Origin of the sequence: Streptomyces sp. NBC_01142 (assembly GCF_026341125.1) — a bacterium.
GTDB lineage: Bacteria > Actinomycetota > Actinomycetes > Streptomycetales > Streptomycetaceae > Streptomyces.
In genome coordinates this window covers 164,712-1,079,656 of the sequence record NZ_JAPEOR010000003.1, presented here as the reverse complement: position 1 = coordinate 1,079,656, position 914,945 = coordinate 164,712, and the positions used below count along the sequence as shown (strand labels likewise).

Annotated in this window: 791 protein-coding genes, 40 pseudogenes and 1 riboswitch (2 of these 832 cut by a window edge); of the genes and pseudogenes, 391 read left to right on the top strand and 440 right to left on the bottom strand. The window is 70.0% G+C overall.

Features of this window, described 5'->3' with window-relative positions; translation table 11 throughout:
* The 4 genes from OG883_RS38985 to OG883_RS38970 all read right to left on the bottom strand — a co-directional run.
* Positions 1-95: the 5' end (the start) of a hypothetical protein gene (locus OG883_RS38985; RefSeq protein WP_266551682.1), read on the bottom strand. Its footprint begins 760 nt before the window's first position; only the first 95 of its 855 coding nucleotides appear in the window; the start codon lies at positions 93-95; the stop codon falls past the left edge of the window.
* Complete coding sequence (locus OG883_RS38980) at positions 92-412, bottom strand: helix-turn-helix transcriptional regulator (RefSeq protein ID WP_266551680.1); 321 nt, start codon at positions 410-412, stop codon at positions 92-94. The genes OG883_RS38985 and OG883_RS38980 overlap by 4 nt, the downstream gene beginning before the upstream one ends.
* Before the next feature lie 18 nt (positions 413-430).
* On the bottom strand, positions 431-1,450 hold the full coding sequence (locus OG883_RS38975; RefSeq protein WP_266551674.1) for a tyrosine-type recombinase/integrase: 1,020 nt from the start codon (positions 1,448-1,450) through the stop codon (positions 431-433).
* A gap of 124 nt (positions 1,451-1,574) precedes the next feature.
* Positions 1,575-1,958 carry a hypothetical protein gene (locus OG883_RS38970; protein WP_266551672.1) on the bottom strand — a complete coding sequence of 128 codons (384 nt, stop codon included), beginning with the start codon at positions 1,956-1,958 and terminating at the stop codon, positions 1,575-1,577.
* A 70-nt stretch (positions 1,959-2,028) separates the two neighbouring features.
* On the opposite strand from OG883_RS38970, the pseudogene OG883_RS38965 reads away from it, so the two are divergent.
* Positions 2,029-2,942 (top strand): annotated as a pseudogene (locus OG883_RS38965) (IS982 family transposase).
* Here OG883_RS38965 and OG883_RS38960 read toward each other — a convergent pair.
* The 3 genes and pseudogenes from OG883_RS38960 to OG883_RS38950 form a co-directional block, all read right to left on the bottom strand.
* Positions 2,919-4,346: an FAD-binding oxidoreductase gene (locus OG883_RS38960; protein WP_266551670.1), complete on the bottom strand. Its 1,428-nt coding sequence runs from the start codon at positions 4,344-4,346 to the stop codon at positions 2,919-2,921. The pseudogene OG883_RS38965 and the gene OG883_RS38960 sit on opposite strands and share 24 nt — an antisense overlap.
* Positions 4,347-4,515: 169 nt before the next feature.
* Positions 4,516-6,252 carry a LuxR C-terminal-related transcriptional regulator gene (locus tag OG883_RS38955; protein WP_323181052.1) on the bottom strand — a complete coding sequence of 579 codons (1,737 nt, stop codon included), beginning with the start codon at positions 6,250-6,252 and terminating at the stop codon, positions 4,516-4,518.
* A gap of 104 nt (positions 6,253-6,356) precedes the next feature.
* Positions 6,357-6,578 (bottom strand): annotated as a pseudogene (locus OG883_RS38950) (LLM class F420-dependent oxidoreductase); the annotation flags it as partial.
* Positions 6,579-6,678: 100 nt separating this feature from the next.
* On the opposite strand from OG883_RS38950, the gene OG883_RS38945 reads away from it, so the two are divergent.
* The 4 genes and pseudogenes from OG883_RS38945 to OG883_RS38935 all read left to right on the top strand — a co-directional run.
* Entirely contained in the window at positions 6,679-7,170 is a 492-nt protein-coding gene (locus OG883_RS38945; RefSeq protein ID WP_266551668.1) for a TetR/AcrR family transcriptional regulator, read from the top strand.
* The gene (locus OG883_RS46905) at positions 7,053-7,346 is read left to right on the top strand and encodes a hypothetical protein (RefSeq protein WP_323181076.1); all 294 of its coding nucleotides are present in this window, start codon (positions 7,053-7,055) and stop codon (positions 7,344-7,346) included. Before OG883_RS38945 ends, OG883_RS46905 begins: the two co-directional genes overlap by 118 nt.
* A 978-nt stretch (positions 7,347-8,324) precedes the next feature.
* Positions 8,325-9,725: a hypothetical protein gene (locus OG883_RS38940; protein ID WP_266551666.1), complete on the top strand. Its 1,401-nt coding sequence runs from the start codon at positions 8,325-8,327 to the stop codon at positions 9,723-9,725.
* A 446-nt stretch (positions 9,726-10,171) separates the two neighbouring features.
* Positions 10,172-10,273: pseudogene (locus tag OG883_RS38935) on the top strand (OmpA family protein); the annotation flags it as partial.
* 96 nt (positions 10,274-10,369) lie between these two features.
* Here the strand turns inward: OG883_RS38935 and OG883_RS38930 are convergent.
* Together OG883_RS38930 and OG883_RS38925 are read right to left on the bottom strand one after the other, a co-directional pair.
* The gene (locus OG883_RS38930; RefSeq protein ID WP_266551665.1) at positions 10,370-11,068 is read right to left on the bottom strand and encodes an NADPH-dependent F420 reductase; all 699 of its coding nucleotides are present in this window, start codon (positions 11,066-11,068) and stop codon (positions 10,370-10,372) included.
* 515 nt (positions 11,069-11,583) lie between these two features.
* Positions 11,584-11,967, bottom strand: coding sequence for a hypothetical protein (locus tag OG883_RS38925; protein WP_266551663.1), 384 nt, complete (start codon positions 11,965-11,967; stop codon positions 11,584-11,586).
* Between the two features lie 60 nt (positions 11,968-12,027).
* Here OG883_RS38925 and OG883_RS38920 point away from each other — a divergent pair, with 60 nt between their 5' ends.
* Together OG883_RS38920 and OG883_RS38915 are read left to right on the top strand one after the other, a co-directional pair.
* Entirely contained in the window at positions 12,028-12,450 is a 423-nt protein-coding gene (locus OG883_RS38920) for a thioesterase family protein (RefSeq protein WP_266551661.1), read from the top strand.
* A gap of 276 nt (positions 12,451-12,726) precedes the next feature.
* On the top strand, positions 12,727-13,485 hold the full coding sequence (locus tag OG883_RS38915; RefSeq protein WP_266551659.1) for a hypothetical protein: 759 nt from the start codon (positions 12,727-12,729) through the stop codon (positions 13,483-13,485).
* 158 nt (positions 13,486-13,643) lie between these two features.
* On the opposite strand, the gene OG883_RS38910 is transcribed toward OG883_RS38915, so the two are convergent.
* The 3 genes from OG883_RS38910 to OG883_RS38900 all read right to left on the bottom strand — a co-directional run bounded on the left by OG883_RS38910 (position 13,644) and on the right by OG883_RS38900 (position 14,876).
* Complete coding sequence (locus OG883_RS38910) at positions 13,644-13,859, bottom strand: hypothetical protein (protein ID WP_266551657.1); 216 nt, start codon at positions 13,857-13,859, stop codon at positions 13,644-13,646.
* Positions 13,831-14,163: a hypothetical protein gene (locus OG883_RS38905; RefSeq protein WP_266551655.1), complete on the bottom strand. Its 333-nt coding sequence runs from the start codon at positions 14,161-14,163 to the stop codon at positions 13,831-13,833. Before OG883_RS38905 ends, OG883_RS38910 begins: the two co-directional genes overlap by 29 nt.
* 116 nt (positions 14,164-14,279) lie before the next feature.
* Positions 14,280-14,876, bottom strand: a complete 597-nt coding sequence (locus tag OG883_RS38900; RefSeq protein ID WP_266551654.1) for a DUF2867 domain-containing protein — start codon at positions 14,874-14,876, stop codon at positions 14,280-14,282.
* A 183-nt stretch (positions 14,877-15,059) separates the two neighbouring features.
* Between OG883_RS38900 and OG883_RS38895 the strand changes: the two genes are divergently transcribed.
* Positions 15,060-15,338, top strand: a complete 279-nt coding sequence (locus tag OG883_RS38895; RefSeq protein ID WP_266551652.1) for a transposase — start codon at positions 15,060-15,062, stop codon at positions 15,336-15,338.
* Between the two features lie 62 nt (positions 15,339-15,400).
* Here the strand turns inward: OG883_RS38895 and OG883_RS38890 are convergent, their stop codons facing one another.
* Positions 15,401-15,616 (bottom strand): hypothetical protein, encoded by a 216-nt coding sequence (locus OG883_RS38890; RefSeq protein ID WP_266551651.1) that lies wholly within the window; start codon positions 15,614-15,616, stop codon positions 15,401-15,403.
* Between the two features lie 354 nt (positions 15,617-15,970).
* On the opposite strand from OG883_RS38890, the gene OG883_RS38885 reads away from it, so the two are divergent.
* The 7 genes and pseudogenes from OG883_RS38885 to OG883_RS38855 form a co-directional block, all read left to right on the top strand.
* Positions 15,971-16,384 (top strand): hypothetical protein, encoded by a 414-nt coding sequence (locus OG883_RS38885; protein ID WP_266551649.1) that lies wholly within the window; start codon positions 15,971-15,973, stop codon positions 16,382-16,384.
* A gap of 537 nt (positions 16,385-16,921) precedes the next feature.
* Positions 16,922-19,210: a LuxR C-terminal-related transcriptional regulator gene (locus OG883_RS38880; RefSeq protein WP_266551647.1), complete on the top strand. Its 2,289-nt coding sequence runs from the start codon at positions 16,922-16,924 to the stop codon at positions 19,208-19,210.
* A gap of 199 nt (positions 19,211-19,409) precedes the next feature.
* Positions 19,410-20,129: a dioxygenase gene (locus OG883_RS38875; RefSeq protein WP_266551645.1), complete on the top strand. Its 720-nt coding sequence runs from the start codon at positions 19,410-19,412 to the stop codon at positions 20,127-20,129.
* 83 nt (positions 20,130-20,212) lie between these two features.
* Positions 20,213-21,331, top strand: coding sequence for a hypothetical protein (locus OG883_RS38870; protein WP_266551643.1), 1,119 nt, complete (start codon positions 20,213-20,215; stop codon positions 21,329-21,331).
* A gap of 591 nt (positions 21,332-21,922) precedes the next feature.
* Complete coding sequence (locus OG883_RS38865; RefSeq protein WP_266551641.1) at positions 21,923-22,345, top strand: peptidase inhibitor family I36 protein; 423 nt, start codon at positions 21,923-21,925, stop codon at positions 22,343-22,345.
* 528 nt (positions 22,346-22,873) lie between these two features.
* Positions 22,874-23,245, top strand: a complete 372-nt coding sequence (locus OG883_RS38860) for a hypothetical protein (RefSeq protein WP_266551639.1) — start codon at positions 22,874-22,876, stop codon at positions 23,243-23,245.
* 54 nt (positions 23,246-23,299) lie between these two features.
* Positions 23,300-23,546 (top strand): annotated as a pseudogene (locus OG883_RS38855) (IS5/IS1182 family transposase); the annotation flags it as partial.
* 200 nt (positions 23,547-23,746) lie between these two features.
* On the opposite strand, the gene OG883_RS38850 reads toward OG883_RS38855, so the two are convergent.
* Entirely contained in the window at positions 23,747-24,289 is a 543-nt protein-coding gene (locus OG883_RS38850; RefSeq protein WP_266551637.1) for a DUF1990 family protein, read from the bottom strand.
* A gap of 144 nt (positions 24,290-24,433) precedes the next feature.
* Here OG883_RS38850 and OG883_RS38845 point away from each other — a divergent pair.
* The 3 genes and pseudogenes from OG883_RS38845 to OG883_RS38835 form a co-directional block, all read left to right on the top strand.
* Positions 24,434-25,501, top strand: a pseudogene (locus tag OG883_RS38845) (transposase); the annotation flags it as partial.
* Positions 25,502-25,972: 471 nt separating this feature from the next.
* On the top strand, positions 25,973-26,683 hold the full coding sequence (locus OG883_RS38840; protein ID WP_266551635.1) for a GNAT family N-acetyltransferase: 711 nt from the start codon (positions 25,973-25,975) through the stop codon (positions 26,681-26,683).
* A gap of 148 nt (positions 26,684-26,831) precedes the next feature.
* Entirely contained in the window at positions 26,832-27,701 is an 870-nt protein-coding gene (locus OG883_RS38835; protein WP_266551633.1) for a recombinase family protein, read from the top strand.
* A gap of 531 nt (positions 27,702-28,232) precedes the next feature.
* On the opposite strand, the gene OG883_RS38830 is transcribed toward OG883_RS38835, so the two are convergent.
* Positions 28,233-29,048, bottom strand: a complete 816-nt coding sequence (locus tag OG883_RS38830; protein ID WP_266553222.1) for an inositol monophosphatase family protein — start codon at positions 29,046-29,048, stop codon at positions 28,233-28,235.
* A gap of 534 nt (positions 29,049-29,582) precedes the next feature.
* Between OG883_RS38830 and OG883_RS38825 the strand changes: the two genes are divergently transcribed.
* The 4 genes and pseudogenes from OG883_RS38825 to OG883_RS38810 all read left to right on the top strand — a co-directional run.
* Complete coding sequence (locus OG883_RS38825) at positions 29,583-30,131, top strand: tellurite resistance TerB family protein (protein ID WP_266551631.1); 549 nt, start codon at positions 29,583-29,585, stop codon at positions 30,129-30,131.
* 1,503 nt (positions 30,132-31,634) lie between these two features.
* Positions 31,635-32,417: a calcium-binding protein gene (locus tag OG883_RS38820; protein ID WP_266551629.1), complete on the top strand. Its 783-nt coding sequence runs from the start codon at positions 31,635-31,637 to the stop codon at positions 32,415-32,417.
* Positions 32,418-32,485: 68 nt separating this feature from the next.
* On the top strand, positions 32,486-33,268 hold the full coding sequence (locus OG883_RS38815) for a calcium-binding protein (protein WP_266551627.1): 783 nt from the start codon (positions 32,486-32,488) through the stop codon (positions 33,266-33,268).
* A gap of 110 nt (positions 33,269-33,378) precedes the next feature.
* Positions 33,379-33,552: pseudogene (locus OG883_RS38810) on the top strand (MerR family DNA-binding transcriptional regulator); the annotation flags it as partial.
* A gap of 406 nt (positions 33,553-33,958) precedes the next feature.
* Here the strand turns inward: OG883_RS38810 and OG883_RS38805 are convergent.
* Positions 33,959-34,933 (bottom strand): YafY family protein, encoded by a 975-nt coding sequence (locus OG883_RS38805; protein WP_266551625.1) that lies wholly within the window; start codon positions 34,931-34,933, stop codon positions 33,959-33,961.
* A gap of 97 nt (positions 34,934-35,030) precedes the next feature.
* Between OG883_RS38805 and OG883_RS38800 the strand changes: the two genes are divergently transcribed.
* The 3 genes from OG883_RS38800 (at position 35,031) to OG883_RS38790 (ending at position 39,089) form a co-directional block, all read left to right on the top strand.
* Positions 35,031-35,432 carry a RidA family protein gene (locus OG883_RS38800; RefSeq protein ID WP_266551623.1) on the top strand — a complete coding sequence of 134 codons (402 nt, stop codon included), beginning with the start codon at positions 35,031-35,033 and terminating at the stop codon, positions 35,430-35,432.
* A gap of 291 nt (positions 35,433-35,723) precedes the next feature.
* Complete coding sequence (locus tag OG883_RS38795; RefSeq protein WP_266551621.1) at positions 35,724-36,884, top strand: NAD(P)/FAD-dependent oxidoreductase; 1,161 nt, start codon at positions 35,724-35,726, stop codon at positions 36,882-36,884.
* 840 nt (positions 36,885-37,724) lie between these two features.
* Positions 37,725-39,089 carry a triacylglycerol lipase gene (locus OG883_RS38790; protein WP_266551609.1) on the top strand — a complete coding sequence of 455 codons (1,365 nt, stop codon included), beginning with the start codon at positions 37,725-37,727 and terminating at the stop codon, positions 39,087-39,089.
* A gap of 64 nt (positions 39,090-39,153) precedes the next feature.
* Here the strand turns inward: OG883_RS38790 and OG883_RS38785 are convergent, their stop codons facing one another.
* Positions 39,154-39,459 carry a hypothetical protein gene (locus OG883_RS38785; RefSeq protein WP_266553329.1) on the bottom strand — a complete coding sequence of 102 codons (306 nt, stop codon included), beginning with the start codon at positions 39,457-39,459 and terminating at the stop codon, positions 39,154-39,156.
* A gap of 70 nt (positions 39,460-39,529) precedes the next feature.
* Here OG883_RS38785 and OG883_RS38780 point away from each other — a divergent pair, with 70 nt between their 5' ends.
* Both OG883_RS38780 and OG883_RS38775 read left to right on the top strand, forming a co-directional pair.
* Positions 39,530-40,048, top strand: a complete 519-nt coding sequence (locus tag OG883_RS38780; protein WP_266553326.1) for a hypothetical protein — start codon at positions 39,530-39,532, stop codon at positions 40,046-40,048.
* Positions 40,015-40,296: a hypothetical protein gene (locus OG883_RS38775; protein ID WP_266553323.1), complete on the top strand. Its 282-nt coding sequence runs from the start codon at positions 40,015-40,017 to the stop codon at positions 40,294-40,296. The genes OG883_RS38780 and OG883_RS38775 overlap by 34 nt, the downstream gene beginning before the upstream one ends.
* Positions 40,297-40,687: 391 nt before the next feature.
* On the opposite strand, the gene OG883_RS38770 is transcribed toward OG883_RS38775, so the two are convergent.
* Entirely contained in the window at positions 40,688-41,269 is a 582-nt protein-coding gene (locus OG883_RS38770) for a hypothetical protein (RefSeq protein WP_266551607.1), read from the bottom strand.
* A gap of 185 nt (positions 41,270-41,454) precedes the next feature.
* Between OG883_RS38770 and OG883_RS38765 the strand changes: the two genes are divergently transcribed.
* Positions 41,455-42,654: an SUKH-4 family immunity protein gene (locus tag OG883_RS38765; RefSeq protein ID WP_266551605.1), complete on the top strand. Its 1,200-nt coding sequence runs from the start codon at positions 41,455-41,457 to the stop codon at positions 42,652-42,654.
* Positions 42,655-42,784: 130 nt separating this feature from the next.
* Here OG883_RS38765 and OG883_RS38760 read toward each other — a convergent pair whose 3' ends face one another.
* From OG883_RS38760 to OG883_RS38730, 7 genes and pseudogenes are all read right to left on the bottom strand, one after another.
* Complete coding sequence (locus OG883_RS38760; RefSeq protein ID WP_266553320.1) at positions 42,785-43,129, bottom strand: hypothetical protein; 345 nt, start codon at positions 43,127-43,129, stop codon at positions 42,785-42,787.
* Entirely contained in the window at positions 43,129-43,608 is a 480-nt protein-coding gene (locus tag OG883_RS38755; RefSeq protein WP_266553317.1) for a hypothetical protein, read from the bottom strand. Before OG883_RS38755 ends, OG883_RS38760 begins: the two co-directional genes overlap by 1 nt.
* A 97-nt stretch (positions 43,609-43,705) precedes the next feature.
* Positions 43,706-43,918, bottom strand: a pseudogene (locus tag OG883_RS38750) (tetratricopeptide repeat protein); the annotation flags it as partial.
* A pseudogene (locus OG883_RS38745) lies at positions 43,915-44,151 on the bottom strand (ATP-binding protein); the annotation flags it as partial. The pseudogenes OG883_RS38750 and OG883_RS38745, both read right to left, overlap by 4 nt.
* A 24-nt stretch (positions 44,152-44,175) precedes the next feature.
* Entirely contained in the window at positions 44,176-44,685 is a 510-nt protein-coding gene (locus OG883_RS38740) for a DUF3995 domain-containing protein (protein ID WP_266551603.1), read from the bottom strand.
* Positions 44,682-45,038 (bottom strand): DUF6191 domain-containing protein, encoded by a 357-nt coding sequence (locus tag OG883_RS38735; RefSeq protein WP_266551601.1) that lies wholly within the window; start codon positions 45,036-45,038, stop codon positions 44,682-44,684. Before OG883_RS38735 ends, OG883_RS38740 begins: the two co-directional genes overlap by 4 nt.
* 451 nt (positions 45,039-45,489) lie before the next feature.
* Positions 45,490-45,624: pseudogene (locus OG883_RS38730) on the bottom strand (IS5/IS1182 family transposase); the annotation flags it as partial.
* A gap of 242 nt (positions 45,625-45,866) precedes the next feature.
* Here OG883_RS38730 and OG883_RS38725 point away from each other — a divergent pair.
* On the top strand, positions 45,867-46,196 hold the full coding sequence (locus OG883_RS38725) for a hypothetical protein (protein WP_266551599.1): 330 nt from the start codon (positions 45,867-45,869) through the stop codon (positions 46,194-46,196).
* Between the two features lie 351 nt (positions 46,197-46,547).
* A complete protein-coding gene (locus tag OG883_RS38720) occupies positions 46,548-46,946 on the top strand; it encodes a DUF6221 family protein (protein ID WP_266551597.1) in 399 nt (132 codons plus the stop codon).
* A gap of 67 nt (positions 46,947-47,013) precedes the next feature.
* Here the strand turns inward: OG883_RS38720 and OG883_RS38715 are convergent, their stop codons facing one another.
* The 4 genes and pseudogenes from OG883_RS38715 to OG883_RS38700 all read right to left on the bottom strand — a co-directional run bounded on the left by OG883_RS38715 (position 47,014) and on the right by OG883_RS38700 (position 49,910).
* Positions 47,014-47,247 (bottom strand): hypothetical protein, encoded by a 234-nt coding sequence (locus OG883_RS38715; protein WP_266551595.1) that lies wholly within the window; start codon positions 47,245-47,247, stop codon positions 47,014-47,016.
* Between the two features lie 283 nt (positions 47,248-47,530).
* Complete coding sequence (locus OG883_RS38710; protein WP_266551593.1) at positions 47,531-48,043, bottom strand: GNAT family N-acetyltransferase; 513 nt, start codon at positions 48,041-48,043, stop codon at positions 47,531-47,533.
* 385 nt (positions 48,044-48,428) lie between these two features.
* On the bottom strand, positions 48,429-49,121 hold the full coding sequence (locus OG883_RS38705; RefSeq protein ID WP_266551592.1) for an NADPH-dependent F420 reductase: 693 nt from the start codon (positions 49,119-49,121) through the stop codon (positions 48,429-48,431).
* Between the two features lie 112 nt (positions 49,122-49,233).
* Positions 49,234-49,910, bottom strand: a pseudogene (locus tag OG883_RS38700) (transposase family protein).
* Between the two features lie 58 nt (positions 49,911-49,968).
* Between OG883_RS38700 and OG883_RS38695 the strand changes: the two are divergent.
* Both OG883_RS38695 and OG883_RS38690 read left to right on the top strand, forming a co-directional pair.
* Positions 49,969-50,211: a hypothetical protein gene (locus OG883_RS38695; protein ID WP_266551590.1), complete on the top strand. Its 243-nt coding sequence runs from the start codon at positions 49,969-49,971 to the stop codon at positions 50,209-50,211.
* A gap of 32 nt (positions 50,212-50,243) precedes the next feature.
* Entirely contained in the window at positions 50,244-50,528 is a 285-nt protein-coding gene (locus tag OG883_RS38690; RefSeq protein ID WP_266551588.1) for a GNAT family N-acetyltransferase, read from the top strand.
* Positions 50,529-50,644: 116 nt separating this feature from the next.
* On the opposite strand, the gene OG883_RS38685 is transcribed toward OG883_RS38690, so the two are convergent.
* Both OG883_RS38685 and OG883_RS38680 read right to left on the bottom strand, forming a co-directional pair.
* Positions 50,645-51,124, bottom strand: coding sequence for a hypothetical protein (locus OG883_RS38685; RefSeq protein ID WP_266553219.1), 480 nt, complete (start codon positions 51,122-51,124; stop codon positions 50,645-50,647).
* A gap of 16 nt (positions 51,125-51,140) precedes the next feature.
* Entirely contained in the window at positions 51,141-51,650 is a 510-nt protein-coding gene (locus OG883_RS38680) for an N-acetyltransferase (protein WP_266551587.1), read from the bottom strand.
* Positions 51,651-52,175: 525 nt separating this feature from the next.
* Here OG883_RS38680 and OG883_RS38675 point away from each other — a divergent pair.
* Together OG883_RS38675 and ppk2 (OG883_RS38670) are read left to right on the top strand one after the other, a co-directional pair.
* Positions 52,176-53,384, top strand: a complete 1,209-nt coding sequence (locus OG883_RS38675; RefSeq protein ID WP_266534610.1) for an IS110 family transposase — start codon at positions 52,176-52,178, stop codon at positions 53,382-53,384.
* Between the two features lie 544 nt (positions 53,385-53,928).
* On the top strand, positions 53,929-54,912 hold the full coding sequence (gene ppk2, locus OG883_RS38670) for a polyphosphate kinase 2 (protein ID WP_266553216.1): 984 nt from the start codon (positions 53,929-53,931) through the stop codon (positions 54,910-54,912).
* 253 nt (positions 54,913-55,165) lie between these two features.
* Here ppk2 (OG883_RS38670) and OG883_RS38665 read toward each other — a convergent pair whose 3' ends face one another.
* From OG883_RS38665 to OG883_RS38650, 4 genes and pseudogenes are all read right to left on the bottom strand, one after another.
* Positions 55,166-55,405 (bottom strand): DUF4262 domain-containing protein, encoded by a 240-nt coding sequence (locus tag OG883_RS38665; RefSeq protein WP_266553213.1) that lies wholly within the window; start codon positions 55,403-55,405, stop codon positions 55,166-55,168.
* A gap of 85 nt (positions 55,406-55,490) precedes the next feature.
* Positions 55,491-55,589 (bottom strand): annotated as a pseudogene (locus OG883_RS38660) (DUF4262 domain-containing protein); the annotation flags it as partial.
* A 368-nt stretch (positions 55,590-55,957) separates the two neighbouring features.
* Complete coding sequence (locus OG883_RS38655) at positions 55,958-56,719, bottom strand: MerR family transcriptional regulator (RefSeq protein WP_266551585.1); 762 nt, start codon at positions 56,717-56,719, stop codon at positions 55,958-55,960.
* A 373-nt stretch (positions 56,720-57,092) separates the two neighbouring features.
* The gene (locus OG883_RS38650; protein ID WP_266551584.1) at positions 57,093-57,788 is read right to left on the bottom strand and encodes a hypothetical protein; all 696 of its coding nucleotides are present in this window, start codon (positions 57,786-57,788) and stop codon (positions 57,093-57,095) included.
* 450 nt (positions 57,789-58,238) lie between these two features.
* Between OG883_RS38650 and OG883_RS38645 the strand changes: the two genes are divergently transcribed.
* From OG883_RS38645 to OG883_RS38630, 6 genes are all read left to right on the top strand, one after another.
* Positions 58,239-59,351 (top strand): mechanosensitive ion channel family protein, encoded by a 1,113-nt coding sequence (locus OG883_RS38645; protein WP_266551583.1) that lies wholly within the window; start codon positions 58,239-58,241, stop codon positions 59,349-59,351.
* 112 nt (positions 59,352-59,463) lie between these two features.
* Complete coding sequence (locus OG883_RS47070; protein ID WP_353963145.1) at positions 59,464-59,802, top strand: aldehyde dehydrogenase family protein; 339 nt, start codon at positions 59,464-59,466, stop codon at positions 59,800-59,802.
* A gap of 23 nt (positions 59,803-59,825) precedes the next feature.
* The gene (locus OG883_RS38640; protein ID WP_266551581.1) at positions 59,826-60,044 is read left to right on the top strand and encodes a hypothetical protein; all 219 of its coding nucleotides are present in this window, start codon (positions 59,826-59,828) and stop codon (positions 60,042-60,044) included.
* A 257-nt stretch (positions 60,045-60,301) separates the two neighbouring features.
* Positions 60,302-60,442 carry a hypothetical protein gene (locus OG883_RS38635; RefSeq protein ID WP_266551580.1) on the top strand — a complete coding sequence of 47 codons (141 nt, stop codon included), beginning with the start codon at positions 60,302-60,304 and terminating at the stop codon, positions 60,440-60,442.
* 573 nt (positions 60,443-61,015) lie between these two features.
* Positions 61,016-61,240 (top strand): transposase, encoded by a 225-nt coding sequence (locus OG883_RS47065; protein WP_353963151.1) that lies wholly within the window; start codon positions 61,016-61,018, stop codon positions 61,238-61,240.
* Entirely contained in the window at positions 61,213-61,347 is a 135-nt protein-coding gene (locus OG883_RS38630) for a hypothetical protein (RefSeq protein WP_266551579.1), read from the top strand. Before OG883_RS47065 ends, OG883_RS38630 begins: the two co-directional genes overlap by 28 nt.
* A 148-nt stretch (positions 61,348-61,495) precedes the next feature.
* On the opposite strand, the gene OG883_RS38625 is transcribed toward OG883_RS38630, so the two are convergent.
* Positions 61,496-61,792: a hypothetical protein gene (locus tag OG883_RS38625; RefSeq protein WP_266551577.1), complete on the bottom strand. Its 297-nt coding sequence runs from the start codon at positions 61,790-61,792 to the stop codon at positions 61,496-61,498.
* Positions 61,789-62,193, bottom strand: coding sequence for a hypothetical protein (locus OG883_RS38620; protein WP_266551575.1), 405 nt, complete (start codon positions 62,191-62,193; stop codon positions 61,789-61,791). The genes OG883_RS38625 and OG883_RS38620 overlap by 4 nt, the downstream gene beginning before the upstream one ends.
* Before the next feature lie 218 nt (positions 62,194-62,411).
* Here OG883_RS38620 and OG883_RS38615 point away from each other — a divergent pair, with 218 nt between their 5' ends.
* Positions 62,412-62,918 (top strand): hypothetical protein, encoded by a 507-nt coding sequence (locus OG883_RS38615; protein ID WP_266551573.1) that lies wholly within the window; start codon positions 62,412-62,414, stop codon positions 62,916-62,918.
* A 25-nt stretch (positions 62,919-62,943) separates the two neighbouring features.
* Here the strand turns inward: OG883_RS38615 and OG883_RS38610 are convergent, their stop codons facing one another.
* The gene (locus OG883_RS38610; RefSeq protein WP_266551572.1) at positions 62,944-63,318 is read right to left on the bottom strand and encodes a hypothetical protein; all 375 of its coding nucleotides are present in this window, start codon (positions 63,316-63,318) and stop codon (positions 62,944-62,946) included.
* Positions 63,319-64,119: 801 nt separating this feature from the next.
* Between OG883_RS38610 and OG883_RS38605 the strand changes: the two genes are divergently transcribed.
* A complete protein-coding gene (locus OG883_RS38605; RefSeq protein ID WP_266551571.1) occupies positions 64,120-64,959 on the top strand; it encodes an aldo/keto reductase in 840 nt (279 codons plus the stop codon).
* Positions 64,960-64,975: 16 nt separating this feature from the next.
* On the opposite strand, the gene OG883_RS38600 is transcribed toward OG883_RS38605, so the two are convergent.
* Positions 64,976-65,383, bottom strand: a complete 408-nt coding sequence (locus OG883_RS38600) for a hypothetical protein (protein ID WP_266551569.1) — start codon at positions 65,381-65,383, stop codon at positions 64,976-64,978.
* A 226-nt stretch (positions 65,384-65,609) separates the two neighbouring features.
* Here OG883_RS38600 and OG883_RS38595 point away from each other — a divergent pair, with 226 nt between their 5' ends.
* The 3 genes from OG883_RS38595 (at position 65,610) to OG883_RS38585 (ending at position 66,882) form a co-directional block, all read left to right on the top strand.
* Positions 65,610-66,029, top strand: coding sequence for a GntR family transcriptional regulator (locus OG883_RS38595; RefSeq protein WP_323181050.1), 420 nt, complete (start codon positions 65,610-65,612; stop codon positions 66,027-66,029).
* A 10-nt stretch (positions 66,030-66,039) separates the two neighbouring features.
* A complete protein-coding gene (locus OG883_RS38590) occupies positions 66,040-66,165 on the top strand; it encodes a hypothetical protein (RefSeq protein WP_266551567.1) in 126 nt (41 codons plus the stop codon).
* A gap of 84 nt (positions 66,166-66,249) precedes the next feature.
* Positions 66,250-66,882, top strand: coding sequence for a flavodoxin family protein (locus OG883_RS38585; protein WP_266551565.1), 633 nt, complete (start codon positions 66,250-66,252; stop codon positions 66,880-66,882).
* Positions 66,883-67,251: 369 nt separating this feature from the next.
* On the opposite strand, the gene OG883_RS38580 is transcribed toward OG883_RS38585, so the two are convergent.
* Together OG883_RS38580 and OG883_RS38575 are read right to left on the bottom strand one after the other, a co-directional pair.
* Entirely contained in the window at positions 67,252-67,797 is a 546-nt protein-coding gene (locus OG883_RS38580; protein WP_266551564.1) for a hypothetical protein, read from the bottom strand.
* A 38-nt stretch (positions 67,798-67,835) separates the two neighbouring features.
* A complete protein-coding gene (locus OG883_RS38575; RefSeq protein WP_266551562.1) occupies positions 67,836-68,819 on the bottom strand; it encodes a hypothetical protein in 984 nt (327 codons plus the stop codon).
* Positions 68,820-69,516: 697 nt separating this feature from the next.
* Between OG883_RS38575 and OG883_RS38570 the strand changes: the two genes are divergently transcribed.
* Positions 69,517-70,347: a DUF427 domain-containing protein gene (locus OG883_RS38570; RefSeq protein ID WP_266551561.1), complete on the top strand. Its 831-nt coding sequence runs from the start codon at positions 69,517-69,519 to the stop codon at positions 70,345-70,347.
* 130 nt (positions 70,348-70,477) lie between these two features.
* On the opposite strand, the gene OG883_RS38565 is transcribed toward OG883_RS38570, so the two are convergent.
* On the bottom strand, positions 70,478-71,347 hold the full coding sequence (locus tag OG883_RS38565) for a universal stress protein (protein WP_266551559.1): 870 nt from the start codon (positions 71,345-71,347) through the stop codon (positions 70,478-70,480).
* Positions 71,348-71,607: 260 nt separating this feature from the next.
* Between OG883_RS38565 and ppk2 (OG883_RS38560) the strand changes: the two genes are divergently transcribed.
* On the top strand, positions 71,608-72,426 hold the full coding sequence (gene ppk2, locus OG883_RS38560) for a polyphosphate kinase 2 (protein ID WP_266551557.1): 819 nt from the start codon (positions 71,608-71,610) through the stop codon (positions 72,424-72,426).
* 17 nt (positions 72,427-72,443) lie between these two features.
* On the opposite strand, the gene OG883_RS38555 is transcribed toward ppk2 (OG883_RS38560), so the two are convergent.
* Positions 72,444-73,319: a universal stress protein gene (locus tag OG883_RS38555; RefSeq protein ID WP_266551555.1), complete on the bottom strand. Its 876-nt coding sequence runs from the start codon at positions 73,317-73,319 to the stop codon at positions 72,444-72,446.
* Between the two features lie 471 nt (positions 73,320-73,790).
* On the opposite strand from OG883_RS38555, the gene OG883_RS38550 reads away from it, so the two are divergent.
* Positions 73,791-74,165, top strand: coding sequence for a hypothetical protein (locus OG883_RS38550; RefSeq protein WP_266551553.1), 375 nt, complete (start codon positions 73,791-73,793; stop codon positions 74,163-74,165).
* A gap of 614 nt (positions 74,166-74,779) precedes the next feature.
* Here the strand turns inward: OG883_RS38550 and OG883_RS38545 are convergent.
* Genes OG883_RS38545 through OG883_RS38535 form a run of 3 tightly spaced genes read right to left on the bottom strand, consistent with a single transcriptional unit; the run spans position 74,780 to position 78,756 of the window.
* Entirely contained in the window at positions 74,780-76,039 is a 1,260-nt protein-coding gene (locus OG883_RS38545; RefSeq protein ID WP_266551551.1) for a VWA-like domain-containing protein, read from the bottom strand.
* Complete coding sequence (locus tag OG883_RS38540; RefSeq protein ID WP_266551549.1) at positions 76,036-77,298, bottom strand: AAA family ATPase; 1,263 nt, start codon at positions 77,296-77,298, stop codon at positions 76,036-76,038. The genes OG883_RS38545 and OG883_RS38540 overlap by 4 nt, the downstream gene beginning before the upstream one ends.
* A 60-nt stretch (positions 77,299-77,358) precedes the next feature.
* Positions 77,359-78,756 (bottom strand): hypothetical protein, encoded by a 1,398-nt coding sequence (locus OG883_RS38535; RefSeq protein WP_266551547.1) that lies wholly within the window; start codon positions 78,754-78,756, stop codon positions 77,359-77,361.
* A gap of 665 nt (positions 78,757-79,421) precedes the next feature.
* On the opposite strand from OG883_RS38535, the gene OG883_RS38530 reads away from it, so the two are divergent.
* From OG883_RS38530 to OG883_RS38505, 6 genes and pseudogenes are all read left to right on the top strand, one after another.
* Complete coding sequence (locus OG883_RS38530) at positions 79,422-79,937, top strand: DUF3592 domain-containing protein (protein ID WP_266551545.1); 516 nt, start codon at positions 79,422-79,424, stop codon at positions 79,935-79,937.
* Positions 79,938-80,562: 625 nt separating this feature from the next.
* Complete coding sequence (locus tag OG883_RS38525; protein WP_266551543.1) at positions 80,563-81,633, top strand: hypothetical protein; 1,071 nt, start codon at positions 80,563-80,565, stop codon at positions 81,631-81,633.
* A complete protein-coding gene (locus OG883_RS38520) occupies positions 81,624-82,736 on the top strand; it encodes a hypothetical protein (protein ID WP_266551541.1) in 1,113 nt (370 codons plus the stop codon). Before OG883_RS38525 ends, OG883_RS38520 begins: the two co-directional genes overlap by 10 nt.
* 527 nt (positions 82,737-83,263) lie before the next feature.
* Positions 83,264-84,442: a serine hydrolase gene (locus OG883_RS38515; RefSeq protein WP_266551539.1), complete on the top strand. Its 1,179-nt coding sequence runs from the start codon at positions 83,264-83,266 to the stop codon at positions 84,440-84,442.
* 826 nt (positions 84,443-85,268) lie between these two features.
* A pseudogene (locus OG883_RS38510) lies at positions 85,269-85,665 on the top strand (hypothetical protein); the annotation flags it as partial.
* Positions 85,666-85,870: 205 nt separating this feature from the next.
* Positions 85,871-87,187 carry an ice-binding family protein gene (locus OG883_RS38505; RefSeq protein WP_266551537.1) on the top strand — a complete coding sequence of 439 codons (1,317 nt, stop codon included), beginning with the start codon at positions 85,871-85,873 and terminating at the stop codon, positions 87,185-87,187.
* A 158-nt stretch (positions 87,188-87,345) separates the two neighbouring features.
* Here the strand turns inward: OG883_RS38505 and OG883_RS38500 are convergent, their stop codons facing one another.
* Complete coding sequence (locus OG883_RS38500) at positions 87,346-88,305, bottom strand: amidohydrolase family protein (protein ID WP_266551535.1); 960 nt, start codon at positions 88,303-88,305, stop codon at positions 87,346-87,348.
* A 237-nt stretch (positions 88,306-88,542) separates the two neighbouring features.
* Between OG883_RS38500 and OG883_RS38495 the strand changes: the two genes are divergently transcribed.
* A complete protein-coding gene (locus OG883_RS38495; protein ID WP_266551534.1) occupies positions 88,543-89,100 on the top strand; it encodes a GNAT family N-acetyltransferase in 558 nt (185 codons plus the stop codon).
* A gap of 189 nt (positions 89,101-89,289) precedes the next feature.
* On the opposite strand, the gene OG883_RS38490 is transcribed toward OG883_RS38495, so the two are convergent.
* Entirely contained in the window at positions 89,290-90,465 is a 1,176-nt protein-coding gene (locus tag OG883_RS38490) for a serine hydrolase (protein WP_266551527.1), read from the bottom strand.
* A gap of 259 nt (positions 90,466-90,724) precedes the next feature.
* A pseudogene (locus OG883_RS38485) lies at positions 90,725-90,823 on the bottom strand (IS5/IS1182 family transposase); the annotation flags it as partial.
* 216 nt (positions 90,824-91,039) lie between these two features.
* Between OG883_RS38485 and OG883_RS38480 the strand changes: the two are divergent.
* The 3 genes and pseudogenes from OG883_RS38480 to OG883_RS38470 all read left to right on the top strand — a co-directional run.
* Positions 91,040-92,275 carry a glycosyltransferase gene (locus OG883_RS38480; protein WP_266551525.1) on the top strand — a complete coding sequence of 412 codons (1,236 nt, stop codon included), beginning with the start codon at positions 91,040-91,042 and terminating at the stop codon, positions 92,273-92,275.
* A 190-nt stretch (positions 92,276-92,465) separates the two neighbouring features.
* On the top strand, positions 92,466-94,613 hold the full coding sequence (gene helR / locus OG883_RS38475) for an RNA polymerase recycling motor ATPase HelR (RefSeq protein WP_266551523.1): 2,148 nt from the start codon (positions 92,466-92,468) through the stop codon (positions 94,611-94,613).
* A gap of 1 nt (position 94,614) precedes the next feature.
* Positions 94,615-94,764, top strand: a pseudogene (locus OG883_RS38470) (glycosyltransferase); the annotation flags it as partial.
* A gap of 268 nt (positions 94,765-95,032) precedes the next feature.
* Here the strand turns inward: OG883_RS38470 and OG883_RS38465 are convergent.
* The 3 genes and pseudogenes from OG883_RS38465 to OG883_RS38455 all read right to left on the bottom strand — a co-directional run bounded on the left by OG883_RS38465 (position 95,033) and on the right by OG883_RS38455 (position 97,019).
* Entirely contained in the window at positions 95,033-95,506 is a 474-nt protein-coding gene (locus tag OG883_RS38465) for a carboxymuconolactone decarboxylase family protein (protein WP_266551521.1), read from the bottom strand.
* A 228-nt stretch (positions 95,507-95,734) separates the two neighbouring features.
* On the bottom strand, positions 95,735-96,274 hold the full coding sequence (locus OG883_RS38460; RefSeq protein WP_266551520.1) for a hypothetical protein: 540 nt from the start codon (positions 96,272-96,274) through the stop codon (positions 95,735-95,737).
* A gap of 204 nt (positions 96,275-96,478) precedes the next feature.
* Positions 96,479-97,019, bottom strand: a pseudogene (locus tag OG883_RS38455) (hypothetical protein).
* 560 nt (positions 97,020-97,579) lie between these two features.
* Between OG883_RS38455 and OG883_RS38450 the strand changes: the two are divergent.
* The 8 genes from OG883_RS38450 to OG883_RS38415 all read left to right on the top strand — a co-directional run bounded on the left by OG883_RS38450 (position 97,580) and on the right by OG883_RS38415 (position 114,396).
* Positions 97,580-98,896: an MFS transporter gene (locus OG883_RS38450; RefSeq protein ID WP_266551518.1), complete on the top strand. Its 1,317-nt coding sequence runs from the start codon at positions 97,580-97,582 to the stop codon at positions 98,894-98,896.
* Between the two features lie 111 nt (positions 98,897-99,007).
* Positions 99,008-100,303, top strand: coding sequence for a non-ribosomal peptide synthetase (locus OG883_RS38445; protein ID WP_266551516.1), 1,296 nt, complete (start codon positions 99,008-99,010; stop codon positions 100,301-100,303).
* A gap of 146 nt (positions 100,304-100,449) precedes the next feature.
* Entirely contained in the window at positions 100,450-103,692 is a 3,243-nt protein-coding gene (locus OG883_RS38440) for an amino acid adenylation domain-containing protein (RefSeq protein ID WP_266551514.1), read from the top strand.
* Positions 103,692-105,620 carry a non-ribosomal peptide synthetase gene (locus OG883_RS38435; RefSeq protein ID WP_266551512.1) on the top strand — a complete coding sequence of 643 codons (1,929 nt, stop codon included), beginning with the start codon at positions 103,692-103,694 and terminating at the stop codon, positions 105,618-105,620. The genes OG883_RS38440 and OG883_RS38435 overlap by 1 nt, the downstream gene beginning before the upstream one ends.
* Position 105,621: 1 nt before the next feature.
* Complete coding sequence (locus tag OG883_RS38430; protein ID WP_266551504.1) at positions 105,622-107,529, top strand: non-ribosomal peptide synthetase; 1,908 nt, start codon at positions 105,622-105,624, stop codon at positions 107,527-107,529.
* Positions 107,519-110,383, top strand: a complete 2,865-nt coding sequence (locus OG883_RS38425) for a condensation domain-containing protein (protein WP_266551499.1) — start codon at positions 107,519-107,521, stop codon at positions 110,381-110,383. The genes OG883_RS38430 and OG883_RS38425 overlap by 11 nt, the downstream gene beginning before the upstream one ends.
* Positions 110,384-110,755: 372 nt before the next feature.
* Positions 110,756-112,582 (top strand): sulfatase, encoded by a 1,827-nt coding sequence (locus OG883_RS38420; RefSeq protein ID WP_266551497.1) that lies wholly within the window; start codon positions 110,756-110,758, stop codon positions 112,580-112,582.
* A 242-nt stretch (positions 112,583-112,824) separates the two neighbouring features.
* Positions 112,825-114,396 carry a phospholipid carrier-dependent glycosyltransferase gene (locus OG883_RS38415; protein ID WP_266553210.1) on the top strand — a complete coding sequence of 524 codons (1,572 nt, stop codon included), beginning with the start codon at positions 112,825-112,827 and terminating at the stop codon, positions 114,394-114,396.
* Positions 114,397-114,573: 177 nt separating this feature from the next.
* On the opposite strand, the gene OG883_RS38410 is transcribed toward OG883_RS38415, so the two are convergent.
* Positions 114,574-115,332: a CDP-alcohol phosphatidyltransferase family protein gene (locus tag OG883_RS38410; RefSeq protein WP_266551495.1), complete on the bottom strand. Its 759-nt coding sequence runs from the start codon at positions 115,330-115,332 to the stop codon at positions 114,574-114,576.
* Positions 115,333-115,449: 117 nt separating this feature from the next.
* Here OG883_RS38410 and OG883_RS38405 point away from each other — a divergent pair, with 117 nt between their 5' ends.
* From OG883_RS38405 to OG883_RS38385, 5 genes and pseudogenes are all read left to right on the top strand, one after another.
* On the top strand, positions 115,450-116,448 hold the full coding sequence (locus OG883_RS38405; protein WP_266551493.1) for a zinc-binding alcohol dehydrogenase: 999 nt from the start codon (positions 115,450-115,452) through the stop codon (positions 116,446-116,448).
* A 103-nt stretch (positions 116,449-116,551) separates the two neighbouring features.
* Positions 116,552-116,950 (top strand): 6-carboxytetrahydropterin synthase, encoded by a 399-nt coding sequence (locus OG883_RS38400; protein ID WP_266551491.1) that lies wholly within the window; start codon positions 116,552-116,554, stop codon positions 116,948-116,950.
* A gap of 20 nt (positions 116,951-116,970) precedes the next feature.
* Entirely contained in the window at positions 116,971-118,068 is a 1,098-nt protein-coding gene (locus tag OG883_RS38395) for a glycosyltransferase family 4 protein (protein WP_266553207.1), read from the top strand.
* A complete protein-coding gene (locus OG883_RS38390; RefSeq protein ID WP_266551489.1) occupies positions 118,065-118,958 on the top strand; it encodes a class I SAM-dependent methyltransferase in 894 nt (297 codons plus the stop codon). The genes OG883_RS38395 and OG883_RS38390 overlap by 4 nt, the downstream gene beginning before the upstream one ends.
* Positions 118,955-119,890: pseudogene (locus tag OG883_RS38385) on the top strand (lysylphosphatidylglycerol synthase transmembrane domain-containing protein); the annotation flags it as partial. The gene OG883_RS38390 and the pseudogene OG883_RS38385, both read left to right, overlap by 4 nt.
* On the opposite strand, the gene OG883_RS38380 reads toward OG883_RS38385, so the two are convergent.
* Positions 119,822-120,694 (bottom strand): RibD family protein, encoded by an 873-nt coding sequence (locus OG883_RS38380; RefSeq protein ID WP_266553204.1) that lies wholly within the window; start codon positions 120,692-120,694, stop codon positions 119,822-119,824. The pseudogene OG883_RS38385 and the gene OG883_RS38380 sit on opposite strands and share 69 nt — an antisense overlap.
* Positions 120,695-120,723: 29 nt before the next feature.
* Positions 120,724-121,488 (bottom strand): creatininase family protein, encoded by a 765-nt coding sequence (locus OG883_RS38375; RefSeq protein WP_266551487.1) that lies wholly within the window; start codon positions 121,486-121,488, stop codon positions 120,724-120,726.
* 144 nt (positions 121,489-121,632) lie between these two features.
* Here OG883_RS38375 and ribA point away from each other — a divergent pair, with 144 nt between their 5' ends.
* From ribA to OG883_RS38360, 3 genes are all read left to right on the top strand, one after another.
* On the top strand, positions 121,633-122,289 hold the full coding sequence (gene ribA, locus OG883_RS38370) for a GTP cyclohydrolase II (protein WP_266551486.1): 657 nt from the start codon (positions 121,633-121,635) through the stop codon (positions 122,287-122,289).
* 529 nt (positions 122,290-122,818) lie between these two features.
* Positions 122,819-124,102: a serine/threonine-protein kinase gene (locus OG883_RS38365; RefSeq protein WP_266551484.1), complete on the top strand. Its 1,284-nt coding sequence runs from the start codon at positions 122,819-122,821 to the stop codon at positions 124,100-124,102.
* The gene (locus OG883_RS38360) at positions 124,099-124,920 is read left to right on the top strand and encodes a hypothetical protein (protein WP_266551482.1); all 822 of its coding nucleotides are present in this window, start codon (positions 124,099-124,101) and stop codon (positions 124,918-124,920) included. Before OG883_RS38365 ends, OG883_RS38360 begins: the two co-directional genes overlap by 4 nt.
* Positions 124,921-125,226: 306 nt before the next feature.
* Here OG883_RS38360 and OG883_RS38355 read toward each other — a convergent pair whose 3' ends face one another.
* Positions 125,227-125,715 carry a hypothetical protein gene (locus OG883_RS38355; RefSeq protein ID WP_266551480.1) on the bottom strand — a complete coding sequence of 163 codons (489 nt, stop codon included), beginning with the start codon at positions 125,713-125,715 and terminating at the stop codon, positions 125,227-125,229.
* 632 nt (positions 125,716-126,347) lie between these two features.
* On the opposite strand from OG883_RS38355, the gene OG883_RS38350 reads away from it, so the two are divergent.
* Positions 126,348-126,986: a lamin tail domain-containing protein gene (locus OG883_RS38350; protein ID WP_266551478.1), complete on the top strand. Its 639-nt coding sequence runs from the start codon at positions 126,348-126,350 to the stop codon at positions 126,984-126,986.
* A 272-nt stretch (positions 126,987-127,258) separates the two neighbouring features.
* On the opposite strand, the gene OG883_RS38345 is transcribed toward OG883_RS38350, so the two are convergent.
* Complete coding sequence (locus OG883_RS38345) at positions 127,259-128,605, bottom strand: M64 family metallopeptidase (protein ID WP_266553201.1); 1,347 nt, start codon at positions 128,603-128,605, stop codon at positions 127,259-127,261.
* Positions 128,606-128,768: 163 nt separating this feature from the next.
* Here OG883_RS38345 and OG883_RS38340 point away from each other — a divergent pair, with 163 nt between their 5' ends.
* Together OG883_RS38340 and OG883_RS38335 are read left to right on the top strand one after the other, a co-directional pair.
* Complete coding sequence (locus OG883_RS38340) at positions 128,769-130,148, top strand: helix-turn-helix transcriptional regulator (protein WP_266551477.1); 1,380 nt, start codon at positions 128,769-128,771, stop codon at positions 130,146-130,148.
* A gap of 355 nt (positions 130,149-130,503) precedes the next feature.
* The gene (locus OG883_RS38335) at positions 130,504-130,992 is read left to right on the top strand and encodes a DUF4232 domain-containing protein (RefSeq protein WP_266551475.1); all 489 of its coding nucleotides are present in this window, start codon (positions 130,504-130,506) and stop codon (positions 130,990-130,992) included.
* A 192-nt stretch (positions 130,993-131,184) separates the two neighbouring features.
* Here the strand turns inward: OG883_RS38335 and OG883_RS38330 are convergent, their stop codons facing one another.
* The 6 genes from OG883_RS38330 to OG883_RS38305 all read right to left on the bottom strand — a co-directional run bounded on the left by OG883_RS38330 (position 131,185) and on the right by OG883_RS38305 (position 135,951).
* Positions 131,185-131,520: a hypothetical protein gene (locus OG883_RS38330; protein WP_266551473.1), complete on the bottom strand. Its 336-nt coding sequence runs from the start codon at positions 131,518-131,520 to the stop codon at positions 131,185-131,187.
* Between the two features lie 288 nt (positions 131,521-131,808).
* Positions 131,809-132,510 carry an NUDIX domain-containing protein gene (locus tag OG883_RS38325; RefSeq protein WP_266551471.1) on the bottom strand — a complete coding sequence of 234 codons (702 nt, stop codon included), beginning with the start codon at positions 132,508-132,510 and terminating at the stop codon, positions 131,809-131,811.
* The gene (locus OG883_RS38320) at positions 132,507-132,884 is read right to left on the bottom strand and encodes a DUF4406 domain-containing protein (RefSeq protein WP_266551469.1); all 378 of its coding nucleotides are present in this window, start codon (positions 132,882-132,884) and stop codon (positions 132,507-132,509) included. The genes OG883_RS38325 and OG883_RS38320 overlap by 4 nt, the downstream gene beginning before the upstream one ends.
* Before the next feature lie 64 nt (positions 132,885-132,948).
* The gene (locus OG883_RS38315; protein ID WP_266551468.1) at positions 132,949-133,734 is read right to left on the bottom strand and encodes a DeoR/GlpR family DNA-binding transcription regulator; all 786 of its coding nucleotides are present in this window, start codon (positions 133,732-133,734) and stop codon (positions 132,949-132,951) included.
* 353 nt (positions 133,735-134,087) lie between these two features.
* Positions 134,088-134,561: an ArsI/CadI family heavy metal resistance metalloenzyme gene (locus OG883_RS38310; RefSeq protein WP_266551467.1), complete on the bottom strand. Its 474-nt coding sequence runs from the start codon at positions 134,559-134,561 to the stop codon at positions 134,088-134,090.
* A gap of 31 nt (positions 134,562-134,592) precedes the next feature.
* The gene (locus tag OG883_RS38305) at positions 134,593-135,951 is read right to left on the bottom strand and encodes an NAD(P)-binding domain-containing protein (RefSeq protein ID WP_266551465.1); all 1,359 of its coding nucleotides are present in this window, start codon (positions 135,949-135,951) and stop codon (positions 134,593-134,595) included.
* A 270-nt stretch (positions 135,952-136,221) separates the two neighbouring features.
* On the opposite strand from OG883_RS38305, the gene OG883_RS38300 reads away from it, so the two are divergent.
* Positions 136,222-136,587 (top strand): helix-turn-helix transcriptional regulator, encoded by a 366-nt coding sequence (locus tag OG883_RS38300; RefSeq protein WP_266551463.1) that lies wholly within the window; start codon positions 136,222-136,224, stop codon positions 136,585-136,587.
* Positions 136,588-136,776: 189 nt separating this feature from the next.
* Here the strand turns inward: OG883_RS38300 and OG883_RS38295 are convergent, their stop codons facing one another.
* A complete protein-coding gene (locus tag OG883_RS38295) occupies positions 136,777-137,088 on the bottom strand; it encodes a helix-turn-helix transcriptional regulator (RefSeq protein ID WP_266551461.1) in 312 nt (103 codons plus the stop codon).
* A 154-nt stretch (positions 137,089-137,242) separates the two neighbouring features.
* On the opposite strand from OG883_RS38295, the gene OG883_RS38290 reads away from it, so the two are divergent.
* Positions 137,243-137,674: an arsenate reductase ArsC gene (locus OG883_RS38290; RefSeq protein WP_266551459.1), complete on the top strand. Its 432-nt coding sequence runs from the start codon at positions 137,243-137,245 to the stop codon at positions 137,672-137,674.
* Between the two features lie 254 nt (positions 137,675-137,928).
* Here OG883_RS38290 and OG883_RS38285 read toward each other — a convergent pair whose 3' ends face one another.
* From OG883_RS38285 to OG883_RS38255, 7 genes are all read right to left on the bottom strand, one after another.
* Complete coding sequence (locus OG883_RS38285; RefSeq protein ID WP_266551457.1) at positions 137,929-138,360, bottom strand: DUF3618 domain-containing protein; 432 nt, start codon at positions 138,358-138,360, stop codon at positions 137,929-137,931.
* Complete coding sequence (locus OG883_RS38280) at positions 138,357-138,773, bottom strand: phage holin family protein (protein ID WP_266551455.1); 417 nt, start codon at positions 138,771-138,773, stop codon at positions 138,357-138,359. Before OG883_RS38280 ends, OG883_RS38285 begins: the two co-directional genes overlap by 4 nt.
* Before the next feature lie 410 nt (positions 138,774-139,183).
* Positions 139,184-140,287, bottom strand: a complete 1,104-nt coding sequence (locus OG883_RS38275; protein WP_266551453.1) for a YihY/virulence factor BrkB family protein — start codon at positions 140,285-140,287, stop codon at positions 139,184-139,186.
* Between the two features lie 109 nt (positions 140,288-140,396).
* Entirely contained in the window at positions 140,397-140,558 is a 162-nt protein-coding gene (locus tag OG883_RS38270; RefSeq protein ID WP_266551451.1) for a hypothetical protein, read from the bottom strand.
* 8 nt (positions 140,559-140,566) lie between these two features.
* A complete protein-coding gene (locus OG883_RS38265) occupies positions 140,567-140,806 on the bottom strand; it encodes an XRE family transcriptional regulator (protein ID WP_266551450.1) in 240 nt (79 codons plus the stop codon).
* 210 nt (positions 140,807-141,016) lie between these two features.
* Positions 141,017-141,157, bottom strand: a complete 141-nt coding sequence (locus tag OG883_RS38260) for a hypothetical protein (RefSeq protein WP_266551448.1) — start codon at positions 141,155-141,157, stop codon at positions 141,017-141,019.
* Positions 141,154-142,023: a UbiA family prenyltransferase gene (locus OG883_RS38255; RefSeq protein ID WP_266551446.1), complete on the bottom strand. Its 870-nt coding sequence runs from the start codon at positions 142,021-142,023 to the stop codon at positions 141,154-141,156. Before OG883_RS38255 ends, OG883_RS38260 begins: the two co-directional genes overlap by 4 nt.
* 70 nt (positions 142,024-142,093) lie before the next feature.
* On the opposite strand from OG883_RS38255, the gene OG883_RS38250 reads away from it, so the two are divergent.
* The 6 genes from OG883_RS38250 (at position 142,094) to OG883_RS38225 (ending at position 149,350) form a co-directional block, all read left to right on the top strand.
* A complete protein-coding gene (locus OG883_RS38250) occupies positions 142,094-143,203 on the top strand; it encodes a type III polyketide synthase (protein WP_266551444.1) in 1,110 nt (369 codons plus the stop codon).
* A 12-nt stretch (positions 143,204-143,215) separates the two neighbouring features.
* Positions 143,216-143,743: an isoprenylcysteine carboxyl methyltransferase family protein gene (locus OG883_RS38245; protein ID WP_266551443.1), complete on the top strand. Its 528-nt coding sequence runs from the start codon at positions 143,216-143,218 to the stop codon at positions 143,741-143,743.
* The gene (locus OG883_RS38240; protein ID WP_266551442.1) at positions 143,740-144,753 is read left to right on the top strand and encodes an NAD(P)/FAD-dependent oxidoreductase; all 1,014 of its coding nucleotides are present in this window, start codon (positions 143,740-143,742) and stop codon (positions 144,751-144,753) included. The genes OG883_RS38245 and OG883_RS38240 overlap by 4 nt, the downstream gene beginning before the upstream one ends.
* Before the next feature lie 252 nt (positions 144,754-145,005).
* The gene (locus OG883_RS38235) at positions 145,006-145,770 is read left to right on the top strand and encodes a YqjF family protein (protein ID WP_266551440.1); all 765 of its coding nucleotides are present in this window, start codon (positions 145,006-145,008) and stop codon (positions 145,768-145,770) included.
* Positions 145,771-146,562: 792 nt separating this feature from the next.
* On the top strand, positions 146,563-147,576 hold the full coding sequence (locus tag OG883_RS38230; RefSeq protein WP_266551438.1) for an NADP-dependent oxidoreductase: 1,014 nt from the start codon (positions 146,563-146,565) through the stop codon (positions 147,574-147,576).
* Positions 147,577-147,982: 406 nt separating this feature from the next.
* Positions 147,983-149,350: a pyridoxal-dependent decarboxylase gene (locus tag OG883_RS38225; RefSeq protein ID WP_266551436.1), complete on the top strand. Its 1,368-nt coding sequence runs from the start codon at positions 147,983-147,985 to the stop codon at positions 149,348-149,350.
* Between the two features lie 167 nt (positions 149,351-149,517).
* Here OG883_RS38225 and OG883_RS38220 read toward each other — a convergent pair.
* Positions 149,518-149,661: pseudogene (locus OG883_RS38220) on the bottom strand (ABC transporter permease); the annotation flags it as partial.
* Positions 149,662-149,834: 173 nt separating this feature from the next.
* Between OG883_RS38220 and OG883_RS38215 the strand changes: the two are divergent.
* The gene (locus OG883_RS38215) at positions 149,835-152,057 is read left to right on the top strand and encodes a tetratricopeptide repeat protein (RefSeq protein WP_266551434.1); all 2,223 of its coding nucleotides are present in this window, start codon (positions 149,835-149,837) and stop codon (positions 152,055-152,057) included.
* 310 nt (positions 152,058-152,367) lie between these two features.
* Positions 152,368-156,735 carry a hypothetical protein gene (locus OG883_RS38210; protein WP_266551432.1) on the top strand — a complete coding sequence of 1,456 codons (4,368 nt, stop codon included), beginning with the start codon at positions 152,368-152,370 and terminating at the stop codon, positions 156,733-156,735.
* A 110-nt stretch (positions 156,736-156,845) separates the two neighbouring features.
* Here OG883_RS38210 and OG883_RS38205 read toward each other — a convergent pair whose 3' ends face one another.
* The 3 genes from OG883_RS38205 to OG883_RS38195 all read right to left on the bottom strand — a co-directional run bounded on the left by OG883_RS38205 (position 156,846) and on the right by OG883_RS38195 (position 159,663).
* Positions 156,846-157,031, bottom strand: coding sequence for a hypothetical protein (locus OG883_RS38205; protein WP_266551430.1), 186 nt, complete (start codon positions 157,029-157,031; stop codon positions 156,846-156,848).
* 479 nt (positions 157,032-157,510) lie between these two features.
* On the bottom strand, positions 157,511-159,067 hold the full coding sequence (locus tag OG883_RS38200) for a glycerol-3-phosphate dehydrogenase/oxidase (RefSeq protein WP_266551429.1): 1,557 nt from the start codon (positions 159,065-159,067) through the stop codon (positions 157,511-157,513).
* Positions 159,064-159,663, bottom strand: a complete 600-nt coding sequence (locus tag OG883_RS38195) for a TetR/AcrR family transcriptional regulator (protein ID WP_266551428.1) — start codon at positions 159,661-159,663, stop codon at positions 159,064-159,066. Before OG883_RS38195 ends, OG883_RS38200 begins: the two co-directional genes overlap by 4 nt.
* A gap of 69 nt (positions 159,664-159,732) precedes the next feature.
* Here OG883_RS38195 and OG883_RS38190 point away from each other — a divergent pair, with 69 nt between their 5' ends.
* The 4 genes from OG883_RS38190 (at position 159,733) to OG883_RS38175 (ending at position 164,107) form a co-directional block, all read left to right on the top strand.
* Positions 159,733-161,328: an FAD-binding oxidoreductase gene (locus tag OG883_RS38190; protein WP_266551426.1), complete on the top strand. Its 1,596-nt coding sequence runs from the start codon at positions 159,733-159,735 to the stop codon at positions 161,326-161,328.
* A gap of 29 nt (positions 161,329-161,357) precedes the next feature.
* Positions 161,358-162,239 (top strand): diacylglycerol kinase family protein, encoded by an 882-nt coding sequence (locus OG883_RS38185; protein ID WP_266551424.1) that lies wholly within the window; start codon positions 161,358-161,360, stop codon positions 162,237-162,239.
* A gap of 210 nt (positions 162,240-162,449) precedes the next feature.
* The gene (locus OG883_RS38180; protein WP_266551422.1) at positions 162,450-162,812 is read left to right on the top strand and encodes an antibiotic biosynthesis monooxygenase; all 363 of its coding nucleotides are present in this window, start codon (positions 162,450-162,452) and stop codon (positions 162,810-162,812) included.
* Between the two features lie 557 nt (positions 162,813-163,369).
* Positions 163,370-164,107: a hypothetical protein gene (locus OG883_RS38175; protein ID WP_266551420.1), complete on the top strand. Its 738-nt coding sequence runs from the start codon at positions 163,370-163,372 to the stop codon at positions 164,105-164,107.
* 141 nt (positions 164,108-164,248) lie between these two features.
* Here OG883_RS38175 and OG883_RS38170 read toward each other — a convergent pair whose 3' ends face one another.
* From OG883_RS38170 to OG883_RS38160, 3 genes are read right to left on the bottom strand one after another with little or no spacing between them, the layout of a single operon-like run.
* The gene (locus OG883_RS38170; protein ID WP_266551418.1) at positions 164,249-165,220 is read right to left on the bottom strand and encodes an NAD(P)-dependent alcohol dehydrogenase; all 972 of its coding nucleotides are present in this window, start codon (positions 165,218-165,220) and stop codon (positions 164,249-164,251) included.
* Positions 165,217-165,450 carry a helix-turn-helix transcriptional regulator gene (locus tag OG883_RS38165; protein WP_266551416.1) on the bottom strand — a complete coding sequence of 78 codons (234 nt, stop codon included), beginning with the start codon at positions 165,448-165,450 and terminating at the stop codon, positions 165,217-165,219. The genes OG883_RS38170 and OG883_RS38165 overlap by 4 nt, the downstream gene beginning before the upstream one ends.
* Positions 165,444-165,893, bottom strand: coding sequence for a hypothetical protein (locus OG883_RS38160; protein ID WP_266551414.1), 450 nt, complete (start codon positions 165,891-165,893; stop codon positions 165,444-165,446). Before OG883_RS38160 ends, OG883_RS38165 begins: the two co-directional genes overlap by 7 nt.
* 164 nt (positions 165,894-166,057) lie before the next feature.
* Here OG883_RS38160 and OG883_RS38155 point away from each other — a divergent pair, with 164 nt between their 5' ends.
* Together OG883_RS38155 and OG883_RS38150 are read left to right on the top strand one after the other, a co-directional pair.
* A complete protein-coding gene (locus tag OG883_RS38155) occupies positions 166,058-166,549 on the top strand; it encodes a DUF1269 domain-containing protein (RefSeq protein ID WP_266551412.1) in 492 nt (163 codons plus the stop codon).
* Between the two features lie 232 nt (positions 166,550-166,781).
* Positions 166,782-167,135 (top strand): YkvA family protein, encoded by a 354-nt coding sequence (locus OG883_RS38150; protein ID WP_266551410.1) that lies wholly within the window; start codon positions 166,782-166,784, stop codon positions 167,133-167,135.
* Positions 167,136-167,203: 68 nt separating this feature from the next.
* On the opposite strand, the gene OG883_RS46900 is transcribed toward OG883_RS38150, so the two are convergent.
* Together OG883_RS46900 and OG883_RS46895 are read right to left on the bottom strand one after the other, a co-directional pair.
* A complete protein-coding gene (locus OG883_RS46900; RefSeq protein ID WP_323181049.1) occupies positions 167,204-167,758 on the bottom strand; it encodes a winged helix-turn-helix domain-containing protein in 555 nt (184 codons plus the stop codon).
* Positions 167,759-167,818: 60 nt separating this feature from the next.
* Positions 167,819-168,196 carry a regulator gene (locus tag OG883_RS46895; protein ID WP_323181048.1) on the bottom strand — a complete coding sequence of 126 codons (378 nt, stop codon included), beginning with the start codon at positions 168,194-168,196 and terminating at the stop codon, positions 167,819-167,821.
* 166 nt (positions 168,197-168,362) lie between these two features.
* Between OG883_RS46895 and OG883_RS38140 the strand changes: the two genes are divergently transcribed.
* The 6 genes from OG883_RS38140 to OG883_RS38115 all read left to right on the top strand — a co-directional run bounded on the left by OG883_RS38140 (position 168,363) and on the right by OG883_RS38115 (position 177,223).
* Positions 168,363-169,718: an alpha/beta hydrolase gene (locus tag OG883_RS38140; protein WP_266551408.1), complete on the top strand. Its 1,356-nt coding sequence runs from the start codon at positions 168,363-168,365 to the stop codon at positions 169,716-169,718.
* A gap of 139 nt (positions 169,719-169,857) precedes the next feature.
* The gene (locus OG883_RS38135) at positions 169,858-170,667 is read left to right on the top strand and encodes an SAVMC3_10250 family protein (protein ID WP_266551407.1); all 810 of its coding nucleotides are present in this window, start codon (positions 169,858-169,860) and stop codon (positions 170,665-170,667) included.
* Between the two features lie 69 nt (positions 170,668-170,736).
* Positions 170,737-172,890 (top strand): AIPR family protein, encoded by a 2,154-nt coding sequence (locus OG883_RS38130; RefSeq protein ID WP_266551405.1) that lies wholly within the window; start codon positions 170,737-170,739, stop codon positions 172,888-172,890.
* Positions 172,880-174,298 (top strand): serine/threonine-protein kinase, encoded by a 1,419-nt coding sequence (locus tag OG883_RS38125; protein WP_266551403.1) that lies wholly within the window; start codon positions 172,880-172,882, stop codon positions 174,296-174,298. The genes OG883_RS38130 and OG883_RS38125 overlap by 11 nt, the downstream gene beginning before the upstream one ends.
* Before the next feature lie 302 nt (positions 174,299-174,600).
* Entirely contained in the window at positions 174,601-176,280 is a 1,680-nt protein-coding gene (locus tag OG883_RS38120; RefSeq protein ID WP_266551401.1) for a lysyl oxidase family protein, read from the top strand.
* A gap of 202 nt (positions 176,281-176,482) precedes the next feature.
* Positions 176,483-177,223 carry an SDR family NAD(P)-dependent oxidoreductase gene (locus tag OG883_RS38115; protein ID WP_266551400.1) on the top strand — a complete coding sequence of 247 codons (741 nt, stop codon included), beginning with the start codon at positions 176,483-176,485 and terminating at the stop codon, positions 177,221-177,223.
* A 39-nt stretch (positions 177,224-177,262) separates the two neighbouring features.
* Here the strand turns inward: OG883_RS38115 and OG883_RS38110 are convergent, their stop codons facing one another.
* Positions 177,263-179,893, bottom strand: a complete 2,631-nt coding sequence (locus OG883_RS38110) for a SpoIIE family protein phosphatase (RefSeq protein WP_266551398.1) — start codon at positions 179,891-179,893, stop codon at positions 177,263-177,265.
* A 279-nt stretch (positions 179,894-180,172) separates the two neighbouring features.
* Here OG883_RS38110 and OG883_RS38105 point away from each other — a divergent pair, with 279 nt between their 5' ends.
* The gene (locus tag OG883_RS38105; protein WP_266551396.1) at positions 180,173-180,877 is read left to right on the top strand and encodes a ribonuclease H; all 705 of its coding nucleotides are present in this window, start codon (positions 180,173-180,175) and stop codon (positions 180,875-180,877) included.
* Positions 180,878-181,316: 439 nt separating this feature from the next.
* Positions 181,317-181,706 carry a hypothetical protein gene (locus tag OG883_RS38100; protein ID WP_266551395.1) on the top strand — a complete coding sequence of 130 codons (390 nt, stop codon included), beginning with the start codon at positions 181,317-181,319 and terminating at the stop codon, positions 181,704-181,706.
* Positions 181,707-182,424: 718 nt separating this feature from the next.
* Here the strand turns inward: OG883_RS38100 and hypE are convergent.
* From hypE to OG883_RS38020, 16 genes are all read right to left on the bottom strand, one after another.
* Entirely contained in the window at positions 182,425-183,498 is a 1,074-nt protein-coding gene (hypE, locus tag OG883_RS38095; RefSeq protein WP_323181047.1) for a hydrogenase expression/formation protein HypE, read from the bottom strand.
* Positions 183,491-184,615, bottom strand: a complete 1,125-nt coding sequence (hypD, locus tag OG883_RS38090; protein ID WP_266551394.1) for a hydrogenase formation protein HypD — start codon at positions 184,613-184,615, stop codon at positions 183,491-183,493. The genes hypE and hypD overlap by 8 nt, the downstream gene beginning before the upstream one ends.
* Positions 184,612-184,932, bottom strand: coding sequence for a HypC/HybG/HupF family hydrogenase formation chaperone (locus tag OG883_RS38085; protein ID WP_266551392.1), 321 nt, complete (start codon positions 184,930-184,932; stop codon positions 184,612-184,614). The genes hypD and OG883_RS38085 overlap by 4 nt, the downstream gene beginning before the upstream one ends.
* A gap of 74 nt (positions 184,933-185,006) precedes the next feature.
* Positions 185,007-187,409 (bottom strand): carbamoyltransferase HypF, encoded by a 2,403-nt coding sequence (gene hypF, locus OG883_RS38080; protein ID WP_266551390.1) that lies wholly within the window; start codon positions 187,407-187,409, stop codon positions 185,007-185,009.
* Positions 187,406-188,305 (bottom strand): hydrogenase nickel incorporation protein HypB, encoded by a 900-nt coding sequence (gene hypB, locus OG883_RS38075; protein WP_266551388.1) that lies wholly within the window; start codon positions 188,303-188,305, stop codon positions 187,406-187,408. Before hypB ends, hypF begins: the two co-directional genes overlap by 4 nt.
* Before the next feature lie 3 nt (positions 188,306-188,308).
* Positions 188,309-188,698 (bottom strand): hydrogenase maturation nickel metallochaperone HypA, encoded by a 390-nt coding sequence (locus OG883_RS38070; RefSeq protein WP_266551386.1) that lies wholly within the window; start codon positions 188,696-188,698, stop codon positions 188,309-188,311.
* A gap of 356 nt (positions 188,699-189,054) precedes the next feature.
* Entirely contained in the window at positions 189,055-189,603 is a 549-nt protein-coding gene (locus tag OG883_RS38065) for a hydrogenase maturation protease (RefSeq protein WP_266551384.1), read from the bottom strand.
* Entirely contained in the window at positions 189,600-191,039 is a 1,440-nt protein-coding gene (locus OG883_RS38060) for a hypothetical protein (RefSeq protein WP_266551382.1), read from the bottom strand. Before OG883_RS38060 ends, OG883_RS38065 begins: the two co-directional genes overlap by 4 nt.
* Positions 191,036-191,737, bottom strand: coding sequence for a DUF6084 family protein (locus OG883_RS38055; protein WP_266551380.1), 702 nt, complete (start codon positions 191,735-191,737; stop codon positions 191,036-191,038). The genes OG883_RS38060 and OG883_RS38055 overlap by 4 nt, the downstream gene beginning before the upstream one ends.
* The gene (locus tag OG883_RS38050; protein ID WP_266551378.1) at positions 191,734-192,402 is read right to left on the bottom strand and encodes a DUF5947 family protein; all 669 of its coding nucleotides are present in this window, start codon (positions 192,400-192,402) and stop codon (positions 191,734-191,736) included. Before OG883_RS38050 ends, OG883_RS38055 begins: the two co-directional genes overlap by 4 nt.
* A complete protein-coding gene (locus tag OG883_RS38045; protein ID WP_266551376.1) occupies positions 192,399-193,022 on the bottom strand; it encodes a NifU family protein in 624 nt (207 codons plus the stop codon). The genes OG883_RS38050 and OG883_RS38045 overlap by 4 nt, the downstream gene beginning before the upstream one ends.
* On the bottom strand, positions 193,019-194,803 hold the full coding sequence (locus OG883_RS38040) for a nickel-dependent hydrogenase large subunit (RefSeq protein ID WP_266551374.1): 1,785 nt from the start codon (positions 194,801-194,803) through the stop codon (positions 193,019-193,021). Before OG883_RS38040 ends, OG883_RS38045 begins: the two co-directional genes overlap by 4 nt.
* A gap of 82 nt (positions 194,804-194,885) precedes the next feature.
* A complete protein-coding gene (locus OG883_RS38035) occupies positions 194,886-195,974 on the bottom strand; it encodes a hydrogenase expression protein HypE (RefSeq protein ID WP_266551372.1) in 1,089 nt (362 codons plus the stop codon).
* Between the two features lie 49 nt (positions 195,975-196,023).
* Complete coding sequence (locus OG883_RS38030) at positions 196,024-197,859, bottom strand: hydrogenase maturation protein (RefSeq protein WP_266551370.1); 1,836 nt, start codon at positions 197,857-197,859, stop codon at positions 196,024-196,026.
* Positions 197,860-198,112: 253 nt separating this feature from the next.
* Positions 198,113-198,472 (bottom strand): hypothetical protein, encoded by a 360-nt coding sequence (locus OG883_RS38025; protein ID WP_266551368.1) that lies wholly within the window; start codon positions 198,470-198,472, stop codon positions 198,113-198,115.
* Between the two features lie 185 nt (positions 198,473-198,657).
* Complete coding sequence (locus tag OG883_RS38020; protein WP_266551366.1) at positions 198,658-199,881, bottom strand: saccharopine dehydrogenase family protein; 1,224 nt, start codon at positions 199,879-199,881, stop codon at positions 198,658-198,660.
* A 152-nt stretch (positions 199,882-200,033) separates the two neighbouring features.
* Between OG883_RS38020 and OG883_RS38015 the strand changes: the two genes are divergently transcribed.
* The 3 genes from OG883_RS38015 (at position 200,034) to OG883_RS38005 (ending at position 202,948) form a co-directional block, all read left to right on the top strand.
* Positions 200,034-200,789: a TetR/AcrR family transcriptional regulator gene (locus tag OG883_RS38015; protein WP_266551364.1), complete on the top strand. Its 756-nt coding sequence runs from the start codon at positions 200,034-200,036 to the stop codon at positions 200,787-200,789.
* 203 nt (positions 200,790-200,992) lie between these two features.
* Positions 200,993-202,102, top strand: coding sequence for a PP2C family protein-serine/threonine phosphatase (locus tag OG883_RS38010; RefSeq protein ID WP_266551362.1), 1,110 nt, complete (start codon positions 200,993-200,995; stop codon positions 202,100-202,102).
* A 90-nt stretch (positions 202,103-202,192) separates the two neighbouring features.
* Positions 202,193-202,948 (top strand): alpha/beta hydrolase, encoded by a 756-nt coding sequence (locus OG883_RS38005; protein WP_266551360.1) that lies wholly within the window; start codon positions 202,193-202,195, stop codon positions 202,946-202,948.
* A gap of 29 nt (positions 202,949-202,977) precedes the next feature.
* On the opposite strand, the gene OG883_RS38000 is transcribed toward OG883_RS38005, so the two are convergent.
* Both OG883_RS38000 and OG883_RS37995 read right to left on the bottom strand, forming a co-directional pair.
* Positions 202,978-203,457, bottom strand: coding sequence for a HEAT repeat domain-containing protein (locus OG883_RS38000; protein ID WP_266551358.1), 480 nt, complete (start codon positions 203,455-203,457; stop codon positions 202,978-202,980).
* A gap of 188 nt (positions 203,458-203,645) precedes the next feature.
* The gene (locus OG883_RS37995; RefSeq protein WP_266551356.1) at positions 203,646-204,155 is read right to left on the bottom strand and encodes a DUF664 domain-containing protein; all 510 of its coding nucleotides are present in this window, start codon (positions 204,153-204,155) and stop codon (positions 203,646-203,648) included.
* 397 nt (positions 204,156-204,552) lie between these two features.
* Here OG883_RS37995 and OG883_RS37990 point away from each other — a divergent pair.
* Positions 204,553-204,945: pseudogene (locus OG883_RS37990) on the top strand (hypothetical protein); the annotation flags it as partial.
* Positions 204,946-205,496: 551 nt separating this feature from the next.
* Here OG883_RS37990 and OG883_RS37980 read toward each other — a convergent pair.
* Entirely contained in the window at positions 205,497-206,177 is a 681-nt protein-coding gene (locus OG883_RS37980; protein WP_266551354.1) for a class F sortase, read from the bottom strand.
* A 149-nt stretch (positions 206,178-206,326) separates the two neighbouring features.
* Entirely contained in the window at positions 206,327-207,364 is a 1,038-nt protein-coding gene (locus tag OG883_RS37975; RefSeq protein WP_266551352.1) for a hypothetical protein, read from the bottom strand.
* Between the two features lie 1,237 nt (positions 207,365-208,601).
* Between OG883_RS37975 and OG883_RS37970 the strand changes: the two genes are divergently transcribed.
* The 3 genes from OG883_RS37970 to OG883_RS37960 all read left to right on the top strand — a co-directional run bounded on the left by OG883_RS37970 (position 208,602) and on the right by OG883_RS37960 (position 212,572).
* Positions 208,602-209,825 carry an MAB_1171c family putative transporter gene (locus OG883_RS37970; protein ID WP_266551350.1) on the top strand — a complete coding sequence of 408 codons (1,224 nt, stop codon included), beginning with the start codon at positions 208,602-208,604 and terminating at the stop codon, positions 209,823-209,825.
* Entirely contained in the window at positions 209,822-211,273 is a 1,452-nt protein-coding gene (locus tag OG883_RS37965; protein ID WP_266551348.1) for an NAD(P)/FAD-dependent oxidoreductase, read from the top strand. Before OG883_RS37970 ends, OG883_RS37965 begins: the two co-directional genes overlap by 4 nt.
* A gap of 99 nt (positions 211,274-211,372) precedes the next feature.
* Positions 211,373-212,572, top strand: coding sequence for an MAB_1171c family putative transporter (locus OG883_RS37960; RefSeq protein ID WP_266551347.1), 1,200 nt, complete (start codon positions 211,373-211,375; stop codon positions 212,570-212,572).
* 478 nt (positions 212,573-213,050) lie between these two features.
* On the opposite strand, the gene OG883_RS37955 is transcribed toward OG883_RS37960, so the two are convergent.
* Complete coding sequence (locus tag OG883_RS37955; protein ID WP_266551345.1) at positions 213,051-213,461, bottom strand: VOC family protein; 411 nt, start codon at positions 213,459-213,461, stop codon at positions 213,051-213,053.
* A gap of 147 nt (positions 213,462-213,608) precedes the next feature.
* Here OG883_RS37955 and OG883_RS37950 point away from each other — a divergent pair, with 147 nt between their 5' ends.
* The gene (locus OG883_RS37950; protein WP_266551343.1) at positions 213,609-214,568 is read left to right on the top strand and encodes an alpha/beta fold hydrolase; all 960 of its coding nucleotides are present in this window, start codon (positions 213,609-213,611) and stop codon (positions 214,566-214,568) included.
* A 17-nt stretch (positions 214,569-214,585) separates the two neighbouring features.
* Here the strand turns inward: OG883_RS37950 and OG883_RS37945 are convergent.
* Positions 214,586-215,084, bottom strand: a pseudogene (locus OG883_RS37945) (DinB family protein); the annotation flags it as partial.
* A 146-nt stretch (positions 215,085-215,230) separates the two neighbouring features.
* Between OG883_RS37945 and OG883_RS37940 the strand changes: the two are divergent.
* Positions 215,231-216,082 (top strand): class I SAM-dependent methyltransferase, encoded by an 852-nt coding sequence (locus tag OG883_RS37940; RefSeq protein ID WP_266551341.1) that lies wholly within the window; start codon positions 215,231-215,233, stop codon positions 216,080-216,082.
* A 97-nt stretch (positions 216,083-216,179) separates the two neighbouring features.
* Here the strand turns inward: OG883_RS37940 and OG883_RS37935 are convergent, their stop codons facing one another.
* The gene (locus tag OG883_RS37935; RefSeq protein ID WP_266551339.1) at positions 216,180-216,680 is read right to left on the bottom strand and encodes a DUF1453 domain-containing protein; all 501 of its coding nucleotides are present in this window, start codon (positions 216,678-216,680) and stop codon (positions 216,180-216,182) included.
* A 75-nt stretch (positions 216,681-216,755) separates the two neighbouring features.
* Here OG883_RS37935 and OG883_RS37930 point away from each other — a divergent pair, with 75 nt between their 5' ends.
* A complete protein-coding gene (locus OG883_RS37930; RefSeq protein WP_266551337.1) occupies positions 216,756-217,382 on the top strand; it encodes a TetR/AcrR family transcriptional regulator in 627 nt (208 codons plus the stop codon).
* Positions 217,383-217,411: 29 nt separating this feature from the next.
* On the opposite strand, the pseudogene OG883_RS37925 reads toward OG883_RS37930, so the two are convergent.
* Both OG883_RS37925 and OG883_RS37920 read right to left on the bottom strand, forming a co-directional pair.
* Positions 217,412-218,310, bottom strand: a pseudogene (locus OG883_RS37925) (DMT family transporter).
* 18 nt (positions 218,311-218,328) lie between these two features.
* A complete protein-coding gene (locus OG883_RS37920; protein WP_266551335.1) occupies positions 218,329-218,832 on the bottom strand; it encodes a hypothetical protein in 504 nt (167 codons plus the stop codon).
* A gap of 428 nt (positions 218,833-219,260) precedes the next feature.
* On the opposite strand from OG883_RS37920, the gene OG883_RS37915 reads away from it, so the two are divergent.
* The 3 genes from OG883_RS37915 (at position 219,261) to OG883_RS37905 (ending at position 224,211) form a co-directional block, all read left to right on the top strand.
* Positions 219,261-221,573, top strand: a complete 2,313-nt coding sequence (locus tag OG883_RS37915) for an FUSC family protein (RefSeq protein ID WP_266551333.1) — start codon at positions 219,261-219,263, stop codon at positions 221,571-221,573.
* Positions 221,574-221,725: 152 nt separating this feature from the next.
* The gene (locus OG883_RS37910) at positions 221,726-223,363 is read left to right on the top strand and encodes a serine hydrolase (RefSeq protein ID WP_266551331.1); all 1,638 of its coding nucleotides are present in this window, start codon (positions 221,726-221,728) and stop codon (positions 223,361-223,363) included.
* Between the two features lie 227 nt (positions 223,364-223,590).
* On the top strand, positions 223,591-224,211 hold the full coding sequence (locus OG883_RS37905; protein ID WP_266551330.1) for a GNAT family N-acetyltransferase: 621 nt from the start codon (positions 223,591-223,593) through the stop codon (positions 224,209-224,211).
* Between the two features lie 126 nt (positions 224,212-224,337).
* Here the strand turns inward: OG883_RS37905 and OG883_RS37900 are convergent, their stop codons facing one another.
* Positions 224,338-224,808, bottom strand: coding sequence for a hypothetical protein (locus OG883_RS37900; RefSeq protein ID WP_266551329.1), 471 nt, complete (start codon positions 224,806-224,808; stop codon positions 224,338-224,340).
* A gap of 628 nt (positions 224,809-225,436) precedes the next feature.
* Here OG883_RS37900 and OG883_RS37895 point away from each other — a divergent pair.
* The 3 genes from OG883_RS37895 to OG883_RS37885 are packed head-to-tail and all read left to right on the top strand — an operon-like array spanning position 225,437 to position 229,130.
* Positions 225,437-226,003, top strand: a complete 567-nt coding sequence (locus OG883_RS37895) for a 2Fe-2S iron-sulfur cluster-binding protein (protein WP_266551327.1) — start codon at positions 225,437-225,439, stop codon at positions 226,001-226,003.
* Positions 226,000-227,007: a xanthine dehydrogenase family protein subunit M gene (locus OG883_RS37890; protein WP_266551325.1), complete on the top strand. Its 1,008-nt coding sequence runs from the start codon at positions 226,000-226,002 to the stop codon at positions 227,005-227,007. Before OG883_RS37895 ends, OG883_RS37890 begins: the two co-directional genes overlap by 4 nt.
* The gene (locus tag OG883_RS37885) at positions 227,004-229,130 is read left to right on the top strand and encodes a xanthine dehydrogenase family protein molybdopterin-binding subunit (RefSeq protein WP_266551323.1); all 2,127 of its coding nucleotides are present in this window, start codon (positions 227,004-227,006) and stop codon (positions 229,128-229,130) included. The genes OG883_RS37890 and OG883_RS37885 overlap by 4 nt, the downstream gene beginning before the upstream one ends.
* Here OG883_RS37885 and OG883_RS37880 read toward each other — a convergent pair.
* Positions 229,111-229,893, bottom strand: a complete 783-nt coding sequence (locus OG883_RS37880) for a uracil-DNA glycosylase (RefSeq protein WP_266551322.1) — start codon at positions 229,891-229,893, stop codon at positions 229,111-229,113. The genes OG883_RS37885 and OG883_RS37880 overlap by 20 nt on opposite strands.
* Positions 229,894-230,077: 184 nt before the next feature.
* Between OG883_RS37880 and OG883_RS37875 the strand changes: the two genes are divergently transcribed.
* Complete coding sequence (locus OG883_RS37875; RefSeq protein ID WP_266551321.1) at positions 230,078-230,521, top strand: SRPBCC family protein; 444 nt, start codon at positions 230,078-230,080, stop codon at positions 230,519-230,521.
* 213 nt (positions 230,522-230,734) lie between these two features.
* Positions 230,735-231,040 carry a hypothetical protein gene (locus tag OG883_RS37870; RefSeq protein ID WP_266551320.1) on the top strand — a complete coding sequence of 102 codons (306 nt, stop codon included), beginning with the start codon at positions 230,735-230,737 and terminating at the stop codon, positions 231,038-231,040.
* A 35-nt stretch (positions 231,041-231,075) separates the two neighbouring features.
* Here the strand turns inward: OG883_RS37870 and OG883_RS37865 are convergent, their stop codons facing one another.
* Positions 231,076-232,185: a LacI family DNA-binding transcriptional regulator gene (locus OG883_RS37865; RefSeq protein WP_266551318.1), complete on the bottom strand. Its 1,110-nt coding sequence runs from the start codon at positions 232,183-232,185 to the stop codon at positions 231,076-231,078.
* A 135-nt stretch (positions 232,186-232,320) separates the two neighbouring features.
* Between OG883_RS37865 and OG883_RS37860 the strand changes: the two genes are divergently transcribed.
* The 4 genes from OG883_RS37860 to OG883_RS37845 all read left to right on the top strand — a co-directional run bounded on the left by OG883_RS37860 (position 232,321) and on the right by OG883_RS37845 (position 235,422).
* Positions 232,321-234,228 carry an amidohydrolase gene (locus OG883_RS37860; protein ID WP_266551316.1) on the top strand — a complete coding sequence of 636 codons (1,908 nt, stop codon included), beginning with the start codon at positions 232,321-232,323 and terminating at the stop codon, positions 234,226-234,228.
* 401 nt (positions 234,229-234,629) lie between these two features.
* On the top strand, positions 234,630-234,968 hold the full coding sequence (locus tag OG883_RS37855) for a hypothetical protein (RefSeq protein ID WP_266551314.1): 339 nt from the start codon (positions 234,630-234,632) through the stop codon (positions 234,966-234,968).
* Positions 234,965-235,180, top strand: coding sequence for a hypothetical protein (locus tag OG883_RS37850; RefSeq protein ID WP_266551312.1), 216 nt, complete (start codon positions 234,965-234,967; stop codon positions 235,178-235,180). The genes OG883_RS37855 and OG883_RS37850 overlap by 4 nt, the downstream gene beginning before the upstream one ends.
* Complete coding sequence (locus OG883_RS37845; RefSeq protein ID WP_266551310.1) at positions 235,177-235,422, top strand: DUF6213 family protein; 246 nt, start codon at positions 235,177-235,179, stop codon at positions 235,420-235,422. The genes OG883_RS37850 and OG883_RS37845 overlap by 4 nt, the downstream gene beginning before the upstream one ends.
* 28 nt (positions 235,423-235,450) lie before the next feature.
* Here OG883_RS37845 and OG883_RS37840 read toward each other — a convergent pair whose 3' ends face one another.
* The 5 genes from OG883_RS37840 to OG883_RS37820 form a co-directional block, all read right to left on the bottom strand.
* Positions 235,451-236,119, bottom strand: coding sequence for a hypothetical protein (locus tag OG883_RS37840; RefSeq protein ID WP_266551308.1), 669 nt, complete (start codon positions 236,117-236,119; stop codon positions 235,451-235,453).
* Positions 236,120-236,294: 175 nt separating this feature from the next.
* A complete protein-coding gene (locus OG883_RS37835; protein WP_266551306.1) occupies positions 236,295-237,068 on the bottom strand; it encodes a hypothetical protein in 774 nt (257 codons plus the stop codon).
* Entirely contained in the window at positions 237,052-238,626 is a 1,575-nt protein-coding gene (locus OG883_RS37830; RefSeq protein WP_266551304.1) for a VWA domain-containing protein, read from the bottom strand. The genes OG883_RS37835 and OG883_RS37830 overlap by 17 nt, the downstream gene beginning before the upstream one ends.
* A gap of 14 nt (positions 238,627-238,640) precedes the next feature.
* Positions 238,641-239,888, bottom strand: coding sequence for a hypothetical protein (locus OG883_RS37825; RefSeq protein WP_266551302.1), 1,248 nt, complete (start codon positions 239,886-239,888; stop codon positions 238,641-238,643).
* Positions 239,889-240,131: 243 nt separating this feature from the next.
* Positions 240,132-240,971 carry an SDR family oxidoreductase gene (locus OG883_RS37820; RefSeq protein WP_266551300.1) on the bottom strand — a complete coding sequence of 280 codons (840 nt, stop codon included), beginning with the start codon at positions 240,969-240,971 and terminating at the stop codon, positions 240,132-240,134.
* Positions 240,972-241,115: 144 nt separating this feature from the next.
* Here OG883_RS37820 and OG883_RS37815 point away from each other — a divergent pair, with 144 nt between their 5' ends.
* Both OG883_RS37815 and OG883_RS37810 read left to right on the top strand, forming a co-directional pair.
* Complete coding sequence (locus tag OG883_RS37815; RefSeq protein WP_266551299.1) at positions 241,116-242,078, top strand: YafY family protein; 963 nt, start codon at positions 241,116-241,118, stop codon at positions 242,076-242,078.
* Positions 242,079-242,239: 161 nt separating this feature from the next.
* Positions 242,240-243,049, top strand: a complete 810-nt coding sequence (locus OG883_RS37810) for an HAD family hydrolase (RefSeq protein WP_266551297.1) — start codon at positions 242,240-242,242, stop codon at positions 243,047-243,049.
* 7 nt (positions 243,050-243,056) lie between these two features.
* On the opposite strand, the gene OG883_RS37805 is transcribed toward OG883_RS37810, so the two are convergent.
* The 7 genes from OG883_RS37805 to OG883_RS37775 form a co-directional block, all read right to left on the bottom strand.
* Positions 243,057-244,472, bottom strand: a complete 1,416-nt coding sequence (locus tag OG883_RS37805) for an aminobutyraldehyde dehydrogenase (protein WP_266551295.1) — start codon at positions 244,470-244,472, stop codon at positions 243,057-243,059.
* Positions 244,465-245,793, bottom strand: a complete 1,329-nt coding sequence (locus OG883_RS37800; RefSeq protein ID WP_266551293.1) for an NAD(P)/FAD-dependent oxidoreductase — start codon at positions 245,791-245,793, stop codon at positions 244,465-244,467. Before OG883_RS37800 ends, OG883_RS37805 begins: the two co-directional genes overlap by 8 nt.
* Positions 245,790-246,947, bottom strand: a complete 1,158-nt coding sequence (locus OG883_RS37795) for an ABC transporter ATP-binding protein (RefSeq protein WP_266551291.1) — start codon at positions 246,945-246,947, stop codon at positions 245,790-245,792. The genes OG883_RS37800 and OG883_RS37795 overlap by 4 nt, the downstream gene beginning before the upstream one ends.
* A gap of 5 nt (positions 246,948-246,952) precedes the next feature.
* Entirely contained in the window at positions 246,953-247,882 is a 930-nt protein-coding gene (locus tag OG883_RS37790; RefSeq protein WP_266551289.1) for an ABC transporter permease, read from the bottom strand.
* Entirely contained in the window at positions 247,879-248,781 is a 903-nt protein-coding gene (locus OG883_RS37785; protein ID WP_266551287.1) for an ABC transporter permease, read from the bottom strand. The genes OG883_RS37790 and OG883_RS37785 overlap by 4 nt, the downstream gene beginning before the upstream one ends.
* A 1-nt stretch (position 248,782) precedes the next feature.
* Complete coding sequence (locus tag OG883_RS37780) at positions 248,783-249,925, bottom strand: spermidine/putrescine ABC transporter substrate-binding protein (protein WP_266551285.1); 1,143 nt, start codon at positions 249,923-249,925, stop codon at positions 248,783-248,785.
* Between the two features lie 151 nt (positions 249,926-250,076).
* Positions 250,077-251,282, bottom strand: coding sequence for an aromatic ring-hydroxylating dioxygenase subunit alpha (locus tag OG883_RS37775; protein WP_266551283.1), 1,206 nt, complete (start codon positions 251,280-251,282; stop codon positions 250,077-250,079).
* Between the two features lie 398 nt (positions 251,283-251,680).
* Here OG883_RS37775 and OG883_RS37770 point away from each other — a divergent pair, with 398 nt between their 5' ends.
* The 8 genes from OG883_RS37770 (at position 251,681) to OG883_RS37735 (ending at position 259,926) form a co-directional block, all read left to right on the top strand.
* The gene (locus OG883_RS37770) at positions 251,681-252,091 is read left to right on the top strand and encodes a hypothetical protein (RefSeq protein ID WP_266551281.1); all 411 of its coding nucleotides are present in this window, start codon (positions 251,681-251,683) and stop codon (positions 252,089-252,091) included.
* Positions 252,088-253,395 carry an NADH-ubiquinone oxidoreductase-F iron-sulfur binding region domain-containing protein gene (locus OG883_RS37765; protein ID WP_266551280.1) on the top strand — a complete coding sequence of 436 codons (1,308 nt, stop codon included), beginning with the start codon at positions 252,088-252,090 and terminating at the stop codon, positions 253,393-253,395. The genes OG883_RS37770 and OG883_RS37765 overlap by 4 nt, the downstream gene beginning before the upstream one ends.
* A complete protein-coding gene (locus OG883_RS37760; protein WP_266551279.1) occupies positions 253,392-253,583 on the top strand; it encodes a ferredoxin in 192 nt (63 codons plus the stop codon). The genes OG883_RS37765 and OG883_RS37760 overlap by 4 nt, the downstream gene beginning before the upstream one ends.
* Before the next feature lies 1 nt (position 253,584).
* A complete protein-coding gene (locus OG883_RS37755; RefSeq protein WP_266551278.1) occupies positions 253,585-255,645 on the top strand; it encodes an acetate--CoA ligase family protein in 2,061 nt (686 codons plus the stop codon).
* A 62-nt stretch (positions 255,646-255,707) separates the two neighbouring features.
* Positions 255,708-256,880 (top strand): acyl-CoA dehydrogenase family protein, encoded by a 1,173-nt coding sequence (locus OG883_RS37750; protein ID WP_266551276.1) that lies wholly within the window; start codon positions 255,708-255,710, stop codon positions 256,878-256,880.
* A 102-nt stretch (positions 256,881-256,982) separates the two neighbouring features.
* Positions 256,983-258,152, top strand: a complete 1,170-nt coding sequence (locus OG883_RS37745) for an acyl-CoA dehydrogenase family protein (RefSeq protein WP_266551274.1) — start codon at positions 256,983-256,985, stop codon at positions 258,150-258,152.
* A gap of 95 nt (positions 258,153-258,247) precedes the next feature.
* Positions 258,248-259,108, top strand: a complete 861-nt coding sequence (locus OG883_RS37740) for a 3-hydroxybutyryl-CoA dehydrogenase (protein WP_266551272.1) — start codon at positions 258,248-258,250, stop codon at positions 259,106-259,108.
* Positions 259,109-259,320: 212 nt separating this feature from the next.
* The gene (locus OG883_RS37735) at positions 259,321-259,926 is read left to right on the top strand and encodes a TetR/AcrR family transcriptional regulator (protein ID WP_266551270.1); all 606 of its coding nucleotides are present in this window, start codon (positions 259,321-259,323) and stop codon (positions 259,924-259,926) included.
* Positions 259,927-260,272: 346 nt separating this feature from the next.
* Here OG883_RS37735 and OG883_RS37730 read toward each other — a convergent pair whose 3' ends face one another.
* Positions 260,273-260,806: a type 1 glutamine amidotransferase domain-containing protein gene (locus OG883_RS37730; RefSeq protein WP_266551268.1), complete on the bottom strand. Its 534-nt coding sequence runs from the start codon at positions 260,804-260,806 to the stop codon at positions 260,273-260,275.
* A gap of 229 nt (positions 260,807-261,035) precedes the next feature.
* Here OG883_RS37730 and OG883_RS37725 point away from each other — a divergent pair, with 229 nt between their 5' ends.
* The 3 genes from OG883_RS37725 to OG883_RS37715 all read left to right on the top strand — a co-directional run bounded on the left by OG883_RS37725 (position 261,036) and on the right by OG883_RS37715 (position 264,031).
* Positions 261,036-261,245 (top strand): DUF6381 family protein, encoded by a 210-nt coding sequence (locus OG883_RS37725; RefSeq protein ID WP_266551266.1) that lies wholly within the window; start codon positions 261,036-261,038, stop codon positions 261,243-261,245.
* A gap of 516 nt (positions 261,246-261,761) precedes the next feature.
* A complete protein-coding gene (locus tag OG883_RS37720) occupies positions 261,762-262,598 on the top strand; it encodes an ANTAR domain-containing protein (RefSeq protein ID WP_266551264.1) in 837 nt (278 codons plus the stop codon).
* Positions 262,517-264,031, top strand: a complete 1,515-nt coding sequence (locus tag OG883_RS37715; RefSeq protein ID WP_266551262.1) for a PP2C family protein-serine/threonine phosphatase — start codon at positions 262,517-262,519, stop codon at positions 264,029-264,031. Before OG883_RS37720 ends, OG883_RS37715 begins: the two co-directional genes overlap by 82 nt.
* A gap of 42 nt (positions 264,032-264,073) precedes the next feature.
* Here OG883_RS37715 and OG883_RS37710 read toward each other — a convergent pair whose 3' ends face one another.
* From OG883_RS37710 to OG883_RS37695, 4 genes are all read right to left on the bottom strand, one after another.
* A complete protein-coding gene (locus OG883_RS37710) occupies positions 264,074-267,019 on the bottom strand; it encodes a HAMP domain-containing protein (RefSeq protein ID WP_266551256.1) in 2,946 nt (981 codons plus the stop codon).
* Between the two features lie 447 nt (positions 267,020-267,466).
* The gene (locus OG883_RS37705) at positions 267,467-267,928 is read right to left on the bottom strand and encodes an ATP-binding protein (RefSeq protein WP_266551254.1); all 462 of its coding nucleotides are present in this window, start codon (positions 267,926-267,928) and stop codon (positions 267,467-267,469) included.
* 12 nt (positions 267,929-267,940) lie between these two features.
* Entirely contained in the window at positions 267,941-268,336 is a 396-nt protein-coding gene (locus tag OG883_RS37700) for an STAS domain-containing protein (RefSeq protein WP_266553195.1), read from the bottom strand.
* Between the two features lie 186 nt (positions 268,337-268,522).
* Positions 268,523-268,693 (bottom strand): hydrophobic protein, encoded by a 171-nt coding sequence (locus OG883_RS37695; protein WP_266551252.1) that lies wholly within the window; start codon positions 268,691-268,693, stop codon positions 268,523-268,525.
* A 166-nt stretch (positions 268,694-268,859) separates the two neighbouring features.
* On the opposite strand from OG883_RS37695, the gene OG883_RS37690 reads away from it, so the two are divergent.
* Positions 268,860-269,300 carry a hypothetical protein gene (locus tag OG883_RS37690; RefSeq protein WP_266551250.1) on the top strand — a complete coding sequence of 147 codons (441 nt, stop codon included), beginning with the start codon at positions 268,860-268,862 and terminating at the stop codon, positions 269,298-269,300.
* 51 nt (positions 269,301-269,351) lie between these two features.
* On the opposite strand, the gene OG883_RS37685 is transcribed toward OG883_RS37690, so the two are convergent.
* The 3 genes from OG883_RS37685 to OG883_RS37675 all read right to left on the bottom strand — a co-directional run bounded on the left by OG883_RS37685 (position 269,352) and on the right by OG883_RS37675 (position 272,902).
* Positions 269,352-271,196: a transketolase gene (locus OG883_RS37685; RefSeq protein ID WP_266551248.1), complete on the bottom strand. Its 1,845-nt coding sequence runs from the start codon at positions 271,194-271,196 to the stop codon at positions 269,352-269,354.
* A 1-nt stretch (position 271,197) separates the two neighbouring features.
* On the bottom strand, positions 271,198-272,547 hold the full coding sequence (locus tag OG883_RS37680; RefSeq protein WP_266551246.1) for an NAD(P)/FAD-dependent oxidoreductase: 1,350 nt from the start codon (positions 272,545-272,547) through the stop codon (positions 271,198-271,200).
* A 127-nt stretch (positions 272,548-272,674) separates the two neighbouring features.
* Positions 272,675-272,902, bottom strand: coding sequence for a DUF6458 family protein (locus tag OG883_RS37675; RefSeq protein WP_266551244.1), 228 nt, complete (start codon positions 272,900-272,902; stop codon positions 272,675-272,677).
* Positions 272,903-273,061: 159 nt separating this feature from the next.
* Here OG883_RS37675 and OG883_RS46890 point away from each other — a divergent pair, with 159 nt between their 5' ends.
* Together OG883_RS46890 and OG883_RS46885 are read left to right on the top strand one after the other, a co-directional pair.
* The gene (locus tag OG883_RS46890; RefSeq protein WP_323181046.1) at positions 273,062-273,478 is read left to right on the top strand and encodes a hypothetical protein; all 417 of its coding nucleotides are present in this window, start codon (positions 273,062-273,064) and stop codon (positions 273,476-273,478) included.
* A 19-nt stretch (positions 273,479-273,497) separates the two neighbouring features.
* On the top strand, positions 273,498-274,220 hold the full coding sequence (locus OG883_RS46885) for a hypothetical protein (RefSeq protein ID WP_323181045.1): 723 nt from the start codon (positions 273,498-273,500) through the stop codon (positions 274,218-274,220).
* A 6-nt stretch (positions 274,221-274,226) separates the two neighbouring features.
* Here OG883_RS46885 and OG883_RS37665 read toward each other — a convergent pair whose 3' ends face one another.
* Both OG883_RS37665 and OG883_RS37660 read right to left on the bottom strand, forming a co-directional pair.
* Positions 274,227-274,673: a phage holin family protein gene (locus OG883_RS37665; RefSeq protein ID WP_266551242.1), complete on the bottom strand. Its 447-nt coding sequence runs from the start codon at positions 274,671-274,673 to the stop codon at positions 274,227-274,229.
* A 32-nt stretch (positions 274,674-274,705) separates the two neighbouring features.
* Positions 274,706-275,155 carry a CBS domain-containing protein gene (locus OG883_RS37660; RefSeq protein ID WP_266551240.1) on the bottom strand — a complete coding sequence of 150 codons (450 nt, stop codon included), beginning with the start codon at positions 275,153-275,155 and terminating at the stop codon, positions 274,706-274,708.
* 187 nt (positions 275,156-275,342) lie between these two features.
* Here OG883_RS37660 and OG883_RS37655 point away from each other — a divergent pair, with 187 nt between their 5' ends.
* Positions 275,343-276,074, top strand: a complete 732-nt coding sequence (locus OG883_RS37655; RefSeq protein WP_266551238.1) for an ANTAR domain-containing response regulator — start codon at positions 275,343-275,345, stop codon at positions 276,072-276,074.
* Here OG883_RS37655 and OG883_RS37650 read toward each other — a convergent pair.
* From OG883_RS37650 to OG883_RS37615, 8 genes are read right to left on the bottom strand one after another with little or no spacing between them, the layout of a single operon-like run.
* On the bottom strand, positions 276,022-276,309 hold the full coding sequence (locus OG883_RS37650) for a gas vesicle protein K (RefSeq protein ID WP_266551222.1): 288 nt from the start codon (positions 276,307-276,309) through the stop codon (positions 276,022-276,024). The two genes, OG883_RS37655 and OG883_RS37650, sit on opposite strands and share 53 nt — an antisense overlap.
* Positions 276,306-276,494, bottom strand: coding sequence for a gas vesicle protein (locus OG883_RS37645; RefSeq protein WP_266553192.1), 189 nt, complete (start codon positions 276,492-276,494; stop codon positions 276,306-276,308). The genes OG883_RS37650 and OG883_RS37645 overlap by 4 nt, the downstream gene beginning before the upstream one ends.
* Positions 276,495-276,520: 26 nt before the next feature.
* Entirely contained in the window at positions 276,521-277,330 is an 810-nt protein-coding gene (locus tag OG883_RS37640) for a GvpL/GvpF family gas vesicle protein (RefSeq protein ID WP_266551221.1), read from the bottom strand.
* Positions 277,327-277,665, bottom strand: coding sequence for a gas vesicle protein (locus OG883_RS37635; protein ID WP_266551219.1), 339 nt, complete (start codon positions 277,663-277,665; stop codon positions 277,327-277,329). Before OG883_RS37635 ends, OG883_RS37640 begins: the two co-directional genes overlap by 4 nt.
* A 52-nt stretch (positions 277,666-277,717) precedes the next feature.
* Positions 277,718-277,954, bottom strand: coding sequence for a gas vesicle protein GvpG (locus OG883_RS37630; protein ID WP_266551218.1), 237 nt, complete (start codon positions 277,952-277,954; stop codon positions 277,718-277,720).
* A 4-nt stretch (positions 277,955-277,958) separates the two neighbouring features.
* Positions 277,959-278,675, bottom strand: coding sequence for a GvpL/GvpF family gas vesicle protein (locus tag OG883_RS37625; protein ID WP_266551217.1), 717 nt, complete (start codon positions 278,673-278,675; stop codon positions 277,959-277,961).
* Complete coding sequence (locus OG883_RS37620) at positions 278,672-279,103, bottom strand: gas vesicle structural protein GvpA (RefSeq protein WP_266551215.1); 432 nt, start codon at positions 279,101-279,103, stop codon at positions 278,672-278,674. Before OG883_RS37620 ends, OG883_RS37625 begins: the two co-directional genes overlap by 4 nt.
* A gap of 58 nt (positions 279,104-279,161) precedes the next feature.
* Positions 279,162-279,488 carry a gas vesicle protein gene (locus OG883_RS37615; RefSeq protein WP_266551213.1) on the bottom strand — a complete coding sequence of 109 codons (327 nt, stop codon included), beginning with the start codon at positions 279,486-279,488 and terminating at the stop codon, positions 279,162-279,164.
* A gap of 275 nt (positions 279,489-279,763) precedes the next feature.
* Between OG883_RS37615 and OG883_RS37610 the strand changes: the two genes are divergently transcribed.
* From OG883_RS37610 to OG883_RS37600, 3 genes are all read left to right on the top strand, one after another.
* Positions 279,764-280,564 (top strand): SigB/SigF/SigG family RNA polymerase sigma factor, encoded by an 801-nt coding sequence (locus tag OG883_RS37610; RefSeq protein WP_266551211.1) that lies wholly within the window; start codon positions 279,764-279,766, stop codon positions 280,562-280,564.
* Positions 280,565-280,750: 186 nt separating this feature from the next.
* A complete protein-coding gene (locus OG883_RS37605) occupies positions 280,751-282,760 on the top strand; it encodes a translation factor GTPase family protein (RefSeq protein ID WP_266551209.1) in 2,010 nt (669 codons plus the stop codon).
* A gap of 259 nt (positions 282,761-283,019) precedes the next feature.
* Complete coding sequence (locus OG883_RS37600) at positions 283,020-284,528, top strand: DUF6056 family protein (RefSeq protein ID WP_266551207.1); 1,509 nt, start codon at positions 283,020-283,022, stop codon at positions 284,526-284,528.
* Here the strand turns inward: OG883_RS37600 and OG883_RS37595 are convergent.
* The 5 genes and pseudogenes from OG883_RS37595 to OG883_RS37575 all read right to left on the bottom strand — a co-directional run bounded on the left by OG883_RS37595 (position 284,503) and on the right by OG883_RS37575 (position 288,880).
* Positions 284,503-284,964: a GtrA family protein gene (locus OG883_RS37595; protein ID WP_266551205.1), complete on the bottom strand. Its 462-nt coding sequence runs from the start codon at positions 284,962-284,964 to the stop codon at positions 284,503-284,505. The genes OG883_RS37600 and OG883_RS37595 overlap by 26 nt on opposite strands.
* A complete protein-coding gene (locus OG883_RS37590) occupies positions 284,961-285,965 on the bottom strand; it encodes a glycosyltransferase family 2 protein (RefSeq protein WP_266553189.1) in 1,005 nt (334 codons plus the stop codon). Before OG883_RS37590 ends, OG883_RS37595 begins: the two co-directional genes overlap by 4 nt.
* Positions 285,966-286,123: 158 nt before the next feature.
* Positions 286,124-287,062, bottom strand: a complete 939-nt coding sequence (locus tag OG883_RS37585) for a lytic polysaccharide monooxygenase (RefSeq protein ID WP_266551203.1) — start codon at positions 287,060-287,062, stop codon at positions 286,124-286,126.
* Between the two features lie 95 nt (positions 287,063-287,157).
* Positions 287,158-287,813 (bottom strand): annotated as a pseudogene (locus OG883_RS37580) (class I SAM-dependent methyltransferase).
* A gap of 143 nt (positions 287,814-287,956) precedes the next feature.
* Positions 287,957-288,880, bottom strand: coding sequence for an arginase family protein (locus OG883_RS37575; RefSeq protein ID WP_266551201.1), 924 nt, complete (start codon positions 288,878-288,880; stop codon positions 287,957-287,959).
* A 348-nt stretch (positions 288,881-289,228) separates the two neighbouring features.
* Between OG883_RS37575 and OG883_RS37570 the strand changes: the two genes are divergently transcribed.
* Both OG883_RS37570 and OG883_RS37565 read left to right on the top strand, forming a co-directional pair.
* Positions 289,229-290,524, top strand: coding sequence for a hypothetical protein (locus OG883_RS37570; RefSeq protein WP_266551199.1), 1,296 nt, complete (start codon positions 289,229-289,231; stop codon positions 290,522-290,524).
* 165 nt (positions 290,525-290,689) lie between these two features.
* A complete protein-coding gene (locus tag OG883_RS37565; RefSeq protein WP_266553186.1) occupies positions 290,690-292,522 on the top strand; it encodes a PKD domain-containing protein in 1,833 nt (610 codons plus the stop codon).
* 58 nt (positions 292,523-292,580) lie between these two features.
* On the opposite strand, the gene OG883_RS37560 is transcribed toward OG883_RS37565, so the two are convergent.
* A complete protein-coding gene (locus tag OG883_RS37560; protein WP_266551198.1) occupies positions 292,581-293,027 on the bottom strand; it encodes a nitroreductase family deazaflavin-dependent oxidoreductase in 447 nt (148 codons plus the stop codon).
* Between the two features lie 178 nt (positions 293,028-293,205).
* Between OG883_RS37560 and OG883_RS47060 the strand changes: the two genes are divergently transcribed.
* The 3 genes from OG883_RS47060 (at position 293,206) to OG883_RS37550 (ending at position 294,940) form a co-directional block, all read left to right on the top strand.
* Positions 293,206-293,526: a crosslink repair DNA glycosylase YcaQ family protein gene (locus OG883_RS47060; protein WP_353963150.1), complete on the top strand. Its 321-nt coding sequence runs from the start codon at positions 293,206-293,208 to the stop codon at positions 293,524-293,526.
* Positions 293,527-293,661: 135 nt separating this feature from the next.
* A complete protein-coding gene (locus OG883_RS37555; RefSeq protein WP_266551196.1) occupies positions 293,662-294,489 on the top strand; it encodes a hypothetical protein in 828 nt (275 codons plus the stop codon).
* 22 nt (positions 294,490-294,511) lie between these two features.
* Positions 294,512-294,940: a hypothetical protein gene (locus OG883_RS37550; RefSeq protein ID WP_266551194.1), complete on the top strand. Its 429-nt coding sequence runs from the start codon at positions 294,512-294,514 to the stop codon at positions 294,938-294,940.
* On the opposite strand, the gene OG883_RS37545 is transcribed toward OG883_RS37550, so the two are convergent.
* Positions 294,933-295,409 (bottom strand): GNAT family N-acetyltransferase, encoded by a 477-nt coding sequence (locus OG883_RS37545; RefSeq protein WP_266551192.1) that lies wholly within the window; start codon positions 295,407-295,409, stop codon positions 294,933-294,935. The genes OG883_RS37550 and OG883_RS37545 overlap by 8 nt on opposite strands.
* Positions 295,410-295,747: 338 nt before the next feature.
* On the opposite strand from OG883_RS37545, the gene OG883_RS37540 reads away from it, so the two are divergent.
* Positions 295,748-296,935 (top strand): alpha/beta hydrolase, encoded by a 1,188-nt coding sequence (locus OG883_RS37540; protein WP_266551191.1) that lies wholly within the window; start codon positions 295,748-295,750, stop codon positions 296,933-296,935.
* 172 nt (positions 296,936-297,107) lie between these two features.
* On the top strand, positions 297,108-299,009 hold the full coding sequence (locus OG883_RS37535; protein ID WP_266551190.1) for a Xaa-Pro dipeptidyl-peptidase: 1,902 nt from the start codon (positions 297,108-297,110) through the stop codon (positions 299,007-299,009).
* A 207-nt stretch (positions 299,010-299,216) separates the two neighbouring features.
* Here the strand turns inward: OG883_RS37535 and OG883_RS37530 are convergent, their stop codons facing one another.
* The gene (locus OG883_RS37530) at positions 299,217-299,942 is read right to left on the bottom strand and encodes a siderophore-interacting protein (protein ID WP_266551188.1); all 726 of its coding nucleotides are present in this window, start codon (positions 299,940-299,942) and stop codon (positions 299,217-299,219) included.
* Between the two features lie 89 nt (positions 299,943-300,031).
* Here OG883_RS37530 and OG883_RS37525 point away from each other — a divergent pair, with 89 nt between their 5' ends.
* Together OG883_RS37525 and OG883_RS37520 are read left to right on the top strand one after the other, a co-directional pair.
* Complete coding sequence (locus OG883_RS37525; RefSeq protein WP_266551187.1) at positions 300,032-302,095, top strand: penicillin acylase family protein; 2,064 nt, start codon at positions 300,032-300,034, stop codon at positions 302,093-302,095.
* Positions 302,085-302,669: a GNAT family N-acetyltransferase gene (locus OG883_RS37520; protein ID WP_266551185.1), complete on the top strand. Its 585-nt coding sequence runs from the start codon at positions 302,085-302,087 to the stop codon at positions 302,667-302,669. Before OG883_RS37525 ends, OG883_RS37520 begins: the two co-directional genes overlap by 11 nt.
* Before the next feature lie 85 nt (positions 302,670-302,754).
* Here the strand turns inward: OG883_RS37520 and ligA are convergent, their stop codons facing one another.
* From ligA to OG883_RS37505, 3 genes are all read right to left on the bottom strand, one after another.
* Entirely contained in the window at positions 302,755-304,881 is a 2,127-nt protein-coding gene (gene ligA / locus OG883_RS37515) for an NAD-dependent DNA ligase LigA (RefSeq protein ID WP_266551183.1), read from the bottom strand.
* 80 nt (positions 304,882-304,961) lie between these two features.
* Positions 304,962-305,366, bottom strand: coding sequence for a DUF4440 domain-containing protein (locus OG883_RS37510; protein ID WP_323181044.1), 405 nt, complete (start codon positions 305,364-305,366; stop codon positions 304,962-304,964).
* Positions 305,363-305,920, bottom strand: coding sequence for a GNAT family N-acetyltransferase (locus OG883_RS37505; RefSeq protein WP_266551181.1), 558 nt, complete (start codon positions 305,918-305,920; stop codon positions 305,363-305,365). The genes OG883_RS37510 and OG883_RS37505 overlap by 4 nt, the downstream gene beginning before the upstream one ends.
* Before the next feature lie 166 nt (positions 305,921-306,086).
* Between OG883_RS37505 and OG883_RS37500 the strand changes: the two genes are divergently transcribed.
* Positions 306,087-306,659 carry a DM13 domain-containing protein gene (locus OG883_RS37500; protein ID WP_266553181.1) on the top strand — a complete coding sequence of 191 codons (573 nt, stop codon included), beginning with the start codon at positions 306,087-306,089 and terminating at the stop codon, positions 306,657-306,659.
* Between the two features lie 4 nt (positions 306,660-306,663).
* Here the strand turns inward: OG883_RS37500 and OG883_RS37495 are convergent, their stop codons facing one another.
* On the bottom strand, positions 306,664-308,169 hold the full coding sequence (locus OG883_RS37495; RefSeq protein ID WP_266551179.1) for an amino acid adenylation domain-containing protein: 1,506 nt from the start codon (positions 308,167-308,169) through the stop codon (positions 306,664-306,666).
* 97 nt (positions 308,170-308,266) lie between these two features.
* Positions 308,267-309,463, bottom strand: coding sequence for a KamA family radical SAM protein (locus OG883_RS37490; protein ID WP_266551178.1), 1,197 nt, complete (start codon positions 309,461-309,463; stop codon positions 308,267-308,269).
* Between the two features lie 490 nt (positions 309,464-309,953).
* Between OG883_RS37490 and OG883_RS37485 the strand changes: the two genes are divergently transcribed.
* A complete protein-coding gene (locus tag OG883_RS37485; protein ID WP_266551176.1) occupies positions 309,954-319,199 on the top strand; it encodes a non-ribosomal peptide synthetase in 9,246 nt (3,081 codons plus the stop codon).
* A 234-nt stretch (positions 319,200-319,433) separates the two neighbouring features.
* Here OG883_RS37485 and OG883_RS37480 read toward each other — a convergent pair.
* Positions 319,434-319,651: pseudogene (locus OG883_RS37480) on the bottom strand (DUF5999 family protein).
* 252 nt (positions 319,652-319,903) lie between these two features.
* On the opposite strand from OG883_RS37480, the gene OG883_RS37475 reads away from it, so the two are divergent.
* The gene (locus OG883_RS37475) at positions 319,904-321,340 is read left to right on the top strand and encodes a PP2C family protein-serine/threonine phosphatase (RefSeq protein ID WP_266553179.1); all 1,437 of its coding nucleotides are present in this window, start codon (positions 319,904-319,906) and stop codon (positions 321,338-321,340) included.
* Between the two features lie 204 nt (positions 321,341-321,544).
* Here the strand turns inward: OG883_RS37475 and OG883_RS37470 are convergent, their stop codons facing one another.
* Positions 321,545-323,038 (bottom strand): hypothetical protein, encoded by a 1,494-nt coding sequence (locus OG883_RS37470; RefSeq protein WP_266551174.1) that lies wholly within the window; start codon positions 323,036-323,038, stop codon positions 321,545-321,547.
* A gap of 232 nt (positions 323,039-323,270) precedes the next feature.
* Here OG883_RS37470 and OG883_RS37465 point away from each other — a divergent pair, with 232 nt between their 5' ends.
* Positions 323,271-324,392 carry an aminoglycoside phosphotransferase family protein gene (locus OG883_RS37465; protein ID WP_266551172.1) on the top strand — a complete coding sequence of 374 codons (1,122 nt, stop codon included), beginning with the start codon at positions 323,271-323,273 and terminating at the stop codon, positions 324,390-324,392.
* Between the two features lie 96 nt (positions 324,393-324,488).
* Here OG883_RS37465 and OG883_RS37460 read toward each other — a convergent pair whose 3' ends face one another.
* From OG883_RS37460 to OG883_RS37435, 6 genes are read right to left on the bottom strand one after another with little or no spacing between them, the layout of a single operon-like run.
* The gene (locus OG883_RS37460; RefSeq protein ID WP_266551171.1) at positions 324,489-327,611 is read right to left on the bottom strand and encodes a ThuA domain-containing protein; all 3,123 of its coding nucleotides are present in this window, start codon (positions 327,609-327,611) and stop codon (positions 324,489-324,491) included.
* A complete protein-coding gene (locus OG883_RS37455) occupies positions 327,608-328,489 on the bottom strand; it encodes a sugar phosphate isomerase/epimerase (RefSeq protein ID WP_266551169.1) in 882 nt (293 codons plus the stop codon). The genes OG883_RS37460 and OG883_RS37455 overlap by 4 nt, the downstream gene beginning before the upstream one ends.
* The gene (locus OG883_RS37450) at positions 328,486-329,709 is read right to left on the bottom strand and encodes an ABC transporter substrate-binding protein (protein WP_266551167.1); all 1,224 of its coding nucleotides are present in this window, start codon (positions 329,707-329,709) and stop codon (positions 328,486-328,488) included. The genes OG883_RS37455 and OG883_RS37450 overlap by 4 nt, the downstream gene beginning before the upstream one ends.
* Positions 329,706-330,710, bottom strand: coding sequence for an ABC transporter permease (locus OG883_RS37445; protein ID WP_266551165.1), 1,005 nt, complete (start codon positions 330,708-330,710; stop codon positions 329,706-329,708). The genes OG883_RS37450 and OG883_RS37445 overlap by 4 nt, the downstream gene beginning before the upstream one ends.
* Entirely contained in the window at positions 330,707-331,705 is a 999-nt protein-coding gene (locus OG883_RS37440; RefSeq protein WP_266551163.1) for an ABC transporter permease, read from the bottom strand. Before OG883_RS37440 ends, OG883_RS37445 begins: the two co-directional genes overlap by 4 nt.
* Positions 331,702-333,279 (bottom strand): sugar ABC transporter ATP-binding protein, encoded by a 1,578-nt coding sequence (locus tag OG883_RS37435; RefSeq protein ID WP_266551161.1) that lies wholly within the window; start codon positions 333,277-333,279, stop codon positions 331,702-331,704. Before OG883_RS37435 ends, OG883_RS37440 begins: the two co-directional genes overlap by 4 nt.
* Before the next feature lie 180 nt (positions 333,280-333,459).
* Here OG883_RS37435 and OG883_RS37430 point away from each other — a divergent pair, with 180 nt between their 5' ends.
* The 3 genes from OG883_RS37430 (at position 333,460) to OG883_RS37420 (ending at position 339,478) form a co-directional block, all read left to right on the top strand.
* A complete protein-coding gene (locus tag OG883_RS37430; protein ID WP_266551160.1) occupies positions 333,460-334,665 on the top strand; it encodes an ROK family transcriptional regulator in 1,206 nt (401 codons plus the stop codon).
* A gap of 500 nt (positions 334,666-335,165) precedes the next feature.
* On the top strand, positions 335,166-337,091 hold the full coding sequence (locus OG883_RS37425; protein WP_266551158.1) for an N-acetylmuramoyl-L-alanine amidase: 1,926 nt from the start codon (positions 335,166-335,168) through the stop codon (positions 337,089-337,091).
* Between the two features lie 167 nt (positions 337,092-337,258).
* Entirely contained in the window at positions 337,259-339,478 is a 2,220-nt protein-coding gene (locus tag OG883_RS37420) for a germacradienol/geosmin synthase (RefSeq protein ID WP_266551156.1), read from the top strand.
* On the opposite strand, the gene OG883_RS37415 is transcribed toward OG883_RS37420, so the two are convergent.
* The 4 genes from OG883_RS37415 to OG883_RS37400 form a co-directional block, all read right to left on the bottom strand.
* On the bottom strand, positions 339,460-341,808 hold the full coding sequence (locus tag OG883_RS37415; RefSeq protein WP_266553176.1) for a glycoside hydrolase family 95 protein: 2,349 nt from the start codon (positions 341,806-341,808) through the stop codon (positions 339,460-339,462). The genes OG883_RS37420 and OG883_RS37415 overlap by 19 nt on opposite strands.
* A 143-nt stretch (positions 341,809-341,951) precedes the next feature.
* Positions 341,952-342,452 carry a hypothetical protein gene (locus OG883_RS37410; RefSeq protein WP_266551154.1) on the bottom strand — a complete coding sequence of 167 codons (501 nt, stop codon included), beginning with the start codon at positions 342,450-342,452 and terminating at the stop codon, positions 341,952-341,954.
* Positions 342,453-342,519: 67 nt separating this feature from the next.
* Positions 342,520-342,879: a hypothetical protein gene (locus OG883_RS37405; RefSeq protein WP_266551153.1), complete on the bottom strand. Its 360-nt coding sequence runs from the start codon at positions 342,877-342,879 to the stop codon at positions 342,520-342,522.
* Between the two features lie 187 nt (positions 342,880-343,066).
* On the bottom strand, positions 343,067-343,675 hold the full coding sequence (locus OG883_RS37400) for an ABATE domain-containing protein (RefSeq protein WP_266551152.1): 609 nt from the start codon (positions 343,673-343,675) through the stop codon (positions 343,067-343,069).
* A 103-nt stretch (positions 343,676-343,778) separates the two neighbouring features.
* Between OG883_RS37400 and OG883_RS37395 the strand changes: the two genes are divergently transcribed.
* Together OG883_RS37395 and OG883_RS37390 are read left to right on the top strand one after the other, a co-directional pair.
* Positions 343,779-344,153, top strand: coding sequence for a PadR family transcriptional regulator (locus tag OG883_RS37395; protein ID WP_266551150.1), 375 nt, complete (start codon positions 343,779-343,781; stop codon positions 344,151-344,153).
* A complete protein-coding gene (locus tag OG883_RS37390) occupies positions 344,150-344,740 on the top strand; it encodes a hypothetical protein (RefSeq protein ID WP_266551148.1) in 591 nt (196 codons plus the stop codon). The genes OG883_RS37395 and OG883_RS37390 overlap by 4 nt, the downstream gene beginning before the upstream one ends.
* Here OG883_RS37390 and OG883_RS37385 read toward each other — a convergent pair.
* From OG883_RS37385 to OG883_RS37365, 5 genes are all read right to left on the bottom strand, one after another.
* Positions 344,733-344,963, bottom strand: a complete 231-nt coding sequence (locus tag OG883_RS37385; protein WP_266553173.1) for a DUF397 domain-containing protein — start codon at positions 344,961-344,963, stop codon at positions 344,733-344,735. The two genes, OG883_RS37390 and OG883_RS37385, sit on opposite strands and share 8 nt — an antisense overlap.
* Before the next feature lie 132 nt (positions 344,964-345,095).
* The gene (locus OG883_RS37380; RefSeq protein WP_266551147.1) at positions 345,096-346,262 is read right to left on the bottom strand and encodes a thiolase domain-containing protein; all 1,167 of its coding nucleotides are present in this window, start codon (positions 346,260-346,262) and stop codon (positions 345,096-345,098) included.
* On the bottom strand, positions 346,259-347,314 hold the full coding sequence (locus OG883_RS37375) for a thiolase domain-containing protein (RefSeq protein WP_266551146.1): 1,056 nt from the start codon (positions 347,312-347,314) through the stop codon (positions 346,259-346,261). The genes OG883_RS37380 and OG883_RS37375 overlap by 4 nt, the downstream gene beginning before the upstream one ends.
* Complete coding sequence (locus tag OG883_RS37370) at positions 347,314-348,282, bottom strand: Zn-ribbon domain-containing OB-fold protein (RefSeq protein WP_266551144.1); 969 nt, start codon at positions 348,280-348,282, stop codon at positions 347,314-347,316. The genes OG883_RS37375 and OG883_RS37370 overlap by 1 nt, the downstream gene beginning before the upstream one ends.
* 232 nt (positions 348,283-348,514) lie before the next feature.
* A complete protein-coding gene (locus OG883_RS37365) occupies positions 348,515-349,324 on the bottom strand; it encodes a crotonase/enoyl-CoA hydratase family protein (protein ID WP_266551143.1) in 810 nt (269 codons plus the stop codon).
* Positions 349,325-349,503: 179 nt separating this feature from the next.
* On the opposite strand from OG883_RS37365, the gene OG883_RS37360 reads away from it, so the two are divergent.
* Positions 349,504-351,126, top strand: coding sequence for an acyl-CoA synthetase (locus OG883_RS37360; RefSeq protein ID WP_266551141.1), 1,623 nt, complete (start codon positions 349,504-349,506; stop codon positions 351,124-351,126).
* 133 nt (positions 351,127-351,259) lie between these two features.
* On the opposite strand, the gene OG883_RS37355 is transcribed toward OG883_RS37360, so the two are convergent.
* From OG883_RS37355 to OG883_RS37340, 4 genes are all read right to left on the bottom strand, one after another.
* Positions 351,260-351,709: a response regulator gene (locus tag OG883_RS37355; RefSeq protein WP_266551139.1), complete on the bottom strand. Its 450-nt coding sequence runs from the start codon at positions 351,707-351,709 to the stop codon at positions 351,260-351,262.
* Positions 351,706-353,328 carry an ATP-binding protein gene (locus OG883_RS37350; RefSeq protein ID WP_323181043.1) on the bottom strand — a complete coding sequence of 541 codons (1,623 nt, stop codon included), beginning with the start codon at positions 353,326-353,328 and terminating at the stop codon, positions 351,706-351,708. The genes OG883_RS37355 and OG883_RS37350 overlap by 4 nt, the downstream gene beginning before the upstream one ends.
* Positions 353,325-354,635 carry a PP2C family protein-serine/threonine phosphatase gene (locus OG883_RS37345; RefSeq protein WP_266551137.1) on the bottom strand — a complete coding sequence of 437 codons (1,311 nt, stop codon included), beginning with the start codon at positions 354,633-354,635 and terminating at the stop codon, positions 353,325-353,327. Before OG883_RS37345 ends, OG883_RS37350 begins: the two co-directional genes overlap by 4 nt.
* A 109-nt stretch (positions 354,636-354,744) precedes the next feature.
* Entirely contained in the window at positions 354,745-356,013 is a 1,269-nt protein-coding gene (locus tag OG883_RS37340; protein WP_266551135.1) for a PP2C family protein-serine/threonine phosphatase, read from the bottom strand.
* Between the two features lie 95 nt (positions 356,014-356,108).
* Here OG883_RS37340 and OG883_RS37335 point away from each other — a divergent pair, with 95 nt between their 5' ends.
* Both OG883_RS37335 and OG883_RS37330 read left to right on the top strand, forming a co-directional pair.
* Entirely contained in the window at positions 356,109-356,627 is a 519-nt protein-coding gene (locus OG883_RS37335; RefSeq protein WP_266551133.1) for a MarR family winged helix-turn-helix transcriptional regulator, read from the top strand.
* Positions 356,628-356,945: 318 nt separating this feature from the next.
* A complete protein-coding gene (locus tag OG883_RS37330) occupies positions 356,946-357,095 on the top strand; it encodes a hypothetical protein (RefSeq protein ID WP_266551131.1) in 150 nt (49 codons plus the stop codon).
* Between the two features lie 22 nt (positions 357,096-357,117).
* On the opposite strand, the gene OG883_RS37325 is transcribed toward OG883_RS37330, so the two are convergent.
* From OG883_RS37325 to OG883_RS37305, 5 genes are all read right to left on the bottom strand, one after another.
* Positions 357,118-357,528 (bottom strand): ATP-binding protein, encoded by a 411-nt coding sequence (locus OG883_RS37325; protein WP_266551130.1) that lies wholly within the window; start codon positions 357,526-357,528, stop codon positions 357,118-357,120.
* Between the two features lie 83 nt (positions 357,529-357,611).
* On the bottom strand, positions 357,612-358,466 hold the full coding sequence (locus OG883_RS37320) for an RNA polymerase sigma factor SigF (protein ID WP_266553167.1): 855 nt from the start codon (positions 358,464-358,466) through the stop codon (positions 357,612-357,614).
* Between the two features lie 258 nt (positions 358,467-358,724).
* On the bottom strand, positions 358,725-358,895 hold the full coding sequence (locus OG883_RS37315; protein ID WP_266551128.1) for a hydrophobic protein: 171 nt from the start codon (positions 358,893-358,895) through the stop codon (positions 358,725-358,727).
* A gap of 225 nt (positions 358,896-359,120) precedes the next feature.
* Positions 359,121-359,657 carry a VOC family protein gene (locus tag OG883_RS37310; RefSeq protein WP_266551127.1) on the bottom strand — a complete coding sequence of 179 codons (537 nt, stop codon included), beginning with the start codon at positions 359,655-359,657 and terminating at the stop codon, positions 359,121-359,123.
* A 125-nt stretch (positions 359,658-359,782) separates the two neighbouring features.
* Positions 359,783-359,995 carry a hypothetical protein gene (locus OG883_RS37305; protein WP_266551125.1) on the bottom strand — a complete coding sequence of 71 codons (213 nt, stop codon included), beginning with the start codon at positions 359,993-359,995 and terminating at the stop codon, positions 359,783-359,785.
* A 43-nt stretch (positions 359,996-360,038) separates the two neighbouring features.
* Here OG883_RS37305 and paaK point away from each other — a divergent pair, with 43 nt between their 5' ends.
* Entirely contained in the window at positions 360,039-361,325 is a 1,287-nt protein-coding gene (gene paaK / locus OG883_RS37300) for a phenylacetate--CoA ligase PaaK (RefSeq protein WP_266551123.1), read from the top strand.
* On the opposite strand, the gene OG883_RS37295 is transcribed toward paaK, so the two are convergent.
* Positions 361,312-362,814, bottom strand: coding sequence for an acyl-CoA synthetase (locus tag OG883_RS37295; protein WP_266551122.1), 1,503 nt, complete (start codon positions 362,812-362,814; stop codon positions 361,312-361,314). The genes paaK and OG883_RS37295 overlap by 14 nt on opposite strands.
* A gap of 85 nt (positions 362,815-362,899) precedes the next feature.
* Here OG883_RS37295 and OG883_RS37290 point away from each other — a divergent pair, with 85 nt between their 5' ends.
* Positions 362,900-365,323 carry a penicillin acylase family protein gene (locus tag OG883_RS37290; protein ID WP_266551121.1) on the top strand — a complete coding sequence of 808 codons (2,424 nt, stop codon included), beginning with the start codon at positions 362,900-362,902 and terminating at the stop codon, positions 365,321-365,323.
* Here OG883_RS37290 and OG883_RS37285 read toward each other — a convergent pair.
* The 3 genes from OG883_RS37285 to OG883_RS37270 form a co-directional block, all read right to left on the bottom strand.
* Complete coding sequence (locus OG883_RS37285; RefSeq protein ID WP_266551119.1) at positions 365,313-366,413, bottom strand: calcium:proton antiporter; 1,101 nt, start codon at positions 366,411-366,413, stop codon at positions 365,313-365,315. The two genes, OG883_RS37290 and OG883_RS37285, sit on opposite strands and share 11 nt — an antisense overlap.
* 709 nt (positions 366,414-367,122) lie before the next feature.
* Positions 367,123-368,700 carry an acyl-CoA synthetase gene (locus OG883_RS37275; protein ID WP_266551117.1) on the bottom strand — a complete coding sequence of 526 codons (1,578 nt, stop codon included), beginning with the start codon at positions 368,698-368,700 and terminating at the stop codon, positions 367,123-367,125.
* Positions 368,697-369,806, bottom strand: coding sequence for a nitronate monooxygenase family protein (locus OG883_RS37270; RefSeq protein WP_266551115.1), 1,110 nt, complete (start codon positions 369,804-369,806; stop codon positions 368,697-368,699). Before OG883_RS37270 ends, OG883_RS37275 begins: the two co-directional genes overlap by 4 nt.
* Before the next feature lie 149 nt (positions 369,807-369,955).
* Between OG883_RS37270 and OG883_RS37265 the strand changes: the two genes are divergently transcribed.
* Positions 369,956-371,776, top strand: a complete 1,821-nt coding sequence (locus OG883_RS37265) for a serine hydrolase (RefSeq protein WP_266551114.1) — start codon at positions 369,956-369,958, stop codon at positions 371,774-371,776.
* Positions 371,777-371,887: 111 nt separating this feature from the next.
* On the opposite strand, the gene OG883_RS37260 is transcribed toward OG883_RS37265, so the two are convergent.
* From OG883_RS37260 to OG883_RS47055, 6 genes and pseudogenes are all read right to left on the bottom strand, one after another.
* Entirely contained in the window at positions 371,888-373,429 is a 1,542-nt protein-coding gene (locus tag OG883_RS37260) for an NAD(P)/FAD-dependent oxidoreductase (protein WP_266551112.1), read from the bottom strand.
* A gap of 79 nt (positions 373,430-373,508) precedes the next feature.
* The gene (locus OG883_RS37255; RefSeq protein ID WP_266551111.1) at positions 373,509-375,749 is read right to left on the bottom strand and encodes a serine/threonine-protein kinase; all 2,241 of its coding nucleotides are present in this window, start codon (positions 375,747-375,749) and stop codon (positions 373,509-373,511) included.
* Positions 375,731-376,675: an oxygenase MpaB family protein gene (locus OG883_RS37250; protein ID WP_266551110.1), complete on the bottom strand. Its 945-nt coding sequence runs from the start codon at positions 376,673-376,675 to the stop codon at positions 375,731-375,733. Before OG883_RS37250 ends, OG883_RS37255 begins: the two co-directional genes overlap by 19 nt.
* A 240-nt stretch (positions 376,676-376,915) precedes the next feature.
* Complete coding sequence (locus tag OG883_RS37245) at positions 376,916-377,887, bottom strand: antibiotic biosynthesis monooxygenase (protein ID WP_266551108.1); 972 nt, start codon at positions 377,885-377,887, stop codon at positions 376,916-376,918.
* A gap of 4 nt (positions 377,888-377,891) precedes the next feature.
* Complete coding sequence (locus OG883_RS37240) at positions 377,892-380,609, bottom strand: molybdopterin-dependent oxidoreductase (RefSeq protein WP_266551106.1); 2,718 nt, start codon at positions 380,607-380,609, stop codon at positions 377,892-377,894.
* A 323-nt stretch (positions 380,610-380,932) separates the two neighbouring features.
* Positions 380,933-381,433: pseudogene (locus tag OG883_RS47055) on the bottom strand (FAD binding domain-containing protein); the annotation flags it as partial.
* A gap of 721 nt (positions 381,434-382,154) precedes the next feature.
* On the opposite strand from OG883_RS47055, the gene OG883_RS37230 reads away from it, so the two are divergent.
* The 6 genes from OG883_RS37230 (at position 382,155) to OG883_RS37205 (ending at position 387,155) form a co-directional block, all read left to right on the top strand.
* The gene (locus OG883_RS37230) at positions 382,155-382,649 is read left to right on the top strand and encodes a hypothetical protein (protein WP_266551103.1); all 495 of its coding nucleotides are present in this window, start codon (positions 382,155-382,157) and stop codon (positions 382,647-382,649) included.
* A gap of 771 nt (positions 382,650-383,420) precedes the next feature.
* Complete coding sequence (locus tag OG883_RS37225) at positions 383,421-384,209, top strand: TNT domain-containing protein (RefSeq protein ID WP_266551102.1); 789 nt, start codon at positions 383,421-383,423, stop codon at positions 384,207-384,209.
* A 92-nt stretch (positions 384,210-384,301) separates the two neighbouring features.
* Positions 384,302-384,547 carry a hypothetical protein gene (locus OG883_RS37220; RefSeq protein ID WP_266551100.1) on the top strand — a complete coding sequence of 82 codons (246 nt, stop codon included), beginning with the start codon at positions 384,302-384,304 and terminating at the stop codon, positions 384,545-384,547.
* A gap of 1,078 nt (positions 384,548-385,625) precedes the next feature.
* A complete protein-coding gene (locus OG883_RS37215; protein ID WP_266551098.1) occupies positions 385,626-385,931 on the top strand; it encodes a hypothetical protein in 306 nt (101 codons plus the stop codon).
* 98 nt (positions 385,932-386,029) lie between these two features.
* Positions 386,030-386,557 (top strand): hypothetical protein, encoded by a 528-nt coding sequence (locus OG883_RS37210; protein WP_266551096.1) that lies wholly within the window; start codon positions 386,030-386,032, stop codon positions 386,555-386,557.
* Positions 386,558-386,828: 271 nt separating this feature from the next.
* The gene (locus tag OG883_RS37205; protein ID WP_266551095.1) at positions 386,829-387,155 is read left to right on the top strand and encodes a hypothetical protein; all 327 of its coding nucleotides are present in this window, start codon (positions 386,829-386,831) and stop codon (positions 387,153-387,155) included.
* A gap of 78 nt (positions 387,156-387,233) precedes the next feature.
* On the opposite strand, the gene OG883_RS37200 is transcribed toward OG883_RS37205, so the two are convergent.
* The 5 genes from OG883_RS37200 to OG883_RS37180 form a co-directional block, all read right to left on the bottom strand.
* Positions 387,234-388,433 (bottom strand): acyl-CoA dehydrogenase family protein, encoded by a 1,200-nt coding sequence (locus OG883_RS37200; RefSeq protein WP_266551093.1) that lies wholly within the window; start codon positions 388,431-388,433, stop codon positions 387,234-387,236.
* Positions 388,434-388,508: 75 nt separating this feature from the next.
* A complete protein-coding gene (locus OG883_RS37195; RefSeq protein ID WP_266551091.1) occupies positions 388,509-388,985 on the bottom strand; it encodes a hypothetical protein in 477 nt (158 codons plus the stop codon).
* Positions 388,986-388,994: 9 nt separating this feature from the next.
* The gene (locus OG883_RS37190; RefSeq protein WP_266551089.1) at positions 388,995-390,173 is read right to left on the bottom strand and encodes a serine hydrolase domain-containing protein; all 1,179 of its coding nucleotides are present in this window, start codon (positions 390,171-390,173) and stop codon (positions 388,995-388,997) included.
* A 167-nt stretch (positions 390,174-390,340) separates the two neighbouring features.
* Positions 390,341-392,380, bottom strand: coding sequence for a SpoIIE family protein phosphatase (locus tag OG883_RS37185; RefSeq protein ID WP_266553164.1), 2,040 nt, complete (start codon positions 392,378-392,380; stop codon positions 390,341-390,343).
* A gap of 410 nt (positions 392,381-392,790) precedes the next feature.
* Entirely contained in the window at positions 392,791-396,240 is a 3,450-nt protein-coding gene (locus OG883_RS37180; RefSeq protein WP_266553161.1) for a phosphodiester glycosidase family protein, read from the bottom strand.
* A gap of 321 nt (positions 396,241-396,561) precedes the next feature.
* Between OG883_RS37180 and OG883_RS47050 the strand changes: the two genes are divergently transcribed.
* The 7 genes from OG883_RS47050 to OG883_RS37150 all read left to right on the top strand — a co-directional run bounded on the left by OG883_RS47050 (position 396,562) and on the right by OG883_RS37150 (position 402,521).
* Complete coding sequence (locus tag OG883_RS47050; protein WP_351446407.1) at positions 396,562-396,645, top strand: putative leader peptide; 84 nt, start codon at positions 396,562-396,564, stop codon at positions 396,643-396,645.
* 233 nt (positions 396,646-396,878) lie between these two features.
* Positions 396,879-397,460: an NADPH-dependent FMN reductase gene (gene ssuE / locus OG883_RS37175; RefSeq protein WP_266551087.1), complete on the top strand. Its 582-nt coding sequence runs from the start codon at positions 396,879-396,881 to the stop codon at positions 397,458-397,460.
* Between the two features lie 11 nt (positions 397,461-397,471).
* Positions 397,472-398,491 (top strand): ABC transporter substrate-binding protein, encoded by a 1,020-nt coding sequence (locus OG883_RS37170; protein WP_266551085.1) that lies wholly within the window; start codon positions 397,472-397,474, stop codon positions 398,489-398,491.
* A 4-nt stretch (positions 398,492-398,495) separates the two neighbouring features.
* The gene (locus tag OG883_RS37165; protein WP_266551083.1) at positions 398,496-399,305 is read left to right on the top strand and encodes an ABC transporter ATP-binding protein; all 810 of its coding nucleotides are present in this window, start codon (positions 398,496-398,498) and stop codon (positions 399,303-399,305) included.
* Positions 399,302-400,192, top strand: coding sequence for an ABC transporter permease (locus OG883_RS37160; protein ID WP_266551079.1), 891 nt, complete (start codon positions 399,302-399,304; stop codon positions 400,190-400,192). Before OG883_RS37165 ends, OG883_RS37160 begins: the two co-directional genes overlap by 4 nt.
* Positions 400,193-400,202: 10 nt before the next feature.
* Entirely contained in the window at positions 400,203-401,534 is a 1,332-nt protein-coding gene (locus tag OG883_RS37155) for an LLM class flavin-dependent oxidoreductase (protein WP_266551077.1), read from the top strand.
* Positions 401,535-401,624: 90 nt separating this feature from the next.
* Positions 401,625-402,521 (top strand): TauD/TfdA family dioxygenase, encoded by an 897-nt coding sequence (locus OG883_RS37150; protein WP_266551075.1) that lies wholly within the window; start codon positions 401,625-401,627, stop codon positions 402,519-402,521.
* A gap of 78 nt (positions 402,522-402,599) precedes the next feature.
* Here OG883_RS37150 and OG883_RS37145 read toward each other — a convergent pair whose 3' ends face one another.
* Positions 402,600-403,232 (bottom strand): LAETG motif-containing sortase-dependent surface protein, encoded by a 633-nt coding sequence (locus OG883_RS37145; protein ID WP_266551073.1) that lies wholly within the window; start codon positions 403,230-403,232, stop codon positions 402,600-402,602.
* 268 nt (positions 403,233-403,500) lie between these two features.
* On the opposite strand from OG883_RS37145, the gene OG883_RS37140 reads away from it, so the two are divergent.
* Positions 403,501-403,896, top strand: coding sequence for an SHOCT domain-containing protein (locus OG883_RS37140; protein ID WP_266551071.1), 396 nt, complete (start codon positions 403,501-403,503; stop codon positions 403,894-403,896).
* Positions 403,897-403,931: 35 nt separating this feature from the next.
* On the opposite strand, the gene OG883_RS37135 is transcribed toward OG883_RS37140, so the two are convergent.
* The 3 genes from OG883_RS37135 to OG883_RS37125 form a co-directional block, all read right to left on the bottom strand.
* Positions 403,932-404,429 carry a DUF6328 family protein gene (locus OG883_RS37135; RefSeq protein WP_266551070.1) on the bottom strand — a complete coding sequence of 166 codons (498 nt, stop codon included), beginning with the start codon at positions 404,427-404,429 and terminating at the stop codon, positions 403,932-403,934.
* Positions 404,430-404,709: 280 nt separating this feature from the next.
* Positions 404,710-405,033: a plasmid stabilization protein gene (locus OG883_RS37130; RefSeq protein ID WP_266551069.1), complete on the bottom strand. Its 324-nt coding sequence runs from the start codon at positions 405,031-405,033 to the stop codon at positions 404,710-404,712.
* A 138-nt stretch (positions 405,034-405,171) separates the two neighbouring features.
* Positions 405,172-405,660 carry a hemerythrin domain-containing protein gene (locus OG883_RS37125; RefSeq protein WP_266551068.1) on the bottom strand — a complete coding sequence of 163 codons (489 nt, stop codon included), beginning with the start codon at positions 405,658-405,660 and terminating at the stop codon, positions 405,172-405,174.
* Between the two features lie 247 nt (positions 405,661-405,907).
* Between OG883_RS37125 and OG883_RS37120 the strand changes: the two genes are divergently transcribed.
* On the top strand, positions 405,908-406,912 hold the full coding sequence (locus OG883_RS37120; RefSeq protein WP_266553158.1) for a PHP domain-containing protein: 1,005 nt from the start codon (positions 405,908-405,910) through the stop codon (positions 406,910-406,912).
* A gap of 18 nt (positions 406,913-406,930) precedes the next feature.
* Here the strand turns inward: OG883_RS37120 and polX are convergent, their stop codons facing one another.
* Positions 406,931-408,673 (bottom strand): DNA polymerase/3'-5' exonuclease PolX, encoded by a 1,743-nt coding sequence (gene polX / locus OG883_RS37115; protein WP_266551066.1) that lies wholly within the window; start codon positions 408,671-408,673, stop codon positions 406,931-406,933.
* Positions 408,674-408,836: 163 nt separating this feature from the next.
* On the opposite strand from polX, the gene OG883_RS37110 reads away from it, so the two are divergent.
* The 8 genes and pseudogenes from OG883_RS37110 to OG883_RS37075 form a co-directional block, all read left to right on the top strand.
* Positions 408,837-409,793 carry a DUF3048 domain-containing protein gene (locus OG883_RS37110; protein ID WP_266551065.1) on the top strand — a complete coding sequence of 319 codons (957 nt, stop codon included), beginning with the start codon at positions 408,837-408,839 and terminating at the stop codon, positions 409,791-409,793.
* A 72-nt stretch (positions 409,794-409,865) separates the two neighbouring features.
* The gene (dhaK, locus tag OG883_RS37105) at positions 409,866-410,858 is read left to right on the top strand and encodes a dihydroxyacetone kinase subunit DhaK (RefSeq protein ID WP_266551063.1); all 993 of its coding nucleotides are present in this window, start codon (positions 409,866-409,868) and stop codon (positions 410,856-410,858) included.
* 34 nt (positions 410,859-410,892) lie between these two features.
* The gene (gene dhaL, locus OG883_RS37100) at positions 410,893-411,498 is read left to right on the top strand and encodes a dihydroxyacetone kinase subunit DhaL (protein WP_266551061.1); all 606 of its coding nucleotides are present in this window, start codon (positions 410,893-410,895) and stop codon (positions 411,496-411,498) included.
* Positions 411,495-411,923, top strand: coding sequence for a dihydroxyacetone kinase phosphoryl donor subunit DhaM (dhaM, locus tag OG883_RS37095; protein ID WP_266551059.1), 429 nt, complete (start codon positions 411,495-411,497; stop codon positions 411,921-411,923). Before dhaL ends, dhaM begins: the two co-directional genes overlap by 4 nt.
* Before the next feature lie 610 nt (positions 411,924-412,533).
* Positions 412,534-412,704 (top strand): 50S ribosomal protein L32, encoded by a 171-nt coding sequence (gene rpmF / locus OG883_RS37090; RefSeq protein ID WP_028814853.1) that lies wholly within the window; start codon positions 412,534-412,536, stop codon positions 412,702-412,704.
* A gap of 5 nt (positions 412,705-412,709) precedes the next feature.
* The gene (locus OG883_RS37085) at positions 412,710-413,882 is read left to right on the top strand and encodes a GTP-binding protein (RefSeq protein ID WP_266551054.1); all 1,173 of its coding nucleotides are present in this window, start codon (positions 412,710-412,712) and stop codon (positions 413,880-413,882) included.
* A 64-nt stretch (positions 413,883-413,946) separates the two neighbouring features.
* Positions 413,947-415,179, top strand: coding sequence for a diaminopropionate ammonia-lyase (locus OG883_RS37080; RefSeq protein WP_266551052.1), 1,233 nt, complete (start codon positions 413,947-413,949; stop codon positions 415,177-415,179).
* Positions 415,125-415,256 (top strand): annotated as a pseudogene (locus tag OG883_RS37075) (siderophore-interacting protein); the annotation flags it as partial. The gene OG883_RS37080 and the pseudogene OG883_RS37075, both read left to right, overlap by 55 nt.
* Positions 415,257-415,262: 6 nt before the next feature.
* On the opposite strand, the gene OG883_RS37070 reads toward OG883_RS37075, so the two are convergent.
* The gene (locus OG883_RS37070) at positions 415,263-418,706 is read right to left on the bottom strand and encodes a BTAD domain-containing putative transcriptional regulator (protein WP_266551050.1); all 3,444 of its coding nucleotides are present in this window, start codon (positions 418,704-418,706) and stop codon (positions 415,263-415,265) included.
* On the opposite strand from OG883_RS37070, the gene OG883_RS37065 reads away from it, so the two are divergent.
* From OG883_RS37065 to OG883_RS37040, 6 genes are all read left to right on the top strand, one after another.
* A complete protein-coding gene (locus OG883_RS37065; protein ID WP_266551048.1) occupies positions 418,632-418,847 on the top strand; it encodes a hypothetical protein in 216 nt (71 codons plus the stop codon). The two genes, OG883_RS37070 and OG883_RS37065, sit on opposite strands and share 75 nt — an antisense overlap.
* 144 nt (positions 418,848-418,991) lie before the next feature.
* On the top strand, positions 418,992-419,507 hold the full coding sequence (locus OG883_RS37060; RefSeq protein ID WP_266551041.1) for an SRPBCC family protein: 516 nt from the start codon (positions 418,992-418,994) through the stop codon (positions 419,505-419,507).
* Between the two features lie 82 nt (positions 419,508-419,589).
* A complete protein-coding gene (locus OG883_RS37055) occupies positions 419,590-420,372 on the top strand; it encodes a glucosamine-6-phosphate deaminase (protein WP_266551040.1) in 783 nt (260 codons plus the stop codon).
* Between the two features lie 202 nt (positions 420,373-420,574).
* The gene (locus OG883_RS37050; protein ID WP_266551038.1) at positions 420,575-421,915 is read left to right on the top strand and encodes a globin domain-containing protein; all 1,341 of its coding nucleotides are present in this window, start codon (positions 420,575-420,577) and stop codon (positions 421,913-421,915) included.
* 307 nt (positions 421,916-422,222) lie between these two features.
* A complete protein-coding gene (locus OG883_RS37045) occupies positions 422,223-423,104 on the top strand; it encodes a peptidoglycan-binding protein (RefSeq protein ID WP_266551036.1) in 882 nt (293 codons plus the stop codon).
* 183 nt (positions 423,105-423,287) lie between these two features.
* Positions 423,288-424,217, top strand: coding sequence for an ornithine cyclodeaminase family protein (locus OG883_RS37040; RefSeq protein WP_266551034.1), 930 nt, complete (start codon positions 423,288-423,290; stop codon positions 424,215-424,217).
* Between the two features lie 232 nt (positions 424,218-424,449).
* Here the strand turns inward: OG883_RS37040 and OG883_RS37035 are convergent, their stop codons facing one another.
* From OG883_RS37035 to OG883_RS46875, 4 genes are all read right to left on the bottom strand, one after another.
* Positions 424,450-425,664: a PP2C family protein-serine/threonine phosphatase gene (locus OG883_RS37035; protein WP_266551032.1), complete on the bottom strand. Its 1,215-nt coding sequence runs from the start codon at positions 425,662-425,664 to the stop codon at positions 424,450-424,452.
* A gap of 96 nt (positions 425,665-425,760) precedes the next feature.
* Positions 425,761-426,519, bottom strand: coding sequence for an IclR family transcriptional regulator (locus OG883_RS37030; protein ID WP_266551031.1), 759 nt, complete (start codon positions 426,517-426,519; stop codon positions 425,761-425,763).
* A 195-nt stretch (positions 426,520-426,714) separates the two neighbouring features.
* Positions 426,715-426,873 (bottom strand): alpha/beta hydrolase, encoded by a 159-nt coding sequence (locus OG883_RS46880; protein WP_323181042.1) that lies wholly within the window; start codon positions 426,871-426,873, stop codon positions 426,715-426,717.
* Positions 426,874-427,019: 146 nt separating this feature from the next.
* Positions 427,020-427,370: a hypothetical protein gene (locus OG883_RS46875; protein WP_323181041.1), complete on the bottom strand. Its 351-nt coding sequence runs from the start codon at positions 427,368-427,370 to the stop codon at positions 427,020-427,022.
* A 438-nt stretch (positions 427,371-427,808) separates the two neighbouring features.
* On the opposite strand from OG883_RS46875, the gene OG883_RS37020 reads away from it, so the two are divergent.
* Positions 427,809-429,725 carry a protein-arginine deiminase domain-containing protein gene (locus OG883_RS37020; protein ID WP_266551029.1) on the top strand — a complete coding sequence of 639 codons (1,917 nt, stop codon included), beginning with the start codon at positions 427,809-427,811 and terminating at the stop codon, positions 429,723-429,725.
* A 215-nt stretch (positions 429,726-429,940) separates the two neighbouring features.
* On the opposite strand, the gene OG883_RS37015 is transcribed toward OG883_RS37020, so the two are convergent.
* From OG883_RS37015 to OG883_RS36995, 5 genes are all read right to left on the bottom strand, one after another.
* Positions 429,941-432,352: a SpoIIE family protein phosphatase gene (locus OG883_RS37015; protein ID WP_266553155.1), complete on the bottom strand. Its 2,412-nt coding sequence runs from the start codon at positions 432,350-432,352 to the stop codon at positions 429,941-429,943.
* Between the two features lie 428 nt (positions 432,353-432,780).
* Complete coding sequence (locus OG883_RS37010; RefSeq protein ID WP_266538647.1) at positions 432,781-433,860, bottom strand: IS110 family transposase; 1,080 nt, start codon at positions 433,858-433,860, stop codon at positions 432,781-432,783.
* A gap of 233 nt (positions 433,861-434,093) precedes the next feature.
* The gene (locus tag OG883_RS37005; RefSeq protein WP_266551027.1) at positions 434,094-435,401 is read right to left on the bottom strand and encodes a phytase; all 1,308 of its coding nucleotides are present in this window, start codon (positions 435,399-435,401) and stop codon (positions 434,094-434,096) included.
* Positions 435,402-435,616: 215 nt separating this feature from the next.
* Complete coding sequence (locus OG883_RS37000) at positions 435,617-436,654, bottom strand: M28 family peptidase (RefSeq protein ID WP_266551025.1); 1,038 nt, start codon at positions 436,652-436,654, stop codon at positions 435,617-435,619.
* A gap of 1 nt (position 436,655) precedes the next feature.
* Positions 436,656-436,817 (bottom strand): hypothetical protein, encoded by a 162-nt coding sequence (locus OG883_RS36995; RefSeq protein WP_266551024.1) that lies wholly within the window; start codon positions 436,815-436,817, stop codon positions 436,656-436,658.
* Between the two features lie 251 nt (positions 436,818-437,068).
* Here OG883_RS36995 and OG883_RS36990 point away from each other — a divergent pair, with 251 nt between their 5' ends.
* Complete coding sequence (locus OG883_RS36990) at positions 437,069-437,956, top strand: GNAT family N-acetyltransferase (RefSeq protein WP_266551022.1); 888 nt, start codon at positions 437,069-437,071, stop codon at positions 437,954-437,956.
* Between the two features lie 165 nt (positions 437,957-438,121).
* Here the strand turns inward: OG883_RS36990 and OG883_RS36985 are convergent, their stop codons facing one another.
* The 6 genes and pseudogenes from OG883_RS36985 to OG883_RS36960 all read right to left on the bottom strand — a co-directional run bounded on the left by OG883_RS36985 (position 438,122) and on the right by OG883_RS36960 (position 443,260).
* On the bottom strand, positions 438,122-438,349 hold the full coding sequence (locus OG883_RS36985) for a DUF5133 domain-containing protein (RefSeq protein WP_266551020.1): 228 nt from the start codon (positions 438,347-438,349) through the stop codon (positions 438,122-438,124).
* 105 nt (positions 438,350-438,454) lie between these two features.
* Positions 438,455-439,864, bottom strand: coding sequence for an NADP-dependent succinic semialdehyde dehydrogenase (locus OG883_RS36980; RefSeq protein ID WP_266551019.1), 1,410 nt, complete (start codon positions 439,862-439,864; stop codon positions 438,455-438,457).
* A 91-nt stretch (positions 439,865-439,955) separates the two neighbouring features.
* Positions 439,956-440,330, bottom strand: coding sequence for a hypothetical protein (locus OG883_RS36975; protein ID WP_266551017.1), 375 nt, complete (start codon positions 440,328-440,330; stop codon positions 439,956-439,958).
* 144 nt (positions 440,331-440,474) lie between these two features.
* Positions 440,475-441,124: pseudogene (locus tag OG883_RS36970) on the bottom strand (DUF6629 family protein).
* Positions 441,125-441,347: 223 nt separating this feature from the next.
* Entirely contained in the window at positions 441,348-442,427 is a 1,080-nt protein-coding gene (locus OG883_RS36965; protein ID WP_266538647.1) for an IS110 family transposase, read from the bottom strand.
* Between the two features lie 233 nt (positions 442,428-442,660).
* Positions 442,661-443,260 carry a histidine phosphatase family protein gene (locus OG883_RS36960; RefSeq protein ID WP_266551015.1) on the bottom strand — a complete coding sequence of 200 codons (600 nt, stop codon included), beginning with the start codon at positions 443,258-443,260 and terminating at the stop codon, positions 442,661-442,663.
* Positions 443,261-443,521: 261 nt separating this feature from the next.
* On the opposite strand from OG883_RS36960, the gene OG883_RS36955 reads away from it, so the two are divergent.
* The 3 genes from OG883_RS36955 (at position 443,522) to corA (ending at position 445,970) form a co-directional block, all read left to right on the top strand.
* Positions 443,522-443,737: a CbtB-domain containing protein gene (locus OG883_RS36955; RefSeq protein ID WP_266551013.1), complete on the top strand. Its 216-nt coding sequence runs from the start codon at positions 443,522-443,524 to the stop codon at positions 443,735-443,737.
* Between the two features lie 19 nt (positions 443,738-443,756).
* Positions 443,757-444,524 (top strand): CbtA family protein, encoded by a 768-nt coding sequence (locus tag OG883_RS36950; protein ID WP_266551012.1) that lies wholly within the window; start codon positions 443,757-443,759, stop codon positions 444,522-444,524.
* 363 nt (positions 444,525-444,887) lie between these two features.
* Positions 444,888-445,970: a magnesium/cobalt transporter CorA gene (gene corA, locus OG883_RS36945; protein WP_266551010.1), complete on the top strand. Its 1,083-nt coding sequence runs from the start codon at positions 444,888-444,890 to the stop codon at positions 445,968-445,970.
* A gap of 44 nt (positions 445,971-446,014) precedes the next feature.
* On the opposite strand, the gene OG883_RS36940 is transcribed toward corA, so the two are convergent.
* On the bottom strand, positions 446,015-446,521 hold the full coding sequence (locus OG883_RS36940; protein ID WP_266551004.1) for a DinB family protein: 507 nt from the start codon (positions 446,519-446,521) through the stop codon (positions 446,015-446,017).
* Positions 446,522-446,802: 281 nt separating this feature from the next.
* Between OG883_RS36940 and OG883_RS36935 the strand changes: the two genes are divergently transcribed.
* From OG883_RS36935 to meaB, 3 genes are read left to right on the top strand one after another with little or no spacing between them, the layout of a single operon-like run.
* Positions 446,803-448,686 carry a methylmalonyl-CoA mutase family protein gene (locus OG883_RS36935; protein WP_266551003.1) on the top strand — a complete coding sequence of 628 codons (1,884 nt, stop codon included), beginning with the start codon at positions 446,803-446,805 and terminating at the stop codon, positions 448,684-448,686.
* The gene (scpA, locus tag OG883_RS36930) at positions 448,686-450,887 is read left to right on the top strand and encodes a methylmalonyl-CoA mutase (RefSeq protein ID WP_266551001.1); all 2,202 of its coding nucleotides are present in this window, start codon (positions 448,686-448,688) and stop codon (positions 450,885-450,887) included. Before OG883_RS36935 ends, scpA begins: the two co-directional genes overlap by 1 nt.
* 4 nt (positions 450,888-450,891) lie before the next feature.
* Positions 450,892-451,878: a methylmalonyl Co-A mutase-associated GTPase MeaB gene (meaB, locus tag OG883_RS36925; protein WP_266550999.1), complete on the top strand. Its 987-nt coding sequence runs from the start codon at positions 450,892-450,894 to the stop codon at positions 451,876-451,878.
* A gap of 166 nt (positions 451,879-452,044) precedes the next feature.
* On the opposite strand, the gene metE is transcribed toward meaB, so the two are convergent.
* Positions 452,045-454,363, bottom strand: a complete 2,319-nt coding sequence (gene metE, locus OG883_RS36920; protein WP_266550997.1) for a 5-methyltetrahydropteroyltriglutamate--homocysteine S-methyltransferase — start codon at positions 454,361-454,363, stop codon at positions 452,045-452,047.
* Between the two features lie 156 nt (positions 454,364-454,519).
* A riboswitch (cobalamin riboswitch) is annotated at positions 454,520-454,741 on the bottom strand.
* 187 nt (positions 454,742-454,928) lie between these two features.
* On the opposite strand from metE, the gene OG883_RS36915 reads away from it, so the two are divergent.
* Both OG883_RS36915 and OG883_RS36910 read left to right on the top strand, forming a co-directional pair.
* On the top strand, positions 454,929-455,216 hold the full coding sequence (locus tag OG883_RS36915) for a hypothetical protein (RefSeq protein WP_266550996.1): 288 nt from the start codon (positions 454,929-454,931) through the stop codon (positions 455,214-455,216).
* Between the two features lie 45 nt (positions 455,217-455,261).
* Entirely contained in the window at positions 455,262-455,732 is a 471-nt protein-coding gene (locus tag OG883_RS36910; RefSeq protein ID WP_266550994.1) for a hypothetical protein, read from the top strand.
* Positions 455,733-455,738: 6 nt separating this feature from the next.
* Here OG883_RS36910 and OG883_RS36905 read toward each other — a convergent pair whose 3' ends face one another.
* Positions 455,739-456,794, bottom strand: coding sequence for an acyltransferase family protein (locus OG883_RS36905; protein WP_266550993.1), 1,056 nt, complete (start codon positions 456,792-456,794; stop codon positions 455,739-455,741).
* 526 nt (positions 456,795-457,320) lie between these two features.
* Here OG883_RS36905 and OG883_RS36900 point away from each other — a divergent pair.
* Positions 457,321-459,579 carry an MMPL family transporter gene (locus OG883_RS36900; protein ID WP_266550991.1) on the top strand — a complete coding sequence of 753 codons (2,259 nt, stop codon included), beginning with the start codon at positions 457,321-457,323 and terminating at the stop codon, positions 459,577-459,579.
* A 72-nt stretch (positions 459,580-459,651) separates the two neighbouring features.
* Here the strand turns inward: OG883_RS36900 and OG883_RS36895 are convergent, their stop codons facing one another.
* Together OG883_RS36895 and OG883_RS36890 are read right to left on the bottom strand one after the other, a co-directional pair.
* Positions 459,652-459,855 (bottom strand): cold-shock protein, encoded by a 204-nt coding sequence (locus OG883_RS36895; protein WP_108147200.1) that lies wholly within the window; start codon positions 459,853-459,855, stop codon positions 459,652-459,654.
* A 279-nt stretch (positions 459,856-460,134) separates the two neighbouring features.
* Positions 460,135-460,488 carry a hypothetical protein gene (locus OG883_RS36890; RefSeq protein WP_266550988.1) on the bottom strand — a complete coding sequence of 118 codons (354 nt, stop codon included), beginning with the start codon at positions 460,486-460,488 and terminating at the stop codon, positions 460,135-460,137.
* Between the two features lie 286 nt (positions 460,489-460,774).
* Between OG883_RS36890 and OG883_RS36885 the strand changes: the two genes are divergently transcribed.
* Both OG883_RS36885 and OG883_RS36880 read left to right on the top strand, forming a co-directional pair.
* Positions 460,775-462,109 (top strand): LCP family protein, encoded by a 1,335-nt coding sequence (locus tag OG883_RS36885; protein WP_266550986.1) that lies wholly within the window; start codon positions 460,775-460,777, stop codon positions 462,107-462,109.
* A 101-nt stretch (positions 462,110-462,210) separates the two neighbouring features.
* Positions 462,211-462,408, top strand: a complete 198-nt coding sequence (locus OG883_RS36880) for an antitoxin (RefSeq protein ID WP_266550985.1) — start codon at positions 462,211-462,213, stop codon at positions 462,406-462,408.
* A 152-nt stretch (positions 462,409-462,560) separates the two neighbouring features.
* Here the strand turns inward: OG883_RS36880 and OG883_RS36875 are convergent, their stop codons facing one another.
* Positions 462,561-463,439, bottom strand: coding sequence for an ATP-grasp domain-containing protein (locus OG883_RS36875; protein WP_266550983.1), 879 nt, complete (start codon positions 463,437-463,439; stop codon positions 462,561-462,563).
* A gap of 150 nt (positions 463,440-463,589) precedes the next feature.
* Here OG883_RS36875 and OG883_RS36870 point away from each other — a divergent pair, with 150 nt between their 5' ends.
* Entirely contained in the window at positions 463,590-464,375 is a 786-nt protein-coding gene (locus OG883_RS36870; RefSeq protein ID WP_266550981.1) for a DUF2470 domain-containing protein, read from the top strand.
* Between the two features lie 321 nt (positions 464,376-464,696).
* Here the strand turns inward: OG883_RS36870 and OG883_RS36865 are convergent, their stop codons facing one another.
* Positions 464,697-466,037, bottom strand: a complete 1,341-nt coding sequence (locus OG883_RS36865; protein WP_266550980.1) for a histidinol-phosphate transaminase — start codon at positions 466,035-466,037, stop codon at positions 464,697-464,699.
* Between the two features lie 244 nt (positions 466,038-466,281).
* A complete protein-coding gene (locus tag OG883_RS36860) occupies positions 466,282-469,092 on the bottom strand; it encodes a LuxR C-terminal-related transcriptional regulator (RefSeq protein ID WP_266550978.1) in 2,811 nt (936 codons plus the stop codon).
* A gap of 207 nt (positions 469,093-469,299) precedes the next feature.
* On the opposite strand from OG883_RS36860, the gene OG883_RS36855 reads away from it, so the two are divergent.
* Positions 469,300-469,812, top strand: coding sequence for an ATP-binding protein (locus tag OG883_RS36855; RefSeq protein ID WP_266550976.1), 513 nt, complete (start codon positions 469,300-469,302; stop codon positions 469,810-469,812).
* Between the two features lie 212 nt (positions 469,813-470,024).
* On the opposite strand, the gene OG883_RS36850 is transcribed toward OG883_RS36855, so the two are convergent.
* On the bottom strand, positions 470,025-470,252 hold the full coding sequence (locus OG883_RS36850; protein WP_266550975.1) for a hypothetical protein: 228 nt from the start codon (positions 470,250-470,252) through the stop codon (positions 470,025-470,027).
* Between the two features lie 312 nt (positions 470,253-470,564).
* On the opposite strand from OG883_RS36850, the gene OG883_RS36845 reads away from it, so the two are divergent.
* Together OG883_RS36845 and OG883_RS36840 are read left to right on the top strand one after the other, a co-directional pair.
* Entirely contained in the window at positions 470,565-470,894 is a 330-nt protein-coding gene (locus tag OG883_RS36845; protein ID WP_266550973.1) for a putative quinol monooxygenase, read from the top strand.
* A gap of 540 nt (positions 470,895-471,434) precedes the next feature.
* A complete protein-coding gene (locus tag OG883_RS36840; protein WP_266550971.1) occupies positions 471,435-472,283 on the top strand; it encodes a GNAT family N-acetyltransferase in 849 nt (282 codons plus the stop codon).
* 119 nt (positions 472,284-472,402) lie between these two features.
* Here the strand turns inward: OG883_RS36840 and OG883_RS36835 are convergent, their stop codons facing one another.
* The 3 genes and pseudogenes from OG883_RS36835 to OG883_RS36825 form a co-directional block, all read right to left on the bottom strand.
* Positions 472,403-473,593: a thiolase family protein gene (locus tag OG883_RS36835; protein ID WP_266550970.1), complete on the bottom strand. Its 1,191-nt coding sequence runs from the start codon at positions 473,591-473,593 to the stop codon at positions 472,403-472,405.
* Between the two features lies 1 nt (position 473,594).
* Positions 473,595-473,753 (bottom strand): hypothetical protein, encoded by a 159-nt coding sequence (locus OG883_RS36830; RefSeq protein ID WP_323181039.1) that lies wholly within the window; start codon positions 473,751-473,753, stop codon positions 473,595-473,597.
* Between the two features lie 41 nt (positions 473,754-473,794).
* Positions 473,795-473,890: pseudogene (locus tag OG883_RS36825) on the bottom strand (succinyl-CoA--3-ketoacid-CoA transferase); the annotation flags it as partial.
* Between the two features lie 196 nt (positions 473,891-474,086).
* Here OG883_RS36825 and OG883_RS36820 point away from each other — a divergent pair.
* On the top strand, positions 474,087-475,754 hold the full coding sequence (locus tag OG883_RS36820; protein ID WP_266550969.1) for an IclR family transcriptional regulator C-terminal domain-containing protein: 1,668 nt from the start codon (positions 474,087-474,089) through the stop codon (positions 475,752-475,754).
* 104 nt (positions 475,755-475,858) lie between these two features.
* Here OG883_RS36820 and OG883_RS36815 read toward each other — a convergent pair.
* Positions 475,859-476,044 (bottom strand): annotated as a pseudogene (locus OG883_RS36815) (glycosyl hydrolase-related protein); the annotation flags it as partial.
* Here OG883_RS36815 and OG883_RS36810 point away from each other — a divergent pair.
* Positions 476,039-476,179: pseudogene (locus tag OG883_RS36810) on the top strand (LacI family transcriptional regulator); the annotation flags it as partial. The pseudogenes OG883_RS36815 and OG883_RS36810 sit on opposite strands and share 6 nt — an antisense overlap.
* Positions 476,180-476,258: 79 nt before the next feature.
* Here OG883_RS36810 and OG883_RS36805 read toward each other — a convergent pair.
* From OG883_RS36805 to OG883_RS36790, 4 genes and pseudogenes are all read right to left on the bottom strand, one after another.
* Positions 476,259-476,732 carry an SPW repeat protein gene (locus OG883_RS36805; protein ID WP_266550967.1) on the bottom strand — a complete coding sequence of 158 codons (474 nt, stop codon included), beginning with the start codon at positions 476,730-476,732 and terminating at the stop codon, positions 476,259-476,261.
* Positions 476,733-476,786: 54 nt separating this feature from the next.
* Positions 476,787-479,267, bottom strand: a complete 2,481-nt coding sequence (locus OG883_RS36800) for a SpoIIE family protein phosphatase (protein WP_266550966.1) — start codon at positions 479,265-479,267, stop codon at positions 476,787-476,789.
* A 106-nt stretch (positions 479,268-479,373) separates the two neighbouring features.
* Positions 479,374-481,918, bottom strand: a pseudogene (locus tag OG883_RS36795) (SpoIIE family protein phosphatase).
* Between the two features lie 62 nt (positions 481,919-481,980).
* Positions 481,981-482,913 carry a LysR family transcriptional regulator gene (locus OG883_RS36790; RefSeq protein WP_266550964.1) on the bottom strand — a complete coding sequence of 311 codons (933 nt, stop codon included), beginning with the start codon at positions 482,911-482,913 and terminating at the stop codon, positions 481,981-481,983.
* Positions 482,914-482,986: 73 nt separating this feature from the next.
* Between OG883_RS36790 and OG883_RS36785 the strand changes: the two genes are divergently transcribed.
* Positions 482,987-484,516, top strand: coding sequence for an aminotransferase class I/II-fold pyridoxal phosphate-dependent enzyme (locus OG883_RS36785; RefSeq protein ID WP_266550962.1), 1,530 nt, complete (start codon positions 482,987-482,989; stop codon positions 484,514-484,516).
* A gap of 137 nt (positions 484,517-484,653) precedes the next feature.
* Here OG883_RS36785 and OG883_RS36780 read toward each other — a convergent pair whose 3' ends face one another.
* The 6 genes and pseudogenes from OG883_RS36780 to OG883_RS36755 all read right to left on the bottom strand — a co-directional run bounded on the left by OG883_RS36780 (position 484,654) and on the right by OG883_RS36755 (position 490,628).
* Positions 484,654-485,682 carry a ComEC/Rec2 family competence protein gene (locus OG883_RS36780; protein ID WP_266550960.1) on the bottom strand — a complete coding sequence of 343 codons (1,029 nt, stop codon included), beginning with the start codon at positions 485,680-485,682 and terminating at the stop codon, positions 484,654-484,656.
* A complete protein-coding gene (locus OG883_RS36775; protein ID WP_266550958.1) occupies positions 485,679-486,983 on the bottom strand; it encodes a hypothetical protein in 1,305 nt (434 codons plus the stop codon). Before OG883_RS36775 ends, OG883_RS36780 begins: the two co-directional genes overlap by 4 nt.
* A complete protein-coding gene (locus OG883_RS36770) occupies positions 486,980-488,095 on the bottom strand; it encodes a caspase family protein (RefSeq protein WP_266550956.1) in 1,116 nt (371 codons plus the stop codon). The genes OG883_RS36775 and OG883_RS36770 overlap by 4 nt, the downstream gene beginning before the upstream one ends.
* A 270-nt stretch (positions 488,096-488,365) precedes the next feature.
* Positions 488,366-488,590, bottom strand: a pseudogene (locus OG883_RS36765) (SCO5918 family protein); the annotation flags it as partial.
* A 64-nt stretch (positions 488,591-488,654) separates the two neighbouring features.
* A complete protein-coding gene (locus OG883_RS36760; protein WP_266550955.1) occupies positions 488,655-490,202 on the bottom strand; it encodes a DEAD/DEAH box helicase in 1,548 nt (515 codons plus the stop codon).
* A gap of 222 nt (positions 490,203-490,424) precedes the next feature.
* The gene (locus tag OG883_RS36755; protein WP_100580096.1) at positions 490,425-490,628 is read right to left on the bottom strand and encodes a cold-shock protein; all 204 of its coding nucleotides are present in this window, start codon (positions 490,626-490,628) and stop codon (positions 490,425-490,427) included.
* Positions 490,629-490,979: 351 nt separating this feature from the next.
* Here OG883_RS36755 and OG883_RS36750 point away from each other — a divergent pair.
* Positions 490,980-491,102: pseudogene (locus tag OG883_RS36750) on the top strand (lactonase family protein); the annotation flags it as partial.
* Between the two features lie 92 nt (positions 491,103-491,194).
* Here the strand turns inward: OG883_RS36750 and OG883_RS36745 are convergent.
* The 5 genes and pseudogenes from OG883_RS36745 to OG883_RS36725 all read right to left on the bottom strand — a co-directional run bounded on the left by OG883_RS36745 (position 491,195) and on the right by OG883_RS36725 (position 495,433).
* Positions 491,195-491,851 carry an ABC transporter permease gene (locus OG883_RS36745; RefSeq protein WP_266550953.1) on the bottom strand — a complete coding sequence of 219 codons (657 nt, stop codon included), beginning with the start codon at positions 491,849-491,851 and terminating at the stop codon, positions 491,195-491,197.
* Between the two features lie 49 nt (positions 491,852-491,900).
* Positions 491,901-493,013, bottom strand: a complete 1,113-nt coding sequence (locus OG883_RS36740) for an XdhC/CoxI family protein (protein ID WP_266550951.1) — start codon at positions 493,011-493,013, stop codon at positions 491,901-491,903.
* 153 nt (positions 493,014-493,166) lie between these two features.
* A pseudogene (locus OG883_RS36735) lies at positions 493,167-493,412 on the bottom strand (2Fe-2S iron-sulfur cluster-binding protein); the annotation flags it as partial.
* 389 nt (positions 493,413-493,801) lie between these two features.
* Positions 493,802-494,401 carry a fibronectin type III domain-containing protein gene (locus OG883_RS36730; protein WP_266550949.1) on the bottom strand — a complete coding sequence of 200 codons (600 nt, stop codon included), beginning with the start codon at positions 494,399-494,401 and terminating at the stop codon, positions 493,802-493,804.
* A gap of 696 nt (positions 494,402-495,097) precedes the next feature.
* Entirely contained in the window at positions 495,098-495,433 is a 336-nt protein-coding gene (locus OG883_RS36725) for a hypothetical protein (protein WP_266550947.1), read from the bottom strand.
* On the opposite strand from OG883_RS36725, the gene OG883_RS36720 reads away from it, so the two are divergent.
* The 3 genes from OG883_RS36720 (at position 495,432) to OG883_RS36710 (ending at position 498,507) form a co-directional block, all read left to right on the top strand.
* On the top strand, positions 495,432-495,677 hold the full coding sequence (locus OG883_RS36720; RefSeq protein WP_266550945.1) for a hypothetical protein: 246 nt from the start codon (positions 495,432-495,434) through the stop codon (positions 495,675-495,677). The two genes, OG883_RS36725 and OG883_RS36720, sit on opposite strands and share 2 nt — an antisense overlap.
* Positions 495,678-495,869: 192 nt before the next feature.
* Positions 495,870-496,421: a hypothetical protein gene (locus tag OG883_RS36715; RefSeq protein ID WP_266550943.1), complete on the top strand. Its 552-nt coding sequence runs from the start codon at positions 495,870-495,872 to the stop codon at positions 496,419-496,421.
* A gap of 232 nt (positions 496,422-496,653) precedes the next feature.
* On the top strand, positions 496,654-498,507 hold the full coding sequence (locus OG883_RS36710) for a glycoside hydrolase family 15 protein (protein ID WP_266550942.1): 1,854 nt from the start codon (positions 496,654-496,656) through the stop codon (positions 498,505-498,507).
* Here the strand turns inward: OG883_RS36710 and OG883_RS36705 are convergent.
* The 4 genes from OG883_RS36705 to rhaI are packed head-to-tail and all read right to left on the bottom strand — an operon-like array spanning position 498,504 to position 503,701.
* Complete coding sequence (locus tag OG883_RS36705) at positions 498,504-498,881, bottom strand: nuclear transport factor 2 family protein (protein ID WP_266550941.1); 378 nt, start codon at positions 498,879-498,881, stop codon at positions 498,504-498,506. The two genes, OG883_RS36710 and OG883_RS36705, sit on opposite strands and share 4 nt — an antisense overlap.
* A 47-nt stretch (positions 498,882-498,928) precedes the next feature.
* Positions 498,929-500,443: a rhamnulokinase family protein gene (locus OG883_RS36700; protein ID WP_266550940.1), complete on the bottom strand. Its 1,515-nt coding sequence runs from the start codon at positions 500,441-500,443 to the stop codon at positions 498,929-498,931.
* 43 nt (positions 500,444-500,486) lie between these two features.
* A complete protein-coding gene (locus OG883_RS36695) occupies positions 500,487-502,526 on the bottom strand; it encodes a bifunctional aldolase/short-chain dehydrogenase (protein ID WP_266550938.1) in 2,040 nt (679 codons plus the stop codon).
* A gap of 5 nt (positions 502,527-502,531) precedes the next feature.
* Positions 502,532-503,701, bottom strand: coding sequence for an L-rhamnose isomerase (rhaI, locus tag OG883_RS36690; protein ID WP_266550937.1), 1,170 nt, complete (start codon positions 503,699-503,701; stop codon positions 502,532-502,534).
* Between the two features lie 274 nt (positions 503,702-503,975).
* Between rhaI and OG883_RS36685 the strand changes: the two genes are divergently transcribed.
* Together OG883_RS36685 and OG883_RS36680 are read left to right on the top strand one after the other, a co-directional pair.
* The gene (locus OG883_RS36685; protein WP_266550936.1) at positions 503,976-505,418 is read left to right on the top strand and encodes an L-fucose/L-arabinose isomerase family protein; all 1,443 of its coding nucleotides are present in this window, start codon (positions 503,976-503,978) and stop codon (positions 505,416-505,418) included.
* The gene (locus OG883_RS36680; RefSeq protein ID WP_266550934.1) at positions 505,418-506,476 is read left to right on the top strand and encodes a LacI family DNA-binding transcriptional regulator; all 1,059 of its coding nucleotides are present in this window, start codon (positions 505,418-505,420) and stop codon (positions 506,474-506,476) included. The genes OG883_RS36685 and OG883_RS36680 overlap by 1 nt, the downstream gene beginning before the upstream one ends.
* A 109-nt stretch (positions 506,477-506,585) precedes the next feature.
* On the opposite strand, the gene OG883_RS36675 is transcribed toward OG883_RS36680, so the two are convergent.
* On the bottom strand, positions 506,586-508,076 hold the full coding sequence (locus OG883_RS36675) for an FGGY-family carbohydrate kinase (RefSeq protein WP_266550932.1): 1,491 nt from the start codon (positions 508,074-508,076) through the stop codon (positions 506,586-506,588).
* A 172-nt stretch (positions 508,077-508,248) separates the two neighbouring features.
* Between OG883_RS36675 and OG883_RS36670 the strand changes: the two genes are divergently transcribed.
* On the top strand, positions 508,249-509,034 hold the full coding sequence (locus OG883_RS36670) for a DeoR/GlpR family DNA-binding transcription regulator (RefSeq protein ID WP_266550930.1): 786 nt from the start codon (positions 508,249-508,251) through the stop codon (positions 509,032-509,034).
* Here OG883_RS36670 and OG883_RS36665 read toward each other — a convergent pair.
* Genes OG883_RS36665 through OG883_RS36645 form a run of 5 tightly spaced genes read right to left on the bottom strand, consistent with a single transcriptional unit; the run spans position 509,013 to position 519,013 of the window.
* Positions 509,013-513,092: a glycosyl hydrolase gene (locus tag OG883_RS36665; RefSeq protein WP_266550928.1), complete on the bottom strand. Its 4,080-nt coding sequence runs from the start codon at positions 513,090-513,092 to the stop codon at positions 509,013-509,015. The genes OG883_RS36670 and OG883_RS36665 overlap by 22 nt on opposite strands.
* Positions 513,089-513,922, bottom strand: a complete 834-nt coding sequence (locus tag OG883_RS36660; RefSeq protein ID WP_266550926.1) for a carbohydrate ABC transporter permease — start codon at positions 513,920-513,922, stop codon at positions 513,089-513,091. The genes OG883_RS36665 and OG883_RS36660 overlap by 4 nt, the downstream gene beginning before the upstream one ends.
* Positions 513,919-514,827 (bottom strand): carbohydrate ABC transporter permease, encoded by a 909-nt coding sequence (locus OG883_RS36655; protein WP_266550924.1) that lies wholly within the window; start codon positions 514,825-514,827, stop codon positions 513,919-513,921. Before OG883_RS36655 ends, OG883_RS36660 begins: the two co-directional genes overlap by 4 nt.
* On the bottom strand, positions 514,824-516,128 hold the full coding sequence (locus OG883_RS36650; RefSeq protein WP_266550922.1) for an extracellular solute-binding protein: 1,305 nt from the start codon (positions 516,126-516,128) through the stop codon (positions 514,824-514,826). Before OG883_RS36650 ends, OG883_RS36655 begins: the two co-directional genes overlap by 4 nt.
* Positions 516,125-519,013, bottom strand: coding sequence for an alpha-L-rhamnosidase (locus OG883_RS36645; protein ID WP_266550920.1), 2,889 nt, complete (start codon positions 519,011-519,013; stop codon positions 516,125-516,127). The genes OG883_RS36650 and OG883_RS36645 overlap by 4 nt, the downstream gene beginning before the upstream one ends.
* A gap of 382 nt (positions 519,014-519,395) precedes the next feature.
* On the opposite strand from OG883_RS36645, the gene OG883_RS36640 reads away from it, so the two are divergent.
* A complete protein-coding gene (locus tag OG883_RS36640; RefSeq protein ID WP_266550918.1) occupies positions 519,396-521,021 on the top strand; it encodes an alkaline phosphatase in 1,626 nt (541 codons plus the stop codon).
* A 169-nt stretch (positions 521,022-521,190) separates the two neighbouring features.
* Here OG883_RS36640 and OG883_RS36635 read toward each other — a convergent pair whose 3' ends face one another.
* Positions 521,191-521,766 (bottom strand): RICIN domain-containing protein, encoded by a 576-nt coding sequence (locus OG883_RS36635; RefSeq protein WP_266550916.1) that lies wholly within the window; start codon positions 521,764-521,766, stop codon positions 521,191-521,193.
* A gap of 202 nt (positions 521,767-521,968) precedes the next feature.
* Here OG883_RS36635 and OG883_RS36630 point away from each other — a divergent pair, with 202 nt between their 5' ends.
* On the top strand, positions 521,969-523,087 hold the full coding sequence (locus tag OG883_RS36630) for a sensor histidine kinase (RefSeq protein ID WP_266550914.1): 1,119 nt from the start codon (positions 521,969-521,971) through the stop codon (positions 523,085-523,087).
* Entirely contained in the window at positions 523,084-523,734 is a 651-nt protein-coding gene (locus tag OG883_RS36625) for a response regulator transcription factor (RefSeq protein ID WP_266550912.1), read from the top strand. The genes OG883_RS36630 and OG883_RS36625 overlap by 4 nt, the downstream gene beginning before the upstream one ends.
* Positions 523,735-523,756: 22 nt before the next feature.
* Here OG883_RS36625 and OG883_RS36620 read toward each other — a convergent pair whose 3' ends face one another.
* From OG883_RS36620 to OG883_RS36610, 3 genes are read right to left on the bottom strand one after another with little or no spacing between them, the layout of a single operon-like run.
* Positions 523,757-526,075, bottom strand: a complete 2,319-nt coding sequence (locus OG883_RS36620; protein WP_266550911.1) for an FtsX-like permease family protein — start codon at positions 526,073-526,075, stop codon at positions 523,757-523,759.
* 2 nt (positions 526,076-526,077) lie between these two features.
* A complete protein-coding gene (locus OG883_RS36615) occupies positions 526,078-526,881 on the bottom strand; it encodes an ABC transporter ATP-binding protein (RefSeq protein ID WP_266550910.1) in 804 nt (267 codons plus the stop codon).
* Positions 526,878-527,384 carry a PadR family transcriptional regulator gene (locus OG883_RS36610; RefSeq protein ID WP_266550908.1) on the bottom strand — a complete coding sequence of 169 codons (507 nt, stop codon included), beginning with the start codon at positions 527,382-527,384 and terminating at the stop codon, positions 526,878-526,880. The genes OG883_RS36615 and OG883_RS36610 overlap by 4 nt, the downstream gene beginning before the upstream one ends.
* A gap of 167 nt (positions 527,385-527,551) precedes the next feature.
* Here OG883_RS36610 and OG883_RS36605 point away from each other — a divergent pair, with 167 nt between their 5' ends.
* The 6 genes from OG883_RS36605 to OG883_RS36580 all read left to right on the top strand — a co-directional run bounded on the left by OG883_RS36605 (position 527,552) and on the right by OG883_RS36580 (position 535,172).
* Positions 527,552-528,823, top strand: a complete 1,272-nt coding sequence (locus tag OG883_RS36605) for an ABC transporter substrate-binding protein (RefSeq protein WP_266550906.1) — start codon at positions 527,552-527,554, stop codon at positions 528,821-528,823.
* Between the two features lie 199 nt (positions 528,824-529,022).
* Positions 529,023-530,696: a glycoside hydrolase family 13 protein gene (locus OG883_RS36600; protein WP_266550904.1), complete on the top strand. Its 1,674-nt coding sequence runs from the start codon at positions 529,023-529,025 to the stop codon at positions 530,694-530,696.
* A gap of 39 nt (positions 530,697-530,735) precedes the next feature.
* Positions 530,736-532,064 (top strand): ABC transporter substrate-binding protein, encoded by a 1,329-nt coding sequence (locus tag OG883_RS36595; RefSeq protein ID WP_266550903.1) that lies wholly within the window; start codon positions 530,736-530,738, stop codon positions 532,062-532,064.
* Positions 532,065-532,075: 11 nt separating this feature from the next.
* A complete protein-coding gene (locus tag OG883_RS36590) occupies positions 532,076-533,413 on the top strand; it encodes a carbohydrate ABC transporter permease (protein WP_266550901.1) in 1,338 nt (445 codons plus the stop codon).
* Positions 533,410-534,345, top strand: coding sequence for a carbohydrate ABC transporter permease (locus OG883_RS36585; protein ID WP_266550899.1), 936 nt, complete (start codon positions 533,410-533,412; stop codon positions 534,343-534,345). The genes OG883_RS36590 and OG883_RS36585 overlap by 4 nt, the downstream gene beginning before the upstream one ends.
* Positions 534,346-534,458: 113 nt before the next feature.
* The gene (locus OG883_RS36580) at positions 534,459-535,172 is read left to right on the top strand and encodes a YoaK family protein (RefSeq protein ID WP_266550897.1); all 714 of its coding nucleotides are present in this window, start codon (positions 534,459-534,461) and stop codon (positions 535,170-535,172) included.
* A gap of 79 nt (positions 535,173-535,251) precedes the next feature.
* Here the strand turns inward: OG883_RS36580 and OG883_RS36575 are convergent, their stop codons facing one another.
* Positions 535,252-535,482 (bottom strand): DUF6296 family protein, encoded by a 231-nt coding sequence (locus tag OG883_RS36575; RefSeq protein ID WP_266550895.1) that lies wholly within the window; start codon positions 535,480-535,482, stop codon positions 535,252-535,254.
* A 181-nt stretch (positions 535,483-535,663) separates the two neighbouring features.
* Here OG883_RS36575 and OG883_RS36570 point away from each other — a divergent pair, with 181 nt between their 5' ends.
* On the top strand, positions 535,664-536,587 hold the full coding sequence (locus OG883_RS36570) for a MurR/RpiR family transcriptional regulator (protein ID WP_266550894.1): 924 nt from the start codon (positions 535,664-535,666) through the stop codon (positions 536,585-536,587).
* 436 nt (positions 536,588-537,023) lie between these two features.
* Positions 537,024-537,416 (top strand): hypothetical protein, encoded by a 393-nt coding sequence (locus OG883_RS36565; RefSeq protein ID WP_266550893.1) that lies wholly within the window; start codon positions 537,024-537,026, stop codon positions 537,414-537,416.
* A gap of 74 nt (positions 537,417-537,490) precedes the next feature.
* Here OG883_RS36565 and OG883_RS36560 read toward each other — a convergent pair whose 3' ends face one another.
* From OG883_RS36560 to OG883_RS36510, 10 genes are all read right to left on the bottom strand, one after another.
* Complete coding sequence (locus tag OG883_RS36560; RefSeq protein WP_266550891.1) at positions 537,491-538,507, bottom strand: TolB-like translocation protein; 1,017 nt, start codon at positions 538,505-538,507, stop codon at positions 537,491-537,493.
* Entirely contained in the window at positions 538,504-539,718 is a 1,215-nt protein-coding gene (locus OG883_RS36555) for an MFS transporter (RefSeq protein ID WP_266553144.1), read from the bottom strand. Before OG883_RS36555 ends, OG883_RS36560 begins: the two co-directional genes overlap by 4 nt.
* Positions 539,719-539,856: 138 nt before the next feature.
* Complete coding sequence (locus OG883_RS36545) at positions 539,857-541,074, bottom strand: alkaline phosphatase family protein (RefSeq protein WP_323181037.1); 1,218 nt, start codon at positions 541,072-541,074, stop codon at positions 539,857-539,859.
* Between the two features lie 80 nt (positions 541,075-541,154).
* Positions 541,155-542,099 (bottom strand): galactokinase, encoded by a 945-nt coding sequence (locus OG883_RS36540; RefSeq protein ID WP_266550889.1) that lies wholly within the window; start codon positions 542,097-542,099, stop codon positions 541,155-541,157.
* 6 nt (positions 542,100-542,105) lie between these two features.
* Positions 542,106-543,989, bottom strand: a complete 1,884-nt coding sequence (locus tag OG883_RS36535; protein ID WP_266550887.1) for a class I SAM-dependent methyltransferase — start codon at positions 543,987-543,989, stop codon at positions 542,106-542,108.
* Entirely contained in the window at positions 543,986-545,152 is a 1,167-nt protein-coding gene (locus OG883_RS36530) for a glycosyltransferase (RefSeq protein WP_266550885.1), read from the bottom strand. The genes OG883_RS36535 and OG883_RS36530 overlap by 4 nt, the downstream gene beginning before the upstream one ends.
* Complete coding sequence (locus OG883_RS36525) at positions 545,149-545,952, bottom strand: alpha/beta fold hydrolase (protein ID WP_266550883.1); 804 nt, start codon at positions 545,950-545,952, stop codon at positions 545,149-545,151. Before OG883_RS36525 ends, OG883_RS36530 begins: the two co-directional genes overlap by 4 nt.
* Before the next feature lie 6 nt (positions 545,953-545,958).
* The gene (locus tag OG883_RS36520) at positions 545,959-546,306 is read right to left on the bottom strand and encodes an acyl carrier protein (protein ID WP_266550881.1); all 348 of its coding nucleotides are present in this window, start codon (positions 546,304-546,306) and stop codon (positions 545,959-545,961) included.
* Positions 546,296-551,272, bottom strand: a complete 4,977-nt coding sequence (locus OG883_RS36515) for a type I polyketide synthase (protein WP_266550879.1) — start codon at positions 551,270-551,272, stop codon at positions 546,296-546,298. Before OG883_RS36515 ends, OG883_RS36520 begins: the two co-directional genes overlap by 11 nt.
* Positions 551,265-558,206, bottom strand: a complete 6,942-nt coding sequence (locus OG883_RS36510) for a type I polyketide synthase (RefSeq protein WP_266553137.1) — start codon at positions 558,204-558,206, stop codon at positions 551,265-551,267. Before OG883_RS36510 ends, OG883_RS36515 begins: the two co-directional genes overlap by 8 nt.
* Positions 558,207-558,630: 424 nt before the next feature.
* Here OG883_RS36510 and OG883_RS36505 point away from each other — a divergent pair, with 424 nt between their 5' ends.
* A complete protein-coding gene (locus OG883_RS36505; RefSeq protein ID WP_266550877.1) occupies positions 558,631-559,527 on the top strand; it encodes a LysR family transcriptional regulator in 897 nt (298 codons plus the stop codon).
* A gap of 52 nt (positions 559,528-559,579) precedes the next feature.
* On the opposite strand, the gene OG883_RS36500 is transcribed toward OG883_RS36505, so the two are convergent.
* From OG883_RS36500 to OG883_RS36460, 9 genes are all read right to left on the bottom strand, one after another.
* Positions 559,580-560,383, bottom strand: a complete 804-nt coding sequence (locus tag OG883_RS36500; protein WP_266550875.1) for a BTAD domain-containing putative transcriptional regulator — start codon at positions 560,381-560,383, stop codon at positions 559,580-559,582.
* 422 nt (positions 560,384-560,805) lie between these two features.
* Positions 560,806-561,249, bottom strand: coding sequence for a hypothetical protein (locus OG883_RS36495; RefSeq protein ID WP_266550873.1), 444 nt, complete (start codon positions 561,247-561,249; stop codon positions 560,806-560,808).
* A gap of 18 nt (positions 561,250-561,267) precedes the next feature.
* Positions 561,268-562,197: an ATP-grasp ribosomal peptide maturase gene (tgmB, locus tag OG883_RS36490; RefSeq protein ID WP_266550871.1), complete on the bottom strand. Its 930-nt coding sequence runs from the start codon at positions 562,195-562,197 to the stop codon at positions 561,268-561,270.
* A gap of 16 nt (positions 562,198-562,213) precedes the next feature.
* Positions 562,214-562,405 (bottom strand): putative ATP-grasp-modified RiPP, encoded by a 192-nt coding sequence (gene tgmA / locus OG883_RS36485; protein WP_266550869.1) that lies wholly within the window; start codon positions 562,403-562,405, stop codon positions 562,214-562,216.
* A 456-nt stretch (positions 562,406-562,861) separates the two neighbouring features.
* Complete coding sequence (locus OG883_RS36480) at positions 562,862-564,166, bottom strand: YhgE/Pip domain-containing protein (RefSeq protein ID WP_266550867.1); 1,305 nt, start codon at positions 564,164-564,166, stop codon at positions 562,862-562,864.
* Between the two features lie 142 nt (positions 564,167-564,308).
* The gene (locus tag OG883_RS36475) at positions 564,309-564,902 is read right to left on the bottom strand and encodes a TetR/AcrR family transcriptional regulator C-terminal ligand-binding domain-containing protein (protein ID WP_266550865.1); all 594 of its coding nucleotides are present in this window, start codon (positions 564,900-564,902) and stop codon (positions 564,309-564,311) included.
* 48 nt (positions 564,903-564,950) lie between these two features.
* The gene (locus OG883_RS36470) at positions 564,951-565,421 is read right to left on the bottom strand and encodes a hypothetical protein (RefSeq protein WP_266550863.1); all 471 of its coding nucleotides are present in this window, start codon (positions 565,419-565,421) and stop codon (positions 564,951-564,953) included.
* Between the two features lie 166 nt (positions 565,422-565,587).
* Positions 565,588-565,941, bottom strand: a complete 354-nt coding sequence (locus OG883_RS36465; RefSeq protein ID WP_266550861.1) for a cupin domain-containing protein — start codon at positions 565,939-565,941, stop codon at positions 565,588-565,590.
* Positions 565,942-566,185: 244 nt separating this feature from the next.
* Positions 566,186-566,884, bottom strand: a complete 699-nt coding sequence (locus OG883_RS36460) for a hypothetical protein (RefSeq protein WP_266550859.1) — start codon at positions 566,882-566,884, stop codon at positions 566,186-566,188.
* 364 nt (positions 566,885-567,248) lie between these two features.
* Here OG883_RS36460 and OG883_RS36455 point away from each other — a divergent pair, with 364 nt between their 5' ends.
* Entirely contained in the window at positions 567,249-568,541 is a 1,293-nt protein-coding gene (locus OG883_RS36455; protein ID WP_266550857.1) for a cytochrome P450, read from the top strand.
* A 493-nt stretch (positions 568,542-569,034) separates the two neighbouring features.
* Positions 569,035-569,958, top strand: coding sequence for a glutamate ABC transporter substrate-binding protein (locus tag OG883_RS36450; protein WP_266550855.1), 924 nt, complete (start codon positions 569,035-569,037; stop codon positions 569,956-569,958).
* Here OG883_RS36450 and OG883_RS36445 read toward each other — a convergent pair.
* Positions 569,952-570,086 (bottom strand): hypothetical protein, encoded by a 135-nt coding sequence (locus OG883_RS36445; RefSeq protein ID WP_266550854.1) that lies wholly within the window; start codon positions 570,084-570,086, stop codon positions 569,952-569,954. The genes OG883_RS36450 and OG883_RS36445 overlap by 7 nt on opposite strands.
* Before the next feature lie 229 nt (positions 570,087-570,315).
* Here OG883_RS36445 and OG883_RS36440 point away from each other — a divergent pair, with 229 nt between their 5' ends.
* The 4 genes from OG883_RS36440 to OG883_RS36425 all read left to right on the top strand — a co-directional run bounded on the left by OG883_RS36440 (position 570,316) and on the right by OG883_RS36425 (position 572,204).
* Positions 570,316-570,684 carry a low affinity iron permease family protein gene (locus tag OG883_RS36440; protein ID WP_266550852.1) on the top strand — a complete coding sequence of 123 codons (369 nt, stop codon included), beginning with the start codon at positions 570,316-570,318 and terminating at the stop codon, positions 570,682-570,684.
* Between the two features lie 145 nt (positions 570,685-570,829).
* On the top strand, positions 570,830-570,985 hold the full coding sequence (locus OG883_RS36435; protein WP_266550850.1) for a DUF6131 family protein: 156 nt from the start codon (positions 570,830-570,832) through the stop codon (positions 570,983-570,985).
* A 104-nt stretch (positions 570,986-571,089) separates the two neighbouring features.
* Positions 571,090-571,641, top strand: coding sequence for a hypothetical protein (locus OG883_RS36430; RefSeq protein WP_266550848.1), 552 nt, complete (start codon positions 571,090-571,092; stop codon positions 571,639-571,641).
* A gap of 179 nt (positions 571,642-571,820) precedes the next feature.
* On the top strand, positions 571,821-572,204 hold the full coding sequence (locus tag OG883_RS36425; protein WP_266550846.1) for a hypothetical protein: 384 nt from the start codon (positions 571,821-571,823) through the stop codon (positions 572,202-572,204).
* Positions 572,205-572,288: 84 nt separating this feature from the next.
* On the opposite strand, the gene OG883_RS36420 is transcribed toward OG883_RS36425, so the two are convergent.
* The 5 genes from OG883_RS36420 to OG883_RS36400 all read right to left on the bottom strand — a co-directional run bounded on the left by OG883_RS36420 (position 572,289) and on the right by OG883_RS36400 (position 577,078).
* The gene (locus OG883_RS36420) at positions 572,289-572,726 is read right to left on the bottom strand and encodes a hypothetical protein (protein ID WP_266550844.1); all 438 of its coding nucleotides are present in this window, start codon (positions 572,724-572,726) and stop codon (positions 572,289-572,291) included.
* A gap of 231 nt (positions 572,727-572,957) precedes the next feature.
* Positions 572,958-573,518, bottom strand: a complete 561-nt coding sequence (locus tag OG883_RS36415; RefSeq protein ID WP_266550843.1) for an HAD domain-containing protein — start codon at positions 573,516-573,518, stop codon at positions 572,958-572,960.
* A gap of 142 nt (positions 573,519-573,660) precedes the next feature.
* Entirely contained in the window at positions 573,661-575,853 is a 2,193-nt protein-coding gene (locus tag OG883_RS36410; protein WP_266550841.1) for an FUSC family protein, read from the bottom strand.
* A 404-nt stretch (positions 575,854-576,257) separates the two neighbouring features.
* Positions 576,258-576,515, bottom strand: a complete 258-nt coding sequence (locus OG883_RS36405) for a UBP-type zinc finger domain-containing protein (RefSeq protein WP_266550839.1) — start codon at positions 576,513-576,515, stop codon at positions 576,258-576,260.
* Positions 576,516-576,589: 74 nt separating this feature from the next.
* The gene (locus OG883_RS36400) at positions 576,590-577,078 is read right to left on the bottom strand and encodes a general stress protein (protein ID WP_266550837.1); all 489 of its coding nucleotides are present in this window, start codon (positions 577,076-577,078) and stop codon (positions 576,590-576,592) included.
* A 294-nt stretch (positions 577,079-577,372) separates the two neighbouring features.
* Between OG883_RS36400 and OG883_RS36395 the strand changes: the two genes are divergently transcribed.
* Positions 577,373-579,013, top strand: coding sequence for a CdaR family transcriptional regulator (locus tag OG883_RS36395; protein ID WP_266550835.1), 1,641 nt, complete (start codon positions 577,373-577,375; stop codon positions 579,011-579,013).
* A gap of 99 nt (positions 579,014-579,112) precedes the next feature.
* On the top strand, positions 579,113-579,760 hold the full coding sequence (locus OG883_RS36390; protein ID WP_266550833.1) for an MEDS domain-containing protein: 648 nt from the start codon (positions 579,113-579,115) through the stop codon (positions 579,758-579,760).
* Positions 579,761-579,916: 156 nt separating this feature from the next.
* Here OG883_RS36390 and OG883_RS36385 read toward each other — a convergent pair whose 3' ends face one another.
* A complete protein-coding gene (locus OG883_RS36385) occupies positions 579,917-580,687 on the bottom strand; it encodes a hypothetical protein (RefSeq protein WP_266550831.1) in 771 nt (256 codons plus the stop codon).
* A 487-nt stretch (positions 580,688-581,174) separates the two neighbouring features.
* Here OG883_RS36385 and OG883_RS36380 point away from each other — a divergent pair, with 487 nt between their 5' ends.
* Entirely contained in the window at positions 581,175-582,398 is a 1,224-nt protein-coding gene (locus OG883_RS36380) for a PP2C family protein-serine/threonine phosphatase (RefSeq protein WP_266550829.1), read from the top strand.
* A 216-nt stretch (positions 582,399-582,614) separates the two neighbouring features.
* Here the strand turns inward: OG883_RS36380 and OG883_RS36375 are convergent, their stop codons facing one another.
* Positions 582,615-584,891 carry a cation-translocating P-type ATPase gene (locus OG883_RS36375; protein WP_266550827.1) on the bottom strand — a complete coding sequence of 759 codons (2,277 nt, stop codon included), beginning with the start codon at positions 584,889-584,891 and terminating at the stop codon, positions 582,615-582,617.
* Positions 584,892-585,490: 599 nt separating this feature from the next.
* On the opposite strand from OG883_RS36375, the pseudogene OG883_RS36370 reads away from it, so the two are divergent.
* Positions 585,491-585,643: pseudogene (locus OG883_RS36370) on the top strand (TetR/AcrR family transcriptional regulator); the annotation flags it as partial.
* A 111-nt stretch (positions 585,644-585,754) separates the two neighbouring features.
* Here the strand turns inward: OG883_RS36370 and OG883_RS36365 are convergent.
* From OG883_RS36365 to OG883_RS36315, 11 genes are all read right to left on the bottom strand, one after another.
* Entirely contained in the window at positions 585,755-587,059 is a 1,305-nt protein-coding gene (locus OG883_RS36365; protein ID WP_266550825.1) for an MFS transporter, read from the bottom strand.
* Positions 587,056-588,204: a PLP-dependent cysteine synthase family protein gene (locus OG883_RS36360; protein WP_266550824.1), complete on the bottom strand. Its 1,149-nt coding sequence runs from the start codon at positions 588,202-588,204 to the stop codon at positions 587,056-587,058. Before OG883_RS36360 ends, OG883_RS36365 begins: the two co-directional genes overlap by 4 nt.
* Positions 588,205-588,336: 132 nt before the next feature.
* Complete coding sequence (locus tag OG883_RS36355; RefSeq protein WP_266550822.1) at positions 588,337-588,753, bottom strand: hypothetical protein; 417 nt, start codon at positions 588,751-588,753, stop codon at positions 588,337-588,339.
* 229 nt (positions 588,754-588,982) lie between these two features.
* On the bottom strand, positions 588,983-589,411 hold the full coding sequence (locus tag OG883_RS36350; protein ID WP_266550820.1) for a hypothetical protein: 429 nt from the start codon (positions 589,409-589,411) through the stop codon (positions 588,983-588,985).
* Between the two features lie 199 nt (positions 589,412-589,610).
* On the bottom strand, positions 589,611-589,748 hold the full coding sequence (locus tag OG883_RS36345) for a hypothetical protein (RefSeq protein WP_266553315.1): 138 nt from the start codon (positions 589,746-589,748) through the stop codon (positions 589,611-589,613).
* An 80-nt stretch (positions 589,749-589,828) separates the two neighbouring features.
* Complete coding sequence (locus OG883_RS36340; protein ID WP_266550818.1) at positions 589,829-590,461, bottom strand: DUF305 domain-containing protein; 633 nt, start codon at positions 590,459-590,461, stop codon at positions 589,829-589,831.
* An 88-nt stretch (positions 590,462-590,549) separates the two neighbouring features.
* Entirely contained in the window at positions 590,550-590,978 is a 429-nt protein-coding gene (locus tag OG883_RS36335; RefSeq protein WP_266550817.1) for a DUF6153 family protein, read from the bottom strand.
* Between the two features lie 192 nt (positions 590,979-591,170).
* On the bottom strand, positions 591,171-592,883 hold the full coding sequence (locus tag OG883_RS36330) for a glycerol-3-phosphate dehydrogenase/oxidase (RefSeq protein WP_266550815.1): 1,713 nt from the start codon (positions 592,881-592,883) through the stop codon (positions 591,171-591,173).
* Positions 592,884-592,976: 93 nt separating this feature from the next.
* A complete protein-coding gene (gene glpK, locus OG883_RS36325) occupies positions 592,977-594,494 on the bottom strand; it encodes a glycerol kinase GlpK (RefSeq protein ID WP_266550813.1) in 1,518 nt (505 codons plus the stop codon).
* A gap of 54 nt (positions 594,495-594,548) precedes the next feature.
* Positions 594,549-595,394, bottom strand: a complete 846-nt coding sequence (locus OG883_RS36320) for an MIP/aquaporin family protein (protein ID WP_266550811.1) — start codon at positions 595,392-595,394, stop codon at positions 594,549-594,551.
* A gap of 632 nt (positions 595,395-596,026) precedes the next feature.
* Positions 596,027-597,160, bottom strand: a complete 1,134-nt coding sequence (locus OG883_RS36315) for a glutathione-independent formaldehyde dehydrogenase (RefSeq protein ID WP_266550810.1) — start codon at positions 597,158-597,160, stop codon at positions 596,027-596,029.
* A gap of 169 nt (positions 597,161-597,329) precedes the next feature.
* On the opposite strand from OG883_RS36315, the gene OG883_RS36310 reads away from it, so the two are divergent.
* The 3 genes from OG883_RS36310 (at position 597,330) to OG883_RS36300 (ending at position 598,406) form a co-directional block, all read left to right on the top strand.
* The gene (locus tag OG883_RS36310; protein WP_093545857.1) at positions 597,330-597,521 is read left to right on the top strand and encodes a hypothetical protein; all 192 of its coding nucleotides are present in this window, start codon (positions 597,330-597,332) and stop codon (positions 597,519-597,521) included.
* 280 nt (positions 597,522-597,801) lie between these two features.
* Positions 597,802-597,969, top strand: a complete 168-nt coding sequence (locus tag OG883_RS36305) for a hypothetical protein (protein ID WP_266550807.1) — start codon at positions 597,802-597,804, stop codon at positions 597,967-597,969.
* 290 nt (positions 597,970-598,259) lie between these two features.
* Positions 598,260-598,406, top strand: a complete 147-nt coding sequence (locus OG883_RS36300; RefSeq protein WP_266550806.1) for a hypothetical protein — start codon at positions 598,260-598,262, stop codon at positions 598,404-598,406.
* A 60-nt stretch (positions 598,407-598,466) separates the two neighbouring features.
* On the opposite strand, the gene OG883_RS36295 is transcribed toward OG883_RS36300, so the two are convergent.
* On the bottom strand, positions 598,467-598,727 hold the full coding sequence (locus OG883_RS36295) for a hypothetical protein (protein WP_323181036.1): 261 nt from the start codon (positions 598,725-598,727) through the stop codon (positions 598,467-598,469).
* Between the two features lie 188 nt (positions 598,728-598,915).
* On the opposite strand from OG883_RS36295, the gene OG883_RS36290 reads away from it, so the two are divergent.
* Together OG883_RS36290 and OG883_RS36285 are read left to right on the top strand one after the other, a co-directional pair.
* Complete coding sequence (locus tag OG883_RS36290) at positions 598,916-599,245, top strand: hypothetical protein (protein ID WP_266540382.1); 330 nt, start codon at positions 598,916-598,918, stop codon at positions 599,243-599,245.
* Positions 599,236-600,294: an integrase core domain-containing protein gene (locus OG883_RS36285; protein WP_266540380.1), complete on the top strand. Its 1,059-nt coding sequence runs from the start codon at positions 599,236-599,238 to the stop codon at positions 600,292-600,294. Before OG883_RS36290 ends, OG883_RS36285 begins: the two co-directional genes overlap by 10 nt.
* A 415-nt stretch (positions 600,295-600,709) precedes the next feature.
* Here OG883_RS36285 and OG883_RS36280 read toward each other — a convergent pair whose 3' ends face one another.
* Complete coding sequence (locus OG883_RS36280; RefSeq protein WP_266550804.1) at positions 600,710-601,093, bottom strand: helix-turn-helix domain-containing protein; 384 nt, start codon at positions 601,091-601,093, stop codon at positions 600,710-600,712.
* A gap of 177 nt (positions 601,094-601,270) precedes the next feature.
* Between OG883_RS36280 and OG883_RS36275 the strand changes: the two genes are divergently transcribed.
* On the top strand, positions 601,271-601,759 hold the full coding sequence (locus tag OG883_RS36275; RefSeq protein WP_266550803.1) for a luciferase family protein: 489 nt from the start codon (positions 601,271-601,273) through the stop codon (positions 601,757-601,759).
* A gap of 141 nt (positions 601,760-601,900) precedes the next feature.
* Positions 601,901-602,365, top strand: a complete 465-nt coding sequence (locus tag OG883_RS36270) for a DUF6640 family protein (protein WP_266550802.1) — start codon at positions 601,901-601,903, stop codon at positions 602,363-602,365.
* A 71-nt stretch (positions 602,366-602,436) separates the two neighbouring features.
* Here OG883_RS36270 and OG883_RS36265 read toward each other — a convergent pair.
* The 4 genes and pseudogenes from OG883_RS36265 to OG883_RS36250 form a co-directional block, all read right to left on the bottom strand.
* A pseudogene (locus tag OG883_RS36265) lies at positions 602,437-602,535 on the bottom strand (IS5/IS1182 family transposase); the annotation flags it as partial.
* 200 nt (positions 602,536-602,735) lie between these two features.
* On the bottom strand, positions 602,736-603,365 hold the full coding sequence (locus OG883_RS36260) for a histidine phosphatase family protein (RefSeq protein WP_266550801.1): 630 nt from the start codon (positions 603,363-603,365) through the stop codon (positions 602,736-602,738).
* A gap of 79 nt (positions 603,366-603,444) precedes the next feature.
* Entirely contained in the window at positions 603,445-605,184 is a 1,740-nt protein-coding gene (asnB, locus tag OG883_RS36255) for an asparagine synthase (glutamine-hydrolyzing) (RefSeq protein WP_266550799.1), read from the bottom strand.
* A gap of 41 nt (positions 605,185-605,225) precedes the next feature.
* The gene (locus OG883_RS36250; RefSeq protein WP_266550797.1) at positions 605,226-606,290 is read right to left on the bottom strand and encodes a hypothetical protein; all 1,065 of its coding nucleotides are present in this window, start codon (positions 606,288-606,290) and stop codon (positions 605,226-605,228) included.
* A gap of 372 nt (positions 606,291-606,662) precedes the next feature.
* On the opposite strand from OG883_RS36250, the gene OG883_RS36245 reads away from it, so the two are divergent.
* Complete coding sequence (locus tag OG883_RS36245) at positions 606,663-607,160, top strand: NUDIX domain-containing protein (RefSeq protein ID WP_266550795.1); 498 nt, start codon at positions 606,663-606,665, stop codon at positions 607,158-607,160.
* On the opposite strand, the gene OG883_RS36240 is transcribed toward OG883_RS36245, so the two are convergent.
* A complete protein-coding gene (locus OG883_RS36240) occupies positions 607,117-608,214 on the bottom strand; it encodes a hypothetical protein (protein WP_266550793.1) in 1,098 nt (365 codons plus the stop codon). The genes OG883_RS36245 and OG883_RS36240 overlap by 44 nt on opposite strands.
* Before the next feature lie 275 nt (positions 608,215-608,489).
* Complete coding sequence (locus OG883_RS36235; protein WP_266550791.1) at positions 608,490-609,203, bottom strand: SDR family NAD(P)-dependent oxidoreductase; 714 nt, start codon at positions 609,201-609,203, stop codon at positions 608,490-608,492.
* A 173-nt stretch (positions 609,204-609,376) separates the two neighbouring features.
* Here OG883_RS36235 and OG883_RS36230 point away from each other — a divergent pair, with 173 nt between their 5' ends.
* Positions 609,377-609,946 (top strand): AAA family ATPase, encoded by a 570-nt coding sequence (locus tag OG883_RS36230; protein WP_266550789.1) that lies wholly within the window; start codon positions 609,377-609,379, stop codon positions 609,944-609,946.
* Positions 609,943-610,926, top strand: coding sequence for a phosphotransferase (locus tag OG883_RS36225; RefSeq protein ID WP_266550787.1), 984 nt, complete (start codon positions 609,943-609,945; stop codon positions 610,924-610,926). The genes OG883_RS36230 and OG883_RS36225 overlap by 4 nt, the downstream gene beginning before the upstream one ends.
* Before the next feature lie 56 nt (positions 610,927-610,982).
* Here OG883_RS36225 and OG883_RS36220 read toward each other — a convergent pair whose 3' ends face one another.
* The 14 genes from OG883_RS36220 to OG883_RS36155 form a co-directional block, all read right to left on the bottom strand.
* Positions 610,983-612,119, bottom strand: a complete 1,137-nt coding sequence (locus tag OG883_RS36220; protein WP_266550786.1) for a hypothetical protein — start codon at positions 612,117-612,119, stop codon at positions 610,983-610,985.
* Positions 612,120-612,186: 67 nt separating this feature from the next.
* Positions 612,187-612,996, bottom strand: a complete 810-nt coding sequence (locus tag OG883_RS36215) for a histidinol-phosphatase (protein WP_266550784.1) — start codon at positions 612,994-612,996, stop codon at positions 612,187-612,189.
* Positions 612,997-613,000: 4 nt separating this feature from the next.
* A complete protein-coding gene (locus OG883_RS36210) occupies positions 613,001-613,789 on the bottom strand; it encodes an SDR family NAD(P)-dependent oxidoreductase (protein WP_266550782.1) in 789 nt (262 codons plus the stop codon).
* Complete coding sequence (locus OG883_RS36205; protein ID WP_266550780.1) at positions 613,786-614,793, bottom strand: hypothetical protein; 1,008 nt, start codon at positions 614,791-614,793, stop codon at positions 613,786-613,788. The genes OG883_RS36210 and OG883_RS36205 overlap by 4 nt, the downstream gene beginning before the upstream one ends.
* Positions 614,790-615,980 carry a methionine adenosyltransferase gene (locus OG883_RS36200; protein WP_266550778.1) on the bottom strand — a complete coding sequence of 397 codons (1,191 nt, stop codon included), beginning with the start codon at positions 615,978-615,980 and terminating at the stop codon, positions 614,790-614,792. Before OG883_RS36200 ends, OG883_RS36205 begins: the two co-directional genes overlap by 4 nt.
* 32 nt (positions 615,981-616,012) lie before the next feature.
* On the bottom strand, positions 616,013-617,080 hold the full coding sequence (locus OG883_RS36195; RefSeq protein ID WP_266550776.1) for an inositol-3-phosphate synthase: 1,068 nt from the start codon (positions 617,078-617,080) through the stop codon (positions 616,013-616,015).
* A gap of 228 nt (positions 617,081-617,308) precedes the next feature.
* Positions 617,309-618,325 carry an NAD(P)-dependent oxidoreductase gene (locus tag OG883_RS36190; protein WP_266550775.1) on the bottom strand — a complete coding sequence of 339 codons (1,017 nt, stop codon included), beginning with the start codon at positions 618,323-618,325 and terminating at the stop codon, positions 617,309-617,311.
* Positions 618,322-618,768 (bottom strand): type II toxin-antitoxin system RatA family toxin, encoded by a 447-nt coding sequence (locus OG883_RS36185; protein ID WP_266550773.1) that lies wholly within the window; start codon positions 618,766-618,768, stop codon positions 618,322-618,324. The genes OG883_RS36190 and OG883_RS36185 overlap by 4 nt, the downstream gene beginning before the upstream one ends.
* A 43-nt stretch (positions 618,769-618,811) precedes the next feature.
* Positions 618,812-619,981 (bottom strand): acyl-CoA dehydrogenase family protein, encoded by a 1,170-nt coding sequence (locus OG883_RS36180; protein WP_266550771.1) that lies wholly within the window; start codon positions 619,979-619,981, stop codon positions 618,812-618,814.
* Positions 619,982-620,349: 368 nt separating this feature from the next.
* Positions 620,350-621,003 (bottom strand): HAD family hydrolase, encoded by a 654-nt coding sequence (locus tag OG883_RS36175; RefSeq protein ID WP_266550769.1) that lies wholly within the window; start codon positions 621,001-621,003, stop codon positions 620,350-620,352.
* 120 nt (positions 621,004-621,123) lie between these two features.
* A complete protein-coding gene (locus tag OG883_RS36170) occupies positions 621,124-621,906 on the bottom strand; it encodes an ABC transporter permease (protein WP_266550767.1) in 783 nt (260 codons plus the stop codon).
* Positions 621,899-623,038, bottom strand: coding sequence for an ABC transporter ATP-binding protein (locus OG883_RS36165; protein WP_266550765.1), 1,140 nt, complete (start codon positions 623,036-623,038; stop codon positions 621,899-621,901). Before OG883_RS36165 ends, OG883_RS36170 begins: the two co-directional genes overlap by 8 nt.
* Positions 623,028-623,603, bottom strand: a complete 576-nt coding sequence (locus OG883_RS36160) for a hypothetical protein (protein ID WP_266550764.1) — start codon at positions 623,601-623,603, stop codon at positions 623,028-623,030. The genes OG883_RS36165 and OG883_RS36160 overlap by 11 nt, the downstream gene beginning before the upstream one ends.
* Positions 623,600-624,643 (bottom strand): hypothetical protein, encoded by a 1,044-nt coding sequence (locus OG883_RS36155; protein WP_266550763.1) that lies wholly within the window; start codon positions 624,641-624,643, stop codon positions 623,600-623,602. Before OG883_RS36155 ends, OG883_RS36160 begins: the two co-directional genes overlap by 4 nt.
* A 408-nt stretch (positions 624,644-625,051) precedes the next feature.
* Between OG883_RS36155 and OG883_RS36150 the strand changes: the two genes are divergently transcribed.
* Positions 625,052-626,323, top strand: a complete 1,272-nt coding sequence (locus tag OG883_RS36150) for an aspartate aminotransferase family protein (RefSeq protein WP_266550762.1) — start codon at positions 625,052-625,054, stop codon at positions 626,321-626,323.
* Positions 626,324-626,476: 153 nt separating this feature from the next.
* Positions 626,477-627,394, top strand: a complete 918-nt coding sequence (locus OG883_RS36145; RefSeq protein ID WP_266550760.1) for a class I SAM-dependent methyltransferase — start codon at positions 626,477-626,479, stop codon at positions 627,392-627,394.
* A gap of 102 nt (positions 627,395-627,496) precedes the next feature.
* On the opposite strand, the gene OG883_RS36140 is transcribed toward OG883_RS36145, so the two are convergent.
* Complete coding sequence (locus OG883_RS36140) at positions 627,497-628,198, bottom strand: IclR family transcriptional regulator (protein ID WP_266553134.1); 702 nt, start codon at positions 628,196-628,198, stop codon at positions 627,497-627,499.
* Positions 628,199-629,003: 805 nt separating this feature from the next.
* Here OG883_RS36140 and OG883_RS36135 point away from each other — a divergent pair.
* Genes OG883_RS36135 through OG883_RS36125 form a run of 3 tightly spaced genes read left to right on the top strand, consistent with a single transcriptional unit; the run spans position 629,004 to position 632,152 of the window.
* Positions 629,004-630,077, top strand: coding sequence for a zinc-binding dehydrogenase (locus OG883_RS36135; protein ID WP_266550758.1), 1,074 nt, complete (start codon positions 629,004-629,006; stop codon positions 630,075-630,077).
* A complete protein-coding gene (locus OG883_RS36130; protein ID WP_266550756.1) occupies positions 630,074-631,120 on the top strand; it encodes an ROK family protein in 1,047 nt (348 codons plus the stop codon). Before OG883_RS36135 ends, OG883_RS36130 begins: the two co-directional genes overlap by 4 nt.
* Before the next feature lie 30 nt (positions 631,121-631,150).
* Positions 631,151-632,152: a phosphotransferase family protein gene (locus tag OG883_RS36125; protein ID WP_266550754.1), complete on the top strand. Its 1,002-nt coding sequence runs from the start codon at positions 631,151-631,153 to the stop codon at positions 632,150-632,152.
* A gap of 111 nt (positions 632,153-632,263) precedes the next feature.
* On the opposite strand, the gene OG883_RS36120 is transcribed toward OG883_RS36125, so the two are convergent.
* The gene (locus OG883_RS36120; RefSeq protein ID WP_266550752.1) at positions 632,264-632,848 is read right to left on the bottom strand and encodes a 4'-phosphopantetheinyl transferase superfamily protein; all 585 of its coding nucleotides are present in this window, start codon (positions 632,846-632,848) and stop codon (positions 632,264-632,266) included.
* 459 nt (positions 632,849-633,307) lie between these two features.
* Here OG883_RS36120 and OG883_RS36115 point away from each other — a divergent pair, with 459 nt between their 5' ends.
* From OG883_RS36115 to OG883_RS36075, 9 genes are all read left to right on the top strand, one after another.
* Positions 633,308-633,853, top strand: coding sequence for a hypothetical protein (locus OG883_RS36115; protein ID WP_266550750.1), 546 nt, complete (start codon positions 633,308-633,310; stop codon positions 633,851-633,853).
* Positions 633,854-633,969: 116 nt separating this feature from the next.
* Complete coding sequence (locus OG883_RS36110) at positions 633,970-635,253, top strand: aspartate aminotransferase family protein (protein ID WP_266550748.1); 1,284 nt, start codon at positions 633,970-633,972, stop codon at positions 635,251-635,253.
* Positions 635,250-636,164 (top strand): inositol monophosphatase family protein, encoded by a 915-nt coding sequence (locus OG883_RS36105; protein ID WP_266550746.1) that lies wholly within the window; start codon positions 635,250-635,252, stop codon positions 636,162-636,164. Before OG883_RS36110 ends, OG883_RS36105 begins: the two co-directional genes overlap by 4 nt.
* Positions 636,152-637,063: a diiron oxygenase gene (locus tag OG883_RS36100; RefSeq protein ID WP_266550744.1), complete on the top strand. Its 912-nt coding sequence runs from the start codon at positions 636,152-636,154 to the stop codon at positions 637,061-637,063. The genes OG883_RS36105 and OG883_RS36100 overlap by 13 nt, the downstream gene beginning before the upstream one ends.
* A complete protein-coding gene (locus OG883_RS36095; protein WP_266550742.1) occupies positions 637,050-637,913 on the top strand; it encodes an aminoacyl--tRNA ligase-related protein in 864 nt (287 codons plus the stop codon). Before OG883_RS36100 ends, OG883_RS36095 begins: the two co-directional genes overlap by 14 nt.
* Positions 637,910-638,929: a nitronate monooxygenase family protein gene (locus tag OG883_RS36090; RefSeq protein ID WP_266550740.1), complete on the top strand. Its 1,020-nt coding sequence runs from the start codon at positions 637,910-637,912 to the stop codon at positions 638,927-638,929. The genes OG883_RS36095 and OG883_RS36090 overlap by 4 nt, the downstream gene beginning before the upstream one ends.
* On the top strand, positions 638,905-639,168 hold the full coding sequence (locus tag OG883_RS36085; RefSeq protein ID WP_266550738.1) for an acyl carrier protein: 264 nt from the start codon (positions 638,905-638,907) through the stop codon (positions 639,166-639,168). The genes OG883_RS36090 and OG883_RS36085 overlap by 25 nt, the downstream gene beginning before the upstream one ends.
* A 31-nt stretch (positions 639,169-639,199) precedes the next feature.
* Positions 639,200-639,721: an MOSC domain-containing protein gene (locus tag OG883_RS36080; RefSeq protein ID WP_266550736.1), complete on the top strand. Its 522-nt coding sequence runs from the start codon at positions 639,200-639,202 to the stop codon at positions 639,719-639,721.
* Between the two features lie 311 nt (positions 639,722-640,032).
* The gene (locus OG883_RS36075; RefSeq protein WP_266550734.1) at positions 640,033-642,879 is read left to right on the top strand and encodes a LuxR family transcriptional regulator; all 2,847 of its coding nucleotides are present in this window, start codon (positions 640,033-640,035) and stop codon (positions 642,877-642,879) included.
* Positions 642,880-642,973: 94 nt separating this feature from the next.
* On the opposite strand, the gene OG883_RS36070 is transcribed toward OG883_RS36075, so the two are convergent.
* Both OG883_RS36070 and OG883_RS36065 read right to left on the bottom strand, forming a co-directional pair.
* Entirely contained in the window at positions 642,974-644,113 is a 1,140-nt protein-coding gene (locus tag OG883_RS36070; protein ID WP_266550732.1) for a ricin-type beta-trefoil lectin domain protein, read from the bottom strand.
* A 333-nt stretch (positions 644,114-644,446) separates the two neighbouring features.
* On the bottom strand, positions 644,447-645,979 hold the full coding sequence (locus OG883_RS36065; RefSeq protein WP_266550730.1) for a SpoIIE family protein phosphatase: 1,533 nt from the start codon (positions 645,977-645,979) through the stop codon (positions 644,447-644,449).
* Between the two features lie 431 nt (positions 645,980-646,410).
* Between OG883_RS36065 and OG883_RS36060 the strand changes: the two genes are divergently transcribed.
* The 4 genes from OG883_RS36060 to OG883_RS36045 all read left to right on the top strand — a co-directional run bounded on the left by OG883_RS36060 (position 646,411) and on the right by OG883_RS36045 (position 653,172).
* Complete coding sequence (locus OG883_RS36060; RefSeq protein WP_266550729.1) at positions 646,411-647,379, top strand: cyclase family protein; 969 nt, start codon at positions 646,411-646,413, stop codon at positions 647,377-647,379.
* Positions 647,380-647,555: 176 nt separating this feature from the next.
* On the top strand, positions 647,556-650,399 hold the full coding sequence (locus OG883_RS36055) for a SpoIIE family protein phosphatase (RefSeq protein WP_266550728.1): 2,844 nt from the start codon (positions 647,556-647,558) through the stop codon (positions 650,397-650,399).
* Between the two features lie 164 nt (positions 650,400-650,563).
* Positions 650,564-652,114: a sugar ABC transporter ATP-binding protein gene (locus OG883_RS36050; protein WP_266550726.1), complete on the top strand. Its 1,551-nt coding sequence runs from the start codon at positions 650,564-650,566 to the stop codon at positions 652,112-652,114.
* Positions 652,111-653,172, top strand: a complete 1,062-nt coding sequence (locus tag OG883_RS36045) for an ABC transporter permease (RefSeq protein WP_266550724.1) — start codon at positions 652,111-652,113, stop codon at positions 653,170-653,172. The genes OG883_RS36050 and OG883_RS36045 overlap by 4 nt, the downstream gene beginning before the upstream one ends.
* A gap of 21 nt (positions 653,173-653,193) precedes the next feature.
* On the opposite strand, the gene OG883_RS36040 is transcribed toward OG883_RS36045, so the two are convergent.
* Positions 653,194-654,306, bottom strand: a complete 1,113-nt coding sequence (locus tag OG883_RS36040) for an IS630 family transposase (protein ID WP_266540984.1) — start codon at positions 654,304-654,306, stop codon at positions 653,194-653,196.
* 74 nt (positions 654,307-654,380) lie between these two features.
* On the opposite strand from OG883_RS36040, the gene OG883_RS36035 reads away from it, so the two are divergent.
* Complete coding sequence (locus tag OG883_RS36035; protein ID WP_266550722.1) at positions 654,381-655,517, top strand: substrate-binding domain-containing protein; 1,137 nt, start codon at positions 654,381-654,383, stop codon at positions 655,515-655,517.
* Between the two features lie 105 nt (positions 655,518-655,622).
* Here the strand turns inward: OG883_RS36035 and OG883_RS36030 are convergent, their stop codons facing one another.
* The 8 genes and pseudogenes from OG883_RS36030 to OG883_RS35995 all read right to left on the bottom strand — a co-directional run bounded on the left by OG883_RS36030 (position 655,623) and on the right by OG883_RS35995 (position 668,964).
* Positions 655,623-655,907 carry a hypothetical protein gene (locus OG883_RS36030; RefSeq protein ID WP_323181035.1) on the bottom strand — a complete coding sequence of 95 codons (285 nt, stop codon included), beginning with the start codon at positions 655,905-655,907 and terminating at the stop codon, positions 655,623-655,625.
* An 88-nt stretch (positions 655,908-655,995) separates the two neighbouring features.
* Positions 655,996-657,673: pseudogene (locus OG883_RS36025) on the bottom strand (SWIM zinc finger domain-containing protein).
* Positions 657,674-657,797: 124 nt separating this feature from the next.
* The gene (locus tag OG883_RS36020) at positions 657,798-659,102 is read right to left on the bottom strand and encodes a TIGR02679 family protein (RefSeq protein WP_323181034.1); all 1,305 of its coding nucleotides are present in this window, start codon (positions 659,100-659,102) and stop codon (positions 657,798-657,800) included.
* Positions 659,093-663,217 (bottom strand): TIGR02680 family protein, encoded by a 4,125-nt coding sequence (locus OG883_RS36015; RefSeq protein ID WP_266550720.1) that lies wholly within the window; start codon positions 663,215-663,217, stop codon positions 659,093-659,095. The genes OG883_RS36020 and OG883_RS36015 overlap by 10 nt, the downstream gene beginning before the upstream one ends.
* Positions 663,214-664,452, bottom strand: coding sequence for a TIGR02678 family protein (locus tag OG883_RS36010; RefSeq protein WP_266550718.1), 1,239 nt, complete (start codon positions 664,450-664,452; stop codon positions 663,214-663,216). Before OG883_RS36010 ends, OG883_RS36015 begins: the two co-directional genes overlap by 4 nt.
* Positions 664,449-666,011 (bottom strand): TIGR02677 family protein, encoded by a 1,563-nt coding sequence (locus OG883_RS36005; RefSeq protein WP_266550716.1) that lies wholly within the window; start codon positions 666,009-666,011, stop codon positions 664,449-664,451. The genes OG883_RS36010 and OG883_RS36005 overlap by 4 nt, the downstream gene beginning before the upstream one ends.
* Positions 666,012-666,638: 627 nt before the next feature.
* Positions 666,639-668,153, bottom strand: a complete 1,515-nt coding sequence (gene glpK / locus OG883_RS36000) for a glycerol kinase GlpK (RefSeq protein WP_266550714.1) — start codon at positions 668,151-668,153, stop codon at positions 666,639-666,641.
* A 43-nt stretch (positions 668,154-668,196) separates the two neighbouring features.
* Positions 668,197-668,964, bottom strand: a complete 768-nt coding sequence (locus OG883_RS35995; RefSeq protein WP_266550712.1) for an IclR family transcriptional regulator — start codon at positions 668,962-668,964, stop codon at positions 668,197-668,199.
* Positions 668,965-669,137: 173 nt separating this feature from the next.
* Here OG883_RS35995 and OG883_RS35990 point away from each other — a divergent pair, with 173 nt between their 5' ends.
* The 15 genes and pseudogenes from OG883_RS35990 (at position 669,138) to OG883_RS35925 (ending at position 688,369) form a co-directional block, all read left to right on the top strand.
* The gene (locus OG883_RS35990) at positions 669,138-669,554 is read left to right on the top strand and encodes an ATP-binding protein (protein WP_266550710.1); all 417 of its coding nucleotides are present in this window, start codon (positions 669,138-669,140) and stop codon (positions 669,552-669,554) included.
* Positions 669,555-669,866: 312 nt separating this feature from the next.
* Positions 669,867-671,027: a sugar ABC transporter substrate-binding protein gene (locus tag OG883_RS35985; protein WP_266550709.1), complete on the top strand. Its 1,161-nt coding sequence runs from the start codon at positions 669,867-669,869 to the stop codon at positions 671,025-671,027.
* 89 nt (positions 671,028-671,116) lie between these two features.
* Positions 671,117-671,887, top strand: a complete 771-nt coding sequence (locus OG883_RS35980; RefSeq protein ID WP_266550708.1) for an ATP-binding cassette domain-containing protein — start codon at positions 671,117-671,119, stop codon at positions 671,885-671,887.
* A 158-nt stretch (positions 671,888-672,045) separates the two neighbouring features.
* Positions 672,046-673,191 (top strand): sugar ABC transporter permease, encoded by a 1,146-nt coding sequence (locus tag OG883_RS35975; protein ID WP_266553128.1) that lies wholly within the window; start codon positions 672,046-672,048, stop codon positions 673,189-673,191.
* A 150-nt stretch (positions 673,192-673,341) separates the two neighbouring features.
* Positions 673,342-673,474: pseudogene (locus OG883_RS46870) on the top strand (enoyl-CoA hydratase/isomerase family protein); the annotation flags it as partial.
* Between the two features lie 238 nt (positions 673,475-673,712).
* Positions 673,713-674,303, top strand: a complete 591-nt coding sequence (locus OG883_RS35970; protein WP_266550706.1) for a transcriptional regulator — start codon at positions 673,713-673,715, stop codon at positions 674,301-674,303.
* Entirely contained in the window at positions 674,300-674,869 is a 570-nt protein-coding gene (locus OG883_RS35965; protein WP_266550704.1) for a toxin-antitoxin system, toxin component, read from the top strand. Before OG883_RS35970 ends, OG883_RS35965 begins: the two co-directional genes overlap by 4 nt.
* Positions 674,870-674,871: 2 nt before the next feature.
* On the top strand, positions 674,872-676,083 hold the full coding sequence (locus OG883_RS35960) for an MAB_1171c family putative transporter (RefSeq protein ID WP_266550702.1): 1,212 nt from the start codon (positions 674,872-674,874) through the stop codon (positions 676,081-676,083).
* Complete coding sequence (locus OG883_RS35955; protein ID WP_266550700.1) at positions 676,076-677,479, top strand: FAD-dependent monooxygenase; 1,404 nt, start codon at positions 676,076-676,078, stop codon at positions 677,477-677,479. The genes OG883_RS35960 and OG883_RS35955 overlap by 8 nt, the downstream gene beginning before the upstream one ends.
* A gap of 1,008 nt (positions 677,480-678,487) precedes the next feature.
* On the top strand, positions 678,488-681,082 hold the full coding sequence (locus OG883_RS35950; protein WP_266550698.1) for a Pls/PosA family non-ribosomal peptide synthetase: 2,595 nt from the start codon (positions 678,488-678,490) through the stop codon (positions 681,080-681,082).
* Positions 681,054-684,305, top strand: a complete 3,252-nt coding sequence (locus OG883_RS35945) for an amino acid adenylation domain-containing protein (protein ID WP_266553125.1) — start codon at positions 681,054-681,056, stop codon at positions 684,303-684,305. Before OG883_RS35950 ends, OG883_RS35945 begins: the two co-directional genes overlap by 29 nt.
* Positions 684,306-684,328: 23 nt before the next feature.
* Positions 684,329-685,333 (top strand): TauD/TfdA family dioxygenase, encoded by a 1,005-nt coding sequence (locus OG883_RS35940; protein WP_266550697.1) that lies wholly within the window; start codon positions 684,329-684,331, stop codon positions 685,331-685,333.
* Between the two features lie 32 nt (positions 685,334-685,365).
* Entirely contained in the window at positions 685,366-686,400 is a 1,035-nt protein-coding gene (sbnB, locus tag OG883_RS35935; RefSeq protein ID WP_266550695.1) for a 2,3-diaminopropionate biosynthesis protein SbnB, read from the top strand.
* Between the two features lie 212 nt (positions 686,401-686,612).
* Entirely contained in the window at positions 686,613-687,662 is a 1,050-nt protein-coding gene (gene sbnA / locus OG883_RS35930; protein ID WP_266550693.1) for a 2,3-diaminopropionate biosynthesis protein SbnA, read from the top strand.
* A 266-nt stretch (positions 687,663-687,928) separates the two neighbouring features.
* Positions 687,929-688,369 (top strand): hypothetical protein, encoded by a 441-nt coding sequence (locus OG883_RS35925; protein ID WP_266550691.1) that lies wholly within the window; start codon positions 687,929-687,931, stop codon positions 688,367-688,369.
* 139 nt (positions 688,370-688,508) lie between these two features.
* Here OG883_RS35925 and OG883_RS35920 read toward each other — a convergent pair whose 3' ends face one another.
* Together OG883_RS35920 and OG883_RS35915 are read right to left on the bottom strand one after the other, a co-directional pair.
* A complete protein-coding gene (locus OG883_RS35920; RefSeq protein WP_266550689.1) occupies positions 688,509-689,609 on the bottom strand; it encodes a sensor histidine kinase in 1,101 nt (366 codons plus the stop codon).
* Positions 689,606-690,271, bottom strand: a complete 666-nt coding sequence (locus OG883_RS35915; RefSeq protein WP_266553122.1) for a response regulator transcription factor — start codon at positions 690,269-690,271, stop codon at positions 689,606-689,608. The genes OG883_RS35920 and OG883_RS35915 overlap by 4 nt, the downstream gene beginning before the upstream one ends.
* Before the next feature lie 357 nt (positions 690,272-690,628).
* Between OG883_RS35915 and OG883_RS35910 the strand changes: the two genes are divergently transcribed.
* Positions 690,629-691,171, top strand: a complete 543-nt coding sequence (locus tag OG883_RS35910; protein WP_266550687.1) for a hypothetical protein — start codon at positions 690,629-690,631, stop codon at positions 691,169-691,171.
* Positions 691,172-691,293: 122 nt separating this feature from the next.
* Here the strand turns inward: OG883_RS35910 and OG883_RS35905 are convergent.
* Positions 691,294-691,696, bottom strand: a pseudogene (locus OG883_RS35905) (hypothetical protein); the annotation flags it as partial.
* A gap of 306 nt (positions 691,697-692,002) precedes the next feature.
* Here OG883_RS35905 and OG883_RS35900 point away from each other — a divergent pair.
* A complete protein-coding gene (locus tag OG883_RS35900) occupies positions 692,003-693,382 on the top strand; it encodes an MFS transporter (protein ID WP_266550685.1) in 1,380 nt (459 codons plus the stop codon).
* A 66-nt stretch (positions 693,383-693,448) separates the two neighbouring features.
* Here OG883_RS35900 and OG883_RS35895 read toward each other — a convergent pair whose 3' ends face one another.
* From OG883_RS35895 to lnt, 4 genes are all read right to left on the bottom strand, one after another.
* Positions 693,449-695,371: a GAF domain-containing protein gene (locus OG883_RS35895; protein ID WP_266550683.1), complete on the bottom strand. Its 1,923-nt coding sequence runs from the start codon at positions 695,369-695,371 to the stop codon at positions 693,449-693,451.
* Between the two features lie 119 nt (positions 695,372-695,490).
* Positions 695,491-696,372: a 3-hydroxybutyrate dehydrogenase gene (locus OG883_RS35890; protein WP_266550682.1), complete on the bottom strand. Its 882-nt coding sequence runs from the start codon at positions 696,370-696,372 to the stop codon at positions 695,491-695,493.
* 55 nt (positions 696,373-696,427) lie between these two features.
* Positions 696,428-696,910, bottom strand: a complete 483-nt coding sequence (locus OG883_RS35885; protein WP_266550680.1) for an NUDIX domain-containing protein — start codon at positions 696,908-696,910, stop codon at positions 696,428-696,430.
* A gap of 10 nt (positions 696,911-696,920) precedes the next feature.
* Positions 696,921-698,543, bottom strand: a complete 1,623-nt coding sequence (gene lnt, locus OG883_RS35880) for an apolipoprotein N-acyltransferase (protein WP_266550678.1) — start codon at positions 698,541-698,543, stop codon at positions 696,921-696,923.
* Between the two features lie 194 nt (positions 698,544-698,737).
* Here lnt and OG883_RS35875 point away from each other — a divergent pair, with 194 nt between their 5' ends.
* Complete coding sequence (locus OG883_RS35875; protein ID WP_266550669.1) at positions 698,738-699,835, top strand: O-antigen ligase; 1,098 nt, start codon at positions 698,738-698,740, stop codon at positions 699,833-699,835.
* Between the two features lie 13 nt (positions 699,836-699,848).
* Here the strand turns inward: OG883_RS35875 and OG883_RS35870 are convergent, their stop codons facing one another.
* Both OG883_RS35870 and OG883_RS35865 read right to left on the bottom strand, forming a co-directional pair.
* Positions 699,849-700,409 carry a hypothetical protein gene (locus tag OG883_RS35870; RefSeq protein ID WP_266550657.1) on the bottom strand — a complete coding sequence of 187 codons (561 nt, stop codon included), beginning with the start codon at positions 700,407-700,409 and terminating at the stop codon, positions 699,849-699,851.
* Between the two features lie 140 nt (positions 700,410-700,549).
* Complete coding sequence (locus OG883_RS35865) at positions 700,550-701,335, bottom strand: glutamate racemase (RefSeq protein ID WP_266550655.1); 786 nt, start codon at positions 701,333-701,335, stop codon at positions 700,550-700,552.
* 58 nt (positions 701,336-701,393) lie between these two features.
* On the opposite strand from OG883_RS35865, the gene OG883_RS35860 reads away from it, so the two are divergent.
* On the top strand, positions 701,394-702,566 hold the full coding sequence (locus OG883_RS35860; RefSeq protein ID WP_266550652.1) for a glycosyltransferase: 1,173 nt from the start codon (positions 701,394-701,396) through the stop codon (positions 702,564-702,566).
* Between the two features lie 121 nt (positions 702,567-702,687).
* Here the strand turns inward: OG883_RS35860 and OG883_RS35855 are convergent, their stop codons facing one another.
* The gene (locus OG883_RS35855) at positions 702,688-703,971 is read right to left on the bottom strand and encodes a TerD family protein (RefSeq protein WP_266550649.1); all 1,284 of its coding nucleotides are present in this window, start codon (positions 703,969-703,971) and stop codon (positions 702,688-702,690) included.
* A 264-nt stretch (positions 703,972-704,235) separates the two neighbouring features.
* Here OG883_RS35855 and OG883_RS35850 point away from each other — a divergent pair, with 264 nt between their 5' ends.
* From OG883_RS35850 to OG883_RS35835, 4 genes are all read left to right on the top strand, one after another.
* Positions 704,236-704,694, top strand: a complete 459-nt coding sequence (locus OG883_RS35850; RefSeq protein WP_266550646.1) for a DUF6643 family protein — start codon at positions 704,236-704,238, stop codon at positions 704,692-704,694.
* A gap of 37 nt (positions 704,695-704,731) precedes the next feature.
* Positions 704,732-705,556: an MOSC domain-containing protein gene (locus OG883_RS35845; RefSeq protein WP_266550643.1), complete on the top strand. Its 825-nt coding sequence runs from the start codon at positions 704,732-704,734 to the stop codon at positions 705,554-705,556.
* A 187-nt stretch (positions 705,557-705,743) separates the two neighbouring features.
* Positions 705,744-706,352 carry a hypothetical protein gene (locus OG883_RS35840; protein ID WP_266550640.1) on the top strand — a complete coding sequence of 203 codons (609 nt, stop codon included), beginning with the start codon at positions 705,744-705,746 and terminating at the stop codon, positions 706,350-706,352.
* Between the two features lie 278 nt (positions 706,353-706,630).
* On the top strand, positions 706,631-709,024 hold the full coding sequence (locus OG883_RS35835; protein WP_266550638.1) for a right-handed parallel beta-helix repeat-containing protein: 2,394 nt from the start codon (positions 706,631-706,633) through the stop codon (positions 709,022-709,024).
* On the opposite strand, the gene OG883_RS35830 is transcribed toward OG883_RS35835, so the two are convergent.
* Complete coding sequence (locus tag OG883_RS35830) at positions 708,994-711,369, bottom strand: hypothetical protein (RefSeq protein WP_266550636.1); 2,376 nt, start codon at positions 711,367-711,369, stop codon at positions 708,994-708,996. The two genes, OG883_RS35835 and OG883_RS35830, sit on opposite strands and share 31 nt — an antisense overlap.
* A gap of 177 nt (positions 711,370-711,546) precedes the next feature.
* Between OG883_RS35830 and OG883_RS35825 the strand changes: the two genes are divergently transcribed.
* From OG883_RS35825 to OG883_RS35815, 3 genes are all read left to right on the top strand, one after another.
* Positions 711,547-712,548: a DeoR/GlpR family DNA-binding transcription regulator gene (locus tag OG883_RS35825; protein WP_323181075.1), complete on the top strand. Its 1,002-nt coding sequence runs from the start codon at positions 711,547-711,549 to the stop codon at positions 712,546-712,548.
* Between the two features lie 5 nt (positions 712,549-712,553).
* Positions 712,554-713,012: an SRPBCC family protein gene (locus OG883_RS35820; RefSeq protein ID WP_266550633.1), complete on the top strand. Its 459-nt coding sequence runs from the start codon at positions 712,554-712,556 to the stop codon at positions 713,010-713,012.
* A gap of 79 nt (positions 713,013-713,091) precedes the next feature.
* On the top strand, positions 713,092-713,577 hold the full coding sequence (locus OG883_RS35815; protein WP_266550630.1) for an SRPBCC family protein: 486 nt from the start codon (positions 713,092-713,094) through the stop codon (positions 713,575-713,577).
* Positions 713,578-713,630: 53 nt separating this feature from the next.
* Here the strand turns inward: OG883_RS35815 and OG883_RS35810 are convergent, their stop codons facing one another.
* Positions 713,631-714,770 (bottom strand): PLP-dependent cysteine synthase family protein, encoded by a 1,140-nt coding sequence (locus OG883_RS35810; protein ID WP_323181033.1) that lies wholly within the window; start codon positions 714,768-714,770, stop codon positions 713,631-713,633.
* A 199-nt stretch (positions 714,771-714,969) separates the two neighbouring features.
* On the opposite strand from OG883_RS35810, the gene OG883_RS35805 reads away from it, so the two are divergent.
* A complete protein-coding gene (locus tag OG883_RS35805; protein WP_266550627.1) occupies positions 714,970-715,293 on the top strand; it encodes a hypothetical protein in 324 nt (107 codons plus the stop codon).
* A 180-nt stretch (positions 715,294-715,473) separates the two neighbouring features.
* A complete protein-coding gene (locus tag OG883_RS35800) occupies positions 715,474-715,989 on the top strand; it encodes an ATP-binding protein (protein WP_266550624.1) in 516 nt (171 codons plus the stop codon).
* Positions 715,990-716,225: 236 nt separating this feature from the next.
* Here the strand turns inward: OG883_RS35800 and OG883_RS35795 are convergent, their stop codons facing one another.
* A complete protein-coding gene (locus OG883_RS35795) occupies positions 716,226-716,513 on the bottom strand; it encodes an SHOCT domain-containing protein (protein WP_266550621.1) in 288 nt (95 codons plus the stop codon).
* 552 nt (positions 716,514-717,065) lie between these two features.
* On the opposite strand from OG883_RS35795, the gene OG883_RS46865 reads away from it, so the two are divergent.
* Entirely contained in the window at positions 717,066-717,230 is a 165-nt protein-coding gene (locus OG883_RS46865; protein WP_323181032.1) for a hypothetical protein, read from the top strand.
* A gap of 16 nt (positions 717,231-717,246) precedes the next feature.
* Here OG883_RS46865 and OG883_RS35785 read toward each other — a convergent pair whose 3' ends face one another.
* Positions 717,247-718,512, bottom strand: a complete 1,266-nt coding sequence (locus OG883_RS35785; RefSeq protein ID WP_266553117.1) for a SpoIIE family protein phosphatase — start codon at positions 718,510-718,512, stop codon at positions 717,247-717,249.
* Positions 718,512-719,321: an alpha/beta fold hydrolase gene (locus OG883_RS35780; protein ID WP_266550618.1), complete on the bottom strand. Its 810-nt coding sequence runs from the start codon at positions 719,319-719,321 to the stop codon at positions 718,512-718,514. The genes OG883_RS35785 and OG883_RS35780 overlap by 1 nt, the downstream gene beginning before the upstream one ends.
* A gap of 58 nt (positions 719,322-719,379) precedes the next feature.
* On the opposite strand from OG883_RS35780, the pseudogene OG883_RS35775 reads away from it, so the two are divergent.
* Together OG883_RS35775 and OG883_RS35770 are read left to right on the top strand one after the other, a co-directional pair.
* A pseudogene (locus tag OG883_RS35775) lies at positions 719,380-719,632 on the top strand (recombinase family protein); the annotation flags it as partial.
* 89 nt (positions 719,633-719,721) lie between these two features.
* Complete coding sequence (locus OG883_RS35770; RefSeq protein ID WP_266550615.1) at positions 719,722-720,312, top strand: TetR/AcrR family transcriptional regulator; 591 nt, start codon at positions 719,722-719,724, stop codon at positions 720,310-720,312.
* A 909-nt stretch (positions 720,313-721,221) separates the two neighbouring features.
* On the opposite strand, the gene OG883_RS35765 is transcribed toward OG883_RS35770, so the two are convergent.
* From OG883_RS35765 to OG883_RS35720, 10 genes are all read right to left on the bottom strand, one after another.
* A complete protein-coding gene (locus OG883_RS35765) occupies positions 721,222-722,070 on the bottom strand; it encodes a helix-turn-helix transcriptional regulator (protein WP_266550612.1) in 849 nt (282 codons plus the stop codon).
* A gap of 9 nt (positions 722,071-722,079) precedes the next feature.
* Complete coding sequence (locus OG883_RS35760; protein ID WP_266550609.1) at positions 722,080-722,604, bottom strand: DUF6879 family protein; 525 nt, start codon at positions 722,602-722,604, stop codon at positions 722,080-722,082.
* On the bottom strand, positions 722,576-722,818 hold the full coding sequence (locus tag OG883_RS35755; protein WP_266553114.1) for a hypothetical protein: 243 nt from the start codon (positions 722,816-722,818) through the stop codon (positions 722,576-722,578). Before OG883_RS35755 ends, OG883_RS35760 begins: the two co-directional genes overlap by 29 nt.
* 82 nt (positions 722,819-722,900) lie before the next feature.
* The gene (locus tag OG883_RS35750) at positions 722,901-723,056 is read right to left on the bottom strand and encodes a hypothetical protein (RefSeq protein ID WP_266550607.1); all 156 of its coding nucleotides are present in this window, start codon (positions 723,054-723,056) and stop codon (positions 722,901-722,903) included.
* Between the two features lie 119 nt (positions 723,057-723,175).
* A complete protein-coding gene (locus OG883_RS35745; protein ID WP_266550604.1) occupies positions 723,176-727,093 on the bottom strand; it encodes a peptidoglycan DD-metalloendopeptidase family protein in 3,918 nt (1,305 codons plus the stop codon).
* A 111-nt stretch (positions 727,094-727,204) separates the two neighbouring features.
* Positions 727,205-728,059, bottom strand: a complete 855-nt coding sequence (locus OG883_RS35740; protein ID WP_266537907.1) for an IS5 family transposase — start codon at positions 728,057-728,059, stop codon at positions 727,205-727,207.
* Positions 728,060-728,066: 7 nt separating this feature from the next.
* Complete coding sequence (locus tag OG883_RS35735) at positions 728,067-728,882, bottom strand: hypothetical protein (RefSeq protein ID WP_266550602.1); 816 nt, start codon at positions 728,880-728,882, stop codon at positions 728,067-728,069.
* The gene (locus OG883_RS35730; protein ID WP_266550600.1) at positions 728,875-729,138 is read right to left on the bottom strand and encodes a hypothetical protein; all 264 of its coding nucleotides are present in this window, start codon (positions 729,136-729,138) and stop codon (positions 728,875-728,877) included. The genes OG883_RS35735 and OG883_RS35730 overlap by 8 nt, the downstream gene beginning before the upstream one ends.
* Before the next feature lie 373 nt (positions 729,139-729,511).
* The gene (locus OG883_RS35725; protein WP_266540984.1) at positions 729,512-730,624 is read right to left on the bottom strand and encodes an IS630 family transposase; all 1,113 of its coding nucleotides are present in this window, start codon (positions 730,622-730,624) and stop codon (positions 729,512-729,514) included.
* Between the two features lie 644 nt (positions 730,625-731,268).
* Positions 731,269-731,619 carry a hypothetical protein gene (locus tag OG883_RS35720; protein ID WP_266550597.1) on the bottom strand — a complete coding sequence of 117 codons (351 nt, stop codon included), beginning with the start codon at positions 731,617-731,619 and terminating at the stop codon, positions 731,269-731,271.
* A gap of 295 nt (positions 731,620-731,914) precedes the next feature.
* On the opposite strand from OG883_RS35720, the gene OG883_RS35715 reads away from it, so the two are divergent.
* On the top strand, positions 731,915-732,127 hold the full coding sequence (locus OG883_RS35715; RefSeq protein ID WP_266550594.1) for a hypothetical protein: 213 nt from the start codon (positions 731,915-731,917) through the stop codon (positions 732,125-732,127).
* A gap of 82 nt (positions 732,128-732,209) precedes the next feature.
* Here OG883_RS35715 and OG883_RS35710 read toward each other — a convergent pair whose 3' ends face one another.
* From OG883_RS35710 to OG883_RS35700, 3 genes are all read right to left on the bottom strand, one after another.
* Complete coding sequence (locus tag OG883_RS35710) at positions 732,210-732,563, bottom strand: hypothetical protein (protein ID WP_266550591.1); 354 nt, start codon at positions 732,561-732,563, stop codon at positions 732,210-732,212.
* A gap of 13 nt (positions 732,564-732,576) precedes the next feature.
* Entirely contained in the window at positions 732,577-733,383 is an 807-nt protein-coding gene (locus tag OG883_RS35705; protein ID WP_266550588.1) for a hypothetical protein, read from the bottom strand.
* A gap of 1,133 nt (positions 733,384-734,516) precedes the next feature.
* Positions 734,517-735,284, bottom strand: coding sequence for a transposase (locus tag OG883_RS35700; protein WP_266534967.1), 768 nt, complete (start codon positions 735,282-735,284; stop codon positions 734,517-734,519).
* 100 nt (positions 735,285-735,384) lie between these two features.
* On the opposite strand from OG883_RS35700, the gene OG883_RS35695 reads away from it, so the two are divergent.
* Positions 735,385-737,013: an ISAzo13 family transposase gene (locus OG883_RS35695; protein WP_266550585.1), complete on the top strand. Its 1,629-nt coding sequence runs from the start codon at positions 735,385-735,387 to the stop codon at positions 737,011-737,013.
* Between the two features lie 260 nt (positions 737,014-737,273).
* On the opposite strand, the gene OG883_RS35690 is transcribed toward OG883_RS35695, so the two are convergent.
* Positions 737,274-737,954, bottom strand: a complete 681-nt coding sequence (locus OG883_RS35690; protein WP_266550583.1) for a hypothetical protein — start codon at positions 737,952-737,954, stop codon at positions 737,274-737,276.
* Positions 737,955-738,098: 144 nt separating this feature from the next.
* On the opposite strand from OG883_RS35690, the gene OG883_RS35685 reads away from it, so the two are divergent.
* Positions 738,099-738,299, top strand: coding sequence for a hypothetical protein (locus tag OG883_RS35685; RefSeq protein WP_266550580.1), 201 nt, complete (start codon positions 738,099-738,101; stop codon positions 738,297-738,299).
* Between the two features lie 60 nt (positions 738,300-738,359).
* Here the strand turns inward: OG883_RS35685 and OG883_RS35680 are convergent, their stop codons facing one another.
* On the bottom strand, positions 738,360-739,853 hold the full coding sequence (locus OG883_RS35680; protein WP_266550577.1) for a recombinase family protein: 1,494 nt from the start codon (positions 739,851-739,853) through the stop codon (positions 738,360-738,362).
* 37 nt (positions 739,854-739,890) lie between these two features.
* Between OG883_RS35680 and OG883_RS35675 the strand changes: the two genes are divergently transcribed.
* Both OG883_RS35675 and OG883_RS35670 read left to right on the top strand, forming a co-directional pair.
* On the top strand, positions 739,891-740,451 hold the full coding sequence (locus OG883_RS35675) for a DUF4865 family protein (protein ID WP_266553111.1): 561 nt from the start codon (positions 739,891-739,893) through the stop codon (positions 740,449-740,451).
* Positions 740,445-741,342, top strand: a pseudogene (locus tag OG883_RS35670) (phosphotriesterase); the annotation flags it as partial. The gene OG883_RS35675 and the pseudogene OG883_RS35670, both read left to right, overlap by 7 nt.
* A 70-nt stretch (positions 741,343-741,412) precedes the next feature.
* On the opposite strand, the gene OG883_RS35665 reads toward OG883_RS35670, so the two are convergent.
* Positions 741,413-742,270: a YhjD/YihY/BrkB family envelope integrity protein gene (locus OG883_RS35665; RefSeq protein ID WP_266550574.1), complete on the bottom strand. Its 858-nt coding sequence runs from the start codon at positions 742,268-742,270 to the stop codon at positions 741,413-741,415.
* 148 nt (positions 742,271-742,418) lie between these two features.
* On the bottom strand, positions 742,419-743,633 hold the full coding sequence (locus tag OG883_RS35660; protein WP_266550571.1) for an ROK family protein: 1,215 nt from the start codon (positions 743,631-743,633) through the stop codon (positions 742,419-742,421).
* A gap of 76 nt (positions 743,634-743,709) precedes the next feature.
* Between OG883_RS35660 and OG883_RS35655 the strand changes: the two genes are divergently transcribed.
* Positions 743,710-745,068 (top strand): MFS transporter, encoded by a 1,359-nt coding sequence (locus OG883_RS35655; RefSeq protein WP_266550568.1) that lies wholly within the window; start codon positions 743,710-743,712, stop codon positions 745,066-745,068.
* Positions 745,050-745,793 (top strand): maleylpyruvate isomerase family mycothiol-dependent enzyme, encoded by a 744-nt coding sequence (locus OG883_RS35650; protein ID WP_266550565.1) that lies wholly within the window; start codon positions 745,050-745,052, stop codon positions 745,791-745,793. Before OG883_RS35655 ends, OG883_RS35650 begins: the two co-directional genes overlap by 19 nt.
* Positions 745,794-745,799: 6 nt before the next feature.
* On the opposite strand, the gene OG883_RS35645 is transcribed toward OG883_RS35650, so the two are convergent.
* The gene (locus OG883_RS35645; RefSeq protein ID WP_266550562.1) at positions 745,800-746,213 is read right to left on the bottom strand and encodes a MarR family winged helix-turn-helix transcriptional regulator; all 414 of its coding nucleotides are present in this window, start codon (positions 746,211-746,213) and stop codon (positions 745,800-745,802) included.
* An 87-nt stretch (positions 746,214-746,300) separates the two neighbouring features.
* Between OG883_RS35645 and OG883_RS35640 the strand changes: the two genes are divergently transcribed.
* Together OG883_RS35640 and OG883_RS35635 are read left to right on the top strand one after the other, a co-directional pair.
* Positions 746,301-747,785, top strand: coding sequence for an MFS transporter (locus OG883_RS35640; protein ID WP_266550559.1), 1,485 nt, complete (start codon positions 746,301-746,303; stop codon positions 747,783-747,785).
* A gap of 89 nt (positions 747,786-747,874) precedes the next feature.
* Positions 747,875-748,162: a DUF6332 family protein gene (locus OG883_RS35635; RefSeq protein WP_266550557.1), complete on the top strand. Its 288-nt coding sequence runs from the start codon at positions 747,875-747,877 to the stop codon at positions 748,160-748,162.
* Here the strand turns inward: OG883_RS35635 and OG883_RS35630 are convergent.
* The 3 genes from OG883_RS35630 to OG883_RS35620 are packed head-to-tail and all read right to left on the bottom strand — an operon-like array spanning position 748,123 to position 750,888.
* Positions 748,123-748,788 (bottom strand): response regulator transcription factor, encoded by a 666-nt coding sequence (locus tag OG883_RS35630; RefSeq protein ID WP_266550555.1) that lies wholly within the window; start codon positions 748,786-748,788, stop codon positions 748,123-748,125. The two genes, OG883_RS35635 and OG883_RS35630, sit on opposite strands and share 40 nt — an antisense overlap.
* On the bottom strand, positions 748,785-750,020 hold the full coding sequence (locus tag OG883_RS35625; protein WP_266550552.1) for a sensor histidine kinase: 1,236 nt from the start codon (positions 750,018-750,020) through the stop codon (positions 748,785-748,787). Before OG883_RS35625 ends, OG883_RS35630 begins: the two co-directional genes overlap by 4 nt.
* A gap of 58 nt (positions 750,021-750,078) precedes the next feature.
* Positions 750,079-750,888: a TetR/AcrR family transcriptional regulator gene (locus OG883_RS35620; protein ID WP_266550549.1), complete on the bottom strand. Its 810-nt coding sequence runs from the start codon at positions 750,886-750,888 to the stop codon at positions 750,079-750,081.
* 126 nt (positions 750,889-751,014) lie between these two features.
* Here OG883_RS35620 and OG883_RS35615 point away from each other — a divergent pair, with 126 nt between their 5' ends.
* Complete coding sequence (locus tag OG883_RS35615) at positions 751,015-751,470, top strand: nitroreductase family deazaflavin-dependent oxidoreductase (protein WP_266550546.1); 456 nt, start codon at positions 751,015-751,017, stop codon at positions 751,468-751,470.
* Positions 751,471-751,652: 182 nt separating this feature from the next.
* Here OG883_RS35615 and OG883_RS35610 read toward each other — a convergent pair whose 3' ends face one another.
* Entirely contained in the window at positions 751,653-752,918 is a 1,266-nt protein-coding gene (locus OG883_RS35610) for a geranylgeranyl reductase family protein (RefSeq protein WP_266550544.1), read from the bottom strand.
* A 110-nt stretch (positions 752,919-753,028) separates the two neighbouring features.
* Here OG883_RS35610 and OG883_RS35605 point away from each other — a divergent pair, with 110 nt between their 5' ends.
* Together OG883_RS35605 and OG883_RS35600 are read left to right on the top strand one after the other, a co-directional pair.
* Positions 753,029-754,393 (top strand): dipeptidase, encoded by a 1,365-nt coding sequence (locus OG883_RS35605; RefSeq protein ID WP_266550543.1) that lies wholly within the window; start codon positions 753,029-753,031, stop codon positions 754,391-754,393.
* 84 nt (positions 754,394-754,477) lie between these two features.
* Complete coding sequence (locus OG883_RS35600; RefSeq protein ID WP_266550542.1) at positions 754,478-755,173, top strand: MBL fold metallo-hydrolase; 696 nt, start codon at positions 754,478-754,480, stop codon at positions 755,171-755,173.
* On the opposite strand, the gene OG883_RS35595 is transcribed toward OG883_RS35600, so the two are convergent.
* Positions 755,147-756,193: an NUDIX hydrolase gene (locus OG883_RS35595; RefSeq protein ID WP_266550541.1), complete on the bottom strand. Its 1,047-nt coding sequence runs from the start codon at positions 756,191-756,193 to the stop codon at positions 755,147-755,149. The two genes, OG883_RS35600 and OG883_RS35595, sit on opposite strands and share 27 nt — an antisense overlap.
* Positions 756,194-756,423: 230 nt before the next feature.
* Between OG883_RS35595 and OG883_RS35590 the strand changes: the two genes are divergently transcribed.
* Positions 756,424-756,600, top strand: a complete 177-nt coding sequence (locus OG883_RS35590; RefSeq protein WP_266550539.1) for a hypothetical protein — start codon at positions 756,424-756,426, stop codon at positions 756,598-756,600.
* 84 nt (positions 756,601-756,684) lie between these two features.
* Here the strand turns inward: OG883_RS35590 and OG883_RS35585 are convergent, their stop codons facing one another.
* The 3 genes from OG883_RS35585 to OG883_RS35575 form a co-directional block, all read right to left on the bottom strand.
* Positions 756,685-757,608, bottom strand: coding sequence for a carbohydrate ABC transporter permease (locus tag OG883_RS35585; protein WP_266550536.1), 924 nt, complete (start codon positions 757,606-757,608; stop codon positions 756,685-756,687).
* Entirely contained in the window at positions 757,605-758,507 is a 903-nt protein-coding gene (locus tag OG883_RS35580; protein WP_266553108.1) for a carbohydrate ABC transporter permease, read from the bottom strand. The genes OG883_RS35585 and OG883_RS35580 overlap by 4 nt, the downstream gene beginning before the upstream one ends.
* Positions 758,508-758,728: 221 nt before the next feature.
* Complete coding sequence (locus OG883_RS35575) at positions 758,729-760,021, bottom strand: ABC transporter substrate-binding protein (RefSeq protein ID WP_266550534.1); 1,293 nt, start codon at positions 760,019-760,021, stop codon at positions 758,729-758,731.
* Between the two features lie 266 nt (positions 760,022-760,287).
* Between OG883_RS35575 and OG883_RS35570 the strand changes: the two genes are divergently transcribed.
* The gene (locus OG883_RS35570; protein ID WP_266550524.1) at positions 760,288-762,330 is read left to right on the top strand and encodes an NPCBM/NEW2 domain-containing protein; all 2,043 of its coding nucleotides are present in this window, start codon (positions 760,288-760,290) and stop codon (positions 762,328-762,330) included.
* Here the strand turns inward: OG883_RS35570 and OG883_RS35565 are convergent.
* Positions 762,314-763,279 (bottom strand): ROK family protein, encoded by a 966-nt coding sequence (locus OG883_RS35565; RefSeq protein WP_266550523.1) that lies wholly within the window; start codon positions 763,277-763,279, stop codon positions 762,314-762,316. The genes OG883_RS35570 and OG883_RS35565 overlap by 17 nt on opposite strands.
* Before the next feature lie 215 nt (positions 763,280-763,494).
* Between OG883_RS35565 and OG883_RS35560 the strand changes: the two genes are divergently transcribed.
* The gene (locus OG883_RS35560; protein ID WP_266550521.1) at positions 763,495-764,472 is read left to right on the top strand and encodes a LacI family DNA-binding transcriptional regulator; all 978 of its coding nucleotides are present in this window, start codon (positions 763,495-763,497) and stop codon (positions 764,470-764,472) included.
* A gap of 86 nt (positions 764,473-764,558) precedes the next feature.
* Positions 764,559-766,403 (top strand): hypothetical protein, encoded by a 1,845-nt coding sequence (locus tag OG883_RS35555; RefSeq protein ID WP_266553313.1) that lies wholly within the window; start codon positions 764,559-764,561, stop codon positions 766,401-766,403.
* 18 nt (positions 766,404-766,421) lie between these two features.
* Here the strand turns inward: OG883_RS35555 and OG883_RS35550 are convergent, their stop codons facing one another.
* The 6 genes from OG883_RS35550 to OG883_RS35525 all read right to left on the bottom strand — a co-directional run bounded on the left by OG883_RS35550 (position 766,422) and on the right by OG883_RS35525 (position 773,059).
* Positions 766,422-768,233 carry a serine/threonine-protein kinase gene (locus OG883_RS35550; protein WP_266550518.1) on the bottom strand — a complete coding sequence of 604 codons (1,812 nt, stop codon included), beginning with the start codon at positions 768,231-768,233 and terminating at the stop codon, positions 766,422-766,424.
* A 91-nt stretch (positions 768,234-768,324) separates the two neighbouring features.
* A complete protein-coding gene (locus OG883_RS35545; RefSeq protein ID WP_266550515.1) occupies positions 768,325-769,623 on the bottom strand; it encodes an aldolase/citrate lyase family protein in 1,299 nt (432 codons plus the stop codon).
* Positions 769,624-769,925: 302 nt separating this feature from the next.
* Positions 769,926-770,888 carry an electron transfer flavoprotein subunit alpha/FixB family protein gene (locus tag OG883_RS35540; protein ID WP_266550512.1) on the bottom strand — a complete coding sequence of 321 codons (963 nt, stop codon included), beginning with the start codon at positions 770,886-770,888 and terminating at the stop codon, positions 769,926-769,928.
* Positions 770,889-770,946: 58 nt separating this feature from the next.
* Positions 770,947-771,741: an electron transfer flavoprotein subunit beta/FixA family protein gene (locus tag OG883_RS35535; protein ID WP_266550509.1), complete on the bottom strand. Its 795-nt coding sequence runs from the start codon at positions 771,739-771,741 to the stop codon at positions 770,947-770,949.
* Positions 771,742-771,939: 198 nt separating this feature from the next.
* Positions 771,940-772,446, bottom strand: a complete 507-nt coding sequence (locus OG883_RS35530) for a flavin reductase family protein (RefSeq protein ID WP_266550506.1) — start codon at positions 772,444-772,446, stop codon at positions 771,940-771,942.
* 199 nt (positions 772,447-772,645) lie between these two features.
* Positions 772,646-773,059: a thioredoxin family protein gene (locus OG883_RS35525; protein WP_266550503.1), complete on the bottom strand. Its 414-nt coding sequence runs from the start codon at positions 773,057-773,059 to the stop codon at positions 772,646-772,648.
* A gap of 81 nt (positions 773,060-773,140) precedes the next feature.
* Between OG883_RS35525 and OG883_RS35520 the strand changes: the two genes are divergently transcribed.
* Both OG883_RS35520 and OG883_RS35515 read left to right on the top strand, forming a co-directional pair.
* Positions 773,141-773,557: a DUF4395 domain-containing protein gene (locus OG883_RS35520; RefSeq protein ID WP_266553106.1), complete on the top strand. Its 417-nt coding sequence runs from the start codon at positions 773,141-773,143 to the stop codon at positions 773,555-773,557.
* A 147-nt stretch (positions 773,558-773,704) separates the two neighbouring features.
* On the top strand, positions 773,705-774,427 hold the full coding sequence (locus OG883_RS35515; RefSeq protein WP_266550500.1) for a 1-acyl-sn-glycerol-3-phosphate acyltransferase: 723 nt from the start codon (positions 773,705-773,707) through the stop codon (positions 774,425-774,427).
* A 30-nt stretch (positions 774,428-774,457) separates the two neighbouring features.
* Here the strand turns inward: OG883_RS35515 and OG883_RS35510 are convergent, their stop codons facing one another.
* The 4 genes from OG883_RS35510 to OG883_RS35495 all read right to left on the bottom strand — a co-directional run bounded on the left by OG883_RS35510 (position 774,458) and on the right by OG883_RS35495 (position 778,379).
* Positions 774,458-775,057 carry a transglutaminase family protein gene (locus OG883_RS35510; protein WP_266550497.1) on the bottom strand — a complete coding sequence of 200 codons (600 nt, stop codon included), beginning with the start codon at positions 775,055-775,057 and terminating at the stop codon, positions 774,458-774,460.
* Positions 775,058-775,132: 75 nt separating this feature from the next.
* Positions 775,133-776,221 carry a low specificity L-threonine aldolase gene (locus OG883_RS35505; protein WP_266550494.1) on the bottom strand — a complete coding sequence of 363 codons (1,089 nt, stop codon included), beginning with the start codon at positions 776,219-776,221 and terminating at the stop codon, positions 775,133-775,135.
* Positions 776,200-776,955: an SDR family NAD(P)-dependent oxidoreductase gene (locus tag OG883_RS35500; RefSeq protein WP_266553104.1), complete on the bottom strand. Its 756-nt coding sequence runs from the start codon at positions 776,953-776,955 to the stop codon at positions 776,200-776,202. Before OG883_RS35500 ends, OG883_RS35505 begins: the two co-directional genes overlap by 22 nt.
* Positions 776,956-776,981: 26 nt before the next feature.
* Positions 776,982-778,379: a DUF6421 family protein gene (locus OG883_RS35495; protein WP_266550491.1), complete on the bottom strand. Its 1,398-nt coding sequence runs from the start codon at positions 778,377-778,379 to the stop codon at positions 776,982-776,984.
* Positions 778,380-778,808: 429 nt separating this feature from the next.
* On the opposite strand from OG883_RS35495, the gene OG883_RS35490 reads away from it, so the two are divergent.
* Together OG883_RS35490 and OG883_RS35485 are read left to right on the top strand one after the other, a co-directional pair.
* Positions 778,809-778,934, top strand: coding sequence for a hypothetical protein (locus OG883_RS35490; RefSeq protein ID WP_266550488.1), 126 nt, complete (start codon positions 778,809-778,811; stop codon positions 778,932-778,934).
* Between the two features lie 70 nt (positions 778,935-779,004).
* Positions 779,005-779,688, top strand: a complete 684-nt coding sequence (locus OG883_RS35485) for a glycerophosphodiester phosphodiesterase family protein (RefSeq protein ID WP_266550485.1) — start codon at positions 779,005-779,007, stop codon at positions 779,686-779,688.
* Between the two features lie 18 nt (positions 779,689-779,706).
* Here OG883_RS35485 and OG883_RS35480 read toward each other — a convergent pair whose 3' ends face one another.
* Positions 779,707-780,264 carry a GNAT family N-acetyltransferase gene (locus OG883_RS35480; RefSeq protein ID WP_266550483.1) on the bottom strand — a complete coding sequence of 186 codons (558 nt, stop codon included), beginning with the start codon at positions 780,262-780,264 and terminating at the stop codon, positions 779,707-779,709.
* Positions 780,265-780,347: 83 nt separating this feature from the next.
* Here OG883_RS35480 and OG883_RS35475 point away from each other — a divergent pair, with 83 nt between their 5' ends.
* The 7 genes from OG883_RS35475 (at position 780,348) to OG883_RS35445 (ending at position 785,215) form a co-directional block, all read left to right on the top strand.
* Entirely contained in the window at positions 780,348-780,734 is a 387-nt protein-coding gene (locus tag OG883_RS35475) for a VOC family protein (RefSeq protein ID WP_266550481.1), read from the top strand.
* A 118-nt stretch (positions 780,735-780,852) separates the two neighbouring features.
* Positions 780,853-781,083: a hypothetical protein gene (locus tag OG883_RS35470; RefSeq protein ID WP_266550479.1), complete on the top strand. Its 231-nt coding sequence runs from the start codon at positions 780,853-780,855 to the stop codon at positions 781,081-781,083.
* 290 nt (positions 781,084-781,373) lie between these two features.
* Complete coding sequence (locus OG883_RS35465; RefSeq protein ID WP_266550477.1) at positions 781,374-781,928, top strand: DUF5134 domain-containing protein; 555 nt, start codon at positions 781,374-781,376, stop codon at positions 781,926-781,928.
* Between the two features lie 96 nt (positions 781,929-782,024).
* The gene (locus tag OG883_RS35460) at positions 782,025-782,960 is read left to right on the top strand and encodes a M56 family metallopeptidase (protein ID WP_266550475.1); all 936 of its coding nucleotides are present in this window, start codon (positions 782,025-782,027) and stop codon (positions 782,958-782,960) included.
* Between the two features lie 33 nt (positions 782,961-782,993).
* On the top strand, positions 782,994-783,680 hold the full coding sequence (locus OG883_RS35455) for a phosphatase PAP2 family protein (protein WP_266550472.1): 687 nt from the start codon (positions 782,994-782,996) through the stop codon (positions 783,678-783,680).
* 19 nt (positions 783,681-783,699) lie between these two features.
* The gene (locus tag OG883_RS35450; protein ID WP_266550469.1) at positions 783,700-784,395 is read left to right on the top strand and encodes an HAD family hydrolase; all 696 of its coding nucleotides are present in this window, start codon (positions 783,700-783,702) and stop codon (positions 784,393-784,395) included.
* 166 nt (positions 784,396-784,561) lie between these two features.
* Positions 784,562-785,215 (top strand): TetR/AcrR family transcriptional regulator, encoded by a 654-nt coding sequence (locus OG883_RS35445; RefSeq protein WP_266550467.1) that lies wholly within the window; start codon positions 784,562-784,564, stop codon positions 785,213-785,215.
* Here the strand turns inward: OG883_RS35445 and OG883_RS35440 are convergent.
* Positions 785,191-786,702, bottom strand: coding sequence for an LVIVD repeat-containing protein (locus OG883_RS35440; RefSeq protein ID WP_266550464.1), 1,512 nt, complete (start codon positions 786,700-786,702; stop codon positions 785,191-785,193). The two genes, OG883_RS35445 and OG883_RS35440, sit on opposite strands and share 25 nt — an antisense overlap.
* A gap of 179 nt (positions 786,703-786,881) precedes the next feature.
* On the opposite strand from OG883_RS35440, the gene OG883_RS35435 reads away from it, so the two are divergent.
* Complete coding sequence (locus tag OG883_RS35435; RefSeq protein WP_266550462.1) at positions 786,882-787,556, top strand: DUF305 domain-containing protein; 675 nt, start codon at positions 786,882-786,884, stop codon at positions 787,554-787,556.
* Between the two features lie 150 nt (positions 787,557-787,706).
* Here the strand turns inward: OG883_RS35435 and OG883_RS35430 are convergent, their stop codons facing one another.
* Complete coding sequence (locus tag OG883_RS35430) at positions 787,707-788,219, bottom strand: DUF6214 family protein (RefSeq protein WP_266553102.1); 513 nt, start codon at positions 788,217-788,219, stop codon at positions 787,707-787,709.
* A 249-nt stretch (positions 788,220-788,468) separates the two neighbouring features.
* Here OG883_RS35430 and OG883_RS35425 point away from each other — a divergent pair, with 249 nt between their 5' ends.
* Positions 788,469-789,911 (top strand): FAD-dependent oxidoreductase, encoded by a 1,443-nt coding sequence (locus OG883_RS35425; protein WP_266550460.1) that lies wholly within the window; start codon positions 788,469-788,471, stop codon positions 789,909-789,911.
* Here the strand turns inward: OG883_RS35425 and OG883_RS35420 are convergent.
* Entirely contained in the window at positions 789,908-790,210 is a 303-nt protein-coding gene (locus tag OG883_RS35420; RefSeq protein WP_266550458.1) for a hypothetical protein, read from the bottom strand. The genes OG883_RS35425 and OG883_RS35420 overlap by 4 nt on opposite strands.
* Before the next feature lie 190 nt (positions 790,211-790,400).
* Between OG883_RS35420 and OG883_RS35415 the strand changes: the two genes are divergently transcribed.
* The 4 genes from OG883_RS35415 to OG883_RS35400 all read left to right on the top strand — a co-directional run bounded on the left by OG883_RS35415 (position 790,401) and on the right by OG883_RS35400 (position 794,233).
* Entirely contained in the window at positions 790,401-791,486 is a 1,086-nt protein-coding gene (locus OG883_RS35415) for a sialidase family protein (RefSeq protein ID WP_266550455.1), read from the top strand.
* A 37-nt stretch (positions 791,487-791,523) separates the two neighbouring features.
* Positions 791,524-792,201, top strand: a complete 678-nt coding sequence (locus OG883_RS35410) for a uracil-DNA glycosylase (protein ID WP_266550453.1) — start codon at positions 791,524-791,526, stop codon at positions 792,199-792,201.
* The gene (locus OG883_RS35405) at positions 792,198-793,217 is read left to right on the top strand and encodes an N-acetylglucosamine kinase (RefSeq protein WP_266550450.1); all 1,020 of its coding nucleotides are present in this window, start codon (positions 792,198-792,200) and stop codon (positions 793,215-793,217) included. The genes OG883_RS35410 and OG883_RS35405 overlap by 4 nt, the downstream gene beginning before the upstream one ends.
* A gap of 95 nt (positions 793,218-793,312) precedes the next feature.
* Positions 793,313-794,233, top strand: coding sequence for a sirohydrochlorin chelatase (locus tag OG883_RS35400; protein WP_266550448.1), 921 nt, complete (start codon positions 793,313-793,315; stop codon positions 794,231-794,233).
* A 126-nt stretch (positions 794,234-794,359) separates the two neighbouring features.
* Here OG883_RS35400 and OG883_RS35395 read toward each other — a convergent pair whose 3' ends face one another.
* The 3 genes from OG883_RS35395 to OG883_RS35385 all read right to left on the bottom strand — a co-directional run bounded on the left by OG883_RS35395 (position 794,360) and on the right by OG883_RS35385 (position 798,380).
* Positions 794,360-795,409, bottom strand: a complete 1,050-nt coding sequence (locus tag OG883_RS35395; protein ID WP_266550445.1) for a lactonase family protein — start codon at positions 795,407-795,409, stop codon at positions 794,360-794,362.
* A 75-nt stretch (positions 795,410-795,484) separates the two neighbouring features.
* Positions 795,485-796,741: a nitric oxide synthase oxygenase gene (locus tag OG883_RS35390; protein WP_266550442.1), complete on the bottom strand. Its 1,257-nt coding sequence runs from the start codon at positions 796,739-796,741 to the stop codon at positions 795,485-795,487.
* A 136-nt stretch (positions 796,742-796,877) separates the two neighbouring features.
* Entirely contained in the window at positions 796,878-798,380 is a 1,503-nt protein-coding gene (locus tag OG883_RS35385; RefSeq protein ID WP_266553099.1) for an FUSC family protein, read from the bottom strand.
* A 243-nt stretch (positions 798,381-798,623) separates the two neighbouring features.
* Between OG883_RS35385 and OG883_RS35380 the strand changes: the two genes are divergently transcribed.
* The 3 genes from OG883_RS35380 to OG883_RS35370 all read left to right on the top strand — a co-directional run bounded on the left by OG883_RS35380 (position 798,624) and on the right by OG883_RS35370 (position 802,143).
* Positions 798,624-799,109: an Lrp/AsnC family transcriptional regulator gene (locus OG883_RS35380; RefSeq protein WP_266550439.1), complete on the top strand. Its 486-nt coding sequence runs from the start codon at positions 798,624-798,626 to the stop codon at positions 799,107-799,109.
* Positions 799,110-799,196: 87 nt separating this feature from the next.
* Positions 799,197-799,892, top strand: coding sequence for an HAD family phosphatase (locus OG883_RS35375; RefSeq protein WP_266550436.1), 696 nt, complete (start codon positions 799,197-799,199; stop codon positions 799,890-799,892).
* Between the two features lie 151 nt (positions 799,893-800,043).
* Positions 800,044-802,143: a tetratricopeptide repeat protein gene (locus OG883_RS35370; protein WP_266550434.1), complete on the top strand. Its 2,100-nt coding sequence runs from the start codon at positions 800,044-800,046 to the stop codon at positions 802,141-802,143.
* 10 nt (positions 802,144-802,153) lie between these two features.
* On the opposite strand, the gene OG883_RS35365 is transcribed toward OG883_RS35370, so the two are convergent.
* From OG883_RS35365 to OG883_RS35355, 3 genes are all read right to left on the bottom strand, one after another.
* Complete coding sequence (locus OG883_RS35365) at positions 802,154-802,732, bottom strand: hypothetical protein (protein ID WP_266550431.1); 579 nt, start codon at positions 802,730-802,732, stop codon at positions 802,154-802,156.
* Positions 802,713-805,229 (bottom strand): tetratricopeptide repeat protein, encoded by a 2,517-nt coding sequence (locus OG883_RS35360; RefSeq protein ID WP_266550428.1) that lies wholly within the window; start codon positions 805,227-805,229, stop codon positions 802,713-802,715. The genes OG883_RS35365 and OG883_RS35360 overlap by 20 nt, the downstream gene beginning before the upstream one ends.
* Positions 805,230-805,414: 185 nt before the next feature.
* Positions 805,415-805,822: a hypothetical protein gene (locus OG883_RS35355; RefSeq protein ID WP_266550425.1), complete on the bottom strand. Its 408-nt coding sequence runs from the start codon at positions 805,820-805,822 to the stop codon at positions 805,415-805,417.
* A 378-nt stretch (positions 805,823-806,200) separates the two neighbouring features.
* On the opposite strand from OG883_RS35355, the gene OG883_RS35350 reads away from it, so the two are divergent.
* The 5 genes from OG883_RS35350 to rbsD all read left to right on the top strand — a co-directional run bounded on the left by OG883_RS35350 (position 806,201) and on the right by rbsD (position 812,191).
* The gene (locus OG883_RS35350) at positions 806,201-807,229 is read left to right on the top strand and encodes a LacI family DNA-binding transcriptional regulator (protein WP_266550422.1); all 1,029 of its coding nucleotides are present in this window, start codon (positions 806,201-806,203) and stop codon (positions 807,227-807,229) included.
* 11 nt (positions 807,230-807,240) lie between these two features.
* The gene (locus OG883_RS35345; protein WP_266550419.1) at positions 807,241-808,791 is read left to right on the top strand and encodes a sugar ABC transporter ATP-binding protein; all 1,551 of its coding nucleotides are present in this window, start codon (positions 807,241-807,243) and stop codon (positions 808,789-808,791) included.
* The gene (locus tag OG883_RS35340) at positions 808,781-810,736 is read left to right on the top strand and encodes a substrate-binding domain-containing protein (protein WP_266550417.1); all 1,956 of its coding nucleotides are present in this window, start codon (positions 808,781-808,783) and stop codon (positions 810,734-810,736) included. The genes OG883_RS35345 and OG883_RS35340 overlap by 11 nt, the downstream gene beginning before the upstream one ends.
* A 91-nt stretch (positions 810,737-810,827) precedes the next feature.
* On the top strand, positions 810,828-811,808 hold the full coding sequence (locus OG883_RS35335) for a ribokinase (RefSeq protein WP_266550415.1): 981 nt from the start codon (positions 810,828-810,830) through the stop codon (positions 811,806-811,808).
* The gene (rbsD, locus tag OG883_RS35330) at positions 811,805-812,191 is read left to right on the top strand and encodes a D-ribose pyranase (protein WP_266550412.1); all 387 of its coding nucleotides are present in this window, start codon (positions 811,805-811,807) and stop codon (positions 812,189-812,191) included. The genes OG883_RS35335 and rbsD overlap by 4 nt, the downstream gene beginning before the upstream one ends.
* Positions 812,192-812,331: 140 nt before the next feature.
* Here rbsD and OG883_RS35325 read toward each other — a convergent pair whose 3' ends face one another.
* Genes OG883_RS35325 through OG883_RS35310 form a run of 4 tightly spaced genes read right to left on the bottom strand, consistent with a single transcriptional unit; the run spans position 812,332 to position 815,351 of the window.
* Positions 812,332-812,808, bottom strand: coding sequence for a DUF3574 domain-containing protein (locus tag OG883_RS35325; protein ID WP_266550409.1), 477 nt, complete (start codon positions 812,806-812,808; stop codon positions 812,332-812,334).
* A 7-nt stretch (positions 812,809-812,815) separates the two neighbouring features.
* Positions 812,816-813,793, bottom strand: coding sequence for a DNA-binding protein (locus OG883_RS35320; protein ID WP_266550406.1), 978 nt, complete (start codon positions 813,791-813,793; stop codon positions 812,816-812,818).
* Positions 813,790-815,004 (bottom strand): MAB_1171c family putative transporter, encoded by a 1,215-nt coding sequence (locus OG883_RS35315; protein ID WP_266550403.1) that lies wholly within the window; start codon positions 815,002-815,004, stop codon positions 813,790-813,792. Before OG883_RS35315 ends, OG883_RS35320 begins: the two co-directional genes overlap by 4 nt.
* Positions 815,001-815,351 carry a hypothetical protein gene (locus tag OG883_RS35310; protein ID WP_266550400.1) on the bottom strand — a complete coding sequence of 117 codons (351 nt, stop codon included), beginning with the start codon at positions 815,349-815,351 and terminating at the stop codon, positions 815,001-815,003. The genes OG883_RS35315 and OG883_RS35310 overlap by 4 nt, the downstream gene beginning before the upstream one ends.
* A 1,060-nt stretch (positions 815,352-816,411) precedes the next feature.
* On the opposite strand from OG883_RS35310, the gene OG883_RS35305 reads away from it, so the two are divergent.
* The 6 genes from OG883_RS35305 (at position 816,412) to OG883_RS35280 (ending at position 826,885) form a co-directional block, all read left to right on the top strand.
* On the top strand, positions 816,412-818,511 hold the full coding sequence (locus OG883_RS35305) for a DUF4139 domain-containing protein (protein ID WP_266550398.1): 2,100 nt from the start codon (positions 816,412-816,414) through the stop codon (positions 818,509-818,511).
* Between the two features lie 8 nt (positions 818,512-818,519).
* The gene (locus OG883_RS35300) at positions 818,520-820,082 is read left to right on the top strand and encodes a DUF4139 domain-containing protein (RefSeq protein ID WP_266550396.1); all 1,563 of its coding nucleotides are present in this window, start codon (positions 818,520-818,522) and stop codon (positions 820,080-820,082) included.
* A 721-nt stretch (positions 820,083-820,803) separates the two neighbouring features.
* Complete coding sequence (locus OG883_RS35295; RefSeq protein ID WP_266550393.1) at positions 820,804-821,370, top strand: hypothetical protein; 567 nt, start codon at positions 820,804-820,806, stop codon at positions 821,368-821,370.
* Between the two features lie 214 nt (positions 821,371-821,584).
* Positions 821,585-822,427: a hypothetical protein gene (locus tag OG883_RS35290; RefSeq protein WP_266550391.1), complete on the top strand. Its 843-nt coding sequence runs from the start codon at positions 821,585-821,587 to the stop codon at positions 822,425-822,427.
* Positions 822,427-824,703: a bifunctional serine/threonine-protein kinase/ABC transporter substrate-binding protein gene (locus tag OG883_RS35285; protein WP_266550389.1), complete on the top strand. Its 2,277-nt coding sequence runs from the start codon at positions 822,427-822,429 to the stop codon at positions 824,701-824,703. The genes OG883_RS35290 and OG883_RS35285 overlap by 1 nt, the downstream gene beginning before the upstream one ends.
* Positions 824,704-824,713: 10 nt before the next feature.
* Positions 824,714-826,885, top strand: coding sequence for a bifunctional serine/threonine-protein kinase/ABC transporter substrate-binding protein (locus OG883_RS35280; RefSeq protein WP_266550387.1), 2,172 nt, complete (start codon positions 824,714-824,716; stop codon positions 826,883-826,885).
* 33 nt (positions 826,886-826,918) lie between these two features.
* On the opposite strand, the gene OG883_RS35275 is transcribed toward OG883_RS35280, so the two are convergent.
* Positions 826,919-829,789: an AAA family ATPase gene (locus OG883_RS35275; RefSeq protein ID WP_266550385.1), complete on the bottom strand. Its 2,871-nt coding sequence runs from the start codon at positions 829,787-829,789 to the stop codon at positions 826,919-826,921.
* A gap of 204 nt (positions 829,790-829,993) precedes the next feature.
* Here OG883_RS35275 and OG883_RS35270 point away from each other — a divergent pair.
* Together OG883_RS35270 and OG883_RS35265 are read left to right on the top strand one after the other, a co-directional pair.
* A pseudogene (locus tag OG883_RS35270) lies at positions 829,994-830,176 on the top strand (leucine zipper domain-containing protein); the annotation flags it as partial.
* 154 nt (positions 830,177-830,330) lie between these two features.
* Positions 830,331-830,978: a hypothetical protein gene (locus OG883_RS35265; RefSeq protein WP_266550383.1), complete on the top strand. Its 648-nt coding sequence runs from the start codon at positions 830,331-830,333 to the stop codon at positions 830,976-830,978.
* Positions 830,979-831,343: 365 nt separating this feature from the next.
* Here OG883_RS35265 and OG883_RS35260 read toward each other — a convergent pair whose 3' ends face one another.
* Positions 831,344-831,541 (bottom strand): DUF429 domain-containing protein, encoded by a 198-nt coding sequence (locus OG883_RS35260; protein ID WP_266550381.1) that lies wholly within the window; start codon positions 831,539-831,541, stop codon positions 831,344-831,346.
* A 306-nt stretch (positions 831,542-831,847) separates the two neighbouring features.
* On the opposite strand from OG883_RS35260, the gene OG883_RS35255 reads away from it, so the two are divergent.
* Positions 831,848-832,669, top strand: a complete 822-nt coding sequence (locus OG883_RS35255) for a hypothetical protein (protein WP_266550379.1) — start codon at positions 831,848-831,850, stop codon at positions 832,667-832,669.
* Between the two features lie 448 nt (positions 832,670-833,117).
* Here the strand turns inward: OG883_RS35255 and OG883_RS35250 are convergent, their stop codons facing one another.
* Positions 833,118-834,320, bottom strand: a complete 1,203-nt coding sequence (locus OG883_RS35250) for an IS110 family transposase (RefSeq protein ID WP_266537911.1) — start codon at positions 834,318-834,320, stop codon at positions 833,118-833,120.
* A 271-nt stretch (positions 834,321-834,591) separates the two neighbouring features.
* On the opposite strand from OG883_RS35250, the gene OG883_RS35245 reads away from it, so the two are divergent.
* Together OG883_RS35245 and OG883_RS35240 are read left to right on the top strand one after the other, a co-directional pair.
* On the top strand, positions 834,592-835,302 hold the full coding sequence (locus OG883_RS35245) for a hypothetical protein (protein ID WP_266550377.1): 711 nt from the start codon (positions 834,592-834,594) through the stop codon (positions 835,300-835,302).
* Positions 835,299-836,477: a cytochrome P450 gene (locus OG883_RS35240; protein ID WP_266550374.1), complete on the top strand. Its 1,179-nt coding sequence runs from the start codon at positions 835,299-835,301 to the stop codon at positions 836,475-836,477. The genes OG883_RS35245 and OG883_RS35240 overlap by 4 nt, the downstream gene beginning before the upstream one ends.
* Before the next feature lie 352 nt (positions 836,478-836,829).
* Here the strand turns inward: OG883_RS35240 and OG883_RS35235 are convergent, their stop codons facing one another.
* From OG883_RS35235 to OG883_RS35225, 3 genes are all read right to left on the bottom strand, one after another.
* Positions 836,830-837,114, bottom strand: a complete 285-nt coding sequence (locus OG883_RS35235) for an integrase (protein ID WP_266550372.1) — start codon at positions 837,112-837,114, stop codon at positions 836,830-836,832.
* 69 nt (positions 837,115-837,183) lie between these two features.
* Positions 837,184-837,606, bottom strand: coding sequence for a secondary thiamine-phosphate synthase enzyme YjbQ (locus tag OG883_RS35230; RefSeq protein WP_266550369.1), 423 nt, complete (start codon positions 837,604-837,606; stop codon positions 837,184-837,186).
* Between the two features lie 81 nt (positions 837,607-837,687).
* Positions 837,688-838,593 carry a LysR family transcriptional regulator gene (locus OG883_RS35225; protein ID WP_266550367.1) on the bottom strand — a complete coding sequence of 302 codons (906 nt, stop codon included), beginning with the start codon at positions 838,591-838,593 and terminating at the stop codon, positions 837,688-837,690.
* Positions 838,594-838,723: 130 nt separating this feature from the next.
* On the opposite strand from OG883_RS35225, the gene OG883_RS35220 reads away from it, so the two are divergent.
* Genes OG883_RS35220 through OG883_RS35205 form a run of 4 tightly spaced genes read left to right on the top strand, consistent with a single transcriptional unit; the run spans position 838,724 to position 844,057 of the window.
* A complete protein-coding gene (locus OG883_RS35220) occupies positions 838,724-839,986 on the top strand; it encodes an FAD-binding oxidoreductase (protein WP_266550364.1) in 1,263 nt (420 codons plus the stop codon).
* A gap of 51 nt (positions 839,987-840,037) precedes the next feature.
* Positions 840,038-841,378, top strand: a complete 1,341-nt coding sequence (locus OG883_RS35215) for a VOC family protein (RefSeq protein ID WP_266550362.1) — start codon at positions 840,038-840,040, stop codon at positions 841,376-841,378.
* A complete protein-coding gene (locus OG883_RS35210) occupies positions 841,375-842,913 on the top strand; it encodes an aldehyde dehydrogenase family protein (RefSeq protein ID WP_266550360.1) in 1,539 nt (512 codons plus the stop codon). Before OG883_RS35215 ends, OG883_RS35210 begins: the two co-directional genes overlap by 4 nt.
* 52 nt (positions 842,914-842,965) lie before the next feature.
* Positions 842,966-844,057 carry an NAD(P)-binding domain-containing protein gene (locus OG883_RS35205; RefSeq protein WP_266550358.1) on the top strand — a complete coding sequence of 364 codons (1,092 nt, stop codon included), beginning with the start codon at positions 842,966-842,968 and terminating at the stop codon, positions 844,055-844,057.
* Positions 844,058-844,207: 150 nt separating this feature from the next.
* On the opposite strand, the gene OG883_RS35200 is transcribed toward OG883_RS35205, so the two are convergent.
* Together OG883_RS35200 and OG883_RS35195 are read right to left on the bottom strand one after the other, a co-directional pair.
* Positions 844,208-844,801 (bottom strand): hypothetical protein, encoded by a 594-nt coding sequence (locus OG883_RS35200; protein WP_266550356.1) that lies wholly within the window; start codon positions 844,799-844,801, stop codon positions 844,208-844,210.
* 39 nt (positions 844,802-844,840) lie between these two features.
* Entirely contained in the window at positions 844,841-846,649 is a 1,809-nt protein-coding gene (locus OG883_RS35195) for an ABC transporter ATP-binding protein (protein WP_266550353.1), read from the bottom strand.
* Between the two features lie 97 nt (positions 846,650-846,746).
* Between OG883_RS35195 and OG883_RS35190 the strand changes: the two genes are divergently transcribed.
* Positions 846,747-847,193 carry a MarR family winged helix-turn-helix transcriptional regulator gene (locus OG883_RS35190; RefSeq protein ID WP_266550351.1) on the top strand — a complete coding sequence of 149 codons (447 nt, stop codon included), beginning with the start codon at positions 846,747-846,749 and terminating at the stop codon, positions 847,191-847,193.
* Between the two features lie 193 nt (positions 847,194-847,386).
* Positions 847,387-848,871 carry a Gfo/Idh/MocA family protein gene (locus OG883_RS35185; RefSeq protein ID WP_266550349.1) on the top strand — a complete coding sequence of 495 codons (1,485 nt, stop codon included), beginning with the start codon at positions 847,387-847,389 and terminating at the stop codon, positions 848,869-848,871.
* Between the two features lie 103 nt (positions 848,872-848,974).
* Here OG883_RS35185 and OG883_RS35180 read toward each other — a convergent pair whose 3' ends face one another.
* Positions 848,975-850,576 (bottom strand): peptide-N4-asparagine amidase, encoded by a 1,602-nt coding sequence (locus OG883_RS35180; RefSeq protein ID WP_266550346.1) that lies wholly within the window; start codon positions 850,574-850,576, stop codon positions 848,975-848,977.
* 161 nt (positions 850,577-850,737) lie between these two features.
* On the opposite strand from OG883_RS35180, the gene OG883_RS35175 reads away from it, so the two are divergent.
* Together OG883_RS35175 and OG883_RS35170 are read left to right on the top strand one after the other, a co-directional pair.
* Positions 850,738-852,543: an ABC transporter ATP-binding protein gene (locus OG883_RS35175; protein ID WP_266550343.1), complete on the top strand. Its 1,806-nt coding sequence runs from the start codon at positions 850,738-850,740 to the stop codon at positions 852,541-852,543.
* A complete protein-coding gene (locus OG883_RS35170) occupies positions 852,540-854,321 on the top strand; it encodes an ABC transporter ATP-binding protein (protein WP_266550342.1) in 1,782 nt (593 codons plus the stop codon). Before OG883_RS35175 ends, OG883_RS35170 begins: the two co-directional genes overlap by 4 nt.
* Positions 854,322-854,442: 121 nt before the next feature.
* On the opposite strand, the gene OG883_RS35165 is transcribed toward OG883_RS35170, so the two are convergent.
* Positions 854,443-855,234: a metal-dependent hydrolase gene (locus OG883_RS35165; protein ID WP_266550341.1), complete on the bottom strand. Its 792-nt coding sequence runs from the start codon at positions 855,232-855,234 to the stop codon at positions 854,443-854,445.
* A gap of 73 nt (positions 855,235-855,307) precedes the next feature.
* On the opposite strand from OG883_RS35165, the gene OG883_RS35160 reads away from it, so the two are divergent.
* Both OG883_RS35160 and OG883_RS35155 read left to right on the top strand, forming a co-directional pair.
* Positions 855,308-857,881: an RNA helicase gene (locus tag OG883_RS35160; protein ID WP_266550339.1), complete on the top strand. Its 2,574-nt coding sequence runs from the start codon at positions 855,308-855,310 to the stop codon at positions 857,879-857,881.
* A 16-nt stretch (positions 857,882-857,897) separates the two neighbouring features.
* Entirely contained in the window at positions 857,898-858,797 is a 900-nt protein-coding gene (locus OG883_RS35155) for an acyl-CoA thioesterase II (RefSeq protein ID WP_266550336.1), read from the top strand.
* Between the two features lie 29 nt (positions 858,798-858,826).
* On the opposite strand, the gene OG883_RS35150 is transcribed toward OG883_RS35155, so the two are convergent.
* Positions 858,827-859,099, bottom strand: a complete 273-nt coding sequence (locus OG883_RS35150; RefSeq protein ID WP_266550333.1) for a DUF4873 domain-containing protein — start codon at positions 859,097-859,099, stop codon at positions 858,827-858,829.
* A 100-nt stretch (positions 859,100-859,199) separates the two neighbouring features.
* Here OG883_RS35150 and OG883_RS35145 point away from each other — a divergent pair, with 100 nt between their 5' ends.
* Positions 859,200-859,688 (top strand): glutathione peroxidase, encoded by a 489-nt coding sequence (locus OG883_RS35145; protein ID WP_266550330.1) that lies wholly within the window; start codon positions 859,200-859,202, stop codon positions 859,686-859,688.
* A gap of 92 nt (positions 859,689-859,780) precedes the next feature.
* On the opposite strand, the gene OG883_RS35140 is transcribed toward OG883_RS35145, so the two are convergent.
* Positions 859,781-861,007 carry an acyl-CoA dehydrogenase family protein gene (locus tag OG883_RS35140; RefSeq protein ID WP_266553096.1) on the bottom strand — a complete coding sequence of 409 codons (1,227 nt, stop codon included), beginning with the start codon at positions 861,005-861,007 and terminating at the stop codon, positions 859,781-859,783.
* 169 nt (positions 861,008-861,176) lie between these two features.
* Here OG883_RS35140 and OG883_RS35135 point away from each other — a divergent pair, with 169 nt between their 5' ends.
* Positions 861,177-861,827 carry a TetR family transcriptional regulator gene (locus OG883_RS35135; protein ID WP_266550327.1) on the top strand — a complete coding sequence of 217 codons (651 nt, stop codon included), beginning with the start codon at positions 861,177-861,179 and terminating at the stop codon, positions 861,825-861,827.
* Between the two features lie 118 nt (positions 861,828-861,945).
* On the opposite strand, the gene def is transcribed toward OG883_RS35135, so the two are convergent.
* Positions 861,946-862,530 (bottom strand): peptide deformylase, encoded by a 585-nt coding sequence (def, locus tag OG883_RS35130; RefSeq protein WP_266550324.1) that lies wholly within the window; start codon positions 862,528-862,530, stop codon positions 861,946-861,948.
* Positions 862,531-862,645: 115 nt separating this feature from the next.
* Between def and OG883_RS35125 the strand changes: the two genes are divergently transcribed.
* The 5 genes from OG883_RS35125 to OG883_RS35105 all read left to right on the top strand — a co-directional run bounded on the left by OG883_RS35125 (position 862,646) and on the right by OG883_RS35105 (position 867,198).
* The gene (locus OG883_RS35125) at positions 862,646-863,884 is read left to right on the top strand and encodes a MurT ligase domain-containing protein (protein WP_266550321.1); all 1,239 of its coding nucleotides are present in this window, start codon (positions 862,646-862,648) and stop codon (positions 863,882-863,884) included.
* Between the two features lie 19 nt (positions 863,885-863,903).
* Positions 863,904-864,635, top strand: coding sequence for a type 1 glutamine amidotransferase (locus OG883_RS35120; RefSeq protein ID WP_266550318.1), 732 nt, complete (start codon positions 863,904-863,906; stop codon positions 864,633-864,635).
* Between the two features lie 154 nt (positions 864,636-864,789).
* Positions 864,790-865,815, top strand: a complete 1,026-nt coding sequence (locus OG883_RS35115; RefSeq protein WP_266550315.1) for a 6-phosphofructokinase — start codon at positions 864,790-864,792, stop codon at positions 865,813-865,815.
* A gap of 181 nt (positions 865,816-865,996) precedes the next feature.
* Positions 865,997-866,953, top strand: coding sequence for a cytochrome c oxidase assembly protein (locus tag OG883_RS35110; RefSeq protein WP_266550313.1), 957 nt, complete (start codon positions 865,997-865,999; stop codon positions 866,951-866,953).
* Positions 866,954-867,039: 86 nt separating this feature from the next.
* Positions 867,040-867,198, top strand: coding sequence for a hypothetical protein (locus OG883_RS35105; RefSeq protein WP_266550310.1), 159 nt, complete (start codon positions 867,040-867,042; stop codon positions 867,196-867,198).
* 57 nt (positions 867,199-867,255) lie between these two features.
* Here OG883_RS35105 and OG883_RS35100 read toward each other — a convergent pair whose 3' ends face one another.
* Together OG883_RS35100 and OG883_RS35095 are read right to left on the bottom strand one after the other, a co-directional pair.
* Positions 867,256-867,645: an SSI family serine proteinase inhibitor gene (locus OG883_RS35100; RefSeq protein ID WP_266550307.1), complete on the bottom strand. Its 390-nt coding sequence runs from the start codon at positions 867,643-867,645 to the stop codon at positions 867,256-867,258.
* Positions 867,646-868,030: 385 nt separating this feature from the next.
* Positions 868,031-868,207, bottom strand: coding sequence for a CsbD family protein (locus OG883_RS35095; RefSeq protein ID WP_266550304.1), 177 nt, complete (start codon positions 868,205-868,207; stop codon positions 868,031-868,033).
* 207 nt (positions 868,208-868,414) lie between these two features.
* On the opposite strand from OG883_RS35095, the gene OG883_RS35090 reads away from it, so the two are divergent.
* Complete coding sequence (locus tag OG883_RS35090) at positions 868,415-868,849, top strand: VOC family protein (RefSeq protein ID WP_266550301.1); 435 nt, start codon at positions 868,415-868,417, stop codon at positions 868,847-868,849.
* A 22-nt stretch (positions 868,850-868,871) separates the two neighbouring features.
* On the opposite strand, the gene OG883_RS35085 is transcribed toward OG883_RS35090, so the two are convergent.
* The 8 genes from OG883_RS35085 to OG883_RS35050 form a co-directional block, all read right to left on the bottom strand.
* Positions 868,872-869,114, bottom strand: a complete 243-nt coding sequence (locus OG883_RS35085) for a hypothetical protein (protein WP_266550298.1) — start codon at positions 869,112-869,114, stop codon at positions 868,872-868,874.
* Positions 869,111-869,509 carry a VOC family protein gene (locus OG883_RS35080; protein ID WP_266550296.1) on the bottom strand — a complete coding sequence of 133 codons (399 nt, stop codon included), beginning with the start codon at positions 869,507-869,509 and terminating at the stop codon, positions 869,111-869,113. The genes OG883_RS35085 and OG883_RS35080 overlap by 4 nt, the downstream gene beginning before the upstream one ends.
* Positions 869,510-869,539: 30 nt before the next feature.
* Complete coding sequence (locus tag OG883_RS35075) at positions 869,540-870,523, bottom strand: TIGR03557 family F420-dependent LLM class oxidoreductase (RefSeq protein WP_266550293.1); 984 nt, start codon at positions 870,521-870,523, stop codon at positions 869,540-869,542.
* 87 nt (positions 870,524-870,610) lie between these two features.
* The gene (locus OG883_RS35070; RefSeq protein ID WP_266553093.1) at positions 870,611-870,865 is read right to left on the bottom strand and encodes a WhiB family transcriptional regulator; all 255 of its coding nucleotides are present in this window, start codon (positions 870,863-870,865) and stop codon (positions 870,611-870,613) included.
* A gap of 361 nt (positions 870,866-871,226) precedes the next feature.
* Complete coding sequence (locus OG883_RS35065) at positions 871,227-871,784, bottom strand: cysteine hydrolase family protein (RefSeq protein ID WP_266550290.1); 558 nt, start codon at positions 871,782-871,784, stop codon at positions 871,227-871,229.
* 52 nt (positions 871,785-871,836) lie between these two features.
* The gene (locus OG883_RS35060) at positions 871,837-872,307 is read right to left on the bottom strand and encodes an ATP-binding protein (RefSeq protein WP_266550288.1); all 471 of its coding nucleotides are present in this window, start codon (positions 872,305-872,307) and stop codon (positions 871,837-871,839) included.
* 181 nt (positions 872,308-872,488) lie between these two features.
* Positions 872,489-873,163, bottom strand: a complete 675-nt coding sequence (locus OG883_RS35055; protein ID WP_266550286.1) for an HAD family hydrolase — start codon at positions 873,161-873,163, stop codon at positions 872,489-872,491.
* Between the two features lie 208 nt (positions 873,164-873,371).
* Positions 873,372-873,695, bottom strand: a complete 324-nt coding sequence (locus tag OG883_RS35050) for a hypothetical protein (protein ID WP_266550283.1) — start codon at positions 873,693-873,695, stop codon at positions 873,372-873,374.
* Positions 873,696-874,019: 324 nt separating this feature from the next.
* Here OG883_RS35050 and OG883_RS35045 point away from each other — a divergent pair, with 324 nt between their 5' ends.
* A complete protein-coding gene (locus OG883_RS35045; RefSeq protein ID WP_266550280.1) occupies positions 874,020-874,835 on the top strand; it encodes a VOC family protein in 816 nt (271 codons plus the stop codon).
* Positions 874,836-874,916: 81 nt separating this feature from the next.
* Here OG883_RS35045 and OG883_RS35040 read toward each other — a convergent pair whose 3' ends face one another.
* The 3 genes from OG883_RS35040 to OG883_RS35030 are packed head-to-tail and all read right to left on the bottom strand — an operon-like array spanning position 874,917 to position 877,679.
* Positions 874,917-876,074, bottom strand: a complete 1,158-nt coding sequence (locus OG883_RS35040; RefSeq protein WP_266550278.1) for an acyltransferase — start codon at positions 876,072-876,074, stop codon at positions 874,917-874,919.
* Entirely contained in the window at positions 876,071-876,757 is a 687-nt protein-coding gene (locus OG883_RS35035; protein WP_266550276.1) for an HAD family hydrolase, read from the bottom strand. Before OG883_RS35035 ends, OG883_RS35040 begins: the two co-directional genes overlap by 4 nt.
* A 1-nt stretch (position 876,758) precedes the next feature.
* Complete coding sequence (locus tag OG883_RS35030; RefSeq protein WP_266550275.1) at positions 876,759-877,679, bottom strand: pseudouridine-5'-phosphate glycosidase; 921 nt, start codon at positions 877,677-877,679, stop codon at positions 876,759-876,761.
* A gap of 177 nt (positions 877,680-877,856) precedes the next feature.
* Between OG883_RS35030 and OG883_RS35025 the strand changes: the two genes are divergently transcribed.
* The gene (locus OG883_RS35025; RefSeq protein ID WP_266550273.1) at positions 877,857-879,404 is read left to right on the top strand and encodes a hypothetical protein; all 1,548 of its coding nucleotides are present in this window, start codon (positions 877,857-877,859) and stop codon (positions 879,402-879,404) included.
* An 81-nt stretch (positions 879,405-879,485) separates the two neighbouring features.
* On the opposite strand, the gene OG883_RS35020 is transcribed toward OG883_RS35025, so the two are convergent.
* Together OG883_RS35020 and OG883_RS35015 are read right to left on the bottom strand one after the other, a co-directional pair.
* Positions 879,486-879,734 carry a response regulator transcription factor gene (locus OG883_RS35020; RefSeq protein WP_266550271.1) on the bottom strand — a complete coding sequence of 83 codons (249 nt, stop codon included), beginning with the start codon at positions 879,732-879,734 and terminating at the stop codon, positions 879,486-879,488.
* A 114-nt stretch (positions 879,735-879,848) separates the two neighbouring features.
* On the bottom strand, positions 879,849-881,126 hold the full coding sequence (locus OG883_RS35015; protein WP_266550269.1) for a multidrug effflux MFS transporter: 1,278 nt from the start codon (positions 881,124-881,126) through the stop codon (positions 879,849-879,851).
* A 76-nt stretch (positions 881,127-881,202) separates the two neighbouring features.
* Between OG883_RS35015 and OG883_RS35010 the strand changes: the two genes are divergently transcribed.
* A complete protein-coding gene (locus tag OG883_RS35010; protein ID WP_266550267.1) occupies positions 881,203-881,691 on the top strand; it encodes a MarR family winged helix-turn-helix transcriptional regulator in 489 nt (162 codons plus the stop codon).
* Here OG883_RS35010 and OG883_RS35005 read toward each other — a convergent pair.
* The 9 genes from OG883_RS35005 to OG883_RS34965 form a co-directional block, all read right to left on the bottom strand.
* Positions 881,660-882,385, bottom strand: coding sequence for a DsbA family protein (locus tag OG883_RS35005; protein WP_266550265.1), 726 nt, complete (start codon positions 882,383-882,385; stop codon positions 881,660-881,662). The two genes, OG883_RS35010 and OG883_RS35005, sit on opposite strands and share 32 nt — an antisense overlap.
* On the bottom strand, positions 882,375-884,252 hold the full coding sequence (gene asnB, locus OG883_RS35000; protein ID WP_266550263.1) for an asparagine synthase (glutamine-hydrolyzing): 1,878 nt from the start codon (positions 884,250-884,252) through the stop codon (positions 882,375-882,377). The genes OG883_RS35005 and asnB (OG883_RS35000) overlap by 11 nt, the downstream gene beginning before the upstream one ends.
* 144 nt (positions 884,253-884,396) lie before the next feature.
* Positions 884,397-886,076 carry a carboxylesterase/lipase family protein gene (locus OG883_RS34995; RefSeq protein ID WP_266550261.1) on the bottom strand — a complete coding sequence of 560 codons (1,680 nt, stop codon included), beginning with the start codon at positions 886,074-886,076 and terminating at the stop codon, positions 884,397-884,399.
* A gap of 239 nt (positions 886,077-886,315) precedes the next feature.
* Complete coding sequence (gene griF, locus OG883_RS34990) at positions 886,316-887,260, bottom strand: grixazone synthase (RefSeq protein WP_266550259.1); 945 nt, start codon at positions 887,258-887,260, stop codon at positions 886,316-886,318.
* Complete coding sequence (locus OG883_RS34985; protein WP_266550257.1) at positions 887,257-887,628, bottom strand: tyrosinase family oxidase copper chaperone; 372 nt, start codon at positions 887,626-887,628, stop codon at positions 887,257-887,259. Before OG883_RS34985 ends, griF begins: the two co-directional genes overlap by 4 nt.
* 53 nt (positions 887,629-887,681) lie before the next feature.
* Positions 887,682-889,052 (bottom strand): aldehyde dehydrogenase family protein, encoded by a 1,371-nt coding sequence (locus OG883_RS34980; protein ID WP_266550254.1) that lies wholly within the window; start codon positions 889,050-889,052, stop codon positions 887,682-887,684.
* The gene (locus tag OG883_RS34975; protein ID WP_266550252.1) at positions 889,052-890,098 is read right to left on the bottom strand and encodes a phenazine biosynthesis protein; all 1,047 of its coding nucleotides are present in this window, start codon (positions 890,096-890,098) and stop codon (positions 889,052-889,054) included. Before OG883_RS34975 ends, OG883_RS34980 begins: the two co-directional genes overlap by 1 nt.
* Positions 890,099-890,173: 75 nt before the next feature.
* Entirely contained in the window at positions 890,174-891,559 is a 1,386-nt protein-coding gene (locus OG883_RS34970; RefSeq protein WP_266550250.1) for an MFS transporter, read from the bottom strand.
* A 22-nt stretch (positions 891,560-891,581) separates the two neighbouring features.
* Positions 891,582-892,982, bottom strand: coding sequence for an FAD-binding oxidoreductase (locus OG883_RS34965; RefSeq protein WP_266550248.1), 1,401 nt, complete (start codon positions 892,980-892,982; stop codon positions 891,582-891,584).
* 222 nt (positions 892,983-893,204) lie between these two features.
* Between OG883_RS34965 and OG883_RS34960 the strand changes: the two genes are divergently transcribed.
* Entirely contained in the window at positions 893,205-894,359 is a 1,155-nt protein-coding gene (locus OG883_RS34960) for a helix-turn-helix transcriptional regulator (RefSeq protein ID WP_266550246.1), read from the top strand.
* On the opposite strand, the gene OG883_RS34955 is transcribed toward OG883_RS34960, so the two are convergent.
* The 7 genes from OG883_RS34955 to OG883_RS34925 form a co-directional block, all read right to left on the bottom strand.
* A complete protein-coding gene (locus OG883_RS34955; RefSeq protein WP_266550244.1) occupies positions 894,317-895,369 on the bottom strand; it encodes an NAD(P)-dependent alcohol dehydrogenase in 1,053 nt (350 codons plus the stop codon). The genes OG883_RS34960 and OG883_RS34955 overlap by 43 nt on opposite strands.
* A 16-nt stretch (positions 895,370-895,385) precedes the next feature.
* Positions 895,386-896,702 (bottom strand): phenylacetate--CoA ligase family protein, encoded by a 1,317-nt coding sequence (locus OG883_RS34950; RefSeq protein ID WP_266550243.1) that lies wholly within the window; start codon positions 896,700-896,702, stop codon positions 895,386-895,388.
* Complete coding sequence (locus OG883_RS34945) at positions 896,699-897,469, bottom strand: amidohydrolase family protein (RefSeq protein ID WP_266550241.1); 771 nt, start codon at positions 897,467-897,469, stop codon at positions 896,699-896,701. The genes OG883_RS34950 and OG883_RS34945 overlap by 4 nt, the downstream gene beginning before the upstream one ends.
* A 4-nt stretch (positions 897,470-897,473) precedes the next feature.
* A complete protein-coding gene (locus OG883_RS34940) occupies positions 897,474-898,625 on the bottom strand; it encodes a 3-dehydroquinate synthase II (protein ID WP_266553090.1) in 1,152 nt (383 codons plus the stop codon).
* Between the two features lie 5 nt (positions 898,626-898,630).
* Entirely contained in the window at positions 898,631-899,431 is an 801-nt protein-coding gene (locus OG883_RS34935) for a 2-amino-3,7-dideoxy-D-threo-hept-6-ulosonate synthase (protein ID WP_266553087.1), read from the bottom strand.
* A gap of 47 nt (positions 899,432-899,478) precedes the next feature.
* Positions 899,479-900,726, bottom strand: coding sequence for an aspartate kinase (locus tag OG883_RS34930; protein ID WP_266550239.1), 1,248 nt, complete (start codon positions 900,724-900,726; stop codon positions 899,479-899,481).
* Positions 900,727-900,802: 76 nt separating this feature from the next.
* Complete coding sequence (locus tag OG883_RS34925) at positions 900,803-901,738, bottom strand: BTAD domain-containing putative transcriptional regulator (RefSeq protein WP_266550236.1); 936 nt, start codon at positions 901,736-901,738, stop codon at positions 900,803-900,805.
* A 260-nt stretch (positions 901,739-901,998) separates the two neighbouring features.
* Here OG883_RS34925 and OG883_RS34920 point away from each other — a divergent pair, with 260 nt between their 5' ends.
* The 12 genes from OG883_RS34920 to OG883_RS34865 all read left to right on the top strand — a co-directional run.
* On the top strand, positions 901,999-902,742 hold the full coding sequence (locus OG883_RS34920) for a YcnI family protein (protein ID WP_266550235.1): 744 nt from the start codon (positions 901,999-902,001) through the stop codon (positions 902,740-902,742).
* A gap of 8 nt (positions 902,743-902,750) precedes the next feature.
* Positions 902,751-904,595 carry a copper resistance protein CopC gene (locus OG883_RS34915; protein WP_266550233.1) on the top strand — a complete coding sequence of 615 codons (1,845 nt, stop codon included), beginning with the start codon at positions 902,751-902,753 and terminating at the stop codon, positions 904,593-904,595.
* Positions 904,596-904,790: 195 nt separating this feature from the next.
* Positions 904,791-906,242 carry a multicopper oxidase family protein gene (locus OG883_RS34910; RefSeq protein ID WP_266550231.1) on the top strand — a complete coding sequence of 484 codons (1,452 nt, stop codon included), beginning with the start codon at positions 904,791-904,793 and terminating at the stop codon, positions 906,240-906,242.
* Positions 906,243-906,446: 204 nt separating this feature from the next.
* On the top strand, positions 906,447-907,064 hold the full coding sequence (wrbA, locus tag OG883_RS34905) for an NAD(P)H:quinone oxidoreductase (RefSeq protein ID WP_266550228.1): 618 nt from the start codon (positions 906,447-906,449) through the stop codon (positions 907,062-907,064).
* A 145-nt stretch (positions 907,065-907,209) separates the two neighbouring features.
* Entirely contained in the window at positions 907,210-907,935 is a 726-nt protein-coding gene (locus tag OG883_RS34900; RefSeq protein ID WP_323181031.1) for a hypothetical protein, read from the top strand.
* The gene (locus OG883_RS34895) at positions 907,922-909,646 is read left to right on the top strand and encodes a GH3 auxin-responsive promoter family protein (protein WP_266550225.1); all 1,725 of its coding nucleotides are present in this window, start codon (positions 907,922-907,924) and stop codon (positions 909,644-909,646) included. The genes OG883_RS34900 and OG883_RS34895 overlap by 14 nt, the downstream gene beginning before the upstream one ends.
* Positions 909,643-910,500 (top strand): SAM-dependent methyltransferase, encoded by an 858-nt coding sequence (locus OG883_RS34890; protein ID WP_266550222.1) that lies wholly within the window; start codon positions 909,643-909,645, stop codon positions 910,498-910,500. The genes OG883_RS34895 and OG883_RS34890 overlap by 4 nt, the downstream gene beginning before the upstream one ends.
* 1 nt (position 910,501) lies before the next feature.
* A complete protein-coding gene (locus OG883_RS34885; protein WP_266550220.1) occupies positions 910,502-911,944 on the top strand; it encodes an NAD(P)/FAD-dependent oxidoreductase in 1,443 nt (480 codons plus the stop codon).
* Positions 911,941-913,092, top strand: a complete 1,152-nt coding sequence (locus tag OG883_RS34880; RefSeq protein WP_266550217.1) for a hypothetical protein — start codon at positions 911,941-911,943, stop codon at positions 913,090-913,092. Before OG883_RS34885 ends, OG883_RS34880 begins: the two co-directional genes overlap by 4 nt.
* Positions 913,089-913,826, top strand: coding sequence for a DUF6182 family protein (locus OG883_RS34875; RefSeq protein ID WP_266550214.1), 738 nt, complete (start codon positions 913,089-913,091; stop codon positions 913,824-913,826). Before OG883_RS34880 ends, OG883_RS34875 begins: the two co-directional genes overlap by 4 nt.
* Entirely contained in the window at positions 913,819-914,541 is a 723-nt protein-coding gene (locus OG883_RS34870) for a LysR substrate-binding domain-containing protein (RefSeq protein WP_266550211.1), read from the top strand. The genes OG883_RS34875 and OG883_RS34870 overlap by 8 nt, the downstream gene beginning before the upstream one ends.
* A 32-nt stretch (positions 914,542-914,573) precedes the next feature.
* On the top strand, positions 914,574-914,945 hold the start of the coding sequence (locus tag OG883_RS34865; protein ID WP_266550209.1) for an alpha/beta fold hydrolase. Its footprint extends 384 nt past the window's final position; the window shows 372 of its 756 coding nt (coding positions 1-372); it begins with the start codon at positions 914,574-914,576; the stop codon falls past the right edge of the window.

The following is a 914,945-nucleotide window of genomic DNA, read 5'->3' as shown; positions in this document are numbered from 1 at the left end:
GGAAGTTCGGGATGCAGGCAGCTGAAGCAGCGGAGCCGGCCGTACTCCGCGATCTTGTTGCCGCATTGCTTGCACGGCCGGGGCCGCAGGTTCACAGCGGTGGTTCCGTCCGACCGACCCGACGTTCGATCCTGGGGTGCTCGCCCGCGACCGCCGCCGGGGCGGACGTGCTTACGGGACGCCGAGCGCGGGCCTTCTCGGGCTCCGGGGCCAGAAGGTCGTTGGGTTGGCAGCCCAGGACCTCGCAGATGATGTCGAGGTCGTCCAGGCGGATGGTGACCGGCTGCCCGGACCACAGATTGGACATCTTCCCGGCGCTGATCGTTAGGCCCGCGTCGGCGAGCATCGACTGCAGCTGCGAGGACTTCCAGATGTCGCGCTGCGCGGCGGCCAGCCGCAGGTTCCACTTCATGACGGCTCCTGTCCTGGGCTATCCGGTGAACCGGGACGCGGCCCGCTGGCCGGCGGAAGTCCAGGCGTCCTCGATGTGGGTCTTGTTGACGTGGACGTAGATCATCGTGGTGTTGATCCAGCGATGACCGAGCAGCTCCTGGATAGCGACGACGTTCATGCCCTGTGCGTACAGATCGGACGCGGCGAAGTGCCGGAGCGCGTGCGGAGTAGCACGGCCGGACCAGCGAGGCAGGTGGCGCTCCACTGTCTCCGCCAGCGCGCCCCGGATCGCGCTGGTGCTCACGCGTTTGCAGCGGCCACCGGGATCGCGACGCTCGGAGGGGAACAGCGGTGCACCGGGCTCATCGAGGTGCCCGTCGAACTCCCACCGCGGGCCCTGGAGCCACCATTCGAGGAGTTCACGAGAACCGTTGATGAGCGGGACCAGGCGCTCCTTCTTCTGACCGCGGCTGCCCTTGCCGCGCAGCAGCACCTTGCCGAAGGTGCCCAGGTCCCAGCGGATGTCGTGGACTTCGAGCAGGCACAGTTCCGAGACCCGCGGGCCGATGAGGCTGGCCAGGCGGCATGCGGTGTAGTTACGGACACTCGGTGCGTACTTCCGAGCCGAATGTAGATCGTCGCGCCATCCGGCGAAGAGTCGATCGACGTCCGCGGCCGGCGGCGGGATCCGCACCCGCATGTTGGTCTTGCCTCGTGGGCGGTTGATCTCATCGACCGGGCACTGCACCAGCACGCCGGTCGCCGCGTGGAAATCGGCCTGATGCCGCACCTCCAGGAACTCGAAGTACGTCGCCAGGGCGTGCGCCTTGCGGACCTTGGTCAGCGTGGCCAGCCTTCGCTGGTCCTCGCCGAAGAACCGGTCGAGGTCAGTCGGGATCAGCTCCCAGAGCGGGCGGCCGCACCAGCCGCGCACCTCCATCAGCGCATCCACGTCGCCGGAGATCGTCTCGTCGGCGATCCCGGCCGCAGCCCGGGCGAGCACGAACTCAGACAGCAGGTCCTGCTCGAAGTCCGCTATGTCCTGCGGTGACTGCAACAGCGGTCGAGATCGGATTGGTGCAACGACAGCAAGCGACATCCCGTCCCCTCAACTTCGCCATGCCCAGCGGAATCTCAGGCTGCCAGATGGAAGCTCATCAATTCTGAGACTTCTTCGCTGTTCACCCTTGAGGGTGACGGAGGGCCGTCGACGCACTCCGCAGGACCGGGGGCACCGCTCGCGGGGAGCGGGGCGATGGGGAACTCAGGCGCACATTCACAACGAGCACCTCATCAGCGAGCCGGATCTTCGCCCGGTGCAGATCGTCGAGTCGAACCTTCAGCGCCTCGGCCTCGACAGGATCGGACCAAAGTTCGTGCGGCGACTTCATGTCACAGCCCGGTTTGACGACAATCTTTCCGGCTTTGGTCTCCCGCAGATCGGCCTCGGTCATCTCGGTCATGAAGCGGGTGGAGCCGCAGATCACGACGATACGCGGGAGGCTCAACAGCTTCTTCGCGTCGGCGAGCTTCTCCTCGGGGGTGAGCAGTTGCGGGTATGACACTGGTTCCTCCTGGTGGTGTGGTCCAAGGGGTGCCTGCTGAGACGAGAACGAGGGTGTCCAAGATCGTTTTGTGACGAACGACGTGGACACCCTCGGGCCAGCACTCTATGCGACGACCGACGACATGCTGAAGGAGCGTCCCGACCTGGCGCCGTGGCGCCCGCCGGTCGGCATTACGCCCCGCCTGAGCGATGCCGAACTGCTCACCCTCGCCACGATGCAGGTCATACTCGGCTACACCTCCGAGGCCACATGGCTCCGCCATGCCCGTGCCCACCTGCGCCACCTCTTCCCCTACCTGCCCCAGCAGCCCGGCTACAACAAGCGGCTGCGCAAGGCCGCCGGTCCGATGCGAAGCGTCAACCGGATCCTGGCCACCACCACCTCGGTGTGGAGCGACGACGTATGGGTCGTGGACTCCACCCGGTGGAATGCGGCCGCTCCCGCGAGACCGTCAAACGCTCCGACCTGGCAGGTTGGGCCGAATACTGCTACTGCGCCAGCCACAGCCGCTTCTTCTGGGGCCTGCGCCTGCACCTGGTCTGCACCCTTCAGGGCCTGCCCATCGCCTTCGCCCTGACCGGGGCCAAGGCCGACGAACGCGAGACCCTCCTTGACCTCCTGGCAGCCGAATGCGAGCTTCTGCGAGAGCGCCCCCGACAGACTCTCATCGGCGACAAGAACTACTTCGGCCGTGGTTTCGAACGCGAACTGTCCGAGCATGGAGTCCAGTTGCTGCGGCCTGCCCGTAAAGGTGAACGGGAACGGCCTGGCGCACCCCTGTTCAAGCCGCTGCCACAGGTCATCGAATCGATCAACGAGACCTTCAAGGGGCAGCTTGACCTCGAACGGCACCGAGGGCGCACACCCGGAGGTGTCATAGCCCGCGTCATGCAACGCATCCTCGCGCTGACCGCCGCGATCTGGCACAACGACGCCACCGGACAAACCGTCCAACGCTCACTGATCGCCTACGATCACTGACCCCTTGGAATAGATCATCCAGGGCTCGATGTTGTGATTCAGGCGGAACAGATTGCCGGGGTCGTAGCGCTGCTTGAGCATCGTCAGGCGGTCGTAGTTCTGCCGGTAGTTGATCTCGACCCGGTCCTGGTCGTCCTGGTCCATGAAGTTCACATAGCCGCCCTCCTGGGAGTAGGGCTTGAGGGCTCCGTGGAAGGCGCGCGCCCAGCCGATGGTGTCCTCGCACTCGGCGCGCGTAGGGAGCGTGGGGCTGAGAGCGGTCGAGAAGTCGGCGTCCCGGTAGGCGAACGCGGTCTCCTCGGGCCCCACCCTGTGGCAGGCCCCGTCGATGGGGAACACCACCGTCGCGCTCTGGATGGTGGGCGTCGTGGCACCGAATTCGGTGTACGCGTCGATCGCACCATCGGGCAGGCCCCGGCTGAAAGTGCCCTTCCAGTAGTGGAAGAGACCCGCGGGCAGCTCCTCGTCGAAGAGGGTGTTGATCACCGGATACGGCATACGGCCGACGTGCTGTCCCACGACCGGGCCGAGCTCGCCCAGACGGGCGCGGACCTGGTCGTCCCGGTCCTCGGGACCGGTCCAGCAGGTGACCACTCCGCACAGCGGCCGCCCGTGCCAGCGCTCGGGCAGGAACGGGAGGCGCGGGCCGAGCGTGACGGCCAGCAGGGCGCTGAACGTCTCGTCGGACTCCGCGATCAGCTCGCGGTACCGCCTCATCACATCACCGTCGAGCGGGTAGAACGTCGGTCCGCCGAGGATGTCGGCCACCGGGTGCAGCCGGTACTCGAAGGACGTGACGACGCCGAAGTTCCCGCCTCCGCCGCGCACCCCCCACAGCAGGTCGGCGTTCTGCTCCTCGGTGCAGGTCAGGAACGACCCGTCCGCCGTGACCATGTCGACCGAGATCAGGTTGTCGCAGGCCAGCCCGCACCTGCGGGCGAGATAGCCCATGCCTCCTCCCGTGGTCAGCCCGCCGATTCCGGTGCTGGACACGACCCCGCCGGTGGTCGCGAGGCCGAAGACATGGGTGGCGTGGTTGAGATCCGCCCAGGTGCACCCGCCCTCCGCCCGGGCCGTACGCGCCTGTGGGTCGACCCGGATTCCGCGCATCCGCCCGAGGTCGAGCACCAGGCCGTCGTCGCAGGTGCCGTAGCCGGAGACGCTGTGACTGCCGCCGCGCACGGCCAGCATGAGGCCCTGCTCCCGGGCGAAGTCGACGGCAGCGACGACGTCGCCGGTGTCGACGGCCCTGACAATGATCGCCGGACGCTTGTCGTGCATCGCGTTGTAGACCTTGCGCGCCTCGTCGTAGTCGGGATCGCCGGGTTGCACGACATCGCCGTGCACAACCCCCTGCAGTCGTTCCAGTTGCTGGTCGTCGATGGCCGATGTGTAGGTGGTCATGGCCGCCGCCTGCTCTCCGCTTCGCCGGGAAAGGGGTACAGCACTGTTGTAGGCATGCGCACGCGCCGGGCTCATCGCCGGATCCGCCCATATCGCGGCAGCGCGCATGGGCAGAAAGGCCCATGCGCAGGGGACGCGCCGGCCCCGCGTACGCAGTACACGGGTGGGATCAGGCGAGGCCGTGTGTGAACGCGTACGCCGTGGCGGCGGCCCTGGAGGACACTTCGAGCTTCGCGAAGATGTTGTTGAGGTGACGGGCGACGGTGTGCTCGCTGATCACCAGCTCCGAGGCGATGGACCGGTTGGTCCGGCCTGCCGCGACCAGACGAAGCACTTGGACCTCGCGCTCGGTGAGCTCGCCGGGGAGCCGATGCTGCACATCGCCGAGCAGGGCCACCGCCCGCCGCTCGTCCGGCCGTGCGCCCAACCGCCCGAACACCGCCTGCGCGGCCTGGAGTTCCAGTCGCGCGCCTTCCTCGTCCCCCGCGGCACGATCGGCCGCGGCGAGAGTCATGCGGACCTGCGCCGCCTCGTACGGAACCCCCAGTTCCAGCCACAGCGCCAGCGCACGCCGCAGGAGGCTCAGCGCCCGATCGAGGTCGCGGTCGGCGAACGCCACCGCGCCGCCCGCCGCAGCAGCGGTCGCATGCAGCACGGTCCTCTCGGACTCGCGCCTTCTCTGCCACTCGCGCGCCGTCGACTCCAGTTCGTCCGCCGCCGTACGGGCCTGGTCGAGCTGCCCCAGGGCGAGCGAGATCTCCACCTGAGCCGCCAGCAGCCGACAGCGCCCGAGGCGGTCGGGCCCCTGGTCGCCGTCGTCGGCCGCCAGAGCGATCCGCAGCGCGGCGGCGGAGGAGTCGGCCTTGCCCTGGGCCAGCCGCAGCAGCGCGAGTCCGGGCTGCGGGTCGCGGCCCAGCTCGTGGGCGCGCTCGTACGATGCCTCGGCCGCGGCCAGGTCGCCGCGCCGCCGCTGGATGCCTCCGGTCAGGTAGAACGCCTCCGCGGCCGTCCGAGCCTCGTAGGGCAGCAGCTCCCTGCAGGTCGTGGCGGCTTCGGTCTCGGCCTGGGGCCAGTCGCCGCACAGCTCGAGCACCTCCACCCGGTGTACCCGGCACAGACCCCGGAAGTTGTTCTCCTCGGGCATCGACGCACACCAGGTCATGGCCGCGTCCGTCCACTCGACGGCCCGTTCCAGGTCCGCGGAGGCCATGCACTGCTGAAGACCCAGGCAGTAGATCCACCCGGTGAAGAACGAGCTGAGTTCGCCCGCCATGGCCGAGCACATGGCGTCGTCGAGCAGTGCGAGCCCGCCGGCGACCCGCCCCTGCGCGAGCAGCACGCCGGCCTGCACCTGGGCGCTCATGGCGAGCAGATCTGGGCTGTCGCAGCGCCGGGCGATGTCGCCCATGCGGCGGGCACAGGCCATGGCCTCGTCGAACGCGCCGCGTCGCTGCGCCTCCTCCGCCTCCATCCAGACGAGATAGCACTGCTCGACACACTCGGGCTCGCCGCTGAGGTGCTGCCGCGCCCGGCGCAGCCAGCCGGCGGCCGCGGCCGTGCGACCCGCCAGCTGATACTCGTAGAAGAGCATCCAGGCGCTGAATCCGGCCTGCCGCGCGCGGCCTGCCGCCACGTAGCCGGAGTACGCCTTCGTCCGCGCCGCGATCGATTCCTCGACGCGGCTGGTCCACCAGGCGGCATCGGCAAGTGCGGCGAGGTTGTCGGGAGTCATGAGGTCGGGGTCGACGTCGCGCAGGGCGACGTACGCATCGGCCCACGCCTCGCGAGCAACGGCGTCCCGGGCCTGCCTGATCGCCTGCTTGATCACCTGCTCGGCCGCCTCATCGGCGCCGGTGATCCGCTCAGCCATCGCGGCTCCCTTCTCGTTCGCCACGAGCAGGGCCATTCCTCACCAGGATAGGAGCGGGCAGCTCCCCCCGGGCCATTACGACCACGTCGAGCGTGCCCGGGGGCATGGAGCAGGCGGGGAGCGCTCAGGCCGGGCGCTGCTCAGCTGCCTGCGGCCGGCCCGGACCGGCTGGGCAGAAGGGCGGGCGCCAGCTCGCGCCACTCGCGGTCCGGCAGCCCGGCCGGGTCGGGGTTGAGGACCTGCAGGCAGACGTGGTCCGCGCCGGCGTCGAGGTGGTCCTGGACGCGTCGGTGGATCGCTTCCACGTCCCCGTGGGCGACGATCGCGTCCACCAGCCGCCGGCTCGGTCCGCCGATGATGTCTCACACAGAGCAAAACGGAGAGATTCTCCGCTTGCCGCACGCTACGATACGGAGAACTCCTCCGGTTAGCTACCCCGGAAGCCAGCCAAAGGACGGAACGATGGCGATCAGCGACCGGGCAGGAACCCCGAGAGCCGCCTCCGCCCCACCGGCACGGCGCACGGACGCGCGACTCAACCGGGCGCGCCTACTGGCCGCGGCACAGGAAGTGTTCGCCGAAGCCGGCCCCGAGGCGTCCCTGAACGAGATCGCCCGCCGGGCCGACATCGGCCCCGGAACCCTCTACCGCCACTTCCCCCATCGCACCGCCCTGCTGAGCGCGGTCCTCAGCGACCGGATCGAGGCGCTGTGCGGGCAGGCGGAGAAGCTGCTCTCCTCCGATTCCGCGGACGACGCGCCGGCGCAATGGCTGCGCGCGTTCCTGGCCCACGCCCGCGTCAACCACGGCATGGGCGGCGCGATGCTGGTGGACGAATCGAGCGCCCCAGAGGAACCGGGCGCACCGGCCCCGACTGCCACCGGCGGATCCTGGACGCGGCCGGCACCCTCCTCGCCCAGGCCCAGCAACAGGGAACCGCGCGCGGTGACCTGAGCGCCGACGACATCGTCCAACTCGTCGTCGGGATCGCGCTGTCCACGGCCCGGAGCCACGACGCCGCGCAGCCCGAGCGACTGCTCGCCCTCGTGCTCGACACTGTGCGCGGCGGCCGAAAGACCCCCGGTTGCGCCGCGGAACCCCCTACGAACTCGTTTGCACAGGTGACGTAGCGCTCGATCATCACCATGTCACCACCATGCCACCGCCCCGGCAGACCCCGGGTCCGTACGGCACTCCTCAGCAGCGGCCTCCCCCTACGGCCGACAGCCGTCCCAGCAGTTTCCGCAGCAGCCGTATGCGGGGCAGGGCGGATGGGACCAGCCGCCGATGGGCCGCGCCTCCACGCCGGCCCCCGGCCCCCAGCCCGCAGCCCGCAGCCCGCAGCCGGCAGCCCGCAGCCCGCCCAGGAATTGGGCCTGGCTGATCGGCGGCATCACCCTGGGTGCACTGGCGCTCGTCGGCGCGAACTCCGCGGTCGGCAATATGAACAGCGATTTCCAAATCGTCCAAGTCCTCCAAGGAAGCCGGGAATTCGGGAATTCCGGTGACCCAACGACTCCGCGGACGCCGGGATTCGGGCAGCTCCGGCGACTCCGGGAGCAACGCCGATGCATTCGCGGAAGCCAAGTACAAACTGACGTCCCCTCAGATGCCGCTGAGCAATGAGCACAGGCCCACAGGACGGTTCGGCAGCGGCGGACGTCAGGGCACAGAAGGGCAGTTACGGGGCAGGTCCGGGCGCGCGCAACCTGACGGCAGCCCTCGGCTCCTACCCCGGCACCGCCACCGATCCGCCGCGCGGGCTCGTTCTCATCGCCGCCTACGGCCAGTTCAAGGACCTGACGCAGACGGGGACGGCCACCTCGACCGTCCCCGTCTGCGCCTGGGGCGACGAGAACGCAGCCGATGCGTCAGCAAAGTCCTTGAAGTGCACACAGAGAAGCGGCAGCCGACCGGCTGAGAGTGCGTCAGAAGGCGGCGCAGAGCGCCTGAACTGCAATGTGACGCAGCTCATTACGGCGATTGGCGAGAATCTCCTCGTGAGCCGTGGTGCGTGTGGGATCGTACGGGCCGGTTGTTACTCGTTGGTATCCGCGAGTCCTTCCTGTTGCGCGTATCCCCCACCACACGCTCCGAGGTAATTCCACGTGCGTAAGCTCTCTGCCAGACACGCTCTGTTAGCGGCTCTGGCCTCCATTTCCCTGATCACCACCGGCTGTTCGGCCGGGGCGACGTCCGCGCCGTCTTCGGAAGCGGTCGGCGCGGAGACACCGCGTCCCACTGACGTAGCGACCCCGGACCCCAGCCCCTCACGGCAGCTCGACGTGGCCGGAGTACCCGAAGGGTCTCCGACCGCCGTCGCCCGCGCGGCCGGAACGGGGAAGGCGAAGAAGTCGCCGCTGAAGGTCGCCTCCTACAACCGCACCAACCGCAGTGCCGTCATATCCAGTGCGAAGAAGGCGCCTTCGACGACGGAGCCGACGGCACCTACGGCACCTGCCGAGAGCGCTCCGGCCGTCGGCGACGTCATCGCCAGCGGGCCCGCGCCCGGAGCTCCCGACGGCCTGCTCGCCAAAGTCACCGAGGTGACGGGAAAGACCGACAAAGGCACCGCGGTCCGGACCGAGGCGGCGACGCTCGGTGCACTGCTCGGCGACGACACGGCCAAGGGCGCCGTCCCTGTCGATCCGGCGACCTTCGACGTCGAGCCGCTGGTCAAGGGCGTGAAGGTCTCCTGGGCAAAGACAGGGAACCTCCAATTCGGCCCCCAGGGCGCGAAGATGCCGCTCGGCAGCCTGCGGCTCGACGTCGGAGCGTCGCTTCCGCTCCCGGTCAGCGAGGGCGCTCCGGTGTCGGGAGCGGCGTCGGTCGCGGGATTCGTCCAGCTGGCTCCCAAGGTCGAGTTCACCTACGACGGGTCCTCCGTCCTCGCGCCGAACACCGCCTTCCTCGGGCTGAGCGGTGACTGGTCGTCGCAGTGGTCACTGAAGGGCAAGGCCGTGGCGGGCGGCAAGCCGGTACGCATTCCCTTCGCCAAGCTGCACGCCGATCCCGTCATCCAGGTCGGGCCGGTGCCGGTCGTGGTGAACCTCGACCTCACCGCGTACCTCGAGGTCACGGCGGACGGCTCGGTCACCGTCGACATTTCGCAGGACCTCAAGGGCGACTTCCGGATCGGGGCGAGCTACGCGAAGGCGGAGGGCTGGAAGCCGGTCAGCACCTCCAACATGACCAGCACCCCGGTACGGGCGAAGGTGACCGCGGCCGGCAAGGTGAAGGCCGCTCTGGGCGCCGAGGCGTCGGTGGGGCTGTACGGCGCGGCGGGAGTGACCGCCGAGATCGCCCCCTACCTGCGGGGCGAAGCCAACGCCGTCGCCACCCCGAAGTCCGTCGCGGGGTCCTGGAAGGTCTACGGAGGCGTGGATCTGACGGGTTGGCTGCAACTTCAGCTGTCCATCTTCGGTACGCCGATCTTCCAACACCGCATCCCCCTGGGCGCCCTGCACAGGGAATGGCTGCTGGCACACGGTGAGGGCGCGCTCGCCTGACGCGCTGCATCACGGCAACTGAGAGCCCCTGCCGGGGAATCCGGCAGGGGCTCTCTGCTCTGTCCGCGCCGACCCTCCAGCCGAAACCGGTGGGCGGCCTCACCCCCTCCCTGCACGGTGCCGACGGAAGGCTCTTCCGGGCAGCCGTACGCGACTTCCTGCTGCCATGCGTCGGGCGGCCAGGGTGTGCAGCCGTCAGTAGTGCTCGGCGATGTCGCCCGGGCCGAGGCCGCGCCCGGAGCCACGGCGCCGGCCGCGGTGACGCCGCGGTCGCCGTACTCCTGGTCGAGCAGCGCCACGAGCGTCCGCACACCGGCCTTGCCCGAGGAGAGGCTGACGTACCGCGCCTTGGGTTCAGGCATGCCGCCAGTGCCCCGGGGGGTGCGTGACCCCTGACACGGTGTCGTATGCCGTCCGCGACCGCAGTCGCCTGCTGCAAGCCGGCCGACGCGGGCGTCGCCTACGAGGTCGTCGGCCGCGGCAAGGACGATCCCATCGCTGAGAACTCCACCGAAGAGGGACGCAAGAAGAACCGCCACGTGGAGGTCTTGATCCGCTTTCCGACTCCTCCTCCGCGGGATCCCAAGGCTGATCCGGTCCAGTCCGATCCAGTCCAGTCCGGTCCAGTCCGGTCCGGCCTGCCGTCAGGCTCCGGAGCGAGCGCCCGCGATGTGGAAGTTGAAATCCGTGTGACCCAACGCTCCCCACAGCCGCAGCCAGATCGGCAGGAGCATTTCCGCGCCACGGGCCGTGGTGATGTCGCCGAGGTCGATGACGCTGGCCTCGGGCCATCCGAAGGAGACCAGCATGTCGGTGACGGCGCTCTTGGCGTCGGCGTCGTCACCGGAGACGAACACCGTGTGTTCGTCGGCCACTCGGGACGGGTCGACCATGATCTGGGAGTTCATGGTGTTCAGCGTCTTGACGACCCTCGCCCGAGGGAACGAGCGCTGGATGCGCTCGCCGAGGCTGTCGGTGTTGACCGGGTCGAGTGACGGCGGCATCCCGGCGGAGAAGTCCAGCGGGTTGGCGATGTCGATGAGGACCTTCCCGTCCAGATTCTGCGCGCCGGCGGCCTCGAGCGCCTTCACGCTCACCATGCCTGACGTGGTGTTGGCCACCCTCTCGCCGAAAGCCGCGGCGTCGGCGAAGGTCTCCAGACGCACCTCCGGGTGGGCCGACTCCCATTGGGCGAACGGCGGGTTGCCCATGGCGTCGGGCTCGGTGCGGGCGAGCGTGGCGTCGACGTCACGCGTGCCGATGACGACCTCGTGGCCGAGCGACGCGAGCTTGGCGGAGATGGTTCTCCCGACGATTCCGGTACCGAGAACGGCGTAACGCATGAGGGGTTCCTTCCTGAGATCCGGGCATCGGGCCGGCGACCAGCCGTACGCCGACTCCGGCGGTGCGTCCCGGCGCGGGCGGGCCGCACGGGCCCGCCGCGCTGTCCAGGCAAGCACCCTTTGATTCCGGACAGGGCGCGGACGCTGCTCGCCGAGCACGGCTTCACCCGGATGCCCCGACGGCCTGCCACCGGGTCCCGCCGGCGCGCCGACGTACGGGGCCGCATCGGCTGGTGCTGTACGCGATCGCGCTTTCCGGGATCCAAGACGGCGCGCTGAGCCCGGCAGCCGACCGACCTCAGGGGCACCAGCCCTGGTGCCCCTGCCGGTTCACGATCCGGTGCCCACAGCATGAAAGCGTTCGCCCACCGTGCCCACCGCCTCGGACGAGCGTCGAAGGCACCGACTCCTGCCGCCTCGCCACCACCCGCCACCAGCCACCCGCGCGGAGCAGCGAGCCTCGGTCGGCTGACAGCCCGGCATCACAAGACAGCGGGGCCATGTGCAGGTGGCTGTCAGTCTCTCCAGCTCTGCATATCGCGGAGGTCCCCGAAGACGCGCGGCACCCACTGATCGAGCCGGGTGCCGAATGCCGCTGCCGAATCGATGCCCGATGCGGGCAGCATTCCGGCGTCGTCGAGGTCGGCGACGAAGTCCACATCAGCCCAGCCGCCCCGGAACAGCACAACGGACAGCTCAGCGTCCGTCGGCCCGGAGATCAGCAAGCCGATCGAGTCAGGGTCACGCACGAGTGCCCTGTCAGTCTCAAGCTGCTGAGGCCACGGCGCGGCTTCGTCCCGCCAAGTCAACTGCCCAACCTTGAGACCGGCCGCCAGCCATCGCCCGGCCCGCCCGGCAATTGCTGCGGCCGCCTGATCAAGATCAATGACTCGTTCCACAGGCGGATCATGCCCCCCGGCACCTCGATCGTCAGTCAGAGAGCAACTACGATCTCGCCCATGACCAAGTTGTTCACGCACCAACTGCGGGTGCGCTACAGCGAGTGCGACCAGCAGAACGTGGTGTTCAACGGCCACTACCTCTTCTATTACGACGTTGCTGTGACGGAGTTGTGGCGCGAAGCCACGGGGGGCTATGCATCCATGGTCGAGGGTGGGACCGACCTGGTCGTGGCCGAAGCACGGATCCTCTATCGCCAGGGGGCACGCTTCGATGAGTTGCTCGACATCGAGATGCCCATCACCCATGTCGGAACGACGAGCATGATCCTGTGCCCGAGATTCAAGGTCGGCGAACGGCTCATCGCAGAGGGTGAAGTGCGGCACGTGTTCACCGATACCGTGACCGGTAGCAAGAAGGAGATGCCCAACGCAGTCCGGGCAGCTTTCCAGCCCTTCACCTCAGCAGGGGGACAGCACTGACACGGGCCCATGTTGGCGCTCCCCGCAGTTGGCTCTGAGCTGAGTACGAGACCCTGGTGAAACGACCGCACTCGGCAGGCCAGGTCCTGCAGCACGGTGCGGCCGCGGGCCCGGCCGCACCGTGCTGCAGGCCCCGGATTGCGCCGAGGCGCCAGAGGAGGGCGCCGCGCCGGGGAGAGGGAGCAACCCCGGTGACAGCAGCGGCTGGGACCGGTAAGGTTGCGATCTTCGGTTGGCGGGAGCCACCGGAGTCCCCCTGAGGCTGTGCCGACAACGATGAACCTCGACGCCCCTCCCGCACGACTCCGACTCGACCGCGCTGTGGACTGCTTGGCCGTCACCTTTCGCGGTATGACCGCCCGCGGCGACGAGAACCAATGTGACTGCCACTGGGGCAGCGAAGAAGAACTTGCGCAATTGAAGATCCCGGACGTAGAGCTCGACCCGGACCTCCTGCATCGCACCTGGGATGCTCCCGACTGGCACGACCACGGCGCGGTGCTGCGCCGTATCCTGCCCCAGTTCGCCAGGGCCCTCGTCAGCGGCCACGTGAATCCCCTCTTCGGTATGCATGAGGTCGGACGTTCGTTCGCTCGTGGTCACTGGCGGCAGTGGCCCGCGCGCCAGAGCGCGGCGGTGGGGGAGTTCCTGCATGCCTGGTGGGCTCACAGCCTCACCGAACCGGATCCCGCTTTCCCTGTGCATGAGGTCCTCGCGCTGTGCGCCGAGGCTTCCGCCACGCTCAGCCCGTGGCTCTCAGCCTGGGAGGCGCTCGATCACCCCGTGTCCGACCAGCACCTGGCCGAAGCGGCAGCCCAATGGGAGTACGACCTGCTGGGCGACCAACTTCCATGGGGCACGTGGGACAACGCAGATGCCCTGCGCACCGAGCTCGCGGACTGGCTGGTCCGCCACGCCCCTGCCCGGCTGCGAGCCCAGGACGTCCCCGACGAACTGCTTCACCGGATACGGCTGATAGGACTCGCCGGTCCGGCTCGCTGGGAGGACCCGCACTGGCCCAACCACCGCTACTGAGCGGGCTTCGCCGCGCCGCCCACCCGACTACCGAGCGACACCCGGATGGGCCGCGTCACAAGATCGGCGACAGAGCGGACGAACGTGCTCAACACCGGAGCCTCGCCCGCGTCAGGTGCCTGTCGGTGCTCGCACTGCCTGCCTCTCCGGCGGTCAGGTCACATGCGCCCGCTGCTGTGCAGCCGCCGGCGGGTGACGACCGCATCCGGCCCCTGCATCCGGCCGGCCGCCAGGGCGAGATCGATACGGCCGCACACCACATGCTCGGTGGCGTTCGATGGCGCGGTGGGCAGCCCGTAGTCGGCGATCGGCTGCTCGGTGACGGCCAGTCGCTCGAAGACGGCCTCACGGCCCCGTGAACCAGCAGACGTCACCGGAGTCGGGCAACCGGGAATGCGACTGAACCTCTGCCGCAAGCCGCGCCAGGACCTCAGCCATCTCCATTCGCCACGGCAGGAAAGGATCCCGCGTCGACTCCGTCAGATCGCCCGCTCGCGCTCCAGCGTCATACAGATCGCCGACGATCCGCAGGAGCAACGTCAGCTGCTCCTGGAACGAGGCGCCGCGTCCAAGAAGGCTGCCCACGGACCCGCTGAGGACCGAGAATCCGAGCCAGTCGTCGTGCGCGTACTGGATCAGATACTCCAGCTCGCGGCGATATGCATCCTGGTTCACCATGGCTCAGTTCCCATCTGCGGGACAGGGAATCGCGCGGGCCCAGGTACCGTCGTTCGCCAGCGGTTCGGCCGGTTGGGCACCGCCCTGCCTGATCACTGAGGCGGGCCGTACACGGGCTACCCCTTTGTCGGCTGAGCCGTGCCGGTCTGCCACTCCCGTTCGATCCCGCGCAACATCGATGGGAACACGACCAGGTGCCGCAGCGGTGCGATCGCAGCCATGTACGCCTTCCCGATCAGACCGTTGGGCTTCACCAGCACGGCCATCTGGCCGCGGTAGCCGCCAGTCTCGTTCTGGACCCAGCCCATGTGTATCACCGCGTGCACGGTCCGGTTGGCCGCCTCCGCCGCCCACTCGTCTTTTGTCAGGTAAAGCGAGGTGAACGGGACTCCGTGGAATTCGGGTCCGGATGGCGCGTCACGGAGGTCTGCCGGCAACCGGTCGCGCAGCGTCGGCACCCGGGAGCCGAGACCGGAGTCAGCATTGTCCCAGCCGAGGAGCTTCCCGATTTTCCAACGGATCGCGAAGAGCGTGCGCGCGACGAAGGAGGGATTGTCCGACGTGTCGCCCGAGACGAACTGTTGCACCAGTCGCGGGAAGTCGTCCGGGCCACCGGGCGTCGGCAACGCCCACACGTCCTCGAGTTGGAAGTCGTGCGAGACCTCGTGGATGCGCCATGGCCGGGCGGTGTGTGCGGTGGTCGGGAGTTTCATGCCGTGGTCCCTCCGTGGTCAATGACGTGTGACGGCAAGGGGATCGAGTCCGAGTACGCCGGCGGCGGTGCGAGCCGCGAGTAGAGGATCTCCCGTCTCAGGCCGAGCGGATCGCGGTGCCGAGGACCGGAAGGAGCCAAGGACTGCCAGAAATGCTGATCAAGACGGTGGAACGATCCTGGTGTGGCTCGTGGGGACCTGACAGACGAACAGTGGGAGCGGCTGGAGCCGTTGTTGCCGCCGATGCCGAGGATGGGCCGACGGCCCCGGGATCGCCGGCAGGTCTTCGACGGGATCCGGCGGCGGGTCCGGTCCGGGTCGCCGTGGCGGGATGTGCCCGAGCGGTACGGGCCGTGGGCGACGGCGTACTCGGTCTTCCGGCGCCGGCAGATCGACGGCAGCTGGGCCCGCATCCTCAACGAGCTGCAGGTCAGGGCGGATGCCGATGGAATCATCGTGTGAAAGGTGCCGGTCGACTCGACGGTCCGCCGGGCCCACCAGCACGCTGCCGGGGCCTGCACTCGTCACGCGGGCAGGGCGAATGCGGACGGCCTGGAGGCCGAGCCGGATGACCACGCGCTCGGTCGCTCGTGCGGCGGGCCGACCACCGAACTGCACTTGGCCGCGGATGCCTCCGGACACGCCTTGGCGGGGATGGTCACCGGGGGCAGCACGGCGATGCACCGCAGTTCGTCGAGGCGATGGACCGTGTCCGTGTCGCCCGCATCGGCGGCGGGCATCCGCGCACCGCCGGGCGCACATGATCGCCGACCGCACGTACTCGCCCCAGAAGATCCGCGCTTACCTGCGTCGGCGGCAGATCCCGCACACCGTCCCGGAAAAACGGAACCAGGCGTCAGGGGCACTGGTGGCGGTTCGCCATCATGAGGTGTGCTGATCTCCCGGCAAGCGCGGGCGCTTTGCCGATGAAGCACAACTCGCGCCGGAGCGAAGCTACTTGGTTGCACGAAGCCTCCAGCGCCCCCCGCAGTGGTGGTTTCATATCCACTGCCGCTGAAGCACACAAAGACACCCATACCGTGGGATCGCCGCAGCCCGTGGAGGCGGCGGTCGTCGCACGGAGGGGTACCTGCATGTTCAAGAGCAAGAAGGCCCGTGTTGCCGCCTGGATCGGCGGTGCGGTCGGCATCGCGGCAACCGCACTGGGCGGGGTGGCCTGGGCTGTTGCGGGGAGCGTGACGGCTCCCTACGCTCAGGCGTCCGCGCTGGTCAACGCGGACGGAAGCCTGGACCGGTCCAAGGGGATCAAGGCTGTCACTCGGGCGCCCGCCGCGGGCCGCTTCTGTGTCCAGCTGGAGGACTCCCGTCTGAACGTCGCCGAACTGACCCCGGTCGCCACCCTGACCACGGGCGGCTACCCGGGCCAGATCTACATCGAGCCCGGCCTCAACCCTCAGTGCGGCAACCGGCCGGACACGATCCTGGTCGTCACCACCAACTGGCAGAACGGCGGGGACTACAAGCCCTTCTTCCTGCTTGTCCCGTAAGCAAGTCCACCTCGTCCGGTAAACAAGTCCACTTCGCGTAAGGCCACCTGCGGACGACCGTCTCGCACAGAGGCTCCCCGCTCGCACCAGAAGGTTCGGGCGGGGCACAGAGGAGCCCTGCCGCCATGTCGGACGAAAACGCTCTTGCCCACTGGCCTCGAATGACTGCAAGTCCGCAGGCGCTCGTGCCCCGGCCCGTCGCGGCGGACCGGGGCGCTGGATCCGCGACAGCCTCAGTGATCTCCGTAGGAACCGCCGTCTCCTTGCCAGGTGTTCCACAGGAGCCGTGGGGCGTTCCTCACCTTTCCGGTACACGGTGGTGTCCACGGCGGCCGTTGAGCAAGGATTCGGCTGATGAGCCCGACGCGACGAACGTGCGAGACATGTGGGACCGAGCTCCCTGTCGGCGGTCGGCGTGGAACAGCTGGACCGGCAACGGGCGGCCGTCCCGCGCGCTACTGCTCCGCCGCATGCAGGCAGCGTGCGTTCCGTCGGCGCTCGGTACGGGACGGGCGGAGTCGTCCAGCACAAGCGGCGGTGCCGGCTTCAGACCGGGGCCCGGAGTTGCCGAACGCCCTGGACACCTTCGTCGGCCGTCGTCGCGAACTGACTGAGCTGCGCACCGTGGCGAGATCCGCGCGGCTGCTGACACTCACCGGGCCCGGTGGAGTGGGCAAGACACGGCTTGCGCTGCAGTTCGCGGCGGGGCTGCGCGACGCCGGAGACGGCCGGACCCGACTGATCGAACTGGACTCCCTCCACGACGGGGCACAGTTGGCGCAGACCGTGGCCGGGGCTCTCGGCATCGGCGAGCGCGGCGAGCGCAGCGGCATCGACGTACTGGCGGACGCACTCGCCGAGAACCGGACCACCGTGATCCTGGACAACTGTGAGCACTTGGCCGAACCCTGCGCCCGGCTGGTCGCCGACCTGCTCAGCCGGTGTCCTCGGCTACGCATTCTCGCCACCAGCCGCGAAAAACTGCGGGTGCCGGGTGAAATCGTCTTCCGGGTCGGCGAGCTGTCGCTGACGCCGACGGACACCGTGGAAGATCCGGCAGCCGCTTTGCAGTCGGACGCGGTGCGCCTCTTCGTGGAGCGTGCCACCGAATGCGCGCCGGATTTCGCACTCCACGCCGGAAATGCCACCACCGTGGCGCAGATCTGCCGCCGTCTCGACGGCATGCCGCTCGCCATCGAACTCGCCGCCCGCCGTACAAGCGTCCTCCCCCTGGGTGCCATCCTCGCCGGGCTGGACGACCAGCTCTCCCTGCTGACCGACGGGAGCAGGACCGGCCCCGGACGGCATCGCGAGCTGGCTGCCGCGATCGACTGGAGTCATCGGCTACTGGATCCGCAGGAACGGACACTTTTTCGCCGGCTGTCCGTCCTCGTCGGCAGTTTCGACTCCGCGGGAGCGGCGGCAGTCTGCTCCGACGACGCGATCCCGCCACGCCGTGTCTTACGCCTTCTGTGCGCCCTGGAGGCCAAGTCGCTGATCGTGCGGGCGCCGGCTGCCCAGCCCGAAGACATCCCCAGATTCAGGCTGTTGAACACCATGCGCGCCTACGCGCTGGAGCGTCTCGACCAGTCCGGCGAGTCGGACGCCACCTGGCAGCGGGCCCTGGAGTGGCTGACCGGACTCGCTCAGGCCCACGCCGACCAGGTCTTCCCCGATCAGAGGGGTGGACGTCCGGCCGAGGAGCGTGAGAATCTCGCAGCGGCCATCGCCCACACCGACAGGAACGACGGTGCGACACCACCGCTGCTCAAGCTGGCGCTGGCCCGCGTCCGCTATCAACAGGAGCAATTGACCGCCGCCCGGGCTCTGCTGTCCGATGCCCTGGCCGAGGACAGTGGCTCTCGCTGTCGCGGCTCGGCTCTGGCACTCGCCGCGCGCGCCGCCTGCCAGCAGGCCGACCAGGAGGCGGCCCTGCGCTTCGCGGACAAGGCCGTGGCAGTGGAGCGGCGGCACGCCGAACCGGCGCGGCTCGCCAACGCTCTCGACGCACGCGCAGCCGCCCTGGTGTGCAACCGGCGGTTCGCCCAGGCTGTCACCGACTTCGCCGAGTGCCTGGCCATCGTCAGCACGCTGGACAACCCCCAGGACACGGCCTGGTGCACCCATCACCTCGCCTGGGCGCTGCTGCACGTCGGCGAAACCGCCGAGGGAGACGCGCTGATGTCCTCCTGCCTGCCCGAGCTCCGCGCGCACGCGCCCTGGTGCCAGGTGGCGGCGGCCCTGCACACCGCGGGTGCGATACGGCTCGCCACCGGCGACCTTCAAGCGGCCGAGGCACTGTTCGGCGAAGGGCTGCGCGCGGTGCCCGGTGAGAGCTTCCACGCCCTGTACCCCCTCGAAGGCCTTGCCGTCGTGGCGGTCGAGCGGGGTGAGATAAAGCGGTCCGTGCGGCTGTTCGCCGCCGGCGGGCAGGCGCGCAGACGAATGGACACAGAGCCTGAGAACGCATGGCGAATGCAGGTCGAAGAGGCGTCGGCGCGCGCCGAAGCGGCGCTGACCCCTGCGGCGCGGGACCAGGCGGTGGCCCAGGGACGGCGGCTGGATTGGGAACGGCTGGTCGCCTACGCCCTCCGCGGCCCTGTTGATACCGCCGCTGACCCGGATCATGCCCGTGGGCCGCTGACCGGGCGGGAGGCGGCCGTTGCCGCGCTGGTCGCCGATGGCCTGACGAACCGCGAGATCGGCACCAGGCTCGGTCTGTCGGCGAGCACCGTCGCCACCCATCTCGACAACGTCCGGGACAAACTCGGCATGCGCTCCCGTACCCGGATCGCCCTCTGGGTGGCGGCGAACGCCCCCGAATGAGCTCCCCGGGCGGGCGGTGCGGCCGGACGAGGTTTCGTAACGCTGCGAAGCCGCCGGTCATCCGATCGATCCGCTGAACTCCCGCGCGGGCCACGCTGGCCCGGAACAGGGCATTCCAAGGACTCGTCGCAGTGGACCGAAGTCCTTCCCCCCACGGAATGCCCTGCCGAGCGAGTCGGAGATCCGGCAAGGAGATGTGATGCGAGAAGACGACGACCCGGGCAGCGGGCACACCCGCTCGAGGCGGGCGTTCATCAGGGCCAGTTCGATGGGGATGACGGCCGCTGCGCTCGCGGCGACCGGCGCGGCCTCGGTGGCGCCGGCGGCTTCGGCTGCCCCGGTGACGGCGGTGGAACGGGCCCGCCGGGCCGGAGGCCGACTGTCCGTAACCCCTGCCTGCGACGGCCATGAGACACCCGCGGCGATGGAGGGCCCCCTGTTCAAACCCGAGTCCCCGGAACGGGGCGATTTCATCACTCCCGCCATCAGGGGAGTCCGGCTCGACCTCACGGGTGTTGTCTACGACACCGGCTGCAGCCCCCAGCCGGGGACCCTCATGGAGTTCTGGCAGTGCGACCAGAACGGGGACTACGACACCTCCGGCTTCTCCCTGCGCGGACACCAGTACACGGACCGTCGGGGCGCCTTTCGCCTGACGACCATCATCCCCCGTGACTACTGGGGCCGTTGGGGCAAGCGCGCGCCGCACATCCACACCCAGGTCCAGACGCCCGGCGGGCCGGTCCTGATCACGCAGCTGTACTTCCCGGACGACACCCAGGCGTACGGCCGCGACTTCGCCGCGCTCAACGCCGGCGACGGGATCATCAACCGGTCCTGCACGATCACGCTTTCCGGCCCCGAGGACGGCGCCTACACCGGCGCGTTCGACTTCGTCGTCAAGACCACCGTCCAGTGACCGGCCGTCGGCCCCCGAGGAGGTTCCCGATGTACAAAGACACGTCAACTTCCCGACGCCCCCGCATCGGTCGCGCACCCGCTGTGGCCACACTGGCTGCCGGCGCCATCGCAACCGCCGGCCTGGTGCTCGCGGGTACCGGTTGGGCCGGTCCCGCCCCGGCCGCGGCCGAGTCGAACCTCTCCTCCGACACCGCGCGGGTCGCGGGACGATGGCAGCAGACACCCGTGCCGGTGGCCAAGGGCGATCTGACCGCCGTGGCCGCGCTCGACGGCCGGCAGGCGTGGGCCGTCGGATACCGGCTGAAGAGCGACAGCGAGGTCGAGGCCCTTGCCCTGCGCTGGAACGGCACGTCCTGGGCACAGGAATCGACTCTGCCCAACGGATCCTTCCCCGGAGCGCTCGCCGTACGTTCCGCCGGCGACATCTGGGCCGTCGGCGCCACGGCGGAGCACTGGGACGGTACGGCGTGGACCGTGCGCACCTTCGAACGAGACCCGGCCGGCCGGGTCCTGCCCGACGCGGTGGCCATCACGCCGGACGGGAAGGCCTGGACGGTCGGCCGGGCCGTGCCTCAGTCCGTCAAGAGCGGAGTGCCCGCCATCCAGGCCTGGGACGGCACCGCCTGGCGTCACCAGGCACTCCCGGCCGACGTCGGCAAGGGCGAACTCACCAGCCTGACCACCGTCGCCCCCAACGACATCTGGGCGGCCGGTACGACCTTCGCCACCGTTTCCACCGACCAGAGCGGCCTGCTCCTGCACTGGGACGGCACCTCCTGGCAGCGGATGTCCGCCCCGGCGGGCAAGAGCGGTGAGCACCGCTGGTTCGGCGGTATCACGGCACTGTCCGCGGACGACGTGTGGGCGGTCGGCGGAAGGACCTCGAACGGAGTGGAACACCCCTACGCCGCACACTGGGACGGCAAAAAGTGGACCGACGCCACGGTGCCCGATATCCCGGACGGGCGGCTTCGCGCCGTCGGCAAGGCCGGAGACGGCACGCTGTGGGCCGCAGGCGGCAAAGGCGCAGTCTCCGTAGCCCTGCGGTGGGACCCGACGCGGCAGCGCTGGGAGCAGGCCGCTGACCCGGCCGTCGTGGTCAGGGGGTTCAGCACGATCCCAGGCACCGCCGGCCTCTGGACCGTCGGCATCGCCAAGAACGGGGACCTGATCCCCGCGGTGCGCCGCTTCACCGGCTGACGTCCGCCGCGCAACACGGACCCCGACCACGGGAGCGGTCCGACCGCCCACTGGGGCGTTCGGACCGCAGAGCCCAAAGCAGCCGTCAGCACGCTCTGACACGCCACCGGCACTGCTCGCCCGCCCGTCAGCGCCACGAACGCCCGCTTGCACTCCGCGATGATCCGCTGTCTCCAGGTCGTACGCCCGCATCTCAGCCAGCCGCTTCCGGTAACCCCGCTTGAAGGCGGCGCGGTTGGGGGTTGTCTCGAAGCGTAGGACACATGCGTGAGTGTTTGAGATCCCGGACTGATGGCTTCGTCTACGGCCTTGGGGACCATCCGTACCGACGTTGGCGCAGGAGCCGACAGGACCTGAGTTGGAACGGTTCCACTTCTTCGATGACGACCGGAAGCTGATCGCGAAGCGGCGGCGTCCACTCAATCGTGTGACAGTCTCCAACAATGCGTAACGCGAGCTGACTCACGCTCGATGTAACCCGCGCCGCATCAGTCGTATGTGGAGATTCTGGCTCCGGCTTGAGTCCGTGCAGGTTCGGCCTGTGCCGAAGCTTGTCGCCAGGGTCCTGCCCGCACTCAGGGAGGGAAACTGATGATCAAAGTTACTCGGGCGCTCAGTGCAATCGTGCTGGCCGGCACTTTCACGATCGGCGCCGCCGCGGCCGCCTCGGCAGACCGGCACTCTCCTGCCGGTGCGGACAGCTGGGCTCAGTGCGAGTCTGGCGACTGGTGCATGTGGGACAACAACAACGCTGGTAGCGACGTGTACTTCGACACGACCGCGGTGAAGTACAGCGCGAACCTGGCGGCCCCGGGCTATGGATGGAACGACCGGGCCAACTCCGTCGCGAACATGACCACCAGGTATATCTGCGTCTATTGGGACAAGGATTACTCGGGCAACTACGTGCGCATTTCCCCCAACGGCCGGGTAAACCTCCCTGTCTCCTGGCGGAACCAGGTGAGTTCCTACCGGCAGTTGCCGGCCGGCATCAGCAGTTGCGTCTTCGACTGACGGCTCGGGAAGCGGCTTCCGCGGCTCCAACGGGATCGAGTACGAGCGGGGAGGCACGCCCTACAGGCTCCGGAAGCCGGAGTGGGACTGCCGCACGAGGGTTCGGGCCTGGGGGCCGCCCACGGCGAGCCGCCCAGGTTCACCCCAAGGCCTCCGATCGCCCGCCGGACGTGTCCCCAAGGCCGGGGTGGCCGCCTCGGAACCCGACTGTGGTACTCGAGGGAGCCTCCCTTCAGCTGCCGTTGGCGGGCTTCTTCGACCATCCGGTCTGGGGGCCTTCGCGGGTCAGGCGCCTGGTCATCAGTGTGATGAGTCCCCGGTCAGGTGCTCTTCGGAGCGTCGGGGAAGCCGTTCGCAGTCTCGGACGTTGCGCGGGATTTCGTGATCCAACCTGAAGGCCGTCCCGTAAGTGCTCGTCGCGTCGGTGGCCGGGGCGGAAACTGCGTAGCCGCTGGGTTCGCGGTGCCGGTATCGTCCGGTCTCCCGGCCGGCCGTAGCATCCGATTCCCCGTCCAGAGAGCAATTCACATGACCAGCCAGCACGCAACAACAACCCTGTGGCGCCCCACCGGCCCCGAGGAACTGGACCTGGTCCGCGAGCTGAACTGGCGTGCGTGGCCGCCCCGCCTCCCCGAGCAGCCGATCTTCTACCCGGTCCTCAACGAGGACTACGCGATCAGGATCGCGCGGGACTGGAACGTGAAGCACAGCGGTGCCGGCTTTGTCACCCGATTCGAGGTCGACTCGGAGTTCTTGAGTCGGTATCCCGTCCAGCAGGCCGGCGGGCAGACAATCCTCGAGCTCTGGGTTCCGGCCGAGGAGCTGGACGACTTCAACGCCCACATTGTCGGCGCGATCCAAGTGATCCACGAGTTCCGCCAAGACAGGGAGGCTTGCTGACTGACGCCCTGACCCGATGCGGTGATCCCGGCGTGGCTGGACTGATCACCTGGACTGATCACGGCGTCGGAGCCGTCCTGGTTCCCCCGTTCACCGGGCTGAGCCCACGCCAGTCGGGCAAGCCGGGGACCGCGCTGCGGCGCGCGGGAGCCGACACGGTGCGGCCGGGACGGCCGTGCGGTCTGCCGCTGGAGGACCGGCTACTGCTGGTCGCGGTCTACTGGCACACGTCGCCGAGCAGTCCAAGAACTACTGGTACTCCACCAACCACCAGGCCGTCGTCGAGGCCGGCAGCCGCCTCGCCTCATAGGCGCCTCTACCACTGCTGACCTGCCAGGACGGCAAGGACCGGCGAGTCCTGCCTCCTCATGGCCCACCCATAGCCCACTACGACGCCCGGGGCGCCGATCAGCAGTCGATCCGCAGTCCATCCGCAGGCTCGCTCAAGCGGGGGCATGGGGCGTGATCGGCGTCGTTCCGCGATGGGTGCCGGTCGCACCTTCAGCCCTGCCGCGGCATCGGGTGTCGGAGGGCGCGCTGGTATCGGCGGCGGTACGAGCGTTGTGCGAGCAGAAGCAGTGGGAACAGCGGCCGCCATGCACCCTTGGGGGCGCGGCTGGTCAACGAACGCAGGGTCAGGGTGACGTGGCCGTCGGGGGCGTTGCACACGATGAACGCCTCCTCACCGGACACTGGGTGACCGGGCAGTGTGCCGTAGGCGAAGCCGCATTTGTCGGGGGTGTCGACGACGGCGACTACTCGGACCGGTTCCCGAACAGCCAGCGGTCCCCACGCCGCCGTGATGGTGTATTCGGCCCCCTCGGTGACCCGTTCGCCGGCGCCCGCCAGCGGTGCGACGCTGAAGCCGCTACGACGCTTGATGCCCCAATGCAGGACGGCCTCGGAGGCGGCGCGCCAGTCGCTGTCGCCGTGCCCGATGACCACGGTCCGCTCGTAACGGCGGTAGCCCCGGATCCCGGTCGACCACATGTCGTCGCCGGGACACGTCACGCCGGGCGGAGCGTAGGTGAGGGTGTCGGCCAACGGCGCACCATGTGCTTGGCGGCGGTCTGCCGGTCTGTCCGAGGGCATTGGGACTCCTGTCACGGTGGCTGGTGGCCGAGCCTAGTGCCCGATGCCCCCACCTAACGCCGCGGTCGTCCTCCATCGAGAACCCGAGCCAGCGGTCTTCTGCAGGCGCAGCTCGACCTGGTCAACGCGCACGCACGCCTGGACATCTCGCAGGCGTGGGGCGACGGGACCGCCGTCGCGGCGGACGGCACCCACATGGACACCTATCTCGACAACCTGCTCTCCGAGACGAGCGTCAGGTACGGCAAGCCGGGCGGGATCGCCTACCACCACGTCTCGGACACGTACATCGCGCTGTTCACGCACTTCATCCCGTGCGGAGTGTGGGAGGCCGTCTACATCATCGAGGGCCTCCTGAAGAACACGAGCGAGGTGCAGCCGACTACCGTGCACGCAGATACGCAGGGCCAGAGCTTCCCGGTCTTTGCGCTCGCCCACCTGCTGGGCTTCCACCTGATGCCCAGGATTAGGAACTGGAAGGAACTGACCTTCTACCGGCCCTCCAAGCAGAGCGAGTACGTGCACATCGACTCGCTGTTCGGGGAGCCGGGCAAGCACGTCATCGCCTTCGACCTGATCGAGTCCCAGTTCCGGCACCTGATGCGCGTGGCCGTCTCCGTGAGGGAGGGGGCGATCTCCTCCTCCACGCTGCTCAAGCGGCTGCGCTCCGGGTCGCGGAAGAACGCCACCTACGCCGCCTTCCGCGAGGTCGGCCGCGTGATCCGCACCGTGCAGCTGCTGCGCTACCTCTCGGACGCGCCGCTGCGGCGGCGGGTGACTGCGGCGACGAACAAGGTGGAGTCGTTCAACCGGTTCTCCCAGTGGATCGGCTTCGGCAACCGCGGGGTCATCGCGGACAACGACCCGATCGAGCAGGAGAAGGCGATGAAGTTCAACGCCCTGCTCACGAACGCAGTGATCTTCCACAACGCCCTGGACATCGCGGAGATCGTGCGACAGCTGCTGGAGGAGGGTTGGGAGATTGATCCGGAAGACCTGGCGCACATCTCGCCGTACCTGACCGAGCACATCAACCGGTTCGGCGAGTACAGCACCCACGAGCTCGACATCCAGCCCGACGCGTACGACCCGAAGCTCGAGCTCGACTTCACCCCTCTACGCGAGCAGGACCTGACCGCCGCCGGCCTCGGCCAGGCCGCCTGAACCAACAGGGTGCCCACCTGGTGACGTGCCTTCAGCGGCGCAGGACGCTGACGACGCGCTCCCTGCCCAGGATCGGGGCGTCCTCGCATCCTTCGGGAGTAACGAGGTAGGGGTCGACCCACTTGCGGGAGTAGCCCGTCGGGTCGTCGTGGTCAGGGTAGGTGTGGCGGTGCGGCCATACGAACCACTGGTGCCGGTAGATACGGCCAGCGGTATCGCGGGCCCCGTGGTCCTCGTCGGGGGCGGGCCGGATGGACTGGCGGAGCGTGATGTAGCGGACCGGGGTGTCGGGGTGCTCGGCACCCGCCCGGCGCAGGCGCGGGCGGGTACCAGGGCGGCAGGCAACGCCGCCAGCGCGTCCGTGGTCACGGCGCGCCCTCAGCTACCGATGGGGCTGCTTCGTTTGGAGCAAAGGGCGCTGGTTCGACAGGTTTTTGCTTCTGAGGACCATTTCCCGGGGAGGGGGAAAAGGTGGTGCGGTCCGGGCACGATCTGTGCAGACTGGCGCGCGTGCTTATCGATCATTGGCCGTTGAAAGGCCTACGCGTACGGTCTCCGCGTCTGGAGTTGCGACTTCCATCCGAGGACGAGTTGGCGGAGCTTGCCGATGTCGCCGCGCGGGGCGTCCACGAGCCGAGCGCCAGGCCCTTCTTGACGCCCTGGACCGATCTGCCGCCAGCCGAGCGCGCACGGCATGTCATGCAGCTGCACTGGAGTCGGCTGGGACGGTGGACGCCGCAGAACTGGGCGCTGGAACTCGTCGCCTTCTTCGAGGGCCGCCCTGTCGGCGTTCAGGACATGCGAGCCGTGGATTTCGGCATCCGCCAAGAGATCGTCTCGGGCTCGTGGATCGGGCTGAACCATCAGGGTCGGGGACTTGGGACCGAGATGCGCGTTGCCATGCTGCACCTCGCGTTCGCGGAACTGGGTGCCGTGTCGGCGACATCGATGTCCTTCACTGACAACTTCTCCTCGGTTTCCGTGTCGCTGAAACTCGGCTACCGCCCCGACGGCATCACGCGTGACGTCCTGCACGGCAAGGTCATCGAGTCCCAGCGGTTCCGTCTCTCCCGTGAAGATTGGCACTTGCGCGAGCGTCCACCCGTGACGGTGAGCGGGCTCACGGGCTGCGAGGAGCTCTTCGGGATCGTCGGTGGGGAAGCAGGCACGGGGGCGGCTTAGAAAAACGACCCCTTCTTGCGTTCGGCGTTTCATAGGTGGTCGCTCATGAAACACCGCACCGCGCGGCGACTCATCTGCGGCGATCATGTTTCATGAGTTGTTGCAAACGGCTGGACGTCTGAAACACCCTCATGAAACGGTCTGGGGTGTGAGCGACGACTTCAAGCGCGTGGAATCGCACGACTGCCCCATGTCCACCTGCGCCGCCCCCGCGGGCTCGCCCTGCCGCACCGGCAAGAACAAGGTGGCGATCCAGTACCACACTGCCCGCTTCCGCCTCGTGCCCCAACTCACCAAGGTGCTCAGCGTGCCGACCCCCGCCGTACGCAAGCCGGGCTCGCTCTGGACCGAGCTGCCCCGGCCCGCGAGCGCCGGCGCCGAGCCGGTCGGACACGTCCGTCTCGGGTACGCCCGCGCCTCGACCGCGCGGCAATCCCTCGACGCACAGCTCGACTCCCTCGCCGAAGCCGGGGTGACCCGGGTCTTCTCGGAGAAGATCTCCACCCGCGCCACCCGACGCCCCGAGCTGGAGGCCGCCGTCAAGCTCGCCGGGGAGATCCGCTCCTCCGGCGTGCACGTCACCATCGTTGTCCACGAACACAAGCGACTCGGCCGCGGTATCGAACTGGCCACGCTCGCCGAGGAGCTGAAGGCGAGCGACGTCGGCCTGGAGTTCCTCACCGGGGAACTGAAGGGCTCGCACGACCCGTCCGGCATCGTGTTCACCGTACTAGCGGCCATGTCCGGCATGGAACGCGAGTACATCCGCGACCGCACCCTCGAAGGCCACGAGTCCGCCCGCAAACGCGGCAAGACCATCGGCGGCGCCGGCGTCACCGACGAATCCATGCTGTCCATGGCCCTCCACCTGCGCGAGCAGGAGATGAGCCTGCGCGACATCGCGAAGCGGGTCGTCATCACCACCGGCAAGAAGAAGGGCCAGCATCCCTCCCCGGCGACCGTGATGAGGATGCTGCGCGAGCACGACGAACACACCGCCGTGGTGTCGGCACCGTAGAAGACCCGTCCGAGGTTCAAGATCATCCCGTTGCCCCTTTGCCGCGTATCTCGGTCACACCCCGCTTTGGTGTTGCGCGTGCGGTGCTCGCCTGCCGCCGTGGCGACCCCGGCGCCGGACTCCACCTCGCGGCCATCCCATATGGAGTTACGCAGCCGGAGAGGAGGAGCCCCACCGAGCGCTACCTGAGTTCCGCGCGAAGCCGAGGTCAACGTCAACGTCCCTGGTGGGCCGCCCGCTCGCTGTTTCGGAGAAGACCCCTCAGGACGAGCTTCGCCTGCTCGCATCTGATGCCCATGTGCCCCGGTAGGAACATCGGAAAGGAAAACGGCGCTAAGCCCTGGCGGTACTCAAGAGAGGTTTTGAACTTCGGGTTCTGTGGCACCGGAGCCTTCGGCAGTCGTTGTCGATCGACTGTTGGGAGATCCGGGATGCCGGTCGAGTTTCTGACAGATGAGCATGCCGCAGCATGCGTGGCACTTCGCGGAGCGCCGTCCGTACGCAATTGCTGCACGGCCGCGCACGGTTGACCTATCGGTCAGCTGAGAGCTGGTTGCTGACCATCTCCAGCAACGCGGCGTGCGTCTGCTGGTCAGCCGCCACGACCAGTCCACCTGCGCCGGTGTGCAGCGGTTGGCCGTGGATGCCGGTCACCACGCAGCCAGCGGCTTTGCACAAGGCGATCCCGGCGGCGAAATGCACACTGTCGCGCAGGTGGCCGTCGGTGACGTAAGCGGCCCTTCGGCCTGCGGCGACCCAGGCCACCGCCAGGGTGGTGGAGACGACGCGAGGCCGGAAGTGCTCGGTGAATCCTGGGGCGGTGAGGATGCGAGCCGCCCGGAAGGCCGGTGAGTTGGGGAACGGTGGGTCGAGGTTGATGTCTACCAGCCGGGAACCGGGCGAAGGCGTCAGTTCCTCATCTACGCCGCCTTTTCGGAGATGGGCGCGTTCGCCGTCAGTCCAGAACACCTCGCCGTTGAACGGGTCGGCTGCTGCGGCCGCTGTGATGTCAGGCCCCACCCGCAGAGCGACGTTCACCGCGACCAGCATGTTGTGCACGGCGTAGTTCAGCGTGCCGCACAAGGGATCGACCAGCCACCTGCGATCCGCGCCGTCCGCTCCGGTGTGTCCGCTCTCCTCGCCCGTCACGGCATCGTCGGGTCGGGCGGTTCCCAGAATGTCGAGGATGGCCTTCTCTGCCGCAAGGTCTGCGGCTGTCGCGAAGTCACCAGCAGATTTCTCGAACCGCGCCAGCGATTCCCCGTACATGTCGCGGACCACAGCCGCTCCCGCTTCGGCTGCCGTCACGGCCAGTTGCGCGTCAGTCTCCGTGTTCATGATCAGCATGCTGCGCAGGATAACCGCGGCGTGTCGGCGATTGAGTGCTGGTTCGCGAGGTACTCGGCTGGGATCCACCTCAGCCTCGGCCTACGCCTGGTTGTCTGCCCTCCGTATGCCCCGGCCGGTCGCCGGGCACTCCAGCGTCCCGCGAGCGGCGGGTGATGTCCCGGTGGATCCAGCCGTGCCGATGCGCCTCGGCCAGGGCGGCGGTCACGGCATCCACCTGGGCCGCAGCTGGGCCGCATCATGCAGTTCGGTCCTCTTGTCCTCGACGGTGGCCTCTGAGTCATCGCTGGCCAGCGGCATGACGAACCAGTCGTGGACCGGGCCGGGCCGGGGGCGAGGACACCGAGAATCCCGGGACCGAATGTCCCCGGGACCCTCAATACTCCGGGACCGGGAACCTCGGGACAGTGAACTTCAGCGAACGAGGGCAGGGTCGGCGCGCTTTGCGGAACCTTTGCCCGGGAGCGGCCGTTGGTCAGGTGAGCGCGCGCGGGTCCGCGAGCGATGACTCAGACGAATACCGAGGTGACGTCAATGGCAGTGTGGGACCGGCTCAAGGACCAGGCCAGGACTCTGCAGCAGTCCCAGGGCGGGCGCGGCACGACCGGCGGACACAGCCGCGGCGCGGGGTCCGGCGGTGGTTCACGCGCCCAGTTGGTCAGCGCGCTCAAGACGCAGCTCGGCTCCCTCAAGACCGAGCTGAAGAGCGGTGCGTACCGAGACGCAAGCATGGCGATGTGCGCACTGGTCGCGGCTGCGGACGGGCAGGTGGACCCGGCCGAGCGGCAGCACGTCGAGTCGATGATCCTCAGCAATGAGGTGCTGCAGAACTTCCCGCCGGAGCAGTTGCGCCAGCGCTTCAACAAGCACGTGGACCAGCTGACCCACAACTTCCAGCAGGGCAAGGCCGAGGCGATGCAGGACATCGCCAAGGCCGCCAAGAAGCCGACCGAGGCGAGGGCGGTGATCCAGACCGGCATCGTCATCGCGGGTGCCGACGGCGACTTCTCGCAGGCCGAGCAGGTGATCATCCGGGAGGCCTGCACGGCGCTGGGAGTGTCTCCCGCCGAGTTTCAGCTCTGATGTACGCCTGATGTCCGGTTCCCGCGGTCCGGCCCGGGCAACGGCACCCCGCACCCGGCTATCGCCCTGGACATTCGAGGCCTTCGGTCAGCGGCCTGCAGGAACGGCGTGCGTCGGCACTCAACACGAGTGTGCGGGCCGGTGCGGGGCTCTTCCCGTCTCGGGGTGAGAGGGCCGGGGTGGAGGCGGGTACAGGCTGCGGACTGGGCGGGCCGCGCGGCAGGCGCAGTCCGGCCAGGCCGGGGCAGCGAGATCGCGTTGCGGACCAGGCCCTCGGGCATCGTCGCTTCCAACAACCCGCACAGCGGCGTGGAAACAGTCCACACCTCACCCACGGCGGAACAGAGCCTTCCACTCGCTCGGCCGCCCGGCATCCACGACCCGATGGCCTGGGGCCGGGCTGCGAGAGCAGCGAGACCGTCCATACGGGCCCATCGGATTGGCCACGGTCGAGACGAGAGGCCCGGTGCCCGCTGGCGGGCGTGGCCGCGACCACCCGATATCGATGCCGCCTCCGAGGCACAACGGGAACTCGACACCCGCCAACGGGCCACCGCGTGGACACAGACCAAGGTCCCCCGGTCTTCGCGACCGGGGGCTTTGCGTGTGCCGACTGGCTATCGCCCCGCCTGGACCGGCGCCGACGTGGCCGACTGGAACGTGGAAGTGGCACGGAGGTGTGCGCGGAAGTAGCCCGTACGGCTGTTGAGACATCCACCGAGAAGGTGTTCCCGCTGCCGGACCAGCCGGCCTCCGTGGCAGCCACGTCGGCCCAGTGCTTGCCGTCGCAGAAGAACGGGATGCGTACGTTGATGAGCGCGGGCGTCCAACCGTCGGGCAAGTCGATGGACGTCTGCACGTGCACCTCCCCGGCCCGGTGCGAGGGGCTTCGAACAGAGCGCAGCCACGAAAGGGTGCAGCCGCGGGATCGCCGGCGAACGATTCCGCACTGGCCCGCAGCCGTTCGTACGCGGCTGGGGGAACGACACATGCCTGCAGTCCGGAAGCCATGAGGTGGTGTTTCCGCCACTCTGCACGCGTTCCTTTCCGCAGCACTCCTGCCATCGGCACGGCCTGCACCGCACGTCAGAGACTCAGGGAATTATCCCTTCAATGGCGCTAAACCCTCTCCTCCACAAGGTCTCCACACGGCATACTCAGGCCCGGCAGCTGAGGGCGCCTGGCATCATCCGATGTGTGGCAACCGTTTCCGACAATGCGCGATCAGTTCTGCTGTAAGCCATCACGCACCGCCGTACTGCCGTCATAGGCCGGGAAGGCGAGCACACCGTAAGCGGCCGTTTCCGGCGGGCAAAATTCTGCTGTCCCGTACCAAGGTGACGAGGCAAAGATTCGCGGGCCCGTGGAACGGCCTCACGCACCCAAACGGCAAACGCCATTCCAGGCATGCGGGTGGCGTTGCTGCGCCATGTCACCACTGGATGGGCCACGAAAGTATTTCGTGCCGAACAACGATCCCGCACGCTTTCCAGGAGGCAGGTCATGGACAAGGCGCTTTATCGCACCGTTGCGCTCCTGACAACGGTGTTCGGCTTCACGCTGTGCCTCACCGGCCCGGCGAGTGCGACCCCCGGTACCCAGCCGCCCGGCTCCGCCGTGGCCGGCACGCTGGTGAGCAAGAACGGCACGTCGGTCACCGTCACCGCCGCTGTGGGCCTGGGCAACACCATCTCCGTGTGGCAGGTCGGCAACACGATCCGGGTGAGGGACACCGGTGACACCATCGTGGCTTTCGGCGGGTGCACCGCGATCAGCGCCACAGAGGCCGTCTGCCCGGGGGCCAACAGCCTCACCGAGTTCGTCGTCAACGCCGGTGACCAGGCCGACAACGTCACGTCCTCCCTGGCGAGTCCGGGGGTAACCCTGGTCGGTGGCGCGGGTGACGACAGCCTCCAGGGCGGCAGCGCCAACGACACCCTGGAAGGCGACGAAGGCTCCGACTTCCTCTCCGGTGGAGGCGGCAACGACACGCTCACCGGCGCCAGCGGCCCGGACCGGATCTTCGGCGGCGCCGGCAACGACTCGATCGAGGGCCGGGCCAGCTCCGACGTCATCAACGCAGGCGCCGGCAACGACGTGGTGAGCGGTGGCGACGGTGACGACCAGGTGGTCGCCGGCACCGGCAACGACTTCGTGGAGGGGGGCCCGGGCCGCGACAGTCTCAACGCCGTCGATGATGTCAGCGGCAACGACTACGTCCAGGGGGGCACCCAGGCCGACAGCTGCCCGGCCGACCTGGGCGACAGCGTCACAGAGTGCCCATGACCGGCGCGCGCGAACGGCACGGAGACAGGCCCCCAGTGCCAGCTACACGACGAAGGAGACGCACAACCATGACAGCACGACGTATCTACGTGATCCTGTCGGCCGGAGCGCTCCTCTGCGCTGCACTGGCCGGCACCTCGGCCTCAGCGGCCCCGCTCACCGCCGAGCCCCGGCAACTCGCGGGCGCCACGGTGGTCGAGATGGCCGGCGGCACCCTGCTCGTCACGGCGGATCAGGGCGTGGCCAATGACATCACCATCCGCCGTCAGGGCAGCGTCGTCCTCGTGTCGGACAACACGGACGAAGTGCGCGCCGTAGCCCCCTGCGAGACACGGTCGGAGAACACCGCGGCGTGCCCGCTCCCCACGGCCGTGCAGGTCAACGGCCAGGACGCCGACGACGACATCACGGTCTCCCCGAATCTGGATGTTCCCGCCACTCTCTACGGGGGCGACGGCAAGGATCAGCTCAACGGCGGCCCCCGCGCGGATCGTCTCGTCGGCGACGACCCGACCGGGGTCCTCGGCCTCACAGCAGCGACTCCGGGCAACGACACCATCAACGGTGGGCCCGGAAACGACACCATCTCCGGACTGGGAGGGAACGACACCATTAACGGCAATGCCGGAAACGACACCCTCAACGGGGACGAGGGCAACGACACCCTCAACGGGAACACCGGAAACGACACTCTGGCCGGAGGAAGCGGCAACGACACCCTGAGCGGCGACGAGGGCAACGACACCCTCAACGCCACCGACGGCGTCAACGCCAACGACAGCCTCGACGGCGGCCTCGCCTTCGACTCCTGCAACCGCGACACCGGCGACTCGATGGTCAACTGCCCCTGACAGCAGGTCCGGTGTGCCCTCGCGGCTGAGAGGGCGTGAAGCGGTCGGCCGGGGCGCGGCCCGTTGCACCTCGCCCCGGCCCGACGAGCATCGCACCGACCGAGCACACACTGGGGAGATCGTGTCCGGCGCTCGCCATTGGCCAGCTCGCTGCCCAGACGGGGGTCACAGTTCGGGCCGTGCGCCCCTATCACCGGCGCGGCCTGCTCGCCGAACCCGAACGTGACGCTTCGGGATATCGGCGCTACGACGCCCAGGCCGTGGTGGGCCTGATCCGGATCCGGCTGGGGATCACGGGGGAGCCGAACAACTCGCCCGGCAAGCCGCCGAGGCCGGCCACACGTGGGCCTTGTACCAGCTCGCCAGAGGACGAGGGCGGCCGGGAACTACGAAAGCGCGGAGATCCTGTATCGGCAAGCCAAAGAGGCAGGCAACACCGACGCATTGCACCGGCTCGCTGAGCTGCGGGAAAGAGCCGGGGATCGTGAGGAGGCCGAACAGCTCGCCGGGCAGGCCGTCGACGCCGGCGGGACCCTGGCCCTCTTCCGGCTCGCCGAACTGCACGACAGGGCCGCGGAACAGGTGGGGGCCTCCGCGAACGGTGACAGGTGCCGCGGGGTGAGGTCGAACTCCGACGAGCTCGGCCGGCGCTTGTCGGCTTCGGCGGCGGCTCGCAGAAGGCGGCAACTCTCAGGATGACACTCCGTAGCAGGTGGCGATCGCGGCGGCGCGGTTGCGCAGGGAGTTGCGCAACCACGGCGGGGCCAGGGCCTCCGCGCTCGTGGCGAGCTGCCACAGCGCCCATTCGGCATGTCTCGAATCTTGGAAGGTCACCTCCAGCCGCAGCCAGCCGTCTGCGTCGGCTTCCTCGGCGAGGACGGCCAGCGCGGTGCCCACCAGATCCTCCCGCCGCGCCGGGTTCACCCGTACCAGCACGGTGACTTGGTCGCCGCCGGTCCGAAACCGTGTGCTGCGTTCCTGCCAGGCCCGGTCCAGATCGACCCGTTCTGGTCGCTGTGCCGGTTCGGCGAGTTCCTCGGCGGCCAAGATGCGGGACAGCCGGTAGGTGCGGTCCGCGCCGGACCGCGTGGCCAGCAAGTAGCCCTGGTCGCGCACGGTGACCAGGCCGATCGGGTCCACCGTGCGCCACTTCGGGGTCTGATCCACAGCCGCGTAGTGGATGCGCAGCTTGTGTCCGGCGAACACCGCGCGCCGCACCTCGGCCACGATGGTGTCAGGCACCTCCTCGACAACCGGCCGACGCGAGAGGAGGTCGGTCTCCGGGTCGATGAGCAATCGCTGAGCCGCGCCGGCCGCGGTGGCCCGAGAGCGTTCGGGCAGCGCGTCAACCACCTTGCGCATGGCCGAAGCGAGCGCCGAGCCGAGTCCGAATGCCTGCGCGCCGCGCCGCGATCCGGCGACCAGCAGGGCAAGTGCCTCGTCGTGGTTCAGTCCGGTGAGCTCGGTCTGGAAACCGGGCAGCAAAGCGAAGCCGCCGTGCCGACCGCGTTCGGCGTAGACCGGGACGCCGGCTGCGGACAGCGCCTCGATGTCGCGCAGCACGGTGCGGGTGGATACCTCCAGCTCGCGGGCCAGCGCGGTCGCGGACAGCCGACCGTGCTGCCGCAGCAGCAGGACCAGCGATACCAACCGATCGGCGCGCATACGAAAACACTACAGGAATACACGACATGAGATGTCGTGATTCGTTGGGAGGCTTACCAGCATGACAACGCCCCATCGCACACGAGAGGTGACCCACATGGCACACGCCATTGTCAATCCGGACGGTTTGCACGACCCGGTCCCGTTCGGCTACAGCCACACCGCCACCGTCCCCGCAGGTACGGAACTGGTGCTTATCGCGGGTCAGTACGGATCGGGCCCAGACGGCGCGGTTGTCTCGACCGACTTCACCGAGCAGGTGAAGCAGACGTTCCACAACATCGGCGTCGCTCTTGCCGCCCATGGGCTAGACCTCAGCCACGTCGTCCAGCTCAGGACGTATGTGGTGAACCATGACGTCAGCAAGCTTGGGCCAATCGCCGGGGCCGTGCAGGAGGGCTGGGGCACGAAACCGCCCACGCAAACCCTCATCGGTGTCGCGAGCCTGGCTGCGCCTGACGTGCTGTTCGAGGTCGAGGCCGTCGCCGCCCGGCCCTGACTCGCCGCCGCCCGCAGCCGGGCTGTTCAACCCGACGCGGGTGGCGGTTCAGTAACGGGGTGGCGTGGCAATGTGAACGGGCGCCATCGGACACGAAGGTCCGGGCAACACGTCGCTCCGGTGAGGGACCACCTCGTAGGCGAGCGCACGCGGCTCGCCTACGAGGCGTCGAGGAGGCGTGCGTGATGCTCGCCACCTGTCTGTCACGTCCGTCAGGACCGCACGGCCGACCGTGTTCCGGGCCCACGGTCCGCGGTCCGCGCACCACCGGGCCCGACTAGAGTGCCGGACGTGGCGATCGACGCGGATGTGGTGGTGGGGGCAGGGCCGGTCGGCCTGAGCGCCGCACTGCTGCTCGCCCGGTCGGGGCTCGGTGCGGTGGCGCTGGAACGCCGTCCCGGTCCGGTCACCGAGTCCCGGGCGACGGACCTGCACGCGCGGACCCTGGAGGCCCTGGCCCCGAGCGGGCTGGCCGAGTCACTACACCCGCTGGGCCGGCGCGTGGACACGGTGGAGATGTGGTCGCAAGGGCACAGGCTCGGCGGCTTCGACCTGACACGCCTGCGCTCCCCGTACCCGTACATCCTGACCGTCCCGCAATGTGCGACCGAGGGCATGCTCGCCACGGAGGCCGAACGCGCGGGTGTGCGCGTGCACCGCTCGGCGGCCGTCCGGTCGGTCGAGGAGAACGCCGATGGCGTCACCGTGCTGTCGGACGCCCTCGACCCACTGCGCGCCCGCTGGGTAGTGGCGGCCGACGGCGCGTCGAGCACACTGCGCGCCCTGGCCGGTACGGCGTTTCGCGGCCGGACCTATGCCGGCACGTGGCAGCTCGCCGACCTGCGGGTCGAGGATCCCTCGCTGGACCCGGCGCGAGTGCATATGATCGGCGGGCCGCGCGGCCTTCTCGTGGTGGTTCCGATGCACCTCGACGGCTGGGCCCCGGTGGTGCTGCACCTGCCGCACGGCCCCGCACCGAACGGTGCGGACGGCCCGGGGATGCTCGCCGCCGAGGCGGCGGCCCGGGGGTGGACGGCGGCCGTACGCGAATGCCGCTGGACGAGTACCTTCCGCACCCACCGGCGCCTCGCCGCACGCCACGGGAGCCGGCGGGTGCTGCTGATCGGCGACGCCGCCCATGTGTGCAGCCCGGTCGGCGGGCAGGGACTCAACCTCGGCCTGCGGGACGCCGTCTCACTCGCCGCCGCGCTGCCGGGTGCGACCGCCCGCGGCGGCCGTGCGGCCGACGGGCTCACGGCCTGGCGCCGCGCCCGCCGCGCCGACGCCCTGCGCGTGCTCGCCCGCACCGACTTCGCCACCCGCGCCTGGACGCTGCGCTCGGCACCCGCTCGCGCCGTACAGGACACAGCTCTGCGCGGCGTCCTCACCACCCCGGCCGGGCGCAGCCTGCTCGCCGAGGCGGTCACCGGACCGCGCCCGGCTCGATCCTGAACCCGCCGCGGCCCACCGCCCGGCACTATTGAACCCTTCACTGCCGGACGGGTCCGGCCGGGTCGGGTCGGTCTGGAGACGATGCCGGCCGTGGTACCGCGAAGGTACGTGGCGACATCCCCGGGCGGGGCCGCAGCCGGCCAGCCCGAGCCGTCGCGGATCAGGCTTGCGGCGTACGTCCTCAGGGCTCGGCGCAGACGCTGTCGCGTTGTTGGCCTGCGGTGAGGAGGATGGCCGGGAGGTCTGCCGCGACCGTCGCAGGCGAGGTGGAGTTCGGTGGTCAGGTCTTCTCGGGACAGGCCGACGGCGCGATCGTCCGGTTCATCCAGCTGATGCTTCTCCTCTTTCGGCCGGTTACGGCGGCGCGCTGGTGGGCGCGGACGATGGTGCAGTCGATCTGGACCGGCCAGTCGATGTCACCGGTCGCATCGGCCTGGCGACATGGGTCTGCTGGAGGGCGCGGGGAAAGACGCCCTCCAGGCCCGAGACGCCGTTCATCTGCGGCAAGAGGGAAGCGGTGTCCGCCGACGCGTATCCCCCTCTGCTCTGCCCTCACGCGTGGGGGGTGAACGCCGGTCGGGGGCAGCCGACACAAGCTGGGTCTGCCGGGGACCGCGGTGTCGGCAGTCCCGGGAGTCCCCGAACCGGTGTCCGGCCCGGGGACTCCCGACGACTCACTCGCCCGATGACACGCTAGGTTACCAATCTGTTACACTCGGTGACCATGCGGGGACGGAGCCCTGCGTATGTGCCGGGGATTGGCGGCAACCCCAAGGCGCTGCCCTGCCCAATCGCATGCGGGCGCGGTGCAGACCGCCGCACACATCCAGTGGCATATCCATGAAAAGCACCCAAGCAGAGGCGGTAGTCATGGCGCAGGAAGCCAGGATCGACGTCGAGTTGACGGCGAAGCAGGCTGAAGAGAAGCCCTCGGCCGAGGCGTCGGCGACGCTCGCCGGGGCGCTGAAGCCGGGCGTCTGGTTCGCGAGCCCGGCCCGTGCGGCCCATCCCGAGGATCGGAAGCCAAGGACCTGGGAGCTGCGGTCCGCCCGGCCCTACCGACGCGAGGTGGCGACCGGATCGGCGGAGGTCTACTTGGCCAACGGACACAAGAGCCTGAAGCGGCCCTTCATCTTCGCGGACGGCTTCAACTACGGCCCCAGCGATCTGCCAGGACTGTGGGGGCACTTCAACGCGCCCTACAAGAAGGGCAAGCCCGGCCTCCTCGACCAACTGCTCGCCGCGGGCGTCGACGTCATCCTGGTCGGCTTCGAGCAGCGTCACACCTACATCCAGGCGAACGCCGGTGTGGTGATCAGCGCCATCCAGCAGGCCATCAGCGAGCGGCAGGGCGATGCCCCGCTGATCGTGGGCGGAGTGAGCATGGGCGGCATGATCACCCGCTATGCCCTCGCCGAGATGGAGCACCACGGCATGGACCACCAGACGGAGACCTACATCTCCTGGGACACCCCCCACAACGGAGCGTGGATCCCGCTGGTGCTCCAGCAGATGGCCTACTTCTTCGAGTCCTTCCCCACCGGCAACCCCGACGCGCCCAAGCAGGCCGACCTGATCAGGAGCCCCGCAGCCCAGCAACTGCTGTGGGCCTGGGTCGAAAATGCCAAGTACTCCGGCCCGGTCGCCACTACCAGCGAACTGCGTAAGCAGTTCCTGGCGGAGCTGAAGCAGTACGGCCAGTTCCCGATGCGCCCCCGCAAGCTGGGCGTGGCCAACGGCACCGGAGACGGCACAGGCCGCGACCTGCCGCCCGGCGAGACGGTGTTCGACTGGCGACTGCCGCTGATTGCCGCCGCGACGGCCCGCTTCCAGCCCAACGGCGGCGAGCACCAGCCGGTCGGCGAGATGAAGGCGCTGGGTCAGGTACGCCGCAGCAACACCTCCCACGTACCTGCCCTCGACGGCGCCCCCGGCGGCGGTCTCGCCTCCTTCGGCATGATCGCCGACGCGCTCAAGGCCGAGATCCCACAGGAGTACCGCAGCAGTTGCTTCGTCCCGGCGGTGAGCGCGGTAGCGCTGGACTTCGACCCGGTCGCATGGAACGTAAGCCCTTACGAGGACATCGAGTCGCTGCCCGTCGAGAAGAGCATGCTCGACGAGTTCAAGTGCGACACGGAGAACACCGAGCACAGCCAGGTCACCGAGACGCTGGCCGACTGGGTCGTGGAGCGGATCGTCGGCTGACGCCAACGATCCGTGCACTGCGGTCACTTCGGCGGCCTACTGCCTCCGGAGTGACCGCGGTACATCACGCCACGTCAGGCTGCGGCCGGGCACCCGTTGATGCCCGTTGGGCCACGTCTCCAGGTTCGTACACCAGCGACGACTCCTGCCGGTCGGTGTCGCCCTGTGCCTCCTCCTCTTTGTGTCGGCCCGGCCGCCGAAGGTCCGGCGCCGCCGGGGCTCTCCATGCTGTGTGGGGGCAGGGGGACGCGTCGGTCCATTGGTCGAGAACCTGGTGCTGGAGCCGGTCCGTCAGCTCGGGTTCGGTGCTGCTGCCAGGACCGGTGACCGGGCCCTCCACGACCGCGAGCGCGGCGAAGGCAAGCGACACGTCCAGGCGGTCCTCGCCCTCGCCCGCCGCCGCGTCAACGCACTACAGGCTCTGATCCGCGACGGACGGGTTGCTCGGCCTGCGTCGCCACTGGGACGGCCAGCGCTACCGGGCGGCGAGCGAGCGCTGCGCCGTGCTCGACCCGTACCATGTCGCCGCCGACCGCTGGTGGCCCGAGGACGACACCCAGGCAGCCGCATCCCAACTGCTGCTCGACGGGCTGGTCACCGTCAACCACCGCGGCAACCTGAGCCTCACCGCGGCCGGTGCCGACCCCGCGCGCGCCGCCGGGCACACGCTGCCGGACGCCCTGCTCGCAGCGCTGCGCCGCCGCACCGCGCCCGCCGCCCTCGGCAACATCGTGCTCCGCGACACTGCCTTCGGCACCATCCGGGAGGACTTCCACGCCGCCTGCCGCGCCCGTCTGCTGTCCGGGCTGCCGGCCCAAGTGAACAGCCCCTGCTGCCTGGCCTGCGCCGGGGTGTCGCTGCTCCTGGCGGAGATTGCGTTCACCGGCAGCGCGTTGCTGGACAGCTCACCCCGCGGACCGGTCCAATGGCTGCTGCCGCCACCACCAGCCTCGCGCTGATCGGGCAGATCGCCTGGCTCGACCGGTACAGCAGTCAGCGCGACGAGGCCGACCGCCGCGATCCGCTCGCCGAACGGCTGGCCCAGGCGGACCTGCACCCGGCGCTCGCCGAACTGGCCGCGCGGGACCCGGAGGCCGCAGCCCGGCTGTGGACCAGCCGGATGCGGACCAGCCGGATGCGGACCAGCCGCGGCCGGAACCGGGGCCGACCGCGCCGCCGCAACATCCACGCCGGGGCCGGGGAATGACCCGAAAGGCAGCCCAGGAGTTGTCGTCAACGTGTCACCCTCACATAGGCAGCGATGCGAGGGTGACAGCTGCTCGGTAGGGACCCGGCGGTCTTGTCGTATCGTCGCGATGCCGCGCCACTGCTTCAACCTGTTGAAACACCGTTCGACGACACTGCGCCGTTTGCAGATCTGCCCCGCTCCGAACGGGGCAGCAGCGGACGGACGAACACCCACTCGGCATCCGGCAGTTCGTGGCGACTCATCACCCAACCGCGATCCAGCACCAAGATCATTTGACGACAGACCCCAAGCCTGTCTCGGGGCCGGCGCATCATGGCCGGGCTCCCGTACCCTCCGGACCCGTGACCACGGGCCGCCCACGCGCGGACAGCACAGCGACGGCCCGTTCTCATACCCGACGCCTCCAGACCAGCCTCCAGCGCTCCGCGCGGGCGGCCTCGACCCCGGGAGCGGGCTCGGTGGGCCGTCCGGCGAGGCTCACCCCGCATCCCGCGCAGAGCTGGTGCTCCGTGAACCCGTCGTGCCAGGATTTCCTGCCGCGGCCCGCTTCGCACACCGGGCATTCGGCCAGATCCCCGGCGGGGGCGCGCAGGATGCGCGGCATCACCGCCGCGAGCGGTTCGGCCGGGTGGAACTCCGGGTCGGGGTACCAGAGCAGGCGTCGTGGTTCGGGCGGGTCGGGAATGCGTACGCCGACGGCCTTCTGCGTACGGCGACGGACCTGCCACACACGGAATTCCGCCAGCCAGATCTCCCGCGCGGCGTGCAGCTCCTCGACTGCCCGCACCACAGCCTCCGAGTCCACCTCGGGCTCGGCCGGAATCCCGGCGCTGCGGCACACGTGATGGTAGGTCGCGCGGAAGCCGTACGGAGCGAACTCCGCGATGCACGTGCGCAGCGCGCCGAAGCGCTGCACCGGCGAACGCGTACGGTCGTGCGCCCGCAGGCGATGTGTGGTGAAGCTGCCCATCACCCGAGCCTAGGGCCATTCCTGCGGGACACCGTCGGGTCCGCGCTCCGGCGCCCGCAGCCCGCGCTCTCCCCCGCCTCCTGGACGCACTTCGTCGCGTGCGCAGCTCGCAGCTGACCCGCTGTCAGTGGTGCCTCCTATCGTGGTGGTCGTAGAGAGATCACGGCACAGCACCAGGGGGATCCATGTCCGCGAACAGCATCGTCGTACCCGCGCACGCACTCCATCCGTCCATCACGCACGAGGCGACCCGCCGCCGCCTGACCGGACCCGGGCTGCCCGCGGAGCACGGCCTGATCCGGTTCGTGCCGCTTGCCGAGTCCCGGGTGGTGCCCGTCCCGGATCTGCTCGCCAAAGGGGCGGACCCGGGCAAGCTCGATCCGTACATCGCGGACCTGCTGCTGATCGGACACCTTCGCTGCGAGGAGAACGACGCCCAGGAGGTCGTCCTTGACGGGGCCACGGGCCGGGTCTTCAGCATGTACCTCCTCGAGAACTCGCCCGGCCTGATCGACGTGATCCCTCTCGCACCCTCCGTCGACGCCCTGGCGCGATTCCTCGCGCAGGTGGACGACTTCCGTTTGATGCGGGGCAGGTTCGCCGCGCTGGCGGGGCGGACCGGGACCGCTGTGGTGGCGGAGGCATCGGCGCTGCTGATGTCGGTCTTCGCCGACGAGGACTGGGGCGACGACGGCTGGGGCAGTGCAGGCACGCCGTCCGCATGGGAGCATCCCCTCCCTGCGTTCTGGCGGATCGCCGCCGTCGTCCGACCGCTGGCTCTGGTCGCCGCACCGGGCGCGGGCCTTCGGCTGGAGCTGCCGACGGGGTTGTTGGACGAGGAGTTCGGCCCGGAAGAGATGGTGCGCATCGAACCCTCTGCGCTGCCTGCGGCCCTGGTCCACGAGCCGACTCGACGGTTCCTCACGGAGGTCGGGCTACCGAAGGTGGAGCTCATGTTCGGCCTGTGGCGCGACGAATCCTTGCTCCGGACACTCGCGGAGTCCGAGACCCCCACGGACGAAGATCCCTGCCGGATGCCGGCCGACGCGGACAACCTGGTCTGTCTGGGCAGCCTGATCCATGACTTCGAGGTCGTGATCGACGGCCGCACAGGCCTCCTCTCGTACCACCTCTACGGTGACGACACGACGACTCCGGTCAACGCCGACATATCCACGCTGGCGTTCACGATGTGGATGTACAGCCTGGAGCAACGGCTCGACGAGGAGCACGACTTCACCCAGGACTTCTACCACCAGCTCGCTGACACGATGGCCGAGGTCCTCGCGTCGGTGGACCCGGTCGCCTGCCTCCCCTCGACGGGCGAGGACGACTTCCGCTACTGGCCGGAGGTGTTCCACGACGAGGCGGGAGGCGTGCTCTGAGCCTGGCGCCGCACCTCCCGGCCGGTGCTCCGAAGCCTGCGGACGGACTGGCGGTGGGACTCAGCGGACGACCGTCACCTCTACCTGCCGCGTCTGATCCACGAGCTGGGACTCGCGCTGGATCCAATGGTCACCGCGTCTTCCGGTGATCGTAGGAGATCGTGAACCAGGGCACCACCAGGCCCGCCAAGAACAGGATCTGCGGCACGGAGCGGTCCGTCCATGGCACCTGGGTGATCAGCAGGGCGCAGAGCATGGTGAAGGCCGCCTGGCCGAGGACGATACGAGCCCACAGTTCGCGGCGGATCAGCGAACGCACGTTCAGCTGCACCCCCGTGCGGAGCCTGCGATAGCGCCGCCAGGCCCCGAGCCCCCAGATCGCCCCCATGACCACCAGCAGCCAGAGCCGATTGCCCAACGGCACGGGCAGCTCCCGCAGGGTCGGGTGCTTCGCCGTGGCGAACAGGTCGATCATCACGCCTGCTGCGGCGAGGCAGGCAAGGGCGAGCCAGCGGGTGCCGCGCAGCAGCCGGAAGGTGGCTTTGTCGAGGCCGCTGCGCAGGGAAGCGTTGTCGGGTGCGACGGCCAGCCCGTCGGCGTACAGGGTGGCGCCTGGGTCGCGCCGGTCTCCGGGGCCTTGGCCGCCTTCGCGGTCTGACGTTCGAGGGCGCCCGGGTGGCTGGGGTCGAGCCGGAGGATGGCGCGCTCGAACTGGTCGGCGTCTTCCTTGGCGCCCGAGAATCCGGCGATCAACAATGCGGTTTCGTACGCGTAGATCTCCTCCGGACCGAGCCGGATCGCCTCCCTGGCCAGGGCGGTCGCCTCCTCGGCAAGGGCCGGCATCTCCTCGGGCTTGATCTCCTTCTTCCCCTGCTCCTGCGCGAACCGGACCACGCTCCGCCTGAACACAACGTCGGCGAGCATCGCGTAGCTGCCCCAGAACTGCGGAGTCACGCGGACCGCTTCGCGCAGTACGGCCTCGGCCTCGTCCAGCCCACCGCCCGCCGCCCGCCGCCCGCAGCGCTTGAGACCGCACCAGGAGCGCGTCGACGTACTCGGGAGCGCGCTCGAGTGCTTCGCCGGTGGCCTCGACCGCCTCCTTGGGCCGCCCAGTTTTCAGGTGGCAGCGGGCCAGGGCGGTCCAGGCGCGGGCGTCGTCGGGGTCCTCCGCGAGCCGCTCGGCCAGGAGGAGCGCCGCGTCGTCGTAGCGCCCGATCTCGTGGAGGGCCTCGGCACGCTCCAGATCCGGATGTACCGCCGTCACAGCTTCCGCCTCTTCTTCAGGTACGTCACCAGGTCGTCGTACATCCCACCCTCGTTCGCGAACATCGCCACGTTCCGTGCCGCCGCAAACCACGGCTCGCTCGACGGCACCACAGACTTCGCCGCATCGAGCAGGTCCTTCGTGCCGATCATGCGGATGGTGCCGGTGCGAGCCGACTCGAGCAGCGCGCTCTCGGCGGCCGACTCGCACACATGGGCCAGGTCCGCGCCGGAGCTGCGGGCTGGCCGGCGGAGCAATCAACCTCCCGACGGGGGTGGCGGTTCTGCGTCGGTATGCCTGCGGGACCGAAGGGCGGCGAGGCCGAAGGCCAGTCCTCCGGCGATGAACCAGGGGTTCCAGAGGGCCAGCGTCCAGGCCCGCTGCCCCACGCTCACCGAGGTGTCCAGGTGCGTCGTGTTGGTCAACAGCAGCACCTCGATACCGATGCCCCGGACCAGTAGGAGGGCACTGACGCCCCACCCCAGCCACCTTGCCAGCAGAGCGGGAACACCCCGGAGCCTGGACCGGGCAAGCAGCCATGCCAGCAAGGCGCCGAGGAGGCAGAGCGTGCCCACACCCCACAAACCGGCTACGACGAACCACAGCGGGCGCTCGGTGGCCAGCGGACCGGCGGAGATGCTCAGCCCCACATCACCACCGACGGCCCAGTAGAAATGCAGCCCGGCGAACGCGGCCGCCCACAAGCACGCGATACGCCCCCACAGCGTGGACGGTTCTGCACCTGTTCCCTCCGGTTCGCGTCTCACCGCCGGCCCTCAAGGACATCGCGCCTGTCAGCGCACGTGTCGTCCGCTCCCTGTGGCAACACGATGAACGCCGTGCCCTTGGTCAGGTCAATGCTGGAGCGGGGCGGCGCACCGTCGCTCTCGTCGTCCCGCCGCAGCAGCTCCACCCGCCGCTGCTCCAGCTCCACCGTCTTGTTTCCGTTCACGACCGCCGTGAATTCATCGAAGGCAATGTTCGACAACGACCGCCCCGTGCGCCTGTGTAGCCACGGGATCAAGCCCAGCCCCGTGAACCATCGCCACGCGCTCTCCACCAGGGCGAACAAAACCAGCAGACACAAGAACGCCGGGAACGACATCAGCCAAATCGTCACAGATGGCCCCCCATCGTCCCCAACACAGTTGACTGCCGGGAAACGACGGAGGGGTCGGGTGTCGTTCTCATCGGACGTGCGGACTGGGAGAACTCGGGGCCCCAGACATCGGTCCGCGCGTGGACCGCTCGCACGGACACTCCGGCACCCATCCCGGCAGCGTCGCACGCGCCCCGATAGGGGTGGCTCCCAATCTCGCGGGCAATGCGCTCCGCCCAGAGCGGCACAGGCCGCTCGGGCCCCTCGGCCGCCGTCGTTGGACTCGTCTCGCTGATTGCCATGGGATCACTGTTCTGGATCCGCGGCGCGCAGGGATCAGACCGGCGCATGATCCGCTTCCCCCATGCGGCGGAGGGCGCCGCTATGGAGATCCACCGCATGGTGGAGTGCCGTGGGAGCAGGCCGACTTCGGTAGACCTGCCGGACAGCACACCTAAGGACTGTCCGGCGGTCACGAGCGAAGCCAGAGGCGAATGGCAGCGACGGTCTCGGTGCCGTGGAAGATGTACGCCCTCTTGTTGGATCGGGTGGCTACTGCGCGGAAGCCCCTGAGGGCGTTGACCGTCCGCTCGACTTCGTTGCGGCGCGCCGTTGATCACCCTGCGACGGCTCTTCCAACGCCCGCCCCGTCCCGCATACTTCGGCAAGCGCGACTCCAGCCGAGCCCACTCCTGATCCGACAGATCCCCCCGCCCCACACCGGTCAGAACGATGCAATCGTCGACCTGGTCATACAACCCGTCGGACAGCGCCCAGCCCGCCCGAGGGAAACCCGTGCGACATGAACGGGAGCCGTTCACTATCGTCGCCTTGAGAAAGGACGTGGGCATGGCACTGCTGAAGAAGGGGTCGCGGCGCATAACCGTGGACGGCACCACCTACCGATGGCGGCTTCGGGGAAGGCCGACCTACGACCAGGGACTGGTCTGGTCGCCCCTTACTTATGCGGTCGAGCACGCCGAGACTCCGGGCACCACACTGGTGATCGCTACCAACCAGCCGCACCCCAGCAACTGGTTCGGCACCCGGGCCAACCCTGTGCTGCCCTCCGACGTCGCTGACAGCATTCGCACCGCTCACGCCAACGGATGGACACCCGAGAGACCAGGCTCCCCATTCCATCTCGACCAGTCAGAGGGCTTCCTCTCCTCCCACTGACTCACCCCACCGAAGGACTCACCGAGCGCGTGACCGGTGAGTCCTTCTGCTTCCCGCTCCTCACATCCCCCCAGTTGGTTCACCCCGTGAACCAACTGGGGCGAAGAGCAGCACTGAGGGAAATTCAAAATTCGAGATGGTCATCAGCGACGCCAACCTCCGTTGCCGCAGCCCGATCCGCGGCTCACTGGCTCAGCGCCGGCCGACGCAGCGCCAGGCAGGGAAGCACCGGGTGCCGGTGGGAAAGGACGCCGTCGACGTGTCAGGAGACAACTGGATCGCCAGGTCCGAGGTCCCCCACAATGACCCGGCAGTCATCGCACAGCACATCACGAGAGGAAGCAGCGACGCATGGCCGGCAACACAGACATGGTGACCTTCATCGAGGCGCGGCTCACCGAGGAGGAGCAAGTCGCGCGGGACGCCGGCGGCGCGAGCTGGAGGTGCCCGGCCGAAGTGCCCGGAGAGGTCCACGACAGGACCTCCGGTATCGCGTTCACGGTCAGAGGAGCCGGCTACGACCGGCACATCGCGCTCCAGGACCCGGCTCGCACGCTGACCCGCATCGAAACCAGCCGCGTCCTCCTGGGTGAGTACACCGAAGTGGCTGACCACGACATCGACCGCCCGAACGACGACTACACCTCGGGCCGTGCCGTCGGACTCGGCTTCGCAGTACGCCAACTGGCCGCCGAATACGCCTGGCACCCAGACTACAAAGCGAAATGGCTCCCCCGATTCATCCGATAACGCCCACACAGGTATGCGGACCCGAACAGTGATGATGCTCCACCAGCATCCCCGGTTCCTCGGCGCATCACCGCCCTGCCAGTTCCTCCCCAGGCATTGGCAGCCTTGAGCTGCACTGGACGAGCAATTCAACGTCGGCCGGCGTCCGGCTGGAGATGGCCAGGTCGTCCGGATGGGGGGCCAGTACGCGGTTGATCAGCTCGTTGGCGGAGCCCAGCGGCGAGAAGAACTCCAGCGCGTCGCGGCCGGTCTCAGCTTTCGCCTGTCCGCCGGGAAGGGAGGCGGTTCCAGCGCCCGGCATCGGCAAGGAGCCGCTGCGCGGTGAGCACCGCGTGCGTCACTGTGCCGCTAGCGAGGACCACTCCCCCGTGCCCGGCGTCCAGACGCCGCGCCGCGAAGTCTGCTGACCCAGATCCTCGACCTCGACAACCTCAACGTGTAGCGGGACCTGGTCGCCGACGCCCACAGCATCGACTGGGCGACGAACAGTCCGCCCTCACCCCCACCCCGTCGATTTCGCTGGACGGGTGAGGGCACGGCCGGGATCGGCAGCGGCAGGTTGCGCCGCTGCCGATCCCGCGGAACTACCGCTGGGACAGGTCTGGTGCTGTCGTGCGGAACCGAGCTGCCGTTGCGTCACTGCTCCAGCATTGCAGTCCGGCCTTCTCCAGTACGCGTACCGAGGCCGGGTTCGACAGTTCCACATCGGCGTACACCGTGGTGACGTCCGGCGATGTCAGGGCGAACTCCACGAAGGCCCGGGTGGCCTCGGAGGCGTAGCCACGGCCGCGCCGCGAGTCCACGATGCCGTATCCGACTTCGAGAGCGCCGTCACTCGGCGGCCAGAGCAGACTGATGGAGCCGACCACCAGGCCGCTCTCCCGCTCGATGATCTGACGGTGACCGTACTCGCTCAGCGGTTCCGACTGCTCGGCGATGAAACCGGCGATGACGCGGTCGCCCTCGGCGGGAAAGTCCTCAGCCCAGTGCTCCAACCGCGCGTCACCGAGGACAGCGGTGATCTCACCTGCGGACCAAGGCCGCAGCACGAGGCGGTCAGTGGTCAGGTCCGTACCGGTCAATGAAAAAGCAGACACGCAACACTCCTGGTCGATTCAAACGACCGGGCCGCTCTCCAACCTCGCGCGACCCGGACAAGGGCATGTTGATGAAGCGTGTGCCGGGCCATATTCATCAACCTCCCTTGCCACAGCAGTAGTCACGCACCTCGCGTGTGAATTGATGATATCTAACGGACGGTTTCTGCCAAGCGGAATCGAGTGGACCAGGTGGCTGCCGAGCACCGATCCACAGGCCCTACTCCAGCCGTGAGTGTGGCGAATCCTCGCCTGGCATCTGCCCGGCTCCCGGCTCCGTCTCCGCTGCCGCCGGCGGAGGGCCCCGCAAAGGAGCCGGGCCCTACTGAGCAGGCCCGCCCCGCGCAAAGAACGCCGGACAAGCTCAGCCCACCTCGGTCGCGGCTCAGCCGCGCTGGGCCGCAGCCAGGGCCACGCGCACCGTCGCGGCGTCCGCGCTCACTCCCGGGTCATCCATGGAAATGCCGCGGCCCTGCGGGTTCTTCGCGTACGGAACGACATAAGCGGGCGTGTCACGCTGGAAACGCCAACTGTCGGCGAGGGGCCCCGCGTCCACTGCGTCATAGCCGAGGAGATCGAGCAGCCGGGTGGCGGCGGCCTTCGCCTCGGGATCATCGCCGGCGATCGGCAACGCCGAACGGTCCACGGCGCCCGAGCGCCGGGCCAGCGCGGCGAGATGCGTGAAGAAGATGTTGTTGAACGCCTTGACGACCTTGGCGTCCGGCAGATGCCGCTGGAGGAGTTCGCTGGTGGTGGTCTCCTCCGCGTCCAGTTCGGCGATCTCTCCGTCGCGCTCCGGGTAGTAGTTGTTCGTGTCGAGAACGACCTTCCCCGCCAGCGGCGCCACCGGCACCTGGCGGTAGTTCTTCAGCGGGACGGTGACCACGACCCAGTCGCCGACGGCCGCAGCCTCGGCGGATGTCGCGGCCCGGGCGCGCGGGCCCAGCTCCGCCACCAGGTCCGCGAGGGTCTCAGGTCCGCGTGAGTTGCTGAGGACGACATCGAGTCCGGCGGCTACGCCGAGCCTCGCGAGGGTACTGCCGATGTGTCCACTGCCGATCAGTCCAAGAGTGCTCATGCTGATGACAGCCGCACCTGCGCCGGCTCTATTCCTCCTCCCCTATGGGGTTGTCCCGTAAATGATCTCTGAGTCGGCCCGCACGTGACCGCGTGATGTGCGGCCTGCTCGCTCATCCGGCGCGGGCGAGGTTGCGCAGACGGGCGATGCCCCCCACGACGTAGTGAACACCGTCGCCTTTCAGGCGGCAGTCGCGCAGGATCTTCCAGCTCTTCATCCGGGCGAAGACGCGTTCGACTCGGGCGCGGACTCCGCCATCCTCAATCGTGATCGTCTTACCGGCGGCGGCTTTGGCTCCGGATTCCTCCCATGCCTTGCAGTCGTTGCGCTTGCCGGGCAGCGGTCGACCGATAGCGACGACGAGGCAGGTGTCGGCGTCGATGACCACCTGATGGTTGGTGGAGTACCGGTAATTGTTCGACTCTGCCGCCACAGCATGGTCGCGGGTGGGGACCAGGGTGCCGTCCACGATCAGGACGGTGTCCCCGCGAAACCGCTTGCAGGGCTGGAGTGCGAGTACCGGCCCGAGATGGTCGATGATGCGGTCGGCCGCGGACTTCGAGATGCCGAACGGAGGGGCGAGCTGCCGCAGCGTCAGGTTGGTGCGCCAGTACGCAGTGACCAGCAGGACCCGGCCCTCCAACGGGAGGCTCCACGGTCGCCCCTTGCGGACCGCATCCGGCGCCTTCGCGCCGTAGTACGGTCAGCAAGTTGCCGATGCAGCGCGGATTCAGCCCGGTGAACGGGGGCTGTCCAAGACGGCTCCGACGCCGTGATCACACCAGCCACACCAAGATCATCTCCTGTGGCGGGGTAGCTCTGCGCGACGTTCCGCCGGAATCCGCTGGTGCGACGCAGCTTCGACGTCAAGAATCGGCGGATGCATGAAGTGAAGCTGTCCGACGGGATCATCACTCTGTCGCCGCTGCGCCTGGACGATGTGAAGGCGCATCTCACGGGGGAGGATGAGCTGCTGGTTCGCTGGCTCAACGGTGGTCCCGGCACGCGCGAGGGCGTTGAAGCGTACTTCCAGCACTGCTGGGAACAGTGGGACATGCCGGGCCGCTCCGTGCTTTTGGCATCCGGGTAGGCGCCGACGAGGCACTCGCAGGGACGATCGACTTGCGGTTCACAGGGGAGGGCTTGGCTCCCGGCCAGGTGAATGTCGCCTACGGCCTCTATCCGTCCTGGAGAGGGCGTGGCCTGGCTACCCGCGCGGTCGTCCTGGCGTCCCGGTACGCAGCCAGTGAGGGTGGGCAGGAGGCGGTGATCCAGGTAGAGCCGGAGAATCCCGCATCCGCCGCCGTCGCGCGGCGGGCAGGATTCACCCCCGGCAAGCAGCCGCACAGCAAGGACGGCTCACGGTTCCACTGGTACATCCGGGGCCTGCGCGTCGCTCTCCAGTGATGAGGGGAACCTGTGAAATCCCGCCAGTGCGGCTCTTCGTTCCCCAACTGCTCAGGGATTCGAGACGGGCGTCGGAGGCCGCCCGTCCTGGCGGCTCCTGAACGGAGGAGTCCCACCTAGGTTGCTTGGACTCGAGAGGAGGCAAGGCTCGCGCGTGCCGCGGCCATGAAGGCGATCTTGTGTTCCTCGAGGTGCTCATTGACCTCGACGTCGCCGATCTCTCGCCACACCGCCTGGTTGAGTGCCCGACCGTATGTGTGCACAGGGGCGTGCAGGTCCGCGTCGCTGAGCAGCACGAGGTGCCGTTCAGCGATCCAGAGCCTGGTCATGGCGCCCGAAGCGGCACTGTTCCAGTCTTCGTCATCACCCCAAGCCTCGGGACGGCTGTAGGCCGCCCGTTCGGCATCCTGGGCGCAGGCGATGAAGTCCTTGATCGCCTGCATCTGCTCCGCTCGGCGCGCCTCGCTGGTGGCCGCTGCCTGGCGGCGTTCCTCCAGCCGTTCGGCGGAGCGCTGAGTGGCGCGCTGGGAGAGCGCCGTCAGGCCGCCGCCGAGGGCGACGCCTGCGAGTGAAAAGATCGGCGCCCACACTTCCATCGCCACGCGGCGCCCCCTACGACAAGTCCTTGTGCATCAGCGTGCACATGGTCTCGTACCGGAGCAGTGAGTCGTCCGGCGCCTGGACGTCCCAGGCGTCCGGTCGGCGACCGTGGGCCAGGTAGCCCAGTCGCTCGTACAGGGCCCGGGCTCGTGGATTGCTCTCCTCCACCGCGAGCTCGGCCCTGTGCAGGCCGCGTGAGCTGATGCGGTCCTCCGCGGCCCGGATGAGCATGGTGCCCAGACCACACGACTGCAGGGCCGGGAGTACCCCGAGCTGCCAGAGTGTGCCTACGCCGGCCGTGACCCGGTAGTCGATGCCTCCGATCGCCACCGGAACATCGGCCGGGGTGCACACCGCCAGATAGTCCACATCCCCCGCTGCCGCGCGTACCAACTCCCGTTCCACCTGCATCAGATGGGCGGTCGAGCCGGACCACGTACAGGCCGGCAGATCAGTGGGCGTCAGGTCACGGACGAGGACTGGCACGACAACCTCGGCCACCCCGGTACGAGGAAGACTCATGCGCCTATCCGATCACCCCAAGGGGCCTACGGACCAGAGGATTTCGCCTGCAGCCCCCCACGTGGTGAACCCGCGGCCGCCGCAACGTCTCACAACCCTCGTCCATGTGGGGCATCAGGGCGAGCAACTCGAGGCCAGTCCAAGCAGGGGGTGGCCGTTTTCATGAAGCGCCATACGTGACGACCAGCAGTTACGGCCCCCCGTTACTTTCTTCGTGGCCCTGAAACGGGGCTCCTGGCCTCCGGGCCCGGCATGACTGTTGCCCCCGTTACTTTCTTCGTGGCCCTGAAACGGGGCTCCTGGCCTCCGGGCCCGGCATGACTGTTGCCCCCTGTCGAAGCGATGACCTGGGGGGTGGTGTCACCGGGTCCGGGGCACCGTCTGACCGCTGATGAGAGGCCCGACCGTCACCCGGCCGAGCGCAACGCCCGGCCGTTGAAGGGTGGCAGGTCTGCGTAACGTGGATGCGCGCGCTCGGTGCCGGTGGGTGAGGCCGGGACGGAACGACCACCCTCGGGGGGTGCGGTGCTCGACACCGGTGAAATCGCGGTCTTCCTCGGCCTGGACGTCGGCAAGGGCGACCACCACGGCCACGGCCTGACAGCGGGCGGCAAGACCGTCTACGACAAGCGGCTGCCCAACAGCGAGCCGAAACTGCGGGCCGTGTTCGACAAGCTCACGGCCAGGTTCGGCCGCGTGCTGGTCATCGTGGACCAGCCCGCATCGATCGGCGCCCTGCCGCTCGCGGTGGCCCGGGACGCCGGCTGCCACGTGGCCTACCTGCCAGGGCTGGCGATGCGGCGGATCGCCGATTTGTATCCCGGTGAGGCCAAGACCGATGCCCGCGACGCGCACGTGATCGCGGACGCCGCCCGCACCATGCCTCACACCCTGCGGGCCCTGGAACTGGCCGACGAGACCGCGGCCCAGCTTACCGTCCTGACCGGCTTCGACCAGGACCTCGCCGCCGAGGCTACCCGCACCAGCAACCGGCTCCGCGGCCTGCTCACCCAGTTCCACCCGAGCCTGGAGCGAGTACTGGGGCCCCGCCTGGACCACCAGGCTGTGACGCACCTGCTGGAACGCTTCGGCTCGCCCGCCGCCCTGCGTAAGGCCGGACGCCGCAGGCTCGTGAACCTGATACGGCCCAAGGCCCCGCGCATGGCCGAACGCCTGGTGGACGACATCTTCGACGCGCTCGACGAACAGACCGTCGTGGTCCCGGGCACCGGCACCCTGGACGTGGTCGTGCCCTCGCTGGCCCGCTCGCTGGCCGCCGTCCACGAACAACGACGCGCTCTGGAAGCCCAGATCGGCGAGCTGCTTGAGTCGCACCCTCTTTCCCAGGTCCTGACCTCGATGCCCGGAGTCGGTGTCAGGACCGCCGCCACCTTGCTGGTCACCATCGGCGACGGCACCTCGTTCCCCACTGCCGCCCACCTTGCCTCCTACGCCGGCCTCGCCCCGGCAACGAGGTCCTCCGGATCCTCCATCCACGGCGAACACGCCCCCAGAACAGGCAACCGGCTCCTGAAACGGGCCATGTTCCTCTCCGCGTTCGCCGCCCTGCACGACCCCGCCTCCCGCACCTACTACGAACGGCAAAGAGCCCGCGGCAAGACCCACACACAGGCCTTGCTCCGCCTCGCCCGCCACCGCATCAGCGTGCTGTTCGCCATGCTCCGCGACGGCACCTTCTACGAATCCCGCACCCCCGAGACAGCCACCGCATGACCTGCTCAGGCTTGACGAAGGACATAGAGGCACCCCCCCTAGCCTTGCCATACTTTTCCGCCGCCTTTGGCGTGATAGCTGCACGAATCCAGGCCTGCACAACGCGACGTCGTCGGGCTTCGCCGCGCCATCCTCCTGGGCAGTTCGGCGACTCATGCCGCACGCTTCCGATGAGCCTGGAGGAGATCAATAACCTCGGGGAGGTTCACCACGCCGCGAGGGAATCAGACGTCGCGGACAAACACTGGCGGCGAGCGCTGGCGAAACAGCCCGCGCGGCCCACCAGGGCCACTGGTCAGCTCCAGGGTCCGGCGCCTCCGTTCCCGGGCCCGTCACCTTCATATCCAGCCTCTATCGCCCTTCTGCGGTTCAGGAAATCCAGATTGCCCTCTGCCCTTTCGGGTGCATTGCAGGTACACGCTGCCGCACATTTGATTTCCCTCCCTTCAGCGTGCGAGCTACTCATCAGTAATGCTGCATGAAGGCCGTCGCACATTTCACCGAAGACAACTACGGTGAACAGGACAGAGGCGGGAAGAAGGCCATGGTGAACAGCGACGCCCGAGACAAAGAGGCCCGGGAGCTACTGGACGGCCTGACGGTGGACGCGAGCAGACCGGAACAGCCGGTGCTGCTCGATGCCACCGGCGGGGCGATCCAGACGTGGAGGGAGAACTATCCGTACGAACGCAGGGTGGGGCGCAACGCGTACGAACGGCAGAAGCGGGTACTGCAGATCGAGTTGCTGAAGCTGCAACGCTGGGTCAAGGACACCGGTCAACGACTCATCGTGGTCTGCGAGGGCCGGGACGCCGCAGGCAAGGGCGGCACGATCCAGCGTTTCACCGAACGTCTCAATCCGCGTGGTGCCCTGGTCGTGGCCCTGGAGAAGCCCACGGAGCGCGAGGCCGGCCAGTGGTACTTCCAGCGGTATGTGGCCCATCTGCCCTCGGCGGGCGAGATCGTGTTCTTCGACCGCTCCTGGTACAACCGGGCAGGCGTCGAACGCGTCATGGGCTTTTGCTCCAAGGACGAGTACGAACTGTTCCTGGAGCAGTGCCCCGTGTTCGAGCGCATGCTGGTTCAGGACGGATTCCTGCTGGTGAAGTTCTGGTTCTCGGTGTCGCGGGCCGAGCAGCGCACTCGCTTTGCCATTCGCCAGGTCGATCCCGTCCGGCAGTGGAAACTCTCCCCCACCGACCTCGCCTCACTGGACCGCTGGGACGACTACACCGCAGCCAAGGTCGACATGTTCCGCGCCACGGACACAGCCGAAGCTCCCTGGACCGTGGTCAAGGCAAACGACAAGCGCAGGGGCAGACTCGAGGCGATGCGCAGCCTGCTGCGGCGCTTCGACTACACCAGCAGGAACGAGGAAGCAGTTGGCAAACCCGACCCCTTGGTTGTGGGAGCCGCCGACACCCTCCTGGAACCGGGCGAGGATGCCAGCGACCTCTCCCCCACCCCGCTCGCCCACTCCGCCGTAGGTCCGGGCGACCACCCACGGCTGAAGGGCACGCAATCGTGAACCCGGCAGAGAGCTGAGGAGGCAGCTCACGGTCCAGGAGTCCCGTCACCGCCTGGCTCACGCTGTCTGCCGCGGCAGGATGCACCAGCGTCACCCGACTGTACGGCGCCGGTCGAGCTCGATTCGAACTACTACAAGATGATCCTGCTCCAGTAACCCTCCGCGGCCGCTGTCGCAAGATGTGCAAACCGAGCCTTGATACGGCTCACGTGCGCTTGTGTGCTGATCTGCGACTGGTCGGCGCTATCTGGCGTCAGACTTCGGTCGCCCAGATTCCGACAGGGTGTTCACTCGGTAGCAGCCACAGCTGAGGCTGTGACTCCCGATGCCACTGTTCAACCTGTTCTTCCCAGTGAAAGCGGCCTCCCGCATCGGGCCACGCAACTTGCAGGACAGGGAAGGGAGGCCGCCGGTAGAACCCGATGGCTCGCCCGAAGAAGGTCCGGTACCAGCGGAGGTCGACGTGCCTGAGCGCGACTTGGTGGCCATCGATAACGCCTTGGCGCTTTGGCCGTCATCCTGACGGCGCCCGGCGCTAGCTTCTCTCCAAGCGTGTTGAGCATGCGGTGCATGGCGTGGACATCGAGCCCGAACATCGCGAGTTCAGGTGCACCGTGGATGTGTGACAGGCCGATCGTGTAGGCGAATCCCGGGCCGATATCGTCCTCGGGAACCATGACGACGTGCCATCCATGCTGCTGCACATTCTCGATGATCGTCAGATCAGCCCGGTCTGCTTCATCTCGGTCCCCGTAGTCATGGCAGAGGACACAGCGGCACTTGAATGGATCACCAGTCTTGTACGGAGGCTATGGGTGGGCGTGTAGGCCGGACTGCCAGGGCTCGTGATGAGCCCGCGCAATCGAACAGCAAGGTCGCGCTCCGTGATCACTCCCCAAGATCTGTACCGGAACCGGATTCCGACAGCGATTGTTCAGCTCGTTGGGAGGCACTCGTTCCGGGCCGAAGTCGATTGCTCGTGCTCCGGTCCCAGCGGTGGCGCACCGTAGAGGGCCGCCGCTGGTGCGGCGGCCCCCGTTGCGGCTCAGCCGAGCCGGGTCGTGGCGTACGCCTCCATGGCGTCCCGCTGGTACGCGGCCAGGCCCGGGGCGATTGCCTCGTACGCGGCACGCCACTGCTCGTTGTCCACGCAGGAGCGTCCGATCGTGCGGTACTCATCGGCGGACACGGCCCGCAGTTCCGTGAGCGCCCGGTACTGGGCATCGATCTCGGCCTGCACGGGTTCGGCGTCGGCCGGGGTGCCGGCGGCCATCAGCTCGGCCAGCCGGATCATCTGCGCCGTGCGCTCGCGGTGCCCGGCCTCGGCCTCGGCAGGGCTCATCGTGGCGGCCCGTCGGCCGACTGCCTCGGCAAGCACGGGGAAGTCGCGCAGGTTCTCTTCGTACTGGGAGGGCTGCACGCCCTCGAACAGGTTCTCCGGGCGGTTGATGGCGGTCATGGGTTGGCCGTCCTTCCTGGACTGTTCCAGTTCCGCGATCGTGCGGGAGACGGTGCCGGCCAGGGCGTCGAGCCGGTCCCGCTCGGCGAGCAGCCGCCGGTGGTGCCCGCGCAGGGCTTCCACCTCGTCGACCTGCTCGGCCAGGACTCGCCCGATCTCGGGCAGCCCGACGCCCAGCGCTCGCAGTACGAGGATCTGCTGCAACAGCAGGAGCTGGTGCTCCTCGTAGTAACGGTGGCCGTTGGCGCCGATCCGAGCCGGCGGCAGCAGGCCGATCTCGTCGTAGTGCCGCAGGGTCCGGGCGGTCACGCCCGACATCCGGGCAACCTCCGCGATCGGCCAGTCCATTGCCGCTCCCTCACGAGTGCGTCACCGGGCCGGTCTCTCCGGCCCTGGTCATGACGGTAGAAGCTGCCGTAGCGACAACTTCAACCCCAGAACCCAGGCTCACCCGGCTTCGGCCCTGCGACCACACGCACGACACCACACCGGCCCGTGCGAGGCCGGCTGCTGTCCAAACTCCTGAACATCTCGATCCGGTCCTGACCATCAGGTGCTTCCCGAACCGCCGTCGAATCTCCGTCCTCTCTTGTGAACAGAGCCACGCCCGCGTCTTCCCGACCGGGAGCAGCGGCTCCAGCTTCGCCCACTGCGCATTCGTCAGATCCTGCTGCCCGCGAAGTGGATCTCGACACATCAAGATCCACTTCTGGAACGCACCTTAGTCCCGCTGTGCGGGCCCGAGGACGGGTGGCGACTGGTTGTCCCCGGAGGGGCCGACGTCGCCGTTCTCCCACTCCGGGTCGTAGGCGCAGGGCCCGGTGGCGTCGCCGGTGAAGTACTCCCGGTCCGGGAACCAGGTGAAGGACATCCGCTCGGCCCCGTCGTCCCGCTGGACGAACAGGTACCAGTCCCTGCCCTTCCCGCCCTCACGGTAGGACGTGACCTCCCAGCCGTTGTCCTTGAGGTGCTGGTGCAGTCGGCGGAGGCCGGAGACGGCCCGGTTCGCGGGCACGTGGTCCAGCGCCCAGCTGTGGCTCATCCGGTAGGCGCCGTCGACGGTCTTGTCCTCCAGCCCCAGCAGACCCCCGTCATAGCAGAAGCCGGAGCCGAACGTGTTCTCCGTGCTGATGCCGATGTCCTCGACCCCTGGTTCTACGGAGCGCTTGAACCCCACGACGTCGTATGCCTCCTGGGAACGCTGAAAGGCGCGGCTCGCCATGTCCTGGGGCGCGACGCGGGGAAAGTCCGTCGACCCCCATGAGCCCCATGCGAGCTGGACGACCAGAACGAGTACGACGACGAGTACGACGACGAGCGCGGCGCAGCCGCATCCGAGGGCCCCGAGGACGGAAGAGAGGGACCTGGACTCGGTCGGGGCGGGGGTGGTGTTGGTTGGTACGGTCTCCTCGGGCATACGGGGACGGTATGCCGGCGGGGGAGCGCGGCGGATGGGCGCGGCTACCCGGCAAGGAGTGGGTACGCGTACTCAATTGATCTGCGCTCGCATGCTCGAAGGATGACGACTCCCGAATCAGGGTCTGGTTCACCGGGATGAGCAGCCAATGCTGGTTGGTGCCGTCCCAGCAGCTGCCCTGACGCAGCGCCCCTGTACGAGCGTTCCGGGACTCCTCAGCTCACTGGTGGCCCAGCGCGCGATGCCGGGGGGTGGGGCCCATCAGCAGCAGTGCCTGCGGCGTGCGGCAGGATGACAGTTCGCGCCGAGTCGACTTCATACGTCGCCCGGACGCGACCGCACAACCGCACTCCCAGAATGCACAGGTGAAAAGGTGACGATGTATCACATTTGGATCCCGGCGGCAATCACCGCCGCTGGCGCTCTTCCCTGTGCAACTGGAGGGGAGCTGTGAACCGGGACCTCACCATGCACGACGTGATCGTCGCCGGAATCGCGGTGGCCGCAGGCATAGCGGCCGCCCTGCTTCTGCGCATGATCCTCAAATGGCTCGGCGTACGGGCGGACAGAACGCGTTGGAGCGGCGACGACATCATCGTCGACGCCCTGCGGGCACTGGCCCCGTGGGCCGCGATCACCGGCGGCGCGGCGATCGCGGCGTCGGTGCTGCCGCTCAACGCCGGGGTCGGACGCAACGTCACCATGACGCTCACCGCCGTGCTCATCATGGCTGCGACCGTCACGGCCGCGAGGTTCGTCGCCGGACTGGTACAGGCGCTGGCACAGTCCAAGTCCGGTGTCGCCGGGTCGGCCACCATATTCGTGAACATCACGCGCGTCGTGGTGCTGGCAATGGGCTTTCTTGTCGTACTGGAAAGCCTGGGCGTCTCTATCGCCCCGCTGCTCACCGCGCTGGGCGTGGGAGGTCTGGCAGTCGCCCTGGCCTTGCAGGACACTCTGGCCAACCTCTTCGCAGGTGTGCACATCCTTGCTTCCAGAACGGTGCAGCCCGGTGACTACATCCGGCTCAGCAGCGGCGAGGAGGGCTACGTCGTCGACATCAACTGGCGTAACACTGTGGTGCGTCAGCTCTCCAACAACCTGGTGATCATCCCCAATGCGAAGCTGTCCGGCACCAACATGACCAACTACCACCGGCCGGAACAGCAGATGACGCTGAACGTCCAGGTGGGAGTCGGCTACGACAGTGATCTGGAGCATGTCGAGCGGGTCACCACGGAGGTCGTGGAGAGCGTGATGGCGGACGTTGATGGCGGCGTACCCGACCATGAACCGGCCGTTCGTTTCCACACGTTCGGCGACTCCAGGATCAGTTTTACGGTGATCCTGGGGGTCGGCGAGTTCAGTGACCAGTACCGGATCAAGCATGAGTTCATCAAGCGTCTGCACCAGCGCTACCGTGCCGAGGGCATCAGCGTTCCCGCGCCGACACGGACCATTGCCGTGCAGCAGGGAGAGTTGCCGTTTCCCCACCAGCGCTCCGCCTCGGAGCCGATGACAGCACCGACGCCTGGAGGCCCTCAGAGTGTGACGCTGGGATAGCACGCCTGCCCCTGCGCCGGATTGCCTGGGCCAGTGGGGGCGAGATTGAGCGCGGGGGTGGTGAAAGCCCTGGCTGAGGGAAGCCGCGCGGGACACCCCGGCTCGACCTCCCGTGCGGCCGACGGCCGTTACGTCCAGCCGACCATTCTCGTCGGCGTCGCCCCCGGCGCCCCCGCGGCGAACCGAGGAGACATTCGGGCCGACGCCGGCCGTCACCAAGATCACCGACTCCGACGAGACCGTCGCCCTGACCAATGCCGGCTCGTACGGGGCCGGCAGCGCCGTCTTCAGCCGCATCCCCACCTGGGCGGTGTGCCTGATACGGCTGTCCCCACCCAGGTGTAACACCCGAGGCGGAAGTGGGTCTGTCGCGCCGGCGGGCAGACCCACTGCGCAAGCAGGAGCTCGCACGGCGCAGAACATAGCCTGCTCCCCCACCGCACGGTCATGACGATGAGACGATCCAGGGAAAGCATGAGTGAGATCCGTACCGCCGAAGTCCCCCTGTTGGTGCTTCGAATGGTCCCGGAGTCCGCGGAGTTCATCTCAGAGAAGTACGGCATGCCTGCGGACCAGGCTGTTCTGACGGCAGCACTCATGCAGCGATGCTTCGACTTGGTGGAAAGGCTCATGGAAAGCCCTGATGAATCCCTGAGAGGTGCCGTGTATCTCAGGTTCTCGAGCAGTTCCTGAACCCCGAAAATCTGATCGAAGACTCCTTCCCGTACATGAAGGAGCGGACCCGGAAGCGCACCGTCAAGATGCTGAAGTACTACGGAGTTGAGATCCGCGGGATGAGAGCCTAGAAAGAGCGACTTCTGGGGCTTCGCGCACGAGGCCAGAGGTTTGTTCACTCCGTTGAAGGACGGTCTTCGGCAGGTTGAACCCCTGGGGCGTGCGCCGCAAGGCGGGCGCCGGCCTGCCTCGACCATCTCGGCGACCGCCGAGCTTTGGGAGGGAAGGCAGATCTGGCCTTCCTCGATGCCGAAGACATCGAGATGGGGTCCTACTTCGTCAACGATGTCACCGCTACAGCTGTCAAGCCCTCGCCGCGTGGTGCGAGCCTTCTCGACATCACCGTGCGCCTCTGATGCGGGCCTGTTGGCCCGCATCAACTTCCTGGCAGATCTCAGTCACAGCATGCCGCTGATCGCCATGCCGTTGCCGTTGCCGTGAGCTGGATCTGGGAGACCCAGACTCCCGAAAAGCGCGCGCGGACGCTGGGACATATCAAGCAGGCTGGTCTTCGCTGGACGCCTCCGCCCTCGCCGCCGCGATCGAACTGCAGTGCCGTCCGCCGTCCGCGGCCCAGGTTCCGCGGCCGCGGCATGGCCTACGTCCTGCAGGCCAAGGCCGAAATGACCGCCCACGGTGAGGATGCCCAACCCCACCAGCCTGCCTATGGCGGTCTCGGGCCCAGGCCCCGTCCGCGTTACCGCACCCGTCCAGTGTCCTTACGGGATCACGTGCTGGCCGCCGGACGACGCCAGGGACGAACCCTGACCTGGCGCAAGGGCTCCAAAGCCGCGATGAGCTCGCACTTCGTTCTTGTGCGGATCCGTCTCGCGGGGCGGCGGCCCAAACCCGCCACCGACGGAACGATCCCGCCGACCTGGCTCATCGCCCAGTGACCCGAAGGCGAGGACAAGCCGGTCAAGTACTGGATATCCAACCTGCCCGCAGACATCCCCGCCCGCGACCTCGTCCGCATCGCGAAACTGCGGTGGCGCATCGAGCACGACTACCGCGAACTCAAGACGGCCCTCGGACTCGACCACTTCGAAGGCCGCTCTTTCACCGGCTGGCACCGGCACGTCACCCTGGTCACGGCAGCCCACCTGTTCCTGACCGAACAGCGGTCGTGCCCAAACGCCCCTGCCAGGGCCTGACCCTCTACCAGGCCCTGGACCTCCTCCAACACCTGCTGGCCACCTGGACCGGCACCTGCCCCATCTGTCGACAACCCACCCCATGGCAGCACTACGACACCACGTAACAAAGCCCTACTAGCCGTTCCGGTGGTGAGGCTCCGGACGGGGGTCCGAGTGACGCAGGAGCAGCTCGGTGACACCATCGCGCCGATCGGCCGCCAGGCCTGATCGGAAGCGGGCCCTCGGCGGGCCGTCCCTGCCCCGCGTCTCCCGCTACTGGAACAGCTCCACAGGCGTGCGTCGGCCGGCCCGGAACTCGATCAGGGCGGCACTGATGTCGAGCGCCGAGCCGAAGAAGAGCACCGACCGGTCGGCCGCCACGAGGATCGTCCCACCGCCCCGCACGCGGTGCACGACAGCCACCGCACCGTCCTCGGGCAGCAGCACGTGACCGATCTCGGCGTCCGCAGCGATGCGGCGGTACAGCGCCTCGCCGAACTCGATGAGGCGCCACTGATCCGGCGTGGGCGCCACGGCGTCCGCGGCCTTCCCCGCGCTCTCCTCCCTCATCCCGCTGCCCCGTCACCGTCGTGGACCGCCGCGAGCTCCGCAATCAGGTCCGCGTCGCGCATCCCGGGCAGGGCGTACCCCTCGGCCTCGTCCCACGGGACGTCGAGGTCGTCCATGTGCACGCGCCACTCGGCATCCGGCATGGCCCGGCGCAACTCCGTCACGGAATCCAGCACATGGGCGATCACCGGCATCAGACGACCGGGATCGAGCGGCATCTTGGTGGACCCGGCGACGATCTCCTCCGGCTCGGCCGCACGCCGGACGTACACGTACAGGCTTTCCTCGTCGTCGTACGGAAACGACGCCATGTGCGCGGGGACGACGCGCGCGACGCAGGCCGACTCGGCCTCGGTCGGCGGTGTCGTGCGGTGCGCGCTGTAGTAGAGAGAGACGCTCATGGCGGAAGGGTATGACGGGGCGGCGTGACAGTGCGGGCCGAGTGCCGGGCGGGCCCCCGCCCGGGACCGAGGCCGACCGAGCTCGGAACAGCCCTTCCCTGCCCGCGACCACGGCGTCGGCGCAGCGCGCTCAAGACGGGCCGCCGCACGCGCCAAGACTCGGAACACCAGGCCCCTGCTGAAACACCCCCTCCGAGCGCTCTGACACCATCGTGGGTATGGAGCACTACCAGTACCCGCCGGTCGAGGCGGACCGCATCGACCCGTTCGACAGCGGGCAGGCCGGGTCGCAGTACGTGATCTTCGGCGGCTCTCGATCCACCTATGCGTTCGCCGACCCCGCGAAGAAGTACGACGGGCATCTGGCGGAATGGATCCCGATGGGCTACATGATCCTTCGGCATGCGCAGAAAGTGGCTGTCTTCAGTCACGGTGAGGTGGCGCGCGAATGGCCGGGGCTCCACCGCGCCCCGCGCGTCGATCCGCCGGAGACGCCGGCGCGCACGGCGTCGCCCCACGCCGCGACGCTTCGCGAGCTGGCGTCGTCGCACGCCACGTGGCTGCGCAGCGTATGCGGATATCTGGTCAAGAGTCCAGCTGGTCCGGCGACGAGCTCTGAGGATGCCTACGATCGCGCTGCCGCGTTCGAGCTGGCGGCCGAGGCCTCCCGGAACGAGGGACGGGAGGCACTCTGGTTCGTCCACACGGCCGAGAACTGGCACTGACCCCGCCGGCGGGGACGACCGGTGATCAGGACGGTGGGGTCGCCGGGTGAGCAGGGGTGTCGACGCCGGCGGCTGCGAACGGCTCGATCAGTACGCGGTAGTGCGCCTCGGCACACTTTGCGCGTGTGCGGATCGCCCTTGCCGCGATGCAGCACACAGCTTTGGCGTCCGAGTGCAGCCCGGTGCGGAACGCATCGAGCTGATCCGCGCGCGGAAGCAGCGTCGAACGGACCGCGTGGTCGATCTCGGAGAGCTCCGATGCGGACAGCCGGAGCGCGCGGCTCGCCTCACGGCCGCCGCTGCGGTGCAGCCGCAGTGCGTGATCGAACACTGCGACGAGCGTGTCGGGCGGCAGCTTCCCGACAGCCTCGATGAACTGCGCGGTAGCGGAATCCAGCACGAACGTCTCCTCAAGCGGGCCGAGGAAGCAGCGCATCCGCGGGGTTGGACGACAGGGGCGCGACTACTCCCGCGCTTCCGGCCGCGAAGTCCACGGCTGGTACTCCAGCCGGACTTTGATGTCCTGCCTGGTCAGCCACCGGGTGGTGGGGAGTGTACTGGGGTGGTGCCGGGTGAGGGGCGGGGGTCGGCCGGCCCGTCCGCGAACGAGTGCCCGCGCGGTGTGTTGGGACGGCGATGTTGGTGTCCTCCAGGATGCGGACGTCCAGGCTGCGCAGGGGGATGATCTCGTGGGTGTCGAGGCCGCATCCGAGCCCGAGGGCGAGCTGCAGGCGAAGTGCTCGGCGAAGTTCGGCGGTGGACTGGCCGCCGGCCCAGGCCCACAGGTCTGCTTTGTGGTGGGGTGTAGGGCTGGGCGGGGTCGGAGCCGTAAAGCGGGACGGGCCGTCCGCCCAAGCGCCCGGCCATCGGCTGCATCGACTTACGTCGGCCGTCCAGCAGCAGCCCCGCAGATACAAGGCGCCCTTCTCACGCTGATCCCGCCGCACCAGCGGCGCGAACACCTCCCCGCCGAACTCCTCCAACCGGGCACGACACGAAGCGAGTTCCCCGACCCTCATACCAGCAGCGAACTACCAGACACCCAACGAGGCAAGACCCACGTAACAAAGCCCTACTAGGCAGTACCTCTTCGATCAGGTAGCTGTTTGTTTCTGGCCGGTGGACAACCGTTGCTGGGGCCGTTGTTGTGGCCAACTGTGCTGTTAGCGTTGCCTCTTGAGCGAAGGGGAGAAGGCAACACGTGACATCGACTACGTTTCGTATCGGCGGGGATCTGAAAGTGCGGCGGCTCGGGTTCGGGGCCATGCAGTTGCCAACGGATCCGGGCCCGGCCCGCAAAACCTCTCTCGCGATCGCCCGGCGAGCCGTCGAACTGGGCGTCACTCTGATCGACACCGCGTATCTGTATGGTGGGGGCGCCAACGAGGAACTCCTTGCTGAGGCGCTGTACCCCTACCCGGCGGAGCTGCTGATCACCACCAAGGTTGGCGTTGCTCGATCGGGTTCCTCAGACGAGTGGAAGCTCGACGGGCGGCCGGCTGTTCTGCGCGATCAGGTCGAGCAGGCGCTGCGCCGACTGCGCGTTGAGAGGATCGAGCTGCTGCAGCTGCACCGTATCGATCCGGGGACGCCGCTCGCCGACCAGATGGGCACGCTGCTGGACCTGAGGACCGAGGGCAAGATCGGCCGGATCGGGCTGTCCGAGGTCACCGTCGACGAACTCAACCAAGCACAGGACATCGTCGACGTCGCGAGCGTGCAGAACCGCTACAACCTGCTCGACCGCGAGCACGAGCCCGTGCTCGCGGCCTGCGAAGCGGCAGGCATCGCATTCCTGCCGTGGCGCCCTGTCGCCTGGGGGAAGTCCGGGACGAGGGCCGAGGTCGCTGCCGTCGCGGCCGAAGTCGACACCACTCCCACGCAGGTCGCGCTGGCCTGGCTCCTCGGCCGTTCGCCGGTCATCCTCCCGATCCCGGGCACTGCCCGGATCGACCACCTGGAGGAGAACCTTGCTGCGGAACGTCTTCACCTGACCCAGGCCCACCGCGACCGACTCAACCGTCTGCCCGAGTTGGCATAGGGCTCAGCCTCGTCGGTCATGATCTGAACCAGATGAGGAGTGAGGCGGCGGTGACAGTGCCCTTGAAAACATATCCGCATTCGTCATAACGAGTAGCGACGGCTCTGAACTGTTTCAGCTTGTTGATCGCCCGATCGACGGTGTCGCGCTCCTCGTACCGGTCCGTGTCCAAGCCCGAGGTCCGTCCGCCGCGTGAACTTCCGTGCAGGCGGGCGGCCTTGTGATCCTTCTTCTCGGGGATCACATGCACGATGCCGCGCCTGCGCAGGTACGCGCGGATCTTGCGGTTGCTGTACGCCCGGTTCGCACCCACGTTGTCCGGGGTCCGGCGCGGACGGCCACGCCCCCTGCGAGGGACGCGGATCCTGTCCATGACCAGCTCGGACTGGGTGCAGTCCGCCCACTGCCCGGGTGTGATGGCCATGGTCTGTGTTCAGCGCTGCCAGGAAAACGCGGCCTCGCCGCAGGGCCGGCAGCTGAAGATACAGCCGCGACCCCCGCCTCCAAAGGACTTCTGAACGGTGTCTGCACCGGCGGCGTGACCGACGCGGGAAGCCTGGCCCTCCTCGCCACCGGGATCACCGGAGTGGCGGCACTGGGCTGCTCCGCGGTCCAGCTCGCCCGTACGCCCGGCTGACACCGGACGCGGCATGAGCGAGCCATTCCTCTGCGTGGAGGCTGACAGCCCCATCCCACCCTACGAACAGATCCGGATCAGTCTGTCCGAGCTCATCCTCGGCGGACACCTCCCTCCAGCGACCCGGCTGCCCTCCGTGCGTCGACTCGCCGCGGACCTCGGTCTCGCGCCCGGGCACCGTGGCCCGTACCTACCGCGAGCTGGAGAGTGCCGGACTGGTCCACTCGCGCCGGGCGCGGGCACCCGAGTCGCCCGGCCGCCCGAGACACCCCGCCCGGACAGCGTGGCCCGCCTGGCCGAAGCAGCCCGCCGCCATGTGGCAGCGGGGCGCAGGCTGGGCGCGGACGACCGCGCCCTGCTCGATGCCCTGACGGCCGTACTGGGTGACTCGCCCCGTTCCAAGGTTGACCTTCCCATTGGTGTGAAGCTTTAACGTCACCCCCATGAGAAGGCATTCCGTGCACGTCGTCCGCGGTGACGGCGGCAGCATCGACGACGGCCTCGGCAAAGTCATCGATGAACCGCCCCGCACGCACACCGTTCAGGTCGCACCACCCCGGCTCCGGTAGCCCGCCATCCGAACAGCCGGTCGCCATCGTCGTGGCCGGGGTGGCCTGTTGCATCCACTCGATTCCGTACTCCTGGAGTGATACATGACCTCTTCTGTTGCCTCACACAACAGTCGGGCGGCGACCGACCGCTCGTTCCTCTTCGTCCTCGGCAGCTCCCGCCATGACAGCAACACCAAGATCCTCACACAGGCCGCCGCCGAGCAGTTGCCCGCCGGAACCTCACAGCGTTGGGTGGACCTGGCCCAACTGCCGTTGCCCGACTTCCAAGACGGACGGCACGAGACCGACACGTGGCCGGCCGGGGAGAACGAGGAGATGCTGCGACAGGCCACTGTGAATGCCACCGACATCGTCATCGCCTCACCTCTGTACTGGTACACCCTCTCCGCGCACACCAAGCGCTACCTCGACTACTGGTCGGGCTGGCTGACAGTGCCCGGCTCGGACTTCAAGGAACGGATGACGGGCCGGACCCTGTGGGGGGTGACGGTCATGTCGGACCGCGACGAGGCCGTCGCCGACGGGCTGGTGACCACCCTCAACCACACGGCGGCGTACATGCGGATGCGATTCGGCGGAGTGCTGTTCGGCAACGGTTCTCGGCCGGGCCAGGTGCGGGACGACGAGCGGGCCGCGATCCGCGCCAAGACCTTCTTCCAGCGTGAGGCCCTGCCCGCCCGGTTCCCCTACGAGGAAGTGTCCGGGCAGCGATAGCCGACAATACCTGCCGGGGACATGAGGGGCAGCGGGCGTGGACGCAGCGAGGAACTACTTCGAGCCGGATCCATCACCCCGTCCGGGTAAGGCCGGAGCGACACCCCCGCTGCCTGCACCGTACGGAAGCCCACCCGCGCGCGGGGCGCTGCACATCCGCTCGGACACACCTGCCCGAGCATCACAGCGGACCGCCGAGTACAGGCCGACCGTGGACTTCGGTGATACCGCCCCAAGCAGGCGACTGACGACGACGGTTGGACTACCTCGACGACGGGAGGCGGCACGCCCGCCACGTACGCGGAACTCGACGTATGGGACTTCGCGCCCCGACGTTGTCGGAATCCTCGGCCCCGCGCCCCGCCGGGCTCAGCCGAGCCGCTTCCGGCAGCTCGCGACGAGATCCCGGTTCGCGAACCCGTCCACCCTCACCGCTTCCGCCGCACTCGCGTTGTCCACCGTGACGTCGACCTGGCCGTCGGCGACGTCCACCGAATCCCGCGGCCGTTCGTCGATGTAGACGTCCACCCGGTCCACATTGGTCGTCTTCAGCTTGAGCCGCAGGGAGCCGTTGGCGCGCGAGGCTTCGGTGATCGTGAGCGTGCGCGGAGGCCGGGTCCCCAACAGCTCGCCCGCCCGGGCCAGCAGGTCGACGTTGTCCTCCAGCAGGTCTCGGCGGGTCATTCTGTGGCGCACGTCGGCGACAACACCCAGGTCCTCCACGGGCGTTCCCGACAGAGCGTCGACGCGGAGCGTGCGGCGGATCGAGACACGCATGCCCGCTCCCTTGGGCAGCTCGGCATAGGGGAGGCCGGATTCCCCCTCCAGGAGCGCGCTGAGCAGGCCGTGGGTCCAGACGTTGGCGCCTCCGGCCCCGGTGTTGTCGTCGCGTCCAGGCCAATCATCCTCCGTCACGTACGGGGTTGACAGGACAACGGACCCGTCGAGGGCGCTCACCCGGTCCGGGGATCCGGCCAGCGGGCAACAATACGACCGTCCTCGCCCGGCACCACCGCCCGGACGAACAGCGCATCTTCGTTCGGCCACACGAAAAACCCGAGCTCATCACCCGCAGGCAACTCGGCCTCGCTCGGCAGGGCATCACCTTCACCCCACGTCAGAACGTCGAGCGCGTCGCCTCCGGCAGATCGAGCGAAGATCACGACAGGCGAGTCGTCGACCACGGACGAACTCACTGCCCGACGGAAGTGACTTCTGGAAGCCCGCCGAATCCTCGGATCGAAGAATGCCGTGACCAAGGACTGCGACCGAACCGATCTGGCGACCGCCGCGAGGTTCTCATCCTCAACGAGAAACCACCGGTGACCGCAGGACCCCTCCGCCCAGCGCTCAAGGACAACCATCGCGGATCGCGCAACCGCGGCACCGGCTGCCACCTCTTCCCAGAACCCCTCATCCGCAAGGCGGGACACGAGTGGAATGTCACCACAATCCTCCGACCAGCAGTCCACCTGCACCGGGTACAACCCCAGCCGCTCCACGTTCGCCAAGGATCCAATCGCGCCCGGCTGAATCTCCACCGACAGATAGAAGTCCGTCACAACCCCCACCCGCAGGATGTCACTGCTCTCAAGAGAGCACGAGATCCAACCATCCCGAAGCATGGCCCTTACCAGCAGCAGGGCGGTCTTCAGGTCGACAACCCGGCCGTCGTAGATATGGCCGAGCCAGCACGGCGCGGGCTGATTGAGGATGACGTTTCTCAATTCCAGACGATCCACGCCCACCGCGTTGGCCACGGACTCCACGGCCGAGACGTACACGTCCTCCACTCGGTGGTACTCCTCGGCCGTCAAGGATCGACCGTTGAACGACCTGCCAATGTCCTCGTGAGACGTCCAGGCGTCGACCGCCCCGGAACGTTCGGCTTCGCCATACTTGGAGATGAGGAAGCAAACGGTCACGGGCGGATCCATCTCGGTGTCATGCCGGTTCCTGGTGTCCAGTCAATATCGTACGAGCCGCCCCGAAGAGTGCTCTCGGCTATCTCAAGTGACTCTGCTGTGGGGCCGGTCTGCAAGAGGCCACCGCCATGACCGGTCACACCTGCACGTCGGTCCGCACCCCGACAGCCGTCGGCATGCTGAGCGGCCCCTTCACACTGTCGGTGCAGCACGCGGCCCTTCGCTGTGCCCTGGGTCCTGCCGATCGACGAGCGCGCCGCCCTCGTCGTCGATAGCCGGGAGGGTGAAGACTACATGCCGCCGCCCAGCGCCCAACGCGCCCGCGATATCGACCAGTTACTCGACGGCAACGCGCAGAAGACCGTCTTGCACCACCCTGAAGAAGAACCCCTCAAGCGAGTCACAATGTATGAGGTGCGTGAAGGAGAGATCGCGGGAGACTCGCGGACCTCCTCATGCCGGACAGCCGGCCAAAGCCCATTCGAACGTCGCCTGCCTCCGCACCTCCGCCCTGTCCCGGGGCGGAGGTGCCATCGAAAGCGAGGCTGCGTCTCCAGCGCTGACACCGAGGCCGCCGTGCAGTCCACAGCGGCGTTTGCGTCGAGCTGTGATCCGGAGCAGCGTGGACATGGATGCCGACGCGGCCCCGCGGCCGCGGCATCAGGGGTACTGAGTGCAGAGACAGCTGCCGGAGCGAGGAGGGAGACCGATGACCACATCGAATGGGGACCCGGAAGCCGTGCCGGTCGTACGCCGGCGGCCGGATTCGATCCACAGCGTTGTCTGGGAGCCGAGCGAACGCTGGGTGCGTGCGACGAAGGGAGAGGTCACGGTCGTGGACAGCCGCCGGGCGGTTCTTGTGTGGGAGCCCGGTCGTCCCGTACCCCTGTACGCCTTCCCGGCCGGAGACATCCGGATGGATCTGCTGCGAAGGACCGAGCGGCCCACCAACCCGCGGCGTCACGCGGGAGCGACAGCCTTCTACGACCTTGTGCTCGCCGACCGGACCGTCCGGGCAGCGGCCTGGACCTATCCCAGCGAGGAGCTGGCCGGCTACATCAGCTTCGAATGGTTCGGGCACGAGGTTCTCGACCATTGGTACGAAGAGGACGAGGAGATCTTCGTGCACCCGCGTGACCCGTACAGCCGAGTGGACGCGCTGCCCAGCACCCGGCACGTCCAGGTCGAGGTCGAGGGCACCGTCGTCGCGGACACGCGTACGCCGGTTCTGCTGTTCGAGACGCGTCTGCCGGTCCGCTATTACATTCCGCGGGAGGACGTCCGCCTCGATCTTCTCACTCCAACCAGTGTGCGAACCCGCTGCCCGTACAAGGGTGTGGCGACCGACTACTGGTCGTGGGCGGGCGGCGCCGACGTGCAGCCGGACATCGCCTGGAGCTATCCCGATCCTCTGCCCTCCGTGCGGATCATCAAGGACCGGGTGGCCTTTTACAACGAGGCCGTCGACATCGTCGTCGACGGAGAACGGCAGCAGCGTCCGGTCACCTACTTCAGCAAGCCGTCGCGTGAGAGGCCCTGACAGAGGCGAGGGACGTGTCGGTGGGTGATGAGGCAGGTGGCAAGGCCGAGGAAGGCTTCACGGATGTCGTCGCGTGATGAATCTCCATACGCACGGCGGAATCGGGGCGTGAGCCGGTCCGCGGCTGCGGTCATTCGTGCGGGACGACGGCCACCGGGCAGGCTGCGTGGTGCAGTACGCCGTGGTTGACCGGGCCGAGTTGCATGCCGAGGCGCCCGGTACGGCGGCGAGCCCCGACGACCAACAGGTCCGCGGTGAGTGACGTGTCCAGCAGGACCGGCCGGGCCTGGCCCTCTACGGCCTCACGCTGGATGTCAGCGACGCGATCGGTCCGGCCGACCAGGCGCAGAGCAGCGGCCAGCAGCTCTTCGGCATGCCGCGTGTGCTGCTCGGTGTCGGCCCGGTGGTCCGGATGGTCAGGAATCTCGCGGGCCGGGCAGCGCCACGCATGCACCACGCACAGCGTGGCACCGTGCATCTCCGCCTCCCGCAACGCGAACTCAAGGGCCGCACGGGACTTCTCGGGCTCATCGATGCCGACAACGATCCGGTGAAAGCCACGCCGCAGGTTCACCTCCTCGCCGCGCACGACAATCACCGGCGAGCCGGCGCGCGCGGCAACCGCCAGGCCCACCGAACCGAGCAGCAGACCAGCCAGCTCTCCGCGTCCGCGGCTGCCGACCACGACGGCCGAGGCACCCCGACTCGCCTCGATCAGCGCGGTCACCGGGTCATCGGCCGTCAGTTCGCTCGTCACCTTCAATGCGGCGCTGCGCCGTACCGCGCGTACCAGGGCCGAGCCGGCGATGTTCTCCGCGAAAACCTGGGACGAACCCCGCGTCACTCCGAAGGACGGCTGATGGCTCTCGTACTGCTCCCAGCGCCAGGAGTGCACGACGGTCAGCGGCGTGCCATGCGCCACCGCCTGGTCAACCGCCCAGTCGAGTGCGCGCAGGCTCGGCTCCGAGCCGTCGACTCCTACACACAGCGGCCTGTCCACGGTGTCACCGCCTTCCGGACACACCCCACTCTGGGGCGTCACTTCGGACGGTTCCACCGCAGGGCGCTGCCGGGCGCGGTCCACCTGCCCTTGGCCTGTGGCGTCGGCTCGGCCAGAGCCGGCAGCTGCCGGCGGGCGTCCAGGGTGCGCAGTTCCCCGTCGGTCAGTACGGTCGGTTTCGTCCGTACTGCGCTGCGCTGTCCTGGTCCTTGGCCTCGGGCACCAGTGACTCCGTGATGTCATCGACCTGGGGAGGCGGCATGGCCGGCAAGAAGGAGCGGCCGGTGGCGACGCTTCCTCGTGGCGTGTACAAGCGGGAGCTGCTGAGGCTGCAGACGGAGCTGGTGAAGCTCCAGGAGTGGGTGAGGTCGGAGAGTGCCCGGCTGGTGGTGGTGTTCGAGGGCCGGGACGCAGCCGGCAAGGGCGGCACCGTCAAACGGGTCGCGGAACACCTCAACCCGCGCGTCGCGCGGACCGTGGCCCTGCCCAAGCCCACGGAGCGCGAGCGCACCCAGTGGTACTTCCAGCGGTACGTCGAGCAGCTGCCGGCCGCGGGAGAGATCGTCCTGTTCGACCGGAGCTGGTACAACCGCGCCGGTGTCGAGCATGTGATGGGCTTCTGCACGAAGGAGGAGCACCAGCGGTTCCTGCATCAGTGCCCCATCTTCGAGCGGATGCTGGTCGAGGACGGGGTCCTGCTGCGCAAGTACTGGTTCTCGGTGAGCGACGCCGTGCAGGAGCAGCGGTTCCTTCGCCGGCTCCAGGACCCGACACGACGCTGGAAGCTGTCGCCGATGGACCTCGAGTCGATCACCCGGTGGGAGGCCTACTCGCGGGCCAAGGACACGATGCTGGTGCACACGGACATCGCGCAGGCTCCGTGGTACGTCGTGGAGAGTGACGACAAGCGCCGGGCACGGCTCAACATGATGGCCCATCTGCTCGGCTCCGTTCCGTACCACGAGGTGCCGCCGAGGGTGCTCGAACTTCCGGCGAGACCGCCGTCCACCGGCTATGTCCGCCCGCCCCGTGATCTGCAGACGTACGTCCCCGACCACGCAGCCGGTCTGACGGAGTGAGTCGGCGGCCATCGCGGTTACGCCCGCTGCGGCACGACGGCCACCGGGCAGACGGCACGGTGCAGCACCGCGTGGGCGACCCGGCCGAGCTGAAGCCCGATGTGCCCGTGGCGTCGCTGAGCGCCGACGACCAGCAGATCGGCGGTGGTCGAGGCGTCCATCAGGACCTTGCGGGCGGAACCTTCGACGGTTCGGCGGTGCAACTCGACAGACGGATGCTCCGCCACGGCCTCGCGCAGCGCCTTGTCCACGGTCTCCACTGCCCGGTTCTCGTAGGAGCGGGCAGACTCCCCCACGAGCAGAGGGTGGTCGGTGGGCTCGTGGCGGCGCCAGGCCCGTACGGCGTGCAGTTCGGCATGCCGCACCTCTGCCGCGTGGAAGGCGAAGCGTACGGCGGCCGATCCTTCCGGCGGTTCGTCGACGCCGAGGACGATGCGCTGATGGATTCCGCGGCCGGGCCGGTTCTCATGGCTGCCGCGCAGCACGATCACCGGGCAGTCGGCGCGCGCGGCGACGGCAAGGCTGACCGAGCCGACAAGCAGCTCGGAGATTCCGCCGCGACCGCGTGAGCCGATCACCAGCGCGGAGGCGCTGCCGCCCTCGTGCAGGAGGGCGGTCACCGCCTCCTCGGGCAGAATGTCGGTGGAAATACTCAGATCCGGGTTGCGGCGGCCGGCGCGTTCCGCGGCCGAGGCGACGATCTGCTCGGCGAGCACGCGCTCCGACGGCTCACCCAGATCGTCGGCGAGCGCCGCGCCTTCGTATCGCTCCCACAGCGAGGCGTTCACCAGGCGTAGGGGGGCTCCGCGCAGACCGGCCTCATCGGCCGCCCAGTCCACGGCCCGCAGGCTCGGTTCGGAGCCGTCCACGCCCACGACCAGGGGCCGCTCCATCGGACTCACCTTCCTTCCGGACATCGCACTACGTCATCGAAGCACTCGTCGAGCGAGGTCGGCGGCCAGGACACGGATCTGTTCACTGTCGTGGCGGCGGACCTCGTATTCATCCAGGCCGCATTCGTTCTTCGCAGCCTGGCAACACTCCTCGACGGCCCGGCGTGAGCCCGCGACACGGGCCGGCTCGGCGGCCCTTGGCCGCCCTGTGGCAGGGGCGACGAACACCCGTCGTCGCTCTTGCGTACATGCTCGGCCGGCACAGTTGGTCGGTGCGGGTCCAGCCCAGCGCCGCGGCGTTCACGCCTGGCCGCCTCGCCGGCCTTGTCTTTGAGTACCAGCCCTCTGAGAAGCCCGACCACCGCTCTCACTATCTTTGGCGGGATGCAACCACAGCAGCCCGACGCCGCCCCCCTCTCCCCGACCACTCCCGCAGCATCCACGCCACCCCCACGTCGCCGTACTGGGACCGTGGTTGCTTTGCTGATGCTGGGGCTCCTGGTCGGCGGTGGTGGCGTGGGCGCGGCTTGGGCACTCAGCGACGACAGCGGCAGCGCCCCCGTCACGGAATCCGGTCCGGCAGGTGACGCTCGCGCCGCGTGTCAGGCGCTCGACGGATTTGACGAGGCGAAGTACGGCGCGAAGGGGGCGGACGGCGACATCGCTCTCAACCGCTATGCCGCAGCAGGGGTGCTCTCCGCCTCGGCGGCCGCGGGGGACGCGAAATTCAAGCCGCTCGCGCAGGCCATACGTCGGTCACAGGACCGCCATGCCCAAGTTTTCGACTTCGACGAGATGGTGAAGAAGGACCTGGACGAGGCCCGTCGGATCTGCAAGGGCCTGTAAGCCGGTTTGTCCGGGTGGCGCCTTCTGATGGCCGCCACCCGGACTCCCGGGCGGGACGCGCCGGCGCCGGCGTCCTTGGAAAACCTCGCAGGGCTGAGTGAGTGCTTTCGAACCTCCGGAATGACGATCACGGGCTCCTTGGGCGCCACTCCAGCAGACTGTCCAGGACGGGGACGCCCGTGATCACCGCCCCCGGACGTCCATGAGTCCCCGCGTTCGAGGCGGCTTGGCAGCAGCCTGTTGTCGTGGCCGCGCACCACGCCTACCAGCCCCCGTTGCCAGACCCGCTTGGGCCGTTCGTTCGGATCATCTGGCGGGAGGGACTCGACGCTGCGGTGCCGGTGCCGGTGCCGGCGCCGGCACCGGACTACGGACGGACCATGGACACCCTGGCCGACCACTGGCGAGCGGACGGCGGACGGCCTTCTTGCCCGCGCTTGCCCCCGCCTACCCGCGCTTGCCCGCGCTTGCCCGCGTCGAAGCCCTGGTCGCGGCAGGCACCGACGCGGCCGCCTTCACCGACTGCGCGTCGATGATGCTCCGTTACATCGTGAACCCGACTGGCTGCTCAGTGACACGTCGGCAGGGATTCTTCCGCGCCCTCCTGAGGGGGCTCACCGAGCAGCGGGAGCCGAGCCGATGACCACCACTCGTGCCCACTCGGGCGGCGAGTCCGGTACGTAATCGGGATCGTCCTCGTCCCATGACCGGGATGCCTGCTGCCGGGGAAACAGACCCACCACCGTCCGGCACGGTGGTCGCGTGCCCGGCCAGGGCGTCTGCCCGTCGGTCAGGACCACGATGACGTCTGGTCGGGGCCGCGCCCGGAGCGCCTTTGCGAAGCCCGTGCGTAGATCCGTACCCCCACCGCCTACCAGCGGAATTCCCTCCGCACGGCACAGCGGGTGCACGAACCGGGCCGCCGCGTCGCACGAGAGCACGGTGATCAGGTCACGACGGCCGCCCACGGCACGGGAGATCGCGGCAACCTCGAGGAGTGCGCTGCCCAGTTCGGCGTCACTGACTGACCCGGATGTGTCGATGACGACGGCGACCCGAGGCGGCCTGCGCCGCAGGCTCGGCAGAACAACGCCGGGCACCCCGGCCGAGCGACGCGACGGCCGGCCGTAGGTGTAGTCCTCGCCTGCGCCGGGGCCGGAGGCTGCCGAGCGGACCGCCGCTCTCAGCAACTCCCGCCACGGCTGCGGCGGGTGGAACGCCTCCTCCGCCCACCGCTGCCACCCCTTCGGGGCGTTCCCCGGACGGGCGGTGATGCCCTGCGCCACCCGGAACCGAACCGCGTCCCGTTCCTGCGCGCTGAGGCCGTGCGCGCCGTCCGGTCCCAGGTCCCACTCCCGTTCCAGTCCGTCGGCGCCACTGCCGCAGTCCAGCCAGGCCAAGCTCTGTGTATGCGGCCCGAGGCGGAACTGGCGCAGGTAGTCCTCCATGAGCTCCCCCTCGGGCAGCCCCAAAGACCCCGGATTGACAGCGCCTTCAGGCCGGACCAACCCGTCACCGAACGCGTCGTCGTTGATCTCGCAGTCTGCGGCGATGTTCATGCGCAGCCGTTCCCCCGGGCCTACCAGCCCGCGTTCCCGCGCGACCCGGTCACTGCGCCCGTGATGGTCGCGAAGGAGGTGCGACAACTCGTGCACCCACACCCCGGCAAGGTCCTCCACCGGCGTCCGGTCCACGAACCCCGGCGAGACGTAGCACCGCCAGTTCCGGTCGACGGCCATCGTCGGGACCCGCCGCGACTCCACGACGTGCAGGGCGAACAGCGCCGTCGCCAAGTAGGGCCGGACCCGAGCGGCGTGCAGTCGGGCAGCGAAGAGCTTGTCGAGGTCCAGAGTTCCGGGTGCGCCCGGGATCATCGGCCGGCCTTCGCGGCGACCGCGGCCCGGGCCGCCGCGTGGTCTGCTCGCCGGGACAGGGACACCGCTCCGGCGAGCCGCTCGATCGATTCCGGAACGTCCCAGTCCTCGTTGCGCAGCGCGGCGAGTGTGGTCGCGGGAACGACCACCAGGTCCGGGGCTCCGGTCTCCACCGCCCGGGCCAGGAGCGCCCACGCCGCGTCCCAGCGGGACTTCTCCGGGCGCTTACGGACCGCGTCCACCACACCGTCAAGCACTGCTTGGCGTAGATCCCCCCGCTCGGGCAGGGCGGCACCCGCCGGGTCGGCGAGGAGCACCTCGGGGTCCGGGAGGTCCATCCGGTCCAGGCTTGCCAGCAGCTCCAGCCCCGGACCGTCCCCCACTGTGCCCCTGACCAGCAAGGAAAGGACTTCCCGGGAGGAACCGGCCGCGGACGCGAAGGCAATCAGACACAGTGTCATCTCCCAGCTTCGGGGTGACGGCCAGGGGCCGCCCCGGCGAGTTTCGTTGCTGGGCAGCCGGTGCACGAGCCCGGGGCGGGCGGAGAGGAGCCCGCACACCGCACGGCGGGCGAAGTCCACGGCCTCTGACAACCCCTCCGGGTCGAGCCGCGGAAGTGTTGCCCGGGGCCAAGTCCCACCGAGGCCGCGTACCACGACCTCGTGGTCGTGGGTCCACTGAAGATGAACGAACCGGTTGGCCAGAGGCGGGCTCAGCTCCCAGCCGTCGGCCGCCGAGGATCGCGGATTGGCGGCAGCCACGATCCGGATCCCGGGCGGCAATTGCAGGGCGCCGATCCGCCGCTCGAGCACGAGGCGGAGCAGGGCGGCTTGAACGGCTGGTGCCGCGGTGGACAGCTCATCCAGGAACAACAGCCCCCGGCCGGACCGCACCAGTCGCACCGCCCAGTCCGGCGGGGCCATCGGGACACCTTGTTCCGCGGGATCGTCTCCGACTATGGGCAGCCCAGAGAAGTCGGACGGCTCGTGCACGCTGGCGATCACTGTGGTCAGGGGAAGGTCCAGGGCCGCGGCAAGCTGTGTCAGGGCCGCGGTCTTGCCGATCCCCGGCTCACCCCACAGAAGCACGGGCAGGTCGGCGGCCACCGCCAGAGTCAGGGCCTCCAGTTGTGTGTCGGGGCGCGGTTCAGTGGTTGCGTCGCGCAGCAGGGCCAGCAACTCGCCGGCGACGTCGAGCTGGGAGGCGTGGGCTGGTTCGGAGAGGGTGCCGGTTGCAGCGAACGGGGTGTATGTGGGCATGCTCGATCACCTATGGGTTCGTGGTGGGCCGAGTGGGTGCGGGGGACGGAGGTCCCCGGGTCAGCGGGTCGCGTGGCGCGGGTGCGAGCGGTGGTCACGGGGGCGGCGGAGGCCTGGAGGGATACGGTCGGGTCCGGGGCCGGCCAGGCCTGCCCTGAACAGTCCGTAGGTGATCCGCCGCAGCACGGCCGTCTCCAGTTCGTCCCGCAGAGCGCCTGTGCGCAGCATCGCGTCGGGACCCAGCAGGCCCTCGACGACGGCCAGCGCGCCGGCGGTGTCGCCGTGGTCCAGGCGTTCGCGGACGCCGACGAGGCAGTCCGGATGACGGTGTGCCTCATCGATGGCCTGGAGGCAGGGAAGCGGATGACCGGTCAGTGCGACCAGCAGTTCCTCCCGACGGATCTCGGCCGGATCGTGGTCCAGAGGCGTCAGTACCCCGTTGACCAGGCCGATGCGGTGCTGGGCTCCCCGGCATTCCACGAGGCGCGGTTGTCCTGTCCGGTCCGGAATCCGGGAGGAACCGGTCGGCGAATGATCCGGTACCAGTGCCGAGGCGACCAGCGGGTGCAGCCGATCGACCTCGATCGAACCGGTGCGGATCAGTTCCAGGTCGGGTAGCACCCAGGTCGCCGCGTCGGGCAGGACCGGCAGTGCGGAGGCGCTGCCGTCCGTGGGCGCCGAGGCGATCCGCACAGCGGGCGGTCCGTCGCAGTCTCTGTCCGCGACCAGGTCCAGGACCAGCCGGTGCCGGGCCCCGAGCCGCACCGTGACGGTACGGGTCGTCCGCCCCTCGGCGTGGAGCAGAATCGCCGCCTCGGCCGCCCACCGGTCAACGGCACAGCTGCGCCCCTGCGGCACCATCCCCAGCAGATCCGGGTTCACTGGACGGCCGTCGGCGGGCAGCCGATCGGCCCCGGACCGGACCCGCAGCTCATCGGTCCTGCGCGCGTCCCACAGGTGGCGGTGCAGGTCGAGGCGGAACCGCCGGTCGGGTTGGGGATGCGGATGCCGACAGGCGCCGGTCTCGAAGTGGGATCCGTTCCACAGGGTGAGGCTGATCCGCTGACCGCCGTCCGCCCAGGCCGGCGGAGTCCGGACCATGAGGTGCACCGGGTATGCGCCCTCATGCCCCGCAGCGTCGTACCGAGCCAGAGCGATGGTCAGACCTGGGCGCAGCAGCCCCTCAGGAGCGATCCTCGGCATGTGCCAGCGCAACAGGTCAGGAGCCAGATGGCGGAGGTCGGCCCGGACTTGGGCTGCGAGGTCGCGGCCATGAGTGCGCGCCACGGCACGCAGGTTGAGATCGACATCGATGCCTGCGGCGGAGCACGCCCCTGCCCAGTCCCCGGCACAACGGCGGGCAGTCGCAGTCTCGATCATGGAAGGCGGCACGGCGAACTCACGCACGCGCAGCCAGAAGGAAAGGCGGGAATCCTCATTCGCGGTCTGAGTGAGCATCAGCACTCACCTTGCGCGGATGGGACCCCCAATCTGCCAACAGAATGAGTCATCATCGCGGGGAGCATATCGCTCCTGACCCTGATCTGCCAGGTGCCCCCGGTCGGAGCGCCACCCGGGCACCAACAGGGGAAGTGGAGCGCACGGTCTGCGAGTCGGTCATCACGGCAGCTGTCGGCCTCCGCTGATCGGTCCTCAAGCTGTCGCACCCGACAGCACAGCCGATCGTGGAACTCCGCCGGCAGGCTCTGGCGCAGCCGGCAGAGAACCTGCCCTTCGCGAGGGCCGAGCGAGCCGTTCGGTACAACAACGGCTTCTCAGGGCGCCGTTGACTGATGTGCAGTGGGCGAGGCGGGCCAGGCCGAAGCGGGGTCAGCACACGGTGCACGCTTGAACGGTCCGCCATGCCCGCCTCACCGAACAGCCGGCATTGCTCAGCCCACCGCGCCGGGCCGTCGTCGGCGAGACCGAACTGGCGGGTTGTGTCCGCTCTTCCGTGACGGCTACGGCCGGATCAGGATCCAGGTCCGGGCACGAAAGCAAGGCCCGTTCGCCACCTCTGGCCATGGGGAATGGGAACCGCTGGCCCCCTGCTGGGTATCGTCACGGACGTCGTCGGCCCAGCGTGGAGAGATCTGGGGCCGGTCCATCAGGGGGGATACGGGATGTCTGCTGTGGGTGGGGCGTTCGGTTTTGTGTTCGGGGCGTTCGGGTTGCTGTTTGCTGCCTTCGGGATCGGGATGCTCATCTGGATGGTGCGGAGGACCTCGGCGTACAAGCGGACTTTGCGGGAGGGACTGGTCGCCGAGGCTCGCTGTCTGGAGACGTTCGTGATGCACCGTTCCTCGAACGGGCACGGGCACAGCCAGCGGCGTCAGATCCTCGGGTTCCGGACGTCCGACGGACGGGATGTGCGGGCCCAGGTCGCCTCGGACCAGCTCTATGTGGTGGGGGACATCGTGCCCGTGCGATATCTGCCGCATCGCCCCGAGCAGGCGGTACCAGCCGCTGCGCCGCCCGGGCTCGGGGTCATGTCGTATCTGACCGGCGCAGTGCTGGTGGTCTTCACATGTATAGGGCTCTTCTTCGCCGCGCTGGGCTTCGGTCTGGCCGTATTCATGGACTCGTCGGTCGATGACGACGGCACCAGTCCGGAGCAGAGCTGGACTACCGAACCCTAGGCTCTGCTTCGCGAAAGGCTTGGTTCGGCCGCTCGCCGTCCACCGAAGTGGGTGTGGCCGTGCTCAGAACGCGGGTTCGGCAGTCGTATCCATCACGGACAAGCGGCCACAACCAACTGGGGCGCCCAGTCACCTTTGTTGTTGTGACTTCGCGTTTCAATTGGCCTTACGCTCCTGGGACGGGATGGTCGAGCCAGTCGCAGGGTGGACCGCCCGGGGGTGCCGGGCGGTCAATCAGTTGGCTGCCGTCCGTTACTGGAGTGGCCGGCCGCCCCACCCCCACGAAGATCCGGCCGCCAGATGGAAGTGCAACCAAGATCGAGGAAAACAGGCCCGTTCGATCTGCGAAATGCAGGGAGCTACGGCTCTGATAGGTTCCAGGCCTTGATCCGCCGGTGGTGACGTGATCTGCCGGTAGTACTGGGGAGGGAACTCGGTGGGCCGGGTGCCGTCATGGTTGCGCAAGCCGCTGATGACAGGGCTGTCGCTCGTATTGTTCGTCACCGGTGCGGTGTTCTTCTTCAGTACCGGCAATTCTGACGGTAGTGGCCATTCGGCGGCGAATCAGGTGCAGTTGAAGCGTGCCTGTGCAGGGCTGCTGCCGTACAAGGAGCTGCGGGGCCTCGTGCCCGATGACATTGCCGGCGAGGTGAGCCAGTACGGCACCATGCTCGAGCCCGATAAGGACAGCCGCTCCCTGGTGAACTGCTCCGTCACCTGGCCGGGGCACGGGTCGGTGCAGGTGCGGGCCGTCGCGCTCATATCCCCGCTGCCGATGACGGTGCGGGCCGAGGACATCCTGCCCGGCGGTGACTCCGAGGGGTACGAGGCGCCCGGCGTCACCGGCAGGGTCGGCGAGGACGGGCGGACGTGGGTCGTCGCCGAGTGCCCCGGCGGGCTCGAGGGCCGGGTCCGCGAGGTGTCCGGGATGTATGTCACCGCAGATGTCGATCTGCCCGTTCCCGGCGAGGGTGAGCGGGCCGAGCACCTCGCCGACTTCCGTACCGCCGTGCAGGTCGCCAACGGGATCACCGCGGCGCAGAAATGCGGCGGCACCCCGCTGAAGATGCCCACGCGGGTCATCGACACCTATGAGGCCCACGTCACCCAGGACGCGGACGGGGGCAACATGAGGGTCGTCAGGATCGACGAGCCGGGCCTGGGCGTGAAGAAGTGCCGTGGGCTCGGCAAGCGCGCGGGCTTCCCCGGCAAGTGGACCGCCAGCGGAGATCTGCAGGACTCACGGCTGCTGAGCGTCTGCCACGCCACCATCCTGGACCGCAAGGACCCGACGTACACCGAGCCGACACCACCGGACGGTGCGGTCGTCAATGTCTCGGCGGCGAGTTGGGCGGGGCCGCTCAGCGAGTCCGCCAACGGCAAGTACCACTACACCGGTGACAGCTTCACCTTCCGCGAGGGGACGAGGACGAAGGTCATCCCCGAGTCGGAGCCGGCCGAACTCGCCCTGTGGGCTGGTGCGGAGTGCGCCGCGGGCAGCACGTACCACCGTGTCACCGTTCACATGGAGACATCCCAATTCAGCGGACCCACGCTCAGCGAGGCTCAGCGGACCAAGTTCTCGAAGGATGCCCGCAAGCTGATGGACAGCTATCTCGCCGACCCCGAGGGCTGGCCCCGGCAGCAGGACTGTCATCACACCAAGATCCTCGGAGAGGTGGAGGGATGGCAGTGAGGCGGATCGTCCTACGGGCGGTCGCGGCCCTGGTCGCAGTGGCCGTTGCCATCGCCGGATACCTTCTGGTGCACGGAGACTTCCAGCGCTGGAGCGACGAGTCGGCGCTCGACGGCGCCTGCGACGGCCTGCTCGACCGGAACACGGTGCGCGGCGTCCTGGGGCCAGGGGCCGTCGAGGTCGAGCACGAAAGGCGCGATGCGGGCCTCGTGGGCTGCGAGGTGCACGTCCACGACGGCGGCACCGCCGAGATCCGTATCGCCGACACCGCACGCCTCGGGCAGTCCTGGGACTCCCTCTACGAAGGCTCGCCCGGAGCGAGCGCGCTCTCCGTACCGATCGGCCACGGATGGACGGGGCTCTTCGGGGCCGACCCGGACAAACACGGGGCCGGCACGGACCCGTTCAAGGCCGACGAAGACGACGAGGTGACCGCGAGCCTGGTCCTGAAGTGCACCGGGGCGAGCAGTATCAAGGGTCTGTCCGTCACCGTCGAGACCACGCTCGACAAGACACTCGACGACCCGTCGAACCGGCCGCAGTTCGCCAAGATCGCTACCTCCACCGCGGCGAAGGCCTCGAAGGCCCAGCACTGCGGGGCCAAGCTCGGAAAGCCCGTCCGCAGCCTCGACCTGCCGGTGAACGAGGACGAGTACAAGCCGCTCGGCACCGCCGGCGGAACCTGCTCCGGCATTCCCTCCGCGCGCGGTGTGGCGATCGCCACCGAGACCGCCCGCGGGGGCGCCCCGCACGAGACCTGCCGGCTCGCTGACGCCGGCCTCAGGAAACGCTACGTACTCGAAGGGGACTACGGCCCCTATGCACAAGAGCGGTTGCTCGGCTACGAGGAGGAGGGCTATGAGGTCGCACCGTCCGCCGACACACCCGCGCACTACCGCGACCGTGACGGCCGGATGAGCTGGACGACGGCCAAGTGCCCCGACGGCCTGGCCCTGTTCACCCTGTATCCGGCCGCCGAGCAGGACGACAACGGCAAGAGCCCCAGGCGCCACGCGGACCTCGCCCACGAACGCGCCGTCCTCAAGGCTTTCGCCGAGCGCTCGGCGAAGGCCCACGGCTGCTCCGCCCCCCTCACTCCCTGACGGCGCCGGCCGAGCGTGAAGCCGCCACGGAGACAGCGCGGCCAAGACTGCCGTCAAGAGTCTTGGCCGGAGCGACAAGGTGTCGCTGCGTTACGGCAGTTGCCCCAAGAACCCTGGGCCGATTCCGGGGAGTCACTCCCGTGATCGGCTATCGGCTCGAGGGCTCCTCGGATCAATATCACCAGGCGCTGAGCTGAGCGGTGGAGACAGCCGGGGCAGAAGCCGAGCGCTTAGCTTGTTCTGTCACCTTTCGGCCGTTGATGGACAGCGGCCTCCATGGTCGGCGGGCCCCTCGAACAAGCCGGTGCTCGGCGGAGGAGTCGGCCCGGACGTCACCCAAGCCGTCGCGCTCGGATACAGCGCCGTCCAGCACGCCCCGACGGTGCCGGCTCGGTCGAGAACCGTCACACCGCGCCCGGCAGGTCGACGCCAGACTGGTGACGGCCCGTGCTGGGGGGATATCCCCCCTTCCCATCCTGGGGTGCGCCGGATCGCGGCCCGTTGGGGGGCGAAAATAGCGTTCAGTCATGACTTCGACTCTGCGAAAGCACCTCGCCGTGGCAGCCGGTGTCGCTGCGCTGCTCGCCGCCGAGGTGGCCACCGCCGTCGCCCAGCCCGCCGCTCCCTCCCCTGTGGAGCAGTTGCGCCAGGACACCGAGGCGATCCACGCCCTCGGTATCAGCGGTGTGCAGGCCCGCGTGATCGCGCCTGACGGTCGGCAGTCGGTCGCCACCAGCGGCACCGCCGACCTGAACACCGGCCGCCCGGTCCCTTCCGACGGCTACTTCCGCATGGCCAGCACGTCCAAGACTCTGGTCGCCACCGTGATCCTCCAACTGGAGGCCGAGGGCGAGCTGTCCCTGGACGACACGGTCGACCACTGGCTGCCAGGAGCGGTGCAGGGTAACGGCAACGACGGCAGCCGGATCACCATCCGCCAACTGCTCCAGCACACCAGCGGCATCCACGACGACCTGCCCGGATACACGACGCCGGAGGAGTACTACCAGCAGCGCCACAACGTCTACAGCCCCGAGCAGCTGGTTGCCCGCGCCATGGCCCACGCGCCGGACTTCCCGCCCGGCGAGGGCTGGGAGTACTCCAACACCGGCTACCTCCTGCTCGCCATGATCATCCAGAAGGCCACCGATCAACCCGCCCACCAGGAGATCGAAGACCGCATCCTGCGCCCGCTCGGCCTCGACCAGACCCGGTGGATGGGCACCTCGCCCACCCTGCCCCGGCCGCACGCCAAGGCCTACCAGCTCTTCGGCCCCGGCGCCGTGGTGGACGTCACCGACCAGATACCGGTGGACTACGAGACATCGTTCGCCACGACCACGCGGGACGAGAACCGCTTCCTCCGCGCGCTGCTCGCGGGCCGCCTGCTCCCGACGCGGCAGCTGGCCGAGATGAAGCAGACCGTCCCGGTGAGCGCGGAGGTCCAACAGCTGTGGCCCGGCGGCCGATACGGGCTCGGCCTGGTCGAACGCCCCCTGAGCTGCGGAGGAACCTACTGGAGCCACGAGGGCGGGGACGGCGGCTACATCACCCTCAACGGCGTCACCGACAACGGCAGGCGAAGCGCCGTGGTCTCCATGTCCGAGGCACGCGGCGACACCCCGGAGCACATACTGGACCAGGAGAACGCGGCCAGCGCCCTGATCGACCACGCACTGTGCGCCGGGGGCCCCAGCACCCCGTGAGCGGAGGCGTCGTCGCGGTGGGCGGTGAGCTCGGCGCGGCGCTCGCCGGTGCTGCGGAACAGCGTTGCGCACCCTCGAAGTGTGCCTCGAACCAGGTCGCTGACCTGGGCGTTCGCCGGACACTGAGGCGGCCTTCGTCTGAGTCATGTGCTCCGACCAAGGTGCACTGAATCAAGACGAAGGCCGTGAGGGTGAGTCTGTTGCCTGAAGCCGGCACTCGGCGGTGGAGCTGACGCTCCTGCCCGAGTAGCGCCGTTGCTGTCTGCCGATCAGTGGGGCCTGCGAAGAGAGCGTCGGCTGAAAACCGCTACATCGTCACCCATGCCTACTACGAGATCTCCCTCAGGGGTGAGGGAAACAGCACGCGGATCGGTCGCCGCCAGGAGCCCTGCGAGCTCGCCGGTATACAGGTTCCATACCCGCACTGTCTGGTCGGAGCTGGTGGTAACCGCGACCGGGGTCCTCTCCCAGGAGCTGCTTGCGATCCCATGGACCCCTACCACACGCGCCATATCGCCCCCGAACCCGCCTGCCCATGGCAAGCACTGTAGAGGCGGCCGTAGAGCGGATGAGAGCAAACGAGGCGAACGACGCCGGACTCGCGAGCCAAGCCGGCCGGGCAGGTCGTCCTCCGGACTACGCCAGCGGGCCGCGCCCTCGACGTAGATCTCGCGGCGCCGGATGGCGTCCCGCAGCGCGACCAGCACGCACAGCTCGTAGGGGATGCGCTCGATCCTGCCGTTGTCGTCGACCTGCCGTTGTCGTCGACCACGGCCTCGCGCCAGTCCGTGCGTACGACGCCGTCCATCGGCACCCAGTCAACAGGTACGAGACCGCTGGGCGAGCAGAGGAGATCCTGGGCGTGAACATCGAGGAGAGCTGGACTTCGCCGAGCGCCGCGGCCAAGGCCAAGGACGCCCGGATGGACAGGCCCGCGCCCTGCTGGAAGAGCACACCGCCGTAGGAGGGCCGGGCACACCGGATGGGACCTGCACAAGTACCGTCACTCCTCCCTGACTCACCTCAGCGAGCAGGGTGCGTCGCTGCTGATGCTGATGGTCAAGTCCCGGCACGAGAAGCCGGAGAATGTCCGCCGCTACTTCAAGCCGTCGCCGGAGGCGGTGGCCGCCACGGCGCCTGCGGTGGGCCTGCTGGGGGCGGGGGGCGACCGTTCGGATGCCGCGTGCCGCAGGTGCTCGCGGATGGTGCGTGGGAACTCGTGAGCCGACGGCGCTGTTGGGTGCGCCGGTGGTCACCGTATGACACGAAGCGCTCAACGCGCCTCCATTGCGGGCGGCATGAGTCCTTGGCCATTGACACTGGTTTGCACCGGTGGGCTACTTGGTGTAGTCGAACCGCTGTGTCGCCGAACGAGGGGCTGGTTCGAGACGCGCCCCGTCCGTCGGTGATGGACTCAGGGAGCGCCCTATGCCAGTCTCACCGAACCAGGGATCCACCGGCGGGGGCGACGCGGTGACCCTCACCGGGAGCCACTTCACCGGCACCACCACCGTGCGCTACGGCTCGCGCCAGGCTACGAGCTTCACGGTCGTCAGCGACACCACCACCGACACCATCACCCCCTCCGGCCACGGGCCCGTTCCGGTCTCCGTAACAACCCCCGGGGGAACGGGAACTGTCGGCACCTTCTACTACCTGCCGCCGCCCTCCTTTCGTCTCGACCCGCCTCCCGCGGGTCCCTTGGGAGGCGGCAATACGGTGACACTCACAGGTGTCGGCCTCTACACCACGAGCGAGGTCCGATTCGGTACGCAGGCCGCCGTGTTCACCGTCGACTCCGACGGCCAGCTCACCGTGGTGGTCCCAGCGGTGACCTCCGCGGGCCCGGTGGGGGTCACCGTAAGAGCCAGGGGCGGAATCGCCAGCGGAGTCACCTATACCTACCTCGACTCGCCTTCCATCACCGTCGTCACCCTCGACTCAGGACCGGTGGACGGCAACAATCTCGTCGTCATCACCGGGACCGCGTTCTCCTACACCACCGGTGTCACTTTCGACGGCACACCCGCCATCTCCTACCGGATAGCCTCCGACACTGAGATCGACGCCCTGCTGCCAGTTGGAGAGCTCGGCCCTGCCGATGTCTCGGTCACCACTCTCGGTGGCACCACAACCGCCTCGGACGCCTACACTTATCTGGGACGCTTCGCGGTGCTGGGCGGACAGTCGGTCACCAACACCGGCCTCTCGAGCATCACCGGAGACCTCGGAGTATGCCCGGGAGTGTCCCTTACTGGCTTCCCACCCGGCCAGGTCGACGGCAGCATCCACAACTCGGACGCGGACGCCGTCGCAGCCCATGCCGACCTGATCACGACGTACAACAACGCCGTCGGCCAGATCCCGGACGCCAGCATCGCCGGAGACATCGGCGGCTTGACACTGCCCCCCGGCGTCTACAACGCCGCGTCCTCCATCGCGCTCAGTGGCACCCTCACGCTGGATGCCCAGGGCGACCGCAACGCCGACTGGATCTTCCAAGTCGGATCGACCCTGACGACGGCAACCGCGAGCCACGTGCTCCTCACCAACGGCGCCACGGCCCGCAATGTCATCTGGCTGATCGGAAGTTCAGCCACTCTGGGTACCGACACCGACTTCGCAGGCAGGATCCTGGCCCAGACATCGATCACCGTGAACGCCGGCGTGACGGTCAACGGCCAGGTATTGGCCATCGACGGCTCTGTAACTCTGGACACCAACAGAATTACCCGCCCGTGGTAAAGGAAGCCACACGCCGCGGGACCGGGGCGCGCGCCCGCCGCGGCCGGTGTTGGCAGGAGACGCCCGCCCGGCCGCGGAGTCCGGCCAGGTGGATGGTGGCGTCTACCGGGTGTGGCAACCGGCACCGAAACACCGCTCGCCTTGTGGTGGGCGAAGGATCACGGCCCGGACAGGCCGAGCAGGTCTGCCGCATTGGTGTCGAGGATCATCGTGACCTCCTCCGGGGCGAGCCCCGAGTCAGCGATGTAGTCCACGGCCCGCACGAAGACCTCTCCGTCCTCGTACGGAAAATCCGTGCCGAGTACGAGGCGGTCCGCCCCGAATGACGCCGCGGCGGCGACCAGCGCCGGCGAATGCACGTGGCTGACCGTGTCGTACCAGAGGCGGCCGACGGCCACCGAAGGCAGCTCGGGCGTCTCAGGGGACTCGAACGCCAGATGGTCGTCAAGCCGGCGCGGCAACAAGGGCAGCGCCCCGCCCAGGTGCGAGGCCAGGATACGCATCCGCGGATAGCGCACCGGGATGCCCGCGAGGATCAGGTGCATGACCGCCACCGTGTCCTCGACCAGCGCCCCGACCATCCACGTCATGCCGTGCCCGGTGATCAGCGGGCTGGCCGCCCCTTCGCCGGCCGGGTGGATATACAGGACGGCACCGCGCCGATCGAGCTCCTCGTAGAGGGGGGCGAAAAGCGGATCGGCGAGTGTGCGGCCGAGTACGGTCGTGGTCACGCCGACACCGACCGCACCGAGGTCGTCCAGGGCGTGGACGACCTCACGCAGGGCCGCGTCGACATGAGGGAGGGGCAGCGCGGCGAAGGCCCGGAAGCGCCCGGGGAAACGGGCCACCAGCTCTGCGTACGACTCGTTCGCCGCGCCCGCCAGCGCCACGGCGTCGGGCTCCCCCGTCAGGTGTGGGGACTGCGGTGCCACGGAGAGCACCTGAAGGTCGATGCCTGCCCGGTCCATCAGTGCGAAACGGCGGTCCAGATCGGCCTCGGTCGCGTCGGCGCCGATCCCGCGCTGGGTGCCGGTATCGGTCTTCCCCAGCCGTTCGAGGCGGTCCAGGTACCCCGTGGTCCACAGGTGAGCGTGCACATCGATACGCAGATGGGTCACTCTTCGATGAAACACCCCCCGCGCGGTGCGGGCCAGCCGGCGGCCCGACCGGTCACGGGGTAAGGCGGCACAGCCCGCGACGCGGCGTCGCCATACGCCGTGCGAACGTGCGCCATGGGTGCCACGGCGCCCGGGCCTTGGGCAATCGGATACGGCTGAGCACGCCCCTGGAGCAGCGTGGCAGTTCAGAGGCATCCCCGTCCCGGCCCCGCGTGATACAGCGTGATCAAATAGGGGATGACATCGTTCTGGACCGGCAAACGGGTACGCCTGCGTGGTATCGAGCCCGACGACTGGGCCGCGTTCATGCGTTTCGCCGATGACGAGCAGCGGTTGGGAGACCTGCTGCACCCACCCCGTTCCGCCGAGGGCTACCGCGCCTGGGCGAAGGAGCAGGCCGCTGCCAAATCCGATGACGACTGCTTCCAGTTGGCAATCGAAGCCGTCGACACGGGAGAGATAGTCGGTGCTGTCGGCTCGCACCACGCTGATCCACGTGCGGGCTGGTTCGAGTACGGCGTCACCATGGGCGCGGATCATCGGCGCAAAGGCTACGCGGCAGAAGCCGTGGTGATGCTGCTGCGCTTCATGTTCGCCGAGCGGCGCTTTCACAAGTGCGGAGCGCGGATATTCGCACACAACGAGGCATCGCTGGCACTTCAACGTCGGCTCGGGTTCACCGAGGAGGGGCGCCTACGCGATCACGTGTTCCTCGCCGGTCGGCATCACGATCTCGTCATGATGGGCATGCTCGCTGATGAGTTCGCCCAACTGCACTCGCTGAGCGAACTCTGAGCCTGTCAATGAGAGTCCGTCTTCAGAGTGATCTTGCAGGGGCCAACTCATGCACTACGGTTCACAGTTGTCCTTGGCGGCAGGTGGAGATCCTGGCCGGACGATCACGTGTCGGAGCGGGCATCGGCCGTGGGCCGGCCTGTTGCCGCCGACGGTCGGCGCGGCGCAGTGCGGGCCGGAGCGCGCGGCTCAGCGGGTGAACGCAGCCGTGATGATGCGCCCGACGACCTTGTTCATATCCCGGTCCCTGGCGTTCGTGGAGTTGACCGAGTAGACGAGGCTGCGGCTCAGATCGCGGGCGGCGAGGACGGCAGTGTTGCAACCGTAGAGACCGCCGGTCTTGCCCCAGCCCACGGTGCCGTCCCGCAAGGTGAAGCGGGTCAGGCCGGCACTGTATTCGGCGGGCCTGTCGCTGCCGTACAGGGGGATGCCCTCCGGCACAGTGAACATCTCCTCCAGTTGGGCCTTGGGGACCACTTCACCGCGGAAGAGCGCGTTCAGGAAGCGCTCCAGATCCGCTGTCGTGGAGATCAGATTGCCGGTGGCCCAGACGTCCGTGACATTCCACATCGTGACATCGCGCAGCTCGGTCGTGCCGTCGGAGCGCTTGACGGCCTGGTAACCGTGGTTGTGCGGGCCGTCGATGCGTGGGTTGGCGCCGGGGAACGAGGACTGACGCAGACCGAGCGGCCGCAGGATGCGCTGGGAGACCTGCTGTTCGTACGAGCAGCCAGTCGTCTTCTCGATCAGCAGGCCCAGCAGCGTGTAGTTGACGCCGACGTAGTGCTGCTGTGTGCCGGGGGTAAATTCGAGGGGCTTGGCAGCAGACGCCGCGACCAGCTGCCGTGGGGTGACGGTGTCGAAGCGGTGCTGGTACGCCTCGTCGAAGGTCCTGTCGTCATGGGCCTCCTGAAGTCCGCTGGTGTGGTTGAGGAGCTGACGGACGGTGATGGGCGGATGGCCGGGCAGCAGGCCGGGCAGATAGTCCTGGACTGGCGCACCGAGGTCGATCCGGTGCTCGGCGGCGAGTTGCAGCACCACCGCCGCGGTGAACACCTTGGTTGTGGAGCCGATCCGGAAACGGGCCTGCTCCAGCGCCTTTCGGCCGCTGCCGATCTCGGCGACGCCGCTGGAGCCACGCCAGCTGCCGTCCGTACCGGCGACGCGGACGAGCGCTGCGGTGGCGTCAGCGTCCGGCAGGCCGGCGATCGCCGCGCGCAGCGCCTTGGCGTCGGGGAGCGAAGCCGAAGCCGTGGCGGAGGTAGCGGAGGTTGAAGCGGCGAAGGCTGGGGAGGCAGCGATCGGGCCGGCTGTGACGGCGAGCACGAGGGAGGCAGCCAGCGCGGTGCGCGTACGAACGTTCAAGGTGAGGCTCCAGGGGCAGCGGTCGGGCTCGCGTTGTGTGAGCGACTCCCATCCTGGCGCTCACACGGTACGGCCGGGTCGTCGCAACGGATGGAACGAACCCGGATGCTCCTGAGGGTCAACATCTTGATGGGTAGGGGTAGTTGTCGGGGTCTTCTCCTACGGGACGCGCTCCCTGATCAGTCCGTCGGTCACTGCCGTCTGCTGGAGCGCTACACCACCCCTGCGGCCACCCGCGTCGGGCTCGTTCTGGGCGTCGCCGGCAGATGAGGCTGCAGGCGAGGGAGATGAAGGCGTCGTGGAGTTCGGTGCGGCGTTCCCGACGAACGGCGAGTCGTTTGAACCGGTGGAGCAGGGCGAAGATCTGCGGACCTGGGCCGACGTACGGCCGTACGCGGCGCGCCGCCGCTTCGCGAGGAGGTTGTCCGTCCACAGCGGACGATAGGAGGGAAGGAGGAGTACCCACTCCTTTCCACTCTCAACATATAGCGCATGGGGGGCCTTGCGGCAAGGCCCCCGTCGTACCGCAGAATCGCTGGCCGAGGCCAGAACCTGCGGAAACGGGAGTCGCGAAGTGCGTGTGTTGTTGATGTCGTATGGGTCGCGGGGGGACGTCGAACCACTGGCGGGACTCGCGGTCCAATTGCGGGCACTCGGCGCGGAGGTGCGGGTGTGCGCGCCGCCGGACGAGGAGTTCGCGGCGCTGCTGGCCGGTGTCGGCGTGCCGCTGGTGCCCTTCGGCCAGTCGGTGCGCGCGCTGGTGACCGGGGCGACGCCGGCGTCGCCGCCGGACCCGTTCCGGATCGCGGCCGAGTTGGTCGCCGCGCACTTCGACACGGTCGCCGCGGCGGCCGAGGGGTGTGATGTGCTGGTGGCGACCGGTTTGATGCCGGCCGGTGTGCGGTCGGTGGCCGAGAAACTGGGCATCCGCTACGTGTACGCGTGCTTCCACCCGTTCGAACTGCCGTCGCCGCACTACCTGCCGTCGCCGCGGCCGGGCCGGCCGTTCCCGCCGGAGGTGACCGACAACCGGGTGCTGTGGGACCTGGACGCCGAGAAGGTGAACGCTCTGTACGGCGAGGCGCTCAACACCCACCGGGCGTCGATCGGCCTGCCACCGGTGGACAACGTCCGCGACCACGTCTTCACCGACCAGCCCTGGATGGCGGCGGACCCGGTCCTGGGCCCGTGGCAGGAGCTGACGGACCTCGACCTCGTACAGACCGGCGCGTGGATCCTGCCGGACGAACGCCCGCTCCCGGAAGAGTTGGAGGCGTTCCTGGACGCCGGCACACCGCCGGTGTACGTGGGCTTCGGCAGCATGCCCATGCGCGCCCCGAAGGACGCCGCCCAGGTAGCCATCGAGGCGATTCGCGCGCACGGCCGCCGCGTACTCGTCTCCCGCGGCTGGGCCGATCTGACCCTGATCGACGACCGGGACGACTGCTTCGCCGTCGGCGAGGTCAACCATCAGGCACTGTTCCGCCGGGTGGCCGCCGTTGTGCACCACGGTGGCGCGGGCACCACGACGACGGCCGCCCGGGCCGGCGCACCTCAGGTGGTGGTCCCCCAGTTCGTGGACCAGCCGTACTGGGCCGGCCGGGTGGCCGAGCTGGGCATCGGCGCGGCACACGACGGTCCGACTCCGACCTTCGAGTCCCTCTCGGCCGCCCTCAGGACGGCCCTGACACCGGAGACCCGCACACGAGCGAGCGCCGTGGCCGGCACGATCCGCACCGACGGGACGACGGTGGCCGCGAAACTGTTGCTCGGCGCCGTCAGCCAAGAAAGGCCGCCCATGACTGCGTGAACCACGCGGGATCGTCGAGCCAGGACCCAGAACACGAGAACGTGCAAAATCTGGCGGCCTGAACCGGCAACGGCCAGGGGGTCGCGTCAGGCGGAGCGTTGCTCGTCATGGCCACCAGGTTCGTCACGCCGGTCCGGACGCCTTGCTGCGCGCAATGGTCGCAAGCGACCTCAGAATCGGAGCTGATGCTGTGAACCCCCTGACTACCAGCGCGTTTGAACTTCCCGACCGCCTCTCCCCGAAGGCCGACCCAACGCTGATCGCCGGCGATGAGCAGCACTTCGCGGCCATCGCGGAGTGCCTCGAAGAGTCGATCGCCGACCTGTCCGACCGCCTCGATGCCGAGCGCAGGACGCCCGGCGGCGTAGGCCGGCAGGCGATGGACCGGGACATGGAGATCCACCGGCTGACCGCTCGCCTGCGCACACTGCGTCGCTTCGGTTTGGACCTGTGCCTCGGGCGCATGGTCAGCGCAGACAGCGCCGAGCCCGTGTACGTCGGACGACTTGGCCTTACGGACAGCACGGGTCGTCGGCTGCTGCTCGACTGGCGCTCCCCCGCAGTGGAGCCGTTCTTCGGAGCCACCCACGCCAACCCGATGGGTCTGGCAAGCCGCCGCAGATATCGCTGGAACCGCGGCCGGATCAGCGACTACTGGGACGAGGTGTTCACCTCGGACGGGTTTGTCGGGCACGCCGCGCTCGACGACCAGTCCGCCTTCATAGCCAGCCTGGGCAGCAACCGGTCGACACGGATGCGAGACGTGCTCGGCACCATCCAGGCAGACCAGGACGCCATCATCCGCGCGGGATCCCGCGGCGCTCTCGTCGTCGACGGCGGTCCGGGTACGGGGAAGACCGTCGTCGCTCTGCACCGCTCCGCCTACCTCCTCTACTCCGACCCGCGCCTCGGTCCCCGCCGGGGCGACGTGCTGTTCGTCGGTCCGCACCAGCCCTACCTGGGCTACGTCGCCGACGTCCTCCCCAGCCTCGGAGAGGAGGGCGTGCAGACCTGCACCCTGCGGGACCTCGTCGCCGAGGGATCCGCAGCAGCGATCGAGACCGACCCGAACGTGGCCCTCCTGAAGTCGTCCGCGAACCTGGTGAAGGCGATCGAGCCGGCCGTCAGGTTCTACGAGGAGCCGCCCACCAGGGGGATGACGGTCACGACCCACTGGTCCGACATCTGGCTGAGCGCCGACGATTGGGCCGCGGCGTTCGAAGCAGCAGACCCTGGTGCTCCGCACAACGAGGCGCGCGACCAGATCTGGGAGGAGCTGGTCACGATCCTGGTGGACAAGCACGACAGCGACGCCCCGGCCGACCTGCTCCGCAAGTCGCTGCTGCAGAACAGGGAGCTGCTCACTACCTTCAACCGCGCGTGGCCGCTGCTCGAAGCGGCCGACCTCGTCGGAGACCTGTGGTCGGTACCTGCCTACCTGCGCAAGTGTGCTCCCTGGCTCGGCCCTGATGACGTTCGGAAGCTGCAGCGCGAAAACGCCCAGGCCTGGACGGTATCCGACCTGCCACTCCTGGACGCAGCACGGCAGCGGCTCGGCGACCCGGAGGCGTCGCGACGTAAGCGTCGGCACAACGCCTCTGTCGCCGCCGAACGCGAGCACATGGCCTACGTCATCGACGCCCTGCTCGAGGCCGATGCCGACGGTGAAGGTGCGGTGACGATGCTGCGCGGACAGGACCTGCAGGACACCCTGGTCGACGAGACCGCATCGCCCGGCACCGAACCGGACCTGCTCGCCGGCCCGTTCGCGCACATCGTCGTGGACGAGGCTCAGGAACTGACCGACGCAGAGTGGCAGATGTTGCTGCTCCGATGCCCGTCCCGGAGCTTCACCATCGTCGGCGATCGTGCCCAGGCCAGGCACGGATTCACGGAGTCGTGGCAGGAAAGGCTCGAGCGGGTCGGGCTCGACCGGATCAACCTGGCCTCCCTGAGCATCAACTACCGGACGCCGGAAGAAATCATGGCGGAAGCCGAGCCGGTCATCCGGGCCGTGCTCCCGGACGCCAACGTGCCGACGTCCATCCGCAGCAGCAACGTACCCGTCGTACACGGATCTGCTTCGGATCTGAGCTCGATCCTCGACACCTGGCTCGCCGCACATACCGACGGGATCGCCTGCGTCATCGGTGATCCCACATTCCGTACGACGTCCCGTGTCCGGTCGCTGACCCCGGAGCTGTCGAAGGGGCTCGAGTTCGACCTGGTCGTCCTCATCGACCCAGAGGCGTTCGGCAAGGGCATCGAAGGAGCGGTCGACCGCTATGTCGCGATGACCCGAGCGACCCAGCAACTCGTCATCCTCACGAGCTCCTGACGTCGGGCCGGACGAACGCCCACTCCCTGCGGAGTTGGTGGCGTTCCTGGACGCCGGCACACCACCGGTGCACGTGGGCTTCGGCAGCATGCCCATGCGCGCTTCGCAGGACGCCGCCCAGGTGGCCATCGAGGAGATCCGCGCGCAGGGCCCGTAAGAAAGGGGGACCTGACAGGTCAGAATCCTGTCAGCCGGGGCGCGTACGGATCGAAGATCCATCTGATACCGAGTGGACCGGTCTGCCCCGGTCCGTCGCAATCTCCGGCACCAACGTCCACGACAGCCACGCCCTGATCCCGCTTGGTCAGCCGGACCACTGGAGGGCCCGGGGGAACGCCCCCGGGCCCGGCCGGCGGTGCCGGAGGGCGGGGCTGCTGCCGGCGCGGAACGGCACCAGCCCCGCGGCCAGGCACTCCCGGTTATCCGAACTGGCCGGGCTGGTAGTCGCCGGCGGGCTGCTGGACGATGACGTTTATCCGGTTGAAGGCGTTGATGAGGGCGATCAGGGACACCAGGGCGGTGAGCTGCTCCTCGTCATAGTGCTTGGCGGCGTTCGCCCAGGCCTCGTCCGTGACGCCACCGGCCGCATCCGCGATGCGGGTGCCCTGCTCCGTCAGCTCCAGCGCGGCGCGCTCGGCCTCGGTGAAGACCGTGGCCTCCCGCCATGCCGCGACCAGGTTGAGGCGCGCCGAGGTCTCACCGGCGGCGGCAGCGTCCTTGGTATGCATGTCGAGGCAGAAACCGCAGCCGTTGATCTGACTCGAGCGGATCTTCACCAGTTCCTGCGTTGCCTCCGGCAGTGCCGAGTCCGAGACCACCTTGCCTGCGGAGGTGAAGTACTTCAGGACCTTGCCTGCGGTCGGGCTGCCGAAGACGTTCAAACGGGCATCCATGGTGTGCTCCTCTGCCGTTGTCGGTGGCTACACACTTCTGACGGAACGGCTCGGCACGATGTGACATGAACGAATGTGACGTGCGTCTCCCCTGCCCGCGCTGCGGGACCGAGCACCAGCACGCAGTTCAGGACCACTGCCGAGACGCCGCCCCCGTGCACCTCCGGTCCGCCCGGTGATCCAAACGAAACGGCCTGGAGCACAAGCTCGGAGTAGCAACCCCGACAGTCACGACCCTGGCTTTGCGCGGGCGACGAACGTGGCGCCGTCCTCAGGAAGGAACACGACGAACTCACGAGCACCGTGGACCACGCGCGCCAACCCAAGTCGGCCGCCCCCGCGCAACACGGCTTCGATCGGTTCGCCGCCGTCGACGATCCGGTCGAGTTCCGCGTAGTGACGCACCATCCGGTCCGCCGGTCCATTGACCCAGAGCCGGACGTCGGCGCCCTTCCGGAGCGCCTCAAGCAGTTCGTCCCGCAAGCTGCCCGGCACTGCGACTTCAACCCTTCCGTGAAGGCGTTCTTGGACTCCGGGTTCAGTAGGAGCGTCAGCAGCCGCCTTCCTGCACTCCGAACACGCCTCTGCCCTCTCGGCAAAGAACGGATGCCGGTACACGGTCACCTGATCCTGCCGGATACCGCAGAGCGTGGCGCTCCCCGCCAATGCGTGCTCCACGGACGGTGAGTCCGTCTCCTGGCACGCGGCAAAGGAGGCCGGCTCGCGTGCAGTGGTGAATGACCAGTCGTGGTGATCAAGTGTCGACATGGCCACCACCCTGGCACGATGCCTCAACCGCTGGGGAGTGGTCAAACGTCAGGCTGAGCACTGCGCGAACGCGCCTACGAAGTCGAGGTCGAGCACCTCCACGTCCATCTGCCCCGCGTGATGACCGATCCGGCTCCGATGGCGCGCAGTCAGCGCACCCCGTCTCGTCGCACTCGTCCGGGCAGGAGACCGTTTCGAACGCAGTCACCCGGTCCCCGAGGAAGTCGGGAGCGGCCATTCCCCGGAATGGCCGGGTGGGAGGGCCAGGTCGCGTCGGACGGCCGCGTAGTACCTCTCACGTGCGGCACGCTGGCGTTCGAGCATGGCTGACCATGCCTCCGGGTCATGGGTCCCCGGTCGCGCAGGAATCGTTCCATGTCCATGACCGCGACGACCCATTCGCGGGCTCTCTCCACCACCTCCGGGGTGCCGAGCATCAACAGCGCCTCCCCGGCCGGATCCCTGGCATCAGTGGCATCGGCCAGGTGAGGCGCTGCCTCCTCGGGCGACAAGGGGTGCGGGTGAGGGTCGTTGCCCAGGTGGGCCGCGTCCGGTACGTCAGGGTGACGGACTGCTTCAGCGACCTGGCGTAGTTGGCGTAGGTCGCCAGCCGGCGTTCCTCCCAACGGGCCGCCTGCTCACGGCGAAAGCGGGCTTGATCGGCCCGCATAATCGCCAAGTACGATCCGAGAGCGCCGACCACCACGCCGATCAGGGCGGGAAGTTGTTGTATGAACGCGGACATGGCCACACGCTATATCGCGGTGGCAGACGCGACGTGGAACTCCTGAGCCCACTAGGTCGGGCGGCGATCGTACTCATGCAGCTTCCGGCTGCACGTGGCGGCAGCTCCCGCCGGTGTTCCAGCCCTCGACGGCGGACGGTCCACCCACCCTTCACGTTGTGAACAGGGACCGAGCTGGGGCTCGCCTCCACCGGATGGTGGTTCAGGATCCCCCGGGCCGCGGTGGACTCTCCCCTGTGCCGCCTGTTCGTGGCGAGAGGGGCCGGCCTCGCCGCTGGCCCTATGTGGTTCATAGCGGGTGGAATGACCGCTTCCGCCAACAAGGGGTCAGGAGTGACTGTTTTCGGTCAGAGTGCAATCCGTGGCGCAGTCGCCCGACCTCACACCGTCACGGCCGCGCGTTTCCTGCCTCCCGGCGAGTGCAGCATCCGTCATTCATGCGGAAGTTGCCGCGATCTGGCGAAATATTTCCTGCCCTCGCACACAAACAGCGAAAGAAACGACCGAAAGTGCTCTTTGGCTTTTGACTACTAATCACCTGTTCAGTGAAGGTCGTTCACATGTTCGTCACACCCCGGGCCGCAACCCCAGGTCCACTGCGCATGCGCGACTTCCGTCTTCTGCTTGCCGGAGCCGCGGCTGGGCAGCTCGGCGCCCACGTCACCCTGGTCGCCCTGCCCCTCGTAGCCGTACTCATCCTCGAAGCGCCCGCCTTCCAGGTGGGTCTGCTCACGGCCGCAGAGACCGCCGCGTTTCTGCTGATCGGGCTGCCGGCCGGGGCTTGGGTCGACCGGATGCGCAAGCTGCCGCTGATGATCCGGGCCGATGCGGTACGGGCCGTGGCCATGGCGAGCATCCCCCTGGCCGCTGTCGCCGGCGTACTGACGATGGCCCAGCTGTACGTCGTCGCCCTGGTCACCGGTGTGGCGACCGTCTTCTTCGACGTGGCCCACCAGAGCTTCCTGCCCCAACTACTGCCCAAGGAGCACCTGGTCTCGGGCAACGGAGCACTGGAGACGGTCCGCTCCTCGGCACAGGTCGCAGGTCCCGGTGTCGGCGGCGGTCTCGTCCAGCTGCTCGGGGCGCACCTGGCCATCGTGGCCGACGCGGTCGGCTACGCCCTCTCCGCGTTGTTCCTGCTGGGCATCAGACAACCGGAGAGCCGCCCGGAACCCGTACCGGGTACATCCCTGCGTCAGGACATCGGCGAGGGGCTGCGGTTCGTGTTCGGCCAGCCGCTGTTGCGCGTGATCGCCGCTGCGACCGGTCTGGGAAACTTCTTCGCCGCCATGCTGATGGCCACGCAGACCGTCTTCCTGGTCCGCGTGCTTGAACTGAAGCCCGGAGCGGTCGGCCTCGTGCTGTCCGCCGCCGCCCTGGGCGGGCTCGCCGGCGCGCTCTGCGCGGGAACCATCGCCCGCAAGCTCGGCCAGGCCCGGATCATCTGGCTGTCAGCCCTGGCCACCGGACCGTTCGCGCTGCTGTGGCCGCTGTCCGGACGCGGCGCGGGGGCGGCACTGTTCGCAGTTGGCTCCGGTGTGGTCTTCTTCGGAGCTGTCGTCTACAACGTCGCGCAGGTGAGCTTCCGGCAGACCCTGTGCCCGCCCCGGCTGCTCGGCCGGATGAACGCCACTCTGCGGTTCCTGATGTGGGGCACCCTGCCGCTCGGGGCCCTGGCCGGCGGCGCGTTGGCCGACGCCTTCGGCGCACGTGTGGCGCTGGTGTGGTGCGCGGCCGGCTTCCTCGCCGTACCGCTGCCGCTGCTGCTCTCCCCGCTGCGCCGGATGCGCGAACTGCCGGACACGGAACCGGTGGAGGACAAGGACGCCGCCGTATCCGGCACCGACGACCGGGCCGAGCCCGCGTCCATCGGCTGACCGAGCCGGCCGACCCCACCTCAGCCGGCCCGTGCCCGCCGGCCACCACTCGCTGCCGCACCGCCCGCATCTGCCCGGGCAGCGCAGCACAGCAACGACAGAGAGGATCACGTGCTCAGCATCACGAGCCAGTACCTGGCCCGCTTCCGACGGCTCGACTCCGGCGACGGGGCACCGGCCCTGCTGCCCGTCACCGGCGCCCAGCGTCGCTTCGTGCTGGTGCGTTCCCTGGACCGCGCCGGGCGGCCGGACCTCGTTCCGATGTTCTTCGCCTTCCCGCGCGGCGCAGTGGATCCCGTACGCCTGGCGGCAGCCGCGAACCACCTCGCTGCCCTGCATCCGGTACTGCGCGGCCGGCCGGCCGTGCTGCGCGGCACGCCCGTGTTGTGCCTGGAGCAGCCGGATGTGCCCGTGACGCGCGTGCCCTGCGCGCCCGGCCAGGACGCGGCCGACGTCCTGCGCCGGGCGCTGAGCGACTGGACCCCGCAGGGCTCGCCGCTGCGGCTGTTCCTGGCGCGGGAGCCCGAGGCCGCGGAGGAGATGCTCGCTGTCGTACTGGACCACACCGCGTGCGACGGCCAGTCGCTTGCCCGGATCGTCGAGGAACTCGGTGCCGCCTACGACGAAACGGCCGGGGCCGACGGGCCGGATCCCGCTGACACCGCAGCCGAGCTGGCGGCCTACCGGGAAGCCGTCCTGCTGCAGCTCGACGCGGAGGAGCGCGCGAGTTCGCCCGCGGCGATGGCGTACTGGGGCGACCGGCTCCGCGCGGTCCGCGAACAGTCCCCTGTGCTCCGGCCAAAACCTGCCGCACCCGGCACGCTGCCGAGCGGCTCGGCCGAGTTGCGGATGCCCACGCCGCCGGGCGGTGTGCCCTTCCCCGAACTGCTCGACGCCTGCCGTCCCGCCGCGCGGGCCCTGTACGGACCGGGCCAGGTCGTGCCACTCGGCTACCCGTGGGGCGGTCGGCCGCCCGGTGCCGCACCGGTGCTCGGCTGCTTCCTCAACACCGTGGTCTTCCCGGCCGCGACAGGGCAGGCGCCCGCCGCCGCAGAGGCGACCGCCAACGCCTGGTGGGACGACCTGGACCGGGCCGACACACCCTTCGACGCCGTGGTGCACGCAGCTCGGGCGGCCGGCTCCGACTGGTCCGGTCGGCTCGACGGCATGCTGACCGTGGACGAGGCGCGGCGACGCCCCCCGCTCCACCTGGGCGGTGTGGGAGGCCGCGAGGTCCACATCGATGGCAGACCTGTGCGCGGTCCCTTCGCGGTTTCCGTCACCCAGGGGCACGAGCTGCACCTGCGCATGGTGTGGGACCGCTCGGTCCTCGGCGACCACATCGCCGAGAGTGCCTTCGCCGCACTCGCCGACGCGCTCCGGGCACCGGCGCCGACGGCCGGCTGATCCACCACGGCCCTTCGCCCCCGTACCCGAGCACCCACACCACCAGGCCTGGCCGCGCGATCCGCGGACCGGCCTGTGTATCACGGCCGGTCCGACCTCGATCCGGCCCTTTCGAACACCCGACCCGACTACCTCAGGGATCGCCCATGCTTCCGCTCTCCTCCTCGCAGGAGATCGTCTGGCTGCACGAGCAGGTGCAACCGGGCAGCCGCGCCTACAACTTCACCGCCGCACTCGACCTGTGGGGCCCGCTCGACACAGCCGCCCTGCACCAGGGGCTCGCCGCCGCACTCGACCGCCACCCCGGTCTGCGGCTGGAACTCGTCTCCGTCGCCGGAGCGATGCCCGGACAGCGGGTCGCCGATGCCTGCGTGCCGCGGCTGCGCACGGTGGACCTGGGCGGGGAAGCAGACCCGGAGGCCGCGTTCCAGGCGCTGCTGCGCACCGAGGCGGAAACCCCGCTCGACACGTACGAGGCGCCGCTGCTGCGCTGGACGCTGGTCCGGATGGCGGACGACAGCCACCGGCTCATCCATGTCGAGCACCATCTGATCCACGACGGTCACTCGTTCGCGATCCTGCTGCGGGACGTGTTCTCCGTCTATCGGGGCCACGTCCTGGGCGAGCCGGCCGAGCTGTCTCCCGCGCCCTCCTACGCCGACCATGTCCGTGCACAGTCCGGGGACGTACGGGCCGAGGAGCGGCAGGCCGGTCTGGAATTCTGGACCGGTGAACTGCGCGACGTGTCGTACGACATGCCGCTGCCCGGACTGACCCGGCCCGGCTCGCTGCGCAGGCACCACGGCGGCCAGCTGCGCCAGTCGATCGGCGCGGATCTGGCGGAACGCCTTCGCCACCACGCCCGCCTCCGCGGCCTGACACCGTTCGCCACGCTCCTCGGGCTCTTCGCCGAACTGCTGCGCCGCCACAGCGGCCGCTCGCAGATGGTCGTCGGCACCGCGGTCGGCAACCGCCCACGAGGTTTCGAGGACGCCGTGGGCATGTTCGTGAACACCATTCCGCTCTCGCTCCGGCTGGACCCGGCCGCCCCGGCCGAGGAGTCGATGGACGAGGTGACCGACACGCTCATCCGCGCCCTGCCGCACCAGGAGGTGCCGGTCCAGGAACTGACCCGCGCGCTGGGGCTGCACACATCGGGCGCGGACAACCCACTGTTCAGCGTCATGTTCAGTGCACACGACGCCGAACTGCCCGAGATCGACGTCCCGGGCCTGGACATCACCCTGTTCGAGGGGTTCAACACCGGCACCACCCGGTTCGACCTGGACGTGGTGCTGCTGCCGGACGACCGGCGCGGCGTCGGCCCCCGGCACGGTGCTCCCGGTATGACCCTGGTCTGGGACTACGACGCCGACATGTTCGGCGAGGACGTGGCGAAGCTGCTCGCCGAGCGGTTCCTGGACCTGTTGCGGGCCTATCTCGACGCCCCGGGCACCGTCCTCGCCGACCTGGCGCTGCCGCAGACATCGGCCGACCTCGCACTGCCGCAGGCGCCGGCCGTCCCGGCCGCTGCCGCCCAGGGCCAGGTTCGCGAGCCGCTCGACCCCGCCGCCGCCCATGACCCGTCCCTGGCCGCGCTGCTCATCGGCGCCCGACGGATCACCTACGGCGAACTCGACGTGCAGGTGTCCTCTCTCGCACAGCGGATGCTGGCCGCGGGAGTGACAGCCGGTCAGCCGGTCGCCGCCGTGCTGCCCCGCGGCGCCGACTCCGTCGTGACGCTACTGGCCTGCCTCCGTACCGGAGCGGTGTACTGTCCGCTCTCGCCGTCCGACCCTCCGGCCCGGCTGGAACTGCTGCTGACCCGCCTGAATCCGGCACTGGTCCTGACATCCGCCGACACCGCCGTCACCGTTCCCGACGGCCTGCCGACAGCCACCGTCGACGCCCCGGTCCTGCCCTCGGCACGGGCGGCCGAGGTCGTGCCCGGCGCCGCGTACGTCATTCACACCTCCGGCTCGACGGGCATACCCAAACCCGTCGCCGTGGGTCACGCGGCGCTGGAGAACCATCTGACCGGCGCGGCCGGCCGGTTCGGCCTGGCACCCGGTGACCGGGTGCTGCTGTTCGCCCAGCCGTCGTTCGACGTGGCGCTCGAAGAGGTGCTTCCGTCGCTGTACGCCGGGGCGTGCCTCGTCCTGCCCGAGCGCGAGGTTCCCACCGGCGCCGAGCTGGCCGACATGCTGGTCGCCGCACGGGTCACCGTGGCCAACCTGCCCACCAGCTACTTCCTCGCCACCCGGGAGGATGTGCGCCCCGCGCTCCGCGACGGCCGCTGGGCGCCGCGGTTGCTGGTCCTGGGTGGTGAACGCCTCCCGGCGGACGTCATGCGCACCTTCCTGGCCGACACCGACGCCACCGTTCTCAATGTCTACGGCGTCACGGAAGCGGCCATCAGCTCCACCGTCCACGAGATCACCCGGGACAACCTCGCCGACGGGGCGGAGATACCGCTCGGCACCGAGCTGCCCGGTGAGCGGGTCCATGTACTGGACGCCCATCACCGGCCGCTTCCGGCGGGCGCGGTCGGCGAACTGGCCATCGCCGGAGCCGGGCTGGCCGAGGGATACGTCGGCAACCCCGAGACCACCGCCGCACGGTTCGTACACGTAGAGGCCCTGGGCGGTGAGCGGGTCTACCTCACCGGCGACCTCGGCTACCGCGGCCGCGACGGGCTGCTGTATTTCCTGGGGCGCCGGGACAACCAGATCAAACTGCGGGGCTACCGCATCGAACTGGAAGAGGTGGAGGCGGCCGCATCGGCCGCGCTGGGCGGCCGGTCCTGCGCCGTCGTACTGGACCGCGAAGCCCCCGGCGGACCGAGGCTGGTCGGCTTCCTGGAGAGCGCGGACGCGAGTGAGGCCTGGGACGAGCAAACGCTGCACGCGGAGATGAGCCGGCGGCTGCCGAGCGCGCTCGTGCCGGGACGCTGGGCGCGGCTGGACTCCATGCCGACACTGGCAGGTGGCAAGCCGGACCGGGGGGCGCTCGCCCGCCGGGCCGCCGCGCTGGAGCCGGTCGCGCCGTCCGAGGAGACCGGCGCGCGACCGGCGATGCCGACCGACGCGATGACGACGCTGCTCGCCGAGGGCTGGCGCGAGGTACTGGGCCACAGCGACTTCGACGCGGCCTCGCACTTCTTCCGAACCGGCGGCCACTCGCTGCTCGCCGCGCAGCTGGCTGCCTGGCTCGAACCGCGGCTGGGAGAGCGTCCGCCCATCCGGCTGCTCTTCCAGAACCCGGTGCTGGCCGACCAGGCCGGTGCTCTCGCGGCCGTCGGCACCGGCGTCGGAGGCGTCCCCGACCCCGTACCCGTACCCGTACCCGTACCCGTACCTGCAGCTACGACCACGCCGACGGAGTCGTGATGACCCAGCCGAAGACAGCCTCGACGACCGCCGTCACCCGGCGGCCCGATCCGCAGGGCAGCCCGCTCAGCGTTGCCCACGGCGCTGCGCCCGCCGGAGGCAGCGCGACCGGAGTGCTCTCCCGCTTCGAGGAGTGGACACGCCGCTCCCCCCATGCCCCCGCCGTGATCGACGGGAGCCACAGCTGGACGTACCAGCAGATCGACGCCGCCGCCGACGAGGTCGCACGCGCACTGCGCGACCGAGTCGGCCCGGGGGATCTCGTGGGCGTCTGCCTCGACCGTTCTGCCGCACTGGTGGTGACAGCCGTCGCGCTCGCCAGAATCGGGGCGGTGTATCTGCCGCTGGGCCCCCGGCCCGGTGAGCGCCGCACCGACGCCGTCACCGAGGACCTGAACGTCGTCTGCCTGATCGGTGACCCCGAGATTCTGCCGTCCCGGCATCAGGCGTCCGACCTTGTGGACCTGGCGCTGCCCGGCGAGGGCGTCAATGCCACCGCCGGGGTCGTGGCGGCGTTCGCCGCGCCCGGTTCTGACGCGCGTTGTGCACCCCCCGAGGCGTTCTACGCCGTACTGACCTCCGGCTCCACCGGCCGGCCCAAGGCGGTTGCCGTCGCCGAACCTGCGCTCGCCACGCTGCTCGACTGGTACCGCGCCGAGACCGGCCTGGTCCCTGGTGACCGGCAGTCCCTGCTCATCGGCGTCGCGTTCGACCCGCATCTGCTGGAGTTGTGGGCCGGACTGACGTCCGGGGCCGCTCTCGTACCCGCTCCGGACGAGGTCCGCTGGGACCCCGCCGTGCTCGCCGGATGGTGGCGCGAGGCCGCCGTGTCGGTGAGCGTCGCGGCCACCCCGATGATCGAGCCGCTGCTGGACCGGCCCTGGCCCGAGAACCTGAATCTGCGTCACCTGATCGTCGGCGGTGACCGGATGCGCCGGCGTCCCGGCGCCGACGTCACCGCGACCGTCCACAACGCCTACGGACCGGCCGAAGCCACCGTCGTCACCACCACGTACGCCATGAACGGCACGGACCGTGAGGCGGGCGAGCAGTCCGGGCCGCCGATCGGCGACCCCGTACCGGGCGTGACCGTTGTCGTCACCGGCGAGGACGGCCGCCCCGTAGGACGCGGTGAGGAGGGCGAGCTCCGCATCGGCGGAAGCTGTCTGGCGCTCGGCTATCTGGACCCCGAACTGACCGCGCTCCGCTTCACCACCCCTCCCGAGGGACTCGAGCTGCCGGGAGTGGACCGTCTGTACCGCACCGGAGACCGGGTGCGGATGCTGGCCGACGGGCGACTGGAGTTTCTCGGCCGCCTCGACGACCAGGTGAAGATCAGCGGTGTGCGGATCGAACCGGGGGAGGTCGAGGCCGCGCTGGAGAAGGACCCGGCCGTCGCCGGCGCCGTCGTCACCGCGCCGCGTACGCCCGACGGTCGCGCCCGTCTGGTGGCGCACGTACGGCCGGTCACCGGGGCCGCCCCCACCCCGGCCGGACTTCTGTCGGCGGTCCGGGCCTGGCTGCCCGAGCAGGCCGTACCCTCGGCCCTGCGGATCGTGGACGTCTTCCCGCTGGACGCCAACGGCAAGGTGGACCGCGTCGAGCTGGCACGACAGGCGGCCGGTTCGGAAGACACCGCCGGCGACACCGCCGGCCCGGAGGGCGAGCTGCCCGACGGCGCCACTCCCGGTGAACGGCTCGTGCTGAGAGCGGTACGCGACCTCCTCGCCCGGCCCCGGGCCACGCTGACGGAGAACTTCACCGAAGCCGGCGGCACCTCTCTCGTCGCCGCACGGCTGCTGACCGTCATCGAGCAGGAGAGTGGCGTACGGCTGCGCGCCCCCGAACTGCTGCGCCAGCCGGACCTGCGGGCCGTCGCGGCCCTCGTCGACAAGCGCCGCAACGCCCTGCGACCGGCGGGAGCCTGAGATGACCCTTTCGACCCCGCACAGTCACGACACCCTGAAGGAAGGCTCCATGCTCACCGACCGCACTCTGCCCGGCGAGCGCACCCCGGCAGCTCCGCACGCCCCCGAGGCCGGACGGCCCTCGCCCGCGGACGGGCTGCCCGCACTCGTGGCGTGGCAGGCCGAACGGACCCCGGACGCCCTGGCCGTGGCGGACGGCGACACCACGCTCACCTATGCGCAGCTCGTGGCCGCCGCCCGCGCTCTCGCCGCCCATCTGCACGAGCACGGAGTCCACCGGGGCGACTCCGTGGCTCTGTTGATGCCGCGCTCCGCCCGCACGGTCGTCGCCCAGCTCGCGCTGTGGTGGGCGGGCGCCGTGTGCGTACCGCTCGATCCGGCACATCCTCGTCCCCGTACCGAAGCCATGGCCGCCGACGCGGGCGTGACGCTGACCGTGGGCGACAGCAAGCTGCTCGAATCCGCGGGACTCTCCGTCGCCACCCTCGCGCTGCCCGGCGATCCGCTGCTGACCGACAAACCGATTCCCCCGGCGGAACTCGGCGTGGACGCGGCGGCGTTCATCATGTTCACCTCCGGCTCCACCGGCCGGCCCAAGGGTGTGTCGATACCGCACAGTGCGATCGCCGAGCTGGTTCTCGATCCCGCCTACGTCACGCTCACGCGCCGCGACCGGGTGCTGTTCCACTCGCCGATGACGTTCGACGCGTCGACGTTCGAAGTGTGGGGAGCGCTCGCCAACGGTGCCGCCGTGGTGGTGTGCGCCGTCGAGCGGCCTTCGTTCGAGGACCTGGCCCAGCAGGTGGAACGCCACGGAGCCACCGTCGCCTTCTTCACCACGGCGCTCTTCCACCAGTTGGCCGTCCGTCGCTCCCGGGTGTTCTCGCTGCTGCGCACGGTCGTGGTGGGCGGGGAGGCACTGGCCGCCCAGCACGCCCGTCAGGTACTGCGGGCGTTCCCCTGGCTGGAACTGGTCAACGGCTACGGGCCGACGGAGGCGACGACATTCGCCACGGCACATCGCGTCACCGACTCGGACTGCGACGGCCACGTGCCGATCGGCCGGCCGATCGCGGGCGCGACCGTGCACCTGCTGGACGCCTCCGGCCGGCCGGTCGCGCCCGGCGAGCGCGGCGAGTTGTGGATCGGCGGCAGCCGGCTGGCCCACGGCTACACCGGACAGCCGCAGCTGACCGCCGAGTGTTTCACCGACCATCGCGAGCTGGGGCGCCTCTACCGCACCGGCGACCTCGCCTCCGCCCGTCCGGACGGGGTCCTGGAGTTCCACGGTCGCAGGGACGACCAGGTGAAGATACGCGGCTTCCGGATCGAACCCGGGGAGATCGAGCACGCCCTGCGGGAGCAGCCCGACGTTGATGAAGCGGCCGTCACCGTGCACCGCCCCGCTCCCGACGACGCCCGTCTGGTCGCCTTCGTCGTGGCCGCCCCCGGGCCCGTGCCCCGCGCCGCCACCCTGCGCGAGCGGCTCGCCGGTGTGCTGCCCGCCCACCTGGTCCCGGACGAGCTGACCGTCGTCGACCATCTGCCGCTCACCCCGTCCCGCAAGGTCGACCGCCGCGCACTCGCGGACCTCGTCGCCGCTGACACGCCCGAAGCCCCGGCCCAGCCGCTGACGCCGCTGCAGCAGGCTGTTGCCGATGTGTGGAGCCGTTCGCTGGGCTGTGAAGTCACCCGCCCGGACGCCGACTTCATCGCCATGGGCGGTCACTCCCTGCTCGCGCTCGGTGTCACCGACGACCTCCGCGAGGAACTCGGCGTCGAGCTCGCTCTCGCCGACTTCTTCGCCGCCCCGACGGTGGCCGGACAGGCCGCTCTGGTCGAGCACGCGCTGCTCGCCGCACACAGCGATCTGCGCCCCGATGCCCCGGAGGACACCGATGGCCACTGACACACCCGCAGCCCTGGCCCTCCAGGAAGAACTGCTGCGACGGGCGCGCGCCCGCGCCTCCGGCCGTCCCGCTCCCGCCCCCGCCCCGGACGCCGTCCAGCAGGGACCCGCTCCGCTCTCCCGCGCCCAGCGCCGTATGTGGCTGATGGACCAGCTCGGCCGCGGCGGCGCCTCCTACAGCGTGCCCTTCGCCACCCGGCTGCGCGGCCCGCTCGACGTGGACGCCCTGGCCGCCGCGCTGACCTCGCTGGTACGTCGCCACGAGATTCTGCGCACCCGGTACGGGCAGAGGGACGGCGAGCCGTACCAGGAGGCGTTCCCCGCGCCCGATGCGATCGCCGTGCCCGTCGTCGAGACGGACGAGGACGATGCGCACGCCCTGCTGGCCGAGGAGGCGCGCCGCCCCTTCGACCTGTCCGCCGGGGCCGTACCGCGCGCCCTGGTCCTCAGGCACGGGAAGCAGGACCACACCGTTCAGCTGACGTTCCATCACATCAGCCTCGACGGCGGATCGCTGGAGACAGTTGCGGAGGAACTGGCCCAGCTGTACACGGCCGCCGCGCAGGGAACCGTTCCCGAGATCCAGGCGCAGCCGCCGCAGTACGCGGACTTCGCACGGCGCGAGCACGCGAACGCCCACGGTCTGGACCAGGGGCTGCGTCACTGGACCGAGCGGCTCGAAGGCGCCGCTCCCCTGCGTCTGCCCCGCCCCGCGACCCCGCCGGCCGAGGCGAGCACACGGCCCGCCTGCACGCACACCGCTCCGCTCGGCCGGCAGGTGCCGACCGCCCTGCGCGAGCTGGGCCGACAGCACCGGGCCACCCTGTTCACCGTGGCACTCGCCGCGGCCTTCGCCGCCCTGCACCGGTTCACCGGCGAGGACGACCTGGTGATCGGGGTCGCTGCCACGCACCGGCAAGGCGCGGCCATGCGCGGTCTGGTCGGGCTGTGTGTCAACACTCTCCCGGTCCGCGTGGACGCGTCCGGCGACCCGTCCTTCACTGCGCTCGTGGAGCGGGTGAGGGACGCGCTCCTGGAGGCCCAGCAGTACCGCGATGTGCCGTTCGACCTCATTCTGGAGCAGCTCGGGGCCGCCGCCCGCGACACCGACGGGACGGCACTGGTACGGGTGACCGCGGACGTCCTGGGTTCCCCTACGGCACTGCGTCTGCCGGGCACGGTCGGGGAGTCCGTGGAAGTCGGCGTCGGTGAGGCCAAGTTCGACCTCTCGTTCGGCCTGGTGGACACCGAAAGCCCTGCCGGTCTCGTCCAGTACAGCCCCACCGCCATGGACGAGGAAGCGGTGGCGGCCCTCGGCGGGAACTACGCCGCTCTGCTCGCCGCGGTGGCGGCCGATCCGGGCCTGAGGCTGTCGCAGCTGCCCGGTACGGCGCCGGCGCGTGAGCACGACCGGGGCGGGCATCCGGCCGAGGTGGCGTTGCGGTCACACCCCCAGGTGGCCGATGCCGCTGTACTCGAACCGGTCCCCGGTTCCCTTCTGGCGTACGCCGTGCTGCGCGAGATCGGTGGCCCTTCCCCTGCTGAGCTGCGCTCCTGTCTCCGGGCCGGGCTGGCACCGGAGTTGGTTCCCGTCGCCGTCACCCTGCTGGACGCCATGCCGCGTACGGCCGAGGGCGCTCTCGACCCGGCGCGGCTGCCCGGGATGCCGTCCGTCCCCGTGCCGGAAGGCCCCCGTGCGGACGCCGTTGTCGATGGCTTCACGGCTGTGCTGGGCAGCAGGCCGGGGCCGGACGACGACTTCTTCGTCCTCGGCGGTCACTCGCTGGCCGCCGTCCAGCTCGCCGAGCGGCTGCGCGGCGCGCTGAAGCTGCCGCTGACCGGCCTGGACATCATGCAGGCGCGCACCCCGCGGGCGATCACCGCCCTGCTGGAGGCGCGCGAGGCGGAACGTGCCGCAGCAGCCCCGGCCACATCCTCACGCCCGCGGCGCTCGCGCGAGGGGACGGTTCTGGTCACCGGCGGCACGGGCGGGGTGGGCGCGTTCGTACTGCGCGAACTGGTTGCCCAGGGGCGTCCGGTACTGGCCCTGGCCCGTCCCGAATCCTCGCACCTGGTCGCCGGGGAGGGCGTGGACGTCGTCGAGGGCGACCTCGCCGACCTGGCCGGCCTGCGCAAGGCGGTCGAGAGCGCGGATGCCGTCATCCACGCGGCCTGTACCTTCACCCGTCCCGAGGTCGATGTGGCGGCGATGGAAGCGATGGTCGACGCTTGGCGGCGCGGCCCGTTCGTCTTTGTCAGCAGCGTGGACGCCTATGGACACCCCGCCGCGGAGTGGGTGGCGGAGGAGTCGGCCTCGCAGGAGCCGTTGAGCGGGTACGGCCGGGCGAAGCTCGACTGCGAGGGACTGCTGCTGCGCGCGGCCGGCACCCAGGACCGGGGTGGGGCGAGCGTCGTACGCTCACCCATCGTGTGGGGCCCGCACGACCGGCTGCGCGACCAATTGCGCTGGGGCGCCACCGGCCTGCTCTACCAGGCTGCGCTGGAGGGCAGGCCGATCGCCCTGCCGCAACCGGGCGCCCGTGGTCAGACCTGGTACGGCGCACCCTGGGTGCATGCCGCTGCCCTGGCGCGGGCCGTGACCTCGTGCCTGGACTCACCTGTGCACGGCATCGCCAATGCTCTGAGCGGGCACGTCACCTGGCGGGATCTCGCCACCGACCTGACCGAACTGCTCGCCAGCGACAGCGAGATCCGCGATACGGACGAGGTCCACCCGGACCTCGACCACCACTGGCACTACCATTCCGGCCGCCTGGCTGCGTCCCTGCGCGCCCGGGCGGGCGAGGACCGGCGCTCCGTGCTGGCCGCGATGATCTCCCCGCCCGGCCGCTGACCGTCCCCGCGCGACAGCGGCACGACGACAGCAGCACCACGACGGAACGACGACAGAACGACGCGCCGGTGGCCTCCCCGGCCACCGGCGCTCGCTCGCCACTGCCCGCCCCCATCGTGCCCCGCCGCTCAGCGGGAAGGGCCCGCAGATGGTCCTGGAACCGGCGGTGGACGATGGGGGCGGGCTCTGTCCGGAGCGGTACGGGAGGTGGCTGCCTGGGCCGGCGGCGCGCTCGACCACGCCTGTTACCACCCCGTTGCCCCTGAGCCTGAACTGAAGCCGCCGGCCAGCCGTACAGCTAGTCGCGGCCTTGCACGTCCCGAGCCTGGTCCGCCGTGTCATCACCGGGCTTCGCACGGAAGGACCTTTGGTTTGTCGATCTTCACACGCTCTCGTCAGCTGCCGACCACGGATGACGCAAGCAGGGACGAGGGCCTGCCGCCGGACGCCTCCCCCTCCCCGGAGCACGCGGCGGACGACACCGCCGCGGGTGAGGACGGCAGCAGTGACGCCCCGGGCGAGGCCGTACCAGGAGGCTGGCGGGACAGGCACCCGGCCGCGGCACAGGCCGGAGCAAGGGTGACCACCGGCCTGGCCGCCGTGCTCGTGCTCTTCGGTCTCCTCGTGCCGAACGAGCTCACCCGCCTCACGCCCGGTGAGTTCGCGCGCATCCCGGTGGAGGGGATCTTCGGTGCCGCCGTGCTTCTCGTCCTGCGGCCGAAGGCGAGGCGGGTGGTGGCGGTGCTCGCCGGGGCGGTGTTGGGCCTGCTGACCATTCTGAAATTCCTCGACATGGGCTTCTACTCGGTTCTCGACCGGCCGTTCGACCTGGTGCTCGACTGGATCCTGTTCGACGACGCCGAGGCGTTCCTCAGGGACTCCGTCGGCCAGGCCGGCACGATCGTGGCCCTGGTCGGGGTCGTGGTCCTCGTCCTCGCCCTGCTCGTTCTCATGGCACTGGCGGTCGTCCGGCTGAGCCACCTCGTGGTCCGGCACAGCGTCGCGGCGACCCGGACCACGTTGGTCCTCGGGACCGTCTGGATCACCTGTGCTGCTCTCGGCGTGCAGATCGCCGGCGGGCCGGTCGCTTCCAGGAACACGGCCGGGCTGGTCCAGAGCCGTGTGGAGCAGGTGAATGCGGGCCTGGAGGACAAGCAGACGTTCGCCAGGGAATCCGCCGTCGACGCCTTCCGCGACACCCCGACCGACCAGCTGCTGACCGGACTGCGCGGCAAGAACGTCATCTTCGCCTTCATCGAGAGCTACGGCCGCAGCGCGGTCGAGGACCCGGAGATGGCGCCGCAGGTCGGCGCGGTGCTCGCGGACGGGACCAGTCGGCTGCGCGCGGCCGGGTTCACCTCCCAAAGCGCCTTCCTCACCTCCCCGACGACGGGCGCCGGCAGCTGGCTGGCCCACTCCACCTTCGCGTCAGGCCTGTGGATCAAGAACCAGCAGCGGTACCGCAATCTCACCTCGAGCGACCGCCTGACCCTCACCAGCGCCTTTCAGCACACGGGTGCCTGGCGGACGGTCGGCATCATGCCAGGCGTCACCCGGTCCTGGCCGGAAGGGGAGTTCTATGGTCTCGACAACGTCTACGACTCCCGGGATCTCGGATACGAGGGGCCGAAGTTCAGCTGGACGCCCGTACCCGACCAGTACAGCCTGTCGGCCTTTGAACGCCTGGAGCACGGCAAGCAGGGCCACAAGCCCTTGATGGCGGAGATCATTCTCGCCTCCAGCCACAATCCCTGGGCCCCCATACCCAAGATGATCGGCTGGGACGAGGTCGGTGACGGCTCGGTCTACCACGCCATCAAAGAGGCGGGCAAGGACCCCAAGGACGTGTGGAAGGACCCCGCCCAGGTGCGCACCGAATACCGGCGCGCCATCGAGTACTCACTGAGCAGCCTCATTTCCTACGTGGAGAAGTACGGCGACGACGACACTGTGCTCGTCTTCCTCGGCGACCATCAGCCCAACCCGACCGTCACCGAAGGCAAGCTCGGCCGGGACGTACCGATCGCGATCGTCGCCCGCGACCCGGCCGTGATGGACAGGATCTCCGGCTGGGGCTGGCAGGACGGCCTGAAGCCCGGCCCGCAGGCTCCGGCCTGGCGGATGGACACCTTCCGCGACCGCTTCCTGACCGCCTACGGTCCGCAGCCCGGCCCCAAGTCGTCCCCGTCGGCCCGGTGACCACCGAGGGACACCGGGAGCGGGTTGCGGGGACGACGAGCCAAGAACACCACGTGCTCCTCGACCGCGGGGGCGGCGAGCACACCGCAACGCCCGCTGTGCCCCGCCGGCCCGTCCCGGCCGGCGGAAGGCTGCCGCGCCTGCTCGAAGGGCTGCGCCGGCACCCGGGCCGGATTTCCGAAGGGCTGCGGCGGCACCGGCGGTGGCTGATCGCGCTCGCCGTGGTCGCGCTCCTCGCCGAGATGGCGGTCGCGATGGTCACGACGGCCGTGGAGCAGACCCCGACCATCGACGAGCCCGTGTACGTGGGCGCGGCGGAGGTCTACCAGCAGCAGCACAGCCTGCGGTACAACCCCGAGCATCCGCCGCTGGGCAAGCTGATCATCGCGGCGGGGACGGCGTTCGCCGACGCACGCCTCGACCCCGCCTTCGTCGGCAATCAGACGCAGCTCGGGCGGCACGTCCTGTACGAAGCGGGCAACGATCCGTGGCGCCTGATGCTGTGGGCGCGCCTGCCGGTGATCGTGCTGACACTGCTGTTCGGTGTGGTCGTCTTCGCGTTCGCCCGTGACCTCGCCGGCCCGGTGGGCGGGTTGGTGGCGCTCGCCCTGTACGCGTTCTCGCCCGACGTCATCGCGCACGGGTCGTTGGCCACGCTCGACGTACTGACGGCCGGCTTCCTGCTGACCGCGGTCTGGTTGCTGTGGCGGGCACGGCGGCGGCCGCGCCTCCACCTGCCGCTCGCCGGAGTGGCGCTCGGCGCGGCCATGGCCACGAAAATGAACGCGTTGGCGACGGTGCCGGTACTGCTGCTCCTGGTCGTCCTGTCGGTCTGGTACGCCGGACGGACGGACGGCCCCGGCCCGCGCGGGCGGGCACGGCTTCTCGCGCATGGCCTGGCGGCAGCGGTCGTCGTGGCGCTGGTCGCGATCGCCACGGTGTGGGCCACCTACCTCGCCGTCGACCCGCGGCTGCGCTGGGCTGCGCCCGACAACCTGCCGGTGACCCATGGACTGCGCGCGTATGTCGTCGACCGGCTCCCCTTCCCGGAACCGTACCGGGACGGTATGCGCATTCAGTTCGGCTTCGAGAACGCGACCTGGAGCGGCTTCCTGCTGGGCCGCCACTACCACGGTTCGCTGTGGTACTACCTGCCGGCCGCGCTGCTGATAAAGACCCCGCTCGGCATGCTCGCGCTGTGGCCGGCCGGTGCCGTCGCTGCCGTGACGGTTCCGCGGCTGCGGCCCGCGGCACCGTACGTGCTCGTCCCCACGGCCGTGCTGCTGGCCGCGGCCGTGACCGGATCCCGCGATCTCGGCGTGCGGTACGCCGTCTTCGTACCGATGTTCCTCGCGGTCGCGGCGGCCGGTGTGGTCGCCTTCCGGCGGCGGTGGGCACATGTCGTGACGGCGGCGCTCCTCCTGTTCGTCGCGGTCAGCTCGGTGCGGACGTTCCCGTACTACCTGCCGTACTCCAACGAGGCGTTCGGCGGTCCGGCGAAGACCCATCTGCGCCTGCACGACTCGAACGTCGACTGGGGCCAGGACCTGGGCCGGCTGGCCGACCACCTCCGGCAGCGGTACCCGGGCGAGAGGATCTGGCTCGTCTACAAGGGCAGCGGTGTGCCGTCCTCCTACGGCATCGATGCGTCCGACCCGCGCACAGCACCCCCGAGCGAGGTTCAGGGACTGCTCGTCGTGTCGGACTCCTCGATCGCCAAGGCCGACGGCCGGCTGAGGGCGCTGATCGAAAGCAGCAGGCCCCTCGACGAGATCGGCCACTCGATCACGATCTACCGCCGGGCAGCGTCCTGAGACTGAAGGCGCAAGCTGATCCCTGAAGGCACTGAACACTGAAGGCAGCGGAGGCCACGGCGCTCTCGGACCCTTGGAACCCGTTCTACGGCCTGACGGAGCATAGGACCGGACCGGGCCCGGCTTTCGGCGTCCACGGACACGTCCGCGATCCCCCGCCCGCTCACGCGGAGCGGGTCACACGCTTTCGTGCGTCGGGGCCGGGACCCCCGGAGCGTCTTCACGGACCCTCACCCGCCACAGCCACCTGATGTCACGCGCGAAGGACCAGACGAGCAGCGCCAGCGCCGCCACAACCACCGCGTACGCGGACACCCGCGGGATGATCCCGGCGCCGACCACAAGAAGGACGATTCCCTGGAGCGCGGCCACCGTCTTACGGGCCGTGCTCGGAGGAAGCGGCCCGTGCAGCCACGGAAGCACCCGGGCCGCCACGACGAAGACGTAGCGCATGGCGCCGATCAACACCACCCACGCGCCCAGCGACATGGCGACGTAGATGCTGAGCACCAGGATGAGGAAGGCGTCGACCTCCATGTCGAAGCGTGCCCCCAAGGCGGACTCCGTACCGGTGCGCCGGGCGACCTGGCCGTCGACCGCGTCAAGGACCAGCGCCACCGTGGTGAGGACGACGAGGACCACCACCGGCGGCCGGCTCACGAAGGAATCCGCGACCAGAGCGGTCACACCCCCGACGAGCGTTGTGCGGGCCAGGGTGACGCCGTTGGCCGGGCCGAAGGGCCCGCGCCGCGACCGGCGAAGGGCACGGGTGAGCACAGCCCAGGTGGCGACCGTGAACGTCAGGCCCGTCAGCCATCCCGCGGGCCCCAGTCCGATCACCGCACCGAGAAGAACCAGCAGAAGCGTCTGCGCGCCCGCCCCTGCCGCCGGCGCCGGGCGCACCAGCCTCGTGTCGTATGTGCCGCTCAGGGCCACCGCGCACCATCCTCAGGCCATGTGACAGATTCGCTGAGTGCCGCGTACCGTGTGCGCGGTCTCACGATGATCAGAACGTAAACCGTCACCCCAGCGTTCAAAACAGGAGGTCGCCGAATGGACCGCGCCGCACGCGCCTTCTGGCTCCGATCCCCCGGTCACGGCGAGATACGGGATGTTTCGCTGCCGGAACCGGCCGACGACGACGTCGTGGTGCGCACCCTGTGTTCCGGTGTGAGCCGGGGTACGGAGAGCCTCGTCTTTCGCGGCGGCGTACCGCAGAGCCAGCACACCGCCATGCGGGCGCCGTTCCAGGACGGCGAGTTCCCCGGGCCCGTCAAGTACGGCTATCTCAACGTCGGCCTTGTCGAGGAAGGTCCGCGGCACCTCGTCGGCCGTACGGTCTTCTGCCTCTACCCGCACCAGAGCCGGTACGTCGTCCCGGCGAGTGCAGTGACCCCGGTGCCGGACACCGTCCCCGCCGGGCGGGCCGTGCTGGCAGGGGCGGTGGAGACCGCGGTGAACGCCCTGTGGGACGCCGCACCGCTGATCGGTGACCGGATCGCCGTTGTCGGAGCCGGCATGATCGGCTGTTCTGTCGCCGGTCTTCTCGCCCGGTACCCGGGCGTGCGCGTCCAGCTGGTCGACTCCGACCCCGCCCGCGCCGCCGTCGCCGAGGCGCTGGGCGTCGACTTCGCGCTCCCCGAGGACGCCTTGGGCGACTGTGACCTCGCCGTCCACGCCAGCGCCACGGAGGGCGGACTCGCACGCTCACTGGAGCTCCTGGCTGCGGAGGGAACGGTCCTGGAACTGAGCTGGTACGGCGACCGGCGGATCAGTCTGCCGCTGGGGGAGGCCTTCCACTCCGGCCGTCTGGTCCTGCGCGGCAGCCAGGTGGGGAGGGTGTCTCCGGCCCGGCGCTCCAGCCGGACCTTCGCCGACCGGCTCGCGCTCTCGCTCGATCTGCTCGCCGACCCCGCCTTCGACGCACTGGTCACCGGTGAATGCGCCTTCGAGGAGCTGCCGTCGGTGATGAACGGGATCGCCGCCGGTGATCTTCCCGGGTTGTGCCACCGCGTTCTGTACGACACGACCACCGCGACGTCCTGCGCCTGAACTCCGAACGACCTGGGCCTTTGAACACGCAGTACGCTCCGGCCGTACTGATGGGCATAGGGCCGCCAGCGGCCATATGCGTCGGACCGGGAGGTCACAACCGTTGTTCAGCGTCACCGTCCGCGAGCACCTCATGATCGCTCACAGCTTCCGCGGGGAGGTCTTCGGACCCGCGCAGCGTCTGCATGGAGCGACGTTCCTTGTGGACGCCACCTTCCGCCGTCCCGAGCTCGACGCCGACAACATCGTCGTCGACATCGGACTGGCCACCAGTGAACTCGGCAGCGTGGTGGGCGAGTTCAACTACCGCAACCTCGATGACGAATCCGAATTCGCCGGCACCAACACCTCGACGGAATTCCTGGCCAAGGTCATCGCCGACCGTCTGGCCGACCGGGTGCACGCCGGGGCGCTGGGCGAGGGAGCCCGCGGTCTCGCCGGCATCACAGTCACCCTGCACGAATCGCACATCGCGTGGGCGAGTTACGAGCGGGCTCTGTGAGCCACGCAGCCGCCACCGCCATGCCCCAGCGCTCAGTGCGTGTGGTGATGCCCGGTGGCGTCGACGATCCGGCCGCGCCGAGCGGCGGAAACATCTACGACCGCAGGGTGTGCCGGGACCTCCCCCGGGTCGGCTGGCAGGTCCGTGAGCATGCTGTCGCGGGCGACTGGCCACAGCCGGGAGCCGACGCGCGGGCGGAGCTGGCGCGGATCCTCCGGGAGTCGGCGGACGGCACCCTCGTCCTCCTCGACGGACTCGTCGCCTGCGCCGTACCCGACATCATCGTCCCCGAGGCCGAACGGCTGCGCCTGGCGGTACTGGTGCACCTGCCGCTGGGCGACGAGACAGGACTGGCACCGGGCCCGGCGGCCACTCTGGACGCCGCGGAGCGCAGGACACTGCGGGCCGTGGCGGCAGTCGTGGCAACCAGTGAGTGGGCGGCCGACAGGCTCGTGGACCACCACGGGCTCGCCCCCGGCCGGGTCCATGTCGCCGCCCCGGGAGCCGACATAGCCCCCCTGGCGACCGGCACCGGCAGCCCCCTGCGGCTGCTGTGCGTCGCCTCGGTGACCCCGCGTAAGGCCCAGGACCAGTTGGTGCAGGCCCTCGCCGCCGTCGCCGACCTGCCGTGGAGCTGCCTCTGCGTCGGCGGGCTGGGCCAGGATCCGGAGTACGTAGCCCTGCTCAGGGAGCTGATCGGTGAACGGGGCCTCGGCGACCGGGTCCACCTCGTCGGCCCCCGGTCCGGCGCCGAGCTGAACGCGAGCTACGCCGCCGCCGACCTTCTGGTGCTCACCTCGCACGCCGAGACGTACGGCATGGCCGTGACGGAGGCGCTCGCGCGCGGGGTTCCCGTACTGGCGACGGCCGTCGGCGGGCTCCCGGAGGCGGTCGGGCGCGCGCCCGACGGCAGTGTGCCGGGCGTCCTTGTACCGCCGAAGGACCCGGCGGCTCTCACCGCGGCGTTGCGCCGCTGGCTGAGCGACCCCGGCGAACGCCACCGTGCCAAGGCGGCCGCGCGACGCCGGCGCACCGCGCTGGACGGCTGGGAAGCGACCTCACGGAGCCTGGCCAAGGCGCTGGAACAACTCCGGCAAGAACCACGGAGAGCCGCATGAGCGAGACCGACGCACCTCGATACGCCCCGGAGTGGCTGGCACTGCGGGAGGGCGCCGACGCCGCCGCCCGCGCAGCAGAACTCCTCGACCCGCTGCGGGAACACCTGGCGGACCAGGTGGATCCGGCAGCCCCCATGAATCCGGCGGGTCCGGCGCGGCGGGACGCGGGGCTGACAATCCGCGATCTCGGCTGCGGCAGCGGTTCCATGGGGCGCTGGCTGGCCCCCCGGCTGAACGGTCCCCAGCACTGGATCCTGCACGACCACGACCCCGGCCTGCTCGCTCTGGCCGCCGCGCAGATGCCCCGTACGGCCGCCGACGGCAGCCGCGTCACGGTGACGACGGAACGCGGTGACATCACCCGCCTGACCGCGGACGGCCTCACCGGCACCTCGCTGGTGACGGCCTCCGCTCTCCTGGACCTGCTCACCCGCGACGAGTTGGACGCGCTCGCCGCGGCCTGTGCCGTGGCCGGCTGCCCTGCGCTGCTGGCGCTCTCCGTGGCGGGGCGGGTCGGTCTCACGCCTGCCGACCCGCTGGACGCCGAGATCGCCGACGCGTTCAACGCCCACCAGCGCCGCGTCGATCACGGCCGCCGGCTCCTGGGACCCGATGCCGCCACGGCGGCCTCCGATGCCTTCGCACGCCACGGCCTGACGGTGCAGGTGCAGGCCAGCCCGTGGCGGCTGGGCGCCGACGAGTCCGCGCTGACGGCGGAGTGGCTACGGGGCTGGGTCGGCGCCGCCCGTGACCAGCGGCCGGACCTCGCGCCGGATGCCGATTCGTATCTGCAACGCCGCCTGGCAGCGTGCGAAGCGGGTGAGTTGCGGGCCGTGGTGCACCACAGCGATGTGCTGGCCCTGCCCGGGCCGACGGGCGGCACCGCATGATCCTGCGGGCGGTCCGGGCCCGCCTCGGCATGCTCGTCGGAGCCGCCATCGTCGCGGCGATGCTGTGGTGGCAGGGCACCGGCGCTTTCCTGGACGGCCTGCACGGGATCGACGGACCCACCCTCCTGGCGGCTCTCGCCCTCGGGCTGTTCACCACCGTGTTCAGCGCGTGGCGCTGGTGCCTGGTGGCTCGGGGGCTGGGCATCCGGCTGCCGCTGGGCCGGGCCGTCGCCGACTACTACCGCGCTCTGTTCCTGAACGCGGCGCTGCCCGGCGGCGTCCTCGGCGACGTGCACCGCGCGGTACGGCACGGGCAGAGCGCCGGTGACGTCGGCCGGGGCATCCGCGCGGTCGTCCTCGAACGGATCGCGGGGCAGGCGGTCCTGGTCGCGGTCGGGGTGGCGCTCCTGATCACGCAACCCTCCCTGGCCCTGGCGGAGATCGGTCACCGTGTCGCGACGCCGGGCGCCGCGACAGCCCTTGCCGTGGTGTCCGGTCTTGTGATCGTGGGAGTCGTCCGGCTCCGCCGGACGCCGGACACATCGCGATGGCGCCGGTCGCTCCGCACCACGCTGGCCGAAGCACGGCTCGGACTGCTCGCCCGCGGGAGCTGGCCGGGGGTGTTGATCTCCTCCGTTGCGGTGCTGGCGGGGCATCTCGGTACGTTCCTCCTCGCTGCCCGAGCCGCGGGGTCGACGGCGCCGGCGGCCGAGTTGCTGCCCCTGATGGTGCTGGCGCTGCTCGCCATGGCGCTGCCGCTGAACATCGGCGGCTGGGGGCCCAGGGAAGGAGTCACCGCCTGGGCCTTCGCAGCCGCGGGCATGGGCGCTGCCCAGGGGCTGACCGTTGCCGTGGTGTACGGACTACTCACCTTCGCCGCGAGCCTGCCCGGTATCGGTGTGCTCCTCACCCAGTGGTTCGCCGGAATGCGCCATCCGCAGGTCGAGTTCGAAGAGGGTGTCCTCGCCGAGGACGGCGCGTCGCGTCGGCGGACGGAGCGCGTCCCGCATCAGCTCCGGACCGGGGAAGCCGAGCCCCGGGACGCCGTCGCCGAGCAGGACCGGTGCCACGGTGACGTAGAGCCGGTGCAGCGCCCGCGCATGGAGGAAGCGCGACACGGTCACGCCGCCGCCCTCGACGAGCACGCGGCCCAGGCCGCGTGCTGCGAGCTCGCGTACCAGGCGTCGAGGGGCGAACGCAGCGCTGTCGGGCAGGGTCAGTACGTCAACGCCGTCGATTCTCGTAGTGGCCTGCCCGCGCTCGCTGTCGGCGCCCACCACCCACAGGGTCGGCGCCGCCCCGTCGGTGAACACCCGGTGGCGCAGCGGTACCCGGCAGTGCGGATCGAGGACGACGCGCACCGGGTTGGCTCCCGTGCAGGCACGGACTGTCAGTTGGGGATCGTCGGCGACCGCGGTGCCGGCTCCGACGATCACCGCGTCGGCGAGCGCCCGCACGCGGTGCAGGTGCTCGCGATCCTCTTCGCCGGTGACGTAGTTGGCGTCGCCGGTACGGCTTGCGATGAAACCGTCCAGACTCTGCCCCAGCTGCGCGAACGTGAAGCGCGGACCGGCCAGGCACAGCGACAGATAGCGGTCGGCGAGGACATCCGCCTCGGGCGAGGCGTCCCGCCACCGGCGCTTTCCGTCCGCGCCCCGGAACAGCCCGGCGGCGTCGGCGTCCGCCTCGGATCGGATGCCGCGCAGCCGCTCCCAGGCTTCCGATGCGTCGACCATGCCGACACCCTGCTCGGCGGCGCTGCCGGTCATCGTGTCTCCTGCCGGACGTTGGCCGGTGCCATGAGCGAGAAGTATTCGGAGAAAGAATCAACAAGGCCTGCCAGCAATTCCTTACCCTTCCGGGACGACGCCAATGACGGGCAGCCGATCACGCCTGATTCCGTGTAGGCCTGCATACCGAGAGTAAGCAGATGCTCCCGCTCGTCGGCCGTCCAATCGGCGGTCTCGTAACCGGGGCGTACCAGTTCTGGACTGTCGTGCAGCAAGATGGACGTCTCCACTTCGCCCGCATGCATATCACTGTGAGACGGCGTCCGCACACCGGCCCTGTCCCTCGCCGCGGTCCAGTCGGTGGACCCCGGGAAAAGCGCCATGCGAGTCCCGCTGCCGGCGGACTCCTGAACAATGTTGCGCAGTACGTAGTTTCCACCGTGCCCATTGATCAGAACCAAGTTACTGATACCGGAGCGGCGAAGCGATTCGGCGATGTCCCGCACGACGGCATAGAGGGTCGCGGCGGAAATGCTGACGGTTCCCGGCCAGGCGGCATGCTCGTGCGAGCAGGAGACCGTCACCGGAGGAAGAAGGTGAACCGGATACGCGGCAGCGACCTCCCGGGCGATGGCGCAGGCGATGACAGTATCGGTCATCAGGGGGAGAAACGGCCCATGCTGCTCGAAACTCCCGACGGGAAGGACAGCGACGTCACTCTGCCCGGCCCTCACATCCTCCGTCGTCGTGTCCAGCGGCAACAGGCCGCATACCGGAAGTCGCGCTTGCGGACCGCTCATGCTTTCCGACCCTTCCCTTCTTCTGCTACGAGAGGTGGCGTGGATGGTTCACCTATCGACCGAACTCGTTGAATCGGCAGACCAGTTGATATCCACTCACCGATTTTGAGCCTACCGCCGCAGGTTAGCCGATATGATCGGATCATGATAGATAACAATGACACGCAGCGCGACAGCGCCCGTACGTCGGGCGTCGAACGCGTGGCAAATGTCCGACTGTCCACGGAGCATGGCGATTTCCTCGCTGTCGGCTACCTGGACCGCATTCGCGGAGACGAACAAATAGCGCTGGTATACGGCGATGTCGAGGGGGAAGGAACGCTTACCCGCGTACATTCGGAGTGCCTGACCGGAGACGCCTTCGGGTCCAAGCACTGTGAGTGCGGAGAGCAGTTGTCCGCGGCGCTGCGCGCTATCGCGAACGAGGGACGCGGCATTCTCGTCTACCTCCGCGGACACGAGGGGCGGGGGATCGGCCTGTTGGCCAAGCTGCAGGCAATGCAGCTCCAGGCCGAAGGACTGGACACCGTCGAGGCCAATCTCGCGCTCGGGCTCCCGGACGACGCCCGCAGCTACCGGGTTGCGGCGGATATCCTGCACGACCTCGGTGTGCGATCCGTACGGCTGCTGTCCAACAACCCGCGCAAGCGCGCGGCGCTTCTGGAGCACGGCATCAAGCTCACCGAACAGGTTCCGCTGCTGATCCCCCCCTGCGAGGAGAACATCTTCTATCTGCGGACCAAGCGGGAACGCCTCGGCCATCACCTTCCGCACCTGGACCGCGCGGCCGACGAGTCCTGAAACGTGGGCGACTCCACGTCGCCCACCGTCCGGCCCCGTCTCTCCGACCGGGAGTCGAGTAACGCCCCGCTGCGCCCGCAATATGCGCGTGCGGAGGACACAAGCCAGGCCGACGAACTCGTCGAGTTTTTTACTATAGCCCCTCTGACCTGCACCTACGTCATCGGTGCCTGCGCTGCTGCCCGTTGGGCCCCGAGCCCGCGTTCCGCGTGCAGGAGCAGCCGGGACGTCACACTCTCACCCTTCATCCCTCACCCCTCGCTCCTCGCTCCTCGCCCTCACGCAGTGGCCCGCTTCGGCGGGCCACTTGTTTCGTTGCGTCAGATATGGCTCAGGGTGGCGACTTCACGCCCGAAGCCGACGCTGCGGTGGCCCGGGACCACGCTCACAGTGTGGACCGGCGACAGGAAGAGCATTTCTCCGCCAGCATGCTGCCCGATGGTCAGGTTCGCAGGCGGATGTGACTTGCCGGCACACACCCCTTGGGCGCCCGCCCGGCCTTCGGTGGAGCCCCCACCGTGAACACATCGTGGCCGGAAGGAGCTTCAACCGCCCCCATCAGTTCCGCGCCATCGTCAGCCGACTGGCCGCGGACGGCTCGTCCAAACTCGTCGACTTCGGCATCGCCGCGGGCCGCGGCGACACGCCTGGTGTGGCCGGCACCCCCGCGTACATGGCCCCGGAGCAGTGGAACGGGGAGCCCGCCTCACCGGCAGCCGACGTCTACGCCGCAACCGCGACGTTCTACGAATGCCTGACCGGCCGCAAACCGTACACCGGCGACAACTTCGCCGAGCTGGCGCTGCAGCACATCAGCGCGCCGGTACCCGAGGAGCAGGCACCGGATCCGGTGCGCCCGCTGATCCGGCGCGGGCTGGCCAAGGCTCCGCAGGAGCGGCCCGAGAACGCGGCGGCATTCGTGGCGGAGCTGGAAGAGATCGCCAACGCGGCCTACGGCCCCCACTGGGAGGAACGCGGCCAGCGCAAACTCGCCGCGCTCGCCGCGCTCCTGCCGCTGCTCCTCCCCTCCCCCACGGGCCAGGCCGCGGGAACGACCGAACTGGCCACCACCGCGCTGGGAGGCGCCGAAGGCCGCGGCTGGACGCCGAGCCTGCCGGGGGCACTGGCAGGCGCCGCCGCGCTGATCCTGGCCGTAGTGGCCGCCGTTGCCGCCGCAGGCCCCTCCGCAGAAACTCCGCACCGGACCACGGCCCGGACCGTCGCCACCACCAGCGCACTGCCGCACCCGGCCACCGGCGCGCCCCACGGCCCGACCGCGTCCGCGAGCCGGTCACCGGCCGCCAGCACCACCGCCGTCCCCTCCCCCTCTCCTCCCGGTTCCCCTTCCGGTCCTCCTTCCGAGAGCACGGCGGCCATTCCCGCCGGGCCCTCACCGGCGATGTCACCGACCGCGGCCGACCCGCCGGATCCGTCAGCGACGTCCGCATCGCCCAGCCCCTCCGCGCCCGCCCCCACGCCCACAGCATCCGTGCGCGTGAAGTCCCTCTCCATCACCGGCCTGCGCCAGACCAGCCCGACAGGCGCCACCGTCACCCTCGCCGTCACCACGGACGGAACCGATCCGGTGACCCTCGACGTCGTATGGTTCGCCGGCGACACCAAGGGCGAACCGGGCCCGCAGGACAGCTCGCAGACCCTTCGGCGCAGCGGTGCGACGCAGTACACGATCACCCTCGATCACGCCTTCCGCACTGGGGGCTGCTACTGGACCGTCCACGCAACGACGCACCCGGCCGCCGCGAACGGCAGTTCCTCGCAGCAGATCCTCACTCGAAGGTGCAGCGTCCAGTGAACGATCCACGCATCCCCCACGACAGCGCGAAGGACCGGCACTGCCCTCCGCGCCCGGACCCGCAGCAGGCACCGGACTGCACCACCGCACGCCTGCCCGCGGGCGGTCCCTCCAGTGACACCCCATCGCCACACGCGGCTCACGGCGTTCACGACGCGGGCGGCAGGGACGGGTACAGCGCGACCGCGCTCGGCAGCCACTGGTTCGAGCGTCCGGACTCGCAGCCCGCGCCGGACACCGCCACCCGCCTCTGCACCAGGCAGCCGACGAGCGCGGCACCCGACCGCGTGGAAGGCGAAGTCCTTCGCTTCGGTCCAGGAGTCACCGCCGTCCTCCAACGACAACGGCGCAACCACGACAACCCCGTCACTACCGCCGCGGCCCTCTGGCACGGAAACCCGTCCCGGCAGCAGCCCCGCCGACAGCGCCGCGGACTCCGCCGTTACGCCCTGGCTGCCACTGTCCTGCTCGCCGTTCTGGCCTACCTCACGTGGCAACGACACGGACCGGCCCTGGCCGTGTCAACCGTGACCCTGCACACCACCGCACAGGAGCCCGCGTGTGACAGCACGACCGACGTCACCGGCCTGGTCACGACCAACGGACAGCCCGGAACCCTGACCTACCGCTGGACACGAAGCGACGGCACCTCCTCCGGCCTTCTGCGCGAGAAACTGACACACGGCCAGAAACAGGCCCGTCTCCACCTGCTGTGGACCCTTCACGGCCGGGGAACCTACGAGGCCCGTGCACAACTGCACATCCTGACGCCCTCCTCACACACAGCGACCACACACCTTACCTACCACTGCTCCTGACAGACCCCCCTGCACCACCAGGACCGGCGCACGAGGTCGAAACGGGAGCAGCGGTTCTCCTGGCCTGCAGTGATCGGCCGAGCAGTGGCGGCAACAACCGCTCTCCCCCACGAGGCGGATCCTGCAGAGGCAGTGCCGGTCAAGGACGGTTCGGAGGCGAACCCCGAACGGGGCCGCGCCCCGGCCTGCGTCGATGTCGCTACGGCCCGGCAGCGTACGGGGCTGAGCGACGAGGGAGCCGCGCGGCGCTCCGAACTCCTGGGGCAGCCGCACGGCTCAGTGCCAGGTGGGTTGCCGCTGGTCCGATCAGTGGCCGGGCGTGGCCGGGACGAAGGAGTTCACCAGCGTCTCGAGGACAGTGCGCGACCAGTCGCTCTCCGGAGGGGTCACCACGGTGACCAGCTGGAGACCCGCGCCCACCACCGCGATGTCGTACGGCTCGTACCGGAACCCGGTGCGGCCGTAAGGATCCTCCTGAGCCGTCAAGCGCAGTGACCGCCAGCCCACCGGCTCGCAGGCGAGGGAGAAGGGTCCTTCTCCGCGCTCGTCGAGCACATAGCCAAAGTCGTCCCAGCCCGCTTCCATCTGCTCATCACGGGCGACGAGAAGATGGACTGCGTCCGCGGGGAGCTTCACTGCGCCAGGAACCCACGGTGAGAAGACTCCGTCGGCTCCCTCGTCACCGGACGCGACCCGGAGCCCGGGCCAGCGCTCCAGCCAGCGGTCCAGGAAACGCTCCATCGCGACGGAGACGGGCAGCTGCGCCAGGAAGACGCTGTCCATTCCTGTGATCACGACGTGCTCCACCCCGATATCGGCTCGAAGTACCTGACCCGGGTCGTGGGGACGCCGATCGCCGGGCACGGAGAGGAACTTACCGTGGCCGCACCGCAGACGAGATATCGAGATGTCCGCGATTCGGTCGCCGGCCCGGACTGGCACCCCCGGGCGGCCGTCGCTGCGCAACAGCAGTCGGCTGTGACTGGCGCCGTGGGCACAGGGGTGGAACCTGCGGTCGCTCCGGAAGATCTCCGCGCCGGGAGCGACCTGCTCGGAAATCGAAAGTGAAACCGGGGCACGATGGCCTGTACGAAGAGCGCGAGGATGAAGGTGTTACACAATTCTGCGGCTCTCGAGTGCGAACACCCGGGGTGGCGTCCGGGTGGCGCGGGGAGGCGGAAAGCGGTTGTTGTTGATCCTTGTACCGATCGGTGCAGTGGCCATGCGAACCGGGCAATCGGGCCTGACGGATCGATGCCTTACGCAAGGGAGAGTTACGGACATGTCCGTATTTGGTAACGCGAATCGGCGCCTCCGCTCTTGGTGGCGCGATTACGCCAATCTGTGGTCCTCGGCTCCGGCCGGGAACCCGCATCGCGTCAACACCCCAGTTCAGGGGGCTAGGCGCACTTAGTTGAGGGGACATCATGTCTGCTTCTCGTACCACTCGCCGCCTTGTCGCCGCTCTTCTGGCCACCGGTGCCCTGGTGGGCGCTGCGGCGCTGCCGGCCTCGGCCGACGACCGACGTGACCACGGCCGGCACCAGCAAGCCCGTTCCGCCGTCGTACTCGGTGACATCCAGTACGACAGCCCCGGACGCGACACCCGCTCCAACCGCAGCCTGAACGCCGAATGGGTCGACGTCACCAACAACGGCCGCCGCGCGGTCGACCTCGACGGCTGGACCCTCACCAACCGCGACGGCGACCGCTACCACTTCGACAACCTGCGCCTGGCCGGCCACTCCACCGTTCGCGTCCACACCGGCCACGGCCGCGACACCCGCCGCGATGTCTACCAGGACCGCAGCGACTACGTCTGGGACGACCGCTCCGACACCGCCACCCTCCGCAACGACAACGGCCGCACCGTCGACACCGACTCCTGGGGCCGTGGCCACCACAACAACGGCCGTACCGACGGCACCGACTTCTGGGGCCGTGACCACCACAACAACGGCCGTACCGACGGCACCGACTTCTGGGGCCGTGACCACCACAACAACGGCCGTACCGACGGCACCGACTTCTGGGGCCGTGACCACCACAACAACGGCCGCCCCTGATCTCCATAACCGGCGGCCTTGCCCTTGACTCACAGAGGCACGGTCGCCGCCCCACCCGCACGGCGTGCCGCGGCCCCCAGCCGCGGCACGCCACATTTGTGCCCTCACGCCGCCCAGAGGAAGAACTCCACGAGGTCTCCTACGACAGCCTGGCGGGGACTGAGTCGCCCTCATGCCTCAGCAGGTCGACAAGGTGGTGACCGAAGTCGAGCGCTCCGGGCAGCGGCGGTCCAACAATCGCCGCCCGGAGATCCACGCGGGCAGATCAGGGATCAGAGCCGGACGGCCCAGACGACCGTCGCACGCAAGTTGCCGGCGATCTCCGGGTCGCGTACCGAGGCCGTCCGGTCGACGACGGTGACCGACAGCCGGTGCTTCCTGAAGTCCCACAGCTTCAGCCCCAGTTCGGACACGCGTACCTCGGTCCGCCCGGCGAAGCGCTTCAGCTCCTTGCCGTCCAACGACCAGCGGACCGCGAGCTGCGTCGCATCCACGCCCGCCAGCCGGGGCACGGAGACCTTCGCGGTATGGCGTGCGCGCAGCGTGCGGTCGGTGGGGGTGACGGCGGTGGCGACCGTCGCGTGACGGTAGAAGCCGGCGATCATCGCCTCGGTGCCGGGGAGGTTGAACGGCTTGCCGAGGACGCGCATGAGCGAATTGTCGGTGGGGCGGTACAGCCCCTTCACAAAGTAACCGCCGCCCTCGTACGCGCCGATCGTGCCGCCGTCGGGCGACTCCTCGCCCAGCCAGCGGTGCCACTTTGCGCGCTGGGCTGCCATCCGGTCGGCCGTCAGGGTCGAGATGTTGGAGTCGCCGGGCTCCGGGCCCGTGTACTGCTCGTAGCCCGGGTATCCGGGGTAGAAGTATTCGTCGGCGAGCTTGCCGAGGGAGTGGCCCGTCTCGTGGATGGCGACCTGGCCCGACCGGTCGTTGGCGGCCGAGGCGGTCGATATGCCTTCATAGCCGAGGGTCTCGCTGGGCTCGTTGTAGCCCGCGCCGCCGTACTTGGTGCTGTTGGCGAGGACGATCACGAGGTCGGCCTCCGGGACCCTGGCCACGTACGAGTCGACCTTGGTCTGGTCGATGCAGAGCAGCCGCTCGATGTCGTCGCACCAGAAGTACGAGCCGAGGGCGGTGTCCCGCACAGTGGCCTGGTCGGGGTCGCCCGAGACGCCGGACGAGTGGGAGACCGCGTCGACCGTCCAGAGGTTGAAGAGGTTCTGATAGGTCGTGTACGGCTCGACGGCCCCGACCTCGGCCCACTTCTCCTTGGCGTCGGTGTGGAACTGGGCCAGCTCGGCGGCGGTGTAGCCGTCGCCGACGACGACCACGTCCAGCCGGTCCGCGGTGGAGCCGTTGTCGATCACCTTGGTGACCTCGCCGTCGGCCGCCGCCTCGCGGGCGGAGAGCCGGGGCGCGGGCCGGTCCCGCCCGTCGGCCGGTATGTACGTGTGGCCGGATCCGGCGGCTGTGCCGTGCTCCGGCCCCGGTATCTCGACCTCCACCGTCTTGGCCTCGGCCCGGCTCGCCTCGGCCGCCGGAGCCGGGCCGGCGGCTGCCGGCCCTGCTCCGGCGGCCAGTGCGGCGGTGACGGCTGCGGCGACACCGGCCGCTGCCATGGCCCTGCGCAGGGTTGAGCGCACGGAGTCCTCCCCCTGTACGGAAGTTAAGTGCATGGATAAGTGTGTTGAACGAGTTGCTTAAATTAGGGGCGTGCGCGGGAGGTGCGCAATGGCCAGTGGCCCCTGAATACTGGGGAGTTCGAGCGACCAGGGGGTCTCCATGGACGAACCGGCCGAAATCGGCCGCCGGGTTCAGCGTCTGCGTACCGAACGCGGCCTGACCCAACGGCAATTGGCGGAACCCTCGTACACCGCCGCCTACGTCTCGACGCTGGAGTCCGGCAAGGTGCGGCCCTCCGAGACCGCGCTGCGCTTTCTGGCCGAGCGCCTCGGCACGTCGTACGAGGAACTGGCCACCGGACGCCCTGCCCACCTGGCCACCGAACTACGGCTCGCCCTCACCGACGCCCAGCAGATGCTCGCCACCGGCGCCGCCGACGAGGCGGCGGTCCGCTACCGCCGCCTCCTCACCGACGCCGAACACCTCGACCTCGCTCCCGAGCAGGCCGAGGCGCTGCTCGGGCTGGGTGACTGCGCGCTGGAGACCGGCGAACTGGGCGACGCCGGACGCCACTTCCAGGCGGCCGAGCGGCTCCTGTCCGGCGAACCGCTCCCCCGCCGCGCCCGCGCGATCCGCGGCCGCGCCATCGCACATCTGCTCGCGGGGGAGCTGCGGTACGCCTGTTACCTCCTCGAATCCACCATCGACGAGCTCGGCACGAGCGGGCTGGCCGACCCGGAGGCGCTGGTCCTGCTGTACGCCGCCGTCATCGGCCCGTACATCGACATGGGCGCCCACGCCCGCGCAGCGCACGCCGCGGAGCTCGCCCTCGCCCTGGCCCCGCAGGTCAGCGACCCGGCGCTGGTGGCGGGCATGCACCGACAGGTCGCCCGCACCTTCCTCGCCGAAGGGCGCACGGCCGACGCCGACGCCTCCCTGGCCAAGGCCCAGACGATCTACCACCAGCTGCGACTGAACACCGACCTGGCGCACTGCCACTGGATGCGCGGCTACGTTCAAGCCCAGAACGGCGAACTCGACTCGGCCGAAAGGCAGTTGCGTACCGCCCGGGACATGCTGGCGGCCAAGCGCGCCGCCCTCTACACCGCCCAGGTGGAGGTCGAGCTCGCGGACGTCCTGCGCCGCCTCGGCCGACACGACGAGGCGTCCGGACTCCTTTCGGCACTGCTCGAACTCGGCGACCAGCACGGCGCCGTACACGCAGGCGGGGCACACCGGCTGCTCGGCCTGATCGCGGAGGAGAAGGGGGCGACCGAGGCCGCAGAGGAGCACTACGTCATGGCACTCGGCCTCCTGGAGAGGAGCGGGGCGACAGGAGACCTCGCCGACCTGTGCCGACTACTGGGCGACCTGCTGCGCCGCACGGGCCGCACCGAGGCGGCACTCGACGCGTACCGCACGGGCCTCGGCGACCGCGCGGCCCCCGGCACGACGACCCTGGGGACGGCGCCCGCGTCGATGCCGGATCGCCTGCGTGGCGCGGGCGGCGGCGTACGGCCGACCGCGGAGTGGAGCTGAAGGAGATGACTGCTGTGTTGGCCGGCCCACGCAGTCAGACGGATTCCTCATCCGTACCCCGGGGACATTCGCGGCGGCCCCATCGGTCGGAGCACGAGCCCGCACCACGGATCGGACCTCGTCGTCGACCGGGAACGCCCCCGGCCGATGGGTCACCGACGCGGGACCGTTCCGCGGTTCCCGTCACGACAGCGTGACCCCGACGTGGCCGGGAGGCCGCGCTGCCCGTTGCCACGTCACGCCTCGTTCACGCTGCGGTCACGGGTGCTGCGTCAGGCTGTAGCCGTCACATAGGGCCGTGAGAGGAGAAGCGATGAGGCCCACAGGGAGACTGGGAGCGGTTATGGTCTCGTCCATGCTCCTCACGGTTGGTGCAGTGACGCAAGCGGCGGCAGACGGGGCGTACATCCCGCGTGCCCCGGTCGCTGCCTGTAAGCACACCCAGCTCATTGCGGACAGCGCGCAGCAAGTGGGGGCCGACCGGGTGCGAATCACGCTGATCAACGATGGCCCGAAGCCGTGCGTGCTGAAGGGCTTCCCCACCGTGGCCCTTGCGGGTCAGGGGTCGCCCAGCAACAACAAACCTCTCAAGGTCGTGCGCCAGGGCGACGCACGGCCGGTGAAGCTCGCGGTTGGCGGCAGGGCCTCGACGCAGCTCACCTTCACGCCGGTGCTCGGTGAGGCCGACGGCTACTGCGCCTCCAAGGCCAAGCCTTCCGTCGCACCCTCGATCGTGCTGGGTGCAGGCGGCGGGGGGCTGCAACTGGGGTTGGAGGACGGCGGTGACTTCGCCCTCTGCGACGGCAAGGTCCGGGCCACCGCCTTCCGCAGCTCCGGCGCCTGACGCCGCTGCGGGGGCCGGTGGCCACCCGATGCGACCGCGCAGCCGTGTACAGGCCCGCTGCGGGAGGCCGAAGGAGCCTCCTGCGGGCAGCGACGCGCCGCAGATCCGGTTACGGAACACCGATAGGTCGCGGGGTCGTCACAGCGGTGTTCCGTTGGACCCGGTCGCGCGTCCAGGCGTACGAGCGGTCTGCTAGCGGGGGCTGGTGATCCATCGCAGGACGGTCCTGATGGTGGTGTCGTCGAGAGTGCAGAGGGCATGGATTGCGTGGAGGTCGCCGGGAAGCGGTGCGATCCCTGTCGTGGTCAGTGCGGCGTGCAGGTCCAGGCGGCGCTTGTCGGGGGCCGCCAGAGTGAAGGACAGCCGCTGCTTGGGGTCGGGAGCCGGCAGGAAATAGTCGCCTGCCTCCTCGACGGCTCCCGCCGCATCCTGCTGCTCGAAGTCCTGCAGGAGGGGGCAGCGGTAGACGTCGCGTGCCCACTGCGGCGTGGTCGGCTGCGTGAGTGCAGAAACCTGTGTGGCGTTCATCGGGGCCTCCTGGGTGTTGTCACTGACCGACAGGAGTCCCTGGAAGCGGAGTCCAGTTGCATGTGTGGCCAACTACCACCCGAACGACCCCAATAGCATCTCGTCATAACGCAACACCCGATGGAACTCAGTCCGCCCGCGGCGTCGTCGGCCGCACTGCGCTTCGACACAGGCGTCCTCGGCTGCTGCGGACCGAATGTGACGCGGCCTGACCGCATGCGATCGGCGCGGCGTCGCCCGACACCGTGCAGGGTGAAGGCGGGGCCGACGAAGGCGAGGGCATCGACGTCATGGCACACCACCGGTCCGGGGGGCGGGTTCCTGGCGAGGGGGCACCGACCGGAAGGGGCCTTCCAAGGCGGCCCATTGCAGCAGCATGATGGTTTTGGCGTCGGCGATGGCCCCGTCGCGGATCATGGCGAGCGCTTCGGTGAACGGCAGTTCGACGACGATGATGTCCTCGCCGTCGGCGGCGATTCCGCCGCCGACGGAGGTGGAACCGGCTGGACTGTAGGGGGCGGCGAAGAAGTGCAGCCGCTCCGTGACCGAGCCGGGGCTCATATAGACGTCGAAAACACGGCGGACCTCGCCGATGACGTGCCCGGTCTCCTCGGCCACTTCCCGGCGGATCGCTTCGCTGGGGCTGTCGCCGTCCAGCAGCCCGGCCGCGGCCTCGATCAGTATCCCGTCCGGGTGACCGTTGGCGTAGGCGGGAAAGCGGAACTGCCGGGTCAGCAGTACCGTGCGGCGGCCGGGATCGTAGAGCAGGATCGCGGCGCCGTCACCCCGGTCGTAGGTTTCACGCTGCTGGCGGCTCCAGTGGCCGTCGCTGTGCTGGAAGTCGAAGGTCGTCTTGCGCAGTACGTACCAGTCGCAGGACAGCACCTCCACGTCGCGCACGCGCACCCGCGGGTTCGCGGTCAGGTCACGGCCATGGCGGTCCAGTCCGGTGCGGCCACGGGGGTCGGGGGTGTCGACGCCCGTGGTCATCGTGCCGCCGGTATCTCGGCGAGGGCGGTGTAGACGTCCTTTTCCGCGGCGCGGGCCTGTTCCACCATCATGTCGGCCCCGGCTGACGTGCCGCCGATCCGCAGCACCGCGTCGCAGCGCGCCAACAGCCGCTCCGCTACGGGGTGGAAGATCTCCTCGAAGGCGGCGTCCCCCGGCCGAGCGCTGCCGGCGACTTCCAGCAGTGGGAGGGCGAGGGCTTCACCGGTCACGGGCAGGTGTCCGGCACGGAAGAGGCTGAGTGCGGTTTCGTTCATCGCCCGCACATGTGCGGCGAGTCTGGCCGGGTCGTCCCCCGTGCCCGACCGGTAAGGGCCGGCAACCAGGATCATCAGCGGATGTGGGGCAACAGTCATGGCGTCACTCCGTACAACAGTCGGGGGCCCTGGGCGACAGCGCCAGGACGGGGATCACGGCCGGTCAGGCCAGCACGATGTCGACACCCGCGTCGCGCAGGGCGAACAGTGTCTCGGGGCCTTTGGGGTGAGTGGCCACATCATCGGCGGCGGCGTCGGTGACGAAGGTGTCCACCGCGCCCAGGCCGGCGACCTGACTGAAGGCGCGCACTCCGAGCTTGGTGGCGTCGGCCACCGTGATCGTCCGGGCGGCCTGGGCGAGTCCGGCTTGCTTCACGGCGGCGTCGTCGAGGGAGAACTCCGACCAGCCGTGCTGGGCCTGCACGCCCCCGATCGACATCACGAACACGTCGAACGCCATCGCTTGCAGGGCCCGCATCGCGAGCGGGCCGACCAGGGAACGCTCACCCGGGCGGGAGTGGCCGCCGATCACCAGCAACCGGATTCCGGGCCGGTCCGCCAGCCGCACTGCCGCCTGCAGACTGAGCACCGCCACCGTCAACGGCGCGCGGGCGACCAGGTGCTCGGCAACATGCACCGTCGTGGTACCCGCGTCGAGCAGCACAGTCGACCCTGGCTCCACCAACTCCGCTACCGCGCACCCCAGCCAGTCCTTCGTCGCCGCCTGCCACCCCTCCCGCGCCGCGAACCCGGCTTCCTCCTCACGCGAGCGGGTGGCGATCGCCCCTCCCCGTACCCGCTTGGCCAGCCCCTGGCGCTCCAACTCGTCCAGATCACGCCGCACCGTCATCTCCGACACACCCAGACGTCGCGACAACTCCGCAACGGAGACCCGGCCCGTGCCCTGCACCAGCCGCAACGTCAGATCCAGACGATTCGCTACTCCCATGCCCCATTTCTAACACAGCAATGTTCGAACGAACAGTGAAATGTTAACTCCCACTCGAGTCGATCCGCCGATCGCAGGCGCACCGCGGGAGACGTGGCAGCACACCCACTCGGCACCAGGCTGCCGCCGCCTTCACCGCCTCCAACACGTTCCGCGGGCGCGGCTACTTCCCGCAGCAGGCACGGCGGACTCCCATCAAGGAGGAACAACGCGCTTGCGCGGGCCAACAGGCCCATTGCTCAGGGGTGTGAGGCCTCCAGCCCGGGAGACGCCGGCCTGGTGGCCTTCGGGATCCTCGCCGCACACAGCACGCCTGGGCGGCCTCGTGGGTACGAGGGTCGGTCATCCCGCGGTCAGCAGCAGCCGCCGGACGCGGGGACCGGCTCGCCCGCACCGCCGCCGGATGCGGCGGTGTCCGGATTGCTGCAGCAGGTGCTGCCCTGCTGCTTGATCAGGGTGTCGGCGTCGGCCTTGACGACGTACACCTCCCAGGGCTCCCGGCCGGGGCCGTGGACCCAGACCTTGTCCTGAAGGGCATAGCAACAGGTGGTGTCGTTCTCCACGTCTGTGGCCAGGCCCGCGTCGGCCAGGCGGGTGGTCGCGGCGTGCACGGCTTCCGTGGTGTCGACCTCGACGCCGAGGTGGTCCATGCGAGTGTCCTCTCCCCCATTGCCCTCGATGAGGACGAGCTTGAGCGGAGGCTCGGCGATGGCGAAGTTGGCGTAGCCGTCGCGGAGTTTCGCGGGCTCCGTGCCGAAGAGCATGGAGTAGAAGGCGATCGACGCCTCAAGGTCGGGGACGCGCAGAGCGAGCTGTACGCGGGACATGACGAACCTCCTGCAGGGTTGGGACGGGGACTCAGCAGCCGCCGGAAGCAGCGGGGGCGCCGATCTGGAGGGTGCTGGGCGTTGCGCAGCAGCCACCGCTTGCGCCGTCGGTCTTGGTGGCGCCGGGCTCGTCGAACAGGCCTGCGCCACCGCACACGCCCGTCTCCGGGAGGGTCAACTCGATGCGCTCGGCTGCCTCTCGGTCGCCGGCGATGGCCGCGGCGATGGAACGGACCTGCTCGTAGCCAGTCATGGCGAGGAACGTCGGCGCGCGGCCGTAGGACTTCATGCCGACCAGGTAGACGTCCTTCTCCGGGTGGGAGAGCTCGTTCACGCCGTGCGGGTAGACGGTGCCGCAGGAGTGGACGTTGGGGTCGATGAGCGGAGCCAGCTCGACGGGTGCCTGGAGGCGCTCGTCCAGGCCGAGTCGCAGTTCGTCGAGGAAGGACAGGTCGGGACGGAAGCCGGTCAGCACGATGACTTCGTCGACCCCGTCGAGGCGGCGGCCGTCCTCACCGACGAGGACCAGGTGCTCGCCGATCTTCTCGATCGACGCAGCGCGGAAGCCGGTGACGGCGCTGGCGTAGCCGTCGTCGACGGCTGCCTTGGCCCGCAGGCCCAGCGCGCCACGGGCAGGCAACTGGTCGGCTTCCCCTCCACCGAAGGTGGACCCCCCGATGCCACGGCGCAGGATCCACACCGCATGCGTGCCGGCTTCGTCCTTCGCCAGATCGGCGAGCGTCGCCAAGGCAGTGAACGCCGAGGCACCGGAGCCGGCCACCGCCGTGCGCCTGCCTGCGTAACGTGCGCGGACGGCCGGGTCCTTGAGGTCGGGCACGCGGTAGGAGATTCGCGTCCCGGCTGCCCGCTCGCCGAGCGCAGGCAGACCGTCGCCGCCGATCGGGCCAGGGACGGACCAGGTACCGGAGGCATCGATGACGGCCCGTGCGGTGACGCGCTCTCCACTGCCGTCGGCGTGGAGGATGTGGACGGTGAAAGGCTGCCGCTCGCGATCGGCGTCCACGACACGGTCGCGGCCGGCACGGGAGACACCGGTGACACGGGCACCGAAGCGGACCCTGTCGCCCAGGGCATCGGCCAGCGGCTGCAGGTACTGCCCGGCCCAGTCGCCGCCGGTCGGACAGGCCGTCCCCTCCGGCGTCACCCAGCCGGTGGGAGCCAGGAGCTTCTCGGCGGCCGGGTCGACGACCTCGGCCCAGGTGGAGAAGAGTCGTACGTGGCTCCATTCCCGTACGGCGTGGCCCGCTCCGTCGCCCGCTTCGAGGACCAGCGGTTCGATGCCGCGCTCGATCAGGTGGGCGGCGGCCGCCAGGCCGATGGGGCCGGCTCCGATCACCACGGTGGGCAGTGCGGCGGTGGGCGCGTTCACAATGACTCCCCTGCTGTTTCGACATCCGTCGATGGCTTACGGAATCACCATGACACCTGTTTCGACAGACGTCAACATAGATATTTATCGAATCAGTCGACGGCGCAAGGGAGCTCTCGACGTTGCTGTGCGGCAGAACGAAACGGCCGAGGACGTCGACGCCATCACGTCGGCCGCCGGCTACCGCCCTGGCCTCGACTCCCCTCGCCCGGCTACGGGGGCGAGGGCACACCCCGGGGCGCCTGGTTCGACATGTGTCAACATAGACATATGTCGAACGCGAAGGTGCTGCTGCCGCTGATCGAGTCAGACGTCGAGGCTTGCTGCCCGCCGCTGACCGAGCGCCCGTTCAATGCCGAAGAGGCCGAGCGGGCCGCCAGGATGTTCAAGGCGCTCGGCGACCCGGTCCGGCTGCGCCTCTTCTCCGCGGTGGCCTCCCATGCGGGCGGCGAGGCGTGCGTGTGCGACATCTCCGACGTCGGCGTCTCCCAGCCCACCGTCTCCCATCACTTGAAGAAGCTCAAAGAAGCGGGGCTGCTCACGTCCGAGCGGCGCGGCACCTGGGTGTACTACCGCGTCGAGCCGTCCGTACTCGCCGCAATGGGTCAACTCCTGACCACCGCCACCTCAGCCTGACCTGTACTCGCACAACACCGAAGGCCCGCTCCAGGCAAGGGCGAGCGGGCCTTGTGCGTACGCGAAGAACGGTCGACGCCGCGCTGGGCGCGTGAGGCGCGACGAGGATCCGGACCGCCAGGAGACGGTCCAGCACGGAAGGCCCGGCGACGACCGACTCGTCCTCATGGACGGGTGCGGTCGTGGCCGTCAGCAGGCTCGCTTTCGGTTGGACTCGGCGGTCGTACGGGCTGCGGCCGCCAGCTCACCGAAGGAGCCGGCGAGTGCCTCGATGACCTCGGGCCGCAACGTGTAGTACGTGAAGCGGCCGCACGGCTCCGTCTCCACGACCCCGGCCTCGCGCAACACCTTCAGATGGTTGGAGAGGTTCGTCTGCCGCGCCCCGGTCTCTTCGACCAGGTGCGTGGTGCAGAGCGCCTCGTGGGCGAGCAGGGTCACGATCCGGAGCCTGAGCGGGTCGGCCAGCACCCGGATCAGATCAGTGTCGACTGACGTCATCATGGGCTGATATTTTCACATCACCCGGGGCTGATACCGGCGCGGGCTGAACCGTAGGCTCCCTGAGGGTCCGCCGAAGGGGTTCTCCTCTCCGCCTCCCCGCTCCTCGTCCTTCCCGATGTCACGAAGGCCCGATGTCACGAAGGAAAGAGAACTGATGTCCCTCAACCCGCGCGCGTGCGTGCTCTTCGTCTGTGTCCACAACGCCGGGCGCTCGCAGATGGCCGCCGCCTGGCTGACCCACCTCGCCGGGGACCGCATCGAAGTCCGGTCCGCGGGCTCCAACCCCGGCGACGCCGTGAACCCGGCCGCGGTCGAGGCCATGCGTGAGGTCGGCATCGACATTTCCGCCGAGACCCCGAAGATCCTCACCGTCGACGCCGTCCGCGAGTCCGACGTCTGCATCACCATGGGCTGCGGCGACACCTGCCCGGTCTTCCCCGGCAAGCGGTATCTCGACTGGCAGCTCGAGGACCCGGCCGGTCAGAGCGTCGCGGCCGTCCGCCCCGTCCGCGACGAGATCAAAAAGCTCGTCGAGGGCCTCATCGCCGAGATCGACGCCGAGGCCGAGGCCGAGGCCGCCAAGTGAACGGCAAGATCCGGAACGTCGTCGGCTCCGGCCCCGCCGGATACACCGCCGCCGTCCCCACCGCCCGCGCCGCCCTCTAGCCCCTCGTATTCGCCGGCGGCATGCCGAACGCTTCGGCGCGCCGAAATGCTCGACGACGACATCATCGCCGTCAGCTTCACCGTCGACATCAAGGAAGTCACCGACACCGCAGGCACGGCAGGCACCGCAGCACGGCAGGCACCGCGCGAAAGCGGTGACCGTCGCGAACGGTTTCAGCACCGCCTGCTGCGCCAGACAAGGGCGATCACGGCGAGGGCGGCCACGCCTCCGGCGATGAGCCAACCTCGGCTGCTGCGAGCGGACTCCGCTACCTGATAGGCCTTCTCGCGGACTGGATCCGGGGCCCTGTCCTGGATCTTCTCTCCCACGATGTGGGCGGTCTCTGTCAGCTGCTCCTTGGCGTGGGCGGCCTTGTCACGCACCGGCTGGGGAGTCTTGTCCTGCGCGACATGGAGAGCGTGAGCCGCCTTGTCCTGCACCTGGCTCCTGACCTTCGCCGCCTTCTGCTGAGCTTGGGTTTTGACGTCGGCCTTGGCGGCCAGCGCTTCGACCGTCCTGCCGAGCTCCTCGCGGGTTTCCTCCACCTGCTCGCGCAGTTCCTCGGGGGTGGGGGTGGAGCCGTTGCTCTGCGACTTGTCCGTCATCGGTGTGCCCTCTCCTTGATCTCGGCCACATCGGCCTTGACGCTGTCGATGGCCTGCTCGGGGGCGGGCGGGCCTGCCTGGCCGACCTGCTTCTTGCCCACGGCGGCGAGCACGCCGGCCACCGCGAGCAGGACTGCGGTCACGGTCAGTGCCGAGGCCCAAAGCGGCCAGATCAGGTCCAGGGCCACGATCGCGGTGGCCGCAAGTGCCTGCAGCGCAAGGAAGCCGATCACGCCGGCTCCGCCGAACAGACCGCCGCCGATCCCGAACCGCTTGCCCTTTTGCCGCATCTCCGCCTGCGCCAGCCGCAGCTCCTGCCGCATCAGCTGGGAGATCTGCTCAGATGCCTGCTTGACCAGCTCGCCCACCGATTCCTCGGTGTTCTGTTGCGGCCGGTGGTCCAGTGAGTTCATCGTTGTCGCGACCTGCCTTTCGTCGCACGTCCCGGGCCGGCAGTGGGTCGGTCCCGAGTGGGTGGCAAGGACCATGGGCGGCTCCGGCTTTCCGTGTGGGTGACGGGAGCAATGTCCTGGACGGGCGCGTCAGCGTTGCGTTTGACTGAGCCGATGCCGCCCAGGCAGGCATGGTTCGTGCTCGTTGGTGGCGATGACCTGCCCCACGGTAGCGATCAGTACGAAGCAGCAGCCCGCAGCGGGCTTGGACCCGACCTCATGGCCTGCCGCCACGAATGCCTCTCTTCCATTGTTGTGCATGGTTCTTTTTTTGCACGGTTCCGTGGTGCACGATTCGCCTCGTGTGCGCGCGTTTCTCGGGTACCCGCCATCTGCCGGCGCACGCGCCGACCCGGGCGACGGGGCCGCGATCAGTCGCTGCCCATCTCCTCGCGCTCCTTCTCACTCCACTTGCGCGTGTCACGCGGTTCGACGTACGGCTCCTCATCGGTCGGGTGGCCACCGATGATCGCGCGTTCACGCATCATTTCCGCGTCGAACTCCAGGCCCAGCAGAATCGCCAGATTCGTGATCCACAGCCACACCAGGAAGATGATCACGCCGGCCAGGGTGCCGTACATCTTGTTGTAGGAGGCAAAGTTCGCCACATACAGCGCGAAGCCCGCCGAGGCGATCATCCAGATCACCAAGGCCAGGAAGCTCCCCGGGGTGACCCACTTGAACCCGCGGCCCCTCGCATTCGGCGACGCCCAGTACAGGATGGCGATCATGATGGTGACCAGCAGGACCAGGACGGGCCACTTGGCGATCGACCAGACCGTCAAGGCGGTGTCGCCGATGCCCAGGGCGGCGCCGACCTGCCGGGCAAGGCCGCCGGTGAACACCACGATCAGTGCGCTGACGCACGCCAGGATCATCAGTACCAGCGTCAGAGCCACCCGCAACGGGGTGAGTTTCCAGACCGGGCGTCCCTCGGGGACGTCGTAGACGGCGTTGGAGGTGCGGATGAACGCGGCCACATAGCCGGACGCCGACCACAGCGCAACCAGCAGACCGACGATCGCCAGGACGGATCCGGTGCCGCCACTGGACTGCAGCTGCTCGACCGCATTGGTGATGATGTCGCGTGCGGATCCGGGCGTGAGCTTGGTGAGGTTGTCCAGGATGCTCTTGGTTGCCGACTCGCCGGCGATGCCCAGCAGGGAGACCAGCACCAGCAGAGCAGGGAACAGCGCCAGGACCCCGTAGTAGGTCAGCGCCGCCGCCCGGTCGGCCAGCTCATCATCCTCGAACTCCGCCGCCGTCCGCTTCAGAACCGCCCCCCACGACTTCTTGCCCAGCGCGGTCGGCTCGTCCGGAGCATCACGGTCCACCTGGGGATCCGGCCCCACAGCAGCGCTGTCGGGCTCCGCATCCGCCCCGCGGCCTGCCCGCGGGTCCCGGTTGTCCCCGTGCTTTCGCTGCCACATCGGTGCCATGACGTACGGGTAACCCGCAAACTCCCTGTCATGCATGGGAGACACCGTCCTGAGTTTCACTGATTTCAACAGCACTGTGCGCCATTGGTGTGTTGCTCTCGGCCTGCCGGTTGCGCGACCGGTACCCGGCAGGGAGCAGGGTGGGTCAGCGTCGTCGGCGGGCATGTCGAGCAGCGCGGGAGCGACGGTGCCGACGGGCGGGCCGGGGCGTGAGCAGGTGTTCCTCGTACCGGGCCAGCGCGACGACGAGGACGAGAAGCGCGGCGGGCAGAAGCACGGCGGTCACCGCCACGATGGGGCCTGCCACGCCGCGTATCACGAGGCGGGTGCCCGGGCAGGAACGTGCGCGGCGCCCAGGACGTCGTGCAACGGCAGACCGAGGGCGGCGGCGAGTTCGGCCAGCTCCTGCTCGGTCGGCTGGATCGGACCATCGGCGCCGTCCTCGGCGAAGACCCTGATACGGGGGGTCCGGATACCGGTCCGCTCCGCAAGGGCTTGTGCGGTCAGGTGACGACGGCGCATGGTCACTTGCAGAAGTTCTCCAAGGTCTGCCATTCCCCTCGCCTGCCCCGCAGCGGCGTCCTCACGCCTCGGGAGGTTCTGCCACGGGTGCACGCCCCGAAAAGGCTGCGGCCTGTGGGCACACCGAAGCGGCAGACATCGAACGTCTCCTGGATGCGGTGTTCCTCACGAATCCCGCTGTCCATCACGTGAATTCGCCTCCCGCCCCGGCTGGTTCGTGGTGGCGACCGGATCACGCTGCGCCTACGTGGCCGGGTGACCGAGGGACGCCGCACTGAAGACCTTGGCGAACGGGCCTTCTACGTCACCCAGCCGCCGCAGCACCACATACTCATGGCGCCGGCCGTGCAGCGGCGCAGCCCAACGGTGTTGATACCACGTCACACAAGGGCGGTGCCCCGTACCAGGAGCAGTGCCAGGTCCGCAGCTGCCACGACGACCGTCCCGGCGAACGCCGCCTTGCGCCAGTACCGGCCGAGTGCGAGCCCCGCGACCGCTGTCGGCGGCGCTGCCGCGAGCGTGGCCGCACCCCACGCGCCCGGCGGACCCGCGGGTCCCAGCACGAGTACCGCCGATGCCGCCACCAGGGGGACCGGCAGCAGCAGCCGGGTGCCGGTGGCGCCCAGCCGGTGCGGCAGTCCGCGCAGTCCGGTCTTCACATCGTCGTCGATGTCGGGGAGTACGTCGCCCAGATGGGCCGCGACGCCGAGCAGTGCTGCGGCCGTCACGGCCCACCCCTGGGGCCAGGGGTGGCCCGGCATGCTCAGGGTGACGACGGCGGGCAGGCTGCCGAATCCGACCACGTACGGGAGCCAGGACAGCAACGTCGCCTTCAGCTTCAGGTTGTACATCCATGCCGCCGCCACCGCGGTCAGGTGCACCGTACCGGCCAAGAGGCCGCAGGCCAGCGACAAGGGCACACACAGCAGGAGCGCGGCGAACGCCGCCGCCCACACGGTGCGCCGGCTCACCGCACCGTCGACCACCGGTTTGCCTCGGCGGCCGACCGCGGCATCACGCCGGGCGTCGAAGGCGTCGTTGCACCAGCCCACCGAGAGCTGGCCGGCCAGCACGGCCGCGCCGACCAGCGCGCAACGGGCGCCGCCGAGGCCGGCGCTGACGGCCAGTGCGGTGGTGAGGACGGTGACAGCGACCACCGGCCCCGGATGGCAGGACAGAGCGAGCGCCACCGCGCGGCGGAGCGGCCACGCGGCCGGGCCGCTTACCTGCGACGGATCCGTAGTGCCCATCGTGTGATGGTAGGCAGTCCGTGCCGAAAAAGCGGGTGTGACCACCGCACGGGCTACTCGCGGTGTCCCCGTGTCCGAGCGGGGGCAGGGATGGGACCATGATGCCTCCGAAGCGGGAACCGGGATGACCCAGATCGCAGCTGTTCACGGCTCCCTGGCACCGCACCGCCATACCCAGCGCGAGCTCACCGACATGGTGGCTCGCACCTGCCTGCCATCGGGCGCGGACCGCCGCGTCCTGGATCGGCTCCACGAGAACGCTCGGGTGCGCACGCGGCACGTGGTACTCCCTTTGGAGCGCTATTGCGAACTGGACGGCCTCGGCACCTCCAACGACGTCTTCATCAGCGCCGCTACCGATCTCGGTGCCGAGGCGGTGCGCGGTGCGCTGCGGACCGCGGGGCTGCGGCCCACTGATGTGGATCTGCTGATGTTCACCTCCGTCACCGGTTTGGCCGCGCCCTCCATCGATGCCCGGCTCGTCGGCCGCCTCGGCCTGCGCCCCGATGTGAAGCGGCTGCCTGTCTTCGGCCTGGGCTGCGTCGCCGGGGCCGCCGGTGTGGCGCGGCTGCACGACTACCTGGTCGGCTGGCCCGACCACGTGGCTGTGCTGCTCTCGGTCGAACTCTGCTCGCTCACCTTCCAGCGCAATGACGCGACGCCCGCCAACCTGGTGGCGACCGGGCTGTTCGGCGACGGGGCAGCCGCCGTTGTCGCTGTCGGCGACCGCCGGGCGTCGACCGCCGGTCCCGAGGTGGTGGCCACCCGCAGCCGTATGTACCCGGACACCGAACACGTGATGGGCTGGGACATCCAGAGCTCCGGCTTCAAGGTGGTGCTCGACCCGGCCGTCCCCGACGTCGTCCGCCGGTATCTCGCCGAGGACGTCCATGGATTCCTGGAGGAGCACGGCCTCAAGCCGAAGGATGTGGCTCACTGGGTGTGCCATCCCGGCGGCCCGAAGGTCCTGGAAGCCGTCTCCGAGGTTCTCTCGCTGCCCGAGGGCGCCCTCGACGTCACCTGGCGCTCGCTGTCCGAGGTGGGGAACCTGTCGTCGTCCTCGGTCCTGTACGTCCTTCGGGACACACTGGAGCAGAGGCGGCCCGAACCGGGAACGCCCGGCCTGCTGATGGCCATGGGCCCGGGTTTCTGTTGCGAACTGGTGCTGCTGCGCTGGTAGGTCGGAGGACGCGTGATCTGGTACACCGCTCTGGTGCTGGCTGTCGCGGGCGAGCGTTTCGCCGAACTCGCTGTGGCGTTGCGCAACACGCGTTGGAGCCTGGCCCGGGGCGGCACCGAAGCCGGCAGCGGGCACTATCCGGCGATGGTCGCCCTGCACACCGGACTGCTGGCGGGCTGCCTCGCCGAAGTCTGGCTGACCGGCCGCCCGTTTCTGCCGCTGCTCGGCTGGACCATGGTGGCCGTGGTCGTCGCCGCGCAGGCGTTGCGCTGGTGGTGCATCCGTACGCTCGGACGACAGTGGAACACCCGTGTCATCGTCGTTCCGGGCCTGCCCTTGGTGACCGGCGGGCCCTATCGATGGCTGCGCCACCCCAACTATGTCGCGGTCGCCTCCGAAGGACTGGCGCTGCCGCTGGTCCATGGTGCGTGGGTGACCGCCCTCGTCTTCACCGTGCTCAACGCGGTGCTCATGGCTGTCCGCATCCGGTGCGAGGACGGGGCCCTGGCCTCCGCGGCGGCAGCGGGCACGGGAAGGTGATCGACCTCCTGGTGGCGGGCGGAGGCCCGGCGGGCCTGGCGGCGGCGATCCATGCCGCGCGGCTGGGGATGGAAGCGGTCGTGGTCGAACCTCGCGCCGCTCCCGTCGACAAGGCCTGCGGCGAGGGAATCATGCCCAGCGGTGTGGCGGCGCTCCGTTCGGTGGGTGTCGAGGTGGCCGGCCGCGACTTGCGCGGCATCCGCTACCTCGAGGCCGGCCGCAGCGCGGAGGCGACGTTCGGGGGCCGTCCCGGAATCGGCGTACGGCGGACCGTACTGCACGCCGCCCTGCACCAACGGGCCGTGGACCTCGGGGTACGGATCGTGCCGGGCAGGGTGGGGGAGATCCGCCAGGGCCACGACCGTGTCAGCGCGGCAGGGCTGACGGCGCGTTGGCTGATCTGCGCCGACGGCCTGCACTCCCCGCTGCGCCGCGAGCTCGGCCTGGACCGTTCCGGGGGTGCACCGCGCCGCTACGGTCTGCGCCGCCACTTCCGAATCGCCCCGTGGACGGATTTCGTTGAAGTCCACTGGTCCCGCCATGGCGAGGCGTACGTGACGCCGGTCGGGGACAACCTGGTGGGCGTCGCCGTACTCAGCCGCGACCGCCGTTCCTACGACGAGCACCTGACGGCGTTCCCCGCCCTCGCCGCTCTGCTCCGGGGCCGGGGCACGAGTCCCGTGCGCGGCGCCGGGCCGCTTCACCAGCGGGCACGGAGCCAGCGGGCAGGACGTGCCCTGCTGATCGGTGACGCGGCAGGCTACATCGACGCGCTGACGGGTGAAGGCATCGCCCTGGCCATGGTGACGGCCGCGGAGGCGGTCAAATGCCTGGCCGCCGGCCGCCCCCAGGCGTATCCCGCGCAGTGGGCGCGGCTGACGAGACGTCACCGGCTGCTCACCGAGGGCCTGCTGCGGGCAGCCCGCTACCCCGCCACAGCCCGCCTGATCGTCCCGGCGGCCCACCACGCGCCGGCGCTTTTCCGGGCGGCGGTCCGGGCACTCCAGTAGGAACGGTCGCCCGCGGCTGCCGAAATCCGGCCGTACTGCCCGCATTGACTGCGCGAGGCCCTCCCGGCGGCCGCGACACCTCCCGACCGCACGGGGAGCGTTCACATCACAACGCCCCCGGCTGCGCCGGCCGCCGATACGGCTTGCCCTCAATGCTGACGTCAGATCTGCCTCCTCGGCAGCCGCTCCCTTCCCGTCAGGGTGGATGCCCGCCCCGTACGTCCGCCGAATGGGCTCTGCGATGCTGACGGGGTGACCCTCACGCCGCGCACTCCGCATCCGATCACGGCTGATTCGCCCCACCCCGGGGTGAGCCCTCTGATGACCCAGTCCTGGCTGGACCTGGCCTTCGTGCACTGGGCCGCCGATCCGGCCGACGTGGCACCGCTCCTGCCGGCCGAGACCGTTCCCGACTCCCTTCACGGCGTCACCTATATCGGACTCGTCGCCTTCCGGATGCACCGGGTGGGCTGGTTCCGCCTCCCCGGCGTCCCCTACTTGGGCACCTTTCCCGAGACCAATGTCCGTCTCTACTCGAGGGACGCCCACGGACGGCGTGGAGTGGTCTTCCGATCGCTCGATGCCTCCCGGCTGATCCCGGTGGCGATCGCGCGAACGATGTTCCGGCTGCCGTACCTGTGGTCCCGGATGGCGATCCGGCGCGAAGGCGACATCCTCACGTACACCAGCAGGCGGCGCTGGCCAGGACCACGAGGCGCGTACAGCCGGATCGCTCTGCGGGTCGGTGAGCGCGTCGAGGCTCCCAGCGAGCTCGAACATTTCCTGACGGCCCGCTGGGGCATGCACAGCACCTTCTTCGGACGGCCGATGTACCTGCCGAACACCCATCCGCGCTGGCCCCTGCACCGTGCCGATCTCATCGAGTGCGACCAGGACCTGGTGACAGCGGCAGGACTGCCCGTACCGGCGGGCGAGCCGGTGAGCGTGTTGTATTCGCCGGGCGTCCCGGTACGCTTCGGCCGCCCGGCCCGCCCCGGCGGTATCCCGACCCCTTGAGCGTCCCGTGGGCCGGGGCGACGCGACGTATGTCTGCACGGACGCTCCGACGGACAGCACGTCCTCGCGCTACGGTGCGATCGCGACGGAGACGGCTTGGCCCGGGGAAGCCGGAGACTGGACTGGCCTTGAACTTTCTCCGGCAGCAGAGGTTCCGCGAAGTTCGGCGCCGAGAGCGGTGACCGCGTGGACGAGTTCGCCCGGACGCGGTGGGAGCCGGGGGCGGATGAGTTCCCGTGCTCAGCGACGCCTGTGCACGGTTCGTCGGCGGGGTGGAGCGGCAGGCCGACTGGGGGGACCACGTCGGGTTTCCTCTCACACCGGTCGAGGCAGACGCTGAAGCTCTCCCCCCGGGGGTCGGTGCTCAGCCTGCTCACGTCGACCGTGCGGCATCCCGCGGAACGAGCCGATCGGGGCTGCCTGCAAACGGCGCGCTGCACGGTGTTTCATCCGGTGCGGCGGCAGGGGGTCCGGCGCGCGCCCTCGGCCGACGACAGGAGACCTGGCGCACCGAGCCAGGACCGTGATCCCGCGGCCGGCGGAGCGCTGCCCGGCCGGCAGCCGGCCGAGGACCCCTACCACCGCGTTCGCCGATGTGCGCTTCGCGGTCGGGCCGCCACCGGTCTCCGTGGGTGACGGCGCTGGACCCGGCCGAGGCGCGCCTCCGGAACGGCCTCCGGCGAGCGTGCCTTCGGCATCCGGATCCATGGGGCGTTGTCGGGAAGGGTGGCGGGAGCTAGATTCATGGATGGCATACCGACCAGTCGGTCACCCTAGCGAGGAGAAGCCCGCATGAGCCCCATCAACCACCAAGTCCGTCTGGCCGCCCGCCCGGTGGGGCTGCCCCGGACCACCGACTGGGAACGGACCGAGGAGCCGGTCGGCGAGCCGGGCGAAGGCGAGCTGCTGGTACGGGTGCTCCAGCTCTCGCTCGACCCGGCGATGCGCGGCTGGATGAATGAGGGCAAATCATACATTCCGCCCGTGAAGATCGGCGAGGTGATGCGCGCGGGTGCGGTCGGGCGGGTCATCGCGTCCCGTCACCCCGGCTTCGCCGAAGGCGACTATGTGTCCGGCGGTTTCGGAGTCCAGGAGTACTGCATCTCGGACGGCAGCGGGGTCATCGGCATCGACCCGAAGCTGGCACCGCTGCCCGTCTACCTCGGCACCCTGGGCATGACGGGTATGACTGCCTACTTCGGACTGCTCGACATCGGCCGCCCGGAGGCCGGCCAGACGGTCGTGGTGTCCGGCGCCGCCGGGGCGGTGGGCAGCGTGGTGGGCCAGATCGCCAAGATCAAGGGATGCCGGGTCATCGGCATCGCCGGCGGTGAGCGCAAGTGCCGGATGCTGGTGGAGGAGTTCGGCTTCGATGCCGCCATCGACTATCAGTCCGACGACGTGAAGAAGTCGCTGCGCGACCTGGCCCCCGACGGCGTGGACGTCTATTTCGACAATGTCGGCGGTGACATCCTCGACGCGGTGCTGACCCGGCTGGCGCGCGGTGCCCGCATCGTCATCTGCGGCGCGATCTCCCAGTACAACAGTGTGGAGCCCGTCAAGGGCCCCGCCAACTACCTGTCCCTGCTGGTGAATCGCGCCACCATGACGGGCATGGTGGTGTTCGACTACGCCGACCGGTACGCCGACGCCGCAGCCGAACTGGCCGGCTGGCTGGCGGAGGGGAAGCTGCGAACGCGGGAGGACGTCGTAGAGGGTGGGATCGACGCGTTCCACGACACTCTGCTGCGGCTTTTCCGCGGCGAGAACCACGGCAAGCTCGTCCTCGAGGTGGCGGGCGAGTGAGGCACGTGAGGGGCACCTGACAGCGGCCCGGGCCCGGCAGGCGCAGGGGCGCTCCCCGCCCGGGCCCGGCCCCCGTACACCGGACTGGCGGAATCAGCCCTGTCCGGCCGCGGTCGCGGCCATCAGAGCGATGCGGTTCCCGGCCCCGCCCGACGCGCCGAGGGACACCGCTCGGCAGCGTGTCGCCACCCCGCTCGGCGGGGCCCTCGGCGGGGCCGCACGCAGATGCGTCAACCCTGGGGGCTGTCGTCCGGCATGAAGCACGCGGGTGCACGAGTGTCGGCGAGATCGTGCCGCCGCTCGTGCCGGCATTCGGCGGTGGTGGTCGAACCACGGCCGCAGGCCATGATCGAGCCGGAAGACCTGTGGCTTGCGCAGCAGCGGCGACTGTCTCATAGTCCAAGGCATGGACGCGCGCGAGGCAGCGCTTCAACAGGCACACGACCATGCCGTCCGCTGGCTGGCGAGCCTGTCCGATCGCCGGGTCCCGGCCCGCGCCTCGGTCGACGAGATCGTGCACGCGCTCGGTGTCGGGCTGCCGGACGGTCCGAGCACGCCCGCCGACGTCGTCGAGCTGCTGGTATCCGCCTGCGAGCCGGGGCTCACCGCGTTTCCCGGTGGCCGCTTCTACGGGTTCGTGATCGGGGGCACTGAACCGGCCGCACTGGCCGCTGACTGGCTGGTCAGTGCCTGGGACCAGAACTGCGTGATGCGCGCCGTCACGCCCGCGCACACGGCAGCGGAAGACATCGCCAGTGCGTGGCTGCTCGATCTGCTGGGCCTGCCGACCGACAGCGCCGTTGGCTTCACCACCGGTGCCACGATGGCGAACTTCACCTGCCTCGCCGCCGGGCGCGACGCGGTGCTGCGGCGCGCGGGCTGGAACGTCGCCCGCGACGGGCTCGCGGGTGGGCCACCCGTACACGTGATCGTCGGCGAGGACCGCCACATGGCCATCGACCTGGCGCTGCGCTACCTGGGGCTCGGCGAACCCGAAGTGGTGACGTCAGACGATCAGGGACGCATCGAGCCCGAGGCACTGCGGCACGCCCTGGCGGCCGGCGGTGAGCGACCCAGGATCGTGATCCTCCAGGCGGGAGACATCCACTCCGGTGCCTTCGACCCCTTCGTCGAGACGATCGGCGCCGCTCGCGAGGCTGACGCATGGGTCCACATCGACGGCGCCTTCGGACTGTGGGCGGCCGCCTCACCGACATACGCACACCTGACGGCGGGCTGCGCACACGCCGATTCCTGGGCGACGGATGCCCACAAGACCCTGAACGTTCCCTATGACTGCGGGCTCGCCATCGTGCGCGACCCGTTCGCGGTCCGGGCAGCGATGGGCCTGCGCGGCGACTACCTCATCCAGGACGAACAGGGCGACCCGTTCGACAAGGTGCCCGAGCTCTCCCGGCGCGGCAGAGCCTTCCCGGTGTGGGCCGCACTCCGGTCCCTCGGGCGATCGGGGGTGGCCGACCTCGTCGAGCGGCTGTGCCGACATGCCTCCTCGTTCGCCACCGGTATTGCCGGGATCGACGGGGCAACAATCCTCAACGACGTGGTGTTCACCCAGGTCTGCGCCGAGTTCGGCAACGACGAACGCACGGAACAGATACTCACCCGGCTGCTCGACGACGGCACGGCGTGGATCAGTGGCTCCACCTGGCACGGCCGTCGTGTCATGCGGATCTCGGTGAGCAACTGGTCGACGACCGACGACGACGTGACTCGTACGCTCGACGCGATCCGGCGCGCATCCACCAGCGCCTGACACGGAAGCCGCATCCCCGACATCGCGAACGCGGCAGCCGTACCCGGCACCCTCGGGCAGGAGCTGGACCAGACCGGCTCAGGCGTGTCCATCGGCCCAGGTGCGGATTCGGCGTGGACCGTCCGGCGGCCGGCCGGGGTACGGCGCTCGTCGCGGCGCAGTCCGCACGACTCCCGCCGCGCCATCCGGCCCAGGACGATCGGCGCCACGACGAGACCGAGCACGGCCCGGGCCCCCAGCACCCCGACGGTCTCCCGGTGTCGCCACGATTCGCCGATCTCGACGCAGGCCGCGCTGTCCGGCAGCAGAGCCCTCGGAGGCGGGCGCGGTGCGGCGGGTGACTGGATCGGTCCACCCAGCAGGGAGCCGAAATCCTCGACGCCGTTCTGTCCGGCGGATCGTGTGACTGGCGGGCTGCCGGGTCGTTGGACACGGCACGGGGTGGGGTTGACGAACCCGACTGCTGTGACGGGAGTTGGAGGCGATGACGACGGAACACAAGCCGCGCAATCACGACTCGGGCCCGCTGAAGTCGGGAGTCCGCAACGAGGTGCGCGCGTCGGTTGACGGTCATGTGGTGCAGGCCGGAGCCATCCACGGCGACGTTCACCTTCACTCTGTTCGTGATCGCGTGGTGGTGCCGCAGCAGCTGCCGGCTGCACCGCGGTGGTTTGCCGGTCGGGCCGAAGAACTGGCTGCACTCACCGCTGCACTGGACGGGGCGGTGGAGACCGGCGCTACGGTGATGATTTCGGCGATCGGCGGAGCCGGGGGCATCGGTAAGACCTGGCTGGCTCTGTACTGGGCGCATCAGCATGCCGATCGTTTCCCCGATGGACAGTTGTTTGTGGATCTACGGGGCTTCACCCCACGTGGGGAGCCGATGCCGGCGGGGGAGGCGGTGCGAGGCTTTCTGAACGCCCTCGGCGTGGAGTCGGCCGGAATCCCGGCGGATCTGGATGCTCAAGTGGGGCTGTACCGCAGTCTGGTCGCCGACCGGCGAATGCTGATCGTGTTGGACAATGCTCGCGACACCACGCACGTAGCCCCGTTGTTGCCGGGCAGTTCGGCCTGTACGGTGCTGGTGACCAGCCGCCGCTACCTGGCCGGCTTGGTCACCACCCACGGTGCTCAATCGCTGGACCTGGATGTGCTCCCCGCCGCGGAGGCTCGCCAGTTGCTGGTCGATCATCTGGGTCCCGAGCGGGTGGCCGCCGAACCCGACGCGGTGATCGAATTCCTGGCATGCTGTGCGGGGTTGCCGTTGGCGTTGAGCATTGTGGCCGCCCGTGCCACCACCCACCCCGACTTTCCCTTGAGTCTGCTGGCCGAGGAACTCCGTGATCATGCAACCCGGCTGGATGGGTTGGATGCTGGTGAGATTCCGTTGAACCTGCGGGCGGCTTTCTCGTCCTCCCACCATGCCCTGAGCCCCGAGGCGGCTCTTCTGCTCGAGCTGCTGGGCCTGACACCGGGTTCGGATATCAGTCTGCCCGCCGCTGCCTCTCTTGCCGGACTGTCGGTGGCTCGGGTACGCGGGCTGCTGCGGGAGTTGGAAACCGCGCACCTGGTGGCCCAACCGGTGCCTGGACGCTACCGGCTGCACGACCTGATCCGCCTCTACGCCTCCGACCAGGCTCACCACCACCAAACCCGGAACAGCTGCGATATCGCGTTGCGGCGACTGGTGGATTTCTACCTGCACACGGCCTATACCGGCGACCAGTTGCTGGATCCGCACCGCGAGTCGGTCGAGCTCGACCCGCCCGTGCCCGGCTGTCATCCCCACCCTCTGCAGGACGAGACGAGGGCGTTGGCGTGGTTGGACGTCGAACATCGCTGTCTGCTGGCCGCCCAACACCTCGCCATCGATCGGGGGTGGCACACACGGGTGTGGCAGCTGGCCCCGACACTGCACACCTACCACTGGCGACGGGGACTTCTGTCCGACCAGGTCGCCGTCGCACGGGCCGGGCTGGCTGCCGCCCAGCATCTTGGCGACTCGGCCACCCAGGCGCCAGCACATCGCCTTCTCGCTGAAGCGTGCGCCCTGGTGGGCCGGCACGCCGAGGCCCTGGATCATCTCCACCAGGCTCTCACCTTGGCCGAACGCAGCAGCGACCTCCCCAGCCAGGCCCACACTCACCGCGTTCTCGCATGGACCTGGGGACAGCAGGGAGAGATCCAGTCGGCGTTGGACCATGCCACCCACTCCCTGGGCCTGTTCCAGTCGCTCGACGACCAGGAATGGGAGGCTCGTGGGCTCAACCAGGCAGCCTGGTACTCCGCACAGCTGGGCCACTACGAGCAGGCCCGAACGTACTGCGAGGGGGCCCTGCTCCTGCACCGCCGTCACCACAACTGCAACGGCGAGGCCCTCTCGCTGAGCGTCCATGCCTATGTGGGCCTGTTTACCGGCAGGCACACCCAGGTCCTGGACTACGGCCATCGAGCCCTTGCCCTGTTCCGCGACATCGGCAACACCTACTACGAGGCCATCCTCCTGGACGGCCTTGGGCAGGCTTACGCCGCCCTGGGCCGGCACGGTGAGGCCCGTGACGCCTGGCAGCAGGCGTGGGAGCTGTACCAAGCCCAGAACCGGCTGGGGGAGGCAGAGCACGTCCAACGTCAGCTTGCCGGCCTCGCTGAGCAGGAGCGGGAACAGGAGCGGGAACAGGGTGAGGTGCTCCGTTCGGAGAGTCCCTAACAGCCTCCCGGTAGCCTTCAGCGCAAAACCAACGATGAGGGCTGCCGTCGGGCTCGGTGCGCAACACGTTCCGCCGTGTCATCTGGAACTCCTTCCGCTCGGTGCGGGTTGTGCCAGTTGCGTAGTCATCGGGTGGGGCTGTCGCCCGCGCAGGAATCGAAGTTGCGGCCCCTGCGCCTTCGCAAGAACTGCAACCGGGGACTCTCGCCCTCCCGCGGAGAGGTTCCCTCTCATGTGATGAAGTGTGCACGCCAGCACGTTGCCGTGAAGGCGGTGACGTACGCAGACGATGTGTGCAGGGGGATCTTCCGTGACGGCGGGCTCGACGACCGGCTACGACCACCGCGGGGCGCATCTGCTCGCACTGCTCCTGGCCGGGGGCGCCCCCGGCGATGGCGGACGCATCCGGCGTCGGCTCGGCGAGAAGGAACCCGCCTATCTCACCTGGGTGCCGCTGTCCGCCGAGGCACGCGCGAACGCGGCCCGCGACCCCGACCCGTTCGTACGGCGTCCCCTTGCCGCGGCCGACGGGCTGACCGCCGACGACCTGGCCGCGCTCCTCGAACCGTCGGACCCGGTCGTGGACCAACGCGTGTATGCGCACGCGGAAGCCCGCCCCTGGATGCGCCGCCTCATCCTCGTCCCCGGCCGGCACACGGAGCCCGGCGCACTGGCACCCCTGCTCGAGCGGATACACGCGTCGCAGGCGGAGCCGCCCGGCCTCGACCGGTTCATCGGCGCCGGTGTGGTCAGCGGCGTACCCGAAGTGGTCGAGCATGCCTTGCGCACCTGCGGCTCCGCACTGACCTCCGCCGAGCAACTGCGTGGCGTCCTCGGCCTGTTCGCCCACCCCGAGCGGCTGCGCGCCCTGCTCGACGGCGCAGGCGGACCGACGCCGCTGCGCCCCGCCGTGGCGGAACTCGCCCGCGCCGCACTCGACGGCAACGACAACGACCGAGAGGCCTTGCGCGCCGCCGTCGCCACGGCGGAGGGCGCCGACGGCCTGGTGGCGGGGGTACGCGCGGGCGAGGCGGAACCTGTCTGGCGCCGGACCCCGGACTGGGACGCCCTGCTTGCGGCACACCGCGCGGAGCCGCTGCCCGAACCGGCCGTACGTGCCCTCGCCGCACGCCCGGACTGCCCTGGGCCGGTGCTTGCGGAGCTGTACCGCACCCACCCCGGGGCCGTCGCCGATGTCTCCCGGCCCTGCCCGGCCCTGCTGCGGGCCGCAGTCGAGACTCCGGGCCATCCCGAACTGATCCGCATCGCCTCGGCGTCGGGCCCCGTCGAGGACGCCCTCTGCGCCCTCGTGCTCGACTCCGTCGCCCCTGCACGCATCGCCGCCGCGACACTCGTGGAACTCGGCCCCGCCGAGCCCCTGCGCGCCCTCCTCCATCTCCGCCTGGGCGCCGATCCCGGGCGCTGGGCCGCGCTGCGCGCCTCCCTGTCCCGGTACAAGGGCACGCTCGCCGCTCTCCTGGCCGCCATCGCCGACGGCACCGCGCCCGCGGGCCCGGCCAAGCCGCCCGCCCTGACCAAGCCGTACCGGTTCCTGCTGTACGCCGCCAAGCCCGCCGATCTCAGCGGGCTGCTGCCCCATCTGCCCGACGAGTTGCTGAAGGCGCTCCTCGGCAAGGGCGCGCTGCCTCCGCATGCTCTGGGCACCGCCCTCGCGGCAGCCGATCCACGGGTGGCAGCCGCCGTCGCCGGCAACGTCGCGCTCGGCATACGCGATCTGCGGCGCCTGACGGAGCTCGACGAACCGGCCGTCAACGCTGCCGTGCTCCGCAACCAGAAGGCCACGCTGTCGCTGCGCCGCGCCATCGTGTCCGGCATCCCGCGCACTCCGGGCCGCATCGAGCCCCTGCCGCTCGACGCCGGACTGCGCGCCGAACTCCTCGGCGACACGTACCAGCACCTGCGCACGCCCCTCGTCACGAGCGGCGACCCCGAACTCGTCCAGCACGCCTGGCAGTTCCTGAGTGAGAACGCCCGGCACTACGCCGTGGTCCGGATCTGGGAGCGCCGCGGCCCCCAGGCAGTACGCCGCCTCCTTGACCTGCTCCCCCACGCCCATGCGCTCCCCGTTCTCGTGCGCGCGGCGGCCGCACTCGAGCACCCCGACGGTCCGGACCAACTCCGGGAGGGCCTCGAGCCGTTCGACGACCCGGACACCCTCCCCCGGATCTTCGCGGAGTCGCGCGGGCGCAACGCCACCCGCCGTCTGATGTACACCATCGTCCACGAGCCCTACGCATACGACTTCGCGCGTCTGGTCGCCGCCCATCGCCAGACGCCCTTCCAGCCCGAGCCCGTGGCCGAACTGCTGCGCCACGAGGACGTCGACGAGGCGGTCCGGCACGCGCTCACTCTGGCCGAAGTCAACCTGTCGCTCCCGTCCGGAACCGAGGACCTCAGCGCCGAGCCGGTCGAGCTGCTGCGCGCCGCGCCGTATGTCAGGGAGCAGTGCCGTTGGTTCGCCCGCGCGGCCGGGAACGGTCTGATCGCCCCCGAGCGGCTCGTCGACACCGCCCACCCCGCCCGCGAAGTCCTCGCGGGCCTGCGCAACCTCGACGAGGACACCGCCGCGGCGGCACGCAGCCACGCCGTCGGCCTCGTACGGGAACACCTCGCCGGTCACCCGGAGGCGTGGGCCGTCGCGCTGCGCCTCCTGGACACCTTCGCCGGCACGCTCGCCGAACTGATCGTGGTGGCCGCCCAGGTGGCGGGCCCTGGGCCCGGCGCCGATGAGCTGGCCCGCCAGGACGCACGGGAACTGGCCCGCCTGGAACCGCAGTCGGACGCCGTCGAGGCCCCGGCGCCCGCTCCCGCGCTCACCCCGGGCGAGGAGCGCCGTGTGCACAAGGAGCTGGAGTCGACCGCGGCCCTGGCCGCGGCCCACCTGCTGCGTTCGCTCGCACCCGGCGCACCGGTGCCCACCGACCCCGGTGTCCTCGACGTCCTCGCGCGCACTCACGCTGTCTTCGTCCCCGGCCTGACCCACCCCGAATGGCTGGCCGACGCCTGCGCTGCGCATGGATCGTCCGGCACCGTCGAAAGGCTCACCGCCCGCAGCGAGGACCGCAAGCCGCTCTCCGGCATGGACACCTACCGGCACGGGAACGTCGCCCCCAGCGAGATGGTCGCCCGTCAGCCCGCGCGGGAGATGAACCCGCTGCCCAAGGGATGGCGTGCACACAGTTCGGCCGAACCCCAACTGCGAGCCGCCCGTGACCTGGTCGCCGACCGGCTCGGCACCGACACCGGGCGCTGGCTGCGCGCGCTCGCCGCGATGAACAACGGCTGGGCCGAACGTGACTTCGCCGAGGTTCTCGACCAGGGCGACGTGGGCAGCGACGCCACTGTCTTCACACCGCTCGGAGCGCGGCTCCTGCTGCACGCAGACGTCGCCGCTCTGACCGCCGTACTCCCCCGCCTGGGAGCCGGAGCGGCGGTCGCGCTGACCGAGCACGCCTGCGCGAGCGGCTACCTTCCGGACGCTCTGCTCGACCACCTGTTCGCCTCCGACGACCGGGCCGCGCTGCTCGCCCTGATCCGGTCGTCGTACGGCACGCGTCGCGACCGCGAGCTGCAGCTGCGCCTCCTCGACCTGGACGACCCGACGATCAATGCCGCCCTGTACGGCAGCATCTACACCGGCGCCTCCGTCGAGATACGCCGGATCATCCTGTCCCGCCGCCCCCGCAGCCGTACGCCCCAAGGCCCTGACGACCTCGTGCCGCTCGCCCCCGAACTGCGCGAACGGCTCACGGAGTCGACGTACTACTCCAAGGACTATGCACACTGCCGGCGCGTCCAGCTCGAAGCGGCCGACCCCGACCTCGTCGAGCACGCACTCTCCTCCTGGGGCAAGCGCCGTCCGCTGCTCGACCATCTGCTCGCCGCACGCGGCTCGCTCCGTCACGGCGGGCCCGGCCGGCTCCGCTCACTGATCGACCGGAACCTGCTGAGCTCCGGCGCTGCCAAAGTCGCGGCCAAGGCTCTGGACACGGACGATCCGGACGCGGTGCTCACCGCCCGCCTCGACCGCGAGCTCGGCACGGACCGCCTGGTGGCGAAGCTCCGGGCGTGCAAGGAGTACGAGGACGAGCTTCGCGTCCTCGAACTCCCCTACGCCCGCGACTGGGACGTACTGATCGCGGCGCATGACCGGGAACCGTTCCCACCGGCGGTGTGGACCGCACTGGGCGGGCTGCCCGACGCTCCCGACGAGGTGGCGGCCGCGGGCCTCAATCGCTGGTTCCACCTGCGCGAGCGCGCCCTCATCGGCCGCAGCCCCCGCTGTGCCCGCGCGGCGGTGGCCGTTCGCGACCGCGAGGAGAACCGCGTCAGGAGGGCGGACAATTTCGACTTTCTTGTCGAGCGTGGTCTGCTCACCGGCTCGGATCTCATCCACCACGCGGCCGGTGCCAATGGCGTACTGCACTATCTCGCCGAGGCCGCCCTGCGACGTGAGCTCTCCGCCCCCGTCCGTACCGCCGTCCAGGAGGCGACCGAGGAGGTCGCCGACCTCGCCGCGAAGCTGCTCGGCACCGGCGAACAGGCCTGGCAGCGCCTTTTCGCCGCGATGACCGGGCGCGACATCCACTGGCTGCTGCCCGGCTGTCGCACCACCGTCGCCGCACTCATCGAGCACAGCGCCCGCACACCGCTGTGACCCGCTCCGGCTCTCGCAGTGGGAGACCGACGAGGGACGATGAGCCCTGACGCAGAGACTGCGGGGACGGCCTCCCGCCCATCGGGTGCCCGGTCACAGCACCCAGCAGTTCAGCCGCGAGCGCGCGGGTGCCGGGCCGGGGCCGGGATGTGGGCGGGAGCTGCGTCCTCGTCGTCCAGGGGCGGAAGGTCGACGGTGAAGTGCGGTTCGCGAAACAGCCCGACATAGGCCGCAGCAGGTGTGGTGGCCCGAGGCGGCTCGTTGCCACCATCGCGCCGGGTTGCATCGGTAGTCATGTATGCCTCTCGAAACTGAGGTGCGTCGGCGTGGTCGTCCCGCCGACGTATGGGTGACTGTCCCACCTGGTCGCCCCGTGGAGAGGTGATGCAAGGAGAGAACTCCAGCGAATCATACGACCGTTCGATGGGAGGGAAGTGTTCTGCCGCGCATGGACGGATCCGGATCAGCGGCCATGGGGAGGAAACGCTCCGACAGGAGGCACTGTACGCGGCCTGCTGTGCAGCTTCGTCCCACGTGGGGAGTGGTCCCCCGGTCGCTGCGTACGCGTTTCGCGAACCTGTTGTCGACGAGTTGGGTCTCGCTCGAGTGCGCGTACGGCCTACCCCGGGCTGCTCACTGGGAGGAGTGGATGCCGCCTCTTCCCTGTTGCCGCAGCCCGGGTCGTCCGTGTTCCAGGGGTATTCGGTGACTGCCCTCCCGCCGAGTCGCTCCCCGACCTCGCAGAGCTGTCCTTCCCCGACGCCCGGGTGTGAGCTCAGCGAGCAAGTGCGTCCCGTGCTGCTTCGCCCGCCGTTCGGCGGTCGTGCGGGACCAGGCCGATGCGGGTGCGGCGATCGAGGATGTCCGACTCGTCGAGGGCTCCCTCGTGGCGGACCGCCCACAGCAGTTCCGCTTTGGTGACCGGGTGTCCGGGAACCACCGGAAGGGCCAGGGAGGGGTCGGCGAGGCCGAGTGCGTGGACGGCGAGGGCTTCGGAGCCGTAGCGGCGGACCAGACGTCGGGGCACGGCGAGCGTGGCAAGCGTACGGGGCCGGGCGGCGCCGACGAGCGGGATGGAGGTCGTGCGGCATCGGCCGGCGGTGAGAGCACTCGCGGTGACGGCGGCATCGACGGCGTCCTGGGCCATCCGCCGGTACGTGGTGAGCTTGCCGCCGACGACTGTGACAACACCCTGGGGTGAGGTCAGCACGGCGTGCTTGCGGGAGATGTCGGCGGTGCGGCCGGTGTCCGAAGCCGTGGTGTCCAGGAGCGGACGCAGGCCGGCGAATGCTCCCACCACTGAATCGCGGCTGAGGGATACGTCGAGGGCCGATCCCAGCACGTCGAGGAGAAAGCCGATGTCCGTCTCGGGCACCTCCGGTACGTCCGGGATGCTGCCGTCGATCGGCTCGTCGGTCAGCCCCACGTACACCCGGCCGTCGCCCTGCGGCAGAACGAGCACGAACCGGTTGGGCTCCCCCGGTATCGGGATGTGCATACCGGCGGCGAGGCTGCCGATCTCCTCGGAGCGCAGGACCAGATGCGTACCGCGAGAGGGGCGCAGCCGTATGTCGTCGACGAGGCTGCCCGCCCACACTCCCGTGGCGTTGATGACCGTACGGGCACGGATGTCCAGTTCGTCTCCGGTCAGTTCGTCGCGGACGGTTGCGCCGGAACCGGTGAGTGACAGCGCGCGCGTGCGGGTGAGGATGCGGGCGCCGTGCGCGGCCGCTGTGCGGGCTATCGCGGTCACCAGGCGGGCGTCGTCGGTGAGTTGACCGTCCCAGGACAGCAGTCCCCCGCGCAGGCCTGTCGACCGCAGCGCGGGGGCCATGTGCTGGGTCTCCACCGCGGAAAGGGTGCGGGGGGCGGGCAGGGTGGCTCGTGAGGTGCGGGCGGAGGCACGCAGGAGGTCGCCGGCCTTGAAGCCGGCCCAGGCAAGCGCGGCCTGGCCGCGGGAGACCAGTGGGGTGAGCGGCAGGACGAAAGGCTGGGCGCGTACCAGGTGGGGGGCGGTGCGTTCCATCAGGACGCCACGTTCGACGGCGCTTTCGTGGGCGACGTCGAGCTGGCCTGTGGCGAGGTAGCGCAGTCCGCCGTGGATGAGCTTCGAGCTCCACCGCGAGGTCCCGAAAGCAAGGTCATGGGCGTCGATGGCGGCGACGGTCAGTCCGCGTGAGGCGGCGTCGAGCGCGGCTCCGGCACCCGTTGCGCCGAGGCCGATGACAAGCACGTCGACCTGGGCACCGTCGGCGAGTTCGGCGAGTTCGCGGCGTCGGCGTGCCGCGTTGAGCGAGGAGGGGGCAGGAGCGCGTCCACTCGAGCGGCTCATGGCGTAAGGGTCCTCTCCAGAAGGTTCCGCAGCTCTTCGAGGAAGGCCGCTTCGTTGAGTTCAGGGTCGGTTTCGTCGGTCATCGTGCGCAGCGAGAGCGTGAAGGACTGCGCGACGAGCAGCAGCGAGCGGGCCTGAAGGTCGGGGTTCATCCGGCGGACGGACCCGTCGGCGTGGCCCTCCCGCAGGGCACCGGTGATGAGGCCCAGCAGCGCGTCCTGACTGGTGCCCCGGTGGTCGAGCACGTAGGGCAGAAGCAGCTCGGGGTCCACGTCGATGATCTTGCGGAAGAGGGGATGGGCGCGGAAGGCGGTGACTCCGGCGACCATTCCGTTGACGAGCCGGGCCAGCGTGGAGACACCCGGCTCCTCGCCGGGCATCGTGCTGACAGCGAGCGCGATCCATTCCCGGGTCATCACGTCGCCGACCAGGGTCCGTACGTCCGGCCATCGGCGGTAGAGCGTCATGCGGGACACGCCGGCGCGCCGGGCCACGTCGGTCAGGGTGGTGCGGCGTACGCCGACAGCCAGGACACAGTCGCGTGCCGCATCAAGGACGGCATCTCCGTCCGAACGGTTGTGACGAATGGGCGTCATCTGTCACAGTGTAATGCCAGAGCAGGACGTGCAACAGGACGACCCGCAAAACCGAGGGTGAGGATCCAAGTGGACATGTTGTGGAGCGGCTGGGGAGACCCGGCCAAGGCAGCCCCGCTGCCCGACACAGTGATCGGCCTGCTGCGTGACCTGCTCGGCGTCACTCCGAACGAGAGCGGCCCCGCGCACATCGACAGCATCGCCGCCCCGGACTCGCCCCTCACCGGCGAGGCCCGTCAGGCGCTGATCGACTGCCTGGGTGACGCTGCGCACGTGCGCATCGACGCCGAGGCACGTATCCGGCACACCCGGGGCAAGTCCACCCCCGACCTGCTGCGCATCCGCGCCGGCGAGGTCGACGACATCCCGGCAGCCGTCGCGCTGCCGGGCAGCCACGACGAGGTCCTGGCGGTCCTGCGAGTCTGTGCCGAACACGGCGTGTCCGCCGTACCGTTCGGAGGCGGGACCTCCGTCGTCGGCGGACTGACCCCTGAGTCGAAGCGCTGCTTCATCGCGCTGGACCTGCGCCGGATGGACAGCCTCATCGCCCTCGACGAGGTCTCCCGCACCGCTGTGGTGCAACCCGGGCTGCGCGCACCCGAGTGCGAGGCGCTCCTCAACGAGCAGGGGTTCACCCTGGGCCATTTCCCGCAGTCGTACGAGTGGGCCTCGATCGGTGGGTTCGCCGCCGCGCGTTCCAGCGGCCAGGCATCGGCGGGATACGGCCGATTCGACGAGATGGTGCTGGGCCTCACCGTGGCCACCCCCGAGGGCACCCTGGAACTGGGGCGCGCGCCCCGGTCCGCGGCCGGCCCGGATCTTCGCCAGCTGGTCCTCGGCTCCGAGGGCGCGCTGGGTGTCATCACATCGGTGACCGTGCGGCTCCGGCCCATGCCGCAGACCAGGGTCTACGAGGGCTGGCGTTTCTCGTCCTTCGAGGCGGGCGCGCTGGCACTGCGCAAGCTCGCCCAGGACGGTCCGCAGCCGACCGTGCTACGGCTGTCGGACGAGACGGAGACCTTCGTCGGCCTCGCGCAGCCGGACGCCATCGGAGGGCCCGACGCCCCGCAGGAGGCCGGCTGCATGGCCATTGCGGGCTATGAGGGCACCGCCGAGGACACTGCGGACCGGCGAGCCCGTGCCCGGGAGGTGCTGCTTGCCTGCGGCGGTGAATTCCTCGGCGAAGAACCGGGCACCCGGTGGGCCCACGGCCGCTACAACGCCCCGTATCTGCGCGACGCGCTGCTGGACGCCGGAGCGTTCGCCGAGACCCTGGAGACCGCGACCTTCTGGTCCGGCCTGCCGGCTCTGTACGACGCCGTGCGCCAGGCACTCACCACGACCCTGGCCGACGCAGGCACTCCACCCCTGGTGATGTGCCACATCTCCCACGTGTACGAGAACGGCGCGTCCCTGTACTTCACCGTGGTCTCGGCACAGGGAGACGATCCGCTCGCCCACTGGGCCCCGGCAAAGCGCGCCGCCAACGACGCGATCCTTTCGGCCGGCGGCACCATCAGCCACCATCACGGTGTGGGCACCGACCACCGCGACTGGTACACGCGGGAGATCGGCCCTGTCGGCGTCCGTATCCTGCAGGCCGTCAAGAACGAAATCGACCCGGCCGGGGTACTCAACCCCGGCGTTCTCATCCCCGTCCGCTGACTTGCCCCGTGCCGACCGGAGGCGCATTCATGCGAGATTTCACCGCCATCGTCAACCCCACCGCAGGGGGTTCCAGCGGTACGGCGGCCCTGCTTCCGCTGGCCCGCCTCCTACGGGAGGCCGGGGCACAGCTCGACACCCAGTACAGCCGCAGCCTGGAGCACGCGCGGGAGCTGGCGCAGCAGGCCGGTGAGCGCGGACACGTCGTGCTCGCCGTGGGCGGCGACGGGATCGCCGGCTGTGTCGGCGGGGCGCTGAGCGGCACCGACACCGTGTTCGGCATCGTCCCGGCCGGCCGCGGCAACGACTTCGCCCGCGCGCTCGGGCTGCCGGCCGAGGCACCGGCGCTGGCCGAAGTGCTGCTCAACGGCTCGCCGCGGGCGATCGACACCATCCAGGTCGAATCCGCTGTGCACGACCGGACGTGTGTGCTCGGCAGTGTGTACGCGGGCGTCGACGCGGTGGCCAACCAGTACGCCAACACGGCCCGGTTTCTGAGGGGTGCCGCCTCGTACTACGCGGGCGGCGCCCGCGCGGTGCTGACCTGGCGGCCGGTCGACTACCGCATCACCGTGGACGGAGTGCAGCACGAACGGCGCGGCTACACGGTCGTGGCCGCCAACTCCCGCTTCTACGGGTTCGGCCGTCAAATCGCCCCCGGCGCAGAGCTCGACGACGGCCTGCTGGACGTGGTCGTCATCCGGCACGCCCCCAAGCGGCTGTTTTTCGCGATCATGAACGAGCTCAAAACAGGGGCGCACCTGGGGCGACCGGAAGTGGAGATCCTGCGGGGAAAGGAGGTTCGCATCGAGGCCGATCGCGATATCCCCTACGGCGCGGACGGCGAGATCGAGGCGACCCTCCCCGTAACGGTAAGGGTGCAGCCTGGGGCACTCACCATGCTCTGCTGACGCGCGGGCGCGCGTCACGGGCCCGGCGCAGCTCCACTTCGGTGGCATGCCGTGGGCAGGTGGCCTGCGGGGCGCAGGGCGAGGGTCGTCGCAGTGTGTCTCGTACGGGGCGAGGGATCGCGCTTGACCTCAAGTCTGGTTGAGGTTGAAAGATCTTCCTCAGCGGACAGCCGTCCACGCGCATTGCCGACACACCAGGAGAGCAGACTCATGAGCACCGACACCGGCTTCTACTCGATCATCGACTACACCGTCGACGGTCCCGCCACCCAGGCCGAGCTCGTGGACGTGTTCGCCAACCTCCAGGAACAGTGGGTGCGTTTCTATCCCGGCTACCGATCGGCCCGCTTCCATGTGAGCACCGATGGGACCCGGGTGTACAACATCGTCCACTGGGCGGACGAGGCGGACTATCGCAACTTCGTCGAGACGTCCGACACCGAGGGGCGGATGGCCGCCATCCAGAAGGCGGTTGACGGGCTGGCCGGCAGGGCCGAGCCACGCATGAGCGGAGTCCCCACCTACACGGTCGTACGCGAAGTCGGCCCGGGACCGCAGCAGCCCGCCGGCTGACCACTGGCTTCCTCCCGTGCCCGGGAGGAAGCCAGTGACGTTCGACACCGACACCTACGGCGCGTTCATGAGGTTGCGCTCATGCGCTCAAAGGGGAAGCCGTGTACGCGAGCGGCGATGGATGACAACGACCAGTACCGCCATCAGTAACACCAAACACGACCCGACCGATCCGGGCGGCCCGGGCACGTGCAGCACGCCCGCATGGACGGCCATGGACCGCCATGGCCGGGGCGTCGCTGCTGTGTCCGGCGGCGGCGTGGTGTGCCGCGGCGGTCGACTGCGCCGGCGGCGAAACGCCACCGACTACAGGGCGTCGACCTGTCCGCATGCGACCCCGAAGTCGGCCAGGTGGTCGATGCCGTTGGAGCGCACTACGACCTCGCTCAGGCGCCGTACGCGGACGATCTCAGCACCGGTCCGGCGACCAGCACGACCCGCTGCCGTCGCATTATCGCTCCCGGCCCTCACAACAACACAGCAACACCCCCTAGGCTGCTCCCCCAGTGCCCACCGACAGCGTCCAGCAATGGTGGGCCGGATGGAAAGGCAGAACTATGACCTCCACAGCCGGCACACCGGGAAGCGTCGCAGCGACAACTGCACTCCTGCAGGCGGAACTTCCCCGACTGGAAGAACACCAGCAGACCCTGGAGAAGGAGCTCGCTCATGTCACCGAGCGTCTGGAATCGGTACGCAACGCCCTCACCGCCCTGCAGGCACTGACCGCAGCCCCCCAGGTTCAGGAGCCGGCCGCTCCCGACAACGCCCCCGAAACCAAGCCCGCGCCCTCTGCCAGCACCGAGGCCGAACTCGCCACAGGCCCCAAGTCCACAGCGCAGACAGAGTCTGCCCCCGTTACCCACGAGACAGACACCCCCCAAGCACCGGAGGAGGAGGCAGCGGCCACTCCCCCGGCCCCCACCCGCCGCAGGACCCGCAAGGCGCCTGCCGCCACCGGCCGGAAGCAGCCCACACAGGCCTCCAAGAAGGAAAAGCAGAAGTCCCGCCCGGCGAAGAAGACGACCGCGGCAAGGCGCACCGCCTCCACCACAGCAAAGAAGACCGCGCCCGTCACAACGCCCAAGGACAGCAGCGGCCTCACCGAGCAGATCGTGGAGTTCCTGGCCACGACCGACGGCAGCCCCGTCCGTGCCCGCGACGTCGCCCAAGCTCTCGGCCGTGACGACACCACAGGCAGCATCAACGCCGTCCGCAGTACCCTCGACCGCCTCGTCGCCACCTCCAGGGCACACCGAGCCGGCCGCGGCCTCTACCAGTCCCCCACCACCTGACCCGAACGCCCCGGCGCCCCTTCGCCCGGTACGGCCAGACCTTCATGCCGTCGACCCGCCGCCGCGACCGGGCTTGGGGGCGGGCGCTCGCCCCCGCCCACGGGGCCTCATCCACCCGCCGGCCGCCGGTCACGTCTCACCTCACAGCGTGATGACGACCTTGCCGCGGGCGTGGCCGTCCGTCAGGTACTGAATGGCCTTGGGAACCTCACTCAGCGAGAAGGTCCTGTCGACGATCGGAGTGAGCTTGCCGGCCTCGATCAGTTCCCCCAGCAACTGGAGGTCCTCCGTGCGCTCCGTGGACACCAGCATCCGCAGTGTGTGATTCACGAACGGTGACAGCATCGCCGCCCGGAGCGCGCGGTCCACGCCCCGCATCCACCGTCCTCCCGTTTCGGATCCCACGATGACGAGAGTTCCCCGGGGTTCGAGAGCACGCCGGAGGTGTGACAGCGAACGACCACCCGCGGCGTCGAGGATCAGGTCGTAGCGGTGCGGCCTGTTCGCGAAGTCCTCGCGTGTGTAGTCGATGACGTCGTCGGCGCCGATCGAGCGGACCAGTTCCGTCTTCTTCGTGCTGCACACACCGGTGACGTTCGCTCCGAACTCCTTGGCCAGCTGCACCGCGAACGTCCCGACGCCTCCGCCCGCACCGATGACCAGCACCTTCTGCCCTGCCTGGACCTGTGCGCTGCGGCGAAGACCCTGGAGGGCGGCGAAAGCGGAGCTGGGGACTGCCGCCGCCTGCTCGAAGGTGACGTTCGTCGGCTTGGGCGCGAACTTGTCCTGGCGCGCGCAGGCGTACTCGGCGTAGGAGCCCGCGCAGGTGCCGAACACCTCGTCACCGGGCTGGAACCGGGTCACGTTCCGGCCCACTGCCTCGACGCGCCCTGCGACGTCCAGACCCGGAACGCGGGTTTTGGGTCTGCGCAGCCCGAACCCCATGATGCGAAGCAGGTACGGCAGGCCGGTGACGAGGTGCCAGACGCCCTGGTCGAGGCCGGCGGCGTGAACGCGTACGAGCACGTCGTCATCGCCGACCACCGGCTTGTCGATCTCCTTGAGTTCCAGGTCATCGGGCGACCCGTACTTCTCCTGGACTATTGCCTTCATGGTGTCTTTCCTTCGCTGTCCGGGTACTGGAACACAGTGTCGAGCGGGACCTTGAACACCTTGGCGATCTGAAATGCCATTTCGAGGGAAGGCGAATACCTGCCTTGCTCGATGGCAATGACGGTCTGACGTGATACGCCGATTCGCTCGGCCAGATCCGCTTGTGTCATCTCTCCGTGCGTGAACCGGAGTGCCCGGATCGCGTTCGTGACCCTGGTGGGCTTCACCATGGCTGAAAGCCCCGGCGATACGCGACGATCTTGGCCGTGGAACCGAGGATCGCCGACAGCACGAACGCCAGGTAGACCGCGTTGGCGATCCAGAAGTAGTCCAGCTCGGCCATCGACATGCCGAGCGCCGCCACCCCCCCGATGACGACGAATGACTGGCCGATGTATTCGCCGAACCGATTGATCTCCCGGTCGCGCTGATCCTTCTTGTCCTTCGGCCAGAACATCGCGATGAGCATATGGAGCACGATCGACGCTGCGATCGAGATGCCCAGTGCCCACAGCAGCGCCGCCACGTACGGCACCTCGGCGAGAGGGGCGTCTCCCGCGCGCCCAAGAATGACGAGGAGGTAGCCCGCATACGTACCGACCGCGAGCACCCCCATGACCCATGCGCTCTTCTCTTCGAATGGCATTCCACGAATGTAAAGCAACTCAGACATCGTGTCAAAGATTCTTAACATCGCGGAGGGCGGTCGATCACGGCAGCCCATCGTCGACCCCGGCGCCGCCACGGCCCGCCGCAGCGCGCCCCACACATCTTCTGCCCCATCGGAAAATCAGACATATGGTTCGTAGTGCCGATCTGGCGACCAAGGAGGCATTGATGTCCGAACTCATCGTCATCGGCTACGACGACCCATCAGTCGCGAGCGACGCCTTCAAGGCGGTTCAGGAGCTGCAGAAGGGCCACGTGGTCGACCTCACCGGACTCGCCGTCGTCTCGGTGGACAAAAACGGCGAGATCCACGTCGACACCCCCGGCAGGAGCGAGAAAGTGGCCGTGTCGGCCACCGCCGGCGCCCTGTGGGGCATGGTCTTCGGGATCCTCGTACTCCTCCCCGGAATCGGCGTGGTGGGCGCCGCTGTCGGGGGGCTCATCGGCAAGCTGAGCCAGATGGGGGTCGACGACAAATTCCGGGCGAAGGTCCAGAACCTCCTCAAGCCCGGCTCCTCAGCCGTCGTGATCATGGCGTCGAAGATCACCGAAGACAAGTTCGCTGCTGAGATGCAGCGCTACGGCGGAACCCTCCTCAAGACCTCACTCACGGAGCAGGACGAGCAGGAGCTCTCGGAGCAGCTCGCCGGCACCCAGTAGGCCGTACTCGTACTTCCGCACGCTGCCGGCCACATATACCGCTGGTGGGACGGATGTCCCCATGGCGGGGTGGCCGGTTGCGGGCTGCACGAGTACCGCCACTCCGGCAGGCCTCGGTGAGAGGTGACGCGGTCGGCATGTCGCAGATGCAGGCGCCGCCCGCCGTTGGACGACGCCCCGGGGGGAACACAGATAAAGACAGCCCAGACCGTCGCTCCGAGGAGACCGCACCATGAGTACCGAACTGACGGTCGCTCTGATCGTCGCCGCGATCGCGGTCCTGGCGATGCTGGCGGTGACCCTCGTGCTGGTCGTCAAGGTGGCACGGGCCCGTGCGGTACTGCGCGAGGCCGGAGTGCCACTGAAGAACAAGGCGGTCTTCTGGGGTGCGCTCGTCTATGCCATCTGCCCTGTCGACCTGATTCCCGACCCCGTCTACCTCGATGACATCGGTGTGCTGCTGCTGGCCCTGCGTGCTCTGCACTCGGCGGCGAACGCGGGCCCCGGCCCCCTCACGAGCGCCGCCCGCGGACAGCGGTCCCACGAGAAACTGCTGTCGGGCGCCGGGAGTGACGAGCGGAACTGAGCCGGCGCGCCATCGGCCGACCAGGTGTGCAGCCCGTACCGGTTGAGGCGGACCATGGCCGTGGGCTGTCAGCCGTTCGCGCTCCGCGTTCCACTGCGTCGCCGAACCAGCAGGCTCCCCAGAGCAGTGCGCCGGTGCAGAACCGCCCGTCCCGCGCGGACCGTGGTGATCATGCCTGCGCCGCGCAGCGCGGCGGTGTGGGCGGAAACGGTGGCATTGCTGACGCCCAGCCGCCGTGCGAGCTCGCTGGTGGTGTGTTCCTCCGCGAGCAGGAGCAGTATGCCGACGCGGGTTCGCCCGAGCACCCCGGCCAGCGCATCGTCCGTTCCACCGGTCCCGGTCGGCGGAAGCGAAAGGGGCAGGCCCGGACCCGCCGGGTAGGTCAGGACCAGGGGGCGGTCGGGCAGGTGGGAGATGAGGGGATGGCCGGTCCAGTGGAAGGTGGGCAGTAGCACCACGCCGTGGCCGCGCAGTTTGATGTCCCGCTCACCCGACGCCTCGAACTGCCAGACCCCTTCGTGCAGTCGGGTGCTGGGGAGGAGTGCGGCGAGTGCGGCGCCGACACCGTGCTCAGCCACGGCCAGGGCATGGCGGGTGAACTCCGTCTGGTGCAGGTCCTGCACGAGGGGCCATACAGGGCGCAGCACTGTTTCGAAGGCCGCGTGCTGTGCCCGGCGGAGGAGCTACCAGGCGTCGGCGTCACCTCGGTGCAGGTCGCGGATCCACGGCGGAACCGGGGGCGTGCGCTGGGCGTACACTCGCTCGATTTCGGAGCGGACCAGGTCCGGGGGCGAAGCCCGGACGGTGTCCAGTCCCTCCTTGAGACTGTCGCTGATCACGTCGATGAAGTTGGGGGCCACGTCCGCGGGGACCAGGTCCCTCAGCGGCCCGACGGCGGCCGGCAAGGACTGGAGCAACCGTCGTCTCCAGCGGCCGAAGAGCAGTCCGTCGTCCGGACGGCACATTTTCAGGAGGGCCGCGTTCAGCTCCTGCAACGGGGCCGCCCCGGACGCGAACCGGACCCGCGCGAAGTCCGCGGCCGTCAAATGGATCCGGATCACTACTTTCCCTGACTCTCGTCGGCAGCCCTGCGCCATCGTTTCGGCCAGGGCCTCAACCATCGCCCGCGTTCCCCGTTGGGCGCCAGCATTCAGGTCATGCCCCTTCATTCACCCGGGGGCCGCCGGAAGGCGCAAGGACTGAAGTCACAGACACATAAGGGGAGCCATGTTCCGCAAGAAGTTCGGCGACGATGAGCGGGTGGGCCGAGCCTGTGGGCTCGAGCGAGGCCTCGATGTCGTCCCCGAGGGTGAGGGCGCCATCGCAGTGGACCGGCGGACCGTCACCAAGTCGGCCGTGCCGGCCGCCGCGGCACTGCTCGCGGGCGGCGGCGTCGCGCAGGCACGGCCCGCGCAGGCAGAGGCCGCGCAGGCAGAGGCCGCGCAGGCAGAGGCCGCGGACGACGTCACCGTACGGTTGCCGGCGCCGACCGGCCCGCACCGGATCGGGGTGACCACGTTGCATCTGGTCGATCGCTCCAGGCGCGACCCGTGGGAGCCGGAGATCCCCGTGCGGGAAGTGATGGTTTCGGTGTTCTATCCGGCCCGCACCGTCCGCGGCTGTCCCGTCGCACCACACATGTCCGAGGGTGCCGCGGAGCTGTTCACGACGCTCGGCCCCATGGGCCACCCGGAGTTGCCGCGGGCGGGTGTGAACTGGGCGGCCACCATGACGCATTCGCACGCGGACGCACCCGCCCAGGCCGTGCGTCGACCGGTGCTGCTGTACAGCCCGGGAGGCGGCGACCCACGCGCCATGGGCACCGGGATCGCCGAAGAGCTGGCGAGCCACGGCTACGTGGTGGTGAGCATCGATCACCCCGGTGACGCCAGTGCCGTCGAGTTTCCCCATGTGATGACGGGGAGGGACAAGGTCCGTCCGACCGTTTTCCGGGGAGATCCCCGGCTGGATCCGAAGCTCTCCCGCACCATGATCGCAACCCGGATTGCGGATACCCGGTTCGTGCTGGATCAGTTGGAAGTGCTGGCGGCGGCAGGGCCGAACCCGGATGTCGAGGGACACGCGTTGCCGGAGCACCTCGGGCGTGCACTGGATCTGCGGCGGGTGGGTGTCTACGGCCACTCGGCGGGCGGCACCACCGCGGCCGAGACGATGTACGACGACCGACGCGTCGGCGCGGCGGTCAATCTGGAGGGTTACCTGGACTACCCGCCGAACAAGCCCGGCGAGGAAGGGATGCTGCTCCCGATCGCCCGGTACGGGGTGGACCGGCCGCTGCTCCTGCTGGGAACCGATGGCTTCCCCCACAGGAAGGTGCTGGAGCGTTCCTGGTCGGCCGCGCTCGCCCACTCGCACGGATGCACCCGCCGACGGCAGCTCGACGGCGCCGCGCACGGGGTGTTCACCGACTACGCGGCCATAGCGCCTCAGTTGCAGGCCGCCGCGCTGATGACCGCTGACAACCGGATCACGCTGGTCGGCCCCGTCGCCCCGGAAGAGTCGGTTCCCATGGTGCGCAGCCACGTGCGCTCGTTCTTCGCCCGGCACCTGCCTCCGCTCTGAAGCGAGCCCCGACTCGAGTGGGTGGCCGGGGGATTGTGACTGCGGCCCTGGCCACCCAAGTCCTCACCGGTTCCCTGCGCCCCCGGACCGTACGAGTGTGCCGAAGCGTCAGATGCCACCTTCTGTCCGGTGACATTATGTGGCGGGAAGGAACGTCTACGGGGCGAGGGCGACGTTGCGCGAGTTCATCTACTTATCGGACAGCAAATTGGGCCAGTTCGTGCCCAAGCCGCACCGCTTCGCCCGGCCGGGCGCGTTACGGGTGACCACCCCGCTGGGCGGTCTCGACGTCGAACCGCCCGCCGCGGACAGCGATCACGCCCGACTGCGACACCTGCGGCGTGTGGTCAAACATCTGGACCGGGCGGCGCGTTGGTTCACCGAGCCCGACCTGCGCCCCGGTCAGTGGGTTCGCTTCGAGGCGCCCCTGCGCTGCGTCACCCTCAAAGGCGAGTACCAGCACATGGTGCTGTTCGCCGACCCGTTCGCGGACGACGAGCCCGGGTACGACCGTGAAGCCGGCTTCCGGCTGCTGATGCACGGCTCGATCCGCCACTTGATCGGTCACACACCGCAGTCGGTCGAGGGGCCGGACCTGGAGAGCTTCGGCGGCGGGGCGAGTTACGGCGAGACCTTTGTCACCGACGCCGGGCACGTGGTGCGCGCACTCGCCGTCGAGCGCGATCCAACGGCCGACGAGTCCCCGGACGGGGTTCTCCCCCACGCGCCGGCGTTCACCGCCTCGGAGGGCGTGCGTGCCCTGCTCAGCGCACTCCATGCCGGCCCCGGCCCGATGCGCACTGCCGCGTGGATGCGGGGGTACGCCCGGGTGTCGGCGCAGTTCGCTCCGGGCGCCGCCGCCTCCGGGGCCGGGTTCCGGCGCTCTCCTTGCCTGGTGGCGAGCCCTCTTTCCGTGGAGTACGCGCACGACCGGTTCCAGCAGTGCTGAGGTACGCGATCGGCACGGTTCCGTTGCCGGGGGCAGGCGTACGGACGGCTGCTGAGCAGGGAGGCATCCATGGGCAGTGACATGCGGGCGGAGAAGAGCACTCCCCTGGAGGTTCGACACATTCGTGACGCTCTGGCACGGGAGTTCACCGACCTCATCGACATGAGCGACCACGCGCATCGCGAGCCGACGGCCCTGGACACGGCCTTCCTCTCCCGGGCCACCGCGGCCAAGACCGTGCGGATACTGACGGGCTGCGGGCCGGAAGAGGCCGCCGAAGCCGTCATCGACGGCCGCGACGACCTGGGCATCGACGCCGTCGCTTTCTCGCTCGCCGTACCGGAGCTGTGGTTGATCCAGGCCAAGTGGAGTCACCAGGGCACTGCGCAGCTCACCCCCGACGGCGCGCGCCGTCTCGTCGAAGGCATGCGAAAGCTCGCCGAGCGGGAGTTCGACCGGTTCAACGTCCGGTTCCAGCGCCTGGCCAACCGGGTCGACGACGTTCTCACCTCACCCCGCTGCAAGATGCATCTGGTCGTGGCAGTCATGGGAGACGGCCGGGCCTCACGGGAGGCCGAGTCGCTCCTGCTGGACGGAATGGCTGAGTTCGGGGCCATGGGCGACGTGGTCGACGTCCGCTTCCTCAACACCGCCGACTTTCACTCCGCAGTGCGGCAGGACATGGCTCCGACACCGATCTCGGTCAGCGCCACCATGGCCGCGGGCTGGCACTCCTTCAGCACCCCCTACCCGGCGTTCGACGGCGCGGTGACCGCCGACGAGCTGGCCCGCTGGTACCAGGAGCACGGCGAGGCGCTGTACGAACGCAATGTGCGCCGTTCCCTGGGCCTGACGAAAGTCAATCAAGCCCTCGTCACCAGCCTGCTCAAGAACCCTCAGGAGTTCTGGTACTACAACAACGGCATCACCGTGCTCTGCGACTCGATCCGCACCGAGTTCTTCGCCCGCCGGGCCGAGGGCCAACCCGTGCGACTCCAGCTCTCCAACGCCCGAGTCGTCAATGGCGCGCAGACCGTCACCTCCGCGTACCGCGCCTTCGAGCAGAATCCTGACGCCGTCGCCGAGGCGTACGTACCCGTCCGCGTCATTTCCGTGGAGGACGCCCCGGAGGGTCTCGCCGCGCGAATCACCGAGACGACCAACACGCAGAACCACATGGAGGCCCGGGACTTCATCGCCCTCGACGCCAACCAGGCACTCATTCGCGAGGACTTCGCGCTGTCACTCGGCAAGCGGTACGTGTACAAGCGAGGAGAGCTCGTACCGTCCCCGGCGGTGGGATGCTCGGTGGTGGAAGCGGCCACCGCGCTGGCGTGCGCCCACCCGGACGCCTCACTCGTCGTACGGGTGAGAGGGGACAAGGAATTCCTCTGGCACGAAGCGCCCTACGGGGCGTACACCCAGCTCTTCGCCCGGCGTCCCGGTGCCTGTCAGATCTGGCGATCCGTCCAGTTGCTGAGGACAGTCAGCGAGGCGCTGCACGAAATGGCCGCCAGCCTTCCCGGACGCGCCCGTGCGATCGCCGACAGCGGCAGTCTCCTGGTCGCACACATCCTCTTCCAGACCGTCGGCAACGAAGGCATCGAGGAGCCGGACTCGGACTGGGAGGCCGGGCTGGGCACCGTCCTGGAGCGGGTCGGGGAAATCCTCTCCCTGCTCATCTCTCTCGTGGACCGGCTCTACGGCCCCCATATCTTCGTGTCCAGCACGTTCACCGACGAACGAAAGTGCCGCGAGCTGGTCGAAGGCGTGATGCGCGGGCTCGCCGGGGTGGCAGACGCCCTGGAGCTCGCCCCGCAGCGGCAGCATGTGCAGGTGGAGGCACCCCGGCCGCAACGGCGCCCCAGCAGCGTCAAGCTCCTGGTCGAGCACGGTCGCATCGCCGACGGGACCCGGCTGATGTACCGCCCGAGCGCTGCCGAGGAGCGTGCGGTCGGAGAGTGGCTCAACGCGGACCCCAGCCGCTTCCTCGCCACCTGGGTCAACGATCCCCGTCGGCCTCTGATCTGGGCGGCCGACAGGCAGCGCTACTCGCCGAGCAGCCTGGTCATGCACATCTGGCGCAGCGCCGAATGGGATGAGGCGCCGGTCGCCGTACAGGGGGTGCGGTACTGGGCGCTGCCGGACGAGGGCACGCTGGTGGAGCTCGCCGAAGAGATCTGGCGGACGATGCGGATGGGCGACAGCACCGGTGCCGTCTGACGTACGGATCATCGAGGGCCGCTACGAGCTTCGGACCCGCCTGGGCGAGGGCGGGATGGGCCAGGTCTGGCAGAGCTACGACCGTGAGCTGCGGCGTTCTGTGGCACTCAAACTCATCCACCCCCACCGCGTGGCTCCGGGCACGAACGTGGCGGAACTGGAGGAACTGGTCGAGCGCTTCCGGCGCGAGGCCAGGATCATCGCCCGGTTCCATCACCCGGGCATACCGGTGCTGTACGACGCCAAGCTCAACCGTGACGCCGGAACGCTCTACATGGTCATGGAGCTGGTACTCGGCGAGGATCTGACGCAGGTCATCACACGCAACGGACGGTTGCCGACGGGCCAAGTGGTGTCCATCGGTGCGCAGATCTGCGACATCCTCGCCCATACCCATGCCGACCCTGTGGTCCATCGCGATCTCAAGCCCGGCAACATCATGCTGGCCGGCAACGGCATGGTGAAGCTGCTCGACTTCGGGGTGGCCGCGGTCTTCGGCTCCGCCCACAGGAAGCTGACCTCCAGCAAGCGCGTGCTGGGCACCGTCTCGTACATGGCACCGGAACAGTTCGATGCCGGCAGCCTCGTCACGCCGCGCTGCGATCTCTACTCGCTCGGGTGCGTGCTCTATCACCTCCTGGCCGGCGAACCGCCTTTCACGGCCGAATCGCCGCTTCAGCTCATGCGCGATCACCATGATCGCCCGCCGGTACCTCTGCGGTGGTTACGGCCCGAGCTCGACAGCGTCCTGGATGCTCTCGTGCTCGAGCTGCTGGCCAAAAGGCCGGACGACCGACCGGCCTCCGCCCGCGACGTGTACGACAGGCTCAGGCCATTCATCGACAACTCGGAAGAGGTGTCCCCGCCGCAGCAGCGGAACAGATGCGTACCCTGCACGCCCACCATCCGCGACACCGACACCGACACCGACACCGACACTGACACCCACACCGACACCGACGTCCCGGCGTCGGAGCCTCTGCCCGTGCGCCTGCGTATCGTCCAGGCGCTCGCGCTGTTCGACGACGGAAGGTACGGACATGCCCTCCCCGCGTATGTCGCGCTCGCCGATGAGCTCGAGGCGGCGGGGTCAGATCATGCGGACGGGGCGATCGAGTGTCGCAGCAAGGCCGCGTACTGCCGAATGCGGCTCGGGGACGGCACAGGGGCACTCAAGGAGTTCCAAGCCCTCTCGGAACAGCTCCGGGCCGTCCGGCCGAGCACCGATGTGCTGCTCCTGGAAGTACGCCGTCACATCGGGCTGCTGCTGCACTCCGCCGGACGGATCCGCGACGCCGTCGAGGAACTGGCGGACCTGTACCCGCTCCTGGTGGAAACCGTCGGGAAGGATGCTCCGGAGACGGCCGAGGTGCGGGGCGCGCTCAACCGTATCCGCACGCAGCCCTGACCGGGCTGACGGGGTCCCCGCCCCTCGCGCCCCGGTAGGTCGTCAGCGCCCTGCCATACCACAACTGATGGGCCTTCAGGGTGCAAACTGTGCTGCGACGGCTTGAACTACGATCTGTGATGCATTTTCGGACAACGATCCGTGACTTCTGGGTCGGCAGACAACCTGTGGTGGCGTCCACCTGATCTCACGGGTAGGCCACGGTTCCGATCGGAGCCTGTCGGGTCCTACCCGCCTCGTCCGGCTTGCCGTGCGCCGTCTGTTCAGCCCCATGTCCCAGTGGCTCTCGTAATCGAGGATCGATGATCAGACACCATCGCAATCGTCTATGGCGTTCGGCGCTCGCCGCCTCCGCAGCGTTCACCGTCGTCGCCGGCCTGGCCGCCGCCGCGCCCGTCACCAAAGCGCCGACACCGGCACCGACGCCCAAGCTCCGCATGATCGCCGCCTCCACCTCGGTGACTCTCGACCGGTGGGAAGGCGATTCCGGGGTCTACCTGGACCTCGGTACGTACATCACCGCCGAGGGCGGGCCGCTTGAGTTCAACGTGACGCGCAAGTCCTACAAGGACCCCGTCGTCGCCAAGCAGATCATCCGCGAGGGGAAGAAGACGCGGACCAAGACCCTCCCGGCGGGCCTGGTGAAGGACTTCTCGGGTCTGTCGGGCTTCCTCCAGGTCACCCTCACCGACGCGGCCGGCAAGACGGTGGTGAACAAGACGGAGACCTTCTGTCCGAACAACGCGTCGGGACGGATCCGTCCCGACGCCCCGGCCAAGTCCCAGTATCCCGAGAGCTGTCCCACGAACCCCTTCACTCTCGGCTCCGTGTGGGGCGTCGAGAACGGCTGGGCGTCCAACACCTACGCCGGCTACTACTCCGAGCCGGTCAATCTGGCGGTCGGCAAGTACACCGCCAAGCTGTCCGTGACGAAGCGCTACCGCGATCTGTTCGGCATCCCGGACAAGCCGCAGACGCTCAACGTGACGGTGCGCGAGCGCAGCCCCGAAGAGGGCGGTGGGCGCGGGGCGGCCCCCGGCTCACACTCGTCCGCGGCGGCCGGACACTCGGGCCACGGGGCGGCGACGAGCGGCACGGGCCATGCGTACCAGGAGGGCCGCGGAGCCGACGCCCCCGCACCGCCCGCACTGCCGTACGCGCTCAAGGCCGGCCGCACGGCGCCGCACCTGGGCGACGGGCCCGGGCACACCGACGGCTCCCGGATCGCGCCCGCGCTGAAGCCGAGCGCGAAGCGCCCCACCGGCCGGGCAAACGTACCGAAGAACGTACCCAAGCCCGACCTCCGTTCGCTGCCGGCCTGGGACATCGGCATCTCTGACGGAGAGGACGGGGACGTCCCGGGCAAGGACTACATGGTCTTCAGCGCCAACGTCTGGAACGCGGGCCCTGCGCCGCTGGTCGTGGACGGCTTCCGCAGTCCGGGCAAGGCCCTGATGGACGCCTACCAGTACTTCTACGACGCCGCCGGAAAGCAGGTCGGCTACACACCCACAGGCACCATGGAGTGGGACGCGCGCGTGGGCCACGAACACTGGCACTTCACCGACTTCGCCAGCTATCGCCTGCTCAGCGCCAACCAGAAGGAGATCGTGCGCAGCGGCAAGGAAGCCTTCTGCCTGGCCAACACCGACGCGGTCGACTACACGGTGAAGAACGCCAACTGGCACCCGAACAACACCGACCTGTCCACCGCGTGTGGCCAGGAGAGCTCGATCTCTGTGCGGGAAGTACTCGATGTCGGCTCCGGCGACACGTACACGCAGTACCGTCCCGGCCAGTCCTTCGACGTCACCGACCTGCCGAACGGCACCTACTACATCCAGGTGATCGCCAACCCCGAGAAGCGGCTCCAGGAGAGCAACCTCAAGAACAACGTCGCGCTCCGCAAGGTCGTCCTGAGCGGCAAGACGGGCGCCCGTAAGGTGACCGTGCCTCCTCATGACCTGATCAAGGCCCCCTGACAGCAGGCAGACAGGCAGACAGGCAACCTGAAGGCGTAGGCCCGGTCACGCTGTTGCGTGACCGGGCCCGGCGGGTGGCTGGTGGCTGGTGGCTGGTGGCGTCATTCGAACCGGCACATGCCCGTCGAACCTGCGGCACCTCGTGGTCAGGTAGAACTTGCTGTCGAAACATGCGCATACCAGCTATCGCAGGAGGCAGCACGTGTCACGCCCGATCACCATCGTCACAGGCGGCAGTCGAGGCATCGGCGCAGCAACATGCGTCCGGCTGGCGGCCGACGGGCACGACCTGGCCCTGGGGTACGTCAGCAACAGCGCGGCCGCCGCGGAAGTGGCTGCCGCCGTGCGTGCGGTGGGGGCACGATGCGTCACGGTGCAGGTGGACACTTCCGACGAGGCGGACGTGGAGCGGCTGTTCGACACCGCCGTGACGGAACTGGGCCAGGTCACCGGCCTGGTCAACAACGCCGGAGTGACCGGCCCGCTCGGCAGGCTCGCCGACGCCCGCACCGGGGACCTGCGACGGGTGGTCGAGGTGAACCTCCTGGGCTACCTGCTGTGCTGTCGGCGGGCCGCCCGGGACATGGCCGCGCTCGGAGGCGGCGCCATCGTCAACATCTCCTCCGCAGCCGCCACCCTCGGCAGCCCCGGCGAGTATGTCCACTACGCAGCGACCAAGGCAGCCACCGACGCCCTGACGGTCGGCCTGGCCAAGGAACTCGGCCGGGACGGCATCAGGGTCAACGCGGTCGCCCCCGGCACCATCAACACGGACATGCATGCCGCGATGGGGGACCCGGAGCGGCCGGCGAAGGCAGCCGCTCAGATCCCGCTCGGACGACCTGGCGAGCCGGCCGAGATCGCCGCCGCCGTCGCGTGGCTGCTGTCGGCGGACGCCTCGTACGCCACGGGCACGATCGTGAGGGTCTCCGGCGGCCGGTGAACGCTCCCGAGCCGGCTCAGTGCGGTGGCTCTTTGTCCTTCAGGGTGCCTGCTGCCCGTCGGCCAGGGACTGTTCGGTCCACATGACCTTCCCGGTGAGCGTGTACCTGGTGCCCCACCGTCCGGCGAGCTGGGAGACAAGGAACAGGCCGCGCCCGCCCTCGTCCATGGTCGCCGCCCGACGCAGATGCGGGGAGGTGCTGCTGCCGTCGGACACCTCGCAGATCAGACTGCGCTCGTGGACCAGCCTCACGTGGATCGGCTCGGAGCCGTAGCGGATCGCGTTGGTGATCAGCTCGCTCAGCATCAGCTCGACGGTGAACCCGATCTCGGCCAGACCCCACATCTCCAGCTGACGGCCGCACGCGGCGCGGACAGGGGCAACGGCCGCGGGGTCGAAGGGTACGTCCCATTCGGCAACCCTGGCGGGGTCCAGCAGGCGAGTGCGGGCCACCAGCAGCGCGATGTCGTCTCTGCGGTGCGAGGGCACCATGGCGTTGAACACGGCCTGGCACGTCTGCTCCGGCGTCCGGTTCGCGTCGTCGGCCAGCGTGTCGCGCAGGAGGCCGAGGCCGGCATCGATGTCGCGGTCGCGGTGCTCGATGAGGCCGTCGGTGTACAGGACGAGCCGACTGTCCTCGGGGAGCCGCAGTTCGGCGGTCTCGAAGGGCAGAGCGCCCAGGCCCAGGGGTGGGTTGACGGGCACCTCGGGAAAGTCCACGGCTCCGTCGGGGCGGATCAGTACGGGGGCGAGGTGCCCGGCCCTTGCGATATTGCAGAGGCCTGAAACCGGATCGTAGATGGCGTACAGGCACGTGGCTCCCGTGATGCCGCCGCCCTCGCTGTCGCCCTCTTCCTGATCGATACGGGAGACCAGCTCGTCGAGATGCCCCAGGATCTCGTCCGGCGGCAGGTCGAGGGTGGAGAAGTTGTGGACCGCCGTGCGCAGCCGGCCCATGGTGGCGGCGGCGTGCAGGCCGTGGCCGACGACGTCGCCGACGACCAGGGCTACCCGCGCGCCGGGCAGGGGGATGACATCGAACCAGTCGCCGCCCACCCCGGCCTGCGCGGGCAGATAGCGATAGGCGACATCCAGGGCGTTCTGCTCGGGCAGGACACGTGGCAGCAGGCTGCGCTGGAGAGTGAGGGCCATGGCGTGTTCGCGGGTGAAACGGCGCGCGTTGTCGATGGCGACAGCGGCGCGGGCGGCGAGTTCCTCGACGAAGGACAGATCGTCCTCCTCGAAGCGTTCGGGACGCTCCGAACGCCAGAAGTTGGCCATGCCCAGGACGACACCGCGAGCCTGCAACGGCACGGCAATCAGCGAGTGGACGCCAAAGGCGAGGGCTCGGTCCGCCCCTGCGGGATCCTGCTCCCGCCAGCCGTGGGCAACGGTCAGATCGGCCTCGAGCACCGCATGGCCGCTTGCCAGAGCCGCTGCCATCGGCGTCGTGGGGACGACGAATCTGATCAGGTCGCCCATCGGCTGGAAGGGGCCGTCCTCGCGGATTCCGCTCACCGCAGTGCGGCGCATCTTCGTGTGTTCGCCCGACGGCTCCTCGCCGCGCAGTACAGGGTCCAGCAGCTCGACGGTGACGAAGTCCGCGAACCGCGGGACCACCACCTCCGACAACTCCTCGGTCGTGCGCACCACGTCCAGCGTCGTGCCGATCCGCACTCCGGCCTCGTACAGCATCTTCAGGCGCTCTCGGGCCACCTCGGCCATGCCGGACAGTGCACGCAGCTCGGTGGTGTCCCGGAGTGTCACGACAGTGCCGGAAGGCCCGCCGTCCAGTGTCGTGGGCCGCGTGTTGACGGCCAGCAGACTGTCCCCGGCCAGGTGTACTTCATCGGTGACGGTACGGCCCGACGCCAGCAGCTCGGTGGTGTCCGCGTCGAGCCCGAGATCGGCGACGTGGCGTCCTTCCGCCGCAGGAGGCAGCTCGAGGAGCCTGCGCGCCTCATCGTTGGCCAGCATCAGCCGGTCGTCGCTGCCGAAGATGAGTACCCCTTCGCGCACGGCGTGCAGAACCGCGTCATGATGTTCGTACATCCGGGTCATCTCGGTAGGGCCCAGGCCGTGCGTCTGCCGCCGCAGCCGCTTGCTCACCAGCGCGGAGCTGCCTGCGGCCAGGGCCAGCGCGGCGGCGGCGCAGGCGAGGAGCACCGGCAGCTGGCGGTCCACCGCGGCCCCGACGTTCTCGATCCGGACACCGGCACTCACCAGGCCGACAACGGAACCGCTGGCATCGATCACGGGGACGACGGCCCGCGCCGCGTCAGTCGGGGCTCCTTCGAAGATCTCCGTGAAGGATTGTCCGGCCGCGGCACGTTCGACCCCGTCGGCGCGCCGGCCGATCAGCGCGGAATCGGTGTCGGCGTAGCGGATCCCGTCCGGTGTCATCACGGCGAGGAAGTCCACGCGCGATCCGCGCCGAGCCCTTTCCGCCTGGGGTTGCAGCGCGGCGGTCGGATCGGGGGATCCCAGTGCCGCGACGATGCCCGGAGCGTCCGCGAAGGACGCGGCGGCGGCGAGGGACCGGTCCTGGGCATTCCGCTCGCTGTCGTGCCGCGTCTGGAGCGTGAGAGCCACCACCGTGGCGCTGATCAGCAGCACCGCGACCACGATCTGCAGGAAGAGCACCTGACCGGCGGCGCTGCGCACACCCATCAGGGAACGCACTCCTCGCCGCGGCGGGCGCCGTGCCGCTCCGGGGCCCTTCCCGGGGCGGCTCCCGTGCAGAGTGTTCGGCTCGCGTCCCGAATCCGGACGCCCCGGCCGATCCCGGAGGGGCGGGCCGACGCGTGGGCGGCCTGACGTAAGCCTGGATCGCCAGGAACGTCCCTTCATGCCTCATTTCTAGCACTGGATACCTTTGCGCAACGGTCTACGGAACGCTGACACCGGCCCTCGGTCGGCCCTCCCCGCCGGTACTGGCATGATCGAGAGATGTCTGAGCGCATCATCGCCGCCTGCGACGGGGCATCCAAGGGAAATCCGGGGCCTGCCGCCTGGGCCTGGGTCGTCGCCGACGCCCAGGGCCGGCCCGAGCGCTGGGAGGCCGGACCACTGGGCAAGGCCACCAACAACGTCGCCGAACTGACCGCCCTGGAGAAGCTGCTGGAGTCCACCGACCCGGCCGTACCGATCGAGGTGCGGATGGACTCGCAGTACGCGATGAACGCGGTGACGAAGTGGATTGCCGGCTGGAAGCGCAACGGCTGGAGGACCGCTGCGGGGCAGCCGGTCGCCAACCGCGACCTCGTCACGCGTATCGATTCGTTGCTGACCGGCCGCACCGTGGACTTCCTGTACGTACCGGCTCACCAGGTCGGCGGCGACCACCTGAACGCGATCGCCGACCAGGCGGCCGGCGAGGCCGCGGTGACACAGAAAGCCGCCGGCACCTCACGAGGCGCGCAGGAGATGCCCATCCCTGCTCCCGTTGAAGCCACGACGGGCCCACGGTCCAGGGCGACGAAAAAGACCTCCGCGAAATCCCACCCGGCGCGCCCTACGGGGACCATCCGCGCAAAGTTCGCCGGGCGGTGCCACTGCGGTCAGCCGTACGCCGCCAAGGACCTGATCGCGAAGAGCCAGCGGGGCTGGGGACACCCTGACTGCCGCCGCCCCGAGGCCGAAACGGCCGGCTGACCCGTCCCTGCGCCCCCACCCGCGGCGGCCCTCGCCGACGGGTGGCCCCCGAGCATCCGTGCTACCAGGCCGGCAAGGGCCATGAGCGTGGCACTCCGGCCTTCCGCGCGTACGTCACTGTGCGCCGGGAGCCCCTCTTGCCCGCCCGCGCTCCCGCACACAAGGAACACACGGTCGGCTGCACCGGGAAGCAGGAGGGCGCCGCCACTGCCGCGCTGCTCGTCCCGGACGACCGTGGGCGCCCTCGGCGGCGCATCCCGCAGAAAACCGGCCGGTCATGCCCCGGCCGCTCATCGGGCGCCCCGCCCGCCCCTCGTCATCGCCGACCCGACCGGTGACCGATATGGGTGGTTTACTCGTAAATGGGAAGATCCGATCACCCGCGGGGTGGCGTGCGCAGCCGTGCGCCATCACAGACACAGGACAGGCAGGCCAGGTCATGGCGAAGAAGCCGAAGTCATCCCAGCCGTCGCAAGGCGAGGGACCGAGCCGACACCAGGGCAGCCAGCAGCACGGCTGGTCACCGGACGTGGACGAGACCCGCCAGCAGGACAACCCGAGCGCCCATCGCTCATTCCATCCCGAGGAGCACGCCCCCGAGAAGGGCAAGGGCAGAAAGGTCTCCCGGGAGGAGGCGAAGTCAGTCCCGGGAGACACCGCCAAGAGCACCGGCCGCCGGGGCGAGGAGCAAGCCAAGAGGGCCGACGAGGAAGGCATGCACGACACCGGTTCCAGGGGCCGCTCACAGCGCTCCAGCGGCACGAAGGACGCCTCGGCCTTCACCGGCGTGGACCCGCAGGACCCGCCCGGCAAGCGGAGGAACGGCTAGATATCCGCGCACTGCCGCCGATGTCGCCGGAGCTCGCCTTCATAGGGGCGTCGACCTGCGAAACGATCTCGGGGCAAGCGCATCCGGCCACGGCCGGACTCATGCAGCTGTATGACTTCAGGGCGACGCCCCGGAGTCACCCGCAGTGAGGTGCGGTTCAAAGGCCAGTTTTGCGGGCGCTGGTTCCTGCGTCGGCTGCCCTCACTCGACCCGGGTGTACGTCACGTCGAAGTCCGGCGCCCAGACCTCACCGTCGGTCGACCACACCCAGCCGCCCGTGATCGTGTCGCCCCGTTGGTGAAGGCGCCGGTGAATCGCTGATGGATGCCTGGAGCCACACGCCACTGCTTCCACACGCCGTCACTCAGGCTCGTGCCCGGCTCGTGCCGTACGCGCGTGCGACGCCGCGGCCGTCGGCGTACAGCGTCGGCAACTCCCCGGCCGCATCGTCATGGCCCGTCACGGTGAGGGTGGGAAACGGCAGGTTCTCCCCACTCGGCGGGAACGACTGGCTCAGGGCCCACATACGCGCGCTGGACGAGGAAGGCTTCGCCCGCCGCCGTACTCACCCGCTCCGCCCAGACCTCGCGGTTTCGCCCTTCGGCGGGCCCGGTGGAGTCCGGGGCCAGGGGCCGCCCAAGGGGTGCCGGGCGGCCACTGCGTAGTGGCGGCTGCTCCGTGGAGCAGCCGCCACCAGTGCCGCCCGGCAGGGGCCCGGTCAGCAGATTCGGGGCAGCTGCTCCCCGATCGGCAGGTCGACCACCCGTGTGCCACCCAGTCCGGTCCGGGCCACCACCATGCCGGGGTGTGCCTCCACCGCCTCGCCGATCACCGTCGCGTCCGCGCCCAGGGGATGCGCCCGCATCGCGCCCAGAACCGCCTCGGCGTGCTCACGGGGGACGAACGCGACCAGCTTGCCCTCATTGGCCACGTACATCGGGTCGAGGCCCAGGATGGCGCAGGCATTGGCCACCGGCGGCGGGACAGGGACGCTGCGCTCCTGGATGACGACCCCGGTGCCGGAGGCCGCCGCGATCTCGTTGAGTGCGGCGGCCAGCCCACCGCGGGTGGGATCGCGCAGTACGTGCAGGTCCGGGGTCACCGCGAGCATGGCCTCCACCAGCCCGCCCAGGGCCGCGCAGTCGCTCTCGATCTCCACGCCGAACTCCAGGCCCTCGCGGACACTCATGATCGCCACGCCGTGCACGCCGATCGCACCGCTGACGATGACGACGTCGCCGGGGACGACGCGCTGGGGACGCATGTCGACGCCTGCCGGGATGAGGCCGATCCCCGCGGTGTTGACGAAGATCCCGTCTCCGTGGCCTGCTTCGACGACCTTGGTGTCGCCGGTGGCCACTTCGACGCCCGCGGCGCGTGCGGCCGCGCCCATCAGCTCGGCCACGCGTGCCACAACCGCGATCTCGACGCCCTCCTCCAGAATGAACCCGCAGGACAGATAGGCGGCCCGGGCGCCGCTCATGGCCAGGTCGTTGACGGTGCCGTTGACCGCGAGGTCGCCGATGCTGCCGCCGGGGAAGAAGAGCGGCCGCACCACGAAGGAGTCGGTGGAGAAGGCCAGCCGGACACCCCCGAGCGAAACCGCCGCGGAATCGCCCAGTTGCGACAGCACCTCTCCGCCGAAGGCGGGCGCGAAGACGTGCTGGACCAGTTCGGCGGACATGGCCCCGCCACCGCCGTGGCCCATCACCACCCGGGGCTGGTCACGCAAGGGGGCCGGGCAGGTCCACGCCGTGAGGTCCGGTGCACGGAGCTCGGTGGTCTCAGACAACGGGGCTCGCCTCCAGAGATGCGGTCGTGATGTCCAGCCGTCGGTAGAGGTAGTAGGCGGCGCACGCACCCTCGCTGGAGACCATCGTGGCTCCGAGCGGATTGCGAGGGGTGCAGGTGGTGCCGAACGCCTCGCACTCATGGGGCTTGAGCAGGCCCTGCAGAACCTCACCGCTGCGGCACTCGGCCGGTTCCCGGGTGTCGATGCCGGTCACCGAGAAACGGTGCTCGGCGTCGTAGTCCCGGTAACGCGAGGACAGCCGCCAGCCGCTGGCGGGAATGACACCGATGCCCCGCCAGGCGCGGTCGGTGACCTCGAACACGTCCTCCAGCATGGCCTGGGCGGCGCGGTTTCCCTCGGGTCTGACGGCGCGAGGGTAGGCGTTGTCGACCGTGTGCTCGCCGCGTTCGAGCTGGAGGACCGTCCGGCGTACGCCTTCAAGGATGTCCAGTGGCTCGAATCCGGTCACGACGATCGGGACGCGGAATCGTTCGGCCAGTTCCGGATACTCCCCGATGCCCATCACGCTGCACACATGTCCGGCTGCGAGGAAGGCCTGCACCCGGCAGTTCGGGGACTGCATGATCGCCTCGATCGCCGGGGGGACGCGCACGTGCGACACCAGCAGGCTGAAGTTCGGGATGCCGAGCTTGCGCGCCTGGTACACCGTCATCGCGTTCGGGGGCGCCGTGGTTTCGAAGCCGATACCGAAGAACACCACCTCACGTTCCGGGTTCTGCTGGGCAACCCGCAGGGCGTCGAGCGGGGAGTAGACCACCCGCACGTCGCCGCCCTCGCTGCGGACCTGGAACAGGTCTCGGCCGGTACCGGGGACGCGGAGCATGTCGCCGAACGAACAGAAGATCACCCCGGGCCGGGAGGCGATCTCCAGTGCCTTGTCGATGACCTCCAGCGGGGTGACACACACCGGGCAACCGGGCCCGTGGATCAGTTCCACCTGGTCCGGCAGAAGTTGGTCGATGCCGTGCCGGATGATGGTGTGCGTCTGTCCCCCGCAGACTTCCATCAACGCCCATGGTCTGGTCACGGTGGAGTGGATGTCATCGAGCAGACGTCGGGCCAGGCCGGGGTCCTGGAATTCGTCGATGTACTTCACTGCTGGACCTCCTGCGATGCTTCGATGCCGCCGGGCGACGGGGATCCGCTCGCTTCCGCGGCCAGTTCCCACGGGTCGCCGAACTCCTCCTGGAGCATCCCGAGGGTCGCGAACAGCTCGAGCGTCTGCTTGGCCGACTCCTCGTCCAGTCGCTGCAGGGCGAATCCCACGTGGACGATGGCGTACTCGCCGACCTGGAGGTCCGGCAGGTATTCCAGGCACACTTCTTTGACCACGCCGCCGAAGTCGACGGTGGCCATCCGGGTGCCGTCCCGTTCCTCGATGTCCAGAACTCTGCCGGGTACCGCCAGGCACATGGGGGTTCTCCTCGCTGTGGGTGGTGCGTCTGCCATGTGGGTGGTGCGTCTGCCCGGCCTTGCCGGGCGTGGCATCAGTCGGTGGCCGCGCGCCCGTGCCCGGCCGCGGTGCGGGCGGCGATCACGAGCTGACCGAGTGCCAGTCCTCCGTCGTTCGGGGGGATCTTGTGGTGGCGCAGGACGGTGAACCCGTCCTTCCGCAGCGCCCCCGCGCAGGCCGTGGAGAGCAGGGTGTTGGCGAACACCCCGCCGGTCAGGGCGACGGTGTCCAGTCCGTGCTGCTCGCGGGCCATGACGCAGGTCCTGTGCACGAGACCGGCGACCGCTGTGTGGAAGCGTGCCGCGATGAGGGCCGGCGCAGCACCCGCGCGCAGGTCGTCGACGACCGCTGCCAGTACGGGGGCGGGGTCGGCGGTCATTGCGGCCTGACCGGCCGCCACCCCCGGGCGCAGTGCGAACGCGTAGCCGGAGCCGTCCTCTCCGGCTGCCGTCAGCGCGGCGGCCTCCAGTTCAATGGCGGCCTGCGCTTCGTATCCGGCCAGGTGGCACACCCCTGCGAGGGAGGAGACTGCGTCGAACAGCCGACCCATGCTCGAGGTGGGGACGCAGTTGAGGTTCCTCTCCAACTGGCGCTCCAGCAGGCGGCGTTCATCAGGAGGGCAGGCGGCCGCACAGGGAAGGTCCTCGGTCCGGGCAATGCCTGCCGCGCGCAGATGCGCGAGTGCCATGCGGTACGGCCGGCGCACGGCAGCGTCGCCGCCCGGCAGTGGGACGTACGCGAGATGCCCGAACCGGGTGAACCCGTCGTAGTCCGCCAGCAGGATCTCCCCGCCCCACACCGCCCCGTCGTCGCCGTAGCCGGTCCCGTCGAACGCGACGCCGATCACCGGCCGGCTGCCGTCCAGGCCGTGCTCGGCCATCGCGGCCGCGACATGTGCGTGATGATGCTGGACACGCACGACCCGACGGCGACCCGCATGACGCTCGGCCCACTGCGCGGAGCGGTAGCCGGGATGCCGGTCGGCCGCCAGGACCTCGGGAGCCACCCCCGTGATCGACTCCAACTGCCGTTCTGCGCGCCCGAACGCCCGCAGCGTGGCGAGGTCGTCCATGTCCCCGATGTGCGCGGACAGCCAGGCTCTGCGCCCTTCGGCGAGACAGAACGTGTTCTTCAGGTCGCCCCCGGCGGCGAGGGCCGGCCGTACGGGAACGGGCAGGGCAACCGGCAGGGGCGCGTAACCGCGTGCGCGGCGCACCGTGAGCAGCTCGCCGTCGCAGATACGCACCACGGAGTCGTCGCACGGCACATGAATCGAGCGGTCGTGGGTGAGCCAGGCGTCGGCCAGGTGCGCCAGCCGGTCCAATGCCTCGGCGTCGTCGGTGACGATCGGCTCGCCGGCCGTATTCCCGCTGGTCATGACGAGCAGGCGCGGCCCCGGCGAGTCGCCCGGCAGGCCGAGCAGCAAGTGGTGCAAGGGGGTGTACGGGAGCATGACGCCGAGGTCGGGACTCCCCGGCGCGACGACGTCCGACAACCGTGGAGCCCCGGGCCGCAGCAGGGCGCCGACGCGGCGACGCAGGAGAACGATGGGCCGGACGCCGCCGGTCAGCAGTGCGTGCTCCCCGGCGCTCAGGTGCACGAGGGGCTCGATGTCGGCGACGTCCCGGACCATCAGGGCGAAGGGCTTGTCGCCGCGGGCCTTGCGGCGACGCAGCAGGGCCACGGCCCGGGAGTTGGAGGCGTCGCAGGCGAGGTGGTAGCCGCCGAGGCCCTTGACGGCGAGGATCGCGCCACCGGACAGCAGCCTGCGGGCTTCGGCGACCGGGTCCGCCGCTGATCCCGGTAGGGGCGGCCCGCCGGGGGACGCGTGCAGCAGACGCAGGCGGGGCCCGCAGGCGGGGCAGGCGACCGGCTGCGCATGAAAGCGGCGGTCGGCCGGATCGGCGTACTCGCGGGCGCAGTCGGGACACAGCGGGAAGCCGGCCATGGTCGTGTGGGCCCGGTCGTACGGCAGGCCGGTGACGATGGTGAAGCGCGGGCCGCAGTGTGTGCAGGTGATGAAGGGGTGGCGGTGACGCCGGTCGGCCGGGTCGGCCAGTTCGGTCAGACAGTCGGCGCAGGTGGCCATGTCCGGGGAGACCAGCGTGCGCGCGGGTCCCTCCGAGCGGGAGGCGACGATGGCGAATCCGGCACTGCCCGCGGCGGGGACCTCCTGCTGGTCGACGGACTCCACCCACGCCAGCGGGGGCGCCTCGGTGGCGATCCGTTCGCAGAACCGGGCTACGGCCGTGGGTGCTCCCTCGACCTCCGCGACGACGCCGTCTCCGGTGTTGGTCACATGCCCGGCCAGGTCCAGTCCCGTGGCGAGGGTGTACAGGAACGGCCGGAACCCGACGCCTTGTACGACACCCCGGACGGTGACCCGACGGCGCTGATTCGCATCGGCGACGGAGATGTCCGACTGCGGTGTGATCACGAGCGAGTCTGGGCCACAGCGCCGGGGGCGGTGGCCGTGAAGGTCCGGGACCGGGACTCGTCCGGGTGGGGATGTACGTGAGTGTGCGTACCGTCCCCGTCGTGACCGTCCCTGTCGTGACGGTCCCGGTGGTGACCGTCCTCGTCGTGACCGTCCTCGTGGTGACCGTCCTCGTGGTGGTGGTGACCGTGGTGGTGGTGATCGTGCTGCTGCCGGGCCATGACCGGCGCGTGGACCGCGCCGCCGTCCGCCACCGCCATCGCCCGCTCGAGCAGCGCACCCGCTCCCTGACCTGCGCGCGCGGAGGTCAGGAGCACCTCCACCCCGGGGTTGACCTGCGCGACATTCGCCCGGAACGCCGCTTCGTCGAACTCGACGGCACCCGCGATGTCGGTCTTGGTGACCACCACCAGATGTGCCAGACCGAAGGCAGTGGGGTACTTCAGCGGCTTGTCCTCCCCCTCGGTCACCGACGCGAGCACGACCCTCAGGGCCTCGCCGAGGTCGTAGGAGGCCGGGCAGACCAGGTTGCCGACGTTCTCCACGAACAGCAGTCGGGTGCCTTCGGGCAGCCACCCCGCCAGGTGCCGGCCCAGCATCCCGGCCTCGAGGTGGCACAGCCCGTCGGTGAGCACCTGCTTGACCGGCACCCCGGAGCGGGCCAGTCGCACGGCGTCGTTCTCGGTGGCAAGGTCGGCGGTCAGGGCGGCGACCGGCACCCCCCTCTCACGTGCCAGGAGCAGTTCGCGTTCCAGCAGGGCTGTCTTCCCGCTGCCGGGGCTGGAGAGGAGGTTGACCACCGTGGTACCGCGGGCTGCCAGTTCGGCGCGCAGCGTTTGCGCGGTCTCATCGTTCTTGGCGAGTACCGCCTGCTGCAGGTCGACCACACGGCACATGGTTCAGCACTCCTCGGAGATCGGTTCGCGGGTGTGCGCCGGGCCGTCTTCCCAGCGCACGCTGACGATCTGCAGCTCACGGCCCGAGAGCAGCTCTGCAGTCGCCTCCCCGCACAGGGGGCAGCACAGTTGGGGGGGCATGCCGACCGCCCATTCGTCCGCGCACGGCTCGCAGCGGGCACGGCCCGGCACAGGTTCCGCGACCAGTTCGGCGCCTTCCAGCACGGTCCCGGCGCAGGCCAGTTCGAAGCAGAAGGACAGTGCGTCGGGGACGACTCCGGCCAGCTCGCCCACCTGGAGTCGTACGGACGTGACCGCGGTGACGCCGCCGGCGTGTGCGGCCGCCTCCTCCACCTGGCCGACGACAGCCAGCGCGATGGACATCTCGTGCATCGGTCTCCGTTCTGGCAGAGGCCGATCGCCGTCGACCGCCATGGGACCGGTGGACGCCGCACCCGCCCTGTGGGGGGGCTCGCTGGGCGGTGCGGCCTGTCCGGTCGGCTCCATTACACGGCGGGGTACGCGGGCAGCCGTTCTGGCTCGCCGACGCCCCGGCCCGCGTACGCCATTCGGTGCAGCCAAGCGACCCGCGGCGGGGACAACCCTGCGGCCCGTGGCAGGGGCAGCATCACATCCGCCGCATACGCAGGTAGCGCCTGAGGTCGGGCAGCACCTGCTTCACTACGGCGGCGAGAGCGGCGGCAGCAGCGGCAGCGCCGCCGATGACGGACTTGTTCATGGTCTTCTCCTCACTTCGCGGCCGGTCCGGCCGCAGCCCGCTGCGCGGGCGCTTCCTGCTCGCCGTCCCGCACAATGCCCAGGACCAGTCGTACGGCTTCCGGTACTGCGGCGGCCACCGGCGGGCTGATACCGATTCCCTCCTCGACACAGGCGGGTTCGCATCCCACCACCAGCCTGCGCCGGGGCGGGATCCCGCCGGTGCCGGCGCACAGGGTGTCCAGCAGTGCCAGGACCGCGTCGGGGGACATACGGTGGCCGTCGAGCACTGCGTCCTGCGGTTCGATTCCGCCGGGCGTGCCGGCGTCGATCAGATACAGCGTTCCGGGCTCGCCGCCGCGTGCGGTGGCGTCGACCAGGACGAGCGTGTCGTATCCGTCCAGTAGCTGGTACGCCAGGTGTACGCCCCGTACGCCGATGTCCACGACCTCGACGTGCTCGGGCAGCCGTTCCTCGGCCAGCCGGCGCACCGTCTCGACGCCGAAGCCGTCGTCGCCGAGAAAGATGTTGCCCACGCCGGCGACCAGAGTCCGCGCGCTCTCGTGCGGGGGAAGGCTCATACGTCCTCCAGGAGTGCGACTTCGTCGGGCTGGAAGTAAAGGAAGCGTCCCTGCTCGCGGCGGATGTCGGCCCCGGGGTCACCCTCGACGGTCACCGCCAGGTGCACTCCCCCGTCCACATCGTGCAGTACGGCTTCGACCTGCGCGCTGCGGCCCCGCAGGAACAGGTCCTGTGCGTCGCTCCGGCGCAGGCCCGGTTGCAGCAGCACGCGGCTGCCCGGGCCCACCTGCCGGCCGTCGACGAGGACCTGGTCGCGGGCCGGGTCCACGGTGGCGTCACCGGCCGGATCCCACCACGGGGTGTCCGGCCGGACGACATCGTGTCCGTCGGACAGCTCAAGGTCGTCCGGCGAGCCCTGACGGGACGACGGGCCGGGTTCGGTGACCTCCCGAAGGGCCCGCACCGCTCCGTGCAGGCGCTCCAGTACCTCGGGGGGCATCGAGTCGGCCAGGTCGATCACGGCGGCCGCCTTCGCGTCGGTCCCGCGCGCTTCGCGCTTCTCCTGGTCGGTGAGGGCCGCCGTGCGCAGCGCGAGGATCTCGTCGATCTCGGTGGCGTCGTAGAGCGCCCCCGGGCTCTCGGGGGCGATGGCCGGGTGGTCCTCCAGAATGATCGGGGAGGACAGCACCAGGTCCGCGCGGCCGGGTTCACCGGCCAGTACCGGCCAGGTGTGCAGGTTGCGGCAGGAGGCGACCGAGACCTTGGCCCACTCGGGCGGGTCGGTCATCGAAAGAAACGAGCCGGCGCTGAGGCACAGCAGGAGGTGGGTGGCGACCAGCGAGTGCGGCAGTGCCGCGTCGCGGTCGGCGCCGCCGCCGTCCGGCGTCCAGGTGCTGGTGTTCTCCACAACCGCGGTCAACCGCAGCGCCCGGTAGGGGCCTTCGAGTTCCTGCGCGGACAGCCGTACGACGCCGTTGATCTCCTCACAGCGGCGGACCAGGCGGCCCACGAGCCGGCCGTCCGCGTCGAGGACGGGCTCGGTCTCCTCACGGGCGGGGCGGGTGAAGGGGACGCTGACACCGTCCCCGGTCAGCCCGGCCACGGTGGTGGACACCTCGACGCGCTCTTCGGCGCCCTCGTCCCAGGGAACCAGGACGCGGTCGTGGAGGTGCAGTTCGGGCACGGTTTCGAAGGTGCCGTCCTGGCGGGCCTGTTGCACGGTCTTCCGGCGGGCGTGCAGAAACCGCAGCTCGACCGCCAGCGTCGCGCCCGCCTTCGGTTCCATCAGGCATTCGGTGTGCTGGAAGTCGTGTTCTTCGCACTCGGCGCCCCAGGCAGGCGGTACGAGCACCCCGAACTGCCAGCGCAACCGGTTCTTGGCCGCCGAGGCCCGGTAGGGGTACAGCACGTAGCCCTCGAAGAGGACGGCGTCGGCAACCTGCCGGGCGGTGGCGAACCGGGCTTCCGTCTCCGCAGTGAACGCGACTGTCGTCACGGCGCCGTCCTCTCGGTGACACGCGGCCGCAGGGCACCGGCCAGAGCGCGGGCCGGCGGCTGGGGGTCCGGCGGGGCCGCCGCGTCCAGGAGGGCGCGGACGGTCGCCTCCCAGGACGGCAGCGCCCTTTGTGAGCGGAAGGCGAGCAGCGAGTCCATGGTGTCGCGGGGCAGCCGGATCCAGCCGCAGCCCGGAAAGTGCTGCTCGACCATCTCCTGCCACACCTCCACCGGCATCCGGTAGGAGGCCTCCCGGTCCCAGGGCACCGGCTCGACACGGAATCCGCCGGCTCCGGTGAACGCCGTACCGGAGAAGAGCATGAGCAGCGGCACGTCTCCGTCCGAGAGTGCGCCGAAGTACCGGCTCGCGGCGACGTCCATGTCGTAGGTGCAGGGCACCACGAGATCGGTCTCCGTCTCTCCGGTGAAGCTGGGGACCATGAGCGAGACCTGTGCGAACTGCACCGGCTGGAGCGTGCTGCCCCAGCGTGAGCGCTCACCGAACAGATCCGCCAGCCGTTCGGCCTCCGGGGCGTCGTAGCTGCGCCGGGCCGGTTCGATACGGATCTGGCAGCGCAGGGCGAGGGCGTGCACCCGAACGTCTTGGGACGCGGTGATGCGCAGCCGGAAGACCAGGGTGGGTCCGGCGGCGTACCGGTCGGCGCGTACACCGGTGCAGGTGAAGGAGAACTCTGTCACGGCCGGCCCGCCTCCCCGGGTGCTTGGGCGCGTCGCCCGACGTGCTCGAAGAACGCCTGCAGATCGGTCCGCGCCTCTGCCCCGCCGTCAAATCCCTGCCACAGCAGGCGCATTCGGCCCACCAGCTCGTAACAGATGTCGATGGGCACCAGATAGCACTCGGCCCGGCCGTCCGAGCGGCGCAGCAGCAGTGCCTCCACGTCGGGTTCGAGCAGGCCTGCCAGGCGGCTGCCGCCGAGTACGGACTGCCAGGTGGACGGCTCGAGTTCGCTCTCGGTCGCGCCGGCCGGGCTGGGGTAGAGCGCGACCAGCCGGTCCTGCGCGGAGTTGCGGAAGAAGAAGGCGACGCTGACCGGGATCTGCAGGAGTTCCCAGGCGCTGTCTTCGAGATGGTGGCCGGGGTCGGCCAGGTAGCGGTCCGGAACCGTCCGGAAGCGGCCGCCGGCGGCGCCCGGCTCCGCGAACAGCAGGGCACACGGGGTGCAGGCGCACGCCAGCGAACGCTTTTCGGTGTCCACGAGATGCCGGTGGCTGCCGTCGGACACCGGCACCCCGCACAGTTCGCACCGTTCCTGTTGCGGCGGGCGGGGTGCCGTGAACCGGCGCAGACCCCGGAGTTCCGGGGCGGGCCCCGGCCGCTGCGGCCACGCCTGAGGCGCGCTCACAGCGCCTTCGCCGAGGCCGGTCCGGGGGCGGCGGTGCCGGTGGGCGGACGGGTTCCGATCTGGAGCAGAGCCGGCTCCCGGGAGGTGGCGGCCGGTTCCAGTTCCACTGTGGTCACCTCCGGCGCGAAGCAGGACAGGGCGTCCTCGACTGCCTGCTGGGCCGTCGCGCCGGTGCTCGGGCAGCCGCAGCCCTCGCCCTCGCCACCGGAGGACCGCAGGCGCAGCGTGCCGGTGGCGTCGTCGAAGTCCACCACCTCGGCGGGGTGGCTGCGCACGCTGTCCAGGGCGCGCGCGATGCGGGTGGCGGTGTCCTCGGGGTGTACGTCGTGCAGGACCAGCAGGCTCGACACCAGTTCGTCGCCGAGCAGTCCCGCCAGGGTTCCGCCCCCGGGCCGCTTGGCCGCGGGGGCGTCCAGCAGGGTGACGATGCGGGCCAGTCCGGCGCCGTAGAAGTCCATCAGGACCCGCACCAGTTCCTCGGCCGCCGCGCACACCTCTTGGTCACCAGTGGCTGCCAGGCGGTCGAGCACCTCCTCGACGCGGCGCCCGGCCTCCTCCGCGTTGACCGCCCTCGCCGCCCCGCCGACGGGCGGAGCGGTGGCGGCGGCTGCCGCGCTCATCCGGCCAGGCCGCTCAGGCCGGTCGGCACATGCATCTTCTGCACGGTCTTGCCCCCGCCCACGTACATGTGGACGCCGCACGGCAGACAGGGGTCGAAGCTGCGCACTGCGCGCATGATGTCGATGCCCTTGAAGTTCTCCGGCGGGTTCTCCTCGAAGATCGGCGTGTTCTGTACGGCGTCCTCGTACGGGCCGGGTGTTCCGAACGAGTCGCGGGTACTGGCGTTCCACGGCGTCGGCGGGTAGGGGTGGTAGTTGGCGATCTTGCCGTCGCGGATGACCATGTGGTGCGAGAGCACACCGCGGACGGCCTCCGTGAAACCGACGCCGATGCTCTCGTCCGGAACCTCGAACTTCTCCCAGGTCTGGGTGCGTCCGGCACGGACCTCCGCCAGCCCCTTCTCCGCGAAGTGCAGCGCTACGGCGGCGGTGTAGGCCTGGAAGTAGGTGCGGGCCCGGTTGCGCTCCAGTGCGTTGCTCCAGCGCGGGATCTTCCACTCGAAGGTGGTCTCGGGCTTGGTCATCGTGCGCGGCAGGTTGATGACGACGCTGTGGCCGGTGGCCTTGACGTAGCCGACGTCGACGAGCCCGGACAGCGCGGTGGACCACAGGCGGGCGATGGGGCCGCCGCCGGTGTCCAGCGCCAGGTGGTCCTTGCCGTCGAACCAGCGGGGAGACATCACCCAGCTGTACTTGCCGTTGAAGTCCCGCTTCTGGGGGGCGGGGATCGTGTGCTGGTTCCACGGATGCCGAGGATCGACCGGGTTGCCGAGCGGGTCGCGGGTGACGAACTGCTCCTGGCCCTCCCAGTCGTCGTAGTACGAGCTGCCCAGCAGGATCCGGATGCCGAGGTTGATCTCCGTAAGGTCGTTGGTGACCAGCTTGCCGTCGACGATGACGCCGGGGGTGACGAACATCCGCCGTCCCCAGTCGGTCATGTTGGCGTACGTGAAGTCGCAGTACTCGGGGTCGTTGAGCGCTCCCCAGCAGCCGAGCAGCACACGCCGGCGGCCGACCTCCTCGTACCCGGGCAGGGCCTCGTAGAAGAAGTCGAACAGGTCGTCGTGCAGGGGAACGACGCGCTTCATGAACTCCACGTAGCGCATGAGGCGGCTGAGGTAGTCCGTGAAGAGCTGGACGGAGGCGATGGTGCCCACGCCGCCCGGGTAGAGAGTGGAGGGGTGCACATGGCGGCCCTCCATCAGACAGAACATCTCCCGGGTGTAGCGGCTCACTTGGAGGGCTTCGCGGTAGAACTCGCCCTCGATGGGGTTCAGCGACCGCATGATGTCGGCGATCGTGCGGTAGCCGTGGTCTCCGGCGTGCGGCGCTTCGGTGCGCTCGGCCAGCTCCAGGACGCCCGGGTTGGTCTCGCGGACCATCTTTTCGCAGTAGTCGACCCCTACCAGGTTCTCCTGGAAGATGTTGTGGTCGAACATGTACTCAGCGGATTCGCCGAGGTTGATGATCCATTCCGCGAGATGGGGCGGCTTCACGCCGTACGCCATGTTCTGCGCGTACACCGAGCAGGTGGCGTGGTTGTCGCCGCAGATACCGCAGATACGGCTGGTGATGAAGTGCGCGTCGCGGGGGTCCTTGCCGCGCATGAAGACGCTGTAGCCGCGGAAGACCGACGAGGTGCTGTAGCACTCCGCGACCCGCTTCTGCTTGAAGTCGATTTTTGTGTGGATTCCGAGACTGCCCACGATCCGGGTGATCGGATCCCAGGCCATCTCCACCAGGCCGCTGCCGTCGCCGGCCGCCTTCGTCGTCGGTGCCATCGTGTGTGTGCCGTGCCCTTCATGAGGAGGTCGGATCGTCACGCGGGGAGGTCCGCAGGGGGGTGTTGCCAGGAGGACGCGGTCACCACGGCGGCCGGTATCCGGTGGTCAGCTGCTCTCCTGTGTGGCGCCACTTCGGCTCCTTGTCCACGGTTCTGGCCGTGATCGACCGGAGTGTGCGCACTACGGCTCCGTACGCTCCGCTGGCCACGCTGGACACCTTGCCGCCGGGCGGTTCGTCCATGAACGGCATGAACTTGTCGGGGAAGCCGGGCATGGTGCAGGCGATGCAGATGCCGCCGACGTTCGGGCAGCCGCCGATGCCGTTCATCCAGCCCCGTTTGGGCACATTGCATTTGACGACGGGGCCCCAGCAGCCGAGTTTGACCAAGCACTTGGGCGAGTCGTACGTGAGGGCGAACTGGCCCTGCTCGTAGTAGCCGGCCCGGTCGCACCCCTCGTGGACGGTGGCGCCGAACAGCCATGTCGGCCGCAGCTTGTCGTCCAGCGGGATCATCGGGGCGGCCCCCGCTGCCTGATAGAGCAGGTAGGTCAGGGTCTCCGAGAAGTTGTCGGGCTGGATCGGGCAGCCGGGAACGCACACGATGGGAATTCCGGCCTTGGACTTCCAGTCCCACCCGAGGTAGTCGGGCACACCCATCGCGCCGGTCGGGTTTCCTGCCATCGCGTGGATGCCGCCGTAGGTGGCGCAGGTCCCGATGGCGACGACAGCCAGGGCCTTGGGCGCCAGCCGGTCGATCCATTCGCTGGTGGTGATCGGCTGACCGGTCTCCGGATTGTCGCCGAAGCCGCACCAGTACCCTTCCGCCTTGATCGACTCGTTGGGGATGGACCCCTCGACGACCAGGACGAAGGGATCGATCTCGCCGCGTTCCCCCTTGAAGAACCATTCGATGAACGTGTCGGCGCCGCCCACGGGACCACATTCGAAATCGATCAGCGGCCAGTGGACAGCGATCTTCGGCAGCCCGGGCAGCACCCCGAGCACGATTTCCTCGATGCTCGGCTGCATCGCGGCCGTCAGCGCGACCGAGTCGCCGTCGCAGCTCAGTCCCGCGTTGATCCAGAGGATGTGGATCGGGGGCTTGTCCTCGTCGGCCGCGGCGGAGGCACCCGTCGTTTCGGCCGTGGTCGGCGTTGCTGCATCCATGGGGATGTCTCCTCGGGGAGATATGCGACGAAAGCCTGGATTTCAACCTTCAGCTCTCTTGGTAACAGCCGCCGGGTCCTTCTGACGCGTCACACAGGGCCAATCCGGTGACGTTGCCGTCCGGGCGGGGCAGATCCGCCGCCCGCCTTGCGGGCTCGGACACCGCGAGGTGCTGCGGAGTGCGGGACGGGGGTTCCTTGCGGACGAAAGCGCGACGCAGCGCGTGGTAGGGCTCGCCCGGGTCGGAGAAGATACGCAGCATCCGGGCCAGTTCCTCCTCCCGGTAGGCGGCCAGCGGCTTGACGGCCTCCTGGCGGTCCCGTTCCGCCTTCTTCGCGGCGATCCGTGACTGCACCGCGGGCGAGGAAGCCAGTTGCGCGGCCGACCGAGCGACCTCGCCGGTGAAGTACTGCGGTGCGCACTCCACCACCCGGTCCACCAGGCCGAGCCGCTGCCCGGCCACCGCGCTCACCGGCAGCGCCTGCCGGGTGAGCCGGTCGGCCACGGCGGTGCCCACTCTGCGGGGCAGCGTGTACGTCCAGTACTCGGAGCCGTACAGACCCATCAGGCGGTAGTGCGGGTTCAGCACCGCGCCCGCCCTGCACCACACCTCGTCCGCGGCCAGAGCCAGCATTACTCCGCCCGCGGCGGCGTTACCGCCGATGGCGCAGACCACCAGCCGGTCGGTCGTCGTCAGGACGGCTTCCACCAGGTCGTCCATGGCGTTGATGTTGGCCCAGGACTCCGCGCTCGGGTCGAGGGCCGCCTCGATCACGTTGAGGTGGATGCCGTTGGAGAAGAAGTCCCGGCTGCCGCCCAGAACCAGGACCGCGGTGGGCCGGGAGCATGCCGTCCGGTAGGCATCCAGCAGTCGGCGGCACTGCGTCGTGCTCATCGCGCCGCCGCGGAAGGAGAACGACAGGAAGCCGACGTGTCCGTCCTCCCGGTAGCGGATGTCGGACCAGGTGCGAAGGTGCGTGCGTGTATCCGCTTCCGTGTCCGTGTCCGCGTCCGTGTCCGCGTGCAGGGGCGCGGGGTGCTCACGCACGGCGGGCAGCCGTCCGGCGAGTGCGAGAACGGCGGGCAGTTTGAAGGTGGCGGGTTCCCCGGGCCTACGGCGGGGCCTCAGCTCGGGAATCCACACGGCACCGTCGGTGGTCGCCCGGCAGATCGCGCCTGCCCTGGTGGCCAGCAGCTCGCCCGGACGGCCGCGCAGCCCGTCCTCGGGATGGCCGCCGTGGAGATACCACTCCTCACCGAGCAGTTCATCCAGCACACCCGGCTGCGAGTCGGCGGCGCGCAGCTTGCGGACAACCGTCTCGGTCGAGTCCGACTCCCACTCGATCCGGCGGAGCACCTGGCGGAAGTACGGCCGGGCACGGCCGTCACCCGCCGCGGGACCGCCCGTCTGCGGCCGGGGGGAGTACGTACCCGCAGCGAATCGCTCAACGGCCAGCAGCACCGCCGACAGCGCGGCGTCGGACACCTCGTTCCGGTACAGGTCGCTCTTGGCCACCGGCGGTACCGGGCAGGCGACCGACGCCCACACGTCTCCCGCGTCCATGTCCGCGTTGGCCTGCAGGACGGTCACGCCCCACCGTGTCGCGCGCTCGTGGATCGCCCAGTCGAGGGACGACGGTCCGCGGTCCCCCACGGGCCCGGGGTGGACGACAAGACACGTGTGTGCCGCCCACACCTCGCGGGGGATGGCGGTCTTCAGCATGGGGGCCACAACGAGGTCGGGCTCGTGCCGGCGGACGGCATCCCCTATCGAGGTGCCGTCCAGTGCGAGCTCCACTGCCACGCTGTGCCCGCGGTCCCTCAATTCGGCGTGGACTCGCTGCGTAAGGCTGTTGAACGCGCTCGCGACAAGCAGGATGTGCATGGCAGCCTCCCCGGCGACCTGGCGGCTCGTGGCCGAGAGAGGTCCGGCCGCCTGCGATCGTCGGACACACTCGGCCGAGCAGGGCCGACACCCAGCCGTAGGGTCACCCGAAAGCGAACGTTCAGCCGCCACTCAGCGGTGAGGGTCTCCGCCGGCCGGGTCGCCGGTGTCCGTACGCCCCGGCGACCCGGCCGTCGAGGAAGCGGCCTGCCCCGGGACCGCGGCATGCGGGCAACGCCGAACGAGGCGACCTCTACCGGCAGATGAGCTTGTAGGCCGTCGCACCCGGCCGGGCGCGGAACTTCACCTCGTGCCCCGCGTCGTCGGTGAAGACGGCCTCCGTGTCGGACTTCACGGTCATCGTGCCGCTCTGGGTGGGGTTGTCCCACCCGTCGGGCGGGTTTCCCGAGCCGTCGGAGAGAGGGGTCTCCGCTTCGAAATACGTCGAGCCGACACGGGCCTCGTCGATTCCGCAATGCGTGGAGAGGTCGAAGGGCATCGTCCGGCCGGACGGCGTCGCCCGGACAGCCTCTGCGCCTTCGTCGTCCTTGGCACAGCCGGTGAGCACCCCGGCAGCCAGCACGAGAGTGAAGATGATTCGTCCGGCTCTCACGGTCACGGCCTTACGACGCTGGGGCCGAGTCGGCGGTTCCGTACCTCATGGAGGGCGGGTTGCCGGCTGCCTGCGGATAGCCACCCCCGAATGGTGCCGGACGGACGCCGTGCGCCGCGGAACAGACTGCGGCGGCCGCCGGTGCTCCGTGGCCCAGCAGTGCCGCCCTTCTCCGGCGTGGGCCGTCACTGCTCGCGCATGCCCCAGGGCGAACCGTACTCGGTCAGCAGGTCCAGGAACGGCCGGGCGGGCAGGGCCTCGGGGCCGAGGATGCCGCTGCCGGACCACGTGCCGGCGGCGATCAGTTCCAGGGCCACAACGGGGTTGATCGCGGTCTGCCACACGACGGCCTGGCAGCCGTATTCGCGCATGGACCACTGGTTGTCGACCACGTGGTACAGGTAGACCTCGCGCGGGCGGCCGTCCTTGGTGCCCTTGACCCAGGTGCCCGCGCAGGTCTTGCCGTGCATACGCTCCCCCAGGGTCGCCGGGTCCGGCAGGCAGGCAGCGACCACGTCCCGCGGGGAGACGTGGACCGTGCCCGATCCGTCCGCCGCGGGCACCGGCACCGGATCGGTGCGGTCGAGGCCCAGCAGATGCAGCGTCTGCAGCGTACGGATGAAGTCCTCACCGAGGCCGTACTTGAAGGTGACGCGCCGCGCGTCCACCCAGCGCGGCACGAGCAGGACTTCCTCGTGCTCGACGTTGACGCACTCGACGGGTCCGATCCCCTCGGGGAAGTCGAAGACCTCGGGCTCACTGAAGGGTGCGGTGGTGAACCAGCCGCGGTCGGCCTCGTAGACGACCGGAGGATTGAGGCATTCCTCGATGGTGGTCCAGATGCTGAATGAGGGCGCGAAGTCGTAGCCGTCGACCGTGAGGTTCGCCCCGTCGCGGATGCCGATCTCCTCGATCTCGTCGAAGAGTTCCTCGGCGGCGTGCCGGGCGAAGACGTCGGACAGTCCCGGCTCGACGCCGATGCCGACGAGGGCGAGGGATCCGGCCTTCTCCCAGTCCGCGGCCCGCTCGAACTGGGTGTCGCCGAGCTTGACGCCGCAGAGTTCGTACGGGTGCTCCGGGTGCGGGCGGGACAGCGACATCGCCATGTCGAGATAGTGCGCCCCGGCGGCCAGGGCCGCCTGGAACAGCGGCATCACGAACCGGGGATCGGTCGCGTTGAGCAGGACGTCGCAGCGCTGCCGCTGCAGCAGGGCGGTGACGGCCCCCTCATCGCTCGCGTCGATCCGTTCGGCGCTGAAGCGGTCGTCCGGCGCCAGGGCCGCAACGGCGGCTTCGGCGCGGGAAAGGTCGTAGTCGGCAACGACCACGTGGTCGAAGAAGGACCGGCGGGCCGCGATCCGGGTGATGGCGGTACCTACGCCGCCGGCTCCCACGAGAAGAACACGCATCGCCAAACTCCGTTTCCTGGAAAACAGCCTGCGGGGCGCTGCCTGTGCGCGGCGCCTGTCGGAATCCGATCCAACGCGCACGCCTCTGTTCACGTCAATGATGTTGGCATAAGGTCGGGGGATCATGGCGGTGGTTGTGGAGGGAGCGTGTCGTGCCCAAGCCCGTGGTGCCTGAGGAGGCCCGGCGGCGACGTCGTCCCACGAAAAGCGGTGCCGTGCTCTCGGAGCAGCTGATCGTGGAGACCGCGCTGCGCATGCTGCAGGAGCACGGGAGCTCGGGCCTGACCGTCCGCCGCCTCGGTATCGCCCTGGGTGCGGACCCGAGCACGCTGTACCGGTACTTCAGCGGCATCGACGATCTGACGCTCGCCATCGGGAACGTGCTCGTAGGACGCGCCCTGGCAGGGTGGGAAGGCACCGGTGACTGGCGCGCCGACCTGCGGGAGCTGGGGCTGCGCATCCATGCCGCGTATCTCGGACATCCGCAGGCAGCGGTGCTGACCGCCAGCCGGGTGACCGGCAAGGCGTACGAGGTGGCGGCCGACGAAACGATCCTGGGGCTGCTGCGCACCGCCGGCTTCACGGACGCCGCCGCGGTCCGGATCTATCACGCGTTCATCGACCAGAGCCTCGCGTTCGCCGCGCTGGACGCGGCCTCCCTGGCGCTGCCGGCGGCGGCACGGGAGGCGGACGAGGAGGTCTGGCAGGCCACGTACGCCCGGCTGCCCGAAACCACCCATCCGCACATCGCGGCGACCGCGCACCTGCTGGTTGCCCGGATGAACCACAGTGCGTATCCCACCGCGCTCGAGATGCTGCTGGACAGCGCATCGGCCCAGCTCGTCGCATCACGGCGCAGTGAGCGCAGCAACCGCGGCGAGTGCGGAAGCGGAAGCGGAAGCGGCTGAGCCTGTCGCGGAGCGACCCGACCGCACCGCATGCCCGGCCCTCCCCGGTGGTGAGGTGCCGGCCGTGAGATCCGGCTGGGGCATGGGGTGCCAACGCCCGGACCGGAGCCCCCACCACCCGACGTCGCCGATATCGAGGGTGGTGCACGACACGACTCGCCGCGTGAGCGGTCCTGGTGGGCGGGGCTCTTAGGGTGCGCCTTATGCCTCGTAGGAGTCCTTCCCCGGATTGGCGCACCCTGCTTCTGCGTCAGGGGTGGCTCTGGTGGCTGCCGTTCGCCGCTGTCGTGCTCGATCTGATCGTGGATCTGGCCCTCGACGGACGGGAGCCCGTGAGCTTCCTGCTCACGGGCGTGCCTCCGCTCGCCGCGGCGACGCGCGGCCCGCGTGGCACCGCGTTCTCCGCCGTCGTCTGTCTGGGGTTGCAGATGCTCCTGGCGGCCCGCCGCCCCGGCCACTTCGACGAACAGCACCATGTGGCCCTGTACTGCGCAACGCTGCTCATCGGGATCGCCAGCACGGCCCTCTCCTGGCAGCGGGAGCGCGCCAGGCAGCATCTGATCCGGGCGAATTCGGTCGCGGAGGCGATGCAGAAGACCCTGCTGCGCCCGGTGCCGCGCCGGCTCGGTCCGGTACGTGCCGCCGGGTTCTACTCGGCCGGTGAGGGCGGCACCCTTGTCGGCGGCGATCTGTACGACGTGTGCACCACACCCTTCGGAGTACGGGCCATCATCGGCGACGTACGCGGCAAGGGGCTGGATGCGGTGCAGACGGTCGCGGCGGTCCTGGGCAGCTTCCGGGTGTCCGCGCACGAGTGGGAGAACCTGAGCAGTCTGGCCGAGCGACTGGAACTCAGCATCGCCCGCAACAGCCCGGCCGGCGACGAGGGTGACCCCGAACTCTTCGTGACGGCGCTGGTGCTGGAGTTCCCGCTCGCGGGCGGTGAGGTACGCGTCGTCGACCGCGGCCACCCGCCGCCCATCGTCGTCGGCCCCGAGGGCGCCCGGCGACTGGACACCGCGCCCGCACTTCCGCTGGGGCTCGGCGGGCTGTCCCCCGGCGGGGCCGTGGAGACCACGGTGCATCCGCTGGGGCCCGGCGAACTGCTCGTCGTACACACGGACGGCGTGAGTGAGGCGCGTAACGCGGACGGCGTGTTCTATCCGGTGCTCGAGCGGCTCACGGAGCGTTTCGGCGGTGAGCGCGCCCCGGACCCCGAGGACGTCGTGTCGTTCGTACGGGCCGACGCAGAGCACTGGTCGGCGGAGTTCGAGGAGGACGACCAGGCCGTTCTCGCTCTGACGCTGAGGTAGCGAGCGCACCCGGCAACGGCGCCTCACCGCACCGAGGACGACCGTGCCAGGATCGTACGGACGCGCCCAGGACCACCCCGCGGAGGGCTCATGCCGACAACGGAAACGCACACCGTGCCCTATGCACATCAGCCCGAGCCGGGCGGTGGGAGCAAACTCCTCGACGTGTACCGCCCCGCGGATGATCTGCCATCAGCTGCCTGCGTCCTGCTCTGGCACGGCGTGGGCCCCGACGAGAGGGACGTTCTCGCTCCTCTGGCACGGGAAGTGGCACACAACGGCGTCGTTGTGTTCGTGCCCGACTGGCGCGCCGACTCCGCCGACCTCGGCCGCTCCCACCTTCTGGACTCGCTGCGCTTTGTCCGGGATCACGCGTCCGAATTCGGCGGGGACCCCGCCCGCATCACCGTGGCCGGATGGTCAGCCTCAGCCGCGGCGGCCATCGGCATCGCCCTCCACCCGGAGCTCGTCGACGGCTGGCGTCCGACGGCCGTCGTAGGCATCGCAGGCCGTTACGACTGGCCCGCCCGCACCACCGGAACCATCCCGGGCGAGGACCTGGCGGACGTGCACCCTGCCCCCGTCCCCGTCTGGCTGATCCACGGCGCCAAGGACACCCGCGTGGACGGGCAGCACTCCCGCTCCTTCCACGCAGGCTTGCGGGCACACGGGTGGCCCGCTCACCTGGAAGAGCCGGATGCCGATCATGTCGGCGTCGTCATGACCGAGTACGACCCGGAACTTCAGCGCTGCCGGCCCACAGACGTGGAACACATTCTGCAGGCGGGCAGGTTGACGGCACGTTCGGTGGTCCGTGCGGCGAGTGGGGCACCACCGCACCAGTAGTCGCTACCGCCGGGTGTCCCTCCGAAGGTCTACGCGATCACGCGGCCCGGCCCGCCCGCCCCGCCGCCTGCACCACGAAGTTCGGCCATCGCGAGCGCTGCCTCCTCGCGCACGGCAGCATCAGGATGGCCAAGAAAGGGCTCGATGATCGGCCGTGCAGCGGGGTCATGGGTCGCGGACAGGCTGAACAGCACGTACTCAAGCAGCAGAGGTTCAAAGGCATCGATGCCGGCGGCCAGCGGCTCGACCGACGAGTAAGGGAGCTTGTACCGAACCCCGGCGTTGGAGACAGCGTGCAGGGCCGACTCCCGTACCGCGTAGTCCACGTCGGACACCGCCCGCTCGACCAGCCACCCGACGACCCGCTCGGCGTCGGCCTGGCTCAGGTAAGCCGAGTCCAGCAGATCACCGAGGTCATCGGCACAGAAGTCCCGCTGCCGGGCGTCGACATGACTCAGCGTTGCCCGTGCAGTCCTCAATCGTTCCCGCACCTGTCCGTGCTCATCCACGGGGTAGAGCGTAGAGGCACCCGGCCGGCACCGTGCTCTCCACGTCCCTGGAGAGCACGGCCGAGGTCGTGGACCAGGCGCGCGACCAGCGGTGCGTCGAGTTCCCGCTCGGCATCCGGCCCAGGGCCCGAGCGGCGCGGGGGCGGGCGGCGTGCCGAACCCGCGCCCCGTACGGGCCGCCGGCCTTCTTACCGGCGCTCCAGGAACCCGCGGATGAATGCCGCCTGCCCGACGTGCTGAAGTTCGTCGGCAATGACGCTGACCAGACGGACGCCCAGGGTGACCGGCGGGGACCAGGACTCGTCCACGACGCGGTCCAGCGCCGCGTCGTCGAGTCCGCGTACGAAGCGCGAGGTCTGCTCGTGAACGGCGTCGTAGTAGCCGAGCAGCAGTTCGGCGGACTGGGCTCTCAGCGCGGCGACCTGCTTGCTGGAGTGGCCGAAGCCGGTCGCCTTCTTGGGGAAGGGCAACTCGAAACGGGCCGCCCAGTCCTGGGAGAGCCACACCTGCTCAACGCCGGCCGCGTCGGCAACGTGATGGTCCTGGATGCGCGACAGATGCCACACGAGCCAGGTGATGGAATTCGCGTCGGTGTCCAGCCGGGCGTTGAGATCATCCGGCGCGAGCCCCTCGACGGCGGCGTGTACTTCCTCCCTGACGCGCTCGAACGCATCTGCCAGCAAGTCTGCGCTGTTCATGCACTGATCCTCGGTACTGGGCGATCCCGACGGCGAGTGGTTGTGCCTCGGAACCACCATGGACCGCTTCCCGTTCCGGCCATGCGTTCGACACGCGCAGAGTGGCGTGCACAATTGAACGCCGTGCGCTTCGCGAGCGGCAACGTCACCGTGCGCCTGGGCGCGGCGAGGGACCGAGACAGATGGTTTCGGCCAATAGACGTCTTGAATATGCGTCACATCTGCCCGGAATCCTGTGGTGACAAGAATGCGAGGGTGTGGATACTCATTGATTAAGGCTATCCAAGATTGAACAAATCGCTCTCCCGGGACCCACTTCACTGCACGCGCGCCACATCGATGCAACGATTTGGCGGCCGTAGCCGCCTCGCGACGAAACGGTGCAAGGAGAGCAACCGTGCATGACGAATTCCTGTGTCACGTCACCGCGTACGGAGTGGCTGGAGGGCAGCGTATCGGTGTCCCCCTGGGAACCTATCGTGCGCCCACTCTGCCCCTCGCACTGTGGTGGCTGCGCGACCGCGCAACGTGGATCGCCGAGAGGCTCGACCCCAGACCTGACAGTCCGAACTTCCCGGCCGAGGCACTCTGCCCGATAGGGGCGCACGTCCCCGATGTGCCGGTCCTGCTCCGCAGTTGGCGTGACGACCACGCTTGTCAGAACAGCATTGCCGAACAGCTGGCGGACGGTCGGCTCGTGCGATTCGCGGTCCATGACGAGGTGACCGAGTACGAGCTGCTCGCCGAGTCGGTCGACGCCCTCCGGATGCACCGGGCTGTTCCCCGAGTGACGACCCCTCCCACAGGACGCCGAAGGGCCGACAGCTGCCCGCCCGGAGCCTGCTGCGGATTCCCACGACTCCCGGTCGGCCCTGGCCGGTGCGTACTCGAGTTCGCCATGTTGCTGCCCTCAGGGACTTCGACGACAGGCCGCCAGTCTCCGAAACAGGAGCGGCCGTATATCAGGCCGGGCCCCGGTGAAGCGGCGAAGTACCAGCCCGGCGGACGGCGCGAGGATCATCCCGGCGAGGAAGCCTCAGTACGCTGATACCGGAGGAGAACGACCCCGTTGCCGAAGGTCCGGGTCTCGGTGAGACGAAGTTTGATCTTGATGTCCGACGCCCGGAACAGGGGCTTGCCCCGTCCTGCCGGGGCCGCCGGACCCCGGCCGGTGGTGGCCGAGTGCAGCCGAGCACGCCATGACCCGTCAAGTCACCGACGAAGAGCACGATGAGACCTGTCGGCAATGCAGCCGGGCTTTCGGACGCCGAGGGAGCCGTTCGTACTGGCGGGCCCGGCTCCTCGGCGGTCGAGGTTCCCGCTTTCGTTGCGGGGCAGCGTTCAGGCCCGCTTGACCGCGTCGAGGTGGGCGAACACCACCACGTTGTCTTCGTAGTCCTTGGCCTTCCTGTCGTAGTTGCCTCCGCAGGTGATCAGCCGCAGCTGCGGGGATGGAGTGTCGGCGTAGACCCGGTCATTGGGGAAGTGCGCCTTGCTGAAGGTTTCGACGGAATCGACCTCGAACCTCGCGATAGTGCCGTCCTCGCGGGCGATGTAGACCTTGCTTCCGGGCTTCAGCTCGCTGAGCTGCAGGAACACTGCGGGGCCGGTCTTGGTGTCGACGTGACCCGCCACGATCGAGGTGCCGCGCTCGCCGGGTGTCGCACCACCCCGGAACCAGCCGACCAGATTCTTGTCGTCCGGCGGAGGTGCATTCAGCTCTCCGGAAGCACCGATGGACAACGCGGTGAACGGTGCGTCGACAGCGATATCCGTGATCGCGATCCTCTTCGGCGCCGAACGGGGCAGCACCAGGTCAGGAGCAGGGGTGACAACCCTGGACGGCACCGGAGCGGCAGCTACGGGGCGGGCCTGGGGGATGCCTTCTGCCGGGGCGCCGATGGAGTTGTAGATCAGGATGAAACCCAGCGCCACCGCCACGACGGGCCAGAGCAAGGCGCGGCCGAAGGTACTGGAGGCAGGGGCGGGGGGGGTCGAACCGGGCGGCTGCGGGGCGGCCATGTGAGCGTGCCTTTCGTCGTACGGGGTGTCAGTGGGGCGTGAGCGGGCGGCGGAGGGGACTGCGGCGGCAGAAAACGCAATCGCCGCGGCCACCGCCCCGAGAGGGACGGTGGCCGCGACAGCGAGCGACCTGCTCGTGGTTCCGTCCGTCAGGCGGCCGCAGCACCGGACCCGTTGCGGCGACGAAGCTTGTACGCAGCGGCGCCGAGGCCACCGAGCATCAGCACCGAGCCGGCAGCCAGGCTGCTGCCCGTCAGGGCCATGGCGCCACCACCGGTGTGGACACCACCGTGCGGCTTGTCCTTCTTCCAGGAGTCGTCGTAGCCGCCCTTCTCGGACTTGCCCTTCTCGTAGCCGCCCTCGGACTTGCCCTTCTCGTAGCCACCGGAGCCGCTGTCCTCCCAGCCCTCGGTCGTGTTCAGTGCAAGGGCGCCACCGCCGGTGTGCACGCCACCCTTCGGCTTGTCACCCTTGTCGTAGTCGTCCTTGTCGTAGTCGTCCTTCTTCTCGTCCTTCTTGTCGTAGTCACCCTTGTCGTAGTCGTCCTTCTTCTCGTCCTTCTTGTCGTAGTCGTCCTTCTTCTCGTCCTTCTTCTCGTAGTCGTCCTTCTTCTCGTCCTTCTTCTCGTGGTCGTCCTCGACTACGGCCATGGCCAGAGCGCCACCGCCGGTGTGCACGCCACCCTTCGGCTTGTCACCCTTGTCGTAGTCGTCCTTGTCGTAGTCGTCCTTCTTCTCGTCCTTCTTGTCGTAGTCACCCTTGTCGTAGTCGTCCTTCTTCTCGTCCTTCTTGTCGTAGTCGTCCTTCTTCTCGTCCTTCTTGTCACCCTTGTCGTAGTCGTCCTTCTTCTCGTGGTCGTCCTCGACTACGGCCATGGCCAGAGCGCCACCGCCGGTGTGCACGCCACCCTTCGGCTTGTCACCCTTGTCGTAGTCGTCCTTGTCGTAGTCGTCCTTCTTCTCGTCCTTCTTGTCGTAGTCGTCCTTCTTGTCGCCCTTGTCGTAGTCGTCCTTGTCGTGCTTGTCGCCCTTGTCGTAGTCGCCCTTGTCGGACTTGTCGTGGCTGCTCGAGGACGAGCCGTTGTCCTCCCAGCCCTCGGCAGTGGCCATGGCCATGGCGACAGGTGCGGAGATCGTGAGCGCCGCAGTGATGGCGGCTGAAGCAAGCAGGGTGCGAGCAGTGCGCATGAGAGCGTAATCCTTTCGACGCGCTGCGAAGGCTGACACATCGTCGGCTCATCGGATCGCAGGTGCGACGTGATCCACCGTCAACCGAAATCGGGCTCCGCACCAGCCGAGAAAGCAGTGTTTCTGCCACCGAATGAGCCCTTCGAGTGACATATTGACGATAATCACCCGTTGGAAGGTACGCCGCGCCGACGCCGTGTTTGAGCATCCCGTCTCACCCGTCCGCCGACCTCATTTCACCTTGAGAAAGCCGGAAAACGCTCACTGTCTCAGCGGCGCACTGCTCGATCAGAAAGTCCCGCCTGCGCTCTGTTTCTGCTACGCCCGCGAGAAACATTCGGGCGGCGCGGAAGGGGATGTCGATGTGCTCGCGGCCTTGCCGGACAAGGCGGCCCTCGCCGCTCAGCCAGGCCTTGAGTGCGCGGTCGGTGACGGCTGGTCCGGCCTGGCGGGCAGCCTCGCGAACGTGCGGACTTCGCCCGGAAGTGCAGGCGGGCCATCAGGCGCTCGGCCCTGACGGAGGCAGCGGGACCCTCTCGCCCGCGTCACGGCCGTCACTGTCTCCGACGGCCGCCGGGACGGGCCTGCCCAACTGCAGGAGCCACCGACCGTCCGCGGCCTCCAACAGCGCCGCCGTCGTCAACGACAGGTTTCAACGGCATCAAACGCCACCATCGTCTATTTCATGCGTCAAGAGTCCCAGGAATGCGCAGACTGCATTGAACTCGGCTCTGAGACCTCGGAGCGACCACCCGCGCGAAGGTTCCCCAACGGCCTTCTCCGCCGCGCGGGAATGCCCCGCCCCTGCGAAGCGACCGGGCGCCTACCGGGTCGACTGCCCGGTCGGCCAGGGCATGCGACGCGCAGCACCGCACGCGGCTCGGTCTGCGCGCTTCGTTAGTTGTGTGCGATTTGCACCCCCTCAGGCTCTTACACTCCGCGGCCTGCCGACGCCGTAGATGCCTAGAGTGGGACATCGTGAAATGAGACCATCGGTACCGTCCTGAGGTGGGTCGCTCTTCGGTGCTCCTGCTCAGGCCCACAAGGTCGATGCGGATGCTGTGCCGTGGGGCAGCACCGTCCGGCCCCATGACGGCAGTCCGATGACAGTTGGCAACCCGGGGGGAGCGAAGTGAGCACAGAGGGCGCCATACGTGAGCTCTGTGACGAACTGGCGGGTGCTCTCGAGCCGGCCCAGCGGATCCAAGCCTCACTCGAGTACCCCCAGGGCTGATGCGTGCGCAACTCTGACTATTACCTTCCTGCCATCGCGCTCGGCATCGCCTTTGTTGCCAAACTGCCTGCGCTGTGGCGCGGTTGGCGAAATCCCCTGGTGCGTTCGGTCTGCTTTCTGCTCTTTGCGGCGGCCAACTGCTTCTTCTTCGCGGCCCCGCCCACCATCAGTACCGTCAACGAACTCACAGGCATCGCCAATTTCTCGGGTCCGCTGGTCTACTGCGTCATGTGCGCTTTCAGCTGCGCCTGCCTTGTGCTCATCGTCAACTGGCGCGGCGGTGCACAAGAAACGGTCCGGCGCAGTTCTCGGAAGTGGATCGCCGGCTACGCCGCGGCCATCATCGCCCTGCCCGTCTTCTTCACCCTGGGGGACGCTCCGGTCGAGCGGCTCCGGGATTTGGACACCTACTACGCGACCACGCCGTTCATACGGGAGATGATCGTCACCTACCTCGTCGCGCACATGGTCTCCGCCGTCGTGACAACGACCCTGTGTGTGCGCTGGGCGCGGGCGGTTGGGGACTGGCTTCGCGTGGGTCTGGTCGTCCTCGTGATCGGATTTGTCCTCAACCTGCTTTTCGGCCTCGCCAAGCTGACCGCGGTCATCGCCCGGTGGACCGGCAGAGACTGGGACGCCCTCAGCACCACGCTCGCGCCGCCCATTGTCGCCGTGGGAGGCCTGATCGTGACCGCCGGGTTTCTGCTGCCGTTGCTGGGCCCGCAGATCAGCGATGTCTGGCACGCCTGGATCACGTACCTTCGTCTCGGCCCGCTGTGGCGGCAGCTGCGCTCAAACCCGGGGGGCCAGGGCCCGTTGCCGCAGATCTCCTGGTGGGCTGGTCCCGACATGCGCCTGACCGTGCGGGAGACCGGGATCCACGACGAACTGCTCAAACTCCAGCCGCACCTCGACAATTGCGTACGGCAAAGCGCGTACGACGCGGCGATCGACGACCACGCGTCGACGGACGACGCGGAAGTCGTGGGGGCGGCCGCCATGGTGGTCGCCGCCGTGGAAGCGAGATCCCGGACACCGGAGCCGGGGACAGAGCCGGAGCGGAGGACAGAGGTCGAAGACCGCACCCTCGCCGGAGCAGTCGCGCTGACAGCGGCCCTCGGCCCAGGGCGCGAGCGGCTCGTGCAGCTCTCGCGCGCCCTCCATTCCCCCTTCGTCGTCGCTGCCCGCAAAGAAGCGGCGACCTGTACAGAGAGCGGTTCGCGATGACGCGCCCCACCCAGACTGCCCCCTCCCCCAGGCCTCGCCGTGCCGTGGTCATCGGCGGCGGCATGGCCGGCATGCTCGCGGCGGCGGTCCTGGCCGACTTCGCCGACGAGGTCACGGTCATTGAGCGCGATGCGCTGCCGGAGGGGCCCGAGCCACGAAAGTCGCTTCCCCAAGCACGGCATGTGCATGTGCTGTGGTCCGGCGGCGCCCGCGCATTCGAGCAGCTGCTGCCCGGTATCACGGACCGCTGGCTGGCCGCAGGAGCCCGGCGTATCCCACTGCCGACGGGCCTGGTGTCGATGACGGCACAGGGCTGGCTCCCGCGTTGGCCGGAGATGCAGTACATGATCGCTTGCACCCGCGATCTGCTGGACTGGGTGGTGCGCGAGAACGTCCTCGAACTCCCGGCCGTCTCCCTGCTCCAGGGGCACGAAATCCACGCGTTGGAGGGCGATGACCGCCGGGTGACAGGCGTGCGCGTACGCACTCCCGGCGGAGAGGATCTGACCATTGGCGCAGATCTCGTCATCGACGCCGGCGGTCGCGGGTCCCGAGCGACCGAGTGGCTGCGGGCACTGGGGGTGGGCGGCATCGAGGAGGCGGAAGTCGACTCGGGCCTGGTGTACGCCAGTCGCCTCTACCGAGCGCCGGAAGGCAGCGAGGCCTTCCCCATAGTCAACGTCCAGTCCAACCCGAGCGACCCGGTGCCGGGCCGGACAGCAACGATCGTTCCCGTCGAGGGACGACGCTGGCTGGTGACGCTCTCAGGTACTCGAGGAGGTGAGCCCTCCCGCGATCCAAGCCAGTTCGAGGCCTTCGCCCGCTCGATCCGGCACCCCGTCGTCGGTGAGCTGCTCGCGATGACCACACCCCTCTCGGACGAGGTCACCCTCTCCCGCAGCACGGTCAACCGCCGCCGCTACTTCGAGAAGGCCGAGGCGTGGCCCGAGGGACTCATCGTGGTCGGCGACTCAGTGGCCACGTACAACCCGCTCTACGGCCAGGGGATGACCGTGGCGGCACAGGGACTCGTGGGACTGCGGAACGCCCTTCGCCAGAACCCGCTCGGTACCCGAGGACTCTCACGCCGCGTTCAGCGCGCCATCGCCGGACCGGCCGGTCTCGCCTGGGAACTGGCGACCTCCCAGGACATCCTCTACCCGGGCGCCGTAGGCCGGCAGCCACGGCCGGGCAGCGCGCTCGCGAACGCCTATGTCAACCGGCTCATCCACGCGGCAACCGGCCGCGCCCAGGCCACCCGAGCCTTCCTCGGCGTTGTCACCATGTCCGAGCCCGTCACGTCGTGGCTGCACCCGGACACTGTGGTGGCAGCCATGCGCGGTCCGGGCAGGAAGGCCCCGACCGGACCGCCTCTGACCGAGGAAGAACTGAAGGTGGCTGCCTGCGGAGGCGGGGCCACACAGATCCAGCCGACCTCCGCGCACTGACAGCCCGGCAGGTCACGAGAGCATGTCCATCGAAGCGGCGCGCCATCGCGGCACTCAAGCTCTGTTCCCGTTGTGCCCGCGCGGCCGGAAGCACAGCCGATGAACGACGGTCTCATCCTCTACATCCCCGGCGTCGTGCTGATGGCTGCCTTGGTGATCAAGCTCCCCGAGCTCCGGCGTACCTGGCACGATCCGGTGATGCGGTCCGTGTGTGCCCTGCTTCTCGTGGGGTGCGCCGTACTCTTCCTGGCGGCGCCGCCCACAATCGCCGCCGTCAACGACCTCACGGGGGTCACCAACTTCTCGGCTCCGCTCGTCTATTGCGTCCTGACGGCCTTCAGCGGCTCGTGCATCGCCCTGATCATCAACTGGCGGGGCGGCCCACCTGAGCAGGTCCGGCGCTTGTCTGTCCTGTGCATCGGCGTGTACGCAGGCGTCACCGTTGCCCTCGTGGTGCTCTTCGCCCTGGCCGAGGCTCCGGTGGAGCGGCTCCGTGACCTGGACACCTACTACGCCACCACTCCGTTCATGCGCGAGATGATCACGCTCTACCTGGTCGCGCACACGCTGGGAAGCGTGGTCCTGACGTTTCTGTGCTGGCGATGGCTGCGCCAGGTCGATGGAGCGTTGCGCACCGGACTGGCACTCATCGTCCTGGGCGGCGTGCTTGACATCGGCTATATCGCGGCGAAGTTCGTGGCGGTCTTCGCCCGCTGGGCCGACCGCGACTGGGACTATCTGAGCACCTACATCGCGCCGCCTTTGGCATCTGCTGCCGCGCTCATGGTCGGCGCCGGTTTCATCTTCCCCCTGGTCGGCGAGCGCGCGTCGACGACCTGGCGCGCCTACCTCCAGTTTCGTCGGCTCAAGCCGCTGTGGCTGGAGTTGCGAGGCTCAACGACGTCAGCAGCCGCCACGATGAAGATCGGCTGGTGGGCCTCGGTGGAACTGCGGAAGTGTCACCGGGAGGCCGCCATCCGAGACGGCCTTCTCAACGTGGCCCCCTACCTCAGCGGCAGCGTGAGAGGCGACGCCCTTGCGACGGCGACCGTCCAGGGCGTCCCCCGCGAGGAGGCCGAAATGGTCGCTGAGGCGGCCATGATCGCATCAGCCTGCAGAGCGCAAGCAGCGGCCAGTCTCGCGGCAGCCCCACCGCCCGATCCACCACCGGACGCCCCGCGCCTGGCGTACACCGATGATTCGGACAGGCTGGTATCCCTGTCCCAGACCTTTGGTTCCACGATCGTTGCCACCGCGCGCTGGCGCGCGGCCATGCCAGAAAGTTCCTGCCATGAGTGAACCCGGGAAAGCTTCCCCCGGCGCTTCCCGTGCGATCGTCATGCCCAGGACGTTCTCCATCCCGACGCGAAGGGACAGGCGGTGGGGCGAGTGGACAGACTCCGGCCCCGGTACAGCCGCCGCCTGGCCGGAGCGGCCACGGGATCCCGGCGCGTCACCACCGCGCTCACGGAGGTCATGACCTCCAGTCCGATGTGAGCGTCCTCGCCCACACCCGCATGGTGCTCGCAGCTTTGCGGAAGTGCCGTTCTCTCCGCTCACAGCACCGCCGCTCACGGCCGGCGAGCGCCGTCTCCTGACGCCACCGGAGGAGGCCGAGGGACGGCAGCATGCGACGCCCCCGATTGCCAAGGCGCCCGTCTCAGCGAGTTGTCGCCTTGATGCGCCTGGGCAGTCCGGTTGCCGGCAGCGCACCGAGCGCGGCGGTCCTGTGACCGCACCTGTGTGCTGGTCGTTCCGGCCGGGGTGGGGCGGGGTATCAGCCGACCGGTTGCCCGAGTCCCAGCATGTTCCCTTCGCTGTCACGGAACCAGGCGCCGCGCTCACCCGTCGCGCCCTTGCTCGGATAGTTCCCCTCGACCTCGGCGATCCCGCCCACGGTCGTCAGCCCTGGCAGGTCGACCTCCTCGAACACCACGCCGCGGCGCTTGAGTTCATCCGTGACGGCGCTGATGTCGTCGACCTCCCACGCCATCTGGGTGAACGTACCGGGCGAAGCCCCGGCGGACTGGAACAGGGCGAAATCCGATCCCCCGCAGCGGTACAGCAGCCCACCCGGCCGCTCGTCAATGGGCTCGAGGCCGAGCTTTTCGTTGTAGAAGCGCCGTGCCCGATCCAGGTCCTGGGCGGGGAGCCTGGTGGCCACGCGGGCACTTTCGAGAACGCTCATGTCCGTCTCCGTTCATACGCTCACGGGTACAGGCGGCGCCTCAACAAAGACCCCAGTACGCCAGTGAAGCTCCGTTTCTCATGCTCATTGATCAAGGTTAACGCTAGGATCGACGGCACCCTTGACGCTGGAAAGCGGGAGTGTTTGATGCGTAAGTATCTTCCGGTCTTCGCCATTGCGTCGGCTTCGGCGGCGGCGATCGCATTGCCAGGGTGTGCCGGCCCGCTCGATACCAGCACCGCAGCGGATCGCACCCCTGTGCCGGCGGCCAAGGAGTTCTCCGGTCAGTTCAATGTCGGTGGTGGTCGGAAAATCTATCTTCACTGCAAAGGAAGCGGAAGTCCCACGGTCATTCTGGAATCCGGGATCCATGACTCGTCCGACACCTGGAACGTGACCGATACACAACCGCCCGTACCGAAGTCTCCGGCGGTCTTCCCCGGTGTCGCAACATTCACCCGTGTCTGTGAGTACGACCGGCCCGGAACCATCCGGTATTCACAGCCTCCCGAGCTCACCACCCGCAGCACGCCCGTGACCGGCGCACGCTCCTTGACGGGCATGGTGGGCGATCTCAACACGTTGCTGACATCGGCGAAAGTGCCCGGCCCGTACCTACTTGTCGGCCACTCTTTCGGAGGAATGATCACGCGACTCTACGCCCAGACCCACCCCGGGCAGACAGCCGGACTTGTCTTTGTCGATTCCTTCGGGACGAACATGAAGCCGTTCTTCGGCAAGGGCTGGACTGCATACCTGGAGTTGCTCAACCAGCCCGGTACTGCCCTCGACACGCAACGTGGATTCGAGACCATTGACGTCGACGGCGCAATCGAGGCTATTGCCAGAGCTCGGCCGGTGCCGGAGGTACCCCTCGCCGTTCTCAGCAAGACGAAGCCCTTCGCCCTTCCGCCCGGACTCCCGAAGTCTCTGGTGACAAGCCTTGAGCGGGCCTGGCCGAAAACTCAGCAGGAACTGGTGAATCTGGAGCCGCAGACCCCTCACTTTCTTGCCACGGGGAGCGACCACTACGTGCAGATTCGTGATCCAGACCTGACGATCAGCGCAGTCAGACTTATCGTCGGCCGCGCCAACAACGGGTCGTAGGGATCGGTCAGTAGTAGCCTTTCGCCGTCGACAAGCTCTCGGACGGGATCCATGTGCCAGGCGCGCCTGGCGGTCTCCTCGATCATATGGATCAAGATCCACCGAAGGCTTGCGGCAACAGCACGGAAGTCCGGGTGGCGGCCCACCTCATCCAGCGAATGGGCGGCAATGATCTCGTTCGACACCGCAACTGCCGCTCGTACTCCTCGAGGAGCTGAGCGAGCGGGACGCCTTCGACCATCATGTCGGCATCCTCGGGACCGCCCTCGAATTGAGGCCCCTCGGCCGGTCGTCCCAGAAAGACGACCTCGAACCCGCAGTGCTCGACCCCACGCATGTCGGAGACGACCCCCGCCATCGCCATACAGGACGAGGCCGGAAGGACGGACCGGCGAGAATCCGCCTCCGACAACCTTCACACTTCCAGTGAATGATCGCGTGCTGCATTTCGAGCCACCCGACCAGCTGGGTCCGCTCATCGGCGTCATACGGAGGGCAATTGCGGGGAGGAGTCATGAGCGCCGACGCTGCCCGGCCGGTTTCCCGGCGCACAAGAGTTTCCGCGGGTGAAACCCCGGCCGGCCGGAAGGTCGCGATCCGAAGGAAGCGCCGAGACAGGGAAGTTGACTTGGCTCGCCGGGCAATGACGATTGGATGGCCTCATGACCGAAGCAGCCAAACAGTTCGATACCGCTCTGTGGCAGATGATGCAGGCCAACGAGGCCAACTGGGACGCGCGGACACCCGTCCATCTCGCCAGCCGGTTCTACGGCGTGGGCCAGGCCACGGATCCGTCCCGTTGGTTCGCCGCCTTCGAATGGGAAGACCTCGGCGACCTGACGGGTCTCGATGTTCTCCACCTGCAATGCCATCTGGGCACCGAGACGCTCGCGTTCGCGGAACGCGGGGCACACACGGTGGGACTCGACATCTCGGGGGCGTCGGTGGCCGCGGCCAGAGACCTCGCCGCGAGCGCGGGTCGGGACATCGACTATGTCCAGGCCAACGTCTACGACGCGGCCGCCGCACTGGGCGGGCGCCGGTTCGATGTGGTCTATACGGGCAAGGGCGCCCTGTGTTACCTGCCGGACCTCGCCAACTGGGCCGAAACGATCTCCCGGCTGCTGCGCCCGGGCGGGCGGCTGTACATCGTCGAGTTCCACCCCCTCCTCAACGCCCTCGGCCCCAAGCCCTCCCCCGACGAAGGCCCGGAGCTTGTGCTGCGGCACGACTACCTCGGCGACCGCGGCGCCGTCCGCCGGGACTCGACGTACACCTACACCGACGGCGAGGCCGTCCAGGGCGCAACCGAGAGCTTCGAGTGGATGCACGGCCTGGACCAGGTGGTCAACGCCCTGATCTCAGCCGGCCTCCGCATCGAGAAGCTGCGCGAAAGCAATGAACTCCCATGGCCCCGGTGGCCAGAGATGATCCCCACTCCCAGCGGGTGGTGGCGGCTGCCCGACACCTCCCCGCGGATTCCCCTGCTCTTCGCACTCCTCGCCGGCCGATGAGGCCGTCTCTCGTTCCCGAGCCACACCATCGGTGCCGGAACCCGTTCACGGCAAGCGCCGACGGTCCTGTGATGAAGCGTCGTCGAATGCGCGGCGCTCAGCGCCCTGAAGATCTGTCGAGCAGGCTCGGCTTCTCAGGAGCGAAGGGGACTCCGCTCGCCAGCCCACGCGCGCCGACAACCAGCGCTTCTCCCAGGAAACCGACACCGATGGACAGGTTGATCGGCCGCGCTTCCTCGTGCATGCCCATCCGCACCGCGAGGAAGCCGAAACCTGCCATCACCACCAGGGACCCGACGATGACGAGGAATGTCCTGGCGGTATAGCGCTGAAAGAGAATCCCGTCCTTGGGGTAGACCTGGATGGTTGCTCCGCGCGCCGCGCCGAGCCCCACACCTACTACCGCTCCACCGATCACCCAGCCGAGGTCGGTCCCGGACAGTCCCTCGACTTCAGTGAGTGCCCAGATTCCGAGTCCAGTGAGTACCAGCGGCGGTGCGAACAAGTCGCGAGCGTTGAGTGGCTCGCCCATCAGTCGCTTGACCACCACTGCGACTGCCACCACGGCGATGACCGTGACGAGAAACCAGATATTCACCGCTGCTCCCCCTTTGTTCCAGCGTGTCCGTGTCCAGCGAACCACGTTTTAGCACGCCCGTGCTATAAAGCTACCATGCCAAAAGTTGTCGTAGCCGAAACCCGGCGTCAGGACGTTGCGCAGGCAGTGCTGCGCATCGTGGGCCGGGACGGGCTGGAGAGTGCTTCACTGCGCAACGTCGCCCAGGAGGCGGGGTTGGCCATCGGGTCCGTGCGGCACTACTTCGCCAGCCAGTCCGAGCTGATGATCTTTACGATGGAGGAGTTGCGGCAGCGCATCGACCGCCGCATCCGCCGCCATGCGGAGCAGCTGCTCGGCCCCGACGCGGGCATCGACCGGCGTACCCGCACCGAGGAACTGCTCGCCGAATTCCTCCCCCTCGACGAGACTCGCCGCGAAGAAGCCGTGCTCTGGACGGCGTTCATCACTGCCGCATGCACCCGCCCCGAATTCCGGCCGTGCGCCCGCAGGATGCATGACGAGATGCGCGAGCTGATCGCTCGGGTGCTGTACGAAGCCCAGAAGTCCGGCGGCATTCCCGCCAACCTCGACATCGAGCTGGAGACGCTGCGGCTGGCCGCGCTGCTGGACGGCCTGGCCATGGGGGGAGTGCCGTACCCCGGCGGTGTCGCCCCCGGTGCCGCGCGCGACATCCTCCGTCGGCATCTCCAGTCCCTCACCGTTCCCGCCCAACGCAGTTGAGATTCGTCGGACGAGATCTAGTGCCGTGGCTAGGGCGCGTCCATGCTCTTCCGTGGCTCGTCCGGCGCCACCAGGGACTTCGTGAGCGGGATCCGGGAGAGTGCGACGGCGCCCGTGGCGATCAACGCGACACCGAGCAGCTGCGGCAGCAGCCACCAGCCGGCGCGGACGTGCTCCTCGTAAAGGGTGATGCCCAGGGCCAGGCTCACCAGCGCGTCGCCCAGAGTGAGGCGGGCTGGGAGGCGACCAGCGGGCCCGCCTGCATCGCGTGCTCCAGCAGGAAGAGCGCGCACGCGCCGACCACGGCGAACGCGTATGTCTGCCAGGCGGCGAAGAATGCCGCGAGGCCGCCTTCCTCCAGGATGTGGATCGCCGCCTTCATCAGCGCCGCGGTCAGCGCGTAACAGATGGCGGTGGCCGTGCCCAGACAGGCCGCGCGGGTCCGGCCCTCGGGGCGTCGCAGCGCCGTGACCGTCAGCACGGCGACCGCGCCCACGCAGATGGCGAGGGCAGGGACCCAGCGGTCCAGTGGCACATGCGTGCGGTTGCCCGTCGGTGACGCGGCGGCAAGGGCGACAGCGAGGCCCACCACTACGCAGGTCACCGCCACCCAGCCGACGCGCGGGAGCCGCCGGCGAAGCAGGAGCGAGGCGACGATGAGGGCGAGGGGCAGTTCGAGGACGAAGAGGGGCTGTACGACCGTCAGCGGGCCGGTCGCCAGAGCCAGCGCCTGCCAGACGGCCGCGGCGATGACAGTGAGGATTCCGGCCAGCCAGACGGGGCGCCGCAGCAGATCGAGCATCAGCCCTGCGCGCAGGCCGTCGGAACGTGGCACGCTCAGGGCGGCTTTGCGTTGCAGCACGGTGGCCACGGCGTTGCTCAGCGCCGCACAGAGCGCGAACAGGACCGGCAGCAGCAGGGCATTCACGGAGACGGCCTCCGGCGGTCAGCGGTCGTCCAGGTTCAGGCCGTTCGTGGGCCGGGAGAACAGCCGTCGCGCGTTGTCGTCGAGGGAGGCGAAACCCTCGACCAGTTGGGCAGCCACCCGCCAGTCCATGTCCGTCCCGTCACCTGACCGTCCGGCGCCCGGCGCGAACTCCCAGAGATGAAACGCCTTGCCGGTGAACGTGTCACTCACCGGCGATCCGTCGAGGCGGTGCCGCAGAAAGAACTCCAGCCGGGTGTGGGCGCGCCAGCGGCCGTCGGGCAGCCGCTCCGGCGTGGACATCTGCTCCACGGTGTGGGATTCATCGAAGAACTCGGCGCGGGCGCCGAGGAAGTTCCGCAGTCCCTGCTCGCCCTGCCAGATCAGACCGTCGACGAAACCCGTGCGGAAGTCGTCGGTGAGGATTTCGTCCCGCATCCGCTCCGCGGGCGCATGGGCCTGCAGCAGGTCGAAGTACCGCTCGATCGTGTCCCAGATCAGCGGTGCAGCGCGCTCGGAAGACATGCGACCTCCCACTTCCGCACGGGTCGGGGGCGCTGTGCCACCGCGGGGTCCCGGCCCGTGCACTCCCTGCCATGGTGGCCCCGGCCGGCCGTCGCCCGCGATCCGGACGGGGTGGGGCGAGGTGGGGTGAGGGTGGAGGAGCGAACCGAGTTGCGGACCCGACCGGAGCTGCGGGTCGTCTGCCGCGAGTCGACAATGGACGAGGACGTATGTCCGAAGGCCCCGCGACAGCGGGCATCGACTGGGAGGGAATGTGCTCATGCGCACAGAGTGGTCCTCGGTCGCGCAGACGGGAGCCTTCGCCCTGGAACGGGGCATGAATCGCGAAGATGCCGGGCCACCCGGCCGCCGCACGCAACAGTCACCGGCTCGCACCGGGCGCACCCCGTCCCGGGGCAGGCACCCGGCAGCAGCCGTCAGGCGCGACGGTGACCGGCGCGCGCACCGCTGAACCGCCCCGGCGGCACCACCCCGCTTCGCGCAAGCCGGAGCGTACGGCGATCGTGCACCGGGCGATCCGGGTGACCGTCGCCGCATGCGCCGGGTTCTATCCGTTCGTGTACGGCGTGGATCGCCCGGCGACGGCGCTGTACGCCCTGTTCGGCCCGGTGGCGCTCGGGATCCTGTCGCCGATCCCCGGCTCCGGGCGGCAGCGGGCCGCCGTGATGCTCCGTGCGCTGCCGGTCGGCCTGGTGCTCGTCGCCCTGGGGACGACGCTGGCCGTACGGACCTGGGCGGCGGTTCTCGGGATGCTGGTCGTCGGATTCGTGCTCGCCTTCGCCGCGGTCGCGGGCCCCCGCCCGGCCGGGGCGGCGCCGGGCCTGCAACTCTTCTACATCCTGGCCTGTTTCCCGCCCTACGCCCCGGACAGTCTGGGCGCGCGGCTGGCCGGCCTCACCCTGGGCGTACTGCTGCTCGCGGCCTGCGAACGATTCCTGCTGCCCGCCCCGCCAACCGCCTCGTACAGGGAGAGGCTGGCGGAGGCCGTCTCCCTCGCGGGCCGGGCTGCTGCCGAGGCCGCGGCGCCATCGGAGCCACCGGCGCCACCGGCGCCGTCAGCGCCGTCAGCGCCGTCAGCGCCGTCAGCGCCGTCAGCGCCGTCAGCGCCGTCAGCGCCGTCAGCGCCGTCAGCGGCCAAGGCAACGAGCGTCGGCCCGGGCGGCAGTTCGCCCGAGTTGCTCCGCGCGACCGGTCGGGTGATGCGCTTCTCCCAGCTTCCGCCCGCCGAGCGGCCCGCCGGGGCCGGGCGCACGGACCGTGCCCTGGCACAGGCCGGCGCGGCGGCCCGAAGACTGCTGGACCAACTGGCGCAACTCGGCAACACCCCGCCCTCCACCGCCACCGGCCGGGGCTCCGACGGGGACGCGGCTGCGGCCGGCCTCCTCGGCTGTGTCGCGGCGGTCTGCGCCGCTACCGCCGAAGCTCTGCGCACGGGACGGGCCCGCCCGCGATCCGGCAGCCTGGAGCAGGCAATGCGGGACTTCCAGGCACTGCGCATCCGGCAGGCGACCGGCCCGCCGGATGGCGTGCCGCGGGTCACGGTGCTGCGCCGCCAGGCGGCGGTCCTGACCATGGCCGAGTCGGCCAGGATGCTGGAGACCTCCGTACGCGTCGGCCTCGACGGACGGCGCACCCTGCCCATACCCCCTCAGGAACTCTTCTGGTACGCCGACACGGCCACCGCCCGCCTGTGGTGGCGACGCCTCGTCGGCAACATGACGCTTCGGTCGGTCCAGCTCCAGAACGCCACCCGGACGGCGCTGGGCCTGGGCGCCGCCCGGCTGGTGGCCGGTTCCCTGGATCTGTCCCATGGCTTCTGGGTCCTCCTCGCCGTACTGACCCTGGGACGCACCACCGCGGCGGAGACCTGGACGGCGGTACGTTCGGCGCTGTTCGGCACGCTCGCGGGCGCGGTGGCGGCGGGCACACTGCTGCTCGTGCTGGGCCGGCACACCGAGGCCTATGCGGCCGTGCTCGCCCCCGGCACGCTGGCCGCGTTCGCGCTCGGGCCACTGCTCGGAATCGCCTGGGCGCAAGCGCTGTTCACCCTGGTGGTGTCCGCCGCGTTCGCCCAACTCAGCCCTGCCTCCTGGCAGCTCGCCGAAGCCCGGATCGTGGATGTCGTCACGGGCAGCGCGATCGGTCTGCTGTGCGGGCTGATCGCCTGGCCGGCCGGCGCCCGGCGGGAAGTACGAAGAACCATGTCCGCCCTGATGGACTCCTCCGTGCCCCTGATCACCGGGACCGTCGGGGCACTCCTCGCCACGCCGCCCGGTGCCGCGCCCCCGCCGTCCACGCTACCGACCCTGCACAGACTGCGCCTTGCCGAAGCCGCGTACGCCCAGTACCAGAGCGAAGCGGGCAGTCCTTCGGCCCCGCATCCCGACTGGCATGCCGTGCTCATCACGGCGAACCACATCCTGGTCGGCTCCCACTGGCTCCCCCGCTTCGATCTGCCCCCGGTCGCCGTAGCCCCCGACGCCGCTGCCTGGGCCCGTACGACAGCGGACCGGCTCACTCGGACCATCACCCGGGTCGCCGTCCTCTGCGCCGAGGACGCCGAGGACAGAGCACCACCGCAACCGCCTCCCCGGCCGGAGCCCCGTGCGCCCGTCACGGCAGGGCGCCCGCCGCTGCCCATGCTGATCGACCTCGAGCACTGGCTGAGCAGCCTCACCGCGGAACTCGGCCATATCGAGACCTCGGTGACGCTCCGAGGTGGCACATCGGAAACGCTCTAGATGCCGGCTGTGGCCTCTCCGCACTCCGCGGAACATCGTGCCGGCACCCCGGCCGTGGCCCGGCCGTGGCCCGTCGGCGGCCTGGTGCCCTGCTGGGCAGCGACGCTGTACTGCGGGCGACAATGTTCCCCTCGGGGCGTTGAATGGAAGGTATGCGAGCCGCGAAGGGCGTACGACTCCGCAAGAGCCGTACGCTCGCCGTATCAGGCCTGGCTGCGCTGCTGACCGGGGCAATGGCGCTGACATCGGCTGCCGCCGAGCCGAGCCCGTCACCCGCGCCGTCGCCGTCTCCGCAGGCGCCTCCGCCCCAGCCTCCTCCACAGCTCACCGAGGCCGACGTGGACGCCGCCCTGGGCAAGCTCGACAGTGTCGTCGAGAAGGCGATGAAACGCACTGGCGTACCCGGGGCGGCCGTGGGCGTCGTGTACGAGGACCGGCTGGTCTACCTCAAGGGCTTCGGGGAGCGGAGGGTCGGGCAGTCCGGGAAGGTCGGGCCCGACACCGTGTTCCAGCTGGCTTCGCTGTCCAAACCGCTCTCCTCCACCGTCGTCGCCGGGGCCGTCGGCGACAAGGTCGTCGGCTGGGACGAGCCCGTGGCCGGACACCTCCGCGGCTTCGCCCTCAAAGACCCCTGGGTGACCAGCCATGTCACCCTCGCGGATCTGTTCTCGCACCGCAGCGGCCTGCCCGACCACGCCGGGGATCTGCTGGAGGACCTCGGATACGGCCGCGGGTACATCCTGAGCCATCTGAAGTACGAGCCGCTCACCCCCTTCCGCGCGAGTTACGCGTACACCAACTTCGGCGTCACCGCGGCCGCGGAGGCCGTCGCCCGCGTCAAGGGCGTCAGTTGGGAACGACTGAGCGAGGACATCCTGTTCAAGCCGGCCGGAATGAACTCCACCAGTTCCCGCTTCGCCGACTATGCAAAGGCGTCGGACAAGGCCGTCACCCATGTGAAGGCCGATGACGGCAGCTGGCAGGCGAAGTTCGTACGGGATGCGGACGCGCAGTCACCGGCCGGCGGCGTGAGTTCCACCGCGCGCGACATGACCCGGTGGCTGCGGCTCCAGCTGGCGAACGGGAAGATCGACAACCGGCAGGTGATCGACGCCGAGAGCCTGGAGCGCACCCACCTGCCTGAGACGGTCTCCCAGCCGCCGACGGCCCCCGCCGGTCGCACCGGCTTCTACGGCCTGGGCTGGAACGTGAGTTACGACGACCAGGGCAGGCTCCGCCTCAGCCACTCCGGTGCCTTCGCGCTCGGCGCCAACACCAACGTGACGATGCTGCCCGGCGAGGAGCTCGGCATCATCGTCCTCACCAACGGCGAACCGGTCGGCCTGGCCGACGCCGTCGCCCTCGACTTCTTCGACACCGCCCAGAACGGAAAACCCACTGCCGACTGGCTGGCACTGGTCGCCGCCGTCTACGAGCAGGAGGAGCGGGCCTCCAAGTCCGCTACGGACTACGGCGACCCGCCCGCGAACGCCGAGCCCGCCCGCGCCGACAGCGCGTACACCGGGTCGTACGACAACGCCTACTACGGCAAGCTCGTGGTCACGGCAGGCCAGGACGGGCTCACCCTCCGACTCGGTCCGAAACCGATGCACTTCCGCCTGACCCACTACGACGGCGACACCTTCAGCTTTGCGACCAGGGGCGAGAACGCGGTCGGCCTCACCGGTGTCACCTTCACCGTCGGAGACCGGGACACGGCCGAGAAGGTCCGCGTCGAGTACCTCGATGCGAACGGCCTGGGCACCTTCACCCGCGCCCCGGCTGATTAAGGATCAGGCAGCAGGCCGGAACTGTGCCGCACAGCGGTCGCATTGAGGCGCAATCGTGTACGGCGCGTGTGCGGGAGGGCCTGACGCCGGGCCTCCTTGAGCGAGCCGTGGCGGCTCCTCACGTGGCGGAGGCGATCACTGCGCGGGGGCAGTAGGGCGTTTTGTCTGCCGGCCCGGGGATCGTTTCTTCCTTGCGAGACCGAGGGGATCCCGGAGAGACTCGGGCCGTGCGTGATCGAGTTGAGGTCTCTTCGGGACTGCTGCTGCGCCCCTGGTGTGCGCGTGATGTGGACGCTGTGGTGGACGCGTTTGCCGAACCTGCCATGCAGTGGCAGTCCGGCGAACCGATCGGCTCGATGGCCGCGGCATCGCGTTGGCTGACGGAGCGAGAAGAGCGGTGGGCGGCCGGCTCGGCGTTCGCGTTCGCCGTGGCCGGTGCCGGCGGCACCGTGCTGGGCAATGTCGAGGTGGGCTCGATCAGCCGTCGCCATGACACCGGCTGGGTGTCGTACTGGACGACGGCTGCGGTCCGGGGCCGTGGCGTGGCGACGCACGGATGCCGCGCGCTGGCCCGCTGGGCCTTCCAGGACCTCGGTCTGTTCCGGCTGGAGCTGGGGCACCGCGTGAACAATCCGGCGTCCTGCCGAGTTGCCCGTGCGGCCGGTTTCGCGGTGGAAGGACTCCAGCGGCAGAAGCTTGTGTACGACGACGTGCGCTACGACGTCGAGCTCCACGCTCGGTTGTCCTGCGACCCGGAGCCTCCGAACGAGGACGAGCCACCGGTGTGCGTCGAGCAGGTCGCGCCGCGCCGACAGGCTCCCCGTGTCCGCCGGTGCGACGCGACGTGATGGATCACAGGCCCTGATCAAGAGGAGGCCGAGGCGCAGCCCACGAAGAAGGCCAGTCGGGGGCGGTGGAATCCACAGCGGCGGCAGGGAGTGCTCGGCTCCGCGCGCGGTGGTCGCGGGTGGCGGCTACCTCTTGCAGACCAGGTGGCCCTTCACCCACTTCTTGTCGTAGTGGCCCTTCACCCAGTCCTTCTCCCAGTGGCCCTTCACCCACTCCTTCTCCCAGTGGCCCTTCACCCACTTCTTCTCATAGCGGCCGTCGTCCCACTTCTTCTCCCAGTGGCCCTTCACCCACTTCTTCTCATAGCGGCCGTCGTCCCACTTCTTCTCCCAGTGGCCGCTGACCCACTGCTTGTCCCAGTAGCCCCTCACCCACTCCTTCTCCCAGTGGCCCTTCACCCACTTCTTCTCCCAATGCCCACTGACCCACCTGCACTTGTCGGGGTCACCCTTGTCCACCGAGGAGACTGCGGCGACGGTCTGAGGAGCGGGAGCGGCTGCGGCCGCGCCCGAGGCCCCGACAGCAACTCCGCCTGCCAGTAGGGTGCTCGCGGCACCCACGGCGACTGCACGGCGTACGCGGTACATCTGCAGCATGATCAGCCTCCTTGCTTCTGCTCCGGACGTCCGGCGAAGGCGGCCCGGGCACGGGGAGCAACATCGAACCACATTCGTACCAATTGCCATTATTCGGTGCATACCGGCAAATTGGCACATCACGGGTCGCAACTGTCGACATTTGATGTGTTCTGTCACCCGGACACCCCCTTGCCCCACAAGGAAGCCAGGGCGCTTCCCGCTGCCCACAGAGCTAGTGGTCACTCTCCATGCATCGACCATCACCAAACGTGTCCGGGCGATGCCGCGGCGCCCGGCGACGGCAGCGACCCCACGTTCACGGTGAGTTCACATCAGCGCATGTGAAGGCTCGTTCAGGGCACAGCGTTTGGTGCCGCCCTCGTCGCCGGGCGACAGGGCAGCCACCGACGCGCACCGGCCGTGGTCGTCGAGAATGCCGGCCGCAGTACGTCGTCGTGGGCACCGGCCGCTCCCCCTGGGCATGACCGGCGCACCGACGGCTCCAGGCGATGAGGTTCCGGTGGGCGCGCCGCTCGCCCCGCGCCCCGGGCCACGCCCCCCACCCACCCATCGAACCGCGCAATCCACCACAGGCTGGTAAGAAAGGGATGACTCCACACAGTCGCTACCGGAGAGGTACCAGGGCGTGGAACCGACCAGCCGACCGAAGGATGTGACCGCACCCGGCTCCGTGGGTGCCCACCGCTCCGTCCTCACCCTGCACATCAACGGGACCGCACACACCCTTACGCTCGACCACCGCACCACTGTCCTGGACGCGCTGCGCGAGCACTTGGACCTGACCGGGGCGAAGAAGGGCTGCGACCACGGCCAGTGCGGCGCCTGCACCGTGATCGTCGACGGACGGCGCGCCAACAGCTGCCTGCTGCTCGCCGCCGCCCACGACGGTGCACAGATCAGCACCGTCGAGGGTCTCGCCGACGGCGAGCGGCTTCACCCGGTCCAGGAGGCGTTCATCGCGCGGGACGCCCTCCAGTGCGGCTACTGCACGCCCGGCCAGATCTGCTCGGCCATCGGCATGCTGGCCGAGGCGGCGGACGGGCACCCCTCCCGTGTGACGGCGCACCAGGACACACCGAACGGACCGGCCGTCCTCACACCGGACGAGATCCGGGAGCGCATGAGCGGCAATCTGTGCCGCTGCGGGGCCTACCCGAACATCGTGGCGGCGATCGAGGACGTGGTGTCGTGAAGCCATTCGCCTATCTCCGCGCGGCAGACGCCGTGGAGGCCGTCGAGGCCTTCGCCCGGCATCCCGGTGCCCACTACCTGGCCGGCGGCACCAACCTCGTCGACCTGATGAAACTCGGCGTCACCAGTCCCGACCTGCTCATCGACATCAGCCGGCTGCCGCTGGACGCCATTGACGACACCCCCGCAGGCGGGCTCCGTATCGGAGCGGCCGTACGCAACAGTGACCTGGCCGCGCACCCCACTGTCCGTACGCGCTACCCCGCCCTGTCACAGGCCCTGCTCGCCGGTGCCTCGGGCCAGCTGCGCAACACCGCTTCGACCGGAGGAAACCTGCTGCAGCGCACCCGCTGCACGTACTTCCAGGACATCTCGAAGGCCTGCAACAAACGATCGCCGGGGAGCGGCTGCCCTGCCCGGGAGGGGGTCCACCGCGATCTCGCCGTGCTCGGCCACTCCGAACAGTGCGTCGCCACGCATCCGTCGGACATGGCCGTCGCGCTGGCTGCCCTCGATGCGACGGTCCATCTGTTCGGCCAGGACGGCGCCCGCGCCCTCGCGGTCACCGAGTTCCACCGGCTGCCCGGTGACCACCCCGACCGGGACACCGTGATCCGTCCCGGCGAACTGATCACCGGTGTGGAACTGCCACCGGGCCCCGCGGGCGCCCGCTCGGCATACCGCAAGGCCCGTGACCGCACCTCGTACGCCTTTGCCCTCGTCTCCGTGGCCGCCGTCCTCGATGTCGCCGACGGGCACGTGCGGCATGCCACGCTGGCCTTCGGCGGGCTCGCCCACCGGCCCTGGCGCGCCCGTGCGGCCGAACAGGTGCTGCGGGGAGCGCCCGCAACCCGGGCCGCGTTCGCCCGGGCTGCCGACGCCGAGCTCGACGCGGCGATGCCCCTGCGCGACAACGCCTTCAAGGTGCCGCTCGCCCGCAACCTGGCCGTCAGCGTGCTGAGCGGGCTCGCATCCCTCTCCGGTACATCCGAGGTCCCGTCATGACGCCCGCACACTCCCCCCTGGGGACCGCCGCAGTCCGGCGCGAGGCCCGCGACAAGGTCACCGGCGCGGCACGTTACGCGGCCGAACACACTCCGCCGGGCTGTGCTTACGCCTGGCCCGTGCCGGCGACCGTCGCCCGCGGCCTGGTGACGGCCATCCACACCGAACGGGCCTTGGCGCTGCCGGGCGTTGAGGCAGTCCTCACGCACGACAATGCCCCCCGTCTCGAAAAGCCGGACGACGCGACGCTCTGCCTCCTCCAGGACGCGCGCGTCCCGCACCGGGGCTGGTACGTCGCCCTGGTGGTGGCGGACAGCCTCGAGAACGCTCGCGCCGCCGCTGCGGCGGTGCGGATCGAGTACGACAGCGACGAGCACGACGTGCGGCTCACCGCCGGACATCCGGGCCTCTACACGCCGCAGAAGGCCAACGGCGGATTCCCGTCCGTCCGGGAGCGTGGCGACTTCGACGGGGCCTTCGCCGCGGCGTCCGTCCGGGTCGACTCGACCTACACGATGACCGCGCTCCACAACCATCCGATGGAACCGCATGCCTCCACCGCCCAGTGGCACGACGGCCACCTGACCGTGCACGACTCCAGTCAGGGCTCCGGAATGGTGCGCGACGTACTCGCGCAGATGTTCCGGCTCGACACGCGGCAGGTCACCGTTGTCTCCGAACATGTCGGCGGCGGCTTCGGCTGCAAGGGAACGCCCCGGCCCCAGGCGGTGCTCGCCGCCATGGCCGCCCGCCACACGGGACACCCCGTGAAGCTCGCGCTCCCCCGCCGTCAGCTTGCCGCGGTCGTCGGCCACCGCGCTCCGACCCTGCAGCGCGTCCGGCTCGGCGCCGGTGCCGACGGGGTGATCACGGCACTGGCCCACGAGGTCATCACCCATACGTCCCGGGTCAAGGAGTTCGTGGAGCAGGCCGCCGTGGCGTCCCGCGTCATGTACACCTCCCCCAACAGCCGTACCTCCCATCGGCTGACGGCGCTGGACGTGCCGACTCCCTCATGGATGCGCGCTCCCGGGGAGGCACCCGGGATGTACGCCCTGGAGTCGGCGATGGACGAACTCGCCGTCGCCGCCGGGGTGGATCCGGTGGAGCTGCGGCTGCGCAACGAACCGGACACCGAGCCCGACAGCGGCCTTCCCTTCAGCAGCCGCCATCTCGCCGACTGTCTCCGGCAGGGAGCCCGCCGCTTCGACTGGCAGCGGCGCGACCCGCGTCCGGGCGTCCGCCGTGAAGGGGATCTGCTCCTGGGCACGGGCGTCGCCTCGGCCACCTATCCCGCACTCGTCGACCCGTCCGGCGCCGACGCGCACGCGAGCCCCGACGGCTCGTACCGCATCCGGGTCAATGCCACCGACATCGGCACCGGAGCGCGCACCGTTCTCGCCCAGATCGCCGCCGATGTGCTGAGCGCGCCGCTGGAGTCGGTGCACATCGACATCGGCAGCAGCGACCTTCCGAAGGCTCCGCTCGCCGGCGGTTCAGCGGGGACCGCCTCATGGGGGTGGTCCGTGCACAAGGCCTGCTCGCTCCTCGTCGAGCGTCTGGGAGACCGTCCTGGCGGTCTGCCGGCCGACGGCGTCACCGTCACGGCCGACACCGAGAGGGAGGCGGGAGAGGAACCTCCCTTCGCGCGGCACGCCTTCGGCGCCCACTTCGCCGAGGTGCAGGTCGACACCGTCACGGGGGAGGTCCGGGTGCGCCGCCTCCTCGGCGTGTATGCGGCCGGACGCATCCTCAACCGCCGTACGGCGCGCTCCCAGTTCATCGGCGGCATGACGATGGGCCTGGGCATGGCGCTGATGGAGGGGAGCACGCTCGATCCCGGCTTCGGGGACTTCGCGGAGAGCGACCTGGCGTCGTACCACGTGCCGGCCTGTGCCGATGTCCGGGCCGTCGAGGCGTACTGGATCGACGAGGACGACAAGCACCTCAACCCGATGGGCAGCAAGGGCATCGGCGAGATCGGCATCGTCGGGACGGCCGCGGCCATCGCCAATGCCGTGTACCACGCCGCGGGCGTACGGATCCGGGACCTGCCCCTGACTCCGGACAAGGTGCTTGCCCGTCTGGCCGGGACGCACTCACTCATCGATCCAGGCCGGTGATCTCGGCGGCGTGCCGGAACACGTCGACGAGCATGGGGAATGTCAGCCGTCCGGTGAACGTATTGCGCCGGCTGGGGTGATAGCAGCCCAGAAGGTACAGGTCCGGTCTCGATCCGTCCGCGGCCGGCAGCGTCACCCGGGCGCCGTGCCCGAATACGGGACGGGGCCGGGGCAAGCGCCATCCCGCATCGTCGAGGACGGGCAGCAGCGCCTGCCAGCCGAAAGCGCCGAGGACGACCACGGCGCGCAGGGCGGGGAGCAGTGCCAGCTCGGCCGCCAGCCACGGCCGGCAGGTGTCCCGCTCGGCCGGGGTGGGCTTGTTCTGCGGAGGGGCGCAGTGAACGGGCGCTGTGACGCGCACCCCGCGCAGCTCGAGCCCGTCACCGCGGTGCGTGGACGTCGCCCGGGAAGCCAGGCCGACGGCGTGCAGCGCGGCGAACAGCACGTCGCCCGAGGCGTCCCCGGTGAACATCCGCCCGGTGCGGTTGCCCCCGTGGGCGGCGGGCGCCAACCCGACGACGGCAAGTGCCGCGTCGCGCGGACCGAACCCCGGGACCGGCCTCCCCCAGTACTGCCAGTCCTGGAATGCGGCGCGCTTCGTGGCGGCGACGTCCTCCCGCCAGGCGACCAGTCTCGGGCACGCACGGCACTGGGGCACCAGGGCATCCAGCTCGCCGAGTCCCGTGGAGAGCGGAGCGCTGCGCGCGGGAAAGTCACCGTCACCAGGACGCGGCGGACCGGCTGCCGTACCACCCGTATCCATGTGTCCACGCTAGTGCGGGGGTGGCGGTCGCGGGGGATCGCGAGGGGATCCCTGCCGGTGAGTCGTGCTGCGCGGCCGGTGAGACGTGCTGCGCACCTTTCGCGAGCCTGCCCGAAGTCTTGTGGGGGGTCTGGGAGGATTCCCGCACGCCACGGCCTCGGGGCGAGTGATCAGTGGAGGAATCATGGCCGGTACATTCCAGGCAACGGTCGAGATCGACCGCCCCGTCGAGGTGGTCTTCGCCTTTCTCGCCCACGGCGAGAACGATCCCAAGTTCAGCCCCAGGGTGCAGGAGATGACCAAAACGACGGGCGGCCCCACCGCGGTGGGCACCGTCTACCAGAGCACGGTCAAGGACGCCGGGATGACCACCAAGCGCACCTTCCGGATCAGCGAATTCGAGCCGCCCCGCAGGATCCGCTGGACCGAGCTCTCGAAGAACCTGGTGACTGCCGAGGGCGGGTACGACCTTGAGCCCACCCCCGAGGGCCACACCCGCCTTCGCGTCTTCAACAACCTCGAGGGCCACGGCATCGGCAAGCTCCTCACGGGCCTCGCCCTGAGCGCGGCACGCAAAGACGCCCCCGCCTTCGCGCAGCGCATCAAGGCGGCCGTGGAGGCATCCTGATCAGGCCCGGCACGGCCTCGGACCCGGTGATGCACCGGGCCGCAACGGACACACAGCCTGGCGATCGACCGCATTCTGCACTGCGGCGACGTCGGGGGACGTGCGGGGAACCGTCGCCGAGCGCGCTATGTGCCTGGGTGCCAGACTCGGAGGAAAGGGTGCAATCAGCCGACCGCAAGCGGTCTGCTTTCTTTTTCTGTGAGGCGACGCGCAATGACCTGGGCATCGTGGACAACCAGTGGAATATTTGCAGGAGCCGGCGGAGTCTCCACCGACGAAGTCGGTGTGATCGCCGGTGACCTGACCGTGCACACCACGTGGGCTGCCGGTCAGGCGCAGATCGCCATTCAGTTCAGTGGCGCCTCGGACTGGTTCACGATGACCGGCAGCCCCGCAGCGTGCCCTTCCGAGGAAGCCAGCCGAACCCTGCACCAAGCCGTTGTGGAAGCGGTGCGCGAGGGTGCCGGAGCGACCGTTCCTGCCCTACGGTATTCAACCTCGCCGCCCACCCCCGGATGACCTGACGCATGTCCAACGGTCCGCACCGGCGCCGCTCATGCCGGTGGGGCATCAAGCTGGGCGGCTCTTTCCGTCGCCCGGTCCACCGCGCGGGCCGTACGCGGCTCAACGGCTCCGCGTGTGCGGCGGCCTTCGTGACCACGCCACCCGTCAGGGATGTGCGTGCTCATGTGCGTGCTCGACGAGGTGCGTATCTCCAGCCGCGCCGGGACGATCACTGACGCCGGGGTGCGCTGCGGCTGTTCAATGAGGCCGACGAGTGCCGCGACGGCCGCGCTCGCCGTGTGCCGCGGGGCCAGCGACACCGTGGACAGCGGCGGAGTGGTGGTGGCGTAGGCCGGGTCCTCGCTGGCGCAGACGAGCAGCAGCTCGTCCGGTACGCGGATGCCACAGCGCGCGGCCGATGCCAACACACGCCGACCGCAGGGGTCGTAGATCCCGTAGATCGCGTCGGGACGCTGCGGGCCGGACATCAGGGGGTCGAGGGTGCGGCCCTCCTCGTCGTCGAATGTCAGCGCAATGGTCCGTGGCCGAGTGCCGCGTTCGGCACACCACTCCTGGTGGGCCGCCAGGCAACTGCGGGTGTAGTGCTCCTCCCCGGGCCCGGCCATCAGAGCGATTCGGCGCGCCCCCTGCGCCGCGAGGTGGTCGAGGACCTCGCGAGTGGTGGCCCGGTGGTCGTTGTCGACCCATGCCTCCCGCGGGTACACCTCGGCGGGCCGTCCGTCGAAGGCAAGAGGCAGTCCGCGGGCTCGCAGGATGCGTACGACGGAGTCGTCGGCGGGGCTGTCCAGGACCAGGACCCCGGCCACCGGGATCGACGCCCAGATCACTTCGGCGGGTGCGGAGGGCAGGGCGGTGAGAGCGTAGCCGCGCTTGTGGGCGGCTGCGGTGGCGGCGCTGATGGACTGAGCGAAGTAGGGGACGTCGGCGAAGTTCCAGGGGCGCGGTCCGTACGTGGTGACGGCGAGACCGAGCGCGCGCGGGGCGGTGGCCGCGCCGCCGTAGCCGAGGGCGGTGGCGACGGTACGGACCCGGGCGCGGGTGGACTCGGTCAGCCGGCCGGTGCCGTTGAGGGCGTTGGAGACCGTAGCGGTGGACACCTCGGCGGCACGGGCGACATCGGCGATGGTCACTCTGGACACACCCCTCACTGTACGGAATCCGTGGTCAGGGCGGGAACACACGGAGGATATCGACCCTCCCGGGGCGCTGGTGGTTATGGAATTAATCACGAAAAGTGCTGCCCAGCCGATTCCTGCCGATCTCTTGGAGCAGCCATGAGTCCTGACCTTTCCCGTCGCCGTCTGCTGGCGTCCGCCGGGGCCCTGGGCGCCGCGGCGGCTCTGGCGGCGCCGGTGTCCGCGGCGGCCGCCGGAGCCGCCACGTCCAGCCGCCGTTCGGCCGCACTGGTCGTCCACAACGCCCGGGTGCTGACCGGAGAGCGCCATGCACCGCTGCGCGAGGCGATCGCCGTCGGCCGCGACGGCAGGGTGCTGGCGACCGGACCGTCGGCCGTCGTACGGCGTCTCGTCGGCCGCGACACAGAGGTCGTGGACGCCGCCGGCGGCACCGTGATGAGCGGTGTCGTCGACGGCCACGCCCATCCGCTTGGAGCCGGCGCCCAGTCGCTGAACCCGACCCTGGGCGGCGCGTCGCTCACCGTCGGCCAACTTCAGGAGATCCTGCGCGGGTTCCTCGCCGACAGCACGGAGCGGGAGCCGGACGGCTGGCTGGTCGTGGGGGACTGGAATCCGATCGGTCTGCTGCCGACCGGCACCGTCCCCCACCACCGCATTCTCGACGCCCTGCCCACGCGTCGCCCCATCGCCCTCATCGGCAACGACGGTCACAACAGCTGGGTCAACCAGCGGGCCCTCGACCTCGCCGGGGTCGACGCCACCACGCCCGATCCGGCCGGCGGCAAGATCGTTCACGACGCCGACGGCTCCCCCACCGGCCTGTTGAAGGACGACGCCCAGCAGTTGGTGCGCCGGCACATCCCGGCCCCCACCGAGGCCCAGCTCCTCGACGCGTGCGCCAAGGCTCTCGCCCAGGCCGCGTCGTACGGCATCACCACCTTCCTCGACGCATCCGTCGAGTCCTCCGAGCTGGACACCTACTCCGGCCTCGCGCGCACGGGGCGGCTGCTCCAACGGATCGCGCCCGCTCTGCGGATCAGCGCCGAGCAGGCGAAGGACCCGGCCGCGGCGCTCAGGTACGTACGGGGGCTGCGCAAGGAGTACGGCGAGGTGCCCGGCCTGCATTTCGGCGCGGTCAAGGTCTTCCTGGACGGGGTGATCGAGTACCCGGCGCAGACCGCGGCGCTGCTGTCGCCCTATCTCGACCAGGACGGCAGGCCGACCGACAACCGTGGCGACCTGTATGTCGCCGCCGCCGACTACGGACGGCTGGCGGCGGTGCTCGACCGGGCCGGCTGGCAGTTGCACGCGCACGCGATCGGCGACCGCGCGGTGCGTACCGCGCTGGACGGCTACGAAACAGCGGTACGCGCCAACGGCCGCCGCGGCAATCGGCACACCGTCGCCCATCTCCAGCTCGTCCACCCCGACGACCTCCGGCGCTTCGCGCGGCTCGGCGTGGTGGCATGCATGCAGTTGCAGTGGGCGATGCGCGACATCTGGACCATGGAGGCACTGCTTCCGTACATCGGCCCGGACCGCCACCGCCTGCTGTATCCGGCGCGCAGCCTGGAGCGGAACGGGGCCGCGCTGGCGGGCGGTTCGGACTGGCCGGTCGACCCGCTGCAGACGTGGAACCAGATCCGTACGGCCATCGACCGGGAGGGAGCGGCCGCCGGGCAGGGCGCGCTCTACCCGGAGCGGGAGGCGCTCAGCCGGTCGTCGTCGCTGCGGATGCATACGGCGGGATCCGCGTACCAGCTGCGCATGGAGCGGCTGACGGGGAAGCTGACGCCCGGCAGGGCGGCGGACCTGGTGATACTGGACCAGGATGTCACGCGGGTACCGGTGAAGGAGCTCAGTGACACCCGGGTTCGGCTGACCCTGGTCGGCGGGAAGCCGGTGTACGACGAGGACTCGGCGGCGGGCAGGGCCGCCCGGACGCCGGCCGCCGCGGCAGCGCGGCCGGCTGCGCTGCACCAGGTCCACGGCGACCGGCACAGCGCCTGTGGTTGCGCCACTGGAGGGGCTGCGTCCAAGGCCTGATCGGGGTCTGTGTCCCGGTCTGCGTCCGGGTCTGCGCCGATGTCGCTCTGACCGGGCCGCGAGCGGGGCCTGAGCCTGCCCGCACCAGCTCTCGCTCCCGTCGCGGCAGCTACGCGTCCCGTCGGCGGGCAACCCGAACAGCGGAAACAACTTCCCGGTGTCGCGGAACGGGTTGAGGCCGGCTCGAACCCGCCCGCCGAGCCGCTGTGCCGGTACTGGCGTCGACAGCCCCGGCCGGTCGATGCGGGCGTGGCCCCTCGCCCCCGTGCCGACGCGGCAGTTGCCGAGGCAGCGCAGCGACGGCAGAGCGCAGGCGGCTGCCCCATGCTGGGGGTATGCGGCATCAAGTCAAGGAAAAGACGTCTGCACAGCGCCGGAAACCCGGGACGGTCGGGGTGCACATGGCCAGCAGCCAGGCGGCTGGAGTCGTGTACGAGTCCCTGAGCGCGATCTTCACCCCGACCCCGACCCCGACCGGGCCCGGGCGGGGTGAGATCGCCTCGGGCAAGGGCACGGTGGTGTCCACCAGATCTTTCGACGCGCGGAAGCAGCATCCTCTGAACGAAGCGGTCCTGCTCACTGCTGTCGTCCCGGCGCTCGTCTACGGTCGCCCGGACGATGTGCAGCGCCTCGTTGCCGGTCTCCGGGCACACTTCTCGGTGGAGGAGAAGGGACACCGCGACGTCGGCCACGGGGCCGAGGAGCGCGAGCTGCGGATCGGTCCGAAGCAGCGCGGGTGACCCGATCGGGCCTCGTCCTGCGTGCGGACGCCGCCCACATCGCGGATGATGTGGATTGGCCCTGTGCCGGGCGGCTGGGCAGCCTGCTGCGGGGCAACCACTTGCTCGACGGCCGCATGCCGTGGCCGCAGACCGCGTCGACGACCGATGAGGAGTTCCTTGTGCTGCAGGACTTCGGCCGTCAGGCCCTGGCTTCCAGGGAGGAAACATGAGCCAGCAGGTGACGCTGCCTCTGGTCCCGGACACAGATGGCGTTTTGCAGGTACCGGCCGACGAGGTCAGCCGGCTGCTGCGCAGGCTCGGCAAACAGTGGCTCACCAAAGTACGCACCGGTGGCTCGGACCTGGACGGTGAGACGGTGGCGACCTTGACGATCGAGCTGGCCAAGCTGGCGGACCGGATCGACGTGGCGTGCATCGCCCACCACAGCAACGGCGACGGGAGTAAGCGGTAACTCCCTGAGGGAGTCAGGGGACCGGCCCCTACGAGGCGTCGTCGGGTCGCCGGTCGTCATCACTCGGCAGCACCACGATGTCGGGCGCGGCCGTGAGGGGCGTGGGTGTTCCTCCGTACTCGCTGTGATCGGCGAAGGCGACCGGGTCATCGGGGTGGATGGGCCGGCCGGGGGGACGGGCGGGGTCGTAGTGTGCGCCGGCGAAGGCATCGGCGGCTCTGTGAACGACGTCCGGCTCCGGAGGAGCCGGCCACACACTCAGGAAGTGCTCCTCGCTGCTTTCGTCACCTTCGTGGGCATCGCCTTCGTCCCGGCCGCGGGTCTGGACGCGAACCCGGTACCAGCCCGGCCCGGCGGATGCGAAGTTGCCCGCTTCCTCCACAGAGTCGCCGCCCCACCTCTCGAGCCGCATGACTCCGCTGGTGCTGTAGATGCTCACCTCCACGGCCGTCTCCCATGCGTCCCCCGGTGGCGGGGGCGCGTCGGAGCGCTGTTCCGTGGTCAGGCGTATCCAGCCGGTGTGGGTGCCGGCGTACACGGTGAGGTGTTCCGGTCCGCCGGCGGCCAGGCTGTTGCCGTCGAAGATCCGGGACACGGTATCGGTGTCGTCATAGACCGTGAGGAAGTCCTCACCCACCAGGTAGTACTGGCAGTACGAGACGAACATGCGATCCGAGGTCCAGCGTATGTAGCGCATATCCCCGATCCTGCCGTGCACCACTGACAGAACCGGCTGTTCGAGTACCCGGTCGTCCTTGGGCGCGGCCGTCGGTTGTTTGTGGAGGGGAGCAGGGTCTTGAGGCTGCGACGGGTGGAGACCCGGCCGTTCCACTCGGGCATCGTGCCTCTGCGCTGCCGGATGGCTCAGTGCGCTATCGGAAGATCGCCATGGCCTGGACTTCCAGGACCGCGTCCTCGGCGTTCCAGTCCTGGACCTTGCCGAGGCAGCGTGCCGAGAAGGTGCCCTCCGGGACCTCGTTGCGCAGCCCTTCCGTGGCGCAGGTGACACGGACGCGCGGACCCCGTGCGGGATCGTCCGGGTCGCCGTAGGGGGCCAGGAAGACCGTGGATTCGGCCGCTTCGCTGATCTTCCGGAACCGGCCCCTGATCAGCACGAAGTCCTCGATGTCGCGGAGGCGTACGGTCTGCGGCGAGGCCCCGGAGCCGTGCAGGGCAGCCGGCCCGTTGGCCAGTGCGTCGTTGCGTCTGACGGTCTGGTTGACGAGATCGACGTGGACGATGACGCCCTTCTCCTCGAGCACGTCCATGATGATGCCGATCACCGAAATGGGCTCGGCCACTTCGAGGTACTTACTGACGATCTCGCTGTTGTCGCGCCTGCCACCGCCTGCGCTCATCCCGAAGACCGTGGCGCGGATGGTGCCGTCCTTGCTGTCGCTGGTCCTTTGCTCCACCTCTTTCCTGAGGGCCGCCGCGTAGCCGCGCATCTGGTAGTGATCCATGACGGATCTGTCGTGAAGGTAGAAGCAGATGCTGTAGGTGAGGTTCTGGCCGCTCGTCCGCCTTCCGCGGGTGAGCCAGGAGAACGTCAGGGCAACCAGCGTCACGACGCCGGCCACGGTTGTCAGCCACAGGAGCATCCAGGGCCACCAGACGGCCCACCACGCCTCACTGAACACACCCACGTATCTCCTTGAAAGCGCTGAGGAGGGACTGGGCGGTGGCGTCGACCATACGGCCGCCGGTCGCCCGTGCCGCTCGGTGAAGTTCCTTGGTGTCGGCCTCGCCGTAGCGAATGGTGTAGGTACGCACCGCGCGGGCCGCGGGCGGACGCGTTTCGTACTGGCGGACGAAGGCGTCCAGGTCCATCCCCGCGTTGTTCTCACCGTCCGTCATGAGAACGATGGAGACGGCCTGCGCAGGGTGGTCGCGTACGATCCCGGACACCTTCTGATAGGCGTGGTCGAGAGTGGACCAGATGGCGGTGCTCTCGCCGAAGTCGTCGGACGCCACGAATCCGCGGAGGCGGTCCAGGTCCCCCTGCCGCTCGTAGGTCACGTTGCGCTCGTCGAGTACACGGCCGCCGAATCTCATCACGGTGAGCGACTCGCCCCGGTAGAACCTGACGAATTTTCCGGACCGTGAATCGTCTGCGCCGCTGAGACCGTCGAAGGTGGCGCGGAGCTGCGCGATGCGCTCGCCCCGCATCGACCCGGAGAAGTCGAGAAGGAAGATCACCCGGGCGGGCCTGTCCCGCCGGGGATCGCCGTAGTCGGCGAGGAGCCGGTCGACGACCTTCTGGTCGTCCGGGAAGTACAGGGCGTTGCCGACGGGCTCGCGGAGGCGCGGGATCCGGGGCACACCCGGATCGATCGGCCGGCGCAGCGTGCGTTCCATGATCTTCTTCTGGACCGGTTCGCTCTTCAGCCAGTCCACCAGTCTGTCGTACGCGGCGCGCTTGGCAGGATCGAGCAGCAGCAGCGGGTAGTCGGACAGCACCATGCCGTCCTTCGGGTAGACGATCTCCAGCGGCTTGCGGAGCTTTCCGCTGCTGTTCAGTGAGAGCAGTTCGGACTCGTAGGTGATGAGGGCGTCCAGATCGTCCTGGCGTTGTACGAATCCGCCGGCCAGGCGATCGGAGGAGTCCTCGGTGAGCCGGTGTCCGGTGAAGAAGCCACGCAGCCGGTCGCAGGAGACGTCCTGCGGACGGAGTGCGCCGCCCGTGCCCGCGGCGGCGGTTGCCACTCCGACGAGCGCGGCGAGGCCGCTGTTGGTGTGCCGGGGGTCGGCCATGCCGAACCGCAGGGACCCGTCCGCCGCGGCGTCCGCCGCATCGGCCCAGGAGATCTGCCCGTCGGACGTCCTGCGGCGCAGCCGGTCGGCCGCGGCGGACTTCATACCGATGACGACGGGAGAGCGCATGATGCTGGTGGCCAGGGGCTTCTCGGTGTGGCGCCCGGCCTCCTTCAGCTTGAGCCGGAAATAGCGGTCGGAGGAGAGCCAGGCCAGATCGTGCCGGTAGCCCCCCGGGGCAAGTGCGTTGCTCGCGTCCACGGTGCCCCGGTAGTCCATCTCCAGTCTGATCCCGGTCTCCCGGCGGAGATCGTCGAGCACCGGCCGCATATCGGCGAGCCCCGAACTGGCCAGCACCCGCAAGGTGACCGGCTCGGGATCGTCCGTGGAGCAGGCGGTGGCAGCGCCGAGCAACAGCCACGCCACAGCCAGGGCGATGAAGCCGGTCACACGGCTCCGCGGCCTCATTCGGGCCGCCCGGCCGGATCCCCGGCGGCCGGGCAGTCACCCACGATGGAGATCATCCTCTCGAGGAACCGGAGTCTGGGCATCGACGACCTGGTGTCGTCGCTCTCCATCGAGGGGACCGGGATGTCGCGCTGCTCCAGGAACCGGGTCAGCTGGTCGCCCGCGACCTCTCCCGTCGGGTCGAGAATCCGGAAGCCCAGCTCCATGGCCCGCTGCCGCAGTTCGGGGTCCTGACTGATGAGGTCACCGAGCCGGTCGCCGTCCCGGTTGAGTGCGAGGAACTGGGGCTGGGTCACGAACTGAGTGGACGGGTAGAGGAGCACCCGCTGGGAGTCGAGCTTCTTGGACTCGGCCTGGTAGTGCACCTGGTAGGTGAGGTACTGGTGCTCGTACGCCACCACCACGGGCGCGATTCCCTTTCCTTCCGGGGACATGTAGGTACGGAAGACGTCCGCGGCCGGCAGGCCCTGCTCCATGAGGGGTTTGATGTCCCGGGCCCGGTCGTCGGCTTCCTGATCGCTGTCCGGCACTTCGTTGCCCCTGCCGCGCCAGGTGAAGGCGACGAGCGCCAGGTAGGTTCCCGCCGAGTTGGCGCCGCAGACGTCGGGCGTCTGGGCGAGGATCCTGTTGGCGTTGGTGATCCCGTGTTGCTGTATCCCGATGTCGTTCCACCGGCGCTGTTCGTCGATGCTCTCCAGGAACTTCCGCATGTCCAGGACGTAATAGAGGGGTTGGCCCTGTCCGGCGGCGCGTTGTGCGGTGGCGATGCCCGCGTCCCGCAGCGTCTCGGCGTACTCACGATACGTGGCGAGCACGATGGGGCTGACGAACGGGCGGTGCACCTTGACGTATGCGTTCTTCTCGGCACGCTGCCTGGTGATCAGATCCCCGGCGGGCTGTCCGGAGAGAAAGACGAAGTCGTACGAGGAGATGTCCCCGACGGCCACTTCGCGCGATCCGGAGCTGGTGATGTGCACCCGGATGCGATGCTTCATCAGGATCCGCTGCACTTCCTCGTCCTCGAAGAAGTCCCGCTTGGACGCCATCTTGCCTTCCAGCGTGATGACCCGCTCGAAGGGCAGAAGGATGTTCCCCGAGACTGCCAGGACGGCCACGCCCGTCAGGACGGCGGCCAGCGCGGGCAGGAAGGCGATGAGGAAGCTGCGACGTGACCATAAGGAGGACGACCGGCGACGTACGGCCAGGCGCGGCTCCTCAACGACCGGTCTCTCCCCGATGACCACGGACGCCTCCCCCGCTGTCCCTCGTCCCGGCTGATGGAACAGCTTTGCGCAACCGGATGACTTCCCGGGCAGCTTCCGGCTAACCCGAAGCGAAAACATTGATTGCACAGGCGGGCAGTCGCAGGGCGCGGGCCCGTACCGGACCTCTTGCCGTACGACGGCATACCCGGCCGGGTGCTGCCGGGCCGCCGGCGACGTGTGGGCCGCCGGCGTCGACTCCGGTGGAATGTCACCGCGGGCCCGTCACCTGAACGCCGCGATGTTCCGCGCCGCCCACTCGGTGAAGGTGCGGGACGGCCGGCCGAGGATCTGCTCGACGGCGGGGCTCACCCTCTGCTCGGCGGGGGACGGCTCGCCCAGGATGGACAGGGTGCCGTCCACCACCAACTCGGGCATGAACTGCAGCAATTGCGCCCGGGCCTCGTTACGGCTCTGCGCGACGAACCGCACCGGGGCCCCCAATGCGTCACCGATCGCCTGAGCCTGCTCCCGTGGCGAGACCGGCGAGGGCCCGGTGAGTTCGTAGACGCGACCGGCGTGATCCGGCTCCCGCAAGGCCACGGCCGCGACGTCGGCGATATCGGCCGGGTCGATGGCCGGGAGCCCGGTGTCGGGGAACGGCGCGGCGACCGTGCGCTGTGAGCGGACCATGTCCGCCCACAGGAATGCGTTGGAGTCGAAGCCGCTCGGCCGCAGGACCGTCCACTCCAGACCCGACTGCTGAACGTCGTCCTCGATCGCCCGGAGGTGGGCGTGGGAGGGCGCCTCGGGTCGCGTCCCGGCGATCTGGGAGGACAGCAGAACCACTCGTCGGACCCCGCCGGCTTTCGCGACCTCAAGGATGTCGCGCGGGTCGATGTTCTCCCCCGCACCGGCGACGAGGAGGAAGAATGCTTCGGCTCCGTCGAGCAGAGGCTTCAGGCTCTGGGGTTCGGCAAGATCGGCCTGCCGATGCCGTACGGCTCCGAGCGCATCCACGCCCGCGGGGTGTCGTGAAACCGCTGTCACCTGCGCGCCGGCTGCGGCGAGTGCCTGCACGAGCGGCCGTCCGACGTTCCCGGTGGCCCCTGTTACTACGATCATGATCAGCTCCCGTTTCGACATGCACGGCGGCGCGTACCTCGGCTGATATCGCCGTGCCTCAGTTCTCACGGCTGTGGGCCGTGCCTCCATCCTGGAGACTGAACAGGCCACCTTCTGGCCACTTTCCTGGGGAGAATGACCCGCATGAGAGCCGATCGACTGGTGGCGACACTGCTGTTCCTTCAGGCGCGCGGGCGGGTGACCGTGGCCGAGGTGGCCGCGGAGCTCGAGGTGTCCGAACGCACCGCGCGACGCGACCTGGAGGCGCTGGCGAGCGCCGGCATTCCTGTGTACTCACAGCGCGGGCGGGGCGGCGGCTGGTCGCTGGTCGGCGGAGCCCGCACCGACCTCACCGGGCTCGCCGCAGGCGAGATCCGTGCGCTGTTCCTCGTCGCGGGGCCTTCGTCGGCCACGCCCGAACTGCGGGTGGCACTGCGCAAGTTGGTGCGGGCCCTGCCCACGACCTTCCGTTCCGGCGCCGAGGCCGCGGCGAGAGCAGGCACCACCGACGACACGGACTGGTCACGCGCCCCCCTCACGGCCGCGGCGCCCCACCTCGACGCGCTCCAGCGTGCCGTCGTGGAAGGGACACAGATCCGGCTCGGGTACGCGGGCCCGGGCAAGCCTGCCGGCGAGCGTACGGTCCATCCGCTCGGTCTCGTGTCCAAGGCCGGCGTCCAATACCTCCTCGCCGGCACCGACCACGGCCTGCGCGCCTTCCGGCTCAGCCGCGTCACCTCCGCAGAGGCGACCGGCGATCCCGTCGTCCGGCCGGACGGGTTCGATCTCGCCGCCGCATGGCGTTCCCTGGCCGCGCAGATGGAGGACCGCATGGTCGCGGCGACCGTGCGCGCCCGGGCCGAACCGGGCGCCGAGCCGATCCTCGAGGGTCTGTTCGGCGGGCGGCTGCGGATCGGTCGCTCACTCGCCGACGGGTGGAGGGAGATCGAGATCGACGGGCCGTCCCCGGACGTCCTGGCGGCGCAGCTGGCCGGGCTCGGAGCCCGTGTCGAGGTCCTCGAGCCGCCGGCGGCGCGGGAGCGGCTGGCGCGCCTCGCGGTCGAACTCGCCACTGTCTACGGGCCGGCGACGGCCGCCGGGGGGTGACCCGACGAGCCCGCGTGAGCGCGGACCCGGGTGACGTGCGCTGACCGCGTATCGTGCGGGCCGCCTCACGTACTCGTCACCCACACCCACACACGCACACGTACTCGCACTCGCACTCGCACTCGCACCGCGTGCGCCGGGCGGTTCAGTAGCATCGGGCGATGAATCGTCCTCGGCTGATCGCCACCGATCTCGACGGTACGCTGCTGCGCCGCGGCGGCATTCTCTCGGACCGCACGTTGCGCGCCCTGCGCGGTGCCTTCGATGCGGGCGCTGAGGTCGTCTTCGTCACCGCCCGGCCACCCCGGTTCGTCGACATGGTCGTCGCCGCGACCGGGCTGGTGGGGACGGCGGTGTGCAGCAACGGTGCCCTCCTCTACGATGTCGCGGCGCGCACCGTCGTCGAGACGCGCCCCCTGCCGGTGCCCACCGCCCGCCAGGTGGCCGCCGCACTGTCGGTCGCCGCACCCGGACTGGGCTTCGCCGTGGAGACCGGCCATCAGGTCCTGTACGAGCCGCGGTTCGGGCTGCGCTTCCCCGGCGCAGCCGACGCCGAAGTGGCGGTGGCGTCCCTGATGGACCTGTGGCTGGCCGATGTCCCCATCACCAAGCTGCTCGCCTGGTCGGCGCAGCTCGATGCGGACTTCCTGCTCGCCGCCGCGGAGGCATCGGCCGGCGGCGTCGCGCAGTTCACCCACTCGGGCGGCGCGGGTCTGCTGGAGATCAGCGCGCCGGGCGTCACCAAGGCGGGCACCCTCTCCGTACTGTGCGCAGCACGCGGAATCGACTCCTCGGACGTCGTCGCCTTCGGCGACATGCCGAACGACCTGGCCATTCTGCAGTGGGCAGGCTCCGGCTATGCCATGGCCAACGCCCACCCATCGGTGCTCTCCGCGGTGCAGCGGCACACCGCGTCGAACGAGGAGGACGGGGTGGCCGTCGTCCTCGAGCGGCTCTTCGGACAGTGCTGACTCCCGGTTACAGCATCACGTGCTTGACCTGGGTGTAGTCCAGCAGGCCGGCCATGGACAGGTCGCTGCCGTAGCCGGAGTGTTTGACTCCGCCGTGCGGCATCTCGGACACGGTCGTGCCATGGGTGTTCACCCACACGATTCCCGAGTGCAGCGCCCGGGTCGCCCGCATGGCGCGGTCGTGATCCGTGGTCCAGACACCGGCCGCGAGCCCGAAACGCACGTCGTTCGCCAGCCGGAGCGCCTCGCCCTCGTCGGCGAACCGCTGGACGGTGACGACCGGGCCGAAGATCTCCTCCTGCACGATCTCGTCGGTCTGACGGACGCCGGCTACCACGGTGGCTTCGTGGAAGTAGCCGGGCCGCTGGTTCCCGGATCCCCCGGTGACGATCTCGGCGTGCTCGGGCAGCCTGCTCAACAGGCCTTCCACCGAGGCGAGTTGGGCCGCGCTGTTGAGAGGGCCGAAGTCGGTGCCCGCGCGCTGCTTGTCCGCATGGGCGGCGAAGGCAGCGACGAAGGCGTCGTACACCCGGGCGTGCACCAGGAGCCGGGTCGGGGCGGTGCAGTCCTGGCCCGCGTTGTAGTACGCGACCGTGGCGAGCTCCGCCGCGGTCGACTCGATGTCCGCATCGTCGTGAACGATGACCGGAGCGTTGCCGCCGAGCTCCAGATGGACTCGCTTGAGGTCCGCCGCGGCCGCGGCCGCGATCTCCCGCCCGGCCCGGACGCTGCCGGTGACCGCGATCAGCCGGACCGCCGGGTGGGCGGTGAGCGCCCGGCCGGTGGCACGGTCGCCGCAGAGGACGTTCAGCACGCCCGGCGGCACATGTTCAGCGGCGATCCGGGCCAGCAGGGCCGATGACGAGGGTGTGGTGTCGGCGGGTTTGAGTACGGTCGTGTTGCCTGCCGCCAGGGCCGGGGCGATCTTCCACGCCGCCATCATGAGGGGGTAGTTCCACGGGGTGATCTGTGCGCAGACACCGACGGGTTCACGGCGCAGCAGCGAGGTGCGCCCCTCGGTGTACTCGGCCGCGGCGGCACCCGGCAGATTGCGCGCGGCTCCGGCGAAGTAGCGGAACGTGTCGGTGATCGCGGGCAGTTCGTCGGAACGGAACAGCTCCGACGGCTTGCCGGTGTCGCCGACCTCCGCCGCCACCAGTTCGTCGGCGTGGGCCTCTATTGCATCGGCGATGTGCAGCAGGGCTCGCTGCCGTTCGGCCGGGGTGGTCAGGGACCAGCTCTCGTACGCCGCTGCCGCCGCCGCGCAGGCGGCGTCCGCGTCGGCGGGGCCGGAGCGCGGGGCGCTGCGGTGCGCCTTTCCGGTGGTGGGGTCGACGAGTTCCCTCACCTCACCCGAGGCAGCGGGCCGGTCCGCTCCCCCGATGTGATTGAGGATCACCGCATCGCTCTGGGTCTCAGCCACGGCGCAGGGCCTCCTTTGCCGCGGCGCGGCCGGTGCGTACCGCGCCTTCCATGTAGCCGGCGACCCACTGGTCGGAGCCGCAGACGTAGAAGGGCGGTTCATGGGTCCCGTGCAGCGGGCCGACGGCCATGACATCGCCGGGCGTCCACTGGGTGACGTACCCCTGGGTCCAGGGGTCGGTGCCCCACATCCGCAGATACGTGGTGACCGGCTGGTGTGCCTCCTCGCCGTAGAGGCGGGCGATGTCCGCGAGCAGTTCGTGCCGGCGCAGCGGGGACGGTATGCCGAGCAGTACGCCGTAGCGCTCGGGAGGGACGAGGGCGGAGAGGATTCCCTGGTTCTGCGGCCAGGTGCTGCCCAGGACGCCTTCGCACTCCGAGAGTCCGTTGAGATTCCGGCTGCGCCAGAACGGCTTGTCGTACGCGGCGGCGAACTTGGCCGCGACCGCCTGGCGCTGCCGGTGCAGTGAGGCGAGGCGCTCGTCGGACACGCCGGTGACGGCGACCGAGCGGAGCGGGCCGACGGGCAGGGCGCTGACGACGGCGCCGGCGGAGAGGGATTCCCCGCCGGTCAGACGGACCGTGCAGGCTCCCGGCCGCACGGTGACGGCGTCCACCGGTGCGCCGAGCCGTATCCGGTCGCCGAGGGCGGCGGCCATGCGCAGCGCCACGGTCGCCGACCCCTCGGCGACCCGCAGCCCCTCCCAGTCCTCGTAGTCGTAATGGTCACTGCCACGGTCGCCGCTGCCGGGTACGGCGGCGTGCTTGCGCAGAGCGGAGAGCAGCGAGGTCCGCTCGTACGAGCCGCTCGCGAGGGCGAGTTGGCCGATCTCCCAGAGTCGTACGACCTCGGGGGTGGCTCCTTCGGAGCGCAGCCAGTCGCCGACCGACAGCCGGTCGAGGGCGGTGGCGTCGGGGTGGGACCACGGGTCGTCCGGGTCGACACTGCGCGCCAGGGCGGCGAAGGCGGCGGTGACCCGCCGGTGGCAGGTGTCGTCGCCGGGGCCGAACCAGTGCGGCGGGTCTCCGGCAAAGACACCCTCCGGGGTGGCGCGGGCGATGGCCCCGGGCTCGGCGACATAGCTCGGGATCAGGGTGAGTCCGAGTTCCGCGGCCAGGGCGAGGTAGGCGGTGTGCGCCCGGCCGACCACCTCTCCGCCGAGCTGGACGAGCCGCCCGTCGGGCAGTGCGGTCTGTTCCACGCGCCCGCCGACCCGCTCGCGGGCCTCGAGGACGAGGACGTCCGCTCCGCCCGCGGCCAGGTCGCGGGCGGCGGCGAGGCCGGCGAGTCCCGCGCCGACGACGATGACGTCGTGGTTCATACGCGTCCCTTCGGTGCGTCGCTCAGCCGGTCGGCGGGCCGGTCCAGGACCAGGCAGTGCTCCGGCCTCCAGCCGATCTCGACGCTCTCGCCGCCGCTCCAGCGGTCCTCCATACGGGAGCGGTCGGTGTTCTGCTCCAGTACGGACACGGTGACGCCGGGGGCGAGTTCGATGAGGTAGGTGGTGGTCGGGCCGGAGTAGACGGTCTCCCGGACGACGCCGGTCACCAGGGCCATGTCCGGTGTGAAGTCGGAGAGCCAGATCTTCTCGGGCCGGATGGAGAGGTTGACGCTGCTGCCTTCGGTGACACCGGTGCGGGAGCCGACGGGGAGCGACGGGCCCTGATCGACGACGACCGCGCCGGAGCGGTAGGTGCCGGGCACCAGGTTGGAAGTGCCCATGAAGGAGGCGACGAAGGTACTCGCCGGGCGTTCGTAGACGTCCTCGGGGGTTCCGCACTGCTCGACGTGGCCCTCGTTCATGACCGCGACCCGGTCCGACATGGTCAGCGCCTCGTCCTGGTCATGGGTGACGAAGACGAAGGTGATGCCGATCTCGCGCTGGATCTGTTTGAGTTCGACCTGCATCCGGCGGCGGAGTCTGAGGTCGAGTGCGGCCAGCGGCTCGTCGAGCAGCAGGACCTGAGGGCGGTTGACGAGGGCACGGGCCAGGGCGACCCGCTGGCGCTGGCCGCCGGAGAGGGTGCGGGGTTTGCGGTCGGCGAGGGAGCCGAGCTGTACCCGGTCGAGCATGTTGGCGACGCGTTCGCGGATCTCGGCCCGGCCGACGCCCTTGCGCTTGAGCCCGAACGCCACGTTGTCGGCGATGGAGAGATGGTCGAAGAGGGCATAGCTCTGGAAGACCGTGTTGACGTTGCGCTGGTTGGGCGGCAGACAGGTCACGTCCTCGCCGCCGAGCAGGATGGTGCCGTCGGTGGGGTCGGTGAAGCCGCCGATCATCCGCAGCGAGGTGGTCTTGCCGCAGCCCGAGGGACCGAGGAGGGAGAAGAACTCTCCGGGGGCGATGTCCAGGGTGAGGTCGTGGACGGCGTACGAGTCGCCGTAGCTCTTGCTGACGCCGTCGAGGCGGACGGCGGGCGAGGCGTCCGCGGGTGTCATGGGTATCGCGGACGGCGCGGGTGTCGTGGATGTCACGGGTGTCACTTCCCGGAGAGCAGATCGAGGCCGCCGCGGCGGCCGAACAGGCGCGGGATCGCGAGAGCGAGGGCGATGAGGCCGATGGACCCGGCCAGCATCAGGGTCCCGACCGCGTTGATGGTGGGCTGTACGCCGAAGCGGATGGCCGAGTAGATGCGTACGGACAGCGGCTGCGGGTCGACGCCGGTGGTGAAGTAGGCGAGTACGAAGTCGTCGAAGACGAGAGCGAAGACGAGCACCGCGGACGCGAGGATGCTGGGGAGCAGGGCGGGGAGGGTGACCAGGCGCAGTGACTGCCAGCGGGTGGCCCCCAGATCCATCGCCGCCTCCTCCACCTCCGGGTTGAGGGCGGCGATCCGGGAGCGCAGGATGACCGTCACATAGGAGATGGAGAAGGTGATCTCCGCGAGCATCACGGTGCCGCTGGAGAGGGTGATGCCCATGCCCTTGAAGAGCAGCATGGCCGCGACGCCGGTGACGATTTCCGGGGTGATCAGCGGGACGAGCATGACCAGACCGGCGAGGGAGCCCAGCCTGCTGCGGCAGCGGACCAGGCCGAGGGCGAGGGCGACGCCGAGGATCAGGGAACCGGCCATGGCCACCAGGGACACCCGCAGGCTCATGCCGAGCGAGGCGAGCAGTACGTCGTCGTCGAAGAACGCCGAGTACCAGCGGAGGCTGAAGTCCTTGAAGACGGTGAGGGACTTCTGGGAGTTGAAGGAGAAGAGGACGACGACGCCGATGGGGAGGTAGTAGAGGAGCGCGAAGAACGCGACGGTGACGGCGAGGGCGAAGCGGGGTCTGCGGTCGGTGCCCCGGCGGTGCCGCTTACGGCCCTGCTGCCCGGCCGGAAGGGCGGAACTGCGGGTGCGGCGGGGTGCCGGGCGGATGTCCGGCCGGCGGACCGGGCGGATTGCGGGGCGGAGTGTCATCGGGCTGCCTCCGCCTCGTCCTTGCGGGTGCGCCGGAGATAGCCGAGCATCCCGAGGAACAGGACCGCCATCATCAGCATGGTGAGCGCCGAGCCGAGCGGCCAGTTCTGGCCCTGGAAGAACTTGTCCTGGATCAGGTTGCCGATCATGATCTGGTCGGGCCCTCCCATCAGTTGAGCGCTGACGAAGTCGCCCATGGCGGGCAGGAAGACAAGGACGCAGCCGGCCGCCGCGCCCTGCCGGGTGGCGGGCAGGGTGACGTAGAAGAAGGTCCGCAGCGGACCTCCGTACAGATCGCGTCCCGCCTCGATCAGCGAGACGTCCATGCGCTCCAGTGCCGCGTACAGCGGGATGATCATGAACACGATGAAGCCGTAGACGAGTCCGGCGACGACGCCCGGGCCGGTCTGCAGGATCTTGGTGTCCCCGTCGGCGAGACCGGTGGCGCGCAGGGCTCTCAGCAGCGGCCCGTCGTCGGAGAGGACGACGGACCAGCCGTACATCCGCACCAGGTAGTTCGCGAAGAACGGGACGACGATGGCGGCGATCAGAAGGTTCTTGAAGCGTCCGCCGTGCAGGGCGATGGCGTAGGCGACGGGATAGGCCACGACCAGGCAGATGACGCAGGTGAGCAGTGCGTATCCGAGGGAGCGGAGGAGCACGGCACGGTAGGCCGGATCGGCCATCGCCGCGATGTTGTCGAAGTTGAGTCCGAACTGGGGGTTGCCGAGCGGGTCGGTGGTGCCGAACGCGAGGGCGGCCACCAGCACGAGGGAGGCGATGAGAAATCCGGTCATCCAGAGGGTGCCGGGGATCATCAGCCAGGTCCACAGCCGGGATCCGGAAGCGGAGGCTCCATTGCGTGGGCGTGGCGGCCCGGGGCGCTTGCTCAGTGCCATGTCAGCCGGCCTTCACATGGGTCCAGGCGGTGTCGCGGGCCCGTTCGCCCTTCGAGCTGCCATTGCGGAAGAAGAGGTCGTCCTTGAGGTCGTCGGCGGTGACGAGACACTCGGGGAAGGGCTCGACGAGGGCGGCGTAGGTGTCCTCACTGCCGCGGACCGGCATTGGGTAGCCGATGTACTCGATGTTCTTCTTCACGTTCTCCGGGCGGAGCATGTAGTCGATGAAGAGCATCGCCGTGCCGGGGTGCCGTGCGTTGGTGGGGATGGCGTAGCAGTCGGAGTTGACCGGGGCGCCTTCTCGCGCGACTTCGAAACCGAGGACCGAGGGGTCCTTCGCCTGCCCGAGCATGGCGGCCATGTCACCGCTCCACGCCTGGGTCATGACCGCGTTGCCGTTGAGCAGGTTGTTGTAGCTGTCACTGGAGAAGCCGCGCAGATGGGGCCGGAGCGACTGCAGTGTGTCGGTGATGCGGTCGAGGTCACCCCCGTCATCGGTGCTGACGCCGAGGCCGAGCTTGAGCGCACCCATACCGAGCACCTCGTCCCGGTCGTCGAGCACGAAGACCTTGCCCTTGGCGCGGACGTTCCACAGATCGTCCCAGGAGCCGGCGAGGTGGTCGCCGATCCGGTCCTTCCGCCAGCCGATCCCGGTCTTGTACATGGTGAACGGGACGGTGTGCGCGGAGCGGGGGTCGTACCAGGGATCGGCGAAGTAGCTGTACTCACCGAACACGGAGTCGGCGTGTCTCAGCCGGGTGTGGTCGATGCGGCGCAACCGGCGTCCGGCGGTCAGGCGCTGGGCCCATTTCGCCGTGGGGAAGATCAGGTCGTACCGGTTCCCGGCATTGAGCTTGGCGGCCATGCCCTCCATGGAGTCGAAGTTCGACTGGATGACCTTGACGCCGTACTCCTTCTCGAACCCCGCGAAGACGGCGGGGTCGATGAAGTCGGCCCAGTTGAAATAGACCAGGTCGCCGTCGACCCGGACGTTGATCGGTGCGTCGGGATCGCCGTGGGCATCCGGGTCCTCGGGGAGGAATCCGCAGCCCGCCGTCGTAAGGCCGAGGCCCAGACCGAGGGCCGCGCCGGAGCCGGTGCGGAGGAAGGAGCGGCGGGACAGTGGGGGTGCCTCGGGGGACATCGGTGGTCCTCTCCGTGGGTCCGTAGGGGACGAACACTGCTTCAGGGCGCGGTCACGGACGCACGGATGCCTGACTCCGTGCTCGACCAAGGAGCCGCAGGACGGTGCGGGGCACACCGTCCGGCTCGTGGGGCTCCTCGCCGGGAGCGGTTTACCGCTCCCGGCCGTCGGGGCCTTCGGGGCCTGCGTCGGGGTCGCCGGCCCCGTCGAGGGCTTCGCGGACCCGGCCGGCGAACCAGCCGACCGCCGATTCGCGGCGGGACAGCGGCCCGGGCTCGAAGCCCGGCGTGGTCAGTCCTTTCTGCACCCGGGCCACCAGCTCGGCGTCCTCGTCGTTGGTGATCCAGCCGATGTGGATGTTGAGGCGCCGGGCGAGGCGGGTGCGCAGTCCGGTCCCGCGACGGGTGTAGAACGCGCCGGGTACGGCCACGCGGTCCACGGCCGTCGGGATTGCGGTCCAGGCAAGCACATGGTCGGGGTAGAAGTCGATGAGTGTGTTGGGATAGATCACGGCATACCGCCAGACCCTGCGGTCGGCCTCGGTGAGACCGGGCATGGGAGCGGCAACCTGCTGGTAGAGGCGCTCGGCCCAGTTCGAGGAGGGCTTGTCCCGCAGCGGTGAGGCGAACAGGGCGTAGGACTCCTCGATCTCGCAGGTGTAGCCCTGGTAGTCGAGGAGGCGCATCAGCCCCGGGTGGGCCACCGGCACGTGGTAACCCTCGAGGTAGTTGTCGACGGCCACTTTCCAGTTGGCGTGCTGGACTTCGGCGCCGTCCAGATCGTGGATACGGCTGCGGCCGACCGGCACCAGATCGTCTCCGGCGTAGTGACCGACCGCCTCGGCGAGTCCGGCGCACTGCTCGGCCAGCGGTACGGCATCCGGGTCGAGGTTGACGAAGACAAAGCCGAGAAACGATTCGACGCGGACGGAGAACAGCCCGAGCCGGGGTTTGTCCAGGCAGGGGATCTGCCGTGCCTCGGGTGCTCCGACCAGGCGTCCGTCGAGTTTGTACGTCCAGCCGTGGTAAGGGCAGCGGATGGCCTTGCCGGCCGGTTCGGGGGCGGTGACCAGCCGGGTTCCGCGATGCCGGCAGATGTTGAGATGGGCGGCGAGGCCGCCGTCCTCGGTCCGGACGACCAGAACCTCGCGTCCGGCGGCCGTGGCGGCGAGCCGGGCCCCGGGTCCGGGCAGATCGGATTCATGGCACACGAGCTGCCAGGACCTGGCGAAGATGTGCCGGGTTTCGGCGGCCGCCGTGTCCGGGTCGGTGTAGTAGCGGGCGGACAGTGCCTGACCTGGGCTGTCCTGACACTGCTGCGTCGGCGGTGCTACGGGGGCGGGGGCTTCGGGCTGCATCGGCTGACTCCTCCATGCCGCGTGTGCGGCGATCGGTGTTGAGGCGGCCCACAGGTGGTCAGCGGGCCGTGGCAGGGGACACCCGAATCGCGCTAACTAATTGGTCAGTCAGATTGCTGCCGCGTTTCCATGGTGTCAAGACTTGCGGACTGACTAATTGATTAGTTAGTATAGTCGCCATCGCTGCTCCCGGCATTTCGCCGGGAGACCGAAGTCACCCGGGCGGTGCCCGCCCGGGCCCGTACCGCCCAAGTCCTCCGTCGTACGGCACTCCGCTTCCGCGGCAGTGAGCCGCCGAGGCAGTTCCTCGCCCCCTCGGCTCCCCGCCGCCCGGCCGACGCCGTGACACGGCTCCCCGCCTCTCCCCATCCCTCTCCATCCCCCTCCCGGAGGCACGCATGAGCGGTCGTCGGAGTCTGGTCTGGCTCGGGCTCACCCCCGAACCCGAGCGGGAACTGCCCCCCACGGTGGCCGCCCTGCGCACCCCTGAGCGCAGTACGGCCACCGCACCACCCCACCTGGCGGCGGCCGAGCGGCGCCGTGTGGAGAGCCTGATCCTGCACGGCAGCCGGCGCAGCTGGCTCCGCTACCTCGCGGAGGTCACCGATCTGGTGACCGCCGTCGCCGACGGCTCCCGCCCGGGCGACCGGCGGGCCGCGCTGCTGGCGGGAGAGGTGGTGCTCGACCACCACCGCATGCTCATCGGTCTTCCCGGCCCCGGTTACGACCGGACCGCGACAGACCGCAGAGCCCTGGAAGACGCGGTAAGGACCCTGCGTACCGGCGCGGCGGAAGGAGGACGGGGATGAGCGCGACCGTGATCCGATCCCTGATGCCGGGCCTCCCCGGCACCCTGCTCGGCATGTCGCCGGAGACGGCAGAGAGCGCCGCGGCCTACGTCGCCGCGGGCGGCTACCGGGACACGGCCGGCCAGGACCGGCTGCTCGAGCACATCGCCGCGGCCGGTCTGTGCGGCCGGGGTGGCGCCGGTTTCCCGGTCGCCGTGAAGCTCCGGGCGGTCCGGGACGGTGGCGTCGCACCGGTCGTGGTGGCCAACGGAGAAGAGGGCGAGCCCGGCTCGGCCAAGGACCGCTGGCTGCTGCGGGCCCGGCCCCACCTCGTCCTGGACGGCCTTGCCCGCGCCGCCGCCATCACCGGCGCCGTACGGGGTTATGTCTACCTCTCCGACCCGGTGGCGGGCGCACACGTCCGCCGGGCTCTCGCCGAGCGGGTTCCCGGGCTGCCGGTCGAGGTGATCGAGACCGCGCACGCCTATGTCGCCGGCGAGGAGACCGCGGTCGTACGCAGGATCAACGGCGGACCCGCCCTGCCCACGGCCAAGCCGCCCCGTCCGTTCGAGCAGGGCGTGGACGACCGGCCGACCCTGGTCTCCAATGTCGAGACGCTGGCCCGGATCGCGCTCATCGCGGCCCGGCCGGACCTGCGCCGACGGACCGCCCTGTCCACCTTGGTGACGCTGTCCGGCGGGCAGGGCACATCGCTGCTCGCCGAGGTGCCGTACGGCACCACACTGCGTGCCCTGGCCGCCGCCCAGGGCACGCCCGATGCGACCGGTGCCCTCATGGGCGGGCTGTTCGGCGGGCTGATCGACACCGGTTCCCTCGAGCTCCCCCTCGATCCCGCCGCGCTCGCCGCCGCGGGCACCGCACTGGGCTGCGGCGCGATCCGCTTCCTCGCCCCCGGCGAATGCCCGGTGGCGGTGGCCGCCGACGCCGTGGGCCACCTCGCGGCCGAGAGCGCCCGGCAGTGCGGTGTCTGCGTGGCGGGTACCACCTCGATCCGCGACACCCTGCGGGGACTCACCACCGGCGCGGCCGTCCCCGACGCCGTCAGTCGGCTGCTCCGGTGGTCCACCGGCCTGCCCGGGCGCGGCGCGTGCGGCCTGCTGGACGCCGCAGCCGGCACCGCCGCGAGCCTCCTGCGGGCCCATCCGGAACTTGCCGGGGCCCACCTCGGGTCCCCCTGCCCGGCCTGCGCCGCGGCCCCTGCCGACGGCGGCCGCCGGCTCGCCGTGGCCGTACCGGAGGTCACGGACACACCGACCGGCTTCACCCCTGCATCCGCTGTGCCCGCGCTGAAAGGAACACCGTGAAACTCCTTCTCGACTCCACGCTCTGCCAGGGCTACGGCCTCTGCCAGGAACCCGGACCCGACCTCGTCGAGCTCGACGAGTGGGGCTACGCGGCCGTCATCGCCGTACCGGTGCCCTCCGGCCGTGAAGCGGCCGCCCGCACCTGCGCCGAGGCCTGCCCCAACGCCGCTCTCCGGCTGGAGAAGTGACGTGGCACGCGATCTGACCGCGCTCTTCGACCCCAAGTCCGTCGCCGTGGTCGGCGCCAGCGACGATCCGGCGAAGTACGGCCACGCGGTTGCCTCCCAGGCGCTGCGCGCCCCCGGCCGCCGTCCCGTCCACCTGGTGAACCGCCGCGGCGGCACCGTCCTCGGCCGTACCGCGCCCACCTCCCTCGCCGAGATCGGCGAACCCGTCGAGCTGGTGGTGATCTCCGTACCGGGTCCGGGCTTCGAAGCCGCCGTCGACGACGCTCTCGCCTGCGGCGCCCGGGCGATCGTCGGCATCACCGCCGGTTTCGCCGAGAGCGGCCCCGCCGGACTGGCCCGACAGCGCGCGATCGCCGACCGGGTACGGGACGCGGGAGCCGTACTGGTCGGCCCCAACTGCCTCGGGATCGCGGACAACACGACCGAGCTGTACCTGGCCTCCGACAGCTTCGCACCCGGCCACGTCGCCCTCCTCAGCCAGAGCGGCAACCTCGCGCTGGAACTCCAGCTCCGCTGTGCCCCGCACGGACTGGGCTTCTCCCGCTTCGTCTCCCTGGGCAACCAGGCCGATGTCACCCTGGTCGACCTCGTCGAGGACTGTGCGCGCCACGAAGCCACCTCGGCCATCGCCGTGTACGCCGAGGACTTCGGCGACGGCCGGGCCTTCGCCCAAGCCGCCGCGGCGGCGGGCAAGCCCGTCGTACTGCTCACGGCGGGACGCGGCTCCGCCTCGGCCCGCAGCGCCCAGTCGCACACCGGCGCGCTCACCACCTCCTCCGACGTGGTGGCCGCGGCGTGCCGCGACGCGGGGGTCGAACTGGTCGCCACGGCACGCGAGATGACCATCGTGCTGGCCGCGCTCCACGCGGGCTCCCGCACCGCCGGCCGGCGCACCGCGGTCTTCACGGACGGCGGCGGCCACGGTGTCATCGCCGCCGATGCTGCCGAGGCCACGGGGCTGGACGTCCCCGAGTTCGGCGCCCCGGCCCAGGAACAGCTCAGGGCCCTGCTGTGGGAGCAGTCCGCGGTGGGCAACCCGGTCGACCTGGCCGGGATGGGCGAGCAGGACCCGCGTTCGTACGCCACCACGGTCGGCGGGCTGCTCACGACCGACGAGGTGGATGCCGTCCTGATGACGGGGTACTTCGGCGGCTACGCGGCCTCCAACGGCGGGCTCGGTGGCGGGGGCGCGGCCCTCGGCGAGGGCGAGAGGCAGGCCGCCCGGGAGATCGTCACGCACTGGCGGGCGACGCCCAAGCCCCTGGTCGTGCAGTCGATGTATCCGCAGTCGCCGAGTTGCCGGACGCTGGCCGACGCGGGGATACCGGTGTTCGCCGCCACGGAGGACGCCGCGCGCGCACTGGCCGCGATGACGGGTTCGCAGGTGGCCACGTCACCTCGGGTCGCCCCGCTCCCGCGGGCTGCGACGCCCCTGAAGGACGCCGGGTACCACGGCGTCCGGGCTCTGCTCAGTGCCGCCGGAGTGCCGTTCCCGGCGGCGCGCGAGATCTCGGACGAGGCCGGGCTGCTCGCCGCGGCCGAGGAGTTCGCCGGTCCGTACGTGCTCAAAGCACTGCATGTGCTGCACAAGTCCGACGCGGGCGGCGTGGCGCTGCGACTCGCGGACCGGGACGCACTGCTCGCCGCGTACCGGGACATGGACGCCAGGCTCGGCGCGTCCGCCTACTCGGTCGAGGCCATGGCCGACCTCACGGACGGTGTCGAGCTGATCGTGGGGGTGAACCGCGACCCCCGGTTCGGTCCGGTCGCCATGGTCGGGCTCGGCGGAGTTCTCACCGAGACCCTGCACGATGTCGCCTTCTCCCTGGCGCCCGTACCGGCTCTGCGTGCCGAGGAGCTGCTGCGGAGTCTGCGGACCGCGGCGCTGCTGGCAGGCGTCCGCGGCCGGCCCGGCGTCGACGTGGCCGCCGCGGCGGCCGTGATCGAACGCATCACGGCGGTCGCCGCCGCCCACCCCGAGATCGCCGAACTCGAGGTCAATCCGCTGCTGGTCCGCCCGGACGGCGTACTGGCCCTGGATGCCCGGGCCGTACTGGCCTGACCGCCTCCCCTTCCCCCGCCGCTCACCCCCCGCTCATCCCCACCGATTCCGGAGGACGCACGATGGACTTCCGCTACACACCCGAGCAGGCCGACCTCAAGGCGAGGTCCGCCGCGTACGCCCGGCTGCTGATGCAGTACGAGGACCGGTCCGAGGAGGCGGGCGGACCGCTGCCCGCCGACACGGTCCGCGAGCTGACCCGCGCCGCGATCGACGCCGGCGTCTACGCGATCAACATGCCCGCCGAGTGGGGCGGGGCAGGCCTGTCCCTGCTCGACCAGGTCATCGTCGAGGAGGAGTTCGGGAAGGTCACCAACTGTCTCTGGGACATCCCCTGGCGGCCCGCCAACGTCCTGGCGTACGGCACCGAGGCGCAGCGTGAGAAGTATCTGCTGCCCGTGATCCGGGGCGAGCGCTTCGACGCGTTCGCGGTGACCGAGCCGGGCGCGGGATCCGACCCCGGATCGGGCACCAGCACCGCCACCCGTACCAACGGCGGATGGCTGCTGAACGGTGAGAAGTGGTTCGTGACGTGCGGTGACATCGCCGACTTCCTGCTGGTGCAGGCCGATGCCGGACCGGAGCGGGCGGCGACGCTCTTCTTCGTGGACAAGCAGGCGCCGGGCGTCGAGATGACGCGTGTGCCGCGCTTCATGCACTCGGCGGTGAACGGGCACCCCGAGTTCGTCTTCACCAATGTCTTCGTCCCCGACGAGGACGTGCTCGGCGGCGTCGGCAACGGCTACGACCTGACGAAGGAGTGGTTCACGGACGAGCGGCTCATGATTGCGGCGCGGACCACCGGTGCCGCCGAGCGGGCCCTCGAACTCGCCCGGGACTGGGCCGTCGAGCGCCGCCAGTTCGGCTCCCCCATTGCCGACTTCCAGCTGATCCAGGGCATGCTCGCCGACTGCGCCGTCGACATCGCCGTCAACCGCGCCTACACCCACCAGGTCGCCTGGGAAGCGGACCAGCCGCACACCGACCGCAAGACCCTGCACGCGAAGGCGTCGACGGCGAAGCTCGCGGCGAGCGAGGCGGCCGGCCGGGTCATCGACCGCTGCGTCCAGATCTTCGGCGGACGCGGCTACGACCGCTCCTACCCCGTCGAACGCCTCTACCGCGAACTGCGCGTCGACCGCATCTGGGAAGGCACCTCCGAAATCCAGCGCCTCATCGTCGCCAACGAGCTCATCAAGCGCGGCACCCGGGCGCTTGCGCTGCCCCGCTCCTGACGCCTGGCCCGTACCCGCCCCATCCGTACCCGCCGTCCCCTCCCTGCCCGCCATCCGTGCCCCGTACGGGCCCGCCGTACGTACACAACCCCGAGGACCGACATGGACTTCCGTCTCACCGCCCGTCAGGAGGAGCTCAAGAGCTCCGCGCGCGGGCTCACCGAGTTCATCATGAAGTACGAGCAGGACTGCGAGGAGAACAACGGTCTGCCCCCGCAGGCGCATGCCGAAATCCGCGACGCCGTGCTCGACAGCGGGCTGCAGGCGGTCAACATGCCCGCAAAGTGGGGCGGCGCCGGGCTCTCGATCCTGGAACAGGCCACCGTCCAGGAGGAGCTCGGCCGGCTCACCGGCGCACTGTGGGACATGGTGTGGCGCCCGGCCAACGCCCTGCGCTTCTGCACCCCCGAGCAGCGCGAGCGATACCTCGTGCCCGTCATCCGGGGCAGGCGGCGCGACTGCTACGCCGTGACCGAGCCCGAGGCCGGTTCCGACCCGCAGAACCTCAGGACCACAGCGACGCGGACCGCGGACGGCTGGGTACTGAACGGCGAGAAGTGGTTCGTCACCGTCGGCGACCACGCCGACTTCATGATCGTGCTCGCCGCCGCCGGTGAGGAGGGCGCGCCGACCCTCTTCCTCGTCGACAAGGAGACACCGGGCATCGAGATGACGCGTGTGCCGCGCTTCATGCACACCTTCGTGTACGAGCACCCCGAGTTCACCTTCACCGATGTCCGGGTCCCCGAGGACGCCGTGCTCGGCGGCATCGGGAAGGGGTACGACATCACCCGGTCCTGGTTCACCGAGGAACGGCTCATGATCGCGGCGCGGACCACCGGTGCCGCCGAGCGGGCCCTCGAACTCGCCCGGGACTGGGCCGTCGAGCGCCGCCAGTTCGGCTCCCCCATCGCCGACTTCCAGCTGATCCAGGGCATGCTCGCCGACTGCGCCGTCGACATCGCCGTCAACCGCGCCTACACCCACCAGGTCGCCTGGGAGGTGGACCAGGGCCTGGCCGACCGCAAGACCCTGCATGCCAAGGCGGCCATTGCCAAGCTGTCGGCGAGCGAGGCGGCCGGCCGGGTCATCGACCGCTGCGTCCAGATCTTCGGCGGACGCGGCTACGACCGCTCCTACCCCGTCGAACGCCTCTACCGCGAACTGCGCGTCGACCGCATCTGGGAAGGCACCTCCGAAATCCAGCGCCTCATCGTCGCGGGCGAACTGGTCAAGCGAGGCATGGGCGTTCTGCAGATCCCCTCCGCCTGAGGCGGGGGAGGCCCGGCCCCGGGCAAGGACCGGGCCTCCCGAGGACGGGGCCGGGCCGCCCCGGCGCACATCCGACCGAGAGAAGTGAGGACCCGATGGGCGCAATCGAGCGGATCGGGATCGTGGGCTGCGGCCTGATGGGATCCGGCATCGCCGAGGTGTGTGCAAGGGCGGGACGGGAAGTCGTGGTCGTCGAGTCGAGCCGTACGGCAGCCGACGCCGGGCTCGGCCGCATCATCGCCTCGCTGGACCGTGCCACCGCCGCCGGGAAACTGTCCGGCGAGGACCGGGATGCCGCGCTGGCGCGGATCGTGACCACCACGGACATGGACCGGATGGCCGACCGGGATCTGGTCGTGGAGGCCGTGGCCGAGGACGAGGCGGCAAAGCTGGCGGTGTTCACCCGGCTCGACGCGACCATGGAGCGCCAGGACGCGATTCTGGCGACCAACACCTCCTCCATCCCCGTGATCCGGCTCGCGGCGGCCACGGCGCGCCCGGAACAGGTGGTGGGCCTGCACTTCTTCAATCCGGTTCCCGTGCTCCCCCTGGTCGAACTGGTGCCGTCGCTGCTGACCGGCGAGAACACCGCACGGCGCGCGGAGGAGTTCGCCTCCGGCGTGCTGGGCAAGCAGGTTGTCCGCGCCCGGGACCGGGCCGGGTTCATCGTCAATGCCCTGCTCGTCCCCTATCTGCTGGCAGCGGTACGGATGGTCGAGTCGGGCACGGCGTCGGCCGAGGACATCGACCGGGGGATGGTCCTGGGCTGCGCCCACCCACTCGGACCGCTCGCGCTGACCGACCTCATCGGGCTCGACACCACACAGGCCATCGCGGAGTCGATGTACGAGGAGTTCCGGGAGCCGCTCTACGCGCCGCCGCCGCTGCTGGCCCGGATGGTCGACGCGGGTCTGCTCGGCCGCAAGTCGGGCAGGGGCTTCCACACGTACCGATGACCGCCGCAGCCATGAGCCTCGCGCTCATGAACGCCGCAGCCATGGACTCCGTACCGATGAACGCCGTACCGAAGCCGTGCGGTTCGTCGCGGAGCCCGGGCCGGGCCCGCAGTCCGCGGCGATACGCGAAGATGGAACGCGGCGGCGGTGGGCGGGCAGCCCGCCCACCGCTCCGTGACACCGAATCGACCCCGGGGAGCACCGACGTGGCCATGGCAGAACGCACGCGCGAAACACGTGAGCGGATCCTCGCCGCGGCGTGCGAAGTGATCGCCGAGGTCGGCTTCGAGAAGATCCGTATGCGCATGGTCGCGGAGCACGCAGGTGTCTCGACGGCACTGCTCCACTACCACTTCGAGAACCGCGAGAAGCTCTTCGCGGAGGCGATGACGCACTCCTTCGCCCAGACCGGCACCGAGCTCGAACGAGACGCCGACTCGGTGCCTGCCTCGGTCGTCCTGGCGCGCATCCTGCACAGCCTCCTCCCCACGGATCCCGAACTCCGGCAGGACTGGAGGCTGTGGCAGGAGCTGTGGGTACGGGCCCTGCGCGACGGCGCGGCGCAGCACCTCGCCGTCGATCTCTACGACCAGCTCCACACGTGGGTGGGGCAGGCGCTCAAGCGCGGCATCGACTCGGGGGAATTCGCCGACTGCGACGTCGACGCCACGAGCACGCTGCTGCTCGCCCTGTGCGACGGGTTCGGCATCCGTCTGATGCTGGGTGACCCGAAGGTCTCTCTGGACGGGGCTCAGGCCGCCATCTGGGGAGCCGTCGCCCCGACACTCGGGGTACCGGCGGAGTTCCCGGCCCTCTGACCGCCCGAGCTCCGACCGCCCGAGCTCTGACCGCCCGAGCTCCGACCGCACAGCTGAAGCCACGCCGCCGGACGCAGCCGTACTGCGGTCAGTCGGGGGGTTCCGGAAGGGGGCGCTCCCCTGGGTCCGGACCGGGGTCCGGGGGCGGTTGCTCATCGGGAGGGCCTCCTGGTCCGCCGGGCTCCGGCTCGGGAGGCTGCGGATCGCGCGGTACCGGCTGCGGCTCGCTCGGCACCGGGCCGGGTCGTTCAGGGGGCGGTGCTGTCGTCATGGCCTCTTCCTTCCGTCGCACGGGCTGGGGTCACCCGGTCGGTTGCGCGGACCCTTGCGCCGGCCCTTGCGCCGATCAGCCGCCGAACTCCTTGAGGAACGCCGAGCAGAAGGCCTTCAGATCGGCCGGCTTCCGGCTCGTGACAAGGGTGGCGGGGGCGGCGTCGCAGACGTGTACCTCCTCGTCGACCCACGTACCACCGGCATTGGTGATGTCGGTCCGCAGGCTGGGCCAGGAGGTCAGCGTCCTGCCGCGCAGCACGTCGGCCTCCACCAGGGTCCAGGGGGCGTGACAGATCGCCGCGACGGGCTTGCCCGCGCCGATGAACTCCTTCACGAAGGCCACGGCCCGGGCGTCCCTCCGCAGTACGTCCGGATTGGCGACCCCTCCGGGCAGAACAAGCCCGTCGAAGTCCTCGATGGAGCTGTCGGCGACCGTGCGGTCCACGGGGAAGGTGTCGGCCTTGTCCAGATGCTTGAACGCCTGCACGTGGCCGGACCGCGTCGAGATCAGTTCCGGCGTACCGCCGGCGTCGGCCACTGCCTGCCAGGGTTCGGTCAGCTCGACCTGCTCGACACCCTCAGGAGCCATGAGAAACGCGACTCGCATGTCACTCACGTCCTTCCACGAATACACTCGGTGTACGCACAGCGTCTGCCCTCGAGCATGCCTCTCACGCGCGCGAACGGCTCGCGGATTGCCCGCCCGACCTGACGGATGCCCGCTGACGCGTTTGGCCACCGGCGGTGGGGGCAGCCGCACCAGCGCCCCGGCGCCGGGATCGTGCGCGGAGCACGCTGTGCGCCCGGCCCGGGTACAGACCGGAGCGGAGGCCACCATGAGCGATCAACACAGTGGACGAGTGCGCGCGGAGTACGAGCATGACAAGGCCGAGCAGTTGCTGCGCCGGGCACGGCTCTCGACGGACCCGGACGAGGCCGAGCGGCTCCGTGACCGGGCTCGGCAGATGAAGGAACACAGCGAATCGGCACTTCGCCATTCACGGGAGATGGAGACGAGGGACTCGCCGGAGGAGTACCCGAGGTAGAGCCGTGCTCGGCAGGGGCGGTACCGGATTCCATGTCGCCCGCGGCAGGGGCGTGCCGACATCCGGGAGAGCGCCCGCGAGGTCGTCCGCGGCCGCGTGCGGGGTGTCGCGTTGCTCCAGAAGACGTGTCGCCGGGCCCTGGACGACTGCGCTGTCCGTGGTCAACCGGGAGCCGTGGCGGGGCGTTCCCACAGCCGTTCGGCGTGGTGGAGGCCGGCCAGGCGGGCCCATGTGCGTACAGCGGGAGTGCTCGGACCAGCCCGGGCCTGTCCCGGTGGACCGCGCAGCGCCGCCCCTCATGCGTACGACGGGGCCGGGCCCCGGTGCGATGTCCGCGGCGGAGTCGGCTTCCGCGATGGCCAAACGGCCCGCCGCCGGCGGGACTGGACCGCCCGACGCCCGCCGGCGCGAACCGGTACCGCTGCCCTGTCCGGGATGCCCGAGTAGAATCCGGTTCGTCGCGATCATGTCGCGACCAGCGCCGCGAACACATGACCTCCTGGAGACGGAGACGTCATGATCATGCCCGAGCAGGAGCCGCCTCCGGGCCCCGGCGCGGCGGAGGGCGACCTTTCCGCGGCGGTCACCGAGCTCGCGGCTGAGGTCGCCGCCGTACGCGCCGACCGGGCCAGCGGCCACCTGCTCGATCTCGCCGCCGGAATTCTCGTCGCGCAGCTCTCGGTGACGCCGTCGGACGCCGCCGACCATCTGCTCCGGCTCGCCGCGTCCACCGGTCTGAGCCCGGAAGATCTCGCGGCCGACATTGTGAACGCCGCCTCGGGGACGGTCGTCGCGGCCCCGGCCGAGGACGGTGAGGGCGTGGCGCAGGCGCGCAGGGCGCGCCGGGCGGTGGCATCGGCGGAGACCGGCGACACGATCGGGGATGTCGCGGTGACCTTGCTGGAGGGCGGGCTGCGCCCCCTCGGCGTACAGGCGCTGTGGTTGTGGCGCCTCACGGCCACGGACTGCCTGCAACTGGCAGGCCACGCCGGGGTGAGCGCCTCGGAGGCGTCGCACTGGCAGTGGATCCCCCCGGAGGCGGGGGCCCGCTGCACCGCGCGCTGGCCGAGGCGTCGCCCGCCTGGCTCCCCACCGGGCCGCCGCCGGGCGAGCATCTGCCGGGGCCGGGCCACGAGGCCGGGCGCGCCGTCCTGCCGCTGCGCCACCGGGGGGTGGTCGCGGGTCTGGCGCTGGCCGTCTGGCCGGGAACCGCCGACCTCGACGAGCGTGCCCGGCGCGCGCTCACGGGGCTCACGGAGCCGGCGGCACGGATGCTCGACGATGCCGCCCCCGATCCGGCGGAGCCCGGGGTGCTGGCCGCGCTGCTCGACCTGCTCGCCCATCCGGCCATGACGGTGCGCACGGATCCGGCGACGGCCGGCTACCGCGTCGAGCATCTCAATCCCGCGGCGCTGAAATCGGCCGACGGCATGCACGCACCGGCCGGCCGGCCGCTGGCGCAGGTCCTCCCCCATGCCCACGCCGATCTCGTGCGTCTGGTGGAGCGCGCGCGGTCCGCCGCCGCACCGCAGTACGCGGCCCGGCTGCCGACCACCCACCGCCACGGCGGTCCGGAACCGATGCTCGATGTCCGCGTGCTGCCGCTCGGTCCGGGCCGCACGGTCGTGCTCTGGCATTCCACCAGCGACACGGGCCTTTCCGTCGCGCGCGTGCTGGGCCGCCTGGAGAAGATCGCGTCGTTCGAGGACGACCTGACCACCGGCGCATCCCGGTGGAGCGACCAGGCGTACGCGATCTTCGGCCTGGCTCCCGGCACACCGCCGGTGCCGCTGCGGCTGCTGGGCCCTCGGCTGCACCCGGCGGACACCGACCGCCTGACAGACCTTCTCACCGCCCTCAACGACCGTCTGGAGGGCGCGCACATCGTCGTACGGGCCGTCCGCGACGAAGGCGGGCTGCGCCATGTGCGTATCGCCGCCGAACCCCTGCTGACCGACGGTGTACTCACCGGTGTCACCGGCATCTATCAGGACGTCTCCGCCCAGCACCACACCGAGGTCGCCCTCTCCGCCTCCTTCGACGAGCTGACCGCGGTCCAGGCCAAGGCAGCGCTGCGCCATCAGCTGGTCCTCCAGCTCCAGGAGGCGATCGTCCCCGAGGTACCCACACTCCGGGAGCCCGCCGGTCTCCAGGTCGCGGCCCGGTACCGGCCGGCGGCCGAGGAGTACCGGGTCGGCGGGGACTGGTACGACCTGCTGCCGCTGCCGGACGGCCGGGTACTGGTGGCGGTCGGCGACATCGCCGGGCACGGCATCGACGCCGCGACCGGCATGGTCGCGCTGCGCAACGCACTGCGCGGACTGGCCTTCACCGGCCACTCCCCCGGCCGCCTCATGCGGTGGCTGAACGAGGTCACGCTGCAGACCCCGGGGCACCCCACCGCCACCGCGGTGTGCGCGCTGTACGACCCGGCCGACCGATCACTGTGCTGGGCGAGCGCCGGGCATCTGCCGCTGCTGCTCCTGCGCGAAGGGACGGCACGGTTTCTCGAGTCCCCGCGCAACATCCTGCTGGGTGCCGTACCGGCCGCGGACTACGGGGAAACCCTGACACCACTGCTGCCCGACGACACCCTGGTGCTCTACACCGACGGGTTCATCGAGCGGCGTCACAAGGGGCTCGACGAGAGCCTCGCGGTGCTGCGACGGGCGGCCGAGAGACTGTGCCCGGGCGCGGTCGACGAGCAGGCCGACCGGCTGATGATGGCCGTCACCGGGGACACCGAGGACGACACGAGCCTCGTCGTGGTCCGGGTGGTGTCCTGAGAGGGCTTCGGCGTCCGGCCGGAGGTGCGCCACCGCTCGCGGTCAGCGGGCGGTGAGCCAGGTGCGGATCCTGCCGATCAGGTCGTCCGCGTCGACGGGTTTGGTGACGTAGTCGTTGGCTCCGGCTGCCAGGGCCTTGGTCCGGTCACCGGGCATGGCCTTGGCGGTGACCGCGATGATCGGGACGTCGGCGAACCTGGGCATCGCCCTGATCGAGGCGGTGGCGGCGTAGCCGTCCATGCCGGCCATCATCACGTCCATCACGACGAGGTCCACCTCGTCGTGCGCGGAGAGCAGTTCGATCCCCGACCTGCCGTTCTCGGCCTGGAGCACCCGCATCCCTTCGCGCTCCAGGATCTCGGTGACCGCAAAGACGTTGCGGACGTCGTCGTCCACGACCAGCACGGTGTGTCCGGCCGTCGAGACGGCCTCGAAGAGCCGGGCGTCAGGGCTGTGCCCTGTGTCGTCGTCGGACAGGGAGCGTTCCGGGCCGCGCTCGACGTGGACGGGCAGATAGAGCGTGAAGCTGCTGCCCCGGCCGACGGTGCTCTCCGCGACGATCACGCCGCCGAGGAGCTGTGCCACCTCGCGGCTGATGGACAGGCCGAGTCCGGTTCCGCCGTAGCGGCGTGCGGTGGTGCCGTCGCCCTGCTGGAAGGCGCCGAAAATGGTCTCCAGGCGGTCGGCGGGGATGCCGATTCCGGTGTCGGTGACCCGGAAGGCGAACACCGGGCCGGCGCCGCGCAGTGCCGGGGGCAGTTCGTCCTCACCGGCCCTGTCGACGCGCAGTTCGACCCGGCCCTGGTCGGTGAACTTCAGTGCGTTGGCGAGCAGATTGCGCAGCACCTGCCGGAGCCGGGACTCGTCGGTGACCAGTTCCACCGGGATGTCCCGCGCCGTGACCACCCGGAACTCCAGCTCGTGCTCGCTCGCCACGGGCCGGAAGGTCGCCCGGACGTACTCCAGCAGTTCCTCCAGCAGGACGGGCTCGGGGTGGATGTCCATCTTTCCCGCTTCGACCTTCGACAGGTCCAGGATGTCGTTGATCAGCTGAAGCAGGTCGGACCCGGCGGAGTGGATCACCTCGGCGTAGTCGACCTGCTTGTCGGTCAGGTTGCCCTCGGTGTTCTGGGCGAGCAACTGGGCAAGGATGAGCAGGCTGTTGAGCGGGGTACGCAGTTCGTGGCTCATGTTGGCCAGGAACTCGGTCTTGTACATCGAGGTGCGCGAGAGCTGCTGGGCGCGGGCCTCCAGTTCCTGGCGCGCCTGCTCGATCTCGAGATTCTTGCGCTCGATGTCCCGGTTGCGGTCCGCGAGCAGCGCCGCCTTCTCCTGCAGTTCGGCGTTGGAACGCTGAAGGTCCTTCTGCCGGGACTGGAGCTCCTGGGAACGGGCGCTGAGTTCGGCGGTGAGGCGCTGGGACTGGCCCAGCAGTTCGTCGGTGCGCGCGTTGGCGATCAGTGAGCTGACGTTGACGCCGACCGTCTCGATGAACTGCTCGAGGAAGTCCAGGTGGATGGCGGTGAAGGGGCGCAGCGCGGCGAGTTCGATGACGCCCAGGACCTGGTCCTCGACGACGATCGGCAGCACGATCAGGGTGGTGGGGTCGGCGGAACCGGTACCGGAGGCGATGGTCGCGTATCCGGGCGGGAGGTCGTCGACGGTGATCGTCCGGCGGCTGCGCGCGGCCTGGCCGACGAGGGACTGGCCGAGGCGGAAGCGCCGCGGCCCTGCGGCGGGGTCGTCGGGGGCGCCGTACGACGCGATCATGAGGAGTTCGGTGCCGTGGGAGCTCTCCTCGGCCAGGAAGAAGGCGCCGTACTGCGCGGATACGAGCGGGGCCACCTCATTCATGATCAGCTCGGCGATCGCGGAGAGATCCCGGGTGCCCTGCATAAGGCTGGATGTACGGGCCAGATTGGTCTTGAGCCAGTCCTGTTCCTCGTTGGCACGGGTGGTCGCGCGCAACGACTCGACCATCGCGTTGATGTTGTCCCTGAGGTCACCGACCTCGCCGGGCGCCTCGACCGTGATCGAACGGGTGAGGTCGCCCTCGGCGACCGCGCTGGTCACCTCGGCGATGGCGCGCACCTGGCGGGTGAGGTTGCCGGCCAGTTCGTTGACGTTCTCGGTGAGGCGCTTCCAGGTGCCGGAGACGCCCTCCACTTCGGCCTGGCCGCCGAGCCGGCCCTCGCTGCCGACCTCGCGGGCCACCCGTGTGACCTCGGCGGCGAAGGACGACAGCTGGTCGACCATGGTGTTGATGGTGGTCTTGAGCTCCAGGATCTCCCCGCGGGCGTCGACGTCGATCTTGCGGGTGAGATCGCCCCGGGCGACGGCCGTAGTGACCTGGGCGATGTTGCGGACCTGATTGGTCAGGTTGGTCGCCATGGAGTTGACGTTGTCGGTGAGGTCCTTCCAGGTACCCGACACCCCATGGACGGCGGCCTGGCCACCGAGGTCGCCTTCCGTGCCGACCTCGCGGGCGACCCGGCTGACCTCCTCGGCGAACGAGGAGAGCCGCTCGACCATCGTGTTGATGGTCTCCTTGAGTTCGAGGATCTCCCCGCGTGCGTCGACTCTGATCTTCTGGGTGAGGTCGCCGCGCGCGACGGCCGCCGCGACCTGGGCGATGGACCGTACCTGGGACGTGAGGTTGTCGGCCATGGTGTTGACGCCCGTGGTCAGCTCCAGCCACACGCCACTGAGGCGGGGTACCCGGGCGTGGCCGCCGAGCAGGCCCTGGCCGCCCACGTCCCGGGCGACACGGGTGACCTCCGAGGCGACCAGGGACAGCTGGTCCAGCATGCCGTTGTAGATCGCCGCGATCTCGCCCAGCAGGCCTTCGGCGTCGTCCGGCAGGCGCGTGGTGAAGTCGCCGTCACGTACGGCGGTGAGCCCGGCGAGCAGCCTCCTGAGCCCCTCCTCGCTCAGTTCCGCGGTGGGCCGGGCGGCTCCGGCCCCCGGGGGGTGAGCAGGATCTTCCATGACTGACCTCGCGCTGTCGTCACTCACGACGCCGGGCTTACGGGCCCTGCCGGGCGAGGGTCCTGCGCGGCCTCAGTCCACTGTGGCACGCAGCGTCGCGCGGGACACCCGGGCCGGTTCGGAACTCGACGGCGGGACACCCGGGCCGGTTCGGAACTCGACGGCGGGACACCCGGGCCGGTTCGGAACTCGACGGCGGGAGACCCGGGCAGGACCGTGCCCCGGCCATGGGGCGCCCCGGGCCGGGGCGGACATGTGTGTTCCGGCGACAGTCCCGCCGCAGTCGGCAGCGCCCGGCCACCCTCTTTCGTCGGAGGAGCCGCACCTCAAGCCTCACCCGTACCGACCGGGCCCCGGAGAAACAGCCGTTTCCCCGGCTTCCGCCGGACGTCCGGCGCGGTTGCCCGCGACCGCAGGCCTCCCCGGAGATCCCCGTGCCCCTGACCGTCAGCGGAGAGCCTGCTGCCCCCGATGGCGAGCACCCCGCAGCGGAGACGGCACCTCAAGCCAGACCGTCTTGCCGTCCCCCCGAGGCGTCGTCCCCCAGCTCCGCGAGAGCCGGTCGAACACGATCAGACCGTGGCCGCCGGGCAGCGCCAACTCGCCGGGCGGGCGTGGGCGCGGGTGCTCGGGGCTGCCGTCGGTGACCTCGATCCGCAGCCGCTCGTCGGTGCAGTTCAGGACCAGCTCCGTCGGTCCGCCGGCATGCTGGCACGCATTGGTGACCACTTCGGACACGAGCAACAGCACGTCGTCGACGACCGCTTGATGTTCCTCGTCGACGGCGGGGGTCCAGTGCCAGTCCGCCAGTGCTTCCCGGCTGAAGTTCCGGCAACGGCTCACCACGCCCTTGATACCGAACAGCGCGAGGCGCCGGGTCTGCCCAGTCGCCCGGAGGCCTTCGCTCATGAGCGCCCTCCGCTACTTCTGCCGCCGGTCCGCCAGTGCGTCGTCGAGACCGGCGTACACCCGGAACACGGCATCCGCCCCGGTGATGTCGAACATCCGGGCGACCGGCGGCTGCAGGGCGGCCAGTTCCACCCGGCCACCCGCCTCCCGTGCGGCCAGCCGGGCCCGGAGCAGGGCGTTGAGCCCGGTGGAGTCGCAGAACTGCAGATCCGTGCAGTCGACCAGGATCCGCTCGACTCCGGCATCCACCGCCTCGGCGAGCGCCTCGCGCAGCGGCTCGGCCGTGTCGTGGTCGAGTTCACCGCCGAGCACCAGCACGACGGTGTCCGCTCCCGCCCTCACCGCGACGGTGAAACGCGCGCCGCCGACGCCCGCACCCTCCGGCTTCCCGGTAAATCCCGACACGATGCTCAGGTCTCCTGCCCTTCCGGCTGAGGGAATTCACTACGACTATTGCCGCTCTACCGCGTCTCGGCCAGTCGCAGCCGGACTCGGCGCGATGACGCGCGCGCCCGGCTGCGCCATTTCGGTGACCGACCCGACGGCCGGCACCCGCCAGTCGGGTGCCGGCCGAAGTCGGTCATGAGACCTCGCCTACCAGCGGTACCAGCGTGACCGTCCACCTCCGGCGACCGGGCCGCGGAAGAAGAACCCCAGCAGCCAAACGACCAGCACTGCCAGCGCGATGTACCAGAGCACTTCGGTGGCGAATCCGACCCCGAAAAGAATCAGGATCAGCAGCAACACCAAGAGGAGCGGGACCATGACAGTACCTCCGCATCTTCAGGTCTCCGGAATGCGGGTGCCCCGAACACGGGTACTCAAGCGTCGCGGCAGGCGACGGGATTTCAATCTCGGACAACTATGATCCGCTGTCTGTGGTCTATTTCTGATGTGTCGGCCCAACCAGTGGCGAAAGAAGGCTCGTCCGATGACAACGCCCCTTGAACATCCGACGGGCGACATCCGTCCATTCGAGCTGCTGAGCGTGACCCTGCAGGCCGAGGGTTACGACGAGATGGCGGTCGCACTCCCTTCCCCGGATGAATCCGGAGCCGTTGCCCAGCCCCCTCCTTTCCCCCTCAGGGAAGGTTCGGATATCCGCATCACGCTGGTCTTCCGCATCGGCAGGGCCGTCGAGGGGCTGAAATACGTGGACCTGAGGAAGCGGCAGGGCTCCGAGGTGAGCAGGACCGAAGTGCTGCTCGGCAGCTATCGCCCCGGCGGCCCCTACGAGCTGACCCTTCCCCCCGAGCGGCTCCCGATCGGGCACTTGGCCCGCGATACGTACGAGGTGACGGGAACGTTCGTGGACGCCGACGACAACGTCCTGGGCCACGAGACCCACAGCTTCGAGATCACGAAGGACTGAGCGTGCTCGTCCCGGACTCGCTCATGGCCCCCGCAGGGAGTCCCGCCCAGGTCAGCGCACGACGGCCTGTTCCACCAGCAGCCGTACGGCGGCAGCAATCGACTCCGCGTCGATACCGGCCACGTGCAGTTGCTCCTCCGGGGTGGCCGAGCCCGGCATGTTCCTCACACCGAGCCGCACCAGCCGCGGTACCGGGCGGCCGTCCGTGAACGCTTCCGTCACCGCGTCGCCGAGGCCGCCCTCCGGGCGATGGTCCTCCACCGTCAGCAGGCATCCCGTCGCCTCGGCCGCCTCGTGCAGCGTCGCCGCGTCGACCGGTTTGATTGAGTAGAGGTCGACGACGCGTACCGCGATGCCCTCCTGGTCCAGCAGTTCGGCGGCCCGCAGAGCCTCATGGACCGTCACCCCGGCGGCGACGACCGTCACCCGGTCCTGTTCCCCCGAACGCAGCACCTTGGAGCCACCCACCGGGAACTCCTCGTCCGGGCCGTAGACGACCGGCGTGTCTCCCCTGGTGGTGCGCAGGTAGCTCACGTTCGGCAGCTCGGCCATGGTGGCGACCAGGCGGGCGGTCTGGTTGGCATCGCACGGGTAGAGCACCGTGCTGCCGTGCACCGACCGGAACATCGCCACGTCCTCGAGCCCCATCTGGGACGGCCCGTCCTGGCCGATCGCGACCCCGGCGTGCGAGCCGACGATGTTGATCGCGGCGTTACTGACGGCCGCCATCCGTACGAAGTCGTGGGCGCGCGTCAGGAACGCCGCGAACGAGGACGCGTAGGGGACATAGCCCCGGGCCTGCATCCCCACCGCCGCCGCGATCAACTGCTGTTCGGCGATGTAGCACTCGAAATACCGGCTCGGATGGTCCTTGGCGAAGAACTCGGTGCGCGTCGAGTCGCCGACCTCCCCGTCGAGCGCAACGACGTCTCCCCGCGCCGAGCCCAGGGCGGCGAGCGCCTGCCCGTAGGCGGTACGGGTGGCCACCGAATCGCCGACGTCGAACCTCGGGAGCGAAAGATCCCCGCTGCGCGCCTCGTGCTGAACGCGTGCCGCGGGCGGCGGATGAACCTCCACCGTGATGAAGCGCGGGCCGCCCAGTTCGTCGATCGCCGCGTCCGCGTCGGGCAGCGGTTTGCCGTGCATGCCCTCCCGGTCCTCCACGGCAGCGACACCACGCCCCTTGTGGGTACGGGCGATGACCGCCGTGGGCTGCCCGGTCGTGGAATCCGCCTCCGACAGCGCGGCGTCGACGGCGGCGACGTCGTGCCCGTCGACCTTGATGGTGTGCCAGCCGAAGGCCTCCAGCCGGCGTGCGTAGGCATCGAGGTCCCACTCATGCCGGGTGGGGCCGCGCTGGCCCAGCCGGTTGACATCGATGATCAGCGTCAGGTTGTCGAGGTTTTCGTACGCCGCCTGCTCGACGCCCTCCCACACGGAGCCCTCGGCCATCTCACTGTCGCCCGACAGCACCCACACCCGGTACGGGATCCGGTCGAGCCGCTTGCCCGCCAGCGCCATGCCGACGCCGACCGGCAGTCCCTGTCCGAGGGATCCGGTGGCCACGTCCACCCACGGCAGCCGGGGGGTCGGATGTCCTTCGAGGCGGCTGTCGAGGCGGCGGAAGGTGAGGAGTTCCTCGTCGTCGATGACGCCCGTCACCCGGTAGAGGGCGTACAGCAGCGGTGAGGCATGCCCCTTGGAGAGGATCAGCCGGTCGTTGCCCGGATGATCGGGCCGGTCGAAGTCGTAGCGCAGATGGTTGGCCAGGAGTACGGCGGCCACGTCGGCGGCCGACATCGAGGATGTCGGATGCCCGGAACCTGCGGCGTCGGTGGCGCGAACCGCGTCCACGCGCAACTGCTGTCCCAGCTCCGCCAGTTGTTTGTATCGCATGTCACTCCTTCGTGGACGGGCCGCCCGGAACGCGTGCCAGTTCGGGCGAGGCGGTGTCCAGCGGGACCGACCAGGAGCGGACGAGGCCCAGCTGGACGGACTGACGCGGCAGCACGGCATCCAGCAGCCAGTCGGCGGCGACACGCACCCGGTTCCCGGGCATGGCGGCCAGGTGATAGCCGCGGGTGACCGCCCCGGCGAGCGGGCCGGACAGCGGTATGCCCAGCGGATTCGCCGCGGCGGACACCCCGCCGAGGTCGACGGCGAAGCCCAGATCGTGGTGCTTGTACGAGCGCTGCTCGCCGTGGCCGAGAGAGGCCGCGACATTGAGTCCGGCCAACTTGCCCTGGCGTGCGGCGTGCTGGGCCGTCATCGGGGTGTACTCCCCCGGCCGGGTCAGGTCCGGCACGGCCGCCGCGTCGCCACAGGCGAAGACGTCGGGGTGGCCGGGCACGGTCAGCCGGGGGTCGACGAGGAGGCGGCCGTGCTCGACGGGCAGTCCTACCTGGGACACCAGCGGGTCGGGACGCACGCCGACGCACCAGATCACCGTCCTGGTACCGATGAACTCCCCGTCGTCCAGGCGGACTCCGGTGCGGGTGGCCTCCTCGACGGAGGTCCCGGTCCGTACGTCGACGCCGCGGCGCCGGAGCACCCGGTCGGCTGTCGAGGACAGCCGGCGGTCGAGCCCGGGCAGAACGCGGTCGGCGACGTCCAGCAGAACCCAGCGAGGCCTCTCGCTCTGGCGCCGCGGGTGCTGCCTGCGGGCCAGCGCATCCGTGAACATCGTGCCCTGAGCGGCGACTTCGGTGCCGGTGTAGCCGGCGCCGACCACCACGAAGGTACGGCGGGAGGCGCTCTCCTCGGCACTCGCGTCGGTGGCCAGCTCGATCTGCCGGGTGATGTGGTCGCGCAGATAGAGCGCCTCGGGCAGGCCGCGGAAGCCGTGCGCGTGCTCGGCGATTCCCGGTACGGGAAGCAGTCTGTTGACGCTGCCGACGGCGAGGATGAGGCGGTCGTACTCCAGCTCGCCGGAGACACCCTCCGGATCCGTGTAGTGAACCCGGCGTCCCGCCAGGTCGACCCGGCCCGCCTCACCGAGTACCAGGCGCACCCGCGGCAGGGTGTCGGGGATCGAGACGGTCACCCGCCGGGGTTCCAGGGTACCGGCCGCGACCTGTGGCAGCAGAGGCAGATAGAGGAAGTAGTCGGTGGGGTTGAGTACGACGATCTCGGCCGTGTTCCGCACGGTCCGGGAGAGCGTCCGGGCGGCTTGGAAGCCGGCGAATCCGGCTCCGACGACAACGACACGGGAACGACTCACGTTCGCCTCCGGCGCGGACGGGGACATGGAGTGGCTGACGGGCTGCGAGTGCCCCTGAGATGCAGCACCAAACACCGCCGCCGCCCCGCCCCGGATCAATTCCGGACGGTTCCGGATCGGTTCCGGATCGACGAAGTGCCTCGTGTACAGCGTCTCACTCGAAGCGGCCGCGCGCCCGCTCCTCATCTGCCAGCGGTGCCGACGGCGGTACGACGACACGACGCCGTTTTGCGATGCTCGTGAACGTGACGACGCCGATGATGCCCACGGCCATCAGGATCAGGCCGACGACGTCGAGGTTGGCGCCCTCGACCTCCCAGTCCGTGGCGAACGTGAGAATCGCCCCGGCGGCAATCAGGATGATGCACCCGCCCAAGCCCATGTGACTCACCTTCCTGTCCGTTTCATGTCCGATTCCAGTTCGATCGGATGGTCAGCGGCCGAGTACCCTCGCCCCGCCTCGTCATGCACGCATGACGGAACCGTGCTGCGCCGGTTGCCGCCCTCCGGGAACGCCGTCCGTCGGCTAGCTTTCTTGTTCATGGCGCAGACCGATGAGTTCGGCGGAGAGCTTGCGGATTTCGTCAGACGCGTGAGGGAGCTGAGGGCCGCCCGCAGTCTGCCGCTGCCGGAGCAGCACACCCTCCTGGACACGGCTCTCTTCGAACTCCAGCATGTTGCCGAGAGTCTCTGGCCGAGGTACGAGCGACTGGCGGCACGGAGTCCCGCCAGAACCTCCCCGGAAACGGCGGAGCTGCAGCTTTTCAAGGCCGTCTTCCAGCGGCTGCCGCTGCCTGTGGTGCTCATCGGCGGCGACACCGTGGTCCGGCGGATGAACGTGGCGGCGGCGGAACTGACCGGCGTACGGGCCGGCTATGCGGCCGGACCTGGCAGGCCTGCTGCGCGCCGGCGACCGGGCGGCGCTGCGCACGCATGCGGCGGCCGTCGCACGGGGTGAGGGACACCGGAGCCTGCGTGTGCACCTTCAGCAAGAGCCCCACGAGCCCTTGCTGGCCACCCTCACCGCTCTTCGCCCGCCCCACGAACCGTACCCGGCAGTGCTGGTGGTGCTCCAGAGCGATGCCGCTCACACCGCCCGGGCGGCAGGACACCGCCGCCCGCTGCCCGATCTGGCCGAGGCGACCAGGAATGCGGAACTGATGGACCTCCTCGACTCCATGACCACAGCGCTACTGCGCAGACCGGCCGTGGGCTCGAACGCGCCGTCAGACGGGGACGGGGAGGGTGCCCTGGCTGTGGCCGCCGGGGTACTGGCCGGCCGGATGGCGGACTGGGTGATCGCCGATGTGTCGGCGGACGGCTCGCTCAGGCGCACGGCCGTACTCGGTCCTGCCGGTGCCGATCCCCACCGACTGCTGAAGAAGATCACCGAGCAGGACCCGGCAGCCTGTCCCCTCGTGGTCGAGGCCGCGCGCGGCGGATCGGCGGCACTCCAGGTCCGACCCGAGGACCTGGAGTGCTTCGGCCGCGACGACGCGGGTGCCTCGGTCCTCGTGCAGGCCGAGGTGACCTCACTGCTCTGCGTACCGGTGCAGTGCCCGCAGTACGGTGGCGGCCCCGTGCTCGGGGTGCTGACGCTCTTCCGGACCGGCGCCGGACGTGCCTTCTCGATGGCCGAGGCCCGGGCCGTCGACGTCGTCTCGCACCACATAGCGCTGGCCATGCGACGGCCTGCGTAGCTCTGGTCAGGGGGCGGATCCTCGCCCGCGGGAATCGGTTCTGCCGATGCCGATACCCGGTGCCTGCGGCGGCACGGGCGGAGGCATCGGTGGCGGCATGGGCGGCGTCATGGGCTGCGGCGCGTCCGGCGCCACCGCGGGGATACCCGACCCGGGCCGTTCAGGCACTGTGGGCCGCGCGCCGGCGCGTCCCGGCCGCGCCGCCCGCCGCAACAACTGCGCCGCTGCCAGCAACACTACGGCCGCGGTCAGCGCGGCCGCCCAGGCGGGAATCCAGAGCATCAGAACGAGCACCACGGCCGCGGTGAGCGCCGCGCCGCCGTACAGCGCGGCCGCACCGGCCCCTCCGTACAGGCGCGCCGTGCGGCGCTGCTTGGTGAACTGTTCGCGCAGATCATCCCTGAGAGTGTCACGGACGACCTGAGCGATCTCTTTCGACAGGTTCGTGTCCATGGGGCCCGGGTACCCAGGCGTCCCGGCCGCACTCATCCCTGTGCCGTACCGCCGCCAGGACGGGAGACGAACGCGTCCCCGGTCTGCGGGACTTGGCCCGCGGACTCCGGGTCCTGGGCCTCCGTGAGGTCACCGAAGCTCACCATGCCCACCGGGTGGACGCCGTCGACGACCGGCAGGCGTCGCACCGCGTACCGCCGCATCAGCATCACTGCGGCGGAGACCGGTTCGTCGGGACCGATGGACACAGGGGTGGGTGTGCAGACGGCCTCCGCGCTGACGACGATCGGGTCCACGCCCTCGGCGACGGCTCGCGTGGTGATGTCCCGGTCCGTCAGCACGCCGACCAGCTGGTGGTCCGACACCACCAGCACGCCATCGATGTCCTGCGCGCGCATCAGTTGCGCTGCCTCCACCAGTGAGGCGTCGGGCCTCACGGCCGCAATCCCCGGTGTCATGACGTCCCTCACGTACTGGGTCATGGCTGCCAGCCCTTCCGTATTGCTCCGCCACTCCATTGGTGGATTCCCGCAGTACCCCGGCCTCACGAGCTCATGCCTGCCGAAACAGTCCCCTGCCAACTCCCCCCGCACGACGGCCCCTTGAGGGATGGGACGGGTTTCCCGAGGAACGGCACGGGAAGCCGAAACCGTGAGGGAGGACTCACAGATGGTGCCCGCGCCCGGTCCGACACCTGAACCCGCCGCAACCGCACGTGAGCTGTCGCAGTTCACCGAGCAGGCGATGCACTGCACCCCTGCGTGCTGCGGAGCCATCGCCACCCTCACCGGCGGGAGCTCGGAGCGCCGCGCAACGGCCACGCACCCCGATCTGACCGCACTGCTGTCGGTCGAGCTGGCATCGGGCGACGGACCGACACCCTGTGCGCTGGAGGCCGGCGAACCGGTCAGCGCGCCGGACCTGCTGACCGAGGACCGCTGGCCGTACTACCGTGCCGTCGCCCTCGAGTCGGGCATACGCTCCTGCCTGACCGTGCCGTTCCGTCGTGCCGGACTCGAGGTGACTGTCAGTCTGTACGGCTTCCGGCCCGGCGCGTTCACCCGTGCATCCCACCGCCCGGTGAGCGTTCTGGGCGAACTCTTCGCGGAGGGACTCGTCCGCGAACATCACTACCGCGCCGCCCTCGCCGAAGTGGACCAACTCGAAACGGCCCTGCGCTCACGGGCCGTGATCGACCAGGCGAGCGGCATCCTGATGCATGTCCTGGGCTGCGGCGCCCCGGAAGCCTTCGACATGCTCCGGCACATCTCTCAGCGCGCGAACCGCAGACTGGCCGAGGTCGCGGCGGAAATCGTCCACAGCAAGGGACAGGGCATCGAAGAGGCCGTCACTCCCCGGTCCGGGGAAGCAACGGCCCCAGCGGGCCGAGATCGATATTGAGGTCTCCGGGCTCGAGCCCGAACGTGTCCCGCAGGACATCCATACGGTCTTCGAGCAGCATCAGGGTCAACCCGATCCGCTCCTCCTGCTCCTCGCTCAGGTCCCCCTCGTCGACCCGGCGCATGGCCTGCCGTTCCATCAGCTGGCGCAGGAGTTCCACCACGGTCAGGACCAGCTTCGCCAGGTCGCGTTCGACGGTGTCGGGGTCCAGGTCCAGCTTGCGCGGGTGGCTCACGCCGACTCCTCCCACGGGGACGGTACCTGGGCGTTGACCGAACTGATGAGGGCGTTGAGGTCGATCCGTACCAGATCGACATCCGCGATCCGCAGGGTGAGATCACCCGTGATCACCACGCCGCCCCCGAGCAGCCGGTCGAGCAGATCGACCAGTGCGAGTTCACGCTGAGCCAGAGGCGCCAGACGTGCCGGCTCGGTGCCGTTGCCCGTCATCGTTCGCTGTCCTCGCCCGTGAAGGAGTACGGGGCCCAGGGTCCCGTCAGTTCGACCCGTACGCCCGGCCGGTCCGGACGGAGCCGCTCCAGGTGCTCGACGAAGGCCGTGCTGTGCTCGCGCGGGACGAGATAGGCGGCGTTGAGGACATTGTGTCCGGGAGCCTTGGAGAGCTGGGCCTGCTGCGGCCGGTGCAGGACCACTGCCTCGGCGTGCCGGGACAGTTCCTCGTGCAGCCGTCGCGACACTGCGTCCGCCCGTTCCCATGTGCCTTCCCGGGAACGGCGCTCGCGCATGCGGCGGCGCAGATACTCACGGCCGGTGGGTGCGGGAGCCGCCGAGTTGTCCAAGGAGGCCTTTGGGGAGGGGGACGGGGATATCGGGGCTGGGCTCGGTTCCTCGCGCGACGGTGTCTCCGCGTACACCTTCACCCCCCACTCGACCCGCCCGTCGAGCCTGTCCAGGGTACGTACGAACCGCTCCCGCCCCGAGTCCAGCAGCCGGCGCACTCCGCGCTCGCCCCGGCACACAGTGGCGAGCCGGAGCGGCAACGGGCAGGTGAGCGAGGTGAGTGCCGCGATCACGGCCTGGTGGGCACGCGCGGTCTCGGCCAGCCGGTCGAGATCCTCGAGCCGGGAACGGAGCGGGATCTCGCCGAAGTCGTCGACGGACACCGCGGACACCACGGCGACCAGGTCGCCGTGGTGCAGCAGACGCGGCGGCTCGCCGTCGACACCGTGGAGTGCGTCGGGAAGGGGCCCGTCGAAGGGCCGGGCCACGGCGTACACATAGCGCAGCTCGTTCATGCGGACTCCTTGCTGTCCTTCCCGGCTTCGGAAGCCGATTCCAACTCCGCGACACGGCGCTGCAATCGATCGTTCTCCTCCGCCAGTTCGCGGCGGCGGGCGCCGGAGGACAGTGCGGGATCCTCCTCCCACCAGTCGATGCCCATCTCCTTGGCCTTGTCGACGGAAGCGACAACCAGCCGGAGCTTGATGGTCAGCAGCTCGATGTCCAGCAGATTGATGCGGATGTCGCCGGCGATGACGATTCCCTTGTCGAGCACGCGCTCAAGGATGTCGGCGAGATTCGCACTTCCGTCGGAGCCATAGGGATCCGGCAGGCGGCTCGCGGTCGTCATCGCCGACCACGGCCTGCGCCGCCCTGGACCAGGAGCCCCCTGGTGCGGTGGTTCATATCTGGTGTGTCCTGTTCTCCAGCCGCTCGAGGAGCTCGTCCTCGCAGCGGTCGAATTCGGCTTCGTCGATCTCGCCCGCGTCCAGTCGCCTCGCCAGTTCGGCGAGTTCACGCTGGACGACCGACGGGTCGCTGTACTGCCGCTCGGCCTCGGCCACCACGCGGCGCAGCACCCACGCGGTACCCCGGACCGGGGCCGCGGGCAGGAGTAGCAGCTCTCCCAGGAGACCCATGGCGTCAGTCCACGAAGCTGTACGGCGGCAGTGGCCCGTTGAGCTGCAAAACGAGCTGGGGCTGCTCCCGCAGGAGCGTCTGCACCGCGGCGACGAACAGTTCACTGCGCTCGCGGTCCACCAGGAACGAGATGTTCGCCAGCCAGCCGCTGCTCTGAGGTCCGTGGCTGATGTTCTCGGCCACCTCGCCGAGCACCTGCTCCACCAGCGTGGCGTCACGGACCTCGCGCTGCTTCACGGCGGCGACGACCATTTCGCCCAGCTGGAGCTTCCTCTCGTAACTGCCGCCACCCTCAGCCCTGTTGGCCTCGCTGAGTGCGCGCACCTCAGGCACCTCGGCGAGCACCTGGTGGAGTACGGCCTCCTCGTCGTGCGTGGCCTTCACGTTGTACTCGACCCGGCCGTCGAGCACCTTCAACCGTTCCAGGAAGTGGTCCTCGCGTTCACCGAGGACGGCCGTGACCGCGTCGTCGTCGGGCGAGATGCCCCCGAACCGCATCGGCAGTACGGCACCGGCAGCGCCCGCCTCCGCGAGAACACTCTGGTGCGCGAGCAGATCGCGCCGCTTGGGCTTCAGGCCCTCCGGGGCGTCGCTCACCAGCGCCACCAGCTTGCCGGCCTCGATGATGCGTACGGGGCGCGGCGGGTCACCGACACCGCCCATTTTCTCGGGCAGGCTCGGGTGGGACCTCCGGGTGATCCCGTAGACGTAGGTGCTCATTCCTGCTCCTCCTTCCGGCGGGAAGCAGTGCGCCTGGCACGCGGCTTGGACTCGGTCTGAGACTCCTCGTGCGACGAGCCGGACGAGGTGAACGCGTCCGCGACGGTCTGTGCCGCGCCGGACAGTACGCCCTTGGTCTTGCCCTGGGCACCGGACTCGGTGATCTCCCCGACCAGGTCGGGAAGCCCTGGGCTCTTGCGCGGGCCGGCTTCGAGGTCGAGGCGGTTGCACGCCTCGGCGAACCGGAGGTAGGTGTCCACGCTCGCGACGACCACCCGTATGTCGATCTTCAGGATCTCGATGCCGACGAGGGAGACGCGGACGAAGGCGTCGATCACGAGTCCCCGGTCGAGCACCAGCTCCAGCACGTCGTACAGGCCACTGGAGCCACCCGAGCCCCTGCTTTGCTGTGCCGGGACAACAGTCATTGCGTTGCTGCCTTTCCTGTGAGTCGGTGTGCGCGGTGTGCGGCCGGAAGGCCGCAGGCTATGAAGGGTCGGCCCTGCCGCGCTCGTATCGGCGGACGCGCCCGTACCGGGTCAGCTCGCCGTGCGGGTCGAGCTCCACTTCGTACGAGGCGAGCAGGCTCATCGTGTCGGGAACGCGGGCCAGTTCGAGGACCTCGATCACCAACACCCAGCCGTTCTCGGTGCGTTCGAAGGACGAAACCGTTTCGGCCGCCGCGCCGGTGAGCTCGGTGAGCTGTTCGCGCGCTGTGCGCAGCACCTGCGTCACGCCCGGCAGGCGGTCCGCCGCTTCCCTGTTGCTCTTCGATGTGTTCTCTTTCGATGTGCTCTCTGATGCATTCGACATGACCACCTCGTAGCAGCGGGTAGCCCCCATTTGCCCGGTCAAACCTGACTCGCCGTCAACAGCCTTGGCCCGCCCGGGATGTGACCCGGGGAGCGGGCAGGCCTGCCGAAGGGAGCAGGTTTGGTCCGAGTACCCCTGGGCAGGCGAATGGTGTGCTTCGGACCAGAGGCACGTCCGTGGGAGCGGCTGCGCTCCGGGCGTGCGTCCCCCGAGCAGCGCATCCTCCCCACGGTGCAGCCCATTCGCCAGCACCGTTCAGGGAGCTGAGAGTCATCATGCGCATCAAGCATCCGCACGACGACGCCCCCGACACCGACGAGGCCTTCCGCCACTTGACCGTCCTGCCGGACGGCACGGAACGGCAGGCCCTGCGCGAGGAACTCGTCCAGGCATGGCTGCCCATGGCAAACCGCCTCGCCGGCCGGTTCCGCAACCGCGGCGAGTCCATGGAAGACCTGCGGCAGGTTGCCGCGCTGGGCCTGGTCAAGGCCGTCGACCGCTACGACCCCGGCCGGGGCACCGCCTTCGTCAGCTTCGCCGTGCCCACCATCACGGGCGAGGTCAAGAGGCACTTCCGCGACCATATGTGGATGCTCCATGTGCCGCGCCGCGTCCAGGATCTGCGGGGGCGGGTACGCGCGGCCCACCAGGAGCTCGCACAGACGGCGGACGGCCACGCCCCCACCGTCGCCGAGGTGGCCGCGCAGGCAGGAATGAGCGAGGAGGAGGCCGTCGCGGGGCTGGAGGCACTGGACTGCTTCACCGCGCTCTCGCTGGACGCCGGCCCCCCCGGCACGGGGGGCGGCGACCACCACACGCTGGGCGACTCGCTCGGCAGCACCGACTCCGCACTCGACATCGCCGTCGACCGCGAAGCGGTCAAGCCACGGCTCCGCCGGCTTCCCGAGCGGGAGCGCAGGATCCTGTACATGCGCTTCTTCCGCGACATGACGCAGAGCAGCATCGCCGAGGACCTCGGCATCTCCCAGATGCACGTGTCCCGCCTCATCAGCCGCTGCTGCAGGCAACTGCGCGAAGACATCATGCGGGAAGACATCATGCGAGAAGCGGCATAAAGCTGCCTCACCGGGAGCGAGCCACAGGAGCGATCCACAACAGGAGCCCGAAAAGCGGTTGCCCGCCGAAGTGGCCATCTGTTGTACTCCCCCACGACAGCCGATCGACCAAGGAGACGATTATGCGCGGAGCGTTTGTGTCCACTCAGGCGGGAATTACCACCTATCCAGAGGACATGACGCTCAGTGAGTACGTTGAACTTGGGAATTCTGGCGCACGTAGACGCCGGTAAGACGAGCCTGACCGAGCGGCTGCTCCACGCCGCCGGTGTCATCGACGAGATCGGCAGCGTCGATGACGGCAGCACCCAGACCGATTCGTTGGCGCTGGAACGCCAACGCGGCATCACGATCAAGTCCGCCGTGGTGTCCTTCGCCATCGACGACGTCACGGTGAACCTGATCGACACTCCCGGCCACCCGGATTTCATCGCCGAGGTGGAACGGGTGCTGAGCGTGCTCGACGGCGCCGTACTGGTCGTCTCCGCCGTGGAGGGCGTGCAGGCGCAGACCCGCGTGCTGATGCGGACGCTGCAACGACTGCACATTCCCACCCTCATCTTCGTGAACAAGATCGACCGCACTGGCGCGCACTGCGAGCGGGTACTGCGGGGTATCTCCGAGAAACTGACGCCGTCGGTCGTCCCGATGGGATCGGCGCACGGCCTGGGCACACGCAGTCCTGGTTTCACGCCGTACGGCGCGGCCGACACCGCCTTCACCACCCGGCTCGCCGACCTGCTCGCCGACCGTGACGATGCGTTTCTGGCCGCGTACGTCGACGACGACACGACCGTCTCGTACGACAGGCTCCGCGACGTGCTCGCGGCGCAGACCGGACAGGCGCTGGTGCATCCGGTGTTCTTCGGCTCGGCCATCACCGGTGCGGGCATGGATGCGCTGACGGCCGGGATCAAAGAGCTGCTGCCCGCGGCGGAAGGCGATGCAAAGGGCCCTGCCTCGGGCACCGTCTTCAAGATCGAACGTGGTCCGGCCGGAGAGAAGATCGCGTACGTCCGCATGCTCTCGGGAGCGGTACGCGTACGGGACCGGCTGCCCTTCGGCCAGGACGACGAGGGGAAGGTCACCGCGATCAGCGTCTTCGACCACGGCTCGGCCGTCCGGCGCGAGTCGGTCGCCGCAGGACAGATCGGCAAGCTCTGGGGGCTCGGCGACATCCAAATCGGCGACGCGATCGGCACGTTGCCTGCGGCCGCCCAGGAGCGCCACCACTTCGCCCCGCCGACCCTCGAAACCGTCGTTGTCCCCTGCCGGCCCGCCGACAGGGGGGCGCTGCACACGGCTCTCTCCCAACTCGCCGAGCAGGACCCGCTGATCGATCTGCGGCGGGACGAGATCCGGCGGGAAATCTCCGTCTCGCTCTACGGCGAGGTACAGAAAGAGGTCATCCAGGCAACACTGTCGAACGAATTCGACGTCGACGTCACGTTCCGCGAAACGACGACGATCTGTATTGAACGTCCGGTCGGCTCCGGTGCGTCCTTCGAAATCATCGACAAGGAGCCCAACCCCTTTCTCGCGACGGTCGGACTGCGCATCGATCCGGCTCCGGTCGGCAGTGGGGTGGAATTCCGGCTGGAGGTCGAGCTCGGGTCGATGCCGTACTCGTTCTTCAAGGCGGTCGAGGACACCGTGCGGGAAACGCTGTGGCAGGGGATCCACGGATGGCAGGTCACCGACTGCACGGTCACCATGACGCATTCCGGCTACTGGCCGCGGCAGAGCCACTCCCACGGCACCTTCGACAAGAGCATGTCGAGCACCGCCGGGGACTTCCGCAACCTGACGCCGCTGGTTTTGATGAGCGCGCTGCGGCAGGCCGGCACCACGGTGCACGAGCCGATGCACCGCTTGCGCCTCGAGGTCCCGACAGACACGTTCGGCCTCATCCTGCCGGTACTGGCACGGCTGCGTGCCGTTCCGTACGCACCGGACATGCGGGGGACGTCATGCCTGCTGGAGGGTGAGATTCCGGCCGCTTCGGTACACGAGCTGGAGCAGCAGCTACCGGCGCTGACGCGCGGCGAGGGCATGCTGGAATGCGCCTTCGACCGCTACCGGCCGGTCAGCGGCACGATCCCGGCACGGCCGCGATCGGACCACAACCCGCTCAACCGCAGGGAGTACCTGCTGCACGTGGAGCGCAGGGTCACCGGGCACCGGAGCGGCGCGTGAGCGCATCGCCGCGTACCGGGCCAGAGCGTGGCCGCCGCCAACCTCCGGGCCTCCTGGACCCACCCCCGCAACTCCGTGCCCCGTGGAGGTTCGCCCCGCGCGGTACTGATTGGTCGGCTGCCACGGAACGACAGTCCGCGATCACCTGAAAGAGCGAGCGGGGTCTCCTCGCGCTCCGCGGCCGGCGGGTGGAACGGCACCGCCGAGAATCACCTCTAGGGTGGCGGACCAGTAGTTCTTCTGAAAGGCAGTGGTGAAAATGGCCGTCGACGCACCGAGCGTCACCATCCCGCGAGAACCGGGCGAAAGACCCGGACCGGGGCGATGGAACGGCCGCGAAGGTCTCTTCCGGTCGTGGACGACCACCTGGACGGTGGGCCTGTCCCTGCTGCCTCTCGGACTGCTCGCGATGGCCTCGTGGCTGGGCCGCCACGTCCGCCCCAGCGCGGACGAATGGTGCTTCCTGCCCAGCGTGCGCGAAAACGGTATTTCTGGCCTGATCGGGAAGTTCTACTTCACCGACAACGGCCGTCTCGGCAACGGTCTGCTCGTCGGGCTGTACGCGAAGTTCCCGGTCGCCGGTCATCAGTGGTTCGGTCTGATCAGCGGTGTACTGATGCTGGTCCTGCTCTGGGCCCTGACCGTCCAGCTGCTGCGCAGGACAGACCTGACGGTGCCGCGCGGAGTCCCGCTGCTCGTGGCATCCATGATCTCGGCGGTCTTCCTCTTCGCCACCCCCAACACGTACAAGACGTTCTACTGGCCCGCCGCCTCCGTCTCGCACACCGTGGCACCGGTGCTGGTCTGCGCCGCGGCCATCCCGCTGCTGCGCGCCCGCAGCCGCCGGGGCCGCGTCGCCGCGCTGACCGTCGTGCTGGCGGCCGGGATCTTCATGGGCACGCTCTCCGAGGAGGCCTGTGTCGTCGCCCTGGTGGTGCTCTCGGGTGTCGTCCTGTTCGGCCGCTGGATCTTCACCGAGCGCGTGGTGGCCTTCGCGCGTGGCTGGTCGCTGGTCGGCATGGCCGGAATCGCCATCGGCACGATCGTCCTGGTGACCTCCCCGGGATCGCGCACCCGGCGCGAGCGGTACGGCGCCGAGACCACCTCCATGCTCGCCCCTGAATCTCTGCTCGCCTCGCTTCGCGGCTACGGGCAGATCCTGGGCACCGTCTTCACGACCTGGCAGTACGTGGGAGCGGTCGCCACCGGAGTGCTGCTGGGCCTGCTGGCGCGGAGCCGGGGAGGACGGCCGGCGGTCCTGCTGCCGTGCCGCCCGCTCCTCCTGACGGCCCTCGGCGCGCTCGCCTTCCTCATCTCCGGCTACCTGTGCACCGTCATCACGTACCCCGTCTTCGGTGCGCGCGTGGTGACCACGGAGCGGACGTGGAACGACTACCTGCTGCTGTACGTCCTGCTGCTCGTGGGCGCCGGCGCCTTCCTGGGGCGCGCGCTGCGACACCGGCAGCGTCGTACGGGTGTGGCGACGGCGGCGGCCGCGGCGGTGTGCGCCGCGACCGTCGTCGGCCTGATCGCCCCGCTCGCCGAGCTGGGCCACGACATGCAGGTACGGGCCCAGAAGTGGGACCGCCAGGACCAGTGGCTGCGCGCCCGGGCGGCGGACGGCGCGAAGGTTCTGCCGTACAAGCCGGTTTCGGTCAGCAGGATGCTGGAGCCGTTCGGCGACAACGGGCGCAAGGCCTGGCCTGCCCAGTGCGTCGCCGACTACTACCAACTGGAGCGGGTCACCTACTCGAAGCAGCTTCCCTGATCCGTACGGCCGCCTCCGGCTGCGGCTGCGGCAGCCGCACCTCGGGACGAGAGGTGGCAGCCGCGCCGGAGGTGATGGCCCACCGGGCGAGCAGGAACGAGAGCGGTGTGACGAGGACACCGGCGGCGATGGCCGAGATGTTCTCGTCCATGCCCAGTCCGCTCACGGCGAGATACAGCAGGATTCCGCTGCCCACGACATTGACCGCACCCGACAGGGGATAGCGGGCGAAGGCCCGCCAGGTCGGCTTCGTCCGGACGGTGAAGTACGAGTTGAGCAGGAACGACCCGGTGACGCTCACCGCGTAGCCCAGCACATGAGCGGCCAGATAGGGCAGCCAGATGTTCAGCGAGGCATACACGGCGTAATAGACGCCCGTGTTGGCGACGCCGATCGCGGCGAAGGTCGCGAACTGGCGGAGGGTACGCGCGTTCATGACGCGGACCCTGAGCGTGAACTTCCGACGGACTCGAGCGCGTGACCGACAGTGAAGTCCGCGGGCGACGGCCCCTGCGTCGATTCGTCGGTCTCGCGGACCACATAGTGCGGCCGGCGCTTCGACTCGTGGTAGATCCGTCCCACGTACTCCCCGATGACGCCGAGAGTGGCGAGCTGGATTCCGCTGAGCGCGACGATGGCGGTGATCAACGTCGCGTATCCGGGGGTGTCGACACCGCTGAGTACGACGTTCGCGATGATCCAGAGCGCGTAGGCGAATGCGGAGAGAAAGAGCCAGAGACCCGTGTGGATCGCCAGGCGCAGCGGGCGGCTGTTGAAGGAGAGCAACCCGTCGATGCCGTAGTTGAGCAGATGCCGGCCGCCCCACTTGGACTGCCCTGCGGCCCGCTGGACGTTCTGGTAGGTGAAGCTGACCGTGTCGAAGCCGATCCAGGAGAAGAGCCCCTTGGAGAAACGGTTGCTCTCCGGGAGGGAGAGGACAGAGTCGACGGCACGACGCGACAGGAGCCGGAAATCGCCCGCCCCGTCGACGATCTCAACGTCCATGAAGCGCCGGACAAGGCGGTAGTAGGCGCGGCTGAGCGCGGTGCGTACGGCGCCTTCGCCCGTACGGTCGCGCTGGGCGATGACCTGGTCGTAGCCGTGACGGTGCAGCTCCAGCATGCGGGGGACCAGCTCGGGAGGATGCTGCAGATCGGCGTCCATGAGGACGACCACGGCGCCCCGGGACATGCGCAACCCGGCGAGCAATGCGGATTCCTTGCCGAAGTTACGGCTGAAGGAGGTGTAGCGCACCCGCGGATCCACTTCCGCGAGGTCCCTCAGGTGTCCCCGGGTCCGGTCGCTGCTGCCGTCGTCGACGTAGCAGATCTCGAAGGTCGACCCGGTCGGCTCGAGAGCGGTGATCAGAGCGGCATGAAAGGCGTCGATCACCTCACTCTCGTTGAAACACGGTACGACGACCGAAATATGGACCATTGTCATCTCACTCCATGCGCTGTCGTACGGGCGGGCTGCTCGGCCCTGGAACCCGCTGCACTTAGAGGATGACTGTCACGCCGTCAAGGTTGCCTTCCGTACGGCATGGACCCCGGTTTCGTTACCGGGATGACGCCCAATGGGTCACCCGCGACGGCCTACGGCCCGGTGCGGCGACGCCGGATCAGTGCGGAGGTGCCCACCCCCAGCAGCGCGAGCACGGCGGCCGCCCCGCCGGCGAGCACCATCTGCCTGTCGTCCCCGCGGTCCGCCGACGCCGCGGCCGGCTGTCCGGCGGGCTCGGCAACCGGCTGCGCCGCCGGCTGCTCGGGCACGGGCTGCGCCGACTGCTGCTCGGGCACGGGCTGTGCGGGTGACTTCGCGGGCACGGGCGGTGCGGGTGGTTTCTCGGCACCCTGCTTCTCGGGGACGGGCTCGGTGTCAGGCTTCGCAGCGCCCTCCAGCACCACGTCGGAGCAGGAATAGTAGGTGTCAGGGGTGTCCGAGTTGCGCCACACCGTGTAGAGCACATGCCGGCCCGTCAGCCCGGCCGGGAGGCGGCCGGTGATCCGGTACGCACCGTCCGCGAGCTCCGGGTCGGTGGCCGTGGCGAAGGGCTTGTCCGCCAGATCGTCCCACCGCAGCGGCGCGGCCGGATCGTGGCCCTCCTTGGTGAGATAGAGGCTGAACGTTCCCTTGTGCGGGATGGTCGAGCGGTAGGTGAGGGTGAACCCGGCACCGGACTTCAGGGCGGTGGCCGGCCAGTCGGTCCGGGCGATGTCCAGACCCCGGTACGCGTCGAGGCCTGCGCTGCACAGCTGCCCGTCCGGGACAAACGCGCGGTCTCGGCCCCGGACATCGGCCACCCGCAGGTTGTCCCACTCGTCGAATGCCGATCCCCCGTTCGCGGCAACGGCGGCCCGACAGGCCGCCGACGCACGCTGCGCCCCCTCGGGACCGCAGCCGGCAACCCGGCTGACGGGATCGGTCGGTGCCCCGTGCGCGTGCGCCGCTCCGGCTGCCACGGTGCTGAGCACCAGCGGTACGACACCGATGAGAGCGGTGGCAGCGGCAACAGCGGTTCGATGGGCAGTCATCCGCGGCGGACCTCCTTGGTGGGCTCGACGGCCTGCCGTGTATTACGGCTGCGCCCGGCGGGGCGTTCACCGCGCGGGCGAACACTCCCGGCACCTCAGACATGGGCGATGAGGGCGTACCTCTCGTCGGTCACCGGGCCGCCCCACAGATCCGCATCCCCGCTGAGCGGTTCGATGCGCAAGCTGCTGACGAGCGGGCGCAGGGCGGTGGCCAGGTCGTCCGCGCGGATCCCGGTGTTCCACGGCAGGGACTCGGCTCCGGCCACGTACGGCAGGCCGCTCTGTCCGGCTTCGCGCCAGCGCCCCTCGATCAGCACCAGCCGGCCGTCCGGGCGCAGCCGGGCGACCCACTCGCGCAGTGCGGCCTCGGGATCGGTCAGGGTCCACACCAGGTGCCGCGAGAGCAGCATGCCGAACCGTTCGTCGCCGGTCGGTGGCGCTGCCGCGTCGCCGACCAGGAAGCGTCCGGTCAGGCCCGCGGCGGTCAGCTTCCCCCGGGCCCTGTCCACCATCCGCGGCGCGAGGTCCACGCCGGTCACCCTGTCCGGCCTCGGCCAGCAGCAGAGAGCAGGGATCCCGTGCCGCAGCCGACATCGAGGACGTCGGTCGGGCGGGATGGAGCCCAGGTGTGCAGGAGCCGGGCCCATGCGGCGCGAGTGTGCGCGGCCCGCAGGCCATGGTCGGGTTCGTCGTCGAATACCGACGCGGCGGCGTCCCAGTATGCGGTGATCGCAGGTGTCGGGTCTGTCATGACGGTGACCTTCTCAGCCGCCACTGACAGTGCGGGGCCGTGAGGACCCACACCACCTCGCCGGCACCTCGCCAGACGATTTCCGGGGTCCCTTGAGGCTTTCGGCATCGTGGCCTCACGTCCGTCGCCTCAAGGCCTTGGCCTCAAGGGTGAGATGAAGGGCGGGGCCGTGCTGACAGCCCGCGGCGCAGGCACTCGGTGAGGCGAGCCGCGATGCTCCCCTCCGGGTCGAGGCGGGGGTTGAAGATCGTGACATCGAGGCCGAGAGCTCGTTCGTCGGCCAGTGCCGTCCGTAGCACGCTCTCCAGCTCCGACCAGGTCAGTCCGCCCGGGATGCGGTAGTCGACGGCGGGCATGATCTCGTCGTCCAGGACGTCGACGTCGAGGTGGACCCAGTACCCGGCGCTCCCACCGGCGGCCAGCCGGTCGACCGCCCGGCGTGCTGCCGCGGCGGCGCCGACGGCGCGCACACCCTCGAGGTCGATCGCGTGCAGCCCCGGTGGCAGGGGCTGCATCCCGGCCTGTGCCGACTCGGCGGAATCCCGGAAGCCGAGGGCGACGACATCCTCGTCCCGCAGCAGGGGCCCGCGGCCTTCGAGGTCCGTGAGCAGCCGGGGGCCGCGGCCCGTCGCCAGGGCGAGCTCCATCGATGCCGCCTCGCCGGCCGGCTCCGCCGAGGGCTGGTAGAAGTCGGTGTGGCCGTCGAGGAACAGCAAGCCGTAGCGGCCGCGGCGGCGCAGCGCGAGGAGATTGCCGAGCAGGATGCTGCAGTCACCGCCGAGGACGACGGGGAACAGGCCACGGTCGAGGACGCCGCCGACGGTGTCGGCCAGTCTGACGGAGTACTGCGCGATGCCGCTCGGGTTGAGGATCCCGGTGTCGTCGTCCCGTTCGGGGTCGTACGCCGGTGCCTCGACCCGGCCGGCTCTGACCGTCCCAGGGTGGTCCAGCAGTCCGGCCGCGAGGAGAGCCGCAGGCAGTTGCTCGACGCCGGACGGCCGCAGGCCGAGCACCGACGGTGCTTCGATGATCGCCAGTTCTTGCACTTCCGGACCTTTCGCAGCCATCACCGGTTTCCGTCGTGTCGTAGGAGGCGCGGCCTGTCCTGGCAGCCATGGTCTCTTTCTTCGGATTGTCCGGCATCACGGCTTCTACGCGTTTCATGTGCTGGATGTGCCGAGGCGCAGAGGACCCGGCCGCCACGCCTACAGACGGAACGTCGGTTGTCCGGCCGCGCACCGGCACCCCTGTGGACATGGTGCTGAGCCATCCGGGCGTACTCACGCTGACCCGTAGGTGGCCACGCTTGGCGTAGCCCTGACATTCGTCAGGACCGTGCGCGCAGCGGGGTACCTACCGTACGGACGGACTGCGCAACCCACCCAGTACGGGGGAAAGTCATGACCCTTCGCAGCATGCCCGGCACCTTCACGGCGCCCACCAGCACACTCAGCGGCACAGCAGGCGCAACAGACACAGCAGCCACAACAGGCACCCGGAAGCCGGCCGGTCGACTGCCGGGGCGCCGGGCCGTCTCGGCGGTGAGAGCGCTTCTCGCCACCACTGCGGCCCTGCTGTGTCTGGCAACGACCGCGGCCGCCGCACCGGTATCCTCCCCCGCCCCCGGGCCGCGGCAGGCGGCCTCGGTGGACGTGCAGGTTCCGCCGGGAGTGACGGCGGGCGTCGCGGTCTTCGACCGGCAGACCGGCACCTTCACCGAACAGCTCAATGCGGGCACGCAGTTCCGGTCGGCCTCGGTGGTCAAACTGCTGCTTGCCCTGGACTACCTGTGGAATCGCGGTCCCGGCTACAGCATCCCCGCCGCCGACCGGGCACGGCTGGACCCCATGCTCCGCAGCAGCAACGACAGTGCGGCGAGCTACTACTGGCAGAGCAACGGCGGGCCGGCGATCGTCCAGCGGATGGTCACGCGGCTCGGACTCATCGACACCGCCCCGCCGCCCGCGGGTTACGAAGGCTTCTGGGGCTACACGGCTCTGTCCGCGCGCGACACCGTGAAGATCTACCGGTACCTGCTGGACTCCGCGCCGGCACCCGTGCGCGACTTCGTGATGGGGCGCCTGCGCCAGTCCACCCGCTGCGCCTCGGACGCGTTCGACCAGCACTTCGGCATCGCCGGTGCCTTCGACCGCCCCTGGGCGGTCAAGCAGGGCTGGTCGGGCGAGTACGCGGCGGCCACGTGCGGCCACGCCGGGGCGGCACCGGCAGAGGGTGACGGCACGGGCCCGAGCCGCGGTATCGCCCCCAGGGCCGCCGCGGGAGTCGACCTGGCGCGTCCCGCGCTGCACACCACCGGCACGGTCGGTGCCACCGACCGCTCCATCGTGGCCGTCTTCACCCTGCATCCCGCCAAGACCTCCTACGGGAAGGCCTACACCGACATCGGCAGGCTGACCCGCTCGCTGAACGTGCCCGGCGGCGTTCTTCCTTCGGGGAAGTGGTACGAGACCTGGGGCTCGGGCGTCAATGTCCGCGACGCCACGTCCACCGGTTCCACGGCGCGGACCAAGCTGCCCGACGGCGTGGAGGTTCTCGTCGGCTGCCAGAAGCGCGGCGAACTGGTCTCCGTACCGCCGTACACCAACGACTGGTGGGCCTATCTGCCCCAGTACGGCGGCTACATCTCCAACATCTACATCCGCTCGCCCGGAAACCGGCTCCCCGACGTGCCCGACTGCCCCGGGAGGTAGGCGACGAGACATAACTGTGGGTAAGTGATCAGCCTCACTCCGCCATGTCGCCGCCCTCACCCACCGCGCCCGTGTCCGGCTGCCATGATCCCCACTGATGCGGCGTTCCAGTGATTCCGCACAGACCCAAATCACAGCAGAAACAGGAGCATTGGCGTGAGCAGTATGTGGTCGCGGTGGGTGGCACGACGGCGTGAGGGCAGCGGCGGGGGCTCCGCCGGATGCAGTCCGGAGACATCCCGCCCCCTGCCCGCGGCGAAGCGCATCCTTCCGGCGGCGGCAGTAGCGACAGCCGCGGCCCTGCTCGGCCAGTTACTCGCCGGGCTGCCCGCCGCAGCGGGTACGACCGCCTCGGCGGCAGCCGCGTACCCCCTCGTCCTCGACGTGGATCTGACGCCCAATCCGGTGTGCAGCGGACCGGTACGTGGCCGTGTGCAGATGTACGACCCCGCCGCGGCGAAGGCCCGGGCCACGGTCGAGTGGCGGGTGCGCGCCGGGCAGGAGCAGCTGGCCGGCGGGCGGGTGGTCATGGCCGCGAACGTATCCGCCGCCGAGTTCGGTATCCCGTTCCACCAGGTACCGGCGGCCGAGACCGCCTTGCAGGTCGACGCCCGCGTGCTCCCCTCGTCCGCCGACGAGGAACCCGGCCCGTACGGCAAGGTCTGGCGGGACACCATCAGGCAAGGCTGCGACCCGGTGCGGGTGGCATCGGTCGGCGACTCGGTCGTCTGGGGGCAGGGCCTGGACCATGACCAGAAGTTCCCCTATCTGACGGGTGAGCTGCTCGGCCGGGCGACCGGGCGGGGGCACCAGCACATGGACTACTCGATCTCCGGCGCGGTGCTCGACGCACCCGAGCTGCCCGCGGGCAACGACGACTCGGCCTGCCTGCAGCGGACGGAGAAGCAGGACCCGGACGGCGACGGCGAAATGGAGTTCGGCGAGGTCACACAGCAAATGCCGGACGTGTTCTGCCAGTTGGAGGTGGCCGGCGCGCAGGCACGGGCGGGCGGATACGGTCTCGATCTGGTCGTGGTCAACGGATGCATCAACGACCTCGACCCCTTCCTCGGGATCGCCGTCGGCATCACCCCCGGCTCGAGGAACCTGCCGGAGGCCATCCGGCGCGAGTGCTCGGGCATCGGCGCGGCAGCGGAGAACCCGGCGAGGCACGTGCCGTACTTCAGCGGAGCCAAGGTCGGGTACGGCGGCCGCGGTATGCAGGCCGCCATCGAGAAGGCACACTCCCTGCCCGGCCGGCCGAAGGTGATCGTGGCCGACTTCTACTACGCCCTCAGCCGGTACAGCTCCCCGATCCCGGTGAAGCAGTGCTCCGCACCCGGACTCGCCGGGGCGCGGCTCGCCACCTGCAAGGGAGCGCTGGGCGGGGTGGCCAAGCGCTACGAGCAGTACACGCAACTGGCCAATGACGCCTACCGCACGGCGGCCCACGCGGCCAACGACGCCTCCACGGACGGTCCTTACGCGGTCGCGGCCGACGGCCTGTTCACTCTGGACAGTGCTGGACTCGCCCCGCGCTCCACGGTCTGGGGCACTCCCTTCGGCGACCCGATGTACCCGTTGCGCAAGAAGGCCTGTCCGGAGCTCAGCTCGACCCCGGTCCAGTGCCTCTCCGCGGCCGTCGCCCATCCGGACATCGCCGGAGCACGGCAGTACGCCGACGCCTTCCTCCTCAACCCCCGCGTCCGGCAGTGGTTCGGACTCGCACCCGACGGGCCCCAGGCCCTGCTCACCGTGCCCGGGGACGCGCGCGTCGGGAGTGAGGTGCGCCTGACCGCGACCGTGGACGGGCACCGGCCTCCCGCCGGACACCGCTACCGCTGGTACTTCGGCGACGGCACGCAGCTGGAGACCGGCGAGGCGACCACCACCCACGTCTACGACCGGGAAGGGCCGTACCTGCCCCGCCTTGTGGTGACCACGGCGGACGGCCGGAAGGCCCTCACCGAAGCCTCGCACACCATCGGCGTGAGCTGACGGCAACCCCCGGAGGGCCTTTGCCCGGCACGGCTGCCGGGCAAAGGCCCTCGCGTGCTCAGTGGTCCCCGGCCACCGGTTCCAGGACGAAGACGGGGATCTCGCGCTCCGTCTTCTTCTCGTAGTCGGCGTACTGGGGGAACGCCTCGACCGCGCGCGCCCACCACAGGGCTTTCTCTTCCCCGGTCACCTCACGGGCCGTCATGTCCTGACGCACCTCGCCGTCCCGCAGTTCGACGCGAGGTTCGGCCACGACGTTGTAGTACCAGACCGGGTTCTTGGGTCCGCCGCCCAACGACGCCACCGCGGCGTACGTACCCTTGTGCTCCACCCTCATCAGGGGCGATTTGCGGATCTTGCCGCTCTTCGCGCCCCGGGTGGTCAACAGGATGACGGGCAGACCCATAATGGTCGTTCCCTTGGTGCCGCCGGAGCTCTCGATCAGCTCGACCTGGTCGCGCACCCACTTTTCCGGACTCGGCTCGTACTCGCCCTCGAGAGGCATAGCGTCCTTCCCATCGTCCCAGTCGACACATACTCGTGCGGCAGCCTCAACGCTCGGGGTACACGCAATCATCCCGCGGGGCGTTCGTAGCGCAGAAGCACCGTTCGGGAGCCGAAGGCCCGCGACCGGGTGAGCCGGCCCCTGCACGCGGCGCGCCGATGCCGCCCCGGCCCCACCCCTGCTGCCCGTCGCCGAAGCCCCCGCCGGCCCCACCGACAGGGGCCGGCGCCACCGCGACCGGTATCTCGGCCCGGACCACACGGCGGCGCTGTTCGCCCGCAGCGGGAACATCGGCCCCGGCGTATGGTGGAACGGAAACATCATCGGGGGCTGGGCCCAGCCCCCGACGGCCGCACCGCCTGGTACCTCCTCCACCGACCCGGACGGCCAGGCCCGCACCGCCGTCGCCGCGGAAGCCGCGCGTCTGACGGAGTTCCTCGACGGCGCACGCATCACTCGCGGCTTCCGCACCCCGCTCGAACGCCAGCTCGCCGCATGACTCCGGCCCGGACGGCATGCAGACCGGCCCTGAACCCGTGGCCGGTTCCGACCCCGCGGCCTATCGGCCTGAGCCGGGAGTCCGGTAGAGGTTCATGCGCGGTACACCTGTCCCCAGCCCGCGGAGGTATGTCCCATGACCCGAGGCCGGATCAGCACCACACCGGGCAAGAGCAGGTTCGACGAGATCTACAACGAGCCTGATCCCCGCGCCTACTTCCATCGGCTCGCGCCGCTGGAGTACGAGATTCCGCACCACGCCCAGGACATATTCCGCCGCACCCGCGCCGCCCGGGCCACCGCCCACGGCGCGGACGGCCCCGTCACGGTCCTGGACCTGTGCTGCTCGTACGGCATCAACGCCGCCCTCCTCAACTACGACCTCACCCTGGCGGAGCTGTACGCGCACTACACCAGCCCGGAGGTGGAGCCCCTCACATCCAACGAACTCATGGAGCTCGACAAGGAGTTCTACGCCTCGAGGCGCCGCGCGGACGCGACACCGGTCATCGGCCTCGACTCCGCCGACAACGCTGTCCACTACGCCCAGGCCGTCGGCCTGCTCGACGAGGCGTACGGCGAGAACCTGGAAGACGGACCGCCCAGCCCTCCACTGCGACGTGCTGTCGCGAACACCGGGCTGATCACCGTCACCGGCGGCATCGGATACATCTCCCACCGCACCTTCGAAGCCCTCCTGGAATGCGCACGCGTTCCGGTCTGGGTGAGCGCGTTCGTGCTGCGCACGGTCCCCTACCAGCCGGTGATCACACGCCTGGCCGACTACGGCCTGGTCACCGAGACGGACTCCTCACAGACATACCCCCAGCGCCTGTTCACCGGCCCGGCGGAACAGGACAGCGCCATCGAGCAGACGCTCCTCGCCGGTCATGACCCCACCGGGCTGGAAAGCGACGGCCGGTACTTCACACGGCTGTATCATTCCCGGCCACGCCCGGCGTGAGCGTGCGACAACAAGGAGTCCGGTGATCACTCAGGGAGCGAAGACCACGACGCGGTGCGAAGACTGCGGTGGGGTGCTGGTCCGCGACACGGGTCAGTTCATCGACCGCGACCAGTTGTGGTGGGGCACCGAGGGAACGTGCGAGACCTGTCCCAACAGGTGGTGCGAGCAGGACACGGGCGGAACGACTCCCGAGGAGATCCGGCACGCCCTGCTCGCAGAACACGGGCCCGCGCGGCTTCGCCTTTCGGGCGCCGAGTCGAATCTCATCTCCGTAATGCAGGTCCTGCGCGAGACATACCGGCTGTCCCTCGGCCAGGCGCGGGCGATGGCCGGCGAGCTCAGGAGCACCGGTCTGGTCGGCACGCTGGTGGAGATGGAGTTCCTTGCCGCCGGACTCCGACGCCGCTCGGTTGCCGCGAGCGTCGTTCACGGCAAGGTGGTCACGTAATCGGGATGAGCAGTTCGGGACGGTCCCACATCACAGCCGGCGGACTCGCCTTGACGATGCCGATCCGTTTCGCGCCCACGCTGCGGTAGAAGCCCTCGGCGGGCGGGTGCGAGACGATGCGCACGCCGGGCAGTCCGGCACGGCGGGCCTCGCCGATCATGTGCTCGACGAGCCGTCGGCCGATGCCCAGTCCCTGCACGGCGTCGGCGACGAACATCAGGTCCAGTTCCGGCGGGGAAAGGACGAGTGCGTAGAAGCCGAGCAGCCGGTCGCCCTCGCCGACGGCCACGAAGACCTGGTGGGTCTCGATGTAGTCGGGGCCCACCCGGTAGTCGGCGATCAACGGGGCGTACGGACCTTCATAGGCACGGGAGTTGCGTACCAGCTTGGTGAGCCGCTTCGCATCCCGAGCGGTCGCCCGCCTGATCTCTACGTCCTCTCTGCCCGCACGGCCGCTGATGCCTGTCATACGCGAAGTCATGGTGTGAGTATTACCTGCCGCGCGTGCCTCTCCTACCGCGCGTGCCTCTCCTGCCCCGCGTGCCTCTCCTGCCCCGCGTGCCTTTCCTGTCTCGCGCACCTCTCATACGTCGAGGGTGTGAGCGTCCCGGCGGTCCAGGGCCACTGTCGCGAGCGCGAACCCAGGGGTGCGGGTCACCGTCCGCCTCCGGTCGGAGTGGCCACTCCCCCGTGAGAGGTACACCGAGATGGCTCCGGGGGGTGACGCCTCACGGCATGCATGATCCCTACGCTTTTCTCCACGAGGCCTTCGCACGCAGCACGGCCACCAGGAGAAGGAGCCCCGGGATGACCGGAGTCCGTCACGTCACCTTTGCCGCTGCCCTTGTGCTGTCGCTGGCCGGCACGGGTACGGCGCTCGCCGCTCCGCAGCCGGTGAGCGCCCCCGTGTCCGCGTCCGCCCTCTCGGACGTCAAAGGCGTGCAGCTTCAACTGCCGCGGCCGACCGGGCCGTACGCAGTCGGACGCGGCACGCTTCACCTCGTCGACAAGACCCGCCGCGACCCCTGGGTACCGAAGGCGGGTGCGCGGGAGTTGATGGTGTCGATGTACTTCCCGGCGCGGTCCGGGACCGGTTCGGCCGCCGCCCCGTACATGTCCACGCAAGGAGCCCGGCTGCTGCTGGAGTCCCGGGAGCTGGAGGACGTGGTCCCCGCCGAAGTGCTGAGCGGCACGCGCACCCATTCCGCCGTCGGCGCGCGTCCCGCGCACGGCCGCTTCCCGCTGGTGGTGCTCTCCCCCGGGTTCGGCATGCCGCGTACGACGATCAGCGCTCTGGCCGAGGACCTGACCAGCCGGGGTTACGTCGTCGCGACGGTCGACCACGCGTACGAGGCGGTGGGGGTGGCCTTCCCCGGTGGGCGGACGCTGCCCTGCACGGCATGTGATCTGGTCGGGGAGGACGGGATCGACACGGTGGCCACAGGACGTGCGAAGGATCTCTCCTTCGTACTCGACACATTGACGGGGCATCATCCTGCATGGCGGTACGCCCGCATGATCGACGCGAAGCGGATCGGGATGGCCGGACACTCCATCGGGGGCGCGAGCACTGCGGCGACGATGGCGGTCGACCGGCGGGTCCGCGCGGGGGTGAACATGGACGGCAAGTTCGCCGCGGCACCTCCCGGCGCAGGCCTGGGCGGCCGCCCCTTCATGATGCTCGGCACCGAGGCCGACAACAGCCCGGGCAGCGAAGGCTCGAACTGGGACGAGGCCTGGACACGTCTGGAGGGGTGGAAGGGCTGGTTGACGGTCGCTGGTTCCGGCCATTTCGCCTTCACCGATCTGCCCGTGCTCGGCGCACAGCTGGGGCTTTCCGATCCGTCCGAACCGCTGCCCGGGCAGCGCGCGGGCGAGATCACCCGCGACTACGTCGGAGCCTTCTTCGACCTGCATCTGCGGGGCATCGGGCAGCCGCTGCTCGACGGGCCGTCGCCGGCAAACCCTGAAGTCACCTTGCACCACAGCCGTTGAAGGCTCGGCAGGTGAGGCGGCACGCGAAGCCGGCGCCTGTAGTCCACGCGTGAAACCGACGCGTGAAGTGCGTGTGTGGCGGGAGTCGGGTACTGGCGCCGGGCGGGGCGTACGCGGTGGAATGTGCGCGCGCTCCCCGCGTGATCGTCACTTCCCGGGCCCTGGAGGCACGATGGCGAGAACCACCGTTGTACGCACGGTACGCAGACTGGGCGTCACCGCGCTCGCCGCGTCACTGATGGCGGCGCTGCCGGCCCCCGCGGCCCAGGCCGACGGTCCGGCGCTGAAGATCGTCGACAACCGCACGGAGCCCGTCTTCTCCCGCGCGGACGCGGTGTCGCAGCAGGTGGACGTCGAGATGGAGACGGACAGCGACAACGACGGCCGGCGGGACACCGTGCGGATGCGCATACTGCGGCCGAAGGAGACCGACGCCGGGCTGAAGGTCGCCACGATCATCGAGGCGAGTCCGTACTGGGGCGGCGGGAACGATGTGCCGTTCCACGAAGTGGATCTGAACGAGGACGGGCTGCCGGCCGGCAAGCGGCTCAGCGGGAACCAGCGGCTGCCCGGACTGATCGGCAGCGGCCCGTCCGTACCGTTCCCCGGGTACACGGACAACTACTTCCTCCCACGCGGCTATGCGGTCGCGCAGGTCGACAGTGTCGGTACGGGCGGCTCGACCGGCTGCCCGACGTCCGGTGGCCGCAACGAGACACTCGGCGCGAAGGCGGCCGTGGACTGGCTGAACGGCCGTGCCAGGGGCTGGGACCCGGAGGGCAGGCCGGTCGGCGCGGCCTGGTCGACGGGCAATGCGGCGATGATGGGGATCTCGTACAACGGCACGCTGCCGACTGCCGTCGCCGCGACGGGAGTCGAGGGCCTCAAGGCGATCGTGCCGATCTCCGGAATCTCCTCCTGGTACGACTACTACCGGGCGAACGGCGGGGTCGTGGCGCCGGGCGGCTACCAGGGCGAGGACACCGACATCCTCGCCAAGGGCGTCTACAGCCGCACCGACCGGGAGATCTGCAAGCCGGTGCTGGACCGGCTCACGGCGGAGCAGGACCGGACAACCGGTGACCGGAGCCGGTTCTGGGCGGAGCGCGACTACATGAGGGACGCCCGGAAGATCAAGGCCGGCGTCTTCGTGGTGCACGGCGGCAACGACTGGAATGTGAAGACCCAGCACTTCGGGCAGTTGTGGGACGCGCTGAAGAAGTACGACGTTCCGCGCAAGCTGTGGCTGCACCAGGCGGGACACAGCAATCCGATGCCGCTGCGGATGGAGGAGTGGCTGCGGCAGCTGCACCAGTGGTTCGACCACTGGCTGTACGACCTGGACAACGGGGCGCTCACAGCGGCGCCCGTCGATGTCGAACAGGCGGACTTCAGCTGGCGGCAGCAGTCCGACTGGCCGGCGCGCGGCACCAGGGACATGACCCTGCGGCTCAATGCCGGCAGCCTGTCTCCGCTGCCGGGGCCGCCGGTCAGGCAGGCGTTGTCGGACGCGGGACGTACGGTCGGGGCGGAGCAGCTGGTGGCCGGTCCGGACACGCAGAACCCGAACCGGCTCGCGTACACCACCGGCCCGTTGTCGAAGGATCTGCGGGTCAACGGCGTGCCGGAGGTGTCGGTTCGGGCTTCGCTGGACGGCACGTCGCCGTATGTGACGGCGCTGCTGGTCGACTATGGAACGGACACGCGCGCGACCGCGGGCACGGTCGCGGACACCTCGCAGCAGATCTGTTACGGCGAGGGGATCCCCGGTGACACCGGTTGCGCGTTCCGCACGGCGCACCGCACCGAAACCGCCGACTTCAAGATTGTGTCGCGTGGCTGGATGGACGCCCGCAACCGGAACTCCCCCGCGTGGCAGGACCGGATGGTGGAAGGACGCGAGTACCGGCTGGAGTGGGGGATGCAACCGCAGGACTACGTCTTCAAGAAGGGGCACCGGCTGGGAGTGGTGCTGATGTCGACGGACCACGACTACACGCTGCGCTATCCGGCGGGGACGCGGATGACCGTACGGAGCGGTGTCAGCAGCGTCACCCTGCCGGTCGGCCGCTAGCGGTCGAACCACCGGGGGCGGGGGCGGGCCCCGCCCCCGGTGATTGCCTGCGCATGGGTGTCGGCGAATCCGGCCGGGCGCGCATCAAGGCCGAAGAACACGGCCTCCGGGGCGAACCGGAGGGGGCGCAGCGGCAGACCCGTGGGTGTGGTGCAGAGCGTGCAGCAACAGATCGGCGGGTCACCGCGCCGGGGTCCCAGCCGGTGCTCAGGCGGGCCGCCAGTACCCCAGGGCGTTGACACGCTCCTTGGGGACGGCCAGTTCCTTGCGCACGTAGGTGGTGAGGGCGCGGGTCGTCGTCGTGTCGCAGGCGATCCAGACGAATGCCCCGGGCAGGTCCCCGAGCAGGCCCGGCAGGGCGGTCCTGACCTCGTCGACCAGGTGGGCGCCCGCGTCGCGGCGGGGAATCCTGCGCAGTTCGTGGTGCGCGGAGTCGAGGCGCAGCGGCAGGCCGTCGTCCGACGCGTGCGCCGTCTCGAACCAGATCGTCGCCGGGATCTGCGGGAGTGCGTCGAGCAGTGAGTTGATCGCGGGCAGCGAAGCCGGATCGCCGATGACGAAGAGCCGCGTCGGCAGCGGGTCAGGGATGGCGAAACCGGTGCCCTGGAGCGTCGCCTCGATCCTGTCGCCCGGCTGGGCCTTGCGCGCCCAGTCGCTCGCGCAGCCTTCGTGCAGGGCAAACTCCAGACTGAAGGTGCCGGCCGCGGGGTCGGGATCCACCAGGGTGTAGGCCCGCTGATGCGGCTTGCCGCCGTTCTCGAACCAGATACGGACCCACATGGTGGGGTGCACCCCGGTCAGTGCGAGCATTCCGCCGTCGGTAAAGTGCACCCTCCGGAAGTGCTCGGTGACCTCTTCGGCCCCGGTCACGGTGAACTCGAAGTCCTTGCCGCGCATCAGTTTGAGGACGACGCCCTCCCAGCCATGCCCCACGGCGGTCTCCTCCCCATCGCCCGAGATTGTCTCCCGAACATTCGTCCTTTAAGTTAGGCCAGCCTAACCTAAAGGATTCGGGGAGCAGAGTGAGCACAAAGATCTACCGGGACGCCTGGGGGATCCCGCATCTACGGGCGGGAAGCGCGGACGAACTCGCCTTCGCCCAGGGATACAACGCGGCCGTGGACCGGGCCTGGCAGATCGAGGTCGACCGGCACCGGTCGCAGGGCACCACGGCCGCCTTCCTGGGCGAGGACGCCGTGGGCTGGGACCGGTTCGCCCGCCGGTCCCGCCTCGACGACACCGCCCGGCGCTGCTTCCGCAGCCTCGACGAGGCCACCGCATCGTGGATCAGGACGTACGTCGACGGGGTGAACGCCGGCCTCGCCGAGGGAGCCCGGCGCACCCCGGAGTTCGCGGCAACCGGACTGGTCCCGGGGCGGTGGGAGCCGTGGGCGCCCCTCGGCATCTGGCTGGCCACCCACATCCTCTTCGCGGGCTTCCCCACCAAGCTGTGGCGCGAGGAGGTCGCCCGCGCCCTCGGTGACGAGGAAATCAACCTGTTCGCCACCGACGGGCCCGGCACGTCGGGGAGCAACGGCTGGCTCGTCACCGGCGAGCGCACGGTCACCGGCGCTCCGCTCATCGCGGGCGATCCGCACCGGTTCATCGAGGCCCCGGGGATCTACCAGCAGATCCATCTGGCCTGTCCGGAGTTCGACGTGGTGGGGCTGGCCGTCCCCGGCGTCCCGGGAATCGCTCATTTCGGACACACCGGCACGGTGGCATGGGCGATCACCAATGCCATGGCCGACTACCAGGACCTCTACCGGGAGCAGCTGAGGCGCAGCGGTGCGGAGACCGAGGCGCTCGGCCCGGACGGCTGGCGACCCGCCTCCGTCCACACCGAGACCATCGAGGTGGCGGGCGCCGACCCCGTCGAGGTCGAGGTGATCGAGACCGAGCGGGGCCCCGTCGTGATCGGCGGCCCCGACGACGCGGTGGCGATCAGCCTGCGCTGCCCTCCTCGGGTGAGCGGGGACCTCGGCTTCGGCGCGCTGCCCGCGCTGCTGCGGGCGCGGACCGTCGCCGACGTGGACCGGGCGTTCGACCAGTGGGCCGAGCCCGTCAATGTCGTACAGGCCGCGGACACCGAGGGCGGGCTGCTGCACCGCGTCGCGGGACGGGTGCCGCTGCGGCATCAGGACAACCGGCTGCGTGTCGTACCGGCCTGGGAGCCGGGGCACGAGTGGCGCGGCTGGCACGAGCCGCTGCCTCGCGAGGCGGTCGACGGGGTCGCGGTGATGGCGAACCAGCGGGGCCTCGCCGGGCCGCTCGGCGTCGAGTTCGCACCCCCGCACCGGGCCTCCCGGATTCGGCAGCTGCTCGAGGAGCCGGGCGAGCGGGCCGCCTGGTCGGCCAAGGACATGACACGTGTCCACATGGACACTCAACTCGCCTCCGCCCGGCCCCTGTTGGAACTGCTGGCCGAGCTGGACGGGCTGAGCGCGGAGGCGGCGGAGCTGCGGGACCGGCTGCTGGAGTGGGACCGCCGGATGGACGCCGGGAGCACGGACGCCGCGGCCTACGCCGATCTGCGCGCGGCCGTGGTGCACCGCCTGGCGGCTCATCCGGCGCTGGCGGAGCTGGCCGAGCCCCCGGCACATCCGGCGATCTTCCTTCCGTGGCTGGCTCTCCTCCCGCGGGTCGCCTTCGCTCTGGAGGGGCTGCTGACGACCGCGGCGCTGCCCGGGATCGACAGGGCGGCCGAAGTGCGCGCAGCCGTCGAGGAGGTGGCCGCCGCCGGCCGCGAGCAGGTGACGTGGGGTGAGCGGCACCGGCTCGCACCGTGGCAGGCGCTGCCCGACGCGAGCGGCGAGGAGTGGCCGGCGCTGTCCGGTGACCAGGACTGTGTGCTGTCCACGTCGAGCGTTCCGGGTTTCACCGACCTCAGCGCGCGGGGTCCCGCGGCCCGCTATGTGTGGGACCTCGCGCGGCGCGAGGACAGCCTCTGGGTGGTGCCGCTCGGCGCGTCGGGAGTGCCCGGCGATGCCCACCACCGTGACCAGCTGCCGCTGTGGTTGCGCGGAGACTTCGTTCCCGTGGTCACCGACTGGAACCAACTTGTCGAGGAGAGACATGACATCTGAACCCCCCGCCCTCACCCGCGAGGCCGTGCACGAGCAGGTCATCGACGGCTTTGGAACCGTACGCATCGTCCCGGTGTGTCCCGCCGCCGACCTGGATCTGATCCACGGCTGGGTCACCGAGGAACGCGCCCGGTTCTGGGGCATGGGTGACCACACCCGCGAGCAGGTTCTGGAGATCTACGAGTACCTGGACTCGCTCACCACCCATCACGCCTTCCTGGCCTTCCGCGACGACGAGCCGGTCGCGCTCCTCCAGACGTACGAACCGGAGGCCGACCCGGTCGGCGAGTGCTACGAGGTGCTGCCCGGCGACACCGGTGTCCATCTGCTGATCGCTCCCGCCCACGGGGAGTACAGGCCGGGCTTCACCGGCAACGTGATGACCGCTCTGATGACGTATGCACTGTCCGATCCGCGTCATCTGCGGGTTGTCGTCGAGCCGGACGCCCGCAACACGAAGGCCATCGAGCGGATGGTCCGCACGGGCTTCGTCCTCGGGCACGAGATCGACAAGCCCGAGAAGCGGGCCCGGCTGGCCTTTCTCAGCCGGGAGGCAATGAGCCGCCGCAACTGAGCCCTCCGGCGGACCGCACACGGCCGGCCGGCCGCCGCTGATCCCGGTCAGCGGTCCGGCCGGCCGGCCGTGAAGGGCCGCCCGGTCAGGCGTTCTGGTCGAGGAAGCCGGACAGCAGACCGGCGAACTCGTCCGGAGTGACCGTCCGCGTGCCCAGTTGCTCGGCCTTCTCGCGCTTGGATCCGGCGCCCTCACCGGCGACCAGGAGCGACGTGCGCTTGGAGACACTGGAGGATGACTTGCCGCCGGCCCGCTCGATGAGTTCGTTCATCTGGTTGCGGGAGAGCTTCTCCAGGGCCCCGGTCATGGCACCGGTGACCACGACGGTCATGCCGTCCAGCGGGCCTGCGTCCGCCGCGGGGAGGGGCGCGCCGCCCCCGTCCCCGTCCTCCGCTGCCGCCGCCGTCTCGGCCGGCGGGATCGCGCCGGGCTCGGTCATGTTGACTCCGGCGGCGGTGAGCCGGTCGATGAGCGGGGCCAGTTCGCAGAGTTCGGCAACCACTGTCCTGGCCTTCTCCACCCCGATGCCCTCGACCTGCTGCAGAGCCTCGGCGTCGGCGGCCCGTATGTGATCCATCGTCGCGAAGTGGCGGGCGATGCGGCGGGACATGGAGCGGCCCGTGCCACGCACACCGAGCGCGCAGAACACCCGGGACAGGGGCTGGTTCCTCGCCCCGTCGATGGCCGCCAGCAGATTGTCGGTGCTCGTCTCTCCCATTCTCTCCAGTGCCAGCAGCTGCTCGCGGGTGAGGGTGAACAGGTCGGCGAAGTCACTGACCAGGCCCGCATCGACGAGCTGGACGACACGGGTCGCGCCGAGTCCCTCGATGTCGAGCTGGTCGCGTCCGGCGGCGTACGAGACGGAGGCCACCAGCCGGCAGTTGCGTCCGCGTACGCACCGCCAGCGCTGCTCCGAGGTGTCGATGTCGGAGCCGCACTGCGGACACACTTCGGGGAAGACGATCGGCTTCTCGTCACCGGTACGCAGATGGGCGACGGGCGCCTCGATGCGGGGAATGATGTCGCCCGCCTTGTACACCATCACCTGGTCGCCGATGCGCAGGTCCCGACGGGTGATGTCCGCGGGGTTGTGGAGGGTGGCGTAGGTGACGGTCGATCCGTCGATCTCCACCGGCCGCAGTACGGCGCGGGGCGCGATGGCACCGGTGCGTCCCACGTTCCACTCCACGTCGAGCAGGGTGGTGACCTTCTCCACGGCGGGCAGCTTGTACGCGATCGCCCACCGCGGGGCACGCGAGCCGGAGCCGGCCGCTGCCTGGTCGGCGGCGTGGTCGGCCTTGATGACAATGCCGTCGATGCCGAAGGCGAGCTCCGGGCGCAGCGCACCGATCTCCTCGATACGGGACTGAACCTCGGTGACCGTCGCGAGCGTGCGGGGCGCGACCGCGGTGGTCTCGGCGGTGTGCACACCCAGGTGCGCGACATGGGTCATGAGCCGGCTGTGCGGCCACTCCCCCATGTCCGCCGCGAGCGTCGCACCGGAGGCAGGCAGCGGCAGTGCGCCGTAGCCGAAGAAGGTCATCTCCACCGTGTACGCACGGTCCTTGGCTCGTAGCGTGCCGGCCGCTCCGTTGCGCGGGTTGGCGAACGGAGGCCCGCCGTGCTCGGACCGCACCGTGTTGGCGTGCTCGAACTGCTCGTTGGTCATCAGGACTTCGCCACGCACCTCGAGTGTGACCGGCTCGGCCAGCCGGTCCGGCAGCCCGACGATGGTGCCGATGGCGTGCGAGACGTCCTCGCCCGCACTCCCGTCCCCACGGGTGATCAGACGGACGAGGCGGCCGTCCTCGTAGCGTGCGGCGATCGCAAGGCCGTCCAGCTTCGGCTCCACGCTCCACTGCTCGACCGGGCGGCCGATCCGCCGCTCCACCGAGGCGGCCCAGGAGACGAGCTGCTCGGCTGAGAAGACATTGTCCAGCGACAGCATCGGCACCGTGTGGGGTACGTCCCCGACCACCGCTCCGCCCGCCACCTTGCCCGTCGGCGAGTCGGGCGCTGTCTCATCGGGATGCGCCTGTTCGTACGCGTCGATGCCGCGCACCAGGCGGTCGTACGCGTCGTCGTCCAGGGGGCTCTCGCCCGAGGCGTAGTACGCGGCGGCCGCCTTCGTCGCGGTCTCGACCGCCGCGGCGTACGCCGAGGCGTCCTCGAGAGCGGCGGCAGCGGCAGGAACGGCAGGTGAAGTCGTCATGGCTCTCATACTGCCGCCCACCACTGACAACGGCCGCGGACCGCACGTCCGCAGGACAGCAGCAGGACATCAGCGAGACGTCAGCCGGGGACGCGACCGGCGTGGTCCGGGGGTATCGGCGTCCCCTGGTGGAAGTACAGCCGCCAGCCCTCCGCGGTTCTGCGCCACAGCGAGCTGCGGTGGGCTCGGATGCCGCTCCGGTCGGACACGTACGTCACCTGAACCAGCCCGGGGGCCAGCAGCGTCCCCGACAGCTCGCCGGTGATGACGGCGGCTGTCTCCTCCCCCGCAGCGGGTGTGGTCGCCTCCAGGATCGTCGTACGGTCCCAGCGACGCCCGGACACCCCGAACTCGAAGAACTCGGGATCCAGCAGGGCCGAGACCAGCCCGGGCGAGGCGCGCACTTCGGGGTCGAGGAGTCGCAACTCCCCCTCGACCGCGGCCTGTACTGACTGCTCCTCCTCGCCGTCCATCGCGGCCGTCACCGGGCCCTGCGGACGTGGCGGTGACCGTCGAGCGGGAACAACGGAGGGTGGGCGGGCAGCGTCGGCTCGAAGACGAAACCGCACTTCTCGGCGACGCGGCAGGAGGCGGGGTTGTCCGCCTGGTGGAGCAGTTCCAGATCCAGCGGACCGCTGCCGGCGAACGTGTCGAAGGCCCAGGCCGTGACAGCCTGCACGGCGCGCGCGGCCATGCCCCGGCCCCGCGCTCCGGCCGCCGTCCAGTAGCCGACCTCGGCAGCCGGCGCGGCAGGATCGGCCCGCTTGATCACCACATTGCCGACCAGCCTGTCCTCGGTGCGCTCCCCTCGGTCCTCGAGCACGGCAAAGCTGAGATGGTCGCCGATGTCCCAGCCCCGCTCCCTGGCCTCAAGCCATCGAACGGCCTCCTCGCGGCCCGCCACCGGCGTCCCGGCGAACCGGTGCATGAGCGGATCGCGGTACACCTCGATCAGCGACGCCATGTCCCCCTCGTGCCACGGGCGCAGCAGCAGGGCGGGTGCGGAGGCCGTGGCATCCACTCGCAGGGCAACAGTCATCGAGTTTCCCCCTCACAAGGACTGCACCTGATCATTCCTCATCCGTCCGGGGCGACCGGGCGCGGGGAAGACGTAAGACTTTCGTCATCGGGTCCGACGGTGCTTACCGCCGCTGCCTGGCGTTGAATTGAAGTACCGCAGGACAGGACAGGTGAAGGAGACGATCGTGGCGCGCGTACGGGGATGGCTGGGCAGGCCGTGGGGTGTGGTGGTACTGGCCGTGGCTCTGGCGGTTGCCGGCGCGGGGCTGTACTGGTTCCAGCCGTGGAAGCTGTGGGCGGACACGACCGTGCGGGACGAGATCCCCACGGCGGTCGGGGCTCCGGCTGCGGCGGACACCGCCGCGCCCGGGGGCGGGACGACGACCTCCCCGCCTCCTTCGGAGCCCCGGACGCTGGCCGCCGGTGAGCTGATCAGTCATGAGCACCGGACCACCGGGGCGGTGAAGGTCCTGCGGCTGGCGGACGGGACCCGCATCCTGCGGCTGGAGAACCTCGACACGAGCAACGGCCCCGACCTGCGGGTGTGGATCACCGATGCCGCGGTCAAGGAGGGCACGGCCGGCTGGCGCGTCTTCGACGACGGAAAGTACGTCAGCCTGGGCAAGCTCAAGGGGAACAAGGGCGACCAGAACTACGCTCTGCCCGCCGCCCTCGACCTGGAGCAGTTCACCAGCGTCAGTATCTGGTGCGACCGTTTCGATGTCTCGTTCGGCGCGGCCACGCTCGACCGCGCCTGACCCGTCAGGTTTGCGCTTCGAGTTCCGAGAGGCGCGCGCGGTCGACCTTGCCGCTCGCCGTGTGGAGGAGCCGCGGTACGGCGACGATCCGGGCCGGGACGAGGTGCCGGGGGCTGCGGGGCCGCAGAAAGGCCAGGATGTCACCGGGCAGCGCGGCGGGATCCGTCCCGGGGGCGCCGACGACGTAGGCCACCAGACTGGTCAGGCCGTCGCGGACCTGTCCGGTGACTGCCGCCGCGGCCACCCGCGGGTGCTCGGAGAGCTGGGCCTCCACCTCCCCGGGGTCCACCCGGATCCCCGCAATCTTGAGCTGGTGGTCGGCGCGGCCTTGGTGCAGGAGTACGCCTCCCTCCATGCGCCGTACCAGGTCTCCGGTGCGGAAAAAGCGCGTGGGCCCGGCGGGCGTACCGAGGACGAGGAAGCGTTCCGCCGTGGCGGTGGGCAGCCCGTGGTATCCGAGGGCGACGGATTCCCCGCCGACCAGCAACTCACCGTCCCGGCCGAGGTGTTCGACGACGTGCGGCAGCGGTCCACCGAGCGGAACCGGTCCGTCGTCCACCGTGACGGCGTGTGGCCCGTGCAGGTCCACGGCGTGCGTGACCAGGGTCGTTTCGGTACAGCCGTAGGTGTTCACCAGCCGTACGGCCGCGGTGTCCAGGGCGCGCCAGTCGGCCAGCCGGGCGGGGTGGGCTGCCTCGCCGCCGATCACGACCGTCCGCAGTGACTCGGGCAGTGGCCGTGGCTCCCGCACCAGGTGATGGACGACCTCGTGCCAGTAGGCGGTGGGAAGGTCCACGAGCGTGATCTGTTCCCGGTCGATCAGTTCGAGGAAGCGGTCGAAAGAGCCCGCGTGTGCCGCGTCGTCGATGACGAGCGCGGCGCCGGTGCTGAGCGCGGGCAGGATTTCCTCGAAGCAGGTGTCCCAGTTGAGCGACGCAAACTGGAGCACACGGTCGGCGGCGGTGAGGGAGAGAAAGCCGCCCAGGGAGCGCACGGCGGCGGCGATGGCGCGCCGCGGGGTCACGACCGGTTTGGGCGTACCGGTGGAGCCGGAGGTGAACAGGACGTACGCCGGGTCGTCAGGGTCTGCGGTCGCGGTGGCCGCAGCCTCGTTGAGGCCCGCTGTCTCGAGGTCCCTCGGCTCGGCAACCAGCGCCACGTCCGCGATGTCGAGGACGGGCAGACCGGGCGCCAGGGTGCCGGTGGCGATGGCGCTCCGGCAGCCCGCCGCGCGGGCCAGGGCCTCCCGGCGCCCGGCAGGGTACTCGGGGTCGATCGGACAGTAGGCCCCGCCCGCGGCCAGCACACCGAGCAGGGCGGCCACCGTGTGAGGTGTCCGGGTGGCCGCCACGGCGACCGTGCCCGGGGCGGGTCCGAGCCGGGCGGCGATACCGGTGACCAGCCGGTCGAGGGTCCGGTAGTCCAGTTCGGCTCCGTTGTGCACGATCGCCGTGCGATCGGGATGGAGCCGGGCCGCCTGCCGGAAAGCGTCGATGACATCGGGGGACATGGGTGCTGCTGCCTCTCTGGGGTGGGGGCCTCTGCCGGTGGGGGCCTGCGGGTGGGGCGTCTGCGGGTGACGGACGCCGATGGAGGGCCTACGGAGTTCAGGCCGTGGCACCGGCCGCCCCGGCGCTCTGCTCCGCCCACCAGCGCCGCCCCTCGCTGCCGAGCGTCTGCACCGGGTCGTAGTAGTGATGGCGGCGCCCGAGCGCCTGAGGGTCGTCCTTCTCCAGCGCGGTGAGGTAGTTCTTCGTCCAGGAGGAGACACCGCGTTCACGGTCGTATTCCTCGGCCTGGTGCACCCACCGCTTGCCGACGTACGGCACGTCGCAGACCAGCCGGGGCGTGGCGAAGCCCGGCAGATAGCCCATGATCGCCTGTTGCAGGTCCTGTGCCTCGTGGAGGGCGATCCGCCAGTGCTCGGCGTGCGGAATCATGTCGCAGAGGTAGAAGTAGTACGGCAGTACGCCGGCGCCGTCGAGCAGGGCGAAGCACACGTCGAGCAGTTCCTGCGCCGAGTCGTTCACCCCGCGCAGGAGCACGCCCTGATTGCGGACGTCGCGTACGCCGAGGTCGAGCAGCGCCCTGGAGGCCTCGGCGTTGAGGGGGGTGACCTGCTGAGCGGCGTTGACATGGGTGTGGACCGCCAGGGCGACACCGCGGTCCCTCGCGATCTTGGCCAGCCGTTCGACACAGCCGCGGGCGTCGGACGTCAGCCAGTGCTGCGGCAGGTCCATCAGCGCCTTGGAGGCGAGGCGTACGTCCCGGACATGGTCGATGTCCAGCAGTGCCACGAGGAATTGCTCGAGCCGCGGCCACGGAACATTCGCGATATCACCTCCCGACACCACCACATCACGCACTGCCGGGGTGTCCCGCACGTAGCGGATCATTGCATTCAGCCGGTCCGGCTGGCGCGCGGTGAACCTCACTTTCGTCACCTGCGGTGTGGAATTGCCGACCAGATCCATGCGGGTGCAGTGCCCGCAGTACTGCGGGCAGGTGGACACCAGTTCCGCGAGGACTTTCGTCGGATAACGATGAGTGAGACCCTCGACCGCCCACATGTCGGCCTCGTGCAGAGAATCGCGGGCGGCGTACGGATGCGAGGGCCATTCGGGGTCCCGGTCGGAGAAAGCAGGCAGCATATGGCGCCGGACCGGATCCGCGTACATGGACTCGGCATCCGGAACAGCATCGGGCACCATGGTGTTGAGGACGTACGGCGGCAACAGCAGGGACATCGTTGCCAGTTCGGCCTGGTCGCGCTCAATGTCCCAGTAGAACGCGCCGGGCAGCAAGTCTCCGTATACTGCGCGTAGTTGACGTGCATTTTTCACACAGTGCGCGCGCTGCCATCGCACATCGCGCCATTGTTCCGGGCTGACGTCCCGCCAGCCGGGGAGGCGTTTCCAGTCCGTCTCGACAAGCTCCTTCCGAGCATAGGAATACGGCTGGTGAAGCATGACCATCCCCCTTGGCGCCACGGTCCACGACACGCGGTACGAAATGCTCGGCCGGACCCTGCGGGCCGGTTGTCCCGTTCGTGGGGACGGTGGAGAACTTATCCGCAGGAAGGCCTTCGGGCCATGCGCGCCGGAGGATTGCCGGGGCAACTTACTGTCAGTGGCAACAACTGGACAGCAATGGTGGCCGGTGGGACCTCCCGGACCTCTCGGAGGCGGTGCTAGCGTGCCGGCCGCGGGGAATTGAATCGGGAGCCGCTCACGACCGGACGGCTGATTCCCCTTTCGGTACTTCACCATTTCTGAAGGTCTCCAGGGGGCGGACATGTCGCGAATCGAGCACCACGAATGGCCTGCGTCGACGGCGCAGACGGGTATCTGGTTCGCGCAGCAGCTCGCCCCGGACAGTCCGGCCTATGCCGTCGCCCACTTCGTGGAGATCAGCGGCGCGCTCGATCCCCTCCTGTTCGAGGTGGCGGTCCGTCAAGGTGTGCGGGAGACCGAGGCGATGAATGTGCGGTTCCTCGCGGACGACGAGGGCGGGCTGACCCAGATCCTCGATCCGCTGGAGTTCTGGCCGTTCCCTCAGCTGGATCTGCGTCAGGAGAGCGATCCGCAGGCGGCGGCCGAGGCGTGGATGCGGACGGATGTGGTGCGGCCACTGGATCTGGTGAGCGGGCCGGTCTTCTCCATGGCGCTGCTGCGTACCGGGCAGGAACGGTTCCTGTGGTACCAGCGCTGCCACCACATTTCGATGGACGGATTCGCCGGGACGCTGCTGACCGGGCGGGTCGCCTCCGTCTATACCGCGCTGGTGGACGGCAACGCTGCGGACGAGGGCGCGTTCGGATCGCTGCGGCTCCTGCTGGAGGAGGATGCGGAATACCGGGCGTCGGCGAGCCATACGGATGACCGGCGCTACTGGGCGGAGCGGCTGAAGGGACGGCCGGAGGCAGTCGGCTTCCCCGGCACCCCGGTGGGCGGGGGCGCGGGCGAGGACCGGGAAGGAAAGGACAGGGAAGGCGAGGGGCACACGGGCGCAGGCGTCGGGCTCGGCTTCATCCGGCAGAGCGTCGAGGTCGCTCCGGAGCCGGCAGCCCGGCTGAAGGAGCTCGCGGCGGCGGCCGCGACCAGTGTGTCCGGCATCCTGATCGCCTCGCTGGCCGGTGTGCTGCAACGCCTGACCGGCACGGACGAGTTGACGCTCGCCCTGCCGGTCACCGGCCGGACGAGCCGCACGGCCCGGTCCATTCCGGGCATGACGTCCAACGTGCTGCCGCTTCGGCTGTCGGCCGGTCCGGAAACGACACAACGGGAGCTGGTCAGACAGGTGACCCGTGAGGTACGCCAGGCCCTGCGGCACCAGCGCTACCGCTACGAGGAGATCCGGCACGACCTCGGGCTGACGGGACGGGGCGACCGGCTCGTCGGACCGTCGATCAACATCATGATGTTCGACGGCGAGGGGACGTTCGGCGGGCTCGGGTCCACCGTGCACAACCTCGCCAACGGCCGGATCGACGACTTCGACATCATGGTCTACGGGGCCGGCGGCCTGGTCACCCGTATCGACTTCAACGCCAGTCCCGCGCGGTACGGCCAGGGCGATGTGACTGCGGTGCGCGAGGCGTTCCTGTCCTGGCTGGAGTCGGCCGCCGCGCACGGTCCCGACACGCCGATCGGCCGCCTGGCGGTAACGGGCGCGGACGAGCGGAGCTGGGTGCTGCTGACCGCTCCACCGGCCGAACCGGCTGCCTCCGGCGCTGCCGGTGGCGAGAGGACCGTCAGCGACGAGGGGGCCGTCGGCGACGCGACGGGAGCTCCGGCAGCCGGGACCGGCTTGGTCACGGGCCGTGAGGAGCCGCAGAAGGCGGAGCCCGTACACAAGGCCCCTGGCGTCACGGCACGCTCCCCCCGCAGCCCCCAGGAGGAGATCCTCTGCGGGCTGTGCGCGGACCTCCTCGGTCTGGAGCGGGTCACCGTGGACGACAACTTCTTCGACCTCGGCGGCCACTCGCTGCTGGCGATGCGGCTGATCAGCCGGATGCGTTCGGCGTTCGGGGTCGAGTTGGGGATCCGGGCGGTGTTCGAGGCCCGGACCGTGTCCGACCTCGCGGCCCTGGTGCGCGACGCCCACGAGGCACGTCCGCCCCTGCGGGCGGTGGAGCGGCCCGAGGCCGTGCCGCTGTCGCCCGCCCAGCGCCGGCTCTGGTTCCTCGGCCGCGGGGGTGAGCGGGCGGCGTACAACCTGCCGACGGCACTGCGGCTCCGCGGCCACCTGGACGAGACAGCCCTCGCGCAGGCGCTCGCCGACGTGGTCGCCCGCCACGAGAGCCTGCGGACGGTTTTCCCCGACGTGCAGGGCGAGCCCCGACAGCAGATACGTGGCGTGTCCGAGGCCCGTCCGTGCTTGAAGATCTCGGCAACGACCGAGAGCGGTCTGACGGCGGCGCTGACCCGGGCGGCGGCCGTCGGCTTGGATCTGGCGACCGAACTCCCCTTGCGTGCCGAACTGTTGAGGCTCTCCCCCACCGAGCATGTGCTGCTGCTCGTCGTTCATCACATCGCGATGGACGGCTGGTCCGCGGCGCCGCTCGCCGCCGATCTGGCGCAGGCGTTCACGGCGCGCTGCGCGGGGACGGCTCCGCAGTGGGAGCCGCTGCCGGTGCAGTACGCCGACTACACCCTCTGGCAGCGGGATCTGCTCGGCGAGGAGAACTCCCCCGGCAGCCTCATCGGCCGCCAGCTCGCCCACTGGACCGAGACATTGGACGGACTGGAACCGGAGCTGCGACTGCCGGCCGACCGTCCGCGGCCCGCCGTCGCCACGTACCGGGGAGGTGTCATCCCGTGGGAGGTGGACGTAGAGACCCACCGCCGCATCAATGAGCTGGCCCAGCGGACCGGCACCAGCGTTTTCATGGTCCTGCAGGCCGCCCTCGCCGCTCTGCTCTCGCGCCTCGGGGCGGGAGACGACATCCCCATCGGGACGCCGGTCGCCGGCCGCACCGACGAAGCCCTCGACAACCTTGTCGGCTTCTTCGTCAACACGCTCGTTCTGCGTACGGACGTCTCGGGCGATCCCACCTTCTCCGACCTGCTGCAACGTGTCCGCGACACCGATCTCGCCGCGTACGGGCACCAGGATCTTCCCTTCGACCAGCTGGTCGAGGCGCTCAACCCCGAGCGCTCCCCCGGCCGCCACCCTCTCTTCCAGGTGATGCTCGCCCTGCAGAACAACTCCGGGGCGCTCGTCGAACTGCCCGGCCTGGACGTGCAGTTCGAGTCGGTCGACTCCGGGTCCGCCAAGTTCGACCTCGCCTTCGAGGTCACCGAGCGCTGCACGCCGGACGGAAACTCGCAGGGGCTCGTCGGTTCGGTGGAGTACGCGCTGGATCTCTTCGACGCCCCGACCGTGACCGCTCTCGTACGCCGCCTGGAACGCTTCCTCGCCGACGCCGTCACCGCACCCGACAGACCGGTGCGGCACATCGAGATCCTCGATGCCGCCGAGCGCCGCCGCATCCTGCACGAGTGGAGCGGCGCACCCGCCGAGATCCTGCCCGTCACCCTTCCGGAGCTGTTCCAGGCCCAGGCCGCCAAGACCCCGGACGCACCCGCCCTTGTCTTCCAGGACGAGAGCGTCCCGTACGCCGAGTTGAACCGCCGGGCCAACCGGCTGGCAGCCGAGCTGATCGGACGAGGCGTCGGCCCCGGTCAGCTGGTTGCACTCCTGCTGCCCAGGTCCGTCGACATGGTCGTGGCCCTGCTGGCCACGGTGAAGGCAGGGGCGGCGTATCTGCCCGTCGATCCGGCGTATCCGGCGGACCGTATCGCCTATCTGTTCCGTGACTCCCGGCCGGCAGTCGTCCTCACAGCCACCGGGCAGGCGGCGACGGTGCCGGACACGGACGCGCAGGTGCTGCTCCTGGACGCGCCTGCCATGGTGGCCGCCCTGGCCGTCCGCGACGACGGCGACCCGGGCGACGAGCAGCGCGTACGGCCGCTGTCCCCGCTGGACACGGCGTACGTCATCCACACCTCGGGCTCCACCGGCCGCCCCAAGGGCGTCCTGGTCCCGCATACGGGCATCGGCCCCATGGCGGCCGGCCTGGCCGCGCGGTCCGCGCTCGGAGCCGGCAGCAGGCTCCTCCAGTTCGCCTCGCCGTCGTTCGACGCGGCCGTGGCGGAGGTAGCCATGTGTCTGCTGACCGGTGCGACGCTGGTACTCGCCCCGGCGGAGCGGCTCACGCTCGGCCCCCCGCTCGTGGATCTGGTCGAGCAGCAACGGATCACCCATCTGCTGCTGGTGCCGAGCGCGCTCGCCGCCCTGTCGGACCAGGATGTGCTGCCCGCCGACGTCACGCTCATACTCGCCGGTGAGGCGCTGCCGGCCGAGCTCGCCGCGCGCTGGTCGGGCGGACGGCGGCTGGTGAACGCCTACGGTCCGACCGAGGTGACCGTCTGCGCAACGACGAGCGTGCCCGCGTCCGGCCCGGATTCCGGAAGGGATTCCGGAAGAGATTCCGGCGTGCCGCCGATCGGGCGGCCGCTGGCGGGCACCCGGGTGTATGTGCTGGACGAGAGGCTGCGGCCGGTGCCGCCCGGAGTGCCCGGCGAGTTGTACGTCGCCGGGTCGGGTGTGGCCCGCGGCTATCAGGGCAGGCCGGGACTGACGGCGGAGCGGTTCGTGGCTGACCCGTACGGGGAGCCGGGGAGCCGGATGTACCGGACCGGGGACCTGGTGCGGAGGCAGCGCGGCGGGGACCTGGAGTTCCTGGGGCGGACCGACGAGCAGGTGAAGATCCGCGGCTTCCGGATCGAGCCGGGTGAGGTGGAGGCCGTGCTGGCCGGTCATCCGGCGGTGTCCCGGGTGGCGGTGCTGGTGCGGGAGGACCGGCCGGGCGACCGGCGGCTGGTGGCGTACGCGGTCCCGGCGGAGCCACGCGATACGGGCGGTACGCGCGGTACGGGCGGTACGGAGTCGGGCCCAAGAGCCCCCGGCCGTACGGAGGCCACAGCAGAGGCGGAGAACACGGCCGAGGCGGAGGACACGGCACAGGCGGGAGCCACGGCTGAGGCGGGAGCCACGGCGGGAGCGGAGGCGCTCGGCGCGCAGCTGCTGCGGTTCGCCGAGGAGCGTCTGCCGTCGCATCTGGTGCCGGCCGCCGCGGTGATTCTCGGCTCACTGCCGCTGCTCACCAGCGGCAAGCTGGACCGCCGCGCGCTTCCTGCGCCGGAGGAGCGGGCGAAGCCCGGTGGCCGCGCGCCGCGCACCCTGGCCGAACGCGTCCTGTGCCGCCTGTTCACCGAGGTCCTGGACGTCCCGGAGGCCGGGATCGACGACGACTTCTTCGACCTGGGCGGCCACTCGCTGCGGGCGATGCGGCTGATCGGCCGGATCCGCGCGGAGCTGGGCGGGGAGCTGACCATCCGGACACTCTTCGAGAACCCGACGGTGGCGCAGCTCGCGCCACTGCTGGCCGCACCGCCCGTCGAGGAGGCGCGGCCGCGCCTGCTGAGGCGACCGAGGCCCGAACGGATTCCGCTCTCGCCGGGCCAGCGCCGGCTCTGGTTCGTCAACCGCCTGAACGGTGAGGACTCCACGTACAACATGCCCATGGCGCTGCGGCTGAGGGGAAACCTCGACCGGGCGGCCCTGGAGAACGCGCTGGACGACGTCGTGGCACGGCACGAGAGCCTGCGCACGCTGTTCCCCGACACGGACGGAGAGCCGTATCAGATCGTGCTGCCGATCGAGCGGACCGGATTTGTGCTGCCGGAGTCCGGGGCCACGGAGGACACCCTGCCGAGGACACTGGAGACGGCAGCACGCCGCGGCTTCGATCTGGCTGCCGAACTGCCGGTACGGGCCCAGCTGTTCACCCTCTCCCCGACCGATCACGTGCTGCTGATCACGGTGCATCACATCGCCGGCGACGGCTGGTCCTATGCACCGTTCCTGGCGGATCTGGCGAGGGCATTCGAGGCACGGTCCACGGGGACGGGCAAACGCCCCGAGTGGGCGCCGCTGACGGTGCAGTACGCCGACTACGCCCTCTGGCAGCAGGAGCTGCTCGGCGACGAGAGCGACGCCGGCAGTCTGCGCAGCCGCCAACTCGCTTACTGGACCGAGACTTTGGCCGGTCTCCCGCAGGATCCGACGCTGCCGACGGATCGGCCGCGTCCCGCCGTCGCCACGTACCGCGGGGCGGTCACGGCGCTGGAGGTGGACGCCGGCACCCACCGCCGCATCAATGAGCTGGCCCAGCGGACCGGCACCAGCGTCTTCATGGTTCTCCATGCGGCCCTCGCCGCCCTGCTCTCGCGCCTCGGGGCGGGAGACGACATCCCCATCGGGACGCCGGTCGCCGGCCGTACCGACGAAGCCCTCGACGACCTCGTCGGCTTCTTCGTCAACACGCTGGTCCTGCGCACCGACCTGTCCGGTGACCCCACCTTCACCGAGCTCCTCCAGCGTGTCCGCGACACCGACCTTGCCGCCTACGCGCATCAGGACCTGCCCTTCGACCGACTCGTCGACGCCCTCAACCCTGAGCGCTCCCCCGGCCGCCACCCTCTCTTCCAGGTGATGCTCGCGCTGCAGAACGACGCCGCCAGGGACGTGGAACTACCGGGCCTGGACGTGGAGTCCGAGACGGTCGACGCCGGGACCGCCAAGTTCGATCTGCTCGTGGACATACGGGAACGGCGCGCCGACGACGGGTCCCCGGCGGGTCTGACCGGAGGGGTGGAGTACGCCCTGGATCTCTTCGACGCCCCGACCGCGGACGCGCTCGCCCGCCGCCTGGAACGCTTCCTCGCCGACGCCGTCACCGCACCCGACAGACCGGTGCGGCACATCGAGATCCTCGATGCCGCCGAGCGCCACCGCATCCTGCACGAGTGGGACGGCACACCCGCCCACATTCCGTCCGCAACCCTTCCGGAGCTGTTCCGGGCCCAGGCCGCCAAGACCCCGGACGCACCCGCCGTGACCTGTGACGGCACCACACTCACGTATCGCGAGCTGAACGCCAGGGCGAACCGGCTCGCCCGGCTGCTGGTCGCACGCGGCGCCGGCCCCGAGCAGCTGGTGGCGGTCGCACTGCCGCGCTCGGTGGATCTGGTGGTGGCGCTGCTCGCCGTACTCACCGCAGGGGCGGCCTATCTGCCCGTCGATCCGGACTACCCGGCCGAGCGGGTGTCCTTCATGCTCGAGGACGCCTGCCCGGCGCTGCTGCTGAGCACGGCGGCCGTGGCCGCGCAGACACCGGGGACCGCGGTACCCGCCGTGCTCCTCGACGACCCCGAGGTGGCCGGCCGGCTCGCGGACACCCCGGGCGGCGGCCTCGAGGACGGCAGCCCCGAGGACCATGACCTCGAGGACGGTGAACTGCGCGAGCGTCTCACTCCGGCGCATCCGGCCTATGTCATCTACACCTCGGGGTCGACGGGGCGGCCGAAGGGGGTGGTGATTCCGCACGCGAATGTGACCCGGTTGTTCGGGGCCACGGACCACTGGTTCGGCTTCGGTCCCCAGGACGTGTGGACGCTGTTCCACTCCTATGCGTTCGACTTCTCGGTATGGGAGCTGTGGGGGCCGCTGCTGCACGGCGGCCGTCTGGTCGTGGTCGGCCAGGAGGTGAGCCGCTCGCCGGTGGACTTCCTGAAGCTGCTGGTCCGCGAGGGCGTGACGGTTCTCAGTCAAACCCCTTCCGCCTTCCACCAGTTGGCGCGTGCCGACCGGGACCATCCGGAACTGGGCAGCCGACTGCGCCTGCGCAAGGTCGTGTTCGGCGGCGAGGCACTGGATCCGGGCCGCCTGGAGGACTGGTACAGCCGCCACCCCGAGGACTCCCCCTCGCTGGTGAACATGTACGGCATCACCGAGACCACCGTGCACGTCAGCCATCTGGAGCTGGATGCCGCGACGGCCGGCGGGCAGGCCGGGAGCCCGATCGGCCGCGGCATCCCGGACCTGCGCATTCATGTGCTCGACCGGTGGCTCCGGCCCGTACCCGCGGGCACGCCGGGCGAGTTGTACGTCGGCGGTGCCGGACTTGCCCGCGGCTATCTGCGCCGCCCGGCGCTCACCGCAGGCCGCTTCGTGGCCGATCCGTTCGGGGAGCCGGGGAGCAGGATGTACCGGACGGGCGACCTGGCCCGGTGGCGCGCGGACGGCACGCTGGAGTACCTCGGGCGGGGCGACGACCAGGTGAAGGTCCGCGGGTTCCGGATCGAGCCCGGCGAGGTGGAGGCGGCCCTGCGGGGCTGCGTGGGCGTCGCGGACGCGGCCGTATTGGTGCGCAGCGACGCGGTGGGCGATTCGAGGCTGGTGGCCTATGTAGTGCCTGAGGCGGGGACGGGCGCGCCGGCGGAGCTGCGCAAGGCGCTGGGCGAGGAGCTGCCGTCGTGGATGCTGCCGCAGGCGTACGTCACGGTCGGGGCGATCCCGTTGACACCGAACGGGAAACTGGACCGTGCCGCGCTCCCCGGCCACTGGCCGGGGAGCCCTGCTCCGGCCGGCCGTGAGGTGACCGGCCCCAGGGATGCCCTGGAGCTCCGGATCACCGAGGTGTGGCGGACGCTCCTCGACCTCCCGGGCGTCGGTATCGACGACGACTTCTTCGACGTGGGCGGCGACTCGTTCAAGGCGGTGCGGATCGCGCGCCGCATCGATCCGGAACTCCCGGTGATCGAGCTGTTCAAGCACCCCACTCCGCGCGGACTCGCGGCGTACCTGCGTGAGGCGCGGTCAGATGCCTCTCCCACGGACAGCTGGCTGCACCGGCTGACCCCGGCCGGGGACGGCGAGCCCGAACTGAGCCTGGTGTGCGTGCCGTACGGCGGTGGCAGCGCGCTCGCCTACCAGCCGCTGGCACGGCACCTGCCGGACCATCTGGCGCTGTGGGGTGTCTCGCTGCCAGGGCACGATCCGGCGGACCGCGACAGCGCGCCCGTGGAGTGGGAGGAAGCTGCGGAGCGGCTCGCCGAGCAGATCACGTCCGCTGTGTCCGGGCCGGTCGCGCTGTACGGGCACTGTGCCGGCACCGTGCTGGCCGTGGAGCTGGCGCGGCGGCTCGAGGTCCGGGGTGCGGCGCCTGTGGCCGTGTATCTCGGTGCGGCGCTGCCGGAGGAGGACGGGCCGGCCGGCGACGCGACCGGCGAGCCGGCAGCGGCGGCCGGGTCACTGTCCGGCTCGGACGAGCAGTTGGAGGCCTTCCTGCGGTCGTTGGGCGGCTTCGACGGCGCACTCGACGCGGACGACACGGCGGGCGCCGTACGACTGGTGCGGCACGACATGCTGCAGGCGGCCGCCCTGCATGCCCGCAGCCGCCCCGGCGCACCGCCGCGCCCGCAGATCCCGGTGTGTGTGGTGGTCGGCGACGCGGACCCGCTCACCGAGGACTATGCGGACCGCTACCGGGCCTGGGAGCGGTCCGCCGGTCCCGCGGAACTGGAAGTGCTTCCCGGGGCCGGGCACTACTTCGTCAAGCACCGGGCGGCGGAGCTCGCCGCGCTGCTCGCCGCGAGGCACCCGGCGGCCCCGGAAGACCCCGATGTATGACGTGATCGTGGTGGGCGCCCGGGTGTCGGGCGCCTCCACCGTCTGCGCCGGGCACGGCCGGCCGGCTGTCGGGCCCGCGTCCGCCCGAGAGGCCGTGCGGCTGAGGGTGGGGCCGGCGCGCCCCCTGTCAGAAGGGAAGCACCCTGCCTGACGGGGTCCGCAGGTCCAGGTCGCGGGCGGGCCTGGGTCGCACGGGCCGGCGGATACGGATCCGAGGAACGCTGGTCATCCCACTCACCCTGCCTCTCTGGTCTCGGCAGTTACACGCTGCCCGATCGAGGGCCGGGGAAACACCACCCGTCCGCCGGGCACCGGCTCGCCCCCCTGTCCTCGAAGAGGCCCGCACCGTTGCACAACAGACTCCGGCCTTGCTCGGGGCGCGCTACAACGGTGCGCACGGTGGCTCGGCCAAGGCTCTCGGCGGACGGGCACGGGGTCTTGTGCGAACATATGTCGGACCTCCAACTCCTTCGACTTCCAGCCGAGTTGCCACGCGCCGTCCGCACCGGTGATGACCTCGCGGCAGCGGGAACTCATCGGAACCGCCGAACCGTGCCGGTGACCGGAGAGCCCGTGACATATGACAAAGGCATCACCGGATCGAGTGTTGCCAAATCCCTTACGGGCCCTCGCTCCCTGTGCAACAGTCGTAACCGGTCCATTGTTCGGAGCTGGCCGTGGCCGCGCCTGTATCGGAGTACGAGATGCCGTCCCATGTATTCGCGGACCGTCCCGCCCCACAGCCGCCCGAGCGCGGCTCCGTCGACGCGCTGATCTCTCAGACGCGCCGGCTGCGCGGTGATGTGGATGCCGTCCGCCGGGACGCCGTGGTGGAAGAGGACGACCCGCAGGGCAGATGGCAGCGGGCACTGTGCGACCTGGCGGTCCACCACCTCGACGATCTCGGCGCGCACCTGGGACAGCTCAGGGAGGGGCTGCCGGAAGAGTCCACCGGGGCCTTCGAGGACGAGCTCGCCGAGTACGAGGCGGACAGCGCTCAGCGCACCGGGTCGCTGCTCAGCAGGGTCGGCAGCGCCGAGTGGAACCTGCTGACCGACGAGGTGAGCTGGTCCGACGAGCTCTACCAGATCCTCGGCCGCACCCCGGCGAACGGCCCCATGTCCCTGGACGAACTGCCCTCCATGGTCTTCGCGGAGGACCAGGCACTGCTCACCGCGATGGTGACGGACTGCCTCGTCGACGGCCGGCCCATCGACGGCGAGTTCCGTATGGTGCGGACCGACGGCCGGGTCCGTACGGTGCACATGATGGGCGAACCCGTACTCGACTCCGACGGATGCACCGCCTCCATGTGGGCGGTGCTGCGGGACGTCAGCGAGCTGCGCCGCAGCCAGCGCGCACTGCGCGAGACCAGTGACTCACTGCAACGCCGGCAGCACTTCGCCCACACGGAGCACCGGCTCGCGGTCGAGCTTCAGGAGGCCGTACTGCCGCCGTGGCGCGGTCCCTTGCAGTTCCCGCAGGACGGACCCGCCGCGCTCGATGTCGCGGCGCACTATCTGCCGTCCACCAACAGCGCCCTGATCGGCGGCGACTGGTACGACGCGCTCCAACTGCCGGGCGGTGAGTCCCTGTTGAGCGTCGGCGATCTCACCGGGCACGGAGTGACCGCGACCTCGGCGATGGCGATGCTGCTGGGTGCCCTGCGCGGTATGGCCGTGGCGGGGATCAGGCCCGGGCAGCTCATGGCGCATCTCAACCAGCTGCTGGAGACATCGGCGCAGCCGGCCCTGGGCAGTGCGGTGTGCTGCCGCTACGACCCGGCCACCCGGACGCTCTCCTGGGCGCAGGCCGGACACCCCGCCCCGCTGCTGTTCCGCAACGGGACGGGGAGCGCGCTGACGCCGCCCGACGGGGTGCTGCTCGGTGCCACGACCGGCGCCGGGTACGAGCAGGCCGAGCTCCAGCTGATCCCCGGCGACCTGTTGATCCTGCACACCGACGGACTGACGCGCACGAGCGCCGCCGCGGAGTGTGACACGGACCGGCTGCTCGCGCTGGCGCCGCGTTTCGCCAAGGCTCGTGACGCGCAGGAGTGCGTACGAACGGTCGTCGAGGAGTTCGGTGAGGACGACCGCGAGGACGACGCCTGTGTGATGGTCGCGAGGATCGGCGGGTAGAGGGACTTCCGGCGTCTGCCCGGAACTGTCTTCCGGGCAGAATTGTTCCTGGCCGGATTCCCGCCCCCAGCTGTCTTCCCGAGGCTGTCTTCCCGACCCCGGCCGTCTCTTGCCCAGGTCGCTGATCCAGGCTGCTTCCTGCCGGAGACCGGGCCCGGAATGAGAACGGGAACCCGCTGGGTTCCCGGATCTCTCTCCCGGGTCCTAGATCCCGGCGCTCCTCGCCCTCTTCGAGGGGCTGTGGGGCAGGGCCAGCTGGATCTCGTCGCGCAGATCCTGGATTTTCGCGTAGCCCGCGTAGTGGCCCGTCAGGCGGTACATCTCCCGCAACCTGTCCCACGTCCGGTGCGAGGAGGTCTCCCCCATCGAGACGAGTGCCAGCCTGGCGTAGCGGTCGGCCTGTTCGGGGTCGTCGGCGATGAAGCACGCCGAGGCCAGTGAGATGTAGTCGAAGATCTTGGAGCGCTGCCGCCCGCCCTCGCGCAGCTCCAGTGCCCGCTTGGCATGTTGCTGCGCGGTGCTCGCGGCCGCCGGGTCGTGCTCGGCGAGTGTGCGGTACGCCAGTGCCTCCATGCCGTGCAGATCCGCCTCGTCGAACATCTGCATCCAGCTGGGCGGCGGTACGTCGCCCTTGTCGGAGACGAACAGGTCCTCGGCTTCGCCGAGGGTGCGGCGCATGGCCTGACCGCGGCCCATGGACGCCTGTGCCCAGGCTTCGATGGTGTGCAGCATCGCCTGGGTGCGGGGCAGGGTCTGTTCCCCCGAGCCGGACTTGGCGAGCTTCATCAGGTCCAGGGCGTCGTCGGGACGGCCCAGGTGGACCATCTGGCGCGCGGCCCTGGAGAGCGCTTCGCCGGCACGCGGGCGGTCGCCGCCCTCGCGAGCCGCATGGGCGGCGATGACGAAGTACTTCTGGGCGGTGGGTTCGAGGCCGACGTCGTGGGACATCCAGCCGGCGAGTACGGCGAGGTTGGCGGCGACGCCCCACAGGCGCCGTTGGAGATGGTCGGGGTGGTGGTAGGCGAGCATGCCGCCCACTTCGTTGAGCTGCCCCACAACGGCCTTGCGTTGGAGCCCGCCGCCACGGGAGGCGTCCCAGGCGCGGAACACTTCGACCGAACGCTCGAGAGCCTCGATCTCCTGGGATCCGATGGGGGCGGCCTCATAGCGGTCGTACCCGGCGGGGTCGGCGTTCAGGTGGCTGTCGATACGAGGGGCGTCGGGGGTGAGTGCGGGGTCGGTCTTGAGCCAGTCGTGCATGGCGCTGCTGAGTGCTGAGCCTGCGGCGAGCGCGGCGCCCGCGCCCACCAGGCCGCGTCGGTTGAGCATGAGGTCCATTCCCGTGAATTCGGTGAGGACCGCCGCCGTCCGTTCGGGAGCCCACGGAAGGCCGTCAGGGTTGTCAGTTCCCTGGACGTCCCGCCGCTTACCCGCTCGCCCGTTCCGTACGAACCCGAGGTCCTCGATGGTCACGACACGACCGAGTCGCTCGGTGAACAGAGCTGCCAGCACTCTCGGCACGGGATCGCGCGGGGTCTCCCCCATGTCGATCCAACGCCGCACCCGCGAGGTGTCGGTCGCCAGCTGTGGGTGGCCCATGGCCGCCGCCTGCCGGTTCACGAGTCTTGCGAGTTCCCCCTTGGACCAGCCGGCCAGGCCGAACAGGTCGCAGAGGCGGGTATTGGGTTCTCCGGTCACTTCAAGCCCCCAGGTTCTCGGCTGAGTTGACAGTAACTCCCTGTCAGAGGCGTTGGGACTATTCGCCAGGGTTCGCCAGGGTGCGCCAGATGGTGTGCCACCCGCGGCCGGGTGTCACGTAGGAACGCGCCACCTCGGCCCGGCAGCCGGAAGCATTCCCCAGGGTGCCGACCGGCTGCCGGGGCGGGCAGCGCACGTACCTTGTCGGCACACGAAGGGATCTGTAACCCCCATGTACACAGCATCGTCCTCCGTGTCCGCCCCGCCCCGGCCGCAGCGCACCGCTGTCCCGGCCGGTGCCGGACCGTATCTGGATCCCACTCACGCCGGTCGGGCCCGACGCCCCGCTGGGACGGTCGGCCAACCGCTCAGCGGGAGAATCGACTTGTCCGGCCCCCAGGGCGCGCAGCTGCGCATGGCCATCGCGTCGGTGCACCGGATCTGCCCGGAGTTCAACCCGGTGCAGGTGCTGCGCAGAAGCGGACGTTCCGTACTGCTCGTCGGCACCACGGGGCGTACCACCGCGGTCGCCAAGTGCTTACTCGACCACTCACCCGCGTGGGTGGAGCGGCTCCGTCATGAAATAGCTTCATATCGCGCCTTCGTCCGGCACCGCCCACCGGTGCGGGTCCCGCGGCTGATCGCCGCGGATCCCGACAACTGCACACTGGTGATCGAGCGGATGCCGGGCCGAGCGGCGGCCCTTGCACGGCACCCGGCCGAGGCTCCGCCTCGTGCCGATGTACGGGCCGCCCTCGGCGCGATCGCCCGGCTCAATGCCTGGCGGCCGCCGGCCGGGATGTTCGACGCCCCTCTCGACTACGCGTCCCGGATCTCGCGCTATCACGAGCTGGGGCTGTTCACCGACCGTGACCTCGGCGATCTGCAGAAGCTGCTGCACGGTCTGGCGCATGCGGGCGGCAGGCAGGGCATGGGGCAGTTCTGTCACGGCGACGCACTGCTGTCGAACATTCTGCTGTCGCCGGCGGGTCCGGTGCTGGTCGACTGGGAGCACGCGGGCTGGTATCTGCCCGGGTACGACCTGGCGACGCTGTGGTCGGTGCTGGGAGACGCGCCGGTGGCGCGGCGGCAGATCAGTCAGCTGGCGCAGCAGGCGGGACCGGCGGTGCGGGACGCGTTCCTGGTCAATCTGATGCTGGTGCTGACCCGGGAGATCCGTACCTACGAGACGGCGGTTCAGCGGACGATGCGGGAGGCGGCGCCGGCAGGCGGCGGGCATCCGCAGTCCGGTGGGCTGTCGGCCGGCGAGGAGCAGCGTTTGCTGCTGCGGCGGTTGCACGACGACTGCGCGCTGGCACGGCGGGCTGTGCGCGCCGCGGTCGGCACCCGCTGACCGGCCACCACTGAGGGGGAAGTGCGCTGCGCACCCAGTGCCGACACACTGGGCGCGCAGCGCACTGTGGTGCGCGGGGGGTTGGGCGCGGGCCGGCTATGACCTGTGGAACTCCACCGCGTCCACGTCGAAGGAGTTGTTCTGCGGGGACGTGAAGACGAGATACAGCTTGTGGGTTCCGGCGAGCGCTTCGACCGGCATCTGCGGGGTGGTCCGGTAGGTGTCCCATCCCCCGGTGCTGGGGACGGGCGTGGTGGCCAGCAGTTTGCCGTCGGGGGCGTCCGCGCGCAGTTCGATCGCGCCGACTCCGTACGGCGAGGACAGTGTGTAGCTGACCGTGCCGACGCCTTCGACGCTCATCGGGTCGAACGCCACCCAGTCGCCGTTACTGACGTCGCCGATCCGCTTGCCGTTCTCCGCGCCTGCCTGGGCGACGATGCGGGTGCCCGACTGCGCGTCGTAGTACTCGGCCTGCTTGTGCCTGGGGTGCAGCACGGAACGGCCGTAGCCGGTCAGAGCGCTGGTGCCGTCTCCTCCCTTGTCCGTGTACTTGGCGTTGAGTACATAGGTGAGATCGGCGCCCTCCGGGTGGCCGCCGAGGTCACCGGTGTCGACGGTGCCTTCGCAGCCGGGGATGTCGGTGGTCGGGTGCTCGTGGTCGTCGTGGCCGAGGGCCGGGTTGACGGTGACCTTGGAGCAGTCGACGGGGCCGTCCTCCGGGTCGGTGACGGTGACCTTGTACGGAATCTTGTCGCCGAAGGTGATGAGTTTGCCGTTGACCGGGAAGTCGATGGTCACCTTGGGTGCGGTGTTGCCCGCGGTGATGGGGATATTGGCGTAGCCGGACTTTCCGGTGGCGTCGGTGACCTTCAGCTGCGCGGTGAAGTCTCCCTTGGCGGTGTAGGTGTGAGTGGGGTCGGCCTCGGTGGAGTCGTACGTACCGTTGCCGTCGAAGTCCCAGGCGTAGCTGAGCGGATCGCCGTCGGGGTCGGCGCTGCCGGCGCTGGAGAAGTCGACCTCGAGCGGTGTGGGTCCGTCGGTGGCGGAGGCGGCGGCCTTGGCGACGGGAGTGCGTTTGCCCTGCGCGTAGTCGATCCGGTAGAGGCCGGAGTCGTTGTTGCCGCCGCCGAAGGAGCTGCCCCATTCGAGGACGTACAGGGATCCGTCGGGGCCGAAGGTCATGTCCATCGGCTTGTTGAATTTCTGCGAGGACAAGAAGTCATTGATCTTGAGAAGCTTGTTCTGCTTGTCGAAGCGCATCTCCTTGAGGTAGTTGCGCGACCATTCGTAGAAGAAGTTCGCACCGTCGAAGTAGGCGGGGAACTTGGTGCTGGAGGGGTTCTTGGCGTCGTAGCGGTAGACGGGGCCGCTCATCGGGGCCGCGCCGCCGGTGCCCATCTCGGGGAACTCCCTGGACGCGCCGTAGCCGTACCAGACGTCGGGCTGATGGAGCGGCGGGAGGTCCTTGAGGCCGGTGTTGTTCGGTGAGGGGTTGACCGGCTTGGCGCAGTCGAACTTCGGGCCGACGGTCTTGGTGTCCGGGTCGTAGGGCGCGTACGCCTGGTTGTTGCCGTGGCAGAACGGCCAGCCGAAGTTGCCGGGCTTCTTGATGACGTTGTACTCGACCAGGCCCTCGGGGCCGCGGTCGGTGGTCGGCAGGCCCCGGTCGGGTCCGTAGTCGGCGACATGGACGTAGCCGGTCTTCTGGTCGACGGTGAAGCGGAACGGGTTGCGGAAGCCCATCGCGTAGATCTCGGGGCGGGTCTTCTCGGTGCCCGGGCGGAAGAGGTTGCCCTTGGGGATGGTGTAGCCGCCCCGGTCGCCCGGTTTGATGCGAAGGATCTTGCCGCGCAGGTCGTTGGTGCTGCCCGCGGTGCGGGCGGCGTCCAGCATCTGCTTGCCGGGGCGCCAGTCGAGCGGGGCGTAGCCCTGCCAGTCGGGGTCGAGGTTGGGCGGTACGTCGTCGCCGACAGCGAGGTAGAGCGTGCGGTCCGGGCCGAACTCGACGGCGCCGCCGGTGTGCCCGGGCTCGGGGAAGGTGCGGTCGCGGTACGCGGGGACGTCGAGGAGTTTCTTCTCGCTCTTCAGGTCGAGGCTGTTGCCCTTGACGGTGAAGCGGGAGAGGCGGTTGACGTCGTCCTTGGCCCCGGCCGGCGTGTAGTAGAGGTAGATCCACCCGTTCTTCTTGAAGGCGGGGTCCAGTTCCATGCCGACCAGGCCGTCCTCGCCGCCGGTGTAGACGTCGAGCTTGCCGGCGCTGACGGTGGAGTGCGAGGAGGGGTCGAATATCTTCACTTCACCGTTGCGCTGGGCATAGAGGACCCGGCCGTCGTGGGCGACGTCGAGTTCCATCGGGTCGGCGGTGTTGTCGTCGAGGGTGACCTTCTCGTAGCCGCTCCAGACGGTGCCGCCGCAGTCGCCGGCCTTGTTGCCCGCGGCCCACTGGACGCCGCCGACGACATGGTCGCGGAAGGCGGCCTCGCTGTACGAGGGGATGTCATGGCCCATGGCGGTGGCCCAGACCTTGCCGCCCTCGGTGTTGCGGCACCAGGAAATGGGGTGGTCGGCGCCCATGGCGGAGCCGCCGGGGTTGTACGTCGTCTCGTCGGCGGTGACCAGGACATGGACGTCGCCGCGGGGGTTCTCGTCGAAGTTGTACCACTCCTCGGGGCGCTCCCAGCGCTCCGGAAGCCCCTTGGTGGAGGGGTGGACCCGGTCGGCGACCTTGGCGGTGCCCTGCAGGACGCCGGGCGAGTGGGCGGGCATGTGCGCGCCACCGTTGATGGCCTCGTCCCACCAGGGGAACTGCTCCTCGACGCCCATGTCGAGGGTGTTGTGGATGGCGACGATGCCGCCTCCGCCGCGTACGTAGGTCCGCACCGCCTCGCGCTGGGCGTCGGTGTCCCAGACCATCCCGGAGTTCTGCAGCATGACGATGACGTCGAATTCCCTGAGCTTCGCGTCGTCGAAGACTGCAGGGTCGGCACTCTGGACGACCTCGAAGTTGTTCTCGGCGGCCTCCTCCTCGAACATCTGGATGCCCGCGGGGATGGAGGCGTGGACATAGCCGACGGCCCGGGTGAAGAGCAGGGCGCGGAAGGCGGGCGCCTTGTCGGCGGCGGTCGCGGTGGCGGTGCCGGGCAGGGCTGTCACCGCGAGCAGCAGTACCGCTGCCACGGCGACGACCGCTCTACGTATGTCACGAGCATGACAGCTCATGAGCCGGTCCTCTCTGGTGGGGTGAGGTGGGAACGCAGGAAGGCCAGGCCCTCGGTGGCGATGGCGTCCTGGGTCGCGGCGAGGGGGCGCCAGACGGAGGCCGCCACGGCGATGGCGTCGTTGTGGGCGGTGAACGACTCGATGCACAGCGGGCCCCGGTAGCCGTGGGTGGTGAGCGCGGCGAGGAAACCGAGCCAGTCGAGAGGGTCGGCTCCGGGGGTGCCACGGTCGTTCGCACACACCTGGACATGGACGATGCGGCCCGCGGCCTGCCGTACGGCTCCGGCCAGCGAACGCTCCTCGATGTTCTGGTGGTAGGTGTCGAGGGCGAGGCCGATGGTGTGCGGGTCCAGGCCGTCGAGGGCTTCGAGGCACTGGGCGACGGTGTTGATCAGGCTGGTCTCGTAGCGGTTGAGCGGCTCGACCCCGATCCGTACACCCGCGGCCCGCGCATGGTCGACAACGGGGGCGAGGTGGGTGCGCAACTCCTCGTAGGCGGTGGCCCGTTCGCAGGGGTCCAGCCGCCAGGTGCGTCCGACGGCGGCGTAGAGGGGGCCCGCGACAACGGGGGCCGAGACGGCGCTCGCCGTGTCGATGCAGCGCAGCAGATAGTCCTGGGTGGCGCGGACGGTCGCCGGGTCGGTGCGGACGAGATCGCGGTCCGGGGGCATGACGGCGATGACGGCGGCAGGGAACAGGCCGGTCGCGTCCAGGAGCTCGGCGGCGGCCGCCGGATCCCAGTCCCCGGCCTGCTCCAGTGGGAGTTCGACACAGTCGAAGCCCCAGGTGGACAGCTTGGGCAGGACGTCGACGAGCGCTTCGTGGGTGATCGGCGAATGCCAGATCCAGGGGTTCGCGCCGAGTGCGCGGGGCTTCACTTCCTGCCGCCCCAGGCCTCGGGGAATCCTGGCAGCTTCTCGCAGCCGCACATCGCGTAGTGCAGCGGCGGCATGCCGGGCTCGAGGTACTTGTCGAGAGTGTCCTGGGTGACGGTGGGCTGCGGGAGCTTCCACTCCTTGGGCACCTGCTGCCCGTCCAGAATCCTCAATGCGGCGATGACGGGCGTACGCCACTGGAAGGTGGGGTAGGTCGGGGCGATCGCGGTGAGATTCTTCTCCTTCCATGCCTGAAGGAAGTCCTGCTGGTCCTCCCCGGTGAGCGGCGGCACGTCCTTGCCCGCGTCCTCGAAGGCCTCGACGGCGGCGACGGCGGTCGCCCCGGAGTCCATCCATACGCCGTCGATGTCACCGTGCCGGGTGAGGGCGTCGGTGACAACCGACTTGGTCCTGGCGGGGTCGCCGTCGGTGAACTTCACGTCCACGACGTCGAGTTCGCTCTTGTCGAAGGCGACCTTCGCCGCGGACCAGCGGGTCTCCAGGACGTCGACGCCGGGCGAGATGCGCAGGGCGAGGATCTTGCCCTTGGGCTTGACCTTCCCTACGAGGAAGTCGGCGGCGACCGCGCCGTATCCGTAGCCGCCGATCGGGTTGATGAAGGTGACCGCACAGTCGGTCTCCACTCCCCGGTCGAAGACGATGACGGGCAGCTTGGCGCAGGCCTGCTCGACCGCGGGCGTGAGGGTGGCGGTGGTGTTCGGGGAGACGATCAGGGCGTCGCAGTCCCGTCCTGCCAGCTCCTGGATGTCGGAGATCTGTTTGTCGTCCTTGCCCTGGGCATCGAGGACGGTGAACTTGGTGATCTCCTTGTGGAGCTTCACTTCGGCCTTCATGTTCTTCAGGCCGACCTGCCGCCAGGGGTTGAAGACACCGGCGTTGGAGAAGCACAGATGGATGCCCCGGCCCTGCTTCCTGTACTGCGCCGTGTCGGTCAGCTGCGGGCCGATCATCTGCTCCCAGGGTTTGCCGGCCGGGCCCTCGGGTGTCTGCTTGCCGAGCGCCAGCTGCCGTTCGTACTCGGCCTGTTGGAAGAACTTCGACTGCGCGCCGGTACCGGAGTCGCCCGCGGACGAGCTGCCGGCCGCTCCTGCGGGCTTGTCCGGTGGCGCGTCGCTCGTGCACGAGGCGATGAGCGCCGTGCCGAGCAGCGCGGCGGCGGCGGCGACGAGGGATCGTCTGCGGATCGTACGGATGGCGGTCATGAGGGTTTCCCTTCCGGCGAGTGCATACGGCGGCGGCGCAGCCGGGACCAGTCGGCGGCGCCGAGGCCCACGGCGGCGATGACGATGACCCCTTGGACAGCGGATTCGAGGGCGCCGGACACGCCCTGAAGATTGAGCAGGGTGAACAGGGCCTGGAGGGAGAAGGCCCCGGCCATGGCGGCGACGACGGATCCGCGGCCGCCGCCGAGGACCACCCCGCCGAGGACCACGGCGGTGATGGCTTCGAATTCATAGCCGCGGCCGGCCTGGGCCGAGACTCCGGAGAAGCCTCCGACGAGGACGGCGGCGAGTGCGGCGGCGGTACCCGAGAGGATGAAGGCGACGGTGCGGGCCCGGGCGACACGTACGCCGGCGAGTGCTGCCGCTCGTTCGCTGTCGCCGGTTGCGAGGAGGGTGCGGCCGAAGTCGGAGCGCATCAGGAGGACGGCGGCGCCTCCGGCGGCGAGGCAGGCGAGGACGGCCCAGGGCAGCCAGCCGAACGCGGTGCCGCGGCCGAGCTGGCGGAAGGCGGCGGGGAGCGCGCCGTGCGGGGATCCGCCGGTCCAGAAGAAGACGGCACCTTCGAGGATGAGCATCATGCCGAGGGTGGTGATGAACGACGGCACCCGCAGAACGGTGGTGATCAGCCCGTTGAGCAGCCCCGCGAGCGCTCCGGCGACAAGCAGTACCGCCGTGACCAGCAGCCAGGGCGCGGAGGGGAAGGATCCGTAGAGCTCGGCGGCGACGACCACGCCCGCGGTGACGATCGCGCCCACGGAGAGGTCGAACTCTCCGCAGACGATGACCAGGTACTGCCCGGCGGCGAGGATGACCAGAGGAGCGGCGCGTTTGACGAAGGCGAGGAAGCGGTCGGGCTCGAAGAAGCCGGGATCGGTGAGGGCGAGCGCCGCGAGCAGCACGACGAGCAGGACGTACACGGGGGCGCCGGTGCCCAGGGTGCGTACGACTCGCCTGGCCGCGGGGGCCGTTGCCGTCGTCATGCGGGCCTCCTTGTCGAGCGCCGCGCGTAGAGCGCGACGGCCGCGATGATGACGACGCCCCGTACGACGTTCTTGAAGAAGGGGTCGACGGAGAGCTGGTTGAAGACGCTGTCGAGTACGGCCAGGACGAGGACCCCGCCGAGGGTGCCCGCCACTCCCCCGCGGCCGCCCGCGAGCGCGGTGCCGCCGAGGACGACGGCGGCGATCGACTCGAGGTCGTAGCGGGCTTCGGTGCCCGCCCAGGGCGCTCCGGCGCCGAGTCTGGCGGCGAGGAAGAGGGCGGCCGCGCCGACGCACAGCGAGCAGAGGACGTGTGCGGCGACGACGGTGCGGCGGGTGCGTACGCCGGAGAGCCGGGCGGCGTGCTCGTCGCCCCCGGTGGCGTACATGTGATGGCCCAGGCGCGTGCGTCGGGTGATCAGCCACATGACGACGGCCACGGCAGCGAGCAGGAAGAGGGAGACGGGGACCGGGCCGAGGCGGTCGTAGCCGAGGTGCTGGAAGGAGGCGGGGACCTTGCCGGCCGGTCCGGTGTAGTTGTTCTCGATCCAGCCGCGCAGGATGAAGGCGCTGCCGAGAGTGGCGATGAAGGCGTTGACCTTCAGTCCGGTGACGATGAGGCCGTTGGCGAGTCCGACGGCCGCGCTGAGCGCGAGGACGGCGATCACGGCGGTAAGGACGCCGCCGCTCTGCATGGTCTCGGCCGCGACGAGCGTGCCGAGGCTGATGAGGTAGGCCACGGACAGGTCGAGTGAGCCGGTGAGAATGACAGCGGACTGGCCGACGGCGACCAGGCCGAGGGCAACGCAGTTCTGCAGGATCGCCACGATGTTGGTGAGGGCGAGGAAGTCCCCGCCGCGGGCGGCGACGACGATCCAGCCGAGGAGGGTGACGGCGAGCGCCGCCAGCCATACGCCGACGACGGGGTCGGTGAGGCGCACCCGGGCCGGGGCGCGGGGCGGTGCCGCGGCGACGGTCGCACTGAGCGAGTTCATTCGGCCTCTCCCGGGGTGTGGGGGCCACCGGATCCGGGCGGCCGCCCGCCGCGGCGCACGGTGGCGCGCTTGTCGGCCGGCGCACCCGCCGCCGCGTCGGGCGCCGTCGTCGTGCCGCCGGTGGCGAGGCGCATGACCTCCTCCTCGCCCGCGCCCGCGGCGAGTTCACCCGCGAGTCGGCCCTGCGACATGACGAGGATGCGGTCGCTCATGCCGATCAGCTCCGGCAGCTCGGAGGAGATGATCAGTACGGCGAGGCCTTCACGGGCGAGTTCGCGTACGAGGGTGTGGATGGCGGCCTTGGCGCCGACGTCCACGCCTCGGGTGGGTTCGTCGAAGAGCAGTACCTGGGGGCGGGCGGCGAGCCACTTGGCGATGACGACCTTCTGCTGGTTGCCGCCGGAGAGGTACTGGGCCTGCTGGTCCTCGCCGCGTGAGCGCAGGCGTACGCGTGCGAGCAGTGCGGTGACCTCGCGTGCGGCGGGAGGTCTGCCGCGGGCCGGGACGGCGCGGGTGACGAGCAGCGCGTTGTCGCGTACGGACTGGCGCAGCGCGAGGCCTTCGGTCTTGCGGTCCTCGGTGACCAGGGCGATGCCTGCACGAATCGCCTCGCGGGGCCGGGCGGGCCGCAGATTTCTCCCGCCGACGGTCATGGCACCGGCGGTGAAGGGCGCCACGCCGAACAGCGCGCGGGCGAGAGACGTGCGGCCGGAGCCCTGGAGGCCGGCGACACCGACGACTTCGCCCGCGCGCAGGGTCAGGTCGATACCGCTGATGCGGGCGTTGGCACCGGCGGTGACGGTGAGCCGCTCCGGGCCGATCTCCTCGGGGCGGGCGCGGGGCGGGTAGTACGCGGTGAGTTCGCGGCCGACCATGGCGCGTACGACCTGGCCGGCGTCGGTGTCCTGGGTACGGAGTGTGCTGACGCGGCGGCCGTCCTTGAGGACGGTGATGCGCTGCGACAGGTCGAAGACCTCGCGCAGCCGGTGCGAGATGTAGAGAATGCCCAGGCCGCGCCGGGTGAGCCGGCGGACGAGGGCGGACAGCAGCTCGACCTCGTGGTCGGCCAGCGGTGCGGTGGGCTCGTCCATGACGAGGACACGTACGTCCGAGGCCAGGGCCTTGACGATCTCGACGGTCTGCCGGCGGGCGACGGTGAGGTCGCGGACCAGGGTGCGCGGGGTGATGCCGGTCTCGTCGAGTTCGGCGAGGAGTTCGGCGGTGCGCGTCTCCATCGCCTTGCGGTCGACGAGTCCGCGCCGGGTAGGTTCGCGGCCGAGGAAGACGTTCTCGGCGACAGTGCGATGGTCGAGGAGGGCGAACTCCTGGTGGATGATGCCGATTCCGGCTGCCTGTGCCTGCGAGGGGTGGGTGAAAGCGCGGGCGGTGCCGTCGATGGTGATGGTCCCCGAGTCGGGTAGGTGCTCCCCGGCGAGGATCTTCATCAGGGTGGATTTCCCGGCGCCGTTCTCGCCCACGAGGGCGTGCACTTCGCCGGCTTCGAGGTCGAGCCCCACGTCGTGGAGGACAGGCACCCCGAGAAAGCTCTTGGACACGCCGTGCATCGTCAGCATCGCCTGGCTCCTTGGGCACTGGCTCCTTGGACAGCGGTCTGCAGAGCAATGTCCTGACCCCGCTTTCGCCTGTCAAGAGTCCAAGCAGCCTTCGCCGCAAACGAATTGACGGAGACTTACGTCGATGAACGAACAATATCCGCCTTGTAAGCAGCCAAAGTCGTCCCTATGGTTACTGTCATGTCTCCGCCGCAGGCTCCCAGCGCATCCGCCGCCGTTCACTCCCCCGGCGAGGTGCTCGCGCTGATCAGTTCGGGGGCCGCGGCGACGCGCGCGGACATCGCCCGGATCACCGGGCTCGCCCGTTCCACCGCCTCCCAGCGGGTGGACGCCCTCATCGCGCACGGCTTCGTCGACGAGACCGCGGCCGAGGCCGGCCACTCGACCGGTGGTCGCCCGCCCCGCAGACTCCGACTGCGCACCCGAGAGCACGCGGTGGCCGGGGTGGACCTCGGCGCCTCGCACTGCCGGGTGGCGCTGATGGACATCGGCGCCGCCACGCTGGCCACGCAGGAGGATCCGCTGTCGATCGCGGACGGGCCCGAGTCCGTGCTGCGCCATGTGGAACGCACCCTGCACACACTGCTGAAGGAGGCGGGACGGCAGCCGGGAACCCTGCGCTCCATCGGTGTCGGCGTGCCGGGCCCGGTGGAGTTCTCCACCGGGCGCCCGGTGGATCCCCCGATCATGCCGGGCTGGCACCAGTACCCGATCCCGGAGTTCTTCGCCGCGCGCTTCGGGGTGCGGGCGCTGGTGGACAACGACGTGAACGTGATGGCGCTGGCCGAGCAGCGCCGCGCGTTCCCCGACACCCGCTATCTGCTGTACATCAAGGTCGGCACGGGCATCGGCTGCGGGATCGTCGCGGACGGCCGGCTGCACCGGGGTGCGCAGGGCTGCGCAGGCGACATCGGCCATATCCGGGTCGGTGACCAGGAGGAGCCGTGCCGCTGCGGCAACTCCGGCTGCCTGGAGGCGGTCGCGGGCGGCGCCGCACTTGCGGAGAAGCTGGCGGGTCTGGGACTGGATGCCACCTCGGGCAGCGATGTCGTACGCCTGGTGAAGTCCGGCAACCGGGACGCGGTGCGCATGGTGCGCGAGGCGGGCCGGGCGGTCGGCGAGGTCCTGGCGAGCCTGGTGAACTTCTTCAACCCGGACACGGTGGTACTCGGCGGCGCGCTGGCCGCGGTCCACGATCAGCTGCTGGCGGGCGTACGGGAGGCGGTCTACCGGCGCTCGCATCCGCTGGCCACACATGTGCTGCAGATCGAGCCGAGCCGTACGGGCGAGGCCGCGGCGGCTCTCGGCGCGGGCATTCTGGCGATCGAGCACGCCCTGTCCCCGGCCCAGGTGGACCGGCAGCTGGCCCGTGCTGCCGTGTCCTGACCCGCAGGCGGACCTCGAACGGGACGCGGACCTCGAACTCGACGCGGGCGTCGGGCAGGAGGCGGCCTCGGGCCGGCCCTCCGGTGCCTGGCGCAGTTGATGGCACGGGTACTCGATCACCGGACGTCTCGATCACACCAGACGTCTCGATCACCGGACGCATCACCGGCCAGCCCACCGCGCTGTCCGGAATCCGATGCCGGCTCTCCGCCACGGCGGCGTTGCCCGACGGCACTCGAAGACACCCGGAACCGCCTTCCGGACAAGGACATTGGTCCACGCCACTGACGCGCCGCAGGCCCGCGCCCCATCGCCACGAAACTCCACGACACGCTCGCTGACGTGCGAACTCCTTGCAAGGGCAGATGATTGACGGATCGTCCGGGAGCCGATACCCCTGTACTCGTGTTCGGCCCGCCGGCCCCGTCGCGCACCACCCGCTCCTGGAGGCTGCCTTGCAAGGATCCGCCCCCGCACGACCGAAAAGCGCCCGTCGGCGCATGCTGAGGACGGCGGGCGCGGTGGCGTCGGCCGCACTGCTGGTGCCACTGCTCTCGGCCGGTCCTTCCGCCACCGCGGAGCCGCCTTCGCCCGTTGCGCTCCAGCGCGACTTCGCCGCGGCCTCCGACCGGTACCAGGTACCGCAGAGCGTGCTGCTCGGCGTGTCGTATCTGCAGTCCCGCTGGGACACGCACGGGGGCGCGGCAAGCGTCACGGGCGGCTACGGGCCGATGCATCTGATCGATGCCAGAACAGCACTCGCCGAGGCTCCGCACCATTCGCACGGCAGCGAGGACGCGCGCGGTGACGATGCGCGTCCTGCCCGCACCGTCACCGAGGCGGCGCTGCCCAAAGCCTCCGGACTCCCGTCCAGACTGAGGACACTGGACCGGGCGGCCGCGCTGTCCGGGCTGAGCCCCGAGCAACTGCGCAACAGCTCCTCCGCCAACGTCCTCGGCGGTGCGGCGCTGCTCGCCGACGCGCAGAAGAAGCTGGGCCGGCCGCTGAGCGAGGATCCGGCCGACTGGTACGGCGCGGTGGCGCGCTTCTCCGGCGCGGACGACACGGCGACCGCGACGACCTACGCCAACGATGTCTTCGACGTGATCCGCACGGGCCAGTCGCGCACCACGGACAGCGGGCAGCGTGTCGCGCTGCCGGCTCGTCCTGCCGTGGTTCCCGATCCGGCACAGGCGGCGCGGCTCGGGCTGCGTACGGCGGACGCGACGAAAACCGAGTGTCCGCGCACGGTGGCCTGCGAGTGGATCCCGGCTCCGTACGAGGAGTTCGGTGAGGGCGACTACGGCAATCACGACAAGGCGAACCGGCCCACGTCCCAGTCGGTGAAGTACATCATCGTCCATGACACCGAGGGCTCCTGGGACACCACCCTGAAGCTGGTACAGGACCCTGCGTATGTGTCCTGGCAGTACACCCTGCGCTCCTCGGATGGGCACATCGCCCAGCACGTCCCGCTCAAGGACGTGGCCTGGCACGCCGGCAACTGGTACGTGAACGCCAAGTCGGTGGGCCTGGAGCACGAGGGCTTCCTGGTCTCGCCGGACGCCTGGTACACGGAGGCGATGTACCGCTCCTCGGCGCGGCTGGTGAAGTACCTGGCGCAGCGGTACGACGTCCCGCTGGACCGTCAGCACATCCTCGGCCACGACAATGTGCCGGGCACGACCACGGCGACGATCGGCGGGATGCACACCGACCCGGGTCCGTACTGGGACTGGGCGCACTACTTCACGCTGCTCGGCAAGCCGTTCACGCCGACCGCGGGTCCGCGCAGCGAGGCCGTGACGATCCGGCCCGCGTACACCGGGCATCAGCCGCTGTACACGGGCTGTGTGAAGGCCGGGCAGGCGTGCGCACCGCACGGCTCGGGCGCGGTCCGGCTGCACACCGCGCCCGCCGAGGACGCCCCGCTGGTCAAGGACATCGGTCTGCGGCCGGGTGGCGAGGGCTCCACGACCGGCGTCAATGACACCGGCGCCCGTGCCTCGACGGGCCAGCAGTACGCCGTCGCCGGGCGCGAGGGCGACTGGACGGCGATCTGGTACCTGGGACAGAAGGCCTGGTTCCACAATCCGCGCAAGCAGCCGACGGCGGTGCCGACAAGGGGCCGGTTGCTCACCCCGAAGGCAGGCGTGGCGGAGATCCCGGTGTACGGGCGGGCCTATCCGGAAGCGGCGGCGTATCCCGCCGACATCCCGGTGCAGGCCGTCTCGGCGCTGCCGTACAAACTGCTCGCGGGCCAGCAGTACGTCGTGGGTGACCGCACGGTGGGCGAGTATCTGTACGCGACGACGTTCGACACCGCCGGGCACAAGGTGGTGCGCGGCAAGGAGGCGTACTACGAGATCCAGTTCGGGCACCGGGTCGCCTTTGTGAAGGCGTCCGACGTGCGCGTACGGAAGTAGCAGCGGGGCGCCACCGGGCGTGGGTCCGGTGACGCCCCCACATATTCGTGGGCTTGTGTGACTAATCGCCGTGGGGCGTGGGCCGTACGGGCGACGGGTAGGGCTGGCCCGTCCACGACGGGTCCGCGTCTCGCACGCGGATGCTCACCGAAAGGCCCTAGGCGCACATGGCACAGCCCTTCGTACTGCCGGACTTCTACGTTCCGTATCCGGCGCGGCTCAATCCGCATGTCGAGGAGGCACGCAGGCACACCAAAGAGTGGGCGCAGCGGATGGAGATGCTGGAGGGCTCCGGCATCTGGGAGGAACGCGATCTCGACGCGCACGACTACGCCCTGCTGTGCGCGTACACCCACCCGGACTGCGACGCGGACGCCCTCTCCCTCGTCACCGACTGGTATGTGTGGGTCTTCTTCTTCGACGACCACTTCCTGGAGACCTTCAAGCGGACGCTGGACCGGGAGGGCGGGAAGCGGTATCTGGACCGGCTGCCGGCCTTCATGCCGATGAATCTCGCGGACGGTACGCCGGAGCCGGAGAATCCGGTCGAGGCGGGTCTCGCCGATCTGTGGGCGCGAACCGTGCCGAGCATGTCGGACGCCTGGCGGGTGCGGTTCGCCGAGGCGACCGAGCATCTGCTGAACGAGTCCCTGTGGGAACTCTCCAACATGGACGAGGGGCGGATCGCCAACCCCGTCGAGTACATCGAGATGCGGCGGAAGGTCGGCGGGGCGCCCTGGTCGGCGGGGCTGGTGGAGTTCGCGGCGAACGCCGAGGTCCCCGCGGCGGTGGCCGGCTCGCGGCCGCTGTGCGTGCTGCGCGACGCGTTCTCGGACGCGGTGCACCTGCGCAATGACCTGTTCTCGTACCAGCGTGAGGTCGAGGACGAGCGCGAGAACAGCAATGGAGTCCTGGTCCTGGAGAACTTCCTGGGCTGTACGACGCAGGAGGCGGCCGAGGCCGTCAACGACCTGCTGACCTCGCGGCTCCAGCAGTTCGAGAACACCGCTCTCACCGAGGTCGGGCCGCTCTGCGCGGAGAAGCGCCTCACCCCCGCCGAGACCACCGCCGTGCTGGCGTACGCCAAGGGCCTGCAGGACTGGCAGTCCGGCGGGCACGAGTGGCACATGCGCTCGAGCCGCTACATGAACGGCGGCGGGAAGGCCGACGGTCCCGACCGGAGCGGCTGGGGCATGTCCGCCGCGTCGGTCCGCTTCACTCCACGCGCCGAGGCGGCTCGTCGGCGCAGCCACACCCATCAGCCGTACCAGCACGTCGGCCCGTCCCTGCTCCCCGAGTTCGAACTGCCCTACAACGTCACTCTCAGCCCGCATCTGGCGGGGGCGCGGGAGCGGAACATCCAGTGGGCGCGGCGGATGGGAATCCTTCAGGCGCAGCCGGGGCGGCCCGGCTCGCACGTCTGGGACGAACGGCGGGCACGCAACATCGATCTGCCGCTCTGTTCGGCGGGCCTCCATCCGGATGCGACACCGGAGGAGCTGGACCTGTCGTCGAACTGGCTGACCTGGGGCACGTACGGAGACGATCTGTACCCGGTGATCTACGGGCGCACCCGTGATCTGGCCGGGGCCCGGGCCGCCAATGAGCGGCTGCTGCTCTTCATGCCGCTGGACGGCGGGCCGACGCCCGAGCCGTGCGACGCGATGGAACGGGGGCTCGCCGATCTGTGGCAACGGACCGCGGGCCCCATGGACGAGGCCTCGCGGCGTACGTTTCGCAAGACGGTCGAGGACATGATCGCGAGCTGGCTGTGGGAGCTGGCCAATCAGGCGCAGCACCGCATCCCGGATCCGGTGGACTACATCGAGATGCGGCGCTTCACCTTCGGCGCGGACATGACCATGCGGCTGTGCCGGCTCTCGCACGGGGACCGGGTGCCTGCCGAGATCTACCGCAGCGGGCCCATCCGCTCACTGGAGAACGCCGCGGTCGACTACGGCATGCTGATCAATGACCTCTTCTCGTACCAGAAGGAGATCGAGTACGAGGGCGAGGTGCACAACGCCGTCCTGGTCGTGCAGAACTTCTTCGGGATCGACTATCCGACCGGTGTGGACATGGTGCACGACCTGATGAAGGGGCGCATGAAGCAGTTCCAGCATGTCATCGAGGTAGAACTTCCGGTTCTCTACGACGACTTCGCGCTGGACGGCGAGGCACGGAGAATCCTCGACGGCTATGTGCACGAGCTCAAGGACTGGATGGCCGCGATCCTCAACTGGCACCGTGGCTGTGTGCGCTACCGCGACGAGGATCTGCGGGCGGGAACCGGCGGAGCCCCGTGGCACCTCGGCGGTCCCGCGGGGCAAGGTACGTCGGCTGCGCGGGTCGTGCAGCTGCTGACGGCTCAGCCGGTGAAGGCGTAGCGTTCGCCGGCACACGCCTTGAAGCGCTTCTCACCCCCCGGGAACAGAGTGGAGCGCAGGGTGAGTTGACCGGTGCGGCCCGCCGTGAGGACGATACGGCGGGCCGTTCCACCGGACCAGGTGATGTCGAGGGTGGCGGCCCCGCGCGCCCGCAGGCCGCAGACCTCGCCGTCGGGCCAGGCGGCCGGCAGCGCGGGCAGGATCTCGATCACACCGTGCTGGCTCTGCAGCAGCATCTCGGCGATCCCGGCCGTGGCACCGAAGTTGCCGTCGATCTGGAACGGTGGATGGGTGTCCCAGAGATTGGGCAGCGTGGAGCTCTTCAGCTGCTCGGTGAGCATCTTGTGGGCATGGTTCCCGTCGCGTAGCCGCGCCCAGAAATTGATCTTCCAAGCCTTGGACCAGCCGGTGCCGCCGTCGCCGCGCGCGGTGAGCGAGACCTTGGCCGCCTCGGCCCAGATGCTGTCCGCCTCGATCTGGCGGCCGGGATGGAGGGCGTAGAGATGCGAGACATGGCGGTGATCGTCCACGGGAGAGTCGAGGTCCGCCTGCCACTCCTGGAGCTGGCCCCAGGATCCGATGCGCAGCCCCGGGTCGAGCGTGTCGAGGGCGTCCTGCAGCCGGGTACGGAAGTCGCGGGAGTCACCCAGGATCCGGGCGGCTTCCAGGGTGTTGGTGAACAGGTCGTGGACGATCTGCTGGGACATCGCCGCACCCGCTGTGAAGTCACCGTGCTCGGGCGAGTAGCTGGGGGTGACGACGAGCGTCCCGTCGCCGCGGGCCTCCCCACCGGAGGCGGGGGAAGAGCCGGTGCGCAGATTGGCCAGCCAGAACTGTGCGGCTTCCTTCATCACCGGATAGGCGGTGGAGCGCAGATAGCCGGTCGAGCCGCTGAAGCGGTAGTGGTCGTACAGCTGCTGGGTGAGCCAGGCGGCGGCCTCGGGGAACCAGAAAGCGGTCGCCCAGTCGTGGACACCGGTGAAGCCGAACGGGTTGGTCTCGTTGTGGACGACCCACCCGGCGGTGGAGAACATCTCCCGCGCGGTGCGGCGGCCGGGGGCCCGCAGCGCTTCGACGAAGCGGTCGTAGGGGGCGGTGGTCTCGGCGAGGTTGGTGACCTCGGCAGGCCAGTAGTTCATCTGAAGGTTGATGTTGACGTGGTAGTCCGCGGACCAGGGCGGGCCGGTCGTGTTGTTCCATACGCCCTGGAGGTTCGCGGGCAGGGATCCGGCGCGGGACGAGGCGATGAGCAGATAGCGGCCGTACTGGAAGAACAGCGCCTCGAGCGCCCGGTCGGCCGGGTCGGTTCCGCCGGTGTACCGGGCGAGGAGACGGTCGGTGGGCAGGTCCGGGAGCTGCTGGCCGATGTCGAGCCGGACGCGGTCGAAGAGTGCGCGGTGGTCGCGCACATGCTCCCCGCGCAGGGTGTCGTACGTGCCGGTGGCCGCGGTATCGACGGCGTCGGTGACGGCGCGGTGCGGGTCGGCGCCCCGGTAGTGCGGATAGGTGTCGGCGTAGTCGGTGCCCGCGGCGAGGACGAACCACGCGCTGTCGGCGCCGCTCACGGTGAGGGTGCCGTCCGGTCCGGCACTGACGCTGCCGCCGTCGGTACGCACCCGGATCTGGGCCTCGAACCGCAGCCCGTTGTCCTGGAGCACTCCTTTCACGGTGAGCCGGTCACCGGCCGCCGCGGCGGTGAAGTCCTTGCGCGGGGAGGTGTAGCGGAGGGTGAAGCCGACCTTGCCCGGCTGGTCGGCCGCGAACCGTCCGGCGATGACCTCGCCGGGGTGGGAGGCAAAGAACTCCCTTGTGTATGCGGTGCCTTGATGGCTGTACGCGACGGTGGCCACGGCCGCGCGGAGGTCGAGAGCCCGCCGGTAGGTGGCGCCGGGGGCCGAGGGTGCACCGGGGACAGCGAGCTCCAGATGGCCGAGGACCTGGTAGGCGCCGAAGCCGTGCCTGGGCTGCCCGAGCACGGCCGCGACGGCTTCCGGGGCGAGGGAGCCATCGGCGTCCAGTCGCTGCTGTACGGAGTCGAGGGCGCCGGGTCTGGGCGAGGTCCAGTTGCCGTGGTCGTATCCCTGCGCCGAGCCGGGCCCGCCGGCCCACAGGGTCTTCTCGTTGAGGGTGAGCCGTTCGGAGACGAGGGTTCCGTGCACACTCGCGCCGAGCGCTCCGCTCCCGATGGGCAGGGTCTCCCGCTCCCAGTCGGCCGCGGGGGCTCCGTACCAGAGCGTCAATTCATCGGAGGGGTTGGCGGCCGCGGCCCTGCCTGCCGACGCCGGAACTCCCAGTGCCAGTGCGCCGGTTGCCCCCAGCGCGGACTTCATGGTGGTTCTTCGGCTGATCCCGTTGATCCCACTGATCCGCTGAGTCATGAACCGTCACGGTAAAAGTCCGATGACTGCCTGACAAGGCACATGACAAGTCCGTCGCTTGGACGGGAGTGTGCCGGTGCTTGGACGAAATGTGTTCAGCCCTGCTGGAAGAGCTCCGCGGGCAGCGGCTTGAGCAGCGCGTACAGATCGTCGGTGATCGGCCGGTCCCAGCTGGCGATCGTGACGAGAACCTTGTCGCTGCGGTCGAACTGAACGCAGGAGATCCGGCTTTCGGAGAGCTTGAGGCGACGCACGATCAGCAGATTGTCGCCCTGCATCACCGGCATGTCCTCGGTGTCCACCACCTCGACGGGCTCGTCGTTCTCCAGCGCCAGCAGCAGCTGGGCCACCTCGAAGGGAATCTGCCCCTCTTCGAGCTCGCGGGCGGGCGAGCCCTCCGGCAGATTGCCGATGATCATCGCGGGGCCGCGGCCGCCGAACAGGTCGTACCGGAGGAAGACGCCCTGACAGGTGCCGTCGGGGGCGGGCAGGAGACCGGCGCCGAGATTGCCGGGCCAGTCGCCCGGATCCATGGCCAGGACATCGAAGTCCGGGCCCGCGGGAGTGGCGGCGCTGCGGCGGCGGAGGAAGGACATACGGCAATGGTACGTGTCCGGGCGGGTCAGGCCGAGCCGGGGCCGGGCGCCCGGCGGGCGTCTGCGGTCACCGTCCATGGCCGCCGCCCGGTGCTTCGGCGAGGCTGACACGGAGTGCGCCGGCCAGGCCCGCCCGGCCGGTGCCGGCCCTGCCGTGGGCGGGGCCGAGCAGCCTGGTCACGGTCTGTTCGTCGAGGTGGAGTGCGGCGGGGACGGCGGCCGTGTCACGCCCCTGGACGGTCAGGAGGGTCGCCCTGCCGAGGCCCGCGTGGCCGGCGAAGGCGAGGAGAGCACCGCGAGGGTGCTCGGGAGGGTCGGCATCCTCCGGCCGGAGCCCGGCCGGCTCGCCCAACGCCTTGCCGGCGGCGGCGAGTTCGATTTCATGCTCGAAGAGTCGGCGTCTGGTTCTGCCGGCGCGTCGCGTCATGGTGCACCCCCACGGGCCGGGGCGTACGCCAGGCGCGTCGGGGGGCTGCCGCGCGTACGCCCTCGAGGCACCTCAGCGTACGCCCGCCAGGGCTCGCGGGAGCCTGCCCGGCGAGATGGAGCTGTACCGGATCGCACCCCACCCCTCCTCCCGTCCGTCCGCGCAGGCGGGGCGACGGCTCGGCGCGTCAGGCGGAACGGTGGCGTTCGTGATGACGCGCGACCCGGGCACGGTTGCCGCAGACCGGCTTGCACCACTCCTGGCGCGGATGCTCCTTGAGGAAGTACCGCACGCAGCGCGGCGCGTGGCAGGCCCGCAGTCGCGCCCGGCCGGGGCCCGCAAGGAAGGCAATGGCGGCGCGGGCGAGGGCGGCGGTCAGGGCGGCGCACTCCCCGGCCGCACCGGCGGGCCGGGATACGGCGGTGGGCTCGCCGGTCTCGGGCCAGTCGAGCCGCGGCACGACGGGGACGTCCGCCGCGGCCGAGTTGAGCCGGCCCAGCGCCCGGTCCGCGGGCAGCAGGCGCTGCGCGTCGGCGGAGCTCGGCAGACCGGGACGTACGGCACGGGCGAACAGCGAGCGGACGGCGGCCCGCAGCTCAAGCACGGCGGCGAGGGCGTCCCCGTCAGCGGTGAAGTCGCGGGCTCCCGGCATCTCGTCCACCAGGTCATCGGCCCTCTCGCGGACCCAGCCGGTCAGCCCGGCGGCGTCCTGGAGGTCGTCGGCGACGCCTCCGTGTCCGTCATGACGGATGGTGAGAGCGAGATCGAGTACGAGTGTGTGAGCGTGCGCGGCCATGCCGACAAAGGTAACGGTAACGATGCCCGCAAGCATTACCGACCCCTCCGCCCCCGAACAGCTACCTTGCGAAGCAAGACAGTCACTGACTACCATGCACCGCATGACAATGGAGCTGTCCGCCCACGGCGACCACCGGCGCAGTCAGCTCCTGCGTGGAGTGCTCGATCTCTGCCTGCTGTCGCTGATCGCCGAACGGCCGCGCTACGGCTACGAGTTCGTCGAGGCGCTCACCGAGAGCGGTCTTGAGCTCGTGAGCGAGGGCAGCATCTATCCGCTGCTCGCCCGCATGGAACGGGCAGGGGTCATCGACTCCTATCGCGCCCCGTCGCCCACCGGCGGAGCACCGCGCAAGTACTACCGGCTGACCGACGCGGGCCGCGCCGAGCTGAGCGGCGGCCGTGCCACCTGGCGCTCGTTCGCCGCCGCGGTCGACCGGACCATGAACACAGGGCCCACGGGGGAGAACACAGCATGACGAAAGATCACGTACTGGCGGTCTGCCGCAGCAACTGGGAGTACCGGGGCGTCGACGACCTCTCGATACGGGAGATGCTCCAGGAGCTCTCCTCGCATCTCGAGGACGCCGAGGACGCCGGGCGTACCGCCCAGGACGTGGTCGGCAGTGACATCAAGGCGTTCGCCGCGTCCTGGGCGCGGGCCCGTCGGCCGCTGCCGTACCGGCTGCTGCGGATGGCCTTGCTGATCCCCTTCGTCCTGGCCTGGCTGCTGCTGTTCGGACACGCGCTCCAGTGGACCTTCACCCTGCCGGTCGCCCCCGGCCGTATCGCCTTCATTCTGGCCATCGCGACGGTCACCGTCGCCTGGGAGCTGCGCCGCGGCAGTCTCGGCTTCCGCACGGGGTGGCTGATCGCCCTCGTGGCCGGCCTGCCCGCCGCAGTGATCACCGATCGGCTGCTCGGCGACGATCCCCTCTTCAGCCTCCCCCTGTGGGGCACACTCCTGCTGCTCCTCCCCGGACTGCCGGTCGTGGTCGCCGACGGCCGCGCCAAGAAGAAGGTGGAAGAGGCCGAAGCCAGGGCTCAGGCGCCAAAGGTCACGTGAGGTCGAACTCCCCTCCGCGGGCGTTCAGGACGAAGGCACGCCACTCCGCCGGAGAGAAGATCAGCGATGGGCTCTCCGGCCGGCCGCCGTTGCGCATCGCGATGAAACCCTCGACGAAGGCGATCTGGACGTCTCCCGTTCCCTGACTGCCCGACTGCCAGTCGGCGTTGCTGAGGTCGAGTTCCGGCTTCTCCCAGCCCGAAAACATCTGCGTGGTGGTCATGCTCTCGGCCACGTCCGTGCTCCTCCCGGTTCGTCGTCCGGCCTCAGACTAGCGATCGTCTCCGGTCACGGACAGGCCACGGAAGAAGGACCGCGTCTTGTCCGCCGCGACGCGCCGCACAGAGGTGCGACCTCAGGTGGTGGGCGGTTCGGCGCCCACCAGCCACATGGAGAAGAACTGCGCCCCGCCGCCATAGGCGTGGCCCAGTGCCCTGCGCGCCCCCTCCACCTGGTGGTCGCCCGCCTGACCGCGTACCTGAAGGGCGGCCTCGGCGAACCGGATCATCCCCGACGCCCCGATGGGATTGGTGGACAGCACCCCGCCCGACGGGTTCACCGGCAGATCGCCGTCGAGTTCGGTCACCCCCGACTCGGTGAGCTTCCACCCCTCGCCCTCTGCGGCGAAACCCAGGTTCTCCAGCCACATCGGCTCGTACCAGGAGAACGGGACGTACATCTCCACCGCGTCGATCTCGCGGCGCGGATCGGCGATGCCGGCCTGCCGGTATACGTCGGCCGCGCAGTCCTTGCCCGCCTGCGGCGAGACGAAGTCCTTGCCCGCGAACATGGTGGGCTCGCTGCGCATCGCGCCGCCGTGCATCCAGGCGGGAGGCTGCGGTGAGCGGGCCGCGCCCGCACGGTCGGTGAGGATCATCGCGCAGGCGCCGTCGGAGGACGGGCAGGTCTCGGAGTAGCGGATCGGGTCCCAGAGCATCGGGGACGCCTGGACCTTCTCCAGCGTGATGTCGTGCTCATGAAGATGGGCGTACGGGTTCTTCAGGGCGTTGCGCCGGTCCTTGTACGCCACGAGGGAGCCGACGCTGTCGGGCGCCCCGGTGCGGCGCATATACGCCCGTATGTGCGGGGCGAAGAAGCCGCCCGCGCCCGCCAGCAGCGGCTGCTGGAACGGGATCGGCAGGGACAGGCCCCACATCGCGTTGGACTCGGACTGCTTCTCGAAGGCGAGGGTGAGCACCGTGCTGTGCAGCCGGGAGGCCACCAGGTTCGAGGCGACCAGCGCGGTGGAGCCGCCGACCGAGCCGGCGGTGTGCACCCGCAGCATCGGCTTGCCGACCGCTCCCAGCGCGTCGGCGAGATACAGCTCCGGCATCATCAGGCCCTCGAAGAAGTCGGGGGCCTTGCCGATGACGACGGCGTCGACGTCCGCCCAGGTCAGCTCGGCGTCATCCAGAGCTCGTCGGGCGGCTTCACGGACCAGACCGGCGATCGATACGTCACGTCGGGCGGCGACATGCTTGGTCTGGCCGATGCCGACGACGGCCACGGGCTCTTTGCTCATCGCGCATCTCCTTCGAGGACGGCGACCAGGTTCTGCTGGAGACAGGGGCCGGAGGTGGCGTGGGCGAGCGCCCGGTCGGACTCGCCACGGTGGATGCGGGCGGCGGCCTCGCCGAGACGGATGAGCCCCGCGGCCATGACCGGGTTGGCGGCGAGAGCGCCGCCGGACGGGTTGACCCTCACCGTGTCGTCAAGGTTGAGGGCTGCGCGCAGGACGACTTCCTGCGAGCTGAACGGCGCATGCAGCTCGGCGGTGTCCACGGGCCGTTCGAAGGCTCCGGCGCGCTCGGCTGCGAGCCGGGTGGAGGGCGAGTCGGTGAGGTCGCGTACACCGAGGCTGTGCGGTTCGATGCGGTGGTCCATGCCGCGGATCCAGGCGGGGCGCTCGCACAGTGCGCGTGCCCGGTCCCCGGCGGCGAGGATCACGGCGGCCGCACCGTCGCCGACCGGCGGGCAGTCCCCGCTCCGCAGCGGCCGGACGAGGTACTCCCCCGGCGGGACCTCACCCTTCAGCTGAGCGTGAGGGTTGGACTCGGCGTCGGTGCGGCTGCGGGCCGCCACGGCGGCCAGCGCGGGTTCGTCCGCCGACCCGGCGTCGATCAGTGCCTGCGCCTGGAGCGCGGCGAGCGCGACCGCATCGGGCCAGAGCGGGGCGACGTAGTACGGGTCGAGCTGGCGGGTCAGCACGTCGCGCACCTCGCCCGGGGAGGATTTGCCGTACGCGTAGACGAGGGCGGTGTCGGCCTCGCCGGTGAGGATCTTCACCCAGGCCTCGTACAGCGCCCAGGCTCCGTCCATCTCGACATGGGACTCGGAGATCGGCGGCCATGCGCCGACGCCGTCGAGTGCCATGGTGAAGGAGAAGGCACGTCCGGCGAGATAGTCGCTCGACCCCGAGCAGGTGAAGCCGATGTCGCCGGCCTTCAGACCGGTCCGGCGCAGCACATCGTGCAGCACCGGCATCACCATCTCGACCTCGGAGAGCTCGTCGGTGCGCCGCAGCGTGTCCGTCTGCGCGAAGGCGACGATGGCCACGTCCCTGGCGTGTCGCATCAGAGCAGCTCCTTGTAAGCGTCGTAGTCGGCGTCCGGTTCGCCGGTGGGCCGGTAGTGGTCGGGGTGCCGGCTGCCTTCGGTCCATACCGGTTCGACACGCAGCCCCATCCGCACCTGGTCGTACGGGATTCCGCCGATACGGCCGTGCAGGGCGAGATCCGCGCCGTCGAGGGCGATATGCGCATAGACGTACGGCACTTCGATGTCGAGATTCGCCGTATGCGCAGCCTTGATGTTGACGATGCAGTAGGTGGTGACGGTGCCGCGCGGACCGACCTCGACCTGTTCGGTGGTGGCGATGCCGCAGGTGGGACAGGCGCCGCGGGGCGGGACGTACACCTTCCGGCAGGACGGGCAACTCTCCCCGACGGTTTTCCGTCCGGCGAGGGCGTGGATGTACGCGGACTGGGCGCGGCCGGGCGAGTAGGTGTAGTCGAGCCTGGCGGGGGTGACGATGCCGGTCACCGCGTCGTCGAACGCGCCACTGTGCCTGCCGGCAGCCGCGGTGGGCTCGCTCTCGTACGGCTCGAAGCAGGCGATGTCGGTGATGGCGCCGGTGCGCTCCGCCGCCCAGCGGATGCGGACGCGCATACCGCTGCGTACGGCGTCGGGGCCGGGTGCGTCGAGAACGTGGAGGAGCCCGGTATCGGCCCCGTCGAGCTTCACCAGCACCCAGGCGAAGGGCGTCGTGAGCGGCTGGTCGCGGCGCGGGTCCGGGTTCCACGCCCAGGTGGTGACGGTCCCGGTGGCACCGACCTCGACCAGGTCGCGGATCTCCTCCGCGGTGACCGGGTCGTACTCGACGGGCGGGACGAGCACCTTGCCGTCGCCGGTCGTCACGCCGAGGACGGTCCGTTCGCGCAGGCCGGTGAGGAAGGCGGACTGGACGGGGCCCAGGGAGCGGGTGAAAGGGAACTCGACGACCAGCGGGGCTTTGAGAACCTCCGGGGAGGGGGCGGCTGTCATGGGCGGGGGCCTTTCTTCTGAGGGGTGGTGTGCGGGGGCGGGTGCGCCTGCGGCGGGTTTGACCCCTGCCCGCCCCTTCCCGAACCGGGGGCAAGCCCCCGGACGCCGGACGCCCGCAGGGCGAGGGAGGGAGTGTCCTCAACCGCCGGCGGGCTGCATTCCCCGGCGGCGATCGAGGCGCGGGGAACCGGGGCGGAGCTCCGGTTCAGGGAAGGGGCGGGGTGGGGGAGGTTCAGGCCCGGCGGTACACCGGCGCGCGCTTCTCCGTAAACGCCCGCGCCCCCTCCTTCGCGTCCGCCGTGTCGAACACCGGCCACCCCCGCTTGAGTTCGGCCGCCAGCCCCTCGGTCTCCGTCATCTCCGCCGTTTCGTACACGGACGCCTTCACCGCCTCGACAGCCACCGGACCGCAGGCGTTGATCTGCTCGGCGATGGCGAGCGCCTTCTCCAGCGCTGTGCCGTCCGGGACAACGTGGCCGACGAGCCCGATCCGCTGGGCCTCTTCCGCGCTGTAGGGGCGGCCGGTCAGCAACATCTCCAGCGCGTGCGTGCGCGGGATCTGGCGCTGGAGCCGCACGGTCGAGCCGCCGATCGGAAAGAGCCCGCGCTTGACCTCGAACAGGCCGAAGGTGGCGCTCTGCCCGGCGACACGGATGTCGGTGCCCTGGAGGATCTCGGTCCCGCCGGCGACGCAGTACCCCTCGACGGCGGCGATCACCGGTTTACGGGGGCGGTGGTGGCGCAGCATCGCCTTCCAGTGGAGGTCGGGGTCTGCTTTCATCCGGTCCCGGTAGTGCTCTCCTTCCATCCCGCCCCCGGCGAGGGCTTTGAGGTCCATGCCGGCGCAGAAGGAGCCTCCTGCCCCTGTCAGCACGACGGAGCGGATCGCGTCGTCCTCGTCCGCCTCCAGCCAGCCGTCGTACAGCCCGACCAGCATCGGCAGCGAGAGCGCGTTCTTCGCCTCGGGCCTGTTCAAGGTGAGCACCAGCGTGGCGTCTTCGCGCCGCACGGTGAGGTGCTCGGTACCACCGCGTTGTCCCATGTGCGGACCTCCCGTCTCAAGACCTAGAACAGGTTGCAGTAGGCGGCGTTCCAGTTCAATAGTTTTCTGACAGGCAGTCAGATTTCTTCGGTGGCACCCCTTCCCAGTTGTGCCCGCCGGCGCTCTAATGACCGCCGAGCCGAAGTTCGCCGGGGTTTCGCCGGGGGTCAGGAGGAACGGTGGAGTACAACCTTGCCGACCTGTTCGAGTCGGTCGTCGACGTGGTCCCGGACCGCGAGGCGCTCGTGTACATCGACCATCCCGGTACGGGCGCGGAGCGCAGGCTCACCTACGCGGAACTGGACGCGGCCGCCAACCGCGTCGCCCACCATCTGATCGACGCCGGCATCAGGACCGGCGAACACCTCGGCCTGCATCTGTACAACGGGATCGAGTATCTGCAGACCCTGCTCGGGTGCCTCAAGGCACGCATCGTGCCGGTCAATGTCAACTACCGGTATGTGGAGGAGGAGCTGGTCTACCTCTACCGCGACGCCGATCTTGCCGCGCTGGTCTTCGACGCGGAGTTCACCGAGCGGGTTGCCGCCGCGCTGCCGAAGACGGACAAGCTGCGGCATCTGGTGCGGGTGGGGATCCCGCCGGACGGGGCGCCGGGGCTGTCCGCCGTCCCCTTCACCGACGCCGAGGCGGCCGCGTCGCCCGAGCGGGGCTTCGGGCCGCGCTCCGCCGACGACCAGTTCATCATCTACACCGGCGGCACCACCGGTATGCCCAAGGGTGTGATGTGGCGCCAGGAGGACCTGTTCTTCTCGGGGCTGGGGGGCGGCGCGCCGACCGGCGAACCGGTCTCCTCGCCCGGGGAGCTCGCCGAGCGGGTGGCCGCGGGCGGCGACGGCATCACCTTCTTCCCCACTCCCCCGCTGATGCACGGCACCTCCACCCTGACCGCGTTCATCGGCCTCAACTTCGGCCAGCGGATCGTCATTCACCGCAAGTACGTGCCGGAGGAGGTGCTCCGTACGATCGAGAAGGAGAGGGTCACCAGCGTGTCGCTGGTCGGCGACGCGATGCTGCGGCCCCTGATCGACGCGCTGTCCGGGCCGCTGAAGGGGACCGACTGCTCCTCGATGTTCAGCGTCTCCAGCTCCGGCGCGATCATGTCCGAGACGGTGCGCGCGCAGTTCGCGGCGCTGGTGCCGAAGGTGCTGCTGCTCAACAACTTCGGCTCGTCCGAGTCCGGTTTCAACGGCACGGCGACCGAGGACTCAGGACCGGAGAAGGGCTTCCGGCTACGGGTCAACGCCCGTACGGCGGTGGTGGACCCGGCGACGTACGAGCCGGTGAAGGTGGGCGAGCCGGGCCGTATCGCCCAGCGCGGACACGTCCCCCTCGGCTACTACAACGACCCCGAGAAGACCGCGGAGACGTTCTTCCAACGCGGCGACGAGCGGTGGGTGCTGCTCGGGGACATGGCGACGGTGGACGAGGAGGGCATCGTCACCGTCCTCGGCCGCGGCTCCCAGTGCATCAACACCGGTGGCGAGAAGGTGTATCCGGAAGAGGTCGAGCAGGCCCTCAAGTCCCATCCGGATGTGTACGACGCCCTGGTCGCCGGGGTGCCGGACGCCCGGTGGGGCAACCATGTGGCGGCCGTGGTGCAGCTGCGCGAGGGTGCGGAGCGGCCGACGCTGGACGACATCCAGACGCACTGCCGCACCAGGCTCGCGGGCTACAAGGTGCCGCGGCAGCTGGTGATCGCGCAGGAGATCCAGCGCTCGCCGAGCGGCAAGGCGGACTACCGCTGGGCCCGGACGGTGGCGACGGAGTCGGCGGCCCAGTGAGGGGGCGCCCCGGTGCGCGCAGACCGGCCGCAGTGAGCATGGCCGACGCCGCGGTGCGGAACGGGTGCCGGTGGCGGTGGCGGCGGCGTTGAGCAGCGGGCAGCGGGCAGCGGGCAGCGGGCAGCGGGGACGCTCAGCACGTGCGGGGCAGTTTGACGACCGTGACGAAGAAGTCGTCGATCTGCTGAACCGCCTTGATGAACTGCTCGAGGTCGACCGGCTTCGTCACATAGGCGTTGGCATGGAGTTTGTAGCTGCGAAGAATGTCCTCTTCGGCCGCGGACGTGGTGAGCACGACCACGGGGATGTGCTTCAGATCCGGGTCGGACTTGATCTTTTCCAGGACCTGGCGGCCGTCGTACTTCGGCAGGTTCAGATCGAGCAGGATGAGATCCGGGCGCACCGCGTCCTTGTGCTGTTCACGGCGGTAGAGGAAGTCGAGAGCCTCCAGCCCGTCCCGTACGACGTGCAGAGTGTTGCCTATCCTGTTGTCCTCGAAGGCCTCCCGGGTCATCAGCTCGTCGCCGGCGTCGTCCTCGACGAGGAGGACTTCCACGGGCTCAGGTTGCGGGGAGGTGGTCATGTGGTGCTTCCTTCGATGGTGGCCGACGGCTGTTCGGTGTCCGTCGATGCGATGACGGGGATGGTGAACGCGAGGCGGGTGCCACCGCTGTGCGCGGTGTCGATCCAGATGCGGCCACCGCCGTGCTCGACGATCTTCTTGCACAGGGACAGACCGATTCCGGTCCCCGAGTAGCTGTCGCGACCGTGCAGGCGCTGGAAGATGACGAACACTTTCTCGGCGAACTCGGCGGGGATGCCGATGCCGTTGTCCGTGATGCCGAACATCCACCGGTCGCCCTCTTCGGAGCTCTCCCGGTCGACCGTGATGCGGATGCGTGGGGCCCGGTCCGGGTGCCTGAACTTGATCGCGTTTCCGATGAGGTTCTGCCAGAGCATGGTGAGCAGCGTGGGATCTCCCATCACCTCGGGCAGCTGTTCCGGCCGGTCGACCACCGCGTCGCTCTCCTCGACGGCGGCAGCCAGGTTGCGCAGAGCGCGCTCGACGGCGCCGTCCAGGGCGACTGCTTCCTCGGTTTCCTGGAGACGGCCGACACGGGAGAAGGTGAGCAAGTCGTTGATCAGCACCTGCATGCGCTTGGCGCCGTCGACGGCGAACGCGATGTACTGGGTTCCCCGCTCGTCGAGCTGGTCGCCGTAGCGCTTCTCCAGCAGCTGGCAGAAGGAGGAGACCTTGCGCAGCGGCTCCTGCAGATCGTGTGAGGCGACGTACGCGAACTGCTCCAGTTCCGCGTTGGACCGCTGCAGTTCCTGGGCCTGCGCATCGAGTTCCGCGGTCTGCTCGGACAGCGCGGCCTCGTTGCGCCGGGATACGGCGAGTTCGCTGACCACCCGCAGACGCATCGCCTCGACCGCCTGCGCGAGTGACTGCACATCGGCCGGTCCGTGCCGCGGGATGGAGTGGCCGAAGGAACCGCCGGCGACGCGGCGGGCGGCGGAGCGGACCCTGGCGAGCGGGCGGACCACGGCGAAGTGCAGCAGGACCGCGAGGGCCACACCCGTCAGCAGAAAGGCCGCCAGGACGACGAGGAGCACGCGGTCGCGCTCGGTGCGCGCCCCGAGGAAGGCGGTCCTCGCCTCGGCTTGCTCCCGGTCCAGTTGCCGCTGCTGGGAGGTGAGCCGTTCCCGCACCCCGTCGAATGCCGCCTTCCCCTTCTCCACGAAGCCGGCGCGATCCGCCTTTCCGGCGGCGATGGCCGGGATCGCGAAGTCCTCCCGCCAGGTACGCACCGCCAGGTCGACGGCCGTGAGATCGGCCGCCGGGGCGGGCTCGCCACCCAGCAGGTCCCGCAGCCGTGTCCGCGCGCTGCTCTCGGCGACACGGCCGCGGTGGTAGGGCTCCAGCAAGGCTCTGTCGCCGGTCAGGAGGTAGCCACGTACACCCGTTTCCTGTTCCAGCATCGCCGCTTGCAGCTTCAGGGCTTCGGCACGGGCCGGGCCTATGTCGTCGATCAGGTGGTCCCCGGCCTCCGTGGACCGGGCGATCAAGGCTGCCCCGACCGCTGCGGCGCCGAGCGTCATGACGCCCAGGACCGTGAGGGCCAGCATGAACCAGGCCTGGACGGTCAGCCCCCGGGGGGCGGCCGACGGGCGAGCGGTCCCTGCGTGTCCGGAGTTCACGTGGTGCCGTTCCATTCCAGGTGAAGGACGGCGACGTCGTCGGCCAGTCCACCGCTGCTCGCCGCAAGCGTCTGGGCGGAGTGGATCAGAGTGTCCACGAAGGCGTCCGCGGGCTGATGGGCATGCCGCTGAGCGATCTCGAGGAGCCCGTCCTCACCGAGGCGTTCGGTGCCCGCGCCGATCCGCCCTTCGATCAGACCGTCCGTGAACATCACCACGGACCCGAGTTCGGGCACCGGCACACTGGTGACGGGCCAGGTGGCCACGAGGCCGGGCAGCAGACCGAGCGCGGGGCCTCCGGGCACCTCCTCCAGGTGCACGCATTCGCCCGGCGAACGCAGCAACAGGCCCGGGTGGCCTGCCCGTAGGACATCCATGTGCTTGTCGCCCCTCACACGGGTCAGGCAGGTGAGGGTGGCGAATATCTCCGGTCCGGACCGTTCCGCGACAAGGATCTGTTCGAGCAGGCTCAGCAGTCGCCGGCCACGGGAGCCGGCCAGTACGAAGGAACGCCAGGCCACCCGCAGGCACACGCCCAGGGCGGCTTCGTCGGGACCGTGGCCGGAGACATCCCCCACCACCGCGTGCGTGGTGCCGTCAGGAGTCTGGACGACGTCGTAGAAGTCTCCGCCCAACAGGGCCTGGGAGCGGCCGGGCTGGTATCTGGCACAGACGGCGACGGTGGCGTCGAGCAGTAGCGGGGTGGGCAGCAGTCCACGCTCCAGCCGGGCGTTCTCCTGGGCCCGGAGGCGGCCTGTCTGCAAGGCGGACGCGGCCAGTTCGGTCTGCTTGCGCTGGATCGCGTATCTGATGGCCCGGACGAAGAAGTCCGCCTCGAGGCGGCCTTTGATCAGGTAGTCCTGGGCTCCGGCGGCGACGGCGGCAAGGCCCGCCTGCTCCTCGGCGAGTCCGGTCAGGACCACCACCGCGGAGTCGGCAGCGTGACCGAGAACCCTCTCCAGGGCCTCCAGGCCCTGTGCGTCCGGCAGATGCAGATCGAGCAGGATGCACTGCGGAACGCCCTCTCCGAGTTGTTTCACCGCGTCCGCCAGGGATCTGGCCCAGCGCAGCCGGAGAGGGACACCGCTGTCGGCCATCAACTCCTCGACCAGGAGTGCGTCTCCGGGATCGTCCTCGATCAGCAGCACACTGGGCTGATGGACGCTCCAGAGGGCGCCGGAAGGGTCCTCACCGCTTGCCGCCGCCGGGAGCGGAGCCGGCGCATCGCATATACGCGGCTGGGGCAGTGCGGTGAACACGGGTCTGCTGGCGCTCAGTTCACGTGGCGAATCGGGGCCGGTCCCCATGGCAGCGCGTCTCCTCTCACCACGGGCCTGTGGCCCACGGGCCGCCGGATGCGTCCGCGACGACAGTAGAGCGATCAGTTACCAACTGGCAACGATTCACCAGGTGAAGCTACCCGTCCAGGTCAGCGCTCGACTCCGGCCTGCCGGAAGGGTGCTGCCGGACGGAAGGATCGCGCCGGCCGGGAGGGTCCTGTCGGCCGGGAGGGTCCTGTCGGCCGAACCAGTCGAGACACAGAACCAGTGCGTCGTCGGTGGTCTCCGCTTCCCGGTAGTCGGCGAGTTCACGCAGTACGGCGCGCGGCACGGTGGCCGCCGGAAGCAGACTGGTGGAATGGATTGCCCGGGCCAGGGCACGCTCGCCGTACGCCTCACCGAGCGGGGAGGCAGCATCGTAGACACCGTCGCTCACAAAGAGCAGCCGGTCGCCGGGCAGAACCTGGAACTCCTGTGCCGTGTAGTGCGACTCCTCGAACATGCCCAGCGGGAACTGGGCCGTGAGGCCGATGCGCTCCACTGTTCTTCCTCGTTGCAGCCACAGCTGCGGAGAGCCCGCGTCCACCACCTCGACACGGCCGGTGGCGAGTTCGAAGCGCAGCAGCAGAGTGGATACATAGGACGCGCCCCGGTACTGCCCGTACAAGGCCTGGTCGGCCAGGGCCGCCTGATCGGCGATGCCGATGCCGGCCCGTCTGGCATTGCGCAGGGCGTTGACCGCGAGGCTGGTGAGCAGGGACGCCTGGATGCCCTCGTCCATGCCGTTGGTGACGGCGAGCGTCAGCTGCTCGGAGTCCGCCGCCCAGTCGAAATTGTCGCCGTGGATGGCATAGGCCGACTCGAGCTGGGCCCCGAGGGCGTACTCGGCGGCGGTGCATGCCCGCGCCGGGAGCAGCTGCCACTGCATTTCGGCTGCCAGGGTGAGCCGGCTGACCCGGCGGGCCCGCCGGTAGACATCGGTGTCCCGCTCGGCCACGAGGATCTCGTGACCGAGCAGATCCGCCACATGGGTCAGATCGTCGACGGCCTCCGGAGTGGACCTTTCGCCGGGCAGCCGGACCGTCAGGATGCCGAGCCGCTCCCCGCGCACGGTCACCGGGAGGTGGTGGTCGACGGCGTCGTCGAGGCGGACCTGCTGCTCACGCGGCTCCTGGCTGCCGAAGGCCCGCCCTTCCGGGCTGTTGTGGATCGAGCGCGGCTGCGCTGCATCGGCGAGCGGGTCGAGGGAGCTAAGGGGGTTGAGCACCGAGAGCCCGTAGTCCGCGAGGAAGAGCTGTACGTATGTCGCCCCGTGTGATTCGGTGAGCAGACTGCGAATCGCGTCCACCAGGGCATACGGCGCCGCTGCGCGCACCGCTCGTTCCACATTCACGCGTTGGGTCACGGTCTTTCAGGCATCCTTTGTACGGGAAGTGCGGGGATGGTGACGGTGGCGGTGCCGGGCTGACAGAAGCCCTTGCCGGGTGACAGAGTGGACGGGTGTCCCGCTTCACCGGTCGACCCCGCCCCCATCAGCAGTTGTCCGAGGCCGCCTGCGCCGCCTCGGAGCTGCTCGAGGTGTTGTGGGGACGCGGCCAGGAAGCGGCGCCGTCGGGCCCGGTCTCGCCGTCCCAGCTGCGTGCCCTTCTCGTCATCGAGAAGCGTGAGGGGACGAACCTGCGCGCGTTGGGTGAAGCGCTCGGCTCGCGTCCGCCCTCGGTGAGCAGGCTCTGCGACCGGATGGAAGCCATGGGTCTCGTGGAGCGCTGCCCCAGCCCGACGAGCCGCCGCGAGGTCGAGCTGCGGCTGAGCCAGCAGGGGCAGACGCTGCTCGATGAGTGCCGCGCCATCCGGGCCCGTGAGGTCACCGCCGTACTGGAAATGATGGAGCCTTCGGCGGTCGAGGCGCTCGCGGAGGGTCTCACCGCGTTTCACGCGGCGGCCGCCACCCAGCTCGGAGCGGGCGGAACTCCCTCCACAGACCACGGCAGCGGCCCTGTCGCGGAGAGCGTCGCATAGCGTCATCGAGGCTCACTCCGCTTCTGTAAGTCGACTCAGACGCCACTGTGTTGTGTGCGGCTGACGTGAACAGATTGTTGCCCATCTGAGAATGTTGTCAAATGGCAACTATCGCCTCTATCGTGGAGCCGTACCGTTCAGTGAGCCGGACCCGCGGATGCCCGCCGTCCGCCATGGCGGGGAATCCGTTCCCCGCAGCAGCCGAAGGCTCGTGCACCCACGGCACAGCACAGGTCAAACGATGCGCATCGCCGCACGGCACGACCGGAGCGTGTTGGTCCTCATCGTGAGGGGAAACTGGACCTCAGGAACGTCGAGTTGCTCGGTGACGGCCGCACCTCGAAGGGGGCACGGGCGGTCGTGGTCGACTTCCGGGGCGTGGCCTTCGCAGACCCCACCACGGTGAACCTCCCGCTCGAGGCACAGGCGCAGCCCGGCATCCGGCTGCGTGCCGGCGTTGCGACATGACCGCACCCCGGTCCTGCCTGCTTCAGCGCGCCAGAGTGACGAGGACGGTCTTCCCGCCGTCGGGCTTGGGGCGTACGGCCACGGCCCGGGCCAGGCGCTGGATCATGGGCCAGCCGAACCCGCCCCTGCGGCCGGTCAGATCGGGACTGCGGCCCTGGGGGCGGGCGGGGCCGGGGTCTTCCACCCGGACCTGAAGCACCCGACGCTCCGCCACGAGACTCATGCCACTCACGGCGCCTGCGTGCCTCATGGCGTTGGTGACAAGTTCGGACACGACGAGGATCAGGTCCTGCCTGGTGTGCGGGGACGGCGTGGGGTGGAGCCCGGCGAGGAAGGCGGCGGCCGCGTCGCGCGCCTCTGCGGCACACTGTGGCCGAGAGGTGAACCGCACCTGTCGGCGCGCATGGTTGCGGGTCGCGTTCAGGTCGCGCATATGGCTCACCTCGATCGGTCGCGGTACTCCCCCCCTGAGCCTGCTGGACACCTCACCGGGCAGGCGATTTCACAGGTCCGGGACTACTCCTCGGCCAGCAGGCCGGCGCGGAGGGTGTTCAGGGTGCGGGAGAGCAGGCGTGAGACGTGCATCTGGGAGACACCGAGCTCCTCGCCGATCTGGGACTGGGTCATTTCCTGACCGAACCGCATTTCGACGATGCGGCGTTCGCGGTCGTCGAGCCGACCGAGGAGCGGGGCAAGAGAATGGAAGTCTTCGACGAGTTCCATGGCCGGGTCGCATGTGCCGAGGGTGTCGGCGAAGCTGCGCCCGCTGCTGTTCATCGCACCCTCGTCCCCGCCGTCGTGGGACAGGTCGAGGGAGCCGGCGGTATAGCCGTTGGCGGCGACCAGACCGTCGTTGACCTCTTCCTCGCTCAGCTGCAGATGTTCGGCCAGCTCGGCGGTGGTCGGGTCACGGTCGAGGCCGGAGGCCAGCTGCTCCCTGGCCTTGGTGAGTTCGATCCGGAGTTCCTGGAGACGGCGCGGTACGTGTACGGCCCAACTGGTGTCACGGAAGAAGCGCTTGATCTCCCCGACGATGTACGGGATGGCGAACGAGGTGAACTCGACCTCGCGTGTCAGATCGAACCTGTCGATCGCTTTGATCAGCCCGATAGTGCCGACCTGAACAATGTCCTCCATCTCGCCGCTGCCCCTGTTGCGGAAGCGGCCGGCGGCGAAATGGACCAGGGAAATATTCATTTCGATGAGGGTGTTGCGCGCGTACTGGTATTCGTGCGTGCCCTCTTCCAGTACCTGGAGCTGATCGAAGAACACTTTCGACAGGGCACGTGCGTCTTTCGGTGCAACCTTCGCCGCGTCCTCGATCCAGGGCAGGTCACCGCTGTACGCGTCGGCTTGCGCTGACGGCCCCACAGCCGTCTGCTGTACGGACGTTTCTGCGGACTGCGTGGACGTTTTCACGTCATCACCCTTGAGGTTGGGGACTGTTGTCGTCTCGCATGCCCGCTCGGCACCCGCATACGCACCTGTCGGCAGAGATCTCTTGCGTGGCCGGAATGAGTGCCGTGCTGGAGGGGCTGTTGATTCCGCAGGTCATGGACGCGGAATGCGGGTGGGGCCCCGACCGGTCTGTCGGGGCCCCACCCGCCCATGGGCTGCTGAGTGCGGCGCTTACCAGCGGTACCAGCGTCCGCGTCGGCCGCCGGTGGCAGCCGGACGCACGACAAACCCGAGCGCCCAAACGACGAGGACAATGATCGCGATCCACCACAGCGCCTTGAGTGCGAATCCCGCACCGAAAAGGATCAGGGCAAGCAGTAGAACTACCAGCAGGGGAACCATAGTTATCAACCTCCAGGACCTCGTGTGCCCTGAGGAAATTCCTTCACACCCGAAGCGGGTACGGCACTCCGGAAGCCTCCGGCCGCAGCGGCCTTCATTCTGAACGTTCCGCATTCACAGTGCTCGAAAGTCGCCTTCCCGTCCTCGGTGGGGAGCACATCGTCCGCCCTCATGGAGGGAGCGTCCTTCGCCGGCGGCTTTCGGTTCTCGCCCCGGCCTGAGGCCTCAGGCCTCACCGTCGACCGGACCAAGGAGCCGCTCGCCGTTGAAAATCCCGAGCCGCTCGCGGTAGAGCTCCAGCGGAACGCCGTTGGGATCCCGGATGTAGAGGCTGTCCTCGATCCCCCGGTCCGGGCCCAGGTATTCCATGCCTGCCTCGTCCAGCGCCTTGCGCGCCGCGTCGTACTCCGCCGCGCGCACCGACAGCGCGAGATGCTGCACCCCGCCGATCGTCTCCTCGATGGGTGGGTGGTCGTGGCCGGGGAAGTCGAAGAAACCCAGCAGATTTCCGTGACCGATGTCGAAGAAGAAGTGGGTGGAGCCGCGATAGTCGCGGTTCTCCACGAGCTCGACCAGTGGGAAGCCCAGCAACTCCTGGTAGAAGCGGATCGTCTCTTCCACGTCGCGGCAGATGAAGGCCACATGGTGGATGCCGTCGGCCGTGGTCGGGGGCCGGTCCGCCCGCGGGCGGAGATAGCGTCGCCGCAGCTCCTCCCTGCGGGCGAGTACGGCGTCGAGCGCGGCGCCCTCGGGCTGGGGCATCGGGGGTCTCCTCAGCGGTTGATTGCGGGATTCAACTTCTATCCGCAATCATTCCCCCCCGCACGCATGGCTCACCAGGACAAGAACGCGACAACCGTCCGTACGTACCAGTCCGGACGTACCGGTTACCGGTCCGGAGCATCGAGCCAGGGGAAACCGCCTGGCTGGACCACCAGCTCGCCGCCCGGGAGCAGGGCGGTCAGCTCGCCGGTCCGCTCGGGCGTCGGAATGCCGTCGAGTCCGCCGGCCGGCACCAGCAGCGCCACCAGTGCGCCGAAGACCCTGCCGATGCCTTGACTGCTGGCTGCGCGGACTGGATTACTGATCCTGAACAGCACGACCGAATGATCGGTCGTCCGGTTTGGGACGGGAGTATTCCGAATGACGGACCTGCTGGACGCGGCGGAGCGGCTCAGTCGCGAGGAGCTCGAAGCGCTGCAGCTCGAACGGCTGCGGGCGACCTTGCGCCATGCGTACGACAACGTCGGCTTCTACCGGGAGGCCTTCGACAAGGCGGAGCTGCGCCCGGAGGACTGCCGTACGCTCGCCGATCTCGCCCGCTTCCCCTTCACCGCCAAGACCGATCTGCGGGACCACTACCCATTCGGGATGTTCGCGGTGAAGCAGTCCCAGGTGCGCCGGATCCATGCCTCCAGCGGGACGACCGGGCGTCCCACGGTCGTCGGCTACACCGAGCGCGATCTGGACACCTGGGCGGACGTGGTGGCCCGCTCGATCCGCGCGGCCGGCGGGCGCCCCGGCCACAAGGTCCATGTGGCGTACGGATACGGGCTGTTCACCGGCGGCCTCGGCGCGCACTACGGCGCTGAGCGGCTCGGCTGCACGGTCATCCCCGCCTCCGGCGGCATGACCGCCCGCCAGGTGCAGCTGATCCAGGACTTCCGGCCCGAGATCATCATGGTGACGCCTTCGTACATGCTCACGCTGCTCGACGAGTTCGAGCGGCAGGGTGTCGATCCGCGTACGACCTCCCTCAAGGTCGGAATCTTCGGGGCGGAGCCGTGGACGGAGGAGATGCGCCGCGAGATCGAGGAGCGGTTCGCGATCGACGCCGTCGACATATACGGGCTGTCGGAGGTGATCGGCCCGGGGGTGGCGCAGGAGTGTGTGGAGACCAAGGACGGGCTGCACATCTGGGAGGACCATTTTTATCCGGAGGTCGTCGATCCGTTCACCGGCGAGGTACTGCCGGACGGGGAGTCCGGCGAGCTGGTCTTCACCTCGCTCACCAAGGAGGCCATGCCCGTGATCCGGTACCGGACGCGGGACCTGACGCGGCTGCTGCCGGGTACGGCCCGGGTGTTCCGGCGGATGGAGAAAGTCACCGGCCGCAGCGACGACATGGTGATCCTGCGCGGGGTGAATCTCTTTCCCACCCAGATCGAGGAGATCGTGCTGCGTACGCCGCATGTCGCCCCGCACTTCCAGCTGCGGCTGACGCGTGAGGGCCGCCTGGACGCGCTGACCGTACGGGCCGAGGCGCGGGCGCAGGCCACCCCTGATCAGCGGGAGGCGGCCGCGCGGGCGATCGCGGCAGCCGTCAAGGACGGGATCGGGGTGTCGGTCGCGGTGGAGGTGGTCGACCCCGAGACGCTCGAGCGGTCGGTGGGCAAGATCAAGCGGATCGTGGACCTCAGGGAGAAGTGAACCGGCCGCGCAGCTCACGCTTGAGGATCTTGCCGCTGGCGTTGCGCGGCAGCTCGTCCACGAACAGGACCCTCTTCGGGGCCTTGAAGTGGGCGAGCTTCTCGCGCGTGTGGGCGATCAGCTCGGCCTCCGTCACCTCGCCACGGGCGACGACGACGGCGGTGACGGCCTCGATCCAGCGGGCGTCGGGCAGGCCGATGACGGCGGTCTCGGCGACGGCGGGGTGGGTGTAGAGCGCGTCCTCGACCTGACGTGAAGCGACCAGCACTCCCCCGGAGTTGATGACGTCCTTCACGCGGTCGACGACGGTGAAGTACCCCTCCGCATCGCGGACGGCGAGGTCGCCGGAGTGGAACCAGCCGTCACGGAAGGCCTCTTCGGTCTCCTCCGGCTTGTCCCAGTAGCCCTCGCAGAGCTGCGGGGAACGGTAGACGACCTCGCCGGCCGTGCCGTCCGCGACCTCCTTCCCGCTGTCGTCGACGACCTTCGCCTCGACGAAGAGGACGGGCCGGCCGCAGGAGTCCATCCGGCCTTCGTGCTCGTCGGGTCCGAGGACGGTGGCGAGCGGGCCGATCTCGCTCTGCCCGAAGCAGTTGTAGAAGCCGAGTCCCGGCAGGTGCTCGCGGAGTCTTTCGAGGACGGGCACGGGCATGATCGACGCGCCGTAGTACGCCTTGCGGAGCGCGCCGAGGTCGCGGCCGGCGAAGTCCGGGTGGTGGGAGAGCCCGATCCACACGGTGGGCGGCGCGAACAGGCTGTCGGCGCACCCCGCTTCGACGAGGTCGAAGATCTGCGCCGCGTCCGGGGCGTCCAGGATGGTGTTCTCCGCGCCGACCGCGAGGTACGGGAGCAGAAAGACATGCATCTGGGCGGAGTGGTAGAGCGGCAGCGAGTGGACGGGCCGGTCGGTCTCGCGCAGGTCGAGTGCGGCGATGGCACTGACGTACTCGTGGACGAGCGCGCGGTGGGTCATCATCGCGCCCTTGGGCAGAGCTGTGGTGCCCGATGTGTAGAGCAGCTGGACCAGGTCTTCGGACTGCCTTGCGGTGGTGGTCTCGAAGGGGCGCGCCGTCCCGATCCGCGCCAGCAGCGAGTCCTCGTCGTCGCGCAGCAGCTGTACGTCATAGGTGTCGGGCACACGCTCGTGCAGATCGGGGTCGGTCAGCACCAGCGTGCTGCCCGACTGTCCGAGGATGTACGCCAGGTCCTCACCCGTGAGGTTGTGGTTGACGGGAACATGGACCAGGCCGGCGCGCGCGCAGGCGAGGAAGCCGATCAGATACGCGTCCGAGTTGTGGCCGTAGGACGCCACCCGGTCTCCCGGCCGAAGATCGTGTGTGTGCAGCACGGTGGCCGCAGCCGACACGGCCTCGTCGAGTTCCGCATAGGTCCAGGAGCGCTCCCGGTACCGGACAGCTGTGCGCTCCGGTACCCGCCGGGCAGTGCGTCGCACCATCCCGTCGACCGTACTGCTGCGTACATCAGTCATGGCTGGATCCTGTGCGGTGCCGCGCCGAGGGTCAAGACCTCGGATACCGAACGGGATGTTGACATGGACTCCACCGGCTGACTGCATGGACCAACCGGCTTTCACCGCAGTCCTGTTGGGAGGCACGTTGCTCTTCCGCACCCGCCTGAGACGGCTCGCCCTCACCGGCATCGCCCTGTTGACGGCCGCGGCCGTGCTGCCGCCCACCGCGGCTGCCGACCCCCGTGACCGGCACGACCGGCATCCCTCCGGCGGAGGTCTGTCCGCCGTCATCCGCTACACCGAGCACGGCATCCCGCACATCGTGGCCAAGGACTACGCGAACCTCGGCTTCGGCACCGGCTGGGCGCAGGCCGCCGACCAGGTGTGCGTCCTCGCCGACGGTTTCGTCACGGTGCGCGGCGAACGCTCGCGCTTCTTCGGCCCGGACGCGGCGCCGGACGGCTCGCTCTCCTCTGCGGCCAGGAACCTCTCCAGCGACCTGTACTTCCGCGGCGTACGGGATGCGGGCACCGTCGAGAAGCTGCTCGCCACGCCCGCTCCGGCCGGCGCCAGTCGGCAGGTCAAGGAGCTGATGCGCGGCTGGGCGGCCGGCTACAACGCCTGGCTGAAGCAGCATCACATCACTGATCCGGCCTGCAAGAACGCCGATTGGGTACGGCCGGTGAGCACCCTGGACGTCGCCCGGCGCGGCTTTGCCGTCTCGGTACTCGGCGGGCAGGGACGCGGCATCGACGGCATCACCGCGGCCCAGCCACCGGGCGTGGCCCCGGTCGGCGCGCCGGACGCGGCCGCGACGGCGAAGGCGGCACGGAAGCTGTTCGCCGCCGACAGCGCCGACATGGGTTCCAACGCCGTCGCGTTCAGCGGGAGGACGTCGGCGAACGGGCGCGGACTGCTGCTCGGCAATCCGCACTATCCCTGGCAGGGCGGCCGCCGGTTCTGGCAGTCGCAGCAGACGGTTCCCGGTGAGCTGAATGTCTCGGGCAGCTCGCTGCTCGGCACCCCCGTGGTCAGCATCGGCTTCAACGACAAGGTGGCCTGGAGCCATACCGTCGCGACCGGCGTGCCCCTCAATCTGCATCAGCTGACCCTGGACCCGGCCGACCCGACCGCGTATCTGGTGGACGGCGAGCGCGAGCGGATGACGAAGCGGACCGTCACCGTCCCGGTCAGGGACGGCGCGCCCGTCACCCGTACGCAGTGGTGGACGCGGTACGGACCCGTCGTCACCTCGCTCGGCCCGACGCTGCCGCTGCCCTGGTCGGCGACGACCGCGTACGCGCTGAACGACCCCAACGCCGCCAATCTGCGCGGCTCGGACACCGCGCTGGCCTTCGGCAGGTCCCGCTCCACCAAGGACATGCTCGAGGCGCTGCGGCGCACCCAGGGCCTGCCATGGGTGAACACGGTCGCCGCGGACTCGGGCGGGCACACGCTCTTCACCCAGTCCCAGGTGCTTCCGCGGATCACCGACGAGCTGGCGCAGCGCTGCTCCACCCCGCTCGGAGCGGTGACGTATCCGGCGTCGGGCGTCGCCGTACTGGACGGCTCGCGCGCCGGCTGCATGCCCGGCTCGGACAAGGACGCGGTGCAGCCGGGCATCTTCGGCCCGTCGAGGATGCCGACGCTCAGGGACGCTCCGTACGCGGCGAACTCCAACGACAGTGCCTGGCTGGCCAACGCCGACCGGCCGCTCACCGGCTACGAGCGGGTCTTCGGCTCCCTCGGCACACCCCGTTCGCTGCGTACCCGCGGCGGTATCGAGGATGTGGCGGCGATGGCGGACAGGGGTCGGCTGACGGTCACCGATCTGCAGGAGCAGCAGTTCGCGAACCGTGTGCCCGCCGGGGATCTGGCCGCGGCGGACGTGGCGAAGGCGTGTGCGGGCGTGTTGCCGGGCGACAGCGAGGCGTGCGGCGTGATCGGGCGCTGGGACCGGACGATGAACACCGACAGCCGCGGTGCGCTGCTCTTCGACCGCTTCTGGCGCAGGTTCACCGCCGCGGTCCCGGCGGCCGGACAGTGGAAGGTGCCGTTCTCGGCGGCCGATCCGGTGCGTACGCCCAACACCCTCAACACCTCGTCGCCCGGCTTCGCCAAGGCTCTGGCCGAAGCGGTGGCCGAGCTGCGCACGGCGGGCCCGGAGCTGGACGCGCCGCTGGGAGAGGCCCAGTTCGTCGTACGGAAGGCACAGCGCATCCCGGTCCACGGCGGTACGGAATCTCTCGGCGTGTGGAACAAGATCGAGCCGGTGTGGAACGCGGCGGCCGGCGGCTATACGGAGGTGACTCACGGCTCCAGCCATGTCCAGGCGGTCGGCTGGAACGGCGGACGCTGCCCGGTGGCCCGCACCCTGCTCACGTACGCGCAGTCCTCGAACCCCGCCTCGCCGTACTACAGCGACCAGACCGAGCTGTTCTCGGGTGAGCGCTGGGTGACGTCGCGGTTCTGCGAGCGGGACATCCTGCGCTCGCCGGCGCTCAAGGTGGTGCGGGTCAGGGGCTGACCGAGAGGAAGACGAAGGCGGCGAACAGCACCATGTGCACGCCGCCCTGAAGGAGAGTGGCTCGTCCGGGCACCACGGTCAGCACGCTCACCACTGCGGTGAGCACGAGCAGCACCATATGGGTGGCGTCTTCACCCAGGACCAGGGGCCCGGGCAGCCAGACCGAGGCGAGCGCGATGGCCGGGATGGTCAGCCCGATGCTCGCGATGGCGGAGCCGTAGGCGAGGTTCAAACTGGTCTGCAGGCGATCTTGGCGGGCGGCGCGCACGGCGGCGAGCGTCTCGGGCGCGAGCACCATGAGCGCGATGACGACGCCGACGACGGGGGTCGGCAGCCCGGCCGATTTCACGCCGGCCTCGATGGCCGGCGAGACGAGCTTGGCGTTGCCGACAACGGCGACGAGGGCCACGACGAGCAGTCCGGTGCTCCACCAGGTCCGGCCGAGGCTCGGTGGCGGGGCGTGCTCGTCCGGATCGGCCGGCCGGCCCTCGCGCTGCACAGGGAGGAAGTAGTCGCGGTGGCGCACGGTCTGGACGGCGACGAACAGCCCGTACACGCACAGCGACGCGACGGCGGCGAAGGTCAGTTGGACCCCGGTGAACTCGGGGCCCGGTCGGCTCGTGGTGAAGGTGGGCAGGACCAGCGTCATGGTGGCGAGGGTGCAGACGGTGGCGAGTGCCGCGCCGGAGCCCTCGGCGTTGAAGACCGCCACACGGTTGCGCAGGGCGCCGGTCAGGACGGACAGTCCGACGATGCCATTGCAGGTGATCATGACGGCCGCGAAGACGGTGTCCCTGGCGTAGGTGGATGTCTTCTCGCCGCCGCCGGCCATCAGCGTGACGATGAGTCCGACCTCGATGACGGTGACCGCGACGGCGAGGACGAGTGAGCCGAAGGGCTCGCCGACCCGGTGGGCGACCACCTCGGCGTGGTGCACGGCGGCGAGCACGGCCCCGACCAGAAACAGCCCGATGACGGCGACGCCAAGCCCCGGGAGGTCGCGGCCCCAGGCCAGGGCCAGGGCGACCGCGGCGGCGATGGGCACCCAGGTGGTCCACTGCCGTGTCATCCCCGCCGTGCCCGTGCTCATGCCGGTCACGCTGCCAGAGCGGGGGACGGGCCGCGCGAGGTGCTGCGCCAACGGGGTCGGCTCGCCGGGGTGCGGCTCAGTCGTCGGAGAGGCCGTCCTCGTACGCCTGCCGCTGCCGGCGTATCTGCCCTTCGACGGGCCGGTGGGCGTCAGCGGGCGGGCCGCGCGCCCGGAGGTCGCCCCGACAGCCGTGAGCCTTGATGGTCCGGGAGTCGGCCCGTAGCGGATTTCTGGAGCGGCAGGAGGACCCGGCAGACCGGCCGCGCAAGCCGGTGAGCATCGCAGACGGGAGGCGCTCCGCGATCGACGGCCGGCTGGGGCGGGAAGGATGCCGGGGCGCGAGGGCGAGCGACTGCCGCTCCTCGGGATTCCGGATCCGTTTCACCCGCCCGGCCGTCCGCGGCATGAGCAGCGACAGCGTCCGCACTGCGTCGGCGTCCGGCCCTGAGCCGTCGCGTTCCTGATCGGCTGACCGGCCGGCTGACGTTCGAGGGCGCCACGCTCGTGCGCTGACCACACCGGCGCGCGCGGCGGGCGCCCCCACACCAACCCCGCGGTCTCCGCACGGGAGGCCGCCGACCGGATCCTGGTCTTCGCCTGCAACGCCGACGGGCCCCGCGCCGAGCCGGGACCGGCCCGCCACGCCGGTCGAGGAGCACTTCACCTGCGAGGAGTCGCAGCTACTGCCCGCACTGCTCGGCCCCGGGACTCACATCGCGCGCTCGTGACCCTCCCAGTACGGCTCCCGCAGCCGTCGTTTGTAGAGCTTGCCGTTCGGGTCGCGCGGCATGACCTCGATGAAGTCCACCGTCCTGGGGCGCTTGTAGCCCGCCAGTTGCCGCTCGCAGTGGGCGAGGATGTCGGCCGCCAGATCATCACCCGGCTCATGGCTCTCGGCGGCCTCGACGACCGCCTTGACCTCCTCGCCCCAGTCGGCGTGCGGGATACCGAAGGCGGCCGCGTCGGCGACGGCGGGATGGGTGAGCAGCGCCGACTCGATCTCGGCAGGGTAGATGTTGACGCCGCCCGAGATGATCATGTCGATCTTGCGGTCGCGGAGGAAGAGATACCCGTCCTCGTCGAGGACGCCGAGGTCGCCTACGGTGAAGAAGTCACCGATACGGTTCTTCTCCGTCTTGGCCTTGTCCTTGTGGTAGCTGAAACCACCGGTGCTCATCTTCATGTAGACGGTGCCCAGTTCGCCCGGCGGAAGCCTGGTGCCGTCGTCGTCGAAGACGGCGAGTTCGCTGATGGGCCAGGCCTTGCCGACGGTACCGGGCTTCTTCAGCCAGTCCTCGGCGGTCGCGAAAGCTCCGCCGCCCTCGCTCGCCGCGTAGTACTCCTCCACACAGGTGCCCCACCAGTCGATCATCGCCCGCTTGACGTGGTCGGGGCAGGGCGCGGCGCCATGGATGGCGTGCCGCATGGACGACACGTCGTACCGCCCCTTCACCTCCTCGGGCAGCGCGAGGAGACGGTGGAACTGGGTCGGGACCATGTGCGTATGGGTGCAGTCGTACGCGTCGATGAGGCGCAGCATCTCCTCGGGCGTCCACTTGTCCATCAGGACGAGGGGATGCCCGATGTGCAGGGCGGCACCCGCGAATTGGAGTACGGCGGTGTGGTAGAGCGGCGAACAGACCAGATGGACGTTGTCGTCGAACGGCCTGATGCCGAAGATGCCGAGGAACCCGCCGAGCTGGGTCTCCTCGGGGAGCCTGCCGGACAGCGGGCGGCGGATGCCGCGGGGCCGGCCTGTGGTGCCCGAGGTGTAGTTCATGACCCAGCCGAGCGTCCGCCCGTCCGGTACGGACTCCGGCTGCCCGTCGAGGAGTTCGCCGTAGGGGCGGAAGCCCGCGACCGCGCCGACGGCGTGGCGGTGGCTTGCGGGCAGCTTCGCCTCGTCGGCGGCGGCCGTCGCGGCGGCCGCGAAACGCTCGTGCGCGATGAGCACCTTGGCGCCCGAGTCGGCGACGATCCAGGCGATCTCCGGTCCGACGAGATGGTGGTTGACGGGGACCAGATAGAGCCCGGCCTGGGAGGCCGCGAGGTAGGCGGTGATGAACTCGACGCCGTTGGGGAGGACGACAGCGAAGGCGTCGCCGCGCTCCAGCCCGGCGGCGCGCAGCCCGTGGACGAGCTGGTTCACGGCGGCGTGCAGCCGTCCGGCGGTCCATGCCCCGCCGTCCGGCGCGACCAGGATCGTACGGTCCGGGTCGGCGGTCGCCTGCGCCCAGAAGCCTCCTCCCGACCCCGTCCGGGGGGACCCCCACGGCCGCTCGGTCATGACTGGCTCCTTCCGGCGATGCGGCGGATACGGTCCGCGGCCCGCTCGAAGCCGCGGGTCAGCTCGTCGAAGACGGCCTGCACACTGCGCTCGGAGTTCATCCGGCCGACGATCTGCCCCACGGGTGTACCGAGCAGCGGGCCCACTTCGTACTTCTGGATGCGGGACACGGCCTCGGCGACGAGCAGCCCCTGGAGCGGCATGGGCAGCGTGCCCGGACCGCTGGGGTCGTCCCAGGCGTCGGTCCATTCGGTGCGCAGCTGGCGTGCGGGCTTGCCGGTCAGGGCGCGCGAGCGCACCGTGTCGCCGGAGCCGGCCGCGAGGAGTTTGGCGGTCAGCGCGCGGGAGTGGAGATCGGCCTCGGTGGTGGTGAGCCAGATCGAGCCGAGCCAGGCGCCCTGGGCGCCGAGGGCGAGACCGGCGGCGATCTGTTCGCCGCTGCCGATGCCGCCCGCGGCAAGTACGGGAAGGGGGCTGACGGCGTCGACGACCTCGGGGACGAGCACCATGGAGGCGATCTCCCCGGTGTGGCCGCCGGCTTCGTAGCCCTGAGCGACGACGATGTCGATGCCCGCCTCGGCGTGCCGTCTGGCGTGCTTGGCGCTGCCCGCCAGTGCCGCGACCAGCACCTGCCGGCCGTGGGCGCGCTCGATGACATCTGCGGGCGGGGAGCCGAGGGCGTTGGCGAGCAGCTTGATCGGATAGTCGAAGGCGACGTCGAGCTGGTTGCGGGCGACCTGTTCCATCCAGCCGGTGATGCGCCAGCCGGAGACCTCGCCCTCGGGGAGGTCGGGAACGCCGTGTTCGGCGAGGGTGTCCCTGACGAACTGCCGGTGCGTATCGGGGATCATCGCCTCGACATCGGCCTCGGTCACGCCCTCGACCTTCTTGGCGGGCATGACGACATCGAGGCCGTACGGCTTTCCGTCGGTGTGGTCCTCGATCCAGTCGAGGTCGCGTTTGAGATCGTCGGGCGCGGTGTAGCGGACCGCGCCGAGTACGCCGAAGCCGCCCGCCCGGGTGATGGCCGCGGCAACCGCGGGGAACGGCGTGAAGCCGAAGATGGCGTGCTCGATGCCCAGTCTCTTGCTCAGCTCCGTCTCCATGGGCGGCAGGATGCCGCAGCCAGGCGGACGAGGGAAGAGATTTTCTGATGCTGTGTCAGATTCTTTGTGGTGGTTGACAGCACCGGGGCACCGCAAGAAAGTTTCACTGCCGATCGGGATCCCGAAAGATACTTTCAGGAGGGTGCTGCATGACAGAGGACGCGGCAGGCAGAGGGATCAGCAGACGGAGGCTGGGCGGCGGGATACTGGCACTGGGCGGTGTGCTCGCGCTGGCGCCGATTCCCTTCGCGCAGGCGGCGGCCCCGGGCGCGGGCGCCGGGCTTTCACCGGCTGCCGGTCCCGGCGACCACTCGGGACGGCCGACCCTACGGCGCGGCTCCGCCGAGCGGGCCGGGCTGATCCCCGGCCATCTGGACCAACTCGTCACCGACGCGGAGAGGTTCCTCGCCCCCTCCCCCAAGTACCCCTGGTACGCGGGAGCCGTGCTGCTCGCGGGGCGCGGCGGCACAGTGGCGCTGCACCGGCCGATCGGCAAGGCGGTGCGCTACGCGGCGTACGACGAGAAGACTGACACGGCCGTGGAGTTCCCGGCGGACCAGCAGATCTCGATGACCGAGGACACCGTCTTCGATCTGGCGTCCGTCTCGAAGCTGTTCACCTCGATCCTCGCCGTGCAGCAGATCGAGCGGGGCGCGCTGGAGCTGGACGCCACGGTCGCCTCGTACCTCCCGGATTTCGGGGGCGCCGGCAAACAGGACATCACCGTGCGCCAGTTGCTCACCCACACCTCGGGATTCCGCGCCTGGATTCCGCTGTACAAGGAGCCGACCCGGGAGGGCAGACTCCGGCTCCTGTGGAACGAGGCCCCGGCCAGTACGCCCGGCACCAAATACCTTTACTCCGACCTCAATCTGATCTCGCTTCAGCTGATCCTCGAGGAGATCACCGGTCACACTCTGGATGTACTGCTCCGCAACGAGATCACCGCTCCACTGGGGATGCACCGCACTCGCTTCAACCCGCCCGCCTTCTGGAAACCGAAGATCGCCGCCACCGAGGACGCCCGGCCGCCCTGGTCGGGCCTCGACCGGGGCCTGGTGTGGGGTGAGGTGCACGACGAGAACGCGTACAGCTTCGGCGGTGTCGCGGGCCACGCCGGGATCTTCTCCTGCGCCTGGGATCTCGCGATCCTCGCCCGCACCCTCCTCAACGGCGGCGTGTACGGGCGGCGGCGCGTGCTGCACCCGGCGTCGGTGGAGCTGATGTTCACCGACTTCAACACCGCCTTCCCCGGTGACGAACACGGCCTCGGCTTCGAGCTCTACCAGCACTGGTACATGGGCGCGATGGCCACACCGCGCACCGCGGGCCACACCGGGTTCACCGGCACCAGCCTGGTACTCGACCCGACCACCGACGCGTTTCTGATCGTGCTCGGCAACTCCGTTCATCCAGTGCGCAGTTGGCGCTCCGGCAGCGCCCCGCGTGTCGCCGCCGCCAACAACCTGGCACGCGCCGTCGCCGTCCGCCCGGCGCACGGCCGTACGGCCTGGTTCTCCGGCATGGCCGGCTCCACGACCGCCACGCTCACCCTGCCCGCGCTCGCCCTCGCCTCCGAACGGGTGCGGCTGCGGTCCTCACTGTGGTGGGACACCGAGCCCGGCTCGGACGCCCTGTTCCTGGAGGCGTCGGCGGACGACGGCGCGACCTGGAAGCCGGTGCCGTTCACCACCGTACGGAAGTCGGCGGAGCCGCAGCCGCATCCGGCGGGCTCGGTGACCGGCTGGTCCGGGCGCGTCTGGCACCTGCTGAGCGCCGATCTCTCGGCGTGGCGGGGCGCCAGGGTACGGCTGCGCTGGCGGTACACGACCGACCAGCTCTACGTCGGCCGTGGGGTGTACGTGGACGGTCTGCGGGTCGAGGATGGCGGACGTCCGGTGTTCGATGCGGCCAGGCCCGCGGACGCCGCCCTGATCGAGGCGAACGGCTGGACGGCGTCCCGGGACTGACGAGGTGTCGCTGACCGGCGTGCCACTGAGTGGCGTGTCACTGAGTGGCGTGTCACCGGTGAAGACGTCATCGGCCAAGGTGTCAGCGGCCCAGGCATCTCCGACGTGTTCTCACCGGCCCAGCGCTGCCATCGCGGCGTTGTGGCCGGGTACACCGCTGACCCCGCCGCCGCGGACGGCTCCCGCCCCGCAGAGCAGCACATTGGCGTGCGCCGTCTCGACGCCCCAGCGCCCGGTGGACTCGGTGGCATGGGGGAAGGCGAGATCGCGGTGGAAGATATGGCCGCCGGGCAGCCGCAGTTCGCGCTCCAGGTCGAGCGGCGTCTTCGCCTCGATGCACGGCTCGCCGTTCTCGTCGAGCGCGAGACAGTCGGAGATCGGCTCCTCCAGATGGGCGTCGAGTTCGGCGAGGGTGGCTGCCAGCAGTTCGGCGCGCGCCCGGTCGTTGTCGGCGGCGAAGAGCCGGGCCGGGGTGTGCAGCCCGAACAGGGTCAGTGTCTGGTAGCCCTGCGCCACCAGCTCCGGGCCGAGGATCGAGGGGTCCGTCAGCGAGTGGCAGTAGATCTCGGACGGCGGCGCGCTCGGCAGCCGGCCGTCGGCGGCCTCCCGGTACGCGGTGGCCAACTGTCCGTACCCCTCCGACACATGGAAGGTCCCCGCGAACGCGTCGCGCGGATCGACGGAGTGGTCGCGCAGCCTCGGCAGCCGGCGCAGCAGCATGTTGACCTTGAGCTGGGCGCCTTCGGCGGGGGCGGGCGGCTCCTCACCGAGCAGTGCGGCCAGTTCCCTCGGCGATGCGTTCACCAGGACACGGCGGGCCGCGACCGCGCCCTCCGTGCCCTCCGCGCCGTGCGAGCGGAAGGACACCTCGGCCCGTTCGCCGTCGGTCTCGATGCGGGTCGCCTCGTGCAGTACCGCGATCTCGGCGCCCGCCGCCCGTGCCGCGCCCGCCAGCGCATCGGTCAGCGCGCCCATGCCGCCCACCGGCACGTCCCAGTCCCCCGTCCCGCCGCCGATCACGTGGTACAGGAAGCAGCGGTTCTGCACCAGGGAGGAATCGTGGGCGTCGGCGAAGGTGCCGATCACGGCGTCGGTCAGCACCACACCCCGTACGAGATCGTCGGCGAACCGTTTCTCGATCGCCTCGCCGATGGGCTCTTCGAAGAGCATCCGCCACGCCGTCTCGTCGCCGATACGCGCACGCAGCGCCTCACGTGCGGGCAGCGGCTCGGTGAGCGTCGGGAAGACCCGCTCGGCGACCTGGCCGGTCATCCCGTAGAAGTCCTGCCAGGCCGCGTACTCGCTCTCGCCGCCGGTGATCTCGGCGAAGGACTCCCGGGTACGGTCCCCGCCCACGAGCAGGCCGCCGCGGCCCTTGGGGGTGTAGGAGGAGACGGTGCGTTTGCGTACCGCGAAGTTCAGCCCCAGATCGCGCACGATCTTGTCCGGCAGCAGCGACACGAGGTAGGAGTAGCGGGAGAGGCGGGCGTCGACCCCGGCGAAGGGGCGGGTGGAGACGGCCGCTCCCCCGGTGCTTGCGCTGCGCTCCAGAACGAGGACGGAACGTCCGGCACGGGCGAGATAGGCGGCGGCGACCAGTCCGTTGTGACCGCCGCCCACGATCACTGCGTCATAAGCGTCACGTGTGGGCATGGCCCTTGGTAACACGCCACGATCACCGCGGGCCAGGGACGGGCGGCCATCAGCGGCCGGCACCCGCTCGGCCGGGCATTCAGGGGCTGCGTGCACCGCGCTGCTGGCGCAGGGCCGCCACCCGCCGGTACAGCTCCACGGCCTCGGCGTGGCGGCCGAGCTGCTCCAGACAGTGCGCCTCGTCGTTGCGGCTGGCCAGCGCGTCGGAGTGATCGACACCCAGGACGCGCTCCCGCGCCTCGGCGACCTGCCCGTAAACGGCCAGGGCATCGGCCCAGCGGCCCAGCCAGCCCAGGCCCACGGCGACCTCTCGGCGGCTGACAAGAGTGTCGGGGTGCTGCGGGCCCAGCATCCGCTCGCGCAACGCGCACACGTCACGCGACTCGGCGAGGGCCTCCTCCCAGCGGGCGAGCCGGCCGAGGTTCACGCCGAGACCGTGGCGGGCACGCAGCGTCTCGGGGTCGGCGGGGCCGTGGACGCGGGTGCGGTCGTCGACGAGGCCGCGGTAGAGCTCCAGGGCCTCCGCGCTGCGGCCGAGCCGCCCGAGGCTGATGCCGACCTCGTAGCGGGCGGCGAGGGTGTCGGGGTGGTCGGAGCCCAGCACCTGGGCGCGTGCGGTGGCGACCTCCCGGTAGGTCTGCAGCGCCTCGGTCCAGCGGCCCAGCTGGCCGAGCGCGTACGCGACCTCGTACCGGGTGACCAGGGTGTCGGGGTGGCCCGCGCCGAGCACTCTGGCACGCGCGGCCGCCACGTCGTACGCCATGCGGTACGAGTCCTCGAGCCGTCCCAGCCTGCTGAGGTTGTAGGCGAGATTGTGCCGGCAACGCAGCGTGTCGGGGTGGTTGTGTCCCATGGTGCGCTCGCGGGATTCGAGGACCGCCGCATACACCCGGTGGGCCTCGAAGTGCCGCCCCAACTGGCCCAGTACGTACGCCATCTCCTGGCGGGCCGCGAGTGTCTCGGGGTGGTCGGCGCCCATGGTCCGCTCGCGCCCGTCGGCGACCCGTCCGAACTCCCGCAGCGCGTCCGCGGCGCGCCCCGTCCGGCTCAGCGTGAAACCGACCTCGTAGCGGCTGGCCAGGGTGTCGGGGTGGTCGGGTCCCAGGGTGTGCTCGCGCTCGACGACAACGGCGCGGTGCACCTCGCCCGCCTCCTCCCAGCGGCCGAGGCGGCCGAGGCTGAGGCCCGCGTTGTGCCGGCTGGCGAGAACGGCGAGCAGCTCGGGCGGCGGGGTCGCACGCTCGGGTCTGGCCGGGGGCGGTACTGCGTAGTCGCCGCGCAGACCGGTGGGGGTGGTCCACTCGCCGGTCAGACCGGCGGTGTGGTCGGGCAGGGCGGACCGCAGGAGCGAGGTGCCGGTGGCCTTCTGGCCGGTGGTCATGCCGCGGGTCCAGGAGGGCAGCCGCCGCTCGTGGGAAGAGGGCTGCCCCGGCCGGGGCGCGGGCACAACAGCGTGGTGCGCCGGGCCGGTGCGCACGGCGGAGCCGATCCGGCGGCGGAGCTCCTTGGCGTCGGCGGGCCGTCCCTCGGGGGTCTTGGCGAGCAGGTCGAGGACGATCCGCTCGAAGAACTCGGGTATGTCGGCCCGATGGGTGCGGAGCGGCTCCGGCGGGGTGTCGCGGTGCCCGACGAGTACGGCCCAGGCGTCGTCGAGGTCGAAGGGCGGGACGCCGGTGGCGATCTCGTACAGCACACAGCCCAGGGAGTACAGGTCGCTGCGGTGGTCGACATGGCCGCCGCTGATCTGCTCGGGCGACATGTAGTGCGGGGTGCCCATGGCGATGCCGGTGCCGGTGAGCCGGCTGGTGAAGCCGATGTCCTCGCCGAGGCGGGCGATGCCGAAGTCGCAGATCTTCACCGCGCCGTCGGTGAGCCGCATGATGTTGGCGGGCTTCAGGTCCCGGTGGACGATGCCCTGTTCATGGGTGTACGCGAGAGCGTCGGCGACCTGCTCGGCGATGTCGACAACATCGGGCACGGGCAGCGGATGCTGTTTGTTCTCCTCCAGCAGCTGGCTGAGATTACGGCCCTCCAGCAGCTCCATGACCAGATAGAGCACTCCCTCGTACTCGCCGAAGTCATGGACGACGGTCACCCCGCGGTGCTGGAGTGCGGCAGCCACCCGCGCCTCACGACGAAAGCGTTCCCTCAGCACCCGGGTGAAGGACTGGTCGTGCTGAGGCCCCATCGGCTTGAGGCACTTGACCGCGACGCGCCGTCCGAGCGACTCGTCACGAGCCCCCCACACCTCGCCCATGCCCCCGCGCCCGATGAGTTCGAGCAGCCGGTAGCGGCCTTGAATCAGCCTGGATTCCGCCATCGCGTGCTGTCGCCCCCGTCGCTTCGCTGCGCCCTCCCCGGCCCGTCCAGTATGGCCTCCTGTCTGCGCAGTTTGTACGGGGCCGGGCGCGTGGCGGGCCCGAGTCGCGCCATCGCTTTCAAGATGTGACCTGGCGGCAGCTGCCAGCGGAGACGGGAGGGAATACAGCGAAGCAGGTTGCCTGTGGCGATGAGCTGATGCGTGACGCGCTCCGCGGTGGGGGCGGGTCTGCCGTACAGCTCGTGGGCGTACGGGGGCAGCGCGTTGTACGCGAGTGCCGCCACGCGCCGCCACAGCAGTTCGCGCGCCGGGACGAGCAGCGTGTTGACCGGAGGCCGCTGCAGGAAGTCGTCGACATCGCGCGCCTCGGGTCCTGCGGCGAGCTCGGGGCGGATCCTTTCGAAGTACGCGGTGAGCTGTGCGGTGGAGGCGGGCACGTCGGCCGGGTCCAGGCCGACCAGGCGTGCGCCCTCGCGTTGCTCGTCGAGGTAACGGTCTGCCTGGGCATCGCTGAGCGGGAAGCCGGAGCGGCGTGCGACGTGCAGATACGAGTCGACCTCGGCGCAGTGCACCCACAGCAGCAGCTCGGGCTCGTCGACGCCGTAGCGCTCCCCCGAGCCGGGGTCGGTGGCCTTGAGGCGCGCGTGGAGGCGGCGAACGCGGGCGCCCGCCCCCTCGGCGGCCGCGGTGGTGCCGTAGCTGATGGTGCCGACGAAGTCCGCGGTGCGCAGCAGCCGGCCCCAGGCGTCCTTGCGGAAGTCGCTGTTCTGTATGACTCCGCGGACGGCGCGGGGGTGCAGCGCCTGGAGGTAGAGGGCGCGCACCCCGGCGACCCACATCATCGGGTCGCCGTGCATCTGCCAGGTGACGGAGTCGGGTCCGAACAGCGCCGGGTCGGCTTCGGTCGAGCCGACGGCTTCGCTCATGTGTGCCTCACCGTTTCAGTTGTGTCACCTGCTCGGCCCTGTGGCCAGCAGTTTTGCCACCTGTATCCGGAAGCCTTGCATCTTGGTTCACGAGTCTTGTTGCCATCAACGTACGAGCCTGCATGGCGACACCGAAACCCGGCAGCACCTCGGCGAGCTCGACGTCACGCGCCGTGTCCCCGCACGACGGCCTCGAAACAGCCCGACCCGCCTGACCGACAGCGCTCGGGGGTCGCTGGGTCAGGGCAGCGTCCAGATCTGGGTCGTCACGACGTAGAAGACAACGCCCCAGAACACGGTCACCGCGGCGACGATGCCGAGGCCGACGAGGTTGGTCTTCGCCGCCGGTACGTCCGGTGACGGCCGCAGCCATCGCTTGAGCAGCCGGTTCACGTAGTAGGGCATCGTGAAGAAACTCATGATGAAGCTCGAGAACAGGTTGCCCACAAGCAGCCCGAACCAGAGCGGCATCGTCAGCGGCGACAGGGCGAGCGTCAGCAGCACAACGGTCGGGTACAAGCCGACCCAGACCGCGATGGCCGTTTTGGTTTCCGAGGGCGGCGGCGCTTCCTTGCCGTCCTCGTCGAAGGCGAACCAGCTGCCGAACGAGTTGTCGATCGTGCGCAGTTTGTAGTCGTTGAACTTCTCGCCTTCAGCGAGGACTTCCTGCCGCTTGGTCGACGTCAGCCAGGCATCGAGGTGCTCGGCGTTGTCGAATCGGTACAGCGTGGTCCATTCGTCCTGAAGTCCCTCGATCGGGCGGAAAAGCTCGGTACCGCGAAAGCCTTCGAAATTGCTCTCCTCCTGACTCATGCGGCGCTGCCAATCGAGAAAGTCGTCGACGTGGTTCGGGTGGACGCGGTGGGAAACCACAACGGTCACCAGCGGATCCGGTGGTTGCGTGCCGCCGCTGACAACCTGCTGGGTTGCGGGTCCGTCAAAATATTTGCTGCCAATATCGAGAAGTCTCTGCCTGGTTGCGCTGTTGATCCACGCTTGCAGATTGGCTATCGAGTCGAATCGGTATACGATAACCCAGTCGGGTTGCAGGGGTGTCGGCGGGGAGATCTCGGTGCCGAGGTACCCGGCGTAGTCGGCGGCAGCGGCGTTGACGTCCTCCTGCCACGTTTGGAACTCCCCCTCCAGTCCGGGCAGAACCTTCTGACCGATGATTCCCGTCGCCATGGCGTCTTCGAGCTTTTCAGTGTTCATCTGATCAGGCCTTCGACACCGACTGGATCTCGTTGAGCCGGCTGTAGATTCGTTCCGGAGTCAGGGGCAGCCCGCGGTAGCGGACGCCCGTGGCGTCGTGGAGCGCATTAGCCAACGCGGGAGCCACCGGGTTGATACAGCATTCCGCCATCCCCTTCGACCGCATGGGCCCAAAGGAATCCGATGAGTCCACCAGGAGCACTTCGGTGCGGGGGGTATCGGCGTAGGTGGGGATGCGGTAGTTGCGGAAGTTCGGGTTGACCATGACACCGTTCGCGTCGACGTGGTAATTCTCGGTCAGCGTGAAGCCGATTCCCTGGGCGACACCTCCTTCTACCTGTCCCCGTACTTGCGCGGGGTTGATGACTACGGCAGCGTCGGTCGCCTGGACGCTGTAAAGGATACGGATCTCACCCGTCACCCGATGGACGGCGATTCGGAACCCCTGCGTATTGGAGGTGACGCTCCGGGGTGAGCCGTAGGCCTTGCGGGCGGCGGTGAATCGAATTCCGCGCGCTCGGGCCAATGCGACGAGCTCGGCCAACGACACGCGCTGGTCGCCGCAGACGACACTCTCGTCATCCATCGAGCACATCACGAGATGGACACCCGTGTGAGCGGCAGCAAATTCCAGGATGCGATCACGCACAGCATTGGCCGCTCGAAGTACCGCGTTCCCCGACACAAAGAGACCTGCGCTCGCAAAGGCGCCGGTGTCGAATCCCGTGCGGTCGGTGTCGGACTGCACCAGGCGAATCCGCGACGTTGTCGTGCCCAGCTGGTTTGCCGCGATCTGGACATGCGCGGTCGACGTACCCTCGCCGAATTCGACTGTTCCGACGGCCAACTCGTACATGAGGTCGTCGCCGAGCGTGACCCAGGCCTCGGAGATGTGCTCGGTTGGGGGCGCGGTCTCGTGCAATGAACTCGCGACGCCGGCCCCTACGAGCCACCCGGGGCCGGGGGACGGCTCATCGGCTGTGCGGGCCATGGCTTCATCCACGAGATCGATGCACTTCGCGAGTCCGTCCTCGGTGAACATCACGTCGTCGGGGCCGTCGTGCGTGGCGACGAGCGGATCACCCGGTCGCACGATATTGCGTCGCCGCAGTTCGAGCGGATCGATGTGCAATGCGAGCGCCAGTTCATGCATCGCCGATTCCACGGCGAACGCCGGTTGCGTCATGCCGTACCCGCGCAGCGCCCCGCTCGGAACGGTGTTCGTATAGACGGAGAACGCGTCGTACTTCTTGTTGGGGCAGCGGTAGATCATGACGGCGGCACCGCCTGCATAGAGCGTTTCGCCGCCGTGGTTGCCATAGGCGCCCGTGTTCGACACATTGCGGACCTGGAACGCCGTGAGCGTTCCGTCTGCCTTCGCGCCGAGCTTGACCGTCAACGTCATCGGGTGCCGTGGCGAAGCCGTGGTGAACTCCTCCTCGCGGGTGTACTCGAAGCAGACGGGCCGCCCGGTGTCCAGGGTGGCGAGTGCGACCAGATCCTCCGAGATCACTTCCTGTTTGCCGCCGAAGCCGCCGCCAACGCGTTGGCAGAACACGCGGAGCTGGTCGGGGCGCAGCGCGAACAGATAGGCGAGTTTGACCTTCGCGATCGACGGCGACTGCGAACTGGTGCGGACGATCAGACGACCGTTCTCCATCCAGGCAATCGAGCCGTGGGTCTCGAGATGCGCGTGCTGCACTCGTGGCGAGGAGTACGTGCCTTCGTGGATCACGTCGGCTTCGGCGAACCCCGCATCGACATCGCCGATGTGCGAATGGATCTCGAGCAGGATGTTCCGGACGGGATCGCGGACGAATGGAACGTCCGCGCCGTGCAGCTGTGGCGCCCCCTCGGCCATTGCCTCTTCGGGGCCGAATACTGCCGGCATTACCTCGTATTCGACAACGACCCTTCGGCAGCCCTCTTCTGCCGCCCCGGCCGTGTCGGCCAGGACCGCTACGACGCGTTGGCCGACGAAGCGGACTGTGTTGTCGAGGATGAAGGTGTCGTCCGGATCGACAAGGTGGTCGGTGTGAATCGCCGTAGTGAACCGCTTGCGCGGCACATCTTCCCAGGTGTAGACCCGATGCACGCCGGGAACTGCGAGTGCTGCGGTCTTGTCGATCGAGACGATCCGGGCGTGCGCGTGTGGCGAGTGCAGCACCTTGAGGTGCAGCATGCCTTCGATGCGGGTGTCCATCGTGAACTCGGCGCGACCGGTTACCACGTCGTTGGCTGCCGGCGCACTGACGCTCGTCCCGACGGCCTTTCCTGGCGCGGCTGTCTCTATGCCGACGACGCCCTTCACGGCATCCTCGATCCCTCGATAGCCGGTGCAGCGGCAGAGGTTGCCCTTCAACGCCCGCGGCAGGTCCTCCTTCTGGGCCTCGGTGAACGTTGCCGACGTCATGATCATCCCAGCGGTGCAGAAACCGCATTGGAACCCCGGGGCGTCGCGGAACTGTCGCTGCATCGGATGCAGGTTGCCAGGTGATCCAATACCCTCGATCGTCGTCACCTGGCGACCGTCCGCGCGGAAAGCGGGGGTGATGCAGCTGTGTACCGGATTACCGTCCAGCCACACTGTGCATGCACCGCAATCGCCTGCGTCGCAACCCTTTTTGACGCCATAGTGGCCGAGTGAGCGGAGGAAGGTGCGCAGGCACTGGCCGGGGTCCGGTTCTTCGTCGAAGCTCCTGCCGTTCACGAGATATGTCATGCCAGGCCCCCAGCCATGAGTTCGCGACGAATCTCTTCGGCGAAGTGCCTTGTCAGGTGGCGACGGTGGCCGGGGGTCCCATTGGGATCGGCCAACCAGACGTCGGCGGGGACAACGTCGATGCTCTGCTCCAGAGTTCGGGCATCCGGCATGGTGTCGAAAGCGATGCGCACAGGCAGTGCAGTGCCGGCTGTGACGGTGAGCAGCAGGTCGCTCGTTCCAGGCGTTTGAGTACCGATGAGGAATACCGTCGAACGGCCGAGGCGGGTGAGCGTGAAGCGGCGGTGCGCGCTGCGTTTCCTCAGAGCATGCGCCGGAATGTCGATGCGCCGCAGGATTTCCCCGGGAGTGAGAATGTTCCGATTGTTGCCGGTCACGAAGTCGAGGGCATCGACGATGCGCACGGACCCGTCAGGAGCCCACAGCTCGTACTCGGCCTCGAGTGCGACCGTCAGTGTGACCATGGGGCCGGCAGGCAAAGACATGCAGATATTTCCGCCGACGGTCGCCGAGTTCCAGACTTTGAACGAGGACAAGAACGCCTCGCAGCTCTTCGCGAAAAGGGTGCCCGCGATCCAATCATCCGGCAGCACAAAGGCGTACAGGTCGCGGATGGTGCACGTTGCGCCGATTTCGAGGCCGGCGTCGCTCGGGACGAGGGGATCCCAACGCAACGCTGTCAGGTCGATCAGGCGGCTCAGACGTGGCTGCTCCGCGGAGAACAGCCACGTTCCGCCTGCGAGCCAAGCGTCACCTTCGCGCCAGTCCGCGCCAGGCCGATTGGACGGTCGCCGGATGACTTCGGTGATGGTGTTGAGGTCCATGGGAACCGATCTCCCTCACGACGACAACCGCGCGACGGACCGCCTACCGAACTCGATCAACCAGCGCGTGGCGCCGCTCGCGTTCGCGGCAACGCCGGTATCTCTCCGATCGTGTTGTTGCAGGCAGGGCCGCGAACATGCTTCTTCGATTGCGGACATTCGACTCTGTACATTCGTCGAATGTCGACGGGTCACGATGCGCGCTGGAAGCGGCACAACCTCGAGCGACAGAATCGAATGTTGGCCGCTGCGGTCGGACTGCTCGAGGAAGGACCAGCGGGCGCAGAGATTCTTTTCAAGGATATCGCAGAACGGGCTGCCCTCGCCAAGTCAGGGCTTCGGCGTGATGTCTGGTTACTGGTGATGTGCTCGCCATGCCGAGTAGGGCCAGTGGGCGTAGGGCGTCCGCGGGCGTTTCGGCGCGCAGGGCGGCTGCGATGTGGCAGTATCCGGCGGCGCGCAGGACGCCGATGGCAAAGTTGCGCCAGGTCGCCATGGCGCGGGGCGCGTTGCCGGTACGTAGCTGGGAGCCGTCCTCAGCGAAGGTCACACATCGCGGATGTGGTGCAGGGATTCCCCAGCCCCATGGCCTCTGATCATGGTCGCGAGCCGGGCCGGCCGGCTCGGCGGGCGGGCTGGTGACCTCGTACACGGTCTTGCCCCTCTTGCGCGGCGGCGGCGTGACCGTCGGCCCTGTCCGTCCGTCTGGAAGGATCGGCTGGTGCTGCGAACCGTTGAGATCACCGCCGAACTGACGATCCCGCTCCCGAGCGAGCAATTCCACAACCTTCACTGGCAAAAGAAGCTCGAACTGAGCCTGGACTGCTTCATCTGCGGGCGCACCGGGCGCACCACTCACTTCGAGTACGGGGAGGAACGGGCTGTCTGCACGGGCGACGGGAGGTCCGAGCACCCCGCCGCGGCCCGCATCGCCGGCTTCGACGTCACCAGCGCGCAGGACCGGCTGATACTCCGGTCCGTCCTCGACTACTGGTGGGCACCCTTCCACGACGCCAAGCGGGACCGGCCGGCAACTGCGCTGACACGCGCCCCGTGGGCCCGTCTGTATGTGGGATACCTCTGCCCCCAGTCTCTCGAGACAGAGTCCTTCAGCATTCAGAGCAATGTGGTCCGCCCAGTGAACGAGGTCTGTGCTCACTGCGCGGCCCCGCTCGCTACCGACGCCCAGTCTCCCGGCATCCGGCTACTGACCTGAAACCGCTTTCGCTGAGATCTGAGAACTAGACCGCGCTGGACCCATCACTGAACGCGCCACGCCGAAGAGCAGGCGGAGTCGCAACCAGCTCTCAACAGCAGCAATCTTGGACCAACGATCTCGCTTCTGTGCCAACTGCAATCTTCGTCACGGCATGTGTGACCAAGACCAAAGTTGCTGACCTGCGGTGACCGGCAACAACGATCCACAGGCCGCACCCCGAAGTAGGCACACAGGTTGGCACTTTGATACAGCATCATCGGCAGGCGGGAGACCGCCCTCGCAGGCGGTGCCGGCGATCAGCCCGCTGATCTCATCAGGATGGTCGACGGCTTTCTCATCGCCCGGCCGCAGGAAACCGCGGCCCTGGCGCCGCGGATCTGGTCGGCGATGACGAACGCGTCCTACTCCTCCGTCTCGCCCTGGCCCCGGACAAGCTGAGAGTGGTGAAGTCTCGGGGCGACGTCCGGGGGCGGTTTCATCGCCGGCCACCAGCAGGGCACCCAGGTCACGCCACACTGCGCAGTCGGCCTCCGCGTCAGGACGCACCCGGCGTGAGCCATGCGCCTGCGCATGGCTCATGCGGCCAGATGAGCCGGCGCAGGAGGGGCAACGGTATGAAGTCGAGACTCGTTCGGACGCGTTGCGGCACGTCCGCTCGCTCACCCGGATCCCTTTGGCTTGAGTGAGCCCGTCATTCCGGCCGTCCCCCGGCGCCTTCCTGGTGCGTGCGGTGGTGTGTTCCGGACGCGCAATCCCGCAGGAGGTTCAGTGAGACTGTCACGATGGTGTACGAGCCTGGCGGCCCTGGGAGGCCTGGCCGGCTCCCTGGTACTCGGCGCTTCCGTCTCGTCTGCCGCGCCCGCGGACAAGGACGGCACCCAGGCAGCCCGGCCGACTGTGCCGGCACCGGGGCTGGTGGGGGCGCCGACACAGCTTGCGGACGAACACGACGGCCCCGGTCAGCCGCGTGTGTGCAAGGGGCTGGTGCCCGACCCCATCCCGCCGGCGTTGCGTGCGTACTACTTCTGCGGTGACTGGCGGCTGGGCCCCACGTTGCTGCCGACCCACGGCGCACTGCGGAGCATCCTCCACGGATACGAGCGGCTTGGTGGCCTCACCGCCGTGCGGTTCCTGGACAGGTGGTGGAATCCCGCCGGCGACTCGGGCCAGGGCGACTGGCGCTACCCGCCCGACGACGGCTACACGCACAGGAACCAAACGGTGCTCGCCGCCCCCCTGGTGCTCCATGCAGGCCTGAAGCTGGACCGCTTCGGCAGCGAAGCGGGCCGGTTCCTCGCCCCGGCAGGTACCAAGTACGGCAAGCGGTCGATCCCGCCTTCGGGTCTCAACACCATCGACCCGCGCTACCCGTACGACTACCACCTGTACCGGCTGGCCAAGGACGTCACGGTGTGCGCAGGAACGACCGCGCCCGGGTTCGAGCAACCGGGCCTGGGCACCCAGTACGTGACGTCGAGCCAGTTCTGCCCGGACATCCCCCGCACCACGGTGTCGGACCTGGTGCGCAACGGCACCTTGGTGCGGCTCAACAAGTGATCCTGCCGCCTCCGGCATCCGTGTACGATCCCGCAGAAGCCGGGCCCGGTCATGTCCGGGCCCGGCTTCTGTCCTGCTGAAAGACTGGCTGCATGGACCGGTTCGAGTTGTGCCAGGCCCTACGGGCAGCCGGGGTCCCCTCTGCGTACTACGAGATTCCGGACTGCCCCGGCGACTACCGCTCGGCGGACCGCTACTTCCTCGAGGAACGCGACGGGGACTGGGTCGTGGGCGTCCACGAGCGGGGGAGGCGAGAAGTCTTCGAACGGTTCGCCGATGAGGACCAGGCATGCAGCTGGATCTACGACCGCCTCACCGACGAGGGGCGACCTCGGTAGTGCCCACGCCCCTCTTTTGTGCCAACTGAAGATCCTCGTCACAGCATGTGTGACCACAATTTCTACGTGGCCCCAGGTGGTGTCTCCGACCTGCGGTCATGCCAAAGTATCTCGCACCACCGGCGACCCCAGTGTGCGGGCATGCCCCACACGTCCCTCCGTTGAGGAAGGGTTGTTTATCGGCCAACTTCTGAACCGAGAAGCATCGCCACATCCACTCCGCCCTCACAGTGGCCACACAGGTAATCCCTGTCCTGAGCACGGGCTTTGCGCACGCCGCATCGGGAGGATTCCCGTATGTGCTGCCGCGCCATAGGGTCCCGGACGCTGAAGTCACCTATTGCTCAAGGGTGTTGTCCTGTGCCTATGGTGTCGCCGCGCGCAAGGTGGATTGTGACCGCTCCGCCATGACGCACGCACATCAACCGGCGGCCGGGGGAACAGCGCCGCCACGGGGAGGGTTGGACCGTCATGCCGCGACACCGGCTCACTACGCACGCCGCCTCGGTCGGCGCCGCCTGCTACCCCTGCCCCCGCGCCGGGACAGCGGGCTGATCCGCGGGCATAGCCTCCGCCTCTTCGGACGGGTACCCCCGCCTGCCCTCATTTCGCTGTGCGGGATGACCCTTTTCCGCACCGGAACAGGGTCGTTCAAATCCAGATCACGTAGATCCACAACAAGCCCGGGCACACGGTCTACACGTCGCACCCAGAATGAGAGCCACAAAGCATTGGATCGCAAGGACATCTGGATCGACTTCGGCTTCAGCGGCCTCACCAAGTGGTTCGGCATCCCCTGGGCAGGCGAGTACACGCCACTCGAGATCGTCGTTGCCGCTGCCGACTGGGACGAAGGTGCCTACGCTCCCACCCTCCTGGAGGACGCCGTCAGGCTGCTGGAGTCGCCACTGTCCACCAGAGAGATCGACATTCTCTGGTGTGCGGCCGTGTGCAAGGAATACGTTCCGGGTGAGCGATGGATGGACGGTCGCGAATGGCTTCGCCAGATCGCGGACATCTGCCGGGAAAGGATCCGTCGGGACGACCCGCGATTCGATGCCCTCCCACCGGTGCCCGCGTGCGATCCGGAAGTCAAGGAAACGCGGTCCTCACCGAGGTGCGAACCCTCGCACCGGAGCTGGAGCGCGCCACGGCCGGCCACCCCTACCAAAGGGTGCCGGAAGTGGTCCCGGCGCTGGAACGGGTCGTCACCGAGGTCGACCCCGGCCTCGGGTTCCGGCTCTTCCTGCGGGTCCTCAAGGCGTACCTGGTGTACATCAGCGAGTCGCAGCACCTCCGGTACCTCGAGCTGGGCGAGAGATTCGGCTACAACGAGTCCGTTGTGGACGACGGCACTCTCCAGTTCATGCCGCGTGCGGACTGACCGCTGAGCACTGCCACCGAGGGCGGTATTCCGGTCTTCCCCGGGTACCGCCCTCAGGTCTTGGTTGTCCACCTTCCGAAGCAGGAGAATGAATCACGGTGCGGCCGCACCGGCACCTCGGTGCCGACATCGGGCTCAGCGGACTCATCAAGTGGATCCGCTACCCGCGCGTGAACAGTGAGGCCGCCGGCCTGGACGTCGTGACGAGCGTTGCTGACCGGTTCGACGGGGCTTTCGCCCACCAGCTTCTGCAGGACTGTCTCGTGCTCCTGGACTCACCGCTGTCCAGCCGGGACATCGAGATCCTGTGGCTGGCGGGGACGTTCCGGGAATTCGACCTGGAGCGCCTCGGGATCGACGGCCGGGTGTGGCTGCGCCGGATCGCTGACATCTGCATCGACAGGATCCGACGCGACGACCTCTCCTTCACCCCCGCCGCTGCCGCAACGGTGGTGGACGAGGCGATGAGGGAGGCGGTCCGCGCCGAGGTCAGGTCGGTCGGGCCTGCCTGGAGCAGGCCACGGCCCACCACTCCTACAGTCCGCTCGATGGTGTCGTCCCGGCCCTGCAACAGGCAGTGGACGTCGATGCGGACCTCGCGTTCCGGCTGTTGCTCCGGGCCGTGAAGGGGTACTTCGTGCCGATCAGCGAGACCCGTCACGAGCGCTACTTCGCGCTCGGGGACGAGCTCGGTCTCGGTGAGGACGTCGTCGACGACACTGATTTCAACATCTGGCCGGACCTGGCGGACTGACGGCGCGCAGGTAGCAGCAGACGCCTGATGCAGTGCCGACAGGCACGGGTTGCCCCTCACGACGAGGGAGGAGTACGCCCGGATCAACCGGGACGACGGGCGCCCGCGGTGTGCGGCGAACGCCTGAGGGATGTCGACCCCTCGTGCATACACCTCATGCGCCGGTTCGAGCCGAGCTCACGGGTGCGGTGCTGCGGGAACTACGGGAGGTGAAGCCGCTGCTGGCGGACAAGACCGTGAGTCCGCACCGGCACGGGATTCCGGGCACGACCGCGGCAACAGCGTTGGAGGAGGTCGCCACCCGGGTCGACCCCGACCTCGGATACCGGCTGTTCCTCCGGCTCCTGCGTGTTCTCTCCGTGCCGCTCGCCGAGGAGCAGTACGCCCGCTACCAGGCGCTTGGCGAAGAGTTCGGCTACGGCGAGTGCCACGTGTGCGACCGAGTGGAACAGTTCGTCCGGAACGGCTGACCCCCGGCGAGCTGGGGTGGGTGCTCGCCCCTCGCCGAGAATATTCTCCCTTTACGCCAACTTTGATTCTTCGTCACATCAACGTCGTACCCGCGGCATCCCCAGTCCGATCCAGGAGATGATTTCGCGCTGGATCTCGTTGTTGCCTCCGCCGAAGGTGAAAATGACGGCGGAGCGGTAGCCGCGCTCCAGCTCCCCGTGCAGAACCGCGCCCGCGGAACCCTCCTTGAGGGGGCCCGCCGCGCCGACGACCTCCATCAGCCAGGCGTAGGCGTCGCGGCGCGCCTCGGAGCCGTAGACCTTGACGGCGGAGGCGTCCTGCGGGGTGAGCGTGCCGTCCTGGACGGCGTCCACCATCTGCCAGTTGAGCAGCTTCATCGCGTCGAGCCTGGTGTGGGTCCTGGCGAGGCGTCCGCGTACCCAGCCGAGGTCGATGACGCGGCGGCCGTCGGCAAGCTTGGTGTCGGCTGCCCAGCGCTGGACGTTGTGGAGCGCGCGGATGGCCATGGTGCCGTGGGCGGCGAGGGTGACGCGCTCGTGGTTGAGCTGGTTGGTGATCAGCCGCCAGCCCCTGTTCTCCCGGCCGACGCGGCGGGAGGCGGGCACACGGATGTTCTCGTAGTAGCTGGCGGTGGTGTCGTGCGAGGCGAGAGTGTTGATGATGGTGCAGGAGTAGCCGGGGTCGGACGTCGGGACCAGCAGCATCGTGATGCCCTTGTGGGGCGGGATCCCTTCTTCGGCGGCGGCGGTGCGACAGGCGAGCCAGACCCAGTCGGCGGTGTCGCCGTTGGTGGTCCAGATCTTCTGCCCATTGACGGTGTACGTCCCATTCTCCTCGTCGCCCTCGCGTACGGCGCGGGTCTTGAGCGCGGCGAGGTCGGTGCCCGCGTCGGGCTCGCTGTAGCCGATCGCGAAGTCGATCTCCCCGGAGAGGACCTTCGGCAGGAAGTACGCCTTCTGCTCGTCCGTTCCGAACTGCATGATCGTCGGGCCGACGGTGTTGAGCGCCATCAGCGGCAGCGGTACACCAGCCTGGGCGGCCTCGTCGAAGAAGATGAACTGCTCCATGGGGCTCAGTCCGCGGCCGCCGTACTCCTGGGGCCAGCCGACGCCGAGCCAGCCGTCCGTGCCGAGCCGGCGGACCGTCTCGCGGTAGAAGCGCTTCTGCTCACTGGGGTCGGCGTAGCGGGCGTAGACGTTGTCCGGCACCAGTTCGGCGAAGTACGTGCGCAGTTCGGCGCGCAACTGCTGCTGCTCAGGCGTGTATTCGAGGTGCACGGCCCCTCCAGGAGTCTCGCGGTCCGTCCGTTGCGCGGCGCACACAGTAGAACGTGTTGCAAGAATCCGGAAGGGTCACCGCGTCAGCGAGGACGCCTCTCCGACCGCTGCGAGAAGTTGCAGGGGCCACTCGGGGTCCGCCTGGCCGACGGCGAGCGCGAGCCACCGGTCACCGGGGACGGGCCGCCAGACCTGCATGCTGCCCGCGAGGTTGCTCAGCAGTCCCAAGGGCCCCGGCGTCTCGTGGTCGCGATCGTCGACGGCGAGATACGGCCAGAGGCCGACGGTCTCCTGCTCACCCCAGCGCCCGGTCAACTCCGCGGCCACGGCGGCACGTTCGGCTTCTACGGCAGTCTCCGCCGCCTCCACCGTCTCCTCGCTGCGGTCGTCCCAGAAGTCCTGGCTGCGGAGCAGTGTGACGAAGTGATAGCCGGGCCCGCTCCAGTCGCCGTTGCGCAGTCTCCGCTCCGCATCGGGGAACGGGAGGGCGGTCAGGGAGTCGATGACCGACAGATGGTCTTCGGTGGAGCGGGGCTCGTCCTGGCTCGGCATGGGCAGAGCCTAGTCAGGCTGCCCAACCGACCTGTACAGAGCGTCGATCAGGGCCATCTTGCGGGGGTCGTCGGCGATATGGGGGCCCATGCGGTTCATGACGTACCCCAGACTGATGCCCGCCTCCGGGTCGGCCATTCCGCACGAACCGCCGAAGCCGTCGTGGCCGAAGGCCCGCGGGTTGGGGCCGTACGAGCCGTTCCGGCCGCTCAGCCAGAGACCGAGTGCCACTTCGGTGTCGTGCTCGAAGCCCACTCCCAGCACCAGGTCCCGGCAGCTGCCCTGGCCTTCGCGGACCCGTTCGGCGGCCTCGGGGGAAAGGACACGCCGGCCTGCGTACTCTCCCCGGCCCGCGAGGATGCCGTACAGCGCGGCGACCGCGCGGGCGGTGCCGTGGCCGTTCGCGGCCGGAAGCTCGGCGGCGCGCCAGGCCGCCGTGTTGGCGTCGGCCGCACGGGTGATGGGGTTGATCAGAGCTGCCAGGGCGACCGGCTGCATCTGGGCGAAGATGGCCGCCTGTTCACTGGCGGCCGCGGCCGGCGGATGCACCAGTTCGGCGGCGCGCCCGGCCTCCTTCTCCGGCAGGCCGATGGTGAAGTCGATGCCGAGCGGACCCGTGATCTCCTGGTGCAGAAACTCTCCGGGGAGCTGTCCCGTGATGCGCCGGATCACCTCGCCGACCAGGAAGCCGTACGTCATCGCGTGGTATCCGGACTGCGTGCCGGGCTCCCACCAGGGCTCGGTGGCCGCCAGCCGGGCGCAGGTCAGCTCCCAGTCGTAGAGCTCGGCGAGCGTGTGCGGCTCGCGCAGTCCGGCCAGGCCGGCACGGTGGGAGAGCAGCTGGCGTACGGGAACGGCCTCCTTTCCGGCTGCGGCGAACTCCGGCCAGTACAAGGCGACCGGAGCGTCCAGGTCGAGCAGCGCCCGGTCCGCCAGCAGATGCGCGCACAGCGCCGTCGGCCCCTTGGTCGTCGACCACACGTTGACGAGGGTCTCGCGCTCCCACGGGCGGCTGCGTGCGGCGTCGGCCCAGCCGCCCCACAGGTCGACGACCTTCTCCCCGTCGTGCAGCACGGTGACGGCCGCGCCCAGTTCGCCGCGCTCACGGAAGTTCTCCTCGAAGGCGGCACGCACCGCCCGGAAGCGGTCGTCGCAGTGGCCTTCGATCCGGGGTGCGTGCTCTGACATGGGGCCTCCGTCGCCTCGGGCCGGCTGCCCGGCCTGCCGGTACCCGGCTTCCCCTGAACATACCGACTGGTCGGACAGGCGGAAAGAGGGCGTACGGAAGGCGCGCCGGGCTCCAGCCCCGCCTGGCGGTGGCGAAGCCGGTTCCGCCCGCGACCGGCCGTCGGGCGTCAGCGCTCGGGGCGGAGCAGCAACAGTGCCGTGTCGTCGCTGCGTTGGCCGACGCCTGCGGCATGGCCGAGCAGGCTGTCGGCCAGCGCCTCGAGCGGCTGGTCCGCGGCGCGCGCGAGCAGTGCGGCCACGTCGGCCAGGGCCGCGTCGACGTCGACCCCCGGCGCTTCGATCAGCCCGTCCGTGTACAGGACCAGTACCGATCCGGGCCCCAGCGGCACCGCGGTGGTGGGGTAGACGGCCGACCGTTCGATGCCGAGCAACGGACCGCCGGCCAGGTCCAGTACATGGACCCCGCCGTCCGGGTCGCGCAGCAGCGGCTGCGGGTGTCCGGCGCGGGCCAGCAGGGCCCGGTGGCCGGGTAGATCGAGGCGGAGGAAGACACAGCTGGCGAGCAGTTCCGCATCGAGGTCGATCAGCAGCCGGTTGGTGCTCGCTATGACTTTGCCGGGCGACTGACCGACGGCCGTGTAGGCGCGGACGGCGGTACGGACCTGACCCATGAGACCGGCGGCGGCGACGTTGTGGCCCTGTACGTCGCCGACGACGGCCGCTGCCGTGTCTCCGGTGCGTATCAGGTCGTAGAAGTCGCCGCCGATGTCCATGCCCTGAGTTCCCGGCAGATACCGGGCGGCGACCTCCAGACCGGGCAGGGCGGGCAACGAGTGCGGCAGCAGCGCCGATTGCAGACCGTTTGCCAGCCGGAGCTTGGCGTCGTAGAGACGGGCGCGTTCCAGGGCCTGGGCGATGAGACCGCCGAGGCTGGTCAGCACGGCTCGCTCGTCGGCGGAGAAGTGGTGCGGACCGAGGTAGCCGAGGACACAGGTGCCCACGGGACGGCCGGAGGCGATCAGCGGCAGATAGGCCCATGCGGCCATGCCGTCCCGGGCCGCGAAGCGCGCGGGATAGATCTGCTCCAGCTGCGTGCGCGACTCGAAGAAGGACGGCACCCCGGTCGCCAGTGCCCGTGCGCCCGGCGTCTGGGCGGCCAGCGGCATACCGTCGAACCGCTCCACGAGGGCCGCGTCCTCGTAGCCCCGATGCCCCAGGACGCGCAGTCGCCCGCCCTCGGGCGCCAGCATGACCAGCGACCGGCTCCCGACCGCCGGCATGATCTCGCCGGCGACCAGATCGATCACGTCGGAGACGCCCACCGCCTCCGTCAGCGCGCTGGCCAGGTTGAGGAGATGGGAGATGGCGACGAGGCGCGCCGGGGGCTCCGAAGGCACGTCCGAGGGTATGTCCTGGACCGTTCCCCGGGCCGGGGTGATGTGCACACTGACACCGCTTCTGCTGGGGTGGAGGCGGAACATCAGCCACTCCTGCGGCGGGCGCAGCGCCACGAACGACGTGGTGTCCTGGCTGATCAGCGCCGCCCGGTAGCGGTCTTCGTACACCGGGTCGTTCAGCCAGGGCAGTGCGGTCCACAGCTGGGTGCCGAGCAGTTGTGCGACCGGTGTGCCGACGAGCGCGCCCGTGGCGGTGTTCGCGTACGTCACGCGTCCGTTCACGTCCAGGGAGCACATTCCGTCGGGTATGCGTGTCAGCATGCGCACAGCCTCGATCGCGCCGGTCGTCCCGGCCATCGCGGCGGGTCCGAGGAAGTCGGCCTCGGGAACGGCGGGACGGCCCTGCTCGGCGGCCCGCTGCAGCCGCAGGGCGAGGCGGTCGCAGGCCGAGATGAGACGGCCTCGTTCGGTGGTGGTGATGTCGGGGGGATGCGAGCCGGGCCAGGTGACGAACACGGCTCCGTACGCGACGTCGGCGGTCGCCACGGGGAGGGCCGCGAGGGCGAACGGATAGGGCAGGACGACGGCGATCCGCGGATAGCGGCCGGCCATTTCCTCCTCGCCCGAGACCCAGATCAGCCGCCGTTCACGCAGAGCGTCGGCAACAGGGAGGGGCGAGCTCAGCGAGATCCGTTCCCAGGGCGCGGCGAAGGACCGGGGCAGCCCGGCCATGACGGCCATCTCGAGGACCTGCTCGCCCGGGGGCAGCAGGTATACGGCCCCGGAGTGGGCATGGACGTCGTCCATCATGGCGGCCAGGGCGAGCGACAGGAGGGGATAGGAGCCCTCGCCCTCGCCGCCCGGCGGCGGGGGCCCGGAGGCGAGCCGATCGGACAAGGGGAACCACCTCCACCGCAACGCTCACGACCAAGGCTGCACGCTGCGGGGCCGCCGCGCACGGCGAGCCGGCACGGGACCCGTCTGCCCTGCCGGACCCCTGTTCCCTGCGAGTCCCGTCTGCCCTGCGATCGGGCCGGTGGGCCGTGCGGTCGGGCCGGTGGGCGGAGGACGGAAGGCCGGTGGGCGGAAGGGCCGGTGGGCGGGAGCCCGGTGTCACACGGACCGCTACGTCGTGCACGGGCCACCCTCGTACGCCGCCGGCCCGCGTGCCTCCGTACAGCACACGGACCGGGCAGCCGGGCCCGCCACGGGCCCCGCTCCTACGCCACCGCGCCCGGGACCGCCCCCTCCCCCGTGGCCGTGATGCGCGTCTGTGCACGCTGCGTGACGCCCGACACCGTCACCGCCAGCGTGACCGTCCCGGGACGGAGCGCCGTGAGGCGTCCGGTCGACGGGTCGAAGGCGGCCGCATGGCGGTGACGGGCGTTCTCCGGGTCGCCTATGTACAGGTTCGGCGACCCCGTCCAGTCCGCGCTGAGCGGGAACGCCACCGGAACCCGCCTCGCTCCTTGGGCGACCGTCGCGCCTGCGTCCTCGGCGCGGCCGGGGGCCAGTACCTCCGGCGCCTCGAGCATGAGGCCGTCGACATGCGCCCGGGTCTGGACCGAGACCCAGTCCGGCCGGCTGCCCCACGGCTTCAGCCGGGTGGCCGACTGCTCGCCGCGCGAGACCTTGTCGACGCCTACGAGCGACCAGCCGGTGAAGCCGCCCTCGTTCGCCGGTCCCGCCGGATTCTTGCCGGAGTTGCCGTTGATCAGGTACGGCACCCCGTCCACGTGCTCGGCGTGGAAAACGCCGACATGGCTGCCGATGAGGCCCGCGCCCTTGCCGGTCGTACGGCGGAACCGGGCGAGCCACTGCTCGACGAGCGCCGCCTCCTTGCGGTCCCCGAGCTGACTGCCCTTCTGTACGGTCGGATCGCGCGGCGGCACATGCTCAATGAGCATCACCGAGCCGATGCGGGTGTCCTCCGCCGCCGCGTCGAGTTGCGCGCGCAGCTGCTTGATCTGGTCGAAGCCGCCGCCGCGCAGACTCAGGCTCGAGGTGTCCAGCGTCAGGAAGCGCGTGCCCCGGTGGTCGAACGTACGCTGCGCGGGGCCGAATTCGGCGACAAAGTTGTCGATCTTCCCGCCCATCACCTCATGGTTGCCCGGCACGTAGTACCAGGGCAGCTCCTCCCCCAGCTCCTCGGTCAGGACCCGGCGTGCGAAGGCGAGATCCGCGGGTGAGCCCTCGTCGACCAGGTCGCCGTTGACGACGAGGAAGTCGGGCCGCGCCGCCTTGATCTCGCGCAGGGTCCGGCGTGCCTGCGCCACGATCGCGCTGTCCGGTTCGCGGGCGACGAACTGCGCGTCGGACATGACCGCGAACTGCCAGTCCCTGCCCTCGGTCGCGGCCGCGGGATCGATCAGCGGATCGGGCGCAGGCGGCCGACCGGGCAGATCGACGGTGGGCGGCACCTGTGCGCTCAGGCCGTCGATCACGACCCTCCCGGTGTACTGCTTGGCTGCCGCCGTCTCGGCCAGATAGAAGCGGTGCACCGACAGCGGCATCGCGGCCCCCGGCGGCACGGCGAAGGTCACCTGCCGCCAGCCGGTCCAGGTGACATACGGGCCGCGCAGCAACTGGTCGGACCCCGCGGCGTCCTTGAGGTGAAGCGTCGGCCATGCACCCTTGCCGTCGCCGTTGATCCAGAGCGTGAAGGACTGCGGCTGCCCCGGCACGGCGATCGCCTCGGGCGGGTTGGCGTAGGCGGCGCGGGTCGCGGTCGACCGGGTGAAGTCGTACGTGAGCTCCAGGCCGGTGCCGGTCCGCCCCTCGGGCGTGGCCGCTACCGAGCCGCTCGCGCGCGCCTGGCTGAAGGTCCAGGAACCCGCGTCGTCGAAGCCGGTGACCGGCTGTTCGGCGAGGCCGACGCTGACGGCGAGGGCGGTGGTGACACCGGCGGCCTCCGCCGTGATCTGTCCGGCGCCGCCGCCCGAAGCGGACGTGACGGTGAAGGAGCCCTTGCCGTCGTCGCGGATGTCGAAGAGCGCATGGTCGTAGGCGAGCTTCACATCGGCGGGTTCGACGGGCGCGCTGTTGCCCTGGGCGTCGAGTCCGAGGATGCCGAAGGTGCCGGTGGCGCTCGCGTCCGCGAGGCCGACGCGGCGGGCGGTCGGCTCGATGCGGGCGAGGTCGTCGAGGACGGTCAGCTCCGTGCCGCCGTGCGCGCCCGCGCGTTCGGCGCGTACCTCGGTGGTGCCGCTGTGCCGCGCCCGGAACACTCCGCGGTTGTCGACCTGTCCGACCGAGGGCCGTACGGCCCGCCAGAGCGGGGTCCCCGCGGCCGGGCCGTACGTCTCGTCGTACCCGGCAGCCGTGAGCCGGCGGGTCAGGCCGGGGAACACCCGTTCGGGGTGGCCGCCCTTGACCGGATCGGCGGTGGGGGCGCTCCCGGCCGGGGTACGGGTCTCGACCCAGAAGCCCCGCAGGCGTCCACTGCCGTCGGGCACGGTGAGCGCGAGTCCGTTGGGGACCGTGCGCTCGCTGCCGTCGGAGGGGCTGTTCTCCACCTGGAGCGCGTCGCTGCCGGGTTCGCGGGCGACGAGTGTGGAGGAGCCGCCGCCGTCGAGGTTGAGCGCACTGTGGGCGCCGGCCCTCTTCATCATCCGGCCGAGTTCGGTGAGGGTGACGCCGCCGCTGTCGGCCTGCCGGCCGTCGACGGTGATGACCTGCATCGCGCGGCCGTCCCTGGTGAAGCCGACGGCGGTGCGGGGCGCCGGGGTGTTGTTGCCCTCGCCGTCGTGGTTCTGCGGTACGCCGTCGACAACGAGGAGTTCACGGCCGCCGACTGCGGTGCGCGGGACCGGGCCGGTGTCGGTGCGGGGCCGGTATTCGAGGTACACCGGATCGCCCGGACGCAGTGCGGTCAGTATCGCGGCTCCGGCTTCGCGTCCGACGAGGACGGTGGTGTCCGCGGCGATCGGACCGGAGCCCGGCCGGTCCGCGACGGTGACGACCCTGCCGTCCCGTACAAGCGCTTCGGCGACGGGAGTCGCGGCGTCCACGGTCAGCGCGCGGTCGGCCTCTCCCCAGGAGGCGGTGTACGCACCGATGCCGCCCGCCGGAACGTTCGCGGCGTTGTACGCGCCGAGGGCGTGGGTTCCCGAAGGGAGCGTCAGGGTGCCGTCGAAGTACAGCTGCAGGACACGTCCGGCGCTCTCGGGCCCGATGCCGACGGCCCGGTGGGCGCCCGCGGCCGGCGAGTGGGTGACCTTGCCGTCCTTGATGCCGGGGCCCTGCGGTGCACCGGTCTGGTTGATGTCGAAGAAGTCGGCGTTGAGCGCGGCGACCGTGCGCCGCCCGCTGCCCGCCTCGTGCCGGGCGGCGAGTTCGGAGACGGAGCGGCGGTCGGCGACCTTGCCCGAGTGGAGGTAGTCGGCCTGGACGCCGCTGCCGTCGAGGTCGACGGAGAGCGTGTCGACACGCAGCCACTTGTCCGATTCGAGCCGGTCGTAGGAGGTGAGACGGATACCCGGGGCGATCGGCCGGGAGCTGCGCGCGGTCTCGATGCCGTCGGCGTCCGCGACGGCTCTCGGCCGTCCGCCCGGGCCGCTCGCGGGCGGCGGCGCGACGGGCCGCAGCACTTCGGCGGGGTTGCGGGGACGGGGGTCGGGGGTGGAATCGGCGACGGCGGGGCACGTCGCCCCGGCCGTCAGTACGGACACCGTCGCGACCAGCACGAAGGTACGTCTTGCGCTGCCAAGGCCCACAACATCTCCTGGAATGAGGCTGGTTGAGCACGCAGTAAGCGCTGTCGGCGGACAGCATCGCGGCGCCCGGACCAACGCACCAGGGGGTCGTGGAAACCTCGGGGAGAACGGGGGCTGTCGCAGCGATGGACGCCCCGGGCGATCAGTGCCGCCCGCCGACGCGTTCGCGGTGGCTCAACACGCCACATTCGCGAAAGAAAGCTGTAACAATTCACCATGCGAGACGATTTCCAGTCGCCATTGACGTGACCGAAAGTCGCTGCCATTCTCTCCGGTGTGAGTCAAGCTGACATTCTCGTATCGCGCCTGCACGTCGATCTTCGACGGCACGCCAGCGCACTCTGTGCCGCCGGCCGCTGAAACACGCGCAGCTGACTTCCCTCCCCGCACCGAGCCCCTTCCCCAGGGGACTCTCGGCAGGCTGAGCACCTCCGGCTCCACCGTGCGGCAATTCCTGCGCAAATTCCGACGGCAGACCCCCGGATCTCCATGCATTTCCCCTGCCGTGTTTCTCCCATCCCTTTCCTGAACGTGCGTACGGCTTTTCACGCCACGCATTCAGGCATCTTCGCGTACCCGAAACGGAATGACTGATGACGTCCATCCTGGCTGTTTCCGGAAGCCCCTCCGTGAACTCGCGCACCGAATTGCTGGTCGAGCACGCAGTCGAGCGACTGTCCGTCACCGGCTTCGACACGGGCCATCTGAAAGTGCGTGAACTGCCCGCCGCCGAGCTGCTTTCCGGCCGGTCCGACTCCTCCGCCCTGCGCGCGGCGGCCGAGCAAGTGGCCGCGGCGGACGGGCTGATCGTGGCCACCCCCGTCTACAAGGCCTCCTACACCGGACTGCTCAAGGCCTTCCTCGATCTGCTGCCGCAGTCCGGTCTGGCCGGCAAGACCGTCCTGCCGCTGGCCACGGGCGGCAGCCTGGCGCATGTACTCACCATCGACTACGCCCTGCGCCCGGTCCTGACCGCGCTCGGGGCCCGGCATGTCGTCGCCGGCTCATTCCTCCTCGACAGCCATGTGGAGCGGCTGGCGGAAGGCGGGGCGCAGCTGCGCCCCGAGGCCGAACTCCGGCTCTTCGACGTCGTCGACGAATTCATCCAGGCGCTCCCCGCCCAGTACCCGACCCCAGCCCCCGGTGCGGCGACCTCCGCCACCCGCAGCCACTGAAGGAATCCGACGTGCACACCACATCCCGACGCAACTTCCTTGTTCTGTCCGGCATCTCCGCACTGGCGGCCGCCGGCTGCGGCACGGCGAGCGGCAGCGGCACGCGGAACACCACCACGCTCCGCTACCAGGGTTCGGCCGGCCAGGTCACCCCGCCCGAACTCGCCGAGTCCCTGGGCTATCTGGGCGACCTCGAGCTCGAGTGGGTGGGCAACACCATCAGCGGCCCGCAGGACATCCAGTCCGCCGCGTCCGGCCAGACCGACTTCGGCGGCGCCTTCAACGGCGCGGTGGTCAAGCTCGCCTCCCGCAAGGCCCCCATCAAGGCCGTCGTCAGCTACTACGGCTCCGACAAGCAGGCCTACAGCGGCTTCTACGTGAGTGAGAAGAGCGCCATCCGTACGCCCCGCGACCTCATCGGCAAAAAGGTCGGCATGAACACCCTCGGCGCCCACCACGAGGCGATGCTCGACATCTACCTCAAGAAGCACGGGCTGAGCCGTTCCGAGGCCAAGCAGGTCGAGCGGGTCGTCGTCCCGCCCGTCAACACCGAGCAGTCACTGCGCCAGCGTCAGATCGACGTGGCCGTCCTCGGCGGCATTCTGCGCGAAAAGGCGCTGGAGGCCGGAGGCATACGCAAGCTCTTCAGCGACTACGACCTGCGCGGGCCCTTCAGCGCCGGTACGTACGTACTGACCGAGCGCTTCATCAAGCAGAACCCCGAGACGGTACGGACCTTCGTCACCGGGGTGGGCAAGGCCCTGGACTGGTCCCGCAGCACACCGCACGACGAGGTCGTCGCCCGGCTGACCGAAATCGTCGGCAAGCGGAAGCGGAACGAGAGCGCCGACGCGCTCAAGTACTGGCGGTCCTTCGGCGTCTCGGCGCCCGGCGGCCGCATCGCGGAGAGGGAGCTGTCCGTGTGGGCGGACTGGCTGAGCGAGCGTGGCGACATCAAGTCCGGCCGGGTGAGCGTCGCCGGCCTCTACACCAACGAGTTCAACGGCAACCACGCAACGAAGGGGAGCTGACGCCATGACCGCGAAGATCAGCTTCAGGGGCGTCGGCAAGACCTTCCCCGTACGGGGAAAGCAGCAGGACGTCACCGCGCTGGACGGCATCGACCTCGATATCGCCGACGGCGAGTTCGTCGTCATCGTCGGGCCGAGCGGCTGCGGCAAGTCCACGCTCCTCGACCTCCTGGGCGGGCTCTCGAAACCCACCAGCGGCCAGATCCTGCTGGACGGCGAACCCGTCACCGGGCCGGGCCTGGACCGGGGCATCGTCTTCCAGCAGTACGCCCTGCTGCCGTGGCGCACCGCCCGGGGCAATGTCGAATTCGGTCTCGAAGCCACCCGGGTACCCCGCCGCGAGCGGGCCGAGCGGGCCAGGGAGTACCTCGCGCTCGTCGGGCTCACCGGTTTCGAGGACCGGCATCCGCACGAGCTCTCCGGCGGAATGCGCCAGCGCGTGGCGATCGCACGCAGCCTCGCGTACGACCCCGATGTGCTGCTCATGGACGAGCCCTTCGCGGCGCTCGACGCGCAGACCCGCGAGTCCCTCCAGGACGAGCTGCTGCGGATCTGGGAGCGCACCGGCAAGACCATCGTCTTCATCACACACGGCATCGACGAGGCGGTTCATCTCGGGCAGCGCGTCGCCGTTCTCACCTCCCGGCCCGGACGGATCAAGGAGGTGGTGCCGATCGGCCTCGGCGACCGCGGCGCCGACACCGATCCGCGCTCCACCCCCGAGTTCGCGCACCACCGTCATCAGATCTGGAGCCTGCTGCGCGACGAGGTCAGCCGGGCCCAGCAAGAGGAGAGGGAGGCGGCAACGCTATGACCATCACCACCGAGAAGGCGCCGGCGACCGCCGCCGATGTGAGCGGCGCGGCACAGCGCACCGAACCCGCGTTCGCCCCGCCGGTCCGCGCCCCGGCACTGCCCGCGCCGGTCCGACGCACCGGCCGGATCCTGCTGACCGCCCTCACCAGGACCGTGGCGATCGGCGTGCTGCTGGTCGTGTGGGAGACCGCGCCCCGGCTCGGCCTGGTCGACCGGATCTTCCTGCCCCCGTTCTCCGAGGTCGCGGTCGCCTGGTGGGAGCTGCTTCTGGACGGGCAGCTCGCCGAACACGCACAGGCCAGCCTCGGGCGCTCGTTCACCGGATTCGGATTCGCGGTCGCCATCGCCGTACCGCTCGGCCTGCTGATCGGCTGGTACCGGCCGCTCGCGGATCTCCTCGGGCCGCTGCTGGAGGTCTTCCGCAACACCGCCGCGCTCGCTCTGCTGCCGGTTTTCGTGCTGCTGCTGGGCATCGGTGAGACCTCGAAGATCTCGATCGTGCTGTACGCCTGCACCTGGCCGGTCCTCCTCAACACCATCAGCGCCGTGCGCAGCGTCGATCCGACCCTGCTCAGGCTGGCCAGGTCGATGGACCTGCCCGCCCCGAGGATCTTCCAGAAGGTGATCCTGCCCGCCTCCGTACCGACCGTGTTCACCGGCATCCGGCTGGCCGGGGCGGTCGCCATCCTGGTGCTGGTCGCCGCCGAAATGGTGGGCGCCAAGGCCGGGCTCGGCTATCTCGTCAACTTCTCGCAGTTCAACTTCGCGATCCCCGAGATGTACGCCGGGATCATCACGATCTCCGCCATCGGCGTGGCCTTCAACCAGCTCCTGGTGGCCCTCGAACGCCGCTTCACCTCCTGGCGCACCCCGACCGGAAACTGAGGAACGACACATGTCCGCCGACGCTCCACGCCAGTTCCATCTCAACGCGTTCCTCATGAACGCCGGGCATCACGACGCCGCCTGGCGTCACCCGCGCACCCAGCCGGAGCGGATCACCGATCTCGCGTACTTCCAGGAGCTGGCCCGCACTGCCGAACGCGGCAGGCTCGACTCGCTCTTCCTCGCGGACGGCGTCGCCCTGTGGGGCAATGCCCGCCACAACGCGGTCGGCGGTTTCGAACCGCTCACGCTGCTGTCCGCGCTGGCCGTCGCCACCGAGCACATCGGGCTCATCGCGACCGTTTCCACCACCTTCAACGAGCCCTTCCATGTGGCCCGTAAGTTCGCCTCGCTCGACCACCTCAGCGGTGGGCGCGCCGGCTGGAACATCGTCACCTCCGGGAATGTCGCCGAGGCGAGGAACTTCGGCCTCGAGGAGCATCTGGAGCACGGTCTGCGCTACGAGCGGGCCGCGGAGTTCCTCGACGTGACCAAGGAACTGTGGGACAGCTGGCGGGACGATGCGCCGGTCATCGACCGCGAGCGCGGCGTCTACACGGAGGTGGACGCGGTACGGCCGATCGGCCACCGCGGCAAGCATTTCCGGGTCGACGGGCCGCTGAACGTGCAGCGTTCGCCACAGGGTCATCCGCTGCTGGTGCAGGCCGGCTCCTCGGAGGACGGCAAGGAGTTCGCGGCCCGGTACGCGGAGGCGGTGTTCACCGCCCAGCAGACCCTCGCCGACGGCCAGACCTTCTACAAGGACCTCAAGTCCCGGCTGGCGAAGTACGGCCGCGAGGCCGATCAGTTGAAGATCCTGCCCGGCATCTGCCCCGTCATCGGCGGAACCGAGGCCGAGGCGCTGGCGCTGGAGGAAGAGCTGACCGGCCTGCAGGTACCCGAGTACGGGCTGCAGCAGCTGTCGGGGATGCTCGGCACGGATCTCGGCGGACTGCCGCTCGACGGCCCGCTGCCCGAGCTCCCCGAGGAGCAGGACATCAACGGCAACAAGTCCCGCTTCACGCTGGTCGCGGAGCTCGCACGGCGCGAGCAGCTCACCATCCGCCAGCTGATCGCCAAGCTCGGCGGCGGCCGCGGCCACCGGGTCTTCGCCGGTACACCCGAGCAGATCGCGGACCAGCTCGAGGAGTGGTTCACCCAGGGCGCCGCGGACGGCTTCAACATCATGCCGCCGTATCTGCCCGGCGGACTCGAGGACTTCGTCGACCAGGTGGTCCCGCTGCTGCAGAACCGGGGTCTGTTCCGTACCGAGTACAGCGGCCGCACTCTGCGCGACCACTACGGCCTGGAGCGCCCTGCAGGCCGCACGGCCACCACGTAAGCCTGTCCCAAGCCACCGCGTAAAGCCCGTCTCTCCCGTCCCGGTCCACCATCCAAGCCCGTCTCCGTCCCAGAGAAAGGCAGCATCCGCATGACCAGCACCGGTTTCGACATCCGCCGCATCGGCGGCCGCATCGGCGCCGAGATCCTCGGCGTCGACATCTCCGCCGACCTCGACCCCGCGATCGTCACCGAGATCAACGCGGCGCTCCTGGAGCACAAAGCGCTCTTCTTCCGCGATCAGCAGCTCGATGACGCCGCTCAGATTCGATTCGCCTCACTCTTCGGCGAACTCACCACCGCGCACCCCACGGTGCCGTCCGTCGAGGGACAGCCGCACATCCTCCCGGTCGACGGCGACGAGGGCATCCGCGCCAACCAGTGGCACACCGACGTCACGTTCCTGCGGACCCCGCCCAAGGCGTCCACCCTGCGCAGCCTGGTGGTCCCGCCCTACGGCGGCAACACACTGATCGCCAACTCCGCCGCCGCCTACCGGGATCTGCCCGAGGCGCTGCGCGAGCTGGCCGACCGGCTGTGGGCCGTTCACACCAACGCGTACGACTATGCGGAGCCCAAGAGCGAGAAGGCGGCCGAGCACCGGCGTCGGTTCGTCTCCCGGAAGTACCGCACCGAGCACCCGGTGGTGCGGGTCCACCCGGAGTCGGGCGAGCGCGGTCTGTTCATCGGTGGCTTCGCGCAGTCTCTGGTGGGCCTGTCGCCGTCCGAGTCCCGCGACATCCTGCGCATTCTCCAGTCGTATGTGACACGTCCGGAAAATGTCGTGCGCTGGACCTGGGCCCCGGGCGACCTGGTCCTGTTCGACAACCGCATCACCCAGCACTACGCGCCCGACGACTACGGCGACCTGCCGCGCCTGCTGCACCGGGTGACGGTCGCGGGCGATGTCCCGGCCGGTGTCGACGGCGCACTCAGCCGTGTTGTCGAGGGTGACGAGGCCGCCCACTACACGCCTGCCGCGGCCTGAGCACGCGGCAGGGCGGGCGGGCCGTCCCCCGACGGCCCGCCCGCCCTGTGCGTTTTCCGCTGTTTCCGTGCCCCGAGGTCAGCTCTGAGCGGTGCGGCGCTTGCGCGCGGCCCACACGATGCCGCCACCGGCGAGGATGACCACAGCGGCCGCGCCCGCGATCAGCGGCGTGGAGCTGGAGGAGCCCGTCTCGGCCAGGGGCGGCGAGGTGGGGCTCGGCTTGTCGGAGGGAGCCGCGGGAGAGCTGGTGGTCTCGCTCGGTGTGTCGCTCGGCGTCGCACTCGGCGTGGGCGTGCTCGGCGTCGCGCTCGGCGAGGGAGTGGTCGGCGTGGCCGACGGCGTCGGGGTGCTGTCCTGGCACACCGGAGCGTTCTTGGTCTCGTCGCGCGAGTGGCCGTCACTGTCGCCGGCCTTCACGACGAGGCGGACGGTCACCTCTTTGTCGTGCTTGGGGAGCTCGAGCTTCTTGTGGAACTCACCCTTGAACGTCTCAGTGGCCAGCAGGTCCTTGCCGTCCACCGTGACGGTGACGGTGTTCTCGGCCTGGGGGCTGTAGTTGGTCAGGTCGACGCTCACGTCGGAGCAGGTCACGGCCCACGCCGGGGTGTGCGCCAGCGCCGGTCCTGCCGCCAGGCCGACACCGAACACGCCGGCCGTCGCGACCGCTATCAGGGCCCCCGAACCCCGCCACGATCTCTTGTTCACAGTCACAAATTCCTCCACGGTTGCCGCGCCACCCATCTGGCGGTGCGCGCACAGTACCGCCATGCCCCCACGGGTCTACACCCGCCCCACCCCTCGCACATCTGTCTTGAGCCACCCAACACATCGGGTGTTCGGCGCCAGTTGATCGGAGGCAGGTAGCGGACTGCTCCGGGGCGCGCCCCTCGGGGGCCGTATGAGGGCGGGCAGCACTCCGCATGCGACACAGACCCACCCGATGTATCAAGGAAACAGCGAAAGGATCGTGATTCGAGCCATGGATGACTACCCACTCCTCAATCTGTTTCTGACGATGATGTACTTCTTCCTGTGGGTCATGTGGTTCTTCCTGCTGTTCAAGGTCATCACGGACATCTTCCGGGACGATTCACTCAGCGGATGGGCCAAGGCAGCATGGCTCATCTTTGCCCTGCTACTTCCTTTCATCGGCGTTCTCGTCTATCTCATCGCCCGCGGACGAGGCATGGGTGAACGAGACGTCAAGCAGGTGAAGGAGCAGGAAGAAGCCTTCCGCAAGTACGTTCAGAAGGCCGCGGGTTCCGACGGCAGCCAAAGCCAGGTGGATGAACTCGCGAAGCTGTCCGAGCTCAAGAACAGCGGCCACCTCACGCAGGAAGAATTCGACGCGGCCAAGGCCAAGCTCCTCGCGTAGCCCCGTACCGGCGGCAGTGCCCTCTCAGGGGCGTTTCACTTCTCGCTCGGTCGCGTGATGCGGGCCCAGACCGGCAGCACGAACCAGCAGAGGACGAACCAGAGGAGCATCCCCGCCACGAGCCACAGCGCGAGCGAGTCGTCCACGACGACTCGGAGGATGAGGAGCAGCGCCGACGCCATCGTGCACAGCAGCAGGAACAGCCCGACAACGGTCAGGCGCGAAGCCCAGACGACTGTCTGCGGCTTCAGCTGCTGTCCGGTGAGAAGCCGGTGGAAGGACACCGGGCCGATGAGAGCGCCGGTCGTCGCAGCCCCCAGCAGCACCGTGATGGTGTAGATGTTCCGGTCCGTCGAGGAAAGATCCGCGAACCGCGGCTGAAATGCCACCGTGAGCAGGAAGCCGAAGAGGATCTGCACGCCGGTCTGCGCAACCCTCAACTCCTGAAGCAGTTCGACCCAACGCCGGTCCGCTCTCTCCTCCTCGGATTCATCCCGACCGTGGCCACGACTGCCATTGTCTTGCCGCATCATCGGCACCTCCAGGAATCCGCAGCGGGTCAGTCTCTTGTATAGAGCACTTCTCCCGCGGCACCCCGCAGCCACTCTCGGCGCACTGGCCCGCACCGGCCCCAGGAGCGGCGGTACCGAAGGACGAATTGCGTGTGCCCGGAGCCGGAGCGGACAAACTCCCTGCTCGGCTCCAGGAACGTACGGCGGCTGCCCCGGCATGCGTTGGGGGGCGGGAAGCGGCACGGGAGTGCGTCGAGGCACTGACCGACACGGGAGGCTGCTGCCACGCCGGGTGGTCGCTTCAGCGTCCGAGTGAGCGCTTGAGCTCGTCCTTGTTCATCGAGGACCGGCCGTGGATGTTGCGGCGCTGCGCCTCGGCGTACAGCTGGTCGTACGTCGGACCCTCGGCTCCGCTGTGGGAACGCCGGCCACCGCGCTCCGACGAGGACATGTCCTGCGTGGAACTCTTGCTCGCGGTGCGGGACTCACCCGAACGGGCACGCTCCTTGTTCACCGTCCGCGCGGCGATCTCCTCCGCGCGCTTCTTGCTCTCGCCGCGGTCCTGAGCACTTTCCTTGATGTGTTCGTACTGACGTTCACGCTTGGGGCTCGAACCTCGAGGCATGACTGCTCCTTCATGTCCTTCATGTCTTTCATGGCGAGGTGTCCGCACTCCCTAGTCACCCTGCAATGCGCCCGGCATCGCCGCAATCCGGGTGATCCGGAGACCCTGGCCCGCGGTTACCCGCGTCGACGAGTCCTTTCACCCCACCAGGCTCCGGACGCTCTCGATGCTGCCGCATCCCACGTCGAGCTGCTTGCGGCGTTCCTCGGCGAAGGCCTTCCCAAGATCGGCTCGCCGTTCGTCACTGACGTTCTCCCGCGCGTCGTTCAGAATGGTCCGCTCCTCCTCGTCGAGATGGTGGGTGACCGCCTCGACGAGCTTCTCCAGCTTCTCGTCCCAGTCGTCGGAGCCGACACCGTCCGATTCGAGCAACGCGAGCAGAGCCCGGTTGCCTTCGTCGTGCTCCTCCTCCCCGTGCTCGACCTCCTCGTTGTCGATGTCCTTGTAGCGGCGCAGTGCGGGGTAGACCTCGGCCTCCTCGGCCTTGGCGTGGGCGACGAGGAGAGCGGAGAACTCCCGAAGCGCGCCATCACGGTCCCCTTCCACAGAGCGCATCTCCCGGAAAAGGTCTTCCATCGTCCGGTGGTCCTTGAGGATCAGCTCGACGACATCATCGGTACTCGTCACGTCCTCTTCCCTTCTGTTCACTGTCGGGGTACTGAGCGGCTACCCCCAATCGCCGCGGGTCTACCAAGGCGACAGCGGGCGACTCGGAAGGGAGTTCCCGGGCAAGGACAGGGGTCCCCGAGCTCAGCCGTCCGACGTGCCATCGCCTCCGGGGGAGGCGAAAGTGGAAGGACGAACCCGCAACCGCCCGGTCGCGGCGGTTCACCACGCCCGGCCGCGCGTGACCGTCGCGGGCGAAGGAGACGAGATGCACCCCGTGGAGGCGCTGGACCGGATCGCGTTTCTGCTGGAGCGCACCGGCGCCGAGACCTATCGGGTCCGTGCCTTTCGCACCGCCTCCGCCGCCCTGGCGCAGATGTCCGAGGACCAGATCGCCAAACGGTCGGCGGCAGGGTCGCTGGAAGCCGTCAAAGGCATCGGCCCGAAGACCGCGCAGGTCGTACGGGAAGCCCTGAACGGCGACGTACCGCGCTATCTTCAGCGGCTGGAGGAGGAAGCGTCCGAGCCGCTGGCGGACGGCGGGACACAGCTGCGCGCCCTGCTGCGCGGCGACTGCCATGTCCATTCGGACTGGTCGGACGGTGGCAGCCCCATTGAGGCGATGGGCCGGGCGGCGATCGCTCTGGGGCACGAGTGGGCCGTGCTCACCGATCATTCGCCCCGCCTGACGGTCGCGCGCGGCCTGTCCGCCGAGCGGCTGCGCGAGCAGCTGGACGTCGTGGCGGAGCTCAACCGGCACTGGGCGCCCTTCCGGCTGCTGACCGGCATCGAGTGCGACATCCTGTCGGACGGCTCGCTCGATCAGGAGCCGGAGCTGCTGAGCCGCCTGGATCTCGTGGTGGCCTCGGTCCATTCCGAACTGCGGATGAAATCCGCGGAGATGACGCCGCGCCTGGTCACCGCCGTACAGAACCCCTTGACCGACGTCCTGGGCCACTGCACGGGCCGTCTGGTCAGCGGCAGAGGGCGGCCGGAGTCGACGTTCGACGCGGAGGAGGTCTTCGCGGCGTGCGCCGCGTACGGCACGGCCGTGGAGATCAACAGCAGGCCGGAGCGGCTGGATCCCCCACTGCGTCTGCTGCGCCTCGCGGCGGATGCCGGGACCTGCTTCGCCATCGACACGGACGCGCATGCCCCGGGACAGCTGGACTGGCAGGTCATCGGCTGTGCCCGCGCGGAGAAGTGCGGGGTGCCCGCCGAACGCGTGATCAACACCTGGCACGCGGCGGAACTGCTCGAGTGGGCCGGCTGACGGATCGCGGGCGCCACCTCAGTGAGCAGCTCCCGGCCTGCCCTTGCGCAGGAAGCGGCGCAGCCTCTGCAGTGGCCATGTGTTGATGACGTCTTCCTTCGTCAGCCAGCCGCGCTGCGCCGTACCCACGCCGTACCGCATGTACGGCAGGTGTGTGACGGAGTGCGCGTCCGAGTTCACGGCGAACTTCACGCCGTACCGCTTGGCCCGCAGGATGTCCTCGTCGCACAGATCGAGCCGCTCCGGATGTGCGTTGATCTCCAGGGCGGTGCCCGTACCGGCGCAGGCTTCGAACACCGCGTCGAAGTCGGCGTCGATGCCGGGGCGTTTCCCGATCAGCCGCGTGGTGGGGTGGCCGATCACGGCGACGTAGGGGTTCTCGCACGCCCGCACCAGTCGGCGGGTCAGTGCCTGCCGGCTCTGGTTGAAGTGCGAGTGAACGGACGCCACGCACAGGTCGAAGCCGCCCAGGAAGTCGTCGGGCCAGTCCACATCGCCCTCCGGGCCGATGTTCAGTTCGGTGCCGTGCAGGAGCCGCATCCCGCGGTGCTTCCTGTCGAGTTCTCGTACGCGCTCGCGCTGGGCGAGGATCTTCACGTCTGTCATGCGCTGCATGAAGAGGTTCGGGGCATGGTCGGTGACCGCGTAGTAGGCGTAGCCACGGGCCGCGGCGGCGGCGATCATGTCCTCGAGCGGGGCGAGGCCGTCGGTGAGGTCCGTGTGGGTGTGCAGATCACCTCTGATGTCGCTCTCGGTCACAAGGTCGGGGAGCTCTTCGCGCAGTCCGGCCGCGATCTCGCCGCGGTCCTCGCGCAGGGGTGGCGGGATCCAGGGCAGACCGAGGCGGGCGTAGATCTCCTCCTCCGTCTCCGAGGTGATCTTCTTGCCGCTCCCGGCGTGGAAGAGTCCGTACTCGGAGAGCTTGAGTTTGTGGCGCACCGCCATCTCGCGGGTGCGGATGTTGTGCGCCTTGGACCCGGTGAAGTACTGCAGCCCCGCACCCCAGGAGTCGGGCGGAAGGACGCGCAGATCGATCTGGAGGCCCTTGGTCGTGCGGATGGAGGTCTTCTTCTCCCCGTGCGCGATGACCTCCGCCGTGTGCGGAAGGCTTCCGAGGGCCTCCATGAAGGGGGCCGACCGGTCGGCGGCCACCAGGATGTCCACGTCCCCGATGGTCTCCCGCATGCGGCGCAGCGAACCGGCGTAGGTGCATCCTTCACAGCCCGTGATCCCGGACAGTTCGGAGACGATCTGCTCGGCGATCTCCATCGCGGCGCCGAGGAGGATGCGGCCGCCTCCGCCGGCCTTCTGCATCAGCGCGATGCCGTGGAGGATGTTCTCCTCGGTCTTCTCGCCGAAGCCCTTGAGGTCGCGCAGCCGCTCCTCGTCAATGGCGTCGAGCAACTGGTCCACGGAGGAGACTCCCAGCTCCTCATAGAGGGCCATGGCCTTCCTGGGCCCGAGCGTGGGGATGGTGATCAGCTCGCGGACCCCTGCGGGGATCGATGCCCTGGTCTCTTCGATGGCGGAGACATGACCGGATCTCAGGAATTCCACGATCTTGTCGGCAATCGACGTGCCCACGTTGGGGATGTCCCGCAGCCCCTTGACGTCGAGCTTCGACACATCGGCGTGGTAGCCGCCGATCGCACGTGCCGCCTTTTCGTAGACGCGCGCCTTGAAGGCTTCACCGCCGGTGATCGCGATGAGGTCGGCGTACTTCTGAAGAAGCGCCTCGACCTCCTCGTTGGCCCTGGCCATACACCTGGGGTGCCCGCCATCGCCCGACGATATTCGCCGTTCGCTCCGCCACCTGCTGCAACCTCCGGCCGGTCTTTCGGCGTGATGATGGGTGAGGGAGTCGTCGCCGCGGTGGTGAGAACCCGTGCGGCTGATGACCGGCCGACTCGGAAGGGTGGCAGCCATGTCCGCAGCGAGAGCGAAGAGATCCGCTGCGGCCCCGCTCGTGGCGCTTGCGGTGGCGCTCGTCATGGCGGCGTGCGGATGCCAGGGCGGCGAGCGCACCGCCCCGCCGCGCCCTCCGTCCCCCGAGGAATCCGCAACGAGCGCCCGGGTCCTCGCGGTGAAGATCGACAACGTCGGGCCGGCCCGGCCGCAGACGGGTCTCGATCATGCGGACATCGTCTACCTCGAGCAGGTGGAGGCCGGTCTCAGCCGGATACTCGCCGTCTACTCCTCCCGGCTGCCGGCCGTAGTCGGCCCGGTGCGCAGCGCACGCGAGACCGACCTGGAGCTGTTGCGGCAGTTCGACCGGCCCACGCTCGCCTACTCCGGGGCACAGGGCAAGCTCACACCGCTCATCGACGCGGCCCGGCTGGACGCTCTTCCGCCCTCGAAGGCACCGGACGCCTACTTCCGCAGCTCCGACCGGGCAGCGCCGCACAACCTCTATCTGCGAGCCGCACGTACGCCGAACGCCACTGCCGGAGCGAATGCCGCCGCGGACATCGGACTCCGCTTCGGTCCCGCGCCGGCGGGCGGAAAGGCAGTCACGGAGCACACGGTCCGCTACCCGTCGGCACGCTTCGTCTTCACCTGGTCGGCAGACCGGCAGCGGTGGCTGGTGGCCATGGACGGCGCCCCTGCCCGCACGGCCGAGGGAGAACGGCTGGGTGCGGCCACGGTCGTCGTGCAGTCCGTGACCGTACGCCCGTCGCTCTTCCGCGACCGGTCGGGGAACACCTCCCCCTACACCGAGACGGTGGGTTCCGGCACTGCCCTCGTGCTGCGCGAAGGCAGGGCGTACGAGACCGTATGGTCACGGGCCACGGCGCAGTCCGACACAGCATTCACCACTCCGGACGGCAAACCCATGACGTTCGCCGCCGGGCAGGTGTGGATCGTGTACGAGTCACGCTGAGACCTCGCGACGTTCCCTCGGTACTGTCGAATCAGCGGATCCCGACTCCACCTCGTCACCCAGGAGGCAGCCATGAGGATGCTCATCAATGTGCCGGAGACGGTCGTCGCGGACGCGCTCCGCGGTATGGCGGCAGCCCATCCCGAGCTGGCCGTGGACGTCGAGAACCGGGTGATCGTACGGCGCGACGCCCCCGTCGCCCGGAAGGTGGGGCTGGTCTCCGGAGGCGGATCGGGGCACGAACCGTTGCACGGCGGGTTCGTCGGGCCCGGGATGCTCGATGCTGCTTGCCCGGGAGAGGTTTTCACCTCGCCGGTGCCGGATCAGATGGCGCGGGCGGCCGCCGCGGTCGACAGCGGTGAGGGGGTGCTGTTCATCGTGAAGAACTACACGGGCGACGTGCTCAACTTCGACATGGCGGCCGAGCTCGCCGAGGACGAGGGGGTCCGCCTCGCCAAGGTCCTGGTCAATGACGATGTGGCGGTCACGGACAGTCTCTACACGGCCGGCCGGCGCGGTACCGGGGCAACGCTGTTCGTCGAGAAGATCGCGGGCGCGGCTGCCGAGGAGGGCGCGCCGCTGGAGCGGGTCGAGGCGATCGCCCGGCAGGTGAACGAGAGCGCACGGAGTTTCGGGGTCGCTCTGAGCGCCTGCTCCACGCCCGCGAAAGGCAGTCCCACCTTCGATCTTCCCTCGGGTGAGCTGGAGTTGGGCATCGGCATCCATGGCGAGCCGGGCCGTGAACGGCGCGCGATGATGACGTCGCGGGAGATCGCTGACTTCGCGGTGAACGCGGTGCTGGAGGATCTGGCGCCGTCGGGCCCGGTGCTCGCGCTCGTCAACGGAATGGGAGCCACTCCGCTGCTGGAGCTGTACGGATTCAACGCCGAGGTGCAGCGTGTGCTCGCCGAGCGGGGGGTGGCCGTGGCCCGTACCCTCGTCGGAAACTATGTGACCTCGCTCGACATGGCCGGCTGCTCGGTGACGCTCTGCGAGGTCGACGAGGAGTTGCTGCGGCTGTGGGACGCGCCGGTGCAGACCGCCGGGCTCCGCTGGGGTCGCTGAACCGTCCGGGACCGAGACACCACAGGGAGTTCATGTGCTCGACGCCGACTTCTTCCGTCGCTGGCTGTCAGCTGCCGCGGCCGCCGTGAACCGCGAGGCGGACCATCTCACCGAGCTGGACTCGGCGATCGGTGATGCCGACCACGGCAGCAACCTCCAGCGCGGATTCGCGGCGGTGACGGCGGTCCTGGAGAAGGAGGCGCCGCAGACGCCCGGGGCCGTACTGACGCTGGCGGGAAGGCAGTTGATCTCGACGGTGGGCGGGGCGTCGGGCCCGCTGTACGGGACGCTGCTGCGGCGTACGGGCAAGGCGCTCGGCGACGCCGCCGAGGTGACTCCCGGACAGCTGGCCGAGGCGTTGCGCGCGGGCGTCGCGGCGGTGGCCCAACTCGGCGGGGCGAAGGCCGGGGACAAGACGATGCTGGACGCGCTCGAGCCGGCGGTGGAGGCACTGGGCGAGAGCACCGCCTCGTTCGCGGCGGCCCGCGAAGCGGCCGAGCAGGGCGCGCTGGCGACCGTACCTCTGCAGGCGCGCAAGGGCAGGGCCAGCTATCTGGGCGAGCGCAGCATCGGACACCAGGATCCGGGAGCCACCTCCTCCGCCCTGCTCGTCGCCACACTGGCGGAGGTGGCCTCATGAGCCGGGGCAGCCTCGGCGACGGGGGCAAGCTGGTGGGGATCGTGCTGGTCTCGCACAGCGCACAGGTGGCGGCTGCCGTCGCCGACCTGGCCGAGGGGCTCGCGGGCGGCGGCACGACCGCTCCCGTCGCCCCGGCGGGCGGCACCCCGGACGGCGGGCTCGGCACCAGCTCCGAACTGATCACCGAGGCGGCGAGAGCGGTCGACCAGGGCGCGGGCGTAGCGGTCCTCGTGGATCTGGGCAGTGCCGTGCTGACGGTGAAGACGCTGCTGGCCGAGGGCGATGAACTCCCGGACGGGACACGGCTGGTGGACGCACCGTTCGTGGAGGGCGCGATCGCCGCGGTGGTGACCGCCTCGGCCGGCGGCGATCTGGACGCGGTGGTGGCGGCGGCCTCGGAGGCGTACGACTACCGCAAGGCGTGAGGCGCTCCGTGCCGGGCGCGATGCCGGGCACAATCGCAGACACTGTGGCGGGCGCGGCGACGCGGTGGCGGTGGCGCGGCGGCGATGCGGGCGCGTGCCCGATCCTGGACGAACCGGGCTGCGTGCCCCGGTCCGCACGGCCGGGACCGGGCTGCTCGCGGTGCTGGGTGGCTGCGGGAGCCCGGCACCACGGCCCTCTGGCGACGCACGACGTGGATGTCGCACTGCCGCGGCCGGACGGTGCCGCGGCGCTTCCCCCACCCGAGGGGGCGTGTACCTACCGCCCCGGTGAGTGAACTCCTCTCGGATCAGAGGCTGTTGGACATGGCGCGACGGCACAGGCCGTGAGGCACAGCGGTCGCGGAGCTGCCGTCGCCGCCGCCGGTGACCGCGTACCTGATTCATCGTGATGACCACCCCGCCCGCGGCGTCGTGGACGCCGATGCCGGTCGACCACCGCGGGCACCGACAGCAGCGCCTTCAGGCGCGGTGCGCCGGTGACCGGGCGGGCGTGCGCTCAGGGCGTCCGTTGCCGGGAACGCAATTGTTAATGGGAACCATTTTCAGGTAGCGTCCCGGGTGTATCCCCATCAAGGAGGTCCCCGGTCCCATGGCCGTACCCAAGCGCAAGATGTCCCGCAGCAACACCCGCCACCGGCGCGCCCAGTGGAAGGCCACCACCCCTCAGCTCGTGCCCGTCACCGTCGACGGTTCGGTGTACCGAGTGCCGCAGCGCCTCGCGAAGGCGTACGAGCGCGGCCTGCTGCGCCCGGAGGGCTGACCGGCATGGCGGACCGTCGGCTTCCGGTGACCGTCCTCTCCGGTTTCCTCGGCGCGGGCAAGACGACCCTGCTCAACCATGTCCTGGGCAATCGCGCCGGCCTGCGGGTCGCCGTGATCGTCAACGACATGAGCGAGGTCAATATCGACGCGGCACTGGTGCGCGGGGGCGACGCGGCCCTGTCGCGCACCGAGGAACGCCTGGTCGAGATGACCAACGGGTGCATCTGCTGCACGCTCCGCGACGATCTGCTGGAGGAGGTCGACCGGCTGGCCCGCGAGGGCCGGTTCGACTACCTCCTCATCGAGTCCAGCGGCATCTCCGAGCCGATGCCCGTCGCCGCCACGTTCGCCTTCCCGCGCGACGACGGTGCCACGCTCGGCGATCTGGCCCGGCTGGACACCATGGTCACGGTGGTCGACGCCGCGAACTTCCTGCCCGAGCTGGAGGGTGGTGACGGCCTCGCCGAACGCGGACTCGACCAGTACGAGGACGACGAACGCACTGTCAGCGATCTGCTGATCGACCAGATCGAATTCGCGGACGTCATCGTGGTCAACAAGCTCGATCTGGTCGGTGAGGAGCAGGCCGCGCGGCTGCGGGCGGCGCTGACACGACTCAATCCGGTCGCCCGCGTCGTGACCGCTCGGCACGGGAGGGTGAATCCGGGCGACATCCTCGGAACCGGCCGTTTCGATCTGGAACGCGCACAGCAGGCACCGGGGTGGGTCATGGAACTCAACGGCGACCATGTGCCGGAGACGGAGGAGTACGGCATTTCCAGCACCGTGTTCCGTGCGCAGAAGCCCTTCCACCCCGGTCGGCTCTGGGAGTTCGTCACCGAAGGACTCGACAGCGGCGCGTACGGCCAGGTCCTGCGCTCCAAGGGCTTCTTCTCGCTGGCCGGCCGCGACGCGGTCACCGGTCTGTGGTCGCAGGCAGGCACGGTCGCCCGGTTCGAGCCCTCGGGCACCCAGGACGGGGAGAGCGGGCAGGGCCAGGAACTGGTCTTCATCGGCACCGGGCTGTGTCCCGAGGCGCTGCATGCCGCGCTCGGGGCCTGCCTCGTCGGCGCGGACGATACGGGTCCGTGGCACGACCCGTTCCCCGCGTGGGACGTTCACACGGTCGACGACGTCTGCGAGCACGAGCCTGCCCAGGCCGCCGCTCCGCGCTGACCTGGATACTGGCACTCCTGGAGATCAACTCGATCGACAGTGTGGTGCGGCCGGAGGGGCGGACATGGTGAACGGGTGGGGCGAAACAGGCGGTTCGGCGGGGGGAGCACCCGGCTCGGGTGCTCCCGCCTGGTACGTACGGCCCGCCGCCCGCGACTGGTCCTGTGCGCCCGCCCCGGCCGAGGTGGCGGCGTTCCATTCCGGGATGCCGGAGTACAAGGCCACTCCACTTGTCGAACTATCCACTCTCGCCGAGGAGTTGGGAGTCGGGAGAGTGTTCGTCAAAGACGAGTCGTCCCGGCTGGGGCTGCCCGCCTTCAAGGCGCTCGGTGCCTCCTGGGCGATCCACCGGGTGCTGTCCGGCCGAGCCGGGGAACAGGCGGGCCGAGCCGGCGAACAGGCTGACAGCGGCGGGGAGCAGGCAGGCAGCGGCGCGGTATGCCTCGTCACCGCCACCGACGGCAATCACGGCCGCGCCGTCGCCCGGATGGCCCGGCTGTTCGGAGCCCGGGCCCATGTCTTCGTACCCGAGGGCGTGCACCCCCTGGCCGCGGACGCCATCGCGGCCGAGGGCGCGGAGCTCACCCATGTCGCCGACAGCTACGACGAGGCGGTCCGCCGAGCATCCGCGGCGGCCGACGGCGATCCGCTCGCCGTGCTCGTCCAGGACACGGCCTGGCCCGGCTACGAGGAGATCCCCGGCTGGATAGTCGAGGGATACTCCACCCTCTTCGCCGAGATCGACGGCCAGCTGGCCGCCGCGGGCGTCCGGGCGCCCGCCCTGGTGGCCGTCCCGGCCGGGGTCGGCTCACTGGCGCAGGCTGCGGTCACCCACCACCGCAGCCGCCTCACCGGTCCCGCCCCGGCGCTGCTCGCCGTTGAACCCGACACCGCCGCCTGTGTCCTGGCCAGCCTTGTCCGGCAGGAGCCGGTCACCGTGGCGACCGGCACCACGACCATGGCGGGCCTGAACTGCGGAACCCCCTCGCACATCGCCTGGCCCCGGCTGCGCGACGGCCTCGACGCCGCTGTTGCCGTCACCGACGCGGAGAGCGCGGAGGCGGCCCGCGCCCTGGCCGCCCTCGGTATCCCCGCCGGGCCCTGCGGCGCCGCTTCCCTGGCCGGCGTACGCGCCGCGTTGACCGGCCCGGGCAGCACCGAGCGCCGTGCCGCGCTCGCCACCGGGCCCGCGGCGACCGTGGTGCTGCTCAGCACCGAAGGCGCCGCCGCCAACCCGCACGCCGGGGTGTCGGCAAGGATGCCATCGACTCCACCGGCTACTGGCGGCTCAGGCTGACCCAGGACGACGCCCCGACCGAGGAGGACCTCGCCGAAGCCCGGGAGCGGTCGGCCGAGGCGCGGGCAGCGGACTGAGTTCGCTCAGATCAGGGCGGCGGCTTCCGGCACGGACAGGCCGCCGCCCTCGGCGTAGGCACGCTCGTACCGCTCCCCGGCCGCCGCCGCGCGCACCTCGGACTCCGCCCGCTGCCGGGTCTCCTTCTCGTCGGCGAACGGCCGGAAGCCGAGGCCGCCGGGCTGCCGGCTGCTGCGGTCGTAGGCGCCGAGGAGCCGCGCCGCCTCCTCTGCCGCCCCCAGATGCGCCATCGCCCAGGCGGCGCAGAGGAATTGATCGGTGATCAGATACGGAGCGACAAGGTGCGCCAGACTGTCCAGCAGGCCCACTGCCTCCGCGATCCGCCGGCGGGCCGCTGCGTACTCCCCGTCCAGACAGTCCAGCCAGCCGTACGCCCCCGCCACCACCCCACGGAAGAGCTCGGGAGTCGCCGCGGACAAATCCCTCTCCATCTCATGGAGTTGATGACGGGCAAGCTCGGTGCGGCCGGTGTTGCCGTAGTGCTGCGCCAGCATCATCCGGCCCGTGCCGAGGACGTCCGCGGACTCCCGGGACTCCTCCACCGCCTCCAGCAGCTGCCGCTCGGCGTGCTCCCTCTCCCTGGGGGAGGCGGCCGTCTTCAGCCGTACGGACGCCAGCCTGGCCCTGAAGACCGGCACCTGGGCGTGCGCGCCGACCCGCGCGGAGCTCCGCATGGCCCGTGCGAAGTCCGCGGCCGCCTCTTCGTACCGACCGCGCCCTGCATGGGCCTCCCCTCGCGCGGACAGCGACTCGGCGACCCCCCACAGATCCCCTGCCGCCTCGAAGAGCGCCAGCGCACGGTCGGCGTCGCTCGCAGACTGCTCGAGCCCACCGCGGCGGTCGCCGAGCAGTGTGGCCCGCAACAGCAGGGCGAACCCCAGATCCCAGCCGTCCGCCAGGTCCCGGCAGCTGTCGACGATGGCGTCCACGGCCTCGCCCAGCCCGTCGAACTCGCCGCTCATCAGCCGGGCGAAGAACCACATCGAGCCCGGCTGCCGGCATATCTGCGGCAGTCCCGGACGGTAGGCGGAAACGATCCGGCGCAGATGGGCCAGGGCCTGCGGCTCCCCCCGCGCCACGCCGTCGTCCTGACTGCTCGCGAACACCATCAGCCGCACGCCGCGCCGTGCCTCCCACAGCTGCTCCTCGGACCAGGGCGGCGGGGCAGCCGTGCAGCGGTCGGCCAGCGGCACGGCGGGCCGTACAGGCGACCGGAAGGGGTCGGGGCCGAATCCGGCGGCCACCGAGGACCAACTACGTGCGTCCGCCTGGTGGTTGCGCCGCTGCCAGAACCAGTTCATGGACAGCACCAGGCAGAGTGCCTCCTGCTCCTGCTCCTGTTCCCTCTGGGCGGGGCGGAGCGCCGTCCGCAGGGCGGCTCGTACGTTGTCGTGCTCCGTCTCGAACCGCTCCAGCCACTCGGCCTGCCGCGGCCCGCGCAGCTCCGGGTCGCCGGTACGGACCAGCTCCCGGTAGGCGCGCATGTGCCGCCGCTCGACGGCCGCCCTCTCACCGGCCCCCTCCAGCCGCTCCCCCGCGTACTCGGCGACGGTTTCCAGCAACCGGTAGCGCATCTCGTCGAGGCCGTCCGGGGCGGCGACCACGAGTGATTTGTCGACGAGGGAAGCGAGTGGCTCCAGGGCTCCCGCTCCGCAGACGGCCTCCGCCTGAGCGAGCGCGCAGCCGCCGGAGAAGACGGCCAGCCGGCGCAGTACGGTCCGCTCGTCCTCGTCCAGCAGATCCCAGGACCAGTCGACCACCGCCCGCAGTGTCTGCTGCCGGGGCAGCACGGTCCGGCTTCCGCTGCTGAGCAGCCGGAAGCGGTCGTCCAGCCGGTCCGCGATCTGCCGGGGCGTGAGGGCGCGCAGCCGGGCGGCGGCCAGTTCGACGGCGAGCGGCAGCCCGTCGAGCCCGCGGCAGATCTCGGCGCAGGCCTCGGGGTCGTCGTGCGTACGGAACCCGGGCCGGGCGGCCGCGCCCCGCTCGCCCAGCAGCCGCAGCGCCACCTCCTGCGGCAGCGGTCCCACACCGCGTACCCACTCGCCGGGGACACCCAGCGGCTCGCGACTGGTGGCCAGCACGCGCACTTCCGGACAGCCGGTGAGGACGGCATCCGCCAGCCGGGCCGCCGCGCCGATCACATGCTCGCAGTTGTCGAGCACGAGCATCATCCGGCGCCGACCGCAGTACTCCACCAGCTGGGCGAGCGGATCGCGGGCCTCGGCGTCCGCCGCGGCCGGTCCCCGCACCTGTGTCTCGCGCGCGCCGAGGGCGGTCAGCACCGTCTCGGGCACGGTCTCTTCGTCGCGTACGGAGGCGAGCTCGACGACCCAGACACCGTCCGGCCATGCCCCGGCCGCCGCCTCGGCGGCCTCCAGGGCCAGCCGGGTCTTGCCGGCGCCGCCGGGCCCGAGCAGGGTGACCAGACGGCGCGCCCGCAGTTCCCGTGCGAGCCCCGCCAGTTCCTCCTCGCGGCCCACGAAGGAAGTGAGCCTGGCGCGCAGATTGCCCCGCGTGACGGGCTTCTTGTCCACCGGGTCGGGCGGTTCGGCGGGCAGGTCGTCGTCGGCCGGGCCGACAGCCAGCAACTGTGCATGCAAAGCGCGCAGTTCAGGTCCGGGATCCGTACCGAGCCGCCCGGAGAGCCGCCGCCGTACGTCCTCGTACGTCTGCAGCGCCTCGGCATGGCGTCCCGCTGTCCGCAGGGCCCTGATCAACAGCGCCTGCAGCGGCTCGTCCAGCGGCGTGGCTGCGGCCATCGCCGTCAGCTCGGCGAGCACGGTCTGCGGCCGCCCCAGCGACACCTCGGCCGCGAGCCGGGTGCGGCGCGCCTCGGCGCGGCGCTGTTCCGCCCGTACGACAAGGGCGTCGGTGTCCCGTCCGGGCAGATCGTCGAGGGCCGGGCCGTGCCAGAGCGCGAGGCCCTCGTCCAGCAGCCGGGCCGACGCGGCGGCGTCGTCGGCGACCAGAGAGGCGGCTCCCTGCGCCGCCAGCCGCTCGAAGCGGAAGAGATCGATGTCGTCCCGGTCCGCCGCCAGCCGGTAGCCGCCCGGAGCGGAACCCACGGCCGCACGGCCGAGTGCTCGCCGCAGCCGTCCGACCAGTGCCTGCAGTGCCGCGCTCTCGTCGGCGGGCCGCTGCTCGTCCTCGCCCCATACCTGGGCGGCCAGTTCCCCCGCCGGTACCACCCGGCCGCCGCCCGCGGCGAGCGCGGCCAGCAACGCCCTCAGCCGCGTCCCGCGGACCGGCACCTCGGTGCCGTCCGGGCGGAACGCCTGCGTGGTGCCGAGTACGCGGTAGCGGTATGTCACCGCTTCATTGTCGCCGCCGGGCGGCCGGGCCTGCTGACGTGGCCGGGCTGGCAGACTGGGGGCATGTCCGCTCCCCGCCGTCTCTGCCCGGTCTGCCGCCGTGAAATCGCCGTTGTCGCAGGCCGGTTCGCCCGCCATGACCCGGCCGGCACGCGCTCGGCGGGTGAGCTGGTCTCCTGCCCCGGGTCCCGGCGGCAGGCGCCGTTCGACCCGGCCCTTCAGCCTGCGCTCGACGGCGCTGTCGTGCCCGTCTTCCCCGGCCAGCTCCCTTTGTTCTGACATTCCGACATCACAGCAACCTCACCGCAGCCCGGGTGACCGGCGGGCGCGGCGCGGCCGGCCGCACTCCGCAGACCGGGGTGCCGACACGGATGCAACTCCTACTGTGGGGTCGGCATGGCTCTCGATTCCTGGAGGAGACGCATGACATCACCCACCCCCACCGGCCGGCTGCTGCCCGCCGAGAACGGCCGCGACCTGGTGCTCACCCGGACCCTGCGCAGTCCTCTGCGAGAGGTGTGGGCGAGCCTGACCCGGCCCGAGCGGACCGCGCGGTGGTTCGGCCCCTGGAAGGGCGAAGCCGCCGCCGGCCGGACCGTCGAGATCCAGATGGCGTTCGAGGAAGGGGCACCGTGGGCCGAGCTGCGCATCGAGGCGTGCGAGTCGCCGCGGCGACTCGCCGTGTCGATGGCGGACGAAGCCGGGTCATGGCCGATGGAGATCCGGCTCTCCGAGGCGGACGGCGCCACCACGGTGGAACTCGTTCACCACCTCCCGGGGCAGACCGCCCAGCCGGGAGAGGCCGGGATCGGCGAGATCGGGCCGGGCTGGGAGTACTACCTCGACATGTTCGTCGCCGCACACGCCGGCCTGCCGCGGCCGGCGTTCGACTCGTACTACCCGGCACAGAAGACGTACTTCGAGGAGTTGAACGGCTGAGCCGCCCGTTTCGCGCGACAGCACCCCCACCCACCGGGTAGATTGGTCTACACCACTTGCGCTTTCAGAGACAGGGATCTTCGTGGAAGTTGTCATCGTTCCGGACTCCGCCGCGGGCGGCGAGCTCATCGCCGAAGCCATGGCCGACCTGCTGCGACGCAAGCCCGACGCGCTCCTGGGCGTAGCCACGGGGTCGACCCCGCTGCCTGTCTACGAGGCCCTGGCCGCCAAGGTGCGCGCCTCGGAGGTGGACACTTCCCACGCCCGCATCTGCCAGCTCGACGAGTACGTCGGCCTGCCCTCCGGCCACCCCGAGTCCTACCGCTCGGTGGTCCTGCGTGAAGTCGTCGAGCCCCTCGGACTGACCGACGCGTCGTTCATGGGCCCGGACGGCACCGCCGAGGACGTCGCGGCCGCCTGCATCGGCTACGACCACGCGCTGACCGAGGCCGGCGGCGTCGACCTCCAGCTGCTGGGCATCGGCACCGACGGACACATCGGCTTCAACGAGCCCTGCTCCTCACTCGCCTCCCGCACCCGGATCAAGACACTCACCGACCGGACCCGGCAGGACAACGCCCGGTTCTTCAACGGCCTGGACGAGGTCCCCCACCACGTCATCACCCAGGGCATCGGCACCATCCTGGAAGCCCGCCACCTGGTCCTGCTGGCCACCGGCAAGGCGAAGGCCGACGCCGTGGCACTCGCCGTCGAGGGCCCGCTCTCCGCCCTGGTGCCCGCCTCGGCCCTGCAGCTCCACCCGCACGCCACCGTGGTGGTCGACGAGGCGGCGGCGTCCGGCCTCAAGCTCGCCGACTACTTCCGCGCGACCTACGCCGCCAAGCCCGCCTGGCAGGGTCTGTAGAAGCAGGCCCACCCCGCGGGGTCCCGGCCGGAAGGGGAATGTTCCGGTCGGGACATAATTCCAGCTTCAACGGTTCCAATCCTCCTGCGAGTTGGTACTGTGCGGTCGCTCAGTACTGCGACGCGCGTCCACCTGCCGCGTCGCCCTGCCGCCCCTTGCCCCGCGCGGTGGGCCGGTGCATCACAAGGGCGCGGGGGATTGCATGAACGACGACATCGGTGTGGTCAAAGAGAGCCTGGAGCGGGTCAGACGGCGGGCCGGTCATGTGGTCCGCTACTTCTACGCGCACCTGTTCAGCCATCATCCGGAGTTACGCCCGCTGTTCCCCGCGGACATGGACGACCAGTACGAGCGGCTGTTCGCCGCGCTGGTGCGGGTCGTGGACCATCTCGGCCACCCCGGGCTCCCCGCCCATCTGGAGCGGCTCGGCCGGGACCACCGCAAGTTCGGGATATCCGACGCGGACTACACAGCGGTGGGTGAGAGCCTCATCGCCTCGATCCGCTACCACAGCACGCACTCCTGGAACACGCGGACCGAAACAGCCTGGCTGCGGGTGTACACCGTCGCCGCCGCGACCATGACCGGCGGCGCCCGCCAGTCCCTGGCCGCGAACGAACCGGCCTGCTGGGATGCCACCGTCGTCTCGCACCGCCTGCACGGCGGGCACACGGCCGTCGTACGCGCCGTACCCTCCGCCCGCTACCCCTGCCTTCCCGGCCAGTACGCGTCGGTCGAGCATCCGGACCTGCCCGGTGTGTGGCGGCCCTACTCCGTGGCCGGCCGCCCCGAACGCGACGGGATCCTCGAGTTCCACATCGGCCGGGTCCCGGACGGGCTCCTCAGCACGGCGTTGTGCGACCACACCGTTCCCGGCCGCGTCCTGAGGGTCGGCGCGGCGTCGGGATCCGCGCTCCCCCCGCCCCTCGGCACTCCTGCCATCACCCTGATCGCCGCCGGAACGGGCTGGTCCGCGGTCAAGGCCGTCCTCGACGATCTGCTCACCCGCCGGCCCCTTCCCCGTATCCGGATCGATGTCGTGGCCCGCAGCGAGGCCCACTTCTACGACGGAGGCGCCCTCGCCGACCTGCAGCGGGACCACCCCGGCCTCAAGGCCAACTGGTGGTATCAGCAGCAGGATGAAGGCCCGACGGGGGCTGCGGAACGGCTCCACCGCGATCTCGGCGCACGCCGGGACTGGGAGGCCGAGTCCGTCTATCTGTGCGGCCCCGCGATGTTCGCACAGGAGACGGCCGAACTGCTCCACGGCTTCGGACTGCCGGCCGGATCGCTGGTGCGCGATCCGCTGCCGCCGTCGTTGCAGCAGCGGGGATACGTCTCCCACGCGGAGAAGTTCCTCGACCCCCTCCCGGTGAACTGGATCGATCCGGACGCCCGGACCCGCCCGCTCGACGTCCCGGCACCCGAGACTGCTCCGCTGCCCACGCCGGGCCGGGCCCCGGCTCTCGCTCCCCCACCCGTGCCCGCGGCGCCGGGCCGCGGAGGCTGGTTCGAACCGCACAGTGCGACAGGACGTGTCTGACGGCCGGTCCGAGCCCGCACCGACAGGCGGTTTCGCAGGGCGAGTTCGAAAGCCCGGTTCGCCCGACGTCGACGACGGGCACATCACCGGGGAGGGCGCGTCGCGCCGGGTTCTGCCCTGCCCGACACCGCGGCCCGGCCGAAGACCGTCCGGCAGGTGCTGCCGTCGGCGGGCTCGCAGCTGGAGCCTGCGGCGCAGGACGCCGCTGCCCAGACGGCCGCGCCGGACGGTTCGGCGGCGCAAACGGCAGGGCAGACGACCAGGATCGGCCCGAGAACGACGTACCACCCTGGAAAGGAGCACAACGATGGCAACGCCTCTGTCCGCCTCCAGACTGCTCAAAGCCCTCCGCGACGAGGGGCTGCACGTCGTCGAGCACCGGAGCTGGCGCACGCACAACCGCAATCACAAGGGTCCGTGGGGCCCCCTGCACGGTGTGATGATCCATCACACCGTGACCTCGGGTACCCAGAACTCCGTGGACATGTGCTACAACGGCCATTCGAGCCTGCCGGGGCCACTGTGCCACGGGGTGATAGCCAAGGACGGCTCGGTCCATCTGGTCGGCCACGGGCGGGCCAACCACGCCGGCCTCGGCGACGACGAGGTACTGCGCGCGGTGGTCAACGAGTCTGCGTTGCCCGTCGACAACGAGGCCAACACCGACGGCAATCGCCATTTCTACGGATTCGAGTGCGTCAACCTGGGCAACGGCACGGACCCGTGGCCGGCCGCCCAGCTGGAGGCGATCGAGAAGGCGGCGGCCGCGATCTGCCGTGCGCACGGCTGGTCCCACCGCTCGGTGATCGGGCACAAGGAGTGGCAGCCGGGGAAGATCGATCCGCGCGGCTTCACGATGGACTCGATGCGCAACCGGATCAAAGGGCGGCTCGGCGGCCCCTCGGACGGCCCGTCCACGCCACCTCCGAAACCACCGGCGAAGTTCGAGCCGTTTCCCGGGGCCGCGTTCTTCTCGGCAGGGCGGCGCAGCGCCGTCGTCACGGCGATGGGCAAGCGGCTGGTGGCCGAGGGGTGCGGGCGGTACGAGGTGGGCCCGGGCCCGGACTGGGGGGAGGCCGACCGCAAGTCCTATGCCGCCTGGCAGCGCAAGCTCGGCTACTCGGGGAGCGACGCCGACGGCGTTCCGGGCAAGGCGAGCTGGGACAAGCTGAAGGTGCCCAACGTCTGATCCCTCTCCTCCCTCGCGCCGGAGGGGAGTTTCTGCGCCTCCGACGAGGGAGGTGGGGGTTCCCCGTGGGGGAAGGGGGACCGCGCGGGGGCCCAGGGGGCGTGGTGGTCGACGGCCCGGTCGTGCACGGTAACGTTCCGTCCACAGGACGCAGGGGACGAGGAGCTTCCGCCGGAGGACTGGATGAGCCGGGGCGCGACCGCAGTCATCGGGGCCGAGGAGGTACGCGGGGCCGTTCCCGTGGCCGCCGCCGTCGCCGCACTCCAGGGCGCGCTGCGCGACGGACTCGACCCGGAGGCCGACCCCGCCCGCTCCGTGATCCCGGTCGAGCAGGGGCAGTTGCTGCTGATGCCCTCGCACTCCTCCCGCTACACGGGCGTCAAGATCGCCACGGTGGCGCCGGGAAACCCCGCACTCGGGCTCCCCCGGATCCAGGGCACGTACCTGCTGATGGATGCCGAGACGCTCAGCCCGCTCGCCCACCTCGACGGGGTCGCGCTGACCACCCTCCGTACCGCCGCCGTCTCCGCGGCCGCCGCCGACCTCCTCGCCGAACCGGACGCCGGGCGTCTGATCGTCTTCGGCACCGGTCCGCAGGGCCACAGTCATATCGAGGCCCTGTGTGCCGTCCGCCCCGTCCGGCACATCACGGTCGTCGGCCGCGACCGTGAGCGCCTCGCGAACTTCGTTCAGCGGTACGGGGATTTCGGCCCGGTGGTGGAGGCCGGCACGGCGGACGCCGTGGCGCGGGCCGATCTGGTCGCCTGCTGCACCACGGCCCGTACCCCCCTCTTCGACGGGTCGGCGCTGCCCGCGCACGCGACGGTCGTCGCCGTCGGCTCCCATGAGCCCGGGGCACGCGAGGTCGACGACGAGACGGTGAGACGCTCGACGGTGGTGGTCGAGGCGCGCGCCGCAGCGCTGCGTGAGGCGGGCGATGTCATTCTGGCCGTGAACTCCGGAGCGCTGGACCCCGAGTCCCTGGTCGGCCTCGCGGACCTCGCGCGCGGCACGGCCGTGGTCGACCGCTCCCGCCCACGGCTCTTCAAGAGCGTCGGCATGGCGTGGGAGGACCTGGTCGTCGCCGGTGCCGCCTACGAGGCCTCCCGCTAGAGCTGCGGGAGATCGTCCCCGCCGGGAGTGCGTTCGGGCTCTTCGCGCCGTCGCCGTTTACCCCACCGACGACGTCAGCCGCTGGGAATCCGCACCGGCTGAGCGCCTTGCGGGACGGCGCTCGTCCGGTACGTCCTTGCGTTGCCGGTGGCTTGATTCCGGTCACTCGTAGCAGCGACAGACCCCAGCAATGCCGGCCGTGGCCGGGGATCGCGGCCGGCTGGGCGGCAGGTCACCCTGTCGGCCGGAGTCCGGACTCGGCGGCGGGCGTCGAGCACGCCATGGCCGGTTTGCGGAGCAGAAGCAGTGCCGCGTCGTCGTGGAGCCGGCCGCCCACATGTGCCAGCAGCTCGTCGTGCAGCGCGGCGACGGTACGGGACGGCTCGTCCGACACGTGCCGCGCCACCCCCTCGATAAGCGGGTAGAACTCACGACTGTGGTTACGGGCCTCTGTGACCCCGTCGGTGTAGAGAAGCAACTGGTCGCCGTCGGCGAACGGCAGGACCTGAAGGCTCGGGGTCTCACCGGTGAGCGCGCTCAGTCCGAGGGGCGGAGCCGGATGGGTCGGGTCGACAGCCATGACGTCGGTTCCGCGAACCAGCAGTGGAGGAGCATGTCCGCAGTTGACCACCTCCATGCGCCCGGCGTCCGGGTACCCGGCGACCACGGCGGTGACGAAGTCGTCACGGCCGAGGTTGCGCGCCAGGCTCCGCTCGATCCGGGCGACGACATCCAGGAGATCCGGTTCGTCGTAGGCGGCCTCGCGGAAGACACCGAGCACCAGAGCGGCGGTGCTCACCGCGGGCAGTCCCTTGCCACGCACATCGCCGACGATCAGCCTGACCCCGTACGGGGTGGGCACCAGCGCGTAGAGGTCCCCGCCTATTCGGGCCTCCGCCGCGGCGGCGCTGTAGCGGACTGCCACCTCGAACTGACCGACAGTGGCGGGCACGGGCTGGAGGAGCGCGTGCTGGGCAGCCTCGGCGACCGAGCGGACATCCGCCAGTACCCGTTCGTGACGCCCGCGCAGCGCGCTGGCCAGGCTGCTCGCGAGGGTGACGGCGACCAGCGCGGACAGCACGATCGCCTGATCACGGCCAGGCTCCTCGCCGCGGCTGCCGAGCACTGCGCCCAGTGCCACGGCGAGGAAGCCGATACGAACGACTCCCCACGGCCTGCTGGTCGCGGCGGCCAGCGCAGGCCCGACGGCGAGCATCGGCAGCCAGGCAATCCCGGCTCCGCCGACGAGGGCGAGAAACGCAACGCCAGAGACGACCAGCGCGGGCACACCGCGCAGGGCGGCGGCGGGTGAATGAACCAGCGCCGTTGTCGCCGAGGCCGCTCCCCGACCCTCGTCCGGCCGGGCCGGGGCCCCGGAGCCGACCGCCCGCTTCCCAGGTTTCCAGGTCGGTCGGCGGTCGCGCTGATGCTCTCGGGCGTGACTCATGTTGGGGTACGCAACTCCCTGATCCGGTCCGTGACGCCTGTGCGTCCGTTTTGTCCAGGGAACGGTGTTCGCCGGCGTGGCGCAAGGGCCGGAATTTCAGATAGTGAGTGAAAGGCCCCTGGTCACGCGATTCGCTGCCGGGACCAGCCGCGCGAGAACGTCATCGATCCGGGAGAGCCGGTCCGCCCGGACGGAGACACCGAGCGAGCCGAGCGTGCGCCCGCTGTACACGGGCACGGCGACGCAGACCGTACCCAGGGAGTACTCCTCCAGGTCCAGGATGGCCGGCGCGGCGGGTGCCGAGTCGAGTCGTCGCAGCAGTTCGGAACGGTGGGTAATGGTGCGGGGTGTGAGATCGGAGAGAGGGTGCCGGGAGAGATAGTCGCTGCGCGCGTCGTCGTCCAGCTCGCGCAGGACGCACTTGCCCAACGCAGTGGCGTGCCCGGCATCCTCGAAACCCACCCAGAGGTCGGCCCGGGGCGCCCGAGGGCTGTCGACGATCTCGACGACCCGGATCTCGCCGTCCTCGTAGAAGGTCAGATAGGCGGCGGCCGAAATCTCGTCCCGCAGAGCGGCGAGCGTGGGACGGATACGGCTGAGCAGCGCCTGCCCTCGGGTTCCGACGTGCAGCATGTGCAGCTTGTCCCCGATCACGAACCCGCCGTCGTCCAGCTTCCGCAGGTACCCGTCGTGCACCAGCGTCCGCAGCAGGTGATAGGTGGTGGCCAGGGGCAGCCCTGCCTCGCGTGCCAGCTGCTTGGCCGGGGCGCCACCCTCGTGGGCCCCCACCGCCTCCATCAAACGGAAGGCTCGCTGCACGGAAGTGATGAGCGTGGGGCCGTCCTGAGCACCCATACCACCAGATTGCGCCCGGCCCACCGCGATGGCAAGGTCCCCCGGCCTCGATCACCGACGTGGCAGCCGACCGCCGCTGCGGCGCCGCCCCGGCCACGGCGGCGTCGACTTCTGGTCATTGGCCCCTCGCACATCGTCACTGGCTCCGCGCAAAGCCCCGGGCGGCCCGGGACTGCTTTCCTTTCCAGGACCGGCTCAGTCCGCGCAGTAGGCGTCCCGCTCCGGGCGCCGGGCGGCCGTGAGGAACTCGGTGACCGTGCGATCGCCGCAGGCGTTGCCGTTGGCCAGATGGATGCTGTGGCCGCCTTGGCCGACCGTGACGAGGCGAGCCCGGTCGGCGAGTGCCCTGCGCATCTACGTCCCTGGCGTGTTGCGCCAGCCGCAGTCCCTCGGTCTCCCGGGCGCGGTCCGCCGCCCGGGCCGCGAAGTCGGGGAACCGGTCCTCCACACCGGCTGACGTGTTCGCGAGCCAGCCCCACGCGACGCGCGACGGGTCGGGGTCAGAGCGCGTCCCCCTTCAGCTGCCGCACCCCGGAGCCGCCCGACGCCCCGGGGATCAGCAGCAGCGCCCCGCGCCGCGCCTCGGGCCGCTCGCTGCGGAGGCGGGACACGGCGAGGGTGACCTGCGGTCCGTCCGGGTCGCGGTAGTCGAGCGGCACGGGCAACGCGGCGCACTCCTGCGCGGCGGGGCTGGGCTCGGCGCAGCGTGACCAGGTGAGGGCGGGTATCGCCGCTCCCCCGGCGGGAGCAGCTCCGGCGCGGGCCACCGGCGCGGCGGCAGGGGTAGGAGTCGTGGCGACGGCTGCGGCGGAGAGGGCGAGGAGGAGGGCTCTGTGGGTGTAAGTCGTCATGGGCCAAGGGTTGTTGACCGAGATCCTTCTGCCCATGCGGCGGCCTGACATCGGTGGTGGGGTTGGCCCCCGAGCAGGATTCCGGCAACCTCGGCCCGCCATCGGACCGTTGGTTGCCCACGTTCGAAGGGCACGTCGCTCTGTGGAACCGGCCGGACCGCAGGCGGCATCAGCCCGGTCCGTCGGTGGGCGGCATCGGCCCGGTCCGTCGGTGGGCGGCATCAGCCCCGTCCGTCGGTGGGCGGCATCAGCCCGGTCCGTGGTCTGTCGTGCATACCCGAATGCGCCTGTTTCCTCGTCATGCCCTGGGCTGACACCGTCTCCTCCGCCGGTCGCACCCCGCCATGCCTTCCGAATGATCCCGGCGTCAGCAGGCAACGGACCGCTCGTCCTCGGCCTCTTCGAGCTCGGCAACCGATGCTCATGAAGGGACGCATCTTGGCTACGAGTCATGCGAGACGCGACGCGGCACTGGCCATCACCGTGATCGGGGCCGTACTGGCGCCCGTGTCACCGGCGTTCGCCGCGGATCCGCCCCGGGTCGATCTCCGGGCGGACGTGAACCGGGACGGGCAGGTGGACGTCACCGGCGCGACCGACACCGCCGGTGAGGACAGCTGGTCCGCCCGGAGGGGAGCGGTCTTCCTCCCCAACATCGACGACGACACCAAGCGGTGCGCGATCACCGGCCCGGGCGGCAAGCCACTGCCGGACGCCCGGCTCGCCGCCTGCAACGACGCGACCGACACCAAGGTGAACGGGTCCGGCGACGCGGCCGACCTGGCCCGGGTCCGTTCCGTACCGATGGCGAAACTGCCCAACACGGCGACGGGCACCCTGAAGGTTGTGGCCGGCGGCAAGAACACCCGGGTCTTCGTCAAGCGTTCCACCGGCTGGACGTGGGTCACGGCCAAGACCCGCCTGACCGCCGCCGAGCTCCGCTCCGGTGTGGAGTTCGGGGTCGAGAGCACCGACGTGATACGCGACAGCGCGGTCTGGGACGGCCGCGCCGTGATCCGCCTGACCGTGACCTCCGGCGGAAAGAGCACCTCGGACGAGGTGACCCTGCGCGTCGCCCCGCTGCTCACCCACCACCACCTGCAGAACGCGCAGCAGCTGCTCGTCACCAAGGTGCCGGGGAAGGACCCGTACGCGCGCCGGCAGCAGGCGTTCGTCAAGGGCCTCGCGGCAGAGGTCAAGTCGGCAGGGATCAACAAGCCGCTGCTGACCTTCGACAAGTACGGCGACATCTGGGCGCAGGACTTCGTCGAGCCCGGCTATGTGAGCATGGCCGGTCCCGGTGGGCGCCGGCAGGCGATGCGGGTGATGCTGCGGTCGGCGCAGGCGGACCGCGAGGCCGGCCGGGAGCTGTTCGAGAAGCTGCGCGGCAACGGCGTGGGCGTGGTGCAGGCGTCCGGGGTCCGCGATTCGGAGGAGTGGACCCTCAACTCGATGGGGAACCTGGAGACCATCCCTCCGTACACCCACGGAGGTCGCTCCTTCCCCGCCGGGCGCATCATCATGGGCGAGCGCAAGGACAACGGCTCGAAGCCCGCGCGGGTGATGCGGACGCTGCTGAAGTCCCAGGGCTTCCAGGACCCGCTGCTCCTGGACACCTCGTGGCTGCATGTGGGCCACGTGGACGAGTTCGTCCAGTTCCTTCCCGCGGACACCCCGCGTGGCTGGAAGATCGGTATCGCCGATCCCGAAGCAGGGCTGGGGCTGCTGCGCGATGCGCAGAAGGCCGGCCACGGCAGGACGCGGATGTTCTCGGTGCCGGGAAGCAAGGACATGCCCGCCCCGAAGGAGACCATCGACCAGGCGCTCGCCTCGAAGTGGCTGGTGGCCGACAACACCATGGCCGCCAAGCGCATCAAGGCGAATCTGGAGGTGCTCAAGCGCGAGACGGGTGTGACCGACGCCGAAGTCGTGCGCGTGCCCGCTCTGTTCACGCGGGGTACGGAAGAGGGCGAGCGCGGCGACCGTATGCCGCGGCTGTCGCGGATGGGCGCCGGCGAGGTACCGGACGCGGTCCGCGAGTACGGGCAGCAGAAGGAGCTCGCGAGGCACGGCGACCGCGGTGCGGCCCCGGAATCCGTCATGACCAGCGCCTACGTTCCGGGTGCGGTCAACGGGATCCTGCTCGGCCGCAACCGCTACCTGGCCCCGCGGCAATGGGGCCCGGTCATCGGTGGCAAGGACATCTTCACCGCTGCCGTCAACGCCGCCTACACCGGGGCCGGCATGAAGGTGTCGTACCTCGACGACTGGTACACGTACCACCTCGGCCAGGGCGAGGTGCACTGCGGCACGAACACCCTGCGGGATGCCTCCGCCGCCTGGTGGAAGCCGTAGTGCACTGCGGGTAGTGGACCGGACGCTTCGCGGCATCGGTTCGGCCGGCTGGTGCGCATGCCTGTCACGGCGGGCGTGCGCACCCGGCGGTCAGTCATCGGAGCCCCGGCCCGCCGAGCCGCCATCGGGATCCACCCGGCCGGTCAGTGCTCGCGCAGGGTCAGGGCGGGGTCGGGGGAGGGGCAGTGCGGGGGTCGGGGCAGGTCAGGGCGGGGTCAGCGAGTCGTGAGGGCGACTTCGGCCCACACCTGCTTGCCGCCGCCGAGCGGCACGGAGCCGTAGGACGCCGACACCGCCTCGACGAGCAGAATTCCCCGGCCACCGGTCGCCTCCCAGTTCATGTTCGACGGTTTGACGGGCGTGCGCGGCGACGCGTCGCTCACCGCCACCCGCAGGCGCTCCCCGGTGAGTGTGAGATCGACGCGGACCGGGCCCTGGGTGTGCACCAGGGCATTGGTGACCAGCTCGGAGACGATCAGCAGGGTCGCGTCGGACTGCTCGGCCACGTTCCAGGAACGCAGGGTGCGGGAGGTGAAACGGCGCGCGTGCGAGACGGCGTCGGGCAGTCTCCACACCGTCCAGGCAGCCCGTAGCGGCCGGTCTCCTATTCCGTCGTAGCGCAGCAGCAACAGGGCCACGTCGTCGTCGCGCCGGTTGACGCCGCCGAGCAGTTCGTCGGCCATCCGTCCGGCATCGGCCGGGTCGGCGGTGGAAAGCAGGTCGCACACGCGGCGCATTCCGTCGTCCAGATGGAGGCTCGAGGACTCGACCAGGCCGTCCGTCAGCAGGGTGAGAACCGCGCCGGGGGCCAGTGCGAACGTGGTCATCGGGTATTCCGCCTCCGCGAGCACGCCCAGCGGAGGCCCGCCCTCGATCTCCACCTCCCGGGTGACGCCGTCCGGGGCACGCAGCAAGGGCGGCAGGTGCCCCGCCCGCACGCACCAGGCGTCGCCCTCCTCCATGTCGATGGCGACATAGCAGCAGGTGGCGAAGAGGTCGGTCTCCATGCCGACGAGCAGGCGATTGGCGCGGGAGACGACCACGTCGGGCGGGTGGCCCTCCACGGCGTAGGCCCTGATCGCCGTACGCATCTGGCCCATGATCGTCGCGGCGCCCGCGTTGTGTCCCTGTACGTCCCCGACAACCAGCGCCACGCGGTTTTCGCCGAGCGGGATCACGTCGTACCAGTCGCCACCCACCGTGAGTCCCACGGTCGCGGGCAGATAGCGGGCGACGGCCACTGCGCCGGGCAGCCGCGGAAGCTTGCGCGGCAGGAGGCTGCGCTGGAGCATCGTGGCAAGCTCGTGCTCGGCATCCAACGCACGGGCGCGTACGAGTGCCTGCCCCACCAGGCCCGCGGTCGCGGTGAGCAGGTAACGTTCCTCCGGCCCGAACTCGTGCGGCTCGTCCCATCCGACCAGGCATGCGCCGACCACCCGGCCTTCGGCCGGGAGCGGCAGGACGGCAAGACCGCCGGGGCCGATGCCCGCGAGTCCCGGTTCGAGGTCGGAGCCCGCCGTCCACAGGCTCGCACGGGCCTCGCGCAGCGCGGCTTCCAGCGTGGGCAGGGCGCGGGCGGGGGCATCGGGCCACTCGGACCGCCATTCGGACCGCCAGAGCTCGGGCCAGGCATCGGGTTCGGGTGGGTCGAGGACCGTGACCACCAGCCGGTCGGCCTCGAGTTCGGCGAGAGCGACCCGATCGGCTCCCAGCGGGTGACGCAGGGCGGCGACCACTGCCCGGCTGACGTCCCGGACGGTCATCGCACCGGCCAGTGCGACGGACAGCCGCTGAATCCTGGAGACCTCGTCGGCGCTGGGCCGCAGATGCGAGGCGTCGGCGAGCACGCCGAGCACCCGCTCGGGCCTGCCGTCGCCGTCCGCCAGCAGCCGGCACCGCAGGCGCAGCCAGCGCAGCTCTCCGGTGGGGCGGCGGATACGGAATTCGAGTTCCCGGCCGCCGGCGGTCATATGGCCCGGGTCGACGATGGACATGAGCGCGGGCAGGTCGTCGGGAACGGTGTGCGCCAGCAGGGTCTCCACGCGTCCGTCGAAGTCGTCCCGCGGGATGTCGACGAGGTCGAGCACCCGGCCGTCCGCGTCGATCTGCCCGCTGCTCAGAACCAGGGTGAACGAACCGACGCTGAGGCGGTCCAGGGCGGGACCCAGTACCGGCCCGGGCCCCGAGGTGCCGATGGCATGGGTGCCCGCTTCGCCTCCCGCTTCGAGCCATGCGGTGACCTGGTCGGCGTAGAGCTCCAGAAAATTGCGCCGTTCGGCGTCGAAACCGTTGCCGGCGTCGTCCACGACGACCAGGCAGCCCAGCGGACTGCCGTTCGCTCCGAGCGGCAGTGCGCCCATGGAGATGTTGGCGGGCTGCGTCCCGTCAGGGTTCTCGCCGTAGGCGGCGAGCCCCACCGCGTTCAGCCACAGGGGGCGGCCGGCGTGGAAGGCGTCCACGACGGGCGTGTGAGAGGACAGGTCATAACTGGGCGACAGCCCGTACGAGGCACCGGGACCTCCGGCCGATTCGGTCAGTCGCAGACGGCCGTCCCTCTTGCCCAGCACATAGACAGCGGCCAGCACCGCCCCGCCGAAGACCCTGACCTGTTCTCTCACAGCCCGCAGCGCCTCCGTAGCCGGGAGTGGCCGCAGTCGGTCCGTGTCACCGGCCCGTGCTTCGGTGGCGCAATCGTCGGACGTCTCATCATCCCTCGCCTCCGACCGGTCTTCGCCGGGCGAGCCGCCCTCCGAGGCGGCCCGTCCACCTCGTCACCCGTCCGGGACCAGTCACTTCCCAGCGTAGGGAAGGCGGGGGCCACGTGCGGGATTCTACGGAGCTTCCACCGCTCCGGCCCGTCCGAGGACGAGGTCGCGGGGCCCGGCAGGGACAGTCAGGAGGTCGAAGAGTGGCAGCCCGTCGGGCCGCGGACGGAGGGACGTCCGTCGTCTGAGTCGTCTGAGCCGTCTGAGCCGTTCGAGTCCTCTCCGTCCTGTCGGTCGCCGAGTAGCTCTCGGTCGGCGCAGTCCGCGCAGTCGGGATGCTCTTATGGATGTCAAGCGGCGGTTGTGAGGTGACTCGGGGCCGCTGCTGTGGCGTTGGTGGTGGTCAGGACGTGGAAGATCTCGCGGGCGATGAACCGCTTGAGGCAGCGGATGATCTCCTTCTTCGAGAGGCCTTCTTTGGTGCGTCGTTCCATGTAGGTGCGGGTGCGCTGGTCCCAGCGCAGCCGGCAGAGAACGATTCGGTAGAGGGCGGCGTTCGCGGCGCGGTCGCCGCCCCGGTTGAGGCGGTGGCGGTGGGTGCGGCCGGATGAGGCCGGCAGTGGGGCGACGCCGCAGAGCATCGCGAACGCGGCCTCGGAGCGGAGCCGGCCGGGGTTGTCGCCCGCGGTGACCAGCAGTTGGCCCGCGACGTCCGGGCCGACGCCGTTGAGCTCGCTCAGGACCGGGTTGATCTCCTGGGTGAGTGGGGCTATGAGCTCGTCCAGTTCGTCGATCTCCTGGCCCAGGTCGCGGTGGCGGCGGGCGAGGGAGCGCAGGGCGATCTTCGTCGCGGTGACCGGGTCGCCCGCCTGGCCGGGGCTGGGGCGGAATGCCGCGCAGATGGTCAGCAGGTCCTTGTCCTTCAGGTGCCGCAGCATGGTGCGGACCCCTTCCGGTGCGGTGATGATCAGGGTCTTGATCTGCCGGGTGACGTCGGCCCTTTGCTGGACCGCGCTGCGGCGGGCGACCCGCAGGGCCCGCAGGGCCTCGACGCGGCCGTCACGAAACTTCGGGGTGCCGGTGCGGCGTTCGGCCAGCGCGGCCCGGGCCGCTGCCTCGGCGTCGACCGGGTCGGACTTGCCCTGCCAGCGACGGGTCTTGCGGTCCGGGCGGTCGATCTCGACCACCGTCACGTCGTGTTCACGCAGGTGGCGGGACAGGCCCGCGCCGTAGGCTCCGGTGCCCTCAACTCCGACCAGGACCAGGACGCCGAAGGAGCGGAGCCAGGTCAGGAGCTTGCGGTATCCGAGCGCGGAGGCGGGGAACTGGGCCGAGCCCAGGACCCGGCCGGCCGCGTCGACCGCGGCCGCGGTGTGGGTGTCCTTGTGGGTGTCGACGCCGCCGGTGACCTCGACCTCATGCTGTGCCATCGTGGATCGTGCCGTCCTCTCCATTCGACCGGGCAGGATGGCACCCGTCGGCCGGGAGGGCGGACAAGACAGTGATGGGGCCTCTGGCCAGGCTCTTATGAAGTCACGCCCCCCGGTCCGGCGGATGCACGCGAGCGCCCCCCGGCCGGAGCCGACAAATCCCGTTGAGGACCCGAAGTCAGTCAGTCGGTGGGTCAGACCCCGCCGGGGAACGCTCACGTACATCCTCACTGTCAGTCGTCGATGCTGTCCATGACGTCGCCGAGGTCGACGAACTTGAAGCCGGTGGCCTCCCGCTCGCCCTGCGCCGGTGTGTCGTGGCCGTCCTGGACGACGAGCAGGCCGCGCGGGTACTTCTTGCCGAGGGGTGCGTTGAGCACAGCGGCCCCGTCGCACTCCTCGGAGCCGTCGAGGCTCTGCGTGGCGGCGGTGACGCGGAAGCCGCCCTCGTACTCGTTGTCGTCCCCCGGCTCGCGGTCGTACAGCGCAAAGGTGTTGTCGCCCTGGCTGGAGGTCAGGAGATACCCGTCGCCGTCGGACTCGGTGAGCAGCGTCAGTCCTTCGACGTCCGCCGCGAGCCGGGAACCGCCGAAGCCCGGGTCGACGCCTGGGGCGCACTCCTCGGTCTCCTCGTCGTAGACACCCGGGACGCCGTACTCGCGCACCCTGTCGACCAGTTGCGGCGGGCGCGTCAGATCGGCACGCATCCGCCAGATGCCGACGTCCTCCTGGCCCGCGTACAGAATTCCGTTGGCCGGGTCGATGACCATGCCTTCGACCTGGGGCAGTTCGCCGGGTTCGGCGCACGGGGTCCAGGAGGAGCCGTCGGGCAGGCGGAAGGAGGAGGGCAGGTCGAGAGTGCGCAGCTTGCGGTATCCGACCGTGCCGCCGGGGGTGGCGGTCAGTTCCAGCAGGGCGATGCTGGTCCGGCTGCGGCGGCTGACCAGGGCGTACGAGCGGCCGGTCGCCCGGTCGGTCCAGGTGGCCAGGCCGTAGGCGGTCTGCTGGTCGTTGATCTCGTCCTGGTCGGCGGAGAACACCGTAGGTGCGGCGGGGTCGGTGATGTCGGTGAGCGGGCCGCCGGGACGGTCACGATCGATGCGGTGGATACGGAGCCGGTCGTGACCGCGGTCGGTGGTCACCGCGATGTCGGTCCGCCCGGACGGCAGCCGCAGCCCGTGCACGAGGTCCACGTTGTTGAACCGGCCGGGTGCGTCGTCCGGCCGTGGCGCGGCAGGCGCCGCGATCGACTGCACCTGGCGGGCGTCGAGGCCGTAGACCCGCAGTCCGCCCTCCTTGACTGTGGCGATCACCAGACTGCGGCCCGGGTCGGCGGCGTTGCGCCAGATCGCGGGGTCGTCGGCATTGGCGTTGCGCCCCGTCTCGTCGTCGTACAGCGTGGGCGTCTCGGCCCGGGGGGTGACGGCGGGCAGTTGTTCCACAGCGGCGGTACGCGCCTCGGCGGGCACGGCTGCGGCGAGTGCGGCGAGAGCCGTGACCAGGGCGAGGGCGGCCGGACGGGCGGAACGGGGCCTGCTCACGAAGGCGCTCCTCCATGTCGGGAACACGACGATCACTCAGGTGAGCGTGGAAGCAGGGTGTGGCGGCCCGGCATCCAGCAGGGGATTCTTGCATGTGCACGTCATGAATTCGAGGATACGGCCGGGCTCCGGACGGCCCGCCGGACCCCGCGCACGGCGGCGGGACGCGAACGTCGTCGGCGCGAACAGGCATTGGGGCGCGAGGACCACCATGATCAGCGACCTCCGCCGGCAGGCCACGACACGGCGGTGACGGCGGTCGCGACGGCAACCGCCGCCAGACGGCGGTAGTCGATGGTGTCCGGCGTGTCGGTCGGCCGATGATAGTGAGGGTTCCGGAAGTTCGCCGTACCGGTGAGCATCAGGGCCGGAATTCCCGCGTTCCAGAAGGCCGCGTGGTCGCTGCGGCCGAGATGGTTCACCGGGGGCACCGCGAGCCCGGCGAGCGCGCCCAGCGGGCCGTCCGGACGCGGGTCGCGCAGCGTGATGACGGGCAGCGAAGGCTCCGCGACCTTCGCCGCGCGGCGCCACAGGGAGGCCGCCGCCCGGGTCGAGCGCCGGTGGACCACCAGGGTGAAGTCGCCCCGCTGCCCGCCCGCGCGGATCGTGGCGGCCACGCCGGGAAAGGCCGCGCCGAATCCGGCGGGCACGAGCTGAGTTCCGGGCCCGCCCGCGAAGAAGCCGACCGACTCGAGGCAGATCATGCCCACGATCTGCCGGGTGCGGCGGAGCCGCCGGGCGGCGACCCGCGAACCGATCAGCCCCAGCTCCTCCATGTCGAAGAACATGAGAGTGACCGCGGGCGGCCGCGGCAGCCTGCCGAGCAGGCGCGCGATCTCCAGCAGCGCGGCGACTCCGGAGGCGTTGTCGTCGGCGCCGGGGCTGCCGTCGACGGTGTCCAGGTGTGCTCCGACGACCACTGTGGGGCGGTCGTCGCCTCCGGGCAGCCCAGCCAGGAGGTTCGCGCCGGCCAGCCGCCGGTGCAGACGGAGTCCGAGCGCAAGCGGGTGATCGCCGCGGCGGTCGGTGGACCCGAGCCGCCACCGTACGTCGAACGGCTGCCGCTCGGTCCGCCAGCCCGCGGCGGCCAGTTCACTCGTCACATGGGTCTCGGCGCGCAGCATGGCCTCGGGGGCGCGGGTCCGGCTGCGCGGGCGGTCGGCGAGGAATTCCACGTCGTGCCGAAGACGCAGCGGGTCGGCCCGCCGGGTCAGTTCACGTACGAGCGAGGGCACATCGGGGTCGGGGAGCATGTCAGGGCCGGCCCCGCGCGGACGGGGCCGGAAGGCCGGCGATCCGGTCGAGGTCCCGCGGGGCGAACTCCGCCGACTGCTCCCGGAAGAGCCGGCATGGGCCGCCGTGCATCAGGAGCACGGTGTCACCGCCTTCGCCTTCGTCGCCTCGCCTCGTCGACACAGATCAGCCGACTCTCCTCAAGGGTGGTGCACGTCGCCGGCGTTTGCCTGTTGGATCAGATGCTGCCGGTCCGGGGACCGATCCCCTCACGGAGTGTTCGGCTCAAGGAACTCGTCGTCCAGCACAGCGATCTCGCCCACGCCCGCGGCGCATGCCATCGGCCCGCGTCCGAAGTCGCCACCGCCACCGCCACCGCCACGAGCTGAATCAAGTCCGTTGCTGATCCAATGCCGGTTGGACACTATGGCCCGATGCGCCGCCGTGAGTACTCCGGGCCCGTGCAACTGCGGGCCATGCAAAGCCTTGCCGTCCGGGTCTTCCCGACCACCGGCTACCGGCACATCGGTGATCTCGCCTGGAACGCGTGTCTCTGCCCGGACCGCGCCGACGAGTCCCCGACAGCCGTGTGGACCGAGGGTGACCGGACCCTGGCCTGGGGCTGGCTGGAGTCGCCGAAGGAGTTGATGCTCCAGGCCGACCCGAGTCACCCGGGCCACCCGGAGCTCGTCGACGACGTACTGGCCTGGGCGGAGCGGACCGCCGACGGGCCGCTGAGCGTCGACGTCGCCGAGACCGAACCGCATCTGGTCGACGCACTCGAACGACGGGGCTACGCACGCGCCGCCGCCGACGCCCCCTTCATGGCTTGTCTCGGCCGTCCGCTGACCGGCCTGCCGGACATCCCGCCCCTGCCGGAGGGGTACACGATCCGCGCCCAGCAAGGACGGGACGATGTCGCCGGCCGGGCAGCGGCCCACCGCGCAGCCTTCGGGTCGACCCGGGTCACCACCGAACGCCATGCGCGCATGCGGGAGACGTGGCCCTACCGCCCCGGACTCGACCTCGTCGTGGCATCTCCCGCCGGCGAGATCGTCGCGTACTGCCAGGGCTGGTACGACGAGGCCAACGGCATCGGAGTGTTCGAGCCGGTGGGCACACACCCCGGCCACCGCCGCCTCGGCCTGGCCCGCGCCGTGTCCACCGCGGTCCTGCACGCGTTCGCCGACGCCGGCGGACACCGGGCCGTCGTCTACTCCCGCGGTGACGCCGGTTACCCCGTCCCCAAACTGGTCTACGAGTCGCTGGACTTCCGTACCTACACCCGGACACACACCTACCTCGGACAGCGCGGCGCATGAGTCCGGGGCTCCGAGCGAGGCGCATGAATCCGGGGCTCCGGCCGATGGCGGGAGGACCGGGCCGGACGCGTCACCTGCGACAGGGACAGCAACGAGTCAGCAACGAGTCCAGGCGGAAGACCCACCACCGACCGGTCCCCGGCGGCGCAACCGGCCGGGCCGGGTTCACCGGCTGATCCGAGAGCCGCTCGGCCACGACAGCCCGAGATGCGACTCGGCCGCCAGTATCGCCTCATGGGCGGTGCGTTGTCCCATCAGGACACACAGCGTGTACGTGAGGTCCTCGAGCCGACGACGCCGGGCCAGGTTCTCCGGCTCAGCGAGAACCAGCAGCTCCCAGGCACGGTATCGGTGGAGCACCGCGGCGAGCACAGCCTTGTCCGGCAGAAGCATGATCTTCTCCCGACGTCATCAGCGTCAGCATGAGTACTTCGACTGGCCCATCCACTTTTGCACCGATTACCCCAAATGCGCAATCGGACACTCTCCGTAACGATGTCAGCGGTCGCCCGCCGGCTCTGCGCCGTGCCACACCGTGGTGACATTGCAGAACTCACGGATTCCGTGGGCCGACAGCTCCCTCCCGTATCCGGAGCGCTTGACACCGCCGAAGGGCAGCGCCGGGTGGGAAGCCGTCATGCCGTTGAAGAAGACGCCACCCGCCTCGAGGTCCCGCGCGAACCGCTGCACTTCCCCGTCGTCGCGGGTCCACACATTCGAACTCAGCCCGAAGGGCGTGTCGTTGGCGATGGTGACCGCCTCGTCGACGTCGGCCGCGCGGTAGACCGTGGCCACCGGGCCGAACGCCTCCTCCTGATGAATGCGCATGTCGGCGGAGACGTCGGAGAGGACCGTGGGCTCGTAGTACCAGCCCCGGTCCAGCGTCGGCGGACGCTGCGCGCCGCACCGTGCCGTCGCCCCGTGGCGCAGGGCATCCTCGACGAGCTCCTCGAGATCGGCGCGTCCCTGTTCACTGGCGAGCGGGCCGACGTCGACGGACTCCTCCATCGGGTCGCCCACGGTCAGATCCCGCATTCCGGCGGTGAAACGCTCGCAGAAGGCGTCGTAGACGTCGGCGTGGACGATGAACCGCTTGGCGGCGATGCAGGACTGGCCGTTGTTCTGCACCCGGGCCGTCACCGCCGTCTTGGCCGCCCGGTCGACATCGGCCGACGGCATCACCACAAAGGGATCGCTGCCGCCGAGCTCCAGTACGGTCTTCTTCACCTCGTCGCCCGCGATCGCCGCGACGGAGCGGCCGGCCGGCTCGCTGCCGGTCAGGGTCGCGGCGGCCACCCTGCTGTCGCGCAGGATGCCCTCGACCGCGCCGGAACCCACGAGCAGCGTCTGGAAGCACCCCTCGGGGAAGCCGGCGCGCCGGAAGAGATCCTCCAGGTACAGAGCGGTCTGCGGCACGTTCGACGAGTGCTTGAGCAGGCCGACGTTGCCGGCCATGAGTGCGGGGGCCGCGAATCGCACAACCTGCCAGAGCGGGAAGTTCCACGGCATCACCGCAAGGACGACGCCGAGCGGCCGGTAGCGCACGCTTGCCCAGGACGCCCCGGAATCCTTGAGGTCGGCGGCCGAAGGCTGCTCGTCGGCCAGTAGATCCTCGGCGTGCTCGGCGTACCAGCGCATCGCCTTCGCGCACTTCGCCGCCTCCGCGCGGGCGGCCGCGATCGGCTTGCCCATCTCGGTGGTCATGGTGCGGGCGATGTCCTGCTGGTCCTGTTCGAGCAGATCCGCGGCGCGGTTGAGGAGCCGCGCCCGCAGAGTGAACTCCGTGGTGCGGTGCTGCCCGAAGGCGGTTGCGGCGAGAGCCAGGCGCCGCTCGATCTCCTCGGGTCCCAGTGCCTCGAACGTCCTGAGCGTCTCACCGGTAGCGGGATTCACCGTGGCGATAGGCATGGAAATGTCCTCCTCGAGCTCGGTCCTTCGACCCTCGCCCGGTGAGGGCGGTCCCGCAAGGCGGAACGTCCGCCGGGCGGGCCCGTCGGCGCTACCGGCTCCCGCCGGTCAGCCGCAGCTGGATGTCCTTCTCCTGGTCACCGGCGGCCATGCCCTCCTCCTGCACCGCGAACGCGGAGGCAAGCGTCTCCATCAGCCGGTCCACCGCCCAGTAACCGCCCTGAATGCCGGCTTCCACGGGTGCCGTCAGCGGCACCGATTCGGCCGCGGCGTGCACGGGCGACACCTCGAACGTCGAGGTCCACACGGTCGTGCCGTGGCCGGATACGTATTGGGGTGCGTCGTCGTCGGCACGGTCCGAGGCGTACGACCTGGCCAGCACGTGGAAGACGGTGTCGGCATCCTCCTTCGAGCAGGCGCTGAGCGTCACCACGACCGGTGTCGTGTACTCCTGAGTGCTGTTCACGGTGATTCCTGCCTCTCCGGACGACGCTTCCTCCGGCTCGTGCGCGCCTCCGAGGTGCCCGCCTCCGGTGTCGTGGCGCTCGGAGACGGCTCGGAGGATGTCTCTTCCAGACTCGCCCGGCGCGGCTCCGGGTGCTACCCGGCGTCAGCCGGACGGCGCCGCCACAGCATGGCCGGCCCGCCTGAGCCGTACCCAGCCGAGCACGACGACCGACGCCACCGCAGCGACGGCGCACCAGGTGGAGACGAACTCCAGTCGCCACAGCGCCGCGCAGATCACCGCTCCGGCCCCGACCAGGACGCCGAGCAGCCGCAGCACCGGATCACCACCGAGCAGCAGCGAGCCGACGGTGGCGAGGAGATAGCCCGCGATGATCAGCGCGGGGTGCGGAAGGTCGAGAAGGTCGAGAAGGTAGCCGAGGGGGGCGGCCGCGGATTTCAGCGGTCACCGGCCGGGTGACAAGGAAGTACGCCAGAGCGACGGCGGTGGCGAGCCCGGCGGCGGCCGGGACCATCAGCCGGCGCCGTGCGGGCGGCGGGTGCGGCGAGCAGGACGCCGAACGGCACCCACACCGCCAACAGGGGCAGGGCGATGACGGCCCAGACCGTGGTGGCGGGGCCCGTACCGCCGCCGGAACTCCAGACGACGGACTCGATGATCTGGTGGGCGCCCAGGAACAGCGGCAGAGCGGCGAGCGGCAGATCGCGGGCGCGGCGCAGCAGCGTCACGCAGGCGGCGCCGATCGTCGCGATGCCCACGCCCGCCACGAGGTCGGCCGTCGCACTCCAGCACATGACGCCACCCGAGGAGAGGAATCAGGGGCGAGTCACGCCATATCGGATGTGACCGGAGACGGTTGTTCCGGCTCGGCACAAGACCGGCACCACACCGGCACAAGACCGGCACCACACCGGCACAGGACCGGCATCACACCCGGATCCGGTCTCCGGCGCGGCGACCGGCGCACCACCGACCCGGTGACAAGGCCGGGCCGAGGCAGGGATGCTCTTATGGATGTCAAGCGGCGGTTGTGAGGTGACTCGGGGCCGCTGCTGTGGCGTTGGTGGTGGTCAGGACGTGGAAGATCTCGCGGGCGATGAACCGCTTGAGGCAGCGGATGATCTCCTTCTTCGAGAGGCCTTCTTTGGTGCGTCGTTCCATGTAGGTGCGGGTGCGCTGGTCCCAGCGCAGCCGGCAGAGAACGATTCGGTAGAGGGCGGCGTTCGCGGCGCGGTCGCCGCCCCGGTTGAGGCGGTGGCGGTGGGTGCGGCCGGATGAGGCCGGCAGTGGGGCGACGCCGCAGAGCATCGCGAACGCGGCCTCGGAGCGGAGCCGGCCGGGGTTGTCGCCCGCGGTGACCAGCAGTTGGCCCGCGACGTCCGGGCCGACGCCGTTGAGCTCGCTCAGGACCGGGTTGATCTCCTGGGTGAGTGGGGCTATGAGCTCGTCCAGTTCGTCGATCTCCTGGCCCAGGTCGCGGTGGCGGCGGGCGAGGGAGCGCAGGGCGATCTTCGTCGCGGTGACCGGGTCGCCCGCCTGGCCGGGGCTGGGGCGGAATGCCGCGCAGATGGTCAGCAGGTCCTTGTCCTTCAGGTGCCGCAGCATGGTGCGGACCCCTTCCGGTGCGGTGATGATCAGGGTCTTGATCTGCCGGGTGACGTCGGCCCTTTGCTGGACCGCGCTGCGGCGGGCGACCCGCAGGGCCCGCAGGGCCTCGACGCGGCCGTCACGAAACTTCGGGGTGCCGGTGCGGCGTTCGGCCAGCGCGGCCCGGGCCGCTGCCTCGGCGTCGACCGGGTCGGACTTGCCCTGCCAGCGACGGGTCTTGCGGTCCGGGCGGTCGATCTCGACCACCGTCACGTCGTGTTCACGCAGGTGGCGGGACAGGCCCGCGCCGTAGGCTCCGGTGCCCTCAACTCCGACCAGGACCAGGACGCCGAAGGAGCGGAGCCAGGTCAGGAGCTTGCGGTATCCGAGCGCGGAGGCGGGGAACTGGGCCGAGCCCAGGACCCGGCCGGCCGCGTCGACCGCGGCCGCGGTGTGGGTGTCCTTGTGGGTGTCGACGCCGCCGGTGACCTCGACCTCATGCTGTGCCATCGTGGATCGTGCCGTCCTCTCCATTCGACCGGGCAGGATGGCACCCGTCGGCCGGGAGGGCGGACAAGACAGTGATGGGGCCTCTGGCCAGGCTCTTATGAAGTCACGCCCCCCGGTCCGGCGGATGCACGCGAGCGCCCCCCGGCCGGAGCCGACAAATCCCGTTGAGGACCCGAAGTCAGTCAGTCGGTGGGTCAGACCCCGCCGGGGAACGCTCACGTACATCCTCACTGTCAGTCGTCGTCCTGACCGGCCCCGCCGTGCTCCAACGGCCGTCCGCAGCGCAGATTCCAGCGCCCGGCCCGTCCACTGAGCTCGGTCAGAGTCAGCGGCGCGACGTCCAGTCGCCAGAAGGCCTCCGTGGGCAGAGCCAGGGCATACACGATCGCCGCACGCACCACCGCGGGCTCGGTGAGCGCCAGGACGCGTCCGCCGTCGCCCGGCAGGGACTCCAGCCAGTCGCCGACCCGGCCGCACAGAGCCAGCAGCGACTCGCCCCCGTGCGGCGCGGCCGACGGATCGGTCAGCCATGCCGACACGCCCTCGGGCTCGCTCACGCCCACTTCCTCCATGCGCCGACCGCGCCAGTGCCCCATGTCCCAGCTCCGCAGCGCCGGTTCGTTCTCCGTACGAAGGCCCAGCGCGGCCGCGGTCTCACGGCAGCGACGGGAGGAGCCGCTCACCCGGCGATCGGCGTCCGGCAGCGCCCCGGAACCGGCAGCCGCCCGGGCCCGCCGCGTCCCGGACTCATCGAGCGGTACGTCGCCGTCGAAGCGAGCCTCGCGCAGTGCGGCGTTCATCGCCGGTGAGATCAACATCACCCGTACCGTCATTTCCGTTCTTCCTCTCCGTTGCGCAGCCCACGCCGCAAGCAGATCACGTACGTCGGGGCGTGTGAGCTGGGCGCGCGCGCCGTAGCGGTGCAGGCCGACAAGCGGTACGGTCGCGTGGACATGACGACGGTGTGACGGAAGACCGGTGAGAATCCGGCACGGTCGCGCCACTGTGAACCCGTACCTCTGCGGGAAGTCAGACCCGGCACCTTCGTCTCAGGCACCACGATCGGGACGCGTGTTCCCCCAGGAGGTTCTGCCATGGCTCACACTGCTGCGCCCGCCACCGGCACCCCCGCCATCACCCCCATCTCACTGAAGGCGATCGCCCCCTGGGCGCTGTTCTTCGGCATTCTGATGCTGGTCCTTCTCTACTTCGTCGGCGCCGAGCAGGGGGCCACCTCGCTCATCGCCGGCGAGAACGTGCACGAATGGGTCCACGACGGCCGTCATCTGCTCGGCTTCCCCTGCCACTGAAAACCGGGGGGACCAACCCATGAACTCCATCTCCGTCAGAGCCCTGCTCATCCGCGGCATGCTCGCCGGTCTCGTGGCCGGTGTCCTCGCCATGGCCGTCGCCTACTTCATCGGCGAGACCCCCGTGGACGCCGCCATCGCGTTCGAAGAAAGCCACAGCCACGAGCACGGCGGCGAGGAACTGGTCACCCGGGCCATGCAGTCCACGGCTGGACTCGCCACCGGTGTACTGGTCTTCGGCATCGCCATCGGAGGCATCGCCGCCCTCGCCTTCAGTGTCGCGCTCGGCCGCATCGGCCGGTTCGGCCCGCGCGCCACGGCCGCCCTGGTCGCCCTCGGTGCGCTGCTGACCGTGTACATCGTGCCGTTCCTCAAGTACCCGCCGAATCCGCCGGCCGTCGGTGATCCCGACACGATCGGCCAGCGCACCACGCTGTACTTCCTGATGGTCGTGCTCAGCGTCCTGCTCGCCCTCGCGGCGGTGATCCTCGGCAGGCGCCTGGCAGACCGACTCGGCAACTGGAACGCGACCGTCGCCGCCTCGGCCGCTTTCGTCGTTGTCATCGGGATCGCCTTCGCCTTCCTGCCCTCCTTCAACGAGGTACCCAAGGGCTTCCCCGCCACTGTGGTGTGGGACTTCCGGCTGGCCACTCTCGCCATCCAGGTCACCCTCTGGACCTGTTTCGGGCTGGTCTTCGGCCACCTCGCCGAACGCCTCCTCGTACCCGGGTCCGAAGCTGCGGCCAAGCGCAGCAACGCCTCAGGGACAGCCGCTGCTGCACGCTGACCCGCCATCGACAGAACCCGCCGGGGGCTTCCCCGGCGGGTTCTGCCGTTGCGGCTCCTGCTGATCGGCGCTCGGCGTCTGCGGAGTGCGCCGGCTTCCCGGCGTCGCCCGGTCGTCTGCCGCGCGGCGACACCGCCGCCGACCCGCCCGGAGCCGCCCCTGGCGGCACGACGCCCCCAGGACTGACAGCCGTGTGCCCCGGAACCCCACCGCACCCCCGCTCGTTGGAAGGAGTGAGGCCCCGCAGCGTCCCCCGTCTGCGGGGCCTCACCAGTACCCAGGGGCAGGCGGGTGCCCCTGCACACACGGAAGACCGGCTGGTGGCACACTGTGCGGCGATCCACCGAAGGAGCCACCGTGCCAATGATCCACAGCCTCCGTCGCGCGGTGCGCCGCGCCTACCGCCGCACCGTGGACCTCAGCCACCCGGCCAGGTCCCCGCTCGGCAGTGCGGTGGTGAACTGCGTGGTCTACGTCGAGGGCGTGAGGCAGCCCGGCGACTGCCCGGCCGACGAGGCGATCCGCCGGGTGCGCAAGGCGGGCAACGGCTTTGTGTGGATCGGCCTGCACGAGCCCACTCAGGAGGAGTTCACCTCCATCGCCGAGCTCTTCGCTCTCCACCCGCTGGCCGTCGAGGACGCCGTCAACGCCCATCAGCGTCCCAAGGTGGAGCAGTACGACGCGGTGCTCTTCGCCGTCTTCAAGACCGTCCGGTACGTCGAGCACGCCGAGCTGACCGCCACCAGCGAGGTGGTGGACACCGGCGAACTGATGGTCTTCATCGGACCCGACTTCGTGATCACGGTCCGGCACGGCGGGCACGGCTCGCTGGGCCCGCTCCGCGAAGCGCTGGAAGGCCGCCCGGACCAGCTGGCCATGGGGCCTTCCGCGGTCCTCCACGCCATAGCGGACCATGTCGTCGACGACTATCTCGCCGTCACCGCCGCGGTGCAGGACGACATCGACGCCGTCGAGACCGCCGTCTTCACCGAGCACGCCGGCCGGGGCGACGCAGGCCGGATCTACCAGCTCAAGCGTGAACTGCTGGAACTCAAACGGGCCGTGACCCCGCTCGACCGGCCCCTGCAGTCGCTCGCCTCGCACCCGAGCATGCTGGTCGACCGCGAGATCCAGCGGTACTTCCGGGACGTCGCCGACCATCTGGCCCGGGTCACCGAGCAGATCACCTCCTTCGACGCGCTGCTCGATTCGATCCTGCAGGCCCATCTGGCGCAGGTGACCGTCGCCCAGAACGAGGACATGCGCAAGATCACAGCCTGGGCAGCGATCGTCGCCGTACCGACCATGATCTGCGGTGTCTACGGAATGAACTTCGACCACATGCCCGAGCTGAGGTGGACGTACGGGTATCCGGTGGTCCTCGGCGTCATCGTCGTCACCTGCTTCACCCTCCACCGGCTGTTCCGCCGCAACGGCTGGCTCTGAGCACCCGCACCGCCGGGGAGGCGATCGCCTTCCGCACTGCCCGCTCAGGCCCCGACGGTCCCGTCGATGCCCTCCCGCAGGAAGTCGGCGTGGCCGTTGTGCCGGGCGTACTCGTGGATCAGGTGCAGCATCACCATGCGCAGCGAGACATCCTCGCCCCACCTGGCCTGGTAACCCGTCACATCGAGCGACTCCGCCTTCTCCTCGATCCGGCGCGCGTGTGCGACCTCCGTCCGCCAGGCGTCGAACGCCTGCGAGCGGGTGGATCCGGTCGCGTCGTACGCCACCTGGTAGTCGTCCTCGTCCGACCAGACGAGCGGGATGTCCTCGCCGTTGATCACTCGCCGGAACCAGGCACGCTCCACCTCGGCCATGTGCCGCACCAGACCGAGCAGGGAGAGCGTCGAGGGCGGCATCGCCTGACGGCGCAGTTCCTCGTCGGAAAGTCCGTCGGTCTTCATGACGAGCGTCGCGCGGTGGTAGTCGAGGTAGGCGCGCAGCGTCTCGCGCTCGTTCCCCGTCCGGGGCGGGCCGACACGTTCGTCCTTCACTGCTGGTTCCTTCCGGTTCGCAGCGGGCGGCACGAAGTACATGATCAGACTACGGGGGCCGTGCCCCGGGCGGGAGTTGAGCTCCCAGCGGATCTGTTTCGAGGCCCCTCGAGACCCCTTGAGCCTCCTCGGAACTCCTCGGGAATCCTCGGGACGAGCTCGTGGGCGGCCGTACCGCCGGATAGGGCACCGCGTGCAGAGGATCAAGAGCGGGCCGGAGAGTGCAAGGTCACAGCCCTGAGCCCTCCTGCACCTTTGGGCCCTTGACCTAGCATCTGAGCATGACGGTCCTCCCCGATGACGGGTTTTCGCCGGCCGCCGAGTTCCCGGATGCAACCCCTGAGCAGTGGCGGCGCCTTGTCGAAGGCGTGCTGCGCAAAGCGGGCAAGGATGTCCAGGGCACGGCGGCCGAGGACGTGCTGTCCACGGCCCTCGAGGACGGGCTCACCACCCGCCCTCTCTACACCGCGAGCGACGGCGCGCAGAGCCCCGGGTATCCGGGTTTCGCGCCGTTCACCCGGGGCGGCAGGGCAGAGGGCGGCGCGGTCTCCGGCTGGGATGTACGCCAGCGCCATGACCGGCCCGATCCGGTCCGTACGAACGAAGCCGTGCTCGCCGACCTGGAGAACGGAGTCACCTCCGTATGGCTGGCCGTCGGCGCGGCCGGAGTGCCGGTCTCCGGTCTCGGCGCGGCTCTGGACGGCGTGTATCTCGACCTGGCTGCCGTGGTACTGGAGGCGGGTGCCGAATTCGATTCCGCCGCCCGGGAGTTGCTGCGGCTGTACGAGGAGCGGGGGGTGGCCCCCGAGGCCGCGCTCGGCAATCTCGGCGCCGACCCTCTGGGGTACGCCGCACGCACCGGACAGTACGACGACATCGCGGCGCACACGGCCGCCGCGGCCGAGCTGGCGGTGCTCTGCGACCGGCAGTACCCCGGGCTGCGGGCGCTGAGTGCCGACGCGCTGCCGTACCACGAGGCCGGGGCGTCGGCCGCCGAGGAGCTGGGCTGCTCGCTGGCCACCGGCGTGGCCTGGCTGCGTGAGCTCACCGCTGCCGGGCTGTCGGTGGAAGCGGCCTGCGGTCAGCTGGAGTTCCGGTACGCGGCCACCGCCGACCAGTTCCTGACCATCGCGAAGCTGCGCGCCGCGCGGCGGGTGTGGGCCCGGGTCGTCGGGGCGTGCGGGGCGGATCCCGCCGCCGGCGCCCAGCGCCAGCACGCGGTGACCTCCGCGGTGATGATGACCCGGCGCGACCCGTGGGTGAACATGCTTCGGACCACCGTCGCCTCGCTCGCCGCGGGCGTGGGCGGCGCCGACGCGGTGACCGTCCTGCCCTTCGACCACGTGCTCGGCCTTCCGGACGGCTTCGCCCGCCGGATCGCGCGCAACACCTCGACCATCCTGGTCGAGGAGTCGCACGTGGGCCGGGTCATCGACCCGGCAGGCGGCTCCTGGTACGTGGAGCAGCTCACCGACGAGCTTGCGCAGGCTGCCTGGGACTTCTTCCAGGAGATCGAACGCGCCGGGGGCCAGGAGGCCGCGCTGCGCAGCGGTCTGGTGTCCGAGCGGCTCGGTGCCACCTGGCAGAGCCGCAGCAAGAATCTCGCCAGGCGGCGTGAGCCGGTCACCGGCGTGAGTGAGTTCCCGCTGCTCGCCCAGGCACCGGTCGAGCGCGACCCCGCGCCCGCCGCGCCGGTGGGCGGTCTGCCGAGGGTGCGTCGCGACGAGGCGTTCGAGGGACTGCGTGCCCGCTCGGACGCGCATCTGGCCGCGACCGGAGCACGGCCGCGGGTATTCCTCGCGGCCCTCGGCCCGGCGGCCGCGCACACCGCGCGCGCGTCCTTCGCCGGCAATCTCTTCCAGGCGGGCGGTATCGAACCGGTCCACGATCCGGTGTCGGTCGATGCGGCCTCGGCCGCCGAGGCGTTCGCCCGCAGCGGGGCCTCGGTGGCGTGTATCTGCTCCAGCGACGCGCTCTACACCGAGCACGCCGGTCCGGTGGCAGAAGCGCTCAAGTCGGCCGGCGCGGTGCGGGTGTACCTCGCGGGCCGTCCGGGCGAACAGCGTGAAACGTATGAACGGGCCGGAGTCGACGAGTTCGTCGTCGCGGGCAGCGACGCGGTCGCCGTCCTCACCTCCGTCCTCGACCGGATCGGAGTGGCGTGATGCGGATCCCGGACTTTTCAGAAATCGAGCTCGGGCCCGCCGATGCGGGCGGAGTCACCGAGGACCAGTGGCGGGCGGCCGTCAAGGAGAACACCGGCAAGGGCGACGACGACCTGGTGTGGGACACACCTGAGGGCATTCCCGTCAAATCGCTCTACACCGGGGAGGATCTGGCGGGTCTGGACTTCCTCGGCACCTACCCCGGTATCGCGCCGTATCTGCGGGGCCCGTACCCGACGATGTACGTCAACCAGCCGTGGACGATCCGGCAGTACGCGGGATTCTCCACCGCCGAGGAGTCCAACGCCTTCTACCGGCGCAACCTCGCCGCCGGGCAGAAGGGTCTGTCGGTCGCCTTCGACCTGCCGACCCACCGCGGTTACGACAGTGACCACCCGCGAGTGACGGGCGATGTCGGCATGGCCGGTGTGGCCATCGACTCGATCTACGACATGCGCCAGCTCTTCGACGGCATCCCGCTGGACCGGATGAGCGTGTCGATGACGATGAACGGCGCGGTGCTGCCTGTTCTCGCGCTGTACATCGTGGCCGCCGAGGAGCAGGGCGTACCGCCCGAGAAGCTGGCCGGGACCATCCAGAACGACATCCTCAAGGAGTTCATGGTCCGCAACACCTATATCTATCCGCCCCGGCCGTCGATGCGGATCATCTCGGACATCTTCGCGTACACCTCGCAGAAGATGCCCCGCTACAACTCCATCTCCATCTCGGGCTATCACATCCAGGAGGCCGGGGCCACGGCCGACCTGGAGCTGGCCTACACCCTCGCCGACGGCATGGAGTACCTGCGGGCCGGTCTGGGCGCGGGCCTGGACGTGGACGCCTTCGCGCCCCGGCTGTCGTTCTTCTGGGCGATCGGCATGAACTTCTTCATGGAGGTCGCCAAGCTGCGGGCCGCGCGGCTGCTGTGGGCCAAGCTCGTCAAGAAGTTCGACCCGCAGAACCCCAAGTCGCTCTCGTTGCGCACCCACTGTCAGACCTCCGGCTGGTCACTGACCGCGCAGGACGTGTTCAACAACGTGACCCGCACCTGTGTGGAGGCGATGGCCGCCACCCAGGGGCACACGCAGTCGCTGCACACCAACGCCCTGGACGAGGCGCTGGCGCTGCCCACCGACTTCTCCGCGCGCATCGCCCGCAACACCCAGCTCCTGCTCCAGCAGGAATCGGGGACCTGCCGGGTCATCGACCCGTGGGGCGGCAGCGCGTACGTCGAGAAGCTCACCCACGACCTTGCCCGGCGTGCCTGGCAGCACATCGAGGAGGTCGAGGCCGCCGGCGGCATGGCCCAGGCCATCGACGCCGGTATCCCCAAGCTGCGGGTCGAGGAGGCCGCGGCCCGCACCCAGGCGCGTATCGACTCCGGACGTCAGCCCGTCATCGGCGTGAACAAGTACCGGGTCGAGACCGACGAGGCGATCGACGTACTCAAGGTCGACAACTCCTCGGTGCGCACCCAGCAGGTCGAGAAGCTGCGACGGCTGCGGGAGGAGCGCGACGAGCAGGCCTGTCAGGATGCGCTGCGCGCCCTGACGGCCTCCGCCGAGGCGGGCCCCGGCTCGGGCATGGAGGGCAACCTGCTGGCGCTCGCGGTGAACGCGGCGCGCGCCATGGCGACGGTCGGTGAGATCTCGGACGCTCTGGAGAAGGTGTACGGACGGCACTCGGGTCAGATCCGTACGATCTCCGGTGTGTACCGAAACGAGGCCGGCACTTCGCCGGCGGTGGAGCGCACCCGCACCCTGGTCGAGGAGTTCGAGCGGGCAGAGGGCCGCCGTCCGCGCATCCTGGTCGCCAAGATGGGCCAGGACGGCCACGACCGCGGACAGAAGGTGATCGCCACGGCCTTCGCCGACCTCGGCTTCGATGTGGATGTCGGCCCGCTGTTCCAGACCCCGGCCGAGGTGGCCCGCCAGGCCGTCGAGGCGGATGTGCACATCGTCGGGGTCTCCTCGCTGGCCGCCGGGCATCTCACGCTGGTGCCCGCGCTGCGGGAGCAGCTGGCCGCCGAGGGACGGGAAGACATCATGATCGTGGTGGGCGGGGTGATTCCGCCCCAGGACGTCCGGACGCTGCACGACGCGGGTGCGGCCGCGGTCTTCCCGCCCGGCACGGTGATCCCGGACGCGGCACAGGATCTGGTGAAGACCCTGGCCGCCGCGCTCGGCCACGAGTTGTGAGCCGATGGCACCCACGATCGACATCGAGCGCTATGTCAAGGGCGTACGTGACGGGTCGCGGGCGTACATCGCCCGCGCCATCACGCTCGTCGAGTCCACCCGTGCCGACCATCGCGCTCTCGCTCAGCAACTGCTGACGGAGCTGCTGCCTTACTCGGGCACAGCCCGGCGGGTGGGCATCAGCGGGGTGCCGGGCGTCGGCAAGTCCACCTTCATCGACGCGCTCGGCACCATGCTCACCGGTCTCGGCCACCGGGTCGCGGTACTCGCCGTCGACCCTTCGTCCACCCGTACCGGCGGCTCCATCCTGGGCGACAAGACCCGGATGGAGCGCCTCGCCGTGGACCCGGCGGCGTTCGTACGGCCGTCCCCCACCTCGGGCACCCTGGGCGGGGTGGCCAAGGCCACCCGTGAATCCATCATCGTGGTGGAGGCCGCCGGCTACGACGTGGTGCTGGTGGAGACGGTCGGCGTCGGCCAGTCGGAGACCGCCGTGGCCAACATGGTGGACTCCTTCCTGCTGCTCACCCTCGCCCGCACCGGCGACCAGCTCCAGGGCATCAAGAAGGGCGTACTGGAGCTGGCCGATGTGCTTGCGGTCAACAAGGCGGACGGCCCGCACGAACGCGACGCCCGCTCCGCCGCCCGCGAACTCGCCGGTGCGCTGCGGCTGATGCACCCCGCCGACGCCGCCTGGACTCCCCCGGTGCTGTCCTGCAGCGCCCGCGAGGGCAGCGGGCTCGACACCCTCTGGGAGCGGCTGGAGCAGCACCGGACTCTCCTCGACTCGACCGGCCGGCTCGCCGCCAAGCGCCGCGACCAGCAGATCGACTGGGCCTGGACGATGGTCCACGACGAGCTGCTGGACCGGCTGCGCAACCATCCCGAGGTACGCAGGCTCGCACCCGGCCTCGAACAGCAGGTACGGGACGGGGAGTTGACAGCGACACTCGCCGCCGAGCGGATTCTGGAGGCGTTCCAGCGACGCTAGCGGATCCGGGGGCAGGCCACGGGCCCGTGCTGGGGCGCCGCCCCAGACCCCGCACCTCAATCGCCGGCGGGGCTGAAGTTCAGCCCCCCAGGGCCCCCGGACGAAGTCCGGGGGAGACTGAGGGCACGGCCGACGGCCGTACAGGGAGTCTGGGGCTCAGCCCCGGTTACTCGCCGGGCAGCGCGGACCTCACCTCGTGCGCCGCGGCCACCAGGTTCTCCAGTGACGTACGGACCTCGGCCCAGCCCCGGGTCTTGAGACCGCAGTCGGGGTTGACCCACAGCCGCTCGGCGGGAATCGCCTCAAGTCCCTTGCGCAGCAGGGTCGCTGCCTCGTCGGCACTCGGGACACGCGGGGAGTGGATGTCGTACACACCCGGTCCGACTTCACGCGGATAGCCCGCGGTGGCGAGCTCGTCGGCGACCTGCATATGGGAGCGGGCTGCCTCCAGGCTGATGACATCGGCGTCGAGGTCGTCGATGGCCTGCAGGATGTCGCCGAACTCGGCGTAGCACATGTGTGTGTGGATCTGGGTGTCCGCGCGGACCCCGGCGGTGGTGAGCCGGAACGCCTCCGTCGCCCAGGCCAGATAGGCCTCGTGGTCGGCGCTGCGCAGCGGCAGGGTCTCCCGCAGGGCGGGCTCGTCCACCTGGATGACCGAGGAGCCCGCGGCCTCCAGGTCGTTCACCTCGTCCCGCAGGGCGAGGGCGACCTGACGGGCGGTGTCGCCGAGCGGCTGGTCGTCGCGGACGAAGGACCAGGCGAGCATGGTGACCGGGCCGGTGAGCATGCCCTTGACCGGGCGGTCGGTCAGCGACTGGGCGTACGAGGTCCAGCGCACCGTCATCGGCTCGGGCCGGGAGATGTCGCCGGCCAGGATCGGCGGGCGGACGTAGCGGGTGCCGTACGACTGCACCCAGCCGTGCTGGGTGGCGAGGTAGCCGCTGAGCTGCTCGGCGAAGTACTGCACCATGTCGTTGCGTTCGGGCTCGCCGTGCACGAGGACGTCGATGCCGGTCTTCTCCTGGAAGGAGATGACCTCGCGGATCTCGGCATCGATCCGCTCGTCGTAGCCCCCGGTGTCGATACGCCCGGCCCGCAGGTCCGCCCGCGCGGTGCGCAGTTCGGTGGTCTGCGGGAAGGAGCCGATGGTGGTCGTCGGCAGGAGGGGCAGACCGAGGCGCGCGCGCTGAGCTGCGGCCCGCTCGGAGTACGGCAGGCTGCGGCGGGCGTCCGTGTCGGTGACGGCCGCGCTGCGGGCACGTACGGCCGGGTCGTGGGTGAGCGCGGAGGTGGCGCGGGAGCGCAGGTCGGCCCGGTTGGCGGCCAGTTGGGCGGCGATGCTGTCGTTGCCCTCGGTCAGCCCGCGGGCCAGGGTGACCACCTCGGCCGTCTTCTGGCGGGCGAAGGCCAGCCAGCGGGCGACCTGGGTGTCCACATCGCGTTCGGCGGTGGCGTCGAGGGGCACGTGCAGCAGGGAGCAGGACGGTGCCACATCCACCCGGTCGGCGAGGCCGAGCAGGGTGGCGAGCGTGGCCATCGACCTGCCCAGGTCGTTGATCCAGACGTTGCGGCCGTCGACCACTCCGGCGACGAGCCGTTTGCCGGGCAGACCGCCCACGGCGGCGAGGTCGTCGAGGTTGGCCGCGGCGGCGCCGGTGAAGTCGAGCGCGAGACCGTCGATCGGGGCCTTGGCCAGGACGGGGAGCGCCTCGCCGAGCCGGTCGAAGTAGGAGGCGACCAGGATCTTGGGGCGGTCGGTGAGCGCGCCGAGGTCCCGGTAGGCGCGGGCCGCGGCGTTGAGCACGGCCGGGGTCCGGTCCTGGACCAGGGCGGGCTCGTCGAGCTGCGCCCACTGCCCGCCCGCGGCCCGCAGATCACGGAGCAGCTCGGCGTACACCGGCAGCAACCGGTCCAGCAGGGTGAGCGGTTCGAAGTCGGCGGCGACGCCCGGGGCCGGCTTGGCGAGCAGCAGATAGGTGACCGGGCCGACGAGCACCGGGCGCGCGGTGTGGCCGAGCGCGAGGGCTTCCTTCAGCTCGCCGACCTGCTTGGCGGAGTCGGCGGAGAAGACGGTGTCGGGGCCGAGTTCGGGGACGAGGTAGTGGTAGTTGGTGTCGAACCATTTGGTCATCTCCAGGGGCGCGACATCCTGGGTGCCGCGGGCCATGGCGAAGTATCCGTCGAGTGTGCCGGCTTCGACGGCCGCGCGGTGGCGGGCGGGGACGGCGCCGACCGCGACGCTGGTGTCCAGTACGTGGTCGTAGTACGAGAAGTCTCCGGTGGGCACTTCGTGGATTCCGGAGTCGGCGAGCTGCTGCCAGTTGGCGCGGCGCAGTTCTGCGGCGGTCTCCTGGAGGGCGTCGGCACTGACGCGGCCCTTCCAGTAGCCCTCGATGGCCTTCTTCAGTTCCCGGTTCGGGCCCTGGCGGGGGTAGCCGTGGACGGTGGCCCGGGCTCCTGCGGCTGCGGATGTGCTGGTCACGGAACTCTCCTTCGCGAGTACTCGTCAGTGACCCCGGAACGGGTCGTGGGACGCGAAGGAACGGCAACCGGAGCAGCCACCCGCACACCTGGAGGTGTGCCCGTGCTGCCCATAGCGCCGACCCGCCCACGAGGTCACCGAGATCTCCGCGCGCGTGGGTCGCGCACGGGCAGTGGCAGGTCTTCGGACTTGCGGGCACGTCTTCGCCGTACGAAGACACCTACTGGCCGTCGCTTCCCAGACCCGGTGCCGGGTCCAGTGCGTATGACGGCGGTCGTTCCCACTTACCGCTGCGGGGCAGTTCCGGATTTCCACCGGATTCCCTCTTGCGACGCACCTGTCTGGCGGACAGGGCGAACCATCTGCAGGGACCACCCTAGGCTCTCGCCCGCCCGGCAGAACACCCAGCCCGCATGACGGGCCCGTACGGCCGCGCTCACCTGCACGCCGTGTCCGAACGGGGAGGCTGCGGCATGTCGGGGCCCATCATTCATGACCCGAAGGCCACTGTCAGTGCCACACGAGATGCTTGACGGTCCGACATCTTCACGAGGGGCAGACCGAGATGACCGATCCCGAGCTCGCCGCGGCGCAGGCGTACGTCCGGCTTCTTCAGACCACCCGGGCCGTCCTCGCCGATCCAGAGCAGTCCGACGCCGCCCTCCCCCTGCTCAGCGCGCCGATCACCGAGGCGGACGAGGCACTGTGCGCCCTCGGACTCGCGGGCAACGAGGCCGAGTTCTTCCAGCTGATCAGCAGGCGGCTCCCCGGTGCGTCCCCGAAATGTCCTGGCACTGCACCAGCGGATTTCGGGGTACAACCTCCCGCTCCCCGTACGGATCTACTCCAGTGACTCGCCCAACTCATGGGCACAATTCAAGAAAACGGGGTAGATCTCATGTTCCGTATCTCGACTGGTCTCGCCAGGCGCTCCGCAGTCGCCGCCGTGGCCGGCGCATCGGCCCTCGCTCTGGGCTTCTCGCTCGCAGCCATCTCTCCGGCAGCCGCGTCCACCGCCACGGACGCGAACGACCGCTACACGGCGAAGGAGATCCGCACCTTCCTGGACCGTTTCTACGGCGATCACGGCCCTTCCGCCTCGGACCGCAAGAACCGGGTCTCCGACCTCCTGAAGAACAAGGCCGCGGCGAACCCCGGCTTCGACGTGCTGCTCTGCGCGCAGAACGAGCCGCGTTCCATCGACATCGGCAGGGTGACCACGGCTCAGTCGGCGCGCGTCGGCTGGGCGCCGGTGACCACGCACTGGGGTGAGAACGGCGAGGTCACCGCGGTCTTCACGGCGTACGTGGAGCTGGACGGGAAGAAGCCGCTGAAGCTGCTCGACGTCGACTGCTCGCCGGAGGGCTGAACTGCTTCACGGGTCCCGCCGCCCGCCGGCGGGAGCCGGTTCGGGCACGGGCACGCGCTTGTCCGGCACACCCCGGCGCGGGAAACGCGGCTCGACGAGCGGGCGCGCCACTCTGCGTACCGGCGGCGTGGACAACAGGACGACGGCGGCCACCGCGCAGACACTGAGCAGCAGCTCACCCGGCAGCCCCCAGGACTTGACGACGTCGAACGCCCCCACGTACCCGGCAGTCCGTATCAGGATGCCGTGCAGCAGATACGGGTACAGGGTGACCGCCCCCAGCGCCGTGAACCAGGTACGGCGTCCGGGAACGAGTGCCAGGAAGGCGGCGACGAGCACCGCGCTCGCGGCGAAGATCAGCATCCGCAGCACCAGATAGTGCCCCGGCGACACCTCCAGCACGCCATAGCCCGCGTCCATGGAGAGCCAGTGGTCGTCGGGTTGCGGCGCGAGCCGGTGGGCGAGGAACCCGGCGGCCACGAAAGCGGGCAGGGCCCAGCGCCGGGCGATGCGGGTGCGCAGCAGTGCGAAGTGCTCCGCCCGCAGCTTCAGTCCGAGCACGAACCACGGCAGGAACATGAGCACGCGCGGCAGCGCCAGGTCCCCGCCCATCACCGTCATGCCCGCGGCCAGCGAGACGGCCACGGCGATGGGGACGGGGAAGCGCACGGCCTGCCAGAGCGGGGCGCTCAGCCGCCAGACGAACAGCGCGATCATGAACCAGCAGAGATACGACGGCGCGGTGGGTGTGATCGAGAAGGGCTGGTCGCGAGTCCAGTGGTAGACCGCGGTGTACACGACCTCGAAGATCAGATACGGAGCGAGCACGCCGGAGATCAGCCGTCGCATCTGGTCGGGGCGGCCGGTGAAGCTTCTGGAGAAGTATCCCGAGAGCAGGATGAACGCCGGCATATGGAAGGCGTAGACGACGGTGTGCACGGCTCTCAACGCATGCGTGCCGCCGATGACCTGTTCCCAACTATGGCCGAGAGCGACAAGGGCGATCAGCAGGAACTTCGCGTTGTCGAAGAACGGATCACGGTCGCGGGTGGTGCTGCTCACCCGTCCGACAATAGGGAAACGGGCAGGTCACGGCGGCTCATGGGCACGGTGACAAAAGCAACTCTCTTTGCCATCGCCACCAGTGAACCGAAGTGTCGCTTCGGGCATCCCTCCCCGGATCGACGCGCGTCACGATCACTACCCCGTACGCCTGCCGCGCTCCGACGCGCCGCCGAAGCGGGTGAACGCCGGCCCCGGCCGTCAGTGATGTCCGGCAGGCGCGCCGACGTGAGGCCGACAGGGCCGTGCGGTTGCACCGTGTGCTGATCCTTTACACGGTGGGGGGAGTCTCACCCCCCGAAAGGAACCCCCTATGCGCCTCACGTCGGCGTCCCGCGTCCTCGTCACTTCGGCGGTGTGTGCCGCCGTCGCGTTCGGAGCGACCGGTCCCGCCGCCGTCGGGTTGAACGCTCATCAGGGCACCAGCCGGAGGCACCAGGAGAGGGAACACGTGTGAGCCCCTCCGAGGCCACTGCATCCACACTTCGGCAGCCGTAGGAGCGCCGGTGACCGTCGGGAGAGACGTATGCCGCTGACTCAGCCGCCGCACGATTCCCGGGCATACGGGCCTGTCGCCCCGAAAGGCCTGCTGCGCAGGCTCGGTGAATGGTGCGCCCGCCACTGCGTGATCGTCATCGTGGCCTGGCTGGTCGCCCTCGGGAGCCTTCAGGTGCTCCATCACTCCTTCGGCGGTGACTACTCCGACAACTTCTCGCTGCCAGGCGCCCAGTCCCAGCAAGGTCTGGACGTACTGAAGGAGCACGAGCCTTCGGCCGGGGGCTACAGCAGCCAGATCGTCCTGCATGACACGTCGAAGCCGCTCACGGACCTCGGCTCACAGATGTCCACGGTGATCGGGAGTCTCCAGAAGCTGCCGCATGTGCTTTCCGCACAGAATCCGCTGCCGCCACCGGGCTCGACTCCGCCCCCACCACAGCCGTCCACGCCGAACGTCGGCCCTCTGTCGACCGACGGCTCCACCGCATACATCACCGTCCGCTTCGACGTGCAGCCCTCCACGCTGGAGGAGTCGTACATCGACGGTGTGGACGCCGCTGTCCAGCCGCTGCGCGCCGCCGGGGTGGATGTGGAGTACGGCGGTCCGCTGGGTGAACTGGCCCGGCCGGCTCCCGACGACCGGACCAGTGAGGTGATCGGCTTCGGGGTGGCGATCGTGGTGCTCCTGGTCGGCTTCGGCAGCGTGCTCGCCGCCGGAGTTCCGCTGCTCACAGCGCTCATCAGCGTGATCTGCGGACTCTCCTGCCTCGCGTTGCTCGCCGCCGTGTTCACCTTTGCCACGGTCTCCCCCACCCTGGCGACCATGCTCGGTCTGGGTGTGGGCATCGACTACGCACTGTTCCTGATCACCCGGCACCGGCAGAACCTCATGGACGGCGCGGACCCGGTGACCGCCGCCGGCAAGGCGGTGGCCACCAGTGGCCGGGCCGTGCTCGTCTCCGGCTGCACAGTGATCATCGCTCTGGCCGGGCTGTCGGTCTCCGGGGTCTCCTTCATCGCCCTGCTCGGGCTGGCCGCCGCCGTCACGGTGATCACCGCGGTCATCGGCGCGCTCACCCTGGTGCCCGCGCTGCTGGGGCTGATCGGCCGGCGGATCGACAAGTACCGGGTCCGTAGGCCGATCGCGGAGACGGACGCCGGGCCCGGCGCCGAGGCGCACGGCAGCTGGCACCGGTACGCGCTGCGCGTCGAGCGCCGCCCGTGGTGGTTCCTGGCCGCCGGGATCACCATCGTCGGCGTGCTCGCCGTGCCGCTCTTCTCCATCCAGCTCGGCCACATCGGGGACGGCGCCGACCCGAAGTCCTTCACGGACCGGCGGGCGTTCGACCTGATGTCCGATGCCTTCGGACCCGGTTCGAACGGGCCGATGACGCTCGTCATCGACCAGACCTCGGTGCCGGCATCCGACCGGGCGGCTCTGGCCTCGCAGGCGCGGAAGGCGCTCACCGACGTGCCCGGGGCCGCCACGATCACTCCGCTGAAGGCCACCCAGGACGGCGACGTGCTGATCGGCACCGCGTACTCGCGGCAGGCGCCGCAGAGTGCGGACACCACGGACCTGGTCAACCGGCTGACGGGCGACACCCTGCCGGAGGCCGTCTCCGGCACCGCCGCCCGAGGTTATGTGACGGGGACGACCGCCGCCCAGGTCGACTTCCTGGACATCATCTCGAGCCGACTGCTCCCGATCATCGCCGTGGTGGTCGCTCTGGCGTTCGTCATCATCCTGATCGTGTTCCGCGGGCTGCTGGTCGCGATCAAGGCGGCCGTTCTGAACGTGCTGTCCATCGCGGCTTCGTACGGCGTGGTGGTCGCCGTCTTCCAGTGGGGCTGGGGCGGCCCGGCGCTGGGGGTGTCGGGCACGGTGCCCATCGAGAGCTACGTGCCGATGATGATGTTCGCGATCGTCTTCGGCCTGAGCATGGACTACGAGATTTTCCTGCTCTCGCGCGTCCACGAGGCCTGGCTGCGCACGGGTGACCCGAAGGCGAGCGTCGCGCATGCGCTGGAGATCACCGCGCGGGTGATCACCTGTGCCGCGTTGATCATGGTGAGTGTTTTCGCGGCCTTCGTGATCAACGACAGCATCGTCGTGAAGATGCTGGGGCTGGGCCTGGCGGTGAGCGTGCTCATCGACGCCACTGTGGTGCGGTTGCTGCTGGTGCCCGCCGTGATGACGCTGCTCGGCAGCGCGGCCTGGTGGACGCCGCGATGGCTGGACCGGATCCTGCCGCACGTGGACACCGAGGGCGAGGGCAAGTCCTGAGCGGGCGTGCGGGCCGGCACAGGCGCGTTGCGCCCGCACCCTGAAGCGGATGCGGGCGCAACGCCGGTGAAACTAGGCGGGGAGGATGTTCTCCGCCTGGGGGCCCTTCTGGCCCTGCGTGACGTCGAACGTCACCTTCTGGCCCTCCTGGAGCTCACGGAAGCCCGAGGTGGCGATGTTGGAGTAGTGGGCGAAGACGTCGGGGCCGCCGCCGTCCTGCTCAATGAAGCCGAAGCCCTTTTCCGAGTTGAACCACTTGACGGTTCCGGTAGCCATTTGTCCTCCAAGGGGACTCGTAGTCGGTTCCCGCACCGTGCGGGAACCGGAGGTGATCGCCCTGGCCCTCAGAGACTCTGAACAGCAAAACGCCCGTGAACTCGCGCTCACGGGCGACCGGTACTTCGGAACCATGACAGCTGCCCCTGACGCTACACGGACAAGTGCTGGTCTGCCACAACAACGATCAAGTCGCTGCGAGAGACACTCCTCCTGGCGCTCGGAGCGGCAGCCCGCGGGAGCCGACAGGGGGACCTCTGTCTCCTGCTGCGTGACGCGTCACGCAGAGGTATGGGTGTGCGTCGTGCCGTACTCGGGACCGGCGGTTCCGTTGATCTTCTCTATCGCCTGCCGGGCGTTCTCTCCCGGAGTGCGGGCCGTGAGGGACGAAACGGAGGACTGCGTCACGGGCTGAGTCCGCTCCGGCGTGGCCTTGGCATGGGTGGCGGTACGCGTACGCAGCCGATGGCTCACGGCCTCGTCGAGGCTCACCGGGCGCTGCATCTGAGCGGCCAGCCGGCCGGCCTCCTGGCCCAGTGCGGCTACATCTGCCCATTGCAGACGGACCACCAGCCGGAGTTCGGCCTCTCCGTCGGGAAGGGCGTGAAGAGGAACGTTGATGTGCTCATTCATGGGCTGATCCTCAAGGTCTCGGAAACGGGGCCTGACGGGACGTTGCGCATCACGGGAACAGGGGTGCGCCCAGTGGTACGGGAAACGCCGCCGTCGTGTTCAAAGGTCCGGCTCGAGGTCCCGCTGCCGCCATGGGCCACGCTGCCGTGACGCACCACCTGACACGGCGTAAGGGCCGAGCGGGCCAGGGACGGACTCCACCGTTCGCCCGTCATGACAGGCACCGGTACGGCATCCGTGATTCGGTCGGGGAAACAGGTGGGATCGGATGCCGGAGGAGCCTCAGATGCGCGGATTCAGCAGATCCAGGTTCGCCGTCACGGCTGTTCTGCTCGCCTCGCTGGCGTCGGCCGGAACCATAGCGACGGCCGACGGCCTCCGTGGTTCCTCCCCGTACGCCGACAAGGGCAAAGGCAAGGGCACCAATGTTCTCGTCGTCGGAATCGACCGCCGCGACGGCATATCGGCGAAGGACCGGAATCGTCTGCACGTCGGCGGTAAGGGCTGCAACTGCACGGACGTGATGATGGTTGTGCATCTTGCGGAGGACGGGAAACGGATGAGCGTGGTCTCCATCCCGCGCGACTCCTACGTGGAGTTCGCCGACCACGCCCATCCCCGGCACTCCGGGAAGATCAACGGCGCCTTCGCCCACGGCGGTGGGGATCTGGCGGTACGGACCGTGGAGAAAGCGACCGGTCTGCGTATCGACCACTACCTGGAGACCGACTTCGTCGGCTTCGCCTCCACCGTGGACCGTCTCGGCGGAGCGACGGTGTGTACGGACACACCGCTGAGCGACCTCGGTTCCGGGCTGAAGCTGGCCGCGGGGACCCACCGGGTGGACGGGAACAATGCCCTTCGCTACGTCCGGGCCCGGCACGTCTCCCCGCCCGGTGATCTCGGGCGGGTCCGCCGCCAGCAGCGCGTGCTCATCGGCATGATGTCCCGTCTGAGAGCCGAAGGAGCACTCGCCGACCCGGCTGCCGCGTTCCTCACGGCACACAGGCTGCTGACCTCCGTACGCACTGACGCACGCACCAGTGTGGTCGACCTGATGAGACTGGGGGCCGTGCTGAGCCGACTGGAAGCGGATCGGACGGAGTTCGTGACGGTGCCCATGTCGGACTTCGATCACCGCGTACCGGAGTGGGGGTCCACCCTTTTGTGGGACAAGGAGCGCTCCGCCGCTCTGTGGGCCGCCCTGCGCGAAGACCGGACCGTCATCGGCGACCCGGACATCCGGCCCAGCATGAAGGTACCGGTCGAGTTCCCTCCGGCTGCCCTCCCGCTTCGGGTCACCGATGCAGAGGTCGCCCGCGCCCTGCGGGCCAATGGCTTCGTGGTCGAGGACGCCGCGGGCAGGCCGGGGACGCCGCGGCCCAAGGGGCCGACCGTCATTACGTACGACCCGTACTGGGCCCGCTACGCCCCCACCGTCGCTGCCGCTCTGCCCGGTGCGCAGCTGCGTCCCGTCATCGGACATGGCCAGGTCTTCACCGTGACGGTCGGATCCGAGGGTGCCACGGTCGTCGAAATCGTCCACGACCGCAGCAGCGTCGAAGGGGCGCCTGCCCCCGGCGGCACATTGCTGTGTGCGGAGCCGGGCCTCGCCGGGTGACAGACCCGCATCCGCGCAGGGCCCGGCCCCGCGCGGATGCGAACCGCGCGATGTGCGGTGACCCTGGAGGCGTGGGGGGCGACACGGCAGGAGGACGACCCATGTCCGTAATGGACAAGATCAAGCAGATGCTCAAGGGCCATGAGGCCCAGGCAGACAAGGGCATCGACAAGGCGGGCGACTACGCCGACGGGAGGACCCAGGGCAAGTACAAGGGCCAGGTCGACACGGCGCAGGACAAGCTCAAGGACCAGTTCGGCTCGAACCAGGACCCGGGCAGCACGCCGCCGCGGCCCTGACCGGCAGCGCGCGCCTGGGCATGATGATGTGACGCCTGATGAGGTGGGAGGGTGCCCGACCGCCGTTGCGGCGAGAAGGGGCACCCACCGCCCCGCCCCCACCCTCGCTCGCGCTCCGCGCGCGGGGCAGGTGCACGGGGCGCGGCGGTTCGCTACGCGCCTACCAGCACCTCGGCGAAGGCCGCCGGTTCGACGGCCCTGTGCAGATCGCTGACCTGACCGTCGCCGACTTCGACGACGCGCCAGACCCCGTCCGTACGCAGGGCAAGGTCCGTGGTGACGAAGCGGCATCCGAGACTCCGTACGGCAGCCCGAAGGTGACCGAGCCCGGGCTCCGGGGCCTGCTCGAACGGGCTGTCGGGGTGCGGTGTCAGTAGCCGGGGCTCACCGTCCAGCCACCACACGCGTACCTCCGCGGCATGTGATGCGGGCTGCGCAAAGGATTCGTACGCGCGCAGGACGACACCGCCCTGAAGGTACTCCGCCTGCAGGTCCACGAAACGCTGCACGATCTGCCGGACCCTCGGGAAATCGGCGAGATCGGGGATGAAACACGCTTCCTCCCACTCGTGCTTCCGGGACTTGACGTAGTCCTTCACGATGGCAGCCCCGGGCGGCAGTTGACCGGTGAGGGCGGCAAGGTCCTCCGGCACCGGAACGTCTCCCGGTGCGGTGGGGTGCCAGACGCTGGGGGGCGTGACCTCGGCGAACATCGCGTACCAGCCCGGCAGTTCGTGAGCGGCCCGGTACTGCTCCGGCGCGACGAGCAAACCGCTGCCGCGCCGGCTCAGCGCTTCGGACAGTTCCTGGTACCGGTCGCCGGGAATCATCCAGCCCCGATACCAGGCGGCGTCCGTCCCTCGTGGGACCCGGGCGACGGCCCGCTGGGCGTCGCCCTGCAGCAGGGCGTCGTGGTCGATCAGGACAACCGCTCCGCCGCGGGCACGGACCTCCCGGGCCTCTGCCGCGAAGTGCTCGTCGACGCGTCGGGGATTCAGCGGATCGCAGCAGTACAGGAACGTGATGGGCATGGCGGACACGGTACGGAATCGCTCGGCGGCCGGACCAGCGGATTCCTCGGGCGCTGACGATGCTGAGCTCCTGGCGCGCGGGTGCATGGCACCACCCACCACGGGTAAGTTAGGTTAGGCTCACCTAATCTACCGAGCGTGGAGATCTGAATGGCCCTCTTCGACGTGCCCCCCACCGAACCGACGAGTGGCGAACGGATTCGCACGATTCTGGCGGCGGCCCAGTCGATGACCGTGGTCACCGACGACCACCGCACCGAAGTCTCCAGAACAGCCGGCCCCCATCCTCAGGGGCAGATTCACCTCTGCACCCCCGCGTCCACACCACGGGGCACGGGCAGGGAAACGCAGATGGGTTCGGGAACAAACACGCACGCGGATCCCGAAGCGGGCACCGATGCGCCGCCCTGGGGGTGCGTGGCCGCCTCGCTGGAGTTCACCGACATCGCGCCGACAGCTGTCCGCGACCGCGTACGTGCCCGGGTCACCGTCTTCGGATGGCTGGCTGCCTCCGGCGAGGACGCCACCGACGGCGACCAGTGCCTGGAGTTCTCACACGCTGTCCTCGAGACGGCCAACGGCAAAGTCACCGTCGGCCCGGCGGAGTTGATGGCGGCACCCGAGGATCCGCTGGCCACCTGCGAGGCCGGCATGCTCACCCACCTGGTCGATGATCACGAAGACGTCGTGTCGCTGCTCGTACGGCTCGTGGACGCCAGGTTCCTGAAGGGCGCCGAGCGCATCGTGCCTCTGGCCATCGACCGCTACGGGATCACACTCCGCATCGAGCGCGGCCGAGGCAGTCTGGACGTCCGACTCCCCTTCCCCTCGCCCATCGACAACGCCGACCAGGCAGGCATCCAGATCCACGCACTGCTGGCCCATGCGCAGCACGCTCATACCGGAAGCGGAAGCGGAAGCGGACCCGGCCGCTGAGCAACCCCTGCCCCCTGGACCCCGAAGTCCGGCCCCGCCGGATCGGCCGCTGCCCGGCAGGGTCTCCGGGGCCGGCGACGCCCGCGAATGCGGTGTGGACGGAACGAAGGTGACCACCGTCGACCTCAAGTCGCCGGCCACCAAGGACCGGGACGCGCCCCGGACGAAGACCTGGGCGTCCGGCGGGAAGCACGCCGTCGAGATCGTCGCAGGGCAGCAGCGGTATGGGCGGCAGACGTGTGGGGACACCGCCTCCCGGCGTCCCCCAGGGGGTGTCGTTCGGATCTTGCCGGGCTCGCGCCTGATCCGAACAACACCCCCTTAGGCCTGTGCGATCAGGCGGTCCACCATTGCCGTTCCCGAGGCATAGCCGCCGGCCATCGGTCCGGGCAGCGCGGCGGCGGGCCGTTCCTGCGTCCGGACGGGGCCGAGCCCCCGGGCGGAGACGGGCTCCTGAGCCAGGGTGAGCATCGGCGGCTGCTCCTGCGGCAGGGGCCTTCGCGCCAGCATCGGCTCGGGGGGCGGTTCGACTATCTGCGTACGCTGCCCGTACAGCACCTGCTCCATCCCCGACAGCAGCCGCATCACGTCCTGTTGAGGTCGCACCACCAGCCGCAGGAAGCGGCTCGAACTTCCGATCTTGTTGCCGCACTCGCGCACCAGCACCCCGTGCTCCTCGAACAGCCGGTCGCGCAGGACCGCCCCGTCCACACCTTCCGGAAGGCGTACGTAGAGGAAGTTGCCCTGCGAGGGATAGACGGTGAGGCCCGGCAGCTGGGAGAGGCGCCAGGTCATCTCCTGCCGGTCGCGGCGCGCCTGCTCCAGGCTTGCCGCGTACTCCCCGCGGTGCTCCTTCAGCATGAACACCACCGTCTCGGCGAAGGAGTTGAGATTCCACTTCGGCAGCGCTGCCCGCACCTTCCCGGCGAGACCGGGATTGGACACGAGATAGCCGAAGCGCACTCCGTGCAGCCCGAAGTTCTTGCCGAGACTGCGCAGCACGATCACGTTCGTACGCAGCACGGCCTCCGCAGCGACGCTCGGCTCCGGTTCGGCGTCTGCGAAATCGAGGAAGGACTCGTCGACGACAACGAGGTCGAGGTCCTGGAGGGAGTCGAGCAGCGCGAGGACCTGATGTTTGGGCAGGCAGCCGCCGTCGGGGTTGTTGGGGTTGCAGATGACTGCCGCGCGGGAGCCGCGGGTCCGGATGAACTGCACAAAGGACTCCGGGTCGAGCCCGAAGCCGTGCGCCTCCGGCAGCAGGAGCATGTCGACGCGTTTGCCGGTCTCCATCGGCTGATCGGTCCACCGGCCGAAGGTGGGGACGGGTACGGCCAGTGACTCGCGGACCAGCAAGTGGTCGATCCAGGTGATCAGTTCGGTGGAGCCGTTGCCCATGGCGACGGTCTGCGGGTTGAGCCCGAGCACCTGACACAACTCGGCGGTGATGGTGTCCGCGCTGCTCGGGTAGTACGTGAGGATCTCGCGGATGCTGCTGCCGAGCTGATCGAACATCGCGGGAGTGGGGAAGTACGGATTGCAGGGAATGCAGAAGTCCGTGATCTCGCCGGCCGCGCCGCCGCCTGCCCTGTTCAGCGTGAAGTACGAAGGGCTGTGCGCGGTGGACGCGCGGAAGAGTGCGGTGACGTTGCTGTCGGCCATAGAGCCTCCCCTGCCTGGAACAGCCCGTACGGATGCGCAAGGGCCGCCCAGGTATACGGATGCGGGTGGGAAGGTGTTCAGGATCATCCGGCCCCTGCTGAGTGACCCTGCCCGCGCCTGCTGAGTGACCTGCCCGGGATCCGGCCCGGATGGCCCATCTCCCCGGCACGGCGTTCTCGTCGACGCAGTTGCCCCGGGCTGTCGGAGCGGGGTGTGGAGCAGCACCGCACGGATACGCAAAGAATCAGCGCGCGCGTTCGGTCCGTGCCCTGCTCAGCTCCTGCCGGGACTGCGACTCGAGTTTGCGTCTGGCCCGGGAAACGTGCTGTTCCACGGTGCGCGGCGACAGGTGCAGGGTGGCCGCTATCTCGCGGTTGGTCAGTCCTGCCGAGGCCAGGTCGATGACCTCCTGCTCGCGCGGGGAGAGCTGGTCCCCGTAGCTCGGGCGGCCCCGGGGGCGCGGTGCGTCCACGGGTTGGTGGGCACGGAGTGTCGCCCGCACCCGCGCGGCGTCCCAGCCCGCGCCCAGGTCGCTCAGCTGCCGGACACAGGAAGCGAGCTCCTCCACCGCGGCGTCCGCGTCGCCGCCGGAGCTCAGCGCGCACCGGGCTGCCGCCTCGGTGGTGAGGATGGCCGCGTACGGCCGGGGCATCGCGGCGTACATGGCGGCCGCCCGGCGGAAATGGGGCTCCGCCTGCGCCGGATCGCCCTCTGTCTCGATGAGTACGCCGCGGCTCCAGTGGAGTGCGGCCTCCGCCGAGGGCACCATCCGTCCCTTCAGGCCGGCCTCGAATTCGGCGACCATCTCCTGGGCCGTCTTCCGGCGTCCCGCACGGGCGGTCGCCTCGACGGCCCAGGGCGCGAGCTCTGCCGCCCATGCCCAGACGCCCTTGTCCCGCAGCCTGTCCCAGGCTGTGGCCGCCTCGGCGGCCGCCGTTTCGAGATCGTCGCGGGCAAGGGCGGTGCGGATCAGCGCGCCGGACGCCGTCGCCGAGTGCGGCAGTGGGGAGCCGACCGGCAGCGGGTGGCCGTCGCCCGACAACCAGGCCGCCATCTGCTGCCACTCCCCCTGGGCCAGGGCGAGCAGCCCCAGGACGATCCGGGCGTCGGCGGCAGGCCCCGGCATGACGCCGGCCTCGGCGACAAAGGCGCGGGCCCGGCCCGCCAGCCCTTCCCACCGGCCGGTGGCCCAGTCCAGCAGCAGGCTGCTGCCGCGCCCGTCCTGTTCGACGTACGAGGCTCCGCTGCGTGCCGCCAGATCCCGGCCCTCTTCCAGCAGATCCCCGACGTGCGGCACGTATCCCAGCCACAGGGCGGCATCCGCCGCGTTGATCAGCCCCCGGGCCACATGCTGGAGACGGCCGTTGTCGTCGGCGTCGCCGCGCAGCCGGTCCAGTACGTCCCATGCGGAGGGGTCTCCGGTCTCCAGCAGCACGGCGATGCAGTTGGCGGCGACCGCCGTACGCACCTCGGCGTCACCGGTCGCGGCCGCGGCGCTGCGGGCTCTCTCCAGCCAGTGCAGATTGCGTTCCAGCGGGACCGACGACATGACGGGCATGGCGAGCGCCGACATCGCGCGCGCGGCCAGCGGCGGCTTCTCCTCCAGCTCCTCGACCGCCTGCTCCAGTTCCACCCATCCCTGCAGGCCCATCCCCGCCTGGTTGTACAGGACCAGCCCCAGATCGAGTCTGATCCGGCCGCGAACGGCAGCGGGCAGGGAGTCGTCGTCGAGGATCTGGCGCAGTACCTGCACCGTCTGCTCGGTGTGCAGCGCCAGCACCGCACTGTGGGCGAGCAGCGGTGCCAGCCGGGCGCGTACCTGCTGCGGAACCGCGGGGTGGGACAGTGCCTGTTCGAGCAGGTCGATCGCCGTCTGGTGCTCGCCGGCCTCGGCACAGTGCAGCGCGGCCTGCTCGACCGACCGCAGCCAGGCGCGCAGCTGTCCGCCGCGTTGCCGGTGTACGGCAAGCCGCGCCCACGGCACCGGTTGCCGGTGTGCGAGGACTTCGGCCGCCCGGCGGTGCATGGCCTGCCGGACCGGGCCCGGCAGCTCCTGGTACACGGCGGTGCCCGCCAGCGGCGAGGGGAAGCCGTACATGTCCCGGTCGTTCTCCTGGAGTACGGCTCCCCGCAGGGCCGCGACGAGAGCCGGCCGGCCCTCTTCTGCGGGCAGCGCGGCCACGGCGTACAGATCCTCGGCGCCTGCGGGCTCGTCCAGCACAGCAGCCGCGCGGACAACGGCGCTCTGCTCCTCCGACAGGGCCGCCAGACGGCCGAGCACCAGCTCGGCGAGGCGCACCGGAGGCCCGGTGGCGTCCACGTCCCTGGCCGTGTAGCGCTCCTTCGGGCCGTATACGTCCTCGAGCTGACGCACCAGGTCGATGACGACCTGCGGCACGCCGCCGGAACGCTCATGGATCCGGGCGACCAGCTCCGGCGGGCAGCACTCGGCACCCAGCAGCTCCTCCACGACCTGACGCACCTGCTCCGCGTCCAGCGGTGCGAGGCGCAGGCGCAGCACGGACAGCCGTGCCGGGTAGCTCACGGCACGCCCCAGAACCAGGCCGGGCAGGTCCAGCTCTTCGGGGCGGTACGCCAGGACGGCGGCGAGACCGGCGGGCGGCCGCTCCAGCAGACGCCGGAGCAGTTCCTGGCTGTCCCGGTCGGCGCGGTGCACATCCTCGGCGACCAGAAGCACCGGGCTGCCGGATTCCAGCAGCGGCGCGAGCTCCGCGGCGAGGGCAGTGGCGTCCGGGTGGATCCGCGGCGGTGCGGGGGGCGGCTCGCGGCCCGCGCGGCCGGAGATCGCGGCGGCGCCCGCCTCCGGGCGGGCTGCAGGAACAGGGTGATGCGCAAGAGTGACGCCGGAGGAGGTGAAGGAAATAATCACGCGCGGTCGCGACCCGGCTTCGGCGGCCTCGAGCAGCCGGTGGACCAGTCGGCTCTTTCCGATCCCGGCACCTCCCTCGACCAGCAGCAATGCCGGTTGTTGGGCGGCGTGAGCAAGGGCCTGCTGCAGCCACCGCTGCCAGGCCGCGTCGCTGAGCGTGCTCACCGGATCACCCTCCTCAACATTTCCCTACATTTCATTTCTTTAGGTATCCGTAGTTCAGTCTCCCTGATTGCGCGGACACCGGCCCGGCCGTGAGTGTTGGGCTGCCGGAGCTGGGCCGTACGACTCGCCTTCCGGCCGTGGCGACGGGCCCTGTGCCCGGATCGCCGGACAGCCGCTCGGGCGCCCGCCCGAGCCAAAGGAGCTGAAGTGATCGCATCAGAGGAGTCCTCTCGACCCCTGTCCACCAGCCTCGGGCAGTGGGGCAGTCATTCGGGCCTGGCACAGTGCGCAATGGCCGCGACACCGGAGGCCGCACGCGCGCTACGGCACTTCGCCCGCGCCGTTGCCCACCGGTGGCGGCTGGAAATGGACTTCCACGAGGCACTTTCTGTGATCGTCACCGAACTGGTCAGCAATGTGGTGCTGCACAGCGGCAGCCCATGGGTGGCCGTGGCGATCAAGGTCCGTGGAAACACCCTGACGACAGAAGTCAGGGACGGCGGGCGGTGGAAGCACCGCCCGGTGCGACGCCAGGAACCGCTGGACGCCCATGCCGACTGTGGTCATGGGCTGCGGCTGGTCGACGCTTTCGCGACATCGCTGAGCACGCGCCGCCTGGAAGTCGGCAGTGTGGTGGCGGCCGAGATCATCATGCCCGTGCATTTCGGCAGCGACTTCGGCAGCAGAGCCCGGCCGCCTGAGCCTCGAAGGGTCTTCTGAGCTGCGCAGGCTTCAGTCCGTGTGACTCAATGCCGTGCGACTCAATGCCGTACGTCTGAATGCCGTACGTCTGAATGCCGTACGTCTCGGCGTGCGTGTGACGCGCCGGGCGCCATGTCGCGAACACCAGCACCAGCGGACCCACCCGGAACATCTCGGTGCCGGGCCTCCGCCACCACCGCGGCCGCGTGGCGCCATGGCCTGCCCGTACGTCAGGCGTGCGGCACCGGCCAGTCGTCCACGCCGCCACCCCGCCACTCGACCAACGCCTCGTCGAGGAGATCGATGGTCTCGCCCTCGCGCCCCAGTCCCGCGCGCCTGACGAGCTCCGCAACGTCCCCGCGCCCATGCGCGAGGCCCACGATCTGACCGTGGATCGTCACCCTCCGGCCCCCGGCCGTCAAGGGCGGAAGCACGATCACAGGCGCGTGTCCCGACATGCCTCCAGGGTGCGGCAGACCATGGGCCGCAGCACGTCGAGGCATGAGGGTACGGAGCTTGCGGCAGGGGCTGAACCGGTATCCGTCCGGCACGGCAGCCCGGTGCGGCGGCGCACACGGTGATTCCCGGGCCTTGTCGGGCCCCCACACGCGAGGTCGCTTCTGTGGCGTATGGAACCCTGACGAGTGCGGCCCACCGCCGCTGGTCGCTGCCGGTCACCGGCACGGCCGCGACCACCGCACGGGCGGCCTGCCGGTCCGTGCGCCCAACGCGCTGCACCCCTTCCGCCCGCATTCCGACCAGGAGTCACCGTGATCTTCATCGTCGTCAAGTTCACCGTCCGCAGCGCCGAGAGCGACAGCTGGCTCTCGTGCGTGGAGGACTTCACCCGCGCCACCCGGCAGGAACCCGGCAATGTCTTCTTCGAGTGGTCCCGCAGCGTCGACAATCCCGACCAGTTCGTGCTCGTCGAGGCGTTCGCGTCCGGCGAGGCCGGTGAGGCGCATGTGAACTCCGACCACTTCAAGAACGCCATGCCGCGCATGGCGGAGCTGATCGCCGAAACGCCGGAAATCATCAACGTCGAGGTAGCGGGGACCGGTTGGTCCAGGATGACGGAGCTGACGCCGCAGCCGCGCTGACTCCCTCACCCGAACAGCGGTCCCTGAGCACGGCAGTTGACCAGTGCGAGAACAGCTGCGCGGATCTCGGTCGTGCCTGCGGCATCTCCACGCGCCCTGCCGGCCGGGCAATCGCCGAGGCCGCCGTCACGGAGCTCTACCGCTTGACCGGCGAACCGGGGCCGCAGTTCGCCCGGGTACCGTCGCCGGCGGCGCCGACGGCGCTCGACGATCAGCGCGACTTCCCGCCCCTTGCGACTGCGGGCCGATGCGGCGCCCGCGCGTGGGGCCGACTGGCCCGTTCCCGCCCGGTCGACCGCCTTGGTTTCGGACCTGCGGGCCCGTACGGACGCACACATCGGCCGTGCGCCGTTGAGCAACCGCCTGGTCCTGACTGATCCTTTACCGGCTGGTCCCCGTACCGGCTGATCCGGCACCGACATCCGATGGCCGGGCGCGGTGATCACCGCGCCCGGGCCCGAGTGATGCTTGTCCACGCCCGGACCTGGGGTAGATCAGTACCCGAGGTCCCCGGGCAAGGCGAATCCCTTGGAGTGAGAAGTGCCAGCATTCGAGATCACCGTGGCGAGCGCCGACGACATCGGGCTGATGGGAGAGTGGGCCGCCGCCGAGGGCTGGAACCCGGGCCTCACCGACGGCCACGCGTTCTTCGCCGCGGATCCGCAGGGCTTCCTGATCGGACGGCTCGGCGGAGAGCCCGTCGCCTGCATCTCGGTCGTGCGCTACGGCACCGGCTTCGGATTCCTGGGTTTCTACATCACCAGCCCACCGCTTCGCGGCCAGGGCTACGGCATCCAGCTCTGGCGCGCCGGCATGGCACGGCTGGCCGGCCGCAATGTCGCGCTCGACGGCGTGGTGGACCAGCAGGCCAACTACCGCAAATCCGGCTTCCGGTCAGCCTGGAACAACATCCGCTACGAGGGCACGCCGTCCGCGACCACCGTGCCGCCCACGGGCGTCACCCTGGTCGACGCCCGCACCCTGCCCTTCGATCAACTCGCCGCCTACGACCGTCACTTCTTCCCGGCCGAGCGCGACAGCTTCCTGGCGCCCTGGATCACCGCACCGCAACGCACCGCCGTGGCCGCGCTCCGCGACGGTGAACTCTGCGGCTTCGCCGTCCTGCGCGCCTGCCGCGCCGCCTCCCGCATCGGACCGCTCTATGCCACCTCGCCCGAGGTGGCAGCCGCCCTGGTGGGCGCGCTGGGCACGGCCGCACCGGACAAGGCCGTGGCGATCGATGTGCCCGACAGCAACTCGGCGGCCGTACACCTCGTGGAACAGCTCGGCCTGGCACCGTCCTTCGAGACCGCGCGCATGTACACCGGCCGGACCCCGCAGATCAACCACGCGGGGCTGTTCGGCGTCACCAGCCTCGAGCTGGGCTGACACTCCCGGCGCCCGGCCGTCGCGCCGCTCCCTTCCCCCCCACCCGCCCGGACACCCGCCCACTGCTTACGCTGCAGCGTCAGGGGTGGGCGATCGCGCGGGAGAGGGCGGTCACGGTGTCACCTCTCCAGGACGAGAGCCAGACCCTGCCCGACGCCGATGCAGAGCGCGGCGATTCCGGTACCGGAACCCGCGGCGGCGAGCTGGTGGGCCACGGCGCCGGTGATCCGGGCGCCCGAGGCGCCGAGCGGGTGGCCGATGGAGATGGCGCCGCCGCGCGGGTTGACCACGGCCGGGTCCAGACCGGGCCACTGGCCGATGCAGGCAAGCGCCTGGGCGGCGAATGCCTCGTTGAGTTCGACGGTGTGCAGGTTCCCGAGGTCGCGGCCGGCCTTCTTCAGCGCCCGGTGGACGGCCTCCACGGGTCCGGCGCCGAAGTACTGCGGCTCGATGCCGGTGACGGCCGAGGCGCCGATCCGGGCGAGCGGCTCGCGTCCGGTGGCGCGCAGACCGTCCTCGTCGGTCAGCAGCAGCGCCGCGGCGCCGTCGTTGAGCGGGGAGGAGTTGCCCGCCGTGACGGTGCCGTCCTTACGGAACACGGGCTTCAGCTTGGCCAGCGCCTCCGGCGAGGTGCTGTCCCGGATGCACTCGTCCCGGGCCAGGTCCACGCCGTCGACGGGGACGACCTCACCGTCGTAGAGGCCCTCCTGCCATGCCCGCGCGGCCTTGTGGTGGCTGGCGAGGGCGAAGGCGTCCTGGGCCGCGCGGTCGATGCCGTAGCGGTCGGCGACCAGTTCGGCGCCTTCGCCGAGCCCGACCGTCCACTCCTCGGGCATACGGGGATTGACCATCCGCCAGCCGAGTGTGGTCGAGTACATCTGCTGATGGCCTGCGGGGAAGCCGCGTTCGGGCTTCTGCACCACCCAGGGCGCGCGGCTCATCGACTCGACACCACCGGCAACGGCGATCGAGGCGTCGCCGACGGCGATGGCGCGTGCGGCCTGGATCACCGCCTCCATGCCGGAGCCGCAGAGCCGGTTGACGGTGGTGCCGGGCACGGTGACCGGGAGCCCGGCCAGCAGCACGGCCATGCGGGCGACGTCGCGGTTGTCCTCCCCCGCCCCGTTGGCATTGCCGAGGAAGACGTCGTCGATACGGGCCGGGTCGAGGTCGGGCGTACGGGAGACGAGGGCGCCCAGCACACCGGCGGCGAGGTCGTCGGGGCGCACTGCGGAGAGGGCGCCGCCGTACTTGCCGATCGGCGTGCGGACGGCGTCGACGACATAGACGTCACGGAGGCGGTCGGACATGTCAGCTCCTTGCTGCGGCGGGGACGAGGATGGGGACGCGGACGGGTGCGGCTGTCCTGTGCAGGATGTCGTCGGCGGTGACGTCGGGTGCTGTCTCGACGAGGACGCGTCCTTCGCCGGTCGCGTCGAGCACTCCGAGGTCGGTGATGACGGGGTCCACACACGCCCTGGCGGTCAGCGGCAGAGTGCATTGCTCGTGCTCGGCACACCGCTGAGGCCGAAGCCGCCGACGGCGAGCGATACGCCGTCCGTGATGTCGCCGACCGCCTCGGCGGCGGTCTGCGTGACGTTGTCCATGCAGGGCTTCCTTGTCCCGAGCCGGCCGACGGAGCGCGGAGGATGCACTCCGTTCGTCAGATGAACTACAGTTCACTTCTGCTCGCCATGAGTGTGCGTGCGTACGCCACGCATGTCAACGCCTCCACCGCGCGCCAGAGCCCACGAACGGGCAGCGCCCGCCACACCCCGTCACACGAACCGTTCCGGAGACCCGATGGCCGTCACGACGCCGACCGATCTCACGGCGCCCGCCGAAGCCGTGGGCCCGCTGATGCGCGGTATTGCCGTGCTGCGTGAGGTCAGCGACGCGGGCGGCCGTACGGGCATCGGCGAACTCGTCCGTACGACCGGCCTCGCCCGCTCCACCGTCGACCGGGTCACCGCCACCCTGGAGCGTATGGGCTACCTCCGTCTGGACGGCAACGCCGCCGTGCTCGCCCCCCGTCTGATGGAACTGGGCAACGCCTATCTGGCCGCCATCCAGCTGCCCGGGCCGCTCGGCCCGCTCGCCGAAGAGCTGGCGGAGGAACTGGACGAGTCGGTGTCCCTCGCCGTGCCCGACCGCGACGGCATCCGCTTCGTCCACCAGAGCACCCGGCGACGCGCCATGTCGCTCACCCTCCGCATCGGCGACCTGCTGCCCGCCGAACGCACCGCCCCCGGACCGCTGTTCGCCGCAGACTGGTCGGAGCAGGAGTGGGCACAGTGGCGCGCGCGGCGGGCGGGCGCCGACCAGGACCGGGCCATCCCTCCCGCCGTGCAGCCCCCGGAGGCCAAGGACTGCGGACAGACCTTCGAGCAGCGTACGGCCGAGGCCCGCGAGCAGGGCTGGGCCGTGGACGACCAGCTCATCGAACCCGGCCTGATCGCCCTCGCCGTGCCGGTGCGCACCCCGGACGGACAGGTCGTCTGCGCGGTGAGCGTGGTCAGCCACACCAGCCGGCACAGCGCCGAGTCGCTGCGCCGGTCGCTGCTTCCCGGAGTGCGCAAGGCCGTGGCCGCGATGGAACGACGGCTGGCGCAGGCACGCCCGGCGCAGCCCGAGCCCGGGCACGCCTCGGGACTCGCCGACTGGACCAACGCCTCCAAGCAGGAGCTCGGTGCGGAGTTCGTGGAGTCCCTGGCACGCGGTCTGACCGTACTGACCGCCTTCGGCGAGGGCCGGGCCGAGCTCCCGCTCACCGCCGTCGCGGACGCCACCGGGCTGGCCCGCGCCACCGCCCGCCGCGCGCTCATCACCCTCGAGCACCTCGGCTATGTCACCGCACGGGAGCGGACGTTCCGCCTCACTCCGCAGGTGCTCGCACTCGGCTGTCCGCCGCTGTCCCGTACGACCCTCTCCGAGATCGCCGCACCGCATCTGGCGGCTCTCGCCCAGCGGGTGCACGAGTCGGCGTCCCTGGCCGTGCTCGACGGCGAATCCATCCAGTACACGGCACGGGTGGCCACCGGACGCATCATGAGCGTCAACATCACCATCGGCACCCGCTTCCCGGCGTACGCGGCCTCCATGGGACGTGTCCTGCTGGCGGATCTGCCGCCGGAGGAACGCTCCGCGCGGCTGGCACGCACCGGACTGCGGGCGCTGACGCCGCGCACCCTCACCCGGCCCTCCGAGCTCGCCGCGGAGCTGGAGCGCGTGCGGCACGAGGGGTACGCCCTGGTCGACGAGGAGCTGGAGGAGGGCCTGCGTTCGATCGCCGTACCGGTCCGCGATCTGAACGGGCAGGCGGTCGCGGCGGTGAATGTGGCGATGCACAGCAGCCGCCGTACCGGCGAACAGTGCCTGACCGAGGTGCTGCCCGAGCTGCGCTCCGCGGCGGCCCGGATCGAGGCGGACCTTCATGTCGCCGGACGTTTCACCCGTATCCAGACCGCCTGAACCGACCGTGTGCACCAGCCGCGTGAACCGACCCGTTCTCCGCCGTCCCTGCCGCCCCCGACAGACCGCTCTGCCGCCCCGTCGGGGGCGGCAGGGCGGTCCGGTCAGACTCCCGGGCGCGCCATACGCAGGGTGACCAGCTCGAAGGGACGCAGCGTCAACTGCACCGTGCCATTGACCGGTTCCGGCTTCGGCGCGTCGGCCAGGGGCCGCTCCGGCAGGTCGGTCACGATGACATCGGTGACCTCGAGGCCGATGGTCAGCCGGGCCCGGGCGCGGCCGCCTTCGGCCGGATCGCGGCAGAGGAACTGACGGCCCCGCTCGACGGCGGCGCGGCCCGGACCGTACAGGTGCCACTCCCCCGGCTGATCAAGCGGGAGAGCACGGCACCGGCGGGAGGCGCTGCCCCTCAGGACCCGACCTGACCCTTTCGGACCGAGCAAAAGGCCCCGACGTTGCCGGGGTCGGGGCCCTGTGTGCCGTGTGCCGTGTGCCGTGTGCGGGTCAGCGCATCGGAGCCATGTCCGGACCCGGTCCCTTGCGGGAGCGGGCGGTACCCATGGTGCGACCGCCGGCCAAGCCGGCCATCGCCAGGCCGAGGAGCAGCGCCACGCAGCCGACGATGATGTTGCTGACCACACTGCGGGTCGTATTGACATTGCCGGACACGACCCACGGAGCAATGATCGTCCATGCTCCGATGGCTATGGCAGCCCAGGCCATGGCGTGGGTCCGCTCGTACGCCGAGCCGAACCCTCCCATGCACAGGGCGTAGGCAACGCCGGTGATCAGGTTGCACACGGCCAGCGTGGTAAGGCCGTTGAACCCGACGATCCACGGCGAAGCCGCCAGGAACAGACCCGTGAGAAGGGCCAGTGTCTCTACCGCCTGGGCACGGGGAGTGGTGGTCGCCCGTTCGAACCGGGAACGCATCTCGGCCAGGTCTGGGTGTTGCTCAATGCTCGGGTGGGTGGTCATGCGGGCCGCCTCCTGTGCGAAGCCTTTATCTGCCCTTTAACTCCTATGAAACGCTTACCCGGGCATTCCGGTCAACGGGAGCGGCGAACCACTTCTGGACGGCAGTGTCTGCTCGGCCCAGATGGTCTTGCCGGTGGAGGTGTAGCGCGTCCCCCAGTGCTGGGTCATCTGCGCCACGAGGAACAGCCCGCGGCCGCCTTCGTCGTCACTGCCGGCATAGCGCAGATGAGGTGAGGTGTGTCCACTGTCGGAGACCTCGCAGATCAGGGCCTGGTCCCGGATGAGCCGCAGATGGATGGGGCCGGAGGCGTACCGGATGGCATTGGTGACGAGCTCGCTCACCACCAGTTCGGTGGTGAAGACGAGGTCGTCCAGGCCCCATTCACCGACCTGAGCGGCGGCCGCGGCACGGGCGACGCCCACCATCTCCGGATCGGCCGCCAGCTCCCAGACGGCCACCTCGTGGCGGTCCAGCGTTCGCGTACGTACGAGAAGCAGCGCGGCGTCGTCGTCCACGGGACCGGGCAGCAGCACAGCGACCGCCCGGTCGCACAGCTCCTCCAGCGGACGCCGGTGCTCGGCGAGAACCGCGCGGAGCCCGTTGAGCGCGACATCGAGGTCCCGGTTGCGTCCCTGGACGAGACCATCGGTGAACAGGGCGAGGAGGCTGCCTTCCGGCAGCCTGAGTTCCGCGGTCTCGAAGGGCAGGCCGCCCAGGCCGAGCGGTGGACCCGCGGGGAGGTCGGGGAAGGTGACGGAGCCGGAGGCGGGGTCGACGACGGCGGGAGGCGGGTGGCCGGCCCGCGCCATTCTGCACAGCCCGGACACCGGGTCGTACACGGCGTACAGACACGTCACTCCCAGCGCTTCGTCGTGGGGCATCTGCTCGCCCTCGACGTCGGCCTCCGCCCGCTCCTGGGCGGCCTGCGCGACCTGGTCGTCCAGACGGGAGAGGAGCTCGTCGGGGGCGAGGTCCAGCTGCGCGAGCACTCGTACGCTCGTACGCAGACGCCCCATGGTGGCGGCGGCGCGCAGGCCGTGACCGACCACATCCCCCACGACCAGGCCCACCCGCGTGCCCGACAGCGCGATGACGTCGAACCAGTCGCCGCCGACCCCGGCCGCACTGTCCGCGGGCAGATAGCGGTACGCGACGTCGAGGGCGGTCAGCTCCGGCAGATTCCGGGGCAGCAGGCTGTGCTGAAGCATGAGGGCCGCGGAGTGTTCGCGGGTGTACCGGCGGGCATTGTCGATGCATACGGCGGTCCGGGCCACGAGCTCGTCGGCCACGGCCAGCTCTCCGGGGTCGAACGGGGCGGGGTGGTGGTGCCATGCGAACGTGACCACGCCCAGCGTCGCGCCTTCGGCACGCAGCGGCACGGCCAGCCGCGCGCGCAGAGGCGGTCGCCCCTCGCCGCCCCCCGTGTCCCCCGGACCTTCCCGGTTACCGGGGCGGTCCTGTACGGACCGGCCCGAGGCCAGGCTGCGTGCCTGGGGCGAATCCGGGGCGTAGTCGATCCGCTCGCGCCCGGCGCGGGCGTCTCCGGGGGTCGTCACCCCCCTTCCCGGCCCTCCCCATACCCGGACCACGTGCTCGGCGGACGCTGTACCGGGCGTGGGCTGATCGCCTTCCAGTGCCGCTTCCAGCAGGTCGACCGTGACGCGGTCGGCGAACTGCAGGACGGTGACCGCGGACAGCTCCTGCGCCGTGCGGGTGATGTCCAAGGTCGTGCCCACGCGTACGCCCGCCCGCACCAGAAGGTCGAGTCGCTGCTGCGCGAGGTAGCGCTCGGTGATGTCCACCGTCTCCTCGCACACCCCCAGCACGGTGCGCGCGGCATCCTGCAGCCGGTAGTAGGAGCACGACCAGACGTGCTCGTGTTCCGGGTCCACGGGCGGGCGGCCACGGTAGTGAACCTCGGTGACGGGCTCACCGGTGGTGAGCACCTGCCGCATGAGCTCTTCCAATGTCGCCGGATACCCCGCGGACAGGACCTCACCGTGGGTCACCATGTCGTCCGGGCCCACGCCGACGTACTCCGAGGGGCCCATCTCCTTCGACAGAGCGGCGTTCGTCCACACCACCCGCAGGTCCGCGTCGTAGATGGCCAGACCGACGGGTGAGTCGGTGGCCAGCCCCCGGACCATCGACTGCTGGGCCTCCCACTGGGCCATCTCCTCCGCGTCGGCCATCGACAGAAGCCGGGCGGGCCCGTCGGCACCCGCGTGGGACAGCGAAACCACGGTCGCGGCCACGCGGACGACACGGCCGTCCCCGTGACGCATCCGCAGCACCCGGCGGCGAGAAGGTGGCGCACCCACGTCCGCAGCCGAGTGGTCCTGAGCCGTGTGCTCCACCACGAGGGTGCCGATCGGGCTCCCGAGCACTTCCTGCGGCGCATATCCCAGCAGTGCCCGCGCAGCCGGACTCCAGCCGACGACCGTCCCCTCGGCATCCAGCACGGCCGTGGCCGCTCTCGAGACGTCGAGGGGGCCACGGAAGTCGGCATCCTCGGCTGCGTTGACCGCGCTCATGACACCTGCCTTGTCCGTCTCCTCATGATCAGTCAGCGGTCCCGACGGCACAACCGCGCCGGCCGGCCGGCCGGATCCATCTCGGTGCACGCCGTGCCGACAGCGCTCAGCTCACCTCCGCCCAGCGGGCGGCGAGCAGCAACGCGATGTCATCGGGCCGGTCGGTTGCCGCTGTGGCCTCGCGGATCAGACGGTCCGCCGTCTCGGCGAGTGAGGCCGAGCCGAATTCGGACAGTGAGTTGCCCAGCCGCTCGATGCCGCGGTCGATGTCGATTCCCGGCTGCTCCACCAGTCCGTCGGTGAACAGGGCAAGGACGGCGCCGGGTGCGAGTTTCAGGTCGGTGACGGGATACGACGCCTCGGCGTCGACGCCGAGCACCACGCCGCCGGGGAGATCCAGGACCTCCGTCCGGCCGTCGGGGTGGCGCAGCAGCGGCTGCGGATGCCCGGCCCGCACCGCCTGGGTGTCCCCGGAAGCCGGGTCGAGGACGATGTAGCAGCAGCTGGCGAACTGGCCGGGATCGAGGTCGATCAGCAGCCGGTTGGTGCCGCTCATCACCTCCTGCGGCTCATGCCCGCTGAGGGCGAAGGCGCGTACGGCGCTGCGCAGTTGACCCATGGTGGCGGCGGCCGCAACGCCGTGTCCCTGTACGTCGCCGATGACCAGGGCAAGCAGCCCCGGGCCGGTCTCGATGACGTCGAACCAGTCGCCTCCGACGTCCATGCCCTGGGTGCCGGGGAGATACCGCCCGACGGTGTCGACGTGTTCGCGTACGGGCAGCCGGTGCGGCAGCAGTGCCTCCTGCAGGCCGCTGGCGAGGGCGGCTTCGGTGTCGTAGCGCTGGGCGCGTTGCAGGGCCTGCGCGATGAGTCCGGCGAGGGCGGTGAGGACGGTGCGCTCCTCGGGACTGAAGCCGCGCGGCTGGTCGAAGCCGAGGATGCAGGAGCCGACGGGGCGGCCGGAGGCGATCAGGGGCAGGAACGCCCTGGCGCCGACGTTGGCGTCCATGGGGATGCCCGGGTAGGCGGTGGCCAGGCGTTCCATGGACTCGAAGAAGATGGGGCGGCCCGAGGTGAGCGTCTCGACGCCGGGCAGCCGGGCGTCGAGCCCGACGCCGTCGAAGCGGTTGAGGAAGCCCTGCGGGAAACCGGTCTCCCAGGCCAGGTAGAGATGCCTCTCGCTGAGCAGGTAGATCGCCAGCTGCCGGCCGAAAGGCGGGCAACAGCTCCTCCGTGACCACGGCGGACACCTGGCGGGCCGTGACGGCCTCCGTCAGTGCGATGGCCAGGGCGACCGGGCGGTACAGCGCCGACGCCCGGTCGGCCGGGGAGCCGAGTCCGGCGCCCGGCATGTCGATGGACCCCGGCGCGTACGGCGGTTGCTCCGCGTCGGTGAGCGTGACCGTCAGGCCGTCGTGGCCGGGGTAGAGGGAGACCGACAGCCATTCCTCCGGCCCCCGGCGGGCCATGAAATGGACGGGGTCGTGGGAGAGCAGCACGGCCCGGAAGTGATCCTCGTAGGCGGGGTGCCCGAACCACGGCAGGGCCTCCCACAGAACGCGCCCGACCAGTTCGGTCCGTCCGTGGCCGAGAAGAGTCTCCGCGCTGTGGTTGACGTAGGTGATCCGCCCGAGCCGGTCGAGCGAGAAGATGGCTCGCGGCAGCCGGTCGGTCGCCTCCTCGACGATCGGCCCGGTGCCGAGGTCCACCAGGAATCCGGTCAGATGGCTTCCTGGACCGTCACCGGACGGTTGCGCGCGGGCCGAGAGCTCGAGCAGATGCTGCCGGCCGTCCGGTCCTCGCAGCCGCATCCTGCGCGCTGTCGGCCGGCCCGACTGGACCGCCTGGCGGGCGACGGCCCACAGTCCGTACACGTCCTCCGGCGCCAGTCGCGCCGCCAGTACCTCGATGCTGCCGGGGAAGCCCGCCGGGTCGGTGCCGAGGATGGCACACAGCTCCTCGTCGGCGGTTACGGCACCGCTGTCGAGGTCCCAGTCGAAGTAGCCGACCCGCACCGGCGGCGCGGTGACCGTGGGCAGCTGGACGCAGACCGGTTCGCCCTCCCACTCGACGAGCGTTCCGCCCGCGTCCAGCTCCGCGAGGGCGGTGCCGAGCCGCTGGGCGGCGGTGCGCAAGCGGCGGCGGTCGCTCTCGTCGACCGAGGACCCGGGGGTGGCCGCGCGCAGCACCACCAGCACCCCGAACTTCTCGCGGCCGCTGACGACGGGCTCGTACAGCGAGCCGAAGGGGAACGGCAGACCCGCCATGAGCTGCGGGAACCGGCGCATGGCCTCCTCGGCGTCGGCGAGGAGGACGGCCCGGCCCGACCGGTAGGCCTCGGCCACCGGGAACGGTCGGTTCACATGCATGCGCCACCAGGGTCGCATCAGCTGACCGGGCAGTCCGGAAAGTATGGCCAGCCGGAGCAGCCCCTGTGTCCCGGAGCGCAGATAGACGCCGCCGGCGTACCCGCCGACGGATCCGATCGCGCTTACCGCGGCTTGGGCGAGAACCAGGGCCAGCTCGTCCGGAACTCGGCCATCGCTGTTCGGTCTCCCGGGCAGCGCCCCGCTCTCACTCAGCGGCCCGCGCCCGGCCGCGCCGTACCAGGTCACACAGCCAGGATGCTCCCCGGCGGCCGTGCCGCGCATCTCAATGGACCGTGATCCGGGCCTGGATCCGGCAGGTCGACGGCTGCGGGCGGGGCCTCGGGTCAGCCGGCTTCCTTGCGGCGTCGCTCCCACTGCCTGGTGATGTGCCCGGCCTGTCGGGTCAGTGCGGTCACCAGATCCTGCGCGCTGGGGGCGACAGTCGAGCGGAGGACGGCGACGCTGATCTCGCGGGCCAGCGGCGGTCCTTCCAGGGGTCTGACGACTATGTCCTCGCGCGGGGCGCCGAGCGCGAGCCGGGGAACCAGGGCCACGCCGGTGCCTGCCGCGACGAAGCCCTGCACCATGGCGTAGTCGTCGGTCCGCATCACATGCACCGGCTCGAAGCCGTGCCGCGCGCAGGCCCAGGACAGGACACGGTCGCACGGATCGCGGGGATCGGCGGCGCCGACCCAGTCGTCGTCGCGCAGCTCGTGCAGCGGCACCCGCTCCATCGCGGAGCACCTGTGGTCCTCGGGCATGACCAGGAGCAGCGGGTCGGTCAGCAGGGGATGCAGTTCGAAGTCCTCGTCCAGATCGAGGCGGTCTCCCGGCTGGGAGAAGACGAGCGCGGCCTGCAGTTCACGGGATCGCAGTCCGCGCAGCAGAGTGGGCAGTTCTCCCTCGGCGAGGGAGATGTGAACTCCCTTCTGGTGCAAGGCTTTTACGGCGGGTGGCAGCAGCAGCGCCCCGGCGGTGGGAAAGGTGCCGATGCGCAGGGTGCGGGCGCCGCGCTCGGCCAGACCCCGGACTTCCCGTTCGGCGAGCTGGACTCGTTCCAGGACCGCTTCCGCGTGGGGCAGCAGAGTCTCGCCGAGTTCGGTCAGGGCCGCGCCCCGGGGGCCGCGCTGCACCAGCGGGGCGTCGAAGTGGGCTTCGAGGACGGTCAGATGGTGGGTGATGGTGGGCTGTGCGTAGTGCAGTGCGCGGGCGGCGCCCGCGAGCGAGCCTTCTTGGGCGATGGCCTTGAGTACCTGGAAGTGGCGCAGCTCGAGCATATAGACAACCTATAGAGGCATCCAGATAAATGCAGTGTTCCTCTATGGCTCGCCCGCTGGCACTCTGACCGGCGTGGACACCAGACTCACCGGGATACCGGACCTCTCACCGCCGGCGACCGCACAGTGCCGTGCCCCCTACGCCGAGGCGCTCAAAGACCACTCGGGCCGGGACTGGCTCCGCCTCAATGTCCCAGGTCACGCGGCCGAGGCCGAGAGCTACGGCCCGCTTGCCGAGACCTTCGGGCCCGAGCCCCTCCGCCTGGACTTCCCTCCGCTGCTCGAGGGCCTCGACCTCGGTACGGCGACGCCCATGGACGAGGCGCTGTCCCTGGCCGCGGAAGCATGGGGAGCCCGGCGTACCTGGTTCCTGACCAACGGCGCTTCCCAGGGCAACCACATCGCGTCTCTCGTGGCCCCGGCCCTGGGACACACTCTCGTCGTACAGCGCAGCGTGCACTCCAGCGTGATCGACGGTCTGGTGCTGTCCGGGCTGAAGGCCGCGTTCGTCCAGCCGTCCGTCGACGCGGAGCAGGGAATCGCCCACGGGGTGACGGACGAGGATCTCGCCCTGGCCATAGCCCAGCATCCCGATGCCGCGGCCGCCTACGTCGTCTCCCCGAGCTACTTCGGCGCGGTCGCGGACATACGCTCCCTGGCCGATGTCGCCCACGCCAGGGGCATCCCGCTGATCGTGGACGAGGCCTGGGGCGCACACTTCGGCTTCCATCCGCTCCTTCCGGCCAACGCGCTCTCTCAGGGAGCGGACCTGGTGACCTCCAGTACGCACAAGCTCGCCGGCAGCCTTACCCAGTCCGCCATGCTGCATCTGGGGCACGGGCCGTTCGCCGACGTGCTCGAGCCCATGATCGACCGGGCGTTCCGCCTGGTGCAGTCGACCAGCGCGAGCGCGCTGCTGCTGGCCTCTCTGGACCTGGCCCGGATGACACTGGTCAGTGGCCGCGATGCCCTTGGAGCCTCCGTCGAGGCGGCGGGCAAGGTACGTGGAGTGATCCGCTCCCTCGGCCGGTTTGCCGTGGTCAGCGACGACTTCGGACGGTTCCCCGACATCGTGGCGGCCGATCCGCTGCGGATCGCCATCGACACCCGTGCCGGGGGAATCTCCGGGCACGAGGCCCGCCGCCGGCTGTCGCGCGACCACCAGATCATGGTCGAGGTCGCCACCGACTCGGCCGTCGTCGCGGTGGTGGGCGCCGGTTCGGCCCCCGACACGGACCGGTTCGTCGAGGCCCTGCACACCCTGCCGTCCCCTCTCCGGGGTGCCGCTCTCCGGGGTGCCGACGAGCGGCTGCGGTTGTCGCTGCCGCAGCCCGGCCCGTCGCGGCTCACCGCCCGTGCGGCCTTCATGAGCCCCACCCGTGTGGTGCCCGCGGCGGAGGCCGTCGGTCTCGTCTCCGCGGACACTCTGGCCGCGTACCCGCCGGGCATCCCCAATGTGCTGCCCGGCGAGGTCATCACGGCCGAGACGGTCCGCTTTCTGCAGCTCACCGCGACCGCGCCGAGCGGCCATGTCCGCGGCGCTGTCGACCCGGGCGTCACGAGGCTGCGCGTGGTCGACCCCGCCGCACTGCCGTCCGCCTGACGCGGCGACCGGTACTTCCCGTCGGCCTTCCGCGACGGCACCTTCACCGGCACTCGCCGGCTCCGGACCGGCTCCGGACCGGCTCCGGACCGGCTCCGGACCGGCTCCGACAACGAGGGAGACCGAGGGCACCACCGTCAGAAGTCCAGGGTGACGAAGCCGTCCTCCTCCGGCGGCGCGGTAACGCTGTAGCCGAACCTGGTCTTCAGATCGTCGACGTCCCACAACTCCGCCCGCTCACGGTAGTTGAAGACGATCTCCTTCTCCGGGCCTCCGTGCGTGAGGATCCGCGCCATGGCGATGTCGTCCGGATGCGCGTGCCGGGCACCGCTGGTGGAGATCAGATAGCGGTCGCAGTCGACCAGATCGAGCAGGTCGTTCGAGAGGTTGTGCCCGCTGCCGTGGTGGGCGACCTTGAGCGCGTCGATGTGCAGCCTGCCGCCCTCCTCGAGAGCGCGGGGCCGAAGCGAGGAAACCAGTCGGCGATCGTCCGCGTCACCGGTGAGGACGATGCGCTTGCCCTCGAACTCGAACAGCAGCCCTATGCTGCTCCGGTTCGTCCTGGAGGTGTCCGGTGTGAACGGCGACGCGGCCAGCTCCTCGACGTCAACCGTCCCGAACCGCTCGAAGCCAGGCACGTCGGGCTCCGGATCCACTCCCGGTATCAGGCCATGCCTGGCACACTCCGCCATCCAGGCCGGTGCCAGCTTCTCCAGCTGCGTACGGTCCGGCGACAACACCTCCATCGTTGACCCGTCAGCGAACCAGTCGACCGGACGCCCGACTTCTATGCTTCGCCCGTCGAAGGCGGCATTCCACGGAATCTCCTGCTCCATGAGGGCGGTGGTGAGCAGCTCGCCGTCCTGTGCGCCGAACCCCTCCGCATCGAGTAGCTGGTCAAAGCCGTTGAACCACACGTCGGAGAACTGCACCGACCGCTGCGGGTCGTTCAACAGGGCCAGCACGCCCAGAATGTGGTCCTGGTCGACGTGGGTGACAACGAGGACATCGATCAGACCGTCGAGGCCGGCGAGCGTGGATGTGATCCGCGGGTAGGTACCCGCCCGCCCGCCGTCTATGAGAACGCGCCTGATGAACTCGCCGTTGCCGTACTCCAGAAGCAGGCAGTCGCCGTCCTCGCCGGGCAGCATCCTGAGCCGAATCATTGCGCCCTCCCGCGGAGGTTGACAATCACGAACGGCTCGCGCATGTCGACGCGCCACGAAAGCCGGCGCACCTGCTCGAGCCTCGATACGCACTCCGGGTCGTCCGGGAATTCGGACAGCCCGTCCACGAGCCGGCTCAGACCGAGGGTGTAGAACGGCACGCCACGGTCGTACGCCTCGATCAGCCCGTCCCGCGCCTGCCGCAGATCCGCCTCGGTCCTCGCCCGGCGAAGCCGCCGCGTCGCACAGAGCACGGACCCGTCGCTCATCCAGCCGAACCAGTCCCGCAGGTGCTCCAGCCACGAGTCCCACTGCCTGGGCTCGTCCGTGAGGTCGGATCCCACCAGCACGTACCCCCCGGCCGCCGCCGAGAGCGGGTTCTGGTTCTTGGAGTAGAGCATCGACTCGACGTCGGTGAAGAGCTCGGCCGCCGTGTCGAGAGCCCCCCGGGCCATGTAGGCCAGGCCCGCGCCCACGGCAGGGTCGCGGACGGTCACGGCAACGGCGCTGCCGGTCGGGCTCTGGCGGGCGTTGACCAGGACCTCGACCTGCGCGGAGCCCCACGGCACCGGCAGCGTGACGAGGTAGGAGGTATCGGCCGTCCCGACGACCAGGAACTGCCGGGTCCCCTGGGGTCCGCCCGGCGCGCTCACCGGTCCGTCCGCGCCGAAGCGGAACAGGTGGGATGTCCCGTCGGTCGCGTCGGGTTCAGGGACGATGCGCGGAGGCGAGTCCGCGATCAGGTCCGCGATCGGGGCATCCGCGGCCTCTGTGGCCAGCGCGTTCATCGATGCGAAGGACCAGCTCATGGTCTTCGAGCTGCCGACCCAGGTGGCCACCGGCCGCCCGGTCGCAGGGGGCTCCGCGTCCCCGGCGGGGTCCACACCGTCGGCGCCACCGGGCCTGGCCGTGATCCGCGAGCCCCTCGAGCGCGGGACCGGCACTGTCGAGGGATCGTGATAGACGCGAGAGGGCTCGATATTGCCCATGAGGTACTGCCACGAATGTGTCTCGTACGGCGAGTCCGACGCGTCGAGGGCGACGAGAGTTTCCTGGCCGTCCCGCGCTTCGACGTCCTCCATCAGCACGGCCCCGGACGGCAGCGTCGCCGACACGACATAGCGCCCCGGTGTGACGTCGTAGCGCTCCGGCGTGACCGAAGTCCCGCAGGGAATCAGGATGCTGCGCCTGGCCACCCCGGTGGCACCGGCCGGGTAGATATGGCCGACGATCATGGCGCCACCGGCCAGGTCGTCCTCGAAGGTGGACACAATGACGCTCACACCGAGAGTCGCGCTCATGGCTTGCCCAGTTCGATGAAGCGGAAGGGAGGGCGCACCTCGGCCGACGCGGCGGTCCGCACATCCTGAGCGCCGACCTTCGCCTCGAAGTCGTAGTCCCCGAACGTCAGCTCGAGAGACCACTCGCGGTTCGGATCCTCGTCATCGACTTCGGCCGCCGTGCGCCGTAGTTCTTCGCGCCACGGCTGTCGACAGGTGAATTCGGCGACCGCGTTGTCCTCGGGCGGCGAGCAGCCCACATGGACAGGGACGACGGGAAGGCCCGGCAGGTGATGAAGGTCGAAAACGGGCAACTCGCCCACCGTGGGCACCTGGACGCCGGACATCGCACCGGCGAACCGAGGCTGCTTCATGAAGTGATCGATCGCCTCGTGCAGACGGGATGTGATGATCCGCCAGCCACGACCGGTGTTCTCGCTGCCGGGTCCTCTCAGACTCTTGAGCAGTGCCTCCGTGAACAGGCTGACCTGGCCGTGACGCGCATGGGACCGTTCCCCGTCCAACGTGGCGTAGTAGGGAATGTGCAGCCGTCTGGGGAACTCCTTCGGGCGGTTCCCCGCCGCGAGCGGTACCTGGCCCGCGAAGCTGCCGAACTCCTCGATGAGAACGTCGGAGTTCGCCCGGCAGGCATCCACGAAGAACACCTGCTCGACGGCTCTGCATTTCTTCAGCCCATTCATCAGCTCCCTGAAATCCAGTGCGCCGTTGAGCGGGTTGTCCTCGTCGGCGAAGACGTCGGCAGCGAGGAGCGACATGTCGTCTCCCTGTGAGACGCCGTGGCCGCAGAAGTAGAAGACGAGCCGGTTGTCGTCGTGACTGTGGCCGCGACGCCTCCACTCCTTGACCGCCGTGAAGATGTTGTCGATGGTGGCAACTTCGACGTGGTGAGCGGTCCCCGTCTTCGGATTCAGAAACGGAACAGGCTCGTTCTCACTGAGCAGCAGGGCGAGGCTGCCCAACGGCTTCTGCGGGTGGTCGTATTCGGCCAGCAGCCACGTCGCGAACGCGCGGGCCGAGAGGGGCGGCGAGGAGAGTTGCTTCATCCCGTCGGGGTTGGCCGCGGGCGCCTCTCCCCCGGCAAGATGGGGGTACTTGCCCACCCCAATGATCATTGCGTGGGTGCAGGGAGGGCCGGCACTCTCATCGAGGTGGATCGTGAAACCGGCCATTGATCCTCCCGCTTGCGCACGCACCGGCCACGTGCATCAGCAGGCCGGTTGGAGGCATTACTTCCACTATAGAAGGTAATGCGGGGCTCGTCCTGGGCTGTCGTCGGACGAACTCGGAGCCGTACCAACTGCGGCGTTTCGCGGGGGCGTACAGCAATGGGGCGTTCAGCGGTTATTCGCCCTGGGCTGCCGAGGACCGGCTCACTGCCCGTCCCGGCACGTAAAGCCGAGGCGCGTCAGTGCCCTGGTCACCTCACCGGCGGAGAAGTCGCGGCGGTCCTGCCTGGTGATGGCTTCTCCCACCTGCTTGACGGGAAAGGTACGGCGGCCGATGATCACGGACTCACCCGTGACGGGTTCGGGCTTGATGCCCTTCATCGACTGCTCCACGTCAGCCTTGACGAGGTCGAAGGGGAAGCGGGCAATGACGCAACGCATGGTGACCTCAGCAGGGTTGGGTGGAGAGCGAGAACTCGATCACGGGTGAGCACGGTGTGGGCGGTTAGGCGGCGCTGCCCATCGACGAGGACCGCTGTGAGGTGGCGGTGCGTGTCTGGGGTGCGGCGTTGTTGCGTCGGGCCTGGGCGGGGCGGCTGCGTCGGCCGCGGGTTGAGGTGGTGCTGCGCTTGGGGCGTTCGGTGACGGGTGCGGTGATGGTGACGGGGATGCCGGTGGGTGCCTGGGCGCCGGTGATGCGGTTGAGTTCGGCCTCGCCGGAGCGGACCTGGGTGGTCTGCGGGGTGATGCCGGCGTCGGCCATCAGGCGTGCCATGTCGCGGCGCTGGTTGGGCAGGACCAGGGTGACGACGCTGCCGGACTCGCCGGCGCGGGCGGTGCGGCCGCCGCGGTGGAGGTAGTCCTTGTGGTCGCTGGGCGGGTCGACGTTGACGACGAGGTCGAGGTTGTCGACGTGGATGCCGCGGGCGGCGACGTTGGTGGCGACCAGGACGGTGACGTGGCCGGTCTTGAACTGGGCCAGGGTGCGGGTGCGCTGGGGCTGGGACTTGCCGCCGTGCAGTGCGGCGGCGCGTACGCCGCTGTTGAGCAGGTCCTGGGTGAGCCGGTCGACGGCGTGCTTGGTGTCCAGGAACATGATCACGCGGCCGTCGCGGGCGGCGATCTCGGTGGTGGTGGCGTGCTTGTCGGCGCCGTGGACGTGCAGTACGTGGTGTTCCATCGTGGTGACCGCGCCGGCGGAGGGGTCGACGGAGTGGACGACGGGGTCGTGCAGGTAGCGGCGGACCAGGAGGTCGACGTTGCGGTCCAGGGTGGCGGAGAACAGCATCCGCTGGCCCTCGGGGCGTACCTGGTCCAGGAGCGCGGTGACCTGGGGCATGAAGCCCATGTCGGCCATCTGGTCGGCCTCGTCCAGGACGGTGATCGCGACCCGGTCCAGGCGGCAGTCGCCGCGCTCGATGAGGTCCTTGAGCCGTCCGGGGGTGGCCACGACGACTTCGGCGCCGCCGCGCAGGGCGCCGGCCTGCCGGCCGATGGACATCCCGCCGACGACGGTGGCAAGCCGCAGCCTCAGCGACCGGGCGTAGGGGGTGAGTGCGTCGGTGACCTGCTGGGCCAGCTCCCGGGTGGGGACAAGGACCAGCGCCAGCGGCTGGCGGGGCTCGGCGCGCTGTCCGGCGGTGCGGGCCAGCAGCGCCAGGCCGAAGGCGAGGGTCTTGCCCGATCCGGTGCGTCCGCGGCCCAGGACGTCACGGCCGGCCAGCGAGTTCGGCAGAGTCGCCGCCTGGATCGGGAACGGCACGGTCACACCCTCGGCGCTGAGCGCCGCCAGCAGCGGGGCGGGCATGTCGAGATCGGCGAACGCCTCGACGGCGGGCAGGCCCGGAGTGATCGTCTTGGGGAGCGCGAACTCGCCCTGCACCGCGGCGGGACGGCGCCCGTAGCCGCCGGAACGGCCCGAACCGGCCGGCCGGCCCGTCGCCTGCGAGCGGAAGCGGCCGTCCCGGCCGGAACCCCCAGAGCCTGCAGAGCCGGCGGAACCGCCCGTACGGGAGCGGGAGTAGCGGTCGTTCGTGCGGGCATTACGGTTCATGCAGAACCTTCCTCGATGCGGCACGTATCGAGGAATTCCCGGCAGCACTGAACAGCGCAGAGAATCGCAGGAACGAGCCGAAGAAAAGACGAAAACGAATCCGGGCTGCGGCAGACAACGGCGGCGGCTGAGATACCGGATCAGGAAAACTGAACAAGAAAAGCAACGAGCTGGGGCCCGCACGCGATGGTGCGGGCCCCAGCTGCGCCGTACGCCTCAGCGTCAGGCGGGGGTGATGTTCTCCGCCTGCGGGCCCTTCTGGCCCTGCGTGACGTCGAAGTTCACCTTCTGGCCTTCCTGCAGCTCACGGAAGCCCTGGGCGGCGATGTTCGAGTAGTGGGCGAACACGTCAGGACCGCCACCCTCCTGCTCGATGAAGCCGAAACCCTTTTCCGCGTTGAACCACTTCACGGTGCCAGTAGCCATGTCATATCTCCTTCGGGGCAGAGCCCGGGGAGTCCGCACTGTGCGAACCCCCGCGTCGCCGTAATGATTGCCCCATCCGGAAAACTGCACCGGAAATAAAAAAGTGCGCCCACCGGATACACAGAACCAGCGAGAGCACTTGAAGTTTTGGGAACCACAACTGCAACTGAGATCGACAGTAGCACAATGCGAACGGATGTGCACGGCATGTATTTTTCGCTTCGTGCCTGGTCCGGAGATGCTTCACCACACGTTTCCGCCCATTTCTGCACCTGTTTCTGTGCCCGCAACTTCTCCCGCGCTCCCACGGCGGGCACCCGGCGGGCACGTCCGCCGCGCAGGAAAGTCGGACTCTTCGCGGCGAATCAGCGGCCGGGTCCGGTGACCGTGTTCAAGGTCGACCAGGCGCGCCGTGAACTCCGGCCCGCGGGCAGCCCGTTCAGCTGCCCGGTCGCGGTGTGTGCACTGCCGCTGCGGTGGGGTGCGGCCACCCGGTGGCCACCACAGGGGCTCCCAGTGGCCGGTGTCGGTCGGCGACAACCGACGTCCTCGGTCCCCGCGCCCCGTCAGCCCCTGGAGCGGTACGCCCGCATCGCCGGCGGTATGAAGACCACCGCGATACCCGCCGCCCACACCAGGGACCACACAATCGGCTCGCCCGCGGGAGTGCCGAGCAGAAGCCCGCGGAAGGCGTCCGACGGATGCGTGACGGGGTTGACGCCGACCCATGCCTGCAGCCAGCCCGGCATGGTGTCGACCTGGACGAAGGCGCTGCTGGTGAAGGTGATCGGGAAGATCAGCGTGAACGCGAAGACCTGCACCTTCTCGGCGTCGCCCGCCAGCATTCCGATCAGCACCGCCGTCCACGACACGGCGGCGGCGAAGGTCAGCATCAGCAGGATCCCGCCGAGGAAGCCGGCAAGACCGCCGGTGACCCGGAACCCCAGCAGAAGGCCGAGTCCGATCATCAGGAGCATCGCCCAGAGCTGCTTGGCAAGGTCGGCAGTGATCCGCCCGAACAGTGGAGCCGACCGGGCGATGGGCAGACTCCGCAGTCGGTCGAAGACGCCCTTGGTGAGGTCGGTGTTCAGCGACATGGCGGTGTACATGCTCATGAAAAGCGCGTTCTGGACGATGATTCCGGCGAGGGCGTACTGGAGGTATTGCTGGGGAGAGCCCGCCATCTGCCCGCCGAAGACATACGTGAACAGGAACACGAACATGATCGGCGTGATGCTGTCGTCGCGGCCGGACCGGGCCGGTCAGTACGGCTCACACGGGCCTGAGTCGCGGTGGATGGATCGCCCCGGAGGTGTCCGCCAGCGGGCTGCCGCTGCCGCCCCAGCGCAGCGCGACGATTTCCGCCGCGATCGAGACGGCCACCTCCTCGGGGGTGCGGGCGCCGAGGTCGAGGCCGATGGGGGACCGCAACCGCGCCAGCTCCGCCTCGTCGAGTCCTCTCTCCCGCAGCCGCTCGAGCCGGTCCTCGTGCGTGCGGCGGCTGCCCATCACACCGATGTACGCCGCCGGGGAACGCAGGGCGACCTCGAGCAGCGGAACGTCGAACTTCGGATCGTGGGTGAGCACGCACATCACGGTCTTCCCGTCGACCTCCGTGCCGCGCAGGTACCGGTGCGGCCAGTCGACCACCACCTCGGCCCCGTCCGGGAAGCGCCGCGGGTCGGCGAAGACCGGGCGCGCGTCGCACACGGTCACCCGGTAGCCGAGGAACGCGCCGATCCGGGCCACCGCCGCGGCGAAGTCGATCGCGCCGAAGACCAGCATCCGCGGCGGCGGGGCGAAGGATTCCAGGAACACCGTGACGTCGTCCTCGCGCCGCTCGCCGTGCGGCCCGTAGTGACGCAGGCCCGTCGCCCCTTGCTCCAACTCGCCGCGCGCGTCGGCGGTGACCGCCGCGTCGAGGCCGCTCGATCCCAGTGAGCCGGACACCGCGTCCGGCCATACGGCCAGCGTCGCACCGCACGGGGCAGGGCCGTCGATCACGGTCGCCACCACCACGGGACGGTGCTCGGCGACCGACGCGGCGACCTCGCCGAAGGAGACGTCGGCCGCGGCCGACACGGAGCGTACGAGGAGCGTGATTTCGCCGCCGCAGGTGAGGCCGACGGCGAACGCGTCCTCGTCGCTGTAGCCGAAGGTCCGCAACTGTGCCCGACCGCTCTCCACGACTTCCTTGGCCAGTTCGAAAACGGCGCCCTCGACGCAGCCGCCGGAGACGCTGCCCACGACCTGGTCGCCCGGGCCCACCGCCATCGCCGCCCCGGGGCCGCGCGGCGCACTGCGGCTGACCGCGACGACCGTGGCGAGCCCGAAGGGGCTTCCCGATGCGTACCAGCGGCTCAGCGCAGGAAGAATCTCACGCATCGGCCACGCCTCCCACCACCGCCGCCGGGCGCTCCCTGTCACGGTGACGCAGGTGCTCGGCGGTCACCGGGCGAAGCACCGGCTTGGGGGCCTGGGCGGGGGGAACCCGGTCGCGCGGATGCGGCTGCTGTGCGAGGCGCCGGAGGCCGGGCCGCCCTGGATGGCCGTCACTCTGCCCCCGTCGGCCTGGACGGCCGGGACTGAGCAGCTCTCGACGCTCTCACCGTCCCGTTGGGCCGCGCAGGTCCCGCAGACGGTGGTGTCGCATCCGATGGGGGTGCCGGTGAGACCCAGGCGATCGCGCAGGTGGTGGACAAGGAGAAGACGAGGTTCCGCCTCGTTCTCGTACGTCGTGCGGTCGTACGTCGTGCCGTCGACCGTCAGTGAGATGCGGGTCATGGGGCCCTCCCAGGGGCACGGGCAGGGGTAGCCACCGTCCTGGTCCGATGTACGCAACTCTAGGCGGCACCCCGGGGGCGCGCGAGCGCCCGGCCGGCACCGCCCTGCACCAGGGTCGTGCGCGCGCATTACGGCCCCGGAGTCCTGACCGGACACCAGCCGCAAAGTAGGTCGCGGGTAGCCGGGCGGGCCCCGTTTCCCTGCCCTGGGAGCCGTCGTTGGTCTGATCGAGTGATCGAGGCCAAAGGGGCGGGCGTGCGGCAAGAGTGGTCGCCAGAAGAGCTGTTGACGAACTGGACGCTGGTGGACGGCGACTGGGGCCTGGTGGGGAACAACAGCGGGCGACCGTTTCCCCGAGCCCAGACCTCCGGGGTTTCCCCGCCGCATCGTCAGGCGCACTCGCCCTTGGGGTTCACCGGTGTCCAGTCCGACTCGCCGACGTTGTTGACCGCCCGCACCTGGAAGCACTGTTTGACCGGCTGCAGGCCGGACCAGGTGAAGGCCGTGGCGTCCCGGGGCAGGCCCTTGGTCTGGTTGATGGTGGTGTTGCGGATCTGCACACTCGTCTCGTCGGTCGCGGGGTTCTCCCACTCCACACGCACGGCAGTGGGGTCCTCGGCGGACCTGGTGGCGACCACGGCCGACGGTTCAGCCGGTCGACCGATCCCGGTGCCTGAGCCGCCGGCGTGTTTCAGGGTGAGGCTCGCCGTGGTGAAGTCGCTGGACCCGAACTCGTCGTTGCTGGCCTTCAGGCTCCATGTCAGGGACTTGCGGGGGGCGAAGGCTGTCTGAATGCCCTCGTCCTCTGCGTCGAGGTCGTTGGAGCTGCAGCTCGACCCCTCGAAGAGCTGGAGCTTGGGTGATACCACGACCGATTCGTTGGACCTGAGCTGGAAGTGGACGGTCAGGACGCCCCGGCTCTCGTCGCCCGCGCACGTCGACGTGGTCAGCGTGCTTTGCGGTCTGTCGTGGCTCAGGGCGGTCGTCATGTTCAGCGGGAGTGTCCGGGAGGATCTACTTGACCCGATTCCGGGCCCGTTCGTCACGAACAACCGACCCGTCAGGGAGATGGTGTGCGTACTGGCCGCGGCGGCCGGCGGAGCCATCCACACGCACATCAGGGGGATCGGTAGAACCGCCGCGGCGGCGGCGCGTCGTAGCCTCATCACCACACCTCGCAAATCGCCTCGTGGGCTAGCGGGAAGGGGCTGAGCGGACAGCAGTGGGCTTCCATCGTCCCGCCGTCCCGCGGCCGCGTCCACCGCAGGTCGCGCAGAGGCAGCAGGCCCCCCGTCGTCGGTCCCCTCGCGACTGTGCTTCGCGGTCAAACGCTCACCCGCTCACTGAACTTCTAATATGTGCTGGATGTCCGCTTCCGGCTCTGCAACATCGTCGACGGCGACGACGACGGCTGCGGCCGGGTCCAGTAGAACTCCGGACCGGGTGCACAGCGGCCCCAGGAGCTGGGCACCCGATGCCCCGGCACAGAGACAACGTGGGCCGGTCCCGTCGAGGGACCGGCCACACGGTGCCGTGTAGGGCCTGCTGGATCAGGCCGTGTCAGTTCTCATCACGCTGGTGGATCACCATGGGCACGCGCGTGGGATGAGGCAGCGGGGCAGGACCATGCATGACGCGATGAGTGAGGTGCCCCCGGCGTGCCGGAAACGCCGACTGCACGTCTCTCACACCAGCCGTAGCACCGGCCCGGTGTCCGGCATCCCCAGCAATTCCCTGACCCGCGTCGGCGTCCAGGCCAGTTCCTGGGCGAGTTCCTGGGCCAGCTCCCGTACGCCCAGACCCGTCTGCTGGACCATCAGGTCGAACGCCTGGGACAGCAGGACCGGCTGCTCTCCTGGTAGCCGCTGACGGACTCGGCGGCACAGCCGGGCCGGCCGTCCGGGGCGCGGAGCCGGGCAAGCGGATATTGACGAGGCGATCGCCACCGCCACAAGCCCCGACGTCCGGCTGATCACGGCTCTGGCCGCCGCCCATGCAGCACGACCGAAGATGATCCGCATGATGCAACTGGACGACGTCGACCTCGGTAACCGGCACATCACTATCGGCGGCCACGTCCGCCCACTCGATGACCTCACCCATCGAGCCGTCCTGGACCGGTGGGCGGCGCGGGGTGTGCGGGTCGAGAGCGGCCAGGCCGAGCAGTTCGCGGGGGCTGATCAGCGTGTGGCCGGCAGCTCTCGCCCCCCCCAACCGCCATCGGCCAGGTACTGCTACCGCTACCCCACCCCCGAGGGATGCTGACCAGAAGCAGCAGCACGAGCGGTTCCGCCGGCATCAGACCCGGGGCTCCTGTCCGCTGGAGCGAAGCAACCGCAAGTGGACACTGCCGGGATCCCGGTCACGGATAGGAGTCCTTGGCCATTACGCCGTGGGCTGACCTTTTCCTCTTCCTTCCCCCTTCCATCTCTCGCCTGGCGGCGTAAGTTTGATTACATGATTACGAACGAGCAGGAAAAGGTGCTGCGCGACTGGTTCGCCGGGCGGCTGCCGGACGGACTGTTCGTCGAGCTCCTGGAGGTGACGGTGGACCGTGAGGAGATCACCGTCATCGGCCGGATCCCGGAGCCCGACCTCGACGCAGAGGCATCCCCGACTTCCGAGGCATCCCAGGTGTCCCAGGCGGAACGCGACGCTTCTCTGGACGGGCGCATTGCGGAGTTCCGGGAACGTACGCGCGACGACCGCATCGCGGTGGCCCGCGACGCCGAGCAGCGGTTCGGGCGCAAGGTTTCGTGGGGCGTGGAATGCGGCGGCAGGCGAGCGCTCTACACCACCGTGTCCGCACCCGTGATGACACGACTGCGCCAGCCCGAACGCCAGGTGCTCGACACCCTGATTGCCGGCGGCGTCGCCCGAAGCCGCAGCGACGCTCTGGCGTGGTGCGTCCGACTGGTGCAGCGCAACACGGACACCTGGCTGAGCGATCTGCGTGACTCCCTCCAGCATGTACAGGAGGTGCGCGCACAGGGCCCGGATGCCCAGTAGCCCGCCCGGACCGGACCGGCGGTTCCCGAAAGGAGGCTCACGAAAGGGGACGCTCGCGAGAGCGAGGCTCACGAAGGGCGACGCATGCGTTGCACATCGGCGTCCACGGTCATAGCGTGCACACATACATGACGGTATGTGCATAAATGAGTGCCAATAGTCATGGCCAGTGATGCGTTCTCGAGCCGGTGGTCCGCCGACGGGCATCGGCTCAGGAGGAGGGAGAACCCCGATGCGCGACTACCCGCCCATCGCCGACCACGGGATGATCGGCGACCTGCAGACCGCCGCCCTGGTGTCTTCCGACGGGGCCATCGACTGGTTCTGCGCGCCGCGATTCGACTCGCCCAGCATCTTCGCCGCCCTGCTCGACCAAGAGCGCGGCGGCACTTTCCGGATCACGGCCGACCATCCGGACGCCCGGGTCACCCAGCTCTACTCCCCCGACACCGCAGTCCTGATCACTCGCTTCCTCACCACCGAAGGAGTGGGCGAGATCGTCGACTTCATGCCGGTGGACACCCCCGAAACCGCGACGGACCGGCACCGTATCTTCCGGCTGATGCGAGTGATGCGGGGCAGCGTGCGGTTCACCGTGGAGTGCAGACCTCGCTTCGACTACGGCCGTGCCCCGCACACACTCACCCTGACCGAGTCGGGCGACGCCGCCGTCTTCACCGGTGCGGGCCTCGATGTGCACCTGCAGAGCACGACACCACTGAGCACCGACCACGCCAACGGCAACGACGTCCTGGGCACCGTCACACTCGGGGCGGGAGAAGCCGCCGCCGTCGTACTGACCGCCTGCGCCGCCGGCGGAGAGCCGCCCGAACCCCTCACCGCCGAGACAGCCAAGGCCACTTTGCTGGCGACCGTCCAGTTCTGGCACCGATGGCTGCGCACGTCCCGGTACCGAGGCCGCTGGCGGCAGACCGTCAACCGCTCGGCCATCACACTCAAACTGCTCACCTACGCACCCAGTGGTGCACCGATCGCCGCAGCCACCGCGGGACTGCCCGAACAGATCGGCGGCGAGCGCAACTGGGACTACCGCTACACCTGGATCCGGGACGCCTCGCTGTCCGTACGGTCCCTGACCGAACTGGGTTTCACCGAAGAGGCCAACGCCTTCCGCCGGTGGCTCGGCCTGCGGGTGGCCGCCGACGCGACCGTGACCGGCGAGCCACTGCAGATCATGTACCGGGTGGACGGTGACCCCTGCCTCGACGAGAAACTGCTCGACCACTTCGAGGGTTACCGCGGATCCTTCCCCGTACGCATCGGCAACGGAGCCGCCGACCAGCTCCAGTTGGACATCTACGGCGAGGCGGCGTTCGCCATCGCTCACGGAACCGACATCGCGGAGACCGCCGGCTATCAGGGCTGGCAGGCCATCAGGGGCGTCATGGACTGGCTGGCCGACCACTGGGACCGGCCCGACGAAGGCATCTGGGAGACCCGCGGCGGCCGCAAAAACTTCACCTACAGCCGGCTGATGTCCTGGGTGGCCTTCGACCGCGTCATCCGCCTCGCCAGGGAGCACGCGCGCCCCGCCAACCTGGACCGCTGGACCGCCACCCGCGACGCGATCTTCATGCAGGTGATGGAGCGCGGCTGGAGTGAGAAGCAGCAGGCCTTCGTCCAGCACTACGATGCCGACGTCCTGGATGCCTCACTGCTGCTCATGCCGCTCGTCGGGTTCCTCTCGCCCAAGGACCCGCGCTGGCTCTCCACTCTCGACGCCATCGAACGCGAGCTGGTCTCCGACAGTCTCGTCTACCGCTACGACCCGTCCGCCTCCCCCGACGGCCTGCAGGGCTCCGAGGGCACCTTCACCCTGTGCACCTTCCACTTCGTGGAGGCTCTCGCCCGCGCGGGGCGGGTCGACGAGGCACGCTACGCCTTCGAGAAGATGCTCACCTACGCCAACCATGTCGGTCTTTTCGCCGAGGAGATCGGCCCGGCGGGAGAGCAACTGGGCAACTTCCCTCAGGCATTCACCCATCTGTCCCTCATCACGGCAGCCATGGCGCTGGACGAAGAACTGGACAAGGCCGAAGCCGTGGGACCGGATCCGGTTCGCTAGACCCCCAGTTGCTCGCGGATCTCCGTCGAGTCCGCGAAGACACGCCACTCGGCGACCTCGCCGTCCCGGATCGTGGCGGTCCACAGAGCCGGTCCGGCAAGGGCCGGTTCCGAGCACATGGAGTGCCCGACGACGGTGACGACGTTGCCCTGCAGTGTGAGGGAGACGAAGACGTTGCGGTAGTCGGGGAACGCGGAGAAGAAATCCCGCCACGCATGGAGACAGTTCTGCTTCCCCGCGAAAACCCCTCCCTCCATGTCGATGAAGATGTGGTCGTCCGACATCAGGCATGCGAGACCGTCGATGTCCCGGCCGTTGATGCTGTCGTTGAACCGGACGACCAATGCGGCTTCTGTCCCGATTACACCTGTCACAAGGGACACGTTAGCGAGCGAACACCGGCGCGCAACGGCTGGAAGGGCTACGCATCGAGGGAATACTGCCCGGCCCCGGTGATCCGGGATGCCGCGGCGTTCCACTCCTCCCGCTCCTTCCCGGCGCCGGTTCCCGGCTCATATCTCCGTAGCTCCTGGGTGGCGCGCAGCAAGGCGCGCAGCTCGGCGAGCCCGCCGGTCACGGCACCCGCCGCGCGCGCCTGCACCAGGACGTTACCGAGCGCCGCCGCTTCCGCCGGTCCGGCGACCACCGGCAGGCCGGTCGCGTCGGCCGTCAGCCGGCACAGCAGCGGGCTGAGTGCACCGCCACCGACGATGTGCACGGTTGTGACCGTACGTCCGGACAGCCGGCGGGCGTCGTCGACCGCCCGCCGGTGGGCCAGCGCGAGCGAGTCCAGCACGCAGCGCGCGGTCTCGGCCTCGGTGCGGGGAGCGGGCTGCCCCGTCCGTACGCAGGCGTCGGCGATCCGGCGCGGCATGTCTCCAGGGGCGAGGAACGCCGGGTCATTCGCGTCCACCACCGAACGCAGTGCCCGCACCGAGGACGCTTCGTCGAGCAGGGCACCGAGATCCCGTGGCCGGCCTGCCGCCTCCCAGGTGCGCAGGCACTCCTGGAGCAGCCACAGCCCCATGATGTTGCGCAGATAGCGGACCGTTCCGTCGACGCCGAGTTCATTGGTGAAGTTGGCGCGCCGGCTCTCCTCTCCGATGAGCGGGGCGGGCAGTTCGAGTCCGGCGAGCGACCAGGTGCCGGTGCAGATGTACGCGAAGTCGTCGCCCTGGGCAGGGACGCCGACGACGGCCGACGCGGTGTCGTGCGAGCCGACCACGGTCACCGGCACCGGCCCGGTGAGCCCGGTCTCGGCCAGTACCTCCGGCAGGAGCGTGCCCGCCCGGTCGCCGGGCCCGCAGAGCGGAGGGAACAGGGAGAGATCGATCCCCAGCCGTTCGGCGACGACACCGGACCAGTCCCGGGTACGGGGGTCGATCAGCTGGGTCGTGGAGGCATTGGTGATCTCCGTCCCCGCCCGGCCGGTGAGCCAGTAGGTGATGAGATCGGGGATCAGCAACAGCTGTTCGGCGGCGGCCAGTTGAGGGCTGCCCCGAGCCGCGACCAGCTGATAGACCGTGTTGAACGGCAGATACTGCACCCCGGTCGCGGCGTACAGGTCGTCCGGCGGCAGTACGGCGGCTGCCTTCTCCGCCATCCCGTGGGTCCGCCCGTCCCGGTAGTGCACCGGATTGCCGAGGAGCTCGCCGCCGGAGTCCAGCAGTCCGTAGTCGACGGCCCAGCTGTCGACGCCGACGCCCGCGAGCCGCCCGCCCGTCGCGGCGGCCGCGGCGCGCAGCCCGTCGAGTACGCCACGGTAGAGGGCGAGGATGTCCCAGTGCAGAGTGGTGCAGATCCTGACCGGGCGGTTCGGGAACCGGTGCACTTCGGTCAGCTCCACTACGCCGGGGCCGACGCGGCCCAGCATCACACGCCCGCTGGACGCGCCGAGGTCGACCGCGGCGAAGGAGAGGGGACCGGTTCTGGGCACGTACACCTCGCAGAGTCAGTGGCCAGGGGTGGGTGGCCAGGGGTCAGCGGAGGAAGGCGGCCGCGACACCCGCGTCGACCGGGATGTGCAGGCCGGTGGTGTGCGACAGGTCGCCGCCGGTCAGTGCGAAGACCGCGTTCGCGACATGCTCGGGGAGCACCTCCCGCTTGAGGAGGGTGCGCTGGGCGTAGAACTCACCGAGCTTGTCCTCCTCGACTCCGTACAGGGCGGCGCGCTGAGCGCCCCAGCCGCCCGAGAAGATGCCCGAGCCGCGCACCACACCGTCCGGGTTCACGCCGTTGACACGGATTCCGTGCTCACCCAACTCGGCTGCCAACAGGCGCACCTGATGCGCCTGATCTGCCTTCGTGGCCCCGTACGCGATGTTGTTGGGGCCCGCGAAGACGCCGTTCTTCGACGCGATGTAGACGATGTCACCACCCCGCCCCTGGGCGGTCATCGTCCGCGCCGCCTCGCGCGAGACCAGGAACGATCCCCGCGCCATGATGTCGTGCTGGAGGTCCCAGTCCTCGGCCGAGGTCTCCAGAAGCGGCTTGGAGATGGAGATCCCCGCGTTGTTCACCACCAGATCGACGCCGCCGAAGGCGAGATGGGCGGCGGCGAACGCGGCGGCGATCTGCCGCTCGCTCGTCACATCGACGATCACGGGGACCGCCACGTCGGGGCCGCCCAGTTCCTCGGCCACACTCCGCGCACTGTCCCCGGAGCGATCCGCGACGACGACACACGCCCCCTCGGCGACCAGCCGGTGCGCAATGGCCCGGCCGATGCCGGACCCGGCGCCCGTCACCAGGGCGACCCGGGCAGCAAGTGCCCTGGGCTTCGGCATCCGCCGGAGTTTGGCCTCCTCCAACTCCCAGTACTCGATGCGGAACTTCTCGGACTCCTCGATCGGCGCGTACGAGGAGACCGCCTCGGCGCCGCGCATCACCTTGACGGCGTTGACGTAGAACTCGCCCGCGACCCGCGCGGTCTGCTTGTCCCTGCCGAAGGAGAACATCCCCACGCCCGGAACCAGGACGATCGCCGGGTCGGCGCCGCGCATGGCCGGGGACCGGTCGTCGGCGTGCCGCTCGTAGTACGCCCGGTACTGCGCGCGGTACTCCTGATGAAGCTCCTTCAGACGGGCGAACGCCTGCTCCGGCGGGGCCGTCGGGGCCAGGTCGAGGACCAGCGGCCGCACCTTCGTCCGCAGGAAGTGGTCGGGGCACGAGGTGCCGAGCGCCGCCAGCCGTGGATGCTCCGTACGGGACAGGAAGTCCAGCACCCCGTCGGCATCGGTGAAGTGCCCCACCTGCGGCCGGTCCTGGGAGGCGAGCCCCCGGATCACGGGGGCGAGCGCGGCGGCCCGCGCACGCCGCTCGGCAGGCGGAAGCGGCTCGTACCCGTCGAGCACCGGACCGAAGGGCTCGGGTTTGCCGCGCTCTGAAAGGAACGCCTCGGCGGTACGGATGATGTGCAGTGAGTTGCGCTCGCACTCCTCGGAGGTCGCTCCCCACGCGGTGATGCCGTGGCCGCCCAGCACACAGCCGGTCGCCTCGGGGTGGGCCCGCTTCACGGCCGCGATGTCCAGTCCCAGCTGGAAACCGGGCCGCCGCCAGGGCACCCATACCACTCGGTCGCCGAAGCACTCCTCGGTCAGCGCCTCGCCGTCGGCCGCGCATGCCAGCGCGATCCCGGAGTCCGGGTGGAGATGGTCGACATGCGCGGCGTCCACCAGAGCGTGCATGGCCGTGTCGATCGAGGGAGCGGCTCCGCCCCGGCCGTGCAGGCAGTAGTCGAAGGCGGCGACCATCTCGTCCTCGCGCTCCACACCCGGGTACACGGCGGTGAGCGCGCGCAGCCGGTCCAGCCGCAGGGCCGCCAGTCCGCCGGCCGTCAGCGTGCCGAGGTCACCGCCGGAGCCCTTGACCCACATCAGCGCGACGTCCGTGCCGCTGACCGGATCGGTGGCGGTGCCCTTGGCGGAGGTGTTGCCACCGGCGAAGTTGGTGTTGCGCGGGTCGGCTCCGAGCCGGTGCGAGCGCTCCAACAGCGCCTCTGCCGCGGGGTTCTCGGCCATCGTCTTCACGCTCCCCATCCGGCCTGGGTGCCGCCCACCCGTTCGTCGATGATCTTCTGGGCCCAGCCGGAGCGGTGGTACGCGGCGACCGGGTCGGGATCGATGCCCCGTTCCTCGCGCACCTCGGCGAGCAGCGGGCGGACATCAGTGGCATAGGCGTCCATCAGGGCCGCGTTGGCTGCCAGGACATCCCCGGAGCGCTGCGCGGCCTGAAGCGCCGTACGGTCGACGAGCAGCGCCTTGGCCGTGGCCTCCTGGACGTTCATGACGGAGCGGATGATCGCCGGGATCTTCGCCTCGATGTTGTGGCACTGGTCGAGCATGAAGGCGACTTCCGGAGTGAAGCCGCCGCCGCGGATCACTTCGTACATGATCCGGAAGAGCTGGAACGGGTCCGCGGCACCGACCATGAGGTCGTCGTCCGCGTAGAAGCGGGAGTTGAAATCGAAACCCCCGAGCTTCCCCTCCCGCAGGAGCAGGGCGACGATGAACTCGATGTTCGTCCCCGGTGCGTGGTGGCCGGTGTCCACGACGACCTGCGCCTTCTCTCCCAGGGTGAGGCAGTGCGCGTACGCCGTGCCCCAGTCGGGCACGTCCATGGTGTAGAAGGCGGGCTCGAAGAGCTTGTACTCCAGCAGCATCCGCTGGTCGTTGCCGAGCCGTTCGTACACCGCGGCCAGGGCTTCGGCGAGCCGGTTCTGACGGGCCCGGATGTCGTCCTGGCCCGGGTAGTTGGTGCCGTCCGAGAACCACAGCTTGAGATCGCGCGAGCCGGTGGCGTCCATGATGTCGACGCACTCCAGCAGATGGTCCAGCGCCTTGCGGCGGACCGCGGCCTCGGGATGGCACACGCTGCCGAGCTTGTAGGCGTCGTCCTGGAACACATTGGCGTTGATCGCGCCGAGCCGCAGCCCGCGCTGCTCGGCGTACTTCGCCAGGGCCGCGTAGTCGTCCGCCCTGTCCCACGGGATGTGCAGGGCGACCGTCGGCGCCGCGCCCGTGTGGCGGTGCACCTGGGCGGCATCGTCCAGCTTCTCCTGGGGGGTGCGGGGGACGCCGCGCTGGGCGAAGACCTTGAAGCGGGTGCCCGAGTTCGCGTACGCCCAGGAAGCCGTCTCCACGGTCTGGGTCCTGAGGGCGGCCTTGACGGCCTGGATGTCGGTTCGGCTCGGCATGGTCACCACTCCCGTGTGACAGACAGCGCCATGAATCGATTCATCAGAGTGAAGCTAAGCAGCCCGCCAAGGGCTGTCAAGAAGGCAAGTGGCCGTATCTGCAGGGGAGTTGATCTGGAGGTGATCCTTTGAGTCAGCTGCGGAAACCGGACGCGCAGACCCATTGACTGTGCACGGTGGGCGCGTCTAGCTTCCGTGCAACTCATTTGAAACCTTTCACGGCGTCCACGCCCGCCGGCCCGACGGTTCGTCCCCGGCCCAGGAGAGGATCCCCATGAGCACAGGCACCGCACGGTCCGCCCGTATTCCCGCCGTCGCCCGAAGGCCCAGGATCGGTCTCGTCGCCGGCGGACTCGGGGCGTACTGGCCCCAGTTCCCGGAGCTCCTGCCGACGCTGCGGTGTTCCGCGGCCCGGGTCGCCGAGCGGATGGGGCAGTACGACGCCGACGTCGTCGACGTCGGCTTCATCTCGGACGCCGAGGACGGGGCAGCAGCGGCCGAGCGGCTGCGCGCCGCCGACTGCGATCTGATCGTCGGCTTCCTGACCACCTATATGACCGCCACCATGCTGGTGCCGATCGCGCAGCGCAGCGGTGCACCCGTGCTGCTCATCAATCTCCAGCCCACCGAGGCCATGGACCACGCCTCCTTCGGCACAGGTGACTGGCTGGCGTACTGCGGCGCCTGCCCACTGCCGGAGATGGCCAACACCTTCGAGCGGGTCGGGGTCGCCTTCCGCTCCGTGTCCGGGCATCTGGAGGACGAACGGGCCTGGGCCAGGATCGGCCGCTGGATCCGGGCCGCGGGGGTGCGCTCGGTGCTCCGCAACGGCCGGCACGGGCTGATGGGCCATCTTTATCCCGGCATGTACGACGTCTCGACCGATCTGACGATGGTGCCGGGCCAACTGGGCGGCCATGTGGAGGTCCTGGAGTTCGACGATCTGCGGGTCCGGGTCCAGCAGGTCACGGACAAGGAGGCCGAGCTCAAACTCGCCGAGACCCGGGAGGTCTTCGACCTCGCCGACACGGTCGTCGGGGACGATCTGGCCTGGGCGGCCAGGGTCTCGGTCGCCCTGGACAGCCTGGTCCACGACTTCGACCTGGACACCCTCGCCTACTACCACCGGGGGCTGGAGGGCGAGATCCACGAACGGCTCGGCGCCGGCATGATCCTCGGCGCCTCGCTGCTGACCGCTCGCGGAGTCCCGGCCTGCGGCGAGTACGAACTGCGTACCTCGCTGGCGATGCTGATCGCCGACCGGCTCGGCGCCGGCGGCTCCTTCACCGAACTCCAGGCTCTCGACTTCCGGGCGGGCGTGGTCGAGATGGGCCACGACGGCCCCGGTCACACGGTGATCAGTGAGCGCAAGCCGCTGCTGCGCGGCCTCGGCGTCTACCACGGCAAGCGCGGCTGGGGCGTGTCGGTGGAGTTCGACGTACGGCACGGTCCGGTGACCGTGCTCGGCCTCGGGCAGACCCGCCGGGGGACGTACCAGCTGATCGCGGCCGAGGGCAACGTGGTCGGTGGCCCGCATCTGGAGATCGGCAACACCACCTCGCGAGTCGATTTCGGCTGCGACCCCGGTGAGTGGACCGACGCGTGGAGTGCCAGTGGTGTCGGCCACCACTGGGCACTTGCGACCGGCAGCCTGTTGCCGGACCTCCGCGCGGTGGCCGATCTCGGCCAACTGGAACTCGTGGAGGTCTCGGCCTGATGGGGCAGCCGGTGGGGATCAAGGACGTCGCCCGCGAGGCCGGGGTGTCGGTCGGCACCGTGTCGAACGTCATCAACCGGCCCGATTCGGTGGGCGAGGCAACCCGGGTGCGCGTCCTGTCCACCATCCACCGGCTGGGTTATGTACGCAGCGAGTCCGCACGCCAGCTGCGGGCGGGCCGCAGCCGCATCATCGCGCTGCTCGTCCTCGACATGGCCAACCCCTTTTTCGTGGATGTCGCGTCGGGCGCCGAACGGGTGGCCCGTGAGGCCGGGCTCGGCGTGATGCTCTGCAACAGCGCGCAGAGCAGCGAGGAAGAGGCCGAGTACCTCGGGCTGTTCAGCGAGCAGCGGGTGCGCGGGGTACTGGTCACTCCGGCCGACACCACCGGCCGCAATCTGGACGCCTTCCGCCGTCAGGGGATCCCCTTCGTCTTCGTTGACCGGCTGGTGCCCCGCGCCGACGCCTGTTCGGTGTCGGTCGACGATGTCACCGGGGGCGCACTCGCGGGACGCCATCTGCTGGAGCAGGGCCACGGCCACATCGTGTACGTCAGCGGTCCGCTGCAACTCGCCCAGTGCCAGGACCGGCGTACGGGCGTCCTTCAGGCCCTCGCCAGGGCGGGGCTGCCCGAGGACCGGCTGCGGGTGCTGGAGGCGCAGCGGCTCGATGTCGCGGCCGGACGGGACGCCGCCGCCCGGTTGCTGGGCATGTCGCCACGCCCTACCGCGGTGTTCTGCGCCAACGACCTGCTGGCCCTCGGCGTGCTCCAGGCGCTGTTCGCCGCCGGTGCGAGCGTTCCGGACGACATCGCCCTGGTCGGGTACGACGACATCGAGTTCGCCGCGGCCGCCACAGTGCCCCTCACCTCCGTACGCCAGCCGGCCGCCCGGATGGGGCGGCTGGCGGCAGAGCTGCTGATCGACGAGACCGGCGAGACCGGCGCGGAAACAGTGGCGCACCGCCATGAACAGATCGTCCTGCAGCCGGAGTTGGTCGTACGGGGGTCGTCCCTCGCCCGGCCCGCGCTCGCCGGGCCGGCGGCGAGAGTCCGCTGACGCGCATGCGGGACACAACCGACCCCCACCCCAAGAACTGTGCCGGATGGCCGTCCACCTCTCCCCGCACGGCAGCGGAGAGGTCACCGCGACGCAGTGAGTGAGACGGTCAGCCGTGCTCCCGTGCGTAGGCGGCGGTCTTCGAGGGGAGCCAGCCGCGTCCTTCGAGTGCGTCGACCAGGGTCAGGAACGGCTCGGCGAAGCACCGGCCGGCCTGGGGCCGCGGGTCAAGAACCGTACGGTCACCCACCATGGCGCGGGCCGCGGACAGCGGCGTGCGTGTCACTCCGTGGGCTGCCAGGACCGCCATGCCGAGAGCGGAGTCCGCGTGTGCGGGGATCGCGACGGTCCGGCCCAGGACATCGGCCCGGAGCTGGTTCCAGTAGGGGCTGCGGGTGGCGCCGCCGGTGAGGGTGACCGGCCCGTCGACCGGGGCGCCGAGGAGGCGGACATAGGCCAGACACAGTCGTTCCACGAGTGCGATGCCCTGGAGCAGCGCGGCATGGTGATCGGCGTCGTCGGCCGGCCGGCCGAGCACGAAGGCTTCGGCGTCGGCGGCCAGGAACGGGAAGCGTTCCCCGCGCGAGACCAGGGGGTAGGCGACGACGCTCGCCGGCTCCCGGTGGGCGGCGAGGCGATCGAGGCGCGCCAGGTCGGCCCCGGGGAACGCCAGTGTCAGCGCGCCGGCGCCGACGCTGGAGGCGCCGCCGGGGAGCCAGTACCCGTCCGGGGAGCGGTGGTTGTAGAGCACTCCGGCCGGGTCGCGGAGCGGGGTGGCGGTGACGCCCTTGAGGACGAGGGTGGTGCCGAGGACGGTGTTCCACTGCCCGACGTCCCAGGCCCCGGAGCCGAGTTGGGCTGCGCAGCCGTCGGTCATGCCCGCGACGACCGGAGTGCCTTCGGCGAGGCCGGTGTCGTCCGCCGCCGTGCGGCACACCGTGCCGAGCACGGTGCCGGGGGCCACCACGGCGGGGAAGTCGAGGCCGGACAGTCCGAGCCGGTCGTGGACGGCGGTGGGCCATGTGCGGGTGTCCACGTCGTAGCCGGTCTTGAGGGCGTGGCTGGAGTCGGTCGGCACCGGCCGCCCGACGAGCCGGGAAGTGATGAAGTCCGCCTGGTGGCACACACGGGCGCCCCTGAGACCGGGTGCGACGCCGTCTGGCCCGGGTTGGGTGAGCCACAGCAGCTTGGCGAGCGCCCAGCTCGGCTGGATACGGTGTCCGAGCGACCGCCACACATCGGCGCCGGTTTCCTGGGCGTACCGCGCCTCGGCCGCGGCACGCCCGTCGTCGTACATGAGCGCGGGTGTCAGGGGCGTACCGCGCGAGTCGGTCAGCAGTACGGTGCCGGATGTGCTGCACACCGCCACTCCCCGAACGGACGAGGCGGAGAGGTGACGCAGAGTCCGGCGCATCGCGGCGCCGGCGCTCTCCCACCAGTCCGAGGGGAGTTGTTCGTGACGGTCCCGGTCGCGGTGGCCGGCGAGTGGGGCGGAGCCGCGGCCGAGCACATGCCCGTCGCCGGTGACGGCCACGGCGCGTACGCTCTGCGTTCCCAGGTCGACTCCCAACCACACGTCCTGGTGGCGTGTGTCCGTCACAGGTTCCCGCCTTCTCCTCGGCGTTCGGTGTTCTCCACGACGATTTTCACATTCTGCATCAACAATCGATGTTATATCCTCATCCTCGAATGTGAATGGCGAGAGGTCTCGGGCGGAGGAGCAGGTGCGTCCTCACCTGTCCGCGGACGACGGATCGGAACAGGACCGAGGAATGTCACAGGACAAGGACCAGCGGGGCCCCCTCCAGCGCCGCCGGGAGATTTCCGATCACGTGCTGAGCGAGGGATCGGCGTCGGCGGCGGACCTGGCCGAGCGATTCGGTGTGAGTCCGATGACGATCTACCGCGACATCGACGAACTCGAACGCGAGGGCGTCCTGCGCAAGTTCCGCGGAGGTGTCACCGCGCAGCCCTCCGGGGTGTTCGAGAGCAATGTCGCCTACCGCAAGAAGTCCATGCGGAGGGAGAAGGAGGCCCTCGCCGCCAAGGCAGTGACGATGATCGAACCGGGCATGTCCGTGATGATCGACGACTCGACCACCGCGTTTGAGCTGGCCCGTCTCCTCCCGGGCATCGAACCGCTGACCGTCATCACCAATTTCCTCGAGGCCCTGAACCTGCTCGCGGACGAACGCGGACTCCATCTGATGGCCCTGGGCGGCGAATACGACCCGTTGCACGGCTCGTTCCTCGGAGTGCCGTGCGTGGAAGCCGTCGAGGCCCTGCGGGTCGACCTGTGCTTCGTCTCCACATCGTCGGTGAGCGGCGGCTTCGCCTTCCACCAGGAACAGCGCATCGTCGCCGTCAAGCGCGCGATGCTCAAGGCCGCCCGCCGTAATGTGCTCATGGTCGACCACTCCAAACTCGGCCGTACCGCGCTGTACCGGCTCGCTCCGCTCAGCACGTTCGACCTGGTGCTGGTCGACGACCGCACACCACCGGACGTCCTGCGGTCCCTCGACGAGAGCGGCGTCGGCTATGAGGTCGCCCCGACCTGAGCCCACAGCCGGACAGGGCCCATCAGGCCGGTGACGCGCTGCCCCGGGAAGACGAAGTGGGTCGGACTCGAGGCGTCCAGATGCGGCGCGAGCGTCCCGAACACAGTGATCTCGACGGTGTTCGCCCCGGGCACGGCCAGTCCCGTCACGTCGAACACATACGGGGAGCAGACACGCACACCGGCGGCGAGGCCACCGACCCGCACCTCCGCGGTGCCACGGACCCGTCCGAGGTCGAGGGACAGCCGTCCCGTGGCGACATCTGCGGGCAGCGTCACCACGCGGCTGTACCGCACGCCGCCGCTGTACTCGGCAAGGCCGCGTTTCTCCCAGCTCCCGACCCGTATCCGGCCCGGGCCGACCACGCAGCGCAGCGGGCCGGCCAGGGCGGCTCCGCCCTGGTGGCCCGGACGGGTCTGCATCCGCAGGGCGGCGGTTCGTGTCCCGCACGGGCCGTCGGCCGACACGTCCACGGTCAGGGTGCGTACGCCGCCGCAGACGGTGCCGGTCGTCGCGGGGCGCTCATGGCCGTCGACGAACACGGTCGTGTCGCCGTGCACATCCAGCGTCAACTGCCTTGTACCTGGCGGTAGTTCGCACCAGAGCCACTCCACGGCGGCCCGGCCTCCCGGGACCGCGAACCCGACCGGTACCACCGTGCCGTCGTCGGCGTCGGGGTCGAGCCAGGCGGCGCCGGGCAGGGGATGCGGCCTGCGGCGCAGATACAGGGCAGCCGGGTCCCCCGCCTGCTCGCGACGCACCACGACCGGCGCCCGCCCGCCGGCGCGTTCGGTCCACCACAGGGCATCGCTGTGCACGGTCGCGACGTGGCCGCCCTTGCCGTCGTAGAGGATCGCATCCACCAGCACGGCGGGATCGTCGCCGGGGACCGTCTCCACCGTGATGTCGTTCTCCCCGGTACGGAGGGCGGCCGTCACGTCGTGTCGTCGCACGCGGGGCACCGCGTGCGCGACGTACGGATCGAATCCGCCCTGCCTGCCGACCACCCGCCCGTTGACGCGCAGGACGCACGATCCGCGCGCGGCGATCTGGACGACGGCCCGAGCGGGGAGCTCGGCCAGCGTCAGAGTCGTACCCACGGTCCCGTCCCGGCCGGCCGGGAGGATCCATTCCGGACGCCGGTAGCGCTCCGGCCGCCGGACCAGCGCCAAGTGCGCGCGCAGATCGACTTTTTGATGGACTATCAGATCAAGTTCCAGGAGGTGACGGCCGGCCTCCGCGCGTACGGGACCCATGGCGAGGTGCCCGCCGTCGTCCAGGGCGACGGGTACGCCTCCGATGCGGGCCGTCTTCGCCGCCGCGGCCCCGACCGCGAGGTGGCCCTCGAAGGCCTCGTCCAGCAGCAGTTCGACGCGTACGCGCGCGACCTCGCCGGCACCCGTGGGCCCGATGTGCAGGAACTCTTCCGGCACATGGCCCTTGGGGCCCAGCACGGCCCGGTGGACGGGATCCTTGTGGACACCCCGGGTTTCGGACCATTCGAGCGTCGACCGGATGTCGTCGCCTGCGCCTGCGCCGAGGACGATCGCACGGGGGCCGAACGTCGCGTGGACCGTTGCCCCGGACGGCTCGGCGGCACGGCCCGGCTCGGCCCATCCGTCGCGTACGCCGTCCTCCCCCGGTTCCTCCACCCGGTGCCGGAACGTACGGCACTCGGTTTCCACCGGAGCGTGGGGACCGGCGGGCGGGCCGGTCGCGGGGCGGGCGAAGTCGCCCCAGGTATCATCGAGGGTCGGCACCAGTGTCATGTCCCACTCCGCGTCCGCGGGAATCACGACCACGGCGACGGCCGGCTCCGCGGCTGCCTCGATCGGCGCCTCCCCCCTTCCCCCGGGAAAGACCAGCACCGCGGCGGGTCCGGTGTCGAAGGGCACGTCGACTTCCACGGCCCGGGAGTCGTCCTTCGCGGGCCTGACCGCCACGGTGCGCGGTTCGCCGCCGAAGGGGTCGAGGAGCACGGCCGGGCCCGCGACGTCGCGTACCCGCACGCGTGCCGTGCGCGCGTAGCGGTCGGGGTCGAAGTCGTAGCGGACGTCGAGCCAGCCCAGTGCGGCGCCGCGCTCGTCGGGGGCGGCGACGGACGCTCGGGTGGCGCGGGGGGAGGCCGCGGTCAGGAATACCACCGTGGCGTCGTCCACGCGGCGTGCGAGCGCGGGGACCGACGCCCGCACGGCCGGGTGCGGCTCGGACAGGGCGTCGGACAAGGCCTCGGACAGAGCCTCGGCCGAAGCGTCCGTGGCCGGTACGAACAGCGCTCGGCCGTCGCCGAAACACGCGCGAAGCTCGTCCAGAGTGGCGGCCCCGTCCGGGCCGACCACGAGTTCGGGGAGGACACCGAGCGCGATCACGTGTCCGCCGGCCGACGCGAACGCGACGAGACTGCGCGCGGTGTCCTGCTCGAGGACCGTGCACGCGGGCAGCACGATCGTCGCGTAGCCCTCGTCCGCGACACACAGACGCACATCGCCGCCGGCGTCGGCGCCGCGGACGTGGGCGCGGGACAGGGAGGCGTCGTCGATCACGTCGGCGTCGAGACCGAGCCGGTCCACGACGCCGGGGCGGGTACGGAACCAGGCCATGTCCCCGACGAGTTCGAGGTACGTCGCCTGAGCTCTCGCCGCCGCTGCCGTGACACCGTCGAGCGCGGCGCCGGACTGCACCGTGGTGGTGGGCAGCAGTATCGCGATGTCGCACAGATGGCGGCCGAGACTCAGGATCGCGCACAGCCGGGTCACGGCGTCGGCGAAGACGCGATGGTGCCGCCAGTACGGCTGACGCCAGTCGGTTGCGGGTGGTGCCCATTCCCACCAGCCGCCCTTGGTCGTGTAGTAGACGGCATGCGGGTTGTAGAGGGTCGCGCCGGCGCGAAGCCACGGCAGCAGCCAGTCGAACGTCTCCTCCAGCGTGCCGCCCCAGCCGGTCGAGTGGAAGGCCTCGATCCAGGTGCGGGGCCGGCCGTACAGATGGGCGAGCGAGGAGTGGATACGGGCGTCGCCGTGGTGGTCGGATCCGGGTGCGGAGAACCAGCGGTGCGTACGGGCGTAGTCGGCGTACAACTCGACGCCCGCGACGGGGTGTCCGGCGCGGGCGGGGTCCTGCTGGTCGCAGCCGACGATCAGCCCGTGCCGGTCGTGCCAGGCGGCGAGGGGCCGGAAGAACGCCTCCTCGGCGAGTTCGGCGCGCGTCAGGTGGTAGTCGCGCCGAATCCGGTGGGTGTCCGGGTGCGTGCTGTCGTCGTACAGGGCGCCGAGACAGCCGGTGAGGTCGTAGCCGCGCCGCCGCAGAAAGGCTTCGGCGAACCGGTTCGACCAGGTGGGCAGGGCCGGCAACTCGTCCTGGAACGACCCGACGACGACAGACCCGAGCCGGTCGCCGAGCCGCCGCTCGAACTCCCCGTGCACCCGGTCCAGCAGAGCCTCGCACGCGTCCGCGCCGAGATAGTCGAACCCGAGGGGCACATGATGATGGAGCGTCAGACGCCACCGTCCCGGGCCCGGCGTCCGGACCACCGGGTCGTCCGCGACGAGCGGAACCGCGGGTCCGACGGGCCGGTCGTCCCGGTCGACCGGTTCGGCGTGGGCCGCGAGGGGTTGCCCCTGCTCGGGGCAGCGCAGCTCTCCCCGGCTGTCCACGACCGTGCGTACGCGTTCGAGCCGACGGCCGGCGTGGGCGGGCTGTTGGTCGACGAGGCGTGCCTGGAGGTCGGCTCCGGAGAATCCGAGCTGGTCGTAGAACCAGAGGCTCACGCCGAGCTCGCGCGCATCGTCGCAGACACCATGGAGCAGGGCCCACCAAGTGTCGCTGAGAAACGCGGGGTCGTCGGCGTCGGACCCGAACAGCGGCCCTGACGGAGCCAGGTTGAGAAGGACGAGGTTGTACACCCCGCCGTCCACGAAGCGTTCGAGCTGGGCCCGCAGGCGTGCGCGGCCGAGTCGTTCCCCGCTCCACCACCAGATGGCGGTGGGCGAGAACGCGTGCGGCGGTTCTGCCAGGATCGCCGCGATGCTCGCGGGGAGCGGACACGGGTCCACGCTCATCCCTTGAGACCGCCGGCGAAGCCCTTGATCACGTAACGCTGGAGCAGCAGGAAGACCACGAGGATGGGCAGGGCCGCCAGGACCAGGCCGGCGAAGACCAGGCCGTAGTCGGAGACGTACTGGCCCACGAACGAGAACACGCCCACCGGGACGGTCTCCTTCTCCGATCCGCCCAGGTACAGCAGCGGGGTGAAGAAGTCGTTCCAGATGAAGACCGCGTTCAGGATGATCACGGTGCCGGTGATCGGCCGCAGCAGGGGGAAGACGATCCGGGTGAACGCCTGGCGGTGGTTGCAGCCGTCGATGAGCGCGGCCTGCGCGTAGTCCGGCGGCAGCGCGCGGATGAATCCGGTGTAGAGGAACACGGTGAACGGCAGTTGGATGCCCGTGTAGAAGAAGACCATGCCGTGGTAGGTGCCGAGCCAGCCGAGGTCGTCGACCAGTTTGTACAGCGGGATCATCCCGAGCTGGAACGGCAGCACGATGCCCAGCAGGAACAGGATGTACAGCCCGTAACCGAGTCCGCGGGCCCGGCGCGCGAGGTAGTAGGCGCCGGTGGAGCCGAGGACGATGAGCAGCAGCAGGCTGACGACGGTGATGACCGTGCTGTTGAGCAGTGCGGGCCCCAGGGAGGCGGAGGTCCAGGCGTCGCCGAAGTTGCCCAGAGTGGGCGGGGAGGGTGGTGACAGCGGCGAGTCGGCGATCTGTTGCGGGTCCTTCATCGCCAGGGTGACCAGGGCGTACACGGGGAACAGAAACATGACCGCAGCGGCGATCATGACCAGTTCGAGGCCGTAGCTCCCGAGCCTCGCCTTCCGCCCGGTGCTCACGCGGTCACCTCCCGGGCGCGCAGATAGCGGAGTTGGACCAGGGAGACGGCGGCGACGAACAACGCGAGGACGAGGGCGACCGCGGTGCTGTAGCCGAATTTGCCGAACACGAAGGCTTCCTTGTACAGCACCGTCGACAGCGTCTCGCTGGAGGTACCGGGGCCGCCGTTGGTGGCGGCGTACACCTGGTCGAAGAGTTTGAGGCCGCCGATGGTCGACAGCATGAGGTTGATGGTCAGTGCCGGGGCCAGGAGCGGCCAGGTGACGTAGCGGAAGCGCTGCCACGGTCCGGCGCCGTCGATTCTGGCGGCCTCGTGGAGTTCGTCGGGTACGCCCTGGAGGCCGGCGAGGAAGACGACCATCGAGTAGCCGGCGTACTGCCATATGACCATCGCGGCAACGGACCACACGGCGAGCGAGGGGTCGCCGAGCCAGTCCTGGCGCAGACTGCCGAGGCCGACAGCGCCGAGGACGCCATTGAGGCCGGCGCCGTTGTCGGGGTTGTAGACGTACTTCCACAGGATCGCGACCATGACCGGGCTGACGACAGCGGGCGCGAAGAAGATCACGGTCAGCAGCGACCGGGATCTGATGGTGGCATGGACGCCGAGCGCGAGCAGCAGTCCGATGCCGTTCTGGACGACGACCACGGCGATGGTGAGCAGGAGCGTGTTGCTGACGGATTCCAGGGCGCGGTCGTCGTCGAGCAGGGTGCGGAAGTTGTCCAGGCCCACGAAGGCGAAACCGCCGATGCCGGACCAGTCGGTGAAGGCGTACATCACCCCCGCAAGGCTCGGATAGAGGACGACGAGGGCGTACACGGCGAGTGCGGGAACGACGAAGATCCACGGCGGGACGGTGGGATCGCGACGGCGTCGTGAGCCGGTGAGGTGCTGCGACGTCACGACTTCTTCCCGTAGGCCTTGTCCATCTGTCCCAGTGCGCCCTTCACGTCCGTCTTGCCCGCGAGCAGGTTCTGTACGGCCGCGAAGTGGGCGGGCTGCACCTCGGCGTTGGGCCAGCTCTGGTCCATGAAGGGGACGGCACGGTTGTCGTCGATGATGGGCAGGAAGTCGGTCAGTACGGGGTCGATGGTGGAGGACGCGTCGCGTTTGAACGGGATGGCCGAGACGGCCGCCGCCCAGCGGTTGAGGTTCTCCTGCTTGCCCAGGAACTCGACGAAGGCCATGGCTTTGGCCTTGTTCCTGGCCTTGGCGGCGACGCCGAGACCGACGACGATACCTGCCGGAATCCACAGTTTCGCGGCGTCGTCGCCGCCGGGGAAGGGGAACATGCCCAGGTCGTCGGGGGTCCGGGTGGCCTGACGGAAAGCGGAGAGAACAGCGGAGACCTGGACGGCCATGGCAGCCTTTCCGCCGGCGACCAGCGAGGTCTGCTGTTCGTAGGTGGTGCCGTTGGGGTTGTCGTTGAAGAAGCCCCGGCGCTGCAGCTCCTGGTATTTACCCATGGCGTCGGCCCAGCCCGAGTCGCGGAACGTGGCGCGCCCGGCGGCCATCTCTTCGTCGAAGTCGGGGTTCTTGGCGTAGACGGCGTTGGGGACCAGCGCGTACGTGATCATTTGGGTGACCCAGGGGGTCTGCGCGCCGAGGGCGATCGGCACGATGCCCTTGGCCTTCAGTTTGGCGCAGACGTCGAGGAGTTCGCCCCATGTCCTGGGCGGCTGTGCTCCGGCCTTGGCGAAGGCCTTCTTGTTGTAGATGGCACCGATGGCGCTGCTGCCCGCCGAGTACAGATACGTCTTGCCCTCGCTGCGGTACGCGGCGTCGAAGTTCGCCGGTATGTCCCGGGTCCATGCCTGCGCGCCGAGGTCGGAGAGGAGCCCGGCCCTGGCGAGCTCGACCATCGACATCGCGCTGCCGCTGCCGGGATACAGCACATGCAGGTCGGGGGCGTTGCCGCCGGCGAGTTGGGTGCGGACGACGGTCTGCACCTGGTCGGTGGGCGCGAAGGAGGTGGTGAAGTCGTCGTCGGGGTGGCTCTTGCGGTACGCCGCCAGGAGTTCCTCGATGGGCTTCTGCTGGTCGGCGACGCCGACGATGCGCACCTTGCCGGAGCGGCTCGACTCCGAGCATGCCGTGAGAACCGGAGGAAGCGCGGCGAGGGCCACGGCCCCACCGGCGACGCGGAAGAACCCTCGGCGGCCGACCGTGCCCCGGCCGGGCAGGCTGCGGGAACCCGTGGTCATGGTGTGTCCTCCTCGTGGGGGCCGGCGAACGACGGTGCTGGGGAAAAGGCCGCGGTGAAGCGGTAGTTCCCCGAGGCCACGCGGTAGACGACGTGGTCGGGGGCGGTCGCGAGCAGCGTGATGTGGTCGCCGCCCGTCGGCGCTGCACCCGATTCACGGATCGAGCGCGGGTCCGTGGTGGGCACCGACACGTCGGCGGTGGCGCCGGGTGGCACTCGCACGCGCAGGTCGATGCTGTCGCCGTGACGTTGCCAGCGCACCGACACGGTGCCGCGGACCGATTCATGGCGGGCGCTCGCGTGGGTGAGGTCGCCGGGGCGGGGACGCACACTCAGGTGCCGGTATCCGGTGGAGTCCGCGTGCTGGTCGAGGCCGGCGACACCGCGGTAGAGCCATTCGCCGATCGAGCCGAGCGCGTAGTGGTTGAACGAGTTCATCGACGGTGCGCGGAACCCCGCCTCGGGGGTCCAGCCGTCCCAGCGTTCCCAGATGGTGGTGGCGCCGTGGCGCAGCGGAAACAGCCACGACGGCACTTCGGTGCGGTGCAGCAGAGCGTGCGCGAGGTCGGCACGCCCGTACGCGTCCAGGACGGGCGCGGCGAGTGCGACACCCAGGAAACCGGTCTGGAGAGCGGGACCGGCCTTCTCGATCAGTTGGGCGAGACGGCGTGCGGCGGCGTCGGCGCGGCCCGCGGGCAGCAGGTCGAAGGCGAGGGCGAGGAGATAGCCGGTCTGGGTGTCGCCCGCGATGCGCACGGTGGGCTCGTTGACGCCGCTGCCGTACGAGGCGGTGTCGGCGGTGAAGTCGTACGGGGCGGTGCCTGTGGTGGGGTCGTACGGGGCGGCGCCGTCGAGGACGCTGACGAATCGTTGGGCGAACGCGCTGCGGATGTCGGCGGCCAGCCGGTGGTGGGCGCGCGCGACGTCGCCGTGTCCCAGGACATCTGCGGCCTTGCCGGTAAGGTCGGCGCTGTGCGCGAAGTAGGCGGTGGCGATGACGTCGCGCGGCGTCGGGGTGCCGGGCGCGAGCCAGTCGGCGAAGTGCGGTCCCACGCGACGGCGCCAGATCAGGTCGGGATTATGGCGGCGGATCAGGTCGACCCAGGCGCACATGCCGTCCAGCGCGCGGGCGAGGAAGCGTGGGTCGTCGTAGGTGCGGTACAGGTGCCAGGGGATGATCACGCCCGCGTCGCCCCAGCCGGGAGCCCCTTCACCGTCGACACCCACCAGGCGTGGGGCGATGTTGCCGAAGCCGCCGTCGGGGGTGCGGGCGTCGTCGACATCGCGCAGCCACTTGGTGAAGAACGCCGCGACATCGGCATTGAGCGCGGCCGTGGGCAGGAAGACCTGGGCGTCGGCGAGCCACCCCAGCCGCTCGTCGCGCTGCGGGCAGTCGGTGGGCACGCTGACGAAGTTGGAGCGCTGTCCCCACCCGACACAGTCGTGGAGCCGTCGGACGCCGGGGTCCGAGCAGTCGAACTCACCGGCCCACGGGGTGTCGCTGTGCAGGGCCACGGCGACGACATCGGATTCGTACACCTGCGGGACTCCGCGGATCTCCGCGTATCGGAACCCGTGGTAGGTGAAGCGCGGCTCGAACACGATGTGTTCGCTCCCGTCACCGATCAGCACGTCGGTCGCGGCCGCGGTCCGCAGATTGGCCGTGTACAGGCGCTGCTTGGCGTCCAGCACTTCGGCGTGGCGGACGACCACACGTGCGCCGGGGGCGAGTCTGTCGACGCGGAGCCGTATTCGGCCGGCGAGGTTCTGGCCGAAGTCGACGATATGGACGTCGTGGGAGACGCGGGTGACCGAGCGCGGTCGCAGTTCGGCCGTCGCCCGCACGGGCTCGTCGACGGATGCCACGAGCAGCCGATGGTCGGCGTCCGTGATCAGGGCCGGCGACCAGTCGGTGTCGTCGAAGCCGGGCAGATCCCAGCCGTTGTGCGCGCGCCGCAGGTCGTGGCATTCACCCATGAGCAGGTCCGCGTGGCGGATCGCCCCGGTGTGGGTGCGCCATGTGCCGTCGGTGACGATCGTGGTGGTGCGGCCGTCTGCACCGGTGAGGTGAAGTTCGGCCAGGAGCTGGGGGAACGAGCCGTAGTGGGCGCCGGCCCTGCGGGGTTCGAAGCCGACGAATCCGCTCCACCACCCGTCGGCGACGGTCGCCGCGAGGACGTTCTCGCCGTCGCGGACCAGCTCGGTCACGTCGTACGTCTGGTACTGCACGCGGTGGGTGTAGTCGGTCCAGCCCGGCGTGAGTTCCGCGTCCCCGACCCGTACGCCGTTGAGACGGACCTCGTACAGACCGCGCGCGCTGACATAGAGGCGGGCGTGTGCGCCGGGCGAGCCGGTGAAGGCGCGGCGCAGGGTGGGACAGGGGGCGAGCCCGTGGTCGTCGAGGGCGAACTCGCCCTCGATGGGCGCGTCCACGACGTCGATGGGGCGCGGGTCGTGGGTGATCCACGAGGCAGTCCACCCTCGAGTTGCTGTTGCCGTGGCCGTCCTCGTGCCGGTGTCGGCCGGCGCGGTCTCGCACAGCGCGGTCTCGAACCAGGACGAGGCCTCGGCCGGATCCACCCGGTCGCGCGGCCACACGGCGACCCGCCAGTGGTAGCGCGTACGGGGCTTGAGCGCAGGTCCGGCGTAGACGACGCCGATCGCGCCGGGATCCTCCACCCGGCCGGAGTCCCAGAGGGGTTGGCTGTCCTCGTCCAGGTCCTCGGGTCGTTCGGCGACGCGCGCCCGATAGGCGACGGGATCGTCGCCGCGACGGTCGGAGGCCAGGCGCCACGAGAGCAGCGGCGCGGGCTCGTCGATCCCCAGCGGGGTGGTGCGGTGGTCACATCGCAGGGCGTAGGGCCGCAGGGTCGGCGCGCCGGACATGAGCACGTCCTTCCTTCGCACCGGGAACGGCGCGTTCCATCGGCTGTTCGCCGCCACTCAGTCGGCGTGAAGACGACCCTTCGTCGAGTGTGAAATCTAACGTTAAATCTGTGACGTGGAGACTATGAGCCCCCTACAGGGAGTGTCAAGAGGGTTACAGAGACGTCAATTCACCACCTCGCTCCGCCCTGCCGGATGGCCGAACTGCCCTCACGTGCACCAGCGGTACGCGTGGCGCCTCGACGACAGGCGCCCTTGTGGCGCGTGATTCCTCTGTGATATTCACCGTGTGATTACCACAAGGACGGACGTGAAATCACGCGTCGATCCCACCTCGTGCGAGACGGGATCCCGCACGACGAACGGACCAGCATCCATGCGAATGAACAGTGGGATCGGCACAGACGGACGAGACAGACGGGACGGGCGGGACGGACAGCTGGGGCGGCGGGCCATGCTCGGCGGGACGGTCGCGCTGGCACTCGCCGCGGGCGGCCTGTCGGCGGGCAGGGCCGGAGCCGACGAGCGCTTCCACGAGGACCCCTTCACCCTGGGAGTCGCGTCCGGCGATCCGTGGCCGGACGGCTTCGTGCTGTGGACCCGCCTCGCACCACAGCCCCTTGCCCCCGACGGCAGCGGCGGTATGCCGCCCCACCCGGTCACGGTCCTCTGGGAGGTCGCCGGCGACGAACGCTTCCGCCACGTCGTGCGCCGCGGGTGGACCCACGCGGTGGCCGGACTCGCCCACTCGGTCCATGTGGAGGTGTCGGGACTGCGCCCCGGCCGGCAGTACTTCTACCGCTTCCGCGCCGGCGGCGTGATCAGCCCCGTCGGCCGTACGCGCACCGCGCCCTCGCCGCACAGCCGCCCCAGGGCCCTGAACTTCGCCTTCGCGTCCTGCCAGGCCTGGTTCGAAGGTTTCTACACCGCGCACCGGCATCTCTCCGAGGAGGATGTCGATCTCGTCCTGCACCTGGGCGACTACATCTACGAGAACCCCATCGACGCGATGGGCGGCGTGCGCAAGGTCCCCGTGGCCGCCGAGCTGCGACCCGAGCCGATGAACCTCGCCCAGTACCGGAACCGGCACGCCCTGCACCGCTGGGACCCCGACCTCATCGCCGCCCACCAGGCCCACCCCTGGGCCGTCGTATGGGACGACCACGAGGTCGAGGACAACTGGGCGCGCGACATCTCCAAGGTGGACAGCGAACCCGACCAGGACCCGGCGGTCTTCCGGGAACGCGCCGCCGCGGCGTTCCAGGCCCACTACGAACATCTCCCGCTGCGCCTGTCGAACAAGCCGAAGGGCTTCGACACCCGCATGTACCGCAGTCTGCGCTACGGCCGGATGGCCACGTTCCACATCCTTGACACCCGTCGGTTCCGTGACGACCAGCCGTGCGGCGACGGCATCAAGAGCGGCTGCGAAGAACGGCTGTTACCCGGCCGCAGCATCCTCGGCCCGGAGCAGGAACGGTGGCTGTACAACGGCCTCGGGCGTTCCGACGCGACATGGAACCTGATCCCCCAGCAGATTCCCGTGAACCAGGTCGACACCGACCCCGGACCGGGACAGTCCTTCGTCATGGACTTCTGGGACGGCTACGCGCATGCGCGGCAACGGCTGTTCGAGGAGATTGCCGCTCGCGACGTGAGCAACCCCGTCGTACTGACCGGCGACATGCACCGCCACCTCGCCGCCGACCTCAAGCAGAACTTCGACGATCCCGACTCGCCCACGATCGGCGTCGAGTTCGTCGGCACCTCCATCTCCACCGGGAAGGACGGCATGGACCTGGACCCCTCCGGGGCCAGGCTCCTCGCGGCGAACGCACACATCAAGTTCACCAACTACCAGCGTGGATACGTGCGTTGCTCACTCACCCCGGAGACCTGCCGCGCCGACTTCCGGGTGCTTCCGTACGTCACCACCCCCGGCGCCCCCGTCACGACCCGCATCTCCTTCGTGACCGAGGCGGGTCACCCCGGACTGGAACCCGCCTGACCCCGGACATGCCGCGTGGGGGCGGGTGTCCCGGCAGACTTCCCCTGCCACCAGGACACCCGCCCCCGCCCTACCCTGTTCTCCCCCGTGCCCCCCGTGTCCCCCGCTTGTCCCCCGTGCCCCCCGTGCCCCCGCTTGTCCCCCGTTCCCCGCTTCCCGTGGGCCCGGGTCAGCCCCAGACGCTGCCGTAGTTGTACTGACGGTCGTAGCGCGGCGTCCACAGCGACGGGTACGGCTCCTGGATGTTGCCGCAGGTGCGCAGTTGGACAGCCGAACGGCGTCCGGTGTCGTGCAGACACTTACCACTGGCGGCTTCGACGATCTCCCAGTGGTTGTTGCCGCGGTCCACCCAGCGGAAGTACTGCCCCGGGCCCTGGCAGTAGCCCAGCACGACAGGGGTGTTCTCGGCCGTCGAGGCGTTGGCGGCACCGATGCAGTACTTGCCGTAGACCCCGATGTGGAACATGCCGGGCGTGTTGGACGGCATGAAGTAGAAGCGCTGGTGCAACCTGCCCTTGCAGTCGAATCTCTGGATGACCGCGCCCGGGCTCTGGGATTCGCCCCGGACGTCGAGGCACTGCCACGAGTACGACGCCCGGAGTTCGTAGATGGCCGCGTTGTACGGCGACACCGTGTACACGATGGGCGGATCGGCCGCAGTGGCTGCACTGGCCGGCGTGGGCAGCAGCAGAGCGAGCAGCGACATCAGGACTGCTGCGGCGCCGCGGTGCAGGAATCGAGCCACCTTGTCTCCCTCTTTCTCGAATGGCGGGCGCCGCGCCACGGCACGGTGATCTGATTGTTTGTGGCTGCTCGCCCGCTGACCGTGCTCGCCGCGTCACCCGTACTGCGGCGGCCTGACGTGTAGGAAGCTAGCGAGAACCACTGCACCGCTGTACCACCAGTTCGGGGGGGTTGCGTGTACGCGGAGGAGGCGTGTGGTGAGGATGGGCTCCGGACTTCAGCGGGCTCAGGCCTTCATGATCCTGGCGACGATGCTGTACCGGATGAGCCATCTGATGGTCGGTCTCCTCGCCGTCGTACAGCACCAACGGCACCGCCCGGTCTCCTGGATGGTGCTGGTCGCAGCCGTGGCGCTGAGCGTGCTGGTGTACGCAACGGCCCGCTCCCGGGGCTGGTTCAGTCCGCGGTTCGTCTGGGCCGATGTGCTGGTCACCGGATGCGCGCTGCCCTTTGTCGCGTATCTGTGGAGCGGAGCACAGCAACCGGCGTCGATCGCCTGGGTGATGCTGCTCGGCGGGTCGGCGAGCGGGGTTGCCGCCGTCACTTTCGGCCGGCCGGCGACCGTCGGTGCGGTCCTGCTGCTGGCGGTGACCCATGCGGTGGGGTACCGGATGACGGGCGCGGGTATGGCGGTGACCGGCGGGCATCTCAACGCGGTGGTCTCGTCCGCGATCATGACATGGGTCTTCTGGTGGTATCTGCGCCGGCAGGGCAGCCTGCTCGACGCCGCCACCGAGCAGGCGATGACCGCCGAGGCAGAACGGGCCAGGTATGCCGAGCGGATCGCCCACCACCGTGCCCTGCATGACACCGTGCTGGCCACGCTGACCACCATCGCGGGCGGCGGCATCGACGCCAACACCCCCAAAGTCCGCAGCCGTTGTGCCCGGGAAGCCGCCTACCTGCGGCGGCTGATCCAGCAGACCGCCGACACGGAGTCCAATCCGGAGGTCGGCCGGGCGCTGGAGGACTCCGTACGCTCCGCCGAGAGTCTGGACCTTCAGGTGACCGCCCAGTACCACGACCTGCCCACGGTGCCGCCGGACGTGGCGACTGCCCTGGCCGATGCCGTCACCGAGGCCCTGAACAACGTCCTGCGGCACGCCGGCACCGGACACGCCTATCTGACCGCCACCGGTGACGACGGCCACCTCGTCATCACCGTCGTCGACCGCGGAGTCGGTTTCGACCCGGGCAAGGTCAGCGGCGGCCTCGGGCTTCGCCAGTCGGTGCACGCACGGATGCGCACGATCGGGGGCGTGGCCCGCGTGGACAGCGTTCCCGGAGAAGGGGCCAGCATCGAACTGCGCTGGCCCGGATGATCACCGCCGCCGTGGTCGACGACGACCGGATGCTGCTCGACGGGCTGCGGTCCTGGCTGGCGGACGTGCCCCAGGTGCGGCTGGTGAGCGCGGTGGCCACCGTGGACGAACTGCTGGCCGGTGCGGACGGCGTGGTGGATGTGGTCCTGCTGGATCTGGTGCTGCGGGACGCCTCGGTACCGGCTGACAACATTCGACGACTACGCGCGGCGGGCAGCCGAGTGCTGATGATCAGCACCGTGGCGGACCGCTCGCGGATCGTCGCCGCCATGGCGGCCGGGGCCGACGGCTATCTCACCAAGGACCACGATTTGAAGACCCTGGTGAGCGCGATGGAGGAGGTGGCCGCCGGAGGGACGGTGCACTCCCCCGAGTTGGCGTTCGCCTGGGCGCACGACAAGAGCCCCACCCGGCCGCGGCTGTCGCCCAAGGAGCTGCAGGTCCTGCTCGACTATGCGTCGGGGCTGACTCTCAAGTCGACGGCACGGCGCGCCGGAATCAGCCCGAACACGGCCAAGTACTACCTCGACCGGGTCAAGGACAAGTACCAGCAGGCGGGGCGGCCGGCGTACACGAAGATCGACCTTGCCTGCCGCGTACGTGAGGACGGTCTCGGGGACGGGGCCGAGGCCTGGAACCGAGGATGATCGCTGGGTACGGCCGAAGCCGTCACAGCGTCTCGGCCAGGGAATCCGCCAGGCGGCGGCGCGCGGTGCGGACGGCCGGTACGGTCGCGGCCGCGACGGCGCCCAGTACGGCGCCCACCACGACCGTGCCGAGCAGCAGCGCAGGGGGGACATGGGCGATGCCGGCGCCCATACCGCTGGAGCGTCCCTGCGTGTCCACCAGCCAGCTGCCGGCCAGCGCCCCCAGTCCCGTGCCCAGTGCGGCGGCGACGAGGGCCGTGAAGCCGGCGGCCGCCACGATCGCCGCACTGATCTGACGAGGCGTCAGCCCTATCGCCTTGAGCGCGAGCAGATCACGGCCGCGGTCGCGCACACCGGTGCTGATCAGAGTGAGCAGCTCGATGAACCCGATCAGGGCCAGCACGGCGATCAGGGCCGCGATCACGCCCCGCGCCGGTTCCAGCCGGTCTGCCGGGTTGGCCGTCTCGCGGATCTCCAGGTCACCCCCGGCCGCCTCGGCGAGCTCGCCGCTCACCGCCCGGGGATCCGCGCCGGGCTTCAGGACGAGATGATGGAAGTCCGGCCGCAGTGCCGGGTCGCGCTCGCCGAGCGTGTCGACCGTTGTGGAGATCACCCGTCCGCCGGCTTCGGGCTCGATACTGCGTCCGACGATGTGCAGGATCTGCGGCCGCCCCTCGACCGTCATCCGTACCCAGTCACCGACCCGTACGTCCAGCAGGTCGAGCAGCCCTTGGCCGGCCACCGCCTCGTCGAGGCTGTCGGCGGGGCGCCCCTCGACGACCGTGAACGGATAGGGGGCGTCGGCGGTGCCCAGCCCGCGCAGGGTGATGGTGCCGGTCTGTCCCGGTACCAGGGCCGCGACCTCCACGCCGGGGTGGACGGCCGCGACGTCCGGCGGCGCGGTCAGCACCCGGTCCAGCTCCTGACCGGTGGGACCGCCGGGCTGCTCGGCCCGTACGGTCAGCGCCGCGGGCACGCCCATGTCCGCGGGCCGGCTGCGGAAGGCGTCCAACGTGGACGAGGCAACCAGGGCCGCCGTGATCATGAGCAGCGGCAGCGCCAGCCGGGCCACGGTGATCAGGGTGCGCGGCCGCCGGGGGAACGCCGCCCGCCAGCCGAGCACCAGCGCGGGTGGCACCCGCAGTCCGAGCGCCCGGCGGCCGAGGCCGGTCATCGGTGCCGCCGAGGGAAGCGCCGCCCGGGCGACGGGAACCGGCGGGACCCGGCCGGCTCGCCAGGCGGCGAGTCCGGTGGCGGTCGCGATCAGCAGCACCGCGCCGCTCGGGACGCCGAGCATCAGGGCGGTGTGCCCGGGCAGGTCCTGCCACACCCCGGCAGCCTCCCCGATCCGGCCGGGCAGCCGGGCACCGAGCAGCGCTATCGCCGCGGTGCCCAGGGTGACCCCGAGGAGCGCGAAGGCGAGATGCTGGACGAGGAAGCCGCGGATCACCTGGCCCGGGGTGAACCCGATCGCCTTGAGGATCGAGATGTCCCTCAGCTGTCCGCGGATACGGGCGCTGATCGCCCCGGACGCCGCGAGTGCGGCGGCCAGCAGGGCGCCGAGACCGAATACCGCAAACAGTTGTCCGAGCAGCCGGTCGTCGCCTCCGGCCTCGGCCCGGGCCTGCTGCCACTTGGTCACCTGGGAGACGCGGTCGGCGCCGAGCAGGGTGACGGCCTGCTGGACGGTGAAGTCGATGTCGGCCGGATCGTCCAGCCGCAGCCCGATGCTCTGTCCGGTGCTCTGTGGTGCGATGCGGTCGAGCGTGCCGGGCAGCACCCAGCCGGTCCCGGGCCCGCCGCCCGGCCGGTAGCGGGGTTCGGCGGCTTCGGCGACCCCGGCCACCCGGAGGGAGCGGGGGGTGCCGTCCGGTCCGGCGACGGTCACTGTGTCGCCCGGCTCCGCCCACAGCACGCGAGCCAGTGAGCGCTCCAGTACGACACCGTCGCCGCGGTCCGTCTGCGCGGTGAGCCAGCTGCCGGCGGTGACCAGTGGCCGGGCGATCTCCGGCGGGCGGGTGTCCGCGGCGCGCAGGGCCACGTTCGCCCTGACACCCCGGGACTCGACGGTGGCGTGCCCGGTGCGGTACGGCCCGGACACACCGGCGACACCGTCGAGGCCGGACAGCGCCCCCGTGTCCGCGGCGACCCGGGTGTGGAGCCAGAGGTGGGCGCCCTGGGACTGGGTGAAGATCCGTTGCCAGGGGTTGGCGGCGTAGCTGAACAGTGCCACCGCGAGCAGCAGCGAGCCGATGATCCCGGCGCTGGCCAGGACGACGAAGAGCGCCTGGCCGCGGTGTGCCCGCAGATCGGCGTGCGCCCAGCGCAGAGTGGCCCGCACCGTCAGTCCTTCAGTTCGAGTACGCCGGAGACTCCGGCGCCCGGGCTGCGGCGCCCGTCGCCCAGCGCCGCGTCGTCGGCTATGCGCCCGTCGAAGAAGCTGATGACCCGGTCGGCGGCGCTGGCCATCCGGGCGTCATGGGTGACCAGCACAATCGTCTGCCCGCGCTGGTGGAAGCGGGACAGCAGCCGGAGTACTTCCCGGGTCCCCTTGCTGTCGAGGCTGCCGGCCGGTTCGTCGGCGAGCAGCAGGGCGGGATGGTTCACCAGGGCTCTGGCCAGGGCGACGCGCTGCTGCTCGCCGCCGGAGAGTTCGCCCGGCATGGACCGTTCCCTGCCTTCGAGGCCGAGCTCGGCCAGGAGTTCGGCCCGGCTGTCCCGGGCTGCCCTGGGGGAGGCGCCCGCGAGCAGCGCGGGCAGTTCGACGTTGTCGGCGACGGTGAGGTCGGAGACGAGATTGAAGAACTGGAACACGATGCCGATGCTCTGGCGCCGCAGCACCGCCCAGCGTGCCTCGCGATAGCCGTCCACCTGCCGGCCGCCGATCCAGAGCCGGCCGCTGTCGGGGCGCTGGAGCCCGCCGATCAGGTGCAGCAGGGTGGATTTGCCGGCACCGGAGGGGCCGGTGACCGCGACGAACTCTCCGGGCTGGACGGTCAGATCCACTCCGCGTACGGCTTCCACCGATGCGCCTTCGCCGTGATGGGTCTTGGTCAGACCCTCGGCGCGCACGATCGGCACAGGGGCCCTCTCACCAGGTGCGGCACCGGCCGCGTCCGGCGTGGCAGGAGCGGCTTCGTCGCTCATTCCAGCTCCTCCTGACAGCGTTCCAGCCAGTCGAGGTCGGCCTGCAGATGCAGCATGGCGCCCTCGATCAGCAGTTGGGAGACCCTGTTGTCCCGGTCCTCGGCGGCGGCCAGCTTGGACAGATCACGCATGGTGTTCAGATACTGCCGCCGCTGTTTGTTGATCAGAGCGACCACGTCGGCGAGACCGGACTCTGGTGCGAGTGCGAGCTTCATGAAGAACTCGTCCCGGACCCGCGGCTCGTCCGTGGTCTCCTCGAACCAGGCCAGGACGGCCTCGCGCCCGGCGTCGGTGAGCCGGTACGTTCGTTTGTTGGGTCTGCCCGACTGCTCGATGTCCTCGCCGTCGATCAGACCGGCCTTCTCCAGCCGCCCGAGGGTGACATAGATCTGGCCGACGTTGGGCTGAGGGTACGCGGCGCCCAGGAGCTTCTCAAGGTCCTGCTTGAGCTCGTAACCGTGCGCCGGGCCACGGGTGAGGAGTGCCAGGAGCGGCAGCCGCACGCGCTCCCTCCCTCCCGCTCCGTAGTTTCTTGTTGACTCGGATACGGGCTGTGGTTTGCGCCACCCGCCTTCTCCGCCTGGACATCTAGTATCGCCCATGCCTAACGGGTATACATAGGCCACGATGGACGGCGGCGCAGCCGGAGTCGGTGCACTGGGAGGAACCTATGCGGTGGATGCATGCCGCGGGTAGGGGGCTTCTCGTTGTCGCCGTGCTGCTGGCGGGCTACGCGGGCTTCGGCACCCAGCCCGGAGCCCCGGACCCCGAGGGCCGGGGTCCCATGACGCTGGTGACCGCAGGCGATCTGACCGACTATCTCGGCCCGCTGCTCGACGACTGGAACCGCAGCCGTCCCGGCGAGCGGGTCACCCTGGTCGAACTGCCCGAGTCCGCGGACGAGACCCGGGCCCAGATGATCAGTGAACTGCGCTCCGGCAGCGACCGCTTCGATGTACTGAACATCGATGTGGCCTGGACCTCGGAGTTCGCGGCTGCCGGCTGGATCTCGCCCCTGCGGCGGGACCGCTTCCCACTGGCCGGGTTCCTGCCGCCGGTGGTGGACACCGCCACCTTCGACGGCCGTCTGTACGCCGTCCCGTACGTCACCAACGCCGGGCTCCTGTACTACCGCAAGGACATCCTGGAACGGGAGGGCGAGCGGCCGCCGCGCACCTGGGCCGAGCTGGCCCGGCAGGCCCGGACGATTGCCCCCAAGTACGGCATGCACGGGTACGCGGGCCAGTTCCTGCCGTACGAAGGGCTCACGGTCAACGCCACCGAGGCGGTCCACTCGGCGGGCGGGTCGATCCTGCGGGACGACGGTGCCCGGGTGACGGTGGACTCCGCGGCGGCCCGCTCCGGTCTGGAGTTCCTGGCGGGCGGAGTACGGGACGGCTGGATCCCCAAGGAGGCCCTCACCTACAAGGAGGAGGAGTCCCGGCAGGCGTTCCAGGACGGCCGGCTGCTCTTCCTGCGGAACTGGCCCTATGTGTACTCGGTCGCGGGCGCCGCGGGGTCGAAGGTGGCCGGCAAGTTCGGCGCGGTGCCGCTGCCCGGTCCGTCCGGGCCCGGCACCAGCGTGCTGGGCGGTTCCAATCTCGCGGTCAGCAGCCACTCCCGGCACCCGCAGTCGGCCGCCGATCTGATCACCTATCTCACCAGCGAGCGCGTCCAGCGGCAGGTGCTCACCGAGGGCTCGCTGCCGCCGGTGCGCGCGGCGCTGTACAAGGACCCCGCACTGATCCGCGCCTTCCCGTATCTGCCCACGCTGCGGCAGAGCGTGCTGGCCGCCGAGCCACGCCCCAAGAGCCCCCGGTACGACCAGGTGAGCCTCGCCGTGCAGGCCGTGGCGCAGGACGTCATGGCGCTGCGCCAGACGCCGCAGCAGGCCGTGGGACGGCTGTCCCGTGAGCTGGAGTCGATCTCCCGCAAGGGCTGAATCCGTACACCCTCTCTGAGCTCGCTACTTACATGTTAAGTAGCGAGCCCTTCTTGCATATCGGCACATATTCGGGCATACCCGGGCCGCTTTCCGCAGCATCGTTGACACCTGTTGGCCATCAGTACTTAACATGCATGCATAACAGCGCACCCGCTCTGGGGCGCTCTCGCATCCAGCAGGAACAGGTCAACGCGAGATGCTCACAGCTCTTCCGGCCCCCCTCGGCCACCCCTCCCGCACCGCCGCCGTCTGGTGGCGCGATGCGGTGATCTACCAGGTGTACGTCCGCAGCTTCCTCGACAGCACGGGGGACGGCATCGGAGATCTGGCCGGCGTACGCGCCGGACTCCCGTATCTGCGCAAGCTCGGCGTCGACGGGATCTGGCTCAGCCCGTTCTATCCGTCGCCCCAGCACGACCACGGCTACGACGTGGCCGACTACTGCGACGTCGACCCCGTCTACGGTGACCTGGCCGAGTTCGACCTGCTGATGGCCGACGCCCGCCGTCTCGGCCTCAAGCTGCTGCTCGACATCGTTCCCAACCACTGTTCCAGCGAGCACCCGTGGTTCCGCGAGGCACTCGCCGCCGGCCGCGGCAGCGCCGCCCGCACCCGGTTCCACTTCGCGGAAGGCCGCGGCCCGGACGGCGCGGAGCCCCCCAACAACTGGCGGGCCATGTTCGGCGGCTCCGCCTGGAGCCGGATCACCGAGCCCGACGGCACTCCGGGCCAGTGGTACCTGCATCTGTTCACGCCGGAGCAGCCCGATCTGAACTGGCGCAACCCCGAGGTCGGCGACTCCTTCGAGCGGGTGCTCCGGTTCTGGCTCGACCGGGGTGTGGACGGCTTCCGCATCGATGTGGCCGCAGGTCTCTTCAAGCACCCGGAGCTGCCCGACTCCGACGACCCCGGGGCAGACGAGCGCTCCCGGGACTCGGTGAACCCGCTGGCCTGGAACCAGCCGGAGGTCCACGAGGTGTGGCGCCGCTGGCGGTCGGTGTGCGAGGAGTACACGGCAGCGGACGGCCACGAGCGGCTGCTGGTCGGTGAGGTCTCCGTACCGACCGCCCGCGAACATGCCGAGTACGTCCGGCCCGACGAGCTGCACCAGGCCTTCTTCTTCGACCTCCTCAGCGCGCCCTGGGACGCCGACGCCTTCCGGGCGACCATCACCGAGGCGATACGCGACATCGCCGGGACCGGCTCCACCGTCACCTGGGTGCTCAACAACCACGACCAGGTCCGCACGGTCACCCGTTACGCGGGCGAGCCCGGTGTGGAGGCCAGTGGACTCGGTGCCGCACGGGCCCGCGCCGCCGCGCTGCTGATGCTGGCGCTGCCCGGAGCCGCGTACGTCTACCAGGGCGAGGAGCTCGGTCTCCCGGAGGTCCTGGACCTGCCGGACGACGTACTCACCGATCCGATCTTCCACCGCACCGGCAGCCGCAAGCGCATCCGGGACGGCTGCCGGGTGCCGCTGCCCTGGTCCGGGCACGCCTCGCCGTTCGGCTTCAGCCAGGGCGCGGCAGGTGCCCGGCCGTGGCTGCCGCAGCCCGAGTGGTTCGCCGAGCACGCGACCGACCGGGCGCTGGCCGACACCCGCTCCTTCTGGCACCTGTACCGCGATGGGCTTCAGCTGCGGCGCAGCCTTCCCCAGCTGGGCGAGGGCAGCCTGCGCTGGCTGGAGGCTCCCTCGCAGGTGCTCGCCATGGCCCGGGGCGACGGGCTGATCTGCGCGGTCAACTTCGGCACCGAGCCGGTGCCTGCCCCCGTCACCGGAACCCCGCTCCTGTCCAGCGGCCCCTGCCCGGACGGTGTGCTCCCTGGAGCGACCGCCGCGTGGTGGACGGGCGACTGCCCCACCCCGTGAACCTCCCGCTTCTCCCACCCCTTCGGAAGGACGCTCACCATGCGACGACTCACCACCACCCGCAGAACAGCCGCGGCCGCATCGGCGGTACTCTCCCTCGCCCTCGGCGCGACGGCCTGCGGCGGCTCGCCGGGCCCGGCAAGCGGCAAGGCACTCAGCGGCCAGACCGTGACCGTGGCCGGAGTGTGGACCGGCAGCGAGCAGAAGAACTTCCGCAAGGTGCTGGACGCCTTCACCGAGAAGACCGGCGCCAAGACGGTGTTCGTACCCACCGGTGACAACGTCTCCACCTTCGTCGGCAGCAAGATCGAGGGGGGCAACGCGCCGGATGTGGTGATGGTGCCTCAGGTCGGCGTGCTCCAGCAGTTCGCCAAGGAGGGCTGGCTCGCACCGCTGTCCGAGAAGACCACCACGACCGCCGAGGGCAACCTCGCCGACGTGTGGAAGGACTACGGCACCGTCGACAAGACCTACTACGGGCTCTACTTCAAGGCCGCCCACAAGTCGACCGTCTGGTACAGCCCGAGCGCGTTCGCGCAGGCCGGTGTGACGGAGCCCAAGAGCTACCCGGACATGCTCAAGGCGGGCCGCACGCTCGCCGACTCCGGACTCCCCGCCTTCTCCGTCGCCGGTGAGGACGGCTGGACCCTCACCGACTGGTTCGAGAACATCTACCTCTCCCAGGCGGGACCCGAGAAGTACGACCGGCTGGCCGCCCACACCCTGCCCTGGACCGATGCCAGTGTGGTCAAGGCACTCACCACCCTGGGCGAGGTGTTCAAGGACAAGCAGCTGGTCGCCGGGGGCGCGGACGGCGCGCTGCGCACCGACTTCCCGGCCTCGGTCGAGCAGGTCTTCGGCCCCGAGCCCAAGGCCGGCATGGTCTACGAGGGCGACTTCGTCGGCGGCGTGGCCAAGGACGAGTTCGGCAAGAAGCTCGGCGAGGACGCCAAGTTCTTCCCGTTCCCCGGCGTCGGCGGCGGCAAGGCACCGGTGGTGAGCGGCGGCGACGCTGCCGTGGTGCTCAAGGACGGCAAGAACCAGAAGGCGGCGCAGCAGCTGCTGGAGTTCATGGCCACTCCCGAAGCGGCTTCGGTGTGGGCCGGAGCGGGGGGCTTCCTCTCCCCCAACAAGGATGTCGATCTCGCCGCGTACGCCGACGACACCACCCGGTTCACGGCCGAATCGCTGGTCGGGGCAGGCGACTCGGTCCGCTTCGACATGTCCGACCAGGCTCCCGCCGCGTTCGGCGGAACCAAGGGTGTGGGCGAGTGGAAGCTCCTCCAGGACTTCCTGCGCGACCCGTCCGACCCGAAGGCCACCGCGGCCGAGCTGGAAGCCGCGGCTGCCAAGGCGTACAAGAACTGAGGCCGCACACCATGGCTGTCATCACATCCGCCCCCGCCGCGAACCCGCGGCGGCGGGCCCAGCGCAGGAGGCGGAACATCGCGGTGATGTTCGTCCTGCCCGCCCTGCTGCTGCTCGGCGCGCTGGTCGTCTACCCGGTGCTGTTCTCCGCCGGACGCAGCCTCTTCGACGCGAGCGGCGACCGCTTCGTCGGCGGTGCCAACTACTCGGAGATATTCCGTGATCCGGCGACGCTCAAGGCGATACGCAACAGCACCATCTGGGTTGTCGTCGCCCCGGTCCTGCTGACCGGTCTCGGTCTGGTGCTCGCCGTGCTCACCGAGAAGGTGCGCTGGGCAACCGCGTTCAAGCTCGTGCTCTTCCTGCCCATGGCCGTGTCGTTCCTCGCCGCCGGCATCATCTTCCGGCTCGCCTACGAGGAGGACCCGGACCGGGGCGTACTCAATGCCGTCGCCGTCGGCGTCCACGACGCCTTCAACGACCGCTCCGCCTACCCCACCGCCCGGGCCCGTGAGGAGCAGGGCCTGGCCGGGGACCCGGGCGGCGCGTACCGCACGACCGACGCCGTCGGCCCCGGGCAGTCCGTCAGTCTCGGCTTCGTCGGCGTGGCACCGGACGCGATGCCCGCCGATGCCCGGCCCGCACAGTCCGCATCGTCCGCAGCGCCCGCCGCGGACGAGGTCAGGGGCGTGGTGTACCTCGACTTCGTCCCGGGCGGCGGGGGTACGCCGGGGAAGGTCGACCCGGCCGAGAAGGGTCTGCCGGGAATGTCGGTCGAAGCCGTACGGGACGGCCGGGTGGCCGCGACAGCCACCACCGCCGCGGACGGCTCGTTCAACTTCCCCGGTCTGGAAGCCGGTTCGTACACCGTCCGGCTGCCCGCGGAGAATTTCGCGGCTCCCTACCAGGGCATCTCGTGGCTCGGTCCTGCCCTGGTGACCCCGGCCATCATCGGTGCCTATCTGTGGATCTGGACCGGCTTCTCGATGGTGCTGATCAGCGCGGGACTTGCCGCCCTCCCCCGGGACGCCCTGGAGGCGGCCCGGATGGACGGTGCCACCGAGTGGCAGATCTTCCGGAAGATCACGGTGCCGCTGCTGGCTCCCGTGCTGACGGTGGTCTTCGTGACCCTGGTGATCAATGTGATGAAGGTCTTCGACCTCGTCTACATCATCGCGCCGGGACCGGTCCAGGAAGAGGCCAATGTGCTGGCAACCCGGATGTGGCTGGTGTCCTTCGGCGGCGGCAACAACCAGGGACTGGGCAGCGCCCTGAGCGTGCTGCTGCTCCTGCTGGTCGTACCCGCCATGGTCTTCAACGTACGGCGCTTCCGAGGGAGCGGAAAATGAGCGGTCACAGCACCATCGAGCGCAATCCGTCCCCCCGAGCGACCGACACGTCCGTCCGTGTCCCCACTCCGCCGCCTCCCCGCAGGCGTGGCCCCGGCCGGCTGAGCGCATGGCTGGGCAACGGACTGGTCCAGGCCGTCCTGATCGTCGTCGGGCTCGTCTGGATCACCCCGCTGGCCGGCCTGTTCCTGTCCTCGATGCGTTCCGAGCGGGACAACGCGGCCGAGGGCTGGTGGACGGCGCTGACCGATCCCGGGCAGCTGTCCCTGGACAACTACACAGCCCTGTTCGCAGACTCGGGCATCACGCAGGCCTTCTGGAACACGGTACTGATCTCGGTGCCCACCACCGCGCTGGTCGTCGGTATCGCGGCGCTGGCCGGATATGCCTTCGCCTGGCTGGACTTCCCCGGCCGCAACGCGATCTTCCTGGTGGTCGTGGGACTCCTTGTGGTGCCCGTGCAGATCGGGCTGCTGCCCGTGGCCAAACTCTTCGGCGCCGTCGGGCTGTTCGGCACCATCCCGGGCGTGATCCTCTTCCACGTCGCGTACGGACTGCCCTTCGCGATCTTCCTGCTGCGCAATTACTTCGCCGAGATCCCGCGCGAAATGCTGGAGGCCGCGCGGATGGACGGCGGCGGGGAGTGGCGGATCTTCTCCCGGCTGATCCTGCCGCTGGGGCGGCCCGCCCTGGCGAGCCTGGCCATCTTCCAGTTCCTCTGGGTCTGGAACGACATGCTGGTCGCGCTGCTCTTCGCCGACAGCGAGTCCCAGCCGCTCACCGTCGCCCTGCAGTCGGAGATGCGGCAGTTCGGCAGCAACATCGGAGTACTGGCACCGGGTGCCTTCCTCTCTCTGGTGGTACCGCTGGTCGTCTTCTTCGCCTTCCAACGGCACTTCGTCCAGGGAGTGATGGCGGGCTCCGTCAAGTAGCCGGTCCCGGGGGTCGGGCCCACGGTTGGCGCAATGGTGCGGGCGGTGCCCGGCGAGTACGGACACTTGCCGGACACCGCAGCCGATGCGGTGGCCGCAGCCGAGGAGCGCGCGTGGAGACGAAGCCATGGCCCGACCTGACCTCGGTCATGGCGGCGCTGACGCTGACGACGGGCATGGTCGAAGCCGTCAGTTTTCTCGCCCTGGGGCCCGTGTTCACCGCGATGCAGACGGGCAATGTGCTCTTGCTCGGATTCGGGCTCGCGGGTGAGGGCGTGGTGTCCACCGTGGCCCCGTCCCTGTCACTCGCCGCATTCGTCCTCGGCGCTCTCATCGGCGCCCGGCTGGAGTCGGTGACGGAAGCCCGCGGGCTCCGGTGGTTCGTTCTCGCGCTGCTCATGGAGTCGGCCCTGCTTGCCGGGGCCGGCTTCACGGCGTGGGGGCTCGGACGGGCCGACGGTTCGCCCTCCGCCCGGCACATCGCCGCGGCCGCCGTGGTGGCGCTCGCCATGGGCATGCGCAACGTGACCGCGATGCGCGCTCATGTGCCGGACATGCCCACCACACTGACCACCCGGACCCTCGCGGCGCTCGCCAGCGGCTCGTCCCTCGGGCATGACACGGCACTGGGCTACGGCAGCCGGGGCGCATCGGCCCGCCGGAGCGCCGGGGTCCTGGCGATGTTCGCGGGCGGCACCCTGGGGGCGTGGCTGCTCCACCTGCAGTGGTCACCGACGGCGGTACTGCTCCTGGCGGCTGCCCTCGTCCTCGCCATGGCAACCGCATCCTCCACTGCCCCACGGCGCACCCCGCCACTTGCCAAGTGAGCGCGCGAGCACGCGACCACGTGGGAGTGACCGCGTGAGCCGCGACCACGTGAGTCCACGACGGCCCTCGCGGGCGCACTCAGCGACTGAGCTCCCGCGCCGTCAGCGGCGTCCCATGTGTCTGGTGTCCCCCACTGGCCAGCATGCGGACCTCTCCCCGGTCGCTGATCTCCGCGCGCACGATTCCGGTCTCGTCCTCGTAAATCGGATAGCCGCCCGCTCCCGCCCTCTCGGTGCGATGGACGACCACGACGTCGTCCTCCACGGCGGACGCCTGAAATACCAGCTCGTAGCGTTCTGGGTAATCCATTGAAGCCTCCCGACAGGGCTGAGCCCTTCCATCGTCGCGCACGTACGCCCGCCGCGCCTCAGGGCGATGTGAGCCAGGTGCTGTTCCCGGCCAGCGTCCTCCTGAGGCGCGACAGTTCCTCCTTGCGGCCACGGTGAGTGAGCTATGTTGAGCAGGAGTGGGACGAGAAGGAGGCACACCGGTGCCATCAGGGCAGCAGGCACGCGCACAGGCGTCTGCGATCACCCCGGGAGCGCAGTCTCCGGAAGCAGAGGCGGCTCCCACGGACAGGGTTCTCGCGCTGTTCGGCGGTCACCGGCTGTCCCCCGGGCAGCGGCGGATCGCCCAGTACATGGTCGATCACCTCACCGAGGCCGCGTTCTTGTCGATCACGGATCTCGCGGAACGCGTCGGGGTGAGCCAGCCGTCGGTGACCCGCTTCGCCTCCTCCCTGGGTTTCAGCGGGTTCCCCGCTCTGCGGGAGGCCCTGCAGCCCATCGCGCTGAGCGCGGTTGCCGCCTCCCCGGACACCCGGGAGGAAATCCGCCGCAATGAGCTGCAGGCAGCCGTCGACGCCGAGATCGAGAATCTGGAGAGCCTGCGCCGCCTTCTCGCCGACCCCAATCAGGTGCTCGACGTCGGGCGTGAGCTGGCCAGGTCGACACCCCTGACGATTCTGGGACTGCGGATCTCCGTCTCGCTGGCGGAGTACTTCGCCTACGCCGCCAGACGGATCCACCCCGACGTGCGCCTGGTGACCCGCGGAGGCAGCGTCGCCTATGACGCCCTGCTCCAGTCGCGGGAGGCAGGCGGCACGTGGGTGCTGGCGTTCGCGATGCCGCGGCATGCCAACGAGACGCTGGCAGCAATGCGGGCCGCCCGCAGGACGGGGCTGCGCGTCGCCCTGATCACCGACCTGACACTCGGGCCGCTGGTGGACGAAGCCGATGTGGCACTCACCGCCGGCACCGGATCGCGTCTCGTCTTCGACTCCTATGCGGCACCCGGGGTCATGTCCGCAGCCGTCCTCCAGGCCATGGCCGATGCCGATCCGGGGCGTACCCAGGGCCGGCTGGAGGGGTACGAGCAGGTCGCGGAGCAGCACGACTTCTTCCTCGAGGACTGACGCGGCCGGCTCGCGCGTCTCCCCTGCCGCCCCGTTATGCCCCGATTCGGGCATGTATCAGCTATCCCCACTGGTGCATGAATTTTTTCATACCCTTGCTTACTCGACGGTATATATATTTACTGCAGGTGCGACCCCGGGTGTCCCCCGGAGTTGCTGGGAAAACCCATGCCCTCACCGAAGGAAAGCCGACGGTCCGCACCATGCACTCCATGACAGTGGGCCTGGACGACCACGGCGATCCTCCGCGGGCCACATGACCGAACATCCAGGAACGACGGCACTCCTCCTCTCGTCACCCCTGGTGTTCCAACCGGGCGCTCCGCTTCCCGCGGACGTCCGTGGCGGCCCCGGTCAACCCCTGGGCCGGGGCCGCCAAAAATCATCGCGACCCCCGCGATCAGCCCCATCCGCATCACATCCGGAAGGGACGACGATGTCCCAGACCTTCTCGTCGATCAGCTCGGACTGGCCGTGTCAGGTACAGACCCCGAGTAACCACGACTGGGAACGCTCGGCGGCCCGGTGGCTTCGAGACCTCCTGCCGGCCCGTTACGCCGGCTACTCGACGCTCACCCGCCACCACATCCTGCTCGCCCGCCATGCGCACCTCCAGGTTCAGCACGAGATCCGTGCTGTGCGGGTCGCGTTGCAGACCTGCCGGGCAGAACTGCCCACCCTCGGAGTGTCCGAGACGATCATCGAGAGCACCATCAGGCTGTACGCCATCGAGCTGGAACAGCTCAACCGCCTTGCCCGCGGCGTCCGGCTCATCACCGAAGCACTGCTCGCGGGCAGCAACGCTCCGCGCAGACGGTCGCAGGTCTAGCGCAGGTCCGGGGCAGGCCACGGCAGATCCGGGCAGGTCCGGGGCAGGGTCCAGGAGTTGCCCGCGCGAGCGGCTCAGGCGGTCACGGCGGGAGACGTGCCGGACTTCACGATCATCCGGGGTGAGCCGCCACCTGCTGCCGGGACCGACCAGAGGTCGGCGCCGAAGTCGCCGGGCAGCGCGTAGAGGAGAGTGTGGCCGTCCAGCCACAGGGCCTGGTCGTCGACGCTTCTCCGCTCGGCGAGTGCCCTCTCCTGCCCGGTGCGCAGGTCCAGGACGTGCAGCCGCCAGGGGGTGGCTGCGGGGGCGCCGGGGACACGCTTCTTGAAGGCGACGCGGGTGCCGTCCGGGGAGAGGGAGGGGCACTCGACATTCTCGCGAAGGATCCGCAGCGTACGCCGGGCCAGGTCGCCCGCGACGAGATACGTACGTCCGCCGGTGGCGAGAGTCGCGTAGAAGCGGTTGTCGTCGGCGGCGAACGTGACGCCCCAGAAGTTGTGGTCGACGGCCCGGTGCCGGCGTCCGTCCTTGAGCACCGTGAATTTTTCCAGATCGGGCCGGAGAGTGCCGGTGCGGGTGTCGTAGAGCGCGGTACGGGTGGAGAACGCGCCGCCGGCGTACGAGTCGCCGCTGACGAAGACCGTCCACGCGGCCAGCCGCCCGCTGGGTGAGACCCGGGCGCGGGTGGGCATGCCGGGTACCGGGAACGCACGGACGGGGCGTAATTGTCCGTCCAGCAGCACGGCTTCATGGCCGGGGACCACCCCGCCGGTGGCGCGGAGGCAGATGCCCGTACCGGCGGCGGCATGAAAGCGCAGGCAGTCGCGGGGCGCGGAGGTGCGGGGCCCGGCCGGGGCGGTCAGCGGGACGGAGGAGACATGATCGCGCTGCGGACCCCAGGCGAGGTTGCGGAAGAGCAGTCTGCCGGGCTGACCCAGCGTCACCGCACCGGCTCGGGCGACCGGATCGCCGGGCCTGGCGTGCTCGCGCTCCGCGGCACGGTCGGCGGCACGCAGGGTGGCGACGACGGCGATCGCGGCAAGGACCGCCGTGGCGAGGACGAGGACGAGCAGTCGGCTGCGGAGGTTCATGCGCGACTCCTTCGGTGGAAGGCTGCGGCCACGGGCACGGCGACGATCAGAGCGACAGCGGCCGTGGTCATGGCTCCCTCCGGCCCGAAAGACATCCAGGCCGCTCCGAAGAGCAGCGAACCGGTGAGACGGGCCAGGGCCTGTGCCGTCTGTACCAGGGCCAGTCCACCGGCCTTGAGACGCGGGGGCAGCAGCGGGCCCGCCGCGGCCATCAGCACCCCGTCCGTAGCCGCGTAGAACGCACCGAGCAGGAGGAGTGCGCACAGGGCCGCCGCCGGGCCACCGCCCCAGGGAGCCAGCACCAGCACGTACACGACGAGCAGTACCGCGTGCCCGGCGAGGAAGACCTGCCGACGGCCGATGCGGTCGGCCAGCCGGCCCAGCGGGACGGCCAGCAGCAGGAATCCGGCGGCGGTGCCGACGGGCAGCAGCGGGAAGTACGGAGCGGGCAGGTCCAGGCGTCGCTGGAGCAGGAGATAGAGGAACGAGTCGCTCACGGTGACCACACCGAGCAGGGCGGCGACCAGGCACAGCCGTGGCAGCCCCGGGATGCGGACGAGGGTACGCAGTGTCCCGCGGGGGCGCACTCTCGCCCGCACCTGGGGGCTGCTGCTCGCTCCTGCGGCCTCGGCTCTCCCTGTTCCCGAGGAGGGCTCCCGGGCGTCGCGTACATCCCGTATGAAGAGCACCAGCAGCAGCACACCCAGTGCGGCGGCGCAGAAGCTGACCACGAACACGGCGTCGTAGCCGTCGTGCGCGGCCCACAGCACCGCGAAGGCCACGAGCGGGCCGAGCAGTGCTCCCGCGGTGTCCATGGCCCGGTGCACGCCGAAGGCCCGGCCCTGCTCCTCGGGCCGGCAGGACAGGGAGATGAGCGCATCGCGAGGAGCGGTGCGCAGCCCCTTGCCGGTGCGGTCGGCCGCGAGAACGGCGCCGACGGCGGCGGGTGTCGTCGCGGCGAGCAGGGCGAGTTTGCAGCAGGCGGACAGGGCGTATCCGCTGCCCGCGACACGTTTGCGGCGCTGGGCACCGCGGTCTGCGAGGTGCCCTCCGGCCAGCCGGGACAGAACGGTCGCGCCCTGGTAGAGGCCGTCGAGAGCGCCGAAGGCGAGCGGGGACATGCCGAGGCCGACGACGAGATAGAGCGGCAGTACGGCGGTGATCATCTCCGCGGAGACATCCGTGACCAGGCTGACCGCGCCGAGGGCGATGACGTTGCCGCCGACCGCGCGGCGGACTACGGTGCCGCTCGGCGGGCGCCGCCAGGTACGGCGTACGCCTGCCGTGGCATCGGCGGCCCGGCCGGCCGAAAGGTACACGGATACTCCCTCCCGGTCACCGGGGCAACGTCAGAACCAGGTGACGGTCAGGGGGAAGGTCGTGGTGGCCGAGGCTCCTGCCGCGTCGGTGACCGTGACCGTGATCTGCCGTGTGCCGGTCTGCCACGGCTTGCCGCTGATGACGCCGGTGGCGGGATCGATGGCGAGGATGAACGGCAGCCCGGACGCGCTGTACCTGAGCGGCGCCTTGCCGCCGGTCGCGGTGACCTGGACCGTGCAGTTCTGGTTGAACTTGCAGCTCTGCGCACCGGGGTTGGCCAGGCGCAGGTCCCCGCCGGGCGGCGGAGTGCCGTCACCGAAGACCTCCGTGACGGGAGTGGCGTTCGCGGCGTTGCCGGCATGGGTGGTGCCGAACAGGTCCTCGAAGGTACGCAGCAGGTTGTAGTGGTTGTACGCGGAGCCGTACGTGCCCTGCTTGACCTCGGCACCGGAGAAGACCGTGGCGATCTGGTTGGAGCCGAGGAAGTTGTCCTCGTCCCAGGTGAGCACCAGCAGACTGTTGTTGGCCTTGGCCCACTGGGCGTAGGCGCCGAGGTTGTTCTTCACCCAGGTGTCGCCGGTGCTGACCGGGCAGGAGTGCATGTCGTTGCACTGGTTCGGTACGACGAACGACAGATGCGGCAGCTGGTTGAAGTCGTCCTTGGGGAACTGCGCCCAGGTCTTGCCGGTGTTGAGGGGCACGTTGTTGAAGGCGAACCAGGGGTTGTGCTTCTGCGCGTACTGTCCATTGGTGCAGGCGGTGGAACCCTCACTCGGCAGGTCTTCGTTGTATGTCGCGAACGTCTTGCCTGCGGCGATCAGTTCCTGTCCCAGGTTGGGGGCGCTCATCGACTGTGGCGTGTAGCAGCCGTCGCCCGTGATGCCCTGGGTGGCACCGGAGAAGAGGTTGAAGTAGTTCGGCTGGCTGGGGTGGGTCAGCGCCTTCATCGCGGTCAGGCTGGCGCCCGCGTTCGCGAGCTGGTTGATGTAGGGCGCGTTGGCGCTGCCGATGATCTCGCCGTACTGCTTGTTCTCGAAGACGACGACGACCACGTGCTCGTACGCGGGCAGCGCGGCTTCCGCCGGCGGCCGCGGCTCAGCGGCGCCGGAGTCGGCCACGCCGAGGGCGGTGACCAGGCAGATCGTGCTGAAGATCGCGGTAGCAGTGGCCCGCCACCGCCTGCCGCTCCTGCCTCTCCCGGCGCGTCTGTCGTCCGGTGTCCGTTCCGGTATCGGTCTTGGTTTCACGCGGGCATTCCTCCTTGGTCCTTCTTCTTTCCTTTGTTGCCTCTGTTCTCTTCCTTCTCTGTCTCTGTCTCTCGGCTTTCTCAGTCCTCGTGGCGGGCCGCGCCCGCCACGGTGATGTTCAACAGGCGCGGCACGGGGCGTCCGCGGCTGCGGAACTCCTCGGCCACGGCGGTACGTACATCGGTCAGCCGGGCCTGAGGCAGCAGCACCAGGGCACTGCGCCCCGGCTGGAGTCCCGGCCACCAGGAAGCCGTGGCACCCGCACGCCGGGCGCTGTCCACCGCCCGACCGGTGTCCTCCGTGCCACCGCGGGTCACCAGCAGCATCAGCCGCGCCCCGTGTTCGGCCGGGTCGAAGCGGATGCGGCGCGGCCGGCTGTCACCCAGCAGCAGTGCCCGCCCCGGCCGGGCGAACAGCACGGCACTGCGCAGGGCTTCGTCGCCGTCGGGGGCGGCGGCCTCGGCGAGGGCGGCCAGCCGACCGCGGGGCGGCCGCGGTCTGGCCCCGCCGGAGTGCAGGTCGGCGACGGCCAGTGCCACGGCGCACTCCAGCGGCTCCGCGCTCGACAGCCCGACCGCGGTCGTCAACGTGGAGTGGATGTGCAGGTCGATGCCCCCTCGGCCGTACCCGGCGCGGGCCATGGTGCGCAGCAGCGCATAGGTGCGGGCGGCCCAGTCGGGGTGGGGCGGTGGCGGGCCGGTGAGCGGGAGTTCGCAGCTCTGCGCGGGGTGGGCGAGCGAGCTCAGCCGCACCAGGCCGTCGTCGCGCGGTGCCGCGGCGGCGGCCACCGGCCAGCCGGCGGCGGCGACGAGGCGGGGCGAGCCGAGATGGAAGGCATGCGGGGCACTCCACACCGTGGCCGGGTGGCGGTCGTGTGCCGACTCGAGGGCGTAGGCGACCAGCCGGAAGAGCGGGTCGGCGGTGGGGCGACGGGCGATGTCCAGTGCCTGCCCGTCCCTCACCCTGTCCGTCGTCCTGTCCGTCGTCCTGTCCCTCACCCTGTCCGTCTGGATGTTCGTCTGCATGTCCCGTTACTCCGCATCGCGGGCGGGCGATGTTCTGCGCGCCACCAGGCGATAGGCGTTTCCGCCGTCGGTGGCGCGGGCCACTGCCGCACGCACCCCGTCGAGGGCCGCGGCGACGGCGAAGCACGGCAGGGACACCGTACGTACGGCCGCGCGGGCCCACCGACGGGTCCAGGGAGCCGTGCCCGGCCCCCAGGGGGCGTACGGGTGCGGGGCGAGCCGGTTCGCTGTGAGGAGGACGGCGCCGAAGAAGTCGCAGGACTGGTGGGCCGCGCCGTGCTCCTCGGCCAGGACGGTGAACCCCCGCTCGGCCAGGGCCTGTCGGAGGTTGGCGACCGGCATGAGGTGTTGGTGCTGGGGCTGGAACCAGGGCAGCCAGTACGGTCCCAGCAGGCGGGCGAGCCGCGATTCGGGGTCGGGCAGCTCGATGAGCAGATGCCCGCCGGGGGGCAGCACTTCGGCGGCCGCGTCGAGCTCGGCGAGCGGGTCGCGGGTGTGCTCCAGGTAGTGGTACATGCTGACGGTGTCGTAGCGGCGCACGAGCCCCGCGGCGAGCTCGGGGAACTGGCCGTGGTGGGCGGTCGCGACCCAGCCGCGGGCCTCCGCCTCGCGCACCGCCGCGGCCATGTCCAGCCCGTCGAAGCGGGTATCGGGCCAGATGTCGCGCGCGCTGTCGCAGAAGTGGCCGTGTCCGGTGCCCACATCGAGCCAGGCGGCGGGCGTGCCGAACGGTTTGAGCATGGCGGCGCGGGCGCGGTACGAGCGGCCCATCGAGCCGAACACGTGGGCGGCGCCGCTGACGCCGAGCCCCTCGTAGAAGTCCCGGTAGTAGAAGTCGAGGCCGTCGAGGGAGAGTCGGGGGTTCTGGAAGACGTGCCCGCAGTCGCCGCACTGTTCGAGAGTGAAGCGGCCCGGCTTGCCCTGGAGCAGATCGGGCATGCGGGTGCGTACGGAGAGCCGGTCGGAGCCGCACCACGGGCAGTCGGGGCGGCGGGGCTCGAGGAACCGGTCGGCGCCGGCCTTGAGTTCGGCTGTGTAGTACGGGCGCAGGGCCTCCAGTTCGGGCGACGGTCCGGCCGGGCCCGGGCGGTCGCTCACCGCGGTACGCAGCGCGGCGCCGAGGGAGCGCAGGGGCCGCGCGGCAGTGGTGCGGGCCAGATCGGCCGGGCGCAGCGGGCTGCCGGGGCCGCCGAGGACCAGAGCCGGCTGGAGGCAGTACAGGGCGGCGGCCGCGGCGCCCCAACGCCGGTCCGCGACGGCGGCGCGGGCGAGGAGGGCCAGACCTGCCAGTTGAGTGGCGGCCACCAGGCTCGGGGGCAGCCCCTGGGCGCGCAGCTCTTCGGCACGCAGGGCGGGGTCGGGGGCGGGGGCTGCCAGGCGGGGGGCGATGGCGACGCCGGTCTCCGCGGGGGCGTACTCCTTCAAACGCCGCAGGAGCGTGTGCAGTTCCGCCGACCCGAGGCCGCTGTCGCACTCGATTTTCGCCCTGCGCCGGACGTCCTCGGAGACGAGAACCGCGTGTCCTGCGCCGCGCGCCTGGGCCGTGCGGTCGTAGTGGGAGTGGGATTCGCCGAGGTCGAGAATGCGGAGCAGACCCAGAGCACGCTCCGTGTCCAGGCGGCCCGGGAGCAGGTCAAGGACGTGCAGACCGGCCTGTTCCGCGTGGGCGGCAGCAGCGTGGAGGGTGGCTTGGTCGACGTCGACTCCTCGGGCGCTGATCAGGTGCCAGCCGTGCGGGGGCGGCGCGTTGTCCGGGGTGGGGAGCGGATCCAGCACGGGTACGCCGGCCAGTCGGCGACGGGCTCGCACGGTGCCGGCCGTGAGCCCGGCGAGTACGGCGACGGCCGCCCACGGGACTCGGGTACGGGGCTGGGTACGGGGCTGCGTCATGTCAGCTTCTCCAACCTGTCGGCCGCGGCGGCGGCTCCGCCGGCCGCGGCGAAGGAGGCCTGGATGCGGCGGGCGGCCCGCCGGTGGGCGGGTTCGTCGAGGACGGCTTCGAGTGCGTCGCGGAGCTCGCCCGCGCGGGGCCGGCCGAAGCGCACCCGGATTCCGGCCCCGGCGGCCGCGACCTGCTGCGCGACGATCGGCTGGTCGTCGCGGATGGGCGCGACGACCAGGGGCAGGCCGTGGGCGAGCGCCTCGCACACGGTGTTGTGCCCGCCGTGGCTGACCACGGCGTCGAGGTGGGGCAGCAGCTGGAGTTGGGGGACGTACTCCTGGAGCAGGAGGTGATCCGGCACGTCGCCGACCAGGTCCGCGGGCGCGGCCAGGATCAGCTGCACCCGGTCGGCCAGCTGTTCCGCGGTCTGCAGGACGGTGGCGTAGAAGCGGCCGCCCGCCTCCCGGTTGAGCGTGCCGAGCGAGACCAGGACCCGGCGCCGTACGGGATCGAGCCGCTGCCAGGCGAAGGGTGTGGCGTGGGCGGGGCGCTGGCCCAGCGCGGGGCCGACGAATGCGTAGTGCTCGGGGTACAGCTCGTCCGCGCCGACGAGTGCGGGGGTGGAGAAGACCAGGACCAGGCGGTCCGAGAAGCGGGGATCCCAGCCGCCGGGTGCGCCGCATGCGGCGAGCAGTCCGGCGATCCGGTCCGCCACCCACTCCCCCACCTTCGGAAAGCCGGCGAAGGGCCGGGTGAACTCGGCCGAGGTCGTCGCGGACGTCACCCAGGGAAGCCCGAGCCGCTGAGCGATCACCGCTCCGGCAAGCGCCTGCTGGTCGACGACGAGCAGATCGGGGGCGTACGCGTCGGCCGCCGCCTCGACACCGGGCAGCATGGCGTGGGCGAGCGGAATGAGCGCCTCCTCCCATAGGAAGCGCAGGGCGGCGACGCCGCGCAGATCGCGCCAGTGCGCGTGCAGCGTGCCGTAGTCCGAGGACCCGGCACGGTCGCCGGCGGGAAAGAGCTCCGCGGTCGCGGGCAGAAGCCGCGGCAGTACTTCGGCCGGTCCGCTCCAGGCGACCCGGTGCCCGCGTGCGGCCAGTTCGGCGGCGACGGCGACCGTGGGGTTGATGTGTCCGGCGAGCGGTGGAACGACGAACAGCACCTTCATACGGTCACCGCCTCGGGCTGCCGGCGCGCGGCCTCGGCCAGCCGGTCCAGCACCGCACGCCGCAACTCCCCGGTGCCGCCCTGGAGGACGTCGTGGCCCAGACCCGGCAGGACACGGACGGTGCAGTGCGGCGCGTGGCGGGCCAGTTCCCGGGCGCCCGGCACGAGTTCGGAGTGCTCCCCGCAGACTGCCAGCACGGGGCAGCGCACCCGGGCGAAGTCCGCGGGTGTGAACGGCCGGCTCGCCGCGATGTCGTCGATCAGGGTGGTGCGGTTCAGCAGTGCGTCGGCCGTGGCGGTGAGCCGGGCGGCCTTGCGCGCTCCGATCGAGGCGAGTTCCTGCGGCACCTGGCTGCCTTCGAGGTCCAGGGCGGCGACAGAGAGCGTGTCGAGCATGTTCTCGATCCAGGGACCGCTCAGCGGAGCCTCGATCAGGATGAGCCCGGCCACGAGGTCGGGGCGGGCGAGCGCGGTGTGCAGTGCGAGGGTGCCGCCGTAGCTGTTGCCTATGAGGTGGACGGGGCGTTCGTCGAGATCGAGGGCGGCGAGCAGGGCAGTCAGGTCGCGTACGGCGGTGGCGGCGTCGTAGCCGGTGGGCGGGCGTTCGGTGCGGCCGTGGCCGCGCTGGTCGTACAGGACGACGTCGTGTCCGGCCTGGGCGGTGGGGAGGGCGAGCGTGCAGTAGAAGCTGGAGAGGTTGTCGACGACCAGACCGTGCAGGAAGACGACGGCCGCGCCCGTGCCGTCGCCGGAGAGCCGGTGGACATGGAAGCGGGTCGCGTTGGCGTGGATGTCGGCCATGGCGGGTCAGGCTGCCGGGGCCGAAGGAGCGGAGGAAGCAGAGGAGACCGAGGAAGCGGAGGAGGCCGAGGGCACGGCCGCGGCGATGTGGGAGACCAGGTCGCCGACGGTCATGGCCAGGATCTCCTCCATGTCCTTCTCGGCCAGGAAACCGATCAGGTCCACCGCCGCTCCGTAGCGCTGCTGCAGCAGCTCGGCGAGTGCGACGAACTCGATGCTCTCCAGCGCCAGATCCTCGTTGAAGGTGGTCTTCAGGGTGACCTCGTCCACGAGGAGGAACTCGTCGCCGACCGTCTCCACGAGCATGGCGGTGACCTCCGCGAGTATCCGTGCGGCCGTGGGGTCAGATGGCATGAGGGGCCTCCGTCGAGTCCGGGGTGGGGGTGACTGATGGGGTGAGGGAGCCGTCCGGCACGGTCCAGGCGACGACATGGGTCGCGGGTTCGCCGTCCGGGCCGCCGTGATCGTCCGGGCCGGACGGATCGTGGACCGTACTGATCCGGACGACGTGGTCCCGGCCTTCGGGCGAGGTGACACGGAGTTCACCGCTCGCGCTCCCGGCGATGACGGTCCACTGCCGCAGCCGTCCGCCCAGGCCGGTGCCCTCCGCCTTGGCGGCGGCCTCCTTGGCACACCACAGTGCGGTGAGCGCCCGGGCGAGCCGCCCGGATCCGTCACGCGCGGCAAGCCGGTCGGCGAGCCGCCGCTCGTCGGCGGTGAGCGCGATGCGGCTCAGCGCCCGGGGGTCCTCGGTGACGGTCTCGATGTCGATGCCGACGTCGGCGGCATGGGCGTACGCGACCGCCACCCGGTCCTTGTGGGCGAGGGAGAGCCGGAGTCCGGCGGCGAGCGGGCCTTCCGGGCGGGGGCGGCCGACACGGTCGTTGCCCACGGGGATCTCGACGGGGAAGACCGGTCCCGCATCCCGCTCCCACAGGAGTTGGCGTACGGCGTCCTTGGCCGCGATCCGCCCGAGCAGCCAGGCAGCACGGCCGCGCGGCGGGCGCTGCTCGTACGCCGCCCGCTCGGCCGCGCCCAGATAGCGCCGCATGACCAGCTCCTGCGAGGCAGGGTCGGTCCAGCGGCGCCGGGCCAGACACCAGCCGCCGGACTGCGGCTCGCCGATGCCGCAGATCTCCGGGGTGAACTTCATCGGCCACACCCGCTCGTCGGCGGCGAAGCGCCGGTACGTCCAGCCCTCCAGACGGGCCCAGACCGTGCCGTCGGCCAAGGTGAGCTCCACGTCGCCGCGTACGGAGTCGGGCCGCACGGCGCGGATCCGGGCGGTGGCACGCAGCAGCGCGCCGTCGCGTGGTGGGGGCCCGTACAGGCGGACCCGCTCCAGCGACGCCGGGAAGACCAGTCGGTCGGCGGGAAGACGCAACTGCATCCAGTGCCCGAGCAGTTGCCCGGCGGCATCCAGCAGCGCACCCGGCGCGGGCAGCGCACGCAGCACCCCATGAATGCCGTCGTCGGCGACGGCGGTCACCTCGTGGACACCGGCGAAGGCCGGCCCGTGAAACATCCACCGGTCGCGGTAGAGAGCCTCGGCGCTGACGGGAGGCGGGCTCTCACGGGTCAGTGCCGAGAGATCGGGGGCGGGGTGTGGGGAGTGGCGGTCGGCGAGGACGACGGTGACGGTCGCGCACCCGCCGATCTCGACCCGGACCCGGCCGTCGCCGGAGGGGTCGGGGACGGCGTGGACCGCCGCGTCGACGGGCGGGGCGACGGCCAGCCAGCGCAGGGCCCGTACGTCGTCGAAGCCGGTCACCGCGCGTTGCGCAACGGTCTGGCGTGCGGCGTCCGCGGCCAGTTCCAGCAGCGTGGTCATGGGGACGACGGGGAACCGGTCCGAGGCCTCGGGCCAGGTGTCGGGCTGGAGATAGACGCAGTGGTCGAGGACGTACGGCATGGTCTCGAGGGAAAGCCGCCGCCGGGTGCGGTGGGCGGGCGGGGCGGGCGGGGCGGAGGAGGAGGTACCGGGCGCGGGCCGCCCGGTCGGCTGCCGTCCGGGTGTTCCGCCGAACTCCCCGGCGGTGGGGGCCACTTGTGTGGCCGGAGCTGCTCGCCAGGCTGCGGCAACGCTGTGCGCCGCCTCCTTTGTCTCGTCGAGTACGGCGTCCAGGGCCGACAGCAGTCCCGGGGGACCGGCGACGGGTGGCCGACCACCGGTCCGCGACGGGCCGGCCAGGGAGAGCGGTGGCGCGGCGCCGTTGAGGCGTACGAGCGGAGAACCCAGGTCGAGCCGTACCGGGACGCCCCGTTCGGGGCCCGAAGGGGCGGCGGGGGAATCGTGCCGGGCAGGTCCGGTGGGCATGGGCGGCGCGTCGGGGGTGGCCGGCGCGGCGGACCGGGCGAGCGCGGTCCGCTCACCGGGCTCAGCGCCTGCGGCGAGCAGTGCCCGCATGGTCCGCTCACTGGACACGGCCGGCACGGCGAGCGCTGCAGGCGCGGCGAGCCCGGCCCGGCCTGTCGGCCCGGCGGACTCCGCGAGCGCGGCCGGCTCGGTCAACGCCGCAGGCGCGGCAGCCATGGCTGACGCGGCGGACGTCGCGGCAACCGCAGGGGCAGAACCGGCCGACGAAGTGTGCCCGGCACCCGTCAGCAGTTCCCAGCGTGGATCCAGGCCCTCCGTCCACAGCGCCGCGGCCAGGCGGCGCAGCTGGTCCAGGCCGCCGGTGCCGCGGGGTGCGCCCGCGGAGACCGCGAGGTGGTCGCGGCCGTTCAGCGTGTCCGTCACGAAAGCGGGCAGGCTGCCGGGGCCCATCTGGACGAAGGCCCGTACGCCCTCCGCGTACAGCCGCGCCGTCAGCTCCCGGAAGCGCACGGGCTCCAGCAGATGGCGCAGCACCACGTCCCGGACCGCGCCCTCGGTCTCCGGGTAAGCGGCGCCCGTGGTCGCCGACCAGACCGGCACGGTGGGCGGCCGCAGCGGGAGTCTGGCGAATGCGGCGCGTACCTGGTCGAGGTACGGCGCCCACATGGGCGTATGGAAGCCCGAGCGGAAGGGCAGCTCCTGGGCGAGTACGCCTTGGACTGCCAGTCGGGTCAGCGCCTCGGACACGGGGCCCGGTTCGCCGCACAGTACCGACTGGTGGGGGCAGTTGTCGTGGCTGACGGCGACGCGGTCCAGTCCGCGCAGCGCGTCGGTTGCCTGCCCGGCCCCGCAGCCGAGTGCCGCGTACACGAGATCGGGGACATCGAGATCCCCCGGACGCAGCGAGTCCAGGAACGTGTCGACGGCGTGCTGCGGGTACATCCCGGCGACCACCATGGCCGTCCACTCGCCGAGACTGTGACCGGCCAGCAGATCCGCCTGGATGCCCAGTTCGGGAAGGACCCGCGCGAAGAGCCGGCCGACGGCGATGGCGTCGACCGCCCGCTCCACCAGTGCGTCGCCGCCGGTCAGGGCGGGCCGAGCCAGCCCGAAGTGATCGGCGACGTCGTCGACGTACGGAGCGAAGTCCGGTTCCAGGCCGGGGAAGAGGAACGCCAGTCGGGCGTCGTGCGCGAGCAGCGGGCTCGGGCTGAACCACACGCCGCCGCGACCGCGCCACGGCTTCCCCCGGGCGATGACCGCCGCGGCGAGGGCTCGGCGCTTCGGGGTGAGTCCGAGGACAACGAGACGGCAGGGGCCGGCGGAGCGGGGTGGCGCCGCCCCCGGGAACGCCCCCGCGTCGGGCAACTCCTCCACCAGGCGGCCCAGTTCACGGGGAGTGGCGGCGGCCAGCAGCGTTGGCACGGCACCGGCCGCAGGTTCCGCAGTTCGCTCCGGTCGGCGTCGCTCGGCCGAGGGCTGCGGGACACTCTGGCCGCGATCCTGAGCCCCGGCCCTCACGGACACGGACACGGGCGCGGGCACGGGCACGAAGGGAACGGCCCCCGCCCCGGGCGTCTCCTCCAGCACCACATGCGCGTTGATCCCACCGAAACCGAAGGCGTTCACGCCCGCGCGTCGCGGTGCCTGCCCCCGGTGCCAGGGCTCCGCCGTCGTCACCGGGCGCATGCGCGTCCGGTCGAAGCCCTCGTGCGGGTCGTCGAGATGGAGGGTCGGCGGCAGGACCCCGTCGTGCACCGCCAGTGCGGCCTTGATCAGCCCGGCCATCCCGGAGGCCTGCATGGTGTGGCCGAGCATCGACTTCACCGAACCCGTCGCGACCCGTTCGGTGCCCGCCGCGCGAGGGCCGAAAACCCGTGCCAGGGTGGCGAGTTCGGCCTCGTCGCCGACCGGTGTCCCGGTGCCGTGCGCCTCCAGCAGGCCGAGCGCGTCGGGCGCGGACGGGTCCAGGCCGGCCTGCCCCCAGGCTCGGTTCAGGGCGCGTACCTGGCCGTCCACCAGAGGACTCATCAGGCTCGCCGCCCGGCCGTCGCCCGCCACGCCTGTCCCTCGTACGACGGCGTAGACGCGGTCCCCGTCGCGTTCGGCGTCGGCCAGACGCTTGAGCACGACGACGCCGGTGCCTTCGGACAGCAGTGTGCCGTCGGCGCGGCGGTCGAAGGGGCGGATGCGCTGGCTGGGGCTGAGCGCCCGCAGCTGGGTGAAGACGCTCCACAGCGTGGCGATATGGCAGTGGTGTACGGCCCCGGCGACCACCAGGTCGCAGCTGCCGCCAGCGAGCAGTCCGGCGGCCTGCTCGACGGCGAGCAGGGAGGAGGCGCAGGCGGCGTCGAGAGTGTAGGCGGGGCCTTGGAAGTCGAGGCGGTTGGCGGTCCGGGCCGCGGTGAAGCTGGGGACGAGGCCGATGGACGCCTCGGGCCGTTCGGGGCCGAGCCCTGCCTGAAAGGCTTCGCGGACCGCCGTGATCCGGTCCTCGCCCAGCTCGGGGGCGAGTTCGCGCAGGGTCGCGGCGAGTTGGTGGGCGGTACGTACGCGTTGGTCGAGGCGGGCGGTGGCGACGCCCATGAACCCGCCGCGGCCGAGGATGACGCCGATCCGGGAGCGGTCGGCGGGCAGCCGCTGCTCACCGCCGGCGTCGGCCACGGCCTCGGCGATGACACGCAGGGCCAGCAGCTGGTCGGGCTCCGCGCCGGCCACGGCGGCGGGCATGATGCCGAACCGGGTCGGGTCGAAGGCGGCGAGTTCGTCGATGAAACCGCCGCGCCGGCAGTAGAAGTGGTCGCTGCGGGCGGGTCCTTCGGAGCCTTCCGGGTGGTAGTAGACCTCGGGGTCCCAGCGGCCGGGTGGTACGTCGGTGATGGCGTCCGTGCCCGCGACAAGGTTGCGCCGGTACGCCGCCAGGTCGGCTGCGCCGGGGAAGACGGCGCCCATGCCGACGATGGCGGCGTCGGTCGGGCGGGGGCCGCGGCTCGCATCAGCCACGGCGGGCCTCCGGGCCCTGCGTGCCCTCGTCCGCCAGCAGGACGACCTGGCCCGTGGTGCCGTGTGCGAGCTCGGCGAGGAACGCGGCGGTGCCGCCGTCCGGATCGATGAGCGCGATGCCGCGGCTCGCGTACATCCGTTCCAGCTCCGGGGTCACCATGCCGCCTGCCCCGGCTGCCCACGGGCCCCAGTCGATGGCGAGGACCCGGCCCGGGAACCGGCGCGACCAGGCGGGGGCGGCGGCGAGGGTGTCCAGGGCGTCGTTGGCGGCGGCGTAGTCGGCCTGGCCGCGGTTGCCGAAGACCCCGGCGACACTGCCGAAGAGGACGAGGAAGGCGAGGGCGGGGGCGTCGTCGCCGTGGTCGGCGGCGGCTTCGGCGAGGTGGCGGGCGCCGTCGACCTTGGTGGTGAACACCCGCGCGAAGGAAGCCGGGTCCTTGTCGCACAACAAGCGGTCCTCGATGGTTCCGGCGCCGTGCACGATCCCGTCGAGCCGACCGTGACGTGCGCGTACGTCCTGGACGACAGCCCGTACGGCGTCGGGGTCACTGACGTCGGCCGCGTGATAGCGCACCGACGCGGCGACGCCCGAGAGTGCGTCGAGGGTGGCGCGGATCTCGCGCGCGGCAAGAATCCGGGACGCGGCCGCCTCGATGTCCGAGGGCGTACGAAGGCCTTCCCGGATGAGGGCCGCACGCAGGGCGACGCGGTCGTGGGCGTGGGCGACGGACGGGTCCTCGGCATCGTCGGGGGGCGCGGTACGGCCGATGAGTTCGATGTGGCAGCCAGTGGCGCCGGCGAGGGCGACGGCCGTACGGGCGGTGATGCCACGGCCCCCGCCGGTCAGCAGCACCACGGCGTCGCGGCCGATGGGGAGCGGTGGTGCCGGTTCGTCGTCGGCGAGTGGGACGGCGAGTGGGACCGCAACGGTGCGCAGAGTGTTGCGGGTGCCGTTGGTGTAGCCGACGGCCACCGGCTCCTCGGGGGCGCACAGTTCGGCGATCAGATGAGAGGCGATCCGCTCGGGACGGTCCTTGGGGTCGACGTCCACGGCACGGATCACCGTGCCGGGGTATTCGATGGCCGCGGTACGGGCGAAGCCGTACAGGCCGGCGCCGGGCACCGGATCGGCAGAGCTCAGCGCGCCCGGCGAGTCCGAGGGTGCCTGGGAGCCCGCCGATTCCGGGGGCCCCGCCGATTCCGGCGAGGGCGGCGTACGGCCGAACGCTCCGCCGCAGCCGGTGACGAGTAACAGCCGTCGTGTGCCCGCCATCAAGGTCTCGCGCAGAGCGCCGAAGGCTTCCGGAAGCACTGGGTCCGGAGCCGGGCGCAGTGCGCTGAGGTCCACCACGCCGTCGGTGCCGGCGGCGTCCGCCAGGCGGTCCGGATGGACGGTACGCACCTCGGCGCCGTACGACTCCAGCGCGGCGGCGAGGGCAACGGCCACACCGAGGCCGTCGTCGACGACGGCGAACCGCAGGCCGGGCAGTACGGCGGCGGGTTCACGCGTGACCGGCGGTCCCACGGGGGTGACCTCGACCAGGAGGCGGGCGGGGCGGGCGGAGCGGGGGGCAGGGCTCGGCGTGCCCTCGTCCGCCGACAGGACGACCGGGTCCGCTGCCGGGATCGTTTGCGTGGGGACCGCGGGCTCCGGGCCCGTACTGTGGGCCACGATCCAGTCGACGATGCCGCTGATGGTCTTCAGCCGGGAGAGTTCCTCGACGGCCGACTCCGCCGGCCCGTCCGCGCCGCGCGGCAGCCCGATCCGGTCGGCCAGCGCCCCGATGATCTCCACCCGTTTGATGGAGTCGACCGAGAGGTCGGCCTCCAGGTCGAGTGCGGGGTCGAGCATCTCCCTCGGGTAGCCGGTGCGGATGTGAACGATTTCCAGTACCACGTCCATGAGTTGACTGGGCGTCAGAGAGGCTCCGGCCTCGGCGCCGCCGGATACAGGCACTTCGCCGGACACAGGCACCGGCACCGGCCCGGAGGCAGAGACGGACATCTCCGGCGCATGCGGCTCCCCCACCGGCATCACCACCGGCGACGGCGAACCGGTCGCCCCCAAGTACCCCAGCACGACATCCCGTTGCGCGGCGACCAGTTCCCGTGCCCCGCGCAGATACTCCAGTACGGCGTCCTCCCGCCGGTCCACGGCCGACGCCGCCGGACGCCCGTCCACCGGTCGGGACGCCGTCACCCGCCGGGCAGGGCGCAGCCCGCCCGCCACGGGCTCGCCGTCCGCGGTCCGTACGAGATGGCCGTCCACCAGCCATCCGGCGCGCCGGGGCGCCTCGGCGGGCAACGCCGCGGTACGGCCCTTGAACAGCGGCTCCGGTTCGAACGGGACGCCTGCCGAGGCGAGTTCGGCGAGCGTGGTGAGCAGGCGCGTCAGGCCGTGCTCGCCCGGTACGTCGAGCGGGACGGCGGTGTGCGGCCGGTCACCCAGGATGCGGCCGACGAGACCGGTGAGGACCCGGCCCGGGCCGGCCTCCACGAAGGTGCGCACCCCGGCCGCGTACATGGCCTCGATCTGCTCGGCGAACCGGACGGGTTCGGCGAGCTGGCGGGCCAGCAATTCCCTTACCGCCCCTGGGTCGGTGGGGTACGGGCGGGCGGTGGTGTTGGACCAGACCGGGACGGCGGGCTCGGCCACGGCCGTACCGTCCAGCTCCGCGCCCAGCGCCCCGGCGGCACCGGCGACGACGTCGCTGTGGAAAGCGCAGGCGACGGGGATACGATCGGCCGCGATGCCCACCTCGCGCAGCGCGGCGATCGCGGCGTCGACGGCCGGGGTCGGTCCGGAGATGACGCTCTGCGCCGGTGCGTTGTGGTTGGCGACGACGCATCCGGCGGGAAGCTCCGGCAGATCGTGCGGGGCCGCGGGCACGGCGGCCATCGCTCCGGGGTCGTCCCCGGCTGCGGCGAGGATCGCGTCGGCCCGGCGGTCGCTGAGACGCAGCAGGGTCGCGGTGTCATAGGCACCGGCGGCCCAGAGGGCGACCAGCTCGCCGTAGGAGTGGCCGGCGGTGCAGTCGGGGTGTACTCCGAGCGACGTGAGCAGCAGATGTGCGGCGGCGCCGGCGAGGCCGAGGGCGGGCTGGGCGGTCCGGGTGTCGGTGACGGCGGCGCGCTGGGCGGCTCGTTCCCCGGGGGTGAAGGCCGCGGGCGGGAACATGGTGGCGACGCGGCGCGGATCGGCGTCGTGCAGCAGGGTCCGCAGGCGTGGGAACGCGATGAAGAGGTCGCTCAGCATGCCCGGCCGCTGGCTGCCCTGTCCTGGGAAGAGGAAGGCGGTACGGCCGGGGGCATGCGCGTCGTCCGCCACGTGGACGCCGTCGTCCGAGGCGAACTCCCGGGCGCGGCGCAGCTTTTCGGCCAGGTCGTCGAGGCCGGTGGCGACCACCGCCACCTGGACCGGGCCCTCCTCCGTGGAGACCTCGGCGGCGAGGTCGCGCAGCGGCCAGGGCCGTCCTGCCGCGTCGTTCTGCTCCAGCCGGGCGGCGAGGCGGTCGATCGCACGGAGGGCGGCCGGGCGGCCGGCGCCCCGGAAGCAGAACAGCTCGGCGGGCCAGGCCTCCAGTCCGTGCGCGGGCTCGTCCGCGTCCCCGTACCCGGCGAGGACCGCGTGGTAGTTGGTGCCGCCGAAGCCGAACGCGCTGACCCCGGCGAGCCGCCGCGCGGCGGGTACGGCCCACGGTCTGGCTTCGGTGTCGAAGAAGAAGGGGCTGGTGTCCGGCTGCCAGTCGCCGTTGGGGGCGGTCAGATGCAGAGTCGGCGGCCGTACGCCGCAGTGCACGGCCCGTACCGCCTTGATGAGACCGGCCAGGCCCGCCGCACACTTCGTATGTCCCAGTTGCGACTTGACCGAGCCGAGCGAGCAGGAACCGCTGTCTCCGTCGCCGAACACCTCGGTCAGGACGGCCAGTTCGGTGCTGTCACCCACGACGGTGCCTGTGCCGTGCGCCTCCACGAGGCCGATCTCGGCGGGTGCGACCCCGGCCCGCCGGTAGGCACGTTCCAGGGCCCGCCGCTGGCCTTCGGGGCGGGGCGCGGTGAGGCCGAGGGAGCGCCCGTCGCTCGACGCGCCGACGGCCTTGACGACGGCGTAGATGCGGTCGCCGTCGCGTTCGGCGTCGGCCAGGCGCTTGAGGACGAGACAGGCGACGCCCTCGCCCAGCGCGATGCCGTCGGCGGTGGAGTCGAAGGGGCGGCACCGGCCGGTGGGCGACAGGGCGCGTACGGAGGCGAACATGAGGTAGTCGTTGATGCCGTTGTGCACGTCGGCGCCGCCGCACAGCGCCATGTCGCTGTCCCCGTCGCGCAGTTGTTTGCAGGCCAGATCGAGAGCGGCGAGCGAGGAGGCGCAGGCGGCGTCGATCGTGCAGTTGGCGCCGCCGAGGTCGAGCCGGTTGGCGACGCGCCCGGCGATGACGTTCGCCAGGACGCCGGGGAAGGAGTCCTCGGTCAGCCGGGGCAGTTGAGCGTCCAGCTCGGGCGGCAGCTCGCCGAGATAGCCCGGGTGCAGGGCGCGGAAGCCGTAGGCTCCGGCGAGATCGGTGCCTGCCTCGGCGCCGAAGACGACGGACGTACGGGAGCGGTCGAAGTGCCGCTCGCCCGTGTAACCGGCGTCGGCGAGGGCACGGGCGGCGATGTCGAGGGCGAGCAGTTGCACCGGTTCGATGCTTCCGAGCGAGGCCGGGGCAATGCCGTGGGCGAGCGCGTCGAACGGGGCGGGCTGCAGGAAACCGCCCCATCGGGACGGGGTCCGCTCCCCTGCCCGCGCCGGGTCGGGGTCGTGGTAGGCGGCAGTGTCCCAGCGGTCGGCGGGCACCTCGGTGACGGCGTCGGTCCCGGCGACGATGTTCGCCCAGTACCCGGCGGTGTCGCCCGCGCCGGGGTAGCGGCAGGCCATGCCGACCACGGCGATGTCGAGGGGGGCCTCCTCGGGCGGAACGGGCTCGGCCGACAGAACGCGAAGCTGTTCGGCTCGTTCGGCGAGCAGGGCGGTGGCGCCGTTGGTCACCTGGGTGTGCAGGGCGGCGACCGTGGTGGTGGCGGTGCGTGCGGTGGCGATCTGGCCGAGCATGTAGAGCCCCTCGCCGCGCTGTTCCTCCTCCCCCACCGGGACGGGCCCGGCCCCGGTGTGGCGCAGGCCCTTGCTGGCGATCCGCAGCCGGCCGAGGTTGAGCTTCTCCAGTTCCTCCCAGACCTCGTTCGGACTCGCGCCGTCCTGCCGCAGCCGGTGCGCGGTGGCGGCGAAGGTGCCGGCGTACGGGGTGGCGGCGCAGCGTGTCGCGTGGCCCGGGGCGGTGCGCAGCAAAGCGGTGGTGGTGCAGTCGACCGCCGTCTGCTGGAAGCCGGGCAGCACGGCTCCGGCGGTGACGGCCTCCTCGGTGAACAGGTAGGCGGTGCCCATGAGGACGCCGGTCCGGGCGCCGCGCTCGGCCAGCGGAGCTGCGGCGGCAGCGGTCATCGCGGCGGAGCGCTCGTCGTGGATGCCACCGGCGAAGAGCACGTCGAGTTCGGCGGCGTACGGGCAGGAGAGCAGCCGCTCGATCTGCTCCTCCCAGAGTGGGAAGGCCGCGCGCGGGCCGATGTGGCCGCCGCATTCGAGCCCTTCGAAGACGAACCGCCGCGCTCCCTCGGCGAGGAACCGCTCGAGCAGTCCGGGCGAGGGTACGTGCAGATAGGTCCTGGTCCCGGCGGCTTCGAGCGGGGCGGCCTGGGCGGGGCGGCCGCCGGCGATGATCGCGTACGGCGGCCGCACCTCGGCGACGGCGGCGAGCTGTTCACGGCGCAGTTCGTCCGGGGCGAATCCGAGCAGGCCGACGCCCCAGGGCCGACCCGCAAGGCGTACGGCGGTCTCGGTGAGCAGTTCGCGTACCTCCCGGCCGTCCATCACGGCCAGGGCGAGAAACGGCAGTCCGCCCGCGCCGGCCACGGCGGAGGCAAAGGCGGGCCGGTCGCTGACCCGGGTCATGGGCCCCTGGACCACCGGCGGACGGTCAGCCACGGCCGGGCGGCCCGCATCCGGCGGACGGCGTTCCACCGGCAGTCGGCCTTGCACCGGCGGACGGGCTTCCCCTGCCGGACGGGCTTCCCCTGCCGGACGCGCTTCGCCGGGGCGCGGCTGGAGAGGACGGATCCGTACGGCTGCTTCGAGGTGTCCGGTGACGGCCGCCCGTACGGCCTGTACGACGGAGCCGGTGGTGCGGTGACGCGCGGCGAGCCGGGCAGCGGCCGCGCCGTCCTGGCCGATGGGCAGTGGCTGGGTGCGCAGGCTGCGGGCGCCCAGCAGGCCGGCGATGTCCGCGTCCGGCTCCGGCGGCAGGACGTCGGGGCGCGTGTAGAGACGGTGGCCCGCGACGACGGTGGTTTCACTGCCGTCCATGGCCCGGACCGCGGCCGCGACCGAGGCGGGCAGGTCGGCCGCGCCTTCGGTGGTGAGCGCGAGCTGCGCGTCCAGTACGACGCCGGCGGCACCGCCCGCGACGGCGGCGGCGGCCGTGTGCGGGCCGATGCCCCCCATTGCGAGGACCGGCACGGTCAACCCGGGCTCGGCCAGCAGGCGTTGCAGGAGTACGAAGGTGGTCAGTTCGCCGACCCGCCCGCCGCCCTCGTGCCCCTTGGCCACGATCCCGGCCGCTCCGGCGGCGACGGCGGCCGCGGCCTCGGCGGGGCTGACGACCTCGGCCCACACCCGACGCCTGCCACCGGCCGCCCAGACGTCCGTCCCGGTCCGCCACCACTGCTCGGTGAGCAGGACGGTGTCCACGGCAGCGGGCAGTTCGTCCGGGGTGAGCGGGCACCGGGCCGGTACGCGGACTCCGTACGGCCCGCGCAGTCCTGCCAGCGCGGTGCGCGCCCGGTCGCGGTCCCTGCCGAGGTCGAGCAGGCCGAGCGCGCCGGCTCGTTCCGCGGCGGCGACCATCCGGGGATTGGGTTCCTCGAACGGGGTGACCACGACGACGAGATCCCGACGGAAGGACCGGGCGGACTGAGAGATCACGGGCACTCCTTTTACTTCCGGGCGGCACCGGGCGAGGGAGCGGGGAGCGGTGTTTCGCGGCCGCCGGGCGCCGACACGGCGTTGCCGTGACAGGCCGGACCGCAGCGGGCGGTGGGGCGCGACGAGCGCTGCGGAAGTGCAGCCGGGGGTGACCCGTCGGTAACACCGCCTTGCCGCGTTGCATCGTGGGACGGCCGGCCCGCACTGTCAACGCTCCTCCCCCGCCCATGCCGATGAGGTATGGAGTGCTGCCGTCAGAGCATTGCCCCAACTCCCTTGAACGTTCGATCATTTGTTCACGCGAGTGCCACTTACACCCTTACGGCACAGCGGCTACCGTCCGCACATGTCCCCCACACTGCAACAGCTGCGCTACCTCGTCGCCGTCGCGGACTGCCGCTCCATCACGGCCGCGGCGTCCTCCGTCTATGTCGCCCAGCCCGCCCTCTCCCGTTCCATCCAGTCCCTGGAACGGGAGCTGGGCGTGGAGCTCCTGGTCCGCAGGGGCCGGGGGGCGACCCTCACCCCCGAGGGTGCCCGTGTGGTGCGCCTGGCCCGCACGGTCCTCGACGCGGTGGAGTCGATCGAGGACGTCGGCGCGGCACACGCGGTCGGTTCGCGACGCACCGCGCTGATCGTGGCCGTCACCCCCACCCTCTCCCTCGATCTGGCCGCCGACCTCGTTCCTGCCTTCACCGGACGCCATCCCGAGATCGACGTACGGCTGCTCCAGCACGACAGCCGCGAAGCACTCGTGCGGGCCCTGACCGACGGCGTGGCGGAGCTGGGCATGGTCGATCTGCCCGTCGACAAGGAGCTGTCCACGCATCACCTCCGGGAGCGCGAGGTCGTACTGATCTCCCCGCCCGGCTCCGGACTGCCCGACCCGATGCCCTTCCGGAGACTGAGTGGTCTGCCGATGGTGCTGCCGACCCCCGGCACCGGCCGGCGCACCGAGCTCGAGGCGATGTTCGGCCGGCTCGGGGTACGCCCGGTGCCGGCGGTGGAAGTCAACGAGCGTCTGGCCTGGGTCACCAGCGTGACCGCCGGGCGCGGTTCGCTGATCTGGTACCGGGACACGGTGTTACGGGTCTTCGGCCACCGTGTGGAAGTCCGTTCCTTCACTCCGCCGCTGTTGCACACCGTCGGCATCGCGCACCGGCGCCGCCCGCTCAGCCGCGCCGCCCGCGCCTTCCTCTCGCACGCCCAGCACAACGCGCCCGTGCGGGAGTCCGCCGGATGAGGTGGCCGAGCCGCCATGTCTGCTGTCCGCCCGCGGCGGCGCCGGGCCCCGTCTAAAGGTCCGCCACCAGCGCGCACAGACGTCTGGTGGGGTGGATGCCGAGTTCGGCGACGAGGCGCTGGGCATAGTCACGGAAGTCGTGCAGCGCCTCGGAAGGATTGCCTTCCGCAAGATGCGCCCGGACCAGGCAGATCCAGCTGCTTTCACGCAGTGGATCGGCGTGGACGGCCGTGCGGGCCGCTGCGACGGCCTCGGCGTAGCGCCCGGCCGCGGTGAGCTTCTCCGCGAGCGTCTCCAGGGCGTGCAGCCGCAGTTGCCGCCAGCGCTGGCCTTCCAGCTGAGCCCAGTCGTCGTACCAGCCGGGCAGCAGGTCGGCGGCGAGGGCTTCGATCGTGGCGATGGCGGGGCCGCGGTCCTCGGTCCGCTCGGGGTCCAGGATGCCCTGGGCCAGCGAGCGAGCGTGCTGGAGGTCGACGCCGGCATCACGCGCCAGACGCACCTCGGTCGCGCCGATGTCGAGTGCCTGCTTGCCGATGTCGCGCAGGCGGGACAGAGCCGATCGAAGATTCGCGTGGGCGCAGCCGTTGGGTGCATCCGGCCAGAGAGTCCCCGCGATCAAGGCCCGGGGAACGGCCGCCCGACTGCACAGAGCGACATATGCCAGCACACGCTCCGAGCTCAGCGGGATCTCCGCGGGTTCGTCGCCGACCCACAGATCGAAGCCACCGAGGACTGCGATGCGTACGCGGTGTTCCGGCCCTTCGTTCGAGGTCGGAGCCTGCTGGTCGTCCGGGGGGCTCTGCTTCGCCTGCCGGTCGGCTGCGCCGCGGTTCCCCCGAGCCTGTGAGCGATCCATGGCCCTCCGCCATCTCTTCCAGTCGGAACGATCAAGGAGAGTTCAAGAGTGCCGTCCATTGCCATGCTGCGTCGCTCTCCCGGTTCTGTCGACCGGGAGAGCTCCCCCTGCGGGGCCTGCAAAGGCACGCAAGGACTACAAGAAGCCCAGGTCAGTGGGTCGACGACCCGGTGTTTCCGGTGGGCCGCCCGGGCATGTGCGGCCGGGCCATGGGCAGGCCGGTGACCCGTCTGCCGGCCGGTCTGCCGCGTGGCAGCCGCCGTCGACTCCTGGTCGTCGGCGCGTGGCGCGCCAACGGAGCGAACCCCTCGTACCCGGTCTGATGGCCGGTCGTTGCCCGTCACGGCCATGGACGCCGGGGCGCGGCCGTCGCTCCTCCCGGGCGGAGTCGACCAGCTGTCCCGCCGGCCCGGGAGACACCGTCACCGGGGCTTCCCGGGTTCGGAAAGCGGCAGCCACCGGTCAAGGTATCCGAACAGGCCGGTCAGGTCCGTCCCTCCGGCGCGGTATCCGATACGGCCGTCAGGGCGGACCAGGCCCTGCGCGACACCGCGCCAGAACGCGCTCGTGCCGGGGGTGTGGACGTGGATCAGGCGTTCGTGACCTCTGGTGGCAGCCGCGATCACACTGGTGTCCCAGCTGTCGCGCGGACCGCACAGGAGCAGGTGGAATCCGGGTGCGGCAGTCAGCGCGTGCAGGTCGCCCGAAGTGTCGGGGAGTCGGTCACCTGCCCGCGGCCCGCGCTGGGGAGCATGCGGGTCGTCGGCCGTGGCGGGGCTGCGGCGGTAGTTGACGGCCAGTTGGACGGCACCCGGAATTCGGCGGTCACGGCGCGGGATTCCCGGGGCCAGGTGAAGCCCCGCCACACTGCGCCGCCCCGCGCCCTACGGTGCCGTGGCGGCCAGCCAGGACGCAACTGCCTCCGCGATGGGCTGACCGGTCTCCAGTTCGACAAAGCCGAACTGGCCGCCCTGGTTGCACTCCAGGAACCACCAGACTCCCTCGGCGTCCTCGGCGAAGTCGAAGGCGCCGTAGGCGAGACCGGCGAGGCCTGTGTAGTCATGGACGGCTTTGGCTATGCGGTCGGGCACCTCGACGGGCTCCCAGGCATGACCGGTGGCGGCGTAACGCCCGTCCACCTCGCCGGACTCGGATTCCTTGCGGGCGGCGAACAGCCGCCCGCCGACACTCGTGAGCCTGATGTCGGCCCGCTTGGCGATGTACTGCTGAAGCAGGGTGGGGGCCGCCGCCACGTCCGTGAAGTCCGTGTCCGGCCCGATGCGAGTGGTGGGCACCGTCACCGGGGGATCACTGGACGGCGGCCCGGAGGCGGACTTCACCACGATGTCCCGGTACTGCTCCGCGAACTGGCGTGCCACACGCGGGAAGGTGGTGATGAGCGTGGGGGGCACGGCGAAACCGCTGCGGTGGGCGATGCGCAACTGCCACGGCTTGCAGCGGGCTTGCGCGGACACGCAGGGATGGTTCATCCAGCGTGCCGTGGTGGAGTACAGCATCCCGTACAGCGCCTGCCCCGACTCGGCGGTGAGCCACTCCGACGGCTCGGGGGCATCTGCCGCGGGTTCGCCCGGCCTGCGCACCCAAATGGAGCGCAGGCTGCTCATGCTGAGCAGGCGCCCTTCCGACGACAGATAGCCGTGAAAGTCGCCACTGACGTACTCGGCCGACATGGCGGCCTCACCGGGGAGATCCGCGGGGTCGAAACGCACCAACGGGACGCCCCGTTCGTGCAGTTTCGCCACCACCATGTCCGTCGTTACATCCTGATGACAGGTCAGGATCAGCACAGTCATTGATGCGCCGGGCCGGTCAGTCGTCGAAGTGTGTCTGGGAACCGGCCGTGGACGTCGTCGTACCGGTTGCCAGGAGCACATCCCGGTCGGTGATGGCCGGGCGTCCATCGGACAGGACGTTCAACTGCAGTGCGGAATCGTATGTGTACGGAATGGTGACCGCTGAATTCTCGGCCGGAAGTGCGTAGTTCAACACGAACGGTCGCATGAGTCTCCTCTTTTTCCCATGTGATGGCTGTGCCACACGTATGAATACGTGCAGATGTTGTAGGGGTCTCACTACGTTCCGTCACAATACGTCCGTAATGAGGTGAAGAGCGTCACACCGCCCGCCTCGCCTCGTCAGTGACTCCACGCAGGGTCGTTCGAGGTATTAGAGGCCCGGGCGCGACGCCGGGTTCCGCCCGAGCGCGGGGGGAATCACGACTCTGATGTCATCACCGGGCCGGAGAGCGCATTCCGTACAGCGATGTCGCATGAATGACACATGGATGACACATGGGGGGAACGCGGCGACTGCCGAGCCCGCAGGTCTTCCCCGACGCAGCAGGCGCGGTCTGTGACGGCGTCACCTTCGGGACGGAGTGCGCGTACGGAAAACGACGTGTCCCGCCACCCGTACAGGGCGGCGGGACAAGGTTCCCGTTGTGGTTTCGCGGGCCGGTCAGGTGGCTGACGGGCCGGCCAGGACGGGGACGTCGGTCTCCTTGCGTGTCGTCTCTGCGTACGCGACGTACTCGGTCTCGAGATCGGCGGCACGGACCACGCCGCGCCGGTCGTACAGCGAGACAGCCAGCGCGAGCAGGGCCGCGAGGCCCGCGCAGACCAGGACCGCGATCCAGGCACCGCGCATCCCGTTCTCGGCGTTCGCGTCGAGGTAGAGCAGCGAACGGACCCCGCTGACCCAGTGGTTCAGTGGGAGCCCGTGGGCGAGGGTGCGGAAGAAGTCCGGGACCATCTCCAGCGGGTACGGGCCGCCGGAGGTCGGAATGCCGAGGACGATGAAGCCGAACATGCCGACCAGCAGACCCGGCGCGCCGAGCACGGCCAGCAGACCGAGGGTCACCCAGCCGACGACGGTCGGCACGGCGACCGACAGCAGTGCCAGCTGCCAGAAGTGCGGCGCCGGCATGCCGAGCAGGGTGATGGACGTGAAGAGCGTGCCCGCACCGATGAGAACTCCGCCGCCGAGCATCAACACACCCTTGACCAGAAGGGTGTGACGGCGGGAGATCGGGGCGAGCGGCTTGAGGGTGCGCCGCGCGCCGATCTCCTTGGGCGCGTAGCCGAGATGACTGTCCACGAGCATGTGAATGAGGTTGGCGCCGATGAAGGCGGCCAGCATCAGCATCAGCGGTACGTAGAACGCGGCCATGCCCTTGGCCGACTTGCCCGGCAGCGCTTGGACCTCCTGCGTGGCGATGTGCACGGGGTCGGCGAGCAGGAGCTGCTGAACCGGGGTGCTCTTCGCGCCTGTCAGCGAGGTGCCGAGCTGCCGGGAGGCCGCCTGGACGGCCGAGACCGCCGCCGACTGCGCGGCGCCCGAGCCCATGGCGCCGATGGCGGGCTGGCTGATCACCCCGATCTCGGGCCTCGTCGCGGCGACGTCCGCGGTCGGGTCCGCGGCGGCCTTGCTCAGCGCGCCGACGGTGGCGCTGAAGTTCTCGGGGACCTCAATGGCGGCGTACGCCGTGCCGTTCTTGAGGAGCCGTTCGGCGTCCCGGGGTGAATCCACCTGCCGCCAGGCGATCTTCCCGCCGTTTTCGGACCGGGTGATGCCCTGGGTGACCTGGCCACCGAGCTTTCCGGCGTCGCTGTTCACGACGACGACCGGCACATCCTTCATGTTGCCGGCGGGGTTCAGAAACCCTCCCAGGTACGACGCGGTGAACGCGACGGCCAGGATGCCCAGGCCGAGGGCGGCTATCCACGTTCTGGGTTTCTTCAGCACGGTGGAGGCGCGGAGCATGACGAGTTCTCTTCCTGGTGGACGGGGTCGCCGCTCACCGGGCGGGGCAGATGAACGGCCTGGGCGTCGTCGGTGACGGCCCCGACGACATCGCAAGCCGTCTGGCTTTGAAAAGTACGCCCAAGGATCTTGTAAAGCAAGTTCACTTGCGATAGGAGCGAGGGCGCGCCCCGTCGAGCACCAGGTCGACCATGCGTCCCGCGAGGTCCTCCCCCAGCGGCTCCCCCGTGAGCAGGACACGCGCGAAGAAGAGCGAGGCGATGGCCTCCACCAGCAGGCGCGGATCGGTCTCGGCGGCCAGCTCCCCGCGCCCGATGCCGCGCCGGACCGTGGACTCGCCGCGCTCCAGGCGCGAGTTCCAGTAGGGACGCAAGCCCTGCTCCACGAGATCACCCTCGTGCGCAGCACCGAGCCGCAGCAGCGCGGCCCCCTGCGGTGTGGCAAGGAACCGGGACAACGCCCCGAAGAGCAGCGCCAGATCCTGGCGGACGTCGCCGGTGTCCGGCAACGTCTCGTCGGCGTGAACGGTGAGCGCGTCGAAGATGAGATTCTCGCGCGTCTTCCATCGACGGTAGAGGGATGTCTCATGGACACCCGCGGCGCGCGCGACCGCGTTCACGGTGGTGCCCTCCAGCCCCTCGGACGCCAGCAGGCCGAGCGTGGCGGCGAGGACCGCCTCCCGCATCCGCTCGCCGCGACGCCTGAGCGGCTGTGACGCTTCCCTCTCGTTCGCCATGACCCGATTTTATCGCAAGCCGACTTGCGCTGAAGCTTCAACTGCCGTTCAGCGCGCGGGCGACTTCATCGCCCAGTCGACGTTGCAGCGGTAGCTGACGTTGTCGCGGGTGAAGTGGTAGGTGTCGGCCGCCTTGATCGTCTCGCTCGTTCCGGGCGCGACGGTGACCGGCTCGCTGTGCTCGTCGATCCCGATGAGGCCGTTGTCCGCCACGTCCTGCCACTCGACGAAGAACGTGTACTCATAGGCCTGTGCAGAGGAGTTGGTGATGGTGATGTCGTAGTTGAGCTCCTCGGCCACCTCGTCGTAGGTGCACCTGCTGCCCTTGATGTCGCCGATCGCGTCCTGATCCGTGGGCGACGGGGAGGCCGACGACAGACCGCCGCTGCTGCTGCCACCAGAGGTGGAGTGGCCGGAGCTGCCACCGGAGGTGGAGGAGCCCGAACTGCCGCTGTCGTTGTCGCAGCTGCCCCCGCCCGACCTCCTGGCACCAGTCAGAGCGACGAAAACGACTGCCACTGCGGCGATCACACGTATGTGTCGGCGTTACACACAAACCCCCGTTGTACAGACGGAATCTCGCCAATCAGCCTCAATTGACGAGCACACGCCACCATAGCAACGGGCTTTCCAGCTCCGGGAACCACCTGCCGGGCGGCCGGGCAGACGCGTGTGGTTGCCGCTGCTAAGGCATGGTGATGTGGTACGCCTTGCGCAACGTCTCATGAACGGTCCAGGTGGTCCGGTCTCCTTCGCGCAGCACGCACGCGTCGCCCGGACCCACATCGAAGGTGGGGCCGTCCTCGACGGCGATGGTGGCCCGGCCGCTGACGACGACGAAGAGTTCGTTCGCCTCGGTGTCGGTCACCACCCCGGGGGTGATCTGCCAGATTCCCCGGATCTGCCTGCCGTCCTCCGACTCCCACAGCACCTTGCCCGACACCTCGGGGGCGCCTTGCACGATCTGTCCCGGGTCGAGGGGGTCGGGCTCCAGGTCGGCGTCGGGGATGTGTACGGCGAAGCTGGTGAACGTGGTCATGAACGCAACGGTAGGCCGTGATGGGGCCACGGTGCAGGGACACAGTGCCGCCATCGGGGCCCGGCGGGACGACGCTGTGACTACGGGCGCGACGGAGACCACTGCCGGCCGATGCTCGGCGCGCTGCCGAGGCTCCAACGGGCAGCCCCCGGCCGTCCGAGGCCGGGGGCCTTTGCTCGGGACCTCACATCACATGGGTCCGGTGTTACGAGGAGCCGACGCCAGGTCCGCCTTTCCGCACCCGCTATGTGCAGGTGAAGGTGAAAGCCTTGGTGGCCTGGGCTTCGTCACCGACGATCTTGACCAGCGCGCTTCCGGTGAAGGTCGGGGGATTAGTGTCTCCTGGCCAGTTGGCGCCTACAACCTGCTCTCCCGCCTTGTCGAACTTGACGGTCTTGACAGGCGACACGGTGTTGTCACTGAAGCGGAACTGGAGTTTGACCACTCCAGGCCCTGCAACCGCGACCGTGGCGTTGAAGGTGATTTTCGGCGGCGGGTCGCATTTCCCGCTCGGCTTGGGGGGCACTGCCAGGGTGAGGTCGGTAACCTCCGCCGGCGTCTTTGCCGGATCAACCTTGGGCGGCTTGGCCACCTTGCTGCAGTTCGTCCTCTTGTTGCCCTGCTTGGCGCTGTAGGTGGCGTAAGGAACGTCCTCCTCCGAGAAGGCGCCGTCCTCCGACGTAGTACCGTCCACGGCTCCCTTCACGGAACTGACTGTCACGTCCTTCTCCGCCGCGAATCCCGTGAGCTTCAGATCGAACGTGGGCTGGCCATTTGCACCGGGTTCGCCCAGCACCAGCGCACACTTTGGCGCGGCGGGGGCGGCAGAGACGGATAGGGGCATCTCTTCAGCCATCCCCTGCGCCACCGCGGCCGGAGCGAGCGCGACTGAAGGGACGAGCAGTGGAGCCGCGAGAAGTGCGAGACGACGCTGCCGGTTCATCCTTTTTCCTTCCGTGGGAGGAATGGGCGCAAAGCCCAACGGACCCAGAATGAGTCTGCCTTTCGGGGCGTGACAGGAACGTGACGGCAGCGTGACCGGAGCAGCCCTCCCCAAGGAGCAGGCAGGCGCGAGGCACGGGCCGCGGCGGTTCGGGTCGCGTACGCCCCGGCCGTCGGCCGTGCGGTGTTCTGCCGAAGGGCGGGGGCGGCGGTGTCCGTCCGGACCCGATCGCCGGGCACCGCAGTCGGACATGCATAGTGGCTGCGACAGGGAGGTCGTGCGGGAACGCCGCGAGGGTCCGGCCGACGGAGCCACGCGCGAAGGGCGCCACCGATGCGTGCGCGCGTCCCGCGGGAAGGAAAGCATGACAGGCGGTACGACTCCGGTCGTCGGTGAGGACGCCCTCGGCGTTCTGGACCTCTTCGGCGACCCGTTCGTCGCCGACCCCTACCCGGCACTCGCCGCGCTCCGGCGCTCCTCACCGGTTCACCACGACCCCGGTACCGGTCTGTGGCTGGTCAGCCGGTACGCCGACGTGGAACGGATACTCCTCGACCCGGCCGGTTTCCTGCCGGACAACGCCCAGCACGCCGTCACCCGGCTGCCTGTCCCGGTCCTGCGGATCCTCGCCCGGGCGGGTTTCACCCTGCCGCCCGCCCTCGCCAACAACGGTGGCCCCAGCCATACGGGACTGCGCCGGCTGGTCACCCGGTTCTTCGATGCCTCCCGCGTCAGCGCCGCGGTTCCCGTGATCGAGGAGACGGCCCGGGAGTTGCTGGCCCCGGCCCAGGGCGACCTGGCCGCGACAAGCACGTACGACCTCTCGGGTCGCTTCGCGAGTCTGCTGCCCTGCCGGGTGATGATGCGGATGCTCGGCGTACGAGGGGTACCGGCCGAGACACTTGTGGAATGGAGCGACGCGGCTCTGGAGCTGTTCTACGGCAGACCGGCTCCCGACCGCCAGATCGCGCTGGCAGGGCTGGTCGGGGAGTTCCACCAGTGGCTGACCGAACAGGTCACCGACGGGCAGTCCGCGGAGGGACTGATCGGTGCCCTGCGCGGTCACCGGCTGCCGGACGGTACTGCACTGGATGTGCCGACCGCGGTTGCGGTGTGCTTCTTCGTACTCATCGCCGGCCAGTCCACGACCGGACAGCTGATCTCCACGGTGGTGCGCACCACCTGCGCCGACCCGTCGGCGTGGTCGAAGGCCGCCGCGGACGAGGACTTCGCGCGGGCCTGGGTGGAGGAGGTGCTGCGCCGCGAACCACCGGTCACCACGTGGCGCAGAGTGGCGGCGCGGGAGACGGAACTGTCCGGGGTCCGGGTGCCGGCAGGGGCGGAGCTGCTGTTGATGCTGATGGGTACGGGGTCCGACCCGTCCGTCTTCGAGGAGCCGGAGCGGCTCTGCCCGTACCGGGAGAACACCCGCCGCCATCTGTCCTTCGGTGCCGGTCGGCACCGCTGCCCGGGAGCCCTCCTGGCGCGCACCGAGGCGGCGGTGGCACTGCACACGGCCGCCCGGTTGCTTCCGGATGTGCGGCTCCTCGACGACGGAGAGGCCGACATGCTGGGGCTGCTGTCGTTCCGGGCGCCACGGAGAGTTCCGGTGACCCGATCGGCAGCGGCCACCACCTCGCGGGCGCCGCGGGCGTGAGGGGCGCTCCGGCGACTCCGGAGTGCACCGGGTGCAGGCCGAGAAGGCGCAGGACTGCGTCACCATGCCGCCCACGGAGGCGTGACCGAGCGGAGGCTCCTCCACGCACGCCTGCACCCACCCCGGGTCCACGCGGGCAGTGTCCGGCCGTAGCCGGAACGTGATGCTCAAGTTCCGCTCAGATGTAATGACGGTGAGATAGCCGTGTCCTTACTGTCCTCACAATCGAGGGGGACGGAGCAGAGAGCCGATGGCGGGCGATTCGGTTCCCGGGGGCGCCGTCCTCAGTACGGGGCGACCGGGCGGCGATCGACGGGAAGCCGCTGCCCCGGAGGGCGTTGGGCTTCGACGCACAGGCCGGAACGTACCCGGTGCGGCTCTCAGGTGGTCAGCGGCCAAGATCCTGCACCCCTGAGGCGCGACGGCTTGCGGCGATGCTCGTGTCCCCGGCCGCCGAATCTCCCGAACTTGCTGAAATGAAGGATGTTCCACCATGAAGTCCTGTAAGTCCGCCGCAGCCTCGGCGATCGCTGTCCTTGCGGTCGCCCTCACCGCAACCGCTTGTGGTGGCGACTCCGGCGACGCGAGTGACGGGCCCACCAGTAGCTCCAGGTACCAGGAACGGCCCTCGCTGCCCACGTACCAGGTCGCCCAGGACGTCAACATCGACTCCCCGACCCTGGAGAAGGCCCAGGAGGCCGGCAAGCTCGTCATCGGCGCCAAGAACGACCAGCCGTTCCTCGGCTTCGAGGAAGCGAACGGCAAGCGGTCCGGCTTCGACATCGAGATCGCCAAGATGATCGCTGCGGACCTCGGCTTCTCGCCGGACATGATCGAGTTCAAGACGGTCGACACCAGCAACCGCGAAGCCGCCATCTCCAAGGGCGAGATCGACCTGTACGTCGGCACGTACACGATCAACGACGAGCGCAAGAAGCAAGTGGGATTCGCCGGCCCGTACTACAAGGCGGGTGCCGACCTGCTGGTCCGTGAGAGCGACGGGACGATCGGCGGGCCGTTCTCCCTGGAGGGCAAGACGGTCTGCTCGGTCAAGGGCGCAACCGCGCTCCGGGAGATCAAGAAACCCGACTACAACACCACGACCGTCGAGGCGCCCAAGTACTCCGAGTGTGTTCGGCGACTGCTCGCCCAGGAGGTCGATGCCGTCACCACGGACGATGCCATCCTCATGGGCTACGCCGCACAGCGCCCGGACAAGCTGAAGGTCGTCGGCAACCCGTTCACCGAGGAGCCCTACGGCATCGGTATGAACAAGGACGACAAGGTGCTGCGTGACGCCGTTTCGGACGCCATCGAGGCACACGACGAGAACGGCGACCACAAGAAGGCGTACGACGCGACGCTCGGCCTGTCCGGCTCCAAGTACGGCGGGGCGGCAATGGTCCAGCGCTACTGACGCGAGCCGACGGTGTCCATCGGCACCTTGACGGGCGCGGCGTCGACCAACCGGCCGCCGGGCCCGTCATGGGTGTGCGAGCTCCTCGAAAAGGGCGACGGCCCGGTGTCGTCCAGGACCGCGTCCATGTCCCTCTCGGTGAAATTCGATCTCCCCGCCGTTGCCTGACGGTCCCGAGGGAGGGAACGCCATCCTCCTGGCCGTGAAGGCGCGGGAGGACACCGGCAACGATGGCACCGGTCCCGGAACAGGACCCCGGCGGCAAAGGCGGACAACGTTCGGCCTTCGGGGCACCTGCCGTTTGCATCCGTGGGGAGAAGCAGGTGCGGTCGCGGTCTCCCCGGGTACCCAGCATCCATGACTCTTCAACATCCGGCCGAAAGAGGCAGCGAGGGGCGAGGGCCGTTCGAGCGCTTCGCGGAGCGAGCGTCGAACCTCACCAGCTCCCCGCTCTTCTTCTCGTTCTGTCTTCTCCTCGTCGGCGCGTTCATCGGGGTCCACGCCGCGGGCCTGCCGGCGAGCTGGCAGCTTCTTGTCGGGGACACCATGGTTTCGGTGACCCTGCTACTGCTGGCTCTTCTCAAGAACGCCGAACGCCGAGCCGAACGCGCCATCCAGCTCAAGCTCGACGCCATCGCACGTGCACTTCTGGAAGAGCGGAACAGCCCGACCGGCGAGGCATTCGAATCGCTGAGAAAGGCCATTGGGATGGAGGAGGACTCCTGAGGTGCGCGGAACTCCGGAGGTGCTGAGACCGAAGCCGACGGCATAGCAGAATCTCCGGTTGCGGGCTCCGCATTGCCGCGGTTGCCGCCAGGACAGCCGAGGCGCAGAGTGATATTGGGATGTTTCTGCGAGTTCGGAGGACACCGTGATTGTTCTTGGTCTCATTCTGCTCGTCATCGGTCTCGTCGCCGGTATCGGCATCCTGTGGACCATCGGGGTCATTCTTATCGTGATCGGGGCAATCCTGTGGATCTTGGGGGCGGTCGGGCATGCGGTCGGCGGGCGGCGACACTACTGGTAGAGCGGCGCGATCCGGGGACGTTCGCGAAGCCCATTGAGCGAGGGCAGTCCGGGAACGGAGTCTGCTCTGCGGCGCGCGCGTCTGTCGAGTGAGTGGAGGACGCGATGTGGACAGGAATCATCATCGCGGCTGCCGTGATTGTCCTGATCCTGGTCGCGCTGGCGGTGCGGACCACGGTCCGGCGTCGGCATCTGCAGGAGCGTTTCGGCCCGGAATACGATCGCACGGTCGAGGCGGAACATGGTCGTCGCGCAGCCGAGCGCGACCTGACTGCGAGAGAGCAGCGCCATGCGGACCTCGAGATCAGGGCGCTCCCTTCAGCGGTCCGGGACCGGTATGCACGGGACTGGACCAGCGTGCAGGAGCATTTCGTCGACAACCCCGATCAGGCCGTGGGCGAGGCAGACCGGCTCGTGATCACCTTGATGAGCGAGCGCGGCTACCCCACCGAGGGCTACGAACAACAGCAGCGAGACCTCTCGGTCGAGCACGGCCGAACGCTGGAGCACTACCGCATCGCCCACGAGATCAACGGCCGCGTCGGCAGCAGGGACACTTCGACAGAAGAACTGCGGAGCGCGATGGTCCACTACCGCGCACTGTTCGAGGAACTACTCAAAGACGACACGCACCCGTCAGGTGATGAGCGCCCATGAATGCCCACCGGGCGGAACCGGGTACCGCCACCGCCCCGTGGAGGTGAAGAGACGTGCAGGGAGAAAACATATTCAGGCGCGACGAGGGATCCCCACCCACCGAAGAACGAGTTTCCACCGAGGACATCGCGCGGACGGAAACTGAGGCACCGCAGCAGCCCGCGAAGGGGAATGACCGGATGGCAGCCCCTGAAGTGGGCGAAGTGACGCCGAGAACCCGCATCGCGGACGAGGCGCGAGACGACTCGGCCTTTGATTCCGGCCCACGCGATGCGTCGCAGCAGGAGCCCGGAACCGACCCGCTCCTGGGACAGCAGGAGGCGGAAGAGCTCCGTTCACGGTGGCAGGAGATCCAGCAGCGATTCGTCGACGACCCGCAGGACTCCGTGCGCGCGGCAGACGAGCTGGTCGCCGAGGTCATGCAGCTGCTCGCCGCCACATTCACCGACCACAAACAGGGGCTCGAAAGTCAATGGCACCGCGGCGAGGAGGCCGCCACCGAGGACCTGCGCCTCGCCTTGAGGCAATACCGGTCATTCTTCGTCCGTCTGCTCAGTACCTGACGCCTCGACCGGCCTCATGCCGCGCGCGAACTGGCCCGCCGACTCGGCATTCCCATCGTGACGGCGAATTGCGCCGCCTGCCGGCTACGCGGGTTTGCCGAGAGACCAGCCGGATATGTCGGCGAGCCGCGCCCGCCAGAGCGGCGATGTCACCGGCTTCTTCGCGCCGGTGACGATGGTGACGCTCCGCAAGTGGATCCACCGCGGAAGCCCCTGTGAACCGTTGCCGTCCTCACCGTGCAGTTCGTCGATTATCTGGTCCACTGTTTCGGGGAACTTCGCGAGCAGGTGCGCGCCCGGTCCTTCCATCCGACGCAGGCTCTGCGCCCAGTCGGCCTTCCATGCCTCGTGGGCGATCAGATCGCCGTACAGCACGCCGCCGGGAATGTTCAGCGTGATCGGCAGACTTGACCGAGGGTCTTGCCCGAGGAGCCTGATCAGAAGCTGGAGCTGAAGGTCCGGGACGGGTTCGACGACCGTCGGTGTCGCGTCCCGCCGCGCCGGCTCCGCGGAGTCACTCATGGCAGCCTTCCCTTCGTGCGGGGACAGCCCTGCGCGGTGTCAGCCGGTGGCATCACATGGCAGGCGGTCCGGTCGACCCCACCGTAACTACCGTCGCGGGCCTGCGGCACAGCCGGGTTCCACTCGGTGGCCGCGCCAGTCTCCCTGCCAGTTGAACGTCTCCCTGCCAGGTGAACGTCGCCCTCGGCATGATTCGCCTCTGTCTGCGGACAGCCTGACTCCGGGGCAGTCCTACGCCGCGCCACAGGGCGGGGGCGTTACGTGAGTCCTGCGCAACCACTCGTGGAGAGCGACGAAGTCCGCTTCGGTGAGGCCCTGGCGGGGGTCGACACGATGGAGCAGGGCTTGTCCTTGATGGTGTGCGCAGACCCAGGCCCGGTCAATGTCAGTGATCTCATCGTCGACCCAGACGAAGGAGCGCCCGGCTGCCCGGTCGACGAGGGCTCGGGTTTTCCAATGCAGCCCGTCCCGCTCATCCTGCTCATCCCGGTCGGACGGCTCCGGCCAGATCGCCACCGCCAACTCCGGCAGGCCGATCCGCGGGGCGATGCACTCGTTCGCGTCGCCCATCCATGTGGTGGCCCAGACCAGATCGCACGCCAGCGCCGCCAACCGGGGCCCGAGCTCGGGATTGATCCTGGCCAGCAGTGGATTCGAGTCGGCCCCCCGTGGTTCCGGGCCCGTTTGATAGGTCGGATAGCCGTCCGGATACTGCTGCGGCGCCGCGCCGAAGGGAATGAGTGGTCCGTCGACATCGAGGAAGAGCAGTGGACGCTGTGCGGTACCGGTCACGTCTGCACGATAGAGGCTCATCCTGGCAGGCCCGCTTCCGGAAGGCCCCTCGCGAAGCGATCGGGCAATCGCGTGCCGGGCAACTGCCGGACGGCCAGGGTCCGGTCGCGCGGACGCCGTGCGGCGCCGGCCCCGGCCATGCTCAGCCTTCCTCCTTCGGCGGCGGGGCCGGGCCCGTGTCACGTTCGCGTCGGGATTCCTCTTCCTCTTCCGCACGTGCATGGCGCTCCTGCCGAGACGACGCGACATCCCGCTCCAGCGGCGTCCTGTCCACGGCGGTCGCGAGCTCCTCCAGGGCCTGCAGCTGGAGTTCGGCCCCGCGCCGCACCACCGGATCCATACCGCTGTCGGCACCTTCCCAGGCATCGAGCGCCTCTTCGACCCGGTCCCAGTCGGGGTTCCGCCGTGCGCGCACCTCTCGCGCTGCCTGCGCGGTGTCCGCCTCCAGGGCCTCGGCGAACCGTGCGGCTTCGGGAACGGGTCGCGCACCGCGTTCCGGCAGGTGGGTCTCCAGCAGCATCGCTGCCTGCCCCAGCGACTGGACCGCCTCCTGGGCGTCCTCCGCCTCCCTGCGGGTCAGCCCTCGATGACGTACGGGCTCCTGCTTGGCCCGGCCGAAGGCCTCGCCCCAAGCGGCGTTCGCGTCACGGCTGGCGAGCAGCGCCTGCCGTACGTCCGCGCGGCGCTGCCCTGCGGGATCGCCGTAGCCGCGGACCACCGCCGCCGCGTACCGCCCGTTCGCGGCGAGCCAGTCCGCGAGCCGATCCAGCAGCCGCGGTGTCTCCCAGGCCGGGAAAACCACGTACGCCACTACCGCGAGCGCGCCGCCGACCAGGGTGAGCAGCACCCGGTCCCGCACTGTCTGGTCCCAGGCCTCGCCGCCCATTCCGAGCAGGAAGACGACGTACGCCGCCGTGAAGGACTGCGAGGCCACGTAGCCGGTGCGCATCAGCAAGTACGACAGCGCGGCCGAGACCACGGCCAGCCCGCCGGACAGGTATGCGTCCGGGTGGGCCAGTTGCACCACTCCTGTGGCCAGTGCGACGCCCACCAGGGTGCCGGTGAAGCGGGCCACGGCACGCGCGTAGGTCTGGTGGAAGTCCGGCCGCATCACCATCACGGAGGCGATCGGCGCCCAGTAGCCGTGGCCCAGAGGGAGCGCCGTACCGAGCGCGTAGCCGAGGCAGGCCACCGTGGCGAGACGTACGGCGTGCCGGAGTACGGGCGAGTCACGGTGGAGTTCGCGGCGCATCGCGCGCAGGACGACCGGCACCAGCCGGAACATCGTCGGACGGAGCAGTGGCGGGGCATCCGCCGCACCGCGGGCCGGCGCGGGTACCACGTGTGTGTCGCAGCTGTCGGCGGTCTCCAGAACCTCGCCGAGCAGACTCGCCAGCCGGACGGCGGCCTGCCGCGCAGGCCCTTCCAACACCTCGTCCCCCTCGTCGATCCGCAAGGTCTCCATTGCCCCGGAGGGCACCTGGGCCGGGGTGCCACGACGGATCGAACGGGCGGCGGCGTCCAGGACGTCGGCGGCCGCGCCCAGCACTTCCCGCGCCCGGTCTCGTCCCGGCCCTTCCGCCGGAGCGCCGACCCGGGGGTCGGCGAGAGCGGCGACGGCGGGGCGGATGCGTTCGGCCAGGCCGCGTGGGCCGTGCAGGGCGGCAGGCCGACGGCGCGCTTGTGACGGCGTGACGGCGGCAGCGCTTCGGGCCGTCATCATCGGTTTCGCGTCGAAGGGGGCCGTCGGGTCATGACTCAGCCGTCTGGCGTAGTCCGCCACGGCGGCCAAGGCGTCGGCGAGCGCGTCTCGGTGCGCTCCCCATCTGCGGATCGGGAACAGCAGGATCAGTGTCGCCTGCACCACTCCGCCGAGCGCGATGACAGCGGCGTGTTCCAGGGCCTGCCCGACGCTGGTGGGCAGGGTGATGATCACCAGCATGCCGGCGACCGTTGCGGCCGAGACGATCCCGGCGGTCGGTCCGACGGCCCAGGCCATCCCGGCGACAAAGGACCATGTGGCGAGCAGCAGGAGGAACGTCACAAGGTGCCCCGCCGCGAGGTAGCCCAGGAACGTGCTGAGAGCGAGACCAGCACCTGCGGCCAGCGCGATCACCTTGCGCGGACGCCAGCTCCGCTGGAACGTGGCAGCACCGGCCGAGAACGCACCGAGCGCGGAGGACGCGGCGTACGCGGGTGAGACGAGCCACAGCGCGAGTCCGATCACGATCGCCACTCCGGCCGCCGCGCGCAGTGCGACCAGGGGCTCGAGCCGCGTCCGCTCGATCGTCAGCCCGGAACGCACAATCTCCCTCAGCGCCCGCAACCACGTCACGGAACCGAGCCTAGGCGGGATGCAGCGGCCGTTCTCATCAGCGGCACTGCGGCCCGGTCGGTGACAGGCGGCGCGACCCGCGACCCGGTGGGTGACTGGCGGCGCGGCGTCTGCCGGGACGGAGCCGGCGCGCCGCCACTTGTCGTCCACCGTGCGGTGCGGCCGGCGCTTGGCGGAACTGAACTCATGGACCAGTACCTCCGCCGGAGGGCGTGCCACCGTCTGTGCCGACCGGACCGGGAGGGATGGCCCGTCCTGTCCCCCCGCACCTCCCCCTTCCTGGTGGGCAGGTGCTCGCCGGAGCGGGCCGGCATATCGATCTGTTCCGGCGTCAGCCGGGGACAGGCGCCGTGCTGGTCAGGAGTCTCGGGGGGCGTCCCCCGAGGTCGGCCTTGCCGCGTTCATCAGACCAAGGCCTCATGGACGAAGCACCAGCGCCAGTCCTCGCCCGGCTCGAAGGACTGCACGATGGGGTGATCGACGGTGCCGGCGTGCTGGCGGGCGTGCTTGAGCGGCGAGGAGTCGCAGCATCCGACGTGCCCACAGGTCAGGCACAGTCTGAGGTGCAGCCATGGGGAGCCGAGGCGCAGGCACTCCTCGCAGCCCTGGGGAGTGCGCGGCGTCACTGGGCGCACGAACTCGAGATGCGGGTCGGTTGTCATCGTGGCGGGCCTCCTTCCATTCATCGAAGCCGACGGACGCGAACACGCTCGCGTGCCACATATCGAGGGGGTTCTCAGCCTTCGGCAGCGGCTTTACCCGTTTCCGGGATCCCGAGCTGATCGAGCAGTCCGACGGCTCGGTCTGCCACCTCGGTGTCCGTCACGACCTCGTAGCGGCCGGGCTGCATCGCACTGACAGAAGCGAAATCCCGACGGCCACGCTGCATGGCGTACATCAGCAGCCCGAGCAGCGCGCCGACCACGGCACCGAAGATGAGCCCGTAGAGGGCCAGGAGCAGGGCCGAAACCACCGGGTCGAGCCAGTTGAAGAGTCCGAAGAGCCAGCCGATGAGGACACCTGGGAGCGCGCCGGATGCAGCGCCGCTCAGCGCCGCCTTGCCATAGTTGAGGCGGCCGACCACTCGTTCGACGATGCGTAGATCGTGACCGATGATGGTGACCCGTTCGACGGGAAAACCCTGGTCGGAGAGGTAGTCGACCGCGCGCTCCGCCTCCGCGTACGTGGCGTACGAAGCGATGGTCCGACGATTCCGCTCGTCCATGTCCGTCTTCTCCGGACGGCGCCAAGCGCCACTGATTCACGAGGACTGCTCCAGCGTCGCGGCCGGAGACGTTCCGCAGCCTGCGCCTGCGGAGCCGAAATCTGCACAGACTCTCGCCCTGTCAGCACAGGCCCATCCGAATGAAACAAATCAGGGCAGACTCCACACAGATCAGTAATCTGGATGAGGGGGCATTGAAGGGCGGTTCTCCAGGAAGGGGCCCGGATCTTCACCATGACCGCGACCTTGCACAGGGCTGACCGGTCTCACCAGAAGACCTGGGGCCGAGAACACATGGCCAATCTCTACAGCCTGTTCGTGCTCTCCATGATCATGAACGACGGCCGGGACGAGACCGACATCCTGCGGCTGGCGCTCACCTCCGTGACCGCACTCGGTCCTTGCCGGTCGGAGGCGGGCTTCCTCACCGTCGGCGACCTGCTGGTCCGCACGCCCGCCGAATGGCCGCATGCCACCTTCACCCTCGATGACCAGTTCCAGCACCTGCGCGGCCAGGAAGGGCCTGTCCCGGTGCCGGGCCGGCAGTGGGGCTGGGCCTTCGCGCTGCACACCAGGGGCGGCAGCAACGGCTATCTGGTGGTCAGCGCGCCGTCGCGGCCCACCGACGACGATTTCTTCTTGATCCACGTTCTCGCCCAGCAGACCGCGGCCGCCCTGGCGAACGCAACGGCCCGGCGGAGGGAACGCGACCATGCGCAGGAGCTGCGGCAGCTCAACGAGGACCGAGCGGCCGTGAACGTGCGGCTGGCCGCATCCGTCTCCGAGCTGGAGCACCAGCGCTCCGTCCACGAGGTACTCAGCAGGGCGACGGCGAACGGCGGCGGTGTGGCAAGCATCGCCACGGCCGTACACCGGCTCACCGGCTACCCCGTCGCCATCGAGGACCGCTTCGGCAATCTGGCGGCCTGGGCAGGCCCGGGCCGCCCCGACCCGTACCCCAAACCCGACGCGGCACAGCACGAAGAACTTCTGCAGGAAGCAGCCCGCCGACTGCGCCCGGTGCGGGCAGGAGAACGGCTCATCGCCCTGGCCCAGCATCGTGGCGACGTCCTTGGTGCCATGGCCCTGATCGACGCGGCGGGGACCACCGGCGAGCAGGAGGAATTCACCCTCGACCACGCGTGCATGGCGCTTGCCCTGGAACTGGCCCATCAGCGGAACCTCGCCGAGGTCGAACTGCGGCTGCGCCGTGAGCTGGTGGACGACCTGATCACCGGCACCGATGACGAGAGTGCCTACGCCCGGGCCGCGGCTGTCGGCCATGACCTGCACGGCCCTCACTATCTGGCCGTTGTGCAGTGGGTGGGCAGGGCAGCCGACGACGCGTTCGTGCAGGCGGTCGGACGTGCGGCCGCAAGTCTGCGGATGCGGTCGTTGTCGGCCGGGCATCCGGGCATGGCCGTCCTTGTCTTCCAAGGGCGGCCGCGGGCAGAAGCGCTGTACCGGGCGATGGCCCGGGAACTGGGTTCGTCCACCGGTTCGATCGGGGTGGGCGGCCGCTGCGACGTCCCGGGCGAGATTCCGCGCTCGTTCCAGCAAGCGCTGCGGGCACTGGAGGTCCGCCGGCGCTCCCAGTCACCCAACGGCACCACGACCTTCGACGAACTTGGCCTCTACCGCATCCTCGGGCCGGGAGGCGATTACCGGGAGGTCAATCAGTTCGTCCGGGAATGGCTCGGTCCTCTCCTCGACTACGACGCCGCACACCACTCGGACCTGGCCCAGACCCTCTCCCAGTACTTCGAGTGCGGCGGCAACTACGACGGGACAGCCGCCGCTCTGGGCATCCACCGCAGCACGTTGCGCTATCGGCTCCAGCGCATCCGCGACGTCAGTGGAAGCGACCTCGCGGACGTCGACAGCCGGCTGAATCTGCACGTCGCCACCCGGGTGTGGAAGGTCCTGGGCGGCTAGGGGCGTCTTGGGGATCAGGCCGGGCGCGAGGACCGTGCCGGGGCACGCGAGCCCGGCAGGATCCAAATGACACCCCCTCAATGCTGATCGGAGAGACGGATGGTTCAGCACCGAGCGGAAGTCTCCTCGGCAACCGTCGCCTCGGTGGGCGGTGTGCCTCTGGCCCCGGGTGACCACGTGTGCGCGCTGTACCGGGGGCGCGCCGAGCGGAACCAGCTCATCACACCGTTCTTCGCGGACGGCCTCCGTGACGGACACATCTGCCTCCTCATGGCCGCACAGGACGAGGGCAGGACGTTCTGCGACGTTCTGGCCGCGACGGCCCCCTCGGCAGAGCGGGAGTCCGACCATCTCCAGATCAGGGGTCCGCAGGGCTCCTATCTGCACAACGGGTCCTTCGACGGCGATCGCATGCTGGGTCTGCTGTATGCCTGGTCCGCCGACATGTTCCGCAACGGAGACGGCAACTTCGCCCGCGTGGCCGCCGACATGAGCTGGGCCCAGCCCCTGGTGCAGCCCGCCTTCATCCACGACCTGGTCCAGTACGAAGTGAAGGCGACGCGCTGGCTGAGGTCCCGTCCCCAGGTGGGAGTCTGCATGTACGACCTGGAGCTGTTCAGCGGCGACCTGATCATCCCGCTGGTCAAGGCTCACCCGAAGGTATGGCTCAGCGGCATGGTCGTGGAAAATCCGTACTGCCTGGGTCCCCATGCCGAATCCCGCCCCACGGCGGTCGGCGAGAGCTGACGCCGCCTGCTCCTCCGGTCGTGACGTCTCCGCGGCGCGCAGCCTCTGGACGGACTCGGGTGGCAGCCGGCGGGCCGGCTCTGCGCCCTCGGGGGCCGACGAGACCCGCAGCGTCGCCGGGTCCCGCAACCGGCGGGGCCGGAGCGTCTCAACGGCTCACTGGCCTCCGCCAAGCCCCCGCGGGACGTCAAGGTCACCATCGTCGAGCCCGGCTGCTTCCGTACCGACTCCCGTGGCGCTCTCCCGCACCCCGCCGTCGGCTGCCCGCACGGCTGGGTGCGTGGCAGCGGCGACCCGCACGGCCCGCGCCGCACAGCCCGGACCGAACCGAAGGCTGTCGACGCCGAACAGATGTTGCTGCGGAGCAGAATCAACCGCGCCAGGGCAACACCCGGGGGCCAAGGCGTCCGTCTCCTTCCAGCGCGGGGTACCACCGTCGCCCCGGTCCTTCCACGGTGGGACGGAGACGTGGGCGGGCATCTCCAGCGGCGGAGCGACAGGGAGCGGGTCTGGAAGGGTCGGCTGTCGGCGGTTCCACACGGAATTGGCCACGAAGTGCAGGCAGTTGACCGTCAGGATCGCCGGCGCCACGATCGCCACCGCCTGCGGAAACATCGGCTCCAGCGACAGGGCCAGAACGATCGCCGTCACGCCGTTCTGCTGACTGAGAGCCAGCGGGATCCGGTCGGTCCGGTCGAGTTTCCGGGTGAGTACCGAGCCCACCACCATCTGGGCGCCGTACGCGGCGGCCCCCAACACCACACCGTGCAGCAGGTCGATGCCATTCACCAGCAGCAGGCCCAGGGTGAACGCCGCAACGACACAGGCGCCCCGGACGATCGTGCCGATGTGGCGCTGGAGCACACGGGGTCGGAAGAACAGCCCGATGACGGCGACACCGAGCATCAGCGCGAACCCACCGGCCAACAGGACCAGCGCGAACAGCAGGAGTTGGCGATGACCTCGGCGGTGCGGGACCAGCGGGCCGGGTCGAGCCCTCCTGTGCGCCGCAACAGCAGCACGCGACTGCGGCCGCACACACCAGTGCGGCGTTCCAGCCCAACTGGGCCGCGTAGTCCGGGAGGTTGTCACCCCCGCCGCTCCAGTGACACCTTCAGGATGCCGCCGTCCTCGGCTCGGGGAGTTCCGCTGTGCAGCCCTGCCTCGCAGTGGGACACCGAGTGCTGCCGGCCGCGGCCACCACTGGGGCGGACATCGCTGTCGCGGTCGCCACTGATGCACCCGGCTGCCGCACACCGCTTGCGCTGAGCCGGTGCAACCCCGTCCGGGCCCGTCGAGCCCTGTCGGCGCCCCGGACGGGCGAGAGAGGACCGCCGGTGCCTCGCGTGAGTGGGGGGAGCCTCGTAGATTGATCAGTGGGACGGGCGACAGGAACGGGCAGGCGCGTGACGGCATGACTCTCGATTACGCAGCGCTGTTCGCCGCCACGCCCAGTCCCTATCTGGTGCTGGACAGGCACTTCGTCATCCGCGATGTCAACCACGCCTATCTTCAGGCGACACTGCGCACGCGAGAGGATCTGGTCGGGCGCTACGTTTTCGATGCCTTCCCCGACAATCCCGCTGATCCCGACGCCGACGGGGTGTCGAATCTCGCGATCTCCCTGCACCGGGTCCTGGCCTCCGGCAAGCCGGACTCCCTGGCGCTGCAGCGATACGACATCCCCCTCGTGGGCCGACCCGGAGAGTTCGAGAAGCGCTGGTGGTCAACGATCAATGCTCCGGTTCTCACGCCGCAGGGAGCAGTGGCCTGGATCATTCACCGGGTCGAGGACGTGACCGCATTCGTGGAGATCCGCCATGTGGGTGGAACGCTGAGCGAGCGGGACGTGGGGATGGAGGCCGAACTGTACGCGCGAGCCCGCGAGCTGCAACGACTCAACGAAGAACTACGCCAGGCGCACAGCCGTGAACGCCAGGTGGCACTCACCCTGCAAGAGGCCATGCTCCACGCCCCGGACCTGATCAAGCACCAGGACATCGCGGTCCGCTACCTGCCCGCCGTCGGGTCACTGAACGTGTGCGGTGACTGGTACGACATCGTCGACCTTCCCGATGGCCGCTTCGCCGTAGCGGTCGGCGATGTCGTGGGCCACGGGCTGGAAGCTGCCGCTGTCATGGGAATGCTCCGCAGTGCCCTCAGCGCCGCGGTGCGGACCGCGGAGGGCCCCGCGAAGGCACTGGAGGTGCTGGGCCTGTACGCACGCTCCGTCGAGGGGGCGCTGGCCGCCACCGCAGCCCAGGTAGTGATCGATACCAGCCGCCGACTGATCACCTACAGCAGCGCCGGGCACCCCCCGCCTGTCCTGCTGTCCGCCGACGGGACCTGCCATCTCCTCGATCAGGCCACCGATCCGCCGCTGGGCGCCCGCCCGGAACACGTTCCCCGCCCTGAGACCAGCCGCTCCTACACCCGCAATGCCACCCTCGTTCTCTACACCGATGGCCTCATCGAACGCCGGGACGAGGACATCGATACCGGCATCACCCACCTCACCGACACCCTGACCCGGTACCGCGTTCTCGGAGCGGAACGTCTCGCGGACGCCGTGCTGGCGCAGCTCGGCGTCAGCGGCGGATCCCGCGACGACATCGCCCTCGTCATCGTCCGCCTGTGACCGACACCGGTCGGACGCCCCGTCGGCAGCAGACGTGAAACACGTGGGAGCGGGTGTTCACCAGCCCATGAGGCCTGCCCCGGATGAGGCGCCTGCCCCGGATGAGGCGCCTGCCCCGGATGAGGCCAGACCGGGACAAGGCCAGACCGGGACGAGGGCGGAGTCCACGTGGGTCTTCGGCTCGCGCAGGCCGGTGGGCTCCCGCACCTCAGATGCTCAGCCGACGGCACGGAAGCTGCGCAGTCGCAGACTGTTGCCGACCACGAAGACCGAGGAGAACGCCATCGCCGCGCCCGCGATCATCGGGTTGAGCAGACCGGCCGCGGCGAGCGGCAGGGCGGCCACGTTGTAGGAGAAGGCCCAGAAGAGGTTCGAGCGGATCGTGCCCAGCGTCTTGCGGGAGAGCCTGATGGCGTCGGCGGCGGCCCGCAGATCGCCGCGGACCAGGGTCAGGTCGCCCGCCTCGATGGCGGCGTCCGTGCCGGTGCCCATCGCCAGGCCGAGGTCGGCCTGGGCGAGGGCGGCCGCATCGTTGACGCCGTCGCCGACCATCGCCACACTGCGGCCCTCGGCCTGCAGCTTCTTGACCACGTCGACCTTGTCCTGAGGCATGACCTCGGCGATCACTTCGTCGATGCCGACCTCGGCGGCGACGGACTCCGCGACCGCCTTGTTGTCACCGGTGAGCAGGATCGGCGTCAGTCCCAGGGCACGCAGCCGGCGGATGGCTTCCGGGCTGGTCTCCTTGACCGCGTCGGCGACTTCGAGGACGGCGCGCGCCTCACCGTCCCAGGCGACCGCGATGACGGTACGGCCCGCGGCCTCCGCCTCCGCCTCCGCCTTGGCACGCTCCAGCTCCACGGGCAGTGCCATGGCCCATTCGGCGAGCAGCTTCTCCCGGCCCACCAGGACCGCGTGCCCGTCGACGATGCCCTGCACACCGAGACCGGGAATGTTCGCGAAGTCCTCGGGGGTGGGGAGAGTACCGACGCGCTCGGCCGCCCCCGTGGCCACCGCCTGCGCGATGGGGTGCTCGGAGGAGTGCTCCAACGCTCCTGCCAGACAGAGGACTTCGGCCTCGTCGGTTGTTTCGGCGGTGTGCACCTTGAGGAGGGTCATCCGGCCGGTGGTGACGGTGCCGGTCTTGTCCAGGACGATCGTGTCGACCTTGCGGGTGGTCTCCAGAACTTCCGGGCCCTTGATGAGGATGCCGAGCTGGGCGCCGCGGCCGGTGCCGACCATGAGGGCCGTCGGGGTGGCCAGGCCCAGCGCGCAGGGACAGGCGATGATCAGTACGGCCACGGCGGCGGTGAAGGCGGCCGTGAGACCCGAGCCGCTGCCGAGCCAGAAGCCGAACGTGGCGAGGGCCAGGGCAATGACGAGCGGCACGAAGACCGCGGAGATCTTGTCGGCGAGGCGCTGGGCGGCGGCCTTGCCGTTCTGCGCTTCCTCCACCAGCTTCGCCATGCGGGCCAGTTGGGTGTCGGCGCCGATGCGGGTGGCCTCGACGACCAGCCGGCCGCCGACGTTGAGCGTGGCACCGGTGACGCTGTCACCGACGCCTGCCTCTACCGGTACGGACTCGCCGGTCAGCATGGAGGCGTCGACGGCGGAGGAGCCCTCGACGACAGTGCCGTCGGTGGCGATCTTCTCGCCGGGGCGGACCAGGAAACGGTCACCGACCTGAAGGTCGGCCGCAGCGATCAGCTGTTCGCGGCCGTCGCGCAGGACCGTGACCTCCCTCGCTCCCAGCTCGAGCAACGCCTTGAGCGCGGCGCCGGCCTTGCGCTTGGAGCGGGCCTCGAAATAGCGCCCGGCCAGGATGAAGGCGGTGACACCGGCGGCAGCTTCCAGGTAGATGTTGCCGGCGCCGTCGCTGCGGGCGATCGTGAACTCGAAGGGGTGCGTCATGCCGGGCATACCGGCCGTACCGAAGAACAGCGCCCACAGCGACCACAGGAACGCCGCCGACGTACCGACCGAGATCAGTGTGTCCATGGTCGCCGCGCCGTGCCGGGCGTTGTTCCAGGCGGCGCGGTGGAAGGGCCAGGCGGCGTACGTGACGACCGGCGCGGCCAGCGTGAGCGACAACCACTGCCAGTACTCGATCTGCAGCGCGGGCACCATGGCCATCGCGATGACAGGCAGGGCCAGCGCCACCGCGGTGATCAGCCGCTGCCGCAGCGGCCGCAGGGCGTTCACCTCGTCGTCGGGGGTGTTCGTTGCGGATTCGTCGGGCGTGCTCGTACGAGCCGGAGCGGGAGCCGGAGGCGCCGCGGTGTAGCCGGTTGCCTCCACCGTGGCGATCAGGTCCGCCACGGAGACGTCTTCGCCGCGATAGCTGACCCTGGCCTTCTCAGTGGCGTAGTTGACGGTGGCCTCGACACCGTCCATGCGGTTCAGCTTCTTCTCGATACGGGCGGCGCACGAAGCGCAGGTCATGCCGCCGATGGCGAGCTCGACCTCAGCGGTATCGGTGACCGTCGCAGTCATCACTGCTCCTCGAACTGGTGGAGAGGGTGGGACGCGCCGGGTCCGGATGAGCCCGGCGGCGGGCGTTGGGGCCGGCATCAGGCCGCCCGACCGTTGAGTGCGTATCCGGCGTCATCGACGACCTTGGCAACCAGCGCGCCGCCGGGCTCGCCGGAGGTGGTCACGGTGACCTGGCCGGCGCGCCCGGCCCTCGGCGGTGGGCGCCGTGGCTGCGCTGGTGGAGCAACTGCCCTCAGGAGTACGACAGGCCATCGGTATCTCCTCCGGCGGCAATCGATCTTGATACCCCATGGGGGTATCTTCTTGAGCCCAATATATACCCCCCATGGGTATCTTTCGCAACCGCCTCCGGCCCGGGAGGCGGCCTCAGCGGCCACACCGCCACTCCGGTCGGCGGGTCACGCAACGGGCGGCCCCGAGGGTGAGGTCGAGAATGCTTCTGGCCGCCGGGGCCCGTCCCGCCGGGCGGCCGGGCCGGCTGCTTCGGGCGGTGAGCAGTGACCAGCCAGGCGGTGCTGCGCAGCCGCAGTCCGCCCTTCCGCTCGTGTGGGCGCAGAGCCTCGGCGAGCCGGCGGCGAGCGAGGTCCTGGAATGTCTTGCTCGAGGCCGGCGCGCCGGGCTTCACAGCCGTCCAGGACGCGATCACCGACTACCTGCCGGCCGAACAGCGGCTCGGACGCCTTGCGGACGGCACCGACACACCTACGGTCGCGCTCGCCCTCGTCGGAACCGTCCACCACCTCCTGATGACCACGAGGGCAGCGCGATCAGGGGAATCACAGGTGCGCCCGGCAGGTTGGGGGCGACCGGTGCGAGGGAGGGCGGATGATGGCCGCCCTCCCTCGCAGTCCGGGCCGGTCGCTTCAGACCGTGGAGGGTTCGGGCTCGGCGGCGAGCACCGGTGCAGCGAGGCGGCCTGTGCGCTCGAGCCCGTACAACGCTGCCGCGCAGGCAAGCCCCAGCAGGAGCAGGGCAGCCCACGGCAGCGCGGACACCCCGGCGTTGCGGGCCGCGTCCAGTGCGGCCCCCGTGAGGAGGTTGCCCAAGGTGATTCCGACGCCGCAGATGGTGTTGTACAGGCCGTAGTGCGTGGCGACGAGGCGGTCACCGGAGAGACGGACGATGGTGTCCATCTCGAACGGATAGGCGACCATCGTTCCCAGGGCCAGCAACAGCGCGGACAGCGCAGGCGGCACTGCCGCGAGCAGCCACCGTCCTACTCCGCCGTCCGGAACCGGCATGGCCGTGGCCAGCAGAAGCGGGACGAACGCGACTCCCATGGTCAGCAGACCCCAGACGAGCGCGCGCCCCGGTTCCATGCGGGCCTTGCACCAGGCGGTCACCCTGGTCTGGCCCAGGATGGTGCTCAGACCCGACACGGCGAACAGCACCGCCACCGCAGCCGTGCCGAACTCGCCCTCGCCGCCCAGGCGCCGTACCTCGAGTGGCAGCGCGAGATAGACCTGGAACGACATCACGTACGAGCCGATCATCGCGAGCGAGAACAGCAGGAACGGCCGATTGGCCAGGATGCTCCGCCACTGCGCCAGGACACTCTCCCGGCGGCCGTCCGACTGGACCTCTGTGTCGTCGGCTCGGCGCGCCGGCAGGGCCCGGATCTGCACGATGCTCAGAACCGCGAAGATGCCGGCCGCCGTCAGGCACGTGATGCGGAAGTCGATACCTGTCAGCACCATCCCCACCAGCGGGCCGAGCAGGATGCCGGCCTGGTAGAAGACGTTGAACAACGCGAACGCCTCCACTCGCCGCTCCCCCGCGTCCGCCGCGAGGTAGGCGCGGGTGGCCGGGTTGAACAGGGCGCCGGCCAGGCCCGTCGCGGCGGACGCGGCGATCAGCGCGGGCACTGAGCCGACGAGCCCGAGGGTCGCGAAGCCGACGATGCGCAGCACCATTCCCGCGATGATCATCGGCTTGTAGCCGAGCCGGTCGGCCAGCGTCCCGCCGACCAGGAACATGCCCTGCTGGCTGAAGTTGCGCACCCCGAGGATCAGACCGACAAGCCATCCGGCCAGACCGAGAGGCCCGGCCAGGTGTGTGGCCAGGTACGGCATCAGCATGTAGAAGCCGAGGTTGATGGTGAACTGGTTCACCATCAACAGCTGGACGCTGCGTTTGTAGGTGCGGACCTGCGCGAGGGTGCCCTTCACCGGTCCTCCTCCACGTGGGTCCCGGTGCGCATCTCATCGGCGGCCGGATCGTCCGGGCCCACGACGTGAGCGAGGGCGAGCGGGTCGACGACGCTGGCGCATCGGGTCCAGCGGGTGACTTCCTTCTCGTCCAGGCGGCCGATCACCTCCGGTTCGGGCGCGGGCGGGGAGTCGAGCAGGCCATGGGCGGTGCAGTAGTCGTCGTCGTAGACGGTGCCGAGATAGCGCTGCGGCCCGTCGGGGAAGATCGCTGCGATCCGCGTGTCCTCGGGCATCGTGCGGGCGAGCCATCCGGCGACCAGGGCGACCGCTCCGACGCTCCACCCGCCGGTGGCGTAGTGGGAGGCGGCCAGTTGTCGGCAGGACCACACCGCTTCGGCCGGGGCGATCCAGTGCACCTCGGAGAAGTTGTCGTAGGCGACGTTGCGGGGGTAGATGCTCGATCCGAGCCCGCGCATCAGACGCGGCCGGGCGGCCTGGCCGAAGATGGTCGAGCCGATGGTGTCCACTCCCACGAGCTTCAGGCCGGGGTAGAGCTGCTGCAGAACGCGGGAGATGCCGGCGGAGTGCCCACCGGTGCCGACGCTGCACACCAGCACGTCGATGTGGGCGAGTTCGGCGGCGAGTTCCAGGGCGAGCGGGGTGTAGGCGGTGGTGTTGTCGGGGTTGTTGTACTGATCCGGGCACCAGGAATCCGGGTGCTGCCGCATCAGCTGGGTGACGCGGTCGCGGCGGGCCTGCTGCCAGCCGCCGGTCGCATGCGGCTCGGAGACGACGTTGACCTGGGCGCCATAAGCGGTCAGCAGCCGGTTCATGGACGTCTCCAGGCCCGGGTCGGTGACCAGGGTGACCGGGTGGCAGTAGACCATGCCCGCGAGAGCCAGGCCGAGGCCGAGGGTGCCGCTGGTGGACTCGATGATCCTCGCCCCGGGCTTCAGATCGCCGCGGGCGCGGGCGCGTTCGACCATGTGCAGGCCGGGGCGGTCCTTGATTCCGCCGGGGTTGAAGCCTTCCAGCTTCGCCCAGAATCCCCGTCCCGCAGGGGCGAAGGGCTCGCTGACGTGCAGGAGGGGAGTGTTGCCCACCAGCCCTGACAGGGCGGCGTGGCCGGGCTTGGTGAGGTGGGTGGTATTCGGAGACTGCATCAGTCGGCTCTCATCATTGGGTGAATGGCGCGTCGGGTGCTGATCTCTCGTACGCCGCCCGTCCCGGACCGGTGACCCGGTCGCCGGGGCAGGGGGCGGTGCCGCGGCGTGCTGCGGCTCGAAGGGCACGGCCTACGTCCGCCACCGGCACAAGGCGCACAGTGTCGAGCGGCCGGAAGTGGATCTTCGGGTCTCCCCCGACGCGGGCCGCGCACTTCCACCGGGTGCTGCCGCGCGCGTCGCTGACGCTTCGGTCGTCACCGCAGCGGACATCTGCGTACGCCCCTGCTGACGTCCGGTCACCTCCATGTCCGCACCGGACGGCGCGCAGGAGGAGTCAGCAGGTGCCGCAGCACGCGGTACCTGCCCGGTGTCCTGTTGGGCGCCGGAGACCGTACGGACCGAGTCGTGAGCGTGGCCGGGCCCGTGCAGCAGCAGCGCACAGTCGAGCACGATCAGCAGCAGCCCGCTCAGGAGCAGGGCGAGCAGCCGGCACTGCACAGGTGAGGAGGCAACGGAGAGCGAGCGAACGCGGGATGTAGACAGCACAGTTCCTCCGCAAGCGGCCGTCGTGCACCACGAGGCGCATCAAACAGCGGGCGGGGCGGGCAGTGTCAGGGAGCCGCCGCAGGAACCTGCCTCGCCATGCGCCGTGGCGCGAATGAGCGAAACCGGATGCGGCGGCGGCCGGCCTCATCGCGCACTCAGCCGCGGTGGGCTGTCCCGGAACCGTGATCGGACGGGAGGGCATGAGGGGCCGACGGAAAGTCGCCGGATCCTAGATCTGCAGAACTGTGGCCCTTATCGACGTGCTCGGCAAGTGCTTGGCCGACGCCACGTCACCGAAGGCGACCAGAGCAGGTCGCTGCGTCGAGGAAGTGTCTTCCCCGACGAGGGCACAGACGCTGGGGGCATCCGGAGCAGGTGTGTGCTGCGGTTGGCCGGGAACGCATTCCTGAGCGGGATGGGACGGGCCGTGGCCACCACCGTGGTGGTCCACCGGCTCGTCCTGGACCGCAGCGCCGACGTGCAGGGCGGCCGCCGCGGGCGCGGCCACGTTTGCGTCGAGATGGCCGGTGACGCCATCGATGCTCACGCCGTGCGCGTACACGAAGGCGAACAGCGTCATCGCCACCCACAGCACGCGCAGCGGACCCGCCGACGAGCGGGCCCGCGACGTACGGGAAGACGACCAGGCCGTGACCATGCCGTGATCCTAACGGCTCGCCCCGGCACCTCCCCACCACCCCGGTCGCCAACACCACGCCGACATCTGGCCACATCCGGTGTGCACGCCGTGCCGCGCCGGGGCGCCGGACGGTGTGTCAGTCCAGAGAGACGAGAAGGTCGTTGCAGGCTTTCTACGGCCCGGACGCGCCAGGTCGCCGACGGCGAAGTCGCGGAAGTCAGTGGTACGCGTGGACGACGGCGTGGCCCTTGCCGCGGCCGGTCAGCCACTTGTTCAGCGGCGTGGTGATCACGAAGGCGACAGCGAAGCCACCCAGGAGCGCGCCCCGGAACAGCCTGTCGGACGTGCTCGGCACAGAGCGGCGCGAAGGCAGCAGCACCGCGGCGCCGGGGGGCGGGGGCGGCTGGCGGCCGCCCCCGCATGCGGCTCGTGCGGTCAGCTCGTGCCGAGCAGCTTGTTCATGCGTGTGATCTCGGCGCTCTGCGAGGTCACGATGTCCCCGGCCGTGTCCTTGGCAGGCTGAAAGGCACCGTCGGCCTGCTCGGTCTTCGCCATCTCGACCGCGCCTTGGTGGTGCTTGACCATCATCTCGAGGAATGCGGTGTCGAACGCCGTGCCGGAAGCCTTCTCCAGCTTGCCCATCTCCCCGGGCGTCATCATCCCGGCCATGGAGTGACCGGCGTGCTCTTGGCCCTCGTCCTTCTCGGGGACTTCCTCGCCCCAGGAGGTGAGCCACCCGGACAGGGTCTCGATCTCCGGGTCCTGCGCCTTTTTGATCTCCTCGGCCATGTGCTTGACCTCGGCGGACTGCGCCCGGGTCTCCGCCAGCTCGGCCATCTCGACCGCCTGCCGGTGGTGCGGGATCATCCCCTTCGCGAAGGCTACGTCTGCGGCATTCTGCTCGCCCTGCCCGGCGGAGGCCGACGCGATGGGCGAGGGTGTCCTGTCGTGGCCGGCGTGGCCGGCCGAGCTGTCATCTCCCCCGCCGCAGGCGGCGAGTACGACGGCAGCGGTGGCCGCGGCCGTCGCAGCGGCGGCACGGCGGATCAGGGAACGGTGTGCGGTCATGGTGGTGCGACTCCTGCAATGTGTGCTCCATCGGGCATGGCTCTCCACGGCGGCACCGGCCACTGGGGCTCGGGCACACCGGAGCCGCCTATATGCGCAGGAGTTGCAGTTCGCTCAACGAGGGCGGGGCGCGCCCGCCCAGCGACGCCGCGGGGACGAGTGCGGGTACGTCCGCCGTGTCGCAGGTGACTGTCCCGGCCGGAGCCGGCGCGGGCAGTGCGGGCGGTCCGCTCGTACCGCCGGCAGCACATGTGGCGTCGGCGTGCTCGGCATGTCCGCCGGCACCACCGTCGTCATGACCGACGTGGACGCAGTCCTCGTATTCGGCTGCGTCAGCGTGCGACGAAGCCGTGGCCGGGACCGCATGGTGGACATCCGGCATGGCGCCGGACGACGCCGGAGGGACAGCAGGCCCCAGGCCGTGCATGGCCACCACACCCGCCAACACGGCCAGCACAAGCAGCGCATACAGCCGCAGCCCACCGGGCCGGGCCGCGCACCACGCCTGCTGACTCATGCCCGCCATCCTAATCGGCGCCCTCGCAAGGCCGCGATCCTCTCCTCGCCCGGCGATCGCAGGCGTTCGCCTCATCGAACGGGCTGTTGCCCCGCCCCGCTCCGGGCTTCGGGACGACACGCTCCCGGCGGCAAAGGGACGTAGGGAAACCAGCTCCAGGTGGATGCCCCGGCTCTTGGCCCTCGCCCCCGCTCAGCGCACCGGAATGATGTCGGGTGCGCCGAGCCGTACCGCGTCGGCGGTCCGGTCGTCCGGCTGCTGCTGGGCCTCGCGTTCTGCCGCCACCCGCTTCAGGTAGTGGTCGACTTCGCGGTCCTGCTGCGCCCGGTCCCAGCCGAGGTGAGGTGCCATCAGTTCGGCGACGGTGCGCGCCGCGTCCACGCCGCGGTCCCAGGACTCGATGGAGATCCGGGTACGCCGGGCGAGCACATCGTCCAGATGACGGGCTCCCTCATGGGTCACCGCGTACACGGCCTCGACGCGCAGGTAGTCGTCGGAGCTCGGCAACGGCTCGGCGAGCGAGGGGTCGGCCGCGACCATGGCGAGCAGCTCGTGCACCAGGGAGCCGTAGCGGTTCAGCAGGTGCTCGATGCGGGCGACATGCAGCCTCGAGCGTTCGGCGAGGTTGTGCCGTGAGTTCCACAGGGCCGGGTAGCCGTCGGCGCCGAGCAGCGGAACGCGCTGCGTGACGCAGTCGGCCACCTTCTCGTCCAGAGCGCGGGCCGCCTCGTCGACCGCGTCCTTGGCCATCACCCGGTAGGTCGTGTACTTGCCCCCGGCCACCACGACGAGCCCGGGGACCGGATGCGCGACGAGATGCTCCCGGGAGAGCTTGCTGGTCTCCGCGGCCTCGCCGGACAGGAGCGGGCGCAGCCCGGCGTAGACGCCCTCGACGTCCTCCGCGGCCAGCGGCGTGACCAGAACGCGGTTGACGTGTTCCAGCAGGTAGTTGACATCTTTGGAGCTCAGCGCCGGATGAGACTTGTCCAGTGTCCAGTCGGTGTCGGTCGTCCCGATGATCCAGTGCCGCCCCCAGGGAATGACGAACAGCACACTCTTCTCCGTGCGCAGGATCAGCCCGGTGCGGGAGATGATCCGGTCGCGCGGGACCAGCAGATGCACGCCCTTGGAGGCGCGGACGTGGAACTGGCCGCGGGTACCGGCCATGGACTGGGTGTCGTCCGTCCACACGCCGGTCGCGTTGATGACCTGCTTGGCGAGCACTTCGGTCTCGCTGCCGGTCTCCAGGTCCGTGACCACGGCGCCCACCACCCGCTCGCCCTGGCGCAGGAAGCGGCTGACGCGGGTGCGATTGGCGGCCAATGCCCCGTAGGCGGCTGCGGTGCGGGCGAGGAACATGGTGTGCCGGGCATCGTCCACCTGGGCGTCCCAGTACTGGATCGCGCCGACCAGGGCGTCGGAGCGCAGCGCGGGCGCCTCGCGCAGGGCCTGCCGCTTGAGCAGGTGGCGGTGGTGGGGCAGCCCGCTGGAGCTGCCCGAGGCCGCGGCCATGGTGTCGTAGAGCAGCACGCCGGAGCCGACGTAAGGGCGCTCCCAGACCCGGTGTTGCAGCGGGTAGAGGAAGGACACCGGCCGCACCAGATGCGGGGCCAGGACCTGGAGCAGCAGCCCCCGCTCCTTGAGCGCTTCGGCGACCAGGCGGAAGTCCAGCATCTCGAGGTAGCGCAGGCCGCCGTGAATGAGTTTGCTGGAGCGGCTGGAAGTGCCCGACGCCCAGTCCCGGGCTTCGACGAGGCCGACCCGCAGGCCCCGGGTAGCGGCGTCGAGAGCGGCCCCGGATCCCACGACACCGCCACCGACGACGAGGACGTCCAGCTCACCCTCCCCCAGCCGCACGAGAGCCTCCGCGCGTGCCTCGGGTGAGAGAGCCATCGGATTCACCATCGGGTCTCCTACTCGTGCTGCGGCTGGCCTGGTGCTGCGGCCGCGCTGCGCGCGTGGCCGGGGGCGCCCGGGTCGGGCGCCCCCGGCACGGGCCTATTCGACCTTGGCCCAGTCGAGCGTGCGCTCCACCGCCTTCTTCCAGCCCGCGTATCCTTCCGCGCGTCGTTCCTCGGACCACTGGGGCTCCCAGCGCTTGGACTCCTGCCAGTGGGTGCGCAGTTCGTCGGTGTCCCGCCAGAAGCCGGTGGCCAGACCTGCCGCGTAGGCGGCGCCGAGCGCGGTGGTCTCGGCGACGACCGGGCGGCTGACCGGTACGCCGAGGACATCGGCCTGGATCTGCATGCACAGGTCGTTGGCCGTCACACCGCCGTCGACCTTGAGCACGTCCAGATGGACGCCGGAGTCCTGTTCCATGGCCTCCACCACGTCGCGGCTCTGGTAGCAGATGGCTTCCAGGGTGGCCCGCGCCAGGTGGCCGTTGCTGTTGTACCGGGCGAGGCCGACGATTGCGCCGCGGGCGTCGGAGCGCCAGTACGGAGCGAACAGGCCCGAGAACGCGGGGACGAAGTACATGCCGCCGTTGTCCTCGACGGTACGGGCCAGTCGCTCGCTCTCGGCGGCGTCAGTGATGATCTTCATCTGGTCGCGCAGCCATTGCACCGCGGACCCGGTGACCGCGATGGAGCCCTCCAGGGCGTAGATCGCCGGGCTGTCGCCGAACTGGTACGCCACGGTGGTGAGAAGGCCGTGCTGCGAGCGGACCAGTTCGGTGCCGGTGTTGAGCACCAGGAAGTTGCCGGTGCCGTAGGTGTTCTTGGCTTCGCCGGGCGCGTAGCAGACCTGCCCGACGGTGGCCGCCTGCTGGTCGCCGAGCACCCCGGTGATGGGGATGGCGGCGCGCAGCGGCCGGGAGGTACGGGTCTCCCCGAACGCCTCCCGGTGGGAGGACGGATTGATGCTGGGCAGCATGGCCCGGGGAACGTTGAAGAACCCCAGCAACTCGTCGTCCCAGTCGAGGGTTTCCAGGTTCATCAGCATGGTGCGGCTGGCGTTGGTCACGTCGGTGGCGTGGATTCCGCCCTCGGGGCCGCCGGTGAGGTTCCACAGCACCCAGCAGTCCGTGTTGCCGAAGAGTGCATGGCCCTGCTCCGCCGCCTCGCGGACGCCCTCGACGTTCTCCAGAATCCACTGGATCTTGCCGCCGGAGAAGTAGGTGGCCGGCGGCAGGCCCGCCTTGCGGCGGATCACGTCGCCCTGGCCCGAGCGTTCCAGGGCGGCCGCGATGGAGTCGGTGCGGGTGTCCTGCCAGACGATGGCGTTGTAGTAGGGACGCCCGTTGCGGGGGTCCCAGACAACGGTTGTCTCCCGCTGGTTGGTGATGCCGATCGCCGCCAGGTCGGACGGGGACAGGTTGCCATGCCGGAGGGCGTTCTGGATCACCGAGTTGGTCCGTTCCCAGATCTCCACCGGGTCATGTTCGACCCACCCCGAGCGCGGGAGTATCTGGGAATGCTCCATCTGGTGCTTCGCCACTTCGTTGCCGGCATGGTCGAAGATCATGAAACGGGTGCTGGTGGTTCCCTGGTCCACTGCGCCGACGAAGTCCGCCATGACATGCCGCCTCTCCTGTGGAATGGACTGGGTTGCGGCCTCGCACGGGGCCGGTCAGGCTTCGGGGGTCGGCATGCGTCCGGGGGGCTCCGGCTCCGCGGACGGCAGGAACCGGCCGATGAAGAACTTGTAGAGGAACGCTCCGACCAGGCCGCCGATCAGCGGACCGATGATCGGAACCCAGAAATAGAAGTTCCCGTACTGATCTCGCCACGCTCCGCCGTACCCGGTGAGGAAGCTGGCCAGCCTGGGACCGAAGTCACGTGCGGGGTTGATCGCGTAGCCCGCGTTGGTGCCCCATGCCATGCCGATCGCCACGACGACCAGGCCGATGATGAAGGGGGCCAGGTTGGCGCCGGGAGGCGTGTTGAGCAAATCAGTGATCGCCATGATCATCAGCAGCAGGATCGCGGTGCCGATGATCTGGTCGCGGAATGCGCCCCATTCGCTGACCGGCAGATTCAGGTTGCCGTTGGCGGGCAGCGTGGAGAAGACGCCCTGCGTCTTGATGGTGTGGGTGGGGTCCGCCTTCGCCAGCGCCTCGGTGTAGTTCCAGCGCACCAGCAAGGCTGCCACGAACGCGCCGGCCGTCTGGGCCACCACATAGGGCGCCACCCTGCGCCACGGAAAGCCTCTGAACGTGGCCAGTGCCACGGTCACCGCGGGATTGAGGTGAGCACCACTCAGTCGCGCCGCCACATAGATGCCGAGAGTGACGCCGATGCCCCACGCCCAGGAGATGCTGTCGTGGTTTCCGAGGCCGCCCGCGGGATCCGTGAGAGCTCCGCCGGCGACTACTTGAGCCACCACACCGCAACCGAAGAGGATGAGAATCATGGTGCCGGCGAATTCGGCCGAAAGCTCGCCGACCAGCCCTGACCTTTTAAGCCGCTCAGCCATGGGAGCCCGCTTCCTGCCGGTTCTGGACCGGCCCGTCGCTTGCCCGAGTCCCCCAAGACGTCATGGTATGTCGATCAAGAGTCAGCCGCATGCGAGGCGCCGTGGACCGCGCCTGACCAGGGCGAAGACCGATGCCGGCGTCGTCGGAGGGAGGGAGAAACCGGTGCGCAAAGCGCACGGAGCGATGCCGAGCGGCATCTCCGGCCAAGTGGCATCTCCCGTTGCAACCTGAACCGTTCCGGGTTCGGCAGAGGTCTCGGCTGTGGCTGTGGCGCTGTGTCTGTGGCTGTGGCTGTGTCTGTGTCTGTGTCTGTGACCTTGAGTTTGTGCTCTGGTGGTGACCGCCACCGAGGCCGCTGCCCCGAGCACCCTCCGCCGAACCCCAGCCCGCGCCGGGCACCGCCCCGCTGGTCGCGTTTCATCGGCGCCCAACTGGCCGGTGCCGTTGTGGGACTGACCCTGGTGGCGCTCATCTTCGTGAAGGAACGAGAGAACTCCCGACAGCCCGCCGCCCTGCCCGAACGGCGCGGGCGCTCCGGTCCATCGGCGGCGCTATGGCGGTGCCCGCACACACCTGACACTCAACCGGCCGTGGGAGCCCGGCTCGTACGGCGTAGCCGTCGGACCTTCCCCTACGGGTGCAGCACGACCTTCGTGTAGCCCTCGATCCGCTTGTCGAACTTGTCGTACGCCGACGGCGCCTGGTCCAGGGGCAGTTCATGCGAGACGACGAAGCTCGGCTTCGCCCGGCCCTCGATGATCATGTCGCGCAGGTACCGGTTGTAGCGCTTCACGTTGCACTGCCCGGTACCCATCCGCAGGCCCTTCTCGAAGAGCTTGCCGATCGAGACGAGGAGCATGCCGTGCTTGGCCTGCTCGTCAGGGCCCCCGGGGTCGGCCGGGACGTAGAGGCCGGGCACGCCGAGCGCTCCGGTGGCCCGGACCGTGCCGACGAGCGAGTTCAGGACGGTCGCCGGTTCCTCGCGGTCGGTGCCGTGCGCCATGGCCTGGTAGCCGACGGCGTCCACACCCTTGTCCGTGCCGACACCCTCGGTCTGCTCCTTGATCTGCTCCACGGGATCGCCCTCAGCGAAGTTGACCGGAACCGCGCCGATCTCCCGGGCCTTCTCCAGCCGCTCGGGAACCCGGTCGACGACGAACACCTTCTTCGCGCCACGCAGCAGGGCGGAGTAGGCGGCCATGAGCCCGACCGGCCCGCCGCCGTACACGGCGACGCTCTCACCCGGGCGGACCTGGGCGAGTTCACAGCCGTGGTAGCCGGTGGGGAAGATGTCGGCAAGCAGCATGAAGTCGCTCTCATGCTCCTTTCCCGGCGGCAGCTTCAGGCAGTTGAAGTCTGCGTAGGGAACGCGCAGATATTCCGCCTGGCCGCCGGGCCAGGGCCCCATGGCGACATAGCCGTAAGCGCCGCCCGCGAAGCCGGGATTGACGGTCTGACAGAATCCGGTGAATCCCTCGACACAATTGGTACAGAACCCGCAGGCAACATTGAAGGGCATGACCACGCGGTCGCCCTCCTTGAGCAAGGTAACGCCCTGGCCGATTTCCTCGATGATTCCCATGTTCTCGTGGCCGAAGACGATGCCGGGCTCGGCAGCGGTACGGCCCTCGTACATATGCAGGTCGGAGCCACAGATCGCAGTGGAGGTGACCCGTACGACCACGTCGTTCGGGTGCTGGATCGTGGGCTTTTCAACGTCTTCGACCGCTACTGTGAACGGTCCCTTGTAAACGACAGCTTTCATGGCTGCCACCTCCGCTCGGCAATGCACATACGACTTACACCCCCCCGCCCGCGCCATTCGCGTGACCTATCTCTCATGATTCTCCGACCTGCGCCAACAGACAACCCGGTAATCTCGGTCGGAATATTCTTCTGGTGTCCCACCGAGAAAAGGAAAGGGAGGACGAGGAGTGGCAGCACAACGACTCGGGACCCTGCTCGTCCCCGTACCCGGCCTGTCAGGCACCACGTACCCGCCCGGAACGACGGTGACTGTCCGCGGTCGCGGCGCGACTGTCGATGCCTTCATCAACGGTGATTGGCTTCCGCTGTCGTGGTGGGAATTCTCCGACGGCCTCCGCGAGGACATCGCCGACCGCTGATCCCGGCCCGCGAACGATGCTCCGCCCAGACGGGGTGCGCCTCGTCGCCGACGATGAGGCCCCTTCCCTCCGGCGGCGTTCGCGTCGGCTGACGCGCGTCCGGCTCTTCGGCCGGAGGTCCGGCGCAGGCCGCTTTTCAGCACATCCGGGCAACGCGACACCGCCACCACGCCCGCCTCAGCGGTCGATTAACGGCTGCTTCGACCCGACATGCACTCTTCCTGCCCACATGCAAGTCTGGTAACAGCCCATCGTCCGATCCGCTTCAGGAGGCACGATCATGGGCAAGAAGCAGAGCCGTCAGAACCGCGGCGCCCGCACCGGCGGCCATGAACGCAGCGTCGCCGCGGAGGCGAAGGACCAGGCGAAGACACCGGCCGCACAAGAGACGGCGCACACGATCTCGGAGCCGGTCTCCCGTAAAGAGCGGAAGTTCGGCCACAACTGATCTTCGGTGTCCGTTGGCGTCGACCCTCGGTCCTCGATCCTCGTGCCTACCGTGCGCGCACGGTAGGCACGAGGTCAGCCGCGGATCCCGGGCGGTGACAGCGGCACATCCCTGTCCGGCACTCCAGCCTGTGCCGACATCTCGGCCAACACACTCCCTCTCTCGCCCGCGGCACCCCCACTGAGGGCCACGTCGACACGGCTGGATCTTTCATGCGAAGGCTTGCATATATATGCGTCAAATGTCATAGTTTCGCCATGCAGAGCCCTCCACCCGAGGAAGATGACCTGATGACCACTGGAGCCCACCCCAATGCTCCTGCCCCCCGCGCGAACATCTTTCTGGCTCGCGGCTGCGACGAGTGCCGCGGCTGGGGGAGCGTGGTGAACGACGGCCGCTACGAGATCTGCCCCGCCTGCCAGCCCCTGAGCAGCTGACCGGCAAGGTGTCCCGGCCCCTGAGGACGACCGCTGCTGACCAGCTCGATGCCGTCCGTATCACTCGTCCAGGCCGCGCAGCAGCACGGCGAGCCCGCCGAAGAACTCCTGGTCGGCACCGATGTTCCGCGCGTGCCGTGCGGTCTCGGTCATGTACGGGAACTCACCCGGCGGCAGTGGGGAGATGGCAACCGTGCCCTCGCCGGACAGGGACCCGAGGTGTTCGAGCTGGATCGCCCCGATGACGTAACTCAGCAGACCGCGCAACGCGATGACCCGCCGCCCGCCTTCGATGCCCGCCTCGGCGAGGATGGCGAGCACCGCCTCAACCGGCCACCCGACAGGCTCTGAGTCTTCAGTGTCCCGTGCCGGCGAAGTCCGTGTGGTCTCACGGAGTGGGGGGTGTTGCGGTGGGCGGCGGTATGCGTCTGAGTGAATGAGCCAAGATCGTGAGGAAACACCCAGCCAGGTCTCTGGCCTTCGGGCCTTGATCTGGAAGGTTTTCGATCATGGCAGGAGTTACTCCCCGGAAGCCGCGTAAGCGGCTGGCCCCGTCGGAGAAGTACGAGATGTTCGTGGCGGTGCTCACCGGTCAGCACACGCAGCGCGAGGCCGCGGAACGCTGGGGCGTGGACCGCTCCACCGTGATCGCAGTGCTGCGGTGTGCGAAGCAGAGCGTGCTCGACGGGTTCGCCGCCGCGGTGCCGGGCCGGCCCGGCATGACCGTCGAGCAAGCCGCGCTGGCCGAGGCCCGCGCGGAGGTGGAACGGCTGCGGGCCACCATCACGGAGCAGGCAGTCGCGCTCCATCTGCAGCAGGGAAAAGCACGATGGGCCTGAGCGCCGGCCCCGTCGCGCCACGCGTGCACGCGGAGATCAAGGCCGGGCTTCTGGAGCTGGTCGACCATGCAGGGCGGGCCGGCTGGTCGGTGCGCCATGCCGCCGACACACTGGGCGTCGACCATATGCGGGTGCTGCGCTGGCAGCAGCGCCGCGTGGCGGGACGGCTCGAGGACAGCCCGGCCGGCCCGAACGTTGCGGTGCACGCGCTGCTGGACTTCGAGCGCGAGGCAATCGTCAAACTCGCCGAGGAGTGGGGCGGCACGGACCGCTCGCACCGCAAACTCGCCCACCGCGGCTCCCGCCTGGGCTGGGTCCACGTCTCGGAATCCACCGTGCTGCGGGTCCTGGACGACCAGGGCATCCGCCTGCCCGGCGGCCCGGTACGCGAACACCGCGAGAAGAAACCGTTTCCCGACTGGGCGCTCTGGCGCCCGAGATCAATCTGGATCTACGACTTCACGCACTTCACGGCAGCACGCAGGTGCGCTCTCGCAATCATGGACCTGGTGAGCCGCAAGTGGATCACCACGTTGGTCTCCGCCCAGGAGTCCTCCCTCCAGGTCGAGACCGCGTTCCTGTCCGCGCTGCATTCCGAGGACCTCGGGCACCTCGCCGAGCGCCGGATGCGTGCCGAACTCACCGCCCCCGGGCCACCGCCCGACGAACAGCCCGTCCTGCTGGCGGTCTCGGACAACGGCCCCCAGATGCGCTCCGCGGATACCCGCACCTTCATGGCCGCCTGCCTGATCGGCCAGCACTTCGGACGCCCTCACACCCCCAACGACCAGGCCTGGATCGAATCACTGTTCAGCCACGTCAAGGGCGAGTGGCCACACCTGACCAAGATCCGCGACCCCTTCGAACTCGAGGCCGAACTCGACGCGGTCCACACCGAGTACAACACCGTGCGCCTGCACGCCGGGCTCGGCTACGTCACCCCCGACGACGAGCACACCGGACGCGCCGACGCCATCCGAACGGCCCGCGCCCACGGTCTCCAGCAGGCACGCGAACACCGCATCGCCTACCGTCGGAAACAGAACTGAGAATCCTCAATATCCGTCACGTCCTGGTTGGGTATTTAACCCTGACCTTGGCTCAAAGACTCAGACACACCTCGGGCGGTGTAGGACGATGTCCCGTTTTCCGGCTTCAGGTTGGCTCGGTTCTCATTTGATCTGGTGCGTCTCATCGAACCCGGGATGGGTCCCCCATGGAGCGGGTTCGCGCGGTGGCAGCGGCGGCGCCCGGTGGGCCGTCGGGGTGTGGGATTGCATGGGTGGAGGCGGGAGCGGAGAAGTGTCGGCCGCCGGCGGAGGCGGTGGACGTCGTTCGAGACCGCGCTGCCGGTCGGAGATCCGACCCGTCGTACCGCGGTCAGCGCCACTTTCCGGGTGCACTGGCGGCGACAACGAGCCGACGTGTGGGTTTCGAGTCCAGGTTGGAGCGGTGGTTCTGCAGTCAGCCTTCGGCCCAGGCTTCCTCTTCCTCCCGTGCCACGTCATAGGCACGTCGGGCGGCGGCGACCTGTGACAGGTGTGCCTCGGACCAGCCCACGAGGGTGTCGAAGACCGGTACCAGGGTGCGGCCCAGGTCGCTGACTTCGTATTCCACCCGGGGAGGGATTTCCGCGTGGTAGGTGCGCACGATCATGCCGTCACGTTCCAGCTGGCGCACACGCTGGGTGAGGACCTTGGGGGTGATCTTCGGCACGAGCCGTTGCAGTTCATTGAAACGCAGCCGCCCATGGTGTTCGAGCACCCACAGGATCGGGGTGGTCCAGCGGCTGAACACCAGGTCAACCACCGGATTGATCGGACACGCCTGCTCCACCGGCTCGGCCATGGCCGTCTCCTTAGCGCCTTGCACCCGCGAGTCCGTGGGCACTATCTCCGAGGTAACCACTATACCGAGGAAAGTAGCCTGGTGGTGTTGCTGAAGACAGCAGCCCGGCACTTCCGCCGAACCGGACCAAGCCCCCCTTTTCTGGGGCACCGTCTCCTGCGCGAAGAAGGCACCACCATGACGTTCCCCGCACTCCCCAGGCGTGAGGGCAACCGGCCCGAGACCGGGCCCGAGGTCCCGCACCTGCAGTTCACCCAGACCAGCCCGCCGCAGATCAAGGAAGAACTGCGGCAGTGGATGGCCACCGCGCTCCCCGGCATCGTCCCTGGCCGCAGCGAGATATCCGTCCCCAGTACCTGGGCGGTGTTCCTCAGCGACGTCGCCCCGGCCGCGGGCGCCCGGCTGTTCCTGCCCCGGGGGAACGCGGAGTTCGCACACCTGCACGCCGACGGCAGCCTCCACCTGGCGCTGGCCCCGGCCGACCACGCCGCATTCCTGGCCTCCGGGTGGGGCGAAAAACACCCTCTGTACGACCGCGGCGTCAACGTCGTCATGTTCTACGCCTCCCGCGACCAAGCCGAGCTGGAGGTGGCCAAGAAGGTCATCGCCGCCTCTTACCAGTACGCCACCGGCCGCGCTCCGACCGTCAGGACCGCTGCGGCCTGACCGTGGCACCTGCCTGCCTGGCGGCGCACTGAAACCACTGCCACCGTGCGGCCGGCGCTCATCGACGCACGCCACCTGAAGTGACCCGTGCCCGGCAGGCAGTCCACTGGCCGACCTGCCACACCCTTGCGGAGGAATCCCATGCCCAAGATCAGTACAGGGCGAGTCCTGCTCACCCTGGCAGCGCTCGCAACGATGAGCCTCGCGTACGTGGCGGACTGGAATGAAACACACATCTACAACCCCGACTGGACGTCACACGCGAAGTTCCACAACGCCCAGACCATGAGCGTCGGCGCTGCGCTCGGCCTGGTGGGTCTGTACGCCCTGTGGATGGGCCGCGGCGCCTGGTCGCACTCCCGGCTTCAACTCGCCACCGGCGCCGCATCGTTGTACTGGATCACCCAGCTGTCGGCGATCTTCTACCCCGGCACGGCGCTCGTCGACCCGCCGGGCACCTTCGCCCCTCAGCCCGCACTCGCCGGGGCCATATTGGCCCTCAACACGCTCGCGTATGTCCTCGAGAGCCGACGGATCGGGCACGACGCCGGGCAGAGGCGCAGGAAAACCGCCCACCTCGGCGCCGCCGGCACCAGCAGTAACTGACGATGCGAGCGCCGCGATAGCAACCGTGCGGAATCCCCGGCAAGCCGGGCCAGAACAGTGCGCCCTCCGGCGCGGTCCCGGACGGAGGCCGAGGTGAGCGCGACGCCCCCCATCGTGTCCACGATCACGCGCGTCTTCCTGCTAGCGGTTCGCTTCCCGGCGTCGAATCCCCGTGCCTCGCCGCCCTCGCCGAACTCGGCCTTCGGCTCGCTGCTGCACGCCCACCGCATCCGGGCCGTCGGCATCGACAAGGACGATGGGCCCATCTGCGTACGGATGGCCCGCGCCGGACTGTCCCGGCCCGGAGAGCGTGAATTTCCGTCGCCATACCCGCATACCCGCACCCGCCCTCGTCGAGGTGCGAGTGTCGTCAGCCTTCGAGATGGCGGGTGTCACCGAGGCGGGCGAGCTGGCGGTTGTGGAAGAAGTCGTCCTCGCGCAGGTGGGTGATGCTGCCCGAGGGCGCCCGGAGATTGACGTAGCCGAGTGAGTCGATCGGCATCCTGATCCAGGACGCCACGACGAAGGACAGGGCGAAACCGTGGGTCACGATGATCTGGTGTTCGTAGGGGTGTTGCAGGATCTCTTCCATGGCCGCGTAGACGCGCCGGGCGAACGCCGCTTTCGTCTCGGCTCCCGGAACGCCCTCGTCGTGTCCCATCCGGTCCCCGACGGCGGGCGGCGGGACGAACCGCTTGTCCAGCCACTCCTGGGGCCTCCCCTCCGCCTCTCCGTAGGACTTCTCCCGCAGCCGGCGGTCCAGGACCGGTTCCACACCGAACAGCCCGGCGATCTCCTCGGCCGTGCGGCGGGTCCGTAGCAGGTCCGAGGAGATCAGCTCGACCTCTGCGTCCTCGGGGATCTCCCTGCGCAACGCCCGGGCGATGGAGGCCGCCTCGCGCAGGCCTGCCGGTGTGAGGTGCGAATCGTGCCACCCGCCGACCAGTTCCTCGACGTGGTGGCTCGCCTCCGGGTGAGTGACGACGTGGATGCTGCGCACCAGCGCGTGCCTTTCTGGTAGGGAAGGTCCTGTCCGACACCGGACCGTACCGCAGGGGAGAGATGGGAGAGTCGGGGATTCAGGGGAGGGACAGTTCCAGAATCATCAGGCCCCACAGCAGCCGGGCGTGGTCCTGGCCCCCCGCGTGTTCCGTGAGGACTTTCCGTACGGCGGCTTCGCTCAGAAATCCGGAGGTGCAGAGCCGGGGTCTGGCCAGGACATCGGTGGTGAAGTCCCAGAGTTTGGTGCCCGGTGTCATGAAGGCGCCGACCGGGAACGTGAACGGCTGTTTCTGGCGCTCCTGGACAGCCTGCGGAATCAATCCCTCTCCGGCGTCCCACAGAATCTGCTTGCGCCGGGACTCAGTGACCTTCAGTACGTCGGGAGTACGTCGCGCGAACCCGGTGACGGACGGCTGGCAGTAGGGCACGCGGCCCTCGACCGCGTGCGCCATGGCGAGGTGATCGAGTTTGCGCAGGTTGAGGCTGGGCAGCTTGTGCAGCCGGTCGAAGGTCAGCAGCTGCTCCAGGCGCGAGGGAGCCGGCCGGCTCAGCAGCTCCAAGGACCGCTGTCGGCTGCTCACACCGGAGTCGAGCAGAGCGCGGTACTCGGGGGTGTAGAGCTGCCGGTACCGCGCCTGCGGGACCAGCGACAGCCGGTCGAGGTAGCGGGCCTGCCAGGTTTCGTCGTCCGCCGCGAGGGCGGTGCTGTAGCGGCGGTAGCCGCCGAACTGCTCATCGGCTCCGTCACCCACGAAACAGACCCGGAAAGAACTGTTCGAGATCTCCCGGAACAGGACGTACGCGCTCAGGGCGTGTGGCGTCGCGTTCGGGGTGCCCAGCGCCGTCACCATGGCCGGGATCAGTTCGGGCAGCTCCGCCTCCCGGATCTCCACGACTTCGAGCGGGATACCGGCGTGCGCCGCTGCCTCGCGCGCGTAGCTCTCCTCGTCCGAGGTGTGGCTGCCCTCGTGGGTCACGTGGAAGCCGGTGACGTCGGCGCGACGTCGGCCGAGCAACGTGGCGAGGATGCCGGAGTCGAGCCCGCCCGAGACCTGGACGGCCACCGGCGCGGACTGAAGGGACATCTGCGCCACTTCCCGGGTCAGCAGTGCGCCGAGGCTCTCCGGCGTGCACTCGTCGTCCGTCGGCGGCGAACCGCCGTCCTGCGGCCGCCGGCCGGTGACTGTCCTGCCGTCATGGACCAGTTGCTCACCCGGGTGCAGGGACGACACCCCGGTGTACCACGACGAACCGTTGGGCATGCACTGCCAGTTCATGTAGTGGTCGATGGCGAGCGGGTCCACGTCGAGAGGCTTCGTCCGCAGGCCAGTGAGACCGCTCAGCTCGGACGAGAACGTGAGGCCGTCCTCGGTGACGGCGTAGTACAGGCTCTTGACGGCAAGCGGATCGGACCACAGCTTCAGCCGGCGCCCGAAGCGCAGGTCCACCAGGGCAATGGCGTACATGCCGTCGAGCCGGTCCACGAAACGGTCGCCGTGGAGTTCGTAGTACGGCACCAGGACCGAGCCGTCCGAGTCGCCGTCGATGTGCACGCCGTGCCCGGCGAGTTCCTCCCTGATGGCGCGGAAGTTGTAGATCTCGCCGTTGAACACCGCGTACACCGAACCGTCGGCATTGGTGAACGGCTGGCGGCCGTGGGACGGGTCCTGGATCGAGAGGCGGTTGCACCCCAGGCCCCAGTTCTCCCCGCGGGCGCAGTGCTGTTGGTCCGGGCCGCCGGACAGCTGGGCGTCCCGCGCGGACTCCAGAGCGGTCACGTCGAGATCGGGTCCGAAGTAGCCGTAGATCCGGCACAAGAGCGTCTCCCCCTGGCGATCGGCGAAGGCTGGGTGGCTTCTCAGGAGGACTTGTTGTTCTCCCCGGCGGGCGCCGTCCGGCCGGCGGCCCACTCCTGGAGCGGCAGGCGGTGCGCGGCCGAGCCTCGCGCCGTCATGGCGGTCAGCAGCTCGCGCAACGAGGGAACGTCGGGCTCGGCCTCGCGGGCGCGGAAGCAGTACTCGTTCGAGATCTCGGCGTTCCAGCTCATCGTCTGATGGAGTTCACTCTTCAGCAGGCCGAGAAAGTCCTGTCGGCCGACGAACGCGTCGGCCTGGTCGCGCACCCGGCGGATCTCGGCGAAGGCCAGGTCGATGAGGTCGAGCCACTCCAGGACGGCGTCGGCCGCGTCGGCCGGGTCCGCCACACCGTAGGCGTTCAGGTGGCGCAGACGTGCGGTCAGCCCGGACAGTTGCTCGGGGAGCCGGGCCAGGAAACGGGCCAGGTACTTCGGGTTGCGGTTGGTGTTGCCGTACACGTGGGTCAGGCCCCGGAAGGTGTCAACACCGAGCTTGCGGGCGGCGATCAGCGCGGACTCGTGGTCGCCCTGTGCCCACATTCCGGCCAGGTCGCGGAAGTCCGGGTAGCTGCCGACCGCGGTACGGAACGCCGTGTACGCGACCTCGCCCGGGCGCACCTCACTCGCGATCTTCTCGAACTCGGCGGCGTTCGTCAGCGGGACGCCGTACGTGAGACGGGAGAGGAGGCGGAAGTCCACGGCCGAGGCCGCGAAGCCGGAGGACTTGCGGGCGCGGCTCTTCAGGTGCGCGTACAGCTGCGCGTGTGAGGCGAGCATGTCGGAGATCTCCTGGACCGTCCCGTACTCGACGTCCACTCCGAGCAGACTGTGGGGCAGGTAGTCGAAGCTGGCCTTCACCCGGTCACCGCTCGTGTAGTACCTCATGTGGCTCTCGCGGGGGAAGGTGTCACGGTGGAACCTCTCGTCCTTCGACTGCGCGATGACGCAGAAATCGAAGTCCGACGACGGGGTGCCCGACCCGTCCACGAGCGAGCCGGACAGCATCAGAATGTCGCTGTCAACGAGATGGATTTTCGCCAGCACAGCCTCCTCGTCAAAGTCGTCCATACCGTTGACCGCGGAAATGTGTGCACGGAAGGAGAGCACAGCTGCTCTGCCCCTCTCTGCCTGTGTGAAGTATTCCCGGCGCGGCCGGGCTGGTTTGCCGGGCGGGTTTGCCGGGCGGATTCCGCCGCTCGTCGCGCGTCTTCAGCGACCTGCGCCAAAGGCTCTCAGCTGCCGACTCGGCGTAGTGGATGACTCAACGTATGTGGATCACTCACCTCACATCAAGATCCGATTCGGCCGACCTGCGGGTGGATATGTGCCGTTGGCCATCCCTTTCGTATGTGGCTCCGGCAGTTGAATTGCCGGTCGGGGCTTATCGGGAAGAGTCCGGAATCCGGGCCGTGGGTCCGGATGGTTGGATAGCGTGTCCCGGTGACTTCGCTGAATCTCCGACACTCGGTGCGCGCGATCGTCCTGGACGAGGATGACCGCATGCTGCTCTGCCGGTTCGTCCTCCGGGAGGCGGCCGGGACGATCGTGCTGTGGGCCGCGCCCGGCGGAGGCGTCGCGCCCGGCGAGTCCCCGCTCGGCGCCCTGCGCCGGGAACTGCGCGAGGAGGTGGGGCTCACCGTCGCCTCCGATCCGCCTCATGCGTGGCATCAGGAGATCGTCGATCCCGGTGTGAGCACGGGGTACGACGGTGTCGTCAACGACTACTACCTCGTCCGCACCACGTCCTTCACCCCGCGCGGGGACCTGACCGAGGAGGAACTCGCCGCTGAGAACATCAGGGGCACGCGTTGGTGGCGGGCGCGGGACATCGTGGATCATCGCGGCCCGGACCTCTTCTCACCCCGCGACCTCGGCACCCCGCTGACCGCGCTGCTCACTGGCGGGGTTCCGGCCCGGCCGGTGAGGCTTGGCCTGTGAGGTGGTGAACCGGTGCGCGGTCCGGGCCCGGTACCCGCGCGCGGAGATGGTGGGCGAGCCGTTCCACCTGCCGGCGCACGTCGCGGAACTCGTACCGGAAACGGAAGGTCGGCAGCGCCGTCAGGGCGTCACGGGTGCGCCGGAGGCTTCCGCGGGCGGGCTCGTGGCCGAAGATGTTGAGGTGCTTGTTCGGCAGGCCCAGGACGTGTTTCTCCAGCAGTCCGTCCCGCTCGGACGGCGGCACGGAAGCCACCTCGGCCTCCGACGGGTCGTCGGTGAGACTCAGATGCACGAGCGCATCCACCTTGGCGGACTGCCCGATCTTCGTGTGCAGCAGGTCCGCGTACTCCCAGGGGTAGATGAGAGCCGTCCCGTGCTCCTCGACTCCCGACTCCCGCAGGCTCAGCAGTGTCCGGTTGGCGGGGTGGGTCAGCGAGGACCGCACGGCCTGCGCCCGGTCCCGCCCGAACAGCAGGTCCAGGGTGTCCAGTCGTACCGAGATGGACCGGGGCCACCCGGCACCCAGCACGCCGTTCCCGTCCTGCTCCGCCGTCAGGCTCACATCGTCGTTGCACACCATGACGCCCGAACCCTGCAGCACGCCGGCCATGATGAAAGAGGTCTTGCCCGCGCGGCTGCCGCCGACCAGGGCGACACCGAGGCCGTTCAGCTCGACGAGCCCGGCGTGGAGGAAAAGCACTCCCTGCCGGCTCGCTGCCGAGCGGTGCACCGCCCGGGTGGCCCGCAGGAGGGACTGGGTGACCCACGCCTCGCCTTGGGGGGCGAGGTGGAAGAAGGTTTTGCGGGCGTGATCGACCGCGTAGTCCACGGCCACTTCGCCCTGCGCGGCGACCGACTCCGGTACGGCGCTGTCCGGGGGCGCGGTGTCTGCGACCACCTGCCACGTACCCGGTCCGGAGGAGCCCGGTTCGAGGGTCAGGTAGGGACGCGCGAGACGGTCGATGTGCTCCGCCACCGACCGCGTGCACGTCAGGCCGGTGCTCGCGAAACGTGAACTGACGGTGTACCGGTGCGTCGGGCTGCTCGATTCCATTTCGTGTATCACCCCCGTGTCTGTGTACGGCCGGTCAGGTGACAGAGCCGAGGAGGATGCCAGTACCTGGGCCGCTCGGTCGATCATGACAAGGTTTCCGTGCCCTGTCCCGAGCGATTCCGCTGAGCGGAACGGACGTGGGAATCAGCCGTCGATTCCTGACGGTTGCGGGGGACGTGAGCCCCGGAACCGCAGATTTCCGCCGCACGTACGGGTCTTGGGCGACATCTGCCAAAGCCCTTGCCCAGGAAGACGTGGGTCATGGAGGACGTGGGTCATGGAGGACGTGGGTCGTGGTCCGCCACCAGCGGGCCACGGGTGTCCCATCCCAGTTCGCACAGTCCGCGGAAGAACCTGCCGTTGGACCGCGCGGCGGGAAAGGTCAGCAGCCGCACCAGATCGTCCGCCGCGGGTCCGGGATCGAGCGGGGCGGATTCCGTACCCATGTCCGTCCGTATCCAGCCCGGGCAGTAGGAGAAGGCGGACAGGTCTTTGGAGCCGGTCGTGAAGTGCCGGGCCACCGTGAGGACCAGGGAGTTGACCGCCAGCTTGGACGATCGGTAGGCGAACGCCGCCCCGTCGGCGTCCTGCAGCCTGCCCATCCCTGAGGAGACGCAGACGATCCGGCCCGATCCCCGCGCGAGCATCCGCGGCGCGAACTTGAGGACCAGCTGCGCGGTGCCGAAGAGGTTGACCTCGAAGGTGTCCCGCAGATCGTCCAACGAGAGTGAGAAGAGGTCGCCGTATCCGCCGCGGGGGTCGTCCAGATAGACCCCGGCGTTGTTGACGAGCACGTCGATGTCCTCGGCGGCGAACAGGTCGTCCGAGAGCGGTTCGCGCAGATCGACCACCTGGTAGTCGTCAAGGGCGTCGTTCCGCGGCGAGGCGGCCAGGCCCGCCCCCAGCACGCGGTAACCGGCCGCCTTGAGCGCGCGGCACAGGTGCACCCCCAGGCCGCGGGAGACACCGGTTACCAACGCACTCGGCATGGCGGCGAGCGTAGCCGGTTCGCCGGGACCTGTCTGCGGTGACCATCCGGCCGTAGCGAGCAGCCGACGGCAGCGGCGCACCCCACATGGGTTCGTACGTCGCTCTGCCCAACGGGACTGCGGTATAGGCTGGTTGGACCGAACCGGGACACCAAGGGAAGGGAAGGCGACAGATGCGCGGGCACCGGCTGCTCGTCACGGGGCCGAGCGGAGCGGGCAGCACGACACTGGGCCGCTTGCTCGCGAACCAGTGGGCGGTACCGCACGCGGAGGTGGACGACTACCTCTGGCTGCCGACCTCTCCGCCCTACACGCACAAGCGTCCCGTCGAGGACCGCCTCGCCCTGATGAACGCGCTGTTCGTGCCGCGCGCCGCCTGGGTGCTGTCCGGATCGCTGCGGGGCTGGGGCGACAGTGTCGTCGCGCAGGTGGAAGGTGTTGTTTTCCTGACCCTTGACGCGGACACCCGCATGGACCGGCTGAAGCGCCGTGAGGTCGTCCGGTACGGCGACACCATCGAGAACGGCGGCACCAACGAGGCAGCTCACCGCGACTTCATGGACTGGGCGCGAGGCTATGAGGACACCGAGGTCCCAGGCCGGCAGTCCAAGGACGAGCGCTGGCTGGCGCGGCTCACCTGTCCGGTGCTGCGGCTCGACGGCGCCCAGCCGATGGACCGACTGGTCACCGCGGTGACCGACTGGCTCGGCAGCGAGGAGCCCACGGGCGACCGCCGGCCATGACGGGTCCCGCACAGCTCACGGTCCGGCACGCCATGGAGCTCGTCGTGGCCGGTGACGCCGAGGCCCTTGAGGGCCGCGGCCTCAACTCGTCCTACCGGGTCACCGAGGGCGGCCGGGAACTCTCCGTGAAGGTGCACTGCGCGGACCGCTCCTCCGGTACCGAGTTCCGGCGCATCCTGCGCGTGGACGCGGCGCTGCGCGGGACGGCCTGGTACCCGCCGGTGCTCGACATGGGGTTCCACGCCGCGGGGCGCCCCCGGCTGGTGGTGATCCGACCGTACGCCCCGGGAGCGCCCTCGGACGACGCACGGCAGCACATCGTCCAGGTCGCCGGTGTTCTCGCGGACCTGGCGGCACGGGCGGGCGGGGTGGAGGCCGAGGAGGACCTGGTCGGTGACTACGCCTCGCCATGGGTATCCGGCGCGGAGCGGGAGCGCGCGCTCGCGGACCCGCTCCTGACCGGCGAGTGGCAAGGCCTCGCGCGGGCCATGGACGACCACCTCGGTGAACTCCGGAACAGTGCCGTGCGGCTGACACGTCCGGACGGCCTGGTGATCCATCACGGCGACCTGCACGGCCGGAACCTGATCTCCGGCAGCTCCCGGCCGCTGACTGTGATCGACTGGGACGAGGCCGGGTTCTCCCGTCGGCCGGCCGACGCGGGCAAGGCGCTGTGGCTCTCCTGCCGCCTCGGCCGCGGTGACTTCGTGCTGGACCCGCAGGCGCTCCACCGCTTCCTCACGCACCTGCACGCGCGCCTTCGTATGCCGTATGCGAGCGCCGCCGACCTGGCGCGGCTCGGCGCCCTGTGGTTCCTGCCGAGGCATGGCCATGTGACTCTGCTCGGGCAGCGCGACGTGAGCCTGGGGCCGTGGTACCTCGACTGGATCTCGCGCTTCTGGGCGCGGTTCCGGCAGAACCTGGACCTGCTCACCAGGACGGCGGCGGCGCTCGATACGGATGCGGACCGCGGCTGCTGACGGTCACGTCCCTAGCGCGCCCGGGCGTCGCGCCCGTACCGCGCCCCGGGAGCCGGTCACTTCCGTACGGCGCCTTGGAACTCGTCCGCCAGCTTCGCCACGTCGCCGGCGCTGCCCACGCAGCAGCGCAGCACGGGAAGTTTCGTCAGGTGCTCCAGGAAGGCGTCGATCGACGGGGGTGCCGCACGCCGTCGGACGGGCACGTTCAGCCAGTCCTCGCCGTACAGGTTGTCGTCGAGGGAGAAACAGTTCCTCTTCATCACTTCGGCGGCGTGGTCGAGCGTCGCGGGTTCGAGGGAGTACCCCGCCGTGAGATCGACCCGGGGCAGGATCACACCGGCGAGCGGGGCGTCCGGAACGACGCGGACGCCGAGATAGCGGCTGACCTCCTGGGAACTCAGCTTCAGCTTGTCCTCGCCCTGGAACCGGTCCCAGTCCGATTCCGGCGGCGGGAAGCCCGCGCGCACGGGCCAGGACCCGAAGTCGGTGACGCCCATGACGTCGAGCGACCCTTTGTTGATGGCGAGCGGCAGCGGACAGGCCGTCACCTGGTAGCCACTCCCCCGCTGGTCCAGGTGCATGCGGTCGTTGCCCATCCAGCCGGAGGAGGGCAGCAGCCGGGCCAGCGCGATGGCCGTGGTCGACTTGCCCGCCCCGGAGTCCCCGATCACCAGGTAGGCGCCACCGTCGTGGACGAACGCCGAGGAGTGCAGGATCAGGGAGCCCTCGGCCTTGGCGATCCGGGTGGCCACGTCGCGGATGATCCGGGTCAGCCACCTGTCGCCCAGACCCGACCGTGGACGTACGAGGGTGATGCGCCCCTCAGTGCGTATCAGGGCCGCCACCTCGTCGGAGTTCACGTCCTGGAGCGTGAAGACGGTGCAGGCGTCGCCGTCGAAACGCGGCAGCCGGTAGTGCCGGGTGAGTTCGTACTCGCCCCGCACAGCGGTGGCGGCCACCTCATGGAGCAGCTCGTGGATCTCGGCGGGGTCGCGGGTCAGATCGACCACGGTGAGGTCGGGCTCGGACGCGTGGGAGGTCTCGGTCACGCCCAGCATCCCCGGCGGACAGAAGGTCTCCGACACCAGCCCGCCGGCCTCGGCGGAGGTGGTGACGATCCTCAACGGCCGGTCCCGGACCAGCAGATACCGGGTGGTCGCACCGGCGGGGTCAACCGCGGCAAGTTCACTCACACGCATGGAGGCTCCAGAATGAATGGTCCGGTCGGTCGGAACACCGGCAGAGCCGGCTTGGCATCGGTCAGAACAGAGGGCAGGTCCGGGCGGTACCGCGGCGGAACACGGTCCAGGTGCGGAACCCGATGTCGCTGAGCACCCTGACCACTTCCGGGTACTGGTCACAGACGCGTTCGGGAACGTGCGCGTCGGAGGCGAAGGTGATCGGGACCTTGAAATAGTGGGCGCGTTCGAGGAGGTCGGACTCGGGATACCAGCCGCCGCACATCTTGGTGCCACCCGAGGTGTTGATCTCCATCACGGCACCGGAGTCCCGGATCGCGCGCAGCATCTCGTCGGCCGCGGCCGGCGCCGGGACGGCACCCAGCTTCGGGTGGTTGCCCTTCAACGCGTCCACGTGCCCCATGACGTGGAAGAGCCCGGACCGGGCGCATTCGGCTATTGCCCGGAAGTACCGCGCCTTGACGGCGGCGAGATCCTCCTCCTCGACGGTCTCCCAGCGGGTGACGTCGAAGATGTCCCGGCCCTCGAACATGTGGACCGACCCGATGACGTAGTCCAGCGGAAAGCCGCTCAGCGCCTTCGTGTACGGGTCCATGCGGCCGCTGAAGAAGTCGGCCTCGGTGGAGACGAGGATCTCGATGCTGTTCGCGAACTCCTCCTTCAACGCCAGGGCTTCGGCGATGTAGGAGGGGAACTCCGACTTCGGCATCGCCACCCGCGGCAGCGCGTGGTCCTCCTCGGCCGCGAACATCGGGGTGTGGTCGGACAGCCCCAGGACCTTGACGCCCTTGTCCAGCGCCGCCGTGACGTAGTCCCGCAGCGAGCCGGTGGCGTGCCCGCAGCGGTTGTGGTGAGTATGCAGATCGATCATGGCGTCATACCACCAAGTACCCGCCGTCCACGGGCAGATCGGCGCCCGTGATGAAACTCGCCTCGGACGACAGCAGGAAGGCGATCGGCGCCGCGACCTCGGCCGGGTCCGCGAACCGTTTGAGCAGGAACTTGCCGCCGTGTTCCGGAGCGGCCTCGGCCGCCGCCCGGTCGAGCCCGAGCGCCTCGCGGTGGTACCGCTCGTTGTTGGCGTTCCACACGGTTCCCGGGCTGACCGAGTTGACCCGGATTCCCCGGGGGGCCAGCTCCTCGGCGGTGCACCGGGTGAAGCCGAGCACGGCGGCCTTGCTGGTGTTGTACGTCAGGTAGCCGCTCTGGGCGATGTGCGCCGAGATGGACGCCATGTTCACGATCGCGGCGTCGGCGTCGCGCTCCGGCAGCCCGGCGACGAACTCCCGGATGACCAGGGAGAGACCGACGATGGTGGGATCGAACGCGGCGTGCCATTCCTCCGGGGTGGCCTCCAGGCCCTTGAAGACGAAGCCCGCGGCGAGATTCACCAGCAGCGTCGGCCTCGGCCAGCCGGCCGGGAGGCCCGTGAAGGCCGCCGCCACCGCCGCACCGTCCGTCACGTCGCCCACGGCCAACTGCACCTCATGGCCCCGCTCCCGCCATGCGTCCACCGCGGCCCGCCCGTGCTCGACGCTCTTGTCGTAGATCAGGACACGGCAGCCCTCTGCGCACAGCCGTTCGGCGACCGCGGCACCGATTCCCTGGGCACCGCCGGTTACCACCGCGGTGCGCTCGGCGAGTCCGCGCGCGAGACCGGTCATGTTCCCAAGCCCTTTCCGGTGGCGGCCCATTGCCGTACGCGGTCGAGGACCGCGTCGCGGCGAAGGTTCTCGGTGGCGCCGTGCGGGGCCACCGTCTCTCCTGAGTCCTCGGCGAGGTTGTGATCGGCGGCCAGTGCCGCCACCGCCGCCAGGGACACCCCGCGTCCGGCCAGTGACCGGCCGAACGCGGTGCTCTCGATGCCCTGTCCGTCGAGGGCGGCGAAGTACCGCCAGACCTGGAGCATCCCCTCCAGGTGGCCCGCCGACAGGTGGACGGCGTTGCGGCCCTCGGAGAGGGCGATCCCGTGTTCCCGGGCCAGCGTGCCCAGGGCGCCACGCAGCGACGCCGGGGCGGCGTCGGCCGGGTGGAGCGCCCCCAGAAGCTCGCCGCGCAGCTCGTCGATCTCGCGGTGGCTGTGGCATTCAAGGAGGCCGACCAGGGCCCCGGGGCCGGTGTAGCCCGCGGCCAGGGCCGGCAGAAAACCGTTCAGCACCGTGACCGGGCGCCCGTTCAGCTCGGTCACCGAGGCGTACGAGCCGGAGCCCAGCTTGTGGATGCCCGCCCCCCGGCAACGCTCCTCCAGGGCCGCCGGAGACAGGTCCGCCTCGCGCGTCATCGCCTCGTACGCCCCGAGGGCGTCGGCGGTCCGCGACGCGGTCATGAGTGACCCGAGTTCCCTGCGGGCACCGGAGTGCAGCGCCTCCGCCCCGTCTGCGGCGACCCGGTGCAGGCGCGGATAGTGCAGGAGCAGGTACCCGCGCCCGGCGAAGTCCTCGGCCGGCATCACGGCACAGCGCAGGACGCTCACGTCCCCCTGGCCGAGCACCCGTACCGTCTCTGCAAGCGCGTCGGTCGCGCGGACGGCGGTCATGACCTCGGGCTTGACCAGGACCACGAAGTGACTGCCGGTCCGAGGTGCCGGCGTCTTCGGGGGGCCCGTGCCGGAGCGCAGACCCGTGGCTTGTGCCCCGGCGACGAGGGCCCGGGCCTCCTCGCCGGTCACCACAGGGTGATGCCCGTCTCGATCAGCTCGACCGTCAGGTCGCCCGAGCCCGCGACCGCGGTCTCCACCAGGGGCTTCAGGGCCGGCTCGTCCGCGTCGGCGGTCGTCACGACGACCTCGTCCGGGCGCTCCAGCGGCGCCTCCTTGGAAGTGAAGATGTGCACCTGCGCCGGTCCGCCGAACTCCTCGTGCACCTGCCGGGCGAGCCGCATGGCCATGACGTTGTAGATCTTTCCGGTGTGGTCCAGCGGGTTCTTGCCCGCGGGCGCCTCGATGCTCATCGGGCGCATGGGGGTGATGAGTCCGTTGACCCGGTTTCCCCGGCCGACGACGCCCACGTCGCCGGTGTCCGCCACGGAGCCGAGCGCGGTGAGGTAGGGGCGGCCGTTGCGGTCGGTGGCGTTCATCAGCATGCGGAAGTCCCGGATGCCGAGTGAGCCGACGAACTCCTCCAGCTCCTTCTGGATCACTGCCTTGCGCGCCAGGTAGTGATCCATCGACTCGATACGGCCCGCGAGGAAGGGCATGTTGACGACCAGGCTGAACACGTCCTGCCGCCTGCTGCCGAATACCTTGACGTCCCAGCCGGTGTCCGCGTGCCGCTGCTTGAAGGCGGAACCGTTGATGAGGTTCTCCAGCCCCAGCACCACGTTCTCCAGGCGGGACAGCGGGGCGTAGCCGTGCAGCAGGTTGGTGTCGTTGGAGACCAGTCCGCCGGACCGCAGCGGGACCAGGTCCCGCGGTGACGCGGGCCGGTACCGCGAGAGACCGCGGCCCGAACCCTGGTGGTCCACCACGCCCAGTTCGACGACCAGGTGGCGGACGGCGTCGAAACCGGTGGTGACCTCGGCCAGTACATCGGCGGCGGCGCGGAACATCAGGTCCCGCACCGGGATCTCGATGGTGCCGACCCGGAAGGCCGCCTTGCCGAAGACCATCACCCGGTACGGCGAGGTGAGTTCACCCCGCCCGTAGTCGGTGTCCGCGCCACCGCCGTACAGCGTCACCTTGTCGAACCAGTGGTGGGCGATGCCACCGAACTCCTTGAGGCAGTGGAGGGAGTAGTAACGGGACATGCGCTCCGCCATGGCGTCGCACATGGTGTCCGGGTGTCCCACTCCCTTGCGCTCGACCAGCTCGTAGGGCAGGTCCTCGACCGATCGGGAGTCCCGTTGTATCGACAGCATTGACCGTCTCTCTTCTCGATGACCGGCGGGTGTCAGGAGGCGAAGTCCAGGAACGCGGTCCTCGCCTCCGATTCGGGCAGACCGCGCGGAGGACTCTTGAAGAGCAGGGGGGACGGGGCGTCAACCTTGCCGGACAGGCCGCGGTCGGTGGCGGTCTTCGCGGCGCGTACGGCGTTGGCGATGACACCGGCGGCGTTCGGGCTGTCCTCCACGGTGAGTTTGATGTCGATCTGCACCTCGGAACCGAGCACGGACGTCGCCCTGACGTTGGCGAAGCACACCTTTTTGTCGCCGAGGTGCCCGATGAAGCCGGTGGGGCCGGCCACACCGTCGACGTCGGTCATGCCCGCCGCGCGCAGCGCGTTGGCCTTCGAGGTGAACTTGGAGGCCGCGCGGCCGGCGTCCGCCAGGTTCAGGAAGTCCGTGTTGCCGCCGACGTTGAGCTGGTAGGTGCTGGCCAGCTCCAGGCCTCGGCTGAGCAGCAGTTCGATAAGGGCGGTGTGCAGGCAGGTGGCACCGAGATGGCTGCGCAGGTCGTCACCGAGGAGGACGACGCCCGCGTCCGCGAACCTGCGGCGGACGTCCTCGTCCCGGGCCAGCTCCTCGGGGGTGCAGTTCACGACGGCCACCCCGGCGGCGAGGGCCGCGTCCGCGAACATGCGGATCGCCTGGGAGGCACCCGTGGGCAACGCGATGACCAGGACTTCCACATCGTGTTCGACGAGGGCCTTGGCGACGTCCTCCTGGGTGGCGTCGCGAGCGGCGCCGGCGGGCTCCACGACGGAGCCGAGCGGCCCCGCGAGGCCGTCGAGGACCGGCGCCGCGAGGACCGGGGCGTTCCGGTCGTCGCCCAGCTCGATGAAGGCGGTCGCGGAGATGGCGGGAGCGGTGAAGGCTTCGGCCAGGGGGCGCCCGACCTTCGTCGCGTCCACGTCGAACGCCGCGACGACCCGCACGTCCGCGAGCCGGTAGCCGCCCACCGTGTGGCACATCAGGCCCGGAAGCCGGGTGTCGGGGTCCGCCTGGGCCAGGGCGACGAACTGGGTGAAGCTCCATGCGCAGTTCCCGGCGCCGGCGAGCGCAACACGTATGGGATTCATGACAGGTTGTTCCTTTCCACGCGAACACCAACTCCAACTCGGCTGCCTCGCCCGCACTTTCGGCGTCCCGGACGGGGGAGGAAGAACGTGGGCCGACGGCTTCCGGGGCGCCGCGGCGACGGCGTCCGGTGCCCCTCGCGCGCCGTCCCGGAGGGAGGCACCCCCGGGCGGTGGGCCGCGCACCATCGCCTCGTCTCGCGGCGCGGCGCCCGCGGCATGCGCGGCACGTCAGGCCTTCCACGGCCGGGGAACCCGGCGGGCAGAGGTCTCATGGGCCTCGGCCCAGCGCCGGATCGAGCGGAACAGGACCTGTGCCGTGTCCGCCACCCGGCCGGTGACTTCGAACGGTTCCGTGATCGACAGATAGCCCTGGTACGCGCGGAACGCGGTGACCCTCAGCAGCTGCGCCCGGTCCAGGTACTCCTCGGCGAACGGCAGGTAGAAGCGGTTCCACTGCTGGGGCGTGACATAGGGAAGCCGGTCCAGCAGAGGCACACCGTGCTCGGCACGCCAGGAGTTGAGGGCGTCCAGGACGGTGTCGAACGCCTCGTCCACCCGCTGGGCCCGGTCACCGCGCCCCAGGACCGACAGCCTGCGGCCCGCCGGTGGGCCGTCGGCGATCAGCCGTGCCACATGGTCGGCCACGTCGTCGGTGCTGACGATGTCCAGCAGCGCCTCCTTCTCCACCACCAGGGCCGGGACGGCGCCGCTGCACAGCGAGGAGGGCAGCCAGAAGAAGCCGCTGTAGCGGTCCAGCGCGCCGTCGGCCCTGGCCCCCATCACGATGGGGAAGCGGACGATGTCGGCGCTGTCCCGCTCGGCATGCAGCAGGCGTTCGGCCGCGGCCTTGGACCACTCGTAGGAGTTGCGGTAGGCGTCCGGGGAGTGCGAGGTGATGTCGCCCTCCAGGCCCGTGACGTAGGAGGAGGACAGGTGAACCAGATGGGTCTCGGAACCGATGAGGGACAGCACCGCGCGCAGCGGGGCGACGTTCGCCTCCTGGGCCTGCTCGGCGGGCAGGGTCCAGCGGGTGTCGGCGGCACAGTGGACCACCGCGCTCCACGGGCCGCGCAGCTCGGGTGCCGGTTCCTCCTGCCCGGCCCGCCAGGCGTACTCCCGCGGCCCCGCTCCGCCGCGGCGGCTCACGCCGTACACCCGGTGGCCCGCCGCGTGCAGCGCGCGCCGGACGGCGCTGCCCACGGCGCCGGTGGCGCCGGTCACCAGGATGCGGGCCGGCGCTGTCACGAGACCGCCGTGATCCGCCGCTCGATGGCGCGGAGCATGTGCTCGGAGTTCTCGCGCAGTGCCCTGGTGGCGACCGGGTTGAGCATGTCGGCCAGCAGCGGGATGCCGATCTCGAAGTCGACCGAGAAGGTGACCACCGAGGTCCCGTCCCCGCCGTCCTCGACCCGCCAGTACCCGTTGAACTCATCGAGGTCGCCGGAGACCTGGGTGAACGACATGACGCGCTTGTCCTCGTCGAGTTCGTCCTCTTCCACCCACTCCAGTACGGAGCCCTTGAGGAGCACCGACCACTCGCTGGTACGGGTGCCGGTGTCCGTCTCCCCGAGCACGGTCACCGACTCGACGTTTTCCATGTACGCGGCGTAGTCCTCCAGCCGGGTGACGGCATGCCAGGCGTCGGCCGCGGGGGCCTTGATCGGCAGATTGACCTCGACATGGGGCATGGCTGTGTGTCTCCTTCACGCGCGCAGGGTGGGGCCGGGCGGCTCAGCCGGCCGGGTCGAAGCTGATCTCACGCCCCGTACAGAAGGCGCCGACTGCCTCGTCGCAGGTCAGCAGCGACGGCGGATGGTGGTGGACGGCGAGCGAGTCGACCAGGAGGTTGGCGGCCTGCTGTCCGCGGCCGTAGAGGCGGCTGCCGATGACCGGGGTGACGGCGGTCAGCACCCGGTCGCGGGTGTCGCTGAGCGAGGCGCGCAGTCCCACCGCCGAGGCCAGTGCCGCCTGCCCGCCGATCGCGCCCGACTCGACGTCCGCGCCGAGCTGGCGGCAGGCGCCCCCGAGCGTCAAAAGCTCCCGGGTGGCGCGGCCGAGCAGGGCGGTCCTCGGCCCGAACGTGCCCGCCCCGGTCACCTGGCGGTATGCCACGTCCAGCAGCCCGCTGAGGACGCCGTGGTACGTGGCGCTCAGCAGCACGGCGAACCACGCCATGCCGGAGATGACGTTGTCGTCGATGACGTCGGCGGGGCCCCGGTGGAAGACGAGCCGGTCGTCCAACTCCACGTCGCGCAGAACCAGCCGGGCCGTGTCGGAGTCCGTCATGCCGAGCGAGGGCCACTCCCCCTCGACAGCGAGGCCCGGGGACGAACGGGGGCACAGCGCGAGGATCGTCTCGTCGGTCCCGGTGACGCGGGCCGTCAGACACACCAGAGTGGCCGTGGTGGCGAGCGAGCAGGGGTACTTCACGCCCGTCACCCGGTAGCCCTTGGCGGTCTGGACGGCTTCGGAGCGGCTGCTCATGAAGTTGGGGCTGCCGCCCGGCTCGGCGAACGCGGACGCGACCAGGGCGCCGGACCGGGCGATCCCTTCCAGCAGCATCCAGCTCGTGTCCCGGTGCCGTCTCCAGTAGTCGGCCATCAGCCCCACCGTGAAGGCGTGCATGTTCAGGGCGACGGCGGCCGAGGGGTCGGCCATGCCCAACGCGCGCTGTGCGGAAGCCACTTCCACCAGACTCGCGCCCGCGCCGCCGAACTCCTGCGGGATCGGCAGTGCCGCGTAACCGCCGGCGGCGAGGTCACGGATGCGCTCGGCGCCGGTGGCGCCCTCACGGGCGGGGGCGGGCCTCCAAGCCGTGCTCCAGCCGGCGTTGAGCAGGGCCCGGTGCGGTGCCTCGCCGTCGCCGGGGTGCCCGGCTCCGTCCTCGGCCGCCCTGGTCATGCTGCTCCCTTCCGGGTCCGGTGCAGTGTGGCCCGGCCTGCCGTCCGGATGCGGGCGGCCCGTCTCCCGGGCCGCGCGTCCGGGCGGCCGGGGGGCTGAGAAGGCGGGCGGCGCCCCCGCACGTCGGCTGCTACGGCTTCGGGGAGGGCGGTTGGCGGCGAGAGGGACTGCACGTATCGACTCCTTCCGCACGGCGCGCGGAGCGGTGAGGACGCAAGGGTGAAGACAACCGAATGGGGTGCCCGCACGGGATCAGCGGGCGGTACCGGGAACCCTAGGCAGATCGTGCGGCTGAAATCAGCGAGTGTTTCTTTGTGCGGAACACCGGATCTCCCCGGGTGCGAGCGGGCCGGAGGAATCGCCGGTTCTCACAGTTCCAGCAAGGTGAAGAGTTCCGTCAGATCGGGATCGCCGGGATCCACATGCACGGTGTCCCAGCCGAGCGCGGCGGCCGGCGCGATGTCGGTCTCCTCGGAGTCGCCGACCATCACGCGCCGTTCGAAGTCGCCCTCCCCGATCAGCCGGAACGCGCGGGGGTCGGGTTTCTTCGGTCCGCCGTCCGCGGTGAACAGCGCCCGGTCGTACACCTCGGGCACTTTCAACTGGTGAAGCAGCCTTCGCATCAGGTTGCCCGGCAGATAGCAATTGGACATCAGCCGGACGGTGTGGCCGGCGGCGGCGCTCCGGCGCATCGCGTCCGCCGTCGGCTCGCACAGCGCGTACTGGCCGGGGTCCGCGCAGCCGAGCGCGTGCCACAGCGCCTTCTCCATGTCGGCTCTCTCCCGCGGCTGCCCCTGCTCCCCCAAGGCCGCGTCCAGCAGGGCCATGGTGGGCGGCTGGAGCGCGGACCGGTCCGACATCGCCGCGAACACGGCGGTGAAGACCGTGTGCACGACCTGGCCAGCGCACCGCTGGTCCAGCGCCAGCACATCGGCGAGGCAGGCGGTGTACGTCTCCGGGCCCGGCAGTGGCCGGGACATGACGATCGTGTCGAAGCAGTCGAAGACCACGGCGGCGGGCATGGCTGTCCCTTTCTGACTCTGATGTCGCACGGTCGATGCCGCACGGCGGCTGCCGGCCCGGTGGCTGCAGGGGCGCGTCGGCCGGACGGTCACCGGCGCACGGCGCGAAGCCCGGCCGCTTCAGGACCAGGAGAGCTTGCGGTGGTCGGTACGGAAGAAGGCCAGGGTCACGACGGTGAGACCCGCTGCGAAGGCGCACAGCACGCCGGCCGGGAGCAGGACCGCGCCCACACCGCCGCCGTCGAGGATGACGGTGGAGAAGCCGCGCATCGCCCAGTAGCTGGGCACCCCGGGAGCGAGCGGGCGGGCCCAGTCCGGCAGCGCGGACTGCGGTGTCAGCGCGCCGCCGAGCCCGGCGAAGAGCAGCGCGAGGAGGTTGGCGAAGACACTGAGCTGGGAGATCGTGCGGCACAGCGCCACCAGCGCCATGCCGACCATGACCACGCACAGCGCCAGCGGCACGCCCACCACGACCAGCGCCAGGTACGAACCGGTCACCCGCAGCCCGAACAGCAGCCCGCCCATGGCGAAGATCACGGCGAGCTGGACCACCGCGACCGCCAGCGGCACCACCAGTCGGCCGACCACCAGCTCGAACGGCCGCGCAGGTCCGGCCCGCAGTCGGTCCCAGGTGTTCCAGCCGTGCTCCCGGAACATCGCGAAGCCCACGATGGTCACGAGGAAGAACAAGAACATGACCGCCATGCCGGGCACGCCCTGTTCGGCGCCGGTGGCGCCGTGCACGTCGTCGGCCCGCAGCGCCGCGCGGAACAGCGGCTGCATGAAGCTCATGATGAGGAGCGGCATGACCGTACGGACGATCAGCGGCGCGGGATCGCGCGCCAGGAGTCTGCCGTCCTGCCGGACCAGCGCGGCGATCCGGCCCAGTGACCCGTCACCCATGGCGTCCCGCCTCGATGGTCTGTTCTCCGGACGGCAGCGGACCGTCGCCGATTTCTCCGGCCCGCCCGTCCCCCTCCGTTCCCGTGGCCCGCCCGTCCCCGTCCTTTCCCACGGCCCGCCCGTCCCGTCCCGGGTCCGCGGCGTCCGTCGCCGCCGCCGGGGTGCCGGCGGGGTCCGGTCCGTCCGCGTACCCCCGTCCGGTCAGGCGCAGGAAGACACTCTCCAGACTGGGCTGCACCACCCGCAGGTTGACCAGCCGCCGCGCCGACTCGCCCAGGGCCGAGAGCACTTCGGGTGCCGCCAGGTGCGGCTGCTCGACGCGGACGCGCAGCACACCGGCCTCGTGGGTCACCGGCCAGGGCAGGCGCAGCGACGGCGGATCGCTGGAGAAGGTCAGCTCCACGGCGCTGTCCCCGTGGCTTCGCACCAGCTCCCGGAGCGTGCCGCGCGCGATCATGCGGCCGTGGTCCAGTATGGCCACACTCGCGTCGAGCGCCTCGACCTCGGCGAGGTAGTGCGTGGAGTAGCAGACGGCCGTACCGTCAGCGGCCAGCTCCCGGACGAACGCGATGAGCCGGGCCCGGGTCTCCACGTCCACGCCCGCGGTGGGCTCGTCGAGCAGGAGCAGCTTCGGCCGGTGCAGCAGGGCCATCGCGGTGTGCACGCGCCGCTGTTCGCCTCCGGAGAGCCGGGAGACCCGGCGGTCGAGCAGGTCGGTCAGCCCGAGTGGTTCGGCGACCTCCTCGGTCCGCAGCCGGACGTTTCGGCCGCGCAGACCGGCCAGCTCCGCGAAGAACCGCAGGTTCTGCCGCACGGTCAGCGGCGGGTAGACGCCCAGTTCCTGGGGGGCCAGGCCGAGTTCACGGCGGGCCCGGCGCGGGTCGCGGACGGGTGAGAAGCCCCGTACCTCGATCTCTCCCGCATCCGGCCGAAGGAGTCCCGCCACCAGGGACATCAGAGTCGTCTTGCCCGCGCCGTTGTGTCCGAGAAGGCCCACGATCTCGCCCTCGGCGATGTGGAGGGCAACGTCCTCCAGAGCAGTCGTACCGCCGTACCTCTTGCTGACTCCGCGCAGGGCCAGTGCCGGTACCCGGTCGCCACCGGCGCGCTGGGGCCCCGGATCAGTCGGCACGGCGCGTCCAGGCGTCCGGCAGCAGGTCGGGCAGGCCCACGCGCTGCAGCAGCGGCTGCCAGGTGCGGGCCAGCTTGAAGCCCTTCATCAGGCCGCTCCCGGACCGCACGTCGGGCAGCGGCTCGCGGTAACCCAGAAGTGCCTCGGTGTCCCGCAGATGACCGCGGAGCCTGTCCAGCCACTCCTCGCCGCTCTCGCTCACGGCCTCCCGGCCCTCCGCGGCAAGGATCAGCCCCGCCTCGACCTCCTCTGCCGGGACCCCGGCGAAGGGGTCGAAGCCCACCTCGTCGCGGCCGTAGCTCAGTTCGCCCTCGGTACGCAGCCCGCGTACGGACAGGGAGAACTGCATCAGGTCGTAGGCCATGAGGACGGCGACCTCGGTCTGTCCCGCGGCGACGGCACCCTCGATGTCCTCCAGGCGGGCCCGGCAGCCGAGCAGCAGACGGGCCGCGCCGTGGGCGCGGAAGGCGAGCAGCCGCCGCAGGTCGGCCGGGGGGGCGTCGGCCCGCGCCGGGGACCTCCCGGGGGCCGCGTCGGTGGTCGCGGGCGGGCTGGGGCGCGTCAAGCGGGCACCTCCGGGTCGGGGTGTGCGACACCGAGCCACACCATGTCGTGCACGAAGAGGGGCAGCAGGTCGTCCGGGGGTGAGGTTCCGGCCGGGCCCGACCAGATGACCGCGTCGCTGCCCTCGGGCGGCAGGTCCCGTCGCGAGATCTCCAGGGCGCGCAACTGCCAGCGGTCCACGACCGTGCGGTCGTCCAGCACCGTCGTCCCGATGCCGGTGGACCAGCGCAGTACCGCGTGCAGGGGTGCGGCGTCACCGATCAGGCGCTCGATGGCGGCGAGGCAGTAGGGGACCCGTTCGCGGGGCGCGAGCGGAGGCGTCAGCGTGTCGCGGAGCAGGGCCAGTCCCTCGTCGTCCCCGAGCACCTTGAGTTTCTCGCCCACCCACTTGGCCGCGAAGTACAGCTCCCCGGCCGCCGCGGCCCGTGCGTTGAGCGCGGCGACCACGGCCTCCCGGGCGCGGACCGCCGCTGCCATGGGCCTGGCGTCGAGCAGCCAGCGGGCGGCCTGCGCGAGCCGGTGCGCCTCCACCGTCCACCACTGCTCCACCACCTCCACCAGCCCCGGGCGGCGCAACTGCGCGTGCCAGGCGTCCCACGGCGGCGAGGCGATCAGCGGCAGTCCGAGCGCCAGCCGGTTCGCGGTGTTGAGGGCGCGGCGCCGGTGGTTCCAGGCGTCCTCGGTGACCGTGGCGAACCGGGGCCAGGGCTCGGCGGTCAGCTCGGCCGTGCTGTCCCGGACGGCGCTCGCCCGCCGGATGTTGACGTCGATCAGCGTGCCGTGTTCGTGGGACTGGATGGGAAAGCGGGTGAGCCTGTCGTTCTCCACGAGGACGAGCAGGTCGAGATCGCTGCGGTGGTTGCCGAAACCGGCGAGCACCGATCCGGCCGCAACCGCGAGCGCCGGTGTGCCCACGCCCTGGTCGGCTTCCTTGCGCACCGCGTCCCTGCTGATTCCGCGCTGTTCCAAGAACGTGTCGAGACGCTTTTCCAGGGTGCCGGAATCCGGGAAGGCGACGGCGCCGGCTGACGTGGTCTCCATGCGGTCGGTGCACCTTTCGGATGCGGACGGCGACGGTGCGGCGGGCTCTGCCCGGGGCCGTGTCCCCGGTGGTCTCCGGGGCCCGGTGGTCTCCGGGGCCCGGTGGTCTCCGGGGCCCGGTAATCCCGCAACCCGGCGCAGCCTCTCAAGCGCCGCGGGTCCGGATCAACGAACGTTCCGGCAGCCGGAACGCGACTTCTCACCGGCGTGGACCGGGGGCTACAAGTTGACCGAACGGATTCGACTCCCGCCTCCGTCCGCCGAGTCCGCCGCGCCTGACGGCCCGCCGGGTGCGTGGCATTCGCCACGGATCCGCAGGGAGCGCGCGGCCCGTACGTACGTGGTGCGGGCGCGCGGCCCGGGTGCGGGGCGGGATCAGATCTGCCGGACGAGGAGAGGACGGTCCCGATGACCGCGACCGCCAGGCACGGGACCGCCCGGGCTGCGCTCGACGCGACACGCAGACACCTCTCGCCCCAACTGGCCCTCGTCTACGGCATGAACGGCTCCGGCGCGATCGAGATGAGCGGCGAGGGGGCCCGCCTGCGGCTGTCCGACGGCCGCAGCGCGCTCGACTTCGGCAGCTACGCGGTGACCCTGCTCGGACAGCGCCACCCCGCCGTCGTCGCCGCGGTACGCCGTGAGCTGGACACGATGCCGGTGTCCACCCGCGTCCTGGGCAACCGCACGACCGCCGATCTCGCGGCGGCGCTGGCGGCCTGGACCGACCCGGAGCGGCTGACGAAGGTGTGGCTGGGGCTGAACGGCTGCGACGCCGTCGAGGCGGCGCTCAAGCTGGCGCGCCTCGCCACGGGCCGCACCCGCGTCGTCGCCGTCGAGGGCGCTTACCACGGCAAGTCCCTCGGCGCCCTCGCGGCGACCTGGAACGCGCGCTACCGCCGCTCGCTCGAACCCCTGCTCGGCGGTGTGACCCACATGGCGGCGGACACGTCCGCGATACCCGGCGCTTTCGCGGACGGCGAGGTGGCCGCCGTCCTCGTCGAGCCCGTCCAGGGCGAGGGCGGCGTACGGCCGTTGCAGCCCGGGTTCCTGCGGGCCCTCGCGGACGCGGCGCACGAGCACGGCGCCTTCCTGATAGCCGATGAGATCCAGACCGGACTGCGCAGATGCGGGCCCCGGCTTGTCAGTACCGACGCCGGGGTACGGCCCGACGCCGTGCTGCTCGGCAAAGCCCTCGGCGGCGGTGTGCAGCCGCTGTCCGCCGTGGTGGCCACGCCGGAGCTGTACGCGCCGCTGACCGCCGACCCGTTCGTGCACACCACGACTTTCTCCGGACATCCGCTGGGCGCGGCGGCCGGCGTCGCGACGCTCACGGCGGTCGAGGAACTCGCACCGCGCGGCGAGCGGCTGGCGGAGCTGGTCGCCTCCGGACTGGCACGCATCGCTGGGCACCACCCCGCTCTGATCGCGGACGTACGCGGCCGGGGACTGCTGTGGGGCGTGGAGTTCACCACTCCCGCCGTGGCCGGAGACGTCTTGATGGAACTCGGGCGCAATGGCCTCGTGGTCTCGCCCTGCCTGGGGCAGCCGGAGGTGCTCCGGCTGCTCCCGCCGCTGGTCGCCACGGACGAGGACGCCGAGGAGGCGCTCGCCATTCTGGACGCCGTCTGCGCCGCGGTGCCCGACGAATTCCGCCCTCCGGCCCCGGCAACGCCCTGAGCCGGGCCCGAGCCCCGCTCCGGGCCGGTACCCCGGCCCGGGGCCGATCGCAGGACCGTACGCACCGAGGAGCATCGCTGTGCCGAACACCGAGTCCTTCGCGGCTCTCGCCGCCCCAGCCACTCTCGCCGCCCTCGTGCCCGAGGGGCCGCGGTGACCGCGGAGCCGGGCGCCGGGCCCGGGCCCGGTGCCCCGCATGGTCAGCGCGGCGTCCAGTACCGCTACCACCGGGAGCTGTTCCCCGCGCTGCACGACTGGGAGCGCACCGAGCGCTCCATCGTCGAGTTCACCGGCGAGGACGGGCCCGGCGGCCTGCTCGGCCTCGACCAGATGGGCCACTTCGGACCACAGGGCTGCGACCTGGTCGCCGACGCCGTCGTCGCCGGGGGCGCCGGTGCGCACGGCGGTACCACGGTGGACCTGTGCGAGCTGGGCAGCGGTTTCGGCGGCGCGCTGCGGTACACGGTGGACCGGCTCACCGCGGGCGCAGTTGTCGTACGGCGCGCCTACGGCGTCGATCTCGTCGCCGAGCACTGCGCGGTCAGCCGCCGCATCAGCCGCGCGCAGGGACGCGAGGGGATGACGGACATCTGCGCCTCCGCCACCGCTGTTCCCCTGCCCGACGCCTCGCTCGACGTCGTGGTGGTGACGGGATCGATGCCGCATTTCCCCGAGCCCGGCGAGGTCATGCGCGAGGCCGGGCGGCTGCTGCGCCCCGGCGGACTGCTTGTCCTCAGTGAGGAGGTGAGCCTGACGCCCGGCGACCTGGCGCCGTCCACCGCGTTCCGCGCGACCCATCCGTGCGAGGTCTTCTTCACCACTCCCCTCGCCGACCGCCTGCGCCAGCTCGACGACGCCGGCTTCGTCGACGTGGCACGGCGTGACCTGACGGAGTGGGCCGTAGCGCTGCTCGCCGACCGGCTCAAGGTGGTACGGATCTTCCGCGGCAGCGTTGCCGGGATCTACGGGTCCCCATCGGCGGACCTCATCCGGGACACCCTGATGGCGGCCCGCGAGGAGTATCTGGCAGGGCGGTTGCTGCCTGCTCTGTTCACGGCACGGCGGGGCTGACGTGGCGCCGCGTCCGCCGCGCCGGCCGCCCCCATGCGACCCGGCGTACCCGCGAGGCGGGGCTGCCCGCGCCGTGACGTCCGGGCGGCGGATCACTGAGGATCACTGGACCTGTACCAGTTCGGGGGTCCGCTGGAGGGCACGCGAAACGGCGGCGCACGCGGCCCGCAGATGCGAGGCGGCCCTGACCACCTGTAGCCGGCCGTGCGGACCGGCGACGGCCAACGCTCCCACAGCCGTGCTCGACGCCGTCAGCACGGGCGCCGCGATACCGACGGCGCCGGTTGCGCTGCGGACGGCCACGAACCCCTGATGCTGCACCCGGGCCGCTTCCCCGTCCGCCACCCGCACACCCCGGGAGAGGAGGGCCGCGCTCGCGCCGAACGCATGGAAGATCCTGGTCGCGGCCTGGGCCGAGGCCCAGGTCTCCTCCTCGGCGCCGAGCTCGGTGCCCGCGCCGTAGGCGCGGCGTACCGCGTCCACCAGCGCCGCGTCGGGCCCGAACGCGTCGGAAATAAAAACGAAAGCACTTCCGCGCGTGAGGTGATGCAGCTGTTCCGCGTACGGAAAGGCCAGATCGCGGAGCTCGAGCTGCCGGGGAACTTGCGCACCGAGCACGAAGAGAGCCACGCCGAGTCTTAGCCCTTTCTCACCCCGCTCCAGCATGCCTTTCTCGACAAGTTCCGTGATGATCCGGTGAGCAGTTGCTTTGGGCATGTCGGCTCTGCGTGCTATTTCGGAGAGCGGGAGTTCCGGTTCACCTGGCCGAAAACAACGCAGAATACTCAGGCCGCGCGCGAGCATGGAGCGAGAGCGCTTCTGAACGGACAATGGAACTTCCTCCGAGGGCTCTGTGGGAGCGGTGAAGAACATGTAACGTCACCCTCAGGCAGACGTCTGCATGTATGGGGATCGCCCTGGTTGACGTGCTGAGACGGCGTACGTCAGCCTTTGCGGCCTCAGGAGCAGGTATGGCGCAGGGCGCTGGAAAACGGTACGCGGCCATTCGGAGGCACGCTTGCTCATCGTCGCCGAATCCCCCGTTCACCACCAGCATGGTCAGCGCCGGACAACCAGACAGAAAACCAGCGCCGTCAGAACCTGGCAGCCGACAACTGTACAGAAAAAAACCATAGCAGCGCGGACAGCGGTCGAATGGGTTTCTGCGCAGCAATCTAGTCATTCCACACGCGATCATTGGGAAGGGTTTAGGACGGCGAGAACCGCCGTCGGCGCAGAATAATGCGGGGGCTGCGTGCCCACTCCTTGCGGAAGGGACTGCCGGCGGCGGCCGAACCATGGAAAACCGGTCATCTTCCGGGATATGACCGCGGGGTAGCGCGAAGATGTCCATGAGGCGCCGCGCCGTCGCCGCATCAAGCCACGTCCCACTACGGCCTCCGGAGACGGAAAGAGGGCGCAGCGCGTCCTGGGACAAGGCCTCTGCCGCACGCTCCACCCGTCGCCGCCAGATACGACGCCCCCGCCCAGCGGCTCAGAAGCGCCGTTTCCCGTCATGTGTCCCTGCGCTAGCGTCGACGGCCGAACACAGCTTCGCCTTGCACGGCGGCTGCAGCACTCGCTGTCGCACACCGATGAGGAGGTACCTGTGCGCGCACTGGTCTATCTGGGCCCCGGCTCCGTCGAGCTTCAGGAGCGTCCGGCGCCGCGCGCCGGCTCTGACGACGACGTGGTGGTGAAGGTCGTCGGCACCGGCATCTGCGGGACCGACCGCAAGATTCTGCTCGGCCGCTTCCCGGCCCGGCCCGGCGTGGTGCTCGGCCATGAGTCGGTCGGTCTGGTCGAGCAGGTGGGTGCGGGGGTACGGTCGCTCGCCGTGGGGGACCGGGTGGTGGTCAACCCCACGCTGTATTGCGGTTGGTGTGTGCCCTGCACGCGCGGAGCGACGAATTTCTGCCGGAACAAGGCGGGGACGGAGGTCGGCGTGGACCGTGACGGGACGTACGCCGACGGTGTGGTGCTGCCGGAGCGGTTCGTACGGCGTGTTCCCGACGGGATGCCGTTCCGCGGCGCGGTCCTCATCGAACCGCTCGCCTGTGTCCTCAACAACGTTCGGGCGGCCGGGCTGACGTTCGACGACACCGTGGCCGTTCTCGGCGCGGGACCGATCGGCATGCTCACCGCCCTCGTCGCCGCGCGGACGGCGCGGCGCGTCACGGTGGCGGAGACGGACGGCTACCGCCTCTTCGCTGCGCGCGACATGTTCGAGCGCGTCGTCGATGTGTCCCGGACGGATCCGGCCGAGACTCTGGTGAGGGCTGCGGGAGGCGACCGTCCCGGCGTCGTGTTCGACACCACGGGCAGCGGTGCGGAGACTGCCCTGCGCCTGGTCGATGACGGCGGCCGCGTCGTCCTCATGGGCTTCGACGACAGCTACAGCATGCCGTTGCACCCGCTCCAGCTGACCAATCGGGGGATCCGGCTGATCGGGGCCGGTGACTTCCGGGGGGACACCTTTCCCGTGGCCGTCGATCTGGCGGCCGGTCTTGGACTGGAACGCCTGGTGACGCACGAATTCCCGCTGGAGGCGTACGAGGATGCCCTCGACGCGCTGGGCGGTGTCGGCAGCGACACAGGGGGCGGTCGGTACGACGCCATGAAGGTCGTCATCCGCTCCGACACCGGCCCGGCCGGTGCGGACGGCTGGCCGGTGAGCAGGTGAACGGGCAGCGACTGGGCTCGATCGAGTCCGGCGGGACGAAGTTCGTCTGCCTGGTCGGATCGGCACCGGACCGTATAGAGGACGAGATCCGCTTCCCCACGGGGGAACCGGAGCCCACGCTGGCCAGGGCGGTCGCCTTCTTCGAGCAGGCCGCGATCAAGGGACCGCTCGACGCCGTGGGCATCGCGTCGTTCGGCCCCCTCGAACTGCGCCGCTCCCACCCCGGGTACGGGCGCCTCACTGCGACGCCGAAACCCGGGTGGTCCGGAGTGGACGTGGCGGGGACGGTAGCGGCGGCGCTCGGAGTGCCGGTGGGCATCGACACCGATGTCAACGGCGCGGCGCTCGGCGAAGGCCGCTGGGGCGCCGCGCAGGGGCTTGACACCTATGTGTATCTGACGGTCGGCACCGGCATCGGCGGCGGCGCGGTCATCGGCGGACGCGTCATCAACGGGCTGGTCCACACGGAGATGGGGCATCTGAGCGTCCCCCGGGTGCCGGGGGACGACTTCCCGGGTTCCTGTCCCTTCCATGCGGACTGCTGGGAGGGTCTGGCGGGCGGCGAGGCCGTCGCTGCGCGCTGGGGACGACCGGCGGAGGAGCTGACCGGTGAGGCGCTGCGACGGGCCTTGCAATGGGAAGCGCTCTACCTCGCCGCCGGGCTGCGCAACATCATCTATGCCACCGCGCCCGAGCGCGTCGTGATCGGGGGCGGGATGGCCGTACTGCCCGGCCTGTTCCCACTGTTGCGGGAGGAACTCGGCCGCACCCTGGCCGGCTATCCGGGTCTGCCGGAGCATGCCGCCGGCGACTTCGTGGTCCCGGCAGCCCTCGGCCGGCTCGCCGGACCGGCGGGGGGCCTCGTGCTGGCCGAGCGAGCGGCCGGGGAAGCGCGGCGCGGGCCCCAGGACCTGTCGATGCACCGATCCGTGGACGGCTCGGGTGGCTCGGGTGGCACGGGGGGCTCGGACGGCTCGGGTGGCTCGGACGGCTCGGACGGCTCGGGTGGAGAGGTACCGCCGTTGGCGGCAGGACCCGCGTGACCGGGGCCGGGGACGGGAAAGCTGGTCCTCATGACGATCGCTGAACGTGCGGGCCTCGACACCGCGACCCGCGCGTGGCTGGTGGAACGGGCGTTACCCGGCCAGACCTTGACCGATGTGCGCCCGCTCGTGGGCGGTTTCACCAACGACATGCTCCTGGTGACGACGCGGCAGGGCGGGCGGTACGTGATGCGCCGCTACCGCCCCAGCGCAACGCGGATGCGCCGCAACAGCTGCGCCGTGGAGGAGGCCGTCCTGGAGCGGGCGGCACCGACCGTTCCGGTGGCCGGCGTCGTCGCGTCGGATCCGTACGGATGCGTTACGGGCACACCTACGCTGGTCTACCGGTTCGTCGACGGCATTCTTCTCAGCCACGTGCTCGCCGAGGAGCCGACCGAGGCGGAGGCGGCCGAGCTCGGCGGCGTGGTGGGCGGGGTCCTGGCCCGGATCGCGGCGGTACGGCTGCCCCGGCCCGGTCCCTTTCACGACGCCACCCTCGTTCCGGCCGAGGCGCGGAACGGGGACGCCGACCTACCCGGTTTCGTCGAGCGATGCCTGGCCACCACCGGCGACGGCGGCGTTCTGACGCGCGGCGAGACCGATGCGCTGCGCGGACTCGCCGCGCAGACCGGGCACCGGGTCGCCGACGTGAGCGGGCACAACCGACTGGTCCACTGCGACTTCAACCCCAAGAACGTGCTGGTCTCACGGGAGCGCGGCCGGTGGGACGTGGCGGCGGTGCTGGACTGGGAGCAGGCGTTCAGCGGCTCACCGCTCTACGACATCGGCAATATGCTGCGCTTCGCCCATCTGTATCCGCCCTCTTTCGCGGACGGATTCGTCTCCGGCTACAGGAACGCCGGCGGTCTCCTGCCGCACGACTGGCGTGCACTCAGTCGGACCCTGGACCTGTTCACTCTCGCGGACATTCTCACCGCGCCGCCCGACACCGACTGCTTCACGCGGGCGCGGACGGTACTGCTCCGCCACTTGGCGGACGAACCAGGACTGGCGAGGGACCGTAGAAGCTGAGATCGGAGCTTGCGCAGCTGAGACCGGGGCTTACGCAGAGCCATGGTCCGCCCCGTTCGACCGGACCGCCTGCCTTCCCGCGTCGGATCGCCGGTCCAGGTCTGCCGAGTTCTACGGTGCACCGCTGTAACTCCCCGACCACAGCACCTGGGTCCGCAGGCACCGCCAGGCCAGCGCGGCGGCACAGCCGGGCACCGGCGGCAGCCTCACCAGGCTCCACCGTGCACCTTCCGGTTCACGCGACCACACGATCCGGGGCGGGGCGGGCGGTACGGAAACCTCGAAAGTGTCGAGCCCGGCCGTCAACCCCCGCCCGGTTCCCTTCAGATACGCCTCCTTGCGCGCCCAGCACTCGGTGAACCACCGCTCCGTGAGCGGGCTCGGCGACCGCGACCGCGACAGCGCCACGGCCTCGCCGGGGACGAAGAAGCGCGCCGCGCACCTGGCAGCGTCGGGAATCGGCCGGAACCGCTCCACGTCCACTCCCACCGGGATGCCGGTGGCGACGGCCAGGAGCGCGAGACTCCCCGAATGAGCCAGGCTGAAGCACACCTCCGGTGCGTCCGCGAGCAAGGGCTTGCCCCAGGGGCCGTGGACGAACCGGAGTTCGCCGGGACTGGTGTCCAGGTATCCCCCGAGGATCCGCCGCAGCCGTCCCCGCCGGACGACGAAGCGCTCACGTTCCCGCGCGGACACGAATCGACGGGCGCGCTCACGTTCGCCATGGTCGAGCGACCCCCACAGCGCGGCCGGCGAAGCCGACGTCAGAGCAAAGCGCCACAGATGCACGGAGCCGGGACGCGGAACACGAGGACGCGGAACACGAACCGGGCCTGGAGACCGATCGTTTCTTTCGTCCCACTCCTCATCCTCCGTCACACTGTCACCTTTCGCACGAAGAGCACGAAGAGCACGAAGAGCACGAAGAGCACGAAGAGCACGAAGAAAACACAGTCCCCGTATCGCATTCCGTCATTTCAGGTCAGGCTCCTGAAGATCACAAGATGGATCCCGGATGTTCTTGGCCAATAAAGGCCTCTAAATGGGCCGAGACGTTCTGGTCAGCAGAAATGTTGGTCGTTATGCTTCCGTGAGCCGAAAGATCCTTGAACAAGGGAGAATTTCGCAGTGGAGAACACGAGGCCGGAAAGCGTCTTGCATCCCACCTCCGAGGAAGGGTTTTCGGAAGCCGACGGCGGAAAATTAACTCCGACACCCACGGTCAGGTGCAACGGGACTCCGCCTACTCCGGAGCAGAAGGAAGGGCCCTTCTACAAGCCCGACACCCCGCACAAGCCCGACTTCAGAGGCGATGTGGAGGGCGGAACCCCGCTCCTGCTCCACGGCCGAATCGTCACTCCGGAAGGCAAGCCCGTCGGTGGCGCACTCCTCGACTTCTGGCAGGTCGGGGACGAGGGCGCCTACGACGAGGAGGGGTTCCGGCTCCGGGGTCACCTGTTCGCGGACGACGATGGGAACTGGCGGCTGAAGACGGTGCTGCCCGCCGTGTACCCGGGGCGCACGCGCCACGTGCACGTCAAGGTGCAGCCCCCGGGGGGTGAAGTGCTCACCACGATGCTGTACTTCCCGGACGAACGGCGCAATCACTTGGACAAGTACTTTCGGCCGGAGTGTCTGATGGATGTAAATCAGACCGCTGACGGCTGGGACGCCGCTTTCACCTTCGTGCTGGATATCTGAATTCCAGCACCGGGGTCTCCCCGCACATGGGAACTCTGCCGATCGGCGGGGGCGTTCCGTGCGGAACGGAACGACCTCCGCCAGGGCACTTGCCGGGCACGTCGAAATTCCACGTCGTGAGCAGGAGACACATGGTCGACATGACGCATGCGCGAAATTCGATCTACTACCCGGTCAGCGACTACATGATGGATCATGGCGAAGGAATCTATCTCTACGACGCGGACGGAAATCGGTACATCGACTGTGCGTCCGGCACGTTCAACCTCAGCCTCGGTTACAGCCACCCTGAAGTGGTGAAGGCGATGCGCGATCAGGTCGAACGGCTGGTGCACGCGACATCGACGTTCCAGACCCAGCCCGTCAACGACCTGGTGCGACGCCTGGTCGAGCTCACCCCCGAGAACCTCACCAGGGTGCACCTCAAGGTCTCGGGCGGGTCCACCGCCAACGAGGGCGCGGTCAAGATGGCCCAGATCAGCACCGGGCGGCGCGACGTCATCACTCTGTTCCGCAGCCATCACGGCCAGACCATGATGACGACCACCATGTCGGGCGAGTCCTTCCGCAAGGCGCCCTTCCCGCACCTGATGCCCGGCGTCCTCCAGGTCCCGGACCCGTACTGCTTGCGCTGCTTCTACCAGCAGACCCCCGACAGCTGCGGACTGCTCTGTGTGGAGCGCGTCAATGACTTCCTCGATCACGCCAGTTCGGGCAGCGTCGCCTGCATCGTCGTGGAACCGATCTCGGGCAGCGGCGGGAACATCGTGCCGCCCGACGGCTATCTCGCCGCGCTACGGACCCTGTGCGACGAGCGGGGCATCGCGCTGATCTTCGACGAGATCCAGACGGGCATCGGCCGGGTCGGCCGGATGTTCGCTGCCGAGCACTACGGCGTACGGCCCGACATCCTGACCACCGGCAAGGGGCTGGGCGGCTCCGGGGCGCAGGTCGCCGCCATCATCGCCGACGAGCGGATGTCCGGGCTCAGCAGCGACCACCACTCGTTCACTTACGGCGGCAACATCCTGGCGGCGGCGGCCGCGGCGACGACCCTCGACGTCATCGGCCGACCGGGCTTCCTGGAGAACGTGCGCGAGGTCGGCGCCCACATCATGGACCGGCTGCGGGTCCTTGCCGCAGCCCACCCGTCCGTCGTGGACGTACGCGGTCTCGGTCTGATGATCGGCATCGAGATCGGTGACGAGGACGGCCGCCCCCACAGCGAACGGGCTCGGACCCTGGCGCGGCGCGGGATGGGCCACGGCCTGATCCTGCGGACCTCACGCTACGGCCGCGGCAACGTCATCAAGATCCGGCCGCCACTCGTGATCACTCGGGCCGAAGCCGACCTGCTCTGCGACCGGCTCGACGCACTCTTCACCACGGAGACAGCATGAAGGACTACGTCGTGCGGCTCGCGGCATCGGTACGTGCCGAGGTGCTGGCCGCGCAGAACCGGCTCGACAGCCGGCTCGTACGAGGGCATTCGCCGGGGGGAGACGCGCAGTTCGGTCTCGACGACGTGGCGGAGGCCGCCGTCTGGAAGCACGTCGTCGACGGCGCTGTGCCGGTCGCCGTCCATTCCGAGGACCGGGGCCTGCAACTCCACGGCTCCGCCCCTGAGTACCTGCTCGTCGTCGACCCCATCGACGGCACCAGGCCCGCCGTCGCGGGGCTCGAATCGGCCACCGTCTCCGTGGCCGTTGCCCCCATGTCCGACCGCCCCCGTATCGCGGACGTGGAACACGCCCTGCTCATGGAGATGAGGACGGGGGCCTACCTCTACGGGGAGCGCGGCGCGGACGCGGTGACCGCCCACGGCTACGACCGCCCCGTGCCGTCCCTGACCACGACCACCGACCTCTCCCGGATGTTCTGGTCCCTCGAATTCAACGGGCACCCGGCACGGCTGATGACCGACGCCTACGGCCACCTCATCGACCGCTCCGCGAACACCGGCGGCGTGTTCGTGTTCAACAGCGCGACGTACTCCGTCTCCCGGCTGCTCACCGGTCAGCTCGACGCCTACGTCGACATCGGCAACCGGCTGCTGCGCGACGACCCCGGTCTGCTCCCCGAGTTCGAGCGGGCCGGCAACGGGCGGGTGCTCCACCTGTTCCCGTACGACATCGCTGCGGCGGTGTTCCTCGCCGAGAAGGCCGGTGCCGTCATCACCGACGGTTACGGCGAGCCGCTCGGGGACACCGTCCTGACCGACCTGAGCGTCGCCAACCAGCGCTCGTGCGTGGCCGCTTCGACCCCCGAGCTGCATCGGGCACTACTGGAGGGCATCCGATGGAGGGTCTGACCCGAGGGAAGGACATGGGCGCATCCGTGTCCGCCGACACCGCCGAGTTCCGTGCACTGCTCGAAAAGCTCTCCGACAAGGCGACGGCGGACTACTACAACCCGTACACCGCCTTCGACTGGCCGGAAGTGATTCCCACCGACGACTTCTGGATGTCACCGGAGCTGCTGACGGTCCATGGCACCGAGATGATGGACGTCCTGACCCCGGAGCAGCTGCGCGCTCTGAGCCGCTGGGAGAGCGTCCACTTCTACAGCCTCAACGTGCATGGGATCCGGGAACTGCTGATCGAGGTCATGCGGCGGATCCACACGCCCGGCTTCGAGACGCCCTCGGAGTTCTTCCACCACTTCGTCGGTGAGGAGAACGACCACATGTGGTTCTTCGCCACGTTCTGCCTCAGGTACGCCGGCAAGATCTACCCCGACAAGAAGCTGAAGCTGCCCGAGGTCCCGCGGGACGCGGCGATCGAGAACTTCCTGGTCTTCGTCCGCATCCTGGTCTTCGAGCAGATCGTCGATCACTACAACGTCCGGCTCGCCGGCGACGAACGGCTGCACACGACCATTCGCCACCTCAACCGCCTTCACCACCAGGACGAATCCCGCCACATCGCCTTCGGGCGACGCCTGGTGCAGCTGTTGTGGGAACAGCTCGTGGCGGCCGGCATCGATGCACCGACCCGGCGGGAGACCAGCAACTACGTCGACCGCTACATCACCACGAGCATGGAGTCGTTCTACAACCCTGCCGTCTATCGCGACGCCGGGATCGCGGACGGTTACGCGCTCCGGCAGCGGCTGATCGCCCACCCGGCCCGCCAGGGCGCCCACGACCGGGTGCTGCACAAGACCATGGACTTCCTCACCCGGATCGGAGTACTCGATGCCGGCTGGTGACTCCGCGGTCCGCACCGGCCCTTGGGCCGTGCGCGACGGACTGGCCTCGTTCGGGGAGCCCGCGACGGTACTGCTGCGTGCCCTGGACGACGTGTTCACCGACTGGGGCACCCGGTCGGGAGCCGAGCAGATGACGTTTCCGCCGCTGCTCAGCGCCGACGACCTTCGTACGCTCGACTACTTCCGGAACTTCCCGCACCTGGGCAGCCCCGTCTCCCGCATCCGGCCCGACCGGCTCGAAGCCCACAGCTCCCGGACCACCGTCGGCCCCGTGCCCGCGCGGGACCTGGCGGACGCCGGCCACCTGCTGCCGTCCGCCGCCTGCTACGGCTGCTTCCTGCACTTCTCCGGGACCAGGACGGAGACTCCCTTGCGGGTGAGTACGGCCGCCCAGTGCTTCCGGCGAGAAGACCGTTACGACGGACTGCGCAGGCTGTGGGGCTTCACCATGCGGGAGGTCATCTGCATCGGGTCCGCCGAGCACGTCCGTGACCACCTCGAGCACTTCCACGGGCGGCTCGCCGCCTTCGCCGTCGATCTCGGCCTGCCCCTCTCCCGGCAGCCGGCGACCGACCCCTTCTTCCAGAAGGACGGCGCACGTGCCGTCATGCAACTGCTCGCGCCGGTCAAGGACGAATACGTGCACACCGACGGCACCGCCGTCGCCTCGATGAACAACCACCGGAACTTCTTCGGGGAACGCCGCTCCCTCACGTACGCGGGGAAGCCCGCCTTCACCGGCTGCGTCGCCTTCGGGCTGGAACGCTGGATGCACGTACTGAACGAGCGTTTCGAGGGTGACCTGCGCACAGCGGCCACAGCGGTACGGAAGGCCGGAGAGGGCGAGTGAACCGGCTGGAGTCGGTCCTCGGCCTCGATCTCCCGCTGCTTCAAGCGGGAATGGGCGGCATCGCCGGACCCGAACTGTGCGCCGCGGTTTCCCGGGCCGGAGCCGGCGGCACCCTGGCGCTCTACAAGGAGCCGCCGGAACGGGTACGGGAACTGGTCCGCTCCGTCGCCGCCTCGACCTCCCGTCCCTTCGGAGTGAACGTCATCCCCGAGGTGACCGGCCCGGCCGCCTGTCGCGCCCAACTCCGGGCCGCCCTTGACCAATTGCCCGGGCATGGCTTCGTCACCAGCTTCGGACTGCCCGATGCCGGCACGGCACTCGACATCGTACGGTCGGGCCACGTCCTGGTGATCCAGGTCGGCACGCCCCACGACGCGGACGTGGCTCTCCGGCTGGGGGCGGGCGTCCTCGTCCTCCAGGGGACAGAAGCAGGCGGGCACCTGCTCGGTGAACTGCCCACGGCGCGCTTGCTGCGAGAGACCCGCGCCCGGCACCCCGACGCCGTGCTGGCCGTGGCGGGCGGCGTCGCCACCGGCACTGACCTGGCACAGGTCCAGGGGCAGGGCGCGGACGGCGCCATGGCCGGCACCCTGTTCATCCCCACGGTGGAGTCCGCCGCCCATCCGTACTACAAACAACGCGTGGTCGACGCCTCGGCGGACGACACCGTCGTCACCACCCGGTTCGCCATAGGCTGGCCCGCCCGGCCGCACCGCGTGCTGCACAACGCCCTGACACAGAACGCACCCCGCCACCCCGCCACCTTCATCGCCACCACCAGAGCGGGGGACCGCCGACTGCCCGTCCCCCGCTACAGCGCGGCCGTCCCGGTTGTCGAAACGGTGGGCCGTATTGAGCAGATGGCCATGTACTGCGGCCAGTCCTGTTCCCGGGTGGCCGGGCAGCATCCGGCCACCGTCGTCGTCGAAGAAATCCGCCGCACGTACGAGGCAGCCGGCCAATCCCACGACAGATCCACGGAAGGTGAGCCATGGAAGACGCGCTCAAACCGGTGACCGACTGGCTGCGGAGCAGGAACCCGGAAGCCGGGGCCATCCCGGCCGATCTCGACCTGATCGAGAACCGGCTCATCGACTCCCTCGGTTTCATGGAGTTCATCCTGCTGCTGGAAGACCTTGCCGGCCGTGAATTCCCCGTGGCGGAACTGGACGTGGACTGTTTCCGCACGCTTCGGGCGGTCCACGACAACTTCCTGTCCGCCACGGCTCCGAGCGTGCCGCAGCACACCCCGTAGTCCGTCAGGGATTTCTCGAGGAGGTCACACCGTGGAGCACGGACGGGTCGTCTCTCTTCATCTGGCCCCTGCCGCCGGGGCCCCCACGTTCCTTGTCGAGCAGGCCCGCGCCGTCACGGGACGTGGCCTGGAGGGCGACCGTAACTACTGGGCAGAGCCGGGGCCGCGTCCCCGGCAGCGGGGTACCGGCCGTGCCTCCGGGGTCTGCGACATCACCCTGATCGAACTCGAATCTCTGGAGGCTCTCGCCCAGGACACCGGCATCGAGCTGTCGCCCGCACAGTGCAGGCGCAACGTCGTGTGCCGGGACATCCGCCTCAATCCGCTGGTGGGAACCGACTTTCACGTGGGCGGGGTGACACTGCGCGGGCTGCGGCTGAGTGAACCCTGTGTCCGTCTCGAACAGCTGACCCGTCCCGGCCTGGTGCGCGGTCTTCTCCACCGGGGCGGCCTGCGCGCCGAAATCGTCCAGGGCGGCCGGATCTGCGTCGGGGACCCGGTGGGGCGGACGGCACCACTGCCCAACACAGATGGAACGGCCGCCCCACGCTGAGGCGCGCCGCCGCGGGTGACGTCGGCATGCCTCCGGGAAGCGTCCGGTGCATGTGTGACGCCCACGGGTTGACCGATACGCTCCTGATCGCACGACTTCGCCTCATGGGCAACCGTCCACGGGCTTCGCCGCCCTGACAGAACGACGGTGTCTTCGACCAACTCAACGGTCTGCTGAGGCGCTTGGTCCGGGAAGCAGGTGGTCGTTCCTGCGCGCCTTTGCCGGAGTCCGAGGAATGGTCTGCCATGACACCCCATTCCCCCTGCGTGATATGACGATTCCCTGGGATTGCTCGGTGCGGGGATGGGGACATGGCATCTTTCCAAGGTCATCTTGTAGGCCGTGTTAATGAAGTAGCGGAACTGTCCGGCTTGGCGGAGTCCACACGTGCAGGTCAGGGGCAGGCGGCGTTCGTCGTGGGTGAGGCCGGTCTGGGCAAGACCGCGGTACTGGAGCAGGCCGCGACGGCCGCGGAGCGCCTGGGGATACGGGTGCTGTACGGGACCGCGCGGGAGCTGGAGCAGCAATGCCCGTTCGCCTTCATCTCAAGCTGCCTGAGGCTGGATGAGGCATCCTCCGATGCCCCGCGAGTTCGGGCTGCCGAGGTCCTGCGTGGCGACGCCCGGTACGGTCTGCCGGGCGCGAAGAGCGAGGTGGCGGGCGTGGACGTCGCTACCGTCGAGGCGATGCTCGGGCTGGTCGACGACTTGTGCGCACACGGGCCGCTGGCACTGTTCCTCGATGACCTCCAGTGGGCCGACTCGGCAAGTCTGACAGTGCTGCGCAAGCTGGTGCGTTCGGTGCACCAACTGCCCCTCCTGGTCGTCGGTGCCTACCGGCCCGTGCCCGGGGCCGGGGAAGTCGACCGGCTCTCCCGGAGTCCGATTGCGGGCTGTCGCGCCCTGCTGGAACTGGCACCACTCGATACACCGGCTGTGTCGGTCCTGCTGGCGGACCTGTGCGGCCGGGAGGCGGGCCCGCGGTTGCGGCACATGGCCCAGAGTGCCGCGGGTAACCCGTTGTACATCACGGAGTTGGTCGCCGCCCTGGTGCGCGAGGAAGCCATCGAGACCTCTGAGGGGATCGCGGAAGTCAGCGTCGGCTGCCCGCTGCCGCCGCTGATCACGTTGATGACGCACCGGCTTCGGTATCTGCACGACCGCGTGCTGCAAGTGCTGCGCGTCGCCTCCGTGCTGGGAGCAAGCTGCACCACCGCCGATCTCGCGGCGGTCCTGGACATGCCCGTACATGATCTGCTGGCCACCGTGGAGGAAGCCCGGGCTTCCGGCATTCTGCGGGACACCGGCGAGCATCTGCGCTTCCGTCACGACCTCATCCGGGACGCCCTGTACGACGCTGTGCCGATGTCGGTCCGGGCCATGCTGCACTTGAAGGCGGCGCAGGCCCTCTCGGGCGCCGGGGCAGCACCTGAACGCGTGGCCGAGCACCTGCTCTGCGGGGCGCCGGCCGGGGACTTCCTGATCACCTGGCTGGAGGGATCCGCGGCACGGCTCACGACGCGGGCGCCGGCCATGGCTCTGCGGCTGCTCACGACGGCGCTGGAACTCGCCGATCCCACCGATGCCCGGTACGGGCATCTCCGCCTGAATCACGCCATGGCGCAGCTCTCCTCCGGCCTCCTGGCCGAGGCGGAGGAGAGTGCCCGTCGTGCGCTGGCAAGGACCCGTGACCCCGGGTCGGGATGCCTGTTGCGCTGGATCATCATTCAGGCCGCGTTCGCTCGCGGTCGGCCCGACCTGGCGCTGAGCGAGGTACGAGCCGGTTGCGCGACCCCGGGGGTGCCACCGATCGAGGCGGTCCGGCTCCGGGCGTTCAGTGCGGTATGCCTGTTCGCGCTGGGGAAGCTGTCCGAAGCCGGTGCGGTCGCCTCGCGTGCCCGGCGCGCCGCCGACGAGGCCGGTGACGGTTCCGCCCTTGCCAGCGTCCTGCATGTGCTGGCAGCCAAGCGCTTCCTGGAAATGCCTGACGCCGAAGCAGTCGAACTGGCGCGGCAGGCGTCCCGTCTGGCACCGGACACGATGCACCCGGCCCAGTGGATGGGGCTGCAACTCGCCCTGGTCAACTGCTACGCCGATCTCGACATGAGTCCCGACGCCCGGCGAACCCTCGCAGCCGTACGGACGCCGGCGGAGCGCACCGGAGGGGTGTTCCTGCCCTGGTACCACCTGTCGTGCGCGCTCCTCGCGTTCCACGCGGGCCGCTGGGACGATGCGCTGGCGGAGATCGAGGCGGGTCTCGACTGCGGCGACCAGGTGGCGATGAGCCGGGCGTTGCGGGCGGTGGCGGCGGTCATCGCTGTGCGCAGAGGCCGGCAGCCCGTTGCCGAAGCACTCCTGACCGCCTCGGTGCCGGCGGTGGACAACGGAACGGTCGCCTCTTTCTACGAGTACCTGCCGTTGTGCGCAGGCGCCCTTCTGGACGAAGCTCAGGGCGATCCCGGGCGCGCCTACGCCCGGCTTGCGGAGGCGTTCGACAAGGGCGTCGGCCACCTGCCGGGGCAACTGATCCTCTGCTTCCTGACGCCCGATCTGGTCCGACTGGCCATGGCTCGAGGTGATACGGCGAACGCACGGCGATACGCCGTCGCCGCCCAACGGCGGGCCGATCACAGCGGCGGGCTCTATCACCTCGGTGACGCCTACCGGTGTCAGGGGCTGCTGACCGGGGACCTCGACCTGCTCATGGAATCGGTCCGCTGCTACCGCAACGCGCCGCGGCCGCTCAACGCGGCACATGCCTGCACCGATGCGGCGGAACTGCTGGCCCGCAGAGGGCGACCGGATGAGGCCCGCATCCTGCTCGATCAGGCGTTGGAGACCTTCACGCAGCTGGGCGCGGTGTGGGACGCAGCCCGGGCGACGTCCCGTCTGCGAGCTGTTGCCGTACGCAGCGGTTCACGCAGAACACGAAGCGGCGTTCGCCACGGCTGGGACGCACTCACCCACACCGAACGCCTGGTTGCGGGGCACGTGGCCGAAGGGCGCTCCAATCCGGAGATCGCCGCTCGGATGTCCATCGCCCGAAGCACCGTCAGCACCCATGTGTCCAGCATCCTCAGAAAGCTGGCGATGACCTCGCGGGTCGAACTCGCCGCGGAGGTGACCCGCCGGCAGAAGAGGGAGCGGCCCTCCTCGTAGGACCGGACACATGTTCCCCCGGCCCCGTTCGCCGGGGGCGGGGAACAGTCTGACGGCGAGGCGTCAGGTCATGAGGAGGAGTGCTCCTCGCCGGTCACCGGTTGTCCACGCACTCCTGATCGGTGCTGTCGCTCGTGCACAGCACCAGGTCGCTGCTGAGGTTGTCGGTGCCGTCCACGGCCGGGACGGTGGCGGTGCCGTCGCCGGACCAGGTGCCACCCAGATCGTTGGTGAACGTCCACCTGCCCGTCACCGTCTTCATCAGCTGGCCCCGCATCGCCCAGCTGTAGTTGGGCGGCTTCACCGAAACCTTGTTCGCGTCGCTCACTGTGTCGGTCTGGGTCCAGGAGTGGTCGTAGTGGGCGCTGACCGCGGAACTGACCTTGGCGGTGACGAACTCAACGTTGATCCCCACCTCGCTGGTGACGGTGATGGAGCCGCCCACGGTGTTGGTCTGGGACGTGGTCTGCGTCCAGGTGATGGTCCGTTCCGCCGGGTCTGTGGTCTTGTTCCACACGTTGGCGCTGACCCGCTTCAGGTTCCCCACGGATGCCACGCTGTCACCTGTGATCGTGTAAGCGCACGACTTGATGATGCTGGAGCTGTTGCTGCACTGCTTCAGGGCGTACGCGGTGGCCAAGTCCGCGAGAGTGGGCCCCGTGGACCCCGGGCTGGGCGTCGGTCCGATGATCCACTCCTGATTGCTGTCGCCGTGGCAGCCGTAGAGCCCCACCACGGTGCCGTCGTTGGAGCTTCCCCCGAAGACGTCCATGCACTTGTCGTTGTTGACGTTCCGGATCAGGTAGTAGCCGCCACCTTTCTTCGACGGCTGGAGGTACCAGTTCTGCTTGCTGTTGTTCCTGTCGCAGTACACAGGCTCGACGAGGTGGTTGTTGTCGGTGTTGAAGTCGATGCACTTCTGCGTCTTGTCGTTACGGATCAGGAAACTTCCGTCGCCGTTCGGCACGAAGCTCCAGTTCGCCATCGGAGTCTTGTTGATGGCGATTTCGGTTCCGTAGTCTGCCGAGTCCTTCGCCAGATCCAGCGAGGGTGCAAGGCCGGTGTCCGACGTCAAACGCGGCGAGAGGGACAGGCCTGCCGTGGCCGAGGTGTCCGCGTGGGCCGTTCCCGCGGTGAGCGGCGACATTGCCCCGACGAGCGACGTGAGGGCGACCGCGAGGAGTGTGGTCGTCGCCCGGCGCCCGGGACCGCGCGAGGTCGGCTCGGTGATCATGATTTTCCGTTCTCCTTCGGCAGTTTGCCTTTGGGGCCGACTTCGGTGACTGGCCCCGTGGTGCCGCAGCAAGGCCGTCCGGACGGTGGCGGAACAGGCGCAGGTGCCCGTGGCACGTGGTCAGCCGTACACCCGCCCACCCTCTCTGGATGTTGCCCGCTGCGGGTGCCAAAGTACGTACGCCCGGGGGGTGTTACATCCACCAACTGACGGAGGATGACAACAGGGACGTCGGCTCGTCGGCGAGAAGCCGGAAGCGGACGCCAATTGCGTGCCGTGTTCGGCGAGATCAGCCGAGCAGTGTTGTGGGCAGCATCCGGGTGCCGGAGGTTCTCAGGCCGCCGGCGGCTGTGTGCTGTCGCGGCTGATCCGGAAAGGCAGGACTTGCGCGATGAGCAGTGCGACGTCGTCGTGGTCGCCGGGGTGGCGCAGGGTGTGCAACAGCAGCTCGCTGGTTTCGTCCAGGGAACGATGGGGGTCGTCCAGGAGGGCGAGCAGAGTGTCCAGGGATTCGTCGATGGGCTGGTCACGCCTTTCGACCAGCCCATCGGTGTACATGACAAGCTGGTCGCACGGGTGCAGGGCGAGCGTGGTGGTGTGGAACTCGCCCTTGCCGACGCCCAGTGGTGTTCCAGTGGGCAGCTCGAGCAGTTCGTGCCTTCCGTCAAGGCGGAGGAGGGCAGGGGGCAGGTGGCCTGCGAGGGAGATGCGGCACTGCGCGCTGTGCGGGTCGTAGACCGCGTATACGCAGGTGGCGATGGTGTCCTGCTCCAGATCCTCGGTGATGCGGTCGAGTTGCCGGAGGACCTGGGCAGGGTCGAGGTCGAGACCGGCCAGTGTGCGGGTGGCGGTGCGGAGCTGGCCCATGGTGGCGGCGGCGCTGACGCCGCTGCCCATGACGTCTCCGACGACGAGGGCGGTCTTGTCGCCACCGAGCGCAATGACGTCGAACCAGTCGCCGCCGATCTCGCTGGCTGCCCGGGCCGGCTGGTACCGGGAGGCGACGGCCAGCCCCGGCCTTTGCGGTGGCGAGTGGGGTAGCAGGCTGCGCTGGAGGGTGAGAACGGTGCGGCGTTGTTCCTCGACAGCACGGTGACGCTCGGTGACGTCCACGCTGGAGCTCACCACACCCAGCACCTTCCCGTCGGGCGCCTCGAGCCGGTGGAAAGAGATCGACCAGGCATGCTCGTTGTCCGGGTCGGCCGGGGTACGGCCGACGGTGTACCGGTCCAGGACCGGGGTGCCAGAGGCCAGTACCTCGCGCATCGTCGCTTCGAAGGACTCGTCCAGGAACGGCAGCACCTCATGGACGTGTCGGCCCACATGCTCGGCGGCAGGTACACCGTTCATCCGCTCCTCGGCCGGGTTGACCGAGACGTACCGAAGGTCGGTGTCCAGCACACCCAGTCCGATCGGCGACTGGGACACCAGTCGGGCGGACAGCGCCAGATCCCGTTCGACCTGCCACAGCGTCGCCTGATCCGTGGCAAGACCCAGGGCGTAGTAGTCCCCCTCGTCGTCCTGCAACCGCATGTTGCGGAACTCCACCAAGCGTGTGCCGCCGTCCTTGTGCCGGACGGGGTAGACCCCGGCCCAGCTGTCCCCGTCTTGCATGACCTGCGCGAACATGTCCAGCGCCAGCCCCTGGTCCTCGTCATGGAGGAGCAAGCGGCCCGCGAACTCGCCGAGAGCCTCCTCGGCGCTGTAGCCGAACAGGTCCTCGGCCTGCGGGCTCCAGAGATCGATCCTGCCCTCCGAGTCGAGGAGAATGGCCGCCACGCTCAGCACATCGAGGAGGCCACCGGACTCGGTCGGAGCGACACCCACCGTGTCGAGACCGGGCCGGAAGGACTCGGCTGCACACATCCCAGGCCCTCCTCACTGCGCGCGCCGCCCCCGTGGTCTCGGGACGCTGACCCGAGCCGGCGGCTCGGCCGGCGCTGCTCTCCCTCCCCCATCGTCTCTCTCCGCGGGCCGCTCGCGCAGCAACGGCAATCGCGAGCCCGGCCTCCGGGCGACTCGGCCGCCCGGAAGGGGGCCTCCTGGCGGACTCCGGCCGACATGCGGACGTGCGTTCGACCGGCTGCCGGTGCGCCCAGGCGTCGTCGCACACCGCGCGTAGAGCCCGGAGCCGACGGGAATCGCTTCTTCAGGGCCGATGTCACAGCCGCGAGGTGAGCCGAATCGTTCACCTGCCGGGGGGCGCCCGCTCCGGGGCAAGGATGCAGTACCGGGAGCCGTAGCGCCGCCCCGGCCCCCGGGCGACAGCCCCTACGAACTTGGAGCGCTGAGTACAGATGAGCAGCAGCCCCGCCGATGCCCCCAATCCCCTGCCGGCCGGTCCCGGCAATGGGCCCGCCGTCTCTCGTCAGGAGTTCGACGCACTCTTCGATGCGGTCCGCACGTGGGGCCGCTGGGATGCGGCCGACCGCGGCGCCTGGAACAGGGTGACATCGGGTCATGTGCAGCGGGCCACCGCCCTGGTCCGGTCCGGGACGGTCGTGCCGATGGGGCTGCCCTGGAACACCCGGCCCGGCCCGGACAACAGCAGGCCCGCATTGCATTACATGTCCGACCTCGGCGACGTGGAGGCCCCGGAACCCTCCACCCACAAGGACTTCCTTGCCGTGGATTACCACGGCAAGGGCGTGAGCCATCTCGACGCGCTGTCACACATCGCCTACCGGGGGCAGCTCTACGACGGCCGCGCGGCGCGCGAAGTCGTTGATGCCCGGGGTGCCCGCTTCGGCGCGGTGTCGGCGCTCGGGCCCCTCGTCACCAAGGGCGTACTCCTCGACCTGCCCGCCGTCCTCGGGATCAAATGGCTGGAGCCCGGCCGCGCACTGCACGCGCAGGACATCATCGCCGCGGAGAAGGCACTCGGTGTGACGATCGAGGACGGCGATGCGGTGTTGCTGCGCTCCGGCCGCTTCCGGCGTCGCCGGGAAATCGGCCCCTGGAACCTTGACGCGGCGAGCGCGGGCTTGCACGTGGACGCCATGCCGCTGCTGGCCGAGCGTGCCATTTCCCTGCTCGGCGGCGACGGGGACAGCGATGTACGACCCTCGCCGGTCGAAGGCCTGCACTCTCCGGTCCACGCGCTCGCCATTGCCGCCATGGGGGTGCCGCTGCTGGACAATCTCGACCTCGAAGCACTCTCCGCCGACTGCGCCGAGGCGGGCCGTTACGCATTCATGCTCGTGGTGACGCCGCTGAACGTACCCGGCGGGACAGGCTCGCCCGTCAACCCAGTCGCGGTCCTGTGATGGCCGGCCGTCACCGTCGCCTCGCCCCGGCCGCCGATCATGGTGGACGCCGGCCGGCTCTTTCCGACCACCGACCGCCGGATTACAGTACGCACTCCTACTATTCACCCAAAACGTGAGGAATATACTCAAATGGAGATCTGGTGATCATAAAGTCCGTGAGGGAAGTGATGTAGATGGGGGTCGTGGGAGACCGCATCGGCCCCGTACGCCCCCGCGAGCGGTTTCTGTACGGCGAGTCGGTCGAGGAGGGCGTGAGAAGTCCGATTCTGAGCTCGTGGCAGCGCTGCCGGCTGCTGGGTCTCTCACCGGATCAATCCGAGCTCCCCTACCGGCAGGATTTCGATCCGGACAGTCAGCTCGTCCGCGCGGCCGGGCCCGTGCTGGACCGACTGCGATCCATGTTCGCGGGCAGCCAGATGAACATCTGTCTCGCCGATGGACACGGCACGGTGCTTGAACGCCGTTTCGGGGAAGCGTCCTTGGCCCGGCGTCTCTCCCCGATTCAGAGCGTCCCGGGCTTCGTGTTCGCCGAGCAGTTCGCCGGGACCAACGGCATCGGACTCGCGCTGGCGGAAAGGGATCTTTGCCAGGTCTACGGTGCCGAGCACTTCGCCGAGCGCTCTCAGTCGAACGCCTGTTGTGCAATCCCCGTTCGCGACCAGCTCAGCGGGCGCATCGAGGGCGTCCTCTGCTTCGGCTATCCCCTCACCGATGCGGACCCGGCGCTGGTCACCGTGATACGCGACGCCGCCGAAGCCATCGAACGGCGGCTGATGGAGCAGAGTTCGGCGCGAGAGCGTGGCTTGCTGCGGGCATATCTCGACGCCAGGCGCCTCGCGGGGACCAGCGAGGCCACCAGGAACGGGCACCTGATCGCAATGGATGAACTGGTCCAGATCGGGCTGGACCAGCGCGATCAGATGATTCTCTTGGAGAAGGCCACCGAGCTGATCTCCTCGTCCCAGCGGGCTGCCGTCGAAGTGTCCTTGTCCCACGACCGGCGGGTCACCCTCATGAGCCGTCCGGTGACCAGCCCATCCGGGGTGGAGGGCATCGTCATCGAGGCGGTTCTTCCCAACGACTCGCCGCAACCCCGCGTCGCCGCCCCGACTCGCGCAGGCCGGCCACTGGGCCTTGTCGCGCAACATGCCACCACCTCCGCCGACCCGTCGTCCGGGCACCTCCCCGGCGCCGGCCCTTCGTCCGGGCACCTCCCCCGCGCCGCAACCGGCCGGGCCGCCACGACGGTCCCTGCGCCCGTCCCACCTGGCACCGACGACTCTGCCTACGGCTCGGCCAGGGGGCTGGTGCTGGTGGGCGAGCCGGAAGTAGGGAAGTACGCCGTTGCGGCCCGACGCCGCCTGGAGCTGCTGGCCGAGGCCAGCACCCGCATCGGCACCACCTTGGACGTGAGCCGCACCGCCTGGGAACTCGCCGAGATGGCGGTCCCGCGCCTGGCCGACTTCGTCACCATCGACGTGCCCGAGGCCGTACTGCGCGGCGAGGAGTCCGCCGACCCCAGCACGGACCTGCACCGTACGGTGGTCCACGGCATCCGCGAGGACTGCCCCTTCTACCCGGTCGGCGAACGGGTGGACCTTCACCCGGCCACGCCCCATCTACGGTGCCTGGCCAGCGGACAGGCAGTGCTGGAACCCGATCTGAAGTCCGCCGCCGGCTGGATCGCCCAAGAACCCGAGCATGCCGAGCGGATCCTCGCCCACAACGTGCACTCCCTCATCTCCGTCCCCCTGCTCGCGCGCGGCGTCCTCCTGGGCATCGCCAGCTTCTACCGCTCGCAGGATCCCGCCCCCTTCGGGGACGACGACCGCTCACTGGCCCAGGAACTCGCCGCCCGCGCCGCCCTCTGCATCGACAACGCCCGCCGCTACACCCGCGAACACACCCTGGCTCTGGCGCTGCAGCGCAGCCTGCTCCCGCGCGGCCTTCCCGAACAGGACGCCGTCGAGGTCGCGCACCGCTATCTGCCCTCCGAATCCGGAGTGGGTGGCGACTGGTTCGACGTCATCCCTCTCTCCGGCACCCGCGTCGCCCTCCTCGTCGGCGATGTCGTCGGCCACGGACTGCACGCCGCCGCCACCATGGGCCGGCTGCGCACGGCCGCACGCAACTTCGCCGAACTGGAACTCGCCCCCGACGAACTCCTCACCCACCTGGACAATCTCGTGGTGCGCCTGGACCGGGAGGAGGGCGGCGAGAACGCTGCGGTCGGCAGCACCGGCATCGTCGGCGCCACCTGCCTGTACGCCATCTACGACCCCACCTCGGGGCAGTGCAGCATGGCTCGTGCCGGCCACCCTCCGCCCGCGCTGGTCGACCCCGACGGCACCGTGACATTCCCGGACCTACCCGCCGGGCCCCCTCTCGGCCTCGGCGGTCTCCCCTTCGAAACGGCCGAAATCCACCTCTCCGAACACAGCCAGCTGGTCCTCTACACCGACGGCCTCATCGAAGACCGCCATCGCGACATCGACGTGGCCCTCGACCAGCTGCGCCACGCGTTGCCCCACCCGGACCGAACGCCCGAGGACACCTGCCAAGCGGTCCTCGACGCCGTGGCACCCGACCACCCCTGCGACGACATCGCCCTGCTCGTCGCCCGCACCCACACCCTGCCCCCGGACCGGATCGCCACCTGGGAGCTGCCCACCGACCCGGCCCTCGTCTCCGACGTCCGTGCCGCCGCCGTCCGCCGGCTCAGCCAGTGGGGACTGGACGAGTCCGCTTTCGCCGCAGAGCTCCTGCTCAGCGAGCTGGTGACGAACGCCGTCCGCTACGGCACCGGGCCCATCCAGGTACGCCTCATTCACGGCCGCACCCTGATCTGCGAGGTCCACGACACCAGTAGCACCGCCCCACGCCTGCGCCATGCGGCCACCACCGACGAGGGTGGCCGTGGCCTGTTCCTCGTTGCGCAGCTCGCCCAGACCTGGGGCACCCGCTATACCACCGACGGCAAGGTCATCTGGGCCGAGTGCGCCCTGGACGCGGCGTGACCTCCACCGGTCGCAGCCGGGAGGCGCATGAGGAGACCGCCTCCCGGGCAATACGCCCATTGGGGTCAAAGGGGTCAGCGATATGCCGGAAGTGCGGCACCATCTCCCAGTAGCATCCCCCATGCAGTCGGGAAGAACCCGGAGGCCGACCCCCGGAGAAGTCCGTGCATGACGCTCCCGACACTTCGATGAGCCCACCCTCACGCTTCGGTGGAGAACCCCTTGTCCGCGTACGCGGTCTCAGCAAGCGGTTCGGCGGCACCCCCGCGCTCGCCGCGGTCGACCTCGACATCCACGGCGGCAGCGTCCTCGCCCTGCTCGGTCCCAACGGCGCCGGGAAGTCCACCCTCATCAAGGTGCTCGCCGGGGTCCACCACGCCGACGAGGGCGAGGTGACGGTGGCCGGGCATCCGCTCGGCACCGACGCCGCCACCCGGAAGATGTCGTTCATCCACCAGGATCTCGGCCTCGTCGAGTGGATGACGGTCGCCGAGAACATCGCACTGGGCACCGGCTATCCGCGCCGCTGCGGACTGGTCTCCTGGCGGCAGACGCGAGAGCGCTGCGCCGAGGCCCTGGGGATCGTCGCCGGGCACCTGGACGCCGACGCCCGGATTGCCGACCTCGCCCCCGCCGAGCGCTCGCTGGTCGCCATCGCCCGCGCCCTGGCGACACGGGCGGAGCTCTTCATCCTCGACGAGCCGACCGCCACCCTTCCCGCCGCGGACTGCGCCCGGCTCTTCGACGTACTGCACGCCCTGCGCGACCGAGGCCACGGCATCCTCTACGTCAGCCACCGGCTCGACGAGGTGTACAAGGTCGCCGACACCTTCGCCGTCCTGCGCGACGGCCACCTCGTCAGCCAAGGTCCGCTCGCCGGCCACAGCCCCGCCCGTCTGGTGCACGACATCGTGGGCCGCGAACTGGCCGGCCACCGGCCCGCCACCACCCCCTCCGGCGGCCCGCCCGTCCTGAGCCTCGACAGCGTACGGACCCCGTACAGCGGACCGGTCAGCCTGGAACTGCGTGCCGGTGAAATCCTCGGCACAGTGGGCCTGACCGGCGCCGGCCACATGGACCTGGGCCGCGCGCTCGCCGGTGCCCAGCCGATCCTCGCCGGGCGGGCGCTGCTCGACGGCCGCCCGTACCGCCCACGTACGGTCGCCGCCGCTCTCGACTCCGGCGTGGGCTTCGTGGCCGGCAACCGTCAGGAGGAGGGCTGCGCCGCCGAACTGACGGTACGGGAGAACTTCCTGGCCAACCCCCGGGCAGCCGGTGTGCCGCCGTGGCACTGGATCAGCCCCCGGCGCGAGCGCGCCGAGGCCACCGCCCTGATCGATCGATTCTCGGTGCACCCCCGCGACTGCGAGGTCCCGATCGCCACCCTTTCGGGCGGCAACCAGCAGAAGCTCATGGTCGGCCGGTGGCTCCGGGTGAGCCTGCGCCTGCTGATCCTCGAAGAACCGACCGCCAGCGTGGACGTCGGCGCCAAGGCCGCGATCTACCGGCTGATCGACGAAGCGCTGGCCGCAGGCCTGGCGGTATTGCTCATCTCCACCGATTTCGAGGAGGTCGCCACCGTGTGCCACCGCGCCCTGGTGTTCGCCCGTGGGACCGTGACAGCCGAGCTGACCGGTGAAGACCTCACCGTCAGCAAACTCACCCGCACCGCCTCGGCCCTGCCCGCCATCACCGGAACCGCAACGAGCCGGTGACCCCCTCCCCCTCGCCTCGATCCCTGCCGGGCTTCCTGCGCGGGCACCTCATCGGCACCTACGGCCTCCTGGCCCTCACCACCCTGCTCTTCCTGATCTTCTCCGTCACCCTGCCGGACACCTTTCCCACACGGGACAACATCTCGTCGATCCTCTCCAACCAATCGATCCCCGCCATCCTCGCGCTCGGCGCGACGATCCCCATCGTCACCGGCAAGTTCGACGTGTCCATCGGCTACGGTCTCGGCCTGGCGCACGTGATGGTGATGCAGCTCATCGTCAACGAAGGCTGGCCCTGGCCGCTCGCCTGCCTCGCAGTAGTCCTCGGAGGGGTGGTGGTCGGCGCTCTCAACGGTGTCATCGTCGAGTTCGCCCAGATCGACTCCTTCATCGCCACTCTCGGCACCGGCAGCATCATGTACGCCTTCACCGGCTGGATCACCGACGGAACCCGGATCGTCCCTGGACCGCAGGGCCTGCCGCCCGCCTTCACCGACATCTACGACTCCAGGTTCCTCGGCCTGCCGGTACCCGCCTTCTACGTCCTCGCCCTCGTCGTCGCCCTCTGGCTGGTGCTGGAGCGGCTGCCGCTCGGCCGGTATCTGTATGTCATCGGCTCCAACCCCCGCGCCGCCGGCATCCTCGGCATCCCCACGCGCAGGTACTCCGTCTACGCCTTCGCCGGATCGGGCCTGTTCGTCGGCTTCGCCGGTGTCCTCCTCGCCGCTCAGCAGCAGACCGGCAACCCGAGTGTCGGCCTGGACTACCTGCTGCCCGCCTTCGTCGGCGCCCTGCTCGGCTCCACCGCGATCAAGCCGGGCCGCGCCAACGCCTTGGGCACCCTCGTGGCCGTCGCCGTCCTCGCCATCGGCCTCGCCGGCATCGGCCAGCTCGGCGCCCAGTTCTGGGCCACCCCGCTGTTCAACGGCGGCACCCTGCTCATCGCCGTCGGCCTGGCCGGCTACTCCGCCCGCCGCCGACTGCGCACCGGCCCCACCGCGACCCGCCAGTCACTCGCAAAGCCGTCGGCTGCACCGACGAAGGACGGCACCCCCTAGTGTCTCGTGATTCTGTTCATGTCAGTTCGAGTTGTTATTGACGAGTTTCTTCACGTTGGTCGCGACGAGTCGGACCTTCGCGAGGACCTCGCCGGAGGTCGCGGTCCAGGTGAACGGTTTCGCTGTCGTGTTCCAGGAGTTGATGTAGTCGCGGATCTGTTTGATCAGGACGTTGACGCTGGAGAACGTGCCGCGGCGGATGGATTGCCGGGTGAGGATTCCGAACCAGATCTCGATCTGGTTCAGCCACGAAGAACCGACGGGAGTGAAATGGAAGTGGACTTGCCGGTTCTTGACCAGCCACTCCTTGACCTCGGGTGTGGTGTGCGTCGAGAGGTTGTCCAGGACGACATGGATGTCCTTCCCGGCGTACGGTTTCACCGCCTTCTTCAAGAAGGCCAGGAAATCCTTGCCGTTCCGGGTCGGCCTGCACTCGCCGAGCACTTCACCGGTGGTCACGTTCAGGGCGGCGAACAGGTTCGTGGTGCCGTGCCGGACGTAGTCGGCGGTGCGCTGCTCGCTCGCCGCGAAGGCGACCGGCAGCACCGGCTGGGTCCGGTCCAGAGCCTGGATCTGCGTCTTCTCGTCGATCGAGAGGACCACCGCGCCACCCGGCGGAGCCAGATACAGGCCGATCACATCGGCCACTTTCTCCGCGAACGCGGGGTCTTTGGAAATCTTGAAGGTACCCAACCGGTGCGGCTTCAGGCTCTCCTCCCGCCAGACGCGCGCAATGTAGTGCCAGGACACGGTGATGTTCTCGGCCCGCTCCAGATACTTCGCCAACTCCCGCGTGGACCAGTGCGAAAGCCCCGTACGGTCCGGCGGCGTCATGCGCGTCAGCGCAATCACCCGGGCCCGCACCCGCGCCGGCACCTGCTCCCGCGCGCCACCAGGACGCTCACCTTCCAGCCCGGCCAGGCCCTGCTCGGCATAGCGGATCTTCCAGCGGTCCACGGTCGGCAGCGACACCCCGAGCAGCTCGGCAATGTCCTTGCGCCGACGCCCCTCACTCGACCACAGCACGATCCGGCCCCGCGTTGCCATGTCCGCAGGAACATCCCGACTGTTCACCAACTCCCGCAACTCGGCGGCCTGTTCCACGGAGAGCTCCACACCAGAAGACCCTGCCATACAAGATCAAGTAACGCTGACGGAATCACGAGACACTAGAACACTGCGTAACGCGCACCTGCGTCAGGAGCACCGTGTACTCGCACCGAAAGACCACCCTCACCGCCGCAACCCTGCTGGCACTGGCCGCCACCGTCGTTGTCGGTTGCGAGCGCGGCCCGTCGACCGGCACCGGGCCGTCGAAGGCCGGTTGCCCCGCCAGCCTCGTGAAGGCCAAGGCGGCCGTGCAGCAGGCCGAGAACACCAACGTCTCCTGGACCGGCCCCACCAGCGGCCCCACAGCGGTTTCCGGCAAGACCGTCGTCTACGTCGCGCAGACCATGACCAACCCTGGCGTCGCAAGCGTCGCGAAGACCGTCGAGGAAGCCGGGAAGGTCGCTGGATGGAACGTCCGGGTGATTGACGGAGAGGGCACCCCCGCCGGCATCCAGGCAGCGCTCAGCCAGGCCGTCACCCTCAAGCCCTCGGGCATCGTCATCGGCGGCTTCGACCCCAACCTGACGTCGCAGCAGGTGGCGCGGGCGCAAGCGGCGCATATCCCGCTCGTCGGCTGGCACGCGGTCCGTCACCCCGGCCCGAGCAAGAACCCCCGGCTCTACACCAACGTCACCACCAAAGTGGAGGACGTGGCGAAGATCAGTGCGGACTGGGTCATCGCTCGGTCCAACGGCAATGCCGGAGTCGTCGTCTTCACCGACGACTCGATCCCGTTCGCCAGGAACAAGTCCGAACTGATCAAGCAGGAGCTCGCCACCTGCTCCGGCGTGAAGCTGTTGGCGTACGAGAACATCCCGATTCCGGACGCGAGCCACCGCACCCCCCAGGAGGTCTCCTCCCTCCTCTCCCGCTTCCAGAACCGCTGGACGTACTCCGTCGCCATCAACGACCTCTACTTCGCCGACGCCGCCCCGGCCCTCCGCGCTGCCGCAAAACCGGGCTCCGGCCCTCCCTTCAACATCGCGGCGGGCGACGGCGATCCCTCGGCCTTCCAGCGCATCAACAGCGAGCAGTTCCAGGCCGCCACCGTCCCCGAGCCGCTGTCCCAGCAGGGCTGGCAAATCATCGACGAGTTCAACCGCTCCTTCGCCGGCCGGGCCCCCAGCGGCTACGTCGCCCCCGTCCACATCGCCACGGCCGCCAACAGCAGCGGGGCCACTTCCTGGAATCCGTCGGGTTACCGCGAGGCCTACCGGGAGATCTGGCGCAAGTAGCGACCTCATGCACGGTCTGCGTCGCGCCGGAACAGCGTCACGTGAGCGTCAGAACCCCGAACGCGGCATCAGCACCACTCGTCACACCAGTTCAAGGACAGCAGGTCAGCCCAGTTCTCCGAGAGGCAGGAGGCTGTCCACTTCGAGGAGGAACCGCGCCCGGGTGTCCTCGTCGAGCACCGACGGCTTGATGACCTTGACGGCCACCTGCTGGCCGGCCGCCGACTCGCCGAGGTAGACCCGCCCCATGCCGCCGGCGCCGATCCGGGACACCAGGGTGTATCCGCCGATGGTCTGCGGGTCGTCGTCCCTCAGTGGCTCCAGGGGCTGCGGACCTCTCCTTGTGGTGTCGAAATGCCCGGTCCCGGCCCGCGCGGTGGCTCCGCGCACTCCCCGGGGTCGCGCCCCCCGAAGTGTATGCGAGGGGTGGTCGCGGCCGGCGTGGTACGAGCTCCCCCAGGGGCGTCCGGTGTCCGGCTCACAGGCCGTGCTCGTCGAGGAGCCGCATCAGGTTCCGCCTGCGCTTGTAGGCGGCGCGCAGTGCGGCGACGTACGTCGTGAACTCATCCTGAGTGCCCAGGTGTTGATGGCAGGCGCGCATGCCGAGGAGCAGGCTGGTCACCTGCTCGTAGACGCCGTTGCCCGTCTCCTTCAACAGTGGTTCGATCAGGCGCAGGTAGACGCGCAGCGCGTCGGCGGGACGATCGACGCGCGACCGGTCGGCGAGGGTGAGCCACTGCCGGTCGTGGGCGCCCGTCTCGGTGGCGGCCTGCCAGGCGGCGTCGACGTCCCCGTCGTCGAGCAGGGCGTCGAGCAGGACCGGGCCGCCGTAACGGTACGGCGTGCGCTGTTCGGCGTCGGCGCGCAGCAGGGCGAGGGCGGTGTCGCGTTCGGCGCCCCAGCGGTCGGCGGCTTGCGCCACCGTGCGCAGCTGCTGGTACGCGGCCAGGGTGCGGCGGGCGGCGAAGTGGTCCCGGCGCACGGCGACGGCTTGCGGCAGCCGGCCGGCGCGAGAGTGGCGTTCGCAGAGGTAGTCGATCAAACCGGTGGCGACGAAGGCAGGGCCCTCGGCCTCCTCCACGCCGCGCTCCGCCCAGCGCGAGGCCTCGTCCGGGCGGCCCGCGGTGTCCAGTTCGCGGGCGATGAGCAGATGAGTGCTGCCGTCCGGAGCGAGGTCGGCAGCATGGACGGCGACCACCGCGTCCACATCGCCGCCCGCCTTGGCCAGGCGCTCCATCAGGTACTTCTCTGCCCAGCCCGTGCGGTTCGCGCGCCAGGCCTCGGCCGCCAGCCGCCGTACGGTGGCCATCCCCCGTGCTTCAAGGACATCCTCGTAGTCGAGCGGGTCGATGCCGGTGAGATCGTCCACGTCACCGAGCAGGTGCTCGACCAGCCAGAGCGCCAGCTCCTCCGGGTCGGGGCGCGTCGCACGGCACGCGTGCAGATGAGCTTGGGCGAGGTCGGCGCCGACCTCGCCGAGGCACCCGTCGGAGTCGTCGATGCTCTCCTGTACGGCGTGCAGGAGACGCATCGCCTCCCGCGAGAGGGAGAGCGCGTCGGCGGCCCGGCCGGCGGAGGACAGCGCGGTGATCGCGGACACGGCCTGCGCTGCCTGGTCGGTCGCCGTAGGCGCGGGCGTCGGCGTATTCGACGTATCCGTACTGGGCGAAGGGGCCGATGTCCAGGAGCTCGCGTACCCGGGCGCGTACCTCGTCGAGATCCCCGCGGGCACTGGCGGCGCGCAACTCCAGGCGGCGGCGCAACTGCGGGTCCTCGCCGAGCTGTTCCCGTACGAGCGCGAGCAGCTCCTCCCGGGACAGCGCGGCCAGCCACGCGTCCAGGCGCTGGGTGCGGGTCCGGACCCGGGTGCGCTGCTCCGGCAGGTTCTCCGCGCGGGACAGCGCGGTCAGGCCGACCGCCACCAGGTGCTTGCAGAAGTTGCCCTCCAGGCCGTACGGGCAGTCGCACTCCCCCGAGGGCGCGTCGCCCCCGTCGAGGGACAGCTCCACCGCGTAGGGGTGTGTCCCGTGCACGGTGGCGGTGATCCAGCCGTCACCGACCTCGGTGAGGGTGACGGCGTCCAGATACTCTTGGGCCCTCTCGAAGGAGCGCGGGCCGGCGATTCCGCGCAGGCCCGTCTCGGTGAAACCGGTCATCTTCCCACCCTTCCTACTGCCTTCGGCCTCTCTCGACGGCTCGCGATTCCCGATCCGCTCGGAGTGACCATGTCCGCCGACGGGCTGACGCCACCGGGCCTTCGCCCCGACGCGCGGGTCGTCGTCACGCGAGGTCGGTCAGCAGCGCGTCGAGGACCGTCTCCTCCTCGACGCGGACGCCCAGTTCCAAGAGAGCCTGCGGCAGGGCCGGGTCCCAGGGAGCCTCGGCCGGCCGGCCGGCGAGTGGCAGACCCTCAGGGCCCGCAAGCGCCGCCGCGGTGCGGTAGTCGGCGGCCGTGTAGCGCCACGGCTGCCAGGGGACGCGGCGCAGCAGTGCGGAGGCGATGCGGAGCCCGCCCCAGTCGAAGTCTCCGTGGTAGAGAAGTGCCGCTCCGCCCTCGTGCAGATGGCGCAGGAGGGCAAGCGCTGCGGCGGACGGCTGGCCCTGGAGGCACACCAGCGGGGCGGAACCAGCCCTGTGGGCGCCGGCTGCCGCCGCGAGCACCGCCGGGTTCTCGCAGATCCGGACTGCCGGGGCAGAAGCAGCAACGGGGTGGCGGATGAGCTGGCGGAGGGTAAGGACGGATGGCTCGCCCGCGTCGGCCATCCAGTCCAGGGCAGGCGTGCCCCGCAGGTTCAGGGTGAGGACCGTCGAGGACAGCTCGTCGCGGAGCAAGCCCGCCGACGCCCACGCCTCCCGGCGCCATTCCGCGCCCGACCCGTCGGGAAAGCCCGTCAGCGCTCGGATGCCCGAGAGAGTGAGCGTGGCCAAGGGGGTGCCAGCGTCCAGGGCGTGGGCGCCGCCGAGCAACCGGGCCGCGAAGGCGGGAAGCGAGACGGGCGGGTCTGCGGGAAGGGCACTCAGGGCAGTGGCGACTTGACCGAGGAGGCCTTGAGCTGCGGCAGGTGTGCCGGCGAGGCGGCGTACCAGGCCGTCGCCACGGAGCCGGTCGGCCCATGGGGCAAGGCCCGGGATCTGGTCCGCGAGGGCGTCGATCACGGCGTATGCCTCCTGCCAGACACGTTCCTCGGCGTCACGGGCCGGGCCGAGCAGGACGATTGGCCCGGTGAGTGCGACCACAGCGGGAGCCAGGCCGTCGGGGCTGATGCCAGAGCGGCGCAGGACGGCATCCACCTCGTCGAGCCGGACGGTCAGGGAGCGCCCGCCGCCGGGAGAACGGCCCAACAGCCGCTCGGCCGCCACCCGTTGGGCCGGGGTGGGCGCGCTGAGGGAGACCGGCCCGGTGAGGAGCTGCTCGCGCTCCAGACGCCGACGTGCCCGGTCGACCAGCCAGTGGAGCGCGGGGTCGCCCAGCAGACGGCGCAGCCGGCCGGCATCGACCGGGGCCGCATCGACGCGACCCGCATCAACGCCGACAGCGTCGCCCAGGTCCGCCTCGACCGGCGCAGCGCCGGATGTCAGGTCCACAGAGGCTCCGCTCCCACCGCTTCCTCCTGCGGGGCCGACTCCGCGTTCTGCGACCGCACCGGGTCTTCTCGGCGGAGCCGCCGGTTGCCGTCCCATTCCCAGCGGGTGACGAGTACCGCCGCCACCTCGTCGATCCGCGAAAGCTGGGCGATGGCGACGCCGGGCACCTGCGGATAGCAGGCCCACTCCCGTTCACTCGTCATCACCACGTCCAGGTCGAACGCGTGCAGCAGGCCCAGGCACTTGGCACGCGAGTCGTCGTCCACTCCCGCGAACGCCTCGTCGAGGGTGACCAGGCGGGGTGCGTACGGGCTGCCCGCGCTCGCGTAGTGCGAGGAGGCGGCGGCGAACAACGGCACGGACACCGCGAGGACCCGCTCGCCGCCGGAGGCCGGGCCGGTGGCCGGGACCCAGCGGCCGTGCTGGTGCCGCTCGACCCCGAATTCGTGCCAGGCGCGATAGTCGAGCGCGGCGGTGAGGTGCTCGAGCCAGCTGCCGGACGTGTCGTCCGTCTGCTGCCGGGCGATCTGTGTCTGGAGGAACTCGCCCACCGCCGTCCGGTCCTCCGGGGTCCAGGCGTCGGCGGACTGGCGCAGCCGCTCACGGGCCGGGGCAAGGCCGGAGGGGGCCTTGCGGGAGGCCCGCCAGACCAGCCGCAGTTTCATGCCGGTGGAGGTGGGGCGGTCCTCCAGCTCGGCGTTCATGTCGCGCACCTGTCGTTCGGCGGCCCCGATGAGCTCCTGGAGGGTGCCCGCGACCTCGGTGATCAGGTGGGTTTCGAGGATCTCCCGTTCATGGGCCGACAGGATGCGGGTGAGTTCGCCGACCTCCGCGGTGAGTGCCTCGGCGAGTTCCGGTACGGCACGCTCGCGGCCCTGGTAGACGATGTCGACGACCATGCCGTCCTCCACCATCCGGGCGGAGGCGGTGTGCCCGTGCCGGGACAGAGTGTCCTGCAGGGTCTTGAGTTCCTCGCTCAGCCGGCGCTGTACGCGTTCCCAGGCCCCGTCCGAGTCGTCGGCCGACGCCAGCCCCGCCTCGATGGCACGGGCGAGCGCGATGGCGGGCGTAGCCGCCCAGGGGCCGTCACCCTGGGCCGGGACCTGGAGATCCGGCAGGGCGACGGTGATCAGGCCGGTGGCGGTGAACCGCTGGAGCCCCGCGATGGCTTCCGCACGCGCCTCGGCCGCTTCCGCGAGGCCCTTCTCCAGCTGCTCGATGCGGCCTTCGGCCTTGCTCGCCTCCCGGTCCGCCTCGGCATGGCGCTGCCGGGTGATCTTCTGGTCGGCCTCGCACCGCCGCAGGGCATCGGCCGTCTCGGTAAGTCGTCGTTCGAGTTCGGCGACGGCCGCTCCGACTGTGGAGCGCAGTGTCGTGTGCCGCTCGTCCGCCGCCGCGGCCTCGCGCCCGGCCTCCTCGGCCCTCAGCGCGAGTTCGGCGCTCCGCTCGCCCGCCCGTCCGGCCTCAGCTCTTTCCTCCTCCGCTTGAAGGGCCGCTTCGCCCCGTTCGCGCAGGGTCGGCCACAGAGCTGCCAGGGCCACGGCGAGAGCGCCATGAGCCTGCCGCACCTCGGAGAGGCCGGCCTGGTCGACGGGCAGACCGAGTTCACCGGCGGTGTCGGCGAGCTCGGTGGCGGCCCGTTCGGCTCGCCCTGCCGCCTCCAGGAGGTCGGCGGCGCGCAGTTCGCGCCGCGAGCGGGCCCGGCGCACCGACTCGACGGCAGCGGTCACCTGGGCGTGCGCCCGGGTGAGGGGGCCCTCGTCGGGTACCCCGGCCAGTTCGGCGTCAAGGGTACGGCGGCGCGCGGCCACCGCCTCGGACTGCGCCGTGGCACGGTCGGAATCCTGCTGGAGCAGTTCGAGTTCAGTACGCAGAGCGGCGAGACGGGTCCGCCGCGCCGCCTCCCGCGCCCCCTCGCCGACGTACTCGGCGGCGGGTTTGGCCCAGCGGCCGACCAGAGCACCGACGCGGAAGCACCCGTCCCCCCCGACCCAGGTATCGGCTCCGCCGTCCCCTCCCACGCCGATGGCGGCGAGCAGCCGTGCCACCGTGTCCTCGCCCACCGCCGCGGCCTGCGCGTCGCCGCCGTCCACGGCCGGGCGCAGCAGCCCCCCGAGCGAGGGTCCGGCCACCGGCTCGGTCGTCGGGGAGAGGAGTACGTCGTGCCCGTCCGCGGCGAGGGCGGAGCCGTCGGGAAACACCCAGGCGTCCAGCAGTCCGGAGGCTTCCAACGCCGCCTCCAGTCCGGCGCGCTCCTGTTCCGGAAGCCCGTCGTTGAAGTCCACCAGCCGCCACAGCGGTGCGCCGGAAAGCCGCTCGCGCAGGCCGGGCGTGCGGGTAGGCGGTGGCTGGGGGCCACGTCGGCCGCCTGACTCCAGCGTGGTGATCTCCTCGCGGACCCGGCCGGCACGCACTGCCAGCTCCGTCGTCCGGCGCGCTGCATCGGCCGCCTCGTCGGCCAGTTGCGCCGAGGCCGCGCTGTGGGCTCGTGCCGCCTGCACGCGGGCCGGGTAGGGCCCGTCGAGGTGCCGCGTCCACTCCTGGAGTTCATCGAGCAGGCCGGCCAGGTCGGGGCAGGACAGCTCGGTCCAGGTGCGGGCCTGTTCCCGTACGTCGTCCAGCAGAGCCCGCCCCGCCCGTGCGGCGGCTTCCTCCAACTGGCCCTGCGCCGCGGTGGTCTGGCCGAGGTCGGCTTCCGCCTCGTCGAGGCGGACGGATGCCTGCCGCTGCCCCTGGGCCGCCCGCTCAGCCGTCTCCGCGAGGTCCTCCGCGTGGGCGAGCGCACGATGCCCGCGGTCCATCGATCGCTCCGCCGCGCTCCGCAGTTCAGTCTCCGGCAGCCCGTCGTCCCCCGGCAGGTCGATCCGTGCGGCAACGGCCACCTCCCGTGCCTGTCGGAAGGTGTCCTCGGCCAGCCGGTCAGCGGCGCGCAGCCGGTTTTCGGCTGCGCCGAGCCGCCCGAGCGCCCGGGTGTACAGGCCCGCCGCCTGGTCCCGGTCGTCCCGGGCCCGGTTCCGGGCGCGGTCGGTTCGCTCCGCCTCCTTGGCTGCTTGCTCCAGCTCCCGGGCACTGCGCATCTCGGGTCCCTCGCGCAGAGCCGCGTCCTGGGCCCGCAGGCGCGCCTGGGTCTCTTCCAGGGCGGCGATCCGTTCCTCTGCCGCCGCATGTGCCTCCTGGGCGCGGGTCTGCTCGGTCTGGGCCTCGGCAAGGTCCCGCTGAAGGTGCTCGTATCGGGAGTGCTCACCGCGCGGGAGGCGGGCGCGCCGGCGGGTGGCGATCCTGGCGTAGCGCCGGTAGTGGTCCAGGAAGGCTGCGGCGGCCCGTTCGGCCGCGGAGGCGGCCGCCAGTTCCTCCTTCTCCTCGTCCAGGGAGCGGAAAGCCTCGGCCACGTCCGCGATGACTGCCTGGTCCATGGGCGGCAGGGCCTCGGTGAGGGCTCGGGACAAGGCTGCCTCGTTGGGGCGCTTGGACAGCTGAGGCTGGCGCAGCTGGATGAGCAGGTCGACCAGGGCGCCGTACCGCTGCTCGCCGAGTCCGAAGAGTGCCTCGTCGACAGCCCTGCGGTAAGTCTTGGCCTGGTCGTACACCATGCCGTGCCCGGCGACGGCCTCGGCGAGCCGGTCCCTGGACAGGGCAGTGCCCGTGGCGTCGAGCAGGCTCAGGGACGTCTCGGCGGTGGCCCCGGGGCCGTGGTCGACGCGCTGGCTGGTGAGCGCGTACCAATGGCGTGCGATGCCCCGCCCGCTGACTGCCTTGAGTCCGCAGAGCAGCGTACGGAAGTGCCGCACGCCGCTGGTCTCGTCGAGCCTGCCGAACTCGATCCAGGTGTAGCCGAGCCGCTCGGAGTGCGGATGCTCGCCACCGAGGAGCAGGTTCCACTCCATCCGCTTGCCCGGGTCGCCGTCGGGTTCGACGCGGCGTGAGCTGAGGTCCCCGTCGAGCAGGAAGGGCAGGGTCAGGGCGAGCACCTTGGACTTACCGGTGCCGTTGTTCCCACGCAGCAGCAGCCGCCCGTCCTTGAAATGGAATTCCTCCACGTCGTAGTGGAAGAGGTCGACGAGGCCGATACGCAGGGGCTGCCAACGGGAGCGCAGGGGATCGGGGAGGCGGGTCATGGCTTGCTGGCCTTTCGCTGCGCGGGCATACGTGCGGTGCCGGGTTCGAGTACGACGGTCTCGCCGACCGCGTACCGGGCGAGGGCCGGGCGCGGCGCCACGCCATGAGCCGTACGGGAGACCAGCCCGAGGGCGGCGAGCCGGGCGACGGCCTGTTCTGCGAGTTCGGCTTCCATGCCGGGCTCCCGCGCGGACTTGGCCCAGAACCCGCCGTGCTCGGCGGCGAGTTCCCGGACTCTGAGCGCCAGCTGGTCGGTGGCGACAGGGCCTCCCGCCGCGGCCAGGTGCTCGGCGAGCAACAGCGTGACGTGACCGTGGGTTCCCTGCTCGGGCATCCGGACGTCGGTGAGGTCGTCGTCCGGGTCGACCATCGCGATGCCTTCGGCCCGCACCTCGGGGACCAGTCCGGTCAGCTCGGTGATGCGGGCGGTGAGGAATCCTCGCTGCCGGGTGAGGTAGCCGAGCTCGGCGTCGGTCAGCTCGTCGTAGTACAGGACCGGGTCGTCCAGGAGCCTGCGGGTCAGCGAGCGCCGCATCGCGCGGAAGCGCAGTTCGTCGCTGTCCAGAGCGGTCTCGGCGACGAGTTCGGCGAGGCGGTCCGCGAGAGTCTCGGCGTGCACGGTGGAGGGGCCGCGGCGTGCGGCGAGCAGCCCGGCCAACACTCGCCGTTCCACGTCGTACAGGACATCGCCGGCTCCGCTGACGTACGCCTCCTCGTCGCCGGCGACGCGCCGCAGCACACCGAGGCTGAGCAGGAGCCGTACCACGGCAGCGAGGTCGAGGCGCTCGTCGCGGCGGTCCAGCGTGAACTGGATACCCACCCGGGCGAGGTGAGGGTCGGCGGCGTCGAGGACGACCTGATCAGCAAGGCGGCCGAGCGCGATCTGGGCCTCGCCGCGTTCGAGGGCGGCGAGGGCGAGGCAGAGCAGGACGTAGCGGCGCCGCGTGAACGGGGCGGCTGCGCGGGTCGCCTCGCGCGCGGGGTGCGTGGAGTCGCTGAGGACGCCGGGTATCTTCCGCAGGCGAGCGGCCTCGGCATCCGTCTGAAGTGACCAGCCGGTATTGCGGTCGAACCATTCGCGCAGTTCGGAGGCGTGCCGGCGGACGAGGCGGAACTCGTCGGCGTACCGGCCGTGGGCGAGCAGGAGAGGCTGCCTGAGCAGGGCGCGAGCCGCCTTGCGGAGGTCGGCTGCGTGCTGGCCGTCGAGCACCTCGGCGAGCGGAGTGCTGTTCACCGGTCGTCGCCTCCGTCCGTCAGGTCGATGATCTCGATGAGGTGGTCGGGACCGCGGAAGACGCCTCCAGCCGTCCGGATGTCTGCCGTTCCGCCGTCGGCGAGCGCGCTGAGCCGGATCTCCATGGAGCCGTCGTTACTGGTGGCCACGGTGTGGCGCATACCGGGCCGCCAGGTGGCCAGCGCGTCGCCGAGCAGCTGGAGGAAGAGCCCGAAAGACGCGGGGTCGAGTTCACCGAGTCCGGAGAGCCGGGTGATTCCGTCGGTGACGAGCCGAGCGCGTGCCGCCGCGGTCTCGGCAGCCTGCTTGGCGGCGACCTCGGCGAGTCTGCGGCGCGACTCCTCCCGGTCCTCGACCTTGCGAGGCTTGCCGCGCCGCTCGTAGCTGCCGGTGCGGCGCAGTTGGGGACTGATCCGCAGTGGCTCGGCCTCGGCCCACGGAGTGGCGGCGGGAACCGGCATCGCTGCGCGGGCGGCGAGGGTGTCGGCGTCGACTGTGAGATGTCGGGCGGGGTACAGCCCGAAGGCGGTGCGCCACAGCCGGTGCCGAGCGTCGTCGTCCAGGGCCTCGGCGAACCAGCGTGCGAGGGTACGGAAGTCGGCGGACCGGTCGGAGCGCCCGGCCCTGCGCTCGTTCAGCGACCGTACGACGGCCAGGAGCTGAGGAATCGCGCCGAGGGCCCGGCCGCGCAGCAGCCTGGCCTGCGACTCGCGCCCCTCCCGGCTGATGAACCACGCTGCGAGCCCGGCCCAGCGCCCGGCCCAGCGGTCGTACGCCTCCCGCTCGGCGTGCTCCGCCTCCTCCGGCGAGGCGTCGACGGCCTCACGGGCTGCGGCCGCCCGCAGTAGCGGCTCGATACTCCCGGCGTCTTCCAGTTCCAGGATCAAGCGGGCGATCCGCCCGCCAAGGGTGATCAGGTCCTGGATGAATCGCTCCAGGTACTGGATGAGCCGGTCCTTGTAAGCGAGGAAGACTTCCTCTTCCACGTCGTGGAGGTCGATGGTCCGCTGCAAGGACCCCATGAAGGCGCGGGCGTTGTCGGCAAGAGCGGCGAACCGACTCGCCAGCGCGTCAAGCGCCAGGTGCGTTTTGGCCTGATCCGGCTGTTCCTCGGCTGCCAACACGAGGAGGGCCCTCAACTGGGTGACGATGTCGTGCAGGGCGACGGCCTGCAGCGCTCCACGGCGCCCGAGCGCCTCGTCGTACACGCCCAGCGCCTCCTCGGCCGCTTCTCCGGCCCGGGTGAGCTGATAGATGAACCGCTTCCGGTAGAAGTCCTCAACGGCGGTGACACGCGCGGTGTCGGGGTCTGCGCGGAGATTGCCCCAGCCGACGAGGCTGTCCAGCGCTTTGACCACAACGTCCAGCTCAGCGGGTCGCGCCTCGGTCGGCAGGTCGGCATGCACGTCCTCGGGACGCAGATGTACCGCGAACCGCTCTTTGGCGATGACGAATACCCGGATCACCTGACGGTAGAAAGCCGTGTTCTGGACGGTGAGGTGGGCGAAGGGGCTGTAGCCGTCCGGTCGTGGTTCCGGGGCGGTGGTGGTGACGGTCATTCCGGCCATTGTCCCGCAGCGGACAGAGTCGCAGACAGGGACGAAGGTACTTGGCTGATTTACACCGCAATGCGATCTTGCATACCGTTTCACCGAGCTCCGGGAGTTCGAGCCGGTGAAGATCGTTCCCGTCATGACAACGCCGAACTCGGGCCGTTATCGACGACCACTGCGGGCGAGGCCCGGACCCACTGCGCGCTCCCAGGGCGGGTTCCACCCTTCGCAGCTCTCCGACCTGCCCACCAGCCCAACTGACAACCCATCAGAACGTGCGTCACGTATGCGTCAAGATAATGCACATAACGCACACGGCCCGAACCTGCAGTTCAGACACCCTTTGCCGCAGGCTCGCGACGCGCTCCACGTGGTGGGTCATCGGCAACAGGCCGACGATGCGTGTCGCCCTCACAGGCGGCCCGCGGACATTCCTTTCCCCCGCCAGTAGAGACCCCGGTCCTCTGAGTTGCAGGAGGACTCAAGCGGCCCGGCGGCGCTTTCGCGGCCGCACACCGACGCATCACGCTGTGAACCATTTGCCGTCCAGGGCCACGTCCTGTAGCTGGGAGGCGTCCCGCTCCGCGGGTCGGCTCTGAATTTGGCCGAAGGCAGGGAGCGATGGTTCGCGCCTCAAGGGCGGTTCGGCGATGTGATCCACCCCAGCGATCGTTCGACGGCCCGCTGCCAGTTGTCGTATTCCGATGCGCGCCGCGCCGGGTCCATGTCGGGCAGCCATTGGGCCGCCCGGTGCCAGTTGCGGCGCAGGACTTCCAGGTCCGGCCAGTAGCCGACGGCCAGCCCGGCGGCGTAGGCGGCCCCCAGCGAGACGGTCTCGGCAACCATGGGCCGCACCACGGGCACGTCGAGGACGTCGGCCAGGATCTGCATGAGCAGGTTGTCGGATGTCATGCCGCCGTCGACCTTGAGCTCACTCAGGGTCAGTGAGGAGTCGGCGTTCATGGCGTCGACGACCTCACGGGTCTGCCAGCCGGTGGCTTCCAGCACGGCTCGGGCCAGGTGCCCCTTGGTGATGTACGAGGTGAGGCCGACGATGACACCGCGTGCGTCGCTGCGCCAGTGGGGCGCGAAGAGACCGGAGAACGCCGGGACGATGTAGCAGCCGCCGTTGTCCTCGACCGTGCGCGCGAGGGTCTCGATCTCCGGAGCGCTGCTGATCAGTCCCAGACGGTCACGGAACCACTGGACCAGTGAGCCCGTGACGGCGATCGGGCCTTCCAGCGCGTAGACCGCGGGCTGATCGTCGATCTTGTACGCAACGGTGGTGAGAAGTCCGTTCCGGGACCGCACAACGTCCGTGCCGGTGTTGAGCAGCAGGAAGCTGCCGGTCCCGTACGTGCACTTCGCCTCGCCCGGGGCGAAGCAGGTCTGCCCGAACAGTGCCGCCTGCTGATCGCCGAGGGCGGCAGTGATGGGGACGCCCGGGAGGATCGAGCGATCCTCACCGTAGTTTTCCGCCGAGGGCCGTATCTCGGGCAGCATGGCGCGGGGAACCCCGAAGAACTCCAACAGCTCCTCGTCCCAGGTGAGCGTGCGGATGTTCATGAGCATGGTGCGACTGGCGTTGGTGGCGTCGGTGATGTGCTGACCGCCGGCCGTGCCGCCCGTCAGGTTCCAGATCAGCCAGGTCTCCATCGTGCCGAACAGCACTTCGCCGTCCCGGGCTCGCTGTTCCAGCCCTGCGACGTGGTCGAACAGCCAGCGGATTCGTGGCGCGGAAAAATAGGTCGAAGGCGGCAGGCAGCAGCGTTCCAGGAAGAATTCGTCGCCGGGGTGATCTCTCAGGTCGTCGACGAGTGAAGCGGTGCGGGTGTCCTGCCAGACGATCGCTCTCCCCAGAGGGGTTCCTGTCCGCCGGTCCCAGAGCACCGTTGTCTCGCGCTGGTTCGCGATGCCCAGGGCGGAGACCTGTCCGACACCGATGCCGACGCCGGACAGGGCCTCGGGCACGACGCGCCGCAGATTGCGCCAGATTTCGAGGGCATCGTGCTCGACCCAGCCGGGTCTCGGGAAATGCTGCTGGTGCTCGCGCTGGGCCACCGACACCAACCGCCCACGGTGGTCGAACAGGATGCAACGGGTTGAGGTGGTGCCCTGGTCAATGGACATCACATACCGTTCAACCATGATCCGGACTGCCTTCCGCTATGTCGAGGAGGCGGGGGTGGGCTTACCAGCGGGCCGCCCCCAGGTCTTTGGAGATCGCCCGTGCGGCCTCACGGAGCAACGTGATCAGGGCCGGCTGAGGGTGGCCCTTGGCATCGCAGATCCGCTCGACGGGGCCGGACACGCCGATGGCGCCCACGACGAGGCCTCCGTGCCCACGGATGGGCGCCGCGATGCCGGCGTAACCCATGCTCATCTCCTGGACCTCGGCGGCCCATCCCTGCTCCCGGATCTCGGTGAGCGCACGGTTGAGGTCCTCCGGGACGGCCTGGGTGTGCCGGGTGTACGCCTCCAGCCCGGCCTCGAGCGCCGACTCCACCGTCGCGGTCCCGTAGGCCAGCAGGACCTTGCCGAGCGAGGAGGCGTGCAGCGGCAGCAGCGCGCCCACGTCCAGGGTCTGGAGCGTGTCGTCCGGCCGGAAGACGTGGTGGACGATGAGCACCCTGTCCTCCAGGGGGGTGCCCAGGCGGACCGCCTCCCCGCTGCGGGCGGCCAGGGCGTCGGCCCAGTTGATGGAGCGCGACCGCAGCTCGTTGACGTCCAGGTAACTGGTGCCGAGGTGGAGCAGCGCCGCCCCGAGCTGGTACTTTCCCGTCGCCGCGTCCTGCTCCACGAAATCCACGTGCTGCAGGGTGCGCAGAATGCCGTGGGCGGTGCCCTTCGCCAGCCCGAGCGACGCGGCCACCTCACCCAGTCCGAGCCGACGAGGGCCGCCGGCGAGCAGACGCAGGATTGCCGCCGCCCGTTCGATGGACTGGACCGGACCGGCCATAGAGCGATTCTAAGTCCGCCTTCCGGTACCCGGTGGCGCATCATGCAGGGATTTCTCCGGATTCGGGTCCGGCGTTCGGTAATGCCGACCGATGTTTATTGACCTGCCCCGCATCGCTCCCTAGCGTTCGACGAGTCCGGCGTCCCGCCGGCAGCGCTTGCCGAGGAGGGCACATGGCGGCTCAGCTCAACACAGTGGCCCGCGAGGCAGTCGATCACGTCTGTCCCGTGCCGCATTCCCCGGCGGCCGTCCCGGCCGTACGCGGACGTGTCCGCACGGTGTTCGCCGAGTGGGGCCTTTCCCCGGACATCACCATGGATGCACTCCTGGTCGTCTCGGAGCTGGTGACCAATGCGCTCCTCCACGCCCTGCCTCCGGCGACGCTGCGGTTGTCGTGGGTCCGCGTCGACGAACGCAGAGCCCTGCGCATCGAAGTCACGGACGCGGGACACGTGCTCCCCTCCAGGCAGTCGGCTTGCCCGGACGAGCACGGCCGGGGAATCGCCATAGTCACTGCCCTTTCGGCTCGCTGCGGCATACGCGTCCACACCGGCGGGATCACCCGCTGGGCGGATCTCCTCACAGCGTAGAAAGACAGCCCGGTCCGAGGTTGTGGCCGGGGTTGCCCCGGTCCGCCGGGCTCGTTCTGCTGGTAGGGCGGGTGGGCGCGCCGGCCGCGCTCATCGTGCTGATCGGCCGGTTCCAGGTCTGGTCGGCGGCGGGACCGAGCCGTTCGTCGCGCCGTCGTTGTCCTGGATCTCCTCGACGGCGGTGATCCCCAACGAGGCCAGGTGGTCACCACCTGCTGAGCCAAGCCCGTCGAACGTGTTCTGCGGCTCCCTCAGGTCCCTCGGTCCGGTTCTCGACGTCGCCGTTCCGCGTTTTCTCATACATTGGGCTTTATGTCGGATCAGCTCCAGACAGTGGACAGCCACAGCAGACGTGACCGGAAGACGACTCGGAGGAAGAACTATCCGGGTCGTGCTGTCGTCGCCGTGACAACGGCGTGCGCGCTCGCAGGTCTCGCCGCCTGCGGGGCGGCCGGCGAGGACGCGGGCGGGAGCACCTCCGGCAAGGACGGCTTCACGATCGGATTGCTGCTCCCGGACACGCATACCGCTCGCTGGGCGACCGCCGACAAGCCCCTGATCGTGGAGAAGGTCAAGGCGCTGTGCCCCGACTGCAGGGTGACCCACGCCTACGCCTCAGCGGACGTGGCCACTCAGCAGCAGCAGATCGAATCCATGATTGCGGACGGCGCCAAGGTCCTGATCCTTGATCCCGTCGACGACAAGGCGCTCCGCTCCTCGATCACCAGGGCCCGCGACGCGCATGTCCCGGTGGTCTCCTACGACCGCCTCGCCGAGGGCCCCATCTCGGCCTACTCCGGCTACGACTCGGAGGAGATCGGCAGGATCCAGGCCGAGGAGCTCCTCAAGGCGATGGGCTCCAAGGCGCGCGGCGGCCAGATCGTGATGATGAACGGTGACCCCACCGACCCGAACACGAGAGACCTCAAGAGGGGCGCGCTCTCCGTACTCGAGGGCAAGGTGAAGATCGGCCGGTCGTACTACACCGCCGAATGGATCCCGGAGAACGCGTTCAGGAACATGTCGGCCGCCATCGCGCAGCTGGGCGCGGACAGGATCGACGGCGTCCTGTCGGCCAACGACGGGCTCGCGGGTGGCGTGGCCACCGCGCTCAAGGCCGCCGGTATCAGGCCGCTGCCGCCCGTCACCGGTCAGGACGCCGATCTCTCGGCCGTGCGGCGGATCGTCAAGGGCGAGCAGTACGTCACCGTCTACAAGTCCTTCGAAGCAGAGGCCAACGCCGCCGCGGAGATGGCCGTCGCCCTGGGCCGTGGAGAGAAGCTCGACACCATCGCAACGGACCGTGTCAGCAATGGCACAAGCAAGGAGATCCCGGCCTTCCTGGGCCCCCTCGTCCCCGTAACCGTCGGCACGATCAAGGACACGGTCGTCAAAAGCGGCCTTTACACCGTCGACCAGATCTGTACCCCGGCGGTCGAAGCCGCCTGCCGGAAAGCCGGACTCGTCGAATAGGCCGCCCGGCGCCGCACTTCCCGCACGCCGCGCCGCGTCACCGGCCGGGAGAGACCGGGAGAAACGGGACGGGCAAAGGAGGAATTCACGTGCCGAGTACACCCCTGCTGGCGCTGCGCAGAGTCTGCAAACGCTTCGGCGCTGTCTGGGCGCTCACGGACGTCGAGCTGGAGATCCACGCCGGAGAGGTCGTGGCCCTGGTCGGCGACAATGGCGCCGGCAAGTCCACTCTCGTCAAGGTGATCACCGGCGTCGCCCCCGCCGACCAGGGTGTCATCGAATGGGACGGCCGTCCCGTCCGGATCACTCGCCCCCGCGATGCCCAGAGCCTGGGCATCGCCAGCGTCTACCAGGACCTCGCGTTGTGCGAAACCCTCGATGTCGTCGGCAACCTCTTCCTGGGCCACGAGCTCGGCAGGACCGGGATCCTCGACGAAGTGTCCATGGAGCGCCGGGTCGGGGAACTTGACCTGCTGGACACCCTCTCCCTGCGCATTCCCAGCGTCCGCGTCCCCGTCGCCTCCCTCTCCGCTGGCCAACGCCAGACGGTCGCGATCGCGCGCGCTCTTCTCAACGAACCCAGGATGCTCATCCTCGACGAACCGACCGCCGCGCTGGGCGTCAGGCAGACCATCCATTTCCTCGACCTGATCGACCGACTGCGAGAACGCGGGGTCGGTGTTCTCCTCGTCAGCCACAACCTGGGTGACGTCAAAGCCGTCGCGGACCGGGTCGCGGTGCTGCACCTCGGTCGCAACAATGGTTTCTTCAGCGTGCCGACCACGTCACAGGAGCAGATCGTCGCCTCCATCACCGGCGCCACCGACAACGCCGTAGCCCATCGCGAGACCCAGGCGTGAGAGGGAGCGATGTGAACAGGACAAGGGCATCCGAGAATCTCAGCCCCACCGGGGCGGGTGGCGATTCGGCCGGCGCCGTGCCCACAGCCGTGGGCCGGAGCCGGGCAGCGGGCGGCGAGGGCGGTTTCAGGAGCTACGTAGGCGATTCCACCCGCAAGCTGCGCAGCGGCGAACTCGGATCGCTGCCCGGCATCATCGGCATCGTCGTGCTCTGGACCGTTTTCCAGAGCCTGCACCAGCAGTTCCTGTCGCCCCGCAACCTGTCCAACCTCAGCGTGGACATCGTCGGAACGGGCATGATCGCCCTCGGCATCGCCTTCGTGCTGCTGCTCGGCGAGGTGGATCTGTCGGTCGCCTCCGTCAGCGGGCTCACGGCTGCGGTGTTCGCCGTGCTGAACGTGAGCGAGGGCCTGCCGGAGTGGCTGGCGATCGTCGCCGCCCTGCTCGTCGGGGCGGCGATCGGAGCCGTTCAGGGGTTCTTCTCGGCCAGGATCGGCGTACCGGCGTTCGTCGTCACCCTGGCGGGGCTGCTGGCCTGGAACGGCCTCATGCTCTACGTCCTGGGCGCGAGCGGCACCATCAACCTCCACGAGCAGGGCCTGATCCATGCGCTGACCAATTACTACTTCCACGACGCGGCAGTCGCGTACGGGCTGGCGGCGCTCAGCGTGGCCGTGTTCTTCCTCGCGTCCTACCGGGACGCACGGCGCCGCAGGGCAGCCGGCGTCCGGTCCTGGCCGCTCAGTGTCATCGCCGTGCGTACGGGCGCGGTGGCACTGGTCTCGTTCGCAGCCGCCTACATCCTGAACCGCTTCCAGGGCCTTCCGCTCGCTCTTCTGATCTTCCTGGCCTTCGTCGTCGGCCTCGACTTCGTCCTTCGCCGCACGTTCTACGGGCGGAAGATCTTCTCCATCGGCGGGGGTGCCGAGGCGGCCCGCCGCGCGGGCATCAGCGTGGTGTGGCTGCGGATCTCGGCGTTCATGGTGTCCGGGACGCTGGCCGCTGTCGGCGGGCTCTTCCTGGCCTCACGCGTCGCCGCGGTGGGCCAGACCTCGGGCTCCAGCATCCTGCTGATCAACGCCGTCGCCGCGGCCGTTATCGGCGGCGTCAGCCTGTTCGGCGGCCGCGGTACGACGTGGTCTGTCCTGCTCGGCATACTCGTCATCCAGTCGATCGCGTCGGGGATGGTTCTCCTGGGTATCCCGACGCCGATGCAATCCGTGATCACCGGTGGTGTGCTTCTCACCGCCGTAGCCCTCGACTCGCTGTCGCACTTCTCGCAGAAGGCACACGGCAGGGCTTGACCACGCAGGCGCCGGGACCTGGGCCATGAACCCGTAGGCCACATCGGCAAGGTCACCGCCGGCGTGGAGACGTGCGCCACCGTCGCGCGTCTCGGGCCGGCCGTCGGGCTTCCGCCTCGGCCACGGGCTCACCCGCCCTTACGGAGTGCGTTGAACCGACCCAAGGCGCTCAACGCCCTGAACCTCCAGGTCATGACCGAGGTCGTCGCGGCGACCGAGGACTGGACCGCGATCCCGGTGTGGGCTGACCGTCCTGGCCGGATCCGAGAAGGCCTTCGCCGCATAGGCGGACATCAAGAAGATGGGTCCGCAGAGCTACATCCTTCTTTCCGGTGAGGGGCCCTGCAGTTGGGCACCTGCGGGTGGCTCTCGGGCCCGGATCTTTCTCTGCCGAAGCCACCTTGTCAACGATCGTTTTCGGCTTGAAAACGATCGTTGGGGAGGTGTGGTCTTCGTGCCGGCGGGCCGCTAATGTCGGCCTCCGCAACGACAACTCGATCACTGAATCCGGGAGACCAGCAGTGAGTGAGTCCACCGTCCCTCTCCCTGAAACATTGCAGCGCATCGACGAGTTGATCACCGATCACCGCCTCGACCGCAATGATGTCCTCGACGCGAAGTCCCTGTCCGAAAGGACAGGGATCCCGGCGCACACGGTTCAGAACCTCCTCGAGGGCACAGAACTCGTAGAGGACGACGTGGACACGCGGGCTCGCACCCGCCTCCAGTTCCTGTACGAAACCCGCCGCGCCGCCGACGGCAGGCCCTACGAGTTCAAGGACATCGCGGACGCCATCGGCATTTCCGAGGTATGGGCGCGTGCTCTGCTGACCGGCAAGAAGGTTCCGAGCATGAAGCACGGCCATGCCCTCACCCAGTTCTTTGACGTGCCGGAAGGCTTTCTGACGGCCAAGGCCACGGACGCCCTGAACAGAGAGCTCGGGCCCATCCTCCAGTTCCTGCAGGGCGCGACTGACCCCCTGAACCAGGTCATGACCAGTCACGGCCTCGTGGCAATCGCACAGCGCGGCACCAGATCCCTTACGCAACGCCAGAAATCGGCGATCGCCAGCATGCTCGACGTCGTGCTGGATGAAGGGACGGGCCGATGACGAATGTCTCGAAACCCATGCGCAAGGAAATGCGCAAGCTGGCAGCAGACCTGATCTCCGCGATCGAGCCCCGCATCGCCTTACCGGTCGAACCTCGTCAGCTGTGCGAAGAGCTGTGCCGTGAAATGAGTGAGCGTCAAGGGCAACCCATCGATCTGCGTATCCTCGCCTTCCCGGACGAGACCGGCGTGACCGGTCTCTGGCTCAGACTCGAAGACCGCAGCATCATCGTCGTCGAGGAACGCGCCGATCCCGTACAGCAACTGGTCATCCTCGGGCACGAGCTGTGGCACATGAAGAGCGGGCACTGCGGCAGCCACCAAATGAAGGGTGCTTCCGCAGCCGCGCGTGCGATGTCCGGAGAGATATCCCTTCACGAGGTTCTGATCAGTGTCGCCGCCCGCAGCCAGTATCGGGAAGCCGAAGAGAGCGCGGCCGAGACGTTCGGCCTTTTCCTCGGCAGCCGACTGCGTCCATGGGTCAGAACCGGCGGCAGGGGACCGGTCCGTATGGAAGTGGTCGGAGGCCGCATAGAGGCAGCCCTGAGCTACCGGGGCCAAGCCTGACGATGGATGCCTCCGACTTCTACATCAGCTACTTCATACCTGCGACAGTTCTCACCGTCGCGCTCCTGCTCAAACTTCCCGCCATCGTCCGATTCTGGCGGGATCCACAACTCAAGGCGGTCGGCGGTCTGCTGTTACTGGCGTTCTTCGTGTTCTATTTCGCCGCACCGCCGAACATCGCCTGGGTCAACCGCTTCACCGGAGTGCCCAATATCTCCGCGCCCTGGGTCTACACCCTGCTCACCGCGTTCTCTGCGTCCTGCCTCGTGTTGCTCAACACCTGGCGCGGTGGCGCTCAAGAGAAGGTCCGGCGCACAACCTGGTGGGTCGTCATCACCTACGCGCTCGTGATCACCGGCTTATGGGTGCTGTTCGTGCTCGCGCATGTGCCGACTGAACGCCTGCATGATCTGGACACCTACTACGCCAACACCCCGTACATGCGCGAGCTCATCGTGCTGTACCTGCTCGCGCACACGGGCGCCAGCATCATGAACTCGGTTCTTATCTGGACTTGGCCCGGCCAGGTCAGTGGCTGGATACGGAGCGGTCTGATTGTTCTGGGCGTCGCGTACGCCCTGAACCTCCTGTACGACGTTGTGAAGTACACGTCGGTCATCGCACGGTGGAACGGGGCCGACCTTGACTGGCTGAGCACGCACGTGGCCCCGCCCGTCGCGTGCCTGTCGGCACTGTTCGGTGCCGCGGGCTTCATCCTCCCGCATGCGGGTCAGAGACTCCAGAGGCAGTGGAACGACCGGATCACCTACTGGCGGCTGCGGCCGCTGTATCGGACTCTTCGAGCTGTCGCCCCGCCGGCCGCCGCGGTGAAATTGGGCCATTTCTCATCGCTGGACATGCGACTGGTCCAGCGCGAGACGTTCATACGCGACAACCTCCTCCTCCTGGCTCCGTTCTTCAGTAAGCACCTGCGACAGCGAGCCTACGAGGACGCCCTCGGAAGAGGTGGTTCCCCGCACAAGGCGGCCGGCTTGGCGAGCGCCGCAGCCCTCATGTCTGCCATCGCGTCCCGGAAGACAGCCCTGGCTTCCCAGGACGACGACAACGTCACCTCAGACCGCTCGGCCGTCGGCATCGACGGTCTCCTCCGCGACATCGAGTGCGTGTCCCGGGCCCTCCGACGTCCCGCCACCGTCTCTGCGATCCGCCAGCGCGCGGCCGCCCGGTCAGAAAGCGTGCCCGTCCATGACTGAACGCCTTGCCCCCGCCCGCACCACACCAACCGCGGTTGTCCTCGGCGGCAGTCTGGCCGGCCTGCTCGCGGCGCGCGCTCTCGCCGAGCACGCGAACGTCACGGTCATCGAACGGGACACCTTCCCCAAGGGACCCCAGCCCCGTAAGGGCCTGCCCCAGGCTCAACACGTTCACCTGTTCTGGTCCGGCGGCGCCGACGCCGTCGAACGACTCCTGCCAGGCACCACACACCGCCTCACGACTGCCGGGGCGCACCGTCTCGCCCTGCCCACCCACATGGTCGCCTACAGCCCGCGGGGCTGGTTCCGACGCTGGGCCGAGTCGCACTACATGATCCTCTGCAGTCGTGACCTGCTGGACTGGACCGTCCGCGAGCAGGTTCTCGCCGGCCACCGCATCACGGTCCTGGAGGGCGCAGAGGTGCTCGGCCTCACCGGTGACGCTGCCGCTGTCACCGGAGCACGCGTACGCACCGCCGATGGCGCCGACCTCACTGTGTCGGCCGACCTGGTCGTCGATGCCACCGGCCGCACCTCCCGCGCTCCCGAGTGGCTCACGTCTCTCGGCACCGCGCGGCCGGCGGTCCGGGAGGTCGACGCCGGCCTCGTCTACGCCAGCCGGATCTACCAGGCGCCCAGGGACACATGGGAGCACTTTCCCGCGGTCCTCGTTCAGGCCGACCCGCGCGTTCCGGGCCCCGGCCAGGCCGGAGGGCTCGTCCCCATCGAGGGCGGTCGCTGGCTCTGCACCATGTCCGGAACCCGCGGCGGTGAACCCACCAAGGACGCAGAAGCATTCGAAGAGTTCGCCCGCCGCCTGCGGGACCCGATCGTCGGTGAGCTCCTGGCGCAGGCGCAGCCGCTCACCGATGTCGTAGTCAGCCGCAGCACCATCAACCGCCGGCACTTCTACGAAAAGATCCGCAACTGGCCCGAAGGCTTCCTGGTAACCGGCGATGCCGTCGCCGCATACAACCCGGTCTACGGGCACGGCATGTCGGTCGCGGCACAAAGCGCCCTCGCAATGCGCAAGTTGATCAGACAGCACGGATGGGGAACGCCCGGACTGGCCCGCCGCATCCAGAAGGCCGTCGCGCGGCCGGTGTCTGCGGCGTGGGACCTGGCGACCGGACAGGATGTGTTCTACCCCGGCGCGACCGAGAGCGGCCCCACCCTCCAGGAGAAGCTGCAGGCCGGATACGTGAACAGACTCATCTACACCAGTACGGGCAACGGCCGGGTAGCGAGGACCGTCACCGACGTGATCACGTTGCAGAAAGGATCGCATGTGCTGGTCAAACCCAGCATGCTGCTCGCCGCCGCCATCGGCCCGCTCAGACCACAGCTGACCCGGCCTCCGCTCACCGCGGAGGAGCTGAAGGCAAGCAACGCCTGACGCCGGAGCGAGCGTGTCCCTGTGACCGGAGCCCCGGCATCGACGCCCACCGCGGGGACCCGGTGCCGGCGACGCCCACCTCCCGGCTCGTCCGGGCCGGGCGGCAGCGGCCGGCGGGCCGCTGTGCGAGCACCGGGACACGTTCCCGGGCGTGCGGGTGGACACGGCACGGTGGAGCAGTACCGGGTGCCGCCTACCGCGCGCGGGGCGTGACAGCCAGTCTCACATCGCTTGCGCAGACGGAGAGTTCGCGCTGATCCGGGCCGGATCCGGTGCAAGAACGCGTCGATGACGAGGTGTCACTCGAGGGGGACGGAGAGTACGCGCCGGCCAGGGGGCAGGGGGCGCGCCCGCGCCGCAGTGGAGCGCTGCGTCTCCCGGTTGCAGGGCAATGCCAGAAGAGCAGTCACGTCAAACACGGCATCGGCGAAGCGGCACGCCCTGAAAGCGGCTGGACACGGCTGATCACCTTCCGTCGCCAGGCATGGACGCCCTGTGCCCGCGAGCGCCAGTTGCGCGGCCGATCACGACTGCGCCACTTTCCGTACGCGCACGCCACCCGCAGTGACACCGTGTTCCACACCCCGATGCACATGGCCGTGCACGGCCGGTTCCGATCTGTCCGTTCCCCGGTCCGCCGGTCGGGGCGGTGGGCGAGGGCGGGGCAACCCGAGCGGCTCGTCGGCGGAGGTCACCGGCGGTTCGGTCGCTTCCACGCGGCCTCCACCGCGGCGGATCGTGGACCGCCTTGCCGTCTACTGCTTTTACTGCACAGCTGCCTTTACTGCACAGCGGATTCGGCGTCAGATTCCTGTCGAGGACGTAATCGCCTCCGAGTGGCAACCCAACGGTGGACGGCGGAGACTGGAGTCAGAGATTTGTGGCCGGACAAGAGCTCACGACCTCGTGGCTTCCGGATTACTCGCTCCGGCCACCGACGTGCGCGCGCGGGGACAGGACGTCGGCCGCGGCGGCCGGTGGTGCTCGATATTTCCCCGGGGAGCTCGCATGGAGGAAAATTCCGTCGAAGTCTTGACGCCCGGGCCGGATGAATCTGCAATCGCCAAGCGCAGATACACCGGCCCTAAGACCGGCATCGAAAGGGAATTCGCCGATGTGCTGGCTGACGTCGTCTGCGTCGAGCAGGTGCCGGTCGACGGCCACTTCTTCGATGACCTCGGCGCCAATTCGCTGGTGATGGCTCATTTCTGCGCACGGGTCAGGAAGCGGGCGGACCTGCCGTCGGTGTCGATGAAGGACATCTACCGGAACCCGACGATCCGAAGCCTGGCAACAGCCTTCGAGGACGCCTCGCCCACCCCCGTCGAGACGCCGGTCCCGCTGTCGACCGAGGCGGTGGCACCAGCAGGCACGCTGCGGTACGCCCTGTGCGGAACACTGCAGTTGCTGATTTTCGTCGGATATTGCTGCCTCTCCGGATTTGTCGGCGCCCGAGGCTACGAGTGGGTCTCCGCCGGCTCAGGTGTCACCGACATCTACCTGCGCTCGGTCGTCTTCGGCGCCATCGGCTTCGTCGGCCTGTGCACCTTTCCGATCGTGGCCAAATGGATACTCATCGGCCGGTGGAAGCCCCGCGACTTCCCGGTCTGGGGTCTGACCTATCTGCGCTTCTGGACCGTCAAGGCACTGGTCCACGCCAACCCGATGATTTTCTTCGTCGGCAATCCGCTGTACGTGCTGTACCTGCGGGCCCTCGGCGCGCGGATCGGCAAAGGGGTCACGATCCTCTCCCGGACCGTTCCGGTCTGCACCGACCTGCTCACGATCGGCGCCGATACCGTGATCCGCAAGGAAGCGTTCCTCCTCTGCTACCGGGCGCACGCCGGACGTATCCAGACCGGCCCGGTCACCCTCGGCAGGGACGTGTTCATCGGCGAGAAGACCATGCTCGACATCGATACGTCGATGGGCGACGGTACGCAGCTCGGCCACGCATCGGCACTGCACAGCGGCCAGGCGGTCCCCAACGGCCAGCGATGGCACGGATCCCCGGCACAGCGCACGGAGGTCGACTACGTGAGGGTCGCGCCGGCGCGCTGCGGCACGCTGCGCCGGGCCGGCTACGGCCTCGTCACCGTGCTCCAGGTGCTCCTGCTGTACGTGCCGCTGACCGTCGGGGGCCTGTACATGCTGCTGGCCGTGTTCCCGGCTCTGGTCAACGTGCCGGGACTGGACACAGTGGGGATCACCGCGCCGCAGCTCTTCATCGACGCCCTGGTTCTTTCCCTCGCGCTTTTCCTCGGCTTCGCCGTCGCGGGCCTCGCCGTACTGCTGACCGTTCCCCGCCTGCTGAACCTGCTGATCAAGCCGGACAAGGCCTATCCGCTGTACGGCTTTCATTACTCCGTGCACCGGGCGATCGCACGCATGACGAACATAAAGTTCTTCAAGTGGCTCTTCGGTGACAGCTCCTACATCGTCCACTATCTGCGCGGCCTCGGTTACGACCTGTCCCAGGTCGAGCAGACCGGGTCGAACTTCGGCACGGAAGTGCAGCACGAGACGCCGTACCTGAGCCGTGTCGGCAGCGGAACGATGATCGCCGACGGGCTCTCGATCATCAACGCCGACTTCTCGAGCACTTCCTTTTGCGTGTCCGAGGCATCGATCGGGCCGCGCAACTTTCTCGGGAACAACATCGCCTATCCTGCGCGGGCCAGGACGGGCGACAACTGCCTCCTCGCGACCAAGGTGATGGTTCCGCTCGACGGCGAGGTCCGCGAGGGGGTGGGTCTGCTCGGCTCGCCCTGCTTCGAGATTCCCCGGTCGGTTGAGCGCGACAGCCGGTTCGACCATCTGCGGGGCGGGGACACACTGCGCCACCACCTCGCCGCGAAGAACCGCTACAACATCCGCACGATGGGTGCGTTCCTGTTCGTGCGGTGGCTGCACCTGCTCGTGCTCACGCTCCTCGGCCTCGCGGCCGTCGATCTGTACGGTGCTCTCGGACAGGTGATGATCGCCGGGTCCCTGGCTCTCGCCCTCGTGTTCACCGCGCTCTACTACGTACTGGTGGAACGCACCATGACGGCCTTTCGCGCACTGCGACCGCAGTTGTGCTCCATCTACGACCCGAACTTCTGGTTGCACGAGCGCCTTTGGAAGGTGCCCGTCGAATACTTCAACGTCTTCAACGGCACCCCCTTCAAGACCATGATCTGGCGGTTGCTGGGAGTTCGGCTCGGCAGGAGGGTCTTCGACGACGGCTGCATCCTGACCGAGCGAACGCTCATTGCCATCGCGGACGACTGCACGCTCAATGTGGGGAGCAAGATCCAGTGCCACTCGCAGGAGGACGGCACCTTCAAGTCCGACCACACCACGCTCGGCAGCGGCTGCACCCTCGGTGTCGGCGCCCACGTCCACTACGGCGTGACGATGGGCGACGGCGCGGTGCTCGCACCCGACTCCTTCCTCATGAAGGGCGAGGAGATGCCCCCGCACGCGTCGTGGGGAGGAAACCCGGCCTCGGAGATGCGACATGCCATCGGTCACCCCGCGGCGCTGGTGCGCGAACAGCACCGTGGCGCCGGTGAGCAGAGGGGAGGACCCGATGGACATGCACATGGACTCCGGCCGTGACTTCTGGCGCCGTGTGCTCCTCGCCGGCGGTTTCACCCCGATCCCCCGGTGGACGCTCCATCCGGCGCCGGGCGTCTGCGAGCACGAAGCGGCGGTCCCGGACGAGGTCGCGGAAGCGCTGCGCCGGCTGACGGACGAGGCGGCGGTGCCGCTCAGTTCGGTTCTGCTGGCCGCGCACGCGAAGGTGCTTGCCGCACTGTCCGGCGAGACGGAGGTCGTGACCGGCTACGTTCCGCCGGAGGGCGGCAGGCCGTTGCCGTGCCGGCTGACGACGGATCCGAGCTCGTGGCGGACGCTGTTGCTGAGCGCGCACCAGGTCGAGTCGGAGCTGCTGTCGCACAAGGACTTCCCGGTCGGTGATCTCCGACGCGAGCTGGGGCTGACCGGGCCGCTCTTCGAGACCGTGCTCGATCCGGCCGGTGCCGGCGGTGAGCCGGCCGAGGACACGGCATTGTGGGTGGGGATCTCGCACCACGGCGGCCGGCTCGGGCTGCGGCTGCGCTACCGCACCGACGTGCTCGACTCCGACTGCGCTGCCCGTATCGCCGGCTATCACCTTGCCGCGCTGGAGCTGATCGCCGCCGACCCCGATGCCGGGCACGGGCGGCAGAGCCTGCTGTCCGCCGACGAGTTGCGGTTCCAGCTCGACGGGCTGGCGGGACCGTGCCGGGAGTTGCCGGACCTTCGGGTGCACGAGTTGTTCGAGCAGCGGGTGCGGGCGCATCCAGGCGCTGTCGCGGCGGTGCACGGTGGCCGGCAGTGGACGTACCAGGAGCTCAACGCCCGTGCCAATCGGGTGGCACGCGCTCTGCTGGCCCGGGGCCTGCGCCGCGAAGGGGTCGTCGCAGTGGTGACCGAGCGCAACCTGGACTGGCTGGCCGCGGTCCTGGCGGTCTTCAAGGCCGGTGGAGTGTATCTGCCCATCGAGCCGCATTTCCCGGCCGAGCGCATCGCGACCACGCTCTCCCGCGCCGAGTGCGCCCTGGTACTGACCGAACGAGGCAGCACCACCACCCTCGATCAGGCCCTCGACGCGCTGCCCTCGGTCCGGACACTCTTCGTCGACACGGCCTACGAGGAGGAGCACGCCGACGATGATCCCGGCGTCGGCGTCGCGCCGGACCAGCTGGCCTACATCTACTTCACCTCCGGCTCCACGGGTGAGCCCAAGGGTGCGATGTGCGAGCACGCGGGCATGCTCAACCATCTCTACGCCAAGATCGACGACCTGGGGATCAGCGAGGGGCAGGTGGTGGCCCAGACCGCACCTCAGTGCTTCGACATCTCGCTGTGGCAGCTGCTGTCGGCGCTGCTGGTCGGTGGGCGGACCCTGCTGGTCGAGCAGGAAGTGATCCTGGACGTCGAACGCTTCATCGACAAGATCATCGACGGCCGGGTGGCCGTGCTCCAGGTCGTGCCGTCATACCTCGACGTCGTGCTGTCCTGTCTGGAGCAGCACCCCCGCGAGCTGGCGGACCTGCGGTGTGTGTCGGTCACCGGCGAGGCGTTGAAGAAGGAGCTCATCCAGCGCTGGTTCACGGCCGAGCCCAGGATCCAGCTGGTCAACGCCTACGGACTGACCGAGACCTCGGACGACACCAACCACGAAGTCATGGACCGGGTGCCGGACGGTGACCGGGTCCCGCTCGGGCGCCCCGTCAACAACGTGCATGTCTACGTGGTCGACGAGCACCTGTCCCCCGTTCCGCTGGGTGCCCCGGGTGCGATCGTCTTCTCCGGGGTCTGCGTCGGGCGCGGATATGTCAACGACCCCGAACGCACCCGGCTGGCCTATCTGGCCGATCCGCACCGCGCGGGCCGGCGGCTCTACCGGGGCGGCGACTACGGCCGCTGGCAGCGGGAGGGGAAGCTGGAGTTCCTCGGCCGCCGGGACACCCAGGTCAAGATCCGTGGCTTCCGCGTCGAGATCGGCGAGATCGAGAACACCCTGTTGCGGGTGCCCGGGGTCCGCGACGGCGCAGTGGTGATCGCGGAGCGGGCCGGCCGCAGCAAACACCTGGTGGCCTTCTACTGCGCACCGCAGCCCCTGGAGGTCGACGTCCTCCGGGACTGTCTGGGTGCCTCGCTGCCCGAGTACATGGTCCCGTCCGCCTTCCACTGGCGGGAAGACCTGCCGCTGACCGCCAACAGCAAGACCGACAGGAAGACACTGAGCGCGCTCGCCGGAGAACTCGACGTCGTCGAGGACGACCACCCCGCGCCGAGTACGCCGACCGAACAGCGGATCGCGGCCGCCTGGGAGCAGGTGCTCGGCATTCCGCAGCACCTGATCGGACGGCGGGACCACTTCTTCGACCGCGGCGGCACGTCGCTGACGGCAGTGAAGCTGGCCATTGCCCTGGACCGTGCGGTGACCCTCAAGGACGTCACGCGTCACCCGGTCCTCGCCGATCTGGCCGCAGTGGTCGACGGCAGGTCCGAGCGGTCCGGGCTGCTGCAGTCACTGTCGGGACCGGACCGGGCGCAGTCGGGTGCCCTGCTGTGCTTTCCCTGTGCCGGCGGCAACGCCGTGAACTTCCTGCCGATGGCCAGGGCTCTGCCGACCGGCGGCATGGCGGTCTATGCCGTGGAGCTGCCCGGTCACGATGTGGCCCGCGAGAGCGAGCCGTTCGCGCCGATGGCACAGGTATCCGAGCAGATCATCACCGAGATCACCCGGCGGGGCCTGACCAGGCTCCTGCTGTGGGGCCACTCCTCGGGCACCGCGTTGGCCGTGGAGACGGCCAGGCAGCTGCAGGAGCGCGGCGTAGAGGTCCAGCGGGTGTTCCTTGGAGCGCAGCTGCTCGGTGACGCCGGCGACCGGCGCGCCGCCATCGCCGAGCTTGCCGGGCGGAGCGACGCGGAGATCGCCGCACGGCTGGCCGTGGACAGCGGCTACACCGAGCTCGGTGAGCTGGATGCGCACCACGCCGAGCAGGTCGGCGCCGCCTTCCGGCACGACTGCGTGTCCGCACACCGCTATTTCGCCGACGCGCTGGATGCCCCACCGACAGTGAGGCTGTCCGCGCCGGTCACCGTGGTCGTCGCCGCAGACGACCCGAGCACGGCGGAGTTCCCGCGCCGGTACCGCGACTGGCAGCTCCTGGCCGAGCACGTCGACCTGCACGAGCTCGCCGACGGCGGCCACTACTTCCTGCGCACCCGTCCGACCGAGGCGGCCAAGGCCGTGCTGCGCGCCGCCGACTGGCCGGGCTCCTCCTGAGCCGCGACTGAAAGGAACACATGATGCCGTCCTCATTGCCGACATCACTGCTCGATGTGGAGTCACAACCCGGCAAACCTCCCATGCTGCGGGTCGAGGCCACGGCCGACGCGGCAACCTGGGTGGGCGAGCAGCGTGAAGCCCTGCGCGCCGTCGTCGCCGACCGCGGCTCGGTCCTGGTCCGCGGCCTGCAGCTGCGCGACGCTGCCGAGTTCGGTGCTGTCCTCGAACGGCTGGCCACCGCTCCGATGGCCGAGAAGGAGGCCTTCGCCCCCCGTAAGGCGTACTCCGAAGGCGTGTACTCCTCGTCGACGTGGCCGCCGAACCAGCCGATGTGCATGCATCACGAACTGAGCTACCGGCTCGAGTTCCCCGGCCTGATGCTGTTCGCGTGCCTCAGTGCGCCCACCGAGGGCGGAGCCACCGCGGTGGCCGACTCACCGACCGTACTCGAGGCGCTGCCCGCCGAGTTGACGGAGCGGTTCGAGCGGGAGGGCTGGCTGCTCACCCGCAGCTACAACGACGAGATCGGGGCGTCCCTGGCCGAGGCGTTCGGCACCGAGGACCGGGAGGGCATCGAGAACTACTGCCGCGCCAACGCGATCGAGTACGAGTGGCAGCCCGACGGTGGACTGCACACCAGGCAGCACCGCAGCGCCGTGGTGCGACACCCGGTCACCGGCCGACGCTGCTGGTTCAACCAGATCGCGTTCCTCAACGAGTGGACGATGGCCCCCGAGGTGCGCGAGTACCTGGTGGACGTCTACGGCGCCGACGGACTGCCGTTCAACACCCGCTTCGGCGAAGGCGACCCGATCGGCGAGGACGTCGTGCAACTGATCAACAAGGTCTACGAGGACTGCACCGCACGCGAGCCGTGGCAGGCCGGCGACCTGCTGTTCGTCGACAACATCCGCACCGCGCACAGCAGGGAGCCCTTCGAGGGGCCGCGCGAGGTGCTGGTCGCGATGGCCGAGGCGGTGCGCCTGACCGACTGCTCGCCGAACCGCGAAGTGACCTCAGGATGACCGTCATCCGTCCCCTCACCACGGAGTCCTCAATGTCCGAGCCGCTCACTGTGCCACCGTTCGCGGTGATCTCCGGTGCCCAGGTTCAGCGCGTACTGCAGGGGCGCGAGAAGGAAATCGTCGAGTTGGTCGAGGCCACCTACAGGCTGCACAGCGCCGGTCAGTCGGTGAACCCACCGTCCTACTTCCTGCGGCTGCCCGACCGCCCGTCCTCCCGGATCATCGCGCTGCCCGCGTCGATCGGCGGAGAGATGCGGGTGGACGGCCTGAAGTGGATCTCCAGCTTCCCGACGAACGTGACGGCGGGCATCCCGAGGGCCTCGGCCGTGCTGATCCTCAACGACCACGACACCGGCTACCCGTTCGCCTGTCTGGAAAGCTCGATCATCAGCGCCACCAGGACGGCCGCGTCGGCGGCATCTGCGGCCGAATTCCTCAGCCGCAGCCGGCCGCGGCCGACACGCGTCGGGTTCGTCGGTGCGGGCCTGATCGCCCGATACATCCACACCTTCCTGGCCGGCACAGGCTGGTCGTTCGACGAGATCGGCGTGCACGACCTGTCCGCCGACAGCGCGGCCGGCTTCCGCTGCTACCTGGAGCAGTCGGGCACTGCCGGCAGGATCACCGTGCACGACAGCGCCGAGGAGCTGATCCGCCTCAGCGACCTGGTGGTCTTCGCCACCGTCGCGGGTCAGCCGCACGTGAGCGACCTGTCGTGGTTCGCACACCATCCACTGGTGCTGCACGTGTCGCTGCGCGACCTCGCGCCGGTGATCGTGCTCGCCTCGACCAACATCGTCGATGACATCGAGCACTGCCTGAAGGCCGACACCTCGACGCATCTGGCCGAGCAGCTCACGGGCAACCGGGACTTCCTGCACGGCACGCTGGACGACGTGATGGCCGGGCGGGTGACGGTGCCGGCGGACCAGTCGGTGGTGTTCTCGCCCTTCGGCCTCGGCGTCCTCGACCTCGCCGTGGGCAAGTGGGTCTACGACGAGGTGGCCCGCTCCGGAGAGTTGCACGTCGTCGACGACTTCTTCCACGAACTGAGCCGGTACGGATGAACCGGCCGCGAGCCCTGGAGGGTGTACTGGAATCCCAGTGAGAGATCACCGGTCGAGCCGCCGTACGTCTGGGCGCCCGACACCACCGACACTGACGCAGAGTTCCGCTGTCCGGCCTTGTGGGACGCAGGCTCCCGCCCCAGAGAGCGAGAAGCCCGTATGCGACCGGACGGACGTTCCGAACGTGCTCTGCTGCAGATGAGGAGGCCACCGTGCCCGTCATATCCGTCCCCTACGCCTTCAACGAGGAGGAGCTCTACGTCGACCTTCGGTCGATCTACGGTCATTCGCTCTTCCTGAAGTGTGAGGGCTTCAACTTCGCCGGCTCGATCAAGCTGAAGGCTGGGATCGAGATGGTGGAGACCGCTGAACAGGAGGGAGTCCTGACGCCGGATTCGATCCTGGTCGAATCGTCGTCCGGAAACCTCGGCGTGGCGCTGAGCATGATCGCGGCGAGCAAGGGCTACCGGTTCCTGTGCGTGACGGACTCTCGCTGCAACCTGTCGACCAGGTTGATGATGGAGGCACTGGGCAGTCAGGTGCACATCGTCGCCGGCCAGGAGGCCAACGGCGGCTTCCTCGGAGCGCGGATCGACTACATCCGCGAACTGTGTGCCTCCGACGACCGGTACGTGTGGCTCAGCCAGTACACCAATCCGGGCAACTGGAAGGCGCACTACCGCAGGACAGCGCCGGAGATCGCCCGTGAGTTCCCGGGACTGAACGTGCTGTTCGTCGGAGCCGGAACCACCGGGACCCTGATGGGCTGCGCGCGCTACTTCCGGCAGTCGCACCAGCAGGTGCGGATCATCGCCGTGGACAGCGTCGGCTCGGTGGCCTTCGGCGGTGCGCCGGGCCGCCGGATGATTCCCGGGCTGGGCATGAGCATCCGGCCGCCGCTGCTCGACGAGTCCTACGTGGATGAGGTGCTGCGCGTCGAAGAGGCGGACACCATCCGTGCCTGCCACCGTCTGGCCCGGCACGGTTTCCTGTTCGGCGGCTCCACCGGGACGGTGGTCAGCGGCGCGATGGGCTGGTTGGCCGAGCACGACGAGCGTGAAGTCACCGCGGTGGCCATCGCCCCGGACCTCGGCGATCGCTATCTCGACACCGTCTACCAGTCGAACTGGCTGAAGGGCCTGTACGGCGACGATGTGCTCAGCTCCGACGAGCCGGACGCCCTTTCCCTGGCAGCCTCCTCCTCCGCCATCGACGCGGTCGCCGGGCCGGCAGACCGGCCACGTCGTGGACGCGGGTTGTGAAGGAGCAGGCTGAGGCAGCGCCGCGAGTGTCGTGATCCGCCCGCCCGATGCAAGGTGACGTTTCCCGCTTTGCGCGGCTGTCGGCTGTCGCTGTCGGCTGTACCGGTGGTGCATCCCTGGGCACGGTCGTAGCGTCGATTCAGGAACAACCCTGAAAGGAAGACGCCACCACCAGCGACGGCAGCTCCTGACGCGCAGCGCGGGGGTCGGGTCAGGTGTACACGCAGAGCCACATGGGCTCGAAAAGAGGCAGCTGAGGAGCCGGCATGCAGCGGAACAAGCTCAGAACAGCGGTCATGCTGTGTGCTGCCGCAGCGCTCGCGACAGCAGGAGTACCGGCATCCGCTTCCGCAGTGTCACCCTCGCCCGCTCACGTGATAGCCGTCGACTGTTTCTGGAAACCACAAGTACGCCCGGCCGACTTCCTGCTCGCCTGCGGGGACGGCAACAACCGCCTCACCGAGCTTCAGTGGTCCAGTTGGGGCCCGACGTCCGCGGTGGCCGGCGGACTCGACGTGGTGAACGACTGTCAGCCCTACTGCGCCGCGGGCACATTCCACTCCTACCCCGTCACCGTGCGGCTCGACCGTCCAGCGACATGGAAGAAGCATCCTGAGCTCCAGCACTTCACCCGGATGCAACTCACCTACACCGACGGCAGGCCTGCGCAGACGGAGCGGGAAGTGACGTACACACTCTGGGACTGACGACTCCCAGGCCCTGGGCCGGGGATCTCGGCGCCGGTGGTCGGTGTCGGCGCCATGGTCACATGGTGCCTTCTCGGCATGACGCCAGAGCCGCCACGAGCCACGAGCCACGAGCCACGAGCCAGATGGTGCCACCTGGTCACGACGTGCCCATTTCCGGAAGCTCCAGGCGAAGTTCGTACCCGCCGTCGGCCGTGGGGCCGGAGACGACGGTCCCACCGAGGAGCGCGGCGCGCTGACGCAGGCCGACCAGACCGTAGTGCGCACTGGGGAGAGGGAGAGCGCGCCGGGTCGGTGCGGTATTGGTGACCGTGACCCGGACGGTGCCGCCCTCGTGGGACATGCGAATCGTCGTGGTGGCGCCGGGTGCGTGTTTGCGTACGTTGGTCAGTGCTTCCTGGACGGTGCGGTAGATGGCGCGCTGGACGGTCGGGGGGAGGCCGCTGGGGAGGTCCGCCTGCAGCTCGGCCTCGATGCCGCTGTTGTCGACCAGTTGCCGCAGGTCGGCCAGGGACGGTTGCGGGGTCAGCTCCGTGGGGCGGCCGCCGGAGGCACGCAGGACGCTGACCATGTGCCGCAGTTCGTCCAGGGTCTGTACGCTCAGCCGCCGGATCGTGGCTGCGGCTTCCCTGACCTCGGCGTCCCGGGTGCCGACCTGGAGCGCTCCGGCCCGCACCGCAATCAGGCTGACCTGGTGGGAGACCACGTCATGCATCTCCCGGGCGAGCTGCGCGCGTTCCCCGGCCAGCACGGTCTGGTCGGTCAGCAGCCGCTCGTGGTCACGCGCCTCGGAGATCTCCGCGATCCGCAACGACAGGTCACGCCGGGTCTGGACGAGCTGACCGAGAAAGACGGCCGCCCCCGCCGTCGCCCCGGTGTACCCCAGAGTGATCAAAGTCGAGGTGCGCAGGTCGAAGTGCGGTGCCGGCCACGAGGTGATGTCACTGATCGTGAATGCCACCGCACACAAAGTGAGGAGGGTCCGCCGGTGGGTGAGGGAGGCCAGTGTGTACAGCGCGGCCAGCGCGGCGAAGACCGCGTCGGAGAGCAGGACTGCGGGCAGGGTGATCAGGAAAGTCAGCAGCGGCAGGCGACGGCGCAACACAAGACAGAGGGCAGCTGCCAGGGCGCAGGCCAGGCGTAGCGGCTCGTTCGTGCCGACGTTGGCCCAGACATCGAGCAGCGAGACTCCGACGAGGGCGGCGTCCAGCAGCGGGGCGGGCAGGCGGCGGGGGGTCATTCCCCCTCCTGGTCCCGCATCGGCTTGAGAAGTCCCGCCCGCTCGGCGAGCAGGGCGGCCTGGACACGGCTGCCCACCTCCAGCTTGGTGAGGATGGCGCTCACATGGTCTTTGACCGTGCCGGTGCTCAGGTGCATCCGCGCGGCGATGTCGGTGTTCGACAGTCCCTCGGCGATGAGGACGAGTACGTCCCGCTCGCGGTCGGTCAGCCGGTCGAGACCGCGGGCAGCGGGTTCCTGCGAGCCTGCTTCGAGGTAGCCGTCCACGACCGTCCGCGTGACCTTGGACGACAGTACGGTGCCGCCTTCGGCCAGGGCCCGCACCAGGAAGGGAAGCTCCTCGGGGTCGGTGTCCTTGAGCAGGAAGCCGGCGGCACCGGAGCGAAGTGCCTTTGCCACGTACTCGTCCATGTCGAACGTCGTGAGCATGGCCACGACCGGAGGGTGCGGCAGCCGACGGAGGCCGGCCAGGACGGTGAGTCCGTCCACGTCCGGCATCCGGATGTCCAGCAGCACCACGTCGGGACGTACCTCCTGGGCCGTCCGGACCGCCTGGCCACCGGGGACCGCAGCCACGACCTCGATACCGTCCGCCGCATCGAGGATGCGCTGGAAACCGGTACGGATCAAGGCCTCATCGTCGACCACCAATACCCGGATCACACGGGCTCCACTCGCCATCGGACCACTGTCCGATTCGTACCACGCGGAGGGACGCCCTGCGGGTGCCCGACACCGAATCCGGCCGGGCGGCGAGCTGCGCCAGCCAGTCGGCGGGGGTGGTTCCGGACACCTGCCGGATGGTTGAAACGGGCAGCTTCCCCGACTCTTGACCATATGACGCACGACGGATCACCGGCCATACCCTCCGTCGCCGTCAAGGTCCTGGGCCCGCGCCGGACCACTGGCATACATACTGCATGCCGCCACCACACCCGCCCGCCTGATCGACCGGTCGGCGGCAGGCAACGCCCACGGAGCGGGACACGGAACGATTCGCCGGAACTGGCAGGTGTCTCCATGACTGACTGCGGCGCATACGCCCCCAAGGAGTTGCAGACCTCGCGGTCTCTCCAGACGCGGTCGCTCGAAAGACTGACCCTGCTGGAAGCCGCGGACTTCCTCCACGCCAGAAGCCGAGGCGAGATGTTCGCCATGCCGTACATGGCGGCGGAGGCGCCGTTCGCCCACGACGGGATGATCAGCGGTGACGAGTTCATCGACAGCCACCTGGAACTGCCCAGGGCGCTCGGCCTGCACGGGCCGTTCTGGGCACGCATCATCGACTACCGGGAAGGCGCCGACGTCATCTACATGACCGAAGAGAGTGCAGCCATGCACGGCGTCATGGGCATCGTGCTCTACCCGGACGGCGACGCCCCTGGCGAAGGCCCCAGGTACTGGCGCGCCGTGCACGCCCGGTCCGGCACCGAGACCGCCGAGCGGAACTACCTGTACTACTCAATGAGGCCGAAGCAGACCTATTACGGACCGGACCGGCTACGGTGCCCGCCCCCCCGGTCCTGGCGGACACGGTCGACTGGGACTGCAAGCAACCGCTGACCAGCAGCGAGACGTCCAGAACACAGATCGGCCGGTGCCGGTGCTGTCGAGGCGTTCCGCTCGGGCGGTGCCTTCACACAAGGCCGCCCGCCACGTCCCCGCTCCGGCAGGTTCGTCCGGCGTCAGCGACCCTTGCGTACCCGGGCCGCTGCGCGGGCTTCGGCGGCTTTGCGGGACTCCTTCGCGGGGCGGCCCGGACGGGTGCCGAGGCCACGGAAGGGGCGTTGTGCTGCTGGTCCTCCCCCCGATCGGCGGGCGCTTCGCCCCGGTGATGGTGGTCAGCTTCTCCTCACCGGAGCGCACCTGTGTGACAGTCGGCCGGATCCCGGCGTGCTCCATCGTGGTGACCGAACCCGCCGCCCTGTCGACCGAGGCGAGCACCGGGCCGCGCAGGTAGCTCCATACCAGCTGATCGATGTTGCGGTCCAGCGTGGCCGAAAACAGCAGCCGCTGCCCGTCGGGGCGGACCTGGTCCAGGATTTCCGATACCTGTGGCAGGAACCCGAGGTCGCCCATCTGATCCGCTCGTCCAGCACCGTGATCGGGAACGCGCCATACCGGTGCGCCCGCACCGAGCGCGGGACCGGCGTGGTCCGGATCGATCAGCGCCGCTCGGCCGGGACTTCACGGCGGGGGCCTCGCGGTCCGGTTCGCCGCGGCAGCAGGCGTCGCGGCGCGGGCCCGATCAGTGGCACCGGCAGCGCACCCATGGTGGTTGCGTGCACACCGGCACCCTAAACTGTGGTGCCCCACCACATGTGCCCCTGACCTGCGCCTTCCTACGGTGTGGCGACACACAAACGTCCCCGCAACCGTCCGGAAGTGGTGTCCATGGCCGCCCCCGCATCCGCTCCACCAGCTCCCAGTTCACTCAAGCGCATCGTCGCCGCGAGCCTGATCGGCACCACCATCGAGTGGTACGACTTCTTTCTGTACGGATCGGCCGCGGCGCTGGTCTTCAACAAGCTGTTCTTTCCCGACTCCGACCCGCTCGTCGGGACCTTGTTGTCGTTCCTGACGTACGCCGTCGGGTTCGCCGCGCGGCCGCTCGGGGCGCTCGTCTTCGGGCACTACGGCGACCGGCTCGGCCGCAAGAAGCTGCTCGTGCTGAGTCTGCTGCTGATGGGCGGGGCCACCTTCGCGATCGGACTGCTGCCGACGCATGCCACCGTCGGATCCGCCGCGCCCGTGCTGCTCACCGTGTTGCGGCTGGTGCAGGGGTTTGCCCTCGGCGGGGAGTGGGGCGGGGCCGTGCTGCTGGTGTCGGAGCACGGTGATGCCGAGCGGCGCGGCTTCTGGGCGTCCTGGCCGCAGACCGGCGCGCCCGCCGGACAGTTGCTCGCGACCGGGGTGCTCTCCGCCCTCACCGCGCTGATGTCCGACGCCGCATTCACCTCATGGGGCTGGCGCATACCGTTCCTGCTCTCCGGTGTACTGGTGATCGTCGGCTTGTGGATTCGTCTCTCTGTCGATGAATCCCCGGTCTTCAAGGCGGCGTTGGCGCAGGCCGAGGAACGCAGGGCGGCAGCCGGGCAGGCCGAGAAGATGCCGATCGTCGCCGTGCTGCGCCACCACTGGCGCGATGTGCTGGTCGCCATGGGCGCGCGGATGGCCGAGAACATCAGTTACTACGTCATCACCGCATTCATCCTGGTGTACGCGACGACCGAGGTGGAGCTGAGCAAGCAGACCGCCCTCAATGCCGTACTCATCGCCTCTGCCGTGCACTTCGCGGTGATCCCTGCGTGGGGCGCCCTGTCGGACCGGATCGGGCGCAGGCCGGTGTATCTCATCGGCGCGGTGGGCGTCGGCGCCTGGATGTTCCCGTTCTTCGCGCTCATCGACACCGGGAGCTTCGGCAGTCTGCTGCTCGCCGTGACGGTGGGGCTCGTCCTGCACGGGGCGATGTACGCGCCGCAGGCGGCCTTCTTCTCCGAGATGTTCGCGACGCGCATGCGCTACTCCGGGGCCTCCATCGGTGCGCAGTTCTCCTCGGTCGCGGCCGGGGCGCCCGCGCCGTTGATCGCGACCGCGCTGCTCGCCGACTACGGCTCGTCCACGCCGATCGCCCTCTACGTCATGGCAGCGGCGCTGCTCACCGTGGTGGCCATCGTCTGTGCCCAGGAGACCCGTCACCGGGACCTGAACGCTGTAGCGGCGGAGCCGGTGAGGGACGTGCCCGCCCAGTCGGCCGACGCCCGAACTGCCTGACGGAACCAGGAAGTACGGACCGCGCGGTCCGGCAGGGGTCCGCGCGGTCCGCCGCCGTGGCACCTTTCAGCGCGCGACGGCCGCCGACATCGCGTGCAGGCGCAGCGCGAGCTGGATCTCGAGCGATCTGGCCGGTGACTGCCAGTCGGGGCCGAGCAGGCGCCCGATGCGCTCCAGCCGCTGGGCCACCGTGTTCACATGGACGTGCAGATCGTCCTTCGTACGGGCCGGGCTCATACCGCTCGCGAAGTAGGCGTCGAGTGTGTGGATCAGGTCCGTGCCGCGCCGCCGGTCGTAGGCGACGACCTCGCCTATCGTGCGCTGTACAAAGCCGTCGGCATCACCCGGATCGGCGAGCAGCAGACCGAGGAAGCCCAGGTCCTGCGCCGCCGCGCCCTGCCCTGAGCGGCCGAGCAGCCGCAGGGCGTCGAGGCAGCGCCGTGCCTGCGCGTACGCCTCGGCTATCGGGCCCGGGTCACCGGCGGGTGCGGTGACCGGGGAGGACGCACCGACGGTGACCAACTCCCTGAGCGTGCCGCCCAGTTGTCTCGCGGCCTGGCGGGCGAGGTCGGCCGCGCTGTCGCCGGGGCCGAGCGGCAGCAGCAGTACGGTGCCGCCGTCGCGGGCGGCGGCCAGACCCGAGCGGGTCGCGGCCAGGTGCGAGGCGGCGGACCACAGCCGCCGGCGGTCCGCGGTCTCCCGTTCGACAGTTCCCCGTTCGGCGCCGCCCCCTTCGGCGGTACCACGGTACGCGCCGTCCGTACCGGATCCGTCGATCCGGGCGGCCAGCACCACATGCGGTGCATCCAGATCGGCCCCGAGCCGGGCTGCCCGTTCCCGGAGCAGCCGGGGGTCCCGGTCGGGTGCGTCGAGCAGATCGTCGAGCAGTTCACCCCGCACCCGCTGTTCGGCGTCGTGGGCGGACCGTCTGGCGAGCAGCAGCAGTGAGGTGACCATGGCCGCGCGCTCCAGGGTGCGCCGGTCGACCGGATCGAGCTCCAGTCGGCCGCGCAGTACCAGGGCGCCGAGCAGTTCGCCGCCGGCCGAGACGGCTGCCACCCAGTCGTCTCCGTGCCGTATCGCACGACCGTCGGCGACGTCGGCCGCCTCGAGGCCGGTGTCCGTGAACTCGACCGTGCCGTCCAGGACTTCGGAGAGCGCGGCGGCCACATCGTGGACACCTCCGCCGCGCAGCACCACTTCGGTCAGCCTGTCATGCACTTCGGAGGCACGCTCGATGACTCCGCTGTGGTCCCGGATGATCTCATTGGCCCGCTCCAGTTCGGCCAGTGCCGAACGGGTCTCCGCCAGCAGGTTCGCGGTGTCGATGGCGACGGCGGCATGTGCGGCGAAGGAGCCGAGCAGTGCGACCTGTTCCCGTTCGAAGACCCGTGCGCGGCGGTCGGCGGCGAACAGGACACCGATGACCTGGCTGCCGAGCATCAGCGGCACTCCCAGGATGGCGACCAGGCCCTCGTCGCTGACGGCCGTGTCGATCGTTCTCGTGTGCTCGAAGCGGGCGTCGTCGAAGTAGCTGTCGGTGACGTACGGACGGGCGGTCTGGGCGACGAGGCCGCCGAGCCCCTCCCCCATTCCCAGCCGCAGCTGCTGGAAGCGTGCCGAAACCGACCCTTCGGTGACCCGCATATAGGTGTCGCCCGCCGCCGGGTCGTTGAGGCTCAGATAGGCGACCTCCGTGCCCAGCAGCGAGCGGGCACGCTGCACGATCGCCCGGAGTACGGCGTCGAGATCGCGCAGACCGGCCAGGTCGTGCGCGGTCTCGAAGAGCGCGGAGAGCTCGGCCTCGCGCCGGCGCCGCCCCTCCAGCTCGGCGCGCACCCGCAGCGCGAGCTGCTTGGCTTCCTCGAGCGAGGCGAGCGTCTCCGGTCCGGCGCCGCTCGCGCCGGCGAGCAGCACCGGCCGGTCGTACGCCTCGGCGGCGGCACCGCGGGCGAGGAGCTCCAGGTAGGAGGCCTGTTCATGGGACATGGACACAGGATTACCTGCCGTACGGGTCGTCGCACCAGCCCTGTGGACAACGAAGCCATTGTGGACAACGGACGGAGCGGGCGGCCGGTGGGGCAGTCAGCGGCCGGCCGGCTGGGCGGTCAGTGGGCGGTCCAGCCGCCGTCCAGGGCGATCGAGGTGCCGGTGATGAAGGAGGCCTGCGGGGTGCAGAGGTACAGCACCGCCTCTGCGACCTCCTCCGGCTCGATGAGCCGCTTGATGGCGGAGTCCTTGAGCAGTACGTCGACCAGTACCCGGTCCTCGGCCACGGAGTGGGCCGCGGCCTGGTCCGCGATCTGCTTCTCGACCAGCGGCGTACGCACATAGCCGGGATTGACACAGACAGACGTCACTCCGTGCGGCGCGCCTTCGAGGGCCGCGGTCTTGGAGAGCCCCTCGAGACCGTGTTTGGCGGCCACATAGGCGGACTTGAAAGCGGAGGCGCGCAACCCGTGCACGGAGGAGATGTTGACGATGCGGCCCCACCCCTGCGCGTACATATGCGGCAGCGCGCCCCTGATCAGCCGGAACGGTGCCTCCAGCATCACGGTGAGCACGGTGTGGAAGACGTCGGGGGGGAACTCCTCGATGGGCCGGACCAGTTGCAGCCCCGCATTGTTGACCAGAATGTCCGCCCCGGCGGCGGCCGCCTCGGCCGCGTCGAGGTCGGTCAGGTCCAGAACCTGCGGTTCGAGGGCTCCGGCCAGATCCTGGGTGTCCACGGTGAGGGCTTCCAGGCCCTTGGCGTCCCGGTCCACTGCCCTGACCTTCGCCCCGGCGGCCGCCAGCCGCAGCGCACAGGCGCGGCCGATGCCGCCCGCAGCGCCGGTGACGAGTGCGGTGCGGCCGGCGAGGTCGAGGGCGACGGGCCGGCGCGCGGAGCTGCCTTCGGGCGCGAGACCCGGCGATGCGAGACCCTGCGATGCAAGGCCCCGGGGTGCGAGACCTCGGGCAGCAGGGCCTGATGTGGTGGGGGCGGTCATGCTTGGCACCCTAGGCAGTGATCACCCTCGCACCGATGTGGTCACCACCCATACTTCACTGATCAGTGGTGGGTTCGAACCATGCCGGTCCCTCGGTCAGCGACTGCTTGATCCGGAACAGCGAGAACTCCTTGAGCTCCGGCAGCGCGTCCACGGAGAACCACCCCACCTCGAGCGACTCGTCGTCATTGACGCTCGCCTCGCCGCCCACCGCCCGGCAGCGGAAGGCGATGTCCATGTACTGGCACTGATCGCCGTTGGGATAGGTGACCGGCTTCCGCAATGCCTGGACGAGCACGACCCGCTCCGCGACACAGCGGACCGCGGTCTCCTCGTACACCTCACGCACGGCCGTCACAGCCGGCTGCTCCCCCGGCTCCGGAATCCCGCCGATGATCGACCACTTGCCGGTGTCGGCACGTTTCCCCAGCAACACCCGTCCCTCGTCGTCGAAGACGACAGCGCTGACGCCCGGCAGCAGCAGAAGCTGGTGCCCGGCGGTGGCCCGGATCTCGCGGATGAAGTCAGGGGTTGCCATACACCCGACCCTAACCGGCGTCGGCCGCCACTCCCTGCTCCCGCTGCTGCCGGCGGGCGCGTACGGCCCGGGCGGCGGCCCAGCCCAGACCAGCCGCGCCAAGCGCCACCAGCACCGATTCGGGCCAGACTCCGAGCCGGGTCGCCGGGGTGAGCGAGGAGCGCAGCGGCACCTTCGCGACCAGCGCGTCCGGCGTGAACATCTTCGTCCTCTGGACGATCTTCCCGTCCGGCATGATGACCGCGCTGACCCCGCTGGTGACGGGAACAACGACGGACCGGCCGTGCTCGACAGCCCGCACCCGCGACATCGCCAACTGCTGGTACGTCATCTCGCTGCGCCCGAAGGTCGCGTTGTTGCTGGGTACGGAGATGAGCTGGGCGCCGTGCGTGACGGTGTCCCGCGCCGCGTCGTCGAACGCCGCCTCGAAGCAGGTGACCAGCCCGACCTTGGTGCCCGCCAGGTCGAACACACCCACTTTGTGCCCCGGCCCGAAGTCCCGGCTCACCCGGTCGACGTTCGAGTTGAAGACGCGCACCACGGACCGCATCGGGATGTACTCGCCGAACGGCTGGACATGGCGCTTGTCGTAGGTGTCGACGGGGCCCCGCGCGGGGTCCCACTCGATCAGAGTGTTGCGGAGCTTGCCCGTCTCGGGGGTGACCACGGCGCCGACGACGGTCGGCACGCCGATCGCCTTGACCGCCTGGTCGATGACCAGCCGGGCGTCACCGTTGCGGTACGGGTCGAGGTCGGAGGAGTTCTCCGGCCACAGCACGAAGTCCGGCTTGGCCACCTTGCCCGCCTTCACATCCTCGGCGAGCTGCTCGGTACGGCCGGCGTGGTTGTCCAGGACCGCGCGGCGCTGGGAGTTGAAGTCGAGCCCCAGCCGCGGCACATTGCCCTGGATCGCGGCGACGGTCGCGGTGCCGTCCTCGGCGGAGTCGTCGACGAGCGGAAGGGCGGCGAGTGCCGCCGTGACGGGAACGAGCACGCTCAGCAGCGCGGCGGCCGCGGGACTCCGCGGCAGCTCACCGGTACGCCGGTATTTCAGGACCCGGCGGACACTCTCGTACAGGCCGAAGCCGCACAGGGCCACCGCGAAACTGAGCAGCGGCGTCCCGCCCACCGCCGCGAGCGGCAGGAAGACGCCGTCCGCCTGCCCGAAGGCGATCTTGCCCCAGGGGAAGCCGCCGAAGGGCACACGCGCGCGTGCGGCCTCGCCGACGATCCACGCGGCAGCGCCCCACACCGGCCACGCGGGCAGCCGGGTGACCGCGGCGATGCCCATGCAGGCGAGGGCGACGAACACCGCTTCCAGTGCGGCCAGCGCCACCCACGGGACCGCACCGACTTCCTCGCCCGTCCAGGTGAGCAGCGGCAGCAGGAAGCCGAGGCCGGTGAGGTAGCCGAGACCGAACGCCGACCGCAGCCGGCGTCCGTACAGCGCCCAGCCGAGCAGGGCGAACGCGGGCAGCGCCAGCCACCACAGGGGGCGTGGCGGGAAGCTCGCGAAGAGCAGCACACCGGACAGCGCAGCGGCACCGGCTCTCGCCAGCCGCCGCAGCAGAGGCGGCCGGCCGGCAGCAGGGGCGGGCTGGGGGGCGGCGAGGGTGGTGACGGCGGCGCTCACCTGCCGGAGTCTACGGCGGTGGGCTGTGCCTTTGGCAGTCCGGTCCGCGTCAACCCGGCATCGGCCGCCGCGGCGTTCCTGCGCAATCCATCCACAAACCCCTGTCTCTCCCGTTACCGTGTGCGCCAGTCCCTGCCACCCGACCCGGTTCGGCTGCTGCGGCAGGGCCCGTCACAGGTCGGGGGGTCGGCGGGATGGCTGCACCGGACGGCCGGTCAGCGGCGCGGGAGCGCGGCCGCGCTCCCGACGTGATCGGCGTCGTCGTCCTGAGCGCCTGCGCCGTGTGGTCGCTGATCAGCGCGGCCGGGCGTGAGGCCCGGCCCGAGGGTGTGCTGCTCGCCGTGTTCGCCATCGCCGCGGGTTACGCCTGCGGCCGCATCTGCGGCACGCTGCTGCCGGTTGCCACGGCCTCGGCCGCCGCACTCGCCGCGCTGGGTCTGGCGATCGCCTCGCGCCAGGGCATGCCCGGCGCGACCGCGGGCACGGCGACGCAGCCGGGGCACACGGGCGCGGCCGCCGCGCTCCTGGTTCTCTCGGCGGGCGCCGCCTGCTGCGCCGCCTCCGCCGCCCGTCCGCTGCCTCTTCGCCTCGCGCTTCGGCTGCTGGCTCTCGCGGTCGCCTGCACCGCGCTGGCGCTCGGGTCCGTCGCCGGGTTCGCGGCCGCTCTCGGCGTACTGCTCTGCTCGCTCGCCGCGGTCCGGATGCGCCGGCCGGCACTGGGTCTCGCGGGCCTCGCGCTGGCCACCGCCCTGGTGGTCACCGCGTCCTGGGGTGTGGCCGAGGACGCTCTGCCGGAGGGGCTCACGGCATCCCTGGAGGGCCAGCTGACCCACAACCGGGTAGCTCTGTGGCAGGACGCGCTCGCTCTCGCCGAGGACGACCCGCTACGGGGCGCGGGCCCCGGACGTTTCGGCGAGCTCAGCGCCACCGCTCAGCAGTCGCTGGGCTCGGACGGCAAACCGCACTCGGCCACCCTGCAGCAGGCCGCTGAGCAGGGAGTGGTGGGAGTGGCCTTGCTCGGGGCGGCATTCGGCTGGCTGCTCTACGGTCTGGGGCGCTCGCCCCGCTCCAGCCCGGTCGTACTGAGCGCCGGCGCCGCGCTGACGGCGCTGGCGGTCCTGGCGAGCGTCGGCAACGCGCTGAGCTTCACCCCGGTCACGGCGGGCGCGGGGCTGCTCGCGGGGCTGGCGACGGCCCGTGCCGCGGGCGAGGGGTCCATGGGGCTCCGGGCACACGCCCCCAGGCACACAGACGCAGACGAGGGCGCCGCGGCGGACAGCCGCATGGTGTAGCGGTGCCGGGAGGTCAGGCCCCGGCCGGCTTGCCGATTGCCGCGCGCCGCAGCCGGTCGCGGATGACCCGTACGGCGGCTTCAGCGTCGTCCACGGTCACGGTGAAGGTCACGCCGTCGCCCAGTCGGACGACCAGTCCCTCACCGCGCCGTACGACCACGGCGGTGCCCATCTCCGGGCGCCAGCGGTAGCCCCAGCCGCCCCAGTGCCGTGGGTTGACCGTGGGTGCGAATTCGGCGCCCACCACATGGGCCAGGGGGATACGGCGGCGTGGCACGCCCAGATGGCCGCAGCGCACTTCGAGGGTGTCGCTGTCGACCTTGACGGCCACATGGACGAACGCGAGGGTCCCGAAGAGCATCAGCAGACCTGCCGCCACACAGCCGATCACGGCCATCAGCAACGGTGCGATGCCCGACGCCCAGGAGGAGTCGACAGCCAGCTCGATGCCGAGCGCCAGACAGGCACCGCCCGCCGCCGCGAGCACCCACTGGATACGGTTGGTCGCACGGCCGGTCCAGACCTCGGGCAGGGGCTCAGTGGCAGGCCCCTCGTCACGGGAGTGGTCCCTCATGGCAAGCAGAGTACTGACGATCCGCCCACCCGGCACGGTCTCCGCCGCACCGGTCACACGGTCCGGGCGTACGAAAAGGGCGTCCGGAACGGGCGTACGAAACGGGCGTACGGCGACGGCGCGGTCCGGCGTGGCACGGGTCAGTGGGCAGGGCTGACGGCCTGGAGCAGGCGGCCTTCCGCGTAGCCGAGGGCCTTGTCGGACAGTGTGGACTCGCGTCCGCTGAGCAGCACCGTGAGGCGGCTGTTCGCTGCCGCCCCGGAGCCCGGCAGTGTCCCGATGCGGCGCAGCGCCTGCGCGGCGACCGCCCCGGCCGAGCCGTGGAGCACCACCGGCGGAAGACCCGGCGGCTGTAGGGCCGCCCGGATGCGTTCCGCGACCAGCTCGTAATGGGTGCAGCCTAGGACGACGGTCCTTACATCGCGGGGCGTGAGGGCGGCGGCTGCGGCCACTGCACGGTCGATGGCGCTCTCGTCCGCCTGCTCGACGGCGTCCGCGAGACCGGGGCAGGGCACTTCGGTGACGGCGACCGAGCCAGCGAAGTCCCGGATGAGGCCGCGCTGGTAGGGGCTGCCGGTGGTGGCGGGCGTGGCCCAGATGGCTATGGGGCCGCCGCCGGCCGATGCCGGCTTGATCGCGGGGACCGTGCCGATGACCGCGAGCCCGGGTTCCAGCTCCGCACGCAGAGCGGGCAGAGCGTGCACCGAGGCGGTGTTGCAGGCGACGATCAGCGCGTCGGGGCCGTGCGTGGCGGCCGCGCGGGCCACGGCGAGCGCGCGCTCGACGATACCGTCCGGCGTACGCGGACCCCAGGGCATGCCGTCGGGGTCGGAGGAGAGGACGAGATCCGCGTCGGGCCGCAGCCGACGTACCGCGGCGGCCGTCGGGAGCAGGCCGATTCCGGAGTCCATGAGCGCGATCTTCACCCGGTCACCATAGTCGACCGCCCTTGCGGCACCGGCGGGGTGGGGCAGACTGCGGCGAATGAGTGTCCTTGCCTGGATCGCCGTCGGATCGCTGGCCGCCTGGGGATGGCTGCTGCTCGGGCAGGGCTTCTTCTGGCGTACGGACCAGCGGTTGCCCCGGCGCGAGGCTCCGCCGGACTGGCCGGATGTCGCCGTCGTGGTGCCCGCCAGGGACGAGGCGGAGGTGCTGCCGGTCAGCCTGCCGTCGCTGCTGGCGCAGGACTACCCCGGCCGGGCGGAGATCGTTCTCGTCGACGACGGCAGCACCGACGGCACGGGGGAACTCGCCCGTGCGCTGTCCGGGCGGTACGGCGGGCTGCCGCTGCGAGTGGTTCGTCCCGGCGAGCCGGAGCCCGGCTGGACCGGGAAGCTCTGGGCGCTGCGGCACGGAATCGAGCTGGCATCGGCCCGTGAGCCCGAGTATCTGCTGCTGACCGATGCCGATATCGCGCACAAGCCGGACAGCCTGCGCGAGTTGGTGGCCGCCGCCCGTACCCACAACCTCGACCTCGTCTCGCAGATGGCACGACTGCGGGTCGCGAGCGCGTGGGAGCGGCTGGTGGTGCCGGCCTTCGTCTACTTCTTCTCGCAGCTCTACCCCTTCCGGTGGGTCAACCGGCCGGAGGCGCGCACGGCGGCCGCGGCCGGCGGCTGTGTGCTGCTGCGGGCGGAGACCGCCGAGCGGGCGGGAGTACCCGATGCGATCCGGCAGGCGGTGATCGACGATGTGTCGCTGGCGCGTGCGGTGCAGCGCGCCGGAGGCAGCCTCTGGCTGGGGCTGGCGGAGCGGGTGGACAGTGTGCGGCCGTATCCGCGGCTGGCGGACCTGTGGCGGATGGTGTCGCGCAGCGCGTACGCACAGCTGCGGCACAGTCCCCTGCTGCTCGGCGGGACGGTGGTGGGGCTCGCGCTGGTCTACCTCGCGCCGCCCGTCACCCTGTGCGCCGGTGTGGCCGCCCATGATGCGGCCGCCGGCTGGGCCGGGGGGCTGGCGTGGGCGGTGATGACGGGGACGTATCTGCCGATGCTGCGCCATTACCGGCAGCCGCTGCTGCTCGCACCCCTGCTGCCGTTCACCGCGCTGCTCTATCTGCTGATGACCGTCGATTCGGCGGTGCAGCACTACCGCGGACGGGGCGCGGCGTGGAAGGGGCGTACGTACGCCCGTCCTCAGGCCGCGCCCGACCGCTGACTGCCCTGCGCTCCCCCGACTCACGCCTCGGGACCGCGTCCCGGGCATCGGTTCGCGCCCATCAGTTCCCGCGCATCAGTGCGGGCGCATCACGTCCGGCGCATCATCACGGTCCGGCGTATCACTTCCTGCCCGGCGTCCAGTTCATGCCCCAGCCGTAGGTGTAGTCCATGGTGCGCTGCGGGCTGACGCCGCGCTCGGGGACCAGAAAACGGGCCTCGCGCTGGACCACCAGGTCGGATCCGGTGTTGGTGATCAGCGCGAGCGAGCAGACGGTCGAGGGCACGGTGCATTCGCCGAGCGAGAAGTCGATGGCGGCACCGTGCTGCGGCTGGAGGGTGACCGTCGCGTCCAGGTCGGCGAAGCTGCGGGCGCCTTGGTAGATGGTCACGAAGATGACGACGCGGCGCAGGTCGTTCGTGTGGTCGAGGTTGATGGTGAGGTTCTCGCCGGACGTGCCGCCGGTGCGGTCGTCGCCGTCGAGGTGGATGTACGGGGGCTGATGGAGTGCGCCGAAGGCGTTGCCGAGGGCCTGGACGACGCCCTTGCGGCCGTCGGTGAGTTCGTAGAGCGCGCACAGGTCGAGGTCGAGATCGGCGTGCATGGCGACGGCACGGCCGAGTTTGGCGCCCCACCCCTGGAACTGCTTGCGCACCTGCCAGCTGAGGTTGACGCGCATGGCGCCGGAGGTGCCGCCCTGCTTGGTCAGGGAGACGGAGGGGGTCTCCTTCGTCAGCGTCACCTTGGTCAGGCGCACGGGAGCCGAAGGAGCGGCAGCGGGCGGGGGCGGCGCCGAGGCCGTCGGGGCGGCCGGGGCCGCAGCTGCGGGCTGCGGCGGGGCGGCGGGGTGCGCCGGGGCCGCGGCGGGCACCGGCGTGGCCGGCTCGTCGACCGTGATGCCGAAGTCCGTCGCCAGACCCTCCAGTCCGGTGCTGTAGCCCTGCCCCACCGCCCGGAACTTCCAGGCATCCTGCCGCCGGTAGAGCTCACCGAGGACGAAAGCAGTCTCAACCGTCGCGTCCTGGCTGTCGTACCGCGCGATCTCCGCACCTGAGTCCGCGTCGAGCACCCTGATGTACAGCCCGGGCACCTGCCCGAAGCTGCCGGCGCCGGCCGAGGCCGCCAGCACGATCGTCTCGATCGCGGGCTCCACGCGCGCGAGGTCGACCGCGACCAGGTCCGTCACACCCTGCGCGCCGGTCTGCTTCCCTTCGTGGCGTACCGCGCCGGAGGCATGCGCCGGCTGGTTGTAGAAGACGAAGTCCGCGTCGGACCGGACCTTGCCCGACGCGAGGAGAAGTGCCGAGGCGTCGACATCCGGCACCCCGGGGCCCGAACGCCATCCCAATTCGACGCGCACCTGCTGCGCCGGCACCGGACTATTGGCTCCTTTAAGCATGGACATGCTCGCCCCCATCGCGAGTCGGGGTGCTGGAAGGCTCCCTGTGCGGTCAACCTATTCCCCCCGGCACACCGGACGCCCGGGGGGACCCGCCGGTAACCCTTCGGTAACCCGCTCTCAGCTCGGCCTTTACACGATCTGAACGTTTCGCGGCGACCGTTTTTCCCAGGTTCGCTCGCATTGGGGATCCGCAGTCACTCGTGCCCGCGGAAACAACCCTCTTATCGGACTCCCCAACCGGCACATCGTGGGCTTAACTTATGTGCCATGAGCTCCCCCCGCGCCACCTACGGCGGCGGTTACTACTCCGCGCCGGCGTTCCCCGACACCCCGATCTACGACTCCTTGGTCGCGGAGCGGGGCACGCCTCAGATCGCCCCGATCCGAGTGCCTTCCGCGTACGACACCGGCGGCTACACCGCCAACAGCTATCTGCCGGCGCTCCCCGCGGCCATGCCCGCCCTCCCGGCGGGTCCCTCCCAGCCCAGTCCCGCCTACGGCTACCCGCAGCCGATGCAGCAGCCGATGCAGCACACGCCCGCGCCGTACGTCCCCCAGCAGTCCTCGGTTCCACGTGGCTACCCGGGACCTCATCCCCAGGCCCAGCAGCAGCGTCCCGTTGCCACCGGCTACGAGGCGATGCGTCCCGCGGCGGCCCGCCCCGCGCCGGCGCCCGCTTCCTACGAAGACCCGTACAACCGCCCGTACCAGGGCCGGGGGTACTGACCGGAAGGATGTCGGTGGCGACTGGCACCATGGCGTTATGCCGAAGCCAGTTCTTCACTCCGTCCATGTCCACCCGGTCAAATCGGTGGCTGGGTGCGCGCCCGGCGAGGCGGCTGTCGAGCCGTGGGGCCTTGCCGGCGACCGTCGGTGGACGCTCATCGACTCCTCGGCCAAGGTGGTCACGCAACGCCAGCAGCCGCGGCTGGCGTTGGCCTGTGCCGAGCCGTTGCCGGACGGCGGAATCCGGCTGACGGCGCCCGGTCATGAACCGCTGACCGTCGCCGTCCCCGAGCCGGTGGGCACGATCTCGACGGACGTCTTCGGGGACAAGGTCGAGGCGGTCCCCGTCGGCAGACCCGTGAACGCCTGGTTCAGCGACTACCTCGGCGCGGAGGTACAGCTGGTCCACCTCGACGACCCGGCGCACCGGCGTCCCCTCGATCCTGCGTACGCCCGCAGCGGGGAGACGGTCAACTTCGGCGACTCGTCTCCGTTGCTCGTCACCACCCTCTCCTCGCTCGACGCACTCAACTCCCTCATCGCACAGGGCGACCACGCCGACGAGGGCCCCCTGCCCATGTCCCGGTTCCGGCCGAACGTCGTCGTGGGTGGCGTCGCCCCCTGGGCGGAGGACGAATGGCGGCGGATCTCGATCGGCGAAGCCGTCTTCCGGGTGATGAAACCCTGTGGCCGCTGCGTCGTCACCACCACCGACCAGCGCACTGCCGAGCGAGGCAAGGAGCCTTTGCGTACGCTTGCCCGTCACCGCCGCATCGGGGACAGGCTGGCATTCGGCGTATTGCTCGTGCCGGAGCGGACCGGCATCATCCGGGTCTCGGACGCTGTCACCGTCGTCGATTGATCCCGTCGGCGCGTGCCGCTACCGGCCCCGCTCCCCGGCCGGGGAACCCGGTGCGCCACCAGTCGCGTTGGACAGACCGCGGGGTGAGGCGCTCAATGGAGGGGGTGACGTTCCTCTCTCTTCGTGCCACCCGCGCTTGTGCCGTGCCGTACACGGCTATGACGGACGCGGAAGGGGGTGCAGGACCGTGCGAGCAGTTGCAGGAATCTGGCGCTGGCGGCACAATCCCCTGCGCCGTACGACCGATCTCCTCGAGGCATGGGTGGCGCTGGCCGCCGCAGTGCTTGTCTTCTGCGGCGCTCCGGCCGTCGGCTGGGTCACCGGGTCGCTGACCGACGAGTCCCTGCGGCAGTCGGCACGCATCCAGCGCCAGCAACGCGTGGCGACCATCGCCACCGTGGTGCGCCACGCCCCGGGGCCGGAGTCGGGCGCGTACGACTCCGAGTCCACCTCCACGCAAGGGAAACGACTGCGGGTCGTGGCGAACTGGACGGCCGCCGACGGCAGTCGGCACACCGGAACCGTCTCCACCGTGCTGCAGTCCGCGCGCGCCGGTGACAGCTTCACACTCTGGACCGACAGGTCGGGCCGGATCGTCAACCGGCCGCTGGACGAGACGACCGCCCAGGTGCACGCGGTGCTCGCGGGGTTCGGCGCCGCGCTCATGTCCGCCTGGTTCATCGAATGCGCCAGACGGCTGGCCGTATGGCACCTCGTACGGCGAAGGTACGCAGACCTGGACCGGGCGTGGGCCAAGGCGGGGCCCGACTGGGGCCGTACGGGCGCGGGAAGCTGACCCGCCGCGCCACCATGCCCGTTCACCGGGCTCGTCATTGACCGGTCCATTGACCGGGGCGTCGACCGGTTCACCGGGCGGCCGGCTCACCGGGCGGATGAGCGATCAGCGTTTCCGTCAGGCCACCGTCAAGCGTCTCATCAGGTAACCCGTCACGTCTCGTCAACTCACGCTCTCCGCGCGCGCTACGGTGGTGCGACTCCCTCGGGGGTAAGGGGGCGTCCCTCTCAGAGACGCGGCCGGAGCAGAACCGAACGAGGTGGGGGCAGAACAGCACCATGGCACAGGGCACGGTCCAGGTGACGCACACCGGCACCTCGCGGTGGCGGCGCCGCACAGGCGAGTACCCCTCTCTCGCCGCAGCCCTGGAGGCCGCAGGGGACGGCGACATCCTCACCATCGGCCCCGGGACGTACCGCGAGAACCTCGTCGTCCAGCGGGCGGTCACCCTGCGCGGTCCTGAGGGTGCGGTCGGTTCGGTGCGCATCGCGCCCGCGGACGGCGTACCGATCACCGTGCGCGCCTCCGCCACCGTCCAGGACCTTCATGTGGAGGGGCAGGACACGGCCGCCCCGGCGCTCCTGGTGGAGGACGGCACGCCCGAACTGATCGACCTGCGGATCGTCACCCGCTCCGCGGCCGGTCTCGAGGTACGCGGTGCGGCCCGGCCCACCGTCCGCCGCTGTACCGTCGACAATCCGGCCGGCGTCGGCATCGGTGTACTGGACGGCGCGGGCGGGGTGTTCGAGGAGTGCGAGGTGGTCGCGGCTGGACAGTCGGGCATCTCCGTGCGCGGCGGTGCGCATCCGCGGCTGGAGCGCTGCCGGGTGCACCACGCCTCGGGCGCGGGCCTGACCGTCACCGGCGAGGGCAGCGCGCTGGAGGCCATCGGCTGCGAGGTGTACGAGATCAAGGGCACCGGCATCCAGATCGCCTCGCGCGCTGCCGCCCATCTCACGGACTCCACCGTGCACCGCACGTCGGGGGACGGCATCACACTCGACACCGACGCCGTGCTCACGCTCTCCGACTGCGACATCCATGACATCCCCGAGAACGCGATCGATCTGCGTTCCCGGTCCGTGCTGACGCTCACCCGCTCCACGGTCCGCCGCTTCGGGCGCAACGGTCTGTCCGTCTGGGACCCGGGCACGCGGGTGGACGCCAACCAGTGCGAGATCCATGACAGTACGGGCGACTACCCGGCCGTCTGGGTCAGTGACGGTGCGACGGCCGTCCTCGACTCGTGCCGTGTCCACGACGTGCCGGACGCGATCTTCGTCCTCGACCGCGGTTCACGTGCCGATGTCGTCGACAGTGACCTCTCCCAGGTCCGCAACACGGCGGTGTCGGTGAGCGACGGCGCGACCGCTCAGCTCGACGACTGCCGGATCCGGGAGGCGTCCACCGGCGCCTGGTTCCGCGACCACGGCAGCGGCGGCACACTGAACGGCTGCACCATCGACGCGGCGCAGACCGGCGTGATCGTCACCAAGGGCGCGGATCCGCTGATCGAGCGCTGCACGGTCACCTCGCCCGCGGAAGCCGGTTTCTATGTGTCGGCGCAGGGCCGCGGCACTTTCCGCGGCTGCCGGGTCACGGGCAGCGGCGCCTACGGCTTCCATGTGATGGACGGCTGCCGTACGACGCTGAGCCGGTGCCGTACGGAACGGTGTGCCCGCGGCGGCTACGAGCTCGGGGAGAACGACGGGCCCGTCGTCGAGGACTGCACCAGTGACGAGAGCGGCGTACGGCCCACGACGGAGCAGCCCGCGGCCGTGCTGACCGCGACCCAGACCGCCGGGCTGCTCTCCGCGGTCCCCGGTCAGCGAGCCCCCGAGACACCGCCGGACGAACCCGTACGCGCCTCCGTCGCCGTCCTCGGTGAACTGGACGCGCTGGTCGGCCTGGACAGCGTCAAGCGCGAGGTCCGCACGCTCACCAACATGATCGAGGTGGGCAGGCGCCGTCAGGAGGCCGGGCTGAAGGCGGCCTCCGTCCGCCGCCATCTGGTGTTCACCGGCTCCCCCGGCACCGGCAAGACAACCGTGGCGCGGCTGTACGGCGAGATTCTGGCCTCGCTCGGGGTGCTGGAGCGCGGACATCTCGTCGAAGTCTCCCGGGTCGACCTGGTCGGCGAGCACATCGGCTCCACCGCGATCCGTACCCAGGAGGCGTTCGACCGGGCGCGCGGCGGGGTGCTCTTCATCGACGAGGCGTACGCCCTGTCCCCCGAGGACTCCGGGCGGGACTTCGGCAAGGAGGCCATCGACACACTGGTGAAGCTGATGGAGGACCACCGGGAGGCGGTCGTGGTGATCGTCGCCGGGTACACCGCCGAAATGGAGCGCTTCCTCTCCGTCAACCCCGGTGTGGCATCCCGTTTCTCACGGACCATCACCTTCAGCGACTACGTCCCCGAAGAGCTGCTGCGGATCGTGGAACAGCAGGCCGAGGAGCATGAGTACCGGCTGGGAACGGGCACCGGCGAGGCGCTGCTGAAGTACTTCACGGCGCTGCCCAAGGGGCCCGCGTTCGGCAACGGCCGCACCGCGCGGCAGACGTTCGAGTCGATGGTGGAGCGGCATGCGGGCCGGGTCGCCGAGCTCACCGAGGCGAACACCGACGACCTGACCCTGCTCTACCCGGACGATCTGCCCGAACTGCCCTGAGACTGCCGGGGAACGGCCGGTGAGAGCCGGTCGAGCAGCTTCCCGCGCTCCGTGGCGAAGTGCGGGTCGGCCTGGTACTCGGAGTGCCCGAGGATCGGTTCGGGCAGTGGGTAGCGCTCCGAACGGCCGTACACCACCGGGTCCTTGAGGGCGTCCAGGTCCACTGCGGGGTGGTCGCCCTCCGCGGGGACCAGCACCGGCCCGCCAATCGGGTCGGTGTGCCGCCAGAGATTGCGCCAGCAGTGCACTTCACTGCGGAGCTCGCGCAACGCGACAGGACCGAAGTAGGCGGGGAACCAGCGGCCGTACAGCCGCTCCAGCGGGGATCCGTACGTCAGCAGCGCCACCCGGCGCCGGGTGGCGGCGGGCAGCTGCCAGACGGCGGCCGCGGCGAGCACACTGCCCTGCGAGTGGCCGGAGATGACGAGCCGTCCGCCGGTCCGGCCGGTCCAGGTGCACATCCGCCAGGTGAGGTCGGGGACCGCGCGCTCGGCGTAGCACGGGGGCGCGAAGGGGTGTGCCGCGCGCGGCCAGAAGGTGCCGACGTCCCAGAGGATGCCGATGGTGCGCCGGGCGGAGGCGTCGCGGTAGGCGCGGCGGCCCATGGTGACGAACAGTATGAATCCGAAGCCGATCAGCCAGGAACCCAGCGCCTGTGCGCTCTCGGCGGCCGACTCGACGAAGGGGTGGCTGTTCCCGAACGCCTTGCCGGGCACTTCGCCGCTCGCCCAGGCCCCGGCGACGGCGCCCGCGCCCAGTAGCAGGGTGGCGCCGGAGACGATGCCGACGATCCGCGGGGCGGTGTCGGTGAGTGCGGCCCGTGCCCGGGTGCCTGCTATCCGCCGGGTGCGGACGGCGTCCGGGCGGCCCTCGTCGTAGTCCGCCTCGACCGGGCGGGCGAGGCGGCGGGCCGCCGACCAGGTCCGTAAGGCGAGGACGACGACCGGGACGAGCAGTACGAGCAGCAGGACCGGGATGACCGAGGCCTGCCAGCTGAGCAGTACCGGAGGTCCGGGGATGGAGCCCTCCCCGTCCATACCGGGGGTGCCGGGGCCGTCCAGCCAGTCGCCCACGCGCTGGGCGATGCCTCCGGTCATCACTCCGCCCAGGGCGCAGGCGAGCGTCGCGACGGCGGGCCCGCCCATTCCGTGCATGACGGTACGGGGGTGACGCGCCCGGCGGTGGAGGATCCGCGCGGCGACGGCCAGGGCGACGACCAGGGCGCCCTGGGCGAGGGCGATGACACGGAAGGTCACGTCGCCGGGGAGGGTGGCGCCGGAGACCCAGCCGGGGCGGGACCAGGAGGCGTACAGCATCGACAGGCCGAGCAGGGCGAGCGCGGCGCCGGGCAGATAGCGGACTGCGGCGCGGTCGAGCCGCGCGTCCATCCGCTTCTCGCTGCGCCCGCGGCGGAAGACCACCCACAGCACAGCAAGCGATGCCGCGGCGAGAGTTGCCTCCAGCAGCACGCCGGTGAGCTCCATCAGCGGGCCGCCGGCGCCGCGGTCGTGGCGGGCCGCGGCGCCGGTGACCGCCGCGGCGACGGTCAGGAACCCGGCGGCCGTGTGCGCGGCCCGCAGCCGGGCGACGAGCCGCCGGCCGTACCAGAAGCCCGGCCTGCCCAGTGCGGGCCGGACGACCGTCGTGGACGGCCTGGGCTCCTCACCGTTGCCGTCCTCCTCCGCGTCGTCCTCGTCCTCCTCCGCGTCCTCTCCGGTCGGCGGCCGCTGGGATTCGTACGCGCTCCAGGTGCGGTGGGAGAGGTACCAGAGCAGGCCCACCAGCGCGGCCGGCACCACGGCGGCGAGTGCCAGGCGCCTGCCCGGCTGTGACCACCAGCCGCCCTGGGCACTCGACAGGAAGCCGAGCCAGGACCTCTCCCGGGCGCACTCGGGCGATCCCGCGCACTGCCAGGCCAGGAGGTCCAGCGCGACCTCGCAGGCCGCGGCGGTCAGCAGCACGGTGAGACTGAGCGCGACGAGCCGCACCAGCACCCCGTACAGCCGAGTGGTCCCTCTGCGGCCCTTGGCCCTCGGGCGCATCCAGTGCGCGAGGTTGACCACCATGAAGGGGAGCAGCAGCAGCCACAGGGCCCGTGCGCCGTTCCCCGACGTGAGGTTGGACCAGCAGTACGCCTCCGGAATGGGCCGGTCCGCGTGCTGATCGGGGCGGAGCTCCGCTTCGACGTCTTCGGTGCGCCGGTACACGGCGGCCTTCTCGTCGCCGGTGACCCGGACCGTACGGGGGTCGCCGAGCATGTCCTGCGGGGTGGCGCCGCCGACGCCGTGGACCAGCAGCTCGAGCGCGGGTCCTCCGCTCTGCGGCACTGGAGTGGCAGGGGACACTTCTGGGACTCGCTCTCTCGATGGGAGGATCGATCAGTGCGCGGCCGTGCCAAGGTTCGTGACCAGAATCCCGGACCATGGCAGTTCGGCGCACGGCTCTCACGGAATCTCCCCGAGCCCGGTCGGCGGGGCCCGTGCGAGGATGAGAAACCTTGGCCATGGGTGGTGTACGACGAGATGGAAGGACCGGCCCCGGCAGTGAGCGACAACCAGAACCTGCTCGCGGAGCAGCGGCGTGCCCTGATCCTCGACGAGGTGCGCCGGCGCGGTGGGGTGCGGGTCAATGAACTCACCCGCAAGCTCAATGTCTCCGACATGACGGTGCGCCGGGATCTGGACGCCCTGGCCCGGCAGGGGGTCATCGAGAAGGTCCACGGCGGCGCGGTGCCGGTGGTCGAGGCGAGCACGCACGAGCCGGGGTTCGAGGCCAAGTCGGCACTTGAGCTGAGCGCCAAGGAGGACATCGCGCGGGCGGCGGCGCAGCTGGCGGTGCCCGGCACGGCGATCGCGCTCTCCGGTGGCACCACGACCTATGCCCTGGCGCACCACTTGCTGGACGTACCGGATCTGACGGTGGTCACCAACTCGGTGCGCGTCGCGGATGTCTTCCATGCGGCGCAGCGGGCCGGCGCGGCCGGGAACCATCGTCCCGGCGCGGCCACGGTGGTCCTCACCGGAGGGGTGCGTACGCCCTCCGACTCGCTGGTGGGGCCGGTGGCCGATCAGGCGATCCGTTCGCTCCACTTCGATGTGCTTTTCCTCGGGGTGCACGGGATCTCGGTGGAGGCGGGGCTCTCGACGCCGAATCTGGCGGAGGCCGAGACGAACCGCCGTTTTGTGCAGGCCGCGCGCCGGGTGGTGGTGATCGCGGACCACACCAAGTGGGGGACGGTTGGCCTGAGTTCGTTCGCGCGGCTGGAAGAGGTCGACACGCTGGTGACGGACGCGGGGCTGTCGGCCGCGGCGCGTGCGGAGATGGGTGAGCATCTGCCGGGACTGGTGGTGGCGGGCGGACCCGGGGCGGACGGCGGGCCCGAGACCACCGGCCGGCCCGGCGCCACCGCTGGGCAGAACGCGCACGGCGGACAGGGTGCGCACGGCGGACAGGACGCGCAGGCTGAGGTGGACGCGCACGGTGGGCACCATGCGCAGGGCGGGCACAGCCGGCAGGGCGGCTGACACGGGTGACCGCGTTCCGGATTTCGCGGGCCGTCACGCTGCCGGCCGAGCAGGTCTGGCAGCGGGTCACCGACTGGCCCGCGCACGCCACCGGGGTGCCCCTGACGGCGATCTCGGTTCTGACGCCGCCGCCCGCGGGCGTGGGCACGCTGTTCCTCGCCCGTACCGGAATTGGCCCCGCCGGCTTCGACGATCCGATGGAGGTCGTCCGCTGGGAGCCGCCCGAGGGTGACCGGGCCGGACGCTGCCGTCTGGAGAAGCGCGGCCGTGTGATCACGGGCTGGGCCGAGATCGAGGTGCAGCCGCAGGGTTCGGGCGCCGTGGTGGTCTGGGTCGAGGAGCTGCGGATCCGTCTGCTGCCGCGGCTGTTCGACCCGGTGGTCGTCCGGGTGGGCCGGCTGGTGTTCGCCCGCGCCCTGGACGGCTTGCTCAAGGGCCCGGGGCAGGAGCCGATGAAACAGTAGGCGGGGGCGGACATCTGACGACGCGCCAGTTATGGTGTGCGGGCTCCGTCCCACCCCCCATCCGCTGGAGGTACGGTCCATGGCACGCCGACTCCGCCCCGTGGAACTCGACTTCGCCGAGTCCGCCCCGCTGCGTCTGGTCTTCTCGGCCGAGGTCACCGCCCCGCCACGGGCGGTGTACCGGGCGCTCGCCGAGGATGTCGCGAACTGGCCCTCCTGGTTCACCGCCGTCACGGCGGCCAGGCCCACCGGCGAGGGTGCGGGCCGCGAGGTCAGGCTCAAAGGCGGCACCTTCTTCGCCGAGACGATCATGGCGACGGAGCCGTACGAGCGCTACGCGTACCGTGTGGACGACACCAACGCCCCCGGCCTGCGTGCCCTGTTGGAGGAGTGGCGGCTCACGCCCACCACGAGGGGCACCCGGGTGCAGTGGACGTTCGCGGCGGACGGCCCCGTTGTGCTGCGGATCGCCCTGCGGCTGGGCCGGGCGGGCCTGGGCAGCTCGTTCCGGGGAGCGATGCGCAACCTGGACCGCAGGCTGACCCGGTCCGCCGCGCAGCAATGATTGCCGTCAATGACCGCCGTAACGATTCGCCGGCAGAAGGAACAGGTTCAGGATCAGGATGATCCGGGCCAGACACCGGTGGCGAGGAACTGCTCGATCGTCGCCGCGTACGGCGCGATCTTCAGGCCCTGCTCCGCCAGCCAGGTATCGGAGTAGTACTTGTCGAGGTAGCGGTCGCCCGGGTCGCAGAGCAAGGTGACCACACTGCCCGTCTGCCCCTGTTCCACCATCTCGGCGACGATCTTCAAGGCGCTCCACAGTCCGGTGCCTGTGGAGCCGCCCGCCTTGCGGCCAATGGCCGCTTCCAGTGCGCGTACCGCGGCGATGCTCGCCGCGTCGGGCACCTTCATCATCCGGTCGATGGCGCCGGGCACGAAGCTCGGCTCCATGCGTGGTCGGCCGATGCCCTCGATGCGGGAGCTGCAGTCACTGCTGGCGAAGGCGTCGTGGCGGGTCCAGCCGTCGAAGAAACAGGAGTTCTCCGGGTCGGGGACACAGATACGGGTGTCGTGCTGCATGTAGTGGACGTAGCGGGCGATGGTCGCCGAGGTACCGCCGGTGCCGGCCGTCGCGACGATCCAGGCGGGCTCCGGATAGCGCTCCAGCCTCAGCTGCTGGTATATCGATTCCGCGATGTTGTTGTTGCCGCGCCAGTCGGTGGCCCGCTCCGCATAGGTGAACTGGTCCATGTAGTGGCCGCCGGTCCGCTCGGCGAGCGCGGCCGACTCCTCGTACATCTTGCGCGGGTCGTCCACGAAGTGGCACTGCCCGCCGTGGAATTCGATCAGCCGGCATTTCTCGGCGCTCGTGGTGCGCGGCATCACGGCGATGAACGGGACACCGATCAGCTTGGCGAAGTACGCCTCCGAGACGGCCGTGGAACCGCTGGATGCCTCGATGACCGGCCTGCCGGGGCGGATCCAGCCGTTGCACAGGCCGTAGAGGAAGAGCGAGCGGGCAAGACGGTGCTTGAGGCTTCCTGTCGGATGGGTGGACTCGTCCTTGAGGTAGAGATCGATACCCCACTCGTCGGGCAGCGGGAATCTCAGCAGATGGGTGTCGGCCGAGCGGTTGGCATCGGCCTGCACCTTGCGTACGGCTTCTTTCAGCCACATCCGGTACGCCGAATCGCTGCGGTCCACATCGACGGTCGCGATCGCCTCGCCCGCCACAGACTGCTCACTGGTATTCATACGCGCCGTTCCTCGTCCTGCCGAAGTCCTGTCGACCGCGGTCCTCTCTCTCAACAGTAGGCACCTCACCTGCATAAACGTTCACTTTGGGGATCCATAGGAGTCGCTTGTGGGGCCGCGACTCCCGCACGTACTGGTGCATGCGGCCATAGTTGTGCAGACTGCCAGCAGGTATCAGTGCGAAGGGGGCAGAGGCACGATGGGGATGGCAGAGACCGAATTCAGCGCTACCGGCGTGCGGATCGAGCGGTGGCCACGCTCGCTCACCAGGGCCGGGCAAGTGCTGATCAAGGACGGCAGGCTGGCACTCCTGACCAGCTACGGCCGGGTGATCGAGAGTGCGCCCGTGCGCGCGGTCAGGGCGGGCAAGCCCTGGTTCGCCGGCGACGACAGCACGGTGGCGACACTCAACGGCAGGCGATACCGGCTGACCATGGGGCAGCGCACCCACCGGCCGGAGAGCCGGGCACTCGCCGGGCGCTTCCTGGAGGCGGTGCGGGGCGCGGGCGGCACCAGGGACTGAGAGTACCTGCCCGGGTGCTGCGAGTTGCGGGACCGTACCGAGTGGTTCACGCTGGTCTCACATCACTCAGGGTTCACCGGCGGTCACGCTGTGATCCAGCCCGCCGGTCACATCAGCAGCCAGCCAACTGCTGGATCCGATCTCCGTCTTCTTCCGGACCTCATTCGGGGAGTCGCAGCCGTGATCAGTCAGCCAAGCAGGCACTGCACGGTGGAGCTCCAGGCCCTGCCGTCGCGGATCGGTCAGGTCCGCAGAATCATCTCGGCGCAATTGCGCTACTGGCATCTCGATCCTCTGATCGACCAGGCCGCGCTCGGCGTCACCGAGTTGCTGACCAATGTCCACCGGCATGCCGAGCCGGACAAACTGTGCACCGTGGAGATCGAGCTGCTGCTCGACCGGCTCACGGTCTCGGTCCATGACCACGACCCGCGTCTGCCGACCGTGCGGGACGCCGACATATCCGCCACCTCCGGGCGCGGGCTCGCGCTGATCGCGGCGGTGAGCGAGAGCTGGGGCGTACGGCCGCAGGGCGAGAAGGGCAAGGTCGTCTGGTTCTCGCTCTGCGCACCGTCGCCCGCAGTGGCCCTGCCGCCGTATCCGGTGGCGTACAGGCCGGCGACCGACGGATCCTTCGCGGGTAAGCAGGACGGGACGCGCCACCACGCCATCACCCGGTCGGCCGTTGCCGGGTGACCGGGCAGGCGGCTCGCGGGCGGGCGCCGCGCGGGTGGGCTCGTCACCCGACCGGCCCAGTGCCCTACTCGGCGGCTACGGCGCGCAGCACGTCCAGGCGCGGGGCGCGGGCCACCGGCCCGCGATAGCCACACGCACCATGGCGCGCAGCTGCGTCCCGCAGACCTTCGTCCTGTGGACCATCACGTCGTCGACAACACGGGCGGCATGACAGGGCAGAGTCGCCGCGGTGGCGGTCATGCAGCACCGTCGTTGGTGATGCGGCCGAACTGCTCGTCCAGGACGGACAGTCGGCGCCAGTACTCTTCCTCGTCGATCTCGCCCGACGCGAAGCGGCGGCCGAGCACCGCAATCGGCGAGCTCTCGCCATAGGTCACGCGGGTGCGCTGCCGCGGTCCGCGGTGGCCGCGCCAGATGCCGGTGCGGCGCAGGACGGTGACGACGCCGACGATGACGGCCGCCCAGATCAACGGGAAGAGAAGAATCCACGGGCCGGGCCCGTCTGCGTACGCCAGGGTGTTCATCGTTCTCAGCTCCTCGATGGCGTTGGTGGTGCCGGTTCCTTGTCGCTCTCGAGACTCCCGCCGACGGGGGGCGAAGTCGTCGTACGGCCAGCGGCAGTGCGCGTACCACCCGGGGAGTACACGGGGCCTGCGCGACTGCTCCCGACCTGTCCGGCCCGGTTCTTGTAATAGCTACGGCCAGGGTGGCGTGTAGCGCCGTGTAACCGCCGTAGACCACGCTTCCCGGCCCGAGTTCTTCGAGGCGGAGGCCCGGTATCCGGAGTCCGCTCAAGATGCGCAGCCCCGGTGCCTGCTCCGCGCAACTCGCGGAGCAGGCGGTGCTCGCCCCGGCATGACCGTGGCCTGACACGTCTCCGCACCTGGTTTGTTCAGCAGGCAGGCGGTGTCCAGGCCGCTTCGGCCGCCTGTGCAGTGGGGTGCCTGGAAGAGGCCTCTTCCAGGCCGACAATGCGGAAGATGCGGCTGACGCGGCTGACGCGGTCGGGCACCGCAGTCCGAATGACGGTCGCGTCGGCTGCCAGCGCCTGATTGCGGGTGGCGATCAGGACGCTGATGCCGGGTGGAATCGCAGAAGGTCAGCCGGGCAAGGTCGACGACGAGCTGCTGGCCCGGATGGAGAGCGAGACCGGGCAGCAGTGCACGCACCTGCGGTGCGCTGTGATGGTCCAGTGCCCCGCCAGCTCGATGACTGGCCCGGCGGGGGTGGTACGGGCGTGAACGGTCAGTTCGTGGGTCACTTCGGCTCTTCACGGGTAGATCGGGGCACGTTGAGGGCCAGGACAGCGGTGTCGTCGTCCACGCCGGTGCCGAAGGTGTCGAGCAGGTCCCGGATCGCGGCCACGGCGTCGCGGGCGGTGGTGGGTGCCAACGCCTGTGCGAACTCCAGTAGGGCGTCGTCGCCGTAGCGGCCGCCGGCGCCGGCGGAATGGGCTTCGGTGAGGCCATCGGTGTACAGGAGCAGAGTGTCGCCGTGGTCGAGGCGGACGGTGGTGGTGGCGATGTGGGCGTCGGGCAGGGCGCCGATGAGCTGGCCGCCGGGGGTGGGCAGGTAGCCGGCCTGGCCGCCGGCGCGCATGAGCAGGGCTGGGGGGTGGCCGCCGGCGGCCAGGGTGACCCGGAATCCGCCCTCGTCGCCGTCGGGGGTGAGCAGGCCGAAAATGACGGTGCAAAACCGCGGGTCATGGCCATTGTTCTCGTGATTCAAAACCGTGTTGAGGTTGGCGAGAACGGCTGCCGGATCCGGGTTGTACACGGCAGCGGCGCGCAGTGTGTAGCGGGCCAGGGAGGTGACGGCCGCGGCGGCCGCGCCCTTGCCGCACACGTCGCCCAGGAAGAAGCCCCAGGTGCCGGAGGCGAGGGGGAACAGGTCGTAGAAGTCGCCGCCCACCTCCTCGGTGGAGGCGATGTGGTAGTGCGCGGCGACGTCCAGGCCGGGCACGCTCGCCAGGGCGGGCGGCAGCAGAGTCTTTTGCAGCGTCTCGTTCAGGCGCTTGAGGCGTTCACGTTCCCGTTCTGATTCCTGGCGGGCGCGCAGCAGCTCGGTCTCGTAGGCGCGGCGGTCGCGGGCGTCGAAGACGGTGGTGCGGATCAGCAGTGGCTGCCCGTCACCGCCCGTGCGGACGGTGGAGGTCACCAGGACTGGCAGACGGCTGCCGTCGGCCTTCTTGAGTTCCAAGGCGATACCGCTGATCTCGCCCTGCATGCGCAGCAGCGGCGCGAAGTGGGTCTCGTGGTAGAGGCGGCCGCCGACGGTGAGCAGGTCGGAGAACGTCCTGCGGCCCACCAGGTCGCCCCGGCCGTAGCCGAGCCAGTCCAACAGGGTCGTGTTGACCTTCGCGATCCGACCGTCGAGGAGGGTGGAGAGGTAGCCGCACGGCGCGTGCTCGTACAGGTCCTCCGCGCTGTCCTCCAGCAGCGCCGAGAACACCACCTGGTCGTCACCGGGGCGCCCCTCGGAAGCCGCGCCCTCGCTGTTCTCGCTGTCGTTGGTCTTGCACATCATCGGCCTGCTCCGGCGAAGGCCACGATCGCGGCAGCGGTCTCCTCCGGTGCGGCGAGCTGAGGGCAGTGCCCGGTCGCGTTCAGCGTGACCAGCTGGCTGCCGGGAATCTGCGACTGCACGAAATCACCCACTTCCGGCGGTGCGATCGCATCACTGGAACACTGCGCGACCAGGGCGGGAACCGTCACCTGCGCGAGATCCCGGCGGTTGTCGGACAGGAAGGTCACGCGGGCGAAGACCCGGGCGATGTCCGGATCGGTGCGGCAGAAGCTGTTGGTCAGCTCCTCCCCCAGTTCCGGACGCTCAGGATTGCCCATGATCACCGGGGCCATGGCGCCCGACCAGCCTAGATAGTTCGCATCCAGCGACTCCAGCAGCTCATCGATGTCCTCGGCGCTGAACCCGCCCCGGTAACCGGCGTCCGGATCGTCGATGAAACACGGTGACGGGGCCAGCAGTACCAGGCCGGCGAACGCCTCCGGCTCCCGCGCGGCGGCCAGAACGCCCATCATCGCGCTCACGGAGTGCCCTACGAACGTCACCGGGCCGAGCGCCAGCTCACGGCAGATCTCCAGCACGTCCTCGGCATATCCGCCCAGCGAGGAGTAGCGCTCCTTGCTCCACGCCGACAGATCGGAACGTCCCGCGCCCACGTGGTCGAAGAGCACCACGGTGAAGTCACGCTCCAGCAGCGGCACCACGAGCCGCCACATGTTCTGGTCGCACCCGAAGCCGTGCGCCAGCATCACCACCGGGCCGCCGGACCGCCCGGTCACCGTCACGTGATTCCTGCTCCGCACATCCATGCGACAATCCTCGCAGACAGAACTTTCCCCCCGGACTCACTTCCCCGCTGTCACGCCGGAGATGCTCGCGGGACCTCTCCAGGGGATGTACGACCCCAGCGGTCCGGGGCGCCTGCCGTTCGGGTTCTTCGCCGCGATGGCGGAGACCGAGCGCGAGAACATCCGCGAAGCCGCCCTCGAAGGACCGGTGCGGCCGACCCTCCGTCGGGGCACTCGCCGAACACGAGAAAACCCAGGCGCACCCGGAGGCCGACGAGGCGGTGCACGCCGACTTCGCCGCCCTTCAACAGCGTGACCACAGCCCAGAGTAGCTACTCAGCGCTACACCCCATCTGGCCGTAGCTGTACGAGAACAGGGCTTGCCCTGGATTCTGTACCTACTAGTATGTACAGTCGATTCATGAGCACTCCTGAGCGGCTGATCGAGGCCACCCGCGAGCTGCTGTGGGAACGCGGCTATGTGGGCACCAGTCCGAAGGCGATCCAGCAGCAGGCGGGCGCCGGCCAGGGCAGCATGTACCACCACTTCACGGGCAAGTCCGATCTGGCACTGGCGGCTGTCCGGCGTACGGCCGAGGAGCTGCGCGCGAGTGCGGAGGTCACGCTGGGCGGCGACGGAACGGCGTACGAGCGGATCAGCGGGTATCTGCTGCGTGAGCGCGATGTGCTGCGCGGCTGCCCGGTGGGCCGCCTCACGATGGACCCGGACATCATCGCGGACGACGAGCTGCGCGCACCGGTCGACGAGACGCTCGACTGGCTACGCGGCCGGCTCGCCGCGATCGTGCAGGAGGGGCAGAAGCGGGGCGAGTTGAGCCCGGCACTCGTGCCCGCCGACATCGCGGCGACGGTCGTCGCGACCGTGCAGGGCGGCTATGTGCTGGCCCGGGCTTCCGGCTCGACGGCCCCGTTCGACGCCGGCGTCCGGGGGCTGCTCGCGCTGCTCACCCCGCATCTTCGTGACGCGTCCCGCCGTCGTCCGGGCGGCTGAGGTCGCCGACGCCGAGTACCAAGGCGGCAGCGCCCCGGCCCGCCCGTCCACGCGTCCACGCGTCCGCCCGCCCGTCCAGGCTGAGGAGCACCTGTGCATGCCATGCAGTACGAGATCACCCTAGTCAACTGGACAATACTGCATAACTCTCGGAGACGTGGCTGACCTGCGGACACAGGAAAGCCCCGACTGTCGCCAACGGGGGTAGACGAGAACAGTCGGGGCTTCCTGGCCCATCACCACCGCCGGCGATGGGGGCCTTAGCGAGCGGACAGGGAGCAGAACCGACCTCACCGGACTGCCACCCTGCCCGCCCCTTCCGTGCGCCAGTCGAGACGAGGTGACCGGCGCACGGGCCTATGGGGCGTCGCGCTGCCCGGGGGCGTCCTCCCCCGACCGCACGACGAACGCGAAGCCGGTGACGATACGTCGGAATCCGCGGTGATTACTGACGCCAGCGTGGCTCATGAGCTCCACGTCGACTGCCTTGTCATCCGTCGTCGACGGCGTGGCCGTCCAAGAGCACGAGAGGCACTCGGCTTCGAAGGTGACATCAGTGTCCGGGTGCCGCGCGATTCGGTGCGTCACGCTGCGGATGACCGTTCGGGGACTCACTGACGCCTCCCGTGAGGATGGCGGCTGATCTCGACTGCCAGGTCCACCGCATGCGACGGGTCGTATGCAGGACTTCCGGCCTCCATTGCCTGGCCCCATTGCTTCCGCAGGGCCGCGCACACGTCGCACCCCGGGACGGGGATGGGCGGCTCGCTTGCCGGCTCCGTTAGGTGAACCGGCGGCATCATCGTCTTCGCGCTGAGAGTCATCTCCGCCTCGTCTCGTCGTCCTCGTGACGACGCTACGAAGCAGCCGCGCCCGGCTTCTACGAAGTTCTACAGAATTGCACGCAAGTCAGCCGAGTGAGTCAATCGCGGCAGTGATGCGCGCCCTTGCCGCAGACCCGTACACGGCCAGCTCAGCCATTTCTGCGAAGGCGCCGACGTACTGCGCGACTTCGTTCGGCGCCGTAACCGTGACGGCAGCCGTCAGGAGCTCCACGTGCACTCTGTCCTCGTCGAAAATGTTGAACGTCTCCAGCGTCCACATCTTCCGCGGCGTGCCAGCGGGGATGATCCCGATGGACACCGCAGGAAAGGCCATGGAGGCCAGGAGGTAGCCCAGTTGCCCCGCCATTGCCTCCGTACCGCCCACGACGTGCCGGAGGACCGACTCCTCCAGTAGGAAGGCGAATCGGTGGTCACCCTCCCTGATCACTCGCGACCGTGCGAGGCGGGCAGCGACTGCCTCCCCGACGTCGTCCGGAGTGCCGTGGAAGTCCGTCACGTTGGATAGCAGCGCAGTTGCGTACTCGTCCGTCTGGAGCAGTCCGGGGACAACGCTGGAGCAGTACACGCGGAACACGCGTGTGCGCTCATACAGCGGGACGCGGGACTCCTGCAGCCGACGCAGGCCGGAGCGCTGGAGCCGTCGCCACTGGACGTACATCGACTCTGCAGTCCGGCTGGCAGCGATCAAGTCCGCAGCCTGATCCACGGCGTTGCACGTGTGGCACCACGTGCGGATGTCCGCGTCCGACGGCGGGGTCTTGGCGTTCTCCAGCCGTGACACCTTCGACGGCTGCCAGCCCGCTTGCGCGGCCAGCTCCCGCCCCGTCAGCCCAGCATCGAGCCGCAAGTCCCGCAGGCGCGAAGCGAGCGCGTGACGGGCGGCCTGGACGCTGGACGACGGGAGCGGAGGCATGATCGGGCGCTAGACCTCGTAGTCCTCGTGCGGGACAGCGCGGTCCCACACGGCTTCGAAGGCGTCGACGCACTGCTTCACGACGTCGGGAGAATCCTCCAGCTCGTGCCCGACGAAGGCGCCTACGCCGGAGAACAGTCCGAACCTGATCAGCCGCTCGTCAAAGATCCACAGATCGTTGCCGGGCAGCATCAAGCCCGACGCCAAGCGTCGCGGCAACCAACGGACGTGCTCGCCGGCCGCAATGTTCTGCGCCGTACACGCATGCTCGTACCGGATGTAGTCGGTTACGGGCTCTGATACGACGCGGGCACGGCGCACAGAGGCACCGCGCCCCACCGCTTCGGCAACGACCTCATGGAAGCCGTTCCACCACGTCGACCGGTCCTCCAGGTCGTAGCGGTGTCCCGACTTCCACGCCGCGAAGTCCGCGTCTTCATCCGCCACCCCGTAGACGTCTCGCATCTCCAGGTGCACGGCAGAGCGCTGGCAGTCCGCCAGCAACTCAGCGAAGGGCGGAACCTTCTGCGGCATCGCACGCCTCCCTAAGGACAGCCGCCATACGGACGGGCAGACGAAGGACAGTCTCCGTGTCCGGGATGGGCCCCGTTGCCAGGCACTCTTCGTGCGTGGCCTCGTCGGCCTTCCAGCCCTGGATCACGAACTCCTGCTTTTCCTCGTCGACCCACACCGTCGGGCAGTTGTCGCCATTCGTGTTCGGGTCCTTTGCGATGAACCGTAACGTCACGATGCCTCCCATGGTCGCGCAGGTTGCGCAATGTTCTACGAGCGTCACCTCATGGGGGGAGGCTCGTCAAGGGTGCCCGGCGTCAGAGCCGCTCGTAGCCCGTGGCGCGGCGGAACAGTCGGCCGTGCCACGGGGTGCAGAACCGCTTCACTCGTCCCGGACCGGGAGTCTGCACGACGTCGGCGCCGCACTGCAGGCACTTCATAGGCTCGCTCTTGGCTGAGTTGACGGCGTTCATGGTTCCTCCTGAAAGTCGAAAGCCCCGCGTCCATGTCGGATCGCGGGGCGGGGTCGGTGCGTGCGTAGGGCCGCCTCCCCTGTCGGGAAGCGGTCCCGGAGTGTGCGTCAGGTGTTGCGTCAGACCCACCTTCCTGTGTCGATGGCCGAAGCCGTGGAGTCGTCGTGCATCACGATCTCCGTGCGCACGATGTCTGTGATCTCGCGGTCTCCGACGTAGACGCGCACGTCGGCGTGGACCTGCGTCGGTCCGCCACCTCTTCCCGCGCTTGCGCGCAGGGTGTCCCACTGGGAGGAGGTGAAGACCGGCTCAGGCTTGCCGGTCCCGTTGGCGACGAGAGAGAGCCCCGTCGGGAGCATGCCGCCTTCGTCGTACCAGTGCGGAGACCGCGCCAACCACTTCGAGTACGCCGCTGCCGGCGAACCGTAGTCGGGGCGATCCTTGATGTACTGCAGCCCCCAACGGATCTGTGTCGCCGGATTCTTGCGCCAGTCAGAGCCAGCAGAGCGCATCTTCTCCGCGGGGAGAGCCTGCGGAATGCCGTAGGCGCCTGACGTCGGGTTGAGTGCGTTCCAGCGCCACCCGCTCTCGCCCATCCACAGCTTCTTCAGCGGCCCGAATTGCGAGGGGCCCCAGCCGTAGTTACCGAGGATGTTCTTCGCGTAGGTCTGGGCTGCGCCCGCTGCCTTTGCGTTGAATGCGACGCCACCGCCACCCGTCAGGTACTGCATCGGGTCGACGGCTTGGCCGTTTCGTCGCGCCTCCAGGTGGAGGTGCGGACCAGTGGTGTTGCCCGTCGCGCCCACACGGCCGATGGTGGCGCCCTGCTTGACCGTCTTACCGACCGATGCCGCCATGGACGACATGTGCGCGTACAGCGAGGACAATCCCCCGCCGTGGTTGATCGACACGTGGTTGCCGTAGGGGCCTCCACCCGTCGCCTGACTCACCCGCCCGTCAGCCACGGCCTTGATGATGGCGCCAGTAGCTGCCGGGAAGTCGAGTCCCGTATGACGTCCGGAGCTCCACATCGAGCCCTTCTTACCGAACGGGGTGCCGTAGGGCGCGTTGACGGGCTTGATCCAGGAGCCTCCGCCATCGCCTCCGCCGAATCCGATCAGATCGAGTGCCCGGTCCTTCAGGGACTTCAGCATGTCGATTGGCATTTTGGCTATTTCCTTGGACCATGGATTCGACATGGTGGACTTCAACTGGCCCTTGATGAAGCCAGTTGCTTTGTCGAATACCTTCGTCGGGTCCAGGAAGTCAGAGGCACCGTTGATGAAGTTACCAACGTCGTTCCCACGGTCCTTGAACCACCCGACTACGCCGCCGTCCTTGAAGGCCGGCATTCCCGCAGAGATAGCACGCTGAACGCCGCTGATTCCGCCTGAGCGGGCAGCAGCATTCCACTCGTTGATCTTGTCCGCACCAACTGCTCGCGTCCACTCCGGTCGCATGATTGCTTCGCCACCGCCAACGGCAATGAGCCGGTCATCTCGTCCCGGGGAATACCCGGACATGATGCCGCCCGTAGCGAACTTGTCCAGGTTCAGCGGTTTCAACTGCTTGGCACCGGTGATGTCCGCAACCTTGTTCCAGAGCGGGACAATTCCTCCGTTGTACACGTACTTGAGGATGAACCTAACAGGCTCCTTGGCGATACCTTGGATCTGATCCCACGCCTTCTTGATGGCTTTCCTGCCATCCTCGAAGGAATCACTGACGACCTGTACGGCCTTCTTGATGTTGTCGAATGCTGGCTTGATGGCCTTGTTGTACAGCCATCCCGCCTTGTCGCCAATCCAGCCGAAAACAGGGCGCAGGACTTTATCCCAAAGCCATTCAGCTGCGTCGCCCAGTGCGTCGAAAGTTTTCTTCGATTCCCCGAGGGCTGGCTTTATGGCCTTGTCGTAGAGCCACTTCGCCTTTTCGGCGATCCATCCGAAGGTGGGAGAGAGAACCTTTTCCCAGAGCCACATCGCCACGTCGCCGATAGCGCGGAATGCCGGTCCGAGGGCGTTATCCCACAGCCACATTCCGACCTTGCCGAGAGCCTGAATGGCCAGGTAGGCGGGCAGAAGGACGATCGTCACGAGGGCCGTGAAAAGCAGCCGGGCCGCCTCGCCAATGAACCGGAAGGCTGGCCCGAGGGCGGTATCCCAGAGCCATATCGCCGCGTCGCCCGCTGCTTTTAGACCCGTCCAGATTCCCGAAAACACGGGCTTCAGGATGTTGGTCCAAACCCAGGAAATTGACGTTCCGATGGCGTCCACCGTCGTATCGACGGCGATTCGGAACCAGTCCCAATTGTTGCAGGCGTAGATGACTGCCGCGACTAGCAGCCCGACCACGATGACGATTGCCCGAATGATCGGTACAATCCCCGTCGCGTTGAGCGCTACAGCCCATCCGGACGTCGCAATAGTGGCGACGATCATTACGGCCTGATAGATCCCCATGGCCACCGCAAAGGCCGCCATACCGACCGTGATTGCCTTGTTCACCGCCCACAGCGCCCATAGCGTCTGGACGAATCCGGGAACGTTCTTAGCGAGCCACGAAATGGCGTCAAGCGCCGGGCCGAGAACCGCAAACATTGTCTGCGAGAGCGGCGACAGAGCCTTAGAAACGTCAAGCGCGGCGGCGAAGATCTTTCCTAGGAATTCCGCCAGTCCCGGTGAGGTGTCCTTTACGTACTGAAGGAACTTCTCAAAGTCCGGACTGCCCTTAAGGCTCGTCCCCCACTTTGCAAATCGCCCAGTGATGGAATCGGACTTCCGTACGATGCCGTCCATGTGCGGGAGGAAGGCGTCGATGACGCCCGCGATTCCCTTGATCACGTTCCCGAAGGCAGTGCCAAATCCGACAACGGCCGGACGCACGTTCTCCGCCAGATCCTTTTTGAAGCCCTGCCAGAATGGCGTTTTCATCTGCGCCGACGCCTTGTCCATCAGCGTCTGAATTCCAGCTGCCGCCCCGATAACAAGCGGCCTCAGTCCAGGCAGTGAGGCTTTCGCTCCGTCGACGCCTCGCGTGAAGAGCGGAAGGACGTGTGGCTGAAGCGACTTCTGCCACGAGTCAAACGCGGATTTGATGCCCTTCGGGCCGGCGATGGAGTCGTACAGATCGCGCTGTGCCGGGGAGAGCTTCGCAAGTGCCTTTCGATACTCGTCCTGCTTCGTAATCGCCTTCGACGTGGTGTCGATGCCGGACAGGCGAGCCGATGCGAGACCCCGCTCCGCGGACTCGATGGACTCCGCGGCTGAGATCTGCGCGTCGGCGACCCCCCGGACAGCGTCCGCCACGCCACGCTGAGCGTCGGCCACGGACTGAGCGGACTCACGCTGCGCACGAGCGGCCTTCGACTGCGCGTCAGCCACCGCGATAGCCCCGTCACGGACTGCCCGCTGCGCATCGGCCACGGCTTCGAGCTGATCGCGGACACCACGCTGAGCGTCGGCTACACGGTCGACGGCCGTCTTGACGGCGTCGCTGCCCTCCACGCCCGCCTTGCGCTGCTGACGCGAGTCCTTCAGCAGCTCCAGGTGACTCTTTCGCTGCTCCTTGGAATTCTGCTTCGCCCGATCGAGAGCCAGCTGTGCGGCCTCGACCTGGAGCTGAGTTGCCTTCCCGACTTCCGCGTCCGCGAGGGTGCGGTTCAGATCCTCTTGCGCTTGCTTGACGCGGAGAGTCGCCTCCCGCTGGTCAAGGCCACTGTTCGTGATCTGGTCGTTCAGGTCCTTCAGCTGCTGCGCGGCGTCCGCACGTGCGCGGGTGAGCTCTTCCTGTGCGTCCTGAGCGCGATCGTTTGCGTCAGTCAGCGTCTCTTGCGCGCCACGCAGCTGACGGTGGGCTGCGGCGAGACCTTCCTCCGCGCGACGGATGTCGTCAGCAGACTGGCGCCTCTGGTCGGCAGCACGCTGAACAGCCTGCGCGACGGCTCGTTCCGCGTCCTCCACCCCGCGGTTAGCCTGCGCGATGGAGCGCGCGGCGTTGCGGTGAGCGGAGGCGAGTGACGCCTGAGCGCCGGCCATCTGAAGGGCACGCTGTGCGCCCTGCGTGGTGGCAGCTGCGCCCCGGGCGGATGCTTGCGCTGCGTCGTCCTCGGCGGCCGTCTTGAGCTTCAGAGCGTGTCTGAGATCGGGTTACGGGGTGATTTTCCGTAGTGGTCGGGGTCCTTGGCGGGTGGCGGGTCGGCCTCGGGTGAGTCGGCGGAGTATCAGGTCGGTCATGGCCCAGCGGATCATGGTTTCGGAGTGGGCCGGGTTGCGTTCGTAGTCGCAGGCCAGGCGGCGGCGTGTGGTGATCCAGGCGAACGTGCGCTCCACCGCCCAGCGCTTCGGCTGGACCTTGAAGCCGCGCTGTCCGGGGTCCTTGCGGACGATCTCCAGCGTGCGGTGCAAGACGGCAGAGGACCACTCGACGAGTCGGCCGGCGAAGCCCTGGTCGGCCCAGATCTTCTCGATGGTTGGGTGGTCCAGGCGGGTCCACAGCAGGGAGCGCTTGGCTCCGTCGCGGTCCTGGACGCTTGCGGCCAGCACGTGCACGGCCAGGAGGAGGCCGAGGGTGTCGGTGACGATGAACCGTTTGCGGCCCTTGGTCTTCTTGCCCGCGTCGAAGCCGCTGGTGGACTTCGGCACCGTGTCGGCCGCCCGCACGGACTGCGAGTCGACCAGGCCCGCGGACGGCTCAGCGGAACGGCCGTCGGCCTCGCGGACCTTGACCCGCAGCGCGTCGTGGACGCGCTCCACGGTGCCGTCGTCGTGCCACCAGGTGAAGTACCAGTACACCGTCTGGAAGGGCGGGAAATCCTTGGGCAGATACCGCCACTGGCACCCGGTCCGCGCCAAGTACAAGATCGCGTCCACGATCCGCCGACGCGGGTGCTTCTCCCGCCGCCCGCCCTTGCGACCCGTCCTTGGAGCAGGCAGCAACGGCTCAATCAACGCCCACTGTTCATCCGTCAGATCAGACGGGTAACCATCCCCAGCAGCACTCACACACCACTCAACGAGTCACCCATACAGCCGATACGGCGGATCTCAGACACGCTCTCAGGACTTCCGTCACGCCCTTGATGGCGGGAACAGCAGCCAGTGCGAGAGCACCCACGCCGGCACCCGCAGTGGCAGCCATGGAGACAACAGCTCCAAGTCCTGCGGCCAGGACCGGGCCTAGCGGGATAGCCGTCAGTGCAACCATTTGGACGCCCAGACTCATGAGTGCGGACCGGGCGCCGGACGTGTCGACGTCGACCCTCACGCGAGGCTCCGCGGCGTCGACGGCCGCTATCTCCGCCCTGACCTGCGCCAGTGCGGCCCGCGCGGTAGCGGTGTCCGCGCGAACTGTGACGTTCGCGTGGGACGCTCCGAGGCGCTGAAGCTCCGCGTCGATACGGGCTATCTCCGCCTGCGCGGACCCCGCGTCGATGTCGATGCCGATCGTCTTCCCAGCAAGGGTCTCCATGCGGACGCGCAGCGCCTGGAGATCGGCGTCAGCTTCGGAAGTGTCGGCGTCGATGTTGATTTTCGGGAGAGCCCGGAATGCCGCCTCCAGGCGCGTCCTCAACGACCTGGCAAACGCTCCGCCAGTGTCGTTACCCTGCCTCGTTGCAGCCCGTTGAGCGGCGTTCCCGCCCTGGTTGATCGCGTTGGGGATCGCAACAACAATGTGGCGGGAGATAGCGTCACCCAAACGCCGTCCGGCCTCTTCGCCAACACGGTCCGCGGAAGGCAAAACGATTGCCTTCAGCTTGTTGTGGAAGTTGAGCGCTACGGGAACGACGTCAACGGCTGCGCCACCGACGATATCCAGATCAGGCATCGCACCTCCCGAGCAGAGGTCCGATATCCGATGGCTCGTTGCGACCGTCGAGAAGTCGCTTCAATCCGCCAAGTGCCTGTAGTGCGTCGGCCACTTCGGGAGACGCCTCCGCCTCCGCCAGCGTCATCCGAATCCACTCGAAGTCTGCGCAGGCGTCTCCGCAGTAGCGGGCCGGCAATGCAACGCCGGCAATCAGGACGAGTTCAGGAAAGAAGGGGCACCCTTCCCTCTCGCACTCGTCGTCAGTAGGTCTCATGAATGCCTCCAGGGCATGAGAAAGGGCCCGCAGCTCGTCAGCTGGGGCCCTTTCAGGTGTCTATTGGGTCTGCGTTGCCGCTCTTCCACGGCAGGCCGTTAGGCGTCCGCGTAGCGAACCCTGCGTGCCGGGATGGGTGCGCTTGTCGAGTAGAGCCGCTAGACGCAGCAATTCGCGCGCCTCGTCGGCGTTCTCGTGGAGCAGTGCATTCTTCGCGCGCGCCTCCCAGACGACGCACACGTGACTGCAGTGGTCCCGTCTGCGACGTTGACCGTCCGGCAACTCCCGCCACCCGCGGGGAAGAGGGCAGCCGTTACGACGGCAGAGACTTGAATTCACGGGCTCCTCCTAGTGTCTCGTGATTCTGTTCATGTCAGTTCGAGTTGTTATTGACGAGTTTCTTCACGTTGGTCGCGACGAGTCGGACCTTCGCGAGGACCTCGCCGGAGGTCGCGGTCCAGGTGAACGGTTTCGCTGTCGTGTTCCAGGAGTTGATGTAGTCGCGGATCTGTTTGATCAGGACGTTGACGCTGGAGAACGTGCCGCGGCGGATGGATTGCCGGGTGAGGATTCCGAACCAGATCTCGATCTGGTTCAGCCACGAAGAACCGACGGGAGTGAAATGGAAGTGGACTTGCCGGTTCTTGACCAGCCACTCCTTGACCTCGGGTGTGGTGTGCGTCGAGAGGTTGTCCAGGACGACATGGATGTCCTTCCCGGCGTACGGTTTCACCGCCTTCTTCAAGAAGGCCAGGAAATCCTTGCCGTTCCGGGTCGGCCTGCACTCGCCGAGCACTTCACCGGTGGTCACGTTCAGGGCGGCGAACAGGTTCGTGGTGCCGTGCCGGACGTAGTCGGCGGTGCGCTGCTCGCTCGCCGCGAAGGCGACCGGCAGCACCGGCTGGGTCCGGTCCAGAGCCTGGATCTGCGTCTTCTCGTCGATCGAGAGGACCACCGCGCCACCCGGCGGAGCCAGATACAGGCCGATCACATCGGCCACTTTCTCCGCGAACGCGGGGTCTTTGGAAATCTTGAAGGTACCCAACCGGTGCGGCTTCAGGCTCTCCTCCCGCCAGACGCGCGCAATGTAGTGCCAGGACACGGTGATGTTCTCGGCCCGCTCCAGATACTTCGCCAACTCCCGCGTGGACCAGTGCGAAAGCCCCGTACGGTCCGGCGGCGTCATGCGCGTCAGCGCAATCACCCGGGCCCGCACCCGCGCCGGCACCTGCTCCCGCGCGCCACCAGGACGCTCACCTTCCAGCCCGGCCAGGCCCTGCTCGGCATAGCGGATCTTCCAGCGGTCCACGGTCGGCAGCGACACCCCGAGCAGCTCGGCAATGTCCTTGCGCCGACGCCCCTCACTCGACCACAGCACGATCCGGCCCCGCGTTGCCATGTCCGCAGGAACATCCCGACTGTTCACCAACTCCCGCAACTCGGCGGCCTGTTCCACGGAGAGCTCCACACCAGAAGACCCTGCCATACAAGATCAAGTAACGCTGACGGAATCACGAGACACTAGGTAATGAAATGGCAAAGTCCCGAGCGATTGCCCGGGACTGCAGACTATGAATGTCACGCTTCTGACTCTCTGACCTGCGCGTTCTCTACCGTTACAACGAGCCGGAATGACGCTCCGACCTCCCGCCCTGGCGGCGTTGCGGAGGCCATTCGAGACGTCTCCGGCGTCGAAAGCCCCGCAGAACGGCCCCTGACGGGCCTCTGAGGGGCTCCAGAGTCGACCTCTAACCGCTTGCCGGACCGCGTCGCCCAGCACTCTTACGGTCGGGAAGGTCGGCGGTTGGGGTGCACCGGGTGGGTATCGTCGCAGGTCAAAGTGGGTGCGACGTCAGCCCAGCGTCGGCCGGCTGCCCGGTCCGCACGCGTCCCGCTCCGTCATGCCGATGTCAGCGGCGTAAGTGCGTCGCGCCTCCTGCCATCGTCGCCACGCTGTGATCAATGCGATTGCGTGCATGCCTTGTGTCTCAACGCTCGTCACCTCGTCGGAGCGGAGCCAATCCCACGCGACGCATGGTGCACGCAGCTCGGGCGGGCACGAGTACCGCCCACTGCCACCCTGTGGGGCACCCTGGGCGAGTAGGGCTAGCTGTGCACGCCTGCGTGCGCTCACGCTGCACCACCGGGCAATGCGTGAAGCACACCCGTCGTGGTGTCCACGCTCTCGATGACCCAGCCCAGCGTCTTCAACCCTGCGGGGGACAGGCCAAGATGGTCGGCAAGGTGGCGCGCTTCCTGCGCCAGCCCTGCAGTGACGCGACCCGTCAGCGAGTCGCACACCACGCGCACGTACAGAGCGACGATGGGGACGTAGCTGTCGTTCCACTGCGTCGCCTGCGGGCTTCCCCACAGGTCCGCCCACATGGTCCGCTCCGCCTCCGTCCAGGGGCGCCCTGACGGCATGTCCGGGACGGGAAGATCGCAGCCGGCCAGCGGCAGCACGATCGGGCCTGACGCCATGGATCGTGACTGTCCCCGGTTGGCGCGGCTATGCGGACGGGTGGGGTCTCTGCGCGGTCCAGGGGCAACCATGGCGCCCTCCTTTTGTCTCTCTGATGACAACCGTCTTTCCTTCAGGGGCGGTTGTCGTGTAAGATCCTTTACTGCACCGGGTTTCATCCCGGACGCCACCACGGGCGGACCCATGTGGACGCGAATCCCGGACCGGGATCGCCGCGAAGCTTGCAGTCACACGACCGCAACGGAGTGTGCCCTTTTCCAGGGCCTCCGTCGTGAAGGCGAAGGGTCCGTTTCGATGTCTGTCTCTCTTGTTGACGTTCTTGCTGTGTCTCCGTACGCCTTTGCTGGGGTGCTTGCGGCCGTCGTTCTCGTCGTCTTCGCCCTCTGCGGGACGTTCATCTGGGCACTCCACATCGGTGTCCGTGACGTCAAGGGCGCGGACAGAGCAGCCGTCATTGCCGAAGTGGGCAACGCCCTTAGGGCGTTCGCGTTCTGGCGCAGGAAGTGAAGCCCCCAGCCCCCGCCCCCGCGACACGAGCCGCGGGGGCAAGCTTGGTCATCCCTGGCTGATAGCTGCGATGGCGTCGAGCTCACTTGCTCTCCAGGGTGTAGGTGCGGGTGGCGAAGGGGTTGCCCCCGCGGGACGGGATGGGCTTGCGCTCGGGACGCTTACCGTCCTCGTCGATGCCCTGCCTCTCGCGATACAGGGCCGCGCCGGCGCCTACCGTGCCCCTCGCGTTCCCGCTTCCGACGTCGCCGCCCCGCGGTCCACCCACACGGGGCGGCAGGGCAGGCGGCGGCGCGGGGGTGCCCCACGCTTCGACGAACGCCTCCGCGTCCGCGCTCAGTTCGTCGGGAGTCTCGCCGCGCAGACGAGCGCAAAGCTCTGGCGTCAGCCCGTGCGGTTCGCCTGCGGAAAGCTGCTCGGGGGTTGCTTCTGCCATGTCGATGGCCTCTCTACTTCAGTCGAATGTCTGGGGTGCGCTCGAATCCGGTTCGCTTCGGTGCAGAGGGCTCGGGAACGTGTGTCACGCGGGGGGTGTAGTCAATGACTGAGTCATCGGGGACGCCGACGTCGACGACGTCCTCCGCCTCCAACTCGTCGAAGCTCCGCGGGATCCACGCGGTGCCAAGGTTGGCGATGTAGATCACGTACGCCACGTCGTAGTGTCCCGACGTCATCGCGCGGAGGATGTCCCCCGGAACGCCGTCACGCTGAAGTCCGGCCACCTCGAAGTGGCCAGCCTCGCGCAGATTCTGGAGTCGCTGCCCCTCCCCCAAGGGCTTCAGAATGTCGAACTGCGCGGCCCTGATGTTGCGGAAGGTGCCGAGCATCGACGTCAGCAGCCGCCACGCCTCCGGAGCCTTGCCTCCGACTTCGATGGCCCGCTCCGCAGAGCGTGCGTCCTTCAGGTCGACGGCAGCGCGCTTGACATCAGCCAGGAAGTCCGCGAGACGCTTCCCTAGCGCTTCGAGCGCCAGCTCCGCGCCGTCCGTGGTCTTCAGGTATTCCAGGTGGTACCGGAGACTGTCCGCTGCCGTACGGAGCGCCAGAGCCTCCGACTCCCCCTCCAGCGCGTCCCGGTAGGCGTCAGCCGCGCGCTTCCCGATGTCGCTGGGGAACTCACCGCCGGCGCGCACCGCCGTTACCGCATCGTCGACGACCTTCCGCCGCGCCAGGTCGGGACTCAGAACGTCGCCCAGTGCCCGCCGGCGCGCCTCCAACTTGCGGAGCTGCGTCTCCGCGTGGACGACGTCGGTCACCTTCGCCCACGCTGCGCGGTATTCGGGATTGGAGTGGTCTCGCATTGGTTGCCTCTCGGGTTTCGGGCATGAAGAAGGCCCCTGCCACGTCGGCAAGGGCCTGAAGGGAAAAGCTCTGTACGGTTGTCAGGCGGCCTTCCATTGGGGCAGCGTCTCAAAGTACGCAGCGCGCTCAATTCGTTGCTCTCGCTTGCGCTGAAGAACGTCCTCAGCCTGCGCCTCGTACCGCTTCCGCTCGGCCGCGTTCAGGCACGATCTACAAGCGCGCTTTAGACCGTCGCTGCACATAGCGTCCCTGTGATACCAGACCACTGTCCGCGGCAGCACCCGACGGCATTTGCGGCAGGGGCGGACTGGCCGTGATTCGACGTCGCGCATGGCGCTTGCTCCTTATCCTGGCTTCCTGTCTGTTGACGTCACGAAAAAAGCGCCGCCCCGAAGGGCAGCGCTTGAAGATTGAAGCCCCGCGACGGAGCGCGTCACCGGAGTGCACGGAGGAGAGTACGCAGACTCAACGGGACGGCTCCACGTCGCGGGGCTATGCGCCAGGCCCGGAGAGGTAGCGGGCGGCGCAGCTAACGAAGGGAGGAGGAGCCGCGCAAATCGTCGGCTCCGTCAAACTGCCTTCGATAGGGTTATGTGGGGGCGAAGACGCGAAATCGAGAAGATGCGGCTTTTGCGCCCCATCCTGTTATAGAACCGTCATGTTCATCTTGCGATGCGAGACACGCCAGCGCGCCGGGCTTCCCCACAAGCGACATTCACCCACTTCGACGAGCCGCCTCCGCACTCTCCGTAACCGGCGGACGTTAGCAGACGGCCGAAGCCCGTGAAGGCCCTTCCAGGGGCCTAGAATCCATCTGGGCACCCGAGAGACCCGAACGCGCCTCCAGCGTGCGAGAACGGCGCTCAGTGGCCGTCTCGGGCCTCTCCTCGTCGACACCCCTCCGCAGCCTCCGCGCGGGGCCTCTTCGACATCGACGGACCAGCGGGAGCCAAACCGACAAACTGAGCCCCTATTTTCAGCTCTTCTTAACGTGTTTAGAGAGAAGTTGAGATGGGGGTCTAAGGCTTGTCCCGTAAACGATCTTGGGTGGGTGCGGGCGTGGCTGGTGGCCGGTCCGGCCGCCCGCCTATCCGGCGAGGTTGAGGTTGTGGAGGCGGGCGATTCCGAGCATGGCGTGGTGGACGCCATCGCCCTTGAGGCGGCAGTCGCGGAGGATCTTCCAGGTCTTCATGCGGGCAAAAACGTGCTCCACGCGGGCGCGAACCTGTTTGTGGGACTTGTTGTGGGCCTGCTTCCAGTCAGGCAGTTCTTCACCTTTGCGCCGACGGTGTGGCATGACGAGTCCGGTGCCCGGATAGCCGCCGTCGGCGATCGTCATGGCCTTGCCGACGGCGGCCTTCGCGCCGGACTCCTCCCACGCCCTGCAGTCGTTGCGGTTGCCGGGCAAGGGCCGGCCGACCACGACGACCAGGCGGGTATCGGCGTCGATGACGACCTGGTGGTTCGTGGAGTACCGGTAGTTCTTGGACTGCTCGGCGATGCTGTGGTCGCGGGTGGGCACCAGGGTGCCGTCCACGATGAGCACGGTGTCCTTGCGGAACCGTTTGCGGGGCTGGAGCGCCAGCGACGGGCCGAGGTGGTCGATGATGCGGTCCGCCGCGGACTTCGATACACCGAAGAGCGGAGCGAGTTGGCGCATTGTCAGGTTCGTGCGCCAGTAGGCCGCGACGAGCAGAACCCGGTCCTCCAGCGGAAGTCCCCACGGGCGGCCCTTACGGACCGGATCTGCACCTTCGCGGCGCAGTGCGGTCACCAACCTGCCGAAGGAACGCGGGCTCAGCCCGGTGAACGGGGCTATCCAGGACGGCTCCGACGCCGTGATCACACCAGACACCCGAAGATCATCTCACCCGTGACCAGCAGTTACGGGACAAGTCTTAGGGCTTGCAGGGAATCAAGGTGTTGCTTCCCGCCCTGAGGCTCGTTGGTGTGGTATGCGCATCCCGGATGAGACTCGTGACCAACTCGCCGTGAAGTTCGCGGTGTTGCTCCCGCAGCTGGACGAGCGGCAGCGGCGGTTGTTGATGGCTGCGGAGGCCCGGGGCCTGGGGCACGGCGGTGTCCGGGCGGTGGCACAGGCCGCTGCGGTCAGCGAGACGACGGTCCGCAAGGGCGTGTTCGAGCTGGAGGCGGGTGAGGAGCCTCTGGGGCGGGTGCGGCGGCCAGGCGGGGGCCGCAAGCGGGTCGCGGATCTGAATCCAGGGCTGCGGCCGGCACTGTTGGCGCTGGTTGAGCCGGATGTGCGGGGTGACCCGATGTCGCCGCTGCGGTGGACGGTGAAGTCCACCCGCACGCTTGCGCGGGAGCTGACCCGAGCCGGGCACCGCGTCAGTGCCGACACCGTCGCCAACCTGCTGCGGGAGGAGGGGCTCAGCCTGCAGGCCAATGCCAAGACAATCGAGGGCAGCCAGCACCCGGACCGGGATGCCCAGTTCCGCTATCTCAACGAGCAGGCCCGCGAGCACCGGGACGCCGGCCAGCCGGTCATCAGCGTGGATACCAAGAAGAAAGAGCTCGTCGGCGAGTTCAAGAACAACGGCCGCCAGTGGCGGCCGTCGGGTGAGCCGGTGCCGGTGAACGTGCATGACTTCGCCGACCCGCAGCTGGGCAAGGCCGTCCCCTACGGGATCTACGATCTGGCGGCGGACACCGGCTGGGTCAACGTCGGCACCGATCACGACACCGCCGCGTTCGCGGTCGAGTCGATCCGCCGCTGGTGGCACGGCCAGGGCCGGGCTGCCTACCCGCAGGCGGCACGACTGCTGATCACCGCTGACGCGGGCGGCTCCAACGGCTACCGCACCCGAGCCTGGAAACTGCAACTGGCCCGGCTCGCTGCCGAAACGGGACTGACCATCACCGTGTGTCATCTGCCGCCGGGCACATCGAAGTGGAACAAGATCGAACACCGGCTCTTCTCGCACATCACCATGAACTGGCGCGGCCGCCCGCTGACCAGCCACGAAGTCATCGTCCAGTCCATCGCTGCGACCACCACCCGCACCGGGCTGCGCGTGAGAGCCGCACTCGACACCAACACCTATCCCACCGGAGTCCGCATCGGTGACGCCCAGATGGCGGCACTGCCGCTGACCCGGCACGCATTCCATGGCGACTGGAACTATGCCCTGCACCCGCAGCCCTGCCCTGCCGTCCCGGCGGCCCGGGCTCCGCAGGCACCGGCCCCGCAGTGGGAGCAGGCCCTGCTGTCCGATCCCGCCCTGACCGGCATGTCCCGGCAACAACTGGACGCCCTCACAGGAACCTTGGCCCCCGACGGCGATGCCCGGCGCGGCCGTCCGCCCCGGCTCGCCTTCCCCGAACAGGTCCTGGCCACCGTGCTCCATCTGCGGGTCGCCCTGGCCGCGGAACCTCTCGCCGTACTATTCGGCAGCAGCCGCACCGCGATGCACCGCACCCTCCTGAAGAACAGGAGACTGCTCGAGGCACACGGCATCGTCATCCCACCCGCGACGACACCACCCGTCGTCCTCGCGGCCCTCCGAGCTCGGGTCCTCGCCCAAACCGGCGAGCCCAGCAACAAGATCAAGACGACGTGTTAATGATCTGCAAGCCCTTAGTTTGACCAAACGGACATCATCGCAGGTCAGGGGGCGACAAACTTCAAGGCCGTTTGACCAGTCTGACCCACCCTTACATGGTGCGTATCGCCCGAATGGGGCAATAGGCGCGGAGGAGGATCGTCCGCTTCACGACGACAGCCCCGAGCGAGTGCCAAACTGACGCGCCCGACGACGACGCCAGGAACGCCGAAGGCTCGCTACCCAGAGAGGGCAGCGAGCCTTTCGTTACAGCGAGTGAGCTACGCGGCAGCGAGGATCCGGCTCGTCGACGTCGCGTGCGCCGTCACCGCGCAGCCGGAGCACATCAGCGCCCAACCCCCGTCGACCGCGAGAGGCTCCGTCGGCTCGTCCTCGAAGCACCATGCACACCCTGCCGACTCTCCGCGGCAGTCGACGCAGAACACCTCTCCGCACTCGTTGCGAGCCGTGGCGATTGTCTGCACCTGCGCGCAGGCATCGCACGCGGCCGTCAGGTGGACGCTCTGCGGTGCGACGACGGGAACGCCGTAGGCGTGCGCCTCCGCCTCCAGGACGGCCGCGTACGGGTCCATGGGGGCGGGCTGCTCGTCCTCCAGCGACGGCCCGTAGACGACGACTGCAGCGAACTGCCTGACGTCGAAGTGGTCATGCGTGGCAACGACGGTCGGCCGGCAGAGCTGATCCGTGACGTCGAAGGCGAAGGCGTAGAGATCCGAACGCTCCGCGTCGCTCTGGCAGGCGCCGACGATGAGGACGGGGCCCGTGTTCGTCGTCGGCCTCTCCGCGCACCCGACGTGAGCGAACACCTGGCAGCCGTCGACCGTGCCGACGGGGACCATCGCGCCGTCCTCCCCTTCGCAGACGACGCAGGCAATGCCGTCAAGCTGCGCAGGGGTGAGGGTGAGGATGTCGACGCCGGGGATGGTGATGGTTGCGTACACTGGAGTCTCCTCATGTAGGACACAACCCCGCTCTTCCGCCAAGTTGACGCGGGGTTGTGCTGTTCCCGGGAAGGAACCCCGGGGTGTGTCCACACCTTACGCGCAACTCCGAGGGTGTGTCCACACCTCTGCTACGGTCGTCTCATGCCCAACCAGCCGAAGACGCCTGCCAGCCGCTTCCGCATCGACGCCGAACTATGGAGCGCGTTCGGTGAAGCCGTCCCCGACGACACCGACCGCTCCGACGTCCTACGGCGGTTCGTGGCGTACTACTGCCGGCGTCCCGGCGTGAAGCTCCCAGAGCGACCGTCGGCAGGGCCGTGGAGTACGCCACCAGCCGAGTGAAGCAGCACAGCAGAACGGCCCCCGTCGATGCTATGGGGGCCGTTCTGCTGTTCAGAAGCGTCACTGCGGGGCTGGCTCCGCCCACTTGATCAGGCAGCGCTCGTCCCCGATGAACGGTCGCCCCCGCCCACCGCGCGTGATGGTCACGCGGTCGACCGCAAGGCGAATCAAGTCCCGGCGCAGGTCGTCGTCTGCTGCTTGCCACGCGCCGCTGAGCGTCTCCGGCTCGTCGAAGATGCTCAGATCTACGGGACCGCCGAACTCCGCAACGCGTTCGGAGGCTGCGGCTAGATCCGCCTCCGCCTCCTGGACGAGCCGCGGAAAGAATCGACCCATCGCGCCGTCGTAGACGCCGGCCCTGCGATCCATGGCCAGTTGTTCCAGCGCCCGATCCGCAGCCTTGACAGCCGCCAGCGCTTCCCGGTGCTCTGTCGTCTCCTCCGGCTTCGTCAGGGCCACCCAACGCTCCGCGACGGCCACCATGAGCGGGCTTGCGTCGCCGACCCGCGCGGCAGTAATCGCGGCAAGCCACTCGCCGTAGACGTACTCCTCCAGCAGCGACCGCATTACCGACGCGGGGTTAGGGCATGGTTGCCCCACCGTGTACCTGTAACACCGGTACGACCTCCCGTGGATGGCCGACCCACTGCCCTTGCACCCGTCACATGTCAGCAACCCCGTCAGTAGGTGCTTCGGCTTACGGCTGCGGTATTCCGGAGCGACGACAGAGTGCCCCGCCACCGCCAGACGCGCAGCCTTGACAAGGGCAGGCGGCACCGGCTCCACTCCTTCCGCAAGAACGGACACTCTCTCGCCCCGTCCATTGCGGTAAGCGATTGACCGGCCGCCCTTGACGAGCGTCACCGACTGCCAGCCCTCGTACACCGGGCTCTGAACAATCCGGTGCACTGAGGAGCCAGCCCACTGACCGCCGTTCGCGGCAGGGACCTTGTCAGCGGTCAGGCCCATCGAAATAGTTCGGCCGGACTTCCCCTGTGCCGTCTCCCTGAAGATGCGCAGGATGACCGACCACGTCTTGCCGTGCTTCAGCTTTCGCGTGTCTGGGTCGTCGATCTCGAAACCGTAGGGGGCCGCGCCCAGCCACGCTCCCTCTTCACGCTGCTGCGCCTTAGTGTCGAGAACGCGATGAGAGAGGAGTTCCGAGTATTCCCGGGCCTCCTCCGCCCGGTTGATGATCTGTTTCCGGTCCCTTGGCTCCGCGGAATCCAGGCGCTCGTAGTCGAAGATAAGGCGCTTTCCGGAGTCCAATAGCGGGAGGACCGATCCCGCACCCTTCCGTGAAAACCGGTCCAGGGCGTAGCTCCACAGGGCTGGCACTTCGTCGGCCGCAAGCGCTGAAATCGCCTTGTCGAACTCCGGGCGGGTGGTGTCGCTGTACGCGCTCAAGTTGTCGGACCACACCTTGCGTACGGTGTAGTCGTGTTCCTCCGCCCATCGGCGCCCACGGCTCTCCTGAGCGCGGAACGTCAGCGCCTTGTCCCGTGCTCGTGTGATCTTCGACTTGCGAAGGTAGAGATCAATCTCCTGTGTCATGCGGCCTCCCCTGCCAGCAGTATGACGTAGTGTCCAGCTGACTCTGCCCGCCGACTACGACATGGGGATCATCCGTGAACGAGTGGCGACGAAGGGGCAGCTGCTCGACGACTTCCCGGGCCTCGGTCTCAAGGCCTATCTGATACGCGAGCGCGGCGGGGACTCCCCCGTGAACCAGTACGCGCCGCTGTATCTGTGGGCGACGCCCGAGGGCATGAACTCCTTCCTCTGGGGCCCCGGATTCCAGAGACTCGTCGACGACTTCGGGCGGCCCGAGGTGCGGCACTGGACGGGGCTCTCGTACGAGGACGGCCCGGCGTACGGCGCTGCGCCGCGCACCGCCGTACGGCGCCGTCAGCGCATTCCCCAGCCGACTCCGCTCGCCCCCCTGATCGAGGAGGCGGTACGGGAGACCGAACGGCTCGCGCGCCTCGACGGCGTGGTGTCCGCGGCACTCGCCGTCGACCCGCACCACTGGGAGCTGCTGTATTTCTCGCTCTGGGCGCACGACGCTCCCAAGGAGGTCGGCGACCGCTACGAGGTGCTCCACCTCTCGGCCCCGCAGCACGCGGGGCTCCGCCGGGGCAGGCAGTGGTGAGCGGCGTACGCACGGTCCGGACGATCCTCGGCGGCGTACCTGCGGGCTGGCTGGGAGTCTGCGACGCCCACGACCATCTCTTTCTGCGCAGTCCGCGGCTGCCGGGGCAGGAACTGGACGATCCGGAGGCCGCGGCGGCCCGGTTGCACGCCTTCGGGGAGCTGGGCGGGCGGACGGTGGTCCAGTGGACTCCGTACGGGATGGGACGGCAGGCCGGTGCCCTCGCGTCCCTGTCGCGGTCGTCCGGTGTCCAGGTTGGTGGCCGCGACCGGACTGCATCAGTCGGTCCACTACGACGAGGAGCTGATCCGCCGGCTGCGCGACCGCGGCCCCGCCGAGCTCTTCGTCGCCGAACTGACCGAGGGCATCGGCGAGTCGGGCGTCCGGGCCGGGATCGTCAAGGTCGCGGGCACCTTCCACGGCATCGACACGCATGCCCGCCTCACTCTGACGGCTGCGGCCGCTGCCCATCACCGCACGGGCGCACCCCTCGCCGTCCACCTGGAACTGGGCACGGGGGCATATGACGTGCTGGATCTGCTCTGCGGGGAGTTCGGGGTTCCGCCGCAGCGCGTGATCCTCGGACATCTCGGGCGTTCCCCGGATCCGGTGGTCCAGCGGGAGGCCGCCGCGACAGGTGCGTATCTCGCCTTCGACGGCCCGTCGCGGGCACACCACACCACTGACTGGCGGCTGCCCGGGACACTTGCCGCGCTCGCGGACGCCGGCTTCGGCGGTCAGCTGCTGCTGGGCGGGGACACGACGACGCCGGAGACCCCTGGTATGCCGTATCCGCTGCGCAGGCTCCGCCCGGGCCTCGAACTCACTCTGGGCAAAGAGCTCATGGACCGGATACTGGTCGGGAACCCGGCCCTCGCCTGCGCCGTCGACTGGGACCGGGCCGTGCGAGGTTCTGCTGTTCCGCCAGTTTCGCCAGTTCCGCGTTCTGCTGTTCCGCGTTCTACTCCTCCGCCTGCTCCGCCTCCCGCTGAAGCCGGCGGGCGGTGCGCTCCTCGTGGATGAGACGGCCCACGAGCGCGCCGCCGTAGACGACCACCCCGACGCCGACCAGCCAGGACTGAATCACCAGCACGGTCCCGAACGGGCCGTACGTGATGGTGTTCGACGCGATCAGCGGTGAGAAGACCAGCTGGGAGAAGACCCGCAGCCCGAGCATGCACACGGCGGTCGTCACGGCCCCCGGCACCAGCGCCCGCCAGCGGACCCGCCCGCCGAGCAGCAGTCGCTGGGAGAACCAGAAGAACAGGAACGTGCCGATCAGGTCGCCCAGGGCGCCGAGGAGCGCCCTCCACGCGGGGTCGGACGGAACGGGTGCCGTGTTGACGAAGAGCACCAGCGAGAAGATGAGCAGAGCGAGCCAGACGACATGCCGCCACATGGTGTGCCAGCGGGCCGTCGGCAGGTCCCAGACCTTCTCGTAGCCGGTCTGCACCACCGATCCGAAGGTCAGGCCGAAGACGGTGAGCGCGGCGAGGCCGAAGGCCGTCGTACGCTGAAGCGCCTGCCCCGGCATGCCGAACAGCCGCTCGACCTCTTCCTGCGAGGACTCCGAGACTCCCAGCGCCTGGCTCAGCCATCGCGCGAAGCCCTGCCCGCTGGCCGGGTCGGCCGCCGCCACGACGATCAGCAGCGGGACGAGTGTCAGAAAGCCGAGTGCGGCAAAACCCATGGCGCGGTGCATCAACTCGATCTCGCGGCCGCGTTCCCAGCCGAGCCCGACGGGGGAGGCGAGAAACCTGCTCTGCAGGCGCTGGAGCCGGTGCGCGGTGGGCGCCTCGCCGGAAGGCTTCTGGGTCATATGTGATCGACTACCCGTTAGTGCACCGCGAGGCTTCCCTCGTGCCCCCGGACGGGTGTCCGTGCGGCGCCCTGACGCTTGCGCCGGTCACGCTGCGCCACGCCGCCGCTCGGGGAAGCCCTCCCCCGCCTCCCCGCCTCCGCCCGGGTCAGCTGAGCGCGCCGAGGGGGTCGTCGAGGACCGGCTGCCACGCCAGCTCCGCCGCTCCCACCAGGCTGTTGTGGTCGAGTGCGCAGGCCAGGATCGGTACGCCGCCGCTGCGCCCCCACAGACTGCGGTCGGCCACCACGGCACGCAGCCGCTCGGGATCCGCATCGAGCAGCTCGCGGTGCAGCCCGCCGAGGATGATGCGGTCGGGGTTGAGGATGTTGACCAGCCCGGCCAGTCCCAGACCCAGCCGGTCGATGAGCTCCTCGCAGGCGTTCCGCACGGCCGGGTCGTCGTACTCCGTGCGCAGCAGATCCCTCGACTGCTGGAGCAGGGAGACCTCGGGGCCCGGATCACGGCGGGCGGCCGTGAGGAAGGCGAGCGGGTCGGCCTCGACGTCGAGGCAGCCACGGCTGCCGCAGTGGCAGGGGCGGCCTTCGGGGTTGACGGTGAGATGGCCGACCTCGAGCGCGAGGCCCGAACTGCCGGTGTGCAGACGGCCGTCGAGGACGAGCGCGCCGCCGACACCGCGGTGCCCGGTGGCGACGCAGAGCAGGTGTTGCGCGCCGCGGCCCGCGCCGTGGCGGTGCTCGGCCAGCGCGGCGAGGTTGACATCGTTGCCGGTGAAGGCGGGGCCTTGGATCCCCGCGGCCCGGACCCGGTCGGCGAAGATGTCCCGGACGGGGGCCCCGGCCGGCCAGGCCAGGTGGAGCGGGTTGAGTGCGGTGCCTTCCGGTTCGGCGACGGCGGAGGGTACGGCGAGGCCCGCGCCCACGCACCGCCGCCCGCTCTCCCGCAGCAGGGCCGCGCCCGCCTCGACGACCTCGCCGAGTACCTGGGCAGGGTCGGCGGAGACCGTGACGCAGCCGGGCGCGGTGGCGACGGTCCGGCCGCCGAGTGCGACGAGCGCTGCCCGGAATCCGTCGGCGTGCACCTGCGCGGCGAGGACGACGGGGCCTGTGTCGTCGACGGCGAGACGGTGCGAGGGGCGACCTTGGGAGCCGGCGGCCGCGCCCGGCCGGGAGTCGACCCTGATCAGTCCGAGTGCTTCGAGTTCGGCGGCCACGGCGCCTGCGGTGGCGCGGGTGACGCCGAGTTCCGCGGTGAGTACGGCCCGGGTGGGCGCGCGGCCGGTGTGCACCAGTTCCAGTCCAGGGCCGAGCGCGCTGCGGCCTCTGTCCAGCCTCGCCCGGGTCGTCGTCGCCTTGCCGTCCATGGAGGCGAGTCTCCCATGATCCGGAGGCGGGTCAGCCGCCTTGTACGGATCGGGTTCCGGCCTCTATGGTGAGTTTGTGCCGCTACTAAACAAACTACGGACGGCCGCACCGGGGGGACCGGGCGGAAACACCGCCGCACTCCCCCTGGCCCGCCTCCGCGCCGCCCTGACCATCTTCTTCGCCCTCGACGGCTTTCTCTTCGCCGGCTGGGTCGTCCGCATCCCCGCCATCAAGCAGCAGACCGGCTCCTCGGCGAGCGACCTGGGCCTCGCCCTGCTCGGGGTGTCGGCAGGCGCCGTGGTGACGATGACGCTCACCGGCCGTCTCTGCCGCCGCTTCGGCAGCCACCCGGTGACGGTCGCCAGCGGCGTACTGCTGTCGCTGAGCATCGCGCTCCCGCCGCTGACGCATTCGGCGCTCGCCCTCGGGCTGGTGCTGCTGGTGTTCGGGGCCGCGTACGGCGGGATCAATGTCGCCATGAACAGCGCCGCGGTCGATCTCGTCGGGGCCATGCGGCGGCCCGTGATGCCGAGCTTCCACGCGGCGTTCAGCCTCGGCGGAATGATCGGCGCGGGCCTCGGCGGGCTGGTCGCGGGCGGCCTGTCCCCCACCGTGCATCTGCTGACCCTCACCGGTGTCGGCCTGCTGGTCACCGCCGCCGCGGGGCCCGCCCTGCTCCGCCACCCGGCGCCCGGCGCCGAAAAGAGGACGTGGGAGCCCCGGCCGCGCCGCCTTCAGGGCCGCACCCGCCGGCTCGTCGTGCTCTTCGGCGTGATCGCGCTCTGCACGGCGTACGGGGAAGGAGCGATGGCCGACTGGGGCGCGCTCCACCTCGAACAGGATCTGCATGCCCATCCGGGCGTCGCCGCCGCCGGCTACTCGCTGTTCGCGCTGGCCATGACGGCCGGGAGGCTCACCGGTACGACCCTGCTGGAGCGGCTCGGCCAGACCCGCACTCTTGTCGCGGGCGGGACGACGGCGGCGGCCGGCATGCTGCTCGGCGCCCTCGCGCCCACCGCGTGGCTCACGCTGCTGGGCTTCGCCGTGACCGGCCTGGGTCTGGCGAACATCTTCCCGGTGGCGGTGGCCAGGGCGGGAGCACTCGCCGGACCCGGTGGGGTCGCGGCCGCGTCCACGCTCGGCTACGGCGGGATGCTCCTCGGACCGCCCGCGATCGGGTTCCTCGCCGACTGGTTCTCACTGCCGGCCGCACTGACGACGGTGGCGGCTCTCGCGGCCGGTGCGGCGCTGATCGGATACGGGGCACGGAACGCCTCGGTGCCCCGTACGGCTGATGAGCCGTACTCGGGCCTCCCGGACCCGTCGGAGGTGACCATCGAAGGGGCACCCGCTGCGCCGCTGTGTCCGTACGACGGATCTGCCGCAGACCGGTCCCCACTGGCACAATCACCCGCATGGAGACCGCTGGGCTGATCAAGGCCCTCGTGCGCGAGGGCCAGTTGCTGGCCACGGCCGCCTCCGAGGCGGGCCCGGAAGCGGCCGTACCGACCTGCCCCGGCTGGAACGTACGTGACCTGCTGCGCCACACGGGCACGGTCCACCGCTGGGCGACGGCCTTCGTGAACGAGGGTCACACCTCCTTCCATCCCGGCGCGGGCGAGCCCGATCTCGACGGGGACGAGCTGCTGGAGTGGTTCAGGGAGGGGCACGGTCTCCTGGTGGCCGCGCTGAGCGAGGCACCGGCGGATGTGGAGTGCTGGACCTTCCTGCCTGCGCCCTCACCGCTCGCGTTCTGGGCACGGCGGCAGGCGCACGAGACCTCCATCCACCGGGCGGACGCCGAGTCGGCGCTCGCCGGGAAACCGGGAACGGTCGCCGCGGCCTTCGCCGCGGACGGCATCGACGAGCTGCTGTGCGCCTTCCACGCCCGCCCCAAGAGCCGGGTGCGGACGAAGGAGGTGCGCATCCTTCGCGTACGGGCCATCGACACGGACGACGTATGGACCGTACGACTCTCGACGGAGCCCGCACAGACGGAGCGCACCGAAGAGGGGCCTGCGGACTGCGAGTTGAGCGGAACGGCCGAGCAGCTCTATCTGGCGCTCTGGAACCGGCTGCCGCTCACGGCCGCGTCCGTCACCGGCGACGCGGAGCTTGCGCAGCTGTGGCGCGAGCAGTCCGCCATCACCTGGTCGTAGGCCCTCTTACACGGACGGCGGGGAGGACGGGTCCGGCAGCATCCGGGAGAGCACCGCGCGCTGCAGCGGCAGCACGTCGGCATGGCGGGCCCGTCCGGCATCGGTGAGCACGACCCGTACACCCCGCCGGTCCTCACTGCACATCGCGCGCGTCACCAGACCGTCCTTTTCCAGCCGCGCGACCAGGCGTGACAGGGCGCTCTGACTGAGATGGACCCGGGCCGCAAGCTCCTGGACGCGGTACGCACAGCCGCCGCCGTCCGACGACTCCTCGGCGAGCACGTCCAGGACCTCGAAGTCACTGGCGCCCAGCCCGTGCTGATGCAGCGCGCGGTCGAGCTCGCAGATCGTACGGGCATGCAGCGCGAGGACATCGCGCCACTCCTCCGCGAGCGCTCGCTCGGACTTCTTCGCTGCCATGGGCGCACGTTAGCAGAAATCACTCACTTTGTTGCACCGGAATTAAATGCACTTGCAGTCAATGCGCATGCATGTACTGTCCTCCTCATGATCTCTCCGCTCAACGTCCCCGTACCGCAGGAGCGTTGGAGCCCGCGGCTGTGGGGCACCCTGCTCGTGCTCTGCGCCGCGATGTTCCTCGACGCCCTCGACGTCTCGATGGTCGGCGTCGCCCTGCCCTCGATCGCCACCGATCTCGACCTGTCCACCGCGAGCCTGCAGTGGATCGTCAGCGGCTACATCCTCGGATACGGCGGTCTGCTGCTGCTCGGAGGCCGCGCGGCCGACCTGCTCGGCCGCCGCCGGGTCTTCCTGATCGCGCTCGCCGTCTTCGCGCTCGCCTCCCTGCTCGGCGGGCTCGTCGACTCCGGACCGCTGCTGATCGCCAGCCGCTTCATCAAGGGGCTGAGTGCCGCGTTCACCGCGCCGGCGGGGCTCTCCATCATCACCACCACCTTCAAGGAAGGCCCCCAGCGCAACCGCGCGCTGGCCATCTACACCACCTGCGCCGCCACCGGCTTCTCCATGGGCCTGGTCCTGTCCGGACTGCTCACCGAGGTGAGCTGGCGCCTGACGATGCTGCTGCCCGCGCCTGTCGCCCTGATCGCGCTCGTGGCCGGAATCAAGCTGATCCCGCGGAGCAGCCGCGACGGCGCCGGAAAGGGATACGACGTGCCGGGCGCCGTCACCGGCACGGCCTCGATGCTGCTGCTCGTCTTCACCGTCGTGCAGGCCCCCGAGGCGGGCTGGGCCTCGGCGCGCACCCTGCTGTCCTTCCTCGCCGTCGCCGCACTGCTGACCGTCTTCGTCGCGATCGAACGGCGCAGCTCGCACCCGCTGATCCGGCTGGGGGTGCTGCGCTCGGGCAGCCAGATCCGGGCCAACCTCGGTGCCGCCACCTTCTTCGGCTCGTACGTCGGTTTCCAGTTCCTCGTCACGCAGTACATGCAGTCCCTGCTCGGCTGGTCGGCGTTGCAGACGGCGCTGGCCTTCCTTCCGGCGGGTGCGCTGGTGGCGCTCTCCTCGACGAAGATCGGCTCGGTCGTGGACCGGTTCGGCACACCCCGCGTGATAGCCACCGGCCTCACCCTGCTGGTCATCGGGTACGCGCTCTTCCTCCGGATCGACCTCGCACCGAGCTATGCCGCGGTGATCCTGCCCTCGATGCTGCTCATCGGCGCCGCCTGCGCACTGGTCTTCCCCTCGCTCAACATCCAGGCCACCAATGGCGTGGAGGACCACGAACAGGGCATGGTCTCCGGCCTGCTGAACACCTCGATCCAGGTCGGCGGGGCGATCTTCCTCGCTGTCGTCACCGCGGTGATCACGGCAGGCGGTGAGGCGGGCTCTCCGCAGGAGGTGCTGGACAGCTTCCGGCCCGGGCTGGTCGTGGTGACGGCCGTCGCCGTAGCCGGACTGCTCATCACGCTGACCGGTCTGCGTACGCGCCGTGGCACCACGCAGAGCGTCGTGGTCGTCAAGTCCCTCCAGGAGAACGCGGACGAGCCCGAGCGCGTGGCGGTGCACGACTGATACACCCCCTGCACACCCCGCTTCGCGGCGGGGCGGCGGCCGACGCGGAGCTCTTGCCCGTCGGCCGCCGCCCCTGTGACACTTCGGACATGGGCAGACGTACGCAGGCGGACCGGGACGCCATGACGGTCGAGATCGGGTACGCGCTGCTGAGCGCGGTCCTCGTCGCGGCCCTGGTCTTCGGGGTGATCGCGGGACCGAAGCTGATGTTCGCTCTGCCGTACGCCGCCGAGCGCGGACTGCTCGTCGCGGGCTGTGCGGCAGCGGCCGTCACCTTCGTCGTACGCGTGGTGACCGTGCTGTGGCGCTTCTCCGGTACGTCCCCCCGGCCGCCGGCTCAGCCGAGCCAGCCCGGCCGTACCAGCCCCGACTCATAGGCCAGTACCACCAGTTGGGCCCGGTCGCGGGCTCCGAGCTTCACCATCGTGCGGCTCACATGTGTCTTGGCGGTGAGCGGGCTGACGACCAGTCGGCGGGCGATCTCCTCGTTGGACAGGCCGATGCCGACCAGGGCCATCACCTCCCGCTCCCGTTCGGTGAGTGCGCCCAGACCGTCGGCGTCCGCGGGCGCCTTGGAGCGGGCCGCGAACTCGGCGATGAGACGGCGGGTCACTCCCGGCGACAGCAGCGCGTCCCCTTCCACCACCGCCCGTACCGCACGCAGCAGTTCCTCCGGCTCGGTGTCCTTCACCAGGAAGCCGGAGGCACCGGAGCGGATCGCCTCGAAGACGTATTCGTCGAGCTCGAAGGTGGTGAGCATGACCACCTTCACACCGTTCAGCCGCTCGTCCTCGGTGATCCGGCGGGTGGCCGCGAGACCGTCGAGCAGCGGCATACGGATGTCCATCAGCACGACGTCGGGGCGCAGTTCGTGCACCAGACGCACCGCTTCCTCGCCGTCGGCGGCCTCGCCCGTGACCCCGATGTCCTGCTGGGCGTCGAGCAGCGCTCTGAAGCCTGCCCTGACCAGCAGCTGATCGTCGGCGAGCAGTACGCGGATCACATCGTCTCCTTCGGCCGCACAGGGAGGTCGGCCCGTACCCGGAAGCCGCCGTCCGGTCGCGGACCCGCCTCGATCGTGCCACCGAGAGCGGCGGCCCGCTCCCGCATTCCGGCCAGCCCGTTGCCGCTGCCGCCCGCGTCCGAGCCGGTGGCCGGGCCTTCGTCGTCGATACGGAGTTCGAGGCGGCCGGGCGCGTACGCGATCCGTACCCGCGCGGTGCGCGAGCCCGAGTGGCGTACGACATTGGTCAGGGCCTCCTGGACGATCCGGAAGGCGGCGAGATCGGCGCCCGGCGGGAGGGGCACGCGCTCGCCCGCCGTCTCGGTCTCGACGCTCAGGCCGGTACTCGCGGCCTGTTCGACGAGTTCGGGAAGGCGGTCGAGACCGGGAGCGGGCGCGCGGGGAGCGTCGCCCTGCGTACGCAGTGTGTCGAGGACCTGCCGGACCTCGCCGAGGGCCTCCTTGCTCGCCGCCTTGATGGTGGTGAGCGCGGTGCGTGCCTGTTCGGGATCGTTGTCGAGCAGGGCGAGACCCACGCCCGCCTGGACGTTGATGACCGAAATGGAGTGGGCGAGGACATCGTGCAGCTCGCGGGCGATCCGCAGCCGCTCCTCGTCGGCGCGGCGCTTCTCCGAGGCGGCCCGCTCGGCGCGCTCCCGGGCCCAGACCTCGCGCCGGATGCGTACGAGCTCCGACCCGGCGAGGATCGCCACCACCCACGCGGCGATCACCACCTCCTCCCCCCAGGGGGCGGCGTCGTCCGTGCCGGGTGGCAGGTAGGCGTAGAGCCAGTGGGCGATCAGCAGATGCCCCGCCCAGAGGCCGCCGAGCGCCCACCAGGCGGCCTTCCGGTGTCCGGAGACGACCGCGGCGAAGCAGCCCACGGCGACAGTGATGAAGATCGGCCCGTGGGGATACCCCCCGGCCAGATAGAGCAGCGCCGTCGCGGCGACACCGAAGACCGCGACGACGGGCCGTCGGTTGCGCAGCAGAAGAAACGCCGGGCCCGCAAGCAGCAGTACGCGCGCGAAAGCATCGAGCGGACTGCTGGTCGCCGCCTGCCCCTTCGCGGCGAACCCGGTCCCCACCATGACGAACACCGCCAGGGCGAGGGTCGAGGGCCAGGGCACCGTGGCGGCGTTGCGCCGCGCCTCCCACAGCCGCATCAGCGGTGGTCCGCCGCCCCGGGCCCAGGGGGGACCACCACATCTGCGGGCGCGCTGCTCTTCCATACCGCCACGCTAGACCGGGCCCGGGAACGCAGGCGTCAGCCGGGCGTGGCGATCACGCCTACTCCCTGTGCAGTACGCCGCCGGGGTCGCCACGCAGTCCGACCTCGTGTGCGAGCCGGGCCGCGGAGTGGGCGAAGAAGGCGTCGCGTTCCTCGACCACGCGGTTGAACTGGCCGAAGAGCTCGAAGGAGATCAGCCCGAAGAGCTGGGACCAGGCGGCGACCAGGGCCACGACGACCGCGGGCGGCAGATCGGGAGCGAGGTCGGCGGCGAGCCGGCGTGCTTCGGGGCGCAGTCCGTCGGCGAGCGGGGGGAGCGCAATGCCGTCCGCGCGGTGGGCGTCGCGGGCGACGGAGATCAGCGCGAGTCCGACGCGAGAGGCGGGGCCGATGGTGTCCTGGGGCGCGGTGTAGCCCGGGACCGGGGAGCCGTAGATCAGTGCGTACTCATGGGGGTGGGCGAGGGCCCAGGTGCGTACCGCCGAGCAGAGGGCGATCCAGCGGGCGAGGTGGCGGGCCGGGCGGGCCGTCGCACCGGGGCCGGCGGCGGTCTCGGCTTCGGTTTCCGTTTCGGTCTCAGCTACGGCGTCTGCTTCTGCGAGCCGAGCTCCGGCGTCTGCTTTCGCGAGTGCGGTCTCGGCGGCCGTGCCGACCGAGTCGTAGGCGTCGACGATCAGGGCGGTCAGCAAGTCGTCGCGGCTGGGGAAGTAGCGGTAGAGGGCGGAGGAGACCATCCCCAGTTCGCGGGCGACGGCGCGCAGGGACAGCTTCGCGGCGCCCTCGGCCGCGAGCTGCTTGCGGGCCTCGTCCTTGATTGCCGCGGTGACTTCGATACGGGCCCGTTCCCTGGCCCCTCGGACTGTGCTCATGGGAGACAGTGTGCCACTTTTCAGAGCGCTGCACTGAAATGAGAGCAGTGCTCTTGCTTTGGATCACCATTTTCGTACACACTGCTCTCAAGCGAGAGCAGTGCTCACAGTTTCGAAGGAGTCCCGATGTCCGAGCTGTCCGCACACGTCATGAAGCCCGGCTGGATCACCGTCAATGTCATCAACCGAGCCGTCGCATGGATGACCCGGCGCGGCATCAGCGTCTGGGGCTCCCGAGTCCTCGCCGTACGAGGCCGCAAGAGCGGCGAATGGCGGCGCACCCCCGTCAACCTGCTCACGGTGAACGGAGAGCAGTACCTGGTGGCCCCGCGCGGCCATGTCCAGTGGACCCACAACATGCGCGCCGCGGGCGGCGGTGAACTGCATCTGGGCAAGCACGTCCAGGTGTTCACCGCCGAGGAGGTGGCGGACGACGACAAGCCCACCCTGCTGCGCATCTACCTCAAGCGCTGGAAGGCCGAGGTCGGCGTGTTCTTCGGCGGCGTCGGCCCCGACTCCTCCGACGAGGAGCTGCGCGCCGTCGCTCCCAAGCACCCGGTCTTCCGGATCACGGTGAAGTGACTCTGCACAGGGACGCGGCACTGCACAGGGACGCGGCACTGCACAGGGACGCGGCACTGCGCAGCACCGGCACAGCCGCCTGCCTCCCTCCGCACCGCGCACGCCCTCGTGCACGCGGCGTACGCTCCCGCGCACGCCCCCGTACACCTCCGCAGTACGCCCCCCTTACGCCTCCGCACCCGTTAGGCGCGCCGGTCCATCGCCTCCAGCGCGCGCCGCGCCATCGGATGCGTACGCACCAGCCCGGCCAGCGTCGTCGATCCGCGCGCGATGTCCGCGAACGCCTTCCAGGCGGGCCGGAAACCGGTGATCGCCGCATGCAGCAGCCCCGGGCGGCGCTCGAAGAGGGCGAGCATCCGCCGCCCGACCCCCATCTCCACACCCAGTCCCGACTTGATCGCAAACGCGTAATTCAGGGCTTGGCGGCGCGCGTCCACGGCGTCATGGGCCTCCGAGATCCTGGCCGCCCACTCCCCCGCGAGCCGCCCCGACCGCAGCGCGAAGGAGATCCCCTCGCGGGTCCACGGCTCAAGCAGCCCTGCCGCGTCCCCGCACACCAGCACCCGCCCGCGCGACAGGGGCGAGTCGTCGCTGCGGCACCGGGTCAGATGCCCGGAGGAGACCGCCGGCTCGAATCCGGCGAGCCCCAGCCGCGCGATGAAGTCCTCCAGATAGCGCTTGGTCGCCGCGCCCTCGCCCCGCGCCGAGATCACTCCGACCGTCAGCGTCCGCCCCTTGGGGAACACCCAGCCGTAACTCCCAGGCATCGGGCCCCAGTCGATGAGCACCCGGCCCGCCCAGTCGTCGGCTACCGTCGCCGGCACCGGAATCTCCGCCTCCAGGCCGAGGTCCACCTGGTCGAGCTTCACCCCGACATGCGCCCCTATCCGGCTGGCGCTGCCGTCCGCGCCGACGACCGCACGCGCCAGTACGGTCTCGCCGTCCGCCAGCACCACGGCGACCGTGCGCCGGTCCGGCACGGCGGGACCGTGCTGCTCGACGCGGGCGACGGTCGCGCCGGTGCGCAGCACGGCACCCGCCTTCTGTGCCTGCTCCACCAGTCCCGCGTCGAACTCGGGGCGGTTGATGAGCCCGAAGAGCATCCGCCGGGAGCGGCGTGTACGCGTCAGTCGGCCGTTCAGCGAGAAGGTGACGGCGTGCACCTTGTCCTGCAACGGTAGTTCGAAGCCGGGCGGAAGACTGTCACGCGAGGGACCGATGATCCCTCCACCGCATGTTTTGTAGCGGGGCAGTTCGGACTTCTCCAGCAGCAGCACCTGCCGGCCGGCCACCGCCGCCGCATAGGCCGCCGAAGCTCCCGCCGGTCCGCCGCCGACCACGACGACGTCCCACACCGGCTCGCCGTGCTCACTTGCTGCCCCTGCCCCGGCGGCACCGTTCTCGCTGCTCACGATGTGTTTCTGCTCCCGATCCGACCCGTGGCCCATGCTCTCGACGGCATCCTACGGCGCAGTCGGGTTCCGCCCCCTGTGGGAGGATCGACCACACATTCGCCGTACACACATCACATAACGTCGCACCCACGAGGAGCGTGCCCATGACCGCCGATCCGATCGCCGAGACCGTCGCATCCCTGCTGCCCCGCGCGCAGGCGGAGCTCACGGAGCTGGTGGCCTTCCAGTCGGTGGCGGATCCGGCGCAGTTCCCCAAGAGCGAGTGCGAGGCCGCGGCGAGGTGGGTCGCCGACGCCCTGCACGCCGAGGACTTCCAGGACATCGCCGTCCTCGACACCCCGGACGGCACGCAGTCCGTCTACGGCTTCCTGCCCGGCCCGGCGGGCGCGCCGACCGTACTGCTGTATGCGCACTACGACGTGCAGCCGCCGCTGGACCTGGCCGCCTGGACCACCCCGCCGTTCGAGCTCACCGAGCGCGACGGCCGCTGGTACGGACGCGGAGCCGCGGACTGCAAGGGCGGCTTCATCATGCATCTGCTCGCGCTGCGCGCCCTCAAGGCGAACGGCGGTGTGCCGGTGAACATCAAGGTGATCGTCGAGGGCTCGGAGGAGCAGGGCACGGGAGGCCTCGAGCGGTACGCCGAAGCGCACCCCGAGCTGCTGATCGCCGACACCATCGTCATCGGCGACGCCGGGAACTTCCGGCTGGGGCTGCCCACGGTCACCGCGACGCTGCGCGGGATGACGCTCGTGCGCGTCCAGATCGACACCCTCGAAGGCAATCTGCACTCCGGCCAGTTCGGCGGCGCGGCCCCCGACGCGCTGGCCGCGCTGATCCGCGTGCTGGACTCGCTCCGTGCCGAGGACGGCTCGACGACCGTGGACGGCCTTTCCGCCGAGGCTGCTTGGGAGGGACTGCAGTACCCGGAGGCGGACTTCCGCAAGGATGCCAAGGTGCTCGACGGCGTGGGGCTGATCGGTACGGGCGCGGTCGCGGACCGCATCTGGGCGCGCCCCGCCGTCACGGTGCTCGGTATCGACTGCCCGCCGGTCATCGGCGCGACCCCGTCCGTGCAGGCGGGCGCGCGGGCGCTGATCAGCCTGCGGGTGCCGCCGGGCCAGGACGCCGCCGAGGCGACCAAGCTGCTGGCCGCGCACCTGGAGGCACACACTCCGTGGGGTGCGCGGGTCGCGGTGGAGCAGGTCGGTCAGGGCCAGCCGTTCCAGGCGGACATCTCCAGCCCGGCGTACTCCTCGATGGCCGAGGCGATGCGCGCCGCCTACCCGGGCGAGGAGATGCAGTCGGCAGGCATGGGCGGCTCGATCCCGCTGTGCAACACGCTCGCAGCGCTCTACCCCGAGGCGGAGATCCTGCTGATCGGCCTGAGCGAGCCGGAGGCGCAGATCCACGCGGTGAACGAGTCCGTCTCACCCGAGGAACTCGAGCGGCTGTCGGTCGCCGAGGCGTTGTTCCTGGTCAACTACGCCGCGTCCAAGACGGTTTGAGCGGAGCGGGCTTAAGCGTTCAGCGAAGATCGCGCTCAGCGTAGATCCATGCTGCGGGCGTACGACCTTGCGTACGTTCGCCGTATGGACTTCATCGAGGTACTCCCTCAGCTGCACATGTTCCGCTTCGCGATCGGCCAGGCGTATCTGTGGCGCGACGGCGACGAGCTGACCCTGATCGACGCGGGCAATGTGCACGCGGCCCCGGACATCGAACAGGCCATACGGAGCGTGGGTCTGCGCCCCGACGCCATCCGCCGGATCGTGCTCACCCACTGCCACCGCGACCATGTGGGCGCGGCCCAGGAGCTGGCGGACCGGTACGGCGCCGAGGTGCTGGCCCACCGCCTCGACGCCCCCGTGGTCCGCGGCGAGCAGCCGGTCCCGGAGCCCGTGCTGCTCGACTGGGAGATTCCGCTGTACGAGCACGGACTCACCGTTCCGCCTGCCCCGCCGACCCGCGTCGACCGTGAGCTCGAGGACGGCGACGACCTCGGCTTCGGCGACGGGGCCGTGGTGGTCCACTCCCCCGGCCACACCGACGGCTCCATCGGCATCCATCTCCCGCGCCACGGCGTGCTGTTCACGGGCGACTGCATCGCTGCGGTGGGCCAGGTGATGCTGGGCGTCTTCAACGTGGACCGCGCGCAGGCCGAGGTGTCGATGCGCCGTCTCGCCTCGCTCGCGCCGTCCACCGTCTGCTTCGGGCACGGCGACCCGCTCACGGAGAACGCGCCGACCGTACTGCTCGCGTCAGCCGACGGGGATGCCGGCCTCTAGATTGAGCACGGTCCCGCGCTCGCGGGCCCGCAGTGCCCAGCGCAGCCGTTCGCTGCGGGTGGGAGGAAGCAGTTCGGCCGCCTCCTGCTCGCTCACGAAGCGCCAGTCGCGCAGCTCCGATCCGGGCAACAGCACCCGCCGCGCCGTGCCGCTGTGCAGCCGGCCGCCGTCGAAGAGCAGCCGCAGTCCGCCGAACCCCGGCGGTCGCGGCGGCTCCCAGTCGACCACCAACAGCCTGGGCACCTCGCCCAGTTCGATGCCCAGCTCCTCGGCGACCTCGCGCATTCCGGCGCGCGCGGGCGCCTCGCCCCGCTCCACCACTCCGCCGGGGAACTCCCAGCCCGGCTTGTAGGTGGGGTCGACGAGCAGCACCCGGTCCTGCTCGTCGAAGAGCAGCACGCCCGCGGCGAGGGTCTCGGCGGTCGGCTCGGGCGTCTGGACGATCTCACAGGCCGCGGCCGCTCCGGTCCGTACCGCCTCCGCAATCCGCTGCGCCGTCCGGCGCGGGTCGAGCGGGCCGTTGTCGATGACATGCGCGTCCGCGGTGATCCAGCCGAGCGCTGCGCGGTACGGCTCGATGTGGTCGTACGCCCACTGCCGCACCCGCTGGTCCGCGTCCGGAATGCCGTCCGGGGTGTCCGGCTCCTCGCGGGCGGCTGTCCGCTCGCGCAGGATCGTTTCGCCTGGGCCCAGCAGCACATGTCTCACGGGTATGCGCCGGGAGGCGAGACCGCCGAAGATCTCATCGCGGTACTCCTGGCGGAGCAGGGTCATCGGTACCACGAGCACACCGCCGAGCTCGGCCAGCAGCGCGGCCGCGGTGTCCACCACGAGCCGTCGCCAGATCGGCAGATCCTGATAGTCGCCCACTTCGGCGAGCCGCTTCTGCGGCAGCAGATCGCGCAGACCGCCGCCGATCAGTTCGGGGTCGAACAGAGTGCTGTTCGGGATCAGGTCGATCAGTTCGCGTGCAGTACTGGTCTTGCCCGCTCCGAACGCACCGTTGATCCAGACGATCACGGTTCCCCCTCTTCCGTAGCCCTCAGTGGATTGCCCGCAACACCCTGCCACGGAAACCCGTGGCGGCAACCGGTCGGCTGATCGCGGACACAACTGTGGCCGTGCTGTTGCCGGTTCACCACCACCGCCGCGGGCGGTGCCGCGTCTCACCATACGAACAGTGCTCCTTCGACGGACCGTGACACCGGGCACGGAGCGTCGTTGGAGCGGGAGAGACAAGGGGGTGCAGGATGCTCCGTACGGTGTTGGAGAGGTTCCCTGCCGGAGGGCCGCGCGGCAGCTGGCCTGCCGAGGAGTTCGCCCGGGACCGTCGGAACGAGGGTCTGGCGGCGGAGGTCGTGATGGACTTGGACTCGGACGCTTTTCTGGTGGTCGTGTCGCAGCAGACGGCCGACGCGGTCACCTAGTGGGGGTCTTTTCGATCGTGCCGGGTCCGCGGTCCCCGGACACGACAAAGCCCCCGCCCCGCGCAGGAACGGGGGCCGTACGGCTCAGCCCTTGGTGGAGCCCAGGGTGAGCCCGGCGATGAAGTGGCGCTGGAGCAGCAGGAAGACCACCAGCGTCGGCAGTGCCACGATCACCGAGCCCGCCGCCAGCAGGTTGTAGTCGGTGAAGAACTGGCCGCGGAGGTTGTTCAGCGCCGAGGTGACGGGGAGTTTGTCACCGTCGGAGATGAAGACCAGCGCCCAGAGGAAGTCGTTGTACATCCAGGTGAACTGGAGCGTGCCGAGCGCCGCGAGGGCGGGGCGGCACAGGGGCAGGGTGATGCGCCAGTACTGCGTCCACACGCCCGCGCCGTCCACGATCGCCGCTTCCAGGATCTCCTGCGGCAGGGTGCGCATGAAGTTGGCGAGGACGAAGACACAGAACCCGATCTGGAAGCCGATCTGGACGGAGACGACCGCCCAGTACGAGTCGAACATCGTCATCGAGTCGGACATCCAGTACGGCAGCGGGATGCGGTTGAACAGTACGTACAGCGGAGTGACGATCACCTGCTGGGGCAGCAGATTGCCCGCGGTGAACAGCATCAGCAGCACGATCGAGCCCCGCATCCTCAGCCGCGCCACGGCGAAGGCGACGAACGAGGCGAAGAAGAGTGTGAGGAGCACGCCCGGCACCGCGATGATGAGGGTGTTGACGAAGTACTTCGTCATCCCCGAGTCGCTGAAGGCCTGTTGGTAGTAGTCGAAGGAGAGCTTCTCCGGCAGCGAGAAGTACCCGTTCTCGGAGGTCTCGTCGTACGGCCGGAGGGAGGCGTACACCGCGAGCAGCAGGGGTGCCAGGAAGGCCAGCGAGACGGCCATCAGGAAGGCGTGCACGCCGAGGCGGCCGGGGCGAAGAGCGCGCCGGCGGGTGGGTGGGGCCGGAGCGGGGCTGGTGGCGGCGGGCGCCGGGGCGGTGTCGAGCGTCATCGGTTCTTCTCCCCACGGATCTCCTGGACCAGATACGTCACGACGAATCCCATGGAGACGAGCAGCAGCACCACGGCGATCGCCGAGCCGAATCCGATGCGGCTGGCCTCGCCGATGATGTTGTCGGTGACGAGGACCGAGAGCAGCTCCAGGCCGTTTCTGCCCTTGTTGACGGCATAGACGATGTCGAAGGCGCGCAGCGACTCGATGACGGTGATGACGCCGACGATGACGTTGACGGGCCGCAGGGTCGGAAAGACGACGCGGAAGAAGGTCTGTGACTCGCTCGCGCCGTCGATGGCCGCGGCTTCCTTCAGCGCCGGGTCGACGGCCTTGAGGCCGGCCAGGTAGAGGATCATCACATAGCCGGTGTGCCGCCAGGCGGCGGCCAGCAGGATCATCCAGATGTTCAGGTCGGGATCGCCGAGCCAGTCGGTGGGGTGCTCGGTGTCACCGAGGATCGCGTTGAGTGCGCCCTGATCGCGGGAGAAGATCAGCTGGGCGATGAAGCCGACGACGGCGAGCGAGAGCACCACCGGCATGTAGAGCGTCGACTGGTAGAAGCGGCTGAAGCGGACGCCGCGGTCGATGAGAACGGCGAGCAGCAGCCCGAACGGGGTGGCGATCAGCCCGAGGAAGGCGAGCCAGAGCAGATTGTGGCGGGCGGCGGGCCAGAAGGCCGGGTAGTTGGTGAAGAGGTTCTCGTAGTTCTGCGTACCGACCCAGGAGATCTCTCCGATGCCGTCCCAACTGGTGAAGGAGAGGACGACGGAGGCCAGGGTCGGTCCCCACACGATGACCACGTCGAGCAGGATCGGTATGCCGAGCAGTACGCCCAGGACGGCAAGGTCCCGACGGGTGAACCGCCGCGGCCCTCGCCGGACGGCGCGCCGCGAGATGCCGGCCCTCGTTGGCCCCCCGGTGTCGTTCGGGGTGCCCCGGGCGGCCTGCGGTTCCGGCCGGGGGTCGGGGGGTTGGCCCCCCGGAGATTGCAGCAGCGGCACGGGCGGTGGCTCCCAGTTCGTCTCGGCCGGTGTCGGTCAGTCGGTCCGCGGTCCGTCGGTGAGTCGGTGAGTCGGTGAGTCGGTCCGCAGGTCTCGGGGTCCGCCGGGGACACGGGTCAGTCGGAGGCGAAGATGGTCTTCTTCTGCCGCTCGATGTCATTGACCAACCCGTCCACGTCCTTGGGGTTGTTGATGAAGCTCTGAATGGCCGGGATCATCACCGTCGAAGCGAAGTCCGGCCTGGTGTCACGGTCCAGGAACTGCGATATCTGCTGGGCGCCGGAGACGAGTTCGACGGCCTTCTTCTGGATCGGCGTGTACTTCGAGGTGTCGGCCTCATCGCTGACGGCGATGTTGTGGGGGTCACTGGCGAGGTAGACGTCCTCCGCCCGGCCCGTGGCCAGCCACTTCAGCAGGTCCTTGGCGCTCTCCATGTTCTTGGCCCTCTTGAGGTTCTTCGACTTCTTCGCCAGCAGGAAGCCGTCGATGGGCGCCTCCACGGCGTCCTGGCCGTGCTCGGGGTTGATCACCGGGAACGGAAAGAAATCGATGTCGGCCTGCTCCGCCTCGGGGAACTGGGCGCCGGGGTGCGGGAGTCCGAAGACCGCCATCCCCGCCTCCTTCTTCTGGAGGCTGGTGGCGGCCTCCTGCCAGGTGCGGCCGTTGGCGCCGGGCTGGCAGTACGGGATGAGGCGGCGCCAGGTGTCGAAGACCTCTTTGACCCGCCTGTCGGTCCACGCCTCCTCACCCGCCATCAGGTTCTTGTGGAACTCGTAGCCGTTGGTGCGCATATTGATGTAGTCGAAGGTGCCCATGGCCGGCCAGCCGTCCTTGTCGCAGAACGCGATGGGAACGAGCTTGTCCTTCTGCATCTGCCTGGCGAGCGCGATGTACTCGTCGAGCGTCTTGGGGGCCTGGTAGCCGCGCTGCTGGAAGACGCTCGTCCGGTGGAAGACCGCCCACGGGTAGTAGTAGTACGGCGTGAGGTACTGCTTGCCGTCCTCACCGGTGGACTGGGCCTTCAGCGCCGGCGAGAACCCCTGGTAGCTCTGCCAGTTGTCGCTGATGTCGTACAACAGCCCCTTCTTGGCGAAGAACTGCATGCGATAGCCCGCGAACCACATGAAGACATCGTCCGGCTTGCCCTGGAGGTAGCGGTTGATGTTCTCCTGGAAGGTGTTGTGGTCGACGGTGTTGACCTCGACCTTCCGCCCTTCCTTCGACTGCTTGCCGTACGCGGCGAACGCGTCGGCGAAAGCCTTCTTCGGCACCGGGTCGGACGAGTTGGACCCCATGGTGATGGTCTTTCCGTCCCCGCCCGGCCCGCTGCCACAGGCAGCGAGCAGCGAGGGCAGCGCAACCGCACCTGCACCCACCGCCGCACCGCGCAGCAGATTCCGCCGGGACATCCGATGTCCTGCCACGCTGCCTGGCACGGCAGATCCATTGAACGATGGCTGGGCCATATCCCCTCCTCGATGGTGCAACTCAACACAACCGAACGCGAGGATTGGATCTCACCCCCAGGAAGGGGTGCAGTCAAGGGTTTGAACGAGACATCAAACAACTGTTACCGCATCTCTTCCAACAGACTCCAACACGCCCTACCGTAAACGCTCGCGACTGACGCGTACATGTCGCCACCCGAAATGCGCGAGTACGGAGGAACGTCACGATGCGTCACCTTCCCACCCGCACTACCCGCCATCGAGTCGTCGGAGCGCTGGCCGCCGCGCTGTTATGTACCGCGGGCCTGGGCACACCGGCCCTCGCCACGGCCGCCCCGCCCCGGGCGGCCGGCCCCGCTCCGGCGGCCGACGACTCGCTCGCCCCGACCCCGCCGATGGGGTTCAACAACTGGAACACCACCCACTGCCGGGCGGAGTTCAACGAGGCGATGGTCAAGGGGATCGCCGACATCTTCGTGGAGAAAGGCCTCAAGGACGCGGGCTATCAGTACGTCAATCTCGACGACTGCTGGGCGTTGCCGCAGCGCGACAGCAACGGCAAGCTCGTCCCCGACCCGGTGCGCTTCCCGAAGGGCATCAAGGCCGTCGCCGACTATGTCCACTCCAAGGGGCTGAAGTTCGGCATCTACACCAGCGCCGGGACCAAGACCTGCAACAGCGCGGGCTTTCCCGGTGGCCTCGGCCACGAGTACAGCGACGCACAGCAGTTCGCCGACTGGGGCGTCGACTACCTGAAGTACGACAACTGCAATAACTGGGGCGTGGACGCCAAGCTCCGCTACACCACGATGCGCGACGCGCTGAAGGCTGCCTCCCGGACAACGGGTCGCCCCATCGTCTACAGCATCTGCGAGTGGGGCGAGAACAAGCCCTGGGAGTGGGCCGCGGACGTCGGCCAGCTCTGGCGCACCACCGGCGACATCAGCGACGACTGGGGCTCCATGGTGTCGATCATGAAGCAGAACCTGCCGCTCGCGCCGTACGCCCGGCCCGGGGCCTGGAACGACCCCGACATGCTGGAGGTCGGCAACGGGGGGATGACCGACACCGAGTACCGCACCCACTTCTCCATGTGGTCGATCATGGCGGCACCGCTGCTCATCGGCTCCGATCTGCGCAAGGCGCCCGCCTCGGCCTTCGAGATCCTCGGCAACCGCGAGGTCATCGCCGTCGACCAGGACCGGCTCGGCAAGCAGGGCGAGGTCATCAGCTCCGAGGGCGGCCGCTGGGTGGTGGCCAAGGAGATGGCGGACGGCAGTCGCGCGGTCGCGCTGTTCAACGAGAGCGGCAGCCCGCAGCGGATCGCCACCACGGCCGGGGCAGTCGGCCTGCCCGAGGCCCCCGCCTACCGGCTGCGCGATCTGTGGAAGCACACCGACGCCAACACCGCGGGGACCATCTCCGCAACGGTGCCCGCCCACGGCACGGTGCTGGTACGGGTCTCGACGGACCCCGAATGGGCGCAGCTGCCGCCCGCCGTCGAGGTGAGCACCGACGAGAACCCGATGGCCGAGGCCGGACAGCGCGGAAGGCTCAGCTCGACCGTGACCGATCTGGGCCGCACGCCCGCGCTCGATGTATCGGTGGCGCTGACCGGGCCCGGCGGATGGCGGATCAGAGCCACATCCAGGACCACGGCCGCGGCACTGACCAGTGGAAAGAAGCTCACGACGGGATGGGAGGTCGCCGTACCGCCCGGCACCGCGCCCGGTTCGTACGGCCTGACGCTCACGGCGAAGTACCGCTCGTCGAACGGGAAGCGGCTCACCGAAGCCGTACCCGGAAGTGTCCATGTCGTCGTGGCACCGCCGGGCGGGGTGTCGTATCTCAGTGACCTTCGCACGCTGAGCACGGAGAACGGCTGGGGCCCCGTCGAGAAGGACACCAGCAACGGCGAGTCGACGGCGGGCGACGGCAGCCCGATCACCATCGGCGGCCGGGTCTTCGCCAAGGGCCTCGGTGTGCATGCCGCGAGCGCCGTGGAGTACTACGCCGGCGGCCGCTGCGCCACCGTCACCGCGCAGGTCGGCGTGGACGACGAGAAGGTGTTCAACGGCACGGTCGCGTTCGAGATCTGGGCGGACGGCAAGAAGGCCGCCTCGACGGGCGTACTGACCAATGCCATGGCCGCACAGCCGCTCTCGGCGGATGTGAGCGGCGCGGAGGTCGTGCGTCTCGTGGTCACCGACGGCGGGGACGGGATCAACTCCGACCACGCCGACTGGGCAGATCTCAGGATCGGCTGCTGACCACCGCTGCCGCCTCGTCGTGTCTGCCCAGCGAGGCGGCAGCGGCCGCACCCACCAGGCCGGCGTCCGTGCCCGTCAGGGCCGGGGCCACGGTCAGCCGCCGTACGAAGGAGAGCGTGGCGTAGTCGTGCAGCGCACGGCGCAGCGGCGTGAAGAGTACGTCGCCGGCGCCGGCCACTCCTCCGCCGACGACCGCGATCTCGATCTCGACGAGCGTCGCGGTGGCGGCGATACCGGCAGCGAGCGCCTGGGCCGCGCGTTCGAAGGAGGCGACGGCCACCGGGTGTCCGGCCCGGGCGGCGGCCGCCACTGCCGCGGCCGAGGTGTCGCCGTCGGGGCCCGGCTGCCAGCCGCCCTCCACCGCCCGGCGCGCGATGTTCGGGCCGCTGGCGATCCGCTCCACGCAGCCGCGCCCGCCGCAGGGGCACAGGTCGCCGTCCAGGTCCACGCTGATGTGGCCGATGTGCCCTGCGTTGCCGGTGGGTCCCGGGTGGAGCTTCCCGCCGAGGACGAGCCCCCCGCCGACACCTGTCGAGACCACCATGCACAGGGCGTTGTCGTAGCCGCGGGCCGCTCCCTGCCAGTGCTCGGCAGCCGTCATCGCCACACCGTCGCCGACCAGCTCGACGGGCAGGCCGCCGACGGCTCGGCGCACCCGCGCGACCAGCGGAAACTCGCGCCATCCGGGGACGTTGACCGGGCTGACCGTACCGGCGGACGCGTCCACCGGCCCCGCGCTGCCGATTCCGACGGCCGAAACCCTGACCCAGTGCGGGGAAGCGGTCAGCTCGGCGAGGACCGCCTCGACAGCACGCATCACCGTCTCGCCGTCCTCCTTGGCCGGTGTCGGGCGCTGCGCCCGCAGAAGGATCCTGCCGCTGCCGTCCACCAACGCGCCGGCGATCTTGGTGCCACCGATGTCGAGCGCGGCGACGAGGTCGTTATGCATGGGCGTGGGATCCCCCGGAGAGCTGTCGGACCTGCGTATTCGGTAACAGTCTCCATTCCCCTGACAACGTTGTCCAGGGCCTATGCTCGACGCCACACCCTTGCACACCCGCGACGACGACGACAGGACTGCGCACTGTGGCCGAGACCGACCGTCCCCTGCCGTCTCCGGGACGACCCCGGGGCCACGAGCCCCGCTACGGCAATCGGCCCACCATGAAGGACGTGGCCGCGCGCGCCGGGGTCGGCCTCAAGACGGTCTCCCGGGTGGTCAATGGCGAGCCGGGCGTCACCCCCGACACCGAGCGCCGGGTCCAGGAGGCCATCGAGTCCCTGGGCTTTCGCCGCAACGACAGCGCGCGGGTGCTGCGCAAGGGCCGCACCGCCTCCATCGGTCTGGTGCTCGAAGATCTCGCCGACCCCTTCTACGGCCCGCTGAACCGCGCCGTCGAAGAGGTGGCCCGCGCCCACGGCGCCCTGCTCATCAACGGCTCCAGCGCCGAGGACCCGGAGCGCGAACAGGAACTGGTGCTGGCCCTGTGCGCCCGCCGGGTGGACGGTCTGATCGTGATCCCGGCCGGCCACGACCACCGCTATCTCGAGCCGGAGATCAAGGCGGGCATAGCCACGGTGTTCGTGGACCGCCCCGCCGGAAAGATCGACGCGGACGTGGTGCTCTCCGACAGCTTCGGCGGCTCTCGCGCGGGTGTGGCCCATCTGATCGCGCACGGCCACCGCCGCATCGGCTTCATCGGCGACCTGCCGCGTATCCACACCGCCGTCGAGCGGCTGCGCGGATACCGCGCCGCCATGGAGGACGCCGAGCTCGCCATCGACGACTCCTGGGTGTCGCTCGGCTCCACGGCACCGGAGCGGGTGCGGGCGGCTGCCGAGGCGATGCTGGCGGGCCCGGACCCGGTCACCGCGATCTTCGCGGGCAACAACCGGGTGACGGTGACTGCGGTACGAGTCCTGGCGGAGCGCGAACGGCCGGTCGCCCTGGTCGGGTTCGACGACATCGAGCTCGCGGATCTGCTGGGCATCACGGTCATCGCGCAGGACGCGGCGGCGCTCGGGCGCACCGCGGCCGAGCGGCTGTTCCGCCGCCTGGACGGGGTGGACGACGAGCCGTCGCAGGTGGCACTGGAGACGGTACTGATCCCGCGCGGTTCGGGCGAGCTGCCGCCAGCTTGATCAACGCCCCCTACCTCCGCTCCTGTTCGAGCCATATGATGACCGGCTAGCACGATGAAGCGGCCCTTTTCGGGGACCTCCGGCTCATGACCAGGAGCACCGTGGACGATCGCACGCTCGAAGCCCTCGGCCTCGCTGAAGCACCCCGTGACCATCCCCTGATCTACCCGGGCCGATGGCCGGAGGAATCAGGTCTGTTGCACCAAGGACGCCTTCTTCGGATGCGGCCGGCCGCCAACCGAAGGCTCGCCAAATGGCAGGTGGAGGCTCCCCCCGGCGGCTTCTGCGGCGATCCGGGCCGCGAGGGATACATGCCGCTGAACTACGCCCTCATGGTTGCCAATGACCCCTTGGTGGGCGAACGCTTTCCCGTACTCTCCGTAGGATCCAACGCCTCACCCGCCCAGCTCTGCCACAAGATGGAGGGCTCCGGCGTCTCCACCACCATTCCGATGGTCAAGGTGAAGGTGACGGGCATGGGCATCGGCGCATCCGCCTTTGTCAATCCGCTGGGGTACATCGCCACCGCCCCGTATTTGGCCTCCGGCCTGGCAAGCGAGCTGTTCATCACCTGGCTCGACCGCGCCCAACTCGAAGTGGTGGACGACACCGAGGGAATCTTCGACGCCGAAGGGGAGTACGCGCGCGCGCTCGTGCCGGGCAGGGACTTCCGCACGGAGATGCCCTCCGGCGAACTGCTTGGCGGCATGTACGTCTACGTCAACTTACGTGGCGTGCTCAAACAGTCGTCCGGAACCCCACGACCACATCGCGGCGAAGAGCCTCTGCTGACCGGACTCCTCGCGGAATCACCCCGGTTACGAGAGTTGTTCGGCGACACACCGGCAGAATTCTGCGCGTCGGCACGAGGCGACATCCCGCTGTGCGAGCAAGGCACCCGGCTCTTCGTCGAAGAGGACCGCATCACCACGTCCGACCTGGAGGCGTACGCCGCCGATCCACCCGCTTTCACGGTGTACGACGACATCCACCCGCTCAATCCGGTGCCCGAAGGCGGATTCCTCACCGGGCGCGCTCCCGACGCCTTCGATCACCGGGGTGCCGGCACGGCGAGGATTTCCACCGGTCTGGCCGCCGACTTGGGTCGCCCCGGACACCTCGTCATCCAGAACGCCCAGGTCCCGCGTACTCGACGGGAGCGGCTGGGAACTCTGGCGCGGGTGGTCGTGGCACCGGACATAGCCTGCGACGACCGGACGACAGTGCAGGTCGATCATTCGCTGCGCGTCGGGCTCGGTCTGGAGCCCGGTGAGGCGATATCGGTCCGGCAGGCCAGACTTCCGCACAGCAGCCGACGGTGGCACGACTTCATCTTCGGCCGTCCGAACTACCTCGTCTGCCGTGTTCAGGACGCCGACCGGCCCAGCGCTGAGCAGGAAGTCTGTCTGGTTGACGAGTTGACACTCAATCTCCTGGGTGTGGAGAACGGTGACGATGTGGTCATCGAGGGATTCCCGGACGAAGACGGCTGTGTCCCCGTGCTCCAGCTCAAGGCCATCCGCACCAGCGAAGAGATCCTCGAACGCCGCAAGCAACTGCACGGCGGTGCGTTGACCAGCCGGTTCCCCAGCTCCCTCGATGCTCTCGGCATCTATCCGGATCTTCCCTGGGTGTTCATCGACCGAGGTATGTGGAACGGGCTGGGAATCGGGGGGCAATGGCTCAGCACCGTCCGCATTCGTTCCAGCCGCGCCTACCAGCTCAAGAAAGAGCTGCGCGAGATGGTCTTTCTTCTCGGCATCGCCTTCATCGGAGTCGTCCAGCTGTTGCGCGGTGCCCTGTGGCAGGTTCTCATCATGGTGCTGCTCGTACTGGTCGTCGGCTGCGTCGTGACCGTACGCATGCGCGCACGCCTGTCCCAGCGCGCCCGGCCGTATCGGCGACGCCGTCGCCGTGGCGCGACGGAATGAGAGAGGGCAGGCGTCCCCTCAGCAGACCGGCAGGCCGGGCACCGGCGCGTCGTTGTCGCCGCCCTCGATGTAGACGTCGCTGACAAAGACATTGGTGTTGCCGCTGTCGTCGTCCGTCTTGGCCCACCACACGTTCGTCCACTGGCCGGAGGTCTCACGGCGGCCCAGATTCTGCTGGCAGTAGAAGTAGTTGAGGCCCGCGTTCAGCGTGCCGACCCGGGTGCCGGACGCGGTGTACGAGTTTGCGGTGCGCCAGACCTCGCAGTTGTACTTGCTGCCGCCGATCGCGTGGCAGACGGGTGCCGGGTCCGGATCGGAACCGCCGGTCGTCGAGCCGCCGTTGGTGGAGGTGCTGCCGCCGCCCGAGGTGGTGGTGCCGCCGGTCGCCCCGCCGCCCGTCGTGACTCCACCGCCCGAGCCGGCCGAACCGCCGCCCGAGGCGGTGGAGTCGGAGCCCGCGGAGCCTCCCGGGCCCTTGCCCGGCGCGGGCGGCGCGGCCGAGGGCGTGGGGGACTTCTTGCCGCCCTTCCCCGTGGGCTTGGTGCTCGGCCTCTCCCTGTCGCCGGCGGAGGGGCTCGCGGCCGGATCCCCGGAGGTACTCGAACGTGCCGACGGGCTCTCGGCGCTGCCGCCCGCGAGGTCTGTCGTGGTGGCCCCTTCGCGGTCGACGAGGGCGTACGTCACGCCTCCGCCGGCGAGCAGAACAGCGACGACTCCGGCCGCCACCAGCGCCCTCGCCCGGCCACGCCCGCCGGACGCGGCAGCAGGGTCAGGGGCGGGGGCGGGCGGTGCAGCAGGCATCGGAGCAGACGGCTGCGGGGGCTGCTCGGGCTGCGCCATCGCCGGGCCGAAGCCCTCGGGCCGGTGCGGCATCGCGTTGAGCACGGTCGGCACCCGTGGGGACGGTTCGGGCCTCTGCGGCGGCACGGCGGCCCCCGGTGCCACCGTGGAGTTGCCGGCGTCCTCACCGGCCGCCACCGCCGCGAGCAGCCGCGCCGCCGTGTCCGCGTCGGGGCGCTGCGCAGGGTCCTTGTGCATCAGCTGCTGGAGTACGGGCCCCAGCGCACCGGCCCGCTGCGGCTCGGGCAGCGGGTCCACGACGATCGCGGTCAGCGTCGACCAGGTCGAGGTACGCCGGAAGGGGGACGCCCCTTCGACGGCGGCGTACAGCGTGGCGCCGAGCGCCCAGATGTCGGAGGCGGGCCCGGGTTCGTGGCCCTGGGCGCGCTCGGGCGCCAAGTAGTCCAGCGAGCCGACCAGTTCGCCACTGCGTGTGAGGTGGGTGGTGGAACCGTCGCCCGGATCGTCCATCGCGGCGATCCCGAAGTCGGTGAGCACCACCCGGCCGCCCCCGTTGCCTGCGGCACGGGAGCTTCCCCCACGGTCCAGCAGGACGTTGCCGGGCTTGACGTCACGGTGCAGTACTCCGACCCGGTGGGCGGCGTCCAGCGCCTCCATCACCCTGGCCCCGATGGCGGCGGCTTCACGCGCGTCCAGGACACCGCGCTCGCGCAGCACATCGTCGAGCGAGGGGCCGTCGATGAGCTCCATCACGATGACCGGACGGCCCTCGTGCTCGGCGACGTCGTGGACGGCGATGACCGAGGGGTGGCGTACGCGCGCGGCGGCGCGGGCCTCACGCTGCATCCGCACGGTCAGGTCGGCCAGTTCGGGCGCGGAGGAGTCGGTGTACGTGCGCAGTTCCTTGACGGCGACCTCGCGGCCGAGCACTTCGTCGACCGCGCGCCAGACCACGCCCATACCCCCGCGGCCCAGCTGTTCGATCACCCGGTATCGGCCGGCGAGCCGTTCGTTCTCCCCCGAAGACACCGATGCCCCGATCCCGTGTGGCGACTGTGCTCGCGTACAGACTAAGGGGGCACCGGTGACGGCGGTGACCAGTGTTACGGGGCTGTGGCTGTCAGTTGGCGGTGGCCGTCAGGTCTCCGCGGCGCGGCGAGGCGAACGCGTCGAGGTCCGCGCGGGTCAGGCCGGTGAGCCGGGCGACCTCGGCGGTGTCGAGCGCGCCGCAGTCGATGCCGCGCAGCAGGTAGCTGCTGAGCGCCTTGGCGGTGGCGGGCTCGTCCATGACGTCGCCGCCCGCGTGGTTGGCGTAGGCGGACAGGCGCGCGGCGGCCTGCTCGAAGCCCTCGCGGTAGAAGGCGAACACGGCGGCGTAGCGGGTGGGCAGATGGCCCGGGTGCATGTCCCAGCCCTGGTAGTAGGCGCGGGCCAGGGCACGGCGGGTGAGGCCGTAGTGCAGCCGCCAGGCGTCGTGCACCTGCGCGGTGGGCCCGACGGGCAGGACGTTGGTGGAACCGTCGCAGACGCGTACGCCGGTGCCGGCGGCCGCGACCTGCATCACGGCCTTGGCGTGGTCGGCGGCCGGGTGGTCGCTGGCCTGGTAGGCGGCGCTGACACCGAGGCAGGCGCTGTAGTCGAAGGTGCCGTAGTGCAGTCCGGTGGCCCGGCCCCCGGCGGCGTCGATCATCCGTGCCACGGCGGCCGTGCCGTCGGCCGCGAGGATGGACTGGCTGGTCTCGATCTGGATCTCGAAGCCGATCCGGCCGGTGTCCAGGCCGCGCGCCTTCTCGAACTCCTCGAGCAGCCGCACCATCGCCGTGACCTGCTCGGCGTAGGTGACTTTGGGGAGGGTCAGCACGAGTCCGCCGGGCAGGCCGCCGGCCTCCATCAGCCCGGTGAGGAAGATGTCGAGGGTGCGGATGCCGCGGTCGCGTACCGCGGCTTCCATGCATTTCATGCGGATGCCCATGTACGGGGCGGCGGTGCCGCCGGCGTATGCCTCGCTGATCAGCCGGGCGGCGCGGGCTGCGGCCTCGTCCTCGTCGGCGTCGGTGCGGCCGCCGTAACCGTCCTCGAAGTCGACGCGCAGGTCCTCGACGGGCTCGCGCTCCAGCTTTGCCCGTACGCGGTCGTACACCGGCTGCGCGAGTGCGTCGGAGAGGCCGAGGACGGCGGCGAGGGCGGCGGCGTCCGGGGCGTGCTCGTCGAGCGCCCCGAGCGCCTGGTCACCCCAGGAGCGGATGGTGTCGGCGGCGAATACGTCACCGGGTACGTAGACGGTGTGGACGGGCTGGCGTGTGCCGGGGTCTCCCGGGTAGCGGCGGGCGAGCTCCGCGTCCACCGGCGCGAGGGAGGCGCTGATGCCCTCGCTGACCGCGCCGGCGAGGCTCGTTGCCACCTTCTCCTGCTGACCCATCCCACACCCTCCTGTTTTCCGCTTAACGGAATCAACAATCCGTATGGCGAAGTTAATAGGCGGTCGCGACCTGCGTCAATGGTCACCCGGAACCGGGCCGGCGAGCGAGCCACGGGGTGCCGCAGCCGAAAGCCGGGCCCCCCTCCCGGCGGCGACCGGGGGAGAGATCACACGAGGCACGAGCGCCGTACCGAGGAACGTCGGCAGTGCGTACGAGCACCGGCGGCGAGCCGCGCGCAAAGGCCAGGGGCCGCGCGGTGAAGATCACCGCGCGGCCCCTGGCCCGTCAAGACGTCCGCGGGTCAGCCCTTGCGGGACTGAACCTCCGCGGTCAGCTGCGGGACGACCTCGAAGAGGTCGCCGACCACGCCGTAGTCGACCAGGTCGAAGATCGGGGCCTCGGCGTCCTTGTTGACGGCCACGATGGTCTTCGAGGTCTGCATGCCGGCCCGGTGCTGGATCGCGCCGGAGATGCCGGACGCGATGTACAGCTGCGGGGAGACCGACTTGCCGGTCTGGCCGACCTGGTTGGAGTGCGGGTACCAGCCGGCGTCCACGGCGGCGCGCGAGGCGCCGACAGCGGCGCCGAGCGAGTCGGCCAGCGCCTCGATGATGTGGAAGTTCTCGGCACCGTTGACGCCACGGCCGCCGGAGACCACGATCGCGGCCTCGGTCAGCTCGGGGCGGCCGGTCGACTCGCGCGGGGTGCGGGAGACGACCTTGGTGCCGGTGGACTTCTCACCGAACGAGACCGAGAGGGCCTCGACGGCGCCCGCGGCCGGAGCGGCCTCGACCGGGGCCGAGTTCGGCTTCACGGTGATGACCGGGGTGCCCTTGGAGACACGGGACTTGGTGGTGTAGGAGGCGGCGAACGCGGCCTGCGTGGCCACCGGACCCTCGTCGCCGGCCTCGAGGTCGACGGCGTCGGTGATGATTCCGGAGCCGATACGGACCGCAAGGCGGGCCGCGATCTCCTTGCCCTCGGCGGAGGACGGAACGAGCACGGCGACCGGCGAGACGGCCTCGTACGCGGCCTGCAGCGCGTCCACCTTCGGCACGACGAGGTAGTCGGCGAACTCCGGGGCGTCGGCGGTGAGCACCTTGACCGCGCCGTGCTCGGCGAGCGCGGGGGCGGTGGCCTCGGCGCCGGAGCCGAGGGCGACGGCGACCGGCTCGCCGATACGGCGGGCCAGGGTCAGCAGCTCGAGGGTGGGCTTGCGGACGGCGCCGTCCACGTGGTCGACATAGACGAGAACTTCAGCCATGGGATTGCTCTCCTGCGAATGCGAAGTATCTGGGGGCGGTGGGGGAAATGACCGAAGCTCAGATGAACTTCTGGCTCGCGAGGAACTCCGCGAGCTGCTTGCCGCCCTCGCCCTCGTCCTTGACGATCGTGCCGGCGGTACGGGCCGGACGCTCGGCGGCCGAGTCGACCGCGGTCCAGGCGCCCTCGAGGCCGACCTCGTCGGCGTCGATCTCGAGGTCCTCCAGGTCCAGGGACTGAACCGGCTTCTTCTTGGCGGCCATGATGCCCTTGAAGGACGGGTAGCGGGCCTCGCCCGACTGGTCCGTCACCGACACGACGGCCGGCAGGGACGCCTCGAGCTGCTCGCTCGCGGTGTCGCCGTCACGGCGGCCCTTGACTGTTCCGTTGGGGCCTCCCTCGACCGAGACCTCGGAGAGCAGCGTGACCTGCGGAACGCCCAGGCGCTCGGCGAGGATCGCCGGGAGGACACCCATGGTGCCGTCCGTCGACGCCATACCGGCGATGACCAGGTCGTACCCGGTCTTCTCGATGGCCTTGGCGAGCACCAGCGAGGTGCCCATGACGTCGGTGCCGTGCAGATCGTCGTCCTCGACGTGGACGGCCTTGTCGGCGCCCATGGAGAGCGCCTTGCGCAGCGCGTCCTTGGCGTCCTCGGGGCCGACGGTCAGTACGGTGATCTCCGCGTCGTCCGCCTCGTCGGCGATCTGCAGCGCCTGCTCGACCGCGTACTCGTCGAGCTCCGACAGCAGGCCGTCGACGTCGTCGCGGTCGACGGTCAGGTCATCGGCGAAGTGCCGGTCGCCGGTGGCGTCGGGCACGTACTTCACACAGACAACGATCCTCAAGCTCACGCCGGCTCTCCTACTGCATCGTCTTTACTGAGCTGCCTACTGTTGGCAGCATAGGCGCCTTACTGGGCGGATCCCGGTCGGGGCGGGCCGCGCTCCGAACGAAATATTACTCGTCAGTACACCCACCTCTTCCCCAGTAAGCAAGCGCTTTGAACTGTGACCTTGGCAACGCTGCGTAACCGGAATTCTCCGAGAAGGTCAGTCTCTCAGCCTGTTGAAGCGCCCCTGGTGATAGATCAGCGGCCGGCCGGCCCCCGCAGGATCACCGACGACGACCTCGGCGACCACGATGCGATGGTCTCCGGCCGGGACCCGGGCGATGACCCGGCAGACCAGCCAGGCCAGCACACCGTCGAGCACGGGGACGCCTTCGGGCCCGCTGTCCCAGCGCGTGGGCGGCGCGAAGCGGTCGGCGCCGCTGCGCGCGAAGGTGGTGGCCAGCTCCTGCTGGTGCTCGCCGAGTATGTGTACGCCGATGTGCTCCGCCCGGGCGAGGACCGGCCAGCTGGACGACGACGTACCCACGCCGAAGGAGATCAACGGGGGCTCGGCGGCTACGGAGTTGAGAGAGGTGGCGGTGAATCCGACCGGACGCTCACCCTGGGCGGTGATCACCGCGACGCCGGCGGCGTGCTGCCGGAAGACGGAGCGGAGCAGGTCGGGCGTGGCCGGCTGAGCGGTTCCGAGATCGGGCGAAGCCGTCATCGAGGTGTCCTTCTGCGGGGAGATGCGAACGGGGCGGCGGGGCTGCTCAGACAGCCGGACAGCGCGCACTCGCGTGACGGGCGAGGTCCACATGAGCCCGCCCGTGGAGAAGGAGTGGTGGGGGCACAGCGTCAGCCTGGCGATGCGTGGCGGGTGCAGTCAAGTGGAACCCCGAATGTGCGACCAGTGTCACGGGGTGTCACACCGCCTGACCGAGCGCGGCGATCACATCCGCCGTGCGGGGCTGGCCCGCGGCTCTGGTGATGATCCCGCCGCGCGCGTCGAGCACCAGCACGGTGGGCGTCTTGAGGATGCCGAGCTCGCGCACCAAGGCGAGCCGCTCCTCCGCGTCGATCTCCACATGCGTGACACCGTCGATCATGGACGCGACGTCGACGAGGGTGCGCCGGGTCGCCCGGCAGGGCTGACAGAAGGCGCTCGAGAACTGGACGAGCGTCGCCCGCTCCCCCAGCTCCGCGCCCAGCTCGGCCGCACCGAGCCGTATCCCCTTGTCCCGACCGCGCACCTTCAGCCTCCCGCCGCTCCGCCGCTGCCACAGCCCGAAGGCGCTCGCCGCCGCGAGCACCACCGCACACCCCAGTAGTCCGGTCATCCCACGGTGCAGCGTTCACGCGACCGTAAAGATTCCCGGAGCCGCGCAGCGGATGCGCCGGGCGATGCTGAGCGCATGCACATGGACATCGACGTCAGGGGCCCGCGCTTCGGGGCTGCCGTCACCACTGTCGTACTCGCCGCCGTCCTCGTCACGGGCAGCGGCCTCCTGCTCGCCTGGCAGGCACTCTGCTTCGCCGTGGGGGCAGTGGCCGGAGTACCGCGTTCGCCGTACGGCCTGCTCTTCCGTGCGGTGGTACGGCCCCGGATCGGACCGCCGGCCGAGTTCGAGTCGCCCGCTCCGCCGCGCTTTGCGCAGGTCGTGGGGCTGGGCTTCGCCCTGGCCGGTCTGATCGGCTGCCTCTGGGGACCGTCGTGGCCGGCAATGGCCGCCACCGGATGCGCCCTGGCCGCAGCGTTCCTCAATGCCGTATTCGGGTACTGCTTGGGATGCGAGCTGTATCTGCTCTTCCGTCGGGCCACGACGGCACGGCACTGAAAGTGACAAGAATCTCGCCCAGCGGAGCCGCCAGGACTGGTCAGCACGACGCACATGGGGCACGATCGGCGCCATGCCGAAAACCTACGGCTGCGTAACTTCCGCCGGGAGAACCCTCCCCGGGCACAACAGAAGGGTCCTTCCCAGATGGCAGAGCTCGTCTATCGGCCGGTCATCGGCGCCGCTCGCACGATGTTCAAGGCGCTGGACCTGAAGATCGACACTCAGGGCTGGGAAAACATCCCCCGCTCGGGCGGTGCTGTGCTCGTCAGCAACCACATCAGCTATCTGGACTTCATCTTCGCCGGCCTCGTGGCACTCCCCCAGAAGCGTGTGGTGCGCTTCATGGCGAAGGAATCCGTCTTCCGGCACAAGATCTCCGGCCCGCTGATGCGCGGTATGAAGCACATCCCGGTGGACCGCAAGCAGGGCGAGACCGCCTACGCGCACGCGCTGGACTCGCTGCGCGCGGGCGAGATCATCGGCGTCTTCCCCGAGGCCACGATCTCGCAGTCGTTCACGCTCAAGAGCTTCAAGTCGGGTGCGGCCCGGATGGCCCAGGAGGCCGGCGTACCGCTGATCCCGATGGCCCTGTGGGGTACCCAGCGGATCTGGACCAAGGGCCGCCCGCGCAACTTCAGGCGCAGCCACATCCCGGTGACGATCCGCGTCGGCGAGCCGGTGGAGGCTCCGTCCGACCAGTACGCGGGTGCGATCACCCGGCGGCTGCGCGAGCGGGTGCAGGAGCTTCTCGAGGCCGCGCAGCGCGCCTATCCCGTACGCCCCAAGGACGCGAGCGACACCTGGTGGGTGCCCGCGCACCTCGGCGGTACGGCGCCGACCGCGGCCGAGGTCCGCGAGGCCGGCTGAAACGTCACGCCGTCACGGTGAGCGGCACGTTCACAGTGCGGTGGGCAGCGTCCGCCACAGGGAGGGACGGTCCGGGGCTTCGCGCAGCGCGCCGATGACGGCCGGATGCGGCCGGGCGTGGAGCCCGGGGTAGTCCACCTCCCCGAGCTGAGGCCGCACCACCCACGCGAGCCGCTCACCGTCGAGCGAGAACTGTGCGTCGACGCCCGGCATGTTGCCCCGCGGATCCTGGCGGTGCCAGCCTTCCCGGCCGGGCAGTCCGACCGCAACGAGGCCGTGGACGAGGGGATCCGATCCGTCGTCACCGGCCAGCCGCTGGTAGCACAGGGCGGTGGGGATGTGCCGCGCGCGCAGCAGCGCGGTCAGGGCATGGGCCTTGGCGTGGCAGATGCCGGTGGCCTTCTCGAGCACGTCGGAGGCGCGCCAGGTGACACGCATGTCCCCCGCGTCGCTGGAGTGCGGGATGGCGTCACGGACGAATTCGTAGGCCGCCTTGGCGTATGTGTATGCATCATCGCCGTCGGCACGGAGGCGGGCCGCCGTCTCCCGCACCAGCGGGTGCTCATGGTCGATGACCTCGTCGGCGGCGAGATACGCGGACAGAGTGGGTACTTGCTGGATCAGCTCCATACCTGCCGACCCTAAAGAAGCGGCCGACCGGAAAGCAATCGCTTTCCGGTCGGCCATATACTTATGCAGAGTTGACTATCTGGCCATCTCTTCCTTCAGCGCTTGCAGGAAGGCGTCGACATCGTCCTCGGTGGTGTCGAAGGAGCACATCCAGCGGACATCACCCGCCGCCTCGTCCCAGAAGTAGAAGCGGAAACGCTCCTGCAGACGCTCGCTCACGTCGTGCGGCAGGCGCGCGAAGACGGCGTTGGCCTGGACGGGATAGAGGATCTCCACACCGTCGACCGCGCGCACACCCGCGGCCAGCCGCTGGGCCATGGCGTTGGCATGCCGGGCGTTGCGCAGCCAGAGATCACGCGCCAGCAAAGCCTCCAACTGCACCGACACGAAACGCATCTTGGAGGCGAGCTGCATCGACAGCTTGCGCATGTGTTTCATATGGCTGACGGCATCCGGGTTGAGGACGATCAGCGCCTCACCGAACATCATGCCGTTCTTGGTGCCGCCGAACGACAGCATGTCCACGCCCACGGCGTTGGTGAACGCACGCATCGGTACATCGAGCGACGCCGCGGCGTTGGATATCCGGGCCCCGTCGAGATGGACCTTCATACCCCGCTCATGGGCGTGTTCGCAGATGGCGCGGATCTCGTCGGGGGTGTAGACCGTGCCCAGCTCGGTGTTCTGCGTGATCGAAACGACCTGCGGCATCGCCCGGTGCTCGTCGTCCCAGCCGAACGCCTGCCGGTCGATGAGTTCGGGCGTCAGCTTCCCGTCCGGGGTTGGTACGGTCAGCAGCTTCAACCCGCCCATCCGCTCCGGCGCGCCGCCCTCGTCCACGTTGATGTGGGCGGTCTCGGCGCAGATCACCGCGCCCCAGCGGTCGGTGAGCGCCTGGAGCGCCGTCACGTTGGCGCCGGTGCCGTTGAAGACCGGAAAGGCCTCCGCGGTCGGGCCGAAGTGGCTGTGCATGATCCGCTGGAGGTGGTCGGTGTATTCGTCCGCGCCGTACGCGACCTGGTGGCCGCCGTTGGCCAGCGCGAGCGCCGCCAGCACCTCGGGGTGGACGCCGGCGTAGTTGTCGCTGGCGAAACCCCGTACGGACGGGTCGTGGTGCCTACGGGCGTCGGTCTTCGGCGGTATCACGGCTTGGGGGTCAGCCACAGTCGCTGTCCATTCACATCCCGGGCGGGCCGGTCCCAGACTCCGGCGATGGCCTCGGCCAGTTCCGACACGTCCGTGAAGCCCGCGAACTTCGCGTTCGGGCGCTCGGCGCGCATGGCGTCGTGCACGAGTGCCTTGACGACCAGGATGGCAGCCGCGGCCTTGGGCCCTTCCTCGCCCCCTGCCTTGCGGAAGGCGTCGGCGAGCGCCAGCGTCCACGCCTCGGCCGCGGCCTTGGAGGCGGCGTACGCGGCATTGCCCGCGGTGGGCGCGCTGGCCCCGGCCGCGCTGATCAGCAGAAAGCGGCCGCGGTCACTGCGCAGCAGCGGGTCGTGGAAGGCGAGTGAGGTGTGCTGGACGGTACGGATCAGCAGCTTCTCCAGCAGGTTCCAGTCCGCGACGGCGCTCTCGGCGAAGGAGGCGCTGCCGCGCCAGCCGCCGACGAGATGGACCAGGCCGTCGACCCTGCCGAACTCCTTCTCGGTCTTGTCCGCCCACTCCCGGGTGGCGGCCAGATCGAGGAGGTCGACGGTGTCTCCGGTAACGGTCGCCCCACCGTGCGCGTACCGGGCGGCGTCGACCGCCTCGGCCAGGCGCACCGGGTCCGCGTCCGAGGCGACGACGGTCGCACCGGCCTCGGCAAGGCGCAGCAGAGCGGAGCGGCCGGCCGGCCCCGCCGCTCCGGCCACCGCCACTACGGCGCCCTCAAGCGCCCCGTTGCCGTTTTTGATCATGGTCGTTACCTCCTCCGTGCCAGAGCTCACGCGGACACCTGCTCGGCGCTCGCCGCGGTGATCCCCTTGGTGGAGGCGATCACGGTCTTCAGCTTCTTGGAGAGCGCCTCAAAGAACATGCTCAGCGGAAACTCGTCCGGAAGCACATCGTCGACGAGCTTGCGGGGCGGCTGGGACAGGTCGAGGGCGTCGGGGCCCTTGGCCCAGCGGGAGCCGGGGTGCGGAGCGAGGTAGGTGGAGACCAGGTCGTACGCGGCGAACCAGTGGACCAGCTTGGGGCGGTCGATGCCGTCGCGGTAGAGCTTCTCGATCTCGGCGCAGAGCTCGTTGGTGACCTTCGGAGCGCGCTCCCAGTCGATCTTCAGCGTGTTGTCGGTCCAGCGCAGCACATCGTGCTTGTGGAGGTATGCGAAGAGCAGCTGACCGCCGAGACCGTCGTAGTTGCGCACGCGGTCACCGCTGACCGGGAAGCGGAACATCCGGTCGAAGAGCACGGCGTACTGCACATCGCGGCCGTGCGCGTTGCCCTCGGACTCCAGCTTCACGGCCTCCTTGAAGGCGGTGAGGTCACAGCGCAGCTCCTCCAGGCCGTACATCCAGAACGGCTGGCGCTGCTTGATCATGAAGGGGTCGAAGGGCAGGTCGCCATGGCTGTGGGTGCGGTCGTGGACCATGTCCCAGAGCACGAACGCGTTCTCGCAGCGCTCCTGGTCGGCGACCATCTCGCGGATGTCGTCGGGCAGTTCGAGGCCGAGGACGCGCACGGCCTCCTCGGTGACGCGACGGAAGCGGGCGCCCTCGCGGTCGCAGAAGATGCCGCCCCAGGTGAAGCGCTCGGGGGCCTCGCGCACGGCGATGGTCTCCGGGAAGAGCACCGCGGAGTGGGTGTCGTAGCCGGCGGTGAAGTCCTCGAAAGCGATGCCGCAGAAGAGGGGGTTGTCGTAGCGGGTGCGCTCCAGCTCGGAGAGCCACTCGGGCCAGACCATGCGCAGCACGACCGCTTCGAGGTTGCGGTCCGGGTTGCCGTTCTGCGTGTACATGGGGAAGACGACCAGGTGCTGCAGTCCGTCCACACGGTTGGCGGCGGGCTGGAAGGCGAGCAGCGCGTCCAGGAAGTCGGGGACGCCGAAGGCGCTGTCGGCCCACTTGTGCAGATCGGCGACGAGCGCCCGGTGGTACGCGTCGTCGTGCGGAAGCAGCGGGGAGAGCTCCTCCACGGCGTCGATCACACGGTCGAGGGCGGCCTCGACGGCGACGCGGGTGGGGGCACCCTCGGCGTCGAAGTCGATCGAGCCGTCCTTGGACTGCCAGGGCCGGATCTCCTCGACGGCATTCTTGAGCGCCGGCCAGGCCGGGTTCTCGATCACCCGCCCGGAGGGGGATATGCCCCTTGCGGCAACGTCCTGCACAAGAATTTCCGTCATGTCACTTCCTTCACGGGAGAACCTCGCGTCAAGACACCGTATCTGTGCGTCGTTCTCTCGTACAAGTGGGGTTATGAGAAATTATCCTGCGCGACCCCCCTGATCGCCGAAGTTTTTGCGGTCGACGGCGGCATAGGCGACGGCTTCTGCCAATCGCCTCGAGGCGTGGCGGCTGCTGTCCACAAGATCGCCGAGTCCCGAGTCCCGACCGGCGGGTGCCGGGTGGCACTGCGCCGGAGCAAGCGTCGGAAGCTCTCCAAACGGGCGCCGGCCGAGTCGTTGTCGGCCGACCCGGCACAGCCGACCGTGCCCCCGCGTCAAGCCACGGAAGACGCGCCCACGCGCGAGTGACGCGGCTCCCGGCGTACGGCCTGCCGGGAGACAGTACGGACGGCTTCGTCCTCCCTCCTTCCTCCGGTGCCGTACCCCGTGAGCACCCGTGCCGACCTTGCCGCAGCACTCGTCACCGGTTTCGTCCCGGGGATCGCGGAGGCCCGAGCGGTCCCCTCCACTCCCCCGCGCGCGAGCGGTCCCCTCGTCGAGGCGGGCCGTTAGGCTGCGTGCTTGCCGCGCGGGTGCCAGGCTGCGCCGCGCGGGAGCCGCCGTCGACGGAAGCGAGAGAATCTTGACTTTCCTCACCATCGGTCATCGCGGGGTCATGGGCGTCGAGCCGGAGAACACCCTGCGCTCCTTCGTCCGCGCCGAGCAGGCCGGCATGGACGCCATCGAACTGGATCTGCATCTGAGCAAGGACGGCGCGCTCGTCGTCATGCATGACGCCGACGTGAACCGTACGACCGACGGAAAGGGGCCGATCGCCGACAAGACCCTCGCCGAGCTGCGGGAACTCGACGCGGGCCACGGCGAGCGGGTGCCGGTCTTCGAAGAGGTCCTGGACGCCGTCCAGTCCCCGCTGCAGGCGGAAATCAAGGACGTGGCGGCAGCACGGGCGCTCGCCGACGTCATGCACCGCCGCGATCTCGTCCACCGCGTCGAGGTGTCGTCCTTCCACGACGACGCGATCGCCGAGATCTCCTCCCTGGTGCCGGGCGTACGGACGGTGCTCATCGCCAGCCGGTGGGGCGCCGACATCGTGGACCGGGCGAAGGCGGTGGGCGCCGCCTCGCTCGCGCTGAACATCCGCAGGCTGACCCTGGAGACCGTCGAGCACGCACACGGCGAGCGCCTGCACGTGATCGGCTGGGTGGTGAACACCCAGGACCATCTGCGGCTGGTGCGCGCCCTCGAACTCGACGGCGCGACCACCGACTTCCCCGAGATCCGGCGCACCGGCCGCTTCACGGCCTGAACGGTCCGGGGGCCTGGCCTAGGAGAGCGGCAGGTCTTTCACCAGCAGCTCGAAAGCAAGATCGTCACGCTGCGGTATGCCGAAGCGCTCGTCGCCGTACGGGAAGGGGCTCAGCTTTCCCGTACGGCGGTAGCCGCGGCGCTCGTACCAGGCAATCAGCTCGTCGCGGACCGAGATCACGGTCATGTGCATCTCCTGCACGCCCCAGAGCTCGCGCGCGCTGCGCTCCGCCTCGGCGATGATCTGCCGGCCCAGGCCCGCGCCCTGCAGTCCGGGACGGACCGCGAACATGCCGAAGTAGGCGGCGTCGCCGCGGTGCTCGAGCTGGCAGCAGGCGATCACCTCGCCGTCGCGCTCCGCGATCAGGAGACGGCTGCCGGGAGTGGTGATGACCGCGCGGACGCTTTCCGGATCGGTCCGCTGCCCGTCGAGAATGTCCGCCTCGGTGGTCCAGCCGGTCCGGCTCGTGTCGCCTCGGTACGCGGACTCGATCAGCGGGACGAGCGCGGGCACATCGGCCTCGACGGCATCACGGTAGGTGAGTGGCGCAAAGTCCCGGGGCGGTGCGGTGTCCATGCGTGGCTCTCCGTTCTCTTCGGTGCACGGTGCGCGTGCGCCTCACGAGACTAACTCGGCCTCTTCGCCGTAGGGTCCGGGGCATGGTGCACGTGCTGAGCAGCCGGATCCTGCTGCGCCCGACCGATCCCGAGCGGTCACGGCGGTTCTACGGCGAGACGCTCGCCCTCCCTGTCTACCGGGAGTTCGGTACCGGCCCGGAGCGGGGCACGGTCTACTTCCTGGGCGGCGGCCATCTCGAGGTCTCGGGCCGGTCGGCGGCGCCGCCCGGCCCCACCCTGGAGCTGTGGATCCAGGTCGCGGACGTACAGGCGGCGTACGAGGAACTGGCGGAGCGCGGGGCCGAGGTGCTGCGGCCCCCGCGACGCGAGCCGTGGGGACTGATCGAGATGTGGATCAGCGACCCGGACGGTCACCGGATCGCGGTGGTCGAAGTCCCCGCCGACCACCCGCTGCGGTACCGGCCCTGACAGACGGGTGCTGTTCCGGCTCCCTGCGGGCGGCCGCGGTGCGCTGCGGTTCCAGCCGGGGCGCGGCGCCGATTCCACCGGCAGCCGGGTGCAGTCGTAGCGCAGCTCGGTGAGAATCGTGCTCCACATACTCCTGGGCGAGCGACGTCGCCGAGGCGATCGGGGAGGCGCAGGGCGGGCCGGGCCGGACATCAACCCGGAGGCCCCGGAGGCCGCCCGGGAACGCCTCACCACCCTGGTCGAAGGGCTCGGCGAGCGCCGGCTCAGCAGCTCGCCGAGCCCGGAGCGCGCCCTTGAGCTGCTCAGCGGTGCCTTCGCCGTCGAGCTCGTCGACCTCGGCGAGCGGTAGCGACGCCCTCCGGCGGATTCCCGGCCGTCCGGCTCGCTCCGCCGGTCCTGCCCGTCCGGCTCGCTCCGGCGGTCCTGCCCGTCCGGTCTCTCCGGCGGTTGAGCCGCACGGGGGCAGAATGCCGCGCGGCCGGGTGAGGATCCCGTACCGGCACGGGCGGCAGCCTCGACCGGCGGTCGAGGCGCGCTCGATTTCCGGGCGCATGCTCCCCGCGTACACCCGTGCGCTCGCGTAGGACGCGCTGAGCCGGGCATCGACTCCTCGACACCGTCGACGGGGGGAGGTGCGCCGTGCACGGACCGGCGATGGCCGGCTGGCTGCTCGTGGCGCTGTGCGGGGCGACCGTGGCGTACTGCCTGGTGCGGATGCGCAGTTGCTCCGGCGAGGCCCGCAGGGCGGCCGGAGGTGAAGCTCTGATGGGCTTCGGAATGGCCGCGATGGCGGTGCCCGTCGCCGTCCTCGCGCTGCCGGAGTGGGGCTGGGTGGTGTACGCCGCGGTCTTCGGCGCCGCCGCGCTGCGCACCCTGCGGCCCGCCCTGCGAGGCGGCCACCATCTGCACCATCTCGTCGGCTCCCTCACCATGGTCTACATGGCGGTGGTGATGAGGTCCGGCGGCGGGGAGCACGCCGGGCATTCGGCCGCCGGGGTGCCGCTGCTCACCGGCGCGCTGCTGGTGTACTACACCGTGTACGTGCTGCGTTCGGGGTTCCGGCTGATGCCCGTGCCGTCCCCCGCGGGCGGCGCGGCGACGGCGACGCTCTCCTGGGGCGGGCGCCCCGAGCTGGCCCTGGCCTGCAGGCTTTCCATGGGCATCGCCATGCTGACGATGCTGCTCGCCCTCTGACTCGCCCCTCGGCTCACGCTGTTGAAACCGTGTCCTGCGTCACTTGGCACGTCAGGTCATACCCGCAAGTAGCCCCGCGCTCATAGGCTGACGCTTATGTGGGTCTCCCTCGCGCTGCTGCTGCTAGGCGCACTGGCCTCCGTCCTGGCCCCGCGACTTCTGTCGCGGCCGGACTGGCCGGAGCGCGAGCCCGTGGTGGCGCTGTGGGTCTGGCAGTGCGTGGTGGCCGGCGTGCTGCTGTGCTTCGGGCTCTCCATGACGTTCAGCGCGGCCGCGGCCTGGCAGCTGGTACGAGGTCATGTCTTCGCACCCGCCCCGCACGGCGTGGTCGAGGCGTACGCCCTCGGCGCGCACGAACCCTGGGCCGCCGTCCTCGCGGTCCTTCTGGCGTGCGGAGGGCTGTGGACCGGGGCGATGCTCACCCGGGAGATCCACCGGGCCCGTGTGCGGCGCAGGAAGCGGCGTACGGAACACCTGGTGCGCTCCCCTCTGCTGCCGGGCGAGGAGCCGGGCAGCGAGCCATTGGCCGTGCTGGAGGGCGAGCGGCCCGACGCCTGGTGGCTGCCGGGTGCCGCACCCCAACTGGTCATCACCACCGCGGCGTTGCGCCGACTGAAGGGCCGTCAGCTCGATGCCGTACTGGCGCACGAGCAGGGTCACGCCCAGGCGCGGCACGACTGGCTGCGGCACTGTTCCGGCGCGCTCGCCAACGGCTTTCCGCAGGTGCCGGTGTTCGCGGCGTTCCGTGACGAGATGCACCGGCTGGTCGAGCTGGCCGCCGACGATGTCGCCTCGCGGCGCTTCGGCCGGCTCACCATCGCACTGGCTCTGGTCGAACTCAACGAGGACCGCGGAGTGTTCGGCCCCTGTCCCACGCCGCACGCCCAGCTGCCGCAGCGGGTGAACCGGCTGCTGACACCGGCGCCGCGGCTCACCGCGGGGCACCGTCTGCGGCTGACCGCGGCCGCCGCGCTGGTACCGGTGGTTCCGCTCGTGGTGGCCTTCGTGCCGGGACTGCGGGCACTGGGTTAGCCTCGGGGGCCGGTCAACGGCGAGGATCTCCCCATGCACTCCCCACGCCCGGCACCCCCCACACCCCCGGCGCCCTCCCGGGCCGGCGCACCGGCCTGTACGGGCGCGCTGTTCGCCGCCCTCTCCCTGGCACTGGTGATCCTGGTCGCCGCTTCCTGGTCCCCCCTGCTCTCCTTCGACCGTGCGGTGACAGATCCACTGCACCGCTGGGCAGTGGCCGAGCCGGCACTCACCCGGGTGAACCGGGTGTTCAGCGACTGGGTGTGGGATCCGTGGACGATGCGTGCGCTGATCGCCGCGGCCGTCATCCGGCTGTGGCTGCTGCGGGAGCGGCTGCTCGCCGTGTGGATCGCGGTGACGAGTGCGCTGGCCGCTCTCCTCCAGCAGGGACTGAAGGCGGCCGTGGGCCGGGAGCGTCCGCAGTGGCCCGACCCGGTCGACTCCGCCCACTACGCGGCCTTCCCCTCCGGCCATGCGATGACGGCCATGGTCACCTGCGGCCTGCTGCTGTGGCTGTTCAGGCGGTGCGGAATGAGCGGGCGCCCATGGGCCGTGAGCGTCGCTGTCGCGGCCGTCTCCGTCGCCGGAGTGGGCCTCACACGGCTGTACCTCGGCGTGCACTGGCCCTCGGACGTGCTGGGCGGCTGGCTGCTCGGCGCATGTGTCATCGCTCTCTCCATCGCCTCCTACGAACGTGTGGTCTTGTCGCGGAAGCGGTGACCCGGAAAGGATCACCATCATGGCGATCAAGGGTGTGCTCTTCGACTTCTCCGGAACGCTCTTCCGTATCGAATCGGTCGAGGGCTGGCTGCGCGCCGTCCTGGACGCGCGGGGCACCACGCTCCCCGAGCCCGAACTCTCCCGCTGCACCATGGAGTTGGATGCCGCCGGCGCACTTCCCGGCGGCTCGTCCCCGCTGCGGCTGCCGCCGCACCTCACCGAGCTGTGGGCGACCCGCGACGAGAGCAGGGAGCGGCACCGGGCCGCGTACACCGGTCTCGCCCGCCAGGTGGCACTGCCGGACGAGGGTCTGTACGACGCGCTGTACGAGCGCCACATGACTCCGGCCGCCTGGCGCCCGTACCCGGACGCCGAAGGGGTGCTGCGCGCGCTGCGCGAGCGGGGTGTGGGCGTGGCGGTGGTCAGCAACATCGGCTGGGATCTGCGGCCGGTCTTCCGCGCCCACGGCCTGGACGCCCTGGTGGATGCGTATGTCCTGTCGTACGAGCACGGCGTGCAGAAGCCTGATGTGCGTCTGTTCCGGGCCGCCTGCCAGGAGCTGGGCCAGGACCCGGGCGATGTCCTGATGGTGGGCGACGACCGGAGCGCGGACGGCGGAGCCGTGGATCTCGGCTGTGCGGTGCATTTCGTGGATCATCTGCCGGTGGACGAACGTCCGGCGGGGCTGCGCCCGGTTGTCCGGCTGACCGACTGAGCACCGGCGCGACAGAGAGACACTGAAGGCATGACAAATTGCCCGAACCGGACGATCCCCCGCGTCGCCCGGTTCGGGCACCACACCCACTGACCAGGCCCTGAAGGCTGCACAGCGGGACGCGCTGAGTATATTGGCTCAGAGCCAGTCAACGCAGGAGTCCAGCATGTCCCCGCGGAGCGCATCGGTCAATGAAGAGCTTCGTCGGCGTTCCCGGGAGCGGCTTCTGCAGGCGACCGTGGATCTCGTCGACGAGCGCGGGTACGAGGCCACGACGCTGGCCGACATCGCCGACCGGGCGGGCGCGGCACGCGGGCTGGTGTCGTACTACTTCCCGGGAAAAAGGCAGCTGCTGCAGTCGGCCGTGCACCGGATGATGCACCGCGCGCTGGAGGCGGCGCTGGAGCGCGAGCCCCGCACGGAGGACGGCCGGGAGCGGCTGGCCCGGGCGATCGACGCCATTCTCGGGCTCGCGGTCGACCGCCCCGTACTGATGCGCACACATATGTCGGGAGTCCTGCAGGCCGAGGGATTCGTCCAGTGCCCGGAACAGCAGCACCTCGCTTCCCTGCTGCGCGACACGGTGGAGCGGTACGGCGCGCGGGATGTCGACACGGAGTATCCGCTGCTGCGCGCGCTGCTGATGGGCGCGGTCTTCGCGTTGCTGCTGCCCGGCGCGCCGATGCCGCTGGCGCGGCTGCGTGCGGAGTTGTTCCAGCGGTACGGACTGGACTGGGACCTCGGCGTTCCGCCGGGCGAGGGGCCGCCCGGCGGAACGCGTCATGACGCCTTCGGTCAGTCGTCGAAGTCGTCGAAATAGTCGGGCTGCGTCTGCACGTTGAGCTCGTGCATGCGCACCCGCTTCGCCGGGTCCGTACGCCTGTCCTCGATCTTCAGGACGTCGAGCCCCTTGGCGATGTCGTTGGAGAAGACATAGCCGTTGTAGTAGTACGCCGACCAGGAGCCCGCGGTGGTGACCCGGTCAAGGGTGACGGGGCCGCGCTCGAAGTACCCGATCTCCTTGGGCTTCGAGGAGTCGGTGAAGTCCCACACCGAGATACCGCCCTGGTACCAGGCCTGGACCATGAGGTCACGGCCCTTCACCGGGATGATCGAGCCGTTGTGGGCCACGCACACCTCGGCGTCCGCCTGGTGCCGGTCGATCTTGAAGTAGCTGCGGAAGACCAGCTTGCGCCTGTCGCCCTTGCCGACGATGTCGTAGATGCCGTCGGCACCGCGCTTCGGGCCGATCTCGGCGTTGCAGGTGGCGGCGCCTCCGCCGCCCAGCTCGTCGGTGAAGACGACCTTGTTGGCCTTCTGGTTGAAGGTCGCCGAGTGCCAGAACGCGAAGTTGACGTTGTCCTGGACCTGGTCGATGACCTCCGGCCGCTCCGGGTTGCTGATGTCGAACAGGATGCCGTCACCCATGCAGGCGCCGGCGGCCAGGTCCTTGGAGGGGAGCACCGTGATGTCGTGGCAGCCGGTGGTCTTGGAGACGCCCGGGTTGGTGGGACCGCCCGGGTTGCCGCCGCCGTCGGGGCCGTCACCCGGGAAGAGCACCGGGAAGTTCACGACCGCGGACTTCTGGGGCGCCTTGCGCGGCACCTTGATGACGGTGATTCCGTCGTGCGGCGGCTGGCAGTCCGGGAAGGCCGCGTTCGGCGAGTACGAGGAGACGTACACATAGACGTTGCGACGCTCGGGGACGATCGTGTGCGTGTGCGAGCCGCACGCGGTCTCGACAGCGGCGACGTACTTCGGGTTGCGCTTGTCGCTGATGTCGAAGATCTTCATGCCCTCCCAGGACGACTTCTCCGTCGCGGGCTGCGAGACGCTGTTGCAGGAGTTGTCGCTGCGCGAGGCATCGGTGGACAGGAAGAGCAGATCACCGGAGACGGAGATGTCGTTCTGCGCTCCGGGACACAGCACCTGGGCGACGGTCCTGGGGGCCTTCGGGTTGCTGATGTCGAAGATCCGGAAGCCGTCGTAGTTGCCCGCGAAGGCGTACTTCCCTTGGAACGCCAGGTCCGAGTTGGTGCCCTGGAGAGCATCCTTGGGGATGTTGGCGACGTGCTTGATGTTGTCGCTGTGGACGATCTCGTCCACGCCGGGGATGTCGCCGCTCTTGATGGCCGACCTGGCGTCGGCCTCCTGCCGGCTGGAGATCTTCTCCTTGGCAGGTACGTCCCCGGGGTCTGGTGTGGCGACCGCGGGTCCGGCCGTCAGCAGGGTGGCGAGGAGCCCGGCCGCGGCTGCCGCCACGCCCAGACGTCTGCGCCGCACTCGGGTGGGGTGCAACAGGGTCACTGCGTCCTCCCTTGTAGCCGTTCGCGGTTGAACGGTTCACGGACCCCGGCAGTATCTTCCCTAGCATGCACATCTCAACAGATGGCAACACAGACGTAATGAAAGTTTTTGATCAACGGCGTGCACAAGCGTGCTAGGAACATCCCCAAACACCCCAAGTGCCAGAGGAGGTCACCGTGTTGAGCCGCCGTAGAACCACGCGTGTCCACAGGTCCGTCGTCGCGGCAGCGGTCGCTGCCGCCGTACTCGCCCTGGGCGCCTGCGAGTCGGGCTCCGATGCTCCTGCCAAGGCCAAGGGGGATGCGGGCCCGTCGGTGGTAGCGCCGGGGAAACCGGGCGAGCCGGCCAGGACTCTCTCCGCCGAGGAGGCCGCGAAGGCCGTTCCGGACGACAGCCCCAACGCGGCGGACTTCAGCTACGCGCAGATGATGATCACCCACCACAGCCAGGCGCTGACGATGACCGCCCTGGTGCCGGACCGTACGGAATCCACGCAGGTCAAGCGGCTCTCAGAGCGAATTTCCGCCGCGCAGAAGCCGGAGATCGCCGCGATGGAAGGGTGGCTGAAAAGCAACGGCGGAGAGAAGGCGAAGGAGTCGGGGAAGGACGGTCACGACCACGGACACGGGGCGATGCCCGGGATGGCGACGGACGCTCAGCTCGCGCAACTGCGCGGTGCGAAGGGCGCGGCGTTCGACGAGCTCTTCCTGAAACTGATGATCACTCACCATCAGGGAGCCATCACCATGGCGACCGACGCCCTCTCGGAAGGGAACAACATCCTGGTCGAGGAGATGGCGAACGATGTGATCGCCCAGCAGACGAGCGAGATCGGCCGGATGCGCTCCATGTGACGGTGCCGGTGACGGGCGGTGGGACGGGAACGGCGCCGGGTGATGGCGACGGCGACGGGTGACCGGACGGGGAGTGTGCCGGCGGGCGTCGGACGGCTGGAGCAGACACCGGCCGCGGCCGGCTCCGGCGGGCCGCGGGCCAGGCACCCCCTAGCGGCGGTTGTGGCGCGGTGCGAGGTAGCCCTCGTCACGTGCGCTCGCGATCAGCCGGAGCGATCTGCGGCGGCTCCGCCCGGTCGCGCACATCACCGCAAGCACCGGGTCACTGCCTTCCTGCTGCGCCGCCCGGTACGCGTCGGCCGCAATCCGTCGGCCCGCACTGCCGCGCGGCACGGCGGCACGGGCCCGGTGGCGGCCGGAGCGCGCTTCCTCCTGACCGGGGTCGCAGGGCGCGGCGGGGACCGGTTCCGCGGGCGGGGGCCGCTCGACGGCGACCTGGCAGGCGTCCTCGAGCGGGCCCTCGATCAGGTCGGCCAGCACCGCGAAGCCCTCCAGCGGAAGCGGCGGCTCCGCGTGCAGGTCCTCGATGGCGATCCGTCCGTCGTCGACGACGGCGAGGACGTCGATCCGGGCGCCGTCGGCAAAGGTCAGCCGGACGTTGAACCAGGGCGGAGGAAGTTCGCACCCACTGGACTCGGAGGTGGTCGTGCCGCGGCCCTGCAGTTCCCACACGGGCGGGAAGGGCAGAGTCCCGTTCAGTTCATGCCGATCATTAGCGTTAAGAAACGTAATCTCCTGCACATTTAACACGTAACCAGGCACATCATCACTTTCTGTGGCGGCACGCACGGCGCGACGCCACAAGGCACCCCGATGGGGGTCCCCCCATGCACGACGGCTATGGGAGACCATCTCCCCAGCGCCGCACACTGGTGCGATGCTGGAATCCCCCCTGTGGGAAGGAGCGCAGTTGTGCTTCGCGTCGCCGTCGTCGGATCGGGACCCAGCGGGGTCTACGCCGCACAGGCCCTCGCCCAGCAGACGCTGGTGCCGGATGTACGGGTGCATGTACTGGACCGGCTCCCCTGCCCGTACGGACTCGTACGCTACGGAGTCGCGCCCGACCACGAAAAGATCAAGTCCCTGCAGAACAATCTGCGCACCGTGCTGGAGCACGAGCGGATCGACTTCATCGGCAATGTGGAGGTGGGCACGCGCGGCCTCGGCCCCGAAAGGCTGCTGGGGCTCTATCACGCCGTCGTGTACTGCGTGGGAGCCGCCAAGGACCGCAGGCTCGGCATTCCCGGCGAGGAGCTGCCGGGCAGCCACTCGGCCACCGACTTCGTCTCCTGGTACAGCGCCCACCCCGACGCCGCGGGCAACAGCTTCGTGCTGGGGGCCCGTTCGGCCGTGGTGATCGGCGTCGGCAACGTGGCCGTCGACGTGGCCCGCATCCTGGCGCGCGGCGCGGAGGAGCTCCGCCCCACCGATGTGCCGCAGGCGGCGCTCGGCGCGCTCGCGCTGAGCCGGGTCCGCGACGTGCACATGGTGGGCAGGCGCGGCCCCGCGCAGGCCAAGTTCACCACCAAGGAGCTGCGCGAACTGGGCTCCCTGCCCACGGCGGAGGCGGTGGTCGAGCCCGGGGACCTCGCACTGGAGCCTGCGTACGCCGACCCGTCGGGCACCCTGGCATCGGCCCTGCCCGCGGTCAACCGGCGCAATCTCGAGGTGGTACGCGGCTGGGCCGGGCGGGTGCCGCAGGGGAAGGAACGACGTATCCATCTGCGGTTCTTCCTGCGCCCGGTGGAGCTGCTGGAGCGGGACGCGCGGGTGGCGGGCGTACGGTTCGAGCGCACCGTGCCGGACGGTGACGGAGGCGTACGCGGCACGGGCACGTACGAGGAGATCGAGGCGCAGCTGGTGCTGCGAGCGGTGGGCTACCGGGGCGTGCCACTCGCCGGCCTGCCGTTCGACGCGGCGCACGGGACCGTGCCGCATGCCGGCGGCCGGGTACTGCGGGACGGCGTGCCCTCACCCGGCGAATACGTGGCGGGGTGGATCAAGCGTGGCCCGACGGGTGTGATCGGCACCAACCGGCCGTGCGCGAAGGAGACGGTGACCTCGCTGCTCGACGACGCCGCGGCGCTCGTACTGCGACCGGTCGCAAGCGATCCGCTGGCCGAAATGCGGGAGTTGGGGCTGCGGCCGGTGAGCTGGCCGGGCTGGCTGGCGATCGAGGCGGCGGAGGCGGCTCTGGGCAGCACGCTTGGCCGACGGTCCGTCAAGATCCCTGACTGGCCAGGACTGTTGGGAGCAGCGATCACCAACGGAGAGCGGGACGGGAATCGGGCGGAAGACCGGGACGGGGATCGCGAAGGGGACCGGGACGCGGGCGGCGACATGCTGACGCGCTAGACACCCCCTGGGCGGCCGAGCCGGTCCTCCTGCGGCGCCGCCGCGGCAAGGACGCTGTCCAGTAGCCCGGGGAAGAGTGCGTCGAGATCGTCGCGGCGCAGCTCGTTCATCTTCGCGGTGCCCCGGTAGATCTGCTCGGCGCGGTCGGGATGATCATCGAGCTCGAGCAGTCCGGGAAAATCCTCGCGAACGGCGAGGCGGACGCCGTGCCGCTCGGCCGCGAGCTGCTGCGCAACCGGTCCTGGGCCAGGCACGCGGCACGCGAGCTCTGCGGGGAGACCCACGTCCCGGACCAGCACCACGGCTCCGTCCGAGATCGCATGTTCCGCCGACCGATGAGTTCTGGAACCGTGACCGGTCTGCCCTGGGTACGTACGAACCACGCCCACCCGGGCCGACCTGCACAAAGACTCTCCCCACAGGCCACTGTCAGTGGGCAGGTGCAGACTGGCCCCTATCCGAGACAACGGCGTCCTGGAGGTATCGGCCATGACCGATGTTCTGCTGACTGTAGGCACTCGCAAGGGGCTCTTCATCGGCCGCAGGAGCGGCGGAGCATGGGAGTTCGACGGACCGCATTTCAATGCGCAGGCCGTGTACTCCATCGGGATCGATACGCGCGCGTCCGTGCCCCGGCTGCTGGTCGGCGGGGACAGCGCGCACTGGGGACCCTCGGTGTTCCACTCCGACGATCTCGGCAGGACCTGGATCGAGCCGGAGAAACCGGCGGTGAAGTTCCCCAAGGACACCGGAGCCTCCCTGGAGCGGGTCTGGCAGCTGCATCCGGCCGGTCCCGCCGCGCCGGACGTGGTGTACGCGGGCACGGAGCCGGCCGCGCTGTTCCGCTCGGAGGACCGCGGCGAGACCTTCGAGCTCGTACGACCTCTGTGGGAGCATCCGACCCGCTCGAAATGGGTGCCCGGCGGCGGCGGTGAGGCGGTACACACCGTGGTGACCGACCGCCGGGACGCGGATGCCGTGACGGTGGCGGTGTCGACGGCCGGAGTGTTCCGCTCCAAGGACGGCGGAGGAAGCTGGGCGCCGTCCAACCAGGGGGTCTCCGCGGTCTTCCTGCCCGACCCGCACCCCGAGTTCGGGCAGTGCGTCCACAAGATCGCGCAGGACGCGGGGGACCTGGACCGGCTGTATCTGCAGAACCACTGGGGTGTGTACCGCAGCGACGACGCGGGCGCCCGGTGGACCGACATCGGCGATGGGCTGCCCTCGGACTTCGGCTTCGCGGTGGCCGCGCACCCGCACCGGGCCGATACGGCCTATGTCTTCCCGATCACCGCGGACGCGGACCGCGTACCGGCCGGGCGGCGCTGTCGCGTCTACCGTACGAGTGACGCCGGCGGGAGCTGGGAGCCGCTCTCGGCCGGGCTGCCCGAGGGAGATCACTTCGGCACGGTGCTCCGGGACGCGCTGCGCACGGATGACGCGGACCCGGCGGGTGTGTACTTCGGCAATCGCAACGGCGAGGTGTACGCGAGCGCGGACGATGGGGACAGCTGGCAGCTGCTCGCCTCCCATCTGCCGGATGTGCTCTGCGTACGGGCGGCAGCCATGGGTTGAGGGCCGCGGTGCTCGCGCCACCAGTAGAGTGACGCCCGTGGCAGCACGACCGTTGAAAGAAATCGTCGAACCGGGGTGGGCGGATGCGCTCGCCCCCGTGGCCGAACGCATCGCCGCGATGGGCGACTTCCTGCGCGCGGAGATCACCGCGGGACGCACCTATCTGCCGGCCGGAGCGAATGTGCTGCGGGCATTCCAGCAGCCCTTCGAGGAGGTGCGCGTCCTGATCGTCGGTCAGGATCCGTACCCCACGCCCGGGCATGCCGTGGGGCTGAGCTTCTCGGTGGCACCCGAGGTACGGCCGGTGCCCGGCAGCCTGGACAACATCTTCCGGGAGATGCACGCGGACCTGGGGCACCCCCGTCCCGCCAACGGGGACCTCACCCCGTGGACCCGGCAGGGGGTGCTGCTGCTCAACAGGGCGCTGACCACCGCGCCCCGCAAGCCGGCTGCGCACCGCGGCAAGGGGTGGGAGGAGGTGACCGAGCAGGCCATCCGGGCTCTTGCCGCGCGCGGCAAGCCCCTGGTGTCCGTGCTGTGGGGGCGTGATGCCCGCAATCTGCGTCCGCTGCTCGGCGAGCTTCCCGCGATCGAGTCCTCGCACCCTTCCCCCATGTCCGCGGACCGCGGTTTCTTCGGCTCCCGGCCGTTCAGCCGGACCAATGAGCTGCTGGAGCGCCAGGGGGCGCAGCCGGTCGACTGGCAGCTTCCGTGACCGTGAGCCGAGTGCTCGGGGTGGACTCCGGGGGTTCCGGGCTGCGTGTTGCGCTCGCGGACGCCGGGGTCCCGGGCCGCGTCCGGACCACCGTGTCGGGCAAGCCCGTGCGTACCGGCACCGGAGGCATCGACGCGGGACATCTGCTGGACCAGTTGCTGCCGATGGCGCACACGCTGCTGGAGCAGGCCGGGGGCGGCACCGTGTCCGCGGTCGCGATCGGCGCCGCCGGAATGGCGTCGCTCGGCGGGCGGCTGCGCGCCGAGCTCCCGGCGGCGCTGGCAGATGCGCTGGGCGTACGGCGCCTCGTGCTCGCCGCGGACGCGGTCACCGCGTACGCCGGGGCGCTCGGCCAGCGGCCCGGGGCCGTGGTCGCGGCAGGCACCGGCATGATCGCGGTGGGCACGGACCTGTCCGCCTGGCGCCGGGCCGACGGCTGGGGCCATCTGCTCGGCGACTGCGGCAGCGGGGCCTGGATCGGCCGGGCCGGGCTCGAGGCCGCGCTGCGGGCCCACGACGGGCGGCGGGGCGGTTCGGCCGCGCTGCTGGCCCGGATGGAGTCGGTGCTCGGTCCGGCGCAGGAGGTGCCGGGTCTGCTCTACCCGCGCGCCGACCGGCCCGCGGTGCTCGCCTCCTTCGCCCCGGAAGTCGCCCGGTGCGCGCACGGCGACGACGGGGACGCGGGCAACGTGGGCGGGGACCCGGTGGCCGCGGACATCCTGGCCCGGGCCGCCCGGCATATCGCAGAGGCGGCCGCGGCCGCGTGCCCGCCGGCCGGCGAGACGCCCGAGGGATGTGAAGTCGCCCTCACCGGCGGGCTGTTCAAGATGGGCGAGCCTCTTCTCGTACCGCTGCGGGCGGAGCTGGCCGCACAACTGCCGCACGCACGGCCGGTGTCCGCGGCCGGCGATCCGCTCACCGGGGCGCTGCTTCTCGCCTCCGCGCTCGCCACCGATTCGCTGCGGCTGCCGCGCCATCCGACGATGCTGCACGTGCCGACAGAGCAGGGTAGTTGAGGCGTAGGTCACGCATCGGATAAATGCGGACAGATGGCACTTGAGTGCCCCCTCCCCGAGCAGCGACGACCCCAAAACCAGTAGCATGCGGCGCCATGAGCTCCCCCACTGGGCCTGCATCCGGCCTGCCTGTACGAATGCCGCGACCCCGCCAGTCCGGGCGGCACCGCCGCCCGGAACCCGTGGCGGCTCCTGAGGGCGCGCCCGCGCTCGTGCTCGCCGTGCCCGGCGCTCCCTCGCCCGCCACGCGCAGCCTGGCCGAAGAGGTCATAAGCATCGCTCGTTCCGAGCTCCCCGGCCTGGAAGTCGGCATCGGTTACCTCGACGGCGACAACGCCGAGTACCCCACGCTCGAAGGCGTCCTGGCGCACACCGCTGCCCGTCGCACCGAGCGGTACGAGATCGCCAGGGCCGCCGGCCGTGAAGTGGCCGCGCCCGAGGGCCCCGCCGCCGTTGTGGTACCGCTCCTCGCGGGCCCGGACAACGCCCTGAAGCGGCGCATCCGCCAGGCCGTCATGGACAGCCGCGCGAGCGCCGAGCTGACCGACGTGCTCGGCCCGCATCCGCTGCTCGCCGAGGCCCTGCACGTGAGGCTCTCGGAGGCCGGCCTGGCGCGTGCCGACCGCGCCCGGCTGTTCACCGTCGCCACGGCGGCCGACGGCATCATCCTGGCCACGGTCGGCGGCGACGAAGCCGTCCAGGCCGCCGGGATCACCGGCATGCTGCTGGCCGCGCGTCTCGCCGTGCCGGTGATGGCCGCCGCGCTCGACCAGGAGGGCGCGATCGGCGCGATCGCCGACCAGCTGCGCGGTTCCGGCTCGGTGCAGCTTGCCCTGGCCCCGTACCTGGTCGGCCCGGAGCTGCCCGAGGGCCTGCTCGACTCGGCCGCGAAGGAGGCGGGCTGTGCCGCCGCCGACGCGCTCGGCGCCTACCCGGCGATCGGCAAGCTGGTACTGGCGCAGTACGCGTCCGTGCTGGGCATATCTCCGCAGCCGCAGGGCGCCCCCGCGCGCTGACGGACCTCCGTACGGACGGACACCGGCACACGCGTACACAGGCGCGCGTACGCAGGCGCCCACGTACACACACGGAAGGGCCCGCACCGGGCGGACGGTGCGGGCCCTTCCGCGTTGCGGCAGTGGTCAGGCGAAGATCACGCAGGAGGCCGCGGGGACGGCCAGGGAGCCCGCCCTGCGGGGGACGCCGGTCCGGGGGTCGATGTCGAACCAGGTGACGTCGCCGGACCGCTCATTGGCGGCGTACAGCCTCCGGCCCGTCGGGTCCAGGGCGAGGTCGCGCGGCCACTGCCCGCCGCAGGGCACCGTCGTGACCAGCTCCGCCTTCTCGCGCGTCTCGTCGAGCGCGAGAACGGCGATGCTGTCGTGGCCGCGGTTGGCGGCCCAGAGATGGCGGCCGTCGTGCGAGACGACCACCTCGGAGGGGTAGACAGGGCCGGGCACACCGTCCGGCAGCACGGCCGTCTCCCCGGCCGGTTCGAGGACGCCCGCGACCGCGTCCCAGCGGCAGAAGGTGAGGGTCGGCTCGAGCTCGTTCAGCACATAGGCGTGGCTGCCTGCGGGGTGGAAGACGAGATGACGCGGTCCTGTCCCGGGGCGCAGCGCGGTCTCACCGTGCAGCGCCGGCTCGCCCGCCTCCGCGTCCAGTGCGCAGATCCGTACGGAGTCGGTTCCGAGGTCGACACTGAGCACCCAGCGCCCGGTCGGGTCGGGGAGCACCTGATGGGGGTGCGGGCCGCGCTGGCGGTCCGGGTCGGGCCCGGCCCCCTCGTGCTGAAGGAGGCCGCTGGGGCCGGCCGGGAGGCCGTCCGCCCCGAGGGGGAGCACGCTGACGGTGCCCGAGCCGTAGTTCGCGGTCAGCAGATGGCCCGGGACGAGCGCGAGATGGGTGGGTCCCGCGCCGCACACCGGTACCGGTGAGCCGATCAGGCGCGGCGAGGCCCCGCCGATGTCGAGGGCCGCGACCGCGCCCTCGGCGGTCTCGGAGACGGCGTAGAGGACCGCGCCGCCGGAAGCGCTCGCGAGGGCGAGGTACGACGGGTCCACGACGGCGTCGCTCGCCCCTGTCTCCGTCAGGGCGCCGGTCTCCCCGTCCACAGCGGCCGCGGTGATCCCGCGGCCTCCCGCCGACGTGAACGACCCGATGAATGCCCGTCCGGCGCTCTTGGCGCGCACAGCGTCTCCCCTCTCCGTCCACTGAATCGCATGCTGCGCGGCCGACGGTAGCAGCCCCGGTCTAGACCACTCCGCCTACTCGCCCCCGTCGCCGCGGGCGCGCGCCGTCGCCTCCGGGTGGTGGACATAGGCGGGACGCCACTGGGTCGAGTCGTACGTCCGGTGGAAGACGGGCGTCGCGGAGCCCGAGATCGGCGGCACGATCCAGGACCAGTCGGCACCCACCCCGCGGCCCCGGCTCTGCTCGCGGTCCAGGTGGGTGAGGAAGCGGCGCGACTCGGTGTGGTGGTCGGTCACGGTGACGCCCGCGAGGTCGAAGGAGTGCAGTACGGCGCGGTTCAGCTCGACGAGCGCCCGGTCCTTCCAGAGCGAGCGGTCGTTCGTCGTGTCGAGCCCCAGCTGCGCGGCGATGCGCGGCAGAAGGTCGTAGCGGTCGGTGTCGGCGAGATTGCGGGCGCCGATCTCGGTGCCCATGTACCAGCCGTTGAAGGGTGCGGCGGGGTAGCAGATGCCGCCGATCTCCAGGCACATGTTGGCGATCGCGGGTACGGCGTGCCAGCGCAGGCCGAGTTCCGCGTACCAGCTCTCCTCCGGGTGGTGCAGCGCCACTTCGAGGACGGCGTCGCGCGGCAGCTCGAACCAGCGTGGTTTGCCGTCCCCGTCCTCGATCACCAGGGGCAGCAGGTCGAAGGGCGTGCCCGGCCCGCCCGGCCAGCCCAGGCGCAGCGCGAGCTCGGTGAGCCCGGCGTTGCGCGGGTCACCGACGGTGGGCCGCTGACCGGTGGCGTACCCCGCGTACCGAACGAGCTGTTCGTTCCAGATCCGCGGTCCGGGGCGGTCGGGGGCGTCCGGGGCGAAGACGGTGATCAGCGGGCGGATGTTGCCGCCGTTGGTGGCCTCCCGGAGATGGTCCGCCGCCTCGCGGGCCACGGCGTCGGCGTCGTCGATGTGCCTGCGGTCGCGTATGCGCAGGGAGCGCCAGTAGAGGCGGCCGATGCAGCGGTTGCTGTTGCGCCACGCGACGCGTGCGCCGAAGGCGAGTTCGGCCGGGGTGTGGCGGTAGGTGCCGGTCGCCTCGATCTCGGCGCGCACGGCGGCGATACGGACGGCTGGATCGCCGGCCTCCGCCTCCTCCTGGTGGTACAGCCGCAGAAAGTCCTCGGCCTCCTCGCGCAGCTCATCGGGAGTGGCCGGCGGACCGGCGACAGGACGGACCTCGGCAGGGGAGTGGCTCACCGGGCAGCGGGCGGCCGGATCCGGAGGGTCTCCCCAGTCGCGTTGTTCCACCCGTGGGCCGGTCCGGCGCAGGGATCTGAGCAGTGACTTCCGCATGGTGCGCACCCCCGGGGTCCTGACAGGACGTGGATGCCGCAGTGGTTACCCCTTGAACAGGCTGATCCACCCTGTGTGTGCCGGGTGAAATTGCCTCATTCAAGGCCTTCTTGTCTATGCCGCAGGTCAGGGCGGATCAGGCCGGCACAAGGGGGGCGCGCGGTGAGGTGCGCAGAGGCGCGTCAAGGCCCGCGAGCGCGCGCTCCAGCGCCTGAAGGTGCGTGAGGGCAGCCTCGGCCCCCGGGTGGTGCTGCGGCGCCGCCACGGAGTCGACGACGGCCTTCGTCTGCCGGGCGGCGGGCGGCACCAGCGCGTGCACGGCGGCCTCGACGCGCGCGCAGGCGGCGGCCAGCCTCGCGTCGTGGGAAGCGTGCGGGTCGGCGGCGACGGCGGCGAGCCCGCGCACCTCGCGCGCACAGTCGTCGAGCAGCACGATCACCTGGCGGGCGCGCGCCTTGCGGGCCCGCAGCGGGCTGAGCGGGTGGACGAGCGGGGCGAGGGAGAGCCGTACGCGGCCGAGCAGCAGCTCCAGCTCGGCCGCGAGCGGCGCCGGGTCGGCCGCCTCGTCCCCGGCCAGCCGGCGCGCTGCGGCGGTGGTGCAGCCGTGGACGCACTGCACGGCGCGCCGGATCCAGGCGTCGGTGGCGGCATGGGTGGTGACCGGCAGGATCAGCGCGACGCCGAGCGCCGCGCCGAGCGCGCCGACCGCGGTCTCCTCGAAACGGAGCAGCAGCAGCCCCGGGTGCAGGACGCCGAGGAGCCCGTACAGCAGACCGGCCATGACGGTGACGAAGAACATCATCCAGCTGTACGAGGGCGCGGCCGTGTAGAAGATCCCGAAGACGCAGACGGCGACCAGTGCGGCGGTGGGTGCGGGTGCCCCGGCGATCGGGATCGCGATCAGCAGCCCCGCGGCGATGCCGGTGACCGTGCCGACGACCCGGCGGAAGCCCCGTACCAGCGTCTCGCCGCGCGAGGCGGTGTTGACGAAGATCCACCAGGCGGTGCCGACGGCCCAGTACCAGCGGTCCGGGGAGAGCAGCTGCCCGGCGGCGAGGGCCACGCCGCAGGCCACGGTCGCCTGGAAGGCCTGGCGGGTGGTGGGGCGGGCGAGGCCGCGGCCGGGGAGCGGGGCGGGCGCTGCGGGCGCGGGCGTACGCCGTTCGATGCACCACAGGCCGAACCGGACGACCGACGTGGAGGTCAGGGCCAGGGCCACCGCTCCGTACAGCTCCGGCAGCTGGGCCGGGAGGGCGTGCAGGAACTGGGTGACGAAGAACATCATGAACGCGAAGATCCCCAACGCGTGTCCGCGCGGGCCCCAGCGTCTGGCGTAGACGCCGCAGAAGACCACGGCGAGCCAGGCGGCGGCGCGCAGCAGGGGCTGTCCGTGCAGGACGGTCGCGAGCGAGAGGACAGGGAAGCCGACGAGCGGCAGCAGGCCGGTGGTGACGGCCTGGCGGCGCACGGTCGCATCCCCGACGGTGAAGAGCGCGAGGAGTGCGGCGAGGCCACCGGTGATCGAGGCGACGAGGGAGAGCCCGGACATCTCGGCCGTGGCGACGGCGAGGCCGACGCCGAGCACGGCGCGCGACGAGACGCGCAGTCGCACCAACCCCGGATCGGGAGCCACGAACATCTTCTTCACGCCGGTCACCCTCTGCACGACGGTCGCCCCGCCCCCTTGCTGTTCGATCGCTTTTCGGACATGGGAAAGGCGCTGCGGGTCCGGTGCGGCTCCGTCGCCGTCCGGCGCTGCGCAGCGCCATCTCTCCCCAGAGGAAAGCATCCGCACGGACAGTGGCTCAACTCGAGCGGAGTAGACTGAGCCATTGGCACAGTTCAGGGCGACATACGAGGGCCAGAGGGAGGCCAACGGACCATGGCGGTGGACGCACTCGACACCCGCATCCTGCGGCTGCTGATCGAGCAGCCGCGCACCAGCGTGCGCGAGTACGCACGGATTCTCGGCATCGCCCGCGGCACCCTGCAGGCCAGGATCGAACGGCTGGAGAGGGACGGGGTGATCACCGGCACGGGTCCGTACCTCTCCCCCGCCGCCCTCGGGCACCCGGTCCTCGCCTTCGTCCATATCGAGGTCACGCAGGGGCATCTGGACGAGGTCGGCGACGCGCTCGCGGCCGTGCCCGAGATCATCGAGGCGTTCTCCATCACCGGCGGCGGGGATCTGCTGACGCGGGTCGCCGCGCGGGACAACGGCCATCTCGAAGATGTCATCCAGCGGCTCATCCAGATGCCCGGTGTGGTGCGTACGCGTACGGAGATGGCGTTGCGCGAACGGGTGCCGCACCGGCTGCTGCCCCTGGTCGAGTCGGTGGGACGGGCGGCGGCAGATACGTCACGCTGAGCCCGTCCCGGCGCTGGTGCGACCGGTCCTGGCAGGCTCGAACCCGGTGTCGCGGTGCGCGAGCCCCGTCTTGGCATGCTGGTGCACATGGGCATTGGGCGAACGACTTCGGTCATCTTCGATCTCGACGGCACACTCGTGGACAGCGAGCCGAACTACTACGAGGCGGGCCGCCGGCTCCTGGCCGAGCACGGCGTGGCCGACTTCGGCTGGGATCAGCACGCCCGGTTCATCGGCATCAGCACGCGGGAGACGCTGGAAACCCTGCGTGGGGAGTACGGGATCGAGGCGCCGGTGGAGGAGTTGCTGGCGGCGAAGAACCGCACCTATCTGGAGCTGGCGCGCACCTCGACACAGGTCTTCCCCGAGATGCGGAAGTTCGTGGAGCGGCTGCACACGGAGGGGGTGCCGATGGCGGTGGCGTCGGGCTCGTCCCGCGCCGCCATCGAAGCGGTCCTCGCCGGCACCGGTCTTCACGCGTTCATCCCCACGGTCGTCTCCGCCGAGGAGGTCGCGCACGGCAAGCCGGAGCCCGACATCTTCCTGGAGACCGCCCGTCGGCTGGGAGTCGCGCCCGCCGACTGTGTGGTGCTCGAGGACGCCGTGCCGGGGGCTGCGGCGGCGCATGCGGCCGGCATGCGCTGCATCGCCGTCCCCTACGTCCCCGCGACGGCCGACGACCCGGCGTTCCGCGCGGCGGGGCTGCTCTTCCCGGGCGGCCAGGGCGAGTTCACGGCCCAGGCGGCGTACGACTGGCTGGCCGTGCCGGCTCCGGCCGCCTGATCGGCCGACCCGACGCGAACCCCCCACGGCGCCGTTTCTGCGCCGTTCCCCCCGGGGTAGAGGCATCCTTGCCGCCCGGTGTCGAAGCGGGCTGCCCAGGGGGGTGACGATGCCAGGTGGGGCTGCCGCCGGCCCAGCGGGGACCGGCGGCGTGCACAACCGGTTCGAAGGACACGCCGGGATCATCGTGCAGGCCGGCGAGATCCGGGGCTCGGTTCATCTCGGTGGCCCGGTGGTGGCCGATCCTGTGGTGCCGCGCCAACTGCCCGCCGCCACAGCCCGCTTTGTGGGCCGGGCCGCTCAGCTTGCCAGGCTCGACGAGGTGTTGCTGAGCGCTCAGGACGGCCCCGGAACGGTCGTGGTGTCGGGAACCGCCGGAGTCGGCAAGACCGCGGTCGTGGTGCGGTGGGCGCACGCCTCGGTCGAAGCGTTTCCCGACGGACAGCTCTACGTGGACCTGCGCGGCTACGGGCCCGAACCGCCGCTCGAACCGCTGGAGGTACTGGCCGGGTTTCTTCGGGCGCTCGGCGCGGCACACCCCGAGTCCGGGACCGCACTGGCGGAACGTGCGGCCCTGTTCCGGACGGCGGTCAGCGCACGCCGCATGCTCGTCGTCCTGGACAACGCCTACTCGGAGGAGCAGGTACGGCCACTGCTGCCGGGAGCAGCCTCCTGTGCGGTGATCGTCGTCAGCCGGCGGCAGCTCAGCGGTCTCGTGGTGCACCACGGAGCCGAGTCCCTGGACGTGGACCGGCTGTCGCCGACCGAGGCGGTCGAAGTACTGGATGCCGCCATGGGCGCCCGTACGGACACCGACCCCGCCACCACCGCCGTACTCGCCCGGCGCTGCGCCCGGCTGCCGCTGGCCCTGCGCATCGTGGCCGAACTCGCCGCCTCCCGGCCTCAGGTGTCCCTGGCCGAGCTGGCGGCCGAGCTGGACGACGAACAGGCCAGGCTGGACCTGCTGGAGACGGGCGAGGACCCGCGCTCCGCGGTACGCGCCGTCTTCTCGTGGTCGTACACCCAGCTGACCCTCGAGGTGGCCGACGCCTTCCGCGCCCTGGGAACACACCCGGGGAACAGCGTCGGCGTCCACACCGTCGCCGCGCTGACCGGCACGGAGCTGCGCTCCGCACGCAGGCTCCTGATCGCCCTCGCGCGCGCACAGCTGGTCTTCGAGCCGGTGGCCGGCCGGTTCGAGATGCACGATCTCCTGCGCGACTACGCCCGCGAGCTGGCCACGACCGTGGACGACGAGGAGGCACGGCAGGCGAGGACGCGTCGGGCGTTCGACCACTACCTGCACACGGCGGACCGCGCCGACCGAGTGATCACCACCCACCGGTTCCGGATTCCGCTCGACGGCGAGGCCTCGGCCGGGCCCTCGTTCGACAACCGCTCGGCGGCGTTGGACTGGCTCACGGCCGAGCGGCACAACCTGGTGGCGATGTGCCGTCTCGACGATCCCCGGCTGGACTCGCGGCGCTGGCAACTCGCGTACACACTGCGCGGGTTCTTCTTCCTGACGAAGCGCTGGGGCGACTGGACCGAGACGCACATTCTGGCACTCGCCGCGGCGGAGCGTGCCGGTGACCGGCACGCCCGCGCCAGGGCACACAACGATCTCGGTCGCGCCCTGCTCGAATCCGCACGACGGGACGAGGCGGCCGTCCACTACGAGCGAGCGCGGCTGTTGTTCGAGGAGGTCGGGGATCGGCACGGGCGCAGCAACGCGCTGGCGAACCAGGCGGCGATCCTGCGCCACCAGGGCCACTACGAGGAGGCGTTGCGGCACAATCACGAGGCGCTCGACCACTACCGCCACGCCGGCGCCCGGCGGAACACCGCGATCACACTGCGCAGTATCGCGCTGTCCGAGCTCGAACTCGGCCGTTTCGAGGCTGCGGCCGCCCATACGGAGGAGGCGTTGGCGGTCCTCACCGCACTGGAGATCCAGGTGGAGGCCGCCAAAGGATTCAGCACACTGGCGCTGATCCACCACCGCGCGGGGCGTCCCCACGAGGCGAGGGAGGCCGGCACCGAAGCCGTACGACTCAGCCGCCGGTGCGGCAGCAGATACGAGGAGGCCAGAGCCCTGCACCGGCTCGGTGCGATCGCCGGGGCCGAGGGGCACGACGAGGAGGCGAGAGCGCACTGGAGCGCCGCCCTCGCCCTGTACCGTTCGCTCGGCTCCCGCAAGGCCGACACCGTCGCGGCGGACCTGGCGGGTGGCGAGGCCGGGACTCGGTAGCTCTGCGCCCTCAGTCCTCCTGCTCCTCCAACCGGTTGATCACCCAGCTGTGCAGGGTCTCGGCGACAAGGACTTCCCCGTCGCCGATCGTCCCGGGTGCGCTCTCCGCGAGGTCTGCGAAGCCTTCGAGGGAGTCCTCCAGCAGGACACGCGCCACCTCCATCTGCCCCTCTTCCCCGTCCAACTGGTCCGCCGCCGCGAGCGCGTGGGCTGTCAGACAGGTCGCGAGCATGGCGCGCGGATGATCCGGGCCCACTTCCACCGTCGTACGTCGATGGAACTCCAGGGCGAGCTGCACGACGTCGGCCAGCAGATCGGTGTGGTCGCCCTCCAGCCGTACGTCCTGCGGTCCGGAGCCGGGCGGCAGATCGCTGCGGGAGGACGCCGCTTCGACGGTGGGGGCGGTGTTCTCGGTGCTCTCGGTGCTCTCGGTCTGCCGGCCCGGGCCCGGGATCAGCAGGTTGCGCAGGGTCAGAACGGTGTCGAGATGCCCGGGTCCCTGTGCCGTCAGCCGCTGTGCGTAGACACCCAGGTACGGATTGCTGTCGCGGAAGATGTGCCTGTGGTTCTCATGGGAAGCGGGTGTCACCGGCATGCTCCAATTCGGTGGTGATCATGTTTTCCTGTGCATCGATCGTGTCGGGATGCCCGTCCCCCAGAACCCTGCGGCGGCCTTCCCAGACCTCGGCGTAGCACCGCCCTGCCTCCTCGTGCCGCCCCAGCGCCCGCAGGTTGGTCGCCACGTTCTCGAGCGCGTCCAGCGTCGCGAGGGCTCTCGGACCTGCCGCTCGGCGCCACAGCGCGTGGGCGGCGTGCGCGTACCGCAGGGCGGTGCGCCGGGCTCGGTGCCGCCCGGCCGCGTCGTGACCGCATCTGCCCACCGCGATGACGAGGTTGTTGAGCGCCAGGAGGGTTTCGCGGTGCGGCAGCCCCCACCGCGGCGCATCACGACGAGCCCGGTACACAGCGGTCAGCAGCTCCCTGGCGCCGTCGTGGTCCCTCAGGGCGCTGAGGGTGTTCGCCAGATTCCCCGCCGCCGTCAGGGTGTTGTGGTGATCCGGCCCCAGTACGCCCTGCATGCCCCGCAGCGCGTCTTCCTGCAGGCGGCGTGCCGTGGTGTGGTCCCCCTGGCCGAAGTGGGCGTCACCGAGGCCGAGCAGGACCGTCAGCCGGGTCGCCTCGTCGCAGTGGGGGGACGCGGCGCAGGAGGCGTACAGCTCGGTTCGGGAGCGCAGCGTACCCGCGCTGTCGCCCAGCTCCGTCTGTACCCGCCCGGCCTCGTTGACGAGATGCCATTCCTCGGGTCCGACCGGCCACGCATCGAGTTCCGGAGTGAGCGCCGCCACGGAGCGGACGTGCGGGAGGTACCGGAGCACACCGTGGTGCAGGGAGGTCCCCGCGGCCTGCGCGGCGGACTCGCCCGACCGGGTCAGCGCATCCGTCAGCGCCCGTACGGCAGCATTGCGCAACCGCAACCGGTATCCGTCCGTGGCGACGAAACGCACCGCGCGGCTCGTCAAAGCATGGACGCTGAGCAATGGTTGGCCGTCGCCCGGCAGCAGGTCCGCCATACCGCGGTGCGCGGCGTGCCGGGCGCCCCGTTCGACGGCGGCGCCGTCGGTGCCGTCGGTGCCGTCGGCGCCGAGAACGTCTGCGAGGAGGCCTAACGGAATGGGGGCCGGAGCGAGCACCCCGGCGGCGCACAGCACCTCGCGCCCTGTGTCGGTCAGACTCGCGTAACTGCGCAGCAGGGCGGCCGTGAACGGCAGGGCGTACCCCGTCGGCAGTTCGTCCTCCAGATGCGAGGCGAGTTCCAGCGCGTCGGGTTCGGAGCCGCGCAGCTCGGCCAGGAGCTGTTCGTAGCCCTCGAAACTGTCGCGTGTGGTCAACCCGGCGGCCAGGGTCAGAGCGAGCGGCAGACCACCGAGAAGTTGCACCACCGCTTTCGCCGCCGCCTCGTCGGGCCTGTTGCCCTGCTGGGGGACGCGCTCGACAGTCAGTACGGCCAGCCCCGCCCGGGGGTCGAGTCCGCACAGCTCCAACTCCTCCGACACGCGCTTGCCCAGTCGGCCGCGGGTGGTGATCAGTGTCTTCCCGTTGCCGGTGGGAGCGTGCAGCCCGGTCAACAGCTCGGGATCCACGCCGGAGGGCACATCGTCCACGATCCACAGATAGGGAGGCCTACGGCGCAGCCGGGAACCGATGGCGCCGATCAGAGCACCCGGAGACCGCTCCGCATCGGTGATCTCCAATCGCTCGCCGATCAGGGCCAGTTGTTCCAGGTACTGACTCCACACGGCGGTCGGATCGGATCGTACGCGCCGGTCGCTGCCGGTCAGCCTGACAACGAAGACACCGCCGGGGTGGTCCTCGGCGAACAACCGCGCGTACTGCTCGCACAGCGCGGTCTTGCCCTGGCCGCCCATGCCGCGGACCGAGACGACCGGATGTCCTCGGTCGCGCGCCTTGGACCGGGCGAGAAGTCCCTCGTGCAGTTCCCACAGTTCGTCATAGCGGCCGCGGAAGGCACCGGCACCGGTGAGGTGGTCGGGAAACCAGTCCGGGAGACCGGTCTGCGGAGCGGCGCCGAAGGGCCGGGGATCGGCCGCCTTCTGCGCGGCCACCCGCTGTGCGATGCGAGCCGCCAGTTCCTTCGTGCTCTTGCCCTCTTTGGGGAGCCGGTTGTGGCCGAGCTGACGCGGCCGGACCGCGCTGGGACGGACCTTGGCCGTCACCGCTGTCACCCGGCCGGTGGCTCCCTCCCCCAACCGGTAGGCGCAGGTGAGCGCCAGATGCAGTTCCTGCCGGCAATGCGGGCTGTCCGGAAAGTCCGGGGTGATGAGCGGCACGAGGGTCAGCGAGGAGAGCAGCGCGTCCCTGATCGACGGGGACATCTCGTCCCAGTCGTCCATGCTGACGTCATCCCGGAACACCCGGACTCCCAGGGCGTCCAGCGCTTCGTACAGCTCAATGGCCCATGTCTTGTCGGCCCAGTTGTGGCAGAGGAAGACGTCGTGTTCGGGGGCGTCTGCGGGGGTGCGGGGGACGGTGTGCCCCACGGTTTCCTCGGTGCGGTTCAGGTGCAACGGTCCTCTCCGCGGCCGGCGCCGGACAGGGGCGTGTCCCGTCAGGCTTCCACCCGGCGGGTCCCTGAAAACGTCGGATGCCGCGGTCCGGGGGAAACCCGGTCGCGGCACCCGTCCTGTGGTCCTGCCGCCCGTGCCCGGCGGGGCTGTACCTGGTGGCGGGGTCCTCTCGCGGCGCTCGGCCGCTATCGGCGGCTCGCCACTGCCGAGGGGCTCGCCGCTGCCGAGGGGCTCGCAGGCGAGCCGCTCTCTGTGTCCGGTGACTTGTCCAGGTAGTGATAGCTGCGGATATCGGGGTCACCGAACAGGAAGAACAGGCGCAGTCCCTTGTCACCCCGCTCCATCCTCAGACTCCACGCATACGTCTCGGGCGCGGGCTGTTCGACGGCCTCGGGAGCGCGCAGGTCCTGTTCCGTGTCATGGCGCTCTTCCCATGAGGTTCTCTCTGTGACGCTCAACGACACGAGCTGCCCGCTGTCCCCGTTGATCAGTTGCCACGTCCCGGTACCCGACATTCGCCAGCCTCTGTCGAAGTCGAAGTCCTCGCCGTCGAGGTGAGCCACGACAGCCGTTCCGTCGGCTTGCAGCGTCACCTCTGCCCCTTTCCAGCCGCGCCAGGTCCCCAGGATCTCGTTCCGTGTCGCGTCCGACACCGACGGCACAGCGTCGTACCGAGCCAGACAGCCCGACAGAGCCACAACCGACACCCATGCGAACAGAAGAGTTGTCACCCCACGCATGCCGCAGCGCATGTCAGCCCCCTCACCACCGCCCCGGATGGGCGGTCGCTCCCCATCCTTGCGCAGGGACCGGAAAGGGCCGGCTCCGGGTTCCTACGGCGTCATCTGGGGTTTTCCTCCCCGGCAGACGCATCACGATCTGATCTCAGGACCGCCCCAGGCTCTTGCTTTCCCTTCATGGAATCGATTCCATCCTCCGTGTAATCGATTCCACAAGGAGGTGGACCGACGATGGCGAGCATCAAGGATGTCGCGGCCGCGGCAGGCGTGTCCGTCGCCACGGTGTCGCGCGCGCTCAACGATCATCCGTCGGTCAGCCCCGAGGCACGGGCCCGGGTGCACGCCGCCGCGGCGGCACTGGGGTACCGGCCGAACGCCGTGGCCCGGTCCCTTCGCACTCACCAGACCCACACCCTCGGCCTGGTCATCAGCGACGTGCTGAACCCGTACTTCACAGCGCTTGCCCGCGCCGTCGAGGAGGAGGCCCGGGCGCTCGGGTACAGCGTGATCATCGGGAACGCCGACGAACGGCCCGAGTTGCAGGACCATCACATCCGTACGCTGCTCGACCGACGGATCGACGGGCTGCTGGTGTCGCCCACCGACCGCGGTTCGCCGCTGATACTGGACGCGGTGCGTGCGGGGACCCCGATGGTCTTCGTGGACCGGTGGATCCCCGGCGTGGACGTGCCCGTCGTACGTGCCGACGGGCGCGCCGCGGTACGGGACCTGGTGACCCACCTGCTGGGGCTCGGCCACCGCAGACTGGCGATCATCGCGGGGCCCGCGGCGACCACCACCGGCCGCGAGCGCGTGGACGCCTTCCGTGCGGCACTGTTCGAGCAGGGTGTCGCCCTGCCGGACGCGTACATCGGCCAGGGCGACTTCCAGGCCGAGAGCGGCCGCCGGGCCACCGAACGCTTCCTCGATCTGGCCGAGCCGCCCGACGCCGTGTTCGCCGCGGACAACCTGATGGCGCTCGGCGCTCTCGACACGATCCGCGCCCGGGGTCTGAGCGTCCCGCGGGACATCGCGCTCGCCGCCTTCGACGACATCCCGTGGTTCGTGCATACGGATCCGCCGATCACGGCCATCGCTCAGCCGACGAACGAGCTGGGCCGGGCCGCCGTACGCGCGCTGGCCGAGCTCATCGCCGGGCGCGTGCCCGAGTCCGTCACACTGCCCGCCCGGCTCGTCGTACGCCGCTCCTGCGGCGCGGCCTTCCCGGCGGTCCCCGAGCACCCAGACCCCTCAGCATGAAGGAGCAACGCGTGAGTCATCCGGACGAGTTGCTGCGTGTCGAAGGGATACGCAAGACCTTCCCCGGTGTGGTCGCGGTCGACAGCGTCGACTTCGATCTGCGCCGCGGCGAGGTGCACGTCCTGCTCGGCGAGAACGGCGCCGGCAAGAGCACGCTCATCAAGATGCTCTCCGGTGCGTACCGGCCGGACGCCGGGCGGGTGCTCGTCGGCGGGCAGGAGGTCCGTATCCACGGCGCTCAGGACGCGGAACGGCTCGGTATCGCCACGATCTACCAGGAGTTCAACCTGGTCCCCGACCTGACGGTGGCCGAGAACATCTTCCTGGGCCGCCAGCCGCGCCGCTTCGGCATGATCGACCGGAAGAGGATGGAGGCCGACGCCGCCGAGCTGCTGGAGCGCGTCGGTGTCGACGTCCCGCCGCACGCGACAGTGCGGGAGCTGGGCATCGCCCGGCTCCAGATGGTCGAGATCGCCAAGGCGCTCAGTCTGGACGCCCGCGTGCTGATCATGGATGAGCCGACTGCCGTGCTGACTTCCGGGGAGGTGGACAAACTCTTCCGGATCGTACGCACGTTGCGCGAGGAGGGCGTCGGAATCGTCTTCATCACGCACCACTTGGAGGAGATCGCGGCCCTCGGCGACCGCGTCACCGTCCTGCGCGACGGCCGCAGCGTCGGCCAGGTCCCCGCGTCGACGTCCGAGGACGAACTCGTACGCCTCATGGTGGGCCGCAGCATCGAGCAGCAGTATCCGCGCCGGGCCACCGACCCCGGTACCGCCTTGCTGACTGTCGGCGGGCTGACCCGGGACGGCGTCTTCCACGATGTCGGCTTCGAGGTGCGCGCCGGTGAGGTCGTCGGCATCGCCGGTCTGGTGGGCGCCGGCCGTACGGAGGTCGTGCGTGCCGTCTTCGGCGCCGACCAGTACGACACGGGCACCGTGGAGGTGGCGGGCGCCCGGCTCCCGCGGCACGACGTGAGTGCCGCGATGGCCGCCGGGATCGGGCTGGTGCCCGAGGACCGCAAGGGCCAGGGCCTGCTGCTCGACGCCTCGGTGGAGGAGAACCTCGGCCTGGTCACCTTGCGGTCGTCGACCCGCGCCGGGCTGGTGGACCGCAAGGCGCAGCACACCGCCGCCGCCCGCATCGCCGAACAGCTCGGCGTGCGGATGGTGGGTCTGGAGCAGAAGGTGCGCACCCTGTCCGGTGGCAACCAGCAGAAGGTCGTCATCGGCAAATGGCTGCTCGCCGACGTCAGGGTGCTGATTCTCGACGAGCCGACGCGCGGTATCGACGTCGGCGCGAAGGTCGAGATCTACCAGCTCATCAACGAACTCACCGCCGCCGGTCACGCCGTACTGATGATCTCCAGCGATCTACCCGAGGTGCTCGGTATGAGCGACCGGGTGCTGGTGATGGCCCAGGGCCGGATCGCCGGTGAACTCACGGCGGACGAGGCGACCCAGGACGCGGTGATGGCGCTCGCCGTCAGCACCGCGCCCACAACCAGAAGCAACCCGGCAGTCGACGAAGAAGGGGTGGAGGGCTCCCGTGGCCACTGACACGCTCAAGAACAGCACAGGTGCGGGTGGCGCCTCGGCGGTCCGCCGCCTCCTGCTCGACAACGGCGCACTGAGCGCCCTCGTCGTCCTGGTGGTGGCGATGTCGCTGCTGTCGGGCGACTTCCTGACCGCGCAGAATCTGCTCAACGTCGGCGTGCAGGCCGCCGTGACGGCGATCCTCGCGTTCGGTGTCACGTTCGTCATCGTCTCCGCCGGCATCGATCTGTCGGTCGGTTCGGTGGCAGCGCTCTCGGCGACCGTCCTTGCCTGGATGGCGACCTCCGAGGGTGTGCCGGTCTGGCTGGCCGTCGTGCTCGCCGTGGTCACCGGCGTGGCGTGCGGACTTGTCAACGGCGCCCTCGTCTCGTACGGCAAGCTGCCTCCGTTCATCGCCACGCTGGCGATGCTCTCGGTGGGCCGCGGTCTGTCCTTGGTGATCTCGCAGGGCAGCCCGATCGCGTTCCCCGGCTCCGTTTCGCGGCTCGGTGACACGCTCGGCGGCCGGCTGCCCGTACCGGTCATCGTGATGGTCGTGATGGGCCTGGTCACGGCCGTGATCCTGGGCCGTACCTACCTGGGCCGCTCGATGTACGCGATCGGAGGCAACGAGGAGGCGGCCCGGCTGTCCGGGCTGCGCGTCAAGCGGCAGAAGGTCGCCGTCTACGCCCTGTCGGGGCTGTTCGCCGCCGTCGCCGGCATCGTGCTCGCGTCCCGGCTCGCCTCGGCACAGCCGCAGGCCGCACAGGGTTACGAACTCGACGCCATCGCCGCGGTCGTCATCGGCGGTGCCAGTCTCTCGGGCGGCGTCGGCAAGGCATCCGGCACGTTCATCGGCGCGCTGATCCTGGCGGTGCTGCGCAACGGCCTGAATCTGTTGTCGGTTTCGGCGTTCTGGCAGCAGGTCGTCATCGGTGTCGTCATCGCCCTCGCGGTGCTGCTCGACACGGTGCGCCGCCGTGCCGGGGCGACGACCGCGGCCGCCGGTACGTCCGGTCCGGGCGGCTCCGGCCGCAAGGGCGCGCAAGCGGTGACGTACACGATCGCCGCAGTGCTGGTGGCTGCTGTCATCGGCGCTGTCTCCCTCTGGAACAGCGGCTCCTCCGGCGGCGGGACCAGGGTGGGCCTGTCCGTATCCACCCTCAACAACCCCTTCTTCGTACAGCTGAAGGAGGGCGCCCAGGCGGAGGCCAGGGCGAGGGGCATCGACCTCACCGTCACCGACGCGCAGAACGACGCCTCGCAACAGGCCAACCAGATACAGAACTTCACCGGCGAAGGCATGTCGTCGGTGATCGTCAATCCGGTCGACTCCGATGCGGCAGGGCCCTCGGTGCGCTCCGCCAACACGGCGGACATCCCGGTGATCGCCGCCGACCGCGGCGTCAACAAGGCGGACATCGCCACGCTCATCGCCTCCGACAACGTCGCGGGCGGCAAGCAGGCGGCGAAGGCGCTGGCGGAGAAGCTCGGCGGCAAGGGACGGATCGTGATTCTGCAGGGCACGGCCGGCACCTCCGCGAGCCGCGAGCGCGGCCAGGGCTTCGCCGAGGGCATCACGGCGTACCCGGGTATCAAGGTGGTCGCGAAGCAGCCCGCGGACTTCGACCGCACCAAGGGTCTCGACGTGATGACCAATCTGCTCCAGGCCAACAGCGGCGTGAACGGAGTGTTCGCCGAGAACGACGAAATGGCACTCGGCGCGATCAAGGCCCTGGGAGCGAAGGCCGGAACCTCGGTCTCCGTCGTCGGCTTCGACGGCACGCCCGACGGCCTGAAAGCGGTCGAGGCGGGCACGCTGCACGCCTCGGTGGCCCAGCAGCCGAAGGAACTGGGCAGACTCGCCGTGCGCAACGCCATCGAAGCCGCACAGGGCAGGAAGATCGCCTCGACGGTGAAGGTGCCGGTCAAGGTGGTTACGGCGAAGAACATCGGCGACTTCTCCTGACGGCTCCCCTCCCGACGGCTCCGCCGGGGTGGTGGTCCGGTGCCGGCCCACCACCCCGGCGGACGTCGTCCCTGTACGGAAAGAGACTGCAATGTACGACTACGACCTGCTGGTCGTAGGGTCGGCCAACGCCGACCTGGTGATCGGCGTCGAGCGGCGCCCCGGCCCCGGTGAGACCGTGCTCGGCTCGGACCTGGCCGTCCATCCGGGCGGCAAGGGCGCGAACCAGGCGGTCGCCGCCGCCCGCCTCGGCGCCCGTACGGCTCTGCTGGCCCGGGTCGGCGACGACGCGCACGGCCGGCTGCTGCTCGAGTCGCAGCGCACGGCCGGCGTCGATACGTCCGGGGTGCTGTCCGGCGGCGCCCCGACCGGGGTCGCGCTGATCACCGTGGACCCGTCGGGGGACAACAGCATCGTCGTCTCCCCGGGAGCCAACGCCCGGCTGTCCCCCGGCGACGTACGGGACTCGGCAGGCCTGCTCCAGGCGTCGCGGGTGGTTTCGGCCCAGCTGGAGATCCCACTGGAGACGGTCACCGAGGTGGTGCGGAACCTGGCTCCCGGCACGCGTTTCGTGCTCAACCCGTCGCCACCGGTGGCGCTGTCCGACGAAATCCTCGCGGTCTGCGACCCGTTGATCGTCAACGAGCACGAGGCCCGGGTGGTGCTCGGCAGACCGGTGGGCGAAGACCCGCAGGACTGGGCACGGGCGCTGCTCGCGCTCGGCCCGCGCTCGGTGGTCATCACGCTGGGCGCGCGGGGCGCGCTGGTGGCGGACGCCCGTACGACGGCACGGGTGCCGTCCGTCCCGGTGCGCGCCGTGGACACGACGGGGGCGGGTGACGCGTTCACTGCGGCACTGGCCTGGCGGCTCGGGGCCGGTGAGGACCTGACGACTGCGGCGGCCCATGCGGTACGGGTCGGCGCTGCGGCCGTCACCAAAGAGGGCGCGCAGGTGTCGTTCCCGACAGCGGCGGAGGTGGCGTCGGTGTGCGGTGGTGTCCCGGGGGACGCCTCCCGGTCCCCCGGTCCCATGGACGCACCCGGCGCCTCGGGACGAGGTGTCTCCCGGTGAAGAAGGCCGGAATCCTGAACCGTCATCTCGCGGGTGCGCTGGCCGAGTTGGGACACGGGGACGAAGTCCTGGTGTGCGACGTGGGCATGCCCATTCCGACGGGACCGCGCGTGGTGGACCTGGCGTTCCGGGCCGGGGTGCCGTCCTTCGCCGAGGTGCTGGACGGTCTGCTGGCCGAGCTGGTCGTGGAAGGCGCGACGGCGGCCTGCGAGGTCCGGGAGGCGAACCCGGGGGCGGCACAGCTGCTGGAGGCGCTGCCCGGCCTCGGTCTCGTCACGCACACGGAGCTGAAGGAGCTTGCGGCGGGTGCGCGTCTGGTCGTACGCAGCGGGGAGGCACGGCCGTATGCGAATGTGCTGCTGAGGTGCGGCGTGTTCTTCTGAGCCGGGGCCGCCCCGCCCGGCTCGGCGAGTCCTGGTTGGTCACGTGACCAACCAGGATCAGCGGCGGTCCGGAACCCGCAGCAACGCGGAAGCGTGCCCGACGGGCCGAAGGTGTCAACTCCTCATGTGCAGGCGCAGGGTCAGAAGTCGGCCTGCGCCCGGACGTCGGCACGGCCGACGGACTCCAAGTCGTAGATCTTGCAGTAGAGACGGCGGATGTACTCGATGTCGGCGTCGCGGTCCCGAGCCTGTGTCACGGGATACAGCACGGTCAGCTCGTACGATCGCTCGCGGTTGATGTCACCGTCCTTGTCACGCCACTGGCCGCGGCCCTCCTGAAGGGTCAGTCCGGACGGAAAACGGGGCGTGACCACGTCGGCGATGAACTTCATGAACTCCTCGTCCGAGATGGGCGGGTTGCCGTCGTGACGGCCGGTGCCGAAGTAGAGGTGTGTCGCCACATAGGGGCTGCCCTGCTCGCCGGCAGTCCGCTGTGCCGCCGCCGAGGCGGCGGGGGTGTCGAAGGCGACGTCGGACAGCGGTCCTCCGGCAGTGAAGAAGAGCACGACGGCTGCGAAGACGGCGGCCGCGGGCATCGATATCCGTATGTGGCGCATGTAGTCCCTATCTGTTGTTCCTGGTGGGGAAAGTGGTCCGGACTGCCGAGCGGGGCAGAGACTCCAGCAGGAACACTGCCGCGTCCCGCAGAGGAGCCGGAGCGTCGCCGCACCTGAGCAGACCGATCGCCGTCCTGCCGAGTGTCTCGGTCGTCCGTACGGACCCGATGCGGGCGGCGCGGGGAGCAACGTCCGCAATGAGGTCCTCCGCCTCGCTCCAGGCCCCGGCTGCCGCCAGGGCCGAGAGGAGCTCCGCAGTGAACAGGTGCCGGTAGGAAGGACCGGGAGCTGTGGCCGCATGATGCAGGAGGGGGATGGCCTGGTCCCATCGGTGCAGTCTGGCCAGCACCCAGCCCTGGTGGCCGAGCAGCTCGGTCTGGTCGATCCACCAGGCCCAGTGCGGGTCGTGGCGCGAGATGCCGTCCAGGAACCGGCTTTGGGCGCGGGAGATCAGATCCAGGGGCTCCCTGCGGTTGCCCAGCATGGCGATCGCGTGCGCCTGGCGGACCAGGACGAGGCTGCTGACCCGGGCGGGGAGGGCACGCGGCCCGGTCACGCGGAAGGCGGTCTCCAGGGCTGCCCGCGGATGTCCGGTATGGGCCTCGAGCATGCTGTGGTTCAGCAGCACCAGCCGTGCCGTCCAGCGGTCGCCGCAGAGTTCGGCCAGGGCCAGTGCTCGTGCGTTCATTCGGTGCGCCGGGCGGTAGAAGCCCGCGTCGAAGAGGATCCAGCCGATGACTTCGCACAGTTCGGCAAGGGGCGCGAGGCGGTCGCTGTCCTGGCCGCGCAGGCTCCTGGGGTCGGCCGACAGTTCCGGGATGCGCCGCACGGCCTCGCGTACGGCGGGCACCGCGGCCGTCGCGCCGTGCGCGGCATCGAGGGCCACAAGGCGCTCAATGGTGCGCACGGCCAAGGGGATCACCATGTCACGGTCGTCGTCATGCGCCACCGTGCGAGCCGGGCCGGTCCAGGCCGGTTGCGTCATGACAGGAGGCGGCCGTCGGCATGCCCGGGGCGGCCCTGGCCGAGGGCGGTGAACGAAGCAGCCACTTCGGTCAGCCACTCCACCTCGTCGCGGAAGTCCTCGTACGGCGGTCGCTCGGGAATGTCGGACGCGTCGGCCTGCTCGGCTCCCTCCTCGGCCGGACGGCTCAGCGCGGCACGCACCTGCAGTGCTTCCCCCAGGGGTGAGGTGGGGTCCTCCGGTAACTCCAGGGAGCGGGCCACGCGGGAGAAGTCCGCGAGTGAGAGCGAAGTACGGAGCATCAACTGCCCGTCGCGTATCTCGATGACACGCCGGTAGAGGCTGTAGTGCAGATCCCGGGGCGGGACGAGATCACGCGGCCAGGACCGTGGCGGGTCCAGCGCGATGTCCGGCGACGCCTGGTACAGCGCCCACCACAGAGGCCGCAGGCGGAGATAGGAGCGGTAGCTGCGGATCCAGCCCCGCGCGCGGGTGATGTGGATTCCCCAGGACGGGATGGTCCAGCCGGTGATCTGGAGCAGGGCCCCGACGCTGCCGCTCGTCCACTGAATGGGGTCAAGGCCCGTTCCGTCGAAGTGCAGCCTGGTGCCGGCGATCTGAATGCCTCGCGTGACGCAGTAGACCAGGATGAGGCTCGCGCCGACGGTCACGGTGCGCATCCCGACCTCGAGCCATTGGCGGTTGGCCATCTTGGTGAAGCGCAGCGACAACCGCACGGTCTCGAACTGCCCCACGGCACAGATCAGGAGGTAGAAGGACATGTACAGCGCGTATCCGCCGTCCTGAATGCTCAGCAGGATCGTCGACGTCGCCGTTTCGGACTTCGCCACAGGACCTGCGACGAAGGACGCGGCCACAAGTACGCAGAGCGCGGCGCCGAAGAACAACACGCGGCGGCGCGCCATGCGCCGGGCCTCGGCGGGCGGAGACGACCAGTAGACGAGGACGACCTGCTGCGCCGCGGTGAGCACGACCACCGCGACCTGGGTGATCAGCGAGGTGATGTTCGGGAGCCCGAAGAAGTCGGAGATGTGCAGCCGGAGAAGGTCCAGGTCGACCAGGAAGCTGATCCCGGAGCAGAGGAAGTAGGTGCACAGCGCCCACAAAGCGATGTCATGTCTTCTGCGCAGCAGGTCGGGGAGCCGGTAGCCGAAGGCCGCGAGGCCGCCGATGGCGCAGACCCACGCGAGGACTCCGTAGATCACGCTCATGCCTGGTCCGGTTTGCCCAGACCGTTCTCGATACGGGCGACGATTTCGGCGGCCTCTTCCGGGACGCCCCAGGCCGGTTCGGTCCATCGCTTCGTGGCCCGGGCCAGGATCAGCGAGGCCATCGTCTCGGCCTCCTGCTCCTCGTCGTCGCTGTAGCGGGAGCGCATCAGCATGCCCCGTACGGTCGCGGGGTCGACGTCCGAGAACAACTGGCCCGGATCACTGTGATCCAGTTGCACGGACCCGCGGTGCTCGAAGGCGATGTGGGCCAGTTCATGAGCAATGATGTGTTCCTTGTGCGAGGGCGAAGCCGCCTTCTCGAACGCGATGACGTCGAAGTCATCCATTTTCAGCCATATGCCGAAGAGATGGCGCTCGGGAAAAGGCGTCGAAATCAGATGGATGGGGCGCCGACGCTGCACGCTCAGATACCGGTGAAGGGCATCGATACCACAACCGTGCTCCATACCCCACTGCGCGAGCAGCGCCTCACAGGTATGGCGAACCTCTCTGAGGCGGCGCCGGAGCCGCCTGTCTTGCGACGACGGTAACGCAGAGCCAGGTAGCTTCATCCTCAGTCCTCCGGCGAACCGCAGCGGCCGCCCTCGCCCGGTCACGCTGTCGCCTCACCCTGACCACACGCGAAGGAGATGTTCTCGCCGCCTCGACACGCCTACGCCTCAGGGCTCTTGATCCCCGAGTAGACAACGCGGCCATGATGTCACACGCTCAACTCACCGATGGGTGGGCCACGTTACGCGTGCCCCTCCGTCCGTGAGATGAACTACCGATTCCGGCCCGTGGGTTGAACCACCGGTCCCGCGTCGCCGCCCTCCGGCTGGAGAACCGACGGTCCCGCTCACACCGGACGACCTTGAATCAGCCCAGGAAGTTCAGCCGCACCTGCCGCTCCGGGGTGTCCTTGTCCGTGTCCGCCAACCTCCGTTGGGGCAACCCGCAGGACAACCGTCTCCCTCGCCGGATCCGCGGCCAGCAGCCGACGTTGCAGGGATATCACGAATGGATGCCTCCAGCCGGGGAGAGCCGAAGCCGTGATCGAGTTGCCCCGTGCCGCCCTGACGGCGGAGTACATCGCCGACGTGGCCCAGTTCTTCTGGTTCGGTACGAACAACCTCCCCGCGACCATGCGGGATTCTCACGCGCCTCGCCCCGACGACGAGCAGCGACAGCGCTTGGCTGGTTCCCCCGGTGCTACCGGATGTCCGGGCCTGCCTGCTACGTAGCAGCACTGCAGCGCATGCCACCCGCCCCTGCTAGGAGGTCGTGAAACGGCTGCTCAGCCAACAGGGCGTGTGGTCCTGGACGCCATCCTCCTGATTCGACGCGAAGGCGCAGACCGCCCGGGCGTAGGCTTCGCTCAGTATGGACGCGGCGGGGGCGGAGCACATGACAGCTGAGTCAACACAGAGGTGGGGGTCGACCCTCGATTCGGTCGTCGTGTACGCGCAGGGCGCGGTCTGCCGCCGCCTGGCCCGGGGCAGCGTGTCGCCTGACGGCCGGGTGCGGGTGACGGGACTGCCCCGCTCGCTGGACCCGGGCTCGCTGCGGGCCCGGGTCCTGGGCGCCCCCGGGGTGCGCGTCACCGAGGCCCGGGTGGAAGTCGAGGCCGAGCCGCTCGGCACGGGCACGCCCGACGAGTTGCGGCGCGAGGTCGAGCGGCTGAGCGACGAGTACGCGGCGGCGCAGGGACGCCGGGACCGACAGCTGAGCCTGATCGAGGAGGTCAGGGCTCTCCACCCGGTCCCACCTGCCCGCAGACGCGAGGACCCGCACCGCCGCACCCCGGTCGACGCGTGGCTGGAGCTCGCCGACTTCGTCGAAGAGCGGCTGACGGGACTGCACAACCGCCTCGTCGAGCTGGAGGAGGCACTGCGCAACGTCGAGCACGAGCTCACCGTCGCCGCCGACAGGCTCGCCCGCGCCTCCACCGACGCGCCGTCAGCGCACGTGGAGACCACGGTCTGCGCGGTCCTGACCCTCGGCGGCACCGGCGACGCGGAGGTGGAGCTGGAATACGGGGTGCCGGGCGCCGTCTGGGTGCCGGCCTACCGTCTCACTCACCGTCAGGGCGACGGCAGCGGCCGTCTGGTGCTGCGCGCCTCGGTCGCCCAGCGGACCGGCGAGGACTGGACCGGCGTGCGCATCGCCCTGGCCACCGCCGATCTTCGGCGCCGCACCAACCTGCCGAGGCTCCGCTCGATCCGGATCGGACGCAGTCAGCCCGCCCCCGCGCCTTCTGGCTGGCGCGAGCCCCCGGCAGGGCTCGTCGACCTGTTCTCCGGGTACGACGCGGCAGGCCCTGGCCCAGCCACGACCGCCGCACCCGCGGCTGTCGCGACCGGCTCCTCGTCCGTGGGTGCCGCGGGCGCCTCCGTGTCCGGTCCCGTTCCGCCACCGCCGCCTCCCCCGCCGCCGGCACCGCAGGGCTACGGCGGTCCGCCGACCGCAGTCCCGGTGCCCGACGGCGCAGACGGCGCTCCCCCGGAAGTCTTCGGCGGCGGGATGCCTGCCCTCGCGCAGCCGGCCGGGTCGCGACCGGGCGACAGGCCACGTACCGGCGGCAGGTCCTTCGCGGGCGCCCCCGCCGCAATGGCGCCCGCGGCTCCTGGCCGGGCTGCGCCGCCACCCCCTCCGGCACCGGTAGCCGGTCCGCCGCAGCCGAGCGGCGCCGAGCTCGACTATGCCGCCCTTGTCCTGTGCGGCCCCGACGAGCAGGGCGGACGCAGAGGCCGGCTGTTTCCCGACTCTCCCTTCGACCAGGTGGCGGCCGAGTACCGCCGCCACGCCGAAGCGGTGGCCGCGCTGCCGTTGCCCGGACAGGCCGTGCGGCCCCGCGAGTCGGCGGGTTCCTTCGACCACCGCTTCGATGCCATCGCCCGCGCCGACATCCCGTCGGACGGCACCTGGCACACCGTCACCGTCGGCGAGATCCCGGTCGGCCTGCGTACCGAGTACCTCTGCGTGCCGTCCGTGGAGCAGACCGTGTACGCGACGTTGGTGCTCTCCAACGCCACCGACCAGGCACTGCTGGCCGGCCCGGTGGAGGTCACCGTCGACGACGACTTCCTGCTGACCGCCGCACTGCCCACGCTCGCCCCCGGTGGTGTCCGCCGGGTGGGGCTCGGGCCGGCCGAGGGCATCCGGGTCACCCGCCGTACGAACCTGCACGAGTCGACCTCGGGCCTGCGCAACAACACCACCGTGCTCGACCACCGCGTCCACGTGGAGCTGGCCAACCGGCTCGCGAGGCCCGTCACCGTGGAAGTCCGCGAGCGGGTGCCGGTCACCTCCGAACCGGACGTCCGGATCGAGGAACGGGCCGACTGGACGGCACCCGAGACAGGCACCGGGCCCGATCGGCATGCGCCGGGCACCCGCGTCTGGCGACTGGACCTGCCCGCAGGCGCCGCTGCCGCCTTCGATGGCGGCTACGAGATCCGCATCCCGACCGGCAAGGCTCTGGTCGGCGGCAACCGCAGGAGCTGACACACGCCATGTCCACGGCCCCGAAGCCGATCGCCCTCCCCGTCACCGCCGTCACGTGCCTTGAGGATCGCGCGTACATCGAGCGCGCCGTCGTGCTCGACCTGGAGGCCGGGGTCCAGCGGCTGCGTCTCGGGCCGGTCAGTGCGCTGGCCGTCGACCGGACCCTCCATGCCGAGCTGACCACCGATCACCCCGCGACCGTGCTCGAGGTGCGGATCGTCCGCAGCTGGACGCCGCGCGGGCCGCTGCCATCCACCGACGACGACTCCGCCCTGCGCCACCGCATATACGCCCTCGAAGCGGAGCGGCTGGCCCTGGGGCAGCGACGCGACCGGCTGCATGCCCGCCTTGACCTGCTCGGCCGCCTCGCCGCCGATCTGCTGCGGGAGATCGGCGAAGGCGCCGGCTCCGGGGAGCCCGAACGGCCCCGCTGGGCCCGCGAACTGGACCGGGTGGACGAAGAGCGCGACGCTGACGGCGAACAACTCCGCACCGTGGAGGCTCGGCTGGCCGCCCTCGCCGCCGAACTCGGGGAAGCCCAGCGTGCCATGCACCTCTCCGAGGAGGAGCCCGCCGAGCTGGTCGGCCATATCGAGTTGACCGTGGAGGCCGCGGTCGCCGGGCCGGTCGGGCTGCGCCTGAGCCACCTCACCCCGTGTGCGCTGTGGCGGCCCGCCTACCGGGCCGTGCTCGACGGGGACTCCCTGACACTGGAGACCGACGCGATGGTCTGGCAGCGCACCGGTGAGGACTGGTCGGACGTACGGCTGACATTGTCGACGGCCCGCTCGGCGCTGGCCACCGATCCACCACGGCTGGGCGAGGACCGGCTGACGCTCAAGGACCGCTCCGCAGCGGAGCGCCGCACGGTCGACGTCGAGCTGCGCGAGGAGGAGATCGGGGCCCTCGGCCCGGCCCCGGTGCTCGGCCTGCCGGGGGTGGACGACGGCGGCGAGACGCGGGTGTTGAGATCCCCCGCGCCGGTCTCGGTGCCTGGTGACGGCCGCGCCCACCGAGTGCCGCTCTCCGCATTCGCCACGGCCGCGCCCAGTGAGTACACCTGCTCACCGGAGTTGTCCCCCCTGGTCACTCAGGTGGTGCGGTTCGACAACCTGTCCGGCCACGCGCTGCTCACCGGGCCCGTCGACCTGGTCCGGGGCAGCGGATTCAGCGGCCGCGGCACTCTGGACTTCACTGCCCCCGGCGCCCCCGTCGAGCTGGCCTTCGGCAGCTGCGACGACTACAGCGTGGTCCGGCATGCCGAGGAGTCCCGCGACTCCGCCGGAATCACCCAGCGGACCGTGGTCACCCGCACGGTCCGGATGCACCTGTCCCGGTTCTCCGCCCCCGGGGAGCACGGCGAGCGGGTGGTCGTCCTCCGGGAGCGGATCCCGGTTTCCGAGGTCTCGGCGGTGGAGATACGCCTGCACAAGGATTCATGCTCCCCGGCGCCCGACGTGGTCGACGCCGAGGGCATCGCCCGCTGGGACGTCACCCTCCCGCCCGGCAGCCGCCGCACGGTCACCCTGGTCTACGAGCTGTCGGCGAGCGCCAAAGTCACCGGGCTCTGAGCTCAATGGGCCGCTGCACGCCTGCTGGTGCAGGCCTGATCTTGACTCCCCCCAGCCCGGGGCCCTCTCGCACACCCCAAGGACACGAGGGCCGGTCACCGCCGGGGCCGCCGGTACGCGGCCTGTCGCCCGGTCGTGACCGGCCGCTGCGAGGGCGGGCCGCCCGCCCGCCGACAGCACGTACGCCTCGACCTGTTCCTCGGCGGCCGGACGCGCCGGGTCGGGTCGGGTTGCTGATTCCGCCGGTGGCTCGGCTACCGGGACCGCACGGCCATCACCAAGCTTTACCGGGGGCCACCACAGCGCCCCATCCGGCACGCCGGAGCGCTCGCCGCGACGCTGTCGGCAGGACGGCACGATCACTCCGAGCGCGGCGAGGCAGAGCCCACCCCACCCATCCGCCGCTCTCGCCGCTCCCGTTGACATGCCCTGCCTGACCAGCCCGCCACGGCCGGGCAGGGTCGGACAGAGCCGTCTCGAAACGGCAACCGCGGACTCTTCGCCCAGCCGTACCGGCCACGGGTCCGCGCGACTACGTGTGCGAGTACGCAGTTTCCCGGATGCCGGGGAGGCTTGCCGCTGTGAAGATCGCTCCACGAGCCGCACGTCGGGGCAGGCTGGCTACTCTCTGGCGTTCTTCTCCCTCGGGTCGGGAGCTGTTTCGGTCGACCAACGCGTACCGGCGTCGAGCAACATGGGATCGGTACAGGGAAGGCAGCGCGTGAACCAGCGTCAGCAAGTGGAATTCCTCGCCTCGTGCGGGCACCAGATCTCGGCTCCGGCCGACCGCGCCGGGCAGGACGTCCGTTGCCCCCACTGCCACCAGGTGGTCCGGGCCCCGTCGGCCGATGTTCCATACGCCTCGCCCGTGCTCGCGCCCGATCCCGCGCCGGCCGGTGCGGCAGAGCCGACCGCCCTGACCGCCCTCTACGTGACCGCGCTGATGGCCGGTGTGCTGGGCGCCGCCCTCATCTACCTGGTCATGTTCAACGAGTTCTCCGAGTCCGAGCTGGTCACGACCACCCCGCTGTGGTTCTTCCCGATCGTCTTCGGCCTGTACGGTTTCGTCTCCCAGCGGCTGCTGCGCCGTATCGCCGCGGGGCGCGCGCAAACCCTTGGCCAGGCAGCCCGCATGTCGATCGACGTGGCCGGTCTCTGGGCGGCCCTGGTGCTCTTCCCGTTCCTGGTGCTGAGGTGGCGCAGCTCCCTGCTCGTGTCGCTGGCGGCAGCGGTCTTCTGGGCCGTACTGCTGTGGCTCTTCTTCGCAGTGCTCTTCCCGACCCTCTGAGCGCCGCCACGGCATCACACAACGCGACGAAGGGAAACAGCGATGTCGCCATCGGTCTGCTTGATGTCGTTCTGGGCTGGGCGCCGGACGGGCCTGCCCCGGGCGGCACACCTGCGGAATACGTAGCCGGATACGTGGTTCTACTGAGGTCCCCTCCCTCCCAGCCGTCTACGTTCGACGAGTCGGACGGCGCGAACGGTGTTGAGGGGACTGAGTGACAGACAACGCCCATGGAATGCGGGACAGTTGGGTGACCTTGCTGGTGGCGGGGAGTCTGCTGGCCGGGTGTTCGGCCCAGCCGGACGACGGGGCTTCCCGGCAGAGCGGTTCGCCCTCGGCCAGGACGTCGCCTAGCACATCGGCCAGTGCCTCGCCGAGCGCCGGGGCGCCCCCGTCGGGCGGCTCGTCCGCCGCCGCTTCCGTCTTCACGCCCGATGCCTCCCTCGTCCCCCGGACCTCGAAGGACGGGCGCCGTCTGGCCGAGTCCGTCGTGCTCGCCCCGCGCGGCTGGGGCCGGGGTTTCGTCGCCCAGTATCCGGGCGAGAGCACACCGGGCACCTGGGCCGTGCTGAACGGGAGCTGTCGCTGGCAGCGTGAGAAGCTCCCGCACGGGGTGCTGGCGAGCGCGTCCCGCTACAGCGGGCTGCCTGCCGGCGGAGGCAAGGGCGCGGTCAAGGTGACGGCAGTGGCCACCGTGCACGCTTCCGTCCTCGGCGCCGACGAGCAGCTGAGCACCACCCTCGAAGAGGTGCTGCGCTGCCCGGAACAGCGGCCCCGGTCCGACGAGCGAATCACGGGTCTGATGTCACTCGGCACCCCCTTCGGGGCCCGCGAGCAGGAGTACGCCGACGAGTACGTCCTGGAAGCCGGCGAGTACGTCGGGAACGGCAGTTCCGCACAGCCGTACCGGTGGATGGTCGCACGGCTGGGCACGGTCGTCGTGGCCGTGTCCGTGACGGGCGCGAAGGGGAACACCGTGCAGGAACTCGAACAACTGGGCAGCAAGGCCCTCGCTCAGATGCTGACGCGCATAGAGCAGCGGCTGAAGGGGAAGTGATGGAACCGCTGCGTACTTCCGACCCCGCCAAGCTGGCGGGCCACCGGCTGCTCGGACGGCTCGGCGCGGGTGGCATGGGTGTGGTGTACCTGGCCCGCTCGGCCGGCGGAACCCTGGTCGCCCTGAAGGTGATCCAGGCCGAGTACGCCGAGGACACCGATTTCCGGGAGCGGTTCCGGCGCGAGGCGGACACGGCCCGCCGGATGACCAGCCCGTGGGTGGCGTCCCTCGTGGACGCGGACCCCGAGGCGGCGCAGCCCTGGCTGGCGACCGTGTTCATCCCCGGCCCCTCGCTCGGCGAGGCCGTCGCCGCGCACGGGCCGATGCCGGTGCGGAGCCTGCGGATGCTGGGGGCACGGCTCGCCGAGGCGCTGCGGGAGCTCCACGCGGCAGGTCTCGTGCATCGGGACGTCAAGCCCGGCAATGTGCTCCTGGCACTCGACGGACCACGGCTGATCGACTTCGGTGTGGCCCGTGACCCCGAGGACACCGCGCTCACCTCGACCGGTGTCGTCGTCGGCACGCCGGGATTCCTGCCACCGGAACAGGCGCGGGGCGGGCGGGATCCGGGACCGGCCGGAGACGTCTTCTCGTTGGGCTGCTTGCTGGCCTTCGCGGCGACCGGCCGCCCTCCGTTCGGTACCGGGTCGCTCGACGCGCTGCTGTACCGCACCGTGCACGACACGCCGGACGTGGAGGGTGTTCCGGCGGAGCTCGCCGAGGTGGTGGGCGGCTGTCTGGACAAGGACCCGGAGCTGCGGCCCACGGCCGAGGCTCTGTCCGGGGCCCTCACGGACGCCACACCCTCGTCGCCCGCCTCGCTCCCCGACCCGCGGGAGGCCCTGCGGGCGGTACGTCCACAAGCTCCCGGGGATGAAATTCCCGGCGAAGAGGAGCGGGCCCCCCGCGATGAGGCCTGGCTCCCCGAGCCGTTGGTCCGGCTGATCGCGGAACGGTCGGCCGCCGGGCTCGCGCTGCCCGCCGTCGACGACACCGAGGCCGACCCCGCGTCCGCCGGCACCGCGCCGACGGACACCACAGCCACTCCGCCTCCGACCCGTGCGGTCGGCAGACGCCGTTTCCTGCTCCTGACCGGGGGCGCGGCGGCTGTCACGGCCGGGGGCGGACTGGCCGCGTGGTGGGCGCTCTCCCGTGACGGCGAGAACGACGGCCCCGCCCCGACGGCCACCGGTCCGGTGCACACCCTCGGTCTGCACGCTGACCTGACCGGCGATCAGAAAGCGGTCGGCAGGGCTCAGGAGCGGGGGCTGCGGCTCGCGGCCGACGAGTTCAACTCCCGCGCGAACAGACCCTTCACACTCGCCGTGAAGACGGTGGACGACGGCGGCGATCCGGCCCGGGCACCCGAAGCGGCCCAGAAGCTCGTCGCCGACCGTTCCGTGCTGGCCGTGATCGGTCCCACCACGGACGCCACCGCCCTGGCCTCGCTGGCGACGTATGACGCCGCCTCGCTGCCCCTGATCGCGGTGTCGCCCGGCGCCACGGTGCTGGGGGTGATGGGCAGTCGGTCCTTCCTGCACGCCCGGGTGACGGACACGATCCTGCCTCTCTACCTCGACGCGTACCTGCGCGGCACCGCGAAATCGCGCACGGTCGGGATCGTCGACGACCGGGCGGCGGACGCCTATGCCTGGGAGATCAGCAGCACCCTCTCCAAGATCCTTCGGGACGAACGGCAGCCGGCCGTGCCGAAGGTGGTCAGCGCGTTGCGCACCGACTTCGGGCCGACCCTGGACGCCCTGCTGGACGGGGGCGCCGATTCGGTGGTCTTCGCCGGCCATCACGACCGCGCCGCGCTGCTGGCCAGGGAACTGAGCAACCGTGACTTCCCGGGGGCCAGGGCCGCCGCGCACGGGGTGCTCGACGCCCGGTTCCTGTCCGCCGCGGGGGACGCGGCCGACGGCTGGGTGATCGTCGCCCCGGTCATGGACGCCACCGTGGCGCCCGAGGCGAAGGCGTTCCGGGCCGCTTACCGCAAGCGTTTCGACACGGAGCCGGAGCGATACGCCGTCGAGACGTACGACGTGGCGCAGCTCGCCGTGAAGAGTCTGGGCTCGCTGACCGCCGGGCGCCGCACCCGGCAGAACCTGACGACGGCACTGCGCTCGGCCACGTACAAGGGGATCACCAGGAACTTCGCGTTCGACAAGACGACCGGGACCCTGGTCGTCGACGGCAGCGGGGTGTACCTGTGGAAGGTCGACGGCGGCCGGTTCGCGTACCAGGGCGTGGCGCCCTACCAGGTGTCCACCTGATGGGACGCTGATGGAGCCGTTGCGCGGCGCCGACCCGGCCAGGATCGCGGGCTATCGGCTGCTGCGACGGCTGGGCGCGGGCGGCATGGGCGTGGTGTACCTGGCCCGCACCCCCGGAGGCGCGCTCGCCGCGGTGAAGGTGATCCGCGCGGCGCACGCGGACGACACGGGATTCCGGGCCCGTTTCCGCCGGGAGGTGGAGACGGCGGGCAGGGTCACCAGCCCCTGGGTGGTGCCGCTGCTCGACGCGGACCCGGACGCTGAGTCTCCGTGGCTCGCCACGGCGTTCGTGCCGGGGCCCTCACTGGCGGAGGCGGTGGAGCAGTGCGGCCCGCTGCCGTGCGGGACCGCCCGCGTCCTGGGGGCGCGGCTGGCCGAGGCGCTGGACTCGGTGCACGGGGCGGGTCTTGTGCACCGGGACGTCAAGCCCGGCAATCTGCTGCTCGCGGTCGACGGACCCCGGCTGATCGACTTCGGTATCGCCCGGATGCCGGAGGACACCGCGCTCACCGCCAGCGGGATGGTGGTCGGCTCCCCCGGATTCCTCTCCCCCGAACAGGCCCTGGGCAGGGGCCGGGAGATCGGGCCGGCCAGTGACATCTTCTCACTCGGCTGTCTGCTGGCGTACGCCGTGACGGGCGAGCGCCCTTTCGGGCGGGGCTCCGCGGCCGGGATGTTGATGCGCACGGTCCACGACGAGCCGGACCTGGACGGCGTACCGGAGCCGTTGCTGCCGCTGCTGCGGGGGTGCCTGGTGAAGGAGCCCGGCTCCCGGCCGGCCGTGGCCGAGGTACGGCGGGCCCTGGACGGTGCGGGCGAGGGCGGGGGCTGGCTGCCGGAGTCCCTGATCCAGCTGATCGCGCGCCGTTCGGCCGCCGTGCTCGCCCTGCCCGCCGTCGAGGCGACCGAGGTGTCCGGGGCAACGGCAACCGACGCACCGCCCGGCAACGAGACGGCCGTCAGCCCGGGAGGCGCCACGCGCCGCCGCTTCCTGGCACTGGGCTCGGCCGCCGGGGTCCTGGCGGCCGGCGGAACGGCGGCCTGGTGGACGGCGAACCGCCCCGGCCGCGCCTCGGCAACGGACGGCGCCGAGGCGCGGCTGCCGCGGCTGGTGGTCGCCCTGCATGCCGACCTGAGCGGCGGCGGCCGAACGACGGGCCGGGCCCACGAGAACGGCGTACGGCTCGCCGTCGACCACTTCAACTCCCGCGCCGGCCGCGGCTTCGACCTGACACTCCAGGTGCACGACGACGCAGGCAGCGCGTCCCGGTCGCGCCGGGTCGCCCGGCGACTGGCGGCCGACGAGCGGGTCCGCGCCGTGCTCGGGCCGACCACCGATGCCTGTGCGAAGGCCACCCTTGGCCTCTACCAGCAGGCACTGCTCCCGATGGTCTCCGTGTCGGTCGGACTCGACGATGTGTCCCTCACCACCTACCGGGTGTACGCGGCCACCCGCCCCAGCGACACGACCCTGGCGGCGCCGGTCGCCGCGTACCTCGTCCGCATCGCCGGGGCCCACAACACGATGCTGATCGACGACGCCGCCGAGGGCGACGTCGGCTGGCGTCTGTGCGCGGGCGTCGACGAGGCCGTGCGATCCGGGCAGCGCACCACGGTCCGGCGCACCCTCGCCGCCGAGGACGACTCGGCCGACGACTTCCGTGCCCTCGCGGAGTCGGTGACGGATGCCGGAGCGGACGCGGTGGTGTTCGCCGGCGGGTACGCGCGGGCGGCGCGGCTGGCCCGCGCGCTGCGCTCCGCCGGCTACTCGGGTGCGCGGCTGGCCACCCAGCGCGCCCTCGACTCCCGCTTCCTCGCCTCGGCGGGCGACGCCGCCGAGGGCTGGGTGTTCGCCACCGCCTTCCTCGATCCGACCCGGGTGACGGCCGCGAAGTCGTTCGTCACCGCCTACCGCGCACGCTTCGGCACCGCGCCGCTCTGGTACTCCGCCGAGGCCTACGACGCGACGCTCTTCGTGGCCCGCGCCATGACGGCGCTGGGCGCGTCGCGCGCGGAACGGGGCGCGATCGTGGGCCGGTTGCGCGAGACCGACTACCGGGGGAGCACCAAACGGCTGCGCTTCGACTCGTCCACCTACCGCTACACGGACGCGATGTACCTGTTCCGGGCGACTGGGGGCGCCTTCCGCTGCCTCGGCGACTACCGGGACGCCACGGCCTGAGCCACGCGTCGTGCCTCGACTGTGGTGCGTTGTTCACGCGCGACGGCCGAGGGCCGCACGCGTCATGAGGCCTGCCAGTGCCGAGCGGGACGGCACGGAGGTCTTCCGGTAGATGGCCGACAGGTGGGTCTCGACCGTGCGGCGGCTGAGGTACAGCTTCATCGCGATGGCTTGGTTGCTCAGTCCTTCGGCAACGAGTTCGGCAATCTCCCGTTCACGTGTGGTCAGTTGGTCGAGCTCCGTGGGTGCGCGCAAGGTTTCCTCGGCCTGGGGGCGCACCATCGAGGCCAGGTCGGACAGCAGGCGCGCGCCGCCGTCGTCGGCGAGACGGCGGGCCCGCTCCCACATCGCGACGGCGCGCGGACCGTCGCCGGCGGCCTGCGCCTGGGTAGTCGCCAGCAGCAGGGAGTACGCCTCCCAGAGCGTCGCACCGGACGGCGCGTACGCCTGCGCGGCACGCTCGAAGAGGTGTGCGGCCGCGCGGCTGTCACCGTGGTGCTGGGCGAGCGCCGCCTCGGCGCGCAGTGCCGCCCCGCGCTGACCGTGAAGACCCATCCGGTCGGCTTCCTCGACGGCTTGTGCGGCCCAGTGCGCGGCCTGATCGGCGTCGCCGACCGCGATGGCGGTGCCTACCAGGGTTTCCAGCTGGCCAGGGCGTACGGAGGGCTGCAGTCCAAGTAGTTCGGGACCGCCGGCCTTCAGGATGGCGTCCTGCGCACGGTGCGGGTCGCCGCTCACGTGCGCCGTGTGGCCGAGCACGCACCTGGCCAACGACGCCCACCAGTGGCCGCTTCCGCCGGCCGCAGCCACGGCCTCCTCTGCGGTCGTCAGGGCCCTGGTGTCGCCCAGCGGGCAGCGCAGGAGAAGGATCAGCGCCTTGAAGCACAGAGTGAAGGCCAGGAGATCACTGCTGCCAATGGCTCGTGCGACGGATTCCGCCTCCTCGGCCGACTCCAGGGCCGACGGCAGCCGACAGGTGTTGAGGTGCACGAAGGCCTTGCTGCTCAGCAGGTGTGGCAGGACGTGGACCTGACCGCTGCGGCGGGCGATGTCCAGACCCCGGTCGGCGTGGCGTTCCGCGTCGGCATAGCGCTCGAGCAGGGCTTCCGCCCAGGCCAGCCACACCAGCGACTCGCACAGTTCCGTGAGGTTGGGGTCGGTCAGACCGTCTGCGAGCCCGGCGGCGGCATCGGCGAGCCGACGGGCCGCCGCCGTCTCCCCTTCGTATGCCTCTCCCAACGACCCCAGCGCCAAGGCCCCCATCTCTCCCATGAGGTCGCCGTGGGAGCGGGCCACCGCGAGCGTCCGCTCGATCTCGTCACGTGCGTCGGGGTAGGAGACGGTGTTCAGGGCGGCCATGCCCAGCGCGAGTCCCAAGGAGACCGCCTGGCGGGGCTCGGGGCCGGGACTGCGGGTCAGTTCCCGCTGCAGCAGGGCTGTCGCCTCCGGGGAGTGTCCGAGAAGCCGTTCCATCATGGCGCACAGCGCTATCGCGTCCCTGCGCAGCGATGCGTCGTCCTGCCCGGACCTACTGATCAGAGTGTGGAGCAGGTCACGGCTTTCCCGCAGGCTGCCGCCCACACCGAGTGCTCTGGCGCGCGCCAGCGTCAACTCTCCACGCTGCTGTGCGCAGGCGGGCGTGTCCGGCATGAGCCGGAGGACGACGTCCAGCAGATGAGCGGCCGTCGCGGGCGCCGTGTGGGCGCACTGGGCGGCCGCCTCACTCAACACGGCCGCCGACACGGGATCCCAGCCGGCCAGCGACCGCTCGACGTGATGAGCACGCTCGGCGGCGGAGGCACCTGCCCGGGCCAGTTCGTCCGCCGCGCCGCGGTGGATCTCGGCACGGCGTGGTGCGGCCGTGTGCTCGTAGACCAGTGCCCGCAGCAGCGGGTGGCGCAGTGTCCAGCGGCCGTCGGACCCCCTGCGCAGCAGATCGCGCCGCGCCAGTGCACCGATGCAGTCGTCGAGTTCCTCCGGCGTGGTGTGTCCGGTCGTCAGGCTCAGCATTGCGGGCGTGGCATGGTCGCCGAGGACCGCCACTGCCTCGACGGTACGGCGCTGCGTCGCGGTCAGCGCAGTCAGTTCGTCCAGGAGCAGGGATCCCAGTCCGCTCGGCACTCCGGACGCGGTGTCGTCGTGGGTCCGGACGGTGGTGCCGCGCGACGACGCGCCATGCCGGTAGGCGTGCAGAAGGCAGTGGAGGTACAGCGGGTTGCCCTCGCTGGATTCATAGATCTCCCTCGCGTCGACCGGTGGCAGGTCGGAGGCAAGCGCCTCGATCGACTCCTGCTCGGGCAGCGGTCGCAGCGCCATGCGCAGTACGGCCCCACTGTCGACACCGCGTGTCAGAGCAGCGGCAAGGGAGTGCGGCGTCTGCCGTTCTCGTCGGGCCACGACCAGAAGCACCCGGCCGCCCACCGGATGCCGGATGACATGGTCCAACAACTCCAAAGACGCGGGATCCGCCCAGTGCAGGTCGTCCAGGGCCATCACCAACCCGCTGTGCTCCCCGAGCCTGGTCAGCACTTCCGCGACGGCGCGATAGAGGCCGAACCGGTCACGGTTGCCCGAACCCGACGCGGAGCCCTGCACACTGTCGGCTCCGCGCAGTACCGTTGCCGCCGCCTCGGGCACGGCATCCGAGTCGAGACAGGCACGATCGACGTCGGCGAACGCGTCCGTGAACGTCTGGAACGGAGTGTGCTGCTCGTACTCCGTGGCCCTGCCGCGCAGCACGGTCAGCCCACCCTGCCTCGCCCGCGCACAGAGCTCGCTCAGCAGCCGACTCTTCCCCATGCCGACGTCTCCGGCGATGTCTACGACAGCGGGAACGCCGTCCTGCCCCAGACTGCCGATCGCCGAGATGAGCCGCTTCAGTTCGTCAGCTCTGCCGATCAGCATCGTCGCCGTCTCGTCCCACGCCGGTACCGGCGCGTCTCCATTCCCAACAAGTCCGCGTGATCATTCCCGAGTGGTCGCTCCTCCGCAACCTTGCCTGCACAACCAGCCGATACGTTCATAGAAACGTCATCATCCCCGGCGGGAGCCGACTGCACGGTCCGTGGGGGGCGTCATTCGACCAGGTAGCTTTCCGGTCCGGCCTCCGTGTCCCACCGTAATGCCCGGCTGACCGTTCACGGCAGGCGGCGGCTCGTCCAATGTGTCTGCGCCGGCCGCCCCATCCCATATGTCGCAGCCGAGATGGGCATCTCCCGCGTCACGGCCCACAGATGGATCCGCCGCCGGCGAGCCGAGGGAGATGCAGGCCCGGCCGACCGCTCCAGCCGACCCAGTCCGGGAGGTTCAGGTCTTCTTCGGCGGCAGGGTGTGAACACGCGGTCTCCGTAGCCCTTTACGTAGTTTCACCGATGTCCTGCGGCGACCCGCTGCGTGAAGATGCGGGCGAACGGACTTCCCGGGGTGGAGCGAAAGGACGTATGTGGTGGGCTGGATCATTGGTTTCGCCGTCATCTTGGCCCCGTCCCTGATCGGACTCACCTTCGCGGTCCGTACCGCTCGCCGGGTCGGCAAGGCGGAGCGGGCGATGCGCGTCCTGGCCGCCCGTCCCGGCTGGCAGCGAATCGAGCGCGGCAAGGACGGAGAGGAGTGGGCCGGGTACGCGGGCCACTTCCCCTGGCTGTTGCGAACGCGGCACGGAATCACCGTTACCGGCCCGCTCAGCGACCACCAGGTCACCGTCGACAGTCGCTACGAGCAGATTTCGCGCAGGGACCAGCACTGGCTGATCGTGTGCTTCGACCTTCGGGGCAGCGGACCGAACCTACGTCTGGAGCGCCACTGGAGTGCGGCGGAGCTCAATCTGACCTTCCCCAAGGATCTGCCGTACCTGACGATGAGCGACGACTCCGCGGGGACGGCCGAGCGGTTCTACGCCTCGGATCTGCCGAAGCGTCTGGTGAGGTTCGCCGGACCGGCGGTCTCGTTCAGGGAGAACGGGGCGTGCTTCGTGTACCCGCTGCCCGAGATCGTGGACCTGGACAAGCTGCTGGAGGAATTGGCCGGGCTGCTTCCGGACCTCGCCGCGCTCGCCCGGGACGCCGCCCGGGAGGACGAGGCGGACAACACCTGACCGGTCGGCCCCCGCGACAGACCCTGGGGGGTGTCTGGGGGAGCGTGTGCCAGACCCCGCGACCCTGCCTTCAGGACGGCGACGACCCCTCGGGTGCCCTTGATCCGTGTCTGCGCCCGTCGTAGCCGCGACACGGCCCTGGTCCTTTTGCTCGGCATCCCGAACAAAGAGAACCGGACCAGCAGGAGCGGCCAAGGCGACCGAATGAGCGCGATCGGCAGACAGGAACGCCGCTCGGTGGGGCCGGGGATGCCGGGTACGGTCGCGAGCGCGACCGTACCCGAGGAAAGTCAACCGCACTTGACGGTTGGCATTGTCTTTATTGGTATCCGCCAACCTCCGTCAGGGCAACCCCAATTCAGCCGTCAGTGGCGGAGGGCCGCCAGATCCGTACCGGGCAGGTGGATCCAGCCCTCCTGCCCAGCGGCCGCGCGCTCGTCCGGAGAACGCGGCCACAGAGTGGCCCCGACCAGGACGGCGCGAGCAACCAGGGCACAGACCAACGCGTCGAGATGGTCGTGGCTGTCGACACACTGCCCGCGCACCGCCTCGGGGAGGGCCAACCCCAAGCCCACCTCGACCGAGCCGACGATGTGCTCGCCCCGACGGCGCTATCGGCGTCGTCGAGGTGCCCACGCTGTACGTCTGGAGCACGCAGGACAGCGCGTTCGGCCCGGCGGCCGCGCGGGAGACGAGGCAGTGGGTCAACGGGCCGTACCGGTTCGAGATACTTCAGGGCGTCAGCCACTGGGTCCCCGAGGAGGCGCCCAAAACGCTGAGCCGCCTGCTGCTCGAACATCTGCGGGCGCACGGCGAGTCCGGAACTCCAGCGAATACCCCCTCTGTCGACTCTCGGAAGAGGTAACCCCATGAAGACAGCGCGAACAGCCTGGCGCCGACTCGAGCCCGTACACGGCATGATCTACTTCGCCCCCGAGGGAAGGCGACGGTACGCGGACCTCGGACTGAGCGGACACGCCGGGTACTTCGCCTCCCGGAGCGCCGCCTTCGGCCGAGCATCCGCTGAGCTGGTCATCTCGACCTTCTACAACTTCAACCCCGGTCTCGTACGGAAAGCGGTCGACGGGGTCTGGGACGCGGTGACGCCGCAGCAGGTGCTGGACGCGCGGCACGCCGCCGCGAGCGAGGCCCTGCGACGGGCCGGCATCCACGAACTCCCCGCTTTCGACGAGGTCCTGGCGCTGACCCGCAGGGCCGCCGACGCGGCCTGCGAACACGCGCAGGGCCGCCCGCTGTTCGCCGCGCATGCTGCGCTGCCCTGGCCGGAGGAACCGGTACTGCAGCTGTGGCACGCTCAGACGCTGCTCCGGGAGTTCCGGGGGGACGGCCATGTCGCGTGCTTGCTGAGCGAGGGCGTGGGGGGCTTGGAGGCCCTGGTTCTGCACGCTGCCACCGGTGAGGTTCCCGTCGACTTCCTCAAGGGAAGCCGCGCATGGCCCGCGGAGGAGTGGGCCGACACCGAGGAGCGCCTGCGCACGAGAGGTCTCCTCGACGGCGAGTCCCTGAGCCCGGACGGCGTACGCCTGCGCCGGCACATCGAGGACCGCACCGACCGCCTGGCCCTTCCCGCCTACGCTGCCCTGGGTGACGCCGACTGCGAACGTCTCGCCGAACTCGCGAGCCCCTTCGGCCGCGCCGTCGTCGAAGCCGGCCTCCTCACACTCGGCTGACCTCCGCCCTTCACACCCCTCCGCATCGCGCTTGATCTGCTCGAACCGGCGGCCGCGGCCTCGGGGGACGTGGCCGCTCCCACGTGGACGTTCCGGGGTGGCGGAGACGCCGGCAGCCCCAGGTGGGCGCTCCTCTTCTCGCCGCATGCTGCCGCCTCCGTGTTGCAGGACGTGGCCTTCGACGTTTCCATTGGGCTCGCGCAGAAGTTGGTGGCTGCCCTACCCCGGGGGCTGCATGCCGAGAGTCGTGCCGACACCCGCGCGCAGCTTGCACCACGCGCCGCTTCGGCGAAAACTCGGTGATCCCGGCCCAAGACTGTGCCAGCCGAGCAGCCGAGGAGGCGTCAGCAGGAAGGGGCCACACATACCTCAATCGACGACGGGCCGTGCAAGACGCCGTGGGACGCAGAGGTGGCACAGCGATCAAAAGGTGCCTCTATGGTTTTCGTCAAGCCGTAGCCGCTGTGGGTGGTTGGTAGAAGGTGCCGTCTCGGAGCATGGCGAAGAGGACGTCGATGCGTCGTCGGGCGAGCGCGATGAGGGCGGCGATGTGGTGCTTCCCCTCCCTGCGTTTGCGGTCGTAGTAGGCGCGTGACTCGGGCTGGGAGAGTGAGGCGAACGCGGCGAGGTAGAAGGCTCTCTTGAGCTGTTTGTTGCCTCGCCGGGAGGGGTGTTCGCCGCGGATGGAGGAGCCGGAGTTCCGGGTCACGGGAGCGAGGCCGGCGTAGGCAGCGAGATGGCCGGCGGTGGCGAAGCCGCTGCCGTCTCCGACGTCGACGAGGATGCGGGCCGCGGTCCTGATCCCGATGCCGGGCATCGAGATCAGGACCTGGGAAAGAGGGTGGGCCTCCAGGAGTTCCTCGATCCTCGCGGCGAGGAGTTTGCGCTGGTCAAGAACGGACTGGAGCGAACTCGCAAGGCTGGGGACGATCAGCGCGGCAGCCTCGGTGCCCGGAACGACGACGGTCTGTTCGTCGAGTGCGGTGAAGACGTCCTCGACCAGCCGCTCCGCCATCCGCGGCGCTTTGGGACGTATCAAGGTCACGAGGCGACGGCGTCCGGCTTTGCGGATCTGGGCGGGTGAGCCGAACTGGTCGAGCAGTCTGAGCACGGCCGGGTGCTGGATGCGCGGGCCCAGGACCCGTTCGAGCGACGGGTGGATCTGGGTGAGGAGGCCGCGGAGCCGGTTGGCGATCCGGGTGGACTCGCCCGCGAGATCGTCGTCGAACCCGGCGATCATCGCGAGTTCGGCGACGGTCTCGTCGGCGGGATCGATGGTCCTCAGGGTGTGGGGCATCGCTCTGGCGGCGTCCGCGATGATGAACGCGTCGCGGGCATCGGTCTTGGCCTCACCGGGGTAAAGATCGGCGATCCGTCGCATTGTGAGACCGGGCAGGTAGGCGACCTGGCAGCCCGTGTCCCGCGCGACCGCCAGCGGCAGGGCCCCGATGGAAGCCGGCTGGTCGACGACCACCAGCACCGTGCCGTGCTTGGCCCGGAGCTTGTCGAACAGCTCCCGCAGTTTCGGCTCACTGTTGGGCAGCGGCTTGTCGAACACCTTCTTCCCCGCCCGGCTCACGGCGGTGGCGTGGTGATCGCCCTTGCCGACGTCCAGGCCCAGATAGACGTCGATGCCAGTCTCGTCCGTCATGCCCTTCGCTCCCGTGCTCGCGTCCTCCCCGGCCTCACCTGCGGCATCAGCGTGCCGGCATCCACGTTACGAAGAGACTGCCCAAGGGGCGCTCGTGCCTCTAATCAGCGGTCTGCCAATGCCTCCGGCACCCGGCGACACCACCTTTTCGATCATGTCGACTGGGGGCGCAAGTCATACCGGGGCCGAAGGCCGGGAGCCTCATTGCGAGGCCACGAAGAAGGTAACGGGGTGCCTGCACAGCGCATCACTGAGCGATGATGTTCGCAGAGTGACCGAGTCGATCGGGGGATCTGCCATGCATCTGAGCCGCGTCAAGGTGAGCGGTCTGCGCGCGAGCGCAGAGACTCCAATGAGCTGCGACCTTCCTGGCAGATTCAGTGTGCTGATCGGTGCGAACGGCGCGGGAAAGACGACACTCACAGACGCGCTCTGCCTCGCACACCCAGGGAGCCGCTTTCCCGTGCCACCGAGGCCGACTTCAGCTGTCCTGGCATCACCTGACGCCGGCGTAGAGCGCAGCGTCGACATCACCTATGCGCTGGGAGACGGCCTCGACGCGGAGGGGCGGCTTGGCCGCGAGCTTCACACCACGGGGCACCGGCGCCTCGGTGGAGACGCTGAATCGTGGGGTGTCTCCCTTCACCGACAACTGGGAACGGTCACCTCCCGCCTGGCCAGCAGCCACGGAGTTACGCGGAAGCTTGACCAGTTCACACTGATCTACCTTCCCGCCTGGCGGCATCCGCTGGACGAACTGGCTCGACGCGAGGCACGCATCCTGGTCGAGCTGCTACGGGCGCGGCAGCAGGAACTCCACGGCAGCCGCAACCTGGTGGCTTTTCGGGCCCGTGCCTCTCAGCTGTTGGAGGACCTTGCAAAAGACAGCCTGATCGATGCCGTCGAGGCACGGATCGGCGAACACTTGGGCAGGCTGTCTGCCGGAGTAAGCCCGCAATGGCAAGCACTTTGGAAGGCATGAGCGACCCCCTGCAGGATCCCGGCTTCTTCCAGAACCCGTACGAGACCTACGCTCGGCTTCGCGCTGCCTCGCCGGTGCAAAAGGTGCCCACTGGTTCCGCAGGAAGGCACAGCTACCTCGTCACAGGGTACGCCGAGGCGCGAGCGGCGTTCGCAGACCCTCGGCTGTCGAAGGACACGGGGCGCTTCTTCGCCGGTCAACCTTCTCGACGCAATCTGCACCCCGCTGTGTCGCAGACCATGCTGGCCAGCGACCCACCGCAGCACACGCGGCTTCGGCGATTGGTGACGGGCGCATTCACCCAGGGCGCGGTGGAACAGCTACGCCCCTACATCCAACAGGTGACCAACGAGCTTCTCGACGACTGGGAACAGCACGGTCAAGCCGACCTGGTAGAGGACCTCGCCATCCCGCTCCCGGTAACCGTCATCTGCGAGATGCTCGGTGTACCGGAAACCGATCGCGCAGAAGTCCGCCGCTGGTCGAACGACCTCTTCGCCGCCGGACAACCGGACCGCATCGACGCCGCCTCACACGCGGTCGCCGAATACATGGGGGTGCTGGTTGACGCCAAGCGCCATTCACCGGATGACAGCCTGCTGCATGACCTCATCACAGTCCGCGACGGTGAGGACCGGCTCAGCGAGGACGAACTGATCTCACTCGCCGTGCTGTTGCTGGTAGCGGGACACGAGACCACCACCAATTTCATCGGAAACGCCGCACTGGCTCTGATGCAGTCACCTGACACCCTCGCCCGCCTCCGCGACGCCCCAGCGCTGATCGGATCCTTGCTGGACGAGTTGCTGCGGTTCGACTCGCCCGTGGGCATCGCGACCTTCCGGTACAGCACCGAGGCCCTCACTCTCGGCGGGACAACGATTCCGCAGGGCGCTCCCGTGCTTATCGCTCCCGGAGCAGCCGATCGCGACCCAGCCCGCTTCCCCGATCCTGACCGCCTCGACCCGGACCGTGACGCCGCTGGTCATCTCGCCTTTGGCCACGGTATCCACCGTTGTGTCGGAGCTCCGTTGGCTCGAGCGGAAGGCGAAATCGCTCTCGGGACCGTCCTCAGCCGTTTCCCGCGACTGCGCCTTGGTATTCCGGCCGAGCAGTTGGAGTGGCGTCATACACGTCTGATGCGAGGGCTACGTTCACTACCCGTCTCTTGGTAGCTGTCGCCGCCCTCGACACCGACCACAGCGAGTGCTGAGGACGCTGTGGTCGGCAGGCGGCGCACTGTCGCGTGACCGGACCATTGCACATCCGCAGATGCCTGTGTGTGTTTGTCGAATGCACCGTTGGTCACCCCTCAACGATCGACAACACCGACTCCTCGAACGCCTCAACAACGGCGGTGAGCAGCTCGGCGCAGATACTGGCGAACGGCGTTCCGCCTATGCCCTCCGCGATCGCGGCCTGCTAGTCATACGGCGTAGCCGTGGTGTTCTGGCGACGGAAGTGACAGCCGCCGGCGAGTTCTATGTCCAGCACGGTCACCACCCGGACCACCCGGCGTACCAGGGTTCAGCACCAGCAACCGCACCGCCCGTCATACTTCCCCCGCTCGTCGCGGAGCCAGGGACCGAGCTTCGGTCGGGCCATCGGGTCGGTGGCGCCGGACACCTCCCAGTCGTCCGCCCAGTCGATGATGTGCCCACCGATCGCCGCGGCAGCCGTCAGCACGTCCTCCCGCTGTCGCTCCGGCGAGGTCGTGGCGGCCTTCACACGCGACAGCCGGCGTACTCCGAGCAGGCACTTTCCGCAGCCGTCGTACGGCCGCTCGATCTCTTCCATGGTGGTACCGCGCATCCTTCTCCCGTTTCGCCGGAGCGTAAGGAGATTTGGCGGCCACACCCAGGACGATCTTGATCGGCTCGATCAGCCCAGGAAGCTCAACCGCACTTGACGGTTGGCATTGTCCTTATTGGTGTCCACGAGGCAGACGGACTGCCAGGTGCCGAGTCCGAGTCGGCCGCCGGTCACCGGCAAAGTGGCGTGCGGCGGCACGAACGCGGGCAGGACGTGGTCCCTGCCGTGGCCGGGGCTGCCGTGCCGGTGCTGCCAGCGGTCGTCGGCGGGCAGCAGGGTGTGCAGCGCGGCGAGCAGATCGTCGTCGCTGCCCGCGCCGGTCTCCATGACGGCGATGCCGGCGGTCGCGTGCGGGACGAAGATGTTGAGCAGGCCGTCCCTGCCGCCCGCGGCTTCCGCGAGGAACCGTTCGCACTCATGCGTCAGATCGGTCACCGTCTCGGCGGAGCCGGTGGTGATGTTCAGGGTCGTGGTGGTGAAGGGTCCGGGCATGCCTCCATCCTCTCGTTCCCTCTGCGGCAGCGCGCGTCCCGGCTCGCAGGAGGCCCGCTGCCGCCGAGCCGAGCCGGCGGTTCAGGGCCCGGCCGTTGCCGCCCCCCTCAGCGCCTCGATGAGCACCTCCACGGACGGCCGCCCGCGGGAGGCCGCGCGGACGGCGACGACCACATGGCGTTCGACCAGGTCGTGGAGCGGCACCGAGGCGATGCCTTCGGACCGCAGCCGCAGCATCAGCCCGGTCAGCGGCGCAATGCCCAGACCCGCCCCGACCATGGCCAGGGATGTGGCGGTGTCGGTGACCTCGTGGGCGACGCGCGGCTCGAAGCCGGCCCGGCGGCAGGCGGTACGTACGGCACGTCCGTAGTACGTCCCCGGGGCGGGCAGGATCCAGTCCCGGTCGGCGAGCTCGGCCAGTTGCCAGGCCGTCCCCGCGGGCGGCGTACGGGTGGCCTCGACGGCGACGGCGAAGCGCTCGGAGTGCAGCCGTACCAGCTCCGCATCCGCGTCCCGGGCGAGCGGGGCGTCGGGGTAGTCCAGGCCGAGGGCCAGGTCGACGCGCCCGGCGGACACCTCCGCGTGGGCCTGGTCGACATCCACCTCCTGGCTGACCACCCGCACCCCCGGGTGGTGTGCGCCGAGCCGGCGCAGGGCAGGGGGCAGGAACGCGGCGGCCGCCGTGCCGAACACACCGAGCCGCAGCCGCGCCGAGATCTCCGTGCGGGTGCGCTCCAGGGCGGCCGCTGCCTCGGCCTGGGCCCGGAGGATGCGGCCGGCGTGGTCGACCAGGGTGAGGCCGGCGTCCGTGAGCTCGACCCGGCGCCCGACCCGCCGGATCAGCTGGGCGCCCGCGGTCCGCTCCAGCTGCGCGATCTGCTGGGAGATCGCGCCGGGTGTGTAGCCGAGGGCTGCGGCGGCCGCCGTCATGGTGCCGCAGCGGGCGAGTTCGACCAGCGCCCGCAGATGCACTCCGCTCAGTTCCATAGAGAGGATCTAAAAGATCGACTGCTGAAACTGTCAATGGACGCGAAGAGTCCGTGACGTCCACCATGGCTGTCACCGCACGGACTCCGCCTCATACCGAGATGTAGTGAGCAGACGGGACGGCTCTTCCATGGTTCACAGTGCTCCGAGCTCGGAATCCGCTCCCCTCCTCGGCCCCCTTGCCGGTCCGCTCCCCGGTTCCCTTGCCGGTCCGCTCCCCGGCTCCCTTCCCGGCCCGCTCCCTGCGTCGGCGGAGGTCGTCGTCATCGGCGGTGGAGTCGTCGGGGCGAGCGTCGCCTTCCACCTCGCTGAGGCCGGGGTCGGGAACGTCCTGGTGCTGGAGCGCGACGAGCCCGCGTCCGGTTCGTCGGGCAAACCGATCGGCGGCATCCGTGCGCAGTTCTCCGATCCGCTCAACATCGGTCTGGGGCAGCGCAGCCTGGAAGCCTGGCGCGCCTTCACCACCCGCCCCGGAGCCGACATCGGTATCGAGAGCGTCGGATATCTCTTCCTGCTCGGCAGCGACGAGGAGGTCGCGACGTTCCAGCAGGCCGTCGACGTACAGAACGACCTCGGGGTCCGCAGCCGGATCATCACGCCACGCGAGGCCCATGCGCTCTGCCCGTATCTGGATCCGCGCTCCGTCGTCGCCGCCGCGTACTCCCCCGACGACGGCTACGCCCTGCCCAAGGCGGCGGTGCACGGCTATCTGCGGGCGGCGCAACGCCACGGCGCGACCCTGCGTACGCACTGTGCCGTGACCGGCATCGACACCGATGGCGGTCAGGTACGGGCGGTGCACACGACGGCCGGGACGGTCCGCACCAAAACCGTGGTGTGTGCCGCGGGTCCCTGGTCCGCGGCCGTCGGCGCGATGGCCGGCGTCGAACTCCCTGTGACCCCGCTGCGCCGCCAGATCGCGCTGACCGGGCCACTGAACCCCGCGCCGCCGCGCATCCCCTTCACCCTCGACTTCGACTCGACGCTCTACTTCCACAACGACAGCGCCGGCGGCCTGGTCCTCGGTCTGTCGGACCCGCGGCAGGAGCCGGGGTTCGGGCGTGAGTTCAGCCGGGAGTGGCTGGAGCCGTTCCGCGCGGCCGCCGAACGCCGGGCACCGGCGCTCGCCGGACTGAAGACGGTCGGCGGCTGGGCAGGGCTGTACGAGATGACTCCGGACCGCAATGCCCTGATCGGCCGGGCGCGCGAGGTGGTCGGATTCCTGTACGCCACCGGCTTCTCGGGGCATGGCTTCCTTCAGGCGCCCGCGGTCGGCGAGATCGTGCGCGACCTCTGTCTGGACAGGACGCCGTTCATCGATGTGGGCCCGCTCTCCGCGTCCCGCTTCGAAGGACATGCCGCGGCCGTACGCCCCGAGGCCCACATCATCTGACCGGACCCCACCGTCCGACCGCAGCACCACGAGGACCCGAAGGAGGAGCGCATGATCCCCACCTGGCGGCTGCGCGCCGCGTTCGCCCGCCGGCTCTCCGACATGTACGGCTCGGAAGTCCCGGCGTACACCACGCTTCTGGAGGTGTCGGCACAGGTCAACGACGAGGTGATCGCCAAGGGCGGCGATGCGGGTCGTCTCGGCGGGATCGAGCGGGTCACCGCGGAGCGGCACGGCGCGATCCGCGTCGGCACGGAACGCGAGATGCGCCAGGCCGCCCAGATCTTCGCCGCGCTGGGCATGGCGCCCGTGGGGTTCTACGATCTGCGCGAGGCGGCCGCGAGCGCCGTCCCGGTCGTCTCCACCGCGTTTCGGCCGATCGGGGCCGCGGAGCTGGAACGCAACCCCTTCCGGGTCTTCACCTCCCTGCTCACCGTCGCCGACCGGCGCTTCTTCGACGCCGGGCTCCAGGCCCGGCTGGAGTCCTTCCTCGGCCGACGCGAACTCTTCCCGCCGGAGCTGCTCGACCTGGCCGCGCGGGCCGAACAGGAGGACGGCCTCGACGAGGCACAGGCGGAGCGTTTCCTCACCCTGGCCGTGGCCGCCTTCGAGCTGTCCCCGGAACCGGTGGACCGTACCTGGTACGCCGAGCTGGAACACATCTCCGCCGTGGCCGCCGACATCGGCGGCGTCACCAGCACCCATATCAATCACCTCACGCCCCGGGTGCTGGACATCGACGAGCTCTACCGCCGTATGGCGGACCGCGGCATCACGATGATCGACCGGATCCAGGGGCCGCCACGCTGGGACGGCCCGGACGTGCTGCTGCGCCAGACGTCCTTCCGTGCCCTGGCCGAGCCACGCCGCTTCCGCGAGCCCGACGGCAGTGTCGGCGAAGGTTCCCTGCGGGTGCGGTTCGGTGAGGTCGAGGCGCGTGGCATCGCGCTCACCCGGGCGGGCCGCGCTCTCTACGACGAGCTGATCGGCGAGCCGGCCGAGGTCTGGGCCGGGCGTTTTCCCCGTACCGAGCATCAACTGGCCGTGCAGGAAAAGGCCTTCTTCCGCTACGAGCCCGTCCTCGGCCGGCTCCGTGACGGCAGCCATCCGCCCGAGGACCTCGCCGGACTCCTCGAAGGGGGCTGGGTCAGCGCCCTTCCTCTCGTCTACGAGGACTTCCTGCCCGCATCGGCGGCCGGGATCTTCCAGTCGAACCTCACCCACGAGGGCACCCGCGACACCACCGTCACCGGCGCCCACTACGACCAGCAGTGGCTCTCCGGAGTACTGGAGCGGCCCGTGCACGACCCCTTCGATCTCTACGCCGCTCAGCAGGACAGCTCACTACGACAGGCCCGCCACGGCCTCGGACTCCCCAAGGACGCCTCGTGACCACGAACCGCACCACGCTCCCCGACCACGACTCGCTGCGCGCCCGCGCGCAGCAGAGCCTGCTCCGCTGCGGCGCCCAACTGCCCGCGGGCGGTGGCGATCTCATCGCCCGTACGCCGCTCACCGGCGGCACTCTGTTCACGCTGCCCGCCACGTCGCCCGAGCAGGCGTACGCGGAGATCGGCGCGGCCGAACAGGCGTTCCGGGTCTGGCGTACCGTCCCCGCGCCGCAGCGCGGCGCGCTGGTCAAGCGCCTGGGCGGGCTGCTGAGTGAGCACAAGGAGGACCTGGCGGACCTGGTCACCATCGAGGCGGGCAAGATCCGTTCCGAGGCGCTCGGCGAAGTACAGGAAATGATCGACATCTGCGAGTTCGCGGTCGGGCTCTCCCGTCAGCTGTACGGGCGGACCATGGCCTCGGAGCGGCCGGGTCACCGTCTCGCGGAGAGCTGGCACCCGCTGGGCGTGGTCGGTGTGATCTCCGCCTTCAACTTCCCGGTCGCCGTCTGGTCGTGGAACACCGCTCTCGCCCTGGTCTGCGGTGACACCGTCGTCTGGAAGCCCTCGGAGCTGACCCCGTTGACCGCGCTTGCCTGTGATGCCCTGCTGGCCCGCGCCGCCGCCGACACCGGCGCGCCCGAGGGCGTGCACCGGCTCCTTCTCGGCGGGCGCGAGTCGGGCGAGCGGCTGGTCGACGACGCGCGTGTCGCCCTGGTGAGCGCGACCGGATCGGTACGGATGGGCCGCGAGGTCGCTCCGCGAGTGGCGGCCCGGTTCGGCCGCTGTCTGCTGGAACTGGGCGGGAACAACGCGGCGGTCGTCACGCCGTCCGCCGACCTCGACCTCACGGTGCGCGGGATCGTCTTCTCGGCCGCGGGCACCGCGGGCCAGCGCTGCACCAGCCTGCGCCGGCTGATCGTGCACGAGGACATCGCGGACGCGCTGGTGGAGAAGATCGTCCATGCGTACGGCCAGCTGCCCGTCGGTGACCCCTTCGATGCGGGCACCCTGGTGGGCCCGCTGATCTCCGCCGCTGCACACCTGGCGATGGACGAGGCACTGGCGGCGGCCCAGGCCGACGGCGGGAAGGTCCTGACCGGCGGTGACCGACAGCTGCAGGCCCAGGCACCCGAGGCGGCGTATGTGCGTCCGGCGGTCGTGCGGATGCCGGACCAGACCGCCGTGGTCCGCCGCGAGACCTTCGCGCCGATCCTGTACGTGCTCACCTACCGGACCCTGGACGAGGCGATCGCCCTGCAGAACGGGGTCCCGCAGGGCCTGTCCTCCAGCATCTTCACGCAGGACCAGCGCGAGGCGGAGCGCTTCCTGGCCGCCGACGGCTCCGACTGCGGCATCGCCAATGTCAACATCGGCACCTCGGGCGCCGAGATCGGCGGGGCGTTCGGCGGGGAGAAGGAGACCGGCGGCGGCCGCGAGTCCGGCTCGGACGCCTGGCGGGCGTATATGCGGCGGGCCACCAACACCGTGAACTACTCGGACAGCCTGCCCCTGGCCCAGGGAGTCAACTTCCTCTAGCTCCGCCGGGTGGAGCGGGAAGATCCACGGCCCCGGCGCAGTTGGTAGAAGCGTGAACAATATCGGGGTACGAGACGTGGACGTGGTCGTCGTCGGCGCCGGGCAGGCGGGTCTGTCCGGCGCCCACCATCTGCGTCGCGCCGGCCTGGTGCCGGACCGCGACTTCGTGGTGCTCGACCACGCCCCGCGCGCGGGCGGCGCCTGGCAGTTCCGGTGGCCCTCACTGACGTACGGCAAGGTGCACGGCATGCACGCGCTGCCGGGCATGGAACTGACGGGTGCGGACGACGGGCGGCCCTCCTCCGAGGTGATCGGTGCGTACTTCTCGGCGTACGAGGAGCGCTTCGATCTCCGCGTCCACCGGCCCGTCGACGTCACCAGGGTCCACGAGGGAGAGGGCGGGCGGCTGCTCGTCGAGACCTCGGAGGGCACCTGGTCGGCGCGGGCGCTGATCAATGCGACCGGCACCTGGGACCGTCCGTTCTGGCCCCGCTACCCGGGCCAGGACACCTTCCGGGGGCGGCAGTTGCACACCGTGGACTATCCGGGGCCCGAGGAGTTCGCCGGGCAGCGCGTGATCGTGGTGGGCGGCGGGGCCTCCGGGACGCAGCATCTGATGGAGATCGCGGAGGTGGCGGCGGACACCATCTGGGTGACGCGGAGGCCGCCCGTCTTCCGCGAGGGCCCGTTCAACGAGGACGCCGGGCGGGCAGCGGTGGCCATGGTGGAGGAGCGCGTACGGCGTGGACTGCCGCCCCGGAGCGTGGTCTCGGTGACCGGACTGCCGGTGAACGACGCCATCCGGCGGGCCCGTGCGGAAGGGGTCCTTGACCGGTTGCCGATGTTCGACCGGATCACGCCGACCGGGGTGGCCTGGGGCGACGGGCGGACGGTGGAGGCGGATGCGATCCTCTGGGCGACCGGTTTCCGTGCGGCCATCGACCATCTCGCACCGCTGAGGCTGCGCGAGCCGGGCGGCGGCGTGCAGGTGGAGGGCACGCGCGCCGTACGGGACGCTCGGATCCATCTCGTCGGGTACGGGCCATCGGCCTCGACGATCGGCGCCAACCGGGCGGGCCGCGCGGCGGTCCGCGAGATCAAGCGGCTGCTGGAGGGTGAACCGGCCCTGGCCGGCCTGACCTGACACCTGTACGGCCCAAGCTGACCGGACGCGTGTGACCCGAGGTGTCTGACCTGACCTGACGTGTGTGGCCCGCCCGAGGTGCCTGACCTGCCTGGCCCCCGACCCCGCCGGCCGGAGTGCCTGGCCCGACCCCGTCACCGCGCACATGCCTCAGGGGGCGAAGGGCGGCAGCGCCGCGAACTCCGGTGTCACCTGGACCACTTCGGCAAGACTGTCCAGGGCGCGCCGAACCCGGGTCAGCGGGTGGTCGGGGAACTGCGCGTCCCACTGGGCATGGTCGGCGGCGTGGAAGGGCAGACCGCCCTGGACCTCCGGCGCGTACGGGTGGGGCCGGAAGTACTTGTCGTGGCCGACCTGGGCCATCACCATCGCCTCGCGCATCCCCGTCATTCCGCGCTCGGGGGCCTGGATCTTCACCACGGTGCTGCAGTTCGCGCGCGGCACGGTGAAGCTGCCGATGAAGGCCTGGCCGCTGGGCTGTCCCGGCAGCGGCAGTTTCAGTATCTGCTTCAGCGCGGGAAGCCGGCCGAGTGACTTCACCGAGGCCTCGATCAGGCCGCCCCCGGCGTCGGCGGTGTAGCGGGTGAGGGCGGCGCGCAGCGCGGGCCCGTCGTCGAGCGACGCGGGCAGGTCGGGCGCCAGCCCGAAGAAGTGCAGCGACAGCACATCGCCTTCGTCGTTCGCCCACACGTCGTTGTCGACGGGCCGGTATCCGGGCAGTTCCACCCCAAGAAGAGCTCTCATGGGCGGCGATCATGCCGTATCGGAGAGAGCCGTCCACCGTCAGGGTGCGACGGGGGCCAACTGGGCGTCCCTGCGCACCAGAGCGGCGTAGCGGCCGTCCCGGTCGAGCAGTTCCTCATGGCTGCCGCGCTCGGCTATCTGTCCCGCGTCGAGGACGACGATCTGGTCGGCATCCCTGACCGTGGAGAGCCGATGGGCGATGGTGATGGTGGTGCGGCCCGCGGAGAGCGCGTCGATCGCCCGCTGCACGGCGTGTTCGGTACGGGTGTCGAGGGCGCTGGTCGCCTCGTCGAGGATCAGAACGGGCGGGTCACGCAGGATGGTGCGGGCGATGGCGAGCCGCTGCTTCTCGCCGCCCGAGAAGCGGTAGCCGCGCTCGCCGACCAGGGTGTCGTAGCCGTCGGGCAGGGACGCGATGTGGTCGTGGATCTGCGCGGCGCGTGCGGCCGCCTCCAGCTCCCCGTCGGTCGCGTCCGGCTTGGCGAAGCGCAGGTTGTCCGCGACGGAGGCATGGAAGAGGTACGTCTCCTGGGAGACGACGCCCACGGCTCGGGCGAGGGTGTCGAAGTCGAGGTCGCGTACGTCCACGCCGTCGAGCGTGACTCTGCCTCCGGTGACGTCGTACAGCCGGGGCACCAGATAGCTGAGCGTGGACTTGCCGGAGCCGGTGGGTCCGACGACCGCCAGGCTGCCGCCCGCCGGGACTGTGACATCGATACCGTCGAGGGTCGGTCGCGCCTGCTTGTCCTCGTAGAGGAAGTCGACGTCGTGGAACCGCACTTCGCCGCGGACCTTCGCGAGCCGGACGGGCTTCTCGGGCTCGGTGATGTCCACCGGCAGGTCGAGATACTCGAAGATCCGCTGGAAGAGCGCGAGCGAGGTCTGCATCTGCACTCCGGTGGAGAGCAGGCTCACGGCGGGACGGAACAGGCCCTGCTGGAGCGAGACGAAGGCGACGAGCGTGCCGATGGAGATCGCCGGTCCTCCGGACCGGAGCGTGAGTCCCGCGGCCCAGTAGATGAGTGCGGGCATCGCGGCCATGACGATACCGATGGTGGACATCCGCCACCGCCCGGCCATGCTGGAGCGCACTTCGAGGTCGACGAGGCGCTCGGACTCCTCGGCGAAGGATGTGGTCAGTGAGTCGGCCCGGCCCATGGTGCGGCCGAGCAGGATGCCGCTGACGGAGAGCGACTCGGTGACGGTCGCCGCCATGGCGGCCATCTGCTTCTGACGCTGCGTGGTGATCTTCTTGCGCTCGCGGCCGACGCGTCGGCTGATCCAGACGAACAGCGGCAGCAGGAGCAGCGAGACCGCGGTCAGCCGCCAGTCGAGTGCGAGCATCGCGACGACCGTGGCGACCACGGCCGTGAGGTTGGAGACCAGGGAGGTCGCGGTGGAGGTCACGGTCGCCTGCATTCCGCCGATGTCGTTGGCGATGCGCGACTGGACCTCTCCGGTGCGGGTCCTGGTGAAGAAGGCGAGCGGCATGCGCTGCAGCTGGGCGTAGACCGCGGTGCGCAGATCGTGCATGACGCGCTGGCCGACGGTGGTGGAGATCAGCGTCTGGAGCACGCCGAAGACGCTGGTCATCACCGCGGTGAGGATCATGCCGAGGGCGAGCAGGCTGAGCAGCCCGGTGCGCCCCTGCGGGATCGCGGTGTCGAGGATCTCGCGCAGCATGAACGGCGAAGCGACCGAGACGAGTGACGCGGCGCCGACGAGCAGTCCGACGACGGCGAGCCGGCCGCGGTAGGGGCGGAAGAGCCGGAGGATGCGCCGCACTTCGGCGGGTGGCTGATCCGCGCCCTTGGGCGGCGGTGTCCAGGTGGATTGTTCGGGTTTCATGGGCTCCTTCGACAGGCGTGGGACAGCAAATATTTTGAGAGCATAGCTCACTGTTACCTAACTTCACAATGATCCTGGTCCTGATATTGTTCCGGGTATGAGCACCCCCGACGCCGACGGCCTGCTGGCCGAACAGCTGCTGCGGCTGACCCGCCGCCTCCACCGAAGCCAGAAGCGGCAGCTGGAGTCGGCCGACATCGCCATCACACCCGCGCAGTCCCGTCTCCTGCGCACCGTCTCGCACTACGACCAGCCGCCTCGCATGGCCGATCTCGCCGCGCGCCTCGAGGTGGTTCCCCGGGCCGTCACCAGCCTGGTGGACGGTCTGGAGGCGAGCGGCCGTGTCCGGCGCGCCCCCGATCCGACCAACCGCAGGGTGATCCGGATCGAGCTCACCGACACCGGCCGCGCCACGCTCAGAGCGCTGCGCCGCGCTCGCCGCGCAGCCGCGGAGGACATCCTGGCTCCCTTGACCGCCGACCAGCGCGAGGTGCTGGGCGGTCTGCTGTCCACCCTGGTCGACGGCGCCGGGCCGCGCTGCTGAAGCCGCCCTCGACGTCACTTCCGGGCACGGCGACGCCCTCTTCTCCCCGTCTCCAGGAGAGCGGTGAAGAAGAGTCCATGGACTCGGACCAAGAGTCCAAACGCGTGCCCTTGCGCATCTGCAGCACCAACTACCAAGGTCCCTACCGAGGTTCGTGAACCAGCCGCGCAACGTCAGCTCTCCTGGAGGCTCGATGAACGACGCAGCACAGCAGAACCACGGCAGGGACGAAGGCGACGCCGGCTCGATGAGCCGCCGCTCCGTCCTGCGGACCACAGCCGGCGCGGCGGGCGCGGGGCTCGGCCTCGGGGCGCTGGGCACCTCCACCGCCGCGGCGGCGGGCACCGGCGCTGCCGGCGGAACCGCCGGAGCCATCGCCCCCACGGAGACCGCCGGAGCGGGAGCCGCGGAGACCGCAGCCCCCGCCCGCAAGGGCCGCACGATGGCCGGGATCCCCTTCGACCGCCGCACCACCGTCCGGGTCGGGATCATCGGCCTCGGCAATCGCGGCGGCAGCATGATCGACCTTTTCCTCGCCCTCCCCGGGGTCCGGGTCGTCGCCCTGTGCGACCCGGTCAAGGCCAAGACCGAGAGCGCCGCGGCGAAGGTGGTCAAGGCCGGTCAGCCCGCTCCCGCCGTGTACACCAAGGGCGAGGACGACTACGAGAACCTCTGCGAGCGTGGCGACCTCGACTTCGTCTATGTGGCCACGCCCTGGGACCTCCACTTCGCGATGGCCAAGGCGGCGATGCTGAACGGCAAGCACGTCGGCGTGGAGTGCCCCGTCGCCATGCGTCTGGACGAGCTGTGGCAGCTGGTCGACCTCTCCGAGCGCACCCGGCGCCACTGTATGCAGCTGGAGAACTGTTGTTACGGCAAGAACGAGATGCGGGTGCTGCGCATGGCGCACGCCGGCAAGTTCGGCGATCTGCTGCACGGTGCGGGGGCGTACAACCACGATCTGCGCGGCCTGATGTTCGACCCGGACTACTACGAGGGTCCCTGGCGGCGGCTGTGGCACACCCGGCTGCGTGGTGACCTCTACCCCAACCACGGTTTCGGCCCGGTCTCCAACTACATGGACATCAACCGCGGCGACCGAGTGGTGAGCATCTCCAGTTTCGGCACCCCGGCCCTGGGCCTGGCCGAGTACCGCAGGGCCAACATGCCGCCGGGCGACCCGAGCTGGAAGGAGACGTACATCGAGAGCGACCGGACGATCAGCATGGTCCAGACGGCGAAGGGCCGCGTCATCCGGCTCGAGCACGATGTGTCGACCCCGCATCCTTACAGCCGGATCAACAGCCTCGGCGGTACGAAGGGTGTCTTCGAGGACTACCCGGCCCGGATCTACCTGGAGCCCGACCACACCGACGACCAGTGGAAGGACTTCTCCCAGTACGCCGACTGGGACCACTGGCTGTGGAAGGAGCACTCCAACCCGCCCGGCGGCCACGGCGGCATGGACTACATCATGATCTTCCGGCTGATGCAGTGCATGCAGCTGGGCCTGGTCCCCGACTTCGACGTGTACGACGCGGCCACCTGGACGGCTCCGGTTCCGCTGAGCCATGCGTCGGTCAAGGCGAAGGGCGCGCCGCAGCAGATACCGGACTTCACCCGGGGCGAGTGGAGGAAGGCACGTCCCGGCGTGGATTCGGCCAGGCCCGCGTCCTGACGGGAGGGGCCCGCGTCCTGACGGTCCAGGCCCGCGTCCTGACGGTCCAGGCCCGCGTCCTGACGGGCGGGGCCCGGCTCGCGCCGGCCGGGCCCCGTTCCTCTCAGCAGCGCCGCCGGTCCTCGGTGACCGTCCCCTGAACGGTCGTCAGGGTGCGGTCGTAGCAGCCCCCGGAGCCGTACAGCCGGTAGCGCTCCGCCGTCGTGCCGACCGCGTGCCGCTGGTCGCGCGGCACATTGGCCGTGTACGTCGCATCACCCGCGTACGCGTCGTCAAGACGCGTCCACGTCAGCCGCTTTCCACCCCGCAGAACGACGGTGTCGGCCGTGTCCCCCAGGGTGAGGACGGTACGCAGCCGGTCGCCCGCGCCCAGCGTGGTGACGCCGTCCATCGTGTACGTGCGGTGGGTGGCCGTGACCTGCCGTCCGCCGGTCACCGTCTCGTCGTCGGTCCAGGTCCCCTTGAACGCGTCCAGACTCTCCCCCTCGGTCCAGCGGTGGACGGAGCTGTTCGCGAGCGTACGGCTCACGGACGTCACCACCCGCCCGTGCGAGGTGTTGAGGTAGCCGGCGACCGTGAGCCGGTGGCCGCCTTCGGTGTCGAGCCGGTGCTCGGAACCGGGCGTGTACGTCACCGAGTTGACGGGTGAGCTCTCCTGGTGGCGGGTCAGGCCTCCGGTGACCACGGTGCTTCCCTCGTCCTGCCACACCAGGACATTGGTGGGCGTGCTCCAGCCGGTCTGCCCCGGCGGGACTCCGACGACGGACACCTCGACGCGGTGCGGCCGGCCGTCGTTGAGCCGGGCTGCGAAGGGGGTGAGGTCGTACTGGATCGGTTTGATGTCGAAGGCGCGTGGCCCCGGAATCACATACCAGAGGAAGGGGTTGGACCAGCCGCCGGTCCACACCGTCGGGAACGGCGCCGCGATTCCGGCGAGTTGGCCGTCGACCTTGATCTGCACCTCGCGGTACGGGCCGTCCGCGGCCTTGCACGAGTAGGGGGCGGCGTCCGGGACGGTCAGATACCAGTACTCTTCGCAGCCGCCGCCCGAACCGGTGGCGTACACCTCGGCGATGATCCGCTCGGAGTTGCGCGGCGTGGTGAGCGACGTGCCGGCCGGCGCGAGCACCTTGTCGGGCGTCCCGGCGGACTTCACCGTGCCGTCGGACGCGTAGAAGGTCAGCGTGACCTTGACGTCGATGACGCCGGTGTACGTCTCATTGACGACATTGCCGATGAGCATTTCGACGGGCTGGGCGCTGCGCAGGGTGTCGCTGTAGCGCGTGATGTCCTTCTCCACCGACCAGGCGATGCCGTCCGGCGAGGGCTGCGGGGTGGACGTACGGAGCACCTCCACTCCACCGACGGCGAGGTGGCCGAGCCTGTCGTACTGCCGCCCCTTGACGCTTCCGTCGAGCCGGAGCACCACCTTGCTCCAGTTTCTGCCGCACTCCTCGGGAGGTGCGTAGCTGCCCCTGTGCGGCATGAAGTCGCGGAACTGCGCCTGAACGAGCGTCACTTGGCAGGACGCCGTGGCGGGCCGACCGACGGGGGGCGCGGCGGTGACCGGGTCGTGCCAGTCGTTGCCGAACTCCGCGGGCGGGTCAATGGGCGGCTCGGCCGCCGCGGCGGCGGGCCCGGCGCCGAGCAGCGATCCCGCCGCCAGTGCCAGCCCGGCGAGCATGGACATGATCTGTCTCTTCATGCGTCAGGAGTGAAGCGTGCGACGGGCCCGGTACGCCAGAGCATGATGCTCGATCTTGGCGCGTTCCATGTCCTGCGGCACAAAAGTCGTTTGCGGGACGGGCTGCAAAAGGCGAACCTTGTACGGTTTGCGCCATACATTTCACAGAGCGCTGGGACGTCATGCAGATTCGCGATCTTCCGTATCCCGATCCAGGTGATCCCGACGTCCGGTCCGGCACCCGGTTCCTGCTGTGGCTCGGCCGGAATCAGCTGGGCGGTCAGCTCAAGTCCCTGTTCTGGGGCCTGATGCACCAGCTCGGCATCGCAGGGCTGCCGCTCGGCGTGGGCCTGGCCGTCCAGGCAGTGGTGGACCGCTCCAGCGAGCAGCTGGCGTACGCGGGCGGGCTGATCGCGCTGCTCGGCGCGGCCATCGCGCTGGGCGACACGATGCTGCACCGCACGGCCGTCACCAACTGGATCACGGCCGCGGCCCGCGTCCAGCAACTGCTGGCCCGCAGGACCGCCGAGCTCGGCGCGGTGCTGACCCGCCGGGTCGCCGCGGGCGAGGTGGTCGCGGTCTCCACGGGCGACGTGGAGAAGATCGGCTGGTTCGTCGAGGCTCTCTCCCGGTTCGCCGCGGCCGCCACCACGCTGGTCGTGGTCTGCGTCGGTCTCGTGATCTACCAGCCCGCGCTCGGCGTCATGGTCGCCATCGGCGTACCCGTCCTCGCCCTGGCCGTCCTGCCGTTGCTGCCCCGCGCCACCCGGCGCGCGGACATCCAGCGCGAAAAGGCGGGCAGGGCCACCGAGCTGGCCTCCGACACGGTCGCCGGCCTGCGGGTGCTGCGCGGTATCGGCGGCGAGGAGCTGTTCCTCGGCCGCTACCGTCGTGCCTCCCAGGAGGTACGGCGGGCAGCCGTTCGCAGCGCCCGGATGTGGGCGCTGATCGCCGCGATCCAGGTGCTGCTGCCGGGGCTGCTCCTGATCGCGGTGGTCGCGTACGGCGCGAAGCTCACGCTCGAGGGCAGGATCACGGTGGGCGAGCTCGTCACCGTCTACAGCGCGGTCCTGCTCACCCACTACCCCTTGCAGAACTTCGAGGAGATCGCCATGGCGTTCTCCTTCTCCCGGCCCTCCGCGAAGCGGGCCGCGCGGGTGCTGGCGCTGCGGCGCACGACCGAGCCCTCCGGGGTGGCGTACGGCCGGCCCAGCGGCGATCTGTACGACCCCGTCACCGGTGTCCTCGCCCCGGCGGGCCGGTTCACCGCGGTGGTGTGCGGGGACCCGGACGCGGCCGGACTGCTCGCCGAACGGCTCGGCGGCCACCCGGCCACCGCCGCCGAGACGACGGCTGAGGCCGAGAACGAGGCCGGTGCGAAGGCCGGCACCGCGTCCGTCCTGCTCGGCGGGGTGCCGCTGGACGAGCTGACACTCGCCGCGGCCCGTGCCGCCGTCCTCGTACAGGACAAGGATCCGGTGCTGCTCTCCGGCACGCTCCGGGAGCTGCTCGACATCCCCTCCTCGGGGAAGGTGTCCGCCGAGGAGGCCCTGGACGCCGCACAGTGCGGCGATGTGCTGGACGCGCTCGCCCAGGCGTCCGTGGACACCGACGGCGACCCGATGCGCACCCGGATCACCGAGCGCGGACGGTCCCTGTCGGGCGGCCAGCGCCAGCGCCTGGCGCTGGCCCGTTCGCTGGTGACCGACCCCGAGGTGCTGGTCCTCGACGAGCCGACCTCGGCCGTCGACTCGCACACCGAGGCGCGGGTCGCGGCGGGCGTCAAGCGTCTGCGCACGGACCGTACGACCGTGGTCTTCGCCTCGTCGCCGCTGCTGCTCGACCTCGCGGACCGGGTGGTGCTGGTGGACAACGACCAGGCGGTGGCGGTGGGCGTGCACCGCGAGCTGCTGCACACCGATCCGCGCTACCGGGCCGTCGTCACCCGCGAGACAGATGTGTTCGCCGAGATCGAGGAGTCGGCATGATCGGCATGGCGCCACCGGAGTACGACCCGGCGGCACCGGAGTCGGCGACGACGCTGCCTGTCGGCACCGCCGCGACCGTACGGTCCTATGTCCGCGAGCTGCTGCACCGGCACCGTCGCGCCTTCGCCGCTCTGGTCGCCGTCAACGCGATCGCGGTGATCGCCTCGATGGCGGGCCCCTATCTGCTCGGCTCCGTGGTGGAGCGGCTGACGGAGGGCGCGCGCGAGCTCCATCTGGAGCGCACAATCGCTGTGTTCGCCGTCGCGCTCGTCGTGCAGACCGTGTTCGTACGGCTGATGCGACTGCGCGGCTCCATGCTCGGCGAGGAGATGCTGGCCGATCTGCGCGAGGACTTCCTCGTGCGGTCGGTGGGGCTGCCGCCGGGTGTGCTGGAGCGGGCAGGCACCGGCGATCTGCTCTCCCGCATCACCACCGACATCGACCGGCTGGCCAACGCCATGCGCGAGGCCGTACCGCAGCTCGCCATCGGAGTGGTGTGGGCGGCCCTGCTGCTGGGCGGCCTCGCGGTGACGGCGCCGCCGCTGGCGCTGGCTGTGCTGGTGGCCGCACCGCTGCTGGTGGCGGGCTGCCGCTGGTACTTCAAGCGGGCGCCGTCGGCGTACCGCTCGGAGGCGGCGGGGTACGCGGCGGTGGCCGCCGTCCTGGCCGAGACGGTCGACGCCGGCCGGACCATCGAGGCGCACCGCCTGGGCGCGCGCCGGATCGCGCTCTCCGACCAGCGGGTCAAGGAGTGGACCGCGTGGGAGCGCTACACGCTCTTTCTGCGCTCTGTCCTCTTCCCCGTCATCAACATCACGCATGTCACCGTGCTCGGCTCGGTGCTGATGATCGGCGGCTGGTTCGTGCTGCGTGGCTGGATGGACGTCGGCCAGCTGACGACGGGCGCGCTGCTGGCACAGATGCTGGTCGACCCGGTGGGGATCATCCTGCGGTGGTACGACGAGCTGCAGGTGGCCCAGGTGTCGCTGGCCCGCCTGGTGGGCGTCCGGGAGATCGAGCCGGACGAGGGTGACGGGACGGCCGGCCCGGACGGGCGCCATGTGCGCGCGGACGAGGTGTACTTCGGGTACCGCGAGGGCGTGGATGTCCTGCACCAGGTGTCCCTGTCGGTCGCGCCGGGCACCCGGCTCGCCCTGGTCGGCCCGTCCGGCGCCGGCAAGTCCACGCTGGGCCGGCTGCTCGCGGGCATCTACGCCCCGCGGACGGGCCGGGTCACCCTCGGCGACGCCGAGCTGTCCCGGATGCCGGCCGAACGTGTCCGTGCGCATGTCGCCCTGGTCAACCAGGAGCACCACGTCTTCGTGGGGTCGCTGCGCGACAACCTGCTGCTGGCCCGCACCGGTGCCTCGGACGCGGAGCTGTGGTCGGCGCTCGGCGCGATCGACGCGGACACCTGGTCGCGCGGCCTGGACGAGGGCCTGGACACGGAGGTCGGCTCGGGCGGGCTCGCGCTCACCCCGGCCCAGGCCCAGCAGATCGCCCTGGCCCGTCTGGTCCTGGCGGACCCGCACACGCTGGTCCTGGACGAGGCGACGTCGCTGCTGGACCCGCGGGCCGCACGCCATCTGGAGCGCTCGTTGTCCCGGGTGCTGGACGGCCGCACCGTGGTGGCGATCGCCCACCGCCTGCACACCGCGCACGACGCGGACGTGATCGCGGTGGTGGAGGAGGGCCGGATCAGCGAGCTGGGCAGCCACGACGAACTGGTTGCGGCGGCGGGGGCGTACGCGGCGCTCTGGCGCTCCTGGCACGGGTGACGGTGCCCGCGCAGTCGGCGCTCCGCCCCGGGCCCCTGCCCTCGGCCGCCGGCCGCCGGCCGGGCGGGCTCTTCCGGCCCGTCCGGCGGTTCCCGGGGCCCGGCCGCCAGGGAGTCCGGCCCTAAATAAGGTTCAGCGCGCCTGCCGCGCCCACTCCCCCCAGCAGCATGAACACGGGCATCAGCACCTTCAGCTCCACCCAGCTGCCCGCCCTGAACCGCAGCGCCTTCGGCGGGCCGATCGGGTACCAGCGCTTGCGGCCCACCGGGATCGGCCACAGGATCGGGCAGCCCGACACCGTCAGTGCGTCGCCGATGTCGTGCACCAGCGCGCCCAGCACGATCGGCAGGCCCAGCCACAGGTACTCCTGGCCGGGGGCCGTGAACAGCCAGTCCGCGCCATTGCCCGGCTTGTCGAGCACACCCGCCAGGATCCACGCGCTCGTCGCGCCCAGCAGCCACACCAGCACATCGCTGGAGACCCGCGCCGCCCGCCACAGCAGGCCCTCCACCGCGAGCACCAGGTGGATGAAGAGGATCGCGAGCACCGCCCACCGGCCCCCGGTGATCGCCAGCGCCGAGGTGCCCGCGCCGATCATCACCGCCCACAGCCAGGTGTGGGTCAGCGTGCGGTGGCCGCCGGTCCTGCGCTTGTCGCCGGGCTTCTTCGTCGCCTTGTAGACGGCGTACGAGAGCTTGTCGACGATCTCGCACAGCCAGCGCGAGACGGGCCCGAAGGCCCGGGAGATCGTCGCCGCCTTGTGGTCCAGGTCCGGCGCCAGCGCCGCGCCCGCGCAGATCAGCGCTCCGACGACGAGGACCGGCCACGGCATCGGGTGGCCGGCGGCGGCGGTCGCCGCGCCCACCCCCAGCCAGGCAGCCGCCCCGGACAGAGAGTGCGCCGGTCCCATCATGTGCGTTCCCGCCCCATTGTTCTTGTGGTGCAGCCCAGTTGGCAGGGCGGCTTGACAGGGCAGCGTATCGCTCGTGATCTTCGTGCAGTCGGCCGGTTCCCTGATCCGGGGGAAGGCCAGGCAAGATGGGGGCGTGACCCTTATCGATCAGCTGCCGCCGGATGCCGACCCAGATGCCCTCTTCGAAGCCTTCTCCTCATGGACCGAAGGCCAGGGCATCACGCTCTACCCGGCTCAGGAGGAGGCGCTGATCGAGGTGGTCTCCGGGGCCAATGTGATCCTTTCCACTCCTACTGGCTCGGGAAAGAGCCTGGTCGCGGCGGGTGCGCACTTCACGGCGCTGGCCCAGGACAAGGTCACCTTCTACACCGCGCCGATCAAGGCACTGGTCTCCGAGAAGTTCTTCGACCTCTGCAAGCTCTTCGGTACGGAGAACGTCGGCATGCTGACGGGCGACGCGTCCGTCAACTCCGACGCCCCCGTCATCTGCTGCACCGCCGAGGTGCTGGCCTCCATCGCCCTGCGCGACGGCAAGCACGCCGACATCGGCCAGGTCGTGATGGACGAGTTCCACTTCTACGCGGAGCCGGACCGCGGCTGGGCCTGGCAGATCCCGCTCCTCGAGCTGCCGCAGGCGCAGTTCATCCTGATGTCGGCGACCCTCGGCGACGTCTCCCGGTTCGAGGCGGACCTGACCCGCCGCACCGGCCGCCCCACCTCCGTGGTCCGCTCGGCGTCCCGCCCGGTGCCGCTGTCGTACGAGTACCAGCTGACCCCTATCACGGAGACGCTGACCGAGCTGCTGGAGACCAGGCAGGCACCGGTCTACATCGTGCACTTCACCCAGGCCGCGGCCGTGGAGCGCGCCCAGTCGCTGATGAGCATCAACATGTGCTCGCGCGAGGAGAAGGACCAGATCGCCGAGATGATCGGCAACTTCCGGTTCACCACCAAGTTCGGCCGCAATCTCTCCCGATATGTACGGCACGGAATCGGCGTCCACCACGCCGGCATGCTGCCGAAGTACCGGCGGCTGGTCGAAAAGCTCGCCCAGGCCGGCCTGTTGAAGGTCATCTGCGGTACGGACACCCTCGGCGTCGGCGTCAACGTGCCCATCCGTACGGTGCTCTTCACCGCACTCACCAAGTACGACGGCACCCGGGTGCGCACCCTGCGCGCCCGTGAGTTCCACCAGATCGCGGGCCGCGCGGGCCGGGCCGGCTTCGACACCGCCGGCTTTGTCGTCGCCCAGGCTCCCGAGCACGTCATCGAGAACGAGAAGTCCCTGGCGAAGGCGGGCGACGACCCGAAGAAGCGCCGCAAGGTGGTCCGCAAGAAGGCCCCCGAGGGCTTTGTCGCCTGGTCGGACACCACCTTCGAGAAGCTCATCGGCTCCGATCCGGAGCCGCTGACCTCCCGCTTCCGGGTCACGCACACCATGCTGCTGTCGGTCATCGCCCGCCCCGGCAACGCCTTCGCTGCAATGCGTCATCTCCTCGAGGACAATCACGAGCCGCGCAAGAACCAGCTCCGCCACATCCGGCGGGCCATCGCCATCTACCGCTCCCTGCTGGACGGCGGCGTGGTGGAACGGCTGGAGGAGCCGGACTCCGAGGGCCGTATCGTCCGGCTCACCGTCGACCTCCAGCAGGACTTCGCGCTCAACCAGCCGCTGTCCACCTTCGCGCTGGCCTCCTTCGAGCTGCTGGACCCCGAATCCCCTTCCTACGCCCTGGACATGGTCTCCGTGGTCGAATCCACGCTGGACGATCCGCGTCAGATCCTCGCCGCCCAGCAGAACAAGGCACGCGGCGAAGCGATCGGAGCGATGAAGGCGGACGGCATCGAGTACGAGGAGCGGATGGAGCGGCTCCAGGACGTGACGTACCCCAAGCCGCTGGAAGAGCTCCTGGTCCACGCGTACAACGTGTACCGCAAGAGCCATCCGTGGGTCGGCGACCACCCGGTCTCGCCGAAGTCGGTCATCCGTGACATGTTCGAACGCGCCATGACGTTCACGGAGTTCACCTCCCACTACGAACTCGCCCGCACCGAAGGCATCGTGCTGCGCTACCTCGCGGGCGCGTACAAGGCGCTGGAACACACCATCCCGGACGATCTGAAGTCCGAGGACCTGGAGGACCTGATCGCCTGGCTCGGCGAGATGGTGCGCCAGGTCGACTCCAGCCTGCTCGACGAGTGGGAGCAGCTCGCCAACCCCGAGATCGAGACGGCCGAGCAGGCCCAGGAGAAGGCCGACCAGGTCAAGCCGGTCACTGCCAACGCCCGCGCCTTCCGGGTGCTCGTGCGCAACGCCATGTTCCGCCGGGTCGAGCTCGCCGCGCTCGATCACGTCCGTGAGCTGGGCGAGATGGACGCCGAGTCCGGCTGGGACGAGGACGCCTGGGGCGAGGCGATGGACGCGTACTGGGACGAGTACGAGGACCTGGGCACCGGGCCCGACGCCCGTGGCCCCAAGCTGCTCCTGATCGAGGAGGATGCGGAGCACGGCCTGTGGCGGGTGCGGCAGATCTTCGCCGACCCGAACGGCGACCATGACTGGGGAATCAGCGCGGAGGTCGATCTGGCGGCCTCCGACGAGGAAGGCCGCGCCGTCGTACGGGTCACCGCCGTCGGCCAGCTCTGACAGGGGAGAACACCTGATGACAAACCCGGCCGAACGCCTGGTCGATCTGCTCGACCTGGAGCAGATCGAGGTCAATATCTTCCGGGGGCTCAGCCCCCAGGAGTCCCTGCAGCGGGTCTTCGGCGGCCAGGTGGCGGGCCAGGCCCTGGTCGCGGCGGGCCGCACGACGGACGGCGAGCGCCCGGTGCACTCGCTGCACGCCTACTTCCTGCGCCCCGGCATTCCCGGCGTGCCGATCGTCTACCAGGTCGAGCGCGTACGGGACGGCCGGTCGTTCACCACCCGCCGGGTCACCGCGGTGCAGCAGGGCAAGACCATCTTCAATCTGACCGCCTCCTTCCACCGGCCGGAGGAGGGCAGCATCGAGCACCAGCTCCCCCCGCGATTGGAGCTGCCGGACCCGGAATCGCTGCCCACGGTCACCGCGGAGATCCGCGAGCACCTCGGGGCGCTCCCCGAGGCGCTGGAGCGGATGGCCCGCCGCCAGCCCTTCGACATCCGCTATGTCGACCGGCTGCGCTGGACCCCGGAGGAGATCAATGACGCGGACCCGCGCAGCGCGGTGTGGATGCGCGCGGTGGGCCCGCTGGGCGACGACCCGCTGGTGCACACGTGCGCGCTGACGTACGCGAGCGACATGACGCTCCTGGACGCGGTCCGCATCCCGGTGGAGCCGCTGTGGGGCAGGCGTGGCTTCGACATGGCCTCGCTGGACCACGCGATGTGGTTCCACCGGCCGTTCCGCGCGGACGAGTGGTTCCTGTACGACCAGGAGTCCCCGATCGCCACGGGCGGCCGGGGGCTGGCGCGCGGCCGTATCTACGACCGCGGGGGCAACCTCCTCGTCTCGGTGGTGCAGGAGGGTCTGTTCCGCCCCTACACGCCCACGGACCCGGCGCCGCCGGTGACGGAGTGAGCCGTCCCGGAGGACCCGCGACCAAGGAATTAGAAGGGCGTCGGACCGCTCCCGGAGACCCTCAGCCGGCCGCTACCGATGGCGGTGCGCGTGGCGACCACATCGCCCTCCCGGCCGTCGGGCAGCCGGATCTTCACCTGTCCGCGCTCCAGCGCCGTGTAGAAGTCCTCTGCCGGATCGTCGGTCTGGACACTGCCGCCCCACCCGCCGTGCGCCCCGGACCTGGCCGCGCTGAGCGTGGCGTGGACCTCGAAATGGGAGCCGGCGGCAATGAGGACCGCGGGGCCCTGGTAATTACTCATGGCCCCCAGTGTGCCCCGGCGAGCAAGGACTGCCAGGCCACGGCGCCGTCGTCCACGGTCCACAATGAACAGCGAATGCCTGCCCCTGAGGAGATTCTTCATGACTCTGTACGACATCCCGCTGCGCACGCTCACCGGTGAGCCCACGTCCCTGGCCGATTACCGGGGCCAGGCGGTTCTGCTGGTGAACGTCGCTTCCAAGTGCGGCCTGACCCCGCAGTACGCGGGCCTCGAGCGGCTGCAGAAGGAGTACGGCGACCGCGGCTTCACCGTGCTCGGCGTGCCCTGCAACCAGTTCGCGGGCCAGGAGCCGGGCAGCGCGGAGGAGATCGAGTCCTTCTGCTCGGCCACGTACGGCGTGACCTTCCCCCTGCTGGAGAAGACCGACGTGAACGGAGCGGACCGGCACCCGCTGTACGCGGAGCTGACGAAGGCCGCGGACGCGGAGGGCGAGGCCGGGGACATCCAGTGGAACTTCGAGAAGTTCCTCATCGGCAAGGACGGCCGGGTCGTGTCCCGTATCCGGCCGCGCACCGAGCCCGAGGCCCCCGAGCTCGTCGCCGCCATCGAGGCTCAGCTCTCCGCGTAACCCACGCGTAAGGGCGTGCCTCGAGCGCCGGAGGAGCCGGATTTCCGGCTCCTGCGGCGCTCGAGCCGGCCCGGTCGCGCCCGGGGCACGTCCTAGCGGATCGGCATGCCCGACAGGGTCCTCGCGATGACCAGGCGCTGGATCTCGCTCGTGCCCTCGAAGATCGTGTAGATCGCCGCATCCCGGTGCATGCGCTCCACCGGGTACTCGCGGGTGAAGCCGTTGCCGCCCAGGATCTGGATGGCCTGTGCCGTGACCTTCTTCGCGGTCTCGCTGGCATACAGCTTGGACATCGAGCCCTCGGCGGAGGTGAAGGGCTTGCCCGCCGTCGCCATCCAGGAGGCGCGCCACACCAGGAGGCGTGCCGCGTCGATCTGGGTGCGCATGTCGGCCAGCTGGAAGGCGATGCCCTGGTTGTCGATGATCGGGCGGCCGAACTGGCTGCGGGTCTTGGCGTAGTCGAGGGCGACCTCGTAGGCGGCGCGGGCGGTGCCCACCGCCATCGCACCGACCGCGGGGCGGGACGCCTCGAAGGTGGCCATGGCCGCGTTCTTCACCCGCTCGCCGCCGGACCTGGCGCGCTCACGGGCCCGGGCCAGTCGCTCGTCGAGCTTCTCCTTGCCACCGAGCAGACAGTGGCCGGGAACGCGGACGTCCTCCAGGACGACCTCGGCGGTGTGGGAGGCGCGGATGCCGTGCTTCTTGAACTTCTGGCCCTGCGAAAGGCCGGGGGTGTTCGGCGGGACGATGAAGGAGGCGTGGCCCTTGGAGCCGATCTCCGGGTCGACGACGGCGACCACGACATGGACATTGGCGATGCCGCCGTTGGTCGCCCAGGTCTTGGTGCCGTTGAGCACCCACTCGTCCTTGGTCTCGTCGTACACCGCACGCGTACGCATCGCCCCGACGTCGGATCCCGCGTCCGGCTCGGAGGAGCAGAAGGCCGCGACCTTCACATCGTCCACGTCGCCGTACATCTGGGGGATCCAGGTGCCGATCTGCTCCTCGGTGCCGTTCGCGAGGACGCCGACGGCCGCAAGTCCCGTACCGACAATGGACAGGCCGATGCCTGCGTCGCCCCAGAAGAGCTCCTCCATCGCCATCGGGATGCCGAGTCCGGTCGGGTCGAAGAACTGCTGGGCGTAGAAGTCGAGGGAGTAGATTCCGACCTTGGCCGCCTCCTGGATGACCGGCCAGGGGGTCTCCTCACGCTCGTCCCACTCTGCGGCGGCCGGGCGCATCACGTCCTTGGCGAATCCGTTCAGCCAATCGCGGACCTGCTTCTGGTCGTCGTTGAGTTCGAGCGTGAATTCGGCCATGTTCCCCTCCAGCACTGCGGTGACCGCCTGCATGTTACTTGCGGTAACAGCAGTGTGTTACCAGCGAGTAGGCCATGTCAACCAGCCACCGCCCGATCTCCGGTGCGGGCGGGCATGGTGTTACGTTGCGCAGGCGTCACGCAATCGCTCGGGCGGGGAGAGTACGACTATGGAGACCACACAGCAGGCAGCTGCACAGCAGCAGCGGTCGGCCGACCAGCGGCGCCGTGAGCTGCTCGAGGCCGCCGACCGGGTGGTGCTCCGGGACGGGCCCCAGGCCTCCATGAACGCCATCGCCGCCGAGGCCGGCATCACCAAGCCCATCCTCTACCGGCACTTCGGCGACAAGGGCGGCCTCTACCGCGCCCTCGCCAAACGCCACACCGACGCTCTGCTGGACGCGCTGCGCGCCGCGCTCGACGCGCCGGCCGAGCGGCGCGAGCGGGTCGAGGCCACGCTCGACACCTACCTCGCCGCGATCGAAGCACGGCCGCAGGTCTACCGGTTCCTGATGCATCCGTCCGAGGACGCCCAGCCGTCGGAGGCGGGCTTCGACGTCGGTCGCCACTCGGCGCCGCTGCTGCGCCGCCTCGGCGAGGAGTTGGCGAAGGTGATCTACGATCGGGTCGATCTGGGGCCCGGCAGCGAGCAGCTGGCCCGCGTCTGGGGCCACGGCATCGTCGGCATGATGCATGCGGCCGGCGACTGGTGGCTCGGCGAACGCCCCTGCTCCCGCGCCGAGTTGGTGCGCAGCCTCGCCGATCTCCTCTGGGGCCGGCTGGCCGCGGCCGGCGACCGCGCGGGCGGTCAGACCTTCTGACGGGGCGTCGCCACGCGGGGCGCCGTGCCCTGCCCGCCCGTTCCCGGGCAGGGGGCGAGCCCCCGTACGCCCGCAGGGCGTGGAAGGATCGTCCTCACACGCCGGACCCGCTGACGGGTCAGCCTTGCCGACGTTCGAGGCGCGGGGGCCGCGGCGGAGCCCCGGGCGGCGACCAGCCCGCCCGGCGCGCAGCCCGCAGCACCTTCGCCCGGCGCCAGCCGGTGAGCCGGTCCGGGTAGACCATCCCCTCCAGGTGGTCGCACTCGTGCTGCAGACACCGCGCGAAGAAGCCGGTCCCGTCGACGCGCACCGGCTCCCCGTCCGCCGTCACGCCCTCCACGACCGCATGGTCGAAGCGCTCCGTACCGGCCTCGAGCCCCGGCAGTGAGAGGCAGCCCTCCGCACCGCGCACCGTGACCCCGTCCGCCTCCACCAGGCGCGGGTTGACGATGTGTCCGAGGTGGCGGACCTCCTCATCGTCCGGGCAGTCGTACACGAACACCCGCAGCGGGACCCCGACCTGATTCGCCGCAAGACCCACGCCCTGTGCCGCGTACATCGTCGCGAACATGTCCTCGACGAGCTTCGACAGAGCAGGACCGAAGTCGGTGACGGTCTCGCAGGGGGTGTGCAGAGTCGGATCGCCGAGCAGGCTCATGCCCCTCACGAGTCCGGAACTGCCGGGGATCGGCCGGTTTCGCATGTCCGTAAGCGTACGTTCCACCTGGACCTCCACGTTTCCCGACGGTGCCGCGGTGCGGGCGGCCGATCGGACCTCGATAGGCTGAGCCCGACCGATGCAAGGAGGATCAAGGACGATGTCAGGCAACTCGGAGCCCCTGACGCCGCGCGCCAAGCTGGCCGTGACGGCAGGCAAGGCCGCAGCAGCGGTGTCGCGCGCCGCCGGACGCGGCAGCGGATCGGTGATCGGCGGCCGGGTCGCGCTCAAGCTCGACCCCGATCTGCTGGGGCGGCTGGCGCAGCACCTGGACGTCGTCCTCGTGTCGGCGACCAACGGCAAGACCACCACAACCCGGCTGATCGCCGAGGCGCTGGGAGCCAGCGGCCCGGTCGTCTCGAACGCGCTCGGCGCCAATATGCCCGCGGGCATCACCTCGGCGCTGGCCGGCGGCTCGGACGCCAAGTTCGGCGTGATCGAAGTCGACGAGAAGTACCTCGCGGGCGTCGCCCGCGACGTGACGCCCAAGGCGATCGCGCTGCTCAATCTCTCGCGCGACCAGCTGGACCGCGCGGCCGAGACCCGGATGCTCGCCGAAAAGTGGCGCGAGGGCCTGGCCGGTACGAAGGCGGTGGTCATCGCCAACGCCGACGACCCGCTCATCGTGTGGGCCGCGTCCTCCTCCCCCAACGTGGTGTGGGTGGCTGCCGGCCAGGAGTGGAAGGACGACGCCTGGTCGTGCCCGTCCTGCGGCGGTGTCATGCAGCGCCCCGGCGACGACTGGTTCTGCGGCGAGTGCGGCTTTCGCCGTCCGGCCCCGAGCTGGGTGCTCAGCGGCGACCACGTTCTGGACCCGCACGGCAGTGCCTGGCCGATCCACCTCCAGCTGCCCGGCCGCGCCAACAAGGCGAACGCCGCCACCTCCGCGGCGGTCGCCGCCTGCTTCGGCGTGCCGCCGCAGGTCGCCCTGGAGCGCATGTACCAGGTCCAGGCCGTCGCCGGACGCTACGACGTCGTCTCCTTCCAGGGCCGTGACCTGCGACTGCTGCTCGCGAAGAACCCGGCGGGCTGGCTCGAAACGTTCTCCCTGATCGACCCGCCGCCGACGCCGGTCATCCTCTCGGTCAACGCCCGCGGCGCCGACGGCACGGACACCTCCTGGCTCTGGGACGTGGACTACACCCGGCTCGCCGGGCACCCGATCTTCGTCATCGGCGACCGCAGGCTGGACCTCGCGGTCCGCCTCGAGGTCGCGGGTCTGGACTTCCGGGTGTGCGAGTCCGTCGACGAGGCGGTGCAGCAGGCCCCGCCCGGCCGGATCGAGCTCATCGCCAACTACACGGCGTTCCAGGACGTGCGCCGCCGTGTCGGCAACTGACCCGCGGAGGATGACGAGAATGACGAGCGACAACAGTCTGCGTCTGGTCTGGGTCTACCCGGACCTGCTCAGCACCTATGGCGACCAGGGCAACGCTCTCGTCGTGGAGCGCCGGGCCCGCCAGCGCGGCCTGGACGTGATGCGTATCGACGTACGCAGCGACCAGCCGATCCCGACCTCGGGTGACATCTACCTCATCGGTGGCGGCGAGGACCGGCCGCAGCGGCTGGCGGCCGAGCGGCTGCGCCGTGACGGGGGGCTCAGCCGGGCCGCCTCCAACGGCGCGATCATCTTCTCGGTCTGCGCCGGCTACCAGATCCTGGGCCATGAGTTCATCAACGACCTCGGCGAGCGCGAGCCGGGTCTCGGCCTGATCGACGTGGTCTCCACGCGTGGCGAGGGCGACCGGTGCGTCGGTGACGTACTGGCGGACATCGACCCGCGGCTCGGCCTGCCCCAGCTGACGGGCTTCGAGAACCACCAGGGCATCACCCACCTCGGCCCCACGGCCCGCCCGTTCGCCCGGACCGTGCTCGGCCGGGGCAACGGCACGGGTGACGGCACCGAGGGCGCGTACAACGAGACGGTCTTCGGTACCTACATGCACGGCCCGGTCATGGCCCGCAACCCGCAGATCGCGGACCTGCTGCTGAAGCTGGCCCTCGATGTGAACGCACTGCCGCCGACGGACGACCGGTGGTACGACGCGCTGCGCGCCGAGCGCATCGCGTCCGCGACACAGCCCGCCTGACGGGCAGCTCGCTCAGCTGAGCGGGCCCGGTCGACCGGCCGTCCAGCAGTCGGACGCCTGGTTCGGACCCCCCACCCTGCGCCGGTAGGGTGGCGGGATCCAACCGGACGACGTGGTCCGGGAGTCGGCCCACGTTGCAAAGGTATTTCGGGCTATGCGCATTGGTGTGCTCACCTCCGGCGGCGACTGCCCCGGTCTGAACGCCGTCATCCGTTCCGTCGTGCACCGTGCCGTCGTCGATCACGGCGACGAGGTCATCGGCTTCCACGACGGCTGGAAGGGCCTCCTGGAAGCCGACTACCGCAAGCTCGACCTTGATGCGGTAGGCGGCATCCTGGCCCGCGGCGGCACGATTCTCGGCTCCTCCCGGGTCCAGCCCGCGCATCTGCGCGACGGTGTGGAACGCGCCAGGGGGCATGTCGCCGATCTCGGCCTCGACGCGATCATCCCGATCGGCGGCGAGGGCACTCTCAAGGCTGCCAACCTCCTCTCCGAGGGCGGGCTGCCCATCGTCGGCGTACCCAAGACCATCGACAACGACATCGCGTCGACCGATGTGACCTTCGGTTTCGACACTGCCGTGGGCGTGGCGACCGAGGCGCTGGACCGGCTGAAGACCACCGCCGAGTCGCACCAGCGTGTGCTGATCGTCGAGGTCATGGGCCGCCACACCGGCTGGATCGCGCTGCACTCCGGCATGGCGGCCGGCGCGCACGCCATCGTCGTCCCGGAGCGTCCCTTCGACATCGGCGAGCTGAGCGAGCGGGTCGGGGAGCGTTTCTCGGCGGGCAAGAAGTTCGCGATCGTCGTGGTCGCGGAGGGTGCCAAGCCGCGCGAGGGCTCGATGGAGTTCAACGAGGGCGGCAAGGACATCTACGGGCACGAGCGCTTCGCCGGCGTGGCCCAGCAGCTCGCCGTCGAGCTGGAGCAGCGGCTCGGCAAGGAGGCCCGGGCGGTCATCCTGGGGCATGTGCAGCGGGGCGGTACCCCGACCGCGTACGACCGCGTGCTCGCGACCCGCTTCGGCTGGCATGCGGTGGAGGCGGCGCACCGCGGTGAGTTCGGCATGATGACGGCGCTGCGCGGCACGGACATCACCATGGTGCCGCTGGCCCAGGCCGTGGAGACGCTGAAGACCGTCCCGGCCGAGCGGTACGCCGAGGCGGAGTGCGTGCTCTGAACCCGGCGCTCTGAATCCAGCGCTCTCAACCCAGCGCTCTCAACCCAGCGCTCTCAACCCAGTGCGTGCGCAGAATCTTGTGCATATCTGATCGAACTGCCCCCGGTCGCAGCTGCGGCCGGGGGCAGTTCTACTCTGGTCCGGACAAGCGGACAACCCAGTACGAAACAGGAGCCGGCGGATGGATCACAGCGGCGGGCACGGCATGACGATGGATCTGCCGCCGTTCACGCTGGGGCGGGGCCTCGAAATCTCGCCGGACCCCTTCTTTCTGATCGGCTGCCTGCTGGGGCTCGGTCTGTACGGCTGGGGTGTGGTGCGCCTGCGCAGGCGCGGCGACAGCTGGCCGGTCAGCCGGACCGTCTTCTTCACCGTCGGCGTGCTGAGCGTCGCCCTGGTGATGTGCACCAAGCTGAACGACTACGGCATGGTCATGTTCAGCGTGCACATGGTCCAGCACATGGTGATCAGCATGCTCTCCCCGATCCTCCTGCTGCTGGGCGCGCCGGTGACGCTGGCGCTGCGCGCGCTGCCGGTCGCCTCGCGGCGTGGCAGCAAGGGTCCGCGTGAGCTGCTCCTGGCCCTGCTGCACAGCCACTACATGCGGATCGTCACGCACCCCGTCTTCACCATCCCGCTCTTCATCGCGAGCCTGTACGCGCTCTACTTCACCCCCCTCTTCGACTTCCTGATGGAGTCCAGGACGGGGCATGTGTCGATGATGGTGCACTTCCTCGCCGTGGGCCTGGTCTTCTTCTGGCCGATCATGGGCGTGGACCCGGGACCGCACCGGCCCGGCTATGTGATGCGGATGCTGGAGCTCTTCGCGGGCATGCCGTTCCACGCCTTCTTCGGTATCGCGCTGATGATGGCGACCGAGCCGATGATCAAGGCGTACGAGAATCCGCCGGCCTCGCTCGGCATCGACGCGCTCACCGACCAGAACGCGGCGGGCGGCATCGCCTGGGCGTTCAGTGAGATCCCGTCCGTGCTGGTCCTGATCGCGCTGGTCTTCCAGTGGTACCGCTCCGAGCAGCGGCAGGCCAAGCGGCTGGACCGGGCCGCGGACCGGGACGGGGACAAGGAGCTCGAGGCGTACAACGCGTATCTCGCCTCGCTCCAGGCGCGCGGACGGTAGCCCGGGTGGTAGCCGGGCAGTAGCGCGATGCCCTCCTCACGCGCGACCATGAGCGGGACGGCCGCGGTCGTCGGAGGAGGGCGCGCATGTCCGGTTCCACGAAGGCGATGGGAGTGCTCACCGTCGGGACCCTGGTGGTCGTGACGGCCTACACGGCGGCACTCGGAAGCAATGGCTGGCTCTGGTTCGGCTGGGTGGTGCTCGGGCTGGTGACGATCGGGGTGGTCGCTTCGCGGGCCGGCTGATCCGCATCCGATCGACGACCCCTACCGATCCGACGAGTCCGGGGTCGTTCCGACGGGTCAGAAGCGGAAGATCGTTCCGGTTGCGGCGTGGAGTTCGCACTCGTTGCCGTAGGTGTTGTGCCAGGTGGTGGGGCGGCCGTGCCAGGTTCCGACGGCTGTGACCCTGACCGGGGCGTACTTCTTGGTGCACGGACGCGGGTCGGCGGCCAGCGCGTTCAGATCGCCGCGCGCCACCTCCAGCGCCCAGCAGGCAGCCACGGCGTTCGGGTGGGTTCCGGTCGGCTGGAGTTCGCACTGCAGCGAGGCCCAGCGCAGCCAGGGGCTCTCGCCTCCGGTCACGGTGAGGAACAGGCCCTGGGGAGGTGCCTCGACGACGGCCTGTGCCGGCCCCGCGGCAGCGGCGAAGGCGATCATGACGGCTGCGGCGACGGTGGTGCTGCGGTACATCCGATACTCCTGTGGCTCGGGCCCGGGCACACGGCCGGGCCGGTTCAGCCCAGGGCACCGCTCGCTGTCGGCGCCGGGCAAGCGGCCACGCCCGCCGGGTAACACGTACGGGTGCGAGGACTGGGCCGTACGGCCCATGGGCCTCGGCCGTCACGGGCGGCGAGCCACGGGGCACCGGGCACCCTGCGTACACCGACCAGGGGCACTCACCTCCCGTCCGCCGCCCGGACAGACGGCCCGTCGGCCTCGTCACCGCGACCGGGCCGTTCTCCCTGGGCCTCATCGTGGTGGCTCCGCTGATCCTCGTGGTCCGGTGGGGCAGACGGCGACGGGCCGCGCACCCGAGGGTGCGCGGCCCGTCCACACATGGAGGGGAGGCCGAGGCCTACCGGCCCTGCGGCTTCCTGATCCGCTCGCCGGCCTTCTCGGCCGTCTCCTGGGTCTTGCCCATCATCTGCTCGCCACGGCCCTCCGCCTGCAGGCGCTTGTCGTCGGTCATGCTCCCGGCGGCTTCCTTCATCTTGCCCTTGACCTGCTTCGCCTTTGCCTTGGCCTTGCTCACGACGGTGTTCCTTTCGATGGGGTGGCTGAACTAGCCACAACCACCTTGCGCCCATCACTCCATGACCGCAATCGGGCACTTTGCGTGACATTGTCCGGCGGGCTGCCGGACCAGCCGGTGAACCCGTGCTGTTAGGCGGGCCGGGGCCGGGGAACCCGCTCCACGTACGCGTATCCACATCCCGCCCCCTCACGGAAGAAGGCTCACATGGCCGTTGCCAAGACGAGCGTGCTCATCCTGGACTGCGCGGATCCCGTGGCGCTCGCGCAGTTCTACGCGACCCTGCTCGGTGCCCGCACCCAGGTGGGAGACGACCCCGACTTCGTCGAGATCATCGGCCACAGCGGGGTGCACCTGGCTGTGCACCGGGATCACGGGTACGCGCCGGCCAGCTGGCCCCGGCCGGACGACTCCCAGCAGGCGCACCTGCGGATTCTCGTCTCCCACGACGACATGGACGAGGCCGAACGCGAGGCGGTCAGCCTCGGCGCACGTCCGCTGGACACCAAGGACAACGGCGGGCTGCACGATGTGCGCCGCTACTCCGACCCCGCCGGTCACCCCTTCGCGCTGGCCGCGTCGGTCCCGCCCCAGGGGGCGCCCCGGCCCCCGGAGCCCGGGGGTCGGGTGAGCCCGGCCTGAGACCGAAGGCACGCTACGGGCCTCAGCCGGGGGCTTCGTCCGGAACCGGTTGCTCCGGGTGCACGCCCCCGCCGCGGGGCGTGCCACGGCCGGCACCCGACTCGTCCATCTCGGGCAGGTCCTGGTCTGCATCAGCCCTCTCCTGGCCCGAAGGGCCGGGGCCGGGCACGTCCAGCGGATCCTCGCCGTCCTGCGCCTGCTGGTCGGGCAGATCCCTCGGCACCGGCTCCGTCCCTTCGGGGCCTTCCGGCTGTCGGTCGGTCACTTGTCCTCCTCCTCGGCCGAAGCCGCGTCGCGGCAGAGGCAGAACGGATGGCCCGCGGGGTCGGCGTAGACCCGGAAGCCCCGCCGGCCGTCGTCGTCATCGAGGTCGAGCGGGGTGGCGCCCAGAGCGAGCACCCCCGCCTGCGCGGTCTCGATGTCCGGGACATCGAAGTCCAGATGCATCTGCTGGGAGTTGTCGTCGGCCCGCGGCCAGTCCGGGGGCCGGAATCCGGGCGCACGCTGGAAGGCGATACGGGCCCCACCGGGTACGTACAGGTCGTACCAGACCTCGCTGTCCTTCTTGACCTCCCCGCCGAGCACCGCGGCATAGAAGCCGGCGAGCACCTGCGGGTCGGGGCAGTCCAGGACGACGAGACAGTACTTCGCGATGGCCATGCGGCCTCCTTGCCCGGGGCTGTGCCCCGCTCAGAGTTCACGCAGGGCGGGAAGAAGCTTCTTCTCCGCCCAGTCGGGGAAGGGCAACTGATGGTCCCCGCCCACCTGGATGACGGGCGATCTCGGTGAAACCGGCCTCCACGCAGGGGCGTACGGCGTCCACGAACTCTCCGACGTCGTCGCCGCACGGGATGGACCGGGCGATGTCCTTGGGGCGTACGTACTCGGTGGCCCCGGCGAACCCGGCCCGCCCCGGCAGGTCGACGTTGACACGCCACTCGCCGAGCGCCCAGCGGAACTGGTCGTGTGCGCGCGTGATCGCCGCGTCCCGGTCGAGCGCACCGTCGTCCCCACGCTGTCGTAACAGACGGGCAGCCGGCCGATCCGGGGCTTGCCCCCTGCCGCCGTACCGGTCGAAGGCTTCCAGGAGCTCGCACTCGGGCTCGGTGGCGATGACAAGGTCCGCGAGTCGGCCGGCGAGCTCGCAGGAAGGTCTCCCGAAACGGCGACGCCGATCGACGGGACCTCGTCGGGCAGGTCCCACAAGGTGGCGTTCTCGACGTCGAAGTGCGCACCGTGATGGTTCACGTTTCCGCCGGCGAAGAGGGCGCGGATGATCTCCACGGCCTCTGCCGGCATGGCCGGCCGGACGTGGGCGGCAGGCCGGCCTCCGCCGACCACATGCTCGTCGAGGTTCTCCCCGGAGCCGAGGCCGAGGCGGAAGCGCCCTTCGGACAAGAGCTGCATGGTCGCGGCCTTCTGGGCGACGACAGCGGGGTGGTAACGGGTCGTCGGGCAGGTCACGTACGTCATGAGCGGGATACGCGTGGTGGCCTGGGCCGCCGCCCCGAGGACACTCCAGGCGTACGGGGAATGCCCCTGGGACTCCAACCGGGGAAGGTAGTGGTCGGCGATGACGGAAAAGTCGAATCCGGACCGCTCCGCGCAGACCACATGCTCGACGAGTTCCCTCGGGCCGGCCTGCTCGGTGATCATCGTGTATCCGCGCGCCATATTGATCCCCTCACCGGCTCTCAGCCACCTGAAACATCGGCCACCGGAAGGCGGGCGATGCCACCGGGCCCCGCGGGCGACCGCGGCTCAGCGTGCGGGGGGCCGCCGCCGACCGGACCGCCGACGGCGCAGGCCACGGCGCTCCGACGCCTTCAGCCCGCCCCACACCCCGGTGCCCTGTCCGGTGCGCAGCGCCCACTCGAGGCACTGGTCCGTCACCGGGCAGCGGCGGCACACTTCCTTCGCCCGATCGGCCTGCTCGTCGGCCCGGCCGGTTTCGCTGACGGGGAAGAACAGTTCGGGCGGTTCGCCCGCGCACGCTGCCTCCTGCAGCCATTCCATCGGGTCGTGACCGACGTCGTCGGTGTCGTGCAGGGCCAGGGGCGTGCCGGAGCTGCCACCGGGTTCCATCGGAACTCCTCCTCGGTCGTCGGAAATTCGTTCCGGCCTCAGGTACCCGTCCGGCAGGCGCCCAATCTGCCCGCTCTCCAGAGCTGTCGGCCCTACAGGCTCATATCGCCGGGGCACTGGGCGTGCCGCCGGCTGCCTCTTTCTTACGGACGGCGGAGGGGCGATCTCTTCGAGAGACGTGCGTTCGGCGGCTGCGTCGAAGGACACGGCCACCACCAGTGACACACCTGCGCGGGACATGCACGGTCCACATGAGCGCGTGCGGGGGGCCGCAGACGGCCAAAACAGGTGCCTACGAGGGCCGTTCGCCGTCGCCGAGCCCGATCGAATCGACCGTTCCGATCGCCGCGCCCATGTTGCGCTGCATCATCCGCAGCGCCGCGTCCGCCAGGTCGGCGTGGATATGAGCGACGGCGTCCTCGGGGACGGTCACCCTCAAGTGACGGATGTGCGCGTCGAGGGCGGAGTAGAGCACGCACTGCTCGGTCACCTGCCCGCACAGGATCACGTGGTCGATGCCGAGCTGCCCGAGCAGGTACGACAGCGGCGTCTCGAAGAAGATCGAGTGCCGCGCCTTGATCACGAAGAGCGATGCCTCATCGGGCCGGACCGGTTCGACCAGGCCGGCGTGCGGACCCGCGAGGGCGGTCTCGAGGAGCTCCCCGTGATGAGACCGCCACTCGCCGAAGTTGTCGTTCACGTAGATCACGGGGATGCCCTCGGCCCGAGCCCGTTCCAGCAGCCGGACGATGGCGGGCAACACCTTGGAGACGGAGGGAAGAAGCAGGTCGGCATCGGCATGCCCATACGCATTGATCATGTCGATGACGATGAGTGCACTCTTCCCCATACCGTCCAGAGTCGCACCGCGCGGCGGACTCCGCCGCGGAGCGGGCGGCGGGTCACGCCCGGGCGGGGGCCGCCTCCAGCGGCCTGAACTCGCGCACCGGCGACATCGGGGCCGTCACGTCCCGGAAGACGCTCTGGACGGCCTTCACCCGTCGGCTGAACCAGATCACCTTGCCCGTGGCGGTGCCACACGTCCCCCAGCTGTCACTGAGGGCCGCGACCGTCGCCAGCCCGCCCTTCGACGGGGAGGACGTGGTGACCCGTGGCATGCGGCGGTCCCCGTCGGCCACGGAAGCAATCACATGCCTTCCGGTCCATCGCAGCTCCACGACACACGACTTGTCGCCGCTCGCATGCTCCATGACATTGGCGACGAGCTCGTCGACGGCGCGGCAGACCGGCGTGATGTGGGGCTCGAGGCCCCAGTGACGCAGATGCGCCGCGAGAATGCGTCGGATCTGGGGAATCCGCTCGGCGGATGCCTGGACTTCCATGCTGTAGCGGCAGGCGGCCGGAACGTACATGACCGTTACTCCTTACCGCGACATGCTCACCCGTTCGACTGATGGCCCCGAGTGCGAAGAGTGACCTCATGTCGCTTTTGGGTTACCAATCAGACTGACCCGGGGAGCCCCGGACCGCAACACGCGGACGCATGCCCCACCCACGCCCCGGCCGTCCGGGGGATATCGGGGGGGCGCTGGATCAGGAATCCTCCAGGTCGGCGAGCAGACTGCTGTCGAGGTGCGAGAGCAGATCGGCGGGGTCACGGTAGACGGCCGCCGCTCCCGCCTCTTCGAGGTCGGCATGCGGAATTCCGCCCGACAGCAGAGCGACGGCGCGGACTCCTGCCCTTGCCGCCGCTTCCATGTCCCAGACCGTGTCGCCGATGAACACCGCTTCCCCCGGGGGGACTTCCGCCAGTTCCAGCGCCCGGTGGACCGGATCGGGGGCCGGCTTGCCCTTGGCCACATCGTCCGCGCTCGCCGTTCCCACGATCGCGTCGTCGTCGGCGTCGATCGCTCGGCGCAGCGCGGTGAGTTCGCGTCCCCCCGCGGAGGTAGCCAGGACGTTTCGCCAGCCGCGGGCGGCCAGTGTGTGCAGGAGATCGCGCGCCCCGTCCAGCGGCGGCAGACGATCGGAGTACGTGCCGTACAGCGCCTTGTGAACCGCGCTGATCCACTCGTCCTGCTCGCGGTCCCGCTCCTCCCCGAGCAGATGCGCGATGAGATCGTCGGAACCGAGGCCGATCGCCCGGTGGATGGCGTGCGTCGACACCCTGTGCCCCGACTGACGGAATGCCTCCCACCATGTCGTCACGTGCAGATGGTTGCTGTCGACCAGAGTGCCGTCCACGTCGAACAGGGCCGCACGTGGCATCAGTGTCCCGCTCTCCGTCCTGTCGCCCGCCGTTGTGCGATCCACGGCTTCGGCAGTGACTCGATCACGCCCGCCGCATGTGCCGGGCCGGCACATGCACGTCTTCCTCTCTATCCCGCCGATCGCCCTGCTGCCACTCCCGGGCCCCCGGACGGGGAGCCGGGGGCCGTGCGGGCAGTGGCGGGCGTCGGCCGGGTGACAGCCGCGGTCAGCCCTGCTTCCGCTTGCGGGCCGAGCGGCGGAGCCCCAGCAGCACCGCGGTGGCGAGGGCCACGGCTCCCCCGGCGAGCACCACGGGCCGCGGACGACGCCGAATTCCGACGGGGGCGTGCTCCTGCACCAGATGCACGGCCTTGCCGGCCTTCTGCTGGACCTGTTCCCTGACCCCTGCGACCGTCACCGGGCTCCGGCCGGTCCGGCCCTTCACGTCCGCCTTGGACGCGAGCTGCTCCACGGCGTCCCCCAGGCGGTCCCGCGCCTGTACGACGCGTACCCGGGCTTCCTCGGCGACCTTGCTCCCGGACTTCGTCATCGCTGTGCCCTTTCCTCGATCTCCTGAATGGCCGGTCGTGCGGTACCCGACAGGTCGAGTCACCCGGATACGGCCGCCCAAACCCCGGCACTGTCGGTCACGGAGCGCGTTTCGCGCAGCGGGGCGGCGGGTATGGAGCGCGTTCGCGCGGCGGGTTCCGAGTCAGGAGGGCATGATGTTGATGCCTGACACACGTGGTTCACGCCCTGCGGGGCGCGCCGGAGAGCCGCTCGGCGTCCGGGGTCTCCCCCGGCCGAGCGTGAACCTCGGCAGTCCAGGCGTATTCTGCCCGTGAGCCCTATTTCCACCGGGACGTTGATAGTGATGCACGAGGAATCGACACCGGCCGCTTCCCGGGGCGTGACGTCGAGTCGCGACGTCTTCGGCGCGCCCTGCTGGATCAGCCTCATGACGCGCGATCTGCCGGGTGCGCAAGCCTTCTACCGAGCGGTCCTCGGCTGGCGTTTCCGGCCGGCCGCCCTCGGGAACCAGTTCAGTGTCGCCGTGCGCGAAGGCACGCCGGTCGCCGGTATCGGCGCACTCGATGCGGCCTTGCAGGCACCCATCGCCTGGACGCCCTACTTCGCTGTCGCCGACGCGGACGAGACCGCGGCGCGAATCCGGGAGCGGAGCGCCACCGTCGCGGTCGGGCCGATCACCTTCCCGGTAGGCCGCGGCGCCCTGGCGGCGGACCGGGACGGTGCCGTCTTCGGCATCTGGGAGGGCGAGCTCATCTCCGACTGGCTGACCTGGCGCAAGGAAGCACCTGCCTGGCTGCGCCTGCGGACCCGGGACGCGCTCGATGCCGCGATCTTCTACGGCCAGGTGCTCGACTGGGCATGTGACCGTCCGGGCTGCTGCGAGGTCATCTACGAGAAGGAAGAAGTCGTACTGCGCCAGGAGGGGCACGTCCTGGCGCGCCTGAGCTCCGGCGCGGTCGAAACCGCACCGGACCCCATGATCCAGCCCCGGTGGCACGTCCTCTTCCCCGTCGCCGATGTGGCGGGCACCGTCGAGGCCGCACGCCGCCACGGCGGCTACGTCCTCGGGCAGCGCTACACAGCCGACGGCGAAGAGGCGACGCTGCGCGATCCCGACGGCGCCCTGTTCACCGTCACCGGGCGTTCCGCCCCCCGGTGATCCCTCGACTCGCGTCGACTCGCGCGTGCCGGGACGGCACCCGTGGTGATCACGTCCCGGCACGCGCGAAGAGTGACCCGGTCAGGCTGCCGGGACGTTACGGCGGGGCCGGCGCTCTCGCCGGACACTCCAGTGGCGCATCGCCGGGCGTTCGACGCCGATGTGCAGCAGCCACGCGAGCAGCAGCGTCACAGCAAGACAGCCGGCGATGACGAGGAGTGCCGTCGGCGTGCTCCAGGAGTTCTCCACGCCCAGCCACTTCCTCACCGTCAGCAGCACGACGAGGTGAACCATGTAGAAGGCGAAGGAGATCTCTCCCAGCCAGACCATGGTGCGGCTGCGGAGCAGCTTGGATCGTCCCTCGATGTCCGACATGGCGCCCGCGCCGACCACCAGCACCACCGGCACGATCGTGACGGCGGTCTGCGCGAAGACCTGGGGCAGTTGCAGCGCGAGGGCGTAGGCGAGCACGAGCAGCAGGGCGGCCGGGGCGAGCCGGATGTTCGGCCAGCGCCCCAGGATGACCAGCCGGGCCGCGATGATGCCCAGGACGAACTCCGGCAGCCGCAGCGGCGGGAGCGTGTAGCTGAACCAGAACTGGTACTCCATGGAGACGTACAGGTGCGCTATCACGGCGACGGCGAACGTGATGGCGACCATGCCCGCCGCCCACCCCCACAGCCGCCGCGCCGGAATGCGTTCCAGCAGCGGCAGAAGCAGCGGGAAGAGGAGGTAGAACAGCGCCTCGACGGAGATGGACCAGCTCGGGGAGTTGGCGGCGAAGATGATGCTCGCGTCGGGAATCCAGGACTGGATCAGAACGACGCCCGGCAGGTCGTTGCCCGCGGCGAACGCACCGCCGGTGAGCAGCAGCAGACCGGCGGCGTACGTCACCACATGCAGCGGATAGATCTTGAAGAACCTGCGCCGCCAGAACCCGGTGAGGGTGTCCGTCGGCCGTGCCGACCAGGTCAGGACGAAGCCGCTGAGCGCGAAGAAGAACGAGACGCCCGTGAATCCGGCTATGTGGAAGACGGAGTTGTACGCGTCGCGCACTCCGGCGTCCGCGAACTGATGCAGGATGTCCACCCCGTGCGGGGTGTGCACCGACAGCAGGGTCAGATGGAAGAGGAACACCGCCAGGGCCGCGATGAAGCGCATGCCCGTGAGGGCGGGAAGCGTCTGTCTCTTGGTGGTGCGCGGCGCTTCCCGCCCGGCGGCCGAGGTGGTGACCGTCATGGCTGTCTGCCCTGCAGCACCGCGGCGACGACGTCGTCGAAGGTGTCGGCGACCAGCAGGGCACCGGACGCGGTGAGGTCCTCGGCCGTGCAGACGCCGTAGGAGACACCGATCGCCGCCATGCCCGCGGCCCCGGCCATCTCGATGTCGCCGATCGCGTCGCCGATGACCACGCAGGCGCCGGCCGGCACGGCCAGCTCCTGCGCGACGTACAGAGCCATGTCGGGCGCGGGCTTGCCGCGGCTGACCGAGTCGTGGCCGGCGACGACCTTGAACCGCTGGTCGATGCCGGTGGCGCGCACGGTCCTGACCGCCGCCTCGTAGGTCTTCGAGGTGGCAATGGCCAGTGTGTGGCCCGCCTCGCTCAGCTTGGCCAGGCCGTCGGCGACGCCCTGGTAGAGCATGCGTTCGCGCTGCTCCTCCAGGTACTCGCCGAAGCCGCGCCGGTACTCGGTCATGGCCCGCGCCACTTCGGCGTGGTCGGCGGGCAGGTCGAGCAGCTGGGCGAAGTTGCGGTCCAGCGGCTTGCCGACGGTGGCGCGCACAGCGGCCCGGTCGGGCTCGCGTCCCATGTCGGCCAGGACCTTCAGGGTGATGGAGACGATGGCGCCGGGGGTGTCGGCGAGCGTGCCGTCCAGATCGAAGATCACGCCCTCGTAGGGCCCGGTGTGGTTCGTCGGCATGTCAGGCCTCCGCTCGGGTGGCGCTGAAGGCGACCGCGAACTCGCCCGCGACGCGGGCGGTGGACAGCAGGACGGCGCGGGTCGCGGCGGCGCTGCGGCCCGCGGTGACCTCGGTGAGGGCGCGCATCAGGAAGGGGCTGATGGCGTTGCCCCGCACCCCTGCCTCGTCGGCCTCGTCCAGCGCGGCCTGGATGGCCCGCTCGATCTCGTCACCGTCGAGGGCGTCCTGCTCGTCGATGGGGGCGGTCAGCAGGACCGTACGGTCACCGTTGACCTCCCAGTGCAGCTGGGTGGCACGGGCCGCCACCCGCAGGTCGTCCACGCGGTTGACGCGGACGTCGGACTCACGGACGTAGAAGGCCGGGAGGCGGTCGGTGCCGTAGCCGAGGACCGGCACACCGGCGGTCTCCAAGTACTCGGCGGTCAGGCCCAGGTCGAGGATGGACTTGGCGCCGGCGCATACGACGGCGATCTTGGTGCGGGTGAACTGCAGCAGGTCGGCGGAGACGTCGAAGGTTTCCTGGGCGCGCCGGTGGACACCGCCGATTCCGGCCGTCGAGAAGACCGGGATCCCGGCGCGGGCGGCGGGCACGACGGTGCCGGCGACCGTCGTGGCGCCGAGGCCGCCGCCGGCCAGTACGGGGCCGAGGTCGCGGGCACTGACCTTCGGGATGCCCTTGGTGCTCGCGAACCGGTCGACCAGGTCGGCGTCCATGCCGACGACGAACCGGCCATCGGCGATACCGATCGTCGCGGGCACCGCGCCGGCGTCGCGCACCGCCTTCTCGATCTCGAGGCCGAGTTCGGTGTTGGCCGGATAGGCGGGCCCATTGACGATGAGCGAGGACTCCAGGGCCACCACGGGGCGCTGTTCGTCGAGGGCGGTGCGTACCTCTTCGCTGATCACGAGGAGCGGGTCCATGGACAGGGCTGCCTTTCGGTGGACGTCGGTACGGGCACACCCTGCCCGCAGGCCTCACCTGCCCGCATCACGTCTTTCCGGGATTCCGGCGGATATCGCGAGGTCACGTGATGTCGCCCTCGGGCGGCCGGTCCAGGGTGAGCACGCAGCCCGCCCCGATGACTGGAGGACCTCCCGATGACCATCAACAACCACGTGAGCCGCCGCGGCGCCGTGGCCCTGTTCGCCGGCGCAGCGGCTTCGGTCGGTTTCACGGGGGCGGCCGCCGGGGCCGCGCCCGCGGTCTCGTCCCGTCGTGCGCCGGCCGACCTGCGCTTCGAGATCACTCATCGGTTCCGGCCGGTGCATCTGATACCGCCGCGCCTTGTGCAGTACGACACCGACCGGCCCGGCGGCGGCGGTGCGTTGGCGCGGGTGGGGGCCGGGGGCACGGTGCGCACCGAGGAGGGCCCGGTGGCTCCGTGGGCCTCCGTCGTCCTCGATGTGCGCGAGCTGTCCGCAAACGGATCGGTGACGGCAGGACTGAGCGGCGCCGACGGCGACGGGGTCCGGGTCCGCTACGACGCGGCGGCGGGCGTGGTGTCGGTGGAACTGGTGAAATCCGGGGCGGTCAGAACGGTCAACTCCGCGCCCGTACGGCTCACAGCGCCGTTCCGGTTCGCGTTCGTCGTGACGGCCAATGCCGTCGGGGCGTTCAGCGAAGGGGGCGGCTACGACACCGGCGGCGCCCACAGCTGGCAGCCGCTCGTCACCGACCGCGCCGGACTTGCCGACCTGGTCGACCTGCACCGGCCGGCCCAGCTCGGCCGGCTGCGCTACGCGTTCGGTGGCCGCGGTGCGGTGCTCGGCAGGGCGCAGGCGGGCCCGTTCGGGCAGTTCGGGCTGCGCGACATCTCGCTGGTGCGCAACGCCGACGGCACGCCGTATGTGCACGAGGGCCGGCTTCACTTCACCGCGACGTCGTCCGGCGTCGGCTACGCGCATCAGGCGCACACGGGCGTCTGGCGGATGGACCCGGATCACCCCGAGCGCATGGAACAGGTGGGGTCGCACTTCTTCTCGTACGAGGGGCTGCTGGTCGGCAACCACGGCGGGCAGCTGGTGCGGGACGCCGAGCGCAACAGATTCATCGCGCTGGCGTGCGGCGGCAACCTGCCCACTCCGGGAGTGACGGTGCGTCACGGCACGGGCGGGGACGAGCTGTTGAGCGGCGTACGGCTGATCAGGGCGAAGCGGCTCGAGCTGCCGTTCGCGGAGGCCGCGTGGGACCCGGCGCTGCGTCTCATCGACGGCCGCTGGCACTACGCGTACGCGAATGTGACCGACTTCCAGCCGTCGCTGCGGTTCCGTCCGGTGCTCGCCGCCGCGGCGCCCGGAGGCGACTACGACGAGGGGATCCGGATCCGGCACCAGGACACCCACTGGCCGAACAACAACGAGGGCTGCCGGCTGCAGCGGTTCGGCGACCGCTGGTATCTGCTCACCAGCGACGCGGAGTCCCGGCAGTATCTGGTCCGCGACATGAACATGCGGCCGCACAGGGCGCTCAACGCCCCGTACCCGCTGGGAACGCCGTTCCCCGAGGTCTTCCCGCTGTCCGGACCGGGCGGGCGGGAGAACTGGCTGATGGTGACCTCCGACGAGCGGGGTTACGAGGAGGGCTCGACGCATCCGCTGCTGGGATACGGCGTGCACGGCGATGTCATCGTGATGCGGGCCTCCTGAGCCCGGGCGCATCGAAGGCCGGAACGCGCCAAGGCCGTGCGGCCCGCTGTGAGCGGATCGCACGGCCTTGGCATGCGCACGTCATTCGTCCGACGCCTCGTGCTGCAGCGCGTGCCGGACGAGCTGCACCCGGCTCCGGACGGAGAGTTTGGCGTAGACGTGCCGCAGATGGGTGTCCACGGTGTGCGGCGAGAGCACGAGCTGCTCCGCCACCGCCCGGTTGCTCAGTCCAGTGACCACCAGGCGCGCCACGCGCAGCTCCGCACGGGTGAGACTGTGCCAGCCGGAGGTGGGCCGTTGACGGCCCACTGGGGGATTCGTGAGTGACATGTCGGCGGTTCCGCCCCTTTCCTGCAAACCCGTTGGTGCCTCGCCGATACTCACGCAGCGTGGATTTGCCGGTCAAAGGCGGTTGGCCGACCTCGTCAGGTGGCCGAAAGTGTGTCAGGTCGTCGCGGCCGCCGGACTTTCGAGCCCTTCGACCGGGGCGTCGGACGCCGCCGGTGGGGGGCTGTTGCGGGTCAGCATCAGCGAGAGCACGGCAATGAGGGAGCAGCCCGCCATACCGATGAAGAGGGGTACGGCGGTGTCCTTGCCGCCCAGGCCGACGAGCGGCGCGAGCACGGCTCCCAGGACGCTCTGCAGGGTGCCGAGAACGGCGGAGCCGGTGCCGGCCGCGTGCGGGACCCGCTGGATGGCGAGCGCGGTGGCGGTGCCGAAGACCTGGCCGAGTCCGAGGAAGCCGATACCGATGAGGCTGAGTGCCAGGACGCGGTTGAGCTGTCCGGCCAAAGTGATCAGCAGCGCGGCCGTATTGGCGACCAGCATCGTGGTCAGGCCGATGCGCAGCAGCAGTCCGGGGGCGTAGCGGCCGACCAGCTTGGCGTTGGCGGTGCTGGAGACGGTCGCGGTCAGGGCGCCGACGGAGAAGGCGATGGACGCCTGGCCGACGCTGAAGTCGAGGACGTTCTGCAGCAGGAACGGGGATCCGGCGATGTAGCAGAAGAGTGCGCCGCAGCCGAAGCCGAAGGCGAGGGTGTAGCCGACGTAGGCGCGGTCGGTGAGGACGGAGCGGGCCGCCTCCAGGGTGGCTGCCGCGCCGCCCGCGTGCCGTCGCTCCTTGGGGAGGCTTTCGGGCACGAAGAACAGGGCGGCCAGGAACATCAGGAGCGAGGCGGCGGCCAGGACCCAGAACACTCCGCGCCAGCCGCCCGCGTCGTTGACCATGAAACCACCGGCGAGCGGGGCCACGATGGGGGCGATGCCGCCGAGGGCCATCAGTATGCCGAAGAGCCTCGCGGCGACCACACCGCTCGCCACGTCGGAGATGACCGCGCGTCCCACGACGACGCCCGCCGCGCCGCTGAAGCCCATGACGAACCGCAGGACGATCAGGACGGTGAGGTTGGGCGCCACCGCGCACAGCGCCGTGGCCAGGGTGCACACCGCGGCGCCGGCGAGGATCGGCATACGGCGTCCGAACCGGTCGGACAGCGGCCCGAGCACCAGCTGGCCCGCGGCCATGCCGAACAGGAAGGAGGTGAGGGTGAGCTGGACGCCGGAGGCGTCGGTACCGAATTCCTCGGCCATCCGGGGGAAGGCCGGCAGATACATGTCCGTGGCAAGAGGGATCACGAACGACAGCAGAGCGAGAGTCGCGGTGAGTACCGCGGCCGGTGACTGCGGTGCGCTCTGCCCCGGCCCGGTTGACCGAGTGGACATCAGGTGCTCCTGAGAGTGGGGAAGGGATGCAATTTGAGTATAGCTACATAGCTATAACTATAGCTACTATCAATGCATGAACGCGACCGAATCCGCAGACGACGGCGCGCTGCTGCGCGAAGCGAGAGAACTGACTCCGGCCCTGTACGCCCTCGGGCGCGTACTGCGGCTGAGAGGCGTGGACGAGGCCGGACTGGCGCCGTTGGCGCCGTCCGACCTCGAAGTGCTCCGCCATGTACTGGACGCGCCGGGCGTCGGAGTCGGCACTGTCGCCCGGGACCTGGCACTGCACGCCAGCAATGTGAGCGTCACGGTGCGCGGACTGGTCGCCCACGGGCTGATCCGCCGGGAACGCGATCCGCAGGACCGGCGCGCCGTCCAGCTGTACCCGACCATGGGCGCGATGCAGGGCATGGCCGCCATCGAGCAGGCCTGGTCGGAGATCTTCGCCGACTCGCTCGCGACGCTCTCCGAGGACGAGCGCGCCTCGCTCAGAGCGGCCGTACCGGCACTGCGCTCGCTCGCCGCCTCACTCAGGGCGCAGCGGAGTTCGGCCCGGGGCTGAACCCGGGCGGTGCCAGCCGGGCGAGCAGCTCACCGGCCCACTGCGGGCGCGACTCCAGCAGCTGGGGCAGCCCGCCGTCGGCCGGATCCCCGGTCCAGCGGAACGCGACCCCCGGGTTGTGGGCCGTCCAGCCGTCCGGGGCGAACAGCTGCGGACTGCCCTGGACCCGGGGGCCGCGGGCCGTACGCCACTGCGCGTACACCGCGGCCCTTCCGGCACCGCCCGCCAGGGCCTCCTCCAGGGCCGCCGCATCGACGTGCGGACACTGAACGGCGACGTCGAGGATCTCGGCGTGCACCGCGATGCAACGGCTCTCGGCGTAGAAGGCGTGCCGCAGCGCCGCGTCCAGTTCGTCGCTTGCGCGCAGCCCGCCGACGGCCGGGTCCTTCGCCGCTTGCACCGCCTCGAGCGCCGGCAGCATCGTCACCGGATAGCACGACTCCGGCGCCGACCACAGCCGCCAGCCCAACTCGGGCCGGCGGGCCGCAATCACCACCGTTTCGACGTCCACGATCCGCTTGGGCGTCGGCTGGCGGTTGAAGAGCTCCAGCGGGAAGGCCCGGTGGTCGATCAACAGATCGGCACCGGTGCGACCGGCCTCGGCCCGCAGCGTGTGCAGTGCCAGGGAGGCCCAGGGGCAGCCGATGTCCGACCAGACCGTGAGGACCTGACCGCAGTACGGCTCAGAGTTCAACGCGCACTCCATGGATTTTCACCCAGGTGTTGAACTCGACAAGGCGCTCCAGCACAGCCCGGGCGCTCCAGGGACCGCCCATGGCATAGGTGCCCTCGGGCTCGTCGAGCAGCCGCTCGATCTCCGCCCGGGAGGCGAGCCGCAGCACGGGCGCCGTCTCGTCGGCTATCACGGCCTCGACGCGCTCGCGCACCGCCCGCTCGTACCCGCTGTCCTGGGTGGACGGGTAGGGATTCTTCTTACGGTCGAGCACCGAGTCGGGCAGCACGCCGCGCATGGCCGCACGCAGCAGGCTCTTCTCCCGGCCGTCGAAACTCTTCATCTCCCAGGGCGTGTTGTAGACGTACTCGACCAGGCGGTGGTCGGTGAACGGAACACGTACCTCCAGGGCGGTGGCCATCGAGATGCGGTCCTTGCGGTCGAGGAGGAAGTTCTCCCAGCGGGTCAGGTTGAGATACGTCAGCTCGCGCATCCGCTCCGGCTCGCCGCTCTCCCCGGGGAGCTTGGGGACCTCTTCCAGCGCCTCGGTGTAGCGCTGCTTGACGTACTCGGTCAGGCCCAGGCGGTCCCACAGGCCGATCGCACGCAGCGCGCCGATGCCGCCCGCCTTCTCGAAGGGGTGGTGCCACGGGAAGGTGTCTCCCTCGACGGCCTCGCGGTCGTGGAACCAGGTGTAGCCGCCGAACAGCTCGTCGGCGGCCTCGCCGGACAGCGCGACCGTCATCCGCTCCTTGAGCGCCCGGCACAGCACCAGAAGCGAATATTCCATGTCGCCCGTGGACACGGGCAGGTCCTGGGCGCGCAGCACCTGGTCGCGCACGTCCTGGTCGAGTACGTCCGCGGTGTCGAGCTCGACGATGATGTGCTCGGCGCCGACATGCTCGGCGACCTCCACCGCGAACGGCGTGTCGGGGTCGGCCCACTGGACGTTGGACTTGAACCGCTCGTTGTGGCCCTTGAAGTCCACCGAGAACGCCAGCACAGGTTTGGCCGCGTCGCCGCCGGTGTCCGGGCCGGCGGCGCCGTCGGCCAGTGCGCGGGCCGCCAGCGCGGTGACGGCGCTGGAGTCGAGCCCGCCGGACAGCAGCGTGCCGACCGTGACGTCGGCCACCAACTGACTCGAGACGATCTCCTCGAGCAGGGTGCGGACGTGGGCGATCGTGGTGTCGAGGTCGTCGGTGTGCTCGTGCGCGGTGAGCTGCCAGTAGCGGATCTCCTCGCTGCCCGAGCGCGAGAACCGCAGCAGCGTCCCCGGCCTGACTTCCCGCATACCGCGGAAGACCGCGTGGCCGGGAGTCTTCACGATGCCGAATATCTCGCGCAGGCCCTCGGCGTCGACGACGGCCTCGGTATCGGGGTGGGCGAGGATCGCCTTGGGCTCGGATCCGAAGATCACGCCGTCGGCGGTGGGCCAGTAGTAGAGCGGCTTGACGCCCATCCGGTCGCGGACCAACAGGAGTTCCTCGGTGCGCGGGTCCCAGATGGCCAGCGCGTAGATGCCGGTCAGCCGCTCGGCGAAGGCCACGCCCCACTCCAGGTACGCGCGCAGCACCACCTCGGTGTCGGACTCGGTCCGGAATTCGTGCCCCAGATCGCGCAGTTCTTCGCGCAGCTCGCGGTAGTTGTACGTCTCACCCGTGTACGTGATCACCGGCGCATCGGACGCCTCGGCGGAGGTCATGGGCTGCTTGCCACCCTCCAGATCGATAATGGCCAGACGCCGGTGGGCGATCAGGGCGTGCTCGGAAGTCCACACCCCGCCGGCGTCCGGGCCGCGGCACTCCAGGGTGGAGTTCATCTCGGCGGCGATGGATGTGTGCACGGTCAGGTCACGCTGGAAGCTCAGCCATCCGGCAAGGCCGCACATGACTTGTCCCCTCTCGTCGGTCTCGTGGGTCTCGTCGATCTCGTCGATCTCGTCGGTCTTCTTGGGTGCTCTGGGGTGCTGTTGGGTGCGCTCGCATGCGGTTCGCGGCAGTGCGCGAACGCTCGAGGCGGCCCGCGGCGCGGGTCAAAGACGCGGCCCCCAGCCGTTGTCGTCCCAGAACCGCAGCTGTCGCTGTTTGGGGATGTCGGCGATCTCGGCCACCCGCGGGCCGCCGAGAATCAGCGTGCTCGCCCGGCCGGGTGCGAACACCGGCCACGCGGGCGCCTCCGCCGCCGTGGGGACCCCGCACCGCGCGAAGGAGGAGACCAGGTCGATGAAGGTGTCCGAGACCCTCCGCTCCAGCGGCCCGTCCCCGTAGACAGGAGCCTCCTCGGGCAGCCGGTGCGTACCGAAGAGGAATCGGGAGGTGGCCTCGTGCGGCGTTCCGAAATGCGGCGGGTACACCGGGTGGGCGAAGTCCATCACGTACAGCGGCGAGGTGCCGGTGCGGGCGTGGCGCTCGGCGAAGCGGACGACCGGACGCCGGAAGAGCCCGTCACCCCAGATCTCGGTCCACACCGCCAGCGGGTCGTCCGGCAGTCCCTCCGCGGCTGCCGCCGCCCGGTAGCCGGCGACACACCGCTCGGCCAGGGCGTCGGGGACGTCCGGGACTCCCTTGAGCAGGACTGCGCGTACGGCCGCGCGCAGCTCCGCCTCGTCGGTGGGCGCGGGGGTGGGCGTGGGCGAGCCGGGTCCGGTGAAGAACGAGCCCTCGGTGCGGGCGTGGACGGAGAGCACCGGCACCTTCGGGGTGGGGCGTTCGTGGTCGTAGGCGGGCATCCAACGGCCGTCGACGACCGGTCCCTGGTATTCGCGGCCGCTGCCCAGCAACCGGCGGTCCGGGGCGCCCGAGAACAGTTGCTCCCAGGCATCCTTGACTGCGGCGGCATCCGCCCGGCGCAGCCCCGGCACGGTGGTGCCCAGCCGGTGCGCGATCCGGTCGTAGGCCTCCCCCGCGTCCTGCGGGGTCAGTGCGACGGCCGGTGCCCAGACGTGGGCCGCGCTGATCGGCACGATCCGTCGTATCACCGACCGCATCTCGGGCAGCAGGGAAAGCTGCCAGGCGCTCGATCCACCGGCCGATGTGCCGCAGACCGTGATGTTGTCCGGGTCCCCGCCGAACGCGGCCGCGTTGGCCCGGACCCAGTGCAGCAGGGCCGCCTGGTCCTGCAGACCCCAGTTGGCGAAGGAGCCGGTGGCCGGGTCGGCCAGGTCCTCGTGCAGGCCCCAGCCGAAACCGCCCAGACGGTAGTTGAAGGTGACCACGACCGCATCGCCGCGGTCGGCCAGACGCTCCCCGTCGTACAGGGGGTGACTTCCGGCGCCGACGAACCAGCCACCGCCGTGGATGTAGACGACGACGGGCCGCGAGCCCCGGACGTCCGGCGTCCACACATTGGCGTACAGCGAGTCTTCGCTGCTGCCGGGGAGCACCGACTGGTACGAGGGGGCGGCGAACCGGGTGGCGTCGCGCACGCCGCTCCAGGGCCGGGGCGGCCGGGGCGAGGAGAAGCGCAGCGCGCCCACCGGCGGGGCGGCGTAGGGGACGCCGCGGAAGACGACGGTCCGTCCGGCCACCGCGCCGGACACCTGGCCGGCCGTGGTACGGGTGGTCAGTACGCGGCTCGTGGACGCCTTGGCGGCGGAGACGGTGGAGGCCACGGACGGGTTACGGGGCGCGGCGAGGGCCGGTGTCCCGGCGGCCGCGACGGCAAGGGCGGCGCCGGCGATCACCGAACGGCGGCGGGGGGCGCTGGCGGTCATTGCGCCGCCTCGCGGCCGCGCTCCGGCGCCGCGGCGGACCCGCGGACCGGGACGGACGAGTGGGGGAAGACTGCGACATTCGTCATGAGCAGGAGCCTGCACAGCGCGGAAAAAAGCGGCAACGCACCGCCGATCACTTCGTCAGGTGGGACAGCGCGTGCCCGATCGCCCGTACCGGCGCATGCGGCAGTGGCCGCGCGGACCGGGTTTCGTCCGCGCGGCGACCGCGTTCCCGGCCGCTATCTGTCGTAGCGGTAGAAGCGGGTGTGGTCCAGCAGGTCCGCCGGGGTCATGGTGTGCCAGGGCCCCAGCGGGGTGTTCAGACCGGGCACGTCCGCGTTGTCGTCCAGCGGGAGGTAGTGCGGCACGTCGGGGTGCCGGCGCTGCCACGTGGCCCAGATCTTGTCGATGAAGCAGTGGTGCAGGAAGAAGACGGGGTCGTTGGGCGAGCCGATGTACACCATGTGGCCGCCGACCCAGGAGTGTCCGGCTCCGTGCAGCTTGCCGTAGTTGGCCTCCCACTCGAACTTGGAGTAGCCCTCGAGGTGGTTGCGGAAGCTGTTGTACGGAGGCGTGTGGCCGCTGGTGTAGCTCCACGGCGGGCAGTCGTAGACAGGGAGCGCCAGGGTGTCCTCGAGCTCCTTGGGAGTCGGGAGCGGCGCGATCGTACCGAAGTCACGTACCAGGAAGTCCCGGTCGTCCTGGGTGTACTTCCCGTTGAGCGAGGGGTGTTCGTCACCGACCGGCACCACGCTGACGTTGAGCCGCCAGCCGTTGGTCCTGGCGAACGGGCCGGTCATGACCTGCCGGTCGCCGGGCCGGCCGTTGCCGCCCATGAAGTTGTCCGCCCACAGCGGCGAGTTCGCGCCCTGGTCGGTGGTCCAGTCCCAGTACGGCAGGGTGACCCGGGGATCGACCTTGCGCAGCTCACGCTCGAAAATGAGGATGTACTGACGGTGCCAGGGCAGCAGGCCGGGGTTGATGTGGCCGAGCCGCTTGCCGGTGTCCTTGTCCAGATAGTCGGTGGAGTTGACTCTGATGTGCAGGTCGACCAGCCGGTCGTACACACCGCGCCGCTTGATCTCCAGCACGGCGTTCACGAAGCGGCGCTTCTCCTCCGCGGTCATGGCCAGGTGGTTCTTGCGCACATAGGTGCTCTTGGACAGCTCTTCGGTTCCGCTCATGTCTGGTGCACCCCGGAGTGGCCGAGGGGAAGCAACTGGGCTCCGCGCAGCTCCTGAACGGCACGGCGAGCGGCCTGGAGCGGGGTCGCCGAAAGCTCGTAGTGACACATGGCGCTCAGATACGCGTCGTCCGCAAGGCGCATCAGATGCAGTTCGCGGCCGTCTATGGTGACGGCCGGGGTGCCGCCGTGGTCGGCGACCTGGATGGTGCGGCCCTGATACCGCTCGGTGTGTACGGCCGGGGCCTCGGCGACCACGGGTGCGGACGCGGCCGTCTGCCCGCCACCGCCGCGATAGCCCGCCACGGCGGGTATGGCGGCGCCGGCACCCACGGCCGCGGCGCCTATGAGCGCCTCACGTCGTTTCATCTGTGACTTCTCCTAGATTTTCGCAGGGTTGTCGTCGCAGCGTCGTCGCAGTGTCAGTGGCGGCTGTCGCCGACGATGCCCTTGGGTTCGAGCAGGAACTGGGTGTAGTTGCCGTCGTGCGGAATGCCGTGCGGAGTGGTCCAGGGCAGGGCCGTACCGGTGGTGATCTTGCGGATGCTCGGTTCGAGGACCGCACGGTCGATGAGGTCGCGGCGCGAGGTGAGCAGGTTCAGCACGAGCGACCGGCGCAGCGGGGCAATCCCGTCCTCCTCCCGCCAGGGGGCCACCACGACGAAGGGGAAGGGGAGTTCGGTCCCCAGGGCGGGGTGGTCGGCCCGGTCGGCGGAGAGCACCAGCGGCCGGGGCAGGAACGATCCGTCATCCAGGCGTACGAGAGCGTCGTGGAGGTCGAAACGCCCGGTGTGATCGGTGAGCGTCTCGCGCAACGCGGCGAGTTGCCGCTCCAGCTGCTCGGCCCGGGAGCGCTCCAGCACCAGCAGGGACGCCTTCGGGTCGGAGGCGGGAAGGACCGGCAGGGCGCTCAGCCGGTGAGCCAGCAGGTCGGCGACCTCACCGACGGGCCGACTGGTGAACACGGCCGAGAGGTTGGTGCAGCGGGTGCCGCCGTCGAAGGCGGCCGACTCGGCCAGATGATCGAGAACCGCGTCGTCCGGTTCGACGTCGACGAGGGCCTTGGCCCGGCCCGGCCCGCGCGCGGCGACCGTCTCGTTGTCCTGCCAGGACGCCACCGCCCGGTCACCGCCGTAGACGATGCCCCGGTCGGCCTCCTTGAGCAGGAACTCCCCCACGGCGTGCGCGGAGGGCAGGAACGCGACCCGGTGCGGGGGCAGTCCGGCCTCGATCAGCGCGGCGATCAGCCGCCTCGGGGTGAACGGGTCGCGGCTGCCGGGGCGTACGAGCACGCTGTAGCCGTGGAACAGGGCCTGCAGCCATGAGCTGCTGGGCGTCGGATGGTTGCTGGCGAGCACGGCGGCGAACAGCCGTCCGCGCGGCACCCAGCGGGTGCGGTGACCGGGGCCGAAGTCCGTGCCGGGCAGTTCGGCACGCGCAATGCCGGTGAGGTCCCGCATCTCCGCCGCGAGTTCGGCGGCCGACAGCCGCACGGTGGTGGCGGTGAGTCCGGTGCCGAGGGTCACCCGCCGCGCGTACTCCTCGGGGCTCTCGCCGTCCAGCGTGGCGTCGGTGAACAGGTCTGCCGCGCGGCGGAAGATCTCGGCGCCGGGCGGCAGCCCGTCCGCCCGCTCGCGCAGTTCCCGCAGCGCGGAGACGGCGAGCAGCCGCGGCGCCTGTCCGATGTCGGCGAGCGGCTCGCCGAGCACCCCGGTCAGGGGCGAGCGGTCGGCGCTGTGCACGGTCCGGCCGGCGATCAGCGGATCGATGACCGCGGGCGTGGGCGAAGCCATCAGTAGACCCCTTCGATGATCTCGCCCTGGCCCAGGGAGCGGAACGTCCGGATGTCCGCCAGCCCGTCCGTCGCGGAGCCCGGTGCGGGCTCGACACGTATCGCGGTGTCCCGCTCCAGGACGTTGGGCAGGAACATCTCCTCGGTGACCAGATGGAGCAGTACGCGCCCCCGCTCGCCGTACGCCACCTCGTGCCCGTCCTCCCCGACGAGCTGGACGAGCGTGGTCTCGGGGTAGGGCTGGAAGACACAGCGGTGGGTGTCGCCGGGCTGTGCGGCCCGCTGGGGGGCCACCCCCATCAGGCTGTTGCCGTACACGCCGGCGACGGTGGCCTGCGGGAAGAACTCCTCGTCCAGCAGCCGGATCGTCTCCTGGTCCGCCGACATGCCGCCCCACAGGACGGCCTCGATCCCGGAACGTAGGAGGTCGTACAGATCGGGGCGGGCGCAGATGGCCTCGAGCACCGGCGGGGTGGTGTTCAGGACGCTGATGTCCTGGCTCCGCATGATGGTCTCCGCCTGGTCCAGCAGGTGCTCGATGTACTCGTCGGCGAGGTCGCCGCGCCCGCTGCCGACAAGCCGCTTGACCCAGCGCGGGTCGAAGTCGACGGTGTGGAAGACACCGCCGCCCATCGCCGCGTGCCGCGCCACGTCGGACCCCACCACATGGGGGCCGCCGGGGCCCAGGTGCAGCCAGTGGCCCCCGGCCGGCACGCCGAGGTCCATCAGCTGGTCCCGGGCCCACTCGAGCATCCGGCCCCGTACTTCGCTGTCGATGATGCGCTTGGGGGCACCGGTGGTGCCGCCCGATTCGAAGACGCGGAACGGCTTGTCCCGCAGGCCCCGGGGGATCAGGTCGGGAACCGGGACCGTACGCAACTCCTCACTGACGTCCGGGAACCGGGCGAGATCCGCGGCTGTCTGGACGTCCCGGACCGGGTCGAAGCCCAGCCCGGAACGCTTGCCCAGCCAGAACGGCGAGCCCGTGTCGGGGTCGAAGTGCCACGCCACCGACTTGCGTACGCGGCTGTCGAAATCGGACGTCACGCTGCCCCACCTCTCTCAGCGGTCTGATCGGCGGCCCATCCTGCGGGCGACGCCTATCGGTCGCATATCGTGCGGCTATCGAGGCGCGCCCTGGGGACCGGGCATCGGCGCCGGCCGCGGAAGGGTGAGGGCGAACACCGCACCGAGCAGCGGGAAGGCCGCGATGACAGCGACCACGTCGGCGAGCTCCATCGACTTGGCGAGGGCGCCCGCGACCGCGGAGCCGACGCCGCCTCCGACGAAGAACGTCAGATTCAGCAGGGCCACCGCTCCGCCCCGCTGCTGCGGCGCGGTACGGGCCGAGAGCAGGCCGGTGGTCACCACCTGGGTCACCGCGAAGGCGGCGAAGCCGAGCGAGGCACCGGCGACGATCACCGCGGGACCGCCGTCCGTGAGCCCCACCAGGGCGAGCAGCGCGGCGCAGGCCAGTGCCGTCACGGTCAGCAGCACATTGGCCCCGGCGCCCATCAGCTTGCTGGCGTAGCGCGAGAGCACCGCACCCAGGACCGCTCCGGGCAGCAGCCACAGACCGATGGACAGCACACTCCAGCCGTGCTCGCGCACCAGCAGCTGCGGCACCGCGTACATCGTGCCGAACAGCCCCGCGTACACGCCGACTCCGGTGATCGCGGCACGTACGAACGTCGAGTCCGTGGCGATCGCGCGCGGCACGAAACTCTCGGGGACCCGCGCCGTGCGCACCACGAGACCCACCGCGGCGAGCACCAGCAGTACGGCGGTGACAGTCACCGTGACGGCGGAGAGCGACAGCGCGGAGGACTGGATGAGGATGAGGAAGGATGCCGCGGTCACGGTGAGCAGCAGCGCGCCGCCCAGGTCGATGGAGCGGCCCGAGCCGGGGCGCGCGGCCGCCTGACGCAGCACCATCGGCAGCGCCAGCAGCGAGAGCAGCGGCAGGATCAGCGTCAGGCGCCAGCTGAGCCACTCGGTGACCACACCGCCGGCCAGCGTCGCGCCCGCCGAGAACACGGACATGGTCGCGCCGAAGATGGCGAGGATCCTGGGCCGCTGGTCGGGTGCGGAGGACGCGGCGAGGGCGAGCGCGGCCGAGGACATCGCGCCGGAGCCGGCGGCGAGCAGGAACCGGCCCGCCACCAGGACGCCGATGTTCGGCGCCGCGAGGCAGACCACGGCTCCGGCCACCAGGATCAGGGCGCCGGCCAGCAGGATGAACCGGATGCCGCGGGCATCGGCCACCCGGCCGGCCAGCGCGGTGCCGATGCCGAGGGCGAGGGCGTGGGCGGTGAGCACCCAGGCGGCGGCCGAGGGGCTCGCCTCGAGCGCGCGGGCGACATCGGGCAGGGCCACGCCGGCCGCGGTCACGCCGAAGATGGCGGGGCCGAACAGGGCACCCAGGCGCAGGCCGGTGGAGCGCACGCTCAGCGCGGGAGGCGGCGAAGCGGCCGCCTGGGCCTGCGCCGTCGGATTGTCGGTGGTCACGATGGTCTCCGTTCTGGGCCGGTCAGGCACGGTCGGCGTGGCCGGGGTCGATGTTGTGGGTGAAGCGGAAGAGGTTGTGCGGGTCGTACTGCTGCTTGATCCGGGTGAGCCGCTCGTAGGTCTCCGGCTCGTACAGGCGCCTGGCATCACCGGCTACGTCGGAGCCGGTGAGGAAGTTGACGTAGGAACGTCCGGTGCCCCAGGGCTCCAGCGCGGTGAGTACGGCCCGGGCCGGGTCGGTCGGACCCTTCGGCGGGGAGACGGTGGTCAGGGTGAAGGCTGCGTCGCGGTTGCCCACGGCGTTGGGCACGGGTGACGGCCGGCCGACTGCGCCGCCGAGGTGGCGGAGTTCGACGACGTAGGCGGGGCAGTCGGCGTCGGGCCCCGCGACGGCGAGGAGCAGTTGTGCGGCTGCCGCGTCGAGCGTGCGCAGCAGGATCGACCGCTCGTGGTACGGGATCGGGTCGGCGGGGTCCATGTGGATCTCGCCGACGTCGGTGTAGGGCATCTCGCGCACCGTGTCGAGCACGGTGGGCGCGACGGCGCGCAGTGGCGCGAGGAGTTTCTCGCCGTCCTCGGGCAGGCCAAGAAAGGCGATGCGCACATGGACGGTGAGCCGGCCGCGCAGCGGTTCGGGGATGAAGGGCGCATCGGGCAGCCGCAACAGGGCCAGCGACGAGGTCAGTTCCTCGGGCAGGTCCGCCGTCCAGCGGCTCCAGGTCTCCAGCACCGGCCGCGCCGCATCGGCCGCGAAGAACAGTCCGCCGCCGTACAGCGTGGTGACGGGCACGAGCCCGAACTCGATGGCGGTGACGATGCCGAAATTGCCCTTTCCACCGCGCAGCGCCCAGAAAAGGTCGGGGTTGCGGTGCTGGGTGGCCTCACGCAGTTCTCCTTCGGCAGTGACGACGTGGATGCGGGTGACGCGGTCGGCTGCGTAGCCGTAGCGGCGGGCGAGCAGACCGAGGCCGCCGCCGAGGGTGTAGCCGACGACACCGACGAGCGGGGAGGAGCCGTTGAGCGGGGCGAGGTCGTGGCGGGCGGCGGACTCGATGACCTGGTGCCACTGGGTGCCGGCCCCGGCTCGGGCGATGCGCGCCACGGGGTCGACTGCGACCTCGTTCATCCGGCGGGTGCTGATGAGCACCCCTCCGTCGGCGGGCGTTGCTATGCCGTGCCCGGTGGCCTGTACGGCGACGGGGAGTCCGTGCCGGGCGGCGTACCGGACCGTCTCCTGGATGTCTCCCGTGTCCTCGACGGCGACGATCACGGCGGGCCGGTGGACGTCGATTGCGTTGAACGGTGCGAGCTCGGTGTCCCAGCCGTCCGCGCCGGGGGTGAGCACAGCACCCCGGATCCGGCCGGCGAGTTCGGAAAGCTCGGTGGGGACGGTGGGGTCGGTGCTGGTGTGGGAATGGGGCATGGCGGGGTCCTCCTGTGGTCCGTGTCGCATGAGAAGTCTTCGTCGCGCGGCCGTGCCCTCCCATCCCTCAATTGAGGGGAAAGGGTTCCCGGTCGGGTTTCCGGTCGGGTTTCCGGTCGGGTTTCCGGTCGGGTTTCCGATCGAGGGAATAGGCTTGCCTGCGTGGGCAGTTGACCGTTGTGAGGCCGTTTCCCAGCGGTCGGGAGGCTCGGAGGCCCCGTCATGTCGCAGTCCACGCTCAAGGCCGGTACCGGGCGCAGCGAGCTGCTGGCCCGTGCGGAGCATGCGCCGCACGCGCTCGGCATGTTCGCCGAGGCGTCCGCGCAGCTGCGCCGGTTCATGCCGTTCGACGCGGCGGTGTGGCGGGTGACGGACCCGGAGACCGGCATCATGACCGCCCCCATCCACGCCGAGAACATCGACGACAAGGGCTGTGCCAACTACTGGGAGATCGAGCTCTTCGCGGAGCGCGTCAATCTGTACAGCGAACTGGTGCAGGCACCGGTCCCGGTGGCCGGACTGCGCGAGACGACCGGCGGCGACCCCGGCGGCAGCGCCATCTACCAGGACTTCATGCGCCCGCGCGGGCTGCACGACGAGCTGCGCGTGGTGCTGAGAGTGGGCGGGCGGCCCCAGGGCACGGTCAGCCTGTTCCGGGCCCGGGGCCGTAAGGCGTTCGACGCCGCGGACACCGCGTTCATCGGCTCGCTGGTGACTCCGCTGGCCAAGCGGCTGCGGTCGTTCGCGGAGCCGCGGCCGGCCGGCGCCGTGCCGTACACGCTGGGCGTACCGGGCGGGCCGGGGCTGCTCCTGTTCGACCCGTCGGGGGTGCTGGTCTCCGTCAATGACGAGGCCAGGCGCTATCTGGACGAGCTGCCCGACGGGCCGTCGGCACTCACCGCGATGGGGCTTCGGGTACCGCCGTGGCTGCACGGGATCGCGACAAAGGTGCGCGCGGCCGCGCACGAGCGCGACCGCGGCACCGCCCGGATCCGGCTGCGTACCCGGGACGGCCGGTGGCTGGTGTGCCATGCCACCTGTATGCGGCAGGCCGACGGCTCACTGGGCGGGTCGGCCGTGGTCCTCGAACCGGCCAAGGTGTCGGATGTGATGCCTCTGGTCGCCGACGCCTACGAGCTGTCCGAGCGGGAGCTGGAGGTGACGAGGTGCGTGGCCCGCGGGCTGTCGACCGAGAAGATCGCGGGCCAGCTGTTCCTCTCCCCGCACACGGTGCGCGACCACATCAAGGCGGTCTTCGAGAAGACGGGGGTCTCCTCGCGCGGTGAGCTGGTCGGTCTGCTCTTCATCGACCACTACCGGCCTGCCGTGGCGGGTCAGGAGGAGGCGAACGAGCTCGCGTCGATCACGAAGCGGTAGCGCACGTCCCCGGACCGCAGGCGTTCGAACGCCTCGTTGATCTGCCCGGCGGTGATGGTTTCGGTCTCGGCGCCGATACCGCTTCGCGCGCAGAAGTCGAGGGTGCGCTGTGTCTCGGCGATACCGCCGAAGAGCGATCCCTCGATGGTGCGGCGGCCCAGCATCAGCGAGAACATGCCGAATGTGCTCGGCCGGTCGGGCACCCCGAGGCCGACGAAGGCACCGTCGAGGTCCAGCAGGCGCAGATACGCGTCAAGGTCGATGCCCGCCGAGACCGTACTGAGGATCACGTCGAAGGAGCCCGCGAGCTGCTCGAAGACCTCGGCTTCGGAGGTGGCACGGAACGCCTTGGCGCCGAAGCGCAGCGCGTCGTCCCTCTTGCGCAGCGACTGGCTGAGCACGGTGACCTCCGCGCCCATGGCATGGGCGATCTGCACCCCGAGGTGGCCCAGTCCGCCCATGCCGACGACCGCGACGCGGCTGCCGGGTGCTGTCGCCCTGCGGACGAGCGGCGCGTGGACGGTGACCCCGGCGCACAACAGCGGTGCGGCGCGGTCGAGTTCCAGGGCGTCGGGTATGCGCACGGCGTAGTGCTCGTCCACCACGACATGGGTGCTGTAGCCGCCGTAGGTGGGCTCGCCGTGGCGGTCGAGGGAGTTGTAGGTGGCGGTGTGGCCGCGCGCGCAGTACTGCTCGTATCCCGCGAGGCAGGCCCGGCACCGGCGGCAGGAGTCGACGAGGCAGCCGACTCCCACCCGGTCTCCCACCGCGTACCGGGTCACGCCCGGGCCCACCGCCGCGACGGTGCCGGTGATCTCGTGGCCGGGCACCATGGGGAAGATGCCCGGCCCCCAGTCGGAGCGGACCCGGTGGAGGTCGGTGTGGCAGATACCGGTGTACGCGATCTCGATGAGGATGTCGTGGTCGCCCGTGTCGCGCCGGGTGATGGTGGTGGGCGCGAGGGGTGCGCCAGGAGCGGGAGCCGCCCAGGCGGGGACGGTGAAGGGCATGGGGGTCTCCTGGACGTCAGTAGTAGATGAGTGCCTTGTCCCAGTCCTCGCCCGGGGCGAAGAGGCTCTTGGGTTTGACGAATCCATGGCCGCGGGTCAGGGTTTCGAGCGGCACGATGGTGCCCGCGGGTACGCTGCGCACCTCGCACGGCACACCGAGTCCGATCCCCACCGTGACCTCGAGTGCGGCGCAGGCCGCGGCGCTGTGCCCCTGGAACGCCTCGATCTCGATCTCCAGCCGCTTCTCGCCGGCCCTGGCACGCCAGAAGAGCACGCCGTGCTCGACGGGCAGTTCAAAGACGAGCTGTTCCAGCTGGTGCGGGGTGACGCGTACGCCGCCCACCGGAACGCCGCCCGCCGAGCGGCCCAGCACCCGCACCACGGGCAGGTGCCAGCCGCAGTCGCACTCCGCGGACGACACCTCGACGGTGTCCTCCAGGTCGTAGCGCACCAGCGGCATCGCCCGGCGGTAGAGCGTGGTGATGACGAGCCGGCCACGCCCCTCGCGGGCGCTCCTACCGGTTGCGGGGTCGTACACCTCCGCGACGAACCGGTCGGCCCACAGGTGCAGTTGCCCTTGGGAGCACTCCCCCGCAAGCGTCCCGGTCTCCGTGGAGCCGTAGTCCTGGCGTACCGGAATGCCGCCCCACAGCTCGCCCATCCGGGCACGGCGGGCTTCGGTCAGCGGCTCCCCCGCGACCAGGAAACCGCGCAGAGCGGGGAAGTCGCGGGCCGGTTCGAGGCCGGCGGCGCGCGCGGCGGCCGCCCACAGCAGGGCCTCGCTCGGCAGGCACCAGGCGAGGGTCACCTCCAGGTCGCGCAGTGTCCGTACGACGCGGGCGTACGGCGTCACCAGGGAGCGGTTGTCCGCCGGCACCACGGTCGCGCCGCGCAACCGCGCGGCCTGGTGGGCCTGGTGGGCGGTGGTGAGCATGGCGTACGGGGTGCGCACCATGACCGTGTCGGCGGGCGAGATGTCCACGGCGCTGCGTACGAAACGGGTGGTGACATCGTGCCAGTCCGCGTCGGTGAAGTACGAGGGAGTGGGCTCGCCCGACGTGCCGCTGGACTCGTGGTAGGTGGCCAGTTCCTTGCGGTCCACGGCGAGCATCCCGAACGGGTACGACTCCCGGAAGTCCTGCTTGGTGGTGAACGGCAGTCCCGCGAGGCCGGCGACGTTCCGCGGCGGGGAGGTGCCCTCGAACCTCGGCTTCAGGAAGGGCGAGGCGCGGGCCCATTCCAGTGCGGCGGGCAGCCGGCGGTCCTGGAGCTCGTACAGCTCCTCCAGGGAGGACCACTGCCCGAGCTCGGGCAGTGCGTGCGGCTGGTTCATCGCTCCGTCCCTCCGGTCAGTCTGCTGGTGTTGTCCCAGGCGACCAGCGCCCACTCCCGCTCACTCAGCCCGAGGGCGCGGTACTTGGCCAGCTCGACGCTCGGATGCTGCAGGGGGTACTCGGTGCCGAGCAGCACCCGGCCGGGCCCGAGCCGGTTCAGTGCCGCCCTGACCACGGCGGAGTAGCCGCCCGAGGTCTCGAAGAGGATGTTGGCGGCCGGGGTGATGAGGTCGATGCCGTACAGGTCCATGTCGCCCACGCCCGCGTGGCCGAGCACGAAGGTCACCCGAGGGAAGTCGCGTGCCAGGGTGACGAGATCGGCCACGCCGAAGCCGGGCCGCTGTACGCAGTGCAGATAGACGCCGTGCCCGTACTCCTCGGCGATCGCGGCGAGTTCGGCGTGGCGGGGGTCCGTCAGTGGCACGCCGTGCACGGACGGCGCGAGTTTCAGACCGTGGAAGCGGCGCCCGTCGGCGCGGTAGTCGGCGCCCGCGCGGTGCGGGTTGGCGAAGAAGTAGGGGACCAGCCGGCCGCCGGTGGGCTCACAGGCCGCCCACACGCCGTCGTTGTCCGCGTCGCGGTCGAGCGCGCCGCCCTCGATGATCTGGCGGGACAGCAGGTCGGGATCGACCACGCCGCCGGCTACGACGACGGCGCGGTCGATCCCACAGCTGTCCATGACCTCGAGGAGCCGGTCCGCGGCGCCCTCACCCGGTGCCAGATGGGCGTGGGCGTCGAAGATTCGCTGTCGCTCCTTCGTGGTCATGTGCTCACTTCTCCAGGCAGAATTCGTCGATCGGGTAGCCCACGTGACGGTCCTCGAGCGGCAGGTAGCCGAGGACCTTGTCGCCCGGCTTGAGCTCGGTGCTGTTGAGCACCACGCCGCCGGGGCCCAGGACCCGGACGTGCCAGTCGTCCTGCAGTATCAGGTTGACGCGTCGGCCGTCGGGCGCCTCGGCGTCGATGGAGATCAGCGGGCGGGATTCGATCTTCACCCGGCCGACGGTGACCAGCCGCGTCTGGCCCTTGATGTCGACGGCGGTCACCTTGCTGCCCGCCTTGAGCTCGCTGAGGTAGTTGGTCCGCTCGTCCTTGCCGACGGTGTACGAGTGGATGGCGCCGGCGTTGACGCGGAACGGCCTCGTGGGCATGTACGGCAGCGGGTGGGTCTCGCTGACGCACAGAATCATGCCCTTGGAGTGCGAACCGACGAGGATGCCCTCGTCCTCACGGAAGTAGCTGCAGGTGTCCACGCAGGCGCGCTCGCCCATCCCTATGTGCTCGGTGGCGGTGACCGTGAGCTCGGTGAGGTTGAGGTCGGGCACGTCGACCTCGGCCGCCGCCTTGAGCGCGGTGGCGTCTCCCACCTTCCGCGGGGCCATCATCACGCCGTCGGAGCCGTGCTCCAGGACGCCGAAGATGATCTCCGCCTCCTCGACGTCCTGGGCAACGGTGATCATGCTGCCGGTCGAGCGTGCGGCCGCGGCGATCACGATCTCCAGCGGAATCTTGGTGGGGTCACGGAACAGCAGCACGCTCCAGGGCTGGGTGCGGGCCGACTGGCACGCATCCTCCAGCGTCGGCGCGTCGATGATCTCGGTGAACCGGCCGAACTCCACCTCCGGGAAGCGGACGGCGAGTTCGGCGGGCTCGCCGTGGCGTGCCGGGTCGACGATGACGACGTCGGCCGTACCGAACTCCTCGGGCAGGTCCTTGCCGGAGGGGAGAAGTACCTTCTTGACAGTGGGCGGCAGCGCCTCCAGGTCGGCGATGTCGTCGGTGACCATGGCGTCGACCCGCTGGTGCAGCGCCTCCTCGAGGACCGCCTGCTTGGCGCCGACGTTGCGGATGTCCAGCCAGACCAGCTTCACGTTCGAACTCCCTTTTCGGTGATGGGCAGTTGGTGCTTGGGCGGGTGACACGGCGGTCACAGCGCGAGGCTCTCGACGGTGACCAGTTCACGGTGGATCAGTTGGGCGAGCCGCCGGGCCGTCGCCTCGGGGTCGTCGGCCGCGAAGACGTTGCGGCCCATCGCGACGCCTGCGGCTCCGCCGCGCAGCGCATCCTCGACGTAGGCGAGGAGTTCGGACTCGTCGTCCACCCGCGGTCCGCCGACGACCACGACGGGGACCGGGGAGGTACGGGTGATATCGGCCATTTCGTCGACCGAGCCGACATAGAGCGTCTTGACCAGATCGGCGCCCAGGTCGGCGGCGAGCGTGGTGGCGTGCGCGATCAGCCCCGGATCGCGCGGGTTGGTGATCTTGGGGCCGCGCGGGTACATCATCGCCATCAGCGGGACGTTCCAGCGGTCGCAGGCATCGGCGACCGCCGCCATGTCCGCGATCTGCCGCGCCTCCTCGTGCGAGCCGAGGTTGACGTGCACGCTCACCGCGTCGGCGCCCAGCCGTACGGCTTCCTCGACGCTTCCCACCAGGTACTTGGCGTTGGGGTCGGGAGCGTGCACGGTGCTCGCGCTCAGGTGCACGATCAGCGAGGTGTCGGTGAACCATCCGGGCTCGATGTAGCGCAGCGCACCCTTGTGCAGTACCACTGCGTCCACCCCGGCTCTGGCGAGGCTGCCCACCAGGGCGTTGACCCGGCTGCCGCCGGTGACCGGACCGTCGGTGACGGAGTGGTCCAGCGGCACGATCAGCAGCCGCGAGGCGTGGTGCCGGTGGAGCCGGCGGAGCCTGAGTCTGCGGCCGAAGGGATTGTTCAGTTCCATTGCCATGAGATCTCCTGTGTCGGCTTCTCGGCAGGACGGGTGGCGGCTCAGGCGGCGACCGGCGATTCGAGCTCGAACTCCCGGTGCAGGACATCCACCGCCCTGACCGCACAGTCCGCGGGCACGGTCACCGAGATACGCAGCTGCGAGGAGGCGACCGAAGTCGTCCTGACCCCCGCACCGGTGAGCGCCGACAGCATCCGGGCCGCGTACGCGGGCCTGCTGAGCAGCCCCGTACCGACGAGCGAGACCTTGCCCTCGTTCTCGTACAGCTCTGTGGTGCCGTCCCACTGCTTGGTCAGGTGCCCCAGTACTCCGCTGAGTGCGGTCAGATGCGTCCTGCCCACGGTCATACTCACGGTGCAGCCGCCCTCGGGCGCCTCGGTGAAGTTGGCCATGTCCACGGGGACCGCGCCCTCGGCCACCGATCCGAAGATGTCGGCCGCGCGGACCGCCGATGTACCCGGGACCCGCACGACGGCCCGGACCACGTCGAGGCTGTGCACCACCGCGACCACGGTGGATCTTGTCTCCAGCATCGTCTCTCTTCCTTCGTCCACAATGACCGTGCCGTCGCCGTCGCCCGCGGCGTGGAGCACACGGATCTCCACGCCGCCGAGCGCGGCGAGTTCGACGGCACGCGCGTGCAGGACGCGGGCCCCCGCGAACGCCATCTCCTCCATGACGCGCAGGGGGACGCACGGCAGTACCCGGGCCGCGGGGACCACACGCGGATCCGCGGTGTACACACCGTCCACGTCCGTGTAGATCTCGCACCGCTCGGCGCCGAGGACCGACGCCAGCGCGACGGCCGTGGTGTCCGAGCCGCCCCGGCCGAGCGTGACGGGGTCGCCGTTGTCCGCGGTGCCCTGGAACCCGGCCACCACGACCACATGGCCCTCGTCCAGCAGCCGTTCGATGTGCGCGGTGTCGATGGTGGCGACCACTCCGTCCCCGGCCTGGCCGACTGCGCGGATCCCTGCCTGCGCCCCGGACACCGAACTCGCCGGGGCACCCGCCTCCCAGAGCGCCATCGCCAGCAGAGCGGCGGATGCCGTCTCACCGGTGGTGAGCAGTTGGTCCACCTCGCGGGGCGGCGGCAGGGCCCCCGCCTCGGCCGCCAGAGCCAGCAGTTCGTCAGTGGTGTCGCCCCTGGCGGAGACGACCACGACGACCGGAAGGCCGGCGGCCCGGGCCCGTGCCACCCGTCGTGCCACCGCGTGGATCTGATCGAGTGACGCGAGGGAACTGCCGCCGTACTTCTGCACCAGGACGCCGTCCCGCAGTTGACTCACAGCACCGCCTCTCAGCTCGTTCTCCTCGGTACAGAGACTTGGGCAGAGGCCTATCGAACTGATTAAGAGGCTGTTCCTAGTCGCTATTGGTCAGGACCTGGAGCCAGGATGCGGCGAGCTGTTTGAAGACATCACGCTCGGCACGCAACCGGCTGTTCTCGCGCTCCAGTTCACCGAGCCGGTCCGCGGTGGCGTCGGTGCCGGGCGCGGCACCGGGTGTTGGCACCGGGACCGGCTGCGCCACCGAGGGGGTGTGCAGCGGCTCCGAGTCACCGGCGAGGATCGCCGCCTCCAGGGAGCGCAGGCCCTCCCCCGGTTCGAGGCCGAGCTCACCTGCGAACCTGGCCCGTATCGCGCGGAACACCTCCAGGGCGTCCGCCTGCCGCCCCGAGCGGTAGAGCGCGAGCATCAGCTGGGCGCCGAACCTCTCGCGGAAGGGATGCTCGGCGGCATGATCGCGCAGCTCACCGATGATGGTGTGGTGCCGCCCCAGGCTCAGTTCGTGCTCGAGGCACTCCTCCACCGCAGAGAGCCGCTCCTCCTCCGCGAACGCCGCCGCGTTGCGCACCCGCGAACTCTCCAGCCCGGCGGCGACCGGGCCGTGCCACAGCTCCAGCGCCTCACGCAGCAGCGCGACGCTCTCGTCCAGCCGGCCCTCCTTTCCCATGACCCTGCTGCGGGCGACCAGATCCTGGAAGCAGTGCAGGTCCATCGTCTGCGCCGCAACGTGGAGGTGGTAGCCGGACGGTCGGGTCTCGATGACGTCCGCCAACCCGATGGCGGCGAACGCCCGGCGCAGCGACGACACGCAGATGCGTACCTGCGCGGTCGCCGAAGCTGGTGGTCCCTCGCCCCATACGGCGTCGATGATGGAGCTCATACGGACGGTTCGGTTGGCCTCCAGCATGAGTAACGCCAACAGCGTCTGCTGGCGCGGCCCTCCGAGCCGTAAGTGCGCTCCGTGGTGCTCGACCCGTACAGGGCCGAGAATCCGGAAGTTGATGTCCCCCATGGATATCCCCCGTCTCGGCCAAAACGCCTGGTCCCCGCCAGCCTCGCATCGCCGGAGGATGCCCGCCATGCCCGCTTTGATAGTTAGTCAATAGGCGCTCGGGGACCGGCGGCCCTGATCTGACACAGAGCGGAAACGGAAGACGCGCCTCCTGCGCCGGGCTGCCTAGCATCGCGGCTCCTGACCACTTCCGGTGGTGCCGCTCGAGCAGTCGGGCCGGCAATGTCCGCCGGGCGTCCCGTACGGAGTGAGACGAGCACATGCGCACACCCAGGACCTCAACAGCGGGCTCGGCGGGCCGCTGGGCCTCCGTCATCGGTCTGGCCACCACCGCCATCCTGATCGCCGCCGTCCCTGCCGTGGCCCATGTCAGCGTCCAGCCGGGCCAGGCCGAGCAGGGCGGATACAGCGCGGTGGTGTTCCGCGTCCCCAACGAGCGCGACGACGCGGCGACCGTGAAGATCCAGATCGATCTGCCGGCCCAGCACCCGCTGTCCTCCGTGCGCATCAAGGAGGTACCCGGCTGGAAGGCCGAGGTGACCAAGTCCAAGCCGTCCAGGCCTCTTTCCTCGCACGGCAAGCAGGTCACGGAGGCCGTCACGCGGATCGTGTGGTCCGGAGGGCGGATCGCGCCGGGTCAGTACCAGGAGTTCCCGGTCTCCATGGGTGCGCTGCCCGAGGACGCCGAGGCGCTGGTCTTCAAGGCGCTGCAGACATACGAAGGGGGCGAGGTCGTGCGCTGGATCGAGGAGCCCCGGGCCGGGGGCGAGGAGCCGGAACATCCCGCTCCGATACTGCGGCTGGTCAAGGGCGCGGGTGAGGACGGGCACGGTGCCAAGCAGACGGGCGCCCATGCGGCAGATGCCGGGGCCACGCCCGCGCCGACGGCCTCTGCGTCCGACTCCACCGCGCGGGCCGTGGCCTGGATCTCGCTCGCGGTGGGTGTGACCGGCACCGCGCTCGGTGTGTTCGGTCTGCGTCGCGGACGCGCCGCGGGCCGGTGAACACCCCGGTGGCTGCTGACCGTCGCGGCCGGACGCGCCGTGACCGCATCGTCGCGCTGCTCCTCGGGCTCGCCCTGCTGACCGCCGGCCTGCTCGTGGTGGTGGGCAGCGCGTCGCCGGCCAAGGCACACGGACTGCTGGAGTCCTCCTCCCCGGCGACCGGCGCGGTCGAAACAATGGCACCGGCAACCGTGTCGCTGCTCTTCAACGAGGGAGTGGAGCTGCGCCGCGACGCGGTGCTGGTCCTCGACCCCCGGGGCGAACCGGTGCACAGGGGCAAGGCCGAGTTCGCCCGCGGCAGCGACAGACGGGTGGAGATCCCGCTGAAGAGCGGCCTCATGGAGGGCACGTACACGGTTGCCTGGCGGGTGGTCTCGGCCGACTCGCACGCCATCAGCGGTGCCTACACCTTCTCCGTCGGAAAACGGTCACCGACCGCGGTCGACGCCTCGGCGCTGCGGGTGCGCGGGGATCCGGTGGTGCGCTGGGTGTACGACACTCTGCGCGGGGTCGCGTTCGCCGCGTTCGCGCTGCTGACCGGCGCGGGCGCCTTCCTGCTGCTGTGCCGCCCCGAGGGCGGCAGCCGCACCTGGGCGCGCCGGCTGGCGATCGGCGGCTGGAGCGGTGTGCTGCTCTCCGCGATGGGGCTGGTCGCACTGTACGGCCCGTACGGAGAGGGGCTCGAGCTCACATCGGTCTGGGAGCGCGACGTGCTGAGCCGCACCCTCGATTCGAAACTGGGGCGGGCCCTGTCCCTGCGCGTCCTGCTGCTGGCGCCCGCCGCGGCGTTCCTCATGACGCGGCTTCGCCCGGGCGGGCCGCCGGGCCGCTGGATCCGGGCGGGCGGGGCGCTGCTCGTGCTCGGCCTGGCCGCCACCTGGTCGGTGACCGGGCACGCGGGTGCCGGCCGTGAGGAGGCACTGTTCGACGTCCCGGTCGCCGTGCCCATGGACAGCGCGCATCTGGTGGCGATCGCCTTCTGGCTGGGCGGGCTGGCCTGTCTGCTGCCCGCGCTGCGCGCGTGCACGGCCGCAACGGCGGAGCGTTTCTCCCGGCTGGCTCAGTGGTGCGTGGCGGTGATGGTGCTGACCGGTCTGTACGCCTCGTGGCGGCAGCTGGGCAGATGGTCGGACCTGACCGGCACGGCCTACGGCCGACTGCTGCTGATCAAGGCGAGTCTGGTCGCGGTGGTCCTCGCGGTGGCGTTCTTCTCGCGGCGCGCGGCGCGGCGGATGCGGGCCACGGCGGACGCACTTGACGCACCCCGATCGGCCCGGGACCCTGAACCTGCCCGAGACCCCGAACCTGCCGGAGGACCCGACGCACCCGGTGTCACCCGGGTACGGAAGGGACTGCGGCGCTCCGTACTGACGGAGGTCGTCGTATCCGTCGCCGTGGTGGCGGTGACCGCCGCGCTGACCGGGACCGCTCCGGCCCGGGAGGAAGCCCGCAGCCGGCAGGCGGGACCGCAGGACACCGCGATGGGGCACCCCGCCCGTACCGTCTCCCGGGTGCGCCTGCCCTTCGACACGGGCGGGCCGGGCGGACGGGGCGAGGTGTCGGTGGGCCTGTCCCCGGGTGTGGCGGGCCGCAACGAGGTGGGGTTGCTCGTCTTCGGCACCGACGGCCAGCTGAAGGACGTGGCGGAGGCGACGGTGCGGTTCGCCCTGCCCGAGCGGGGGATCGGACGGCTCGACGTACCACTCGTCCACCAGGGCACGGGCCGCTACACGGGGCAGCAGGCCCAGCTGTCCGTGGCCGGGCGGTGGCAGGTGACGGTGACCGTCCGGACGTCCGACATCGACCAGCGGGAAGTGACGGGGCAGATCACCGTCCGTCCAGCCGGAAACTGACATATTCGCCCGAACACACATGCCGGTCGGCCGGCTGACCCTGCATGCTGCTCCTGCGTTCACGCGAGGCCGGTGACTGACCGCTCCGGCCCAGCTGCCCACGGGACTCCCGACCGGCGCACGGTCCCCCCTCCAGTCGCTGGGACGCCTCGTACGCGCGGGGCGTACTCAGCCATGTCCTTCCGGGAAGAAGCCATGATTTCTCGTCGTTCCCTTCTCAGAGCCGGTATCGGCACGGCCGCTGCGGTCGGTGGCGGAGGCCTGGTGGCGCCGCTGCTGACCGCGGGCGTGGCCCGCGCCGCCGATCTCGATCCGGCGACCATCGTCAAGTACGCGGTGCCGATGCCGCTCATACCGGTGCTGAAGCCGTCGATGGTATCCGCCGGCACGTCCTACTACGGCGTGACCATGCAGGAGACCGCGGCGCAGATCCTCCCCGGTGCCAAGACCCGGGTCCTGACGTACGGCGGTTCCTTCCCCGGTCGTACGATCAAGGCGACGACCGGCCGGCACACGGTGGTCAGGCAGGTCAACGCACTGGACTCGCCGACCGCCGTCCATCTGCACGGCGCGCATGTCCCGCCGGAGCACGACGGCTCCCCGATGGACCTCATCGCCCCGGGCGGCCGGCGCAACTACACCTATCCGAACACCCAGTCGCACGCGAATCTGTGGTTCCACGACCACGCGCACCACTACGAGTCCGAGCACGTCTACCGCGGTCTGTCCGCGTTCTACCTGCTCACCGACCGTGCCGAACAGAACCTGCCGCTTCCTTCGGGCGAGTTCGACGTGCCGATCCTGCTGCGCGACGCCCGCTTCGACGCGGACAACCAACTCGTCTACGTCATGGACGACTTCCTGAACCGCAACACCATCCTGGTCAACGGCAAGCCCTGGCCGTACTTCCAGGTGGCCGCGCGCAAGTACCGCTTCCGGGTGCTGAACTCCACCAATCTGCGGTTCCTCACCCTCAAGTTGTCCAACGGAGGCTCGTTCACACAGATCGGCTCCGACGGCGGTCTGCTCGCCACGCCCCACGAGACGAACGAGCTGAAGCTGTCGGCCGGTGAGCGCGCCGACATCGTCATCGACTTCGCCCAGTACCCCGTCGGCACCTCGATCGAGCTCATCAACGAGCAGGGTCCGGGGCCGATGGAGCACGTCGGCAAGGTGATGCGCTTCGACGTCACCCGTACCGCGAAGGACGACAGTTCGGTTCCCGCCACGCTGCGCACTCTGCCCGCTCTCGCAGCCGCCACCGTCAACCGCACCATCGACCTGCGGATGGACGAGGACGGCCGGCCGGAGCCCAAGGCGTACATCAACGAGAAGCTCTACGACCCGAATCGTGTCGACACCGAGATCCGCTACGGCACGACCGAGATCTGGACCGTCCGCAACGTCAACCAGTTCGCTCCGCACAACTTCCATATGCATCTGGTGCAGTTCCGGGTGCTGGAGCGCAACGGCCGGCCGGTCACCAGTGGCCCGGAGAGCGGGCTGAAGGACACCATCACGCTCACCGCCGGAGAGACCGTCAAGCTCCAGGCCACGTTCACCGGTTACCGGGGTGAGTACGTCTACCACTGCCACATGTTCGATCACGGTGCCATGGGCATGATGGCCACCATGAAGATCGTCTGAGGCCGCGGGGCGGGTCTCCTCCCGCCCCGCGCAACGGCCGGCGTCATACGTGACCAAGTCCGTTCCGGCCGTTTGTCGGCCTGTCACCGGTGCGGAAGAGTCAGCCGCGGCCCACACGCCACCGACACCATTCAGGCCATAGACGCCTCGGTGTGCCAGCCCCGGCGGCACACCCGCACATCCAGTCAGAGGGAGCACACGCACGTGACGAACGTCGCCGTCGTTTACTACTCGTCCACGGGTCAGGTCCACCAGCTGGCCCGGGCGGCCGCCGAAGCCGCGGAGAAAGCGGGTGCGGAAGTCCGCCTCCGCCAGGTGGCCGAGCTCGCTCCGGAGGACGCCATAGCGTCGAACCCGGCCTGGGTCGCGCACCGTGACGCCACCCGGGATGTCGCGGTGGCCGCGGTCGAGGACCTGGAGTGGGCGGACGTCGTCCTCTTCGGCAGCCCGACCCGCTTCGGACTGCCGGCCGCCCAGCTCAAGCAGTTCATCGACACCACCGGCGGGCTCTGGGCACAGGGCAAGCTGGTGAACAAGGTCGTCTCCTCGTTCGTCTCCACGTCGACCGTGCACGGCGGTCAGGAGTCGACCATCCTCGCGCTGAACAACACGTTCTACCACTGGGGCTCGATCATCGTTCCTCCGGGCTACGCGGACCAGGTGCAGTTCGCCGCCAGCAACGGCAACCCCTATGGCGCCAGCAGTGTTTCCGCCAACGGCACCCAGGAAGCCACCTCGGACAACCTGGCCTCGGTCGCCTTCCAGGCCACCCGCTGCGTGGAGATCGCCTCGGCTCTCCAGCGCGGTCTCGCCACGGCCTGATCCGTACCGGCCCGGGCGGCGCCGGCCGGTGCGACACGGCGGACCACCGCGTCGTGTCCGGCCGGGAGCCCCGGCCACGCCGCTCGCCGAGCCGCCCGGTCCTCGCCTGTCTCCATCACGCCCGGCCCCAGGGGAGTGCACCGCCATGGCCCTCAGCAACGACCACGCCACGCGCCGCCGCGGCCCGCTGCCGGAGGAAACCGGCCCGCTGCCGCAGGACCGGGCGCCGGGCACCGCCGGTCCCGCCTTCTGCGTCCTGCTGGGTCCCGACTACGCGGGCAAGTCATCGGCACTGGCACATCTGCGGCGCTCGTCGGCCCCCTGGCGGCTGCTCTCGGCCGACGACGCCTTCCTCGCCCCTGAGCACGCCCTCATCGGCAGACTGCGCCGGGACGTCGTCAGGGATGTCGCGGTGGCCGGGGAGGACACCTGGTCGCCGGATTTCTTCGCCACCATGCTCCAGACAGCCGTTCTCCATCTGCGCGACCGGCTGTTGCACGACGACCCGGGCCGCCCGGCCGTCGTCGACTCGTACTACTACAAGCTGCTGGCCAAGTGCCGGCTGGCGGGTGCGGAGGACAACCCGATGGTCACCTGGTGGCGGTCCTTCCCCCGGCCGCGCCGAGTGATCTATCTCGATGTGACACCCGGGAGTGCCTGGGCCCGCTCGCATCAGGGCGCGGACCTCAACTGCCTCGAGTACTACGGCGCCCGGCCGGAGCGCGAGGAGTTCGAGCGTTATCAGAACGATCTGGCCAAGACCATGCGGGACGAGATCCGTGGACTGCCGGTGACCGTGATCGGCGAACAGGACGGGCCCGCACGGACCGCTGAGGCGATACGGAGAGTGCTCACCCATGAGCTCGGCTGAATCCAGTACGGACACCGGTGGACTGCGCCGCTACCGCGAGCGCGTCTTCGGCGAGCGGCGGCGGCTGCGGGCCGCCTTCGCCGACGCGGCAGGCCACCAGCGCCGCGTCCTGGAGGACCTGCTGGAGTTCAACGCCGGTACGCAGTACGGCCTGAAACACGGGTTCGGCCGTGTGCGCACCCTGGAGGACTACCGCAGGGCGGTACCGGTGCAGAGCTACGGGGACCTGGCGCCGTGGATCGAGCGTGCCGCGGCCGGGGAGACGAACGTGCTCACCGCGGACCGGCCGGCACTGTTCTTCACCAGCAGCGGCAGCACCGGAGCGCACAAGAAGATCCCGGTCACTCCCCGTTTCATGCAGACGACCTTCTTCCCCTTCTACTTCGCCGCCTGGGCACCGCTCATCGAGCACTTCCCCGATGTGCTCGAGAACCCGGACGCGGTCCTCAATCTCAAGCACGACCCGCTGGCCGCGCCGCCCACCACCGCATCCGGCCGCCCCCATGTCGGCGCCAGCCAGGTCGATTTCGGGGCGAAGTTCGGTGAGCCGCTGTCCGCCGAACCGGGCACGGGTGCCCGGTGGGGGACACTGCCGGTCCCGGTGGAGGCGGGCGAGCACCTGGAGAAGATGTATCTGCGGCTGCGCCTCGCGGTGGAGAGCGACGTCCGCTGTGTGATCGGTATCAATCCGGCGATGGTCGCGGCGGTCCCGTACCAGCTGAACCTGTGGTGGAGCCGGATCGTCAAGGAGGTCCGCGACGGCACCCTAAACGGGCAGCCGCACACCACCCCCAATCCGCGGCGTGCGGCCGAGCTGGAGCGGTACGCCGAACGCCATGGCACCGTACGGCCGGCGCACATCTGGCCCCACATGCGCGCACTGTTCTGCTGGACGACCGGGGTCGCCTCGCTCTATCTGCCGCGGCTGCGCGAGGAGTACGGGGCCGGCGTGACGCTGCTTCCCGCACCCGTGGCCGCCTCGGAGGGACCAGTCGGCGTGGCCCTGGACCGGCATCCGTCCGCCGGAAGCCTGGTGGTCACCGCCTCCCTGTACGAGTTCGCCGACGCCGATGGGGATCTCGGCCCGGACACCCCGACCCTGTTGCAGCACGAACTCGAACCGGACCGCGACTACCACGTGATCTTCAGCCATGTCGGGGGCCTGTACCGCTACGCGGTCGGTGATGTCGTACGCGTCGTCGACCGCGCGGAGGGCGTGCCCCGGCTCGAGTACACCGGCCGCAGCACCCGCTCCGACCACGCCGGGGAGCGGCTGCGCGACGCACAGGTGATCAGGGCGCTGCGCTCGGCGCTCGGCGCCACGGGGCTGGAGGTGACCAACGCCGCCTGCCGGGTGGCACCCCCCGGACGGCGTGCCGCGGCATACGAGTTCGCGGTGGCACCCCGTATCCCGTGGAGCGAGGACGAGGCCCTGCGCTTCACCGCGCTGCTCGACGAGGCCATCGGCCAGGAGTCGCCCGGCTACCGCACAGCCCGCGCCGACAACCGACTCGGGGCCCTGTCGCTGCTGCGTCTTGACCCGGCGGCGTTCCTGCACGACTGGCAGGAATCGGTCGGCGGCGGCATCCGGCCCACTCAGGTCAAGGACCGGCTCTTCAGGCAGGACGCCGGGCAGTGGGAACGGCTGACCGGCACTCAGGCCGGCACTGCGACCGGCACCGACGAACGCATGGAGGGATGTAAGGCATGACTGCTGCACTGGACGCCGTCGAGCGGACCGCGCTGCTCACTGCGGCTCTGCGAGCCGCCGAGACCCTGCGCGAGGACCGGCTCTACGAGGACCCGTATGCCGCGGTGCTGGCCGGTGAGATCGGCCCCGCGCTGCTCGCCGAGATACGCAACGCGACCTTCCCGGCCGGCCGCGAGCGCTCCGTGCCCAGCACCCCCGACTACAACGCGATCCGCACGCGGTTCTTCGACGACTACCTTCAGCGGGCCGCCGAGGATCCGGCCACCACCCAGATCGTGCTGGCCCCCGCCGGCATGGACTCGCGTGCCCACCGCCTCACGTGGCCGGACCGTGTCCGCTGGTTCGAGATCGACCGGCCGGCCGTGCTGGCGTACAAGGAGGAGCGGCTCGGCGGGGCCGCGCCCGGCGTGGACCACCGCAAGGTCGCCGTCGACCTCACCTCGCCCGACTGGGAACAGAGCCTCCGAGCGGCCGGATACGACCCCACGCTCCCGTCGACCTGGCTGCTCGAAGGGCTGCTCTACTACATCCCCGAGGCGGACGCGCACCGTATCCTCCAGCGGGTCGCCGCGATCTCGGCGCCCGGCAGCCGTATCGCGGCCGACATCGTCAACTCCGCGGCACTGACCCTGCCTCATATGCGCGCTCTGCTGGATGTGTTCGCGGACTGGGGTTGTCCCTGGCTCTTCGGCACCGACGAGCCCGAGGCCCTCTTCGAGAGCTGCGGATACACGGCGCAGGCGCTCCAGCCCGGCGAAGAGGGCGCCGGCTTCGGCCGCTGGCCCGACCCGGTGCCGCCGCGCACGGAGCGCGATGTCCGGCGGGTGTTCTTCGTCCACGGCAGGCGGCGCTGACGTGCCCACCGCGGTCATCGTCGGTGGCAGTGTCGCCGGTCTCGCCTCCGCCCTCGCGCTGTCCGGAATCGGCTACCGCGTCCTGGTCCTCGAGCGCGCGGCGCCCCCGCCCCAGTGGTCCGTAGCGGAGGCGGCCGGACGCTGGCGGCGCCCCACGGTCCCTCAGGGCATCCACTCCCACACACTCACCTCGCTCGGCGTACGCGTGCTGCGGGAGCGGGCACCTCAGGTGCTGGCCGGGGCCCGGGCGGCGGGGGCGCCGACGCTGGATCTCACCGGCACCGTGCCGGCGGGAGCCACGGACGGCGCGCGGGAGCCCGGCGACGAGGAACTGGTCGCGCTCGGCTGCCGCCGCTCCAGCCTGGAGCTCATCCTCTACCGGGCGGTGTGCGCGCTTCCCGGTGTCACCGTCCGGCACGACTCGGCGGTGGGCGGCCTGGAACTCGACCCCGGGCAACACCGGGTACGCGCCGTCGTCACCGCGGCCGGCACGCGGGTGCCCGCCGATGTCGTCGTGGACGCCACCGGACGCCAGGCACTGTCCCGTACCTGGCTGCGTATCGCCGGAGTCCCGGTCGCCGACGACAGGACGAGCCCGTCGGGGCTGAGCGGCTACACCCGCTTCTACCGCCTGATCGCGGCCGAACTGCCCGGGCCGCTCGGCCGCGGGAACGCCGCGGGCGACATATGGGACCACTACGCCGGAGTGCTGCACCCCGGCGACAACGACACCTTCTCCATCGCCCTGGCCACGCTGCCCGGCGACCGGTCGATGGCGGGGCTGCGGTCCCGGGCCGGTTTCACCGCGGTGGCACGTGCCACTCCGGGTCTTGGCCCCTGGCTGGAGGACGGAGTGAGCGAGCCGATCTCCCCGGTCCACGCCATCACCAGCCCTCCCAACACCCTGCGTGGCACGGCCACTTCGCACCAGCGTCCGGTCGCGGGGCTTTTCCCCGTCGGTGACGCGGCCTGTGTCACCAACCCGCTCTTCGGGCGCGGGATGTCGCTCGCACTCGACCACGCCTTCCGCCTCGCCGATGTGCTGGCCGTGCACCAGGACATCGACACCACCCAGCGCCGGGCCGTCGCCCGTATGACGCAGGAGCTGTTCCTGCCCTGGTACGAGCAGTCCACCGCGGCCGACCGTGTCCGTGTCGCCCGCTGGCGGGCCGCCGTCAACGGCACTCCCCTGCCGCCGGTGCCGGACGCCGGCTCCGGCCTGCCCACTGCCGAGGAGGTGGCTTCGGCGGCCCGCGTCGACGGTGTCGTATGGCGGGGACTCACCCGCATGCTGATGACCCTGGCCACACCGGCGGAGGTGTTCGGCGACGACAAGTTCGTGGCACGGGTGAGGCAGGCCGGCGGTCCGGCGGCGCGGCGTGAGGGCCCCACGCGCGGCCATCTGCTGCGCCTGCTCGCCGAAGCGCAGGGGGCTGTTGTATGACCGCCGTGACCACGGCGCCCGAGCCGTACGCTCTACCCACCGACCGCCGCCGTGTCCTGCTGGCGCCGATCACGGTGACGCCGTCCAAGCCGCTCACGCCGAGTCATCTCAAAGGACTGCTGTGGACGGATGTGATGTACCGGGCCACGTGTCACCTCGCCGACGTCACCTACCGCTACAGCCACACCACCTACCATCCGACGGAACAGACCCTGGGTTTCTGGGAGTTCGCCGACCGCACTCGCGGTGACAGCGACTACAGCGGTCTGACCGAGGACGAGATCGGCGAGCTGTACGTGGACTTCCGTGCCGCGGCGCAGCCCGCGCCCGCCCAGGCGCTGCGCCCGTACGCGGAGGCCGCCGAGGCGGGCTGGGTCCATCCCGCGAGCGCCAGGGTGCTGGAGCTGTGGGCCGGGCACTATGCGGGCCTGGGGCTGCACGATCCGGGTCTGCTCGTCCACCAGCCGCCGGGGCTCGGCCTCGAGGACACCCTGGCCTGGCTCGACACGCTGGGCATGTGCCTGGACCAGCGGCAGGTCGGCGGGCCGGTGTATCTCGATCTGACGCGGTACGGGCTGCCACTGCGGCAGCTGGTCACCGCCGACGGCCGCCCCAACTACCTGGCCTGCGCACTGCGGGAACTCCTCGCGCTCGCCCCCGGCTTCGACGAGGTCGTCCTGCTGTACGACAGTGAGCTGGACCCGGACTACCAGTTGCTCGCCCGGGTGCTCAACGCGCTCGGCCCGGATGTCCGGCGTGTGCCCGTCGGCCGGGTGCCCATCGACGGCCGTATCCGCTCCGCCCGGCACGGCGGCTGGCAGGACCACCAGGCCAGGACGCTGTTGGCCGCGGCCCAGGCGCAGCACGACGAGCCAGTGGTGCACCTCGGCGTACGGCTGTACTTCATCGCCGTGCTGGGCCCCGGGCAGCAGCAGTCGTTCCGTGCCGATCTGCTGCACCAGTGCTTCCGGCGCGCCGAACGGCTTCTGGCCGCCGCCGGGCAGGAGCCGCCGGCCGCGCTGGCCGAGCGGCTGGCGCGACACCGCAAGGACCATCTGTACGTCGACCCCTACCGGCTGACGTCGCATCTGCTGGGCAAGCGACGCGCCCCTGCCTCGCTCGACCTGCTCACGGCGGTGTTCCTGTGACGCCCGCCCAGACAGAACTGTGCGCGGCGGCAGCGCGGCGGATCGCGTCGGTCCGCCCCGATCTGGCCGGGCGCCATGACCTCACGTCCCTGCCGGGCCTGATGGCGGCTCGGGCCGATATCGCCGCGCAGGGCGACGACGGGGGAGTCACGGCCACCGTGGTCGTCCGGCACCTCGATCTCGCGGAGTGGATCCGGGCCTCCTGTGCGTTCGCCTTCGGGCTCGACGCGTCGACGGCGGCCGCGTGGCGCCGGTCGTTCACCCGTACCGTCTTTCTCGCGGGAAACCCCGCCCACCTGCGCGAACGGTTCTCCTTCGCGCACGTCGCCGAGGATCTCTCCGTCGCCTGGACCGCGCCGGCCCCTGCCGCGCAGTCGGCCTCCCTGGGCAGACTGCTCAAGCTGTTCGACGGCCCCGCCGCGCTGCCGGCTCGCGCGGACAGCCTGATAGAGCTCCCCGCGAGCCGCGGCGTGCGCAGTCGGCCGAGCGTCCATCGCGAGCTGTTTGTGGCCGTCGCCGGATGCACCGTCTCCGACGCTCTGGTCCACCTCAACCACGTCCTGGCCGAAGCCGTGCTGGACGGACTGATCGCCCCCGGTGACCGGCTGACGCTCCGGCAGGTGCCCCGGCTGGTCGGGGTGCCCGCACGGCTCGTGTCCCTGCGCGTCGTCACCGAAAGCCCCGGCCGGCTGAAGGCCGCCGCCGGACTGTCCGAGGAGGCTCTCCTTGTCTGAACCGACCCGACCCGATCCGACCGCCCCACCCGGCCCGACGGAGCCCGGCCCGACCGCGCCGGACCCGACCGCGCCCACCGCTGCCACCGCTGCCACCGCTGCCACCGGGCGAGGCGTACGGCTCGGCTACCACGGTTCCGCCGAAGTGGCCTCCCGCGTCATCAGGACCGCCGGATGGGACGAGTCGGCGGTACGACTGAGCCAGTACGACATCGCCGACCCGTTCGCGGAGCTGCGCCGGGGCACGCTGGACGTGATGATCGTCAAGTTCGGGCTGAGGGAGCCGGATCTCGTCACCAGCCGGGTGCTGACGTACGACGCCCGTGCCGCGGTCGTGGGCGCCGACCACCCCGTCGCCGCCCACGGCTCGGTCTCCGTCGAGGATCTCGCCGACTACGACGCCTTCGACTGTCCCGGCAAGCTCCCCGGCTATGTGTGGGACGAGGTCGTTCCGCGGCACACCCCCGCCGGGCGCCCCATCCACCGCAGGCACCAGGTCACCGACGTGCCCACGATGATGCGTCTGGTGGCCGGGGCGGGCGCGGTGCACATCTCGCTCGTCTCGCTCGCGGACATCGCGCCGCCCGCCGTTCGTATCGTCCCGATCGACGACCTGCCGGCCGCCCCGGTGACCCTGGCCTGGTGCCGCGGCCGTGAACTGCCCGCCCCTGTGCACGACTTCATCACCGCGGCCGAGGCGGGGGCGAGCCGATGACCGCGCACCGGGGTCCAAAGGACCGGGCCGGGATGCCCGTGGTGCTGCTGCACGCCCTCTCGCTCCACTCGTCGATGTGGCAGGCGCAGCAGCGTGCCCTGAGTGAACGCGGCCACCCCGTGGTCGCCTTCGACCAGCGCGGCTTCGGTTCGGCGCCGCTCGGTGACGCCCGGCCCTCGCTCGATGTGGTGGCCGACGACCTGGCGCGCGTGCTCGACGCGCGGGGTATCGGCCGGGCCGTGCTCGCCGGATCGTCCATGGGCGGCTACGTCGTCATGGCCTTCCTGCGCAGGCACCCCGACCGGGCCGCCGCGGTGGCACTGCTGTCGGCCCGCGCCACCGCCGACACCCCCGAGGTGCGTGAGCAGCGGCTGCGGTTCGCCGAGGCGGTCATGGCCGACGGG

What these genes read in the sequence shown, in the direction of transcription:
- OG883_RS38980 (WP_266551680.1), bottom strand. Translation starts at nt 412, where the DNA reads ATGAAGTGGAACCTGCGGCTGGCCGCCGCGCAGCGCGACATCTGGAAG.
- OG883_RS38960 (WP_266551670.1), bottom strand. Translation starts at nt 4,346, where the DNA reads ATGACCACCTACACATCGGCCATCGACGACCAGCAACTGGAACGACTG.
- OG883_RS38955 (WP_323181052.1), bottom strand. Translation starts at nt 6,252, where the DNA reads ATGGCCCTGCTCGTGGCGAACGAGAAGGGAGCCGCGATGGCTGAGCGG.
- OG883_RS38945 (WP_266551668.1), top strand. Translation starts at nt 6,679, where the DNA reads ATGGCGATCAGCGACCGGGCAGGAACCCCGAGAGCCGCCTCCGCCCCA.
- OG883_RS38930 (WP_266551665.1), bottom strand. Translation starts at nt 11,068, where the DNA reads ATGCGTTACGCCGTTCTCGGTACCGGAATCGTCGGGAGAACCATCTCC.
- OG883_RS38920 (WP_266551661.1), top strand. Translation starts at nt 12,028, where the DNA reads ATGACCAAGTTGTTCACGCACCAACTGCGGGTGCGCTACAGCGAGTGC.
- OG883_RS38915 (WP_266551659.1), top strand. Translation starts at nt 12,727, where the DNA reads ATGAACCTCGACGCCCCTCCCGCACGACTCCGACTCGACCGCGCTGTG.
- OG883_RS38905 (WP_266551655.1), bottom strand. Translation starts at nt 14,163, where the DNA reads ATGGTGAACCAGGATGCATATCGCCGCGAGCTGGAGTATCTGATCCAG.
- OG883_RS38900 (WP_266551654.1), bottom strand. Translation starts at nt 14,876, where the DNA reads ATGAAACTCCCGACCACCGCACACACCGCCCGGCCATGGCGCATCCAC.
- OG883_RS38890 (WP_266551651.1), bottom strand. Translation starts at nt 15,616, where the DNA reads ATGCCCGCCGCCGATGCGGGCGACACGGACACGGTCCATCGCCTCGAC.
- OG883_RS38885 (WP_266551649.1), top strand. Translation starts at nt 15,971, where the DNA reads ATGTTCAAGAGCAAGAAGGCCCGTGTTGCCGCCTGGATCGGCGGTGCG.
- OG883_RS38875 (WP_266551645.1), top strand. Translation starts at nt 19,410, where the DNA reads ATGCGAGAAGACGACGACCCGGGCAGCGGGCACACCCGCTCGAGGCGG.
- OG883_RS38865 (WP_266551641.1), top strand. Translation starts at nt 21,923, where the DNA reads ATGATCAAAGTTACTCGGGCGCTCAGTGCAATCGTGCTGGCCGGCACT.
- OG883_RS38860 (WP_266551639.1), top strand. Translation starts at nt 22,874, where the DNA reads ATGACCAGCCAGCACGCAACAACAACCCTGTGGCGCCCCACCGGCCCC.
- OG883_RS38830 (WP_266553222.1), bottom strand. Translation starts at nt 29,048, where the DNA reads ATGCTGATCATGAACACGGAGACTGACGCGCAACTGGCCGTGACGGCA.
- OG883_RS38825 (WP_266551631.1), top strand. Translation starts at nt 29,583, where the DNA reads ATGGCAGTGTGGGACCGGCTCAAGGACCAGGCCAGGACTCTGCAGCAG.
- OG883_RS38820 (WP_266551629.1), top strand. Translation starts at nt 31,635, where the DNA reads ATGGACAAGGCGCTTTATCGCACCGTTGCGCTCCTGACAACGGTGTTC.
- OG883_RS38815 (WP_266551627.1), top strand. Translation starts at nt 32,486, where the DNA reads ATGACAGCACGACGTATCTACGTGATCCTGTCGGCCGGAGCGCTCCTC.
- OG883_RS38805 (WP_266551625.1), bottom strand. Translation starts at nt 34,933, where the DNA reads ATGCGCGCCGATCGGTTGGTATCGCTGGTCCTGCTGCTGCGGCAGCAC.
- OG883_RS38800 (WP_266551623.1), top strand. Translation starts at nt 35,031, where the DNA reads ATGGCACACGCCATTGTCAATCCGGACGGTTTGCACGACCCGGTCCCG.
- OG883_RS38790 (WP_266551609.1), top strand. Translation starts at nt 37,725, where the DNA reads ATGAAAAGCACCCAAGCAGAGGCGGTAGTCATGGCGCAGGAAGCCAGG.
- OG883_RS38775 (WP_266553323.1), top strand. Translation starts at nt 40,015, where the DNA reads ATGGCTGCTGCCGCCACCACCAGCCTCGCGCTGATCGGGCAGATCGCC.
- OG883_RS38770 (WP_266551607.1), bottom strand. Translation starts at nt 41,269, where the DNA reads ATGGGCAGCTTCACCACACATCGCCTGCGGGCGCACGACCGTACGCGT.
- OG883_RS38765 (WP_266551605.1), top strand. Translation starts at nt 41,455, where the DNA reads ATGTCCGCGAACAGCATCGTCGTACCCGCGCACGCACTCCATCCGTCC.
- OG883_RS38760 (WP_266553320.1), bottom strand. Translation starts at nt 43,129, where the DNA reads ATGATCGACCTGTTCGCCACGGCGAAGCACCCGACCCTGCGGGAGCTG.
- OG883_RS38725 (WP_266551599.1), top strand. Translation starts at nt 45,867, where the DNA reads ATGGCACTGCTGAAGAAGGGGTCGCGGCGCATAACCGTGGACGGCACC.
- OG883_RS38720 (WP_266551597.1), top strand. Translation starts at nt 46,548, where the DNA reads ATGGCCGGCAACACAGACATGGTGACCTTCATCGAGGCGCGGCTCACC.
- OG883_RS38715 (WP_266551595.1), bottom strand. Translation starts at nt 47,247, where the DNA reads ATGCCGGGCGCTGGAACCGCCTCCCTTCCCGGCGGACAGGCGAAAGCT.
- OG883_RS38705 (WP_266551592.1), bottom strand. Translation starts at nt 49,121, where the DNA reads ATGAGCACTCTTGGACTGATCGGCAGTGGACACATCGGCAGTACCCTC.
- OG883_RS38685 (WP_266553219.1), bottom strand. Translation starts at nt 51,124, where the DNA reads ATGGAAGTGTGGGCGCCGATCTTTTCACTCGCAGGCGTCGCCCTCGGC.
- OG883_RS38680 (WP_266551587.1), bottom strand. Translation starts at nt 51,650, where the DNA reads ATGAGTCTTCCTCGTACCGGGGTGGCCGAGGTTGTCGTGCCAGTCCTC.
- ppk2 (WP_266553216.1), top strand. Translation starts at nt 53,929, where the DNA reads ATGGTGAACAGCGACGCCCGAGACAAAGAGGCCCGGGAGCTACTGGAC.
- OG883_RS38655 (WP_266551585.1), bottom strand. Translation starts at nt 56,719, where the DNA reads ATGGACTGGCCGATCGCGGAGGTTGCCCGGATGTCGGGCGTGACCGCC.
- OG883_RS38650 (WP_266551584.1), bottom strand. Translation starts at nt 57,788, where the DNA reads ATGCCCGAGGAGACCGTACCAACCAACACCACCCCCGCCCCGACCGAG.
- OG883_RS38640 (WP_266551581.1), top strand. Translation starts at nt 59,826, where the DNA reads ATGAGTGAGATCCGTACCGCCGAAGTCCCCCTGTTGGTGCTTCGAATG.
- OG883_RS38625 (WP_266551577.1), bottom strand. Translation starts at nt 61,792, where the DNA reads ATGAGGGAGGAGAGCGCGGGGAAGGCCGCGGACGCCGTGGCGCCCACG.
- OG883_RS38620 (WP_266551575.1), bottom strand. Translation starts at nt 62,193, where the DNA reads ATGAGCGTCTCTCTCTACTACAGCGCGCACCGCACGACACCGCCGACC.
- OG883_RS38615 (WP_266551573.1), top strand. Translation starts at nt 62,412, where the DNA reads ATGGAGCACTACCAGTACCCGCCGGTCGAGGCGGACCGCATCGACCCG.
- OG883_RS38600 (WP_266551569.1), bottom strand. Translation starts at nt 65,383, where the DNA reads ATGGCCATCACACCCGGGCAGTGGGCGGACTGCACCCAGTCCGAGCTG.
- OG883_RS38595 (WP_323181050.1), top strand. Translation starts at nt 65,610, where the DNA reads ATGAGCGAGCCATTCCTCTGCGTGGAGGCTGACAGCCCCATCCCACCC.
- OG883_RS38590 (WP_266551567.1), top strand. Translation starts at nt 66,040, where the DNA reads ATGAGAAGGCATTCCGTGCACGTCGTCCGCGGTGACGGCGGCAGCATC.
- OG883_RS38585 (WP_266551565.1), top strand. Translation starts at nt 66,250, where the DNA reads ATGACCTCTTCTGTTGCCTCACACAACAGTCGGGCGGCGACCGACCGC.
- OG883_RS38575 (WP_266551562.1), bottom strand. Translation starts at nt 68,819, where the DNA reads ATGGATCCGCCCGTGACCGTTTGCTTCCTCATCTCCAAGTATGGCGAA.
- OG883_RS38570 (WP_266551561.1), top strand. Translation starts at nt 69,517, where the DNA reads ATGACCACATCGAATGGGGACCCGGAAGCCGTGCCGGTCGTACGCCGG.
- ppk2 (WP_266551557.1), top strand. Translation starts at nt 71,608, where the DNA reads ATGGCCGGCAAGAAGGAGCGGCCGGTGGCGACGCTTCCTCGTGGCGTG.
- OG883_RS38555 (WP_266551555.1), bottom strand. Translation starts at nt 73,319, where the DNA reads ATGGAGCGGCCCCTGGTCGTGGGCGTGGACGGCTCCGAACCGAGCCTG.
- OG883_RS38545 (WP_266551551.1), bottom strand. Translation starts at nt 76,039, where the DNA reads ATGATCCCGGGCGCACCCGGAACTCTGGACCTCGACAAGCTCTTCGCT.
- OG883_RS38540 (WP_266551549.1), bottom strand. Translation starts at nt 77,298, where the DNA reads ATGCCCACATACACCCCGTTCGCTGCAACCGGCACCCTCTCCGAACCA.
- OG883_RS38535 (WP_266551547.1), bottom strand. Translation starts at nt 78,756, where the DNA reads ATGCTCACTCAGACCGCGAATGAGGATTCCCGCCTTTCCTTCTGGCTG.
- OG883_RS38530 (WP_266551545.1), top strand. Translation starts at nt 79,422, where the DNA reads ATGTCTGCTGTGGGTGGGGCGTTCGGTTTTGTGTTCGGGGCGTTCGGG.
- OG883_RS38520 (WP_266551541.1), top strand. Translation starts at nt 81,624, where the DNA reads ATGGCAGTGAGGCGGATCGTCCTACGGGCGGTCGCGGCCCTGGTCGCA.
- OG883_RS38515 (WP_266551539.1), top strand. Translation starts at nt 83,264, where the DNA reads ATGACTTCGACTCTGCGAAAGCACCTCGCCGTGGCAGCCGGTGTCGCT.
- OG883_RS38505 (WP_266551537.1), top strand. Translation starts at nt 85,871, where the DNA reads ATGCCAGTCTCACCGAACCAGGGATCCACCGGCGGGGGCGACGCGGTG.
- OG883_RS38495 (WP_266551534.1), top strand. Translation starts at nt 88,543, where the DNA reads ATGACATCGTTCTGGACCGGCAAACGGGTACGCCTGCGTGGTATCGAG.
- OG883_RS38465 (WP_266551521.1), bottom strand. Translation starts at nt 95,506, where the DNA reads ATGGATGCCCGTTTGAACGTCTTCGGCAGCCCGACCGCAGGCAAGGTC.
- OG883_RS38460 (WP_266551520.1), bottom strand. Translation starts at nt 96,274, where the DNA reads ATGTCGACACTTGATCACCACGACTGGTCATTCACCACTGCACGCGAG.
- OG883_RS38450 (WP_266551518.1), top strand. Translation starts at nt 97,580, where the DNA reads ATGTTCGTCACACCCCGGGCCGCAACCCCAGGTCCACTGCGCATGCGC.
- OG883_RS38440 (WP_266551514.1), top strand. Translation starts at nt 100,450, where the DNA reads ATGCTTCCGCTCTCCTCCTCGCAGGAGATCGTCTGGCTGCACGAGCAG.
- OG883_RS38435 (WP_266551512.1), top strand. Translation starts at nt 103,692, where the DNA reads ATGACCCAGCCGAAGACAGCCTCGACGACCGCCGTCACCCGGCGGCCC.
- OG883_RS38430 (WP_266551504.1), top strand. Translation starts at nt 105,622, where the DNA reads ATGACCCTTTCGACCCCGCACAGTCACGACACCCTGAAGGAAGGCTCC.
- OG883_RS38425 (WP_266551499.1), top strand. Translation starts at nt 107,519, where the DNA reads ATGGCCACTGACACACCCGCAGCCCTGGCCCTCCAGGAAGAACTGCTG.
- OG883_RS38415 (WP_266553210.1), top strand. Translation starts at nt 112,825, where the DNA reads ATGGCGGTCGCGATGGTCACGACGGCCGTGGAGCAGACCCCGACCATC.
- OG883_RS38405 (WP_266551493.1), top strand. Translation starts at nt 115,450, where the DNA reads ATGGACCGCGCCGCACGCGCCTTCTGGCTCCGATCCCCCGGTCACGGC.
- OG883_RS38395 (WP_266553207.1), top strand. Translation starts at nt 116,971, where the DNA reads ATGCCCCAGCGCTCAGTGCGTGTGGTGATGCCCGGTGGCGTCGACGAT.
- OG883_RS38390 (WP_266551489.1), top strand. Translation starts at nt 118,065, where the DNA reads ATGAGCGAGACCGACGCACCTCGATACGCCCCGGAGTGGCTGGCACTG.
- OG883_RS38380 (WP_266553204.1), bottom strand. Translation starts at nt 120,694, where the DNA reads ATGGTCGACGCATCGGAAGCCTGGGAGCGGCTGCGCGGCATCCGATCC.
- OG883_RS38375 (WP_266551487.1), bottom strand. Translation starts at nt 121,488, where the DNA reads ATGAGCGGTCCGCAAGCGCGACTTCCGGTATGCGGCCTGTTGCCGCTG.
- ribA (WP_266551486.1), top strand. Translation starts at nt 121,633, where the DNA reads ATGATAGATAACAATGACACGCAGCGCGACAGCGCCCGTACGTCGGGC.
- OG883_RS38350 (WP_266551478.1), top strand. Translation starts at nt 126,348, where the DNA reads ATGTCTGCTTCTCGTACCACTCGCCGCCTTGTCGCCGCTCTTCTGGCC.
- OG883_RS38345 (WP_266553201.1), bottom strand. Translation starts at nt 128,605, where the DNA reads ATGGCAGCGGCCGGTGTCGCCGCAGCCGTCACCGCCGCACTGGCCGCC.
- OG883_RS38340 (WP_266551477.1), top strand. Translation starts at nt 128,769, where the DNA reads ATGGACGAACCGGCCGAAATCGGCCGCCGGGTTCAGCGTCTGCGTACC.
- OG883_RS38335 (WP_266551475.1), top strand. Translation starts at nt 130,504, where the DNA reads ATGCTCCTCACGGTTGGTGCAGTGACGCAAGCGGCGGCAGACGGGGCG.
- OG883_RS38330 (WP_266551473.1), bottom strand. Translation starts at nt 131,520, where the DNA reads ATGAACGCCACACAGGTTTCTGCACTCACGCAGCCGACCACGCCGCAG.
- OG883_RS38325 (WP_266551471.1), bottom strand. Translation starts at nt 132,510, where the DNA reads ATGACCACGGGCGTCGACACCCCCGACCCCCGTGGCCGCACCGGACTG.
- OG883_RS38320 (WP_266551469.1), bottom strand. Translation starts at nt 132,884, where the DNA reads ATGACTGTTGCCCCACATCCGCTGATGATCCTGGTTGCCGGCCCTTAC.
- OG883_RS38315 (WP_266551468.1), bottom strand. Translation starts at nt 133,734, where the DNA reads ATGGGAGTAGCGAATCGTCTGGATCTGACGTTGCGGCTGGTGCAGGGC.
- OG883_RS38310 (WP_266551467.1), bottom strand. Translation starts at nt 134,561, where the DNA reads ATGTCCCGCGTACAGCTCGCTCTGCGCGTCCCCGACCTTGAGGCGTCG.
- OG883_RS38300 (WP_266551463.1), top strand. Translation starts at nt 136,222, where the DNA reads ATGTCGAACGCGAAGGTGCTGCTGCCGCTGATCGAGTCAGACGTCGAG.
- OG883_RS38295 (WP_266551461.1), bottom strand. Translation starts at nt 137,088, where the DNA reads ATGATGACGTCAGTCGACACTGATCTGATCCGGGTGCTGGCCGACCCG.
- OG883_RS38290 (WP_266551459.1), top strand. Translation starts at nt 137,243, where the DNA reads ATGTCCCTCAACCCGCGCGCGTGCGTGCTCTTCGTCTGTGTCCACAAC.
- OG883_RS38285 (WP_266551457.1), bottom strand. Translation starts at nt 138,360, where the DNA reads ATGACGGACAAGTCGCAGAGCAACGGCTCCACCCCCACCCCCGAGGAA.
- OG883_RS38280 (WP_266551455.1), bottom strand. Translation starts at nt 138,773, where the DNA reads ATGAACTCACTGGACCACCGGCCGCAACAGAACACCGAGGAATCGGTG.
- OG883_RS38275 (WP_266551453.1), bottom strand. Translation starts at nt 140,287, where the DNA reads ATGCATGACAGGGAGTTTGCGGGTTACCCGTACGTCATGGCACCGATG.
- OG883_RS38265 (WP_266551450.1), bottom strand. Translation starts at nt 140,806, where the DNA reads ATGGCAGACCTTGGAGAACTTCTGCAAGTGACCATGCGCCGTCGTCAC.
- OG883_RS38255 (WP_266551446.1), bottom strand. Translation starts at nt 142,023, where the DNA reads ATGGGCACTACGGATCCGTCGCAGGTAAGCGGCCCGGCCGCGTGGCCG.
- OG883_RS38230 (WP_266551438.1), top strand. Translation starts at nt 146,563, where the DNA reads ATGAGCCCCATCAACCACCAAGTCCGTCTGGCCGCCCGCCCGGTGGGG.
- OG883_RS38225 (WP_266551436.1), top strand. Translation starts at nt 147,983, where the DNA reads ATGGACGCGCGCGAGGCAGCGCTTCAACAGGCACACGACCATGCCGTC.
- OG883_RS38215 (WP_266551434.1), top strand. Translation starts at nt 149,835, where the DNA reads ATGACGACGGAACACAAGCCGCGCAATCACGACTCGGGCCCGCTGAAG.
- OG883_RS38205 (WP_266551430.1), bottom strand. Translation starts at nt 157,031, where the DNA reads ATGACTACCGATGCAACCCGGCGCGATGGTGGCAACGAGCCGCCTCGG.
- OG883_RS38200 (WP_266551429.1), bottom strand. Translation starts at nt 159,067, where the DNA reads ATGAGCCGCTCGAGTGGACGCGCTCCTGCCCCCTCCTCGCTCAACGCG.
- OG883_RS38195 (WP_266551428.1), bottom strand. Translation starts at nt 159,663, where the DNA reads ATGACGCCCATTCGTCACAACCGTTCGGACGGAGATGCCGTCCTTGAT.
- OG883_RS38185 (WP_266551424.1), top strand. Translation starts at nt 161,358, where the DNA reads ATGCGAGATTTCACCGCCATCGTCAACCCCACCGCAGGGGGTTCCAGC.
- OG883_RS38180 (WP_266551422.1), top strand. Translation starts at nt 162,450, where the DNA reads ATGAGCACCGACACCGGCTTCTACTCGATCATCGACTACACCGTCGAC.
- OG883_RS38175 (WP_266551420.1), top strand. Translation starts at nt 163,370, where the DNA reads ATGACCTCCACAGCCGGCACACCGGGAAGCGTCGCAGCGACAACTGCA.
- OG883_RS38170 (WP_266551418.1), bottom strand. Translation starts at nt 165,220, where the DNA reads ATGAAGGCAATAGTCCAGGAGAAGTACGGGTCGCCCGATGACCTGGAA.
- OG883_RS38165 (WP_266551416.1), bottom strand. Translation starts at nt 165,450, where the DNA reads ATGGTGAAGCCCACCAGGGTCACGAACGCGATCCGGGCACTCCGGTTC.
- OG883_RS38160 (WP_266551414.1), bottom strand. Translation starts at nt 165,893, where the DNA reads ATGTCTGAGTTGCTTTACATTCGTGGAATGCCATTCGAAGAGAAGAGC.
- OG883_RS38155 (WP_266551412.1), top strand. Translation starts at nt 166,058, where the DNA reads ATGTCCGAACTCATCGTCATCGGCTACGACGACCCATCAGTCGCGAGC.
- OG883_RS38150 (WP_266551410.1), top strand. Translation starts at nt 166,782, where the DNA reads ATGAGTACCGAACTGACGGTCGCTCTGATCGTCGCCGCGATCGCGGTC.
- OG883_RS38140 (WP_266551408.1), top strand. Translation starts at nt 168,363, where the DNA reads ATGTTCCGCAAGAAGTTCGGCGACGATGAGCGGGTGGGCCGAGCCTGT.
- OG883_RS38130 (WP_266551405.1), top strand. Translation starts at nt 170,737, where the DNA reads ATGGGCAGTGACATGCGGGCGGAGAAGAGCACTCCCCTGGAGGTTCGA.
- OG883_RS38120 (WP_266551401.1), top strand. Translation starts at nt 174,601, where the DNA reads ATGATCAGACACCATCGCAATCGTCTATGGCGTTCGGCGCTCGCCGCC.
- OG883_RS38110 (WP_266551398.1), bottom strand. Translation starts at nt 179,893, where the DNA reads ATGGGTGTGCGCAGCGCCGCCGGTCAGGTGCTCTTCCTGCAGATCGTG.
- OG883_RS38105 (WP_266551396.1), top strand. Translation starts at nt 180,173, where the DNA reads ATGTCTGAGCGCATCATCGCCGCCTGCGACGGGGCATCCAAGGGAAAT.
- OG883_RS38100 (WP_266551395.1), top strand. Translation starts at nt 181,317, where the DNA reads ATGGCGAAGAAGCCGAAGTCATCCCAGCCGTCGCAAGGCGAGGGACCG.
- OG883_RS38085 (WP_266551392.1), bottom strand. Translation starts at nt 184,932, where the DNA reads ATGTGCCTGGCGGTACCCGGCAGAGTTCTGGACATCGAGGAACGGGAC.
- hypB (WP_266551388.1), bottom strand. Translation starts at nt 188,305, where the DNA reads ATGTGCCGTGTGGTCGACCTGCAGCAGGCGGTACTCGCCAAGAACGAT.
- OG883_RS38070 (WP_266551386.1), bottom strand. Translation starts at nt 188,698, where the DNA reads ATGCACGAGATGTCCATCGCGCTGGCTGTCGTCGGCCAGGTGGAGGAG.
- OG883_RS38065 (WP_266551384.1), bottom strand. Translation starts at nt 189,603, where the DNA reads ATGAGCCTTCCCCCGCACGAGAGCGCGCGGACTCTGGTCGCCGGCGTG.
- OG883_RS38045 (WP_266551376.1), bottom strand. Translation starts at nt 193,022, where the DNA reads ATGAGCGCGGCAGCCGCCGCCACCGCTCCGCCCGTCGGCGGGGCGGCG.
- OG883_RS38040 (WP_266551374.1), bottom strand. Translation starts at nt 194,803, where the DNA reads ATGGCACCGACGACGAAGGCGGCCGGCGACGGCAGCGGCCTGGTGGAG.
- OG883_RS38035 (WP_266551372.1), bottom strand. Translation starts at nt 195,974, where the DNA reads ATGGATGCAGCAACGCCGACCACGGCCGAAACGACGGGTGCCTCCGCC.
- OG883_RS38030 (WP_266551370.1), bottom strand. Translation starts at nt 197,859, where the DNA reads ATGCACATCCTGCTTGTCGCGAGCGCGTTCAACAGCCTTACGCAGCGA.
- OG883_RS38020 (WP_266551366.1), bottom strand. Translation starts at nt 199,881, where the DNA reads ATGCGTGTTCTTCTCGTGGGAGCCGGCGGCGTAGGTACCGCCATCACC.
- OG883_RS38010 (WP_266551362.1), top strand. Translation starts at nt 200,993, where the DNA reads ATGCCTCGTAGGAGTCCTTCCCCGGATTGGCGCACCCTGCTTCTGCGT.
- OG883_RS38005 (WP_266551360.1), top strand. Translation starts at nt 202,193, where the DNA reads ATGCCGACAACGGAAACGCACACCGTGCCCTATGCACATCAGCCCGAG.
- OG883_RS37995 (WP_266551356.1), bottom strand. Translation starts at nt 204,155, where the DNA reads ATGAACAGCGCAGACTTGCTGGCAGATGCGTTCGAGCGCGTCAGGGAG.
- OG883_RS37980 (WP_266551354.1), bottom strand. Translation starts at nt 206,177, where the DNA reads ATGGCCGCCCCGCAGCCGCCCGGTTCGACCCCCCCCGCCCCTGCCTCC.
- OG883_RS37975 (WP_266551352.1), bottom strand. Translation starts at nt 207,364, where the DNA reads ATGCGCACTGCTCGCACCCTGCTTGCTTCAGCCGCCATCACTGCGGCG.
- OG883_RS37965 (WP_266551348.1), top strand. Translation starts at nt 209,822, where the DNA reads ATGACGCGCCCCACCCAGACTGCCCCCTCCCCCAGGCCTCGCCGTGCC.
- OG883_RS37960 (WP_266551347.1), top strand. Translation starts at nt 211,373, where the DNA reads ATGAACGACGGTCTCATCCTCTACATCCCCGGCGTCGTGCTGATGGCT.
- OG883_RS37955 (WP_266551345.1), bottom strand. Translation starts at nt 213,461, where the DNA reads ATGAGCGTTCTCGAAAGTGCCCGCGTGGCCACCAGGCTCCCCGCCCAG.
- OG883_RS37950 (WP_266551343.1), top strand. Translation starts at nt 213,609, where the DNA reads ATGCGTAAGTATCTTCCGGTCTTCGCCATTGCGTCGGCTTCGGCGGCG.
- OG883_RS37940 (WP_266551341.1), top strand. Translation starts at nt 215,231, where the DNA reads ATGACCGAAGCAGCCAAACAGTTCGATACCGCTCTGTGGCAGATGATG.
- OG883_RS37930 (WP_266551337.1), top strand. Translation starts at nt 216,756, where the DNA reads ATGCCAAAAGTTGTCGTAGCCGAAACCCGGCGTCAGGACGTTGCGCAG.
- OG883_RS37920 (WP_266551335.1), bottom strand. Translation starts at nt 218,832, where the DNA reads ATGTCTTCCGAGCGCGCTGCACCGCTGATCTGGGACACGATCGAGCGG.
- OG883_RS37910 (WP_266551331.1), top strand. Translation starts at nt 221,726, where the DNA reads ATGCGAGCCGCGAAGGGCGTACGACTCCGCAAGAGCCGTACGCTCGCC.
- OG883_RS37900 (WP_266551329.1), bottom strand. Translation starts at nt 224,808, where the DNA reads ATGCTGCAGATGTACCGCGTACGCCGTGCAGTCGCCGTGGGTGCCGCG.
- OG883_RS37885 (WP_266551323.1), top strand. Translation starts at nt 227,004, where the DNA reads ATGACGCCCGCACACTCCCCCCTGGGGACCGCCGCAGTCCGGCGCGAG.
- OG883_RS37880 (WP_266551322.1), bottom strand. Translation starts at nt 229,893, where the DNA reads ATGGATACGGGTGGTACGGCAGCCGGTCCGCCGCGTCCTGGTGACGGT.
- OG883_RS37875 (WP_266551321.1), top strand. Translation starts at nt 230,078, where the DNA reads ATGGCCGGTACATTCCAGGCAACGGTCGAGATCGACCGCCCCGTCGAG.
- OG883_RS37870 (WP_266551320.1), top strand. Translation starts at nt 230,735, where the DNA reads ATGACCTGGGCATCGTGGACAACCAGTGGAATATTTGCAGGAGCCGGC.
- OG883_RS37860 (WP_266551316.1), top strand. Translation starts at nt 232,321, where the DNA reads ATGAGTCCTGACCTTTCCCGTCGCCGTCTGCTGGCGTCCGCCGGGGCC.
- OG883_RS37855 (WP_266551314.1), top strand. Translation starts at nt 234,630, where the DNA reads ATGGCCAGCAGCCAGGCGGCTGGAGTCGTGTACGAGTCCCTGAGCGCG.
- OG883_RS37845 (WP_266551310.1), top strand. Translation starts at nt 235,177, where the DNA reads ATGAGCCAGCAGGTGACGCTGCCTCTGGTCCCGGACACAGATGGCGTT.
- OG883_RS37840 (WP_266551308.1), bottom strand. Translation starts at nt 236,119, where the DNA reads ATGCGCTACATACGCTGGACCTCGGATCGCATGTTCGTCTCGTACTGC.
- OG883_RS37820 (WP_266551300.1), bottom strand. Translation starts at nt 240,971, where the DNA reads ATGATCGTAGTAACAGGGGCCACCGGGAACGTCGGACGGCCGCTCGTG.
- OG883_RS37815 (WP_266551299.1), top strand. Translation starts at nt 241,116, where the DNA reads ATGAGAGCCGATCGACTGGTGGCGACACTGCTGTTCCTTCAGGCGCGC.
- OG883_RS37810 (WP_266551297.1), top strand. Translation starts at nt 242,240, where the DNA reads ATGAATCGTCCTCGGCTGATCGCCACCGATCTCGACGGTACGCTGCTG.
- OG883_RS37800 (WP_266551293.1), bottom strand. Translation starts at nt 245,793, where the DNA reads ATGAACCACGACGTCATCGTCGTCGGCGCGGGACTCGCCGGCCTCGCC.
- OG883_RS37790 (WP_266551289.1), bottom strand. Translation starts at nt 247,882, where the DNA reads ATGACACTCCGCCCCGCAATCCGCCCGGTCCGCCGGCCGGACATCCGC.
- OG883_RS37785 (WP_266551287.1), bottom strand. Translation starts at nt 248,781, where the DNA reads ATGGCACTGAGCAAGCGCCCCGGGCCGCCACGCCCACGCAATGGAGCC.
- OG883_RS37780 (WP_266551285.1), bottom strand. Translation starts at nt 249,925, where the DNA reads ATGTCCCCCGAGGCACCCCCACTGTCCCGCCGCTCCTTCCTCCGCACC.
- OG883_RS37775 (WP_266551283.1), bottom strand. Translation starts at nt 251,282, where the DNA reads ATGCAGCCCGAAGCCCCCGCCCCCGTAGCACCGCCGACGCAGCAGTGT.
- OG883_RS37770 (WP_266551281.1), top strand. Translation starts at nt 251,681, where the DNA reads ATGAGCGGTCGTCGGAGTCTGGTCTGGCTCGGGCTCACCCCCGAACCC.
- OG883_RS37765 (WP_266551280.1), top strand. Translation starts at nt 252,088, where the DNA reads ATGAGCGCGACCGTGATCCGATCCCTGATGCCGGGCCTCCCCGGCACC.
- OG883_RS37750 (WP_266551276.1), top strand. Translation starts at nt 255,708, where the DNA reads ATGGACTTCCGCTACACACCCGAGCAGGCCGACCTCAAGGCGAGGTCC.
- OG883_RS37745 (WP_266551274.1), top strand. Translation starts at nt 256,983, where the DNA reads ATGGACTTCCGTCTCACCGCCCGTCAGGAGGAGCTCAAGAGCTCCGCG.
- OG883_RS37740 (WP_266551272.1), top strand. Translation starts at nt 258,248, where the DNA reads ATGGGCGCAATCGAGCGGATCGGGATCGTGGGCTGCGGCCTGATGGGA.
- OG883_RS37735 (WP_266551270.1), top strand. Translation starts at nt 259,321, where the DNA reads ATGGCAGAACGCACGCGCGAAACACGTGAGCGGATCCTCGCCGCGGCG.
- OG883_RS37730 (WP_266551268.1), bottom strand. Translation starts at nt 260,806, where the DNA reads ATGCGAGTCGCGTTTCTCATGGCTCCTGAGGGTGTCGAGCAGGTCGAG.
- OG883_RS37725 (WP_266551266.1), top strand. Translation starts at nt 261,036, where the DNA reads ATGAGCGATCAACACAGTGGACGAGTGCGCGCGGAGTACGAGCATGAC.
- OG883_RS37720 (WP_266551264.1), top strand. Translation starts at nt 261,762, where the DNA reads ATGATCATGCCCGAGCAGGAGCCGCCTCCGGGCCCCGGCGCGGCGGAG.
- OG883_RS37715 (WP_266551262.1), top strand. Translation starts at nt 262,517, where the DNA reads ATGCTCGACGATGCCGCCCCCGATCCGGCGGAGCCCGGGGTGCTGGCC.
- OG883_RS37710 (WP_266551256.1), bottom strand. Translation starts at nt 267,019, where the DNA reads ATGGAAGATCCTGCTCACCCCCCGGGGGCCGGAGCCGCCCGGCCCACC.
- OG883_RS37705 (WP_266551254.1), bottom strand. Translation starts at nt 267,928, where the DNA reads ATGAGCGAAGGCCTCCGGGCGACTGGGCAGACCCGGCGCCTCGCGCTG.
- OG883_RS37695 (WP_266551252.1), bottom strand. Translation starts at nt 268,693, where the DNA reads ATGGTCCCGCTCCTCTTGGTGTTGCTGCTGATCCTGATTCTTTTCGGG.
- OG883_RS37690 (WP_266551250.1), top strand. Translation starts at nt 268,860, where the DNA reads ATGACAACGCCCCTTGAACATCCGACGGGCGACATCCGTCCATTCGAG.
- OG883_RS37685 (WP_266551248.1), bottom strand. Translation starts at nt 271,196, where the DNA reads ATGCGATACAAACAACTGGCGGAGCTGGGACAGCAGTTGCGCGTGGAC.
- OG883_RS37680 (WP_266551246.1), bottom strand. Translation starts at nt 272,547, where the DNA reads ATGTCCCCGTCCGCGCCGGAGGCGAACGTGAGTCGTTCCCGTGTCGTT.
- OG883_RS37675 (WP_266551244.1), bottom strand. Translation starts at nt 272,902, where the DNA reads ATGGGCTTGGGCGGGTGCATCATCCTGATTGCCGCCGGGGCGATTCTC.
- OG883_RS46890 (WP_323181046.1), top strand. Translation starts at nt 273,062, where the DNA reads ATGGCGCAGACCGATGAGTTCGGCGGAGAGCTTGCGGATTTCGTCAGA.
- OG883_RS37665 (WP_266551242.1), bottom strand. Translation starts at nt 274,673, where the DNA reads ATGGACACGAACCTGTCGAAAGAGATCGCTCAGGTCGTCCGTGACACT.
- OG883_RS37660 (WP_266551240.1), bottom strand. Translation starts at nt 275,155, where the DNA reads ATGACCCAGTACGTGAGGGACGTCATGACACCGGGGATTGCGGCCGTG.
- OG883_RS37655 (WP_266551238.1), top strand. Translation starts at nt 275,343, where the DNA reads ATGGTGCCCGCGCCCGGTCCGACACCTGAACCCGCCGCAACCGCACGT.
- OG883_RS37640 (WP_266551221.1), bottom strand. Translation starts at nt 277,330, where the DNA reads ATGAACGAGCTGCGCTATGTGTACGCCGTGGCCCGGCCCTTCGACGGG.
- OG883_RS37635 (WP_266551219.1), bottom strand. Translation starts at nt 277,665, where the DNA reads ATGACGACCGCGAGCCGCCTGCCGGATCCCTATGGCTCCGACGGAAGT.
- OG883_RS37630 (WP_266551218.1), bottom strand. Translation starts at nt 277,954, where the DNA reads ATGGGTCTCCTGGGAGAGCTGCTACTCCTGCCCGCGGCCCCGGTCCGG.
- OG883_RS37625 (WP_266551217.1), bottom strand. Translation starts at nt 278,675, where the DNA reads ATGAGCACCTACGTCTACGGGATCACCCGGAGGTCCCACCCGAGCCTG.
- OG883_RS37620 (WP_266551215.1), bottom strand. Translation starts at nt 279,103, where the DNA reads ATGACTGTTGTCCCGGCACAGCAAAGCAGGGGCTCGGGTGGCTCCAGT.
- OG883_RS37615 (WP_266551213.1), bottom strand. Translation starts at nt 279,488, where the DNA reads ATGTCGAATGCATCAGAGAGCACATCGAAAGAGAACACATCGAAGAGC.
- OG883_RS37610 (WP_266551211.1), top strand. Translation starts at nt 279,764, where the DNA reads ATGCGCATCAAGCATCCGCACGACGACGCCCCCGACACCGACGAGGCC.
- OG883_RS37600 (WP_266551207.1), top strand. Translation starts at nt 283,020, where the DNA reads ATGGCCGTCGACGCACCGAGCGTCACCATCCCGCGAGAACCGGGCGAA.
- OG883_RS37595 (WP_266551205.1), bottom strand. Translation starts at nt 284,964, where the DNA reads ATGAACGCGCGTACCCTCCGCCAGTTCGCGACCTTCGCCGCGATCGGC.
- OG883_RS37590 (WP_266553189.1), bottom strand. Translation starts at nt 285,965, where the DNA reads ATGGTCCATATTTCGGTCGTCGTACCGTGTTTCAACGAGAGTGAGGTG.
- OG883_RS37585 (WP_266551203.1), bottom strand. Translation starts at nt 287,062, where the DNA reads ATGACTGCCCATCGAACCGCTGTTGCCGCTGCCACCGCTCTCATCGGT.
- OG883_RS37575 (WP_266551201.1), bottom strand. Translation starts at nt 288,880, where the DNA reads ATGGCTGCGAAAGGTCCGGAAGTGCAAGAACTGGCGATCATCGAAGCA.
- OG883_RS37570 (WP_266551199.1), top strand. Translation starts at nt 289,229, where the DNA reads ATGCCCGGCACCTTCACGGCGCCCACCAGCACACTCAGCGGCACAGCA.
- OG883_RS37565 (WP_266553186.1), top strand. Translation starts at nt 290,690, where the DNA reads ATGTGGTCGCGGTGGGTGGCACGACGGCGTGAGGGCAGCGGCGGGGGC.
- OG883_RS37560 (WP_266551198.1), bottom strand. Translation starts at nt 293,027, where the DNA reads ATGCCTCTCGAGGGCGAGTACGAGCCGAGTCCGGAAAAGTGGGTGCGC.
- OG883_RS37555 (WP_266551196.1), top strand. Translation starts at nt 293,662, where the DNA reads ATGACCCGAGGCCGGATCAGCACCACACCGGGCAAGAGCAGGTTCGAC.
- OG883_RS37545 (WP_266551192.1), bottom strand. Translation starts at nt 295,409, where the DNA reads ATGACAGGCATCAGCGGCCGTGCGGGCAGAGAGGACGTAGAGATCAGG.
- OG883_RS37540 (WP_266551191.1), top strand. Translation starts at nt 295,748, where the DNA reads ATGACCGGAGTCCGTCACGTCACCTTTGCCGCTGCCCTTGTGCTGTCG.
- OG883_RS37535 (WP_266551190.1), top strand. Translation starts at nt 297,108, where the DNA reads ATGGCGAGAACCACCGTTGTACGCACGGTACGCAGACTGGGCGTCACC.
- OG883_RS37520 (WP_266551185.1), top strand. Translation starts at nt 302,085, where the DNA reads ATGACATCTGAACCCCCCGCCCTCACCCGCGAGGCCGTGCACGAGCAG.
- ligA (WP_266551183.1), bottom strand. Translation starts at nt 304,881, where the DNA reads ATGACGACTTCACCTGCCGTTCCTGCCGCTGCCGCCGCTCTCGAGGAC.
- OG883_RS37505 (WP_266551181.1), bottom strand. Translation starts at nt 305,920, where the DNA reads ATGACTGTTGCCCTGCGAGTGGATGCCACGGCCTCCGCACCCGCCCTG.
- OG883_RS37495 (WP_266551179.1), bottom strand. Translation starts at nt 308,169, where the DNA reads ATGTCCCCCGATGTCATCGACGCTTTCCGGCAGGCGGCCCGGCTCCAT.
- OG883_RS37485 (WP_266551176.1), top strand. Translation starts at nt 309,954, where the DNA reads ATGTCGCGAATCGAGCACCACGAATGGCCTGCGTCGACGGCGCAGACG.
- OG883_RS37475 (WP_266553179.1), top strand. Translation starts at nt 319,904, where the DNA reads ATGCCGTCCCATGTATTCGCGGACCGTCCCGCCCCACAGCCGCCCGAG.
- OG883_RS37465 (WP_266551172.1), top strand. Translation starts at nt 323,271, where the DNA reads ATGTACACAGCATCGTCCTCCGTGTCCGCCCCGCCCCGGCCGCAGCGC.
- OG883_RS37460 (WP_266551171.1), bottom strand. Translation starts at nt 327,611, where the DNA reads ATGAGCTGTCATGCTCGTGACATACGTAGAGCGGTCGTCGCCGTGGCA.
- OG883_RS37450 (WP_266551167.1), bottom strand. Translation starts at nt 329,709, where the DNA reads ATGACCGCCATCCGTACGATCCGCAGACGATCCCTCGTCGCCGCCGCC.
- OG883_RS37445 (WP_266551165.1), bottom strand. Translation starts at nt 330,710, where the DNA reads ATGACGACGGCAACGGCCCCCGCGGCCAGGCGAGTCGTACGCACCCTG.
- OG883_RS37440 (WP_266551163.1), bottom strand. Translation starts at nt 331,705, where the DNA reads ATGAACTCGCTCAGTGCGACCGTCGCCGCGGCACCGCCCCGCGCCCCG.
- OG883_RS37435 (WP_266551161.1), bottom strand. Translation starts at nt 333,279, where the DNA reads ATGCTGACGATGCACGGCGTGTCCAAGAGCTTTCTCGGGGTGCCTGTC.
- OG883_RS37430 (WP_266551160.1), top strand. Translation starts at nt 333,460, where the DNA reads ATGTCTCCGCCGCAGGCTCCCAGCGCATCCGCCGCCGTTCACTCCCCC.
- OG883_RS37425 (WP_266551158.1), top strand. Translation starts at nt 335,166, where the DNA reads ATGCTGAGGACGGCGGGCGCGGTGGCGTCGGCCGCACTGCTGGTGCCA.
- OG883_RS37420 (WP_266551156.1), top strand. Translation starts at nt 337,259, where the DNA reads ATGGCACAGCCCTTCGTACTGCCGGACTTCTACGTTCCGTATCCGGCG.
- OG883_RS37415 (WP_266553176.1), bottom strand. Translation starts at nt 341,808, where the DNA reads ATGAAGTCCGCGCTGGGGGCAACCGGCGCACTGGCACTGGGAGTTCCG.
- OG883_RS37410 (WP_266551154.1), bottom strand. Translation starts at nt 342,452, where the DNA reads ATGTCCTTCCTCCGCCGCCGCAGCGCCGCCACTCCCGCGGGCCCGGAC.
- OG883_RS37405 (WP_266551153.1), bottom strand. Translation starts at nt 342,879, where the DNA reads ATGACGCGACGCGCCGGCAGAACCAGACGCCGACTCTTCGAGCATGAA.
- OG883_RS37400 (WP_266551152.1), bottom strand. Translation starts at nt 343,675, where the DNA reads ATGGCCGCGCACGCTCACACACTCGTACTCGATCTCGCTCTCACCATC.
- OG883_RS37395 (WP_266551150.1), top strand. Translation starts at nt 343,779, where the DNA reads ATGACAATGGAGCTGTCCGCCCACGGCGACCACCGGCGCAGTCAGCTC.
- OG883_RS37390 (WP_266551148.1), top strand. Translation starts at nt 344,150, where the DNA reads ATGACGAAAGATCACGTACTGGCGGTCTGCCGCAGCAACTGGGAGTAC.
- OG883_RS37385 (WP_266553173.1), bottom strand. Translation starts at nt 344,963, where the DNA reads ATGACCACCACGCAGATGTTTTCGGGCTGGGAGAAGCCGGAACTCGAC.
- OG883_RS37380 (WP_266551147.1), bottom strand. Translation starts at nt 346,262, where the DNA reads ATGAGCAAAGAGCCCGTGGCCGTCGTCGGCATCGGCCAGACCAAGCAT.
- OG883_RS37375 (WP_266551146.1), bottom strand. Translation starts at nt 347,314, where the DNA reads ATGCGACACGCCAGGGACGTGGCCATCGTCGCCTTCGCGCAGACGGAC.
- OG883_RS37370 (WP_266551144.1), bottom strand. Translation starts at nt 348,282, where the DNA reads ATGACAGCCGCCCCCTCCCCGGAGGTTCTCAAAGCCCCGCTGGTCGTC.
- OG883_RS37365 (WP_266551143.1), bottom strand. Translation starts at nt 349,324, where the DNA reads ATGGGACAACGCGGTGGTACCGAGCACCTCACCGTGCGGCGCGAAGAC.
- OG883_RS37355 (WP_266551139.1), bottom strand. Translation starts at nt 351,709, where the DNA reads ATGACCACCTCCCCGCAACCTGAGCCCGTGGAAGTCCTCCTCGTCGAG.
- OG883_RS37345 (WP_266551137.1), bottom strand. Translation starts at nt 354,635, where the DNA reads ATGGGGACCGGCCCCGATTCGCCACGTGAACTGAGCGCCAGCAGACCC.
- OG883_RS37325 (WP_266551130.1), bottom strand. Translation starts at nt 357,528, where the DNA reads ATGCGCGACCTGAACGCGACCCGCAACCATGCGCGCCGACAGGTGCGG.
- OG883_RS37315 (WP_266551128.1), bottom strand. Translation starts at nt 358,895, where the DNA reads ATGGTTCCCCTGCTGGTAGTTCTACTGCTTGCCCTGATCCTTTTCGGT.
- OG883_RS37310 (WP_266551127.1), bottom strand. Translation starts at nt 359,657, where the DNA reads ATGCCCCAGCCCGAGGGCGCCGCGCTCGACGCCGTACTCGCCCGCAGG.
- paaK (WP_266551123.1), top strand. Translation starts at nt 360,039, where the DNA reads ATGACGGACCTGCTGGACGCGGCGGAGCGGCTCAGTCGCGAGGAGCTC.
- OG883_RS37295 (WP_266551122.1), bottom strand. Translation starts at nt 362,814, where the DNA reads ATGACTGATGTACGCAGCAGTACGGTCGACGGGATGGTGCGACGCACT.
- OG883_RS37290 (WP_266551121.1), top strand. Translation starts at nt 362,900, where the DNA reads ATGGACCAACCGGCTTTCACCGCAGTCCTGTTGGGAGGCACGTTGCTC.
- OG883_RS37285 (WP_266551119.1), bottom strand. Translation starts at nt 366,413, where the DNA reads ATGAGCACGGGCACGGCGGGGATGACACGGCAGTGGACCACCTGGGTG.
- OG883_RS37275 (WP_266551117.1), bottom strand. Translation starts at nt 368,700, where the DNA reads ATGACCGAGCGGCCGTGGGGGTCCCCCCGGACGGGGTCGGGAGGAGGC.
- OG883_RS37270 (WP_266551115.1), bottom strand. Translation starts at nt 369,806, where the DNA reads ATGGAGACGGAGCTGAGCAAGAGACTGGGCATCGAGCACGCCATCTTC.
- OG883_RS37265 (WP_266551114.1), top strand. Translation starts at nt 369,956, where the DNA reads ATGACAGAGGACGCGGCAGGCAGAGGGATCAGCAGACGGAGGCTGGGC.
- OG883_RS37260 (WP_266551112.1), bottom strand. Translation starts at nt 373,429, where the DNA reads ATGCCCACACGTGACGCTTATGACGCAGTGATCGTGGGCGGCGGTCAC.
- OG883_RS37255 (WP_266551111.1), bottom strand. Translation starts at nt 375,749, where the DNA reads ATGGCGGAATCCAGGCTGATTCAAGGCCGCTACCGGCTGCTCGAACTC.
- OG883_RS37250 (WP_266551110.1), bottom strand. Translation starts at nt 376,675, where the DNA reads ATGAGCGAAGCCGTCGGCTCGACCGAAGCCGACCCGGCGCTGTTCGGA.
- OG883_RS37245 (WP_266551108.1), bottom strand. Translation starts at nt 377,887, where the DNA reads ATGAACACTGAAAAGCTCGAAGACGCCATGGCGACGGGAATCATCGGT.
- OG883_RS37240 (WP_266551106.1), bottom strand. Translation starts at nt 380,609, where the DNA reads ATGACATATCTCGTGAACGGCAGGAGCTTCGACGAAGAACCGGACCCC.
- OG883_RS37220 (WP_266551100.1), top strand. Translation starts at nt 384,302, where the DNA reads ATGGACCGGTTCGAGTTGTGCCAGGCCCTACGGGCAGCCGGGGTCCCC.
- OG883_RS37195 (WP_266551091.1), bottom strand. Translation starts at nt 388,985, where the DNA reads ATGCCGAGCCAGGACGAGCCCCGCTCCACCGAAGACCATCTGTCGGTC.
- OG883_RS37190 (WP_266551089.1), bottom strand. Translation starts at nt 390,173, where the DNA reads ATGTCAGAGCACGCACCCCGGATCGAAGGCCACTGCGACGACCGCTTC.
- OG883_RS37185 (WP_266553164.1), bottom strand. Translation starts at nt 392,380, where the DNA reads ATGATGGACGACGTCCATGCCCACTCCGGGGCCGTATACCTGCTGCCC.
- ssuE (WP_266551087.1), top strand. Translation starts at nt 396,879, where the DNA reads ATGACGTCCATCCTGGCTGTTTCCGGAAGCCCCTCCGTGAACTCGCGC.
- OG883_RS37165 (WP_266551083.1), top strand. Translation starts at nt 398,496, where the DNA reads ATGACCGCGAAGATCAGCTTCAGGGGCGTCGGCAAGACCTTCCCCGTA.
- OG883_RS37160 (WP_266551079.1), top strand. Translation starts at nt 399,302, where the DNA reads ATGACCATCACCACCGAGAAGGCGCCGGCGACCGCCGCCGATGTGAGC.
- OG883_RS37155 (WP_266551077.1), top strand. Translation starts at nt 400,203, where the DNA reads ATGTCCGCCGACGCTCCACGCCAGTTCCATCTCAACGCGTTCCTCATG.
- OG883_RS37150 (WP_266551075.1), top strand. Translation starts at nt 401,625, where the DNA reads ATGACCAGCACCGGTTTCGACATCCGCCGCATCGGCGGCCGCATCGGC.
- OG883_RS37140 (WP_266551071.1), top strand. Translation starts at nt 403,501, where the DNA reads ATGGATGACTACCCACTCCTCAATCTGTTTCTGACGATGATGTACTTC.
- OG883_RS37135 (WP_266551070.1), bottom strand. Translation starts at nt 404,429, where the DNA reads ATGATGCGGCAAGACAATGGCAGTCGTGGCCACGGTCGGGATGAATCC.
- OG883_RS37130 (WP_266551069.1), bottom strand. Translation starts at nt 405,033, where the DNA reads ATGCCTCGAGGTTCGAGCCCCAAGCGTGAACGTCAGTACGAACACATC.
- OG883_RS37120 (WP_266553158.1), top strand. Translation starts at nt 405,908, where the DNA reads ATGCACCCCGTGGAGGCGCTGGACCGGATCGCGTTTCTGCTGGAGCGC.
- polX (WP_266551066.1), bottom strand. Translation starts at nt 408,673, where the DNA reads ATGGCCAGGGCCAACGAGGAGGTCGAGGCGCTTCTTCAGAAGTACGCC.
- OG883_RS37110 (WP_266551065.1), top strand. Translation starts at nt 408,837, where the DNA reads ATGTCCGCAGCGAGAGCGAAGAGATCCGCTGCGGCCCCGCTCGTGGCG.
- dhaK (WP_266551063.1), top strand. Translation starts at nt 409,866, where the DNA reads ATGAGGATGCTCATCAATGTGCCGGAGACGGTCGTCGCGGACGCGCTC.
- dhaM (WP_266551059.1), top strand. Translation starts at nt 411,495, where the DNA reads ATGAGCCGGGGCAGCCTCGGCGACGGGGGCAAGCTGGTGGGGATCGTG.
- rpmF (WP_028814853.1), top strand. Translation starts at nt 412,534, where the DNA reads ATGGCCGTACCCAAGCGCAAGATGTCCCGCAGCAACACCCGCCACCGG.
- OG883_RS37085 (WP_266551054.1), top strand. Translation starts at nt 412,710, where the DNA reads ATGGCGGACCGTCGGCTTCCGGTGACCGTCCTCTCCGGTTTCCTCGGC.
- OG883_RS37080 (WP_266551052.1), top strand. Translation starts at nt 413,947, where the DNA reads ATGGTGAACGGGTGGGGCGAAACAGGCGGTTCGGCGGGGGGAGCACCC.
- OG883_RS37065 (WP_266551048.1), top strand. Translation starts at nt 418,632, where the DNA reads ATGTCCGCTCCCCGCCGTCTCTGCCCGGTCTGCCGCCGTGAAATCGCC.
- OG883_RS37070 (WP_266551050.1), bottom strand. Translation starts at nt 418,706, where the DNA reads ATGGCGGGCGAACCGGCCTGCGACAACGGCGATTTCACGGCGGCAGAC.
- OG883_RS37060 (WP_266551041.1), top strand. Translation starts at nt 418,992, where the DNA reads ATGACATCACCCACCCCCACCGGCCGGCTGCTGCCCGCCGAGAACGGC.
- OG883_RS37050 (WP_266551038.1), top strand. Translation starts at nt 420,575, where the DNA reads ATGAACGACGACATCGGTGTGGTCAAAGAGAGCCTGGAGCGGGTCAGA.
- OG883_RS37045 (WP_266551036.1), top strand. Translation starts at nt 422,223, where the DNA reads ATGGCAACGCCTCTGTCCGCCTCCAGACTGCTCAAAGCCCTCCGCGAC.
- OG883_RS37040 (WP_266551034.1), top strand. Translation starts at nt 423,288, where the DNA reads ATGAGCCGGGGCGCGACCGCAGTCATCGGGGCCGAGGAGGTACGCGGG.
- OG883_RS37035 (WP_266551032.1), bottom strand. Translation starts at nt 425,664, where the DNA reads ATGAGTCACGCCCGAGAGCATCAGCGCGACCGCCGACCGACCTGGAAA.
- OG883_RS37030 (WP_266551031.1), bottom strand. Translation starts at nt 426,519, where the DNA reads ATGGGTGCTCAGGACGGCCCCACGCTCATCACTTCCGTGCAGCGAGCC.
- OG883_RS46880 (WP_323181042.1), bottom strand. Translation starts at nt 426,873, where the DNA reads ATGCGCAGGGCACTCGCCGACCGGGCTCGCCTCGTCACGGTCGGCCAA.
- OG883_RS46875 (WP_323181041.1), bottom strand. Translation starts at nt 427,370, where the DNA reads ATGACGACTTACACCCACAGAGCCCTCCTCCTCGCCCTCTCCGCCGCA.
- OG883_RS37010 (WP_266538647.1), bottom strand. Translation starts at nt 433,860, where the DNA reads ATGGCACAGCATGAGGTCGAGGTCACCGGCGGCGTCGACACCCACAAG.
- OG883_RS37000 (WP_266551025.1), bottom strand. Translation starts at nt 436,654, where the DNA reads ATGCTCCCCGACCCCGATGTGCCCTCGCTCGTACGTGAACTGACCCGG.
- OG883_RS36990 (WP_266551022.1), top strand. Translation starts at nt 437,069, where the DNA reads ATGCGCCGCCGTGAGTACTCCGGGCCCGTGCAACTGCGGGCCATGCAA.
- OG883_RS36985 (WP_266551020.1), bottom strand. Translation starts at nt 438,349, where the DNA reads ATGCTTCTGCCGGACAAGGCTGTGCTCGCCGCGGTGCTCCACCGATAC.
- OG883_RS36980 (WP_266551019.1), bottom strand. Translation starts at nt 439,864, where the DNA reads ATGCCTATCGCCACGGTGAATCCCGCTACCGGTGAGACGCTCAGGACG.
- OG883_RS36965 (WP_266538647.1), bottom strand. Translation starts at nt 442,427, where the DNA reads ATGGCACAGCATGAGGTCGAGGTCACCGGCGGCGTCGACACCCACAAG.
- OG883_RS36960 (WP_266551015.1), bottom strand. Translation starts at nt 443,260, where the DNA reads ATGACGGTACGGGTGATGTTGATCTCACCGGCGATGAACGCCGCACTG.
- OG883_RS36955 (WP_266551013.1), top strand. Translation starts at nt 443,522, where the DNA reads ATGGCTCACACTGCTGCGCCCGCCACCGGCACCCCCGCCATCACCCCC.
- OG883_RS36950 (WP_266551012.1), top strand. Translation starts at nt 443,757, where the DNA reads ATGAACTCCATCTCCGTCAGAGCCCTGCTCATCCGCGGCATGCTCGCC.
- corA (WP_266551010.1), top strand. Translation starts at nt 444,888, where the DNA reads ATGATCCACAGCCTCCGTCGCGCGGTGCGCCGCGCCTACCGCCGCACC.
- OG883_RS36935 (WP_266551003.1), top strand. Translation starts at nt 446,803, where the DNA reads ATGACGGTCCTCCCCGATGACGGGTTTTCGCCGGCCGCCGAGTTCCCG.
- scpA (WP_266551001.1), top strand. Translation starts at nt 448,686, where the DNA reads ATGCGGATCCCGGACTTTTCAGAAATCGAGCTCGGGCCCGCCGATGCG.
- meaB (WP_266550999.1), top strand. Translation starts at nt 450,892, where the DNA reads ATGGCACCCACGATCGACATCGAGCGCTATGTCAAGGGCGTACGTGAC.
- OG883_RS36915 (WP_266550996.1), top strand. Translation starts at nt 454,929, where the DNA reads ATGACCGATCCCGAGCTCGCCGCGGCGCAGGCGTACGTCCGGCTTCTT.
- OG883_RS36910 (WP_266550994.1), top strand. Translation starts at nt 455,262, where the DNA reads ATGTTCCGTATCTCGACTGGTCTCGCCAGGCGCTCCGCAGTCGCCGCC.
- OG883_RS36900 (WP_266550991.1), top strand. Translation starts at nt 457,321, where the DNA reads ATGCCGCTGACTCAGCCGCCGCACGATTCCCGGGCATACGGGCCTGTC.
- OG883_RS36895 (WP_108147200.1), bottom strand. Translation starts at nt 459,855, where the DNA reads ATGGCTACCGGAACCGTCAAGTGGTTCAACTCGGAAAAGGGCTTCGGC.
- OG883_RS36890 (WP_266550988.1), bottom strand. Translation starts at nt 460,488, where the DNA reads ATGAATGAGCACATCAACGTTCCTCTTCACGCCCTTCCCGACGGAGAG.
- OG883_RS36885 (WP_266550986.1), top strand. Translation starts at nt 460,775, where the DNA reads ATGCGCGGATTCAGCAGATCCAGGTTCGCCGTCACGGCTGTTCTGCTC.
- OG883_RS36880 (WP_266550985.1), top strand. Translation starts at nt 462,211, where the DNA reads ATGTCCGTAATGGACAAGATCAAGCAGATGCTCAAGGGCCATGAGGCC.
- OG883_RS36875 (WP_266550983.1), bottom strand. Translation starts at nt 463,439, where the DNA reads ATGCCCATCACGTTCCTGTACTGCTGCGATCCGCTGAATCCCCGACGC.
- OG883_RS36870 (WP_266550981.1), top strand. Translation starts at nt 463,590, where the DNA reads ATGGCCCTCTTCGACGTGCCCCCCACCGAACCGACGAGTGGCGAACGG.
- OG883_RS36865 (WP_266550980.1), bottom strand. Translation starts at nt 466,037, where the DNA reads ATGGCCGACAGCAACGTCACCGCACTCTTCCGCGCGTCCACCGCGCAC.
- OG883_RS36850 (WP_266550975.1), bottom strand. Translation starts at nt 470,252, where the DNA reads ATGTCGGGACACGCGCCTGTGATCGTGCTTCCGCCCTTGACGGCCGGG.
- OG883_RS36835 (WP_266550970.1), bottom strand. Translation starts at nt 473,593, where the DNA reads ATGTCCGACCGCCTCCGTGACGTCTATGTCGTCGACGCCGTCCGCACG.
- OG883_RS36820 (WP_266550969.1), top strand. Translation starts at nt 474,087, where the DNA reads ATGGCCGTCACGACGCCGACCGATCTCACGGCGCCCGCCGAAGCCGTG.
- OG883_RS36805 (WP_266550967.1), bottom strand. Translation starts at nt 476,732, where the DNA reads ATGACCACCCACCCGAGCATTGAGCAACACCCAGACCTGGCCGAGATG.
- OG883_RS36800 (WP_266550966.1), bottom strand. Translation starts at nt 479,267, where the DNA reads ATGAGCGCGGTCAACGCAGCCGAGGATGCCGACTTCCGTGGCCCCCTC.
- OG883_RS36790 (WP_266550964.1), bottom strand. Translation starts at nt 482,913, where the DNA reads ATGCTCGAGCTGCGCCACTTCCAGGTACTCAAGGCCATCGCCCAAGAA.
- OG883_RS36780 (WP_266550960.1), bottom strand. Translation starts at nt 485,682, where the DNA reads ATGATTCGGCTCAGGATGCTGCCCGGCGAGGACGGCGACTGCCTGCTT.
- OG883_RS36775 (WP_266550958.1), bottom strand. Translation starts at nt 486,983, where the DNA reads ATGAGCGCGACTCTCGGTGTGAGCGTCATTGTGTCCACCTTCGAGGAC.
- OG883_RS36770 (WP_266550956.1), bottom strand. Translation starts at nt 488,095, where the DNA reads ATGATCATTGGGGTGGGCAAGTACCCCCATCTTGCCGGGGGAGAGGCG.
- OG883_RS36760 (WP_266550955.1), bottom strand. Translation starts at nt 490,202, where the DNA reads ATGAACCGTAATGCCCGCACGAACGACCGCTACTCCCGCTCCCGTACG.
- OG883_RS36755 (WP_100580096.1), bottom strand. Translation starts at nt 490,628, where the DNA reads ATGGCTACTGGCACCGTGAAGTGGTTCAACGCGGAAAAGGGTTTCGGC.
- OG883_RS36745 (WP_266550953.1), bottom strand. Translation starts at nt 491,851, where the DNA reads ATGTTCGTGTTCCTGTTCACGTATGTCTTCGGCGGGCAGATGGCGGGC.
- OG883_RS36740 (WP_266550951.1), bottom strand. Translation starts at nt 493,013, where the DNA reads ATGCGTGAGATTCTTCCTGCGCTGAGCCGCTGGTACGCATCGGGAAGC.
- OG883_RS36730 (WP_266550949.1), bottom strand. Translation starts at nt 494,401, where the DNA reads ATGACGACCGCCCTGAGCCACGACAGACCGCAAAGCACGCTGACCACG.
- OG883_RS36720 (WP_266550945.1), top strand. Translation starts at nt 495,432, where the DNA reads ATGATGCAACTGGACGACGTCGACCTCGGTAACCGGCACATCACTATC.
- OG883_RS36725 (WP_266550947.1), bottom strand. Translation starts at nt 495,433, where the DNA reads ATGCGGATCATCTTCGGTCGTGCTGCATGGGCGGCGGCCAGAGCCGTG.
- OG883_RS36715 (WP_266550943.1), top strand. Translation starts at nt 495,870, where the DNA reads ATGATTACGAACGAGCAGGAAAAGGTGCTGCGCGACTGGTTCGCCGGG.
- OG883_RS36710 (WP_266550942.1), top strand. Translation starts at nt 496,654, where the DNA reads ATGCGCGACTACCCGCCCATCGCCGACCACGGGATGATCGGCGACCTG.
- OG883_RS36695 (WP_266550938.1), bottom strand. Translation starts at nt 502,526, where the DNA reads ATGGCCGAGAACCCCGCGGCAGAGGCGCTGTTGGAGCGCTCGCACCGG.
- rhaI (WP_266550937.1), bottom strand. Translation starts at nt 503,701, where the DNA reads ATGCCGAGCCGAACCGACATCCAGGCCGTCAAGGCCGCCCTCAGGACC.
- OG883_RS36685 (WP_266550936.1), top strand. Translation starts at nt 503,976, where the DNA reads ATGAGCACAGGCACCGCACGGTCCGCCCGTATTCCCGCCGTCGCCCGA.
- OG883_RS36680 (WP_266550934.1), top strand. Translation starts at nt 505,418, where the DNA reads ATGGGGCAGCCGGTGGGGATCAAGGACGTCGCCCGCGAGGCCGGGGTG.
- OG883_RS36670 (WP_266550930.1), top strand. Translation starts at nt 508,249, where the DNA reads ATGTCACAGGACAAGGACCAGCGGGGCCCCCTCCAGCGCCGCCGGGAG.
- OG883_RS36665 (WP_266550928.1), bottom strand. Translation starts at nt 513,092, where the DNA reads ATGAGCGTGGACCCGTGTCCGCTCCCCGCGAGCATCGCGGCGATCCTG.
- OG883_RS36650 (WP_266550922.1), bottom strand. Translation starts at nt 516,128, where the DNA reads ATGACCACGGGTTCCCGCAGCCTGCCCGGCCGGGGCACGGTCGGCCGC.
- OG883_RS36645 (WP_266550920.1), bottom strand. Translation starts at nt 519,013, where the DNA reads ATGTCCGGCGCGCCGACCCTGCGGCCCTACGCCCTGCGATGTGACCAC.
- OG883_RS36640 (WP_266550918.1), top strand. Translation starts at nt 519,396, where the DNA reads ATGAACAGTGGGATCGGCACAGACGGACGAGACAGACGGGACGGGCGG.
- OG883_RS36630 (WP_266550914.1), top strand. Translation starts at nt 521,969, where the DNA reads ATGGGCTCCGGACTTCAGCGGGCTCAGGCCTTCATGATCCTGGCGACG.
- OG883_RS36625 (WP_266550912.1), top strand. Translation starts at nt 523,084, where the DNA reads ATGATCACCGCCGCCGTGGTCGACGACGACCGGATGCTGCTCGACGGG.
- OG883_RS36615 (WP_266550910.1), bottom strand. Translation starts at nt 526,881, where the DNA reads ATGAGCGACGAAGCCGCTCCTGCCACGCCGGACGCGGCCGGTGCCGCA.
- OG883_RS36605 (WP_266550906.1), top strand. Translation starts at nt 527,552, where the DNA reads ATGCGGTGGATGCATGCCGCGGGTAGGGGGCTTCTCGTTGTCGCCGTG.
- OG883_RS36600 (WP_266550904.1), top strand. Translation starts at nt 529,023, where the DNA reads ATGCTCACAGCTCTTCCGGCCCCCCTCGGCCACCCCTCCCGCACCGCC.
- OG883_RS36595 (WP_266550903.1), top strand. Translation starts at nt 530,736, where the DNA reads ATGCGACGACTCACCACCACCCGCAGAACAGCCGCGGCCGCATCGGCG.
- OG883_RS36590 (WP_266550901.1), top strand. Translation starts at nt 532,076, where the DNA reads ATGGCTGTCATCACATCCGCCCCCGCCGCGAACCCGCGGCGGCGGGCC.
- OG883_RS36585 (WP_266550899.1), top strand. Translation starts at nt 533,410, where the DNA reads ATGAGCGGTCACAGCACCATCGAGCGCAATCCGTCCCCCCGAGCGACC.
- OG883_RS36575 (WP_266550895.1), bottom strand. Translation starts at nt 535,482, where the DNA reads ATGGATTACCCAGAACGCTACGAGCTGGTATTTCAGGCGTCCGCCGTG.
- OG883_RS36565 (WP_266550893.1), top strand. Translation starts at nt 537,024, where the DNA reads ATGTCCCAGACCTTCTCGTCGATCAGCTCGGACTGGCCGTGTCAGGTA.
- OG883_RS36560 (WP_266550891.1), bottom strand. Translation starts at nt 538,507, where the DNA reads ATGAACCTCCGCAGCCGACTGCTCGTCCTCGTCCTCGCCACGGCGGTC.
- OG883_RS36540 (WP_266550889.1), bottom strand. Translation starts at nt 542,099, where the DNA reads ATGCAGACGAACATCCAGACGGACAGGGTGAGGGACAGGACGACGGAC.
- OG883_RS36535 (WP_266550887.1), bottom strand. Translation starts at nt 543,989, where the DNA reads ATGACGCAGCCCCGTACCCAGCCCCGTACCCGAGTCCCGTGGGCGGCC.
- OG883_RS36530 (WP_266550885.1), bottom strand. Translation starts at nt 545,152, where the DNA reads ATGAAGGTGCTGTTCGTCGTTCCACCGCTCGCCGGACACATCAACCCC.
- OG883_RS36525 (WP_266550883.1), bottom strand. Translation starts at nt 545,952, where the DNA reads ATGGCCGACATCCACGCCAACGCGACCCGCTTCCATGTCCACCGGCTC.
- OG883_RS36520 (WP_266550881.1), bottom strand. Translation starts at nt 546,306, where the DNA reads ATGCCATCTGACCCCACGGCCGCACGGATACTCGCGGAGGTCACCGCC.
- OG883_RS36510 (WP_266553137.1), bottom strand. Translation starts at nt 558,206, where the DNA reads ATGGTCGCCGCCGCGGAACGAGCCGGCGCGCTCGGCCTGCTCGACCTC.
- OG883_RS36505 (WP_266550877.1), top strand. Translation starts at nt 558,631, where the DNA reads ATGTCCCCCACACTGCAACAGCTGCGCTACCTCGTCGCCGTCGCGGAC.
- OG883_RS36500 (WP_266550875.1), bottom strand. Translation starts at nt 560,383, where the DNA reads ATGGATCGCTCACAGGCTCGGGGGAACCGCGGCGCAGCCGACCGGCAG.
- tgmB (WP_266550871.1), bottom strand. Translation starts at nt 562,197, where the DNA reads ATGACTGTGCTGATCCTGACCTGTCATCAGGATGTAACGACGGACATG.
- tgmA (WP_266550869.1), bottom strand. Translation starts at nt 562,405, where the DNA reads ATGCGACCGTTCGTGTTGAACTACGCACTTCCGGCCGAGAATTCAGCG.
- OG883_RS36480 (WP_266550867.1), bottom strand. Translation starts at nt 564,166, where the DNA reads ATGCTCCGCGCCTCCACCGTGCTGAAGAAACCCAGAACGTGGATAGCC.
- OG883_RS36475 (WP_266550865.1), bottom strand. Translation starts at nt 564,902, where the DNA reads ATGGCGAACGAGAGGGAAGCGTCACAGCCGCTCAGGCGTCGCGGCGAG.
- OG883_RS36465 (WP_266550861.1), bottom strand. Translation starts at nt 565,941, where the DNA reads ATGACCACGTTCACCAGCTTCGCCGTACACATCCCCGACGCCGACCTG.
- OG883_RS36460 (WP_266550859.1), bottom strand. Translation starts at nt 566,884, where the DNA reads ATGAACCGGCAGCGTCGTCTCGCACTTCTCGCGGCTCCACTGCTCGTC.
- OG883_RS36455 (WP_266550857.1), top strand. Translation starts at nt 567,249, where the DNA reads ATGACAGGCGGTACGACTCCGGTCGTCGGTGAGGACGCCCTCGGCGTT.
- OG883_RS36450 (WP_266550855.1), top strand. Translation starts at nt 569,035, where the DNA reads ATGAAGTCCTGTAAGTCCGCCGCAGCCTCGGCGATCGCTGTCCTTGCG.
- OG883_RS36445 (WP_266550854.1), bottom strand. Translation starts at nt 570,086, where the DNA reads ATGGACGCGGTCCTGGACGACACCGGGCCGTCGCCCTTTTCGAGGAGC.
- OG883_RS36440 (WP_266550852.1), top strand. Translation starts at nt 570,316, where the DNA reads ATGACTCTTCAACATCCGGCCGAAAGAGGCAGCGAGGGGCGAGGGCCG.
- OG883_RS36430 (WP_266550848.1), top strand. Translation starts at nt 571,090, where the DNA reads ATGTGGACAGGAATCATCATCGCGGCTGCCGTGATTGTCCTGATCCTG.
- OG883_RS36425 (WP_266550846.1), top strand. Translation starts at nt 571,821, where the DNA reads ATGGCAGCCCCTGAAGTGGGCGAAGTGACGCCGAGAACCCGCATCGCG.
- OG883_RS36420 (WP_266550844.1), bottom strand. Translation starts at nt 572,726, where the DNA reads ATGAGTGACTCCGCGGAGCCGGCGCGGCGGGACGCGACACCGACGGTC.
- OG883_RS36405 (WP_266550839.1), bottom strand. Translation starts at nt 576,515, where the DNA reads ATGACAACCGACCCGCATCTCGAGTTCGTGCGCCCAGTGACGCCGCGC.
- OG883_RS36400 (WP_266550837.1), bottom strand. Translation starts at nt 577,078, where the DNA reads ATGGACGAGCGGAATCGTCGGACCATCGCTTCGTACGCCACGTACGCG.
- OG883_RS36395 (WP_266550835.1), top strand. Translation starts at nt 577,373, where the DNA reads ATGGCCAATCTCTACAGCCTGTTCGTGCTCTCCATGATCATGAACGAC.
- OG883_RS36390 (WP_266550833.1), top strand. Translation starts at nt 579,113, where the DNA reads ATGGTTCAGCACCGAGCGGAAGTCTCCTCGGCAACCGTCGCCTCGGTG.
- OG883_RS36380 (WP_266550829.1), top strand. Translation starts at nt 581,175, where the DNA reads ATGACTCTCGATTACGCAGCGCTGTTCGCCGCCACGCCCAGTCCCTAT.
- OG883_RS36375 (WP_266550827.1), bottom strand. Translation starts at nt 584,891, where the DNA reads ATGACTGCGACGGTCACCGATACCGCTGAGGTCGAGCTCGCCATCGGC.
- OG883_RS36360 (WP_266550824.1), bottom strand. Translation starts at nt 588,204, where the DNA reads ATGCAGTCTCCGAATACCACCCACCTCACCAAGCCCGGCCACGCCGCC.
- OG883_RS36350 (WP_266550820.1), bottom strand. Translation starts at nt 589,411, where the DNA reads ATGGTCACGGCCTGGTCGTCTTCCCGTACGTCGCGGGCCCGCTCGTCG.
- OG883_RS36340 (WP_266550818.1), bottom strand. Translation starts at nt 590,461, where the DNA reads ATGACCGCACACCGTTCCCTGATCCGCCGTGCCGCCGCTGCGACGGCC.
- OG883_RS36335 (WP_266550817.1), bottom strand. Translation starts at nt 590,978, where the DNA reads ATGAGTCAGCAGGCGTGGTGCGCGGCCCGGCCCGGTGGGCTGCGGCTG.
- OG883_RS36330 (WP_266550815.1), bottom strand. Translation starts at nt 592,883, where the DNA reads ATGGTGAATCCGATGGCTCTCTCACCCGAGGCACGCGCGGAGGCTCTC.
- glpK (WP_266550813.1), bottom strand. Translation starts at nt 594,494, where the DNA reads ATGGCGGACTTCGTCGGCGCAGTGGACCAGGGAACCACCAGCACCCGT.
- OG883_RS36320 (WP_266550811.1), bottom strand. Translation starts at nt 595,394, where the DNA reads ATGGCTGAGCGGCTTAAAAGGTCAGGGCTGGTCGGCGAGCTTTCGGCC.
- OG883_RS36315 (WP_266550810.1), bottom strand. Translation starts at nt 597,160, where the DNA reads ATGAAAGCTGTCGTTTACAAGGGACCGTTCACAGTAGCGGTCGAAGAC.
- OG883_RS36305 (WP_266550807.1), top strand. Translation starts at nt 597,802, where the DNA reads ATGGGCAAGAAGCAGAGCCGTCAGAACCGCGGCGCCCGCACCGGCGGC.
- OG883_RS36300 (WP_266550806.1), top strand. Translation starts at nt 598,260, where the DNA reads ATGACCACTGGAGCCCACCCCAATGCTCCTGCCCCCCGCGCGAACATC.
- OG883_RS36290 (WP_266540382.1), top strand. Translation starts at nt 598,916, where the DNA reads ATGGCAGGAGTTACTCCCCGGAAGCCGCGTAAGCGGCTGGCCCCGTCG.
- OG883_RS36285 (WP_266540380.1), top strand. Translation starts at nt 599,236, where the DNA reads ATGGGCCTGAGCGCCGGCCCCGTCGCGCCACGCGTGCACGCGGAGATC.
- OG883_RS36280 (WP_266550804.1), bottom strand. Translation starts at nt 601,093, where the DNA reads ATGGCCGAGCCGGTGGAGCAGGCGTGTCCGATCAATCCGGTGGTTGAC.
- OG883_RS36275 (WP_266550803.1), top strand. Translation starts at nt 601,271, where the DNA reads ATGACGTTCCCCGCACTCCCCAGGCGTGAGGGCAACCGGCCCGAGACC.
- OG883_RS36270 (WP_266550802.1), top strand. Translation starts at nt 601,901, where the DNA reads ATGCCCAAGATCAGTACAGGGCGAGTCCTGCTCACCCTGGCAGCGCTC.
- OG883_RS36250 (WP_266550797.1), bottom strand. Translation starts at nt 606,290, where the DNA reads ATGGACGACTTTGACGAGGAGGCTGTGCTGGCGAAAATCCATCTCGTT.
- OG883_RS36240 (WP_266550793.1), bottom strand. Translation starts at nt 608,214, where the DNA reads ATGGAATCGAGCAGCCCGACGCACCGGTACACCGTCAGTTCACGTTTC.
- OG883_RS36235 (WP_266550791.1), bottom strand. Translation starts at nt 609,203, where the DNA reads ATGCCGAGTGCGTTGGTAACCGGTGTCTCCCGCGGCCTGGGGGTGCAC.
- OG883_RS36230 (WP_266550789.1), top strand. Translation starts at nt 609,377, where the DNA reads ATGCGCGGGCACCGGCTGCTCGTCACGGGGCCGAGCGGAGCGGGCAGC.
- OG883_RS36225 (WP_266550787.1), top strand. Translation starts at nt 609,943, where the DNA reads ATGACGGGTCCCGCACAGCTCACGGTCCGGCACGCCATGGAGCTCGTC.
- OG883_RS36215 (WP_266550784.1), bottom strand. Translation starts at nt 612,996, where the DNA reads ATGATCGATCTGCATACTCACCACAACCGCTGCGGGCACGCCACCGGC.
- OG883_RS36210 (WP_266550782.1), bottom strand. Translation starts at nt 613,789, where the DNA reads ATGACCGGTCTCGCGCGCGGACTCGCCGAGCGCACCGCGGTGGTAACC.
- OG883_RS36200 (WP_266550778.1), bottom strand. Translation starts at nt 615,980, where the DNA reads ATGCTGTCGATACAACGGGACTCCCGATCGGTCGAGGACCTGCCCTAC.
- OG883_RS36195 (WP_266550776.1), bottom strand. Translation starts at nt 617,080, where the DNA reads ATGAATCCCATACGTGTTGCGCTCGCCGGCGCCGGGAACTGCGCATGG.
- OG883_RS36185 (WP_266550773.1), bottom strand. Translation starts at nt 618,768, where the DNA reads ATGCCCCATGTCGAGGTCAATCTGCCGATCAAGGCCCCCGCGGCCGAC.
- OG883_RS36180 (WP_266550771.1), bottom strand. Translation starts at nt 619,981, where the DNA reads ATGACCAGGGCGGCCGAGGACGGAGCCGGGCACCCCGGCGACGGCGAG.
- OG883_RS36175 (WP_266550769.1), bottom strand. Translation starts at nt 621,003, where the DNA reads ATGCCCGCCGCCGTGGTCTTCGACTGCTTCGACACGATCGTCATGTCC.
- OG883_RS36170 (WP_266550767.1), bottom strand. Translation starts at nt 621,906, where the DNA reads ATGGGTGACGGGTCACTGGGCCGGATCGCCGCGCTGGTCCGGCAGGAC.
- OG883_RS36155 (WP_266550763.1), bottom strand. Translation starts at nt 624,643, where the DNA reads ATGGAGACCACGTCAGCCGGCGCCGTCGCCTTCCCGGATTCCGGCACC.
- OG883_RS36150 (WP_266550762.1), top strand. Translation starts at nt 625,052, where the DNA reads ATGACCGCGACCGCCAGGCACGGGACCGCCCGGGCTGCGCTCGACGCG.
- OG883_RS36140 (WP_266553134.1), bottom strand. Translation starts at nt 628,198, where the DNA reads ATGCTCGCGCGCGGCCTGAGTATTCTGCGTTGTTTTCGGCCAGGTGAA.
- OG883_RS36125 (WP_266550754.1), top strand. Translation starts at nt 631,151, where the DNA reads ATGACGATCGCTGAACGTGCGGGCCTCGACACCGCGACCCGCGCGTGG.
- OG883_RS36105 (WP_266550746.1), top strand. Translation starts at nt 635,250, where the DNA reads ATGAAGGACTACGTCGTGCGGCTCGCGGCATCGGTACGTGCCGAGGTG.
- OG883_RS36100 (WP_266550744.1), top strand. Translation starts at nt 636,152, where the DNA reads ATGGAGGGTCTGACCCGAGGGAAGGACATGGGCGCATCCGTGTCCGCC.
- OG883_RS36095 (WP_266550742.1), top strand. Translation starts at nt 637,050, where the DNA reads ATGCCGGCTGGTGACTCCGCGGTCCGCACCGGCCCTTGGGCCGTGCGC.
- OG883_RS36085 (WP_266550738.1), top strand. Translation starts at nt 638,905, where the DNA reads ATGGAAGACGCGCTCAAACCGGTGACCGACTGGCTGCGGAGCAGGAAC.
- OG883_RS36075 (WP_266550734.1), top strand. Translation starts at nt 640,033, where the DNA reads ATGGCATCTTTCCAAGGTCATCTTGTAGGCCGTGTTAATGAAGTAGCG.
- OG883_RS36070 (WP_266550732.1), bottom strand. Translation starts at nt 644,113, where the DNA reads ATGATCACCGAGCCGACCTCGCGCGGTCCCGGGCGCCGGGCGACGACC.
- OG883_RS36065 (WP_266550730.1), bottom strand. Translation starts at nt 645,979, where the DNA reads ATGTGTGCAGCCGAGTCCTTCCGGCCCGGTCTCGACACGGTGGGTGTC.
- OG883_RS36060 (WP_266550729.1), top strand. Translation starts at nt 646,411, where the DNA reads ATGAGCAGCAGCCCCGCCGATGCCCCCAATCCCCTGCCGGCCGGTCCC.
- OG883_RS36055 (WP_266550728.1), top strand. Translation starts at nt 647,556, where the DNA reads ATGGGGGTCGTGGGAGACCGCATCGGCCCCGTACGCCCCCGCGAGCGG.
- OG883_RS36040 (WP_266540984.1), bottom strand. Translation starts at nt 654,306, where the DNA reads ATGGCAGGGTCTTCTGGTGTGGAGCTCTCCGTGGAACAGGCCGCCGAG.
- OG883_RS36015 (WP_266550720.1), bottom strand. Translation starts at nt 663,217, where the DNA reads ATGACCCGCCTCCCCGATCCCCTGCGCTCCCGTTGGCAGCCCCTGCGT.
- OG883_RS36005 (WP_266550716.1), bottom strand. Translation starts at nt 666,011, where the DNA reads ATGACCGTCACCACCACCGCCCCGGAACCACGACCGGACGGCTACAGC.
- glpK (WP_266550714.1), bottom strand. Translation starts at nt 668,153, where the DNA reads ATGGTTGAACGGTATGTGATGTCCATTGACCAGGGCACCACCTCAACC.
- OG883_RS35995 (WP_266550712.1), bottom strand. Translation starts at nt 668,964, where the DNA reads ATGGCCGGTCCGGTCCAGTCCATCGAACGGGCGGCGGCAATCCTGCGT.
- OG883_RS35990 (WP_266550710.1), top strand. Translation starts at nt 669,138, where the DNA reads ATGGCGGCTCAGCTCAACACAGTGGCCCGCGAGGCAGTCGATCACGTC.
- OG883_RS35985 (WP_266550709.1), top strand. Translation starts at nt 669,867, where the DNA reads ATGTCGGATCAGCTCCAGACAGTGGACAGCCACAGCAGACGTGACCGG.
- OG883_RS35965 (WP_266550704.1), top strand. Translation starts at nt 674,300, where the DNA reads ATGACGAATGTCTCGAAACCCATGCGCAAGGAAATGCGCAAGCTGGCA.
- OG883_RS35960 (WP_266550702.1), top strand. Translation starts at nt 674,872, where the DNA reads ATGGATGCCTCCGACTTCTACATCAGCTACTTCATACCTGCGACAGTT.
- OG883_RS35955 (WP_266550700.1), top strand. Translation starts at nt 676,076, where the DNA reads ATGACTGAACGCCTTGCCCCCGCCCGCACCACACCAACCGCGGTTGTC.
- OG883_RS35950 (WP_266550698.1), top strand. Translation starts at nt 678,488, where the DNA reads ATGGAGGAAAATTCCGTCGAAGTCTTGACGCCCGGGCCGGATGAATCT.
- OG883_RS35945 (WP_266553125.1), top strand. Translation starts at nt 681,054, where the DNA reads ATGGACATGCACATGGACTCCGGCCGTGACTTCTGGCGCCGTGTGCTC.
- OG883_RS35940 (WP_266550697.1), top strand. Translation starts at nt 684,329, where the DNA reads ATGCCGTCCTCATTGCCGACATCACTGCTCGATGTGGAGTCACAACCC.
- sbnB (WP_266550695.1), top strand. Translation starts at nt 685,366, where the DNA reads ATGTCCGAGCCGCTCACTGTGCCACCGTTCGCGGTGATCTCCGGTGCC.
- OG883_RS35925 (WP_266550691.1), top strand. Translation starts at nt 687,929, where the DNA reads ATGCAGCGGAACAAGCTCAGAACAGCGGTCATGCTGTGTGCTGCCGCA.
- OG883_RS35920 (WP_266550689.1), bottom strand. Translation starts at nt 689,609, where the DNA reads ATGACCCCCCGCCGCCTGCCCGCCCCGCTGCTGGACGCCGCCCTCGTC.
- OG883_RS35910 (WP_266550687.1), top strand. Translation starts at nt 690,629, where the DNA reads ATGACTGACTGCGGCGCATACGCCCCCAAGGAGTTGCAGACCTCGCGG.
- OG883_RS35900 (WP_266550685.1), top strand. Translation starts at nt 692,003, where the DNA reads ATGGCCGCCCCCGCATCCGCTCCACCAGCTCCCAGTTCACTCAAGCGC.
- OG883_RS35895 (WP_266550683.1), bottom strand. Translation starts at nt 695,371, where the DNA reads ATGTCCCATGAACAGGCCTCCTACCTGGAGCTCCTCGCCCGCGGTGCC.
- OG883_RS35890 (WP_266550682.1), bottom strand. Translation starts at nt 696,372, where the DNA reads ATGACCGCCCCCACCACATCAGGCCCTGCTGCCCGAGGTCTCGCACCC.
- OG883_RS35885 (WP_266550680.1), bottom strand. Translation starts at nt 696,910, where the DNA reads ATGGCAACCCCTGACTTCATCCGCGAGATCCGGGCCACCGCCGGGCAC.
- OG883_RS35875 (WP_266550669.1), top strand. Translation starts at nt 698,738, where the DNA reads ATGGCTGCACCGGACGGCCGGTCAGCGGCGCGGGAGCGCGGCCGCGCT.
- OG883_RS35870 (WP_266550657.1), bottom strand. Translation starts at nt 700,409, where the DNA reads ATGAGGGACCACTCCCGTGACGAGGGGCCTGCCACTGAGCCCCTGCCC.
- OG883_RS35860 (WP_266550652.1), top strand. Translation starts at nt 701,394, where the DNA reads ATGAGTGTCCTTGCCTGGATCGCCGTCGGATCGCTGGCCGCCTGGGGA.
- OG883_RS35855 (WP_266550649.1), bottom strand. Translation starts at nt 703,971, where the DNA reads ATGTCCATGCTTAAAGGAGCCAATAGTCCGGTGCCGGCGCAGCAGGTG.
- OG883_RS35850 (WP_266550646.1), top strand. Translation starts at nt 704,236, where the DNA reads ATGAGCTCCCCCCGCGCCACCTACGGCGGCGGTTACTACTCCGCGCCG.
- OG883_RS35845 (WP_266550643.1), top strand. Translation starts at nt 704,732, where the DNA reads ATGCCGAAGCCAGTTCTTCACTCCGTCCATGTCCACCCGGTCAAATCG.
- OG883_RS35835 (WP_266550638.1), top strand. Translation starts at nt 706,631, where the DNA reads ATGGCACAGGGCACGGTCCAGGTGACGCACACCGGCACCTCGCGGTGG.
- OG883_RS35825 (WP_323181075.1), top strand. Translation starts at nt 711,547, where the DNA reads ATGGAAGGACCGGCCCCGGCAGTGAGCGACAACCAGAACCTGCTCGCG.
- OG883_RS35815 (WP_266550630.1), top strand. Translation starts at nt 713,092, where the DNA reads ATGGCACGCCGACTCCGCCCCGTGGAACTCGACTTCGCCGAGTCCGCC.
- OG883_RS35810 (WP_323181033.1), bottom strand. Translation starts at nt 714,770, where the DNA reads ATGAATACCAGTGAGCAGTCTGTGGCGGGCGAGGCGATCGCGACCGTC.
- OG883_RS35805 (WP_266550627.1), top strand. Translation starts at nt 714,970, where the DNA reads ATGGGGATGGCAGAGACCGAATTCAGCGCTACCGGCGTGCGGATCGAG.
- OG883_RS35795 (WP_266550621.1), bottom strand. Translation starts at nt 716,513, where the DNA reads ATGAACACCCTGGCGTACGCAGACGGGCCCGGCCCGTGGATTCTTCTC.
- OG883_RS46865 (WP_323181032.1), top strand. Translation starts at nt 717,066, where the DNA reads ATGCCGGGTGGAATCGCAGAAGGTCAGCCGGGCAAGGTCGACGACGAG.
- OG883_RS35785 (WP_266553117.1), bottom strand. Translation starts at nt 718,512, where the DNA reads ATGTGCAAGACCAACGACAGCGAGAACAGCGAGGGCGCGGCTTCCGAG.
- OG883_RS35780 (WP_266550618.1), bottom strand. Translation starts at nt 719,321, where the DNA reads ATGGATGTGCGGAGCAGGAATCACGTGACGGTGACCGGGCGGTCCGGC.
- OG883_RS35770 (WP_266550615.1), top strand. Translation starts at nt 719,722, where the DNA reads ATGAGCACTCCTGAGCGGCTGATCGAGGCCACCCGCGAGCTGCTGTGG.
- OG883_RS35765 (WP_266550612.1), bottom strand. Translation starts at nt 722,070, where the DNA reads ATGCCTCCGCTCCCGTCGTCCAGCGTCCAGGCCGCCCGTCACGCGCTC.
- OG883_RS35760 (WP_266550609.1), bottom strand. Translation starts at nt 722,604, where the DNA reads ATGCCGCAGAAGGTTCCGCCCTTCGCTGAGTTGCTGGCGGACTGCCAG.
- OG883_RS35750 (WP_266550607.1), bottom strand. Translation starts at nt 723,056, where the DNA reads ATGAACGCCGTCAACTCAGCCAAGAGCGAGCCTATGAAGTGCCTGCAG.
- OG883_RS35745 (WP_266550604.1), bottom strand. Translation starts at nt 727,093, where the DNA reads ATGGCCGGCGCTCAGGCGTCACTCGCCTCCGCTCACCGCAACGCCGCG.
- OG883_RS35735 (WP_266550602.1), bottom strand. Translation starts at nt 728,882, where the DNA reads ATGCCTGATCTGGATATCGTCGGTGGCGCAGCCGTTGACGTCGTTCCC.
- OG883_RS35730 (WP_266550600.1), bottom strand. Translation starts at nt 729,138, where the DNA reads ATGAGACCTACTGACGACGAGTGCGAGAGGGAAGGGTGCCCCTTCTTT.
- OG883_RS35725 (WP_266540984.1), bottom strand. Translation starts at nt 730,624, where the DNA reads ATGGCAGGGTCTTCTGGTGTGGAGCTCTCCGTGGAACAGGCCGCCGAG.
- OG883_RS35720 (WP_266550597.1), bottom strand. Translation starts at nt 731,619, where the DNA reads ATGGCGTCAGGCCCGATCGTGCTGCCGCTGGCCGGCTGCGATCTTCCC.
- OG883_RS35715 (WP_266550594.1), top strand. Translation starts at nt 731,915, where the DNA reads ATGTCTGTCTCTCTTGTTGACGTTCTTGCTGTGTCTCCGTACGCCTTT.
- OG883_RS35710 (WP_266550591.1), bottom strand. Translation starts at nt 732,563, where the DNA reads ATGGCAGAAGCAACCCCCGAGCAGCTTTCCGCAGGCGAACCGCACGGG.
- OG883_RS35695 (WP_266550585.1), top strand. Translation starts at nt 735,385, where the DNA reads ATGCGCATCCCGGATGAGACTCGTGACCAACTCGCCGTGAAGTTCGCG.
- OG883_RS35685 (WP_266550580.1), top strand. Translation starts at nt 738,099, where the DNA reads ATGCCCAACCAGCCGAAGACGCCTGCCAGCCGCTTCCGCATCGACGCC.
- OG883_RS35680 (WP_266550577.1), bottom strand. Translation starts at nt 739,853, where the DNA reads ATGACACAGGAGATTGATCTCTACCTTCGCAAGTCGAAGATCACACGA.
- OG883_RS35665 (WP_266550574.1), bottom strand. Translation starts at nt 742,270, where the DNA reads ATGACCCAGAAGCCTTCCGGCGAGGCGCCCACCGCGCACCGGCTCCAG.
- OG883_RS35660 (WP_266550571.1), bottom strand. Translation starts at nt 743,633, where the DNA reads ATGGACGGCAAGGCGACGACGACCCGGGCGAGGCTGGACAGAGGCCGC.
- OG883_RS35650 (WP_266550565.1), top strand. Translation starts at nt 745,050, where the DNA reads ATGGAGACCGCTGGGCTGATCAAGGCCCTCGTGCGCGAGGGCCAGTTG.
- OG883_RS35645 (WP_266550562.1), bottom strand. Translation starts at nt 746,213, where the DNA reads ATGGCAGCGAAGAAGTCCGAGCGAGCGCTCGCGGAGGAGTGGCGCGAT.
- OG883_RS35640 (WP_266550559.1), top strand. Translation starts at nt 746,301, where the DNA reads ATGATCTCTCCGCTCAACGTCCCCGTACCGCAGGAGCGTTGGAGCCCG.
- OG883_RS35635 (WP_266550557.1), top strand. Translation starts at nt 747,875, where the DNA reads ATGGGCAGACGTACGCAGGCGGACCGGGACGCCATGACGGTCGAGATC.
- OG883_RS35625 (WP_266550552.1), bottom strand. Translation starts at nt 750,020, where the DNA reads ATGGAAGAGCAGCGCGCCCGCAGATGTGGTGGTCCCCCCTGGGCCCGG.
- OG883_RS35620 (WP_266550549.1), bottom strand. Translation starts at nt 750,888, where the DNA reads ATGAGCACAGTCCGAGGGGCCAGGGAACGGGCCCGTATCGAAGTCACC.
- OG883_RS35615 (WP_266550546.1), top strand. Translation starts at nt 751,015, where the DNA reads ATGTCCGAGCTGTCCGCACACGTCATGAAGCCCGGCTGGATCACCGTC.
- OG883_RS35610 (WP_266550544.1), bottom strand. Translation starts at nt 752,918, where the DNA reads ATGGGCCACGGGTCGGATCGGGAGCAGAAACACATCGTGAGCAGCGAG.
- OG883_RS35605 (WP_266550543.1), top strand. Translation starts at nt 753,029, where the DNA reads ATGACCGCCGATCCGATCGCCGAGACCGTCGCATCCCTGCTGCCCCGC.
- OG883_RS35600 (WP_266550542.1), top strand. Translation starts at nt 754,478, where the DNA reads ATGGACTTCATCGAGGTACTCCCTCAGCTGCACATGTTCCGCTTCGCG.
- OG883_RS35590 (WP_266550539.1), top strand. Translation starts at nt 756,424, where the DNA reads ATGCTCCGTACGGTGTTGGAGAGGTTCCCTGCCGGAGGGCCGCGCGGC.
- OG883_RS35585 (WP_266550536.1), bottom strand. Translation starts at nt 757,608, where the DNA reads ATGACGCTCGACACCGCCCCGGCGCCCGCCGCCACCAGCCCCGCTCCG.
- OG883_RS35575 (WP_266550534.1), bottom strand. Translation starts at nt 760,021, where the DNA reads ATGTCCCGGCGGAATCTGCTGCGCGGTGCGGCGGTGGGTGCAGGTGCG.
- OG883_RS35570 (WP_266550524.1), top strand. Translation starts at nt 760,288, where the DNA reads ATGCGTCACCTTCCCACCCGCACTACCCGCCATCGAGTCGTCGGAGCG.
- OG883_RS35565 (WP_266550523.1), bottom strand. Translation starts at nt 763,279, where the DNA reads ATGCATAACGACCTCGTCGCCGCGCTCGACATCGGTGGCACCAAGATC.
- OG883_RS35560 (WP_266550521.1), top strand. Translation starts at nt 763,495, where the DNA reads ATGAAGGACGTGGCCGCGCGCGCCGGGGTCGGCCTCAAGACGGTCTCC.
- OG883_RS35555 (WP_266553313.1), top strand. Translation starts at nt 764,559, where the DNA reads ATGACCAGGAGCACCGTGGACGATCGCACGCTCGAAGCCCTCGGCCTC.
- OG883_RS35545 (WP_266550515.1), bottom strand. Translation starts at nt 769,623, where the DNA reads ATGGGTCAGCAGGAGAAGGTGGCAACGAGCCTCGCCGGCGCGGTCAGC.
- OG883_RS35540 (WP_266550512.1), bottom strand. Translation starts at nt 770,888, where the DNA reads ATGGCTGAAGTTCTCGTCTATGTCGACCACGTGGACGGCGCCGTCCGC.
- OG883_RS35530 (WP_266550506.1), bottom strand. Translation starts at nt 772,446, where the DNA reads ATGACGGCTTCGCCCGATCTCGGAACCGCTCAGCCGGCCACGCCCGAC.
- OG883_RS35525 (WP_266550503.1), bottom strand. Translation starts at nt 773,059, where the DNA reads ATGACCGGACTACTGGGGTGTGCGGTGGTGCTCGCGGCGGCGAGCGCC.
- OG883_RS35520 (WP_266553106.1), top strand. Translation starts at nt 773,141, where the DNA reads ATGGACATCGACGTCAGGGGCCCGCGCTTCGGGGCTGCCGTCACCACT.
- OG883_RS35515 (WP_266550500.1), top strand. Translation starts at nt 773,705, where the DNA reads ATGGCAGAGCTCGTCTATCGGCCGGTCATCGGCGCCGCTCGCACGATG.
- OG883_RS35510 (WP_266550497.1), bottom strand. Translation starts at nt 775,057, where the DNA reads ATGGAGCTGATCCAGCAAGTACCCACTCTGTCCGCGTATCTCGCCGCC.
- OG883_RS35500 (WP_266553104.1), bottom strand. Translation starts at nt 776,955, where the DNA reads ATGATCAAAAACGGCAACGGGGCGCTTGAGGGCGCCGTAGTGGCGGTG.
- OG883_RS35495 (WP_266550491.1), bottom strand. Translation starts at nt 778,379, where the DNA reads ATGACGGAAATTCTTGTGCAGGACGTTGCCGCAAGGGGCATATCCCCC.
- OG883_RS35480 (WP_266550483.1), bottom strand. Translation starts at nt 780,264, where the DNA reads ATGGACACCGCACCGCCCCGGGACTTTGCGCCACTCACCTACCGTGAT.
- OG883_RS35475 (WP_266550481.1), top strand. Translation starts at nt 780,348, where the DNA reads ATGGTGCACGTGCTGAGCAGCCGGATCCTGCTGCGCCCGACCGATCCC.
- OG883_RS35460 (WP_266550475.1), top strand. Translation starts at nt 782,025, where the DNA reads ATGTGGGTCTCCCTCGCGCTGCTGCTGCTAGGCGCACTGGCCTCCGTC.
- OG883_RS35455 (WP_266550472.1), top strand. Translation starts at nt 782,994, where the DNA reads ATGCACTCCCCACGCCCGGCACCCCCCACACCCCCGGCGCCCTCCCGG.
- OG883_RS35450 (WP_266550469.1), top strand. Translation starts at nt 783,700, where the DNA reads ATGGCGATCAAGGGTGTGCTCTTCGACTTCTCCGGAACGCTCTTCCGT.
- OG883_RS35445 (WP_266550467.1), top strand. Translation starts at nt 784,562, where the DNA reads ATGTCCCCGCGGAGCGCATCGGTCAATGAAGAGCTTCGTCGGCGTTCC.
- OG883_RS35415 (WP_266550455.1), top strand. Translation starts at nt 790,401, where the DNA reads ATGACCGATGTTCTGCTGACTGTAGGCACTCGCAAGGGGCTCTTCATC.
- OG883_RS35400 (WP_266550448.1), top strand. Translation starts at nt 793,313, where the DNA reads ATGAGCTCCCCCACTGGGCCTGCATCCGGCCTGCCTGTACGAATGCCG.
- OG883_RS35390 (WP_266550442.1), bottom strand. Translation starts at nt 796,741, where the DNA reads ATGCGGAAGTCACTGCTCAGATCCCTGCGCCGGACCGGCCCACGGGTG.
- OG883_RS35385 (WP_266553099.1), bottom strand. Translation starts at nt 798,380, where the DNA reads ATGTTCGTGGCTCCCGATCCGGGGTTGGTGCGACTGCGCGTCTCGTCG.
- OG883_RS35380 (WP_266550439.1), top strand. Translation starts at nt 798,624, where the DNA reads ATGGCGGTGGACGCACTCGACACCCGCATCCTGCGGCTGCTGATCGAG.
- OG883_RS35375 (WP_266550436.1), top strand. Translation starts at nt 799,197, where the DNA reads ATGGGCATTGGGCGAACGACTTCGGTCATCTTCGATCTCGACGGCACA.
- OG883_RS35350 (WP_266550422.1), top strand. Translation starts at nt 806,201, where the DNA reads ATGGCGAGCATCAAGGATGTCGCGGCCGCGGCAGGCGTGTCCGTCGCC.
- OG883_RS35335 (WP_266550415.1), top strand. Translation starts at nt 810,828, where the DNA reads ATGTACGACTACGACCTGCTGGTCGTAGGGTCGGCCAACGCCGACCTG.
- OG883_RS35325 (WP_266550409.1), bottom strand. Translation starts at nt 812,808, where the DNA reads ATGCGCCACATACGGATATCGATGCCCGCGGCCGCCGTCTTCGCAGCC.
- OG883_RS35320 (WP_266550406.1), bottom strand. Translation starts at nt 813,793, where the DNA reads ATGACGCAACCGGCCTGGACCGGCCCGGCTCGCACGGTGGCGCATGAC.
- OG883_RS35315 (WP_266550403.1), bottom strand. Translation starts at nt 815,004, where the DNA reads ATGAGCGTGATCTACGGAGTCCTCGCGTGGGTCTGCGCCATCGGCGGC.
- OG883_RS35310 (WP_266550400.1), bottom strand. Translation starts at nt 815,351, where the DNA reads ATGGATGACTTCGACGTCATCGCGTTCGAGAAGGCGGCTTCGCCCTCG.
- OG883_RS35305 (WP_266550398.1), top strand. Translation starts at nt 816,412, where the DNA reads ATGACAGCTGAGTCAACACAGAGGTGGGGGTCGACCCTCGATTCGGTC.
- OG883_RS35300 (WP_266550396.1), top strand. Translation starts at nt 818,520, where the DNA reads ATGTCCACGGCCCCGAAGCCGATCGCCCTCCCCGTCACCGCCGTCACG.
- OG883_RS35285 (WP_266550389.1), top strand. Translation starts at nt 822,427, where the DNA reads ATGGAACCGCTGCGTACTTCCGACCCCGCCAAGCTGGCGGGCCACCGG.
- OG883_RS35280 (WP_266550387.1), top strand. Translation starts at nt 824,714, where the DNA reads ATGGAGCCGTTGCGCGGCGCCGACCCGGCCAGGATCGCGGGCTATCGG.
- OG883_RS35275 (WP_266550385.1), bottom strand. Translation starts at nt 829,789, where the DNA reads ATGCTGATCGGCAGAGCTGACGAACTGAAGCGGCTCATCTCGGCGATC.
- OG883_RS35255 (WP_266550379.1), top strand. Translation starts at nt 831,848, where the DNA reads ATGAAGACAGCGCGAACAGCCTGGCGCCGACTCGAGCCCGTACACGGC.
- OG883_RS35250 (WP_266537911.1), bottom strand. Translation starts at nt 834,320, where the DNA reads ATGACGGACGAGACTGGCATCGACGTCTATCTGGGCCTGGACGTCGGC.
- OG883_RS35240 (WP_266550374.1), top strand. Translation starts at nt 835,299, where the DNA reads ATGAGCGACCCCCTGCAGGATCCCGGCTTCTTCCAGAACCCGTACGAG.
- OG883_RS35235 (WP_266550372.1), bottom strand. Translation starts at nt 837,114, where the DNA reads ATGCGCGGTACCACCATGGAAGAGATCGAGCGGCCGTACGACGGCTGC.
- OG883_RS35230 (WP_266550369.1), bottom strand. Translation starts at nt 837,606, where the DNA reads ATGCCCGGACCCTTCACCACCACGACCCTGAACATCACCACCGGCTCC.
- OG883_RS35225 (WP_266550367.1), bottom strand. Translation starts at nt 838,593, where the DNA reads ATGGAACTGAGCGGAGTGCATCTGCGGGCGCTGGTCGAACTCGCCCGC.
- OG883_RS35220 (WP_266550364.1), top strand. Translation starts at nt 838,724, where the DNA reads ATGGTTCACAGTGCTCCGAGCTCGGAATCCGCTCCCCTCCTCGGCCCC.
- OG883_RS35215 (WP_266550362.1), top strand. Translation starts at nt 840,038, where the DNA reads ATGATCCCCACCTGGCGGCTGCGCGCCGCGTTCGCCCGCCGGCTCTCC.
- OG883_RS35200 (WP_266550356.1), bottom strand. Translation starts at nt 844,801, where the DNA reads ATGAGAGCTCTTCTTGGGGTGGAACTGCCCGGATACCGGCCCGTCGAC.
- OG883_RS35195 (WP_266550353.1), bottom strand. Translation starts at nt 846,649, where the DNA reads ATGAAACCCGAACAATCCACCTGGACACCGCCGCCCAAGGGCGCGGAT.
- OG883_RS35190 (WP_266550351.1), top strand. Translation starts at nt 846,747, where the DNA reads ATGAGCACCCCCGACGCCGACGGCCTGCTGGCCGAACAGCTGCTGCGG.
- OG883_RS35185 (WP_266550349.1), top strand. Translation starts at nt 847,387, where the DNA reads ATGAACGACGCAGCACAGCAGAACCACGGCAGGGACGAAGGCGACGCC.
- OG883_RS35180 (WP_266550346.1), bottom strand. Translation starts at nt 850,576, where the DNA reads ATGAAGAGACAGATCATGTCCATGCTCGCCGGGCTGGCACTGGCGGCG.
- OG883_RS35175 (WP_266550343.1), top strand. Translation starts at nt 850,738, where the DNA reads ATGCAGATTCGCGATCTTCCGTATCCCGATCCAGGTGATCCCGACGTC.
- OG883_RS35170 (WP_266550342.1), top strand. Translation starts at nt 852,540, where the DNA reads ATGATCGGCATGGCGCCACCGGAGTACGACCCGGCGGCACCGGAGTCG.
- OG883_RS35165 (WP_266550341.1), bottom strand. Translation starts at nt 855,234, where the DNA reads ATGATGGGACCGGCGCACTCTCTGTCCGGGGCGGCTGCCTGGCTGGGG.
- OG883_RS35155 (WP_266550336.1), top strand. Translation starts at nt 857,898, where the DNA reads ATGACAAACCCGGCCGAACGCCTGGTCGATCTGCTCGACCTGGAGCAG.
- OG883_RS35150 (WP_266550333.1), bottom strand. Translation starts at nt 859,099, where the DNA reads ATGAGTAATTACCAGGGCCCCGCGGTCCTCATTGCCGCCGGCTCCCAT.
- OG883_RS35145 (WP_266550330.1), top strand. Translation starts at nt 859,200, where the DNA reads ATGACTCTGTACGACATCCCGCTGCGCACGCTCACCGGTGAGCCCACG.
- OG883_RS35140 (WP_266553096.1), bottom strand. Translation starts at nt 861,007, where the DNA reads ATGGCCGAATTCACGCTCGAACTCAACGACGACCAGAAGCAGGTCCGC.
- OG883_RS35135 (WP_266550327.1), top strand. Translation starts at nt 861,177, where the DNA reads ATGGAGACCACACAGCAGGCAGCTGCACAGCAGCAGCGGTCGGCCGAC.
- def (WP_266550324.1), bottom strand. Translation starts at nt 862,530, where the DNA reads ATGCGAAACCGGCCGATCCCCGGCAGTTCCGGACTCGTGAGGGGCATG.
- OG883_RS35125 (WP_266550321.1), top strand. Translation starts at nt 862,646, where the DNA reads ATGTCAGGCAACTCGGAGCCCCTGACGCCGCGCGCCAAGCTGGCCGTG.
- OG883_RS35120 (WP_266550318.1), top strand. Translation starts at nt 863,904, where the DNA reads ATGACGAGCGACAACAGTCTGCGTCTGGTCTGGGTCTACCCGGACCTG.
- OG883_RS35115 (WP_266550315.1), top strand. Translation starts at nt 864,790, where the DNA reads ATGCGCATTGGTGTGCTCACCTCCGGCGGCGACTGCCCCGGTCTGAAC.
- OG883_RS35110 (WP_266550313.1), top strand. Translation starts at nt 865,997, where the DNA reads ATGGATCACAGCGGCGGGCACGGCATGACGATGGATCTGCCGCCGTTC.
- OG883_RS35105 (WP_266550310.1), top strand. Translation starts at nt 867,040, where the DNA reads ATGTCCGGTTCCACGAAGGCGATGGGAGTGCTCACCGTCGGGACCCTG.
- OG883_RS35100 (WP_266550307.1), bottom strand. Translation starts at nt 867,645, where the DNA reads ATGTACCGCAGCACCACCGTCGCCGCAGCCGTCATGATCGCCTTCGCC.
- OG883_RS35090 (WP_266550301.1), top strand. Translation starts at nt 868,415, where the DNA reads ATGGCCGTTGCCAAGACGAGCGTGCTCATCCTGGACTGCGCGGATCCC.
- OG883_RS35080 (WP_266550296.1), bottom strand. Translation starts at nt 869,509, where the DNA reads ATGGCCATCGCGAAGTACTGTCTCGTCGTCCTGGACTGCCCCGACCCG.
- OG883_RS35075 (WP_266550293.1), bottom strand. Translation starts at nt 870,523, where the DNA reads ATGGCGCGCGGATACACGATGATCACCGAGCAGGCCGGCCCGAGGGAA.
- OG883_RS35070 (WP_266553093.1), bottom strand. Translation starts at nt 870,865, where the DNA reads ATGGAATGGCTGCAGGAGGCAGCGTGCGCGGGCGAACCGCCCGAACTG.
- OG883_RS35065 (WP_266550290.1), bottom strand. Translation starts at nt 871,784, where the DNA reads ATGGGGAAGAGTGCACTCATCGTCATCGACATGATCAATGCGTATGGG.
- OG883_RS35060 (WP_266550288.1), bottom strand. Translation starts at nt 872,307, where the DNA reads ATGTACGTTCCGGCCGCCTGCCGCTACAGCATGGAAGTCCAGGCATCC.
- OG883_RS35055 (WP_266550286.1), bottom strand. Translation starts at nt 873,163, where the DNA reads ATGCCACGTGCGGCCCTGTTCGACGTGGACGGCACTCTGGTCGACAGC.
- OG883_RS35050 (WP_266550283.1), bottom strand. Translation starts at nt 873,695, where the DNA reads ATGACGAAGTCCGGGAGCAAGGTCGCCGAGGAAGCCCGGGTACGCGTC.
- OG883_RS35045 (WP_266550280.1), top strand. Translation starts at nt 874,020, where the DNA reads ATGCACGAGGAATCGACACCGGCCGCTTCCCGGGGCGTGACGTCGAGT.
- OG883_RS35040 (WP_266550278.1), bottom strand. Translation starts at nt 876,074, where the DNA reads ATGACGGTCACCACCTCGGCCGCCGGGCGGGAAGCGCCGCGCACCACC.
- OG883_RS35035 (WP_266550276.1), bottom strand. Translation starts at nt 876,757, where the DNA reads ATGCCGACGAACCACACCGGGCCCTACGAGGGCGTGATCTTCGATCTG.
- OG883_RS35030 (WP_266550275.1), bottom strand. Translation starts at nt 877,679, where the DNA reads ATGGACCCGCTCCTCGTGATCAGCGAAGAGGTACGCACCGCCCTCGAC.
- OG883_RS35025 (WP_266550273.1), top strand. Translation starts at nt 877,857, where the DNA reads ATGACCATCAACAACCACGTGAGCCGCCGCGGCGCCGTGGCCCTGTTC.
- OG883_RS35020 (WP_266550271.1), bottom strand. Translation starts at nt 879,734, where the DNA reads ATGTCACTCACGAATCCCCCAGTGGGCCGTCAACGGCCCACCTCCGGC.
- OG883_RS35015 (WP_266550269.1), bottom strand. Translation starts at nt 881,126, where the DNA reads ATGTCCACTCGGTCAACCGGGCCGGGGCAGAGCGCACCGCAGTCACCG.
- OG883_RS35010 (WP_266550267.1), top strand. Translation starts at nt 881,203, where the DNA reads ATGAACGCGACCGAATCCGCAGACGACGGCGCGCTGCTGCGCGAAGCG.
- asnB (WP_266550263.1), bottom strand. Translation starts at nt 884,252, where the DNA reads ATGTGCGGCCTTGCCGGATGGCTGAGCTTCCAGCGTGACCTGACCGTG.
- OG883_RS34995 (WP_266550261.1), bottom strand. Translation starts at nt 886,076, where the DNA reads ATGACCGCCAGCGCCCCCCGCCGCCGTTCGGTGATCGCCGGCGCCGCC.
- griF (WP_266550259.1), bottom strand. Translation starts at nt 887,260, where the DNA reads ATGAGCGGAACCGAAGAGCTGTCCAAGAGCACCTATGTGCGCAAGAAC.
- OG883_RS34985 (WP_266550257.1), bottom strand. Translation starts at nt 887,628, where the DNA reads ATGAAACGACGTGAGGCGCTCATAGGCGCCGCGGCCGTGGGTGCCGGC.
- OG883_RS34980 (WP_266550254.1), bottom strand. Translation starts at nt 889,052, where the DNA reads ATGGCTTCGCCCACGCCCGCGGTCATCGATCCGCTGATCGCCGGCCGG.
- OG883_RS34965 (WP_266550248.1), bottom strand. Translation starts at nt 892,982, where the DNA reads ATGCCCCATTCCCACACCAGCACCGACCCCACCGTCCCCACCGAGCTT.
- OG883_RS34960 (WP_266550246.1), top strand. Translation starts at nt 893,205, where the DNA reads ATGTCGCAGTCCACGCTCAAGGCCGGTACCGGGCGCAGCGAGCTGCTG.
- OG883_RS34955 (WP_266550244.1), bottom strand. Translation starts at nt 895,369, where the DNA reads ATGCCCTTCACCGTCCCCGCCTGGGCGGCTCCCGCTCCTGGCGCACCC.
- OG883_RS34950 (WP_266550243.1), bottom strand. Translation starts at nt 896,702, where the DNA reads ATGAACCAGCCGCACGCACTGCCCGAGCTCGGGCAGTGGTCCTCCCTG.
- OG883_RS34945 (WP_266550241.1), bottom strand. Translation starts at nt 897,469, where the DNA reads ATGACCACGAAGGAGCGACAGCGAATCTTCGACGCCCACGCCCATCTG.
- OG883_RS34935 (WP_266553087.1), bottom strand. Translation starts at nt 899,431, where the DNA reads ATGGAACTGAACAATCCCTTCGGCCGCAGACTCAGGCTCCGCCGGCTC.
- OG883_RS34925 (WP_266550236.1), bottom strand. Translation starts at nt 901,738, where the DNA reads ATGGGGGACATCAACTTCCGGATTCTCGGCCCTGTACGGGTCGAGCAC.
- OG883_RS34920 (WP_266550235.1), top strand. Translation starts at nt 901,999, where the DNA reads ATGCGCACACCCAGGACCTCAACAGCGGGCTCGGCGGGCCGCTGGGCC.
- OG883_RS34910 (WP_266550231.1), top strand. Translation starts at nt 904,791, where the DNA reads ATGATTTCTCGTCGTTCCCTTCTCAGAGCCGGTATCGGCACGGCCGCT.
- OG883_RS34900 (WP_323181031.1), top strand. Translation starts at nt 907,210, where the DNA reads ATGGCCCTCAGCAACGACCACGCCACGCGCCGCCGCGGCCCGCTGCCG.
- OG883_RS34895 (WP_266550225.1), top strand. Translation starts at nt 907,922, where the DNA reads ATGAGCTCGGCTGAATCCAGTACGGACACCGGTGGACTGCGCCGCTAC.
- OG883_RS34890 (WP_266550222.1), top strand. Translation starts at nt 909,643, where the DNA reads ATGACTGCTGCACTGGACGCCGTCGAGCGGACCGCGCTGCTCACTGCG.
- OG883_RS34880 (WP_266550217.1), top strand. Translation starts at nt 911,941, where the DNA reads ATGACCGCCGTGACCACGGCGCCCGAGCCGTACGCTCTACCCACCGAC.